The organism is Dehalobacter sp. CP, from assembly GCF_047652685.1.
In the GTDB taxonomy this organism is placed as follows: domain Bacteria; phylum Bacillota; class Desulfitobacteriia; order Desulfitobacteriales; family Syntrophobotulaceae; genus Dehalobacter.
Genome location: NZ_CP157399.1, coordinates 1,444,708 through 2,367,453, shown reverse-complemented (window position 1 = coordinate 2,367,453; position 922,746 = coordinate 1,444,708). Strand labels below are relative to the sequence as shown.

Below are 922,746 nucleotides of genomic sequence, written 5' to 3'. Positions count from 1 at the left end.
GAACTATCAAGCAACAAACACCTCGTAATACCTCACCGCATAGCTAACATTATAGGTTTTTCTTTGTGCCCAGTAGTTCCATACATTCTATTATTCTTTAATAGCAAAAGGGAAAAAGGGATTTTCGCTAATCGTATTTTGGCCTTGCCCTTATATTTTAATGCTTTTGTATGCATTTCAAGTTACAAAACAGGCTGGATTTTTTTCGTCGATGCTCAAAATCAATATACACGGGGGAATTTATTTCTACTGCCAACTATAATTAGTATCTTTTATTTCGTATTAATGGTCATTACAGTCATTGAAAAAAGTGCAGAATTTGAAAAGAATGATAAAATTATTTTATCTTTGATCTGTTTTATTCCTATAATTGGGATCATTATTCAAATTTTATTTAAAGAAATACTAGTTATTTGGGGAAGTGTCTCTATTTCTTTACTGATATATTATATTTTTTTACGGGAGTCACAATTTAAACATGATGTTCAAACTGAACTTAATAATCGCTCAGCATTTGAAAAAGAGATGGATCAATTTCTTAAGGGGGATAAAGATGCAGCAATTGTTGTGGTTGACATCAATAACTTAAAAAGTATTAATGATAAATACGGGCATAAAGTCGGAGATGAAATAATTTACCATGCCGCAAAAATCATACAGGAAAGTTTTTCGGGCATTGGTAAAGCATTTCGGATTGGCGGTGATGAATTTTGTATTATTTGCAAGGAGACTTCGAGGGAACAAGTGGATAGCGCCTTAACGAATTTAGATCACTTCTTATTTGCAATTAATGAAAAACGCGACATTAAAATTGTTCTTGCTTATGGATATTCTTTTTATATTAAAAATGAAAATGAAAGTATATATTCTACATTTACTCAAGCTGATAAAGCTATGTATACACACAAGGCAAAATTAAAGGGCTTCTATGGCAGGAGTGTCGATGATTAGCAAAAAAATATCTTTTTGCATGATAATGAAAGTTATCAAAATTATAAGAGAAAGAACCCCAGTTTACGATTAGATATTGACGGGGATATAGAAGAAGTCAAATTACAGCAATCAGGATAATTTTTATAGGATAATCTAGAAGGACAGCCCTTCCTATTTACTAAAAATACGATAAATATAAGTTATCTTTAAAAAATGAAAAATCTAAAGGAGGTACTGAAATGGATTTTAAGGATTGTATGCAATTTATTACGGAGAGTCAGGCGACCTGTACCCTATGTACGATTGAGGGAGACCAGCCCCGGGGTAGGGGAATGGTTCCTTTGTGGGTGAAAGATGACGGAATCTATTTTACGACTGCTGCTTCTAAGGATTTGTATAAACAACTGCGTGCCAATTCCAAGGTGGAACTTTGTTTTGTCACCTTGCAGCCCATCAAGCATTTACGGATAATGGGCGATGTGGAGTTTGTTGAGGATTCCGCTTTAAGGGAAAAGGCCCTGGAAGAAAGACCTTTTCTCAAGGCCCTTGGTTTTGATACCCCGAATAATCCGAACTTTATTCTTTTCCGGGTAGTCAACGGGGAAGCCCATTTCTGGACCTGGGGAGACAATCTTAAGGAAGCGGACATACCGAGGATCAAATTCTAGACCGTTATACTTTTAGAGTTAAAGCATATTCCGGTAAAATAAACCATCGTTACAAAAGCTGTACAAATGTGCAGCTTTTTTGGGGTCAGGAACTATGGGAAATCAATCTTTAAAACAGGGCGGTGCTTCACAATCGCAAAAGAAGTCAAGAAAAAAATAAGCATATTTGTTATCCTTTGAACTGGCAGGTGAGAACATGGAAAACTGGGAAAAAATTAAAGCAGTACAGCGGATGCAGGAGTATATCGATGAACATTTGACCGAACCCATTACCCTGCATTCTCTGGCCCGGGCGGCGGGGTATTCGCCCTGGCATTCAGCCAGAATGTTTAAGGATCTGATCGGAAAAGCACCGTTTGAATACATCCGGGCTTTGAGGTTATCCCAGGCAGCTGTTACACTGAAGGACAGGGATCGGAAAATCATTGATGTTGCTTTCGACTTCGTCTTTGATTCCCATGAAGGATTCACCCGGGCCTTTTCCAAAGAATTCGGAATTACGCCGAAAACGTACAGCCAAAACAAAGAAACGGCATCTCTTAAACTTTTCATACCCGGCTATGTCCGTGATTATTACCTGACGAAACAAAAAGGAGAGAGCAATATGTCTGATCATTCTCAGTTAAACACGGTCTTTGTACAAGTGGTGGAACGTTCCGCCCGGAAACTGATCTTCAAAAGCGGCTTAAAAGCGACCCATTATTTTGAATACTGCGAAGAAGTAGGGTGTGCTGTCTGGGAACAGCTCTCCGCAATTAAAGAAGCCATCTATGAACCCATTGGGATGTGGCTGCCGGACAATTTGCGCCGGCCGGATACGTCGCTTTATGCCCAAGGGGTTGAGGTTCCGGCGGATTATACGGGGGAAATTCCGGATGGTTACGAGAGCATGAACCTGTCGCCGTGCAAGATGATGGTTTTTCAGGGTCAGCCTTTTGATGATTCGAAATTTGGCGAGGCGATCGAAGAATTATGGGAAGTCATGAAAAGTTACAATCCGGAAATCTATGGTTTTCAGTGGGCGGACGAGGACGGCCCGCGATTCCAGCTGGCGCCCATGGGCTACAGAGGGTATATCGAGGCCAGGCCAGTCAGGGAATTGAAAAAATAGGTTTCACAAGGCGGGAATTCAAGCTGGAGCGATTCGTTTTGTTCCGGCTTTTTGTTTTGTTTCCCGCTAATCTTTGAGTATAATATAGGCAAAGAAGGAAAAAACGAAGAAGAAGATCCGGATGCGTGATTGAATAAGCGGAGGCTGTCTGCTGTTTGCGCAGGAATGATTGAAATAATTTATCCTACCATTTATTGTAACATAATCTCTATGATTATATTGAAAATAATCGAACCTTATACAGGCCAAATAGACAAATAAATCCTTAAAAGTGATATAATGGATTGGAATTAGGCAGTAAGGTGAGGGGACCGGATGTTCAGGATAAACAACAATATATACAACGATATATACAGAGTGAGCGTAATGCTTGCTTTGATCTTTATTTTTGGATCCATATCAGGCTGCAGTTCAGCAATCAAAAATTCACAGGTCCAATCGGAGCCTGCGAATCAAGTTCCCGTATTTTCTACTACTCAAATTGATTCGCCGGCAAAATTTGCTCAGGCTTATCAAAAGGTGATTCCTTCTCTTTCCCGGGAAGAAACAGCGGCGCTGCAAAAACAAGCCGATAACGGAAAGGCAGGCTTTCTCCTGGTTCCAGACACAAGCGCCATTCGAATGTTAAACCTTTCCGGAGGGCAAGCCGAGAATCTGTATCATGGACCGGATGGGACTTCTTCATTTCTTTATGCATGGGATGATCATAATGCGGTATTTATAAACCTTGTCCAACCTGAGAAAAAAGGGGAAGGCGGTATCTGGACCGTAACAGGATATTCCAGTTTAACAGAAGACGGCCTTTATTGGTATGATGATATTGTCTGTTTTTCTGATGGCTTGGTAGAAATCATGGGAACAAAAATAGGTTATCAAAAACCTACGGAAGCTGAGGCAACCAAGCTGCTGGAATGTATTTCCCCCCGGCAGGAGGAGATAATCATGAGCTGGGCAGTTAAGAGCTATATTGCTTCCCAAAAACAAAAATATGATAATCTTAAAGCCCTTTGCAGCAGAGAACTTGCAGATGAGATCATGGTTAACACCGAGGGCGGGGACAAAAACGAATATGGGGCTGGAGCGTTCTTGGCGTTAAAAAACTGTACTGAGGATAAACCGGCTAAAATCTATTTCCCCCGGCCAGAAATAGGAACCTCTTTATATTCTGTAACCCTTGATATTGAAAATAATCAATGTCTCGTTGTATTCTTCCAAATCGAACCCGATGGCGGTGCAGCCATTGCCAAGGCAGTATTAAGCCCAAAAAATAAATTATAAGAATACTATTAAAGAAATGTTCTTGGCATAATTAATGGAAAGGGAGTATTCGCATGATTAACAAAATTTTACATATATCTATGTATTTTAACTTAAATATGGTATATAATATAAGTAAAGGAATCATGCAGCTAACATGATTCCCCACAACAACAGCCGCTTTAAGGGCGGTCGGCTTTTGAAAAACGGAATAGACCGTTATCCATTGCAGAGTGGCGGTCTATTTCCTTTTATGGAATGAAAGTATTAAAACCACCAATGTTCCAAAGGATATCATCAGTGTTAGTGTTTGATATACTTCCATGGCATCACCTCCTTTCCGGAGGGAATGCCGACCGCCCTGCACGCCATCTGTTGCAGGGCTATTATAACATAAATTACCAGATTAAACCATATACTAACAAAAGAAGATGCTGCACATTAAACTTGCAGCATCTTTTTCCTTTTTGCAATCTTAAGCTTTAAAAGATTCAAGCCACTAATCCATATTATCGGACACTAATCCGGAACGAACAGGGTTTATAATTCAAAGCTGAATGCAAAACCGCAATACGATTGAATTCCTTGGTTAGCGGTATTATAAAAACGGGCTGATCTCCCCGGTATAAAACAGGTTCAGTCTATGCAGCGCCCGCGTACAGGCAATATATAAAAGGTTTTTATCATCAGCGCTGTGATAATGCGCTTGATCGGCTTCACAGATGAGTACGGCGTCAAATTCCAGGCCTTTGGCCAGATAGACCGGGATCAGGAATACACCGCTTAAATCAAATTGAACGTCACCTTTTAGCAGCTGAATATCGCTTTGGTCCTTGAGCTGCGCATATAAGGAAAGGGCGTCGTGTTCCGTTTTACAGATTAATCCGACCGATTGGTAACCCTTTTCCCGGCAGGTTTTAATTTCCGCAAGCAGGAGAGCAGTCAGAGCCGCCCGGTCTGGCGCCGTAAACACGGCAGGCACATCTCCCGATCTTCCGAAACTATGGAGCTTAACGCTTTGGTCAAGAAACCTGGCGCTGTACGTCAAGATCTCATTGGTGGAGCGAAAGCTTTTGTCCAAAGTCACCAGCGTCGATTTAGGTCTGGCGAATATTTTGCCAATCTGTTCATAGCGTGCTGGATCAACACGTTTTCCTATGGTCTGATGAATGTCGCCCAGGATGGTATAATGCGCTTTGGGAAACAGACCGTGGAGTATTTCGAAATGCAGGGGATCATAATCCTGGGCTTCATCGACCACAACCTGCTTGATATCCCGGTAAGCGGTATACCCGAATGTTTTTAAATGGAGAAAAGTAAGGGCCAGGGCGTCATCATAGAGCAAATCATCCTTTTGCAGGTTTTCCCTGGTGTAGTCAATAATCTCTTCCATACAATCAGGCAGCTCCAGACCTTCGGCTAAATGATAAAAATAGCTTTTATCACTGAACAGCTTCCGGTAAAGCTCCGCACAATCCAGCTCGGTAAACCTTCGTATCTTCTTCAGCAAGGCGGCGCTTTCCAGAATGGATAACCGCCGGGTAACTTCTTCCGCTTCGAATTCATGCTCGGGCTTGGCCTGAATAAACTTTTTTAACTTTTCCAGACGGCTGGGACGCAGCTCATGGACGATTTGCAGAATCGACGCTTCCAATTGCTTTAACCGCACACTCAGCAGGAATTCCTGACCGCCCCTCAGGATTTTCGCTTTCAGCAATTGCCGGCCGGCAACAACCTTTCCGTCATAGTAAATATCAGCAAACGGAAGCCAGCGGTAAGGCAAGTCCTGAATGAAACGTTTTAAAATTTCAGCGAATACACCCGAGCCCTTGAAGGCCATGCTGCTTTTGGCGATACTCCTGCCGCTAAGGCCTACGGAGAGCAGGCCTTCCCAATATTGATTCCTGCTTTGGATAGAATCAGTCTGCAAAACCTTGCCGAATATTTCTTCAAAGACGAGCGAATGGACATTCTTTTCGCCCAGCTCAGGCAAGACATTGGCGATGTATTGTTCAAACAGCGTGTTGGGAGAAATAATCACAATCTCATTGGAAGCCAGCTTGGCCGCCAGCCCCTGATACATCAGATAAGCCGCGCGGTGCAGCGCCACCGAAGTTTTGCCGCTTCCCGCAGCTCCCTGGACCATCAGCAAATCCATTTCCAGATCGCGGATCACCATATCCTGGTCTTTCTGGATGGTTTCGACGATAGTTTTCATTTTAGGGGAAGCATTCCGGGAAAGCAGTTCGCGCAGGAATTCGTCAATGATCTGGATATCCGCATCGAAGAAATATTGCAGCTCGCCGTTTTTGATCTCGTATTGGCGTTTTAAATGAACCTCTCCCGTTATTTTGCCGCCCGGCGACTCATAGAACGCTTTCCCCGGGCCGAAGCGGTAAAAGACACTGGCGATGGGAGATCTCCAGTCATAGACGATTATATCCCGGGTAAGGCCGTCTTGAAGCGAAGACCGCCCGATATAGACAGGCTCAAACAGTTCCTCGCCCTCGAACTGAAAATCGATCCGCGCAAAGTAGGGGGAATAGAGCAATCTTTTTAAAGCCAGGATCTTAGCGGCATCCCGTTCATAATCCGACACCCGTTCCGACACCGGATTGGCGTACTGGCTCAACTCGACAAGCTCATGAAAATTATCCATATTCCAAAGGCCGGAGATGGAGCGGGAAGTATCTTCCCACATATCTAATTTAGCCGCAATAATGGCGTCTTTATTTTCTTCGCTCTTTTGCAGGGCACAGTCTAATTGTTCCCGGGCAATAGCCAGCACCTGCTCCAGGCGCCTGACTTCAAAATCTTGATCAAGGCCGTTCCGTTCCAAAAGTTTACCCCCTAAGTTTGGCATAAGTATGATAATCTCTATCTTACACAAAATATAGGATAAATATAAGAATGTTATTAGAGAAATGTTTTTGGTATAATTAATGTAGAGGAAAGCCTGTGGTTAACAAAATTTTACATATAACTATGTATTTTAACTTAAATATGGTATATAATATAAGCAAAGAGGAATCATGCTGAAGACATGATTCCTCACAACAGCCGCTTTAAGGGCGGTCGGCTTTGGTAAACGAAATAGACCGTTTACTTTGCAGTGTGGCGGTCTATTTCCGTTTGTGGAAAGAAAGTATCAAAACCACCAATGTCCCGAAGGATATCATCAGTGTTAATGTTTGATATACTTCCATGGCATCACCTCCTTTCCGGAGGGAATGCCGACCGCCCTGCACGCCATCTGTTGCAGGGTTATTATAACATAAATTACCATAATAAACCATATATTAACACAAATTTACAATTACTCTTTATTTTTACTTTAATATGGTATATAATACAAATAGAGGAATCGTGCTGGAGACATGATTCCCCGCAACAGTTGCTTTAAGGGCGGTCGGCTGTTGTAACGGAATAGACCGTTATTCATCTGAGTGGGCGGTTAATTTCTTTTTATGGAACGAAAGAAAAAAACATAGTCATAAACTGTGTTTTTTTCTTTCGTTTTTTAGTTTATTTTTGAAAAAATTAACAGGATATGAAAGATTTAGGGAGAATAATAACGTATATGGTGAATTTACCCATATTATGTTTGTTTCAATATACAGGAGACAACCTATGCTAAAAACCGGTCTCTATGAACAACTGATTAATAAGCTTCTTCGTCAAGAACTTTCCGCCTCCAATGAAAAGCTGATTAAAACATCAGCAATCGACCAGGAAGAAGCTCCGAGAATACTCTCCAAATATCTGGCTGAAGTCCTGGAAACAGCCTTGTCCAATGTTAAGGACAATGGCGGCGGTATTAAAGACCAAGCGGCACTGGCCAACCGGATGATTGACCTTCTGGCTAATGATCTTCCCGAAGACAGACTCACAGCATTATCTGTTGATGAGAAAGCAGAGCTGTTACTTGTTTTGCTCGATAAAGAAAACAGTATCTATGCCTTAAAGTTAAATGATAAAGCGGAGGTCGTGCGTCCGGTGACTTCCCTGGCGGCAAGCTCCTTATTCACCGGAGTAGGGCATGAGCCCAGCATGTTCGCTGAACTAAAAAGAGAAATCTTATCCTGCGACCGGATCGATATGCTCGTCTCCTTTATTAAATGGAGCGGGCTTCGTTTGCTTATTGAGGAATTTAAATTTATTAAGAAAACCAATCAATTGATTGTGGGTTGAGACGATGGAAGAGAAGAAAATAACGCAGGTTACTGCGGCAATTCTACGGCAGGATGGGAAAATCTTAATCTGTCAGCGAGACAACAGCGGTAGCTGTCCACTGCTTTGGGAATTCCCGGGCGGAAAGCTGGAGGAAGGGGAGAGCTTGGCGGAATGTCTGGTTCGGGAATGCCGGGAGGAACTGGGAGTGACGATACAGGTCGAAGAGGTGTTCGCGGAGACTCGGCATACATATGGGGATAAAGAGATGAGCTTTACTTTCTTTGAGGGACGGATTGTTGAGGGGGAGTTGCAAAGAAAGGTTCACCGGGATATTCGGTGGGTTAGGGCGGAGGAGTTGGGACAGTATGCGTTTTGTCCGGCAGATGTCGAGGTAGCGGAGAGGTTGGGGAAGGTGCAAGAATGATACGATTAGTCCTTAAAGGGAAGTAGGAGTATGTCTATAATGCGCACCAAAATTGGATTCGTATAAAAGAATAAAATGGAAACATCAAGATATTGCAAAGGAATGGGAGGGTAACAAATGGCAATAACAGTTAATTCTGCTTTTTCGGAATTTATGAGAGATATAGTAAACCTCGACCCAAACGTGACTACCAATGCTAGACAAAGTCGGGACAATCTGCTTTCAAATATAGCAGAGTTTGATAACATTGATGGCTTTTTTGATTTATGCGAATCATTTAATATCCATTTTGGGTCATTTGCCAGACATACAAAATGTAGAGAACTTAACGATATTGATCTCATGGTTGGTATTGCAGCCAATGGAGCTACTTACAATTCTTATGATAATTGGGATAATGTTAGAATTACAGCTAGTACTACTAATCAGGCGCAAAAAGATTGTACAAGAGATGATAAAACATTAAACAGCACGCAAGTTGTTAACAAATTCAAGAAACAACTTGAAAATGTTCGAGAATATTCAAGATCAGAAGTTAAACGAAGCGGTGAAGCTATAGTTCTAAATCTAAGATCCAAAGATTGGTCGTTTGATATTATACCATGTTTTCATACAGTTACTGAGAGTGACGGACGCGCATATTACTTAATTCCAAATAGTAAGGGAAATTGGAAAAAAACTGATCCTACTATTGATAAGGAAAAAGTCACAAGCACAAATCAAAATAAAGATGAACGAGTATTAGAACTCATACGACTGTTTAAGAAGTGGAACAAGGTAAAAAATGCCACAACATTGCCTTCATATCTATTAGAAACGCTTTTAATAGATTATTGTCAAACAGTTTCAAGTCTCTCAGAATATATTGATCTGCGCTTCAGAGATGCCTTGCCTTATGTATCTCAGCATATTTACAATCCTATTTATGATATGAAGAATATTCAGGGAGATATCAATGCCCTTTCATATGCAGATAGAGTAGTAATAAGTAATAAAGCGCTTACAGATTATGATAAGGCATGCAAAGCTTCATATGCAGAATTAACAGAAAAGGATCAAAAAAAGGCTATAAATCTTTGGGGAGAAGTGTTTGGGAGTGATTTTCCGGCCTATGGATAAAAAATTTATTTATAAACAACAGAATAAACGAGATATGCTATTGCTACTTATGGCACAGCAAGAATTTTACAACAAGGCAAAAAAAATATTGTATATAGGTATAATACTAAGTACTATCGGAACTGCAGCGTTTGCGGTTCTCACAACTAAATGTTCTTCAGATACAGTAAATGCTTTATCTATTTTGTTTTCTATGATTTTGTTGGCAGTCAATTTTTGTTGTGGAATTATCTCGAATAATTTGAAAGAAATTGGTGCCAAAATCCAGCAGACTTTTGATGTTAAATTATATGGTATGCATATGAATTTTGGGATACTCAATAGAGATGATATTGCCAATGTAACAGCTGACTATGCTTCTCTAGATTTAAAAAAAGTTGAAAATTGGTATAGTGATTATTATAGCCTTTCAATCTCAGAACAGATATTTCACTGCCAGCAAGAGAATATCAGATGGGACGGCAAACTTCGTAAAAATTATTTATGGTTTAATATTGCGGCTTGCATGATATTGTCAGTTGCAATTTTACTAATTGCTATTCTGGCGAAATCAAGCTTATTCCAGTTCTTTGCAATGTTGGCATGGGCTATCCCTATATGGCAGTTTTTCTTAAATCAGTGCAAAGATATTTATTGTGATTTAGGTACGTTAAAAGAGCTGAAAAATGAGTATGAATTGATTCTAAACAATAAAGTAAATTATTCTGATTCAGAATTATATGCCCAACTCGAAACTCTACAATCTTTTATTTTTGATCATCGAAAGAAAGCTGTGCTCATTCCCAACTGGTTCTATCGCTGTTTTCAAAGAAAATTTCAAACACACGAAGATGCTATAGCGTTACAACACAAGAAGAAATAATCAAGTATATTACTTAATAGTCTTTTATACCAATAGGCTAATAATAAGAAGTTCCTATATATTGGAGACTATCGAAGCCGAAGATATTATCTCAATTAAGAAAGCAGTCCAAAACCAGTCCGAATTGGTCATGGAAGCAAAATTTAATTATGACATAGAAGATAAAACCGCGAGCATTCTTGAAGATGAAAGAATAGTAAAATTTCGCAAGCTAAACCGGAAAATCGGAGAGAACTTAAAACTGCTCTATGGTTACAGGTGCCAAATCTGTGGGCAGTATGTCGGCGCAGAATATGGTGCAAAAGTTGCCGAAGCGCATCACATTGATTATTTTGTCCAGAGCCTTAACAATGACGCGAATAACCAGCTCATCGTTTGCCCTAATCATCACAGTATTATTCATAGACCAATCCGGTATTTAACCGAAAGAAGCTAATTTATTTGTACCCTAACGGAGTCCAGAAAGGCCTGATGCTTAATCACCATTTGTAGGAGGAAAAATTATCCGACGAAAAAAGTTGGCTTATCTCTAAATCAGTTTTGCACTTAAAAGGAGGTACGTCAACGATTGTCTACATTTCGCTTCTGCGATATACTAAAACAAATATTACAACAGGACTAACATACGAATTGGAGAGCACAAGCATGATAACAGGCGAACCGAAAAACAAAGTAGACAAACTCTGGGAGATGTTTTGGACAGGGGGACTGACGAACCCGTTGGACGTCATTGAACAGATTACATACCTAATGTTTATCCGTGACCTCGATCAAACCGATAATACTCGTCAGAAAGAAGTCAGTATGCTGGGTATTCCTTATACCAGCATGTTTGCCGGAAAAGAACATCTGAAATGGACTGTCCTGCGGGATAAGCCTGCAGAATCCATGTATCAGACAATGCAGGCCGAAGTGTTCCCGTTTATAAAGGAATTAAACGGAAATAGCGGGACTTACGCCAAATACATGGCCGATGCGATTTTCAAGGTGCCTACTCCGCAGTTGCTTGAGAAAATCGTAACAGCTCTTGATGAGATGTATGCTCTGATTGACAAGTTGCCGGATAAGCGGGATGCTCGGGGCGACCTGTATGAATACATGCTCTCCAAGCTCTCCACAGCGGGCACCAATGGTCAGTTCCGTACACCGCGGCATATTATCCGCATGATGGTGGAGCTTCTTGACCTGAAACCGATTGATATCATCTGCGACCCGGCCTGCGGTACAAGCGGCTTTTTGGTTGCAGCGGGCGAATATCTGAAAGAACATTATCTGAACGAAATTTTCTATAACAAAGAAGCCAAGACCCATTACGATAGTACCATGTTCACCGGCTACGACATGGACCGCACCATGCTGCGCATCGGTGCCATGAACATGATGACCCACGGCATTTCCAATCCGCAGATCGTGTATAAGGACAGCCTTTCTGACCAGAACAACGATACTGGAATATATACAAAGATCCTGACTAATCCGCCCTTTAAGGGCAGCTTGGATTATGATATTGTATCTAACGACCTTATTAAAGTGACAAAAACAAAAAAGACTGAGCTTTTATTTCTGGCGCTGTTTCTCAGGATGCTTAGAAACGGCGGACGTTGCGCCTCCATCGTGCCGGACGGCGTGCTGTTTGGTTCATCTACGGCGCATAAGGCCATCCGTAAGGAAATCGTTGAAAACCACAGGCTGGAGGCGATTATCTCCATGCCCTCCGGTGTGTTCAAGCCCTATGCCGGAGTGAGCACTGCCGTCATCATCTTTACCAAGATGGGCGGCGGTACCGACAAGGTGTGGTTTTACGATATGCAGTCCGACGGCTACAGCCTGGATGACAAGCGTACGCCGATCGAGCAGAGCGATATCCTTGATATCGTGGCGCGTTTTCATGCGCTGGATCAAGAAGAAGGCAGAGCGCGCACCGAGCAGAGTTTCCTTGTGCCCAAGGACGAAATTGTAAGTAACGATTATGATCTTTCCATCAACAAATATAAGCAGAGCGCCTATGTGGAGGAGGAGTACCTCCATCCTCTGGAGATCATGACGGAGATTAACGAGCTGGAAATGGAGATTACCGCTGGGCTTGCGGAGCTGGAGGAGATGCTCCATGGGTAGGTGGGATATATCTAAAGTTAGAAATTGTTTTTCATGTGTAATGCGCGGAAAATCCCCTACCTATGTGCCAGAATCTAGAATAAGAGTGATAAATCAAGCCTGTGTGTACTGGGATGGTATTAGGATAGATAATGTGAAGTATCAAAACGAGAATAATGCAGATAAAGTTGTTTTTCTGCAACCACAAGATGTGTTGATTAATTCAACAGGTACTGGTACTTTAGGAAGATGTAATGTCTTTAATATAGAAGATGCTTTTATTTATTCAATAGATAGCCATGTAACGCTGTTAAGACCTTATGATCATATCAATTCTTTGTTTGTTCGTTATTATTTTATGATGGACGAGACACAACGAGAATTATACAAAAAGTGTGTTAATGGCTCAACAAATCAAATCGAGTTATCAAAGAATCAATTGCTAGAGTTTCCTATCCCTGTGCCACCGCTGGATGTCCAACAAAAGATAGCTGATGTGCTGAACAAAGCCTCCGCGCTTATTGAACTGCGCAAGGCTCAACTGGACAAGCTGGATTTGCTCATAAAATCGCAATTTATCGAGATGTTCGGCGACCCGGCGACCAACCCGAAGGGGTGGGAGATTGGGGCGATTCGAGATCTGGTAAGGGATGTGAAGTATGGCACAAGTAAGCCCGCAGAAGCAGATGGGGTATACGTCTATTTACGGATGAACAATATCACCTATAGTGGTGGTATTGACTTAACCGATTTGAAATATATCAATGTTGATGAGAAGGAATATGAGAAATATGTTATTCGTAAAGGCGATTTGTTGTTTAACCGAACTAATAGTAAAGAATTAGTTGGTAAAACCGCGATTTTCAAAGAAAATACTCCTATGATTATTGCTGGGTATATTATTCGTGTTAGAACAAATGAAAAAGCTAATCCTGAGTATATCTCCGCATTTCTAAATTCGAGATATGGCAAAGAATTGCTTTATGATATGTGTAAAGCAATTGTTGGTCAGGCCAATATAAATGCACAGGAATTACAAAATATTAAAATCCCAATAACGCCTATTTCTCTGCAGAATGAATTTAAAGCTTTTGTAGAAAAAACCGAAGCGCAAAAATCTCTGCTCCAAAAATCCCTCAAAAAGATGAGACTCAACTACAAATCCCTAATGCAAAAGTGCTTTAGAGGGGAGGTTTTCTGATTATGATCAATTGGTTAAACACAAATCAAGGATTTGTAATGTCCCTGCTAACATTAATATACGTTATTGCTACAGTGATCATTGTTTTATATAATCGTAAAACTATCAAAGAAATGAAGGAAAGCAGAGAGGCGGAGTCTCGGCCATATGTTTTTGTTTATTTAGATAAAGACCCCAGAGACTTATGCTTTTATTTACGTATTAGGAACTATGGGAAAAGTGGTGCAAAGTTTGATAATGTCTCGATAACGCCAAATCTCAAATTGTGTGATGGGGCATTGCCAGAGAACTTCCTTAAAAATGTTATTTTAGCTCCATCTCAAACACTTGAGTTCATTGTATTAGAGAAAAAAGATGAAACTTTAAAAAATGATTACGCGGTCAGTATTCAGTATACATCTGTTGACGGAAGAGGAAAGCAATACAGTGAAAAATATATGCTGACATTACAATATGCTCATCAAATGGGGTATACGGACAACAAGCAGAGCAATCTTAGCGATGAAGCAAATGCGTTGAGGAACATTTCATACCATCTGGATTCTATGCGACGCAAATTATAATGAGGTGACCCGCCATGCGCACCAACTTTGATTTCCTATTAAATGATCCACAATTTAAACCCTTTGCCGAGGCAGCCGTCTCGGCGGAGCGGGTGCTGCCCATTTCGCCAGCATTGTGCGCTACCGCGTGCCGGACGGCCTTGGAATTTGCGGTCAAGTGGGTCTACAGTGTGGATGGGTCACTTCAAAAGCCCTATGAGGATAAGCTGGTTACCCTGATCAGCACCGAGGATTTCAAGGATTTAATTCCCCCAGGTATGCTTGCCAAGTTGGACTATCTGCGCAAAGTTGGCAATAACGCCACTCACAATGCCAAGAGCGTCAGCCGCGACCAGGCGGTACTTGCTTTGCAGAATTTGCACAGCTTTCTGGATTTCGTTGCCTACTGTTACGGAACAAAGTACACCGAGGTTACGTTTGACAAAGCCTTATTGGAAGCAAAACCGGAACCGGCAGTCGTCACAGTAATGCCGCCAGATGCTGATGAGGTGGACTTCCAGACCCTGTTGGATGAGAACTTCCCCAAACGCGAAAAGCTCACTGCCAAGCGTGTGCAACAGCTCAAGCAGGGCTATACCGTCAAACCCATGGATATGACGGAAGCGCAGACCCGCAAGGCATATATCGATGTCATGCTTCAGGATACCGGCTGGCAGCGCGGCCCTAATTGGATTGACGAGTATCCCATCGATGAGATGCCAAATAAATCTGGCAAGGGTTCCGCCGACTATGTTCTTCTTGGAGATAACGGCCTGCCGTTGGCAGTCATTGAGGCCAAGCGCACCAGTGTCAATGTGGAAAAGGGACGTCAGCAGGCTGTATTATATGCTGACTTTCTGGAAAAGAAACACGGCCAGCGGCCGGTCATCTTTATGACCAATGGCTACGAAACCCGCATCTGGAGTGACAAATATTATCCTGAGCGTCCAGTCTCAGGTATCTATTCCAAGCGGGATTTGGAAAAAGAGTTTAATAAAATGAAAAGCCGTACTGCTCTAAGGGCGGTACGGATCAGTGATGAACTATCAAACCGTTACTATCAGAAAGAGGCCGTACAAGCAATCTGCGATGCATTTGACGAACGTAACCGCCGTAAAGCGCTGCTTGTCATGGCTACCGGTAGCGGTAAGACGAGGACAGTTATTTCCCTTGTAGATGTACTCATCCGCCATGGATGGGTGAAAAATCTGCTGTTTCTGGCCGACCGCAATGCATTGGTAACCCAGGCTAAACGTACCTTCCATAATCTTATGCCAAACCTTTCGCTGTGTAACCTCACCGAGGGAAAGGAGGAGGCCAGCGCACGTGCGGTGTTTTCCACCTATCAGACGATGATGAACTGTATCGACGCTACCCGGGATGAGAACGATAACCGATTGTTTACGCCGGGGCATTTTGACCTGATTATCGTCGATGAGGCCCATCGCAGTATCTATAACAAATACAAGGATATCTTTACTTATTTTGATGCGCTGCTGGTAGGGTTGACGGCCACGCCAAAGGATGAAATAGACAAAAACACCTATGGGATTTTTGATTTAGAAAGCGGCGTGCCTACTTATGGCTATGAACTTTCCCAGGCGGTACAGGATGGTTATCTGGTAGACTTTGTCTCCATCGAAACCGAGCTGAAATTTATGAGCGAAGGCATCACTTATGAGGATCTTTCGCCGGAAGAAAAGGAAGAGTATGAGAACACCTTTGCCGATGAAGAAGGCAATCTGCCTGCCACCATCGATTCCAGCGCCCTCAACGAGTGGATTTTTAACAGCGACACCATCAAAAAGGCGCTGCATATTCTGATGCAACATGGACAGCGGGTGGAGTTTGGCGAAAAAATTGGCAAGACCATCATCTTTGCTAAGAATCATAATCATGCCGAAAAAATTCTGGAGGTGTGGAATCGGGAGTTCCCCGATTATCCCAACCATTACGTGCGGGTGATCGATAACTATACTAATTACGCCCAGAGCATTATTGACGACTTTTCGGATAAAAACAAAATGCCGCAAATATCTATCTCTGTGGACATGCTGGATACCGGTATCGATGTACCGGAAATTCTCAACCTTGTCTTTTTTAAAAAGGTCATGAGCCGGGCTAAGTTCTGGCAAATGATCGGACGTGGTACCCGTACATGCGCAGGGCTTATCGACAGTGGGGACAAACGCCTGTTTTATATTTTTGACCTGTGCAGAAACTTTGAATTTTTCCGTCTGCATGTCAAAGGGCGCGAGGCAGGGACGGTCAGCACGCTCCAGGAGCGTATGTTCAATATAAAGCTCGAGCTGGTGTACAAGCTGCAAGAACTCCCTTACCAGACAGATGCGCTTAAAGCATACCGTAAAGAGCTTGTGCAGGATCTGGCGGCGCAGGTGAAGGCCTTGCCGCGGGACAACTTTGCCGTAAAACAACACCTGCGCATTATTGATAAATACCAGTCCGAGGATGATTTTGATACCCTGACTTATGAAAACACCCTGCAGATTGCCGAGCATATTGCTCCGCTTGTACTGCCTACAGCCGACGATATTGCGGCGGCGCGGTTTGACATGCTCATCTATCAGATTGAGCTGGCTATGTTGTCTGAAAAAAGCTGCAAACGGGCAAAAAACGATGTGGTTCACAAAGCGGCGGAACTATCAAAATACGGTACGATTCCGGCCATTGCCCAGCAGCAGGAGCTAATTGAGCAAATCATACATAACGATTATTTGGATCGCGCGGGTATTTCGGACTATGAGGATATCAGGCTGAAGCTGCGGGATTTGATAAAGTTCATACCGGAAAGGGTCCGGGTACGTTATGATACCGACTTCACGGATGATGTTTTATCCATGGAATGGAAAGAATCCCAATTGGACAACGATGATTTGGCAAACTACAAGAAAAAGGTCAACTACTATATCCTTCAGCATCAGGATATTCCGGCTATTGCCAAGCTCAAGAGCAACCAGCCGTTGACTTCGGATGATGTACAGGTGCTCGAATGCATCCTGTGGAACGAGTTGGGTACAAAAGAACAGTATGACGCCCAGTATGGAAAAGCCCCACTTGGCGAGTTGGTGCGATCCATTGTGGGGCTTAGCCAGAAAGCCGCCAACGAAGCCTTTTCCGGCTTCCTAAATGAAGCTGGGTTGGACAGTAGACAGATGTATTTTGTACGGCAGGTTGTTAATTACATCGTGAAAAACGGCATGATGAAAGACCTGTCGGTGCTGCAGGAAAGCCCATTCACAGATATGGGAAGTATCAGCGAATTGTTTGATGATGTGGCGGTGTTCATCAACCTGCGGACTGTTATTGAAAGCATCAACAAAAATGCACAGGCGGCGTGAGTAAATAAATCGGGGGGAATGAATGCCTAAAAAGTCTGCTGATCCATTTGAACTGCTTCGAGATAAAAAGATATAAGCTATCTTGGATGAAGATACTGATTTTGGCGAAATTGAACCTGATGACTGAGGAGCAAAGATTAAGTTATCTATACCATATTTGAGCGGCCCAGAACGTACTTCTTCATACGGTTAAGCCCTTGAAAAATTCCTCATAATCAACATTGAGAATCTCTTTTAATAAAATAAGGTCGCTGACATAGATGTTCCTGACTCCTTGCTCAATATGGGCATAATTGGCTCTTGACATGGAACGGCCTAATAATTGCAGCTTGGTTATCATATCAGTTTGTGAATAGTTCCGGCTTTTTCTCAAACGTTGAATATTCACGCCAATGTGTACATCTTGTAATAATTTTTGCATTGCACGCTCCTCCTGTTACGATACTATATAGTATCCTTTTTTATTGATTTTATCAGGAAGAAAAAGTAAAATAGATACCGAATGGTATCGTACGAGAATTATTAATAACCGAACCAAAGGGGTCTGATCCCAAGGGACCGCAAGAATCTGAAAAATATTCAATTATTAAGGTGATACAAAATGGCGGACTACAAGAAGATGTATATGGAACTGTTCAATAAGGTAGTAACCGTTATTATTGAGCAGCTGCAGGAGGTTCAGCGGCAAACAGAGCGCATATACATAGAAAGCTCCGAACCAAAAATGATTCTGTTAGCGAGGGAAGATGATGTGATAAGTTCAGAGCATAAAGAATAAGTGGCTTATACTCAAATGGAAAAATTAATTTAACCGGCAGGAAACGAGATATGCCCATCATGGCAGTAAGTTGCTTGCTTTGCCGGAGCGGAAGGATCAGCTGCCCGATCCCTATTATCTGGAGTGGCATAATCAAAATGTTTATTTGGGGTAGACAAATAATTGTTCATAATTCTCTTGCTAAACTATCGCCAATGGTATAAAATACCAATAGAACATATGTTCGTAACGAACTGTGAAAGCAACAGTTTCCAGAATGGAAATAGTATAAGAAGAAGGTTGGTGGAAAGAGAGATATGAACAAATAAATTCCACTCTCAAATCTGTGAACAGGTGGTCTGGCGCAGCTCATTCTGAAATACCCGGTTGAGCTGGCCTACTGCTTGGCTTACTAAAGGTATCACTGCATATAAGTAATGGAATTTATTAGTTGAATTGTAAGCGTCAAACAGATTCAGACGTGAGCTACATTAAATCAGGCTCATCCACTCCAAGAAGATCGCAAAGAGCATTGTTAACCATTATCCTAAAATCATCATCAGATATGTTGTTAGCTTGAGCATATTCGAAGACATCATCGACAGTGCTGACGAATTTTTGTGCTAAACGAGCATTCTCCCTTTTCATCTTCGGAAAATGCTCAATAACATAGCCTGAATAATCCATTTCGAAGAGATATCTTGATATCTTTCCGTCAGCAAAATCAGAGATAAAATCTATCATAAACGCCGTATGTTTTCCAACCTTCATCAGTCTTCCTCCCACGCATATTTTTCCGGACTTCCGTTACCGGGCTGCGGGGTGAATACTTTCTCCGGCAAGGCTGCACTACCAGGTAAAAAGTCTTTAATTTCAGATATGTAACCCGCTCTTCCTAAGTTAGGGGCATTTGTAAAAATCCATGTTAAATATTCAAATGGATTCAAGCCATTTTCTCTCGCACTCACAATTAGGCTGTAATAAATCGCACTGGCCCTGGCGCCGTTTGGTGTGTTAGTAAAGATCCAGTTCTTTCGACCGATTACAAAAGGTTTAATACTACGTTCCGCACGGTTGTTTGAAATTTCAAGACGTCCGTCCAGCAGGTATCTCTTAAGATATTTTTGTTGGGACTTGGCATAATGTACCGCCTTACCAAGAAGTGTGTTAGGCAAAGCAGCAAGCCCATTGATCCAATTGTAAAAGTCATCAAATACAGGCTTTGACAAGCGTTTGCGCTCTTGAAGGCGTTTATACGGGGTAAGGGAAGCAAACTGTTTTTCAAGGTGGAACAGCTTGTCACAATAGGTAACCCCTTTTGCCGCACTGGATTCCGGTTGTTTCTCCTTGGGCAGGGTTTTAAAGGCATCGAAAAACTTCCGCCTAAGATGTGCCAGGCAGCCCACAACGATTATGTTTTCAGGAAGCTTATGATAACCTTCGTATCCATCTGTATGAAGGTAACCTGTAAAATCTTTTAAGAATTTTCCAGGATGGGTATGTTTTCTGTCAACTTGATAGTCATAAATTACAATCTGGTGTTTTGTATCTCCGCTGGTGCGGTACAGCCACATGTAACTCTTTGACTGCGCCGTCTTTCCCGGTTCTTTCAACACCTGCAGCGTGGTTTCATCTGCGTGGAGCACTTCATGCTCACATAATCTAAGCTTCATCTCTTCATATATCGGTTCCAGCCAGTCCTCACTGGCTTTGATCATCCAGTTTGACATCGTCTGCCGGGAAAGCAGGATGCCGTTTTGTTTCCACTCCTGCTCCTGTCGGTATAGTGGGGATGCCATCATGAATTTCTGTACCGCTATATGGGCAATTGTCTCGGGGGAAGCAAATCCGCCTTTGATGACAGGTTCCGGCATATCTGCTTTTATGATAGGAACATGCTCGGCAGTTCCTTCACAATTACGGCAGGCGTAAATATGCCGTACGTGCCGTACAATGATTGCTTTGGCAGGAATGACTTTGAGTTCTTCGCGAGTTTCCCTGCCCATTGTATGTAACTGACTGCTGCAATTCGGACAAATACACTCTTCTGCCGGAAGCTCGTGTTCAATTACCTCAACAGGTAAATCCTTCGGCAATTTGTCAGTTGTAAGGCGTGTCCGTTTACGATAATGCGCTTTTACCTCGGCAAGCTTCGGTTCCGGCTTGCTTATATCGGCGCTTGATTCGGCCTCGTTGAATATGAGCATCTGAATACCGTCTGTCTTTTCACTTGATGCGCCAAATTGTTTATGCTTAGCAAGGCGGATCTGTGACATAAACCACTGTACTTGTTGCTCTAATTCAGCAATTTTGCGGTCCTTTTCTTCAATTATTCCAAGCAGTTGTTCTGCTGAAGTTTCTTGCGTTTTCATAAGAAAATTATACCATAAAAACCGCAAAAAAGCTAGATTTCATGCGGTTCTAAACGCTGTTTCGAGATAAATATTTCAAGAGATTTGCCGCTCGAAAACTTCTTCTCGTTTCAGCTTTTTCTCCAGTTTCGCACCTTCAATAAGATAAGATAATTCTTTGGTTTCAAGAACCATGGTGGCAGTGTCTCCCTTTGCCGGCCAGCGAAAATGTCCGCGCTCCAGACGTTTGAAATACAACCAGAATCCGTCGCCGTCCCATTCCAGGATTTTTATTCTGTTCCGATGCCGGTTGCAGAATACAAACAATGCTTCTGAAAACGGATCGATGGAAAAGTTGTCTTTAACCAGCGCCATGAGTCCGTTGATTGATTTCCTCATATCGGTATGCCCGCAGCATAGGTACACGGGTTTGTCACTCCATCTCATTACAGCACCCTCAATATGCGGCAGACTTTTTTCAGAAGTTCAGGATCCGTCTCCGCATCCACGGTGACGTGACAGCCACCGACTTCAATATCCAGCGTTGATTTTATTTCTTGACCTTGGGAAAGTTGCATCCACCCTTCCGGGACACAGCTTACGATGGTTTCTTCTTTCCGTTTTGAAAGTTCCATACATGCAACCTTTCGTAACTGTCGCTGCCAATAAAAGTATGCATGCTTACTTATTCCTTTCTCCTGGCAGAAATCCTTAATGCTCTGTCCGCTGCATTGCCGGTCCTGTATCACCTGCATCCACTGTGATAGTCGGTACTCTGTTGTGACTTTTTGTATATTCATACAACCACTCCGCTTTGGTTGAAAAAGTGTGCAAACTTTTTCAACTTTTTCAACCATATTTATTGTGATTGTACTATCTTCAAGGCTACAATTCTATGTGATGGTGTCTTTGACGCTTACGTTGAATTAGAACGTATGTTCGTTTATAATTGTCTCAGAGGAGGAGAGCTCATATGACTGAGATTGAAAGATATTCGGAAAAAACTTTTGAAGCCATCAAACATTTTACTGCAGAAGGTATAGAGTTTTGGTATGCCAGAGAGTTAAAGGCTGTTTTGGAATACAAGCAATGGCGCAGGTTTAGTGAAGTTATCGATAAAGCAAAAATTGCTTGCCAAAACAGTGGCAATATTTTGTCTGACCATTTTGCCAACGTTGGCAAAATGGTTGATATCGGTTCAGGTGCTGAACGAGAGATAGAAGATATAATGCTTTCCCGTTACGCATGTTATTTAATTGTTCAAAATGGAGACTCTCGTAAAAAAGTGATTGCAATCGGACAAACCTATTTTGCCGTAAAGACACGTCAACAAGAATTAATCGAAAACTATGACCAGTTGACCGAAGAACAGAAGCGTTTTGCAATCCGTAACGAGATTATTGCCCATAATAAGTCTTTAGCTGAGGCGGCAAAAGGGGCCGGCGTTGTTGAAGCAAAGGATTATGCGATTTTTCAGAATAAAGGGTACCAAGGGTTGTATGGCGGCTTAGGGGTGAAAGAAATCCATGAACGCAAAGGCTTAAAGAAAAGCCAAAAAATACTCGACCATATGGGAAGCACGGAACTGGCGGCAAATCTATTCCGGGCCACTCAAACCGATGAAAAATTGAGAAGAGAGAATGTTAAAGGAAAAGAAAAAGCCAATCAGACTCATTTCCAAGTAGGGAAAAAGGTACGGCAAACGATCAAAGAATTGGGAGGAACCATGCCGGAGGATTTACCGACACCTGGGAAGAGCATTCAGCAAATTGAGAAAGAACATAAGAATAGGTATAAGGAAATAGAATAAGAAACGATTCCTTTGTTTTGCAGCGGCAACGTTCAGGTTCGAGAATACGTTCTGTAATTGGCTCTGCACTACGCGCATTAAATTATATGGACCGAGAACACCTGGAATCCGGTGACGGGCTGCACCAAAATATCTGACGGCTGTAAGAATTGCTATGCTTATCGTATGACCAGAAGAAATAGTTGATATAAAAAAGTGTTTCTTCATCATTTAGTAGCTTCTTTTTTTTCATTAGATATTTGCTTTTGATCATTATTTAGTTTTTTGTTCTCAGTAAATATTTTCTGGTTCTTTATAGATTCTTCGTCTATAAATATTGTGTATGTAGCTTCTTTCAACATAGGTTTATCAGCCAAAAGAATAAACTTGTTAGTTGAATTCTTTATTATATAGAGTCTATCATGTTCCTTGTCTTCTATATAGAAGTTTTTACCATAACCAAGCCTTTCCGCAATAGGAATAAACAAGAAGTAGAGAACTTCTAATGCAAGGAAAAAACATAATATTGAGACTGTAACAAATGCTGTTGCATTTTGTAAATCTTGTTGAAGATAAAAATTATAGATAACCAAAGAAATTGGAAATCCAATAAATGTACCTAATACAAAATCTAAAAGTACCTTCTTTTTATCATCAATAAGTTTTCGTTCAAGAGGTTCTATTTTAAATAGAATAATTGCTTGAACAAACAGGCCACCTATAAACACTATTGCTGCCCAGCTAAATATTTCATTCATAAATAACACCCCGATATCATGTTATCATTGATAAATCGCAGATAGAAAAATGGGTGCTCTCTCGAAAGTAAGCTCCCGTTAAATGATTATTTCGAAAAATACACTGTAGCGAGTTTCATTAAGTATATCACTGTTGTGATTAACGGTAAGGTTTTCTATTATCAGTAAGCCCGAGCAAATAGTCAATACTTGTACCGTAGAATTTCGCGAGTTTAATCAGCGAGACACTGGGAATATCCAAAGTTCCGCTTTCATACCTGGAATAGGTTGTCTGGCTGACATTTAACAAATCAGCGAGCGTTTGTTGATTGAGGTCACGGTCTTCTCTTAAATCTCTGAGTCGTTGGTACATAATAATCATCTGGGTACTATTGTAAATTATGCAATAAGCGCATATTGATTTTTATGCGCTTTTCGCATAAAATAGTATTTGCTGAATCATCTCATAGTATGAATACCGAAGAATCATTTATTGAGTTAGCAATGACCGTCCTGATGATTCAAGTAACCCTAAAGAATTTATGAGGAGCGGGAAAAGATGCAAGAAGGCAAACATAAGCAAATGGATGATACGATCCGGCTCGTAAGGTGGTTATCCGAACATCCCAAAATCCAAAGCAGGCTGTGTGATGGGGAATTTGAATCGACAGCGGGAGAGTGTATCGAAATGATCGAAATGCTGGAGAAATATTCATTCTACGATATGATCTTCATTCTTTTGATGAAGAATCGCCACGATCCGGTGATCGATGAGGCCCTTACCAAGACTGTTACGGAAAAGATCGCAAATGAATGGGAGAGAATCGGAACGGAGCAAATGTGCCGAGATATTAAAGAACGGATCAGAAAGGAAATAAAGATAAATGAGGTTTCATAATAACGGGACCTAAAGTGAATTTATCATCAGTTGTTAAAAAATCGAAACGGGGGATCATGGTTAAGTTAATTTATAGGAGTTCTTTATTTTTTCTTTTTTCTTAATAGAAACCAAGCCACAATAGCAGCTACAACACCATAGCCGAGAACAGAAGAACCGGATTCATCTTGATTGCTATTTGTCTCTATCATTTCTTGAGTTTCTTGTTCCGAAGAAGCTTGTTCTTCAGTGACTGTTGAAACAGGCTTTGCTTTTTCGTCAATATTTAAAGTGATACTATTTGTTTTTCCATTACTTGATTTAGCTGTTATGATCGCGGAACCAGGATTTATTGCTGTAACCATACCATCTTCACTAACTATAGCAACATTGATATCACTTGATGACCAAGTAATAGATTTATTCTCTGCATCTGAAGGGTAAATAGCAGCACTTAATACAGTTTCGGCTCCAACTTCTAATACAGTGTTATCCATAGAATTGATCATTACAGAGCTAACGTCAACTGGTTCAGGGATTGTTGTTTTTTCTGGTGTTTCATATGGGCAGACTCCATTAGGATGTAAGTGAGGGCCGTAACCATGATGATAATGGTAATAACCTAATCCACTAGCATTTTTGTTATCTCTGTGTCCACCGTTTGAATCAGTTCTTCCTGAATGGGCAAAAGTATTAGATGAAAATAACAACAAAATAATTACGATAGATAATAGGATTCTTCCAATTGTTTTTGTTTTTTCTCTTATCAACGAAACATCTCCCTAGTAATAGTAAAGAATGAGCCTAGTTAAGTGTTGAAAATTGTAAATTTCTATATAAAAAAGTCGAAACCCCTTAACAACATAAGAACCATTATTCTTTCAAGAATAACAGTTCAAATTATGGATACATTTTTTGATTCAATTGCTAAAAATTCCGATTTTAGAAAATTACAAGTTTATTTTAACATAATTTACTAAATATTTGTGAAAAAATTTGGGAATTTAGAAAAACAGTAATTCAAAAAATTCGAATAACTGTTTCTGGTGGAAAAAAATTTCTTTAAAAGTTTCTGTCGGCTATCGTGTAAAATCCCTTCGGGGTACGCAGTTCCGCCGTTGGGCGCTGGAAGTGCTGAAGGTGCAGAATTACGTAAAGCTCATTGTACTAGGGCGGCCTTGCGGCCGCCAATCCCTCAAAATGATGCCTTGGAACCAGCCATGCTCTCCGGACAGCTTAGCCGGAATATTTTATTCTTGGGGGGGATCGTAGAGGTCGTCCGTGGTAGTATCTACCACTTTAATATCTCTCTTGCTTGCCAGATCCCCACTGGGAGTTGCAAAAATATTTTTTGCCGTGATGAGGTCCATGACCGCCCCGACTTGGGTAAGCGTAAGGCCTGTCTTTGGCTGGGGAAGGGTAATGGTAAACGCATTACCACCTGCGGTCGTGAATACCATTCTTAAAACTTTCTGGTTAGTGATTGCCATGCTCTGTCACCACCCTGGAATTATTTGCTCCGGCCGGTTTATTCATCGGTCAGCTCGAAAATTTTCAGGCGGCGGATATCTGTCAATGGATAATCCACCAGGCTTGATAAAGCGACAGCCACATCGTATACGTCCTGATCGGTTGCCGTTGCTTTAACGCCGGTCAGGCTTTTTTGCCGGAGAACAGGCGCACCGCCGGCGGTAGTCCCTGTCTGATAGCGGGTTGCCAGCACTGAATCCAATGTGTTTACCACTAATGTCATAAGCTTACCTCTTTTCCTGGTTTTCTGCTTGTCCGAAGAGCATGTCCTTTTTAGTATATGCCCATCGTTTTCCGGGGGTGACTGTAAAGAAATTAATCTTTTACATCAATTACTTGATTTACCTGTACTTTCGAAGCTGCCCGGGAAGCTTTCTCTATTCGCGTTAACTTGTTGATTGTCTTTGTCATTAACTGATTGGCATGGGCTATATATAAGCTACACGCGTCCGGGTCCGCTGCGGCCATTTCTTTGATGGCGACAAAGAGTTCCTCCAGTCCTTTGGTTATCAGCTCAAAGCGGGCATCTGCCTGGCTCATGGAGAGGTTGAGCTTTAAGAGTTTGCTTTCGTTTTCTATCTCGGCGATGTGTTTGGCTGTCGTATTTTCATTTTCCAGGACATCAAGCTTACGCTGCAGCTTCAAAACATTTCCTTGCTCGGCCCATACGGCTTGCAGGTTATCCGTGGCTTCTTTTTTCGCCCGATCGCGCTCATCTGATAATTTGGAGATTTTATCTTTTTGCTCATCACAGATTTTCTGCAGCTCTTCTTTCCCGGCAAGCTCCTGGTTCCTCACATATACCGCCTGCTGCAGCTGCTGCTTGCTCATGCTGCCTGCATCATTCTCAGCGATAAACGCATCCCGCTGATCTTCCGGGAGCCCAAGAAGAATGAGGGCCTGGGTGTAGGTTAGATTCGTCACCGGTGACGAATCTGACATTTCCTGATCTTCGGATGAGACAAGCAGTTTAGCCCCATATTCATCAAAGATTTGCATCATCCTATCTGCAGTTCTTTGAGAATAACTTACCGATTCCTCCAGCCACTTGCCCCATTCCCCATAGGGCAGCAGCGCTTTGGCTTCCTTCAGGCGTTTTCCTACTTCGACGGCGCTGGCCAGCAGAATTTTACTGGTTTGTTGTTTAATCGTATTGATTTCAGCCGCGATGACAGGCGGCGTGCGTTCTGTCAGCAAATCGCTCATATTGATACCGTCTTTCCTGTACTTTATTGGCATCATATGGGATAAGCTTGACAACAGTGACAACAGGTTTGTAACCTTAAAGGCAAAGCGCTTACCCTATGTAAAATTTGAACACTTATGATAGACAAGTCATATAATAATATTGGGTCATATAGGTCATTGGTAGTAGTGTCAATCATAAGCAGGAATCCGGCTGCGTAGAACAGCTGGATTCCTGCTTGTTTTCGAGTATGCGCATACAATTTATTCGGTTATTGAAGGCATTCATCTGAACAAGCCTTGGATTTCTTTGTATGGATAAAGCCTATGCTTCGGGAGTATTATATAATCATCTGATGTTCACCTAATGTCATGGAGGGTCTGTTATGTCTGAGATTTATCTTGCGGGCGGCTGTTTTTGGGGTGTGGAAAAATTGATTGCGTCTATTCGCGGGGTTCATTCCACGCAAGTGGGCTATGCCAATGGCAAGACCGCGAACCCGACCTATGAGGATGTGTGTCAGCGCGGCAGCGGACATGCCGAGACGGTGTATGTAGACTATGATCCGGAGATTGTGCCGCTGGAATTCTTGCTGGAATTATATTATCAGGCGATTGATCCGGTCTCGCTCAACCGGCAGGGCGGCGACAAGGGGACCCAATACCGTACCGGGATTTATTATGTGGATATTAATGATCTGCCGGTGATAGAACGATCCGTGGCCAAGCTGCAAAAAAGCTACGATAAACCTGTCGTGATCGAGATAAAAGCAATGGAGAACTTTTGTCCGGCGGAAGAGTACCACCAAAAATATCTGGATAAAAATCCGGATGGCTACTGTCACATCGGCAAGGATAAATTCACGAAGGCGGCAGCGGCCATTATCAACCCGGCCGATTATCATGCGCCGGATCCTGACAGGCTGCGCCAAACCCTGACCGGAACGCAGTACGAAGTGACGCAGAATAATGCCACCGAGCCGCCGTTTCATAACGCGTTCTGGGACACTTTCCGGCCGGGCATTTATGTGGATATTACAACAGGCGAGCCGCTTTTTGCCTCCTCGGATAAATTCGAATCAGGATGCGGCTGGCCGAGCTTTACCAAGCCTATTGACCCCAATGTGGTCTGGGAAAAGACCGATACTTCCCATAGCATGCTGCGGACCGAGGTCAGGAGCCACGCCGGCGACGCTCATCTGGGGCATGTGTTTGCTGATGGACCAAGGGAATCCGGCGGTCTGCGATACTGTATCAACAGCGCCTCGCTGCGGTTCGTGCCCAAAGAAGATATGGAGCGGGAAGGGTACGGAAATTTAATTGGACTTGTGAAGTAGAGGTCAGCAATGGTCGATGGCTGGAAATGGTCCTGACCAAACTGAAAAATCAAACAGGAATGCGTACATTGATGGAAGCTGCCAACGACATGGTGCAGATGCATGCGCCATCTGTCATTCGGCGCCTATGCCCAGGCCATTATGCCCGGAAAGATCAATTCTGTCATTTTATTTCACAAAAAGTAATTCCTACCAGAAATTCGGAACTGTAGGAAGCTTTGTTACACCCTTTAATGACAAAGTCAATCAAGCAAGAAGGGGTGACTTGATGCTGGAGATAGATAAACTTGTCTCAGAGCTTGCCTACATGAATATACCCAAAGAGCGGCTTATCTCCAGGATCGAAGAAATATATTTTAAGAAGGAGGGCAAGAAAATTGATTGAGGTTAAAAATCTGACCAAATGTTTTGACAAAAATAAAGTTTTGGATGACTTAAATATTCATGTCAGGAAAGCATCGGTATATGGCCTGCTTGGGCCGAATGGCGCCGGGAAAACGACGCTGATTAAGCATTTAACCGGATTATACCGCCAGGATCAAGGAACAGTGACGATTGACCATAAGCCGGTCTACGAAAATCCTGAGGTTAAGGCTCAAATGGTTTACATACCTGACGATTTGTATTTCTTTTCTCAATACAGTATTGATGAAACAGCAAAGTTCTACGCAAAAATATATCCCAAATGGAATTGGAACAGATACGAGCAATTAAAGCAGGTATTTCCTATCGACAGCAAGAAATTAAAGGGATATCTCAGGGAGTTGGAAAATAATCAAATTCAGTCAGACCTCACAGGCTCAGTTTCCTGGAGCTTGGGCAGGAAATTGGTAAGATCTATATTCGGCTTTAAGCTTAACGGAAGATTGGTGCCGTCTGAGTTTATTCTATCCGACTGTTAGACAGGAGGCGCATGATGAACCGCATTTTAATCGTTGAGGATGATATCACCTTAAGCAAAGGCATTGTCCTGGCCCTCAAAGAAGATCATTGTGACTTTGTACAGGCCTATGATATCGCTTCCGCCAAGAAACAGCTGCAAAGCAAGGCCTTCGATCTGGTAATACTCGATGTCAATCTACCGGATGGAAACGGTCTTGACCTTTTGGCGGAAGTCCGTAAGACGCTTGTGTTGCCTGTTATTGTCCTGACTGCCAATGATCTGGAGACGGATATTGTAACCGGGTTAGCGCTTGGGGCGGATGATTATATCACAAAACCTTTCAGTCTGATGGTGCTGCGGGCCAGAGTGGGCGTCCAATTGCGGAAGTTGAGGCAGCAGCTTTCTGATACCGTAATGATTGACGGGTTTTCTTTTTCCTTTGAAAAGATGGCGTTTTGGCGAGACGGCAATCCTATTGAACTCAGCAAAACCGAGCAGAAACTACTCCGGATTTTGATCGAAAACAGAGGGAAGACTGTTCCCCGTGCCGATTTGGTGGACAGGATTTGGACCGACGGGGCTGAGTATGTTGACGAAAATGCCCTGTCGGTGACGATCAAAAGACTGCGTGCGAAATTGGAAGATCTTCCGTCTTCACCGCGATATATCAAAACAGTCTATGGCCTTGGCTACACATGGGCGGTACGGTGAGATGAATACACTTGCTTGCATCTGTATCGGGTTTGCCCTTGCTGCGGCAGGCGCAGCCGCGATGGCGATTGTCTTTTACCACCAAAGAACAAAGAAAACGCTCGCAAGAATAGCGAACATGTTGGACACAGCCATAAACGGCAGCTTTGCCCAAGGTATTTTTGATGAATCTGCTTTATCGGCGGTGGAAGCGAAGTTGGCCAGGTACCTTTCCATCTGTACAGTATCTTCGCAGAACCTGCTTGCGGAAAAGGATAAAATAAATAGCCTGATTTCAGACATTTCCCATCAAACCAAAACACCCCTTGCCAATATCCTGCTTTATGCCCAGCTGCTCAGCGAACACGAATTGCCGGAAGACGGTAAAGCTTGTATGCAAGCTTTGTCCGCCCAGGCGGAAAAGCTCAATTTTCTTATCAGTGCTTTGGTGAAAACCTCAAGGCTGGAAACGGGCATTATGACTGTTTCACCGAAAGAGGAAGTCATTCAAAAGCTGCTGGATGAAGTACGGGCGCAAATCAGGCCAAAGGCAGAGGCCAAAGGCATTTTGATTGATCTGGAAGATACAGCGAGTTGGGCCTATTTTGATCTGAAATGGACGACGGAAGCTGTGTATAATATCATCGATAACGCTGTAAAGTATACGCCAAGCGGTGGCCGTATTCATATAAAAGTCATACCCTATGAACTGTTCTGCCGCATCGATATTACCGATAATGGAATTGGGATTGCCGAGGATGAACAAAGTAAAATATTTACCCGGTTCTATCGCTCGCGAGCCGTGGACAATCAGGAAGGGGTTGGCCTTGGACTGTTTTTGGCCAGAGAGATCATCTCAGCCGAGGGCGGTTATATTAAGGTGTCATCACAGCTGGGCAGCGGTTCTACCTTTTCGGTATTTTTACCGGGAGTAAAGTGAAGCAGGAATAAAATGAAATCTGTCAAAACTGTTAGACTTTAGAAAGAACGTTGAAAGATTGTTGTGATATAGTCAATATTGCAGGCACTGCAATATTGACTATTTTCGATTTGGGGGAGGAGAACATCATGCCCATACTTGAAACCTGCAAATTGCAAAAATATTACGGTGGCGGAGAGACAATCGTTAAAGCCTTAGACGGTGTCGACCTCGCGGTGGAAAACGGGGAATTTGTTGCGATAGTAGGCACATCAGGCAGCGGAAAGTCGACGCTTCTGCATATGCTGGGTGGGCTTGACCGTCCTACAAGCGGAACAGTCACGGTAGACGGAAAGGAGATCTTTTTGTTGAAAGACGAAGAACTGACGATTTTCCGCCGTAGAAAAATCGGTTTTGTCTTTCAGAATTATAATCTGATTCCTGTATTAAATGTGTACGAGAATATGATCCTGCCGATTCAGCTCGACGGCAATGAGCCGGATAAACACTATATTGATAAAATCATCCGGACATTGGGGCTTGAAAGCAAATTGAACAATCTGCCCAACAATCTTTCCGGCGGGCAGCAGCAGCGGGTAGCAATTGCCAGAGCTTTGGCGGCTAAGCCTGCTATCGTTCTTGCCGATGAACCGACAGGAAATCTCGACAGTAAAACCAGCCAAGATGTCCTGGGTCTGTTAAAAGTTACAGGCAAGAAGTTTAGTCAAACCATTGTTATGATTACCCATAACGAGGAAATCGCCCAGTTGGCCGACCGCGTCATCCGGATTGAAGACGGGAGAATCTTGGGCGGTGAAAGCAAATGATCAAAGTAGAAAACAAAAAAGCGATTCGCCATTTGGCCGAGAAGAGTTTTCGGGCCAATAAAGCCCGCAATATCATTGCGATCATTGCCATTGCCTTGACAACGGTGCTTCTTACCTCCCTTTTTACTATGGGGATCGGTACGGTGGAGAGTATTCAGCAGGCCACAATGAGGCAGGCAGGCGGTGACGGTCACGCTGTGCTCAAATATATCACCGACGAGGAATATGACAATATCAAAGGACATCCGCTGATCAAAGAAATTGCCTATAACCGTATACTGTGCGATGGTGTGGAAAACAAAGCGTTTGTAAAGCGCCGTGCCGAGTTTTGGTATTACGATGATGTCGGGTTGAAACTCGGATTTTGCGAACCCACAAGCGGACACAAACCTGTAGCTGAAAAGGAAGTGATTGCCGATACCAGGACTTTGGAGCTAATGGGTGTTCCACTTGAGGTCGGCGCGCCGCTTACGCTGACACTGAATATCCGTGGGAAAGAAATACAGCGCAATTTTTTCCTTGCCGGCTGGTGGGAGAGCGATCCCGTCTTTAACGTGGGACAGATTTTTGCTTCCCGGGCTTATGTGGATGCCCATTTGGCTGAATTGCATAATACCTATAAGGAAGATAGCTCGCTTGCCGGTGCCATTAATGCGTATATTATGTTCAAAAATAGTATGGATTTAGAGGGGAAGCTTAGCAAAGTCATTACCGACAGCGGTTATTCGATTGACGAAAATGCGCCGAATTATTTGGCGCATAATGTGAACTGGGCATACCTCTCCACAAACTTTGGTATGGACGCAGGTACTGTTATGGCACTGCTTTTGGGTTTACTATTAATCGTTTTTACCGGCTATCTGATTATCTACAACATCTTTCAAATTTCCGTCATTCGGGACATCCGCTTTTATGGCCTCTTAAAAACCATCGGCACAACCGGGACGCAGATCCGCCGGATTATCCGCAGACAGGCGCTGATCCTTTCCGCTATGGGCATTCCAATCGGACTGATTATCGGTTTCTTCATCGGCAGATCGATTGTTCCTATCATCATGAACAATACCGCCTATGCCGGGAGTACGGTCTCTGTCTCAGCAAACCCCCGGATTTTTATCGGTTCTGCGCTGTTTGCCTTGGTCACGGTGCTCATCAGCACCTTTAAGCCGGGCAGGATCGCCGCCGCTGTTTCACCGGTGGAGGCAGTACGCTATACTGACGGAAATATAATACAAAACGGCAAACTGAAAAAGACTACGGATGGCGGGAAAATGCCCAGGATGGCCCTGGCTAATTTAGTACGTAACAAAAGGCGTACCGTTTTGGTCGTGATTAACATGGCCTTAAGCCTTGTGCTGCTGAACACGGTGTTTACGTTGTCTCAGAGTATTGACATAAATAAGTTCCTTGCTAAATTTGTAGACACCGATTTTCTGATTGCCCATGCCGATTATTTTCAAAATGACTTCTCCGGTTCCGAAAATCAGACCACCGAGAGCTTTATCCAGGCGGTGAAAGCGCAGCCCGGTTTTGAGGAAGGTGGAAGACTGTACGGAGGCAGAGAGGAAGGATTTGCCGTCGAGGACGAAAAAAACACCGCCCAGGATTATAATAAAAACCCTTATGGTCACTTCTTTGCTGCGGGCTATGGTCTTGAAGACCTGCCGCTTCAGCGGCTGGAGCTGATCGACGGGGAACTGGATGATGCTAAGCTGGCCACCGGCAAGTATATTCTGGAAGGCGTTCAACTTGATGACAACAGCATTCCGAAAATGGACAGCGCGCATTTTGCAGTGGGTGAAACGGTCACGCTTCATAACTATAAGGGAACGTCGGAAGCATTTACTGATAGAGAGTACACGACGCAGGAGTTTATCGTGCTGGGCCATGTAGCCATTAAACATTTTTCCAATTCCGACCGCACAGGATGGGACTATAACTTCTATCTTCCGGCGGATGTCTACAAAAAATTAGTCACAATGCCTGCTATAATGAGCTATGCTTTTAATGTTTCCGAAGATCAGGAAGCAGCGATGGAGCGTTTTTTGCAAAGCTACACTGGTCTGGTGGAACCTGTTATGAATTACACCTCAAAATTTACTTCCCTCAAGGAGTTTTCCGGTATGCAAATGACTGTTGTGATGATTGGCGGGGCACTCAGCTTAATCATCGGATTGATTGGCATTCTCAATTTTGTCAATGCCATTCTCACCAGCATTCTGACTAGACGCAAGGAATTTGCGATGCTGCAAAGCATTGGCATGACACGCAAGCAGCTGCGCCGCATGTTAATGTTTGAAGGTTTTTATTATACGTTTGGCACTTGCATCCTGTCGTTCGTATTCACCACGCTGTTTTCACTTTTGATTGTCAAAGCATTTTGTCGCCTTCTGTGGTTCTTCAGTTATCATTTTATCTTATGGCCGGTTTTGAGCGTACTGCCTTTCCTGCTTGTGCTTGGCGTGATGATTCCTCTGGTATCGTATGCCCTGACTGACAAGCAAAGTATTGTCGAGCGGCTTCGGGAGGCGGAATAAGACGGCGTGGAAAAAGACGGCATCAATAAACTCAATTTAGGTTTTTTCGTATATAATAATAAATTCTCAATAACAAAGAAAGTTAATACGTATCCTTTCGGCGGGCCTAACAGCCCGCTTAATTATTAAGTACCGCAATGCTATGGAGAATCATCGTCGAAAATGCTTATAGTCCCCCGTTTTTAAGGAAATCTTTAACCTGATGGTGTACAATCAGGTTCCGGAGGAAATACAGGATGATTAATAGCCCTGCAATCTCCGGTACATAAGATGCCGGATCGGTCATCAGCTTGATCCAATCCGCCTGAAGCCATGACGCTTCGGTTGAAGCATAAAATTTTGGGCCGTAAAGCGGCCAATAAAATGTCTGAGGAATCACCCACATGGCGTCAAAAATGTCATGGCAAAGACAGCTTCCAGCCAGCACCAGCCAGCCATTCTTTCGGTACCGCTGCCAACGGTAGTATCCGATCCCCAATAAGAGAAATAGAAACAATACGGTGTGCGCAAATACCCTGCCGGTATGAAAGGTTTCCGCGAACAAAAAGCGGCCGATCGGCTTATCAATCAAATCGGGCAAAATGGACCCGACAAAGACGATTCGATAATCAATTTGAATATTTCCTAAGGATTTTTCGGCTGCTTTGGCAGCCAATCCTGTCAATCCCAAATGTCCAAAGAAAATCATTGTGTATACCTTACCATTCTAATATCATTTAAGGTCGGTCTGCTTGGTGGGGCAAACCGTAAGGACTATATTCTAACATAAAATAAAAGTAATTCACAAAAAAATTGAACCAATAAGCAAGACAGGCCATATGATGTAAGTGCCATGAGAAGCGCCTCTTAATATAAAAGAAGAAACCTGGTGCTGGATAGCCAGGTTTCTTCTCCATAGAATATTTGAAGAATATAAGATACAATTTATAAGAGCTGGATAAGATTGTTCTGTTTGTGGTTACGTTCATGAGGGAAGCGAGGCCCCCAATTTTTGTCCGAAATGTGGAGCGCCGAAGGAAAAATTCAACGTCTTATCTGAAGAAGATGCCAAAAAGATCCTGAATTCAGACCGGACCAATGACATCCACATGGAAATCATCAAATTAGCGATGAGAATAAAAGATTTAGCAAAAGAAGGTATTGAAATCAATCTTGACCCGCCATGCGTTGCTTTGTTTAAACAAGCTCATGACGAGGCTTGGGTCATCAAACAAAGAAGCAAAGCAGAAATCGCAGGCCATGTTGGACGAGGTAAGTGGTAAGTTTGAAACGATAAGAGGAGATTTTGTAATCAGGATTTGGCGGCCTATTGGGCCGCCATTAAGCATTTTCCCAGTAATTTCAGAAGGAAATAAAACATTATTCCATATATAATTCTTCTTGGTGTTATTTTTTTATTTTATCTTTTCAATTTTAAGGAGGAAAAAGAATTGAACTTTCGTAAAAATTGGCTGAAATTTCTACTTTCTATTGCACTGGTAATCACAATTACGATTCCTGCTATGCCTTTACAAGCGTATGCTGCCCAGGCAGTAGAAAATAAAAGACTTGCAGGGGATAGCAGGACGTTAACTGCGATTGAAATCTCCAAGGAGGGATGGGCTGCAGGTTCAAATGCCGTGATCCTGGTCCGTGATAACAATTTTCCGGACGCTTTAGCCGGTGCTGTCCTGGCGGCAGCCTATGATGCCCCGATACTTTTAACGAACAGTAAATCACTCTCTCCTGACACTGCGCTGGAGATCGAGCGACTCCAAGCGCAAACGATCTATATCCTTGGCGGTACCGGTGCGGTATCCGCAGCGATTGAAGAGGATCTGTCTGCAGACTATACGGTCGAGCGTATCACAGGCGGCAACCGTTATGAGACTTCGGCAAATATTGCCAAATATCTGCAAGACAATCATAAACTGCTGACGAAAAAGGCTGTCATCGCCTATGCACAGAATTTCCCGGATGCCTTGGCGATCTCATCCTGGGCAGCGCAAAACGGCGTACCGATTCTGTTATCCGAAACAAATTCCCTGCCGGCAGCGACAAGTGAAGCTTTAACTACGCTGCAAGTAACCGATACGATTATTACCGGCGGGACTGGCGTCATCAGTGCGCAAGTCGAATCCATACTTCCGAAGCCAACCCGTTATGGCGGAAATAATCGCTATGAAACAGCAGTCAACATTATTAACGGCCTTGGTCAAGCGACGGATACCCTCTTTGTTGCCACAGGGCTCAACTTCCCCGATGCCTTGGCAGGTTCCGCGTTAGCGGCAAAGCAGGGGAAAGCCATTCTGCTCGTCGGCAATGGCATTGATCCTTCCGTAGAAACTTTTTTAGCAGGTAAGGTAGGACAAATCAATAAAATTTATTCTGTCGGTGGTACCAGCGTTGTGAAGCCACTCACCCTGAACCAGATCTATTCTTGTATCGTTTTGGAGCAACCCGCCGAAGCATTTGCCAACGCGATGAACGCGATCAAAACGCTGGATCAGGATACCGCTGACCGGTATTTCAGCTACGACGGACTCATGAATTCTGATGAATCGACCAGCACCACGATCACTGATGAAAATATTGCCTCTTTTTTCGCGAAACTCGATTACAACATTGTGTCTTCAGCCATAAACGGTGATACGGCAACCGTGACAGCGGAAATCACCAATACCGATTTTGCGGCGGTCTTGGATGCTTACCTTGATGCGGTCATAGAATTGGCGATTGAACAGGGATTATTGCCTGAAGAGGAACAATTAAGTGATGAAGAAGCTGAACAGGCGATACAGCAGCTCTTATTTGACGCCATTGCCAATGAGGACCAGACAACAACAGTCACAATCGAAGTGAATCTTGTGAAGAATAATAATAGCTGGACAATTACCATGGATGACGAATTCGCAGATGCGATCCTGGGTGGATTCATCAGTGCATTTGAAGATCTGCTGCAATAAAGAAAAAGCAGGATAAATAAATAGAATGGCGGCCATTTAGGGCGCCATTTTTTTTACAAACTCATTACTGCCAAAAATAATTAAATGTGAAAGTAATAGGAAGTATTATGGTATAATATGGGACGATCAATTCTTTTGTCACAAAACTTCCTTTAGCGGTTTCTAAAGAATGAAACCATTTAAAGGAGGATCGTCGAATGGAGGGTATAACCTTGAGCAAGAAACTGCCCCATCCTGATTTTCAAACGATCTTCAGGATGCACTATCCGAAGGTTGTCCGGCAAATTTCCGATTTTACCGGAAGCACCGCTACAGCCGAAGACCTTGCTCAGGAGGTTTTTCTCCGCTTATACAATGTGGATTGGGCCCAAATCCAGAATCTGAATGCCTGGCTTACGAAATGTAGTTTTCATGCCGCCTGCAATTATGTCCGCGGAGAGAAAAGAAGAGTGGCCCGGGAGGCCTTGGATTACCAGATGAATTATCCGAATCTGAAGTCGGATGAACAAACCCAGCTCGAAGCGTTGTTGATCCGGGAAGAAACAAGACATGCCGTATTTGAGACGCTTTCTGAACTCGAAGAACGGGACCGGCTGCTCCTTTTGCTGAAGTATGAGGATTACAGCTACCGGGAAATCGCTGAAACCTTAGCGCTGAACCCCGCTTCCGTTGGCACGCTGCTGGCCCGGGCCAGAAAACAGTTTCAAAATCTATATCAGAAAGGAAGGGAAGATGCATGACCTGTTCATTTGAAAACCAACTGCAAGCGTATCTGGACGGAGAACTGAATAAAGAAGAGCGCAAAGCGATCATGATCCATCTCGAACAATGCTCTTCCTGCCGTGATCAGCTCGCAGAATTGGACGGCCTTGCCAAATGGTCCGACCAAGTTTTCGATCAAGCTTTTTTTCCCGATGCGTCTGTATTGTCTGCGGAACAGACCAATCCTGAATTCGCCTGGACAAGATTCAGCCAAAAAATCAGCGCGGGCGATTTCGGCACGGACACCCTGGATTCCGCCTCTTCACCCATAGAGCCTTGCTCGTCGCAGATTCCTTCTTTAACGACCGGTTCACCCACCTATCTTGAAAGGAGTTGGAAAACCCTTATGAAAAAATACCGTAAACTGGCGACAGGTCTCGCTGCCGCTGTCTTGTTCGTTACTTTCCTGATGATCCCGCAGGTTCAGACGTTCGCCGGAGAAGTATTGGCGTTATTCAGAGTGGATAAGATTGAAATTGTAACTTTTACCCCTGAGGATCTTCAGCAAATCGAAAACTTTTTTGAATCCGGGGAAAACGCCCAGATTGACATGGATGATATCGGCACGATCACGATCACCGAAGGTGATTTCAAACAAACTGTCTATGCTTCCGCCACCGAAGCCAAAGCGGCCGGTGTCAGTCTCCCGGCATCTCCTGATGGTTACACGGTAGGCAATGTCGTTGTGCAATCGGCGGCCAAAGTAGATATGAAGCTCAATACGGAAACGATCAATGCTGCCATGAAAAATTTAGGCTCCGAGGCGACCTTCGATGAAAGCCTTAACGGCAAGACGTTCAGTGTCGCTTGGCCCGGCTTTACCGATATAACGTATCAGGGAGACTCGGATCAAACCTATACAGATTTGACATACACCGTCATGAACTCTCCAGAAATTCAGGCGCCATCTGTGACCGATATTGAAAAGCTCAGAACCACCTTGCTGCAGCTTCCGTTTATTCCGGAAAATATCCGCAGCCAACTCGCCGGTATCGACGACTGGCAGAATACGCTTCCTGTCCCGGCAATTCAGGGAACGACAGAAATTGACCGCACCGAAAAAGTCACGGTGAACGGAGGGGACGGCGTCTATATGCTGGCCAAAGACCATTCCGCGATCCTTCTCTGGGAAGACGCCGGTCAGCTTCATTCTCTACGGGCAAACCTTACCGCGGGAGCAGATGGGAACTCCGTGAAAGCGGATTTACTGAAACTTGCTGAAAATTTCTAGTTTCCTACGCTCATCTTGCCGTCAGCAGGCAAACGAGTATACCGTTCTCTAAATAACTAGACATTAAAACCTTCATAGCTGGGCCTATGTGCTACAGTTCCAGCGTAAGCGGAATGTGGCGCGCAGACCAGATCCAAATGAATATTTTTGTATTTGGATAACTGCGCAAAACACGACATGCATACCTGCTCAAAGCTTAAAATCAGTCTGTGGGTCACAAGTACTGCGGCAAGCGTAGTATGGAGTGCGTAGCGCGGCTGTTTGCGCCATGGAGGGCGCAATCAGCCGAAAAGCAGTATTGTGACACACAGACTAACCCAGATTATATATCCTGCTGTCCTGCTGCGGCTATTTATTGTTTAGGAAAGGAGATCTTTGATGACGGATTTGGCAATCAATACCGCCGCCTTAAGCAAGCAATACAACGGCAAAGGAGGCTGCCAAAACATTACCCTCCATGTCCCTAAAGGTGTGGTGTATGGATTTATCGGCCCCAATGGTGCCGGCAAGAGCACTTTTGTCCGTACGCTTTTAGGTTTACTGAAGCCAACCGGCGGCAAGGCCGAACTCTTAGGTAAGCCGCTCGGGGACCTCGAAGCACGCCGAAAAATTGGCTATCTGCCGGAGCTTTTTCGTTATCCGGATTGGTTAACCGGACTCCAGCTTTTACATACGCATGCCGATCTGATCGGGATGAAATCATCGTTGCGCCCCCAGCACTTTCAGACATTACTGGAAAGGGTAGGTCTAAGCGGCAGCGAAAAACAAAAAATCGCTAAATACAGCAAGGGCATGCAGCAAAGAATCGGTTTGGCTTGTGCGTTGCTTGGGGATCCGGAATTAATCTTTCTGGACGAACCGACTTCCGCGTTGGATCCGCTGGGGAGGATGGATGTTCGCAACCTCCTGGCAGAGCTAAGGCGCGAAGGCAAAACGGTCTTTTTGAACAGCCACTTGCTGCAGGAAATCGAAACGGTCTGTGACCAGGTCGCGATCATCGATCGCGGAAAGCTGATCACGCAAGGAGATTGGCGTAAACTTTGCCATTTTCAAAACCGGTATAAGTTGATCGCTTCCGGTCTGGACCCGAAAGTCTTAGGCACACTTCCGAGCGTCCTTCGCGCAGAGCAGCGTCAAACATTTGAAGCTGAAGCAGGGACGGCCCGAAAAACGGAATGGCAGATTGAGATCGAAAGCACCGAAGAACTTCCGGCTTTGGTTCGGACACTCAGTGAGCACGGGATCGGGGTCTACGAGCTCACGCCGCTGGAACCGCATCTGGAAGAAATCTTCCTGTATTGGATGAACCGAAAGGAGCCGGAAAATGTGGACCATCGCTAAACTTTCTTTCAAAGAAATCCTCTATAAACGCATCTTCCTGATTGCTCTGATCATGACGTTGGCCTACTTGCTGCTGTATGGAATCGCGACCCATTATGCCGCGGCGTCATCGTTGGAATCGCTGAATCAAATGAATCCGGACCAAAAAGCAGCCATGAGCCTGCAACTGAAAATGGTCGGTTCACAGCTTTTGAGTATGGGCCTCTTTTTTGCCAACTTTATTATTGGTCTGCTGACGATTCTGGCAACGGTAGGCAGTATTGCCGGTAATATCGAAAGCCATCAAATCGATCCGATCCTAACCCGGCCCATCCGGCGTATGGATTTTGTGTTAGGTAGATATCTTGGATATGGAATCCTTTTGATGGGATATACGTTGTTTTTCTTTCTTGCGATCATTCTCGTGAATCATCTGTTTGGAGGTCTGCTGCAAGCGAATCTGCTCTTCAGCAACATCCTGAAAGCAAGTTTTGTTTTCGCCTGCGTTCCCTTGATCATGATTGCTCCGGCGTTGTTCTTCAGTGCGAATTTCGGTACGATGAATAGCGGGATCATTCTGATCGTTCTCTATGGCATGAGCTTTATCGGCGGTTTTGTGGAACAACTGGGAAACATTCTGCAAAACACAGCCTTAGTGAATATTGGGGTCGTATCCAGCCTGCTGTTTCCCGCCGATACGCTGTTCCGCTATATGAACACCCTCCTGGACGCCGGCAATGCCGGATCTTTTAATCCGGCTTCCCTTCTCTTTGGCACCGGTTCGCCGAGTACCCTGATGCTCGTTTACTGTGTTGTTTATGTACTCTTGATTCTGCTGCTCGGGATTCAGTCATTTGGGCGCAGAGATATATAAGCAAGGTGGATCATACATTGTACTGCAGCTGGACGGGGATAATCCGGGATATGTCATTGTCAACGGCAAATCCCCGGCAGAAACCGAGGCCCTGTACGAGTCCATTTTTCATATAGGTCAGATTGACGCTGTGTATCCAGCTTGGCTTTTTCATAAGCCGGCTGGATTTTTATTATGATCGCAGGATTTTTGTACAGATACTAAAAAAGGGATATGCAGAAGGATAGAGAATTATAAAACGAACTTATCGATTGCAGTAAAGGAGATTAATATATGATTGACGTCCGGAACATGACCAAAAAATACGGCAAGCTGGCGGCCAATGACAACATTAACCTGTCCGTGGGACGCGGCGAGCTGGCCGTACTGCTCGGCCCCAACGGGGCGGGTAAATCAACGCTGATCAAATCTGTTTGCGGTCTGCTGCGTTTCCAAGGTACCATCACCATCGACGGGCATAAGAATCATACGGTGGAGGCCAAACGGATACTAGGGTATGTGCCGGAGTTTCCTGTGTTGTACCCGATGCTGACAGTGGCGGAGCACCTGGAGTTCATTGCCAAAGCATACCGGCTGGTGGCTTGGGAGGAAAGAGGGGAGGCCTTGCTTCGCCGTTTTGAGCTGGACGATAAAAAAATGAAGCTTGGTAAAGAGCTTTCCAAAGGAATGCAGCAAAAGGTCAGTGTCTGCTGTGCGCTCCTGCCCCAGCCCAAGGCTGTTATTCTGGATGAACCGCTGGTCGGTCTGGACCCGCATGGGATCCGTGAACTGAAAGCGGTCATTGCGGGGCTGCGGGACAGCGGCTGCGCGCTGCTTGTCAGCACCCATATGATCGAAAGCCTGGAGGAAAACTGGGATGTAACCTATATCATGGTCAAGGGCCGGATCGCGCGCGTTTGCCGCCGTACGGATATCGCAGCCGGCCAAAGCCTTGAGGATGTTTATTTCAGCATCACGGAAGGAAAAATCCAGGAGGAAACGCCATGAACAGTCTCGTTTTTTTGCTGGTAAAAAGCGCCAGGAACAGACTGCTGGAGCTGCTTCGGAAGCCGGCGAAGCTGGTGTTATGGGTGCTTGTGATTGCAGGGATTGGCGGAGTGTTTCTCACTTCCCTGTTTACAAAGCAAAGCACGGCCGGTTCGCATGATCTTGTTTGGCTCAAGGGCATCCTTTTCCTTCTCATCCTGATTTTTGTCGTGACCGCCATCCAAAAGGGCTTAGCCAATGGTGACGTTATTTTCGAGATGAACGATGTCAATTTGCTGTTTGTTTCACCGGTCAGTTCCCGTATGATCCTGATGTACGGCATCGTGCGCATGGCAAAGATGTCTTTCTTGGCAGGCTTTTTTATCCTGTTTCAAAGCAATTCCTTAAGCCAGGGCTTTGGGGTCGGCTTTGATGCGGTGCTCCTGGTACTGCTCGGTTTTATCCTGGCTGTCGGCATGCTCCAAATCCTGTCGCTTCTTATCTACAGCCTGACCAATGGAAAACCGGCGCGGAAGCTGGCTGTCCGGCTGCTTACCGCTCTGGCCTTTCTCCCGCTTATTGTTTATACCGGCATCCAGCTTCTCGGCACAGGTGATCTTCTTTCGGCGCTGGAAAACACGCTGCATTCGCCATTTGCCGCTTGGACGCCGGTGGCAGGCTGGGCATCGGCAGGTACAGTTTCCCTGATTTCCGGCGATCTGGGAACCGGATTTTTCTTTCTGGGGCTGCTGGTGCTGTCCGGGGCGCTCTTAATTCTCTATATCGCCTTGAGCAACCCCGATTATTATGAAGATGTCCTGGTTGCCACGGAAACCGCGTTTGAGAAAAAGCGCGTCTTAGCCGAAGGGCAGATCAACACAGAAGCGTTATCAACAAAAAAAGTGAAGGTTGCAAAAACCGGTATCAATGGTCTGGGACCCAGCACCATTTTTTATAAGCACCTGCGGGAATCCTTTCGTGCCAACCGTCTCGGTCTTTGGGGAGTGTCGTCCATCATCGTGGTATTCGGCGCAGCCCTGTTTTCAATGTTTCTGCGCGGCGAGGACGGCGGGACCTTCATTTTGCTGCAAACTCTGATGTGGATGCAGATTTTTCTGATCGGAACGGGCCGCGGCTTGAAAGAGCTTTATATGCATTATATCTACCTGATTCCCGCAAGCTCTTTTCGGAAAATCGTCTGGAGCAACCTGGAAATCGCGTTTAAGGTACTGGTAGAAAGTGTGGTTATTTTCGGCATCGCGGGCCTGATCATGGGGGATTCGGTTTGGCTGATTGCTGCGGCCATTGTGGTTTTCACCCTATTTTCGTTTTTACTCTTGGGCGTCAACTATCTTTCTTTGCGCTGGACGGGCGCGGACATCAGCGCGGGGCTCCTGATTTTCATTTACACCATTGCCGTTATCGTTATCATGTTGCCCGGCCTGATTGCCGCCTTTGTCATCGGCAGTAAGATCGCGGGAAGCGGCGTGCTGATCGGACTTGGGGTGCTGGCCTTATGGGAATTGCTGGCTGCGCTCGGCTGCTTCGCGCTGTCCAGGGGCGTTTTGCACCGCATGGATATGCCCGTGCTGAGAACTGGAAAGTAATAAAGTTTCAAAAGTTATTTCCTGTCATCCTCAGGCTCATATTTAAATAAAACGGTTAAGTACTTTTCCAAAGTCAATACATCAAATATATTTGATGTATTGACTTTTTGTTTTGTGTAGCATATACTCTATTATATCAAAATAATTTGATATATATAACAAATTATTTTGATATGCAGAAACAGTCGCGGTCAGCTCAAATCCAGCAAAGGAGACGCAATTCACTCATTATACCGAATTGGCAGTGGCTATAATTCGCAAAGGTGATTATGGGTTCAAAATTGGAGGTGTGGTATAGGTGTTCTCAGTAATTGGTCATATATCAAGTTTTTTATACAATTTGCTAACTGCGTTGCTAAAATGGATCTTTGGCTTGTTCAGCCAAAATCCGGAATTCCTGAATTCAGCACGTTTCAAGGACTCCGTAGAATACTTTTTCACAGATGCGATAGTTATCTTCCTGATGCTGATTATTATCATATTCATCGTATCAATATTAAGGAGCTTCTTTCCTCCTGAAAGAACCAAAAAACTTTTGGGGGAGCAAGGAAAAGCGCGCGGGTTTATCGGTAATATTGCTGCTGCCCTTCTGGGTATTGTAACTCCCTTTTGCTCTTGTTCTGCTGTTCCCGTATTTATAGGTTTTATAGAAGCAGGAATACCCTTGGGCGTAACCTTCTCATTCCTTATATCTTCACCAATGGTAAACGAGGTTGCACTCGTCATGCTTTGGGGCTTGTTCGGTTGGAAAATAGCTATCTTATACATTACAACAGGAGTAATCGTAGCAATTGTTGCAGGATTCATCATTGGCAAACTAAAGATGGAAAGATATCTTGAAGACGATGTATTTTCTATACGTATGGGCGATGCTGAGCTAGTAAAGCCTACCTGGAAGCAGCGAATTTCAGATGCCTGGCGCTATGACCTGAATTTGCTCAAGAAAATCTGGCCGTATGTAGTTATCGGCCTGGCAATTGGAGCTGCCATACACGGTTGGGCTCCTGGTGACTGGCTTGCAAAGTATGCAGGAAAAGGCAATCCTTTTGCAGTTCCAATCGCCGTTCTTATGGGTATACCCCTGTATTCCAATGCTGCAGGAACACTGCCTATTATCAGCGAACTCACTAAGTTGGGAGTCCCTATGGGTACGGCGTTGTCGTTTATGATGGCGGTAACGGCCTTAAGCCTGCCGGAAATGATAATACTCCGCAAGGTTTTAAAGCCCAAATTACTTGCAGTATTTATAGGGATTATGGCAGTTACCATTATATTTATAGGCTACTTTTTCAATATAATTTTAGTCTAGAATAATCAATCATTGTACCTGCATTAATACTCTGTAAATTCAATGACAATTTATGGACTGAAAGGCGAACACAAGGGATTTACCCAAACTGTTGAGATAAGTGTAATGCCCATTCGGCCAGGTGTATTTATGGTTGGTTGGCAGGAAGAAAACCAAACAACCGTAACCCATATTGAGGATTTCGAAAAAGGTATCGTTTACACAAATATAACGCTGCCGGGCAATAAATCACTCCGCTTACAGGGACCTTTTAAACAGGTGAAATAGCTAGACAATTTTTTAAATATGAAAGGGTTGAATTTTCAATGAATATTAAAGTCTTGGTATCCTGCTGTTCCGATTATGGTCTAAAAGAGAAAACCGATGAAGTGATTAAAGAAATAGGTATAGACGCGACAGTCGAGAAAGTCAAAGATATGAAAACGCTAATGTCCTATGGCGTTATGAAGGGTCCAGCCATTGTTATAAATGAGAAAGTAAAATCTATGGGAAGAGTCCCAAGTAAAGATGAAATTAAAAAATATATACAGGATGAGATGGGTGTATGATCTATATCAAGCATATTTGATATTGTTATCGATTTTATTTGATATAAAAGGAGGCGTTAACCATAGATCCTTCATTTTCTGACTATGCAAGCCACTTTAAATCATTGTCGGATGAGTTAAGGCTAAATATTCTTTTCCATCTTTATCAGAATGGCGAGAAATGCGTATGCGAATTAACTGATTACTTTAAAATATCGCAATCTGCACTTTCATACCATTTAAAAATACTCTCCGACAATGAGCTTCTTATAAAACGCCAAGAAGCAGTTTGGAATTTATACTCTTTGAATAAAGAGCATTTTATGTTCCCCATACTAAAATCAATTTTCAAAAACCAGATTAAAGTACTTGCCGATACAAGTGGAAAATGATTCGGCTTTACCACAAACTGTTTATTCTACTTTTCGATCAAACATGATGATGAAACCGGATCTGTAATTTCCCCTCATCCAGCTTGGCGGAAGCAATCTGTTTATTCAATAAATGCGGTGGCAGCATCATGCACCGCTTTTCATTTTTTATGGCGATATGAATCTCGCCACCGGCCTGAGAAAGCGTCATTTCCGATTTGTCGGCAAAGGGCAGGTGGAAAATCAGGACATCCTGATCGTTGTCCCGGAAGGTCTCCATCAGGCGTGTCCGGCATAAAACGGCCTCCGGATTCATTTTACCGTAGAGATCCCCGATTTGGGCCAGTACCGGGACCGATTTGAGTTCGTGCTTCATCAGATTCAGATAAAAGACGGGAAGATCGGCAAAGCTTTCCCTGATTTCATTTAAGCCTTCATTTTGAAGTTCAACCCACCGGTTGAAATAACCGGACAGCGCCTCCTGCGGAAATACTTTATTGATGATGACGGCGTCTACCTGGTAATCAAACAGGCTCAGCCAGGTGAAGCTGCGTTTTGTTTCCTTGATGACGATTTTTTCAGGCGTTGTGACGAGGCGTACGGTCAGGACATCTTTGTTGAGCATCAGCGCCTGAAGGCGTTCGAGCTTAGCCATCAGCTTCGTCAGGTCTTCAAAGACATTGTCTTTGGGCATCGGCATCTTGAGGACTTTTTCGATGACCGGCCCGGCGACCTTGACGGCCTGGCGCTTCACGGGAAGAATTTTGCTGACCATTTCTCCGAACATTTCCGGGTATTTCAGCAGGTTCAGCGTTTCACCCGTCGGCGCACAATCGACGATCAACACATCATATTTATTCTTTTCGTAATAGTCCAACACGGAAAATAAGGAAAACAGCTCTTCAAGACCGGGGAAAATGAGGAGCTCTTCCGCTTCAATTCCGCCTTCGGCCCGTGACAGGATCATTTGCTTGATGTAGGATTTTAAGCTTCCCCAAGCCGCCTCGCTTTCCCTGACGACGTCGATTTCCAGGGCGTCAAGGCAGGGGATGACCGCAGTCGGTTCACTGCCAAGCTTCATGTCGAGTGAATCAGTCAGGCTATGGGCTTGGTCGGTGCTCATGAGGAGGACGCGACGGCCCTTTGTGGCCAGCCTGATGGCGGTTGCGGCGGCGACACTGGTCTTGCCGACCCCGCCTTTGCCGGTATATAAAATAATACGCATGCTCTTTTCCTCCTAATCGATGGTTACCGTGTGAACTTTGCTGTCAGATTTAGTAGGGTCTGTGGTTTTCGAGGTTTTGGAGCTGTTCACCAGGCATTCCACCAGCAAGTCTTTGACTTCTTTTTCGATGACGGACAGGTGTTCTCTGACATTTTCGGGCATCAGGGTTTCCAGGGCTTCTTTTTGCAGCCGTTTCGCTTCGAGCATTTTTTGGATGAATTCAGGATTAATGGTTGTATCCATAGGGGTGACCTCCTCTATTTTGGTTCAAACCGTACTGTTAGCTTGCCATCGGTTAACTTGGCGGAGCTGACCAGATGATGGCGAAGGGTTGACGGTTTCGGGATGCTGCGTTTGAAGTTACCGATTTTCAGAATCAGATCGGTTGCGGATTCGTTGAAACGGATGTCGTCTTTTTCTACAAACGGCAGATCCAGGATTAAGGCATAGCCGGTTTCGGTCTTTTCATAATGCTCACCCAAAGAAGGGGGCTGAAGCTCGAACAGTGGGCTGCTTTCGGCCAAGATATCCGCCAGGCGTCCGATGCCGCCGACACCGTTTAAATCGCTGTCAAACCAAGGGATGCGGCGGATCGTCCTGCCGGCAAACAAACTTTCAAGTTCTTCGGTGTATTGGGTTTGGATGGCTATCCATTCAGCAAAGAACGGATTATCCAGATCCTGCGGTAATATCCGGTTGATATACAGGCAGTCCACGTTGAAGCCGTAAAGATTCAGATACATGAAGTTGCGTTTGGTTTCTTCAACCACCATCTTTTCAGGGATCGTGACCAGCCGGATGGCCGTTAGGGCGGGATCTTTAAGCAGCGTCTGAAGTTCAAGGAGTGTGGCGTAGAGCCTTTCGATATCCGTCATGGCCTTGCGGTCAGGCAGCTGGACTTTGAAGAGCGTTTTGGATATCGGCGACAAAATCCTTAGCGCGGCCTTGCCGATCGGGAACATTTTCTCCATATACCAGGACAGCAGTTCAGGAAATTTAAGCAGCGCCAGCGTTTCGCCTGTGGGTGCGCAGTCTACGATGATGCGGTCATAACGGCCGCTTTGATGCAGCGCCAAGATCTTAAGCAAGGAAAACAATTCGTCCATACCCGGAAAAACGGCGAGCTGTTCCAATTGTTCACCGCCCACGCCGCTCTCGCCAATCAGGCCGAGGACGGCTTTTTTCATATCCTTGAAGTCGTTTTCCATGACGTCGTGCGGATCGATTTCCAGCAAATGCAGGCCGTTGTCCAGAACGGTGATCTCGCTGCCAAGGGTCAATTCAAATAAGTCGCCGAGGTTATGGGCCATGTCGGTGCTGACAAGAAGCGTTTTCTTGCCTTCACCGGCGGAAAGCATGGCATGGGCTGCAGCGACGCTCGTTTTGCCGACACCGCCTTTGCCTGTAAATATCAAAATCGTACCCATCTAATAGACCCCTTTCTTAAATTCGAGATACGAATAGTTCTAGCGTGGAAGTATTTACTCTGAAGCAGACTAATCGTAATCATTCACTCATTGATCATTCAGTTGATGTTCACTCGATGACTCACTCGATGATGATTTTTCGTATCGTCTGCGCGGGACTGTTCATCGCTCGTGACTGTTCCTTTTGCAAGACACAGAAGACTTTCTCGATGATCGTGAAGAGCAGGGCTGTTTCATCGGAGGTCAGCTCGGCGAGCACCTTTTGCCCGTATTGCCTGAAGGTCGTAAGAATCTGGCGGATCTGGTTCCTGCCGGATTCATGGAGGCGGATGGTCACGACCCGTTTGTCGTCGTCATTCCGCTCGCGGCTGAGCAATGCTTGCTTCTCCATGCGGGAGATAATGCCGGTAGCCGTATTCAGCGGGACATTCAGATACTGGGCAACCTGCGTCATGGTGACATCCTCTTGACGATACAAAAGCAGCAGGACGAGTAATTCGTTTTTGGTGGCGTTCATCAGAATATTCGCCCATAGATCACCAGCGATCAGCGGCTTGATCCGGTCGATGAACTGAAATAGGGTATCTTCCATTAAGAGTTTTTCAGCATCCAAACTTAGTTCCTCCTTCGAAGTAATTTAATTCTACATCGGAATTAAATGGACGTCAAGAGGTAGTTATATGGTTTCGCGATCTAGACCACATATAGGATCGGAACATCTTTAAGTTTTTGCGCAAGCTGTTCTCTTAAGAATTGCTCTGCTTCCCCCCGCGCTTCAGGACGGTAACAGTATTTTCCTCGGCCGCGCCCGGTCATCAGGGATTTATCGTATAATTCCAGCGCATTCGGAAAGGCCTCGGTGTTGATGGCGCGATGCACATAACTGTAGGTCATAAAAATGATTTCAATAAACAAGTGCTTTTTGGTATTCTCGGAGAGCTTGTCAGCCAATTCATCGATCAGCTGACCATAGAGCGCCTTCCAGTTGTCCGCGAGGACGACGGGGGCAATCAGTATCCCCACTTTGTATCCGGCGTCACCCATCTGGTTAAGCGCTGCGATCCGTGTTTGCAATGAGGAGGTTCCGAACTCGACTTTTTGGATGATCTCCTGGGGGTTCATACTCATGCGCATCAGGATACGGCCCCGATGATTTAAGGGAAGCAAAGGGCCAATATGATCAAATTTGGTTGGAAAGGTCAAAAAGCTTTTTTCGCTCAGACTGAAGCGCTCGATCGTCCATTCCAGGTTGCCGGTGATGGTATTTTCCAACACCAGATCACTGTTACTGCCGATTTCGAAGACAAGATCTTTATCCGAATTCCGTGCCGTTTTGAGCAGCTTTTCCATCATTTGCTCCCGGTTGACGAAGAGTCGGAGATAGGAACATTTGTTGTAATTGCAGACCAGATAGCAATAAAGACACATGGCGCTGCAGCCGGAGGACGTATACGGGACCAGGTAATCGGAGACTTTGTGATTAGGTGTATAGGTTAACGATTTTCGGACGCCGATGATAAGATGCCGCTTCATCCTGGCGAATTCACGGTTTTCATTTTGCCGCAATGACGTAATGTTATTGTGGTTTTCTATTGGAATCCAGGGGATTTGTTGAAATTGATGCTTTAATTTTTTCCCCAGTTTATAATCAAGGATTGCCGGTTCATAGAAGATTTTATCCGGGACCATAGTCTCACCCCTATTTTTCTGCCTTGAATTCGTATGTTCCAATTAGTATGTTCCAAAGGGTAGAATTTATTTCGTAATAATTTACGCCCGACACGATAGATGGCGGGCCCATCGGTCAAAGGGGGACATATCGGGTTAAGCTGCCTTGCGATGATTATGAAGCCGAGTATCTCGTCGACGGCTATCTTTTTTATTTAGATGACTTTGGCTATTACATTGAATCAATCTTAATTCAATAAAAAAATAAAGGCTATAAAGCCTTCACTTTGTTATCAATGATTTTAATTTGGGCACTGTTTTCCGTCAAATCATCCCGTATCTCTTGTATTGCTTGCCAGGACATATCTTGCTTTTCGCTGACTTTATCAACTTTGTTCTCGAGTTTTTCAACTTTGTTCTCAAGTCTATCTATTTTGTCACTTAGCGTTTTATTTTCTACGCGCAAAGCTTTTTCCATTGAATTTAATTTATCCAGGATTATATCCGATTTATCCATAGGCACGTCCTCCTGACCTTTAGCAATATCATATCACTTTCCAGTTGTTTGGACAAGAATAGATTGAGGTGAATGGTAAAGGAAAGGGCAAGAATAATCATGTTGTCAGCAGGGTGTCTATCCTCTACTGAAGAGCTTTTTCCTTGATGCTGTGATGTTCTTCTATCCTCTGCTTTAGCTCTTCAACCGTTATGCCTTTTTTTTCAGCTATTTCCTTAAGTTTCGCTTCATCCATTTTTCCGTGGCCTTTGCAGCATTTACCTTCCGCAATCCGCTTTTTCAGTTCTTCGACCGTAATACCTTTTTTTTGGGCGATCTCCTTGAGCTTTGCCTCTAATCGAACTTTAGCTTCTTCCTTAGTAATTCCCTTTTCTTGCGATATTTTGTCGATCATTTTGTCATAGCAGGATGGGGATTGTACGTTCGGACTATTCTGCTCCGTAGCAGCAATTGCCACGAAAGACAATGACAAAGTAAAAATTAAAGCAACGGTTAGGGATAATGCAATTAACTTTGTTTTGTTAATTATAAGCCCTCCTTTATTTTAACTTGCCCTTTCCTGTCTTTATTTTGAGCAGCTTAGAAGGAATAATACCTCTAGATGAAAAGAGTCAAACATCTCCATCCGGGCAGATGGCGAATATGGAATCTGATTTCATCCAATACAATACCGATTTCCGTCATATAGACTTCGAAGGGTGGCTTATTGAAGTCCTGCATCATTGCAGTACATAGACCATCCTTATTCTCGCTTTATAAAAATGTGAGAAAAGAACATTAGCTAATAATAAGTTGACACAGTAGCTAATATTTTTTATAATTATACCTAAATTAGTAAATTCAGGATGAAGGTGATCCTATGCGTATTAACACCACAGATATGCAAAATGCTTTTGGAAAATATCTTTCTCTGGTAGAGAAGGAAGATATTATTATTACAAAGAACGGCAAGAGTGTTGCCAAACTCATCCGCTATAACGAACCGGACTATTTTCTTGTCCATGAAGAAGCAAATACATATCGATCGACAAAAACGGTGAGCTATGAAGAATACATGGAGCTGGTAGAGTCCTCTGATCAAAGGTATGAACTGATCGACGGTGAGATTTATCTGTTAGCGTCGCCATCATTCACCCATCAGGTAGTCGTTAACGAAATTTCAGGTTGTTTTTATAACTATTTTAAGGGAAAACCTTGCCGTTCCTTAACCGCACCGTTGGATGTCCGGCTATTTGGTTATGCGACGAAGTTCGAAGAAGATCCGAATGTGGTTCAGCCGGATGTCGTCGTGATCTGTGATGAAGACAAGGTGAATGAGAAGAACAAGTATGAAGGTATACCGACACTGGCGGTCGAAGTCTTGTCGCCATCCACCAAAGCCAAAGATCTGGTTGCAAAATTAAATCTCTATATGAAAAGCGGCGTTTTAGAATACTGGGTTGTAAACCCGGAAAACAAAAGTATTCTTCAATATTCTTTTTCAAAAGAAAGGGATATAGACAATCTAAGGAGTCTCCAGCAGGGAGATACGATTCAATCGACTGTCTTTCCGGATTTGGAGATACCTTTACCTGATATTTTTTCTGAGATTTAGCTGCCGGAAAAATTAGCAATAAGTAGGTGTTTATATTAATGGATGGAAATAACCGTGCCGATATTAAGCCCGGTACACACGTTTTTATCGTACAAAAACAAGATCAGCGAACAGAAAAATTGACCGAAGGAATCGTTAAAGATATTCTAACCAATTCATCGAATCATCCTCATGGAATTAAAGTCCGGCTAAGTAATGGCATTGTAGGCCGAGTAAAACAAATCATTCCCTAGGATTACTTATTTTGTTTTTTATGAAAAAGACTCAAGAACTCTTTAGGAATCGGACTTTCAAAATGCATAATTTCATTGGTTACCGGATGCTTGAAAGCCAGGATGTGAGCATGAAGTCCTAACCGGTTGATGCTGCTCTTTACTCCTCCATATTTTATATCCCCGATAACACTGTGCCCGATGTCTTGCATATGAATACGTATTTGATTTTTGCGGCCGGTCTCCAGTTTTACCTCCAATAAAGAATAGGAATTGTTTTTTTCCAATACCTTGTAATGGGTCACGGCTTTTTGCCCACCATTGGGAGTCTTGCTGGAGTACATTCGAAGCGCTTTATTTTCTGTTAACCAAGAGGTAATAGTCCCTTGATCATCGGTTAGGGGACCATGAACAACCACGGCATAACTTCTTTCCAGAACAACTTCCTTCCAGGCGTTTTGGAGCTTTTCCTTTATCTCTTCGCTTTTGGCAAACATCATGACCCCGGAGGTTTCTTTATCCAGCCGATGTACAACAAAAACCCGACTCTGACTATCTCTTTTTTTGATATGTGTACTTAAAACATTATAAGCTGTTAATTCCTTTTCTCTGTCGGTCGCGATTGAAAGCATTCCGGCAGGTTTTTCTATGATGATAAGATATTCATCTTCAAAGAAAATCTTTAGCCCCAGGGGCTTGAGCTCTCTTCTTTCTTGATAGACTTTGCTCCGATTAATGTTAACCTTTTGACCTGCAACCAACGGATAGTTAAACAAAGTTGTTACCTCGCCGTCTACAGAAATCTGGCGATGGGAGAGAAGTGACTTGATAGAGTTTCTCCCTTGTTGTGGCAACTGAGCAATAAGGAATTTTAACAATTCATTTTCTTTATCAACGATAAGGGAAGTTTGTTTCTCAGGACGATGTTTGGTATTTGCTTTTTTCATCTGTTAACCCCTTCATAATCATATTATTTTGAGTAAGCGAAGATCTTTCCAGAAGATAATTGCCATTATGTATAAAAAAACTCTGGCATTTTAGTATTAGCTATTATTGAATAAATAGCAATAGGCTAGATCTTCTATCAGCCAATTGGCCTCCTATGTATTTCTCGTCAGGTATTGTCGGGATATCAAAGGAAGAATAAGAGAAGAAATAAATTTTAACCTCAAATGATTGCATTTAATCTGTTGATGGTATAAAATACCAATAGAACATATGTTCTAAGAGAGGCAAAAAGAGGTTACTAATGGAACAATCATTCGGCGGTCCCTTAAAGCTGGAGATCTTAGAAAAGTATTTTGATTTTTACCCCCAAGCTTTAAAGAAACAAAATTTTTGAGCCAATTCTAGGGGAAATAACCCGGTTATTTTTATTGAGAGTTATAGCGCCGGTAAAAATCTGACATGGAAAGACGGTGAAACGATGAAGATCAACCGGCTTTTGGAAATGATAATTCTTTTACTGAATAAAGGGACCATCACTGCCGGTGAACTCTCCGACCGGTTTCAGGTATCTGTGCGGACGATTTACCGGGATATTGATATTCTATCCACGTCCGGGGTTCCGGTGGTGATGACCAGAGGTAACGGTGGGGGAATATCGCTGCTGGAGGAGTATTCTCTGAGCAAGGTCATGATCAGTGAGCAGGAGAGGGACGGTTTGCTGCTTGCTTTGCAGACCCTGCAGGCTACCAGGTATCCGCAAAGTGAGGATATCCTGGCAAAGTTGGGAGTGGTGTTAAAAAAGCCCTCCCGCAAGGATTGGGTCGAGATCGATTTCTCTTATTCGAACAGCACGCCCAATGAGAAGAATAAATTCAACGATATTAAAGAAGCGATTTGGCAGCACAGGGTAATTTCTTTTGATTATGTAAATTCTAATGGCCTAAAAAGCAGCCGTTCGGCTGAGCCGGAAAGGCTGCTGTACAAAAGTCATACCTGGTATTTAATTGCTTACTGCCGCAAGCGGGAAGAGCACCGCATTTTTCGTCTGACAAGAGTTAAAAACGTCACGGTCTTGGAAGAGCCATTTACCCCGAGGCTTTGTCCGGAATGGGAAGAAGAGGCAAGCGGCCTACCGGATTCTGTCCATCTAAAACTAAAGTTTCAGCCCAGGATCTTAAACCGGATTTACGATGATTTTGCCGAGGAACTCATTCAGAAAAATGAGGACGGCACTTTGGTCGTCGAGGTGGACTTTCCGGAAGATGAGTGGGTCTATGGCTATATCCTTTCTTTCGGCAGCTATGTTGAAGTATTGGAGCCCGTACATATCCGGCGAATCGTTACCGAACGGTTAAAACAGGCTTTAGAAAAATACGAAACTCCTCAAATATGACATCCTATTGTCAATACGTTCCAGTAAGATAGAGGTAGTGAAAACTTAATGGAACAATAATATTTGAAAGGGAGAAAAAGTGTCATGATGTTTCAAGTTGAACTCTTGGAGCGTAAAGCTCAGCCTGCTCTGGTGGTCAGAGCGAAAACGGCCGTGGCCGAACTGCCGAAAGTGATCGGCGAAAGCTATGGGAAGATCATGGGGTATCTGAATGAACTCGGTGTCCAGCCGATCGATGCTCCATATACCGCCTACTACAACCTGGATATGGAAAACTTGGATGTAGAAATGGGGTTTCCCGTTGCTAAGCTTTTCCCGGATAAGGAGGACATTCATGCTCGGGAGATTCCAGCCGGCAAATTTGCCAGCTGCATTTACAAAGGACCCTATAGCGGGATGGAGCAGCCTTATAACGAAATGTTCCGCTGGATCGAAGAAAATGGCTGCAAACCGGCAGGCGAGTATTACGAATACTACTATAATGCCCCCAGCGATGTTCCGGAGAGTGAACTTCTGACCAAAATTGTAATGCCGGTTATTCAAAAATAAAATCCTGGATTCGCAAAACCTCCTTACAATTTTTTTGTTTGGAGGTTTTACATCTATTTACATGAGAGGAAAACATATCAACTAGTGGTGAAAGGAATGAATATAGTACAATTCTCTTATGGAAACATCATGATTTGGCAAGAAATAAAACAAAAGAGGAAAGTAGATTGTACATAAAATTATTACGGCATCTTCGGTTCGGTGGATTGCTTATGCTTTGTTTTCTTTTTTTCACCGGATGGATGACAAGCGCAGTGAATGCAGATACGACTCAAATCGATCGAATCTATGGTTCAGACCGTTATGCGACAGCGGCAGCCATTTCCCAGAAAGGATGGGAATCGTCGGAGTATGCTGTCTTGGCCCGCGGCGATGACTTTGCAGACGCTCTCTGCGCGGGACCACTGGCGGCGAAGTATCATGCTCCGATCCTACTGACTGAGTCTCAATCCCTGAATGCTGATGCACAGAGTGAGATTCAACGGCTTGGTGTCAAGCGCGTATTTATTACAGGCGGGACTTCGAGCATCTCTGCGGAGATTGAGACAACGCTGCGTGAAGCCGGTGTAATCGAGATTGTTCGTCTCGCCGGTAATGACCGCTATGAAACATCAGTAAAAATTGCCGAAGCGTTAAACAGCAACAAGATGATTCTGGCGACAGGGAAGAATTATCCGGATGCACTCTCCATTGCGGTGGTGGCAGCCCAAGCGGAAATACCGATCTTACTCGCCGGTAAAGACAGGCTGCCGCAAAGCGTTAAGGAATATGTGCAAAAACAGAACATTGAGCAAGCCTATATTGTTGGAGGTACAGGCGTAATCAGCGAGGGGGTAGCCCAACAAGTGCCGGGAGCTTTCCGGTTAGCCGGGTCTGACCGTTATGCCACCAATGTAGCGGTTTTAGAACACTTTTCCGGCCAATTGGACCTTTCCAGGTTGTTTGTCGCGGTGGGTGAGGGGCCCAAAGGAACAGAGTTCGCCGATGCTTTAACCGGTGCTGTACTGGCTGCTAAATCATCATCCCCGCTTATTCTCGTGCGTGACACCCTGCCGGAGGTCACGCAAAAATATCTCAAAGGGAAGATCACACCTTTTACGGTTGTGACGGGACTTGGCGGAGAGAATGCGGTTAAATCTTCGGTCCTGCAGCGGATCATTAATTTAGCCAATACCAATGATGGCAAACTTTCAGTATCTCCGGCGAGTACAATCGCGGGAGCCATCAAGAATATTTACCTGGTCTATCTTCCTGGGGAGGACATGAACAACGGAACCGTGGAGTTCTTCCTTCCGGATAGGTACTTGGCGATAGCCGGACAGGATAAAATCACGATAAACGGCATTGTAAATTCATTAACCTCTGAACAGATTTCCGATGCTGGACAAAGGGTCAGGATATCGGGACTGAACGTTACGACCGGTCAAAAAATAATCCTGACACTCAATGACAAAAGCGTTCAGGACGTTGGCAACTACAGTTTTAAGGTGATCGCGGATGCAGATGGCTCAGGAATTCTTAGACCAAGCTCAGGAAGTCTTACGGAGTCAAGGACGCTTCCAGTTCGTTTCCCGAGTCTTAAAGTGGGGATACAGCTGCTCTCTTACAACCGGCCGGCTACGCCTTTATCCCCAAAAGGATTTGTCATTCATTCCACAGCGGATCCTGGGGCCACCGCGCAGAAAATAGTTCAATATTTTAATTACCCCAACCGTTATTCCTCTACCCATTATGTTGCGGATTGGACTGAAACCGTGCAAATGATTCCGGAAGACGAAATGGCCTGGCATGCTGCCCAAACAGCCAACCAAAGGTACCTTTCCGTAGAAATGTGTGAACCGGAAGGAAATCAGCCCGAGCAATTTAAAAAAGTTTGGGATCAGACCGTTCTTTTGGTTGCAGATGCTTGTATCCGGTATGGCTGGGACCCTCAAAAAGATATCTTCAGTCATATGGACATCTCTTATGCCTATCGGGAAACAGATCATATTGATCCAATCCCGTTCCTTAAAAAATATAACAAGACTTGGCAGGATTTATTGAATGCAATTCAAGCCAAGATGGTTGAACTGCAAACGAATTGATCCTATTCCGAGAGAGCTGCAGCATCCTTTAACGTGTCAATAATATGGATTTGCTGAGGACAGACGTCTTCACAGTTGCCGCAGGCAATACACGCGGAAGGCTTTGTGCTGCCCAGCATCAAGGCAATTTGATAAGTCCTTTTCGCACCTTGTAAATCACCGAAGATCATATTCCGGTTCAAGGCATCTAAAAAAACCGGTATGTGAATTTGCTGCGGGCATCCTTTGACGCAATACGCACACGAGGTACAAGGAATAGAGGGAATCGCACGGAGAGCCTCCCGTGCCCGTACGATCACGGCCGTTTCTTCCAGACTCAAAGGCCGGAAATCCTCCATATAGGAAAGATTGTCTTTCATCTGCTGGGTGGTAGACATCCCGCTGAGCACAGTGATGACCTTGTCCAAAGAAGCGGCAAAGCGAATGGCCCAAGATGCCAAAGAGGCCTTAGGATCAGCTTCTTCAAATATTTTCCGGACACTGTCGGCTGGATTTGCCAGTACGCCGCCCTTCACAGGCTCCATGACAATGATTGGTTTGTTATGCTTAAGTGCCACTTCATAGCATTGGCGCGACTGGACGGATTCGCTCTCCCAATCGGCATAGTTGATCTGGAGTTGAACAAATTCTGTCTCCGGGTGTTCAGTCAGGATGCGGTCGAGTAAATCAGCCTTGTCATGGTAGGAAAAACCGATATGACGGGCAAGTCTCTTCTCTTTCAGCTCCAGCATATAATCCCAGATACCGAAGTCGTCAAAGACTTTCTTGCGGCTTTCACTCACATTATGCATCAGATAGTAATCAAAATATCCGGCTCCTGTGCGCCTAAGCGAGGTATGGAGCATCTCTTTGGCCTCTGCGGCAGTGGAGACCGCCCAGGCCGGAAGCTTAGTAGCAAGCTGAAAGCTTTCGCGGGGATAGCGGTCAACAAGGGCTGTTTTTATGGCCGCTTCCGATTTCCCGTTGATGTAGCCGTACGCCGTATCAAAGTAAGTGAAACCCTTGGCCATGAACAGATCAACCATTTCTTTGGTCTGCTCAAGGTCAATTTCTTTTTTGATCATCGGAAGCCTCATCAGTCCAAAACCGAGCTTCCGTATATTTTTGCCTAAATAGTCCATGATTTATCTCCTGCCATCGTTTAGTGTGATATCATCTCTCAATGGATTAAGTCTGAAATTAATTGTAGTTGGCTGCAAACAGACTGTCAAATTTACCTTTTAAAAAAGCGGCAACAAATGTAAAATGGAAATAAGCTAATATCAATGAACAATAATAAGGAGGCCTATCTATGAAAAAGAAATATATTATCTTCATGATTATGGCAATCTTAATTTCCTTCACATTGACAGGATGTATACCGGGAGATGGCACGTATACATCTGAAAGACCGGCAGGGTTTTTATGGGGCGTTTGGCATGGGTGGATTGCGCCAATTTCACTGATTGTCGGGTTATTTAAGGATAATATCAGAATCTATGAGACCGTAAATACAGGCTGGTGGTATGATTTTGGCTTTTATATTGCTGTGATCAGCGGCTTCGGTGGGGCGTCCTTATCCCGAAAGAAAAAGAAAGAGAAAAAGGAGTAATGGCCTTGACTCTCCCCCGTAGTGGAGGGTTTATACTGTTTGCAGGGAGGTGAGGTCGTGTATAAAATCAGTGAGTTCTCCAAGATCACCAATATAACGGTTAAGGCCTTGCGGTATTATGATGACCAAGATATTTTGAAACCGTCTTACCGTGCGGAAAATTCCTATCGCTATTATGACAACCATGATTTTAGCCGGGCAAGGCTGATTGTTTTATTGCGTGATCTAAGCTTTTCTATTTCAGAAATTAAGGATATCCTAGCCCATTGTGAAAGTCCCGATGATCTGTCCTACTATTTAGCTGAAAAGCAAGATATGCTTGCGGAACAGATTAGCAAAGAGAAAGAACTGATTAAAAAGATGAACCTCTACCTTGGACCCAAAGAAATGGAGGCAGGGAGTATGAACTACAACATTGAGACGAAAGAATTTGAGGAAATGACAGTCGCCGCAATCCGCTATAAAGGCAGGTACAGCGACGTCGGGAAGTACATTGGGACCATTTATAAAGAAGCAAGAGGAAAGACTTTCGGAGAACCGTTTTGCTGCTATTACGATGAGGATTTCAAAGAAGAAGCGGATATCGAGCTTTGCGTTCCGGTCAAAGGACCCGTGACCGGATCGAATATACACTGCAAAAAGTTACCGAAGATCAAAGCAATCTGCACAACGCATGTCGGCAGTTATGAAAATTTGAGTTTCGCCTATAAAGCTGTGCTGGATTATGCCAGCGAGCATAGCCTGGAGTACAAGCTGCCTTCCAGGGAGATTTATCATAAAGGTCCCGGGATGATTTTCAGGGGGAACCCCAATAAGTATGTTACGGAAATTGTCATGCCCATCGAACCATCAAAATTGTAAGTGGCAAATGAATATTTATCTAGGCTATGATTTGTTAGGCACCGAAATTTCGGTGCCTTTTCTTAATATGGATGTAACGAACGATTCTTTGCCACGAAGATGTTGTCATGGTTTATTGGTGCGTATGGCATCGCAAAGCAAAATGAGTATAAATTGAAGAATTTTTCATAAATTAAGCTTATACTCAATTTATGATTATTGACACAAAAGCTTTGAAATAATTGATAAAAAGGAAATTGTAAGAAAGGAGTGGGAATTATGCAGGAGAATTTTGAAAAATGGAGGGTGGGTATTCCAGATACATTTTATCCGATAAGCGAATTGCAGAAGTATGTTCAATACGGTACTGTCAAATCTTACTTAAAAGATAGTTTAGTTGTTTTACCGGGTGAAGCAATCCATAAATTTATCTATGTGCTTACCGGTAAATTGCAAGTAAACTTTCTGTTCAGCGATGGACGAGAACGAATGGTTTATTTTGGCGGCGAACATTGTATGTTCAACTATTTATTTCAACACAACTCCGACAATCGTATGGCGGCTTATATTATAGCCTTAGAAGATAGCCAACTATGTTTTTTTTCTTGGGAACAGCTTGAAAAGATTTTTCATATGGATGGAAATCTTCTCTTTGAAATAATGAAAAATGAGAATGCCAAAGGCAATTTCTTTATGAAGCAGGCGGCCGAGATGGACTTTTTAAATCCGACAATACGGATTGTGAAATTGGTTTATCAATTATGCGTTTCTCAGGGGAAGCCTGTTAATAATCATATCGAGGTCAACATTAATTTACCCTTGAGAGATATTTCTGAAATAACCGGAGCCCATTATGCAACCGTCTCCAAAGTATTCTGCACGCTGAATAAGCTTCATATTTTAGATAGAAAGAGAGACAAGATTGTTATTTTTGATATGAGAAAGCTGGAAGAATTAACACAAGAAACACAATTATTCAAACATGATGGCACTAATTGAATAGCATTTGTAAAATATTATCATTTATAAAATGATTATTTTCAATTTAGACTGAATCATTTAATTATCTTATTTTGTACAATGTACCTAGTCATCCGATTGACCAAATTCCTAAAAGAGGAGGTGAATTAGTTGTTTTACCGGGTGAAGCAATCCATAAGTTTATGTGCTTACCGGTAAATTGCAGTAAACTTTCTGTTCAGCGATGGACGAGAACGAATGGTTTACAATACAACTCCGACAATAAGGATTGTGAAATTGATTTATTAATTATGCGTTTCTCAGGGGAAGCCTGTTAATAAGTAAATTGAGGTCAACACTAATTTACCCTTGAGAAATATTTTTGAAATAACCGGAGCTCATTAGGTAACGGTCTCCAATGTATTCTGCACGCTGAATAAGCTTCATATTTTAGATAAGAAAAGAGACAAGATCGTTATTTTGATATGAGAAAGCTGGAAGAATTAACACAGGAAACACAATTATTCGAAACCAGAAAAACAAAGTATTACTGGAGGTAGACTATCTATGATTATTATTGGAGAAAAAATCAACGGTGCCATTCCTTCTGTAGCGAGAGCAATCGCTGAGAAGGATGCAGGCTTCATCCGAAATCTCGCCAAAATTCAATCTGATGCCGGCGCGGATTTTATTGATGTCTGTGCATCCACGGACGTCAAAATTGAACTCGAAACCTTAAAATGGCTGATTGACTTGGTACAGGAAGTGACAGATACCCCGATTTGTATCGACAGCCCGCATGATCAGACCTGCGTCGATGCGATTCAATTTTGCAAACGTCCGGGACTCATCAACTCCGTATCCGGCGAAGGAGACAAGATCGATGTCGTATTCCCGGTCATTGCCGATACCAAATGGGAATGCGTTGCGCTTCTTTGCGATGACAGCGGAATTTCCAAGACTGCGGAGAAACGTCTCGAAGTATTTGCAAACATCATGAAAAGAGCTAAAGAATTTAATATTGCTCCGTCTCGTCTGCACATTGATCCACTGGTCGAAATGCTCTGTACTTCGGAAGAAGGTATCAACATGATTGTTGACGTGATTAAAGAGATTAAAAGACAATATCCGTCAATTCACATCACCGGCGGATTCAGCAATATTTCGTTTAACTTGCCTGCTAGAAAGCTTGTCAATCAGGCCTTCTGCGTTCTGGCAATGAACGCCGGCATGGACAGCGGGATCCTTGACCCGACGAATCAGGATTTGGTCGGTATGATCTTTGCGACGGAAGCACTCTTAGGTCAGGATGAATATTGCATGGAATACATTGGAGCCTTCAGAGAAGGACGTTTTGGTCAGAAAAAATAGTTATAAGCGCTGTTCAATCACAAAATTGTTGTTTAATTATAAAATTTTAAGGGGGATTATAAAAAATGGCTAAAATTGAAGAAGTCAAAGCAATGGTAGAAGCAGGAAAAGCAAAACTTGTTCCTGGATTGGTACAGGAAGCGCTCGATGAAGGAAGCGCAGCAAAAGAAATTCTGCAGGCAATGGTAGATTCGATGGGGGTTGTCGGGGACAAGTTCTCCACAGGCGAAATCTTCGTTCCTGAAATGTTAATGGCCGCCAAAGCCATGGCCAAAGGTGTTGATGTTCTGAAACCGCTGATGGCTGGCGACACCTCAAGCTCCTTAGGTACCTGCATTATCGGAACCGTAGCAGGCGACCTGCATGATATCGGTAAAAACCTTGTTTCTATGATGATCGAAAGTGCCGGATTCACCGTGGTTGACCTCGGTGTGGACGTAGCGCATGAAAAATGGATTGAAGCTATCAAAGAAAATCAAAATGTTACCTTAGTAGCTTGTTCCGGGCTTTTGACCACAACGATGCCAGCATTAAAGGACGCTGTGCAAACGGTCAAGTCCAGCGGTTTGACAGGCTTTAAAGTTCTCGTCGGTGGTGCTCCTATTACCCAGCAATTCGCTGATGAAATCAATGCCGATGGTTTTGCTCCTGATGCCGGCAGTGCTGCAGTAAAAGCTGCTGAGTTGGTAAAATCTTTATAAGATGAAAGATCTTGCTAAATAAAGGGAGGTAAATCAATATGACGCTGACTCAGAGAGAAAATTTTGAGATCATGCTTAACGGAGGAAAACCGGAATTCGCCCCTTTGCTGTATGAACTATATAAAGTGTGCATGTTAGCAACGAATAATACAGACCAACCATGGCAAGGCGGGAAGGATCCGTTTGGCGTAAATTGGGTAGCCACGGCTGAGGGAGTCATACCGGAGTCAGGAAAAATATTATTTGATGACATCGCCGATTGGAAAAAATATGTGAAATTCCCTGATGTTGATTCTCTTGGAATTGAGCAGATGGCACAAATTGAATTGGCTGACTTTACTGACGAAAAAAGAAAGGAACAACCGGTTGCAGTATTTAATGCATGTGGTCTCTTTGAACGGATGGCTGCATTTATGGGGTTTGAAAATACCTTATGTGCTTTGATTGAAGATCCGGATTCCTGTAATGAATTCTTCGAGGCAATGGCGGATTACAAAATCGCTTGTATAAACCGATATATCGATGTATATAAGCCGGATGTCATCATCTATTTTGATGATTTTGCCACTGCTCGCGGACTATTTATGTCACCAAAAACCTACCGCGAAGTCATTAAGCCGCACCACAAAAGAATCATTGAGGCTGTGACTTCCCGTGGCGTTATCTTTAATCAACATACATGTGGGAAATGTGAAGATATCATCGAAGACTATGTTGAAATGGGTATTAAAATATGGGATGCTGCTCAGGTTTGTAATGATTTGGAGGGAATCCTGACGAAATATCATGGCCGCTTAATTGTAGAAGGCGGTTGGGATACATCCGGACCTGCCAGTTATATTGGCGCTCCCGTAGAAGCAATCATTGAAGAAACGAAAAGATGTGCAGAGCAATACGGGAAAAAAGGAAATTTTATACTGTTCCCAGTACTCATGAACGAAAAAGGGCATGCCTTTATGACCGGTGACGAAAGAATTCCTGCGTTAATGAAAACCTGGCATGAAGTCAATAAGTTATAATACACTCAATAGAATAAATATTTAAATCATTATTTAAGTGAAAGATTGCAAAATCCTCTGGATAATTTTATTCAAGGGGATTTTGCTTATATTCGAATGGCTCTTTTCCGGACCCCATAGTTAAAAAAGATCCCCGAATAGCAAACAGATTTCTCTATATAAGTACTGGAGAGGGCCCAGAAGCACGATTATACTGAAAAGGAGAGGGTTGCCATCAAAGTAATCATATTAAGCGGATTCTTGGGGTCAGGTAAAACCAGTGTGTTAATGCAGCTTGCAAGACATCTCGTTGAAACTTCTAATGGTAATGAGAACGACAAAAAGGTTGTAATCATAGAAAATGAAATCGGTACAGCCGGAATTGATAACCTTCTACTAGAGAATGAAGATTTTACCGTCAAGAACCTTTTTGCCGGCTGCGCCTGCTGTACATCTTCCGCTAAACTCACGGATACAGTTAATTATCTTAGTAAGGAATACAGCCCGGAATGGATCATCATTGAGGCAACTGGGCTTGCTTTTCCGAGTAAAATAAAAAGCGCGGTGGAGACAGAACTCGGGATGCAGGCTATGACAATTATTGTAGTTGATGCCAAACGGTGGTTCCGATTGGTTGGTGCTATGGAAAACTTCGTCTCAGAGCAGCTAGAGGATACGAAGTCAGTGTTAGTTAACAAGATTGATTTGGTAGATGAAACGACAGTGGAAAAAGTACAGGAGAGTATCCGGAAATATAACCGGGATGCGTACTGTTACCCTGTATCCGCTACTAACGAGCTTTCAACCGGATTTTGGAACGATTTATTTGAAAAGGCGGGGATCTAAAATGGCACACGAACACCACGAACACCACGAACACCATGAACACGAAGGCCAAGCCTGTCAGTGCGGACACCATCATGACGAGCAGCATGAACAGCATGAACAGCATGAGAAATCGGTGCTCTGCAATCAGGAAGAAATCACAGTTACCCACCATGAAGGAGCCGTTATTTTATCTACTGAACGTGTCATTGCCAAAGAATATTCGTGGGTAAGAGATAGGCTCAACAAAGAGCTACAGTCTTTAGCCGGTTGGGTTGAAGAGCAGGGAGGGCTTGTGGGGCATATCAAGGCTTTTCTTGCTGAAACCGGCTATACCTGCATGCTATCCACGACAGGCGAAGATGTACAGATCAAGGAAACCTTGAAACCAAAAGTCACGGCCAAGATTACCCTGATAGTTTTTATTAACAATGAAAATGAATTATATTCTAAATTAGCAGAAACGTTAAAAAAATTAGTCAATTAACTTTCCAGAAACTATGACGAGCGTAAAGATGATTTTCCTCCTGTAAACATTATAACTGTTTAAATTCTATTCTATGACTCAAAAAAAACTTAATCATGATATACTTTTTGGATAATCAGGTTCTAATATTAGGGTAAGCATTTGCACTGTGTTGCTCATAATATGAGGAAGATGGCAGTACTAACTGATAAAAGATGAGCTGAAAAAATTGGGCTAGATAGGTTAAGGGGACGTCGCGAAATAAAATTTCGTTACGTCCCCTTCGTGGCCGTGTTCAATCATAGCCTTAAGTTGAAGGCAAAAATATTTTTAAGCAATAAAATTAAATAGGTTATTAGCCAACCCTCAATATAACAAATACACCCTTTTGTTATAATAGCCGGGACACTTAGGAGCATGTTGTCATGGTTTATTGGTGCGTACGGCATTGCAAAGCAAAATAAGTATGAATTGAAGAATTTTTCATAAATTAAGCCTATACTAAATTTATGATTATTGACACAAAAGCTTTGAAATAATTGACAAAAAGGAAATTGTAAGAAAGGAGTGGGAATTATGCAGGAGAATTTTGAAAAATGGAGGGTGGGTATTCCAGATACATTTTATCCGATAAGCGAATTGCAGAAGTATGTTCAATACGGTACTGTCAAATCTTACTTAAAAGATAGTTTAGTTGTTTCACCGGGTGAAGCAATCCATAAATTTATCTATGTGCTTACCGGTAAATTGCAAGTAAACTTTGTGTTCAGCGATGGACGAGAACGGATGGTTTATTTTGGCGGCAAACATTGTATGTTCAACTATTTATTTCAATATAACTCCGACAATCGTATGGCGGCTTATATTATAGCCTTAGAAGACAGCCAACTATGTTTTTTTTCTTGGGAACAGCTTGAAAAGATTTTTCATATGGACGGAAATCTTTTCTTTGAAATAATGAGAAATGAGAGTGCCAAATGCAATTTCTTTATGAAACAGTCGGCCGAGATGGACTTTTTAAATCCGACAATACGGATTGTGAAATTGATTTATCAATTATGCGTCTCTCAGGGGAAGCCTGTTAATAATCATATAGAGGTCAACATTGATTTACCCTTGAGAGATATTTCTGAAATAACCGGAGCTCATTATGTAACCGTCTCCAAAGTATTCTGCACGCTGAATAAGCTTCATATTTTAGATAAGAAGAGAGACAAGATCGTTATTTTTGATATCAGAAAGCTGGAAGAATTAACACAAGAAACACAATTATTCAAACATGATGGCACTGATTATTAGCATTTGTAAAATATTATCATTTATAAAATGATTATTTTCAATTTAGACTGAATCATTTAATTATCTTATTTTGTACAATGTACCTAGTCATCCGATTGACCAAATCGTTAAAAGAGGAGGTGAAAATGATGGGTACATTGTTGATTTTTGTTGCTGGCGTGTTATTTTTAGCCGCGATTCTTTTTATTAAACCTCGCGCCAAAATGGAGCAAATGTGGAGAACAGTAATTAACTGGGTCTTATTCGTGATTTGGTATGCTGTTACCTGGACGGGAATTTCCTTTATCTATATCAACGCATCCGTAGGGCATGTTAAAGCAACGAGTACTGCAATATTCTTATTTGGAGGATTAGCTATCATCCTTGCAGTTGTACTGGCACGTTTGTTAGGCTTCATCACTATTGGAAAAACGAAAAAGACAAATACTGAACAAGCTTGAAAAGAGGTCAAAAAGAATGAGTAGTGAGCAAAAAAAACAACCTCAAATCAACCGAAGGAATTTTCTGAAAGCCGGCGCTGCAGCTACATTCCTTGGTGTTGCCGGAGTATTAAAAACACCTGGTAAGTTTGCAAGTGCAGCAAGCAGTGTGCAATATGCTGCTGCGCCAAAAGGACAATGGTCCAAAATACATCCTGTGCACGATATGGGCAGTGCTGCAGTACACTATGTGGAACATAATGATCAATGGTTGGGAACCACTAAGATCGTTGGAAAGATCAAGAATATCAGCGAAGCTGACGGTGGTGGTGGACTGCTATTAAGAGGTAAACTTGGAGATAAGGCATTTCGAGGATTCATGACCCAAACTCTGAGATCCCCTATAAACACAGCAATTGCTCAAGCCGCTGGTCCTATTGCTTCGCCCGCAGTTATGGAAGGAAAGCCTGCCCCTCAGAAAATGGCGATACCTGATCCCGAGCAAATGTCAATGCACATTAAAGATCTGGCTTACTTTCTGCGTGCAGATGATGTAGCAATTGGTAAAATGCCGGAATATGCCTACTTTTCCTATCATACATTAAACGCGTTTGATTTGGCGAAAAAACCTGTAGAGGAATGCGTCGTGCCTGTAACTGAACGGATGCCATATGTCATCACCGTTTTGAGAGACCAACATTTAGAAACGATGCTGGGTTCCACTGGCTATGACGGGATCAGTGATGCGCAGTCCTTTAATGCTTATCACCTTACAGCTAATATATCTGTCATCATAGCAAATTACATTCGCAAACTTGGTTATAATGCAAGGGCCTCTCATGCTTTCAATAACATTTTGGCAGTTACCCCTTGTCTTATCGCAGCCGGGTTGGGAGAGCTATCCCGCACAGGTAACACCAGTGCCCATCCCCGGCTCGGATTCCGCACTAAAGCTGCTGTCGTTACTACGGATCTGCCGCTTGCTCCGGATAAGCCAATCGATTTTGGCTTGCAGGATTTCTGCAGAGTGTGTAAGAAATGTGCAACGGAATGTCCGGCTCAAGCCATTTCCTATGATGCCGATCCTGTGGAATATAACGGATACTTGCGCTGGAACGTCAATTCTAATACGTGCCAAATATTCCGGGTAACAAACGAAGAAGGTATTTCCTGCGGACGGTGCATGAAAGTCTGCCCATGGAATTCCAAAGAGGATTCATGGTTCCATCAGGCGGGAACCTGGATCGGAAGCCAGAATTCGGCAGGAGCCAGTCTCCTTAAATCGATTGATGATATGTTCGGATATGGTACCGAGCAGATCTTGGATTATAAGTGGTGGCTTGAATGGCCGGAAAACCACAAAATTCCGGAAACATTGACTACAACAAGGACTTCATTGACAGGTGTAAAATAAGATATGAGCGGCGCATCATATCCAACGCTTAATATGGAGCGATTTCCTTCATCTGAGTACGCCACGTGTGTCTGGACAAAGAAGAAATGAAGCGCGGAAAGGTTAGCCACCAAGCAAAGGTGACTAACCTTTCTGCTACATACTCACTGTTATTATTTTCATTTATAAAATATTATCATTTTCAGTTTAGATTGAATAAAATATTTCCATTTTCAATTTAGATTGAATCATTTAATTACCTTATTTTGTACAATGTACCTAGTCATCCGGATTGGCCAAATCGCTAAGAGAGGAGGTGAAAATGATGGGTACATTGTTGATTTTTATTGCTGGCGTGTTATTTTTAGCTGCAATTCTTTTTATTAAACCTCGCGCCAAAATGGAGCAAATGTGGAGAACAGTAATTAACTGGGTCTTATTTGTGATTTGGTATGCTGTTACCTGGACGGGAATTTCCTTTATCTACATCAACGCATCAGTAGGGCATGTTAAAGCAACGAGTACTGCAATATTCCTATTTGGAGGATTAGCTATCATCCTTGCAGTTGTACTGGCACGTTTGTTAGGCTTCATCACTATTGGAAAAACGAAAAAGGCAAATACTGAACAAGCTTGAAAAGAGGTGAAAAAGAATGAGTAGTGAGCAAAAAAAACAACTTCAAATCAACCGAAGGAATTTTCTGAAAGCCGGCGTTGCAGCCACATTCCTTGGTGTTGCCGGAGTATTAAAAACACCTGGTAAGTTTGCAAGTGCAGCAAACAACTACGCTGTGCAGTACGCTGCTGCGCCAAAAGGACAATGGTCCAAAATTCATCCTGTGCACGATATGGGGAGTGCTGCAGTACGCTATGTGGAACATAATGATCAATGGTTGGGAACCACTAAGATCGTTGGAAAGATCAAGAATATCAGCGAAGCTGAAAATGCTACTGCACTGGTAGTAAGACGTCAGCTTGGTGAACTAGGAGCTAACGGGGTTGGAGATAAGGCGTTTCGCGGATACATGACCCAAACTGCGAGACACCCTTTAAACACAGCAATTGGTCAAGCCGCTGTTCTTATTGCTACGCCGGCAGCTGTGTCAGGAAAGCCTAATCCGGATAAATTGGCGATACCTGATCCCGAGCAAATGTCAATGCACATTAAAGATCTGGGTTACTTTCTGCATTGCGACGATATAGCAATTGGCAAAATGCCGGAATATGCCTACTTTTCCCATCATTATCTAAGCTTGAAGGATATGGCGAAAAAACCTATGGAGGAATGCATCGAACCTGTAACCGAACGGTTGCCATATGTCATCGGGATTTTGAAAGACCAACATTTAGAAACGACGCTGGGTTCCACTGGCTATGACGGGATCAGTGATGCGCAGTCCTTTAATGCTTATTCTGCTACAGCTTTTGTATCTGTCATCATAGCAAATTACATCCGCAGGCTTGGTTATAATGCAAGGGCTTCTCATGCTTTCAATAACATTGTGGCAGTTACCCCTTGTCTTGTCGCAGCCGGGTTGGGAGAGATGTGCCGCTTAGGTAACGGCAGTCTCCATCCCCGGCTAGGATTCCGCCATAAAGCTGCTGTCGTTACTACGGATCTGCCGCTTGCTCCGGATAAGCCAATCGATTTTGGCTTGCAGGATTTCTGCAGAGTGTGTAAGAAATGCGCGGAGGAATGTCCGGCTCAAGCCATTTCCTATGATGCCGATACTGTGGAATATAACGGATACCTGCGCTGGAACGTCAGTACTTTAAAGTGCAGTATATTCCGGGTATCAAACGAAGAAGGCGTTTCCTGCGGACGGTGCATGAAAGTCTGCCCATGGAATTCCAAAGAGGATTCATGGTTCCATCAGGCGGGAACCTGGATGGGAAGCCAGAATTCGGCAGGAGCCAGTCTCCTTAGAAAGATTGATGATATGTTCGGATATGGCACCGAGCAGATTTTGGATTATAAATGGTGGCTTGAATATCCGGAAATGTACAAAATTCCGGAAACTATAACTATTAAGTAAAGTCTTCATTGACAAGTGAAAAATAAGATATGAGCTATACCATGTGGTTTCCGCGCCAAATGCGGTCTGCCGATTGGAATCTGGTCGGCATCTGATGATCGGCACATCATATCCAATGCTTAATATGGAGCGATTTCCTTCATCTGAGTACTCCACGTGTGTTTGGACAAAGAAGAGATGAAGCGCGGAAAGGTTAGCCACCAAGCAAAGGGGGCTAACCTTTCTTCTACATACTCACTGCTATTATTTTATTATCTAATACTGGTGTGGCTGCCGATTACGAAAAAATCCTGAAACCTTGTCAAAAACGTGATAGAGGAAGATCTGTAAACCTCCTGGGGATGTGCTCCGGGAGGTTTATCGTCTAAAATATGGATATTTTGAAGGAAAGTGCGGAAATTTAGCGAATTATTCTAAAAGTTTATATTAACAGAAAAGGAAATAGTTCCGTTTTTAAATACAAAAGGTTTTGCATAGAATAACATCTAGGAGATACAAAATCATATCCAATCATATCCAATCTTAATTTACGATCAATGTTGAAAAACAGTAGGAGGAGAGTATGAATAAAAAACGCTGGATTTCTATCGCGGTTATCATTGTTTTGCTGGTGGTATATGTACAGACAGATGTTATTTCCGGGGGAACAAACATGGGGAAATTGGAAAAATCCCTGTTGCCTTCAGAATCCTCATTCACCACCGGGACTTATCAGGAAGGAACCGGTAAAACGATTGCGCTGATCAACGTCAACGGAACTATTCAGTCCACAAGTGATTCATTGTCATCCACCGATACCTATAATCACCAGATATTTTTACAGGAAATTGAAGATGCCTTTACTAATCCTGAGATTCAGGCGGTTGTCCTGGCTATTGATTCGCCTGGCGGCGGGGTATATGAAAGTGATGAGATTTATCAAAAACTGATCAGCTTAAAAGAAAAATACCCAAAACCTTTGGTTGTTTCGATGGGGACATTGGCAGCCTCAGGCGGTTACTTTATTTCGATGCCTGCGGATGAAATTTTGGCGACTCGGGATACGCTGACCGGATCCATCGGCGTCATTATGAGCACGTATAATTACAGCGAGCTGGCAAAAAAATTGGGTGTTGACGAAATTGTCTTCAAAAGCGGTAAAAACAAAGACATCATGAATCCGATGCGTGAAGCGACAGAGGAAGAAAAGCAGATCATGCAGGGAATCATTGATGAGTATTATGGCTATTTTGTCGATGCAGTGGCTAAAGGAAGAAAAATGGACCGTCAGGCCGTCATCAAAGTCGCCGATGGAAGGGTTTATACAGCGACACAGGCCAAATCGCTGGGCCTCATCGATCAGATCGGCGATCTGGATGGAGCTATTGCCGAAGCAGCAAAAATGATTAACGAAAGTGATCCCAACGTTATCCAATATCAAAATGAAACGCTGTTTGATTTGAATCGGCTCTTTTCCATGGTGTCGCCCCAACTTGATTTCTTGGGGATCAAACAGGATTTGCAGGACAGCGCGGTACCTACCGTGATGTACCTGTATCGCTAAAGGAGCGTGAATCATCCATGGATATTGATCATATTACAAACAGCGGTGATCAGACAGCAGAAAGTGCAAATACAGTGGAAAGTGTCAATGTGGTAGATTTAAGAGTCGTTGGTTTTTGGACCCGATTCTGGGCCTTTGTCATTGATCTGGCAGTCATTGCAATGAGCAGTCAGATATTTTTCCGGGTTATATGGCCGGCAGGTCTTGAAACGACAACCATTAAATCATTTGTCCTGATCAATGCACTCTTTCCGGGCATCTGGGGAAGTATATATTTCGTTTTGCTGACGATGTATTTCGGACAAACGCTCGGGAAAATGATCATGGGAATTAAAGTTGTAAGCAAAGATGGAAGCCCTCTCAGCTGGTCTGCGGTGGCCATGCGGGAAGTCGCCGGGAGAACACTGGCACAGCTGCTCGGCACCTACTTGGGTTATTTGATTTGCGCATTTCATCCTCGAAAACAGGCCTTGACCGATATCATCGGCGATACCTATGTGGTTTATGCTGAGGATAAAAAGAGGGGCAGATGGGTTCAGATCCCGGTAGTACCGAGTACCAATGCAGAATAAGCAATTTTATGCGACCCGCCCAATATTTGATAACGAACTGGAACCTGCCACGTTATTAAGAGAGAATATCACGGATGAAGCAATGTTTTCCTACGTGGAAGTGAGCGACTGCACGCTCGATCATATTGAAGCGGACCGGATCACGTTTAAACAAGTCGTCTTCCAAAAAGTCATGTTTACTGAAGCAGCCTTTCCGCGTGCCGACCTGATGAATGTCCGGTTCCAGAATTGTGATTTGTCTAATGCTGACTTTAGTGAAGCGATCCTGCATCGCGTTGAGTTTATTAACTGTAAGCTGATCGGGATTAATTTAAGTGAAGCCACGCTGCGGGATGCGACCTTCGAAAATTGCAATGGCCAATATGCTTTTTTCAGTTATGCGAATTGCAAACAGGTATCCTTTCTGCAATGCCAGCTGGCCTTCGCGGATTTTAAAAATTGTGCATTTACGAAAGTCGAGTTTCCGGATTCCAATCTTCGTCAGACGCAATTCAATTTCACCAAGCTGAAAGGGATCGACTTCACCAGCTGTGATATTGAAGGGCTGGGTGTCAACTTTGCCGACGTGAACGGAGCTGTCGTCAATGCGATGCAGGCTGTTTCTCTGGCCAGCTTGTTCGGACTTGTTATCAAATAAGCAGAACGAGGGCTATAGGCTTATACGTTCAATGAGGATTGGAGGAAAACAAAGATGAACTTCATTGGCAATCTGATTTGGTTGATATTGGGCGGCATTATCGGAGCAATTCTATGGTTTATGGCAGGATTGGTTTTATGTGTCACAATCGTCGGCATTCCTTTTGGCCTTCAGTGTTTTAAAATATCCCTGCTCGTTTTGTGGCCATTCGGCAAAGAAGTTATCCTTGGCAGCTTTGGGGTTGGGGGATTACTTTTGAATATTCTCTGGCTGATTTTCCTGGGATGGGAGCTGGCCGTACATCATTTAATTATCGGCCTTATTTTCTGCATCACCATCGTCGGCATTCCGTTTGGGCTCCAGCATTTTAAGTTTGCTCAGCTGGCTTTGGTTCCCTTTGGTGCAAAAATCGTGGACAAATAAACAATTTTCATTGGTATCCTGATTAATAATGCAGTATAAAAGAACGTCTTTGCCATTCTCCGAATATTTACTTTATCGACAGCGCGGTTCATAACCCGCTGTTTTTCACTTTGTTGAGCGAGGCTTTTCGACGTCCAAGGATGGCAAGGAGCGGCTTGCGAAGGAGGGCGCAATGACGAAAAGCAGTTAGGGTAAATAGACAGGCTGCGTGGTTTATCATGACTTATTTTTATGGCCTGTTGGCAGAATGGTACGCTTATGACGGGAAAATAGAGTTCTCAAATTTATTAAATGCTTTTATGAAACCAATAGAAATTTATAATTGCGTATAGATACTTGTTTGATAGTCTCTTAACTTCTGAATATCTTTAATATAGTAATACCCGTTGGTCTGCTCTATTAGCTTTAATTCCTTTAACTTTTTAATATTCCTTAATGTCGTTATTCGATTTATACCAAGAAGATTGCTAATAAACTGCTGGCTGATCTTAATATTTAACTTAATTTTTGTGTCTTCTTCCACTCCGAAATTTTCGGCAAGTGTTAAAAAAATGTTGCACATCCCCCATTCGGTATCATGATAAAGCAATTCATCAATATGATTCATATTGGAATAAAATTTCTTTGTGAGGGATTGCAAGAGAAAAAGCGTTACATTTAAGTCTGTTGACAAAAGACCCAATAGATCTTCTTTTCTCATAAAGACTAGCGTGGTATCCACACTTGCTTTAAAGTAACAAAAAACCGGAACATTGAAAAGAACATTGGACTCCAAAAAAATACTACTCTTCTCAAGAATGCATATGATCCGTTCATTTCCTTTAGGAGAGAATTCAGAAGCAATGACTCTGCCTTCCTTGACAAAATAAAATCCTTCCATGACGTCTCCGGGAGACGCAATAACTGAATTTTTTTTAAAGAATAATTCCTTGCCATTTTCAGTCAGTGCTTTAGAAAAATTATCAAGCTTGTAGATTCTTGAAAATTCTTCAACGGGTGAGTATTTCATAAAAATCAAACTCCCCAATATTTAATAGTACTTTCCCTTCCTGCATTAATATTATTACACACTAATTATACTTTTATCAAAATAAATAAAATGCAGTCCAGACTACATTTGTAGTGTGGACACCTACTTTAAATTTTGAGACATGATAATTTATGGGTAGAAATATTTTAGGGAGGAGATGCACTATGGATCTAAACAATGAAAAAACTGAAAGCACAAAGCAAGAAAGTACAAAACAAGAAAAGGCCTTTTCTCAAAAATTTAGCAGACGAGGTTTCTTAAAAACCTCAGTCGGAATGGGGGTTGGGGCAGCAGGTGCAGCTATGTTAGGTTACGATGGCATAGCCAATGCTGCAGAGGTCGTACAGCATGATTCATTTCCAGTGGAAGTTTCCGCAGATTACAAACAGTATGATCAAAAAAATCAAGTGATTATGCGTGCTCTTATGGGAGATCCGGCAGTCAAGACTTCATTTGAGACGTATTTCGGGAAACACAATGCGTTGATACCGATAAATACCGGGGACGGTTATGGCAGACTTGAAGAAGCTATGGTAGCCGGCGCCTGGGGTGTAGAAGATGGACTCAATGGTTATCATGCACCGGGTTTTGCCAGTCAGGGACTCTATGAATGGAAGCCCTCACAAGTTAGCGGCAAAGTAAACCCTGATAAATACACTTTTGAGAACCCTGAAGCAGCAAGTCAGGCTGTAAAAAGAGCCGCAAAATTTTTTGGCGCAAGTTTAGTCGGGATAGCCCCGTATGACGAGCGGTGGGTACTTTCACATGTATTCGATATGCAAAAACTGGATAGCGTGCCCAATGAGTTCCCGTTTAAACCTACAAATGTTATTGTTATGGCCATTGAAATGGATTATCAGGCTTTTGAAGCTGCCCCGACTGCTCTCGAACTTGTTGCTACCGGAAATATTTATTCTAATATGGGTGTATTAGTGAATAAGGTCTCTCATTTTATAAGAAGCTTAGGTTATCAGACCATACCGTGCGGCAATGATACTGCTTTAAGTGTTCCTCTGGCTATTCATGCCGGATTGGGAGAACTTAGCAGAATAGGGATTCTTATCACTCCGGAATTTGGACCGAGACAACGGTTATGCAAAATATTTACCGACTTGCCTTTGGCTGTTGACAAACCGATTACTTTTGGGGTTACAGAATTTTGTAAAACCTGCAGGAAGTGCGCCGACGCTTGTCCTTCGCAAGCGATATCGCATGACAAAGAGCCAAGTTTTAAAACGATAACAATCTCCACAAATGGCGGTGCAAAAAAATGGGCGTGCAATGCTGAAAAATGTTTGAAACAGTGGGCAGATGCCGGCACTGACTGCGGAATTTGTATCAAAGTATGTCCGTACAACAAACCGAATGAATGGCATCATGACTTAGTGAAACTGGGGACAAAGACACCCGCGAGACCGATTCTGAGGTTCTTTGATGATCTGTTTGGATATGGAAAAGCAACGGTTCCTGATGCAGTAAAAGAATTCTGGAAAAAATAAGAATGTATTTGTGAGAAAAGGAGAGATAATATGATAATATTTTGGATGTTCCTGGGAGCACTCATCGCGTCATCTTTTTGGTTTGTCTATATCAAATTTCAGGCTGCAGGCAAAATGTCCGTAGCTCGCTGGATTTTAACGTCCATATCTGTACTATGGGGAGCTTTTACGCTGGCTTGGATTGTCAGCAGCATTGCTGAAGGTGAGATGCAGGCTGCCGGTATGGGGCTGTTAATCTTCGGAGCCATTCTTCTTGGACTAATTATCCTTACAGTGCGGTTAAATTCTTTAATATCCTCAAAAAAGAAAGCCAATAAAGTAGAGGCCGCATAATACAGTAAGGCAGATCTTACAGGAGCTGAAATGAAAAACTTAGCAAATAAAATCATCTTGTTTGCAGCAGCTGCCGTATTCCTCATAACGTTAGGTTTCAGCTGGACTTATACAGATCATGATATGATCCCATTTATGAATCAAGTTTTTCCGGAAGCGCAATCTTTTCAAAAGATTGCGTCTTCCCCTGTTATATACGAAGGAAAAACGAAAGATCAAAACGATGAGGAAGAAAAAGTTGGTTACGTCGTAATCGAGCAAGCTGCTGCCTATGGCGGTCCGATCAAAATGGTCACCGGAATTGACTTGCAAGGAAAGATTGTAGGGACGGTTATCGCCGCCCATAAGGATACGCCATCCTTTATTGATAAAGTCATCGACCAGAAATATCTGGAGAGATTCATCGGAAAAGATATCACGGACCCTTTGTGGATTGACAAAGATGTTGACCGTATATCGGGCGCTACTTTTTCTTCCCGCGGGATTGCCAAGGCTATTTCCCAGGGCAGCCATGCCGTAGCCAGGGAGCAATTCGGGATGGATGTTAAGGATGAAGTTCAACCGTTTAAGTTCGGGTCAAAGGAAATTGCCGTCATCGCTTTGGTCATCCTGACGGTGATTGGTGTCACATTCAAACAAAGAAGACTGCGATGGGTTGCCCTGATAGGCAGTCTGGTCTTCATTGGGTTCCAATACAACACATCGATTTCCCTTGCCAACATTGCCGCACTTCTCATGGGGAATTTCCCGTCTATCCGTGAAAATTTGGTTTGGTATATCCTTTTAATCGGAATCCCGGTGATCACCTTTATAATAGGAAAGAATGTTTACTGTTTCTGGCTTTGCCCGTTTGGCGCCTTGCAGGAAATCACGGCAAAAGTAGGCGGCGGTAAATTTAAATGCTGCAATAAAGCAATTGAAGCAAGAGCGGCTAAATTAAGGTATATCCTCATCTACCTGGCACTCATAGGTGCGTTCCTGACGAAGTCGCCGAGTTTTGCCGGTTATGAGCCATTCGCCACTTTGTTTGGCCGGCAGGGGTTTGGTATCCAGTGGCTTATTTTACCGGTCGTGTTTTTCACATCTTTCTTCATCAGCAGGTTCTGGTGCAGATTCTTTTGTCCAGGCTTGATACTCAATGAACTAATTTTGCGTCCCAGGAAATATATCATGGGGATTCTGAAAAAAGGAATCCCAAAAAAAGGGAAATTAAAAAAGGTTCCGGGGATCAAAGGAATCGAAGCAATTGAAGGAATTGAATTAAGATCTGCAAATGAATTGAATAAGATCGAGGTCAAAGAATGAAAAGCAAATTAAGTATGGGAGATATAGTATTTATCTTATTGATTTCGGCTGTCGCCATCATGATTGTGATAAGTGAATGGCAGGCTTTCCAAGCTATTTCTTAAACAAATATCTCAACTTCTCTATGACCTTGGCATTTAGCCTTGGTCATTTTTACGTTGGCGAATTTCAGGATTCCAGATAAAGGGTATAACGGATCAAAAGCCAGGGTCGTTAGTTATCTGGACTACTAGTTAATCTCTGTATTTTGCTATATTCTGAATGTTAGGCAGGATTATACTATTTCTTAAAATATTCTGAGTGACCTTACCACGATTTTATAGACACCCGGAACGCGTGATAAAATAAATCACGGAGGTGTCCAAAATGAGAACATTTGATAAAAACTGATCTAAGATAGAGACTCTCCAATTTGATTTTCTGAAAATTGGTCTTAGGGGGTGAATTAATTTTGAAAGAAATGTTTTCTAGCATCCTCGGATCACAAAGAGTATCAAAGACTTTAATTGAAGCGGGAGAGAAAGTATTTTACAAAAAAAATACAACGATAGCTTCGCCAGGCGAAATCATTGACAAATTTTATTATATTTTAAAGGGAAGGGTATTATGTATAGAATACTCTCCTGAAGGTAACGAAAAAATAGAATTCATTCTTGAAGATGGAAGTATTTTCCTAGAGTCTAATCTGCTTTTCGATGTTCCGGCTTTTACATACTTCAAAGCAGTTGAAGATTCTTATATAATTCATCTATCCAAAAATAAACTTATGGAATTAATATTGAATAATCTGGATATATCATTATTTATTATGGAATCATTGACAAAGAAATTTTTTTCAAGCATGTCTCGGATAGAAGAATTACTTTTTCATGATGTTGAATGGAGAATATGCAATCTTTTTATATCAATGGCCAAATCTTATGGTATCGAAACAGAAAACATGATTAAATTGAATTTCAAAATCAGTCACCAATTTATTGGCCATTTACTCGGGATCAATAGGATCACCAGCATCAAAATTATCAAAAAGCTTAAAGGTATGAATTATATTGAGCAAATTGACGGCTACTACTATATTAAGGATTTAAACGGACTAGAACAGTACCAGGCAAGAAAAAAGATTAAATAATTTTCTTATAAAATACGATTTCAGATATACGAACTAGTAATTTGGGTTCACCACGGTAATCCAGACTACTGGTTCTCTTTTTTTCTCCATGGTATTTTGAATAAAATAAGAAAAAAGGAGGCAAAAACATGACTTTGGTCAAAGTGGATTCTGATGGAAAAAAGTTAAGGCTGAGTAGGCGGAGCTTCTTGAAAAAATCTATAGGAATGGGGGTTGGGGCAGCCGGTGCGGCTTTGTTAGGTTACGAGCTTCCTGGGGTAAACAGCGTAGCGAATGCTGCAGGCATTGAACAACATGATACGATGCCGATGGAGATTTCGAGTGATTACAAACGTTATAATCAAAAGAATACTGTGTTTATGAGAGCTTTTCGCGGGGATCAAATTGTTCAAGCAGACTTTTTTAAGTATGTCGGGAAAAAAACCGGTGAAATCCCTCAAGAAGGCGGAGAGGGCTGGGGCCAGCTTGAATATGCTATGGATGATGCAGCTTGGTCCGTTGAGGATGATGTCAATGGCTATCATGCTCCTGGATTCGCAAATTTAGGATTATATAACTGGGAAGGAAAAGTAAGTCCTAATGCTTACAAATTTCAAACGCCTGAACTTGCAAGCCAAGCGGTAAAAAAGGCAGCCACCTTTTTTGGAGCAGATTTAGTAGGAATCGCACCCTATGATGATAGATGGGTCTACACGGATGTTATCACTGACCCGAAGACGGCGACTTTAAAACCAAATGTCTTCCCGTTTGAACCGACAAACGTAATCGTAATGGCTTTTGAAATGAATTATGAAAGTTTTCAAGCTGCTCCGGCCCTGCTTGAAGGTGCTTCTGCCGGCAATATCTACTCCAATATGGGTGTAACGGCTCATAAGGTGGCAACTTTCTTGAGAAGATTAGGTTATCGGGCCATACCTTGCGGCAATGATACAGCATTAAGTGTTCCCTTGGGCGTTCACGCAGGATTAGGAGAACTTAGCAGAATTGGGATCCTCATTACGCCTAAATATGGACCAAGAGTCAGATTGTGCAAAATCTTTACCAATTTGCCGTTAGCTGTTGATAAACCGATTACTTTCGGGGTTGCAGAATTTTGTAAGACCTGCAGGAAGTGCGCCGACGCTTGTCCTTCACAAGCGATATTGCATGACAAAGAACCAAGTTTTAAAACTATAACGGTATCCACAAGTGGCGGTGTAAAAAAATGGGCTTTAAATGCCGAAAAATGCTTGTCCCAATGGGCACAAGTTGGAACTGACTGTGGAATCTGCGTTAAAGTATGTCCATATAACAAACTTGATGAATGGCACCATGATTTCGTGAAGCTGGGAACAAAAACTCCAGCCCGGCCTATTTTAAGGTTTTTTGATGATTTGTTTGGATATGGGAAGGTAAGCGTTCCAGATGCGACAAAAAATTTCTGGAATAAGTAAGAATATTTCATTGAAAAGAGGAGAGCTAATATGATCATATTCTGGTTAATTCTAGGTGCACTCATGGTATCATCTATATGGTTTGTATATATCAAATTTCAGGCTGCTGGCAAAATGTCCGTAACCCGCTGGGTTTTGACTTCCATATCCGTACTGTGGGGAGCCTTTACCCTGGCCTGGATTGTCAGCAGCATTGCTGAAGGTGAGATGCAGGCTGCCGGTATGGGACTGTTAATCTTCGGAGCCATTCTTCTTGGACTAATTATCCTTACAGTGCGGTTAAATTCTTTGATATCCTCAAAAAAGAAAGCCAATAAAGTAGAGGCCGCATAACATCAGGGTAAGGCAGGACCTTTTGACAGGAGCAAAAATGAAAAAATTATGAAAAAATTTTTAAGTAATATTATTGTTTTTGTAGCAACAGTTATATTCCTCCTAACGTTGGGTTTCAGTTGGACTCATACAGATAACGATATCATACCGTTTATGAATCAAGTTTTTCCGGAAGCGCAATCTTTTCAAAAGATTGCGTCTTCCCCTGTTATATACGAAGGGAAAACGAAAGATCAAAGTGGTAAAGAAGAAAAAATAGGTTACGTCGTAATCGAGCAAGCTGTTGCTTATGGCGGGCCGATCAAAATGGTCACTGGAATCGACCTCAAAGGAAAAATTGTCGGGACAGTTATCGCCGCCCATAAGGATACGCCGTCCTTTATTGATAAGGTCATCGACCAGAAATATCTGGAGAGGTTTATAGGGAAAGATATCACGGACCCTCTGTCGATTGATAAAGATATAGACCGTATATCGGGCGCTACCTTTTCTTCCCGCGGGATAGCCAAAGCGGTTTCCCAGGGCAGCCATGCCGTAGCCAGGGAGCGATTTGGGCTGGATGTGAAGGATGAAGTTCAACCGTTTAAGTTCGGGTCAAAGGAAATTGCCGTCATCGCTTTGGTCATCCTGGCGGTAATTGGCGTCGCATTCAAACAAAGAAAACTGCGCTGGATTGCCCTGATAGGCAGTTTAGTCTTCATTGGCTTTCAATACAACACATCGATTTCCCTTGCTAACATTGCCGCACTATTAATGGGGAATTTCCCGTCTATCCGTGAAAACCTGGTTTGGTATATCCTCTTAATCGGAATCCCGGTGATCACCTTTATCTTAGGAAAAAATGTTTACTGTTTCTGGCTTTGCCCGTTTGGCGCTTTGCAGGAAATCACGGCAAAAGTGGGCGGCGGTAAATTCAAATGCTGCAATAAAGCAATCGAAGCCAAAGCGGCTAAAATAAGATATATACTCATCTACCTGGCACTCATAGGCGCATTCCTGACGAAGTCCCCGAGTTTTGCCGGTTATGAGCCATTTGCTACTTTATTTGGACGGCAGGGGTTCGGCATCCAATGGCTTATTCTACCGGTCGTGTTTTTTACTTCTTTCTTTATCAGCAGATTCTGGTGCAGGTTTTTCTGTCCGGGACTCATCATCAATGAGATCATCTTGCGTCCCAGGAAATATATCATGGGGATTTTAGAAAAAGGGATTCTAGAAAAAGGGACACTGAAAAAGGTTCCGGGAATTGAAAGAACCCAAGGAATCGAAGGAAGATCTGCAAATGAATTGAATAACATCGAGGTTAAACAATGAAAAGCAAATTAAGCATGGGGGATTTATTATTTATTGTATTGATATCGGCTGTCGCTATCATGATTATGATAAGTGAATGGCAGGCTTATCATGCTGTTTCTTAACAAATATTTTGACTTATGTTTGTAATAATATGAAACATCGCATATAAGCAATACTCCAAAAAGTAAGTTTATTAATAATATAAAATTCACTATAGCCCTGGCTTTCAGCCTTGGTTATTTTTTCATTGGCGACTTTTACGGGGGATGGACAGTATCAGCTACCATTTAAGTCGTAATTTTGGCCTGATGGTTTTTTAGCCGTTGCAAATCTTTAATAAAATAATAGCCGTTTGTTTGCTCGATTAAATTCATTTCTTTTAATTTATTGATCACCTTTATGGCCGTACCTCTATTGACACCCAGCATGTCACTAATAAACTGCTGACTGATTTTAATATTCAGCTTTATTTTATTTTCTATTTCTATTCCAAAATTATCGGCAAATGTTAATAATAGGCGGCATAGTCTCCATTCTGAGTCATGAGCCAGCAGTTCAGTGAAAAAATAACCACTTGCTAAAAATTTGCAGGTAATCGATCGTAACATTAATAGCGTTACATCAAAGTCGGTTTGTAACAAATTCAAAAAGTTTTCTTTCTTAAAAAAAAGTAAATGCGAAGGCTCCATGGTTTTGAAATAACCATCACTAGGAATACTGAAAATTGCGTTGGCTTCCAAAAAGATACTTCCCTTGTCTATAAGGCCACATACATATTCATCACCATTTGTAGAGTATACACAAGATTTAACCAGTCCATCTTTTAGATAATAAAATCCATCGGGGACATCTCCGGCAGAAACAAGTATCTTATTTCTGGCAAAGAAAACTTCTTCTCCTACGTCCAATAATTTTTGAGAGATATTAGAAAGTTTGATGATTTGTGTAAAATTATCTTTTCTAATTTCTTTCATAAATGGCACACTCACCTTCGATAGATTTTCCTGAAATTCATCTAGGGTATAAAGCATCATAATTTCGTTGTTAGAGGATATTTCTTTAATATGATCCTGCAATATTGTTTTGACAATATTTAGTGTACACCAATTTTTTGTCAGAGACCAGCCTAATTTTTTTTATTACGCTTGATTCTCCCTTTTAATATTAAAACAACTAATTCTATTTTGTCCTAAAATTTAATTAATGTTGTATAGTGAACATCTGTTGAATAGAGATCTATTCATTATATTTTATTTTATCTATGATATTTGTAGTTCAAATATTTTAAGGAGGAGATAAGGTATGATTCCTGAAAATGACAAAGAGAAAAAAACTCAGAAGAAAAAAACCTTTTCCAAAGAATTTAGCAGACGCGGTTTTTTGAAGACCTCTCTAGGAGTAGGGGTTGGAGCAGCAGGTGCCGCATTGTTCGGTTCTGAACTGCTGGGAAGTAATAGCATCGCCAATGCACAAGTTGTCGAGCATGATGACATGCCGGTGGAAATCTCCAGTGACTACAAACGGTATAGCATGGCTTCTCAGGCTCCGATTGGTGCTGTCTCTGCAGAATATGCCGGAAAAAGGTTTGGGACAATACCTCAAGAAGGAGGAGAGGGCTGGGGACAGCTTGAGTTCGCCTTTGATCATGCCTGCTGGTCGATTGAAGAGGATATCAATAAGGGTCTGGGCGCTCCGGGTTTTCAATCGCAAGGGTTATTTACTTGGGAAGGTGAAGTAAACCCCAACAAGTACCAATTTGAAAGCCCCGAAGCTGCGAGCGCGATCATCAAAAGAGTAACAAAATTCTGGGGATCATGTAAGGTCGGGATTGGCCCTTATGATGAACGGTGGCTCTTTTCTGAAGTTCTCGATCTCGCAACGGGTAAACCTGTTCCAAATAAGTTACCGTTTACGCCTACAAATGTTATTGTGGCGCTTTTTGAAATGGATTATGACTGCTATCAGACTGCCCCGGCTTTGCCCCAAGGGGCTGCTTCCGGCAATGAATACTCCGATGCGGGTGTTCTCCTCCATAAGTTGGCTAAATTTATCAGGACATTAGGCTACCAGGCCATACCTTGTTCCAATGATACGGCTTTAAGTATTCCCTTGGCAATTCAGGCCGGCCTAGGGGAGATCAGCAGAATCGGTATTATGGTCACTAAGGAATATGGGCCGAGAGTGCGGATATATAAATTGTTCACGGATATGCCATTGGCTATTGATAAACCGGTTACCTTCGGAGCGATGGAATTCTGCAAAACCTGCATGAAATGTGCTGACGCTTGCCCGTCACAAGCCATATCCCATGATGTAGAACCAAGTTTTAAAACATCTTCCATAACGAATCCAGGAGTCAAAAAATGGGCTCAAGATGGCGTGAAGTGTATGACCCAATGGTCAAAAGTCGGTACTGACTGCGGTATTTGTATTAAGGTCTGCCCTTACAACAAACGCCAGGAATGGCATCACGACTTAGTAAGGTTGGGCACAGAAACACCTGCAAAACCCGTTCTGAGGTTCTTTGACGATTTGTTCGGTTATGGTAAGATTTCTGTTCCGGATGCAATAAAGGAATTCTGGAATAAATAAGAAAAGAGGAGAGGTAATATGATTATTTTCTGGTTAATCTTGGGAGCACTCATGGCATCATCCATATGGTTCGTATATATCAAATTCCAGGCTGCAGGAAAAATGTCCTTAGCCCGCTGGATCTTAACGGCAATATCCGTGATCTGGGGAGCATTTCTCCTGGCTTGGATCGTCTACAGCATTGCCGAAGGTGAGATGCAGGCTGCAGGCATGGGGCTGTTAATCTTCGGAGCGATCCTTCTTGTCTTAGTTATCGTTACGGTACGGTTAAATTCTTTAATACCCTCCAAAAAGAAAGCTGATAAAGTAGAGGCCGCATAATTTCAGTCAGGCAGACCTTTAACAGGAGCAAGAAATGAAAAACTCAGCAAATAAAATCATTGTGTTTGCAGCAGTTATATTCCTCATAACGTTAGGTTTCAGCTGGACTCATACAGATAACGATATCATGCCTTTTATGAATCAAGTTTTTCCGGAAGCGCAATCTTTTCAAAAGATTGCGTCTTCCCCTGTTATATACGAAGGGCAAACAAAAGATCAAAACGGCAGCGAAGAAAAAATAGGCTACGTCGTAATCGAGCAAGCGGTTGCTTATGGCGGTCCGATCAAGATGGTTACCGGAATTAACCTGCAAGGAAAAATTGTCGGGACGGTTATCGCCGCACACAAGGATACACCATCATTTATCGATAATATTCTAGATCAGAAATATTTGGAAAGATTTATCGGAAAAGACATCACAGATCCTTTATCCATTAACAAGGATATCGACCGGATATCGGGCGCAACCTTTTCTACAAGGGGGATAGCCAAAGCGGTTTCCCAGGGAAGCCATGCCGTAGCCAGGAGCGAGTTCGGGCTGAATGTTAAGGATGAAGTGGAACCGTTTAAGTTCGGATCCAAGGAAATTGCCGTCATAGCGTTGGTCATCCTGATGGTGATTGGCGTGGCATTCAAACAAAAAAAATTACGCTGGCTTGCCCTTTTAGGAAGTTTAGTCATCATTGGTTTCCAATATAATACGCCCATTTCGCTTGCAAATATTACCGGACTTCTCATGGGGAATTTCCCGTCTATTCGTGAAAACCTCGTTTGGTATATCCTCTTAATCGGCATCCCGGTGATCACCTTTATCTTAGGAAAGAATGTTTACTGTTTCTGGCTTTGCCCGTTTGGTGCTTTGCAGGAAATCACGGCCAAAGTAGGCGGCGGCAAATTCAAATGCTGCAATAAAGCAGTCGAAGCCAAAGCGGCTAAAATAAGATATGTACTCATCTACCTGGCACTCATAGGCGCATTCCTGACAAAATCACCGAGTTTTGCCGGCTACGAACCTTTTGCTACTTTGTTTGGCCGGCAGGGGTTCGGCATTCAGTGGCTTATCTTGCCGGTCGTGATTTTTAGTTCCTTCTTTATCAGCAGATTCTGGTGCAGGTTTTTCTGTCCGGGCTTGATACTCAATGAGATCATTTTGCGCCCTAGGAGATATATTATGGGGATTTTAGAAAAAGCCAAATTGAAAAAAGTTCGGGGAAGTAAAGGAATCAAAGGAATCGAAGCAATTGAAGTAAGATCTGCAAATGAATTGGATAACATCGAGGTAAAAGAATGAAAAGCAAATTAAGCATGGAGGATTTATTATTTATCTTATTGACTTTGGCTGTCGCCATCATGATTGTAATAAGTGAAGTTCAGTCTCACCATGTTATTTCTTAATAAATATTTAGATTCTTCGCCCCGTCTACACACGGATCCGCTAAAAGCGGATCAATCACGTTAGCCATAGCCACAAAAGAACTGGTGACAGTTTGATAGACTGTCACCAGTTCTTTTAGAAGATAAAGTCCTCAAAAATTACGCCTTAAAATCGTTCCGATTAACTGGATACGTTGAGAATTGCTTCACGTCATACTTATAAAGCTCCGGAAGCTCCGTGAGTTCCGTGAGTTCCGTGAGTTGCAGCAGGTGCAGCAGAGTTAATGCGTTTGAGAGTTGCTTCAACGTCATACTTATAAAGTTCCGGATACTCCAGCCACCACTTATATTTCTCAATCTGTTCCGTGCCGTATCCGAACATATCATCGATACCTTTAAGCAATTTTGAAGCATTCTCTCCTTTACTGCCAATCCACAAGCCAGCTTCATGGAACCAAGAATCTTCTTTGGAGTTCCAAGGACATACTTTCACACATCTTCCGCAGCTGACGCCTTCATCGTTAGCAGCGCGGAATACCGTACACTTCTTAGAATCAGTATTCCAACGGAGATAACCATTGTGCGGTACAGGGTCATCATCAAAGCTAATAGCTTGAGAAGGACAGTTATCCGCACACTTTTTACATACTCTGCAGAAATCCTGCAGACCAAAATCAATCGGTTTATCCGTTGCCAAAGGCAAATCCGTTGTAACTGCTGAAGTTTTATGACGGAAACCAATACGAGGATGAAGAGCAGTATCAACTGTCCTGGTAAGTTCACCCATTCCGCAGGCAATCAGACAAGGTGGAATAAGAACCTCGTAATTCCCAAAATGATGGGCCCTGGCATGATAACCCAACTGACGAATATAACTTGCCATGATGATTGCCGCATTGGCAGCGGCATGGTAACACCGATTCGATTGGGTGACACCCATGGCGTCATATCCTGTTGAACCCAACCAAGTTTCCAAATGCATCTCTACAGCCATACAAATAACGTAAGGCATTTTATCTGTGATAGGCACCTTTCCAAATGGTGTATTGATGGGAACAGCTTGCATGAGATATGCGGCTAAGGGCGGTTCCATGTTACTTTCGTAATAAGCAAAATCAGGCATATTGCCGATACCTACTTCGTCTGCTCGAAGGTAATAGGCGAAATCTTTAATATGCTGGGACATCTGTTCAGGGTCTGGTATAGGCAATTTATGCGGATTTGGCTCTCCTGTAAGCATAGATATACCTGAGACTGCTCCAATAGCACTTGCAAACGGTAATGCCATAGGATGTCTAAACAGTGTAGTAAAAAGTCCGGCCCTTGCTTTATCACCCAATTCTCCTGATACAGCCAGGGCAAATCCGGCATCTTTCTCATTGGTTTGCTTCACTTTTCCAACAATCTTGGTTGTCCCCAGCCATTGATCGTTATTTTCGACATAACGGACGGATGCACCGCCATAATTCGCTTTAGGACGCAATTTTGACCATTGTCCTTTGGTGGTCTGATAGTCCAAACTAGGTGATGCTACCGCTGCGTTGGCGATCTTGGCGGGTGCCGCAATCGCACCCATGACGCCCATTGCAGTGGCTGCTACCCCGGTTTTCAGAAAACCACGGCGGCTTATTCCTTTTTCTTTATTTTCTGAATTTACGGACATTAATTTTCCTCCTCTAAGCCTCGATTGATTCATTGACCTTTTTATTGATACGGATAAACCCTAAGAAGCGCGCCAGCACTATTGCCATTATGATCGAAATGCCTCCGAATAGGAAAATTGCCGTGCTGGATGCCTTAACGTGTCCTACGCTAGCATTAATGTAAACAAAGGAAATCCCCATCCAAGTAACGGCATACCAAATAACATATAAGGACCAGTTCAGTACCGTTTTCCACATTAGATCCTTTTGGGCGCGAGGTCTAATCCAAAGTATCCCCGCTAAAAATAACACACCGGCAAGAAAAATTAAGAATGTACTCATAAATCCACCTCCTTTTAGATATAAGTCTACTGATTTATCCGGTGGGAATGTTAATTTAAATTAACATTGCTAATATTTTTCAGGCCTGTGCACATAAAAAAAATCTCCCGGATTTCTCCGGAAGCACTATCCTGAACTGTTGTAATATAGGATTTGGTAACTGCCTGATTGATGAGATCTACCTCTTTCATCATCTGACTAGTCTTAATAATACTTTTGGTCTGACCTACGACACCCTTCAAAATTGGTTGTTGCAAGAATATATTATAAGCCTTGTTTTTTCTAAAAAAGATGTTTCTCAAATGTTAGCTCTTTTAATCTATCTAAATCATGGATAATGATTTTGCCTTTCTTTTTCTCAATAATCTTTTGCTTTTCCAAATATCCTAATACTTTGGATATCGTGACATGATGGACTCCTGAGATTTCAGAAATAGTTCTCTGAGACAATTCGAGACGGATTTCATATGAATTTCCTACGGGTATTCCGTTGGAAATGCATAGACCGTAAATCAGTCTTACTATCCTGATCGTCGGATTGTATAATTCCATTTCAACTGTTTGCATCATATAATAAAGGCTTTTAGAAAAAGTGTTCTTTAAGATTTCAAAAAATATATCATCATCTATTTGAAATATTACTTTGAGCTGCGCCTCCGTGAAAAAACATACGCTGCATTTTTCTATAGTAGTTATATAGGAATTATCATGTTTCATCGGAAAGAGCTTGCACAGGATTCCATTTTTGCCGCAAAAATAATGCAATATTTCCCTGCCGTCCTCTGTTACCATTTTGTTTTGGACTTTTCCTGAAAGCACATAGATTAGCATCGGCTCCCTATCCCCTGGTAAAGTAATAGCGCTCCCTTTTGCATAGGATTTCACAATTCCTAGATGGGTAAATTTTTGCAGTCTCTCGACAGGGTAAAATGTGTCAGGAATGGTTCTTGACACCTCATCAGAAAAATCGTATTTCATACCTTCTTCGCCCCTTCCCATATATACCTCTAGTAATTTACTTTATGGTCATTTAAATGATAAAGGTTTTTAGTTTAGTTTATACTAGATTTCAAATTATACCATATCGATTTAACCTTTCAATTTCCCCTTAATATTTTTGAACCCAACGATTAGAATTGTAAAATTGATTTATAATCTTTGTGTGTTTCCAAGGATACCTGTCAATAACCATATTGAAGCGAGCATGCTGCCATCTTATAATACAATAGTGGATATAACCGGAGTCCATTATGTGACGGTCTCTAAGGTATTTTGTATCTTGAAAAAGCAGAAAATACTAAAAAGGAAGAAGGAAAAATTGCTGATATATGATAAAGAAAAACTAAAAAAGTTAATGCAACAAACACAGATATTTAAACATGAAAGCACTTGTTAAGACAGATATTTTATTCCCCGTTTAGTGATATGGACTTCGAAAATTTGAAAGGCTATAAGATCAAGGTCTTCCGTTAAGTAAATACAACGAAAATAATCGCAGAGGACTGACCTTTCATATTAGGGAACAGTTCTCTATTTTTAGATAATCGAGTTACTTTAATCATACAGAATTAACAAAATGTTATATAAAATTTTAAGGAGGGGATATAGATCATAATATTTTTTATGTTATGTAGCATGCGCCAACATTATGAGTTTTTAAATTATGATAATATTCATATAACAAGTCGGAGGCCGTAGAAACAAAAAGGACAATAGAATGAAATTTTTAGGGGAATAATAATTATGGAAAAAATTTTTAACAACAATTATATTTTACCGAATAATTTTTATCCAATAAATAAGTTAAAAAATTATCTCAATATGGGGATTGTCCGAAATTACCAAAAAGGAGATTCCGTTGTTTCACCCGGAGAGATCATCGATAGCGTTATTTATGTTATTTCAGGAAAATTAGGTATTACCTTTCTAACTGAGGATGGAAAAAAAAGGATGATGTTCCATGCTGATGCTGGCACGTTTGTTGATCGATTATTTCAGTCTGATGATTGTCTCGTTGATGTTGTTTCAGAAGAAGAGAGCGTTGTATGCTATTTTTCAAAAGACCAGTTGCTTGAGATGTTTCAGCAGGATAAGGAAGTTCTCTGTGAATTTATTACGAGTTATGCATCAAAATGTGGGTATTTTATGCATGAATCTAAGGAAATGGCGCTCTATAATCCTTCGGTTCGGGTTCTGCGATTACTTTATAAGCTTTGCCTTACTAAAGGAGAGTTAGTTAACAATGTTTATGAAATTAATATTAAGTTGTCGCAAAAGGCTATTTCTGAAATGACAGGTGTCCATTATGTGACTGTCTGCAAAATATTCCAAAATCTAAGAGAAAAGAACATTTTGCGTAAAACATCCAATAAGATTATAATCTTTGACTTAAAAAGACTTAAAGATCTGATCAGCAACTGACGAACCTTTCGTCAGTTATTTCTGGGTTTGGGACAAAAAGAAGAGGTGCTTGGAGAAGCACCTCTTTTACAGTATCTTTTCATGCAAAAAAAGTTAATATGGATTGTACGAACGATATAAAAAATTTGAAAATTTATAATTCATGCACGGTTGCTAGGTTTTATCGGTGTGAAAAAAACGGGAAACGCAAGTTCACAACAAGCTTGATTGGGAGGGAAAATGCCGGAATATGCATATTATTCCTACCATGTAGAAGATCCTAAAGGCCTATTTAAAAAGCCTTGGGAACAATGTGTCGCCCCGGTAACTGAACGCCTTCCTTATGTTATTTCGTTTATTATTGACCAGCATTTGGAGACGATGTCGGGTTCCACAGGGTATGACCAAATCAGTGGTACGCAGTCCTACAAGTGAAACAGCAGGTGTTGCTGTTGTCTTGGCTCAATACATCCGAAAACTTGGTTATAATGCCAGGGCTCATCATGCTAAAAATTCTCTAATGGTTTTTACTCCTGCCTTTATAGCTAGTGGGTTAGGGGAACTATCCCGTACAGGTGATACTTCAGTCCATCCTAAATTTGGATTCCGCCATAAAGGTGCTTGTGTTACTACGGATCTGCCGCTTGCTCCCGATAAGCCAATTAATTTCGGTTTACAGGATTTTTGCAAAATATGTAAAAAGTGTGCGGAAAACTGTCCAGTCCAAGCAATTACACATGATGAGAGTCCTGTTGAATATAATGGATACTTGCGTTGGAATAGTGATTTCAAAAAGTGCTCGGATTTCCGGGCAACAAATGAAGAAGGTAATTCCTGCGGTCGCTGTATGAAAGTCTGCCCCTGGAACTCCAAGGAAGATTCATGGTTCCATCAGGCTTGGATCGGAAGCCAAAATGAAGCATCAGCCAAATTGCTCAAATCGGTTGATGACATGTTTGGCTATGGTACGGAACAGATCTTAAAATACAAATGGTGGCTGGAGTGGCCTGAACTGTTATCAATTCCGGATAAAATGCCATTCTGATAACCAGACCTGAATTATAATTAATGGCTCTATATCAAACGTTGGAATAACCTAAATAAGAGTAAATAGTCCGATATATGCTGGTAATAGTCAGATAGACCGTTACCAGCATTTTTATAATTGATAAAAAAGTTTGATAAAAGGTTATTGTATTCTAATATCGCAAATTCTATAATAAAATTATGATTTTCGGCATGTATGGAAATTGAAAAAAAACAATATATGAAGTTATTATTCCGTTTATTTATCGTATCTTAACACAGTTTACTAACAAAAAAATTTAATACATGCGCAAACAAATAAGATTATTTTTTAAGGAAAATATATAAATTAATAAGAAAGTATATTATTGGGGGGGTTAGAAAGCCATGGAATACGATTTTTTTAATGAATTGACAAGAACAATTCCTGACACATTCTATCCCGTTGAAAAATTGCAAAGATTTGTCCATTTAGGAGTTGTGAAATCCTATGCCAAAGGAAGTGCCGTTATTTTACCAGGGGATGAGTGCATGCTAATCTATGTACTTTCGGGAAAAATCCAGCTCAACATGGTTACAGAGGAAGGTAGGCAAAGGTTGGTATATTTTTGCGGCAAAAATGGAGTCATGGATAGGATTTTTCAGCTGAATAATGATAATGCCTACGCGACTGCAATAGAAAAATGCAGAGTGTGTTTTTTTTCAAAGGAGCAGCTTTTAACAATTTTTCAAACTGACAGTGATTTATATTTTGAAATTATGAAAAATCTTTTTGCCAAAGGCATTTATTTTATGAAACAGACCGTTGAAATGGAATTATACAATCCTACGGTCAGAATTGTAAGACTTCTTTATGGTCTATGCATATCTAACGGAATACCAGTAGGGGATTCATATGAAGTCCGTCTTGAATTGTCTCAGAAACAAATTTCTGAAATATCAGGAGTCCATTTTGTTACAGTATCTAAAGTATTAGGATATTTAATAAAGCAAAAAATTATTGAGAAAAAAAAAGGCAAAATCATTATCCATGATTTAGATAGATTAAAAGAGTTAACATTTGAAAAACGTCTTTTTTAAAGATAGTAACATATAGATACAAATTTTTCTAAAACACTATATCTGCAATAAACAAACCCTCATGGATTTTTGTTCCTGAGGGTTTGTTTATTACAGATATCAAAAAATATAAATTTATTTATATTTTATTTATCGGATTTATAACTAATTACAGAAGGTGATGATACGAAAAATTTATTAATGCTTAGTTCATACTAAAATTCCTATCAAGTAAATCTTTAAAATTATATTAAAAGGGAGGTGAAGATAATGGGTACATTCTTAATTTTTATTGCCGGTGTGTTATTTTTAGCGGGGATTCTTTTTATTAAACCTCGCGCCAAAAGGGACTTAATGTGGAAAACAGTACTGAACTGGGCCTTATATGTTATTTGGTATGCCATCACGTGGATGGGGGTTTCCTTTGTTTACATTAACGCATCGGTCGGCCATGTTAAAGCAACAAGTACGGCTATATTCCTGTTCTTAGGGATATCAGTGGTGCTTGCTGTCGTTCAGGCACGGTTGCTAGGTTTTATCGGCGTGAAAAAAACGGGAAACGCAAGTTCACAACAAGCTTGATTGGGAGGGAAAAAATTGAGTAACGAACAAAAACAGCAGTTAAAGATAAACCGGAGAAATTTCCTGAAAGCCGGTGCTGCAGCTACTGCTATGGGAGTTGTTGGGGCGCTGACAGCACCTGCCAAGGTCGCCAGTGCGGCGGGCGAGACGTTTAAGTATACACCCGCACCCAAAGGTCAATGGTCCAAACTACATCCTGTTCATGATATGGGCAGCGTCTCACTTCGTTTTGTAGAACAAAACGACCAGTGGCTGGGAACTACTAAAATTGTCGGACCGATAAAGAGAACTAGCCAATACGACAGCGGGTTTGATCGTTGTGCTGAGGGAAAAGTCAGTGAAAGGGGACAATTGGGACTCTACAATCTTATACCCAAAGACCCCATGGCCATGGCGATAGTTATGAGCACCGCCCTACCGAAACCCCTCGTGGAAGGTCCTGTTGCTCCTGTGAAAACGGAAATCCCTGATCCAGAACAAATGTCGATGCATATCAAAGACCTGGCTTATTTTTTAAGAGCCGACGATGTGGGAATCGGCAAGATGCCGTCGTATGCTTACTATTCCGAAAAGGTAATATATGAACCGTTTCCCGGAAGAGAATTGTTAGAGTTGCCCAGGGAAAAGTGCGTCAAACCGATGACTGAACCGGACATGCCATATGCTATTGTGGTTATGGTCGATCAGAATTTGAAAACAACGCTCGCTTCCACAGGTTATGATGCCATCAGCCTCTCCCAATCTTTCCTGGGATATCATTCAACAGGAATGATTTCTGTTATCATCGCTCAATATATCAGAAATCTTGGTTATAACGCCCGGGCGCAATACGCTGTGGATTATAACGCAAATATGCCTCCGGTTATTATAGCGGCAGGATTGGGTGAATTATCACGCACAGGTGAGTGTACCATTCATCCCCGTTTGGGATTCCGCCATAAGGTGGCTGCTATTACAACAGATTTGCCGCTTGCTCCGGATAAACCCGTTGATTTTGGCCTTCTTGACTTTTGCCGTATCTGTAAAAAATGTGCCGACAATTGTCCTTCCGGCGCTATTTCACTCGATGATGATATGAAAGAAGTGAACGGTTACCTGCGTTGGACCACCAATGCAGACAAGTGTGCCGAATTCCGGGCAAGTAATGAAGAAGGTGCATCCTGCGGGAGATGCATGAAGGTCTGCCCGTGGAATTCGAAGGAAGATTCATGGTTCCACCAGGCGGGAACTTGGTTTGGAAGCCAGACTAAAACCTCTGCGTCGATGCTGAAAGCCATTGATGATATGTTTGGATATGGCACCGAGCAGATCGAGAAATATAAATGGTGGCTTGAGTGGCCGGAAAATTACAAACTGCCTCCCGTAAGCATTCTAATCGCGCCGCTGCCGTCTCATGGAGTTCTATAAACTTTAATTTTCCAAAGGTATCTCTGAAAAATTAATGAATGCAATAAAAAAGCTGTTGTACGACGAACGAAAAAGCTGGGCGTCAACAGCTTTTTTATATCGAGACTGAGTTAAGAATATGTGCAGAAGTTATTGATAGACAAACCCTCATGGATTTTTATTCATGAGGGTTCGTTTATTTCAGAAAAATGATCTGAATTATACTTTATGCAAACAAATTATACTTTTTTAGAATATGGTGGATCAAAATATGATAGAATTTTAATATGATGTGGATTCGGTGAAAATCTTGGTGAAGGGGGAAAAGTGGATGGAAGAAAACGAAAAATGTGGAGGGGCTATTCCGGATACATTTTTTGAAGTTGAAAGGTTGCAGGAATTTATTAATTTGGGGACTGTAAAGACTTATGCTAAAGGCAGTGCTGTCATGTGGCCGGGAGACAAATGTTCTTCACTCATCTATGTGGTCTCCGGAAGGCTAAGAGTAAATAAGCTACTCGATGACGGCAGGGAAAGGCTTGTTTACTTTACCGGAAAACATGGCTTAGTGGGCAAGTTATACGAGACCTGCAATGATAGTTATGCGATCGCGCTTGAAGACAGTAAGGTTTGTTTCTTCTCAAAAGAACAGCTTAAAAAAATTTTCAGCTTGAATGATGAAATCCCCTTCGACATCATAAGAAACTACTTATCAAAAACTTCTTATTACATGAAGCAAGCTGCAGAGATAGATTATTTCAATCCAGCAGTCAGGATCGTCAGGCTGTTTTATGAACTCTATATTGCCAATGGCGTAAAAACCGGTGATCATTATGAAATTAACATTCAATTATCTCTAGAGAATATTTCTGAAATAACGGGGACGCATTATGTCACCGCTTCCAAAGTAATAGGCTGGTTAAGAAAAAATAAAGTGATGGAAAAAAAGAGAAAAAAAATTATCATTTATGATGCAGAAAAACTGAAAATGATGACTCAGGGGACACATGTTTTTTAATCGTCTAAATCCTTAGCAATTATTTTGCTGTTATTTAACGTTCAATCGGATTGTTTTGGGAAATCATAATGTCCATTTCAAAGCACTCGCCCTCTTTTTTTCCGAGGGCGTTTTTAAATTGTTCTTGGAGCTTCGGGTCACCGAGGGTATATTTAAAATCTGCCATACATAATTCCGGGACAATTTGCCTCTCATAATGTGCATTTACTGAGACGATGATTTCGTCACCTATGGAAATAGGCTTATTTTTTTTTGCCCATCGGTAGGACATGTTAGAAATTGCTTCGGTTACAGCAGTGTCCAGATCAGCCTCTGAAAACATAGGTTCAGGTCTAATATTTAAGCCCTTATATTGCCCCAATTGAAATTGATGCATTTTTCAGAACCATCCTTTTTGTACGCGTTATCAGTACGCGTTATCATACCTATTGTAACAAACGGGATCTCTCATATTTTTAGCAGGAATTAAAATTCAGATATCTATATGAACGGATGTTGTAATCTATCAGAAAGACTTCACGAAGAATGAAAATAATCAAATTTAGCACTAGCTAAAGTTTTTGGGTATTCAGTTTGGTACTTTTAGTTTAGTGGTAGTGAATGTACGTACAAAAAACTACAAAATTTTATGGAGGTGGGTCTTTTGGGCGTATTCTTAGTTTTTATTGGCGGAATTGCTTTCTTAGCCGGTATTTTAGCGCTAAAACCATTTATGAAACGCGAAAATAAAATAATGACGGTCCTCAACTGGTCTCTTTATGTCATTTGGTACTTGATTACATGTACAGGCATCTCATTTGTTTTTCTGAATAGCCGTGTTGGTCACGTCAAAGCTACAAGTACGGGAATATTCTTATTCTTTGGTCTGTCCATTATCTTTGCGGTTATTCTGGCGAGGCTCCTGGGTTTCCTCGGGAAAAATGGATTAAGCCTAATGAAACAAATGAAGGAGGCAAAATAGTCATGTCAAAAAATCTTGCTGATGATAGAAACCAACAGCAGGGCCTTCAGATGAACCGTCGCAAGTTTCTGAAGGCCGGTGCAGCAGCGGCGGTTACCATGGGACTTATGGGCACGGTTGGCACGATGCCTGCTGTTGCTGCTGAGGCGGCTGTAGGTTCAAGCGTTACAGTAAATGGTGCGAGATCTAAGCTAAAGCCCACCGGACAATATGGCTCTGCTTCGGTCAAATTTGCTACATTTAATAATGAATGGCTTGGCACGACAAAGCTCGTTGGCGAGGTCAAAAATATCAGCGAAGCAGAGACAGGGTTTTCACGGGCCGGTCGTGGCTTATACGGAAAAGAGTCTCAAATTGGCAGGGGGTACTTTATTAGAAAAGATCCTGCCGGGGCAGCCGAACACGATACTTTAATGATCTTGGCAACAGAACCGGCAGTCCAAGGTAAAGTGTCCCCAGTCAAACTGAATATTCCTGATCCGGAGCAAATGTCCCAGAACATCAAGGACTTTGCGTACTTCCTGCGGGCCGACGAGGTAGGAATCGGTAAAATGCCGGATTTTGCCTGGTATTCTCATAAGGTCACGGATCAGCATGCTTTGGCAGTGAACGATCTTGAGAAAGCACTTACTCCTGTGACAGACAGATTACCGTACGTTATTACGGTCATGGTCGACCAAAACTTAGAGACAATGTTGGCCTCTACCGGGTATGATCAGATCAGCGGCGCCCAATCCTTTTTAGGATACCATACTACCGGTGTTATTGCTGTCGTCTTAGCCAATTATATTCGTAATCTTGGCTATAATGCCAGGGCACATCATGCCAGAAACTACAAGGCCGTTATGACACCGTGTCTTATTTCAGCCGGACTAGGTGAATTATCCAGAACAGGAGACTGCTCCATCCATCCGCGTTTAGGATTCCGCCACAAAGTAGCTGCGGTTACAACGGATTTGCCGTTGGCCCCGGACCAACCGATTGATTTTGGTCTGCAGGACTTTTGTAGGGTATGTAAAAAATGTGCGGACAATTGTCCCTCGGGTGCCATCACCCAGGATACAGAGCCGGTTGAGTATAACGGCTATTTGCGTTGGAACAGTAACATGGAAATATGTGCGAAATTCCGGACGACAAATAAAGAAGGCTCTTCCTGCGGCCGGTGCATGAAGGTATGCCCGTGGAATACAAAAGAGGAGTCTTGGTTCCATGCTGCCGGAGTATGGATCGGCAGCCATGGGCAAGCCTCATCCAAACTGCTTAAAGGCATGGATGATATGTTTGGCTATGGTACCGAACAAATTGATAAGTACAAGTGGTGGCTGGAGTGGCCGGAATTGTGGGCTACGCCTGAAAAGATGCCAGGCCTTGTAAAATACTAATCGCCGTATTTTAACCATCCAATAATCACCTAATAATATTCAATAAATAATTAACCGCGATATACCAAATCAAATTAAGGAGTGACGCTAACTACATATTTTAGTAGTTAGCATCACTCCTTTTTTCTTTGAATCAAAATATAACTAACCAATCAATGATCCTAATAAGCAATCTTAACAAACCTTCGTACATAAAGTTGTCGTGAATTAAATCATACAAAGAAATTTTATTATATAATATTTGTGCTATCTTTTCACTCTTAAAGACAATGAACTTATCAATTTAATATTTTAGCACAGACGATTCAAAATAATCTTAATGTATGTAAACAAATTAAAGATTTTTAGAGAATGGAGGGATGAAATATGGGGAAAATTGAATATTAATCTCTGGTAAAGAAAGTTGATAAGGGGGAAAAGAAGGGGATGGAAAACTTCGGAAAGTGTGGAGCAATTGTACCCGATACCTTTTATCCTGTTCCAAAATTACAGGACTATGTCCACTTGGGAACAGTAAAATCTTTTGCCAAGGGCAGTACCGTGGTTTTTCCGGGAGAAGAGCCACATGCAATCATTTATGTATTAAGCGGTAAGATAAGAGTTGACTTGGTTTTTGATGATGACCGGGAAAGATTAATGTATTTTGCCGGCATGCATACTTTTGTAGGGAGGTTATTTGAAACATATCATAATCTTCATATTATTGCGATGGAAGATAGCAAGGTCTGCTTATTAAATGAAGAGCAGCTTGCAAGAATTTTCCGTGAGGACCAACAAATTATTTTCGATGTGATAAGAAACTATCTTTCTAAAACATCTTATTACATGAGGCAAGTCGCCGAGATGGATTATTTTAATCCGGCAGTTCGAGTCATACGGCTGCTGTATGAACTTTGTAATTCGAAAGGTACAGCAGAGGCTAATTATTGTGAAGTAAATAATGACTTATCTTTAACGAGTATTTCAGAAATTACCGGGGCCCACTATGTAACCGTCTCCAAAGCATTAGGTTACTTAAAAAGACATCATATTTTGGAAAAAAAGAGGGAGAAAATATTTGTTTATGATATGGAAAAACTTAAAATGTTGACACATGAAACGCATATTTTTACCGGTCATGAAAGTAATCCTGTTTCATGATAACGATGATGATAAATTTAAAAAAATATCTTAAAAAGGATATAGATTTAATCCACGACATAAATTGAGCGATACTGATTTAATACAATGTACCTGTAACGATTTAATTTCCACTTGGAAAAGGGGAGGTGAAAAAGCTATGGGTACATTTTTAGTCTTTTTAGCGGGTCTGTTATTTCTTGCCGGTATTCTTTTTATTAAGCCTCGCGCCCAAAAGGAGCTGAGGTGGAAAACGATCCTTAACTGGAGCCTGTATGTTGTATGGTATGGGATAACCTGGATCGGGATTTCCTTTATTTTCATCAATGCCTCAGTCGGGCATGTCAAAGCAACAAGCACGGCAATATTCCTGTTCCTGGGGATATCGGTAGTGCTTGCAGTTGTCCTGGCCCGTTTACTCGGTTTCATTGGTGCTAAGAAAAAGGAAACTACATTACAAGCTTAACAGGGGGGTGATAAAAAAATGGAGAATAACGGTCAGAAAAAAGAGTTGCAAATCAACCGCAGAAATTTTCTAAAAGCAGGGGCTGCTGCAGCAGTAACGATGGGAATTATGGGCACAATAGGTACGAAAACTGCTGTTGCTGCTGAGGCTGCTGTTGGATCAAGCGCTGCCAGAAATGGAGCACAATCTAAATTAAAACCCAGTGGACAATATGGAGCAGCAAAAGTCAAATTAGCTCAATACAATAATGAATGGCTTGGCACCTCGAAGATCGTTGGTGAAATCAAAAATATAAGTGAAGCGGAAGCAGGATTTTCACAGGCTGGCCGCGGCTTATACGGCCCTGAAGCCCAACGAGGCAGGATGTATTTTGTTAGAAAGGCTCCAGAAGGAGCTGCTGAGAATGATACTTTAGTGATTTTGGCCACAGAGGCTGCAGTGCAAGGCAAAGTATCTCCTGTTAAACTGAGCATTCCTGATCCGGAACAAATGTCTCAAAACATCAAAGACTTTGCCTATTACCTGCGGGCCGATGAAGTTGGAATTGGCCGTATGCCGGAGTATGCTTGGTATTCGGATAAGATTACAAATCCAAAAGCGTTGGCAATGAATGATGTTGCCAATGCAGTTACGCCGGTAACGGACAGACTTCCTTACGTCATCGTCGTTGCGATTGACCAACATCTGGAGACGATGCTAGCGTCTACAGGGTATGATTCAATCAGTATTGCGCAATCGTTTAGGGGTTACCATGCTACCGGTGTCGTTGCTGTCACACTTGCTAACTACATTCGTAGCCTTGGCTACAATGCCCGGGCTCATCACGCCCGCAATTATAAAGCAGTTATGACTCCTTGCGTCATTGCCGCCGGTCTTGGCGAATTCTCCAGAACGGGCGACTGCGCTATTCATCCACGCTTAGGATTCCGTCATAAAGTTGCCGCTGTTACGACGGATTTGCCGCTGCTTCCCGATCAACCCATTGATTTTGGTCTGCAAGACTTTTGCAAGGTATGCAAAAAGTGTGCGGACAATTGTCCGGCCGGCGCCATTACCCAGGATGCCGATCCTATTGAGTATAACGGTTATCTGCGCTGGAACAGTGACTTTAAAAAATGTACCATATTCCGTACAACGAATGAAGAAGGCGCTTCCTGCGGCCGCTGTATGAAGGTTTGTCCCTGGAACACGAAAGAGGCATCCTGGTTCCATGATGCTGGGGTATGGATCGGTAGTTCTGGAGAAACTTTATCTACGTTGCTCAAGTCCATGGATGATATGTTCGGGTACGGTACTGAGCAAGTTGAAAAGTACAAGTGGTGGCTGGAGTGGCCGGAACTTTGGCCTACCCCTGAAGTACTGCCAGGCCTTCAAAAATACTAATCTATGGCCCTGGCATTCTGACGCATTAATGATGGCCAATAAATAATAAACATTAATAAAGAGCAGATTAACTATGGAGTATTGCTAAACTACTAATTTAAGTAGCTTAGGATACTCCTTTTATTATGGTTACGTTAGTTTTATCAGTTGTCCCATTACTCTGCATTTTAACAGGGATATAGTTTTAAAACTTTAATATATGCAAATAAAATTGAAATTTTTTATAAATATTGGGCAATATTGAGGTGTGTATTGATTTTTAAACCGTAAAAAATGTTATCACGGTTTAAACAATTGATCCTTCTTACTATTGTATAGTAAACACATAAGATTAGTTTGAACATTTTCAATTTTACTCATATATTTGTTGACCTTTGAATTAATATTAAATGCAACACTTCTAGAAACCTTTTATATCAGTGCATGATACTACCGCGTTCAATAAGTTGAAAGATGTTTAAAATGACGTGCGGATGTGGTATTATTTTTTGAGCCATAGATGAAACCTCCGTATGTCATTTGATTAGACACCAAGATTGTACTCGGTTTCATGTTATGGTTTTATTGTTTTATGTGTTGTATTTGATTCTACAATCAATCATAAATTTGTTAACGGATCAGGATATAAATAAATTCAATAGTTGTAATAAAATAATTAAGAAAGGAGAAATGGAAACATGAAGTCAGATCTGAATCAAAGAATACCAGATACGTAATGATAATTAGAGAAATATTTATTATTTTTTATGGAATTGTTATCATTTTAGCTATTAAACAAAACAATTTGTTAATTGCCACAAGAACTTATACATTTATTATGATTCTGACCTCTTTTTGGAAAGTGAAAATATTTAATCAATCCTAAAAATGGGGTGTAAAAATGAATCCTTCAACGACACGCAAGAAAATGCAAGGGAAAAATGGCGGGAGCAGTATTGAAGAAATCAAATTTGAAATGATTATTCCCGATTCTTTGTATCCCGTCGAAAGATTATACGCGTACATTGAATTGGGGACCAGAAAAACTTTTAAAAAAGGCAGTGCCGTCCTTATACCGGGAGAAGAACCCAAGGCTCTCATTTATATTCTATCGGGTAGAATAAGAGTTAATTTGGTAGTTGATGATGGAAGGGAAAGGTTTATTTATACTGCCGGTAAATACAATATGATGGGCAGATTATTTGAAGCTTATAATCAGTATTATATTGTTGCGCTCGAGAAAACAGAGATTTGTTATTTTACAAAACAGCAGTTGGAACTAATTTTTCAAAAAGATCAGGAAGTTTTTTTTGATATTATAAAAAACTATCATGCTAAAATTTCTTATTACATGCGGCAAATGGCTGAAATGGATTTATATAATCCCACGATCAGGGTGGTAAGGTTATTATATAAACTGTGTATGACGAAAGGTGTTGCCGTAGGAGATTCATTTGAAATACAAATCGACCTTTCTCTGAAAAGGATCTCAGAAATCACAGGTGCACATTATGTTACAGTCTCGAAGGTATTGGGCGGGCTGAAAAAAAAGAATATCATCGAAAAGAATAAGAATACAATCATCATTCATGATCTGAAAGGATTAAAACGCCTGACGCAAGAAACGCACATTTTTAGTAATCAAGGCAGAAGCTTGGATAACGATTTGTTCTCTTTGTAAAAAATAATAAAAATGTTAAAGTCGTGATAAAACTTTGAGCTTGAAATTTTAAATATAATGTATCCATAAAGGTTATTTTTACCGGCAAGGAGGTGAGAAAGTTATGGGTACATTTTTAATTTTTCTGGCGGGCATTTTATTTTTAGCCGGCGGACTCTTTTTGAAAACCCGTGCCAAGCATGAACTGAAGTGGAGAACAATTTTAAACTGGACTTTATACGTTGTGTGGTATGCAATAACCTGGATTGGAATTTCTTTTATCTACATCAATGCCTCGGTCGGACATGTTAAGGCAACGAGTACAGCAATCTTCTTGTTTGGAGGAATCTCTGTTGTATTGGCTGTTGTTCTGGCCCGTCTATTAGGTTATATCGGTATCAAAAAGAAGAGCAATCAAACGATGCAGGCTTAATGGTAAAAATTCAGTAAAGAAGGTGTAAAGATTCAAGATGGAAGATAAAAAGATAAACTTTAGTCGACGTGGATTCCTTAAAGCTGGCGTGGCGGCGGCAGCGGCAGGAGTGATGGGTGCAATCAATCCGAATGTCCTGAAAGCTGAAAATGCTTCGTTGGTTTCGTTGGATTATGCATCACCCGCGAGCGGGAACTGGTCCAAACTCGTGCCTAAAATGAATTACGGTGGAGCTTCCGTGCGTTATGCGGAGCATAACGACCAATGGTTGGGCACATCACAGATTGTAGGCGAAGTACAAAATATAAGTGAGTACGATAATGGTTTTACCATGGCGATCCGCGGAGAACTGGGCGAAATACCGCGTTGGAACTATGTGACCCAGGGCAAACGCGATCCAATGGCTTCCGGCTTGGGTTTTGCCATAAGTTTTTTAAGTACAGACAAAGCCGTGGAAGGTCCTGCCCCGCCGAGGGCGGAAAAACTGCCTGTACCTGATCCTGAAATCATGTCCAAGCATATCAAAGACACATGTTATTACTTGCGGGCTGACGAAGTTGGTATCGGCAAAATGCCGGCTTATGCATATTATTCTCATAGAATCTCGCCGACACATGGGGACTATGCTACCGGCAAAATTGATCCCAATCTTCTCATGGAGGAAATACCTGTTACGGAGCGGCTGCCGTATGTTATCTGTGTCGCTGTGGAGCAGCATCTTGAGACGTGGTTGGCCTCCACCGGTTATGACGGCATCGCCAAAAGCCAATCCTACCGTGCCTATCACGCAACAGCCAACATTACCGTTATGCTGGCGCAGTATATTCGTTCGCTTGGTTACCGGGCCCGTGCTCATCACTTTGCCAATTATGCTTCAGTGATGGGACCGATCCTGATTGCGTGCGGTATGGGAGAACTGACACGCACCGGTGACTGCGTTGCTCATCCGCGTATGGGTTTCCGCAATAAGGTTGCGGCTGTTACTACGGATCTCCCGCTTGTCCCGGATAAACCAATCGATTTTGGAATGCTTGATTTTTGCCGGGTTTGTAGGAAATGCTCAGAGAATTGTCCGGGTGAAGCAATTTCGTTTGATGAAGAACCCGTAAAATACAACGGCTACCTGCGCTGGAACAGCGATTTTAGGAAATGTGCGGCTTTCCGTACAGGCAATCAGGAGGGATTCAGTTGCGGACGCTGCGTCAAGGTCTGTCCTTGGAGCTCTAAAGAAGATTCCTGGTTCCATGAGGCCGGTGTCTGGATCGGAAGCAAAGGAAAACAATCAGCATCTCTTCTCAAACAGATCGACGATATGTTTGGATACGGTACTGAAGAAATCACGAAATACAAATGGTGGCTGGAGTGGCCTGAACTATTTCCTATGCCGGCCGGATATCCACCGGTAAAAAAATGATTTGTTTTATTCATCACTGATGGAGAATCAGATCATATGATTTGAATAATTATTATGAAATAATATTCGGTAAAATACGGTGTGCCTTTAGGTACGCCGTATTTTATTAACAACACGAAAAGCGCCTGTACATATTAAGCGTAAAATAAATCCACGAAGTTGCAATCTTCGATAAATTAGGGTAAGGGGTTAAAGAAAAAGAACCCAAGCAGCAATTTTTTTGGTAAACCGCCACGGTTTTCTGAGAACCGGGGCAGCAGTTGCTGCTATGGGTGTTATGGGTACAATTGCAACGCCATCAAAAATGGTGAATTGCAACTATTAAATATTATAATACGATTAATTCAATAAAAGTTTAGCAGGAATTAATTAAATGAAAATATTTATTTAACTTAGAAAATGCACATTTATTTGTGTCATCGCTTTTTATAAATTTACCGGACTTATACTACTAAACTCCAATAACAATATTGAAAGATAAAGTTGGAAGCGTTCATCAGCGTTGTCCAAAGTGACGCCCGTAAGCTGCTTTATTTTATTAATTCTATAAAATAATGTATTGCGATGAACGCACAAAGTTTTAGCGGCATCATTCGGAGAATGTGTATAGTATAAATAATATTTTAGTGTTTCTAGAAAAGGCGTCCCGTTATCCCTTTCTTCTTTTGCCAGCTGAATAACAGCTGGGTGACAAAAATCGGTAATATCGCTTTGAGATCTTATTAATTCAGTAAGAAAATAGAGTGTACAACTTTCATAAAGACATATGTTTATATTAGGCGGTATAGGTTGTTTGAAAGAAGCATGGGTAATAACACGGCAGAAGAGATTATTGATAAATTTAATATTAAAGAATTGGTTGAGTTTGAGCGATACTGCAGGGATCAGAAACTATGGGATGAAATGGAAAAATGTTTTCATCCTGATTCTTCTGTCAATATATCATGGTTCAGTGGAACGGGACATGAATTTATTGAAGCGTCCAAGAAAATGCAGTCCAATGCGAAGCATAAAATTAATGACACCTTGATTTGGTTGAACAAATACAGGGCAGTTGTCGAGATGATGGCAACTATTCATATATTTGGAGAACTCGACGGGTTTCCGGTAGATCTTATGTCATATTCAAGGCTGCATTTTAGAGTGGAAAAAAGAGAAGGTATTTGGCGAATCTCTTCTTTTGACTGTATTTGCGAAAAAGATTTATTAGTCCCTGTTTATCCGAATAATCAAATTGTCATCCAGGAGGAGCAATTAAGAAAATACCGGCCGAGTTATGCCAGCCTTTCTTATATGCTTGCCAAGGAGGGATACGATATCGATATCAATCTTGCGGGAGAGGATAAACCTGAAACAATTAAAAAATTATATGAAACAAGCACAAAATGGCTGGAAATATAGTTAGAAAGGTTGGTCAAAATCAAAAAATATGAAAGGGAGAGATTTTGCGATGAGAGATTACCAGATATTGACCCAGGCGATGGGGATCTTAATGAAGAACAGGTGCTAGGGATCTTAAATGAATTTGTGGCAACCAACCCCAGTAACAATGAAGCCGGAAAGGTCCTAAATGCTTGCCAACAGGGAATGGCGATAGTTGGAGATCTTTTCGAAAAGGGTGAGTATTTTGTTGGCGATCTGATTTTCGCCGGGGAATTGCTTACAGCTGCAATTGAAACGCTTAAGCCCTTTCTGGGTGGAGAAAATACTGAAAAAGTCGGAAGAATTCTCCTCGCTACGGTTCAAGGTGACTTGCACGATATCGGCAAAAATATTTTCAAGAGCATGTCGGAGGCAGCCGGCTTCGAAGTCATTGACCTCGGGATCGACGTATCTGCCAATACTATTGTAGAAAAAGTAAAAGAGACAAAGCCTCAAATAGTAGGTATGAGCGGCGTTTTGACCATTGCTTTGGATTCTATGAAAAGTACCGCAGCAGCTATTAAGGATGCGGGGTTACGGGAGCAAGTGAAGGTGATCATTGGCGGGAATCCTGTTACGGCGGAAGCTTGCAAACAGATTGGTGCAGATGCATTTACCACGAATGCTGCAGAAGGCGTAACAATATGTCAAAAATGGGTAAATTAAGGCTAAAATATTGTTTATTACAAACGGCAGGTGAATTAAAAAAAATAATCATGTGAAGAAAGGTGAGATTATGGACAGCAAACAACTGTTTAACGAAAGGATTCAGATATTTGATGATGCCGTACGCATGAAAAAACGCCCATCCAGAGTACCCTTTGTTACCAATGACTGTCTGTGGCGTTATCATGACTTAGGTATGAAATTGAGTGAGGCTTTGTTAAGTACGCAGGGTGTAGAAGATGCAGTTATTAACTTTCAAAAAAGGTATCAATTTGACTTGCTATTGGACATCGGAGACAGAAACCCATTGCAAATGACAAGAAGTCTGGGTAATTATGAATATCTCATCAATGACGAAAATAACACGATGATGTTAAAAGAACAATGCTTTTTCCTAGAAGAGGATTATGACAAGTTTATTAATAATCCTGTTAAGACCTTGTGGGAAGACATCATGCCGAGAAAGTATTCTTTATTTACGAAGGATATGCCGCTAGAGACTTTGCAGAATACTCTGGGCAAATTTTTGGAATACGCCCAAGCCATGGAGAAAACAACGATAAGGCTTATTGATGAGTGCGGAGTCCCGCCCATCTTAGATGTGCAAAATGGCGCAAGAATATACCCTGCTTTTGAATGTTTATATAATTTCTTAAGGGGTATGAAGGGACTTTCCAGAGACCTTAGGGTTCACCCCGAAAAAGTAAAGGCATTTTGCGATACGTATCATGAGTTTTTTGTCAAAAATGAGATCAATAAAATCAAAAAGGTGGATTCCCCAACGAGTTTTTACAGCATTCGCCATCTTATTAAGCCAGAATATGGTTAACCCCAAACAGTTTGGGACTTATTACTGGCGATACTTTAAAGAAATTGTGGATAAGGTCGTCGAAACCGGCAATACAATGTTTATACTTAGTGAAGGAACAACAAAGCATATAACGGAATACTTGCAGGAACTTCCCAAAGGACATTTTTGTTTCTACGTTGAATCGGATGACATATTCGAAGCCAGAAAGAGATTCCCGAACTTATGCTTATGGGGTGGAATACCTCTGGATTTAATTAGCAAGGGAACAAAGCAGCAATGTATTGATTATGTAAAAAAGGTTATTGATGAAGTTGGGACAGATGGGGGTCTTATTCTCAGCACAAACAAGTTTACAACAGTACCGCAGGATTGCAACAGGGAAAATTTATTAGCTGTCAGTGAATTTGTCAGGAATTACAAATAATAATTATTTTATACAAATAAGGAGGAATAGATAATGGGAGAAAAAATTGATTACACAAAATATCCAGATGGGCATGAGGCCTTAAAGTCCATGTTGGACTTTCTTCCTTCTGAGGAAGCTAAAGCAGGGTTGCTAATCGGTTTCACTGTATTCATGTCTCTCATGTAAATACATCATGGCCTAAGTGACTGCAGCAAATTGCCGCAGGAGGAGAAAATGTTGTTGTGTAGTCCAGACTACTAAGTTTTGTTTGGATTAACGGATAAAATAATATGAAGGTACCTGTTCTGGAGATGAAAATAAAGCAGTAGCTGGGTCTACTGCTTTATTCTCGATGTAGTTAAATCTGTTTGCATTTTTATCTTAGATTTAATAAAGTCAAATTTCGGTATTCGTATTAAGTTAAAGTATCTGGGCTACTTTCATGATATTTTCAGCGGATAATGCCAATTCGGACATGGACGCTGTGATTTGCTCAGAAGCAGCAGCTTGGCTTTCGCCTAATCCGGAGGCCTGAATTACTTGACTAATTAACTTAGTGGATTCGTCTTTAATAGAAGAAACAATTTCTTTTATATCTTTGATTGAAGAAGCACTGTTGGTAGCCATCTTCCTTATTTCTTCCGCGACAACGGCAAATCCGCGTCCTTGTTCGCCTGCCCGGGCAGCTTCAATAGCGGCATTAATGCCTAAGAGGTTGGAGTTGGCTGCTAGATCATTAATAAACTTGAGGATCTCATCGGTTTTTTTGATTTCTTCCAAAACTCTTTCGCCCCTGGATTTTATTCCTTCCAATTCCTGGGCCAGTTTCATGGCAGCGGCAGACAATTCCTCGGTTGTTGCTGTGACCTCTTGTGAAGAGGCGGACAAAGATTGTGCTGTGTCGGTAAGTAAATTCTGGGTTTCCAGATTAAAGGCCAGGCCGATGCCTCCGATTATTTTACCGTTATCATCTTTGACCGGAAAGGAAAAGCCTTTAAAGGAAAAACCAAATACTTCCGCAGGGACTGTCATAACAGTATGCTGACCAGTGCGTACCGCTTCAGCAAGGGCATCACCCGGAGGAAGCGGCATTCCTATGACGTTGAAAGGCATCCTTGTTTTTTCACTTTCGACACTGTTAAGATACTTTTCGGTATCAGAGAGGGCAATCATGTTATCCAGAGGTATCATTTTGTGAAAGTAAGGGAGTGCTCTATTGAGACATTCCAGAATATCAGCTCCATTACCGGCCTCAGGATTATAAGGGTTTTCTTGATTTGCATTTTCCATAATAAATCCTCCCTTTGGAAAAATAAAAATATAAGAAATAATGAACGGAAATAATAAATAACCACTCTTATCGAGTGGTTATCACATAGAAGTCTATCATGTTATAATGGCAGGCCATTTAGCACATGCTAAATAAATCCAGGCCATTTAGTTTCTACTAAAAAAATATATAGAAAAAAAATATAATATTATAACCAAGCTTTGTGAATTGTTTGAACTGCAAAGCAAATCAAAGATGGTCTTCTGCCTTTTCTCACCATCTTCTGTAAGGTAAGGAAGTGATGTAGGGAATAAAAAGTATAAGAAGATAAGTATCTTTTTGTAAACTAAGTATTTTTACCTGTGAGAAAGTTGTCAGTAAAAATTCAAGGGGAGAATGTAAGTATGGAAAAAACAAATAGTTATTACATCTTACCGAATAATTTTTATCCCATCAAAAAGCTGCAAAATTACATTCATATGGGAGTTGTTCGAAATTATTCCAAAGGACAATCCGTTGTTTTGCCTGGAGAATTAATATACAAGATCGTTTATGTGCTTTCAGGAAGATTGAGCATAAACTTTCTAAATGAAGACGGAAGGCAAAAATTAATGTACTATGCTGATCCTCATACCTATGCCGATAGATTATTTCCATTTGACGATTGTTATGTTCATGTTATTGCAGAAGAAAATAGCACAGTCTGTTTTTTCTCTAAAGAAGAACTTTTTGAAATCTTCCAGCAGGACAAAGAAGTGCTTTTTGATTTCATCACAAACTATTCATCAAAATGTGGCTATTTTATGCGGGAAGCCAAGGAGATGGTGCTTTATAATCCATCTGTCCGGGTCTTGCGCTTACTTTACGAGCTTTGTCTTACCCAAGGGAAGTCGGTGGATAATGTCTATCAAATAGACATTAAACTATCTCAAAAGGCTATTTCTGAAATAACAGGTGTACACTTTGTGACTATAAGCAAAATATTCGGATTTCTAAAAAAAGAAAACATTTTGTATAAAACAACAAATAAGATCATGGTTATTGACTTGGAACGGCTTAAAGAATTAGTTAATGAGTGGATGGAACTTTGATACAAATTTCCCATTTGATTCTTTTTATCAATTAGTATAATACAAAATACACATAAAAAAGTTAATGGGTGTTAATTTGAAACCAGTTAAAATAAAAATATAAAATTTTTTGCCTAATAAATAATACTTTTATGTGAGACTAAAACTTTAAATTTAAATTATGCTTAAAATAAATTATGGAGATGTAACTTCTAAAAGAAATTAGGGTAAGGAGGTGAAAAGAATAATGAGTACATTTTTAATCTTTTTGGCAGGGATTCTTTTCTTGGCCGGTGTCCTTTTTATCAAACCGCGTGCGAAGCAGGATAAGACTTGGAAGACCGTGATTATTTGGACCTTATATGTAATTTTCTTTGTTATCGCTTGTATGGGAGTTTCCTTTGTTTACATCAATGCCAGTGTAGGGCATGTCAAAGCATCAAGCACGGCTATCTTCCTGTTTGGGGGGATTTCGCTGATTTTGGCTGTAGTTTTAGCCCGTATCTTAGGATTTATCGGTACAAAGAAAAAGGCCGAGTCATTACAGGCTTAGAGGAGGAAAGTTAATGTCCGAAATTTCAGGAAATAAAGAGAAAGAATCCAAGCAGCAATTTTCGGTAAGCCGCCGCGGTTTTCTGAGAACCGGGGCAGCAGTTGCCGCTATGGGTGTTATGGGTGCAATTGCGGCTCCATCAAAGATGGCGAACGCAACTGTTAATACGTTGGGTTATGAGGCAGCAGGCAAGGGTAAATGGTCAAAATTAAAGCCGAAGATGAGTTACGGAGGAGCCTCGGTCAGTTTTGTGGAGCATAACGACCAGTGGCTTGGGACCAGCAAGCTTCTCGGGCCTGTTCAAAGGACCGATGAACAGGACGGCGGATTCTGCCTGGCCATCAGAGGTATTTTGGGTGAAAAAGCAAGATATGGGTACTTCCAGCAAGCCCCAAGATATCCACTGGGAACCGGGTTCTTAAACCCTCTTGGGGCAATCAGCGGGGATAATATGGTGGATGGACCCCTCAGCCCTGAGAAACTGCCGATTCCGGATCCGGAACAAATGTCTCAGCATATCAAAGACCTTGCTTATTATCTGAGAGCTGACGAAGTAGGGATTGGCAAAATGCCTTCCTATGCTTATTATGCAAGTACAATGGCACCACCGCAAGGAGCGTATGCTTCGGGCGCAGTTCCCCCTGATGCCCCGATCTCAAAAGCTCCTGTGACGGGTAACCTGCCAAATGTTATTGTTGTTGCGGTAGAGCAGCATTTGGAAACCTACTTGGCAACGACCGGATATGATGGAATCTCCGTATCGCAATCGTTCCGTTGCTATCATGCTACAGCCAATATTTCTGTCATTATGGCGCAATACATTCGGAATTTAGGCTATAATGCGAGAGCCCAACATTTTGGCAACTATGAAGCCGTAATGGGTCCGTGCCTGATTGCTGCCGGAATGGGTGAACTTACCCGCACGGGAGACTGTGTTGCTCATCCAAGATTTGGATTCCGCACGAAAGTAGCAGCTGTGACCACCGATTTACCGTTAGCCCCGGATAAGCCGATTGATTTTGGGATGTTGGATTTCTGCAGGGTTTGCAAAAAATGTGCAGATGAATGTCCTTCTAAAGCGATCACCTTCGACGTAGATCCAGTGGAACATAACGGCTATCTGCGTTGGAATACGGATGCAAAAATATGTACAGCTTTCAGGGCCAGTAATGAAGAAGGCGTCAACTGCGGCAGATGTATTAAAGTGTGTCCCTGGAATTCCAAAGAGGATTCCTGGTTCCACGAAGCAGGCATCTGGATTGGCAGCAAAGGGCAAGGTGCTGCAAAATTTCTTAAAGGCATCGATGATATGTTTGGCTACGGAACTGAAATTATTGAAGATTATAAATGGTGGCTTGAGTGGCCTGAGCTCTATAAAATCAAGATGCCAAGCTAAAGGTACAGTCAAAACGCCTAATGTAGTCAAAAACCTAATGTACAATTTCATGCGGCGCACCGTCTAAGTGCGCCGCATTTTTATGTCCTAAATTGTATTTCGATTCAGAAATAATGAAGAAAAGAAAAATTAAAATAAAATATTAGCAATGATAACGTTGGTTTTTTTATATCATGCTAAGATTACTCCATAAAGCTTCATTTGAAAACGGTATAACATAGGTTGTATCGGATTCCAGGAGAAGTGTTTTGGAAACAGAGGAGGTGAAAAGAACATGGGAACATTTTTGGTATTTCTGGCGGGTATTTTATTTTTAGGCGGCATCATATTTATCAAACCACGGGCTATGCAAGATGTAAAATGGAAAACAATTGTTAATTGGGTTTTGTACGTTTTATGGTTTGCAATTACTGGCACCGGGATTTCTTTCATCTATATTAATTCAAGCGTCGGACATGTAAAAGCAACGAGTACTGCCATTTTCCTTTTCTTAGGTTTATCGATTGTTCTGGCAATTGTGCTGGCAAGATTCTTAGGTTTTATCGGAAAAAAACGCAATCAGCAAAATACAAATATAGAAGCATAGAGGTGAAATGCAATGTTTAGATCTTCGGATCACGAAGATAGTAAAAAGGGGTTCCAGATGGACCGCCGCAAGTTTCTGAAAGCCGGGGTTGCTTCAGCTCTTACCGCCGGAATGGTCGGTGCGATGAACGTTTTGCCGGCTGAAGCCGCTGAAGCTGTGAAGAACACAGCCGGTCCCCAAACCGGAGCCAAATCCAAACTTCATCCTGTTGTAGATTATGGCGGCTCAAGTGTCAGTTTTGTTGAGCATAATGACCAGTGGCTGGGGACAACCAAAATTGTAGGCACGATCAAACCGTATCACGAAGCGGAACAGGGCTTTTATATGGCCAATCGTGGAAAATATTCTCCGGAGGCGCAGCAAGGATTTTATCATTATAAGTTTGTCATGAAACATCCATTTGGTGCTGCCATTGCCCAGTTTGCAATGTCGCTTATGGCCCCTCAAATGGTGAGCGGACAACCGTCTCCGCAGAAACTTCCGATTCCCGACCCGGAACAAATGTCACAGCATATTAAAGATGCTGCCTATTTTTTGCGCGCTGACGAAGTGGGAATCGGCAAAATGCCGGAGTATGCTTATTATACCCATAAGGCTCCCAGTCAGGATGATCTGCTGAAAGACGACCTGTCAAAGTCAATTCCTGTGACGGAACGTCTCCCTTATGTTATTGTGGTTATGATTGACCAGCATTTAGAGACCATGCTGGCTTCTACGGGCTATGACGGCATCAGTGCTTCCCAGTCCATGCGTTCTTACCATACGACCGGCGTAGTTGCGGTTATTCTGGCCAATTATATTCGTGGCCTGGGCTATAACGCTAGGGCTCATCACTTCACCAACTATGCTTCAGTCATGCCTCCTCTTATCATGGCTGCAGGGATGGGTGAACTATCCAGGACAGGTGACTGTACGGTTCATCCCCGGTTAGGATTCCGCCACAAAGTTGCGGCTGTGACCACAGACTTACCTTTGGTTCCGGATAAACCGATTGATTTTGGTTTGCTTGATTTCTGCCGCGTCTGTGCAAAATGCGCGGATAATTGCCCGTCAGGTGCCATTACCCAAGACCGGGATTTGGTTGAATACAACGGATATATGCGCTGGAACAGTGATTTTAAAAAATGCACGGAATTCCGTGTAACGAATAAAGAAGGTTCTTCCTGCGGCAGGTGTATGAAGGTATGCCCCTGGAATTCCAAGGAAAAATCCTGGTTCCATACTGCAGGCACTTGGATTGGCAGCAAAGGAGAAGCTTCTGCCAGTCTTCTTAAGAAAATTGATGATATGTTTGGCTATGGCGAAGAACAGATTGAAAGATATAAATGGTGGTTGGAATGGCCGGAACGGTATGATGTATCGGCACTCAAGCACTAAGACAGTAACAATCAATATAATTAGTAATTTTAAAAGCGGTGAGATTTTATACTCATCGCTTTTAAAATCTATTGCGGCTTACCCCGGGGTACGCTGCAATAGATTTTTATTATGCCATTAAAATGTACTTTCTAAAAAGATTTTGTCTACAGTGTGAATGGCTTCTAACAAAACAGCGGTTAATATTCGTTAATCTGACGAAATATTAGCCGCTGTTAATACATACTAAATTAATATTTTTCACCAACCTGGTATGATTGACTCAGATAGCACCTTGGAAATCGGTAAGGTTACGATAGACTGAACCGCGTTTCCAAAAAGTATTTTGCGTAGGGGGAGGTGAAAAAAATGGGAACATTCTTGGTATTTCTAGCCGGAATTCTGTTCTTAGCCGGAATTATTTTTATAAAGCCGCGAGCTAAGCAGGAGCTGAGATGGAAAACTGTTCTTAACTGGGTATTATACGTCTTGTGGTATTCGATCACAGCAATAGGGGTTTCATTCATTTATATTAACTCAATCGTAGGACACGTGAAGGCCACAAGTACAGCAATCTTTCTGTTTATCGGATTATCGATCGTTCTAGCCATCGTATTAGCCAGACTTTTAGGATTCTTAGGAAAAAAACGCGAAAATATCAATTCAAGCGCAAAGGCGTAAAGAGGTGAAAAAAAGATGTTTAGATCTTCAGAACAAGAAGGAAGCCAACAGAATCAGCGGTTTAAGATGGACCGCCGCAAGTTTCTGAAGGCAGGGGCTGCTTCTGCGCTGGCAGCAGGGATTGTTGGCGCAATCGGAGTTTTGCCGGCAGAAGCAGCTGAAGCTATGGCAAGCCAGACAGGCCCCCAGAACGGAGCCAAATCCAAGCTACATCCCAATATGGATTATGGCGGTGCCAGTGTCCGATTTGTCGAGCATAACGACCAATGGCTTGGAACTTCAAAGCTAGTTGGTCCTATTAAAAAGAGCCATGAAGCAGACTCGGGATTCTTTTATGCGATGCGTGGTAAACTTACAGCAGAAGCTCAAACAACGTCGTACAACTATCAATTCGTCTTTAAGCATCCGTTTAACGCAGCTATTGCCGGGTTCGCCGTCAATCTTGCTCCTGAACCCATGGTGAGCGGACAGCCGGCCCCTGAAAAGTTACCGATTCCAGATCCCGAACAAATGTCCCAACACATTAAGGATTGCGCCTATTTTTTGCGGGCGGATGAAGTAGGAATCGGCAAGATGCCCCCGTATGCTTATTATACCTATAAAACGCCTAGTCTGGAAGATTTGCTTAGGGATGATCTATCTAAATCGACACCGGTCACGGAGAATCTACCCTATGTTATTGTCGTCATGGTTGACCAGCATTTGGAAACAATGCTGGCTTCGACCGGATATGATGGTATTAGCGCTGCCCAATCCATGCGTTCATATCATTCAACTGGTGTTATTTCCTGTATTTTAGCCAGTTATATTCGTAACCTGGGTTATAATGCCAGAGCACAGCATTTCACCAACTACGAAGCGGTTATGGGTCCCTGCATTATAGCTGCAGGACTGGGTGAATTAACGAGAACAGGTGACTGCACTGCACATCCGCGTCTTGGATTCCGCCACAAAGTAGCAGCTGTGACCACCGATTTGCCCCTTCTCCCTGACAAACCGATTGATTTCGGCATGCTTGATTTTTGCAGTGTCTGTGGCAAATGCGCAGATAATTGCCCTTCCGGTGCAATTACAAAGGATAAGGACCCAGTAGAATTTAATGGTTACTTGCGTTGGAACAGTGATTCTAAAAAATGCACAATATTCCGGGCAACAAACAAAGAAGGCTCTTCCTGCGGCAGGTGTATGAAGGTATGTCCTTGGGACTCTAAGGAACAATCCTGGTTCCACGAAGCAGGTACTTGGATCGGCAGCCATGGCCAGAGCTCATCCAGATTGCTTAAACAAATCGACGATATGTTTGGCTATGGCACAGAAGAGATCGAGAAATATAAATGGTGGCTGGAGTGGCCTGAAAGATATGATGTATTAGCTACCAAGCATTAAGCTGTTCAGTTTTTCATCAGGCATATACCAGGCATATCTTTAAGCGGCGGAGTTTTTCTCTTGCCGCTTAAAGGTGTTCAAAAAACGGATGCTATTCCTTAAATTAGGCTAAAAATTATTGTAAATGTATATATTAATGATTTAATGTTATCATAGGTCATGTAAAATTAATTTTAGCATTTGCAAATTTTTTTAAATTGTTATCCAAATTGGTTCATACGATAAATCGCTTGACGATCTGACTCATCTGCTGTTAGGGGAGGGAAAATCGATGGATGATAGCACAAAAAGACAGATTCCAGGAACAATCATTCCTGAATCGTTTAATCGTGTTGAAAGATTGGAAAAATATGTACATCTCGGATGTACGCGTCCATTTTACAAAGGAAGCGTCGTACTTTCTCAGGGCAGTGAAACCAATAATGTAATGTATGTGCAGTCGGGATGTCTTGCCGTAAGCATGGGGACTGATGATGGTCATAATAAATTTTTGTTCCAGATCGGCGAGCAATCCATTGGGATGACAACCTTTTTAAGTGAGAATCATGAACTACAGATCGTTGCGGTCAAAGACAGTGTTATTTGTTTTTTTACCATTGAAGAGGTTTTGAAAATATGTCACGAAGATGAACAACTGATTGTCGATATCATTCAAAATCTTAGTTCAAAAGTATATTATTTTATGACACAATCAAGAGATTTAAATTTTTCCCGTCCCGCGAGTAGGGTGTTTCGCTTCCTGTATAACCTATGTCTTCATGATGGAAAACAAATTGAAGACTATTACATCATTCATTCAAATCTGACACAAAAAGCGATCGGCGAAATCACCGGCACCCATTATGTCACGGTTAGCAAATTATTGACGATCCTTGAAAAGCAGAAAGTATTGAGAAAAACCAAGGATGCAATTTATGTTTATAACCTAGAAAAACTAAAAAATATGATTAATGAAGTTCTTGAATATTAGAAAAATCAATTATCACCGATATTCCATTCAAATAGGTGTTTGACAATCTTTTCATGCAGCAGACTTTCTTTTAAGAGTTCGGGGGTAGGGAAAAGCTTTTCAAACATTTGTTGATCCCCCTGGATTCCTTCAAGAACCTGCTTTCTTCCTAACTCTGCTTCTTCATCGGAAATACAAATATTTTCAACACGTGCTAACTCCGTAAAAGCCAAACTGAGGAGAAGCTGTTGTTTAGCAAAAACAGCACAATCCTCATAGAAATATTCATCAGCCTCACTTGAGCCAAAAGGTGTATTTGCGTTTTGATTCTTTATGATTTCATAGTCTTTAAGTGCATTGTTTATTACTTGCTTTGTCGTGGCGGCCAGCATTTCCTCATCCAACTCATATGTTGAGCTCTCGATAATTGTATCTAAGATCGTTTGTAGATTATTTTCTGCGATGGTTTGTTGGCTTTCAGCTATCAAGGACTTGCGGATTTTCTCTTTCAGCGTTTTCAAGTCCGGAACTTCCGGGTCCATTTCATGGATAATTGCGTCTGTGACCTCCAGTTGTTTTGACGGCCAGACTTCCAGTACGGTAGCCAAAAACTCAGCTTTCTTGCCTGCAACGTGTTGAAGCGGACTATTGTGTGGGATATCAATCATCATTTGGAAACGATCTGCTTTCTTTTTTCCGATGACATTTTTGAATTGGCCAAACATCATGGGATCGCCAACTTTGTATTTTAAATAGGATGAACAAAGTTCCGAAACAGCCAAACCGTCGCAAGTTGCAAAAATGCTGACTGCAACCTCATCCCCTTCTTCGACAACTATATTGTCTTTTGACCATTCGTTAAGCATTTTTAAAACAGATTGAATTACCGCATTCTCTAACTCCGTTTCTGTAGGCGTGGGCTGAGGGGCGATTTTCATTCCTTTATACTGACCCAGTTGAAAATGATGCATTGATAGTGCCTCCATTTAATATAAAAATAATATGAAAATTGCAGTCATAACACTTTCATGTTATCATAAATTAAGCATCTAGATTTTAGCATATGCCAACCTTGAAATCAAATGCAAAAAACAATCGATTATTTAAAAACTTGAAGTATCTTTATGTTTTTGATCATCCGAATTTTTTAGGAGAAGGGGAAAATTAATGGATGATAGGATGATGGATGATAATATAAAGAGAAAAATTCCTGATATTTTAATTCCTGAAACATTCAATCGAATTGAACGTTTGGGAATGTACACGCATCTCGCAAATACCCGAACTTTTACCAAAGGAAGCATTGTGCTTGGACAGGGTGCAGAATCAAATTCTATTGTATATGTACAATCAGGATGTTTATCCGTAGGTATCGGGATGGAAGACGGTCATAATAAATTCCTGTTTAATATTACTGAAGGTTGCGTCGGAATGACAGCATTTCTAAATGAATATCATGAATTGCAAATTCATGCGGTCAAAACCAGTACGGTTTGTTTTTTTTCCATTGCGCAAGTTATGAAAATTTTCCATGACGATGAACAAGTAATCCTTGATATCTTGCATAATATTCTCAGTAAAGTATATTATTTTATGGCACATGCCAGAGATTTAAACTATTCCCGTCCTTCCAGTAGAGTGTTCCGCTTGCTCTATAATCTTTGCATTCATGAAGGGAAGTTTGTAGGCGGTAGTTATGTCATTACTTCAAAGCTTACGCAGAAAGCAATAGCGGATATTACGGGGACACATTATGTGACGGTTTGCAAATTATTTAACATACTTGAAAAACAAGAAGTCCTCAAAAAAGTCAAAAATAAAATTTATGTTTATAATATTGAAAAACTAAAAAGTTTAATCAATGAAGTTATTGAGTACTAAGCTACGGGGACAATATTTGTGGATTTTAAAGACATGCCGGAGAAAACTTTCCGGCATGTCTTTTTATTAGCCCCAAAGTTTCATGGTAGTTTAACGCGGACTAAATAATCTGGTAAGATAATATAGTAAAATGTTTTAGGTTATTGTAATGTAAAAATTCTTTCGTAATCACTTTTGCCGTAAATATCGCAATCGTTCCATTTCCAAAGAGCGTGAATAATCTTTTCTCTAAACAAGTAGTCCCCCAAAAATTCATCATTTGGAAAGAGCTGACTGAATTGCGCTTTGTCGGGAGATGTTTTTAAGAAGAAGGATTTTGCTTCCTGAATTTCCTCAGGACTGATGTCGATGTTTTCTAGCCGTGCAATTTCGGTCAGAATGAGTTCTTCGACAAGGGTTTTCTCAGCCAACGCCATGTTCTTCATTTCAAACATCCTGTTATCTCCGGACATAAGCGCTTCAAGGTTTTGAGGATTCCCTGACGAGAAAAGTTCCTTTTGCGATTGGGTATTAAGAATATCCAGAACTTCCTGGAATTCCTTTTGATCTAAAGTATATTCCGAACCCGAGGCAATGGTGTCGATTATGGATCGAATTCTCTCTTCCTTGATCTTTTGTAACCAGTTTTCAGAGATTATTTTGCGTAAGTTGGCCTGCAGCTCATCTATTCCAGAAACCTCAGGATTAATTTGCCTGGCGATTTCATCCGAGAGTTCAACGGGTAGTCTATGGTTAACTTCATGGATGGCAATCTGAAAGGTAACTGTTTTTCCGCCCATCCGTTCAACGGTGAAACCTTCGGGGAAAGTAACAGACAGCACTAAATCATCTCCGGCTTTGTGATTAATAATCTGGCTGAATGCCTCAAGAACAGAAGGATCCCCCAAGGTAAACTTTAGATTCGAATTCGATAACTCCGGAACGAACATATTGTCGCATTCCGCACGAAGGCCAATGACAACTTCATCACCATACACCGCAGGCATATTATTTTTTGCCCATTGGTTTGCCAGTTTTTTTACAGCTTCCCTCGCCCCCAGGTTCAAATCATCTTCGGAAAACATAGATACTGGAGGAAGCTTTAATCCTTTATATGATCCAAGTTTGATTTCATGCATGCCCAATCTACTTCCTTCTTTTATTATTTTTTTGTTGTTATTTTATCATGGAATAGTCTATCATAAAATAGTTTATCACACTTTAATATGCGCAAATAAAAATTTTGTTTTTTATATAGGAGGGGGTTAAAAATAACCTTTTGTGGGGATATTTAGGAGCAGATGAAAAATAAGGAGGGGGAAGAAAGTAAAATACTGACACATTAATTCTTATTTAACAAAAAATAATTCTTATTTTACAAAAATTCGATAAAATATTGTCATGATATGCAATTATGTTATACTTAATTAGCATGTTTTAAAGATTTATTTGTATACCTAGGTTAAGATTTTAATGCATAATAAAACACAAGGAGAAAAGCATATGGAATTCATCAAAATTTTCAGAGAGATTACGCTCAAGCAAATTGTAACGGAAGAATCCAAGGAGAGGACCCGTAAGCAATTGCGCGAACAAATGGTGGCTTTGAACGACGAAAAGACGGAGTTCGAAGAAAACAAAAACAAAATGCTTACAGAATTCTCGTTGAAAGGAGCTGAAGCTACTCAACTTAATCAAATCCGGCAGCAATTTGATACGCAGGCTACAAAATTTCATGTTGGGATGGACGAAATTAGGATGAATATGGCAGCGATTGATGAACTGAAAACCGGTGAAGAAATCGTGATTGGTTCGGTGGAAGGGCCTTATGAACTCAAGGTTGGAGACAAATTGGAAACGGCGACCAAAGCTGAAATTGTTTTTAAAGACGGAGTAGTTGTGGAGATTAGGCAATGACCTCACAGGAGAAAACAACGGTCACATTAAATGAAGAAGCCCGGTATGCGTTGGCCAGGGGAGTTGACAAGGTAGCTGATTTGGTCAAAGTAACGCTTGGACCTAAAGGAAGAAACATTGTCATTGAACAGATGATGGGTTATCCTCTGGTTACAAAAGACGGCGTAACGGTTGCGAAACACATTAATTTGCCTGACCCTAGGGAAAATATGGGAGCCCGTTTGTGTAAGGAAGTTGCCAGGCAAACCAACGACATGGTCGGCGATGGCACTACGACGTCGATCGTCCTCGCACAAGCCATCGTAAAGGGTGGAATGCCCCTGGTCGAAGCGGGAGCAGACCCGATCCGCCTTAAAAAAGGGATGGAAAAGGCCGTACAGGCAGTCAGCCAAGAAATTGGAAGGCTTGGCGTTCCGGCTACTCCGGAAACTGTTTCCCAAGTTGCGTCCATATCGGCTAAAAGCCGCTTGACTGGAGAACTTATTGCTCAGGCAGTAGAAAAAGTTGGACAGAATGGGATTGTAACAGTCCAGGAAACCATCGAACGGCGTACTTTCATTGAAACAACGGAAGGTATGGAATTGGAGAGCGGTTATCTCTCTTCATATTTCTTATCCGAAAACGATCGTATGATTTTAAACCTGGAAAAACCTTATATTTTAATGACGGACCAGATGATTGACAATATCCAGCAAATTAAGCGCGTTCTTAATTGGTGTATCTGGGAGAAAAAGCCGCTGTTGATCGTAGCAAAGCAAGTAACAAAAGATGTGCTGGGAATGCTGATTACACATAATACGGAGGCTAGGGAGGCCAAGGCGATCGCAGTTCAGGCTCCAGGTACCGGAGAGTACCGTCTTGGTATTTTGGAGGACTTGGCAGTCAAGACAGGCGGTTCTGTTTTAGTGGAAATGCTCGGGTTATCGTTAGAAAATATTGAGAAATCCATGCTTGGTAATGCAGAAAAGATTATTGTCACGCGTCAAAAAACGACTGTGATAGGTGGTGGTGGCAGTAGTGAAATGATTGAAGAAAAATCAAACCAGCTGAGAGCACTAATCAGACAAACATCAGAGTCTGGAGAGCGCCAGAAGCTGCAAGAACGGATAGCCAAGCTTTCTGGTGGAATAGCCGTTATCAGGGTTGGCGCTGATACGAAGATTGCGCTAAAGGAACTTAAAGACCGTGTTATAGATGCTGTACAGGCTTCGAAAGCGGCGGTGGAGAGTGGAGTCGTCCCTGGCGGAGGCACAACCTATGTAAGGGCAGCAAAAGTACTTGATGATTTAAAAGCGGATTCAGAGGATGAGCTATCTGGTATCCGTCTCATTCGACAGGCTTTAGCCGTACCGTTGCGCCAGATTGTAAATAATACCGGTGGTAACGGAGACAAAGTTGTAGAGATGACCAGCAAGGCTGCACCTGGCATGGGATACGACGCAATGTCAGGAAAATTTGTAGACATGATGGCTGAAGGGATCGTAGATCCGGTTGCTGTGACAGTTACCGCGTTGAACAAGGCTATGGGTATTGCTTCAATCCTCCTTACAACAGAAGGGGTCATTGATAAACAATATCAGTTTACAATTGATCTAAGTACCATGATTTAGGTTGAAAAAACAGATTTCTTTTATATTTGTTTCAAGCCATAAAAAAGAGAGGCCAGTTTTATGAAAAAATTTATATTAATTGCTAAAAAATTTATTCCATTATTTGCTATTGTAATTTTGGTTCTAACAATGGTATATGGGTATTACATCAATAAAATGGATCAGGATGTTGTCCAAGGGTATTACCAGCAGTTGTTTCCGAAAGCAGACCATTTTGATTCAATAAGTGACCGGACGGCCAAGGCGATAGGCGCAGACGGAAACCTTATGGCTTATGTCGGGATCTGCAGTAATGTCGGCTATGGGGGGCCCGTGATGGTAGGGACTATCATCAATCTGACCGGGGGTATTCAGGATGTAGTGATCCTGCAGCATAAGGAGACTCCTTCTTATCTCAACAAGATAGCCCAGGCCGGCTATTTCCGCCAGTACACCAAAAAACATGCGGATGATCCGCTGGTTTTGGACGCTGACATTGACAGAGTATCGGGGGCAACGCTTTCCACACGGGCTATCGCAAAATCTGTGAATGATGTTGCGCATACAGTGGCCGTCCAAGAATTGAATGTTACACCTAAAAAAGCAGAGATCTCCTGGAATATAGGAATAAAAGAAATCGCAGTTGCTTTACTCTTTATACTTTCTGTTTTCATACCCCGTTTCAAGCAATTGGCGAAGTTTAGGTTGGTATTTCTGGGACTTAGTATCGTTATTTTAGGTTTTTGGTTAAATAGGTCATTATCGATGGGACACATCAGTGCGCTGCTTCTTGGATACTTCCCGTCTCCGAGCGAAAATCTGATATGGTATCTTGTTTTGTTGGGAGCATTGGCACCTGCTTTAATAACCGGTAAAAACATCTACTGTGCGTATGTTTGTCCTTTCCACGGCTTGCAGGAAGCTACCCACATGATTAGTAAAGTCAATATACCGATCGGAAAATATGTTAAATGGTTCCACACAATAAAAGAAGTTATCTTATTTTTAGTTTTGTTCTTTGCCTTCCTCTTTGTAAACCCTTCATGTTCCAGTTTTGAACCCTTTGGAACGATATTTGGCTTAAACGGATCCAGTAATCAGTGGTATTTGCTTTTTGTCATATTGCTTACCAGCTTTTTCTACCGCCGGTTCTGGTGTGTTGCGTTTTGTCCGGTTGGGACATTTGTGGACAAGGTCGCACAACTGGGACGGAAAATTCGGGAAATCATTGGGTTGCCCTCCAAGAAAAAGGTTAGAAAGGTGGAGAATATGAATGTCTGAAAAAGCTGAACCCGTAGTAAAACCTGAAGATCAAGAAGTGGGGAAAAAAAAGACAGAAACTTCTACAATTTTGCTTTTTGCTTTGTATGGCCTTACCATCTTGCTGATTGTTTTGGTTTTGATAAGTAATTGGAATGCCTGATGATTTCTGAATAATGAGGAGTAATCAACATGGATACAACATTATTGGCCGGGGAGAAGGCCAGACAATCACTCGCAGCAGGAATAGACCTTATCGCCTCTTGTGTTAAGGTTACACTGGGACCAAAAGGAAGAAATGTTGTTTTAGACCCGGTGGTTGGTCTTCCGAAAATTACAAATGACGGGGCTAGTATTGCCAATATCATTTCCACACCTAACCGGTTCCAAAATTTAGGATGCCAGATTATCAAAGAAGTATCAGACAAAACCAACGACAGGGTGGGTGACGGGACAACGACATCGATTGTTCTGGCCCAGGCCATGATTCGGGAAGGGATGAAAAATATTGCGGCGGGTAGTAATCCCACTTCTCTTATAAGCGGCATAGAAAAAGGAATTGAAAGCGCTATTGAGGCTATTAATAAAAGCGCAGTCAAGATATCCAGTCTGGAGAAGGTTAAGCAGGTGGCTACTGTATCGTCAGGAGATCCGGAGATCGGGGGGCTTATTAGCGAAGCTGTAGAAAAAGTTGGTTTCCATGGGATGATCATGGTGGAAGAAGATCAAGCGCTGAAAACCCGGTTAGAGGTTACGGAAGGGATACGTTTTGACAAGGGATGTTTTACACCGAAAATCGTAAAGTCTTGGGAGAAAAAAGAAGAGGTTTTGGAAGATCCGTACATTCTTGTAACCGATACCAAGATTAGCTATATCTATGAGATTTTCTCCATCATGGAAGAGGTCGTAAAAAGCGGCAAGCCTCTTGTAATTATTACTGAAGATATTTCTGTTGATTTGCTTGCTCTTCTGCTTGCAAATAAGCAAAAAGGGACCATGAATGTCATTGCTATTCAGACCCCCGGTCATGGGGAGCGGCGTAAAGCTTACTTGCAGGATATAGCGGTTATTACTGGTGCCACGGTTATTTCAGAAGAGGCCGGAATCCCACTTGAAGAAGTACAAGGATACCACTTAGGAAGAGCAAAGCGGATTCTGGTTGATACGAAGAATACGACCATTATTGGCGGACAAGGTGACAAAGAAGAGATTGAGGCGCGTTGCGCTGAAGTACGTGCGGAATATGAGCCTTTGCTTCCCGGCTGGAGAAAAGAGAAACTCCAGGAAAGGCTGGGGTGGCTGCAGGGCGGAATAGCTATCATTAAAGTCGGTGCTGCCACGAGACTGGAAATGAAGGAGAAAAAGGATCGGATTGATGATGCTGTCAATGCAGTAAGGGTAGCGATTGAAGAAGGGATTGTACCTGGCGGAGGTATCGCTTTGCTCGAAGCAACGGATGCATTGGCAGAGATCAAGCTGGATGATCCTGAAGCTATGGTCGGACTGCGGATTGTCCAAAAGGCTTTGGAAGCGCCTTTACGCCAGATTGTTGAGAATGCCGGCGAAAACGGAGATTCCGTCATTGAAAACGTCCGGGAACTTCCTGCCGGACATGGTTATAATGCTGCCGAAGATAGCTACGTTGATATGATAGTAAGTGGAATCATCGATCCTGTCCAGGTAACTTATACGGCATTGAAAAATGCTGCCTCTATTGCAACGTTAGTTATCGGCGCAGAAGGATTGATTATTAACAATGCTCCAAACTTCATGAATTTATAGGCTTCTAAACGTAAGAATCATATGTAATATATAAGTTCCTTAAGTCGTTTAATATTAATTATCTTAGTGAATTTTTCTTTGAAAGCAGCAATAAAGGCTGCTTTCTCTTTATAAGTTCTAAGATCTGACAAACAATTAAAGATAATTGAAAATAATTATTATAAATGTGGAGAAAAGTTATTGACATCTGATATGAACATGATTAAATTGAATATAAACTATACACGTGTATACAATAAAGCAGTGCTCTTTTGATGCGTTTTTCATCTTAAAGAAAGGATTTGATTAGAATGTCCAAGATTATCATTGCCTGTCAAACGATAAAAGATGAAGTACGTTTAGCTTTGCAAGAGACCGGGGTAGGCTATCCGGTGCTATATATTGAATCGGGCCTTCACAACTATCCGGACTTACTTCGGAAAAGGCTTCAAGAATCCATTAATCAACTGGAGAACGTTGATACCATTCTCTTTGCTTTTGGTTATTGCGGAAATAGCCTGGTTGGGCTTATATCACCCACGGCTACTCTGATAATCCCGAAGGTGGATGATTGCATTTCTTTGTTATTGGGTTCTCACGAGCAGAGGATGAATCTTTCCCGGGAAATGGGAACTTATTTCTTGACTAAAGGTTGGCTCGATAATGAGAAGAGCCTATTGTCGGAATATCAGCATTATGTCGAAAAATACGGATCAGCCAAAGCCGACAGGATCATGAAGACCATGCTGCATCATTATCAAAGATTAATGATCATTGATACGCAAACTTGCCGGCCCGAGGAAATTATGGCCAGAACAGAAAACTTTGCTAAATCCTTAAAATTGCAACATGAAACAATTACGGGCTCATCGCGTTATTTGAAGAAACTTTTTCTTGGACCATGGGATGAAGAGTTTATTACGTTAAAGCCGGGCGACACGGTAACGCTTGAGCATACGCTTACCGAAGAAAAGAAGTTTTCGAATTTTTGATAATTGAAGATATTCCAATAGACAACAAGGGAGTGCAACAAAACTTAGGTTTTGCGGCGCTCCCTTGTTTGGTTATCGAATTCAAATTATTTCTGATCTTAGGTATAGCTAAAGTACAAAACTATAATAGGATTAAAATGAACTTGATGAAAGTAATTTATCAATTCAAACAAGTCAAGGGGAGGTGAAAAAATCCGGAAAGTATCAAGGAAACTTTTGGGACACTTTTTTATGTATTAACTTAATGTAGATTTTTTGAAGATTGCGTGGTACGATTATGTCAGAAAAGTTATCCTACGCTAATATTATTAATGCATACGTAACGGTTATCTACGTTGTGTGCATAATTTTATTTGGGAGGGAAATGATCTATGACAGATATTAACAGAGATTATTGTATTGTCCCAGATAATTTTTACCCTGTTAAAAGTCTTCAAAAATATGTTCATATGGGAGTAGTACGCAAATATCGGAAAGGAGATACCATTAGTTTTCCTGGAGAAGTACTTGACAGGGTCATCTATGTGGTCTCAGGAAAAGTTAGCGTTTACTTTCTCGAAGATAACAAACAAAAATTAATGTATTATGCATGCCGTTATTGTCCCATTGATGGGGCGTTTGGATTTAAAATTGGTCTCATACATGTTGTTTCAGAAGAAAACAGTACGGTTTGTTTTTTCTCAAAAGAACAGCTTTTTGAAATTTTTAGACAGGATGATGAAGCTCATCTAGAGTTTCTTTCGAATTTTGCTTGTAAATGCGGCTTTTTTATGTATGTCTCCAAAGAGATGGACCTTTATACTCCGACCGCCAGAGTTTTAAGAATGATTTATGAACTTTGCTTAACGAAAGGTAAGGTTGTTGATAATATTTATGAGATAGATATTAAATTAACACAAAAGACAATTTCCGAAATAACAGGTGTTCATTTTGTAAGTGTCTGCAGAATTTTTGGATGGCTCAAAAAAGAAAAAATTGTGCATAAGACTCCAAATAAAATCATTATCTATGACTTGCCGAGGCTTAAAGATATGATAAATTTAAATAATAAGCATTAAATGTAAATGCCGCTAAAAGGCGGCATTTTTGATTTTATTGTGCAACGAAAAGAGGCCACTAAGATAAAGTATATTGAGTGTCCCTTTTTTTACGATCTTAGGTATAGCTAAAGTCAAAAACTGAAAAAGGATTAAAATGAACTTAATAAAATTTATATTATCAATTCAAACAAGTTAAGGGGAGGTGAAAAAATAAGTAATTCTTAATCTTTTTTGGCGGGAATTTTTTTAGTTGGTGTCCTTTTTATCAAACCTCGCGCGAAGCAGGATAAGACCTGGAAAACGGTAATTATTTGGATCTTATAATGTTATTTTCTTTGCTATCGTTTGTATGGGAGGTTTCCTTTGTTTACATCAACGCATCCGTAGGGCATGTTAAAGCAACAAGTACAGCATATTCCTGTTTGGAGGAATATCCGTCGTACTAGCAATTGTTTTGGCACGCTTGTTAGGTTTCATCACTGTAGGAAAAACAAAAAAATTAGTACTAAACAAGCTTGAAAAGAGGTGGAAAAGAAGTGAGTGACGGACCAAAGATGAATCGAAGGAAGCCGGCGTTGACAACGACAGTCTTGGGAGCCGTTGGCGTACTGAAGGCCCCTGGTAAGGTTGCAAGTGCGGCAAGCAGCAGTGTGCAATATGCTCCAGCTGTCAAGGTCGGGTAGTATTTCCTTCGGACGGCGAAAATCTCCACCCTTCCTTAACGATCAATATATATCACGATTAATTAATGAATTTATTATACGAGGAGAAAAAAGATATGGAAAGAAGAGATTTCTTTAAGCTCGCGGGGATAGCGGCGGTAGCGACAGGTGCGGCTTCTGCTGGGGTTGTCGGCTATTTGAACGGCGCTGACCCATCTACCAACACTGGTTGGGAAAAGGAAAGCGTTACTCCTGGTGAACTCTTTGACCGCACCCCGTTTGAAACGGATCAGCTCCCTTTCAATAAAGTAGGAACACCAAAACGCGTGGAGATGTACGCAGAAACGCAGCTCCGCCGGTCAACCCTAAGCAAGGCTTTTGACGTACCTCAGGGAATGCCCTTCAATGCTTATCTCAAGTCGGTGGTAGATGTAAACAATCTGGCGAATACGCCCTTAAGTATTATTAAAGATAAGGATTTGGCCGCATTCTATCAGGGTGTCCTTAATCGGTACGGTTGGAACTATTTTGCGGAAGATTTGAGGCATATCCTGGAAGTTCAGCCGAGATTCGCCCGGATCAACGCTGAGACAGCTTTCGATTTTGCCATAGCCAACGCTTACGAATGGGCGCAGAGCGTCCATATGGGTTACCATGTTTCCAGGGTTTCTTCCAAGGATAGCGATTTTCAAGGCGTAGCCAAAAAAAGGTACGAGATTAAAGATCCCAAAGAAATGAGCAGGCTCATCAAAAAAATCGGAACCTTATTTGGCTCACCGATCGTGCGCATTGTCAAACTCAATCCCGAATGGAGCTATGAACGGGCCCCTGACAGTATCCGTGGTTATACTCGCGGAGAGCCCGTAAATATACCGGAGCATTGGAAATACGGTATCATTATGGGCCAACCCCTTTCGTGGGAGACGCTCGGCGGAGCCCCTTCCTATTTTCATACTCTGGAAGCTTATGGTAATTCCAGTATTTACGCCGCCAGAATGTCGGATTTTGTAAAAAGGCTCGGTTATCCTGCCAGGGAAAACTCCCCCCACGCTCGTTATGAGTTCATCATGCCGCCGCATATGGTGGCTGCAGGAGTAGGAGAGCAGGGACGAAATGGACTCGTCATAACACCGGAATTCGGGCCAAATTTCCGTCCGAGTATGGTCGTAACTGACTTGCCATTAGAGCCCGACAAGCCGATCAACATCGGTGTGCGAAATTTCTGTATGAACTGTAAGATCTGTGCTGAGCAGTGCCCAAGCCGCTCTATTTCCCTCGACGGACCCAAGGAGATTGGTGGCCGTGGTTATGACGGATGGCAGATCAATGCAGCGCAATGCCATAATTTCTGGCTGGAAGTTCCCAACGGAGGTTGCCGTGTCTGTATTGCGGTGTGCCCATTCTCCAAAAAATCCAATTGGTTGCATACCACTGCCAGAGATATTGCGATACGCGACCGTACCGGTTTAACAGCCAAGGGCCTTACATGGATGGAGAGGGCTTTCTATGGGGAGAATACGCCGGAACATTATCATTATGAGGAAGGCTCACGTCAATATGGCCTCGTCGGCGAAAAACCGTGGTTCTTTGAGTCTAAAGATTTCTTAAAAGAAAGTTAGAGAAGGAGGTAAGGAAATGTTCGAACTTATTATTAACAGTTTGGTTATAATTAGCCTTCTGATAGCAATCTACGCCTTGTTTAATTATCAAAAAGAAAAGGGCGAAAAACTCGCTTGGTGGAAATGGACGCTGTCCATCCTATGGCTGCTTGCCGTACTGATTGTTTTTGCTTTTATTGGAACAGCGATCGGTGAGGGGTCGCCCCAGGTGGCCTTGCGTGGCGGCATTACATTCCTGGTTTTGTTAGCAATCAGCGGTGTCGTATTTTTCCGGTTCTTTTTTGTGGGTATAAAAAGAGAACAAAGAATTAATGAACCAGTCGAACAGGACGTTAATTAAAAAATCTAATAATTTTAATGGACCCCCACGGAGGTATTTTGGGGAATGCAAAGAAAGTGGATCATTACAGGTGTGGCTATCATCTTTCTGATTGGGGGCTATATCTATGGAATCAGCCAACAGAAAATGGATGAGAAAGTTATAGCCGGCCTGTACAAAAAATTAATTCCGGAAGCAGCAAAGTTTGAGCCGATGAGCGACAGAACGGCCCAAGCGTTTGATGCAACCGGTAAACTCATGGCTTATGTCGGTCTTAGTTCCCATAATGGCTATGGTGGTCCGATGTTGGTCGGCACCATCGTTGATCCTTCGGGTAAATTGAGGGAACCGGTAATTTTAGAGAACAATGAGACTCCCTCTTTCCTGATGCGTCTAGCTGCTGGCGGGTACTATAAACAATATATGGATTTACCCGTCAACAGCATCTTGATGTTAAATCAGGACTTAGATGCCATTACCGGCGCAACTTTGGCCAGCCGTGCTGTGAGCGACAGCGTAAGGGAGAATGCGCACAGTATAGCCCGCGTAGCGTTTCATCAGAATCCGGAACAGCCTGTGGTCCAGTGGCAATTTGGTATGAAAGAAATGATGGCTATCTTGCTGTTTACGATGAGTTTTGTTATTTACAAGGTCAAAAAACTTCAGAAGTATCGCTTGATATTCTTAGGAGCCAGTACTATTATTCTCGGATTTTGGCTGAACAGATCGCTGTCTGTTGCCCAGTTCTCTTCGTTGTTTTTAGGATATTTGCCTTCACCCAAAACGAATTTGTTATTTTATATCGTTCTGGCAGGTGTTATCGCACCCATTCTTTTTTCCGGCAAAAATATATATTGCCTCTATGTTTGTCCGTTTTGCGGGATACAAGAAGCGGCTTACAAAATAAGCGGTAAAAACATACCGCTCCGAAAAGCGCGAATTTGGCTGGTCAGGTTACGCAATCTGTTATTATTTGCGGTCCTGATGGGAGCGGTGATAACCGCCAAGGCCAACGCAATAACTTATGAGCCGTTTGGGGTCGCCTTTGGACTGGATTTAAGAGCGGAAAGCTATTTGTGGTATATCCTTTTCGCAGCGCTTATATCTGCTTTTTTGTTCCGAAAATTGTGGTGCGTGGGATTCTGTCCAGCCGGTGCTTTTTTGGATATACTCGAGGATTTGGCCAAAGCTATTCGAAAGAAATGCTGCAAAATTAAAGAAAAAGATGTATTAGACAAGCAGGAGAAGTCTGCTTTGATAAAGTGAAGCTGCTTAATTTCTATAGTCTCACTACCTGGATATTAAGGCTTAACGATACGCCTCTTAAGGCGGTGGGTTAGATTACATAATCCCCTGCTTGAAGGGGTTATTTTTTATATGTTCTTATTTTTCGGCATATTACTTGAAACCATAATTTTTCAATCTTAAGTATAGCAGCGGACCTTCAAAAATCCTCCAGAACCGCAAAGGGCTATTAGAATCCTTATTATATAGATAAAGTGCCAAGTATTCTACAAATCGCAACGCTTATAAGACGGATGCAATCAAATTATAATCCCCAATTAATTTAGATATTTTAGTGTTTGTTAATATTTGTGTGAATTATTTTATCAATATAAATACATTCTATGATTAAGACTGTATTTTTCAAACGGCACTTCAATATAACCTCTTTCAACATGGTGTAGTTATATTAAAAAGACAGTAATCTTATGAACAGTAATAAAGTGTACAAAATTTCTTATTATAATTATTAACGCACGCTAATAATGTTAATTCCTTATCTGGTATAAGCTATGATTAAATTAGTGTATGCAAACATTATCCTAACTCGACATAAATTTTTTGGCATGATTAAATTTTTGAAGGGGTGAATGATTATGAAGGAAACTCTTAAAGAGCAACTTATTCCAGATTCTTTTCATCCTATAGAAAGATTGCAGAATTTTGTCCATATGGGGGTAGTCCGTAATTATCAAAAAGGGGAAACCATTGTATTGCCTGGAGAAACGATAAATAGAATAATATATGTGCTTTCCGGCAAACTCACAGTAAATTTTCTTAATGATGACGGAAGGCAAAAATTAATGTACAAAGCCGGTAAATATTCCATCGTTGATCGACTATTTCCGTTAGAGAATTGTTTTGTTCATGTTATTTCAGAAGAAAAAAGTAAAATTTGTTTTTTTACCAAAGAGCAGCTTTTTATGATCCTTAAACAGGATGATGAAATACTTAATGAATTTATTGTGAATTATTCATCAAAATGTTTTCATTTTATGAATGGATCAAAGGAGATGGCACTTTACAATCCATCCGTTCGCGTTTTGCGATTGCTTCATGAATTATGCATTACTGAAGGTAAAGTAGTTGATGATAACGTCTATGAAATAGATGTCAAATTATCTCAAAGGGCTATTTCAGAAATAACGGGTGTTCATTTTGTCACCATTTGCAGAGTATTTAGCTGGTTAAAAAAAGAAAATATTTTGCATAAAACAACAAGTAAAATTATTATTAATGATTTAGAGAGGCTTAAAGAAATAATCAATGAGAACAGCAAAAACTAAACACCGGCAGCGGTGTTTTTTTAATATTAAAACGTAAGAACTTAGTATAGATTAATTTTTTTATGACTTCAGTCAGATCTTAGCCTATGCTAAAAAAGGTTATTAAAGAAATTATTAGAATTTGTTTTGGGAACTCTTTTGCGGGGAGGGGGACAAAAAATGGAAAGGGTAATAAGCAACCACTATAGTATTTTGCCCGGTAATTTTTATCCGATTTTGAAACTATGTAATTATACGCATTTGGGGGTCATACGTAATTATCGCAAAGGAGATACGATTGTTTTGCCTGGAGAGATCATCAATAAAGTTGTCTTTGTGCTTTCGGGAAAATTGGGTATTAGCTTTATGAATGATGATGGAAGGCAAAAGTTTATGTTTTACGCTGATCCTTTTACTTTTGCGGATCGATTATTTGCCATTGAGGAATGTTTTGTTCATGTTGTTTCAGAGGAAAGGAGTACGGTTTGCTTCTTCGATAAAGAACAACTTCTTAGTATATTCCAACAGGATAAAGAAGTTCTTATTGAATTTATTACCTGTTATGCATCCAAATGCACTTATTTTATGCGTGAATCTAAAGAAATGGCAATTTATAAACCATCGGTCCGGGTGTTAAGGTTGCTTTATGAACTCTGCCGTCAGAAGGGAAAAGAAGTTGACCAGGTTGACCATGTTTATGAGATTGATGAAAGAGTATCGCAGAAGGCGATATCTGAAATAACCGGTGTTCATTTTGTGACAATCTGCAAACTATTTCGCTATTTGAAAAAAGAGAATATTCTGAAGAAAAATTCAGGTAAGATCATCATTTATGATTTGCCTCGGTTACAAAATTTGATTGAAGAGTGGATGAAAACTTAAACACAGCCGAAAGATCACATTTTAGACTGTCGACAAAGTGATTGTCGGCATTTTTTTTTATTTATACCATTATAAAAAAAATAAATTGTGATAGAAAAATTCTTATACTAGACTAAGTCTGGTTTTGTTAAATTTAATACAATGTTAATTAATCAAGATATTATTAACGAGAAGGTAAAAGGAGGTGTAAAACAATGAGTACTTTTTTAATTTTCTTAGCGGGTGTCCTTTTTTTAGCCGGTATCCTTTTTATCAAGCCGCGCGCTGCTAAAAATAAAATTTGGCAGACAGTGCTGGTATGGACTCTATTTGTCGTTTGGTATTTCATCACATGGATTGGAATTTCGTTTGTCTACATTAATGCCAGCGTAGGGCACGTCAAAGCGACAAGCACCGCAATCTTCTTATTTGGAGGAATTTCCGTGGTGCTGGCTATCATCTTAGCGCGTATCTTGGGATTTATCACGATGAAGAAAAAAGTAGACCATACGACACAAGCTTAAAGGAGGAGAACTGATGTCAGAAATTCCGGAAAAAAATAATAAAAAACCCAATCAGCAAACACGCTTAAGCCGACGGGGTTTTTTGAAGGCAAGTGCAGGGGCCGCTGCAACGGCCCTTGGCGTGGTGGGAGCAATTACAAGCTCGCCCGGAGTGGCAAACGCTGTAATTGATCTCGGGTATAGAAACTCATTATATAAACAAATGGATTATACACCAATAAAGGGCCAATGGTCAAAATTAAAGCCGAAAATGGATTACGGCGGTGCCTCAGTCCATTTTGTAGAACATAATGATCAATGGCTTGGAACATCTCAGATTATTGGAAAAGTAGAGAGAACGAATGAATCTGACGGTGGATTTCCATATGCAATTCGAGGATTGCTGGGAACGAAGTCCCAATATGGATTTGTTTCGCAGGCGATAAGATATCCTCTCGGGGATGCCTTGATGCTTCCAACGCAGGAAATAAGCAAACCAAATATTGTAAGTGGTACTCCGAAACCGGAAAAACTTCCGATTCCTGATCCGGAACAAATGTCTATGCATATCAAAGATCTTGCATATTATTTGAGAGCAGATGAAGTAGGGATCGGGAAGATGCCATCCTATGGCTACTACAAAGCCGTTATGGATCCGCCTGAAGGAGCCTATGCTGCCGGCATTGTTACCCTTGAAACCCCTTATGTAGATGTACCTGTTACGGAGTCAATGCCTTACGTTATTTGTGTTGCTGTGGAACAGCATTGGGAGACTTATGCGGCTTCAACGGGGTATGACGGAATTTCCCTTGAGCAGTCATTCCGCAGTTATCATGCGACAGCCAATATTTCTGTCGTCATGGCTCAATATATCCGCAACTTAGGCTATCATGCCAGGGCTCATCATTTTGGGAATTATGAAGCAGTTATGGGGCCTTTATTAATTGCGGCGGGTATGGGAGAGCTTACCCGTACGGGGGACTGTGTAGCGCATCCAAGAATGGGTTTCAGAAATAAAGTAGCCGCAGTTACGACAGATTTGCCTTTGGTACCGGATAAACCCCTTGACTTCGGCATGCTGGATTTCTGCAGGGTATGTAAAAAATGCGCCGAAACCTGCCCGAACCAAGCGATAACCTATGATGTGGATCCTGTTGAATTTAACGGCTATATGCGCTGGAATACCGATGCCTATAAATGTGCGGCATTCAGAACCGGCAACGAGGAAGGCGTGAACTGCGGTAGATGTGTAAAGACCTGTCCATGGAATTCCAAGGAAAAATCCTGGTTCCATGATCTCGGAATATGGATCGGCAGCAAGGGAGAGACAGCTTCATCACTGCTTAAAAATATTGATGACATGTTTGGTTACGGAACGGAAGAAATCACCCGATATAAGTGGTGGCTGGAATGGCCGGAAATGTATAAGATCAGAATACCGGCAGATAAGCAATAAATACTATTTTCTAAACAGGAAGCTGCTGCCAACAAACTTATGTTTGTTGGCAGCAGCTTCTTATATTTTAGGGCCTAGTAAAATACTTAATCTGTTTCGGCTATAATCTGTCAAGATAAAAGATGACCATCTATGTTAACATTGATAAAAAATATTAGTAGCAACGAAGAAAATATTAACAGCCGATAATGCCCAACATTTAATAATGAGTACAATGAAGCGTGTAAGAGATACAATTCGTAAGATTAAAGGAGGTGAAAAAATGAGTACTTTGTTAATTTTCCTGGCTGGTATTCTTTTTTTAGCGGGGATTCTTTTTGTCAAACCCAGGGCCAAGCAAAATAAAACATGGCAAACCGTGGCTGTTTGGGTAACCTTTGTTGTTTGGTTTTTCATGACATGTATAGGGGTATCATTTGTTTACATTAATGCCAGTGTGGGACACGTCAAGGCGACAAGCACAGCTATCTTTCTATTTGGGGGAATCTCGGTAGTACTGGCCATCGTATTAGCCCGTATTTTAGGATTTATTGGTATGAAAAAGAAGGTCAACGAGTCTATAAAGGCTTGAGGGGAGGAAAATTGATGTCGGATCATTCCGAAAGTAAAAAGCTGCCTGGGCAGGTAAGCCGCCGCGGCTTTTTGAAAACTGGTGTGGCTGCAGCAGCTATGGGCGTAATGGGAGCGGTTGCAGCTCCATCGAAGATAGCAAACGCTACTGTAAGTACCCTAAACTATGCGCCCGCAAAGGGACAATGGTCAAAATTGCGGCCCACACCCAACTATGGCGGTGCTAGCGTCCGTTATGCCGAATATAATGACCAGTGGTTGGGAACAAGCAAGATTGTGGGAAAGGTTGAAAGATCAAGTGAATACGACTCAGGTTTCACATTGGCGCTTAGAGGGTTACTCGGAGAGAAGGCCAGATGGGGATTCCTTACCCAGACCAAGAGATATCCACTAACAGATGGAATAGGCTGGGCCATAGGGCCGATCAGCCTGGATGAGATTTGTATTGGTGTCCCGAATGCCGAGAAGCTTCCGATTCCCGATCCGGAACAAATGTCCCAGCATATGAAAGACGTTGCGTATTATCTCAGGGCAGATGAAGTCGGTATCGGCAATATGCCGTCCTATGCTTATTATGGGTTTAAGCAGGTTCCGCCGCAGGGGTTGTTCCCCGCGGGTATCGTTCCGCCGGATACGCCGATTCACCAGATCCCGAACACAGAACCGGATTTGCCTTATGTTATTACGTTTGCGGTGGAGCAGCATTTGGAAACCTATCTGGCCTCGACCGGCTATGACGGGATTTCCGTATCCCAGTCATTCCGGTGTTATCATGCCGTAGCGAATATTGCCGTTATTATGGCCCGATACATTCGGACTTTAGGTTATAATGCCAGGGCGCATCACTTTGGCAACTATGATCTGGCTGTTCCGCCGGCGCTTATCGCTTCCGGAATGGGCGAGCTCAGCCGTACGGGAGACTGCGTTGCTCATCCCAGAATGGGATTCCGTAACAAATGTGGCGCAGTCACAACAGATTTGCCACTCGTTCCCGATAAACCTATTGATTTCGGACTTCTGGATTTCTGCCGGGTTTGTAATAAATGTTCGGACAATTGTCCGGCCGGTGCCATTACCCATGATAAAGATCCTGTTGTACAAAACGGTTATCTGCGCTGGAACAGTGATATGAAGAAATGCGCAGCCTTCCGGGCCGGCAATGACGAAGGTGTCAACTGCGGCAGATGTTTAAAAGTCTGTCCGTGGAATTCTAAAGAAGACTCCTGGTTCCATGAAGCAGGGTTGTGGATCGGCAGTAAAGGCGAGGCCGCATCCTCATTGCTTAAGAGCATTGATGATATGTTCGGTTACGGTACTGAAGAGATTACCCAATATAAATGGTGGCTGGAATGGCCTGAGCTTTATAAAATCAATATTCCCAGTTAATTGAATTAACTTAATTTCTAAGTATTATTAAGAGGCACGTTATTGAACGTGCCTCTTAATAATACTTAATCGAATTGTAGAAAGAATTACCTTTTTCTGAGTGTTGCAGACCTGATCAGAGGAAATATAAAAATGTAAAACTTGAGGTTTTAGTTATATATTAAATTAAAATAGCAAAAATGATTGTATAATAAATTTAAGAATAATGTAAAATATATGTACTCGCTTTGCATTGCTTTTTAAGTACGGTATTTGGTTAATATGTTCTTCCTTGGCGTGGACTAGATTCAATTGTTACGTTTTTAATTGTTTTTTGGTGTAGAGTTTAGTTGCGGGACGTACATCTGTTATTACAAAAAGGATTTAGTGGGTGACAAAATAAATCCTGGGGCTGGTAATGGCGGTGAATAATTGGGAAGGGGGAGGCGTATGCAATACGATTATGGAAGATGCGAGGGGGCAAGGGCTATTCCTGACACTTTCTATCCAATTGAAAAACTGAGGGAATTCACGCATATAGGAGTAGTAAAAACCTATGCTAAGGACAGTAATGTGATCTTACCGGGAGGCAAGGATTATATGCTGGTTTATGTGCTTTCTGGAAGGATAAGTTTGAACCTGATGACGGAAGACGGCAGGGAAAGAGTGATTTATTTTTCAGGAGAAAATGGAATTTTGGGTCGTTTGTATAAGATGGAAAATGAAAATGATGCTTATGCGGTTGCCATAGAAGATTCTAAAGTATGTCTTTTTTTCGAAGAGCACCTCAGAATTATTTTCCGTCAAGATGAAGACATGATCTTTGAAGTGCTTAGAAATTGTCTTTCCAAAGTAAGTTATTATATGAGACAAACGATAGAAAGAGACTTTTACAATCCAACGATTAGAATCTTAAGATTGTTGCATGGACTTTATCTTACCAATGGAATATCGGTAGGAGATTCTTACGAAATACGTATGGACTTATCATTGCAATTTATTTCTGAGATAACAGGAGCACATTATGTTACAGTCTCCAAAGTATTAAAGTATTTAAAGGAACAAAAAATTATTGAAAAGAAGAAAGACAAAATAATTATTCATGATCTGGAGAAACTTAAAGAATTAACCCATGAGAAGCATATTTATAAATATATTTATTAGAATTAAGTTTGACAATTCATTTTATACAAATTATTTTTTGTATTCCATTTCATTAGAGAAATGGAGTATTTTTTTGTATTATTGTAAATTACCTGTGTCTCTATTAGTAGGCTATAGCCTATTGAATTTTCCAGTCAACAGTTCAGCAAAAATATTTTGTAGATGTATAGCTTTTAGTTATACAACTAAACTTCACTCAAAATTATTAAATACAATGTACCTATAGTCATAAAAATGACTGAATTATTAAAAGGGAGGTGAAAATGATGGGTACATTCTTAATTTTTTTAGCAGGCGTATTATTCTTAGCGGGTATTTTATTTATTAGACCCCGTGCTAAACGTGAACAAATGTGGAAAACAGTAGTAAATTGGGCCTTGTTTGTTACTTGGTATGGGATTACCTGGATGGGAATTTCCTTTGTCTACATGAACGCATCGGTTGGACATGTCAAAGCCACAAGCACAGCGATGTTTCTGTTTCTGGGGATATCTGTGGTTCTTGCCGTTGTTCAGGCCTGCCTGCTGGAATTCATTGGTGTGAGAAAAGCGGGGAATACAGGTGAATTACAAGCCTGATAGGATGTGAAAATACGGTGATTAATGAACAAGAGAAAAAGTTTCAGTTAGGCCGCAGGAATTTTCTCAAAGCTGGTGCCGGAGCTGCAGCCCTAGGAGCAGCGACGGCTCTGAAAGCACCTACCATAGTGGCGGGAGCGGTTGGCGAGAGCATGAAGTATACGCCTGCGGCAAAGGGACAGTGGTCCAAACTGCATCCAGTGCATGACATGGGAAGCGCAACAATACATTTTGTAGAACATAACGATCAGTGGTTGGGAACCTCAAAGATAATTGGCCCAATCAAAAATCCGAGTGAATACGATGGCGGATTTGAACAAATTGCCGCAGGAAAAGTCAGTCAAAGGGGCCAATTGGGGCTTTATAACATGAATACGAAGGATCCTTTTGGTAGTGCAATTATAATGGGAGCCGGGATGGTAGCAGGTTTCCTGGAAGGTATTCCTGCCCCAAAGAAAATGGAGATCCCTGATCCTGAACAAATGTCACAACACATCAAGGATGTTGCTTATTTTTTGCGGGCTGATGACGTGGGTATAGGCAGGATGCCTTCGTATGCGTATTATGGCACAAAATGTATTTATCCGCCTTTTCCGGGAAGACAGTATGTGGAATTCACCAGGGAACAATTAGTTCGGCCGGTTACCGAACGCCTGCCATATGCGATCGTGGTAATGGTTGATCAGCATTTGGAGACAATGCTCGCTTCGACAGGGTATGACGCAATTAGCATCTCCCAGTCCTTCAGAGGCTATCATGCGACAGGGGTCATTGCTGCTATTATGGCCCAATATATCCGGAATCTGGGATATAACGCCAGGGCTAATTATGCTGTGGATTATAACGGTGTCATGCCTCCTGTTATTATCGCCGCAGGGTTGGGAGAACTATCCCGTACAGGCGATTGCACGATTCACCCCCGGTTAGGATTCCGCCATAAAGTTGCTGCGGTCACTACGGATTTGCCGCTTGCACCGGATAAACCCATTGATTTTGGGTTACTTGACTTCTGTCGTGTATGTAAGAAATGTGCGGAAAATTGTCCTGCCGGAGCCATTAATACGGATATGGATATGGGACAATATAACGGATATTTGCGTTGGAATAATGACACGAACAAATGTGCTGAATTTCGGGCCAGTAATGAGGACGGTGTATGCTGCGGACGATGCATGAAGGTCTGTCCCTGGAATTCCAAAGAGGAATCCTGGTTCCATCAAGCTGGTACCTGGATTGGAAGCAAAAGTGAAACATCATCAAAATTATTAAAATCAATTGATGATATGTTCGGGTATGGAACAGAAACTGTCGATAAATATAAATGGTGGCTGGAATGGCCGGAACTGTATAAGCTTCCACCTGTAAGCATTCTGACTGAACCTTTGCCGCCGGATCCCATTTTTTCGGCATTAGGGAAAAATAAACCGTAACAATCCGAAAGTTAAAACAATAAGCTGATTGGATGTGAATAAAACGGTGATTAATAAACACGACAGGAAGTTCCAGCTAAGCCGCAGGAATTTTCTCAAAGCCGGTGCCGCAGCCATAGCCTTGGGCGCAGTTGGAGTGGTCAAAACTCCTTCTAAGGCGGCAAATGCGGCGGGAGGAAGTCTGGGGTATACTGCTGCAGCGAAAGGGCAATGGTCCAAATTGCATCCGGTACATGACCTCGGCAGTGCCAGCATACGTTATGTAGAAAGCAATGATCAGTGGCTGGGTACCTCAAAAATAGTTGGGAAAATCAAAAATATCAGTGAAGCAGATAATGGATTTAATCGTGCTACCAGAGGGTTGCTCCCAGATCCCCGGATACAGCTCGCGTCTTTGGCGCTTCCTACCCATCCTTTTCCATTGGCACAGCTGATGACAGTTGTTTTAGTAGGGCCGGACCCTGTAGTTGAAGGACCGGCCGCCCCTAAAAAATTACCGATACCTGATCCTGAGCAGATGTCACAACATATTAAAGATACTGCCTATTTTTTGCGCGCCGACGATGTCGCTATCGGAAAAATGCCTGAGTTCGGATATTATTCTGAGAAGGTTATTGACCCGGCGGGGCTATTGAACAAACCTGTGTCGGAGTGTGTTAAACCGGTAACAGAACGGCTGCCCTATGTCATCGCCGTGATGGTTGACCAACACTTGGAAACCATGCTGGCGTCGACCGGATATGATGGGATTAGCGGCTCGCAGTCACTAAGGGGTTATCATGCGGTCGCAAACATTGCTGTTATTTTGGCCAACTATATCCGTGCCCTTGGATATAATGCCCGGGCGAGTCATTTTGTCAATTATGTTGTTGTAATGCCGACGGTTCTCATATCTGCAGGCTTAGGGGAAATGTCCCGGGCCGGGGACTGTACAATTCATCCCCGTTTAGGATACCGGCATAAAGCGGCTGCTGTGACCACTGATTTGCCACTGGCACCAGATAAACCGATTGATTTTGGGATCCAGGAGTTTTGCAGGGTATGTAAAAAATGCGCGGAAAACTGTCCGACCCAATCAATTTCGACTGATACGGATCAGACCGAGTACAACGGATATATGCGATGGAACCTCAATAGTGATACATGTACTCAACTTAGAATAATTAACGAAAACGGTCAAGGCTGTGGACGGTGTATGAAGGTTTGCCCATGGAACTCCAAAGAGGACTCCTGGTTCCACCAGGCGGGAACGTGGGTAGGCAGTCAAAACGAATCTTCTTCGAAATTGCTGAAAGCTATTGACGACATGTTTGGGTACGGAACGGAACAGATAGAGAAATATAAATGGTGGCTGGAGTGGCCCGAATTGTATAAGTATACACCCCCCGACCTTTCAGGACCTGTCTTTAAACATTAAGTCGCCGGATGCGGGAAGTTAGAAATTTGTCAGTTAATAGGTACTATTAGCGGCTGCTGGCAACAAATTTTAATATTTGTTGCCAGCAGTTTATCAAAAATATAAAAATAGTTTTGATATATTTTTGCATGTATAGATATATGAGATACCATTACGAGGCAAAACTGTAGGATCCAACCGGTATCAAAGAGGAATTTAAAGGAGGATGATTGAAAGTGGTGGACTTGAAAGTCCTGACTCAAGCGATGTCCGATTTGGACGAAGACGTATTAAACAAGGCTATTGATGAAGTACTAAGCAAAGACGACAACGCCGCCGAAGCTCAACAAGTTGTTAAAGCCTGTCAGCAAGGTATGACGCTCGTGGGTGAGCGTTATGATTCGGGTGAGTACTTTATCGGGGACTTGGTCTTCGCCGGGGAAGTGTTGCAAAGTGTAAATGGACAAGCTCAAGCCGGCTTTAAGTGCAGGATCCTCAGCAAAAGGCGGAAAAATTGTCCTGGCAACAGTTTTTGGGGATCTTCACGATATCGGCAAAAACATCTTCAGGTCGATGGCCGAAGCGGCAGGTTTGGAAGTAGTTGACCTGGGAATCAATGTTCCTGTTAGCCAAATTGTGGACAAGGTAAAAGAGCTTAATCCTGATATAGTAGGACTAAGCGGCGTACTGACTCTGGCCTTAGACAGCATGAAAGATATCGTGGATTGCCTAAATAATACCGGTCTCAGAAATAAAGTCAAGGTTATTATCGGCGGCGTGCCGGTTAATGAAGTGGTTTGCAAAAGCATAGGTGCTGATGGTTTTTCAACGAATGCCGCTGAAGGCGTGAAAATTTGTCAAAGGTGGGTGGGATAAATCATGAGCAACGAAATGACGCCGTATCAAGAACGCTCGAACCGTATTTTCAAGACAATAAATTTGGAACAAGCTGACCGCGTTCCTGTGCTTGGCACTTATGGGACATGGTGTGCCTACTACGCAGGTTATACTCCAGCCCAAGTCGATATCGATCTGGATAAATGCGCGAAAGCCATTGCGAAAGTAGCCACTGATATTCCGGTAGATATGCTTCATATGGTGTCTAACAACCCTGCCGCTCTGCTTCAGTCGCTGGGAAGCAAAAATTATAACTATTTAAGTAAAGATAATATTATCCAGTATAGTGACGAACAAGCCGGGATAATGAGTGGAGACGAATATCCCGAATTTAATAAAGATCCGTTAAGATTCATTGTTGAAAAGATTTTACCACGAAAATTTGCCGAATTGGCTAAGTCTTCTCCCGCGAAAGACGTCGCTTTGGCCAGAGGCGCCATGCACTTTGCCATTTATGGAGCAAAATCGGGGGGAATAACGGGTGCGCTTGCTCAACAGGGAATGCCCCTCTTAGGGGATGGCGTACTTATGCATCCGATTGATTTAATTGCGGATATGTACCGGGGTATTAAAGGAATGTTCGGGGACATGCGCCGCCGCCCGGAGGTAGTCTTAGAAGCGATTGAAGCCTTACTGCCTGTTATATTGAGGTTTGGTATGGGACAGGTTCATATGGCGCCGCCGAAAGCGACCCCCAAAGTGCTTTTTCTCCCGATGCATCTGCCAACCATGATGAAGCTGGCGGATTTTGACAAGTTTTACTGGCCGGCCTTTAAAAAGATGATGGACTTTTTTGCTGCTCAAAACGTCTGTGTTCTTGGATTCTATGAAGGCGACTGGTCACGCTATTATGATCATCTTCAAGAATTGTCGGCGAAGAAATCATTTGGCTGGTTTGAACATGCAAATTTCAAAGAAATTAAGCAAAGTTTAAAAGATACCATGTGCATTGTCGGACTTTTCCCGGCGACTTTACTGCAATATGGAACTGAACAAGAATGTATTGCCAAGGCCAAGGAAATATTGGATATAATGGCCCCCGGCGGCGGATACATTTTTGCCACCGATAGGGAGCTGATTGCAGCACAGGATGGCAAATCAAAAAACATTATCGCCGTAAATAAATTTGTTATGGAGTATGGTATTTATTAATTATTAGAGGAGGTGCGCCTTGCAATGGAAGATAAATTATTGATCTCTTGGAATGAAATACTTAAACAGCACCCGGAACTTGCAGACCAAGATCCCGCTATTGGAATGAGTTGGGATATGGGACAGGAAATGGTTTTTAGCTATTTATTTATGCTGGCAATCTTTTAGAACAAAGAAAATGCGGAAACCTAATAAACTAGTCTTAAAATCATATGACACACTGCTTTTTAGGGCGTGTCGCGAAAACGTTTTTTAATAAACGTTACGACACGCCCTACTCTATTTTGTTCCATTTGTCGACAGCTATGTTAGTAAGCCTGAGAATAGACCTTTTGTTTTAGCAGTTATACTTTTAGGTATTGGCTAATATTTATGATAAAAATTTTTTTCCAGATGTATCGTTTTAGTTATATAACTAAACTTCCAATAAAATCATTTAATACAATGTACCTATAGTCATGAAAACGACTGAATTATCAAAAGGGAGGTGAAAATGATGGGTACATTCTTAATTTTCTTAGCAGGCGTATTATTCTTAGCCGGTATTTTATTTATTAGACCTCGGGCTAAACGTGAACAAATGTGGAAAACAGTAGTTAATTGGGCCTTGTTTGTTATCTGGTATGGGATTACCTGGATGGGGATTTCTTTTATCTACATTAACGCATCGGTTGGGCATGTCAAAGCAACAAGTACAGCAATATTCCTGTTTCTGGGAATCTCTGTGGTTCTTGCCGTTGTTCAGGCCCGCCTGCTGGGCTTCATTGGTGTGAAAAAAGCGGGAAATAAAAGTGAATTACAAGTTTGATAGGATGTGAAAATTCGGTGATTGATGGACAAGAGAAAAAGTTTCAGCTAAGCCGCAGGAATTTTCTCAAAGCTGGCGTTGCAGCCTCTGCGATGGGAGTGATTGGAGCAATCGCAGCTCCGGCTAAAGTGGCCAACGCAGCCGGAGCAAGTCTGAAGTATACTGCTGCAGCGAAGGGACAATGGTCAAAACTTCATCCGGAACATGACTACGGCAGTGCTACAGTACGTTTTGTAGAAAGCAATGATCAGTGGTTGGGTACCACAAAAATAGTTGGAAAAGTTAAGAACTTCAGCGAAGCTGATATGGGATTCAATTTGGCTACCAGGGGGATGCTTCCTAATAAAAAGACACAAGCGGCGTCTTTGAGTTTCTTTTTCAGGCATCCTTTTGGAGCGGCAATAGCCAATGCAGGCATGTTTATTGCTCCGCCCGCTGCGGTTGAAGGAAAGCCGTCTCCCAAAAAACTGGAGATCCCTGATCCGGAACAAATGTCCCAGCATATTAAAGATGCCGCCTATTTTTTGCGCGCTGATGAAGTCGGTATCGGCAAGATGCCGGAATATGCTTATTATTCCCAGAAGCTTACGGATAAAGCTGGTTTGATGACCAAGCCTGTAGAAGAATGTGTCATACCGGTAACAGAACGCTTGCCTTACGTCATCGTCGTGATGGTCGACCAAAATCTTCTAACCATGTTGGGATCCACTGGGTATGACGGAATCAGCGGTGCAATGTCTATGAAGAGTTATCATGCAACCGGTAACATCGCAGTGATTTTAGCTACCTATATCCGGAGCCTTGGGTATAATGCCCGGGCGCAGCATGCGTTTAACTATAACGCAGTCATGCCGCCCGCAGTTATTTCAGCAGGGTTGGGGGAGCTTTCCCGTACCGGAGACTGCTCGATTCATCCCCGCTTGGGATTCCGGCATAAGGTTGCTGCTGTTACCACTGATTTGCCGCTGGCGCCCGACAAACCAATTGACTTTGGCCTCCAGGATTTCTGCAGAGTATGTAAAAAATGCGCTGAAAACTGTCCAAACCAATCCATTACGTATGATTCGGATCTTGTGGAGTATAACGGATACCTGCGTTGGAACAGCGACATGAAAAAATGTGCAGAATTCAGGATACTCAACGAAGACGGAGTGTCCTGCGGACGGTGCATGAAGGTCTGCCCCTGGAACTCCAAGGAGGATTCCTGGTTCCACCAGGCTGGGACCTGGATTGGAAGTAAAAATGAAGCTTCCGCAAAATTGCTGAAAACAATTGACGATATGTTTGGGTACGGTACAGAAAGCATCGAGAAATACAGATGGTGGCTGGAGTGGCCGGAGATGTACAAGTATCCGGCGGTTGCTCAAGCGCCACAGACGCATTAATAGTTAAAGGCTCTCTGCTAAATGTTGGGGTACCCCCCTAAACAAGAGTAATTCTAAATTGATGTAATGCTGGTAATAGCCCTTACAGACTATTATCAGCATTTTTATAAATTTTGCTGCGAATGACACCATGCCGTTAGTATCTGGCCTAATTAACCTATCATACTAGAGAATGCGGGATCTGAATTACCATTTGTATAAGGAACGCTCTTTTTAAATCATTTTTTGTGCTTAACATCAGGAACAGTTAGATGGTTTTTACGAGCTTTTGGTGGGCGAATATTGACACTAACTCTTCAAACAATTATTATTTACTTTAGGATGTATTGAATAATACTTTTCATCTAGAGATAATCTATAAGCAGGGGAATTCTTAATGTTTTTGTGAGTTCATACTAATCATATAAAATGGAGGAGATAAAAATGCAATTAATTTTTGGAATGATTACCCCAACTGTAGCTGTAATAGGTTTGGTCATCGCCCTAGTCATATTTGGACCAGGAAAGCTGCCCCAATTAGGAAAAGCTTTAGGCGGGGGTATCAAGGAATTCAGGGATGCCTCTGTTGAGGGTGAAAAGGAAGGAAGCGAAACAATAAAAGAGGCATAGCATAACGCGATAGAAATGTTATTTAAATGCAAATAAAGGATAAGTTCAGCATGTATCATAAAAAGAGCTTTAAGATACTATTATTTCTGTTAATCATTATCGGTTTATCATCTTGGCAAGGTTATGAGTATTATCAACGTAATGTTAATTATCAAGAAACCAAATTGTTTTTTGACACAGAAGTATATGTTGAGGCTCATGGCTGGGGAGCAAAGAAGACAGTAACTGAAGCTCTCGGCATTATGGAAGAGCTAGATTCCAAGCTTAATAAGTTCTCACCTCATAGTGAAATATACGCTATCAATATTCATGCAGGAGAACAACCTGTCACGGTATCGGAACTAACCTTTGATGTTATTGAACAGTCCTTGAAAATTGCGGATTTAAGCAATGGTGCATTTGATCCGACGATAGGACCTTTAGCTAAATTATGGAAATTTGGAGAAAGGGATAGTTCTGACAAATTTGTACCATCGCAGGAACAGATTACGAAAACAATTCAACTTGTTGATTACAAAAAAGTAATTTTGAATAAAGAACAAAAGACTGTCTTTTTAGTTAAAAAGGGAATGAGTTTAGATCTAGGAGCAATTGCTAAGGGCTACGCTGTAAGCAAAGCATTAGAGACCTTTAAGAGCCGTAATATTCTATCAGGGATGGTATCGGCAGGCGGAAATATTTATGCCATAGGCAAAAAAGACGGAGGAACGCCTTGGCACATCGGAATTAGAGATCCTTTAAACAAAGGACAGATTATTGGCTATGTTGTATTGGAGAATCTCACAATCGATACATCAGGCAACTATGAGCGGTTTTTCACTGTTGACGGAATACAATACAGTCATATTCTTGATCCTCGTACTGGGTATCCTTCAAAAGAGGTCAGCGGTTGTACTGTCGTCACGGAGAATCCGATAATGGCGGATGCTTTGGCTACAGCAGCTTTCGTATTAGGTCCTGAAAAGGGCTTGCAATTAATCGAAAAGAATAACGCATGGGGCCTGATCATTGATACTGACGGCAAGATGGAATTATCTGATAAAATGAAAGAAATGTTTAAACCAGAGACTCCTGAGTGACCGTATTTGGAAGAATTAGTTTTAATTAGATCAGGAAAAGGAAGGGGTTTGTACTGTGCAACGTAGGAAGAAGCAAAGTGACGAAATGTCTTTCTTTGGCCACTTTAAAGAAATGCGCAAAGTGCTTTTATTTTCTGCATATGCGATTGCCATCGGAGCAATAGCGGGATGGGCGTTCAGTGATTATGTATTTCGTTTCCTGGCTATACCCATGTCCGGTCTCAGTGAGGTGCATTTCATTACGACAACACCGATGGAACCATTAATGGTTAAGTTAAAAGTATCACTCATTGCGGGTGTAGTTATAGCTTTGCCCATCATCATATGGCAGTTATGGAGTTTTATCCTGCCGGCTTTAAAATCGAATGAACGGAAATACCTCTATTTCATCTTTCCTTCATCTCTTCTTCTTTTTTTTGCAGGTGCAGCTTTTGTTATTTTATTTGTGCTGCCTATCTGCTTAAAGTTTTTACTTTTGGCAGGGATAGGGGCAATCGATACAACACCATTTGTCACCAAGTCTTCCTATATTAATTTTGTTTTCACTTTGGCACTCAGCTTTGGGTTGTTTTTCCAACTGCCCGTTGTATTGATACTGTTAATTCGAATAGGCGTCGTATCTCCTCAGGCTCTCGCAAAATATAGAAAATGGGCCTTTTTTGTGATTGTGATATTGGCTGTTGTTCTTTCTCCAACCCCCGATCTGATGACCCAGGTTTTGATCATCGGTCCGATGTATCTTCTCTATGAAATCAGTATTTGGATAGGTTATATTGTAGTAAGAAGAAGAACAAAAATGCTGAAGCGAGAAGAGGAAGAGGTGATTTAAATGGGTTTAACAGAAATTGCATTAATCTTATTTGTCGCCTTGGTTCTTTTTGGCCCCGATGATTTGCCCGTAATTGCAAAAACAATTGGAAAAATGGTTAGACAAGGTCGCAAGATAATGAATGAATTGACAAGAGAATTTACAAATACAATTAGTATGCAGAGTGACACGATAATGGACAGCTTAAAAGATACATCCCCCAAAGAAAAGGTCTCCCAAGAAGAACCAAAACAAAAGGAAGACGAGAATGTGTTACAGAGCAATGATGAAGGAGCAGAGAAAAAAGCTGAGGATAATGAGGCAGCTGTAAAACATGATGGAACCAATGAAGCCGACCCTATGTGAAGGATAATTTAAAAAGGCGTGATGCACTTAGAAGATGATCTCTGTCTTGCGCGGGGGTCATCTTTTTATGATTCCAGCCCAACTTTCATATGGCGCTTCTGCATGCTGAACCGGCAAGATGATTCATTAGACCGAGAATCACCAATCACCACGGATGGCATGGAAAACGCCGGGCGCATAGTGGTATAATTGATTTATGGAACAATGGCAAGACCATCGAAAAATACTCCATATCGATATGGATGCTTTCTATGCCGCGGTAGAACAGAGAGATCATCCAGCCTTACTCGGAAAGCCTGTTATCGTGGGCGGCAAGCCAAACAGCCGGGGTGTTGTTTCTGCTGCTTCTTATGAGGCCCGTAAATTTGGCATTCATTCGGCGATGCCCATGACCGAGGCCTTCAGACGCTGTCCGCAGGCCGCATTTCTCCCTGTTAATATGCAAAAATATCAGGAAGCCTCAGACCGGATACACGAAATATTTTTGTCCTACACGCCGCTCGTCGAGCCCTTGTCCCTTGATGAAGCTTTTTTGGACGTTACGCGATCAACGGCTCTTTTTGGATTTGCCCAAAATATCGCCGTGCTGATCAAACAACGTATCCGGCAGGAACTTGGCCTGACAGCTTCAGTGGGTTTAGCCCCCAATAAATTCCTCGCCAAGATTGCTTCCGATCTGCAGAAGCCGGACGGCTTTGTCGTTGTCCCTCCGGATAAAGTACAGGAATTTCTCGATCCTCTGGCTGTGGAAAGAGTGTGGGGGGTCGGCATCAAAACGGCGGAACAGCTGCATGAGCTTCGGGTCAAAACAGTGAGAGATCTGCGTGCCTTGGATGAAAGTGCTCTCTCGAAACGATTCGGTGCCTTGGGCAAACAGCTTTACGAACTCGCCCGAGGTATTGACAACCGCTCCGTAGAAACCGACAGAATGGCGAAATCCGTTGGCAGGGAGACGACATTCTCATCAGATATTGCTGATGTTGACGTACTTGAAAAAGAGCTGCTGAAGCTGGCGGTGGATGTCGGAAGACGCCTGCGCAAACATGCGCTGAGAGCGAAAACAATCACGCTGAAAGCACGTTATCCAGATTTCAGGACCCTCTCCCGTTCCAGCACCCTCCCTCAGGCCACAGATCTGGATGATCTGATCTACCATGAAGCCTGTACGCTCTTACGCGGGCTCTCCATGAATCAGCCGCTTAGACTAATTGGAATTACCTTGAATAACTTAACGGATCAAACTGAGCAACTGACGTTGTTTGATGAATCTCAAAAAGATATGGGAAACCTGACAAAAGTGATTGATCAAGTTAACGCGAAATATGGAAAGAACAGTATCACAAGGGCACGATTACTATAATGAAGAGTGAGGAGCGAGATTTAACCTTCAATTTATGAATAGGTCTTAAGCCAAAAAGTTAGCAGGAGGTACGCAATGGAAAGGGTCTTGATCAGAACAAATCGTTTAACCAAAAGGTATGGTTCAGTGCCGGTTGTCAACGATCTAAACCTGGAGGTAAGAAGCGGAGAGATTTTCGGTTTCTTGGGACCGAACGGTGCCGGTAAAACAACAACGATTAAAATGCTTACTGGATTGCTGGATCCCAGCGAGGGGGAGATATCCATCTGTGATTACGATATCCGCAGGCAGCCCACTCAGGCCAAAGCCTTAATGGCTTATGTACCGGACCAGCCAAAATTGTATAACAAACTGTCAGCCCGTGAATTTTTGCACCTTATTTCAGCCCTATACCGAGTCCCAAAAGGCATTGCCAAAGAGCGGGCTGAGCAGCTCTTAGGAATGTTCGGTCTCATGGAGCGTGCAGATGAGCTATTGGAGGGTTACTCTCACGGTATGAGACAAAAGGTTGTTCTGGCGGGGGCCTTAATTCATCAGCCTAAGGTGATTCTTTTGGATGAGCCGACTGTGGGTCTTGACCCGGCCAGCGCACGCCTCCTCAAAGATATTCTTCAGGAGATGGCCCGGCAGGGTGCTGCGGTATTTGTTTCGACCCATATTCTTGAGATTGCCGAGAGAATGTGCCATCGGGTCGGTATTCTGAAAGATGGCATGCTGATTGCGCAGGGCAGCCCTGAAGAACTCCGGCAAAAAGTTGGGCACGGTGGGGAAAGCCTGGAAGATATTTTCCTGGAACTTACCGGAGTCCGTGAGAATGCTGAATTAATCAAAAGCCTGGAGGAGGAATAAACGGTGAAAATGATCATACCGCCGCCTCTGGATACCCCGCCTGCGGAAAAGTCGTTTGTTCAGGATTTTGTCCTGCTGCTAACAAATCAGCTGCGGGTGACACTTAACACGCTGAAACATCAACGAAAGAGAACTTTCATCGGAATGGGTATCCTGATGATTGTGTTTTTGAGTTTTCTGATTTCCATGGGGGCCATATCCTATGGAATGTTGAAATCAATGCAGCCTGAGACCGTTCAGGGTTTTCTCTCCTTGTTCTTTCTGGTGGGACTGGCCAGCCAGATATTCTTTGGTCTTACGGCAGCTTTTGCAGCGCTGTATATGTCCGAAGATTTGGAACTTCTTTTCATGGCACCGGTTCCTCTCCGGGTCGTTTTTGCCGTAAAAACAGTCTCTGTACTTGTGAGCAATCTTTTAGTTGCGTTCTTGTTTGTTTTTTTGCCGGGGGTGTTCTGCGGTCTGCTTTTTGAGGCCAAAGCATCCTATTATCTTCTTGTTTTCCTGTCAGGCTGCGGTTTATGGCTTAGCGGGACAGCCCTGGCCGAACTGCTGAACCTTTTGGTCATGCGTATTGTTCCGCCTCACAGGAGCAAAGAAGCCGTCGGACTCATGGGAGGGCTGGCAGGTGTCTTGATCGCGTTAGTGTTTCAGATTCCGGGAATGATGCTGGGAAGCCAAGGTAACTTGGATATTGGGACCATGCTGGCAGGCAAAGAGCAGCTGATTCACGTCATGAATTTTTTCCCGTGGGGATGGGGTTCACTTGCTTTAACCAGCGGAATAACCGACAGCTTTGCCACGGGGCTGGGATGGAGCCTCCTGATCCTTATTTTCAGTGCGTTTCTTTTTTTGATTGCCTTGATTCTTTTGGAACGGGGATTCCGGCAGGGCTTCATTTCCATCAGCCAGGGAGATGGCGGAAGACGGCGCAAAAAACGTTCAGTTTCCAGCGTTGATACGACGAACCGCCAACAGGAAAAGATTTTCTTCGGGACTGTTGGCCAGGAGCAGGAAGCAGTAGTCTTGCCGGCCTCGACGTGGGCAGGCATGTGGGCAGTGGCCAAAAAAGATTTGCTAACCTTGAAAAGGGATACCAGAGAATGGTTTAGCTATTTGATCCCTCTGATCATTATGGCCTTCTTTGTGGTTCAGTTTCTGTTCAATGCTTCGGCATCGAGTGTATCCAGTTTGGTAATGGTTCTTATCATGTACACGATTATGTTCAGCGGCAATTTGGCCTTGCAGGCGTTTGGCAGGGAAGGAGAGTCCGACTGGCTGCTAAATAGTGTGCCCCTGGCAGGGTGGCCTGTCGTCTGGGGGAAATTAACTGCAGCCGTGCTTCCCACGTTACTATTGATGGAGGCTCTTCTGGTTGGCACTTCATTGGCAGTCGGAGTTTCAACGAGCCTAACGCTTATCCTGGCACTGGCGGCGATTTTCTTAAGCCTGGGTTCCAGTGCCATTGGGCTGTATTATTCCATCAAGAACTGCCGCTATAATCCGGACAAACCACAAATGCGGATATCGCCAAGTGCTTCGCTAATGATGTATCTGATCAATTTTTGTTTCATCCTTATTTTAGGTTTAAGTCTATGCTATTTATTCCCTCCTGCCGAATTGGTCTCAGCGCTTCGGATGCTTCCATCGGTCACCTTCGAATGGAATGTACAGTCAGGACTACTTAGCGGGTTGTATTTTCTCAGCCGTCCGTTGTTTTGGCCCGTTCTGTTCCGGATGTTACTCGGAATTCTGTTGACCGGCGGGCTATGGTCACTCATCTTCTTCGGATTTATGGCTGCGACAGTCCGGCAAAGCCGCAAAGGCTTCAGGGTGGAGCTCGTGACGACCAGCAGCAAGAACCGGCTCAGATAATCAACAAGCATGAAAAGTAAATGACCCTAATACCCAGGGCTTAAAGTCAGAAACCTGTGCGACAACCTCACAATATTGTTCCATTAATTGCTGATTATCTAATTTGTAGGTATGCAGGCTGAGATCATTTCGGCGAATATAAGCAAAATTGTATTTATCAATCGCATAAATTTTGATGCCGTTTTTGGTACAGTCTGCCCCAAATTGTTCATCCGCAATATTGGCATCAATAAACTGTACTTTTTCAAAAATATTCTTCTTCATAAAAAGGGTACAGCCGATAAGATAGTCAACATAGCTGTTTTCTCTGCCAGGATGCAAAAGCGCCAGGATTTTTTGCTCTTCAAAAAAGACGAAGTGCGTTTTCTTTCCGAAAACACCCGCCTCGCTGGAAGGCGCTATTTTCATAAAATCGTTCAAGTATTCAGGACCATAATAATCGTCATGATCAAAATTAGCGATGTAGGGATATTGGGTCTGCCCGACAGCATAATTTAAACACGTTCCTGCCGAGCAGCTTTCAGGTAGCTGAATGATCCTTACATGAGGATACAATTCCGCCCTCTTGTAAAAATCGGAGAGATTAATACCGGGACCATTCAGGATGATAATAAGTTCCTTGACAGGGTAGGTTTGTCTGGCATAATTCGCGAAGATATTGTCCAGGTAAAAAGGGAAGTGAGTACAGGTAATAATGGATATTCCATCCGGCTTTGTCATTGGCGGCTCCCTAATGAAATGATTCTATTCGATATTTATCTGATTATTCAATTATTCGATTACGCGTATTGTTCTATGACGGATACTCTGTCTCTCATTTGTTTTTCAAAGTCAAAGATCTCTCTGAATTTTGCCTGCCCGCACGTCGACATGCTGTATAACTTTTCGGGGCTTTGGTAATATTCCATAATACTGTCAGCAATCTTGCCGGCATCGGCGGGGATAATAAAAAGGTCCTTTTTGTGTTCAAAATGTTCGTTCATGTTCAGTTCGTCGGTACAGAAAACAGCAACGTTGTGCAAAGCAGCATCGATGCAGCAGCCTGTAGGGAAGCCGTCAAAGTTCTTACCCGGTATCAGGACAAAAGGAAGATTCGGTGAAACGATCATGTCCATTCCGGAAAAGAATTGCGGGAAAAAGCTTTTATCTCTAAGACCATAAAATGCGATCCGGCTGCCCAACTCACTGACATCAATTTCATCCCGGTCAAAATTGCCAACGACATGAAACCTGATATCCTCTGTTACTAAAGCGAGCTTTTTGCACATCTCAATAAAAATGGGATACCCCTTATCCATTCCCGTTGGCATATATTTGTGAGCCACAAAGCAGATGTCGAGCGTATTTTTATCTTTTCCGTAGAATCGCTTGGGTACGGTCGTGTGGAAATACTCCGGATACGTCACCATCCCATAAATATAGGCAATCTTGTCCGGCGTAACAAAACTGTGGCTGGTAATATAGTCGTACGTCCTCTTCTGCGTAACAATGACTTTTCTCAAAAGAGGGGATTGCAGGACTTTGATCAGCCTGGCATCAATTTCGTCATCATTGATCCAAAATCCCCCTCCGGGATAGAGTTCAAATATAAACGGCGTGTTAAACATTTCATAGACAAAATGAAAAGCAGCAGCGTTACTTAAAAATACCATATAATACAGCGCGTAAGACTGACCGGTCCAGTCAAACTGGGTAAACGGCTTTACTTTATCCTTATACTGCGGATATACGGCAGCATATTCATGATGATGCATGTCATATCTGGTCGCATACACTTCACAGTTCGGATACTTCTCCAAATAGTAATTAAATTCGGATATCCTAAAACCCGTCGTCAGATTAGGAAAATAGTCATCGAGAATTGCTATTTTTTTTTGATTGATTGTATTCATTAATTTTTGTCCTTTCATTCTTCTTAACATTATTCTTAGCAATGCTTTTTTAATTTCTATTTCTCTAGAGTAACGTTGATTTCATTAGCTCCAGACCAAGTCTCTGTAATGGATAGCCAGCATTGAGCGGAGCATGGAGTGTGAAGCGCCGGATTTACGAATCAATCTACTAGTTGGCATTACTTACATAGAAGTTGAAATTCTCCAGGGCCCAATCCATATGGTAAAGGTGATTCTTGTAGGATTCCGGATCATGAATTGATGCGCAGTATACTGTTCGCTTACCTTCACGAAGTTCTTTAAAGCATTCAAGGTATTTCCATCCGTGGGTCAAGACAAAGGATTCATTCTTATGCTTGGTATTTCTGAGGTCAAAGCAGGTAGGATTTATTCTATTGCAGATGCACCATCGGCTGCCCTCACAGGTCGCACAAGGTACAGTCTGGAGCATATCGATCGGGATGTCGATTGCATATCCTGCTTTAAACGGTGTATATTTATTAATTCTGAGCGACAGTTCGGCATCCCCGTAGCCGTTTTCCTCGGACCAATAGCCGATAAGGTTAATAAGCTCCGGTTTTAGGATCTGGCATTGCCCGGGTACAAAATCAAGGACATTACCGACCTCAGTATGCATTAACTGCAGGTAGCTTACACCGCTTCTCTCTTGAAGGGAAACCTCCGGATAATAGGCTGGATACGGGTGGGCCTTGGACAACCCCAGCAGCCCTACCTCCGGGAAAGTTCTAAATACTTTCATAAACCGGCTTATCCAATCCGGGACATAAAAATACACATCACTTTCGAGGACAATAAAATACTGGTCTGGTTTTCTGCGGGCCAGATTGTAATTAAGCGCGTAAATGGGACCATAATTTACGGGCAGTCTTGTTTTAGATTTGATGCGGTTGTCGTTAAGACTTTGAATATAATCCCATGTTCCGTCCTGCGAATTGCTGTCAATGATATGGAGTTCAAAATCATCTGTGGTATTGAAAAGGGAGTTTAAATTTCTGGCATTTAATCCCAGTCTGTGAAATGTCGAATAGGTGATAAAAGGTGGTATCATAAATTTATTCTACCTCCAATTTTTTTCAATAACATCATATGTCGTTCTGTGGACAAGAGGTTACAAAAATATCCTCAATTTTATGTTGCTATAAAAAGCTTGGTATTCGATTCCGGCACCAAGAGAATACAGTATTCATGAAAGGGCCGCGTTTAGAAATTTTATCTTCAGCGATTCCCGTGATATAATGCTATTTGGGGAATTCTATTCCATCGATTTTACTCTTCAGATCATTTTACTTAGCGACGGCAAACAGGCTGATGATCAGCCGATCGAAATAAGAACAACGGAGGGATCCGCGTGCAGCAGAATGTGTATATGATCCTGGCCAATGGCCAGGTTTTTAAAGGGAAGCCTTTCGGGGCAGCAGGAGAGGCAGTCGGTGAGATTGTCTTTACTACTGCAATGACCGGATATTTAGAAACCCTGACTGACCCGAGCTATTTCGGGCAGATTGTGGTTCAGACGTTTCCTTTGATCGGGAATTATGGGATTATTCCGGCTGATTTTGAAAGTGATTCCCCGAAATTGAAAGCCTATGTTGTCCGGGAGTGGTGTCAAGTTCCTTCCAACTTTCGCTGTGAAGGTGAGCTTGACGCTTTTTTAAGAGCACAGAATATTGTCGGGGTCTATGGGGTTGACACCCGGGAACTCACCAAGATTATCCGCGAGGTCGGCGTAATGAACGCCAAAATCACCGCAACCCTGGACAATCTTGAAAAAGATCTGGCTGAAATCAATGCCTATAAAATTACGGACGCGGTCCAGACAGTTTCCTGCAGGGAAACAATACCGACCGAGAACACCGATGTAACCCGGAAGAGCATCTCATCCATTGAAATAGTCCCAACCAGAGACATAGGTAAGCCCGTTGACGTTGCCACATCTAGAGATGTAGCGACAGTAGTCGCCAAAGAAGTAACCGACAAATACCGGGTGGTCCTGTGGGATTTTGGAGCGAAGGAAAATATCCGGCGTGAGCTCATCAAACGCGGCTGTGAGGTTATCACGGTGCCTGCTGAGACATCCACCGAAAGTATCCTGGCTCTACACCCGGACGGGATCATGCTTTCCAACGGACCGGGAGATCCGGCCGACAATAAGGGAATTATCGCAGAGCTGAAGAAACTTTCTGCCTCCGGTCTGCCGATCTTCGGGATATGTCTCGGACATCAGCTGCTGGCCCTGGCGCAGGGTGCCGAAACGTCCAAGCTGAAATACGGGCACCGGGGCGCCAATCAGCCGGTGAAGGATTTGAAAACCGGCAGGGTTTACATTACAAGCCAGAACCATGGCTATGCGGTTGTTGCCAACAGCCTTCCTGCTCATGCCCGCATGTGTTTCCAGAATGCCAATGACGGGACTTGCGAAGGAATTGAGTATCTGAATATGCCTGCTTTTTCGGCGCAGTTTCATCCGGAAGCTTCGGCAGGACCCTTGGATACCAGCTATTTATTTGATCAATTTATTGATTTGATGAGGAAGGACTGTTCAACATGCCGTTAAATAAAACAATAAAAAAAGTACTGGTCATTGGCTCAGGTCCGATCGTCATCGGGCAGGCTGCTGAATTTGATTACGCGGGGACCCAGGCGTGCAGGGCCTTGAAAGAAGAGGGGCTGGAAGTCGTTCTGATCAACTCCAATCCAGCTACGATCATGACGGATAACGCAATGGCCGATCAAATTTACATCGAGCCGTTAACGCTGGAGACCATCAAAAGAATCATCATCAAGGAAAGACCGGACAGCATTTTATCTACGTTAGGAGGTCAGACCGGCCTGACACTTTCCATGCAGCTTGCCAAAGAAGGATTTCTAGAAAAGCAAGGTGTCAAGCTGTTAGGCGCAAATCCGGTAACTATCGATAAAGCTGAAGACCGGCAGATGTTTAAGGATACCATGGCAGCGATCAGCGAGCCTGTCATCCCTTCTCTGGTCGTGACGGATGTCCCTGCTGCCCTCGCCTTTGCGGAGGAGATCTCCTATCCGGTCATTGTCCGGCCGGCCTTTACGCTGGGCGGAACAGGCGGGGGGATTGCCTATAATGAAACCGAGCTGCAGGAAATTGCGGCCAACGGTCTGAGGCTTTCACCGATTACCCAGGTCCTAATTGAAAAATGTATTTCCGGGTGGAAAGAGATTGAGTTTGAAGTGATGCGGGATCGGGCGGGGAATGTTATTACCGTCTGCAGTATGGAGAATTTCGATCCGGTCGGGGTGCATACCGGGGATAGCATCGTTATCGCGCCGGCCGTTACGCTTTCGGACAAAGAATATCAAATGCTGCGTTCGGCTGCGCTGAATATTATTACAGCCCTGGAAGTGGAAGGCGGCTGCAACTGCCAGTTTGCGCTGCATCCGGACAGCTTTGACTATGCCGTCATTGAGGTGAACCCGAGGGTATCCCGTTCCTCAGCTCTGGCCTCGAAGGCGACGGGGTATCCGATTGCTAAAGTCGCCGCGAAAATTGCGGTCGGCTATACGCTCGATGAGATTAAAAACGCCGTTACTGGGAAGACCTATGCATGTTTTGAACCGGCACTGGATTATGTCGTGGTGAAACTGCCCAAGTGGCCGTTTGATAAATTTGTTTACGCGAAACGCACGCTGGGTACGCAGATGAAAGCAACCGGTGAAGTGATGGCCATCGGCGTGAGCTTTGAGCAGGCCATTATGAAAGCGGTCAGGGGAGCGGAGATTTCCCTGGACAGCTTGAACCTGCCCAAACTCAAGAAACTGACGGATGCCGAGATTGAACAGCTGATTGCGGTGTGTAACGATGAACGGCTTTTTGTGATATTTGAAGCGCTGCAGAGGGGCATTTCCTGCGAATCAATTCATGAAATCACTCGGATTGACCTCTGGTTCTTATACAAACTGGCTCACCTTACAGCTTTGGAGAAAGAGCTGGCCGTCGGACCTTTGACACAGGAGCTGTACGAAGAGGCCAAGAAACTTGGGTATCCTGATAAAGTGATCGAACGGCTTTCAGACTGCAGGATTGAACAGGGGATCGCACAGGGGATCTATCAGAAACGCTGGGCTTCTTACAAAATGGTCGATACCTGCGCAGCTGAATTTGAGGCGGAGACCCCGTATTTTTACTCGACGTATGATGAAGCCAATGAAGCTAAGCAGTTTATCCAAGCCCGGAATAGCGGCAGGAAAACAATTATTGTCTTTGGCTCCGGCCCGATCCGCATCGGTCAGGGGATCGAGTTTGACTATGCTTCCGTACATTGTGTGTGGGCGCTGAAAAAAGCAGGTTATGAGGTCGTGATCGTCAACAATAACCCGGAAACTGTCTCGACCGACTTTGACACGGCCGACCGGCTGTATTTTGAACCACTGACCAATGAGGATGTTCTGAATGTGATTCATACGGAGCAGCCCTATGGCGTCGTCGTAGCTTTTGGCGGACAGACGGCCATTAAGCTGACGAAGTTCTTGGAAGCCCAGGGGGTACGGATTCTGGGCACACCGGCCGACAGCATTGATGCGGCCGAAGACAGGGAACGGTTTGACGCTTTGTTGGAACGACTCTCCATTAAACGGCCTCAGGGACATACTGTGATGAACACCGATGAAGCGCTGCAGGCGGCGAATAAGCTCGGTTATCCGGTTCTGATGCGCCCTTCCTATGTGCTTGGCGGACAAAATATGATTATTGCGTTTAGTGATCAGGATATCTGTGAATACATGGACATTATCCTGACTTACAACATCGAGAATCCCGTTCTGATCGATAAATACCTGTCAGGTATTGAAATCGAGGTCGATGCGATCTGTGACGGTGAAGAGATTCTGATCCCTGGTATTATGGAGCATATTGAGCGGGCCGGTATCCATTCCGGTGATTCGATTGCGGTCTATCCCGCCTGGAACTTAAGCGGAGAGCTGACGGAACGGGTCATTGACTATTCCAGAAAATTGGCTTTGGCCTTAAACACCCAGGGGCTGGTCAATATTCAGTATGTCGTTCATGCCGGAGAAATCTACGTCATTGAAGTGAACCCGCGTTCCTCAAGGACGATCCCGTATATCAGCAAAGTGACCGGCGTACCGATGGTTGACCTCGCGACCAGAGCGATGCTTGGCGAAAAACTGACCGATATGGGCTTCGGCACAGGGCTATATAAAACCCCGCCTTATGTCGCGGTCAAGGTTCCGGTGTTTTCGTTTGAAAAACTGATTGATGTCGATGTGCAGCTGGGTCCGGAGATGAAGTCGACGGGCGAGGTGCTGGGCATTGGCAAATCCCTCGCTGAGGCGCTTTATAAGGGACTGGTGGCTGCCGGGTACAAGATGGTGAAGCAGGGTGGCGTTTTAATTACGGTGCGCAACAGCGATAAGCCGGAGATGGTTGATATCGCCAGGAAATACAGCGAGCTGGGCTTTAAACTCTATGCGACCGGCGGAACGGCCAAAGTGCTGGAGCAAGCGGGTCTGCAGGTAATTTCGGTTAAGAAGATTCATGAATCAGAGCATGACAATATCCAAACGCTGCTGGAAAGCGGCAAGATCCATTATATTATTTCGACTTCGGCCAAAGGCAGGTTGCCCGGTCTGGACAGTGTCAAAATCCGCCGCAAAGCAGTTGAGACAGCAATTCCGTGCCTGACCTCGCTGGATACCGCCAATGCGTTAGCCAACAGTCTGAAGAGCCGGTATTCCCAGAACAACACGGAGCTTGTGGACATCAACCATATGCGCAGCGAACGGCGGCAGCTTACCTTTACAAAAATGCAGTCCTGCGGCAACGATTATATCTATTTCAACTGCTTCGATCAACAAATCGTCAGCCCGGAATCCCTGAGTGTTTATTTATCCGATAGGCATTATGGTATCGGCGGGGACGGGATCGTGCTGATCTGCCCGTCCGAAAAAGCTGATGCGAGGATGCAGATGTTCAATCTGGATGGCAGCGAAGGTAAAATGAGCGGCAATGCGCTTACATGCATCGGAAAATATCTGTACGACAACCGGATTGTCGAGAAGGATCAAATTTCGATTGAAACCCTGAGCGGGGTTAAGAAGCTGAAACTCTATGTCCAAAACGGGAAAGTCGATTCGGTCTGCGTCGATATGGACCCGGTGGAGCTCGCGCCTCAAAAGATTCCGGTTAATTTGCCGGGAGAGGCCATTGTGAACCACCCGGTCACGATCGCTGGCCGCGATTACCGCATTACCTGTGTGTCTATGGGGAATCCGCATAGCGTCATTTTTGTGGAGAACCAGGAAAACATTCAGATGGAGACAGAAGGACCGGCCTTCGAATATTCCCCGTTATTCCAGGAAAGAGTCAATGTGGAATTCGTCACAATGATCGACCAAAATACCCTGAAAATGCGGGTCTGGGAACGCGGCAACGGCGAAACACTCGCAGCCGGCACCAGTGCTTGTGCGGCTGTCGTCGCTGCTGTGCTGAACGGTTTCTGCCAAAAAGGCCAGCATATTCTGGTGAAGCTGAAAGGCGGCGATCTGGTCGTCAAATATACGGATGAGACGGTCTATATGACAGGAAAACCGGAAAAGGTATTCGAAGGAAGCGTAGAGATTTAATTAACGATACAATATCAATTGTAATTGATATTGCAATATAATTTATTCACCAATCATCCTGGTTTGGACGATCTTAGCATCGACCACGATTTCTACTTCCGCTGTACAAAAAGCCTTCCGCCAGTCCGGTCCTAGCGTCTGCCATGCTGAGAGGTTAGTACGATGGAGTTTTTCTGTAAAACCAAGAAAATCTGAATTGTATTCCTTGGCCTTCTCAACTGCTTGCATGGACAGATATCCCGCAGCCTGTCTTTGATAATATTATGGGCTGAGCAATTCAAAGCAGATCCTGAACATTTACGCTGCGCCACTAACGTCCGCTTGTGGATCTGTGCAAGTCTGGTTTTCCCTGAGGGTCAGCTCAGCCTCTGTTTAAAAATTCGGCTGTTTTAAGATTAATTACACTAGTGTAGTCAAATCTCAAAAACGGCAATTTTTAATCATATCCTCAGACACGGCCTTAATGATATCCTTCCATAGATTGACCGGTTCCTTCTTAAGCTCCGCCTGCACTGTCTCAGCTAACCGGGTTTGGCTGTCGCCACAGCGCTCTTTAACTTGCCGGACCGCTTGAGTGACCTGATCAGCATAGTGATTTTGTTCCAAGATTTCCGCTGCCAGCTTTTGGCCGAGTTTATCCTGAAGGCTGTGATCCAGGCTCTCCAGCATGGTACTTTCGGGCGGTATCACTTTGCCTTTATCGTAAAGCCTGATTTTTCCCTCCAGCCAGGCAAGAAACTGCGGCGTACTCATGGCGTTCAGTTCCACTCTGTAGTCCTGCAGCCAGCTCTCCCACTCGGGATCAATATAACTGGCCACGCCCTTCCTGCGACCAGTTTTTCCTGCCTTTTCGATTTCCAGTCCCATACTGACGGCTTCTTCCGGGTCCAGCCCCAGATTGATGATTTTCACTTTTCTGCCGGGCCTGGCTTTGGTTTCATTTTGCAGGGTATCATAGATCGTCGTGCCATATGCGTCCGCGTCATGAATGCAGAAAAAAGTAATCTCTTCCTCCAAATTCTCCCCGAGCGCATCCAGCAAATCCTTGACCGCCCGGCTGGCATAACCTTTGCTGGTGAGTAAAGCCATATCATATTTCTCCGGGATTTTCTTTTCTTTGAGCACATTGAAAAAGCCTTCTTTTTCAATATACAGGATTTTATTGAACGTCCAGACGGGCTTCTGATAGTTTTCCACCGCGATCGTGCCGATGGGAATATCCTGGCCTGAGTGGGGATGGTACAGCGTCCCCCGTTCATCCCGGTACATCAGCGGAATGTCACCGTGCTGTGCTTCATAACTGCCGATCAATTCCGTGCAGAAATAAGCGTAATCCGGTTCTTTGCCACTTTCCCTGATCACATACGGCCGGACGGCATAATAAAGCTGACGCAGGCTGAAACGGTATTCACCGTTGCCGCTGGCTTTAGCAATGGCTTGTTCCAGGCATGCCGTAACGACTTCTTTCTGGGATTTCTTTCGCTCCGCCGCATCGCCCGGCAGGGATTTTTGGGCTCTGCTGACCGCCTTTTGAATACTTTCTGTTATGGCGTCGCTGATGACCGAGAGATCCGGCTCTTTCCCATCCGTCACAATCGGGATATAGGGCGTTATGATATTGATCAGAATAACGGCAGGTTTGGCTTTCACATATAAGGTTAAACCGCAGCCGAAGATACTCAGCAAATTTTTGATGTGGTAAATATTGACATTACCGGTCACAGGGGATTTATTGAGCAGTACCGTTATATGGGGCGTATCGGAGGGTATTGCGTACACTTCAAGGACAAACGCTATTTCCGCGTCGTGTTCCCCCTTGACGGTCCTGGCCTTAAAGGTGCCGGCTGATTTACAATAGCCGCTGTACCTATCCAGCTTGCCGATCCGCCCCAGCCTCTCGGGACTTACATTTTTAACCGCTGCCCGGAGCTCAGCCAAAAGCGCTTCCGTCTCGTCAAACTCCAAGGCAGCAGCAGACGTCTTGGTATATTCTGCGGCTATCTTCCCGGCTTTCCCACCGGTACAACCGTCGAACTGCGTGATGAGTTCCCGGACCGATCCGCTATAGGACTGAAACAATTCAAAAAAGTTTTCACTGGTATACCAATAGGGCGAGGTCTTTCCCCGGTAGGTTTCACCTTGGGCATATTCCATTGCCAGGCTGGCCCAGCTTGAATCGATAGGCATTCCGCCCAAAGTAAATCTGATCTTTGTCCCGGCTTCATGATAATCGCTTAAGCTTTCCGGGAAGGCTGTACCGTCGTTTTGAAAATGGATTTTATAATTTTTGCCTCGAGTTGAAACATAGAGTTCGCCGCCCGACGCCACTACCGCCCCAGCTACCACGCGCAGACCGTTACCCAGTGCCCCTCGGGTTGGCAGTCTTAAATACTTGGAGGACCGTAGCGGCCTGTTGATGGAAAACAATTTCGGATCCAGGCCGCTGCCGTAATCCTTAACATAGAAAAAGCTGCCCTCATAACCGATTTCACAATCGCTGCCCAGATCCAGCGCATTATCCGTGAGTTCCTTGCAAACCAGCATGGATAATTTACTTCTCGGCACCCCCGCTTTTTGGGGCAAGGTTTCCATATTTCTGAATAATTTCCAGTCTTCCCGTTCAAAAAACATGCTCTGCATTCATTCCTCCTGAAACAAAAAAATATTCCAAACATTTGCTGGAATATGATATGTTCAGGTTTGGAAAATGGACAAAACACAACCACCCCTAAAGGAGCATTTTATGGATTTATTTTACTTTTTGCCCCCGGCTTACCTGTAAAAAGGGGCCGTAGCACAACTTGGCCCAGAAAGGCGCTTCATTAATATGGCGTCTCTTCTTTTACTCGGGAATTGTATACTCACACAGATTATAACAGAGACAGGGTGCGCATCGAAACTTAAACTAAAGTTTCGTTACGCCGCCATGTTTATTTTCTTGAAGAAATCTTAGGATTTCCGCGCCGGCTTCTTGCGTATTGCTGATGTCTGTTTTGATAGCAAACCCTTTCTCAGCCAGCCGATAAACAACTTGCAAGTATTCCGGCAATTCCAGTTGATATCGACCAAGAATTTCAGGTTTCATCAGCAGGTCTTTAACGTCTCCAAAAAAGATCATGGACCCGCTGTCCAGAATAGCGATCTTATCCGTGACAGTCATGATTTCTTTAAGGTTATGAGAGATCATGACCGTCGTTTCTTTTTTTTCATGACGTTTTTTGAGTATATCCGAAAGCAGCTTCCGGCCGGCAGCGTCCAAACCTGCCATGGGTTCATCGAGGATGAGTATTTCCGGCTGAATGGCCAGCATCCCGGCAATGGCAACTCTTCTTCGCGTGCCGCCGCTCAGTGTAACCGGGGCCAGATGGTTAATATCTTCCTGGGTTATACCAACCTGCTGCAGGGCATCATGGACTCTTTCTGCTATTTCCGTTTCAGGCAGGCCTAAATTCCTTGGTCCATAGGCCACTTCATCAAAGACTGTAATTTGAAAAATCTGCTGTTCGGGATATTGAAAAACCAGCCCTGCTTTTTTCCAAAGATCCTTACTTCGTTTAGGATCTGAAGTTGGAATTCCGCATACAGTCATTTGACCGGACGTAGGCCGGAGCAATCCGTTGAAATGTTGGGCGAGTGTCGATTTACCGGAGCCGTTGGGTCCCAGTATGCCAAGAAATTCTCCTTTTGCCAGAGAAATACTAATGTCTTTGAGGGCTTGATGTTCATAAACTGAACCGGGTAAGTACGTATAAGAAAGATGATTCGTTTCTACAACTTCAGGCATAGATAATCCACCAACTCCCGGACTGATTTGACGTTCTCGGGAACAGGATATCCGTTTGATCCCAATTGGTTGATCAATTGATAAACCGCGGGGGTATCCAGTCCCAGTTCTGCCAATTTGGCGTTGGCATAGACTTCCCTTGGGGTCCCCTGTAAAAAGATTGATCCGTGATCGAGAACAATCAGCCTGTCTGCCTGGACCAAATCCTCTGGATTATGGCTGATGATCAGGATGGTCATGTCTTCCTGCTTATTTAAGACCCGCAGCTGTTCAAGCAGTTCCTTCCTGCCTGCCGGATCCAGCATCGAAGTCGGCTCATCAAGAACGAGGTATTCCGGCAGCATCGCCAAGGCTGAAGCCAGAGCCACCCTTTGTTTTTGTCCGCCTGAAAGCAGATGCGGTGCATGATGCCTTTTGTCTTCGAGGCCGCACACCTGAAGTGCCCAATTGATCCGGCGATTGATCTCTGGAACTGGCAGTCCTAAATTTTCAGGGCCAAAAGCAATTTCTTCCTCAATAACAGGACTGATTAATTGATTATCGGGGTTTTGGAAAACCATACCGACAAGTCTGCGGATTTCAGACAGTTGTTCGATGTTTGCCGTATCAAGCCCATTAATAAAGACCTTCCCATCCGTCGGTTTAAGCAGGCCATTTAATAGTTTGGCCAGGGTAGATTTTCCCGAACCATTCATCCCAAGAAAACCAACATATTCGCCCTTCCTAATCGACAAGGAGATATCTTTCAGCGCAGGTGTTTTCCCTTGAGAGGAATCTATATAATGTTTTGTGACATTGACGAATTCAATACCTTGAGCAGTCATATTTTCGGCTCCTGACTTATAGAAGGATGCTAATTGTAATACCTGTGCCTAAAACGGCGGTCATTTGGATTAAGAACAGGATATCCCGACGTTTCATTTGCAAACGGTTTAACCTTAACTGATTGGGATGGGAAGTAAAGCACCTGCTGTCCATCGCTTCACCCAAGTCAGCGGCTTGGACCAGGGAAGCTTCAAATAAGGGGATCAGAATGGCAGTATAGCTCTTTATCCGGACGACAATATTTGATGAATCAAATTGGGCGCCCCTTGATTTTTGAGCATTTTTTATAATGGTCGCTTCTTCAAACAAAGTAGGAAGAAAGCGAAAAGAAATACTAAGGATTGTTGTATAATTATGAATAGGAATATGTAATTTCCTTAATGGAAGCAGCAGGTATTCAATTCCTGCGGACAATTTGAGGGCTGATGTTGTCATCAGTAAAATCATGGAGCCTAAAAATAAAATAACCAGCCGCAATATATTGATCAGCCCTAAGATCAGACCTTCTCCGGTCATACTGAGCTTTCCAACCATCAAAACAGTCTCGCCCGGCGTGAGAAATCCCTGGAAGACTAGCGTAAAAAGAAGCAGATATCTTAATTTCAATAAACTGCTTAGAATTAATTGATAGCTTAATCCGGAAGAAATAATGGCAGCAGCCATCAATAGAACCAGGAAAAGTAGAAAATACAAATTATCCGTAATTATAACGGAAAAAATGACCAATAAGCAGCTCAATATTTTCGTTCGGGGATCCAATAAATGGAGCAGGGAATTCCCATAGACGTATTGGCCTAATTTCATACCGGGCATTGAAAAGGCTCCTTTTGACAATTTCTGTTTCGTATGAATAATAGTACTTATATGGGTTTAATGCAAATAAAATAAATCTGTTCATTAAAATAAGACTTTGCTTAAAATAAGACATCAGATAAAAATTGCATGATCTGAAGAGGATTGCATAATCCGGAGGAAGATCCAGTTATGGAATATGTCAAAAATGTGATATCAACAAAGAAACTGGCTGTTATTGCCATTCTCGTGGCTCAAGCCTCCGTTCTTCATTATATTGAGAGTATGTTCCCTAGTCCGCTTCCTATACCGGGAGTGAAGCTGGGTTTGGCCAATATCATTACCTTGGTGGCTTTGGTTGTCTTTGATTTTAAGACGGCCTTGCAGATTACCGTACTACGGACAGTCCTCGGCTCTCTGCTCAGTGGAACCTTATTCGGCATGGGTTTTTTTATGAGCTTTTTAGGTGCTGTTGCAGCTGCGGTCGTCATGGCAGTGCTGTTACATTTATTTACAGGTCTAAGTATGGTTGGTATCAGTGTAGCAGGGGCTGTAGCCCATAATCTCGGGCAATTGGCCATGGCCGCTTTGGTTCTAAGGTTCTCAGGAATCTTTTTCTACTTGCCTGTTATGCTGCTGTTTTCAGTGCCTACCGGAATCATAACCGGAATCATCATTAATGAACTGGTGAAATATATCAAGGCAACAAACCGGTTTAATAACCTGCTTGACGACACGTAAAATCTGCTAATTAATTAGACATACTACAACTTTTTAATTTGTTTTTCAATCATTTTGACAAGCATTTCTTATTCATGTAATATGAATAATGATTGTCAGACAAAAAGGAGGTGCGATTATGTTTGAAGTTACTGAAATCGCAGCGAAGAGAATTAAAAACATCATGGTAACTCAGAACATGGATAATTCTTACTTACGGCTCTATGTAGCCGGCATTGGCTGAAGGGGGCCGAATTACGGCATGACTCTGGATGAGTCAAAGACCCCTGACGATATATTTGACGAACAGCATGGACTAAAAATTGTTGCAGACAAGCAATTTGCAGAAGTTCTAGAGGGTGTTGTGATCAATTATATTGACACCCCCGATGGAGACCAATTTGAAATCAAGTCACCCCTAAAAGGTGAGTGTGGATCGGACTGCAGTTCCGGAAGCTGTGAATCATAAAGCTCAAAAAAGAGATTGAATCAATCAAATTGCATCAATCTCTTTTTTGATTCCTTTAATTCAAATTTAACAAAAAAATATTAAATAGGGAAACAGGCTTATCTGATTTAACAGGAAGCCTTTTTTATTCCCTAAAATTGCATGTAAGCCAATCCAAATATATATTTTGTTAAACGAAGAATATAAAAATATTTAAAATATTCTGTCGAAAAACCATAGACATTCGACAAATTATGCAGTATATTAGGTGTAAAAGATGGTAAGTAAACACTTACTTTCCAAGATAGGAGTTTATTACCATATGAATTTACTAATACATCGCAAAGAAAGCATCATCCTGACGACAATTGATCTGATCGATAAATACGGCATACACCAAATTTCGACACGGGAGATTGCAAAGAAGCAGAATATCACCGAGGGAGCCATCTATAAGCATTTTAAAAGCAAAAATGAACTGATCCTCGGCGTTCTGGATTATTTCTCGCAGTATGACAGCGACCTGTTCCTTACGGCCCAGCAAAAAGAAACCACGGAAGAATCAATTATTTTTCTTGTCGAATCACTTTCTTCGTATTACGAAAATTATCCGTCAATCACCGCAGTGCTTCTATCTTTGGAAATTATGCGCTATGACGAAACGTTAAAATCAAAAGTCGAAGACATTTATTCAACGTGGTTTGTTTTTTTCAAGAAAATTATTCAGAAAGGCCAGGAGACAGGGGAAATACCTCCGAAACTATCGAGTGAGATGCTGACTGATATTATTATCGGGACCTGCGTAGCGCTCTGCGCAAGGTGGAGACTACAGCAGTATTCTTTCTCTTTACGGGGAAAATGCCTGGAGGCAGTTAACACGATCCTTGGTTCTTTCATTCAAGACAAGATTAATCCTCAAAGGAGGGAGTCCATTGATTAAAGTACTGATTGTAGATGATGCGGCATTTATGCGGCTGGCGATCAAAAATATGCTTCAAAACAATGGTTTTGAGGTCGTCGGTGAGGCCGCGAACGGTTTGGAAGGTCTGGAAAGCTATAAACATTTGCGGCCTGATGTTGTAACCATGGATATCACGATGCCTGAGATGAGCGGCTTGGATGCATTGCCCGAAATCATGAAATTTGATCCGAAAGCCAAGGTCGTGATGGTTTCCGCGATGGGACAGGAAAGTATGGTAAGGCAGGCTGTTGCGCTTGGTGCAAAGTCCTTTATTATCAAACCGTTCAAAGAAGATGTCGTAGTCAAAACCTTAAATCAGGTGAATGCATTAAAATAGTCAGTCCATATGTTTGGGGGGCGGATAAAAATGGCTGGTAATTATTCCAATGAATCCATGTTAGACCTGTATATTTTTGAAACGTCCAATCTGCTTGAACAGCTGGAGCATTCCATTCTGGCCAGTGAAAAATCGAATCATATTTCCAAAGACGATGTCAATGAGATCTTCCGGATCATGCATACCATTAAAGGCTCATCTGCAATGATGCTTTTTGACAACATCGCTTCTCTCGCCCATTCCATTGAGGACTTGTTCTATTTCATCCGCGAAAACGATCCACGGGAGGTCGACTGCTCCGCGCTTTCGGATATTGTGCTCGAAGGTGTCGATTTTCTCAAAGTCGAACTGGAAAAAGTCAAAGCCAAAGACCCCGTTGACGGAGATGCACAGCGTCTGAAAAAGACGATTGCAGATTTCCTGAACAAACTGAAATTACAAAATTTTTCAGCAGAAAAAGTATCTACATCCAGGAAAAAAACGAAGAAAAATTCAGTAGAAGATCTGAAGGACATACCGGAAGACATAGAAGAAATAACTGAAAAAATACCTGAAGAAAAGCCCAGATATTATATTGCCCCGAACATAACAGAGCCCCCGGCGGCCCTGTCTAAAAAGAACTGGTACAAGGCTGTAATTTTCTATCAGGACGGCTGTGAAATGGAAAATATCAGAGCCTACACCGTCATCCATAATTTGAAAGAAATTGCAGACAAGTACATTTTCACCCCGGAAGATATTATTGAAAATGATCTGAGTGCTCAGGTCATTAAAGAACAGGGCTTTACAGTAGTCTTAAGGACAGATAAAAGCTATGAAGAAATGCATGAATTCTTCATGCAGACGATTTTCCTCAGAGAGCTGAAGTTGGAGCAGATCGAAGATCAGGAAGACGAACCGGTGATGAATCAACATGAGAATGCTTTAACCCCACAGATTCCTGTCCTACAGACAGTTGAAAGGGAGGAAAAGGCCGAGAAGGAAGTCTCTCTTTCTTCTGCCCAGCAGAGCATCATCAGTGTCAATGTCGCCAAGCTGGACAGACTGATGGACCTGGTCGGAGAAATGGTGATTGCCGAGGCCATGGTTACCCAAAACCCTGACCTTAAAGGGCTGCAGCTCGATAATTTCTATAAGGCAGCCCGGCAGCTCGGAAAAATCACCGGGGAATTGCAGGATATGGTCATGGCGATCCGGATGGTTCCGCTGTCGACGACCTTTCACAAAATGCACAGAATCGTACGCGATATGAGTAAGAAGCTGAACAAGGAAGTGCGTTTGGAGATCATCGGTGAGGAAACGGAAGTTGACAAAAATATCATTGAACATATTTCAGATCCGCTGATGCATCTGATCCGCAACGCGATTGACCATGGGATTGAGGCGGCTGCGGAACGGATTGCGGCAGAGAAGTCCAAAGCTGGGACAATCACCCTGGAAGCAAAAAATGCTGGAAGCGATGTTCTGATCATTGTCAGGGATGATGGTAAAGGGCTGAATAAAGAAAAAATTCTGAGCAGGGCCAGACAGAATGGCCTTCTGGCCAAATCGGAACAAGAGATGAGCGACCGCGAGGTCTTTAACTTGATCTTCCTGCCTGGATTTTCAACCAAGGAAAACATTACGGAATTTTCCGGCAGAGGCGTAGGTATGGATGTCGTCTCCAAGAATATCCAGACGGTAGGCGGATCTGTTTCGGTAGATAGCGTTGAAGGTACAGGAACTACGATTACGATGAAGATCCCATTAACGTTGGCGATCATCGGCGGAATGAACATCAAAGTCGGAAATTCAAGGTATACCATACCGACAGTATCCATCAGAGAATCATTCAGACCGAAAGAATCCGATATTATCAGAGATCCCGACGGAAATGAAATGATTATGGTAAGGAGTGAGTGTTATCCGGTTATCAGGCTCCATACGCTGTACAAAGTGAAAACTGAAGTTACAGAATTCAGCCAGGGCATATTTATCATGGTTGAAGATGAAGAAAAGTCCTGTTGTATATTTGCTGATGAACTGCTTGGTGAACAACAGGTCGTTGTTAAAGCACTGCCATATTACATTCAAAATTTAAAAAAAGATAACGAGTTAGGAGGGTGTACGCTTTTAGGTGACGGAAACATTAGTCTGATTCTTGACATCCAGAGTATAACCAGACTTGTGAAAAAATAACAGGAAAGGAGTGATTTTAATGGCAGAAATGATTGCAGAAGATTTTTTTGAAGAGGATACTCAGAAAAACAAGTTTTTAACCTTTTCTCTAGGCAACGAAATCTACGGGATTGAAATTAAGTACGTGACAGAAATTATCGGTATCCAGCCGGTTACTGAAGTGCCGGAGCTGCCCAATTATGTTCGTGGAATTGTCAATTTGAGAGGGAAGATCATTCCGGTCATCGATGTGCGCCTACGCTTCAAAAAGCCATTTATGGAATACAGTGACCGGACCTGTGTCATCGTGATCGACATTCAGGAAATATCAATTGGTCTGATCGTGGACAGCGTATGCGAGGTGCTTGTCATCCCTGAAGACGAAATAGTGCCTCCTCCCAGTGTTAACGGAGGTGCGAGCAATAAATACATTAAAGGAATCGGCAAGGTCGATAACAGTATCAAGCTCATTCTTGATTGCGACAAATTATTAAAAGAAGAAGAGCTGTCTAATCTGACATCTACACTTAGTGAGGGGGTAATATCATGAATTTCAACAAGCTTCAAACCAAGATTTTAGCTGGCTATATTGTCATTGTCGTCATCCTGGCAGTCATTTCCATAGTTACCTTTACCCAGGTAAATTCAATGGTCAAAGAAGTCAACAAAATGACCGAGGTGGAATTTGCTTTATATCAGATAGACCAGGAACTGGCATTTAACTTTACGGAAGGGGCAAGTCTTGTCAGGGCTTACATGTTATACGGAAAACAACAATACGTTCAAGACTTCGAAACCGTTTCTGCTACAACGACCGAACTTCAAAATAAGCTATTAAGTCTGGCAGATACGTCTGAAAATAAAGCCATGATCGAGAGAAGCAATGCCTGGTCCAAAACAATTAAAGAAAAACTATTTCCTGCCGTTGTAAGAGGGAATCAAGAAGAAATAACGAGTATAGGCGCAACAATAGCTCCGGAAACGCAAGCTCTGGTATCAGTAAATTCCGAAATGGCACAAAAAAGGGCGCAGAATATCGAAGAAGTAAAAAACCTCATTGCGGTGAAAGAATCAAGAACCACTATTATACTTGTTGTATCTACACTGATTGCGATTATTTTGGCGATGATCCTGGGACTCATGATGGCCCGTTCCATCACGAGACCGGTCAAAAAGCTGGTGGAAGTTTCCGATAAAATTGCTGACGGTGATCTAAATGTGGATATTGATGTCCGCGGTAAAGATGAAATCGGAGCGCTTGCCAAATCGTTCTCGACCATGACCATGACCTTGAATGAAGTTATCAGCAATATCAACAGTGCTTCCGAGCAGGTCGCTTCAGGCTCGAAACAACTGTCCGATTCCAGTATGGCCCTTTCCCAGGGCGCAACCGAGCAGGCTAGTTCGATTGAAGAGTTGACAGCCTCTCTGGAAGAAATCAGTTCTCAGACCAAACTCAATGCCCAAAATGCCAATGAAGCAAACCAGCTGGCGGAAGAAGCCAAGAAGAATGCGGCCCAGGGCAACAGCCAGATGAAGGAAATGCTCAGCGCGATGGATGAAATCAATAATTCTTCCAATAATATCTCCAAAATTATCAAAGTCATCGACGATATTGCCTTCCAGACCAATATCTTGGCCCTGAATGCTGCTGTTGAAGCTGCAAGGGCAGGACAGCACGGCAAAGGGTTCGCCGTCGTAGCAGAAGAAGTCAGAAACCTCGCGGCTCGCTCAGCCAACGCTGCTAAGGAAACAACGGATATGATCGAGGGTTCGATCAAGAATGTTGATAACGGTACCAGGATAGCAAGCGACACGGCAAAAGAATTAAACAACATTGTCGAAGGAATATCGAAGGTAGCCAACCTGGTGAACAACATTGCAGTAGCTTCCAACGAACAAGCCGTTGGCATCAACCAGGTCAACCAGGGTATTGCTCAGGTCGCGGAAGTCGTTCAGACTAATTCGGCAACTGCTGAAGAGAGTGCCGCTGCAAGTGAAGAACTGGCGAGCCAGTCCGAACTGCTGAATGTTCAGGTTGCCAAATTCAAACTGCGGAAAAAGGGCCAGTACGCTTCCTTAAAAGGAATCGAAAACATGAGCCCGGATATTCTGAAAATGCTCGAGAATATGAACAGTAGTAGTCCGACTCCTGCGCCAAAGGAAAAGCCAAAAAAGAAAATTGTCCTGAGTGACGACGAATTCGGCAAGTACTAAGTGAAATGCAAGAGGAGAGAGGGCCTGATTAGAGGCTCTCTCTTCAGAATAACAGAAATTAGAAGTTTCTATAAAAAATGCCTGGAGAAGATGGTGGTCTGTTATGATAACAATAACGGAAAAAGAATTTGTGAAGTTTGCAGCGTATATCGAAGCTAATTATGGGATTCATCTGAAAAAAGAAAAGCAATCGCTGATTACCGGCAGGCTGCAGGGTGTACTTGTCGAGAATGGTTTTAAGAGCTTCTCGGAATATTACGATTTTATCACTTCACATAATGGCGGAGATGCGATTACCACATTTATTAATAAGATTACCACCAACCATACGTTTTTTATGCGCGAAGCTGAGCATTTTGCTTTCTTAAAAGAGAACGTTCTGCCTGTGCTGGCGGCCCATTGCCGGGATAAGGATCTGCGGATCTGGAGCGCGGCGTGCTCCAGTGGTGAAGAACCGTATACCCTCGCGATGATCATTGATGAGTTTTTTGGCAGGGAAAAAGTCTGGTGGGATACGAAGATTCTCGCAACGGACATTTCCGGTAAAGCCTTAACGATTGCCAGAAATGGCGAATACGCCAATGATAAGGTTGCGGCGCTGCCAGCGCTGTGGAGAACAAATTATTTTAAAAAGCTCGACAGGGAAAATTCGATTGTTGTAGAAAAAATTAAGAATGAAGTGATCTTCCGCAATTTTAATCTGATGGAAAAGGTATTTCCTTTTAAAAAGAAGTTCCATGTGATCTTTTGCCGAAATGTGATGATTTACTTTGACGGGCCAACCAAAGAACAGCTTGTTCAGAAATTTTATGACATGACGGAGTATGGCGGCTACCTGTTCATCGGTCATTCGGAATCGCTCAACAAAGATACAACCCAATATAAATATGTCATGCCAGCCGTATACAGAAAAGAATAATATTTAGAAGTAGGTTGATATCATGGCCAAAAAAAAGATTAGGGTTTTAATTGTAGATGATTCCATCGTTTTCCGGGAGATTCTGGCCAGAGGAATCGCCAGTGACCCGGAGATCGAAGTCGTGGGTATGGCCGCAGACCCGTTTGAAGCCAGGGATAAAATCCTGGAAGTTGAACCGGACGTGATGACCTGTGATGTCCAGATGCCCAAAATGAACGGGATTGAATTTATATGCAAGCTGCTGCCGCAATATCCGATTCCGGTGATTGTGATCAGTACGGTGAGCGATGCTGTTTTTGATGCGATGAATGCCGGGGCTGTCGAGTTTGTCGGCAAGCCGGATATGAATGCCGCGCAGAGAGTGGAAACCTTTCTGAATGAGTTGAAGATTAAGATTAAGGTAGCCTCCGTCGCCCGGATTATCCCGTCCATGAAGGACACGACTGAAAAAGTTGAAAGCCAGCATGCCGAGAATTCGGAAAGAATCATTGCGATCGGCGCTTCCACCGGCGGAACGGAGGCCGTCTGCAGTATTATGAAGCGACTGCCTGCGAATATGCCTGGGATCGTTATCGTCCAGCATATCCCTCCTGTTTTTTCCCGGATGTTTGCCGAACGGCTGAATAATCAGACCAAGCTGAAGGTCAAGGAAGCTCGGACCGGAGATTACCTGGAACAGGGAATGGCCTTGGTTGCGCCTGGGGACCAGCATGTCAGAATCAAAAAGATAGCCAATCGATACAGGATTGAGTGCTTTGCAGGAGAGAAGGTCAACGGTCATTGTCCTTCCGTCGATGTTTTATTCGAATCTGTGGCCAAGGAAGCAGGCAAAAATGCGCTGGGCATCATTTTGACCGGTATGGGATACGACGGGGCCAAGGGACTCCTGCAGATGAGAAGAAAAGGGGCCAGAACGATCGGTCAGGATCAGGATTCCTGTGTGGTCTACGGTATGCCGAAAGTTGCTCATGATATCGGGGCCGTTGAAAGACAAACTTCTTTAATGAACATCCCTCAGTTGATTTGTAGGATGCTGAAGTAAGGAATGAAGGCCAATGAATAACAAAAAAAATTACATTGTCACAACAAATGAAATGGCATTGGCTTTAGCGTGCATCGGAGATGGTGTCGTGTACACAGATCATCTGGGAACCATTTTATATATCAACGATTCTACCGCTAACCTTTCGGGCTGGCTGCCGGAAGAGGTGCAGGGTAAAATATTTGCAGAAGTCTTTCCGATTATCAATAACGAAACCCAGAAAATGATGAATTCCCCGATTGAACTTACCATCAGAAAAAAGGAAGCTCTGGGCCTAAAAAACCATTCGGCCCTGATCAAAAAAGATGGCCAAATCATCTATATTTCGGGCAACAGTTCCCCAGTAATTGAAGATGACGGTGAGGTCAGAGGAGTTATCTTTGTTTTCAGGGATATCACTAGAATCAAAGAAATTGAAAACGATTATAAAAATGAAGCAGAAAATTTTAGGACGATCTTTTATTCGTCGCCGGTCAATATGGTCATTGTCGATGAGCTGATGCACATCAGCCACGTAAACAACGCGGCGCTCAAACTGATGCATGTGCAAGAACAAGATGTACTTGGCAAAACATTCGGCCAAGCTTTCAAATGTGTAGCCGGTTTTCAAAATCCCAAGGGCTGCGGCTACGCAGCGAAATGCAAGCAGTGTGAGATTACACGTGCCGGCTTGCGGGCACTAAAATACAATGAATCTATTGAGGGGCTTGAATTCTCCCAGACATTTATCCTTGGCGGCAAAACAAAACAATTATGGTTCAATGTCAGTATCTCCCCGCTAATCGTAGACGGCAAAAGAAATATTGTTATTGCGTTAAATGACATCACCGAAGAAAAAATACTTGAGGAGTCACTGATTAAGTCTCGCGATTTCCAGTTGAAGCTACTGGATTATTTTCCAGTTTCCGTCTGGCGTTCCGCAGAAAAAGAAATAACTTATGTGAATAAAAATCTACTGGATTTTGTGGGTATGAGCTTTGAAGAATGTATAGGCAGTTCTTGGTTATCAGCATTACATCCAAAAGACAAAGACGCTTATAAAGAAATACTAAATAATGCAAAAGCGGACCATACATCTTTTGAATATGAGCACCGCTTAAGACATTATGATGGGGAGTATCGATGGTGTCTCAGTTCCGGCGGCCCATACTATGACCTTGAAGGAGAGTATGCTGGACTAATCGGCATTATTCTGGATATCACCGACAGAAAAATTGCTGAAGACGCTTTAAAACGCTATCAACTGTTGTCGGAGAATGCCAGGGATATGATCCTGTTCGTTTCACAGGATGGGGAAATTCTTGAAGCCAACAAAGCAGCTTTGAAAGCTTATGGCTATGATCATCATGAAATTGTGCAAAAAACAGTTTTTGATTTTGCAGAAGATATGACGTTTGCCAGAGAACAACTGAAGATTGCCGTGGAAAAAGGATTCTTTATCGAAACAAACACGAGACGGAAAGACGGAAGTATAGTTCCTGTTGAAGTGAGCGCACAGACCACGATGATCAATGGTGAACAGGTATTGTTGTGCGTCCTTAGAGAAATAACCGAACGTAAAAAAATTGAAAAACAGCTGCAGGATAGCGAAACACGGTATCGGAATTTATATAACAATGTTACGGATGCAATCTACATCGTTGAAATTATTGAGAATGACGACCGGATCGGGAAAATAATTGAAGTCAATGATATTACCTGTCAAAGACTCGGCTATACGAGAGAGGAACTCTTTCAGCTATATCTGCCGGATATTGTTAAATATGATACAAAAGATCAAATTGAACAATTGGAAAAGCTGATACAGCAGGGATTCGATACAGCCGAACATGTGCAGGTCACTAAAGACGGAAGGGAGATCCCGGTTGAAGTCAGTGCGCATCTGATGAATATTGATGGCAAAACGTGCATATATTCCCTGGCACGGGATATATCCGAGCGGAGAGCTTCGGAGCGGGCACTAATCGAGAGTGAAGAAAAATTCCGAAGCGTTTTTGAAAATGCCAAAGATGCCATTTTCCTGGAGAAGATCAATGAAAATGGTGAGATTGCGATTGTCGAGGTGAATGAAGTTGCCTGTAAAGCACTCGAATATACGAGGGATGAGTTGATTGGGCATTCACCGAAAATGATATCCAGAATAGGCAAAGCAGAAGTGGATATATTAATGACTCAAGTTCGAAATTATCAAACCTATGTGTTTGAAGATATCCATATTTCCAAGAATGGCAGAGAAATTCCCGTTGAGATCAATATACGGCAATTTAAACTTAATCATATAGACTATCTCATTCTCATTGCACGGGATATTACGGAGAGAAAAAAGAATGAGGAGATATTCATCAAGGCCAAAGAAGAAGCTGAAGCCGCGAATCGGGCCAAAAGTGAATTTCTTGCCAACATGAGTCATGAGATCCGGACGCCGGTGAACGGTATCAACGGAATGATTGATTTAACGCTGTCCACTGACTTGAATCCTGAACAACAGGATAACCTCGAAACGGCCAAAATCTGTGCCAATTCCCTGCTGGCGCTGATCAGTGATATCCTTGATTTTTCCAAGATTGAGGCCAGGAAACTCGTTGTTGAGAATATCAATTTTGACATGCATGATCTGGTTGAGAAAAATTCGAAGGTGCATACGCTGCGGGCCAGTAAAAAGGGGCTTCAATTAACGTACGATCTCGATCCCAGCATCCCGAAGTATCTGATCGGTGACCCGAACAGACTTAGGCAGGTCCTGAATAACCTGGTTGATAACGCGATAAAATTCACGGACACCGGTAAAATATCTGTCACTGTAAACAACGTTCTGAAGACAGATCAGGACATTGAACTGAGATTTGCTGTCCAGGATACCGGAATTGGTATTTCCGAAGAAGATCAGACCTTCCTGTTCAAAACGTTTACCCAAGTCGACAGTTCTATTACCCGAAAATATGGCGGAACAGGCCTGGGGTTGGCAATTTCCAAGCAGCTAGTCGAGCTAATGGGCGGGACCATGCAGGTAAGCAGTCAAAAAGGAAGAGGAAGCACGTTCTATTTTTCGATCAAATTTAAAATAGGAATACAAAGCGAAACGGTACCGTTCCTTAGACCTGACATCAGCCCAATCATCCGGCCTTTGCATATTCTTCTTGCTGAAGATGATAAGGTAAGTCAAGTCCTTCTTCGCCGCATGCTGAAGGAAAGGGGCCATCAGGTCGATACTGCAGACAACGGTTTGGAGGCCTTGGATCTTTTTAAGAAAAAAAAATATGACCTGATCCTGATGGATATCCAGATGCCCGTGATGGACGGGATAGAAGCAACGAAAATTATCAGGGAATCTGAAGGCGGCCGAACCCATACACCAATTATTGCAGTATCTGCCTATGCTTTGCAGGGTGACGAACAAAGGTTTCTGGCGATGGGAATAGATAGTTATCTGGCAAAACCGATTGACATCAATGGTCTGATGAAACGAATTGGTATGGTGAGTCAAAACCGGCAAGAGTTTCCGGATAAGGTTGAGCTTGGGGACCATGGCGAAATTATTTTTACAAATAAATCTGAGAATAAAGACACTGAACATTATACCTTGGCAATGCAGGAAATCGAGCATTGCATTAAAGAACTCGACGATCATTTTGAGAGCATGCAATATGAAGCTATAGAACCGATTGCCAACCGGCTGAAAAACCTGTGCAATCAGATCGAAGCAGATGAATTAAAATTCTGTGCTTTTAAAATCGAATTGGCGAGAAGAAAAAATAATATTGAGGATGAGATTGAGTATTTCAGCTTATTTAAAGAAGCGTATTATGTTTTCAAAAAGTCGCTTAGCAATTAAGCTCTTAGGCAATGAAGTAACGACGTAACGACGTAACGACGTAACGACGTAATAGGAGGGACTGGGATGTTAAAGATACTCATAGCTGAAGACGATTTAGCCAGCAGAAAATATTTGTACAAATTATTATCAGAATATGGTGAGTGCGATCTGGTTGTTGACGGACTGGAAGCGATCGATGCTTATTTGATGTCGCTTAAGGAAGAGAGCCCTTATGAGCTGATCTGTCTCGATGTCATGATGCCGAAAGTTGATGGAGTCAGGGCGTTAAAGGCTATTCGTGATCTGGAAATACAAAAAGGGGTTCTGCGTGAAAAACAAGCCAAGATCATTATGACGACCGTTCTGGCTGAATCGGATTTTGTGCAAAAGGCCTTTGAATATGGGTGTGACGCGTATGCATCCAAACCCATTGATTCCGTCAAATTTCTGGAGGTCATGGAAAAGCTCGGAGTGGTGAAGAATACGAAATAGGTGGAGAACAAAAAAACTGGTATCAGTCTGATGATTCGAAAATCCTCTTTTTATATGCTAACCTTTCCTTGATAAGATGGTCTTGCTTGATGAGCTACTCTTCCTTGGTGATCTTGATCTCAATATCTCTGGGCAGAGCAAGGCCGCAGGCTGCTTCCACACCTTTGATAATCGCGGTAGGAACAGGGCAGGCGGCATGCTTACAGTATTGGCGCGCGATTTGAAAGACAGAGGTATCACCGATTTTGCCGAAGCATTCTTCATAGCCATTGATTGTTTTCAGTTCTTCGCTTAAAGGTTTCAGGCTGGGGCATTCCGTATTAATCTTGATATTCGCATTCTGGCGCTCAGCGTTGGCTTCAATATTGGTCATAAAGCCGCAGGCGCCGCCGTTAACAAATATCTTGATCATGGTCTCACATCCTTATATATTAGAATCTTTTAATCTCAGCATGATATTCCTGCAGGGACTTTAAGGTAATTCCAGATGCGCCATTCGCGCCATAGGCGGCAATGCCTTTGGCGCTTGCCGCGGCAGCGGTCATCGTGGTGATATATGGGACCTTATACTTGATCGCCGCTTTGCGGATATAGGCATCCTCATGTTTGCTGCGTTTGCCGGACGGCGAATTGATCACCAGATGGATTTCCTTGTTGGTGATGCTATCCACAATGTTCGGACGGCCTTCATACAGCTTCTTGATTTTTTCGGCTTCGATTCCGTTCTCCAGTAGGAATTTGTGGGTCCCTTCCGTAGCCATGATTTTAAAGCCGATTTGGGTAAAGTTCCTGGCTATATCGAGCGCTGCAGGCTTATCGTCGTCATTGACGCTGATCAGCACAGTACCCGATTCCGGCAGCGGGGACTTGGTTGCTTCCTGTGCTTTGTAGTAAGCCAGACCAAACGAATCAGCCAGGCCGAGCACTTCACCGGTTGAACGCATTTCCGGTCCGAGCACAGGGTCAACTTCGGTAAACATATTAAACGGAAAGACTGCTTCCTTGACTCCAAAATAAGGTACTGTCTTGGAAGTCAAGTTTTTGACGGATGTTTCCTTACCGTCATTGACAGCCATCATAATTTCGGTCGCGATCCGGGCCATGGAAATATTACAGACTTTGGATACGAGCGGCACAGTCCTTGAAGCTCTCGGATTTGCTTCCAGAACATAAACATTGTCGTCGGCGATTGCATACTGCATGTTCATCAGCCCGATAACGTTCATCTCTTGGGCAATTTTTTTCGTGTATTCCACAATCGTCGCGAGGTGTTTTTCAGGGATGCTGATCGGCGGGATGACGCAGGCCGAGTCTCCGGAGTGGATACCGGCCAGTTCGATATGTTCCATGACGGTCGGTACAAAAGCATCCTTGCCGTCCGCAATCGCGTCGGCTTCCGCTTCGATCGCATTGCTCAGGAAACGGTCGATCAGAATCGGCCGGTCGGGCGTCACACCTACCGCAGCTGCCATGTAACGGCTTAGCATCTCCGCGTCGTGAACAACTTCCATGCCGCGTCCACCCAGAACAAATGAAGGGCGGACCATCAAAGGATAACCAATCCGGTCAGCGATAACAAGGGCCTCTTCCAGGTTGACGGCCATTCCGGATTCCGGCATCGGAATATCCAGCTTTTCCATCATCTTACGGAACAAATCACGGTCTTCAGCCAGCGCGATGGTCTCCGGCGTTGTACCGAGAATCTTGACACCGGCTTTTTTGAGCTCATCTGCAATGTTCAGTGGTGTCTGGCCGCCAAACTGCACGATTACGCCGAGTGGTTTTTCTTTTTCGTAGATGCTCAGAACATCTTCGACGGTAAGCGGTTCAAAATAAAGTTTATCGGAGGTATCGTAGTCCGTGGAGACCGTTTCGGGATTACAGTTCACGATGACGGTCTCATAGCCAAGATCACGCAGCGCAAAGGCGGTATGCACGCAGCAGTAGTCGAACTCTATGCCCTGACCGATCCGGTTCGGTCCGCCGCCGAGGATCATTACCTTTGGGTGGTTGCTGCTTGTGGTCTTGTCGGGAGCATTATAGGTAGAGAAATAATAGTAGGCATCTTCAACGCCGCTTACTGGAACAGCTTCCCAGCCTTCCACTACCCCCAGAGCAGCTCTCTGTTTGCGAATCTCCGCTTCACTTAAGTTTAAGAGCATTGCAAGGTAACGGTCTGCAAAGCCGTCCTTTTTGGCCTGAGTCAGCAGTTCATCCGGCAGCTTTTGGCCGCTGTATTTTAAGATTTCTTCTTCCAGCAGCACAAGTTCTTTCATCTGCTGCAGGAAGTAAGGCTTGATATAGGTCAAAGCGTACAGATCATGGATATCTGCGCCTTTGCGCAGTGCTTCGTAAAGGATAAACTGACGCTCGCTGGTTGGTTCAGTTAGCAAGGCCATCAGTTCGTCCAGAGACCGCTGGTGGAAATCTTTCGCAAAGCCTAGGCCGTAACGGTTGATCTCGAGAGAGCGAATGGACTTTTGCACCGCTTCTTTGTAATTTTTCCCGATACTCATGACTTCGCCGACGGCGCGCATCTGGGTACCAAGCTTGTCCACGGAACCCGGGAATTTTTCGAACGCCCAGCGTGCAAACTTGATAACAACGTAGTCGCCTGAAGGTGTATATTTGTCCAGAGAGCCGTCTCTCCAGTACGGAATTTCGTCCAGGGTCAGCCCTGCCGCCAGCATGGAAGAGATCAGCGCAATCGGCAAACCTGTTGCTTTGGAGGCCAATGCTGAGGATCGGGAAGTACGCGGGTTGATCTCAATGATGACGACCCGACCGGTCTTCGGATCGTGCGCAAACTGCACATTGGTGCCGCCAATGACTTCAATGGCTTCGACGACAGAATAAGAATATTTTTGCAGGCGCTCCTGAAGCTCAGGACTGATCGTCAGCATTGGGGCCGAACAAAAAGAATCGCCGGTGTGGACACCGATCGCATCGATATTTTCAATAAAACATACGGTGATCATCTGGTTTTTGGCATCACGGATGACTTCGAGCTCGAGTTCTTCCCAGCCAAGTACGGATTCTTCCACCAGGATCTGACCGACCAGGCTTGCGGCAATACCGCGGCTCGCAATTACGTTCAGTTCTTCAGCATTGTAAACCAGACCGCCCCCCGTTCCGCCCATGGTGTAGGCCGGGCGGATAACGACCGGATACCCGAGTTCCTGGGCAATCGCTTCAGCCTCTTCTACGCTGTAGGCCGCTTTGCTGAGGGGCATTTCAATGCCGAGCCTGTTCATGGTTTCTTTGAAAGCAATTCGGTCTTCACCACGTTCAATCGCGTCCAGCTGAACACCGATGACCTTAACGTTATACTTCGTAAGGACGCCTGCCTGGTGCAGCTCCGAGGAAAGGTTCAAGGCCGACTGACCACCCAAATTCGGCAGCAGGGCATCGGGACGTTCTTTGGCAATGATTTTCGTCAGACTTTCAAGGTTTAATGGTTCGATATAGGTGACATCAGCAATTCCGGGGTCTGTCATGATGGTGGCAGGATTGGAATTGACCAGTACGATCTTGTAGCCCAGTTTGCGAAGCGCTTTACAGGCCTGGGTCCCCGAATAGTCAAACTCGCAGGCTTGTCCGATCACGATGGGACCTGACCCAATAATCAGGATCTTATTAACATCGGTTCTTTTTGGCATGTTGTATTTCCTTTCTTTATAAAAATAAAGCTGAAATAGAGTATTTTGATGTAAGAGCCTCACAGCCATTTTATCAGAAAAAAGAAAACAAGATGATGCTTTTCATAAAGAATTATGTATTCTATATACATAATAAAATGCCGTTAGTGTCCAAAAGTAACGCTATAAAAGTATCTGCATAAAAGTATTTGTTATAAAAGTATATGCTTGCAGAAATCATCGTTCTGAATTAATATATCACTAGCAGCTGTCAATCACCATGACCTGGTAACCGCCTAAACGTTAACGCAGTATGGTTGACGCAGTAATAACAATAAAAAAATGGATAAGGAGAGAAGTATGAAAATATCTGAATTATTCAAAACCGGCAAGCCAACCTTATCTTTTGAATATTTTCCCGCACGGACGGAAAAAAATGCAGAAACCCTCGAAAAGACACTTGATGTCTTAGCAGGCCTTAATCCGAGTTTTGTTTCGGTCACCTTCGGGGCAGGTGGGTCAACAAGGGAAGGATCTTATGAACTGGTCAAGAAACTGAAGCAGGAGAAAAGGCTCGAAGTTGTTGCCTATCTCGCGGCTTATGGTTTAAGGCTGGACGAAGTGGCTGCAGTGCTGGATGCTTACCAGGACCTTGGGATTGAGAACATCCTGGCGCTGCGCGGAGATCTGGGCAAAGACGGAGCGAAGGAAATTCCTACGGATACCATTCACTACGCTTATGAGCTCGTAACGTTTGCCAAAAAGAATTATAACTTTTGCATAGGGGTAGCAGGATATCCCGAGGGTCATCTTGAGGCGCCAAGTTTGGAAAAGGATATTGAATATTTAAAGTATAAGGTGGATCAAGGCGCGGATTTTGTCATTGCCAACTTCTTTCATGACAATATTTACTTCTATCATTTGCTGGAGCGTTGCCAAAAGAGCGGCATTACCGTTCCTGTTATTCCCGGACTGATGCCTGTCTATAGTGTCAAAATGATGGAAATGCTTGCAGCAAACTGTGGCGCAACCATACCGGAACAATTGAAAAAAGGAATCGCTGCATTGCCGGAAGGTGATGCGGATGCCTTGTTGGAATTTGGTACTCAATACGCTGTGGCACAGTGCGAAGAACTCCTCCAAGAAGGAGCCTGCGGCCTCCATTTCTACACTATGGACCGCAGCGAATCAACAGCTGGTATTGTTAAAATCCTGCGAGAGAAGGGCTTGCTGTGATTGTGATCTTTGAATAGATCTTTTTATTCTATGCCGAAGATTGATCTTAGGACGAAAGTACTATCCTAAGGTCATTTTTTATGAAAATCAAGTATTTCTACAATTTTCGCAGGAAGTAAATGGTATAATTACTTTTACTCATTAAGATTTTGAGCCAAATACTAAGGGAGGAGATAACAGATAAATTTTTAGTCAATTTCAACATGAAGATCTGTCTTAACAAAATTGATATTAATAAAAAAATTATGGCTTCACGGCAGTAAAACCATTAATATTTCCTTTCATGATCTTCTTTTACATCAGGAGGAGGAAATCATTATGAAGATAAGAGTTTGGATCATTGATTGCATGGGGGAAAAAGCCAGACTCTGCCTGTCTGAGGATGACAATACGCCGGAAATATTAGCAGGACCAAAAGTCTTTGAAAATAAAAAAATGCTTGTTGAAGCAATCCTCTATTCAAAAAAGGAAGCAAGAAAATACTTATCTAGAAATGAGCTGATGGATCAATAGTCAACAGCTTATTCCCCAAACAAAAGACTTCGTTTCGAATTAAGTGAAACGAAGTCTTTTGCTTTTTTTATTCCTTTACTTCCTCTTTTAGAAGATATCTTTGATGACTTTGAACACAACGCCAACAATTTCAACATGATCAGGTTCCAACGCCCGGTAGGTAGGGTTGGCCGGTTCAAGCGTAATTCGATTATCAACATTGTAAAACCTTTTGCAGGTCACTTCTTCCCCGTTGATCCTGGCTATTACCGTCTGCCCGTTTTGGGCCGTTTGCTGTTTTCTTACCAGCACAAGGTCGCCGTTATTGATTTCTAAATCAATCATCGAATCGCCTTTAATCTTCAGGGCAAAGACCAATTCATCTTCGCGGACAAACGAACGGGGAACCGGCAAATAATCTTCAATATCTTCGAAAGGAATGGCCGGGGTTCCGGCGGGGACTCGGCCGACGATTGGAACCATAGCAAGATCAGGAATGGTATGCCCGTTATTAAAATTCGGCAGTTCGTTCATCGCAGGGTTTTTGCCCAGCAGACTATCCAGAGAGATCCCAAAAAAATCGGAGACTTTCTGCAGAAATTTATAATCCGGTTCTCTTAAACCAAGTTCATACAAAGACAAAGCTGAACGCGATACCTCCAGGTGTAAGGCCAACTGGTTCTGCGTAATTTTCTTCGTCCGGCGCAAATATTTTAAAGTTTCACCAAAACTCACATCATCACCTCTAAGAAAATATTTTACTCTACAATGAGTAGCAATTCAATAGGACAAAATATAAATAACAACATAAAATTCCAAAAATAGAAGTTGACTGCTACGCAATGTAGCAATATAATTAATATACGCTTTGAATTAAAGCGTAAGGACATTTGGTTGCGAGCAAAAAAGGGGTGTGAGGCTTTGCAAAAATCACAGATGACAGACACGGAGAACATGCTGAAAAATTACTATCGAAGCTTGAATGAACTGTGGGTAAAAAAGGCGATTATTGAAAACCTTAGAAAAAATGCTAATGAGATCAGGAATATTTTGCTGGATGTCAACGAACTGGTACCTTCCAGAGGGATTGTTACACAATATATGGCTGTTTCAGGCGGTTGTGTGTACGTTTGCGACAGGTCTGCGCAAAACTATTATGAATTTACTTCATCCGTAGAAAAATTTGAGAAGAGATTAGCCGCGTTACTACACCGCGGTGTCAAACTGAAGAGTCAGATCATCTATCTTGAATCAGCCATTGAAGGGATCACTTATGCCTTAAGTCTACTTGATCCTGTTGACCGAACAATATGTGAGAAGTGTTACGGCCTTAAGGAGTACAGCAATCTTCAAATTGCCAAAGAACTTCGGATGGACGAAAAAACGATTCGGTACAGAAGGAAAAAAATTAATCAGAAACTCAACCTTTTCCTGCAGGATTGTTTGTGTGTGAATCAATAACGAGAACCTGTCAGCCCTGAACCTTATATACCCTGGCGGCAGATTTCTCGTAATACCGCGTTGTCGTCATTATATAATAATTTTAGGGTTGACAAGGTGCTAGACATGCAAAGAGATTTCCGAATTTTTTCCTGGCTTTTGCCGAATTAATCCTTGAAAATAACGTATGCTTATTACAGTGGAAGTATTCTCCATAAAGAACATACAGGAACAACCGGAGAGGAGGGTGAACATGAACGACACCGCTATGAAAGGTATGGAAGCCGCCTTGCGAAGCTATTACCGGAAATTAGATGAACGGCAGGTCAAGAAAAGAGCTTTGGAAGCGGTGGAAAAAAACGCCGAAGATATCAGAAGAATATTATTGGATGTAAATCAGCTTATTCCTTCGAAAGGAACAGTATCGAGTTATCGCCCCGTCACGGGAGGAGGAAGCGGCTTGGTCTGTGATCCAACTGCGCAAGCTTATGCGGAATTTACACGCTCCATGGAAAGATCGCAAAGGGAGCTTGTGGTTTTGCTTGAAAAAAAGATTAGGCTAAAAATGGAGATCATGCATCTGGAATCTTCCATTGAGGGAATTGGTTTTGCGCTGAACTTGCTGGATCCTGTGGAACGGATGATTTGTGAACAGTATTATGGTTTAAAAAGAAAAAGTAATTTGCAAATCGGACTGGCGTTGAATATGGACGAAAAGACCATAAGATATCGCCGGAAAAATATTAACCAGAAACTCAGCGATTATTTGAAGGTAAAACACCTCGTTAAATCCGGCTAATAGCACAAGAATGAGACAAGCCACATATTATGCATAAGACCTGAGACTTTATGAATATTTATCTAATAAAGGACAGGTCTTATTTTCTTTGGTCTATCGGAAAGGTGGGAAAGCGGATGATGCCTTTAAAGTCAGCAAGCGTATCTTACCCCTATGGTGTCAAAAATAGTGTATATGGTAAAGGCTATCACGAGGGAATTGATCTGGTCTCAGAAAATAGAGCCATATATGTTGCTGTTGCGGGCGCTGTCATTAAGGCAGTCTATGCCGGTGGTCAGGGTGCAGATCCGGCAGGGTGGGGAAATTACGTTATCCTGAGAACCAGGAATGGCAATTACGATTTGATCCATGCCCATCTTGCCTCCGTGAAGGTGAGTCGCGGACAGACAGTCAATGAAGGTACCATTCTCGGTATGATGGGCAGAACCGGAAACACCACCGGCCCTCATCTTCATTTTGAGGTCAGAAGAGCGCCCTGGACAAACAATAACGAAATTAATCCAGCTGTTTTTCTGGGGATAGAGAACAAAGAAGGACCTGTAAAAAATATTTCTGCGAATTCAAGTGAGGAGGGAAAAAAGGTGGTTCAAAACATTATTTTATGCAATCCGGGCCCCGATGAAAGAGCAGCAGCTTATCTGGCAGATCATTTAAAGGCACCGGTATGTTACCTCGCAAATGTGACGAAAGAGTTCATTGACTGTGCAGAAAAAGTCTATGTGATCGGCAACGATTATCAAGCAGCAGAAAAATCAATTAATATCATTGGTGCGGACCGTTACGATACCTGCCAAAAAGTGCTTGATATCTGTAAAGGCAAGTAAGGAGGAAATTATGGATACGATTACACTACCCCAGACTTTTTTTACCCTGCAGGATCTTTCATCGCTCGGCGGCACGGTAATCGCTGTCTACGTCATTGTATCTTTTCTGAAAGATTACCTGAAAATATTGGGAAAGAGGATTTCCAAAGACGGGTCAGGGGACTGGATCGTGCGTCCGTCCTCTGTCCTGATTTCCTTCCTGATTATCATTTGGACACTGGTCATTCGAGTAGAAGTTAGTGGCGAAAACATTGGTTTGGCCGTCATCAATGCTTTTCTTGTCGCGTTGATTGCCGGAGCGGCCCATGACTATATTGTGGCTCCAACGAAGGAGAAAGCTGTTTTGCAGGCTATGGACAAAGAAAATTTGAAAAATGATCTTGAAAGACAAGGATCATCTGAGGCAAAAAACATATCTAATTCAAATAACATATCTGGATAAAAGGTTTCTAACGGATAAAGTTTTCCGAATTTTTTCCGGGTATTTGCCGATTTTGAAGCAAAATTTCGGGTATGCTGAGTACAGTAAGAATCACATCAAACATAGTTTGGCACTTAATTGGAACGTCCTTGTAAGGGCGTTTTTATTTTAAGTCTCTAAAACGGAGTGCCGGAGACGGCGGGTATGATGCAATCCAGAAGGCAGGGAGGGGCCGGAGTGCATAAAATATAGATTTGGTAGAAAGGAGGTAAGAACAAAAAATGCAAGCAATCATTGATGCAGTCAGCAGTCTGGTCCAGACCGCTTATCCGGATTATGACATCTATCTAGAAGAAATGCAGGAAGGTTTTAGCAGACCTTCTTTTTCTGTGGTCTTTATTCAGGAAACACAGACAGATAAAAACCAGCATTTTTATGCCCGAAACATTATTTTATATGTCATTTTTAATGCGGCATTGAATGCCAATAACAACCCTGACAAAGCGATGCAGTATACAGTCTACGAAAACATTCGGGAGTTATTCAGCAGCGGCTTCTTTAGTATCGGAGACAGGAAAATCAAGATTCGGCAAATCACCGGAGGACCGAAAGGAAAAGAAATTTATCTTGGATTTAACCTAGATACTACCGAAAGTAGACCGGAACCTTCCGGACAGACTGAGCTAGCGGGAAGTGTGCAGATTCAGTTTGATATGTGAACATGTTCTTGAGATGGTATAAACGTTTTTAATTGTAACCTATTTTAATTAAAGTAGTCAGATTGATGAAATTGGAAATAAAAAAGGAGGCAAAAAATATGCCATTACCCAAAATCAACATTCTATTTCAGGAGGCTGCAAATACAGCCATCCTCCGAGGAGAGCGCGGAATTGTGGCACTAATCCTGAAAGATAGTGTCCACAATGGAGCCAATGTCTACGAAACGAGCAGTGATATTCCCGCAGATCTCAGCACCGCGAACAAGGAACAACTTCAGCTGGCTTTAACCGGCGGGGTGAATCCGCCGTTGAAGCTTTTGGTCTATATCCTGCCAACCACAGCCGAGAATTACACGGATGCTCAGACCTATTTGGAAGGGTCGCAATGGAACTATCTAGCAGTCCCTGGGATCAGCTCTGCTGATGCAGCTTCGATGGCAACCTGGCTCAAAGGCTTAAGAGGCACACAAAACCTCAGAGTCAAAGTCGTTCTGCCGAATGCAGCTGCCGACCACGAAGGAATTATCAATTTTGCCACAGATAGTATCGTGATCGGCGGATCCACATACAGCGCGGCAAATTATTGCTCCAGGATTGCTGGAATTTTGGCAGGAAATCCGCTTTCAATCAGTTCGACGTTCCAGGTCTTGTCCGAAGTTGACGATGTTCCGCATTTAACAAACAGTCAGTTTGACACGGCGATCGATGCCGGGAAACTGATGCTGATGAATGATGGAGAAAAGGTGAAGATTGCGCGCGCTGTCAACAGTCTGACCACGACGACTGCGGATAAAGGTGCAGCCTTTAAGAAGATCAAGCTTGTGGACATCATGGATATGATCTATGCCGATATTAAGAAGACCACGAATGATGCGTATATTGGGAAACTGCCTAATACTTACGACAATAAATGCCTGCTGATTACCGCGATCCGGGCCTACTACGAATCTCTGGAAAACCAGCAGCTGCTGGACCGCGGGAAAAATTCTGTCGATATCGACATTGCCGCCCAGAAAACTTACCTGCAGTCCGTTGGGGTAGATACCAGTACAATGACAGATCAGCAAATCAAAGAGGCCAATACCGGAGACAAGATCTTCCTTTCCGGACCGATCAAAATCGTCGATGCGATCGAAGATTTCGAACTGAAAATCAGCATCTAAGTGAATTATTTGATAACTTTATTACATCAAAGATACGGTAGCTTTGCTTGGCATAGTCTCCATAATGGATGGCCGCTTTCGGCTGTTGTGCCATCCGTGGCACAAAAAGCCGTGCTTCGCATCGTGCTCCGCTTAACGCTGGCTATCCATTACGGAGACCTAGTCTGGGAGAGTGAAAGCTTCTCTAGTCAACGCACCAAGTGAGTTTACCAGTTAAATAATATTTAGAAAAAAGACAAGGGAGGAAAATAATATGGCACTGAGTCCTGAAAGAATTATAAACGGAACTCACGGCGAAGTTTGGCTGGATGATGAAAAGGTGGCAGAATGCAGCGGCCTTCAGGCCAAGATTAATCTGATGAAAAGTGATGTCCAGATCTGCGGCCGAATGGCGAAAGGATATAAGGTCACCGGATGGGAAGGCAAAGGAAGCCTGAAGCTGCATAAGGTTTCCAGCCGGATGATCAATAAGATCGCGCAGGACATAAAAAATGGCAAGGGGACCATCTGTACGATTGTTTCCAAGCTGGCGGACCCCGATGCCTATGGCTCGGAACGTGTCGCCCTAAAGAATGTGATGTTTGACGAAGTATCCCTGGCCGACTGGGAAGCAGGGAAAAACGGCGAGGAGACGATTCCGTTTACCTTCAGTGATTTTGATTTGCTGGATGTGATTGATCCGGGGATGGTTCAAGGGTAAGCAGAGTTACAAGTTTTTTTGGTCAATCATATTTACATCAAAGATACAGTAGTTTTTGCTTGAGATAGTCTCCATAATGGATGGCCGCTTTCGGTCGTTGTGTCATCCGTGACACAAAACCCCGCGCTTCGCATCGTGCTCCGCTTGTCGCTGGCCATCCATTACGGAGACCTAATCTAGGGATAGTGATAGTTGTAACTTTGGGATCGTCCTGCTAGAAGAGATTTGCCTGCTCAGCAGCCACGCTGATTGATGCGAGTTAATGCTGGGCAGAGTTTATCTTGTATACGCTGAACTTTGAACCAAGCAAAACTAAGTCTCAAAGTTTTAAAAGTATAAATCAGAAAGGAATCAAAAGAAATGAATACATTGGAGCTGTTGTTAAAAGCAGATACAGATCAATTTAAGCTTCCAACCCGGAAGGTGGAAATTCCCAGACTGTCTGCTCTATTTGGCGGCCAGGCGGTATTTACCTGTCAAGCGTTGTCGCCGTCTAAATACAATGAAATCCAGGAAGCTGCTGCTGACTTTACCAATGGCCAGATTCAGGGGATCGACATGGGAGAAGTCCAGATGGCCACGGTACTGGCGGGAATCATTGAGCCAAATCTGAAGGATAAAGCGCTGATGGCCCATTTTAAAGTCCCCACACCGGCTGAGCTGGTTAAAAAGCTGCTGCTTCCGGGGGAGATTGTAACGATTTTCAATGTTATTTCCGAAATCAGCGGCTTCGGAGACGACGTGATTAAAGAAATAAAAAACTAATCAGCACGGATGGCTGGGCAGAAATGTTGTACTACTATTGGGTGACCAAAGGCATCCGTCCATCTGTGCTCGTCTCGCTGCCGTACGGGGAGAAGATTGTGATTAGAGCGTTTTATGAGAGGGAGATTCGGGAATTAAAAGTTGAACAATAAATAATACCTTGGATTATCAACGTTTATGCCAGAAAACGAGAGATACTCTTAATGCTGAAATTATTTATTGTTAAAAATAATGCTTTATAGAACAATTGAAAGCTAGGTGATTATTTTGCAAGATACAACTATTTTAAGGGGGAATTTTTTACAGGAATTAAGCAAAGGTCAGAAATATCGCAGTAACCTGATAAATTCTAATCCATATTTTAATCGCTATGCGTTATACAATAATACTGAAAACCAAAAAATTAAATCTCCTTCTCAAAATAAACAATCTAAACCGACGTATTTAGGTAGCTTTATCATTGATAATATACAAAGAATGTATTCTATCTTTGACGATTGGCTTTCTGAAACCGCTTTAAAAGAACTGAAAAAATCCCAAAAATTTTTTGTGAAAGGTCATACTAAACCGTTAACTATTCTTCCACAAATAATGTATGAGATAGCTACGGCAAAAAAGGAAAAAGGCACACTTGGATTTAGGGACAAACTTGAAATTTTCGGAAAGGTTGGATTAAAATCTATATTTGAAGGAATTTTTTCAAGGTTAGTAAAACAAATGATAAAACAAATTCCCAAAATATTAGTGGGGAGACTGGGAACGCTAGGTGCTTCCCTTGGGTTTGCAGGATTATTAGGCAGCCTTGCAGTGAATCCCTTAGCGCTAGCGGTCATATCAGTTGTTGTCGGATCAATTGCTGCAACAATAATAGATAATTTGCTACAAAAACTATTTAATTCAACAGGGATAGAAGTTGTTGGTCAAGGGAAAAAAAATAAAACGAAACAATTTGCCATCGGCATTCCCCGCGTCCCTTATGATAACTATCCTGCACTCCTGCATGAGGGCGAATCTGTTCTTACGAAAAGGGAAACCAACAATATGCGTTCCGGTTTTGGTTTGGTCAGTATTGCCAAACTCTCGGATACGATTATCGTCCGTGAGGACGCCGATATTGATCGGATCGCTAATGCCCTGGTCAGCAATATCAAGATGACAGCTCTAAACATGGCTTAGCAGTCAGGAGGTGAAAAGCTATGGAATTTTGGCTCAAAAACTACAATAATACGGAGACACTGCAGCTTCCAGTTCCACCATCTTCCTTTGATATTACTCAGGGTAATCTTAATACAACGGTTAACATACAGGATGCCGGGGAAATCAACCTGATTGGCAAAGAAAAGCTGGCGACGATCACCTTGAACTCTTTCTTTCCAAAGGAAGCGTATTATTTTTGCCAGTATAGCGGATTCCCGTCTCCTTATGACTGTGTCAGCCGCATTGAAAGCTGGCGGAAGTCCGGAAAACCGGTCAGACTGATTATTACCTCTACGGACATCAATATTTCGGCGTCCATAGAGAGATTTCAGTACGGCGAAAAGGGAGAAGGTACCGGAGATGTTTATTTCACACTTGAACTGAAGGAATATCGGCAAATCACTGCGCAGACGGAATCAATAACATCTTCGACAAGTCCATCGCAATCCCAAAACTCCAGATCATCCGACAGAAATGTGCCCTCATCCTACACCGTAAAATCGGGAGATACTTTGTGGGCTATTGCCAAAAGGTTCTATGGCAATGGGGCAAAGTATCCGACTCTGGCAGCGAAGAATAACATCAAAAATCCAAGTCTGATCTATGCTGGGCAGGTGCTGAAGCTATGAAAATCTATTTGATTGAACCCAGCCAAAGGACCGACATTACCCAATTGACCAAAAAAATTGTCTGGAGCGGGGATGAAAAACAGGCAGCCCGAAAGATGGAACTTGAAGTGACCGCCTCAACGGATGAAAACATCCCGAAAATAAGCTTAAGCCCGGGCAACATGCTCAAACTGTTGGATGATAACGGAGAAGAGCTGTTTGCAGGGGTTATTTTTTACCAGGAAAGATCCAGGTCAAATCATATGATCCGCGTAATGGCCTATGACAGCCTGATCTACTTACTAAAATCCAAAGCAACCTATAACTTTAAGAAGACTACGGCTGAATCAATTGCAGCCAGGATCGCCAGTGATTTCCTTCTCGCGGTCGGGGAGCTCAAGAAAACCGGTATTATCCAAAACCTGCTTGTCAATGCGCAAAGTCCGTATGAGATTATTACAGCGGCTTACACAGCAGCGGGTAAGCAAACCGGCAAAAAATACAACGTCCAAATGCAGAATGGAAAGTTGTCCGTACTCGAAAAAGGGACGATTACAGCATCCCTAGTTATTGGGTCGAATCTGAATATTACGGATGCCACTTATTCTGAAAGCATTGAAAATATGATCAACCGGGTCATGATCTATAACGATAACGGAGACAGTCTGGGTAAAGTCGAGAGCCAGGAATGGATGAAGAAATACGGTGTTCTTCAGGAAATTTATCAAAAGGAAGCCGGCAGCGATCCAAAAACTGTAGCGAAAAACATGCTGAAAGGATTGGAACGGGACGGAAATATTTCCGTCCTGGGGAACAGTGAATGTCTTACCGGTAAATCAGTAAAGATTATAGAACCGTTTACAGGACTCAAGGGGTTGTTTGAAATCGCGACGGATGCCCATACCTGGCAGGATGGCAGCTATATGATGGACCTCGGGCTGAAATTCAGCAATATCGAATAAGCAAACAAGGAGGACCAACATGGAACCGAAGAACCCTTATTCAGAATTGGTAATGCTGATGCAGGCCCAGGGAGCAAAATATAATCCGCCCTATATCCGTGTCGGCCAGGTGACGAATCCGCCGCCGAAGCTCCGGATCAAAATGGGCGACCTTCAGCTCGATCAGGAAAACCTGCTGATCTCCGATGTTCTGCTTGACCATGATCGGCAGGCTACCCTTAATGCAACTGAAGGCTATGGGGAAACCACCGAGGGTGTGCTTCAGGTTGGGAACTGTCTGCAAAAAGGATCTTTTGTTGCTTTGCTTCCTTTGGAAAAAGAACAAACCTATATCGTTTTAAGCAAGGTGGTGACCCCAAATGGGTGAGTTAATTTTCCCATTTATCCTGGGAACTGTTACATCAGAAAATGCCACAGCAAGTAATCAAACAACCATACCAAGGGAATACGCCTGGGATTTCGACCGCGACTGTTTTCAATTGGTCGACGGAAAGCTAAGCACCGTAACCGGGCAGGATGCAGTGAAAACCTGGGCCATGAAAGCCTTACGTGTGCCAAGGTACAGATATTTGGCTTATTCCTGGAATTACGGCCATGAACTGGAGGATCTTTTTGGCCAAAGTTTAAGCAAAGAGGCGGCCTTGAGTGAAGCGAAGCGGTACATTTCAGAGGCCTTGCTGGTCAATCCGCATATCCGAGATATTAAAAATTTAAAGGTCAATTTGGAGGAAACGACATTGAAAGTGTCGTGCAGCCTTATAACCGACGATGGGGAGGTGAATGTTGTTGTTTGAAGCACAAACTTATGAGGAAATACTGCAAAGACTGAAAAACAAAGTACCTTCCGGGATGGATACTTCGGAAGGCAGTTTTATCCATGATACTTTATCACCTGCAGCCCTGGAGATTGCCCAGCTGTATACCAATCTGGATTTGGTTTTGACTCTGGCTTTTGCACAGACGACCAGCGGGCAGTATCTTGATTACCGGGCTGACGAGCGCGGACTAACCAGAAAAAGTGCGCTGAAAGCTGCCGGAATTGTCAAAGTCTCAGGGAATCCGGGTGTGGCAATCGGCAAGAGTATTATCTTTTTGACCGAAGGCGGGATTGAATTTGAATCGACGGAAGCGGCTATCATTCAGGAAAATGGGTCTGCCAATATTCCAATTCAGGCTGTAGAAGCGGGTATCACAGGAAATATTCCTGCTGGGGCAGTCAAAACAGTGCAGATCGCTCAGCAGGGAGTCACGGAAATCACCAATGAAAGCGCGATAACCGGAGGGACAGATCAGGAAAGCGATGAAGACCTTCTTTCCAGGCTATTACTAAAAGTACGGAATCCGGCAACGAGCGGCAATGCAGCCCATTACCAGCAGTGGGCAGGAGAGGTCACAGGGGTAGGCGATGCTAAGGTTTTTCCATTATGGGATGGAGCCGGGACAGTAAAAGTCATTATCGTAGATTCGGAGAAAACACCGGCTGAACCAGAGATTGTGGCAGCCGCGGCTACGCATATCGAGTCAATGAGACCGGTCGGGGCGGAGGTGACGGTCGAATCCGCTGCCGGAGTCGATATCAATGTGGCGGCGACTGTCACCCTGGCGGAAATCTGGAACAAGTGACAGCATCTTTTCGGGCACTATTAACTGAGCATCTGAAAGACATTGCGTTCAAACAGGATTATGTCAGTTTTGCCAGGATCGGTAGCACACTGCTTGAGACGCCCGGGATACTGGACCATACCGGACTTACGGTTAACGGCGGAACAGCAAATATTGTGATCGGCACAACCTTTAATAATTGCCGGGTTGCTATAGCCGGGACGGTGACGCTGGCATGAGTGACCGGACAGCCATCGTCAAAACCTATCTTCCTAACTGGCTAACGGAGAAAGAGCCAATCAAATCGGTATTGGAGTCCCTTGGACAGGATACCGGAGTGGCGGAAGACACCATCAAGGATGTTCTTTCCCAATGCTTTGTTGATACCGCTACCTGGGGGATCAAATACTGGGAAGAGTACCTTGATATACCTGTAAATGAAAGCAAACCGTTAAGCTACAGGCAAAGTGTTATCAAATCCAAACTTAGGGGTGCCGGTACGACCACCGCTGCGTTGATCGAAGCAACGGCCGAAAGCTACCAAAACGGGAATGTCGATGTCCTGGAACTTCCAGGGCAGAACAAAGTGCAGATCAAGTTTACCGGTATTTACGGTATTCCCCCAAATATGTCCGATTTTCAGCCAGCGATTAATCGGGTCATTCCAGCGCACCTCATGGTCGAGTATCTGTATACGTATCTGACTTGGTCAGCGTTGAATGGGGCAGGGCTAACCTGGGGGGGGCTGGATGCAGCCCAATTCACCTGGGCGGAATTTGAAACCTGGAATCCGGAGCAGGAACCAATCTAAAGTGAACAATAAAGGATAAAGGAGCGAAGAAGAATGCCGGAATATACGACTCAATTCAACTTACCGAAAGCATTGGCCAATGAAAATGTTAGTTTATCCGCGCATAATAGTTTGGTGGAGGCAATTGATACCAATATCGGAAATGCGTTAACGGAGCATATGGCGGATTATGCGACATTTCTAAGCGGATACAATTCTAGAAATGCAGATTTACAATTCTTGAATTTAAGGGGGTGCCGTTACCTTGACTAAAATATATTCAGATCAGGTGTATTCCGGAACGCTTACCACAGGTAGTGTAACTGTGGCAACAATAGCCGCAAACACCACGTTCATAATGAAAGGATTTTGTATTTCAAACGCCAATGCCGCCGACAAAAAAGCAGAACTTCTCATTGATGACAAGCGAATTCTTCCATATATTAAAGCCATTCCCACGGGCGACGCCTTGATTCGTAGCGATCTCAATATTCCAGTAGCAACAACAAAGACGATAAAAGTCAAAGGTGAAGTTGCTACAGATATGGATTATTATATCTGGGGAGTAAACGAGGTGACTTCGTAATGCAGGGATTGTTGAGTAATTCGTTGGGGAGTAAAGCAAGTATATTTGGCGATCCTGGGATGCAGATAAATGGTAACCTATATGAAACAAACGCTGGTCAAGCATTATCAGCTGGTGATTTTGTAGGATTATATCCTACATGTACCAGTGGAAGTCTAACTTACATTTCCACTGTAGCATCTTCGGCACATTCAATAATTCTCCCACTTGCAACGGGAAAGGCCCTCGCAATCTATTATCAGAACACAGTTTTATACGCTCATATTTTAACTATATCTGGGACGTCAATAACTGTTGGAGAAAGAACAAATCTGATGTCTGGAAGTATTACAGAAGTTAAAGCAACCGTACTTTCAGATAGTCTAGTAGCAGTAACCTATGTAAATTCAGGGAACCCTTATCTTTTTGCAATAAGCATCTCTGGGTCAGCTCTTTCTGTAGGTAATGCAACTATTTTATATACACCACCAAGCAGTATGGGCAACATAGAAATAGTAGTTCTTACCGAAACAATAGTATTAGTTGCAGGAAATGTATCAGCACAGAATTATTTATATACAATGGTATGTTCTATTTCTGGGCTTACCGTTACTTGTTTAACTATAGATACGCCTATAACAGGATTTGCAATGAATTATATTACTTTATCTAAACTTACACCAACAAAAGTTTTCATTGGGATTACAGACGGAAGTAATCAAAGAGGTGTGGCGTATCTTTTAACAGTAGGTCAGGATAACCATGTAGTGGGGGGTTCCAGTGGCATAGCGTTTACAGCTAATGAAAGAACGGACTATATAAAGTCAGCAGTAATTTCTGGCAATAGAATAATTGCTGTTTATAGGGGTGCTAGCTCAGTATGTTTGATGGCTACGGTTTTCTACTTTGATGGAACCTCTTTCACTACATGGTCTATACCAATAACGCTGTCTACTGAGACGACTGTTATTCCAAAGGGTTGTGTGACAATTAGTCCTAATCAAATATTTGTGTTTAATCAGTGGGGTGCCTCTGGATGGACGTACGGAATAATAATTAGTGTGTATGGTATAAATAGTATCCAGAAAAAGGTTGCGATTTGTATATCACCAAATAATCCCGTATATGGTTCTGTTTGTTCAGTTGGAAATAATTCAGTATTAGTTTTTTATATCAATGATTCAAACTATTATTCATGTGCTGCTATGGTATCCGGGGCTTCTAAGGCGAAAAAACTGTCAGCTGTCACAGCAGGCGGTGAATTTATTGATGGTGTAGCAAAAAGTGCAGCAATAACAGACGGAAAAGTGCAAATTTATATGCCTTAAATACTGATTATTAACTTGGAGGTACGTTATGAAAATTATTCTTAATCCACTTAATGTTGTTGTGGCAAAAGGCGTAGATATACGCCAAGTAGAGAATGGTATACTCTGTGATGGTTGCGTGTATATTGAGCAGAATCTAAGCATTTCCGAAACAGACCTAGAAATAGCACCATTCAAAAACACGCTTATCGACGGTGTCGTTGGTATCAATCCAGTATGGCAAGCATCAGCAGACGGAATTAAAGAACAGGCCATCGACGAATATACGTTAAGTCTTATTGATGGAGGCATCATCTGATGAGTATTTTTGTGGAGAGTTTAAAGAGGCTTTATACGTCAGGAAAAGTTACCATTGAAAAATTGAATAACCTTCTTACGGAATCAAAAATAACTCAGGAAGAGTATGATTACATTACTGCGCAATAGACTTATATAGCGACGAAGCCAGGATAATCATCTATTATTTTAGAAAAATTTACAGTGTTCCAAGAAGGGGACAAAATAATGTTTATTCTGACAATTGTTTTTGAAGGAGGCTAAAAAAATGCCACTTTTCACCCCAAAATTCTATCTAAAAAAACCCACCGAAACCGAACAGGTGGAGCCAAGAGACTATAACGACAACCTGGATGCAATCGACAATGCGCTTACGGAACATTTTGCGGATCGGATGGCACATTTTGAATGTTTAAGCCTGTATAAGCTCGACAAAGACGCTTTTGGCGTCTTTGTTGAGCTGCAGTGGAAACGGGAGAATGGGAAGCTTGCCAAGCGGTCGGTCTTCAGCAGGGGAACTCCGCCGTATTATTCCTTGCGGACGGATACCTATTATCACGAAGATGGCGTGACCGCCAAGGTAATCAAGACCTATCTCCTGACTTACGACCAAGATAATGCTTTAATCAGCGAGGTGTTGCAATAAGAAAACGAAGGGAGGAAAGGACATGACGGCTGAAAATGAAAAGAGTAAGAAAGGACTTGAAGAAAGATTGAAAGAGCATGAAGAGAGGCTCAAAAAGCATGATGAACGGCTGACGATCCTGGAATCTTCCTCGGTGCTGGAATCCAAGCGTATGGATAGTCTGTGTGAGCAGCTGATGGAGTTTAGCTTCGATATCAAGGAGATGCTCAGCAGTCATGATGAAAGGATTAAAGAGCAGGAGATGGAATGTGTCAAAAAAGAAAAAGATCTTGAAAGTCTCGCCGGTTCAGTGAAAGGGGTCCTGTCTATTCTCCGATGGACTGCCACGACAGTATTCCTCCTGCTTGCGGGATTTTTTATCTGGTACATTCAAATACGGCCCACTTAGACCAAGAGCCCGCTTAGGCAGAGGAAGTTTAAGCGGGTATTTTTTATGTCGCAAAATTTTGATAAATAAAAGCAAAGTTGGATATACAAGTTATTTATTTAACAAAAAGGAATCTGGCTTAATTACGTCGAATACCAAATAAAGTACAAATATTTGTTTGAGTAAGGGTGGAATAGAATGGAATTGTTCAAGGGACAAGATGCAATTAACGCACTCTGTGGCATATTGCCTTATGTTGTGAAGGCTCTTCCTCCTGATATGGCCTTATATGTGACGGATGGGAAAAAGTATCTTCAGGCATCCGAAGGAGAAGAGCTTACTATTGGTATTGAAGTCGGTAATGAAGTTTTTGGAACGGCTACCGAAAAATGTGTGAATGAGAACAGGAAGACCGTATTTAATGTCCGGACAGGAACCCTGTTTCGTGGAGTTAATATACCGATACATGATGAGAACGGAATTCCTGTCGGAACGTTGATCTGTGCGAGCGGAAGGAAAAAACAGCAGGATGTTAATGAGGTCGCTGTACAGCTGTCTGATTATCTTGATCAGATTGCCTCGGCAGTCGAGGAGATCGCCATGGGAGCCGGAAGACTGGCCGAAGTCGGTCAGAGCCTTACAGTGAAAGCGCAGGAGTCTAACCAGAAAATCAATGAAACTGAAGTCATTATCAACACCATTACAAACATCTCGAATCAGACGAATATGCTTGGCTTAAACGCGGCAATTGAATCAGCCCGGGCCGGGGAACACGGCCGCGGTTTCGGTGTAGTTGCCCAGGAAATCCGGAAGTTAGCCGAAAACAGTAAAAAAGCAGCGGAAGAAGTCCGTCAGATCATTGAGTCGATTTCTTCGGCGGTCACCGACATGACGAATGCAGCTGAAGAATCGGGACAGATCGCCCAGCAGCAGGCTGCGGCCACTCAGGAGAATGCAGCCACGATCGATCACTTGCGAAAGCTGGCAGAGACGGTTAAAGAAACGGCTGCCAAACTGTAAATAACCATGATTGAAAAAACACCCGGTATTACAGATGTCGAGGCGGACACATTGTGTCGCTATTCGGACTTTGTTATGCCGGGTTTTCTTTTTTTCGGATGAAGAAAACGCAGACAAAAATAGGTTTGTCTGCGCAATTCTTACGGAATCTTATTACTTAAGGTTTATTTATTAACGATGGCTTTTACTTGAGTTTAATAATCAACTGGCCGGATTTTACCTGTTGGCCTTCGCTGATCAGGATGCTTTCGATTTCTCCGTCCGTTGGGGCCATAATATTCGTCTCCATTTTCATGGCCTCAATGATCAGCATACTTTGTTTATTGACAATTTTTTCGTTTTCTTTAACAAATACTTTGGAGATAATTCCGGTGATCGATGAGACGATCTCCTTTGGATTATTCGGGTCTGCCATCAGGGTGACGGAGACCTTTTCTTTTTCTTCAAAGTTCCGGTCAAAGATTCGTACTTCTCTTCTGTTGCCGTTGATCTCGAAAAGCAGCGTCTTATAACCTTCTTCATCCACATCGCGGACTTCAACCAACTTCAAGATCATGGTCTTGCCTTCGTCAAGTTCGATTTCGCTGGTCTCGCCTTCTTTCAACCCGTAGAAAAAGACGTGGCTTTCCAGGTTATAGAGATGCCCGAATTCGTCCAGGGATTTGAGGTAATCGCTGTATACTTTCGGATAAAGCGCATAACTCAGGGCGTTCCGGATATTGGGCTCTATATGGAATTCTTCCTGGAGCTTTTGATTAATTTTTTCAAAATCGATCGATTCGAGGATTTCACCGGGCCGGCAGGTAATCGGATCCTGACCTTTCAGAACAATTTTTTGTAGTTCTTCTGGGAAGCCACCCTCCGGCTGGCCCATCATCCCTTTGAAATAGTCGACGACCGAATCGGGAAACGCAAGCGTTTTTCCCTTTTCGTGCAGATTTCCTTTGGTAAGTCCGTTCTGGACCATAAAGATGGCCATATCTCCGACCACTTTGGAGGTAGGGGTAACCTTGACGATGTCACCGAGGATCTGGTTGACCTCTATATACATCGCTTTGACTTCATCAAATTTGTGGCCAAGACCGAAACTTTCCACCTGCGGCTTCAGATTGGAATACTGGCCTCCAGGGATCTCATATTTGTATATTTCGGCAGTTCCGGATTTCAGTCCGGATTCAAACTGCTCATAGAACGTTCTGGCTTCACTCCAGTAATTGCAGAGCTTTTGAATATCATCGAGGTCCATTCCCGGATCCATCTTGGTATTGCGGAGTGCAGCAATGATTGAATCCATGGAAGGCTGGCTCGTGGTTCCTGCCATTGGACTGAGCGCCGCATCGACGATGTCCACCCCTGCTTCTGCCGCCATCAGAATCGTGGCGACAGCGTTTCCGCTGGTATCATGCGTATGCAGATGGATAGGAATGGAGATTTCCTGTTTCAGGGCTTTGATCAGTTTAGCTGCGGCATAGGGTTTCAACAGGCCGGACATATCTTTGATACCGAGTATATGGGCACCCATCTTCTCGATTTCTTTCGCCATCTTCAGGTAATAGTTCAGCGAGTATTTTTCTCTGCTTTCATCGAGGATATCCCCGGTATAGCATAAGCAAACCTCCGCAATTTTTCCGGTTTTCATCACTTCGTCAAAAGCCACTTCCATACCTTTCAGCCAGTTCAGGCTGTCAAAGATCCTGAAGATATCGATGCCTTGCACTGAGGCTTCCTGGATAAAGGCTCTGATCAGGTTGTCGGGGTAGTTGGTATAGCCTACGGCATTGGCGCCACGGATAAGCATCTGGAACGGGATATTCGGGATAAGCTGTCTGAGTTTTTGCAGCCTGCGCCATGGTGATTCCCGTAAAAAGCGGTAGGCAACATCAAACGTGGCTCCGCCCCACATTTCCATAGAGAACAGCTCATTGGCCAGGACGGAAGTCGCTTCGGCAATTGACACAAGATCCTTGGTCCGAACCCGCGTTGCCAGCAGGGACTGATGCGCGTCCCGGAAAGTCGTGTCGGTCAGCAGTAGTTTGTCCTGGTCTTTCACCCAGGATACGAAGCCATCAGCGCCGCGCTGCTGCAGGATGCCTCTGATTCCTGCACGTTCGGAAGGCAGTTCAATCTTTGGGACTGGGGCGATGTTATAGTCTTTCTTGGTGCTCTTGACTTCGTTGACAATTTTTTCGCCAATATATTTCAGAAGCTTTGTTTCGTAATCCTTTTTGGGTTTGATGTCAAAAAGCTCCGGCGTGTCATCGATAAAATGGGTATCACATTCTCCGCTTAAGAATTTCTCGTGATTCATGACATTGATAAGGAAGGCTTCGTTGGTCTTGACCCCTTTGACATTCATTTCTTTAACGGAACGGATTGCTTTTTGTGTAGTCCCTTCAAATGTTCTGGCCCAGGAAATGATCTTAACAAGCAGACTGTCATAGTAAGGTGAGATGTTCGCACCGGTGTAGCCGTTGCCGCCATCGAGCCGGATACCGAAACCCGAACTCGTCCGATATACGTCAATTTTCCCTGTATCCGGCATAAAGTTTGAGAGCGGGTCTTCCGTGGTAATTCTGCACTGAATCGAGTATCCGCGCGGAACCACCGATTCCTGGGACGAAATTCCGATTTCTTTCGAATTTAGCGGGTAGCCCTGAGCGACCAGAATTTGGCTTTGAACAATATCCATCCCTGTCGTCATCTCAGTGATTGTGTGCTCGACTTGGATCCGGGGATTCATTTCAATAAAATAGTGGTTGCCGTGCTTGTCAACCAGAAACTCCGCAGTGCCTGCATTAACATAATTGACAGCTCTGGAAAGTTTAAGCGCATCCTGGTACAGTCGATCTCTGACTTCCTGCGGAATTGAGAAAGCTGGTGTGAATTCGAGAATTTTCTGATGGCGGCGCTGCACGGAGCAGTCCCGCTCATACAGATGAACGATATTACCGTACTTGTCGGCCAGAATTTGAACTTCAATGTGTTTGGGTCTTTCCAGATATTTCTCAATAAAAATATCTTCAATGCCAAAAGCCTTCTTAGCCTCTGTTCTGGCATTATTAAATTCACGCTCCAGGTCCTTTTCACTGTAGACGACGCGCATTCCTCTGCCGCCGCCGCCTGCTGCCGCTTTCAGAATCACGGGATATCCATATTTCTCGGCAAAGACCACAGCTTCGTCTACGGAAGTCATCGGTTTGTCCACGCCGGGAATGACAGGAACGCCTACACTTTGGGCCAGCAGTTTGGATTTGATTTTATCCCCAAGATTTTCAAGTGTATGAACAGATGGTCCGATATAAACAATACCGGCTTCCTCACACTTTTCCGCGAATTCCGGGTTTTCGGATAAGAAGCCATAGCCGGGATGAATGGCGTCGACGCCCTTTTTTAGGGCGAGGTTAATAATTTCACCAATGCTTAAGTATACTTCGATCGGCTTCTTTTTCTCACCAATTAGGTAGGATTCATCCGCTTTCGCTCTGAACAAAGCGTATTTGTCTTCTTCCGAATAAATAGCAACGGTTCTGATCCCGAGCTCTTTGCAGGCCCGAAAAACCCTGATCGCAATTTCTCCCCTGTTTGCGACCAGCACTTTATTAAAATTCTGTATTTTCATTTGGTATCTCCTTTGGCCTTGAAATCAATCATCTTATTCCTACTATTATAAGGCATCGAGCGTGCTGTAAAAAGTCCTTCAGAAAAAAAATACCGGAATACAGAATTAATTGTACATGATTTTCCTTTGTATGGACAATTATGTCTAAAATATAAATGGATGAAGTTTTACCAATAATTTTTGTTAAAATAGCAGAATACAAAACGATTGAAACAAGCCTATATTGCTTTGGATCTCAACCCGTGGAAGCTTCAGCGGGATGAGGAACCTGTTTGCAACGCAAATGGATACGCCAATTATTAGATCTTAAGCGTGAGGAGACATATGAAGGGTGCCTTCTAAAACCCATTTATTGTCGACGGGTTTTGTTTATTTCTTTTGCTTTTTGCTCTGCTCTGCTGCCTGCAAGGACTTTTCGAGTGCGGCAATATTGGCCAACGTAATTTTCCCTTTGATTTGCACCAGCTGCGTATTTTTTTCCTGAACTACTTTTTCGAGCTCCAGAATGGACAGGTCAAGCTTGCTGGAATCATCCTGCTGTTTTCCTTCCAGCGCGTTATTGAACATGGCCCAGGATGATTTAAGCTCTTTGATCGCCGCTGATGCTTTTTCCCAGTCTTTAGACTCGGCGAACAAAATGGAGCTTCGGCTGAAATAGATGATATTCTTGATTTGAGGAGAAGTATTGGTTTGATAAAGCGCATAAATATCCGGAATCTTCTCATATAGGGCATTTAAGGCCATCATGATTTTCATTTTGTCTTTGGTAATCACGGATTCTGTAAGAGTATTCAGGGCATCGCTGAAATTCTCGATGAGTTTTTTGGCAGCGCCTTTTTGATTGATTTTAGGCATAACTTCATTCCAGAGATTATGGAGCTGGCTAATTTCGAGTGCTGCCTGCTGTAACGGATCCGGGGTCTGATTCGTCGTCTTTGCCTGTCCGGAGGTGTCCTGTCCCGACTGCTCTTTCTGCTGACTGCCTCCTTCGGTTTGACTCTTACCGTTCGTTTGGCTCTGACTACCTGCTTGATTCTGTCCACCGGCTTGTGTCTGTTCATTCTGGTCTTTTGTTTCTTCCGCCATGAGGGATGGCCCTTTTAAAACGCTAAAGATTTTTTCGATCGATGACTCGATGTCTTCGAGCTGTTTAGGGACTGTTTCGGACTTTACCGATTCTTCGGGCTGCTTGCCTGTAATTTTATTCAGCATGCTGCATCCCGGAAACAACAATAAAGAAATAATAAAAAAGCAGAATAATTTTGTAGACCAATTCCTACTTTTTATTGTAAAATATCCCATATAAATACTTCCTTTGTTACTTTTTTCTGTTATTATTTGCAGTTTCTTGCTTCTTATTCTTAAGAAACTTATTGAATTAATGCCAAAGTTCTGAAATAATGGAAAGTAATATCAACAAGTAATATATAATTAGCTGTTTACACAAGTGAGCATATTTTGAAACGTTATTGGCATTTGTGGAAAGAGGTAGAAAAATGGGATTCAGTAAATCAATTATTCAGTCGACGATGATTAAGATAACTTTGCTTATGTTCTGTATCTTTCTTATCTTGTATTTTTTTATTACAAATATTTACTGGAATGAAGAGGTTTTAAAGAAGGAGTTTGAACTGATGGGTGTAGCATCAGTTTTAGAAAATCAAATCCAGGCGCAATATACGGATATCCAGCTTTATAAGAATAATGACAATCTTTCAGCAGAAGAAAAGATAGTAAAAATCAATACGTTGCTCGGACAAGATATTGCTGACCTTTCCGCGAAGTATTCCAATATCCGTATAGGTTATTTTGACAAGGAAATGGATCAGAATATTATTTTTGCACCTAGTGTGGAATCTGTCGCTACGAATCACTTTGATGCTGGGATCTCCGCTAAGATTTTTCAATCCGGGACTATGAAATTTGTCAATCAAACGGGCGTCATTGATTGGAATGGTCAAGGCATTGTTGCGGTTGCGATACCATCTTATTACAAGAATACAGTGATTGGTTACACCTGGGCCGAGATGGGAACCAATAATATCTTTTATCTGTCATCGTTTAAATATGCTAAAGTGCTGATCCCAAGCATTATTCTCTGGATCATTGTTCTGGCCATTATTAAAAAGAATATTGTCAGAATCAAGGCTTCATTGGAGTCCTTTGCCCATACAATAAAAAGCAACAGTCTGGAAAACGTGGAGGACCTGGAAAGGCTGCCGGAACTTCAACCGGTATTTGAAGAGATCAGAAATCACCTGGAAAACTTGTATCAATTGAATATCGAATTGGAAAGCTCTAATGACAAACTCCTGACCATCATGGAGGGCATTGGTGACGGATTCTTTGCTTTGGACAGAGAGTGGTGCATTACCTATGTCAATAAAGAGATGAAGAGAAACATGGGACACGATCTTGAAGACCTGATTGGAAGAAATATTTGGGACGTTTACAGTGTGTTAGCTGATTCTGCAACGCATGTCAACCTGAAACGGGCTTTAGAAGAGAATATCTCTCTGCATTGGGAGGAATATATCTCTCCGGAAAATAAATATTTTCAGTATCATGCCTACCCGTTTAAACAAGGCCTCACAGTTTTTGTCAGGAATATCACTGAGCTGAAACAAAGAGACAGAGAAATGCAGCGTCTAGAGCGGCTCAACCTGATCGGACAAATGGCGGCAGGGATCAGCCATGAAGTCAGAAATCCGCTGAGTACGGTCAGGGGCTTTCTGCAACTGCTGGAGGGCCAGTCTGATTCGGAACTTAAGATAGAATACATGGATCTGATGATTACGGAGATTGACAGAGCCAATGAGATCCTTACCGATTTTCTATCTGTGGCCAAAGTTAGTGCTGAAGGAACAAAAGAGGAGAATATCAACAACATTATTAACCGGTTGTACCCAATGCTGCAGGCTGATGCGAATAGTTCAGGCAAAGAGCTGCTTTTGGAATTGAATGATATTCCAAGCATTGATCTCAATGAGTCAGAGATTAAACAACTTATCCTTAATTTAGTCCGAAATGCTCTGGAAGAGACTGCTACGAAGGGAAAGGTCTACATCAAAACGTACCAGGTTCAGGAAGGGGTCGTTCTGGCAATCCAAGACCATGGTAAAGGGATTCCCCAGAGTGTTCAGGATACTCTGGGTACACCGTTCGTTACGACGAAAGAGAATGGGACAGGCTTAGGCCTTGCGATTTCTTTAGGTATTGTGCGCAGACATCAAGCCAGGCTTGAATTTTTGACAGGAGAGGAGGGGACCACATTTTTTATTACTTTCCCGCTTAATAATTATAGCAATAATGAAAATGAACAGATCTAACGATTGAGTTGCCGGACTACAAAAAACTATAGGACTTATGAAATATTTTTGAGATTAATAAAGGGAAAATACCAAAGCTGTAGAATTTAGATGCATATAATGCCAAAGGAGGAAATCAATGAAAATTCCGATAATAGCACTCATTTTGCAAGGAATACCGGAGCAGATCGCTGTTGTCACTTTAGCCTATATTATTGCAGACATGCCTTTTGCTTGGAAAAAAATTGTTTCCATGGGGATAATTTTGGCTTTGACCTCTTATTTACTTCGGGTTTTTTCAATTCTGTTTGGCTTACACACTGTGATTATGTTGGTCTTTTTATTTGTTCTTTTGTTTGTTTGGGGTAAGAGTAATTTTTATGCTGGTTTGGTAGCAAGCCTTCTTAGCTTTTTAGCCTTAATTATTAGTGAGACAGTTTGTTTAGCTTTGTTAATGCCATTATTTCACGTTTCAGCTGAGATGCTAAACACAGATGTTGGATTAAGGATATTTATTACTTTACCTCAAGTATTTGTTTTATTCATAGCGAGTTTAATCATTTTAAAAGTAAAAAAACATGTTAGAAGATAAGTATACCAGGGGGGAAGAAAATGGATCTCTCTCAAATCAGCGAGCGTATTTCCCGTAATATGACAGCTGAACTGGATTTTGATAACGATAAAAAAGAAATCGTAGCTTATGGTATTGAGTCACTTGTTTTAACAGTGCTGGGTTTTCTGGCAATAATGGGAATGGCCTTTCTTTTTAAAGCCTTGGTACCCACGGTCATCGCTGCTGTTTTCGGGGGATTTCTACGGAGAGTATCCGGTGGGGCTCATTTCGATACGCCGCTAAAGTGTCTGGCTTTTGGGGCGGTAGTTTATTCTAGTCTTGGTGTTATTGCCAAGGAAATTGTTAACTACGGTTTCCAGAGTTCCGGTGTTCTCCTGGCCGTTTTACTGTTTTCTTTAGCCCTAGTTGCTATTCTTGCTCCGGTGGACTGTGAGGCCAAACCTATTCACTCTCAAAATTTCAGAAGAAAACTTAAGATTATTTCCATAGGTTTCGTTATCCTGACGATTGGTGTAGTGTTAGTCAGTAATAACTTCCTGGTAAATACCAGTGCAGTATTGGGGATCGTTTTCCAGACGATGACCCTTCTGCCTGTATTTAATAAAAAAAGGGGGATAACAACATGAAGAAAATTCTCTACACACTGATGGCGTCCATGCTCGTACTCCTCGCTACTGCAAGTTCTGTCTTTGCCTGTGGTTTTTGGGCGTATCAGCCAAAGACACCAAAGTCACTGCAAAAATAAAAAATGAGGCGGGTTTCCCGCCTCATTTTGTATCTACACAGTTTTTGACATTCTATACCAGAATAAATCTTCAGCGGGAGTGTAAGAAATGTTTTTAAGAATTCGGGAACCGATCAATTCAATGTCCCATATGCTCGGGGCTGTACTTTCGCTTTCCGGGCTGGTTCTGCTTCTACTGCGGTCGCTGGAACATGACAGTATGGCCTATTTGGGTTCTGCCCTGGTCTTTGGGGGGAGTCTTATTCTGCTTTATTCTGCTTCGATGATCTATCACTGGGTAGTCTCCAGCGCACAGGTCATCCGTACGCTGCGAAAAATCGATCATTGTATGATCTATGTTCTGATCGCAGGTACATATACGCCGATTTGTCTGATCACATTGCAGGGTGCACTGGGAATGGGCTTGCTGATCGGGATCTGGACGCTGGCCGTTTTAGGGATCGTCTTAAAGCTTGTCTGGTTCAATGCTCCCCGCTGGTTATATACCGCTTTTTATTTGCTTCTGGGCTGGATTGCCGTATTCTTTATTTACCCAATTTCTCTGGCTATGCCTGGCCAGGGCTTATTTCTTCTAATCTTAGGAGGACTGTTATATTCTGTCGGATCGGTTTTTTATGCTGTGAAACCTCAGCGGATCAGACTGGGAAAGTTTGGGTTCCATGAAATATTTCATCTTTTTATATTAGCAGGGAGTATCGTGCATTATCTTTTTATTTACCGGTATGTCATGGGTTAAGGCAATCATAGAGGGGAGTAAAGACGCATGAAATTTCTTAGATTCACGGATGCAGAAAACCAGGTTAGGTACGGCGTATTGACAGGTCAGATGATCCGCTATGTCAAAGGGGATATTTTTGGAGTTTATGAGGTAACGGACCGGATATGTTCGCTGGAAGATGTGCATCTTCTGGCACCTGTTGAACCGTCCAAGGTATTATGTGTCGGATTGAATTACCGGGATCATGCGATTGAATTTGGCAAGCCCATTCCTGCGGAACCTTTGCTGTTTCTTAAGCCTTCTACGAGTGTGATTGGACCTGAAGAGAATATTGTCTATCCGCCTCAAACGCAAAACCTGCATTATGAAGCGGAGCTGGCGATCGTGATTGGCAAAAAAGCAAAAAATGTGGCGCAAAGCAAAGCCGTTGAATATATCTTTGGTTATACGGTCGGAAATGATGTGACTGCCAGGGATCTTCAAAATAAAGACGGTCAATGGTCAAGAGCAAAAGGTTTTGATACATTTTGTCCGCTGGGACCATGGATTGAGACTGATATCGCTAATCCTGACAACTTGGCCGTCAAGCTTACCCTGAACGGGAAAGTACGCCAAAACTCCAACACAAAGAATCTGGTTTTCAGATGTTTTGAGCTCGTGGAATATCTGTCGGCAATCATGACCTTGCTGCCAGGCGACGTTATTATGACCGGAACACCTGGCGGGATCGGAGCAATGAACCCTGGAGACAGGGTAGAAGCTCATATTGAGAAGATAGGTGTGTTGAAGAATTACGTGGTATAAATAATCATATTAAATTGATAATTATTATAAAAAACTATTGCAAAATTGTTTTGAATCATTTAAAATTTTTTCTAGGTCCTCAAATATTAGATCAATTGTCTAGCACCATATCAGTCCAAATCTACATGTTCCCGCTGAGTTGACAAGGTACTTGGCGCCAGTTGAAAAAGTTAGAGAGGAGTAATGAAATGAAAGATTTAAAAGGTTCAAAGACAGAGAAAAATTTAATGGAGGCTTTTGCCGGAGAATCACAGGCGAGAAACAAATATACCTATTTCGCATCTGCTGCCAAGAAAGAGGGTTACGAGCAGATTGCCGCCATCTTTTTAGAGACAGCAGAAAATGAAAAAGAACATGCGAAGATTTGGTTTAAGAAACTCCAGGGAATTGGCTGCACGACGGAAAATCTGGTCGCAGCTGCCGCAGGGGAAAGAGAAGAATGGACCAGCATGTACGCCAGAATGGCGGAAGAGGCCAGAGAAGAAGGATTTGATGACATTGCCGCATTATTCGACGGCGTTGGAAAAATAGAAAAAGAACATGAGGAAAGATACAAACAGCTGTTGCTGAATCTGCAGAACAAGGAAGTATTTGCAAAAAAACAAAATACGGCCTGGAAATGCCGTAATTGCGGACATATTCATGTAGGGACTGAAGCGCCTGAGACCTGCCCGGTTTGTGACCACCCGCAAGCGTACTTTGAAGTGATTGCACAGAACTATTAAACATTATACGGTAACTAAGCTTGGCTAAAGAAAGATGTCATTTCATATGATGTCTTTCTTTTTTGGGTAGTGTAGATTTGAACAGGAATCCTCGCTAACATTCCAAAATCTCTGGGCTTTCAGCAAGTTATCCTATGATATCAGTCTGGGGGCCACAGTTCCGCTGTGAGCGGAGCACGATGCGGAGCGCGGCTTTTTGTATTGTGCCATCCGTGGCACGCGGCTATTGTGGTCCTCAGACTTACCTTCATAATGGTATTGTAATTACATAGCTTTAAACGCTTCTTCTTTATTTTCCTTTTCCTTGAGTTTATGATAGAGCGCAGGATACAATTTTTCAATGCACTCAGGGCAAATAGTATGGGTGAATTCAGAACCAGTCTGCTGGAATAGGTATTCTTCAATTGTGATCCAATTTTCTTCTTCCGTATTAATTTTTTTGCAGCTTGAACATATCGGGATGAGCTGATTCAGAGAATCGTAGGCTTCCTTCATACGGGCATAGGTCAGACTGTTGTTGATAGCCATGCCGATGTAGGTCCCTACCATTTCGAGGTAAAGAATCATATCAAGATAAAACGGCGCTGACTTGCACAACAACTGAATCAGACCGATACAGTTATCCCTGGCCATGATACGGATCAAAGCCACAGATTTAAAGCCAGCCGCAATACAATGTTTATCCTTGGTTTTAAGGACAGAAGGCAGATCATTGGCCCAGAAGCTTCCCTGAGAAGTGAAAAAAGGAATGTTCCTGTCTGCTTTTCCGTGGATAACATCCATGCAGACACACTTTGTAGACCAGAATTCATCCTGAGAGAGCTTCAGGATTTTGAGTTCAGGGTTTACGGAACACAGGGGTGGTTCTTCAGAAATTCGCATCTCAGGCAAGCCTTCGCAGGCATAAAAGGGATAATCTTTGCCATCATATATGCGAATACCGATAGCGTCACAATTAGTGATCTGCTTTAAATGCTTCATAACCGCAATGATTGAGTCTTTCAAATTGATATAATTATTCAGTTCGGAGAGTATTTTTTTTGTCATAATTTCTCTGTCAAGAATTTTTAATAATTCGCTTACTTGGGTTTTCGACATAAATGATACCTCCTTTTCGACTCTATCGTAGTATTCGTATCTTTATCTGATTACAAAAGGTGTAAATAATTTAGCATAATTTGTAAAAAAGTAAAAAATGACAAAAGATTAAAAGTAGGTTTCTTACTCGGTGCAGATCTCGATAAATTTGGCGTTGACGCCGGGAATCGAGTTCAAATCTCCAGCAAAAGATTCTGTTTGTTCGGGAGTACCGGAAAGCTGAAGAATGATTAACCCTGAGTCCGAACATACATTACCGCCCTCATGAAGACCTAGTCTTACGGTGATCAAACAACCATATTTTGTCAAGACGCCCTGTACTTCGGCAGCATTTTTCGCCCTATGGTTAACAGCTACAGCCATAAGATTAAAACAAGACATGTGTTCATCCTCCTTTGTCATGCAAAAATAGAGTCTTCCATTGTATTTGAAGATATATTCTTGAAGGGCGTGATGATTTCCTTTTTTCACTGAATAATTTGCCTAATGACTAAAAATAACTTTATGTTATAATGATTCCTAATAAATAAGATATTGAAAAAATAATAAAAATATTATAAACTAGTTTTAAGAAAAAATAATCAATAAATGTGAATTCCAGGAAGGGAATATCAAGACAAAGATATGAGGTGATTCCTATAAAAGCAATTCAAATTAAGGAGAATGTATACTGGGTAGGCGGAATTGACTGGAACATCAGAAATTTTCATGGGTATCTGACTCAAAGGGGCAGTACATATAATGCCTATCTGATCATTGATGAGAAAATTACATTAATTGATACGGTAAAACATTATCTTTTTGACGAAATGCTGGAACGGATTTCGGATGTGATTGATCCGGCAGATATTGATTACGTCATTTCCAATCATGTTGAGCAGGACCATTCAGGAAGCTTGCCGGAAATTTTGGAGATTGCCACCAAGGCAACCCTGGTCACATCCCCTAATGGGGAAAAAGGGCTCAAGGCGCATTTCCGGGAAGACTGGAACTATCAGATTGTTAAATCAGGAGATGTCCTGAATATCGGCAAGAGGAATCTAACTTTTGTCCAGACCCCAATGGTACACTGGCCGGATAATATGGTGACCTACCTTCCGGCAGATAAAATTCTGTTCTCGAATGATGCTTTCGGACAGCATATTGCTTCAACCGAGAGATTTGATGATGAACTCGCGCTCGGGGTCGTCCTGGAAGAAGCCAGGAAATATTACGCGAATATTGTCCTGCCGTACGGCGGTCAGGTCCAAAAAGCTTTAGGAATCTTAGGCGGACTGGATGTCGAGGTAATTGCGACCAGCCATGGGCTGATCTGGCGCTCCAACATCCCGGCAATTCTCAATGAATATCAAAAATGGTCTGCGAATGCCTCGGAGAAAAAGGCCGTGATTGTCTATGACACGATGTGGAACGCAACGGAGATCATTGCGGAGAGCATCAGCGATGTATTTGAGAAGAAGGGCTATAACGTCCGGTTCATGGATCTTAAAAATAACCATATTTCAGATATTATGACTGAAGTGATCACAGCAAAATATATCTGCGTTGGCTCACCAACCCTGAATAATAACCTGATGCCAAGTGTAGCCGGTTTCTTAACCTATCTTAAGGGTCTGGCTCCGAAGGACAGAATTGGACTGGCCTTCGGTTCTTATGGCTGGAGCGGCCAGAGTGTCGGGCAAGTCGAGCAGTATCTGAAGGACTGCGGTTTTGAAACCCTGGAGAATATCAGGATTCAATACATTCCGGAAGAGGATCAACTGGAAGAGATGAAAGAGAAATTGGAGGGAAGTATCCTATGACGAATTTAAGAGAGATCTACAAGTGCAACGTCTGTGGCAATGTTGTGGAGATTGTTCACGCAGGGGCTCCGGCCTTGGTATGCTGCGGCCAGCCCATGGAAAAGCTCGAGGGACGTTCGGAAGATATGGGTTTGGAAAAACACCTTCCGATAGTTCAAGTAACAGAAGAGGGCATCAAAGTCACTGTCGGGAGCATCGAGCACCCCATGGAAGAGAAACATTTTATTCAGTTCATCGAAGTTCTGACTGCAGATAAAGTCTGTCGTGCAGAGCTAAAACCTGGACAGAAGCCAGAGGCTTTTTTCCCAGTAGATATTGCAGCCGTTCTCGAGGTCAGGGAATACTGCAATCTTCATGGACTCTGGAAAACAAAATAGACCTAAGGTTTTTTATTCCTAATAATTGATAATGAGATCATAGGAGAGGGATGGTATAATAAAGACTGAGATTACCATCTCTTTTTTGTTTCAATTGATCAAATTGAAAATAAATCGTACACTTTTGGATTTTTCGGAATGATATTTTGTTTTTACGACTTTAACAATTTGAGAAAAAGCCTGTATTTGAGCCTTTATTTTTACAAGTTGAGTGTCGGAGGCTTCTGGCACGCATCTTGCAATAATTCTCTGGTGAGAATATAAATTCATTTTAATTTATATAGAAGAGGAGGTAGACAATGTTAATTAATTACGCAGGGATCGCAGTAATTTTAGCGTGGGGAATTGTATTTCCGGTAATTCTGCTGGTGGTTCAGAGACTGCTCTGTCCAAACAATCCGACCAAGGCAAAAATGTTGACTTACGAGTGTGGTCTTGATACCCAGGGGGATACGTGGATTCGTTTTAAAATGAGTTATTTTATGTATGCCTTGATTTTCGTGGTCTTTGATGTTGAAACAATTTTTCTCTATCCTTGGGCGATGTTGTTTGAAAATCTAGGCTTGTTTGCCATTATTGAGATGGTGATCTTTATTGCGATTCTCATTCTTGGATTTGCCTATGCCTGGAAGGAAGGTGCTCTAGAATGGATGTAGTCAAGAAAAACTATAAAGTTGAAGTGCCGGAATATGAAATGCCAAACAATATCATCATGTGCAAGATCGAAGATGCGCTGAACTGGTGCCGATCCCGGTCCTTCTGGCCACTGACGTTCGGTCTGGCCTGCTGTGCGTTTGAAATGATGGCAGCCGGAGATGCCCGCTATGACATTGCGCGTTTCGGGTCCGAAGTTTTCAGACCTTCGCCGCGTCAGTGCGACCTTCTGATTATCGCGGGCACAGTCACGAAAAAAATGGAACCGATTGTTGCCCGACTGTATGAACAAATGGCCGAACCGAAATACGTGCTGGCAATGGGCAGTTGCGCGATCAGCGGTGGTCCGTTCAAAGACTCCTATAGTGTTGTGAAAGGAGCCGATACGTTCTTGCCGGTAGATGTCTACGTACCGGGCTGTCCGCCGAGACCGGAAGCACTGTTCTACGGACTTCTCGAGCTGCGGAAAAAAGTGACGAATCCCAGAAAGTTCGCTGAGAACAACAAGGAGAGGATCATGCAGAATGGATAAAAAGATTGATCGTCAAGCGCTGGTTGCCTTTCTTAATGAGAAGATGGATGCGCAAGCGGAAGTCTTTGAGGACAATACGGAAGCTTCCATAAAAGTACCCCGCTTGAAGCTTGTGGAGACCATGCAGAAACTTAGGGAAAATCCACAGTACAAATTCGATGTTCTGATGAATCTGAGCTCTGTGGATTATCCGGAAAACTTCACTGTGATCTATCACCTGTTTTCGATTGAGCATAAGCATTATTTGACTGTAAAAGTGGAAATAAGCAAAGAGAATCCCTGCTGGGTACCGTCGGTCAGTTCTGTCTGGAAAGCGGCTCAGGTACACGAAAGGGAAGTTTTCGATTTGATGGGGATTCTATTTAATGATCATCCTGATCTCAGAAGAATTCTGCTGCCGGAGGACTTTGCCGGACATCCTTTGCGCAAAGATTTTACGCAGCAGGCTGATTAAACACCAAAATGCGAAACAGAATTTGAGGTGTAAGAATGAATGACATAAGAACCCAGGAGATGAACTTAAACTTTGGTCCTCAGCACCCCAGTACGCACGGGGTGTATCGCGGTGTGTTCACGATGCAGGGCGAATATATTACCAAGTGCGTGAACCATATCGGTTATCTGCACCGCGGCATTGAAAAATTAGCGGAGTCCCGCACCTATACCCAGTTTATTCCGTACAACGGACGGCTGGACTATGTTTCAGGCATATTGAATGAAGAGGCTTATGTCCGTGCGGTGGAAAAATTGATGGGTATTTCCGATCAGGTTCCTGAACGGGCTGAATATATCCGGGTGATGATGGCGGAACTTCAGCGTATTGCCAGCCACCTGGTATTTTATTCCTCGATGGCGCTGGACATGGCCGGTTTCACACCTTGGACTTATGGGTTCCGCGAGAGAGACACAATTCTAGATTTATTTGAAATGGCAACCGGTAGCCGCATGATGCCGAATTATATGCGGTTTGGTGGCGTTGCTGCTGATCTGAACGAAGAATTTATGCCTGCCCTGCGCAAACTGCTCGATATCATGCCGAAATGCATGGAAGAGTACCACGGTATTTTAACAGGCAATGAGATATTCCAGGCCCGTACAAAGGGGGTTGCCCCGCTTTCCCGCGAAAAAGCTTTGATTTACGGGATATCCGGTCCTTCGGCCAGGGCTTCAGGCATTGATTATGACCTGCGCCGGGACGAGCCCTACGGAATTTATGACCGTTTCAAATTCAATGTGCCGGTCCGTCAGACTGGGGATACGTTTGATCGTTATATTGTTCGTATGGAAGAGATGGCTGAAAGCGTCAAAATTTTAGAACAGGCTTATAGAGAAATTCCGGAAGGTCCAGTTCTGGCCAAGGTCCCGAAAATAATTAAACCTCCTGCCGGAGAAGTCTATCACCGTATCGAGCATTCCAAAGGGCATCTTGGTTTCCATATTGTGAGTGATGGTACAGCCAAACCTTACCGTTTAAGGATTTGTTCTCCCTGTTTTGTGAATGTGGCAATTTTTGAAGAAATGGCTGTCGGTTTGCATCTGCAGGATGCAGTGGTTGCTTTTGCTTCCTTAGACATTGTGTTGGGAGAAATTGACCGCTAACAGACAGAAACAAGAATTCAGAAGATGGAGGAAAATATGGTACTATTTCTTGTTTGGGTCGATATGTTCAGACAGTGGCTTGTTGGGATTGGAATACCGGCATTGCCTGCTGAAATATTGATTAAAACCATTCTGGTTTTAATTGTCATTATCTTTGTGCTAACGAACCTAATTGTTCTGGTCTGGCTGGAACGTAAGTTTGCTGCTTTTTACGCTGACCGCGTCGGCCCTAACCGCCTTGGACCTGCAGGTTTTCTGCAGTTCCCGGTTGATATTGTCAAAATGCTCGGGAAAGAGGATATCATTCCCGAAAACGTGGACAGACCGGTATTTAAGATTGCCAGTATCTGCGCATTCCTTACGGCAATTATGGGCTGGGCCGTTATTCCTCTTGGCAAAGGCATGATCCTGGAAGATTTGAATGTCGGACTACTGTACTTTATTGCGATTGGTTCTACAGGAACGATTGCCTTTGTCATGGCCGGTTTTGCTTCGAATAATAAATACGCGCTGCTCGGCGGGATGAGAACGGCTGCTCAGATGATCAGCTATGAAATTCCGCTGGCCTTTTCTTTGCTCGGCATCGTCATGATCACCGGAAGCTTAAGCCTTACCGAGATTGTCGATGCCCAGAAAAACGTCTGGTTTGTCTTTCCGCAGATTCTTGCCTTCTTCGCTTATTTTGTTTGTTCCATCGCGGAAACAAACCGTGGACCGTTCGACTTGGCGGAAGGGGAGCAGGAGTTGGTTGCGGGATACTTCGTCGAGTATTCGGGTATCCGCTATGCGTTGTTTATGGTCGCTGAATATACCCATCTGGTTGCGGTCTCGGCGATTGCAGCCGTTGTGTTCCTCGGCGGCTGGAATGCACCGTTTGGCTTGACCTTCATACCGGGATTCATCTGGATGATGATTAAAATTTACTTGATGATTTTCCTGTTCATGTGGGTCAGATGGACATTTGTCAGGGTAAAAGTCGAGCATTTGATGCATATCGGCTGGAAATTCCTGATCCCGCTTACTTTATTTAATATTGTGATCACCGGCATTGGCGTTTACGTCTACCGGATGATTGCAGGTTAAGGTGGTGAAATCGTGTACGGACAAGGACTTTTAAAAGGCTTAAGCATATCAATCAGACACTTTTTCAAAAAGAAAGTCACGGAGATGTACCCGGAGCAAAAGCCTAACCTGCCGAAGCGTTCCCGGGGATGGTTTGAACTGACCCCGGATAAATGTACGGCATGCGGACTTTGCGTCAACGCCTGTCCCAACGGGATTATCTCGATTGAAAGCTATAAGGATGAGAACAACAAAAGAAAGCTGGCTCAGTATCGTATGCTGATGGAAAGCTGTATTTTCTGCGGATTTTGTGTTGAGGCCTGTCCTCAAGATGCTTTGTACAATACGCAAGCTTTTGAACAGACGGTCTTCTTCCGGGAAGATCTTAACAGAATCCTCTATAAAGCCGAGCCTCAGTCGGTTCAGGCTGAAAGGAGTGAAGCGTAGATGGGCTTTACAGTGATGTTTTACGTAATTGCCATCGTTACCCTCGGTTCGGCACTTATGATGGTCATCAGCAAAAATATCTTTCACAGTGCGCTTTTAATGCTGGTAGCATTTTTGGGTATTGCAGGGGTTTTTGTTCTGCTGCATGCTGATTTTCTGGCCGCCACCCAGGTTCTGATTTATGCCGGGGCGATCACGATATTTGTTGTCTTTGCGATCATGTTTACCATACGCGGGGATATGAAATCGACAAACTTGTTCTCCAGGAACCTGGTTCCGGGAGCGCTGCTCTCGCTGATCATGATTGTTGTGAATGCAGTCATGGTCCTGACAACGAAGTGGCCGTTGAAGACTATGACAGCTCCGGAGTCAACAGCGAAGGAAATTGCCAATCTGATGCTGACAAAATACGTCGTTGCGTTTGAAGTGACCGCAGTACTGTTGCTGGTGGCCATGCTCGGCGCGATTGTTATTGTGAAAGAGGTGAAAAAGTCCTCATGAGTAGTATCATCCATTTTTTATTCAATATTGGATTGCCGCATTTTCTGATTCTTAGCGGAACTCTTTTCTTCATCGGACTTTTCAGTGTTCTGGCCAAAAGAAACCTGATTGCGATCCTCATGGGAATGGAAATCATGCTGAGTTCAGTCAACATCAATCTTGTTGCTTTCAACAGATATACCACCGCTCCGGCTCTGCACGGCCACGTCTTTGCACTCTTTGTGATCGCCTTGGCAGCGGCGGAAGTATCGGTAGGCTTGGCCTTGATTATTTCTGTCTACCGCCAGCACAAGTCGGTTGAAGCGGATGATATCGATTCGATGAAATGGTAGTCTTAATTCAAGATAAAGGCAGGTGTAATTTACTATAATGATTGATTTTGCTCTGAATAACGCCTGGTTGATTCCGTTGTTGCCGGCGTTGGCCTTTGCTCTGATCGTCTTTGTGACGAAACCCTCGCAAAAGCTAAGCGCTTTCATTTCCATTCTGGGCATCCTTGTATCGTTTGTACTGTCGGTTGCTATTGGAATAGGCGTATTTCAACGCGGCGAATTCTTAATAGAACATCCTTTAAAAGTCGTTGTTACCTGGTTCAGTATGCATGGACTGGCGATCGACGTAGGAACACAGATCGATCCGACCTCGGCCATGATGCTTTTCGTGGTGACGCTGGTCGCATCTTTAGTTCAGATTTACTCTCTTGGCTATATGTACGGAGATCCTGGGTTTTCCCGTTTTTATTCCTATCTTTCGCTCTTTGCCGCCTCGATGCTGGGGCTGGTCATTGCACCGAATCTTCTGCAAATGTTTGTATTCTGGGAACTTGTTGGCCTGTGTTCGTATCTGCTGATTGGTTTCTGGTACGAAAGAAATTCAGCGCGTGAAGCAGCGAAAAAAGCTTTCATTACCTGCCGGGCAGGTGACTTTGGCCTGCTGCTGGGCATTATTTTACTTCAGGTGAACTTTGGAACGCTTGATCTGCAGGAACTCGCTGAAATGATCCCGAATTTTGCGCAGTACACGACCCTTTCGGCTGGTGCGATGACGGCAATCGCGATCGTGCTGTTCCTCGGACCTATGGCCAAATCCGGTCAGTTCCCGTTCCATGTTTGGCTTCCCGACGCCATGGAAGGCCCTACACCTGTCAGTGCTTTGATCCATGCGGCAACTATGGTTGTCGCAGGGGTCTATCTGGTTGGCAGAACGCTTACGCTGTTCATTACGCTTCCTACGGCAATGGTCTTTGTGGCGATTATCGGTGGCTTTACCGCTATCTTTGCTGCCACCATTGCGTTAACGCAGACCGAGATGAAAAAGATCCTGGCTTACTCGACGGTTTCCCAGCTTGGCTATATGATGCTGGCCCTCGGAGCAGGAAGCCTTACCGCCAGTATGTTTCATTTGTTCACCCACGCTTTCTTCAAAGCGCTGCTCTTCCTGTGCGCAGGCGCTGTGCTTCATGCAATGCACAACGAAGCCAGCATTGCGAAATACGGCGGTTTGAAAAAATACATGCCGGTTACTTACTGGACCATGCTGGTTGGCTGCCTGGCCATTTCCGGTATCTTTCCGTTTGCCGGCTTCTTCAGTAAGGACCTGATCCTGGAAGTCACCTATGCTGCTTCGTCGTTATCGGGACATGCTGCCGGTCCGTTCCAGGGCGTCTACACGGTCCTGTTTATTCTGGCAGCGTTGACGGCCCTACTGACGGCATTTTATATGTTCAGAATGTTCTTCATCTGCTTCCATGGCGAACTGAGAAGCCACGAGGCCCATCCACATGAAGCACCGAAGACCATGACGATCCCACTGATCATTCTTGCCGTATTTTCTCTGGCCGGTGGCTGGGTAGGCTGGCCGGGACTTGGAGAAGGGCAGGCTTTCGGTTATTTCGTCCGGTTGGGTCATTTCCACGAGGTGGAGGCCAACTGGTTCCTGATTATCCTGTCGACAGCGTTGGCGTTGATCGGAATTGGAACGGCTGCACTGTTCTATCTGAAGAAGGCATTCTCAGCCGAAGCCGTAGCCCAAAAGATACCGTTCCTGTACAAGCTTTCGCTGAATAAGTACTATATTGATGAGTTTTACCTCTGGGTTATTCATCACATCATCGATGGATTTGGCCGGATTTTGTGGTGGGTCGATGTGGTTGTCGTCGACGGCATTGTCAATGGTCTGGCACGTCTTACCCGGGATTCGGGTGACGCTGTCCGCAGAGTTAATACAGGAAACCTTCAGCACTATGCGATGGTCTTCTTTGTCGGTGTGATTGTCCTGATCATGATTTTAACGACTGCAGACTTCAGTCAACTAAATATTGGGCTGCTGGGAGGTGTCAAGTAATGAATTTTCCTGTCTTAACCACCATTTTACTGGCACCCATCATTGGTGCGCTGATCAGTGTCTTTATTCCGAAAGAAAAATCCGATGCGATTAAAGCTGTTGCCGGTATCACCACGTTCATTTCCCTGGCACTATCCATTTTCGTGTATTACATTTACTACACGCAGAACCTGGCTGTCGGCGGATTTGCATTTACAGAAGACATTCCATTCATTACGGATTTGGGCGTTGTCTACTCGCTCGGGGTCGACGGCCTGAGCCTGCCGCTCCTGCTGTTGACCAACGTTATTGGCTTTTCAGCAGTGTTTTCCCGTTCGTGGAGTATCGAGAAAAGAGCCAAAGAGTTCTATATCCTGCTGCTGATCCTGATTGCCGGTGTCATGGGAACTTTTATTGCCAGAGACCTGTTTATCTTCTTCTTGTTCTATGAAGTGGTGGTCATTCCGATTTACATCATGGTGATCATCTGGGGAAGCGGCAGCAAAACCAAAGATGTCAATAAAGAATACGCCGGTATGAAACTGACGATCTATCTACTGATCGGAAGCGCCTTTCTTCTGGCCGGACTGATTTGGATGTATGTATTGGCCGGCAATATGCTCGGAACGCCGACCTTTGATATTGAAAAGCTCGCGACACTGAACTTCTCTAGAAATCTTCAGATTGCGATCTTTGGCTTGATGGCGCTGGGCTTTACGTCCCTGATCTCGATGTTCCCGTTCCACTCATGGTCCCCGGACGGATATGCCGGTGCGCCGACTGCGGTTTCCATGATTCACGCCGGTGTTCTGAAAAAGATTGGCGGCTATGGTCTTATCCGGATCGGTATCTTTATCTTCCCGCTTGGTGCTAAATTCTGGGCACCGCTGATTGCGATCCTGGCTGTCTGCAACGTGCTTTACGCGGCGTTCATCAGCCTGGCCCAAAAAGACATGAAATATGTCGTCGGATATTCCAGCGTGAGCCATATGGGTTTCGTACTGATCGGTATCGCATCGCTTAATGTGATCGGTTTGAACGGTGCGGTTGCCAATATGTTCGCGCATGGTGTAATGGCAGCGCTGTTCTTCTCGGTCGTCGGCTATATCTATGCTGAAACGAAAACCAGACATATCCCTGATCTCGGAGGGATTGCACATCAGATGCCCCGTCTAGCCGGTGTGTTCCTAGTAGCGACGATGGCTTCGGCCGGACTGCCGGGCTTAATCACGTTCGTTCCTGAGTTCACCGTATTTATGGGCGCTTTCAGCGAACCTGCCATCAGGATTCCTGCGATTCTGGCCCTGACGGGAATTATTATTGGAGCCGTCTATGTCCTGAGAATGGCAGCCAATGTACTGTTTGGACCACGCAAGACAGAATGGGACGGAAAAATGGATATCAAAGGCTCCTATATGATTCCGGTCATCGTTCTGGTCGCATTCACCGTAATCTTCGGTTTGTTCCCATCGTTATTGATGGATATGGTCAATTCAGGAATAGAGCCTATTGCTGAAAAACTGGTCGAGGCCGGTTCCCAGATAGGAGGTACGCTGTAATGAATATTAACGTGTCTTTATTTACCACTGAAATTGCAACTGTACTCCTTGGACTGGTGGTCCTGGCTGTCGGCTTGTTCCTGACCAAAGAAAAACGGCATAGGCTTGGTTACGTCATTGCCGTGGGGCTTGCTGTGATCTTCGTATACAGCTTCGGAAGCTACGGACAGAATACCAGTGTGATGGACGGTATGTTTATCATCGATGATTTCGCCGTATTCTTTAAACAGCTCTTTATGGTAGCCGCCATTCTGGTCATCCTGACCTCGACCGTCTATGTCAAAAAAATGGGCGGTAACTATGAGTTCTACGTCATTACGCTCGTTGCTGCACTCGGCATGATGGTGCTGGCTTCCGCCGGAGATCTGCTGACGCTTTATGTAGCCTTGGAAACCATGACGATTTCGTTTTATATTCTGTCAGGCTACAAGACGGATCTCAAGTCCTCTGAAGCTGGGATCAAATACCTGGTTCTCGGTGCCGTTTCTTCCGGAATTCTTCTGTATGGCTTAAGCCTGGTCTATGGCATGACCGGTACCTTTGTGATCCGTGATATTGCCGAAAGCATAAGGCAGATGGACGGACTGTCACCGGCGATCCTTGTCGGAATCATTTTCCTGCTGTCGGGGCTTGGCTTTAAAGTGTCACTGGTGCCTTTCCATATGTGGTCACCTGATGTCTACGAAGGTGCCCCGACCCCTGTCACCACTTTCCTGGCTACCGGTTCAAAAGCGGCTTCGTTTGCAGCTCTGGCCCGCATTCTGATTGAAGCGCTGCCCGGCTACAGCGAACAATGGACGTTTATCCTAGCGTTTATGGCTGCGATGACGATGGTCATCGGAAATATTGCTGCCATTCCGCAGACCAATATAAAGAGAATGCTTGCGTACTCGAGTATTGCGCAGGCCGGCTATATCATCACGGGGATTATCGCCGTGAGTTCCGCTGGGATCAAAGCAGTTGCATTCTATTCGATGGTGTATGTCCTCGCGACGATCGGTGCCTTTGCGGTTGTCATCACATTCTCCCAGAATACGGGAAGTGAAGAGATTAAAGATTATGCAGGGCTTGCCCAGCGTTCACCGTTTATGGCCGCCGTGCTGACGGTATGTCTTCTGTCGATGGCAGGGATACCGCCTCTCGCCGGTTTTGTCGGCAAACTTTATTTGTTCTCTTCGATCGTCAACCAGGGCTATTTATGGCTTGTCATTCTCGGTCTGGTTATGAGCATGGTTTCCGTCTATTACTATTTGCTTGTGGTTAAAGCCATGTATATGAACGATCCTGTCTCCGGCACGCCGATCAAGGTTCCAGTCGGAACCAATGTTACCCTGCTGCTGATTCTGGTCCTCACGCTGGTTCTCGGTATCTATGCCGAACCACTGTCAGTGCTGGCGAATATGGCTGGAAATGCGATTTTTCCTTTCTAATGTAAGTGTTAAGTAAAATTTTTTAGATAATCAAAAGGCGTCTCAGGTCATATATGAGACGTCTTTTCTTATCCTAGAGTTGTCTTTGGGCTAGTCTTATTATTTGTGTGGTTATTCGAAGAGCGTTCTACGAGTACAGCTATTCCTAGGTGTGTCTTAATTAATAATTTTTTAGAGTAAGGCTGTAAAACCACGGAATCTGTGATATATTATCTCTACCTGAATAATGTGTTATTTCGGCATAATTTAACTATTTATTGACAATCAGCAAAGGAGAATTATAGGTGATATTCATCTTGGATAATTATGATTCATTCACATATAATCTGTATCAGTATTTCGGAGATCTCGGCGAGGAAGTACTTGCTCGGCGTCCTGAGGAGTGTACGATTGCCTGGATCCAACAGCAGGAACCGGAGCTTATTGTGATTTCTCCGGGTCCCTGCTCACCGAATGAAGCGGTCTTTGCGCTGGAAATCATCCGGCATTTTCAGGGAAAAATTCCGCTGCTGGGCATTTGTCTTGGCCATCAGGCGATCGGGCAGGTTTTTGAGGCTGAAGTTGTCCGAGCCAAGACGCCGGTTCACGGCAAAGTATCGAGCATCACGCATGACCGGTCCGGCGTATTCCGAGATATTGCCAGCCCGTTTACGGTAACCCGCTACCATTCTCTGGCCCTGCGCAGAAACAGTATACCTGCTGACTTTATTATTTCCGCGGAAACAGAAGACGGTCAGGTGATGGGGATCCGTCACCGCTATTTGCCGATTGAAGGAGTACAGTTCCATCCGGAGGCTATTCTTACAGAAAACGGTCATCAAATGCTGCGGAACGCAGTACAGGATGCCCGCAGGTGGCTCAGTGAACACGGCGAATTAAAGATGATTCAAGCATCAAAACCATCAGTAATGCTACAAACAATTCAGGAACCAGGAATACCGGAATCAGTAAAGTCATTGGAAACACTAGGATTAGAAATATCAGAAACACAGGGAACGCCTGATAAAGATAAAACCAAGCAGAATATCTGGCAGGTTAGACCTTTTATTACGAATCTAAAGCCGTTCGAGATGCTTCAGGTGTTTAAAAATGCCAGAGATCCTTTCTTCTTGGACAGCGGGGACGGTTATGCCGAGCTGGGGAAGTATTCTTATTTCGGGGCGGATCCTTTTATAAAGATCAGTGCTTATAAAGACCGGTATGCTATCGCAAAGAACTGTAAACATGAGGAACTGATCACTTATTCTGCAGGGCAGTACAGCCTTACAACTTTGAACGACTATGTCTTGAAATATCAGGCTCCTTCCGCGGCACCTTTTCCGTTTGCCGGAGGGGCTGTCGGATACTTCAGCTACGATCTGAAAAATGAAATTGAAGAATTGCCTGTTCGGGTCAAAGATGACCTTGGAATGCCGCTCTGGCGGCTGGCCTGGTATGATGGGATTGTTGTCTACGAACACGCAACGGAGACTTACAGTCTGACGGCCTGCGGCATGACGGATCAGGGCTGCTGCGACCCCTCTCTTGCTCGGGAAAGACTTGATAAACTGGAGAAGCTTCTCCAGCATTATGTAGAGGAAAAATATTTGGCTAATAGTTCAGCGGAGCTCTCCTGTGCGGGAAATGAATTAGCTGTTTCCGGTATTTCCTTTGCCGAAATCCATAAAGCTGTCTCCCAGGAACAATATTACAGGGATCTGCAGCGGGTCATTGATTACATTTATGCCGGTGATATTTATCAGGCGAATCTGACTCAGGTGTTCAGTGTCAGGTATGAAGGAGATCCCTGGGATTTGTATGAACAGCTTCATCGCAAGAATTCTGCTCCGTTTGCTGCGTTCTTGCCGTATCCCGATTTTCAAATCCTGTCATCCTCTCCCGAACGGTTTATTCAGATTACACCGGACGGAAATATTGAAACGCGTCCAATCAAGGGAACCCGGCCAAGGGGGGAAACTCCGGAGGAAGACCAGAAACTTGCAGATAAGCTGGTTAATAGTGAAAAAGACAGGGCTGAACTTACCATGATCATCGATCTCGAACGCAATGACCTTGGAAGGATCTGTGAGTTTGGATCAGTGCTTACCACAGAACTGCTGACTCTGGAAAAATATCCGACTGTTTGGCACCTTGTTGCCACAGTCGTTGGGAAACTCAAGAAATCCTTAAAACCGGAAGAACTGATCAAAGCCATTTTCCCGGGCGGCTCGATCACCGGTGCGCCCAAAATCAGAGCGATGGAAATCATCGATGAGCTTGAACCGTACAATAGGGGTATTTACACTGGGAGTATCGGCTATATAGGCTTCGATGGGGCCTGGGATTTGAATATTGTGATCCGGACCATTCTGCTGAAAGAGAAAACGGCGTATCTTCATGCCGGGGGAGGGATTGTTGCCGATTCGATCCCCAAAAAAGAATATGAAGAAACGATCCATAAAGCGGGAAGGCTTCTGGAAGTTTTGGGGGTTAAGCTTGATGGGAAATCAGAAAAGTAAAAACAGAAGCTTCGGTAAAATTGAGCCTGTCGGTATTTTTGAAACGATAAAGGTTACTGCCGACGGGATCGCCGTACCTGGATTGCATTGGGAGAGGATGAGCAAGGGCGGTAAGCTTCTTGGAATCACCATTCCCGCTTATGATGAATGGCTGAACAAGATCGAAACTTACCTAAAAGAAACTAAAATTGAGCAGCGGCCTTTTGCTTTGAGAGCAGAAATCAGGAAAGATCCGAGTCTGATTTCCGATCAAAGCCAAAATCATAATCACAATAACCAGTGGCTTTTCAGCACTAGAGCAGTTTCCTATACTCGTGAACAATATGAAGAGGGTGTCCGGGTCCTGTTTATGCCAGAGCACCGGGTTGACCCTATACCGCTCAACTACATTAAATCTGCAGATCTTCTGGATACTGCCGCTGCCCTGCGCGCGGTGCAGGGCGGTGGTGCGTTTGAAGGGATTTGGTTGAACAGCAGGGGCCAGATAATTGAGGGGACTAGAAGCAATGTTTTCTTTGTAAAGAATGGGCATCTTTATACGCCTTCCCTGGAAAGCGGCTGCCTGGCCGGTATCAGAAGAAGGATTGTGATAGAAAAAGCCATTGAGCTGGCTATACCGTTCAGTGAAGGCGTTTATTATCCTGAAGACTTATTGAATGCTGATGAAATTTTCCTTACCAATTCCCTGATGGAAGTCATGCCGGTAAGCAAAATGGAAGGGAAAATTTTTCGGCTTGATGGAACACTTGGGCGTCGGCTGCTCCTAGCCATCCATGGCATCGCAGCATTAGATCATCCATGATCGTCGCTGCTCCTCGCCTATTTGAACTGAAAAAACTCGTAGTGAAAATGTCCGATACACAGGCCGCAGGTCTTTAATTCTCTTTCCAGCTTGATCCTCATCGGTTCCGGACCGCAGAAATAGACATCAACAGTTTCGGTCTTGGGCACCGCTTCGCAAATATCTTCGGCATTCAGAAACCCTTTCGTCTGAAGATCGTGCAGATGCACGCGAATACCGCTTCCGGCTGCAAGGGTTTTTATTTCATCCAAATAGGGTCCTTCGGCCTCGTTGTTATAACAGTAAAACAGGTCAATGGAATATTGCGGAGGGATCGCAGACTGGTAAAAACTGCGGAATGGCGTAATGCCGATTCCGCCCGCCAGCCAGACCTGTCGGTTTGATCCGGCCTTATAATCGAAGCGGCCATGGGGGGAGGTTACGGCAAAAGTATCTCCCTCCTGAACGTTTTCCAGTAAAGCAGAGGTGTGATCTCCCAAAGCCTTGATCGCAAACTGTATCTCATTCTTTCGGAAAGACTGGCTTATCGTGAACGGATGAGAAGGAAACTGCTTGCCTTCCTCGGTAAACTTGATAAAAGTAAATTGTCCTTCCTTATAGCGGATTCCTTTTTTAAAGGCTTTGCCGGTGATCTCAAGGGTATCTTTGGCGACCGTGCGGATGTTCGTTACCACATAGCCGAACTGAAATGCTGTTCTTTCGTAAAATCCTATACTGTAGATTGCCGAAGTCAGACCGACCAGATTGACCAGATTCAGCCACAGCCCCAGGGCGCTTAAGCCTGTAACGGCATAGTCCGAACTGCCGTAATAATGAATGATTCCGATCATATAAGGAATAAAAAAGAGCTTGTGGATGTTTTTCCATTTCTCATAATTCATTTTCCAGGTGAACAGGGCAAGCAGGATTAAGACGATAAAAAGCAGCATGCTCAGGTTAGCGATGCCGGAAAAAAGCTCCGGACCATGGTCCGCCCCCGGTGGCGGACCATTCAGACCATTTGGACCCGGTCCTAAATTCGCCCTGTTCTCCCCATAATGATTTCCCTTACCTGCGTCGAGCATGAATCGATGCACAAAGATCAAAAGAACACTTGTGATACTTAAAACTTTATGGTAAAGGTAGCTTTTGTCCAGGCCATGGAACAGGGAGTCCAGCAGCGGATGACGGGTTGAAATAAAATTGACCCAGGCAAAGCAAACCAGCATGAGCGAAGCAGCCATCTCGGAGTATTGTCTGACTGGGGTAACATCCTTTAATGGTTCGCTGACTGACCAAAAGATAAAGGTCAGGATCAAAGTAAGCAGAATGAACAAGGGGCCTTGACGTTTACGCATGTTTTCATCCTCCGAGTGTAATAGAATAGTTATAGCATTGAAGAGGTAATATATTCCACGCTGACCTGCTGTTTTCCTTTAAATGTTGCCGGATACAGTTCAGTACATCTGCGTTTCTCGTCAGAATCAAGTGTTTATCAAAAAACAGTTCCGGAATCATAATTTTTATTTATCTAACTCTAGCGAAAATTAGGATTATTCAGTATAATAATAGTCGTGTGAATTGAATAATTGTTTTTCATTTTAAAACAGTGGGGATGTAGCTCAGCTGGGGGAGCGCTTGCTTCGCATGTAAGAGGTCGTGGGTTCGAATCCCATCATCTCCACCAAAATTCGTCTAAAAGCCCGCTATTCATGCGGGCTTACTGTTTTTATATGCGTTTTACACTATTTTTCAACAAGTTTTTTGTGTAAATACACCAAAGTATTAACCGAATCACATTCTTGATATTGATTTATTAAGAGAATCGAGCCGTCGATATGTTTTCTCAAACGCAACATGTCGAAATTTGCGTACTTTTGTCGAAAAACGACTAAGCGTATTGTATAGACATAGATAAATCCCGGATGAGAGTGAAAACCTAAACCTTCTCCGAATTGTTGCTATAAAACCACATGGAAAGAAAATAGACCCCCATACCGCTGCTGAAGTATTATCAAAGAAAAAAATAGCACCCCCTTGCTAAAAGAGGAGGTGCATAATTGTTAAAGCAATGATAACGTTACCTAAGTGTTTATGGTTAAAATGGAAAGATTGTTCTGACCTTCAATGGCCGCATCATCTCATTATCTTCGTGTTCAAGAATATGACAGTGCCAAACATATCCGGGTCCTTTTGAAGGGTTAAACGGATAAAGATTGAGCCCGGGAAAAGTAAATATCGAAGCATCTTGGGGAGCAAACCGAACCCGGATAGTGGTTACTTCGCCAGGGTTAGCCCTGATTGTATCTTTCCAACCTTTCTCATTTGCAGGAGGACCAACAGGACCTTGCAGTAGATAAGGTTTTACCGGCAGTACCTTGGTTGGGTGATCGAGCGGCGGCATACCATTTAGAGCTATCCAATCGTTCGTATACTGAGTAGCAAGGAACGCTTGACGACTTACTAACTGGAATGAGACCAGGTGCAAATGAATAGGATGAGTGTCTGCTGTAAGATTAACCAATTCCCAATCTTCTGTCGATCCGACTAATGGGAGCTCGGAAATAGGAGCGCTCCATCTTTGGCCGTCTAATAGTACTTCTACAGGACCGTTTGGCCCCATAACTTCAACCAGCACAAGCGTTCGCTTTTTGGCGTTTGGGAACAAAGGCGTTATAAAATTCAGGCGACGCGGAAGTCGGGGAGGAACAACAACAGGTTTGGCGAGAACTGTAAACTGCATTACCTGCCCTGTAGTAAGAGGATCGGGCAGATCCCCTGTTGGGAAGGGTGTTGGAGCGTCGTTGCCTAGAATTAGTTTCGTACCAGGTAATAATGATGAAAAGTCCACAAGTATATCCGCTCTCTCGCCTGGGGCAATCAGCAAAGAGGATAATTGAACGGGCCTTGGCAGATAGCCAGCGTCAGTGCCGATTTGAACAAACGGCATCCCGTTGGAAAACGTCAGGTTGTAGAACCGGGCGTTAGAACCGTTTAGAACTCTAAAGCGGTATTGTCTTGGCTCCACATCCAGGTTAGGCCAGACTTTGCCATTAACCATAATTGTATCACCGAAAAACTCCGGTACCCAATAGGGATGAATATCAGGGTTGACACCGACATTGGGGTAATTAAGTGATCCGTCGGTGTTAAATGACCTGTCCTGAATGGCTATTGGGATTTCAAATTTGCCTTTCGGTAAAACTGACCTGTGTTTATCGAGGGGATTATGAGGATCACGTAACAGGTAGAAACCTGCAAGTCCCATAAGAACATTGAGACGGGTTATGCCCAGAGCATGGTCGTGGTACCATAATGTTGTAGGTGGTTGAGTGTTGAAATAGTGGTAAAGGGATTTGACAAAGGCGGGCCCTTTTATCACCTCTCCTGCTGTAAACCATGCGTCTGGATGACCGTCTGAAGCTGATTCGGTTTCGCCTTCATGCAGGTGGGTAACAATGGGAACAGGACTTTGGGCCAAAGGAAAACCGGGAGGGAAGGGTGGAAATGGGGGCATAGGCATACCCATACCATTGGGATCGGCCCAATGCAGGGTCGGATCAACCGGAAGCAAATGGGGACCGGTAAGATTGTTTACCCATTGTACATTCACAGGAATGTCGCGCACCGCTTCAAACGTAGCACCGGGAGAGAAGCGGAAATCGGGAATAATTTCGCCTGTTTGAGGGTCTTTAACCTGACCGCCGTAACCCCACACAGTGGTTTCCGGGAAACCCTGCGGTAATATTTGCTGATTAAACTGGCTGACTGTTACGGTATAATCATGACTTATAATTTTCCCGGTTTTAGGGCATTTAACCACAGTTGGTTCGTAGACCGGGGGAACAACCAATTGATTTACAAATTTGGGTATCGTGTTTGGATCAAGTGGATTTGCCAAAATGATTCTCCTTTCTAAAATATATCTCGCAATATTTTATGGATAAGTCATAGGGGAGGTGAAAACATGTCTAAGAAAAATGACCTTATCCTAAACTGTTATACACTTAAAATATCAAGAAATATCCTTGCGACTCAGCTAAGCCACTTTGTATATCCCTCCTGTGGCCAGCAGCGATTTTGAAAAACCGGGATGTACTTGACGCAGATGTAGTATGCAAAAGAGTTTGACAGTTATTTTGAGCTAATCAAGAACAATTTCTATTATGCAAAATAGGAATAGCCTATATCGAAAGTTGATTATGAAGACGATTCGGGAATATTGACAAAAAAATTCTGTAATGATGATTTGAAAAATTCTGCATATCACAAATGAACAATAGATGGAGAAATGAACAATAGATAGAGAATAAAAGTGTATTTCAATTAAAAATCTAAAAGAATCATGCTTCCGCCAAGGGGCCAACAGCATTAAGCGACATCAATTTTGTATCCTCAAGGCACGTAGAGAGTGTAGTTCTGATGTACTTTGAAATATTCGGGATATTGAGCCTTATAAAAATGAAAACAGTACTGACTTTGAAAAGGTTTGTTTTATAACATATTGCACTGGTTTACAAATTTGAGCTTTTCCAACTTGAAATTTGACTCGGCAAGAGCAGCGGACCAGAGACTGATCATCTGATAAATCTGTGTTTTGGCTTCCTCTGTGGAGAGTACACAGGCATGTCCGGAGCTTATATCTTTTGCCTGTATATAATTTTTGCAGCGTTTATACTCAAATTGGGTAAGTACTTTAAGTTCATCTTCCGAAAAAACCAAATTCTCTGTTTTATCATCAACATACATGACGTCGTATTGTATTAGCAAAAGTGCCTCAGGGATATTTTTAATGTGATCCCTATAAAAGTTTTTTTGCGGTTCGCAAAGCTTCTTCCATGGCAAGGAAATATCGTCACCGTTAACAGAAACAGCACCTTCCAGAACATTGAATTTTCCTCTTATAAGTTGAGCAATCGTATCGATTTTTTCACCAAAAATAGCATCGTGCATCATATACCTCAAGAACAATTTTTCATCAAGATGAAGCTTGAGCTGTTCCTTTGGAGGTAAAAATGATTGCACCCATTTTTTTGCATGCGTCAGAATGCTCATATCCATAATTACTTCCAACGATCTTGACTCATGCTTGTACCTTGGTATTTTGAGCATTGCCCGAAGAACATCGTTGTCTATTTGTGCCTCTCCATTTTCGTTGATTAAGTGAGGAAGCTTTTGTTCAATTAATGAACGCATCAGCATAGCCCTTCTAATCATGAAGAGTTGGTCGTTATCATCGCTCTGATTGGGACCGAGTATATTGATATAACCCCTCAAACGGATAACAAAATCAGGCCCCTTAGTAGACCTAAACTCTTTTAAAAATACCCGCTTTTCATCTTCGTCTTCGATTTTCTCTCCGCAGAATTCAGAAAAGGAGCTGCTGGTTCCACCGGCAAAAACGAAAATCGCCCTTCCGATCGGATGAAAGGTTTCTTCAGCTCTGTAAACACCATCCTGCATAGGCGACAGAAAATGTTTGAGCCATCCGAGGTTTCCTCCAAAGAAAGAGTCGAATTCATCAAATACAATCAGCGGAATTTTTCCAAGAAGATTTATATCGCTGATTTTGTGGAATGTCTTTTGCAGTTCAAGCGGTGATTGAAATTGGGAAAGGTTATAATTTATCTTTTGAATGTCTTCGGGGAAGGTGCTGGTGGCCATTTCTGTAAGTCCGAAGGATTTCCCCGAACCGGGCGTTCCAAAAACAGCGATGGAAAGGGGGCGGGTGACATTCTTGGATGAGATGTATTCCGAAATCAAATTGTGTATTGTCCGATAGCTCTCAATTTCGGTCCTGTCGACTGTCTTCAGCTTGCCAAATCTAGCGGTAGGTATATGCTTAAGGACGTTTTCCTCTCCGTTTTTAACCAGGTCAAAGGCCATTTGCGCAATACTCGCCGAGCTTTTTCCCTGTAAGATGAACCAGCTGTCCTGATGGTCTCTGTTTAAAATATTGGGAATCTTTACATCCTGAACATATTCCAGAAGAGTCGTATCGTTTGAGTTTCGCTCAAATATTAAAGGATTTGGAAAAAGACAACAATCCGGATTTTCCCCGAAACCAAAATCAAAGTATTTTCTGATTGCAATCATCCCTTCGTGAATGCCTTGGGAAATGAGGGTTGAAAGCTCAGTCGCTTCTCCACCTGCAATGACTGCCGAAAGCCCCGCGACAAAAACGGAAGTAATCCCGAACATTTTCCCAAGGTTGTTGCGCATAAAATCCCCCTCGCACTCGTAAGGCAAAAAGTATAAGTAGGCTTCGGGGATACCGTCGTTTTTATAATAAATAACGCCTTCCAGTCCAAAGAGGACAACAAGGTGTCTGCATGTTGACAAAAAGGACAGGTTTGGGTTATTGCTAAGCTGCCAGACAAAATCAAGCGCCGTTTTTTCCCAAGATAGGCTTTTGCTGATATTGACACCTTTTGAACGGAGGTTGTCGGCATTAATGATGACGATAGTCCTGTCAAATTGATGCTGTTCTAAGTGCTGCCAAAGTGCGCTTCCTCCAATTGGATTATTCATTTTATAAAGAATAATAGGTGTTTTTCCCGTGTCTTTAATCACTAACGGCCAGTAGCTGTCATCATTGTTGAAACCATTGTCTTCGTCATCTATAATAACGGTTTGGGCATCTGAGGTATCAATAGGGAGCAGCACCGGCTTTTCACTTTCCTTGCCAGCAAACCCCATAAATCTGCTCACTCTGTAGACCTTAGCCTCTTTACTGCCGGCAGAAGAGGGGAAAGGCTCGATCTCAACAAATGAGTGTAAAAACTGATTCGTAAAAGAGCCGATGTCCTTGGGAATAGATGGAGAAATAATTTGCTTTCCTGTCGCTAAAGTGGTCATTTCGGCCAAAAGCAATGCTTCTCCTGGCTTTGATATACTATGAAGATTATTATTTTGCCGGTTCAAACCATCATTTTCCTGTGGAGATGTACTCCACAACAGTGTGTTGATACATATATCGCCTGTAACTAAAATTTTGGTGTCTTGATTTTTTATATTGATAACCTCCTTATTTTTGCGCTGTTTAGCTTCCATTGCTGAACAGACTCATACGCAGATCTGCCCAACCCTTGAGTATAAAAAGTAGCTACAATTCATTATTTTCAATTGAAATCGTTTTCCTCCTAGGGTGCTCATCATATCACGTAAGCTGTTAAATTGAAACAAAATGTTGAAAATTATTAAAAAAATAATTCAAAATATAATTAGAACAATTAGTTGACAAATAATTTTTATAGATATAAGATTAAGATGTAATAAGTAAATATAACTCATGTTTGTAAAAAAATAAGATTTGAATGGACTCAAATCAACAAATTAGGTTTTGTGTAATATGCTCACGACAATTTAACATACAGTGATAAAAGAAATAAAGGGAAATGAAACTTTTACAGAGGAGAGTTTATTATGGAAGGGCAAAGAGTAGTTCCAAATCAAAACATCTATTGGGCGAGAGGCGGCTATCTAAATCAAAAACGTCCGATTCAAATGTCTGAAGAAGAAAAATATAATGTTGCAAGATGTTCGGGCGAAAAATCTGAACATCTCTGTAAAAACCCTATTTTCAAGTGCAAAGAGTGCGCTAACTATGGATGTGCTCAGGAAGTCTCTAATAAATGCACCGCACAAGGGTTTAAAAATAACATATGTTTGAACTGCGGCGTGGCTGGCAGCCGTATACCTGTAATGAAAAAGGAGCTTGCTAAATTCATTGCGGAATGGGAGAAGAATGACTTATGAGAGTGGAAATACTTTAACTAGATACTAATACTTGGTAGTTTATTATGGAGCCGTGTCAAATGTCGGGGTGAGTATCTAGCTAAGGTACGTCACTCTCTATTATTAATTATAGGTGGTACATATGTTGAACTACCTGAAAAGGTTATTTAAAAAAATTGGCCCTGGCTTTATCACCGGCGCGGCTGATGACGACCCCTCCGGAATTGCTACCTATTCACAGACAGGCGCGATATTCGGATTCAGCCAGCTTTGGCTGGCATTATTTTCTTTCCCTTTTATGGTTGTTATTCAGCAAATGTGCGGCCGTATCGGAATGGTAACCGGAAAAGGGCTGGCCGGTGTAATTCTGGCCCATTACTCTAAACCGGTGTTATATTTATCGGTTTCTTTGTTAGTGATTGCGAATACAATTAATATTGGCGCGGATCTGGGAGCGATGGCTTCTGCGGCGCAAATGCTGCTGGGATTGCCTATCCTTTTTTGGCTATGCATCATGACAGGATTGATCATTGTTTTGGAGATTTTTGTAACCTACAAAACCTATTCTAAAGTTTTGAAGTATCTGGCCTTGACACTGTTGGCATACGTCTTGACAGCCTTAATCATTAAACTGGATTGGGGACTCATAATACAAAACACGGTGTTCCCAAAATTTCATTTTTCAAGAGAATATCTGCTCAATATTGTGGCAATTTTAGGAACCACGATATCCCCGTATTTATTTTTTTGGCAGGCATCAGAAGAGGTTGAGGAGGAAATCTTTGACGGTACAATTTCAGATATGGGCGTTGAAGAACCTGTGGTGTCCAGGATAAACGTTAATAATATGGATTTGGATACCATCGTAGGGATGTTTTTTTCTCAGGCAATCATGTTTTTTATCATCATTACCACGGCAGCAACGCTACATGCCAGTGGTATTACCAATATTGGAACGGCAACACAAGCAGCTGAGGCATTGAGGCCATTAGCCGGTGATTTTGCTTATCTGTTGTTTGCTGTTGGAATTATTGGTACAGGATTGCTGGCAGTTCCGATATTAGCCGGTTCTTCGGCTTATGCCGTTGCTGAGACGATTGGCTTGAAAGAGGGGTTAAGTAAAAAAGCCGGACTTGCCCCGGGATTCTATGGGGTTATTGTGGTCTCTACACTCATTGGCATGGTGATTAGTTGGTTGGGGATTGACCCGATTAAGGCGCTATATTATTCAGCGGTTTTAAATGGTTTAGCAGCACCACCATTGATGACACTGATCATATTGATTGCTAATAATAACAAGATTATGGGTAAGTATGTAAACAAGAGAATAAGTAATATCTTAGGATGGGTCATCGTTCTAGTCATGGCCATAGCAGGGATTTTGCTTATTATTGATTTGTTAAAGGGAGTTCTATAAGCAGGACTGACGAACACAACGGTAAGTGCAATAACTGTTGAATAATAGACGTTGTTATTCTTTTGAAATTGGATAAGGAGGTGCTGCAGGATTTATCAGTCAAATAATGATAAGAAATGTTTCCAAAGGGATTCCAGATTCGAGAAACCTTTGGCCGTTATAATACAATGGAAGAAATCAGCCATGTTGTGGATACTTTAGCCAAGGTCATAGAGGAACTCGAGAAGAATCAGTCCTTTAGGAAAAACAGGAGGGGTGTAATATGCCGTTTTCTATAATGAAACAGTACTGGAACATTTTGGCAATTCACGTAATGTGGAGAATATAGAGAATCCTGATGGTAAAGCTACAGAAGTTTTTGTTAAGCATCAGACAATAAATTATAAAAATTATTATAAATATTATTAGAATTATTTATTGACAAATAACACTAATTGATATATACTCAAGGTGAGCTAAACGCATAAAAAAAGCTAGGGGGTAAGTAGTAACCCGTATGAATATTCCAGCAAAAGCAATTGTATCCAACTCTGAAATGATAAAGAATTATAAAAGTTGCAGAGAAAAAGCAGAAAATTTAGGTAAAGTATTTGTTTTAAAAAACAATCAGCCCGATGCAGTATTGTTTTCTATCACGGAATATCAAAGGCTATCAATACTCATTGAGTACATGGAAAGTCTTGAAGAAAAAGATATTTCTAAAGTTATTGATTTTTTGCCAAAAGAGGGAGTTAGGAAAATGTACTCCATGAGTAATTTAAAGAATGATCTGGAAGAATGAACCAATAGATATTATCGTTAAGTATGCTCTAGAATATCCTCGCCGCAGATTTGGGATAAGCAAATAAAATTCAGGGTTGATTAAAGAATGATACAGGTAATGGTAGTTATGGGAGAATCAAGTTCATAGGATGAGATGGCGACTCAAAAAATGAATTTTGAGTCGCCATTTTTTAAATATGGATATGTGACATTTAAAGACGCTCCAGTTTCTACCAAGAAATTTATCTTAAATATTCATAATATTCTAAATAATATAAACAATTAAATTAAAAATAATATGGAGGTAAAAATGATTTTTAAAGATTTACTATTATTGGTTAACAAAGAGAAGAGAGAGAGAGAGAGAGTAAAGGCGGCACAGAAGATCGCTGTCGGAATGGGTGCAGCCGTTGCTGTAGGTGTTGCAACAGGAATTCTTTTTGCTCCAAAATCGGGAAAGGAAACACGTAGGAATATAAAAAATAATGCGATTAACGCTGTAGAAAGCATCAAGGATACGGTTTAGAAGAAGGTCGAGATGGTGAAGGATTCCACCGCGCATGCTGCACAAGAATTACGGAATGTTATCAAAGACGTTCAAGAGAAAAATGAAAATATAAAAAAGGACATTAAAGATGGTTCCCATGAAATCACTCAGGATATTCGTAAAACTGCCGAAAATATTTCGGATGAACTTAATAAAAAGGTAGAGTGAGGAACATACGATGATCATTCAATTCTCTTTACAGAACCTAATTATTTTTTTGGTTTGTGGAATAGGCATTGCAGCAGGGATCCTGCTGCTTCCTATTCTCAGGGACATCAAAAAGGCGGTGGGTGTCTTACGCTCTCTGCTTGAAACCAATCAGGAGTTTATCAATCAGAGTATCGGAACAATGCCGGGAATACTGGAGAATGCGGAACAAATAAGTAATAATGCCCGAGATACGACTGATAAGCTCAAAATCTCGGTTCCGGTGATTCTACAAGAAGTCGAGCAGGCTACTCATGCGGCCAGAGGAAGCTTTGAAACAACAAATGTCGTGATAGAAAATATTGGTTCCGGAATAAATGAAACGTTAGCAACATACCAGAAGGAAACATCCAGTATCGCAAATTATTTACATATACTGGAAGAAGTAATTCGAATAATCAGTCGCTCTCTTTCGTCCAGCAAATAGAAATTGTAAATTTAGGTATAGTAAAAGGATATACCGTAGGATTCGGATTAACGGATGCGACAGCAGCCGATGTTCAGCAAGTAATAATTAAGCTCTACCAAAGCTGAAATCACAGTAACTTTCAAGAATGGATTTAGTAAAATACTTTAGAAATTTATGGAGGATTGAAAAAATGAGTGTTGACATCATCAATAGACCCAATAGAGGAAAAAGTAAAGAAAGCTTAACAGCAAGAAGAATAGTTTATTATATCTTGGGTATTTTAGAAATTTTGCTTGCTTTTCGCTTGGTGTTTAAGATTCTAGGGGCTAACCCGAATAGTGGTTTTGTATCTTTCATTTATTCGCTTTCACAGGTGTTTTTAGTTCCGTTTACAGCTATTTTTAGATCGGCGGCAACGCAAGGCATTGAGACCAATGCAGTATTAGAACCAAGTACAGTGATTGCAATGATTGTTTATGCCCTGGTAGCTTGGGGAATAGTTAAACTAATTATTATCTTTACGAGAAGTCAGAATAAGGATCAAGTGTAATGCGTGATACCTAGTTAAGTTAGCGTATATACCATATGCAGAGGAAATCATTGTTAAATTGATAGACAAGGGGCGAGAATTATGCAGATTAAAAGAGGATTGGTTAAGTATCTATTATTATCCCTTATTACACTTGTTATCCTCATATTGATTATTTGTCCTCTCGTCGTTCCAAAGGCAGCGGAAAGCTCTGCTATCGGTTATGAAGTACCTGTTTATAATATACCTATTCCAGAAAACACACAGCGTGATATTTGGAAATTATGTGAGAAGAATAAACTGTCGTATGAGTTGGTTTTGGCAGTTTTCCAAATAGAAGGCGACAATAATATGCAAATTGACAGCATCAAAGCAGTCATTGAAAAACTGGCTTATTATAGAGATTATTGGACGGAGCAAGGATTTCCTGATGAGATTGTTTTTAATCTAATGTTGCTGTCCAAACAAAGAGGAATTGAAGGCTGCAAAGTTTTTATGGAAAATAGTGACACTTATGAGAGTGATAACTATGTTCAAAAAGTTACTGAATATAAATACTATCTTGAAAAAATTGATAGTGACAATATAAATATGTAAATTTGGAGCACTTAGCCAACGAATAATTAAGGACACAAAGCGGATTACAATAATGGCACAAGCCGCTAGCGCTAACTTGAGAGGAGCGCTGACAAAAAAACATACTGTTGCGAGATCTCAAAGTCAGGTGCGAATTCAAACGCACCGGTCGGCAGCGCCGATTAATCACTTAGGAGATTTTTTTTATCTGCAATAATAAAGAACTTTTTCAACGGAATCCGAACAACCCGCTGCACAAAGGACATTAAAAACAACACGGAAAGCCGTTTATTATAAAAAGTGTCTAGGGCGCCCAATTAATCAGCGATCATCAATCATATTTTAAAAAAGCAAAAAGATTATAATGAGCATGAATGGTGCACGTTCATGAAAAGTTGAGAATAGAGAGGATTAAAGAAATTGATGAGAATATTTAATAAAATGCGATTGATACCATTCGTACTTGCGCTATTACTCGTAGTGATGATGGCGGTACCTATAATGAGTATAGCAGCCCCTACTCCGCTGACAGTGAATCTTGGAAATGCCTCCAGTTTTGCGGTTTTAGCCGGCTCAGGAATCAGCAATACCGGATCGACCACAATCAACGGAGATGTTATCACCAATACAGGTGGAAATATTGGGCTGTCTCCGGGCTCTGCAGTCACTGGATTTCCGCCTGGGATAGTGTCAAATGGGGCAATACATGCGGCTGATGCTTTAGCAAGTGGGGCTCAGGACGCCCTGACAACCGCATATAATGACGCCTTCGGTAGGCCGGTCGATGTGGACTTGACTGGTCAGGATCTAGGCGGATTAACACTCACCCCTGGTGTCTACTCATTTAGCACATCGGCTCAGTTGACGGGAACGCTTACTCTCGACGGCCTGGGTGAAACCGATCCCGTATTCATATTTAAGGTGGGCGCCACGCTTATCACAGCATCAGGCAGTGATATTAACCTCATCAACGGTGCTCGTTACTGCCGAACCTTTTGGCAGATCGGAAGCTCCGCGACATTAGGAACGACCTCTCATTTCGTGGGACACATCTTCGCTTTGACATCCATCACAGCGAATACCGGTGCAACGGTGCAAGGGCAGTTGTTAGCACGAAATGGCGCAGTCACGCTAGACAGCAATACCATTACAAATGGGTTTTGTGGGGCGCTGAGAGTTACCAAGGTCTTTAGTGCATCGACGACTCCTTCTCCCGTCGTAATTAGAATCAACGGTCAATCCCCCAAAACCTTCAATGCAGTCAATGGCTGGACTCAGACTTGGGAGAACCTTCCCACTGGTAATTATACCATCACCGAGGATAATCTCGGACTTGGTTGGACGAATCAAATTCTCCCGACAACAACGATTCCTGTCTTAGACGGAGCTACGGCAACAGCTGCCATTACGAATACCTATACGCCTAGCAGTAACGGGGGCGGATCGGGGGGCGACGAATCGGTTCAGGTCTACCCACCATTGATCAACGTAGTAAAAACGCCGGAACCGCTGGCATTGACTTCGGGACAGGGCTCGGTCACATATACCTATAAAGTAACCAACCCCGGCACAGTCGCATTAAGTGCGGTTAGTGTCGCCGATGATAAAGTGAGTCCTGTGAATTATGTTTCCGGTGACGTCAACAATGACAACCTGCTTCAAGCCAATGAGACATGGATCTACACCAGCAAGACGAATCTCGGCGCAACCACGACAAACACCGCCACGGCCATAGGCAACGCAAATGGTATGTCAGCAACCGATATCGCGATAGTAACAGTTGTTGTATCCGGCACACCAACTGTTCCGCCATTAATCAACGTAGTAAAGACACCAGAACCGCTGGCATTGACTTCGGGACAGGGCTCGGTCACATACACCTATAAAGTAACCAACCCCGGCACAGCTGCATTAAGTGAAGTTAGTGTCAGCGATGATATGGTCAGTCCCGTGAACTATGTTTCCGGTGACGTCAACAATGACAACCTGCTTCAAGCCAATGAGACATGGATCTACACCAGCAAGATGAATCTCAGTGCAACCACGATGAACACTGCCACTGTCAAAGGCAGCGCAAATGGTATGACGGCAACCGATGTCGCGTTCGCAACGGTCATAGTAACGGTCACCAATACTGTTACCGGCGGGCAGCTCCCGAAAACGTCCACTCCTTTGTATGAGGTGCTTATTATCGGCGCTGTTCTAACGCTGGTCGGAGACATTTGCTGGAGAAACAGAAAGCGTTATGAATAATGTAAAACGATCACGGAGCAATTTTATCTTGGTTACCGCTCTATCCATAGGATTTATGGGTTTGGGGATAGGAAGTATCTTTTGGGCAATGTTTCGTATGTGGGTACCATCCAATTCTTATGCCGTGGCCTCGGTGGCACCGGTGGAAACGGCTCCTTCCCTCGTCCTGCTTGCACCAGATAAAATCCTTTACCCTGTATATCCTGCGGAGGGTGACAATATTGGGATCCTGACGATTCCGACCTTAAAGCTGAAATGGCCCATCTACCAAGGTACTGATGTGAAGGAATTGGAAAAAGGCGTTGGACACTTCATTCAAAGCGTACTTCCTGGGGAAAAAGATAATTGTGTTCTTTCCGGACATCGAGAAACGGTCTTCAGACAAATAGGCCGGCTGAAGATTGGGGATCAGCTAATTGTGCAAACTTCGGCCGGTACATTTACCTATGAGGTGAATGACACGCGAATCGTCCATGAAGACGACAAAACAGTGATCGTACCTACCGACCATGCCGTGCTGACGATGACCACATGTTATCCATTCAATACTCCTGGCTATTTTCCAGATCGCTATATCGTCTCAGCGGCTTTAGTAAAAAGTGAATAAACCATTCTATTTGCTCCAAAATCAGGAAAGGAAACACGTGAAAATATGAAAAAAATGTTGTTAAGACTGTAGAAAATATCAAGGATACGCTCCAGAAGAAGGTAGAGTTGGTGAAGGATTCCGCAGCTCATTCTGCGCAGGAAGTACGTAATGTCATCAAAGACGTTCATGAAACAACGGAAGATGTAAAAAATGATATTCAGGACGGTTATCATGATGTAACACAGAAAATTCATAAAACTGCCGAAACAAATATGGATATTGCCCAGAAGGAGGTAGAGCTAGTAAAGGATTCTGCGGCTCATGCTGCACAGGAAGTAATTCATGTCATTAAAGACTTTCATGGAAAAGCGGAAAGTGTAAAAAAGGACTTTAAGAGCGGATACCAGGAAATCACAAAGGATATTCATAAAACTACCAAAAATATTTCTAAAGAATTTAATAAATCTGCAGAGTGAAGAACATGTGGAATAGGAATTGCATCAGGGATTCTGCTGCTTCCTATTCACCGGAATTAGTATTCAAACGCACCGGTCGGCAGCGCCGATTAATCACTTAGGAGGCTTATTATCAATAATAATAATAAATTTGTGACTAAGCTAAAAAGTCAGGACAATACCTATAAAGAGCTTTTCCAACGGAATCCGAACAACCCGATATTAACAGCCAAGAGCTGGCCATATCCCGTAAATACAGTGTTCAATCCAGGGGTAACTCATTTTCAGGGCAAAATTTTGCTGCTTGCCCGAGTGGAGGATAGACGGGGGTTTTCTCACTTTACCAAGGCCATCAGCGAAGACGGGGTTAGAAACTGGCAAATTGACGACATACCGACGCTGGAGCCGGAACCGGACAACCATCCTGAAGAACTGTGGGGGATTGAAGATCCGCGGATTACTAGGCTCGATGAATTAGGCAAATGGGCTATTACCTATACTGCATTTTCCCGTGGTGGGCCCCTCGTGGCGATGGCGCTAACGGACGACTTTATTCATTTCGAGCGGCTTGGATCGGTGATGCCGCCGGAAGACAAAGATGCCGCACTTTTTCCGCGCAAGGTAGACGGGAAATGGGCGCTTATTCACCGGCCGATTGTCACTGACTACGTACCAGGGGCGCACATCTGGCTGTCGTATTCCGACGATCTGGTTCATTGGAGCAATAGCCGCGTGCTGATGTACGCCCGCCGAGGCAGCTGGTGGGATGGCAGTAAAATTGGTCTTAGTGCTACGCCTTTGGAAACAGCTGAAGGCTGGCTTATGTTATACCATGGGGTGCGCCAGACCGCTGCCGGGGCAATTTACCGGCTTGGCTTGGCCCTGCTCGACTTAGACGATCCGTTTAAAGTGTTGCATCGGAGCGATGAATGGGTCTTTGGCCCGGTAGAGGAGTATGAACGGCAGGGAGATGTAGCCGATGTGGTCTTTGCGGGTGGATGGGTGTTGGACGATAAGACAGGACTGCTAAAAATGTACTACGGGGGGGCGGACACATGCATTGCTTTGGCTACGGCATCTATCAACGACATACTGGAATACATTCGAAAATGTCCGGAATCGAGGGAAATGGATATTTGTTGAGAAGACATGCTTTGAGGAAATGATGTAAGAGGATAGAATTACCGGCAAAAATGATATGAATGATAACAAAAAAAGAAAAAAGGGAGATCATGAAGATGGAAAAGACATACCAAACAAGGAAGTTGACATTTTTAAGCACATATCCGCCGCGAGAATGTGGGTTGGCCACATTTACGGAGGACTTGATGAACGAAATCGATAAAATAGGCTCATTCAGACCGAACGTGATTGCGGTCACGAATACGGAAGAATATGAGGATTCGCGGGTGGCAGCCAAACTGAGTCAACACGACCGCGCCAGCTATTTCCAGACTGCCCGCTGGGCAAACACGCATACCGGATTGCTGGTTATTGAGCATGAATATGGCATATTTGGCGGGGAGTGTGGCGAATACATTCTGGATCTAGCCAAGAATTTGACAATACCTTTTATCATCACGACACACACTGTACTGACGAACCCATCCCCAAAACAACGGATAGTTTTGCATGAGCTTGGTCGACTCAGCGCGATGGTGGTGACGATGGCAGAAAGCGCGGTCCCGTTGTTGATAAGAACGTACGGCATCGAGCCGAGTAAAATAACGGTCATTGCCCACGGAGTTCCAAGCCTGATTATTAAGTCGCGGGAAGAGCTAAAAGTTAGGCATGGCTTAGAAAACAAACAGGTCATCAGCAGTTTCGGTCTCCTAAGCCCGGCGAAGGGGCTTGAATATGGGATAGAAGCTGTTGCCAAAGTTGTGTCGGAACATGAAAGCCTGGTGTACCTTGTTCTGGGTAAAACGCATCCCTGCGTCAAGGCGCAAAATGGCGAAAGTTATCGGGAAAGTCTGATTACTTTGGCACAGCGCCTGGGTGTAGGGAATAATATACGGTTTATTGATAAGTATCTAACGAAAGAAGAAGTCATGACTTACCTCAAACTGTCGGACATCTATATGACGCCGTATCTGTCTAAAGAGCAGGCAGTCAGCGGGACATTGGCGTATGCCGTGGGGTGCGGGCGGGTTGTCGTATCGACTCCGTACCGGTATGCCCAGGAGTTGCTTGGAAATGGCCGGGGAATGCTCGCCGAATTTAGTGATTCCGACTCTCTGGCGTCATGCATCCGAGATGTACTTGAGAGTCCCCTGCGAAAGAAAGAAATGGAAAGAAAGACCTTTGCGGTCGGACAGACGATGACTTGGGCTAAGGTTGCCGGGCGCTATACGAAGCTGGCTTTCAACATGATGGAGGCAGCGATGGAGACAAAGATAGATCAAACGATGGATCAACCGATGGGGCGAGGAGTGCTGGTAGGATAAATGGATCAATTTGCAATCACGTTGAATGATGCACATATTTTCAGAATGACCGATGACACAGGTATGTTCCAACATGCGCGGTTTAGCCTGCCCAACCTAACGGAGGGATACACCACGGACGATAATGCCCGGGCACTGATCATGGCGGTGATGCTCTATGAGCAAGGCAAGAAAACCACTTACCTGGCGCTTGTCTACCGCTATCTGGCATTCATACTGCATGCTCAGAATGAAAACGGAGTATTCAGGAATTTTATGACATACGGTCGTCAATTCACGGAAAAGGAAGGATCTGAGGATTGTTTTGGCCGCTGTTTATGGGCTCTCAGTTTTACACAAGCCTCGTCAGTAATGCCTCATGGCATTAAAGAAGCCTGTGCCGCTGCAATACTTAAGGCCCTGCCCAATATCAATAACCTTTTCGGACTGCGCGGCCAAGCCTATGCGATGATAGGTCTTGGCCATATTGAAGGTTCCCAAGCCGAGATTCTCCTGACAGGATTAGCTGATTCCCTGATCAGTCGTTTTGAACACGATGCCGGAGATAAGGATTGGCAATGGTTTGAGAACAGCCTTACTTATGACAATGCGGTGTTACCGTGGGCATTGTTTGTAGCTTACAGGCGGCTTCGACAAGCGCATATGCTTCGTGTAGCGCAAGAGAGTTTACAGTTTTTTGATAAGATTTCATTTCGTGACGGTTATTTTCGGGCGGTTGGCTGCAAAGGATGGCTGCTGCGAGGTTCGAAACCGACATTGTATGACGAGCAGCCTCTCGAGGCAAGCACCGCTGCTTTGGCTCATTTGGCCGCCTATGAAGCCACCGGCGAGCAGAGGATGTTGGAACTGGCCCAACAGAGTTTTGCCTGGTATCTGGGAAATAACTCTCAAAACGAAGGCCTGATTGATGGGGAGACCGGAGGATGTCTTGATGGCATCACCGCTAAAGGCTTCAACTTTAACCAGGGGGCCGAAAGTATCATTGGGTACTGTATCGCCAATCTGGCCTTGGCAAAATATAAAACAGATTTCGTCGGTTTGGAAAGGAAAGTGATTCTCAGATGAAGGTAATTATCCTTGCGGGTGGCGGGGGAAACCGTCTATTCCCCCTATCGCGGACAAAATTCCCTAAGCAGTTTCTAAACTTTAATGGCGGCAAATCTCTTCTAACACAGACCATAGAGCGGTTTCTGGTACTGGTTCAACCGGCGGATATGGTTATCGTTACCAATCAAGAATATGCTTACCACGTAAGAGCTGAGCTGGTCGCCGCCCAGGCGGGTCAGGCGCATATTCTTTTAGAGCCTTTGGCACGGAACACTGCGCCGGCTATTGCCTTGGCACTTCGGTATTGTGTTGACCGGCTGGGATGCGGATTGGATGAGGTGATGTTAGTAACGCCCTCAGACCATGTCATCAGTCCGGTAGAGGCCTTTGCTTCTACTGCGCATTTGGCGGAGGGCATGGCAAACCAGGATAGGATTGTGACCTTTGGGGTAGAACCTCATTGTCCAGAAACAGGTTATGGCTATATTCAGGTCGGGCCGCCCTTTGGCAGTGGCTTTGCAGTAAATTCCTTCCATGAAAAACCGGATAAGATCACCGCAGAAGGATACCTTGCAGCCGGTAATTACTATTGGAACTCAGGCATGTTTGCCTTCACCATCAATTGTATGATGAACGAACTGCGGATTCATCAGCCGGATATTTATGATCTTGCTGACAAGAGCCTGAATGAAATACTAGAAAATTTTGAAGAAATGCCCAATATTTCGATTGATTATGCAGTGATCGAGAAATCCAAGCAGGTGGTATTGCTGCCACTCTGTGCGAAATGGAGCGACATCGGGTCTTGGGATGCGATCTATGACATTTTGGATAAAGATACGGATGGTAATGCCTTTGAAGGGGACTGTATTTCACTTGATTGTAAGAATACATTGATGATGGGACAAAGTCGTCTGATTGCCGGCATCGGACTGGAAGATTTGCTGGTAATAGAGACGGACGATGTGATTCTGGTAGCCAAAAAGGGTGAGTCGCAGAAGGTAAAGGATCTGGTGAACCAGATCAAGGCAGATGGCCGGACGATAGCTGACGAACATACCACAGTATTTCGGCCTTGGGGACAATATTCTTTGCTGTCCGGCGGACGAGGATATCAAATGAAAAAAATTGCTGTCAACCCGGGGCAGATACTCAGTTTACAGATGCATTACCATCGCAGTGAACATTGGATCGTCGTCGGTGGCACCGCGAAGGTGACCATTGGGGAAACAGAACAGATGGTACATGAGAATGAAAGCGTGTTTATTCCGCAAACGACAAAGCATCGTCTAGAAAATCCTGGGAAGTTATTGCTGGAAATTATTGAACTACAGAATGGCGGTTACCTGGAAGAGGATGATATTGTACGGTTTGAAGATATCTATGGCCGAGAGGATGCGGATCGGGCCGTAGAAATTTCCGTAGGGGTATAAGGAGAAAAATGATGACTAGTCTTATTAAAGAAAATCATTTAAAACAAGTGGGAATGCTCGGCCAGCCCATCTGGCTGGATGATATCCGCCGCGATCTGATCACCGGCGGTGAGCTTCGGTGCCTGATTGAAGAAGATGGGTTGCGGGGGATGACCTCGAATCCAGCTATTTTTGCAAAGGCGATTACGGGCAGCCATGATTACGATGAGGACATTAGGAGCATGGCTCTAGATGAAAAAGACAGCATGGAAATTTATGAAGCTCTCAGCCGGTGTGATGTGCAGAGTGCAGCCGCTGAGTTTCGGACTGTGTACGACGAGACTAACGGCAAAGATGGATATGTCAGCTTGGAGGTCAATCCGCATCTGGCATACAATACTAACGGCACAATTACTGAAGCTCGCCGTTTATGGGCTGCCTTGAATCGCCCTAACGTCTTCATCAAAGTCCCGGCAACGACAGAAGGGCTGCAAGCGATCCAACAACTCATTAGCGAGGGAATCAACATCAACGTGACGTTGCTCTTTGGATTGCCTCGCTATCGACAGGCTGCCGAAGCTTACATCGCCGGCCTTGAAGCGCGTCTGGCCCAGGGAAAGGCTGTGAAGCGTGTGGCCTCTGTGGCAAGTTTCTTTGTAAGTCGAATTGATACACTGGTGGATCCGCTGCTGGAAGAAATAATTGCGCAAGGGGGCGATAAGACGCAGCTTGCGAAGCAGGTTCACGGGCAAGTTGCCATTGCCAGCGCCAAGGCTGCCTATCAAATCTATAAGGAAACCTTCGGTAGTAATCGTTTTAAAAGATTGGCTGACCAGGGTGCCGGTGTGCAGCGGTTGATCTGGGCCAGCACCGGTACGAAGAACCCGGAATACAGCGATGTTAAATATGTTGAGGCGCTCATAGGAGCAAACACGGTGGACACGATCCCGGTCGAAACCTTCGATGCCTACCGCGACCACGGCGAACCAAAAGCCCGCCTCGAACAAGATATCAAGGGAGCCAATAGGGTTTTGCTGCGATTGTCGGCGCTCGGCATCAACATCGAAAAGGTAACCCAGCAACTCGAGCAAGAAGGCGTCCAAAAATTCAACCATCCGTTTGACGAGATGATTGAGGTTTTAGCAAAGAAGTGTTCACAGAATTTGGGCAGGTATGCTCTCTGTAACCAGCACGGTTTTGCAGCCAGCTTCCAAGCCAATGAATCGAGGAAAGTACCTAAAGAAAAAGTAGTGACCGGGAAAAGTGCTTGTATAAAATGAGGGGGTTTGGAATGATACGATTTGGAACAGACGGTTGGCGGGGGATTATAAGCGAAGATTTTACCTTTAATAATGTGCGCCTGGTCGCCGAAGGAATAGCAAACTATGTGAACGGTCGTGAAGAAGCGGGCAAAGGCATCGTTGTTGGATATGATGCGCGTTTTTTGTCAGCGGAGTATGCGGGTGACTGTGCGGCTGTGCTGGCCAGCAAAGGGGTTAAGGTCTGGCTAGCCGACAGTATCCTGCCGACGCCGGCGCTAAGTTGGAAGGTCAAAGATTGTGCAGCTGCCGGTGGGGTGATGATAACTGCCAGTCATAATCCAGGGGAGTATAACGGTCTCAAATTCAAGGCTTCTTATGGCGGTTCTGCTTCTCCTGAAATCATCATGGAGATTGAAAAGTGTATCCGCCAACTGGAAGCTGGCGGACAAACATTTTCCAAGGTTGCCTTGTCGTCAGATGTGGAATATTTCTCACCCTGGGAGTCCTATCTGGAACATGTTAAGGCCATGCTGAACCCAAAGATGATGGCCGGCTTTAAAGGGAAAATTGTCTTCGACGTCATGCATGGTGCCGCAATGGGTTATCCGAACGAACTGGCAAAAAGCTACGGGCTGAATATGGTCGAGGTGCACAGCGAGTTCAATCCTTCCTTTGGCGGTATAAACCCGGAGCCCATAGAGAAGAACCTGGATGCCCTGAGGCAGGCGATGAAAGAACATAAGGCCAGTATCGGCCTGGCGACCGACGGCGACGGTGATCGTATCGGAGCAATGGATGCTGATGGCCGCTTCATCAATCCCCATCAAATTATGGCCCTCTTGATAAAATATCTTGTCGAGAAGCGTGGATGGAACGGCGGTGTGGCGCAGACGCTGACGGTATCCGAACTGGTGAAGCGAATGGCCAAAAAGCACGGTCTGAAACTTTACGAAACACCGGTTGGCTTTAAGTACATCACGACATTGATGCTGAACGAAGATATTCTAATCGGTGGTGAGGAGTCGGGCGGTATAGGATTAAAAAATTATATCCCCGAACGGGATGGATTACTGTTGGGATTTCTTTTGATTGAGATAGTGGCTGCTTATGGCAAGACATTGGGGCAACTGCTTAATGAGATGATGGAGGAACTGGGTTGGTGCTATTATGACCGCGAAGACCTGCACCTGGAAACAGATAAAAAGGTACGGCTGATGAAGGAGCTGGCTGATAATCCACCGAAGACGCTGGATGGGCTGGAAGTCTTGGCAAGCAATAGTTCGGATGGATGCAAGCTTTATTTGGAGGACAGCTGGGTGATGTTTCGAGCATCAGGAACAGAGCCTGTTGTACGTATCTACGCAGAGTCTAATAATCCCCAGCGGTTGCAGGAACTACTAAATAAAGGAATTGACTATGCCAGAAACGGGTGCAATTAGAGTTCTCAAACTCCACGTACAAATGGTTATTACTAGGTAAAAGTCGATTACCATTCAGAATAGATTTGTTAAAAATGGGTGATAGAGTTTTTGTAATAGAAATGTCAAAGGTTTACACAGAGATTTTAAAGAGTATAGGAATTCCTCAAAATTTAGGAGAGAATTCCTATACTCGAATAGAAGTTTAGCCTACTACACCAGCTAATTTCACTTGCTCACTCGTCTTGTCAGTCGGTTTTAAGTAGTCATTTTGAGGGGGAGCATCGAATAATGAATCATGTCCAAATATAGCAGCTGCGATAGTGGCAAGCATTCCGTACACAATATTACTAGCAACATAGGATAGATTGCTTGCCGCATCTTTAGGTTTAACACGATTCTTGGGAACAACATTTGGAATGGCCGTAGCGATTGCGCCGATAGCAGTCCCAGATACGATTCCTTTAGTCACAAGTTTGTCGCGACCGCTTTGGGTCAAACGCTTAATAATGTAATTAGCTCCGATGATGCTAACGGCAGAGTTCATAATTAAGCCAAGAGCCTGTCCTTTCACGCTTTTTGCTTGACTCTTCGATAAAAACATTCCTGCCGCAGCTTCCCGATATGATCGTTTAGATATTCGTGCTCGCCTGGAAATTCCATCAACAAGAGTCATTCCTACCAAACCAATAATGCCTGAAACAATTGCAAGTGTTTCCCGATCTTTTATTTTCAGCAAAGTAATCATCCTCCTTTTCTAAATATTCTCTGATTAATGAAGACAAATTAATCATGGAAAATAATTTATTCATTGTAGATTGATACCAACAATAAATAAAAAAACAAGATAAAAATATGCTTTTCGGTTGATGTTGGTAGCGTTTTATACCATTATATGGATTTTAAGGGCTTTGTTTTAAGCTATTTTACTTGACTTTTCGGACAGTCTGACCATAATGGAAAAAAGCTTCATCAAAGATGAAACTAAAAAATATCACAGAATAAATACAGCTTACATAAAATGGTAGTTGACAAAGCCATTACAACCATATAGAATATCTCTAAGCTTTCAAGACTGGCGGACATATAGGTTTAACCATAAGGGATTGGAAGAGTTAAAATGTCGACCGCCTGGGCAATATAAATATTGTCCAGGTTTTTTATTTTCTGGCGTGCCCAGCTAAGCACGCATTATCTAGCTGGTGAAAGTCCAGTCGGGGTAAGCGCCAGGGCGCCCCGTAGCTAGGATGCCTGAGTAGAGAGAAATCTGTGTGTAGAAGCGCATCAACAGAAGTGCCAAAAGGATGTTCGGACAGACATAAGCGGAGCTTTTGGGTCGGGATATCGTCACGAATATGTAAAACTACCTTTTTCCTGGTTTGCCGTTTAAGAAGCTTGAAAGCATTGTAAGCGTTCTGTTTTACTGCCGTTTGTACATTGAAGCAACAGGTGAAAAAAATAAAAGGTGGATTGATAAGGCATTTGGTGTATAATTCTCTGTCTTTGAATGTATAATACGCATAATAATTGGGTCGAGTTATACAGGGGGCGGCTACTATGAACGATAATATCATCGGTATTTTAGATATTGTGCTCAGAAGCATACTTTCAGTTATTATCTTATTTTTGTTAACTCACTTATTGGGAAAAAAACAACTCTCTCAATTAAGTTTTTTTGATTACACAATAGGCATTTCTATTGGTTCTATTGCTGCATCTTTAGCAATCGATAATGAAATTCCTTATTTACATGGAATACTCGGAATTCTTATTTATGGTAGCTTTGTATTACTGTCTTCTTATGTATCCCGGAGAAGTATCCGTGCCAGAAAGTTTTTATGTGGAGTGCCGACAATTTTAATACAGAATGGCAAATTGATCGAACAAAACTTAAAGAAAGCCAGATTTCATATCAATGAAGTAATGGAGGAATGCAGGAACAAAGGTGCATTTAGTATTAGCGATGTAGAAAACGCAATCCTTGAGACAAGCGGCCAAGTCAGTATTCAACTTAAAGCACAAAGACAACCTATAACACCTGAAGATATGAATATAAATACTTCCGCTAAAGGCATTGCTGCCAACCTGATTATTGACGGAACAGTCTTAAAAAAACATCTCAGCCTTGTGAACCGGGATGAAAAGTGGTTAACTCATGAATTGAAGAAACAAAAGGTTAATTCGGCGCAAGAAGTATTACTGGGGTCTCTTGATTATGACGGCACATTACATATAGACCTAAAAAACAATGATCCAGTCCCTTTTGACGTACTTGAATAGCGTATTCTGTTCGCACTTTGAATAAACATAGCTCCATATAAACGGGTAATTGACAAAGTCATTACATCCGTAATAGAATATCGGTAAGCTTCCAAGACTGGCGGACATATGGGTTTAACCATAAGGGATTGGAAGAATTCAAACGTCGACCGCCTGGGCAGTATAAATATTGTCCAGGTTTTTTTATTTTCTGAGTCACCCTCATAAAATTCAGAATCTGGCAAATTAGGGGGGTTAAAATGATGAATAATACAGGATGGGAAAACTTCAAAGACGGCAGATGGCAGCAGGAAATTGATGTCAGGGATTTCATACAAGCAAATTACCAGCCTTATGAAGGAGATGAAACTTTTTTAACGGAGGTAACGAACCGGACTCAGCATATTCTAGAGAAACTTTCAAGGCTGCAAAAGCTTGAGAAGGAATTCGGCGGCGTGCTGGATATCGATACCTCAACGGTTTCTTCATTGCTAAGCTATGCCCCGGGCTATCTGGACAAGGAAAAGGAACTCATCGTTGGCATTCAGACCAACAGGCCGTTAAAAAGAGGAGTCAATCCTTTTGGCGGGATCAATATGGCCAGGAAGGCCTGCAAGGCCTATGGTTATACCATGGATGAGAAAATCGAAAGAGAGTTCTTTTACAAGACGACGCACAATGACGGTGTTTTCCGTGTCTACACCGATGAAATGAAGGAAGCCCGCAGGAGCGGAATAATTACTGGACTGCCGGATGCCTATGGACGCGGAAGGATCATCGGCGACTACAGGCGTGTAGCACTATATGGCGTTGACAGGCTGATTGCAGGGAAAAAAGAAGATAAGCGTAAAAAGGGTCAGTTGCTGATGGACATGGAGAATATCAAAGTAAGCGAGGAATTGTACAAGCAGATCGATTTTTTAGAAAAGCTTAAAAAGATGGCGGAGCTTTACGGTTTCGATATATCCCAACCGGCCGTAGATTTTAAAGAGGCGGTTCAGTGGTTATATTTTGGCTATCTTGGCGCGATTAAGGAGCAGAACGGTGCCGCCATGTCCCTGGGAAGGGTTAGCACATTTCTGGATATCTATGCTCAGCGGGATATTGATCAGCAAAGATTGACTGAACGGCAGGTCCAGGAGATCATAGACGATTTCATCATTAAACTGAGAATGGCCCGGCATCTTCGGACACCAGAATACAATGAGCTTTTTGCCGGGGATCCCATGTGGATCACGGAGGCTATCGGAGGTATGGGCGAGGACGGAAGGACGCTGGTTACTAAAATGTCCTACCGTTTCTTGCATACGCTATATAATCTAGGACTGGCACCCGAGCCTAACCTAACTGTGCTGTGGTCCGCGGCGCTGCCGGAGGCTTTTAAACGTTATTGCGCCAAGGTGTCTATCGATACCGACTCTATACAGTATGAGAACGACGATGTAATGCGCACTTTATATAGGGATGACTATGGGATCGCCTGTTGCGTATCGGCGATGAAGATAGGCAAGCAAATGCAGTATTTCGGAGCACGCTGCAACCTGCCAAAGATGTTGCTTATGGCTTTAAACGGCGGAAGGGATGAAATCACCGGCAAACAGGTCGGGCCTGTATCCGAAGGGGTTAAGGCCGGTTTACTGGAATACGGGGATGTCATGAAGCGGTTCGCTTTTTATCAGGGATGGCTCACCAGGCTGTATGTTAATACCATGAATGTCATCCATTATATGCATGACCAGTATGCCTACGAAAAGCTGCAGATGGCATTGCATGACACGGATGTCGAACGCTTCATGGCTTTCGGAATCGCCGGACTTTCCGTGGTTGCGGATTCTTTGAGTGCGATTAGATATGCCAAGGTCCGGGCAGTCAGAAACGAAAAAGGCCTGATCCAGGACTTTGAAATAGATGGAGAATACCCACGGTTCGGCAATGATGACGACCGTGTGGACTTGATTGCTGCAGAGCTGACAGAGGATTTTATCGGGGAGCTGAGAAAGACGTCTGCTTACAGGAACGCCGTGCACACCCTTTCGGTGTTGACAATTACCTCCAATGTGGTCTACGGTAAAAAGACAGGTGCAACCCCGGACGGAAGGAAAAAGGGCGAAGCGTTTGCTCCCGGTGCTAATCCGATGCATAACAGAGAGGCAAACGGGGCGCTTGCATCGTTGAATTCTGTTTCAAAGCTTCCGTATGAAGCCTGCCGGGACGGGATATCCTGTACTTTTTCCATAACTCCTTCCACCATCGGCAAGAACTGTGAGGAACAGAAGAGCAACCTGGTAGCGGTCTTAGACGGTTATTTTGATATGAAGGCCCATCACATCAATGTTAACGTTTTGAACCGTGAACAACTGATTGACGCTATGGAGCATCCGGAACGTTATCCTAACCTGACGATACGCGTATCGGGTTATGCAGTCAACTTCAACAAGCTAAGCCGCCAGCAGCAGCAGGAGGTCATCAACAGGACCTACCATGAAAGGCTATGAGGCAGTAAGCAGATGAGCGGCAAGACGGAAGAAATAGAAAAGACGGGAAGGATACACTCCATTGAGACCCTTGGAGGAGCGGATGGACCTGGATTGAGAATGGTTATTTTCATGCAGGGATGTCCATTGCGCTGTATCTATTGCCATAATCCCGATACTTGGGATAGGAATGGGGGGAGGGAGTTCACTGCGGAAGCTTTGGTGCAAAAAGCGATGCATTACCGCACTTACTTTGGCCGGGAAGGCGGTGTCACGCTTTCCGGCGGAGAGCCGCTTATGCAGCCCCTTTTTGCGGCAGAACTGTTCAAACAGCTTAAAAAGGCTGATATCAACACGGCTCTGGATACTGCCGGCACAATACCGTCGGAGGATGTAGCCAAGGTGCTGGCAAATACCGACACGGTTCTGCTGGATATCAAAATGCCGGATCAAGAGCGGTATGATCAATATATCGGAGGCAGTCTAAGTACGACAATGAATTTTCTGCATGCGGCTTCGGCGGCAGGCTGCCGGATATGGATACGGCATGTGGTAGTACCGGGCATCAACGACAAGAAAGATGATATCGTCAGCCTGTGCAGTCTTATTTATGATAGCGGAGTAGCTGTGGAACGAATGGAACTGCTACCTTATCACAAGATGGGTATTGAAAAATATAAGCTACTGGGACTGTCATACCGGCTAGCCGAGGTTCAGGAACTCGGAGAAGGAAGACTTGCCAAGCTGCTGGAGTATTGTTTGGAAGAACTGCCGGAACTGTTCCGGGCTATTAAAAAATGAAAACGTTAAACGGAGCTCTTCTAATATCCGAATAATTAAATGCCTTAATGGATATCCTAAGCTTGCATATAATATAAAGGGGATTGCAGTAATGCCAATTTTTTTGTTGCATCCGTTTTATGCTGTGACTTTTACTTTGCTCTTAATCGTCATTGTACCTAAAAAAGATATTCGACGATTATCTTTGTTTGGTGTCGTTTTAGGTGGAATGATGGATTCTATTGTCCACGCTTTCGGGTATTTTACTGGATTATTTTATTGGACGAATTTTGGTCCTTTTGGCTTCATCGGTGTTCATCTTTTTGCCAACATTGCCTGGACGGCGTTTTTCATCATCTATTTTTATTATTTACCAAGACAAAAGCCGTTTTATTATATTTCTATCGCAGCAGGAGTGTTTGCTTCGATCTTATACTATAATCTATTGCTTGATATAGGGATTTTCGAAGCTTTCAGCAGATTAATTCTGCCGCTGATTGGTTTTACGGTCTGGTTTTCGGTTGCTACCTGGGCATTTTTAAAATGGAACCATTTCGTCGATGGTAAAAGCAGAGAGAAAATGGTTCCCTAATAATTTATTTTGCAAAGTATAAGGTGGTTGGCCTTGGAAAATACCCATAATTTTTTTATCCCTAAAACCAATTTAATCGGCGTTGGGGCAATTAAGGATCTTCCTAATCAATTATTGTCCTGGAAATTAAGTAAAGCGTTGATTGTGACTGATAAGAATATGATCAAACTTGGGTATGTTGAAAATATTGAAAAGATACTGAAGAGTCTATTTATTTCCTACGATATTTTTGACGGGATTTTACATCCCAATCCGACAGTACCTTTTGTTGAGGACGGATTAAGATATTTTAAGCACGGCTGGAATGTCTTTAAACGAGACTATAAATTAATCATTTCTATCGGCGGCGGCACAAATCATGATTGTGCAAAAGCGATTGCTGCAGTCGCTGTAAACGGTGGCTCCATTACAGACTATGAAGGATATAACAAAATAACCAAACCGATGATCCCTCTTATTACAATCAACACAACGGCTGGTTCCGCAGCAGAAGTAACACATACCGCAATCGTCACGGACAATACAAGAAAGGTGAAAATGGTAATCACTTCAGCTTTATTGACACCGTTTATATCCGTAAACGATCCAATTTTTATGACCACGATGCCGAAGGAAGTAACATCTAGTTCTGGAATTGATGTTGTCTCGCATGCGATAGAAGCGTTTGTTTCGACAGAAGCATTTCCGATTACAGATGTTTTGGCTTTGGATGCACTGAGGTTGTCATTTGAGTACTTACCGAGAGCCTATGAGAACGGCAATGATTTGGAAGCCAGAGAAAAAATGATGTATGCAAATATTATGGCAGGACTTGCCTTTAATAGCGCCGGTCTGGGCTATGTGCATGCAATGGCGCATCAGCTGGGCGGTTTTTATAATGGGGCTCATGGATTCAATAATGCTGCTCTACTGCCTCATGTTTTTAGATTCAATTCTACGGCGATACCGGAGCATCGGATTCTGAAATTATGCGAAGCTATGGGGACGGTTACACATCGTAAGGAGCAAGCAATAAATATTATTATCGAATCGATTAAACATTTGTCTTCTGTAATTGGTATTTCCGAAAAACTATCTATGATGGGTCTTAAGGAAGGTGATATTGAAAAACTGGCCAATAATGCGATAAAAGATATTTGCACGTTAACAAACCCCAGGCAGGGATCGGTTGAAGATATCATTAATATCTACCAAGCTGCATTATAAAGCTCCTTAACTCTTTTTGCCGAAAAATACAGTTTCTTAAGCTTTTCAACGGCCTTCTAAGGGGTTTATTTTTCTTTTAGGTTATTGTTTTCAGGGGTTAATATGGTCCAGACTTAGGGCTAAGACACCCTCTATCAGCCCCTATTAAAAAAGATCCTGGATTTTAAACCCAGGGTCTTGGGAAAAGAGCTATGAATATACTTAAAATCGCTGGTGGTGTGGTATAATTTAAGCTTCTTTGGTTTTGTCTAAACCAAACTGCTCTGCGTATTTGTTGTATAAGATTAGATCAAATCTGCCATTTTTTTCTGCTGATGGTTTTATGTCGATCAGAAACTGAAGTTTTTGTTTTTTCGATAAATAACTAAAATCATACCAAGTATATGGTTTCAAATTATTTTACCTCCTGAAATTCTACATCTAATACGTTGGCTGCTAACACTGAATCTAATAAATCTGTTGCTTTCTCTTTAGTCATACATCTTACTTGCATCAGTTCACTGATAAATATATTACGGGCGCCCTCCAACATTTTGGAATCTTCTTTTCCCAATTTACCAAGGAGGTTTTTTCGCGTTAAATCACGGATTATTTCTGTCCCTTTGAAAATATCGCCGCTTCTCATCTTTTTCGTATTTAAATCAGTGCAGTATTTCTGGTTTTTATAAAGCAGGGGATCAGTAATTCCCTCATTAAAATTTTCCAGAATCTCCTCAAAGATAGAGGATTCAACCAGCTTCCGGATGCCAAAGCTTTCAGCTTTATCCTGGGGAATCATCATTTGCATCCTGGTTTGGGGTACGTTGACAATATAGTAAATTCTTTTTTTCCCCAAGATTTCTTTTTCTTCAATAGCTTCAATAGTTCCCACTCCATGCATAGGATAGACAATCTGATCACCAACTTGGAACATATATTCACCTCCCTGAGTCAGTAGCTAATTAAGCATATCATAGAAAGTGATATATAGCAAATCAATTATTTTATCATTTATAAAAATGTATGTCAATGATTAATGTCAATGAATTAATGGTTAATAAATTAATAAGCTTCTAATAAGCTTCATTTGTAAAATAAAGCTATAATTAATATCCATAAACATTTTTATAAAATGGTAAAAGGTTGAAAAAAATTATACGTTCCAAATGCCCCGTAATGGATTTTGTGGACACCGCAAATGGCTAGTATAATAAAGCCAGAGAGGTGTCAGAAAATGAGTACAAGAAAGAATTTTGATCCGGAATTCAAGAGAGAAATTACCCAGGTCTATCTTGAAGGAAGAAGAACAGCTACAAGCCTAGCAGAAGAACTGGGATTGCATGTTAATACCATATATAAATGGGCTGAACAATTCAAAACAGATCCTGAAAATGCCTTCCCTGGATCAGGGAACCTCAAACCTGAAGACGCTGAGTTAAAGAAAGCCCAAAGACGTATTAAAGAACTTGAAGAAGAGGTCGAGATCCTAAAAAAAGCCACGGCATACTTCGCAAAGAACAGCAAGTAAAATACGCCTTTATTTATAAATACCGCTTCAAATATGCTGTTAAGAAGTTATGCCAAGTCATAGAAGTTTCCCGAAGCGGATATTATCAGTGGGTGGCTTCCGGCTGTCCGAGTCACCAGGATAAAGACGCCGTGGTCCTTGCCAAGATCAGAAAGATTGAACGGGATAATGATCATAACTACGGTGTCAAGCGCGTTTATGAATCTCTGAACAAGGAACATAACGTCAAGTGCGGCCGGAGCAAAGTTCAAAGGATTATGCATCAGAATGGCATTAAAGCGAAGATCAAGAGCAAGTACAAGCCGCAAACCACGAAGGCTGATCCCAATGAACAGGCATTTCCCAATCTGCTGGGCCAAGAGTTTAAAGTTACAGAGATTAATAAAGTTTGGCTAGCCGACATTACCTACATCAGAACAAACGGAAAATGGTCTTATCTCGCAGCTGTCATGGATTTGTGCCGTAGAAAAATAGTAGGTTGGGCACTTGGAACGAAGCCAAATGCCAAATTGGTTTGTCGGGCTCTTTCCTTGGCAATTGCCAAGGAGCGGCCTGCTCCAGGACTTATTCATCATTCAGATCGTGGCAGTCAGTATACTAGCAAGGCATTCCGGGAGTTACTGGATAAGCACAAAATTCTCGGCAGTATGAGCCGTAAAGGGAATCCTTATGACAATGCTCCAATGGAATCATTCTTTCAAACCTTGAAGACAGAATTTGTTTACAAGCGATACTTTCAGAGTATTGAGCAAGCTCAGATTGGACTTAAGCAATGGATTAATATTTACTACAATTGCCGAAGGCTTCATTCAGCATTGGGTTATAAATCGCCACTATTCTATGAATTATCAAGAATACAACCATTTAAAGTGTCCGCATGAGCCAATATAGCGCAAAAATATCCTTATGGGCTGCTTATGGTATAAGAAGACCCGAAATAAAAAAGCCTCCCTAGTGTGTGTACTAGGAAGGCTTCTTTCAAATACTTACCAATTATTTCGTGTGCGTGGTTGATAACAATCACGACAATAAACCGGTTTGTCACCTGAGGGTTGGAAAGGGACTTGAGTTTCTTTTCCACAAGTAGCACAGACGGCTGGGAACATTTCTCGTTGCGGACGACCGTATTGGTTGTTGGATCTACCCTGTGCCTTTCTCGCAGAGCGGCATTCCGGACATCTGCCAGGTTCATTGGTAAATCCCTTTTCTGCGTAGAATTCTTGTTCGGAAACGGAGAAGGAAAACTCATTTCCACAGTCCTTACAGGTTAAAACTTTGTCTTCAAACATAAAAAAACCTCCAAAATATATTACCCGCTTTATGGGAAGAATTCATAGCTTCCCAGAGCTTTAGGCAATGGAGAGGTTATTAGTAAATCCACAAAATGAACGAGCTGCTTTAGTATAACTGGAATGAAAGTATATGTCAAAGGAATATTTCAAATATAGCAAATTTTGGTGGAGTTTCTTTGATTTCTAGTATCAATAACTAATTTTTAATATATCCTTAATCAAATATTCCACGCCTTTGACTGGACTGGGTATTTTGACATCTGCTGCTTGTAATAGAGCCAGTATAAACGCTAACAGAAATAAGACCGAAAAGACGGTAAGTTCCCGCCAGTGCTTGTTTTTGACAAGAGCAGGGACTTCAAATAATCCTATGGCGACAAAAGCTATCGTTAATAAAAAAATCACGGCCATTTCCTTTCCTGTTATTTTGGTAACTTTCGTATTTTTGCTACAAGTAAGGTTATTACAGGCGAAAACTCAAACACAAGGGTGAAAATAGGCCCTGTCCTAGTTGCGAAATCATTGCTTTGTGCCAGAGTATCAAATGTCATAATGGATAAACTAACAATGATACTTCCAATCGGAAGTACCAGTGGCCTATAGGACCGTAAATTACATAATCGGGCTATCCCTAATACTGCGCCATAATACATAACATTTACTTTTATGAACATTGCAATTAATAATATAGTAATAACAAGCATTTCCAGCCTGGTTATGATTTCTGCCAGATCTATCAGGCGCACGGATTCAATCGAAGGGGAAACCATGATCACCGCTGCTGCTCCCAGCACAGCTGTATTACGAACCGTATCAATTAATATGCTGATCCCTCCGATGATTAATCCTAAAATAACAGATTTTTTTGCTTCTACTCCCTTGTTTACATAGGGGAATAGCATGAGAAACACCAAGATTTCACAAAAGGGAAGGGTCAACATAAAATGTGTACCCTGAATAAAATCCTTCAGGGGAAGATCAAAAAACGGCAGGAAATTCGTTAGTTCCATGTCTTTCAGCAGTAGAACGAAAGTTATTAGGATTACAATTATGATGATTATGACAAATATAACACTGGTCCGGGCGAGGACCTCTATTCCGTTGCGCACTGCCCAGGCGCAGATGCAAGCAAATAGAATACAAATTGCGAACATAGGAGTTTCCGGCATCATGTAATTCCTTATGATTTGGCCGAGATATGCTAACATGAAACCTGCAATCGTGCAAAAAAACCAAATGTATAAGGCGGAAACCAGTTTACTTAAATAGGGACCATAGACAATACGATTGATTTGTACCAGGTCCTTGCCGGGGAATTTCCTCGCTAAGGCAACATAAGCCATGGCAAGGGGAATGCTTGCAGCCAATCCGGATAAAACAACCAGCCAAGTATACTGCTTGGTAACTGTATTCGAAAATGCAGCCACCAAAACAGAACCCTGAACATATCCTGCAACTAAAAACATCAACTGTGAACTTGATATGATTCCTCTTTCAAGCCTCATGAATTACTCCTTAGCAGGTACGGCAGGAGCGCTGATATTGCCTGTACTGCGTAGCTTAGTATTGATATTTAACGCTACTTCAACGTCCGGAAAGACCTTGTCCCATTTAGATTCCAGTTCATGCCACTCTGAGGGGTATTTCCAATAGATTGAATCACCAAAACCAAATATATCTGAATTGAGATCCTTGGCCGTTTTTAAAGCAGCTATGATTTCTTTTCTGATTTCAGCGGATAGTTCTTTTTCCAGAGAGGCAACAATGATTGGTGATGCTAGGTTTTCTGAACCACTCTGGCTATTGACGATCCCTTCTGCTTTGATATCGAGCTTTATCAGAATCGTATCATCTTGGATGACAGGTGTCATTTTACTTTTCGCAAGCGTGATTTCCAAGCTCACTTCACCATCACCGCTAGGACCAGCAACATTAATCATCCCGCTTTTTACTTCGTTGATAACCCAAAGCAGTCCGCGCGTTTCACGTTCATTCAGTTCGCCAACCAATTTATCATGCTTAAAAACTGCTGTTCCAAAGACTTCCACTGTTTTTTCATTCCCTTGGCCGGTCACTCTAATCAAAGGGGCGATGGGGGCTGTGCTCTTGCTCATTAAACGATTAATAAAATCGATTAACCTAACTGTTGGCGATTCAGACGTTATCTTTTGAGTTTCAACTAATTTGGCAATGTTAATTGCAGGCAACTTCTCCAATTCAGGCGAAACATCAAGTACCTCACTTGCTTGGTCTTCGGAGACCACGAGCAAAACATTAAAACGAGTCTCACTATCCCGTATAAAAGTATCTATATATGGTTGTATTCCTTCCTCAGCCAACTTTCTCTCAAATATCAGAACCTGATTATGCGGAAAATATAACCTGTGACTGGATTCATGACTAAAATCTCTGATAATTTCAGAGGCAACGTATCCTGTTTTCTTTATGTTCCAGTAAGCGTTTGTCCCGTCCGCACCGCTCCCGCCGCTCTTATTTTTGGCAGAAGCAGATTTTAGTTCACCTGGTTTTACAACTTGCGTCGTCAATTGCATTTCTCCAGGTTTCTCGGCTTTATCTAAACCTACGCCTACCACGAACGATAAAGAATTTAACTCATGACGGCTCCAGCATCCGCTTAAGGGCAAAATTAACATGAAACATACTATGATTTTTATAATGGAACCCATACGATTTTTCATCAATTGCCTCTTGTTTTTAACGTTATTTAAGCCGGTCTAGCTCTTGTCTTCTTCTGACGGATGGCTGGGTTTTAATCTGAACTCCTGGCGTTGAGGGTCATGCCAGCCTATCGTTCTGGGGCGGGTAAACATTGCCCAAATAGGCGCCCTGATGAACGAATCTTTCAAGTCTTGCGTACTGAGAGGAGCGAAAGGTGATAAATACGGGGTACCAAAAGATCTTAAGGAAGCCAGGTGAATAAATGTTCCCATTAATCCAAGCGCAATCCCAAAGCCTCCCATTGCCCCGGCTAGGAGAACAAGAATTAATCGTAAGATACTACCGGAATCTGTTTGGGAAGGAACCACAAAACTGCAAATTGCTGTCAAAGCTATCACGATAACCATAGGCTCTCCGATTATTCCGGCGCCTACAGCAGCCTCGCCAATAACCAAAGCCCCTACAATACTGACCGCTTGACCAATAGGACGGGGCAAGCGAACCCCGGCCTCCCTGAGAATTTCAAATGTTGTTCCCATAATGAGTGCTTCTGCCATCGCAGGAAAAGGAACGCCCTCCTCGGATGCAGCCATGGTAAAAAGTAAGGAAGTAGGAATCAATTCTTGGTGAAAAGTTGTTAAAGCAACATAGATTGCCGGAGACGTAATGCTAATCAGAAAAGCTAAAAGCCTGAGAAGTCTAACCACGCTTGCAAAATAAGGCCGGGAATAGTAATCTTCAGCACTTTGGAAACTTTCAATAAAAACCATTGGAACGCTAAGCACAAAGGGAGTCCCGTCAACAAAAATGGCTGCCCTTCCCTCCAAGATTTTTGCTGCGACAAGATCTGGTTTTTCACTGTTAGCAACTGTGGAGAAAATAGAAAAAGGAGCATCCTCAATGAACTGCTCGATATACCCTGATTCCAGAATTGCATCTGTCTTAATTCTATTAAGACGCCGTTGAATTTCTTTGATGAGCTGTGGAGAAACGAGATCTTTTAAATAGGCAACACAAACGATAGTCTTGGTTCGTTCACCTATTTTCATTGTTTCCAGAGTTAAATTAGGGTTTTTTATTTTACGACGCAACAGGGTTGTATTGGTAAGCAAATTTTCGGTAAAGCCTTCCCTCGGACCCCTGACAACGGATTCTGTTTTGGGTTCGTCCACGCCACGGGTTTCCCAACCTTCGGTGCCAATGACTAAAGCTTCTTTTGAGCCATCCATCAGTAGAATCGTTTTTCCGGACAAACAGCCATCTACGACTTCATCGATCGTCGAAACTTTTTGAACCATTCCCACCGTAAGCAGCGTTGTCTGAATAATACTTATGTTATTCAGTAATGATGTCTCTTGTTTGGAGCTTAAACGGATGTCGTACATCAATGGTTTTATAATACTATCGTTAATTGTGACTGTATCCGTCATCCCGGATAAGAAAATGATCGCACCACGTGTAAGTCCCTGATCACCAAAGTTAAATTCACGTATATTAACATCATAGCTATTTCCGAACACACCTTTTAAAGCAGTAAGGTTTTTGTTCAGATTGTCGAAAAGGTCAGATTGAGAATTCCCTGAATGATTGGCGTCAGCGCCGTTATGATTTGCTAACTGCCAAAAACGCAGTTTAGAATGAACGTAGCTGAACATACTGCTTTCATCCTTCCACTTTGAACCTAACCTTACGTAGTATTTCCCGTCAGGAATGAAGTTATTTATGAATACTGTTTTGGATTTAAAGATTGGCTGAGCACGTAAAATTTGTGAACTGGAATATGGAATGGGATGAAACGGCGATATGTGTTATCTTTACTTGTAACTGATATTACAATGTGTTAGCATTGACGTAACGGATATGACAAAGGGAGCTAGGGCGATGGAGATCGCTCTTTTTAATGAGAAAAGAAAATGAGCAATAACAATAAGATCCGGGAAAAGAAGATCTTGGGCATAGAGAAGAACATCTTTTTCGTAGGCCTGACAAGCTTTTTAACGGATACGACGACGAAAATGATTTATTCTGTGATGCCGTTATTTTTAATGTCCTTGGGAGCAACTAAAACGGAGCTCTCTTTGATTGAAGGGATTGCAGAGAGTACGGCATCCGTGCTTAAAGCGTTATCCGGCTGGTGGAGTGACAAGATCAGAAAGAATAAGCCGTTCATGGTCATCGGGTATGCTTTCACGGCAGTTCTTTCACCCATGTTTTCGATGGTAACCTCGCCGCTGCAGGTTCTGCTTATCAGATCTATCGAGCGGGTTGGTAAGGGTGTTCGGACAGCACCAAGAGACAGCCTGATTGCCGCGTCCTCTGAAGACGGCAGTAAAGGCAAAAACTTTGGCTTTCACAAAGCGATGGATAACAGCGGGGCGATCGTTGGGCCGCTTCTGGCAGCAGGAATCCTGCTGTTGTTTCCAAATGATTACCGGCTGGTATTTCTTATAGCAGCCATCCCAGGTTTGCTGGGACTGATAAACATTATATGTTTCGTGAAGGAAGCGAAATCGGAGAAGATGGAACCGCTTGGGAAAATTACAGTGAAGGACTTCCCAAAAAAGTACTATGCCTTTCTTGGAATCATCTTCATTTTTACGATGGGAAATTCTACCGATGCGCTTCTTTTGGTCAAAGCCAGTGATATTGGGATCAAAAATTCCTTGATTCCGATGATCTATCTGATCTTTTACGCAGTGTCGGCGCTCTTCTCCGTACCGGCAGGCATGCTGTCAGATAAAATCGGCAGAGAAAGACTGATCATTTTCGGCTATCTGCTGTATTCAGTCCTGTATTTCGGATTTGGCAGAACAAACAGCGGAACCGTACTGGTATTGCTCTTTGCACTGTACGGACTCTACAGCGCAGCCACTGACGGTGTACAGAAGGCTTTAGTGTCTGATTTGGTTCCTAAGGACAAACGGGGGACAGGGCTGGGCATATACAACAGCCTTGTGGGTATTACGCTTCTTCCGGCCAGTGTCATTGCAGGGTTGCTTTATGACCATGTCAATTACAGCGTGCCATTTTACTATGGCTCTGTGATGGCACTAATTGCGTCATTGTTCATGATGATCTTTTATCGGAAAGGTTTAACGAATCTTGAACCTGATGTTAAGTCCTAGGTGGTTAAGCGGAAAAAGTTAAATATAACAGGACAACGTTCAGCGAGATAATAAGACTTATGATCACAACACCGGCAGCATTAGTGATTTTGCGGTTTGTCATTTCACCCATAATGTCCCGGCGTTTGGTGATCAGAAGCAGCGGAATGACCGCTGCCGGTAGAGCAAAGCTTAAGGTAACCTGGCTCATAATCAGCATCTTCATCGGGTTAAAGCCGAGCCACAGGAGAATGATGGCCGGAACCATGGTGATTGCCCGCCGGATATTGACCGGAATATCCAGACCGATGAACCCCTTCAGCATGCATTCCCCGGCCATAGCGCCAACGGTGGATGAGGAAAGGCCTGAAGCAAGCAGCGCCAGGCCAAAAGCACCGCTGGATAAACTGCCAAGCAGCGGCGCCAGGGACTTGTGCGCCTGTTCAATGGAGTCGACGGGTCCCTGGTTAAAAAAAACGGCTGCAGCGATAATAACCATTGCAGCATTGACCAGAAACGCGATATTCATGGCAAAGGCGATATCAAAGCATTCCATTCGGAAATGCTTTTTTGCTTCGGCCAAATCATCGGAGGTACGTCTTGCTTTCATCAAGTCCGAATGGAGATAAATGACGTGAGGCATAACGGTTGCACCCAACATGCCGACGGCCACCAGAATGCTTTCGGGACCTAGGCTTGGAACCAAGGTGTGCAAAGCGACCGCGGACCAATCCGGTTTAGCCAGGAACAGCTCGAGACAATACGAGGCCCCGATGACGGCCACCAGGCTGATGATAATTCTCTCAACCATGTGCTGGCCAAAACGCTGCAAATAAACAATAACGAAGGTCAGACATACGGTTATCAGACCCGCTGCCACGAGCGGTATGCCGAAAAGTAGGTACAGGCCAAGTGTCGAGCCCAGGAACTCTGCCATGTACGTTGCGATGACGGCAAACAGCATGATGATCCAAAGTAAAAAATTTACCGGCCTGGAGAAAACACGCCCGCACTGCGTAGCCAGATCAACACCGGTGACAATGCCGAGCTTCGCCGACAGTGTTTGCAGGAAAATCGCCATTAGGTTGCTCCATAAGACAACCCAAACAAGATTGTAATTGAAATTGGAACCTGCGCTGATGTTGGTGGCAAAGTTGCCGGGGTCAATATAGGCGACACTCACGATGAAGGCCGGACCCAGATATTTCAGCGTGTCTTTGATCTTTTCCAGCCAGGTATTTTTAGGCAAAGGTAATGTTAATGAAGTTTGAACAAGGTTGATTTCTTTGCTCATTGTTATAACCCTCCGCTTATTTCTAATGAACTGTCATATGAGGCAAGAAAATGATATAGGTATAGAACGAAGCAATACACATAGATGTGAATCTACTGTGATACGGCTGAATCATTCTTTCTTAAATAGCGATAAGCATTTAGGTGGAAGCTAACAAATATCAGTAATTTCAGGTGAAACGAAAGGAGTGGGGAAGATGCTTTCACCGAGCCTGGAAGATTACTTGGAGGAAATTTATCGCTTTTCGCTGTCACTTGATACAGTTCGTGTTACGGACATAAGTCATAGGCTTCAAGTCGCTTTACCATCTGTGACGAAAGCTCTCTATAAATTGCGGGACTATGAATATATTAAGTACGAACCGTATGGCGAGATCAAGCTCACGGATAAAGGAAAAGAGTACGGGTTTTATCTGGTAACCAGGAATCAATTGCTTCAGGAATTTCTTGCTCTGATATGTAGCGAGTGCAATTTTGCTGCTGAGGCCGAGGCGATGGAACACTACCTCTCAGCTGCAACCATTGATGCGATTAAAACGCTGGTGGAATTTATCAAGAGCCATCCGTCCTGGAAAGAAGAGTTTGATGATTTTGTTCAGATTCGTTCGAAGGAGAACTTACTGTAGGCACTATAGTTTGGGAGTTACTGTAGATTATTTAGATAGGTTAGCCTTAGCTAACTCTAAGGAGTGATTCTAAAATCAGGATATGTTAGATTGGAAAAAGTGTTACAGTGCCTGAACTTTATCGAACTTGATCGCATTAATTGCACTAAGAATAAAGGTAAGCCTGCCACAACATTTATTGGGCAGGCTTTTTTACGGTACTTATCAACATCTAATTGCCGAAAAAGGTAATTCCTTAACTTACAATCCTGTAATACACCCGGGCCGTCAACGCATAGACAACCCCGTAAATCAAGCCGAAGATCAGGATAGTACCGATTGTACATCCGATGAACAGCGGGATATTTGTAAGATTTAACACTGCGAGCAGCTTGGTGATCATTTTAAAAGCGGCGAGGATGTGGATACCAGCCATCAGGATCGGCAGAAAAAAGACTATCACAATCTGGCTGCTGATCGCGCGTTTGACCTCACTGCGGCTTAAACCCACTTTCTGCATGATTTCAAAACGTTCTTTATCGTCATATCCTTCCGAAATCTGTTTGTAATAGATGATCAATACCGTCGCCATCAGGAAAAGCGTGCCGAGGAACAGGCCCAGGAAAAGAAACCCGCCATACAGGGCATAAAAGTCACTGGCAGCTGCCTGCTTGCACTCCATTGTACTGAGGTGGTCGATGTACTCCCCAGTGTACGCTGCGGCGGATTCAGAGGACAGCGGTTTATTCAGTACAGCTTTGATCGCATCATAGCAGACTAGTTTTTCTTCGTCGGTACCGTCCAGATTAAAGGAGATCTCCCCCCTGATCGAGCTTGCCCGGTCGCCATAGGCGGTTTTTTGCTGGGTATAAAGCTGGTTTAACACTGTATCGTCACTGACTACCATAAAATAACCGTCGACAAGCCTGGCGTTGAACTGACCGGTGATCGGGATGCTGTCTAGATGTTCTCTGACTCGGAAACTCTGATTAAACAGGCTGAAAGATTCACCGATTTGCCCGCCATTGCTGTAGACTAGCACCTCATCGGCAGCAGGCGTGACCGTTTTGCCGGTCAGATGTTCATATTCAGTAGCAGTGATAAAGCACAGTTCCGAGGCGTCGGAGCTACTGACATAGTTGTTGGTATCCGTGGCAAAGGTATTCCCGTCCCTACTCACGGCGAAGGACAGTGCGGTATAATCGGTTAATTTGCTGAGCGAGCGGCCCTGCTCACTAACGGTGTCCTGAAGCTGGCGGAGTCTGTCTTCCATTTCTCCGTCAGTAGGATTCTTGAAGCCGACGGATATATCGGTTGGGAAGCGGTTGTCGAGCAGATTTTCCATGCCGCTGTACAGGGAGACGGTGGTGGAAACCATGATTAGGACCATGGTTGAAAGAATGCAAATATTGGCCAACCCTACGGCGTTTTGTTTCATGCGGTAAATCATCCCGGATACAGCAATGAAATGTTTCGTTTGATAGTAAAAGTGTTTATTACTGCGCAGAAGCTTTAAGAGCGCGATGCTGCCTGCAGTAAACAGGCAGTAGGTGCCGACAATGACCAACACGACGGCGATAAAAAATAGCGAGACAGCAGACAACGGAGACTCTGTCACGATTGCAATCGTATAGCCTGCTCCAAGAGTCAGGATCCCGAGGATCGCGAGCATCCACTTGGTTTTGGGTTCCCGTTCGCCCGTCTGGCCGCCGTGAAGCAGCTCGATCGGTTTGGCCAGTCTGATCTCCATCAGGTTAAAAAGCAGGGTGGCCAGAAAGATGCCGAAAAACAGTAAGACAGACACCAGTAGGGAAGCACTGCTTACGGAAAATCCCCACGGTATGGTAAATTTAAGCATCTCAAACAAGATCAGTATGATGAGCTTGCTCAGCAGGATGCCGAGGAACAGACCGAGGACAAGGCTGACCGCAGCGACGATAAACGTCTCAAATAACAGGACCCAGGCAATATGCCGCTTTTCCATGCCGAGAATATTATACAGGCCAAGTTCCTTTTTACGGCGTTTCATCAAAAAGCTGTTTGTATAGAACAGGAAGATTGCAGCAAAGATTCCGACGACGATACTGCCAAAAAATAAGATTTCCTTCAGCGATCCAGCCCCAAGCATATCGTTAAGGCTGCTGTTGGTAGCGATATAACGCATAATATAAAACATGGCGACAGTGATAATGCAGGTTAGCAGATAGGGCAGATAAAACTTGCCATTTTTCTGAATGTTGAGGAAAGCCAACTTTGGATAAAAAGTGCGTTTACGCATGGCGTTCACCACCCGTGGCGATTACGATGAGCGTGTCCGAGATTTTCTGGTACATCTCGTCATAGGTCTGGGATGCCTTGTAGAGCTGGTGGAATACTTCACCGTCCTTGATGAACAGCACCCGTTTAGCATGGCTGGCTGCCTTGACGCTGTGCGTGACCAGCAGGATCGTCTGGCCGTCATCGTTAATCTCATTAAAAAGCTGGAGCAGACCGTCGGTGGCGTGAGAATCGAGTGCGCCGGTCGGCTCATCGGCAAGGATCAACTGGGGGTTTGTGATCAGTGCCCGGGCCACGGCAGCGCGCTGTTTCTGTCCGCCGGATACCTCATACGGGAATTTGCGGAGGATGTCGATGATGTGCAGTTTTCGGGCAATCGGCTCCAGACGGAAGCTCATCTCTTCAAAGGATTTACCCGAAAGCACCAGTGGGAGAAAAATATTGTCCTGCAGGGAAAACGTATCGAGCAGGTTAAAATCCTGGAACACAAAACCGAGGTTGTCCCGGCGGAAAGCCGAGATCTCACTTTCCCTGATTGTTACAGTATTCCTGCCATTCAGCAGCACCTCGCCGCTTGTCGGTTTATCCAGCGCGGCAATGATATTCAAAAGCGTGGTTTTGCCGGAACCGGATTCACCCATAATAGCGACATATTCGCCTTGTTCCACCGAGAACGATACATTGGCAAGGGCCTGGACCTGGGTGCTGCCAAAGCGCGTCGTGTATATCTTCTTCAGGTTGCTGACACTTAAAAGAGACATGAGAATTCCTCCTGTATAGTTAATATTAACCTTCCGGTACCTTGTTGTTACAAGAAATCTGGCGACAGGATATATAAGATTTAGGGTCGACATGGTACTAGTACTACGATAACAAAAAGAGGAAATGCCAGCCATCGATTTGGCTTTCATTTCCCCGGTTTATCTTACCGTTTTGTAAGGTTTGAGCGATCAAAACATCTATTTCTCTGCTACTCAGCTAAAAAATTAATACTATCCAGTTTGATTTTGACGCAAGTGCCTTTGCCCACCTCAGATTCAATCCCAATCCCATGCCCAAGCTTGGTCAGAATGCGCTGGCAGAGATACAGCCCGATACCGGTAGACTTTTTGTCTTCCCTGCCGTTGTAGCCGGTAAAGCCTTTTTCAAACACCCGCGGCAGATCTTCTGGCTGGATGCCGATGCCCGTGTCCGCGATAAGCAGCGTCCGGTCCTCGATATAAATGGAGATTTTCCCTTCCTTTGTATATTTCAGACTGTTGGAGAGCAATTGTTCAAGCACAAATACGAGCCACTTTTCGTCTGTCAGTACAGTCAGGCCGCTCTGCGTAAAATCAAGCGGTATTTTCTTCAGGATGAACAGCTTTGCGTACCGGCGCGCTGCCTGGCGGATAATTTCATCTAAGTCATATTTTTTCAGCACAAAGTCAGAGGAGTCACTATCCAGTCGTAGATAGTACAAGACCATTTCAACATACTGCTCAATTTTGAACAGCTCCATGGAGAGCTCCGTTTTCTGGGGAGGGTCTCCGGACTGAAGCAGCAGCTGCATCGCGGCAATCGGCGTCTTGATCTGGTGGGCCCATAGTGTGTAATAATCGGTCAGATCGCTTTTGATGCTGTCGGCCTGGGAGATCCGCAGCATGCGGTCGGTATGGACTACTTGGAGAAGAGCCTGGTAATCCTGCTCGAGCAAATCGCGCGGGGCAGGCAGGCCGTCTACGCTCAGGGTGATGCGGCTTAGCATATCATTCAGGGTTTTATGGCGTCGGAAGTACCGGAAGAAGCCGGCCACAGTAAAAATCAGACCGGCAAAGACACAGAGCAGGGCAGCATAGGCAACAGCCTCTGCAGGCAAAGCATAAAGAGAAAAAACAGTGGCAAATATGGCTGCAAACAGACCAAACAGAGCAATGGTTCCGAGGTGGCGTTGCAGATAATTTAACAAAATATTTGGTTTCGTGCGATTCCTATTTGATTCACGCATACGTACTCCATGAGACCTAATTTCATAATTATAAAACTTATGAAACTTATGAAACCAAATGATCGATTCTTTACTGATTATGGCACCAGATAGCCAAGCCCTTTTTTTGTTGTAATAAAGTCGGAAAGACCGGCCGTTTCGAGTTTTTTGCGCAGACGCGTCATATTCACGGTCAGCGTATTCTCGTCGACAAAGCTGTTGGTCTCCCAGAGCCGCAGCATAATCGTGTCACGGCTGACGGTCTTTCCCTTGTTCTCCATCAGCAGCTGCAGAATCTTATAGTCATTTTTGGTTAAGTCAATTTTTTCGCCGTTATACGTCAGGGTGGCATCGTTCATATTCAGGATGGCACCATGATGCACCAGAAGATGGCTTTGTCCGGAAAAATCATAGGTGCGGCGGAGCAGGGCCTGCACCTTCGCGGTCAGGACATCAAGGTCAAATGGCTTCGCAATAAAGTCATCGCCACCCATGTTCATGGCCATCACGATATTCATGTTGTCCGAGGTGGATGAGATAAAGATGATTGGGACTTTGGAAATCTTTCTGATCTCATTGCACCAATGGTAGCCATTGTAAAACGGCAAAGAGATATCTAACAGCACGAGCTGCGGATCATAATGGACAAACAGCGGCAGGACGTCCTTAAAGTCTTCAGCGCATGCTGCTTCGCAGCCCCATGTTTCAATATGGTTTCTGATAGCCTTCGCAATAATGCTGTCATCCTCGACAATCAGGATTTTGTGCAACGTCGTCACCCACACTTTACTAATAAGAGATTGATTGCATAATTTTCCTCAGTATACCATGTGTTCAAATGAAGCGGCAAGGTGAGTTGAACGCTTCTTGCTAAATCACCCTATCGGGGGTATGATAATGTTCTATAGAGCGCTATAATAGCTAAACAATGAAGAGTTAAACGAATGAAGAGTCAGGGTGGTGGCGGCGTGCAGGATATTCGCGCCAGGGCTGCAAAGAAAACCGGAAAACTAAAAATCTTCTTTGGCTATGCCCCGGGTGTAGGGAAAACCTATGCGATGCTTGATGATGCCCGCAGCCAGCTGAAAAGCCGGGTAGATGTTGTCGTAGGTTATCTGGAGCCGCATACAGGTTCTGAAACCATTCAGCTGCTGGATGGACTGCCGGCTTTGCCGCCGAAGACTGTTAACCACAAAAACCGATACCGCAAAGAATTTGATCTGGACGCCGCTTTGCAAAGAAAACCTGAGCTCCTGCTGGTTGATGTGCTGGCCCATAATAATGCAGATGGCATGCGGAACAAAAAACGCTACCAGGATATTGAAGAGCTGCTGAATGCCGGAATTAACGTCTACACCACAGTCAATGTGCAGCACATTGAAAGCCTGAGAGATCTTGTGCAGGATATCACGAAGGTTAATGAGCAGGACACGATTCCGGACTATATGTTTGACAGCGCCGATAAAGTCGAGCTGATCGATATTGAGCCGGACGAACTGATGAAACGCTATGCGGAAAAGAAATGTCCCTTAAGTCTTGAAAGCCTGCGCCTCCTGCGGGAGACCGCTATGCGCAAGGTTACGGATCGGATCGTCAATGAGAATCAAAATGAACAGCTCTTATCCGCAAAAACAGCCGGTATTAAGCTATTAGTCTGTATCAGTTCTTCTCCGTCGGCCGCTAAATGCATCCGCTGGACGGCCAGATCGGCAGAGGCCTTTCATGCCCCATGGACTGCTTTGTATATCGAAGATATGGAAAGCAGATATTTTACGGAAGAAGAAAAGAAAAACGTCCAGGAGAATCTGGATCTGGCCGAGCTCTTAGGCGCAAAGATTGTGACGCTGAACGGACATGGTCTGGCTTCCATCATCGCGGAATACGCCAGGCTTATCGGCATTACGAATATTGTCATTGGCAAAAGCAGAAATAAAAGGACGCTGAAAACATTATTTGATCCGGCACTTGAGGACAAGCTCATCGGGCTGTTGCCAAATATTGAAATTCATATCATCCCAAGCAGCGGGCCTCGAAGATCCTATCGCGAACCGCGAAGGAAGCGGATCAGTAAGGACCTGTTCTTATCTTGGCCGGATATCTGGAAAACGATAGGGGGTCTGACTGGGGCGACCCTGCTTTCCTTTGGCCTTCGGGCGCTGGAATTTGGCAATCAAAACATTATCATGGTCTACATCTTGTCTGTGTTTTTTATTTCCAGACTCACCATGGGGTATGTATACGGCATTACTGCCTCGGTCTTAAGTGTACTTGTTTTTAACTTCTTTTTTGTTTCGCCGCTTTTCACGTTTTATGCCATCCAAACAGGCTATCCGGTCACCTTTGTGATTATGCTGGTTGTGGCTTTGATCACAAGTACGACGACTGTCCGCATTCAGACCCAGGCACGGCTTGCCGCGGAAAGAGAAGGGCGTACCGAGTTATTGTATGAGATTAATAAAAGGCTTTTAACGACCAGAGGACTTCAACATATTGTTACGCTGACGAACGAATATATTGTGAAGCTTTTTAAATGCTCGGCGGTTTTTTACACCCGGGATCAGTATGGGTCTGCAAACCTGCATCGTTCATCAAGTCATCATGGTTCATCAGGTATCCTGACGCAATCCCCCGCAGAACCTGATGCTTCATTTCTGCTGTCGGAGCGCGAAAGCAAGGTTGCTCAATGGGTATTTACCAATCAAAAACAGGCCGGCGCAGGAACAGATACACATATAGAAGCAGGCGCTTATTATATGCCGATCATTTCCCAAGGCGATGTGCTTGGCGTGGTTGGAATTTCATGTCTCAAAGGCAGATTAAGCCGTAATAACCGTCTGCTGCTAAAAATGATTATTTCCCAAGTCGCCATGGCTTTGGAACGGCAGTACCTGTCTGATGAACAACGGCAAATATTAATCGAATCAGAAAAAGAAAAAATGCGAAGCAATCTGCTGCGCGCAATTTCACACGATCTGAGGACCCCGCTGACCGGCATTCTCGGGGCGAGCTCAGCAATCCTTGAAAATGGTGATCATCTGGATAAAGAGACGCATATCCAACTGGTCTCGAACATCAAAGAAGATTCGCAATGGCTGATACGCATGGTCGAAAACTTATTGTCCGTGACCCGGATCAAGGAAGGAACCATGAATGTCGCCAAAACATTTGAGGCCGCTGAGGAGATCGTGGCTGAAGCGATCAGCAGAACCCGTCATCGATACCCGGACCGTAAAATAGCGGTGCAGGTGCCTGAAGACCTTTTGCTGGTGCCGATGGATGGAAAGCTGATTGAGCAGGTTTTGATTAATCTGTTCGAAAATGCGGTCAAGCATTCGCCGGATGACGCCGTGACCGCGGTGCGGGTGACAAAAGCCGGAGCTCAGGCTGTCTTTGAGGTTAGTGACAACGGACCAGGAGTTGCCGAAGAGGATTTCCCGTATTTATTTGAAAGTTATGTGCCCTGCGGCAAACGCAGCTCGGATTCAGCCCGCGGAATGGGAATCGGTCTGTCAATATGCATGTCAATTATCAAGGCTCACAATGGAAAAATGGAGGCTGCCAACAAAGAGCAGGGCGGTGCCGTATTCCGGTTCACACTGCCTCTGGAGGAGGAGAACATTTATGAGTAACAAATCTTTGCTCCTGATTGTCGAAGATGATGAAAAAATCTGCAACTTTATTTCGGCGATCCTGACTTCCAATGATTATCAGATTATCCGGACAGCCCGGGGGAAAGAAGCTGTCTCAATGGCGGCATCCTATTCGCCCGATTTGATTCTGCTCGATCTCGGTTTGCCGGATATGGACGGCGTGGAAGTGCTGCGTACAATCAGGCAGTGGAGCGGAATTCCAATCATCGTTGTGTCGGCCCGCGGACAGGAGCGGGAAAAAGTCGAAGCCCTGGATCTTGGTGCGGACGATTATCTGACCAAACCGTTTGGTACTTCCGAGCTGCTGGCCAGGATAAGAACCGGGATCCGTCATAGTCAAAAGAACGTCAGTGTCAGTTTCCCCGAATCAGAGAAGATGACAGTCGGCGATCTCGAGATAAACTATCAGAAAAGACTTGTAGCCATGGCCGGTAAAGAAATCCACCTTACACCGATTGAATACAAGATCATCGTGCTGCTTTCCAAAAACACAGGGAAAGTACTGACCCACGATTTCATCATGAAGGAAATATGGGGACCTTACACCAATGAGATCCAAGCGCTCAGGGTCAATATGGCCAATATCCGCAGAAAGCTGGAAATCAACCCTGCAGAACCCAGGTATATTCTAACCGAGGTTGGGGTAGGATACCGGATGGTTGAGGAGATTTAGCCCGTACAAACGGGCTTTTTTATTTAGCGTAATCTTTATACATTCTTTATATGAAGGGCATATATCTGAATTCTTTCTTTATGCCATCGGTGTTATAAATAGGTGTGCGAACGAAATTAACCTTTTTTGGTATATCATGAAGTATAAGTACTTCATAATATATCTAAGTGCAGCGAAGGCTGCCAACGGCCATGGATGGCAAGGAACACAACTATTTTAATTGGATGGTGAAACATTTCATGGCATCAGCCCTTAAACGCTTCTTAATCGGGCGTCCCTTAAAATCAACGGAGCTCGGCGAACAGAAGCTGAACAAGAAGAAAGCCCTTGCGATTCTTTCTTCCGACGCTTTATCCTCGGTAGCGTACGGCCCGGAACAAATCCTGATCGTTCTCTTTACGGTCGGAGCGGCAGCATTCTGGTATTCTGTTCCGATCGCGATCGGCGTTTTGGTTCTCTTAATCGCTTTAATCCTGTCGTACCGGCAAATCATTTTTGCTTATCCGCAAGGCGGCGGAGCATATGTCGTATCGAAGAACAACCTCGGCATGAATTCAGGCTTAATCGCCGGAGGCTCCCTGCTGGTCGACTACATTCTGACTGTAGCGGTTAGTGTGTCTGCAGGAACCGATGCGCTTACCTCAGCTTTCCCTGCCTTGCATGCCCATACAGTAGCGATCGCTGTGTTTTTTGTTCTCTTAATTACGGTCCTTAATCTGCGTGGGATAAGAGAATCCGCTTCTATCCTGGCCTATCCTGTCTATTTGTTTGTGGCGGCCCTGTTTATTTTAATTGGTGCCGGTCTGTACAATGTCTTTACCGGTCAGGTGCCGGTCGAACTGCATGCGGCTGTCGGCACACCTGTCGCAGGGATAAGCTTGTTTATTCTGCTCAAGGCCTTTGCCTCCGGCTGTTCGGCTTTAACTGGCGTTGAAGCTATTTCTAACGCGATCCCTAATTTTAAAGAGCCCGCTCCGAATAATGCGGCCAAGACATTAATGGCGATGGGTAGTTTGCTAGCGATATTGTTTTTTGGGATTGTGTTCCTGGCCTTTTATAATGGAATAGCTCCGAACCCACAGGAAACGGTTATTTCCCAAATGGCTGAGGGAATATTCGGACGTAATTTTATCTATTACTTTATTCAGGGGACAACCGCGTTGATTTTGATTCTGGCCGCAAATACCGGATACTCGGCTTTCCCTTTGCTGGCTGTGAATCTTGCCAAAGACAAATTTATTCCAAGGATGTTCACGATCCGCGGAGACCGTCTTGGATTCTCCAATGGAATCCTTATCCTTGGCTTTTTATCGATCGTTTTAATTGTGGCTTTTAAAGGACGAACAGAGCGCCTGATTCCGCTTTATGCGATTGGTGTGTTTATTCCGTTCACCCTGGCCCAGACCGGAATGATCGTGAAATGGTTCCGCGAAAAGCCGAAAGGCTGGATGCCAAAGCTAATTATTAATTCGCTCGGGGCGCTGATCAGCTTCGTCGTTGTCATGATGTTCCTGTTAACCAAGTTCACGCAGATTTGGCCGATTTTAATCTTCCTGCCGTTGATTATTCTGCTTTTCCACAGAATCCATAAGCATTATATGGACGTCGCAGAGCAGCTTCGGGTATCGGCGGCTGAGCCAACAGTACCGATTAAAGGAAACATTATCATTATTCCTGTCGCAAGCATCACGCGCGTGGTGGAAAATGCATTAAACTATGCGAAATCGCTGTCGGCAAACCAGATCATTGCGGTAAGTGTTTGCTTTGATAAGGAAGAAGAGAAAAAGCTCGAGGAAAAGTGGGAGAAATGGAATCCCGACGTCCGTTTAGTAACGTTGAATTCTCTACACCGGAGTATTATCCACCCGCTGACCAAATTTATCGATATGATCGAACACAAAGCAACCGATCAGAATTATCAGATCATGGTTCTGATCCCGGAATTTATTCCGAAAAAAGGATGGCACCATATTCTGCATAACCAGTCGAGCTTACTAATCCGTACACATTTGTTATATCGGAGAAATGTGTGCGTGGCTACCATACCGTACCATTTACAAAAATGAAGCTAAATGACCGATCAGACAGAATCACATAGCCTTAGATCTTACTTGTTTCGATTCTTTGTAAGTCAGGAAAATCATGAGCACATCGAAGATCGTAAGCAGAATCAGAAATGCGGAATGTGTGAACGTATAGCGGTAAAGCTGGTAAACGATAAACAAGATTAAGGAAAAAATGGCCAAAGGGTAAGCCCAAAGTTTTTGGCGCCATAACAGAAGTACCAAAATGCATTTAATGATCCCGTGTGACAGCAGGTAGAATACCACAAAATGCTGCATGCCGAAGGAAAAGCTAGGGCTGGAATTAATCAGGTAATTAGCAAACAAGTCTTGCGGGTCTTCAGATAATTCATGCTGCGTCAAGAGGCTTATCAGCCAGTTGTACCGGTCCGGCGTCAGAAACAGCAGCAAGATACTGCCGATTATTTCTAGTAGACCGTCAACACCTTTCATCAGCAAACCGATTTCAAAGCCGATATGGAAAATATCTTTCTGTTTATTTGTCTTAGGTGTTGTCATCCATATATCCTTTGCGTAATACTAAAAAATTGGTCCCTTTCAATCGTATACGATATTTATTAAATGTCCACTAAAATTCAATTAATTATTCATTAAAAAAAGCGGATGCCTTAAAATGTCTAAATCAAATCTTCTAAATAAAATTTGCATAAAATATTGCTTTAAAAAAAACAATATGGTAAAATTCAACTATCTCTTTGCACTGCATATCAATCTACAGTACAAACTGAGCAGGCGATGAACTTGGAAACAAGTTCATGGGGCTGGGCCCGATGGGCAGCAGGTGATGATATACGATACCTGTGGGACAGTAAAATGTTCTACAGGTATTTTTATATCCTTCAAGACAATAATGGAGGCATCTGTATGACAGAACAACAAATCAGGGAACTGCAGGGACTTTCAAGTTTCGAAGCCAAACAGCTTCAGGAAAAGTTCGGGAAGAATGAGCTGGTACCTGAAAAAAAAGAAAGCTTTCTGCACAAGATCCTGCAGGTGATCAGTGAACCAATGTTTTTGCTGCTGCTCATTGCGGCTGTGATCTATTTTATCCTCGGAGAACCTCGGGACGGCGCCATCATGCTTGTTTTTGTTGTCGGGATTATCAGCATAGAAGTCATCCAGGAATGGAAAACCGATCAAACACTTAGGGCTTTGAAGGATTTATCCACGCCGAAGATTTCCGTGCTGCGCGATGGAATGACACAAATCATCAACAGTTCGGACCTGGTGCCCGGCGATATCATGTTTATTGCTGAAGGCGTCAAAGTGCCGGCGGATGGCACGGTTTTAAAAGCGAGTACACTATGTGTCGATGAATCCTCGCTGACCGGCGAATCGGCAGGTGTCTGGAAAGCTGTCTATGGAGATAAGGCTGCCGATGGGGAATCGTCCCTCGACAGCAAAGAATACTGGCGACGGGACTATTGCTATGCCGGGACGCTGGTTACCCAGGGCACCGGAGCGATCAGGGTCGATCAAATCGGCCCGGCTACCGAATACGGAAAAATCGGGCAGGAAATAGCCGCCGCGCCTGACCGTCCGACCCCGCTGGAAAAACAAACCGGAAAACTGGTCAAGCTGTGCGCAGGAATTGCCGCAGTCTTATTCGCACTGGTTGGAGTCGTGACCTATTTCAATCTGCCGGACCATGTTGGCAGTGAACGGGTCATTGAAAGCATTTTGTCTGGGATCACCCTGGCCATGGCCATGATCCCGGAGGAGTTTCCTGTTATTTTGACCGTGTTTCTATCGATGGGTGCCTGGCGGCTGGCTAAAAAGCAGTCACTGGTCAGAAGATTGTCGTCCGTAGAAACGCTTGGGGCTGTATCCGTTCTTTGCGTCGATAAAACAGGTACCATTACCATGAACCAAATGACAGTCCGGGATACCTGGAGTCTGAACGACGATGGCGAAGGGTTGATCCGGATTATGGGCATGGGCTGCGAGCCGGATGCCTATGACCCGATGGAGAAGGCTATGATTGCTTACTGTGAAGTGCAAGGGATAGGCAGAGAGCTCCTTTTTGGCGGAGAGCTGATCAAAGAATATGCGTTCACGGACCAGACCAAGATGATGGGACACGTCTGGCAAAATGAAAATGAGCTTGTGGTTGCAGCCAAAGGCTCGCCTGAACGTATTCTGGACGTATGCAGTCTGACGGATCAGGAGAGAAAAGTTGCCGAGCACAAAATCAGAGAAATGTCGCAGCAGGGTCTGCGGGTGATTGCCGTTGGCCAAATGGTACTGGCCGGTAAAGAGGAAGTCCCGGACACCCTGCCGGAATGCCGGCTGCAGCTTTGTGGCATGGTGGGTCTTGCCGACCCGCCGCGGGAATCTGTTAAGCAGGATATTCAAATCTGCAACAAAGCCGGGGTCCGGGTCGTTATGATCACCGGAGATAACGGGATTACCGCAAGCACGATTGCCAGGCAGATCAACATGCCGAACTGCGATAAGATTATCACCGGCGATGAGCTGAATCAAATGAGCGAGGAAGAACTGCGTGAGAAAGTCAAGGATGTCAGTATCTTTTCCAGGGTAATTCCGGAACATAAAATGAGAATCGTCAAAGCTTTTAAAGATAACGGCGAGATTGTCGCGATGACCGGAGACGGCGTCAATGATGCGCCAGCCTTGAAATATGCCGATATTGGGATTGCGATGGGCAAGCGCGGTTCTGAGGTTTCTCGTGAGGCTGCCGATTTGGTCCTGCTGGATGACAACTTTTCAACCATTGTTGATACCATTAAGGATGGCCGAAGAATCTATGATAACATCAGAAAAGCCGTGGGCTATGTTTTCACGATTCATATCCCGATCGCATTTGCCTCTTTACTTGCACCCTTCCTGGGAATCAGTCCGGCGAGTCTTTTGCTGTTGCCGCTGCACGTGGTACTGCTTGAAGTTGTTATTGACCCCACCTGTTCAATTGTGCTGGAGCGGCAGCCGGCCGAACGGGATATCATGAATCAGCCTCCGCGCAGTCCCGGCGAAAAGCTGCTCACTGCGAAAATACTAACCAAAAGTGTCATACAGGGTCTCGTGATCTTTGGGGCATCATTCGGCGCCTATTTCACGATTTTAAATAACCATCCTGATCAGGCTTCTCTGGCCAGGACCATGGCGCTTGCGATTATTTTGCTGGCAAATCTAGTGCTGGTTCAGGTGAACAGCTCCAATACGGATTCTGCTTTTCGGTCTTTTGCGAAACTGATCAGAGATAAGGTCATGTGGACAGTAAATATTGGTACCATAGCAGGATTGTTTCTTATTATCTATACACCGCTGAATCACTTATTGAAGCTCGCGCCGTTGTCCTGGAAACAGCTTAGCCTGGCCACTGCTTTGGCCGTCGTATCTGTCGGCTGGTATGAGGTTGTCAAAGGGTTTAAGCGCTGGAAAAGAACATAATATTCAATGAATGCTCATCAATCATTCATCAAACTGTCACATGGGTCATTTAATATAAAACAGAAATTGATGACAGAAGACAGGAGTGTTCATTGGCAACATGAAAAAATTCTTAGCCAAACCCTACCGTTGGGCGGCCGTCTTAGCTTTTTTACTGACATTTTCTTTTGTTTTTGTTCTGCTGGACACCTTTGTAATTCCAAAGAACGTGACTGAAGTCAAGCAGCGTGAGGCTGCCGAAGCTGCCGAACAACAAAATACAGCCTCTGAGCAGCAAAGTGCAGCAGAGGATCCGACCGAGTCCGGGTCGGAGACTAAAGCTGCGGTTACCGATCATTCTTATCAGGATAAAAATATCAAAATAACAATTGATGCGGTGCAGGCGTATGACACAACCATTTATGTCGCCGATATCCAGCTCAGCGATGCGTCTTACCTGAAAACGGCGTTGGCTGAAAACAGCTTTGGGCGCAATCTCAAGGAAACAACCTCGGATATGGCCGAAGAACATCAGGCAGTTTTCGCGATCAATGGCGACTACTATGGATTCAGAAATAACGGTTATGTTTTACGCAATGGCGTCTTGTACAGGGATACGGCCCGGGAGGCCGGAAAAGATGAAGCCTTGGTGATTGACGACGTCGGGAACTTCTCAATTATTAATGAAAATGCGGTTTGTGCTGATTCCCTGACAAATACCTGGCAGGTGCTTTCATTTGGACCGGCCCTGATCGAAAATGGGAAAATTGTGGTGGACAGTACCAGTGAGGTATCCCAGTCCAAAAATAGCAATCCGAGGACCGCGATCGGTCAGGTCTCCGGTCTGCATTATATCGTAATTGTCTCTGACGGCCGGACGGAAGAGAGCGCAGGACTTTCTTTGCTGGAGCTTGCGCAGGAGTTTGCCGAGAGAGGATGTACGGTTGCGTATAATTTGGATGGAGGAGGCTCTTCGACCATGTACTTTAACGGAGAAATCGTCAATCATCCGACCGATGGCAGGAGTTCTCAGCAGAGAGAGGTGAGCGACATTGTCTATATCGGTAATGAATAGTAGGGAAGGATCACGGCAGATCCGTAAAACAGTGATTGTCTATCTGATACTCACAGCGGTATCTATTGCTGTCAATAATATCTATGCACAGTTCGGTCATGGGGTTCGTTCGGCGGCAATGACCCTGATGTTTCTGTATCCGCTTCTGGGCGGCGCATTGTTCTATTTTACTCTGGGGCTGATCGTTCCCCGGATCAGCGATCGCAGAAACTATCGTTTGTTTTACAATATCTATAATTCCGGCATTGCGGTATTAACCGTAGGCAGTTTGCTGAAGGGGATACTCGATATTGCCGGGACTGCATCCGGCTACGTTCAGCTGTTCCAAGTGGCCGGCTGGGCCGGGGCGGCAGCAGGATTGGTGTGCTTGATTGCAATGGTATTTAAACGCAGGGAGCTATCCTAAATTTAAGGTAGAGCTACTCAAGTTTTAGGCAAAACGATATTGACAGTAGAGGTTGTTTTCAAATATACTAGTTTTTGATTTATCAAAAAATATTGCGCATCGATCAGGCCGATACACTTAACATTTGATTTGGGTGTATAAGGCTGGGCCGGTATACGGCAGCAGGAGACAAACCCTGTGGGACTATATTTCCAACAACTATAGTTCCGCAGTTTTTTTATATAAGAAGGGGTTTCTCAATCATTTGCCTTGTCTTTTAAGAAATCTGCTCGCCATTATATGATCATTTCAGAGTCGACAAGGTACTAGGTTGAATTTTAAGAAATTGATATTTTTGGTGATTTTGGGAGGAAGAAAAGCTGTGGCTGACAGAAGAGTCAAGTTTGCATTGTTATCCATTATTTCGAATACTGCGCTGATCATATTTAAGATCATAGCGGGCATTTTGAGTGGTTCCGTCAGTATAATTTCCGAGGCGATCCACTCAAGCATGGACCTTGCCGCATCGATTGTCGCCTTTTTCTCGGTGAGACAGTCAACGAAGCCGGCGGATAAGGATCATCCCTACGGACATGGAAAGATCGAAAATATTTCGGGCCTTGTCGAAGGCCTTCTAATTTTTGTTGCAGCGGCACTGATTATTATTGAAGCTATTAAGAAAATATTTGAGCCTTCTGAGATTGAACAGGCAGCTGTTGCCATCGGAGTGATGCTGGTATCGGCGCTTGTCAATCTGGTTGTATCAAAAAAATTATATCAGGTGGGCAAAGAAGAGGAATCGATGGCCCTGGAAGCAGATGCACTTCACCTGAAAACCGATGTTTATACGTCGTTAGGCGTCGGCGTTGGAATCCTGCTGATTAAACTTACCGGACTTGCTGTACTGGACTCCGTTGTCGCGGTTATCGTGGCGTTGCTGATCATCAAAGAAGCGTTTCACTTATGCAAAACAGCCTTTAACTTTCTTCTCGACTCGAAGCTCTCTGATGAAGAAGAAGCTGAGATCGAAAAGATCATTTCTGAGCACAGTCATCAATTCAGAGATTATCACAAGCTTAAAACAAGAAAATCAGGAAATATGAAACACATCGATTTTCATATTACGATTGATCACAACGTTACCGTCAAGGAAGCGCATGATATTATCGGAACCCTGAAAAAGGACATGAGTGACAAGTTGAAAAATACCCGCGTGAATATCCATCTTGACCCTTATCAAGATCAGAAAGATAAAGAGATAGACAAATAAAACTATACGTAAAAACTGCCACAAGACAGCATGACAAATCCGTTATGAGAATTTTTTGTGACAATGGACAGATGAGAGAGAATTACAATAGTACAGGATACCTAGTATAAGGCCGGTTCGATCATCAGAAAATAAGAAACCTTCCGATTGCAGGGAGGTTTCTTGCATAAGTATCCCTTTGTCAAATCGGTCGGAATTATGTATTATTAGGATTATAGGATTTTATCCCCTTGATGTGGCGGCCTCTCAAAAGTTAAGAGAACAAAGTATGTTACCCGAAAGGAAGTAAAGCATGAATTTTGATATTGTTCAAACCCTTTATATGTTGCCCGGAATCATTATTGGTCTTACCTTTCATGAATTTGCCCACGCCCAGACCGCAGTTTGGTTTGGTGATGATACGCCCAGACTGCAGGGCAGGACGTCGCTTAACCCGTTGGTTCATCTCGATATTATTGGATTTCTGATGTTGGTTATCGCTCATTTTGGCTGGGCGAAGCCTGTTCAAGTTGACCCCCGTAATTTTAAAAACAAAAAAAGAGATGATATCCTTGTATCCCTGGCCGGACCGGTGATGAACTTGTTGCTTGCGGTATGTTTCGTGATCCTGATATGGGCCGCCGGTTATATTCCGGAAGGCGTCCTCGATAACAATACTTTAAATATTCTGCAAACGATCTTTGTTAATGCAGTCTGGATGAATGTCGTCTTGTTTGTTTTTAACCTTCTGCCAATCCCGCCGCTCGACGGTTCCCATGTTGTCTTTGGTTTGCTCGGTTTGAAAGACAGCAGTCTGTACAGCCAGATTTATCAGATGAGTACGTTTATCTTACTGATTCTGATTATTACAAATGTGATCAATATCGTAATAGGGCCGCCGATTGAGTATATCTACAAGTTTCTAATCAGTCCTTTGCTCTGATATAGATCGAGCAAGTCTCTGAGCAGACTGATCGAATGGGTCGGGGAAAGATGGGAGCAACCATTGCGGCCTAGGCCGGCAAAAAGGAATGATTGTTGCTTTTTTAGAGCTTTTAGGGTAGCATTTCCCAGATAATAGCGCTATAATAAACCATGTGCATGCCATTGTGGGTTTGTAGCTCAGCCGGTTAGAGCACCGTGTTCACATCGCGGGGGTCGTAGGTTCGAATCCTATCAAACCCACCAAAAATAATTATTCTAAATAAGACAAATTTTTTTGAGAGCATTGATACAAGCCATTTTTTGGGATTTAAACCTAGTCTATTTCCTAGTCGGAAATCCAGTCAAAACAATGAATTAGAACAAACTAAGAGAGCTATTTCCGCTCTCTTTTTATATATAAATTTCGTATTCCAGATCGCCAAATCATTATTTTTATTTACACTAAACGTGATTCATTTTATACTTAGTACAAAGGGGTGTAGGTTATGGATGAAGAATTAAAAAGTTTTTTAACAGAAATGAAAGCAGATATTAAAGAGTTAAAAACAGATATCAAAGAAATTAAAACAGAACAAAAAACCATTAAAAAAGATATATCAAGCATAGTCAAATTTTTTGATGAGGACATAACAAAAGTCAAAAACAGGATATCAGTACTAGAGAAGAAAGTAATGTGATTAAATACTTTCTTTTTTTAGATAATTTAGCTAAATGATATTGGCAGATAACCGTATAACATTATTAATCTATTGGTATCTATAAACGCTAAAATTCGGATTCGAATCCGAATGTATTCCATATGTAGGGTTCCAAGCTTCCTGCGTGCCAGAAATGAAGAAAAAAGGGGCCAAAGAAAATGGATCTAAGAGAGCGGTTGATCGAAATCTTCACAAAATTGGGATTTGACGAATACAGAGAAATCAAAGTTGATAACATTGTTTTTTCACAGGATGTATTCGATCAGTGCGCCAGAAATACCTGCGGAAATTTTGGAAAGAACCATGCCTGTCCGCCCGGAGCAGGGACGGAGGAGGAAAGAAAAGCCAGGGTCCAGAAATACGGTCAGGCTTTCATTCTCTGCAAAATTATCTCAATCCGTTCCAGAAAAGAAATGAAGGAGTCGATTGAGATTCTGGATAATCTGAACAAAGCGCTGCGGAAAGAATTCACTGCGGATGATGTTCTGATCATGGGCGCAGGTCCTTGCACATTGTGTGAGAAATGCTCGGCCCTTGAGGAAGAGCCCTGCCGCTTCCCGGATAAAAAGCAATATTCGATGGAAGGCAGCGGAATCGATGTCGTCCGGATGTCCATGGACCAGAAGATGACGTATAACGCAGGAATGGGAAAAGTCGGTTTTTTTACACTTGTGCTTTATAACCGTTAAAGAAAGCATTTGCCCTTCATGATTTTATTTGATTTTTGACGTTAATAAGTCATTAAGCACTTAAAGGATACTGGGATTTCCTTTATTTAATTTGGGATGCTATAATATCCGAAGAAATATCTATCAAGAGATAATGATGGAAGATGTTGCAAAAATTTTTAAATCGGAAAATGCTTAAAAGGTGGTATTGAGATGTTGGAATTGATAAATGTCGGCCTGACGTTAGACGATGACCAGGGAACAGATGTGGAAATCCTTGAGAACGTCAGTCTCACCCTGGATAAGAAAAAGATTTACGTCATGACAGGTCCGAACGGAGGAGGAAAATCCTCAATCGCCAAAGTGATTATGGGTATTTACCAGCCTACGGCAGGGAAAATATTATTGGACGGAACGGATATTACCCAGATGGGAATTACGGAAAGAGCACGGCTGGGTATCGGCTATGCGTTTCAGTCACCGCCCCGTTTTAAAGGAATGAAAGTCCGCGATATTTTAAAGCTGGCTGCCGGTCCGGATAAAGAGGTGAATTCCTGTGATTTGCTTTATGATGTGGGTTTATGCGCGCAGGATTATTTGGACAGGGAAATCAATGCGAGCTTTTCGGGCGGGGAATTAAAGAGAGTTGAAATTGCCAGTATTTTAGCGCGCAACCTGAAAGTGGCTGTCTTTGATGAACCGGAAGCAGGGATTGACCTGTGGAGCTTCCAGAAGCTGACCGAGACGTTCCAAAATTTAAATAAAAAGTATGACACGACGATTGTGATTATCTCTCACCAGGAGAGGATTCTCCGTCTGGCCGACCAGGTTGTTTTAGTGTCCGACGGAAAAATCAGCGAAGTGACCACCAAGGCTAAAATTCTGGGTGAAATTGAGCTGCTGGATTCCAACTGCGAATGCAGAAATAACTGTACCATTGTAGGAGGAAAAGCCCAATGTTGAATGCGATCGATAAAAAAATTCTGGCTGAAGTCGCTGATTTGCATGAAATACCTCATGGAGCCTATAATATCCGTAAAAATGGCGAGAAAGCAGGACGAAATACGACTGCAAATATTGATATTATCACCAAGCAGGACAAGCCTGGCATTGATATCATTGTGAAACCCGGAACCAAAGGAGAAAGCGTGCATATTCCGGTTATTCTGTCTGAAGGGATGGATGACCTCGTTTACAATACATTTGAAATCGGCGTCGACTCGGACGTTCTGATTGTGGCCGGCTGCGGGATTCATAACCCGGGAAGCAAGAAAGCCCAGCATGATGGCGTTCACGAATTTTTTGTCCGTAAGGGCGCCAAGATGAAGTATGTGGAAAAACACTACGGTGAAGGCGATGGCAGCGGGGAAAGGATTTTGAATCCGAAGACGATTATTGAAGTCGAAGAGGGCGGTGTGGCTGAGCTGGAAATGGTTCAGATCAGAGGTGTCGACCAGACCAAAAGGGATACGGAAGTGCGCCTGCACAAGAACGCGCGTCTGATTGTCATGGAAAGACTGCTGACTACCACCAGCCAGAATGCCGAATCCGATATTACAGTTGAGCTGATAGGAGAAGATGCTGCCGCCCAGATCATTTCCCGTTCCGTGGCGCAGGATAATTCCACTCAAGTTTTTCATTTGAATATGCGCGGCTATGCCCAATGCCGCGGACATATTCAATGTGATTCCATTATTATGGATCAAGCGAAAGTTTCTTCTATTCCGGAAATTTCGGCCTTCCATTCGGATGCTCAGCTGATCCATGAGGCGGCGATCGGCAGGATTGCAAACGATCAGCTGATCAAGCTGATGACGCTTGGTCTCACGGAAAAAGAGGCTGAAGATATGATTCTGCAGGGTTTTCTAGCCTAGTATCGAATGATAGGGTTATCTGATATAATACTAAGGTTAAGTAATGTATTAATAGGTTGATTTGGAATTTTTGTTAATAGATAAATTTGATCGGAGATGGGAAGATGCGCAAACTTTCTTGCTAAATGTGAAGTGAAAAGAGCGTTACGGAGTAAGCAGCAAGTGCTGCTGGCCTTGTGACGCCCACGGATGGGCTCATGCCGCGGTGCCAAGGATGGCAAGGAGCAGTAAGCCCACGGAGCAAGAAAGTTACAATCTTTTAAAGTAATCAAAGATCACATTGGACCGACAGCGTTTTGGAATGTGCATCATGTTAACATTTTTTCTGCACATCAACTGTGTTCAAGGATATTTTGAAGCTGCAAGAATAAACTTTCTTGCAGCCTTATTATTTTTACACTGTGAGGTGATCGCGATGGCGTTGATTAACATCGACCATTTAACGTTTTGCTATGACGGCAGTTATGACAATATTTTTGAAAATGTATCTTTTCAGATCGATACGGACTGGAAACTTGGGTTCACTGGCCGGAACGGGCGCGGTAAAACAACCTTTTTGCAGCTGCTGTGCGGGAAATACGAGTACCGTGGAACAATTGAATCCCCCGTGTCTTTTGATTATTTTCCTTTTCAGGTTACCGATCCCAGTCAAAATGTCATTGAGGTAGTGGCAAGTATCTGCCCTGCTTTTGAACATTGGGAACTTCAGAAAGAATTGTCATTGCTCGAAGTTGCAGAGGATGTCCTGGAGCTGCCTTTTGCAGCCTTAAGCCAAGGGGAGCAGACCAAGGTTTTGCTTGCGGCACTGTTTATTAAACCCCACAACTTTCTTTTGATCGATGAACCGACCAATCATCTGGACATAGAGGGCAGGCGCGTTGTCGGGAAATATCTGAACAGGAAAACCGGCTTTATCCTGGTTTCGCATGACAGGTTTTTTCTGGACCGTTGTATCGACCATATCCTGACCATCAATAAAACCAATATTGAACTTCAAAAAGGCAATTTTTCAACGTGGTGGGTCAATAAAGAGAGAACGGATTCGTTTGAAACAGCAGAGAATGACAGGCTGCAGAAAGAGATCAAACAATTATCGGCAGCAGCCAGGCGGACGGCCGGCTGGTCGGATAAAATTGAGAAGACCAAGAAGGGAACGCTGAACTCCGGCATCAAGCCGGATAAAGGCTATATCGGCCACCAGGCGGCAAAAATGATGAAACGATCCAAAGTGATCGAAGCTCGGCAGCAAAAGAACATCCAGACGAAAGAAAAACTTTTAAAAAATATCGAGCTGGCCGACAGCCTGAGTATGAGACCTCTTTCACACCCGAAAAATACACTTGTGGAATTACGTGACCTGGCAATCTATTATGCGGACAGGAAGGTCTGCGAGAATGTTCATTTTACTGTAGAGAGAGGAGAGCGGGTGGCCTTAAGTGGCAGGAATGGCAGCGGCAAATCCAGTGTTTTAAAGCTGCTGATTGGAGAAGATCTTGCCTCCAGCGGCAAGGTCAATATTGGAAGTAATCTAAGAATCTCCTATATTTCGCAGGATACCGCTTACTTGCAGGGCAGTCTGCGCAGTTTTGCGGAGCAGTACCAGATTGAGGAAAGCCGTTTTCTGACCATTCTGCACAAGCTCGATTTCTCAGGCGTTCAGTTCGAAAAAGATATGCGTATGTTCAGCGCAGGGCAGAAGAAAAAGGTGCTCCTGGCCAAAAGTCTCTGCGAGCAGGCCCATCTGTATATCTGGGATGAGCCGCTGAACTATATTGACGTTCTGTCCCGGATGCAGATTGAGGACCTCATTGTAAGATGCCGGCCAACCCTGCTGTTTGTGGAGCATGACAGTGCGTTTGTGCAATCAGTGGCAACAAAATATATCAGGCTTTGATCGGTTGCCCTCGAAAAAATTTTTACCGCAGATTTTCTGTTGACAAATAAGGTCTATTAGAATAGACTTACAAGTAGGTCTATTAAGATAAACCTTGGGGGTATCATGGAAAACTATAAATTATTTGATGCGGAGTATAGATTTGTCAGTATCGTCTGGGAAAAAGAACCGGTGAATTCGACTGAGCTTGCACGGCTTTCTTTGGAAAGACTGGGCTGGAAGAAGTCAACCACTTACACGGTTTTGCGAAAACTATGTGAACGGGGCATTTTAAACAATGCTGATGCAGTGGTCACTTCACTTGTTAAAAAGGAAGAAGTGCAGAAATATGAAAGCCAATCTTTGATCGAAAAAAACTTTGACGGTTCTCTGCCGCAATTTTTAACAGCATTCCTCGATCGGAAGACGCTCACAGCCAAGGAAGCTGAAGAACTGAAACGAATTATTGAGGAGGCGATACAATGAACAGCTTGATGACAGTTTTCAGCACTGTTGTCGATATGAGCATGACAGCTTCCTATGTGGCTCTCGGTGTGATCCTGATTCGACTGCTTCTGAAAAGGGCACCGAAAGTCTTTTCTTATCTGTTGTGGCTGGCGGTTTTTTTCAGACTGACCTGTCCTGGTTCATTTACCTCGGTTTTTAGTTTCCTAAACGTTGTCAAACCCGCCATGCAGCCTGATGCTTTGCCTGAGACGCTGGTGATGACAGGCCTTGAGAACATAAATTATGCAATAAACGGTACAGTAAACAGCTCAGTTGGCAGTACGCTGCCTCTGGTCGCAGCAATGGGTGTAAGTCCGCTTTCTATGCTGATGTTGCTTGGCAGTATGGTCTGGATGGCCGGAGTTATGGTGCTGCTGATTTGGAATATTCTTTCCTATTTTAAAATTGCAGGAAAGATAAAAACGGCTACGCTGCTGGATGCTTCTTTATCGCATATTTATGAGACAGATCAAATCAGCACACCGTTTGTTTTTGGCTTTAGGAGACCGAGAATTTATTTGCCTGCAGGCATTTCGTCCCGGGAATTACCCTATGTACTGGCGCATGAAACGGTACATATTCAGAGAAGTGATTATCTGATCAAACCGGCGGCATTTTTGGTTCTGATCATCCATTGGTTTAATCCGTTGATGTGGCTCTGCTTTACGCTGATGGTTAAGGACATGGAAATGTCCTGCGATGAAACGGTTATCAGAAACAAGGGGCAAGGGATCAAAGCGGATTATGCCAATTCCCTGCTGGCGTTGGCAGTTCAGAAGAACAACTTCTGGCAGGCTACCCCTTTAGCTTTCGGTGAAAACAATATTAAAGAGAGAATAAAAAATGTGATCCATTACAGAAAGCCTCGTTTTTGGGTTGGCACGGCTATAATGATCGTGATCGCGGCGTTGATGATTGGATTCATAGCAAACCCGATAAATGGGGCGGCTACAGGGCAGAAAACGTACTCAGGCTACGCGGTCGATAAATTACTGGCCAACAAAACACCGTATGTAGGCAATGCGAGCAAGGTTATCGCGCTGATTGACGCGATGCCTTTGCCAGAAGGGGTTGTCCGGGATAAAGTCGAGTTGCAGACGTCCGCTGAGCCATATGGCATAACCATTAATTATCGGATTAATAACGCTTCGGCGATTACGGCAGAAGACGGAATCATCGGAAATGTGTTTGATCGCAATGCCATTTTGCTCTTTGCTTTGGTGGATAACGTCCAAATCATTAACATTCGATTTGCCGACAGTACTGGGCAATTGGAAGGGTATAGCTGGTCAAAGTCAAGGAGCCGGATTGAGCAGATCATGCAAGGAGATGTACGTCTTTATTCCGACAATATCGGAAAGCTGAAGGTACTGATTGACCGCTTGAACAGTATCTATGCCAGTTATGGATATACAGATGGGAATATAGTAGCCAATAATGCGGATCAGGTTAAAAATTGTCTGGAGAAGATCATGACATCACCAATGGATTCCTCAAATCCCTATGATTATTTGAATGCGCATCCGGCAGAGGTTGAAACAATTATTGCCATGGATGAAAAAACGCTGCCTTACCTATTCTCCGAATTTGCAAAAGGCGGGCAGACAGGCTTAAAGGGAAACTTGATGGAGATCCTATGCCGAAAGATCCTCGGCAGTGAGGATATCAAATATCTCAGTACAAATCATCAGGACTGGTATGATACCTATAAGAAACATATCCAGGAGATAACAGACAAAAATAGTTTGGTCTGGGTGCATGATCATTATCCGAAAGGTGTACTTATTTTGGGGGGAGAACAGAATTAACTAATTTTGGTCTTGTTCCAAACAACCTTTTCTTTAGAAAAGGGATGATGCTCATTTATATATTCAGAATGGGACAACCTACATTGAAAATTTGCCGTTTTTGAAATCTACTATACTAGTGTAGTAAACTTCAAAAACGGCAAATTTTCAAGATATCCATCCAAACGAATACCACAAAAAAACCACCGGATCGAAGTGCTCGAACGCAGTGGTTTTTTTGTGTTTAGCTTTGCGGTTGTAAGGGTTCAGATCTTTAGCACCGGCACCTTTCTTGGGTCGGATGACTTGCGTGCCCATTTTAACCTTGAAGAAAGCACGCGGGAATTTGGTTTTTGGTTTTTTCTTCACAGAAGCACCTCCAGAAAATAATTACTGCAACGATATCAACGATATGAAGAATTGTAACAAAAATCCTGAAATTAATAAAGGAAATGACTTTTTTCCGGCGAACTCTAATACATAAAATCAGCCATAGATTCTGCTCTATGGTTATTTTTCTATAATCCCGACGGATGGGAGATATTCGATATGATTGCGAAAGCAAAAGAAGCCCTGCTCAAGTATTTCGGTTATCGGGAATTCAGAGGAGGGCAGGAACAAGTCATTGAAAGCCTGCTTCAGAGGCAGGATACGTTAGCCATTATGCCTACAGGGGCAGGCAAATCGATTGCGTACCAAATTCCGGCGGTTTTGTTTGAAGGGGTTACGCTGGTTATTTCTCCTTTGATCTCTCTAATGAAAGATCAGGTGGACAGTCTCGGCCAAACCGGCATTCCGGCTACGTTTATCAACAGCTCTATTTCTCCGAAAGAGACCTGGTCGCGCATTGACAGGATGCAGCGGGGAGAGTATAAACTGGTCTATCTAGCTCCGGAGCGTCTGGAATCGGAAGAGTTCCTTGCCAGGCTGAAGGGACTGCCAATCCATTTTGTGGCTGTAGACGAAGCGCACTGTGTTTCCCAGTGGGGCCATGACTTTCGCCCGAGCTATTTGCGGATCAGCAAGTTTCTTCAATCCCTGCCCGCAAGGCCTTTGGTCGGGGCTTTTACGGCTACGGCCACCGAGGAAGTCAGGCAGGATATTATCCGCATGCTGGGCCTTAGGAAACCCAATTGCTTTATCACGGGATTTGACAGGCCGAACCTGAAGTTTTCAGTTCTTCGCGGTGAAAACAAGAAGATATTTGTTCAGAATCGTCTGAAAAATAACCGCGATGATTCAGGAATTATCTATGCCGCAACGCGCAAAGATGTCGACAGACTCTATAAATTGCTGAAAGGACAGGGATTCTCAGTCGGCTGTTACCATGCCGGTTTGCCCGATCAGGAACGAAAGCGCAATCAGGAAAAGTTTATCTATGACGAGATTGCTGTGATGGTGGCAACAAACGCTTTCGGCATGGGAATCGATAAATCCAATGTCCGGTTTGTGATCCATTACAACATGCCCAAAAACATTGAATCCTATTATCAGGAAGCTGGTAGGGCGGGCCGTGACGGTGAGCCGGCAGAGTGTTTTTTGCTTTTTGGTCCCCAGGACGTGCAGATTCAGAAAATGATGATTGAAGAAACCATATTTCAGGAACAGCGTGTGGCCAATGAGTATAAAAAACTGCAGGCCATGGTCGATTACTGCCATACATCGAGATGTTTAAGGCAGACCATTCTGGAGTATTTCGGAGAAACAGAAAGTCCGGATAAATGCCGGAACTGCAGCAACTGTGACGATGACCGGAAAAAGGTTGATGTAACTCTGGATGCCCAAAAAATCCTGTCCTGTGTTTACCGGATGAAGGAACGTTTTGGTTCGGCGTTGGTAGCCGAGGTACTCAAAGGCTCCCAGAACAAAAAAGTTCTGCAGTTTGGGCTGGACAGACTATCTACCCATGGGATCATGAAGGACACACCACTGCAGGAGATTAAGGACAGGATCAGTTTCCTGGCAGCCGAAGGTTATCTTATGGTTGCAGGCGGTCAGTATCCGGTAGTGAAGCTTGCGCCGAAAGCGACGGCTGTGCTTAAGAGTGAGGAAAAAGTGTATCAGATTCAGGTGCAGCGGGAAGAAGTATCGCTCACCGCCGCTGAACAAATATTTGAAAGACTGCGGGCCTTGCGCAAACAGATTGCCCAGCAGGAGGGATTACCTCCGTACATGATTTTTCCGGACAGCACGCTCAGGGAAATGGCCAAAAACTGTCCGCAGGACAGAAATGCGCTGATCCGGGTAAATGGCGTTGGCGAAAGGAAACTGCAGAAATACGGGGATTTATTTTTAACCGAGATCAAGGAGGCCCTGCAAGGACATGAAAATATTGGTTGACGCGGATGCCTGTCCGGTGAAGGAGCTCATTGTGAGCTGCGCGAAACAATTTGAACTTCCGGTCATCATGATCATCGATACTTCCCATGAACTGAAGGACGACTACAGTACGGTGATCACCGTGGACCAGGACCGGGACAGTGTGGATTTTGCACTGATGAAGCGGTTGGACAGGGAGGATATTGTTGTCACGCAGGATTACGGACTAGCGGCGCTTGTTCTGGGGAAAGGCGCCAGGGCCATTAATCAAAATGGTCTTATTTATACCGACAACAATATTGAACGCCTCCTTTTTGAACGTCACGTCGGACAAAAGGTACGGCGCGGGGGAGGAAGAACCACCCATGTTAAGAAAAGAACCAAAGAAGACAATGAACGGTTTCAAGCGGCTTTTATTAGGCTAATTGAAGAAACCAAAGACCGTACGTCTGAATAATAAATACACTGTTTTAGTTGGATAATTCTCAGAGGAACGGAGAACAGGATGAGTCTTAGGTTTATTTACGGACGGTCCGGCAGCGGCAAGTCCACCTATTGCCTGAATGAAATAAAGGAACGCGTCAAAAACGGAGCGGATCATCCTTTGGTGCTGCTTGTGCCGGAACAGTATACGCTGCAGGCGGAGAGGGACTTGATTAATGTGCTGAAGACCGGCGGGATTCTAAAGACGGAAGTATTAAGTTTCCGCCGCCTGGCATTCAGGGTATTTAACGAGGCGGGCGGAATCACGTACCCGCATATCCACCCGGCAGGCAAGAGCATGTTGATCTACCGTGTCCTTACGCAGATTAAAGACGAACTGAAGGTCTATACGAGATCAGCCGACCGCAAAGGGTTTGTCAGTTCGCTTTCAGGGCTAATCACAGAGCTGAAACGGTATAATGTTACGCCGGAAGATCTGCAGAACGTCATTGCCGATATGGCGGACCAGCCGCTCAGGGACAAACTGGCTGAACTGAATGCCGTCTATTCCGGGTTCGAGGAACTGATCCGGCAAAGATATCGGGATAGTGACGATGATCTTACCCTGGCGGCAGCCAAGCTGGAATCCACAAACATTTTTGACGGCGCAGAAATCTGGGTTGATGGTTTTGCCGGATTTACACGACAGGAATACAAAGTCATCACAAGGCTGCTGCTTAAGGTGAACAGGGTGAACATTTGTCTGTGTACGGACTGTCTTGATGAAGAAGGTCTGATGGAAACCGATGTATTCTCTGAAGTCAAAGGCGTGTACCGTAAGTTCAAGAAAATCTGCCAGGAGGCGGGCTTGGAGATTGAGCCGTCGGTTCATTTGGCGGAAGTTCCTCTGCCCAGGTTTCGCTGCAGTACGGAGTTGTCCCACCTCGAACGGTATTATGATGCCTATCCGTACCGGGTATATCCAGAAGCAACCAGGGATATCTCCCTGCATGCTTCGGTGAATATCTATGCGGAGATTGAAGCTGCAGCGGCAGACATCGTCAGGCTTTGCCGGGATCGAGGGCTCAGATACAGAGATATCGCCGTAGTCACCGGAAATCTGGACGGCTACCGGAGTTTCCTGGAAACTGTTTTTGCTGAGTATGAAATTCCATATTTTTTGGACAGTAAGACCGAGATCACAGATCAGCCGCTGGTCAGAATGATTCTGGCGATGCTCGATATTTTTAACGACCACTGGTCTTATGAAGCGGTATTTGCGTATCTGAAAACCGGATTGACCGGTCTGGACAGGGAGCGTATGGACCGCATCGAAAATTATGTACTGGCCTGCGGAGTCCGCGGAAGCCGCTGGACGAAAAATGAAGACTGGTCGATGCGTCCAGGCTTACTGCCGGAAGAAAATGACCGGTCTCAAGATGTGGAAAAGGCCGAAACGGAGCTGAAGGAGATCAATCAGACCAGACGCGAGATTGTAGCCCCGCTTCTTCAATTCCGCGCCAAAACCAAGAACAGAAAAAAGGCTTCGGAAATTTGCGAAGCCCTGTATGATTTTCTTGGCGGGATAGGCGTCCCGGCCAGGTTGGAAAGGATCATGGAAGAATTCAGGCGGCAGGGTATGCTGAGTCTGGCCAATGAATACGGCCAGGTCTGGAATATCCTGATGAACGTCCTGGATCAGACCGTGGAGACTATGGGCGAGGAGCCTTTGAGTTTGGAAAGCTTTACGGACACCCTGAAAATCGGCTTTGCCGAATACCGGATCGGGTTGATACCGGCTTCGCTGGATCAAGTTCTGATCGGCAGCATCGAGAGGTTCCGAAGCCATCAGATCAAAGCACTTTTTATTTTAGGGGTCAATGACGGGGTGTTCCCTTCCACTGCGCAGACGGAAGGTATCCTGGCCGATGCGGACCGTGCCGCGCTGAATACGGTTGGGATTGAACTGGCTAATGATACCCGCACGCAGGCCTTTCAGGCCCAGTATCTGATTTACCGGTCTTTAACGACCGCATCTGCTTATCTTCGCCTGAGCTGGCCGATCGCCGACCAGGAAGGCCGAAGCTTGCGGCCTTCGTTGGTGATTTACCGGCTGAGGAAGCTGTTCCCGGAAATTTTGGAAAACAGCACGCTGATTCCAGCGCTATCCAGGTTTGCTGCTGGTAAAGAAAATGCTGAGACGGAGAATATAGGGACAGAGAATACAGAGACGAAGAATACAGAAGTGGTGAATGCCGGCACAGAAAATACCTGGCTAGAAAGTGCTGAATTGGAACAGCTGACCGGAAAATCTCCTTCTTTCAAACAAATGGTTGCAGCTTTCCGCCGCAAGGCAGAAGGGCTGGAAATCAACGGCTGGTGGCGGGATGTCTATCGCTGGTACAATGGGCTGGAAGAATGGAAACCGCGCTGTGAGGCACTTCAGACAGCATTCTCAGCCAGAAATATTGCCGAGCCGGTCAGCTCAGCAAAAATAACGGCATTGTATGGCGCATCGGCTCATGCCAGTGCATCGAGGCTCGAAAAATATGCGTCCTGTCAGTTTGCATTTTATCTTCAATATGGACTTGAAGCCAAAGAGAGAAAGATTTATCAGTTCAGTCCGCCGGATGTCGGGACGTTTATGCATGCCGTTCTCGAAAGATTTTCGCTGGAGGCGGCGCAGCAGCAAATCTCTTGGCGAGAGATGGAAAGACCGTGGTGCCGGGAGAAAGTCTCGGAGATTGTGGATGAAATGCTTCGAAAAATGCAGGGGTCCGGCCTCACGTCCTCCCAACGGTATACTTCACTTGCCTTGAGACTGAAAAGGGTCATCACGCGTGCGGTCTGGATGATTGCGGAGCACCTCAAGCGCAGTGGCTTTGAGCCGTTGGGTTATGAGCTTGGATTTGGCGAGCGGGAAAAGTTCCCGCCGATTGTGATTGAACTTGATTCAGGCCGGAAGGTGTCTTTAAGCGGAAGGATTGACAGGGTCGATGCGTTGGAAGCTGAAGAAGGGACCTACCTCAGAATCGTGGATTATAAATCTGGGAGCAAGGATTTCAAACTGGCCGACGTTTATTACGGACTGCAGATCCAGTTATTCACGTATCTCGATGCCCTCTGGCAGAACAGTGGGCTGGAGACGGAAAAACCAGTCCTGCCGGGAGGCATCCTGTATTTCCGGATCGATGATCCTATCGTCAGAGCTGATGGCAGGCTTACGGAGGAAGAGATCGAGCTGGACATTATGAAACAACTGAAAATGAAGGGCCTGCTGCTCGCGGATGTCAAATTGATTAAGGAAATGGACCGGACCATCGACGGCACTTCGCTAATTATTCCGGCTAGGATCAATAAGGGAGACCTTCTGGGCAAATCCTCGGCAGCTACCCTGGAACAATTTGAAATCCTCAGAAAATATGTCCGAAACCTTCTGAAAGACTTATGTGAGGAAATGATGGGCGGCAGTGTTTCGATCACGCCGTACAAGAAAAAGCGGATAACCTCGTGTACCTACTGCTGCTACGCAGCAGTCTGCCAATTTGATCCGGCCAGAAAGGAAAATAGCTTCCGGTTGCTGACCGCCCACGGAGATGAGGAAATCTGGAACCATATCATGAAGGCGGAACAAAATCATGACTGATCAGACGAAATGGACGAATGAACAATGGGAAGCAATTACAGCCAAGGACTGCAACCTGCTGGTTGCAGCGGCTGCCGGGGCCGGTAAGACGGCCGTACTCGTGGAGCGGATCATCCAAAGAATTACGGATAACGATGACCCTGTGGACATTGACCGGCTGCTCGTGGTGACGTTTACCAATGCAGCTGCGGCAGAGATGAGGGAAAGGATTGCCGAAGCTCTCGCTGTAGTATTGGAAAGCAACCCGGGGTCTTCCAATATGCAAAAACAGCTGACGCTGTTGAGCAAAGCCAGTATTACAACCATTCACTCGTTTTGTCTTGAGGTCATCCGTAGTAACTTCCAGGCCATAAATATTGATCCGTCTTTCCGGATTGCCGATGAGACGGAAACGATGCTGATGAAAATGGAAGTACTCAATGACCTGTTTGATGAAATGTATGAAGAGAATGCCGAGAATCACGATTTTCTTGAACTATTAGAGTGTTATGGCGGTAACAGGGACGATCAGGCCTTACAGGACATGGTGCTGAATCTGCATACGTTTATACAAAGCAGTCCCTGGCCGGAAAAATGGCTTGCGGAGATGACCGGACGTTTCGGCATGTCCGAAGGGACGGATTTCAGTCAGACCAGCTGGGGAAAAATCCTGCTTAAAAGTATCGGACTTGAAATTGAGGGACTGATACAGAATATGCAGGCCGCAGTTGCGCTTCTGCAGCCTGGTACAGGACTGGATAAATACCGTCCTATCTTCGAGGAAGAATACTGCTTTCTGCAGCATATCCGGGAGCTTTGTCTGGAAGAGCGTAATGCCAGGTGGGATGACCTTGCCCAAACAGTCCGGAACTACCCGTTTCAAAGACTGCCGTCAGCCGGCAAAGATGCGGATAAAGCTGTTCAAGAGCAGGTCAAAGAAATCCGGGATCAGGTCAAAAAGAAGATTGGTAAACTGAAAGAACGGGCCCTGGCAGCTGATTCGGCAGATATCAGAGCAGATTTGCAGACCCTCCGGCCGCTGATGCAGTGTCTAAGCAGACTGGTTGTTGAATTTGAACGCAGATATGCGCTGAAAAAGAATGGCAAGTCTCTGGTGGATTTTAATGACCTGGAACATTTTTGCCTCGAAATTCTGACGGTGCAGGATGAAACGGGAGCGTATGTGCCGTCTGAAGCAGCCAAACGCTATCAGGAACGTTTCGCGGAAGTTCTGGTCGATGAGTACCAGGACAGCAATCTGGTCCAGGAGATTTTGCTTCAGATGATTTCCCGCACAGGATCAGCCAGACCGAATGTCTTTATGGTCGGAGATGTCAAACAGAGTATTTACAGATTCAGACAGGCTAAACCGGAACTGTTTCTGGAGAAGTATCACAGTTACTCTCCGGAACAAGGCGCCAGCCATCGAAAAATTTGCCTGTATAAGAATTTCCGCAGCCGCCGGGAAGTGGTTGATGCTGTTAACTACATTTTCAGGCAGATCATGTCGGTGCAGGTCGGGGAACTGGACTACAATCTCAACGAGGCTTTGAATTCAGGGGCCGTCTTTGCCGAAAATGACCAGGAACAGCTGACGGTTGGCGGATCCGTAGAATTTCATCTTATTCAAACAGGCGATCCGGAACGGCTGGACCAGGGAAACGGATTCTCTGACAGTTCAGGTCTGGAAGAACAGGAATTGACGGAGTCTGCGGACACCTCAAATAGCCTCTCTGATGAAACGGAACAGATTGACCCGGATATGCTGGATGCGATCCAGTGTGAAGCCCGCTTTACGGTCAGAAGGATACAGGAACTGTTTCATCCGAATGAAAAGGGCAGGAGGACGGCCGTTTATGATAAAGAAAGCAAAACATACCGGGAGCTGCGCTGCAGCGACATTGTCATTCTTCTCCGGACCACCCGGAATTGGTCCGAGGTATTCACAGAGGAACTGACGGCGGCGGGCATCCCTGCCTTTGCTGATACCGGTACAGGATTTTTCAAGTCTTCCGAGGTACAGGTGATCCTGTCACTGCTCCAGATCATTGATAATCCGTTGCAGGATATTCCGTTATTGGCCGTTCTGAGATCGCCGCTGGCCGCTTTCTCATCTGATGAACTCGCCGGGCTGCGGCTTAGCAGACGGCATGTGCCGATCTATGAGGCGCTTAAACAGTTGGTGGAAGAGACGGCAGAAGAGGATACTCCTGAACCGGAGAACGGAAAGCCTGATAACGAATTACAGAGCAGTAAGCCGGAAATCAAATTTCAGGACCAACTCGCGGACGGAAAATCTGAGATAGAAAAAATGAATAACGAAATACCTGAAAAAGAAACGCTGAGAAAGAAAGCAGCAATGTTCCTGAGCAAACTTCACAGATGGCGGGACACCGCTCAATATCTGTCTGCAGACAGGCTGCTCTGGCGGCTTTATACCGAGACCGGATATTATGGGATTGTCGGAGCGATGCCTGGGGGCGTGCAGCGTCAGGCCAATCTCCGAATTCTATTTGAACGGGCCAGACAATATGAGGAAACGAGCTTTAAAGGGTTGTTCAATTTTATTAATTTCATTGACAAGCTAAAAAGCAACCAGGGTGATTTTGGCAGTGCCAAAATTCTTGGGGAAAATGATAATGTCGTTCGGATCATGAGTATTCATAAAAGCAAAGGGCTGGAATTCCCCGTCGTCATTTTGGCCGGATGCGGCAAGAAATTTAACTTTCAGGATTTGAACAGGAGTATTTTATTTCACCAGGAGCTTGGGCTCGGTCCTGACGTTGCGGATCCAAGGCTCAGGATAGCGTATCCGTCGGTTCCTAAATATGCAATTCGGGAACAAATCAGGATGGAGACCTTATCGGAAGAAATGCGGATTCTCTATGTGGCCTTGACCAGAGCCAGGGAAAAGCTGATTATCTCCGGAGCAGTTTCCAATGCTCGGAAGGCGTTGAATAAATGGTCTAAAGCTACTGCAGGTGATCCGGAAAAGCTGCCTGCATACGAAGTATTCAAAGGAGAAAAATATCTGGACTGGATCGGGCCGGCACTCATAAAGTACCGGGGCTGCAGCACTGCCACTCGGGCCGGCTGGCTCGGGTATCCTACCGATGTAACAGAGGGAGCATCGGGAAACGGTCTGCTTGACGATCCGTCCGAATGGCAGATCCGCATGTGGACAAAAAATGAGCTTCTTGGCAGATCAGCCGTTCAGGAAAAGGAAGAAGAAACATTCATCCGATGGCTGGCTAGTTTACATCAGGAGACCGAAGATCACGGTGATACCGAAGTTAATGATGATAATAACGATAATAACGATAGTAGAGATAATCGTGATAATAACGACAGCGACAGTGATCGACTCCACCGCAGAGATGTAAAGAAAGAGATTGCGCGAAGGCTTGGCTGGGAGTATACTTTCACTGCCAGTACCCGAATTCCGCCCAAAGTCTCTGTCACCGAACTGAAGAGACGGCTGGAAGCGGAGCTTTCGGAAGAGACAGGGCTGGGGCTTGCAAACGGATCGGCTTCCCTGCCGCAGCTGATCAAAAAGCCGTTGTTTCTCGAAGAAAAGAAAGGGCTAAATGCGGCAGAAGTGGGAACGATTCTGCATTTTGTCATGCAGCACCTGGATGTTCAGCGCAATGACATTCCGAATCAGATTCAGGAAATGGTCAAAAAAGAACTGCTCACAGAGCAGCAGGCTGAAAGCGTCGATCCGGAAAAGATAATGTTTTTTCTCGAGTCCCCGCTCGGATGCAGAATGAAGGCTTCAGGCAGTGTAAACCGTGAAGTCCGCTTTAATATAGAAATACCATGCAGGGAAGTATTCTCCGACATGGCGGCAGGTGTCTGCGGGCAGGAGGTCGTCCTGTTGCAGGGCATTATTGACTGTTATTTTGAGGAAGAGGATGGGATTGTCCTGGTTGACTATAAGACGGACCAGATTCCGGAAGGCGGATCCCGCATTATTCTAGAAAGGTACCGCCAGCAGATTCTCTATTACGCCAGGGCGCTGGAAATGCTGACAGGGAAAAAAGTCAAAGAAAAGTACTTTTATCTTTTTAGCTGCGGCGAGGTCTTGCAGTCCTGACAGTAACCGTAGATTTCCAATTTGTGCTGGATCACATCGAAATCGGCCTGGTCTTTCAGGGCCTTTTCGAATTCTTTCATTGGGCAGTCCGCAATCGAGATCCGTTTGTTGCACTTCATACAAATCAGATAGTGTTTATGCTGGTCATGATTCAGTTCATATCTGGCTTTGCCATCATCAGAGATATTCGTTTTGAGAAGCAGATTGCACGACATCAGCTTTTCCAGCGTACGATAGACGGTAGAAAGGCAAATTGACGAGCTTTTATCTTTTAGAGAAATAAAAATCTCCTCAGCCGTCAGAGGTTTTTCCGCATTCTGAAGCAGGTCAAATATCAAGTTCCTATGCTTGGTATTCTTGATCCCTGCTTTTTTCATGATTTCTTTTAATGGGTCTTGCTGGTTTTCAGGCAAAGAATTCAGTCCTTTTAGTCAAGTTTTTGCTCACAACGGAACAATGCCCTCCGAATTGATCATGAGGTTGTTTTTGTCAGTCGCTCCAGAAGGTTTTTAATGATTTCAACCTTATATATCTGACTCTGACTCTATTGTAATACTTTTACACAGCTTCACAAAGCATTAATGACTTTGCAAAAAAAATATTTGGAATAATTTCTAATCAAGGGGAATAAAATGTATACTTTTGTAGTATAATCAATTTATATATTAATGCAAATGCGAATCATTTGCAAATTAGGGGAAATTAATTGATGACCGCAAAGACGGCTATGATTGATAAAACGGCAATGAATAGGACAAATAGGACCAATAGGACAAAAATGTTTTTTAAGTGGGCGAAACCTTTTTGCGCGGCTTTGCTGGCAATCATGGTAACCTTAAGCGGGTGCGGCGCGAAGGAGAGCACCGCGGTGAATACGGATGACAGTCGAGGATCGCTGAAAATTGCGACTTCGTTTTATCCGATCTATCTATTTACTTTAAACATCACGAAGGGTATCTCGAACGTGACCGTCGTCAATATGACCAAACCGACAACCGGCTGTCTCCACGATTATGCACTGACGACTGAAGATCTGAAAAGCCTGGAAGATGCCAAGGTTTTGGTGATCAACGGCGCGGGAATGGAATCATTCCTCGCTAAGGTTACAGGGCAGATGCCGGATTTGGAGATCATCGACGCCAGTGAAGGGATTACCCTGATTCAGGATGAGACAGGGAAAAATCCGCATGTGTGGCTGAGTATATCTAAAGCGATCAGACAGGTTCAAAACATTGGCGATAAGCTGGCGGCCCTTGATCCCGAAAATGCTGAAAAATATCAGGAAAATACTGCAGAATATATTGCGAAGCTCGAACAGGAAAAAAATAAAATGCACCAGGCCCTGGATGGGGTAAAGAACCGGGATATCGTGACTTTTCATGAGGCATTCCCGTACTTTGCCGAAGAATTTCATTTGAACGTGGCAGCTGTGATCGAGCGGGAGCCCGGATCAGAACCCAGCCCGAGAGAACTGACTGAAACAATCGAAAAAATCAAAGCATTAAAAGTTAAGGCTTTGTTTGCCGAGCCTCAGTATTCTGCGGATACGGCAGAGACAATCGCGAACGAAACAGGTGCCCGGGTCTATTACCTTGACCCGATCGTCACAGGCCCACTGAAAATGGATGCTTATATTGATTTGATGGATAAAAATCTGCAGACACTGCAGGAGGCCCTCCAATGAAAAATAAATGCTGCAATCATGAATTAAATGAAGAATGCGGATGCGGCTTGTGCCGCACGCGGATCAGCCACCTTGGGGTGACGCTGAATAACAAAGAAATACTGCGGGATATCAATCTTGAAATATACTGCGGTGATTTGACTGCGGTGATCGGACCAAACGGAGCTGGTAAGACAACCTTGTTTAAAGCCATCCTCGGTGAAATTCCACACATGGGAATGATTGAATTTCTTGATCCTAAAGACAATAAAAAGGGCTGTCCGGTCATCGGCTATGTCCCGCAGAAACTTGATTTTGACAACAGTTCACCGGTCACTGTGCTGGATTTGTTTACGGCGACTTACAACCGTTTTCCCGTCTGGCTCGGTTCTTCTCAAAAAACGAAAAAACGCGTTCAAAAGAATTTGACGCTTGTGCAGGCTGAACATCTCCTTAACAGAAAACTAGGTGCGCTATCCGGAGGGGAGTTGCAAAGAGTATTACTCGCGCTGGCGCTTGACCCCGTCCCAAATCTCTTGTTTCTTGATGAACCGGTGTCGGGTATCGACCAGAAAGGGTTGGAACTGTTCTATGATATTGTCTCCAGGCTGCGTCAGGACTATGACTTATCGATTATTCTTGTTTCGCACGATTTGAATCTCGTGGCCAAATATGCGGACCGCGTGATACTGCTGAATCATGCAACCATCGAATGCTGTGGAACCGCTGCTGAAGTCTTCGATAACGAGAAAGTGATTGAAACATTTGGTATGGGGTGGGCCAAAGGAAACGTTGAATCCAAAAGAAAAGAGGAAGAACAAACCAATGATCGAACAATGGTATAGACTGCTGGATGCCTTGCTTCCTCTGGCCTGGCTGGAATATGATTTTATGAAGAACGCCCTGCTGGCTGTTCTTCTGGTGACGCCCATTCTAGGTATCCTAGGCACAATGATCGTGAATAACCGGATGGCCTTTTTCTCAGATGCGTTGGGACATTCGGCGTTGACAGGCGTTGCGGCGGGAGTTGTACTCGGGATTCAAAGCCCTTTTTGGGCTTTGCTGGTTTTTTCGGTGTTGTTTGCGGTTGCGGTGATTAGTGTTAAAAATGCCAATACGGCATCGACGGATACGATCATCGGCGTATTTTCCTCAACGGCAGTTGCATTGGGTATCGTGCTCCTGTCACGCAACGGCGGCTTTAGCAAGTACTCCGTGTATTTGATCGGTGATCTGTTAAGCATAACCCCTTCAGAGCTGGGAATTTTAGCCCTGATTTTTGTGCTGGTGCTGGTGTTTTGGGCAGGCTGGTTCAACAAGCTGCTTCTGGTAAGTGTCAATCAATCCCTGGCCAAAAGCCGGGGAATTCATGTCCGCTTTTATGAATTTGTATTTGCCATCGTGATCGCCGTTGTGGTAACGTTCGCGATCCGCTGGGTAGGCATTCTGATTATCAGTTCCCTGCTTGTCCTGCCTGCAGCCGCTTCCCGGAATATCGCGGCAAATACAAGGCAGTATCATGTCTTTGCCGTGATCATCGCCTTGATTTCAGGTCTGGCAGGACTCATCCTGTCGTACTTTTGGGGAACAGCAACAGGCGCCACCATTGTTTTGGTGCTTGCGCTATTCTTTGCCGGGACATTTATCTGGAAAGTTTCAACAAGATAGGATCTACGATGACCATTCTAGTAAAAAAGTTCTTAAAGTAACCACATAGATAATGAGCTGTCTATGGCATGCAGACTTACAAACTTATAGACTTACAGACTTACATAAGTAACCTTATGATCAGTCTGGGGGACACAGTTCTGCTGTAAGCGGAGCATGGAGTGCGCAGCGCGGCCTTTTGTGCCATGGATGGCACAATGGCCGGAAAGCAGTATTGTGGCCCACGACTATCCCCAAAAAATAAATTATTATCTCAATTTACACTGCCTCAATAAGACGATTGAATGAGCTTACCGCGTTATTTAAGAAAGGACTGACCAATCATGTGCAGAGAAAAAACACCCTGGGAAAAATGTGTTGAATTTCATGGACATCAATGCATGGGACTTGCAATTGGCTTCAGACAGGCGTTTATCGGACTCGATACGCTTGGTGTAATGAGAGCCGCAGATGAAGAACTGTTTGCGGTCGTCGAAAACGATGCCTGCGGTGTCGATGCGATTCAGGTACTTACCGGTTGTACGCTTGGAAAGGGCAATCTGATTTATAAGGATTCCGGCAAACAGGCGGTTACGTTAGCCAACCGCAAATCCGGCAAAGCGGTCAGGATATTAAGAAAACTCGGCAACAAACCGGATGATGAACAATATACTGAATTGAAGGCAAAAATATCAGCCGGGTCGGCCAGTGATCAGGAAAAGGCAGTCTGGGGGACGCTGCAGAAGGACAGAATTGAAAAATTTCTGTCCGCGCCTGCTGATGGATTATTTACGGTTACCGAAGTCACTATGCCCCGGATTGAATCGGCCAGAATTTTTCAGACAGTTGTATGTTCCCAATGCAGGGAGCCATTTGCAGAAGTCAAAGCACATCTTGTCGAAGGGAAAATTATCTGTTCCGACTGCAATGAGACTTATACCAGGGGATGGCGTTAACGGGGACGGTTCTGATTATGAAAAACAGCTGGAGTCCTTATTAACATGAGGCCACTGAAAAAGCCTTTTTAAAAGGGAAGATTTAAGAAGTCGTAATAAAGACATCTTTCTTTTATGTACTTAAATCATACTTGAAAAATTGCTTTTAGTGTTGTCCCTTTATTTATTTGTGAAGTGATTTTCAATTGTCCGCCAACACTTTCAATACGTTCCTTCATGACAGCCAAACCCGAATGAGCACCGGAAATAAGCCAGGTTTCCAGTTCATTTACATCAAATCCTTTACCATTATCGCAGATTATGATTTCTAAAATATTCTTTATGAGAATAATATCAACTTTAAATACATGGGACTCTGAATACCGCAGGGCGTTAATGATTCCTTTTTCGATAAAGCGAAAGGCTACGGTTTCAATTTGCTTATCAAAACGATTGCTATTGTCTATTCCAAAAGTATTGAGAATGATTAAAGCCAATTCCTCACGCATGAAATCCTGAATCCACAATTCAATAGTTGGTAATAGCCCTGACTTATCTAACAATGGCGGGTTCCGCTTATCAATTTTTGCTAAAATTTCAAACTTAATATCTCGGTCGATTTCCCCAATTTTCAGCATCGTTTGCTGTTTTACACTTTCCGGTAAATTCTTTCTTTGCAAGTAGTCCAGCCAACTGTATTGATCGAGAATATAGTGGTACGGACCGGTTAATAATTTAGGAATCAGACGATCTTGATTATTCATATTTGCAAAAAGTGAATATACAAAATTTGGGGGAATAGTATTTTCTATTTCTGTTTCGCTTATTGTTTTCGTATCGTTTATACGTTCATTTAACACAATTAATTCTTTATTAAGGCCATTGATCACAATTAATATCAGTAATTGATAAACCAGCTGACCCGCAAGAAGCGTCAGAAAAGATAATTCTGACTGGATAAACTTAATTCTTGAAAAGCGGTGGCCGAAAAAAACGCCGCATGCTGAATTATGAGACGAAAAAGGAACAAAAACTTCAGCGGGAAAATCATCCGCAAGTACTTTCGTTTCCATATCAAGTTTGTTATGGTTGTTAAAATATTCTTCCAATATTTCACGTTCAACAAGATTCTCTTGGAAACGGCCAACAGCTTTATTGAGACCACGAAAATGGACATTATCAGTAACAAGGAAAATCCCGTCAATTTCAAGATTTTGGGCCATTTCTATGAGTATTTGATCATCGGCAATCAGGGATGTCAGATTCTCGTTTAATTCCTCAATCCTTTGTTTGAAGCTCTGCTTTTCCTGAAGAAAACCTGATTTTTTAAATAGTTTACTTAAAATAATCTGGAGATAATATGAACAAACAATCAGGATAAAAATTAAGAAAAACATTTCTATATAGACTTCAAACGTGATAGAAGGCACAATTTTTAAAATATAAAAGATTAACAACGAGATAAAGCTAAGAGAAACCGACGAGATAATACAAATAATGAATCTTTCGTAAATCCGGCGGTAATCCGGGAGATATTTATTAACAACTACAAAGTAGAGAGAGAAGGGTACAGCTGAAATCAATAAATGGGCAAAAAATGAATCTACATAACTATAAACCAATTGCTTAAAATCAAAAAGAGCAGGCAGCGCTGTAAAAAGAAAAAAAGGCAAGAAGCCAATCAGTAACCCTAAGAGAATAATATTTGCTTCATTTTTCGCTGCTTGATCTTTTGACGATTTTAATAGAATCAGGTTAACCACAACAAATAAAATACTGATAATCATCGTAAATAATGCCAGTTTAACCAAATAACTTGAAAGACTGAAAAAGCATATGGCATGTATACCGAGTAGTATAAAAAATACTACGGCAAGAACTGTTACAAGTTTGCAGCCTAATTGATTAACCTTCGTGTTATTTCCTTCCGAAAAAATTGAGAAAAAATAAACTAAGGCTACTGCGGTCAGTAAAAAAGCGATGTACTGCAATTCTTTACCTAGAAACAACGCGCGGCTGGAAGCTTGAGATAGAAGAATGGCTAAACCAATGAAATAATTTAACCAAAATAAAGCACGGGCCTGTACTAAAAAAGGACGTTTCAACCAGGCTATAAATCCCAGGAACCAGAAAATAAACCCAAGTATGAAATATGGAAGTATAAATATCGTTTGGTAAGCAGGCAGAATTTCTATAGTAAAAGTCTGTACTGTTGTATTATTGTTAGCAGAAAAACTGATACTATGAGCGCCTTCGGCCAGCCCCCATTTCTTTAACAGGTGATAGTCTCCCGCATCCTGCGAATTGATTTTAAGGATCTGATCACCAACCCGGATACCCAATTGATACCCTTCTCCATTTTGATTGGCACTAACCACATACCACTGACCGCTGGAGTTCTTCATATCTAAACCGACAAAAGGGCGCTGAAAGCAGGAAAAGAAGTAAACGAGCCCGATTAAAATAAATATTAGGCTGGCAAGATAATAAATTTGTTTTTTTTGAATTTTTTCCCGTAAAATATTCATTTCTCAAACTACTTCCCTAATGATGTATACTGCCAGGCATTTCTTTACGATCGTGCCTGGCAGTATTGTTTATGTTCCATTTGAAACACAATTTGAATCAAGCCGAAAGTTATAAGTGATTAATTTATTGCCAACTGTCCAGTGGAGATACGGTCATACTAATAGTGCCGCCAGAAACTCTGTAGTCGGATAAAACGTTCTGAATTGTAGTGAACTCAGTGGGCTTAACCATGTTACCGTGTTTGCTGTTTTGTGCCAACAACATCTTGGGATTTCTAACACAATCATGAACCAAATTAGCAATACTGTCGTAGTTCATCGAGAAAACCCCCCTTTTTAAACACAAGTCATCTGCGGTGTTCTTTGCTAAGATATTTTGACATGGGAAACTTTCAGCTTAACCAATTTTATGTAAAATTCGCCACAAAATGTATATTTCCTCCTGAAACATGTTATATATTTGAAAACGTATTCAAAAAAATGGATGAATTACGAATGCCTATAGAGAGGCGCTATTTTCTGGCTCCGCTAAATAAAAAAGCAAGTTTGGCGGGCTTATTTTCAATGTTCTTATTTAACAAATACTTCCAAATTTGCAGATTTGTTCATGCTTGTGCGGATGATAAGAAAAGAAAGCCAATAATTATCCTCCAAATACCAGTAAAGCTAATGCAGAAAAAGAAAGGCATACAATAATTTTCGTTTGACAGCCAAAGAATCTATACGGTATAATGGACAGAACTCGAAAGTAACTTTTTGGAGAATGTAAAATGCTTAGCGGTAAGAGAATGCTAGAACAAATCAATACTTTTGTGTTTAGAAGCTTTAGCCAGTGCTATTATTACTTTTATTTTAGCACCGGTTATTTTTGGTTGTTCTACAATAGAATACTTTCTCTCTTCACTAATGAGCATCCGGCGGGAAATTGCCTTGCGGCCTGACCCCGGTCGAGAGAAACCGAAGTTGAAATACGATACTGTTAAAGAAGGCTCATTAGAAATAATGAGCCTTCTGTTTTTATTCAAGCTTGAGTAGTATCATGTAAGTAAGTAGGACAGTTTAAGGAGGTAGGAAAAATGATTATTGTAATGAGGCCGAAGACGCCACCAGAGGAGATCGCGAAGATGAAACAGAAGATATTGGACCTGGGATGTGAGGTTCATGAGTCTTTAGGCGTGAACTACCATATTCTTGGATTGATCGGGAATACCAGCAGCATTGACCCGGACACGCTGCATGCAAATGATTATGTTGAAAAAGTCATTCATGTTCAGGAGCCTTTTAAAAAGGTTAACCGTTTATTCCACCCGGAAGATACGGTCATCAGTGTCGGGGACAGAAAAATCGGCGGCGATACCTTTGCTGTGATTGCCGGTCCGTGTTCGGTAGAAAGTGAAACGCAAATTGTCGGCATTGCCGAAGCGGTTAAGGAATCCGGAGCTGCTTTTTTAAGAGGCGGCGCTTTTAAGCCGCGTTCCTCACCGTACAGCTTTCAGGGTTTAAGAGAGGATGGCCTGGAACTTTTGAAAATAGCCAGGGCAAAGACAGGACTGCCAATCGTGTCGGAATTAATGTCGACCGAATATCTGGAGAGATTCGTTGAAGATGTGGATATTATTCAGATCGGCGCCCGCAATATGCAGAACTTTGAACTCTTAAAAGAAGTCGGAAAAATTCAAAAACCGGTGATTCTAAAAAGAGGGTTATCCTCGACCATTGAGGAATTATTACTCGCTGCGGAATATATTCTGGCGCATGGCAACGAGAATGTTATTTTCTGTGAAAGAGGCATCCGGACTTTCGAAAATTACACCCGAAATACGCTTGACCTGACTGCTGTGCCGGTGATCAAGAAACTGAGTCACCTTCCGGTTATTGTTGATCCAAGCCACGCGGCAGGGCTGTGGTGGCTTGTCGAACCGATGGCTAAAGCAGCAATGGTCGTAGGTGCCGACGGTGTCATGATCGAAGTGCACAACGACCCGGCCAATGCTAAATGTGACGGGCAGCAGTCTATCAAACCGGAGAAATTTCAGGCTTTAATGGACTCACTGAGACAGCTGGCGGTTATACAGAACAAGATTATTTAATCAATGAGATGATCCCTGGAGGTGGATTTCTTGGAAGAACCGGACTTTGGTAGTATGGAAATTACGGTGGTGGGTCTGGGACTTATTGGCGGATCATTCGCCATGGCTTTGAATAAACTAAAACCAAAGAGAATCTGGGCAGTCGATGTTAACAGCAGCGTGCTGGAACAAGCAGAAAAAATGGGTGTGATCAGCAAAGGATTCACGGAGGCAAGCATCCCGCTGCAAAGCTCGGATATTGTTGTGATCTGCATCTATCCGGAGCTTGCCGTTCAGTTTGTGAAAGACAACCTGGCCTATTTTAAACACGGTGCCCTGATTACAGATACGGCAGGACTCAAAGAACAAGTCGTTCAGGAGATTAGTTCAGTCTTAAGGGAAGATTTGAGCTTCGTCGGGGGACATCCGCTGGCTGGCAAAGAATCCAGCGGATTTGCCTATGCTTCTGAAGAGATTTTCCGGGGGGCCAACTATCTGATTACCCCAATCGACGGCACGAAGAATGAAAGCTTGAGACTGGTGGAAAGGTTGATTCTTGGTCTCGGCTGCAGACAGCCGATCCGAATGGAACCGCATAAACATGACGAAATAATTGCGCTGACAAGTCAACTTCCGCATGTCATTGCGGCCGCCCTGATGAACAGTTCCTGTGCTGAGGATACCGGCAGCTTTGTCGGAGGCAGCTTCCGCGATGCAACACGGGTCGCGAGAATGAATGCCGAGCTCTGGAGTGAACTTCTACTCGAGAATAAAGACAATATTTTAGAACAAATTGACGTGTTCATCGAAAACGTCCGGATGATCCGAACGGCGGTCGCAGAAAAGGATCGGGATTCGCTGAAACAAATGCTTGAGAATGCCGGTCGGGGCAGAGAAAAGTTTTAAGGAGAGATTTTCTTGACGTGCTTACGCTTGCAACCTTCAACTTTAACCGGGGAGATCAGGATACCTCCTTCTAAAAGCATCAGTCACCGGGCAGTCATCTGCGCCGCGCTGGCTGAAGGGACCAGCAGCATTGACAATCTTGTTTTTTCTGAAGATATTTCTGCAACCTTGGACGGGCTGGTGTCTCTGGGTACAACCGTCGGGGAAGTCTCGGCGAACCCTGGTGAACCAGGCGCGCTTTGGCTGGAAGGGAACCCGAAGCTTCAAATCGCGCAGGAAACAATCAACTGCCGGGAATCCGGATCTACGCTGAGATTTCTGATACCGCTGGCCACACTGACAGGAGGCCCGGTGACCTTTACCGGTGCCGGCAAGCTGGTGGAGCGCCCCCTGGACGCATATTATGAGCTGTTTCAACTGCACGGAATTGAATATCAGACCCGGGACGGATATTTGCCCTTGACGATCAAAGGGAGATTTTCACCGGGTGAGTATAAACTGAAAGGCAATGTCAGCTCTCAATTTATTACAGGACTTATGTTTTTGCTGCCGCTCTTGGACGGAGATTCCAGAATTGTCGTTACAACGGAACTAGAATCCCGCGGTTATGTTGACCTGACTATTAATGCGCTGGAAAAGTCGGGAATAACCGTACAAAACAACGCCTACCGGGAATTTCTTATTCCAGGAAAGCAGCGGTATAAGGCAATTAATTGCCGCATTGAAGGAGACTACTCCCAGGCTGCGTTCTGGCTGGTGGCAGGTACACTGGGGTCCGGTCTGAAATGTCTGGATCTAAATGCTCGGTCCCTGCAGGGGGACAGGGCGATTCTTGATATGATGCTGGGGATGGGTGCCCGAATTTATTGGATAGATGACAATCTAGAAGTGCTGGGTGGTCCGACTGAGGGAATGGTAATTGATGCCGGACAGTGTCCGGATCTGGTACCTGTGCTTGCAGTCCTGGCTTCTTTAAGCAAAGGCACAACCAGAATCATTAATGCTGGAAGACTCCGGATCAAAGAATCGGACAGACTCAAAGCAACGGCATCAGAGCTGAACAAGCTTGGGGCCAGGATTCAGGAACTGCAGGAAGGGCTCCTCATCGAAGGGGTAGAAACCCTGCATGGCGGAACCGTCGACAGCTGGAACGATCACCGGATCGCGATGGCTATGGCTGTGGCCTCCATCAGGTGTACAGAGCCTGTGTTTCTGACCGGAGCCGAAGCCGTCAAAAAATCATATCCGCATTTCTGGCAGGATTTTTGCAAATTGGGAGGTAGAGCTGATGAGTGGAACATGGGGTGAAACCCTTAAACTATCGCTGTTTGGGGAATCACACGGAAAATGCATCGGGATCGTGCTCGATGGTCTGCCGGCGGGATTAAAGCTCGATTTGCCCTTCATCAGCCGGGAACTGGCCAGAAGGGCACCGGGGAAGAACGCGCTTTCAACCCCGCGGCAAGAAAAAGACGAATTTGAAATCCTGAGTGGTTTCTTTCATGGATTTACGACCGGAGCCCCGCTCTGCTGTGTGATCTGGAATAAGGATCAGCACTCCGGGGATTATTGCGAATTGAAAGACACGGTGCGGCCCGGCCATGCGGATTATACCGCGATGGTAAAACACAGGGGCTTCAACGATTACCGGGGTGGAGGCCATTTTTCCGGCAGACTAACTGCACCATTGGTGCTGGCTGGAGCCATTGCCAAACAAATCCTGGAAAAGAAGGGCATTGTGATTGGCAGCCATATTTTAAATATCGGTGGTATTGGAGAGGATCGTTTTGATGACCTTCGAATTGATTCAGGTCTACTCCGTGAACTGACAGAACAAGAATTCCCAGTTTTGTCCGAAGAAGCGGGTACCCGGATGAAACAGAAAATTCTTCAGGCCAAAGCCGAGGAGGACTCTGTCGGCGGCGTGATTGAAACAGCGGTAGCAGGTTTGCCTGTCGGCTTGGGGTCGCCATTCTTTGATTCAGCTGAAAGCAAAATTGCCCATCTGCTGTTTGCTGTTCCGGCGGTGAAGGGAGTCGAATTCGGCGCTGGGTTTGCAATTGTGCAGATGAAAGGGTCTGAAGCTAATGATCCATTCGCTTTCACAGATAAAGTGGTGACGCTTTCCAATCACAATGGCGGAATCCTTGGAGGGATCACGAATGGCATGCCTTTGATATTCCGGGCTGCCGTGAAACCGACGCCTTCGATCGGCAAAGTGCAGCAGACGGTGAATATGGCCGCCAGGGAAGAGACGCAAATCACAGTTCAGGGAAGACACGACCCTTGCATCGTCCCCCGGGCGGTTCCTGTCGTAGAAAGCGCCGCTGCACTGGCCTTATTGGACTTGATGATAGAAAAGGATGGGGTAACGTGGATGAACTAAAAAATCGGAGACTACAGGACCTCAGGTCTAAGATAGATGAAATTGATACCGAGCTGCTTCGTCTTTTTGAAGCAAGAATGGAGACCGTCATTGAGGTAGCTGAATATAAGATTTTGAACAGCATTAATATCTTGGATGAATCCAGGGAGAATAAAGTCCTGCAAAAAATTGAGCAGGTCAAAAACAAGGATCTAGTTAAAACTGCAGAAGAATTCCTCAAAGCCGTCATGAGTATTAGTAAAGGTGTTCAGGCTGAACGCTTTTTTAGGCCAGAAACCGGTTCCTGGCAGGAAATTTCGGAAATTGAAGAGGAGTCGGAAACCGGAGAACTGGGGAAATGTGTTTCCGGAAATGTGATCGGGTTCCAGGGAATTCCGGGTTCCTATAGTGAACAGGCGCTTAAGGAATATTTCGGGGAAGGCAAGAATGCCAAGAATTATGTGAACTTTGAAGATGTGTTTCAGGCGTTGGCTGCAGAAGAGATTGATTACGGGGTTCTTCCGCTGGAAAATTCGTTTACCGGCGGTATTGCCGACGTCTATGACCTGCTTTGTCAGTTTGGGTTTTATATCGTCGGTGAAAAATGTATCCAGATCGATCATAACCTGCTGGCGGTTAAAGGAACAAAGCTCGAAGATATCAGGGAAGTATGCTCCCATCCCCAGGGTTTTCAGCAGTCCAGTATTTTTTTAAGAAAACATCCCGAATGGAACCAGGTAACCTGCAGCAATACCGCGGTAAGTGCCAAGAAAGTTGCCGATGCAGGCTCGAAAGCCCTGGTATCCATTGCGAGCAGGCGAGCGGCGGAGCTCTATGGCCTGGACATTCTGGCCGAAAAGATCAACAATAATCCGGCGAACTTCACCCGGTTTATCATCATCGGCAGAAAACCTGAGCTTAGAGGTGCGTGTAACAAGATCAGTCTCGTTGTCGCCATTTCCCATGAACCCGGTTCATTGTACAGGGTCCTCAGTCACTTTGCCCGCAACGGGCTGAATATGATGAAGATCGAATCCCGGCCGATGACGGATAAGACCTGGGAATATCTCTTCTATATTGATTTCGAGGGTAATCTGAATAATCGTGTGGTCAAGAAAGCCGTTGAGGGGATCGAGAAAGAGAGCGCTTACTTCCAGATGCTCGGAAATTATCCGTCAGATAAACAAAATAGGTAAAAATTATAAAATAGAGAAATAACAAAATAGAGAAATGAGATCGGAGGCGAAACGATGATCGTCGGACATGTGAACGAATTGGCAGGGATCCCTATGCAGGGAGCAGGAATACAGGGTGCCACCAAAAAAGTACTGGTATCTCCCAAAGAAGGCTGGAATGGCTGGACGATGCGGCTCTTTACGCTTGAACCGGGTGGCTTTACACCCAGACACACGCACGATTGGCCCCATATTAATTATATTGCTTCAGGCGAAGGTACGCTGCATTTAGACGGTCAGGATTATGCCCTGAAGGAAGGCGCTTATGCCTATGTTCCCGGAGGTGCTCTTCATCAGTTTCAGAATCATTCCGGGAAAGAATTTTCATTCCTATGCATTGTACCTGAAGAAGGAGATAAGTAACCTTTATCTTTATCCTTGGATACTATCAATTGAGAACTGTCAAGACCACTTCATTTTTCAATTTGTTCGAATAAAGATTTAGGGGCTGCCAGAATAAGTGGCAGCCTCTTTCGATACTGTATAGTAATTCATAACGTTTTGAACAAAATTTCTTGTTTCGGCAGGCATTTTCACAAGGTCCTCCGGTCCCTGGACGCCTCTGGCCCGGATTGTTCCTGATCCGGCATTATAGGCAGCCAGAGCCATTTCCGTGGATCCGTAACGGTCGATCAGCTGCCGTAAATAACGTGTTCCACCGTCAACATTCTGTTCAATATTAAAGGGGTCGGTTACGCCCAGTCCTGAGGCTGTTGCCGGCATCAGCTGCATCAGGCCGATTGCGCCTGCTGAAGAGACCGCGTTCGGGTTAAAGGATGATTCCTGACGAATGACGGCTGATATCAAAGACTTTTCCACACCGTATTTTTCCGAAGCTCCCGTAATCGCAGCTTTAATTGAAGCATCAATCGAAGACGCGTTGAAAGAGCTGTCTGTATTATTCGTGTTATTCATGTTGTAAGCACTGTAAGCACTGCTGTATGTCTGCCCGGATGAGGTCATGTTATTTGTTCCTAGGAAGTCCCTGGTTCTAATCAGGCTTTCGGTTCCGTCTCCTGTGTTTAGCAGTGAATTCTGCAGATTGATAAGGTTATAGAGATAGAGCATCTGCATCTGGTCAGACGAATCGGACTGCTCCGTTTGATTTGTCTGACTTGACAGATCCGACGTAATATTGCTGTCTTCCTGTATGGTCTCCAACAGCATTTTATAAACCATCTGAAAAGCTTCGGAGTTTTCAGAAGTGCCTTCCAGGGCCTGGACCATATTTTGAATTTGCAGCTGCAGCAGTTCGTTTTGAGCATTGATTTTCATACGATCACCCCGGTAATCATTGTTTTTAGAAAAATGGAAACGTACTGCTTGTCTTGACTATTATTATGCGATGAACAGACGCTGAAAGCAAGCATGGGATTGTCTTTATTAAGCATGGATTGTCTTTATTTACCTGGACAATTTACTGCGGACTTGTTTTATAATAGATGAGTACGTATACAATACAACTGCAGCAGGTGGGATAATAAAGGTGAAACCTCTTTTTGAAAGATCGACGACCCTATTCGAGAAAATTTTCTTAACCTTGGTTATATTGAGCTTGATAGCATTCTTAGTTGGCTGCAATGTGGATCTGGACATCCTTGTCTATGCGGGATTCGGCGCGTATGTCATCCTTGGTCTTTTTGCTTTTATACAGCCAAAAAAAATGATGGAAGTACTGAAGAAAGAGAATGAAGACTTTTTAGTCAGAAATCAAAAAAGAATCCCGCTAATTAAAACAGGATTCAAATTTGGTGGATTCACACTGGCCGTCCTTGGGATAGCGCTCGGCTACATTTTTACTGTCTATTATTAGTCTTGCCTGTGGGCTTCGTAGGGATTTCCTTACTAATTTTGTACTGAATTAAGATTTAAACCCGGTTTCAAACGCTCTGATCAGGGCGTAAGCCGTATCAGCGCGGGTCATAGGCTGAAGCGGATAAAATTTGCTGTTGTCCGCTTTCAGAATGCCGAGACCTGTGGCGAGTGAAGCGTATCCGCACTCTTCAAACGGGACATCATCGAAGGAAGTCTGGAACAATGGGTTCAGCGCGGCAATCTTTTCGAGTCCGAGGAAGCGGACGATGATTTGGCTGCACAGTTCTTTGGTAACGATTTGGGACGAGGCCAGGTTATCCTGAATCCATCCTTCTTCTTTAGCTTTTTTCATGACATCGGTATCGGAAAGATTGTTCTCCGAGCCGTTTTTTATTGTGTAAAGAGCCCGCAGGAAGGCACTGGCAGTGATATTTTCGGTCGGACGGAACTGGCTTCCGTATTCACCGAATAATCCAGCCATTCCCAGCACGGTGATTTCTTTTTCCGCAGTGTTTCCGGCAATATCCGTGAAGATATGAGCCTGAGGCTGATCTTTTAAGGAATTTCCCTGGAAATCTAAAAATGATCCGGTTCTGGCATCCATCAGGTCGGAGGTCTGACTGCTTTCTGAGGAAGGCTGATAGATAAGCCGGACTTCCTTGGCTTCTCCTTGGTCGTACAATAGAACATAGGTCAATTGCATAGGTCTAGCCTGGAAGAGTATTTCCCGGACTTTGGCTGGAGACATTGCTTCCGACAATTGCGGGAAATCGAGATTCCACCAATTCAGATAATAAGAAGTGATTTTCTTCGTCTGTAAATCAACAGTAATGCTGATGTTATTGGAAGGAAACAGAATGCCGTTGACGATCCGTTCATAATTGAACGTGATGCTGGTGAGTTCTGCTGATTTGACGGAATCGGCTGTGTTGTCCGCATTGAGTTTAACCTGCTGAGATTTAGTTGGCTGGATTTTTCTGATAAAATCCTGCGCAATGGTCTGGGCCTGTTCACTAGTAATCGCATTCAGGCTTCCGTCGGCGTTTGCGGAAGAGGAGTAAACAGAGAAAGAGATTAATTCGCCGCTGGCTGCATTGACCCTGGCATTAATCGTTTGGGCCCGGGGACCGCTTGGGGTTCCCCATTCAAAGGACCATACCTTTCCGCCGCGTAGACTGTAGTCCTGGTAAAGATTGATGCTTTTCAACGTAACGTTCGAAGGGATTTCTACCCACTGCTTGACGGCCTCAATCGCTTTTTCCCTGGTCAAAAGTTTTGCATTTTCGGCGATTTCCTTTTGTTCCTGCGGTGTTAAAAGAATAGATTTGGCTGCGCTTTCAGCCGAGCTAAGTCCACCCAGCGCCCGGTCATTCGTAAACAGCCATTGACCGGAGTTCAGGACCAAGGGTTTTCCGGTGAATGCATCGATTGTTCCACCGTTTTTCAGGGTATAAACCAGCTGGACTTTCTCACTGTTTTGTGCTGTGATCAATGGCTTATAAGCCGGTGCCAAAAAGTATTGCAGTTCCAGAAGTTTAGTGGTATTAAAGTATTCAGTTGCTCGCCCGGCATTGATGATATTATTCACTTCAGGGATCTTAAGATCATTCCAGATGATGTTATAAGCAGTGACCTTGCCGCTCGAAGCACTCACCTGTACACTGACCAGGTTGCCCTGGAACGGGATGCCGTTTTCAAACCGCTGCCAATTGTAGCTGTAAACGGTCTCGCCATAGAGATTGATCGGAACAATCGCCTTATTCTCGAGGAATTTCAATTTGGCATATTTCGGCCCGGTTAATTTTTGGACAGTAGTTTCCGCGACTTGCCTGGCCTGTTCCGGGGTTATCCGCGGAAGTGTATAGGCCTGATTGCCCTGGACAGACTGCCAGGAATATATGGACAGAATTTCTCCGCTGACAGCGTCGACCTGGGCTGAAAAATTACCACCGGAGCTGCCGGAAGTGTTCCAGTCCAGCGACCAAACCTGACGGGACTGATAATTGCTGAAGCTTGAAGTAAACTCGATCAGTTCTTTGGAAATTTCAAAATTTTGTTTGACAATCTGCAAGGCTTGTTCCAGGGAGATTTTTGTTTCCGCCGAACCTGTCTGAGGCGTTCCCATATCAGCGCCCAAAAGCGGTACCGGCAGCTGGAAGATCAAAACAAAAACCAGAGGAAGTATAAACCAGTGATGACGTTTCATTTTTCCAACCATCCTTTCACAACATTTTGATCTGTATGCGTTTTCTTGCTAAAATAGACTGTAATAAGGCGACGATTATGACGCAGCCGGAAGAAAATATTTCCTGATTTCCAGCGAACGGATCTCCATGAAACTTTGAACCGGGGTGAACAGATGAAACAGAAGTTTATTACGGAAATCAAAAAACGTGAAGGCCTTGACGGGGCATATGTCGAAATCCCCTTTGACGTTGAGGCGGTATTTGGCGCTAGACGGGTGAAAGTAAAAGCTACCTTTGATGGGGTGGAATATCAGGGGTCAATAGTCAGAATGAATGGAGTTTTTTTGCTTGGCTTGACGCAGGCTATACGCAGTAAGATTGGGAAGCAACCCGGAGATTTGGTAAATGTCGAAGTTGAAAAAGACGAGCATGAACGTACGGTCGAGGTACCGGAAGACTTACTGGCACAGATGCAGGATGCTCCGAATGCTTTGGCATTCTTTGAAACCCTCTCGTATACGCACAAGAAAGACTATGTCCTGTGGATCACCAGTGCCAAAAAATTGGAAACCAGAATGGATCGGATTCAAAAGGTGGTTGAAATGCTGGAGGCTAAAAAGAAAAGTAAATAACAGATACCTGATGCTTAGCTGTCAAATATCAAAAGTTGAGAATAGGAGAAAGAAATGGAACTATATTTGATTTCGACAAAAGAAATCCAGGTAAGTTATGCCGATACCGATATGATGGGCGTAATCTACCACGCCAACTATCTGAAATGGTTTGAACTCGGAAGATGCCAGTTGGTCGAAGATGCCGGGTATCATTATCTGGATATGGAAGAAGCCGGGTATTATGCTCCGGTCTATCAAGTCGAAGTAACCTATAAAAAAGCGGTACACTACGGTGAGCGTGTGTTTGTGAAAACCTGGGTCGAAGAAAATCAGGGTTTGTGGACGGTATACGGCTACAAGGTTGTTAATGGCAGCAGTGAAGTCTGCGCTGAAGGAACCACAAAACATATTCTGGTCCGGAAAGACAATTTTAAGCCTGTCCAATTCAAAAAAGCATTTCCTGAATGGTTTCGCCGCTACGAAGAAATCAAGAAGAAGTTATAACTATCATTTTTTGATGCCAGGTCCTTTTTGAATTGACTTTCTTGTCTTTATTTGGTGTTTAGTATCGGAGTTGTTGTAACGCAGGTTACCGATTTTTAATCATTATTGCTCTAGAGTAAAGATACGCCAAATAACAGAAAATCAAGGAAAAAGGTGATAAAAATGATTAGAAAAATCATCGAAATCGATCAGGAAAAATGCAATGGCTGCGGATTGTGTGTAAACGCCTGTCATGAAGGCGCGCTGCAGCTTGTTCATGGTAAAGCCGTTCTGGTCAGTGACGCATATTGTGACGGGCTTGGCGACTGCCTGCCGGAATGTCCGACAGGTGCAATTCAGATTATCGAAAGAGAAGCCGCAGACTATAATGAAGAGCTAGTTAAAGCGAAACTCGCCCGAAAGGAAGAAAAATCCGGCTGTTCCTGCCCAGGCACCATGGCCACAATGATCGAAAAAATACCGGCTGACCAGAAAGAACAGGATTCCGGAGACATCGGGGCTGAACGCCCTTCGGAACTCAGGCAATGGCCGGTTCAGCTGAATCTGATTAACCCGCAGGCATCTTACCTGCAAAATGCTGATCTGCTGATTGCGGCGGATTGTACCGCCTATGCCTATGCTTCTTTCCATGAGAAGTTCATGAAGGACAGAATCACGCTGATCGGCTGTCCCAAACTGGATGACAATGATTATTACACGGAAAAGATCACGGAGATCATCAGAATCAATCATCCGCAGAGTGTCAAGGTGGTCCGGATGGATGTACCATGTTGTTCCGGGATTGTACGGGCTGTAAAGACAGCCATGGTCCAGGCCGGCATTTCGGTGCCGTATGACGAAGTCATTATCGATTCACAGGGAAATATCCTGTAATCCGCTTTTTTTAGATGTAAACGAAAAAAGGATTCGGGCATGCCAATCAGGGGAGCATTCACCTGCAGGGAAGCTGAGATACATGGGTTCACCGGGTTAGTTCGACGATCGCCCGGGCATAAATCTCCGTGCAGCTAATCAGATGATCCGTTCCCATATATTCATTCGGCTGGTGCTCGATTTTGGGCATTCCGGGGAAGGAAGGACCAAACGCAACCGCCCGCTGAAATGCTTTGGCAAAGGTAGTACCGCCCATCCCAAGGGGATGGGCTTCTTTGTCTCCGGTGTGATCCTGGTATACCTGAATCAGTTTACGGATATGTGGGTCATCCTCCGGGAAATTCAAAGACTCGAGTGCATCCAAAACCGCAAGATCTGCCTGAAAAACAGCGAATGCTGATTCCACTAGAGACCGGACTTCCTTCAGGTGATGGCTGGACGGAAAGCGCAGATCCATTTTCAGGTCGACGGAAGCCGGATCCATCTGGATATAACCGGGGCTTAACGTAAGCTTTCCGGTCAGCTTATCCTCGAGATCAAGGCCCAGGGCTTCGCCAAAGCATTGCATACCAATTTTCTCAGCATAGATCCTGATAAAGTTTTTTTGATCTTCATCAATATGGAGCCTGCTGAGAAATACGATGAGCTGGGAGATTGCATTGCTACCTTCCTGACAGTTAAAGGCATGGACGGACTTGCCGCGGGAAATAAGCTTGAGCCCTTCCTCTTGCTCCTCAGCTTGAAGATCATACTTGGTCTCAGCAAGAAAAGTTTTTAACGCCTGGCGGACACTTTGGACCTGACTCAGATCAGCAGTCAGGACTGCCTCGCAAAAGTCAGGGACAATATTCAGGGAATCTGCTCCGCCGGAAAGCTGTTTGACTGTCATGGAAGACTGCCCGTTTTGTCGGTTCTGGTAATTCTGCCGGCTTTGCCGGTCCTTATGGCCCTGCCGGCCGTCCAGCTGATTCGTATCTTTCCGGAATTCTTTTTTCAGCTCCAGCCAGAGTAGTCCTTTTTCGGCACAGACAACCGGAAATACAGAATCAGGCACAAAAGAAAAATCCGGTTCTTCAATTTTTTCGAGCAGTTTAGGCGTCGTATTCCAGACATTTTCCTCGTCCAGACCGATAATGATCTGTACTTTGCAGCAGGGATGGATCCCGGCCATTTTGACTGCTTTCAGCGCATAGAGGACGGCGATCGCTGGTCCTTTATCATCAATCGCTCCCCGCCCAAAGATTTTTCCGTCCTGAAGCTCTCCTTCGAAAGGAGGATGATTCCAGCCGGTTCCCTCGGGTACCGTGTCCAGATGGACGATCATGCCAATGGTCTTATCTCCCTGCCCGAATTCGATGATCCCGCCCAGATTATCCAAATTAGAGGCCTTAAAGCCCATTTTCTGAGCGAGACCGAGATAAAATTCCAAAACCTCGATGACCCCATCCTGCTGGCCTGTAATGCTTTTGATTCTGAGACATTCCTGGAGGGATTTGATCATATCTTCTTGCTGTGACGTGATAATTTGCTTAAGGTTATCCATAATTCTCCTATCAATAGCTCTGCTATCATTTCAATTATTATATTTTTAGACTTGGCTTTCATGTTTTTAGAATACGGGTCTGTTTTCTGAAAAGAGCTGATTTCGTATATCTTAATCTGACATGCAAAATTCCCGGATAATTTGTATTAATTATTTATTTATAGTTACTTTATAGAATGGAAGGAGATTTGACACTTATAAAGAATTATCACCTTTATACACGTTGTTTAAACACAAAAAGAGTGGAAAAAAATGTTAGAGTGGAAAGAAGAATATTCAATTGGTGTAGAAACCATTGATCAGCAGCACCGGCAGCTTTTTACGATTGGCAACAAGATCTATGATCTGTTGGAAAACTATATGTTAGACGATAAATACGACAAAATTGCCTCAATCATCTTACAACTAAAAGAATATACAATATATCACTTTAAATGTGAAGAAGAATATATGCTGGAAATCAAATACCCAAGATATTTTAGCCAAAAAGTTGAGCATGATGATTTTATCGATAAAATCGAAAGTATTGAACTCGATAAAATGGATGAAAACCAAAATCAGTTTATTCGAGAGTTGATGATATTTATCTTCGACTGGGTTCTAAACCACATCTTGCAAAGTGATAAACAACTGCAAGCTAAATAGGTCCATAAGCTACATCTTAATTATATTTTATCTGCAAAGACCGATCTTCAGCAATGTTAATCGGTCTTTTTGACGGCCAATCAATCATTCGTAGAGAATTGCTTGACACGTTCACTTCACTAGTTTACTATATAAATAGTAAACTAGTGAATAGAGGTGAGCATGTGAATTTTGAAAACAATGTACCCATCTATGTTCAGATCATGAACCATATTAAAAAGGATATTATCCATGGCAAACTAGACTTAGGGGAGAAGCTGCTTTCTGCGAGGGAATATGCCCAGAACTTGAATGTGAATCCCAATACCATGGTACGGGTTTTTGGGGAGCTGGAACGGGAAGGTATCACATTTACGAAGCGGGGAGTCGGGACATTTATCACAGAATCCAAAGAAAAGGTGGAAAATATGAAGAGAGAAATGGCCGAAGAGATGATTAGGAATTTTGTCAAAGGGATGCAGGAGCTCGGATTCTCATCCAATGAAATGATCGAGCTGATAAAAAGCAGGCTGGATAAGGGGGCTGTTCAATGACATCTGTATTAGTTGCTGAAAATGTCAGTAAAGGATTTTTTCGGAACAAGGCACTGCGTGACCTGGATCTGCAGATTGAAGAGGGCAAAGTATACGGGCTGCTCGGTCCTAACGGCAGCGGGAAAACCACTTTTTTCAAGATTGCCGCAGGGCTTTTTAAACCAACCTCCGGTAGAATGACGGTTATGGATTACCCCATCGGGGCAGAAACCAAAAAACTCACGGCTTTTATGCCAACGGATGATTTTTTGTTTGGCTGGATGAAAATTAATAGGATCCTTGATTTTTACGCCGACATGTATGAAGACTTTGACCGGAATAAAGCATTGGAATATTTAACGTTTATGGAATTGCAGGAAGAGATGAAGGTCAGCAGCCTGTCTACAGGTATGAAAGCCAGACTCAAGCTGGCTGTGACGATGGCCCGGAAGGCCAGACTATATCTGCTGGACGAACCGCTGAATGGAATCGACCCTATTTCCAGGGAAAAAATTATAAAGATGATCATGGGTGCGTTCCGGGATGATTGTGCAGTGATTATTTCCAGCCATTTGGTTAGTGAGTTGGAAACGGTTCTGGATGAAGTAATTTTCCTGGACCGCGGAACGGTTGTACTAGCCGGTGATGCGGAAAAATTCAGACTGGAGAAATCCTGTTCAATTGAGGCACTGTATAAGGAGGTTTACCATGGTTAATCTGATTAAATATGAATTTATCCGAAAATGGAGGGTGTTGGGCATTTTTATGGCCATTGTCCTGATCCTGAATGCATTTGTTTTGGTGAAGCTACAAATCGGTACGCATACACCCGAAGAACAGATGATTGTGCTGGGGGCATTTTTTTCAGGAATACTTGGCATCTTTTTTGTGCTGTATATTATTGATGTGATTATGATGTACAGCCGCGATCTTGATCATAAGACAGGATATATGTTTATGCTGACACCGAACAGTGGCTACAAAATCCTTGGGAGCAAGGTTGTTACTGCAATATTGGAAGGATTACTGTTTCTACTGGTCTATATTCTGCTGCTTGCGGGCAGCTTTATGGGGTTTTACGGAGGGCCTCTTCGGGCTTTGGTCGGAAGTGATTTCTTTTCTAAGGTTATCAGTCAAGTCCATCTGGAAGGGATTAATCTGACTTCTTATTTTGCAGTGAGTCTGTTGATGATGTTTGTATCGATTGTAGGCTTGTTTTTAATGATCTATGCTGCCATATCCATTCGTAAGAGCATTCTTGCCGAGAGGAAATTCGGCGGTTTGATCAGCTTCATCATCTTTATGCTGTTAGCTTGGGCTGACAGTGCCATAACAAACACGTTGACAGTGGATATCTTTAATGCCAATTCGATGATCGGTCCAGGAGTGCCAAGTTATACATTTCTTTCGATTCAAATTTTGATTCAGGTGGTGCTGGGTGCCGTTTTCTTTTGTGTCTCCGCTTATTTGCTTGAGAATAAAATGGATATGTGATAGAAAAAATATCTCGAATAATGAATAACAAAAAAAGCTGCTACAGACAAAGATTGATATGCTCCCTACTAGGTAGACAAGTTAAATAATAAAAACTGGCGTCTTTCCTTTTTGGGGTAGTGCAGACTCGCACAGTCCACCGCTCCCCCGTTCTCGCAGCTAAAAACAGAAACCCTCGCTAATATCCAAAACCCCGCTGCTTACTGCAAGTTAACCGTTGGCATGCTTTAATGCTGAGGATTTCTGTTTTTTAACGCTGCTGCCACTAACGTCCGCTTGTGAATCTGTGCAAGTCTGCAATATTTGAAGAAATCAGCAGATATAGGGAGATATTTTGACGTTAATGTGGTATAATGTCTATAGATATAAATAATGCCATATTTGGAGGTATTTGAATGTCTAAGAAAGGGCAGAAAGTACATACCAAGAAAGTATTTAAACCTTATGTGCAGGAACAACAAACACTGCCTTTAAGCATCGGCAGCCTGATTTCTCAAAATCATGTCGCCCGAGTTGTAAGTAGTGCCATCGACCAAATGAATATTGAACCCTTGTTTGCCAAATATCCTGGAGGCGGACGTTCCAGTTTTCACCCTGTCATGATGACCAAGTTATTGGTTTATGCGTATACGTAAACTTAATGCCTATAAAGAACAGCCCCGTAGGAATCTGTGCTCAGAAGAAGGTTTGCGTATGAGAAGCTTAAGACCGGTCGAGGTTGAGAGTGTCTTTGGGGACATTAAAGGGAACCACGGCATGCGAAGATTCCTGCTAAAAGGACTAGAAAAGGTTAAGATCGAGTGGGGATTCGAGACCGTTTCAGATTTTGTGTAAACCTCCAGAGTGGTGTAAGATAAGAGCATCACATGGAGGTTTTTATTTATGGCCAAGAGGAGAATCACCCCTGAGAGAAGAGAACAACGTAAAAAGTTACTGGAGATGCTGCAGGCAGCAGGAATCAACGATGTTTCAGGAGTACAGGATCTATTCAAAGAAATGGTCAGTACCGTCCTGGAAAACGGCCTGGAAGCAGAGATGGAAGACGAACTGGGCTATAGCAGATACGACTACCGGAATAAAGAAACAGACAACAGCCGGAACGGTTATAGCGAAAAGACCGTAAAGACTAGCCTGGGAGATATGGATATTTCCATCCCCCGTGACCGCAAAGGCGAATTCGAGCCGCAGATCATCAAAAAGCAGCAGACAACACTCTCAGGAGACATTGAAGAAAAGATTCTATCCATGTATGCCAAAGGAATGACCACCGGAGATATCGAAAGTCATATACGTGAAATTTATGGTATTGAAGTATCCGACAGTACCGTAAGCCGTGTCACCGATAAAATCCTGCCGGTAGTAAAAGAATGGCAAAGCCGCCCGCTGGAAAGTATTTATACAGTCGTATTTATGGACGCCATCCACTTCCATGTGCGCAGTGAGGGTCAGATCGTCAAGAAAGCTGTGTATATCGCCATCGGTATCCAGATGGACGGTGTCAAAGATGTACTGGGCATGTGGGTCGGCGAGAATGAAAGCGCAAAATTCTGGCTCTCCGTGATGAACGGGATCAAAAACCGTGGCGTAGAAGATATCCTCATTGCCTGCGTAGACGGTCTCACAGGTTTCACCAGCGCCATTGAAGCCGTATTTCCCAAGACAGAAATTCAGCAGTGCATCATCCATCAGATCCGGAACACAACGAAGTTCGTTTCCTACAAAGACATCAAGGCTCTCATTGCCGATCTGAAGAATATTTACGCAGCTATTGATGAACAAACCGCCCTTTATGAGCTTGATGCCTTTGATGAGAAATGGGGAAGCAAATATCCCAAAATCGCGGTATCCTGGCGAACGCACTGGGCCAATTTAGCCACCTACTTCAAATATCCCCAGGAAGTTCGAAAGCTGATTTACACCACAAACGCTATTGAAGGCTTTAATCGTCAGCTCCGCAAAGTCACTAAAAGCAAATCCGTCTTTCCAACCGACGACAGCTTACTGAAAATGCTTTATCTGGCCATGATGGATATAACGAAAAAATGGACTGGCCGGAGGCAGGATTGGGGGCTAATTCATTCCCAACTGCAAATCTATTTTGAAGACCGATTGGAGCAATTCAGCTAAAACCCGCTCTGGGGCAGAGACTTGACATGGGACCCTGCGGCGGCTGCTTCAATGGGTCGTGGGATGCGGCTCAAAGGATGTATTCCTTTGGGGTAAGCCCCATCCCGTTCTTAAGGGTAGCATCCGCCGCCCCCATATCAAGTCTTATCTGGGGTCGATTGACAACCCGTAGTATTCTTGTATAATGCAAGACAAAAGGAGCGATAGACTTATTCAAGCTATTGCTCCCATAAAATATTCGCCTTATTTTACATCAATTTTGGAGTTTACACAGAGTTCGGGATACACCCGGGGATTACACTGCATCTCGCGTCGGACATATCATACATGCGCTTTAAAAACATAATTTTGAACATCATCTCCGGCTCTTTCGCCAGCCTGCCAAAAGCTTCACAGTATTGTTTCTTTAATATAGGATTTACAAAGCTGAAATCTATGTTTTCTTTGATTTTTCTGAGCAGATTGTCCTTTGGACCACTACATCGTATAGATTCCCATATTCTGATAATTTCATCTGATTGTCTGTCCGCAACATTCTCCAAGCCCTCTTTTTAGTCATTTTTTACTCTTCAATTATCCCATTTTTCGTAATAAGAAGCCACTGCTTCTTAGGCAATTGCTTCTTTGACTTTTTCAGTGGCCTCGTAAATACTGAATTTTCTGACATTTTTATGTTATGCTTAATACAATGAAAAGCGTAAAGGATTTACGATTTATGAGTAAGCCGAGCAGATCCAAACTCTCGAAAATCGTATATCCGAACTGAGAAGGAAGACAAACTTCTCCTGGAATCTGTTCACCATTTTAACACGTAAACTTTATGGAAGAAGCTCTGAGAAGACATCCGTCCTTATATCGGGACAGCTGTCTTTTTTTAATGAGGCGGAAACTGAGGCCGATTCGAAAGCGAAAGAACCAGACTTAAAACAGGTCGAAAGTTACCAAAGAAAGAGATTTGATGGTCAGCGTATGGAATTCTTAAAAGACTTGCCTGCGACCTGTATCAAGCGATATAGGTACTTGCCTGACAATGAAATATAATGAACTTAGTAATATTAATATTCTTAATCAATGGAGGTATGTTTATGGCACAAAATATGGACAGGAGAGGATTCTTGAAGGCTTCGCTGCTGGGGGCAGCCGCGGCAGCCGTTGCTTCGACCGCTGTAGTCAAGGATGCCGTGCATCCCATGGTCGCGGAAGCAGCAGACATCGTGGCGCCTGTCACGACGACTACGGACTTTCCGTATCAGGTCGACAGCCGGTATCAACGCATGTCGAGCCTCAATGTCGGCTGGATGAGGTTGTTCGATCCGAATCAGCCCCCCATTAAGTTCGTCAACGACGACGTTTCCAAGATTAGCGGCAAAAAGGACACCGGCAAAGACCTTCCTCTTCTGAACGCGGAGCAGCTCGGTATTAAAGGCCGACCGCTGACACTGAACGAAACCGGTGTCCGTTATTTCACCATGTCGAATGGGCTGGCGTCCCCACCCCGGGAAGAAGAGGTCGGTTATCGGCGACTGGAATCAGCCTTGGTTGAAGCAGCTTTTTCGGTAGAGCGAAATTATAATGGGTTCACGGCCCCGGCTTGCGGACCCGGTGGCCTGATCTCGCGTTACCCCATCAATCCGGAAACGAATGAAAGGTCGAAGGAACCTGTTTTCGTGGACGGAATGTATAATTGGGACAGCTCGGCAGCGCTGTCTATGCAGAAAAACGGGAAACAATGGAAATTCACTTCCCCGGAAGAAGCCAACAAAGCCATCAAGAAAGCAGCTATTTTCCTCGGGGCGGATCTTGCCGGGGTAGCGCCCTACGACGAGCGCTGGGTCTATGCTGACTGGGCCAGGATCAAATACAAATCGTTTCCACAGCCCAACGGCGTAATCATCAATCAGCCCTTCGACGCCCGAGCCTTTCTGACAAACCATGAAGCCAAGGTATTCGGGCATTACCGTTTCGAGGCGGACTGGGAAAAATACGCCGGTTTCACACCAAAGAGTGTCATCGTCATTGCCATCGAAGAAGACTATGCCGCCATGCGCTGCTCTCCCGGGGTGCTGGTGGAAGCGACCACCGGCAAAGCCTATTCGGCAATGGGAGAAATATCTTACAAGTTGGCGGTATTTCTCCGGCAGCTCGGTTACAGTGCTGTTCCCTGCGGAAACGATACCGGACTGAGCGTCCCGACAGCCGTACAGGCGGGCTTAGGGGAAGCAGGACGCAATGGATTGCTTGTCACTCAGAAGTACGGGCCTAGGGTGCGCCTGGCCAAAGTCTACACCGATCTGGAAATCACCCCGGATAAGCCGCGGCAGTTCGGCGTGCGGGAGTTCTGCCGCCTCTGCAAGAAATGCTGCGACTCATGTCCAGGACAGGCCATTTCCCACGAAGACGCGCCCAAAATATTGCAGCCGGAGGACTGTGGAACCTCCGAGAACCCCTATACCGAGAAGTGGGAAGTTAATTTCGAGCGCTGTATCTCCTGGTTTGCCCATAACGCTGGATGCTCCAACTGCATCGCCGTCTGTTCCTGGAATAAAATCAAACAATGGAACCATGACATCGCCCGAATCTCCACTCAGGTACCGCTGCTTAAAGACGCAGCCCGCAAATTTGACGAATGGTTCGGTTACAACGGTCCGGTGGACAGCGCTGAAAGGATTGAGAGCGGATATATCGCTAATATGACGCTGGACTTCTGGAATACCCTTGAACCAATCAAATAATGAGGAGGGAAAACACATTATGGCAATTTCTAGCGTAGCAGTCTGGTTAATGCTCGGGATTCTCTTAGTCATCTTCCAGTACGGTATTTGGCGCTTTCTCCAGAGCAAGGACCGCAATACCTTACCTCTGGAGATCTGCGGATTCATCGCGAATTTTTTGGTCATTTTCACTTTAGCCTGGGCCTATGCCAGTCTGGCCGAACGCGAATTTCAGGCTGCGGGGATGGGCTTTGTCTTCTTCGGCGGCGCCGCACTCATCCCGATCATCATCACCTACCGCCTGGCCACCCGGAAAAAACGTGTGTCCCAAGACAAGGCGGCAGAAAATACTTCGCTATAAAATAAAAATCACTCAGAAAAAACATGTGTCCCAGGACAAGGCTTGAGGCTGGCTTGACCGGCAAAGGTTCCCGCAATCTCTTGTACTTCATTGCCAGCCGATAAGCCGAAGTACAGTCAGGAAGTGATGGGCTACGAAAAAACATGCGAAAAGTAAATACATCAAGTGGGAACCGATGTATTTGCTCTTTCTTCTTTTAACAGGCCTTGCGGCGCTCCTCTATAACTCGTTGATCCGGGAGCAGTCGATCGATTATGAAGCCTTGATCCAGCAAAATTTGGTAGATGTACAGAAAATCGAGAGAATTTTAGGGATAAAGCCGCTGTATGTGATCGATACGTCCAACGGACGTTACTACGCGGCGGTGGACAAGGCTTCGGGCTATCAGTCCCAGGTGGAGACCCTGTCGATCGCCGATAAGGAAGGTCGCTTGGCATCCGTGCTGATTACCAAACAAAATGAGACGCCTATTTTTTTCCGGCGGCTCTACGAGCGCGGCTTTTTCGACGGATTCAAGGGGTTATCGGTCAAAGAGCCAATTTATTTCGCAGGTGCGCCGGGGTATTCCGGTTACTTGGGGAATACCCCTACAGATAATTACATCGACGCCGTCAGCGGCTCCACAATTTCTACTCACGCGGTGACCGAAGCAGTCAATAAAGGAAGTTTCACTATCTCCAGGATGTATTTCTCCGCCGCCTGGATCAATCCTTACGATCAGCCTGAGATAAACGGCAATACTATGGCGGTGATTCTCGTGTTTTTACTGGCTTTGCTGGGAGCTTTCGTTAAAAGACTGAGCCGTCTGAGACTGGGGTTTCTGGTCGTCAGTATCGCCCTCTTAGGTTTTACCGCCAACCAGTTTGTCACCCTTCCCATGCTGTACTCCGTAAGCCAATTGCAGATCCCTTGGGTCACCAATATCAAATGGTATGTGCTCCTGGTCGGTTCACTGGCCTTGATCCTCTTCACCGGAAAGAACATTTACTGTGGATGGATCTGCCCATTCGGCGCGCTGCAAGAAGTGCTGAACAAGTTAGCTGGGTTTGGGCCTCTCACTGTGAGTCCTCCGCTGCTCGCGACATTGCGGCTGGCCGGACCGACTCTCCTCTGGCTGGCCATCATGCTCGGTACAGGCTTGAATAATTATGGGACCTTGGATTATCAACCGTTCGGCGCCATGTTCCTTTTCCGTGGGTCCTGGGTTCTGTGGCTGATATTGCCCGTCTTATTGATGATGTCTCTATTTTACAAGAGATTCTACTGCCAGTTTTTCTGCCCGGTAGGCTTCCTGTACAATCTTCTGACCCGTTGGCGCAATAAAGGGGTGAAAGCGTGCCAAAAAATGAAACTGATCTGGAGAAAAGGGATTACAAGGGTAAATTGAAGGAGCTGTTCTTCGGTGTGCTCATTTTGCTGCTTGCCGCTGCTCAGATTGCAGTGATGCTCCAATCGGCGGGAGTACTCCGTGCCGACCGGTGAAAAGAGATGACCGTATCTGGGTTTTAGGAGTTATGGAGAAACGGGGATGATGACTATGAAAAATTTTCAGTTGGGACGCTATACCGGATTGAATATTAAGAGTTTTTCTACAAATACTAAAGACGAAGAGATCGACGAAGCGCTTGCTTATCTGCGAAACGCCGCAGCGGAACAGGAAGCAGAGTGCTTGGGCGTGCCGGCTTTCCATGTGCAAGAGCAAAGTGCGGAGCGCCCGTTATCCCCCGGCGAGATTCAGGAGATCGCGCCGGGGCTTCATACGCTGGATGAACTGAAAGAGAAACTCAGAGAAGTGATCCATTGGCATAAAGTGAATCGGCAGAAACAAGCTGATACCCTTATCTTATTTCAGCGGTTGATTGCGGAATGCACCTATGAATACGACGCTGAAGAATTGGATAAAGGCGCGCAGGTGGTGTACAAAGAGTTTGCCGCTGAACTCCGGGCTAATGACGGAATGGAAATGATCGTTTATTTAATCGGCAAAAAACTGACCGCTGAGGAGTTTCTCCTAGAGTGCAGGGAGGAAGCTGCCCGGAGAATTGCCAGGAATGCTATTTTAGATTTGGTCATTACCCGCGAAGGAATTCAGCTTACCGAGCAGGAAAAACAGCATCTGAGCGAGAAACTAGAAAAAAACATCGGCCAACCTCAACCAGAAGGCCAAGAAGCCATGCTTTCTGAAGCGGAGACATTTCTCCTGCGCCATAAAGCGACGGAATACCTGCTTCAGGCCAACATGATAAATTAGAAAGTGACGGATTCCATTCCCGTAAGTTAGCCAGCGAGAATGCCGACGACAGCTGAGGTGGACGAAGGAGGAAAAGGTTTAGTGGGGGATAAAGCCGGACTCACGCAATGGATCGACAAACCGGTCAACTTTTCGCTCCGTAATTTTTTTTACGAAGCAGGGACTATGCAACCGGTCCGAAAGAAGACCACCCTTATTCGAGAAAGAGATAGCTTGTCTTGCTTTTATTACCTGGAGCAAGGCTTGGTCGCTTTTTATCTGAACAACAAAAACGGCGAATCGCGAATTGTCAGCTTAAGCATCCCGGGCCGGGCTTTTGCCATTGGGCCTGCTCTGGACCAATTGCCCGTCGCATTCAGCGTCGTGGCTCTGGAAAACTGCGAAATCTATCGCATTCATCGTGAGCAATTGATCGAGAAGCTGCACGCCGAACCCTCTCTTTGCGTCGAAGTGGTTGCCAATGCAACGGCCAGAACCCGCAGCCTGTGCGAAGCGGCCAATATTTTCTCCAACCTTTACACATCTCGTGAAAAAGTATTAAACCTATTTAATTCTTTAGAGGAAATTGTGGAAGAGGTTGATGATGGATGGTATGCCCTGCCCTTCTCTCTGTCTCACACGCAGATCGGGCAGATCATCGGCGCATCAAGGATAACGGTGTGCAGGCTCTTTCAGCGATTGAAGCAGGAAGGCTACATCCGCTCGACGGGGCAAAGACAATTCATTCACGGTGATTTGCTGAACTGAGATCACAACCATTCAACTACCTAGGTATCCTCTTGCAAAGCTTGATAGTCTGGTACCGGCATCCGCATCCGACGTCAAATTTGGCCAAAAAAGCTTGCAACAGGATAAGGTAGGAATATACTCGGCCTCCAAGGGGATACCAGGTTCCAAAGTCATCATTATTGTATCCTCAAGTCACGTTGAGTGCGTGGTATTGATGTCAAGGGTAAATTGACAAGTGTGCAAAAATCCCAGTAAATAAGGAGTTTTCGGGGATTTCGGGTAAAAATCCAATGCGCGAAAATCGTCAAAATATTGCATCGCGGGAACAAGTCCAAGGGGCGAAATTCGGGTGCGAGTGGTCGATTTTGATGTCGGCGCTCGGTGTGTGGTCAGGATAGATGTCAGCGGTTTGCGTGTGGTCAATTTAGATGTTTTTCGATTTTGGTTGTGTGGTCGGTTAGTTGTTGATGTGAAGAAGCGCAAATAGGCTAATGAGAATGGGATTGAGCACACTGACGAAAATGCCGGCTTCGTGCAATGCAGCGACTACAGGTTCATGATAACGGCCTGTCGCCTCCATGATGACCCGCGTATCCTCGCTGAGAGCAACAACGAGGTCTGCCAGATGTTCCAAACCGATTTTGTCATGGCGAATCTCGCATGGAGTAATGGCTACTTCCCCCATCGGGCGTAAAGCCGCCACCATGCTTTTGCCTTTGGAAACATCGATACCGACTGCGTTCATACGATTCCTCCTGATGATGAAGTTTGCATGACGACCGTTCTTTACTCGATGCCTATTCAATCTCCTGAGTTACACGAACGCACCGGTATCCGGCGGAACAAGCTGCGTAAATCGAACGCTGCAAATGATAGAGCCGGCTGACTGACTCCCTTACGGACGCGACGGCCCTTGGTCAATATAGTCAGGCCACATGCTCTCTCATTCTACAGCTTCGGCTTGAGATGGAAAAAGACACGGCTGGCTGCCGTGCCTTTCACCGTAATTATTATTGCAGGAGGAAAATTACAATGTTACAAGTAATTGGAATCAGCGGACTTGTTAAGAAATTCGGCAAGTTCACCGCGCTTGACGGCGTGAACCTAAATGTAAAGCAAGGTAAAGTTCATGCCTTTCTCGGTCCCAATGGGGCGGGGAAAAGCACCACTATCCGCTGTCTGCTCGGCATACTTAAGGCGACAAGCGGGAATGTCGCGCTGTTCGGGCAGGACGCTTAGAAAAACGCAGTTGAACTGCATAAGCGTCTTGCTTATGTTCCCGGCGACGTAAACGATATGGGTGCTTTGCCAAATGTCTATTCCGGATACCAGAGCGTTACATCGGATGAAGTCAGAGCAAAACATGAACAAGCTTGGGTTGTTCCATTGTCTGACACATTAGGGCTGAAGATCCCCGAGATGTTTGAAGTTGCCCATGAAGGCAGGAGCAAAGCCATGTACATTCTGGGAGAAAACCCGGCCTTAACCGATCCGAATGCCAATCATATCAAGGAAGCACTGGCCAAACTCGATTTCCTGGTAGTTCAGGAGCTGTTTATGACGGAAACTGCAGAATTTGCCGATGTTGTTCTTCCGGGGGCAAGTTATGCAGAGACCGATGGAACTTTCACCAATACGGAACGCCGTGTCCAGAGAGTTAGAAAAGCAATTGAACCGTTAGCCGGGCAGGCAGATTGGAAGACAATCTGCGGTATGGTAAGCCGTATGGGTTATTTGCCGGAATTAACTACGACCGCATGGAAATTGAATCTTTGCAGTGGCCGTTTCTGCATCCGGAGCATCCGGGGACGCCTTACTTGCATGCCGGGCAGTTTACGAGAGGGAAGGGACTATTCCAGCCTTCCGAGCATATCCCACCCGGTGAACTGCCTGACGCGGAATACCCAGTACTGCTGTGTACCGGCAGGGTTCTTCAGCACTACAATGTCACTACGCAAAATACGCTTGGGATCAAAAGTGTTTGGGGCAAGGAAATGACAGAGGTACATCCGCAGGAAGCTAAAGCGTTGGGACTCACTACCGGTGACAAGATGAAAGTAACTTCCCGCCGCGGCGAGGTGACCACTAATGTGAAAGTTACCGACCGTGTTCAGCCCGGTGTGATCAGGATGTCATTCCATTATTCCGAGACGCCGACGAACGATCTTACAAGTCCATATGTATGTTCCATTGCAGGAACGGGTGAGTATAAAGTGTGTGCTGTGAAATTGGCAAAGGCCTAAAGGCAAGATAAATATAAATTTTAAATTAGTATTATGAGGAGTGTAATATTATGGTAGGAATAACTGAACTTGCAGCTTAAAAAGTTTTAAAAACGAAGGATTTGAATATGTATTCAATTTCTTCGTATCAACAAAATTCTGCTTAACCAAATTTCATGGAAATCCAGTTTGCAACTATATCCTGGAAGCCCGTAAATGGGGACGACCGACTAAGCCGTACATTTATTTTACGGACAAACAAAAGCAGCGGGCCAATTCAGTGGATCTGGTTAATTTTCTTCAGCGACAGGGAGAGCAGTTGGTGCGTTCCGGGCGGGAATGGCGATGGAAACGGTACGACAGTGTGACTGTTCGCGGCAGCCGGTGGTTTCGGCACAGCCGAAAGGAAGGCGGCCATGCTATCAATTTTGTTCAACAGTTTTGTACTCTTGCTACATACCTGAAAAAGGATACACTCGCGAGTGGATTAATCAAAGATTGCAGGCAATTCAAGTGCGCAAGGAACTTACAGACGAGTGGGATGATCGGGGAATAAAGAAAGGTCAAGAAACGCTATTTTGAAAGAGGCAAGGTCGTTTGGAGATGTGCGAAACGAATCAAAAAAGGTAAAGATGTATGCCCACACTCTCCTACTGTAGATGAAGGATGGATACAAGGGTTAAACCTAGGCAGAAAGGGCCATTTCGCTGCCCTGCACCTTGAAGGAGTGGTTGATGTCCGCAAGCGCCTGCTTGAATTTTCTTTTCGTCCTCCAACCCTATTTTCAGGCTGAAATTGTCCGCCATCTGTTCTTCGCCTCCGCAAAAAGGCCATAGAAAAGGACACTCCGAAGAGTGTCTTACATCTAAGCTTCTCTTTTAGATTGTCATAGGTAATTAATTGATATTTTATCTGTCTTTAGATCCCGCGCGCTAAGTTCCTGCTCCGGATGGCCGATGGCAATACCTAAAAGGGGTTCAAAGTCATCGGGGAGGTTCAGAACCGCTGTTTTGTCAAGTTCAGGGATTTCGCGCATTGCTTCAAGGGAACCCCACATAAACACGCTGCCCAAGCCAAGACTTGTGGCGGCCAGGTGCATAGAGTAGGTAATGCATGCAACATTTGAAAACTCAATGCCAGGCTGTAAATCCTGTTTCCTGTGGGATACAAAAATCACTGTCGGAGTGCCATAAAATGGGTCGAAAGCTTTCTGGCTTAGTTCAACATTAGGAGTATTGCTCATCTTGGCTTTATCCTCCCAGCGTTTAGCGGCGGCCTCTGAGAGCTTATCCAGTACATCCCTGCTCTGCACAACGGTCAAATGTATATCTTTGTACAGATTACTGCCTACCGGGGCGCTGTTTGCGGCGACCAGTATATCGGCTAAATTGTCCTGAGATATTTGTTCCTGCGTAAACTTTCTGGTAGATTTCCTATAGCGCAGTAATTCAAAGTAATCCATAAATACATCCATCCTTTCATCCGTTAACTTTGTTTGTAGCAACTTGCACTACAATAGTAACACGAATGGTTTGTAGTGTCAATGACTACAATTGATTATTGTAAAAATATTTGTTACAATATGTTCGAGGTGAGCACAGATGCGAGTAAGTACACAGTTTCCTATTGCGTTTCATGCGCTGGTGATGATCGCGAATTTCAAAGATATAAGGGTAACAAGCGACATAGTAGCCAGAAGCGCTGGATGCAACGCTGTTACCATAAGGAATATTTTCAGTAAGCTGAAGAAAGCTGGCCTGCTGTCTGTAAAGGCGGGAACTGGAGGAACGGCTCTTGGCAAGCCCGTTGAAGATATTACGCTATGGGACATTTACGCTGCGGTGGAATCAGATGACGCTGATGAAATATTTAAGATACACTCAAATACATCAGGAACCTGTCCTATCGGAAGTAAAGTCCGTGGCTTATTGTCGCCGCATCTTGACAACGCTGTAGCTGCTATGAAGGCAGAGCTTTCAAAAGTAACTTTGAGTCAATTAACAGATGAACTTAACCGCTCATAGAATGGCTTTGCGATTCATATGAAGAAACCCGCAAATATGCAAGAAGACTAATAAGGCAGAGGGGTATAACATCTCTTTTATACCCTCAAGGCACGTTGAGACAGTCGTATTGATAGAGTTAAAATAGCTTTATTTCAAGCAGTTCCGGAGATTTTAATAGAATATTTCACTATGCTGTATGTTCCCGTGGACGAGAGTTTCACGGGAATTCTTACGTAGGGGGGAAACAAAAACTCAAAATTAAATAATTACGCGTAGTTCAAGGGTATTTTTAGTATTTGTTTAATGAAAACGGAGAAAAAGACCCCTGTAGCCTTCAAAATATCATCAGGAGTAAGATTGATAAAAAAACAGACCAAAAGAATTATCACTAGCAACATGACGAGTTAACAGAGTAACCTAATCAAACCAAAAGAGCGCTCAAGTATTTAAGTCCTTTGCGCAAAAAAACTTGATCGATAAACAAATTAATTCATTGGACGATAGGACGAAATTTTCGGATATATTCACTTAGCATAGATTTAAGACGCTTTACGCTTAACGGAATGAAATAATCAAGGAATTCTCTGTGGAGGATGCCAATAACCCGTCACAAATATCATTTTGCTAAGGACAATAGTAACCTGTCTTCTTGTATTTGATATTTTTGAAAAAATTAGATTCGGTTATTTCTGCCTTTTATAATGCAGTTGATCAAGATTATATTTTGAGTCACTAAAAAGCGATAAAAATATGTATGCCATCATGTGAGCAACCTTTAGATTGACGCATTTAATAGATAATCATATCCTTTTGTTTGAATAGCGCTTTTTTACAAGCAAAGTTAGTTTATCGAGTTTTGTCCATAAGCATTTTTGTGCATGAAATGGATTTTCCGAAGAATTCTCTGATTCCATGAGATTTCTGGGATTATTATAGTGCCTAAAAGATCAAAGAGTTAGTGAATTAAATAATAAAATTAATTGATCTAACAGTATCATACTTCCATCTTATTCCATAAGATATTAACAAAAATAGGTGATTACTAAATGATTTCTACTCTGAGATTAATTCAAAATCAAATATTGGGTGGCGTACTCTTTGCCATTGCTTCAGTTATGATAATTATAGCCAGTATCTTAGAAGAAAACATCGAAATTCAAAAAGAAAATGGAGGGGAAATTGCTTATACTCCTTCTCCAATTCAAATAACCTTATTTGCATTTGGAATCATAACCTTAGCCACTCTTATCTTTGCTTATAACGTAACAGTAAGATTGAACCAGACAAACTTACAAATGTTAACAGGTAAAGCCAAAGGATATCTTCGACCGCTTTTATGGAATTTTGCCGGCTCTTGGCTTTTCGTTTTTGGCGCATTTTCATTGCTAATAGGAACTAAGATTATATTGGAAGAAAAATCAGCAATTGAAATTTTTTAGGTTTTCAGCAGCATATTACTTTATTGCATTCAATCCCTTGATTTTACTGGTATTACTATCGGTTTCAAAATTATATCAAATTCGAGTTTTTAAAGCTTTTACCAGAAATCTCTTTCTGCTAAAATCAGAGAGAAACTTATAGTACAGGTCAGGTAATTTTACTTGTGCTTCTTAGTTCCTTGCTGAGGATAAAAAGCTTTAATGAACTGAATGGAATCATTTTGCAACACAACGAGAAGCGGTAAGGCTTCTATTAAAATGACTATATGATGTGGTTGGCGTTTCAACGGTTATTTGCGAAAATGTTTATAACAAAGCCTCCCGATCCCCTTGTTAAAATGCAATGATTTCGCACATTAGTATCATCTTATTGCCATAACACACGTTGAGACGATAATAATGATGACGTATTGTGGTTCTAAGGACAAATAAGGAATGTCAACACTATATGTAGTGGTTCTGGTGTAAAAAAGGAGCAAGAATCGGGCTGAAAAGTGCGTTTTTCGGCTGGTTTTTTTTAGGCTGTTTTATAGATGACATTGGGTATTTTGATAATGTTACCCCAAAAATATAATTTTAAAAGAAATCCAAAGGAATTAAGATGATAATTTAATAGCATTTTTTTATAATCAATACATATCAACAAATTAATTATGTTATTAAACCTTGAATATAAAAGATGTAACTCAGCTGGGGGAGCGCTTGCTTTACATGTAAAAGGTCGTGGGTTCGAATCTCATTATCTCAACCAAAACTAATCTGAAACCCTGCTATATCGAATAATCAAACATAACAATAAACGGTATTTAACGTGACAAGTAGATGTTAAATGATTACGTGATGCTTAAGTGTTACTCCAAATATTGGCATATTTAATTGACAGGCGATTAGGCTTATGTTATATTAATAAATAAGTTAATCATCTTTGATTTACTTAACTGAATGTAAGAGACATTGTTAAATTTAATAAGGTTAGTTTCGGTTGGAATGGTTATTACCATTTTCAAGAGAAGCGGGCTCTGGGGTGGGAGGCTACCAAATATTGGTATAGCTATCCGCCTCTATTTATTCTTTTTAAGACAACAAATAACTGAATAGATTTAAACGCTGAATCCATATGGAACGGGAGACCCAAACAATAGGGGTGAATCCAAAGCGGGTGCTTTGGTAGGGTTAGCTCTTTCGACCCGAATCCGTCAGCTAATCTCGTAAGCGTTGGAAGAGAAGGTGATTGATATGCTTAATTACACCTTTAGTTTAGGTTTATATTTTTGGCATATGCTGCAGATACTTCTCTGCAGCTTTTTGTTTTATATACCTTAAATATTGAGGAGGCAATCCTCAATTAAGAATCTGAAGGGGGAATTAAATAATATGCAAAGAAATTATAGGGATATACCCTTATATAAAAATGTAACAGAAGAACAGTGGCAGGACTGGAAGTGGCAGATTTCCAACAGAATCACAAGAATTGATCAATTGGAACAAGTAGTCAACCTTACCCAGGATGAGCGTCAGGGAGTGGCGGTAAGTCTAAAAAAATTACGTATGGCAATAACGCCCTACTATTCTACACTTATGGATCCAAATGACGAACATTGCCCGGCAAGACGGCAAGCAATTCCAACGATTCATGAAACCAAAATATCCAAGTTTGATAGTAGTGACCCGCTGCATGAAACAGCTGACTCGCCAATTCCCGGTCTTACGCACAGATATCCTGATAGGGTGCTTTTGCTTATTACTGATCAGTGTTCAATGTACTGCCGTCACTGTACCAGAAGACGATTTGCCGGTTATGAGGATAAGGCACTTTCCCTTGATAATATCAATCGGGCAATCAATTATATTAAAGTGCATAAAGAAGTCAGGGATGTGCTTTTGTCGGGTGGAGATGCCTTATGCCTCTCTGATGAAAGGCTGGAAGCAATTATAAGATCAATACGAGAAATCAAACATGTGGAAATAATACGGATAGGCACAAGAACACCGGTTGTCATGCCTCAGAGAATTACCGATACGCTCTGCAAAATGCTGAAAAAATATCATCCAATTTGGCTGAATACTCACTTTAACCACCCCAGGGAACTGACAGTTGAATCCAAGGTAGCATGCGAAAAATTGGCTGATGCCGGAATACCTATTGGTAACCAGTCTGTACTTTTAAAAGACATTAACGATTGCCCCTATATAATGCGTGATTTGGTTCAGAAACTGGTAAGCTCGAGAATCAGACCATATTACCTTTATCAGTGTGACCTTTCAGAAGGAATTGAACATTTTAGAACTCCGGTTTCTGTGGGGATTGAAATCATAGAAATGATGCGTGGACATACATCAGGGTTAGCTATTCCACAGTTTGTAGTAGATGCGCCTGGAGGCGGGGGGAAGATCCCGGTCAATCCACAATACTTGATTTCATATTCCCCTGAAAAGGTCATTCTTAGAAATTATGAAGGTGTAATTTGCACGTATAGCGAGCCTCGGGATAAAACGCACCAGTGCCGAAAATGCGGCACGTGCGGTAAATTCAAGAATAAAGAATACCGGGGATTAGAAAAGTTATACAGAGATGAACAAGTGTGCTTGATTCCAAGTACAAACGTAAGACTTAACAAGAGGGAGGACTTCCATGAATATAGATCAAGACGAATGTAAAAATTTCTATACAAACTTTTCGGGTGTGGACATGTACGTGGATTATCGCAATAAAAGGCTTAAAATATTGAGTCATTCTCTTTTGTCTGAGTTGATAATCAAAGAGATTATTGATTATTCCAAAAAAGAAAATTTGGGTAAGATTATTGCGAATTGTTATAAACAAGATCTTAGTATCTTTGAGGAATGCGGGTTTGTAGCAGAGGGGGTTATCGACGGTTTTTTTCAGGGAGAGGATGCAACTTGTATGTCCCTTTTTCTTGATACGAAGCGCAAAAATTCACTCTATGAGGAGAAAGAAAACAGAATTATCGATTATTGCGTTAAGAATACCAATAAATTCGAGCTGACTAAGAATAAAAACTTTACGATGAGGCAGGCCGTGCCGGACGATATTCCCCAGATAATTCAGCTTTTTCAAACGGCATTTGAAACCTATCCAACACCTATTTTCAGCAGAGAGTATCTTCAAAAAGTCATGCAGGATCATATTTTGTATATGGTAGCGGAAGAAGAAGGGAAAATTATCAGTATTGCTTCGGCGGATCTTGACAAACAACACATGAACGCTGAAATAACTGATTGCGCCACTTATCCAAAGTATAGAGGCAGAAACATATTAAGCGAATTGATATTCCAACTGGAAACACACTTGAAACGCAATGGATTTGCTACAGCATATAGCCTTTCAAGAGCTAACAATCTTGGAATCAACAGGTCTTTAAGCAAGCTGGGATATATGTATCGGGGTAGACTAATCAACAACTGCCATATTTGCGGCGGTTTTGAAGATATGAATATTTGGGTAAAAATATTACTGGAGGAAGTATGCTAAGTGACTCGAGAGAAGATCGTCGTAACAGACTTAATTAAGATATTTGATCCCCATCCCCAAAAGGCTTTAAATTTATTGGCGGAGGGAAAAAGTAAAGACGAAATACTTAAAGAAACAGGACAGACAGTAGGAATTAACAAGGTTAGTTTCACAGTTACGCAGGGTGAAATATTTGTAGTGATGGGACTTTCCGGGAGCGGGAAATCGACGATTCTGCGTTGTCTGAATCGGCTGATTGAACCAAGTTCCGGTTCAATCGTTATTGATGGAGTAAATATAACCAAGTTGAAAGAAAGAGAGCTGCGTAAGATTCGCCAGGAAAAAACAGCCATGGTTTTTCAGCAGTTTGCGTTACTTCCTCATCGTACGGTTCTCCAAAATACGGTGTATGGGCTGGAAGTTCAGGGAGTTGCGAAAAAGGACAGAGAAGCTAAAGCCATAATAACATTGGAACTCGTCGGTCTTAAAGGCTGGGAAGAGAAATATCCTGCTCAGTTGAGCGGGGGGATGAAACAACGGGTTGGATTAGCCAGGGCTTTAACCAATGATGCCGATATTCTTCTCATGGATGAGGCTTTTAGTGCACTTGATCCTTTGATTAGGGAAGAGATGCAGGATGAGCTTTTAAGTCTTCAGCAAAAGATGAACAAGACTATTGTTTTCATTACCCACGATTTAAACGAAGCACTTAAGCTGGGAGATAGAATTGCCTTTCTAAGGGATGGTGCTTTAGTTCAGGTAGGAACCCCTGAAGAGATTACCACGAATCCGGCTGATGATTATGTCGCCAAATTTGTCAGAGGGGTGGATCGGAGTAAGATCCTTACTGCCAGGGACGTGATGAAGAAACCGCAACCGCTCATAACGATGCGTGACGGCCCTGGTGTTGCGCTGAGGATTATGAAGGAACATGGGATATCCAGTGTATTTGTTGTGGACAAGGAGAAAAATTATAAAGGTATTATTACAGTAGATATAGCTGTTGAAGCTAGGAATGCCGGGATTTCCAGTTTGCATGAAATAGAACTCGCCCAGGGTCCTGTTGTTAATGAGAATACACCTGTCCAGGAGACTTTGGGTGTGATTGCGGAGAGCAAACTCCCTATGGCAGTGGTCAATGAGGAAAACAAATTGATTGGAATCATCGTTCGGGGGTCTGTCCTCGCGGCGCTTGCTTCCCATAAACGAGGTGAAGACAATGACTAAGTTCCCTTTAGCCGCGCTCGTTGATCAGGGAGTTAAATGGCTGCAAACGAACTTTGGTGACAACCTGGATGTTTTTTCCGATGCTTTTAATAAAGGGATATTTGCTTTTGGGCACTTGTTGGCGGTTATTCCCTGGTGGGTTATTATTCTCATCTTTGCTGTTTTAGCATGGAAAGCCAACGGTTGGAAGCTTGCACTCGGGACAGTTATCGGTCTGTTTTTAATCTATAATTTGAAGCTATGGCCATCTTTCCTGGATACGCTTATTCTGGTTATCATATCGGCTGTTGTTTCCATTATTATCGGTTTACCGTTGGGGATTTTTGCGGGAAGAAACAATAGGGCCCATTATGTGATTTCACCAATTTTAGACATTATGCAAACGATGCCTTCTTTTGTCTATCTTATTCCGGCTTTGCTGTTCTTCGGCATTGGGAAAGTGCCGGCGGTGTTTGCTACCGTAATCTTTGCTATGCCGCCAGCAATCAGGCTCACTGACCTCGGCATCCGCCAGGTTCCGCTGGAACTGGTGGAGGTAGGAGCGGCTTTTGGTTCTACCCCGAGACAACTTTTATGGAAAATTCAATTTCCAGTGGCTTTACCTACAATCATGGCCGGTATCAACCAGACGATGATGCTTTCTTTATCCATGGTGGTTATTGCAGCCATGATCGGCGCCGGCGGACTAGGTGCAGGCGTCTTAGAAGCTATTGGGCAGCTCAAGATAGGGATGGGATTTGAATATGGCGTCGCCGTGGTGATTATGGCCATTATTTTGGACAGACTTTCTCAAGGGATCGGACGTTCGATAAGAACGAATGATAATAATAAAGAATAAGGAGGAAAATAAAAAAATGAATCAAAATTACAAAGGGTGGCAGAAATTACTCATTCTAGCATTAGTTACAGTACTGGTCTTAAGCTTTACCGCCGGATGTTCAAGTACCCAGCAGCAGTCAAACGGCGATACCAGTAAAGATAAAGGGACTGTCAAGATAGGTTATGTCAATTGGGCTGAGTGTATCGCAATAAGCAATCTCTGGAAGGTGATTCTGGAGGATGAAGGCTATAGGGTAGAACTCACCCAACTTGATGTTGCTCCTCTCTTTGTGGGCTTAAGTAAAGGAGATATTAATGTCTTTATGGATGCATGGCTGCCAATTACCCACGAAACCTATTGGAAGGAATACAAGGATAATTTGGAAGACTACGGCATCTGGTATCAGGAACCGGCTAAGATCGGTATTGTCGTACCCAAATATGTCACCATTGATTCTATCGACCAAATGAAAGATGAAGCAGCAAAATTCAATAATAGAATTATTGGAATCGATCCCGGCGCCGGAATCATGAAAGCATCATCAAGGGCGAATGAGACCTACGGATTGGGTTTTGAAGTTGTGCAAGGCAGCGAGCCGGCTATGATGGCGGCCATGGACAAAGCGTATAGCAAGAATGAATGGATTGCGATCACTGGCTGGAGTCCGCATTGGATGTTTGCTAAATATGATCTGAAATATCTGAATGACCCAAAGAAAGAATTTGGAGAAGCAGAAGAGATTCACATCCTGGCCAATAAAGACTTCAGCGGGAAACAAGCCGAAGCTGCTGCCATGCTGAAAAAATTTAAGATGTCGGATGCTCAGATCGGCAGTCTTGAAGGCTTAATCAATGAAGGAATGAAACCAGAGGATGCAGCTAGAAAGTGGATAAATGAGAATAAGGATATTGTTGACGGTTGGCTTAAGTAAATCTAAGGTTATTATTTAGTTCGCCAATTATAAAAAATATTTTTACAGAAAAAAGCAGATTGGCGAAGTAGGCTCATCTATGCAAATGAGGCTATATTAAAACTTAAAGTAAAAAATCGAAAGTGTATAATATAACCATATAAGAGCACCCTCGATTTACCATAATAGTGGAATGAGGGTGTTCATTTTAGGCTATTTTCATAATGAATGTAGGGCGACAAATAAACGGGCAACAAGTTTTGTTACACACCTCATTATAGACAGGAGAATGAAATTCTTTTTGTAATTGGATTGATGAAGAACGAGAGGTAATCTGTATTGTTTTGATTTATATCAGATTTAAGAAGGTGGAGAAGAAAAAATGGAATAGTAAATCTATTGAAAGTTTGCCGCATTATACGTTGATTAATATCAGCAAGATATGGACACTGCGGGAAGGTGCCTAGTTGATATATTTCTTGTATTGATATTTTTATTGGGAAAATGAAGAAATGTATGGTACAGGATTAATAATTGGTCAATGTAAAGCTTATGAAAATCAGTTCCATGTTCCAAAGGATAAGAGATAGCCTGATTTGCTAAAGGATTATATTAAAAAGCAAAATACTTAAGATAAATACCTGGACACTTCAGCATAAAGTGGATACTACTGGGTATTCAAAAGAATAATTTTTTGTTATAATATAAAAGCTTAAGCAAAAATAACAATATATAGTTGTACAGGTTGGTGCAAACTTCATGAAAGTGAAGGACGCTAAAGCTATGGGTCTAAGGCTGCTTGTAAGTTGCTATGACTGCCAGGCTGCAAGTAATTTGAACTTCTGGGGGGGAGTAGTTCCATTTTGGATTGCTCTCTTTTTATATCTTATTTTCACTTAGGAGGATAGTACATATGAAACAAATGGGCATCGGACAAGCATTCAGAGCAAATTTTCTGGGTCACGCTCCGGACTGGTACAAAAGAACAATTCTTGCTTTTTTGGTGTTAAACCCAATTTTGATGGTTACCGCCGGTATGTACGTTACCGGGTGGGTGTTGATTGTCGAATTTATTTTTACCTTGGCAATGGCGTTAAAATGTTATCCGCTTCCTGCCGGTGGGCTTCTGGCGATTGAAGCCGTTGTGCTCGGACTTACTAACCCTCATATGGTCTATCACGAGGTTGAAATGAACCTGCCGGTTATTCTTCTTCTGATGTTCATGGTTGCCGGGATCTATTTTATGAAAGAAGGTCTTGTGTACCTGTTTTCCAAGCTCCTTACTAAAGTACACTCTAAAGTCGCGCTTTCATTCCTGTTCGCTGTTCTAGGTGCGGTTCTTTCCGCGTTTTTGGACGCGCTGACCGTAACCGCAGTGATTATCGCCGTGGCCTATGGTTTCTATTGCATCTTCCACAAGTTTGCTTCCAGCGAAAAAGTATACGAAACGTATGACATTAATCACGACCATAGTGTTGATGAAAAACATCATGAGGACCTGAACGAGTTCCGTGGTTTTCTGCGTAATCTTCTGATGCATGGCGCTGTGGGCACTGCGCTGGGCGGAGCAATAACACTGGTTGGTGAACCGCAGAACCTCTTAATTGGCTCCATTATGCAATGGGACTTCGTAGATTTCTTTATACAATGTGCCCCTGTGTCTATCCCGGTATTGATCGTTGGTCTTCTGACTACCATTATCCTTGAAGTTACTAAGTTCTGGGGGTACGGCTACCAGCTTCCTGAGTCTGTGCGAAAGGTTATGGAAGATGATGTAAAAGTCAAAGATACTGCCAGGAATATGCGCGGACGTGTGCGCCTGATTGTTATGGCTTTGTGCGGTGTTGTGCTGATCTTCTCCCTGGCACTGCACCTGGCGGAAGTAGGTATTATTGGTCTGATGATTATTATCCTGCTTACAGCCTTCAACGGGGTTACTGAAGAAAAGCGCATCGGTCATGCGTTTGAAGAAGCGCTGCCGTTTACTGCGCTGCTGGTCGTATTTTTCGCCGTCGTTGCGGTTATTCATGATCAGCATTTGTTTACGCCGATTATTCAATGGGTATTGAACATCGAAGGACAGAATCAGCTTGCCGCTTTTTTTACGGCCAACGGCGTCCTTTCGGCAATCAGTGACAACGTTTTTGTTGCCACGGTATATATGACTGAAACACAGCAGGCATTTAAAGCCGGAGGTATTGCGCTGGAGCAGTATAACAAGCTGGCAGTTGCCATTAATATGGGTACAAATATCCCTTCAGTTGCCACACCAAACGGTCAGGCGGCGTTTCTGTTCATCTTGACTTCTGCACTTGCACCGCTGATTCGCCTGTCTTACCTGGAAATGGTAAAGCTGGCTCTGCCATACGCTATCGTTATGACTCTTACGGGCCTGCTGGCAACAATGTACCTGTTGTAACACCTTGTAGCCTTCAAAAAAATGATCCAGTTGAACCAATACAATTTGTTGTACGATAAATCAAGCTGCCTGCTTCTTGAAGTTGTGATACAACCCTCCGAGAACCGGATCAAAAATCAAAACCGATAACGGAAGAAATAGGCCATTCCATTGACCGAACAGGGGTCTGGCACTCAATGCCCTGATGTGTATTAGCGGGATTGTAATATTTGCCGATATATTCACTAAGCAGAGTTTTGAGATGCTTTGCGCTTAGGCAGTACCATGAAAAAGAATTGACAGTAGAAGAAGATGCCTTAACTTTTTTGACAGATACCGATTTGGTGGTCCGTCTGACAATGTCTCAACAGGGGCGTTGGCCGACAAATGGGGAGACTGTATCCGAACTGGAACATAAACTTGGCGAATGCATATGGTGGCTGATTATTTTGACTGAACGCATGAATATTGATATTAGTGAAGCATTGGAGGAATTTCTATCCAAAACTGAAAACATTTAAGGGATTGAGTTAATTAGCTTGTGGAAGAGGGAATCTAATACAAATAGTCCAAGTCATCACTTACTGATACAGACTATTCTGCTGATATGTGTAATAATTATGATGAATTGTATTTCAGAATTAGACGAATTAGCGGAATTGCTTGTCAGTGGGCCAAAAGATAAAGTGAATGATGAGGTATTAACACATGGCTAAATTTAAGAATCAAATTGCCCTGATCAAAGCATTGTTGTCAAACCCGCAGATCATTAGGGTAAAACCTTCGATTAATTGGTTCCTGACTAGATATATGGGAAAGTTCAATTTGTTGAATATAGGCGGGCAGCTGATCATTCATTCGCATCTGCCTTCGGTAAACAGCAAAGCCTTTACCCGCTTCATCAATGAGCATCTGCTGGCAAGGACAGAGGGACCCTCCCACGCTCAAATCGGCTTGACTAATGTCTGCCCACAGAATTGCCGATATTGTTACAACAAGAATAGAAGCGGGGAGCTTCTAAGTACGGCTGAAATCAAGCAGCTCATCCAGGAACTGAAGAAGATGGGCGTTTTTTGGCTGGGCTTTACCGGTGGGGAACCGCTTTTGAACAAAGATATCGTTGAGATTGTAAAAAGTGTCGGAAATGATTGTGCCATAAAGCTGTTTACCACAGGCATGGGTATTACGGAACAGCTGGCAGCGGAGCTTAAGCAAGCAGGCCTTATGTATGTCTCAATCAGCCTGGACCATTGGGAAAAAGAAGAACATGACCGGATCCGGGGTTGCGTTGGGGCTTATCAGAAGGCACTCAAGGCGATAGATATATTTAAAAATATAGGTGTCCATGTCAGTGTATCAGCGGTTATATCCAGAGAGATGCTTCAGAAAAATCAGGTGAAGGAATTTCTTGAGTTCCTGATCAGCCTTGATATCCATGAAGCCTGGCTAAGTGAAACCAAGCCGACGTCAGAGACATTCTGGAACAAAGCTGCAGTCATTACCGAAGAGGAACGCTTAAGCCTGGTCAGCTTGCAGGACAAATACAATAAAGAGGGAAAAATCACGGTTAATTATCTTGGACATTTTGAGGGGGGAGAGCACTTCGGCTGTAATGCAGGCCATAAAATGGTCTATATTGATGCGTTTGGGGAGGTAAGCCCCTGTGTGTTTACGCCCATGACCTTTGGTAATGTACGGAATAAGCCGGTGCAAGCCATTTTTTCAGAGATGAAAGCGCATTTTCCGTCAGAGAGCTGCTGTTTTATGAACAAAAACTATGAATTGCTGAAAAAATATTATCAGGGAAAGTATCCTTTAAGCAAAGAGGATACCTTGGAGATGATGAAGGAAGCCCGGTTTAGCCCGCTGTCCAAGTTCTCACGATTGTACCAGATACGATAAAGTGATAGGAACAGTTGCTTAGATGCAATGAATAGCGAGCAATAAATAGTGAACAACAAATAGCGAGCAATATAAGATGGGGGTATAGGTGTGAGATTGTATAAACTGTTCAGTCTTACCGCAGCAGTAATATTTGCCGTTATAGGGTTCATTTTTCTATTTTTCCCCGACTCGGCCTTGATTTTTTTCAACAGGTTTTCATTTTATTTCGGATTGCCCCAGTCTCCGGTACAAGGTAGCGGCTTTTATCTAACGCTGGCTTCGGCTTACATGTATCTTGTAACGGTGCTTGCAATTCTGATGTACCGCTATCCGCAGCAGAAGATTTATCCGTTCTTATTGGCTCATGGCAAACTGGCATCTTCGGTTCTTTCAATTTATCTATTCCTGATGCACCAGCATTACCTAATATATCTTACCAACTTTGTGATTGACGGATGCATAGGTATTGCAGCCGTAATCCTTATGAAAATGAAAAAAACAGGGGTCTAATGATGCTACAGAAAATGATGCAGCTCCGTATGCCTGAATTTATCAAAAAGAAAAAGCTGAATGAATTATTCCGCTTGACGGCTGATGCCTTCCAATGTGAGCTGTCGGAGCATAAGGGGCTTTCTTTTACCGAGTGCTTGTCGGAATATGCTATATTTACCAAGGAACAAGCCGAGAGCTATTTACAGAGTGGACGCCCTCTTGAAGAACTGAAACAGCGGTTGTATCAAAATTCTTATATTTTTGGACAAGGCTTAAGAAAAAGCCTTCATATTATAACCTGGAAAGAAGCTGTCACGGTACTTACGGTTATTTATAAGCTTATCGGCATCGATTTTCAATATGACAGGCAGGGCGAATTTAGCATTAAGCAGTGCTTTTTCAGTAAATATTATTCAGCAGAAGTCTGCAAGCTTATTTCTTCACTGGATGAAGGACTGGCGGCAGGACTTTCAGGCGGTGACAGGCTGTACTTTAAGCAAAGAATCACTGAGGGCGGCAGCTGCTGTAAAGGATATTTCAGCAGGGAGAGTTGAAATGAAAAAAGCGATTGTAGTCGGCAGCGGTGCGGGCGGAGCAGCCGCCGCCAAGAAGCTGCAGGAGAAATTTCAGGTAACTGTCTTGGAGACAGGCAGAGAATTTAAGCCTTTCTCTTCTAGTTGGCCTGCCTTGGAAAAGCTTAAGAAAACCGGACTGTTCTTTGATGAAAGGGAAATACAGCTGCTGTTTCCGTCCATGAAAGTCCATAAAACCGAAGATGGCATGGTTATGGTCAGCGGGACCGGCCTGGGTGGGACTACCACGCTTTCTGCCGGAAATGCGCTTCGTATGGACAAAGGGCTTAAGGAGCTTGGAATTGATCTGGATGATGAATTCGAGGAGCTTTATCGGGAGATTCCCGTTACAAATAATCATCAGAATAAATGGCGGGATACCACTAAGGAATTGTTTGAAATATGCAAAGAAATGGATCTGAATCCCCAACCTTTACCAAAGCTTGGAGATTATGAGCGCTGTACCAACTGCGGAAGATGTGTCTTGGGCTGCCGGTACGGCGTGAAGTGGGACAGCCGTCAATTTCTGAAGGCCGCACAGGATTCAGGAACGGAACTGGTTATAGGCTGTAAGGTCTCCAAGGTAGTTACAGAAAAGGGTTCCGTCAAGGGAGTGCAGGCGCAAAAAGGCATGAATTCCGTATTCTATCCGGCTGATATTGTCATCCTAGCGGCAGGCGGTTTTTCTACCCCTGTAATCCTTCAGAATTCGGGAATTGAATGCGAAAGTAGATTGTTTGTTGATCCGATCCTCTGCGTAGCTGCCGAGTATAAGGGAAGCCTTCAGAACAAGGAGCTTTCCATGCCCTTTGCTGTACAGCGGGAACATTATATCTTGTCCCCGTATTTTGATTATCTAAGTTTTTTCTTTAATAAAAGCTGGCGGTATCCTGCCTCGGATACCTTGGCCCTGATGATCAAGCTGGCGGATTCAAATGCCGGAAGTGTTGATAACAAAAAAATCAATAAAACACTTACTGGTATTGATAAAGAAAGACTGCAGGAGGGAGTCGGGATCTGCAAGGAGATACTGAACAGGTATGATATAAGAAAGGACAATATTTTCCTTGGAACGATCAATGCCGGGCATCCCGGCGGCATGCTGCCGCTCACAAGACAGGAAGCGGAAACCTTTCACAATCCCAAGCTTCCTAAAAACCTGTACGTTGCCGATGCAACGCTATTTCCTAAGTCTTTGGGCAACCCGCCCATACTTACGATAATGGCTATGGCGAAGAGAGTCGGTAAAATTATCATGGAGCAAATATAACTGAAAATTTAAAAAATATGAACAAAGATTTAGCCCTGACTATGATACATATTATTAGCATATGATATATTTACTTGTATAGACAAAAGAATGGAATGAGGATATTGTTCCAGGCTAAGAACCGCAAGCACAATCGGTATGAAAGAAAAATTTAAAGGAGGATGATTTGAAGTGGTGGATTTGAAAGTCCTGACTCAAGCCATGTCCGATTTGGACGAAGACGTGTTAAACAAGGCTATTGATGAAGTACTAAGCAAAGACGACAATGCCGCTGAAGCCCAAGAAGTTGTTAAAGCCTGTCAGCAAGGTATGACGCTTGTAGGTGAACGCTATGATTCGGGTGAGTACTTTATCGGAGACTTGGTCTTCGCCGGGGAAGTGTTGCAAAGTGTCATGGACAAGCTCAAACCAGCTTTAATTGCAGGATCCTCAGCAAAAGGCGGAAAAATTGTTCTGGCCACAGTTTTCGGAGATCTTCATGACATAGGCAAAAATATTTTCAGATCCATGGTTGAAGCCGCAGGTTTCGAGGTAATCGACCTCGGAATCAATGTTTCGGCTAACCAGATCGTGGACAAGGTAAAAGAGGTTAACCCTGATATTGTAGGATTAAGCGGCGTACTCACCTTGGCGTTGGATAGTATGAAAGAAACAGTTAATGCGCTTAATGAAGCAGGCCTTAGAAATTCAGTCAAGGTTATTATCGGCGGAGTACCCGTTAATGAAAATGTCTGTAAAAGCATAGGGGCCGATGCTTTTTCGACAAATGCCGCTGAAGGCGTAAAAATATGCCAGAGATGGGTGGGTTGATCAATGAGTGAAGCTATGAACCTCTATCAAGAGCGTTTGGACCGTGTTTTTAAAACCTTAAGATTGGAACAAGCAGACCGCGTTCCGGTGCTGGCTACTTACGGGACTTGGAGTTCTTACTTTGCAGGGTATACCGATGCAGAAACCAATTGGGATACGGATAAATGCGGTAAAGCCCTAATGAAAGTGGCAGATGAGCTTTCAGTAGATATGATTCATATGATCTATAACAGGCCCGGTGGTGTTTATCAGGCGTTGGGGAGCAATGCGTTTCACTATTTAAGTGACAGTAATATTGTCCAGTATTCTGACGAGTCTGCCAAAATAATGAATGAGGATGAATACCCGGAATTTATCAAAGATCCGTTCAGGTTTTTGGTAGAGAAGGTCTTGCCGCGAAAATACGCCGAACTGGCCAAGGATTCTCCGATGAAGGATTTAGCATTTGCCAAAGGCGCCATGAAGTTTGGAATGTATGGCGGCCAAAAGGGGGCCATTGAGGGTTCACTTGCCGCGCAGCACGGAATGCCCTTGTTATTTGACGGCATTATCTTACACCCAATGGATTGGATTGCTGATTTCTTCCGGGGCATTAAAGGCGTATTCATGGATATTCGCCGTCGTCCGGCGGAATTGGCCGAGGCTATCCAGGCGTTTACCCCGTTGGTGATCAGGCTTGGCATGGGCCAGGTGCACATGGGGCCACCGAAACCAAACCCCAAAGTTCTTCTTTTTCCGCTGCATTTACCTACGATGCTGAAAGTAGCGGACTTCGACAAGTATTACTGGCCGTCGTTTAAAATGATCATGGAATTTTTCGCTGCCCATAATGTCTATGTCATACCGTTCTACGAAGGCGATTGGTCACGTTATTACAATCATCTTCAAGAATTGCCGGCCAAGAAAACAGGGGGCTGGTTCGAACATGGCGATCCTAAAGAGATAAAAGATAAACTCAAAGACACCATGTGCGTCATCGGACTTTTCCCAGCAACTCTGCTGCAATATGGGACCAAGGAAGAATGTATTGCCAAAACAAAAGAATTAATCGATGGTATGGCAGGCGGAGGATACATTTTTGGTACCGATAAGGAACTTCTTGCACCAGCGGATGGTAAGGCGGAAAACATTATCGCCGTAAATAAATTTGTCATGGAGTATGGGATTTATAAATAGGAGGTGCTTCACAGTGGAAGAACAATTGTTGATCTCTTGGAGTGATATCGTTAAAGAGCATCCGGAACTCGCAGACAAAGATCCCGCAATGGGAATGAATTGGGATATCGGGCAGGAAATGATTTTTGCCTATGTAACTTTCCTGGCGCTCTTTTAAAACAAAGAGAATAAGGAAGACTAAACAAAACGGGGCCGTTGCTAGCGAATTATCTTAATTCGTTTGCAACGGCCCCGTTTTGTTTAATCATAAAGGGGAGACTTAACGATTATCATTGGAAAAAATCAAAAGACCTATGAATAAATTATCGCCCACTAATTCATATGTTTTTTGCAAATGATATCTTTACTTGTATAGACGAGTTAATGGAATAATAAAATTATTTCAGAATTACAGAACTAAACAAAAAAATTTAAGGAGGATGATTTGAAGTGGTGGATTTGAAAGTCCTGACTCAAGCGATGTCCGATTTGGACGAAGACGTGTTAAACAAGGCTATTGATGAAGTACTAAGCAAAGACGACAATGCCGCAGCTCAAGAAGTTGTTAAAGCCTGTCAGCAAGGTATGACGCTGGTAGGTGAACGTTATGATTCGGGCGAGTACTTTATCGGAGACCTGGTCTTCGCCGGGGAAGTGTTGCAAAGTGTAATGGACAAGCTCAAACCGGCTTTAAGTGCAGGTTCCTCAGCAAAAGGCGGAAAAATTGTCCTGGCTACAGTTTTTGGAGATCTTCATGACATAGGCAAAAATATATTCAGATCAATGGTTGAAGCCGCAAATTTTGAGGTAATCGACCTGGGGATTAATGTTCCGGTCAGCCAGATCGTGGACAAGGTTAAAGAGGTTAACCCTGATATTGTGGGATTAAGCGGCGTATTGACTTTGGCGCTGGATAGTATGAAGGAAACGGTTGATGCGCTTAATGAAGCAGGCTTCAGAAGTTCAGTCAAGGTGATTATCGGCGGAGTACCGGTTAATGAGGTTGTTTGTAAAAGCATAGGAGCCGACGCCTTCTCGACAAACGCTGCTGAAGGTGTAAAAATATGCCAAGGATGGGTGGGTTGATCAATGAGTGAAGTAATGAATACCTATCAAGAACGTTTGGACCGTGTCTTCAAAACTTTAAGGTTGGAACAAGCGGATCGCGTCCCAGTGCTAGGTACTTATGGGACTTGGGGTGCTTACTATGGAGGATATACTGATTCTGAGACGAATTGGGACATGGATAAATGCGGTAAAGCAATGCTGAAGATGGCGAATGATATTCCGATGGATATGCTTCATCAGCCTTTTGCCAGACCCGGCGGCGTTTATCAGGCGTTGGGAAGTAAGGCATTTCACTACTTAAGTGACAGCAATATCGTCCAGTATTCCGACGAATCTGCCCAGATAATGAAAGATGATGAATATCCGGAATTCAGCAAAGATCCGTTCAGGTTCTTGGTAGAGAAGGTGTTGCCGCGAAAATACGCCGAGCTGGCTAAGGATTCACCGATGAGGGATTTAGCATTTGCCAAAGGCGCCATGAAGTTTGGGATGTTTGGCGCCCAAAAGGGAGCCATTAAGGGTTCGCTTGCCGCGCAAGGAATGCCCGTGCTATTTGACGGCATTATTTTACACCCAATGGATTGGATTGCGGATTTCTTCAGGGGCATTAAAGGAGCATTCGGGGACATTCACCGTCGTCCGGCAGAATTTGCCGAGGCTATCCAAGCGTTCACACCGTTGGTCATCAGGCTTGGCATGGGTCAGGTGCACATGGCACCGCCGAGCCCAAACCCGAAAGTCCTTCTTTTACCGCTGCATTTACCTACTATGCTGAAAGTAGCGGACTTCGACAAGTATTACTGGCCGTCGTTTAAAATGATCATGGAATTTTTTGCTGCCCATAATGTCTATGTAATACCGTTCTACGAAGGCGATTGGTCACGTTTTTACAATCATCTTCAAGAACTTCCGGCTAAGAAAACAATGGGCTGGTTCGAACACGGAGATCCCAAAGAAATGAAACAAAAGCTCCAAGATACCATGTGTCTTATCGGACTTTTCCCGGCGACTTTACTGCAATATGGCACCAAGGAAGAATGTATTGCCAAAGCAAAAGAATTATTGGATAATCTGGCACCTGGCGGAGGATACATTTTTGGTACCGATAAAGAACTTATCGCGCCGCAGGATGCTAAAGCAGAAAACATTATTGCCGTAAACAAATTTGTCATGGAGTATGGTATTTATTAATAGGAGGTGCTTCACGGTGGAAGAACAATTGTTGATCTCTTGGAGTGATATCGTTAAAGAGCATCCGGAACTCGCAGACAAAGATCCTGCAATGGCTATGAGCTGGGATATCGGACAGGAAATGATCTTTGCCTATGTAACTTTCCTAGCGCTCTTTTAAAACAAAGAAAATAAGGGAAAATTAAAAAGACAATCGGGTTTGATCCCGGTTGTCTTTTGTTCACCCTGCATAATTGAGAATAGGTGCAGTAATGGAATTGTTAAGTAACGTAAACCATGTCAAAAAAATTGAACGGCAGCATTATGGATTGCATAGAAACTTTAACGCGAATTAAACAATAAAAAAAGTTAATATTGTATAATATATGCGCTATAGTACATTCTTAAAATAGGAAAAGACTTAACTTTATTCTTTTACTCATTCAGTCTATCATGAAATATTCAGAAAAATATTTAATGTATGCAAACATTTTAAACATTTCATACAAAATAAAGTGAGCAAAGGGGAGATGAAATTTAAACAGCATATTGCGACCAACATATTGCCCGGCGGTTGAAAAAATGACGGGGGGAAGAAGGGTATGAAAGAAGACCTTGAAAAATTAAATGTAGTGGTTCCCGATACATTCTTTCCAATTGAGAAACTGGCAAAGTATACGCATTTGGGGTCTGTAAAAACTTATCCGAAAGGAAGTACAGTTGTTTTTCCGGGAGATAAAATGCTGACTCTAGGTTATGTAATTTATGGAAGACTTAGAATCAGTACATTTTTTGAGGATGAACGGGAAAAATTATTGTATTTTGCTGGGCAGCACTGTATACTGGCTCTTTTATTCACAGAGTTAAGTGAAATCTATGCTGTTGCCACAGAAGACAGCCGAGTTTGTTTTTTCTCCGAGCGGCAAATCAGACAAATTTTTCGGGCAGATGACGATGTAGCTATTGATGTTCTTAAGAGCTATCAATCCAAAATAAACTACTATATTAAACAAGTGACAGAGATGGATTATTTTAATCCTACTGTCAGAGTTGTAAGGTTGCTTTATAAACTTTGCCTCACCAGTGGTATCGAAGTAGACGATTGTATAGAGATTAATATTGATCTATCCATGAAAGATATATCGGAAATTACGGGGACGCACTATGTAACAGTGTCTAAAGTATTGGGATGGTTAAGAAGGCAGAATATCTTGGAAAAAAAGAAAAACAAAATAATTATCCGTAATTTGGCAAAGCTTAATATATTGACACATGAAACACATATTTTAGAAGCGACAAATGAAAAAATTATAAAATAATTGCGATAATTTTTAATTATTTAAACAACAAGCAAATGAAGTTTTAAACCGGTTTAAAGCTTCATTTGCTTGTTGTTTTGTATAATGTACTTGTATGAACAAAGTCTACTTCATTAACTGGAAGGAGGTGAAAAATATGAGCACATTTTTAATTTTTATTGCCGGCGTGTTATTTTTAGGCGGAATTATTTTCATTAAACCCCGTGCCAAGCGTGAATTAATGTGGAAAACGGTTCTCAACTGGAGCTTATTTGTACTATGGTATGCCATTACTTGGACTGGTATTTCCTTTGTTTACATTAATGCCAGCGTTGGCCACGTCAAAGCAACAAGTACGGCAATATTTTTATTCCTAGGGATTTCTGTAGTACTTGCGGTTGTTTTGGCTCGTCTGTTAGGTTTTATCGGCGTAAAAAAAGCAAGCAATGCTGCACAAGCTTAGAAAGGAGGTTATAACAATGGTAGAAAAAACCGATCAAAAACAAAGATTAGAAATGAACCGCCGCAATTTTCTGAAAGCTGGAATGGCCGCAACAGCAATGGGGGTCATAGGAGCGATCAAGGCTCCGGCAAAATTGGCGAATGCTGCTGTTCCAAGTAGTGTTAACTACTTAGCCCCGGCCAAAGGGCAATGGTCGAAACTTCATCCCGAGCATAACTATGGCGGAGCTAGCGTTACGTTTGCGGAAAATAATGATCAATGGTTAGGGACATCTAAGCTTGTTGGGACTGTAAAAAATACCAATGAGGCTGATATGGGGTTTAATTTGGCCCGGAGGGGGCTAATTAGTGATAGAGCCCATAGAGGAGTTTATAATTTCGTTCCTAAACATCCTCAGGGAGGAGCAATAAGTGCGACTCTCGGTTTTGTTGGCACAGAAGATGCAGTGGACGGCAAACCGGCGCCTGAAAAATTACCGATTCCAGACCCGGAGCAAATGTCCCAGCATATTAGAGACCTTGCCTATTTTCTGAGAGCTGATGAGGTGGGCATTGGAGAAATGCCTCCTTATGCTTACTATTCTCATAAAGTTTATCCCACAAAGGACTTAGCTTACCTACCGGTAGAAGAATGTGTTTATCCAGTAACACAACGTTATCCCTATGTAATCGTCGTAATGGTTGACCAACACCTGGAGACCATGTTGGGATCGACTGGCTATGATGGAGTCAGTGCGTCTCAATCTATGCGCAGCTATCATGCTACGGGCAATATTGCGGTTATAATAGCAAAATATATCAGAAGCCTCGGCTATAATGCCAGAGCTCACCACGCAAGAAACTATATGGCCGTTATGCCACCTCTAATATTGGCGGCAGGGCTGGGGGAATTAACCAGAACAGGAGACTGTGCAGCCCATCCCCGGCTCGGATTCCGCCTTAAAGTAGCGGCTGTTACCACAGATTTGCCACTGCTTCCCAATAAACCAATCGATTTTGGTATGTTGGATTTCTGCAGAGTATGTGGAAAATGCGCGGATGAATGTCCATCCAAAGCCATCACGCATGACAAAGACCCAATTGAATATAACGGTTACTTACGTTGGAACAGCGACATGAAAAAATGCACGGAATTCCGTGTATCCAATGAAGAAGGTTCTTCCTGCGGACGCTGCATGAAAGTCTGTCCCTGGAACTCCAAGGAAGATTCTTGGTTCCATGAAGCTGGGATGTGGATTGGAAGCAGAGGGCAAGCCAATTCAAAGCTCCTCAAGTCAATTGACGATATGTTCGGCTATGGCACTGAACAAATCGAGAAGTACAAGTGGTGGTTGGAGTGGCCGGAACTTTATAAGATACCTGCCAGTATCCCTCCGGCTCCGGCTCCGGCCCCAGCAGCTCCTCCTGCTCATTAAAAATATTTCTTCGTAATAGAACAAGGCGCTCTAGGCGACGGGTTTTTAACCCGTCGCTTAAATTTTTATTCCATTACGGGAGGAGACCTTCTTCCATGGCTTGTTCACGTAATATTTTAACATGAAATGTTTTAGAGAAATTTAGTATGTGTAAAAAATAAAGCAAAAATCTTCTTTAAGGTTTGCCATTATTAATAAGAAAATATTAATGGAAAATATTTTTATAATTGTATCTCCAGATATAGTCAATCATTGTAGCTGAAGTAAAATACAACTGAAATATTAATACCATTTAGGAGGAGATACTTACATGGGAAACAACTTAGACAGACGAAGTTTCTTAAAAGCTTCACTCATGGGCACCGTCGCTGCCGCTGTCGCAACGGCTGCGGTGGCAAAGGAAACATTTAATCCTTTAGTTGCTGAGGCGGCAGACATCGTGGCGCCTATTAAAGAAACATCAGATTTTCCTTATACAGTGGATGAAAAGTATCAACGGTTGCCGGGTGACAAGATCTACTATATCAAGGCGTTTGATCCCGAAGAAAACAAGACGCCGATCAAATTTGTGAACGAAGATGTTTCTACAATCACGGGAAAAAAAGACACGGGGAAAGACCTTCCAAAGCTTAACGCTGAAGCACTTGGAATAAAAGACCGGCGGGCAACCGTTTCTGAGACAGAGGTTAGGGTTATTGCCCAGCATGATGGCACTGTTCCACCATTGCGCGATGGAGAAGAAGGGTGGCGTCAAATAGATGTGGCTTTGGCTTTCGCTGCCTGGGCCGTGGAACTGTCGTACAGCGGATTTACGGCGATAGGCAGTGGCCCGTCTGGAATATCTTATCAGTACCCCATTAACCCCGAAACGAATGAAGTGGCGAAAGAACCGGTAGCTGTCCAGGGAATTTATAACTGGGATAATAGCTTAGCAGAGGCAAGACGGAATGAGGGAAGACAATGGAAATTCAGCTCTGCCGAGGAAGCCACAAAATATATTAAAAGAGCAGCAATCCATCTGGGGGCGGATCTTGTAGGCATTGCACCCTATGATGACCGCTGGACCTACGCCAACTGGTGCAGACCAAAACACAAGCCGTTCAAACTACCTAATGGCAGGACTGTGTACGTTCCGTATAACCTTGATAAAGTACTTAATAATGAGGGAGCGGAAGTCTTCGGACTGAATAAGTTTGATGCGGATTGGGAAAGATATGCCGGCTTTAAGCCAAAATACGTGATTGCTGTAGCGTTTGAAATGAATTACGAGGCTTTTCGTACTGCACCATCGATCCTTCAGAGTGCTGGACCGGGTATGGCCTACTCAAAGATGGGAGAGATGACCATCAAGCTTGCAACTTTTTTAAGGGATCTGGGGTACAACGCGATCCCATCAGGAAACGACACAGGGATGAGCATTCCGATTGCAGTCCAAGCCGGTCTCGGAGAGGCCGGAAGAAACGGGTTGCTTATTACTCAGAAATTCGGTCCTCGGGCGCGTATCGCCAAAGTCTATACAGATTTGGAACTAATTCCTGACAAGCCAAAAAGTTTCGGGGTGCGTGAGTTCTGCCGCTTATGTAAGAAATGCGCGGACGGTTGCCCGGCTCAAGCCATTTCTCACGAGAAAGAAGCAAAGGTCTTGCAACCGGAGGATTGTGGCCCGTCTGAGGTTCCTTACACATTAAAATGGGAAGTTGACGCTCACCGTTGTAATTCATTCTGGGCTTATAACGGCAATGATTGCGGAGTATGTATAGCAGTATGTTCTTGGAATAAGATCGGGCAATGGAATCATGATATTGCCAGAATCGCTACCCAAGTTCCCTTGGTTCAAGATGCGGCGCGTAAGTTTGATGAATGGTTTGGCTACAACGGCCCGGTAGACCCCGAAGAACGGATCGAGTCCGGGTATGTTAAGAACAAGGTTAATGATTTCTGGAATAACATGGAGCCGATAAAATAATTGGAGGTGTAATTCATCATGATGACGATTGTAGATGTCCTGACTTGGATGAGTTTCGGCATATTATTGCTTTTAATTCAATACGGCATTTGGCGGTATTTGAAGAGCAAAGAAAAGAATACGATTGGTTTTCAACTTGGCGGTTTTTGTGCAAACTTTTTCTTGGTATTTTCTTTGGCTTGGGGTTACGCCAGTTTTGTTGAAGGGGAATATCAAGCAGTTGCTATGGGCTTTCTTTTCTTTGGCGGTGTAGCGTTGATTCCGGCCATTATTACCTATAGGCTGGTAAATCGTTCCTCTAAGACGACCATAAAAAAAGGTGAAGCTAACACAATTTAGGAAAAAATTAAAATAACGTGATTGGTTTTAGACACGCAGCCACTTATGTTGTATTAGGTGGCTTGCGTGTCCGTACCTATCAAACATATGGTCCAAAAAACACATAAGATGAGGATGAAGATGTGGAAGGGAAAAGGCAGAATCCGGAAACCTACTATTTGGCTGTACTATTTATAACTGCGATAGCGGCGATCTTTTACGGTATTCTTTGGACGAGTAAAACCATTGATTACGAGGCGGTTATTCAGCAGAATATTCCTGGTGTCACATCTATCGAGAAAATGATCGGGGCCCAACGTGCTTATCAAGTTGATGCTGCAGGGAAGAAATATTATGCCGTCTGTGACTCCGCAGTAGGATATCAATCCCGCATCGAAGCCATGACCATCGTCAACCAAGAAGGTTTGGTGGAAAAAGTGATTATCACCCAGCAGGGAGAGACTCCCATCTTTTTTGAGAGACTTTATACCAGAAAACTGTTTGATCAATTTAAGAATCTCTCCGTCAAAGAGCCTGTTTATCTGGGAGGGGCCTCAGGATATTCCGGTTATCTGAATGAAAGACAAACCAATAACTACATTGACCGGGTAACCGGTTCCACCGTATCGTCTCATGCTGTAGCCGAGGCTGTCAACAAAGGAACTGCGTATATCGCATCCAAATGCTTCAATACGCGCTGGAGCAATCCCTATGACGGTTATCAATTTAATCGGCAGGATTTGGCGATGATGATGATCTATATCATCGCGCTCGCTACAGCTTTCATCAAGAAACTCGTGCGGCTGAGGATTTGGATACTCTTAGCAAGCTTTGGTATCATGGGATTTTTCGTAAAAAAATTCGTAGCAGCCAGCAATTTGTTCTCCTTAATAACGCTGCAAATACCCGGGTTGACCAATTTGGGATGGTACGTGCTTATTGGTGGAACTTTGGGCTTCATTGTCCTCTTAGGAAAGAACATTTACTGTGCATGGATTTGCCCTTTCGGAGCAGCCCAGGAAGTTATTAACAAAGCAGCAGGTTTTAAATCCCTGGGGATTTCCCCGCAAGTCACCAAGAAATTGAAGCTGGCTGCGCCGACCATCCTATGGGTGGCCATCATGCTTGGAACCTTCCTAGGAGACTATGGGACATTGGATTACCAGCCGTTTAGTGCATTCTTCCTGTTTAAAGCCGTATGGGTCATGTGGTTAATGCTGCCGGTATTTATTTTCATCAGTCTGTTTATCAGCCGGTTTTATTGTCAATTCTTCTGTCCAGTCGGCTTTATACTCAACTTACTCAATCGTTGGCGGAATAACGGGGTGAAAGTATGGAAACAAATGTGGAATCGAATATGCAATCAAAGATGGAACCGAATATGGAACCAATGGAAAAGCGACAAAGCCTGAAAATAAAAGATCTGTTATTTATTGCCTCAATACTGATACTCGGAGCAGCTCACATCATCGTAATGCTACAATCAGTCGGCATTATCCGGGCAGACCGTTAAAAATTTCCGGAAGGGGAGGAAGTCTAAAATGGCAGTCAACATGGACGTTAGAAACGAGATGAAACAATTCCAACTTGGACAATACAAAGGATTAAACGTCGATCGTTTTGATGTCTCCGTCAAAGAAGAAGAACTTAATGAAGCGCTTAATTATGTTAAGAAATCTTTGGACGAAATCCAGGTCGAAAAAAATGATAAACCGATTGAAACCGGAGATTATGTCATCGTAAATTTTGAAGGAACGGAGAATGGCAAGATAGTCCCAAAATCAAGGGACAGGGGCTTTAAGTTCAGAGTGGGTGATGAAAACTTTATAGAGGAATTCTCCACCAACCTGCTTGGTAAGAAGACGGGCGAAACGGTGATATTTCAAACGACGGTACTGCCTGATTTACTGGAATACCAAGCCTTATGGGGAAAACAAATCACTTTTTCGGTCGAGATTGTAAAAGTATATCGTATTAAAGAGCCGGAATTAACTGACGATATTGTCCGGGAAATTGATCCGCAGGTAGAAACGTTGCAGGAATTTGAAATCATATTAAAGGATAAAATTCTTCAGGAAAAAGTAAATAAAGCACAAATCGCTAATATGAGTAAAGTAATTGGGGCAATAGCTGAAAACTGCAAATATGAATTCGAGCAGGAAATATTAGTCGAAGCAGCGGAGGATTTGTATCGAAAGTTTGTTGAGGAGCTTAAGGCCGTTTACAACATGGAACTCATTGTTTACTTAATCCAAAGGAAGCTGTCATCTGATGAGCTGCTGAACGAGTGTAAGGAAGAAGCTTCAAAAAGAATTCTTGGAGAGAAAATTTTAGATGCAGTGATCAAGGCAGAAGGAATTCAGCTTACGGATAAAGAAATGCTCTATGAGAAAGTCCGGTTGCAGAACCGTGAGAAAGCAGAGAACGTAGAACTGTCAAGAGAAAACAATATACAAGATGTCCAATGCTTACGTAGAAAAGCGATGGACTTTCTGTTAGAGGCAAATCTAGCGCAATAATATCTTAGACCAAGATATAACGAGGTAATCGGTATGTATACAGTGAATTCTTGTACGTACTTGCAGTGGGTGGATCCGCCAGTTGTTGAAAGCGTTGTAAGTCATGCGACGAGTAAAGGAGTTAAAGTATCATATAAAAAAGGGACGACCATTCTGCACGAAGGCGAGTTGGTGCAGAATGCGCACTTTTTAGCCAAAGGCTGGGTTGCTTACTATGTCAACAATCTTCGTGGAGAGTCAAAAATTGCATGCCTGGTTGGTCCAAAAAGAGTATTCGGGTTAGGTGAGGCATTTGATATGCTTCCAATTAATTCAAGTGTCAAAGCGATTGAAGATTGTGAGATCTATCTGGTTTCCAAGGCCGACCTGATAGAGTCAATGGCTGATAACTTAGAGGCAAGAATTGCAGTGATAAGCATTTTATACAACAGATTACGCTGTGTTATTGAAGGTGCCAACCTATTTTCTTCTTTGTTATCTCCGAAAGAAAGATTAATAAATTTTTTCGTATCGATGCTACAATCCTACGAATGTAAAAAACATGGAGATTGGTTTGAACTGCCTGTGAACTTATCTCACGAACGGATAGGAGAAATTATCGGTGCCTCAAGGGTTACGGTATCTCGAATTATCAGTAAGTATAAAATCACAGGTAAACTAAAAAATTGTAAGAATAAACTTTATGTTCACAGGGAGCTGATACTCGAGGAATATGGAGAAATAGGAATTTAAGAAACGGATACCGTTAGGAAAAAATGTAGAATTTTATACCACTGTCAAAAGCCAGGAGAAAATCCTGGCTTATTTTTTGAATATTAAAACCAGATATCATTTTGTTATCGAATCCTTAAACTGAAAAGAATATTAGCATATGTTAACAAAAAACTTACCATGCGCTAATAATTTTTTTTTTTTAAAGTGTTATGATCTCGTTGACGATAGATTTCTCGCAAACCGTTCATCCGGTCAATTCAGATTTACAAACAGATGTATTTTTTTGTAGTCGGTTGATTCAACGTAGGTGTAAGGTTTCTGAGAAATGCAAATTGTATGGAGGAGGTGAAAAAATGGGAACTTTCTTAGTTTTTTTAGCCGGAATTTTGTTTTTAGCTGGGATCCTCTTTATTAAACCCCGGGCGAAAAAGGACCAAAAATGGAAAACTGTCCTGAACTGGGGATTGTACGTTATTTGGTATCTGATTACCGCCACTGGAATCTCTTTTGTTTATATTAATTCCATCGTAGGACATGTTAAGGCCACAAGTACTGCAATCTTTTTGTTCTTAGGATTATCAGTTGTTCTAGCCGTCGTACTAGCCAGACTTTTAGGCTTTCTCGGTAAACAAAGACATACAAATTCAAGCGTAGAAGTATAAAGAGGTGAAAAAAATGTCCAGGTTTTCTGATCATGAAGGAAAGCAACAACAGCCGAAACTACAGATGAATCGACGCAGCTTTTTGAAGGCTGGTGCCGCTTCTGCTATTGGCATGGGGATTCTCGGAGCGGTAAACGCTTTACCAGCAAAGGCCGCGGATGCAGTGACGAATGCTTCAGTGCCTCAGAACGGCGCAAAGTCCAAACTTCATCCCGTTATAGATTATGGCGGTGCTTCCGTCAGATTTGTCGAACACAATGACCAGTGGCTAGGCACATCGAAGCTTGTCGGCACGGTCAAAAATACCCACGAAGCCGAGATGGGATTTGCTCTGGCTTGTCGCGGCAAACTTACGCCGGAATCTCAAAGAGGGTACTACCACTTCCAATTTGTTATGAAGCACCCCTTAAATGCCGCTATTGGCGGGTTCGCTATGAATCTTGCTCCTGAAGAAATTGTTGACGGGAAGCCTTCGCCGACCAAGTTACCGATTCCTGACCCCGAACAGATGTCTCAACACATCAAAGACTGCGCTTATTTTTTACGGGCAGATGAAGTCGGGATCGGCAAAATGCCTGCCTTTGCTTACTATAGTCATAAAATGCCAAGTATGGACGACATGCTGAAAGATGATTTGACCAACGCAATACCGGTCACCGAGAGGCTGCCGTATGTTATTGTGGTGATGATCGACCAGCATTTAGAGACTATGCTGGCCTCGACAGGATATGACGGTATCAGCGCCGGTCAATCCATGCGTTCTTACCATTCAACCGGAGTCGTTACGGTTATCCTGGCCAATTATATCCGCTCACTTGGATATCACGCTAGAGCACATCATTTGACAAACTATGCGGCAACCATGCCACCCTGTATTATAGCTGCAGGACTGGGTGAATTAACCAGAACAGGTGACTGCGCTGCACATCCGCGTATGGGATTCCGCCACAAGGTGGCAGCAGTGACCACGGATTTGCCGCTTGTTCCTGACAGTCCGATTGATTTTGGTATGCTGGATTTTTGCCGAGTCTGTGGCAAATGTGCAGAAAATTGCCCCTCCAGTGCTATTACGTTCGATAAGGAACCGGTTGAATACAACGGTTACTTGCGTTGGAACAGTGATATGAAAAAATGCACCGTATTCCGTACAACCAATCAAGAAGGTTCATCCTGCGGCAGATGTATGAAGGTATGCCCGTGGAACTCCAAGGAACAATCCTGGTTCCATACTGCCGGCACTTGGATCGGCAGCCATGGAGAAGCTTCCTCCAGCCTGTTGAAAAAAATTGATGATATGTTTGGTTATGGTGATGAGCAGATTGAAAAATATAAGTGGTGGCTGGAATGGCCAGAGCTGTACAAAGTACCGGCAGCCCATTGATTTCTTTCATCACGCATGTAACTTAATTAAGTTATATGCGTGGCAATAACTGGACCCAGATTGGAGATGCCCTAAATCATATTTGGGGCATCTTTTTCAGTTTTGGGTGCTGCAGCCTTTCCACAGGTAGAAATTTGATATCGACTTCATTCGGCATTGGGTTATAAATCGCCGCTATTCTATGAAATATATAGAATATAACCATTTAAGTTAGCGTATGCGTCAATATAGCGCAAAATATTTTGAAAAATTTGTTGACATTGCCAATCATTGTTAGTTACTATTAACCTAATTTAATATTATTATAAGCTCAATGCAAGAATAAATAAGGATAAAGGGGTGGACATATTTTGAAGCTTACCATTACGAAAAAACAATACATAAATATTTTCATTATTGTTTTACTTTTTCTCATAGCTGCTGGTGTAAATATTGTTCTAAAGGGAATGGTGGCCAATGGACAATGGAGCAGTCTGGAAGATTTGCTCAATACAGCGATAAATGTAAGTATTCTGTTTTCCTTTGTCGGCTTGATTCTAAGTAGTAGTCTAGCCTACCTGATATATCGAAACGCAAAATTTCTACGCATGTATACCGATTATAATAAAAACCTTTCCGAGGGCAAACTAGCTTCAAATTTTGAAGTAAATACTGACGGCTTATTGGATGACCTGCTTACTATTACGAATAATTTAGTCGTTGGTCGGCGCGCGCTTATTACAAAGCTTATGGAAGCTTCCGAAAATTTAGAAAATACCAGTGGGGAATTATCTTCGACCGTACAGGAAACGACTGCCGTAAGTGCACATCTTTCCGACATGTTAGGCCAACTCGCAACTGGGGCAAAGGACCAAGCGATCTCTTTAGAACAAACGAGTGTGGTTATTGAGCAGCTCTCCGCAAACGCGCAAGAGGTTGCTGCCAATGCAGAAAGCGTCAGCCAAAGCAGCGGAAAGGCGGCATTGGCAGCGGAATCGGGGTTCAGTCAAGCAGAAAATGCCATTCAAAAAATAGAGAAGATTAGTGAAGTATCCGTCCAAACATCCGAAGTTGTTTCTATATTAGGGGATCAATCCATTCAGATTGGCAATATTGTTGATGTCATTAAAGATATTGCCGAACAAACCAATCTATTGGCCCTAAATGCAGCTATTGAGGCGGCCCGGGCAGGTGAACAGGGAAGAGGTTTTGCTGTTGTAGCCGATGAAGTACGTAAGCTGGCGGAACAATCGTCAACTTCTGCAGCCCAGATTGCAATTCTTATAGGTAATATTCAACGGGAGACAGAACGTGCTGTTGAAATGATGGAGAAAAGCAAGGGTGAAGTAGCCGGAGGTGTCGAGGCTGTCAAGCTGGCGGGGAGATCATTCCAGACAATTGTTGAGGAGATTAAGACTGTTGTCAATCAGATTCAGCAAGTAACGACTGCGGCACAGGAAATAGCCAGTGGAACAACGCAAGCTGCCATTTCTATCGAGAGTATTGGCGCAATAGCTGAACAAACAGCTTCCAGCACGCAAGAGGTATCTGTTGCTTCGGAGGAACAAAATGCTAAAATGCTTTTGGTAAGCCAATCCGCAGAAACATTGGCTCAGCTAGGTGAAGGATTATCCCGGCTTATTGGTAAAAAATAAGCCTAGTATTTTCTTCCTGAATATTATTAAAACAAAAAGAATCTATTTATTAGAACATTTTTACAAGTGCCTAATAAGTAGGTTCTTTTATCTTTATGGCCTCTTTTCTGTTATCTTCTCAAAAAAGTTAATTTTTTGAAAAGTATATAAACCATTATTTTTCTTGGCTGTATAACGGTATACAGGTACAGTGATTGAATCTAAAGTACGATAAACATGAAATTAATATTACCTTATTTAGGGAGGAGATACTTCATGGGAAACTTAGACAGACGAAGTTTTTTCAAAGCTTCACTCATGGGCACCGTTGCCGCGGCTGTTGCAACGGCTACGGTAGCAAAGGAAACATTTAATCCTTTAGTTGCCCAGGCGGCAGACATCGTAGCGCCTATTAAAGAAACATCGGAATTTCCCTACACAGTGGACGAAAAGTATCAACGTTTACCAGGGAGCAAGGTCTACTATTTAAAGGTTTTTGATCCGGAAGAAAACAAGACGCCGATAAAATTTGTCCACGATGATGTTTCGGCAACAACCGGAAAGAAAGACACCGGAAAAGATCTGCCGAGAATTAACGCTGAGACCCTTGGTATTAAAGGCCGGCAGGCAACAGTATCTGAAACAGGCGTTATATTTTTTGGTCAACATGATGGTACGATTCTGCCGCTGCGTCACAAAGAAGTTGGCTGGCGCCAATTGGACGTAGCCTTGAGTGTTGCAGCTTGGTCGGTAGAATTTTGGTACAACGGGTTTACTGCACCCGGCAGCGGTCCGGCTGGAATAATCCAGCATTATCCCATTAATCCTGAAACCAATGAAATGGCAAAAGAGCCTGTGGTCTTCCAAGGGATGTTTAACTGGGATAACACAATGGCTGAAGACAAGCGGAGTCAAGGATTGCAATGGAAATTCAACTCAGCGGAAGAAGCTACAAAGATTGTAAAGAAAGCAGCCCGTTTTCTAGGGGCGGACCTCGTCGGAATTGCACCCTATGATGACCGCTGGACCTATGGTAACTGGTGTAGACCAAAAACCATGCCGTTCAAATTGCCAAATGGTAGAACTGTGTATACGCCGTATAACATTGAAAAATATCTTAAAAACCGCGAAGTAGAAGTATTTGGACTAAGTACTTTTGAAGCTGATTGGGTGAAATATGCCGGTTTCCAACCCAAAAATGTAATTGCATTGGCTTTTGAAATGGATTATGAGTCCTTCCGAACGGCGCCATCAATCATTGAGAGCGCTGGGCCCGGCAAAATTTATTCCAATATGGGAGAAGTTTCTTTTAAACTTGCAACTTTTTTAAGAGAGCTTGGGTACTATGCGGTTCCGTCAGGGAATGATACTGGAATGAGTGTTCCCATCGCTGTCCAAGCAGGTCTTGGGGAAGCGGGAAGAAACGGAATGCTTGTCACGCAAAAATACGGTCCTCGGGTTCGTATCGCTAAAGTCTATACGGATTTGGAGCTTATCCCAGACAAACCGAGAAGCTTCGGAGTCCGTGAGTTTTGCCGCCTGTGTATGAAGTGTGCGGATGCTTGTCCTTCTCAGGCCATCTCTCACGAGAAAGAAGCAAGGGTTCTGCAGCCCCAGGATTGCGGTACTTCTGAAGTTCCTTATACATCAAAATGGCACGTTGACGCACACCGTTGCAACTCTTTCTGGGCCTATAACGGTGGGGACTGCGGAAACTGTATTGCGGTCTGTTCTTGGAATAAAATCGGGCAGTGGAACCATGATATAGCCAGAATTGCTACCCAAGTTCCGTTGGTTCAGGACGCGGCTCGTAAGTTTGATGAATGGTTTGGCTACAACGGTCCTGTAAATCCCGAAGAGCGGATTGAATCTGGCTATGTCACGAACAAGGTCAATGATTTCTGGAATGACACCGAACCTACAAAATAAAGAGGAGGGATATCCTACATGACGATTTTCGATGTATTAATTTGGATGAGTATCGGTATATTGATGCTGGTGATTCAATACGGTATTTGGAAATACTTGAAGCTTAAAGGGAAAAATACGGTTCCTTTGCAGTTATGTGCTTTTTGTGCTAATTTCTTGTTTGTATTTGCTTTGGCTTGGGGTTATTCCAGCTTTGCTGAGGGAGAATACCAGGCTGTTGCCATGGGCTTTTTATTTTTCGGCGGTGCAGCACTGATTCCGGCTGCGATAACGTATCGATTAATTAACCGTCCATCGAAGAAGAAGGCAGACAATTCCGAAACCATCTCGGTTTAATCAGGTAAAGTAAAAGGTTAAAATATTTATTAAGACGTAAACAGCCACTTGCCTTGCGAGGTCTTAAGTGGCTTACGTCCTTTATCATCAGACGGCTGTTCTGAAATTAGAAAAGGATGAAAAAAGTGGAGAGGAAAAAGAGAGATATTAAGTCCTATTATTTAATGGCATTATTCTTTACGGCGATTGCAGCAATCATTTATGGCACCTGTTTTGCCGAAAAAACAATTGATTATCCTGCACTTATCAAGCAGAACGTACCAGGAATTACGTCCATTGAAAAAATCGTAGGAACAATACGCGCTTATAAGATTGATGCTGTTGGGAAACGGTATTATGCAGTTTGTGACTCAGCGGTAGGATATCAATCTCGGATTGAAACCATGACAATTCTCACCGATAAGGGTTTGGTAGAGAAAGTCATTGTTACCCGGCATGCCGAAACGCCTGTGTTTTTTGACAGGCTTTATAGCCAGAAATTTTTTGATCAATTTAAAAGCCTTTCTCTCAGTGAACCCATTTATCTGGGAGGCGCTTATGGTTATTCCGGTTTCCTGGACGGAAGACAAACAGAAAATTTTATTGACCGGGTAACTGGCTCAACGGTATCATCGCATGCTGTTGCCGAAGCTGTTAACAAAGGGACTTTGTATATAGCATCTCAATTCTTTGATAAGCAATGGACGAACCCTTATGACATTTACCAATTGAACAGTAAGACTTTAGCAATGATTGTGGTTTTTCTTATCGCGCTGATCGCAACTTTTATAAAGAAAATCTCCCGTTTTCGGATTTGGTGGCTTTTAATCATTATTGGAGTTATGGGTTTCTTTGTCAAAGAGTTTGTGACGGCAAACAATCTGTTCTCGATTGTAACGTTACAAATACCCCGCTTGACAAATTTAGGATGGTACGTGATTATGGTCGGATCGTTGGGCTTTGTTGTTCTCTTTGGGAAGAATATTTACTGTACATGGGTTTGTCCTTTTGGAGCTGTACAGGAGTTTCTGAACAAAGCCGCAGGATTTAAATCTTTAGGGATTTCTCCGCAAGTTACCAGAATTCTGAAGTTGGCCGCCCCGACGATCCTATGGATTGCAATCATGCTGGGGACCTGGGTTGGAGACTATGGGACATTGGATTACCAGCCTTTTAGCGCTTTCTTTTTGTTTAAAGCTGTATGGGTGATGTGGTTAATGTTACCCATTTTTATTTTCATCAGCCTGTTTATTAACCGGTTTTATTGCCAATTTTTTTGTCCCGTTGGCTTTATACTCAACTTACTAAATCGTTGGCGGAATAATGGGGTGAGGGTATGGAATCAAATATGGAACCGACTATGGAACGGAATATGGAACCAAAGATGCAAAACCAACAAAGGCTAAAAATGAAAGATCTGTTATTGATAGGCTTGATCATCATGCTTGGTGCTGCACATGTCATTGTAATGCTTCAATCAGTTGGGATTATCCGTGCGGATCGCTGAAAACCCGACAGGATAGGTAGTATCAAGTAGTAGTCAATATGGAGGTTTGTAAGAAATGAAACAATTTGAACTTGGAAAGTATAAAGGATTAAATATCGAAAGCTTTGATGTATCAGTTAAAGAGGAAGAGCTTGATGAAGCAATTAACTATATTCTTAAATCTTTGGACGAAATCCAGGTCGAGAAAAGGAATGAGCCAATTGAAACAGGGGACACTGTAATCGTTAATATTATTGGAACAGAAAAGGGTATGCCTTATCCAAAAGTGAAAGAAGATGGTTTACAATTCAAGGTGGGTGACGATAATGTTTTGCCGGAGTTCTCAGCTAAGCTGCTCAGACAGAAAATGGGCGACACTGTAGTTTTTGATACGACAATACAACCTGTCTTAATTGAATTCCAAGCCTTATGGGGGCTAGAGATCACATTCTCCATCGAAATTGTTAAAGTATTTGTGATTGAAAAGCCGAAATTGACAGAGGAAACCATACAAGAGATTGAGCCAAAGGTAAAAACGCTGCAGGAATTTGAAAAAATGCTGGAAAATAAAATTCTTATAGAAAAAAGGACCAGAGCACATGTGGCTAATATTAATAAAGTGATGGCCGCTCTGGCAGAACAATGCAAGTATGAATTTGATGAAGAAATCTTGAATCAAAAAGCAGAGGATTTATATTTGAAATTTACCAGAGAGCTTAAGGAATTTCACAATATAGAGCTCATGGTTTACTTACTGCAAAGAAAGATATCTGCCGACGAGTTATTGACTGAGTGCAAGGAAGAGGCTGCGAGAAAAATTCTCAGAGAGAAAATATTGGACACTGTAATTCAAGCAGAAGGAATTCAAATTACTGTCGAAGAAATTAATGATTTAAAAGAACAATGGATGAAAAACCCGAAAAATGAGCAATCCGCTGATCTGACGAATGATATCGGTGTTCTGGAGAACCAATATTTGCGCAAAAAAGCTATGGATTTTTTAGTAAATACTAATTTGGTTAGATAAAATATTTTTGTTTAGACTATTATTCAGGGGGTGATAGTCATGTATTTTGATAATTTAGCGGTACGTTTGGAGTGGATAGATCCACCGGTAGATGAAATTCTCTTCAACTTCGTTAAAAGGAAGAATAACAAAGAGACATTCAAAAAAGGTACGACCATATTTCATGAGGGGGATGTCGTGTATTATGCGTGTCTAGTCACCAAAGGATGGGTAGCTTATTGTCTAAATAGTATCTGTGGGGAATCAAGAATTGCTTGTCTGGCAGGTCCCGGAAGAATCTTCGGCTTAGCGCCGGCCTTTTGTCAACTGCCAATTAATATAAGTATTAAAGTTCTTGAAGACTGCGAGACCTATAAGGTGTCCCGGGACGATCTGATTCAAGGAATGCTTGAGGATGTTAACTTGGGAATAGAAATGGTATCCACTGTTACGATGAGATTGATGTGCGCTTTCGAAGGAGCCAATATATTTTCTTCCTTGTCATCTCCAAAAGAAAAGCTAATCTATTATTTCGTCTCACTGATTCAGAGCGGGGAATATAAAGAACAGGAAGACTGGTATGAATTAACTGTCAATCTGTCTCATGCGCGAATAGCAGAAATTATAGGGACCACCAGGGTTACGGTATGTCGAATGTTTCATCATTACAAAAACGTAGGCAAACTGAAGAATGCCAATAATAAAATTTATGTTCACAAAGGACTAATCATGGAAGACTATGAAAAAATCGGTATTTCTAGCTAGTAGGCGTATTTAATTATAAATGGTGACTTGAGCGAAATGAACTTGTGTCGCATCCTCGAGGTGCGTCACAAGTTTTTTATTTGTATTAATCTTGCACCAATAAAAATTTAGCCAAAATTAATTTAACAACTGTGCTGCTGAGCATAGTGGCAATAATTTGAGAAAAGTATAATAAAAGCGAAATATTGATTCCATTTAAGGGAGGAGAAACTTTATGGAGGACAATGTAAGCAGGAGGTCCTTTTTCAAGGCATCGCTCATGGGTGCCGTAGCAGTTGCGGTAGCATCGGCTGCGGCGGCAAAGGAGACTTTTAATCCATTAGTGGCCGAAGCGGCGGACATGGTAGCTCCGATCAAGGAAACCTCGGAATTTCCTTACACCGTGGGTCCAAAGTATCAGCGTTTTCCGCAAAACAAGATTTACTATATCCGAGTATTCGATCCCGAAGAAAACAAGACGCCGATAAAATTTGTGCATGATGATGTATCTGAAATCACAGGGAAAAAAGATACCGGGAAAGACCTTCCGCGGATTAACGCTGAGAGGATTGGGATTAAAGGGCGTAATGCAACCGTTAGCGAAACGGGAGTAATTTTTTTCTCTCAACATGATGGTACTGTTCTGCCGCTGCGCCAGAAAGAATTAGGCTGGCGCACATTGGACGTCGCCTTGTGTACAGCGGCTTGGTCAGTGGAATATAATTACAACGGATTTACGGCGCCTGGTAGTGGTCCGGCAGGCGTGATTGCACATTATCCCATTAATCCCGAAACGAATGAAATGGTGAAAGAACCTGTGGTTATTCAAGGAATGTTTAATTGGGATAATTCCAAAGCTGAAGAAAGGCGGAGTCAGGGAAGGCAATGGAAATTCAATTCTGCGGACGAAGCCAGTCTGATTATGAAAAAGGCAGCCCGCTTTCTGGGAGCGGATTTAGCTGGCATTGCACCCTATGACGATCGCTGGACCTATGCCAACTGGAGCAGGCCAAAGTCACGCCCGTTCAAAATGCCTAATGGCAGAACTGTTTATGCTCCTTTTGATATCGAAAAGTTTCTTAAGAATCAGGAAGTGGAAGTTTTCGGATTAAGTGTTTTTGAAGCAGACTGGGAAAAGTATGCCGGCTTCCAACCAAAATCCGTCATTGCCATGGCTTTCGAAATGGATTACGAAGCATACCGCACGGCGCCGTCGGTTCTTCACAGCGCCGCACCGGGCAAAGCTTACTCGAACATGGGAGAAGTAGCGTATAAGCTTGCAACATTTTTAAGAGAGATAGGGTACAATGCGATTCCGTCGGGAAATGACACTGGACTGAGCGTTCCTATTGCAGTTCAAGCCGGTCTCGGGGAAGCAGGGAGAAACGGACAGTTAGTTACTCAAAAATTCGGCCCCCGGGTACGTATCGCTAAAGTTTATACGGATTTAGAGCTTACTCCTGACAAGCCAAGAAGTTTCGGCGTACGTGAGTTCTGTCGCTTGTGCCTGAAATGCGCGGATGCTTGCCCGGCGCAAGCCATCTCTCACGAGAAAGAAGCAAGGATTTTACAGCCCGAGGATTGCGGCCCTTCGGAGAATCCCTACACATCAAAGTGGGAAGTTGACGCTCAACGTTGCAACTCTTTTTGGGCTTATAACGGTGGAGACTGTGGGAACTGTATCTCAGTCTGTTCATGGAATAAAATAGGACAATGGAATCATAACGTGGCCAGAATTGCCACCCAAATTCCTTTGGTTCAAGATGCGGCCCGTAAGTTTGACGAGTGGTTTGGCTATAATGGCCCGGTAGATCCTGAAGACCGGATAGAGTCCGGCTATGTTGCGAACATGGTGAAAGATTTCTGGAAGGACACCGAACCAACAAAATAAAGGGGGGAAACCAATATGACGACAATTTCCGGTGTAATCGTATGGGCCATTTTAGGCATGTTGTTATTGCTTATTCAATACGGTATTTGGCTTTATTTAAAGAGGAAAGGAAGAAACACGATCGGTCTGCAAATCGGTGGTTTTATCGCGAACTTCTTATTAATATTTTCTTTGGCTTGGGCATATTCCAGTTTTTTGGAGCGTGAATATCAAGCGATAGCGATGGGTTTTCTCTTCTTTGGCGGTGCAGCGCTGGTTCCGGCTGTTATCACATATAGATTATCGAATCGTACGCCCAAGAAGAGCAAAGAAAATTCTGAAACCATCTCAGTCTAGATAAATTGAAGGAATAAGATGCTTTTCAATACGCTAGCCACTTGTCCATTTAGCTTTGGCATTAGTGGCTTGCGTACTTTATTACGTCTATTAAGTATTTATTCCCAAAAACAGCGAAGGATGAAAAAAGATGGCTAGTAAAAAGAGAGACCTGGAGTCCTGCTATTTGATCGTACTATTCATAACTGCGATAGCGGCGATCTTTTACGGTATCTTTTGGACGAGTAAAACCATTGATTACGAGGCGGTTATTCAGCAGAACGTTCCTGGTGTCACATCTATTGAGAAAATCATAGGAACCCAACGTGCTTATCAAGTTGATGCTGCAGGAGAGAAGTATTATGCCGTTTGTGACTCCGCAGTAGGATATCAATCCCGCATCGAAGCCATGACCATCGTCAACCAAGAAGGCTTCGTGGAAGAAGTCATGATTACTCAGCAGGGTGAGACTCCCATCTTTTTTGAGAGACTCTATACCGGAAAATTGTTTGATCAATTTAAGAACCTCTCCGTCAAAGAACCTATTTATTTAGGAGGGGCCTCAGGATATTCCGGTTATCTGGACCAAAGACAAACCAATAATTACATTGACCGGGTAACCGGTTCTACCGTATCGTCTCATGCTGTAGCCGAGGCAGTTAACAAAGGGACTGCCTATGTAGCATCGCAATTCTTTCATACGCGCTGGAGCAATCCTTATGACACTTATCAATTTAACCGGCAGGATTTCGCGATGATAATGATCTATATCATCGCGCTCGCTGCAGCTTTGATCAAGAAACTCGTGCGGCTCCGGGTTTGGATACTTTTAGCAGCATTTGGTGTTATGGGATTTTTCGTAAAAGAATTCGTGGCAGCTAGTAATTTATTCTCCTTAATAACGCTGCAAATACCCGGTTTGACCAATGTGGGATGGTACGTCCTTATTGTTGGATCTTTGGGCTTCATTGTTCTTTTAGGCAAGAACATTTACTGTGCATGGATTTGCCCTTTCGGAGCAGCCCAGGAGGTCATTAATAAAGCAGCAGGTTTTAAATCCCTGGGGATTTCCCCGCAAGTCACCAAGAAATTGAAGCTGGCTGCGCCGACCATCCTATGGGTGGCCATCATGCTTGGAACCTTCCTAGGAGACTATGGGACATTGGATTACCAGCCGTTTAGTGCATTCTTCCTGTTTAAAGCCGTATGGGTCATGTGGTTAATGCTGCCGGTATTTATTTTCATCAGTCTGTTTATCAGCCGGTTTTATTGTCAATTCTTCTGTCCAGTCGGCTTTATACTCAACTTACTCAATCGTTGGCGGAATAACGGGGTGAAAGTATGGAAACAAATGTGGAACCGAATATGGAACCAAAGATGGAACCAATGGAAAAGCGACAAAGCCTGAAAATAAAAGATCTGTTATTTATAGCTTTAATACTGATACTTGGAGCAGCTCACGTGATTGTAATGCTTCAATCAATTGGCATTATCCGGGCCGATCGCTGAATATTTTCAGAAGGGGAGGATGTCCTAAGTGACAGTCAACATGGAGGTTAGAGACGAGATAAAACAATTTGAACTTGGACAGTACAAAGGATTAAATGTCAATCGTTTTGATGTATCCGTCAAAGAAGAAGAAATTAATGAAGCCATCAATTATGTTTGGAAATCAATGGACGAAATCCAGGTCGAGAAAAGTAATGAACCAGTCGAAACCGGAGATTACGTCATCGTAAACTTTGAGGGAACAGAAAATGGTATGACAGTCCCCAAATTTAGGGAGAGAGGCTTTAAGTTCAGATTAGGTGACGAGAACGTCTTACAGGATTTCTCCGCCAACCTGCTTGGCAAGAAGATGGGTGAAACAGTGATATTTGAAACCACGATACAACCTGTCTTACTGGAATACCAAGCCTTATGGGGGCAGCGTATCACCTTTTCCGTTGAGATTGTAAAAGTATATCGTATGAAAGAGCCGGAATTGACGGACGATATGATCCGGAAAATTGACCCAAGAGTAAAAACCTTGCAGGAATTAAAAGAATTATTGGCAACGGAGATCAACCAAGAGAAAAAGGCAATAGCACGCGCAGCCAACATCGAAAAAGTGTTTCAAGCTCTGGCCGATGGAAGCAAGTATGAATTCGATGAAGAGACCTTAAAACAAGCAGCAGAGAATTTATACCGGAAATTTGCCAAGGAGCTTAAAGACGTCCACGACATGGAACTCATTCATTACTTAATGCAAAGGAAGATAACGGCCCGATGAGTTGCTGGCTGAGTGTAAAGAAGAGGCTGCCAAAATAATACTTGGCGAGAAAATCTTGGATGCAGTGATTCAAGCAGAAGGGATTCAGCTTACCGGCGAAGAAATGAAGCAGGCAAAGGAACAGTTGAAGAACAGCCGGCAAGATGATCAGGAAGCCGGTCTGTCCGGAGAGCTAAAGAGGTTGGAAACCCAGCTTTTGAGAAGAACTGCTATGGATTTCTTGCTGGAGGAGAATTTGGCAAGAGGATAGTGTCAATGAGGTGTTCTTCCATCTTACTATGTATAGAATTAGGAGAAGCAGCTTAAAGCTGCTTCTTGCCTTTTTGATCGTATTCAACATTTTCTACATTTGTATGCTGGGTAACATACAGAATTCTTATTCTATGTTAATATTGATTCAAAAGATAAGATCTTTGTCCAATTGTATAGCAGTTTATAGTTTAATCATTTATAAAGGAGTATAATAATTTAAATTTATTGTCTAAATTTAATGATGTCATATTTGCGGGAGAATGAAAGTATGGAAAAAATAGCAAATAATTATGGGGCCTTACCGAATCATTTTTATCCGATGAAAAAGCTGCAAAATTATATTCACATGGGTGTTGTCCGTGAATATCGTAAAGGGGATTCCATTGTTTTGCCCGGAGAGTTAATAGATAGAATCGTCTATGTGCTTTCCGGAAAACTAAGTATAAGTTTTCTTAATGAAGATGGACGAAAAAAAATAATGTTCTATGCGGGCCCTTATACCTTTTCCGACAGATTATTCCCAGTTGATCCCTGTTTTGTTCATGTTGTTTCCGTAGAGGACAGCACAGTATGTTTTTTCTCCAAAGAACAACTTTCAGAAATTTTCCAGATGGATAAAGAAATGATTTTTGAATTCATTACATCCTATTCGTCGAAATGTAGTTATTTTATGCGGGAAACCCATGAGATGGCCCTTTATAGCCCATCAGTCCGGGTCTTGCGCTTACTTTATGATCTTTGTCTTACTCAAGGGAAGTTGGTTGATGGTGTCTATCAAATTGACGTTAAATTATCTCAAAAGTCTATCTCAGAAATGACAGGTATTCACTATGTGACTGTCTGCAAACTATTCGGATATCTAAGAAAAGAAAATATTTTATATAAAACGACAAATAAGATCACAGTCTTTGACTTGCAAGGACTTAAAAACTTAATGAATGATTGGATGAAAATGAAATAATGTCGTGATAGTTGAACGCAATAGAACTCACATGCATTCCGTTTCAGAACTTTAATTTGTTATTAAGAGAACGCAGTATGATTTTAAATAGCTGCTTTCTCTTTTTTACATAGGAATTATTTCTTAGAAAGATTATTAACTTATGGAACAGGTAATAGAGAAATTAGTATTGAAGTACTCCGTATCTAGGTGAGGTGATTTATACCGAACTTCAAGATAGACCTGAGCAATTTCTCTCTTGAATTCTGGATCAAAATTCTTTCTATTACTCATTACTTGACACCTCTTTGGCTTTATTATGCTAGCTGGTATCCACAAAATACCTATATAAAAGAATTAAGTAGTCTCCGCTAAACTTCAAAGCTTTATCTTAATATAAAATTAATATAATAAATTAAATATTTGGCATAAATTATTTGGAAAAATGTGGGGGATAAAAAATGGAGAGAATTGCTAAAAGCTATATTCTGCCGGACACATTTTCTCGTGTCCCTAAACTTTTAAATTATATCCATTTAGGATCTCTACGTAATTATTGTAAGGGGGAAACGATATCACAGCCTGGTGAAGTAATCGGTAAAGTAATATTTGTACTATCAGGGAGATTCAATATTTCTAGGATAACGGATGACGGCAGGGAAATATTTGTCTGTTCAGGAGGACAGCATAGCGTTATAAACAGATTGTTTGAATTTGAAGGAGACAATGTTCAAGTTGTCGCGATTGAGGCTAGCAAGGTATGTTTTTTCTCTGAAAACCAAATGCTTACGATATTCAAACATGACGAAAAAACTATTTTTGATTTCCTTTACAATGAATCTATTAAATTAAATTATTTTATTAAGCTTAGCTGTGAACTAAAGCTATATACCCCTTCTGTAAGGGTTTTACGATTGTTTTATGGACTTTATAATTTGAACGGACAATCAAAGAATCTTTATTGGGAAATACAAATTGCATTGCCAAACAAAGTTATTGCTGAGATAACTGGGCTTCATCATGTTACAGTTAGTAAAATACTTGGAAGTTTAAAAAAAGAAAAAATTTTAAGCAAGAAAAAAAATGCAATTATAATATATAATTTAGAAAAATTAAAAGATCTGGTTGATAAAGGAATATCTTACTAATTTGTTTATTTTGACTGCTTTCTCAGTAATATGATGAAAGCAGTTTTTTTATCTTAAGGTGGCTTTGCAAGTACTCCTATTGAAGTATCTGCAAAAATCGCTTATTTTTTCAAGGATAATCTGCTATAAAAATGTTTCTGTAGACAGGTTGATATAGGATTAGAGAAAAAAGCAAAAACATTTTTTGCAAAGTAGTCGTGGCAAATTCACCGAAAAGCAGGGTTATGTACAATATCAGTGTAGTAACTCGGAGACACGGATAACTGAATCTGGTACTAAGAAAAAACGGTTTTTAGTAATTACAAAACCCAAAAGAACTAAAAAACTGAAGAATGTAGCAAGTTTTAATATAGGTTCTTTTGAGATGGAGATGAGGCCTATGTCATAACGAATAAAACCTTGTCAGCATATCTGCGTATTAAAGCGGATTGGCAGCCTTTTTTATGTTACAGCCCCCTAAGCCGAGATCCCCATAAGTTGATTTTTTAGCTAACGAAGTATATCCACTGGGAACCAGTTAGTACGACTGGGTTAGGGGTTTCCGAGAATCTACTATCAAAATCAAAAGAGAGGTGAAAGAAGTCATGAGTATTTTATTAATTTTTTTGTTTGGGATTTTATTTTTAGCCGGAATTTTGTTTATTAAACCACGTGTCAAAAAGGATGTCATGTGGAAGACCGTGCTTGTCTGGGCTTTATATGGTGTTGGTATCGCAGTCCTATGGATGGGAGTCTCTTTTGTTTACATCAATGCCAATGTCGGCCACGCCAAGGCAACCAGTACAGCCATCTTCTTATTTGGAGGAATTGCGGTAGTAGTTGCCGTCATCCTAGCCCGTATGTTAGGATTCATCGGCAACAAAAAAGTGACTGACAACAAGTCTGTACAGGCATGAAAGGGGTAAAAGAGATGGTCGACTTTACTGAAAATAAAAAAGATCTTGAAAAAAAATTCCAGGTGAGCCGTCGAGGTTTCCTGAAAACGGGTGCGGCTGCAGCTGCCATTGGTGTATTTGGCGCGATAAAAGCTCCTTCAAAAATTGCTGAAGCTGCAGTTTCAAGCAACTACAACTATATCCCGGGGAATAAAGGTCAATGGTCCAAACTGAGGCCCGAACCCAATTACGGCGGTGCTAGTGTCAAGTATGTAGAAAATAATGACCAGTGGCTTGGGACATCTAAAATTGTTGGTACTGTAAAAAAAACCAGTGAAATAGATATGGGATTTTCGCAGGCTGTTCGAGGGCTTTTAGGACAAAAGCCAAAAGACGGTTTTTTGAAAGCTGGAAGACACCCGCTAGCTACAGCCTTTGGTTTAGCTGTAGGAAGGATTTCCGATGACAGTGTAGTTAGTGGTGTACCCAGTCAAAACAAACTTCCTATACCTGATCCTGAGCAGATGAGCATGCATATTAAAGACTTAGCTTATTATCTGAGAGCTGATGAAGTAGGAATCGGGAAAATGCCTGAATTCGCTTATTATTCTCATCAAATGGACCCCTCACTTATGGGCATTGTCGCTCGTCGCGGAGAAAAAAACATAGAAATAAAAGAAAAACCGTTTAACGAAAAGATGCCTTATGTGATTGTTGTGGCGGTTGAACAGCATTTGGAAACTTATTTGGCCACAAACGGATATGAGGGAATCGCTGTTAGTCAATCTTATCGGTGTTATCACGCAACTGCCAACATTGCCATAATAATGGCTAAATACATCAGAGAGATGGGCTATCATGCCAGAGCACACCATTTTGGCAACTATGGAGCAGTTATGACGGCTTGTATAATTGCTGCAGGAATGGGGGAACTGACCCGAACAGGAGACTGTGCAGCCCATCCTCGCATGGGATTCCGCAACAAAGTAGCGGCTATTACTACAGATTTGCCTTTGGTACCGGATAAACCGATTGACTTCGGAATGCTGGATTTTTGCAAAATATGCAATAAGTGTGCGGAGAATTGCCCAGCCGGAGCGATTACACATGACCGTGACCCGGTCGAGCATAACGGCTATTTACGTTGGAACAGCGATTTCAAAAAATGTACAGTGTTTAGAACATCTCAAGAAGACGGATTCAGCTGCGGGCGCTGTATTAAAGTATGCCCATGGAGTTCCAAGGAAGATTCGTGGTTCCATGAGGCCGGCGTTTGGATCGGCAGCCACGGAGAGTCTTCTGCACGCTTTTTAAAAGGCATCGACGATATGTTTGGCTATGGCACTGAAATTGTCGAAAAATATAAATGGTGGCTGGAATGGCCGGATTTGTATAAAATTTATTAAACCAAATAAGTTTAAGAGATGGTTTCAGCGGTGCCTGCAGAAGGCATCGCTGAAAATTTTATTCTAAAGATGGGCGGTATATTTATCTTAAAAAATTATATATTTGAGTATTGATAAAGAAATGACAATTACATTACTATAGCATGAAGAAACGCCAGGAATCTAGCGTTTCTTCATGCTATATTTGCCTTAAAATCAAATATATGTTGGCATTATCTTGCGTTATTGGGAGCTTCCACGGTGTAATTTATGTGAATAATGACACAGAAAATTTTAATATTATTATTTATATTGTTAACGAATGGCGTATGAGATAAAAAAAGATATGCCAAATAAAAATAAAGGGCGATCTGTAGAATGAAACTTAACTATCTATTTAATATGACAACAAAGCAAGTTAGGAATTTAGAAGGAAAAACAAACATTGCCCTATTTCCAATGGGTCCATGCGAAGTTCATGGGACACATCTGCCAATGATGGTCGATGTAACGAGTGCTAACGAAATGACTGAACGAGCTGCCCAGAAATTGAAAGACAAAGGTATTGAAACATTAATAGCTCCTACACTTCATTATACGTTAGCTGATATTGCGAACTCATTTGATGGCAATATCACTCTGAAATTTGAAACTGTTGCGAATATTGTAGAAGACGTTTGTTTAGGTTTAGCGAAATGGGGCTTTAATAAAATAGTCATTATATGCGCCCATGGCGAACCCAAAAATAACGAAGCGATCAAAGAAGGAATCAAAAGAGCTTCACTGAAAAAAGATGGATTAAAGGTTAAGGTATCCGCGTGGTTTCATCATGGACTGCCTAGAATGAGTTCAGTATGCAAGGGGGAACATCCGGAATGGGATTTTCATGCCGGAGAATGGGAAACAGGTTTAATCTTGCTTAGACATCCCGAATTAGTGGATCAGGAAGAATTAATTAAGCTAAAAGCTAATTATGAGGCAGAACATCTCTTTGAGAGAATTTCTGCCGGCAAAAACGACTGGAAAGATGTAGGCGCCCCTTTGGCATATTTAGGCGATCCACAAATCGCTACGAAAGAAACCGGTGACAAGGTATATGATATTTTCTCCGACATTGTAGTTGAAGAGGTACTTGAACTAATCAAATAAAACTCTCTATATAATCATGCAGTTACATGTTGTTTATCCTTGGGAACCAAACTAAGCAAAGGGGCTATTGCACAACGAGAGAAATTAGTCGTAGGCAATAGCTTCTTTTTTGTACCAGAAAATAAATCCTGCTACATATAACCAGAAACCGGCTATGTAATGTATGTGCATAGTAACACAGAACATTTCAAAATTATGTTTTATATTATTAGCGGATGGCGCATGGGACGAAAACAGTTCTTTTATAAGGGAGGTGAAAAAGCTATGGGTACTGTATTAATTTTTTTGGCTGGGATATTGTTTTTAGCTGGAATTTTGTTTATTAAACCACGTGCAAAAAAGGATGTCGTGTGGAAGACCGTGCTTGTTTGGGCTTTATACGTTATTGGGAGCATTGTCTTATGGATGGGAATCTCCTTTGTTTACATTAACGCCGCTGTTGGTCACGCCAAGGCAACAAGTACAGCCATCTTCTTATTTGGAGGAATAGCAGTTGTAATTGCCGTGATTCTAGCGCGCCTGCTAGGATTCATCGGTACAAAAAAAGTAAAAGACAGTGAATCAGTATCAGCATGAAAGGAGGAAGAAAGATGGCAGATTCTTTAAAAAGTAAGAATGCTCCAGAAGAAAAATTTCAGGTAAGCCGCCGAGGTTTCTTGAAAACTGGAGCGGCTGCAGCAGCAATGGGCGTTTTTGGCGCGATCAAAGCGCCCTCAAAAATAGCTGAAGCTGCGGTAAGCAACTACGAATACATTACCCCTAAAAAAGGACAATGGTCTAAGTTGAAACCCGAACCTAATTATGGAGGCGCTTCTGTCAGTTATGCAGAGCACAATGACCAATGGCTTGGCACGTCTAAAATTGTCGGGACAGTAAAGAAGTTTAAAGAAAAAGAAATGGGATTTGCTTTAGTTGCCCAAGGTCTTTTAGGACCTAAGGCACAGGCGGGGTTCTATACGATCGGTATTAGACACCCGCTGAGTGATGCGCTTGGCTGGGCTATTTCACCCATATTCGGGGAAAATATCGTTGATGGTCAGCCCAAAAAAGAAAAACTTCCGATACCTGATCCCGAGCAAATGTCCATGCATATTAAAGATGTTGCTTATTATCTGAGAGCTGATGAAGTTGGGATCGGGAAAATGCCTGAATACGGTTATTACTCTGATAAAATGAATCCACCGATGATGGGAATTATCGGGGGCATGGTTCCAAGGGGAACTCCTCTTCAAGATGTACCCTTTACGGAAAAGATGCCTTATGTCATCGTTGTTGCGGTTGAGCAGCATTTAGAGACTTACTTGGCCTCAACCGGATATGACGGAATTTCAGATTCCCAATCTTTCCGGTGTTATCATGCGACCGCCAACATTTCTATCATTATGGCTAAATACATCAGAGAGCTTGGATACCACGCCAGAGCACATCATTTTGGCAACTATGGAGCCGTAATGGCACCCTGTTTAATCGCTGCAGGAATGGGGGAACTTACCCGGACTGGAGACTGTGTTGCCCACCCGCGCATGGGATTCCGTAATAAAGTGGCAGCCATCACCACGGACTTGCCTTTGGTTCCGGATAAACCGATTGATTTTGGAATGGCTGATTTCTGCCGTGTGTGCAATAAGTGCTCCGATAATTGTCCTTCCCAAGCTATTACGCGTGACAGGGACATGGTTGAATATAACGGCTATTTGCGTTGGAACAGCGATTTCAAAAAATGTGCACAATTTAGAGCAAGTAATGATCAAGGAGTTAGCTGTGGCGTTTGTATTAAGGTATGTCCATGGAGCTCCAAGGAAAGTTCATGGTTTCATGAGGCCGGAATTTGGATTGGAAGCAAAGGAGAAACTGCCTCAAGCCTCTTAAAAGGTATCGATGATATGTTTGGTTATGGCACAGAGATTGTCGATAAGTATAAATGGTGGTTGGAATGGCCGGAACTTTATAAGTTCGAATATTAATCCAACGAGTATAGGTTAAGAATTTCCAGCGTCGCCTTTGTAAGGGTCGCTGGAAATTTTTTGCGTCTTCAACTTTTTCACAGGCTGTTGCAGACTTGCACAAAATACACCGCTCATACGTTATCGCAGCGGATAAACGGGGGGACGCTGTACCATCTCCACTCAGGCCAGGATATTCCTATTGGCACAATCACGGTGGAAAGACATCGTAGAGGCCGTGTCGGAGGAGATGATTAAAAATTGCCGTTTTTGAGATTTGACTACACTAGTGTAATCAATTTCAAAACAACCGGATTTTGCAATAGAGGGTGTAATGAATCAAGTTCAAAAGATAAATTCTGGATAGATGCATCTTTTTTAGCCAGAAATCTATTTATATTAAGAACGCAAAGAGCCTTGGTGTATCCATCAATTGTTTAAACCAGGGCTTATTGGCATTTTAAATACAATTTAAGGTTGAGCTCTGATTGAATCACTATGCTATTGCGGCATTCCTTCCGTTCCTCTCCGGAAGTTCAGGGAGAATCAGCGTTTGGGATATAGATTAGGGGTATGCAACGTATAAAATTTGTGAAACTTAATAGAATATTTAAATAAAAAAGCAAAAAAATAGCCGAAACTAAACCTTTTGCTTGACTGCTAACTTAAAATATAAATTAACTGGAACTAATTTATAATTTTGCGTTCAAAAATAATTTAATACCTTGGAGGATGAAGTTATGGGAGAAGTTCTTAGAGGTTGTGTTCTACCAGATACTTTTTATCCGGTCGAAAATTTACGTGCTTACCTTGATTTTGGCTCACAGCGCAGTTATCGAAAGGGAGAAGCAGTATTATTGCCCGATGAAGTCTTAGGTAAAATGATATTCGTTCTATCAGGAAGATTAAAAGTTTCAACCATAACCCCAGATGGCAGGGAAAAATTTATTTATTCTGCCGGGCAGTATTGCCTTATGGATAGATTATTTAGTTTTGAAGAAGATCATATCCTAATCATGGCGGTTGAGGACAGCAAGGTATGCTTTTTTACAAAAGAGCAGTTACTAATGGCTTTTAAACAGGATGAAGAGCTAATTATTGATGTCCTAAGAAATTTTGCCTCAAAAGTCTATTATTTCTTAAATCAAACCAATGAATTAAATTTATATAGTCCATCAGTAAGAATTTTACGATTGATTTACGAACTATATAAAAGTAAGGGAAAATACAAAAATAACACTTGGGAAATAAATGCCTATTTGCCTAATAAAAGTATATCTGAGATAACCGGGCTTCACTATGTGACGGTTAGTAAAATATTCGGATATTTGAAGAGACAAAAAATATTTAAGAAAACAAAAACTAAAATTATTATCTATGATGTGGAAAGGCTAAAAAGTTTAATTGATGAGGGAATAACGTACTGATATAGTATATAAAAACTGCTTGCTCAGTGGACTGAGTTAAAGCAGTTTTTTTGCTTTTAACGGATTAAATTGAAATCAGAAGATATTAATTGTTTTTTAAATTTAAAAAATGAAGAGTTCATGTGCTATTAAAACTAAATTTTAAAATAGTAGTTGAAACTAAAAAAATAAGAATTGGAGTTGTATACAATTTTAGGTAGAAAGGAGGTGAAATATAATGAGTATTTTTCTAATTTTCTTGGCTGGAATTCTATTTTTAGCTGGAATTTTATTTATCAATCCACTTATCAAGGGGGTTATGTGGAAAAAAGTATTAATTTGGGCGCTATACGTAGTTGGGAACGCTGTACTTTGGATGGGAGTATCCTTTATCTACATTAATGCCAGCGTTGGTCACTCCAAGGCAACAAGTACAGCCATCTTCTTATTTGGCGGAATAGCGATAGTTATCGCTATCATCTTAGCTCGTTTATTAGGATTTATCGGTTTAAAGAAACTGAATAAGACAGATGAATCAGTTCAAGCTTGAGAGGTGAAATAGTATGATTGGTTCTGGTATACAGAATAGTGAACCAGAAAAAAAAATTCAAGTTACTCGTCGAGGTTTTTTGAAGACAGGAGCAGCAGCGGCTGCCATGGGTGTTCTTGGGGCAATCCAAGCTCCCTCTAAGGTAGCTGAAGCAGCCGTAAGCAACTATGGGTATATTCCCGGGAAAAAAGGTCTATGGTCCAAGCTGAGGCCTGAACCTAATTACGGAGGTGCTTCAGTCAGTTATGTCGGGCATAATGATCAATGGCTTGGGACCAGTAAAATTGTTGGAACCGTCAAAAATACCAGTGAAAAAAATATGGGATTCTCGATGGCGGCACAGGGACTTTTAGGTCCCAAGGCCCAAGCAGGGTTATTTACACTCGGGCCAAGATATCCGATTAATGCGGGTATTGGACCGGCAATGGCCCAAATTTCAGGAGAAGAAATTGTAGACGGTCCTCCGAGTCCGGAAAAACTTCCAATTCCTGATCCTGAGCAGATGTCCGTGCATATTAAAGATTTGGCTTATTACCTTAGGGCGGATGAGGTAGGAATCGGCAAGATGCCGGAGTTAGCTTATTATTCGCATAAAATGAATCCTCCGCTTATCGCGATAGTTGCAGGTGCGGTTCCCAAAGGGGTGCCAATTTCAGAAACGCCTTTTACCGAACGGATGCCTTATGTAATTACGGTTGCGGTAGAACAACACCTGGAAACCTATATGGCTTCAACCGGGTATGATGGCATTGCCAACACGCAATCCTTCCGGTGTTATCACGCAACAGCCAATATTGCAGTGATTATTGCCGGATATATCAGGGCGCTGGGTTATCACGCCAGGGCACATCACTTCGGTAATTATGGGGCAGTTATGGCACCTTGCCTGATTGCTGCAGGGATGGGAGAACTAACCCGTACCGGAGACTGTGTAGCTCACCCCAGGATGGGTTTCCGGAACAAGGTCGCTGCTATTACGACGGATTTGCCGCTTGTTCCTGACAAACCCATCGACTTTGGTATGCTGGACTTCTGCCGAGTGTGCAGGAAATGTGCGGAAAACTGTCCCGCCCAAGCAATTTCTTTTGACACTGATCCTGTCGAATATAACGGATACTTACGGTGGAACAGTGATTTCAAGAAATGTGCACAGTTTAGAACAGGTAACGACGAAGGAAACTGTTGTGGCCGTTGTATTAAAGTATGTCCATGGAATTCCAAAGAAAGTTCGTGGTTCCATGAGGCCGGAATTTGGGTCGGGAGCAGAGGAAAGACTTCAGCAAGTCTTTTAAAGGCTGTCGACGATATGTTTGGCTACGGAACTGAAACTGTTGAAAAATACAAATGGTGGTTAGAATGGCCGGAAATGTATAAATTTAATTATTAATCTGAATGTACGAAAAAGTTTCAGCGACGTTTTAAGAGGCATCGCTGAAACTTTTTGTTCAAAACAAAATGGAATTCAACGAATTTCCATTTTGTAACATAAGCTACAAGGACATCTTAGTAACTTATGTTACAATGTAGAATGATTTCTATCTATTAAAAATTTAATCTTAGCTTATGACAATAATATCATTTGACGGCACTGAGTTATAAAACAGAATTCAGCAGTGTTTAGAAAGGAAGTAAAAATGAAAGACAAATACTTTCCTATCTTATCGAATGATAAAATAAATATAAAAGAGTATTTCGAAGAAATGGGCGATTTGCGTATTTTTAAAAAAGGCGACATACTCTCACATCCCGAAGCACCCATTGATGGTATTAATTATATCGTTAGAGGAAATGTCGATGCTTATCTCATGTCTTCCGATGGACGAAAAAAGTCTGTAGGAATAGAGATGCCAGGGTGCATTCTAGGGGATGTCGGAGCCTTTGACGGAGAATTTCAACCGGTTTATTATAAGGCTCTTACACAGATTGAAACCCGTTTTATAAGTAAATCTGACCTTAAAACGGTGTTAGACAATTATCCGTGTATCAAAGACTATGTTTTAAGCTCCCTCTGCAGCAAAGTCAGGATGTTGGCTGGACAATTAGGTCAATCTTGTTTTAGTGATGCTGAAACCAAGGTTAGCAAATTACTGCTCCAGTTCGCTTACTATTTTGGCGGAAATAACAACCATAATGGACTTCGGTTAATTTGCTTTCCTATCAGTCAACAATCTATTAGTGATTTAGCAGGTATCAATAGGGTAACGGTCGCAAAAATCCTAGCAAATTTTAAAGAAGACGGTTTAATTGAAAGAGTAGAAGGAATGTACTCAATAAATATAGATGAAATGGAAAAGTTAGTGGCGTTATTGGAATTATCTTAAAGCTCTTGAATTTATTAACATCTTGTAGTTTACACTATAAGGTGTTTTTTTTCCCCTGTGTTAATCTAATATCGTAAAGATAATTCAAATTTAATTTGAAAGGAGAACTAGGTTATGGCGCTGGAAAATGAAAATTATGAAAAAGAGCAAAACAATGAGACGTCAAAAATCGGTTCCAAAGGGGTAAGCAGGCGCGGGTTCTTGAAAAAATCGATGGGAGTGGGGATTGTCGCAGCGGGTGCTGCTTTGCTGGGCTCTGAAATGCCAGGGGATTCCGGAAAAGCTTATGGGGTTACAGAACACGATACTTTTCCGGTAGAAATGAACAGCGAGTATAAACGCTATGATCAAAGAAACAATTTATTCTTTCGTGCTTACGGTGGAGAAAAAAAATTAATGCCTGATTTAGACGCTTATCTGGGGAAGAAAATGGGGGTTATACCCACTACGGGCGGAGAAGGCTTCGGACAACTCGAATGTGCGTTAAGAGGAGCGGGCTGGTCTGTAGAAGATGATATTAACGATTATCATGCTCCCGGTTTCGCGGGTCTCGGAATGTATAATTGGGACGGTCCTGTCAGCCCGAACAAGTACAAGTTTTCCAGTCCTGACGAGGCCAGCATGATTATGAAAAGAGCATCTTTATTTTTAGGCGCTGATAAAGTCGGAATTGCACCGTATGATGAGCGGTGGATTTATTCTTACAGTATTATCGCACCGACTGAGAGCGGGAGTGAGAATCATATAGAGTCGGTCCATACTAAGTTGAATTACCAGGAGACAAAATTCTCGTTTACTCCTACAAATGTCGTTGTTTTTGCACTTGAAATGGATTTTGACGCGATTAGCGCAGCTCCGGGAGTACTCGAAAATGCTGCAGTGGGCGATGGATATTCTAAAATGGGTAATATGACGCATAAAGTAGCTACTTTCATAAGATTGTGCGGCTATAATGCGATCCCTTGCGGCAATGATACCGGCTTAAGCGTTCCTATGGCCATTCATGCCGGACTGGGAGAATTAAGCAGGATGGGGCTTCTTATTACTCCGGATTATGGGCCGAGAGTGCGCTTATGTAAAGTAATCACCGATATGCCTATGACGCCGGATAAACCGATAACTTTTGGCGTCCAAGAATTTTGCACAACCTGTATGAAGTGTGCGGACACTTGTCCGAAACAAGCGATATCCAGACAGAAAGAACCAAGTTTTGACAAGGCTACAATCTCGACCAGCGCGGGCGTGAAAAGATGGGCTATGGATTGCGAGAAATGTATAAGCAGTTGGGGTCAGTTTGGCAGCAGCTGTGCAGCATGCATTGCATCGTGTCCCTTTAACAAACGTAAAGAGTGGCAGCATGATTTGTTAAGGGCAGGAGCAAATACGCCTGCGAGATCACTGCTTAGGTATTTCGACGATCTGTATGGGTATGGGAAAATTGATATCGCACAAAAAACGAAGGAATTTTGGAGTAAAAAAAGTTAGGAGAGAGGTACTATGATAATATTTTGGATCTTACTTGGGGCATTAATAGCATCTTCGGTTTGGTTTTTATATTTTAAATTCGATGCAGCCGGTAAAATGTCTACAGCCAGGTGGGTTGGGGCTGCGATTTCTGTTTTATGGGGAAGCTTTACGATCGCGTGGATTGTAAGCAGCCTTGCTGAAGGGGAAGCCCAAGCTGCAGGTATGGGGTTGTTAATGTTCGGTGCGATACTATTTGGCTTAATTTTTCTGACCATTAGAATTGATGGAATAAAATTCAAGGGTTTTAAATCTAACTCGGATAAGACCAATCCAGTAAAAAGCTAAGTAAGGAAAAACCAATGACAGACATTAAAGGAAAAAACAAAATTGAAAGAATATTTCTTTTTCTTGCACTAATGGCTTTATTGTTCACCTTAGGTACAAATTGGTTTGTGGCGGATAGCGATTTACTTAAGTTGGAGGGAAAAGTTCTTCCTGAAGCGCAATCTTTTGAAAAGATTGCGCTTTCGCCCTTGATTTATGAAGGAAAGACAAAAGATCAAAACGGAGTAGAAGAAAAGGTTGGCTATGTAGTAATCGATCAGGCAATGGGGTACGGGGGACCAATAAAAATGGTAATCGGAATCAACCTTCAGGGAAAGATCGAGGGAACTGTAATTGCCAATCATAAAGACACTCCTTCTTTTATTTATGGAATTATCAGCAAGAAATATCTGGAGATATTTATCGGGAAGAGCATCACTGAACCTTTAAGCATCAACCAGGATATTGACCGAATAACAGGCGCCACTTATTCTTCAGGTGGAATAGCTAAAGCCATTTCTCTCGGGTGTCACGCCGTTGCGAGAACGCAATTCGGATTAAATGTTACCGAGGAGGCTGAGCCTTTCAGATTCGGTTTGAAAGAGATTTTTGTTGTTTCCTTAGTCATTTTGATGCTGATCGGAGTTTGCTTCAAGTATTCAAAGCTCAGATGGGTTACCCTGTCAGTCAGTTTAGTAATTATTGGATTTCAGTATAATACACCGATTTCGCTGGCTAATGTGTGTTCATTACTGATGGGAAACTTCCCTTCAGTAAAAGCGAATTTAGTCTGGTATATACTGATCATCGGAATTCCGATAATTACATTTATAATAGGTAAAAATGTCTACTGTTTCTGGCTTTGTCCTTTTGGCGCACTTCAGGAAATAACAGCAAAGATCGGCGGAGGCAAATTCAAGTGCCCTAACAAATCAATAGAAGCAAAAGCCACTCAAATTAAATATGGATTGGCTTATCTTGCGTTATTAGGGGCGTTCATCTTGAAGTCTCCAAGTTTCGCCGGTTATGAACCTTTCGCCACTTTATTCGGGAGGCAGGGGGTTGGCTTACAATGGTTTATGCTACCTGTAGTATTGTTTTCATCTCTATTTATCAGCAGATTTTGGTGTAGATTTTTTTGCCCGGTCATGGTGATGAATGAGGTTATCTTACTCATTAGAAGAAGTATTAGAAAGATACATCGGGAAAAAGGTGATTTTAAAGGGACATTAGTTGAAAGATGAAACAAAAGTATTGAAATGATGAGGCAAATATGAAAAACAAATCCACCGCTAAAGACTTAATATTTATTACCCTGATTGGTTTGGTCAGCATCTTGATCCTTTTGAATATGTATCAAATATATAGCTCTATTTAAAAAGAGTATATATCCATGGTCAATTTCGATTAAGCGTACCTAGTAAAATGACTATGTATTTTTTTTGTTTTTAAGGGAAGAAAATGAGTAATATATGAAAATATTCGCTTTTTTGTTTGATCAGGAGATTTTGGTTTGCAAGCGTTATAAAAAAATGGCCGGAAATGTACCGGAAAAAAATATAGCGGCGCCTTTGGAGGGCACCGCTATATTTTTTGCGTCTTTAACTTTTTCTTGGGTTGTTGCAGCTGCACAACAAAAAAATAAATATTTAAAATATGCGTAGTATTTACTAATGGAAATATATATAAATGTATATACAATATAACTTGAAAGAAAATAATGTTATCTCAATTTTTCGGCAATAATTTTTTCAAATTAATAGGTTAACATTATATTAATAATTTTTAAATATTGGAGGTAAAATAAGATGGATTTGTCACTATTAACACAGAAAATTGGAGAACTTGATGAAGAAAAAGTATTTGAAATGCTGAATGACTTTGTTAACACAAATCCAAGTCCAGATGAAACAAAAAAGGTGGTAGCTGCTTGTCAGAGCGGGATGTCAGTAGTTGGAGATTTTTTTGAAAAGGGGGAATACTTTGTCGGTGATTTGATCTTTGCCGGGGAGTTGTTAACCAGTGCAATTGATATTTTAAAGCCGATTATGGACACCCAAAATGCTGGAACTGTCGGTTCAATGGTGCTTGGAACTGTTGCGGGTGACTTGCATGACATTGGAAAAAACATTTTTAAGAGCATGGCTGAAGCAGCAGGTTTTAAAGTATACGACCTAGGTATCGATCAATCTGCAGGTGAATTTGTAAAAACAGTAAAAGAGGTAAATCCTACAATTGTTGGTTTAAGCGGTGTTTTGACTTTGGCATTGGAATCAATGAAAAATACTGTTGAGGCTTTAAAAGAAGCGGGATTACGCAACAAGGTTAAAGTTATTATCGGTGGAAACCCTGTAACGAAGGAAGCTTGTGAAACAATTGGTGCTGATGCATTTACCACGAATGCAGCAGAGGGTGTAAAAATATGCCAGAAGTGGGTGGGTTAATCGTAAGGGTTATGCGATAACCGCCAAATCAGTATCAGAGGAAAACCCGCAACGAAGAAAACTTGTGAATAAATAGCACAGGAGGATCTAGTATGAGCGATAAAATGAAATTATATGATGAGCGTGTCAAAAGGCTCAAAGATGCAGTTGAATTAAGAGAGCCTGACCGGGTTCCCATTTACGGTCTATTAGACAATTGGGCTCTTCCTTATTATGGGACAACCTTAGAAGAGGCATTAAAAGACGTTGAACTTGAATATAAAGCTTATTCTAAGGCTTTAACTGATTTTCCCTTCGATGCCGCGCTTACCTCACGCATATCATTTCCCCTTAATTTTGTGTATTCCTTAGGCGGCGGAATTTTTAACAATGCGACGGAAACCATTCAAATCGCCACGGGACACTCAGAACTGATGGCTGTCGAAGAGTATGATGAGCTGATTGCTGATCCGATGAAATTTTTCCGCGATAAAATTCTTCCTATAAAACATAAGATTTTCCAAGAGGGAACCGTGGAAGAAAAGTTCGCTAAATATGCTAATTCGCTTTCCATCTTCTTTAAGTTTGGCCAAACAACAAAGATGTTGGCGGAGAGGTTTAAAACTGAACATGGACTTCCGATAACCAACGCTGGTGTAAATCATTTTATGCCCGGTGATGTCATCATGGACTATTTAAGGGATTTCAAAGGGATCATGAGAGATATCAAAAAATGTCCTGATAAAGTGGCTGAAGCCTGTATGGCTATCTGCGACCTTCAGATAAAAGACACATTTGGAAAAATGCGTACTGTTTCTGATGACAAGTATGTTCATTTGTATCTGCATTTGCCACAATTTATTAGGGCTAAAGAATTCGAGAAGGTTTACTGGCCGTGCTTCAAAAAATATGTTGATACGGTAGCAGCAAGAGGCATTAAACTTCTTATTCTATTTGAAAAGAACTGGGAGCATTTGTACGAGTATATACAGGAGCTTCCAAAGGGATCGGTTCTTGGATTATTTGAAGAAGACGATCTCAGAAAAGCGAAGAAAGCCTTAGGAAAAACGATGTGTATTGGCGGTGGTTTAAAAACAAACGATCTGTACTACGGATCAAAGGAAAAATGCATCGAAGTTGCCAAGGGCTTAATTGATGATTTAGCTCCGGGCGGTGGATTTGTCTTTGCACCGGATAAAGTTTTAGCAACTAAAAATGATGCCAAGGCAGAAAATTTAAAGGCTGTTACCGAATTTATTGTGGAATATAGCTCTAAGTAATAGAAACTTCCATCTGTTATCTGAAAATATATATGTAACCCTAAAGAATAGGAGGGTGTTCTTAAGATGAGTGACATGGAAATGATCTTTAAAATGGCAAGGGAAAGAATTTTATCACAGTTTCTTAATTCAGATCAGGAAAAAGATGGGGTTGAATTGGCTTTAACGCTGCTCATGCTCTATTCATAGGTCTGACGTTACCAAGAAGTAAAAATGTTATATCCCTGGGGGCTGTATCACTACTTAGCCCCAATGAAGGACGTCAATAAAAATGGCGTCTTTTCTTTTGGGGGTGTGCAACTAGTGGGGAAAGTGGCTTGCCGAATTCGGATCCGGATCCGAATTTTAGTTTTTCCCAAGCGGTCATCCCCCTGGGGATTCCGAAATTTTAATCAAAAAACGCTTAAGAAATACTAAGCGTTTTTTTTGGAATAAATGCTATATTTAATTGGAAATTGTGGTTTCCGGAATCAGCGCAATTGCGGGAGCCGCTAATAAAAAATAAAGGAGGAGAAATATGGGTACATTTTTGGTGTTTCTAGCGGGTGTTCTTTTTTTAGCCGGCCTACTATTTATTAAACCTAGAGCAAATACGGACAAAAAATGGAAAACTATTCTTAATTGGGTTTTATACGTTGCATGGTATGCAATTACTTGGATGGGGATTTCTTTCATTTATATTAATGCGAGCGTAGGGCATGTCAAAGCAACGAGTACAGCAATCTTTTTGTTTTTAGGTATTTCAGTTGTACTAGCAGTAGTCTTAGCAAGACTCTTAGGATTTTTCGGTAAACAACAGAAAAAAGCAAATACAAGCTTAGAAGCTTAAAGAGGTGAAAAAGGATGTCTATTGAAAAACAAGAAGGGAAACAGAAACAGGAGCAGGAGCTAAGGATAAACCGACGTAATTTCCTAAAGGCAGGAGCAGCCTCAGCTATTTCCATGGGTGTTCTTGGTATGGCAAATGCTTTGCCGGTGCAAGCCGCTGAGACGGTGACAAGCTCCGCAGGACAGTCGAAGCTTCATCCGACGAATTACGGCTTAGCCTCAGTTAAAATGGCTGATTTTAACGACCAATGGCTGGGCACAACCAAGATCGTTGGCCCTATAAAAAAATTCCATGAGGCAAATCAGGGATTCAACTTGGTTTTCCGCCATAAGGTTTCCGAGGCGGCTTTTAAGGCGAACATGTTTTACCATGCTGCTGCAAAATATCCTTTGGGAGATGCTTTAGCTAAGTTTACTTTAAGCTTAGCTCCGATGGTTTCTGGAAAACCCGCCCCTGAAAAATTGGCTATTCCCGACCCTGAACAGATGTCCCAGCATATCAAAGACTGCGCCTATTTCTTAAGAGCTGACGAGGTTGGCATCGGCAAAATGCCTTCATTTGCATACTATGAGTTCAAGGCGCCTCCTCTTGCAGATATGATGAAAGATGACTTGTCCAAATCAGTTCCTGTCACAGAGAGCCTGCCTTATGTCATCGTTGTCATGACGGATCAGCACCTGGAGACCTTGATGGCATCTACCGGCTATGACGGCATCAGCGGTTCCCAATCATTCCGTTCTTACCATGCAACCGCCGTTATTTCGGTAATCTTGGCAAACTATATCCGTAATCTTGGTTACAATGCCAGGGCGCATCATTTTTCCAATTATGCCTTGATCCTGGCTCCATGTTTGGTATCCGCAGGACTGGGAGAGATGACAAGGACAGGTGACTGTATAGCTCACCCGACACTTGGATTCCGCAACAAAGCTGCCGCTGTGACCACAGACTTGCCGCTAGCTCCAGATAGGCCAATTGATTTCGGCGCTCAGGATTTCTGCAGGGTGTGCAAAAAATGTGCCGATAATTGTCCTTCGGGAGCGATTACCCAAGACGAGGATTATATTGAAAAGAATGGTATTTTGCGTTGGCAGAGTGACATTAAGAAATGCGTTGAATTCCGTGTAACCAATAAAGAAGGATCCATGTGCGGACGCTGCATGAAGGTATGTCCATGGAATTCCAAAGAAGACTCCTGGTTCCATCAGGCCGGCACATTTATCGGTAGTCAAGGGGAAACTGCTTCAAGTTTGCTCAAATCGATTGACGATATGTTTGGCTATGGTACTGAACAGGTTGAGAAGTTCAAATGGTGGTTAGAGTGGCCTGAACGTTACTAAATCATTAGGTGTTTAAAATTCAAAGAAATATTTAATATGAAAATGCATATGTCTCTGGCAACCTCGAATGTTGTCAGAGACAAATTGCTATGTAAAAAAATTTATAACCCTTGGAAAGAGTGTAAGGTATTATTAGACTCATAATTTATGTTACGGATACACAAGATAAACTATGTTTTGATCCAATTCTTTATTTGTTTAAGCAGGTAAAAAAATATAATTATCTAATCTTTTGTATTATCCAAGACTAATGTTATACACTTTTATTAATCTCCTGCTAAATCTAATCTTAGCATAAGAATCGATAAAGGATATTAGTATATGCAAAAGGAGGAATTAGATAATGGCTGATATTGATAAGAAGCAAATTCCCCGGCCTTATATGCTTGAAAATTTTGTGCAAACAGAAAGACTAGAGAAGTACCTGCATCTGGCACATAAACGTATATTTCCTAAAGGAGCAATCGTTCAAGCTCAGGGTACAAATGCTAATTCTATTCTTTATGTCAAGTCCGGATGCCTGGGTGTAAGCATTGGCTCAGATGAAGGCTATACCAAATTTCTTTTTCATATTGATGAAAAAACGATCGGGGCAACAATCAATACAAATGAAGACAATAGCGAAGTTCAGGTTTATGCAATCAGAAAAAGTACGGTTTATTTTTTCTCGCTTGAAGATATTCTGGAAATATTTAATGAGGATAAACAACTATTTCTAGAAGTTATTCAAAATATTCTTGACAAGTCTTATTGCCTTATGGCTAAAACAAGGGATTTAAGTTATTGCCGGCCGTCAAGCAGAATATTACGGTTTATCTATAATCTCTGTATCTCTAAAGGGAAACTTGTGGACAATTATTATATTATCAACACCAAACTAACGCAAAAAACGATCGGAGACATTACTGGAACTCATTATGTTTCAGTGAGTAAACTGTTTAAAATGCTAGAAGAGCAGAGAATACTCAAAAAAACCAAAGATAGAATTTACATTTACAATCTTTCAAAATTAGCTTCTATGATTGATGAAGTTTTAAAGTACTGACTTTGGATTGTTAATGACAAAAAAATACAAACTAGGGCCCACTCAAAATTATACCTTGAGTGGGCTTCTTGTTATGTGTATCGTAACACAGAAAATTCTAACATCATGCTTTATATTATTAAGCGGATGACGTATGAAGTTGAAGAAAGTATTTACAAGGAGGGGATATAGCGTGAAAAATACATGAAAAGTTCCCATTGATGATTGTGTTTATTAGGTTCGGGTCACAAAAAATTGGTAAAAAAGCAAAAATTACAAAGAAAAGGAAAAGTAGAGAAGAAGGGAGATGTGGTAGATAGTATGGGTGGAATTATCGCATATATTTTGGGTCTTGCTACTGTATTGCTTATTCAATTATACAAAAAGTCTGTGGAGAAGAAGAACCGCAAGTTCGGCATCTGGAACTGGGTATTATCAATATTTGTTACACTCTATGTAGATTTTTTAATATATTGGCTCTACATGGGAGTATGGGAGGGGCAGCCCAAAGCCGGAATAGTCGGATTATTCCTGATGGGTATTATTGGGGTCGTTATCGTTGCTGTTGCTCAATTATTGGTCAGCAAATCTTTTGGAAAAAAAACGATTGCCAAATTAATGAAAGGAGAAAAAGCATAAAATGTCTAAGAAACTTAGCAGAAGGTCCTTTCTAAAAAGTACTGCACTGACTGGAGCCCTGACCAGTATATTGACACTTACGCCCGGAGCAAGAGAGAAATTACTCGGAGACGGTGCTGCGAGTGCGCTGGAATACCCCAGAGTAGATAAACCGCCTTATGAGATTGAGGGTGAAGTCGGGCGATTTGATAATAGAAATAACGCCCATTCCCGCGGGTATTGGGACGAAAGCCAGTCGTTTTATTTGTTTGGCCCGCAAGGGATGACCGCACTTCATGATACCGTAAAAAATATCGCTGCCGGAACACCAAAACCCGGGTTTGATCACCGCGATCTGTCATTATTTATGAGTTCCGCGCTGATGTTTAAGGTTGGTAGCTTTGCTGCTTCGCATCTGTGGGAGCCGGAGCTGCCTCCGGGATTAACACAACCATACAAGTGTAGTCCGGAAGAAGCAGCCCAGACGGTGAAAATGGCCGCTAAGCATTTCGGCACAAGTGTTGTGGGGACATGTAAGCTTAATAGAGATTGGCTTTATAGTCACCGGTATCACGCCGAGAATTGGAAGACGGATGCTAAACGTCTTTTTGAAAAAGTATTTGGTCTTCAAAACGGTCTGTTGGGGCCGGTGATGACACCCGAAGAAAGAAAGAAATTGCAATTGCCGAATGTAGATGATGAATTGCCTCAAGAGATGAATAACGTTATCGTCTGCGGTATTGAAATGGACTACGAGGCTTACCAGCGTACTCTTTCTTGTGTTGAAGTAGCTGAAACGTATCGGGCCTACAGCTTTGATAAATTCTTGATTATGCACTTGGCTCTCTTTATCAATTATATGGGTTACCGTGCTTGGCCGTTTGGCAGTTATGGACCAGGATTGGGAATCCCGATGGCTGTCGATGCAGGACTAGGGGAAATGGGACGGAATGGTCTGCTCATCAACCCGGACTTTGGGCCTCGTCTGCGTATTTGCGGTGTTATCACCGACATGCCTCTCCAGCCGGATAAACCTATAGATATGGGAGTGACCAAGTTCTGTGAGACCTGTGCGGTTTGCGCCGATAACTGTCCTTCCGGGTCTATTCCCAAGGATAATCATCGTACTGCCGAAGCCGTATATGGCACTACAAATTCTGGTGTCAAAAAGTGGCCGATCGATGCTTGTAAATGCAAAGCGTATTGGGATGATCACAACATAAGTGCTTGTGGCAACTGTGTTCATTATTGTCCGTACAATAAACCCAAAACCGAAATGCATAAGTTAGCAGCGCATTTGGCACCGACGCTAGGGTCCACCCTTGTCAAGATGGAAAAAATGTTAGGCTATTCAGAACCCAAAGATGTGGCAAGCTGGTGGGCGCAGGATCCTAATAAATTCTTTCCAAGGAAGTAAGTAGAACTATAAAAGATATGCCGGCTCCCGCTTGAGAGCCGGCATATCATTATTAGGTTTCTTATTTGCTTCATTTGTCAGCCTAGTTATTAGTCATACTTCTGGAGGAAGCAATAATGTTGAAACGCATAATGATAGTTGTTGCGGTTGCCATGTTGATCGGGGCTTTGGCGTATTCCAATATGGCAGCAGAGAAGGATGAACTCCTCTACATGAAACAGATTTTGCCGCAAACAAACTTCGAAAAGATAAGTAACGACCCTCCAACTTTTAAGACGGATCAAAGTAACGGCAAGGAACATGATTATGTCGTATTTGGTGAGGCCAATGGTTATGGCGGGCCAATGAAGGTAGCTGCAATAATCGATCCGCAGGGGGAGATTCAACAAGTTGTGGTTGTGGAGAACAGAGAGTCGCCTAGTTTTTTGAACAAAGTCTTAAAGGCAAAACTTCTGGATCAGTTCAAGAACATAAAAGCAAATGATCCGATTGAACTAGGTGCTGACATTGATTCCGTCACCGGGGCTACGGTAAGCGCTAGGGCTATCGCCAATGCTGTACGCCAGGGAAGTCATGAAGTAGCAGTCAATCAACTTGGTCTAAGTATATCGGAAAAGCCGGAATCCTGGAAGTTTGGGTTAGCGGAAGCAAGCGCGATCATTCTGTTTCTAGCTGTATTGGTCTTAAGCTTGGTGTGGAAAAAGTCCAAAGTACGGTATATTACTTTACTTTTTGCAGTCATTATCTTTGGGTTCTGGCTTAAAATCCAGATCTCCTTATCCTCTATCTCGGCATTATTGATGGGGTATTGGCCTCCTATACACAGTAATATGATTTGGTATGTAATCGTACTAGGTGGTTTAGGGATTGCTCTTTTTTCTGGACGCAACCTATACTGTTACTGGCTGTGTCCTTTCGGGGGGGTACAAGAATTAACAAGTATGGTAAGAGGCCGTAGCAAGTGCCGAAGGGTGTCTAATCAGCTCCTGAAATTATTGGCTAAGATACTGTTGTGGTCAGGTTTACTTTTAACTTTTCTGTACCGGAATCCTGCTATTGGCAGTTATGAACCATTTGGTACGTTGTTTGGGCTTACAGGGACTGTTCTTAATTGGCTGTTATTACTTATGATTATGACAGTGTCTATCTTTATTTATCGCTTTTGGTGTGATTGCTTCTGTCCAGTGGGGGCTTTTTTGGATATTTGCGCTAAAATCAGACGTAAACTCGGAAAGTTAATGCACTCACCTGAGAAAGTCACACAGCACCAAATGCCGATTAAAAAGAACGAGTAGGTGCAATTAAATCAACAGGAGGGAGAAAATGAATAATAAATACAATATTGGTGATATCCTAAATCATACTTTATGTGTTATTACCCTTGTAATAATCAGTCTGATCTTTTGGCAGAACATAGATTCTAATTCTGTTGCAGACTTAAGTGCTCAAAAAGTTAATATGGAATCCCAAACTCCTCAGGAGCCTGAAATTCCAGAGAATATGGATATGCATAACTTTGCAGTAGAATAAATGAGGCCAGTTTATAATTGGGATTCAACCCATGATTTGAAGTCTTTGGGGAAATAGATATTCCGATCAATTACTTTGATCATACCTTTGTTTTTCAAATCAGAGAATTGTTTCGTAACAAATTCTCGTGTAGCACCAATAGATTCGGCAATTTCCTGATGAGTAAGGATATAAGGGGCTTTATACCAATGATCATATTCCAAGTGATTGAGTGAATAAAGATTACGTAAGAATAGTAAAAAGCGATGCCTTGGATTAAAAAACCAAAGAGATTCGAAATTTTCTACAAGTGCAATGGCGTAATTACTCAAGTAGTTCATAAAAATAAAGGCCAAGATAGGGTTAGCATTAATTTTTTCAAAAAATTGATTTTTGGTGATATAACAAATTGTGCTGTCTTCATAAGCTCTTATCTCAAGGGGAGACGATTTTACTTCCAAAAGCACGGGAACTAAACCGTAAAGTCCTCCGGCTTGAATAATACTCACTGTTCTTTGTCTTCCATCTTTACTTAACATCATGGTTTTTAATGATCCTTTTTCGACACACTGGATGTATTTTATTTCTTCACCGGTATTTACGACTCTTTCTCCTTTGCTTACAGTAAAACGTTGACCATTCGTCTTCATAAAATCAAATAATTCTTTAGATGAAGGTTCCCACGGGAAATGTGAATAGTCAAACACTGCAATCACCTCCCATACAGATTCCCCTATACCCTATCATATCATTTCTGTTTCTGGAGATATGTGAATCAAGATACACTCTGTCTTTGATGACCAGAAAAGTAAAACAAAAGAATCGTCAGAAAATAAGGGTAATTAAAGCATCTCCAAATAATATAAAGATTATTTGTTATGCCAATAAAAATAAAAATAATACACAATGGAATTGGGCAGAAAACTGTTGAGATAAATAATACGGTAAATAATTTTGAAAATTTAAAATATATAAATTATACCCTTAGTAAGCGCTAAGATTTTTTAAATTTTTTCTATGATATATTAACTTGTATAGACAGCAAACTTTATTATCATAGACTAATAAAATGGCTGTAAAAAATTGAAGGAGGATGTTTGAAGTGGTGGATTTGAAAGCCCTGATTCAAGCGATGTCCGATTTGGACGAAGACGTGTTAAACAAGGCCATTGATGAAGTGCTAAGCAAAGACGACAACGCGGCAGAAGTCCAAGAAATTGTTAAAGCCTGTCAGCAAGGTATGACGCTCGTAGGTGAGCGTTATGATTCGGGTGAGTACTTTATCGGGGACTTGGTCTTCGCCGGGGAAGTGCTGCAAAACGTCATGGACAAGCTCAAACCGGCTTTAAGCGCAGATTCCTCAGCAAAAGGCGGAAAGATTGTCCTGGCTACCGTTTTCGGAGACCTTCATGATATTGGCAAAAATATTTTCAGATCCATGGTAGAAGCTGCAGGCTTCGAGGTGATCGACCTGGGGATCAATGTTCCGGTTAACCAGATTGTGGACAGGGTAAAAGAGGTTAACCCTGATATTGTCGGATTAAGCGGCGTACTGACTTTGGCGCTGGATAGTATGAAAGAAACGGTTGACGGTCTTGCTGAAGCAGGTCTTAGAAGCTCAGTCAAGGTGATTATCGGCGGCGTACCGGTTAATGAGGTCGTATGTAAAAGCATAGGAGCGGATAGTTTCTCGACAAACGCTGCTGAAGGCGTCAAAATATGCCAAAGATGGGTGGGGTGATCGATGAGTGATATGATGAATCTATATCAAGAACGTTTAGATCGGGTATTCAAAGCCTTTAATCTGGAACAGCCGGACCGCGTACCTGTGCTTGGGACTTATGGATCTTGGTGCGCCGAGTTTGCAGGGTATACCGATGCAGAAACCAATTGGGATACGGACAAAGGCGGCAAAGCTATGATGAAAGTAGCCAGCGAAATCCCGCTGGACATGGTTCATAACTATTTTGGCAGACCTGGCGGTGTTTATCAGGCGTTGGGGAGCAAAGCATTTCATTATTTAAGTGACAGTACGGTCGCACAGTATTCGGATGAGCATGCCCAGATCATGACAGCCGATGAATATCCGGAGTTTGCCAAAGATCCGTTTAGATTTATGGTAGAAAAGATCTTGCCGCGTAAATACGCTGAACTGGCCAAGCCTTCACCGGTAAAGGATTTAGCTTTTGCCAAAGGCGCTATGAAATTCGGCATGTTTGGGGCACAATCCGGAGGTATTGCGGGTGCACTTGCCGCGCAATGCGGGATGCCCAAACTTCTTGATGGCGTTATTATTCACCCAATGGATTGGATTGCTGATTTCTTCCGGGGCATTAAAAACGCCTTCATGGATATCCGCCGTTGTCCTGAAGACTTCTTAGCAGCGATAGAGGCATTCACGCCGTTGGTCATCAGGTTCGGTATGGGTCAGGCACTCATGGTTCCGCCGACACAATACCCCAAAGTTATCTTGATTCCTATTCATTTGCCTACAATGTTAAAAGTATCTGATTTTGATAAATTTTTCTGGCCGGCTTTCAAAACAATCATGGAGTTTTTTGCTTCCCAGAATATCAATGTCGTTCCAATTTATGAAGGCGATTGGTCGCGTTATTACGATCACTTGCAAGAGCTGCCTGCCAAGAAATCCATGGGTTGGTTTGAATACGGGGATCCTAAAGAAATTAAAGATAAACTCGGAGATACCATGTGTATTTCGGGACTTTACCCGGCAACCTTACTGCAATTTGGCACCAAGGAAGAATGTATCGCCAAGGCCAAAAAATTAGTAGACATTCTGGCCCCTGGCGGCGGATATGTATTTGGTACGGATAAGGAACTGATTACAGGTAAAGCGGAAAACATCATCGCCGTAAACAAGTTTGTCATGGAGTATGGTGTTTATAAATAGGAGGTGCTTCACAGTGGAAGAACAATTGTTGATCTCTTGGAGTGATATCGTAAAAGAGCATCCGGAGCTCGCAGATAAAGATCCTGCAATGGCTATGAGCTGGGATATTGGACAGGAAATGATTTTTGCTTATGTAACTTTCCTGGCACTCTTTTAAAACAAAGACGATAAAGAAAGCATGGGTGCAAGCGTATAACTGTGCTGTGATGGTATAACCTTAACCATGAATAATGAAAGAATACCAAAAGATAATTTCACAAATTGCAGATTACTTACACAGCCTAAAGCCAGGAGAAAATCCTGGCTTTTTCATGGATTCGTGTTTTACATTCGTGTCAACTGGCGCTAGAAAGAAGGTCTATATCAGAGCATCAACTTCTGCTGGGGTGAAAATGAGCTGTTTATCCTTGACCTCAGCTGTCCCAGCGAGACGATAGCCTTTAGGTCCACCGTTCATTGTTGCTGCAACAACCCATGTATTTTTATTAGCTGCTAAATTCTGCTGTGTTACTTCCATTTTGTAAATCCCGAAAACTACTGTATCGCCTACAACTTCGCCTTTGCCCGCAATGATTGGGTGAGGAATGCCATCTGTACTCAGCGTGACAAGGGAGAGGAAGGCCGAACCCTCAATGACTGCTTTGACCCCTTCATTAATAACCATCTCGCCATCTCCTTAGTATTTTTTTGATAGTCTTTACTTTAGTTTTGCTACCTAGTACAATATTACTACCTGAATTTTATTTTTCAAGTACGCAGAAAATGATGAGTAGGTAAGGAAAAACTGACTATGAAAAACGATCAAAACAACAGCGCATGCAGAAATAACTGCCCATGTATGGAGGATTGTCCATTAGGAAGTGCATTAAGGTTAATAGGCGGAAAATGGAAAGTACCCATTTTATGCGCGCTTAATCAAGACGGGGTAACAAGGTATAATGAACTGAAACGCAAGATTAGAGGCATAACAAATACGATGTTGGCGAGCTCATTGAAGGAATTGGAAGAAGACGGTCTTATCTACCGTAAACAATATATGGAGATGCCGGTGAGGGTTGAATATGCATTGACGGACCTTTGCAGTGACCTGATGCCGATTCTAAAACAACTTGCACATTGGGGGATTCAGGTTCAGGAGCCCGAATAATATTGAGCAGATACAAAGAAATGTATCTGCTCAAATGAATGTTTAGCAACGGAATTTTGTAAACAAACCAATTTTTATGGTGCTATTAGGCACTTTTTTCTTCCGAGCGGGTTCCTTTGATAAAGAACGACAGAAGTACTCCAACTATGCTGATGCAAGTCACCACCATAAAGGCCACGTTGACGCCGTGGATAGCCCCCTCCATGCCATACGTTTCAGGATTTAACGCGCTGTTCGTCATCACCGAGACAAGAACCGCCGTTCCAATGGCACTTGCCACTTGCCGCAGGGTATTATTCATTGCGGTCCCGTGCGGGATTAATTCTGCCGGTAACTGGTTTAGTGCCGCAGTGGTAAGGGGCATCATCACCATAGCAAAGCCAATCATCGTGACTGAATTGACGACTGCCAGATAAGTAAATGATGTCTCCAAATGAAGATGTGTAAGCATAAAAGCACTGACAACATTGTTCTTTTTTTTGAGGAGACAGAAGCTTACTTGGAAGAAAAACGGAAAGAGCCGCCGAGCAAGCGATTGAAGGGGGTACTCAGGCTATTTATCCAATTCAAAGAAAACAAAGCAAAATTACTTAAAGGTGTTGGGGACATTGCGCCAAAACGAAAATCTATAGACGGGAGTCCGCTGTATAACCAATTACACCAAATATTTGTCGATCTTTTTGAAGAGATAAATGAAAAAGAATTCCCGGTAACTAACAGTATATTTAGAGCTGACATGTTGCTCACAACTTTCGCAAGTGATTTTTACTTGTTCCAGAGAGAAGTACGCGGTTATTCGGCCGATATGCTTTTGGAACAGGTCTATATCATATTCGTTTCAGGTAATTCGGCCCACTTGAAGAAGTAAAAAAACGAGTTGAATTTGCCCTGGGGAATTAAAGGAAATATATTTTATAGGAGCATTAGTCAAAAAATAGTCTGATGCTCCTTTGTTTGCGTTAGATTTTTCTGAATATTCAAAAAAGTATTCGTTTAACATACACAAAAAGTTGGCTGCTATAAACTGAATACGAGCGCTCATGTTTATAATAAGGATCCAGATTTTAAGTAAAGGAGGAAAGGCAAAGACTAAGTCTAAAAAAACCAGACTTCATAGCGCAAATGTTTAGCATCTAAGGGACTTTTAACATTATCTTTTTTAATTTTCACAAATTGGAATGGAGTGAACAGGATGGAAAATAGCCCGTTAGAAAATGGCCAGGGAAATGGCTCCGTAGTAGATAAGATTAAATCTGTTCAAATCAGCAGACGTTCTTTATTTAAATTTGCCGGGCTTGCTGGGGGTGTAGCGGCACTCGGGGGAATTGCTGCCAGTAGCTTTGGTGATGCAAAGTCCATTGATACGATGATGGGATGGGAATCAGAACAAGGGGAAGTATATTTTAATCGTGAGCCGTTTAGAGTAGATAAGCCTGGTTATGAGATTAAAGGACCGGTCAATCGTGTGGATCAAGACGTAGATTCACCAACCTTTCGTCGTCTGTACTATCAAGAAGATGCTTTATTAAGCAAAAAAGGCGAAGAAAATTTAATGCCCAGATTGAAGGAATATTACGCAAAGCATCCTGATAAACTGGAAGGCGACAGAGCGTGGTTCACCAAACTTCTTCCAAACCTCGCTGAAGAAGAGAAAAAAATGAATAAGGATATGTGGGGAATTGCAACTGCATGGAACAAGGCTTGGACCAGCATGCTTGCTCCCTTAGTAGGGGACCCAAAAGAGTGGGACTTTAAGGGTGTAATCAAAGAACCATTAAAAGTTAAGGATCCAAAAGAAACAAGCAAACTCATTAAAAAAATGGCAGGCCTCTTTGGTGGGACTTTAGTGGGTATTACGAAAGTCAATCCGAGGTGGATCTTAGGCTGGGGTGGTGGCGTGGACCCCAGGATGCTTCCAATTTTAGCTGCGGTAGGAATTGATCCAATAACGCCAAGGGGGGTAAGAGGCGGTCCCATAGACATCCCCGATTGGTGGCAATATGCAATTGTCATTGCTGTACCCCATGAACCTAATTTAATAGAAGCAACACCGCTTTTTTACAGTCCATTTGAGGCATATACGCGGTCAGGCCTTGCTGCTGCAAGACTTACGGGCTTTATCAAAGCTTTGGGGTATCCTGCCAGATATAACGGAAACCCAATTATAGGGTGGGATGAACTTTTAGCCACGCCGTTAGCAATTGATGCAGGATTGGGTGAGATGGGAAGGCCTGGCATATTGGTTACACCCGAATTTGGACCCTCGGTAAAATTGGCTGTTGTACTGACAAATCTTCCTATGGAGCCGGATCGGCCAATCAACATGGGCTTAAAGGATTTCTGCGACAAGTGTGGTATTTGCGCGGAAAAATGTCCTGGTGGCTCTATTCCAAGCGGACAACCCGAACTGCAGGACGATGGCGTGGTACGTTGGATGTCAGACAGAGAAAAATGTCAGAACTATTATGCTTCTGTTCCCATCAGACATATGTGCGGTGTTTGTTATTCTGTGTGTCCGTGGCGCAGATTTGACAATGCGTTGCATAAGTATAGCCGTGAATTGGCTGTAAGAGATCGAACCGGAATAGCACATCAAATCATGTTATGGGGGCAAAAGAGCTTTTATCCAAGTCCGTCAAAAGACGATTATAATGCTCCGACGTGGGCGACTTATAAAGACGTGCCTTGGTGGATGAGAACGGATATGTTCTTTGACGGGATACCGGAAGGCATCTTTAAGAAATAGGAGGGAATAGCGGATGAGCCTTTATTCGTTCATTGCAGGAATGGGAACAGCGGTGGCTGTGTATTGGTTGTATTCATGGTCGAAGCAACGTGGTCAAAGCTTAAATTGGTGGAAATGGTTAGTCGTTTGTGCGTGGGTTTTATTACTCTTTTTAACGGATATATTTATTTTCACTAGTCTCGGTGAAAATGAGTCTCGTGCTGCTTTAATGGGCGGAGTCTTTTTGACTGCAATCACTGTAATTTCAGGAGTCGGGATCTGGCGTTGGTTTTTTACTGTACCGAAAGCAAAAATAGCTGATAATGCATCTAAAATGTAATTACTTTTGTTCTCAGTTTTAAGGTAAGGCTGAATGGTTTGCTGCCCAGAGAGAAAACAAAAAAATAATCGCTGGGCAGTCAAACCGTTTGTCGTAAAAGCGTGGTTGGCAGTTTGAGGAAATCTGAGGGACACTCTTGTAGCCGGATCCAACAAGACTTGGAACTACATGCACTATGTTTCAATTGAGGCGGGAAGTGCTGAGAAAGGCACGTAGTGCGGATATAATAAACGATGGTATACCGGGAGATGTGTAATTTTGTCTAAAGTTCATTTAAAAAGACTGTTCTTATTTATGTTTTTTGGATCTTTAATAATCGCATTATTGTTTAGTTTTAAGGGCAGACAGATGGATGTCCAGCAATTCTTACCCTCAATGCTGAGCAATACTCAGGAGTTTAAAGCGATTGAGACTCACCCACTGACCTATGCAGGCTATAAGAATATCAACGGTCAGGATACGCTGCAGGGGTACGTGGTTTTTGGTCAAGGGAACGGCTATGGCGGTCCCGTATCTGTTTTAACGGCTACAGACCCCAACGGTAACATTTTAAAAGTTCGGGTTGTAGGGTATGCTACGGAAACACCATCCTATATTCATTCAGTTTTGAGTGGGGATTTTCTAAAACAATTTACAGGTAAATCTGTAGATGAACCGTTAGAAATTGGTCAGGATATCGACAAAGTGACCAGCGCTACGCTTTCATCAAGAGGAATTACCAATGCAGTCCGTCAGGCTAGTCATGGGTTGGGTAAAAACCAACTTGCTTTGAATATTTCTGAGCCTTCCGAGAATATTAATTTGGGGATCAAAGAAATAGGCTTGGCTTTATTAATATTTGCAACGATTATAGGAGTGCGTTTTAAGATTCCTAAGCTGCGATGGCTGGTTCTTATATGCAGTATATTTTTTACTGGTTTCTGGTTTAACTGTTCAATTTCACTTGCGAACATTGCCAGCGGATTAATGGGATTCTTCACGGCTTTTAAACAAAATCTTTTTTGGTATATTTTAATCGTCGGGATTCCATTAATTATTTTCTTAAGCGGGAAGAACCTATACTGTTATTGGTTATGTCCTTTTGGAGGGATTCAGGAAATACTGGCAAAAATCGGAGGCGGAAAACTAAAATGTAATCATCATGTAGCAACATGGCTGCAAAAAATAAAATACATGTTAGTTTGGATCGTACTGATTTTAAGCTTTTGCTTTAAATCACCGAGTATAGGAGGCAGTTATGAGCCTTTTGGAGTCCTGTTCGGATTTCAGGGGGTGAGTGTGCAATGGATACTGCTCAGTATTATCCTGGTTGTATCGCTGTTTATTAGAAGATTTTGGTGTTTATATTTTTGTCCGGTCGGGGTGATCAATGAAATCATCATTAAAGCAAGACGATTTGTAAATTCCCTTTTCCAAAAGAAACAGGAACAAGGTATTCTAACGAATAAAGGAAGGTCACTATGAGGCACCTTGGCTCTAAGGAAATATTTTTCTGTACTTTGACAGCGATCATCTTATTTTTAGTTATAATCTTAGTATTTAGCAACATAAAACAACTTTTATAACCATTCACCAGCGTTAATTAAATTGACGCTCGTCGTTAGATGTCCATTATCTGCATACTATATCCACGAAGAAAAATAATATATAATCAAGGTAAGGGTAGTTCTGTCTGCCCATATCTCTAATTATCAGGAGATTTAGGCAGGACAAGGAAACAACATAATTACATTTTCACATATTAATTAGTCTAAGTATAAGGCTAAGTACAAGGGAGTGTAATCATGAGTGATAATGATCTACCATGGCTGAAATACACAAAATTATTCCGGTCGCCAATAGATGGTTGGAAGAAAGTTTTTGCGGATAGAGAAAGATTGTTATATCCCAAAGGAAGCATTATTATTAAACAAGGCATTACGATTGAGAAGCTATTATATATTTTTACAGGGACGGTTGAATATTCGAAAGTTGACGAAGAAGGCAATGAGGTTCTCATTGATGTCTTGGGTGCAAATAATTTATTTATGATTGCGCCATTGTTTACCGGTATTCCCCCTCTCGGTTCATTTACGGCTGTTGAAGACACAGTAGCCGCTGCAATTTCAATTCAGGAAATGAAAAGTTTGATGAAGTCTGATTTTACGCTTACTGAAGAGCTGCTCTACGACCTTTCAATGAAAAGTAATAACCATATAAGCCGGCTGCAGAAACATTACACTTACAAGGTAGACCATAGAATTATCGAAACTTTATGTGCACTTGCAGATCAACAAGGGATGCAACTGTTTATCAATCAACAAGATTTGGCTGAACTTGCAGATACAACAAGAGTAACGGTGTCAAATTTATTTCGCGACTTAAAATCTGAGAACATTATACGGCCAATATATGGAGGGATCATTATACAGGATTATAGCCGTCTAAAAAACTGGCAGAAACATATTTAAAGATCTGTAATTAAGACCAGCTAGTATTTTCTCCTGGCGTCATACGGATATAATATTGGGGATTCAATGAATTTATTATTGATTTGATGAAGAAAAGATATTTTAGGAGGTTATTAAATGCCAACTTATGACTTTATTTGCGAAAAGTGTGGTCACAAGTTTTCTGTTTTTTGTAGTGTTAGTTCAAGAGACAAACAAATATGTCCGCAGTGCGCTGATGATAAAATAACTCAGCGGTTTACAACGGTTAATGCCTATGGAGTTAAAGGTGGTAAAACCTGTTCATCTGGGAAATGTAGTCCTGGCTGCAAATGTTAAAATCTCACCATCTTTTCTCTTGACTTTTCTTCAATTTCATTTAGAATAAGACGTAATAATCATACATTCTTTTTTGGTGTCTCTTATCGAGAAGAATAGGGAATCAGGTGCAATTCCTGGACGGACCCGCCGCTGTAAATAGCTGTGATGACTGTACGATGCCACTGAGAAATCGGGAAGGCACAGAAATCGGTTAAAGCTATGAGTCAGAAGACCTGCCAATGAAGATATCAACATGAAGCAATGGTAAAGTTTCAGTTTGAGAGTTAGTATCTCTCAAAACTGGAACTTTTTTTGTATGCATGTCGTTTACATAGTTTAGATTTTTATATGGAGGCTTTCATCCGATGGAACCTGCGGTACAGCTTAAAATAGAATCTCTTGTATTTCCGCCTGAGACAAAGAAAGTGTTAAAAGATATCGACTTAACCATCAATCAAGGAGATTTCATCGCCATTACTGGGGAAGCCGCATCGGGAAAATCGATGTTACTCCATAGTATCACCGGGGCGGCGTCTCAATTTTTTAACGGGCAGCTAAACGGTACCATTAGGGTCATGGGGCAAGACATCCATGCAATCCCCTTGGCAAAAATGTGTGATTATATCGGCTATATGATGCAGGAACCGCAAAATCAAATGGTCAGTATCACGGTAGAGGAAGAAGTGGCTTTCGGGATTGCCAATATGGAACTTCCTTGGGATGAAATGAAGAACAGAGTCAAAAAAACTTTACAATTTGTTGGACTAGAGGGTTTTGAACAAAGAAAGACGGATGGACTGTCCGGCGGCCAAGCCCAAAGAGTGGTATTGGCAAGTGTTCTCGCGATGGAAACGCCCATTCTTGTTTTAGATCAGCCCGCCGCAGAATTAGACGGAAAAGGAAAACGGGATCTTTATTCCTATATCAGCTATTTAAATAAAGAAAAGGGAATTACCGTGATTATGGTGATGGACCGGGCCTGCGATATTCTTCTCTATACCAACCGTATTCTTATTATAGCTGAAGGAACAATCAGAGAAGAATGCAGCCCTGGTGACTATCAGAAACGCTTCAATCAAACAAGACCAACCCAAAATATGACGGCGGCAAATGAAAAGTTAAATGAGAAATTGAATGAAAAATCGAATGAAAAATCGAATGAAAAATTGATGGAAGTAAAGGATCTGGCCTTTACCTATAAAGGTGGTTTCAAAGGCTGTGAAAATATTAATTTAAATATTAATTACGGTGATTTTATTGGGGTGATTGGACTCAATGGTTCAGGGAAAACGACGTTGTTGAAATTAATGGAAGGTTTGCTTATCCCGGATACGGGTGCGATTCGAATCTTTGGCAAACCCCTGACCAAGAGGAACTTAGCAACGATACGCAGTCAAATAGGTTTCCTGTTTCAAAACCCCGATCTTCAAATCTTTGCGAACACAGTAAAAGATGAGGCGGCATTTGTTTTAAGAACAAGAAAACTGCCGGAAGAGGAAATTGCAGAGAAAGTAAATGGGATTTTAGACAAAGTCGGGCTATTGGCATTCGCCGATGTCCACCCGCACAGGCTTAGCCGCTGCCAGCGTCAGAAGCTGGCAATTGCCTCTGTTTTGGTAGGAGGCCCCGAGATTATCATGGCGGATGAACCTACCTCAGGTTTAGATGAAGAACAGAGCGCCCTGATCATGGAGCTGCTCTCTGCATTTCAGCAACAAGGTAAAACGGTTATTCTCGTTACCCATGACCTGGGTTTGGCCAAACAATATGCCAACCGTATTGTGGCAATGCACATGCACCGTCTGGCATTGGATATTCCGGCCCAAGAGATTGGTTCTTTTGAAGAGGTCCTTAAAGACATAGGGTTAGATTTCCAGAAGGAAGGCGTTGCTTATGGCTTTCATTGAAAAAATTGATCCGCGTACGAAGTTGGTATGGTGTTTAACACTCATTCTTACAGCTTTGCTTTCACAGAATCTGAGCCTGGAAATCGGAATTATTGCCTTGGTAATCATTGCGGATTGTATTTTTACCAACCATTTAAAAAAATATAAAATACTGTTGCCAGTAATGCTTTTAGTAGCCTCGCAGATTCTTGTCATACAGTTATTGTTCTGCCGGGAGGGGGACCTTCTCTGGAAGTGGGGTATTCTGTCTGTTTATACAGGCTCAATTCCGGCCGCTGCTTTGGGTATTTCCCGGACGGCTGCTGTGACCTTGGCCGCTGTTCAGTTTATGACCTGGACTTCTGCCACAGATGCGGCTTTAATGCTTATAGCATGGGGTGTCCCTTATCGTTATGCCATGTTGGTCGTTATGACAAAACGTTTTTTTCCTCTGATGCAAAAGGAATATCTGGCAATTTCAGAGAGTCAATCGGTTCGGGGTTATCCCTCGGAAGGAATTAAAAATAGAATAAAAAATCTTCCGCTAACCTTTATGCCATTGCTCTATCGCACAGTCCGGCATACTTCAGATATCGCTCTTGCAATGGAGTTAAAAGGTTATGGCCGAAGCAAGCAGCGGACGTTTGGCAAACAATTGCATTTAAAAAGCTGGGAAATGATCAGTATGATGGTTTGTACCCTATTCTTTATCACCGTTAATTTTATTTAAAATTAAAAAATATAATTTTAGGAGGACATTATGAAAAACAAATTTTTAAGAACCGACACCAAAGCGCTCGTAGGGTCCATTCTCTTAGGGATTGTCTTTGTCATAGCCTGTCAGGCGACAGGGTTTATTGACAACCTTCTTCCCACAGGCAAAGCAGGCATGTACTTAATTAACGGTACGGTCTGGGCTTCCTTTACAGCCCTCATTGTTCTGCTTTATAAACAGCCTGCAGGGATCATTGCCGGGGAAGTTGAAGCTATCATTTCCATTTGGTACAGTCCGCTGTGGATTGCTTTTATCTTTGCGAATGCTATCGGGTCACTTGCCGTATCCTTCGTGGCGGCCAAATATTCTATGGAAAAATGGGGGCACCACATTTTCGCTCAATTCCTTTGTAATGTTTTGGGGAATGCTGTTGTTTGTATCGGATTAATTTATATTTACCAGTTACCTGTTAAGGTTGCCGTTGTTGAAGCCTTGATTACCATTGCAGTCTGCTGGCCTCTTTCCACAGTCATCACAAAATTGGTGTATGACAGCATTAAAAAATCAGGTTTAGCCCAGTAAAGAATCATTTGCGGGAGACAATGCAGTAAGAAAAGAGGTTAGGATATGAGCCAAGACTTAAGAGATTTTTTGAAGCAGCTGGAACGGGATGGTGAAGTGAAGCATGTCACGGAAGAAGTCAAAAGAGCGTATGAAATCAGCACTCTCATTATGGAACTGGAAAAAGAGCACCGTTATCCCGTCATGGTTTTCGATAAAGTAGAAAACAGTGCGTTTCCTGTGGTGACCAGTATCTTAAGCACCAGAGAACGGTTTGGCAAAGGCCTGGGTGTCGAAGCGTCTAAAGTTTCTGAGACCTATGCCCAGCGTATCAAAAAACGGATTGAAGAGGTCAAAGTTATTGAGAACCCTCCTTTTGCTGAGCATTGTATCACCGGTGATGAGATTGATCTCTATAAGCTTCCGATTCCGACCCACTTTCCGATTGACGCCGGACCCTATGTGACCTCCGGACTGTGTGTTGCCAAAGACCCTGTAAGCGGTGTGGAAACCTTAGGTTTCCACCGCATGCAGTTAAAAAACAAGAATACCTTAGGGATTTCACTCCATTCCCGTCAAAGGCTCTGGGAATATTTCCGAAGAAGCGAAGAAAGAGGACAGAGCCTGGAAGCCGCAATCGTGATTGGTGTTCATCCCAATATTGCCTTGGGATCGATGGCCCTCGTCCCCTATGACCAGGGAAAATATGGTGCGATTGCCGGACTTTTCGGTGAACCATTAGAGGTTGCACCTTGCGCAACGGTCAATTTGCAGGTTCCGGCCTACGCGGAAATTGTCCTGGAAGGTGAAATATTGGCTGACGTACGGGAACAGGAAGGTCCTTTCGCTGAATTTACCAATTACGCCTGCTATCGCAGTACGGAAAATGTCTTTAAAGTCAAAGCCATCCGCTACCGGCAAAACGCTTTTTATCATGATTTAACGCCTGGGATGAGCAGTGAGCATATCACGGTTGTGGCCATTCAGAGAGAAGGCGATGTTTTAAACGCTTTACATCAGACCTTGCCGAATATTAAAGCAGTTCATGCACCTTTTTCCGCCTGCGGACTTTTTCATTGCTATATTTCTATGAAAAAAATTGCCGAAGGTCAGCCAATGCAAGCGATTTACGCCGCTTTGGCGGTCGACCACAATATTAAAATGGTCATTGTGGTGGATGAAGATGTTGACGTCTTTAACGAAGAGGAAGTCCTATGGGCACTTGCCACTCGGTTACAAGCGGATAAAGGCGTTTCCATTTTGCCGCAGCACCTGGGAATGGGTGTGACCCTTGACCCCTCGACGGATGAACTGAGCCGTACTTCTAAAATGGGGATTGATGCCACAAAACCGTTAAGCGGCTTTGCTCCTAAAATCGAGATGAACGATGACGTCAAAAAAGCAGTGCAGCGGCTTCTTAAATATGCCAGATAAGGGATGCGTATTTTAAATATACCGGTTAAAGGATGAGCCTATGATTAAAATTGCCATTGATACAGGAGGTACATTTACCGACTACACTGCGGTAGGGATGTTTCAAAACAGTGAACCCAAAACGGTCTTTGTCAAAAATCTCACGGATCATAACCATCTTGCCCAGGGGATGATCGCTGGCTTAAAAAAATTAGCAGATGCCTGGCATACGGATTTAGAGACACTCCTCTCAGAAACGGAACAAATCATTCACGGCACCACCTTAGCTTTAAACGCCCTTTTAGAAAAAAAAGGCGCGGTTACTGCACTTTTTACCACGGAGGGGTTCCGTGATGCGCTGGAGATACGCCGTTCTCAGCTTGAAAATCAATGGGATCTGCGAGCGGAAACGCCGGATGTACTGGTTCCGCGCAGACTGCGCTTGGGTATTGCGCAGCGTATGGACTACAAAGGGGACATCCTTAAAGTGCTGGATGAACAAGCTGTCCGAAATGCTTGTCTGAAATGCAAGGCATACGGCGTACAGAGCATTGCGGTTTGTTACCTTTTTTCTTTTCTAAATCCGGAACATGAAAAAAGAACAGCAGAAATTATTCGAGAAGAACTACCCGGCGTTTTCGTGGCGCTCTCTTCGGACGTAGCGCCAAAAATCAGAGAGTATGAAAGAACTTCCACGACGGTTCTCAATGCTTATCTGACGCCGGTTCTTCAAGATTATCTCCGCACCGTCAAAAAAGAACTGGCCCAATATGGCTGGGGCAAACCGATTCACATGATGATGAACAGCGGTGGCTTAAGCGATACGGATGCGATGTCCAGTTTCGCTGTCAGAACCCTTTTTTCTGGACCTGCCGGCGGTGCCTGCGGCAATGAAGCCATCGGGAAAATGACAGAAAAGCCCTATACGGTGTTGGCAGATATGGGGGGGACCAGTTTTGATGTGCATGTGGCAGACAGTAAAAATCAGCTGATCCCCCAATCGAAGATTGCTGGCTATCCGTTATCGATCCCGACCATTGACATCACTTCCATTGGAGCCGGCGGGGGTAGCATTGCCCGTCTGGACGAAAGCGGAAGATTGTTGGTGGGACCGGACTCCGCCGGATCAGTTCCAGGCCCTGCCTGTTACGGTTTAGGCGGGACCGAGCCTACGGTTACGGATGCTTTGGTTGTTTTGGGACTGATCGATGAAGATAGTTTCCTCGGTGGTCAAATGGGCCTTAATAAGAAGCTGGCTGAAAAAGTGATTCACGACAAAGTTGCTGCGCCGCTGGATATCTCTGCGACAGAAGGGGCCAATATCATTTACCGGATTGCTACTGAGATGATGGCTGATGCGGTGCGTCTTGTCACAATCCAAAAAGGCAATGACCCCAGAAAATTCTCCTTGATCGGCGCGGGAGGAGCTTTTCCGTTGTTTGCAGCCAACATGATGGATGCGCTGCATATGAAAGAAGTCTTATTTCCGGTCACCGGTCCTGTCTTTTGTGCATGGGGTATGTTAGGGGCAACCCGTCGTTGTGATTTCACGCGAAGTTTCTTTATGGAAAAGGGACAATGGGACCCATCGAAGATTAACGTGGTTATTACCGACATGAAAGAAGAAGGAAAAGCGGAGCTCGGGCGTTTGGGAGTACCGGAAAATGAGCAGAATTTCCGACTTACCCTGGAAATGCGTTACATCGGACAGCACCATGAAATAGCAATACCCTGGCAGGGAACGTTTACCTCAGAGAGCCGGGATGCTTTAGAAATCGCCTTCAATCGTACCCACGAAAGCATCTATGAATATGTTGAAACAGACAAAGAATGGGAAATCATGAATATCCATCTGGCTTGTGTGGAACGAGAGAAGGAAAACACACGCTTTCCGTTCCCTGAGAATGACATTCTCTTAGCGAATAGGACAGTGGCAGGGAATCCCTTCGGACAAACGGGCGAAATCTCCGTCCCAGTCTACCACGCCGGTGATTTGACCGGCAATGGTACAAAAAGTATCAACGGCCCGGCTCTGATCAATTTTGACTACACTACGGTTTTGATTCCCGCTGGCTTTGCAGGCAAATCGGTTAAGAACGGTGTTTTATCGATAACAAAAGAAGGTGCAGAAGCATGACAAGGACAACGACGGAAGATATGATTAACCGCACCGTTATCGCCAATCGTCTCGATAGTATCACCAAAGAAATGGGACTCGCCTTGGAGCATTCCGCCCATTCCCCGATCTTCGCCGAAGCCTGTGACTTTGCTTGTTGTATTTGTGATCGAGACGGTCAATTGGTCTCTCAGTTAAGCGGTATTCCGATTTTGGCGACAGCAGGCTCCTTCAGCGTCAAATCTGTTTTGCGGAAATATCCGAATAGCATCACAAACGGTGATGTTTTTATCATCAATGATCCCTATGACGGTGGAAATCACCTGCCTGATATCGGAATCATTACCCCTGTCTTTTTTGAGGACAATTTAATGTTTTTCTGTGTCAGCCGCGCCCATCACGGGGATATCGGAGGTTCCACCGCGGGCAGCTATAATCCCAAGGCAACCGAAATATTTCAGGAAGGAATTCGAATCCCCCCGACAAAACTAATGCGCAACAACGAATTCATGGGTGAAATTTTAGATCTGATTTTAATCAATACCCGTAATCCCAACATGCTCAAAAGCGACCTCTTAGCCCAGATCGGCGCCAACAAAGTTGCTGCGAAGCGCATTCTGGAGATGGTGGAAGCTTATACGCCCGCTGTCGTGAACAAAGCCATTGCCGAAACCCTGGAACAAACCGAAATGCTCACGAAGAAGCGGATAAGAGAGATTCCTGACGGTATTTACCGGGCGACCGAATACATTGATGATGACGGTTTTCAAGAAGAACCTGTTAAAATTGAGATTGCAGTGAAAGTAGAAGGCGAACGTCTTTTGGTTGATTTCGCAGGGACAGACCCGCAGGTCAAAGGCTTTATCAATACTTCAGTGGTCACAGCGACGACTGCTTCGGGTATTGCGGTACTTTGGTTTTTAGGCGACGATATTCCCAGAAATGATGGTGCCTTCCGCTGCATCGATGTCCATTTGCCTAAAGGATCTTTAGTAAATCCATATGAACCGGCACCCATGACGCTTTGCACCTTAACCCCGGCCAGTGAAATAATCGGCGCCATTTTTCAGGCATTGAATCAAGCAGTCCCCGGAAGGGTTCCTGCGGGATATACGCGCTATGCAGGCCCTTCTTATTATGGTACCGATCCGAGGAATAACCGCTATTACGTTGGGTTTTCGTTTTGCTCGACCGGAAGCGGCGGCGCCATGCAAGGAAGAGACGGAAAATCCTATATGTCGCCCATGTCTAATTTCGGTGGTGTCAAAACGCCGGATATTGAATCCAACGAAATTCAATATCCGCACATCACCCTTTATCATGAAATGGAAACGGATACGGCCGGTGCCGGAGAATATCGCGGCGGAGCAGGGATGAAATATGCGTTTGAGCTATACGATGAAGGCAGCCATATCGTAAATTTTGGGGATGGGATGAAATTTGCACCTTACGGTTTAAATGGCGGAAACCAAGGGAGTTTAAATAAAGGGGTTTTTATTCATCAGGGGGAACCGGTCGTTATGGCAAGTAAAGAAGCGCCAAGATGTGTTGCCAAAGGTGACCAGGTCATGCTGAGTTCCTGCGGCGGCGGCGGATGGGGCAAACCGCTGGACCGCCCGGTAGAAAAGGTATATGCGGATGTTTTGGATGAGATCATCTCCATCAAAACGGCTAAAGAAATTTATGGTGTTGTCATCACGAAAACAGGCATCGACTATGATCAAACGAACCAATTCAGAAACAGTAAAAATGGGAATAAAAGAGTGTAAGAAAAAATAAGGCGACAAAAACAAGGATAAGGATAAGGTAAGGACTGATAAGTAATGAAAATTCTTGTTGCAATGACCGGTGCCACCGGGGTGATCTACGGCGTACGTCTATTGGAAGTCCTCAAAGAGACAGAGCATCATGTTTCCCTGATCATGAGCGGGTGGGCCAAAGAAACGCTCTCGCTGGAAACGGATTATGCTGTTGGCTACGTCCAATCTTTAGCAGACAAAGTATACGACCATAACGACTTAGCTGCCGCTGTTGCCAGCGGTTCTTACGGGATCGAGGCGACCATTGTCGCACCTTGCAGTATGAAGACTCTGTCCGGGATTGCGAATGGCTACAGCGATAATCTGATTGTCCGCGCTTCCGACGTGGCCTTGAAAGAGCGGCGTCCTCTCTTATTGATGGTCAGAGAAACACCGCTTTCGTCCATTCATCTAAAAAATATGACGACCGTAACAGAAGCGGGCGGCATACTCATCCCGCCCGTACCGGCTTTTTACCACCGGCCCAAAACCATTGACGATATTGTAAATCAAAGTGTCGGCAAGGTGTTGGATTTGTTGAGAGTTCCTCATAATCTCTATGAAAGATGGAGAAGTGACCAATGAAAATAACCATCGGACAAGACAAGCTTGCCCTGTCCTACGAGATATCCATCATAGGACACGACATTCTAATTACCGTTACCGGAGGGAAACAACATATCGGCAGTGCAGCGGTCGGAAACTGCGGCACGGTTACAAAGTATGCCGTAGAAGGCCACCGTGATGACGTCCTGGCCGGAACTCTGGCACAGGATGTTTCCAAGCTTTTTAACTGCATTTGCTTGGTAGCTGCAGGATTTCATCAAGACAATATGACCAAAGAAGAAATTGAGATTGTGTTGCTAAATCATCAGCAGGGAATCCAAAAAGTGATTACGTATTTGAAAGAGAACTATGCAAAGAGAACCGATGGCAAAATAATTAAAGGATGATACCGGCATGAACAAAATTGATTATCAAAACAATGACTATGACTTTTTATTGAAGGTCAAAGCGGAACAGCAAACAGCAGCGATTCTTCAGAAGGCGATGGCATGTGATATTTTTACCGCGATTGAAGAAGGTAAATCTTTCGGTGATCTGACCAATTGCCTTCATCTCGATGCGAAAGGAACGTTTCTTTTCCTCGACGTTTTAGACAAAATGGGTCTAATCATTAGGAAAGAAGGCTATCTGTGCAATGCCCCCGTCAGCGCAAAATATCTTACGGCAACAAGTCCTTTTTTTAGCCTGGACGCTTTAAAAAGCGGTAAAATCAGCGGCATCTTTATCGCGGAAAAACTTTTGCCCATGTTAGCATCTTTTAGGGGGAATGTCCTCTTTGAGGGATTTTCTGCTGATATTTTTTCTCCGTTAATTCAAAAGTTTATGTTGGAGCAATGTAAAGAAATTTCTTTTGATGATCAATCGCCTTATGAGCTGATTATCACAGGCGAAAATTACGAAAAACACGCGGAAAGCATTATCCATAACGGAATTATTGGTGTCATGGGGGCGTTTTCCGGGGAATACTCTTTAAACACTGCGATGAACTTATATCATAATTACCTTAATGAGAATGACCTTCAACAAAAAGACAGCTCTATGTTTTCGGTAAACATCCTTTCAGAGAAAGATGTGGCTGCATTTTTTACGAAAAAGCAGATGCATCAGACACCTTTATTACCCCTCACCCGTGATATTTCGGTGATTTTTGCATCCAAGAATAAGCACAAATTAGAGGAGCTGGCCATAACAAAAGAAGCGCAAATCTACGCAAGATTAAAAAGACTGCCCATTCAGTCCATCACGATGATCAATCCTCAGGATGTTGTTACGGCCCACTGGGCAAAAGATCATTGCCGTTACGGATGCTCCAGCTATGGGGAAAAGTGCTGTCCGCCAAATAGCCCTTCCTATGAGGAAACGAGGGTGAAATTAGACGGCTATACCAAAGCTTTTCTGATTGAAGGCCAGCCGCCGACAAGTGATTTTCAAAAACTAATGCTGAATGCAGAGAAATTAGCTTTTAAACATGGATTCTACAAAGCATTCTCTTTTTGGGCAGGACCATGCCATATTTGCAGCGAGTGCAAACCGCCAGCATCGCCCAAGAAGTGTACAGTGACCCGTCCCTCTATGGAAAGCGCCGGTATTGATGTTTTTGCCACTGTTTCTAAGCAAGGCTTTACAATGCGAACCTTAAAAGATAAACAGGAATTCGTTAAATACTTTGGACTGTTACTTCTGGAATAAATGATAGGTTTCTTTAGCTGGATTGAATTGTTATCTCCAAACAGAATGTATTTGTGATTTTGAGAAATAATAATGGAAATCACAAACCTGAATATGGAGAATACAATAATGAAGAAAAAACATAAGGGATTATCTGTTTGGCAGCTTACAATGATGGCTTTGGGAACAGTAATCGGAGGCTCCTTTTTTTTGGGCTCATCGGTAGCGATTAATGCTGCAGGACCTTCAATTATCGTTTCCTTTATTCTTGGCGGAGTCATCGTTTATTTTATCCTTTTTGCATTGTCGGAAATGACGGTTGCAAATCCTGATGTCGGCTCCTTTCGTACTTTTGCAGCCCAAACCTTTGGGAAAGGAACCGGTTTTGTAGTTGGTTGGGTATATTGGGCTGGGATGGTTTTGGCTATGTCCAGTGAGGCTACTGCTGTATCGATCCTGATGCGCGAATGGGTTCCCAATATATCCATAGCCGGATTGGGAAGCTTAATTATTGTAAGCGTCACGCTGCTAAATTTATTGGGAGCTGATAAATTAAGTAAGCTCGAGAGTGGTCTGGCTGCCGTTAAGCTATTAGCCCTGGCTTCGTTTATTATCATCGCCTTACTTTTAATCATGGGATTATTTTCGACTGTTTCCCAAATTGGTGTCGGAGAATTAGTCAGGGAACCTTTGATGCCGGCGGGAATAAAAGGGATAGCAGGGAGTATGCTTATCGTCATATTTTCCTATGCGGGTTTTGAAATCATCGGACTGGCTGCTTCGGAAGCTGACAATCCAACAAAAACGATTCCCAAAGCAATTTCCCATACAGTATTAATTCTAGTAGGATTTTATATTGTCTCTATTGCTGTGCTGCTTCCGTTAATCCCGACCTCCAGTCTGAGTGAAAAATTCAGTCCCATGGTAGCTGCGCTTGATAGATGGGGAATCAGCTGGGCGGGCAACGCCATTAACTTTGTACTCATAACAGCGATACTTTCCACCATGTTGGCAGCGATGTTTGGTCTGGGCAGAATGATGCGTTCTCTTGCCGAAGAAGGCCAGGCACCCAGGTGGTTAAAGGACCGGAGAAACGTCCCGTATCGGGGAATACTGATTTCTGGTTTAGCCATGCTTGCGGGATTGGGCATTGGTCTTATGCTCCCAAGTGTGTACTTATTTTTGATAAGCTCTGGTGGGTTTGCTTTGTTATTTACGTATGCGGTAATTATGGCGACTCACTTACGCTTTCGAAAAAAATATGGGTGTCCGCCATCAGGGAAGTGTCAGATGCCTTTATACCCTTATTCTAGCTGGATTGTTTTTCTGAGTCTGATCATGATTATCATCAGTATGCCATTTATCTCCGGGCAGGGAACAGGACTTATTGCCGGGATAATCATGATTGCTGTGTTTTATGTCCTCTATATGTTTCTAACTAGGATCAATAAACTACAAACAAATAACGCTAATAGAGCCAATAATAAACGATTAAACAATAATACCTGTAAAACGAAACTGTCCGTCGAATTCTCCAGAGATTTAATAGAAAAAGTGGATTTTCAGGCAGACAGAAAGCAAGAATGCCAGCCAAGAAAGGACGAATTACCTTAAACAATGAGCATTCCAAAACTGCTACAGCGCTAGCGAATAGTGAAGAGATTTCCATGGAAAGCATTTTAGCCTCTGCCTAAGCTTGTCACACTATAATTTAGCCTCCCATACTATATAGCAAAATATGGTTAACTAATTGGTAAGCGCCGATTAGGGGAGGTTAAGAGCTTAAGATGAATAAATATCTTAGTCAAAAAGCAATTGATTATCTTCTTTCGCTAAACAATGTGGTGGGAATCGGCTACGGACTAAAAGAGGTCAAAGGAAAACTGACTGATCAAAAGGCGATTGTCGTAATGGTAAGTCGGAAAGTAACGCAAACGGAGTTAATCAGACGACATGTTGTTCTAAAATCTATTGAAGGATTTGTTACCGATGTTATCGAGGTCGGGAAGGTCTCTGCTCATAGAATTCAGGAAGAAGGGCCAATTAGGGAAGCTGAAGATAATGTATCCCGCAAATCCAGCTGGCGGCCCGGGCCAGGAGGGGTAAGCATCGGCCACTATAAGATTACAGCCGGAACTCTTGGAGTTGTGGTTTATGATAATTTTACAGGCAAAAAACTGATTTTATCCAACAATCATGTCTTGGCCAATTCAACGAATGGTAAAGACAAACGAGCTAAAAAAGGTGATCCAATCCTTCAGCCCGGACCACTGGATGGCGGGACCAAGAGAAATGATAAAATTGCTAAACTTTACAGGTATGTTCCATTAAAAGACAACGGTTTCAATGTTGTTGATGCTGCTGTAGCGAAACCACTTAGACAAGGCCTCGTAGTTCCGGAAATTCTTGGCATTGGTACTGTCCAGGGTAAAACGCTGCCGCAATTAGGAATGCTGGTGAAAAAATCCGGACGTACGACGGGTTTGACCAGTGGTATCGTTCAAGTAATAGACGCCATTATTGATGTGGATTATGACGGACGGATTCTTAAATTTAAGAATCAAATTATGGTTACTGCCTTTGATCAAGGCGGGGATAGTGGTTCATTGGTCCTCAATGAGTTTAACTGGGCCGTCGGTTTATTATTTGCCGGGTCGGATACTTTCACTTTTGTAAATCCTATTGATCCAGTCTTAGATTTATTGGGTGTACACTTGTAAGCCAGTCGCAAGATTGGCTTTTTTATGACCCAAAAGCACTAAAGCAAAGCAAGGATTGTCATAGTTTGGCAGGATATGACATTCTTTCTAAAGGAATTTCTCGATCCAGCGTGTAATACTCATATTTGCTTTCAATATATTGGATCGTTATACCTCTCGATTTTTTTCAGTTCTGCCGTGACCCTTTATTATATACCAATAAATATACAGACCATCCTGAGTGGGGTGGGGAGTATGGCTTTCCCGGTCATGATCGGAGTCTTAATCTGGATTTTTTCCGAGAAGCTCGTGAGCTTCATGGTTGAGCCCGTGAAGGAGAAAAAGGAGGACATGATGTCCCCTACCTTTGATCTTGACAGTGCTCAAATCATTGTACTGACGACAGCCGGTCTGATCTTGCTCGTCAATGCCATTTCTTCGCTGATTTCAGCTTTAACCGTCTATGCAGTTTTGTCGGACCTTCCTACCAGCAGTGCTTGGCATGAAATTATCAGCCAGCTGGTGAACTCGGCCATCCAGATTATTCTGGGGTTATGGCTTGTATTTGGCGGTAAAGGGCTGGTAAATATCATAAAGAAGATTCGGACTGCAGGTGTTAAGTGAAATAAGATTCCTGCCTAAAAATAAGGAATTTAGCGGCAGGCCTCTAGTTCCTGAACTTTATTTAAAAACCAGGCCGTGTGCAGATCTTCGTCAACTAGATTGGCCCACAGGACAGAAAACAACGTATGATCTTTTCCGATTTTTAAAATCAAGTCTTTATAATCACTCATTGCTTTTCTCTCCAGAAGAATATCGGCTTTTAGCAGGGAAACTATTCCAAACGCAGCAGTGATATTCCCGGCGGTCTTTCCCAGGAGCGGGGAAATAATATCCCCTAAAATGGTCGGTTCGCTACCGTATTTCCGTATTTGGGCGGCAATGTTATCGACATGCTGCTGTTCAATATAAGATGACCGTTCCAATACTTTGCTGATATAGATATCTTCGACCAATTTACTTTGCGCCATATAAAGATCAACCTGGTTCAGTTCCAGGCTGTAAAACCAGTTGAGCTTTGCGATGATTCCGTCAGTATCCAGATTTTATTCCACCACCTGACTGCCTCAATGTCTTGATGCTTGTACTGAAAGAAGTCTTTCATAAGTCTATTCTATTATTGATAAAATGCCTTGCAAATATACTGAAATCTATTCGGATTGATCATGAATCATGCCCCATTAATTTCAGTAAATCTTATTTTAGTGGTAAAATAAAATGGCAATATTACTGCTAGGAGGGTAAACAATGAATGCTGCTGACGAAGGAATCGTCTACGAAGAATTTGAGGTAGTAGAAATCCAAAGAGAAAATGATGCCATTGTGATGAAAGAAGCGGTGAGAAAGGTCATCGCCGAAGTGTCCCTTAAAATGATAGTCAATGGACAGGAGCTTGTTTCCGTTCTCTGTCTGAACCGGCACCACGAGGAGTTGGCCCTGGGTTTTCTATATAATGAGGGTGTTATTGGTTCTTATGAAGATATTGAAAGCATCGAATACAATGAGAAAATGCTGGCAGTGCTGATTGAACTTAGAGAAGGAATCGTTATTGACAGACGCGAAAGTCTGAGAAGCATCACTTCCGGCTGTGGCAAGTGTTATACCTACATTAATCCGCTGAAAAAGACGCAGTACGCCGTCAGCACGAACAAATCCACTTTTTCCGCAGGAAATATCTTGAAAATCATGGATAAGTTCATTGAGCAGTCTGAGATCTTTCATACGATTGGCGGCGTCCACAGTGTCTTATTTTACGCTGACGGATTTGAAGTGCTAAATGAAGACATTGGCCGGCACAACTGCTTCGATAAAATGACAGGAATACTGATGAAGGCAAACAAGATGGAGCTAGCCGCAAATGGCATGGTTTTTATCAGCGGCAGACTTACTTCGGAAATGCTCATGAAAATGATCAGGCTTGGAGCACCCGTGGTAGTTTCCAAATCGACGCCCACAACAGCGACCATCAGGCTTGCCCTGGAACATAACATTACACTTCTCGGCTATGTCAGAGGAGGCAAAGGTACTGTTTATGCCTGCCCAGAAAGGCTGGCTGACACCTCCGATAGCCAAATCTAATGCCCCGCATATTTTGAAAAAATTTGTCGAATAGTAGGAATTTCTTAACTTATGTAGAAATAGTATACAAATCCTTTGAAATGACAGAATGTTTAGATTATTGAAATATTCTGATAAGGTAAAAATAGTTGAATTGTAACTATTGCTATCGGCGGCGGTAGTGTCATGGATTGTGCGAAGTGCATCAGTATACTGGTAGCCAACGGCGGAAATATTCTGGATTATGAAGGTGTCGATGAAGTCAATTTGCCGCGACCGCCGCTGATTTGTATCCCGAGTACGGCTGGAACGGCAGCAGATGTATCTCAGTTTGCCATTAACCTAAAAAAACTCACGAAGCAAGAGGTTAAAGCAATTTATGAAAGAATATTACAATGCTTTCAATGAGGGAAAAATAACAAGGCAAGCCATCATTGGTCTCGGGGAAAATTCGATTCGCAAAAATTACTATCCCGAGCTGCAGGAAAAGTTATTGGATCTTGAGCATATTAATATTCGAAACAAAGCTTTGATGGCCGCGATTCAGGACATTATGCTGGTCAGCGATTCAGATAGCCATATTTCGCCATTTGCCGTCTCCAATAAAAAGGACGATCCTTTAACACTAGAGATCTTAAGGAATAACGAAATTGTTCGGAGATTACAGGAGGCAATTTATCAGGTTGTTCAGAAACGGGAGATGGTCACCTGTGATTTTAGGTTAAAGTACCAGGGACGGGATTACTATTTTGAATCGCGAATTCACATCTCAGAGATTAATGAAATCTTAATACTGGTTCGGGATATGACTGAAAGAACCCTAATGGAAATGCAGTTAAGGGAGATGGCGGAAAGAGAAAGCCTGACAAAGCTATATAAACGGCACTGTTTAATCAACAAACTGGCTGAATTCCATGGAAAAAGCTTCGAAAAGCTCACCATGCTGCTCTTTGATATTGATGGGTTGAAAATCATTAATGGTACTTTTGGACATCTGAAAGGGGATGAAGTGATTGTATCCGTAGCCTGGATTATTCATGACCACTTCAGATTAATTGGGTATATCGCCCGCATTGGCGGAGATGAATTTTGCGTGATTGTCGAGGGACTCTCCAGCCAGGAGATTGAGCAGCAACTTAAACAGATGAATAAAATGCTGCATAAATATAATGAACAAACAGATGCATTAAAGATCTCGCTGTCTTCGGGCTATTCTTTCCATAGGACAGGTATTGTCAATACAGAATGGATGTTTCAGGAAGCAAATAACAACATGTATCAAAATAAATTATTGAAGGAATCCAGCAACCATTTGGTCAAGACCCTGATGAGAGGGCTGGAAGCGAAGGACTATATTACCGAGGGCCATGCGGAACGGATGGGTGAGCTTGCAACCCAAATGGGTGTAGCGCTGCGGCTGCCTCAAAGTAAACTCGACCGGATCAGGTTGCTTACCAAATTTCACGATATCGGTAAAGTGGGAATTCCAGATAGGATCCTGTGTAAACCTTCCAAGCTGAACGAGGAGGAGTGGAAGGTCATGAAAACGCATTGCGGGATCGGGGAAAGAATTGCGGCCGAATCCTCAGAATTAAAGAGTATTGCACACCTGATTCTGAAGCACCATGAAAGGTGGGACGGAAAAGGTTATCCTTTAGGATTGAAAGCAGGGGAGATACCGATCGAATGCAGAATTTTAAGTATTGTTGATACCTTTGATGCGATGACAAATGACCGGCCGTATCGTGAAGCACTGTCTGAAGCTGAGGCAATCAAGGAAATCGTATCATGTTCCCGAACGCAGTTTGATCCGAATTTGGTTCTCTTGTTCAAAGAGATTATTGAGAAATCATCATAAACATCGAGTAATACGCATCACCCTTTCTTCCATCATACCATCTTAGCAATAGCCACGATCCTCCGAACATATTGCCATTGATTCCATGAATTAAACAAGCGTATTGCATATATATAATTCACAATATTCACACAATTATCCACAATTAATTTGCTATCAATTTCAACGATGATTCCATGATTCAAAGAGAGAATATAACTGCGGATATGGCGATTAAATATTATCAGAATATTAAGAAAATGGCATCTGATTTTTGTAACCTTGGATACCGATTTCCGGCAGTTTTTTACGTATGATTAAAAAAATAAGACCACGATTAAAAACAAAATATAGAGGAGGTAAATTCTTATGTCTCAGATGTTCTGTTTTCAATGTGAACAAACTGCCGGTGGAAAAGGATGCACGAACGCAGGGGTCTGCGGAAAGAAACCGGAAGTAGCTAATAAGCATGATGAACTCACTTGTGCCCTGATTGGATTGGCCAGAGCAGCATCCCGTCGGAAAACTGCACCGGAAACAGATGCTTTGGTGATGCAGAGCCTGTTTGCCACAGTGACCAATGTTAATTTTGATCCTCAAGATTTTGATGCCTTCATACAAAAGGTAACTGAAGAGAAAAACAAACTTGGCGGGGCGAAAGATTTTGCACCTGAAGCTTTGTTCCATGGTGATCCGGACATCGTTTCGCTGCGTACGACTCTCTTGTTAGGCATGCGCGGGATGGCGGCATATGCTTGGCATGCGTATGTTCTAGGCAAGCAGGATCCTCAAGTCACCGCCTGCTTTTATAAAGGATTGAAAGCTGTCGGGGAAGATCATTCCGTCGATGAATGGCTGGAGTTGCTGATGGAATTCGGCAAAACCAATCTTGCCTGTATGGCGCTGCTCGATGAAGCGAATACTTCGACTTTCGGTCATCCGGTGCCAACCAAAGTTACAACAACCATAGAAAAAGGCCCATTCATTGTGATCACCGGCCATGACCTGCTCGATCTGAAACAATTGCTGGAACAGACAGAAGGAAAAGGAATCAATATTTATACCCATGGTGAAATGCTCCCGGCTCACGCCTATCCTGAATTTAAAAAATATGTGCATCTGAAGGGCAATTTCGGAACGGCCTGGCAGAACCAGCAAAAGGAATTTGACAATATTCCGGCTCCAATCTTTTTTACGACGAACTGTCTGATGCCACCCAAAGCCAGTTACGCTGACAGGGTTTATACGACATCCGTCGTCGGTTATCCCGAAATGAAGCATATCCCGGATGCCAAAGTCAAGGACTTTTCGCCCCTGATTAAGCAGGCGCTTGAACTTGGCGGCTACAGCGGAGATCAATACAGGACAGGGATCAACGGCGGAAACGAGCTGATGACAGGTTTTGCCCGGAATACTGTTCTCGGAGTCGCGGATAAAGTGATCGATGCCGTCAAGGCAGGGGCAATCAAGCATTTCTTCCTGGTTGGCGGCTGTGATGGCGCGAAACCCGGCAGAAACTACTATACCGAGTTTGTCAGACAAACTCCGAAAGATACGGTCGTACTGACACTTGCCTGCGGGAAATACCGCTTTAATGACCTGAATATCGGAGAAATCGGGGGACTGCCACGGCTAATGGATATGGGTCAATGCAACGATGCCTATTCCGCTATTCAGGTTGCTGTTGCATTGGCCAAGGCTTTTGAATGCGGCGTAAACGATCTGCCCTTAACGCTTGTGCTTTCCTGGTATGAGCAAAAAGCCGTCTGTATTTTACTGACACTTCTGGCGCTGGGCATAAAAAATATCTATATCGGACCATCCGTTCCCGCTTTTTTCTCTTCCAATGTACTCAGTGTTTTGGTCGAAAAATTCAATATCACACCAATCTCTACACCAGAGAATGATTTAACAGCTATTCTGGCTAAATAAAAGGGCTCACCTCAATCCGAATGCTGCTGACACTGTGTTGGCAGCATTTCATTTTGGGTGTTAATAGCCCCTTTTTGCACATTTAGCATGACCTAGCTGCGTTTCACATCCATGTTCGCTTGGACTGCTGGATCACGTTACGTTACGCGAATTATTCCACGAAATTATGCTATAATATTTTCATGCGCTGATCTTAGACATAAAGGCTGGTAAAAAGTATGCAGGTATTTTTACGGATTGATATTAATCTTGTTGCCCTGGTGTTGTTGGGGGTAGTATTTTTAATTGCTTACCAGAGTCTTGACCGGCAGGATCGTATCAATAAAAAATTTCTGACCACGTCTTTAGTCATTATGCTGGAGCTTGTTTTTGAAACGCTGACCTGTATGATCAACAGACGCCCTGAGTTATGGTTGATCCCGGTGTCCGAGCTGATGCATATATGTTTGTTTATTACGGCACCGCTGTTAACCTATTCATGGTACAAATTTAATTATAGCTGGACTGAACCAGATAGTACGATTTTTAAAACCAGGGAAATCCTGTATTTTATTCCGATTGTCATCAATACGGTACTGACCGTCTTATCGCCCATTTACGGTTTTATCTTCAATATAGACAGTGCGAATGTCTACCACCGGGGATCACTTTTTCTTGTCTCAGCCGTTATTACCTATTTCTATCTGATAGTCAGCCTGATACATATTCTCAAAAGAAAAGGAAAAATCATTAAGCAGGAATGGATTCCTATGATCGGATTTGGAATATTGCCGATTATCGGAGGGATCCTTCAGTCGTTATTTTATGGTGTGCTTCTGATGTGGAGTTGTACGGCATTTTCCCTCGTGATTATTTATTATTTTCTGCAGCAAAGAATGGCTCATCTGGATAACTTGACCGGCGTATGGACGAGAGGATCTTTTGACTATTACATTTCCCGAAGGATCCACCATAAGGCCGATGACAAATTTGGGCTTATTTATGCCGACCTTGACGGACTGAAACAAATTAATGACCAATATGGGCATTCCGAAGGGGACAAAGCGATCCAGACTGCTGTTGGGCTAATAAGAAGTGTCCTAAGAAAAACAGACATTATTGCCAGGATGGGTGGCGATGAATTCGCGGTAATTATGGAATGTGACAGCAAAGAAGCTCTGGAGAAAACAATTGAGAGAATCAATGTGTCTTTTGAAGCGTATAATAAAACTTCCGGAAAGCGTTACAGGCTGGAAGGAAGTTTTGGGACTGACATCTTCGATATGAAATATGCCAGCATTGAGCAATTTCTGAACCATGTTGACAATCTGATGTACAGCCAAAAAAGAATAAAAAAAGCGGATTTGCGATGATCCGTGGGATTTGATTCCTTTTAACAAGTAATTCTTTATGAGTTAAAGAAAAACCGTTATAATAGACTGAAAATTCGTAACATTTTATTAATTTTAGCCTAAATCACGATATTTGCAGGTTGACCGAAAGCTTGTATTTTATGTATGATAATAACAAGCTTCAAGGAATTCCTAAGATGGAATACCAGTGAAGCCTGAAAATGGAAACAAAATGTTATCATTGGATGATTAGGTCGGTGAACGAAAAGGTTCACTATATCTGGAGAGTTTCGAAGAAAAGAGTCTGCAACGGGATTGATAGAAATGAAGGTTTGGTTCAAAAAAATCTGTAAAAAGAATTTTTAAGAGGCAAATTCCGAAATGAAATCAGACTGAAGTGGGTAATGAGTAAACGGAATATCTGTAGACGAAGGTCTTTTAAGGAAGATGGATAGCAGGAAACGAAATTGAGGGTAATACTGGGGATACATTGATAAAGGTTCGTTGGAGCTTCTTTTTTATTTTTCGCGCTTGTAGGCTGCGATATACGGAAGGTTTCGGTACTTTTCCTGGTAATCGAGGCCATATCCAACTACAAATTGGTCCGGCATAAGAAAACAGCAATAATCGATGTTAATGGTGAGGAGCCTTTCCGAGGGATTATCCAGCAGGGTGCATATTTTTAGACTAGCCGGCTTTGCAGCTTCGAGGTGCTGGCAGATATAAGCAAGCGTAAGTCCGGTTCCGACCACATCTTCTACTAAAAGAACATGTTTGCCGGTGATCGAAAGGTCAAGATCTTTCGCAAATCTTACAATGCCAGTTTTATTCGTTTCATCAGGGAAGGCCCTGATCGACAGAAAATCAATGCTTAAGGGTACCGTCAGGTGCCGGGTCAGGTCAGCCAAAAAGTAAAACGATCCTTTTAGGACGCTGATCACAACCAGCTCTTTGCCCTGATAGTCGGTATCAATGATTCGCCCGGTTTCGGCGACTTTCCGTTGAATCTCCTCTGCAGTGAAAATGATCTTCCCAACAGCATTAGCATTCATTGTGCATGTCCTTTCTTAATGCCGAATCTCTCCAAAAGGGAATAAAAATCATTTTTAAAGACAATGTTGATGTTGGTGCCGGGATAGAGCCGTTTGAGCAGCTCAACCTTTTTCTTTTTTTCTGAAGCATATTTTTGGTTCATCGTGGTCAGTTCAATGAACGTATTAAATCTGGGTAGGTAAAAATCAGGTGAAAACGCCATGGTAACATTACCCTCTTCATCCCATTGAATCGGGAACGTACGGGGCTCGTACTCCCAGTCAAGGTGGTACATATCCAGGATTCCGGCAAATTCCTCTTCGGATGGATGCTTGAAAATAATCGGTTTTTTACCGTCCTGAGAAGGACATTCAGCCGCAGGGGAGTAAAGCTGCTTATTTCTGGCATAGTACTCCAGAAATGCAGCGCCTTCTTTGATGCCAATAAAATCTGTGTTCAGCGTAATGCCGTAAAGAGAAGGATCAGACCAGTCTCTATGATAAATGGTGGAAATATACCGTTTGTGTTTGCGGTCGGTCAGCTCCAGGAATCTTTCGGCATTGGAGCGGTCCAGACGGAGATTATGCATGACCCGGCCGGTTCGAACTTCATCTGAAGCTATGATTCTGACATGGATCGCTTCAGGATGGCGGGAGAAAATAACCTGAGCGCCGAGACCGAAGATGATAGCAGGCTGTTCAGAAATATAACCTTTTAATCTGCTTTCAATATGCTCGGCAAAGGTAAGGCCTTGAGAGGACAGATTCAAATAAAAGCCAGGGCTTTCTTTCAGCATATGTAGCTCATGCTTGTCGGCAATCTCCGGCAGCCATTGGTTCACAACAAAATCGTGTGTAATCAGAGGCAGATCCAATTTCTTGGCGAGGAGCCCAGATATTTCTTTCCCCAGGCTTCCTGTTTGTCTGGAAATTGTAAGAAATACCAAATCAGTCACCCCCACAGCAGTAATGATACCGGTTCAGTCCTCAGATTATTATACCATATCAGGCCAATTAGCGTCGGAACGCTGGAAATGACTAAACTGGTTTCTTTTTCCTAAGTTTTACAAAGAGAAGAACGGCCGAAAGCAAAATTGCTGCAATACTGATGACTTGGGCTATTTTAAATGGACCAAGCATCAGACTGTCGGTTCTGAGACTCTCAATAATAAAACGGCCTGCCGAGTACAGCAATAAATAAAGCAAGAAAATGATGCCGTCAGGTGTTGATTTCTTCCTGATCAGCCAGAACAAGAACAAAAAGATCAAAGTGTCCCATAAAGACTCATATAAAAAAGTCGGATGGTAATATTGGCCGTCAATATACATGCCCTGCTGAATAAAATGCGGAAATTTACTGATAAAGGATTCACTAACCGGGCCGCCATGTGCTTCCTGATTAAGAAAGTTGCCCCATCTGCCAATCGCCTGGCCGATAACCAGACTTGGCGCGATAACATCGGCCACAGACCAAAATTTTAAATCCGGATCTCTGCGGGTAACCACTAAGACCGCCAGAAAACCGCCGATAATTCCGCCGTGAATGGCTAATCCGCCATGCCAGACAGCCACGATTTCCGCCGGACAAGATATGTAATAATGCAAATTGAACAGGACATAATATAGTCTGGCACCGATCAGAGCAGCGGGAATCATAACAATCAGCAGATTAAAAAGTTTGTCCGGGTCCAGCCTGCGATAGTTCGTATGATAGTTCGCGAGAATGAGTCCGGCGCAAAACGCCAGAGCGATCAGTATACCGTACCAATGAATAGAAAAAGGACCAATTTCAAATGCAATAGGGTTCAAGAAAATCAACTCCCGTATTAATGAATACACTATCTTTCCGAAATTGTCCAGAAAAAATGCCCGATTGAAGTCTTCCCAGGAATCGTGTAGAAGCATTACTGGATATTTGCGAAAAGACCGACACCGTAGTATTGTGGTGTTATCAGGTAAGTTTAAGGTTATTCTATGATTCTTTGCTATGAATTGTTTTCAGGGGGTAGACAATGCAAATATTATTAATCTATAATCCGCTTGCCGGAAACGGCAGCTTTAATAATCACTTGGACAGCATTATTGAAGCTGTCCAAGATAAAGGCTATTATTTGGTCCCTTACAGGGTCAGCACTACGGAAGCCCTGGAAAAAATGGTCTCCTCAGCGGATATCAACAGTTTCAACAGGATCTGGATTGCCGGGGGCGACGGGACGATCCACCAGGTCATCAATGTTCTTTTTTATTATGATTGCCAGATCCCGGTTGGAATATATCCGGTAGGAACTGCCAATGACTTTGCCCGTTATTTTCATTTTCCGGAGCGGGTCAATGAAATGACGGAGATTCTGCTTCAGGATCATTTTACAGTTTGCGATATCGGGGTCGCCAATGGCCGCTATTTTTTAAATGTGGCCAGCCTGGGTTTTCTGATCGATGTCAGCCAAAAAACTCCCAAAAGAATCAAACAAAGTTTTGGGGCTCTCGCCTATTATTTAAAGGGTGTTGAAGAATTCGCCAATATGAAGCCGGTGAAAGTTAGTATTCGGAGCCGGGAAGCCAACCGCGACGATGAAGTGTATTTCATCTTGATTATGAATGGTAAATCGGCAGGCGGTTTTAAGAGGATAGCGCCGTTGGCTTCTATTAGCGATGGTCTGCTTGATGTGTATATTTTTAAACCATGTCCAGTTCTCGAACTGATCCCGCTGGTTATCAAAGTGGCGAACGGTGAACATGCGGAGAGCCCATATGTAGACTACTTCCAGACGGCAGAGCTGACAATCAACTGTCGGGAATCGATTGGTACGGATTTAGACGGAGAAAAAGGGTTTGATTTTCCGTTAAGAGTCACTGTTGAGCCCGCCAAACTTAAAGTCATTACCAGAGAGAATCAAGAGGAAGGCTATCTGGATAAAACCGGTTTTGGCTTCTTAATTTAGATGTAAAAATTTTCAATGCAAACGTTATTAAAAAGGTTAATAAAAACATTCGAATTGAAGACAGGTCCGGGTAAATATTTTTATTTTGGGCAGATTAATTATGAAAACAATTGCCTTAAAATATCTGATGCAAAGGAGGAATTGTCTTGAGTGTTATCGGCTGGATTATTTTAGGCGGCCTTGCGGGGTGGATTGCCAGCATGATTACAGGCCGTGATGCCAAAATGGGCGTTGGAATGAATATTGTTGTCGGGATCGTCGGGGCGTTCATCGGCGGATGGATCGTCAACATTTTCGGAGGAATAGGGATCAATGGATTTAATGTCTGGAGTTTCTTGGTTGCTCTCCTCGGTGCGGTGATCCTGTTGTCCATCGTCAATGCCTTAACGGGCAGGAAACATTCTCACAAGCAGTATCAGTCGTAAATGTTATCCCGGATTTTGATGGATGTTGGAAACGGCGGAGTAGATCTCCAGCCGTTTTCATTTTTTATTTAGCGCCAAATCAAACCAGCAAAACTGACTTAGCACAGTTCTGTCTGAGTGCATACTGATCCACAACACTTGACAAATATTCGGAAATTTGATAGCATTACCTAAAATTATATCATACAGTTTTATATTTAAAGGCTGTACCATGACAGTATAAAGCAGCATTCGTCTTTAACAGAAATGCTAAGGGGTGAAGGCTTTTTTGGTATATCAGAAAAAGTCTAAGCACTTTCTGATATCTCTAGGCGCAGCTAGTACCATGTCAACCCTAAATCTATATATCCTGGCGGCAGATTTCTGTTAATACTGCGTTGTCGTCAATCACCATACGCTCGGTATGCCTCAATCCTTCGCCTTGTCTTAAAAGAAATCTGCTCCCCATTATATTACAGTTTTAAGGTTGACAAGGTACTAGAGACATGGCGCCAGTAAAGTTTTCAATAGTTTATAAGATATAAAATGCTAGGAGGAGAGTATGTTGAAACTTGCGTTTTCAACCCTGGGTTGCCCGGATTTCAGCTGGACCGATATCTATTCCATGGCCAAGGACTTTGGCTTTGACGGCATTGAAATCCGCGGTCTGGGCAGTGAGATCTTTGCAGTGCAGGCCCAGCCTTTTACTGAGTCTCAGCTGCCGCAAACCATAAAAAAGTTATCCGAACTCCGTATTCAAATTCCTTGTCTGTCTTCCGGCTGTTGTCTAAAGTATGCTGAGAAAGCGGAACAGAATCATCAGGAGATCGTTCAGTATATTGAATTAGCCTCCAAGCTAGGAACCCCGTATATTCGTATCCTCGCCGATATCGCACCGCAGCCGACTGGTGAAGTCGATGACGAGGTGGTGCTTACTGCGCTGAACCGTCTGGTACCTCTGGCCGAAGAAAAAGGCGTTACCCTTTTGGTTGAAACGAACGGAGTCTATTCCGATACCTCCCGTTTATGCCATCTGCTCAACCATGTAGCCAGTGACAATGTTGGCGCCTTGTGGGATATGCATCACCCTTATCGTTTTGCAGATGAGACACCTGGAAAGACTGTTCAGAACCTTGGTGCCTACATTAAATATGTACATATCAAGGATTCCGTTTTAGAGAACGGCACCACCCGGTACCGTATGATGGGAGAAGGAGATTTACCCATCGATGAGATGATGCAGGCCCTGCATTCGATTAACTATGAGGGCTATGTTTCCCTGGAATGGGTCAAACGCTGGGCGGCGGACCTGGATGATGCCGGCGTCGTTTTCCCGAATTTTGCAGAATATATGAGCCGTTACACGGAAAAAACATCGGTGAAAGGTCATTTGTACGATAACAATGCCAAGACCGGAAAATATATCTGGCAAAAGGATACGCTGATTGATCTGACCTTCCCCCAGGTGCTTGACCGGATGGTGGATGAGTTCCCGGATCAGTATGCTTTCCGTTATACGACCATGGATTATACCCGTACGTATAAAGAATTCCGGGACGATGTTGACACATTTGCACGCGCCCTGATCGCGATGGGTGTCAGACCCGGGGACCATGTTGCGACCTGGGCCACCAACGTTCCGCAGTGGTACATTACCTTTTGGGCGGCAACCAAGATTGGCGCTGTGCTGGTAACCGTAAATACCGCGTATAAGATTTATGAGGCAGAATATCTGCTGCGCCAGTCGGATACACACACGCTGGTCATGATAGACGGATATAAGGACTCCGATTATGTCGGCATTATCAAGGAGCTTTGCCCTGAGCTGGAGACTACCGAGGCCGGAAAGCCGCTGCATATCAAACGGCTGCCTTTCTTACGCAATATTGTCACGGTTGATTCCAGGCAGAACGGCTGTCTCACCTGGGAAGATGCGATTGCCCTGGCTGACAAAGTCCCCGTTGAGGAAGTATACCGCCGTGCCCTTTCTCTTAACCGTCATGATGTCTGCAACATGCAGTATACCTCAGGAACCACTGGTTTCCCGAAAGGCGTTATGCTGACACACTATAATGTTGTGAATAACGGTAAAAATATTGGCGACTGCATGGATCTTTCCACAGCCGACCGCATGATGATTCATGTCCCGATGTTCCATTGCTTCGGGATGGTGCTGGCGATGACTGCGTCCATGACCCATGGGGTGACCATGTCCCCGATACCGGCGTTTTCGCCGAAGATATCGCTGGATTGCATCAACAGGGAAAAAATCACCGCCTTCCATGGTGTTCCGACCATGTTTATTGCGATGCTCGAGCATGAAGATTTTCCGAAAACAGACTTTTCCTACATGCGGACCGGAATCATGGCAGGAAGCCCGTGTCCTGTGAAGGTCATGCAGGATGTCGTCGAGAAGATGAATATGAATGAAATCACCATTGTCTTCGGACAGACCGAATCTTCACCCGGCTGCACCCAGAGCCGTGTCGACGATTCCGTCGAACTGCGGGTTGCCACTGTGGGCCGTGCTTTGCCAGGTGTTGAGTGCAAGATCGTGGATCCGAAGACCGGGGAAGATCTTCCGGATAATGAGGACGGCGAATTTGTTGCCAGGGGCTACAATATCATGAAAGGCTATTATAAAATGCCCGAAGCCACCGCTGCGGCGATTGATGAGAACGGCTGGCTGCACACCGGCGACCTGGCCAGACGCGATGAGAACGGATACTATAAAATTACCGGACGTATCAAGGACATGATCATTCGCGGCGGGGAAAACATCTATCCGAAAGAAATCGAAGATTTTATTTATACCCATCCAAAGGTCAAGGACGTTCAAGTTATTGGTGTCCCTGACAAACAATATGGGGAAGAGATTATGGCCTGTGTCATACTGAAGGACGGCGTCGAACTGACCGCTGATGAGCTGAAGGATTTTGTCCGCACCCACATGGCCAAGCACAAAACACCGCGTTATATTGACTTTGTCGCAGAATTCCCGATGAATGCCGCAGGCAAAATTATGAAATATAAAATGCGCGAAAACGCGGTCGAAAAGTTAAACCTTCAGGCCGACAACAGTATTGAAACTGCCTAAGGTACTTCTAGGAAGCCTTATTGTGTTTATCAAATGGCAAAAATTTTCTTTGGATGAATAGAAAATTATGGTATAATATTTGCGTAATTCGCAAAATGTGGTGAAACAGTTGGTCAGAAAGTTTGATTTGATCAAATATAAACCGCTGGAACGAAAATTCCTGCTCTTTAGGTGGGGACTGCTTGTTGTCGCCCTGGCTGAGCTGATCCGTTTTCAGGGCTCTTTCACGGGCGTGTTTTTTGTTGGTTTCTTTATCGCCCTTCTATATAATGCATTTATTTCCGTTTGTGTCTTCAGCAAGGACACCCGGGCCGAGAAAATGATGCGACTCAGCTTAGTGCTTGATATTCCTGTTTATACCCTGTTGATGGCAGGGAATGTTGAATTACTGAATATGCTCTTTTTTTCCTATTTCTTCTTTGTTTCTTTTCACGGCATGCGTTATGGGATTCCGGGTTTGATCATTGCTGCTGCCGAAAGCGTAGCCTCTTTATTCATTACGTCATTCAAAATTTCGGATCTGTTTGTATCCGTGAATATCTATCTGTTCAGCCTTCTGCTCCTAGCCTTCGGTTTTATCATTGTATTTGAAGTCAACAGTTTGCTGAATATCAGCCAATATCAGTTCAGAAAGGCCAAAAATCAGGCGGCCAGAGATCCGCTGACAGGGCTTCCGAACCGCCTGCTGTTGGAAAAGAGTTTTCAGAAGGCTGTATCCAATTATCAGAGGACAGGGCAGCCTTTTTGCATTGCCATTTTTGATATTGATAATTTTAAAAAGATAAATGATCAGAAGGGACATGTCTTTGGCGACAAGGTTTTGCTGGTTTTAGCCCGTGTTTTAAAAACGAATGCCAGGGCCACTGATTTCATCTGCCGTTACGGCGGTGAGGAGTTTCTAATTATTCTTTATGGCTGCGGCCTGAAGGACGCCTGCCTGAAAGCGGATAAAATCAGGGAAGAATTTGCACTTAACAGTTATTTTGATAAGCCACTGACCGTGAGTGCCGGTGTCTGTCTCTATCAAAAAGGCTGCTCGCTGACCGAAAATATTGAGATTGCGGATAAAGCACTTTACGCTGCCAAAACAGCAGGGAAGAACAGGGTCATCTCAGGCAGCCGTTTCGGCGTTGATCTTTTCCATAAAGAAGCTTAAAGATCAAAATCCTCCACCCAAATTTTCTAAAATTATTTTAATATTTCCTCAGTCCGGCGGAATACTTTTCGGAAATGAAAACCGTATATGGACAGGGTTACTGCCAGCGGAAATACATTACGGCGTTTCCGCAGAGACCAAATGATCAGTTTCCAGTAGTATCGTCTTTCTTGGCCGATAATTCCCAAACGGAATACCGATCTGATAAACGCGAGCACCTGACAACGGCCGATCCGCTGAGCCGTAAATCCAGCAGGTTCGTACTGCTCTAAGAATGTCAGGACCCGCTCATAATATTTTCTTGGCGAGTAGATCGTATCGACAATTTTTTGATAGCCTTTGATCAACAGGTGGCTTTCCATTCTTGGTATGAAGTTCATCGAGAAGTCGGTGTTGTCGCCGCTGATGCTTTTTAACAGGCGGCCTTCCGCTGCCAGACGCTGATATAGTTTAGTTCCTTTCGGCGCATTCAGCAGCCCGACCATCGCGGTAACGATCCCGCTTTCCTGAATAAAGGTTACCAGTTTGTCAAAAATAGAGGCATTGTCGTTGTCGAACCCGACAATAAAGCCGCCCTGAACCTGAAGGCCGAATTTTTGAATTTTTTTGATACACGCAATCAGATTGCGGTTTTTATTCTGAAGTTTATTGCACTCAACCAGGCTGTCTTCATCCATGGTTTCAATTCCGATAAATACAGTCAGAAACCCCGCCTTAACCATCAGATTCATAAGGCTGTCATCATCAGCCAGATTGATCGAGGCCTCTGTGATAAACGTAAACGGATAATTTTTTTGTTTCATCCAGCTGATCAACGCAGGTAGGATATCATCCTTTAATTTTTTTTTGTTGCCGATAAAATTATCATCGACCAGGAAGATGCCTCCGCGCCATCCGGCCCGATAAAGGGAATCCAATTCTGACAGGAGCTGCGGAGAGGTCTTGGTACGGGGCTCGTGACCGTATAAAGATGTAATGTTGCAGAAATCGCAATGGAATGGGCATCCGCGTGAATATTGAATATTCATTGTTGCGTAGTGTTTCATATCGATAAGGTCCCACAAAGGCACAGGGGTATTTCTGATATCCGCCCATTCTTCCGTTGTGTAAATGTGCGCTGCCGATCCGTTCTCAAGGTCACGCACAAAGGCAGGTACAGTGTTCTCCCCTTCATTCAGGACGAGATAATCTACATCATCATACTCCTCAGGTTCGGAAGTAAAGAGGGGACCGCCTGCAGTCGTTTTGACTCCGAGGGCATGACAGCGGTTAATAACTTCCCTGACAGATTCTTTTTGGACGACCATCGCGCTGATCCAGACATAATCGGCCCATAAAATATCCCGATCCTTGAGTTTCGTTACATTCATATCCACAAGACGCTTATCATAATGCTCCGGCAGCATAGCAGCTACGGAAAGTAGCCCCAGGGGCGGAGATCCAGCTTTCTTGGATATGAACTTTAACGCGTACTGGAAACTCCAATAGGTTAGCGGTATTTGCGGGTAAACAAGCAAAATTTTCATAGATTTGCCCTTCCTGTTCTATTGACTGGCACAGCCACTTCTAGCATATCCATTTTTTACTTGCTCAATTCGTTTCTGGTTTATTCGCTGATTTTCTGCAGAACAACACAGGACATTGCAATTTATCATCGGGTAAATTAAAATAGATGTAGAATCAAGAAAGGGAGAGAGTAGTAAGATATGGAGGAAAATGCAGGAGATATACGAAGTAGTATTATTTCAAATGACTTATTAATAGGATTTGGTAAAAGGCTTTGACAATCCTGTATAAGGAATGATTCTGCCTTTTTATTATTATCAGGAGGAACAATCATTGATTACCGGGATTTTGTTTTTAGTCGTGCTGATTGCGCTCAATGCCTTTTTCGCTGCCTCGGAGATTGCTTTGATCTCCCTGAATGACAATAAAATCAGAATGATGGCTGAAGATGGCGACAAGAAGGCCAAAATTTTAACCAATTTGCTCGGCGAGCCGAGCAAATTTCTTGCGACGATCCAGATTGGGATAACGTTGGCAGGCTTTCTGGCCAGTGCGTTTGCTTCAGAAAATTTTTCCGATCCGCTGGTTTCACTGCTGATTAAGCTTGGGGCCCCCGTTTCAGCATCCTTGCTGAAGACGATAGCCGTTATTCTAATTACCATCATTTTATCTTACTTCACGCTGGTGCTCGGAGAGCTCGTGCCGAAAAGAATTGCGATGAATAAAGCTGAAAAGATCGCCTGGTTTGCTGCAAATCCGCTGTATATCCTGTCTAAAATTACCTCACCATTCGTAAAAATGCTTACGGCGTCAATGAACGTGTTTGTAAGGCTTTTCGGGGTAGATCCGAATGCGGAGAACGAGCAGGTCACGGAAGAAGAAATCCGCATGATGGTTGATGTTGGCGAGGAAAAAGGCGCTATCCATGAAACAGAAAAACTGATGATTAACAATATTTTTGAATTTAACAATAAAACGGTTTCCGAAGTCATGACACATCGCACGGATATTGCGGCGCTGCCGATTGAAGCAAGCTTAAGTGAAGTCATTGCCTTTATCAATCATGAGAAGTATTCCAGGATACCCGTCTATGAGGAGAATATCGACAATATTGTCGGGGTGCTGCAATCCAAATACCTTTTCCAGTATTTAACGAACAACAGCAATCCGGAGACATTTCATCTGCGGGACGTTGTCCGGGAGCCCTATTATGTACCGGATTCGAAACGCACCGATGAATTATTCAAAGAACTTCAGCAGAACAAGACACATCTGGCCGTGATCATTGACGAATACGGCGGGACGGCCGGTATTGTGACGCTGGAGGATCTTATTGAAGAAATTGTCGGCAACATTTTTGACGAGGATGATGAAGTCGAACTGGAATTTGAAAAGATCGATGAAAATACCTATATGATCAACGGGGCGACGAGCCTCGATGCGGTCCAAGATTATCTCGACGTAGAACTGCCGATTGAAGAATATGAGACCCTAAGCGGTTTTCTGGTTGGACAGCTCGGAAGGATTCCCGGAAAAGATGATACGCCTTCCTTAGAATTCAACAGTTTGATGTTTAAGGTTGAGGAAGTCGATGAAAAAAGGATTGCCAAAGTAAAGGTGTGCAGGCTATAACGCTTAGGTTCATAGTACCGCGTTTTGTAATGTTAGAGAAAACCGGAGGATAAATAATTACGGGTCGGTCTGCGTGCCACAGTACCGCTTTCGGCCGTTGCGTCCTCCTTGACGCAAAAGGCCGCGCTTCGCCATCCAGGCTCCGCTTGTCGCGGAACTGTGACACGCAGACTAATAAAACATTCTTGAAATAAATACCCAAATATATGCGTGCCTTAGACTCCCTGGTTGGTCTGTGTGCCACAATTCCGCTTTCGGCTGTTGCGCCATCCGTGGTGCAAACAGCCGCGCTCCGCCTCCATGCTCCGCTTAACGCTGGAATTGTGACGCCCAGACCTAATTTGGGTAATCAACTTTGCATGAATTATTTGAGCAGAGAATTTGAGAACGCTATTATACGAATCATATGCTTGTTAGGAATTGGCTTCTTTTATCCTGCCAAACCTTTTGGAGGTGTTATATTGGGAGAAATAAGTTTTGATCCGAATCAGAATAATCAAAAGGCTAATAAGAAGGTTGAGCTTAAAATGTTTGACCCGCAGCCGTGCTGCTGCGGGAATGACGCTTTAGTCGGGGCTGTAACCATCTATGACACGGAATGCGGCTGGATTACAGGTGAAATAAAGACACCAGTAGGGCTGGTGCCTCAGATTTCGACGAACTTAACGACTCAGGATATCCTGGGAGGATGGAAAGCCCGCTGGGGTATCGGCCGGATGAATTATAAAATCAATCCCGGCCTTTATGCTGTCGGCAATCCGGATGAACATTCCGAGGTTCTGGTAACGGCCAATTACAAAATGACCTTTGATGCCCTTCGTAAGGAGCTGGCCGGACTTCAGGCCTGGATCCTGGTGCTTGACACCAAAGGCATTAATGTCTGGTGTGCGGCAGGCAAAGGGACGTTCGGCACGGAGGAGCTCAGCAGTCGGATCGGGAAGACCAGGCTTGCCCAGATTGTGTCCCACAGGATATTGCTTCTGCCGCAGCTCGGCGCTCCTGGGGTAAGTGCGCATCAAGTCTACAAACAAACTGGTTTCAATGTCGTGTATGGTCCGGTTAGAGCTCGGGATATCCGTGAATTTATCGCTTCCGGAAGGAAAGCGACAGCCGAAATGCGGACCGTGAAGTTTACGGCGTATGACCGGTTGGTACTTACACCGATGGAACTTACCGGTACAATGAAGCCGTCCCTGATGATTTTAGGCATTTTATTTATCTTTAATCTGATCCGTCCAGGAGCTTTTGGGATCACAGACTTTTATGCCTATGCCGGGGCGCTAATTGTGGGTTGTGTTCTGACCCCGGTTTTGTTGCCGTGGATTCCCGGAAAGGCATTTGCCTGGAAGGGATGGCTCCTGGGTCTGCTTTGGGCGGCAGCAGTGAATGTGCTGAACGGCTGGCCGGGAGATCTTTCCTACAGTTGGCTCAGGGCTTTGGGGTACTTTCTGGTTCTGCCGTCGATCTCTGCATTTTATGCGATGAACTTTACTGGATCTTCGACATATACTTCGTTTTCCGGCGTTATGAAGGAGATGAAGACCGCTGTTCCGGCTATTGTGGTTACTATCGGCGTCGGAGTTGCGCTCATTTTACTGAACAGCTTATTCAGAGTTTAAGGGGAGGCCGATATGAAGCACCGCTATTTAAAAAATGTTTCTACGCTTACGCTTAAGACGGAAAAATGCACCGGCTGCGGAAGATGTCTCGAAGTCTGTCCGCATCAGGTCCTGGGTTTAAAATGTAAAAAAGCAGAGATACTGGATATAGATCTCTGCATGGAATGCGGCGCCTGCGCCCGCAATTGTCCGTTTGAGGCGATCGATGTCAAGTCCGGCGTGGGCTGTGCTTCAGCCGTTATCACAGGGTGGCTTACAGGGACAGAACCAAGCTGCGACTGCTCAGGAGGCAGCAGCGGGGGATGCTGCTGACCTTTGACTTTTTGAATTCAGACTCGCACGGATAATGGATGAAAAATTATTATCTCTTCAGTCTTTTGAGAATAATTTTTGCCATTAGCCATCCTGCCATCAGAAGTGCGATCAGATAGCCGATCAGGCTGATGACCGGAATCCCGAACAGGCGGGGCGTGATGCTCGTCATACAGACTAGACTGGCCCCGATCAGAAAGGCCGCGCTGAGAATGCTTAAGACAAGCTTGTCCATGATCATGTCGGCCTGACGTACGGGTTCATCGGCACTGGACAGATCAATATTGATCTTGGCCTGTCCTCTCATTGCCATTTTGAGGATGTTGGCGAACTGAACCGGCAATTCAAGACTGTTTTTGGTGAAACCGTACAAAGAAAGCCCCGCAGAAACCAATTCCTGTCTTGCATCCAACTCACTTAGGAATTTTCCAGAAACGTGATTGGCCATGATTTGAATGAAATTGACTTTCGGACAACATACGGCGAGTACGCCCTCGATCGTAATGACCCCGCGCCCGAGTATCGTGAAGCCTGTCGGCAGGGATATCTGATGGAAATTAAGAACTTCCTTGACTTCTTCCATGATCTGGCCAAAATGCAGCTCAGACAGATCCAAATCACCATAGCGTGCCAGCAGGCTTTCAATGTCTTCATAGAGCCTGGTGTGGTTTACCCTGCCTTTGATCGTATCAAGCAATAGAAATACTTCTTTTAACCCTTCAATATCATGCTGGACGATGGCCAGGATGATTTTTTTCAACATCAGTCGGTCACGGTTATTGATTTTTCCAACCATCCCTAAATCGAGCCAGACGATTTTCCCGTCTCGGATAAAGATATTTCCCGGATGCGGATCGGCATGAAACAGGCCGTCATCGACAATTTGTTTGACATAGTTTTCGGCGAGTTTGATCCCGATCTCATTCAGATCGTAACCGCGTGCATGAAGCTTATCAAGATCATCGATTTGAACCCCATCGATGTATTCCATAACAAGGACTCTCGGGGTGCACAGCTGATGTTCGATCTGCGGAAAGGAGATATAATTCACCCCTGCATTCAGGTCGGTAAATTCTTTGATGTAGTTTGCTTCGGCAATAAAGTTCATTTCCTGCTGGGCAGTCGCCCACATTTCATCGATAAACATTTTAAAGTCGATATTTCCGACATTGATATTTAAGATTTTGATCAGCGAGATTGCTTTTTTGAGCAGTTGGATATCGCGCTCCATCGTCTGATAAATACCGGGGCGCTGTACTTTCAGCACGACGACTTTGCCGCTTTTCAGCACAGCTTTATGCACCTGCGCAATCGATGCTGAGCCGATGCACACAGGGTCGATTTCCTGAAAAGCTTCCTCTGCGGCGAAGCCGTATTCTGAGGCGATGACCTGAAGCACTTCTTCATAAATCATCGGTTTCACATCGGTTCGCAGTTCGGCAAGTTCATCGCAGTAACTCTTCGGGAGCATATCTGTGCGCATGGACATAATCTGACCGAGCTTGACATACGTCGGGCCGAGGTCTTCCAGGATGAATTTTAGCTTGGCGGGAGAAACGCCGTGGATGACTCCATGGCGTTTCAGCGCAGTGACCATTTCCTTTAAGCGGGCTGCGGATGATAGTTTGACCTCAGTTTGGGTCATTCTTTTTCTCCATCTCTGCGAGCTTTTCTTTGAGCACAGAGAGCTCTTCTTTATTCAGCGTATTAACCTTTTGCAGAAGATCCTCCATGTGACGGGCGGAAGAATGATGATGCAGATTTTCAGAAAGGTTGCGTTTTAATTCCTCGTTGATGACTTTGCCTTGTTCGACGGTAAGCTCACCTTTTTCAATTAACGAATCAATGACTTCCTTAGCTTTTTCGGCCGTTGTCGCTATCGCTCCAATTCCCGCAAGAAAGACTTTTTTCATTTCATCGCTTGCATTCAACTTTAACAACCCCCTTTATGCTTTTAGTATATCTAAAAATAGGTATAAAATATATAGAAAATGTAAAATGTTTACTTATACCTCATCTTTGGATTGATTGATTTTTCAGATATTCATTGCTTTGGGATTTTGTGTTAATATATGACTAAAGCCATATATTAACCCCCAGTAACCGCAAGCTACTCGAGAATAACGACAAGGAGGCAAATACGCGATGAAAGTGATCAGGAATCTTTTCGTTTCATTCATGTTTTTGGCTTTAGTGAGTCTGGCAGGGTGTCAGTCCCAGACAGAACCAACTCCGGAGCCTTCGCCTGAGCCTGAACCCCCTGCTGTTGAAACGATGAAAGTAGCGGTCTATTATCTGAAGGATAGTAATAATGAAATGTACCTGGTCAGAGAGGTGCATGAGATCCCGAAAAGCACAGGTGTTGCCCGGGCAGCTCTCGAGGAGCTAATTAACGGTATCCCAGTAACGACAGGCGCATTTAAGGTACTTCCCGCCAACACGAAAATTTTGGAAGTTAATATCGAGAACGGTTTGGCAACCATTGATTTTTCCGAAGAGGTGCTGCATGCGAACGTTGGTGCCAGCGGCGAAACACTTGGAATTGCCAGCATTGTCAATACACTGACGGAGTTTCCGACTATTAAAAAAGTTCAGTTCATCGTGAACGGCAAGGCTGAAAACGGCATGGACTGGTGGGGCCACGTCGGTCTTTCTGAGCAACCCTTTGCCAGGGATCTCAGCTCGGTCTATGAACCGGCGATCTGGGTTACGGCTCCTGTCGACGGCCAAACCATAACGAGCCCACTGAAGATCACCGGCAATGCCCGGGTCTTCGAAGCTGTCGTAAGCTACCGCTTAAGGGATGCACAAGGTAATATTCTGGCAGAAGGTAACACAATGGCTGCAGCAGGGGCGCCAGGCCGAGGCGATTTCGAAGCCTCGCTGACATTTAAGCCGTTGGCAGCAGGAAGCGGTCAGCTCGAAGTATTCGAGTCCAGCATGAAGGACGGAAGCGATCTGAATAAGGTCATTATTCCTGTTAAATGGTGATCTGATTAAGCTTCCTTAAATACAAAACCGGTTAAGCAGGGATTAGTCACACCGTAAGATAAAGCTTACGCCAGTGCAGCAAGACAGCTAGCAGGACCCAGAGCCCAGTATAAATCGCAATAAAGCCAAGCTGAGGGTTGCTACTCCAGAATTTCACCCAGTTATAAGAAAATTCAAAAACCGAGAGAGTATTTCCATTCATTTTCAGGATCATATGATGCATAACCGAGAATACCATCGAAGAACCAAAATACAGCAGGATCGCATTGCGGCCGATCGCCTCAAACAGCCAGTAGAAAGGTGCCATGAGCTTCCTAATAACCGGGATCTGCGAGTCCCAGATCAAGTGGGCAAAGGCCAAAACAAGAATGGTGGCACCGGATGACAGCGTCACAAAGGACGGCGTCCAGAGTCGTTTACCTATTGGGATAAAGTTGGACAGCAGCGGGGTAAGCAGCAGAAGAACAGCAGCCAGAGCCAGGATTTTCAAGAAATTTCGGCCAATGTTTTTATTGTTCAAAAACAAACCTGCCGTATAACCGAAAAGCGTGCTGGCAATTGCGGAAAAAAGCGTACATATTCCTTCCGGATCATATCCGGCATCGCCGTGAACATAAAGATGGCTCTTTGTGAAAATAAACGGATCAATCATTCCGGATAAATTATGGTCCGGTGAGGGCAAACTGCCCGGAAAAGACTGGCTTGTATATAAGAGAATGCCAAGATAGGCAGCCAGAATAAGTAGTCCGGCAGTGAACGGCCAGAACCATTTCCCGGATACTCTGGTTATCAGGATTGTCATAATTCCGGTAAAAGCAAGAACCTGAAGCACTCCGGTAAAGCGAAGCTCGGAAAGATGAAATTCCCAGGATACCAGGGAATTAAAAATCAGGCCAATGATAATCAGCACAAAAAACCTTCTGATTAATCGTACCCAGGCCACATGCTTGCGGTAGGCAATCGCCATGCTGGTTCCGGAAAGTGTCACAAAGGCTGGAAAAGCAAAGTCAATGACGGTATAACCAAACCACGGAGCATGCACAATATAGGCCCCATAGAGAGGACCTTCCGGAACAAAGGTTAGGAACAAAAGCAGTACGGAAAGAGCCCGCGCAAAATCAAGGGCTTTAATCCGGTTCGTTATTCTTTTCATAGCGTTATCCTTTAATCGAAATCTTTAATGATTTTTAATATATTTCTATTATATATTTACATGTCAATGATATCACTGGCTACCAAGTCCAGTGGGCTTCTAAAAATTTTTTCATCGATCCCAAACCCATCCTGTTTCAAATAGATATTCAGATACCTATTTAATATGTTTTTTCCCAAGCACCTTCTCGACAAATACTTTGGCCAGATGGGGATCAAATTGGGTTCCAGCATTTTTTAGGATTTCTTCAGCAGCGGTTTCCACGTCCAAGGCTTTTCGGTATGGACGGCTGCTGATCATCGCATTGTAAGCATCAGCAATCGCCACAATCCGGGCTTCCAATGGGATTTCCTCACCTTTCAGTCCCTTGGGGTATCCCTTCCCGTCCCATCGTTCATGATGGGAAAGGACGTAATCCGAGAGATGCGCATACTCATTCATTGTGCTGAGGATTTCATGGCCGAGTTCCGGATGACGCTTCATTTCCGCCATCTCGGAATCAGTCAGCTTGTCCGGTTTGTGAAGAATCCTGCTGTCAAGGCTGACCTTGCCAATGTTTCTGATGAGTCCGATCATCTCAAGATTTTCAATGTTTTTCTCACTCAATTCCAGGGTTTGACCGATTTCGGCACAAAACTTACTTACTTGGGCGGACTCTTTTTCTTCCATATCGTTCTTATGGAATAACGTTTCCATAATGATTTCGATCAGAGCATTGCTCGGTTTGTTTTTAGCTGTACTTTTAAGCGGAGGAGTTTTTTCTGCAGCTTCTTTATAGATGAAGGCAATTTCATTTTCTTTCTTCGTTGTTGGTTCACAGCCGGAAGATAAGGGAAGGCTCAGGGCGTCTAATTTTTCCTTATCAACCAAGTCATTGATCCGGTTCACAAGAATATCGGCCTGTTTGGAGTTGGTTTTCGGCAGTAATATCATAAATTCGCTTTCGCTGATCCGGGCGATGATATCGTCAACACGGCATTCTTGTTTAATGATTTCAGCGATCTTTTTGATGATAAGATTTCCTTCAGCATGGCCGAGGTCTTTTTTTATGTCGTCCAGGTAATCGATGTCAATGAGGGCCAGAGATATTGGCAGATTTCTTTCAGTATTCAGTCGCTTGAATTCTTCCTCAAAAAACCTGCGGTTGTATAATCCGGTAAGCGGATCGTGGAAACTTAGAAATTCGGCTTTACCCAGTTTTTTGTTTTTTCTGACGAGTTCTTTAAAGACAAGCACAATGCCTTGGATGTGCTTGTCCTCGTCTTTCACCGGTTTTGCCTTACTCCTGACCGGACGCTTTTCGCCACTTTTGGAGAGCAAAACAGCATTTTTGGTAAATTCAACTTTCTTGCCAGTCTCAAGCACGTTCAGCATGCTGCCACCAAGCTCTTCATTAGTAGCTGCGTTCAAAAGCTGAAATACTTCAGTCAGCGGTTTGTGAAGCGCTTCTTCGTTCTTCCAGCCGGTGAGCAGTTCGGCCTTTTGGCTTAATAATCGTATATTGCCTTGTATATCCGTCAAGATGACAGCGTCACTGATCGATTCTAACGTCGTTTTTAACCATTCCTGATCCGGTTTCATGCTCCTAATCTCCTAATAAAAAACTGTTCGAAACGAAAAAACAAGCTGTAACTAATATATCGTAATATTTTTCCAAATGTTTAGTAATTATTTTGGCGGATCATTTTAAAGCTCCATGCTATTAATGATTGACCCGGAAGTGATGCAGTATATAAAAAAATTTTACAATTAGTATTAACTTGAATAAACCAAAAGGCGGGATAAGTTTGATGAGGAGGGGCTGGTATCCCCAGCCCTTCGCTTATCGCAGTGATAATTCACTCCGTTTTGGCTCACAGGTCTTCAGTATTTTTGCTAGCTCCTATTTTAGCGCTTAAACCGGCGGATCGTATAAATCGTTGGTGGTGTTGTCAAACACCCTGATATCTCGCTTTAAGCTAAGCTCACCGCTGAGCGTATTAAAAATATTGCGGGCAATGATCATATCCATTACGGCCTCAGCCTCAGCCTTAGTCATATCTGCCCTTGGATTGGGCACCGTGATGGCAAATGTTTTACCGCCGGCGGTCAGGAAAGTTAATCTGACGAATTTATTGTTTACAATAGCCATGCTTTCACCACCTTTCCCACAGATTTTGCGTGTTTATTCTTCGTTAATCAATTCGTAATTCTTCTGCAGCAGCACATTCGCTACCGGATTCTGGCTCAGGCTGTATAAGGCTGTTATCACATCGAAGAGGTCCTGCGCCGCGGCATCAGGCTTCACATAATTAATACTTTTCTTCTTGATCTCCGGGTCGCCGGCGGGTGTAGTCCCCCCGGTTTGGTAGCGCGCAGCAAGTATCGAATTTAAAGAAACCGCTATCGCTGCCATTGTCCTCAGCTCCTTTCCTCCGGATTGACAGGCCGGGCTTGTACGGCTTGTCTGATATAGTTTATGGTGAAGTTTATCCGGCGGTTACCCCCGGAGGCATATATTATAAAAGTGACACTTCTGCGCTACCCTTAATATCAGCCGCCGGCCGGGGTTGTCCAAGAATCTGAGGCGCCTCAGATTCTTGGACAACCCCGTTATAGGAGGTTTTTCACATTTGTAAGCCTGTCCTCATATTCTGTAAGTGAGGAAAAACTGAAAGCGAGGACCTGAAGCTGTCATGAGCCATTTGATAGACATGAACGATGTGATGATAGAACGTACGCCGCATTTAATCGCGGCTGAGATTAACCTGATTAAATACCAGACCAATCATATCGTGCTTACCAATACCATCGAGATCGGGCGGCGGCTGACGGAGGCCAAGAAGCTGATCCCCTATGGGGGATGGGGCAAATGGCTGAAGGAGTCGGTCAACTACTCCCAGAGCACGGCCGAAAAAATGATGCGTCTCTACCAAGCTTACGGCGACAAGCAGCCCCTCGCCCAGAGCGTCGGCGAACAACCGCAGGAAATTCCAAATCTGAGCTATACGCAGGCATACATCCTCTTAGGCGTCCCGGAGGAGGAACGGAAAGCGTTCATTGCGGAAATTGATATTGTAGACATGTCTACCCGTGAATTGCAAAAGGCGGTTGATGAACGGGCCCAGGCAGAGCAGGAAAAGAATAAGGCCCTCGAGGAGAAAGTGGAACTCTGGCAAGCCCTGGATGACGAAAAGCAGAAGAACGAACGGCTGACCAAGGAGAATACCAATCTGAGCAAGAATGCGCAAGAGTTGTATAATGCCAATATCGAGCTCGAGAAGAAGAGCGGTAAGCAACAGAATGAGCTTGATTCGCTCAAAAAAAGCACATCTTACGACTTCGTCGACCGGCTGAGAAAGGACCTCGACAGCGCTTCTGTCAAAGCGAAGTCCAATAAAATCGCTTTTCTCTACGAGAACCTGGACAGAACCTTCAAGGAACTGAAGTGGGAGCTGGAGCAGATCGGTACGGATGATCCGGATACCTTTGTCGCTTATAAGAATAATGTCTATGAGTCTCTGATTCAGTGGACGAGGGATACGTTGTGGAATAAAAATTACTAATTTATTCCCCAAGCGCTTGGGGATTCTACGATTATTTAAGGAAATAAATAAAGGCAGCCTTTGCGGTCTGATGAAGGGAAAAAATTCTATTACCTGTATTATTTGCTTCATAATTCCTATGATCATTAGAAAACCAGCAAAGACCAGTTTGCGAACCAAATGCCCTCTATCATTAGGGGGCTTAAATATTTCCGAATTTTTGCCGAATTTTTGCCGATTATTTAAGGCTGAAGAAATTATACTTAACCTATAGTCGTCACAAAAAAACAAGGAGGCGATTATCTTATTGGAAGTTCAAACATAAAAAAAGTACCATTTTCTAACTTTAAAAAAGAAAGAGAGGCGTAAATTCAAATGTCAATCACACAGATTACCAGGGAATTTCTAGGGTTATCTTCTGACACAAAACCTACTAACGTTGCAACAGGCTCAAAATTTATCGAACTTGATACAAAGAAAGTATTCATTTTTGACGGTTCATCTTGGTACCTTAATCCTATGCCAGTTATGGTAACTGATTCACTTCCAACGGGGTCAAATATAATTGGGAAAGTCGGAATAGACTCTGGAAATAATGGGGTTTCGATAGTTGGGAGTTTAGCGAATATTACGGGAGCAGTTCAAAATGTAACTACGGCAGGGACAAGAGTGCAATTACCTGATATAGATTGCCACGAAGTAACAATAATAGCCAAGCGTTTAAACACGAGTTATATATATGCTGGCGGTTCGGACGTTTCGTCTTCGGTTTATGGCGTGGAATTAGCCGCGCTTGAAAGTTATACGTTTCCTGTAGCAAACGCTAATCAAATTTATATTGATTCTTCTGTCAACGGGGAGGGAATAAGCTATGTCGCGGTTTAATAGCCTTTCTTTAATTACTAATAATGCTTTCCCTAAAACTTCATGGTATATGGATGCGGTAGCTGCAACCAATTGGATTAAATTAAAAAACCTTGTAAGGGTATATCCGATTATTTATGTAGATTCAGATTTTACAATTGATATATCAGACTCCTGTTTACTGCTTCAGGATGTCAAATTTATTGGCACCGGCAAAACAATCACCGTCACGACATCCAACAACACTAGACACGCTTTTAAAATTGGCGCGGAAGGGCTTAATATTCGGTTTGAGGGCGTTAAATTCGTTCTGAATTTCTTGGGGTATCTCGTCAGTGGTGATGGTACCGATGGAAAATTATCCTTGAACGTTAATTCCTTCAAGGTGCGAAACTGTGATATTTCAGGTTATGGGCTGTTTTGTTGTTTTTACATCAAAGGCAACGAATCAGGCACACAGGACACGTATCAAGTGTGGGTGCGGGAAACTGAGATTATTGACAATACAATTCATGATCTTCCGGCAGATTACTACGTATATGCACCAAATGAACCCACAAACTACACCACTTGCGGTCTGTTTATCATTAATCAAATTTCAATAGAAAGTATCACAATTGAAGATAATATCTTATCAGAGTGTGGTCATACTGTATTCCAAATGAAAAACCGAAACACCTACAATTCCAGGAAATCCATTAAAATATGCCGTAACAAACTTGTGAATTCGGACGCTTGTTGGGGAATGTTTAATCAAAATTATACGTATTATGTATTTGCAATTGCCGAAGCTGATCTTGTGATATACGAGGATAATCATGTCGAAGGTATGAAAATATCTGACCAAACACCAGGCGGTTATGGGGCTGCGCTATACGACTGTTACACCAAAGCAGATACCTTTATTTACAAAAATAATGTTTGGAAAAATAACATGGCGTTTTATGTCACTAAAGATATCGATCCTATCGTTAGAGACGACAACAACAGTTATATGCTTAAGTGCAAGGGTTGTTATAACGTATTTGCTAAAGGAAACAAATTCATACTTGAGCAAGATTTCTTAACTCGTTTGTGTGCCGATACAAATATAACTAATAGATATATTGCAATAATGGACTGTTCATCTGATGATGAGGCGTTTTCATTAGGACAAACGCGGTGGGAATACAAAAATAATATGGTCCGTGTTCCAAGATTGCGGTTTGAGAGTGAGCAGAATACTAGATACTCTTATAAATTTGAGGATAACGACATTTACTGCGATTATCTTAAGGGTTATATCATTTATACCGGGGTAAACTTTTATCCATACCGAAGCATTATAAATAATAAAATAAAAAGTCTATATACGGAGTCAAGTTTTGGTAATTCAGCAGGATCAGCGAATGCGTACACAGTAACCATCGACGGAATTACATCCTACACAGACGGATTAACTATTACTGTAAAAATCAATACCTCTAATACAGGAGCATCAACCATCAACGTCAATACTTTGGGTGATGTGAGTATTCGTAAAACAGATGGAATAGTATTAACGTCAGGTGCTTTAGTGAGTGGTAGTAGCTATACTTTGAGATATAACGCTGCTCGTGGATACTTTCAGCTACAATTATTAGATAGTTTTAGAATTTACTACGGAGTCGGTAACGTTCCCTATGAGTCAGTCATAGGATCTAGCTTTATCGTTAAAGATAATGATATTGATGTACCAAACTTCTATCCTGCTAATTATGGCACAAACAATGCCAACGCTATCAACTATCTGGAGTTTGAGAAGTTTATTTGTATAGACAATATTTTTCCTGTTAAATGGGAAATGCAGAGCTTAACTGGACGAGCAATTTTCCGAAACAACATTTATAAAAGTCCAGGTATCTCTACGATAAGATACCCTTTAAAATTCCTTGAGCCTAATAATGAAATCAAGGAAACGGTTCCGCTGTCATTTAGTGTCGTTACCTTTTCTATGGGGCAAATTGCAACGACAGTCAACGTCACCATACGGTTGGCCTTAAAATTACTGGATACATCAGGCAACATATCAACTTATGAGGCTGTCCTTAAGCATACACCTACAGAATTTTATATAAATGGCGCTAAAGCCTGCGACGTTGTTGCAGAAGCGACAAATTATAGCGCTTCTGCTGTAGGGGAATTCGTTTTGTCCCTTAAACATTTGTCCTATGATGCGCTATCTGTGGTCGCGACCAACGCCGGTGGAAGGAATTATGTTTTTGCGGATATCAGCTTGACATCTATGTCTAATTAAAACTTCGCAAAAGATCCAGTTTACGAACCAAATTTAATGGGCTGACAAATAACTGACTCGTTCAGCAACCTGTATGTATGGCGCAAACGCAGTATAGCTAAAAAAATGAGGCCCTTCTGAGGGCCTCTAAAAAACTTAAGAAATCGTATATACCAGAGAAAAGCAATCACTTTTTGCTAAAGTCAGAATTTGGCTTGATTCAACCTTATTTCAATAAAATCTCATAAAGCTCTCTGGTTCCTGATTTTTTGACGTAAAGCTTATAACTTTCAGCGTCTGTCGGTAATTCGTATACCCAATTCCCATTTTCTGTAATGCCCTGAGATAGTTCCCGGTAATCCAGATAATTGTCAATGGTATTCGTGCTGTCGGCATAGGTCTTAAACTCTCGGTTTTTATTATCGACAACAATTAAGTTAGGCGGGAAGGTGAATGCTTTGTTACTCGTGTTGGTCACGTCAGCATTAACGATCACGAACTTCGCGCCTTCTTTGGCGGTTTTGTCATAACTATATTTAGAGGAGATTGTTTGTTTTTCTTCTACATGATTTACTCTGAGTTTAATCGAGGTAAGGATGATTTCATCGCCAACAGCTTTGGGGATAATAGTTAAGTTCTCTTTTTTAGCCTGTTCCATGAAGCTGTTTGTTCCCTGACCGGCACCATCGGAAGATGAATTGATATTTTTGTTTAATTCCTTGGTAACCGAAATGAAATTAGACAGAAAAACATCTAAGAGTTCATCATTCGGTTGGGAGATATACCAGTGGCGATTAACTTTGATTAATTGAACATTGATAGATTTTTCCGCATAAGATTCTTGAATAGTCGCCTTGTGTTTTTGCATGGCAGACATCAGCATTTGTTCTATTTCTTCGTCCTTTATCTCAACACCTGTGGTGGCTGAAGTAAAAGCTTCAGTAAATACATCCTGAAGCACTGCCTTAAGAAGGGGTTCGCCGTTCATATACTTTATATCAACAGTGAGGGTAGCCTTATCATTTTCTATTTTCGGCTCCTTTACAGTGTATGTTATTTTCGCCGCGTTTTCTTGGAAATAGTCCAAAAAATATTTTTGAGACTGGCTTTTACTGTCTTCTCCATCCCCTATGAGATCTAAAATTTTTGTTTTACTATTTGAGTCTGTTGGATCCACCATCGAAGCCATTTGGGCTAAGTCAAACTTCTTGCCGGCCTCAATAAAGGAGGTTACCGTTGATTCCGGGCTGGGAATATTGGCACAACCGGCAATAAAAAACAATCCGATCATTAATTAAGAGGCCTGTCAGTTTTTTCATTTTTTCCACCCCTTTTTTACCTTTCAAATATATCGTTTATGGGTCTTGATGAACCATTATGACATTGTTTTAAATAACTATTTCCAGATATAATTCTTATGTTATAATACAATAAATTATAAAAATATAAATAAAGAAATTTTACTATTCAATGATAGAGAAGAGGATAAGCATTATGAAAATCAAAGAAGGGTATCTGGTCAGAAAAATTGCCGATTGTTATATTGTCGTTCCAGTCGGGGAACGTGTTATTGAATTCAAGGGGATCATGACGCTTAACGATACAGGGAATTTTATTTGGCGGGGTCTGACCGAAGATATATCTTACAATCAATTGTTGGCTTCTATTTTGGATGAATATGAAATCGATGAGGTCACAGCCAAAGCGGACCTGGATGATTTTATTCAGAGTGCCCGTGAAAGCGGAGTGCTGGAGGAATAAATATGGAGAATAATAATAACGAGATTGCCCGGAAGTGGGAAAGCTCGGAAATGACCCTGGCAGGATATGCTGCCCAAAGACATGTACCTTTGGGTGGTACTTTTGAATTAACGGCTCGATGTAATCTGAAGTGTAAAATGTGCTATATACGCTTGGATAAAGCGCAGATAGATCTTATCGGCAGGGAAAAGACCGCTGATGAGTGGATTACCCTTGGAAAAGAAGCCATTCAAGCTGGAACACTAAACCTATTGATTACCGGTGGGGAACCACTATTGCGCCCTGATTTTGCAGAGATATATTCAGCGTTGACCATGATGGGATTTATTATTACGTTAAATACCAATGCAACACTTATCAATAGTGAAATACTTAAACTTTTTAAGAAATATCCACCTACTGCGACAAATGTAACATTGTACGGGGCTACTCCTGAAACATATCAGTCTATTTGCGGCAACAGGGAAGCATTTTACAATACAATAAGCGGTCTGGAAATGTTAGCAGATATCCCAACGGTTCTCGAAGTTCGTACAACTTTTATTAAGGACAATCGGCATGAATTAAATGCCCTTCGTAAGATAGCTAACCGATACACCAAACGCTTTGCTATTAATACAAAAGTGAATAAGGCTGTGCGCGGAGCCTGTTCCGATGCAGAAAACTGCAGACTAACACCAGCTCAGTTATTTGATTTAGCTGAAGAGAACGGGGAATATTATCGATCTCTAAATAGTGAAACAGAATTTGCTTTGGAAAAAAATATGGATACTGATAATTATATTCATGCACTAGAGTATTTTCATCTTCCTCCTCAAATTCTTACTTGTCTTGCAGCAAAATCAATGTACTGGATTACCTGGGATGGGAAGATGCTTCCATGTGGTTCGTTCACCAGTCCCTACACATTACCTTTTAAAGAGGGGTTTCAATCTGCTTGGGACCGGTTGCCAACTTTATTTGAGAAGATAAAACTCCCACAGGAATGTATGAAGTGTGAATATGCAAATGGACAATGCTCCAACTGTCCAGCAATTCTTCAATCAGAGTCAGGTTCTTTTGACAAAATTTCATCATACATTTGTGAAATTGCACAAGAGCGGTCGAAACGACGTAAAAAATTAAAATAGGACTAGACAGAATTTGGATTATATGATAGTTTGAATTTAGTTATATGTTTTTTGTGAGGTGTTTCATATGAAAAAAGAATATACTAAGCCAATGCTTGATGCTAGGGAGTATGCTCAGTTTGAAAGTGTATTTGCTGATTGTAACAAGGGAAATGCTGGTGTAGGCTGCATTGACAATGTTTCGGATTGGACTCCAACTGGTTCATCTTATGCAGCATTTGGTGAACAAAAAGGACCCAAAAAATAAATTAATAACAAAAAAAGGCACACATTGTGTGTCTTTTTTAAATTATAAGGGGATAAATGATGCCAAAGTTCTCTATTGGAGATTTAATAATAAACATATTGGCTCCTGATTGGGCAATACATGAAAACTTTAAATTATTTACAACTAAAGAAGGAGAACCCGATATCGAATGCCGGGTTATTTTTCAGGGGCATCAGGATATTTCTGTTGAAGGGGCTCAATTAATCATGGAAACACCTAAGAATAAAATATATGAAATAAACGGAAATATCTTAAATATTAGCGGAGATAGAAAAGCTTACAGCATAACATCTAAGGATTGGTCAGCGTATAAAATATATATTAATTCGGAGTATAATAATCCAAATAATGAAGAGATTATTCAAAAAGTTAAAAATGGAATTTTAGCATCTTTACGCGATTTACTAGTTGGAGCATTGGCACAAAAAAATGGTTTAATTATTCATTCCAGCACCATTATCTGGCAGGATAAGGGAATTGTGTTCTCTGCGCCTTCAGATACCGGAAAAACTACACATACCCTCTTATGGCAGCAAATGTATCAAACACCGGTTTTGGATGGGGATGTTACTGCCTGTAGGATTAATAAAGATACTCCAGTAGTCTATGGACTTCCATGGTGCGGTACATCAGGTCAATTTATCAATGCCAGCGTTCCTCTTGGGGCAATCGTATTTCTTCAGCAGTGTCAAGAGAACAGTATTATTAAGCTTGATTTTCAGGAAGCATTTCTGCGGCTTACCGCAAGATGTTTTCTTTTGCCTTGGAACCAAAGATTGATGGATCAATACTTAAATACGATTCAAAAAATTGTAGAAAAAGTTAGTTGTTATCTATTGAATTGTCTGCCAAACCAAGAATCAGTAGAGTTGGTGAAGGAATGCCTGAAAAAACAATAAACCAAAATTTTATTCCGGCTATTGTATGGTCAAATGCGTTGCTGCCTATTTTAGCTGAAGGGCATCTGCTGAAATTACCTATTGAAGGGTTAAGTATGTATCCTTTGCTTGTAGGGCGAAGGGACGAAGTGCTTCTGGCGGATGTCACAGGTAAGAAACTTCGACGAGGTGATATTGTCCTATATGTCCGACAAAATGGGACCCATGTCTTGCATCGGATCCATCATATTGACCTAAATAATTACTATATGTTTGGTGATGCTCAGACCTGGATTGAAGGTCCAATAAATGAAGATAATGTTCTGGGAGTTGCTATTTCAGTGATCAGAAACGGAAAAGCAATTGAATGCAATTCGTTTGGATATCGGTTTATATCCCAGATATGGATGGCAATGCGTCCTGCTAGACCCTTGATCCTAAAAATCATTGATCGTATACCAATTATTGTTAAAATATTGAATATTATCCTGCGTCCAATTCATTCAAAATAACTTTATGCACAAGTTCGACGGCTTCTTGGTCCGGCCGGCATTGTAAAAGGTAAATAGGGGTGGAAGCAATGATGCGGGCGATGTGGCTGAGCGCCAGATCCATTAAACGCCGGTCATGGTAAGGCAAAAGAAAACGGGGCAGCAGGCAGGATGATAATTCCGGTTCCTGGAGTCGATGCAGGCTATTATTATCATTTTGCTCCAGGACTATGATGGCATTTAACGGGGCGCTTGTATTCAGGTGTTTATGACTCGAACCACACCAGGGAGTTCCGTGGATGGTGATTTTTTCCGCAGATCGTTTCAATATCGGGCTGCTGTCATCATTGATGACAGTAGCCCCCCTATAGGTTTCCCACAGCTGAGCTTGGGTCGATTTTCCTGTTCCGGCCGGTGCGGTAAAGGCAATTCCTTTGTCCCGCCACTTGGTCGCGGAAGCATGGAGAATAATCCCTTGATGGAGTAGAATCAGGTTGCGGATCACTATATTGCTGAAAAACTTAAAAACTGCAAGCTGTTGGTCGGAGAGATCCTTGATGTATTCGATAGATACCTGCCGCCAGTCCTTTGCAGCCGTTAATTTGCAGACAGGCCCGAAAGGGTAGAGCGGGGTGGAAAGATAAACGGAAAACCCATCTTCATTTTCACTGTGAGTATACCATTTTAAACCGTCTTCATATAAAAACCTTCCCTGAGAAGGGGATAGCTCGGAACATTGCAGGAAATTCACCTCGCAGTCCGCAGCTCCATCAGACTCAGATACGTAAGACGTAAATTCTTCGGGCATGTTTTTTAAATTAGTTTGAAAGTCGATAATCAATCCCGCGATATCATAGCGCATCAAGCAAATCTCCGATCCTATAGATAACACAAGAGCCTGGCATTCTGTCAGGCTCTTTAAAATATTACATTACTTTACGGCTATTAAAAACCTTTCATAAAATATTTTTCATCTACCCCTTAGCCATAGCTTTGCAGTTGTCATTTAAAAAAATGCAGTAACTGGCAGAATCAACTTGTTAGTCATCTCAATGTAGAACAAGCTAGAAATTATACCATATAATGTAATAAATATATAAAAGGAAGGTTATCCTATGGATGTTACGAGTAATGTCCAAATATTGGGCAGTCCGTTCACAAAATCAACCTTTGCAAAAAATGTTTGGGATATGCAAGTCTTTAACGGGCATATATATCTTGGGCATGGAGATTTTAATACAAGCTCAGGCCCAATTCCAGTTATTTATTTTGACCCTGCAACAAGCAAATTTGTGACGCATTTTACTGTGGATGAAGAAGAAATAAACGTATTCAAAGTGCTTAACGGTAAGCTATTCATTCCAGGGATAGACGCCAGAGACGACTGGAATTTTGGAAATATTTATGCTATAGGAAGTAATAATAGCTGGATAAAATACAGAACGGTTCCTCAGGCAGCTCATGTTTTTGATATCGCTTATTATCACGGTAAACTTTATACGGTAACAGGTACAACAAGAACATGTTGGGGAGAGGTCTTAGTATCAGAAGATATGGGGGTTTCATGGCAAAGCCAAGTCCCTGGCAATGCATCAAACTGGCTGTTTACAGGAAATTGGGGAATATCGTTATTTGAATTGGGTGGAAAGCTCTATGCTGCAGGAAGAATGCTTTTTTTATCTCCAACGGAGCTTGCGGGAAACACTGGGAACTACGCCAGATTTGTGGAGATAGATGGTGATAATGCGCAAATACAACTTTACTCAAAATATTTTGCACCTGGAATAGACCTTCGGTATGGTTACTACCTCAAAAAGAACATTGTATTTCATAATCAGCTCGTATTTATTTGTCAAAACAGGATCGCTTCGAATTGGAAGCCGAATTCGATGTATGCTGCCATTTCGTTGGATAAATCAAGAAAAATTATTTTCCCTGAGATTTCGGCGGTTCCGGCAGATATTCTGAATAGAGATTCTTCAATTTACGTCTTAACTTTTATCAAGACCGCATCCAAAAATTATACCAATATCATTTACAAATCGAGTGATCTTGAAAATTGGAATGAGGTATTTAGATTCAATACCGATACCTTTGCCAGATCATTTGAGGAACTGAATGGGGACTTTTATTTTGGCCTAGGATGCGATACTGACTATGTTTCTCCTAATACCGGAAACATCCTGAAGGTTGCACAAAGAGTATATTAACCGTGCTGAAGCTGATAATGATTAATACCTTCAGGTACAAACGTCAGATATCGGTAGAGGATGTATTCAAATTGTTTGTTGCACAATTTTGACAGCCTCAATGTTCGGGCGGCATTTTAAAAGGTAAATATCCACGATGTTTGATAGTTCTTGTGCAGTATCCAGCGTTCATTAAGTTTTCACTCCAAAATGGTAAAAAACTGTTTGAGATCAGCCGCATCATTGCTTCGGCCTTTTCTAGTTTTACGATGTTGTTTTCCGCTGCTTGCTCTAAAAATACTATGGCTGTAAGCGGCGCGCTGTCGTTCATGTATTCTCTTGAGGTTCCGCACCAGGGTAAGCCAAAGACAGTGGGACATCCATTGATCATGCGGTATGCACTGACATCTCCGTCTAAGATCCGCACATCGAAGTGATCTTGCCAGAGCTGTATATGCGTCGTTTTTCCGATACCGGAAGGAGCCGCGAAGATAAATCATCGAGGCAGTTTCGCTCAGACAACTAAAACGAGGAGACATTGTTCTTTACAGAAGAGAAAATGATGCACATGTCTTACACAGAATCTATCATGTAAAAAAAGGTGCATACTATATGCTCGGAGATGCCCAGACCTGGATTGAAGGTCCCATAGAGAAAGAAAATGTGCTGGCTGTCGTAACGACGATTATGCGAAAAGGGAAATCCATTGAATGTAGAAATCAGGGTTATCAATTCATTGTAGAGTTGTGGCTGCTTTTGCGGCCTTTGAGACCGCTGATCATGAAAATAGTTTGCAATAAACCGTTCTTTGCAAAAATTATGAATACTTTTTTCAAGGGTAAAACGTAAGACAATTCTGAATTATCTCTACAGCTTCCGAGTCAGGCCGGCACTGCATCAGGTAGACCGGAGTTGAGCAATGATTCGGGAATAATGCAGGAGAGCCAGACCCATGCTGATATTCAGTTCTCCAACATGGAAATTGCTATATTCTTAGTAGAATTATCCTTCCTATTATATTTGTAATTCTTTGAAGTAATAATGATAAATATAGGACTATTTACATTATCTTGTAAGTCCTTTAATTTAAAAAAGAAGGATTTTTTTTTTTACTGTCGAAAATAAAAATTGTTGCATAACTCAACATATATTTTTTTAGGATAATTAAGATGTAAAAAAGAATATTAAGGCCTGAGAAAATGAAAATAATAAAAAAACTAATAATCCTAATAATCCTAATAAGATGGTTCTTATAGTTTTTTTAAGTAACATAATCAGTCTTTAATGATTTTTTTGATATTATTGAATTTCACAGCAGGAAATATGTTAACTTTAATAATGAATCAGCCGTAAGATTGATATTGTAGAGATTATTGCAATTTTATAGTTATTAAAAATTTGGAGAGAAGAATGGATAGGACTAACAGACTCGCATATGCAAATATCGTTCAAATTCTTATTGATGTAATTTTTTTATTCTTAACGTATGGTTTGGCTTATTTTATTGCAGGAAGAGTCACGAATTTGCGTGTAATAACTGAGTATTTGTGGATTATTATTGTATTTATCCCTCTATGGATTGCTATTATGAACTTTCGAGGTATGTATGACAAAACAACCTTTTATTATCCAGACCGTGTTCTGCGAAATGTTTTTTTAGCGACTCTCTTTTCGGGAATAATGTTAGCCGCAATATTTTTCTTTATAAAAGAAACAAGCACAAGCAGAATATTTATTGGATGTTTCCTTCTGCTGTGTCTGATAGTTATGCTTTTGGATAGATTTTTTATAAGTCCGCTAATTGGGAAAAGTAAATATAATGAACAAAACAGAATGATTCTAGTTTGTTCACCTGAAACCTATGAACTGTTTAATAAGTATCTCAATAAAACCCATATACGTTATAATATTATCGGTATCATATCATTAGATGATATCATCATTGATGATAGTATTCAATCGTTGGGGAAAATTGATAAAAATACTTTTGAAGATATACTCAAAAAGCAAATGGTTGATTTAATCGTTTTTGCGTTGCCTAATGAATACACTCAAGAAGTAGAACCTTATATAGCTACATGTCTAAGCATGGGAATTACGGTTCAAAGTATTCTTAATTACAATTTAAAATTTGCCAGAGTACATAGCTCAATGCTGGGTCCAATGCCATTGCTTACTTTCCATACGGTGACTTTAAATCCTGTGTCCAAAGCGATAAAGCGCATTATGGATATCTTGGGTGCGATCGTAGGTATCATTCTGACACTGATAATTGCCATTTATATAGTACCTGCGATAAAAATGGATTCATCAGGTCCAATTCTGTTTAAACAAAAAAGAGTTGGACGCTATGGTCGGATATTTTATTGTTATAAGTTTAGAACAATGTGTGTGGATGCTGAGGAGAAGAAGGCAGAACTTCGGGATAAAAATGAATATCAAAACGGACTGTTTTTCAAGATTAAAGAAGATCCTAGGATTACCAAGGTTGGTGCATTTTTGCGCAAGACCAGCTTGGATGAATTACCGCAGTTCTTTAATGTTCTTAAGGGGGACATGAGTCTCGTAGGGACTAGACCTCCGACTTTGGATGAGGTCGCTCAATATGATACAGAGCACTGGCGCCGAATAAGTATAAAGCCTGGAATTACTGGGAATTGGCAGATAAATGGCCGAAGTAGTATCATGGATTTTGAACAAATCGTCGCGCTGGATACCCAGTATATTGATAAATGGTCTATATGGCTGGATATATCGATACTTTTTAAAACAGTATTGCTTGTTATTCGGAGAGAGTCTGCGTATTAAGAAAATTTTACCTATTGTATAAATTCAATAATCAAGGAGTCATTGATGAACATCTTAATAATAACCGATGTTTATATACCCAATGCAAATTCATCTGCAGTTTTGTTAAGAGATTTAGCTCAAAGTTTCAAAAGAAAAGATATTGATGTGTTTGTCTTAACATTGAAAGAATCAAATGTTCATTTAATGAAGAATGATTTACCGATTAAGGAAGAAGATGGAGTTAAAGTACTTAGAGTTAAGAATTTTAAGAAGAAAAATGTTGGAATGATTCGTAGAGGGCTAAGTGAAGTATTATTGCCCTATTTACTGTATTTCGGTTATTGTAAGTATTTAAGGAGTGTTAAGCCGGATATCATCATTTCTTATTCTCCACCGATAACACTCGAGAGAACAGTTAAGAGGATGAAAAAGAGATATGGATCAAAAGTCTATCTGGTTTTGAGGGATGTATTTCCACAGTGCGCCAAAGATGTAGGGGCAATAAAACAAGGTCTTGTTTTTAGTTATTTTGAAAGAATGGAAAAACAATTATATCAAGTATCCGACTTTATTGGAGTTCAATCCCAGAGCGATTTAATGTCTGTGTGCCAAACGCAAGGCTTGGACAAGGAAAAAGTTGAATTATTATACAACTGGATAGACTTTTCTCCATATCGGAAACAGATTGCAAGAGATTTTCGCAGTGAGTTTGGTTTGGGTGATAAAATAATATGCCTTTATGCAGGGAATATTGGCAAATATCAGGAACTGAGCTTTCTATTTGAACTAATAAAAGTAAATCGAGAGAGAAAAGATGTTGTGTTTTTGATTGTTGGTTCAGGCAGTGAAAGCCGGGGACTGAAAGAAGCATATAAAAATTATGGAAATGTAATATTCAAAGACTTTATTGATCCCCAATATTATCCTGATCTTGTAAGGCAATGTGATATTGGATTAATTAATTTGAACAGAAATTTAACTGTGCAAAATATTCCGGGTAAACTGATGGGCTATTGGTGTTCCAAATTGCCTGTATTAGCCTCTGTAAATTCTGGAAATGACCTGATAAATATGATGGAAGAGGCAGGAGGAGGATTCTGTTCTGTTACTGGTGAGCTAGAAGCCTATAACCAGAATTTTAGTTTATTATGCGAGGATAAAGAGTTAAGGGACAGGGTAGGTATGGCAGGTTATGAGTTTGCGGTGAAGCATTTTTCTGTTGACAAAGTCAGAGACACAATTTTAGAACATTTTATAGGAGAGAACAATCATGTTTAAAGGCAAAATATTATTAATTACTGGCGGAACAGGTTCGTTTGGAAACGCCGTATTAAAAAGATTTTTAAACACAGATATTGAAGAAATTCGAATTTTTTCCCGTGATGAAAAGAAACAGGACGACATGAGAAAAGAGCTTAAAAATGATAAAGTCAAGTTCTTTATTGGGGATGTCAGGGATTATCAGAGTGTTACGGCTGCAATGCATGGAGTAGATTATATTTTTCATGCGGCGGCTCTCAAACAGGTACCTTCCTGTGAGTTTTTTCCAATGGAAGCTGTTAAGACAAATGTAGTCGGAACGGAAAATGTTTTAAATGCCGCGGTCGCCTTTGGTGTCAAAAAAGTTATCTGTTTGTCAACGGATAAAGCAGTTTATCCGATCAATGCCATGGGTATTTCTAAGGCAATGATGGAAAAAATCATGGTAGCTAAATCACGGACTGTTGATCCTACCAAGACGATTATTTGCGGTACACGTTACGGAAATGTCATGGCTTCGCGGGGCTCTGTCATTCCTCTTTTTATACAGCAGATAAAATCAGGGCAGACATTGACGGTTACCGATCCCTATATGACCCGTTACTTGATGTCAATTGATGATGCGGTGGAACTTGTTCTTTTTGCTTTTAAAAATGCTAAGCAGGGTGATCTTTTTATCCAGAAAGCCCCAGCTTCAACGATTGCCGACCTTGTCCAGGGAATAAAGGAAATTTTTCAGGCGGAAAATGCGGTTAAGATAATCGGAACAAGGCATGGGGAAAAGCTTTATGAAACGCTCCTCTCCCGTGAAGAAATGGCGAAGACTGAAGATTTGGGAGAATACTACAGAGTCCCGGCAGATACTCGAACCTTAAATTATGATCAATACTTTGAATCAGGAGATGAAAGACTTAGCACCACTGAGGAGTATAACTCTCACAATACTCGGCGGCTGGATATCACTGGTGTAAAGGAACTGTTACTTAGTCTCGACTATATCCAAGGTGAATTAAAGGAGCGGTAGGAAGCAATGAAGAGAACAGTTTTGGTTACCGGTGCTAACGGTTTTATCGGCAAAAATTTAATTGCCACACTTGACACAAATATGGAGATATTAAAGTATGACATCGACAATTCGGTGAATGAGCTGAAGGACTTTTGCCGAAGGGCTGATTTTGTTTTTCATTTGGCCGGGGTAAACAGACCCTTGGAAGTCGGTGAATTCGAAAAAGGTAATAGCGGTTTCACTGAACTGCTACTGACGATGTTGCGGGAAAACAATAAAAAAGTTCCAGTGCTGATGACATCATCGATTCAAGCCGAGATAGATAATCCTTACGGTCAAAGCAAGAAGAACGCTGAGAGCTTGCTTGAAGATTATGCGAGAGAGACAGGAAATCCAGTGTATATATACCGTCTGCCTAATGTTTTCGGCAAATGGTGCCGGCCCAATTATAACTCTGTGATAGCGACTTGGTGCTATAATATATCTCGTGGACTGCCGATACAGATTAATAACCCGGAAACCGTGCTATCCCTTGTTTATATTGACGACGTGGTTCAAGAGTTTATCCATGCTTTTAACGGCAGTGAATCAAGAATGGATAATGGTTTCTGCTTTGTGACCAGAACATTCAGCATAACCCTGCATCAGATAGCCAATACATTGGAGGCTTTTCAAGAAAGCCGGAGTTCGCTGGTCATGCCGAATTTTGAAGGTGAGTTTGAGCGTTTTTTATATGCGACCTATCTTTCTTATTTTCCTGAAAATGGGTTCAGTTATGATTTGGAGATGAAACATGATCAACGGGGATGGCTGGCTGAGTTCATCAAATCGCCGGCTATGGGCCAGATCTTTATTTCTCGTACTAAACCCGGTATTACCAGGGGGAACCACTGGCATCATTCAAAAGTGGAAAAGTTTCTTGTGATCGAGGGAGATGCATTGATCAGGTTTAGGGAAATAAACGTCCCCAAAGTCATTGAGTACAGCGTATCTGGGGATAAACTTCAGGTATTGGATATTCCAACGGGCTATACACATTCTATCGAAAATGTGGGAAAGACTGACGTTATCACCCTTTTTTGGGCGGATGAAATTTTTAATGCTGAAAAACCAGATACGTTTTATTTGGAGGTTTAACATCAATGTCAAAACTTAAAGTAATGACAATTCTCGGTACTCGTCCTGAAATAATCCGTTTGTCTGCAGTAATTAAAGCCTGTGACCGTTATTTCGACCACATTCTTGTTCATACCGGACAAAACTGGGACTATACGCTTAACCGGGTATTCTTTGAGGATCTTGGTTTGAGAGAACCGAATTATTACCTAGATAGTGTCGGCAAAGACCTTGGAGAGACGATGGGAAATATCATTGCCAAGTCTTACGGGGTACTACAGAAAGAAATACCTGACGCGCTCCTGATACTAGGGGATACGAACTCAGCGCTGTCGGCAATCTCCGCTAAGAGGCTGAAAGTACCGATTTTTCATATGGAGGCTGGCAACCGGTGTTTCGATCAGAACGTACCGGAAGAGATTAACCGGAAAATTGTCGATCATATATCAGATATTAATCTGACGTATACGGAACATTCTCGCCGATATCTCCTGTCTGAAGGATTTAGGAAAGACCACATATTTGTAACAGGTTCCCCAATGCAGGAAGTGTTGCAGGAACATATGGCAAGAATTGACGCGAGTAGAGTGCTCGAAGAACTTAATCTCGAAGCAGGAAAGTATATTTTAGTTTCTGCTCACAGAGAAGAAAATATTGATCAAGAACAAAACTTCTTATCTTTAATGACAGCGCTAAATAATATCGCTGAGCGATACGGAATGCCGGTCATTTACTCAACACATCCGCGGAGTAAGAAGTTTATTGAACAAAGAAATTTTGTATTCCATCCTCAGGTCAGGAGCATCAAACCATTTGGATTTCTCGCGTATAATAAATTACAAAAGAATTCTTTCTGTGTACTTTCCGACAGTGGCACACTTTCGGAAGAAAGTGCCATTTTAGGATTTGCAGGTATCTTACTAAGAACTTCGACTGAAAGGCCGGAAGTATTGGATAAAGGTACGGTCATTATTGGAGGAATCAACAGTAAAGATATTGAGCAGTCGATTGAACTCGCAAAAGCAATGCAGGAAAATAATGAGACTACTGTCCTCGCGCCGGACTATATAGACGTTAATGTTTCGGTAAAAGTTGTAAAGTTAATTCAAAGTTATACAAAAATTGTAAATAGAGTTGTTTGGGGACGTTTCATAGACTCACATAATTAGCTATGGTTGGTTAATAACTTTGAATGGGTGAAAAATTTGAAAGTATGCTTGATTGGAATATCTAACTTGTTTTTAATGCCGTATTTATTTACATATGCCAAATTTTTTGAAGAGAACGCTATTGATTATGATGTTATTTACTGGAATCGAAGAAATATTGAAGAGCATTACAATTTTAGCGCGTATTCTTTTCAAGCAAAAATAAAAGATTCTTCCCACAAACTGATTAAACTTAAAGATTATTTTAATTATATTCAATTTGTGAAAAAAAAATTAAAATCAAATAATTATGATTTAGTTATTGTTTTAACATCATTACCTGCTGTTTTGTTAAGTCGTGTTTTAATAAAACATTATTCTGAAAAATTTATTGTTGATATTAGAGATTACACTTATGAGCATTTATTAATATACAAAATTTTATTAAGAAAAGTCTTAACAAAATCTACATTTAATGTGATTTCTTCTCCGGGATTTATTAATTTTTTGCCCCATAAGCAGGCAATTCTTTGTCATAATCTTAGTTATAATGCTGATGGTAAAAAAATCATTAGGAGTTCTCGTACTAGAAATGTAAGTTCGATAAAAATAACCTATGTCGGCAGTATTATGTACTACCAACAATGTATACGGTTTATAGGATGTATTGCCAATGATAAGAGATTTGAGTTTCACTTTTATGGTGTAGGCGATTATAACTCAACAATAGAAAACTATTGTAACGAACATAATATTCATAATGTGTTTATGCACGGAGCATATAAACCACAAGAGAAAGAATGCATTTATGGCCATACTGATATCATTTTTAATGTTTATGGAAATGATAGCAATTTACTTCGGTACGCATTATCTAACAAGTTTTATGATGCAGCTTGGTATAGAATACCTATACTTGTTTCTGACAATACCGACATGTTGAATTACTCAAAGTCATTGAGCTATCCTGTACGATTTGATGAAAATTGTGCAGATAATATTTTTCATTGGTATCATACAATCGATTGGGAAAAATTCAACGTAGACGCTCAGACAATAATTGAAGAAGCATATGCTGATAATGAAAAGTTTTATCAAAAATTAGGCAATTTGGTATATGAAAAACAGTAGCAGAGTATAAGAAATTGAATCGAGAAATCAAATCTAATGAGCGTATTAAGGAATTGGAAAATTGAGGGGATGAAATGAATATAATATATGTTTCTAGACTATGTTCGTCTAGAAAGTTTAAAGACATATTTGAGAATGCAATAATCAAACCACCTCAACAAGCTCAGAAATATCATCGTTTATTAGTGGAAGGGCTGGCTAGAAATGATGAAATAGTTGTTCAAGCAATATCATCATTACCAATTAATCGATCAATGTCGAAAAAAATATTGTTTAAAAGAGAAATTGAAGAAGTTGAAGGAATCCATTATACATATCTGCCGTTTGCTAATCTGCCAGTATTAAAGCAAATAATCATATTTTTTTCTTGTTTTTTTCGTTTGTGGAAAATAATAAATAAGAATAGGAACAGCGTCATCATTTGCGATGTATTAAATATTTCATTAGCTGGTGCAGCAGTGTTAGTCAGCAGATTGTCACAAATTACATGCGTAGGAATAGTGACGGATGTTCCTTTTTACCTGGCTTCAATGTCCGAGGATACGAGCAGAAGTAAGAATCGCCTAATTAGTAAAATAAATACTTACATTATGAATAAATTTGACGCTTACGTATTTTTAACACCCTATATGAACCAATTGATTAATAAAAAGAATAAACGATATGTAATTATAGAAGGACAAGTTGATGCTAATATGGTAGATTATGAAAACGAATTATCTAGTAAATATGAGACTAATGTCTGTCTATATGCAGGTGAATTGAACAAAAAATATGGGATCAAAATGTTAACGGATGCCTTTATCGCAGCGCAAGTTGAGAATTCAGAGTTGCACATATATGGAAGTGGGAGTTTTGAACACGAATTACAACAAATATGTAGGCAACATAGGAATATCAAGTATTTTGGCGTAGTTTCTAATGATATAATTATTAAGGAACAAACAAAAGCCACATTATTGATTAATCCCCGGCCGACAAATGAAGAATATACAAAATTCTCATTTCCCTCCAAGAATATGGAATACATGGCATCCGGGACAGCAATGCTGACAACGAATCTTCCGGGTATGCCTTTAGAGTATAGACACTATATCTATATTTTTGAAGATGAAACAGTTCAAGGATTAGCTGCCAATATTAGGACTCTTTTGTCAAATCCCAAAGAGGAACTGTTTTATAAAGGACTGGAAGCGAAGCAATTTGTTTTAAAAAATAAAAATAATATAATTCAAGCTGGTAAGATCATAAACATGCTGAAAGAAAGGAAATAATCACTGAATCATGGTACGATATAAAAATATACGGAAATTATTTGGCTGTTTGGGGATAAAAATGAAAGATATTATTCACTATCGCTTGTCAATGCCCATTATTGTAAGCATGTTTGAAAAATGCGGTGAGGATGTATATATTGAGCCTAAGGGTGAATTTACCTATCATAACATTTCCATTGGAAATAACGTATATATCGGGGCACATGCTTCGTTTATGTGCGCGAATGCAAAGATATTGATTGGCAGCCAGGTGATGTTTGGGCCTCATGTCACAATCCGTACAGGAGATCATCGGGCTGATGTAATTGGTGAGTATATGATCAATATTAAACAAAAATTACCTGAAAACAATAAAAATGTTATTATTGAAGATGATGTTTGGATTGGATGCAACGTCACAATTTTAAAAGGTGTTACGATTGGAAAAGGCAGTATTATAGGGGCAGGGAGTGTTGTGACAAAAGATGTCCCTTCGTATACATATCATGTCGGTGTGCCTGGTATTAAGGAATGGCCGCGGTTTAATATCGAACAAATCAAGGAACATGAACGTGTTTTGAATGAAAAGCTTAGTCTGATCGGAGAAAATAAATGAAGGTTGCATTTGTAATTGGTTCACTTCGATTTAGTGGAGCAGAACGTGTTCTGATCTCAATCGCCAATGAAATGACGAAGAAAGGGAATCAAATATATATTTTACTTTTAAACGGGATACTCACAGGCCAGGAAGAAACGTATAAGGATGGCTTAGATCCCAGAATCATTTGTATTGATGCAGGTCTTGCTTCCAGTAACAGCTTTTCAAAAATACAAAGGATGTTAAATATCCGAAAAATCATCGATAAAGTTCATCCTGACGTCGTCGTATCTTTTGGTGTTGAATGCAATTGCATTTTATTGCCGGCTCTGTTTGGTTGTCGGTTTCCTATCGTTGTCTCAGAGCGCAACGACCCAAAGATATATCCTTTCAAAAGAACACTCCGCATCCGAAGAAAAATATTGTATTGGTCAGCCAAGGGGTATGTCTTTCAGACGGAGGAAGCAAAGGCGTTCTTTTCAACTTCGATACAAAGCCGGGCTACCGTAATTCCCAATCCTGTCGCAGCAGAAAATATTCCGACTCCTTATTTTGGGGAACGCCGTAAAGACATTGTGTCAGTAGGGAGACTGGATGATAAACAAAAAAATTATAAACTGTTATTTCGGGCGTTTGCTTTGCTTGCCTCAGACTACCCCGAGTATCGTTTGGTTATTTACGGAGAAGGGCCGGACCGGCCTGAGCTGGAAGCTGAGATTACAAAGCTTAACTTGACAAACCGAATATTCATGCCGGGGGCGGAGGCGGATGTGCCGCATAGAATAAGAGATGCCGCTTTGTTTGTCTTATCCTCAAACTTTGAAGGAATGCCGAATGCTTTGATTGAGGCGATGGCCGTTGGGATGCCTGTTGTTTCTACTGACTGTCCATGCGGGGGGCCAAATTTTTTGATCAAACATGGAGAAAACGGCACATTAGTACCGGTCGATAATATTCAGGCGTTGGCGAAATCCGTGCGTGATGTACTGGAGAATCCGGTTGCTACAGAAAAAATGGCACAAGAAGCGCGAAAAATCCTTCAACAGTTAGCACCAGAAAAAATTACTTTGATGTGGGAACAATATATCGAAGGTTTTGTTGAAAGATAATTTCGAGGAAAACAAAGGGGAATGGAATCTTTGTTTATAGAGCAACAAAGTATTGAGACGAAAAAAGAATTATTATTAAACTATTTAGCCATGGCGAGCGTTTCGTTATATCTGATCAATCTTTATGCTCACTTAAGCTTATACTCGACGACAATTGCCAAACTTGTGAAAATACTGTTTTTTGTCGGTATAGTCTTATATATTGTATTACGAAAAGGAAATTGGAACTATAAATTAAGCGGATACCATGTCTGGTGGGGTGCCTTTCTTCTTGTCTCAATTGTTTTCACATTGAGAGCCGGGACTTTATTCTCAAGTTCTTTCTGGCAGTTGGTTGCTGATCAAAAAAATATTATTACCAGTTTGCTTATCTTTGAAGCAATACGATCAAAACAAAATCTGTACAGGGTTTTAGGTCTCACAGCAATAATAGCCGGAGTGAGCGCTGCCGTTTTCTTAGTTAACACCTATGGATGGACATTATCCGGAAGCTTATCATACACATGGGTAAACCGAATGCCGGAGACGTTAGGGGATAATCCAAACGTTCTTGGCGGAATGTATGCGATCGCTTTTGTTTTTGGAGCATTCTTGCTATACAAAAGAAAGAATTTTCTGTATTTTCCTTTTTTGATTCCAGTTCTCATTTACATACTTTTTACAGGATCAAAAAGAGCATTATTGTTTTTGCTGCTGTCAATAGCTTCTTTGTTCATCTTAGATCTTAAAAGCAGTTTTGTAGCGAAACTGTTAAAAGCTTTCATCATCGCTATTTTGATATTGATTCTTTACAATGCATTAATGGATATCCCGTTGTTTTATACGGTTGTTGGATACCGGTTTGAAGGAATGATTAATTCGCTAACAGGTCAGGGTTCCATAGATGCATCAACGTTTGAAAGGCAAATGTTTATTTCTGAAGGATGGGAGCTATTTTTGTCTGCGCCTTTCTCCGGGCATGGCTATTATACTTTCCCTTATATCAATACCGTAGCATACGGGAAGTATGCGCATAATAATTATATTGAACTGTTAGCCGACATGGGGGTAACAGGTTTGGTGGTATATTATGCTTTACCGATTTGGCTGCTGAAAGGGTTATATGCGATTTATAAAAAAAGCGATGATGAATCAAAGAACTTAAGCATCCTATTGATCATTTTAATTATGGTAACCTTGATTACGGATATTAGTTTCATTTCCTACATGTTTCCAGTTACCTATGTCTTGTTTGCGGTAACCGCTGCTTTTATTAAATTATATGAAGGAGCATAGATGGCAAATCTATATAAACAGGTCGCATCCGCATCGAAATGGTCTACCATAGCAGAAATATCTTCAAGGGCGATAACCCCTGTTTCATTAATCTTACTTGCCAGAGTATTGACCCCTGAAGATTATGGTGTGGTTTCTGTAGCGACGATTGTTGTCAGTTTTACGCAAATGATTAGTGATTTAGGATTTCAGAATGCATTAATTCAGAAAGATTATGATGAAAAAAAACTATCCAGAGCAGCTTCGGTAGGTTTTTTAGCAAATATGTTTGTCGCAATAATACTATATGTGCTTATTTTTGTGCTGGCAGAACCGTTATCCCTGTTATTCGGAATTCCGGAGTCCGTCATGGTCATACGGATAATGGCGATACAAATTATTCTCAATAGTTTGAACTCAATACAGACTGGATTGATTCAGAGAGCATTAAACTTTAAAATCCTTTTTTATATTCGGCTGACAACGACGCTAATCCCGGCTCTGGTTTCAATTCCGTTGGCGTATACAGGGATAAGCTACTGGGCGTTGGTTGCGGGAGCGTTATTTGGTTCCTTAGCCAATACGGTTGTAGTATGGATAAGATCACCTTGGAAACCACGATTGTTCTGGAAACTTGAGCTATTTAAAGAAATGATAGGTTTCAGTCTGTTCAATATGGCTGAGACGTTTGCTTTGTGGCTCGCTGCTTGGGCGGATCAAATTGTTGTCGGCGCGGTGATGACTACGTCCGCGCTTGGACTATATCGGACATCAACAAACTTAGTCAATGTATTGGTAAACCTGCTGCTAAGTGCAATATTGCCAGTTCTGTTCAGTACACTTTCAAGGTTGCAAAGCGATGAGGCGGCTTTTCGCAGTTTTTTTCAAAATGCCAATAAGATTATTTGTATGATTGCTTTTCCGTTGGGGATAGGTTTTTTATTTTTTGGCGAAACGGTAGCAGCCATTGTATTTGGCAGCAAGTGGAATGGAGCAGGAGATATCATTCGTATATGGGGGTTTGTCAGTGCGATCTCGCTGGTTTATGGCGTTAACGGGATAGGTTATAGGGCTAAGGGCAAACCCCAGCTTAATGTAATTGTGATATGCACAAATATGTGTATTCTGCTTCCAGCGATAATTATCTCGGCACCTTATGGGTTACTGACATTTGTTGCTGTCCGTTCGGTTGTAAAGCTCCTTCAAGCCCCTGTAAATTTTTATTATGGGAAAAAATACCTTGCGATCTCATTTGTTCAGACTATTCAGAATTTAAGGTGGATATTTGCCGCCAGCGGCTTAATGGCAGCGGGTTATTTTGTGTATGTTTGGCTGATTCCATATGATACAATGATGGCACAGATCGTTGGGGCTTTATTTTGCTGTGTTTTTTACTTCATTGGATTAATCCCCGAAAGAACATTCATAAGAAAAACAATAAACCTATTTTTAGGACGTAATCAATCAGCGGAATCATGAATTAATCTGAAGGAGATAGGCTATGGAAATAATACTTGTAACCGGGGGGGCCGGTTTTATTGGATCACATCTATGTGAAAGGTTGCTAGAAGAAGGGAAAACAGTTGTTGCCATTGATAGTTTTAATGACTTTTATGATCCTACAATTAAAGAGCGAAATATTTATGAAATAAGAAAAAGTTGTAAAGAGAAATTAATCCCTAAAGAAAGATTTATCGTTGAAAAGGGAGATATTCGAGATCAGGATTTTCTTATGAAGGTATTTCAGAATTACCAGTTTCAATCTGTGATACATTTAGCGGCTTATGCCGGTGTACGGCCTTCAATACAAAATCCTGAACTCTATGTGAATGTTAACATCAATGGGACAATGAATATTCTGGAGTGCCTCAGAGAGTATCGCATTAAACGCTTTATTTTTGCTTCTTCGTCATCTGTTTACGGCAATAATCAGAAAGTGCCCTTTTCAGAGGATGACTCAGTTGACCAGCCGATATCGCCATATGCTGCCACCAAAAAAGCCGGTGAGCTATTGTGTTATGCATATCACCATCTGTATAATCTGAGTATTGCTTGTTTGAGATTCTTTACGGTATACGGCCCGCGTCAGCGACCTGATTTAGCAATTCATAAGTTTACAAATCTAATCACATCAGGTAAACCAGTTCCCTTTTATGGAGATGGGACAACACAGCGAGATTATACCTATATAGACGATATTATCGATGGCATTCTTAAGGCATTAGATTGGGTTAATCACAAAGAAACACGGTATGGAATTTTTAATTTAGGCGAATCAAAAACCATTTCATTAAGTGAAATGGTTCAAGAATTAGAAAAAAACCTGCAAAAAAAAGCACAGCTAGATAGCTTGCCGGATCAACCGGGAGATGTTAAAAATACGTATGCCGATATTATGAAGTCAAAACAACTGCTTGGTTATCAACCAACTACGATGTTTTCAGAAGGTATTAAGAAATTCGTTAGTTGGTATTATCGTTATTAGTGTAGAATGATCAAGTATTAATTCTAAATAATAGGCATTAGTTTGATCTGGCTTATCTGAAAAAAATAATCAGATAGAAAAAAGATTTAAAATGAGCTATAATCACAATATCTGTTACTTCAGTGAGGAGAATTAAATAATATGAGTAAAATAGCAGTTATTGGCACAGGGTATGTTGGCTTGGTAACAGGAGCCTGCTTATCTGAGTTTGGACATAGTGTGATCTGTGTGGATATTGATGAAAATAAAATAGAGACATTAAAGCAGGGGATCATTCCAATCTACGAACCGGGTCTTCAAGATCTTGTGACGAAGAATTATTATGCAGGCAGATTGGATTTTACCACCCATTATTCAATGGCTGTGGATGTGTCGGATGTTGTTTTTATTGCAGTCGGGACACCGCCTCAGGATGATGGATCCGCAGATTTAGATTATGTTCTTGCAGCTGCAAGGGAAATCGCAGAAAATATGAATTGCTACAAGGTTATTGTGAATAAGTCCACAGTGCCAGTAGGAACTGGGAAATTAGTAAAACAGACGATAAAAGGAGTTTTAGAAAAACGTAAGCTCAACATCGATTATGATGTTGTTTCTAACCCTGAGTTTCTTAGAGAGGGAGCAGCGGTCAATGATTTCATGCATCCAGAAAGGATTGTCATTGGATCAGATCATGTAAAGGCTGAAGAGATCATGCGTGATGTTTATAGAGTCCTTTATCTCAATAATCACCCTTTTGTTCTCACCAATATCGAAACAGCAGAAATTATTAAATACGCTTCAAATGCCTTCCTTGCCACAAAGATCACTTTTATTAATGAGATATCTCGTCTATGTGAGGCTGCAGGGGGAAATGTGCAGCATGTTTCAAGGGCGATGGGATTGGATAAGCGGATCGGAAAGTTTTTTTTGCATGCAGGTCCGGGATACGGGGGCAGTTGTTTTCCAAAAGATACAAAGGCGTTAGTGCATATTGGAAGAGAGTTTGACGTTGATATTTCAATTGTAGATGCTGTAATTATTGCGAACCAATCTCAAAAGTTACGCATGGTTGATAAAATCATCACAAAAATGGGGGATATTCAAGGCAAGCGGATTGCCGTTTTAGGACTTGCCTTTAAGCCAGGGACCGATGATATGCGGGAGGCTCCGTCAATTACGATAATTCATGAGTTGCATAAAAGAGGGGCACGTCTTTCTGTCTATGATCCGATTGCAATGGAGAACGCCAAAAAAATTGCATTTCTGAATTTGGATATTGATTATGCCGAGAATGAATATGCAGCTGTAGCAGATGCTCAGGCTGTTGTCCTGCTTACGGAATGGAACCAGTTTCGGAGTATGGATTTAGCTAAGATGAAAAGTAAAATGAACGGCAATTATTTCTTTGATTTCAGAAATATTTATGACAGGAATGAGCTTGAAACGATAGGGTTTATATATGACGGAGTCGGAAAATAATATGTTATTGAAAGGAAGATATACGTGGAAATTAGAAGAATCATCGATTCAATCAGTCGCAAGTGGTGGTTATGCGTTGTTTTTGCGGTCTTATTTGGAGGAATGGGATGGTTTTTTCATATTTTCTTATCATCTCCAACGTATAACGCAGATACAACGCTATATGTTCTCAATCGTGATAGAGTGACGGCAGGTGAGTCTTTGAGTTATTCTGACATCACGATGGGGAAGGAATTTCTTAAACAATATTCCGGGATTTTTTATAGCCGCTCTGTAGCTGCTGAAGCCGCTAGGAAGCTGGATCAATATAGTCTATCTGCGGGCACAATTTCTTCAATGGCGAATTTATCAATCAACGAAGACTCGGGTTTATTAAAAATCAGAGTGACTGCATATGATGCGATAATGGCTGCATCAGTCGCGAATGTAATGGGAGAAGTATTTTCGTCAAAAGTTAAAGAAATCACAAATAGTGATTTTATCGGGATATTGGATAAAGCTCAGGTTTCTAATACGCCAATCCCGGATAACGGCATTATAAAAATGATTCTATGGATCGTTGCAGGAGAAGTTTTTTCCTTGGGAATTATTTATTTGTTGGAATATTTTAATACAACCATCCGTTCAGTTGAAGATATTGAAAATAATATCGGGGTTCGTGTCATTGGGATTATACCCGAGCATGATCTACGATAAAGAGGAGAAGTAATATTATGCAGATAAAGACTTTTAATGTGTATGATAATGATAATAATGCGGTCAGGGATGCTTATGAAATGCTTACAGCCGGTCTTCTCATTAATAATAATGGAAGAAGTAAAACGTTTGCTTTATTGAGCTGCAAGCCAGAAGAAGGAAAAACTTCGCTTGCGATTAGTCTTTCGATATCTATTGCACGCTCTGGGTGGAGGGTGCTTTTTGTTGATGCAGATATGCGTAAACCGACGGCTGCAAAGAGGTTGAATGCTGAAGCGCAGTTAGGCTTGTCAGATTATCTTGAGGGGAGAGGTCGACTAGAGGAGGTAATCAGCAACACGAATATTCCAAACCTAACCTATTTATCCTGTGGAACAGACTGTTCGAATCCAATCGAAAAGTTGTGTGCAGTACGCTTTCAGAAGTTATTCGAGCAAGTAAAAATTGAGTATGACTATATAATTTTCGATACTCCGGCGCTAGAAAGCGTTTTTGACGGAGCAATAGTCGCGTCAAAAGCAGATGCAACTATGCTGATTGTAAAAGCGGGATTCACTTCGAAAAAAAGTCTGCAACGGGCCAAAGAACAATTGCATGGCGTTAATGCCAAGTTGATCGGGATTGTTCTGAATAAAGTCAAGAAGCGTGATTATAAAAGATACTACAGCTCTTATAATTATTTCTTTAATTCCAATCGATTTTTGAAAAAGGCAAAAAAGCATTTTAGGTCATTGAATAAGGGAATATCTAAGGATACAGCAAAGGTTTAATACCGAAAATGTAGTCCAATTTTCCGTAGAAAACGCGCTTTTGATCGAAAAGGATGAACGATTTTTAAGAGTTTATTGTATATGGCGCTGTTGGAGATAACAAGTTTTATCTTTTGGAGCAAATACTGATAACCATTAACTTTTTTTTCTTGATCTCTATCGCTGCTTATAATCATTTCCTCTTTGTTCATGATATTCTGAATGATTATTACTGAGTTCTTGGTCGAGTTTAATTGATAGTTATCAGGAAGATGTAATCCTAAGTATAATCGGCATGTATCCATTAAATAATAGTAGAAATTCAAGATTGCCATTGACTCTAAGGTTTGTTCAATGTAGTTTATATCAATTTGATTGCGGTAAGAATTAAAAAACAGTACGAAATCTGAAAGAAGACGAAGATTTGCATTAGAGTGTTTTAAATGCCTTGCTGTGTGAATAACAGCATTGATCAATTCATCCTCCGGGGATAAGCAATAAAATTGGAATCCGGCTACCGTTTGAAGACGCTTGTCTTTCCAGATATGATCCACCCAGTCGCTGTTGTCGATTTTTTGCATATATTTGGGATGCCAAAGTGTTCGGTGAAGCTCAACGGCGAATGTACCCGCTTTTATCATATCGATATGCATATGATCAGGATCATTGTAATTTAGTTCATTCGGCTTATAACCGAGAGAAGTCATCGCTTCTATGCATTGATTCATCTGTTTCTCGTTGATTAATACATCTAGATCATTCATCGAACGTAGTTCAGGCCGAGGATATTGTTCCTTAAAGACAAGTCCTTTAAGTGATATAGCTGTTATGCCATTGGTCTCAAAAAGATTAAAGATTGTTCCTATCGTTGGGAGCATCATCAACTGACGTGCGGCAGTCACAACCGTTTTCTCTTTCCAATGAGTCAATACACTGTGATCGATTTTTAACAAATCATTATGTTGATAAACAGTCTCAAACAGAAATGAAGAAACACCTTGTAGTCTGGCTTGATTATAAAGTTCAACTCCATCAACGGAGGCAAGTAATTCCTTATCTGGTATTTCACCGTTAATAAATATTCTTAGCAGATGAAGAAGCTGCTCATACACACTTTTCATTATTTTCCTCCGATGACAAAATATTTCTTTTATATTATATCATATTTCTTATATTTGAGATTTTTTTGTAAAGTAAGGGGATTATATTTTGAAGATTTTGACAAAAAAAATATTTTATTTATTGCTGTTTTTTCTTGTTTTTTCTACAGGTTTCCCTGCCTTTGGGCTTAGTGAACAAAAGTCAGCAAAAATAATATACGATTCGCCAAACGATCTTCTTTGCTCTTCTGTATTAAAATCAGAGCCTGATGTTTCGGTTAAATCTGAAATAACTATAGAGATTAATAAAGTTGCTTTGGCATACAGAGACGAAGAACCCATTGTAATACGTGCATATCCTGAGCTAAAAATCGAAACAGATACGACGATAAACGGTAAAGGAACGGGATTTTTTCATACCCAAAAAATAGGGGATAAATGGTGGGTGATTGCGCCTAATGGGAAAGGATTTATTGCCGTCGGAGCACAGAGGATGACGTATAAAGGACATTACTCAGAGGCATTGGGTTATTCCCCATATGAACAGAATGTAAAAAAGATCTATGGGTCTGAGGAAGAATGGGCAAAAAATACTGCGGAGCGGTTAAACAGCTGGGGATTTAATCTTCTAGGAATAGATTCAGCACCGTCTTTGAGGTATCGTGGACTAGCGCATACGGTATCGTTTGGATTCGGGAACAGTTTCTCTAAATACGGAGAAGATTATGTAATATACGGATTGGACACAAGCAATCATTGTTTCCCGAATGTTTTCAGTCCAAAATTTGTGTACTATTGTGATGACTTAGCTAGAAAGGTGATCCAAGAAGATCAGAATGACCCATGGCTTTTCGGCTATTATATGGATAACGAACTCGCCTGGTGGGGCCAAAGTTTTGATACGACATACGGACTTACGGACTTGGTCATAAAAAAAGATAAAACCCATACGGCAAAGATTGCCTTGATCAACTGGCTGCAAAATAGATATGGAAATATTAGTAATTTAAACAAGGCCTGGGGGACAGGTTATCCTTCATTCGAGACACTTGGAAAAATGACTTCATTTACCGGAAAGAACCAATTGGCCATCAATACGGATAAAACAGACTTTGAAAAAGCGATTATAGAAAAATATTATACGATAACAACAGGGGCAATAAAGAAGTACGATAAGAACCATATGATATTAGGCAGCAGAAATGGAAGCGGGATTGAAAAATGTTATGATTTGGTATGGAGTATCGGCAGAAATTATACGGATATAAGTACGTTTAATTACTATGGAAAAGTCGACCTGCAAACGGAAACAGCTTATGACCAAATAAAAGTGAATGGTGTTTATCAGAACGTTGAACTCAGTGAGATATTTGCACAGATTTACAATAAAGCAAAGCAGCCAATAATGATAAGCGAATGGTCTTTTCCGGCGTATGATAGCGGACTCCCGTGTAGCGTAGGAGCTGGTATGCGAGTAGATACGCAGACGGAGAGAGCAAAAGCCTATGAAATATATCAAAAAGCATTATTCAATATGCCGTTTCTTGTCGGTTCTGAATTTTTCATGTGGGTTGATCCTCCGGCTGAAGGACTAACAAAATCTTATAAGCTAGATACAAATTACGGACTAGTGAATGAAAAGGATGAACCTTATGCTTTGGTTACCAGTGTAGCGAAAGCAACAAATGGTAATGTGTATTCTCTTAGAGACTAGATGAATCATAACTATGATGGTCTTCGTAAACCAATCGGGATATATAGAAAGGAAAGCGATAGGATTATGATTCTGAAAAAGACACTGGCAGTATTATTGACGGTATCTCAGATACTGTTAACCTTCAGTTCGACCTCCTTGGCCGGATTGGATGATGCGTCAAATAATACGGCATTTGTATATGACGACGATTTTTCTGGATATGCAACTGGAAGTGATGGAATGCCTAATTGGGTGACCAATGAGTTTTCATGGGTAATTAATGACGGTTATTTTAAGAATGACTTGGTGAAGAAGAGCTTTGCATTGATGAACTCGCCAACTGGCGCTGAAGTATCCTTCGAATCGGAAGTGATGATCAAAGCTTCTAAAGGTGATAAGTATAAGGTAGCAGGAATTGCTATCTATACAGATTATGAGAATTACTGGCATTTAGCCTTGGTTGAAGCACCGGACAAGAATAATCATTATGTAGAACTTGAGGAAATGATTAACGGCGAATGGTGTGCCCAGTATAAAGGAAGCACCAAATTAGTAACGGGAACAGTACCGTCAGACAATTTACATTGGGACTATAATCACCCTTATTTATTAAAAATAACTTTAAATAAATTAAGTATTACGGGTGCTGTATATGAATTGGATGGCTCTTTGATTTGGAAAACAAAATATCTATTTAAACCTGATAATTGTGTTAAAACAGGTATTCCCTCGCTAACGACAGCTGCCTTTGAAGCGCAATTTGATAATGTTAAGGTGAATATTACCAAAACTGTTGTTGATGAGAATCCAAATACAAGTTTGGACGACATAAAGGTGACAAATATTAAAATAAGTCCCGAGGAGTTATTTATCAAGGTCGGTCAGACCCGGAGGTTAGAAGCGTTAATTATACCGGCAAACGCTTCAAATAAAACAATAAATTGGACGTCAGATAACCCGCAAATAGCCTCAGTTAATAATGGAGTGGTCAAAGGCTTATCTCCAGGAACAGTTTTCATAAGGGTGAGTACAGAAGATCAGAGTATATCAAATATTTGTAAAGTGACAGTTACTTCGTTTAGCGTATATTTATTCGTGGGTTTATACGTTTTAATTGTTGGAATTATTGCTTTACTCATTTTCAGATATATTAGGAAAAAAGAAAAAACATAAAGAATACTATTGACTAAATATTGAAAATATGATAATTATTAATTAAATGAATATCGGACAAAAACTTATTACTGACAATGGCAAACCTGTTGAAAAGCAGGGACGCAAAGCTATAGGGCCTGTAAAATGGCAGCCAGTTACCAAAATTAAGTTTTTTGTTTTTGTCTAACTTATTACTGACAATGGCAAACCTGTTGAAAAGCAGGGACGCAAAGCTATAGGGCCTGTAAAATGGCAGCCAGTTACCAAAAAATAAGTTTTTTGTTTTTAGAGAGGGCAGATTATGAACATTTTAAGAAAAACAATCAAAACGTTAATCACGATAAGCCTAATATTAGTTTTAGTGGCACCAACAACACTAGCTGGAAGTGAACCCAGTATAAGCGGTCAAAGATTGCAGGATGATTTCTCCGCCTACGTTGCTGGAAGTGATGGTAGCCCTAAGTGGATCACTGACGATATATCTTGGGAAGTAAATAATGGTTGTTTCCAAAATAATTCATTGAAAAAGAGCTTTGCTAAATATGATTCTAGCGTTGGGACTGATTTAACTTTTGAATCGGAAGTTACTATTCAAGTATCGCAAGGGGATAAGTATAAGTCGGCGGGGATATCAGTTTATTCAGACAATAATAATTATTGGTCGTTAGCACTTGTTGAAGGGCCTGAGGCTAAAAATAAAATGCATTATATTGAACTTCAAGAAATGTTTAATGGGCAATGGTGTGTGCAAGATTATGGGGAGACAAAACTAAAAGTTGGTTCATACGTAGGAGATGGAATTGAGTGGAAATATAACCAGCCGTATGTTCTCAAGATAAGTTTGAACAATAAATCGATTACAGGGGTAGTATGCGAGTTAGATGGTAAAAAAATATGGGAGAAAGAATATATTTTTTCTTCGGAGAATTGTACAAACAAAGGAATTCCGGCTCTGACAAGTGCGGCCGTAGAAACAAAGTACGATAACGTAAAATGCACAATAAATAAAAAAGTTTATGAAGTTAATGCAGTTGGCTCATATCCTGAGCTTAAAATCGAAACAGATACGACGATAAACGGTAAAAAAACGGGATTTTTTCATACCCAAAAAATAGGGGATAAATGGTGGGTGATTGCGCCTAATGGGAAAGGATTTATTGCCGTCGGAGCACAGAGGATGACGTATAAAGGACATTACTCAGAGGCATTGGGTTATTCCCCATATGAACAGAATGTAAAAAAGATCTATGGGTCTGAGGAAGAATGGGCAAAAAATACTGCGGAGCGGTTAAACAGCTGGGGATTTAATCTTCTAGGAATAGATTCAGCACCGTCTTTGAGGTATCGTGGACTAGCGCATACGGTATCGTTTGGATTCGGGAACAGTTTCTCTAAATACGGAGAAGATTATGTAATATACGGATTGGACACAAGCAATCATTGTTTCCCGAATGTTTTCAGTCCAAAATTTGTGTACTATTGTGATGACTTAGCTAGAAAGGTGATCCAAGAAGATCAGAATGACCCATGGCTTTTCGGCTATTATATGGATAACGAACTCGCCTGGTGGGGCCAAAGTTTTGATACGACATACGGACTTACGGACTTGGTCATAAAAAAAGATAAAACCCATACGGCAAAGATTGCCTTGATCAACTGGCTGCAAAATAGATATGGAAATATTAGTAATTTAAACAAGGCCTGGGGGACAGGTTATCCTTCATTCGAGACACTTGGAAAAATGACTTCATTTACCGGAAAGAACCAATTGGCCATCAATACGGATAAAACAGACTTTGAAAAAGCGATTATAGAAAAATATTATACGATAACAACAGGGGCAATAAAGAAGTACGATAAGAACCATATGATATTAGGCAGCAGAAATGGAAGCGGGATTGAAAAATGTTATGATTTGGTATGGAGTATCGGCAGAAATTATACGGATATAAGTACGTTTAATTACTATGGAAAAGTCGACCTGCAAACGGAAACAGCTTATGACCAAATAAAAGTGAATGGTGTTTATCAGAACGTTGAACTCAGTGAGATATTTGCACAGATTTACAATAAAGCAAAGCAGCCAATAATGATAAGCGAATGGTCTTTTCCGGCGTATGATAGCGGACTCTCGTGTACCGTAGGGGCTGGGATGCGAGTAGATACGCAGACGGAGAGAGCAAAAGCCTATGAAATATATCAAAAAGCATTATTCAATATGCCGTTTCTTGTCGGTTCTGAATTTTTCATGTGGGTTGATCCTCCGGCTGAAGGACTAACAAGATCTTATAAGCTAGATACAAATTACGGACTAGTAAATGAAAAGGATGAACCTTATGCTTTGGTTACCAGTGTAGCGAAAGCAACAAATGGTAATGTGTATTCTCTTAGAAATTAAAGATAATTATGGGTAGAACTTATTACTGATAATGGCAAACCTGTTGAAAAGCAGGGACGCAAAGCTAGAGGGCCTGTAAAATGGCAGCCAGCTACCAAAAATGAAGTTTTTTTATTTCCCATAGAAAAATATTAAATTAAAAATATTAAAAGGCAGAGAAGAATGATGAAAGCGTATGTAAAACCAAGCTTGGAGTACATTGAATTAAGAGCGGAGGAAAGCCTGGCCTGCACAGCATCGACAACAATTAAAATACCAGTACCTTCTGATCTGGGGAATAACGGTAATCACAATGGCTGGGGCAACGGTAATGGTAGAGGCAGGCATTAAGAAAAACGCGTAAAAGGGATAGTACAGCTTGCAAAAATATGGTATAATTTATTGAACCTGTCAATATTAGGCAGGTTCATTTCCTTGAGAAGGGTTGATTGTTATTAATTATTATCACTACCAAATTGCCGGGTTGACGATCTGAGTAGCTTCGGAGCGGCGGGAAGGTTTCAGATACTCAAAGCATTTGCAGTAAAATAATACCCGGAATTCATCGACCTGGAGATTGTGACAAGAGCAAGTGATTGCATTGCAGTTCCTCAAGGGAAGATCCTTGTAGATGACCGCGCCAAATGGGTTTATATTTCTGATGGTGATTACCCTACCTCCATTTATTTGACGGACGATACGACCGGAAAAATGATTGCGAGAGCTGATGCGAATGCGGACTGGAGCCGGGATGAGATAACTTACTTGGACAATGAACAGATGATTGATCGATTGTTTCCGGCTTCCTGATGGAGATTCTATTTCGCAACCGTTTGCTTTTAAACACGGTATCGTCATCCATGCTTCAGTAATTTCCTGGGAAGGAAATGGCATTCTTTTTACAGCCCCATCGGACCGGGAAGTCCACTCAAGCAAGGCTGGGTCAGAACATATGCAAGCAAGGGTTTTAAATGATGACCGACCGGCAATACGCTTCGCGGATCAGCAACCCTATATCTATGGTACACCTTGGAGCGGATCGAAAACACTCTATTTCAACGGATCTGCGCCTTTGCAAGCCGTCGTCTTTCTGGAGCAGGCACCTGAGAATCAGATTACATGGGTCTCTTCAGCGCAGGCTGCAGCCAAGATCATCCCACGCTGTTTTTTACCGTATTATGATAAAACTATCATGGAAATGTGCTTACATACGTTGTCTGAGGTACTTTTAGGTGTAGGCGTATACAGTTTGAAATGCCGTCCTGACAGGGAGGCCGTGGAGATCTTGCAGCAGTGTTTGCTCCATCAAGTTGACAGGGAAATATTTTGAACAGAATATGGTTGAGGTAACAAATGAAAAGCAGCATCATAAGAAGAATAATCGGGACTGTTGGCTTGTTTATTGTGCTTGTGTTTCTGGTCTTTCTTTCATGGAAGCTGAGCAGTCAGACAGGAACGCAGTCGAATCATTTAAGCATCAGGATCGCTGACCAGATGATTGATTGGCTGGATCGATATTTTGATCTGGACAGAGGAGATACGTTTTGGAGAGTCACCTTTAATCAACTGCTCAGGAAAATAGCCCATTTCATTGAATATGCACTCATTGGCACCGTGATGTGCATCATGCTGAATATCGCTTTTAACCGTGTTGTGCCGGCAGCTGTGATTTCGGTATTACTCTCGCCGCTTTTCGGGATCATTGATGAGTATCACCAAAGATTCTCTGCGATGCGCACGCCGCGGATCTTGGATATTTACATCGATACTGCCGGGGTTTTGACGGGTGTTCTACTTGTCACGCTTTTATTTGGAATAGTTCATTATATTAAAAAGTTGAAAAGACGGATCTGGGAACTGGAACAGAGAAATAAATGAAATTTTTAAAAATAATTGTATGTTTTTTTAATTCTATATGGTAATATTTAGTTATTATGCGTATATGAGGAGTGATAGTAATTGAAATTAAAAGAGGGATTCTTATTACGCGAAGTAGCCGGTCAATGGGTTGTTGTGCCATTGGGTGAGCGCGTTGTTGAATTTAATGGCATTATGACACTCAGTGAAAGCGGCGCGCTTCTGTGGGGGAAGTTGAAAGAGGGTACAACCGAGGAAGAGCTTCTTCAGGTTTTGATGGCGGAATACAGCGTTGACGAAGATATCGCCAAGAAGGATATTCAGGAATTTATCCAAAGCATTAAAGATAAAGGATTGATTGAAGCGTAGTAAAGTGAACACCGATAAGGAGATTTCTGTCTGATGGCAAAAACTTGGAATGAGCTCTATCTCAATTTGGCATTGGAGAGCAAAAGAAGAAAAGAGTTTATTGCTTCTTCCTTTGAGCTGACAGCAAGGTGCAATTTGCAATGTAAGATGTGCTATGTGCGTTATGCCGCGAATGATAAACAGGCCAAAGCAAAAGAGTTAACAACAGAACAATGGGTTCGATTGGCTGAAGAGGCCCGGGATGCCGGACTGCTGTTTCTTACGCTGACCGGCGGAGAGGTGCTGTTACGCGAAGATTTTAAAGAGTTATATGAAAAATTGATGAACTTGGGTTTAATCATTAAAATATTCACCAACGGAACACTGATTACCCCGGAATTTGTCAATTGGCTTTCCAGAATTCCGCCGAAACTTGTGAGTATTACGTTGTATGGTGCTTCCCGTGATACCTACAAGAAGGTAACTGGATTTGCCGATGGATATGACCGGGCGACGCGGGCTGTTGATCTGTTAATGGACAAAGGGATCCCTACGGAGATCAAAACTACGGTTACACAGTATAATAGAGCGGACTTTGACGAGATCCATAATTTTGCCCTGAAGAGGAAATGCGTTCTGGGCGTGGTCAATTATATCGCGCCGGTCCGTGAAGGCTGTAATACCGCTTCTTGCGAATGCCGCCTTTCTCCGGAAGAATTGCTGAATTTTGAAATCCATATGACGGAGAGAGGGAAGATCGGCTTTGACAACGAAATCATTGGGGAAACGGAAAAAACCGTGAATCCGAACGATGATGCTGTGGCTGAGGCAATGCGGGAAATCCTTGCATCAAAGGCCCAGACTGATGAAAACTTTGCCTTTCAATGTATGTCCGGATCTTGTACCGGTTGGGTGAATTGGGACGGCAGCATGGCTCCCTGCGGGATCATGGGGGAACCCAAAGTGTATCCGCTTATCTCCGGATTTCAAAATGCCTGGGTGGAGTTGAAACAAAAGTGTGCCCAGATCCCGGTCTGCAAGGCGTGCAAGGAATGCGAATATCAAGTATTATGTGAACACTGCCCTGGAAGACTGTATCAGGAAACCGGAAGCTATGACAAGCCGGCGCCGTATCTCTGTGAACTGGCGAAAAGAAGGACAGACTATAATAACCAAAAAAACAACTGAGTTCACTAATTGTTTCTAAAAATATACAAAAAATAGGACTTGAAAAAACTGGAATCTGCGAGTATACTCCTTTTATAGGTTATTATTTAAATGGGGTGAAGAAGGATGAAGTGTTATTTTAAACCCGAGTTTCATTTTATTTCATTACGTGTTGAAGAAAGCTTTGCAGCTGTGGGAGTAGGAAGCCAGCAATGTACAACGACCGGGTCTTGCCCGGATAATGTGCCATTTTGTACATTTACTTATGGCGGAAAGGTTTTTACTGCCAACAACCAAGAATAGGATTTTTTGATTATTTACATGTTAAGAGGTGATTATATTGAAACAGTACAATAAGCCAGAATTTGAATTTGTACAGCTCTCTTCTGAAGATGAGTTTGCTGTAGTGCAGCAAGGTTCTGTATGTGATTACGTAGGTATCTGTATTATTGACGGTGTACAGCCTAGAACGAATGCATAAGCCGAGCAGTACCAAATGGAAGTACGTATAGCATGTCCTTTGATGGATGTGCTATTCTGTTTTTCGATCCTGTTGTTTAAAAAGGTATACCTGCAAAAGGAGTGTTTTTGTTGCCCAAGTATCAAGTCGCAGGACTCGTCATTCACATGGATGAAAGCACCCCCGCTGAGCTTTTCGAAGGGCTAGTTGACTACAATGTGTCGGAACCGCAGGTCGCTGATTTATGCTTTACCTATCAAACCAGTGAGCAAATTGATTTGCCGCAAGGGGAAAATTTCTCTGACGAGAGCTCTGGTTATAAATGTATTAAAAAACCGAATGCAGCCGGGTTTTATTTTTATACAAGGAAATATGGCTCTGTGGGGGAAATCCTTGTACTGTTAGATGTTGATGCCGCGTGGCGAAATGTACGGCTAACCTGTGCAGCAATTCACGAAAAAAATGAGCTGGAAGAATCCTATGTCCGAATGAAGCTGCGCCATACAGCATTTACCCTAATGGGGATTGTCTTCAGGCATGCCTTGTTAAAACAACAAGGACTGGTAATTCACGCTTCTGCGATAAAGTGGCAGGATAAAGCAATCATGTTTACAGCGCCGTCCGGAACGGGGAAATCTACACAGTCCAGGCTTTGGCAGGAACATAAGGAGAATGTGCTTGTGTTGAACGATGACAATCCTGCTGTGCGGATTATGGAAGACCACGTGATTGTCTATGGAACCCCCTGGAGCGGGTCATCAAATATTAATACGAATGATTCTGCACCCTTGTCAGCAGTGATTATTCTGGAACAAGCAGCCGAGAATTCTATTCGTAGGATGGATCTCAGGGAGGCGATTATTCAGTTCATGCCAAGAGCTTTCCTGCCGTTTTTTGATCAGGAACATATGAACGAGGCGATGCGTATCTTTGAGAAAATAGTCTCTTCCGTACCGGTGTATTTGCTGCGCTGCAGACCGGATCAAGAGGCGGTGGAGTTGGTATATCAGTGCATCAAGTGAAAAAAGTGAAAGCCAATGGCTTGTTTCCTGTAGTCTCGGATCTCCTCAGCCAGGGACAGGATGTCAGACTTCCCGTATCCGGCAGCAGCATGGTTCCGTTTTTGCGGGATGCAATCGATAGTGTGGAATTCTCCCAGGGCAGCTTCGACCAGATTAAAAGAGGAGATATTGTCCTGATTCGCAGAATGAATAGCTATTATGTCATGCATCGGGTTCTTAAAAAAAAGAAAGACCATTTTTTCATGGTAGGGGATGCCCAGCAATGGATTGAAGGTCCGCTGTATCCGGAACAAATCATCGCTGTCGTTCCCGCAATATGGCGGAAAGACAAACGTATTCCTTGCTCTGATCTTAGGCTGAAGACACTGGTTCATATTTGGCTGATTCTCAGGCCTTGCCGATACTTCATCATGAAAGTGTACCGGAAAATCCGCAAATTAATATAGACAAGCCTCGGGATTTTCTCGAAGCTTGTCTATATTATTCATTCCCCTGAAATCAGTTCACTTTCTCTAATTTTATAGCATCAGCGGCAGTATATCCCGGGGAAGAGCAGAGTATCTTGATGTATTGATCGCTTCCTGCGGATAAAGCATAGGTGCCGATGAGGACCCAGGTACCGTTATTCTCCTGTTGATTGACCGTTTTACTCGTGTCCACGCCTCCGTTGTATCTAATCTCGAGGGGGGCGGCAGCTGGCCTGGTGGAATCTGCTGTCCATCTCATATAGAGCTGATAGTTTCCTGACTCGATTATTGTCGGAACCCACATGGCCCATTTACCTTGATCGGCTCCGGCGGTACCGTCATTAAGAATATTGCTGCCGTAATAGCCGACGGATTGTGTAGTGATGGTCCAAGTGGAATTGCTTATAAAGCTGCTGTCGGTATTGTCCACAATAATAGGAGCTGTAGTCGATGAAGGAATGGTTTGTATGAGTTCAGCAGTTGATGGTGTTAATTCACTCATTGAGGGATTGTTGATTACGGGAATTAGGGGGATGTCCTGATAGGCAGAACTAGCTACCTTAAGAATATTGCCTGTAGAAGCGGCCACAGTTGCGGAATCGCAGCCCAGACCGAAGTAAAAGTCACCATTCATTTCTTCAAAGGATCTGGCAAAGGTATCTGTATTAAAACGGAATACTTCGTTCCAAGTCTGAAGATCGGTGGTTTGGTAGACGACACTCGTGTAATTGCCGGCAGAATTTTTCACATTGGTTAACACATACAGACTGTTGCCTCTGATGAGCAGATCTGCAGGGACAGCCGAAGTCTCAGGGAATATCACCTTTGTGGATTCATTAATGCTTTTGGCAATATACATAGAATCGGGAAGCCAGTGAGAGGTGGTGATCCGGTTATTTAGATATACAAGTTTATTTTGGAAGGTTGTAGGTTTTTTCATATAGTAGACGTAGGACGAAGTGAGGCCATTGGCGAAATTGGTTGAATAGATCTGTCTGGCGGAGCTGCTGTCAGTGATTCCAAGCATTGAGACATACTTGGTGTATGATGTCGTGATCGAAGTTGGCTTCATGTACATCATCTTTCCTGAAGCATACAGTGTTTGATTCAACTCAAAGAGGGAAGTGGCCCAGGAACCATAAAATGTAAAGCCAAGAGGAACCCGGCTGGTCCAAGTTTTCCCCATATCATTGGAGACAAGAACTTCGCCCCAACCTGTTTTACTGGTTCCGCAGGCTGCATAAAGCTGACCGTTATAGAGTGCCATGTCGAAAACATGAAGTGCATTCGGAATGGTTGCGTTTTTGAGCCATTGGTCATTATCTTCAAGGGTATAGAAATTGCCATTGTTCCAATCTCCCCGTGAATCGGTGCCAGGGATGTAAAGTTTGCCGTCCATTACTTTATATTGGGCGATTTCCTCTTCATCAACGGTATATTGCGTGATGAATTTTTGGGCGGATGGCTCATAGTAGATGACCGGGATCGGACCGGCGTTCGTATTAAAATCACCATGGGCGAGATAAATACGGTTGTTATAGACTTGCATGTCCCAGACATTCTTGGCAAAAGTAGCTTTGTTGAACGGGTTTCCCAGTAATTCGACCTGGGAGGTTACATCTTTCACTGTAGTCGCAGCAGAAACCATTTTATCGGTATGAACAGCGAAGCACGTGTTCACAATAAGTGTGAAGCTGAAGATTCCGGCGGCGATTCTTGTGATACTTTTCTTAATCATTGGTCCCTTCCTTTCCAAACTAGATAAAAATACAAAAAGCAACTGGTTCCCCAGTTGCCGACAGCTTAGTTTTTTATATTCATTCTAGCTGAAAAAAACAGATGACTATATAAAAACTAATTTGGCAACTGGCTGTCATAGGGAATCCCCCTTAGACCCTTTAGCTTTGCGCCACAGCCTTTCGACTGCTTTGCCTTGAGCAAATGTTCCTGTAGATCAATCCTTCCATTTTCCATTTTATTCCCAGTTGGAACAAAACGCAATATTTTACTTTACTTTTGTTTAAAATTTATGTATTTTTTGTAATAAAGTTACTATATCAAGCCGAATGACAAAATTCAATAGGATAAACGGACTAGGGTGTTGGGATTTTTGTCCCATTTTTAAAAAAAAGAAAATATTTTAGCGAATATTGCATAAAAAGAATTATCGAGTAGAAATTTTAACGGAACTATGGCACTATAAAGTATGCTTCCAAAAATATCAGGAGAAAAGAATGATTATTCAAGATGAAATTAAAAAAGGAATAGTTTTTGTTCGTTGGATAAAACCGGATGTGCTCCCCTTTCTTCCCAGGCTCATCGTCATTCTGCTGATTACTTCGACAGGGGCACTTTTTGGTGTTGCAAACGCCATACTCTCCAAGCATATGATTGACTACGCGATTGCAGGAGAACTGGCTTATGCCGGTATGGCCGGTGCTGCTTTAGGCGGTGCGATACTTCTTAATATCATGTTATCGATTGCCGGGTCACTGCTTTCTGTACGCGTCAGCGAAGGCTTTTCCAACGCCCTGAGGCAGCGTTTTTTCAAAAGGATGATGGTGACAGAATGGCTGCCGCTTTCGAACTATCATAGCGGGGATCTGATGACACGGTTGACAAGTGATGTCAATAACATCTCCAGTTGTATTATTAGTGTGATCCCGGGTATCGTGGCATTAGGCGTGCAGTTAGTCGGTTCTTTTGTAACCTTGCTTTATTATGAGCCGCGATTGGCAGTAATTGCGTTCATACTGGGACCTTCAACCGTGTTGTTCAGCCGGATCTGGGGCCGAAAGATGAAGAACTTGAATCATAAAGTACAGGAATCGGAGAGTATCTACCGCTCGTTCATTCAGGAAGCCATCCAAAATTTCATCATTACGAAAGCGTTTCGGTTGGAAAACAGGAATACAGATACCTTGCAGGGATTGCATCAGAACCGTATGAAGTGGGTGATTCAGAGAAACAAGACGACCTTATCTGCCAATACGATAATTTCGCTGGGATATTGGGCAGGTTACCTGGTTGCGTTTGGCTGGGGGATCGTCCGTTTGTCTCAAAAGGCAATCTCCTATGGAACATTGACTGCTTTTCTGACATTGGTTCAGCAGGTCCAAGGGCCTTTTGTCAGCTTGGCCAGGGCCTTTCCACAAATCATCGCGATGCTGGCGTCAACGGAGCGACTGCAGGAACTGGAAAAGATCCAAATGGAGAGGCGGGAAGGGCAGGTCCCGCAAGAGAAAAATGTCGGTATTCGTTTCCGGCAGGTCAGCTTCTATTATTTAGAGGAGAAAGAAAAGCCGGTCCTGGATAAGATTTCGGTGGATATAGCACCCGGTGAACTGGTAGCATTGGTAGGGTCTTCCGGGGTTGGAAAAACGACGTTGATCAGGCTTTTGCTGGCTTTGGTTAGACCTTCGGATGGCGAAGTCTATTTTACAGATGCGGCCGGTCAAAAATATGAAGTCACTGCTGTGACCCGGGATTGGATTACCTATGTTCCGCAAGGAAATACATTGTTCAGCGGCACCATTGCCGACAACCTGCGGAGCGGCAAGCTCAGTGCGACGGCGGAAGAGATGAAAAGTGCCCTTCAGGCTGCACGTGCCTGGGACTTTATCCAAGAGCTGCCACATGGAGTCAATACGGTCATCGGAGAGGACGGGCATGGTCTTTCCGAGGGACAAGCGCAACGGATCGCGATTGCCAGGGCCTTCTTAAAAAAAGCCCCTGTGATGATTCTGGACGAAGCGACGTCTGCCCTGGACATGGAAACAGAGTTAGAAGTACTCAAGGCTATTCAAAATTTTAGCAGCAGGAGCACTTGTCTGCTCATTACCCATCGTCAGACGGCATTAAGGATGTGTTCGCGGATTTTGAAGATAGATAACGGAAAGGTCTTCGTTGAATCAAAATTAAAATATTTACCACAAGCGGAGGATCATAAAGAAGAATAAAAATGACCGGCAGCTAACCTTTTTCAGGCAAGCGACAAAATCTTTTCAATAATCGTTCGGTAGCTTGGCCTTTAGCGACTTTTGATATGGATGTGAAGTTTAACCAACATTTATGTTAAGAAAATATAAATAATCTGGAAATATTTATTAATTTATGGCATTATAAGTATATAACTCGAAAATTAGCTTGAATATATAAATGATATTTTTATTTTATATTTGGAGGTTCATCCATGAAAGTTACTAAAGCCGTAATCCCTGCAGCAGGACTGGGGACAAGATTTCTGCCAGCGACGAAATCTTTGCCGAAAGAGATGCTGCCGATTGTTGATAAGCCGACCATTCAATATATTGTAGATGAGGCGATTGCTTCCGGAATCAAAGATATCTTGATTATTATCGGCAGAGGAAAAGGGTCCATTGTCGATTACTATGACCGCTCACCTGAATTGGAAGCTCATCTGGAGAAGAATGGCCAATTGGAAATCCTGGAAAAAATAAAGAATCTCTCCTCTTTAGCCAACATTCACTATATCAGGCAGAATGAAGCATTGGGGCTGGGACATGCCATTTCTTGCGCCAAGTCTTTTGTGGGCAAAGAGCCGTTTGCTGTCCTGCTCGGAGACGATATTATCAAGTCCAAGGTGCCGGCAATCAAACAGCTGATCGATGTTGCCTCAGAGACATCGTCGACCGTGATCGGCATTCAGGAAGTACCACATAGTGAGGTACATAAATATGGGATTGTTGATCCGCAGGATAACTGGGGAAATGTCTGGGAAGTTAAAGACTTGGTTGAAAAGCCATCTGCGTTGATAGCCCCTTCCAGGCTCGCTATTATGGGCAGGTATTTGATCAACTCTTCAATATTTGAATATCTTGAAAAAGTCCCGGCTGGAGCAGGAGGGGAAATCCAGCTTACAGATGCGCTGCGGGCGCAAAGTAAACACGAACAAGTATACGCTTGCCTCTTAGAAGGAAAACGGTACGATGCAGGCGATAAGCTTGGCTACTTAAAGGCGACGGTTGAATTTGCACTGGAATCCCCGAATCTTGGGGACAAGTTTGAAAAATATCTGGATGAACTGTATATTGAAAGAAATAAAGCAAAACAAACTAAAAAGAGAGGCGATTCTGCTGCTTCCTAAGAAGCAACGGATAGGAAGTCGGAAACAGAAAGCAGATAAGCAGTGAGCACAAATAAGGAACCGGGCATAGGGAAGGAAATAAGGATGCACTCTTCATCGGTTCTGCCCGCAGTGACCAGCTTTTCGGCAATTTCCTTGAAATCATTAAATTAGTCTTCTTTGACTATAAACCGAAATGCGCCTCCGATCATAGTTAGCACACTCCTTTATATTGTAATTTTTTGTGCAAATTATGATACCAAATAAAATAAAGCTGCCCCCTTATTGTATACAGATTACTTTCAATAAGGGTGGAGCTGTCAACAAAAACTAGACACGAAGTTAAGTTATTTTTATGAATTTAGTTCCTCGAATTGGACAGGAGAAAGATATCCAAGCGAGGAATGCATTCTCCTTGTATTGTAATATAGTTCAATGTATTTAAAGATTTCTTGCTGAGCTTGTTCAGGGGTTTCAAAATTAGCGTCCCGAATAAGCTCTCTTTTTATTGTTCTATAAAATGATTCCATTAGGGCATTATCATAGGGATTGCCTTTCCGGCTTACGCTGGAAACCGCACCATGTTGACGTAATAACATTTGGAAATTAGCGCCAGTGAATTGGGAACCTTGATCCGTATGAACAATAAGTCCTTTTTCCGGATGTTCTTTGCCATAAGCCTGCATAAATGCATCCATTACCAGAGTATCTTTCATTTTTCTGGACATAGACCACCCGGATACTTTGCGAGAATAAATATCAATGAAAACAGCTAAATACAGTACCCCTTTCTTGGTAGATATATACGTAATATCTCCAACCCAAATTTTATTCTTTTTATCAGTATGAAATGATTGATTAAGTAAATTAGGTCTTTCTGTTGAGGATGAGCCTAGGTTGTAGCGTTTGTATCGATATCTGGTGCCCTTGGGAATCAGCATCATATTTCTCATCAGTTTAGAAACACGTTTTCGGTTTGCAGTAATACCCTTTTGCTGAAGGACTTTTGTAATCCGTAGTGAGCCGTATCTGCCTTTATGTTCTTCGAATATTTTTCTGATTTCATTACTTAAGACTTCGTTCTCAAGCATTCGTCTGGAGGGTTTTCTTTTTAAGTATTCATAGAAGCCAGAACGTGAAATGTTTAATGTTTTACAGGCCTTCTTGATATTATATTTGTCCTGGTTTTCCTTAAGATATTGGAATCTTATACATTCTTTTTCTTCAAGAAGGCCTGGAATTTTTTTAGCAGTTCTAACTCCGATCTAAGTTCCTGGTTTTCCCTTTTAAGCTTTTTTATTTCATATTGAGAATTGTAAAGTGCGCTTCCTTGGCCTGGAAACGCACTTTCCCCATACTCTTCATATTCACTTATCCAACGGTAAAGGCTATTGTAGTGAATAGCTAATTCCCTTGAAACCTCGGAAACGGATAAATTGTCTTCCAACACCAATTTTACTGCAGCAATCTTGAATTGACGGTCATAACTTTTTCTACTCATAAACTGTTCACCTTTTTCTCTTAACTCAGTGTCCAGTTTATTGTAACATGTCCAGGGGGCGGTCTTTATTCAACAGTTCAATTCAATTGAGAGATTTATCAGTCTTTATACTGCGACCGGTGTCGAAGCCTGAAGTGCAGTGTTATTGGCTGCAAGTGTTTGATGATTGACCAGCTTGTCAACGGTTTCGACCAAATCTTCCAGGTCAAAGGGCTTACTTAGCAAACCCTGGAATTGATCTTTATCAGGCAAATTTTCTGCATTAGGGATTGAAGCCGTAATAATGACTGCAGGAATACTGCAAAGCTTTTTGTCATTACGCATTTTTTGGATAAGATCTCTGCCATCCATTTCTCTCATGATCAAATCAGTAAGGACTAAATCAGGAATAAAACCGGTGTACATCAGGTACAGACCTTCCATGGCGCTTTTCCGCACTTCAACCTGATGTCCTTCATCGGTTAACACGGTTTGAATAACCATTCCAATAACGGGGTTATCTTCAACGACCAATATTTTATTCATGTGTCAATCCTCCAAATTAATATGGATTAGGACTAATTTCAGTATAACACCGGGATTGAGCGAATAGTGTCGAGTCGTGTTTCCTTAATCAGACTAACATGGAAAAAATAGTGTAATATCTGGAAGGAAATCATCAATTCTGGTCGAATTTGCTTATGTACAGATAGGATAGGCAAAGGAGGACCATGACCGTGTCCGAGTGGATTGAGGCAGCCGAAATGATCAAGTCGGAACGCTGGAACATTTTTTTGGAATGTATCGGAACAGGCTTACATTTGAAATTGATGATTGTATCTGAAGATGGCACGTTATTAACGAAAAGGCCTGAGTCCTGCCCCATTTGTCATCAGACGTATGAACCTTTCAGCCGGCAACCTGTTCGCTGGCCATTGAATGATGGTTTCTTTCTGGATGCAGTGGAGTGCTCTTCCTGCCGGCAGGGAAAATCAAATTTTTCCGTGGCTGACCGGGCCCGTTTAGCTGCGGATATGCTCAGCAGCTTCCAGAATGCGCTGACCGGATTTAGCGGAGAGATACGGACTGTTGAATTATCTGCGCTGCGTAAATTGAACCATACTGTTATATCTCTTTGTCACGGAGAAGAAAATGTTCAGGATCAATTGCTTGAGCTTATTTTAAATGCCCTGATGATCCTGCTTGATGCAGAGGGGAGCTGGCTAGAGTATGCAGACTCAGGATTCTCTGCCTTACTGATCAAAGGAGATGAGCGTGCGGTAGAGGCTGCCCGTTTAAACAGATATTCTTTTGAAACAACGATCTTTGAAATCAACCAAGGTAATTTACACGGAGAGTTAGGCGTTTTACAGCCTCGTGATTTCAGCCGGGCGGAATTTCTGCTCCCTCTAATGGCTGAAGAGTGTATAATTGCTTTTGATGGGGTTTGTTTATGCCGGTTGCTCAAAAAACAGCTGGATGTACTTTTGGGTGCGGTTGGCAGTGCAGTTGTTATGATTGACCGTCATTATCGAATTATCTATGCCAACAGACAGGCAGAGCAATTGATGAATGGTGCAAATGTTGACCTGCTCGGAAGCTCGATCGCTGATTGGCCGGGACCGTGGCTGGGTTATATCCGTTCCAATACCGTTATCCCGGTTGGTGGGCAAATGGATTCTTTCCCGGATAAGTACAGTGATTCCGACATTTGCCGCGTTGACTGGCAGGTATCTCCATTGCTGGAAGAAACGACAGTCAGAGGCTGGCTGCTGCTGTTGGAGGATCGGACGGATTATTACCACTGGCAGGAGAGTGCCCGTCAGGCTGAGCGTTTTGAGGCGACTGCAAAGATGGTGGGCGTCCTGGCGCATGAACTGCGTAATCCAATCAGTGCGGCAAGCGGGCTTCTACAGCTCATGGGACGCAAGAAAGATCCTGAACTAACACGCAATTATAAAGACCTGGTTTTGCGGGAACTTGACAGGGTCACCCGTTTATTGAATGAATTTTTGCTGCTTGGAAAACCATCCAACATTGAAGCCGAACCGATTGACCCGGTTGCTTTTCTCCAGGAACTGATGCCGCTGTTTCAAGGAGAAGCTATGGGCACAAAGTCAGATATTATTCTGGAAACAGGAAAGGTCTCACCAGTGGCAGCTGATCCGGGACAATTAACGCAGGTCATGCTGAATCTGGTACGAAATGCAGTCCAGGCTGCAGACGCCGGGGGAAGAGTAATCATTCGGCTGGAAGAACGCGGCAATCAGGTTTGTATCAATGTCATAGACAACGGGCCGGGATTAACGCCGGAAGCCATGAAAAATTTATTCCGTCCGTTTTTTACCACGAAAGAAAGGGGAACCGGCCTTGGACTTCCAATTGTTCGGGCTATCGTACATAATCATGGCGGTGAAATTACGGCTTTTAACAGGGAAGAGGGTGGCGCTGTCTTTTCAATGAGTTTCCCCCCGGCGGCAAACAAGAAAAACAGTGAGACCGACGTACTGATCGCACTGGAAGATAATTTGTTTAATTATCCGTTGGAGCAGGCACTTTTGAGCACTGGGGTAAAAGTGACAACGATTTCGGGTCTGAAAAGGGTGCTACAAGGTTCCGATGAAATGGGTTCCTTTGAAATTTATCCCAAAGTCGTTATTGCCGAATCACCGGATGGGGAGGGCGGCCCGAAGACGTCAGCATTAATTGCTGAATGCCGCACACATTGGCCTGATTCCAGGATCCTGCTGCTTGTGACATCAATACAGCCGCCATCGATGGTTAAAGAAACGGATGAAGCAATACAGTACAGTGGGAACCAGCAAGTAAGCTATATACAATATTCTGCTGATCTGAGCGGATTGATCAGTACAGTGCAGCGTTTATTGGAACATTAGTAATAATATTCTTTGGATGGCAAGGAGCGGCGAGAAGCCGTTGTGCAAGACAGTATGTTTGATTATAATGGTAACAGAGAGGAGTGATCCGATGGTTAATGAATTCAAACAGTTCATCATGAAAGGTAACATTGTCGATTTGGCGGTAGCTGTAATTATTGGCGGTGCCTTCGGGAAGATTGTCACGTCTCTAGTTAATGATATACTGATGCCGGTTATCGGATTCTTGCTCGGAAGGATTAATTTCGCCAATCTGAAAATTGTCATTACGGAAGCGACAGACAGTGTACCGGAAGCGGCGATCAGGTATGGCGCATTCATTCAATCGATTGTTGATTTTCTGATTATTTCACTGGCCATCTTCTTTATGCTGAAAGTGCTGATGAAATTAAGGAGAAAGAAAGAAGAAGAGCCGCTCGCTCCCGAATCACCTCCGGAACCTTCTAATGAGGAAATCCTGCTTACGGAGATAAGAGATATCCTGAAATCCAGGTAATTTTGGCATATGTAGATTAACATAAAATGAAGCTGTGAATAACGAATCGAATGGTTAAGAGCATCTTTCCTATGGCGGAAAGGTGCTTTTTTGTTGCATAATTCTTTTCGTTTCTGCTTTATTTCTTAATTAGAATTTTGAATATAATATCTGATATTTTCCATTGCCCAGTTTTGATGATACAGGTTTTTTTGGGTTGACTCGGGATCGGACATTGAGGCTGAATAGGCTGACCTTTTTCCTTGCTTAAGTTCCTGGAATACCTTGAGAAAGTTTGGCCGGAATTTTGCGGCGGCAGCTCTATTAATATAATGTCTGCGCCAGATATCGAAACAGGTGTCTACCGGATGATTCAAGCTGCACCATCTTTCAGCCTGACATTCGGTGCAGTTAATAGACTGCGTCATCTCAATTTCAATGGTATCGATAAAACCTGCCTTAAAATCAGTATAACAACAGATTCGCGCAGATAGTTCGGAATCACCATAACAGCATTCTTCGTTCCAATAACCGATCTGATTGATTAATTCTGGTCTTAAGGCTTGGCAGCAGCCTGGAACAAAGTCGAGCGGAGCGTCAATATGCCCGTTTTCTAATTGTAAATAATGAATGTTATCTTTAACTCTGGGAATAACCGGAGGGTAATACCGAGGGTAAGGTTTTCCTCTTTTAACGCCCAGAAGTCCTGCTTCAGGAAACGTCTCAAAAACCTCCATAAAATGTGAGATCCATTTCTTGCTGATCATAAAAACATCACTGTCAATGGTTAAAAAATATTGTGCCGGTTTTCTTCTGGAAAGATTCAAGTTTAGGGGATAAATGGGCCCGCAGTTTTGAGGAAGCCTGGTTACGGATTGAATGCGCGGGTCCTGAAGGGATCTTAAATATTCCCAGGTATCATCCCTGGAATTACTGTCGATGATGTGCATTTCAAATTCTTCTGAAGTGTCAAGGATCGAATCAAGATTTCTCGCGGTCAGGCCTAAGCGGTTAAATGTAATATAACTGATGAAAGGTGGAATCATTGTCTTCCCTTCCTCTTTCCATATCTTGTTCCAAATACTTCTGGAGCATGTTTTAGAAGCTATTACAGCATATTGTATGAAAAATAGGTTGAGCTTGTTTAAGATATTCCATTATTTAGAGAAAATGCTTGCTTTTCTTCACAATAAATTTCCCAAAATCATATTAATAAGCACGTACTAAAATTGGATAATATTAGAAATAAAAAGGAGGTATTGTGGTGTCTGATGACTACGAAAATAGTAAAAAGATATTGGATAAAATATCTTTGGCAAATTTCTTATGTCACTTGCAGATGATCCAAGATGAATTGCGTAATAATCAGACAGAAACTGGATATGCAGCTGAGTCCGGACTATACGCACGTTTTGCTACAATTAAACAAGCTGTGAATACAACAATCATATGTATTGGTGTATTGTCGGGACTCTTCTTAGGTGGGGTGACAATAAAAATTCTTCACAAGAGCAAGGTGGACAATCAAACCAGTCCCAAAGATCAGGTAGGTAGAAAAAAGATTGTGATCGTAAGAAATCTGAAAATAAGCGTAACTGCGGTAGGCGCCCTGTTTTTCTTTGGCAGTTCGTTTAAATTCTTCTGCAAGAAAAAAGGCTGCTGTCCCAAGCATCGGCCTGATTGCAAGAAAATCCTGAAACTCTTGGAAAGCCCGACATTTGGGCTTGCAGAAATCAAAACAGAGATATTTTCGATAGAAAAAGCAGTGAATCATCCGTTTTTTGGATTGCAGGAGATTAAGTCCGAAGTTCAGGTTATTGAATTCACGGTTGAGAATATCGAAAATAAGCTAGACAGTCCGACGTTTGGGTTGGCAGAGATCAAGACAGAAGTCTTCAGTATTGGCACGCTGGTTGAAGGCATTTTCACGAGCATGATGGGAGCAACGTTTGGTCTGCAGGAGATTAAGTCCGAAGTGGCCGCGATTGAAGGTGCGGTGTTCAGTCCGACATTCGGGTTGGCAGAGATCAAGACGGAAGTCTTCAGTATCGGCACGCTGGTTGAAGGCATTTTCACGAGTATCGTAGGATCGACTTTCAGTCTGCAGGAGATTAAGTCCGAAATAGCCGCAATCGAAGGGGCAGTGTTCAGTCCAACATTTGGCTTAGCAGAAATTAAAACTGAAATCTTCCAGATCCAAAACGCTGTCTTGAGTCCCACCTTTGGTTTGCTGGAAATAAAATCTGAAGTAGCAGCGATAGAAGCAAGTCTAGGTGCTGCCAACGCCCAGACTTCAGGACCGTTCAAACTCAGTAATGCCAGTGTAGGGAATATCCTAGATGTTAAAGTCATGAACAACAGTGCATCCACTATCGGGCCCATAAATGTTTCGGTCTTTAATGTAGATGTCTGTCCCAAGACACTTCTCAGTCCAACTTTCAAATCGACGGTTACCTTGCCACCTTATTGTACGACAAGCATCTTTTTCAATCAAAAATTGCCCAACACCCAGATAGAAATCGAAGTATCCGGCGCGACCCCAGGAAAGGTATTTATTTGGTCAAGAACAACACCTACTGTGGTCAGTGACCAAATTGTAGACCCACTTTTCAGCAGTAATTATCTACCGCTGCAACAGCCTCTTGATCCTTGATTATCAAATAGGTATAAGATGAGCGTTAGAGAAGCCTGCCTGTATTATTACGGGTGAGCTTCTCACTATTCGAAAATGTTTTTGGCTTTAATCCTTGATAAAAACTGCAATATGGGCGAGAGAATCCAAATGGTTTTGTTTGAGCGCTTGAATCAGGTTATGGAGAATTGGGTATTTATGTTCGACAGCTTTTGTATAGGATTGAATTACCATGATGGCAGTATCAACGGTCAATTCCTGCTGATAAGCCGATATTCCAACGAGCTGCATTTTGAGCAAGGCATAATTGACTGCCAGCAGCAAGTAACTGTAATAAACTGAATTCCCATTCAAGTCATAAGGGAACAGCTTCATAAAAACGTAATTTAAGAGGTAGTTTTCCAGGATATAGTCATGTTCACGCATAAAAGGGGAGTAATACCTTTGGTAGGCTTCTTCATAGCATTTACCAACTTCGGTATAACTTGTTGAGGCATAAAAACGAATTCCTTCTAAGAATTTACTGAAACAACGTAGATACCGGTCTGATTCAATCGAGGGAAGAATCACACGGATCGCAGGAGGTAGAAACAGAGAAATACGTGGGACCGGAGAAACAGGAATGGCTGTTATATCCTGCATTGCTGAAGCATCTGTAAAAAGAGCTGTGTAGCTCAAAATGAGATCCGGGATTCTATCAACAGCAGACGCTTTTTCCAGCCGGTCAACCTCTTCCATAAAGGCCCCAAGAAAAACAACCCTATCATCTAAATGGTATTTTCTGTCTTTTAGGATACTCCAAGTGAATTCTCTGAGTTCAGGCAGGTGCTTCACAGGTTTATTCTGAAACATTTTGTCTTCGGTGTTTAGCAAATTGTAAACAAAATTCCGGGTATCATTGGGCTCTTCAACTTCGATTAAATCCATCGCCTCGGTCTGCAACAGAGCCAGACGCGCTGCTTCCGGACAAGCTAGAGTTGCTGATTTTTCCAGGACACCGTTAAAAATATTGCCGATACATGGAAAGGAAGCACAGATCTCGGATAAGTACTGTTCTCCTTTCCGGCATTGCAGGAAGCACAGTTTTTCTTCCGTGAGGAAAGGACAACGATAATCTTTGGTCGGATTGATGGTGATGTAATCCTGTTTTGCTGTCGAACTGCGGATGATATAAATGTTTTCTTCAAATAACTTGCGGATGACGGGATCATCTTCGATCTTGTATTTGCTGAAGGTTTCAGGATCGATTCGGATGTTAAACCCTATGCAGCAGGAACTTTCACAGGCTGAGGCAATACAGCTGAAGATTTTCAGATAGGAAGGGGACAAAACCTTTCTTTTTGCTTCGGTCATGGAACGCACCTCATCGCGGCTTATATTCATACCACCATATTCATACTACTATCCTATGTAACCATATACCGGGTTGAGACTGCACATAACAATTTCTGCAACATAAAAATATAGCAAAGAAAAATGATAAAGCACCGGAGAGAGCGCAATGATTACGATCAGTTTATGTATGATTGTCCGGGATGAGGAACTGACACTGGAAAGATGTCTGACGGGGATTAGGGACATTGTCGATGAGATTATCATTGTGGATACCGGTTCTGTTGACCGAACCAAGGAAATCGCAGCAAAATTCACCGCAAAGATTTATGATTTTACGTGGATTGATGATTTTGCTGCGGCTAGGAACTATTCTTTTTCCATGGCTCAAATGGACTATATCCTGTGGCTGGATGCTGATGATGTAATTTTGGAAGAGGATCGTCAGCTTCTTATGGAATTGAAGCAGGAAATACCGCCATTCTTTGATGTTGTGATGATGAAATACAATGTTGGCAGGGATGAAAAAGGGTATGAGACCGACACTTTTTACAGGGAACGGCTGGTTAACAGAAGTGCCGGTTTCAAATGGTGCAATCCGGTTCATGAGTGTATTGAGTTCAACGGCAATATTCTTCATACTGAAATCTGCATTACGCATCGTAAAGAGCGCGGTACAAGCGACCGAAACTTAAAGATCTTGGAAAAACTCATAAGACAAAGCAGCGAAATCAGCGCCAGGGACCTGTACTATTATGCCAGAGAACTGTATATCAACAGCCGCTATGAGGAGGCCGCTGAGCAATACAATCGCTATTTGGACAGTGAAAATACGTTTGAAAACTATGCGATACTGGCTTGTCTGGACCTTGCCGATTGCTATCATCGGGCTCAGGAATGGAAAAAAGCGCTCCGGATATTGATCCGGAGTTTTGAATACGGCAGTATGCGCGCTGAGACACTGTGTTACATTGGAAGCTTATATTTGGAAAAAGAAGAATACCCGAAGGCAATCGGCTGGTACGAGTTGGCACTTACCCTCAAAAAGCCTGACATCAGCTGGAATACCGTCCTGTATGATTTCTGGGGTTTTATCCCGAGCATTCAGCTATGTTACTGTTATTACAGGATCGGGGATATGGAAGAAGCACAAAAATACAATGAAAAAGCGGCTCAATATAAACCGGATAATCCGGGAGTCATATTCAACCGCAAGTTATTCAGCAGTCTTGGCTATCAAGGGGCTGCAGTTACTTCAAAGCTAAAGTAGTTGAAGTTATCCAGGCGTTTGGCGGTTATGATAATTGTCGTCGTATCCGCAACTGCTAGTGTCATAACTCCAGTATCAGGGTCAATAGGAAGAAGCGTATTCGATGATTCGTAACGTAAAGCAGTTTCGTTGGAATTATCAATATTGGTATTGACATCAATTGTACTGCCGACGGTATTTGTCATGGCGGCGCTTGCAGCATTTACAAATGACAGCCTTTCATAGACCATAGGTGTAGAAACGTTCATTGTTCTGGTCTCTCCAGGGTCCAAACTAATGGAGGTTGACTGAGCCCAAGTATCATCATCTTGGCTTTGCTCCACGATAGCAAGACCTGCTGTGGGGGCCGATGAATCATAGGTGATTGTATAAGCTGTTTCTAAGGCATGCCCTTCTAAAACAAAGCTTGTGGATAAATAGGAGAAGTCGCCGATGACAGGACTGGCGTAGATGACGGTACGGGTTAGGGAATACTCGATAATCAGCATAGGCCACATGGCACTTTCGGCATATTCCCTTGTCCTGAAGGCCAAAAGGGAATTTGCAAGCTCCGTAGTCTGAAGCATAATGCCATAATTGTCGGCAGGTGTAATATACCAGTCTTTCACCAGATCGGTCATGGTGATATCGATATAGCCATTAGGGTTGTTATCATCAACCAGCGTATAATCAGGAGTTAAAATGGATCGGGGAGCATTATCCCAGGTTACAGCAGTTTCTTCAAAGGCATCGGTTAAACGATAAATATCCAGCTGCTGCGGTGCGCCTGCTTGATAACGGGTACTCAGATAAAGCCGGAGTACCGCTTTCTGGATGGTAATGTTGGGTTCAAGCATGGAGAGGTCAAACCTTAGCAAGTTTCTGTAGATTGAACCGGAATACGGATCCAGGCCTGTATACATTGTACCTGTCTTTCCGTTATTTGCCGTTGGGGTAAGATTGGTTATATAGGCGTCGGCTGCCGCGTAAAATGTGTGAATCAATTCTATCACCTTTCCTTTTTGAACGAGGTTTTTCTACGTTATATAGTATTCTGCTTGTCCGCGGATTGCGCATCGAGATTCACCAGACTTGCTCGATTCACATAGTATGAATTGTGAATTTGATACAGTTCAAGGAGAAAGCAATGGTCACAATTAGCCTGTGCATGATTGTAAAAAATGAGGAAAAGACGCTCGGAAGATGTCTCGAAAGTGTCAGAGATATACCTGATGAAATGATTATTGTGGATACTGGTTCGACGGACCAAACCAAAATGATTGCTGCCCGTTATCAAGCCAAGGTCTATGATTTTGCCTGGATAGATGATTTTGCAGCAGCCAGGAATTTTTCTTTTGCCCAAGCTACCCAAGACTATATTCTCTGGCTGGATGCGGATGATGTGCTGCTGGAGGATGACAGGAATAAGCTCCGGCAGCTGAAAGAGACCCTGAATCCGCAAGTGGATATTGTGATGATGAGATACAACCTTGGCGTCGATGATAAAGGGAATGCTGTCTGTACTTTTTTCCGGGAAAGACTCCTGAAAAGGTCGATGAACTATACTTGGCAAGACCCGATTCACGAATATATAAAAATTGAAGGAAACATTATCAACTCGGACATTTGTGTGACCCATAAAAAAGTTGAACGGAAGACCGCAAGAAATCTGGAGATCTTTGAAAAGATTATTTCCGAAGGCCGGATCTTAAGCGACAGAAATTGTTTTTATTACGCACGGGAGCTTTATATTAACAGCAGAATTGACGAAGCCATTCAATATTACGACAAATTCCTCGATACCGAGGGAGGGCTTTTATCTAATTATATTGATGCCAGCATCGATATGAGTAACTGCTATTTGAGCAAAAATGACCGGGGAAGTGCGCTTAAAGCGTTGCTGCGAAGTATGGAGCACGATCTTCCCAGGGCGGAAGTCTGCTGCCAGATCGGTCATTTGTATAAAACTGCGGAGGATTATCCCAAAGCAATATTCTGGTATGAGCTGGCAACCACGATAAAAAAGCCGGAAGAAAGCTGGGGGTCTGTCGTCCATGATTGTTACGGTTATATTCCATGTATGGAGCTTTGCGCCTGTTACTTTAAATCCGGTAACCTGGCGGAGGCCATCCGCTATAACAAGAAAGCCGGCGAGTATAAGCCGGAAGATAAGCTGGTCCTGCATAATCAAAAATATTTTGAAACTTTACTGGGTAGCGTCGCCAGTAAGAATTAAAGATGATGATACAGAAAATGAACCAATATACTTTAGGCATCCGCAATCTATAATCAGGAGTCAAAATGATGGAGAAGAAAAAGGTTCTGCTGGGAAGCCCTGTCTGCCAAAAATCTAATATCTTAAGAGAATTTCTTGATTCGCTAACCGGACTGGAACAGGAAAATGTACGCATCGAGTATATTTTTGTTGATGACAATCATGAGGAAGAGTCCAGCCGGCAGCTGCTGCTTTTCGCCCAAAACAAACCGGTCAGACTGTATCAATCCGTGGACAAAGAAAAGAATCCCGAAACCTACGTATGCGATGACGCAACCCATTACTGGAAAGATCACCTGATATGGAAGGTTGCTAAGTTTAAAGATTTTATGATTCAAAAAGCGATTGAAGGTTCTTATGATTATTTGTTTTTAATTGATTCGGATTTGCTTCTTTATCCTCGAACCATTACCCACCTGATTGGAACCGGCAAAGATGTTATTTCTGAAATCTTCTGGACGATGTGGTATCCGGAAACTCCGGAGCTGCCCAATGTGTGGCTGTATGACAGCTATGATATGGTTCGCAGGCTCAGAGGGGAGAGCTTGGCCCCGGAGGAACAAATAAAGAGACAGCAGGCCTTTCTTAATCAATTAAAAGTCCCCGGCGTTTACGAAGTCGGAGGTCTTGGAGCCTGCACGCTGATCAGCAGAAAAGCCCTGCTTCAAGGAATTAGTTTTAGGGAAATAGAAAATTTGACCTTCTGGGGAGAGGACCGCCATTTCTGCATCAGGGCCAAGGCGCTGGGGTTGAACCTGTTTGTAGATACGCATTATCCTGCTTATCATATTTACCGGGAATCGGCGTTGGAAGGTGTAATTGATTTTAAGAAGAAGTACGATGCCGATAAAGGTAGATTAGAAGTGAAAGAGAGAACAGATGAAAAACATTTAAGTGTTCATAGACCTAAATTAACGCTGTCAATGATTATGAAAAATGAAGCAAATCGCTATCTGGAAAAAGTGCTGGAAGAACACAGGCACTATATAGATGAGGCTGTCATTATTGATGACGGTAGCACGGACAACAGTGTCGATCTTTGCCGGAAGATCCTTCGGGGGATTCCGTATCAGATCATTCAGAACCCGGTATCAAAATTTCAAAATGAAGTGGAACTTAGAAAACAGCAGTGGGAAGAAACAGTCCAGACAAATCCGGAATGGATCCTAAACCTGGATGCAGACGAAATGTTCGAACGTAAATTTAAGGAGAAAGTCCAGGATTTGATCTGTAATCCTGGTGTGGACCTTTATTTTTTCCGTTTATATGATTTCTGGGATGACAATCATTACAGGGAAGATAAGTACTGGCAAGCCCATTCCATTTATCGGCCTTTCTTGATCAGGTACAGGCCGGATTTTCAAGCCGAGTGGAATGAAACCCCTCTGCACTGCGGGAGGTTTCCAAAAAATATTACAATGCTTTCCTATGCTTTAGACGATCTGAGGATCAAACATCTGGGCTGGGCGGAACCGAAAGACCGTTTGGCGAAGTACCTGCGGTATTTGCAGCTTGATCCTGAATCGCGTTATGGCTGGAAAGAACAGTATGAGTCGATCCTTGACCCGAACCCCGGACTGGTCGAATGGGAAGAGAGTCCATTGCGCTAGTCATATCAAATACACTTGTTGGGAGAACCGAATATCGTGATGGAAGGTATCAAAATAGAAAAATGCCCTATATGTGAAGGATGTAAATTGGAAGTTTTTTTTGAATACAGCGGATTCAGACTGATTCATTGCCTGAGATGCGACTTAATTATGAACGAGCACGTTGCTTTGATCATACAGGGCAGCAGCCCAGACGGTCTGATTGACGCAACGTATGACGACAGCTGGATCATGATGCGCCAGCGGTACATCCAGGATACTTTTCTGGAGCATGCAAGTTTTAATATTTTGCTGCTGGAAGTGTTTTGCCCCCATAAAGGTGACCTTCTGGAAATCGGTTCCGGTACAGGCGAATTTATTTTCATGGCCAAAAATGCGGGATGGAAGGTCACAGGTGTAGAACCGTCTGAAAAGGCATGCATATTTGCTGATGAACGATTCGGAATTCAAATGATTAATCATGTATGGCAGACCGGCGTATTGGAACAAAATAAAAAATTTGAGGCAATTGTGTTCTGGCATGTTCTGGAGCATATGGCTGATCCGGTGGGATTCCTCAAAGAAATATCCGGCTTGTTAAAACCGGATGGGAAAATATTTTTCAGCATTCCGAATAGGGATTCATTCACCAACGCGGTTTACGGACCTTATTCCCCGCTTTTTATGGAAAGGGATCACCTGTTTCATTATAATGCTACGAATCTGACCCTGCTTCTGGAAAAGGCAGGACTCAAACCAGTTTCACTTTTTTCGAGGGAAACGTATCAAAAAATGGAATCGGACCTGAACGCTTCATCAAAAATATCGAACAGGCCCGATAGTGGATCCCTCGATCAGATGATGGGAATGATAGCGCGGCTACAGTCTCAGCAGCAGGGGCATGAACTGTTCTGTATTGCAGTTTCATTATTTTTATAGGTCGTGCTCTGGAAGAAAATTATGTAAATAAGGTAGATAAAACAGCAGACAAAGGTGTATACTTAAAATAAGTTGGAAGAAATTCCAATTTTTGCTTGTGTATAGACAAAAATATCAGACGGAAAGAGGAGACAAACAAATTATCATGATTCAATTTAAAAAAACATTATCCGTTGTTATCGCCATGATGTTATTCGTCGCAACGCTTTCAAGTGAAGCAGCAGCCTTGCCGGCTGCGCTTTACGAATCAAGCACCCTGCAAACGATTACTGCTGGGGCAACTTTGGAGAATATATCGAGATTCACTTTGAACGGCTGGTTAAACATTAATGTTTTACGAATCGATACGACGAATCCTAATATAAAAATTGATACATTGACAAACGATCAGATCACAGAAAAACTTGTCACTGTTCCCGCTCTAGCTCAACAAGATAACGCTGTAGCAGCGGTGAATGCCAGCTTTTTCAATGCAATAAATGCGGCAGCCGGCTATGCCGACGGGCCAATCGTTCAAGATGGTAGCTTGTTGTCGACAGCCGGCTGGTATAATCAAAATAAAAATGAAATGGCTTCTTTAAGCTTAAGCAATTACGGCGAATTGAGTATTGACTATTGGAAAAATGAGCTTCAATTGATTGGCCCTGATTCTGTGCCGTTTGTTGTTTCTCAGTACAACCAGCCCAGCCGTCGGAATTATACCGATATTACCGTTCTTGATAAGAAATGGGGGGCTTCCACACTAGGGGCTTCGGCTGCCTATCCTGACCTGGTTGAAGTTCTTGTATCTGACGGCCGGGTTGTGGAGGTGCGTCAGGCACAGTCAGCCGCAGCGATTCCTACTAATGGCTTTGTAATCATCTCCAGGGGACAACAAGCAGCAAAACTGGTGCAAAGTCTGCAAATTGGCGAACAAGCTTCCCTAAGCCTAAACTCGACCCCGGACTGGTCCGGCCTTCAAATGTCAGTCACCGGAGCTTCTGTTCTGGTTAAAGACGGTCAGATACCCGATAAATTCTCATATAATGTTAGCAGCTTTAATCAGAATAATCCCCGCACGCTCGCAGGAAGTACGCAGGACGGCAAACAACTGGTTCTGGTTACCGTGGATGGAAGACAGGACAACAGTATCGGTCTTACCCAAAAAGAGTCAGCAGAACTGATGCTGCAGCTGGGCGCTTACAATGCCATGATACTTGACGGAGGCGGGTCAACGACCATGGTGGCTCGAGCCCCTGGGACAAAGCAGCTCCAGGTTGCCAATGTCCCTTCAGAGGGAACATTAAGGCCGGTTGCGAACGCCATCGGGATTTTTTCTTTGGCTCCTGCCGGAACACTTTCAAGGTTAATCATTGAAACTGAAAGTCCAAATGTTTTTGTCAATACTTCGAGAAGTTTTACACTTAAAGGAGTAGACCAATACGCGAACCCGGTGGACATTGACCCTGAGGATGTGAAGTGGAGGGTCAGCGGTATCAAAGGCACGTTTTCAGGAAGTACGCTTCGTCCGACTTCCGTGGGGGATGGAAAAGTCACCGCAAAGGTAGGGGATTTGACGGCTGAGTTGGATGTTTGCTCTTTAAGCGCCCCCGCAAGGCTTATTCTGAGTACCAATGAAAGCAAGGTGCCGTCAGGACAAAGCCAGACGATACAGGTTACAGGCTGCAGTCTGGAGGGATTTACAGCTCGGATTCAGCCGGAAGATATTCAGTGGAAGGTATACGGCAGCATCGGCATCGGAGATTGTCTTAACGGTGTCTTCCAGGCTCAGAACGCAGGTACAGGCTATATCCAGGCTTCCGTCGGCAATGCTCATGCCTACTGTGCGGTTGCCGTATCTTCGGAAAATACGGAAAATAAATATGCTTTTGAAGACAGCCTTGGGACATTTTCAGCGAGCTCGGAAAATGTCAGGGGTTCTTACCGGATCAGCAGCGGGCAGGTTTATGCAGGTCAAACATCCGGAGAACTGATGTATGATTTTCTTTATACGGAGGACCCTGGTGAGGCATCCGTCCTTTTTGGAAACAAAGGGGTCCCGCTTAACGCCAATACGTCAGGCCTTGCCGTTTGGGTTTATAATTCTCTGGAGAATACCAATAAACTCATGGGAGAAATTATAGATGCCAACGGTAAAAAGCATCAGGTCCAATTTTCAGCGGATATGAGCTGGAATGGATGGGGACAGGTCAGCACGTCTCTTGGAAGTATCAATTCCCCGCGCTATTTGACAAGACTCTACGTCCGGAACACGGATCCTTCCAATAGCGGCGGAGTGATTTATTGGGATGAGCTTACGGCAAGCGTGAGCAATCATCCTGCCATTGATACTGCCAAGATACCCCAAAATACTGTACTTACGGATAAGGCCAATCGGGCGGCAACGTTCTCTGCGGGATCAAGCAGTTTCAGGTTTGCGGTGTTCGGCAGCAGCGTGCAGCCCAGCAGCAAATCCAAACAACAAAGCTTGATGCAACTGAATACGTTTATCAATAAAAATATGGATCTTGCCATTTACACCGGAGCAAACGCTGCCAAATTAGCCGGAGGAGTGACCAAACCTGCTATGAAGACTGGCAGCGGGTATAAAACCTTTCATTACAAGAACAGTACCTTCATTCAGCTTGATTGCTGCAAAGGCGGGCTCCGGAGAACTGACCCGGCGCAATGGGCCTCGCTGTTCAAAGAATTAAACAGCAGCAAAGGCGATCAAATCTTTGTATCCATGGACTGTGCCCCTGGTTCATTTGTTAATGCCAAAGAAGCTGCTTTACTTAAGGATACTTTAGCGGATTACCACAAGGAGACCGGCAAAAATGTCTATGTCTTTTATCCGGGCTCCACGGATCAAGTTCAGTTGGACAGGGGAGTACGTTACATTTCCTGTGCGGGCTTCAACACTTCCGCAGCAGGCAAACAGGCCAATAAGCTGATCGTTACCGTTCTGGATAATCAAGTTACCTACGAATTTAAAGCGCTATAAAAACGTAAAAAAATCGCTATAGAAAGAAAAAGACTTTAGCTGAATGGGAAAAAACCAATCAGCTAAAGTCAACTTGTATTTCGGCTTACCCGAGTAAAGTTCTGGATCTTTATTAACGGAATTTAGAAATCGATTTACCTGGGTTCGTGCTATTTTTGTTTCTTATTTTTGATCTGGCGCATGGCCTGCTTCATTTCGCCTTTGCTGCCGAACATGTTTTTGATTTTTTCCTGCTCAAGCTGCCGCGAATTTAAACCTTCGTAAGCAAGCTCTTTTTGCAGTTTCTGATAGCTGTTTACCCGGTCTTGCGGCAGTTCACCATTTTCAATCGCTTTGCGTACCCCGCATCGCGGTTCCGTGGTGTGGGAACAATCTTTGAATCTGCACTTTTGGGCAAATTCCGCAATATCATCGAACGTTTGGGCCAGATCACCGGATTCAATCTGCAGCTCCCGCATCCCTGGCGTATCAATGACAAGGCCTCCGTTAGGAAGCTGCAGCAGCTGGCGGCTGGTCGTTGTATGCCGGCCTCTGTCGTCATCACGGATCTCCCGGGTAGCTAACACTTCCTGGCCCAGCAGGCGGTTAATCAGGGTCGATTTTCCGACGCCGGAAGAACCGATAAGGGCAACTGTTTTACCATTGGCAATATAGGTTAAAATATCCCGGTAACCGTTTTCTGTCATACTTGAGCAGACAATGACGTCTGTGCCGGCACAGACATCCGCAATTTTTTGAAGCTTTCTGTCTAAATCCGTGCAGAGGTCAGCCTTGGTCAGAACAATGACCGGAGTTGCCATGCTGTTGAAAGCAATGGTAAGGTAACGTTCCAGCCTGCGCACGTTAAAATCATAGTTTAGGGACATGCAGATAAATACGACATCAATATTGGCCGCGACAATCTGGACAGCATGGGTTGTTCCTGCAGCTTTCCGCTCAAAGACACTTTGGCGGCGAAGCACCTGGTGAATGATCGCGTTGCCGGAACGATCGTCTAAGCGGTCAATCATGACCCAATCCCCGACGGCCGGAAAATCTGCGTTGTTTCTGGCGTTAAAAATAAACTTGCCGGATACCTCAGCCTGAAGCTCGCCATTTTCAGCGATCACATGATAGAAATCCCGATACTGTTCAATGACCCTTGCTAAATATAAACCCTGATATAAAGTTGCTTCTTGTACAAAACGATCATTCAGCCCGTAGGCAGCTAAAAAGTTGTTATTCATTTCATCCTCCAAAACTATTCATCTTAAGTCATGTTAGAAAATCTTTTGGAGGGTACAAGTTTAGTAAACCTGTTTGCCCTCCCGACAGAGGACAAGGGGCTCATGAGTGAGATAGAACTTCATCATAAAAAATACTCCTTTGGTTTAAAGTAAATGTTGAAAACAGTATAATTATACCATAATGCCAACACCAGAGGAAAATGTGTATCAAGAATAATCGTATTTGTGTTATCCTTGATGTCAAAAGATCAGGTTTATTCTGAGAAACGTTTAGAAAAAAGTATCAATAGATGGGAGAAATTACTGCTATGCCTGACCTGAAAAATACGCCAAGCATAACGGGATTGCCAAACGGATCGAACTGGAAGAGAGACACTGTTCTGTTTATAGCAAGCCAGACGCTCTCACTCTTTGGGACATCGCTGGTTCAGTACGCGATGATGTGGTACATCACCTTAAACACGCAGTCCGGTGTGATGATGACGGTTTATATCATCTGCGGATTTTTGCCGACATTTTTGCTTTCTCCGTTTGCCGGAGTCTGGGCTGACCGTTATAACCGCAAAAACCTGATCATGCTGTCGGACACGCTGATTGCGGCAGTTACCCTTATTCTGGCCATTCTTTTTTTGCTGGGCTACAAAACCGTCTGGCTTTTGTTTGTGATGGCTGCCTTGCGTGCGTTTGGAACGGCGGTTCAGACGCCAACTGTAGGTGCATTTTTGCCTCAGCTCGTTCCGCAGGATAAGCTGACCAAAGTCAACGGCATCAACGGCAGTATTCAGTCGCTGGTCATGCTGGTATCACCGATGATCAGCGGAGCATTGTTAGCCGTAGCTGCAATTGAAACAATCTTTTTTATTGATGTGGTCACAGCTGCCATTGCTGTGATGGTATTGTTTGTATTTCTGCAGGTGCCTGCCCATGCCAAAGCCTTGCAGAAGCAAACCGTCAGTTATTTCGGTGATCTGAGTGAAGGGACCCGGTATGTTCTCAATCACCAGTTTTTAAAAATTTTCTTTCTATTTGCAGCTGTTTTCTTTTTCCTGGCAGCGCCTTCTGCGTTTTTGACCCCGCTTCAGGTTACACGCAGTTTTGGTAATGATGTCTGGCGGCTGACTGCAATTGAAGTTGCGTTTTCGCTTGGCATGGTTATCGGCGGACTCGGGATGGCATCCTGGGGAGGCCTCAAAAACCGGGTCAACACGATGACCCTGGCAGCGTTAATGATTGGGGTATGTACCCTCGCGCTTGGGGTTGTTCCGGTCTTTTGGATTTACCTTCTTTTTATGTTCCTGATCGGGGTCGCCATGCCCATCTTCAATGTCCCGGCAATAGTTCTGCTGCAAGAAAAAGTGGAAGGGGATTTTCTAGGCAGGGTATTCGGTGTTCTGACTATGATATCAAGTTCCATGATGCCGCTTGGGATGCTGGTGTTCGGTCCTTTAGCTGATGTAATTAAAATAGAGTGGATGCTGATCGTGACTGGTGTGCTGCTGTTTATTCAGGGGTTTTTCCTGCTTGGAAATAAAACCCGGATTGAGCCGGAAAGACAAGAGCAGCCTGCCGGAAAACCTTAAATGGTTAACTGAAAAGCTCAAATATTCAGGTGAAAAGATTTAAACATAGGCGCTGATAATAGAAGATGGCAGAAATGAATTCTGTATTATTCTTTGTGTTTGCTTGTATATCAATTCGATATTTTATAGTATAATAGCAGTCGAAATTATGTCATTGACAAAAGCTTTCGATTTTAGACATATTCAGATATATTAAGGAGGACAAAATGCAGAAAATCCAAATGAACGTCCCACTGGTAGAGATGGATGGCGATGAGATGACCAGAATCATCTGGAAATCCATTAAAGAGATCTTGCTTCTGCCCTATATCGATTTAAAAACTGAGTATTACGATCTTGGCCTAGAATACCGGGATCAGACGAATGACCAGGTTACGATCGATGCCGCTATGGCCAACAAGAAATATGGTGTTGCCGTAAAGTGCGCTACCATTACGCCGAACGCCCAAAGGGTTGAGGAGTACAATCTGAAAGAAATGTGGAAGAGCCCGAATGGCACCATCCGAGCGATTCTGGATGGAACGGTTTTCCGGGCACCGATTGTTGTGAAAGGTATCACACCAATGGTCTCTGCCTGGAAGAAACCGATCACGATTGCCCGTCATGCTTATGGTGATGTTTACCGCAATGTCGAATACAAAGTCCCGGGCGCTGGAAAGGCGGAACTCGTTTTCACCAGTGAAACCGGTGAAGTGAACCGTCAGACGATTTTTGACTTTGCTGGCAAAGGCGTCATTATGGGAATGCATAATATCGACAAATCCATTGAGAGTTTTGCGCGTTCCTGCTTTAACTATGCGCTCGATGTCAAGCAGGATCTATGGTTTGCGACCAAAGACACGATTTCCAAACTGTACGATCATACCTTCAAGGATATTTTCCAGGAAATCTTTGATGCGGAGTACAAGCAGAAATTTGCCGATGCGGATATTGAGTACTTCTACACGCTGATTGACGATGCAGTGGCCCGTGTTATCCGTTCCGAGGGCGGATATATCTGGGCATGTAAAAACTATGACGGGGACGTGATGTCCGATATGATCGCGACAGCTTTCGGCAGTCTGGCCATGATGACATCGGTTCTGGTATCTCCCGATGGCTGCTATGAATATGAGGCAGCACACGGGACAGTAACCCGTCACTATTACAAGCATCTTAAAGGCGAAGAAACCTCGACTAATGCGATGGCTACCTTGTTTGCCTGGACCGGAGCATTAAGAAAACGCGGCGAAATCGACGGACTGAAAGATCTGATCGAGTTTGCAGATCAGTTGGAAGCCGCTTCCCTGCAGACAATCGAAGCAGGAATTATGACCAAAGACCTGGCCCTGATTTCCGATCTTCCTGAAAAGACGGTTGTCAGCACGGACGGATTCCTACTTGAAACCAAAAAGACCCTGGACAGAATCCGTGGGTAAATCGTGCACATAATGGAGCGATTTAACTGAATGAAATAACTGGATGATTAAACAGCCTTGATCCGAGCTTCCATCGGATTAGGGCTGTTTATTATATCTAAAAATTTTTCAATTTTGGGCTGAACATGGGTTTTTTATAAAAAAATCTGCGGATTACGTGAAAAATTTTCCTCCTTTTGATAAAATAGTATATATATCGCCGGAAATGTAGGATAATACTATAGGAAATTAATTTTGCACAAGCGGAGACGGAAAAAATTGAAGTATCTAAAAAAAGAAATGAAATTGGAAAATCCTCTGGCTTTTTGGACCCATTTTGACAAACAGGATCGTCTTTTCTTTTATAATCCCCTGACTGGTGAACTGATCATCGGGGCAATACGCTGGAAAACCTTTGCTGAAGGAGAAAGTTATCAGAATTACGACCTAGTGTTTTCTGCCAGAACCTTTTTTCAGTCGGTCCGTGATCCCAAATGGGCCGGACTTGGCAATGAAACCATTGCTTTCAAGTACTATTATGTTGAAAAGGACGGCAAGCAGCTTTTATACTATCCCGAGCAGGCGCCGGAGGAAGAAATTTGTGGGTTAGAGGACAGGGAGACAAAGTCTGTCCGCCATACCTATACGATCGCTGATGATGATTACCCACAGTGGCAAGAATTATTCACCAATGTCAAACAGGAAATATCCTTAAAAAACGTGGATAAAGTGGTCATTTCCAGAGAAGTGAAAATCAGTTGTACCACGACGGTTCATATCGAGAGCGTACTCAAGAGCCTCCGGGAAAAAAATCCGGACAGCTTTGTTTTTGCGTATGCGAAGGGAGGCCGGACTTTTCTGGGTGCTACGCCGGAAATCCTGGTACAGAAAGCGGACGATGAAATTATCAGTTATGCCCTGGCGGGCACAATTCCCCGTAACGCCATTGATGAGGGGACTCAAATGGAGATCCTGCTAAACGACCCTAAAAACCTGCATGAGCACCGAATTGTGCGGGATACCATAGCCGATGTCATGAAAAAATACTGCGCTGAGGTATGGATCGACGAGACAAGGATTCTGACCCTGAAAAACCTTTATCATCTAAAAACCCGTCTTGGGGCAAAAGACGGCAGTCTTTTAACTGCCTGGGTCACCCGTCTGCATCCGACGCCGGCCCTTGGCGGCAATCCGGTCGGACCCGCCCTTGACATTATTGCCAGAGAGGAAAAACACGAGCGGGGGATGTATGCGGCCCCCCTGGGAATCATGGATCAGAACGGTAATGGCATTTTTGTGGCCGGTATCCGGTCGGCCCTTATTCAGGACAATATGGTCTATGCGTATACGGGATGCGGGATCGTGGAAGGATCCGATTGTCTGGAGGAATACATCGAGACGAACGATAAATTAAGGACGATCCTGGAGGGCCTGGTACCCTGACCCCCATGTCCTTAAATTCAATCCTGGAATCTTATGATGCTAACTTTGGAAATTTTGTAAGCTTGGGATCTGAAATATGTTGGGCATGAAGGTGAGGATAGTACGACGATGACCGATTTTTTTGCAGCAACGAATTACATAGCGGCCCTGGTGGATGAATTGTACCAACTGGGCGTAAGGGAAGTTGTGATCAGCCCGGGATCACGTTCTACCCCGCTGGCAATTTTATTCAGTGAGCATCAATTTGAGATTTATGTCAGTATTGACGAACGTTCCGCAGCCTTCTTTGCACTCGGGGCAGCCAAAGAAATGCAGAGACCCGTCGTGCTGGTTTGTACATCAGGATCTGCTGCAGCGCACTATTTGCCGGCCCTGGTAGAAGCCAAATATTCCAGGGTTCCGCTGATTGTTCTGACGGCCGACCGGCCGCCCGAACTGCGTCAGGCTGGAGCGCCCCAAACCATTGATCAGGCTAGGATTTACGGAGAGTATGCGCGTTTTTTTGAGGAACTGGCATTACCCGAAGAAGATGAGCGGATGTACCGCTATGCCAGGGCAGTTATGCAAAAAGCTTACGGCAGCGCCATGACGGGAAGCTTTGGCGTGTCCCACGTGAATATCCCGCTGCGTGAACCATTGGTGCCGGATTTAAGCAAACTTGATTTTACAGCAGGCCGCCACAGAGATGCTTTTAGACTTCATAGAGAACCTTTCAGCCTCAACGGCCCGTCTTCGTATCCGCATCCTGCCGAGCCTTTGGAAGTTCATCCGAAATTTGATGCAGCATTCAGCAATAAAAACGGAATCATTGTTTGCGGCGGCGACGCGTATGCCGACTATCATACAGAGGTACTGGCCCTGGCGGCGCGTTTGAAAGCGCCTGTACTTGCTGATCCGCTGTCCAATTTCCGCAGCTTCTCAAGCGAGATCATTTTGGATAGTTACCAGGCGTTTCTGAAAGACGATGCGGTGAAAGACGAATTAAAACCTGAATATGTCATCCAGTTTGGACAGACACCTGTGTCGAAAAGCCTTCAGCAGTATTTGGCCCGGCATCAGGATGCACTATTTGTCCAGGCCGATGCAGTATTTGACTATCGTAACCCGGCACTTTCCACGAACCATTATGTACTGGCTTCACCTAAGCTTTTTGCAGCATCGGTCAAAACCAAAAACAGCAGCCGGGAATATCTGGATAGGTGGCTCATTTACCAACAAAGAATGCGGGTGCAGCTAAGACAAGCCAGACAGGAAAAAGGACTGTTTGAAGGGACTTTGATTCAAAGGCTTCAAGATCTTCTGCCTCAGGAATCCAGGCTTTTTGCAGCCAACAGTATGGCCGTCCGCGATGTTGATGATTTTCTGGAGACCCGCGCGCAAAACCTAAAGGTACTTGGAAACAGAGGTGCCAATGGAATCGACGGCATGGTTTCCACAGCTCTTGGTATAGCGGCTGCCGGTAAACCGACGGTGCTGCTGACCGGCGATATTGCACTTTTCCATGATTTAAACGGGCTTCAGATCGCCAAGAATCACCCGTTGGATCTGACCATCCTATTGTTCAACAACAATGGTGGAGGGATTTTCCGGTACTTGCCCCAGAGCCGGGGAGAATATTTTGAAACGCTGTTCTTAACCCCCCCGGGCTTGGATTTTTCTGCGTTAACTGCTCTGTATGGCATCGCTTACTTTGAACCGAAAAATTATGAAGAATTTGAGCGCAGTTTCCAAGCAGCTCAGAACACGGAAGGCATCAAGCTTATTGAAGTAAAAATAGATCTGGAGTTAAGCAAGGAGCTGCATGACAAGTATACCCGGCTGCCGTCAGAAAATGACTAAGGTGGATGATAGGAAATGAGGATCACCGCAAACGGTCTAAACATTCACCTTGAAGTACGGGGAACCGGGAAACCAGTCGTTTGTTTGCACGGCTTTTCAGAGAACCTTGGTACCTGGGACGACATTGATCTGGCCGGCTTCCGGTTGATTCTGGTGGATCTGCCCGGACACGGCAGTACTGAAAAACCGTTTGCCCTTCAGCCTTACAGACTTCCCACGCTGCTGGAAACGCTGCATGATCTGACGCAGCAGTTAGAGCTGGTGCAGTACAGCGTGATAGGGTACTCGATGGGTGGACGGATTGCGCTGGCCTATGCTTTACAATATCCCCAGGAAATCGCTAAACTTATCATGGAAAGCGCTTCCTATGGGGAATGCGGTGAGCTCAGCAGAGAGAAGCGGCGCAAAGATGATGCCGTGCTGGCCGAAGATATCCGGCAGAACGGGATCGAATGGTTTGAAAGCTATTGGTCGGGTTTGGAACTTTTCAAAACACAAGCCCGGCTTCCCGAGAAAGTTCGAGCACAAATCAGGCAGCGCCGCCTGCAAAATGAACCATATGCGCTTGCTAATACACTGCTGGGGAGCGGTCAGGGAACGTTTCCCTGTCTGAAAGATCGGGTGGCCGAATTGACGATGCCCGTTCTCTTTATCAGCGGCGAACTTGACCCGAAATACCAGAAAATCAGCCGGGAGTTCAGTCATTTAAATGCCAGGATCATCCGGCAGACCATTTCCGGGGCCGGGCATAATACGCATCTGGAAGACCCGCAGACTTTTCGGGCGGTCGTTAGCGAGTTCCTAAGCGCTTGATGCTTTAGATGAAAATACGGAGAGACGTAATAAGAATTCGGAAAAAAGAATATGAACTCGGAGAAAAAGAATACGATATTTTAGGGAGGTTATTCAATGAGCACATTTCCGTGGGAAAAACTCAGCCGTAGCTATGAGGATATTATTTATGAGACATACAGCGGAATCGCCAAGATTACCATCAACCGCCCGGAAGTCCGCAATGCTTTCCGCCCCAAAACGATTATGGAACTGATTGATGCTTTTTCGATTGCCCGGGAGGATGAAAATATAGGAGTGATTATTTTGACCGGTGCTAATCACGGTCAGGGCCAGGAAAAAGAAGCATTCTGCTCCGGCGGTGACCAAAAGGTGCGTGGTCATGGCGGTTATGTCGGTGACGATCAGATTCCGCGTCTAAATGTACTGGATCTACAGCGTTTAATCCGCATCATTCCTAAACCGGTGATCGCAATGGTCAATGGGTTTGCGATTGGCGGCGGCCATGTTCTGCATATTGTCTGCGATTTGACGATTGCGTCGGAGAACGCCAAATTCGGCCAGACCGGACCAAAGGTTGGTTCTTTTGACGCCGGCTACGGTGCAGGCTATCTGGCTCGCATCATCGGCCAGAAGAAAGCCCGCGAGATCTGGTATCTCTGCCGTCAATATACGGCTAAGGAAGCCCTGGAGATGGGACTCGTTAATACAGTCGTCCCGTTTGAGCGGCTTGAAGAGGAGACCGTGAAATGGGCGCAGGAAATCTTGCAGCATTCCCCGACGGCCCTTCGCTTCCTGAAAGCAGCTTTCAATGCAGATACGGACGGCCTCGCCGGACTGCAGCAGCTGGCCGGGGATGCAACGCTGTTGTTCTATACCACAGACGAAGCCAAAGAGGGCAGAGACGCTTTTAAAGAAAAACGCGAGCCCGATTTCAAAAAGTTCCCGAAATTCCCCTGATCCGGCAGGATATTACGAACACCTACCCCAAATAATGTAATACACGATCTGTATGGATGGAATTAAGGATTTAATAGAGAGCATGGATTAAGATGAATTGGTTAAAAAGGCAAGCCCTTGAAAAACCGGATAAAAAATTTATCAACGGCCTGACATTCCGGGACGTGTTCGAACGCGTGAGCTTACTTTCGGTAAGGCTTTTGCCGCATGTCAAAAAACAAAAAAGGGTAGCGCTCCTTTCGAATAATTCTGAACAAATGGTGTTGTTTTTTCTGGCCTTACAGCTGCTTCAAAAAGAAGTATTGATGCTGAATACACGCTTGACCGCGGAAGAAATCGGCATACAAGTAAAAACCCTGGATATTCAGCTGATCTTGGCCCAGGATGATCTGGCTGCCGTCAATTTCAGCCAGTCATTTCCGGCCGGAGTGAAGTCATTTTCAGATGTAGTTGGGGATGATGTTACGGATGGTGTAAAGGCTGTTGCAGAACAAAATGCTTCAGAAGCATGCAGCGAATTTGATCCGGCCGCGGATCTTAACCCGGAACAAATTGCAGTCATTATGAATACGAGCGCCACGACCGGAGAATTCAAATCTGTTCCGCTGCGCTGGAAACAGTTTGCTGCCCATGTTAAGGCTTCTCAAAAAAGCCTCGGAGTCACAGAAGAAGATAACTGGCTGATGATTCTGCCGTTGTATCATATCAGCGCCTTAATGATTCTGCTGCGCAGTTTATACAACGGGACAGCGGTAACGTTGCTGGAAAGCTTTCGGGAAGAAGAAACATTAAACCTGGTTCAGGAAGGACAAGTCAATATGATGTCGGTTGTTCCGACCATGCTGAACAGAATCATTGACCGGATTGACAGGCATTGCTTGAGAGTGGTGCTTATAGGGGGGGAGTTCATACCTCGTCCCTTGGTTAAAAAATGTATGGTCAGGCAGATCCCTATCTATAAAACGTATGGCATGACGGAAACTGCCAGCCAATCAGCAACCTTTTCCGTTCTTCAATACCCGGATAAGCTTGATTCAGTTGGCCTTCCGCTGGACTCAGTGGAAATCCTGATCAAGAATCCAGGGCCTGACGGCAGCGGGGAAGTCCTGATTCAGAGTCCCATGGTTATGGACGGATATCTTGGCCGGGAAACGATCTCTGGATTTTTCCCTACGGAAGATATTGGTTATTTGGATCCAGACGGTTTCCTGTATATTCTCGACCGTCGTAAAAACATGATCATTTCAGGCGGGGAAAATATTTATCCACGGGAAATTGAAAATATACTCTACGCGCACCCTGGGATCAAAGAATGCGCTGTCATCGGAAGAAAAGATCCCAAGTGGGGACAGGTACCTGTCTTATTTGCAGTATCTTCATTAAACGAAGAAGAGATCAGGGACTATCTGTCTCCAAGACTCGCCCGCTATAAACTTCCCAGCGAGATCATCTTTTTGGCTGAACTTCCCCGGAATGCCATGGGAAAGGTCCGTCACAAGGCGCTGGAAGATATGCTGGCCGGGGGAGGAAACCCATGATCATAAAAAAAACAGAGCTGTTCCTTTTGGACATGCCTTTAAAGTTTACCTTTAAAACATCTCAGACCAGTCTGGACCGCCGGGAAACGATCATTCTTAAAGTCACAGACGAATCCGGGAATACCGGCTATGGCGAAGTTGTCGCTTTCTCTGATCCTTTTTATACTTCGGAAACGCTTGCCGATGCCAAACGCCTTCTGCTGGAAATTTATCTTCCGCGGCTGCTGCAGGAAGAGATTGTACATCCTTTCGACATTCATGCCTGGCTGGACAAAGCTTACCCGATGACAGGTGCCGGGGTTGAAAATGCGTTGCTGGACTTGTACGCGAGGCGTCAGGATATCCCTGTCATGGCGGCTGTATTTCAGGAGGAGACAAATACGCAGATTGAGGCGGGTATGGTTCTGGGAGATATGGATAGCGCCGGCCTGTTAAAACAGATTGAACAGTACCTGCAGGAAGGTTACGTCCGTTTTAAAATAAAGATCAAACCGCAGGACGGTTTTGCCAAACTCAACATGATCAGAACTGCCTATCCCTATCTCAAACTGCTGGCGGATGCCAACAGAAGCTTTCGCTCCGAGCACATTCCCGAATTAATGAAAATCGACGGTCTTGGTTTGCTGTGTCTGGAGGAACCTTTGGCTGAAGCGGAACTGACGGACTATCAGAAACTTCAGGCAGAAATGCAGACGCCTGTCTGTCTGGATGAAAGCATTTTAAGTGTAGCTGATCTGGAGAAGGCAATTGAATTAAAAGCCTGCCGCGCCTTGAGCATCAAGACCGGCCGGGTTGGCGGCCTGTTTTATGTCAGGAAGATGATTGAGCTTTGCCGGAAGCATCATATCTACTATTGGATCGGGAGTATGGTGGAAAGCGGAATTTCGAAAATACTGCACGTCCATTTGGCAAGTCTGAAGGATACCTATATTCCTGGAGATTTGTCACCGTCCCAGCGCTATTTTCCACAGGATATCATTCGGCCTGAGGTCACGGTTCAAAACGGCAGGATTGAAGTACCCCGGGGTCCGGGATTGGGAATTGCTGTCGATGAAAATGTCCTGGCTGATTATACCGTTGAGCATCACATATTCGCTTAGCAGCGTGCGCGGGAAAGGAGGGCCACTTGATGGAGAACCAGAAATACCTGATGGATTACCTGAATATTGAATATATACAGTATAAGGACAATACGTTTGAAGCCAAGATGAATTTAACGGCTTTTCATAGCCAGCCTTATGGCATATTGCATGGCGGGGCAACCATTGCTTTGGGAGAATCGGCTGCAGGATATGCCTCCAACCAGCTGCTGGACAATAGCCAGGTTGCTGTGGGCCAGAATATTACGGCAAATCATATGAAAGCAAAAAACATAGAAGGCTATATCCTCGCGAAAGGCAGACTGCTGCATCAGGGAAAAACATCTCATGTCTGGTTGATTGAAATGCTTGATGAAAAAGATGAGTTGATTTCCATAGTTACCGTGACAAATGCGGTTATCAATTACAATAGAGTGTAAAAAAGGCTGTTAAAGCCTTTTTTTAAAATATTATGAGGGTAGATCTGTATGCCACAATACCACACTGGTCTAGCTATGGACGTCGAAATATTTGTGACCACTGTGCCTGTAATGGCGTATTTTTTTGACAAAGATTGTATAATGTGATAATCTTTTTATTATAATCTACTAATTTAGTAATTTAGTAGATAAGTTGATATGAAAGAAATGATAAAATAAAATTTTGCTAAATTGGAGAGGTAACTTATGAAGATTCCGACGACGCTGAAACACAAACCTGTGATTGTATCGGAAGACTATGAACGGATTGACGGCAGAAATGCCTATGATTCTGACGCCAAAGGATTATCCCTGGGGCTGGCCCAGTGGAATGACAGGGGGAAGCTGGAGATATCCGCAAAGGTCTGGCGGTTCACCGGAGAAAAATGGTCAAGACAGTCCGAAGAGCTTCCGCTTCACCGTGTGATCGATCTTGCGATCCTGATTTGCAAATCGACACTTTATTTTCGTGAGGCCTACCGATATGAAAAAATGTATGATCCTGAGAAACCTGTCATTGACAGGATCGGGCTGCAGGGAGATGCAATGACCGTAGCCGTGTGTATGGATAATCCGATGATTGAAGGAGACATCAAGCTGTTCAGGCAAGTACTCAGCAATGACGATGAATTAATCGGAGAACGTTTGAGTACGCTTTCCAAACTGCTGAAGGAAATGGGGTATTAGACGATGGCGGGTACATCCGACCGGAAGAGGGAGCTCCGCAATGAATATAAGGAACGGAAAACTTCCGGTGGAGCTTTTATGATTACCAATAATGAAAACGGCAGGTATGTTCTGCAGGGCGCTGTTAATATCAGGCGGTTCCAGAACCGTTTTGATTTTTCCAAAGATACCGGATCCTGTGTGCTGACAAAACTTCAACAGGAATGGAATGAATATGGGGCCAAGGCCTTTAAGTTTGAAATTCTGGAAGAAATCGAAATGAAAGATACCCAGACCATGAAGGAATTTGAAGAAGACCTTCAGCTTCTCGAAGAGATATGGGCGGAAAAGTTGGATCCGAAACTAAGGATTCCCTGAGGTATCCAATGCGGTATTTTTGGTATCCAAGGAATGATGTATATTGGAACCTTTGACCTGTGAGAAGGATGTATCCTTCTCACGGGCATTTGTTTTTTTAATCACAGTTGGGTTGGCTAACATTACAATGGTCTGAGAAGAAACTAAACCATGAAGAAGATGATTCCAGATTGCTGAATAATACGTTTTCGTTAAGCGGAATTTTTTTAAGAAACCAACTTTCTGCCCACCTATAAGCGTGCCCAAAGAAAGCATAGAAATGACTGCTCCTTTTATCAAGTAATGATCTTTACCAGTTTTCTTAAGCGTATAAACTAAGGGAATTCCCCACAATGAGCCTATACCTAAATGTGCCAATTGACCTAATATGAAATTCTCGCGTCGTTTTGTTCTATACGGAGCTACAAATAATCCACCTGCTATATGACCATATAGTGTTTCAGTCTTCCCTGCCTTAAAAATCAATAAATTAGATACATCCATAGCAATCGTTCCAATTAAACCTCCTAGAAGGCCAATGATAATTGTATCTTTGCTCCTGCCTATTTTTAGCATTTAGAATACTCCTTTTTTATATAGAGTGCACTTATTTTGAGATTTTAGAATGGTATTTTTTACCGTTTAAAATGTTGCTATTCTGTCCGTTTCCTTTTTAACCTCGGCCCAGAAATTTTTTCTGACTGCAGCACTGACCATTGTCTTGATTATTCTAGTTATACTGATGATCAGAAGGACACGTATTTTACTGAAAAAATATACGCATAAAGCCTATGGCATAACGCCATAGGCTTAAGACTTGTCTTATTACGATTCTTTTTTTATGAGGTTCTATTTATCCGTGTTGTCCTTGTTGTCGGTGCTGTCTTCGGTGGCTTGTACTTCTACAGTTTGAGATTCAATTTGCTCTGGCACTGCAGCAGGGGATTCAGCCTGGTCCTCAGATACGATATCTTCAGCTGCGGCATTAACGGTGTTTGTATTTACCACTGCGGGTTCAGCACGGACCACGGTTTCACTGTTAGAACATGAATGGAAGTATCCGGTGATTTTTTGATTGATGAGACCTGCACCATACAGGACTACAGCAATGCCAAGGATGCTAAGCGGCTGGAAGATTCCGGGGAGCAGCTGACCGGGAATCAATTCCTTGGCGACCATTTCATATGGATAGCCTTGCGTGGTATACTGCGAAATGGTGTTGTTGAAATACACAACATTATTGACTAAAAGTGCAACAGCGATAACAGCTATAAAAGCAGAGGCGATATACATGAAAATCGAACTTCTGGGGAGTTTTTTTCTTGCTTGGGATTTCTTTCGTAGTTTCATAAAGATATTTCTCCTTTTTGCCTGTCACGGCGTTAATTATTTTGCAGACCTATATTTGTTTTGAAAATAAAGGTTCCTACTGATAATATAGACATTAATTCTTAAAATTATATTAGTGTAACTTACATTATCCATTTTTGATTTTATGCTGTATAATTGTACGAAGAGCCAAGCATCCTCATTGTCCCAATAGCATCAATTATCAGAGAATTATCAATGGGAAAAATCCGGGGTACCGTTTATAAGTAAAGGTTTTATTTAATTGGAAATAGTTGGGGGCATAAACATGATTAGTGTTACGAAGCTGTTATTTGATACCGAATATTTTGGAGATTCCTTGCGCTATAGTAAGCATGCTCATGGGGCCAGAAACGGAGCAACAGGTGATTCAGGACCGGTGGTTGTCTGGAATTCAACCCGGACTTGCAATTTACAGTGCGTCCATTGCTATATGGATTCAGATTCTCGGAAATATCACGGAGAACTGACAACGGAAGAAGCCAGGAGATTCATTGATGATTTAGCGGAATTTCACGTTCCTGTCTTGCTTTTTTCAGGCGGAGAGCCTTTGATGCGACCCGATTTTTTTGAACTTGCCGCCTATACGGCTCAGAAAGGAATCAGACCAACTTTATCTACGAACGGTACGTTGATAACACCGGAAGCTGCCCGGCGCATCAAAGAAATCGGCGTAGGTTATGTTGGAGTATCTCTTGACGGTCTGAGAGCGGTGAATGACAAGTTTAGGGGCAGAGAAGGGGCTTTTGCGGCTGCTATGGGAGGGATCCGGAACTGTGTGGAGGCAGATCAGCGCGTTGGTCTGCGCTTTACGATTAACCGTCATAATTATGAGGAACTGGATCGCATTTTTGATTTTATTGAAGCAGAAAAAATTGACCGTGTCTGTTTTTACCATCTGGTATACTCCGGACGGGGTAAGCAAATGGTCGCTGATGATATTGCTCCTGAAGAGTCGAGACAGGCGCTCGATACCATTATCCGCAGAACAAGAGACTTTGAAAAACGCGGACTGCACAAGGAAATCCTGACAGTTGATAATCACGCCGATGGTGTTTATCTCTATTTGCGGGCTTTATGTGAAGATCCGGCCAGAGCGGAGAAAATAAAGACACTCATCGGCTGCAATGGCGGAAATCGTTCTGGGATTGCGTTCGGAGAAGTTGATCCTTCAGGGCATGTACATCCGGATCAGTTTACGCAGCATATCTCGTTTGGCAATGTCCGAGAGAGAAAGTTCGGAGATATCTGGACTGACTTGAGCCAACCAGTGCTGGCAGGTTTGAAAGACCGTAAACCGCTTCTCAAAGGGCGATGTGCCGAGTGCCAGTATTTAGATTTCTGCAACGGTAATTTCCGTACCAGGGCAGAGGCTGTGACAGGTGATTTTTGGGAATCTGATCCGGCCTGTTACTTAACGGATGAAGAGATCGGAAAAAAGACTGCAGTTAATGATTGACGTTAGGAGAGGAAGAAGAATATGATTGTCTCTTGGAATACGACGAATGCCTGCAACATGTATTGTGATCACTGTTACCGCGATGCCGGATGCCGGGCCGAAGAGGAACTCAACACGGCTGAGGCCAGGACACTGCTGGAACAAATCGCCAAAGCAGGGTTTAAGATAATGATTTTTAGCGGCGGTGAACCACTCATGCGCCCAGATATTGTTGAACTAGTCGCCTATGCCAAAGAACTTGGTTTACGGCCTGTCTTCGGAACCAATGGTTCTTTGTTGACGGAAGATCTTGCCGCAAAGCTTAAAAAAGCCGGCGCCATGGGAATGGGAATTTCCCTTGATTCAATGAATCGAAAAAAGCAGGACGATTTCCGTCACTATGACGGAGCCTGGAACCAGGCTGTACAGGGTATGCGCAATTGCAAGGCAGTGGGACTTCCTTTCCAGGTGCATACAACAGTGATGGACTGGAATGCACATGAACTGGAAACACTTACGGATTTTGCGGTCCGGGAGGGAGCAGTGGCGCATCATTTTTTCTTTCTGGTGCCGACAGGCCGGGCAGTGTCTATAGAAGAAGAGTCTTTAAGGGCGGAAGCTTACGAAGAAGTGCTGACCAGGATCATGAAGAAGCAGCAAACCGTTGATATTGAACTGAAACCAACCTGTGCACCGCAGTTTATGCGAATTGCCAAACAGATGGGGGTAAACACCCGGTTCAGTCGCGGCTGTTTGGCCGGAACAGCATATTGCATTATCAGCCCGAAGGGTCAGGTACAGCCCTGTGCGTATTTGAATCTGCCTCTCGGTGATGTCCGGGACACACCTTTTGATGAAATATGGCGCAGCAATCTGGTTTTGCAAGAACTGCGCACGCTGGAGTATAAAGGCGGGTGCGGCAGCTGCGGGTATAAAAAAGTCTGCGGAGGCTGCCGGGCTCGTGCTGCTTTTTATGAAAACGGTGACTACATGGCTGAAGAGCCTTGGTGTTTATACCACGGCCGCAAGGGGGTCAGTTGCTAAATGGAGACAAAGGACCGGATTTTGCTGACCAGAATCCAGGCGGCCTTCCCGGTTGAGGAACGTCCTTATCAGGTTTTGGGAGAGATGCTGGGGCTAAACGAAGAAGAAACATGGCAGCGGGTTAACCAGCTCCGGCAAAAAGGAATGATCCGGCGGATAGGTGGAGTCTTTGATTCTCGTCGTCTTGGGTATTTCAGCACGCTTTGCGCGGCTAAGGTCCCGGAAGAAAAAATATCCATTCTTGCGGATTTTTTAATGGAAGTCCCCGGAGTTACGCATAATTATTTGCGGGATCATTGTTACAATATGTGGTTTACGGTCATCTCCCGGTCACAGGTTGGGCTGATGCAGCTTTTGGAGCAGGCAAAGAATATTTTGGGAAGTCCTGAAGTTTACAGCCTTCCCGCTATCCGGCTGTTCAAGATAGGCGTGCTGTTTGACCTGGAAAAGCGTACAAAGAATAAGCTGCCCATTGCAAATACCGACTATTCGTCTCAGGAAGGGCGGCCTGCTTTTCAGGCCAGGGAGGAGGATAAGGCCTTAATCCGCATTTTGCAGGGTGATTTGGCTCCGTCGCTTTGTCCTTTTTCTGAGGCAGCCTCCAGATTGGGATGGTCAGAAGAAAGTGTCCGGGCAAGAATCCAGGACTATAAGCGTGACGGGGTGCTGCGGCGTTTTGGTGCCATCCTGTATCACCGAAAAGCCGGATTTACTTCAAATGCGATGGGGGTATGGGTTGTTCCAGAAGCGCAGATTGAAGAAACCGGTCACATCATGGCCGCCTTTAAGGAAGTAAGCCATTGCTATCAACGCCCTGATCTTCCAGATTGGCCTTATAATCTATTTACCATGATCCATGGGCATTCACCGTCGGAGTGCAGGAAAACAATGGAGAGAATTTCTAAGGTTACAGGCATACGACAGTATGAGATGCTGTTCAGTCATGCTGAATTGAAAAAGACAAGCATGGAATATTTCAGGGAAGAAGAGTAGAACAGCTCATTTTTGGCGAGGGCGCAACGGGACTTAAGTTCTGTTGCGCCCTCGTTCCTTATGCTTTATTGATTTGTCTGTTATCCGGTGATTGTCTGCCGGTATCTTCTTCAGATTAGAGTAAAAACTGCATTAATAGCCAAACTAATCAGGATAGAATACTTGAATTTGGCGGTAGATGTCAGGATGTTTGATCAGCTTATCACGAGAATACGCAGCAAGAATATAGGAAAAGAAAAACCTTTGCTTGATGAACGATCCCAAGCTGGGGAGCATCTGTCAAGCGCAATTGGACATAACCGGCAGGCCCTGCAGCAGATTTTTGAAAAATGTTCGGATATTTCCTTCAGAGAATTTCAGCTGCACTCTACCAAAAAAATCAAAGCGTTTATTGTGTACGCAGACAGCCTGTGTAAGCCCGAAATTATTAATGACGCCATTTTAAAGCCGATCATGCTGGAGGTTTCTGCAAGGGAAAAGGATTTCCAAACAAAAAAAGATCCCAGGACGAACACAGGGATTAGTACGGATACGAGTCTCGGAACAAACGCCGGTGACATACCCGACATTGTTCTTCAGCATCTGCTATCCAATTACAAAGCCGATACGTTATCTTTGATTTCCGAAGCAGTAAACGCTGTGCTGGAGGACAATCTCGTTCTGATTATTGACGGGTACCCGATTGGCATTAAAGCTTCTGTCCAGGGCTATAACATCAGACAGATCAATGAGCCGACGACCGAACCAAACATTCGCGGGCCTAGGGATGGTTTCGTAGAAAATATCGGAACAAACTTAAGTCTTTTGAGACGCAGGATCCGGACCAGCCGTCTGAAGGCCGAGAACATGACAGTCGGAACATTGTCTAAAACGAAGGTAAATATTTGCTATATTCAGGGAGTAGCGAATGAAAAGGTTGTAGCCGAAGTTAAATCGCGTATTGAAGGCATCACGATCGACAACGTTCTGGACAGCAGCTATATTGAAGAATTTATTTCCGATGAGCCAATCAGTTTGTTTCCGCTTGTACAGTATACAGAACGGCCGGACAAGGCGGCAGCTTCGCTGTTTGAAGGCAGAATTGCCATTATCGTCGACAATTCACCCTCAGTATTAATCGTTCCATGTACTTTTATAGCATTGATACAGGCTTCTGAGGATTATTACTACAGTGCGTTGTTTGGTTCTTTTGCACGAATAGGCCGTTTCATCGCAATCAATATCGCTTTACTGGTTCCTGCAATTACAGTTGCAGCGTTTTCTATCAATCAGACGCTTATTCCGATATCCCTTCTAAATACGGTAGCCGGAGCTAGGGAAAATCTGCCGCTGCCCATTTCTATGGAAATATTTTTAATGGAACTGGTTTTTGAACTTCTGCGTGAGGCCGGGGTGCGATTGCCGAGGACTGTCGGCCAGGCAGTCAGTACGGTAGGAGGTTTGGTGATCGGGCAGGCCGCAGTCGATGCCGGGATTGTCAGTCCGACTTCAGTGGTAGTTGTCGGTCTGACAGCGATTGCATCGTTTACGTTCCCGGATTACAATGTCGGAACCAGCATCCGGATCATCCGTTTTGGCTTAATTATTATGGCCAGCGTTTTTGGAATTGTGGGAATTATCTTTGGGCTGATGATTCTGCTTACCCACCTTTGCAGTCTGCGTTCTTTTGGGGTACCGTATTTGTCGCCCATCGCGCCGCTGACACCGCGGGATCTGAAAGATACCGTTATCCGGGTGCCCTGGTGGGCAATGCTTACCCGACCCAGGTTCTTCGGAGGCAAGGAACCTTTGCGCAGCGATGCTAATCAGTTGAAGCAGAAACTTAAAAAGAGGGGGAATAGAAAATAGGCAAGGAACGAATATCTGGTACGCAAACCGCGATGCTGCTGTTTATTGTGATGACCTCAACCGCAATCCTGTTTATTCCGGGATTAACTGCGCTGACAGCCAAACAAAATTCCTGGCTAGAGATCCTCGGAGCAGGGATATTGACTTTTGGCATATTGATCATTTTGGCCAAGCTGGCACAGCGGTTTCCGGGACTCACAATAGCAGAATATCTGCCGCTCATTCTAGGAAAAATCGGAGGCAAGGCGCTGGCTGTTTCCTATATCCTATTTTTTATTGTCCTAAATATCCTCGTCGTTAGGGAAACTTCGGAATTTTTAACCGTATCCGCTTTATTTGGAACGCCGGGCATTCCTATCAATTTGGTATTTGTACTTATTTGCTGGTATTCTGCGCAAAAAGGGATTGAAGTGATTGCGCGGATGAACCAATTCATCCTGCCTCTATTTGTATTTGCTTATCTAATGGCCTGTATCTTGGCGATTCCGAAAGCAGATCCAAACAGTCTGCTTCCTATTTTGGAAGACGGGATCAGTCCGGTGATGCAGAATATATGGATACCGGTTCAATGGTATGGCGAGATTGCCGTATTGCTGATGTTAATCCCTCTGATGAACAAACCTCAGGAAGTGCTGAAGAAGGCATCCTACGCGGTTATTAGCACAATGCTTTTGTTGACTTTCGGATCGCTGGTTGTACTGACTGTCTTAGGGGCGGATGTGGCCGGTCAAATGATTTTTCCGATATGGTTTACTGTGAAAACAATTGAGTACGGGAATTACATTCAACGTATAGAATTATTGGTATTGCCGTTATGGCTGACTGGGATCATGGTCAAATCCTCTTTGCTTTTTTATGTAACGATACTCGCAGCCAGACAGTCAGTCGGCAGAAAGCATCCGAAACTTATTGCCGCTTCAGTGATGGTTATCGTATTTTCAGGGGCAGCGTTCCTTGTACCCAACACCATGGCGCTGCTGGAACTCCTGACAAAATACTGGCCGTACATATCTTTGTTATTTGAAGCTGTACTGCCGTTACTGCTGCTTGCTATTACATTAATCAGAAAGAAAAAAGGAGGCTGTATGCAGTGACATCAAAAGCAAAAAGATATGCCCGGATGATTCTTTTGATGCTGAGTTTGCTTTTCCTTACAGGCTGTTGGAGTAGAAATGAGGTTGAGGATTTGGCTATGCTGACTGGCGGGGCGATCGATTACTCGTCCGAAAAAGGTCAGGAAAAGTATGAGGGTCAATGGGTAATCATTCGTCCGCCAAGCTCCAGTAATTCAGACGGTGGTGCGTCTTCCAGCAAATCTACGGATCTGGTGTATAAAGGGGAAGGGGAAGCTGAAACATTTATGGAAAGCGTAATGGATATAAATAAACAGCTACCGCGTTTGCAGACCAGTAGCCATTCAGTATTTTTCATTTACGGGGAGAATATGGCTAAGGAAGTGACGGCCAAGGTGACGGAAAACTTTCTGCGTTTTCCTGAAAGCAGACCCAATGAATTGTTATTTGTGACCAAAGGAAATGCTGGGCTTTTTCTTCAGGCCAAGCCGGTACTTGTTTCGAATCTTTTTAAGCAGATAAAAAAACAGCAGGAGATTGCGCTTCGTACGGGAGTTTCAAGAGGGGTTACCTATCTGGAATTTTGTCAATGGCTCCTTAGCCCGGACCGGGATCCGGTGCTGCCGCAGATTAAATGGAATGATGTAAATCAAAGCGATAGTATTATGATTGAAGGCTTTGGCGTATTTCGAAGCGACAAACTTGTTGGCTGGCTGGACAGGGATGAGTCTAAAGGATACTTGCTTCTGACGCATGATTCTAAAGACAGCCTAATGACGTTTAAGTTTGAATACGGCTCCCAGATAATCAGTTACCAAATGGGGGTCTCCAAGCATAAAATCAAAGCAAAAATGGTTGATGGAAAACCAGTCTTTCATATATTAATCCAAACTTTCGGGACAATTCCTGAAACCGCTAATATCCAAATCTCCACGAAAAATGTCAAGCAAATGGAAGCAGCCGCTGCAGAAAGCATCAGAGAGGCGATGTTAAAGAGCATTTCAAAAGCTAGGTTGTATGACTCGGATTTTTTGGGTTTGATGCAGCACCTGCACCGTCATGAGCCGTCAGCTTGGAAGGAAGTCGAGGCTGACTGGCGGAAAGCCTTTCGGGAAGCAGAGATCGAAGTAGAGGTTCAAGCAAAGAATGTAGCGGAAGGGGACTTAAAGCAATCCTTTAATCTGAAGGACTAGGAACATTTCAGCGTATTCAAAATGGCCTTAAAGATTTCATGCAAATTAATAGATGTTAAAAAGAACCAGAATGTACTATAATTCCTAATATAATAGTTAATATTATCATGCTGCAGGATCGGTTCGGTTCAGACTTATCCGATTTACCGGCCTTCTTGATGATATAAAAGGAGAATGCATTTAATGAATATGAAATTTATCAAAAAAATACCAACGGCCGAGGAAATCATTGAACAGATACCGTTACCTGAACATATAAAAAAAATAAAACAGGACAGGGAAGAGCAGATCAGCAATATTTTAGAAAACAAGGATAACCGCTTTATTCTGATCATCGGACCCTGTTCGGCGGATAATGAGGACTCGGTATGTGAATATATTGGAAAGCTCGCTGTCATGCAGGAAAAAGTCAAGGATAAGATATTGATCATCCCGCGGATCTATACCAACAAGCCCCGTACTACGGGGGAAGGCTATAAGGGGATGGTCCATCAGCCCGACCCGAGCAAAGAACCTGATTTATGCGAGGGGATTATAGCCATCCGTAAGCTCCATATCCGAGCCCTGTCGGAATTCCATATGCCGGCAGCTGATGAAATGCTTTATCCGGAGAACTACACGTATCTTCTCGATGTGCTGGGTTACATTGCAGTCGGTGCCCGCTCTGTGGAGAATCAGCAGCACCGCTTAACCGTCAGCGGCGTATGTACACCGGTCGGCATGAAAAACCCAACGAGCGGGGACATAACGGTTATGCTGAATTCGATTTATGCCGCCCAGCAAGGGCATCATTTTATCTATAACGGCTGGGAAATAGAGACATCCGGTAATCCGCTTGCACATGCTATCCTAAGAGGGGCCGTGGATTCCTCCGGGAGAAATATCCCAAATTATCACTATGAGGATTTAATCTATGCCGCCTACGAATATGAAAGGCTCCAGCTGGCTAATCCAACAATCATTGTGGATACCAACCATGCCAATTCGATGAAACGCTTCTACGAACAGCCTCGGATCGCGCGGGAAGTTCTGACAAGCAGAACGTATGACCCGCTGTTGAATAAAATGATTAAAGGACTGATGATTGAGAGCTATCTGGTGGAAGGCAGGCAGGAGATCGGAACGAATATCTATGGAAAATCCATTACCGACGCCTGTCTGGGATGGGAGAAAACGGAAGAATTGATTTATAAAATAGCTGAAAATGTTTGAGCTTGGGGGATTAAGAACCATGCTTTTGGAAGAACAAAGGAAACAGGTCATTGATATTGCCAGACAGGCCCTTCAGTCCGGGTTAATTATGCGGACGATGGGAAATTTCAGCATGCGGGACTCGAAAACAGGCTATGTATGTATAACCCCGAGTGGGATGGATTACTCTGTGGTCAGACCGGAAGATATAGTTGTGATGGATACGCAGCAGATTGTGATCGATGGCAGCCGAAAACCTTCGATCGAAAGCGGGATGCATTGTCTTGCCTACCAGGAAAGACCGGATGTGCTCGGTGTTTGTCATACCCATTCCTGCTTTGCGACAGCCTGGGCCTGTGTGGAGGAACCTTTTCCGCTTGTCTTGGCCGAAATGGCTGCTGTGCTGGGTGGAAAACTTGAAACGGCCCCTTTTTTCCCGATGGGTTCCGAGGAGCTGGCTGAGGCTACGATCCAGACCCTTGGCATACAAAATGCTGTACTGATGAGCAATCACGGCCAGTTGACGGTAGGCCCGACGCTCGATAAAGCCCTGGCCAATGCGCAGCTTGTCGAAGAGGCTGCCAAGATTGCCTGCTATGCAGTCAGTATTGGAAAACAAAAAGTGATTTCTCCCGGGCAGGCCAATTTGCTTCAGCAGTGGATCTCGGAAAATTACGGACAGTAGAGAACAAAAGAGGGAAAACAATGAAGCTAAACCAAACGAACACGATAAACCGTTTCGGTGAATTTAAAGACAAAAAATTAGAGAAGGAGTACGAAGAGTCTGAGTTAATTGTTTTATTTAAATATCTCCGGCCAATCGTACTTTTTCTGGGAATCCTATATTTCCTTTTTGTTATTCCGGACTTCTTTTTTGTAAAGAACCCGAAAGCATTTCAATTGATATTTCTGGTAAGAGCCGTCTATTTGATCCTGATAGGTATATTTTTTTTCAGGATGAAATCCATAAAAAAGTATTCAACGCTGTGTTTCTGGGTTACGCTTTATGAAGTAATGGCATCTGTTGTATTTATTTTTGTCTTTTACCAATATGAATCTCCGGATTTTTTTATTCAAGCCTTTGGTATTATCGCGATTATTTTAGCGGTTTGTTTAGTCCCGAACCGTTGGATCAATATGATCATGGTCTCCGTATTTATTGCGGTCACTTTTTTTGCTGCCTCGATCTATTTCTTGGAGCAAATGGATGCTTCGGATTTTCCCGCGGCAATTTTTTATATCTTATTAGTGACGGCCCTGAGCAGTAGCGCTTCATTTAGGACCCACCTTTTTAAAAGAATCCATTTCCTAAACGGCAGAGATCTGATCCAACTGTCCATTAGAGATCCGTTAACGGGGATCTATAACAGGCTGAAATTTGATGATGAGCTTGATAAATGGATCTCCTATGCGAAAAGATATCCTTGTGATCTTTCACTTATGATTTTCGACATTGACTATTTTAAGAAAATTAACGATTGCTTTGGACATTTAACTGGGGATAAGGTTCTTACGGAGGTTACGGATCTGGTCAGAGGAATGATAAGAGAAACAGATATCTTCGCCCGCTGGGGAGGCGAGGAATTCGTTATTCTGCTACCGAATACCCATAAGAGTGAGGCTGTGGAAATAACAGAAAGAATAAGAAAGAGGATATCAGACTATGATTTCACTTCCGGCCATCTAACCTGCAGTTTCGGAGTAGATTCTTGGCGCAAGGAAGAAGAACGGGACAGTTTTGTGCAGCGTGTTGACACGCTATTGTTGAATGCTAAGGAGATGGGTAAAAACAATGTACAAAGTGACGATGTCCATTTAAACCAGCCAACACTGCTCACTGAATGAACACGGTCATTCGATCATCATAGGAGGAAAGATATGTCAGACTTTGAAAATATTTTGGGTAATGTTAAAACCTGGGTAAGAGAAGTCGGTAATCTTCAGAAAAAAAACTTCCGCAAGAAGAATCTTTATATCGAAACGAAGTCGACAGAAGTAGATTTGGTAACGGAGGTCGACAAGCTTTCGGAAGATTATTTTCTGAAAGCGATTCAGGATAAATACCCCAGCCACAGCATTCTGTCTGAGGAATCCGGAGTGCATCAGAACAAGGATTCGAATTATCTATGGATTATTGATCCGCTGGATGGAACGACGAATTACGCGCAGGGTCTACCGGTCTTTGCGGTATCGGTGGCACTTCAATATAAGGAAAAGACGGTGCTGGGCGTTGTTTATTTGCCGATGCTAGATCTGCTTTTCGAAGCGGTGACCGGTCAGGGAGCCAGCCTGAACGGCAAAAAAATAAACGTTGCCGCTAAATCCAGATTAAAGGAATGCCTGCTGTCCACCGGTTTCCCATACGACCAGTCTGAAAATCCGGACAACAATACGAACTATTTTGCATACTTTGTGCCCAGATCGAGGGGGATACGCAGAATTGGTTCCGCAGCCTATGACCTTGCCAACGTGGCCGCAGGAATCATTGACGGCTATTGGGAACTTAACTTAAGTCCCTGGGACGTTGCCGCTGGCATTCTGCTTGTTGAGGAAGCAGGCGGGAAAGTCGCGCTTCTTGAGAAAAAGAGAGGGATATCCCTGATTGCAGGGAATGAAAATATTGTTGGCCAGATATTTCAAGGAATGTCTTCGGTCGACCAGCAAGATATCAGTTGATGACTTTGAACCATTCAAAACCCTTGAGCAGAGGATTGCTGCCCTCACTCCTGAATGTGTTCTAATTTATTTTGCGCAGGACTGTCAATGATCTCACCCTCGTAGGTAAAACGGGATCCATGGCAGGGGCAGTCCCAGGATGCTTCAGCTGAATTCCACTGCAATTCACATCCCAGATGGGTGCAGGTCGTGTCGACAATATGCAGGACCCCTTGCTGGTCGCGATAAGCACCTGCTCGTTGGCCGTCATGTTCGATGATTTTGCCTTCGCCTCTGGGAATTTCCGCTATGCCCGGGACGGATGACAGCTTGCCGGAAATCAGGTGTTTGGCGACGTTCAGGTTTTCCTGGACAAAGTTTTTGGCTGAGGCGACCGGCGTAAAGCGGGAAGGGGAATACACATTCATCCAGGGGCTGTAGCTGTTCAGGATCAGGTCCCGGAAAATAAGAGCGGCGGCCGTACCTGTGGTCATTCCCCATTTGCCAAACCCTGTAGCGACGTAGACATCAGGCGTATCGGTCGTGAGATTACCGATATAAGGGACTTCATCCATCGTCGTATAATCCTGTGTGGACCACCGGTAAGGGATATCCTCAACCTCAAAAAGCTGCCTGGCAAAATCTCTGAGTTTTAGGTAATGATTGTGGGTATCTTCTCCCTGCCCCGTCTTGTGATGTTCGCCGCCAACAATTACCAAATTGTTTTCCTTGTCGTGTTGAGAACGTAGGGAACGGGTCGGGTCTTCAGCAGAAATATACATGCCTCCGGGATAATCTCCTTTGATTCTGACACCTAAAGCATAAGAACGTTCGGGATAGAGTCTCGTGAAAAATAAACCCATAGCCTCATAAAAAGGGTAATGAGACGCGATAATAACCTTTGATGCAGCAATTCTTGGCCCGTTATCGGTGAGCACTAAACAAGGGGTGCCTTGCTGAATGTCAACAGCTTTGGTTTGTTCAAAAATATGACTTCCCTTTCCAGGTATTTCCTTGGCAAGTGCGAGCAAATATTTTCGCGGATGAAACTGAGCCTGGTCATCAAAACGAACAGCGCCTTTAATCGGGAGCGGGAGAGGAATTTCCCGCAGGAAAGAAGCTTTGATGCCGAAAGTCTCAGCGATTTTGGCTTCTTCCATGATTTCCGGAATATAACGATCCTGCTGTGTAAAAATATAGGCACTTTGCCGTACAAAATCGCAGTCTATGTTGTTATCCTGAATCAGTCCGGCAATCAACTGTAGGGCAATTTCATTGGCTTGCGCATACTGTCGGGCTTTTTCTTCCCCAAATTTTTTCTGCAGCTTAGCATAGATTAAGGAATGCTGTGAAGTAATCTTGGCGGTCGTATGACCTGTAGTCCCTTGAAGAATGCGGTCGGCCTCAAGGACAACCACCTTATATCCTTCCTTTTTTAAAAGAAAAGCAGAAGTAATCCCTGCGATTCCGCCGCCAATGACTGCAATATCGGCTTCAACATCCTCATTCAGAGCCGGATACTCGGTCCGGGGTGTCGAAGCCATCCAGTAAGACTGAGGCACTCTTCGGAAATCTGTCGGATAATTTTCCATCGGTTTATCCTCCTGAAAGTGAATAATCTTTGAATCTTACGGTATTATCTTTAGCAGATGAAATAAAAATATCCAATGACCCGGCAATCGTGTAAAATAGTCTTATGATAAGCGACGAAGGAGATACATCGGTGGAAGCATATGATGAGAAGGTGCTCGCAGAACTGAAAAAATGGCAGAGAAAAATGACCAGGAACGCATCGCTGACCGACAGGGTAGCAAAAAATATTCAGAACAGAACGAACAGGCTGATTCCGGATAAAGCTCATGAAATTATCACAGCTGCGATCAAAAATATGGTGGGGGCTGTTTTGACAGGATCCGAATTTACGACAAGGGAACCGCTTAAAAATATTGACCTGAAGGAACGAGACAGACTTGCTTTGGCTAAAATCAGCGTCTACAAAAAAACGGCCAGTCTGGAAGGGGCGGGCACAGGAGCAGGCGGCATCTTGCTTGGATTTGCAGATTTTCCTCTGCTCTTAAGTATCAAGATTAAGTTCTTATTTGAGATGGCAAGCATTTATGGATTTGATATCAAAGATTTAAGGGAAAGACTATATATCCTGCACCTGTTTCAGCTGGCTTTTTCCAGCAGAGAGAAACGGATGCAGGTCTTTCAAAGAATTTTGGACTGGGATGAATACATTTACAGGCATCCTATTTCAATGGAAACAGTTGACTGGCGCACTTTTCAGCAGGAATACAGAGATTATATTGATCTCGCCAAGCTTTTGCAGCTGGTACCTGTCATCGGAGCTTTTGTCGGTGCAGTAGCGAATTACCGGTTGCTTGGGGAACTAGGCGATACGGCTATGAATGGCTACCGTCTGAGATTATTAAAAGATAAGATAGATACTATGATCTGATTACAAACCCCGATAATTCAATTCGATTATGCTATAGATTAAATCATAACGGAAAATATACCGATATGAATTTGGCGCGGAAAAGGAGGATACGAATGAAGGAACCCGCTGAACAAGATCGTAACGCTGAACTTGAAGAATGGATATTAATCACTGAAGCCGCGAATGAAATTGAGGCGGATATTATTGAATCTATCCTTGATTCTGAAGAAATTCCCTGCTATAAAAGGTACAATGAAGCCGGGGATTATCTTCGAATCTATATGGGGATGACCAATTTCGGTGTGGAAATCTATATCCCGGGAAATCTGAAGGAAAAGGCGGAAGGCCTTCTGAATTCAATAAATACGCAAGACGACCAGGAATAACAAATATTCTATGCGAGTTTTAAGATTTGTGTTATAACTTAGAGTGTGATAGATAATCATTATTCAATTTATTTCAAAGGGGGAGTTTATCATGCCGCATATCATCGTTAAATTATGGCCCGGCCGAAGTGACGAACAAAAAATAGCCTTAGCCGACAAAATGGCCGAGGCGATGACGGAAATAATGGGAATTCCCGATAAGAATATTTCGGTTTCTTTTGAAGAAGTAGCCAAGGAAAAGTGGACCGAAGAGGTTTATAATACCGACATCCTGGCCAAAGAAAGTCTGTTGTATAAAAAGCCGGGTTATTAATGTTTAGGAGTGGTGTGAATGCGGAAGGTTAAGATTATAACCGACAGTACCAATGACCTTTCAGCAGAATTGCTTCAAGAATATGATATTGATGTTGTTCCGCTGCATGTTGATTTTGGAGAAGAAACCTACAGGGATGGCATAGACTTAATTCCGGCAAGGCTTTTTCAGCTTGTGGAAGAAAAAAAGTTGCTTCCGAAGACGGCAGCTCCTTCACCGTATGCGTATGCAGAATGTTTTCGGGAATATTTTGATCAGGGGCAGGACATTATTGTAATCACCATTTCTGCTCAGATGTCCTCATCTTACCAAAATGCCGCCCTTGCTGCCTCGGAATTTCCACAGGGAAGAATCTGGGTAATTGATTCCCAAAACCTGTCTACAGGCATAGGAGCTTTGGTGATTACAGCTGCCGAATATGCCCGACAGGGGCTCCAGGCGGAAGAAATTTCGGCAAAGATCCGGGATTCGGTTGCCAAGGTCCATGTGAGCTTTGTGATCGATACGCTGGAATACCTTTATAAAGGCGGCAGGTGTAATGTTCTGCAGAACCTAATGGGTAGCGTCCTGAAAATCCGGCCGACCATCGGTGTAGAAAATGGGAAAATGCTTGTCGTTGATAAAGTGCGCGGAGAAAAGAAAAAGGCCTTGGATAAATTGATTGAGAATGCCAGGCGGGATTCTGTAGATTCAAAACAAATCTTCATCACCCACTCCCTGGGAAGTGAAGAGGAAGCCGTCTACTTGAAGTGCGCGTTGCAGGATATTTATCCGTATAAAGAAATTCTGATCACCAATGCAGGCTGCGTGATTTCCAGTCACTGCGGCCAAAAGACAATCGGTGTGATTTATATCAGAAAATAAAACGCCAAAAATGATGGTGCTTTTCAGCTACTTAATCGTAATTACTTAAAAATAGTATTGCGTTATGCCAAATAATAATGCCAAATAATAATAAAGAAATTACAATTTTGACAAAACGTTTACGGAAATGTAACGAAAGTGCTATTAAATTGTAACAAAAGACCATTGAAATCATGGTTTGTTTCTAATATAATAAGTTCTAGTTAATAAAGTTAGGAGCAATCATGGAAAAATTATTAGTAAAGTATGATGATTATTTTCTTGCAGTAGCCAGACCCATTATCGAGCACGATGAATACCAGAAAATGAAAGTGATCCCGCATCACCATGGCTCAGTCTTTGAGCATTCTCTGGACGTTGCTTACCTGTCTTATAAGATTGCCATGAAGTTCAGACTCGATGTCATTTCGACGATCAGAGGGGCACTTCTTCACGACTTCTACTTATACAAGTTTAAGAAAAGAGAAGACAAGAACCTGCTCGCAGAAAGCTACCGGCATTCACGCAATCATCCGAAGATCGCGGTGAAAAATGCGCAGAAATACTTTGAACTGAACAAAAAAGAACAGGATATCATTTCCAATCATATGTTCCCAGTCGGACTGCCAAGAAGTTATGAAGCCTGGGTAACCACAATCGCAGATAAAAGCCTGGCGCTGACCGAATACACCACGAGAGTATACTGCTTTGCCTATCTGAAACTGTATCTGCATCTGGTTCAAAAATCTGCTTAACGCGAATACATTAAAAAATTTATACTGATAACTTTAAAGTATTCAATAAAATCGAATTAAATAGAATCGAATTAATAAAATATAGAAGAATCTAATAATAATCACCATGATCGACGAAGAATGAAATCAACCCATCAGATTCAGAATGTTAACCGGTTTGACCGGTTTTTCTGTTTTGGGACAGAAATAAGCTCTGCTGAACAAAAGCCCGACGGTACGGTTGTTTTTGATGAAAGATATGGTAAAATCTGAATAGAACAAAGAGAACGGGGTGTTTTCTTATGACAGTCAAAGAGTTAAATCAGCTCTTAAAGGAAAAAGGCTATAAATTTACCAGCCAAAGACAGTATGTTTTTGAGGTAGTAACGGAAAATCAGGGAAAGCACCTGAACAGTCAGGAGATTTTCGAGCTTGTCCGTAATAGATTTCCCGAAATTGGTGTTGCTACCGTCTACAGGACGCTATCGCTGTTGGAAGCGATGGGGCTGATTTACGGTGTTGATTTTGAAGATGGATTCCGCAGGTACGATATCGTGAAAGATGACGAGGAACACCGGCACCACCATTTGATTTGTCTGGAGTGCGGAGCCATTAAAGAAGTCGAGGAAGATTTGCTGGGAACAATTGAAGAAAATATTATGAAGAAGAATAAATTCAAAGTAATTAACCACCGTGTTAAGTTTTATGGTTATTGCGAAAAATGTCTGGCAAAGATCGAACGTGATCAATGATCATTAACGTAAAGAAATTATGATGTCATAAGGCATGGATGAAGAATAATGGCAGTAAATCAAAAAACGAACGTCGTAAGGATCCTTAAATCAAAAGAGATCCGGCATGAAGTCTATGAATATGAAGTGGAAGACGGACTGATAGACGCTGTATCCGTAGCCCGGAAGATGGGATTTGACCCGGAACGGGTATTTAAAACGCTTGTTACAACCGGAAAAACAACAGGGACCAATGTTTTCATTATCCCTGGAAATTGCGAGCTGAATTTAAAAAAAGCTGCCGAGGCAGCCGGGGACAAAAATATTGAGATGCATAAATCTAAAGAACTTTTGCCGCTCACGGGCTATATTCACGGCGGCTGTTCCCCTATCGGGATGAAGAGGGATTTTCCGACCTATCTTGAGGAGATGGCCTCGGAATATGATTACATCATTATCAGTGCGGGAAAAATCGGGATGCAAGTGAAACTTGATACGGCGGAACTCGTCAAACTGACGGATGCCAAACTGGCTGACCTTGTATAGTTCAGTCGGCTTTCTACTTTCTAGAACCGGTTAGAACTTCTCAATTGAGAATTATCTGTAAGAGCATCCTGGTAAGAACAAATCTTTATACTTCGCTATAGTACCGGTGCCAGAAGTCGCGAAATGGACTCTTTAAACTTGATCAGACCGGAACGCTTCGCATATTTCTCGGGCGTCAGTTCGGTACATAAAAGCAGATCTTCATTATAAATTTTGCAGAGATTTTCCGAAATGCCGACATCATAAATAAATGCATTGACTTCAAAATTCAGTCGGAAGCTTCTGATGTCAAAATTCGCCGTACCGACAGAGGCAATTTTTTTATCGACCACGATGGTTTTCGAGTGCAGAAAACCGTTATTGTAGATATAGATCTTGGCCCCGGCTTTGATCAGTTCCCCGACAAAGGAATATGTTGCCCAGTAGACAAAAATATGATCCGGTTTGTTCGGGATCATTATTTTTACGTCGACACCGGACAGCGCGGCAATTTTCAGAACTTCGAGGATACTGGAGTCAGGCACAAAATAAGGCGTGTGAATATAGATAGATTTCTTGGCGGAGTTGATCATTTTGATATAACCCTGCTTGATTTCTTCATGGGGAGAATCCGGGCCGGAGGAGACGATCTGAATACCGCTCGTTCCGACAACTGCTGGTTCCGGGTAATACTTTGCCGAATGCTTGATTTTTTCACCTGAAGCAACTTTCCAGTCGAGCAGGAATCTTGTCTGCATACTGAGAACGGCGGTGCCTGTTATTTTGAGGTGAGTATCACGCCAATAACCCATCTTTTTCTTCAGGTTGATGTATTCATTGCCGACATTGAAGCCGCCGATATAACCTATCTGACCGTCAATGATCACTAGTTTGCGGTGGTTTCTGTAATTGAGCCTCAGGTTAATATAACTCAGAAATGAAGGGAAAAATTTTTCGACACTTCCGCCGGCATCAATCAGCGGCTGAAAATCATCCTTCCGCAGTTTGTTACCGAAGGAATCAACCAGTAGCCTGACTTCAAGGCCTTCTTTGGCTTTTTCGGTCAGAATTTTGATTAATTGCAGCCCCAACGAATCTCTTTTAATAATAAAATACAGAACGTGAATATGGTCTTTGGCTTCGAGGATCGTGCGGAAAAGGTCTTCAAATTTCTTTCTGCCGTTTGTAAATATTTCTACGCTATTGTCCTGGGAAAAGAGTGCCTGGCTCTGAATCTGATGTAGCAGAATCATATCTTTGTAGTTTTCCATCGCTGGGTCATTAAAGGTCAATCTTCCGGACTGAAGATCTTCAATTTCTTTGTTTAAAAGCGCAGCGTATTTCAAATGTTCCTTCGCTCCGAGTTGGAACATTTTTTTGCGTGTCAAATTCTGAGAAAACATAAAATATAGAATCGCTCCACCAGCGGGGAACAAAAATAAAACAAGAATCCAGGCCAAGGTGGAGGTTGGATTTCTTCTTTCTAAAAAAATAACGGTACAGGCCAGTAAAATATTGATCATATATAGAACGGTAACAACGTGGGAACTGAGTTCGGTAAAGGATAGTGTCATTATATCGTTCCTCTCAAACAAAATACCTGTTTATTCTTTTATATCAGAAAGATGTCAAGCTGGCAATTATTTTGTAAAATGGCGAAATTTTCATAGAACGGCACAATACTGGGAATACCATAGAGAGGACGAAATATTTCTAAGCGGAGGCAAGTCATGACGATTCTTGCACTGCTCACAGCTTGCTTGATTTGGCTGCTGGTTTTAGCGCTGTTCAAAATCAATCTGGTCATCGATTATACTTTCAAAAATTTTAGCAGTGTGCTGAAGATCCATTATCAAGCTGCATTGTTCCGGTCCAATCTAGAGATAAACATTCCGGCGGAGATGGTCTCGACCGGCTTTCTTTATTTTCTGTTGAACAGCATAGAAAATATACAGCAAAACGACTGTCCTGACGGGAAACCAGCACCTGGCAGAAAATCAAAAAATAATGCTGACTCGACCAGAAAACGCTACCGGTTGATAAAGCATTTTCTGCGGGAGGCTGTTCGTCATTACGGCTATTCCTCCGCAAGTATCAGACGGCTGCAACAAGGTTTTTCCAAAATCATCCGCTCTTTTTATTGCAAAATGACAGTTCATTCCCTCCAGGTCGATCTTGAGCTTGGCGGCAGGGATGCTGCCGAGACGGGTTACTTGACGGGAGCCTGCTGGACAGCCTTTGGGTTTATCTCGGCAAGACTGCACAGGTATATCTCGCTAAAGCAAGATGACTTTATATACCGGGTAATTCCGAATTTTACCGAAAATATATTTTTATTTAGACTTTGCTGCATATTAAATCTAAAAAGCAGCCATATTATTTTTACAGGCTATAAATTCCTATTAATGATCTTAAAAAACAGGAGGACTAGGAATTATGGATGAACATCCAATTGAAAATCTGATGCAGACAGCGATGGATAGTATCCAAAAAATGATAAATGTAAACACAGTGATTGGAGACCCGGTCGAAACACCAAGTGGCTCTGTGATTATACCTGTTTCCAGGGTATCCTGCGGTTTTGCAGCCGGCGGCAGCGAATTCTCTTCCGCTGAGGGAGAAAAAGAGGAGGAGAAAAAAAATGAAAACGCTTCCAAGATGCCTTTTGGTGGAGGAAGCGGCGGTGGAGTATCGGTAAAACCTGTAGGTTTTCTGGTTGTAAACCAAAATCAGGTCCGACTGCTTCCGGTCGAAGGAAATATGATTGCAGAACGCATCATTGACGAAATGCCTAATCTAATGGATAAATTGTCCCATATGGTCAATAGAAAGAGATTCCACCGTGAAGACGGGTATGAAGAAAGATGCTAATAAAGTATATATGCCGGGAAACAGCATGTCCCTGATATCGTCGGGATATTTTTGAAATTGTCTATTCTTCTATTCCCCCTGCTGAAAACATACATTTTAAGCAGGGGGTTTCTGTTATGGTCAATTTGATCTGGCTGGTTATGCTGATCTGCGGCATTATTGTCGCTGCCCTGAATGGAAATATCGATCAGGTCACTGCGTCGGCCCTTCAGGCTTCTGAACTCGGGGTAGAAGTGGCAATCGAGTTAATGGGTGTCATGAGCCTGTGGCTGGGTATCATGCATATTGCCGAAAAAGCAGGACTCATCCGGCACCTGGCCAGAATAAGTGCCCCGGTGGTCAGAAAACTTTTTCCGTCGCTCAGGGTGGATAGTCCTGCCTTCGGCCCAATTGTCATGAATCTCTGTGCGAATATCCTCGGTCTGGGTAATGCTGCTACGCCGTTTGGCCTGAAGGCCATGCAGGAGTTACAGAAAGAAAACCCGGATCAGGAAACAGCCAGTCCCGCGATGATTACGTTTCTGGCGCTGAATACGTCCTGTATTACGATTATTCCGGCCACAATCATTGCTGTCAGAATGAAAGCCGGATCGGCCAATCCAGTCGAGATCATTGGGACGACAGTTTTTGCTACAGGGTGTGCCATGGCCTCAGCCATCATTGCAGATGTTCTTTTTAGAAAGAGGAACGGATTATGACCATCATCTCTGAGCTTGCCAGATGGGCTATTCCGTTTATTTTATTTTTTGTGCCGCTTTATGGTTACCTCCATAAAGTTCCTGTATATGAGACATTTGTTGAGGGGGCGGAGAATGGCTTTAAAACCGCCGTAAAAATTATTCCGTTTTTAATTGGAATGCTGGTGTCTATTAAAGTGTTTGTGGATTCTGGCGCCCTGGATCTGTTAATAAACCTTCTTCGACCTCTTTTTTTAGCTATGGACTGGAATCCAGACCTGTTAGGCATTATTCCTTTGGCCGTAATGCGGCCGCTGAGCGGTTCAGGGGCCCTTGGGGTTGCAACTGAACTGATCCATCAATACGGACCTGATTCGTTTATCGGCCGGCTTGCTTCCACGCTCCAAGGAAGCACAGATACCACCTTTTTTGTGCTTGCCGTCTATTTTGGCTCAGTCGGCATCAAAAAACACAGATATGCTTTAAAAGTCGGACTGCTCGCTGATGCAGTCGGACTGATTGCTTCAATCTGGATCGTCAGCAGGGTCTTTGGCTAAGGGTTTGCTTTCTGCAGTTTTTTTGCTAAAATCAATTGAGAGATGTTTCGTTAATGGTGGTTTTTTGATGGATTGTTCCGGAGATCAATCTGAACGTTTGCAAAAAGCGATGGCTCGTTTGGGCGTCGCTTCTCGGCGTCATGCCGAAATTCTGATCAGTCAGGGACTTGTAAAAGTGAATGGACAGACCGTAACGCAGCCGGGTTTTAAGGTAACGCCTGAGGATGTCATCGAAGTCAACGCTAAGACGTATTCTTCAGGACCAAGCGAAGACCTGGTCTACGTCATGCTTTATAAACCTGCGGGTGTTATTACAAGTGTTACGGATCCCCATCAAAGGAAAACGGTCATTGATTTACTTGGCCAGAATATTAAAGAAAGAGTCTATCCGGTCGGCAGACTGGATTATGACACTTCAGGACTTCTGCTTCTGACCAATGACGGGGAACTTACATTTCGACTGACGCATCCAAGTTTTGGCGTGGAAAAAGTATACCGGGCCTCAGTCGCCGGTAATATTTCTGATCAGGCAATCAGGACGCTTGAGTCGGGTGTACACCTCGAAGATGGTATGACTTCTCCTGCGAAAATTAAGAAGCTTTCCCGTGATAAAAGCGGCAACCAGACCGAAATTGAGCTTGCCATTCACGAAGGAAAGAACAGGCAGGTCAGGAGAATGCTTGAGCAGGTCGGATACCCCGTTTTTCGCTTGCGCAGAATCTGTTTTGGCCCGCTCCAGCTGGACCCAAAAATGACGGCAGGAGAATACCGACTGTTAACGACTTCTGAAGTCAATGCTTTGAAGGAAGCAGTAAGTATACGGTGATTATTTTATATCATTTGTAGGTAATAGGTAATCAATGCGAAATAAATATTGATAATTGCGGGGAGAAAGCATGAATCTGAAACCAGCAAAAACGAAAAGAATCTACGAAGAGATAGTTGATCAAATCAGTACGCTGGTTGCTGAAGGACAAATCAAAGCAGGTGATAAGCTTCCTTCCGAACGGGATCTAGCGGAGAGGCTGCAGGTCAGCAGGGCGTCTGTCCGGGAAGCGCTCAGTGCTTTGGAAATTATGGGTTTGCTGGAAATCCGAAGCGGAGAAGGAACCTTTATCAAACATAATAATATCGAGTCTGTTATTGCTCCTTTGCCATGGGTGCTTTCTCTGGAGAAAGATACCATTTTTGAACTGATGGAGATAAGAAAAATCCTGGAGACCCAGGCTGCCGCACTGGCAGCGGAAAGGGCTGAATATCAGGATCTTTCCGCAATGAGGGGTTCTCTTATTGAGATCAGAAAGGGTCAGAATACGGGCCGGCAGGGCTATCCCTGTGACCGGGATTTTCATGATGCTATAGCTAAAGGAACGAAGAATAAGATGCTGATCCGCATGCTCCATGTGATTTCAGATATCATGCACCAGACATTGAAGACGAATTGGGCAGATACTTTTGAAAAAGAGAGCATGTCGGAACTTCTTTATCAGGAACATAAGGAAATATATCAGGCGATTGAAGCAAAATTACCTGAAGAAGCGCATGCCGGAATGCTTCGTCATCTCGAAAGAATTGAAAATGAATTTCGCAAAGGATACGAATAATTATGAAGAAATACAATCAAATGCTGTATCATCCCGACAACTGTCTGAACAAGAAGAAGCCCTATCCCCGGGAATGCAGGCTTTGTATTGAAGCCTGTCCGCATAAGTCCATCGGTGATAAGAAAGAGATTTCGATAGAAAGCTGTACGGAATGCGGTGTCTGTATGGCCGTTTGCCCCTCTGACGGTTTTGTGGACAGAGACATGAAAAACCTCGGAGAGTACCTTTTGGAAAACGGAAATTGCGTATTAAATTGTCCAATGGCTGCGCCTGCCGGTTATGAAATTGCCTGCCTCGGGATGCTGGACAGGGATGCCTGGACAGTTTTAATGCTTTTGGCTGAATCCAAACAGGTCAGAATCCTTACAGGGGACTGTTCCAAATGCCAGGATAAACAGGCTGCAGCGGCCAGCCAGCGCTTCTATCTGGAGGTCAGCCAACAATGGACGGATCATCCCGGCTTAAAGCTGGAGATTCTCCCTGCTGAAGAAGGCGCAGAGAAATCAGATTATGGTCCCGGACGTTTTGCTCGTGACCGGTCGAAAAAAGGGTTGAAAAACAGGTTGCGCGAATTTGGCAAAGATAGAATCAAGGCAGCATTTCCGGCTATTGAAGCAGAAGAATCCTATACCATTCCGAGAACCCGTCAATGGCTGGCAGAGGCACTGAAACAGAAACCAAATATAAAGGTGCCTTTTCAGGCAATTGGATATACTGACCAGTGCAACGGATGCGGCGTTTGTACCAAAATATGTCCGCAGCAGGCGCTCACACTAAAACAGAAAGAAAACAAGATGCTTCTGGTTTACGAGCCGCTCCAGTGCGTTCAATGCGGTCACTGTGTGGACATCTGCGGTTCCCGGGCTCTGAGCTTTGCATATCGAATGTTTCCACTCAAGTTTCTGGCCGGTAAGGTTATTGTCGGAGAAGCGCATCCCTATTATTGCCGGGAGTGCGGCAAGCAGATCTTCATCGATACGGATTCAGGCCTATGTGCTGCTTGTGCAGCGCATTCCACGAATATTGAAGGCAGGTAAACAGCCATGCTATGCATCCTACGCCATTTGAAGTTGTCTAGATATTACGGAGACTAATCTCTAAAGTTATTTTAGAAAGTGTTGTTGGTTTGCGATCAACATATTGGAAAGCAGGGAAGATGGATTGTGGCTAAAAAGGTTGTTGTAATAGGCGGTGGGGCTGCAGGCATGATAGCAGCGGGCCAGGCTGCTTTCGTTGGAGCAGAGGTGGTACTCCTTGAAAAAATGACGAGACTCGGCAGTAAGATTGCGATCTCCGGTAAAGGTCGGTGCAATCTTACCAATGCGGGGGATATCAGTAATTTTGTAAGTTTTTATCCCGGAAACGGAAAATTTCTATACGCTTCCTTAAAAGAGTTCGGCAATGAGGCGTTGATTCATTTTTTTCAAGACTATGGTGTCGAAACAAAAGTAGAAAGAGGTGGAAGAGTGTTTCCGACAGCCGACGATTCGGAGGTAATCGTTAAGGCTTTAAAGAAGTATCTGGAACGAGCATGCGTAAAAATTAGGCTTAACCAGGCTGTCAAAAAAGTCATGATCGAAGATGGGAAAGTAACCGGTGTTCAGCTGGCTGTCTCCGATGAAGTGCTTCCGGCAGATGCTGTGATCGTTGCCACGGGAGGAGCATCCTACCCTGGAACAGGATCAACCGGGGACGGATATACGCTGGCTGAAAAAGCAGGACATCGGATCATTAAGCCGCTGCCTGCGCTTGTTCCGCTCAAAACCCTTGAAAAATGGCCGAAAGAGCTTCAAGGATTGACGCTGAAGAATACGGCTGCCTCAATCTGGATCGACGGGAAAAAGCAGGGAGAAGAATTTGGGGAGATGCTGTTTACGCATTTTGGTTTATCCGGTCCGATTATTCTAACCTTAAGCAGGATTGCTTCCAAGGCTTTGGACCAAAAACAGAAGGTTGAGCTGAAAATAAACCTAAAGCCCGCCCTTACTTCTGAGCAGATAGATTTAAGGCTGCAGAGGGATTTTCTGAAGTATGGCAACAAGCAGTTTAAGAACGCTCTGGACGATCTTCTTCCGCAGAGTATGATTCCTGTGATGGTCGCTTTGTCGGAGATTGACCCAGAGAAGGTCGTTAATAAAGTTACTAAAGAAGAAAGGAAGAGACTCTGCCGATTATTTCAGGAGCTGGTACTTCATATAACGGCGACGCTCGGTATGGCGACAGCAATTGTTACCTCCGGGGGCGTTGATGCCAAGCAAATCAATCCAACTACGATGGAATCCCGTCTGGTCAAAGGGTTGTATTTTGCCGGAGAAGTCATCGATATCGACGGCGTAACCGGTGGCTACAATCTCCAGGCCGCATTCTCAACCGGCTATAAAGCCGGAAAAGCGACGGCCAGGATGAGCTAATGGCGAATGAGCCATGTTAGGGTAGGTCGGTGGGCCACAATACCGCTTTTCGGCTATTGCGCCCTCCATGGCGCGTCGCTCCTTGCCATCCATGGCATCGCGACATTAGGCCATCCATGGCCGTCAAAAAGCCGCGCTCCGCATCGTGCTCCGCTCACAGCGGAACTGTGGCCCACCGACTGATAAATAGGTCATTTTAGTAAGTATGAATGCAAGAAAAAGTATAATTTGACTGATATTCTAAGAATGCTAACTGAAAAATAGCTCCAGAGATTTGTCTCCGTAATATATAGACAGCGCCGAGCGGAGCAAGGATGCGCAGCGCGGCAGATAGCGCCATGGAGGGCGCTATCTGCCGAAAGCGGCTATATATTACGGAGACCGACCTAGATAGAATAATAATGTTCAAACTACCGATAATTAGTCTGTGGCCTTCAGACTTACCCTAATAAATTGGATCTGACGACGGTATGCAAATTCCTGGCGGCGCATACATATTACTGAGGTGAGTCAGATGCGCTCCAGGAGATTTTCTTTTTCGCGCCAAAAAGTGTCAAGGTTTCAGGGCTTTGAGAAAACAGCCATCAGGATTATGGCAGTTTGTACAGTATTGTTAGGGCTGTATCAGCTGAAAGCATTTACCGATCCCGTCGAGTTCTATCTGAAATTTTCCGGAGAAATAGATGCCCCGGCCTTTAAATACAGCGAAAATGCAAACAGCGGCTCGATCAGTCTCTCCTTTGAGATAACTCCTGACAGTGTGGTAATGGTTAGACAGAATGACCGGGATATCGGAGCCATAGAAAATGGAAAAAGCATCACCGTTGAACCGGGAACTGTTGTTCTGGATGCAACCGGCATTCCTTATCCGATCACTGTCAATGTGATTCTGAATAGTAAAACATATTCGATCGAACTTAACGGGGATGTCAAAAGTTTTGATGTGAAGTTAAAATCTGCGGAGGCCAGCTGATAAGCCCGCCGTAAGTCCGCTATAAGTCCGCTATAAGTCCTCAAGATAAGCTTTGCTAATCTCCGGAAATTCATGTAATATAATGAAAGTAGGTGTTGTTTTTTTCTGACATCGCCTCTTTTTTTAGTGTAATTGATTTGTTAGCGTCATGAAGAACGTTTGCCTAGAAGGAGGATTGGCTATGGTACCGGATAGTAAGACGGTTGCTCTGGCTGCTTTAAGAATGGCAATGAGTGAAACCAGAGAAGAGGAAAGTGCGCTTAAACAGAAATTTTTAGCGGATAACATCAAGACAGTTGCCGTAGATTACGGCGGAGATTATCTTGCTTCAATTAAAAAGCTTGTCGAAAGGGCGATTGTTGCTTCGAAACGTGAAGGGGTAATCCACGATTCCCATGGCGACGAAGGGGCCGTCGCGGGCGCGACACGTGAGGCTTTAAGCCAGATTATGCCGAAAGCAACGGGGCTGAATATCGGAGGAAAAATTGGGATTGCCCACCGCGGTGATCATCTCAGCGTGGCCGTGTTTTTTGGGGTAGGGCTGCTGCATTTGGATGAAGTAGCCGTAGGCCTTGGACACAGGGTTGCCCCACGAAGCTGAAAATATAGAAAACTTGGTTGTGGCCAATCCTTTTGGCAACAGCCAAGTTGCACTTAGATATATCAGGAAGGAACGTATTCTTTCTGATAGAATAAAAAAGGCTCCGGTTAAGGAGCAGAGCGTCAGCGAATAAAGATAAGAGGCGATGATCGCTGATTCAGATTTCGCTTTCGTGTGCTGCGAACATATCATCATTCGAATCTTTTTGCCAAAACTTCTGAATGTGTTTTTCGATTTTTTTGCCATATCTTTTATAAGTACAACCCAGCAAAAATCCCCCCACCATGGCAGAACCCATGAACAGCAAGCTATGATCCGATTTTTTGGAATAAAGCATCCTAACAGCCTCCTTCCGCTGTATATATTTCTGTGTAATTCATTTGAATTTATTATGTATAGATCTGAAAAAAATAATCTAGGATAATTTATGTAATTGCAGGGGATGAATATGAAGTTGAATTTTAAGGCCTTAGCTTATTTTGTGATCGGTGTGGCAGTTGTTTTTTTACTGATGCCATTCGTCAGTTATTCTATCTATCAGTTCTTTCCTGAAATCAAAACGGCCTATTATCTTTCCATGATTACTTCGAATACCCTGTTTGTTATTTTGATTATGCTGATTATGTTCAAAAATAGGCTTTCCCTGAATGACCTGGGCTGGAGAAGGACCAGTTTTGCTTCCGCCCTTATTGATGTATTCAAAATCTGTTTTTTGGTTTGGCTGATTAATATGATCTATATGGCATTTCTGTATTATTCAGGCCAGACAACGGCAGAAAATGAACTGGTAAAGCTCCTGCAGGACCCGACAATTTCCATGTTCATTGCGAACATTTTTCTGATCGCCGTTATTGTTCCTTTTATTGAGGAAACGCTGTTCCGGGGAGTGCTGCTCGGCTGTTTGCGGAATTATTTCGGCAAATGGACGGCGATTGTAATCAGTGCCTGCATTTTTTCCGCCCTGCATTTTGATTTGACCGGCTTCATTCCGAAGCTGGTTCTCGGAATCGGACTTGGTTTTTTATATACCAAACATGATTCGATTTATCCGGCAATCGGGCTTCATGCGCTGAATAACTTACTGGCGGTTATCGGGGTCTCAGTATCTTAAACCGTAAAGTGAATTGTAAGCGATCATTTTGCTGTGGTATAATTTTGGCAGATGCGAGCTTCGAAACAGCGCGCAAGATTAAGATTTCTTTGATTGGAGCATCGTTTTGGAACATTTTCGTGAAAATCATTTGCAGGTGGCGATTGACGGTCCTGCCGGGGCAGGAAAAAGTACCATTGCGAGAATCGTTGCCGACAAACTTGGCTTGTATTATCTTGATACAGGTGCGATGTATCGAACTGTAGCTTATAAAGCCCTTGCTTCAGGAATTTCCCTTCAGGATGAAAAGGCAGTAACAGGTCTGGCCCGGATCATTGACATCAGACTAAGCCATAATGACCGTCAAGCCGTATTCTGCGACGGGGAAGATGTTACCTCTAAGATCCGGGATGTTGAGGTAAGCAGGGCAGTATCGCTGATTGCATCTTATCCCGGGGTTCGTAACCGGCTGGTTGAACTACAGCGTCAGGAAGCACTGAAGGGCAATATCGTGATGGATGGCAGGGATATCGGTACATACGTCCTGCCGGATGCCGGAATTAAGATTTTTTTGACGGCTTCGACTTCTGAACGCGCACGTCGGAGATACCTTGAGAATATCAAAGAGGGTAAGGAGGTATCTTTGGAAGAAATACGCTTGGATATTGAAAAACGAGATGCAGTAGATTCCCAGAGAAAATTTGCACCGCTGAAACCAGCTAAGGACGCGGTGATCCTCGATACGACAGGTTTAACGATTGATGAAGTTGTTGCCAAGATCATTAGAATTATCAGGGAGGGTTAAAGTGATGCTGTATTCATTGGCAAAGGGAATCATGACCCTTGTTCTGAAGGTCAAAGGCTGCAGGATAACAGGCCTGGAAAATTTTCCTGCAGAAGGACCTGTGATTATAGCCTGCAATCATATTAGCCTCTGGGATCCGATTATTGTTGGCTGTTCGATGCCAAGACAGGTATATTTCATGGCGAAAGAGGAGCTTTTCTCGATACCATTGTTAGGGCAGATTCTGCACGGACTTGGTACTTTCCCGGTTAAACGCGGGAAGGGCGATATCGGGGCATTCCGAAAATCGGTCAGGCTGTTAAAAGAAGGAAAAGTTCTGGGGATATTTCCGGAAGGTACCCGCTCCAAAACCGGTGACATTCAGGAAGCCATGGCAGGGATCGTTTTGATTGTAAACAAAAGCCATGCCCCGATTCTGCCGGTCAAGGTATATGGAGCCAGAGGATTATTAACCCAAAAAAGGGGTAAGATAGGGATAATTATCGGTAAGCCATTTTATGCCGATAACCTTGAAATCCCTGAAAAGACTGAAAATAGCAGGGAATGGCTTGCCAATAAAATCATGGATGTTGTGAATGAAATGTAAAAATCATAAAAGGTTAACAAGGTACTAGGAGGAATTTTGTTTTTCTCAGCGAAATAGACGTGATAGGCATAAAAGGAGGGCAGTTTTGTTGACGATTCAGCGAGCGGCAAAAGCAGGTTTCTGTTTTGGAGTCAAACGGGCGATTGAATTGGCTGAAAAAGCTGCCGGCACCGGGTTGACTGCATCTTTGGGACCGCTCATTCATAACCAGCAAGTTGTTGATTATTTGGCTGAGAAAGGATTGGAAGTCATTCACTCTGTTGATGAGGCTAAAATGGGTCAACAGCTTGTAATCAGGTCGCATGGCGTTCCCCCGGAAACGTACGAGGAAGCAAAGGAACGTGGAATTACCATTATTGATGCAACGTGTCCTTATGTTCAAAAAGCGCAAAGAATGGCCGCAAGCTCATCAGCAAACAGTTTTGTCATTGTTGTGGGTGACAAAAGCCATCCGGAAGTTAAAGGGATCCTAGGATGGGCAGGAAGTAATGCCCTCGCCATAGAGACGCTGGCCGAGGCTGAAGATTTGCCGTACTACCCGAGAATTACAGTCCTGGCCCAAACAACACAGCAAAAAAGTCATTTTTTTACGGTTGTTGAAGAATTAAAAAAACATACTGGGGAGCTGATCGTCCAGAATACAATCTGCGCGGCAACTGAAGAACGTCAGGCCTCAGCCAGAGAATTGGCTGAAAAAGTGGATCTGATGATTGTCGTGGGGGGCTTGAGCAGTTCCAACACACGAAAACTGGGATCGATCTGCAGTGGGAAAACGAAAACATACTGTATCGAAACAGCTGAAGAATTACTGGAGATCTGGTTTACGGATGCTAAAATTACCGGCTTGACAGCAGGAGCTTCCACACCGGATTGGATTATCGAGGAGGTTTACAAGAAAATGTCGGAGTTTATGGAAAAAACACAGATCCAAGAGGCTGAGGAAAGCGTTGTTAAGACGGTTAGTGATGAAGAGAACATGATGGAAAATTTTGATAAGGGACTACCCAAACTTTATCGGGGCGCGATTGTCAAAGGGACCGTCGTAAAAATAACAGGCGATGAGGTATTCGTGGATATTGCCTGGAAATCGGAGGGCATGATTCCTTTCGAGGAGCTTTCCGCTACCAAGGTTTCGAATATTAATGATCTCGTTAAAATTGGTGACACGATTTCCGTAATGGTCATGCGTGTTGAAAACCAGGAAGGCTACCCTGTTTTATCCCGTAAACGGGCCAATGAGGTTGAAGCGAAGGAACAGTTGGCCCATCTGGCCGAATCAAAAGAAGAAGTTCAGGCAGTCGTTACGGAAGCAGTCAAAGGCGGACTTCTGGTCGACCTCGGAATGAGAGGCTTTGTGCCTGCTTCTCAGGTTGAGACCGGCTTCGTAGACAATCTTGAAAAATATATCGGGAAAACACTTCGTTTAAGAGTCATCGAGTACGATGAATACAAGAAGAAACTGGTTCTTTCCCAAAAGGTTATTTTAGCTGAAGAGCAGGAAGGTAAAAAAGAAAAGCTTCTGGAGACGCTTAAAGAAGGCGATATCGTAAAGGGAACAGTCCGCCGCCTGGCCGATTTTGGTGCGTTTGTTGATCTTGGCGGTATTGACGGGCTGCTGCACATCTCGGATATGGCTTTCTCCAGAGTAAAACACCCGTCGGAGATCGTGAATGTCGATGATGAAGTTGAAGTTCAGATCTTAGCGATTGATACCCAAAAAGGCAGGATTTCCCTCGGGTTAAAACAGCTTAAAACGAATCCGTGGTCTGCTGCTGCTGAAAAATATGCCATGGGATCCATCGTACACGGCAAAGTCGTCAGAATCGCACCTTTCGGTGCTTTCGTAGAACTGGAGGATGGGATCGATGCGCTGGTGCATATTTCCCAGCTGGCTGACCACAGGGTCATGAAAGTACAGGATGTCGTACAGGTTGGCCAGGAGATCACAGCCAAAGTCATCGATTTTAAACCGGAAGATAAAAAAATAAGCTTGAGTATCCGGGAACTGCTTACGGAAGCCAGTGAAGCCAGTGCCCGTCAGGATTTGGAGAACCAACCGGAAATACCTGAAGTTACGATTGGCGAGAAAATTGGCAATATCCCGGATACAGACGTGGACACACTTTAATAAAATTAATGCATCAAATGGCTTCTTGCTTTGATTGGCAGGAAGTCATTTCACTTCAGACGGAATTAATGCAACAGGAGGTCAAAAGATGGCTGTTCAGAAGATAAAAACAAAAAAACCTGACTTTATTCTGTTATTTTCTGCAGTCATCATTTTGGCAGTTGGTCTGATTATGGTTTTAAGTGCTAGCTCCTCTTTTTCCTATGAGAATACCAATAATTCTTATTATTTATTTTTTAAGCAGCTGCGCTGGGTAAGCCTTGGAATAGTGGCAGCCGGGGCGGCGGTTTTTATTCCTTTAAAGTTCTTCCGGAAGATTTCCGGGCTGAGTATTCTCGTCAGTGTCATCCTGCTCCTGTTGGTCGAATTCAGCAATATGTCTATTACTACGAAAGGATCGGCTCGCTGGCTGGATATTTTCGGGATGTCCGTACAACCATCGGAGATTGCGAAACTGGCCATCGTTTTTTTCTTCGCCTATATTCTTAACCGCTATCCGATAAAGAAGTTTACGGATATCTTCCTGCCGGTTGGTGTGCTCGCGGTCATTTTCTTGCTGGTTTATAAACAGCCCGACCTTGGAACCGCGATTGTCATCCTGGCAGCAGGCGGGTTTATGCTTTTGATGACTGAGCTTCCAACAGGTTATTTTCTGGCTGCGATACCTCTAATTGGCATCCCCGGATTCTACCTGGTCAAAGGTGAAGAGTATCAGTGGAACAGAATTTTAGGCTGGCTGCATCCATGGGAATATGCAACGACCTTCGGCTACCAGCAGATTAATGCCCAGATAGCCTTCGGATCGGGCGGACTGCTTGGGATAGGTATCGGGAGAAGCAATGAAGGGCTCGGGTTTTTACCTGAAAATTATACGGATACCATTTTTGCCGTGATCGGACAAGAATTTGGTTTCTTCGGGACTTCGCTTATGCTCTTGTGTTTTATCGTACTCATTGGACGGGGCTATGCCATATCCCGGCAATGTCAGGATGGATTCGGACGGATGCTCGGATTTGGGATCACAACGATCCTGGGCATCCAAACCGTGATTAATCTTTGTGTTGTGACCGGCCTTTTTCCGGTAACCGGGATCACGCTTCCTCTCGTATCCTATGGAGGAAGCTCCCTGCTTGTAACCATGTTTGAAATAGGTATTTTATTGAATATTTCGCGCTTCCGACAGGATAAGCTGTTGCGAAGCAGCTAACAGACGAATCATAAGGTTATTTATGTTTCAATTCGATTGGGCAGTTATTTGGAAAATGGTTTACTAGTACCTTTATAATAGCCATTATAGTATAATAAAAAGGTTAACCAAGTGCTAAAGCGTTTTACGTTGGAAAAGGATGGGGAAAATGCCCAATGGGTTGAAGGTATCTGCTGTCATGAAAAACAGTATTGCTGCTGAGATGGAAATCGAACCCGGAGATGAGATTCTCCAGGTGGATCAGCACAATATTCAGGATATTTTGGATTTGCAGTATTGGACCGCTGAGGAAGAATTTGCATTAATCATCCAGAAGAAGAATCATGAGATCTGGGAACTGGAGATTGTCAAGGAACCGGAGGAACCGCTTGGTATCGAAGTCAGCAGCGTAGGCCGGGACGGACTAATGAAGTGCCGGAATAACTGTGTTTTCTGCTTTGTCCGGCAGATGCCTCCCGGGATGAGATCATCGCTGTACGATCTGGATGACGATTATCGGATGTCGGTGAATCAGGGGAGCTATATCACTCTGTCCAACCTGAAGGAGAAGGATTTTCAGAGAATCATCAACATGCATCTAAGTCCTTTGTATATCTCCGTTCATGCATGGAATCCCGTCGTCAGGGAGAAACTGATGAGAAACAGGCAGGCCGGGAAGCTGGCGGAGCAAATAAAAAGGCTTGCTGAAGCTGGTCTTGTTCTTCATACGCAGATCGTTCTGGTTCCTGATTACAATGACCGGGAGATCTTGCAGGAAACCGTGGAGAACCTTGCGGCCTTTTTCCCACAGGTCCAGTCCATTGGGATTGTTCCGGTCGGCTTAACAAAGTACAGGGATGGATTGCCTGAACTTCGGACTGTAACGCCGGAGGAGGCCAAGGAAGTCCTGGATATCGGCATAGAATGGCAGCAGAAATACCGAAAACGGACCGGCCTAAACCTTGTTTATTTTTCTGATGAATTTTATATGCTTGCAGGCAGAGATCTTCCGTCATATCCAGAATATGATGACTTTCCGCAGCTGGAAAACGGCATCGGCATGGCCCGAAAGTTTCAGGAAGAAATCCGGATGTGCGCCGGTGATCTGCCGGAGCAGATTCTGGAAAGGAAAATACACCTGGTAACCGGAGTATCGGCAGCGGCCTATTTCCGAGACAGGATCGCGGAGCTGCCTACAGTTCAGGGTGTACATATTACCGTTCATGAGATTGGCAACCGTTTTTTTGGACCTGCGGTGACTGTAGCAGGGCTGCTCACGGCTCAGGACATCGCAGCGCAACTGGGTGACCTGCAGGGAGAATATTTCTTACTGTCGCGTGTGATGCTGAGAGCCGGTGAAGAAGTATTCCTTGACGGATATGATGTCCGGTGGCTGACCGAACAGGTCAATGGTATAGCGGTAGTTGTGGAGAATGATGGTCAATCTTTTATAGAAGGACTTTTTGGGATAACGATTGGAGGTTCGGAAAATGAGTAAACCTGTGGTAGCAATTGTTGGGCGTCCGAATGTCGGGAAATCGACGCTATTTAACAGAATCGTCGGTGGCTTGGTAGCCATCGTTGAAAATACCCCCGGGGTAACAAGGGACCGGTTATATTTTGATGCTGAATGGCTTGGCAAAAAATTTACGCTAATTGATACCGGCGGTATAGAATTTAAAGATGAAACGACACCGCTTTCATCGAAGATGAAACAGCAGGCCGAAATCGCAGTCGATGAAGCTGATGTCATCATGTTTCTTGTCGATGCCAAATCCGGGATTACGCCGGATGATCAGCAGATCGCCAGATACCTGCGGAAATCGAGCAAACCGGTATTGCTGGTCGCGAATAAAGTAGAAAAATTTACCCGGTTTGAGGCAGAGGCCCATGAATTTCTGCCGCTGGGTTTCGGTGATCCGATTCCAGTTTCGGCCGTTCACGGCATGAATACCGGGGATCTTCTCGATACGCTTGTTTCGGTCCTGCCGGAAGATGCCGCGGCCGACTATGACCCAGATGTGATCAAAATCGCCGTGATTGGCAGACCGAATGTCGGCAAATCATCGATTGTCAATATGCTGCTCGGGGAGGAACGGGTCATTGTCAGTGACATACCCGGAACGACCAGGGATGCAATCGATACCCCATTTACGTATGAAGAAAGAAATTATGTATTAATCGATACGGCCGGCATCAGGCGCAAGAAAAAAATCTCCGAAGTTACGGAGAACTACAGTGTGGTGCGTTCTTTCCGGGCTGTGGACAGGTCGGATGTCGTACTGATGGTGATTAATGCCATCGAAGGCGTAACAGACCAGGACAAGAAAATTGTCGGCTATGCACATGAAGCAGGAAAAGGTCTCATCCTTGTGATCAATAAATGGGATCTTGTGATCAAAGATGAGAAAACTATCAATAAATATGAAAAAGATATCCGGGAAGAACTGGCTTTTGTCCTTTATGCACCCACGCAGTTCGTTTCGGCCAAGACAGGCCAAAGAATCAATAAAATTATGGATCTGGTGGAATTTGTTGCAGAGCAGACCAGCAGACGTATCTCGACCAGCACCTTAAACAACCTGCTCCGGGAATGGGTGCATCTGAATCCGCCGCCATCGGATAAAGGCGTACGGCTAAAGATTTTATATGCAACGCAAAGCAGTGTTCAGCCCCCGACCTTTATATTCTTTGTGAATGATCCGGAGCTTGTTCACTTTTCGTATAAGCGCTATCTGGAAAATCAGCTGCGTAAGAACTTTGGCTTTGAAGGTTCGCCAATCAGAATGATCATGCGAAAAAGAGACGAAGAAAAACCATAATCTGCAAGTAAGAGAAATGAAGGAGAAAGTGTCATTATGTTTGCGTATCTGATTTTTTTGCTTGCTTATCTTCTGGGCGCCCTACCATCTGCTTTTTTGGCAGGCAAGATCAAAAATATAGATGTCCGGAAGCATGGAAGCGGCAATATGGGAGCAACAAACACCTTCCGCGTTCTGGGTCCATTGTGGGGAATCGGCGTACTGGCTGCGGATGCGCTTAAAGGCGGCCTTGCAGCTTACCTTTGCTGGCTGCTCCTCGGCCCTTGGGGCGGCATTGCCGGCGGTCTGCTTGCGATGCTCGGACATAGCTTTAATCCGTATTTTGGCTTTAAGCGAACCGGTAAAGGTGCTGCCTGTGGTTTGGGTGTCATTGTTGTCCTGGTGCCGAAGGTAACGATTGTTGCCCTGGTGGTTTTTATTCTGGTTGTGCTCGTAAGCAGGTACGTTTCGTTGGGATCAATTCTAGCCGCAGTTACCGTGGTTATCATGGCTTTTGTTTTTCAGGAGCCGCTCGCTTATAAAGTACTGGCCTTGGTAGGCGCATCAACAGTGATTTTCCTGCATCAGTCCAATATTAAAAGAATCCTTAACGGGACTGAAGCTAAGTTTGGTAAAAATAAAGGGGAGTGAAAACAAAGTGAAAAAAATTGCAGTGTTTGGTTCAGGGAGCTGGGGAACAGCAATTTCTCTTCTGCTGGTCAGGGCAGGACATAAGGTCTCCCTTATCGGGATCTTTTCAGATGAAATTGAATTGATGAAAAGGAAAAAAGAGAACATCCAATATCTACCAGGGTGCTTTTTGCCGGACGAGATCACCCCGACGACGGACTTAAAAGAAATCGATGCTGAAGCCGTATTCATCAGCGTACCTTCCCATGCGGTCAGAGAAAGCGCACGTCTGATCAAGCCATACTTAAGACCCGGCTGCATTATCATCAATACGGCCAAAGGACTCGAAGAAAATACGGGCTTAAGGCTTTCCCAGGTACTTGAGGAAGAACTGCCGGGTCATCCGATTGCGGTCTTATCCGGCCCGAGTCATGCGGAGGAAGTCGGCAGAGATGTTGTTACAGCCGTCGCCGTTGCCGCCAAGGATATCAAAGTGGCCGAAGCCGTTCAGGATCTGATCATGACTTCGAAATTCAGAGTGTACACAAATCTTGACATGATCGGCGTTGAGATGGGCGGGTCGCTCAAAAATATTGTTGCGCTCTGTACCGGTATCCTGGATGGGATGAACCCGAAAGACAATACCAAAGCAGCCTTAATGACCAGGGGACTCGCTGAGATGACCCGACTCGGGGTGGCCATGGGCGGTCAGCCTGAGACTTTTTACGGGCTGGCCGGAATAGGAGATCTTATTGTGACTTGCACAAGCCTGCACAGCCGTAACCTGCGGGCAGGAAGGGCACTGGGCACCGGTAAGCCGCTCGATGAAGTCCTGAGGGAAGTCGGCATGGTCGTGGAAGGCGTTCGCGCGACAAAAGTCGCCTTTGAGCTGAGTAAAAAATATGGTATTTCGATGCCGATCACCGAACAGGCCTACAAAGTACTGTTTGAAGGACTTAGTCCGAGCGAAGCACTTGAGAACCTCATGATGAGAGGCAAAAAACATGAAACAGAGGATATGGGGATATTCGGGCGTTAAGTCTTGGGATATAGTCCTGAGATAAGCTTAGCATGCATTTTAGAGTTGACAAGGTACTAGGCTGCTGACAAATTTGTTAGCAGCTTTTTGCTTTGCTTACTTCTTTTAGTTTAATTTAGTTTGCTTTGACGCGCCCTGAGATCCGATGCGGTTCATCCTCCCGGCTGTTCTTCACAATATATATTTCCAATGCCTTGTGACAAAGAAATCCGAGTTTGATACATAATACCAGGAAAAAGATCCCGAGCATAAGCATGATGATGGTTCCAATAATGATTAACAGTGACGAGATCATATTCAGCACACCTCCGTTTTGTTGTGGATACTGTGTTCTTGCCTATATGTATTGCAAATAGCGGAAGATATTCTTGAGTCCTCAGAAAAAATGGATAAATAATTTAGACATAATTTCATTATTTCTTCAATATAAATATAATGCTTGAGGTGCTAGTCCTGTTGTTAAGTGTGAGAAGACAAAACAAGCAAAAAAAGTAGATTTCAGGTCCTTGCTGGAAGGACAGCACACTAAAAGGGAGGGAAAAGATCTATGCAAAACTATGATATTTTCAGCGATATTGCTGAAAGGACAGGAGGGGATATTTATTTCGGTGTTGTCGGTCCCGTCAGGACTGGAAAATCTACATTTATTAAACGTTTCATGGAACTCCTGGTCTTGCCGAACATAGCTAATGTATTTGAGCGGGAAAGAGCACGGGATGAACTTCCGCAAAGCGGTGCGGGCCGCCGAATCACAACGACGGAGCCCAAGTTTATTCCTTCTGAGGCAGTTGAAGTTATTTTGAAGGATACGATTCACATGAATGTCAGAATGGTGGACTGTGTTGGATACGCTGTGAATGGTGCACTTGGTTATGAGGGGGAAGAAGATGAGCCGCGAATGGTCCATACCCCCTGGAATGAGGAACCGATTCCTTTTGAGGAAGCGGCTGAAATAGGTACCCGCAAAGTGATTACCGACCATTCTACCTTGGGCATCGCCATCACGACAGACGGATCGATATCCGAAATTCCAAGAGAAAACTATCTTGAGGCGGAGCAACGGGTCGTTTCTGAACTGAAGGAAATAGGCAAACCATTTATTCTGCTGCTGAATACGACCAAACCCTACGCGGAAAGCACCATGGAGCTATGCCGCGGCCTGGAGCAGGAATACCAGGTACCGGTCATTCCGGTAGACTGCATGGAAATGAACTTAAATGACATTTCTCAGATCCTTGAGGAAATTCTGTATGAGTTCCCTGTTGCCGAAGTCAATATTGAACTTCCCAAGTGGGTTGAAGAACTGGACCTTTCCCATCCTATCCGGGCCGAGTTTGAGAACGTCATTCAAAAGTCGGTTGGGGATATCAAGCGGATCAGGGATATCGATCATGCCCTGGAGATATTGTCTGAATGTCCGCATTCCAAAGACATTATTCTGAAAGAGACCGATCTCGGAACGGGCCATGCCGAAATTGAGATTACCACCGAAAAAGATCTGTTTAAACAAGTCCTGGAACAGCTGACGGGAATTAATATTGAAGGCGATCATACGCTTTTAAGAATGATTTTGGATTATAGCAAAGCCAAAAAAGAATGGGATAAACTCTCGAAAGCTTTTGAAGAAGTCAAAACAAACGGCTACGGTGTTGTCACACCGCAACTGGACGAAATGTTTCTGGAAGAGCCTGAACTGGTCAAATCCGGTGGTCATTTCGGAATCAAGCTTAAAGCAAGCGCACCGTCCCTGCATATTCTGAGGGCGGATGTCACGACGGAAATAACGCCGCTGATCGGGACCGAAAAGCAGGCGGAGGAACTTGTCAGGTATATGTTGGAAGAATTTGAGTCTGATCCGAAGAAGCTATGGGGGTCCAACATTTTTGGCAAGTCCCTGCATGACTTGGTCAGAGAAGGAATTCAGAACAAGCTTTACAAAATGCCGGACAATGTCCAGATCAAACTGCAGGATACGCTGCAGCGTATCGTGAATGAAGGACACGGCGGTCTGATCTGCATCATCATTTAGAGGCGCATGAACAGATTTTTATCTTCGTTTTTTCAAAGAAAGGGAAAGCCCCACATGAGGCTTTCCCTTTCTTTGATTAATCTGGTTGTCAAAACCGTCAGAAAATGATTATAATAGATGAAACAGCATACAAAAAAAGTTGGGAGCTGAATTGTGTGAGCAAACAGAAAAAGGATTTTCTGTTGGTAAGCAAGGGGATTCTTCCTGAGGCGATTACAAAAACAGCTCAGGCTAAAGAACTTTTGGCGAAATTTGATGTGCTGACCGTGAATGAAGCCTGTGAGAGAGTCGAAATAAGCCGGAGCGCATTTTATAAATATAAAGACGGAGTTTTTCCGTTTTATGAAGCAAGTAAAGAAAAGATGATTACGCTATCCTTGCTGCTGATGGACAAAGCAGGGATCTTGTCGAATGTTTTAAACTATGTCGCCTCCGTCTCCGGAAATATCATTACCATCAATCAGGGGATTCCGCTGCAGGGGATTGCTAATGTTTCCATTTCGATCGAAACAGAAAAAATGGAAGAAACTGTGGAAAGCCTGGTGTCAAATCTGGGTGAGCTGGATGGCGTACGTAAAATCGAATTGATTGCTAAAAGTTGAAATGCGCCAATGTGATTTGTTTTTTGCCGAATTTTGCTTGATTTTTTACCCCCGGTATGATAAATTGTATTAGTGTTTCGCAAGGGACGGATGTCGGGGCGTAGCTCAGCTTGGTAGAGCGCTACCTTGGGGTGGTAGAGGCCGCACGTTCAAGTCGTGTCGCTCCGACCAGTAAAATAAAGCCTTTCGGGGCTTTTTTTGTTGCCCGGAAAGGCGAAAATGACCGTGTAGTGTAAGTTTTAGTGCAATTTGAAATTATGCGTTTAAATGGGGTCTTTTTTGGGTGTAGATTTTTTTCTTTTAAACAAGCTGTTTAAACTAATTGCAGCCTGTTTTTTATTTCCGGCATTGTTCGGGTCCTTCTTCCGGGACTCCTGAGGGGATCACCGCCTGGGTGTATGTCAAATTGCGCACTGGTGCGTAATTTGAGTTGCCGTCGGAAGCATCGGGCAGCTTGCTTCCTTAAGCAAGGCCTTGGCCACCGTCAATCGCCTTCCAATCTTGACGGTTGCGGCAAGGTAGATCTTCCCAGTCTGGTATTTGATCATGTTAATTTCATATCCACACTCCTTGGCAATTGGGTTATAATTTACCGGTTATTTGGAAAATAGGAGAAATTATTTCTCGAACATACAGGCTTAGGGCAGACAAGAGGGGAATACATACAATAGCGAGAAGTAAGCATAGTCCGGATGGAGAAAGGGCATGCTATTCAGGAAGCACCTATATTCAAGCAGCAAACGATGAAAGGATAGCCGGCATGGGAAAACATAAAAAGAATGCAAGAGCCAAATCGTCTCTGACGGTAAGTGATCCGCATTTTACAGATTATGATGTTCAAAAGGAACGTAATATCCAACAGACACAAGCCGACAAACCGAGCCATTCCTGAAACGAAGATACTGATCATAATCCGGGGAAACCCGGATTATTTATGTATGTGATTTATTTAGGACATTTTTTTATGATTTCCAATGATTATTATTTATTGATGATATTGATAAATGATTTATAATAAGAGAAACATATAAAGCAGATCAGGAATACCGGATACAGGATAAAGGATATCGGCAAACAAATCTTGGACAAAAAGAAGTGATGAAATGAATAAAGCCATTATTGTTGAAGGGAAGACAGACAGGGAACAGCTGCTGAAGGTACTGGACGAACCTGTTGAAATCATCTGTACGTACGGAACTATTAATCAAACGAACCTTGAAAGGCTCATTGACGAAGAGAAATATGATGAGATTTATGTGTTGGTCGATGCGGACGAGCCGGGAAATAAGCTCAGGCGGAGCATCAAAAATATTTTTCCGAATGCCCGGCATATGTATACCAGAAGAATATACCGAGAGGTGGCATCAACCCCGCTTGAGGAAATATATAATATTTTGAAAAATGCTCACTTTGACGTGAAAGAAATACCTTAAAGAGAAATCCAGCCTTGTAACAAAAAAAGGTAACAAAAAACATTAATAATCCCCAAAAAATATCAAAATTCGCTTGTGTTATTCTTCACTTTCTGATATTATCTTGATAAAGTAGTATATACAAATATATATATTTGTATATATAAATATGTTTCTTGTTTCTTATTAGGTATTTTAAGGGGTTGATCCTTAATAAATTTTCACAATATTTTGAAAAACATTTATTGTGAAAATTTTCACTATTTGTATTAGATACATGCATGGGCTAGAACTACCAACAGAATGTAACTAAGATTCATTATTTGGTCAGAAGAGGGACTCAATCATTATTTTATAAATACTCTCAGTTTTTTTGTATTAATGTAAAAAGCAACGCAAGGAAAGGATGAAGAAAGTGGAAATCGTTGTTTGTATTAAACAAGTACCTGATACTACAGAAGTAAAGATTGATCCGGTTAAAAACACGTTAATCCGTGACGGTGTTCCGAGTATCGTAAATCCGTTTGACGAATATGCGGCTGAAGCTGCTATTAAAATAAAAGAACAATACGGCGGTAAAGTGACCGTCTTAACCATGGGACCGCCACAGGCGGTATCTGCGCTGCGCAAATGTCTGGCAATGGGCGCGGATGAAGCAGTACTGATCAGTGACCGGGCGTTTGCAGGCGCCGATACTTGGGCTACTTCCTATTCGCTGGCCAGAGCCATTGAAAAAATCGGCAAACCGGATATCATCTTCTGCGGAAAAATGGCCATTGACGGAGATACCGCCCAGGTAGGGCCTGGTATTGCCGAGCATTTACATCTTCCCCAAACAACCTATGTTCAAAAAATCAGAGAAGTCCATGAGGATCATCTCGTTGTTGAACGCGCCTTTGAAGGCGGATTTGAAGTGATCAAAGTTCAATTGCCTGCGGTCATCGCAGTCGATAAAGCAATCGGCGAACCAAGGTATCCGAGTGTTAAAGGTTCGATCAAAGCTTCAAGAATGCCGGTATCAACTTGGTCAGCTGCCGATATTGACGCTCCTGCCGAAAAGACCGGACTTAACGGCTCCTGCACCCAGGTTATGCAGATCTTCACGCCTGAAGTTAAAATTCAGAGTGAAATGCTTAAAGGTGAAACAGACGAACAATTATGCAATTTGCTGATTAAGAAGCTGCAGGCTGCCGAAATCATATAAGGAGGAGCAGGAAAATGAGTGTAAAGATCCTAGAAAATCAATGTAATGGCTGCGGCGCTTGTGTTGATAGATGTCCTTTCGGTGCTATAGAGATCGTAGCTGGCATCGCAAAATTAAAGGAAAATTGTACCGGCTGCGGAGCCTGCGGCAAAGCCTGTCCGAACAATGCCATAGAAGTTACCAAAAAAGCCAAAAAAGCTTCTAAAAACAACGATGAATACAAAGGGGTATGGGTCTTTATCGAACAACGCAACGGCAAGATTGACACCGTAGCGCTCGAGCTGCTTAGCGAAGGCCGCAAGTTGGCCAATGAGCTGAAGGTGGAACTGGCCGGCGTGCTTCTTGGTGAAAATGTTGACGAATTGACTAAAGAGTGTTTTGCTTACGGCGCTGAAAAAGTCTATCTGGTAGACGGCCCTGTGTTTAAGGATTATCGTACCGATTCCTATACGGATGCGATTGTTGAAATTATTAATCAATATAAACCGGAGATTCTGCTGTTTGGCGCGACCAATAACGGACGTGATTTTGCAGCACGTATCGCAGTCAGGATTACCACCGGCCTTACGGCGGATTGCACCGCTCTTTCCATTGATCCGGAAACACGGCTTTTAAGACAGAGCCGGCCTGCATTTGGTGGCAATGTTATGGCGACCATTCTTTGCCCGAATCATCGTCCGCAGATGGCCACGGTCCGTCCGAAGGTTATGAAAATGGATGAGCCCGATTACAGCCGGACAGGTGAAGTTATCCGCTGTGAAAGCTCCGTCAAAGAAGCGGATATGACCACCAGGATTTTAGATATTATCCAAAGCATATCTCACACCGTCAATCTGCAGGATGCTGAGATTATTGTTTCCGGCGGCAGAGGCATAGGCGGTCCGGAAAATTACCGTTTGATTGAGGAACTTGCTGAAGCCCTTGGCGGCGTAGCCGGGGCATCTCGTGCAGCAGTTGATGCAGGATGGGTTCCGCATTACCGTCAGGTAGGACAGACTGGAAAAACGGTTTCCCCGAAACTTTATATTGCCTGTGGTATCTCAGGCGCTATTCAGCATCTGGCCGGAATGAATACTTCCGAAATCGTTGTTGCAATTAACAATGATCCCGAAGCTCCCATTTTCAACATCGCGACCTATGGTCTTGTTGGGGATCTTCATCAAATTGTACCCATGCTGACCCAAAAGATCAAAACGTTAAAAAGGGCGTAATAAACAATCTTTAAGGGCATAATGAACGATCTTTAATGATAAGATGATCTGGCTGACGGATAAAATAGGATGAGTAGGAAAAGGAAGGTGTTAAGATTGCTTTCTTTAAAGCTGATTATATTTTTAGTACTGACAGGACTTGCAGTTTATGCGTTTGTTTACGCCTTAAATAAAAAAGTCCGTATTCTGACCTTAGGTGCGAAAGAAAACAGATTTGACAACCCGGGCAAACGTTTAAAGAATTTTATTGTGAACGTTTTATTGCAGGGCAAAATGCTCAGGGAATTTTACGGCTATATTCACTTGTTTATCTTCTGGGGATTCATATTCATTGCCTTAGGAGAGATCCCGTTTATGATCGAAGGACTGTTCCCATCTGTCCATGTTCCATTGCTCGGAACAAGTCCCTACTTCTATCTAATTAAAGACATTCTGTCGACACTCGTATTTGTCGGTTTAATTATCGGTGTGATCAGAAGATGGATCGTCAAGCCTAAACGTCTCTATCGAACACCGGAAGCCGCGATCATCGTGATTCTGATCTTCTTGGTTATAGTCACTGAATGGCTGACCAGTGGAGCCAAAGTTGTCTTAGATGCAAACCCTGCCTATAATCTGGCCTTCATCTATCATTTGTTTGCCGGACTTTACCAGGGCTACAGCGCTGAAACGCTCCGTGTCATCATTGAGATTTGCTGGTGGACCCATGTGCTGATCATTCTCGGGTTCCTGGTCTATATCCCGAACTCCAAGCACATGCATTTGTTGGCCTCGCCGTTCAATGGCTATTTTGCCACGTTGAAACCTGCCGGCGCTCAGATTCCGGCAATGGATCTGCTGGACGAAAAGGTTACGGAGTACGGTGTAGGAAGAATCGAAAACTTTACCTGGAAGCAACTGCTGGACTGCTTCGCGTGCGGAGAATGTGGCCGTTGTATGGATAACTGTCCGGCCAATATCTCCGGCAAACCGCTGAATCCGAAAAAGCTCTTAAGCAGAGAGCTGAAGGATCATCTTTTGAAAAAAGGCGCTGAGATGACCAAGCTGGGCCTTAAATCCACAGCTGATTTAACAGCTGAAGATTTCAGGAAGATTGCCGAGGAGGACCGTGAGTGTGCGGAAATACTTCAAAAGCACCTAATCGGTGATGTCTTTACGCGCGATGAACTCTGGTCCTGTACGACCTGTTCAGCCTGTCAGGCTTTATGCCCGGTATCGAACGAACATGTCAACAAGATCATTGATATGCGTCGGTATGAGGTGATGAATGAAAACAACTATGCACCTGAACTGCAGCTCGCTTTCCGTAATGTTGAAAGCAAATACAATCCGTGGGGTGTCAGCTGGAGCGAGCGTGCCGGCTGGGCCAAAGACCTTGATATTCCAGTCATGAAAACAGCAGAGAATCCGGAGTATCTATTCTGGGTCGGCTGTGCCGGTTCTTTCGACAACCGCGCGAAGAAGGTTTCCGTGGCTACTGCCAAAATTCTTAAGGCTGCCGGCGTCAACTTCGCGATCCTTGGCAGAGAAGAGAAATGCTGCGGTGATTTTGCCCGCCGTGCCGGCAACGAATATCTCTTCCAATTCATGGTCAAAGAAAATGTAGGCATCCTGAATAACTATGGCGTGAAGAAGATTATCACTACCTGTCCGCACTGCTTCAATACCCTGAAAAATGAGTATCCGGAACTTGGCGGCAATTATGAAGTGATTCATCATACCCAGTTCATTAACCAGCTTATCAGAGAAGGCAAGCTGAAACTGAATAAAGACGTTCAGCTGCCGGAACAAAAAATTGTATACCATGACTCCTGTTATCTCGGGCGCTACCAGCAGGAATATGATGCACCGAGAGCACTCTTCAATAGGATTCCAGGGGTTCAGCTCGTCGAGATGGACCGCAACCATGACAAGAGTTTTTGTTGCGGTGCGGGTGGAGCCAGAATGTGGATGGAAGAAAATCTGGGTGACCGTATCAACAACCTAAGAGTAGAACAAGCACTTTCCAAAGATCCTCAAGCCATTGGCGCTAACTGCCCATACTGCATTACGATGCTGGAAGACGGCGTCAAAGATAAGGCTAAGCCTGATCAAAATGTTCACGTTGTCGATCCGGCCGAACTCATTGCAAAAATGATCTAACAAAAAAGATAGACCTTTGGCAGTCTCGGGATTGCTAAAGGTCTATTTACTTGATACAATACATACATTATGTATAGAATTATGTCGTTTCTTGAATAATAGACAGAAACAACAGGGCAGGATTTTTATTTTTAATCACGAATAATGTAAAATAACACAGAACTATGTGGAATACTTAAGATTTCTGGAGGGGAATCAAAGGTGATCGAAGTTTATAGCGTTGAATCGGAACTAAAAACAGTTGAAACGGCAATGAATAAAGAAATGCAGTTTAATTCATCAACGCTTGATGATCTGTTGAACCTGCCGATGAATAATCTGGAAAGGTATATGAGTCCGGCCTTGGTTTTGTCTGTAAGCTGCATGACCGGAAAAATCAGCAAAACGATTCTTTCCCTTGCAACCGTTTTTCAATATGTTTTCCTGGCGCATCATATTCATAAACTGATTACCGATGAGGATATGTCCGAGCATTCCAGGCAGTTTCCTGTACTGACAGGGGATTTTATGTTTGGACAAACCCTGAAGAAGGTATGTCAGGAAGATATATTCCCGTATGCCGGTCAGTTTGTCAAACTGATCAAGACGATCAATGAAGGCATCCTGATGCGCTGGCGGTATAAAAATAAGCGTATCCCTTTCCAGGAATATAACATGATCTTAGGCAATGAAAGAGCTTCTCTGACGGCGCTGGCTGTGAAACTCAGTGCTAAGCTTTCCGGGATTCCCCAAACTTATATCGATAAACTGGAGAACTTTGGGTACTGTATAGGGATGGCCTGGGCAGCTTCGGAAGAACCAGCCTGTGCTTCAATATTACAGGAAAATCTCAGTAAAGCAGAAGAGAACCTGGCTCAAATCCGCGATTATTTACCGATCAAGCCTTTGCAGGAATTAATGGAATTTCTATCCGCGGAAATCGAGCGGAACAAAAAAGCCGGTACAGGGGTCTTACAACAATAAATATCCTGCGTGAAGATCTTGGAGCTCTCAAGCCACTGAGAAACATTTCTACATATCAATCTCAGACCTGAGCTTTTTTTTGTCTGACACGAATAAGAAACTTTCCTAGAACATAGAAAGTATATTTGGTATTCTTTAAATATCGTGATAGAATAATTAATGGCTCGTATTTAGCTGATGGAGGAGCGAAATAGTGCAACGCAGAAAAAAAGGAAACTTAGAAATGAGCCTTGTGGGACATGTTAAAGAATTAAGAAAAGTACTTCTTATTTCTTTGTATGCGATTGCTATTGGAACGGTTATCGGCTATATTTTCAGCGACTATGTATACGGTTTTCTGGCAGAGCCTGTCACTGAGCTGGCTGGAGTAAGCTTTATTACCACAACCCCGATGGAGCCGATTATGGTAAAGCTGCAAATATCGGTAGTAACCGGTATTATGATTGCCCTTCCGGTTGTGTTGTGGCAGATCTGGAGCTTTATACTTCCAGGTCTCAAAAAAAACGAACGTAAGTATCTTTACTATATCGTTGCGTCATCGTTTATTCTTTTTATTGCCGGCGCCGCTTTTGCCTACTATCTTGTTTTGCCGGTCTGTTTGAAGTTTCTGTTGCTTGCAGGAGGAGGAGCCGTAGATTCTACGCCTTTTGTGACCAAATCCTCTTATCTGAAATTTATTTTAACGTTTATGGGGACTTTCGGAGCAGTATTCCAACTGCCGGTTGTGCTGCTTTTCCTGATGAGAACCGGACATCTGTCTCCAAAAACGCTTGCCAAATTTCGCAAATGGGCTTTCTTTGCCATTGTTATACTTACCGTAGTCATATCCCCGACGCCGGATCCCTTAACTCAGCTGCTGATGGCAGGCCCAATATACATGCTTTATGAACTAAGTATATGGCTGGGCTATCTCATTACGAGAAAGAAAAAAGAACTTCAGCCTTCCGAAGCCGAAGAGGGAGGGGGACAGAACCAATGAGTATGACTGAAATTGCGCTGATATTGGTCATCGCTGTCATTCTATTTGGTCCGGATGATTTGCCCGTTGTGGCGAGGACTTTGGGCAAAATGATTTTTAAGGTACGAAAATTCACCGATGAAGTCACCAGAGAATTTAAGAGTACACTTAGTGCTCCCAACGGTCTAATTGAAAATGCTTTTAAAGACCATCCTCCTAAAGACCATCCTCCTGAAGATAAAACGGCTGAGTCTAAAAAAATAGCGGAAGAGGAAGAGCTTCTTTCCTATCAGGAAATTGAGGAATCGTCTCCCGATAAACTAGTGAATCAGAAAGACATGCAAGCGGGTGAATAATAGTTGAAACGTCAGAAATTATTTAGAGAAATCAATGCAGATCTGAAAAAAGTAGAAAAGGAACTTGATAAATTTCTCAATGTCGATAATCCTATGTTTTCGCAAACTTGTCTTTACCTTCTGCAAGCTGGCGGAAAAAGGTTACGTCCGAGTTTTACGCTTCTTGTCGGGAAATTTTTTGACTACCGGTTTGAGAAGCTTCTTCCTGTTACAATGGCCCTCGAACTTATACATATGGCAACATTGATTCACGACGATGTCGTTGATGCATCCCTTACCCGCCGAGGACGTCCAACCCTGACCGCAGGCTGGGGAAATACCGTATCGATGGCAACAGGGGACTATCTGCTTGCGAAGGCCCTGGAACTGATTGTGAAGATTGATAATCCCGCGGTATCCAGCATCTTGGCTGATGTCTGTATTGAGATGTGTCAGGGGGAAATTCAGCAAATTAAGTCTTCCTATGATACAACGCAAACCTTGAAACAGTATCTCTACCGTATTCAGCGAAAAACAGCGCTACTGATCGGCTTATGCTGCAAATTAGGCGCCAAAGTATCCAATGCCAGTCCGAGACAGATATGGCTAATGAGCAAGTACGGTAATTACCTCGGTCTTGCGTTTCAAATTGTCGATGATATCCTTGATATAACGGCAAACCCCAAAGAACTGGGAAAACCGGTCGGGGGAGACATCCGCCAGGGGATCATTACCCTGCCGATGATTTTTGCATTGAAGGATTCGCCGCAGAAAGAAAGATTAAAGGAACTTTTGGGGCAGAAGACGAAAACAGATGCCGAAGTAGCCGAGGCAATCCAGCTGATCATCCAGGCAGGTGGAATCGATAAATCAAGAAAAATTGTTGAGCAGTATATCGACAAAGCCAAAGCAAACCTTCAGGAACTTCCCGATGTTCCGGCCAAGGATGCTTTAATCGAGTTGGCTAATTACATGGGTGAGAGAAGCTACTAAGGTACGAAGTTGTGAAAAATCTACTCACCTTCAGATAATAATTTTAGGGCTCACAAGGTACTTAAAAAATATTAAAATGAATTTTATTAATATAATTGATAGAGACGCTGCAAAACGAAGAAGTTACTGCAGCTCTTTTTTTTTGCTTCAAATTACATTAAGAGCCGCCGCAGCGGCTTTTGCTATTTTTTCAAGAGATACAAACACCCATTGATATGGAAAAAAATAGTATATTATACATGAATTACTAAGTGAGGAGCTGTGTATTTTTGAATGACCAAAGAAGGAAAGTGTTACTGGAAGAAATAGAAAAGATACGGCATTCCAAAGTTATTGTCTATTTTTCTTATACACCTCTCGACGATGGAATCCTGGTTCCGTTGTATCAGGAATTGAATAAAATTGGAAGGACTCGAAAAATTGACCTTTTCTTGCACAGCTATGGCGGTGCGGTTGACACACCCTATAAGGTTGTCATGCTGATCAGGGAATTTTGTGAAGAGTTTTCGGTCATCGTTCCTTTTTCAGCAAAATCAGCAGCTTCAATGATTGTTCTGGGAGCGGATGAAGTTGTGATGGGTCCAATATCCGAGCTGGGACCGATAGACCCGCTGGTCAAGCATCCGTTGTATAAGGATTTCTGGATACCGGTGCAGGCCCTGCGCTGCTGCTTCGAATATATTGAAGAACTCATCGAAAACAACTCGAATACGGAGGTCTCTGAGATCATCGTCAATTCGGTTTTGAATAAACTTGATCCGTGGCTGATTGGGGATTATGAGAAAGCCTTAAAGGCTTCCAGACAATATGCCGAATCCCTGCTTTCCAAATATATGCTGAAAAATGATAAGGAAAAGGTGAAAGCGGTCACGCAAAACCTTACAAACGGTTATTTTTCGCACGGTTATCCGATAGGCCGGGCCGAAGCCAAAGAGATGGGCATTTGCGTAACTGAGGCTACAGGAGAACTGTGGGAATTAATCTGGGAATTATATCTTGTCTATCAAGCCATGTTTTCTGGCGAAAATGCTTGTAATTTTTCTCTTTCTACGATAGGATGATGTAGGGTAAAGAAATTGGTTTTTTGTAGAGTTCATGATATAGTAATATGAAAAGGAGGGTGACAGAAGTGCAACCTATTTTTGGAATGATTGCTCCCATGACATTAGTCATCGTTTTAGTCGTTGTGTTGATCATTTTTGGCCCAGGGAAACTTCCTGAATTGGGTAAAGCTATGGGCAAAGGCATTAAAGAGTTTAAGTCTGCGACCGATGATCTAGAAGACAGCGTCAAAGGAACCAAGGATTCGTCTGAAGAGAAGAAAGAAGTATAAGAGTCCATCGAACCATCATATGATCCATATAGAAATGTTTAGGACGTTACCGCGTTGCTATAACTGGCAAGGAGCGGCAACGTCCTTAAATTATTTCCTGGTTTATATGATTCTAAGATTATTTTCATTTAGTAGTTTCGCACAATATTCGATAATTTCGCGGCGTCGGACGATCCCGATAAAAATTCCCTGATCGTCAATCACGGGAACAAAATTTTGCTGGATCGCCCTGGAAATAAGATCATTGATCTGTGCATTGATCGAAACGGCTGCATTCTGGGTGCGTTGTTCAATTTCATCGAGGTGTATTTTTTCCGTGTTGCTGAACGTCAGATCAGGGGTGTTTTTCAGCTTCCAAAGGAGGTCGCCCTCCGTTACAGTTCCCGCGTAATGCCCTTTGGAATCCACCAGAGGGATTGCTGCATATCCGTGGTACTCCATACGTTCAAGCGCCTGACGCATCGTAGCATTTTTTTTAAGAAAGATGACATCTTTTTTCGGGATAAGAAAAAATGCAATATTTTTCATAGCAGAACCTCTGACACTTTTATTATGATGACTGTTTATTTGAATTATTCCATAGAAACTATGGAATTCCTTCCCGGTTTCAAAAGCTTTTTGACGGTAGATTAAGTATCGCGGTTAGGGGAACAAAGGGACGTATTATTTATCCCCAATCAAAAAGGGGGACAAAAGATACGTCCTTTGTCCCTCGTTTATTAGTTTTGCCAATTTTTTTAGAAGATTACACCCAGAGCAATAAGGATAAGAATCGCAATCGCGATAATACCGACACCTACACCGCCATATACCGGAGCCATTGGGGCAACCGGAGCCACCGGAGCAGTTCTGCAGCAGCATCCATAACCGTACATCTATTATCACCTCTTTTACAGTCAGATCAAATGATAAGATTTTAGATCCTTAGAACAAAATACCCATCGCAATCAAGAGCAGAATAATTACTGTTACAATAGCAATTCCGCAAAAATTAGGCGTACAGCAACAACCACCAACTGCGCCTTCTGTAACAACACCACCGGCAACTGCACCTTCGTAAGCCATAATTACAAGACACCCCCCTGTATAATTGGTATGAATTGGTACTCGATGCAATATATGTAAAGGTACATGCAATGGTGTATTTTCTGATGGTCAAAAATAATCAAATAAAATAATAGAAGCTCCCGCGTCCGGGAGCTTCTTGCGCAAAGTCCAAAGATAACTGCGGCTAGATTTTATACCTAGACATCAATTATCTAGAGACTCTTCAATAAAAAATTAACATGGAAAAGCCTCAAAGTCAACGATTATAAACAAAAATCTAGTAGTTAAGTTTTGGTTATTTTATTATTCAACGAACGGAATAAACACAGCCGCAATATTTTTGCCGGTAGAAATTTTGGGACCGGGCGATCTCCATCGTCTTTTTATAGCCATCCAGTTTCTTAAAATCCCTGGCCAGGAATCTGAGGCAGTTTCCATCAGCAATCTTTTGACCTATCTCCAGAATGCGTTGGCTGCTTTTATGAGGGCTGATGGTTAGCGTGGTTGTAAAGATGCTGATATCGTTTCTCAAAGCATACGCGGCCGTTTTTTGAAGTCTCAGAGCAAAACAACGATCACAGCGGATTCCTTTCTCTGGTTGATTCTCCAAACCTTTCACATGTGCCAGCCACTGTTGGGGGTCATAAGGATCCTCGATAAAAGATATGTTTTGGGCAGCGGCATATTTTTGCAGTTCACTGCTCCGGAGCACGTATTCTTCCTCCGGATGAATGTTAGGATTGCAATAGTAGATGACCGGAGTAAAATCCGCAGAAAGCTGCTCCAGGACATAACCTGCACAGGTGGCGCAGCAGGCATGAATTAAGATTTTTTCTTTGGCCATCGTTTCAACCTCCCAATCGTGACGCTAAAACGTATCCCTAGGGGAATAAGTCTTGCTGGCAAAATTATAGGCCTGATGCAGCCTGAATGCAAGATGGGAAAGTTGTTCAAAATAACTAAAGGACAATGAAGGAGGTAGATTTGATGAACAAAAATGCAATGAACCGGAATGTAATCATTCCTGTTTTAGGGTTGTTGTTTTTGTTGTGTGGCCCTGGACAAATTTTTGCCCAATCGACCCAGTATAGCGTTCAGGCCGGAGACAGTATGTGGAAAATTGCAGTACGGTATGAAATTGGATTAAGCGAATTAGCCCAGGCCAACCCGCAAATCCAAAATCTGAGACTGATCTACCCTGGACAGAAGGTTATGATCCCGAATATTGACAGCATTAAAGCCCTGGAGACGGAAGTAATCCGGCTTGTCAATGTTGAACGGGCTAAAAAAGGATTGCAGCAACTGAAACAGAACTGGGAATTATGCAGGGTCGCAAGATACAAATCACAGGATATGATCAACAAAGGATACTTTGCCCACGAGTCTCCGACCTACGGGTCTCCTTTTAAAATGATGGAGTCTTTTGGCATCAGATTTTCAGCTGCGGCGGAGAATATCGCTTATGGTCAGCAAACGCCGCAGGAAGTTATGAACAGCTGGATGAATTCTGCCGGCCATCGCAGTAATATCCTAAGCCCGTCCTATCTGGAAATAGGTGTTGGAGCTGCAAAGGATAGTGAAGGTAATATTCACTGGACCCAAATGTTTATAAAGCCGCTGTAATACATTGTCGGATATGTACTTTCTAAAAAATGCGGACACGGTAGCCTTTAATAAAATGCTGGTTCATCGTTTAGGACTGTGATAGACTAGTACTGTTGTTAGTCCCAGTCACATATCCGGTGACAAGGGACGATATTCAGCTGAAGGATGATTTGATGACAGTGCAGGGAATTACCGCGGAAAAAAATGATAATCGGATCATTTGGCTGGATGTGATGAAAGGAATCGGAATACTGAGCGTCGTCTGGGGACACGCCGGCCATCCGTATTCTTTTCTGATGTTCTTCTTTCATATGCCTTTGTTTTTCTTTATCAGCGGCTATCTGTATCGATCTGCGGGGGCTGGGACACCGTTGCAATATCTCGTCCGGCGGTCAAAACAGCTCCTGGTTCCTTATGTATTCTATATCGTTCTGATTACGGTATTCCTGGCCGTTTTAAGTGCGCTTAAAGGCCAATCGGCCGATATCAACTGGACAGCCTTGGTTCTGGGCGGAAGCAAGCTGGAAGGCGCTTACGGAACCTTCTGGTTTGTGACCTGCTTATTCTTTGTCCAGATATTTTTTGACTTCGTCATCCGGAAGATTCGTCCAAGGTGGCTTGTCGTGCTGGTGATCGCAGCATGTTTTGTTTTTGCCTTCTGGGAATCACGTTTTCACCAGGATATCTTTGTTCTCTGGAACATGGATGTGGCGCTTTTCGGAATTGTTTTTTATGCTCTGGGCTTCCTTTTTAAACAAAAAAAGTGGCTGGAGAATCCCCAGCAGAGCAGAATCATTCTTTTGTTATCAGCAGTCTTCCTTGTCTTATTCTTTTATGCCTATTTCCAGGATTACCTGAGGTTTGGGCTGGACTTTAAGCACCGTCAATATTATTTTTTCGGTACGAACATCCTTGTGCCGATGGCTGCCGTATTGCTGATCTCCGGCCTAAGCAGGATGCTCGCCAATTGGACGTTTTGCAAAAAGGTATTCAGTTCCCTGGGCCAAAGTTCGATGGCGATCATGTTTCTTCATTTGTTTGTGAATTCAGTGATAGGCGGTTTTATTACGATGAGTCCTTGGCGTTTTCTTATTATCGGAATATTATTCCCTTGGCTGTGGTTTGAATTTGCTTCGCGGATACCTGGTCTGCGGTTTCTGGCCTTGGGAATAAACCCTAAAAGACCAGCCATTGATATTGGTACTGGAACCTCGGGCAGATCGGATAGAGGCATCTGAGAAAATGCAATTACATGATTGTTTACGGTTGTTCTTGATTGATTTTCTTTAGAAGCCAGGCCATATTTTTGCCAAGTGTCTGAAATGTCCGGATGCCTTCCTCGTCCTGCTGGACATTTCCGGGTTTATGGGCAAGTGTCATATTCCAGTAGCTAGAACCTACGGTGATCATTTCGGTGATGCCAAAGAATAGATTGATCGAAGAAAAAACGAAATTTGTACCGGCTCTCCGGGCAGCCACAACCGCGGCACCAACTTTTCTGGTCAATAAACGGCCATTGGCCCCGTTAACGATACCGCAGCGGTCAATAAAGGCTTTGACTTCGGGGGTCATGTTACTGAAATAGCTTGGGGAACCGATCAGAATGCCGTCAGCTTCAAAGACTCTTTGCAGAATCGGATTCAATTCGTCGTCATGGCCCGGGCAGCTTCTGTCTTTGCTTTGAGCGCATTTTCCGCAGACCTTACAGCCAAAAATCGGTTTTCCGCCTAATTGTAGCAGTTCGGTCTGAATGCCCTCCTTTTCTAATTCCTGAAGAACGATATTAAGACTCTGAGCCGTATTTCCATTGGGTTTTGGGCTCCCATTAAGTGCAACAACCAACATGGCATGTTCCTCCTGATTTTGGATGTTTTTTTGATTATTCAGATATTTTTGATGTAAATACGATTGTAATGAATAATTCGAGATCAACAGTCGTGTTTCCTGCAACCGATTTTGGAGACGATCAGTACCGAGGGGAACCCGCTAAAGCCATCATGCTGATGGTAGCGGGGATATTCAGAATCTTTGCCTGACACTTTTGTTTAAGAATTGAAAATGTATCTCATTTTATATATAATGGCAATTAGCGCTCTGTGTCTTGTACAACTAAAACCGGCTGGAACTTGTATTCGCGGAACTGCAGCGCGGAGGGACTATAATATTCTAGCTTATTCGAAAGGAACAAAAAAAGTGAAGATTTTACGTTATATGCTCATATTTGTGCCGATCACTTTTGTCGGTGAATTTCTGCACTGGACACCAACCCTGATGTTTGTCTTGACAGCACTGGCCATTATCCCTTTGGCTGCGCTGATGGGTGAAGCGACAGAGGAAATCTCCTTCTATTCAGGGCCAAAGATAGGCGGGTTTCTGAATGCAACGTTTGGCAATGCGACAGAACTGATTATTTCTTTCTTTGCGTTAAAAGCAGGTCTTTTTGAGGTTGTTAAAGCATCTATCGCCGGATCGGTCATTGGCAATATTCTACTGGTGCTGGGTTTAAGCATGATCTTTGGCGGAATCAAGTACAAGTCGCAGCATTTTAACCAAAAGGTTATTGACAACAGTGCCAGTATGCTGCTGTTTGCGGTTATTGGTTTGACGATTCCAGCTATCTTCATGCATACGCTGGATCCGGCACTCCTGAGTACGCGTTATGAGGGACTCAGTGTCATTGTCGCAGTCATCATGATTATCATCTACATTCTGAGCTTAGTCTTTTCTTTTTACACGCACAAAGATATTTATTCGGTCGACCACTCCCAGGAAAGCTCTCCAAAGTGGTCCATTAAAAAAGCAATTGCCGTTTTGGTCGGAGCCACTGTGCTGATCGGACTGGAGAGTGAGTTTCTGGTCAGCGCTGTTGAGCCCATGTCGGAAGCGATCGGGCTAAGCGAATTTTTCGTCGGCATTATTCTTATTCCGATCATTGGTAATGCTGCTGAGCATAGCACGGCGATTGTCATGGCAATGAAAAATAAAATGGATGTCGCTGTTGAGATTGCAATCGGGTCAAGCCTTCAGATCATCTTGTTTGTAACGCCTGTATTGATTTTCCTGAGCTTGCTGTTTACACCGATGAGTATTGTTTTCAATGAATTTGAACTTGTAGCCCTCGTCTTTTCGGTTTTGATTGCCAACAGGGTAGCGACAGATGGCGAATCAAACTGGATGGAAGGGGTTCAGCTGCTAGCGGTATATTTGATTATTGCTGTGGCGTTTTTTGTTTTGTAGAATCCAGCTTCTTGATGCTATGGATTTAGGTTTGCAGATTCTTTGAGGGTACGTAGTGTGCCCTCATTTTTTGTGGGCTTATACTGCTTAATTGCTTAAGTGCGTGCTAAAAGCCTTTTGGGCTTGTCTGCGTGCCACAATACCACTTTCGGCCGTTGCGTCCTCCTTGACGCAAAAGGCCGCGCTACGCAATCCTTGCTCCGCTTATCGTGGAACTGTGCCACGCAGACTAATCGATGGTAATTGGGTTTGTCTGCATGAAAAACTTGCACTCCATATATATTTTCACAATGAAATCTTGTGTTATCGTTAAGAATTATTTATCAAAATTAAAAAAATGCAGACAGACATTGATAATAAGTGCTAACGGGTTAAAGGTGATTCGTATAGTTCATCCTCGTCAGATATTGTATCAGGGAATAAAATAATGCTATGATAAAGCTGATTCCAGAAGGAAGGGGAGGGGCAGTTATGAAACGGTTTGGTTTCTATTTAATGATTTTGATTTTGGGGCTGGGAGTTTTGACGGCTGGCTGTGCAAACAACGATCAAATGAATGGTACGAATCAGGAAACAAATCAGACAGGTCAGACGAACGGCTCAAACGGATCAAACGAGGCAAACGAAGACAACGGTCCGGTGATCTATCAGAACACGGTGTATGGCATTAATTTTACGTTGCCGGACAGTTGGAAGGGCTACTCAATTGTAACTGAGCAATGGAAAGGTATTGCTGTGGATGGTCCGCAAAGCGGTCAAGTGATTGAAACGGGTCAGCTAATTCGGATTCGTCATCCGCTATGGACTTCGGAGCAGTCTCGTCAGGATATTCCGATTATGATATTTACACTGGACCAATGGACAGACTTACTGAATGAAAAATTCAGTGTTGGCGCGGCACCAATGCCGCCAAGCGAGCTTGGCCGAAATTCCAGATATGTATTGGCGCTTCCTGCACGTTACAACTATGCTTTCCCCGAAGGATTCGAAGAAGTGGAGGATATCCTCGCAAACAGTCCTTTGGAAGCAACTGAAAACTTTAAGTAGGGAATGTCGGATTTCTTGCTTAAATTTTTTGGGAGGGTACCATGAAAATTGTTGTCGCACCTGACTCTTATAAAGGTTGTATGAACGCACTGAGCGCTGCCAGGGCAATCGAAAGAGGCATTCGGAACGTTGAACGGGATATTGCTGTAAAATTGATCCCGATGGCTGATGGCGGCGAAGGTACCGTGGACGCGATGATTGCGGCTTTGGGTGGTGAGATCATACCTGCCAGGGTAAAAGGGCCTCTGGGTGAAACGACGGATGCTTTTTTTGGTTTGTTAGAAGACCGAACAACAGCTGTGATCGAACTGGCAGCGGCGGCAGGCTTAAATCTAATTCCTGCAAAGCTTAGAAACCCTCTGCTGACGACATCCTATGGTGTTGGAGAGTTAATAAGGCATGCCTTGGACACTGGAGCTAAAAAGTTAATTCTGGGTATCGGCGGGAGCGGCACGAATGACGGAGGAGCCGGAATGGTCACGGCCTTAGGGGTAAGACTCCTGGATCGGCATGGTCAGGAAATTCGTTTTGGAGGCGGCCATCTGACTGAAATAACGGATATGGATTTTTCAGGCTTTGACTCCAGGCTGAGCGATACGGAGATCATGGCTGCATGTGATGTGACCAATCCGCTATGCGGACCGCAGGGGGCCTCGGCAGTCTATGGCCCGCAAAAAGGAGCAACACCGGCGATGGCGGCCCTATTGGACAAGAATCTCCGGCATTATGCTGAAATCATTCAGAAAAGCACCGGCCTTCAGGTGCAGGATATACCTGGTGCCGGAGCTGCAGGTGGTGTTGGAGCGGCTCTGATTGCTTTTCTGAAGGCGAATCTGCAGCCCGGTGCGCAGCTCATAATGAGGGCAGCAGATATGGACAAAGTTCTGACCGATGCGGATTTAGTCATAACAGGTGAGGGTTTGACCGATTACCAGACGCTCTTTGGCAAAGTGCCGCTGGCCGTAGCTGAAAAAGCTGTAAAACATCAAGTCCCAGTCGTCTGTTTGTCTGGCGGGCTGACGGAAGATGCCCAACAGCTTTACAAACATGGTTTTTCCGGTGTATTTAGTATTACGGAAGGACCTGTTAGTCTAGCAGACGCAATTCAGAATGCGGAAGTGCTGCTGGAGAGGGCTGCTGAAAGGATCCTGCGTCTGTACCTGGCTGGACAATCATTCCAGCATGGAGGGTCATACGCAAAAGATCATTAACGCTCAAAATCGTACAGGGAGGACACTATGAAGATCGTCGTTTTGGATGGATATACGCTTAATCCTGGAGATATATCATGGAGCGGGCTGGAAAGGCTTGGGGAGCTTACCGTCTATGACCGCACCGCCTATCATGCCGGTAATGAAGATTTGATCCTGGAAAGGATTGACAGGGCGAAGATCGTCTTTACCAATAAAACACCTTTATCCAGAACAGTGCTGGAAAACGCACCTGATTTAAAATTTATCGGGGTTCTCGCAACAGGCTATAATATTGTCGATGTTGAGGCAGCCAAAGAAAGAGGAATTGTCGTAACGAATATTCCTGCCTACGGGACGAATTTTGTCGCGCAGATGGCAATTGCGCTGCTACTTGAAATGTGCTGCCATGTCTGGCCGCACAGCGAATCGGTTCGGAGAGGAGAATGGTCCGGCAATCCGGACTGGTGTTACTGGAACTACCCGCTCATAGAACTGGCGGGAAAGACCATGGGAATCATCGGTTACGGCAGAATTGGCCAAGCAACCGGAAGAATAGCTCAGGCTTTGGGGATGAGGATCCTGGCTGTTGACAGTAATCCCGATCCGTCCTTGGAAAGCCCTGATATGAAATATGCCGATATGGATACACTGCTTGCCGAATCCGACGCAATCATGCTGCACTGCCCATTGTTTGAAAATACCAAAGGAATCATCAACAAGCAGAGTATTGCTAAAATGAAGCCCGGTGTGATGATCGTAAACAATGCAAGAGGACCTTTAATTGTTGAGGCGGATTTAGCCGAGGCCCTGAACAGCGGAAAGGTTGCCGGAGCCGCGCTGGATGTTGTGTCGACAGAACCGATTCAAATGGACAACCCGTTACTTCAGGCTAAGAACTGCATCATTACACCGCATATTTCCTGGGCCTCGCTGGAGGCAAGAACCCGGCTGATGGATCTGGCTGTGCGCAATCTGGAACAGTTTCTGGCAGGGTTTCCCGAAAATGTGGTCAGTTGAACCGGTAATCGTTTAATCATAAAGTCACACAATTGTCACAATTGAATTGTATAGTAACGATGTAAACTTTTTCGTTTTATTTTTCTATCCCATTTTAACCCGGCTCTGGTCGGGTTGTTCTTTTATATAAGAAGCAAAAAAGATTTTGCATTTTTCTGGAAAATTAATGACAAACTTAATTAATTCCTTTATTATGTAAGATATGTAAAATATTCTATGGTTTAAGGTGGATACATCGTATGGCTAGAGTTAACGTCCCATATATTATGGCGTGTGAAGATGTCATTAATGAAAATGAATCCTTAACTTATAAGAGCATTCTTTTCACAAAAACAATTAAAGCTTTGTTTGAAAAAATATCCCTTAATATTGTCGTTGGGGTTCAGGTTTTTGAGTCGGAAGAGGCTGAAGAAAATGAGGGTGACATCATACTTGAAATGACAGTAAAAGATGATAAAGATGAGTATGTCACCAAACTACCGTTAAAAATTGAGATACCAACAGGAACAAAGGATATCTCGGTAAAGATTGTATTTAACGATATGCTCATAAAATCGCTCGGATCATACAAGTTTGTTGTCAGTAAAGGGAGGAAGAAACTCAACGAATATCGAATATTAATAACGATGGGAGAGGGAGAAAAAGAATGAATACGCTCACGATGGATGTAGACTTTAATAAAATATCAAAAGCTAAAGCTTTCCCTGAGAGTAATCATTCGGATTTTATATCTGCTATAAAAAGCTTCACTTCACCAAATAATATAGAATTAACATCTAGCGCGGGAATTCATGGGCTGAATGTTGATGTTTATGAAAAACATAAGGTTTTATTTGCCGAATATACAGTGGTTTTTACGGATGAAAAAAGTTTTGAAATAAGATCAGGGTATAAAGAACCAAAGTCATTGAATAAACATAATAGTGTTCTATCAAGGATTGGTGGTGCTATTATGGGATGGCTTGCTTGTTCTCCAATTGAATCTTTCGCTGAAGAGATTAAAAATTCTTATACGCAGCATGTCGGCTTAATTGCCTCTCTAGCGGCTCTAGGTTCTGCTTTTGCGGCTTGGACTGGTATTCCTATTTTCAGTATTATTGGTGGGTTTATCGGACTTGCCGTTTTTGACGCATTAATAAGCTTATTACCTGGAGCGGTTAAAGAAGGGAAGGAGAAAGATCATAGCTTACAAGCCAAGCTATGTGCTTTTTGCGTAAACTTAGCAGCAATTATGGTTGGCGTTATTGCCCATAATTACTTTGTCGACTTGACTTTCGGGCTAAGTAGTATTGAATATTTTCCAGCCAAAGTCGTATCCAATGTTCATTATCTGATTGTCTTTTGGGTAGGGCTGATCTATGTTACAAGAGTCATTGGATATGCAGCAAAAATTAATAAGGTACCCATTCCATGGTTTGTGAAAATATTGAAAGGAATTGGCTCGAATAACGAAAAAGGGAAAAAGGGAAATAAAGAGTTATAATCTTTTTATAAATGGATATTTATTTTTGGCAAAACAAAAAACCCTTGATTATCAAGGGTTTTTAACTTTCGAATTTTGGTGCGGCCGAGAGGACTTGAACCTCCACGAGCGTTAGCCCACTAGTACCTGAAACTAGCGCGTCTGCCAGTTCCGCCACGGCCGCATCGACAGATTACATTATATTTGATGGCTCTGTGCTTTGTCAACACAAAAGCGTAATAAAAAAATAGAATTTTTAATCCTTGAAAACATGTATATAAGCAGGGCGGGACAAGGCCTTTGTTCCAGCCTTGCTTTTCGTTGTGGTTTTTGTTATCCTTTTCCATTGGGAGCATTTTGTTTTTTCAGATAGTTTAGGCAGGAATATATAGATTAATAGAGAAAGTAACCTAGGTTTGGGCTAACCTTTGAAATTTGAGATATTGAAGAAATGTGGAAGGTGATTTGTGTTGAAGGGTTTTATGAAATCGTTGTTTGAATGGGTCGTCATCGTTGCAATTGCTTTTGTTCTCTCTATGGTGATCCGAAATTATTTGATTGATACGCGAATCGTCCCGACCGGCTCGATGCTGCCTACGATTCAGCTTCAGGATCGTTTAATCGTGGATCGGTTCTTTTATAAATGCGGCGATATCAAGCGCGGAGATGTTATTGTTTTTGAAGCTCCCGAATCTATGATGAAGGATGAGGACCTCGTCAAAAGAGTCATCGGCTTGCCCGGAGAAAAGCTTGAAGTCAAAAATGGAAAAGTCTATATTAATGACCAGGTTCTAGATGAACCTTATGTCGAATATCCGGCTGATTATGAATTTGGGCCTGAAACTGTGCCAGAGGATTCCTACTTCATGATGGGCGATAACCGTCCTGCCAGTTACGACAGTCATCGTTGGGGGGCCTTGCCCGAGGATAAGATATTGGGAAGGGTCTGGATCAGGTACTGGCCTTTGGATAGTTTTGGACCCCTGACCAAACTGCCTGAAGACTATTTGAAGTAGGATGCGTACATGATACAGCACTTGGCATAAAAAGATTACGATTATCAAACCGCAAAGACGATAACTCCGATAATAATATAGATATGCGAGGGATGCCGGATGGATCCAGTCTTCCTTTATCTCATCAGCGCAGTCATGGTTGGGATCATTCTCGGATTTGGGACAGGGTTCAGTATCCGTGGAGGCCAAGCCAGAGGACTACTGGAAAAGGCCCGGACGCTTGAGCAGGAGAATGAAAGGCTGCATGCGGAACTGAATCGGGAATTTGAAAGAAGAATGCAAAATTCCGCTGTCATTTCTGAACTGCGTACCCGGCTCGAGATGGAGCAGACAGCGTATGAAGAGAAATTAATGCTTCTCAGTCATGCGAGGGAGGAGCTCAGTAGCGGCTTCAAGGCCTTATCCGCTGAGGCACTTAAGAACAACAATCAGTCCTTTCTCGAATTGGCGAAGGTCGTACTCGAGAAGACTCAGATTCAGGCTTCGGCTGATCTGGAAAAAAGGCAGGTTTCTATCGATGAACTCGTAAAGCCTTTGCGGGAATCGCTCGACAAAGTTGATCTAAAGATTAACGAACTGGAACAAAAAAGAGCAGGGGCTTATGAAGGGTTGCTTAAGCAAGTCGAAAATATGGCGTTCGGGCAGGAAAAGCTGCAGCGGGAGACCTTGAAGCTGACTTCTGCTTTGAAATCGCCGACTGTCAGAGGCCGCTGGGGAGAAATCCAGCTGCAGCGGGTTGTAGAATTGGCCGGCATGGTGGAGCACTGTGATTTTTACCAGCAGGAGGAAGTCAGCGGCGAGTCCGGCAGGCAGCGCCCGGATATGATTATCCGGCTTCCGGGGAATAAAACGATCGTCGTCGATTCCAAGGCCCCGCTCGCGGATTATCTCGAAGCTGTGGAAGCCCTCGATGAAGACCATAAGAGAACAAAGTTATCGGGTCATGCCCGGCAGGTCAAAAACCATATTACCAAACTTGCCGCGAAGTCTTACTGGAACCAGTTCGATTTTACGCCCGAATTTGTTGTCATGTTTCTGCCGGGTGAAACCTTTTTCAGTGCTGCGCTGCAGTCAGATCCGGAACTCATCGAATACGGCGCCGGGCAAAGGGTCATCCTGGCGACCCCGACAACGCTGATCGCGCTGCTTAAAGCCGTGGCTTACGGGTGGAGCCAGGAACAGATCAACGAAAATGCCCGCGATATCAGCGAGCTCGGCAAACAGCTCTATGACAGGATCAGCGTTTTGACCGAGCATTTGTTGGACATCCGCAAAGGACTTGCTCAGGCCACTCAGGCTTACAATCGGGCCGTCGGCTCCTATGAGAACCGGGTACTCGTGACCGCCAGGAAATTCAAAGAGCTCGGGGTTGCCGGAGATAATGAGATCGGTGAGATGGAGATCCTCGAGACCGGGCTTCGGGAGATTGCGGCAGGAGACAATTAATATTTGGGAAAACAGTTGGACTTCTCAGTCGAAGGCTACGTGATTATTAAAAAGATGTATGATTGCATCTTTTTTTGATTCCAAGAAATTTCAAAGAAACCTCCATGGGTCTTAAGAAAACTAAAAATCTTTACGATAATAATAAGGAAGTCTAATATCCATGGAGGGATGAAGATGAAGGTTTTAAGTTCAGCTGTTGATCTTTATTCGGACTACAAGCTGGAACAGCAAAAGACCGTCAATGAAAGGCTGAAAGCCTGGGTTGACGGACAGGGCACGGATGCAAACGATGAAACAGAGCCAACTGCGGATTCGCTGACACTTTCAAGTGACGCTTTAGCTAAATTACAGGAGAATCCCGCAGTGAGCAGCTCAGAAACAACTGCTGAGTCGGAAGATGAATTCTTTGAACTCAGCCCTAGGGAGAAAGAAATTATCTCCCTGTTGGAAAAGTTTCTTTCCAAGCTGTCCGGGAAAAAGGTAACGATTGATGTACCGAACAAACTAACTCTTTCAGGTCCGGGTAACAGTGATTTTGGTCACCTGATGGCAGCAAAGAACGACGGCAACAATAATGGGAACGGCAGTCAGAGGGTTGGCTGGGGCATCAATTATCACTATGAAGAGTCCTATACAGAAAAAGAATCCATGAACTTTTCAGCCCAGGGCACAATTCTTACCGAAGATGGCAGTGAAATAAAATTTAAGCTGGATATCACGACAAGCCGCGAGTATACAGCCTATCAGCGTATCGATATCAAAGCCGGAGATGCTTTGGTCGATCCGTTAGTGATTAATTATGGTGCAGGCGGCGCAAGCCTGTCAGGATTAAAAACGGATTTTGACCTTAATGCCGACGGAACGCAGGATACGATGTCTTTCCTGGCTGAAGGCAGCGGGTTCCTTGCTTTGGATGAGAACAACGACGGAGTCATCAATGACGGCAGTGAGCTCTTCGGGCCGACAAGCGGAGACGGTTTTAAGGAATTAGCCAAATATGATAACGATCAAAACGGCTGGATCGATGAAAACGATTTCATCTACAAAGAACTTAGCCTTTGGATTAAGGATGCCGCCGGCAACGACCAGCTACTAGCCTTAAGTCAGGTTGGAATCGGCGCAATCTATTTAGGCAATGTCGATTCGCTACTTTCACTGAAAGATACGGATAATCATTTAGACGCTCAGATCAAGGAAACCGGCATATTCCTGAAAGAGAACGGAGAAGCCGGGACGGTCCAGCATGTGGACTTTGCGGTATAGCGAGAGGATAAGCTGATTAAAGGGACGAATTTTTTATTCCCTCAATTAAATAATGGGGATAAAGATTCGTCCCTTTCATTTCGCGGTTGTCTTAACCTAAAGAGAGTTCAGAAATTGTTCCAGTTCTTCGATGTTAGATACCGAAAAAGCCCCGGTACAATACTCCTGGTATTTCGTCATCAGACAGTCGCCCTTGTCCCACTGGTCCTTGCTTAGGGGGTTCAGCCAGTACAAGGCTGCGGCTTTTTCTTTGATCTGGGCCAGGACTTCACTGCCGTCCAGTCTGTTCCGGTTATTTTTGCCGTCCCCTAAAATCAGTACCGTGGTTTTCTTCGGCAGGAAAGGCAGATAGCGGTCGAAAAACTGCAGCAGCACATTACCATAATGGGAATAGCCTGTACGGTTATAGCTGCTAACCTTGCGTAGATTGCTGAGTGAGCCTGTCCAGTCCTGCTCCTGGAAATAATCTGTCGCTTCCACGAGCTGATCGACGAACAGAAACGAGCGGACGTTGGCATAGCGCTGTTGGGTCGCAAAGACAAACATCAGCATGAAGTAAATAAATTTGCTAACGGAATTGGACATGTCACAGAGCAGCCAGAGGTCGGGTTTCGATTGTTTTCGCTGCATTTTTATTAGGTTCAGCGGGGTTCCGCAGGTTTTCAGTGCGTGTTTGATACTCCGGTTCAAACTTATGGTGCCGTTAGGACCGACCTTACGGCGTCTCCCTTTGCGAACGGCCAGTTTTCGGCCTATTTTTTGGATTTCCTGCGACATCTGGCCAATCTGAGCATCGTCACAATCCAGAAAAGATACCGTGCGTGGATTTCGCTTCTTCATTTCCTGGATCAAATGCTCTGAACTCATATTCCTGGCCAGCTGGCGTTCAATTTCATCTTTCAGTAAATTGTTCCACTCTTCAAGGGCTTGACGCGCAGCCTGATATTCTTCTGCAGTAAGTTCAGCCTGCCGGAAGGCGTTTTCCATATGATTAGCCGCTTTAGTCCAGCCGCTTTGCGTCTGGAACTTAGCCAGGCTTTTTTCGCGGTGTTCAAGATTTATGTCAAGATGCAAATGCAGACCCTGAAGTACTACATAAATTAGGTCAATCTCATTGTTCAAAACTGCTTCAATTAACATTTCGATCGGGACAGTTTTTCCCGCGCTGCCGCCCTGACCATCTTCCGGGGAAAACCGGCCTCGTCTTTCCAGAATGCCCAGATGGTCCGACAACATTTCCAAATCAGGGCCAAAATATAGCTCGATCAGCCATAAAGCATAATCAAGGCCCCAAGGAGATTTGATCAGCGTCGTATTAATGAGCTGATAAAAAGTATATTTGTCCATTTTATCAAGATCGAGCATTTTCAGTAGCCGGATGCAGTCAGATGTTTCGCGCGAATTTACGTTAATGCCGGACTCTCTGAGCAGTCTGGCTATTTTAAGAATGAAGTATTCCATCAAACCAATCCTTTTGGTTCACTTTTTCCAGGACATGCTGGCAGTCATCCTGGTATTTGAAAAGGATGTTCAGCGCGCTGGAAGCGACCTCCGCCGTTAGTTCTTCGACCTGCAGCTGTTCCAGGATGTTGACCCAATCGATCACTTCGCTGATGCTGGGGTGTTTTTTGAGCTTTTCGAGCCGCAATTTGCGGATGAAAGTAACCGCCTGTTTGCCAAGACTCTCCTTTAGATGCGGGAAGTGGATCTGAAGAATCTCAAGTTCTCTCTGCTCGTTCGGGTAATCCAGATGCAGGTACAGGCATCTTCTCCTTAACGCCTGGCTTAAGTTTCGCGTGCTGTTGCTGGTCAATAGGACGGAAGGTATGCTTATAGCAGGGATTGTCCCAATCTCAGGTATGGAAACCTGCCAGTCCGAGAGGATCTCCAGCAGAAAGCTTTCAAATTCCTCGTCGCTTTTATCGATTTCATCGATCAACAAAACGGAAGGGGTTTCGCCTGTTATGGCCTTCAACAAAGGCCTTTTCAGCAAAAATTCATTTGTATAAATATTCTCACTCGTATCAGACCACTCTTTGGTTCCCGGTCCTTTCGTCTGAATATAGAGCAGCTGTTTCTGGTAGTCCCATTCATAAAGAGCTTTGCCTTCGTCGATGCCTTCATAGCACTGAAGGCGGATCAATTCTCTATTGAGGTATTGGCTCCAGGCCTTGGCAAGTTCAGTTTTTCCGGCTCCGGCCGGACCTTCAATTAACAGGGGTTTATTCAGCAGCAAGGAATATTGCAGGACCATGGCGGTACTGTCATCGGCTATGTAGCCGTATTGGCGTAATCCTTGCTTGATTTCATCTGCATTCATGGTATCCAGTTCCTTTCTTGCTTAATATTATCATTATAATTTGAATGTGAATTTTAGCAATGACTTTTTTAGCAATGGCTTCTATCCTAAAAACTTGTTTTGGCTTTAGAAATTGATTATGATAGGAAAAGAAGATTTACAGTAAATTTGAAGAGGGTGAATTCGTGGAAGACATTGAAAATAAAACCATTGAGGAACTTGCCGAAGCCCGTCACTCAAAGAATACCTTTGAAGCACATGAAGAAGGCCTTTCTTTTGGTGAAAGGCTGGCGGATAAGCTGGCAGACTTCGCAGGCAGTTGGACCTTTATCATCATCTTTATTTCCGTCCTTTTATCCTGGATCATACTAAATACCATACTTCTATTCGGTCATGCATTTGACCAGTACCCTTTTATTCTGTTAAATCTTGTGCTATCCTGTATCGCTGCAATGCAAGCGCCGGTTATTATGATGAGTCAAAACAGGCAGGAGAACAGGGACCGACTAAGAGCAGAGCATGATTATGAGGTTAACCTGAAATCGGAGATCCTGATTGAGGAAGTACTGAAACGTTTAGATGCAATTGAAAAAAGACAGGAAGACATACTTCAGACGTTACAGCGGAAGTCAGAAATCACACAAAAAAATTCTGAAAATGAGTACGAAATAAATCATCAGATTTAGCTGTTCTTTTGAACTCAGGAACGAATATCGCGCTGCCAGATGGCAAGGAGCGGTATTATTTTTTACTTTGGATAAGCATAGCGATATCCTCTGGCATCGGAGCCTGGATTTGAAGAGGCTGCATATTTAAGGGATGCATGAAAGCATAGCTATAACAGTGCAGGGCTTGCCTTTGCATATATTTCATACTGCCGCCATACAAATCATCTCCCAAAAGGGGATGGCCGGCCGCCTGGGCGTGTACTCTGATCTGGTGCGTCCGACCGGTAATCAGGGTGAATTCCATCAGGGTATAGCCCGGGTAATGCTGCAGCGTTCGAAACAGCGTCAGCGCCGACTGTCCGTCCCGATGAACTTCCCGGACAATCTTGCTGCCCGACTTAAGCCGGATCGGGAGGGGCCATTCACCCTGTTCCAAAGGAAAGTTCCCTTCCACAATACCGAGATATTTCTTTTCAACTTTGTTTCTGATAGAAAGGGCGGCCAGCTGCTGGTGGGCATAGCGAGATTTGGCGATCAGCACAACGCCGGACGTATTGCGGTCAATCCGCGAGACTGGCCGGAATGGCCTGGCTTCACCTTTGCTTTCCCAGTAGCCGACCACCGCATTGGCGAGCGTTCCGGTCTGATACCTCGAGTTTGGGTGGATGACCTGGCCGGGCGGCTTGTTGACAGCGAGGAAGATTTCATCTTCAAAGAGAATCTCAATAGGCAGCGTTTCTCCGGAGACCGTTGCCGGCTCTTCTTCCAGGATATTCACGACAAGGGTCTGTCCGGTTTTGCCGCGAGCAGTCAGATAGGTGAATTTGCCATCAATCCAGACATTTTCGCCGACTTTCAGCATTTGCAGCACCTTGCGGGAAAAATGGAAGCGCCTTAGAAGTATGTCCTGGTATTTCCTGCCTTCATCTTCGGGCGTTAAAGTGTATGTGAATAATTTATTTGCATTCATGTTCTTCTCCTAATAGAATAAGCATTATCTGATAGACATATATTATGATTTAATAGAATAATTTAGCAAGATGTTGCGTAAAGAAATAAAAAATATATTATAATAACTATAGTAAAAATTAACCAATATCGGTCAGTTTGATAAATCAAGCAGGATTTCCAAGATTTATCCCTGAAGGCAAAACGAACAAGCAGAAAAGAGGTTAAATACAGCATGAATGATCAGAGAATAGACGTATTGGCCCAAAATTTAATCCATTATTCCATTGAGTTAAAGGAAGGTGAACATATCCTGATTGAGCTGTCGGGGCTGGAAATTCCTTTAGCCCGGGCGCTGGTCAGAGAGGCTTATAAAGCCGGCGCGCAGCCTTTTCTTAATATTACGCATCATACCCTGCAGCGTGAAATATTAAAAGGGCTTTCAGTTGAACAGGCACAAAGCCAGGCAAAGTGGGAAGTCGCCAGAATGAAGGACATGCAGGCTTATATCGGAATACGCTCCGGAGAAAATATTAACGAGCTGGCTGATGTCCCTGCGGATAAAATGCAAATCTACCTGAGCCATTACTCGAAACCGCTCCATTCCGAGCAAAGAGTCAAGCATACCCGCTGGTGTGTACTTCGCTATCCGAATCCGTCGATGGCACAGCTTGCTGAGATGAGTACGGAAGCTTTTGAAGATTTTTACTTTAAAGTCTGCAATCTCGATTATTCCAAAATGTCCAGAGCGATGGACCCGCTGAAAGAACGGATGGAAAAGACCAACATGGTGAGGATCACAGGGCCGGGAACTGATCTTTCTTTTTCAATCAAGGGGCTGCCGGCGATCAAGTGCGACGGTAAGATGAATATTCCTGACGGCGAGCTTTTCACAGCGCCGGTCAGAGATTCGGTCAACGGTATCATCACCTATAACACCCCGGCTGTTTATCAGGGATTTACGTATGAATCCATCGTACTGGAATTCAAAGACGGCAAAATTATCAAGGCTTCAGCCAACGATACCGAAAGAATTAATAAAATTCTCGATACTGATGAAGGTGCCAGGTATATCGGTGAGTTTTCGTTCGGCTTTAACCCGTACATTCAGAAGGCGATGAAAGATACATTGTTTGATGAGAAGATCGACGGAAGTTTTCATTTCACCCCAGGTTCGGCCTATGACGAATGCGACAATGGCAACCAGTCAGCCGTCCATTGGGATCTGGTATGCATCCAGAGACCGGAATACGGCGGCGGTGAGGTCTATTTTGACGGGGAACTGATCAGGAAAGACGGCAGGTTTATGCCGCCGGGGCTGCAGGTCCTGAATCCTGAGAACCTTAGATAACGTACCTAGTACAACATTCTTAAATTCTTTACTCAAATAATTTCATACAATCCTGATTACCCCATATTAGGTCTGGGTGGCACAAGTTCCGACGGTCAAGCGGAGCATGGATACGAAGCGCGGCTGTTAGACGGCCACGGATGGCCTAATGTCGCGATGCCATGGATGGCAAAGAGCGACTCGCCATAGAGGGCGCTATCTGCCGAAAGCAGAATTGTGGCACCCAGACTCCCGTTACAAAATACGAACCAAAATATGACAGGAGCAAGAGGAGAGAAAAGTAATGAAGATCCTGAGCAGTATAAAAATACCGGATGATCTCCTGGAAAAGCTGCTGGCAATACGACCGAGTACCCGAATCGTTCAGGTGAGAGACTTTACGGATGCAGATCAGGAAGCGGATGTACTGCTTACGTATGGCTGGGATATTAAAAAGGATACAATTGATTTGTATCCGAATCTCAAATGGATTCAAACCTTAAGCGCAGGGGTCGATATGCTGCCTCTGGACCGGCTTGTTTCGAGAGGCGTCGTGCTGACGAATGTCAAAGGCGCCCATAAGATCCAGATGGCCGAGCACGTCATCTGGAGTATCCTGATGCTCTTAAGACAGGGCAATACATTTGTGTCACAGCAGGAACAGAAGATATTCAGCGCAAAACCGAAGATTTCCGAAATGTACGGCAAATCGGTCTGCATCGTTGGGGCAGGCACCATTGGCAAAGAGATTGCCAAGCGGTGCGGGGCTTTTGGGATGACGGTATATGGCGTGTCACTTCATGGCAGTCAGGATCAGGCTTTCGCGAAGATTGTGACCCCGGAGGAAATGCCCGGGATTCTATCGGTCAGTGATGTAGTTGTAATCGTCCTGCCGCTGACATCGGAAACGAAAGATTTTGTTAATACAGACTTTATCCATCAGATGAAGGACGGAGCACTATTTGTCAATGTGGCCAGAGGACAAGTCGTTGACGAGGATGCCCTGATTGAAGCACTTAAAAGTAAGAAGATAGCTGCGGCGGCGCTTGATGTATTCAGGAAAGAGCCGCTGCCGGAAGATAGCCCGTTTTGGGAACTGGATAATGTCTTCCTTACGCCGCATATCGGCGGCAGGACGGTTCAAACCTCTGAACGCATGTGGGAAGTGTTCCAGACAAATCTGGCTAAATATCCTGACCCGGGTCAAATGATCAATATTATAGACGATAGGACAGGGTATTAAGAAACACGTACTTGAATATAGAACGCTCAACTAAGTAGGAACTCAGAATATTGAAACGTGAGAAACAGGCATAAAAAGAGATCCGGAGGAGTCCTATGAATGACTTCCAGAAAAGTGTTATCGAACAATTGTCCCGCCATACCCGCATCTGGATCGTAGGAGGAGCGGTACGTAACCAGGTCCTGGGACTGGAGTCTCCGGACATGGATTTGGTGTGTGGGCTGAGCCCTGAAGAGGTCCAAGATATCCTCCGTGAGCAAGGCTTCTCCGTTCGGATCATTGGCAGGCATTTCTCGACAGCCAGCATTTTTACGGAAGGTTCCAAAGTGGATGTGGTGCAGGCCGAAGAACTAGAGAAAGATGCCCAGCGCCGGGACTTCACCATTAATGCGATTTATCAGGATCCGGTGTCGGGGGAATTTTATGACCCGATGGAAGGCAGAAAGGATCTGGAAGCCAAAATTCTTAAAGCCTGCGGTAAGCCTGATGAACGGTTCCGGGAAGATCCTGTCCGTATTTTAAGGATGGTTAAATTTGCGGTGAAGTTCTCGTTGGAAATCGATCCCGATACCTGGGAGCAGGCAACGGACCATCTTTCTTTTTTGAGCAGCACATCCCGGGAAAGAATTACGGCGGAACTTGCCGGGATTCTTGTTTTGGCTGAGGCTGAAAAGGCTGTGCGGATGTTGGACAGAATCGGTTACTGGGATATGTACTTACCTGAGTTGGCCAGGCTGAAAGGTCTTGAACAGAATCAGTACCATTCCCTGGATGTCTGGGAACATACCATGGCCGTATTTCGGAATACCCCTGAAGATCTATATCTGCGTCTGGCAGGCCTGTTTCATGATTCCGGCAAGTGGGAAGTAGCTAGCCGGGAATGCCATGTATCCGGGACACTAAAGTTTGCCGACCAGAACTACTCGCTTGAGGGATTTAAAATCGTCGGGACAAGAGGACCCCGGGAACTGGAATATAAGCTGAAGTCTTTCATTGGAAAAAAGATTCGGATCCTTGGGGCAAGACTGGACCAATACCCGGAAATTGTGCAGTTTAAAAAAGTCATAGACGGTGAACCGACCAATTTTGGTCTTATCTACGTCGAAAACGGCAAACGACATTTCCTGATGCATGAAGCGGCAAGCGCCAGGCTTCTGGCCGATGTCCTCAAACGCTATACGTTTTCGATGTTTTTTGACGGGGTCGGCAAAAAACAGGAACAAAACCTTATTAAACTTGTTGAGAACCATATGCAGGCAACACTCGTATTCATGCCGGAGTTCAGAGGGGAATTTGCCAAGCGGTCTTTCAAGAACAGAGCGGCGGAGCTCGTTTGGAAAGTCTGCTGGGACGGCAGAAACTTTGAATTAAAGAACATCCATGATTTCTTGATTATATGGAAAGCAGATTATCAGGCCGGAAAACTTCATACCACTACTCAGAACAGTATTTTTGAAAGAATTTTTGCCGAACTGATCGCGGTGGCTTTGTGGCAGAAAGAAAACCTGATGCAGCTTGACTGGAAACTATTCCGGCAGTATGCGATGCAGCAGGGATTAAGCGGTTGGAGCCTCGGAACCTTTAAGGATCTTGTCCGCAAAAAAGCCATGGAAGAGATGAAGCTGGAATTAAATCATACTTTTCTAAAAAAAGTATATTGGGAGTTTAAAAATCTGTAAAAGTAAGTTACAATGATTATAAATAAATTATTGTTACAAAAGGGAGCGTGGAGATATGAAATGGCGCTGTGTTGTTTGTGGCTACATACATGAAGGAGATAATCCTCCGGAAACCTGTCCGGTCTGCGGTGTTGATTCCAGCAACTTTGTCAGGGTGGAGGAGGAAACGAGGCAGAACGAAAACAACAAGAACGATTCCGTCAAGAATGCCGAAGCTGCCCTGACGAGTCCTGCTCAGACCGGATTAAGCCCCGAGGAGAAGATTGTTAAAGCGGTGCAGTCCATTTCCTACGGTTTGTTTATTATTACGGCGGCCGCTAACGGTAAAGACAACGGGCAGGCAGCCAATACCTGTTTCCAGATTACTTCCGATCCCGTGCAGATTGCGATTGGTATTAATAAGAAAAACTACACGCATGAACTGATCGTGCAAAGCGGCAAATTCGGCATATCCGTCCTGGATCAGAATGGACATGATCTCGTTAGAAGATTTGGCTACAGGTCCGGCAGGGATGCCGATAAATTCGAAGGAATCAAAGCGCACCGCGGGCCGTCCGGCGTTATGCTGCTTGATGAAGTGCTGACCACCATGGAGGCAGAAGTCGTGAAGCAAATGGATACCGGTACGCATACCCTGTTTTTGGGAAAAGTCACGGCAGCGGAAGTCCGCAGTGCGGGTGAACCGATGACATATGCTTATTTCAGAAAGACGAAGTAAGGGCGCCGTCAAGCCTTCCGCTGTGATTCAAATTCGCAACCGGGGGTCTGTTGACAAACGGTGTAGAATAACTCAATTTTAATATTTGACAATTTTGAAATTTACTATACTAGTGTACTCAAATTCTAAACGACGAAATTTAAAACTTTCCCCAAGGTCTTGTAAAATCAAACGATATCACCCTCTGGAATGGTATAATGAAATAGGGTGATGACGATGATGACAGAGCAAAAAAGCAGACAAAATCGGATGCTGTGCGTATTAATGGAAGACCTTGTACCTAAAGGACACTTCCTTCGGAAGCTGGATGCGGCAATAGATTTCAGCTTCATATATGAAATCATGAGGCCGGTGTACAGTGACATAGGACGACCATCAGTCGACCCGGTCATTTTAGTAAAAATGCTACTTATCGGCTATTTGTACGGGATAGATTCGGAGCGAAAGCTCGAGGAAGAGATTACGGTCAACATCGCCTATCGCTGGTTTCTTGGCCTTGATCTGGAAGACAAAGTCCCGGATCACTCCGTCTTTTCCCAAAACCGCAAGCGCAGGTTTAAGGATACAGAAGTGTTTCAGGAGATATTTAACACAGTGGTTAAAAAATGTGCTGAAGCTGGACTTATTGGCGGTGAATGCGTGGTTATGGATTCCACGCATATCAAAGCTAACGCTGCTAATGGCAATGCAGAGGAAGTGCTTCTCATGGAAGGGCCCAATGAGTACTGGCAAAAACTAAATGACGAATATGGCCAGGACATCCGGCAAAAAAGCGAAGATGCCGACATGACTGTGACCATAAAAAAAAAGGCCGTCTCCGATCCTGAAGCTGGATGGATGCACAGACATCCCAAGCCGGCAGGATTCCACTACCTTTGCCATCAAAGCGCAGATATCCAATACGGTATCATAACAGACGTGCATGTTACGCCGGGAGATGTGACAGATGCTCCCTATTGTGTTAAACGTATAGCATACCAGAAACAGAAACTAAAAATACCGTTCCGCTTCGCCGGATTGGACAGCGGCTATGATACAGTCGCAGTACATCATGGTCTCCACAAGCTTGGAATTAGAGGATATATCCATCTGAATACCGGTCATAATGCCAGTTGGCGCAAAGAAAGAGGCCTGTTTTCAATTGATGATTTCAGATATGACGGTAAGAATGACTGCTATATCTGTCCAAATGGTTGCACATTACATTACATAGGCGTAAGAAAAGTGCGTTATCGAGTTGGTAAAAACTATGTGTCAAGATCACAAGATTGTAAAAGCTGTCCTTTGAAAAACCGTTGCATTACCGGAAAGGCTAGTTATAAGGAGGTCCGACGGGATTTCTATCAAGAGGATCAGGAACGCAATCACGCTTTAATTGGTACTGCTATCTACCGACATGTAATGCGAAAACGTCAAGTGATCAGTGAAGGGAACTTTGCTTTGCAAAAACGATGTCACAACTTAAGGTTTACCCGAAAACGAGGCGTCTGGAAGGTTCAAGAACAATGCTTCCTTTCAGCAATGGCATTAAATCTTAAAAGACTAGTGAAATATGGGACAGCACCGCTCTTGCCGGCTGTCCCATATCTTCTTTATATTCTAGATGTTGTTTTAAAGAGAAATATCCGATTAAGGCCCGTTTACTAAGTATATATATTTCATTTTAAGCCAGGTTTGTCAACAGACCCCCGGTTGCGAATTTGAACTGACGTTATGTCTTGGGAAAATAACTCATTTCTATACCGCTTTTTCCTGTACTTTATTGGCATCATATGGGATAAGCCTGACAATCGTGACAAAAAACAGCAGATGCCCCGCTTAAGAAAAAGGTGTTAACAAAATTTTACATATAACTATGTATTTTAACTTAAATATGGTATATAATATAAGCAAAGAGGAATCATGCAGCTACATGACTCCCCGCAACAGCCGCTTTAAGCGCGGTCGGCTAATGGACACGGATAGACCGTTTTCCATGTGAGTGGGCGGTCTATTTCCGTTTATTGAATGAAAGTATTAAAACCACCAATGTTCCAAAGGATATCATCAGTGCTAGTGTTTGATATACTTCCATGGCATCACCTCCGGAGGGAATGCCGACCGCCCTGCACGCCATCTGTTGCAGAGCAATTATAACATATATTGCCAAAATAAACCATATAATACAAAAAAGATGCTGCGCATTAATGACTTGCAGCATCTTTTTGCTATGTGCCCGGCATGGGCGAAGTCTAACGGGTGAAAGTCCACGCCCGGCAGCGGGAAAATGATAGTCAAAGCCAAGCGCGTCCATCGCAAGTAGAACGATTAATGGCTCTGCCTAGGCATATTTTGTTGGGATTGTCCAGACTGTTGACCCTATTGCTGGTTAGAAATCATGTTTTGGCTCTGTTGGATGTAATTGAGCCTGGGTTTGATCAATAAGATTGCTCATTTGTTCAAGAACTTGATGTGCTTGGATCTGTTGGTTGGCCTGCGATAAAGCATTCATTGCATTCTGAATAGCTTGACGCAACTGTTGATCGGCCTGTTGTTTCTGCTGCTGGGTTTGATTTCAGAAGTTCTGAATTTGCTGCTGCAATTGACTCGTAGCCTGCTGGCTTTGCTGAATGATTTGATTATTAAGAGTACCTTGTCCGCCGATGTTACTAAATGAGAACTGTTTCAGCTGATTCATCGTATTTTACATTTCTGTTATTTGACTTTAATTTGAATAGACATATTTTTTACATGATGATAAAGATTTATGTAAAATCAATTAAGGTAAATTACTACATGATAAAAATGAATAACATCGATAAAAAAGAAGATAATACGATATAACAGCTGAATAATTGTTTATCAGGAGGAATTTAACATGAGTATTATTGGCTGGATCATACTAGGAGGTCTTGCAGGATGGGCAGCAAGCATGATTACGGGAAATGATGCCAGAATGGGCGTTGGCTTAAATATCATTGTAGGAATAATTGGAGGCTTTCTAGGCGGATGGATCGTCAACCTTTTTGGCGGAATAGGGATAAGCGGATTTAATATATGGAGTTTCGTTGTGGCATTAGTCGGGGCAATCATTCTTCTGCTCATTGTCAATGCTTTTGCCGGAAAGAAAAGGTACAGCCATACCTAGTTGTTACTTAAGTTCTAAGAAGATCTGGTAAAACAATTTATTACCTTTTATTTGGAATCTAAAAATGCCTTCCCCGCAAAATAAAATTGCGGAGGAAGGCTTTAATAATGCCCATGGATTCATTTCTTACCACACCTTTTAGGTCTGGTTTAGCATTAGAATTATTTATAAAACCCTAAGGAAATGATGGAAAACTATAATGTTATGCGTCTTTTTTAACGGACTGTCTTAAGAACGCATATAATATGCTGGAAATATCAGGCAAGGAGGAGATATAAAAATGTTTTTCTTTCCGTTTTTTACAGGCCTTGCGCTTGGGAGATTATGGAATCGCAGTTATTGGTATTAATCTTATCTTTTGTCGCAGATTAAGAACGGTTATTCTTTAGGTCGGGAATCTTCACTATCAAATAATTTCCAAATGAAAAGAAACCTTACACGTGTAAGGTTTCTTCGATCAGCGAATCAAATAGGTAATGTCACTCTGGTTCAACATATTCTTTTCTTAACAAACCGGGCCATTCTGGTCAATGCTTCCTGCAGCTGCTGCGTTGAGTAGGCGTAGGAACAGCGGACATGTCCTTCACCGGCCGGACCAAAAGCTGTACCCGGAACGACGGCGACCTTCTCTTCCTTCAGCAGTTGTTCGGCAAACTCTTCAGAATTCAGTCCGGTAGCCGTGATGTCGGGGAAGACATAGAAAGCCCCCAATGGTTCAAAGCAGGTCAGCCCCATTTCCCTTAAGCCGTGGACCATAATCCGGCGGCGGCGGTCATATTCCATCACCATCTCCTGTTTGGCCGTTTCTCCGGATTTCAGCCCTTCCAGTGCGGCGACCTGCGCCATGATCGGGGCGCACATGATAGTATACTGATGGATTTTCAGCATGGCCTGAATCAGGTCAGGGTGCCCGGCTACGTAGCCGATCCGCCAGCCAGTCATCGCATAAGCCTTGGAGAAGCCGCTGACATGAAGCGTGCGGTTCCACATATAAGGCAACGATGCAAACGGCGTATGCTCTCCACCGTAGTTTAGATCTGAATAAATTTCGTCGGAAATGACGATGAGATCGTTTTCGGATGCAAACCGGGCAATCGGCAGCAAATCCTCTCTGGTCATGACTGCGCCGGTAGGGTTATTTGGATAAGACAGAACCAAAATCTTGCAGTTTGGCGTATAAGCCATCTGAAGGTCTTCGACCTGCAGGCGGAAATCGTGTTCTGCACTTGTTTTAACATAATGAACCTCTGCGCCGGAGATTTCCGCACAGGCAGCATAGGCCACAAAAGAGGGATCAGGGATCAGCACGCCGTCACCCGGCACGATCAGCGCGCGCATCGCCAGATCGATCGCTTCGCTGGCGCCGACGGTGATCAGGATTTCCTCGTCGGGATTATAGTCTAAGCCTTGGTGTTTAGCCATATATTTGGATAATTCCCTGCGAAGTTCGATCAGACCTGCGTTGCTGGTATACATGGTCTGGCCTTGCTCCAGGGAAAAAATAGCAGCTTCCGTCATGACCCAGGGAGTTGCAAAGTCCGGTTCGCCGACGCCGAGGGAGATTACACCGTCCACGGTAGCGGCCAGGTCAAAAAACTTTCGTATTCCTGATGGCTTCAGATTTAAAGCCAGTGGTGATAAGTATTGCTTCATGGCGTTATCATGAGACGCTGCGGTCTCTCTTCCTCTCCGTGAAATTCTATGCCATCCTGCTTATACCTGCGCAGAATGAAGCGGGTTGAAGTTGACTGGATTACATCCAGGGGAGACAATTTATCGGAAACAAACTGGGCGATTTCATGCATGTTACGGCCCTCGATAATGATACAAAGGTCAAAATCCCCAGACATCAGATAAACGGATTTAATCTCACTGAACTTTTGGAACCGCTGGGCAATTTTATCGTAGCCATTGCCGCGCTGGGGCAGGACTTTGACATCAATTAATGCAGTAACCCTATCTTCTTCCAGTTGGTCGTAATTGATAAGGATACCGTATTTGGCGATGACCTTATCATCTTCCCACTGTTTAATTTTCTTTTTAATATAATCCGCTGTCAGGCCGGTCTGAATTGCTAAATCTTCCACAGTCAGACGGCAGTCCTGGGACAGGATATGAAGGAGGCGCCGATCATCTTCGGATAACATTCTCGAAAACTCCTTTCTGCGCTTTTGAATTAATATTATTAAATTATAATAGCATAAGAAGACAGCAGATAACAACCTCATCCTATGATTTTCCCAATTATTTTACCTCTTTTTTGTAAGATATGTTAAAATATAGCTGTATTCCACGAGACAAATCATAGAAGTGCACTTCGGACAATACATGAAGTTATGGAAGCAGACCAAGGAAATCTTTTGAGGTAGACTCAACAACAAGAAGGGAAATTTGTCCATATCTGATTTCTGTCAGAGTCACAGGAGGGACTGCCAATGCAGTGGTGTGATCAGTTTAATGTAAATCACGAACCATCTTTTGAAGACATTAAGCAATTTATTGGTAAAGGTGAACCGCTTTGGTCGGAGCTGCTTTCCTATATTGAAAGAGCCTACCAGGTGAAGCCCAAAACGACTTATAGCAAATGTTCCGGCCAGCCAGGCTGGAATGTTAAATATCAAAAGGGCAGTAAATCATTATGTACGCTTTATCCGATGGAGGGGTATTTTATTGCGCTAGTCGTGGTAGGAAACAAAGAGGAGGAAGAGACAGAGATGGCGTTGGGTACATTTACACCATTCGTGCAAGGCCTGTATCTCAAAACAGCTTTTTCCTGTGGCGGACGTTGGTTAATGATCAAAGTAGATGACAGGTCAGTCCTTGATGATGTAAAGAGCCTAATTGCCATAAGGGTAAGGCCAAAAGGTGAAAAGGGAGCTCAATGAAAAAGCAAAAAAGATTACTTCTAACGATTCTTTGCCTAATTGTACTAGTTTTACTTGGTTACAGCTCACTGAACGGCAGCTCAGCAACTTTTTCGGATCAGTCGCGGCAGACAGCGACTGCGGTCAAAGATCAAAAAGGTACGCTGTCGTCAAATCCGAATTCCTCCAATACCGGCTCAGATGCGGATATTGCTTCAGTCTCAGGCACCCTTCAAGTCCATTTCATTGATGTCGGGCAGGCGGATTGCATTCTAATCAAAGCCCCTTCGGGGAAAACTATGCTGATCGATGCAGGGAATAATGAAGATGCAGAAGCGGTTACCTCGTACATAGAAAAACAAAAAATAAGTAAACTGGATATTGTCGTTGGCACCCATCCCCATGAGGACCATATCGGGGGTCTTGATGCCGTAATCGATACCTTTAAAATCGGGCAAATCATCATGCCGGGCAAAACACATACGACTGAAACGTTCAAGGATGTACTTAGCGCGGTAAAAAATAAAGGCCTCAAAATAACACCGGCGAAAACAGGTGTTAAGCTGGACTTAGGGGACGGCGTGACTGCCGTTGTACTCGCTCCGAACGGTTCAGATTATGAGGATCTGAACAATTACAGTGCTGTGATCAGGATAGCATTCGGCAGCACTTCTTTTTTATTTACCGGTGATGCCGGAGAAGTGTCAGAGTCGGAAATGCTGCGGAATGTGAGCACGTATGATCTGAGGTCGACGGTCCTAAAAGTTGGTCATCATGGCAGCAGCGACGCAACATCCGAGTCCTTTCTGGATCTGGTAGACCCTGAATATGCAATGATTTGCGTCGGGAAAGAAAATGATTATGATCATCCTGCACAGGATACACTGGATAAGCTAAAGAATAGGGGAGTCAAGGTATTCAGGACGGATCTGGATGGGACGATTGTTGCGGTATCCGACGGATCAGAAGTGACATTTCATACGCTGGAGATTACATCAAAATAATGGAACTGATGGGTTAATTATTCCAAAAAGGTGGCATCAAAATGAAGGGTGTTATTGATCGTTTCGAAGGCAGCGTCGCCGTGGTGGAGTTTGACGGCAACAACAGAAAGAATATTAACTTCACTGATCTTCCTGCGGGGATTAAGGAAGGCGATGTCGTCGTATTTAATGATGGTAAATGGCAGCTTGATCAGAATCAAACAGCCAGACTGAAAGCGGAAATTGATATACTGGCCCGTGATGTGTTTGAGTAGTTGTCTGGTTGTTGTCTAATCGTTGTCTAATCGTTGTTGGAATAATGGTTAAAAAACAGGAAATCCTACATTCTTGACTGGACAGGATTTCGAAAAAGCGTTAAATTGATAGTTGATTATTTTGGGGTTAACCTTTAGGAGGAAGAATGAACAAAGTATTCGCCGCAATAGACATCGCAGCAAATGCCCATAAGAATCAGTTCAGGAAAGGGACCAATACGCCCTATATTACACACCCGTATGCAGTTGGAATGATCCTGCAGAAAGAAGGATGTGCGGAAGACATTGTTGTTGCTGGGATCCTGCATGATACCGTTGAGGATACCATTATTAATTCGGAATATCTCCGTAATAAATTTGGCAACAAGGTTGCCCTGATCGTAGAAGGGTGTTCGGAGCCGGACAAATCGCTACCGTGGGAAGAACGCAAAGAACATACCATTGAATACCTGAAAACGGCGATACCGGTGATCAAGGCCGTAGCCTGCGCCGACAAGCTGCATAATGTTCTGACGATGCTGGAAGACTATCAAAAAGAAGGAGAGAAGCTTTGGACGCGGTTTAACCGAGGCAGGGAGAAGCAGGAATGGTATTACCGTAATCTCGTGCAAAGCTTTATGCATCCTCCTGTGGATGATGATTTTAAAAAGCTTTATCTTACCTTTGCGAAAGCCGTCAGCGATCTTTTCGATCCCAAACCGGACAAGCAGGAAGAGGATCAGACTTTTTCTATCAGCTGAAAAAGACGAGATGCCTATTTTTTATTATTAGAATGATATCTTTTATTTGAACAAGATTAGTATTCAAACAAGAAGCGTATCAAAAAGAGTATTGGACCCAGATAAAAACCCGAAGTTCAAGGAGTTATGATTCCTTGGCCTTCGGGCTTTCTATCGCATGCAATAAGATCACTTTACAGTGTCATGGCTAATTTTCCCCCTGCTTTCTCTTCCTGAGCAGCATCTTTTGGCCATGCTAGGATTCAGAGCTCTACAAGCAGGATAGTTTTTCTTAGATAAAAAAACTTATTTGCCGGCTTCTTTGGTATAATTCAGCAAGCCTCCGGCTAGGATGATTCCAATCTGGCGTTCAGTCAGGTTATGGCTGACCCTGATGGAAGCATTTTTTCCGCTTAACAAGATATCAAATTCTTCGGAGTTTGATAGGGCTTCAGTCAGATTTGTAAAGATAAGCTTGCTGTAGTCCTTGATCAGATCGTAGTCGCTTTCGTTGACAAAAGTAAGCGGCAGGATGCCGAAATTAATCAAATTAGCTTTATGAATCCGGGCAAAGCTTTTGGCCAGGACAACTCTGACACCGAGGTACATCGGAACCAGTGCGGCATGTTCGCGGCTGGAGCCCTGACCGTAGTTCTGTCCGGCCACGATGATGCTTTGACCGAGCTGCCTGGCCCTGGCAGAGAACTCGGCATCAATCTTGCTGTAAACATATTCAGAAAGAGCAGGAATATTGGATCTGAGCGGCAGGATTTTGGCACCTGCAGGCATGATATCGTCTGTGGTAATATTGTCCTTGAGCTTGATGACGACGGGAAGCTCCAGATCTGGCGTAAGCTTCGGAGCAATCGGCAGCGGTTTGATATTTGGACCACGCACGATGGCGGTGTCCGGAGAACCGGGCGGAATAATCAGCGAATCATCGACCCGAAAATTTTCCGGCATGGGAATCTCAGCAGCAGGGCCCAGCGTGCGGGGATTGGTAAAGTAACCTGTCAGCGCACTGGCAGCAGCGACTTCCGGGCTGACCAGATATACGCCGGCGTCGGCAGTTCCGCTGCGCCCTTCAAAGTTGCGGTTAAAGGTCCTTAAGGAGACGGCGCCGGAGGAAGGGGACTGGCCCATGCCGATGCAGGGCCCGCAGGCGGATTCCAATATTCTGGCTCCGGAATCAAGCAGATCGGTCAGCGCGCCGTTATTGGCCAGCATGGTCAGAACTTGACGGGAGCCGGGAGCGATCACCAGGCTGACGCTCGGATCGACCACTTTGCCTTTTAAGATGGCGGCGGCGGTCATCAGATCGCGGTAGGAAGAATTCGTACAGCTGCCGATCGCTACCTGGTTGACTCTGATATTCGTTAACGTACTTACGGCAGCGACGTTGTCAGGCATATGCGGCTGAGCTGCAAGCGGTTCCAAGGCAGAAAGGTCGATAAAGATTTCCTCATCGTATACTGCATCGGCGTCGGCTTCAAGCGGAATCCAGTCGTTTTCGCGGCCCTGGGCTTTCAGGAAGATCCGGGTCTGTTCATCGCTCGGGAAGACAGAGGTCGTTGCACCGAGTTCGGCACCCATGTTGGTGATGGTAGCTCTTTCGGGGACACTTAACATAGAGACGCCAGGACCGGCATATTCAAAGATCTTGCCGACACCGCCTTTGACGGACAGGCGGCGCAGGACTTCCAGAATGACATCTTTGGCGGACACCCACGGAGCTAATTTCCCGGTTAGATTGATTTTGACAACTTTCGGGTCAGGCAGATAGAATTCGCCGCCGCCCATGGCTACGGCAACATCGAGGCCGCCGGCACCCATGGCCAGCATGCCGATTCCGCCGCCGGTAGGGGTGTGACTATCCGAGCCTAACAGGGTTTTACCAGGTTTTCCGAAACGCTCAAGATGGACCTGGTGGCAGATCCCGTTGCCGGGACGCGAAAAATAAACCCCGAAGCGGGAAGCGCAGCTTTGGAGAAAAGCATGGTCGTCAGCATTTTCAAAACCCGTCTGCAGTGTGTTGTGATCGATGTAGCTGACAGATAATTCTGTTTTGACTCTTGGAATGCCAACGGCTTCAAACTGAAGATAAGCCATAGTTCCTGTGGCATCCTGTGTTAAAGTCTGATCTATCTTGATGCCGATTTCTCCTCCGGCCCCAAGTTCACCGGAGATGAGATGGGCGGATAATATTTTTTGTGTTAAGTTTTGTTTCATATTTCTTACCCCTTTATTTAATTTATGATCCAACTTTATAATATAACAGAATGAGCCTGATTCATCCAGTATAACAAAAAAGTATACATAATATAGCAGATTTTTTTAAGGTATGGGTAGATTTTTTGCAGTGTGAATATTTCAACGTTCATTTTTCGTTGTTTTCGGGTTATAATATAGCTGTTGTGTTTACTACTTAGATTTAAGAGCAGTTTTTGGAGAAAATGATGATGACAGACAGCAGGTTAAACATCGTACTAGTTGAACCCGAGATACCTCCCAATACAGGAAATATTGCCAGATTGTGCGCAGCTGTTCAGGCCGACCTGCATTTAGTGAAGCCGCTCGGCTTCAGTATTGACGACAAGCATTTAAAAAGAGCAGGACTCGATTACTGGCATCTCTTAAAGGTACATGTTTATGAAAATTTTAACGATTTTGAAACCCAGAACGCTGAAGGTCAGTTTTTTCTGGCCACGACCAAAGCGTCTAAGTTCTATACAAATGTGGAGTTTCCAGACCGCTGCTATCTGCTTTTTGGACGGGAAACGAAGGGGCTGGCGCCGGAAATCCTACAGCGCTATCCTGACCGGCAGATCCGCCTGCCGATGAGAAAGGATGCGAGGTCCTTAAATCTGTCCAATTCAGTCGCGGTGATTGCGTATGAGGTCCTGCGTCAATGGGGTTTCCCAGGCCAAGTGTGACGGCCACGGATGGCTTAATGTCGTGATGCCATGGATGGCAAGGAACGACAAGGCCACGGACGACGGCACACGATGTGCCTAGTGTCGAATGCGTCAGGATGACAAAGCATTCGACGGGCCTAATGTCGCGGTGCCATTTAACTCACGATATCCGGAGGTAGTATGCTTTCTTATTTATCAACATTTTTGCTGGCAGTTCTATTTGCTTTGATTTTAACACCCGTCTCCATTATCCTGGCCAGAGAATGGGGTGTGATGGATTATCCGGGCGAGCGGAGAATACATAAAGCCCCGATTCCGCGTCTCGGCGGCGCTGCGATTTATCTGGCTTTTTGGCTGGCTGTTTTTCTGACGGTAGCCGTGAATAAAATGCTGATCGGACTTTTCCTCGGCAGCACAATTATTTTTGCGGTCGGCATCTATGATGATGTAAAAGGAATGCGGCCTCTGATCAAACTGCTCTGGCAGATCCTAGCAGCGGTAATACTGATTTTTTTCGGCATGGCGGTCCCGCATATCACGCTGCCTCTATATGGTGTTGTCCAACTTGGCTTGATTGGCAACATTTTTGCCGTGCTATGGATTGTCGGTTTGGTCAATGCTGTGAATATATCCGACGGTATGGATGGCCTCGCTTCGGGTATTTGCTTTATTGCGGCGATCACATTGTTCTGGTCCGCAACGATCCGTTCAGCCTATCCGGGGGCCGATCTTCTGATGCTGGCCCTGAGCGGCGTAACGCTGGGCTTTTTGTTCTATAACTTTAATCCTGCTAAAATCATTATGGGTGATTCCGGGAGCATGTTTCTCGGCTATATGATCGGAGCAGTCTCTATTTGGGGTTTGCTGAAAACCGCTACGGTACTCGGTTTGGTTTTCCCGTTGCTGGTGCTCGGCATGCCTTTGATGGACATGCTGTTTGCGATCATCCGGAGGAAATGGAAAGGACATTCGATCGTCCGGGCAGACAGGGGACACCTTCATCACCGTTTGCTTGATACTGGCCTGAACCAGCGCCAGGCAGTGTTTGTTCTATATGGAATCAGCCTTTGTTTCGGGCTGGCGGCAATTTTCTCCGCCTATGGACACTGGTACATCGCGGCGATTCTGGTGGTCATTGACCTCGGCATTATTTTGCGGATTATGTTCAGAAAGTTTCGTCTGCATAACTGGTACACGGTGACAAGACCGGTTTCTGCAGACATGGAAGATAAGATGGACGTGGAGAAGGATGACGCGGGAATGCAGCAAAAAACGGAAGAGCAGAGTCAGGCAGAAACGCAGAATCCAGAAGAGCAGAATCAAGAAGAGCAGAATCAAGAAGCAAAGATCAGAATGAGGAATAAAGTATGAATATTATCTTTCACGGCCATGCCTGTTTTGAAATCCAGTCTGACGCAGGTCGGCTGATGATAGATCCATATTTGCGGAAGAATCCGAAAGCAGAGGTCAAACCGCCTGATTTTAAAACGCTTGATGCAATTTTAGTCACCCATGGTCATGACGATCATTTGGGAGATGCGGTCGAACTGGCCAGGCTGACCGGGGCAGTCCTGATCTCGAATTTCGAATTATGCCGGTATGCGGAGACCTTTGGGGTGAGGGTTTATTCCATGCATATCGGGGGTAAGCACGTCTTTCCGTTTGGAACTGTAAAGCTGACTCAGGCCGTTCATGGTTCCGGGATCGAGCAGGCTGACGGAACCTGTCTGTATGGTGGTTTGGCCTGCGGTTTTCTGCTTCAGCTCGAAGGCAAGCAGCTTTACCATGCCGGGGATACCGGTTTGTTCGGGGATATGAAGCTTATTGGCAGCCTGACGGAAATCGATCTGGCTATGCTGCCGATCGGGGATAATTTTGTGATGGGGCCGGAAGATGCGGCCGAAGCAGCTCGGATGCTCCAGGCCAAAGTCGTGGTTCCGATGCATTACAATACATTTGAGGAAGAACAGCAGGATGCCAAGGCCTTTCTCGCGCTGCTAAGCAGAAAAGCACCGGAGAGCAAGGGAATGATTCTTGAGCCGGGACAGTATATGAAGTTGTAGAATCTAAAGGGCATTAATGCAGCGCAGAATCATATCAAGAAAGCTGGAAGACAAAGCAAATTTATGATATAAAAACCGATATTGATCATAAGATTAGACAGATAGATATGTTTCAAAGAAAATCCTGTAACCCTTACAGGATATTTTTTGCTTTTCAGGGCAAAAATAGACTGTAAGGAGATGAAAACAGAATGAGAACCAAAGATTGCGCGAAAGAATGCATTTATGCTGTGGACGGCGTCTGCCGTCTGGAAAACAACCATGGGCTGAAGACCCCCGAATGCCCCAACCGGGACGGTTCACTGGCCGCAGTCTCCATACTCTGAACAGGAGCGTTAAAGCATGAGAGAAAACATCACCAAGAAAAACACAGGCAATACGAAAAAAAAGGATAACAGGAAGAAGAGACCAGACTTCATTGAGGAAATGAAAATGGAGATTGCTTCGGAACTTGGCATCATCCAGCAGGTCCAAAACGAGGGCTGGGATTCCCTGTCTCCGAGAATTTCCGGAAAAATAGGCGGAAAGTTGTCTCAAAGATTAAAACGGATCAATAAATAAAAACTACTATATAACAACAATTAGTTCAAAGCCTCACCATGTGATATAATTAATGAAAAAAACAGGTGAGGCGTTTTTATTTGACAAAGACAAAGCATCAGCAGATTCTTAATTTTATTGAGGATCTCGACATAGGGAGCAAGGTATCAGTCCGGTTTATTGCCAAAGAGCTTGATGTCAGCGAAGGGACTGCTTACCGCGCAATTAAAGAAGCGGAGAACAAAGGGTTTGTCCGTTCGATCCCGAAGGTTGGGACGCTGCGGATTGAAGGCGTCAAAGAAAAACAGATTGAAGATCTTACGCTTCAGGAAGTGGCCCAAATCGTGGAAGGGCTTGTCATCTGCGGAGAGAAAAGGCTGACGGAATGTCCGAATAAGTTTATTATTGCGGCGATGGAACTGAAAGATTTAGCGCGTTATCTGGAAGAAGGCGCGCTCTGTATCGTCGGCAACAGGACAGATGCCCAGCTCCTTGCCTTGAAAAATAATGTTCCTTTGCTTATTTCCGGAGGCCCGGGACCTACGGAAGAGGTCGTGGCGCTGGCCAAGAGCCTGAATTCAGTGATTATCATTTCCCCGTATGACACCTTCGTAGTTACGACGATGATCAACCGGGCGCTTTTTGACAGGCTCATCGGCAAGGAACTATTGCTCATTGAAGATATCATGGTTAAGGATGCGAAGGTTCTGGAAGACAGTGCGACGATCGGAGACTGGTATAAGCTTTCGCAGAAGACCGGACACAGCCGCTTCCCGGTCATCGATAACCAGCACAACCTGCTCGGTATTGTGACCGCGGTCGATGTCGCCGGCGAAGGCGTCGAGGTCAAGATCACCAAAGTCATGAACAGGAATCCGCTGACCGTCGGAAGAGACGATCCGGTTACCCATATCTCTCGCAAAATGGTCTGGGAGGGCTGGGAGATTGCGCCCGTACTTGAAAACGGCAAGCTGATCGGAATCATAAGCTTGCAGGATGTACTCGAGGCTTTTCAGCAGATCCAAAAGCAGCCTCAGTTCGGCGAGACCGTGGATAATCTGGTTTTAAGCGGCTTTGGTTATGTGGAAGAGTCTGAATACCTGACCATTCGGGGCGAAATCACGCAGTTTATGGTGAATGAATTTGGTTCAGCCAGCTGCGGTGTTCTGGTAACCCTGATGAATACGGCGGGTTACATTGCGCTCCGAAAAAAATACCGCTTGGATGCGATCACAGAAAATTTCAGCTTTTATCAGTTCCATCCGGTTCCGGCCGGAACAGTCGTCAGCATTTCGGCCAGACTGTTGCTCGTAACAAAAAAGAACTGCAATATTGAGATTGAAGTTTTCAACGATAACGGAGTCCTGGCTAAAGGGATGATGACAGCCCGGATGGGGGATAAAAGATAGGCTATGTTCACACATCTTCATGTTCATACCGAATACAGCCTTCTGGACGGCGCGGCCAGAATCAATGACCTTGTGCATTCCGCTGCCGAGCTGGAAATGCCGGCGCTCGCGATCACTGATCACGGCGTGATGTACGGCGTGCTGGATTTTTATAAAGCCTGCGGCAAACAGGGAATTAAGCCTATCATCGGCTGTGAGATCTATATGGCTCCGGGAAAAAGAACGGAACGGGTTCTCGGCAAAGATGACAAGAACTATCATCTGGTCCTTCTTGCCGAAACGAACGAGGGCTATCAGAACCTGGTGAAAATTGTCTCGCAGGCCAACGTGGACGGCTTTTATTACAAACCCAGGGCCGACAAGGAGCTTTTACAGCAGCACAGTAAAGGTTTAATTGCACTGAGCGCCTGTCTGGGCGGAGAGATCCCGGAGTACCTGATGCAGGACAATCCGGCCAGAGCCAGAGCGGCGGCGATGGAGTATCTTGATATTTTTGGTCCAGAACACTTTTATCTGGAGCTGCAGGATCATGGCATCACCGATCAGAGAAAAGTTAATGCCGGCCTCTGGGACCTGCACCGGGAGACGCGGATTCCGCTGCTCGCGACCAACGATGTCCATTATATCCGGAAAGAAGATGCGTCGGTTCAGGATATCCTGCTGTGCATCCAGACCGGAAAGACGCTGGCCGACAGCTCCAGGATGAGCTTTGAGGGCAGCGAGTATTATCTGAAAAGCAAGCAGGAGATGAATTTGCTTTTTGGGGAGACGCCCGAGGTTTTACGCCAGACGAATGAGATTGCGGAGCGCTGCAACGTCAGCTTTTCGTTTGGCCAGCATTATCTGCCGGTGTACGAGGTTCCGGAGGGCTGCACCTTGGACGAGTACCTGCGGGAATTATGCTGGAAGGCGTTCCCGGTGTTCTACCCCGATGCAACGCCGGAACAGCGGGAGCGGCTGGAATATGAGCTTGGGATTATTACCCAGACTGGTTTTTCCGGGTATTTTCTGATTGTGTCCGATTTCTGCCGGTATGCCCGGGAGCATGATGTTGCGGTCGGTCCGGGGCGTGGTTCGGCAGCTGCGAGCATGGTTGCGTACTTGCTCGGCATCACCTCCGTGGAGCCGTTGCGCCATGATCTTCTTTTTGAACGTTTTTTAAATCCGGAAAGGATTTCGATGCCGGATATTGACATCGACTTTGACCCGGAAGGCCGGGAAAAAGTCATCAAATATGTGACGGAAAAGTATGGGGAAGAGAAAGTCTGCCAGATTATTACGTTTGGTACCATGGGCGCCAAGGGCGTGCTGAGGGATGTCGGAAGAGTCCTGAATATACCGCTCAGCAAAGTCGATAAAGTTGCCAAAGCTGTTCCATTCGAACTGGGCATGACGCTGGAAAGGGCGCTGACCGTTTCTCCGGAGCTGCAGAAAATGGTTAGGGAAGAAGAGGAAATCAAAAGGCTCTATGAGATTTCAAAATCGCTGGAGGGGATGCCGAGGCATGCTTCCACGCATGCTGCCGGCGTCGTGATTGCCAGGGATGAATTGACCAGTTACCTTCCGCTTCAGAAAACTTCCGACGGGCTGCTGATGACCCAGTTCCCGATGAAATTGGTCGAGGAGATCGGACTGCTGAAAATGGATTTCCTGGGCTTGCGGAACCTGACGATTCTGACCAAAGCCCAGGCGAATATTGGGAAAACCCGCGGTATCCGGCTTGATCTGAATCATTTGCCGCTGGATGACCAAGCGACCTATCAACTGCTTTCCGAAGGGAACAGCACAGGCGTATTTCAGCTGGAAAGCGGCGGCATGCGGGCTATCTTAAAAGATTTGAAGCCCAGTTGTTTTGAAGATATTATTGCTGTGCTCGCTCTGTACCGTCCTGGTCCGATGGAACAGATTCCGGAGTTCGTGCGCCGAAAGCATGGCGGGCAGATCAAGGTCCTGCATCAGAAAATGGAAGAAATTTTAAGACCGACGTACGGGATTATCGTCTATCAGGAACAGGTCATGCAGATTGCCCAGAATCTTGGCGGATACTCTCTTGGACGAGCAGATCTTCTGCGCAGGGCCATGGGGAAAAAAGACAAGAAAATCATGGCCGAAGAAAGGCAGAACTTTATCTATGGCCTGCAGGACAGCGGCGGCGAATGGATTGTGCCGGGAGCGCTCCGTCTGGGTATAGGTGAAAAGGAAGCCGAAGAGATTTTTGATTTGATGGCCAAATTTGCCGAGTACGGATTCAATAAGGGCCACGCTACGGCTTATGCGATGATCTCTTACCAGACAGCCTATCTAAAAGCGAATTATCCGCTGGAATACACCGCGGCGCTGTTGAGTTCCGTGATCGGCGCATCAGATAAAGTCACTTTTTATATTCAGGAGGCCAGGAGCAGCGGCATTGAGATTCTGCCGCCCGATGTCCAGTACAGTTACCGGGATTTTACCATTGAACACGGAGCGATACGTTTTGGACTCGAGGCGATCCGCAATGTCGGGACACAGGTGGTTGACAGGATCATCGCCGAAAGAGAGAACGGCCCGTTTACCTCATTTTATGATTTTATTGTACGCATGGATGCTAAAGTTCTGAACAAACGAACCCTGGAAAGTCTGATTAAGGCCGGCGCATTTCAGTCACTGTGCAGCCGCGCTCAGGCTATGAAAGTCCTGGATCAGGCCCTGGAGCTGGCCCAGAACCGGCAAAAGGACAGCGAATCCGGCCAGATGTCTTTGTTTGATCTCGATCAGGACCTCGATGGAGGGCTGGTTATGCCTGAAATACCGGAATTCAGCGAGAACGAGATCCTGAAGATGGAGAGGGAGTATATCGGTATATATCTCACAGCCCATCCGCTTTATTCCGTGAATGACCTGCTCAGGAAAATCACGAGTTCAGAAATTGCGGCTTGTCTCGAAAGTACGGAAGAAAAAAAGGTCATTCTAGGTGGGATAATAAATTCTTATCGGCAAACAATAACGAAAAAAGGGGAAATGATGGCTACCTTCTTACTGGAGGATCTGACCGGAACGATTGAGGTTCTGGTATTTCCCAGATTGTTTCCGGAAGTTGTCAGGATGGACAACGACCATATTGTGGTTGTTCACGGTCGTTATTATGTGAATGAAGATGAAAAGAAAATATTTGCTGAAAAAGTTCTGCCGATCGAGGAATGTAGCGTCAAACCGGATAAATTGTTTCTGAAGATTCCAAGCAATCAGGATACGGAGCTGACCGATAAGATCCTGGCGGTTCTTGGGGCATTTCGCGGAACGCATCCTGTCTATTTCTTTTGCCAGGATAATAAGAAGACCTTTGAGATAAGTCCAAATTATTTTGTCAGGCCATCTGAAGAGCTTGACAGGGCGCTTATTGCGCTTTTGGGAAATGATCAGGTAAGATGGCAATAAAAATTTGTTGGAAGAGGCAGGATATTGCCGCTTTGGGGCGAATCCCATAAATAGATTTTATGACACTAAGATATTTTCTAGACTGAAGGAGATTTTTTGTGCGAACTGCAATATACCCGGGGACATTCGATCCAGTAACCAATGGACACCTTGACATCCTGCATAGAGCCATTTATCTTTTTGACCGTGTCATTGTGGCAGTAGCTTCCGAAAGTAACAAACAGACGCTTTTTTCCTTGGAAGAAAGACAGAAACTGTTGAGATGCGAAACCAGCGATATGGAAAATGTTGAAGTCAAGTCTTTTGGCGGTCTGACTGTGGATTTTGCGCGTGAATGCGGAGCTATTGCGCTGATCAGAGGTTTGCGGGCCATGACTGATTTCGAATACGAATTTCAGCTGGCTTTGATGAATAAAAAGCTGGCTCCCGACATCGAGACCGTCTTTTTAATGACAAAAAGCGAGTATTCGTTCATCAGTTCCAGCTCGATCAAATCGGCGGCAAGTCTGCAAGGAGATGTTTCAGGATTAGTTCCGCCGAATGTGGAGAAAGCAATGATTCAAAAGTATAATAAGATGGTCTAAACGCTTATTGGAGGATAGAATATGTGGACAGTCATTTATATAGCACCAAATAAAGCAGTTGCTGAAAAATATCAAAAAGCATTTGCAGACGAAGGTATTTTAGTCCAGCTAAAAGCAGTTGGTTCACAGGAATCCACCGACGTAAGCGTCGAAATACTCGTGCCGGAATCGGAGGCTGAGGAAGCCAACGAGATTCTGACCGGTATTATGCGTTCATAATCCAAGTTGTCTTTATCGGAGTGAAAAATAATATGAAAATAGCCGTAAAAAAGTGGCAATGTACTTGCGTTTTTGACGCTGATACTATAAAATAGCAAAAGTAAGGCGTGCCGAAGTGGCGGAATTGGCAGACGCGTCGGTCTCAAAAACCGATATCTGTGAGGATGTGCCGGTTCGACCCCGGCCTTCGGCACCAAGTAATTTAAAGGCTTAAAATATAGAAGAACTATGAATGGTGAAAGATATACGAACATCGAAGCCCCGAGGGAGTAAGATCCTTCGGGGCTTTCGCTGTCATGGCTGGATGATTTAGATTTTACCGTTAATGTATTCAAAGGTTTTCTTAACCATGCTACCTCCAACAGAGCCGTTTTGTCTTGCGGAGGTGTCTGGACCTAAGTTAACATTAAGCTCGCTGGCAACGCTTTGTTTGTTAACCGGCAGTTTATACTTAGCCATTAGATATCCCTCCTTTTTGTTTATTTATCTGTAGTATCTGCATATAGGAATAAAATACACAGGTAGTTTATTTTAATTCAGTAAGTTTTTAACATTTAGACCAGGGATTGTTCTCGGTTTGTTGTTTTGTTTGGCTGCATCCCATGAGCGGGATTGCCAGAAAGAAGCTTATTATTTTTTGCAAGCCTTATATACAATAAATGTATATACCTGTATAAAATCAGGATTTTAGCCAAATTTTGAGTTTTGGGGCAGGAAATGAAATCTTCATAGCGAAGTAATAAAACCGGAAAGGGGGGATTGAAATGGAAAACCAATTTGCTGAACTGTATCATGACTTTGAGATGTATCAACACTGCCAGCTTATCTTTTCAGAACAGGCTCCGGATGGCATAAAAATCCAGCAAATCTCTTATGATACATTTAAACCGATTAAAGATGATAACGGGATATTATACTTCCCAATGAACGAACTCGGTTTCGGGTATTTTATAACCAATAATTTTAATATTGTGAAAATGCCTTCCAAGCAGAAAAAAGTAATGTATAGGATTGAAAAAGATGGAGAAGAATACTTTTCCATTTATTTATTTGGTCCAAAGAAGTAATTGCGTGCCTTTCCGTAACCCTCACAATTACTAATTACTTTAAGTTTTTTGAGTTCTATTGCCATAAAGAATTTAGAAAACTGCAAGTAAGTTGGCAGGTTTTACATTGTTCCAGTGTAAAACGGTTACATACTAAAAGGTAGAACAAATTTGCAATCGACAATTCACGAATACGGGTGTTTATGATTCGGATCTGAGTCTAAACACCCGTATTTGCTGTTCATCGGACAATGGTGTATTGAGAGACGATGGATGTAATCAAATGGTTCTTATGGTATTCTTAACATAGATGCCGGTATAAGGTTAGAGATCGGTGCAATACGCTTCAGGTTTGCTCTGGCAGTAAGCGCTGAGAGGAGTGTTTTTTTGTTCGGGCTAAAATTTTTATCAAAAAAAGTTTTAGGAGTCAGCATTGCCTGTCTTGTTGTGTTTGTGATGATCATTTCAACTGTTACGGCTCTATGGTCAGAAGATGAGCCTGCCTTCCAGACTGTCTCAGTGACAGAAATGGCAGATAAGGTGAAGAATATCAAAAAACAAGGCGGGACGATTGAATTCAGTCAAGACGAGATCAACAGCGCAATGGCTTTTTATTGCGAAAAGAAACTGCAGTCTGTCCCGTATCTTACAGGGCTTACTTCCAAGCTTGGGAAAAACAGGATTGAGATATTTGTTGGGGGAACAATCGGGCAGAAAATCAAATTTCAGCTATATTCAGAGGGGTATCTGTTTTACAGCGACGGGAGCATAGTCTATATACCGGAGAATTTTAAAATAGGCAAAATATTACTGCCGAAAGGCTTGGTCCTCAATAAGCTCAGCAAGATCAGGGCGATAGCTGATAAAGGAATTACCCTTGAAGGCGACACCCTTGTTTTAACAAATGATTTTTTTCCTTTTGAGATCATAGCCTTTTCAGTAAAACCTGACAAGATGACATTCGAAGTGAAGAAAGACGAAAAAGTTTCGAGCAGCGAAAGTGCTGCCGGAGGCGCAAATTCAACTGGCCAAGGAGGAAGCGGTTCTCAAATTAATTCTGAAGCGACAAAAGTGCTGCTGCGTACTGTTTACAGCCAGTTAGGGATCGTCTATGCAAATGTAAAAACAGTGCAGGAAAAACAAATTGTCGGATTCATGATGACGGTTGTCAATAATCTGATCCAAAATCCTTCCTCGCCTTATCGCGATCAAGCCGGCAGGGTCATCGCAGAATACAACAAGCTTACCGCGGAAGAAAAAAGTGATCTAAAGCTTGCGATGCTGACCTATATGGACACGGATATCGCTTTGAAATTAAAGGATCTATTTGGATTATGAAAAACAACGAAGTAAGCATTAAATAAGCCGAAAATTGGCCGAAAATTGAGTATTAAATATGTATTGAAGTTGATATCAAACGTGAATTTGTGGTATTATTAATTTTAATTGTCTTAGTATTCTTACTTTAGGAGGTCTCGTGTGCAGAGTGCAAGGGTTACCATTTTTGCCGGTCACTATGGCAGCGGCAAGACGAGTGTTGCTGTAAACTACGCTTTGTGGCTGAAAAAAAGTCATCAGAAAGTCACCATTGCCGATCTGGATATTGTTAACCCTTATTTCAGAACGAAAGATAGCGCGCAGATGCTGAAACGGTCAGGGATTAAGCTGATTTCCTCGGATTATGCGAATTCGAATGTTGATATTCCTGCTGTTCCGGGAGAAATCAATGCGGTATTTGACGAACGCGACGCCTATGCGGTGATCGATGTCGGCGGAGACGACAGAGGCGCCTATGCTCTCGGCCGCTATTACGAACAGCTTCACCGTACAGATGCTGCTGCCTGTATTGTTGTAAATATGTACCGGCCTTTAAGCCGCGATGCCGAAGCGACGATTAAAATTAAATACGAAATTGAAGCCGCAGCGCGAATCAAATTTTCCGGAATTATTAATAATTCCAACCTGGGTAATGCTACTACCGCCTCTGATGTCATGAATTCGCTTCCTTACGCAGAGCAAATCTCTGCAAGGACGGGACTGCCGATTGTGATGACAACCGTGCAGAGAAGTCTGGCAGCGGAACTGGCAAGTAATATTCAAAATATATTTCCAATAGATTTGGAGGAGTATGAATGGCAAAAGTGACGAAACTAACAATCGAGGCAGACAGATGCAAAGGCTGCTCTCTTTGTGTAAATGCTTGTCCTAAGAAATTGCTCAGACTTTCGCCCGAAATCCTTAACAGCAAAGGATTTCATCCTGCGGAAATGACAGATCAGCAAGCGTGCACTGCCTGTGGATTCTGCGCGATCATGTGTCCGGATGTTTGTATTCAGATTGAAAAAGAGGTGAATTAAAGAAAATGGCGGAAAAAGTATTAATGAAGGGAAATGAAGCAATTGCTGAAGCCGCAATTATGGCCGGCTGCCGTCATTTCTTCGGTTATCCGATAACGCCTCAGACCGAGGTCGCAGCTTATATGGCTAAACGTATGCCGAAAATCGGGGGAACCTATTTGCAGGCGGAAAGTGAAATTGCGGCCATCAACATGGTTTACGGAGCGTCCTCAGCGGGAGTCCGAGCGATGACGTCTTCATCGAGCCCGGGAATTTCCTTGAAAAGCGAAGGCTTATCCTATATGGCAGGAAGCGATCTGCCTGCAGTGCTGGTCAACATTCAGCGCGGCGGTCCTGGACTTGGCGGAATCCGTCCGTCCCAGTCCGACTATTTCCAGGCAACACGTTCTTCCGGTCACGGAGATTTTCATATGATTGTGCTCGCACCGAATAACGTTCAGGAAATGTTCGACCTGACGATAGAAGCTTTTGAACTGGCTGACCAGTACCGGATGACCGCGATGATTTTAGGCGACGGGATGCTCGGACAGGTGATGGAGCCTGTGGACATCAGCCGCGGCGAAGCGGCGTCGAACGTTACCAAGGATTGGGCGCTGACTGGAACAAAAGGTCAGAGAAAAAGAAATGTCATTAATTCGCTTTATCTCGAAGCCGAAGAGCTCGAGATGCTTAACTTGAAACGTTTTGAAAAATACGCGGAAGTTGAGAAAATTGCCAGAACGGACAATTACCTAACCGAGGATGCGGAAGTAATTATCGTTGCTTATGGTATCTGCGCCAGAATAGCCCGAAATGCGATTAACGAAGCCCGTAAAAAAGGCATAAAAGCAGGGTTGATTCGTCCGGTTACTTTATGGCCGTTCCCTAAAAACCAGCTAAAAGCCGCAGCGGAAAAAGCAAAGGCTTTTGTGGTGGTCGAAATGAGTATGGGTCAAATGATTCAGGACGTCGAACTGAGCATCCGCTGCAGCCGTCCGGTGCATCTCTGCAGCCGTACCGGCGGGATGGTTCCGACTCCAGAAGCTGTCTTGGAAGCCATAGAAAACGCTGCGCAGGCGGAAAGGAGTTAATGATGGAAATCGTTTTTCAAAGACCGAAAGCACTTTCAGATGTATCCAGTCATTATTGCCCCGGCTGTACCCATGGGATTATTCACAGGCTGGTGGCAGAAGTTCTGGACGAACTTGATCTTACCGGAAAAACAGTCGGTGTCGCCCCTGTTGGCTGCGCTGTACTTGCTTATAACTATTTTGAATGTGATATGGCGCAGGCAGCGCACGGCCGGGCTCCGGCAGTTGCGACAGGCCTTAAGCGCGCCAATCCGGCCAATATCGTATTTACGTACCAGGGGGACGGAGACCTGGCAGCTATTGGGACGGCTGAGACCGTTCATGCAGCAGCCCGAGGTGAAAATATTACCATTATCTTCGTCAACAATGCCATTTACGGCATGACCGGCGGACAAATGGCCCCTACGACCATCCCTGGCCAGATCACGCAGACCTCTCCTTACGGAAGAGATCCAAAGTATGCAGGTTTCCCATTGAAAATCTGCGAAACGCTTTCCACGATTGACGGGACGGCCTATGCGGAGCGGGTGTCCGTAGACAGTGTTAAAAATGTGATTAACGCCAAGAAGGCGATCAAAAAGGCTTTTGAATACCAGAGCGCCGGGAAAGGCTTTACGATTGTCGAGGTTCTGTCGACCTGCTCGACCAACTGGGGGCTTGAGCCTGTTGAAGCGCTCACCTGGCTGCGCGAGAACCTGATTCCTTACTACCCGCTGGGTATCTATAAGGATAAGGAGGTTTTCTAATGAGCACGACACTTGAACTTATGATTGCAGGTTTTGGCGGACAGGGTGTGCTGTTCGCCGGCAAAATTCTTGTCTATGCCGGGCTGCTCGCGGGCAAGGAAGTCAGCTGGCTTCCGTCCTACGGACCGGAAATGCGCGGCGGCACAGCCAATATCAACGTGATTGTCAGTGATACGCCGATCGGATCACCGATTATTACCTATCCCGGGATGTTGGTTGCGATGAACCAGCCGTCCCTCGAAAAATTTGAAATGGACGTCCAGAAAAACGGGACAATCATCGTGGATTCCTCCCTGATCCCGATTCAGGTACAGCGTCCCGATGTTCAGACCTTTTATATACCGGCCACGAGGCTGGCTGAAGATGCCGGTCTGAAAGGACTCGGGAATATGGTCATGGTTGGGAAAATTGCCAAGCAAGCCGGTATCTTTGATCTGGAGATGCTGAATAAAGCAGTATCCAAGTCGATTCCGGAGAGAAAGAAAGATCTTCTGGCATCCAATATCAAAGCGATAGAAATCGGGTATAAATTTAACTGAAGTCGTAGTGTCTTAACTTAAGTCGTACCGTTTCGACTTAAGTATTTCAAAAAAGTCTTGTAAAAGTATTGCCGTATTGTATTACAGCATAGTATTATAATACTATTGAAACATAGTGTTATAGTATAGTAGTATGATTCGGCAATTATTTTAGTATAGCAGGAAGGCTCTAAGCGCTTTCTGCTATACATAAGTACAGCTAAGGCTGTAGCCTTAGCCAAGGCTTGGCTTCAGCCAAGTTTTACTTAAAACAGGCAAATTATAAGGAGGTGCCATTAACTTGACTGATCAACTAAAGGACATGGGCGCACGTCTCTTGATGCTGCGCGAGTCAACGGGCTTCACGCCGGAAAAAATTGCTGAGATACTCGATGTTCCGGTTACGGATTATCTTCAATATGAAGCAGGAGAAAAAGATTTTTCGTTTAGTTTTCTGTACAATGTTGCAGGTATTTTAGGGGTTGACGTACTGGATATCATCAGCGGCGAGTCACCGAAGCTATCCACCTGCTGCGTGGTCAGAGCCGGCGGCGGGTATGAGATCAACCGCCGAAAAGCTTACGATTACAAGCACTTGGCCTTCACCTTCCGCAATAAGAAAGCTGAACCGTTTATGGTGACAGTAGAACCGAACAATGCGATACCGGAACGTCATTCCCATGACGGGCAAGAATTCAATTACCTGGTTTCAGGATCCATGGACTTTTTTATCGGTGAGATGGTTTACGAACTCGGTGAGGGTGACAGCGTTTACTTCGATTCGTCCGTTCCCCACGCGATGAAGGCCCATGGCGATGCTCCGGCAAAATTCCTGGCCATCGTCATGAAATAAAGGAGGACGCGCACATGATCATGTATGAGAAGTATATTGGCAGACACCGGGACGACTATGTCACGCTGGAAGATTTATATAAAAATTTTAAGGTGACCTGTCCGGATGATTTTAACTTTGCCTACGATGTCCTTGATAAACTGGCTGAGGAGAAACCCGATCAGCTGGCGATGCTCTGGGTAAGCAATAGCGGTGAAGAAAAAAGGATTACTTTTGCTGAAATGAAACGCTGGTCTGATAAGACGGCGAATTATTTTAAGTCACTTGGCATTAAAAAAGGAGATCTTGTCCTACTGGTTTTAAAAAGAAGCTATTTATTCTGGTATGCGATGATGGCTCTGCATAAAATTGGCGCAGTGGCTGTTCAGGCTACGAACCTGCTGACGGCGAAAGATTATATCTATCGCTGCCAGGCGGCAGGTATCAAGATGGCCGTGATTACCGCAGACGGTGATTGTACCCGGCATTTTGACGAGGCTGCTCCGGAATGTAAAACGGTTCAGATCAAAGCGGTTACCAAACATAAGGATGCAGGGGAAGGCTGGCTCGATTTTGAAGCCGGGATCGAAGCTGCGTCTGACCAATGGGAACGCCCTACCGGCGAAGAAGCGACCAAAGTCACGGATATGCTGATTATGGCCTTTTCCTCCGGAACGACCGGCTACCCCAAGATGGTCTCCCATGACCATGCTTATCCTTTGGGACATACTATGACCGGCATTTTTTGGCACAGGGTAGAGCCTGGCGGCCTGCATTTCACAATTTCCGACACCGGTTGGCTGAAATCTCTCTGGGGCAAAATGTATGGCCAGTGGTTAGGTGAATCAGCGATATTCACGTATGACTTTGACACCTTTAACGGTGCGGATATTTTGCAGAAACTGGAGAAATACCAAATAACCACTTTCTGTGCACCGCCGACCATGTACCGCTTTATGCTGCGGGAAGATGTAAAGGGCTACAATCTGTCGGCGCTGAAACACTGCTGTACCGCAGGAGAGGCCCTAAATCCGGAAGTGTTCAATCAATGGCGGCAGGCTACCGGACTGCGTATCTTTGAAGGCTTTGGGCAGTCGGAAACAACCGTTTGCTGCTCAATCCTGTATCCATGGGTGCAGCCGCGACCGGGTTCGATGGGGATGCCCACACCGGGTTATCAGATGGTGATTACGGATGAAGACGGCAAAGAGGTTGACCCTGGTGTGACCGGGGAAATCTGCATCAAAGCTCCGGATTACGCGACCAAGACGAAAGGTCTTTTTATGGGCTATTACCGGGACGAAGCGAATACGCAGCGTTCCTGGCATGACGGCCTGTATCATACCGGCGATCTGGCCTACCGTGATGAGCTTGGTTTCCTGTGGTATATCGGCAGGAATGACGACATTATTAAATCATCCGGTTACCGCATCGGGCCTTTCGAAGTCGAGTCGGCGCTCGCGGAGCATCCCGCTGTTCTGGAATCAGCGGTAACGGGTGTTCCGGATCCTATCAGAGGATTTAACGTCAAGGCGACGATCGTACTGAACAAAGGTTACGAACCTTCGGAAGACATGATTAAAGAATTGCAGGATCATGTCAAAAAGGTAACCGCACCCTATAAATATCCGAGGGTCATTGAGTTTGTGACCGAGCTCCCCAAAACCATCAGCGGCAAAATCCGCAGGGTTGAAATCAGGGAAAAGGATTTGCGGTCCGAATAAACGTACAGGATAATTGACATAAGAAAAGAGGATGCAACTTTGCTGTATCCTCTTTCTATTTCCACTATATGCCCGATCCTATATATCTCGGCTGATTACGCTAAGTTATTGTAGATTTACATATCACTGTTTGTAACTATTGTATAAAAATAGGACTAATGGCCTATATAATATTTGGCTCCGTTGTCATATCCTAAATTTAAATATAATGTTTAATAATGGAAGAGTGAAAGGAAAAGAAGATGGAAGCTGTCGAATTTGGTAAAAAAACGGATAATGACGTGTACGTTGCCAAAGAATGCAAAATAACAGGAAAAATAAACTCCAGAACCAATGTGATAATTGACGGGGAGCTTGAAGGCACAATTGAAACAAAAGCAGATCTACTTGTGGGTCCGCATGGAAAAGTAGAAGCGGAAATTTTTGCTGTAAACGCCCGGATACAGGGAGAAGTACATGGAAATATTACAGCTGAGAACTTATTGGTAATAGCTTCAACTGCCGTAGTCTATGGTGATATAAAAACAAAAGGGCTTCAGATTGAACAGGGCGCAAGGTTCATAGGGAAGAGTCAAAATCATGATCATCATGATCAGGCAGGTAGTATAACTGAACTAGAAACCAAGCCTGAGACTGAATATGAAAGTGAGCCTTCTGACAATCCTGAATTTTTACAAGGAAAGAAAAAGTCAAAACTTTCCTTTAAGCCTATTATCTATAATAGGATGCCTTAGAGAGGTAGGAACTGTCTACCCACGGAGCTCAATGCCAGTATCCAGAAAGTCTCCGATACTTTTCAGAGAATAGCACGATGAATGATCGAAATCAATTGATATAGCGGACAAAGAAGTGTGGATGACTGAAATCAGCGGATATTAAACGGCTTGCAGTAATGCAGCCGTTTATTTTTCTGTGCTGTGTACTTGTTGTACTTGATTCCAGAAAAGGTTATGATATAGAAAGGTATATTCAAAGGAATTGTTTGACGAATGATTCCGAGGGAGATTCTGAAGAAACGGTTCTTGAAAGGAGTATTACGATGCCCCGGATGCTGATCTTAGACGGTAACAGTCTTATCAATAGAGCTTTCTATGCGCTTCCGCCGCTTACCTCCAACGAAGGTCTTCCGACGAACGCTGTGCACGGTTTTTTAACCATGTTGTTCAGGCTCCAGAAAGAGCAGAAGCCTGATTATTGGGTCGTAGCTTTTGACAAGACGAAAGCAACGGTCCGCATTGAGCAGTTTGCAGGCTACAAAGCTCACCGGAAAGAGACACCGGAGACTTTGCGGCCGCAGTTTAATTATCTTAAAGAAATTTTGCGGGTGATGGCCGTTCCGATTCTGGAACTGGAAGGTTACGAAGCGGATGATATCATAGCGACAGTAAACGATCTGGCGATCGCCCAGCAAATAGAAGTTTTAATCTTTACCGGAGACAGGGACGCTCTTCAGCTGATTTCGCCGCATAGCTCTGTGCTGCTGACAATGAAAGGGATTTCGGAAGTTGAGTGTTACAACGAACAACGGCTGGAAGAAAGATATCTGCTGAAGCCTGCCCAGATTATCGATCTGAAAGGCCTGATGGGGGACGTTTCGGACAATATCCCTGGGATTCCCGGTGTAGGGGAAAAGACCGCACTGAAACTGCTTCACGAATACGGGTCCGTCGAAAATGTGCTGCAGAATAAGGATGAGGTCAAAGGCAATAAATTAAAGGAACTGCTGAATCAATACGCTGATCAGGCACTCTTAAGCAAAAAGCTCGCAGCAATGATTCACGATGTGCCGGTTACGTTTTCTCTTGACGACTTAAGATGGACGGAGCCGGACAAAGATGCCTGTAGAAGGATCCTCCATAGCTACAGCTTATATAAAGTCGCATCGCTGTTTGAACAGAGCCTCGCTGCGGTAACGAGTCCTGCGCAATTTGTCGAAAAAAGCAAGAAGCAAAAAGCATCAGGTAACAAAAATCAGGAAATAAAGACTCACGAGATAGCTGCTTCTAAACCGGATTTAATCAATAACCTATATGGAAATTTGAAAGATCAGAATAAAGGCGGCATGAGAGATACAGAGATCATTGATACTGTCCAGCAAGAAAAGAACATGGACGGAGAAGGCTGGCTGGAGCTGCTGAATACTTGGCTTGAGCAGAAACCGGTCCTCGCACTCAGTTATCGTTTTGAGGGCAGGAATATTCATCAGGGGCTCTGGACTGAAATGGGGATCTGTGATGAACATCATACGTATTCGCTGAACCGGTATGCTGCTGCTCCAAGTGTGCTGCGTCTCTGGGAAGAAATCCTGGCTGACGACGGTGTCCGCAAAGTGGTTGCAGACAGCAAGGGGCTATATTCACTGCTTCTGAATGAGAATAAGACATTCGCCGGCGTTGATTTGGATTTAAGCCTGGCCGCTTATTTGTTAAACCCGAACCGGTCCAATTACAGCGCTTCCGAATTGCTGGGGGATTATGTGACGGATCTGTTTTCGAATACGCCGGCACGGGAAGCAGCTCTGCTACGGAAACTTGCCGCTTCCTATATGGAAAAACTGGCGGAAGACGATCTTGAAAAGCTCTTGCATGAGGTTGAAGAGCCTTTAAGCCTCATATTGGCCAGGATGGAAAAGACCGGAATTGCTCTGGACAAGGCGAAACTCCAGGAATATGGTCAGGAACTTGAGGTTAAGATCAGCCGATTAGAAAGCGAGATTTACAATCTGGCCGGTGAAAACTTTAATATCAATTCGCCGCAGCAGCTTGGCAGGATTCTATTTGAGAATTTAGGGCTTCCGCCACTCAAAAAAACCAAAACGGGTTATTCAACGGATGCGGAAACGCTGGAAGAATTGCGGACGGAGCACGCTGTCGTGGAGAAACTACTGGAATACCGGCAGCTGGTTAAACTGAATTCCACCTATGTCAAGGGCCTGCTGGCCCAGTGCTGTGACGGCAAAATTCATACCACGTTTCAGCAGACGGTTACAGCTACCGGCAGACTTTCCAGTACCGAACCGAATCTGCAAAATATTCCAATCCGTCTGGAAGAAGGCCGGAGACTTAGGAAGGTTTTCCAGGCAACTCAGGAAGACTGGCTTTTGTTATCCGCAGATTATTCTCAGATTGAATTAAGAATTCTGGCGCATTATTCGAAAGATCCGATACTTTGTGAGTCCTTCCTGATCGGGGAAGACGTGCACAGACGTACAGCTGCCGAGGTGTTTGACGTAGCGCTGAACGAAGTCAATTCAGATATGCGGCGCAAGGCCAAAGCGGTTAACTTTGGTTTAATGTATGGTCTGACGGACTTTGGACTGGCCAGGGATCTGGCTATTTCCAGAAAAGAGGCAAAATACTATATCAGTCAGTATTTTGAAAGATACAGCGGTGTTCACCGTTATCTTGAGGAGGCCGTCGCTGAAGCCAAAGAAAAGGGAGAGGTTCGTACGCTGCTGAACCGGCTGCGGAAAATCCCCGAATTGTCTCATCCAAACAGAATGACGCGGCAGTTTGGCGAACGGATTGCCAAGAATACCCCGATCCAGGGAACCGCGGCTGATATGATGAAAATTGCGATGATCAAAGTAGCTGAAGCACTTCAGGGCCTGCAGGCAGAAATTTTGCTTCAGGTTCACGACGAACTGGTAGTCCAGGTCGAACCGTCAGCGCTTCCCAAGGTCGCAGCAATTGTCAAAAAAGAGATGGAACAGGCTTTCCCGATTTCTGTTCCATTGCTGGTAGACTGCAAAGTCGGAAGCAACTGGTATGATATGGTCCCTTATCAGGTGAGTGCGCTGTTGTTTTAGGAGGTCGATCCGATGCCTGAACTTCCCGAGGTAGAAAGTATCCGGCTGTCCCTGGCTGCAAGGATTCTGGGAAAGACAATTGAAGATGTCGAAGTCCGATGGCCTCCGGCAGCAGTTTCTCTGGTGGATGAGGATTTCAGCGCTTTGGTCAGGAACCGGACGATTGAAAGCCTTGACAGACGCGGCAAGTATCTGCTCGTGAACCTGAGTCACGGCCTTACGATGATCATTCATTTCAGGATGACCGGACGTTTGATCTATTATCCTGAGCAGCACGAGCCGGATAAACATACGCATGTCCTGTTTAGGCTCGATCAGGGGGAACTTCATTACTCCGATATCCGGAAATTCGGCAGAATACAGCTGGTGTCTTTTCAAATGGCCTTTAAGGCTGCCTGTTTGGCTAAACTTGGGCCGGAACCGCTGGACGAGTCATTTGCATTTGATCAGCTCGGGATGCGTCTCGCCAGGAAAAAGAGTACGATCAAAGCTGCGCTGCTGGATCAGACCGTCGTAGCCGGCATCGGAAATATTTATGCGGACGAGGCCCTGTTCCGCGCAGGTATTTTGCCGGATAGGAATACGGCTTCGTTAAAGGTGTCGGAGATTATGCTGCTTTACGATGCGATCTGTGAGGTTCTGCAGGAAGGAATCACGGCTGGCGGAACATCATTTCGTGATTATCGTGACGCAGACGGCAAGAAGGGTGCATTTCAGGAAAATTTGATGGTCTACGGACGCAGCGGTCAGGAGTGTAAATATTGCGGAGGTCAATTGGCTAAAATCAAAGTAGTCGGAAGGACAACGGTGTATTGTCCAAACTGCCAGAGATAGATGAAATTTGTTTTGAAGAAACATAACTTTTAATGCAGGAAGAAAGAATCCAGGAGGAGTATTTCACAGAAGGATGAGCATACTTTATTGCAATGGACTTGAAATTGAAGTAGCAGGGAGCACCCTGCTGGATCATATAACGCTGCGTTTGGAAAAGGGTCAAAAAGCCGGCCTGGTCGGAGCCAATGGGGCAGGTAAAACAACACTGATCAGGGCTGTCATGGGAGAAATTGCTCATGAAAACGGAGATATCAACTGGCAGGGTACTGTCGGCTATCTGCCGCAGACAGCGGCAGCCACAGCAGAACACGGTACAGTATTTGAACAAATGCTGACGGAACGCCGGGATATTCTTGATCTGCGGGACAGCCTCAGATCCTTGGAAAATAAAATGGCGGAACAGGCCGACGAGAAAACGCTCGAAAGGTACAGTCTGCTTACGGAACAATATGAAAGGGCGGGTGGTTATGCGCTCGAAGCCAGGATCCGCAAGATCCTGACCGGACTCGGGATGGACCGGCATCAGACGACTGAAGCTAATCATTTAAGCGGTGGTCAGAAAACTCGTCTGGCGCTTGGCAAGCTTCTGCTGCGTGATCCGGACGTTCTGATTCTTGACGAGCCTACGAACCATCTCGATATTGAGGCACTGGAATGGCTCGAAAATTACCTGGGAGATTATGTTGGAGCTGTGCTTGTCGTTTCCCATGACAGGTACTTCCTGGACAGAGTCGTGGACAGCACCTTCCTGATTGAGGATGGGTTCCTGAAAGCTTACAACGGCAATTATTCGGAATTTGAACTGCAGCGGAATATTGAAAGAATATCGCTGACCAGAGAAGCGGAACGGATCAATAAAAAAATTGCGGACCTGGAGGAGTATATCCGGCGTCATGGTGCCGGAATCAAAGCTAAACAAGCCCGGGGCAGAGAATCCATGCTGAAAAGAATTACGCCGGTGAATGCGCCGAAAGATTCGAAAAAACTCAGCATAAGCCTCCAGGCCAAAACCCGCTCAGGTGACCGGGTTCTCGAGATAGACGATCTGGCCGTTAAGTACGGGCAGAAGACCATATTCGAACATGTAGGTTTGGAATTGCGCCGGGGTGATAAGATTGCCCTGCTCGGCAGAAACGGGATTGGAAAGACGACGCTGTTGAGAGCTGTTACAGGACAAATTCCGTATAACGGTACGATCCGGACCGGGGCGAATGTCTCCGTCAGCTACTATTCCCAGGAGCATGAGAATATTGGATTAAGGGAAATTGTCATGGACGAGATCCGTTATTCTTCAACGCTTGACGATCCGGAAATACGCAATGTTTTAGCCCGTTTTGGCTTCCGGGGAGAGGATGTATTTAAACCTGTTGCTGGTTTAAGCGGGGGAGAGAAAAGCAGGCTGGCACTTTGCAAACTTTTTCTGAATCAGGGAAACCTGCTTTTGCTTGATGAGCCGACCAACCATCTCGATATGGAGACGAGAGAAGTCCTGGAGGAAGTGTTGCAGGATTACAACGGGACAATTTTGACCGTATCCCATGACCGGTACTTTCTGAACCGAATCGTGAATAAGATTGCTTTGCTTACAGTGAATGGTCTGAAGGTATTTGAGGGAGACTACACGGCCTATCGTGAGATGAGCGAGAAGAGTGAAGAGGAAGAAACAAAATCTGCTCAAGCCGCTCAAGATCAGACCTGTAAAAATGAAGAGGCTCAAAAAGCCAGAGATTACAGGGAAGAGTCCAAGAATACCAAACGGATAGAAAAAAAGATCAAGCAAATCGAGGAAAAAATTGCGGATACAGAATTATTGCTTCAAGAAATTGAGGATAAGCTCGATGCCGCAGCCAGTGATTATGAACTGACATTGTCACTTCACCGGTCGTATGAGAAAGTGCAGGCAGAGCTCGATCATCTGATGGAGGAGTGGCTGGCTTACCAGGATTAGTACGGAAAAACTGACAGACCGACGACCACAGATGAGCCGGCGCGGCACACCAAAACGAGGTTACAGCCATATATTATCCCGAAGGAAATACTTAAGGGGTAAAAGAATATGGGAATGGCAATGATCCTTGCTTTGGCTTTGAGTCTTGACGGTTTTGGGGTAGGGATGGCCTACGGTCTGAAGAGGATTCGGATACCGCTCAGTTCCATGATGATTATTGGTTTTTGTACGGCACTCGCCATGACAGTCTCGATGTACTGCGGACATCTGATCACGTCTCAGCTTACGGTGATCCATCCAGGTATTCTGGGAGCAGTCGTTCTTATTGCAATCGGCTTGTATCAATTGATTCAAACTTTGAGAAACAGAGCGGAACTGCCTGAAGCTGTCCCGGTAATGGTAGCTTCAGCCGGGCAGAGAGATGACAATCCGTATCGTACTTTGTTCAGTATTAATTTGAATTTCTTCGGTCTGGTCATTCAGGTTTTGCAGACCCCGGATGCGGCAGACATTGACGGCTCCGGAGTCATTACGCTGAATGAAAGTCTGCTTCTCGGCGTGGCATTGTCCCTGGATGCGTTTGCTTCGGGTGTAGCCGCTGCGCTCACAGGAATTTTCTGGTATGTCATCGGGATGGTGACGCTGATGCAGGTTCTGATGATCTTTACCGGTCAGGTATTGACAGGCAGACTTCCGGCGGGCGTGCTGGCGAGAGTCAGGTATCTGCCGGGGATCGTCCTGATACTCATCGGGTCATTAAAAATAATTTGAGGTTAAACATGATCAAAATTGGACTTACAGGAGGAATAGCAAGCGGCAAGACGCGTGTTGCCAGCTGGTTTGCGCAGAAGGGCATCCCGGTTTTTAACGCGGATGACGCAGTTCATAGGTTGTATGACGGGCCGTTGATCCCTTTGATCGGCAAAGAGTTTGGATCTGAATGCGTCCGAGATGGAAAGATTGACCGGGCGGAGCTGGGCAAAATCATATTTGCCGATCCTGAGGCCAGGCAAAGGCTTGAGGAACTTGTTCATCCTTTGATCCGGCAGCAGATGCAGGATCAATGCCTGAAGGCAGAAATCCAAAGTGAAAAGCTGATTATCCTGGATATTCCGCTGCTTCTGGAAACGGGATGGGGGGAATTTGTCGACGAGGTTTGGGTCGTTTATGTCCCTGCTGAAATACAAATCACCAGGCTGATGGAACGAAGTGGCTTGACCAGGGAAGAGGCCGAGCGGCGGCTTGCTGCGCAAATGCCGCTTGAGGACAAAAAAGGGAAAGCCGACCGGGTTATCGATAATTCCAGGGACTGGGGAGAAACTGAAAAACAACTTGAAACGATCTGGAAAGAACTGTTTTCTTGAAATCTCCATTCCATAGATTTATCTGTAATTCAAGGTCTCGGCTTGCATTGAATCAGCTTTGTCGTATATAATGTTTCAGAATTAAATCATATCTTTGCTCAGATCAACATACTGATAATCAAAAGGTTAGAATATTGAAATAGGATGGATGCATTTTGTTTATCGCAAAGAAGAAAATTGTTAAGACCATAACAATTATTTTTTTATTATTTATGATCCTGGCTGTATACCAGTCAAACTTTGTCGGCAGAATGATGTATCCTTTTCCATACAAACAGACGGTTGAAAAATATGCCGCCCAGTATGGTACGGATCCTTTGCTGGTGATTGCCGTAATCAGGGAGGAGAGCAGGTTCATCACCAAATCGAAATCATCCAAAGGGGCGGTCGGATTGATGCAGCTGATGCCAGGGACAGCTAAAGAGGTAGCTGTCTGGCTGAAAGAGGATTACGCGAAGGCTGATTTACTTGATCCCGAAACCAATATTCGTTACGGCACCTGGTATCTTGCTTCTTTGAGCAAGGAGTTTTCCGGCAATACGGTTCTTACCCTGGCAGCTTATAACGCCGGGATCGGCAGGGTGCAAAGCTGGCTGGATGATTGGCCGAAAGACCCGAATGCGTACCGTATGGAGGAAATTCCAATTACAGAGACCAGGGAATATGTCGAGAAAGTTTACAAAAGTTATGAAAAATATTTGGCCCTTTATGCTACTCAACGTTCTGGAGGGCGTGAATAAATGCTTTTAATTTAGCAATCGTAAGCTGTCTGTCATTTTTGCCTTTTTGTTTGACTGCAATACTGCGGAGAGAGTCCCAAAAGGCCGAAGAGCGGTTAGGGTATATGACGTAAGCCCCAAGTAAAAAAATACTGCCAATAGTATAAAACGATTAACAGTATCTTATCGGTTCATTTACTCTTGTTTAGGAGTTACCCCAAAAAATCAAATTTCGGTCAGCACAGCTCCCTCAGAATCAATATCCAGGGTCAGGGTTGCAGAAGGCAAACCATTTTCTTGGAGTACACGCTTCATCGTCAGGGCTATCTGATCTTCTTTTCCATAGGGGCAAAAAGCAATCAAAGTCGGCCCTGAACCACTCAGAGCTGCGCCGTACGCGTCAGCACGGACAGCAGATTCTAAGGCTTGGGGCATACCAGGGATCAAAGAAGCCCGCTGATTTTGGTGGATCCTGTCCCGAGTGGCAATTGCCAATAAATCGTATTCCTCATTAATAAACGCATCAACTAAAAGGCCGACGCGAGAAGCGTTAAAGATCACATCAGCTCTGGGAACAGAAGCAGGCAGTATCCCGCGCGCTTTTTCAGTTTCAACGAGAATATCCGGAATCACGACCACCGCTTTAAATTTTGGAGACTTCGCCAGCGTCCTTGGTATAAGTTTGTCTTCATCCATAACTGTCAGGGTAATTCCGCCGCAAAGGGCAGGTGTGACATTATCCGGATGGCCTTCGATTTCAGAAGCAATTTCTAGCAATTGAAGCCGGTTTAAAGGGTTTCCGGCCACCGCGTTTGCAATGATCAGTCCGCCGACGACGGCAGTGGAACTGCTTCCCAGTCCGCGGGCAGGCGGAACATGGCTTTCTAGGGTGATTTTTAAGGGCTTCGGCTGGAAATCAATTTTCTGCCACAGCTTGCAGACTGTTTTCCATAAGAGGTTCGTTTCATCTGCAGGAATATTGCTCGTATAGGTGCCTTTAAGGATAATCTCCAGTTTTTCGCTTTCTTCAGCCTGGATATAGTTATATAGCCTTAAGGCCAGTCCCATGCAGTCAAAACCTGGTCCGAGATTTGCTGAAGTTGCTGGTACTTTTACTTGGAACATTCTTTTCCTCCATTTTTTCGGCAGGTAATCCATGAATATGCCTATTTATTCGAATAAATTCTATAACAATTACTGAGGGAAGTAAACAGTCGGTACAACATTCTTAAATTCATTGCTCAATAATTTCATTCAAGCCTCAATACCCCATATTAGGTCTGGGTGCCACAAGTTCCAGCCGGTCAAATTCCATTTGTCTCCAGCCGAATAACATTATAGATTTTATCCAGTTTGCTGTAGGAATTCAGGGACTGGATGGCCTGACGGAGCTGTCCTTCCCGGCAGGGGTGGGTCACCAGTGCGATTTCGGCGCTTTTATCCGGCCGCGGTTTCTGGATGATGGAATTAAAGCTGATGCCGGCTTCAGCAAAGAATAACGCCAGTGTTGCAAAGACTTTTGGTTCGTCTTTAACTTTAAGCCGGATGTAATAAGCGGTTGTAAAATCATCCGTTGAGATGATCGGATAGTTGCGGTAACAGCCGCAATTCAGGAGTCCTTCGGATCCGGCGGACATATTGCGTACAATCTGGATAATGTCGGCTACAACGGAGCTGCCTGTCGGCAAAGCTCCGGCGCCTTTCCCATAAAACATGGTTTCTCCGACAGCATCACCGGTGACATAAATCGCGTTGTACACACCGCCGATATTGGCCAGCGGATGTTTTTTGGAAATCAGGGCGGGATGTACCCTGACTTCGATCCTTTCTTCCTGGTTTTTGGCAATGGCCAGCAGCTTAATCACGCAGCCGAGTTCATCCGCATAGTGAATGTCTTCCGGAGAAATGTTGGAAATTCCTTCGGCATAAACATCGTTAAAGGTTACGCGTGTATTAAAAGCCAAGGAAGAAAGAATCGCAAGTTTGCGGGCGGCATCCAGCCCTTCCACGTCAGAGACCGGATCTGCTTCAGCATAGCCGAGCTCCTGGGCTTCTTTCAGGACATCAGCAAAATTGCGTCCCTGTTCGGTCATAGCAGATAAAATATAATTGGTCGTACCGTTAATAATCCCAAGCAGTGAGGAGATCCGGTTGGCAGTCAGGGATTGCCTTAAGGCAGCGATAATCGGGATACCGCCAGCGACACTGGCTTCAAAATACAAATCTCGGCCGTTCTTTTTCGCAGCTTCAAGCAGTTCTTCTCCATTTTGAGCTAAAAGATCTTTATTGGCGGTAACTACATTTTTGCCGTTTGCCATTGCAGTCAGGATAAGCGTGCGGGCCGGTTCGATACCGCCCATTACTTCGACAACAATGTCAATTTCAGGATCATCCGTGATTTCCTTGGGATCGTCTGTCAAAATAATGCCGCGGCAATCCGGCCGAGGTTTATGGATATTATGGACTAAAGCCTTTTTTATAGTTATACTAGCGTTGGTACGGGTACTGATGTCATACCGGTTATTTTCCAGTATGGCAGCTGTACCTGATCCGACAGTTCCAAAACCCAGTAAACCAATTACAATTTTCTTCATAATATTTCCTCCCTATCCCTTCTGAATGAACAAGTGTTTCTGTACAGTGGACATTATACCAAGCTATCCTGGAATTGGCAAGGATATTTTTGATCGGTCCACTGCAGGATGAAAAGTATACTCCAAATATATTGACACAGTTAACTGTATCATATACACTTAGATAAAATAATTATATGTGCTATAACACAGCGTTAACGAGATAATGATGGTTCAGAAAGTCTGTAGAGTTTTTCTTATTCTCATATATGAATATGCACGTTAGGAAGTGTAGCAATTAGACTCCCTGTTTTTTTTTATTAAGGTATATTTTACATGTTGATTGTGTTTCGTTACAATATAGATAGTGTTGAAATCAAAATTGAGTTTCGGAAAGGAGTATTCACATGATTATCTATTGCGATGGTAAATTTGTTGACAGCCAGGAGGCGAAAATTTCTGTATTTGATCATGGCTTTCTTTATGGAGACGGTGTATTTGAAGGGATCCGGGCCTATAATAGCCGGGTATTCAAATTAAAGGAACATATCGACAGACTGTATGAGTCAGCCAATGCGATCCTGTTAAACGTTGAGGTAAGCCGTCGGGAAATGATGGATATCGTTGTGGAAACTGTAAGAAAAAACAATCTTACAGATGCTTATATCCGCCTGATTATTTCCAGAGGGGTCGGAGATATGGGTTTAGACCCAAGGAAATGCCCTAAATCGGAAATTATTTGTATTGCCGGCAATATTTCATTGTATCCGCAGAGCATGTACGAAAATGGGATGGAGATCATTACGGCTGCCACCCGCCGGAACAGTTCGGATGCGTTAAGCCCGAGAATCAAATCCCTGAACTATTTAAACAATATTATGGCTAAGATTGAAGCCAACAGGGCAGGTCTGATGGAAGCATTGATGTTGAATCAGGAAGGGTATGTCAGTGAAGCCACCGGCGACAACATTTTCATTATCAAAGACGGAGTTATAACCACACCTCCAGTTTATGCCGGGATTTTAAAAGGCGTCACCCGTGATTCGGTCATCGATTTAGCCCGCCAGGAAGGGATCCCCGTTCAAGAAGAACTGTTTCATCTGATTGATGTTTACAGTGCCGATGAGTGCTTCCTGACCGGTACGGCAGCTGAGCTGATTCCGATTATTATGCTGGATTCCAGAAAGATCGGCGACGGTAAACCAGGACCCGTATTTAAAAAGCTGCTGGCTAAATTCCACGAATATGTCAAGACAGAGGGAGAGCCTATCTAGTAACTGTTCTCTAAATAACTAGAAATTTAAACCTTCATAGCTGGGTCTGTGTGCCACAGTTCCAGCGTAAGCGGAGCATGGATGCGGAGCGCGGCAGAAAGCGCCATGGAGGGCGCTATCTGCCGAGACCGGAATGTGGCGCGCAGACCAGACCCAAATGATTATATTAATAGATTGAAAACAAACAATAGATTAAAGACAAAAAAATTTCAGGAAAGGAAGCGATCCCATGAACAGTGATGCAGTAAAAGTTGGAATTGACAGGGCACCTCACCGCTCTCTATTTAAAGCTCTTGGACTTACCGACCGGGAAATCAATAAACCCTTGATCGGTATCGTCAACTCCTTTAATGAATTTGTGCCCGGGCATATGCATCTGCGTCAAATTGCCGAAGCAGTCAAAACCGGAGTCAGAGAAAATGGCGGTACGCCGCTCGAATTTTCGACGATTGGTGTCTGTGACGGCATTGCCATGGGACACGTCGGGATGCATTTTTCCCTCGCGAGCAGGGAGCTGATTACCGACTCCATTGAGATCATGGCCAGAGCACATGCTGTCGATGCCCTGGTATTTATTCCAAGCTGTGACAAAATTGTCCCTGGAATGCTGATGGCTGCAATGCGGCTGAATCTGCCGTCCATCGTCGTGAGCGGTGGACCGATGCTACCGGGTCGTCACGAGGGGAAAAATGTTGATTTTATCACCGTCTACGAAGGCGTCGGTAAAGTCTACAGCGGCCAGGAAAGCCAGGAGTGGCTTCAGGGACTCGAACAGAATGCGTGCCCGACCTGCGGTTCCTGCGCCGGGATGTTTACGGCAAACTCCATGAACTGCCTGACAGAGGTCATCGGCATGGCTCTGCCCGGCAATGGTACGATACCGGCTGTCTATTCCGAGAGAATACGCTTGGCCAAAGAAACCGGCTATCAGGTTATGAACCTGCTGCGGGACAATATTCGGCCACGTGATATCGTAACGAGCATTTCAATCAGGAACAGCATTGCCGCCGATATGGCGTTAGGGTGTTCAACCAATACCATCCTTCATCTGCCTGCGATTGCGTTTGAAGGAGAAATCGAATTTGATTTGGCCGAGATCAATGCAATCAGTGACCGGACCCCTCAGATCTGTAAACTGAGTCCGGCGGTGAACGGGCATTATCTCGTCGAAGTCAATGAAGCAGGCGGGATCAGTGCCGTTTTGAAGAGCTTGCTGGATGCCGGTTTGATCGATGGTTCCGGCATGACGGTTTCCGGCAGTACCATGGCGGAAAGGCTAAGCAGCGCGGCTGTCAAAAATCCGGGTGTGATCCGGCCGCTGACTGATCCGTATTCCGCCAAAGGCGGACTCTGTGTCCTGTTTGGCAACCTGGCACCGGAAGGAGCCGTGATCAAAGTAGGGGCTCTGGCGAACAGGGATATTGTCTTCGAGGGCGCGGCCAAGGTCTACGACGGAGAAGACCTGGCAGCGGAAGCGATCCGCAGCGGCGTGATTAAAGAGGGCGATGTCGTGATTATTCGTTATGAAGGACCGAAAGGCGGACCGGGTATGCGAGAGATGCTCGGGCCAACCGCAACGCTGGCAGGGATGGGGCTTGATTCTTCTGTGGCGTTGCTTACCGACGGACGTTTTTCCGGAGGCAGCCGGGGACTTTCGATCGGGCATATCTCTCCTGAAGCAGCGCTCGGTGGGGAGATTGCGTTTGTCGGAAACGGCGATATGATTCGGATTGATTTAGAAAAACGGACCATCGACTGGCTTCTGCCCGAATCTGAAAAAGCAGAAAGAAGAAACAGCTTTGACCCGGAAAAAGGGTTGGAGAAAGTGTATAAAGTAGCAGGCCGGACAGGATATCTGGGACGTTACGTCCAATTTGCCCAGTCGGCCAATAAAGGAGCAGCTTTCCGGACACTCAAGGAGGAATGAATGAATGGATAAGTCCAAAGAAGACGCCTTAATAGCCAGAGACCCTGAAATTACCTGGGAAGACGAAGAAAGTCTTGCTTTGGATAATTATAATGGCGCCAAAGCGCTGCTCAATGTACTGGACCAGGAAGGGGTAGAGCTGATATTCGGGTATCCCGGCGGATCTTTGCTCGCACTGTATGATGCGCTTCTGGACAGCTCGATCCGTCATATCCTGCCGAGACATGAGCAGAGTGCTGTTCATGCGGCCGATGCCTACGCGCGGGTCAGCGGCAAGGTTGGTGTCTGTCTGGCCACCTCAGGTCCGGGAGCCGCCAATATGGTTACAGGAATTGCGAATGCGTATATGGATTCCATTCCGCTTGTGATTTTAACCGGTCAGGTATCGACCCAGCTGTTAGGGACGGATTCTTTTCAGGAAGTAGACATTACGGGAATCACGATGCCGATCACGAAGCATTCCTATCTGGTCAAAGATGCCAGAGACATTCCGCGTATCGTAAAAGAAGCGTTTTACATTGCCAGTACAGGACGTCCGGGTCCGGTCCTGATCGATCTGCCGAAGAATATTATGGCAGCAGAGGTCACTGAGCCTTATCCGTCCAAAGTAGCGCTGAAAAGCTATAAATTCTTCACTAAAGGAAACTCCGGTCAGATTTCTGAAGCAGCTAAAGCGCTGGCCCAAAGCAAAAAACCGATTGTTTATGCCGGGGGAGGCGTCATAACCTCCGGAGCCGGCAAGATTCTTCAGGAAATGCTCGAAAAAGCCAATCTTCCTGTGGTTACAACGCTGATGGGCATTGGCAGTGTCCCGTCCAAGCATCCGAATCATTTGGGGATGGTCGGAATGCATGGGACCATTACTGCCAATCTCGCCGTCGATGAGTGCGATCTACTGATTGCGATCGGTGTCCGCTTTGACGACAGGGTCACGAGCGGGCTGAAACACCGTTTTGCTACGAAGGCAAAAGTCATTCATATTGATATTGACCCTGCCGAGATTGGCAAAGTTATCCGTGCACATATACCGATTGTCGGAGATGCCAAACTTGTCCTGGAAGAGTTCCTTACCAAAATCAATCCGCCGGCCATTCAGGATTGGTGGAACGAACTCAGGAGCTGGCAAAAGGAATACCCGTTAAGCTATGAGCAGGATGGCCGCCTGAATCCGCAGACGATTTTGGAAGCGATGGGAAAAATCAGCGGGGAAGAAGCGGTTGTGGTGACGGATGTCGGCCAGCACCAGATGTGGGCGGCTCAATTCTGTCCGGTTAATCAAGAAAGACATTTCATTACCAGTGCCGGTCTGGGCACGATGGGATTTGGTCTTCCGGCTGCAATCGGCGCCCAGTTTGCGAAACCGGACAGTCTGGTCTTTCTGGTTACCGGAGACGGTTCTTTACAAATGAGCATCCATGAGCTCGCCACCGCGGTCCAATATCACCTTCCCATAAAAATAGTCCTGATGAATAACGGGGTTTTAGGCATGGTTAGGCAGATGCAAAAAATGCTCTTTAACGAGCGTTTCAGCCAGATTCAGCTGGATGCCAATCCCGATTTTGTGAAACTTGCTGACGCCTATGGGATCAAAGGGTGCAGAGTCGAGCAGGCCGACCAGGTTGAAGACGCCTTGAAGGAAGCTGTCGCAACGCCCGGACCTTTTTTGCTGGATTTCACGATCTCACCGGATGAAGTTGTACTTCCTTTTGTCCCTGCCGGTCAGGGAATAACAGAGATACTGGAGGGGAAGGAATAATGCTGCATACACTCGCTGTAATGGTTGAAAATGATCCGGGGGTCCTGGCACGGGTATCAGGCCTGTTTTCCCGGCGGGGCTACAATATCTACAGTCTGACGGTATGTCAGACTGAAAATCCTGACCTGTCCATGATGACGATCGTGGTCGAGGGTGACAGCCAGGTCATTGAGCAGGTCACTAAGCAGCTGCATAAACTGGTCGTCGTCCATAAGGTGACCAACCTGAGTCAGGAGTCCGTGGTGAACAGGGAGCTGGCCCTGGTCCGGGTCAAGGTTAAATCAGATACCCGGCTCGAAGTACTCCAGACGGTAGACATCTTCAGGGGCAGAGTCGTTGATATGGGCAAAAATAACCTAACCATTGAGCTAACCGGTGATGAAGAAAAGATTGATGCGTTTGTCAGAACGATGCGATCTTACGGCATTCTCGAGCTTGTCAGAACCGGTAAAATTGCGATTGCCCGTTCCGATAATTAAAATGAAGAAATAATGAATAAGGAGAGTAAATAACATGGCTAAAATGTATTATGATCAAGATGCTGATATGGGACTGCTGAAAGGAAAGACGATTGCGGTAATGGGGTGGGGAAGCCAGGGTCACGCCCAATCACAGAACCTTAACGATTCCGGTTTGAACGTGATTGTGGGCTTGCGTAAAAACAGCCCGAGATGGAAAGAAGCCGAAGAAGCCGGTTTGACGGTGATGACAGTCGCTGAAGCGGCAGCCAAAGCGGACCTGATTCAAATCCTTCTGCCTGATGAGACCCAGAGCAGGATTTACCGGGAAGAAATCGAGCCGTCACTTACCGCTGGAAAAGTACTTTGCTTTTCACACGGTTTTAACATTCATTTCGGTCAGATCGTACCGCCGGCTGATGTCGATGTGATTATGATCGCTCCGAAGAGCCCGGGACATCTTGTCCGCCGAACCTACACTGAAGGTGCAGGAACACCGGGACTGATCGCCGTCTATCAGGACGCTACCGGCAACGCTCACCAGATCGGTCTTGCTTATGCCAAAGGGATCGGCTGCACCCGTACAGGGCTGATTGAAACTACGTTCGCTGAAGAGACCGAAACCGATTTATTCGGTGAACAGGCAGTACTTTGCGGCGGTGCGTCCGAATTGGTCCGCGCCGGTTTTGACACACTTGTAGAAGCCGGTTACCAGCCGGAAATCGCCTACTTTGAGTGTCTGCATGAACTGAAGTTAATTGTCGACCTGATGTACGAAGGCGGAATCAGCCGGATGCGCTACTCCGTATCCGACACAGCCCAGTACGGGGACCTGATGGTCGGCAGACGGATCATTACGGAAGAGACCCGCAAGGAAATGAAGAAAGTTCTTTCTGAAATCCAAAACGGAGAGTTTGCCCGCAAATGGCTCTCCGAAAATCAGGTTGGCCGTCCGGTATTCAATGCCATGACCCGCAGGGATGCCGAACACAAAATTGAAAAAGTGGGCCAGGAGCTTCGTTCCATGATGCCTTGGCTGAAGAAGAGATAACCTCAACTCTCAATACCAATATTTGGGGTATGTCTGTGGGCTACAATACCGCTTTTCGACCGTTGTGCCATCCGTGGCACAAAAGGCCGCGCTCCGCATCGTGCTCCGCTCACAGCGGAACTGTAGCCCCCAGACTAATCTTTGGTATGAATACTTGCATGTTGATTCCAAAGTGTATTTTTCAGAATAATTTAACGAATATCTCCAGAGATCAGTCTCCGTAATATATAGGCAGCGACAAGCGGAGCAAGGATGCGAAGCGCGGCTTTTTGCACCAAGGAAGGTGCAATAGCCGAAAGCGGCTATATATTACGGAGACCTACCCGGATAATCAAATTAATTTTATGAACGAATTTAGAAATTAATTTACTGGATATCTTAAAGGAGCGCAGGGGGTGAAGGACAGTGAGACGCATTGAATTTTTTGACACAACGCTGCGGGACGGGGAGCAGTCTCCCGGGGTTGCGCTGAATATGGAAGAGAAGCTGCAGATTGCCCGTCAGCTGGAAAAACTAGGTGTGGATATCATTGAAGCCGGTTTTCCGATTACTTCTCCGGGCGATTTTCAGGCAGTGTCCCTGATCGCTGAAAAAATCAGAAATACGACCATTGCTGCGCTTGCCAGGGCAGAAGTCAAGGATATTGAAAGGGCCTGGGAGGCGATCCATATCGCGGAAAGCCCGCGAATTCATACATTTATTGCGACATCTCCGATTCATATGCAGTATAAACTCAGAAAAACACCGGATGAGGTGTTGGAACGAGCTGTCTATGGGGTCAGACTGGCAAAATCCAAAGTTAGTGATGTCGAATTCAGTGCTGAAGATGCTTCGCGCAGCGATGTGGATTTTCTGGCCAAGGTATTCTCACTGGTCATTAAGGCCGGAGCTACTGTGATCAACATCCCGGATACCGTCGGGTATGCGATGCCCGCAGAATTTGCTCAGTTCGTCAAGGCGATCATGGACAAAACGGAGGGCATTGAAAAAGTCAAAGTAAGCGTCCACTGCCACAATGATCTCGGACTGGCCGTGGCGAATTCCCTGGCAGCAGTCAAGGCAGGCATTCATCAGATTGAATGTGCGGTCAACGGCCTCGGAGAACGAGCTGGGAATGCTGCGCTGGAAGAATTGGCCATGGCGCTGCACACCCGGAAAGACCTTTATGAGGTCGAGACAGGTATTGTCACCCGGGAGATTTCCCGGACCAGCAGTCTGGTCAGCAGACTGTCCGGTATGAGGGTCCAGCCGAATAAAGCGATCGTCGGCAAAAACGCTTTTGCGCACGAATCAGGCATTCATCAGGACGGAGTCCTGAAAGAACGCAGTACGTATGAAATTATGTCCCCGGATGCCATCGGACTCGATATGAATACGATTGTCCTCGGCAAACATTCCGGGAGGCATGCAGTTAAACAGTCTCTGGACGACCTGAGCATTGAAGTCAGTGAAGAACGCTTCGAGAAGCTTTTTGAAGACTTCAAAATCCTTGCTGAGAAGAAAAAGATTATCACGGAAGCTGATCTTTATGCGCTTGCTGAAACGCAGGAGGCAGAGGAAACGCTGGCCTTAAATTACTGGCAGATTCTAAGCGGAAACAACCTGAAGCCTACGGCAACGATTGGCTTAGAGCTGAAAGATGGGAAAGAGCATCATAATGAGCTGGTGAAAGCGGCTTATGGTGACGGTCCTGTAGCGGCTGCCTATAAGGCGATCGACAAAATTGTCGGGATTGAAGGAAAACTGCAGAATTTCTCGTTACAGGCGATTGACGTCGGCGAGGATTCTCAGGGTGAAGTAACCGTAACAGTTTCGTTCGGTGATCACACTGTTGCTGGCCGGGGAGTCAGTCCGGATATTATCGAGGCCAGTGTCAAAGCGTATGTCCAGGCTGTCAACAGGGCACTCAGCAAAGGCTGGATCAGCCTGAAGCAAAGATGATAACTGGAGACAAAACAGGCTGTGATGATGCATGATTGAGGATACTTATTATCTCATCTCGCACGTACTGAATGTTCACGCAGATGAGATAATATTATAATGAACAGGAGCATAGGCAAAAAGGAGGTTGTTGCCCATGGGTATGACGATAAGCGAAAAAATTTTGGCAGCCCATGCCGGAGTAGATAAAGTTGTTCCCGGAGAAATCATCAATGCCATATTGGATATAGTCTTATCCAATGACGTTACGGCTCCGGTGGCGATCAAAGAGTTTGAAAAGTTAGGAATTGAAAAGGTATTTGACAGGGAAAAAATTGCGCTGGTACCCGATCATTTCACACCGAACAAAGATATAGCCTCCGCGGAACAATGCAAAACTGTCAGGGAATTTGCCCGGAAACATGAGATTAAACATTACTGGGATACCGGAAGAGTCGGTATCGAGCACTGTCTGCTCCCGGAACAGGGCGTGGTTCTACCCGGTGACCTAATTATCGGCGCCGACTCCCACACCTGCACATATGGCGCACTCGGCGCTTTTGCGACCGGCGTCGGCAGTACGGATTGCGCGGCTGGGATGGCCACAGGTGAGGCTTGGTTCAGAGTACCCGAAACTTTAAAATTTGTTTTTCACGGCACGAAGTTTCAGCCCTATGTCGGCGGCAAAGACCTGATCCTATATATCATCGGCAAAATCGGCGTTGACGGTGCCCGCTACAAAGCGATGGAATTTGCCGGAAACGGCATCAAAGCACTCTCTATGGACAACAGGCTGACGATGTGCAATATGGCGATCGAGGCCGGCGGCAAGGCCGGAATCATTGAACCGGACGAGATTACGCTGGAGTACGTTAAAGCAAGGGCAAAAAGAGATTATAAAGTCTATCAAAGCGACCCGGATGCCGTGTATGAGAAGGTTTATGAATTTAACACGGAAGATATTCCGCTGCAGATCGCTTTCCCGCATCTTCCGGAGAACACAAAATCGGTAGATGAAGCGCGCGGCATAAAAATAGATCAGGTTGTCATCGGCTCGTGTACGAACGGACGTCTTGAGGATCTCGAAATCACGGCTAAGATTCTGAAAGGAAAGAAGATCCATCCGAATATCCGCTGCCTGATATTCCCCGGGACACAGGATATCCTGCTCGAAGCGATGAGCCGCGGCTGGATTCAGACCATGATTGAAGCCGGAGCAGCAGTCAGTACGCCGACCTGCGGGCCATGTCTGGGCGGTCATATGGGAATCCTGGCCAAAGGTGAACGGTCGCTGTCCACCACAAACAGGAATTTCGTTGGCCGGATGGGCCATCCCGAAAGCGAGGTCTATCTGTGCAATCCGGCGGTGGCTGCGGCTTCAGCTATATGCGGACAAATCGCACATCCGAGGGAGGTTGTTGACAATGGGTAAAGCTTGGAAATTCGGCCATGATATTGACACGGATGTCATCATCCCGGCCCGCTATTTAAACCGCTTCGAACCTGAACATCTCGCCGCCCACTGTATGGAAGATGCGGATGCAACGTTCGCTGCCAACGTTAAGCCAGGCGATATGATGATCGGCGGCAAAAACTTTGGCTGCGGATCTTCGCGCGAACATGCTCCGCTGGCGATTAAAGCGGCCGGTGTCAAGGCCGTCATCGCAGAATCCTATGCACGGATATTTTACCGGAATGCGCTGAACATCGGGATGCCGATTCTGGAGTGTCCGGAAGCTGTCAAAGGCATTGAGTCCGGTGACGAGATTGAGGTCGATCTTCAGAACAGCACGATTCAAAACGTCAGCAAGGGAACAAGTTTTCAGGCCACTCCTTTTCCGCCATTTATGCAGGAATTGATCAAAGCCGGTGGGCTGGTTCCGTACGTAAAGGAGAAAAGAAAGTATGCCTAAAATTGCCGTATTACCCGGTGACGGGATTGGAAGAGAGATCATCCCTGAAGCGCTGAAAGTGCTTCAGGCAGTATTAAAAGACTGCCCGGTCAAGTTCGAATTCGACAGTTATCTGATCGGCGGAGCCGCAATCGATGAAGTCGGCAAAGCACTGCCTGCCGAAACACTGGATGCCTGCAAGAAGGCTGATGCAGTGCTTTTAGGCGCGATCGGCGGACCCAAATGGGATACGCTGCCGGCGAAGGAAAGACCTGAGCTCGGCGCGCTTTTGCCGATCAGAAAAGAACTCGGTCTTTTCGCGAATATCCGTCCGGTCAAGATGATTCCTTCGCTCATTTCAGCTTCCACCTTACGGGAAGAAGTCGTCAAGAATGTGGATATGGTTGTGATCCGCGAACTTACCGGCGGGATCTATTTTGGAGAAAAGGGAAGAAACGAGAGTCCCAGGGCGGCCTATGACGTCCTTCTCTATAATGAGGAAGAAGTCCGCCGGATCATTGAACTTGGTTTTGAAACTGCGAGAGGCAGAAGGAAAAAGCTTTGTTCGGTCGATAAGGCTAACGTGCTCGAGTCGTCTCGTTTCTGGCGGGAGATTGCTGAAGAAGTGGCCAAGGAATACCCGGATATCGAACTGACCCATATGTATGTTGATAATGCTGCGATGCAGCTCGTGCGTTATCCGGAACAGTTCGACGTGATCGTCACAGAGAATATGTTCGGAGATATCCTGACCGACCTGGCTTCGATGCTCGGTGGTTCGATCGGTATGCTTGCTTCAGCCAGCCTGAGCGGCAAAAAAGGACTGTATGAGCCAGCTCATGGCTCCGCACCGGACATTGCCGGCCAGAATAAAGCCAATCCGCTGGCGACGATCCTTTCGGCAGCCATGATGCTGCGCTATACGTTTGACCTAAACGAAGAAGCCGGTAGAATAGAGAATGCTGTGGCCAAAGTTCTGGATCAGGGCTATCGGACAGCCGACCTGGCCAAACCCGGCGATAAAGTGCTTGGGACCAAAGAAATGGGTGACGCAGTGGTAGCTGCGCTGTAAGGCTTAACGATGATTAAGAATAAGACCGCTATGATCGTTGAAATCATTGCGGTCTTTGATTTTCTTTTGTGTCATCCGCGACAAAAGGTCGTGTAATTTGAAAATTTCAAAGCAAATAAGGTTCTATAATGTAATGTTGACAACATAATCATTTTATAGTAGCATGCATATAGTGTATATACACTATATAGAGGTGACTTACTATATGAAGAACAATGAAAAGAAGTCGTCAATCTGTAATTGTCTGAATTTACGTAGGGCTGCTTCGACGATTACAAAAATATATGATGAAAAGCTGAGCCCAAGCGGATTGACAGTCAGCCAGTATTCAATTTTGAAGCATCTAAAGTTTTTTGGTCCCATCAGTGTCAGTGATCTGGCTATAAAAATCAGGTTGGACAGGACGACTTTAGTCCGTAGCTTTAAACCTCTGGAAGCTGCATCCTTAATTATTGATGTTTCTCAAAAAGGCACCCGAAACCGTCAGCTTCAATTAACCCAAAAAGGAATTGAGAAATACATTGAGGCGGAATACCTGTGGAACGATGCGCAGAATTTTATTGAACAGGAACTCGGAAAAGAAAATATTGAAAAATTAACATCTCTCCTTTCCGTGATTGAGAGGTTGGGGTCTTAATTTACCCTATTCGTGTATATACACTATATTTATAAAGGAGAGCACAAATCATGCGTATAGAGAATTTGATTCAGGATAAGGCTTATGAATTCGGTTATGAAAAGTGTGGGATTGTCCGTATTCAGGATTTAGAAGGTTATGATAAATGTCTAAGGGAACGTATCGATAAAGTCCCCATCTCAAAGATGTTCTATCAGAGCCAAAGCCGTTTGACGAACCTGCAAGGGCGGTACCCCTGGGCAAAATCTGTTATCGTCGTTGTTTCTCATTTCGGACATTATAAAGCACCTGGGCAGTTAAAAGGTCATATCGGTAAACACTATCTATTTGACGGACGTGTCAATACGGAATCTAAGGAATTCAAGAGAAGTGTTCTGATGGAACAATTTCTGCAAGATCTGGGACTTAAAACAGCCTCAAACCGAAATTTTGGCATCGTCGGATTGCGCTGGGCGGCCATGAGGGCCGGGCTTGGAATCATACGCAAAAATAATTTCTTTTATACGGAATCCGGCTCCTGGGTGGAACTAGAAGCGTGGATTACCGACAGGGATATGGAACTGGTTGAATCAACCAATTTACCGATTTGTCCTGAAGGCTGCTCTAATTGTATCAAAGCCTGCCCCACCTGTTCTCTTTCATCGCCTTATACAATGAATCCACTCAGCTGTGTCTCCTTTCTTACTACTTTTGGCGGCCGTGATTTGGCAAACGATCCTCTCGGCAAGAGTTTTGGAACCTGGATCTACGGGTGCGATGCCTGTCAGGACGTATGCCCGATGAACAGCGGCAAATGGACGGAGGAGGACGAATTCCCCGGTGTTTTAGAAATATCGCTTAGTCTCACACCAGAAAACATGATGAAAATGGAAGAAGAATTTTATAAGCATAACATACAGCCAAAATTCTTTTACCTTTCTCCGGATGAATTATGGAAATGGAAAGTAAACGTATTGAATTTCATGCAAAATAATTATCAGGAAAGCTACAAGCAATATATCTTGGAGGCATGCAATAATGAAAATGAAAAGATTCGCGATATAGCACAGACGATCTACAAAGATGTCTTCAACAGATAATTGATTAAAACGGGCTTACCCGAAGCAAGGGATCATCTTTTTTCATCAAGCATAGGTAGAAGAGTCTTCCAGAATTATTTTGGGAGGCTCTTTTTCTAATATACAATTGCAAGTTTTGCAGAGACCAAAGGGGTTAATTTGTTTTCGATTTTTGGCTGATAATTTGAAAATTAAAAAAAGATTAAAATCTTTTTCACGTGATAAGAAATGCGGACTTTTCTTTTGATATATTTACTTGTATAGACAACGAATTGGAAGCTATCATTCCAGGCTAAAAACTGTAAACGCAACGGTATCAAAGAAAAATTTTAAGGAGGATGATTGAAAGTGGTGGATTTGAAAATCCTGACTCAAGCAATGTCCGATTTGGACGAAGACGTGTTAAACAAGGCTATTGATGAAGCGCTAAGCAAAGACGACAATGCCGCAGAAGTTCAAGAAGTTGTTAAAGGCTGTCAGCAAGGTATGACGCTCGTAGGTGAACGCTATGATTCGGGCGAGTACTTTATCGGGGACTTGGTCTTTGCAGGGGAAGTGTTGCAAAACGTCATGGACAAGCTCAAACCGGTTTTAAGTGCAGAATCCTCAGCAAAAGGCGGAAGAATTGTCCTGGCAACAGTTTTCGGAGATCTTCATGACATAGGCAAAAATATTTTCAGATCCATGGTTGAAGCCGCAGGTTTCGAGGTCATCGACCTGGGGATTAACGTCCCGGTTAACCAGATTGTTGAAAAAGTTAAAGAGGTTAACCCTGAAATTGTCGGATTAAGCGGCGTACTGACTTTGGCGCTGGATAGTATGAAAGAAACGGTTGATGCGCTTGCTGAAGCAGGCCTTAGAAATTCAGTCAAGGTGATTATCGGCGGAGTACCTGTTAATGAGAATGTATGTAAAAGCATAGGTGCGGATGCCTTTTCGACAAACGCAGCTGAAGGTGTAAAAATATGCCAAAGATGGGTGGGGTGATCAATGAGTGAAGTTATAAATCTGTATCAAAAACGTATAGAAAGAGTTTATAAGACCATTAATCTGGAACAACCGGATCGTGTTCCGATCTCTTCCGCTCTTGGAACATGGTCTTCCTACTATGCAGGGTACACTGACTCCGAATCCAACTGGGATTTGGATAAATGCAGTAAGTCTCTTCTAAAGGTAGTTAACGACATCCCGATGGACGTCTTGCACATGTTTTACGCCAGGCCCGGTGGCATGTATCAGGCTTTAGGCAGTAAATCTTTTCATTATTTAAATGAGAGCAACATTGTTCAATATTCAGATGAGAATGCGGAAGTAATGAGTACCGAAGAATATCCTGAATTTATTAAAGACCCATTTAGGTTCATGGTTGAAAAAGTTTTACCGCGGAAATATTCGGAATTAGCTAAAGACACACCTGCAAAGGATTTAGCACTGGCAAAAGGCGCTATGCAATTTGGTATGTATGGAGCGAAAAAGGGTGCTGCAGAGGCTAATCTAATAACCCAGTATGGAATACCTATGCTATTTGATGGTTTGGCAATAATGCCATTAGATTGGATTGCCGATTTCTTCCGGGGTATTAAAGGCGCATTTATGGATATGCGTCGTCGACCTGAAGAATTGCTAGAGGCTGCTCAAGCACTCACTCCGTTAGTAATAAGGTTTGGAATGGGCCAGATGTTTTCAACACCACCGAAAGCAAACCCCAAAATCATCCTACTCCCTTTACATTTACCTCCTATGCTTAAAACAGCAGATTTTGATAAATTTTACTGGCCTATGTTTAAAACGATTGTTGAGGCCTTCGTTGCTAATGGAGTAATTCCAATGCCATTCTATGAAGGAGATTGGTCACGATACTATGATCATCTTCAAGAACTACCTGCAAAAAAAACACTGGGATGGTTCGAACACGGAGATCCTAAAGAACTTAAACAAAAGCTTGGAAATACCATGTGTATACTAGGGCTTTTTCCGGTAACGTTGTTACAATATGGTACGAAGGAAGAATGTATTACTAAAGCGAAAGAATTATTGGATGATCTGGCTCCTGGCGGAGGATATATTTTCTCTACAGATAAGGAACTTCTTTCGGCGGCTGACGGCAAGGCGGAAAACATTATTGCAGTAAACAAGTTTGTCATGGAGTACGGCATTTATTAAGGAGTATGGTATTTATTAATAGGAGGTGTTTTAGGGTGGAAGAACAAAAATTGTTGATCTCTTGGAGTGATATCGTTATACAGCATCCGGAGCTCGCAGATAAAGATCCTGCGATGGGTATGAATTGGGATATCGGGCAGGAAATGATTTTTGCCTATGTAACTTTCCTGGCGCTCTTTTAAAACAAAGAGAATAAGGAAGACTAATTTAAAGAGACCGTAACGATGTTGATCGTTACGGTCTCTAGATTTTGGGAACTAAAACGCCTTAAAGCCATTGCCAATTGCTTCACTTTGTGAGAAGTAAAGATTTAGTTAAGCTTTTTATTGGCCTTATAAGGTCCTCATTTTTCCTTTTTGGCTGCTGACGTTAATTATACCAAGCGAGCTCAATTTCTGGACTTTAACGAGAACTTCAAGACGTTCGATGTTTAGGATTATTACTGGCTGAGGGAGGAATTGAGAAGCATCTTCTTCAAGAGGAAACTTTGCAAACCAGACATCAACATTATTAATAGTCATTATTTTTAAGGTCTTTGTACATCTCATCCCATTCTGTCTTGGTAAGCCAGGTATCATCTTTTGGGATTACAGTAAGACCGGATTTATTAATTCTGGTATTAGATTTGGCAATCTTATCAATAACATCTTTATTTTTGATTATGAAGTCAGTAAAGACTGTGTCCTTTTTTTTTGAGGTATTGGCATATTATCCATCTCCTCACGATTATACTTCTTATCCATATCATACCATCCCTAACAAGTTATTTTCAAAAAATATTATGTCCATTTTTTAGAATATAGAAGGTTATTGTCGGATGTGCATGGAATTAATTGTAATTCTCTGGAGACGGACACTACACATAACACGGGATTTACGCAACTTTATTAATATGAATGTGTTATAACGCTATGTAAATCCCTGAATGTTAGTGCGCCAAGCAAAGCTTGGTACTTCTTGCAAGGTGAGAGTCCTTGCTGGGCAAGGTCTAGCCAACCACCCATATCGCGTGTTGTGCCAAAACTGGCAGCAACAGCAAGGTGAAGCGTACACAGAGAACCATATAGGCTACAGGGAGAACCGTAACTCCTGAAGTGTCAGAAGCAACTTAGATTTGAGTTTTGAGCTGGATTACGGAAGCGAATACTCTTGAAGAGCCCGGTGCGATAATTCCGCACGCCGGGATTCTGTGCGGGGGTGTCGGGTAACCGGCATCTCTACCGTGACGATGACATTCCGGAGGTATGAAATATGAATGTTTTGATTATTGGTGGAACAGGTTTTTTAGGAAGGAACTTAACCAAGGAGTTAATGTCTAGTGGTTATAAAGTATCTGTTATAACAAGAAATCGGCAATTCACAGCAGACAAAGTTGAAAATAATGTTGATCTAATAGAGTGGGATAATATTTCTCCGCTATCTTCAATTTATGATTTTAAGGAATTTGATGTAGTTATTAATTTTGCAGGAGAATCAATCGGTAACCATCGTTGGTCCAATTTAGTTAAGCAAGAGATATTGAATAGTAGGATAAATACTACTCGTTCCATTGTTAACGCTATAAACGATGGGACTATGAATCCAAAAGTTCTAATAAACGCTTCAGCTGTAGGATACTATGGGCCTCGTCAGGATGATAAGATAGCCGAGAGTGAAGGTCCTGGACAGGATTTTCTTGCGGAAGTTTGCAAGAAATGGGAAGATGAAGCTTACAAGGTCCAAAATGAATTTACACGAGTCGTTACTATTCGTATTGGGGTAGTATTGGGTAGCCAAGGTGCTCTTACAAGAATGGTTATACCCTTTAAATATTACATCGGTGGTCCATTAGGTAAAGGAAATCAGTGGCTTCCGTGGATTTACATTCAAGATCTAATTAGGATGTTTAGATTTATAATCGAACATGATGAGGTTACTGGTCCTGTAAATGGAACAGCACCAGAACCAGTAAGAATGAAAGGCTTTTCAAAGATTTTAGGAGAAGTCTTAAAGAGACCATCATGGTTTCCAGTTCCCGAATTTGTATTGAAAATCGCATTAGGCCAAATGTCTGAAATGTTATTACATGGTCAAAGGGCTATTCCCCAAAAAATTAGTGATATTGGTTTCGAGTTTAAATTTCCTGATTTAAGGTCTGCTCTAGAGGATGCTTTGAGGAACCGGAACGTTGTCTAACACGGCATTACCTCAACTTTGCCAATATGCATGCGGTTGGGACGCTGCGGGAATGCCTGAACGGTATCTACAATCCTAGTATATTTGTTTTTTATCTGGGCTATATGAATGATTTTGTTAATTACTGCACAATGAATGCTTGCCCGGCGGAAATGCAAAACGTTAGATGTAATCCCATGCGAGTTGCCTCCGCGACATCGTGTCGCTAAGAAAATCTATGGAGGATAAAATGATTTCAATCAATTTCGAGAAGTGTAAACATTGTACTGTTTGTATCAATCGTTTTAAAGGTTATTGCATCAGTAATGAGAACGGTAATCCTAAAATTGATTATATGATATGTAACCAATGTCAAAAGTGTATTGCTATTTGTCCTCATCAGGCAATATTGATGAATGGCAAACAACCGATAAAGATTGAGAAACCTCTTAGAATTGTTGCAGATGATTTAAAAGAATTTTTAAAACGAAGGAGATCTATAAAAAAATTTAAAGATTGCAAAATACCCAGAGAAGTTTTATTGGAAATAGCTTCTGTTGCAAAGTATGCTCCTAATCAGAATAAGAATATTGAAATAATTATTATTGATGATCTTGAATTAATTAATAAAATTGACAGATCAGCATTGAAATTTGTTTTGCGATTATATAATATATTTTTTTCTATGAAATTCCTGACCAGCTTTATTCAATTGTTTTCAGACTCTTTGCCGACTATAAAAAAGAAAATGGAATTTGATTTACATATTAATAAACATGTTGTTAAAGAAAATACACAGGGATTGTACTTATTAATTGGGAATCCTAAGGTTCCTGTTACTGAGAGTAGTGCTCAATATCTATTATCAACGATGATCATATATGCAGAGGCCTTGGGAATCGGTAGTTGCTTAATGGATTCCCTCAAATTATCAATAAATAGAGCCCTGGCTATAAAAAATGCATTAAGAATTCCAAAAGGCAACAAAGTTCTTGGGGTACTTGCCGTAGGGTATTCAAATGAATGTATAGTTAATATTCCACAAGGATATGAGATTAATACTAGTTGGAACAGGAAAAATACCGAAACTATTGTAGAATAATACATAATATTTTGGTTTTTGCCCGTGCAAATTACCATCATTTACGGAAGCTGCCAGCGCAAAACTAATATAGACATATGTGCCTTAATTATCTCAAACTAACCTTCCTCTTTCCTTTCAGAGAAACATAATAAAAATAAAAAACGAGCTCCTTAATTTTTAATCAGGAACTCGTTTTCACTCACTTAAGGTTTGGCTATATGAAATTAGCATCATTTTTCATCACGCCCCTTTTTAGGAGATTTTTTTGAGGACATTCTTTGACTCAGAAGCTTTTAAAGATTCAAGCCCAACTGAAGCGAGAATTTCTTCAATTATATTAATTTCTTTCTTGCTCAAATGCACACCTCCTTTCATAAATCCTAATGATACCATAGAATATAAAATTTGACAAGGTAAATTTATTTACCAGACCTTTATTTGCCAGAGAAGTTAAATGAGCGTTAAATGAAATTGATCGCAAGGGCCGCGCCGTCCTGGAGCAAAAAAAGTGACCTCCAGCTCCCCAATTTTGGAAGGCGATTTTGATAGGTTTATACTCAAGCCTTCACCATCTGAAGCCCGTCTACGTATGCTGTAATTAAAGCTACCAAAAAGGCGGGAATCAAAATGAATGAACCAATCACTGAACGTACGCCACTTGTCATCGCGGCTGAGATTAATAGGATCAAACAACAGACTAGTAAAATCATGCTTACCAATGCCATTGAAGTCGGCAGGCGCCTGAAGGAGGCCAAAGCCCTGCTTCCGCATGGAGAATGGGGAACATGGCTGGTCGAATCGGTGAGCTATTCCCAGCGCACAGCCAACAGACTAATGCAGCTCTTTGAAGAATATGGAGATAAACTGTTCGCTTCCGCCGATGACGGGGGGAACTTAAATTCGTCAGCGCTGACGAATTTAACCTACTATCAGGCCCTCCTTCTTCTGGGGATTCCGGAAGACGAGCGGGAGAAATTTATCCTGCAGCATGATGTTAAAGATATGACCACCCGGGAGCTGGATCAGGCTCTCAAACAACGGAACCAAACCACTCCGGAGAAAGAGCAGGCTCAAGTCACGCCCATACCAAATAATCCTCAGGAAATCAAAATAGAATATATAACCGTCAAAAAAACCGACAAACCAAAAAGTGGGCCAACAACTGCAGCCCCCTCAACCTTTACCACGAAGTATGAAGAAAAATGCGCCGCTTGCTGCAAAACTATCGCCGATACATTCTACGAACTGCTGACAGCGCTTGGCCAACTGGCCAGACTTGATCCGGCGGTGAAGGAAAAATGCAGTAAAGACGCGAGCCGGCTTGCAGAAAATATGGTCGAAAGGCTTAAAGAGTGGCCACCTGTTATCAAGACGAATATGAAGGTTGAGACGTACGCCATCCATGAAAGGTGGTAGAATCGCCAACACCTTTATCCGGGAGTCGGCTTTGGCTTGCTTCATCACCGGATAGGCATTACCGGACCGTAACGAAATAACAGCTGGAACACCTTTGATTGTGTTCCGGCTGTTTCCATATACCAATATTTATGATTATTAGTAGGAAATGATTCAGATATGTCGAAATAATAAATCGGATAAAGGGAGGTATTTATTATAGCTTATAAAAAAGTGAAAAAAGAATTAATTAGCTTATGTATTGGAGAAATAGTGGCTTCTCTTACATTTATACTTGCACTTATTTCGGTTAAGAATAATACAAACGTGAATATAGATGTGGTTATTATGTACCCTTTCTGTGTATTATTATTTATTTTATTTCAAGGAAGTTATTATTGGTTTTATCGCTTGAAAATGATAACAGGCAAAAAGGTAAATAAAAACGGATTCAGAAGAACATATAGGCTTCTAAAAATTATTGATTTAATTCTTATTCTATTGTATCCAGTGATAATCATTTTGGGATTCGCTTATGACGATGTAGTATTCACAAAATTCTCAACATTGATAGGGATATTTATTTATCTTTTTGGTATCGCAGAAATTATAAATTATTTTTATGTAAGATTGTCATATAGTAAAGCCAAAGATATAGTAGCTTTATTAAAGTTAAAGAATTTAAAGAAATCAAGCCTTAATAGCGAATTAAATAAGTAAAAACGTCCCCGTCTTGTATCTAATTCACTCGTAAGTAAGGATACACTATTATTTCTATACAACACTACTGAATATCGGTACTTCAGTTGAACAACAATTAAATGAAGTTGGCATAAGAACAATTAAACAATTGCTTGAAGCTGGTAGTAAGCAAGCTTGGCTGAGAATAAAAGAAATGGATGACTCTGCATGTATAAATAGGTTATATGCTTTAGAAGGAGCAATACAGGGAATTAGATGGCATGATCTTTCAGAAGCTGTGAAAGGTGAGTTAAAGGAGTTTTATAACCTAAGGTTGACAGACAGCCTGTACAAGTGCCAAAATAGACCAGGTAAGAAAAAAGGGAATACATAGATCAAAATGAAAGATAAGGAGACCGTATGGCAACAATTCAATTCATCATTCAATCCATCATTCTGGGCATCGTAGAAGGGATCACGGAGTTCCTGCCGGTCTCATCGACGGGCCATTTAATTATTTTTCAAAATCTCATCGGGTTTCAGGCGACCAATCCGCATTATGTAGAGATGTATACCTATGTGATCCAGCTTGGAGCGATTTTGGCGGTCATTGTACTCTATTGGAAGAAGATCAAACAGACGCTGGTGGATTTCTTCCCGTCAAGAGTCGGCTATCAGGAATCCGGATTAAAATTCTGGCTGATGATTGTGCTGGCGTGTATTCCAGGTGCTACGATTGGAATTTTATTTGACGATACCGCGGAAAAATACCTGTTTTCCCCGATTCCTGTGGCGATAACACTTTTCCTCGGCGCAATCTTGATGATCTACGCCGAGAATAGGCTTAGAAAAAATGCACCGGTCGGACGGGACTTGAATGTTTCCCCAAGACAGGCGGTTCTGATCGGATTATTTCAATGTTTGGCGGTTATTCCGGGGATGTCCCGTTCAGCATCGACGATTATCGGCGGGTGGGTAGCCGGGCTGCCGACGGTGGCCGCCACGGAATTTTCGTTCTTCCTGGCGATTCCGGTGATGATTGGGATGAGCCTGCTGAAGGTTGTTAAAATTGGCGGTCTGGCTATTCTCACTTCGCAGGAAATCTTGTCTTTGGCTGTCGGCTTCATTGTATCCTTCCTGGTTGCAGTCATCGTTATCCAGAAATTCATTTCGTATTTACAAAGAAAACCGATGCGGATTTTTGCGATCTACAGAATGATATTTGCCGCGTTCGTGCTGGCAGCCGGGGTAGCTGGTTTATTCTAAATCAGCTCGTTTTATCCGAATACCAGTCCTGAAGTTTATCAGACTTTCAAACATTCAGCCAGCCTTTTGGGACATTCGTCATCGAATATTCAGGTTGTTTCCGGATATTTTTTGTGCTAGAATAAATTACAATTGGAAAATTAAAACTGATGATCAACCCAGTATGTTAACGGGTCATACAGAGAGGGGAACGATGTACACGTTTGTACAAAGCTGGAAGTTCTCTTGATAGTTAACAGAAACCCAGTTGTGAAGTGAGAATGAATAATCCTACGGCTGTCTCACCGTTATCTGAGCTTGAAGCGGCGTATTCGCAATTAAGGTGGTACCGCGGAAGATATACTTCTTTCGTCCTTAGATGGACAGAGAAGTATTTATTTTTTCTGCAGCAAGTTTTTTCGCTGAACAATTAATATTTACTCGTAGACGGATTCGTAGATTCCGCTAACACCACAAATTTAGTCATCGTAATGGATGGCTAGCGTCAAGAGGAGCATGGATGCGAGCGATTATTTAATTTACGAATCAGTCTACAAAATGATCAAAAATAGTTTGCAAAATATGATTGCAAAAATGATGAATAAGATGGGGTGTATTAACATGCAGACAATCGGATTTATCGGAACAGGCAATCTGGCATCTTCCGTGATCAAGGGGTTATCCCGGCAGGATACGGACTTCCGGATTATGGCCTATGACGTATTTCAGGAGAAAGCGGAACTCCTGGCCAAAACGTATGGTGTTGCGTATGCCTCTTTCGCCGAAACCATTCAGGGATCAGATGTTATATTTCTGGCGGTAAAGCCTAAAGATATCAAAGGTCTTCTTGACCAGCTTGCTCAGTTCAATCTTACAGGAAAACTTATTATTACGGTAGTGGCAGGAATAGGGCTGTCTGTTTACGAGCAGGCGCTTCCGGGCATTGCCGTGGTAAGGGTCATGCCCAACACGTCCAGTGCGGTTCTGCAGGCTGTATCCGGGTTGGCCAGAGGACGCTGTGTCACGGACGGACAGGCAAAAACGGCTGAGGCTATCTTTGCTGTTTTGGGAAAATTCCTGTGGATTGACGACAGTAAAATGAATGCGCTGACTGCCGTCAGCGGCAGTGGCCCGGCCTATTTCTATTTCTTAACGGAACTGATGGCGCTGGCCGGTGAAAAGCTTGGCCTGACGAGAGACGAAGCTGAATTTCTGGCCGCAGAAACCATGGTCGGTGCAGGGAAAATGCTTGCGGAGAGCGGAAAAACTTCGCTGGAATTAAGAGAAGCTGTTACATCGCCGAACGGAACGACCTACGCGGCGCTGGAGAGCTTCCGGCAAGCCGGGCTGGCAGATATCGTCTATCAGGCTATGGAGGCCTGTGCCAAACGGGCTGAAGAGATGGAAGGAGAGTATGTTTGAATGAATACCCTGAAAAGGGCGGTTTTAAAAATAGGCAGTAACAGCTTAAGCCTTGCGGAAGGCGGCATTGATGAAACGGTCATCGATCAACTGGCCGGGGTCATTGCTGAGCTGAGAAAGCAGGGGACAGATTGCATCCTGGTTACCTCCGGCGCTGTTGCTGCCGGGATGGCCAAGATGAAGCTGAAGGAACGTCCAAAGGATATTGTCGGCAAGCAGGCCACAGCGGCTGTCGGGCAGGGAATATTGATCGAAAGGTATTCGTACTACTTTGACAAATATGGGATGAGCTGTGCCCAGATCCTTCTTTCCCGGATCGACTTGGTTGAAGCTGAACATTACCAGAATGCCAAGAATACCTTGGAAAAGCTGCTGAACTTCGGAGTTGTTCCGATCATCAATGAAAACGATACCGTGGTCTTCGAAGAATTATGCTTCGGGGATAATGACAGGTTATCCGCGCTGGTGGCAGGAATGGTCAATGCAGATTTGCTGGTCCTGCTGACAGATGTCGACGGTTTGTTTACAGCCAATCCAGTGTATAACCGGGAGGCTGTACTGATTCCGAAAGTAGAGAATGTGGCAGAGGCAAAAAATCTGGCCGACGGCACAGGGTCTGCGGTTGGGACCGGAGGCATGGTCACCAAATTAAAGGCTGCTGAAATGGCAACCCGGTTCGGGACGCCGACCTTTCTGATGAATGCGTCAAGAATTGCCCAGATCAAAGACATTGCCGAAGGGAACTATCCGTTAGGGACCTATTTCCCGCCGTTGAAGCATAAGCTTAATGGAAAAAAACGCTGGATGGCTTATGCAGCGTTATCGATGGGCACGGTTATCATTGACGCTGGTGCCGAAAAGGCCCTGCTTCATGACGGCAAGAGCCTGCTCGCTTCCGGAGTAACCGGGATCGAAGGATTTTGGGAGCGCAAAGATCTGATTAAAATAGTGAATAACCGCGGAGAAGAAATTGCCCGTGGTATTACAGAATTCAGCAGTGAAGAAACTGAAAAGGTCAAAGGATTCCACTCTGAGGAGATACGCAGGCTGATCCCGGAAATTAAAGCAGAGGAACTGGTTCACAGGGATAACCTGACGATTACGCAGGAATACTGATCAAGAAAGTCAAATGATTCATTGGGCATCGGTAAAGGAAGTAATCTTGGATAGCAATGTAATGAAAGATATGAGATATTGAATAAAAGAGATATCGAATAGAATGTACGGGAGATTGACAGGAGGTTGTTGAATCATGGATTTTGCTGAAGACCTTATCATGATTGGCCAGCGGGCCAAAAATGCGGCACGCAAGCTGGCTTTCACCGGCACGGAAACAAAGAATAAAGCCTTACTCGCAATGGCCCAGGCGCTTCTTGATAACGAGGATGCAATTCTGGAAGCCAATGTGCTGGATGTTGCGGCAGCAGAGAAAAAAGGACTTAAAAAAAGCTTGATCAACCGTCTTCGTCTTAGCAGCGCCGGGATTTCAGATATCAGCAATGCGATCAAGGAAGTGGTCGGGCTGCCCGACCCTGTCGGCGGCGGAGAACTGTGGAAAAGGCCGAACGGTCTGGTTATTCAGAAGACGATGGTTCCGCTCGGTGTCGTGGCGATGATTTATGAAGCCCGGCCAAATGTGACGGTGGACGCAGCGGCGCTGTGTTTAAAATCCGGCAATGCCTGCATCTTACGCGGAGGCTCGGAAGCGATTGAAAGCAATAAAGTACTGGCCAGGGTGATCGCTGAAGCCGCTGAACAGAGTGGAATTCCGGAAGGTGCGATTCAGCTTATACCGAAGACGGATAGAGAGTATGCCCTGCAGCTGATGCGCATGAATAAATATATCGATGTGATCATTCCGCGGGGCGGGGCAGGACTGATTCACACAGTGGTTGAAAATTCCACCGTTCCGGTGATTGAGACGGGTACAGGGGTCTGTCATGCTTATGTTGATCTCGATGCTGATTATGAAAAGGCAGTATCGGTAGTCTTTAACGCCAAAACTCAGAAACCCGGCGTCTGCAATGCGCTGGAAACCTTGCTCGTTCATGAGGCGGTGGCGGAAGAGTACCTGCCGATGATTGGAAGAAAGTTTAAAGCGTACGGTGTTGAGATACGCGGCTGTGAAAGAGTCAGAAAGATTTTGGATTATGCTGTTCCGGCAACGGAAGAAGATTGGTCGACGGAGTACCTTGATTTGATCATCAGCGTTAAGGTCGTCAACAGTATTGACGAAGCGCTGGATCATATTTATACGTATAGCACGAAGCATTCTGAGACGATCATTACCGAAAACTACACGGCCTCTCAGCGTTTTTTAAATGAAATTGATGCGGCCGCGGTTTATGTCAATACTTCAACGCGTTTTACCGATGGCGGAAGGTTCGGCTTTGGTGCTGAAATTGGCATTAGCACGCAAAAGCTGCATGCCCGTGGTCCGATGGCTTTGCCGGAACTGACGACGATCAAATATATTGTTTATGGAAACGGCCATATTGTGGAATAGGCTTGATGCTGGATTTGTGGCACGCATACCAAATAGGGAGTAATATAAATAGATGTTTTCAAGTTCTGGTATGAATGCTTATAGATTTCTTCGCGCATCTTTGTGTTGCGGTGAAATCTGGCGGGTGCTATAATTTTTCAAGAGATATTCTATATTCATTCTGGTGAATATTTAGGATTTCGAAGTAAATATTGAGGTTGTTTTTGATATATTCGTGTTATCGCTGTATACTTTTTACTCTGTACCGGACCGGCTTTGGGATATTTCTTTTTGCCCATTTTGATGATCCGTGCGTGAAAGGTATGAGACCTTGAACGATTCCTTTGGATGGTTAGCACAGTGTGTTAATACCATAGATAAGTTTCTATAAGGGGGCGATATTTTTTATTCTTTAGTTTGTGATCGTTAGTACTTGGAACAAATTTGAATGGATATATTAAAAGTTATACGTATATTTTGATATATCTAGACTGCCAAAGGCTCGACGCCAACCAAGTTTTCTTTAAAATGTAGGGAGGGATTCTTTTTTTTGGACACTGGTTGTGAATTTGAACACAAAAAGTTACCTAAGGAGGTAAAAAATGAGCAACAAAGTTGAAAATTGTCAATGTTGCTGTAGCGAAGAAACCGACCAACAAAAATTGGACATGATTGCTGAAGTGATCGAAAAATACAAGAATAGAGAAGGAAGCCTGATTCAAGTTCTTCATATGGCGCAGAATATTTATGGATATTTGCCTCTGGAAATCCAGAGATTTATTGCAGAAAGTTTGAACAAGCCTTTGTCGGAGGTATCGGGTGTTGTTACTTTTTACTCTTTCTTTTCGACCCAGCCCAGAGGAAAGCACATTATCCGTGTTTGCCTTGGTACGGCTTGCTACGTAAGGGGCGGCAAGAAAATTATCGATCGTCTGGAACAGATCCTGGACATAGAAGTTGGCGGAACAACGAAAGACAGGCTCTTCACTTTTGAGGTAGCCCGTTGTATCGGTGCCTGCGGACTGGCTCCAGCCATGATGATTGACGATGTCGTGTATAAGCAGGTTAACCCGGATAAGCTTGATAGTATCCTGAATAAATATAGAAATTAGGGTAGGGCTGGAGGTGAAATAAAGCGCATGAAAGTCAATAGTGTTGCTGATTTGGATCAAATTAAAAAGGAATACAGTGAAAAACTGTCAAAGTATCATTATCAAATCCTTGTATGCGGAGGCGCAGGTTGTGTATCCTCCAACTGCGGTGAAGTATCCGCTGCGCTTGTGAAATATCTGGAAGAATACGAGCTTCAGGACAAGGTTGCAGTTAGTGAAACAGGCTGTATGGGGACTTGTGCGGTCGGTCCTGTCCTTCTTATTCTACCTGATGAAACTTTTTATACGGATGTTAATCCCGAAAAAATGGCCGAGATCGTAAAATCTCACATTATCAACGGTACGGTGCTGGAAAAGTATACATTCTACGATCAGACGCTTGGCAAACACGTTCCCAATATTAAGGATATTGATTTCTTCAAAGACCAGGTCAAAATTGCGCTCAGAAACTGCGGTCAGATCGAATACGCTTCGATTGACGCTTATATTGCCAAAGACGGCTATTATGCGATTGCCAAAGCTGTGGGGGGCATGAAGCAGCAGGATGTTGTCGATGAAGTTAAAAAGTCCGGCATCAGAGGCCGCGGCGGTGCAGGGTTCCCTACAGGCATCAAATGGGAAGCTGGAATGAAATCAACGAGCGATCAGAAATTCATGGTCTGCAATGCTGACGAAGGAGACCCCGGTGCGTTCATGGACAGAAGCGTCATCGAAGGTGACCCGCACAGTGTCATTGAAGGGATGATGCTCGGTGGTTATGCGATTGGTGCAAGCATGGGCTATGTCTATATCCGGGCGGAGTATCCGATTGCCGTTGAACGTCTGGGTGCCGCGATTGAAGAAGCCCGCGAGTGCGGCCTGCTCGGAGCGAAACTGTTTGGTTCGGATTTTGAGTTTAACCTGGAAATCCGGATTGGCGCAGGCGCTTTTGTCTGCGGTGAAGAAACATCTTTGATGGCTTCGATCGAAGGCAAACGCGGGGAACCCAAACAAAAACCACCGTTCCCGTTCGAACGCGGCTTGTTTGGCAAACCGACCATTATCAACAACGTAGAAACCTTAGCATGCATTCCTCCGATCATTCTGAAGGGTTCGCACTGGTATTCGCAGTTTGGCACTGAAAAGAGCAAAGGCACCAAGGTCTTCGCACTGGCCGGAGATATCGTCAATACCGGTATCGTCGAAGTCCCGATGGGCATGAGCCTTGGCAATATTTTGTTCAATATTGGTGGGGGCATTCCCGGAGGTAAAAACTTCAAGGCTGCCCAGGCCGGAGGCCCTTCCGGCGGCTGTATAACGAAGGAATATCTGAATACGCCGATGGATTATGAAAATATCAGCAAAATCGGTGCCATTATGGGATCCGGCGGACTGGTCGTCATGAATGAGGATACCTGTATGGTCGATACCGCCAGGTATTTCATGGATTTCATCCAGGATGAGTCCTGCGGAAAATGCGTTCCGTGCCGTGTGGGAACGAAGAGAATGCTCGAGATCCTGGAACGCATTACCAAGGGAGAAGGCCAGGAAGGCGATATCGAACTTCTCGAAGAGCTCGGCGCTCAGATCAAAGAAACCGCAATGTGCGGTTTGGGTCAGACGGCTCCCAATCCGGTCTTAAGCACCATCCGGTATTTCCGTGACGAATACGAAGAGCATATCAAGAACAAATACTGCCGCGCCGGCGTATGTTCGGATTTATTCCTTTCGCCGTGTGAGAATGCCTGCCCGGCAAGCGTCAATGTACCCGGTTATATGGGCTTGATCTCGGCAGGAAGATATATCGATGCTTACAACCTTATCAGACAGGAAAATCCGTTTCCGGCTATTTGCGGAAGAATTTGCACGCACCCGTGCGAAAGCAAATGCCGCAGGGCGCAGCTGGACGAAGCGATCTCGATTTCCGATCTGAAACGGTTCGTGGCGGATTATGCGTTCAAGCATGAGGAAGAATCCACGAAAGACATTGTCTTTCCGAAAAACGGCAAGAGCGTCGGCATTATTGGCGCAGGTCCTTCAGGCTTGACTTGCGGCTATTACCTGGCAAGACTTGGCTATGAGGTCGATGTTTATGAAGCAGCACCTGTGGCCGGAGGCCTACTTGCATTTGGTATTCCGGAATACAGGCTGCCCAAAGACGTGCTCAAGCATGAAATCAAACTGATTGAGCAAGTCGGCGTCAAGATCCATCTGAATACCGAAGTAGGCAATGACGTCAGCTTCGCCGGGCTGCGCAAAAAACATCATTCCATTTATATTGCAACAGGAACCCAGCTGTCCAACAAGATCAATATCCCGGGCGAAGACCTCGAAGGGGTTGTTCACGGCTTGAATTTCCTGCGCAATGTGAACCTCGGACAGGATGTGAAGATCGGTGAAACCGTGGCGATTATCGGCGGCGGCAATACTGCGATTGATGCAGCTAGAACGGCTTTAAGGTTAGGCGCTAAGAAAGTCAATGTTTTGTATAGAAGAACTATCCAAGATATGCCTGCTGATGCCAGAGAAATCTGCGATATGATTGAAGAAGGCATTGAGATTATTCCGCTGGTTGCCCCGACCCGTTTTATTGGCAAAGACAAAATTGAAGCAATTGAATGCGTCAGAATGAAGGTGAGCGGCTTTGATTCTGCCGGCAGAAGAAAACCAAAAATTGAAGAAGGATCCACTTTCACCCTGAAGGTCGATATGGTCATCCCGGCGGTCAGCCAGTCTTCGGATCTGCCGTTTGTCGGAATGGATGATGTTGAATTAACAGAGTGGGGAACTTTTATTACGGATAAAGACACCTTGATGACCACGATGGATGGCGTATTTGCCGGCGGTGACGTTGCCAGAGGTTCCGATGTCGCAATCACGGCAATTGCAGACGGTAAGAAAGCTGCATCTTCCATTGACCTCTACCTGGGTGGCAAAGGCGTACTGAATAAAGGCGAAAAGATCGAAATACCTGCGCCGGCAGATCAGGACGAACTCGTTGAGCATGCCAGATTCCCAATGGAAGTTCTTGACCCTGAAAAGAGAAAAGACTGCTTCTGCGAGGTGGCTCAAGGGTACCACAAGCTCAATGCAATTGCAGAATCTATGCGCTGTTTACGCTGTGACAGGAGGTAGGGTAAAGGCATGGTAAATTTAAGAATTAATAACAAAAGTGTTTCCGCTTTGGAGGGCGCGACTATCCTGGAAGCCGCGAAACAGAACAATATTCATATTCCTAACTTGTGCTATTTGGAAGGCGTTCATAAGTTTGGTTCCTGCAGACTGTGCGTTGTTGAAGTCGAAGGCGCCAAGAGCCTTCAGCCTTCCTGCATGGTTACGGTCAGAGAAGGAATGGTTGTCAAAACCAACACCGAAAAAGTCCGTAAGGCCCGGAAAGTCCTTTATGAACTGATTCTGTCCGACCATCCGAAAGACTGTCTGAACTGCGAACGCAATCAAAGCTGCGAGCTGCAGGAAATGGGTAATATGCTCGGCGTCAGTGAAGCCCGTTTCGAAGGAAAACGTTCAGCCGGCTGCATCGACAAATCCCCTTCTATTACCCGGGATATGTCCAAATGCATTCTTTGCCGCAGATGTATCACTGTCTGCAACGAAATTCAGCAGGTTGGTATTCTGAATGCACAAAACCGCGGATTTAAGACGGTTGTCGGTCCGGCTATGGATCTGCCGATTAATTCCGTAAACTGTGCTTACTGCGGACAGTGTACGGTGGTTTGTCCTGTAGGCGCGCTGAAGGAAACCGATGCGATTCAGGATGTCTGGCAGGCGATCAATGATCCCAATAAACGCGTTGTTGTTCAGGTTGCCCCTGCGATTAGGGCTGCAATCGGCGAAGAGTTCGGGCTGGAACCCGGGACACTCGTTACCGGCAAACTCGCTTCTGCTTTGAGAGAACTCGGCTTCGACGATGTGTTCGACACCAACTTTACGGCTGACCTGACCATTATGGAAGAAGGCACCGAATTCTTGACCAGGGTGAAAAATGCGCTGACCGGCGGCCAGGCTACCCTGCCGATGATTACAAGCTGTAGCCCGGGCTGGATCAAATATGTTGAGCATGCTTATCCGGAAGAACTTGACCATCTCTCGACCTGTAAATCTCCGCATACCATGCTTGGGGCGCTGGCGAAGTCCTATTATGCCGACAAGATTGAAGTGGATCCGAAGGACATGTATGTTGTATCGATCATGCCCTGTACGGCCAAGAAGTTCGAAATTTCCAGACCGGAAATGCAGAACAATGGCGTACAGAATGTCGATGCCGTACTGACGACCAGAGAACTTGCCAAGATGATTAAGGAAGCCGGCATTGATTTTATAAACCTCGAAGACAGCAAATTTGACAATCCGCTGGGTCTTTCCTCCGGTGCTGCCGATATCTTCGGCGTTACCGGCGGTGTTATGGAAGCTGCCCTGCGTACGGTTTACGAAGTGGTTACGGGACGGGAACTGCCGTTTGATAAGCTCCATGTTACTCCGATCGTTGGCCTGGAACAGATTAAGACGGCGGATGTGATCATCGAGAATCCTGTTGAAGTTTATAAGTTCCTCGACGGAGTTACGGTAAAAGTTGCTGTAACCAGTGGTCTGGCAGGAGCGAAGATCCTTCTGGACCAAATTGCCAAAGGTGAATCCCCCTATCACTTTATCGAAGTGATGGGATGCCCCGGCGGCTGCATCAGCGGCGGCGGCCAGCCCAGACCGACCACACCGGAGATTCGTCAGAAACGTCTCCAGGCTATTTATAAGGAAGATGAAGGCAAGCAGCTTAGAAAATCTCATGAGAATGAAGATGTCATGAAACTGTATGCCGAGTTTCTGAAAGAACCCAATGGCCATAAATCGCATGAACTGCTGCACACGCATTATACGCAGCGCGGCAAGTTTAACGAATATCTCTGCAAGTAGGGTACAATCGAAAGAGCCTAACAGTTAAAGTTGTAGGCTCTTTCTTTTTTTTCGGGAATGCTGTAATATTAATTTTCCAAGGAAACAATGCAGCTTTAATTTAGACTAAGGACAGGTACACCGTTTGATGCAAATTAATCAGGGAAAAACGAAAAAAGGGTTTGATGGGCAGTCGGATACACATAACCGGACAAAGCTCCTGAATATACTCAGAGGGGCGGTTTTCCCATTAGCTGTGATTGTAGTTTGGGAATTAGCGGCACGCAGCAGTCTGGTTAATACCTACATCTTGCCTCCGCCAAGTGAGATATTAAAAACATTTCTGCATATGCTTACAACCGGGATTTGGGAAGAACATCTGCTGGCAAGTTTACGGAGATTGGTGTACGGGTTCTTTTTGACGGTTGTTTTTGCAGTTCCGATGGGTATTCTGGTAGGGAAAGCCAGAGGGTTCAGACATTGGGTGAATCCTACGCTGCATTTTTTGCAGCAGATTCCGCCAATTGCTTGGATCCCGATTTTTATGCTTCTGCTCGGGATTGATGAAGCTTCCAAAGTAGCCGTCATTGTGTATGCCTCATTTTTCCCGGTTTTCTTGAATACGGTGCAGGGCGTTACCAGTGTTGATCCGAAGCTGATCGAAGTTGGCCATGCCTATATGCTTTCTCCATGGGAAATGATTAAAAAGGTGTATATCCCTTCGGCAGCCATGTCGATTTTTGTGGGCCTGAGGCTGGGGTTAAGCAATTGCTGGCGGGCACTGGTCGGAGCGGAAATGCTGGGAGCATCTTCGGGAATAGGCTATCTGATCATTGAAGGCAGACAATTAGCCCAATACGATAAAATTTTTGTTGCGATAGTCACCATCGGAACTGCCGGGATGCTTATCGACCTTTTCCTCAGAAAAATTGAAAATAAGCTAATGCCGTGGAAAAAGATGTATCAAGCAGGTGAGCGCAAATGAATAAGCTTTTAGTCGAAGTCCATGATGTCGGTAAGGTTTTCCACAGCGACTGGGGAAGTATTGAAGCCCTGAAAGAAGTCAATTTCCGGTGCAACCAATCAGAATTTGTCAGTATTGTCGGAGCCAGCGGGTGCGGCAAAACTACGCTGCTCCGGATTATTGCCGGCTTGGAACCGCCGAGCAGCGGAGAAGTGCTGATTGATGGAGAAAACATTGACGGGCCCGGTTATGGGCGTGCCGTCGTATTTCAGGAACCGCGGCTCTTTCCGTGGCTGACCGTTGAAAAAAATACCGCGCTGGGTATCCAAGGAGTAGAGAAACAAGACGAAGTTGAGAAAATTGTGGCCAGCTCGCTTCAGTTGGTAGGGTTAACACAGTTTAGCAAAGCGTATCCTCACGAACTGTCCGGAGGAATGGCCCAAAGGGTCTCTTTGGCGCGAGCGCTCACTTTTAGACCGAAAGTATTCTTGATGGATGAGCCTTTTTCGGCCCTTGATGCCCAGACCAGGACCAGAATGCAGGAAGAAATCATTGATCTTTGGCATAAAACCGAAAAAACCGTTATCTTTGTCACCCATGATATCGAAGAAGCACTGACCGTCAGCCAGAAAATCATGATTATGTCGCCGTCTCCCGGTACGATCAAAGAGGTCTTGGAAGTACCTTTTGCTTATCCAAGAAATCCTGAGGGATTAGAATTTATCAACATGAGGAAATATATACTAGAGGCCATTCGCTAAGCGAATCAAATGTTTTCGATAAGTATTACGAGGATTACGAGGAGGGTTATTCATGAAGAAGTATCTTAAAGTTTCTTTCGCTGTATTATTATCATTATTGCTGCTGATTTCGGTGACAGGCTGTCAGCCGAATACGGCCAAACAGCAGGAAAAACCAAAAATTATTAATATATCGTATTCGACGAAGCCTTTGAATGCCCCGGCGATCGTCGCCCTTGAAAAGCAGATTTTTGAAAAAGAGTTTGCAAAGGATGGAATCCAGGTGAAGTGGAACGAATTGGAAGGGCCGGCAACCACTGAAGCCCTTGCTGCCAAATCGATTGATTTTGCCACATCACTGAATTATGTTTCGGCTATCATCTCGAATGCAAACGGCAACGATATCAAGATTCTGGCGAGCTATTCCAAGTTTCCGAAGGGAATTGGCCTGGTTGCAGCCAAAAATGGCGGAATTGCATCCGTAGCGGATCTGAAGGGGAAAAAGGTTGCATTGCAGCAGGGGACGATGCTGCATGAAATGCTGATCAAAGCGCTAGCCGAGGCAGGGTTATCTGCGAATGATGTCCAGATGATCAACATGGCCTCAACCGACGCCTTAAACGCGCTGCTGCAAAAACAAGTGGATGCCGCGGTCATCCCCGATCCTCTGCTGACCAAAGGGATTGCTTCCCAAAAAATCACCCTGATCCGGAATGCTGAAGGCCTTATCCCCGGTCAGGCTGTGATTGCCGCGCGAACAGAGTTTATCCAGAAATACCCTGAAACAACAAAGCGTTTTCTGGAAATCCATCAGCAGATATTGGACTGGATACAGGAAAATCAGGATGAAGCTTTGCGAATGACGGCTGACACCAATGGAATGGAGCTTAAAGCGGTAACTGCTTTATATCCGAAATTTGATTTTACAATGCCGATTGACAGCCAGGATATTGAAAAACTCAAAGAATCGGCTGAATTTCTTAAAGCAAATGGTTTTATCAAGTCCGATGTTGATCCCGACGAGCTGATCAATCATCTGGTCGATACCGGATATCTTCCCAAATAACTATTAGAGAAAAGCCCGATGTAAGTTATCATTAATTACCGGAACATGTAGAATGTCTCTCATATTAATCACATGAAAAATAAGGATGATATTACAAACAGAAGAGTGGTAAAAACGTGAAAAGAGCTGTAAGGATTCTGATCAACGGCATTGTTCAGGGTGTCGGCTTCAGGCCGTTTATTTTTAAACTTGCCCGGGAACTGGACATTAAAGGCTGGGTAAACAATTTCAGCGGCGGAGTCGAGATTCAGGCTGAAGGGGAACGGGTAGAGGATTTTATTCGCAGAATCAGAACAGGCCAGCCGGCTTTGGCTGTGATTGTATCGCTGGAGATAACAGAGATCCCGGTTCAGCATTACCGGGAGTTCACGATCACAGAAAGCAGGGAGTCCGAAGACAAGGATGTTTTGATCTCTCCGGATGTTGCAGTATGCAGGGACTGCTTGCAAGAGATGCTTCACAGTAAGGATCGGCGCTACCTCTATCCGTTTATCAATTGTACCAATTGCGGTCCGCGCTATACGATCATTAAGGATCGGCCTTATGACCGCAAGAAAACGACCATGGCGGGTTTTCAGATGTGCCCGGAATGCCATCAGGAATATCAGGATCCGCTGGACAGGCGGTTTCATGCTCAGCCGACTGCTTGTGCGGTTTGCGGGCCTGCCCTTAAACTGCTGGATCATACAGGCAATGAAATTAGCGGTCATGGGATCGGTATTGACTTGCTGCAGGAAGGTGCGATCCTGGCCGTCAAAGGTCTTGGCGGCTTTCATCTCGTCTGTGATGCCTGCAATGATGAGGCGGTCAGCAGATTGCGCCGGGTCAAAGAGCGCGGCGCAAAACCATTTGCTGTCATGGTTAGGAATATTGAAACCGCCCTCCAAGAGGTGACCATGACGGAGCTCGAAAAATCGACGCTTGCCGGTCCCTCTGCACCGATTGTCCTGCTGCCGCGCAAGAAGAATGAAAATAGCCGGATTTCTCCGGAAACAGCACCCGGCCTTCAATCACTTGGCATCATGCTGCCGTATACACCGGTTCATCATCTGCTCTTTCAGGGGACCTATGATTATCTCGTGATGACCAGCGCAAACCTGAGTGGACAGCCTTTAATATATGATAATCAGGAAGCGTTGGCAGGACTAAGCGGAATTGCAGATTATTTTCTTCTAAACAACAGGGATATTTATCATCCGTGTGATGACTCAGTCATGCAGATGATCGGGGATCAAATGACCTTTATCCGTAGGGCCAGGGGCTATGTGCCGCTGCCGCTATTTTTGAAACAGGAGATCAAAACACCGATTGTCGGTCTGGGCGGAGAAATGAAAAATGCTTTCTGCCTTGCTTCCGGAAAGATGACTTTCATGAGCCAGTATATTGGAGATATGCATGGATATGAAAATTTGGAACGTTTTGAACAGGAGTTATACTCCTTTCAGAAGGTAACTAACATTGCTCCGCAAAAAACTGCTTATGATATGCATCCGGAATATTCGACGACCCGGATTGCCCGGTCGATGGATTGCCCGAAATTTCGCGTTCAGCACCATCATGCCCATCTCGTCAGCGTGATAGCTGAACATGGGATAGATGATCCGATGCTCGGCCTGATTTGCGACGGAACAGGTTATGGTGAGGACGGCAGGATTTGGGGCTTTGAGTATCTTTTCGGAAATCAGGAAGGCTATAAGCGCAAAGCACACCTTGAATATCTGCCCTTGCCCGGCGGCGATGCCGGAGCTAAATATCCGCTCAGGATTGCCTATGCTTACTTGAAGAAACTTATGACACAAGAAGAATGGCAGCGGACGGAACCGCTTTGGGCCAAATTATCTTCTCAGGAAAAGAATATCCTGGATGGCCAGCTTCGAAGCGGATTTCAGCTGTTTGAAACTTCCAGCGCCGGACGCCTCTTTGACGCGGTTAGCGGTATACTGGGGGTTTGTACAGAAGTGACATACGAGGGACAAGCAGCGATCGAATTGGAGAGTGTAGCCGAGAAGTGGTTGGAGGACTGTAGCGAAGGGAACGTACAAACTTCTAGCTTGCAGGACAGCGGGAACAAGGACATTCAGAAAAACCTGAACGAATTCCAAAGAATAACGCAGCAGGCTTCAATGAGGGTTAAGGCGTTGGCAGCTCTTTGGGATCAATACGAGAAATCCGGTCAGACAAGTACAGAGGGACGCTTGAGACTTATTGAGCAATATAACGTAATGGCCGGCAGGACAGATGGAAGTTTTTATCTGGGCTTATATCCTGCTTTATATCCAGCCTGTCTGGAGATTTCAGGTGAACCGCAGCCCGGTGTTCTTCACGTAAAAGTGGGGAGCCTCTTAAAAGAGATCTCCAACGATGTGCTGCTTCAGAAAAACCCTGGGGAAGCTGCGCTTAGATTTCACTATTCTTTAGCGTGTCAGATGCTAGAAACGGCGATGCTTATTGGTCTTGAAAACAAAAAACTGCCGATTGCAGGCGGTGTTTTCCAGAATAAGCTGTTGACCGAGATTCTACTGTTCTTGGCGGGAGAGATCGGGGTAGAGATCCTTTACCCGCAGAAACTTCCGTCCGGGGACGGCGGTCTTGCCTTCGGTCAGGTGCTGATTGCAAATGCCGCGATTGAAGAAAAACCAGAAACAATGGGTTCTAATTTTGATCTTAGCTGATATTAAAAAGAAACCTTCTAAGGCTGGGCTACGCAATGTATAGCCGCTTTCGGCAGATTGAGCCCTCCTTGGCGAGTCGCTCCTTGCCATCCATGGCATCGCGACATTAGGCCATCCGTGGCCGTCAAACAGCCGCGCTCCGCATCGTGCTCCGCTTGACGCTGGCTAATACATTGCGTATCCTAGTCTCTGGTTTTATGTAGTCAATCTTTTCAGCTTTGTTTATCTTTATGGTCAGCATTAGGCTGATTTTGAGCAAAAGACAGAGCTGTTGCACAACGAATTACTTAAATCGTTGTGCAACAGCTCTGTTTTTTAGTAGTGACGGCCATGAATCAAAAATGTTAAGACGTTTGACAAGTATTCGCAAAAAAAGCCCAATTCTGTTAAGTAATTAACAATACTTGATTAATTTCCTATGTCAGTTTAATATTAATGACATTGCAGGTTAGAATATTCAGAAAATTTAAAAACTTGCAAAAAGTAAAAATTGTTGTTTAAAAAAAGTAAAGGAGGAGAAAAATGGATTTATCAAGACGTAATTTCCTGAAATTATCAGGAGCTTCCTTGGCTTCGCTGGCGCTTGGCCTTGGTTTTGATCCCGACCTCGCTCAGGCTCAGGGATATGCACTTAAGATTGAAGGTACAAAAAAAATTCCGAGCATTTGCCATTTTTGTTCCGGAGGGTGCGGCTTGCTTCTCTATATCAAAGATGAAAAGCTGGTGTATTTAGCCGGGGATCCCGATCATCCAACCAATAACGGGGCACTTTGTTCTAAGGCAGCCAGCTTGAGAGAAGTTGCCTATTCGGAGGCTCGGATCACGAAACCGATGTATCGTGCTCCGGGGGCAAATGAATGGCAGGAAATATCCTGGGACGAGGCTATCGACAAAGTAGCCAAAAAAGTCAAAGATGTCAGGGAGAAAACCTGGAAGGCTGATGCCGATGTCATTAACGCAGCTACAGGGAAGACCGAGAAACTTGCTGTCAACAGGACTGAGGGGATTGCTGTTTTAGGATCCGCTGAAGTCGACAATGAAGAATCCTACTTAGTTAAAAAACTATCCATGCTTTTAGGAACGCCCTATAACGAACATCAGGCCCGGATATGACACGCGCCCACGGTGGCAAGTTTGTCACCTTCATTTGGCCGCGGTGCTATGACCAATTCCTGGCCGGATCTGATGAATGCTGAACTCTTCTTAATTGCAGGCTCAAATTGTGCCGAAAACCATCCCATTGCTATGCGGTGGATCAATAAGGCCAAGGAGCGCGGTGCAAAAGTAATTGTGGTTGATCCTCGTTTTACACGGACAGCCTCGCAGGCAGATATATTTGCTCAGATTCGCCCGGGCACAGATATCGCCTATCTGGGGGCAATCATCAATTATATATTGGAAAATGAGCTCTATGATCATGATTATGTCCTTAATTACACAAATGCCCTATATAAAATAAGCAAGGATTTTCAATTCAAGGACGGATTATTTTCCGGATTTGACCCCGAAAAGAAAAAATACAAAACCGATAGTTGGGGTTATCAACTAGACGAATCGAACAAACCGGTTAAAGCTCTGATCCTTACTGATCCTGACAGCGTCTTCAGTAAATTGAAAGAGCATTATTCCCGTTATGATATGAAAACTGCTGAAAATATTACGGGGATACCTGCAGCAAAAATCAAGGAAATTGCCGATGCTTTCTGCAGTGCCAAACCTGCGTCTATTCTTTATGCATTGGGGATGACCCATCACACAACGGGTGTACAAGGCATCCGGTGTTATGGCATTATCCAGTTGTTGATGGGCAATATAGGCAAAGCGGGAGGCGGTATCAACGCTTTGCGCGGTGAGCCGAATGTCCAGGGCTCTACAGATATGGCCAATCTGTATAATAATCTGCCAGGTTATCTTCCGGCCCCCTCCCATTCCGATAAGACACTCAAAGATTATCTGGTACGAAACGGCTCCAATCGCGAAAAACATCTCGTATCGTTATTGAAGGCCTGGTTCGGAGATAAAGCGACTAAGGAAAACGACTATTGTTTTAATTATTTGCCAAAGTACGATTCCAATGTCAATTCAAGTTTGGTTCGAATTTGGGATGCGGTGAATAAAGGCCAATTCCAGATGATGCTGAATATCGGCTCCAATTCACTGGTATCCGTACCGAACCTCGAAGTGGTCCGCCAGGCTTTGCCTAAACTGGAGATGTTGGTCGTCTCCGATTTATTTGAAATCGAGACTGCCCAGTTCTGGCGGGAGCCCGGTGTTGATCCGTCTAAAATTATGACGGAAGTAATCTTTTTACCGGCTGCCTTTGTTTATGAAAAAGACGGGACGCTGACGAACTCAGGCCGTTGGGTTCAGTGGAAGGATGCAGCACTCAAACCCCTGGGTGAATGCAAGCCGGATTTAGATATGCTCGATCTGTTGTATAAGCGGGTGAAAAGCTTATATGAAGGCAGTACGGATCCCAAAGACAGACCGATTCTCGATGCGCGCTGGGATTACGGCCATGAGCCGAAAGCGCTTAAGGTGTTGCAGGAATTAAACGGCTATGATGAAACAAACGGCGAATTATTGCCGACATTGGCCGATTATCTCAAGGCACCGATCGGGTCGGTATCTACCGGATGCTGGATTTATGCCGGTGTTACAGGGAAAGGTAATTTGGCTGCACGCCGGGGAAATGCAGATCCTTCCGGACTCGGATTGTTCCGCGAATGGAGCTTTGCTTGGCCGGGGAATATCCGTATTTTATACAATCGTGCATCCTGTGATGCCCAGGGACAGCCTGTGGATCCCAAACGTAAATTGATTTGGTGGGATGCGGCCAAAAATGTTTGGGCCGGCAATGACGGTGCTGACGTAGTCGACAAGACAAAAGGACCGGATACTCCGGAAGGAAAGCTGGCTTTCCGTATGAATCCGGAAGGAGTAGGACGTTTGTTTGCAGGCAAATATACAAGCGGAATACCAACAACGCCCTCAGCAGACGGCAAACCGGCCGGCGGCGTGAGTGTAGGAGGGATCTGCAACGATGGGCCGCTGCCGGAGTTTTACGAGCCGGTGGAAAGCCCTGCGGAAAATATCTTCCATCCGAATGTATCAAGCAATCCGATTGTGGCAATGCCCAAAACATTGCCTGAAGTTCAGAAGGTTGGTAACCGTAAAGATTATCCTTATGTGCTGACGACTTATGGCGTAAGCGAACACTTCTGTGCCGGCGGTATCACCCGCAACATTCCGATGCTGAACGAACTGATGCCGGAACCTTTTGCTGAAATCAGCAAAAACCTTGCAGCGAAAATTGGCGTACAAGATGGTGACCGCGTTGAAATATCCTCGGCACGCGGCAAGGTTGAGATCCGTTGTCTTGTCACAGACCGCATTCAGTCGTATGAGGTACATGGACAACCGACCGAAACGATCGGTGTGCCTTGGAGTTGGGGTTTTGCATCTTTAAATCCTGGATCGAGCATCAATGAAGTGACAATCGGCGTAATTGACCCGACAGCAGGAACACCCGAATATAAATGTTGTCTGGTCAATATAAGGAGGGCTTAGAGATGGCAAAAAAAATGATTTTGGTGGACGGATCCAAATGTACCGGCTGTAAAGCCTGCTCTGCGGCCTGCAAGGAATGGAATGATCTTCCGACTGAAAAAACCTCTCTTGTCAAAAGTTATCAGAGTATGGCCGATTTTACACCAAACACCTATACGTATGTAACATTTGAGGAAAAGTATGAAAATAATAACATGCACTGGCTGATGCGCAAGGCGCAGTGTTTCCACTGCGATGATCCCTCCTGCCTGAAAGCGTGTTCCTCAAGTGCCATATCCAAAACAGATTCCGGGTTTGTGGTCATTGATCAAGATAAATGTATTGGATGCGGATACTGTGCCCAGTTTTGTCCGTTTAATGTACCTAAGATTGATAAAACCACAGAGAAGGCTAACAAATGCACCGGTTGCGTAGGGAGAGTGGAAAACGGTCTTGAGCCTGCCTGCGTAAAAATCTGCCAGCCAGGAGCGCTGTCATTCGGTAATTACGATACCATGCTGGGGATTGCCCAAGCACGGTTGGCCGAGGTAAAAAAGAAGTTCCCCAACGCTAATCTTTATGGTCAGAATGGGCAGTCAGGTACAACCTACCGCTATATTTTGCTCGATACGCCTGCTGCCTATGGTCTGCCTGAAAATCCATCGACTGATCTAACACTTTATCTATGGAAAGATATTATCCGTCCTATCGGCAAAATTGCAATAGGCGGTGCTGCTGCGGCAGTCGTTGTGGGAGTGGCGATTAATGCGCTAAAGGGAAACTACAAAAAAGATTCTGATCAAGATCAGCATCCGATAAAGAGAGAGGAGGAGATGTAATGAATGAAAAAAAATCAGGCTCGAATCAAGTTCCCGGCAAAATACTCCGTTTTACCAAAGGGGAAAGATTGAGCCATTGGGTTCATGCTGTAAGCTTTTTTGTTCTCCTCCTCACAGGGTGGGGCATACTATCCGAATTCAGCCGGCCGGTACTCATGATTTTTGGGGGAGTTGACGTTTCCCGCATCCTTCACAGGGTTTTTGCCGTGATTTTTGTTGTGGTCGTTGTAGCGATGTTCTTTATTAAGGATCCAAAATATCACTGGGAATGGCTGCGTTCTGCTTTTCGATTTACGAAAGCGGATATCGCGCATATCATGGCTTTCCCCAAGGAATTTTTTGGAGGACACGGCAACTACCCGGCTCAGGGCAAGTTTAACGGCGGAGAAAAGATCAACTCTTTGATTACGATCCTGGGTTCCGTATTCATCACCTTGAGCGGATTTATCATGTGGTCCCCTCATGTTTTCCCAGATCAGTTGGTCCGGATAGCTTATCCCGTTCACGATATGTCGATGTTTATGATGGTTGCAGCGTTGATGGGACATCTCTATTTATCTTTGCTTCATCCTGAATCAAGGGCTGCTCTGCCGGGCATGTTAAAGGGATACGTCTCGGAAAAATTTGCGAAGGCGCATCACGCTGCCTGGTATAAAGAGGTCAAGGACCAAGAGAAATAGTCGAAAGCCAGAACCGGTACGGTGAAATCATTTTGACACTGTCTTAACCTTTGGGAGGGATGTACTTGTGTACTGAAAAGACCGATGGAGGACAAGCAACAAGTTTGTCTGCTGTCAAAGAGAATTATTTAAAAATGAGAGCAGAGATCACTGCCTGGCAAAAAGAAAACAACCTGAAGGATTTGAAATTACCGTCGAGATCCGGGCAGTATCCATTATTCACCATCAATGATCTGCCGGAAAACGCCATCATTGATTTATGGGACAGGTTGAACATTGTTGCGGAAGAAAAGATAGACCACTCCAAACTTGCCGTTCTCCAAGATGAGTTCAGCGCAGGCCGTATTCAAGGAAACGAACCTCTTTTCAGCCGTCTGAGCTTAGCAATAGCTGGGGTAGCTCAAGCGGTATATCAGCAACTGCATATCTCTGCAAGTGTGGATGATCAGCCAATGTGCCCATGTCCGGTTTGTGGTGAAGATAATCTTATGACAACATTGGATGCGTTGAATGGAAAACGCTTTACACATTGTCTTGTCTGCGGAAACGAGAGGCCAATAAAAATATCGGGCTGCATACACTGCGGCAGTGAAAATTCTTTTCAACAAACGTATCTCAATTCTGCCGAGTTTCCTGGCGTGGAGGTTGTTGTCTGTTTAGATTGCGGCCAATATTTTAAAGAAATTGATTTGCGCGAACGGAAAGTCGAAGATTTAGATTGGGAAAATATACGTACACTGCCCCTTAATTACGCAGCCGAACAATGGATTTTAAAGAACAGACCGATAATGAGCTTAAACTGAATAGCCGATACAAGAAGAGGAAAGGAGCGCAACGAAAACTTTAATGTTTTGGTTGCGCTCCCTTATTCGTTCAATAAAAAATTCATACAGGTAGATCCTTTATCCCAAGGCTACCGCCATCTTTCTCATATTAAGAGCGATACAGTGCAATCCTCACTCAATCTTAACCTTTTCTAGCTCTTTTAATAGAAATCTTTGCATGACTTAATTTTTTTCACTATAGACGATTTCGACCTCGACAGGTCTCAAACTACTCATATCTAATATGTTATACGCGAATTAACGCGAATTAAAAACCAACTCCAATAAAGGACAGTCAACATAGAAGTTGTATAAATTCAGACTAACATCCTGGAATAAAAAAAGTAAAATATTGTAATTAATTGAAATGCGAAATTTTTAATTTTAAATAATAAGAAAATAAAATAAGATATTACAAAATTTTCAATATTTTTAAATTTAAGTATGATATGCTTTGATTATTAAAAAAGGAGGTATTCTATAAGTGAACAAAAAATTAATAATCATTGGTGTTTTATTAGCTGGTATCCTAAGTTCGTTTGGTTTTTACAACCAACAATCTTATGCTGATGAAACAAAAAGTGCACAAAAGCTAAGTCAACTAGCCGGTGAATATGTCAAGAATAACCCAGAGTTAATTTCAAAATCCGTAGTATCAATAGATTCATCAAATCCATCAAAAAAAGTTATATTTGACCCGGAAGAGATAGTTGCAACAATTGATTCGCTAAAAATAACAAAAGGGGAAATTGAGTTTAGGAAAGGATTAAGGATTGCTAGTGGAACAGGAAACGCAGATGATAAATCAGTTTTCAATACACTTGTTGAAGAAAAGCTAATCATAAACTACGCAATTAAAAATGGCGTTTTTCCATCAGAAGAGAAAGTAAATTACTTTATACAATCGGAGAAAGCAATATATGAACAAAATGTTGAAAATAAACAAATGATTGATTCTTTTTGTTCAGCAGCAAATATGACGATTGATCAATACTGGGATGTTTATGAATATTACAACGCTTTTCGTATAGTGACTTTCAAAAATGCTTATGATAAGGCAATTGAGTTAGCAGTAAATAATGGGGACTTACCAGCCTTAGGTAATGACAATCAAGCCAATTCTGAGATTATAAAAAAATACAAAGAATATTGGGATAACCTTAAAAAAGAACTAAAGAGTATTACTTCTATAAAAGTTGAACAACAAGATTATAATTTTGTTGTTGATAAGTCAAGATTATATTTTTAAGGTGGTATAAAAATGAAAAAACGTTTATTTTTACTTTTTATGACATTAGTATTAAATTTAATCTTAGTAAATAATGTGTTTGCAACTATGATAAGTGCAGATGGTTATAAAATATATACTGGATGGAATGCTGACTATGGACTAAAGAGTTTTAGAATAGAAACAAGTTACGATGGAAACCAGTATACTCAATCAAATATTCAATATGTAGATGGACATCAATATATTGCCTACATGATAAATAATTATAATCCTGAAATTGTCACTGGACAAGCTTCTATGCAGAATCTACGATTAATTAACTCAAGTGGTAGCACTGTATCGACTTTAACAACGGGTAATTTTTACCCTGGATGGCTTTACTCCTATTTATTTCCAATCAATACCGTGATCTTTAAATCAATGTATAGCTATTCTTGGTTGCAAGGCCCAGCCGGGAACTATACGGCAAATGTGACAACCATATATACTAATCCAGACTATGGAATAGCTGGAACATATTCATGCTCTTCCTCGACTTTTTAAACTTCTCGTTAAACTCTTATATTTCTAGTTTCCATAGTCAGTTAAAACAAAAAGTATTTAGCGTATAAGCTCTTTGCGATATACGCTATTTTTTCTGCAGTTTCTAGATGGTTCTCAAAATCTGTTTTGAATTGTAACCGTTCAATATACCGACACATGGTTTAAATAGCACGTGAGTGCTGGAACGTAAAAATAGAAATATAAATGTTATACGTTAAAAAAATCAAAGCAATTATTACGCATCAGCCTTTAAAAAAGGCCAATGCGTAATAAAAACTTATATGGAATCTCTTTCTTGACAGTGATGCCCCGGTAAAAATACCATTGTGAGAAATCTGTATTTTTTACCGAGGCATTACTGCATGGTTCCACAGTTCTGGAAAAGAGTTTAATTCAGAAATTTTGCCGCATGGAAGAGTTATAACGAAAGGCTTGAGATTAATCCTTGATTTTTTTTTGCCTGAGTTCCCGCTACATGGTAAAATATATAGGCTATAATGTATCAGGGAGGAATTCGGTGTGTCAGGTCATTCCAAATGGGCGAATATTAAACATAAAAAAGCTAAAACCGATGCCATCAAAGGCCGGATTTTCACAAAATTAGCCAGAGAGATTATGGTGGCCGCGCGGGCAGGCGGTGCAGACCCGAACGGGAACTTCAGGTTGAAAATTGCGATCGATAATGCCAAGGCGGCCAACCTGCCGAATGACAATATTCAGCGCGCGATCCAGAAAGGTGCCGGAGCAGGAGAAGGCGCCAATTATGAAGAACTGCGTTACGAAGGCTATGGCCCCGGCGGCGTTGCGATCATGGTAGAGCTGATGACGGACAACAGGAACCGGACGGCGTCGGAGATGCGTCACCTTTTCTCGAAAAACGGGGGCAACCTCGGAGAAACCGGCAGTGTCAGCTGGATGTTCACGGAAAAAGGACAGCTTGATGTGCCGAAAGAAGATTTAAAATTGGATGAAGATGAAATCATGCTCCTGGCGCTTGAGGCAGGCGCAGAGGATGTCGCGTCTGAAGATGAAAGCTACGAAATCTTCACCGAGCCGGGCAGCATGCAGGAAGTCAGACAAGTGCTGCTGGACAACCATATTCCGATTGAAAGTGCGGCCATCAATCTGATTCCAGTCAATCGCGTCGAGATCGCCGATATTGAACAAGCGAAAAAAATCATTAAGTTAATTGATTCGCTGGAGAACCATGATGATGTTCAGAAGGTCTATACAAACTTTGACCTTGCCGAAGCACTGGAAGATGCTGATTTCTAACCGTATCTGCCGCCCGGATGGAACTAATTAATAATTGAACAGGGTACAAGTATAGGACGATAGGTACGATAAGCTTGACAAGGTACTGGAATAACGGAATGAGGACCACAGAAGGAGCAAGAAGATGTTGATTCTTGGCATTGACCCGGGAACTGCCATCATGGGGTACGGATTGATCGAAAAAAATGGTCAAAAACTTTCTCCGGTCACTTATTCCTGCTGGCGGACACCACCTGATTTGCCGATGCCGGACAGACTTAGGATACTCTATGAATCGCTGGAGGATTTTCTAAAAGAATATGCACCGGATGTGATGGCTGTCGAAGAGTTGTTTTTTAACCGCAACACCACGACGGCAATTACAGTTGGACAGGCCAGGGGAGTCGTTTTATTGGGCGCAGCCCGCCGGAATATTGAAGTATTCGAATATACGCCCTTGCAGGTCAAACAGGCTGTGGTCGGGTACGGCAAAGCGGATAAAAAGCAGATACAATATATGGTCAAGGCGATCCTGTCGTTGCAGGAAACACCAAAACCTGATGATACAGCTGACGCGCTGGCCATCGCCATATGCCATGCGCACAGCATGGGACGCCGGATAAATGGAGGAATGTTAAAATGATCGGAATGCTGCGGGGGAATGTGTGGACGGCCGAAGCGGACCGCCTGGTACTGGATGTCGGCGGTGTAGGCTATTTACTCCATGTTCCGGTAAGTTCGATGGCAAAGATCAGGCAGGGGGAAGAAACAGTCCTGCATACCCATTTAATCATGCGGGAAGATGATTTGTCTTTGTACGGCTTTTTGACCCGGGATGAAAAAGAGCTGTTTCTGCAGCTGCTTAGCGTTACAGGCATTGGCCCGAAAGCTGCGCTGGCAATTTTATCGGCGTTTGCAGTCGGCAGGATTAAGACGGCAATCGCCTGTGAGGATGTCTCTTTATTGACCGAGGTTCCTGGAATCGGCGGCAAAACTGCGAAAAGAATCATCCTGGAACTGAAAGAAAAGATCAAGGATGTTGATATCAAGGCCGGAACGGAAGATCTAGGCTCCTTTATCCCGGCCAACGATACCCTGGAGACACTGCTGGCTTTGGGCTTTTCCCGCTATGAAGCGCGTGATGCCCTGACCAGGGCGGAAAAGAAAGGACTGTCTTCCGTGGAGGATCAGCTCAAAGAAGCGCTTCGCTTACTGGCAGGACCGTCCGAGCATATGTGATACCCTTTGATATATTCGTACATGATTCTCAAATTACTTACACAAATTGTTGCTGCTCTCTATGTCTAAAACTATTATCAGGGCAAGTCTGTGGGCCACAATACCGCTTTTCGGCCTTTGTGCCATCCGTGGCACAAAGGGCCGCGCTCCGCATCGTGCTCCGCTCACAGCGGAACTGTGGCCCCCAGACTGATCTCAAGGTTATTTAAGCGGGTCTGCATGTCAGAATGTTATCACTCCTTGAGTAGTAAAAAACGTTTTACTACTAAAACGATTCAGAAGTAAATTTGAAATTAAGCTTTCACTAACTCCAGACTAGGTCTCTGTAATGGATGGCCAGCGCCAAGCGGAGCATGGATTGCGCAGCACGGCTGTTAGCGCCATGGAGGGCGCTATCTGCCGAAAGCGGTCATCCATTACGGAGACAAACCCGAGCAAGTCGATAGTAACTTCATTCACTAAAGGAGGAACCAACTTGGAAAGAGTCATCACTTCCCTGGAGCGTCCTGAAGACCGGGACTTCGAAGCCTTAAGACCGGGCAGGCTGATGGAATATATCGGACAGGCAAGTATCAAAGAAAACTTAAGCGTCTTTATCCAGGCGGCCCAGAACAGGGGAGAGGCTCTCGACCATGTCCTTCTTTATGGTCCGCCCGGACTCGGCAAGACCACGCTGGCCAATATTATTGCGGCCGAGATGGGAGTCAATATCCGGACGACTTCCGGACCGGCGATTGAAAGGCCGGGAGATTTGGCGGCACTTTTGACTTCACTCGAACCGCGCGATGTGCTGTTCATTGATGAGATTCACCGTCTAAGCAGGACAGCGGAAGAAGTCTTGTATTCCGCGATGGAAGATAACTGTCTGGATATCGTAATTGGTAAAGGACCGAGCGCTCGTTCCATTAGGCTGTCCCTATCTCCGTTTACGCTGATCGGTGCGACGACCAGAGCCGGGCAGCTGACGTCTCCTTTGAGGGACAGGTTCGGGGTCATCAGCCGGCTGGAATTTTATACGACGGAGGAACTGCTGCAGATTGTCGTCAGGGCTTCCCGGATACTGAAAGTGGATTTGTCACCGGACGGAGCGGAGGAGATTGCCAAGCGTTCCAGAGGGACACCGCGGGTCGCCAACAGGTTGCTCAAAAGGGTAAGGGACTATGCGCAGTTCTGGGGAAGCAGGATTGTTGATTCTCAGACGGCAGCCAAAGCAATGGATAAGCTCGAAGTTGATCCGATGGGCCTGGACAGTCTGGACCAGAAAATTCTGCTGGCCATTATCCGGAATTTTGACGGAGGACCGGTTGGTCTGGAAACGTTGGCTGCTACTGTAGGTGAAGAGGCAGAGACCCTGGAAGATGTTGTGGAACCATTTTTGCTGCAGAGAGGTTTCCTGCAGCGGACACCAAGAGGCAGAACGGTAACGAACCAGGTCTACAGCTATTTTGGATTGGATCTTCCGGCGAATGTACAGACGGGACTTTTTTGTGAACCAGAAAGTAAATAGCTTTCTGATTCAGCTAAGGGCAACTAAGACTTTAGTCAGCACCAAAGGCTTGGCGTAAGCCAGGTTTTCTATAGGAAAATAATTGAATATACTGAACGATAGTTGGGCAATCTGTTTAACAGTCGGATAGTGAAGGAGTCGATTCAAATGTTTTTCCATGGCTGCGGTGTTAAACAGAGCGCTTTTTTGTCTAAAGCTTTTTGCCTATTATTTGCTGTAATGCTTTTTTTGATTACCCTGACACCGAATGCAGCGCTTGCAAGGGAGGTAACTGTGAAGCTTGTCTGGCAGTTCCCTGAAACAGGCTGGTTGGAAATCGAAGTCAGACAGGGTAGTTATACTCTTGACTATAATAATTTCAGCGTCAGCTTAACAGCCGGGGACCGCTGCCAGATCGGCCAGAGCAGTATGGCAGATTTCCTGGCTGTGGGTGACCAGTTCGTGATTCTGGAGAAAAATAAAGTTAAGCTTACTTCCGAGAATCAGGGCGTTTTTCGGGTCAGAGAACCCGAAAAGGATTGGATCAGCTACCGCGGAAATCTTTCTATTGTGAAAGAAAACGGTTGCTGGAAGCTGTATAATTCACTTGAGCAGGAAGACTACTTGAAAGGAGTCGTTCCGATCGAGATGAGCAATGCCTGGGCAGCAAAGGGTTTTGAAGCCTTGAAAGCGCAGGCGGTCGCCGCAAGGACATATTTGCTGAAAAATATAAACGGTGGTGTTATCACGGACTCACCCGATATCCATCAGGCTTACCTCGGCAGATCAGTGGAAGGGGAAGCCAGCCAGGCGGTGACAGCAACGACGGGAGAGGTCCTGACTGATCAGGATACCGGCAGACCCATTTCCATTTTCTACTCTTCGCATAACGGCGGTTATACGGAGGCCCCCCAGAATGTCTGGCAGAATCAGGACGTTCATTATACGTCCATACCAGATCCGTTTTCCAACGGCATTGGAGGCTATACCGATCACTGGAGGTTTGTAATTGCCGCGGATGCTCTTGGAGAAGCTTTTGATCTTGCCCCGGTAAGACAGGTGAAACTGGCAAAATATGTATCGGGCCGCGTATACCGTGTCGTGCTTCAAGACTGGTTAGGCAACGAAAAATCGGTATCCGGCGGGGACTTTGTCCGCAAGTTTTATCCCGAAGGATCTCTTTCAAATGATTCTTTCCTTGGAAGACTATTTCAGGTAGAATATATCATGCCTGTATTTCAGAAAAATACCCCGGAGATTTCTTTGACTGGGAATTCTTTGGCAGGGATATCTACTGAAGAAGGCACTGGTCCGCTGCTCTCCAGGATCAAAAGCTCCAATGACGGTATAGCAGAAAAACCTGGAGTATACGGTGTATTTGTTTTCAACGGCAGGGGCTGGGGACACGGCGTCGGGATGTCCCAATGGGGTGCCTATGATATGGCAATGCAGGGTTATTCTTATCAGGATATCCTAAACTATTACTACAAAAATATTGATTTGGTGAAAATGGAGTAGCAGAGAATGAGGCTGGAGGATTTTGATTACGACTTGCCGGAAAGGCTGATTGCCCAAACACCGGCGGAACCACGGGATTCATCAAGACTGATGCTGGTGGATAAAGCCAAAGGTGAAATATTTCATTATTTATTCCAGGATATCGTGCAATTCTTTAATGCGGGAGACGTGCTTGTCCTGAACAAGACTAGGGTGATTCCGGCCAGATTAATTGGGGAAAAAGAAGGTACCGGAGCAAAAATTGAGGTACTCCTGCTGAAGAGAATAGACAGGGATCGCTGGGAAGTCCTGGTTAAACCCGGCAAAAGGCTGAAACAGGGTCAAACCGTTGTTTTCGGGGGAGGACTTTTGCGCGGGGAATTGATCGAAATTCTTGACGACGGAAACAGGATCATTCATTTTACGTATTCCGGCTTGTTTGAGGAAGTCCTGGACAGTCTCGGCGAGATGCCTTTGCCTCCGTATATCACCGCAAAATTAAACGATAAAGAGCGGTATCAGACTGTTTATGCCAAAGAAAACGGTTCGGCTGCGGCACCTACTGCAGGCCTGCATTTTACGGAAGAGCTGCTGCAGAGGATTAGGGACAAGGGAGTCGAGGTTCTTGAAGTCCTGCTGCATGTCGGTCTGGGAACGTTTCGGCCGGTAAAGACGGAAGAAATCACCGAGCACCAAATGCACACGGAATATTTCAGCATCGATTTCGAGACTGCCGCCAGAATCTCTCTGGCCAAAAAAGAAGGCCGCAGGGTGATTGCGGTTGGGACAACCGTGGTCCGGACGTTGGAATCCGCAGCGGGACTTTGTCAAGATGCTTCCGGGAATGTGCTGTCCGAGACCGAAGGATGGACGGATATTTTTATCTACCCCGGATATCAATTCAAAATTGTCGATGCCATCATCACAAATTTCCACTTTCCGCGCTCGACACTGCTGATGCTGGTCAGTGCCTTTGCAGGCCGGGAATTGATTTTGGAAGCGTATCAGACTGCAGTCCGTGAGGAATATCGTTTCTTCAGTTTTGGGGACGCCATGTTTTTAGTTTAACATGGGAAAGATGCACGCATTCTAGTTCCCGTTAACACATGAGGAATGCCATGTTTCCGGGTTAATTTCACAAAAAAAGAGAGGAAGAAATGTTTTGGCTGCCGTTAAACTGGAAATACTAAAGAGAGACACCCGTACCAAGGCCCGTCTGGGAAGACTTCATACGCCTCATGGCATGATAGAGACACCTGTGTTTATGCCGGTGGGAACTCAGGCTACCGTAAAATCGGTCAGCCCAGAAGAACTAAAGGCTCTCGGAGCCAACATGATCTTAAGCAATACCTATCATCTGTTTTTGCGTCCGGGTCACGAACTGATTAAACGCGCAGGCGGCCTGCATAGATTTATGAACTGGGATGGCGCGATTTTGACCGACAGCGGGGGGTTCCAGGTTTTCAGTCTCGGGGATTTACGGAAAATCACCGAAGAGGGCGTGGAATTCCGTTCTCACCTTGATGGCTCCAAACAATTCTTAAGTCCGGAAAAAGCGACGGCAATCCAAATCGCTCTTGGTTCGGATATTGTAATGGCTTTTGATGAGTGCACGCCTTACCCGGCAACCCGGGAATACACGAAAAAATCCGCTGAACGGACTTTCCGCTGGCTGCAGCGCTGCAAAAATACGCTGACTTCCGCCGATCATCAGGCCCTTTTTGGCATTGTCCAGGGAGGAATGTATGAGGATCTCCGCAAACAAAGCGCTCAAGAAATTACCCAACTTGATCTGCCCGGGTACGCACTGGGGGGCTTAAGCGTGGGGGAATCCAAAGAACTGATGTACGAAGTGCTGGATTATACCGTTCCGCTGCTGCCCGAAGCCAAACCAAGATATCTGATGGGTGTGGGTTCACCTGATGATTTAATCGAGGGTGTCATGCGTGGTATTGATATGTTTGACTGTGTGCTGCCGACACGTATTGCCCGAAACGGGACGGCAATGACGAGGTTCGGCAAGGTCGTGGTCCGTAATGCCAAATATGCCGATGATTTTACGCCGATTGATCCTACCTGCAGCTGTTATACCTGTCAGAATTATTCCCGGGCGTATATCCGGCACCTGATCAAAGCGGATGAGATTTTCGGACACCGGCTGATGACGGTTCATAACCTGCATTTCCTAACCCATTTAATGAAAGAGGTCCGCCAGGCGATTGCCGAAGACCGGCTTCCGGAATACCGGAAACAATTCTTTGCGGACTACGGTTATGAAAAATAAGACAATCATATGAAGTATACGTATAGATAAGTCCTGAAAATTAGCTTAGAAATTAAGTTGAAATAGAAAAATTTATATAGAAAAATAATCTAAATACATGCTGAATTTGCGGAATAAAGATGATATAATCAAATGAAGTAGGCATATTTAGGTAATTTACAATTAAGGGGGATTCTTTACTTATGGATCAAACCACGACAACGATGATGTATTTTGTACTATTTGCAGTTATGATTATCTTTATGTTTGTTTTGCCGAGCAGAAAGCAGAAACAAGAGCGGCAGAAACTGATGGAGTCCATTAAAATGAAGGCTAAAGTCGTAACGATTGGCGGAATATTGGGCACCATTACCAAAATAAAGGAAGATACGCTTATCATCAAGATCGCTAATAACGTTGAAATTGAAATCCTGAAGTCTGCGATCAAAAGTGCTGAAGGCGGCAAAGATACACCTGTCAAGAGTAATAAGAAGAATAAGCCTGAACCTGAAGAAGAGGCTGAAGAGACCGAAGTAATCGATGAAGACAACGATGCTGAGGTTAAATAATAAACTGCGTTAAACAACTGTTCTGATTACGGAAATTTGTTATTGGCGGAGTTTGAAATCTATTGCATCGTATCCAAATATAAGCAAGTGCCGTAACACTTGCTTATTGCTTTGAAATTGACACCTCAAATGCAAAAGGGATATAATGATGCTTGTATGGGCAAGTCCCTTTATTCTACTAGGAGGAAAAAGAATGAAACGGGGAAATACTTTAAAACTTGCAGTAACTGTTATTCTCGTTGCTGTTGTCGTTTTCTTTTCGATTCAGCCGCTGACGAATTCTGAAACCGGGATTCCGTTAGGACTTGATTTACGCGGTGGCGTTCATCTGGTTTTACAGGCTGAACCGGGTAAAGATGGCACAGCGATAACCAACGACGATATGGATAAAGCAAGGGCTGTCATTGAAGAACGTGTTAACGGGCTCGGCGTGTCCGAACCCTATATTCAGACAAACTATGATAAAAAGAGAATTATTATTGAACTGGCCGGAGTTGCTGATCCCGATGAGGCTGTTAAAGTTCTGCAGACAACCGCTAAGCTGACTTTCCGGGATCCAGATGGAAATGTCTTGATGGACGGCTCCATGCTGAAGAATGCCCAGGCAGCGGTCGATACCTCCAGAGGCCGCACGGATTATGTTGTGCAAATATCGTTTACTTCTGAGGGTACCTCAAAGTTTGCGGATATCACAACGAAATATCTCGGTCAAAAGATTGGTATCTATATGGATGAGCAAAAGATCCAGGATCCGGAAGTTTCTGTGCCGATTGTGGACGGACAAGGTCAGATCCAGGGCTATTCGTCGCTGGAAGAAGCAGCCCAGTATGCTGTTATGTTCCGTTCCGGTGCATTGCCGGTCAGCATGAGCATTGTTGAAAAGAATCAGGTGGGTGCGCTTCTGGGGGCGGATTCTTTGAATAAGAGTTTAAATGCGTGCGTCATTGCGCTTATCTATATTTTCTTATTCATGTTGGTGCTCTATCGTTTACCGGGTCTGGTCGCTGACTTTTCGCTCGTTGTTTTTTCAGTGATTGTACTCTGGGTCTTATATGGAATCGGGACGGTTCTTACTTTGCCAGGCATTGCAGGGTTCGTCCTATCTATTGGAATGGCTGTCGATTTGAATATTATTGTCTACGAAAGAATCAAGGAAGAACTTAAGCTTGGCAAATCGCTGCGGGCTGCCGTGGATGCCGGATTCAGCCGGGCCTTCATTACTGTATTTGACTCCAATATTACGACCATTTTTGCTGCCTTGGCATTATTTCTGCTCGGGTCTGCTTCGATCAAAGGTTTTGCGATTACACTGATTGTCGGTATCGTAGCGAGCCTGTTTACGGCCATTACGTTTACCCGCTGGGTTATGCGCTGGATTGTCGGCATTAACCCGCGTATGAGCAAATGGCTGTTTGGCGTAAAGGAGGTAAAATAAGTGGCTGACAAATATAAAGATAAAAAAGCACTCAAAAATACGGCCCCGGTCGTTACCCCTGCCGCCAGTGAGGCCAGTTATGATGATGTCAAGCATGATCATAGATTATATTTTAATATTGTAAAAAAACGCTATATCTGGTTTGCGCTTTCTTTGCTTCTCTTGATTCCTGGTATTGTTTCTCTTTGTACGCAGGGACTGAATCTCAGCATCGACTATAAAGGCGGTTCGATGTTTAATATTCAGTTTAACGAAAAAGTAACGCAGGCAGATATCAATCAGGCCATGGATTCTGTTGGGCTGACCGGTAGCGTACAGCTGACGAATGGTGACATATCGGCTATCGTCAGAACGGAAGCTTTGGATCAGACCAAGAGGGACGAGCTTCTGGCGGCAATTCAGAAACAGGCTGGAACGTTCGATATGAAAAATGTTGAAGAACAGCTTGTTCAGCCGGCAATTGGCGACGAACTTAAATCAGGTGCGATCAAGTCGCTGGCAGTTGCCTCACTTTTGATTCTGATTTATGTTTCGTTCCGTTTCCGTTTTGTTTATGCTGTTTCGAGCGTCATTGCGCTTCTGCATGATATACTTATTACGTTAGGCTTGTTCTCAATATTCCAGTGGGAAATTGATGCAGCGTTTATTGCGGCGATTCTCACCATCTTTGGTTATTCGATTAATGATACTGTCGTCATCTATGACCGTATCAGAGAGAATGAAAGACGCATGAAAAAGAAAGACAGCTTCGAGGATATGGTGGACAAATCTGTCTGGCAGACGATGGGTCGTTCCGTAAAGACTGTCTGCACCGTACTGATCGCTCTGCTCGCAATATTCTTCCTGGGCGGAGAATCGACCAGATCATTCTCCCTGGCAATGATTATCGGCGTATTTTTCGGCGCCTATTCTTCCATTTGCATTGCCAGCCAGCTTGTCGTTGAGATTAAAAAAAGAACCAGCGGAGACAATAAAAAGGATAATCCGGCTGAAAGCTAAATTTATACTATCTTTCAAGGACCCCGGATTTTCCGGGGTCCTTTTTGACATTCATGGAGAAATTAAAGTCGCGTGGCCTGCTTATATTTAACATCTCGTATGAAGGGACTACAGCTGGCAAAGGGCAGCGCTACTTACTGATATATATCATACATTGATAACTAACAATTAGTCTCTGTAATGTATAGACAGCGTAAGCGGAGCATGGATTGCGCAGCGCGGCTATTTGTGCCATGGAGGGCGCAATTTGCCGAAAGCGGCTATACATTATGGAGACCAGCCCAAGTAATATATGACACTTAGAAAGGACGAGGTTAATGAAGCTGACAGTTCTGGGCTGCTGGGGAGCATATCCCGAAGCAGGAGAGGCAACATCAGGTTATCTCCTGCAGACAGGCAGGCATACGGTCCTATTGGACTGTGGCAGCGGGGTATTGGCGAATTTATGGAAGCATGTTTCCCATGAGCAGATCGACGCGGCTTTTATCTCCCATTTTCACCATGACCATACGGCAGACCTCGGCTGCCTTCTGTATGCGAGCAAATTTGCGTTTGCGTTTAAGAAAAGAACGCAGCCGCTTCCTGTCTATGCGAGTAATCAGCCGAGACGTTTTAAGGAATTGACCTTCGGTGAATACAGCAGCGGTATAGAAATAAAGCCGGACGCGGTTCTCGATCTTGACGGCTTAAAAATATCCTTTGCGCCAACCGTCCATGATGCCTACAACCTGGCAATGAGGTTTGAATATGCCGGCAAAGTCCTGGTCTATACCGGTGATCTTGGGCCTGCATCTGATTTAAGCCGGTTTGAGGGCGGAGCAGATTTGCTGATTACTGAATCAAGCCTGTATGCCCATGAAACCGGCTTATTCCAGGGGCATCTGACCTCTACCGAAGCTGCAGCCCTGGCAAAACAACTTGGGGCGAAAGCACTTCTGCTGACTCATTTTCCGCATATTGGTGAAACAGCAAAGCTGGCAGACGAAGCTTCCCAATGTTATGCCGGCAAAATCTATCTGGCGAAAACCAATCTTACAGTAGAATTCTAATGGGAGCAGTGTGCGTCTTTCATTTAAGTTAATTAACAACAAGTAAGTTAATAAACAACAAGAACATTGAATAGACTGAACTGATATAGTTCGTGCATTTATTTGCGTTCTGTACTATAATACATACAAGAGAGAGGAGAGATAGCAGAATGAAAATGACCGGAGCACAAGCAATCATTGAATGTCTTAAAAAGGAAGATGTACAAGTCGTTTTTGGCTATCCCGGCGGATCGGTCTTAACTTTGTATGATGCCCTGTATATGTCCGGATTTCCTCATGTTCTGCCAAGACATGAACAGGGCGCAATCCATGCTGCCGACGGCTACGCCAGAGCAACCGGCAAGGTCGGCGTGTGTATGGCGACTTCCGGCCCTGGGGCCACGAATCTTATCACTGGAATTGCCACAGCCTATATGGATTCTATCCCGCTGGTGCTGATTACCGGTCAGGTTGCAGTATCTTTTTTAGGGCGGGATTCCTTTCAGGAAGCGGATATACGCGGGATCACAACCCCGATTACCAAACATAATTACCTGGTTAGGGATGTCAGGGATTTGCCGAAGATTGTAAAAGAAGCTTTTTATATTGCACGTACAGGCCGTCCGGGCCCTGTTTTAATTGATATTCCGAAAAATATCTTTGCGGAAGAAATAGATTTTGAGTATCCCGCAGAGGTTAATCTAAGAGGCTATACCCCGATCTGCGAGGGAGACAGCCAGATGATGAATGCCGTATTTGACGAGCTTAAATTCGCCAAAAAGCCTTTGTTTTTCATCGGGGGCGGCTTGAATCTGTCGGACACTTCTGAAATCATGCAAAAAATAATAGCCTATACCGGGGTGCCAACTGTCTCGAGCCTGATGGGGCTGGGCTGCATCTCGAGTGATGATCCTCATTTTTTTGGCATGATCGGGATGCACGGCACGTATGCCGGGAATATGTCCACCACCGAGACGGACCTGCTGATTGGAATCGGCGTACGTTTTGATGACCGGGTCACAGGACGGTTGGATCAGTTTACTTCTAACGCTAAAATCGTGCATTTCGATATTGATCCGGCAGAAATCAATAAAAATGTCCGGGCAAATATTCGGGTGATTGGCGATCTGCGCTGGACACTTGAGAAGTTCTATCAAAAACTGCAGGAAAAACCTGCCCAAGAATGGCAGGATCAGTTTAAGCCGTGGCTGGAAAAGCTGTCTGGCTGGAAAAAGGAAAAGCCGCTCACGTATAAAAAAGATACGGATGAAATATTGCCGCAGCCTGTGATTGAAAAGATCTGTGAAATCACAGAAGGAAATGCAGTTATCGTTACGGATGTAGGACAAAACCAAATGTGGACCGCCCAGTTCTACGGTTTTAAACACCCAAGGTCACTGCTGACTTCCGGGGGACTTGGAACGATGGGCTACGGCCTTCCGGCTTCCATGGGAGCCCAGGTCGGGGAACCAAATAAGAAGGTCATTTGCATATGCGGCGACGGAGGCTTCATGATGAATTGCCAGGAGCTGATGACGATTGCCGACTTGAATTTGCCTGTCAAAGTCATGATCTTAAATAACCAATCTTTGGGGATGGTTGCCCAATGGCAGCGGGAATTTTACAACAGCCATTATGCACATTCCTGTATGAGAACGAAAGCAGACTTCGTCGAGATCGCCAGAGCGATGGGTGTTCCTGCCGTCCGTCTTGATAAGAAAGAAGAAATTGAAGCTGTTCTGAAAAAAGCAATCTTCTCGGAAGGCCCGTTCCTGGTAGATATCCGCATTCCTGAAGAAGAGGACGTTTTGCCGATGGTTCCGACCGGGGCCGGTTTAAACCAAATGATATTGGGGGGCTGAAAATGAAACATACCTTAGTCGTATTGGTGGAAAATAAACCGGGTGTTTTGACCCACGTTTCCGGGTTGATCAGTCGGAGGAACTTTAATATTGAAAGCATTAACGCCGGCTATACCGAGGAAGCCGACATGTCCAGAATCACCATTGAGGTAGATGCTGATGATGAATATGAATTGGAACAGGTTGTCAATCAGCTCTCCAAGCTAATTGATGTGATCAAAATCATTGATCTTACCGGAAAGGACAGGGTACACAGAGACCTTGCTCTGATCAAGGTGAAGGCTTCGCCGGAAAACAGGGCGGAAATTGTAAACCTCGCCGAAATTTTCCGGGCCCATATTGTCGATGTCAATAAAGAGACCATGATCATTGAGCTGACCGGTGAAGATGTCAAAATTGATGCGATTTGCGAACTGCTTGATGACTACGGAATCATTGAAATCGTCAGGACCGGCAAGATTGCGATCTGCCGGGGACCCAAGGCTGCCAAAGATCTCTAACATAATATTTGAAGTGTGAACGGGTCTCAGATGCTCGGCAGTTACTGTTATATTCGTAATAAACGAAGCCCCAGCGATGAAGAAGGGATAAGCGTATGTATGTCGAAAGTTTGTTAAGACTAGCTCGAAATGGATTGGTTACTCTGGAATAGAATTTTTCAGCAAGGAGGTATACGGATGAATGCTTTTACCCGGTCGATTGTCCAGGTTTTTCGTGGGTCAGCGAAGGCCTTTCAAACTTTTCCAGCTGCAATTGCCTGTGCTTTCGGTTTTGCCGTCGTAACGTTGATCAGGATTCAGCTTGACTGGCCGCAACAAGAACCTTATAACTTTCTGTTTAACAGTCTGCATTGGGCTTTTGCAATGGGTGCGGTATTCAGTCTGACCGTAATTACGGCTGCCCAAAGCCGGATTAACCAGAAAAAAACTTTTTTGGCTGCCAACCTGCTCGGTGTCATGGCCGCAGCTGTAACCTTCCTGGCGCTTTACCAGTTTGGAGGAACGACCCCGGAGGGATCCCACTATGCTGTAGTTACAGTCCTGGCTGCTGCCCGGGTGAGTATGGCTATGCTGGTCAGCTTCCTTGTCTTTACTGTGCTGGCAGGGTATCCCAAAGAACAGTCTGATTTTTCCAGGTCCTTATTCATGACGCAAAAGGCCTTCTTTATCGCTATCATTTACGGAGCAGTGATTATGGGCGGGGCTTCCGGCGTTGCAGGTGCTGTCCAAGCTCTATTGTATCACGGCATGAGCAGCAAGGTTTATATGGTTATCGGGACCCTGACCGGCTTTTTAGTCTTTACGATTTTTGTGGGTTATTTTCCGGATTTCCGCAAAGGAGAAGTTGACGAACACCGTGAAGTTGCCCAGAAACAGCCGCGGTTTATTGAAATTCTGTTTGGCAGCATCATGATTCCGATTATCCTGGCGTTGACCGCAGTTCTGCTTCTTTGGGCGGGCAAAACGACTATGAGCGGCATAGGCGCATCGTCTTTCGTCCAGCTTTCCGGCATTGCCTCAGCTTATACCATCGGCGGGATTTGGCTCCATATGATGGTCACGAATTACGAATCCGCACTGGCAAAATTCTATCGCCGCGTTTATCCGATCGCCGCCCTGGTGATTCTCGCCTTCGAAGCCTGGGCAGTCGTGATCCAGCTGGGCAAGTCAGGACTTAAAACGATTGAATATTCCTTCATACTGATCTGGATTGTGGCCTTAGCAGCGGCTGTCCTGCTGATGATACGAAAGGCCAGGTCACATGCTGTAATTGCTGTCCTGACTTGTGTGCTTGCGGTATTCTCCGTATTGCCAGTCGTTGGCTATCAGGAACTTCCGGTCACTGCGCAGGTAAATCGACTGGAAAAGATCTTAGTCAGCCAGGGAATACTGCAGGATAACCAGCTGACTCCTTCATCTGTCCAACCGGAACGCGCAGTACGTGAATCGATTACCGATGCAGTTGACTATCTGGCCAGTGCCAGTGAGGCAAAGCTGCCGTCCTGGTTTGATCGACGTCTTGCCCAGAGCGATGTCTTCAAAGACAAACTAGGTTTTGATAAAACCTGGCCGGAACCTGAGGATATGCCGGGAAAAGACAATTATATCGCAACATCCCTGATGTTACCGGCCGAACCCGTAGATATCAGCGGTTACCGCTGGGCTATTAATATGCAGATGGAATCTGTAAAGCAGATGGGAAATGTAAATGGGAAGGAATATATCACGATTGACGGCGACAAAGGTACCTATCGCATCTATTGGACGTACCCTGCCAATAACAATATCCCGTCTTTGAAGATTATGGAAGATGACCGTGTGATTCTCGAACAGGAATTGAACGGTTATCTCGATCAGATTGCTGCGAAGTTCCCGCCGGGTAAGGCGGAAACTTATCAGGCAGCTTTGGATGATATGTGCCTGAAGCTGGAGACACCGGAAATAAGCGTGCTGCTTGTTTTCAGCAATATTGATATCAGCTTGGACCCCCGTGAAGATCGGATCAATTATTGGCTTAACCTTGATGAGTTGTACCTGAAAGAGAAGTAAGACAGGGTATCCCTAGAATATTTTTTAATTTTATCGGGTAAGTCTGTGGGTCACAATACCGCTTTTCGGCTGTTGCGCCATCCTTGGCGCAAAAAGCCGCGCTCCGCATCGTGCTCCGCTCACAGCGGAACTGTGTCCCCCAGACTGATCATAGGGTTATTGAAGCAGGTCTGCATGTCAGAATGCAGCTCATTATCTAAAGTTTTAAATTGATTTCTAAATTAATGTAGTTCTTGCTCGAATAGTGGCAGGGACTATTTTTTCATCAAGAGTTTATAAGATTTGGCCAGAGAGTATAATTATTCCAGTGAGAACAGGGCAATACTATACAGGAACAGTACCATATCAACCCTAAAGCCTTTATATCCTGCTGAGATATATGATAGGGTTGTTAAGGTACTAGACATTGATAAAAAGCAGGGTGACGGATTGTTGTTTTGGAATCTGCTGGGTTTGGAGTTAATCCTGATTTGTGCGGCGGGCATAACGCTTCTTGGTAATTACTCCGGTCTCGTGATTGCGGGCCTAATTGTATCTGCAGTCAATTTTGCGGTGAATAAACCGGGCAGTATTCTGTTCTGGGAAATCATCATTCTTGCCTATATGTGTTTTGGATTAATTACGGCGTATCTGTTGAATAGAAAAACACACAATTTTCGTGTCCTCAAGGTAGCTGGCGGAAGTGTTACTTCGCTGTTCCTGTTTGGAATGCTACTGCCGTTTATACCGGCGATCCTGATTTGGACTGCTATTATAGGCATCCCGCTCGTTTTCAACTATCGGAGTATTTCAAGAGCGATTGTGCTTCAAGCAATTTTTAAGTTTATTTTTTGCACAGGTTGGCTTATTATAGGAAATATACTATATTAATGATACGAATTAATGATACAAAGGAGGGAAAAGCATGGTCATTTTGTTAGTTTCAATCATTATTGCGCTCATTGTGGTGATTTTTGCGGTTCAAAATGCAGCAGTTGTTCCAATCCATTTCTTATTCTGGACAGCAGATTTGCCGCTGGTTCTCGTTATTTTCTGTTCGGTCTTCGCAGGTGCCTTACTGATGTTCTGCCTTGCACTCCGCCGGGAATTGAAGTGCAGGAAAGAAACGAAAGTCAATAAAAAATTTACCAGCAAAAGAGCTGCAGCTTCGGATGCTGATCCGATCGATATACCGCAAAGAGATAGTCAGAACAAAGACGGTCAAACTGTTGCCAAAGAAAATACTGCCGGCGCTTCTGAAGATCAGAAATAGGAATTAATTAATGGAAAACAACTTGTGGGTTTTATCACAAAAAACGTATTCGGGGGAAGCATTTTTAGAAAAAGCGGGACTCTCCCGCAGTACCCTGAGTATTCTTCATAATCGCGGTTATTCTTCGAGAGACAGTGTTTTGGAATTTTTGAAGCCATCTCTGCTCGACCTGCATTCTCCGTTCTTGTTTAAAGATATGGAGGTCATCCTGCAAAGGCTTGCCGGGGCAAGGGCAGATCAGGAAAAGATTTTGATCTACGGGGATTACGATGCCGATGGTGTAACAGGAACAGCCTTACTGTATAAAGGACTGACCAGTCTTGGGTATCAGGTCGTTGTCCATATCCCGAGCCGGGAAGAAGGCTACGGCCTGCACTCGGAAGCGATCGAAAAAGCAAGCCATAACAATGTCTCGTTGATGATTACCGTGGACTGCGGAATCTCAGCAGTTCAAGAAACGGCCTTTGCCAAAACTCTGGACATCGATATGATTATCACGGACCACCATGAACCACCGGATGAGCTGCCTTGTGCAGTCGGAATATTAAATCCCAAAATAGCGGATTCAGGTTATCCGTTTCCGCATCTGGCCGGTGTCGGGGTAGCCTTTAAACTCCTGCAGGCCTTATATGCTCGTTTAGGTTATTCTGAGGCGGCATTTGGCACGGAGAATGATTATCTCGATTTGGTTGCGCTCGGAACGATTGCGGATATTGTACCGCTCGTCGGGGAAAACAGAATCCTCGTCAAAAACGGGCTGACCGTGATGGAAAATACCAGGCACTCCGGGATCAGGGCGATGCTGGAGGAATGCGGCCTTCTCGGCAAGAAGCTTAAGGCAGGTCAGATCTCGTTTATTGTGGCTCCGAGAATCAATGCCGCCGGGAGGATGGATACGGCGAGGCTGGCACTGAACTTACTGCTTGAAGAGACCTATGATGATGCGTTGGAGATGGCCAGGGAACTTAGCAAGGAAAACAATCAGAGACAGCTTACCGAAAAGGAGCTGCTTTGTGATGCTGAACGTATACTGGCTGAAGACCCAATACCCAATGTCATTGTCTTGTCCTCACCGAACTGGCATCACGGGGTGATTGGCATTGTCGCTTCGCGACTCGTGGAGCGCTACAAGCGGCCGGTCTTCCTTATTGCCGAGGAAGGAGATACTGGGAAAGGCTCAGCTAGAGGAATCTCGGACTATCATGTTCTCGACGAATTAAAAAAACAGGCGGATACTTTAAGCAAATTTGGCGGTCATAAACAGGCGGCCGGATTTACGCTTCCTGTTGACCAGATCCCGCAGCTCCGGGAAGGACTTAACAACAGTTTTCTTGAACTTGGGATCATCTTTAAGGAACGTTTTCAGATTGATTCTATTATATCGTGGGATGAATTGAATCTTCAGTTATTGGAAGAGCTGGAACAGATGGCTCCGTTCGGGGCAGGAAATCCAGCACCTGTCTTAAGAACGGACGGCCTTGTCGTCCAAAACGTTTCTGTTGTCGGTAAAGGCCGGGAACATTTGAAAATGACGCTCGCAGCAGCAAAGCTTAAACGGGAAGCTATGGCGTTTAAAAAGGGACAAGAATTTGATCTGGTCAAAAACATCGATATGATCGATATTATTTATAATCTTGAGCTGAACAGTTACGGTAATGTCGAAACCATCCAGGCCGTCATCAAGGATTTCCGTCCTTCTGGCGTCAAAGCCGAGCAGGAAATCGCCTGTACGTCTGAAGGATATTCCGAAACGGAGCTGGCCTTTAGCGGGAACCTGAAAGATTTTAAGACTGCCGCCCCCGAAGAAAAGATTCCGGCACCGCGTCTTTCCCGGAAGATACTGGCGGATTTCTATCGAAACCTTAAGAGCGTAATGGATGAACGCGGTTTTATTTGGTGGGAACCGTCTGCGGAAAAACCTGAAATGCAGCTCAACATCATGAAAATATTTGAGGAACTTGGCATCATCAGCTGGTATGGCGGAACAGGCCCGTATTTATTTAAATTAAACAATATCGAGAAAACCTACTTGCAGACTTCTTTGCGTTTCAGAGTCTGGAGCGAATAGGAACCCAGAGGTGGCTTAATGAATTTTCAACAACTGAAGGAAACATTGATTTCCAATAATGCGCAATACAATCTGGAAAAAATTGAAGAGGCCTATGAATATGCGGAACTTGCCCATCGCGGCCAACTCCGCAATTCCGGCGAAAAGTATATCTATCATCCGCTGGAAGTCGCTTCGATTCTTGCCGAATTGGAGATGGACGATTCGACGATCATTGCTGCGCTGCTGCATGATGTCGCTGAAGATACGAACAGAACGCTTGGAGATATCCGTAAGAATTTTGGCGATGAAGTTGCGGGGCTCGTCGATGGGGTAACCAAACTCGGCAAAATTTCTTACAAGAGCAAGGTTGAAGTTCAGGTTGAGAACTTAAGGAAAATGTTTCTGGCGATGGCCAAGGATATTCGGGTTATTTTAATCAAGCTGGCCGACCGCCTGCACAATATGCGGACCCTGAAATATCAGTCTGAATCTAAACAAAAGGAAATTGCGCAGGAGACGATCGAGATCTATGCGCCCTTAGCCAATAGGCTCGGGATATTCCGGATCAAGTGGGAGCTGGAAGATCTCGCCTTTCGCTATTTGCATTCGCAGGAATATTACGATTTGGTTGAAGGTATTTCTTTAAAGAGAAAAGAAAGACAGGAACAGATCGATGAGGTGATCGAACAGCTTAAAGTCAGGCTCGATGAAGTCGGAATTGAAGCCGATATTGCCGGCCGTCCGAAGCATTTCTTTAGTATCTATAAAAAGATGCTCGATCAAAACAAAGATCTGAGTGAAATATTTGATTTGACGGCAGTCCGGGTCATTGTCAAAACCGTGAATGACTGCTACGGAGCACTGGGGGTTATTCACACCCTATGGAAGCCTATTCCCGGAAGGTTTAAAGATTATATTGCGATGCCGAAACCGAATATGTACCAGTCACTGCATACGACATTAATTGGAAACCATGGGGACCCGTTTGAAATCCAGATCCGGACCTGGGAAATGCACCGGACGGCTGAATACGGGATTGCTGCCCACTGGAAATACAAAGAAGGCAAAAAAATTGAGAGTAATTTCGAACAGAAACTATCCTGGATTCGCCAGCTCCTGGAGGTACAGCATGACTCCAAGGATGATGCCGGCGAATTTATGGAATCGCTGAAAATAGACTTGTTTGCGGATACTGTATTTGTATTTACACCCAAAGGCGATGTCGTTGAATTGCCTGCCGATTCCTGTCCGATTGATTTTGCGTACCGGGTTCATACGGATGTCGGACATAGCTGTATCGGTGCAAAAATCAACGGAAGAATCGTTCCACTTGACACCAAATTGAAAAATGGGGATATTGTTGAGATTCTGACAACCAAGACACCCACCGGACCGAGTAGGGACTGGGTCTGTCTCGTAAAGACCTCTCAGGCCAAAAACAGGATCCGCCAGTGGTTTAAGAAAGAAAAAAGAGAAGAGAATATTATCAGAGGACGTGAAGGCCTCGAGCGTGAAGCCAGGAAACTTGGGCTTGAACCGTCAACAGCCTTAAAATCAGAAAACATGATCAAATTAGCCAAGAGCTTCAGTTTTAACAACATTGATGATCTATATGCAGCAATGGGTGATGGTGCGATTACTTTTAAAAAGGCCCTGGGCCGTTTGAAGGAAGAAATTCTGAAAGAAGAGCTGAAAACGCCGCTTCTTCCGATTCAGGCAGAACACAAGCACCTGGTGAAGCATTCTCAGGGAGTATCGGTCAAGGGGGTAAACAATATCCTGATCCGGTTTTCCCGGTGCTGCAATCCGCTTCCCGGAGATCCGATCATCGGCTATATAACGAGAGGCCGCGGCGTATCAATCCACAGGGCGGACTGCTCGGAGCTCGTTGGCCTTACGGCAGAAGAGCAGGAGCGGATCGTTGAGGTTGAATGGGAAGCCGCTGTCGAGTCAATCTATCCTGTAGACATCGAGATTATCGGTCTGGATCGCGTGGGTTTGGTCAGCGACATCATGAACGTGATCACCGAAACACGGACCCATATGCTCGGAATGAGTGCCCGGGTAGGCAAAGACCGCGTCTCCCATATCCGTCTGAGAATCGAAGTGAAAAACCTCGACCATTTAAACTTTGTTCTTAACAAGTTCCGCAAAGTCAAAGATGTTACCGTGGTCGAAAGAATTCAGGGCGGAGGAAATAATTAAAATATGATTTAGAGGTGGCGATATAGCGTGATTGAAAGAATAATTACGCCTGTCTTGGGTGTGAACTGCTACGTGCTGGCTTGTGACAAGACCAAAAAGGCTGCAATCATCGATCCCGGATCGGGCAGTGCGATGATCAAGGATTTGCTGAGGAGGCATAACCTCGAGGTTGAACGGATCATCTTGACGCACGGACATTATGACCATATCGGGGCAGCTGAAGAATTGAGAAAAACGCTGCATGCTGAAGTCGCCGTCCACAGGGAGGATGCAGGGATGCTGACGGATCCTCAGAAAAACCTTTCCAGAATGTTCAGCAGGGACTACGTCATGTCTCCGGCTGAAATACTGTTGGAAGACGGTCAGGAATTCTTTATTGGTGAAGTTGAAATAAAAGTTATCCATACACCGGGACATACACCGGGCGGCATCTGCCTGCTGACGGACGGTGTGCTGTTCAGCGGGGACACGCTCTTTGACTGCTCCATCGGCAGAGCGGATTTTCCAGGGGGGGATTTTCATAAACTGCTCAGCAGCATCCATGATAAGCTGATGATTTTGGACGACCAAATCCTGGTCTATCCCGGACATGAATCCTTTACATCCATTGGCCGGGAAAGGGTCAGAAATCCATATATCAGTGGAGACCTGGCCTGATGGAGGAAAGTATTCTTCTTTGCAGTTCCACAATCGATCCGAAAATGCTGGCCAGCTGCTCACAAATTATAGCAGCTTTTTTTCCGGGTAAAAAGTTTAGAACAGGCAGAAATCTCATGCCAGGAGAGTTATCTTCCGACGTACTACCGGATGACATGCGATCAGCCGCCGTTCGATCGGATGCTGGAATAATACGGTGTGCCACTGATAATGGACGGTCTGATGCTGAAGGTTTTTGCATGGACATCGAATCCGTGAATACTGTCTCGGGAAAGGTTTATGAAATCTGCCTAACCGACAGAACGACCGGAAAAAAATATGCGAAGACAGTGCAGACGGGATCAGCGGATGATTTCTACAGACTGAAGCTTCCCGGCAAAGAACCGCTGTCCCAGATCATTTTAAAGAGAGGATTATGTACATTTTTATCCGAATATACCGGAAAAAAGCTTCCGTGGGGAAGTCTGACCGGGATACGGCCTGGTAAAATCATTGGCAAAATGACCGATCTCGGATATGACGAAGAACAAAAGAATAAAGTCTTGCGAGAACTTTACCTCGTTGACCAGGAAAAGGTGAGCCTGCTTCACCAGATCGAACAGGTTCAGCAGCCTTTCCGTCAAATGATGAAAGAAGCCGAGCATTTTGCCGGCGTTTATCTTGCGATACCCTTTTGTCCGTCCCGCTGTTTCTACTGCTCGTTTCCGTCCAATACCCTGACCGGTAAACAAACCGGACAGCTTTGCCGCTATCTGGAAGCTCTGAAGAAGGAAGTCAAACTAACCGGGGAAATGATGCGGGGACTGGGTATGAAGGCCGACAGCCTTTATATCGGCGGTGGTACACCGACGGTGCTAAGCGCCGCCGACCTGCAGATGCTGCTGGAAACCATCCGTGACGGGATTCCACAGGCTGAGCGGTGTGAATATTCTGTTGAGGCCGGTAGACCAGATACAATTGATCATACAAAACTGACAGTCATGAAGAATTTTGGGGTGAACCGGATAAGTATTAACCCTCAGACCATGCAGGAGGCAACGCTGCCCGTGATTGGACGCAGGCATACGGCCGCCGATATCCGGGAATGTTTTCTTCTAGCCAGAGATATTTCCGACTGGGTGATCAATATGGATTTGATCCTTGGACTGCCGGGTGAAGGATCTGAGGAAGTCCTGGACAGTGTGGAAAAAGTACTGGCTTTGCAACCGGATAACATTACTGTCCATGCCCTGGCGCTGAAACGAGGTTCTGCGGCCTGGGAAAACCATTCAGCTTCAAACCGCGAAGAGTCTATAGACTGGCAGGATATTCAGCGCGAAGTCCATCGCAGGATTCAACAGCGCGGATATATTCCGTATTATCTGTACCGACAAAAGTATATTGCCGGTAACCTTGAGAATATCGGCTATGCCCTTCAGGGCAAAGAATGCCGCTATAATATCGCGGTGATCGAAGAGCAGCAAAACATCATTGGTCTTGGCGCAGGCAGCGTCAGCAAAATACGGAAGAAGGGTTCCGGCCATGAGAATATCTATCATCCGCTGGACCTGCAGTGTTATGAGGACCAACTGATGCAGGTCCACCAAAAAATAAAGCAATCATTAACAGATTTTTTGCCTGTTTTATGAAAAAATACAGGAATCCTGATGAGACTGAAGGATAATTGTGTTATAATAGATAAGCTTATTTTTTAGATTGGACACGCCGGATGATTCGGCGATCTACCGTTGTGCAGGAGGAAATGATCATGTCGATTCAACGGCCGAAAGGTACACAGGATATCATTCCGGGTACCGTAGAAAAGTGGCAGTTTCTCGAAGAACAAATCCGGAAGATTTGTTCCGAGTATGGATATAAAGAAATCAGGACACCGGTTTTTGAAGCGACCGAACTTTTTCAGCGCGGCGTCGGAGAGACAACGGATATTGTCAATAAAGAAATGTATACCTTTATGGATAAAGGGCAGAGATCCATCACGCTGCGTCCGGAAGGGACGGCTTCCGTCTGCAGGGCGTATACCGAGGACAAGCTTTATGCGCTGCAGCAGCCAGTCAAAATGTATTACCTCGGACCGATGTTCCGCTATGAGAAGTCCCAAGCCGGACGCTTCCGGCAATTCCACCAGTTCGGAGCAGAGGTGCTCGGTGGAGAGGATCCGCTTGTCGATGCCGAAATCATCTGTCTGATCTGGGATTTTTTTGGCAGAATCGGCCTTAAGGGACTCGTCGTTGAGATCAATTCCGTGGGTTGTCCGACGTGCCGGGCTGAGCACAGGATTAGGCTGCAGGAGTTTCTGCAGGAACGCAAGGATGATCTTTGTCCGGATTGCCAAAACCGCTTTACCAAAAATCCGATGCGGATTTTAGACTGTAAGAACAGTTCCTGTCAAAAGCTGACGGAGAATGCTCCGACGACCCTGGATACGCTCTGTGTAGACTGTGCGGAACATTTCGCGAAGATTCAGGAATATTTAAAAATCGCTGGGGTTGCGTATCAGATTAATCCCAGAATGGTTCGCGGGCTGGATTATTATCAAAAAACGGCCTTTGAAATCACGGCTGAAGGTATCGGCGCCCAGAACGCGATTTGCGGAGGCGGGCGTTATGACGGACTTGTCCAGGAAATTGGCGGGCCGGCCACACCGGGAATTGGTTTTGCCATGGGACTGGAACGTATCCTGAGCGTCATGGAAAAGCAGAATGTTGAGATGATGCCTGAGGTTGAAGCGCCGGTCGTGATTGCAGCTCTGGGTGAGGCGGCCAGACAGGAAGGGTTCAGGCTTTTAGGTGATCTTCGGCAGGCCGGGCTGCCGGCAGTTATGGACCTTCTTGGAAAAGGACTTAAAGGTCAGCTTAAATATGCAGACAGGGAACAGGCCCGCTATGTATTAATATTGGGTGACGATGAACTGTCCCAAAAAATGGTGATTGTCCGCGATATGCGGCTGGGAGATCAACAGGAAATCCCGCTGGATCAAATCAAAGCTTTTTTGTTGAATCATACGAAATGCGAAATGTAAAAGTAGGAGGATGTCCATGTTAGCAGAAAGAATCGAAGCGGGTACGCTGAACAGGAAAAACGCAGGTAAAAAAGTCAAATTGTTGGGTTGGATTCAAACCAGAAGAGACCATGGAGGCGTCATTTTTGTTGATTTGCGCGACAGGTCCGGCATTGTCCAGATTGTCTTCAATCCGGATATGCCTGCAAACGCTTTTAATCAGGCTGAGAAGCTCCGCTCGGAGTATGTGATAAAGGCTGAAGGTCTCGTCCGGGTGAGACCTGAAGGTTCAGAAAATCCGAATATGGTTACCGGAGAAATTGAAGTTGTGATCGAAAACCTGGAAATACTCAATAAAGCGAAAACTCCGCCTTTCTATATCCAGGACAATGTGGATGTCGATGAAAGTGTCAGGCTGAAACACCGCTATCTCGATCTCCGCCGGACCGAAATGCAGAACATCTTTAAGATCAGACACAGGGTCACGAAAATCATGCGTGATTTTCTGGACAGTGAGGGATTCCTGGAAATTGAAACGCCGATTTTAGCTAAGTCAACGCCGGAAGGGGCCAGAGACTATCTCGTGCCCAGCCGCGTGAATCAGGGAACATTTTATGGGCTGCCCCAATCACCGCAGATCTTTAAACAGTTGTTGATGGTCGCTGGCATGGAAAAATATTTTCAGATCGCCCGCTGTTTCCGCGATGAAGACTTGCGCGCGGACCGCCAGCCGGAATTTACCCAGCTCGATTTGGAGATGTCCTTTATTGAGATTGAAGACCTTCTGCCGATGATGGAGAACCTGATTGCCAAGATATTCAGGGAAGTCAAAGGTATTGAGATTACGCTTCCCATTCCGCGGCTGACCTATCAGGAGGCGATGGAACGCTATGGTTCGGACAAACCGGATACCCGCTTTGTCATGGAACTGATTGACGTGGCTCCGGTTGTCAAAGATTCCGGATTTAAAGTATTTGCCGACGTTATCGCGAAGGGAGGCAGGGTTAAGGGGATCTGCGCCAAAGGCTGTGCCGGCATGCCGCGGAGAGAAATTGACGCGCTAACCAAATTTGTCAGCATTTACGGCGCGAAAGGACTTGCCTACATCGTGATGGATCCCGAAGGAATGAAATCACCGATTCTGAAGTTCTTCACCGAACAGGAAATTAACGCGCTGTTGGCCGCGATGGGAGCAGAAACCGGAGATATCCTATTCTTCGTTGCCGATAAGGAATCCGTCGTTCATAATGCGCTTGGAAACTTAAGACTAGAGCTGGCCAAACGAATGGAGCTTATTCGGGAAGATGTGATTAACTGTCTTTGGGTTACGGAATTCCCGCTCTTTGAATATGATGAAGAAGAAAAACGCTATGTGGCGATTCACCATATGTTTACCAGTCCGATGAATGAAGATATTGCCCTCCTGGATTCCGATCCGCTGAAGGTAAGAGCAAAGGCTTATGACATGGTCCTGAACGGAATGGAACTCGGTGGAGGAAGCATCCGGATTCACCAAAGGGATGTTCAGGAAAAAATCTTTGACCTGATTGGTTTGAGCAGTGAAGAGGCTAAAGAAAAATTTGGCTATTTGCTTGAAGCGTTCGAATATGGCACACCGCCCCATGGGGGAATTGCGTTTGGGCTGGATAGAATTACGATGATTCTTTCCGGACGGGACAACATCCGCGATGTCATCGCATTTCCGAAGACCCAGAGTGCTTCATGTCTGCTGACTCAGGCGCCTTCACCGGTCGTGGACAGCCAACTCAAAGAGCTTCATATTAAACTGGACTTGAAAGCAAAACAGCCTTCTAATTAATCATTCATCAATAATTCCCCATCAATTCAATTTAATTCATCTTATCTCATTAATAGAACTTTCGATAAGGGCTTTGCCGGTTTATTATTCATAAAAAACAGGCATAATATATTTCATATCCGGCAAAGTGTATGCAATATCTTGAATATCCTGAGATATACCGAAATATCCTGCAAAGCCTCTTGACAGAATAACCAGACTGACCATATAATAATCTTGGAGAATACCCCTGTGGGGTATAGAGGCAAGGGGTAAGATGGAACCAAAGAAAAAAAGTGGGCCGGGAAACGATATCATGATCCGATTGAAACGGATTGAGGGACAGGTCAAAGGATTGCAGCGTATGCTTGATGAAGAAAAATGCTGTTCTGATATTCTGGTTCAAGTTGCGGCAGTCAAGGCAGCAATCAATAAAGTTGGCATTATGATTTTTGAAGAGCACTCCAGAACCTGCTTGAAAGATGCGCTCGAAACGGAAAATGATAAAGCCCTGGATGATCTGATTGTTCTGTTGAACCGGTTTGTCCATTAATCTTGCGGACAAACAAAAGTCTTTTTCTATGGTGACGTTAAGAAACGGAGGGATTTAAGATGGCAGGTGTTAATGTCAAAACATTTACTGCTGAGAATTGGCAGAGTGACGTACTCAGTTCAAGCCAGCTGGTATTGGTCGATTTTTGGGCTGCCTGGTGCGGACCTTGCAGAATGATAGCTCCTGTGGTGGAAGAACTGGCAGATGAATATGCCGGAAAAGTAACCGTCGGCAAATTAAACGTCGATGAGCAGGGGGAAATCTCCCAGAAATACGGCGTAATGAGTATCCCGACACTGCTGCTGATTAAAAACGGTGAAATCGTTGATAAGATCGTCGGCTTCAGAGGAAAAACGGATCTGGTTAAAGCCATTGAAGCGAAGATGTAAGCAAATCAATCTTAAAATCGTATGATGTAAGACGCCAATGTAATGTGCATCCCAAATGTTGGACAAAAAAATCAACATTTGGAGGTGCACTTTTCTATGGCAAAATATTCTTATGAACAACGTCTGGAAGCAGTAATGAAAGTAACCGAAAAACACATGTCATTTTTTTCTAGTATTTCATGTAGCACGGTTCGAAATGCAATATTAAAGCGTCTCATGGAGTTAAACTTAATTTTTAGCATAGCACTGGATGATTTCACCAACGTAAACACGGTGATAATCATCCTGCTTATAGTTACTTTCAATCGCAGGATCAAGAAAATGGGTTGGGTCTAAATCCTGATAATAGAGCTTTTTACATTCCATAACCAGTCTAGCTTCCTTAAAATAGACGGATCCAAACGGGCTTTCAATGGGTGTAATCCCTGTAGCGGAAGCTTTATCCACATCTCTTCCGGAATTCGCTCCGCAGAAAGATAAAGCCTTTCGATAGTCTTCTTCAAAAAACGAAAGCGTAAAAGTATCGTTTTCTTCCATAAACTGATAGGTATAACGCGAAGGCCGGACAAAACAGAAGCATACTTTTTTATTCCACAGGACACCGAATCCTCCCCAACTGGCTGTCATCATATTATACTTTTCCATATTTCCCGCTGTGATCAGCATCCAGTCCTTTCCGACCAGCTTAAAGGGGTTATCCGTTAACTGCTCAGGTTTCACTAGCTTAAATTCGTTATTCATCACAATATCTCCTATAATATTTATTTTTGTCTTATTATCCAAATAAGACGTTGGTAACCTACAATTTTCTTAATGCATCCAACCGTTTATTCCGGAAATAAAGGCCCGTATCAACTGCGATCAGGCAAAAATTCAGGATATATAGTATAATGACATAATCAAACGAATAAATCATCTTGTGTAGGATGCCGGATAAATAGCCGATAAGTAATACAACCAGGAAAAACAGACTTTTTCCATTCGCTGTTCTGGCTTTGTAGGACGAGTAGATCGAAAAAGGCCAGGCCGAACCAAAACATAGCAGCATAATCGTTTCAAAAATACTCAACACAATCATTCCTTTAATTCTAGACTACGATAATTTTTGTTATCATTTTATTATGGTAGATTTTTCTGCGAGGGAGTCTCTAATGATCATAAACAATATCCAGAGTATTGGCAAGATTTCTCCTTTGATAGATTTTACACAATTGAAAACCGGACAGCTTCTTCCGGTGGAAATTATCAGCAGAAATGGGAATCAGGAGGGGCTGATCTCCATTGCCGGGCAAAAAATTAAAGCCCAGCTGGAACCGCAGTTTCTGGAAGGTGAAAGATTTCTGGCGGTTGTCAAAGAGGTCAATACGGAAGGCGTTGTTTTGAGCCGGGTTAGTCAGAGCACCGGCCAGTTGAGCAGCTTGTCTGCGGAACAACTGTCTTCAATGATAACCAAAGGATTTGGCCTTTCAGCCGAGGAAGCGGACTTTCTGGTCAACAGCATGGTCAATCAGAACACGGCAGCAGGCAGCAAGAGTGCTCCGCCTGAAATACTATACCAGGCCGCTGATAAGCTGTGGACGATTTTGCGGGAAGGAAAAAACCAGGGTAATTTATTAAGCAAGACAGCTTTCGGAACAGCGCCGCAGGAGACAAATGCCGGCGCAGGGCGGGTATCCAGCCAGGCAGCCGGACAAGCTCTTCGGTTGACCTCGGAGCAGATCACAACGATTCTAAACAGGGGAATCAACCTGACTCCTGAGATCTCCGTCATCCTGGCAAAATATCTGAATCAGCAAAACAGCGGTGTTCTTAAAACGATGCTAGCGGATCAGAATGCTGCAAATCAGAACTTAACAAATCAAAGTTCAACGAGTCAAAGTCCAGTAGATCAGAAATCTCCGCTCAGTACGCTTGCAGACCTGCTCTGGAAGATCATCCCGAAGTGGGAGGATACCAGTGGCGAGCAGTTTGAAAATATCCTGCATTATTTCAAAAGCCTCGGTCTTGAGCACGAGAATCAGCTGCTGCTCAAATTAAAGAATCATGCCGGTCAGGAAGCAGAACAAACGGAAAATGTAAAAACAATGCTCTTAAACGCGCTGGCTGAAGATTCTGCCTCTCCGGAAAGAAGCGCGCTGAAGGGTTTTCTGGATGAGATTACCGGACAGCAGATCTGGATCCAGACCGGGAATAAAGAAAATGCCGCCTATTTGTTTATGCATATCCCGCTGCAGAATAACAGTGAAATCTATGATTGTTCGCTTGCAGTGGAGAGTTCCCGCAAAGGCCATAAAGTGGATATTGAACACTGCCATCTGGCGCTGCAGGTCGAGACGGAACATCTTGACCAGCTCGGAGCCGACCTTACGCTTTACGACAACAAACTGCATATCTGCCTCTTAAACGATCATCCCGAGGAGTTGAATCCGCTCATTGAAGATCTCTATGATCAAATCAAGCAGAACTTCGCGGATATTGGCTTATCTTTAGAAAAACTATCGCTGAAGACCTACGATGAATTCCCCCAGTTTGCGCATTTCCTGGCCGGAAAAAACTTTTCAGGGGTGGATATCAAAGGATGAAAAGGGAAAGTCCAAATAGTAAAAAACAAAATATGAAAAAAGCTGCTGCCCTGGCCTATGATCATGTTGGTGCTCCGAGGATTGTCGCCAAAGGGGAAGGGCATATGGCCCAAAAAATAATCGAATTGGCTGAAGAGCAGGGCATTCCGGTCCAAAATGACGACACCCTTGTAGAAGCCTTGATGCAGGTAGAGATGTCCAAGGAAATACCGCCTGAGCTCTATCAGGCGGTTGCTGAAGTACTGGCTTTTATTTATCGCTTGGATAAAATGAAGGGGACGAAGAAGGATACGCCTTAAACTGATTTTGGTTTAGTCCTTTTATTCAAATGCCTCTGGGCAAATATTTCAGCCACGCGTTCATTGCTGCCCAGCACAAGTCCATGCAGACGCCATTCCCGGAAAGTATGCCAGAATTTTTCTTCGGAGATACTGACCGTATACTTTTCGGATTCCTCGTCATACGGCCAAAAAACATCGATCCAGAGCTTCCCCTTATTGGTCAAAAATAAAATAAAGTGATGCAGTTCCGTATTCGCTGAGGCGAGATCCCTGATCAGGATGTGAGAGCGGCCGTCGGGGAAATCCGTTCGCAAATAGATTGGCTTCATCCTTTTCCTCCTGAAATTCGTATGATTTGATTGATTTGGCACCAATCAAGTTTTCTTTATGATCTTCTCTGTATTTAGTTTATTAGGAATGTTATGATTTATTGTTAAGTGCGTATATTTTTTTTGAAGGGAGCTTGGCTGATTGAATCAGGCTTGTGTAATCCTATCTCTAATACGTCCGGGTACTCCCTCAGAACGTGGGTACCTGGCAGCTCTGCGCTTGGGAAAAGGGGTATTCCCAAAGTATCTGGTATTTTCGTTCCAGGGCGAAGGTGAAGCCCCAAGCAGAATGGAGCAGCATAAAAAAAGTCTTGAAGATTTTACCCATGATGCCCTTATATTCGTTTATGAGCATAAGAAAATCCTGCCGGATTTGAAAAAATATTTTGAAATTAATCTGAACCAGAACGTGATTGAGGTTCAGGAACTTGCGGCAGTGTTTTTCCCGGCAGTCAGCCAGCAAAGTTTAGAGGAAATAACCGATAAACTTAAGACAAAGAAACATCACATGTTTATATCTACGGCCCAGAAAAGAGTCCGGCTGACCCATGACCTGCTTCTGCAGTGCTGGGAAAAGGGGCTGAAGGCTGATCTGGGCTTCTTGAGCAAGCTGGAAGAATATACAAAAGGCCTTTCTTGTCAGCCTGTACTAACCGAATTGAAAAAAGAAATCGTGCGGACGTATCCGGACAGACCCATCCGTACTGCACCTTATCAGGGAGAGACGGCCCAAAATCTTTTTAGCCCCGGTCCGGATGATTTGACTGAAATTCCTGATTCGCCGGCTTGGGCTGTGCAGTGTTTCGGCCAGGACGGCTTACTCGCCAGCAATATTCCAGGGTTTGAAAACAGAGAGATTCAAACCATCATGGCTGCTGAGATCCTGAAAGGGTTTACCGAAGCAACAGATGTTGTGATTGAAGCCGGTACAGGAACAGGGAAAACGCTTGCCTATCTGATTCCGGCACTCTGGTGGTCCAAAAGGCATCAGCAGAAGGTGATTGTTGCGACCCACACCATCACTTTGCAGGAGCAGCTCTTCAGCAAAGATCTTCCGCTGCTGCAGAGAATCCTGCCTTTTCCATTTGAAACAGCACTGCTTAAGGGTAAAAGCAATTATTTGTGTCTGAAATGCCTTTATCAGGAATCGCTGTTTACGGATGATACAACCTATGATGAACAACTCCGGCAGGCCGCATTCTTTTCCTGGGCTTCTGAAACGAAAACCGGGGATTTTGGAGAATTGCCGAATAATCAAAACTTCCTTCCGATTTACCGGAAATTTGGCGCGGATAATCCAGCCTGTCAACCTGGAGAGTGTTCTTTTACTTCACGTTGTTACCTTTATAATGCCAGGAAGAGAGCCGAGGCTGCTGATGTTCTTGTGATTAATCACTCCTTGCTCCTTGCCGATATCAAAACGAATTATAAGATTCTGCCGGAATGCAGCAATCTTATCATCGATGAGGCGCATAATATTTACCAGACTGCGCTCAAACAACTTGGATTTGAAATTTGCCTCGAACAGATGCTAAGGCTGACGGACAGCATCTATGGCGGGAAAGGCAATCTATTCGCTTATCTGAAAAGGAATCATGCTGTTTGGGCAGAGGTCTTTCCTGCCTTCAACTGGACCTATTTCAAAAGCAATCTTGAAGAGATTCCGGATCGCTGCAGGGCGGCTGCAGATCAGGCCCAGGAACTTTTCAGCATGCTGCAAAGCGTGCTCGGACGACAGTTCAGTCTTCGCTTAGACCCAGAGAAGATCGGCGAAGATATCCTGCAGATGATCCTGCTGGCCTCGGAAAATCTGATCATCAGGTTCAAAGGCATTGTGGAGGTGCTGGATAGAATTAATGCCTTTCTGGCTCTTGAAAGTGAGCAGCTGGAAGAAACCAGATATGAGATTAGCAGAATAAAAAGTGATATTGCCCAAATCGTTGACGGATTTGGCAAGATCGTTAGTAAAAGAGAGGAGGAACGTGTAACCTATCTCGAAAAAAGCAACACAGTCTATTTGAAAAACACGCTGATCAATGTTGCTCCGATATTAAATAAAAAAATATTCAGTAAAAATAATTGTACGATTTTAACTTCAGCCACCTTAAGTGTCGGTGAGGATTTTACGTATTTGACCAGGGATATCGGGGTAGAGCACTATATCAGCCTGAAGCTGGACTCACCGTTTGATTATGAGAAACAAATGATTTTCTGTGTTGTCAATGATTTATCTGTGAATCTACCGGAGGATAACCTCGCAGAAAAGACTGCTTCATTTATTGGGAGAATTGCCGAAGAGATGGATGGAGGCACACTGGTATTATTTACTTCCCACCGATATTTGCAGCGGGTATACCACTTGTTGGGGAATGAAGAATGCTGCCGGCACCTGAATGTACTGGCCCAGGGGATTGACGGCGCCAGGGAAGACCTTCTGCAGAAGTTTATGCAGAACAACAGCAGTGTCCTGCTTGGAACGAACAGCTTTTGGGAAGGCATCGATCTTCCCGGGGACATGCTGCGCTGTGTGATCATGGTCAGACTGCCGTTTTGGCCGCCGGATACGCCCATTCTGGAAGCGAAGGCCCGCCTGTTGGAAAGTCAGGGACTTGATCCGTTTTATGCGTTAAATTTGCCTGAAGCAATTATCCGCTTCAAGCAGGGTTTTGGACGTTTGATTCGAACGAGAGAGGATAAAGGCGTCGTGATTGTTCTGGATGACCGGATTATCAAAAAAAGGTATGGCCGATATTTTCTGCAGGCCCTGCCGATTACTTCTTTCTATCAGGGAAGTTCGGAGCGCGTCCTCCAAAAGGTTTCATCGGTTCAGGTACCCGTAACCGGCAATTCAAGAGCGTAAAGACGAGAATATTCAGGAACTGATTTCACCCCTCATCTAACCTGTGCATATAGTAAGGCACAGGTTATTTTTTGAGGAGGAATGGAAATGGTTCAGCCGGTAGATTGGTCCAATGTTGGCGTCAGGATCGTCCAGGGATTTTATACCACCATTGATGCCGTACGGCAGCTCGATACGCAGGAAGCTGCACTTGTCATGAAACTGTTGGGAAAATCCTGTACGAAGATGATGAAAGACGGTGTCGGACATCAATTTGGAATTGCCATGATTGAAACAAGTGAAAAGTTGGCGCTAACAGATAAACTGACCTTTGAAGATGTTTTGAAAATGCTGACGTCAATCGTAGGAAAACTTTATTTCACGGCAAAAACTGCGGAGGAAATCGAACTAGTCAAACAGCTTGAAGATGCTGTCAAAAATTACCACGTCGTATAAAATCAGTCTGCCGCATAAATTATTCTCAAGACAGCAGTGCTGGAAGGAGGAAAAATCCTATGAAAATGTACTATATCAAGCTGCCTCAGTCCGTACTTAATCTTCTGAAAAAAATCTTCAACAAATAATTGCCGGGTGTCATGAATTTCCAATTTCCCTCCTATATTATAGTAAAAGGTTTAGGAGGGAAATTATGTTATTGAACCGTCATTTTTTTATACTTGTCTGCAGTATTTTTTTTATTGGCGTCATTGTATGGTGGCAGAATCCGAATACTGCAGTTTCAGCAATAGCCAATGGGCAAAGTTATGCAAATCCGAAGGCAGTGATTGAAGATTATTGGGAAAAGCTTGATTACAGGCAATTTGATCTTGCTTCGGCTCTGGCATCAGGACAGGCCGAAGCTACGAATAGCACACTGCAGCAGATGTTTCAGGATAATCCATTTTTAAGTGTTCAAAACGTGGAGATTCAAAACACTTCTGCGCAAAATAGTTATTTGGTTGAAATTACGACGGGGTCATCCATTGATCAAAGAAAAGTACTTACATACCAGATTATAGTAGAACAACAAGACGATGGTCTGAAAATCGTAGAGATGAGTCCCGAATAGAAAATTTGCATATCTTTAATCACCTTGGGAACAATACAATCGACGATTGACAAAAATAATTTGGGGTGAACATCATGATTGCTTATGTAGAAAAAGAAGCCTGTATCGGATGTGGAGCATGTCCTGCAATTTGCCCGGACATTTTTGAAATGGATGATGACGGATTGGCTGTAACGCGTCAGGAACAGGTTCCGGAGACTCTTGAAGAATCAGCGCAGGAAGCAGCCGACGGTTGTCCGACGGAAGCAATTATCATCAGCTGAAACATCATGCAGATACGGTAACTCGTCAGAACAAGACAAAACTTTAATATTTACACTGAAATTCTCTTGAAGTTCGGGATAATATGTAGGACGAAAAATAAATTGGCTTATTTTAACGAAAAAAAATAATTCTCAAATATCGTTTTTTGCAGATGGGACAGGCCTTTGTAATAAATGCCAAAATTAGAAAGTGTTCCTTATTTTTTAAGAATTCGACATCTCCGCTGATTTATAATGATACTACCGGAAAAACGAACCGGGAAAAATATGATAAAGCGGGGAAATGTAGAGATGTCAAAAAAGGTAAAGATTATTGTAGCCGAGGATAATCGAAATCTATGTCAGATCCTTCAGGATTATATTTCAAAGGATGATAGCTTTGAGCTTGCTGGCGTAGCCTACAATGGACTTGAAGCTTGGGATTTGATTCAAAAACATGACCCGGATCTCGTCATTATGGATCTTGTGATGCCGAATCTTGATGGTTTGGAAGTCCTGGAAAGAATCAATGCTAGAACATCAGTCAGGAAACCCAAAGTCATATTATTAACGGCTTTCGGGCATGAAACACTGACGCATCAGGCCATGGTCATGGGGGTTGATTATTTTATCCTGAAACCATTTGATCTGGAAATTCTGGGAAAACGCATCAGGACGCTGACGCAGGATCTGGAAATCACAAATCCACCGCTGCTGCAGACTTGTTCCTCTGTTGCGTCGGTCGGAAGAGGGGTCAATATCAACGTAGAAGTAACGACAATGATGCACCAGCTCGGTATTCCGGCTCATGTCAAAGGATATCAATATATCAGAGATGCAATACTCATGGTAATCGAAGATGTTTCTTTACTCGGGGCTGTAACCAAAGAACTGTACCCGGCAATTGCTAAGAAATACAATACGGCTCCCAGCAGGGTGGAAAGAGGCATCAGACATGCCATTGAGCTGGCCTGGGAACGCGGACATATGGAAACGCTGAAGCGGATCTTCGGATATTCGATGAACATAGAACGTCAAAAACCTACCAATTCTGAATTCATTGCACTGCTCGCTGATAAGCTTCGGGTGATGAGTAAGGTTGGATAAATGAACGAACGAACAGTCAGTGTATAAAGATGTCTCAGAGAGGAGGCATCTTTTTATTTGCGCTGAAATAGATTACAATGAATCCTGAAGGAGTTGAAGATCGTGCAGGTGAAAGGAAAGTTCATTGTGCTCGAAGGCATCGATGGATCAGGCAAAGGAACGCAGATTGAGCGTCTGAAGGTATATCTTGAAACAGTACGCGGAGTAAAAACCATTCTAACCAGAGAACCAAGCCAGGGTCCGCTCGGGACAACGATCCGCCAGGTACTTTCAGGCCGGATCAACGGCGTGAATGACAGCTGTCTGGCGTTGCTGTTTGCTGCCGACCGGCTTGATCACAACAACAATCTGGTCATTCCTGCCCTGGAGCAGGGAAACTATGTGATCTGTGACAGATATATATGGTCTTCGTTTGCGTATCAGGGAATGAAAAATGATGAATCCTGGATTGGAGAAATCAATCAATATGCGGTGAAACCGGACCTTACACTTTTCATAAAGGTAAGCCCGGAAACATCGCTCAAGAGAATAGCAGCAGGCAGATTCCAGACCGAAATATTTGAAAACAGCGAGACGCTGCAGCACGTTGCTGATAATTACCAAAAGCTGTACAAACAGTGGCAAAAAAATGGGGAACCGGTTGTTGAAATCAATGGGGAAAAGGAGCCGGAGCTGGTTCAGCAAGACATCATTGCGGCTTTCCGATTGTATTTTCCGGAGTAAGTGTTATTAAATTCTGAAAAGGACACAAAGTATAAGGAATGCCAGTCTCTTTGAGGCTGGCATATTAAATGTATATGGAATACTAAAAAATGAATTTTACGTTGTTGTTAATGAACGATTTTTGCAATTTTGGGAAGCCAGTTTCTTTGGAGCATCAGCTGCTCCAGCCGGTAAGCCCAATCAAATCCCATGTTCAGCTCCTTGCGGAGACGATTCCCAATTTCCAGGTGATAGCTTTGATTAATGGCTGTCAATAAGGCCATTTGGCTGGAACTGTTCATTTCCAGCAGCAGCAACGCAATTTCCATATCACTGAAGTGCAAGTGGTCTGGTATATCCTGGTATTTTTCCAGGGACCGTTCGGGAAACTGTATGGTTGGCAGCTTGACGTCCTCGGATTGTAAAAAATCTTCACTCATTTCGACAGTTCTTTCTACCAGTGCATCGCGTGCATCTTTAAGCAGTACTCTGAGCTCCGGATCTTCGGCATGATTATACAGGGTGGTAATAATTGAGGCTTGAAAACGACCCATCAAGACAATCTGATACTGCAAACCCGCCTCAATATAATTAGCAGGTTCGTGATCAATTATATTTTGAACAATAGAATTGCTCTTGGCGGTCGCTTTTTCTAGAATATTCATCGTTAAATCCTCCTTTTTATATAGTAGGTTTAACGATTTATCTGTTTTTATGCTTGAAAACAATAAAATGCCGTAAAATATATATGATACTAAAAAAACACTGCAAGCACTTGCAATGTCTATTTTTTCTAATGGTGCGCCCGGTTGGATTCGAACCAACGACCTGCGGCCTCGGAAACCGTCACTCTATCCCCTGAGCTACGAGCGCAATAAAACTGCTACATTACTTTACTAAATAGAATTCTTTTTGTCAAGAATAATGTTAAAGAGAGATGTTGAAGAGAGCTTAGAGCAAATTGTCGGAGAAAGCTTGGATGACTAGATTAATTTGAGGTAAAACATGAACCTGAAAAAAATACCATGGCATTTTCTCAAAAGATTTTTTGGAATCATTATAGGCGCAGTGATTGTAGCTGTCAGCATTAATACATTGATCCTGCCCAACCAGATTGCTGACGGCGGAGTCACAGGAATCGCGATTCTGCTGCATTATCTGTTTCAATGGAATATAAGCATTCTGGTGGCCCTTCTGAATATTCCGTTATTCATTGTCGGCTACAAGTCAGTCGGCAGACAGCTGTTTTATTGGAGTATCCTGGGCGTAGGGACATTATCTGCTGCTCTGAAGTTTACAGATGTTTTGGCTCCGATAACAACAGATACGCTGCTGGCCTCTATTTTCGGGGGCGTTATATCCGGTATCGGGATGGGCATCATCTTTCGCTGTCGCGGCTCATTAGGCGGTACCGATATCCTGGCGATCGTGTTGAATAAAAGAATCCAATTTAGTGTCGGGCAGATCATCTTAATACTCGATGCGGTTGTCTTTATCGGAGCTGCACTGATCTTTAGCCCGGAAATGGCCATGTATGCAATGATTTATATGTTTATCGCTACCAAAGTGATCGATCTCGTCCAGGTCGGGTTGGACTATTCCAAGAGCGTTATGGTCGTCACAGAAAAGCCGGACGAGATTGCTGAGGATATCATCAATATTGTCGGCAGAGGCGTAACGTATCTTCAGGCCGAAGGGGCTTATTCACGTTTTCAAAAAAGAGTGGTCTACAGTATCGTAAATAGAGCACAGCTGACCCAGGTCAAAGAAATTGTCCACAAATATGACCCGGACGCTTTTGTGGCCATCGGCGATGTTTCAGAGGTCGTCGGCGAAGGGTTCCAGAGCTGGAAAGGGCATTAATAGATCGATTCGTACATCCCGTTTTCGAATAAAGGTAGATCTTAGTTTACTCGGATTAGTCTCCATAATGGATGGCCGCTTTCGGCTGTTGTGCCATCCGTGGCACGTCGCTCCTTGCCATCCATGGCATCGCGACATTAGGCCATCCGTGGCCGTCAAAAAGCCGTGCTGCGCAATCCATGCTCCGCTTGGCGCCGGCCATCCATTACGGAGACCTAATCTGGAGTCATGGAAGTGTCTTTTGGAGCTAGCATCAATTTCGGATCGTTATTCTAGTAAAACGTTCTTAAAATAGCCCGCTCAAATAATGGGCTATATTATTGCATGCAGACCTGCTTGAATAATCCTATGATCAGTCTGGGGGCCACAGATACTCCTAATAATCCTATGATTAGTCTGCGTGCCAGAGTTCCGCGACGAGCGAAGCCTGGATAGCGCAGCGCGGTCTTTTGTGTCAGGAGGACACAACGGCCGAAAGCGGTATTGTGGCACGCAGACTAGCCCTAACATACTAGTCTTGTAATGTAAAGAGGGTTATGTCGACAGATTTAGCGAGTAAATTGAGAACGCGATACAAGTGCTCATTACAGGCTCGAACCAGGCGGCCAGCTCTCTTGGGCATTGCTGAGCAGCTTGCCGACCGTCACAATTTCATAGTTCTTCTCTTTGAGCATTTTCAGAACAGTGGGGAGTGCCTCAGGCGTATCTGGTGCGGAATCAGAAGCATGGAAAAGGATAATGTCGCCAGGGGAGGCTCCTTTATTTTTGGAGCGTCCGTTCATCACATAATTGACGATGGCGTCGGCTCCGGGTCTTTTCCAATCCAGGGAATCAACGCTCCATTGAATGACTTTGTAGCCCCTCTCGTTTGCAACCGAGATGACCTGGTTGTCATAGGCCCCGTTCGGAGCGCGCAGCAGGTTGATTTTCTGGTCGCTTAAACGTTCCAGGACTTCTTTGGAAGTATCGAGCTCTTTCATGAGGGCATCAGCTGTCAAGGTGTTTAAATCAACATGACGCCGCCCATGGGAACCAATTTCGTGGCCATCCGCGGCAATGTGCTTGACTAGCTCCGGTTTTGTTTCGGCCCACGGAGATGAAAGAAAGAAAGTGGCCTTGATATTTTCTTTTTTTAGGATATCCAAAATCGGCTGCACATTTTCTTCGCCCCAGCTGATATCAAAAGTAAGCGCAACCTGCTTTGTTTCGGTCTTGACGGAGTAAATCGGCTTAGAATTTCCGGTAACAACGGATACAACCTGTTCTTTGTTTACGGCCAAAACCGCAATCAGCATCAGGATCACAGTCCCCACCGCCAGCTTTTTTCTGTTCACCACAAAGACGCTCATTGTTTATCCCCCCTTAGAACCATGCTTATTCCGGGGAGCCGTAAATCATGTTAAATATTAAAAGGAGGTGTCGATAAAGACGCCTCCTTTCAGCATTTAAAGTTTAAATGTCTGGTATGATCCACCGTATATCGCGGTGGCATTATTTTGGCCAGCGAACCCCAAAAATGATTTCCAGCAGATCGATCTTGAAAATGATTCTGAGGAGCAGGTGTAATACCAATAAAGAAATGAAAACGACCACGGCAACCTTGATAATCCAAAAGCCGATACTCAGGATGATGCCGAGCAGCGGTTTTAAAACCAGGTAGGCCAGATAAAGGCAGAGCATGAAAATCAGGACTTTGGCGATGATCCAGAGAATATTTTTTGAAGATGGGCTTTTTGTGCTCATTACAATCCCTCCTGCAGGATGATTTACTTCATTGTTTTCAAGAGCAAAAACATTCATAGCGCCGGTTTGCTCCCTTAGATTCAGTATAGCATATTATAGACCAAATGAAGTTGCCCCAACTCATATATTGTAAAGAAAATTCAGGTATTGTGAAGAAAATTCACATATTTTGAAGAAAATTCAGGAGGGATACCATGGAGACCACACTGGAAGTATGGAGGAAGTATCTGGAAAATGGAATCAAATGCTTGGGTGACGGAAACACTGAAGAAGCTGAAAAAAGTCTGCAGATAAGCCTTATCGAGGCTGAAACACTGGAAATACCGGTGATTATTGCTTTTTCCCAGCGCTTGCTCGCAGCGGTCCAGGTAAAAAATAACAAATTGAATGATGCCGAAGCCGGATTCCGAAGGGCACTGGCCTGCTGCAAACAGCTGCATAACAATAAGGGGATTGCTGAAGCCAGGGCCGGATTGGCCAGCGTTTATTTCAGCCAGGGGAAGAATGCCAAAGCCATTTATTTATATAAGCAGGCTATCAGGGACTATCCGAGAGAAGCATCATCCCCGCGTTTAGCGGCCTTGTACTCCGATCTGGGCCAGGTTTATATAAAAATTAAAGAGTGGCAGGCTGCAGAAGAGACTTTTCTGCATGCCGAGAATCTCTGCCGGAAACATGGTTATCTGAGTGGGGAGGCAGAGCTCAGCCTCTGTTTGGGAGAAATGTATTACAGTCAGGGGCAGAGAATTGCGGCGCAGGAAAGATTTTATCATGCCGCGAAGATCTATGCCAGGTTAGGCGAACAGGTTTCTCTGGCTAATGCGCTGCAATATATCGCCTTCTTGTACTTTGAAAAAGACAGGCTGCCGGAAGCCCTGCTTTTGCAGCAGAGAGTTGTTGCGCTGTATTTGAAAAACGGCCGTGATCTTGAAGTCAGTGAAAGTTATTTCATGTTAAGTAATCTTCTTCAATGTTCGAAATTGTTGGATGAAGCAATCAGCAGCCTTGAGTTGTCCATTCAATACCATCAAGGAAGCGAATTCGGCTTTGCTGTGCGTTATTACAGTCTGGCCATCCTGTTGATTATGAAACAGGACTACTCGGAGGCGAAAAAACAGTATCTGGAAGCTCTGAAGTATTTCCAGTTCTTTGGTGACAGCTCCAAGATCGGCGAAATCAGCGAGGAATTAACATATCTTATCCGCTATGAGGATACTTTGTTTCAGGAGAATCTGTACAAACTGCTCGGCAAAAGGTTTTATGACGAGCCGGAACTGCCGAAAGGAGAAGCGATGTTAAAGCTTGCCAATCTTTTGATGAAGAAAGGTAAAAATATGGAAGCGCTGCGCTGCGGCTGGATCGCGCTGGTGTACGCCAGGTCGCTGCAGGATGAAACAAAAGAAATTGAGCTGCTGATTCAGGATTTGTCCCAGACTATCAGATATCAGAAAAAGACCTCCCGACTTTATCGGTAAAATCGTCTTAGAGCTTTCAGAATGTAATTATACTTTCTGATATACCGAAAAAGGACTGTGAAAAAAATTGGGAATAGGTTAGAATAGATTATAAGCCAAAATAAGGTGGAGATGTTCACTTGAATCATCATGATCAGGTTCTGCTTGAAAGCTTTGAACGGATTTATTGTCTTTTAGAAAAAGAAACCCAAAATTTAACGGAGATCAAATCGGCTTATGCTGAAAAAATTCGCCAGTGGGAGGATGAGATCAAAGCGTATGCGATGATGATAGAGGAAATCTCCGTTCCGGCCAGGTTTATTCTTGAGCATATCCTGTCCCTGAAATTTAAGTCCGGTCAGATGGCAGTGGAAGCTGAGAATATCACCCAGGGTTTTTCTGGAATAGGGGACATCCGTGTGGAAAAATTCGGCATTATCAAAATCTCCACTGGAAACTTACAGCTTAGCTGGCGCGATGAACTGTATAATTACTTATTTTATCCTGATAAGGTGGAATTGCGGACAAACGACGAAAGGACGACGATTAAACTGTTCTTTTCCCAGCAATTTGACGGGAAGGATATTCAAAGATTTTCTGCGGTTACGGAAAGCCGTCAGTTGTTATATATTCACCCAGCATTGAAAAAGTATTTAGAGCCATGTCAATCCTAAAATTTTAAATATAAGATTTATGGTTGACATGGTACTGTAGGAGTAAAAGTTTTAAACAATTGAAGGGAGCGCTGAGAATTGAATTATACGAAAGAAGATGTCTTGCGAGAGGCGTATGAAAAGGGCGTAAAATTCATGAGACTTCAGTTTACCGATATTTTCGGAGTATTAAAGAATGTCTCTATTCCGGTAGAACAACTTGAGAAAGCCCTGGACGGAGAAATGATGTTTGACGGTTCTTCCATTGAAGGCTTTGTGCGTATTGAGGAGTCGGACATGTACCTAAGACCCGACCCTGACACATTTGTCGTTTTCCCGTGGAGGCCTGCTGAAGGCGGGGTAGCGAGACTCATCTGTGATGTCTATAATCCTGACGGGACGCCATTCAACGGTTGCCCCCGCAATACACTAAAAAAAGTACTGGCAGAAGCCTCAGAAATGGGTTTCAAATGCTACATAGGACCGGAGCTGGAATTTTTCCTGTTCCATGTCGACACGGAGGGCAGACCGACCCTGATTACCCATGATAAAGCTGGTTATTTTGACATGACACCGGTTGATTTAGGGGAGAGTGCCAGAAGAGATATGGTTCTGGCGCTGGAACAGATGAATTTTGAAATTGAAGCCTCCCATCATGAAGTTGCTCCCGGACAGCATGAGATTGATTTCAAATATGCCGATGCCTTGGAAATGGCTGATAAAATGGTCACCTTCAGATTTGTCGTCCGGACGATTGCCCAGCGGCACGGACTGCATGCGACATTTATGCCGAAACCGATCTTTGGGATCAATGGCTCCGGAATGCATGTCAACCAGTCTTTATTCAAAAATGGCAAAAACGTTTTCTATGATCCGGAAGGACCGATGAACCTTTCGAGCGAAGCGTATCATTATATTGCCGGCATTATGGAGCATGCGAAGGCTTTCACAGCGATTACCAATCCTACGGTCAATTCGTATAAAAGGCTCGTTCCGGGCTATGAAGCGCCCTGCTATATTGCCTGGTCGGGCCGCAACCGGAGTCCGCTGATACGTATTCCGGCCAAGAGGGGTTCTTCAACCCGTATTGAGTTAAGAAGCCCGGATCCTTCCTGCAATCCTTATCTGGCTTTATCGGTCCAGATTAAGGCCGGACTGGATGGGATCAAACGGAAACTTAACCCGCCCGAAGCCGTTGATTTGAATATTTTTGCCATGGATGACAGGCAAAGAAAAGAGATGGGGATTGACTCGCTTCCCGGAGATCTCAAAGAGGCTTTAACGCTATTAAGCAATGATGAAATCATCAAAGATGCCCTCGGCGAGCACATCTATTCCCGATTTGTTGCAGCAAAGACCGAAGAATATGACAGCTTCCGCATCGCCGTGCATAAATGGGAAATCGACAGATATCTCGAAATATATTAGCCGCAGAGCACGCGTAATGATAGATGGCTAAAATTGTCAACCTAGGCAAGGGTTAGGGATATATTCCTTAACCCTTATTCTTCCCTGGTACCGCGTTGAATTATGTTAGCTATCCTGCTCCGCCCACAGCGGAACTGTGGCCCTCCATGACATTAACATAAAAAATTGGTGAGTAAGTTTTCTCGTAGGGGGTATTCTAAACAGTGTTTATCAGCCAGTTCAACCAATTAGCTTTTCAATACATAGAGAATTATGAAGTACAAAAGGCGCCCCCGGTTACGATAATTGCCGGACAGGAAGGACTGGGCAAGACCCAGCTATTGAATTGTATCCTGCAAAAAATGAAGCCGCAAAAGGTGAAGACTGTCCTGATCGATGCGGATAAATTTTCAAAGAAATTTGCGTTTGCAGCCCAAAATGGGAGCCTTAACAGCTTTCGTCGCTCTGTGCGTTCCAATGACCTTTTCCTGCTTGATAATATTAATGTGCTGCAAGGGAAAAAGAAAACACTCGAAGAACTGTTTCATACCGTAGATACCATTCTGGCACAAGGCGGAAAGACGGTCATTACATATCAGGGCAGTACACCCAACTTTGACTTTTTGAACCAGCGGTTTGCATCAAGGCTTAAAAGCGGATTTTTCCTCTATTTAAAGGACCCGGCAGCCGAGGAGATCGAGCATTTCATCGCGTATCGTCTTACCGGAGATTTGTTTCAGGAGATCCTGCCCTGCCAGTCGGCGCTTCTTTCCGGAATTAAAAATATGAAGCAGGCTGTAAAGATTGCTGAACAGCTAAAAAAAGACATTCAGCCGGCAAACTTTGCGGAGGAGAAAATCCATGTACCTCAGTCCGAAAAATTATTTCACTTTCCACGCATTGGAGAACAGGCCAATCTCGTTGTTTCTATCGTTTGTGAATGCTGCGGTTTGGAAAAAGACAAAGTCCTGGGCAGTACGAAAAAAAGGGAGATTGTGGAAGCAAGGCAAATGGTGTATCTCCTGCTGCATGAGATATTTCAGTGCCCCTATCGCGATATTGCGTCCTATTTTCGAAAAAACACCGGAAGTCTGACAAATCAGTCTGAAAAGATACGGGAGAGAAAACAGGCGTTGTTTGAAACTTTATGTAAAAAACTGTATAATGCTGAAAAGGAGAGATCTTATGGGCGCGGATAGCAAGGTTGCAGTTTTAACCAGCGGAGGGGATGCTCCCGGAATGAACACCGCGATACGGGCGGTTGTTCGCAAGGGCATTTACCATGATCTCCGGGTATATGGGGTTTTCCATGGTTATGATGGGCTTCTGCGCGGTGAAATAAAAGAAATGGAGCTGGGTTCAGTTGCAGATATTGTGCATCGCGGCGGAACAGTCCTGAAAACTGCCAGATGTGAAGAAATGTTTACAGCTGAAGGCCAGCGTCAGGCCGCGGATCAGCTGAAGGCCAAAGGAATCGAAGCGCTCGTGGTCATTGGCGGAGATGGTTCTTACCGCGGAGCAAAAAAACTTGCCGAATGGGGTATCAAAGTCATTGGCGTGCCGGGTACGATTGACAATGACATTGCCGGCACAGATTCAACGATTGGTTTTGACACGGCGGTGAACACCGTTGTTGAGGCTGTAAGCAAATTAAGAGATACCGCTTCATCCCATGAACGGACTTTTCTTGTCGAAGTCATGGGCAGAAACTGCGGAGATATTGCCCTCCACTCAGGACTCGCGATTGGTGCCGAATCGATCCTGACTCCCGAAATTCCTTTTGATCTTCAGGAAATCAGTGAGAAACTGCTGCGGGGATATCGGAGAGGAAAAAATCACAGTATTATTATTTGTGCCGAAGGAGCAGGGGATATCCGTGAAATTGCTTCAGGCTTAAAAAAATATTCCGGATTGGAAAACCGAGTGACGATTCTCGGTCACATTCAACGCGGAGGAGCGCCCTCGGCGGCCGATTCTTTGCTTGGAGCAATGATGGGCGGCAAGGCCATTGAAGCGCTGATGGAGGGAAAATCTGAGGTGATGATCTCTCATTTCCAAAATGAGATTGTGGACAGGCCACTGGAACTCGCTTTTAAGGAAAAGAAAATGTTTAACCGTAAGCTCTATGAGCTGGCTAACGAGCTGGCTATTTAACGATATATAACTTTGCGAGGTGGAAAGAGAAGTGGAGACTGTTTTTGCCCTTGATATCGGCACCAGAGTCGTTATTGGACTTGTGGCGCAAAAGAGTGAATCGGGATATGAAGTCATAGCCAGTGCGCGGACCGAACATACGCAAAGGGCGATGTATGACGGACAGGTTCATGATGTGAACGAAGTCGCTAAAGCTGTATCCTATGTAAAGCATGAACTTGAGCATAAACTAAACTGCAAATTGACAAAAGTGGCTGTGGCTGCAGCAGGCAGGGCACTTTGTACCGAAACAGCGACGGTCACGAGAGAGGAAGTTCTGCCGACACACTGGGAACAGGAAGAAGTCCTGGCCATGGAAATGGAAGCTGTCCAAAAGGCCATGAAGAAAATCTCGGCTGAAGAGACAGATAATATCCTATTCTACTGTGTCGGATACAGTACGGTGAAGCAGCTGCTCGAAGACCAGCAGATTACAACGCTGGTCGGGCAGAGGGGAAAAAAAGCAGAAATCACGGTTATTTCTTCGTTTTTACCGAGAACGGTTGTCGATGGCCTTATTGCAGTTTTAGCAAGGGCGGGGCTTGAGATGGCCAGTTTGACGCTGGAACCGATTGCCGCCGGACTGGCCGCAATTCCCGGAGATATGAGAAGACTGAATCTGGCCCTCGTGGATATCGGGGCAGGGACAGCAGATATTGCATTTACCAAGGAAGGCACTTTCTTTGCCTATGGAATGGTGCCCATGGCCGGCGATGAGGTCACAGAAGCAATCTGTTCCAATTATCTGGTTGATTTTCAGGAAGGCGAAAGGATTAAAAAACAGCTGAACGGGAACGATCCAAATCCAAACAGCCTGATTGACATCGTCAATTTCTTCGGAGCCAGGTCCTCTGTCACACGTCAGGAAATTCTGGATGTCATTAAACCGACCGTTCAGGTGATTGCCGAAAGGATCGGCGGAGAAATCCTGCTGCTGAATAACAGCTGTTCACCCCAGGCTGTGATCATGGTCGGGGGAGGTAGCCTTACTCCCTTGATGGGAGATATTTTGTCAAAGGTGATTAATCTTTCCCGGGGTAGAATCGGCATTCAAGTCCGCGAAAGGTTGTCCGCGGTCTCCGGCCAGGAAGAAGATTTATTTGGTTCGGATGTCATTACGCCGATAGGAATTGCAATTTCCGCGCTGGATAATAAAGGTCTCCATTATTATGCAGTCAATGTAAATAACACGAATATTCCGTTGTTTGAACTGCAGCTTGCTACGGTGGCGGAAGGGCTTCTCGCAGCAGGCATCCAGCCGAAAACGTTCTTTGGACGTCCGGGATCGGCGCTGATCTATAAGCTAAACGGTGAGATTCAGGTTATTAAAGGAGAGTTGGGAAGTCCAGCGGTGATTACAGTCAATGGCCAGTCGGCCAAGCTGGATCAGAGGCTTAGTCAGGGTGACGAGGTCACCTTTATGCCGGGTCATTCCGGAGAAGATGCCAAAGCGCAGGTCAAAGATGTCATTTCCCGGCCCGCAGCGAAGAAGATTATCTGGGATGGCAAGGAAGAGGAATTCAATCCGTTCATCTATCTGAACAATAAACCGGCAGATGAAGAAGACTGGCTTGAGGATGGCTGCAGCCTGCTTGTAAAAATGAATGAAACGCTCTATGATTTACTGGCCATGAAAGGCATTAATCTCAATAAAATAAACAAAAAGAAAATCAAAGTCAACAATCAGCCCCGGGAACTGGTATCGGATATGGAGATTATCGTCAATGGTTACGCTGTAACCAAAGACTGTGTTATTAATAACAACGATCGTATCGATATTCTTGAGAAAAAAATATTGATCAGGGATTTGGCGCTGGAAGCCGAACCGATGATTTTTACGGTTAACGGAGAAGCGTTCAGTTTACCGCCGCTTGAAGCAAAGATCTACTGCAAAGGAAGGGTCATTCAGGAAGATGAGCCTATCGAAGACGGTATGGAAATCAGAGTGGAAGGTTTTTCGCGCAAACCCATTTTGTCGGAACTATTTCCGTATATAAATCTTGCTGAAAACTCAATTTCGGGCGGAAAACTGGAAATGCAGGTCAATGGCAGTGAAGCTCATTTTACGACCGAGCTGAATCAGGGAGACCGTATTATTGTCAACTGGATCAACAAATTTGCGCTCGCCAGATAAAAAAAGAAAACCCCCAGCTGGGGGCGATAGGCCAAGGGCCTAGGTGGAAAGGGTTAAGGAGTATACACCCAGCAGTATAGTCGGAAACAGCTGTACTTGTCCCGTTTTTTCACCCAACAGCATGTTCTGGAGGGTGAATAGTTCAGGAGAGCGGTTTAACGCACTACATGGACCGCGTCATTTCTTCATCACGGCTCCGATACTCCCACCGATCACACCCGCTATGGGACTAATCAGGACTTTCTTGAGCAGTATTTTCCAAGAAGGATCACCCGCATAGAAAATGTAATAAATCAATAGGGTGACCACAAAAAAACCGATTCCAACAGCCAGTCCGTACAGAAGTCCTCTTGCTCCGGATTGATACGCAATGTAAAAACTGGCGATGAGTACGCCAATTCCGGCAGCGAGCAGCGAGTAAAGGAAAGATTCCTGCACCGAAGTAAAAAAGTAGACCAGACTCAGAACAACGGTCAGCAGAAATGAGATAACAATGGCCAGCGCTATACCTTTGGTAACTAACGACAGCTGAAACGGTTTTGACATACGGCAGCCTCCCTTTTCTCCAATTTCTGTACACCATATGCTTGGCCCATATAACTTATGACTTAAAAGCTTAGACAAAGTTTGAAATAAAAAAGGTTTAGGGAGAAGGCGATCAAGATGAAAAAAATGATTCCAGATTTTAAAAAGATGAGCGAACAGGAAAACAAGATTACGATGCTGACAGCCTATGATTTTCCGACGGCACGAATCGTGGAAAAAGCCGGCGTCGATGTAATCCTTGTGGGTGATTCGCTTGGGATGGTCATCTTAGGATATGACTCAACCGTTCCAGTGACAATGGAGGATATGCTGCATCATGCCAAAGCTGTCCGCCGGGGTGCTCCAAGTACTTTCATGATTGTGGATATGCCTTATCTGACCTATGCGAGGCCTGAAGATGCGTTGCGCAATGCCGGAAGGCTGATGCAGGAGGGTGGAGCCGACGCTGTTAAACTCGAGGGCGGGGAGGAATACCGCGAGATTATCAGCTTTCTGACCAAAGCCGGGATTCCTGTTGTCGGACACATTGGTTTGACGCCTCAAACCGCCGGCCTGCTGGGCGGATATAAAGTCCAGGGAACAGAAATACACAGCGCTTCCAAACTTTTGCGTGATGCCGGAATTCTGGCTCAAGCCGGTGTTTTTATGCTGGTCCTGGAAGCAATACCGGCGCTACTCGCGGCAAAGATCACACAGTCGATATCCGTACCGACCATTGGCATTGGTGCCGGAAATCAATGCGACGGCCAGGTCCTGGTTATTCATGACATGATTGGCGCTTCGGACAAGACTGTACCGACTTTCGTCAAACAATACGCAATGATTGAATCCCTGATCGTTGATGCTGTGCAAAAATATTGCGCGGAAGTCAAAGACACCGCGTTTCCTTCCGACAAACATTCTTTTTCCATGAAGGAAGAGGTTTTAAACAAGCTGACCTGACAGACAAATAATTTATTAATTTTTCGAAATAGTTTTAGCAGGCTTAATATTATTTTTAAAAAATTAATATATTTTTACAATTTAAGTGAAAATAATCATTAATTTATGATATAATACAATAAACTATTTGGTTGTTTTATTTTTGCTTGGAAGGATGAATAACATTGAAGCTGAAAGATAAGACGTACAATAAGTTCTTGGAGTTTTTTGAGAAGGTGTCCAAGAAACATGAAGAAGATCAGTTTGAGATTGCCTATTCCGAAATACAACGTGAGACAGGCGTGGCAAGTATTACCCTGAAAAAAGCGCTGAAGGTGCTGGAAGACGACAAGATTATTGAAATCAATCAGGGCAGAAATACCCGATATGGCAAAATCAGGTATCTAAATAAATTGAATGCCAATTCAAAAGATCCCGCTAATAGAACAAGAACGCTTGCTTTAGTGGATGATGGAACGGTGAATCCAGGGACACTGCATCAAATCAAGAATATGTCCAGTCTCGTCGAACAGCTGCGGCAGAGGGTACGTACCCAGGAGATGACGATTTCTGTGATTTTGGACAGACTTGCTGATTTGGAAGATAGAGTGCATCGCTAAAACATAATTGGTTTTCCAGTTGTTTCTAGAGGATTTTTCTTCACCCCGGTGTTATAATAGCTATGATGCTGCTCTGTTTGTATGGACTATCATGGTTTTGATCCTATTTTTTTCTCGGGAACTGAGTAGTGGCAGGTCGTGTACATCATGCTTTGCAAAAAGAAGATGGAAAGATCTGTCTAGGTACCCACCTGCATGTGCAGGGTCAGAAAACCAGATGTCTAACGGCAAAGCGGGAAGAGGATGTCCAACGGACATCCTCTTTAAAATTTATGAGGAATTCTATGGAGGAGAAAGTGTCTAATTCTAAATTTCTGGCTATAATTCCGTTAATGGTTTTAATATTGTTTGAGACGGTCTCACGCGGAAGTTTCGTCCATACACTGGTCTGGGTAGTATGCCAACCGAATCAATTTATTGCCACGTATGCTATTCTATTTGGACTGATTAATGCTTTTTATCTTTTGCCCCGGCGTTTGTACCTGTCCATTGCAGTAGTCATTCTAACCGGCCTTTCCTTTATTGCGCTGGTCAGCAGGGAAAAACTACTCCTAAGAGGAGAGCCTTTGCTGCCCTGGGATTTAAACCTTGGGAAGGAAGCCGCGAATATTTCCCAGAGCTTTCAGGATCTGCCGATCGCTTTTATGTTGGGACTCGTGATTTTGCTCATCGCTGCGATCATCCTGATCATTCGTTACATACCTAGAGAAGAGTACCTTTCGGCTCAAAAAGTCCCCATTGCGGTACTGTCTTTTCTCTTGCTGTTTAATCTGGTTGCCCATACTTCTATGCAAAAGACCTTCAACTGCCGGCTTGTAAACTGGAGCCAGCAGTCCAATTACGAAGAAAATGGCTTGATTATAGGCTTTATGATGAATTATAAAGCCTATTCGGATAATGCTCCGGCTTCTTACCAAAAAGAAGAAATTGAAAAGATCATTGCTCAGACCAAAACTGATTACACGGTTGATCCGGATTTTACCCCAAATGTCATCTTTGTGCAAAGTGAGGCTTTCTGGGATCCGACGCTGATGAAAGAAGTAAGCTTCAGTGAAGATCCAATTCCGTATTTTCATTATCTGCAAAAAAATTATTCAGGCGGAAAGATAGTTGTTCCTGTCTTTGCCGGAGGAACGGTGAATACAGAGTTTGAAGTTCTAACAGGGTATTCCTGCCAGTTTCTCCCGGCAGGGATCATTCCGTATGTCCAGTACGCAACCAGGGATATGGATGCTCTGCCCGCAATTTACAAAAAGCAGGGCTATGAGGCTACGGCAATTCATACTTACCATAACTGGTTTTACCGCCGCAATATTGTTTTCGAAGAGATGGGATTTGACAAATTTATCAGCAAGGAATTTTTTACAGATCCGGAGAAGAAAGGAACTTATATCCGTGATACGGAGCTTACGAAGAAGATTCTGCAGCAGCTTGGACAGAATGATAAACCCGATTTTATCTATGCGATTTCTATGGAGGCTCATGGACCTTATGCGGAAAAACCTAATGCCGGAAATACGATTCAGGTTCAGGGCGACTTTTCAGCTAAAAATAAAATACTTCTGGAGAATTACGTCAATACGATTTCTGACGTCGATCAGTCCCTGAAAGCATTGATTGAAGGTCTAAATAAGATTGATGAACCAACGATCGTTGTTTTTTACGGAGACCATTTGCCTTTGCTCGGCAATAGTTCAGAAGTGTACAAAGAAGCTGACTTTTTTCAGGATGGAGGAAGTTACAGCGATTATTTAAACAAATATACGGTGCCATTTGTTATCTGGGACAATTTTTCTACCCAGAAAGATAAAAATATTTGCATTTCTTCCAGCTTTTTGGGGCCATATATTCTGGAAAAAAGCAAAAAAGAAGGAAATACGCTGATGGATTTCCTCTATTCCTTATATGAAAAAGGGTCGGACGTGATGGCCGCCGCGCAATATCAGAAGAATGAAAAAATCACCGAAGCAGAATCCGCGGACTATGAAATGCTGCAATATGATTCCCTGATTGGCAATGCGTATGTCTATGAGCTTAAACCACAGGATAAACCTGTTCAGAATGCTTTGTACCTGCTTGGAGAACGTTTTCCCAAGATCGAAAAGGTCCTTCGTCTGAGTGGAAATGTGATTCAGGTTCAAGGGGAAAACTTCCTGCCGGATTATCAGATTTATATTGATGATACCCTGGTTAAAACGAAGTACGTAAGTAATACTGTCTTAACAGCCGTCTTGCCGAAATCAATCCAGAATGAGACTGAGCCTGTCAGCCTTCTTTTAAAGATGATCGATAGCCTCAATAATGTTATTTCGGAATCAAACACGTATTCATTCTCGTGTACGGATGGCGCCTCCATCGATGATAAATAAGCGCGGCCATCCATTACGGAGATTAAACCCAAAGCGAATGTATTTGCGTTTTATGGTGTACTGTTGGCCCATTCTTCATCAAACAGCGCTGCAACTTTTTTGGCGACAGCAGAGGAAGGGATAGTCAAAGAACCTTCGTGATTAATAACAAAAGAAGGATATGTCCAGGCAGAATTGGAAACAAACAGCGTTGTCTGATCAAAAATACCGAAATTCGCACCCATCGCTTTTTTGTCAGGATGATTGTAATAGCGCAATTCGATGTGGGCGTCCTTTAATTCCTGAATAGCATCGGGCGAGGTAATTGCACTGGAAAGGCTGACGATCACTTTCACGTTACAGCCTCTTTTTTTTGCCTCCAACAGGGCATCGATTATATCGTCTTTACTCAGTTGTTCGGTTTCTATTAAGACCTCAGACGCAGCAGCGTTGATTAAATTAAGAAGCTGCTGTTTAACATTGACAGCAATGGCAAAGGTAATATTGTCTTCTGGTAATTTGGAAGTATCCGGTAAATCAAGCGACAGTGTTGTCGTATAGTTCCAGTCTTTGCCGAAGGATTTGTCCATGACACCGACAGAGTCTCCGGATAGTTTTACAGCCATGCTGTGCGCATCGAAGCCTTTGGCGGTCCAGTCCTTTCCGTAAAAAACAGCCGTTTTGTGATCAACAACCATATAGCGTACTGTCTGGTACTGTCCTTTCTCAGCAGGATAGTACTGGACCGATATGTTTTCATTTTTTAGTGCTTTGATGGTTGAGGTATTATCTCTCTGCCATTGATCGAGCAGCAGTCTGACTTCGATGCCCGAATGCGCTTTTGTAATCAGTAAATTAATGATTTCCTGATCATTCAGACTGGACAGCTCGATATAAATGGATTGTTTGGCCTGATTGATTACATTCAAAGTTAGCGGACGGATAGCGGCTCCGTCTAGGTAAAGCGCACCAGCTGGCAAGTTTGATACTGGATTGGACTCATCATCAGCGGAAAACGAGAATATTTTGCTGCATCCGGACATCGTTGGGACAGATATCACGATGATCATCAGGATGATCAGGAAGGGTACTTTTGCTTTGGACAAAATATCAGCCTCTTTACCAATAAATTGAGCTTTGGCAACTCTTCTCTTATTATACATATTTTTAGAGATAAATAACGAAAAAAATAGTTCCAATTGGAAAAATATCTGATTGAAAGGCTATTTGATGAGCGGTTTTCCAGCCAAACAAAAGGTAAATCATGGAAAGAGGAAGAATAACTATCCAGTACCATGTTAACCTGAATCTACAATAATTTTAAGGTTAACAAGGCACTCGTCTTTAAAGAAGATTTTATATTTAGGGGTGTTGATATGGGAAACCGCTTGCGTCTCAAGACAAAAATGCAGATTAATTGGCTGCTTTTCATGGGTGAAGAACAGCAGGCTCTAGAAATCCTGTTTGGAATCTTAAACACAGAAAATATCTCCGATGCCCTGTATCTGGCAGAAGTGAAAACACTGATTGATCATAAGGTTTTCAAGGAAGCTCAGGCCTATTTGGAAGCAGCAATCATCTATAGCGAAGAGCCCGGACAGCTGGCCGAAGTGCATTTTTTACTAGCCCGCTGCTGTCATGGACAGGGCTTTGTCAATGATGCTTTGATTCATCTCGAAAATGCGCTTCAGCTGGAAGCGAACAGTACGTACTGGAATCTGCAGACGGATTGTTATCTCGAACTTGGGGAATGGCAGGAAGCTATTTATTGTCTGGATAAGTCTCTGCGTTCCTCACCTGGAGATGCCGATATCCTTTTTCGACTTGGCAGCATCTATCAGTTCCAGGGGCAGCACAGGGAAGCTTTAAACTGTTTCAGCGGCTGCTGTAAAGTGAAGCCGTATCAGCCGGAATACTGGGAAATGAAAGCTGAGATGCAGCTGAAAATGAATCAGACCGAGGATGCGGTCGAATCTTTCCATAAAGCGATCAAATGCGGGGGGCATTTCAGCCTGATGTCCAGGCTGGCCTACTGCTATGCGCAGACCGGCCAGCAGAGCAAAGCCCGGAAGCTGTTCCAGAAAGTATTAAAACATGACCCGGATGATCTTGATGCCCTATGCAATCTGGCCGGCATTTACCACGAGTTCCAGCAGGACGACCAGGCTTACCGATTACTCAGAAAAGCCTATACGCTCAAGAATAACGACACCTTGCTGCTGAATAATTTAGGCTTTATCTGTTTTCAGCTCGGAAGAACGCGCAAAGCAATTGAGTATTATCAGAATGCCCTGAAAATTGATCCGGAAGATAAAACGGTGCTCTATAATTTAAGTGTCTGCATGACCGAAAAAGGGCTGTGGGACGACGCCAAAATTATCCTGGAACGACTGGTCTCCATGGATAGCAAAAACAGCGCGGCCTGGATCCTGCTTGGAAATACGTATGAAGAAATGTCCAACACGAAGGTGGCAGTCGATTGTTACAATAAATCTTTTGGTTTAACGGTTAAAAAAGCCATTTAAGATCAGACTTCCCAAAGAGGTTTCATTATCATTTATTTTCTGGTACAATTATAGAAACGTTTTTGGGGGGCATTACCATGGCAGACTGGAATCCAGAAGCCTATTTAAAATTTGAGAAAGAAAGATCCAAACCGTCACGTGATTTAGTCAGCCGTATTAAGCTTGAACAGCCTGAAAATATTCTGGATGTGGGCTGCGGCCCAGGTAATAGCACCCGTGTTTTAGCGGAGAGATGGAAGAATGCGGCGATCACAGCCATTGATAATTCACATGCCATGCTTGAAATTGCCAAAGCCACAAATCCGTCAGTGCGTTGGTTATTACGGGATGCGGGACTGGACATTTCCAACCTTGGCCAGTATGACCTCATATTTTCCAATGCGGCCTTCCAATGGATTCCTGATAATGATCTTCTTATCTCCAGACTGTTTGCCATGCTGAAACCCCGCGGTATATTAGCCGTCCAAGTTCCGTTTGTCAATGAAATGCTGATTCATCAGCTGCTTTTAGACCTCGTATCCTCTGCGAAGTGGTCCGGTTATTTTAATCACATCGCGATTTCCTATAAGGTCCATGCTCCTGAATATTATTATGATGTTCTCTGTGATTTAACACCGGAAATCGAATTATGGGAAACCAGGTATTATCATTTGATGAACAGTTATGAGGATATCCTGGATCTGTATCGAAGCACCGGGTTGAGACCCTACTTGGATTGTCTTCATGAAGACGAAAAGCAAAAAGAATTTGAGAATGATCTGATGCTGGAAATTATGAAGTATTATTCCGGCTCGAAAGACGGTAAAATTTTATTTACCTTTGACCGTGTATTCTTTACAGCAACGCGGTGCTTTGATTAGCATTGACGTTAACTTTAATTAGCAGAAAATATTTGTATTGCGCATAATATGAAGAAGATGGCGGGACGCATCGGAACTAAAGTTTCGTTACGTCTCCTTATTTTTTATACCGTAATCTGCTGAGTGAGCATAGTCTGATTGGGGAATAACAATTTTGTCCCGTGCTGTCGTTTCTTTACTTATATCCGTAGATTTGTTAAAGTAAATTTAAAGAAAAGGAGGCTTTTTGGCATGAAGTTAGTCAAGGAAAAAGACTTGCCGGGGATCGGGAAAAAGTATCAGCTGGACACCCGGTCTGGAGATAAGCTGGTTGTGATCGTCCATGATGACGGGCGCCGGGAAATGTATCACTATTACCTCGAGGATCCGAATGAATCGATCTCGATGGTAACACTTGATGATGAAGAATCGCGTTGTATTGCCTCTATTCTGGGCGGAATGGCCTATCGCCCCAAAGATCTGGATACTGTTGAGGTAGCCATCGGGGATATGGTACTCGAATGGTACAGGATTGAAACGGGGGCTTATGCGATTGGCAAATCAATCGGTGAGATGCAGGTCCGGAAGCGGACCGGCGGGACGATTATTGCGATGGTGAAAAAAGACCAAAATAAAACGATCAATCCCAATCCTGACATCGTTCTTCAGGAAGGTGCGACGATTGTCATTCTGGGAGAAAAAGAACAGGTGAAAGCTGCTAAGGGACTCCTGTTTCACGGGAGTGTTCATTAATGGAGCATTTGATACTGGAAGTTGGTCTCGCTCTGGCTTTATCGGCCGTGGCGGGGATGATAGCCGGTAAATTGCGGATTTCCATTGTGCCTATTCTGATTATTGCGGGGATGGTTGTTGGACCTCATGCTCCTCATATCGGGGTATTTGATTTCAGGTTTATTCAGTCAGCCGCGCTCATCGACTTCATGGGAAAGATGGGTGTTTTATTTTTACTATTCTCTCTCGGATTAGAATTCTCAATCAAACAGCTGATGGCATCGGGACCGTCGATTCTCCGCAGCGGCCTCATCTATATGCTCATCAACTTTTCTGTTGCGCTGCTGTACCCATTGCTTTTAGGTTGGCCCGTCAAAGAAATCCTGGTCGTAGCAGGGATGATGACAATTTCGTCAAGCGCTATTGTAGCTAAAGTCATCGTCGAGTTAAAACGAGCTGCGAACGATGAGACAGAAATTATCCTAGGGCTGATGATGTTTCAGGATGTGTTTGTGGCAATCTATTTATCCGTTGTCTCTGGTTTGGTTCTTTCCGGTTCGACTTCGACCGTTACAGTCCTGCTTACAGCAGTTGTTGCACTTGGATTTATCGGGGCATTTCTGTTTTTGGGCCATAAGCTCGTTCCGTGGCTGAACCGCCGGCTGGATATTCCTTCGGACGAGACATTTTTACTGGTGACTTTTGCGGCGGTGACGTTGGTTGCGGGGATTTCCGAAACCCTGAATATTGCCGAGGCCATCGGAGCAATGCTACTCGGCCTAGTAATGGCGGAGACGGAGCATCGCGAGCGGATTGAACACATTATTGTTCCTTTTCGTGATTTTTTCGGCGCATTATTCTTCTTCAGTTTCGGTCTAAGCATCGATCCTTTTACGCTGGGTGGCGCTGTTTGGCCGGTCCTTGGCGCAGTACTGCTGACGCTTCTTGGCAATACGATTGCTGGATTTATAGCCGGAAGGAGAGCTCAGCTGTCTCATCGCGCTTCGCTCAGGATTGGCTTAACGATCCTGTCACGTGGTGAATTTTCGATTATACTCGCCACACTGGCCCTATCAGGAGGCTTGCTGGGAGTCCTGCAGCCGTTTTCTGCCTTGTATGTGCTTATTCTCGCCATATTGGGCCCCATACTGACCAAGGAATCCAGTCTGGTGTATAAGTTAATTGGGCCGATCCTTAAATGGCCGGAGCTGCCTGAAAAACGCAGGTTAAAACTTTAAATAAAATTATAATGATAAATTGTTGAGAGAATTGCGTATCTGCAGAATATAGTAAAAAAATAATAGTAAAAAAATAATTTGGTCAAATCGAAAATAAATGATACAATTCAAGTTGACCCAATTAATAAAATATTCCGCTAATTTACACCATAACAGGAGGCGATCATGATGGCTATAGATCATGCAAAAATAGAACGAGCTGTAAGGGATATTTTAGAAGCAATCGGAGAGGATCCGGAAAGAGAAGGCCTTAAGGATACCCCCAAAAGAGTTGCCAGATTTTATGAGGAAGCTTTTGCCGGACTTCATGAAGATCCGAGCAAGAACCTGTCTGTATTGTTTTCGGAAAACCACGAGGAAATGGTATTGGTTAGAGATATTCCGATTTATTCAATGTGTGAGCATCACCTGCTTCCTTTTGTTGGACAGGCCCACATTGCGTATATACCGAGACACGGCAAGGTGACAGGATTATCGAAGCTGGCCAGAGTTGCCGAAGACTACGCCAGAAGGCCGCAGCTACAGGAAAGATTGACAAGCCAGATTGCGGATACTGTGAATGAAATGCTTAATCCGCGCGGTGTTATTGTCGTCATTGAAGCTGAGCATATGTGCATGACCGTACGCGGAATTAAAAAACCCGGCGCGCAGACCGTTACATCAGCAGTCAGAGGAATGTTTGAAACCAGCGCTGCCACCAGGGCAGAGGCGTTCTCATTAATTATGGGTAGACATTAATCCAATAATAAGCGGCAGAATGACGGAGGCTAGTTTTGCATGAAAATCCTGCTGACAAATGATGATGGTTATTTTGCTGCCGGTCTCAGGACCATGTATGATGTTTTGGCGGCGGACCATCAGCATGAGATCTACGTTGTGGCTCCGGAAGGACAGCGATCAGCTGTTGGACGGTCTATCACCCTGTTTCAGCCAATCTTCGTGACCCATCATTCCTTGCCAGACAATCATATCGGTGTATCTGTCAACGGCACACCGACAGACTGTGTCAAACTGGCAATACAGGGGGATATTCTTCCTGCCAAGCCGGATTTGATCATATCCGGAATTAATCACGGACCGAATCTCGGTTCGGATGTATTCTACTCAGGTACTGTGGCAGCCGCAATGGAGGGTGCCCTGTTAGGGATACGTTCCATAGCGGTATCACTTGCCAATTATGATTACGAAGACTATATGCCAAGCGCTTTGCTCATCAAACGCTTGATTGATACGAACAGCCCCTTGCTTCAGTATCAGAGCGGCCTCTTGAATATTAATGTGCCGCCCTGCGACAGGGAGGAATGGAAGGGAAAAAGAGTCACCAGACTAGGCAGGTCTGTTTACGACAATGCCTTCGAAAACAGAAAATCTCCTTATGGCAGAGAGTATTATTGGATTACCGGAACGCTCGTTTTTGAAGAAGAACAGGATACCGACCTCAGGGCAATTCAGGAAGGGTATGTTTCGATCACGCCTTTGCACTGTGACCTGACCGATTACGAACGGTTAAAGACGATAGAAAATTTGCTATAGGGAGGAGAAATGTATGGGATTTTGGGTTTTTTTCTTCTATTTTGGTGTGTTTGTTATTATTTTCTGGCTGAGCCGGGAAAAAGGCGGAAAGAATAATCTTAAAAAATTATTTATTATTCCGATCGTTCTTGCTGTCATCATTACGCTGCTGTCTGTGGTAAAAATTTATTTTATTTATAAGATCATACTTATTTTGATTTTTTTGGTCGTAGCTCTGCTTACGTATTGGCAGTGGGGAAGCAAAATCCGAAATTTTTGGCGGTGAAAGTAAAACTGAAGCGTACGCTTGAAGTTGGGACGCTATTTGTTCTTAGGCCAAAACCTTAAAGACCGCCATGTTTTCTTTATTTCTTTCATCGGAATACCTCCTTGAAAAATCAGAATCGCAAAATAGACCATGCTTCCGACAAGAAGAGCGGTAAGACTCAGAAGCAGCGGTGTTTGGCCCGGTACCAGCCATAAGATGCTTTTGAGCACAGCAGTCATAGCAAGCCCGGCCAGGACCGGCTGCAGGATCATGGATTTCAGATCAGCTTGTAGTCCGATGTGCTTGTTTATGGCATAAAGGTTTAAGAAAGCCATCATGGCAAAACCAAATACATAAGTTAAAGCGGTACCCACGAGACCAAATTTCGGAATTCCAGTCAGGTAGAAAAGAAGCGGAATCCGGAATACTGCAGTGATGACCGAATGGGCCAGCGGTAAAAAGGTTTTGCCGAGCCCCTGCAGAATTCCTGTGGTCGTCTGTTGAATATAGGCAAACAGCCCGCCCAAGGCTAATACTTTCAACACTGCAGACACATGGTCACTTTTGAATAGGTGCGTAAGCGGTTCAGCAAAAAAATAAAGTGCAATGACACACGGCAATCCAAGCATAATGGTATAGCGGACCGCGTCTATGCTTTTATTCCTGGCAGCCCGGACATCATTTCGGACCATTGCTTCGGAAATAGCCGGGACAAGCGATGTCGCCAGCGCAAATGTAAAGACACTTGGAAACGAGAGCAGCGTAAGTGCAGTCCCGCTGAACTCTCCAAAGAGAGAGGTGGCGTTCCTGGCCGAATAGCCGGCAAGCTGAAGCTGTTTGGGAATAATGACGGTATCCAAAGAAGACAGCCCTGTAGCCATCAGCCTGCTTCCGGTTACGGGCAAGGACAAACTGATCAGCTCCGGCATGACGGGTTTGGATTGTCCGCCATTTTCATTTCCATAAGGAAGGTGCTTGTGCTGCACCAGATATTGAATCAGGATCACAAGCAAACCAACGATCTCCCCACAGAGCATTCCTGCTGCAAGACCGGCTGCTGCCCATTCAATGCCTTTCTTTAATAAATATACGGAAAGAGAAAAGCCGATTCCGATCCGGAAGATTTGTTCACAAATCTGGCTGACCGCTGAAGGGACCATGTTCTGCAGTCCCTGGAAATATCCCCGGAACGCAGAGGCCACAGATACGATAAAGATCGATGGGATACAGATCTGAAAAACAATTCCGACGCGCTCATCCGCAAAGAAACTGTGAACAATCAGCGATCTGTTCAGGTACAGCGTGATGGTAACCAGCAGACCGGAAATAAATAAAGTCAGGAAAGCTGTCCGGAATACTCTCCGGGCTTCAGCATAGCGGCCAATAGAGACTCTTTCGGCAACCATTTTGGAGACAGCCAGTGGTATTCCTGCTGTGGTTAAGACCAGTGCAGTCATATAGACCGGAAATACCATATAGAACAATCCGTACGCTTCACTACCGATATAATGCATAATCAGGTATTGGTAGACAAACCCGAGCAGACGGTTGACCAGATTCGCCCCAAAAAGAATGACTGCACCATAAATGAGGTTGTTTCTGGGCATTTTTTCCTCCCTGACCGGTACTCTGTCAGAGTACATATAGTTGATTTCTATTCAACTTATGCGCTGGGAAAGGAGGTCATGCTCCAAGTTTTTTCAGGGATGCAGTTTTTTTTAGAGGATTTGTGGAAACCGCAGAGAATTAAAGAGAATTAAACATGTTATAATTTAATATTGAGTGATGTTCGAGTGCAATAGTCTTGTTTAAGTCAAGTTATTAAAAAGAATAGACAAAGGGGAGATTATTCTTGAAAAGCTATGACACCAAGAGTATTCGTAATATCTGTCTTGTTGGGCACGGAGGTTCAGGTAAAACGTCACTGGTAGAGACCATGCTTTTTAATGCCGGAGTAACGAACCGCATCGGGAAAGTAAACGATGGAAACACCGTCTCAGATTACCTTCAAGAGGAAGTACAACGTCACATTTCAATTAGCACTTCATTAATTCCGATCGAGCATAAGGATGTTAAAGTTAATGTTCTCGATACACCCGGTTATTCCGATTTTATCGGTGAAGTCATCAGCGCTTTGCGCGTCGTGGAAACGAGTGTTTTTGTGATCAGCGGGGTTGATGGTTTAGAAGTTCAGGCCGAGATCATCTGGGATCTGGTCGAAGAAAAACAAATTCCTAAAATTATTTTTATCAATAAACTGGACAGAGAAAATGCCAATGCAGAAAAGGTACTGGATCAGCTGAAATCAACTTATTCGAATACTCGTTTTGTTCAAATGCAGATTCCAATTGGCAAAGAGGCAGGATTCGAAGGTGTAGTTGGTCTGTTCCAAACCGACATACCTGATCAATATACAGATGATATTGCCGTATTGAAAGAAGCACTGGCTGAAGCTGCAGCTGAAGCCGATGATGACATCCTGATGAAATATCTGGATGGAGAGTCCCTGAATGATGAAGAATTAAAGACGATCACAGCCAAAGGGCTTGCTCAGAATATGATCGTTCCGGTTTTATTCGGTTCGGTAGAAAAAAATCTGGGCGTGAAGGAATTCATTCAATTCCTGGCAGACAATGTGCCTGCGCCTACACCTATAGACAAAAAAGCCGCGTTGGTCTTTAAGACACTTGCCGACCCCTATCTCGGCAAAATGACTTTCTTCAAATCTTATGGCGGAATGTTTACCAGTGAGACAGTTGTCTACAATGCGAACCGGGAAGTCGAGGAGAAACTCGGCCAGCTGTTTTATCTGAGAGGGAAGAACCAGGATAATACGGCCAGCGTCCAAGCCGGCGATATTGCCGTCGTTGCGAAACTTCAGGAGACAAAAACAGGAGATACTTTTACAACGAAAGAGAAAGGTATCCAGCTGAACGGAATCGAATTTCCAAAACCAGCGCTATCGCTTTCTGTCAAACCGAAGAGCAAGGGTGATGAAGATAAGCTCGGATCCGCGCTGGCTAGGTTAGTCGATGAAGATCCGACCATCAGCGTCGGCAAAAACACAGAAACTAAACAGACGATTTTAAGCGGGCTCGGTGAAATGCAGCTCGATATTGTTGGTGAAAAACTGGCCAGAAAATTTGGTGTTGCCGTCGAGACCGAAGTACCGAAAGTTCCTTACAGAGAAACGATCAAAAAATTGGTGCAAGTTGAAGGTAAACATAAGAAACAAAGCGGCGGCCATGGCCAATACGGACACGTTTGGATTAAGATGCAGCCAAACCCGGAAAAAGACTTTGAATTTAAAGAAGAAGTTTTCGGTGGAGCGGTTCCAAGAAACTATTTCCCTGCTGTTGAAAAAGGTCTGCGCGAAGCAGTTGCTGATGGTTTCCTGGCTGGCTATCCGATGACGAATGTAAAATTCACGTTGTATGACGGTTCCTATCACAGCGTGGACTCGTCAGAAATGGCATTTAAGCTTGCGGCACATCTTGCTTTCAAGAAAGGCGCTGAGATGGCCAACGCGGTATTGATGGAACCGGTCGTTGAGGCCGAGGTCAAGGTTCCTGAAGCTTTCATGGGTGATGTCATCGGAGATCTGAACTCCAAACGTGGCAAGGTTCTTGGCATGGAACCCGATGGCAAATGCCAGGTGATCAAAGCCCATGTGCCCCAATCCGAAATGATGCGTTATTCCATTGACCTCAAAGCTATGACCCAGGGAAGAGGCACGTTCACGACCCAGTTCATCGGGTACGAGGAAGTTCCGGCAAGATTATCCGACGCGCTGGTCGCCCAGCTCAAGAAAGAGCACCAGCATCACGAGTAACGCTGAATGCACGAATAAAGCTGAATGATTGTAGGTAAGCTAAAGCCGCTGACGAATGATTTTGTCAGCGGTTTCTTGTCGCTTGCCGCGCCAACATCTCCGCAGAGGATAAGACCTGCAGCAAGTTAACTCATAGTTAACTTTTTTTATAATTGTTTACGACGATTCCGTTGAGTAAAAAAAATAAGCAGACTATAATGAACTTGAAAATCAAAACTTAAGAATTGAAAATGAGGTAAGATCTATGACCAAAATAAACATTGGAAAAATAATTGCAGCCCGGAGAAAAGAAAAAAGGCTCACCCAGGAAGAACTGGCCGAATATCTTGGAGTATCCAAACCGGCGGTTTCCAAGTGGGAGTCAGGGCAAAGCTATCCGGATATTATGCTTTTGCCTGTATTGGCGGCCTTTTTCAACGTAAGCGTTGATGAGCTCCTGGGGTATGAAGCTCAAATGACAAGGGAGGATATAAGAAAACTGTACCGCAGACTGGCAAATGCTTTTGCTGCTGAGCCCTTTGACCAAACCTACACCGAGTGCCTGGAGACTATCAAGAAGTATCATTCGTGCTGGAATCTGGTTTATTCCATTGCGCAGCTGCTAGTTAACCACGCACCGCTTGCCGGCGGACCAGACCGGATGAACGACGTTTTGCGGGAAGCCTCGGGATATTTTGAGTGTGTGGAAAAGAACAGTGGCGACGCGGTACTGGCCAGAGAGGCGCTTTCCTTGCGAGCCTACTGTTGCCTGGCCCTGCAGGAGCCTGCCCAAGCTATCGAACTGCTCGAAGGCACCGAGGAAGGAACGGTATCAACGGGAATACTACTGGCTAAAGCCTATACAATAAAAGGTGACAGCGACCGCGCCAAACGTTATCTCCAGCAATTTATTTATACAAATATAGCCAATCTTTTCGGAGCTTTTCCCGACCTCATGGCACTTTATGCAGATGCTCCGGAAAAAACGGATGCCTGTCTGCAAAAGGTGCTGAGTCTTGGGGAGGTGTTTCAGCTTAAAGAGATGCAGCCGTCCCATTATTTCACGGTGTATCTCACGGCAGCCGCGCTTTACTCAGCGCAGAACCGTAATGAAAAAGCGCTGGATATGTTGGAAGCATACGCGGATGTCATTTTTCAAAAGAATACTTTCCCGTTAAAACTAAAAGGAAATTCGTTTTTTGACATGCTGCAGCCGTATTTTGAATCTCTCAATTTGGGAGGAGATGCTCCGCGCAGCGATAAACTCATCCGTAAAGATTTAAAGAGCGTTGTGTTGGATAATCCTGCGTTTCAAAGTCTTAAATCGGAGGAGCGTTATCAGAAACTTTGGCGGCGACTTGAATCGATGGAGGAGGAAGTCTGATGGAAGATCTGATGTCCTATTTACCTTTTCTAATTCCGATCATGGTGATCGAACTTGCCCTGGCAGCAGCTGCGCTCGTTCATATTTTCCGGCACAGGACTTACCGCATCGGCAATCAGGTGCTTTGGGTAATTGTCGTTGTCCTGTTCCAGATTATCGGCCCTATCTTGTATTTTACCTTAGGCAAAGGTGACGACTAATGGAAATTCTGAAGCTGGAACATGTCAAGAAAAACTTCGGGGGTCTTCCGGTCATACAGGATTTGAGCTTCTCGGTCTCCGAAAGCTCCGTCTTTGGCCTGATAGGAAAGAACGGAGCAGGGAAGACAACTACCATGAAAATGCTTTTGGGTTTTTTAAAGTCCGACGCCGGAGAAATCAAAGTGTGCGGGGAAAAAGTCGCTTACGGAGACACAAGAACCAACAGGCATGTGGGTTATCTTCCGGATGTGCCGGAGTTTTACAGTTACATGACACCCGTCGAATATTTAAGACTGTGCGGGGAAATCTCCGGCCAGAAGCCTCGCCCAATCAGGAAAAAGACGGAAGAACTGCTGGCCCTTGTAGGGCTGGAGAACAGCAATCGAAAAATAAGCGGTTTTTCCCGAGGAATGAAACAGCGGCTGGGGATTGCCCAGGCTTTGATGAACGAGCCGCGGCTCCTGATCTGCGACGAACCAACGTCCGCGCTTGACCCCGTTGGCAGAAAAGAGATATTGGATATTTTGTCCGTTGCCGGACAGCAGACCGCTATTTTGATTTCCACCCATATTTTATCCGATGTGGAACGGATCTGTGATCATATTGGGATTCTGGACGATGGCAAGCTTGTTTTACAAGGAAAACTCTCCGATATCAAGAATAGCTATCGCCATAGCTCTCTCCGGATCGAGTTGGCGGATCAAGACGGCGTTGCTGTTCTTGCCGGGAAGCTTGCAAATCTTCCGTTTGTATCTGCGGTAGAGGCCAAAGAAAATTTTCTGACCGTCCGCCTTGAGGACGTGGCTAAGGAAGGGCTAAGAATTATGGAACTGCTGCTCAGGGAACAGGTTTTCGTTTTGAAATATGAAGTACTTGAACCTTCGCTGGAAGATGTGTTCTTGGAGGTTATTCAATGAACGGTCTGATCGCTTTTACTAAAAAAGAATTTCTGGAGCAAGTCCGCAGCTATAAAGCCGTTATCATGGTTTCAGTACTGTTCTTATTCGGTATGACGAGTCCCTTACTGGCAAAGATGATGCCCGATATTTTTGCCCAGCTGACCGTTCAGGGAATATCCATCAGCATGCCGGAGCCGACAGTCCTGGATGCCTATGGCCAATTCTTCAAGAATATGAGCCAAATGGGTTTGATCGTCTTGCTGCTTGTCTTTAACGTTATGCTCTCCCAGGAAGTGACACGCGGTACGCTGGTCATCCTTCTTGCCAAGGGGTTGTCTCGATCTGCGGTCATCATGTCAAAATATTTGGCGTCTTTGATTTTGTGGACGGTGAGCTATGTCCTTGCCGCAGTCACCGATTATGGATATACTGTTTATCTGTTTGGGAGCTTCTCCTTGCCTCATCTGTTTTTCTCCTTATTTTGCCTATGGCTGTTCGGTGCTTTTCTCCTGGCAGTCCTTCTGCTGGCCAGCACACTTGCATCGGGGAATTACGGAGGACTTCTTCTGACAGCCACAGTCATGATGGTCCTGATGATCGCGAATGTGTTCCCAGCATTTCAAAAATGGAATCCGGTCGCGCTTGCCTCGGATAACATTACGCTGCTTACAAATGCGGAAGCAATTGTCGGCATGTCCGTAACAGCTTGGACGACGCTGCTGATGATTGTGTTATGCCTGATTCTCTCAATCATAGTATTCAGGAAAAAGAAACTGTAAGGCAAAGCACGATGATGCGTTATTTCATTGACCGCTGACAAAATATTTTGGCAGCGGTCTTTAATTTCCCATAAGGATTTATGGAAAAACAAGGAATGTATTGAACAATGTTGAATTATATGCAATAAATAAATATTTGCCAAAAGAGTAATTGGAATTTTGTAAAGGATGCTGAAATCTGTTTTCTATAAACAAATTTTCAAGCACAATTAATTACTATAGTGGATAACCTTTTTCTGTATATAAATGGAGGGGTGGGCTAAAATGATACTTCTATCACCAGGATTTTGGGCTGCTATGTTAAGTTTTGCACTTGTTATGTGGGTAATTAAAATGCTTTGGAGAATTGACAAGAATGTAAAATCTATTGAGAGAAAATTGGATGCTACTTCAAATAAGAAAGATGATTCATTGTAGGATAAACACAATCTGAGAGAATATGAATGGAATATGCAGACTACGGACGCTGCGTAAATGTAAGCTGTAGAAGGTAAGGAGTGGGGTTATTGGCACAGGTTATAAAAGAGAAGACTACACTGTGCCCCGTAATGGATTTTGTTTGAGTATCCACATAGATTATAGCGGTGATTTAAATGGGGAGATTGATTGAGGATGGGAAAAAATAAAAAGGTAATTATCGGATGGATAGGTGTGTTCATAACCGTTATATTGTCAAGTGTATGGGCTTATTGGGGAGCTTTTGAAAATTTCCATGAAGGCTGGTACTCAACTTCCATCTGGGAAAACCTCTTTATGTTCTTGTTCCAATATATGTTATTTGCTATTATCTTTGTATTATTAGCATTAGTTATATTAAGATGGAAAAGAATAGGTTTTCTACTACATCTAATTTTTGGTGGCTTTTGTATTTGTTTTTTTTCCGGTGCTAGTTTTAATGTGCTAGGATTATTGATTATTATACCTTTTACTGTTCTTGGGCTACTTTATTATTTTGGGGAGCCTGAGCCTAAGAAATGGGCATACAGGTTAATCATAATTGTTCCATTAGTTATTACTTTAGTTATTTCAATCCCTCAAGCTATTAAAGTGTCCCAAAGAATTAATGATAATAATTTGGGAATGAGAATAGTAGAAGGGAATGGTGTAACTCTGGCTTGGGCACCAAGAGGGCCTGGCTGGCCGGATAAAGGGACTTCCTGGAAAGAGGCGCAAGATATATGCAAGTATTTATCAGAGGATGGCACAACCATTATGAAGGAAGAGCAAAATATTTGGCGCTTGCCAACAGTGGATGAAGCAGTTCGTTCTATGATGCTCCACGACGAAAATGCAGGTGGAGTCTGGTATCCGGAAGAAGAGAAGGCCGTCTATGATAGAACGCCAGATAAGGAAACACCTTTATGGGATGTACATTCCAAGGTAATCTATTACTGGACTTCAGATACATCAGTAAAGGATGAACAACAGGCATATGTCATTGTCTATCATGGAGGTATATTTGATAAAAGGAAGATGGGTCAACAAGATTATATGAGTTTTAGAGCTGTCAAAGAGTAGCTCAATAACGCTATAGAAGTGATAATTCTAAGTTTAAGTTGCGGGAATCTATTATTATCAAAGAGCGTCCTTATTATATTTGGAGGTTCATCTTATCGTGCCGACTTCCCAAAACACTTTGTTTGTACATTAAAAGGAAAAATAATAATCATTAATTTTAATGCTCCCCTAAAATAAATTGACTCGACCCTTAGAGTGGGGTTTATAATGAGTGCGAAGGTGGGATGGCGGTGAAGAATCGAATAAAAATTGGCGATTTTGTTAAATTAACTGGAAGTACATTAAAAACAATTATCTATTACCATAAGATTGGTTTACTGCAAGAACCCGAACGCTCACAGGGAGGATACCGCTTATACGGGCCGGAAGAGCTAACTCGTATGCAATTAATCAATCACTTGAAATCCCTCGGGCTGGATCTGAAACGTATTAAAGAAGTATTAGGTGATATACACTACAACAAGACATTGCGGGAAGTCTTACAATCCTTACAAATTGATCTGCTAAACGAGAAGAAAAGCCTTGAGGAACGAATAGCAAAAATCGAATTATTGCTGAGTGAAGACAAAGTACGACTAGATGAGGATATTTATGATTCCCCTTCTTTTCAAATGATCACTGAGATATTAAAACCGGAGCAAATTGAAAACTATGCGCGAACCTGCCCGGAACTCTTCGATCAACAACGAAAATTGTTTGGCATTTTGGATGATTTCCAGTGGGGAGAGGACTACCAGGAAACTTTTCGAGCATTGGCCGGATATTTCCAAGATCACCCTGAGCAATATCAGATTTCTTTGGATTATGGGGTGCGTCTGTCCAACCTTTCCCAACTATCCGAAGATGATCCAGAGATTGAAATTCTAGCTCGGGAATCTGTAGAATTTATTAAAAGTATACCTCAGTTGAGAAAGATGTTATGCAACCAGTCAGGTATAAAGAAACCCCTTGAAAGCTTATACAATGATATGGTAGCCAACGTTATTTCACCGGCTCGGATGAAACATAGGCAACTCTTCCAAAAATATCTTAACTCATAATTTTTTATTACAACATTACTTCTGAAAAGTTTTGTTCCATGGTCATAAAAAGTCATTAGTCATTATTGCTAAGATTGGAGGCGATTTCAGTGGAAGAGAATACTAAACTGTCAAAGCGAAAAGCCTATCTTTTTCCGATAATAATAATGATTGTGATGGGCGTCATCATATTTCTTCCAGCCGGTTCTTTTTGGTTTTGGCAGGCATGGATATGGTGGTTGGGCTTATCTGTACTGATGATTTTTACAACAGCTTTTTTCTTGAAGAAAAGTCCTGAATTACTAGCAAGAAGAATGAAGTTTAACGAAAAAGAGATAACTCGGAAACCCCCTGCCATCCTAAATTTGTATTTTCTCGGATTCATAATTCCCGGTTTTGATTTTCGTTTTCATTGGTCGTCTGTGCCTTTATGGATTATTATCACATCGAATGCTATTGTTTTTTTAGGCTATATATTTATTATCCTTGTCTTTAAAGAAAACAGTTTTGCTTCAACTGTCATCCAGGTCGAGCAAAAACAACAGGTTATAACAACAGGCCCCTATGCCATTGTTCGTCATCCGATGTACTTAGGAATGTTATTAATGTCGCTTTTTTCTCCTCTGGCTTTAGGCTCTTACTGGGCAATAATACCTTCACTCATGATAATACCATCATTAATACTAAGGATAAAAAGCGAAGAGGAAGTACTACTAAAGAGCTTACCGGGGTACAACGATTATTGTTTAAAGACATGTTACCGTTTGATTCCGTCAATCTGGTAATTAGTTTGAAATTAAGGCATGATGACATTTGTCATAAATAATAGATTTAAGGAGCTGACACTGGCATGTTTGAAAGACTGGTTGAAGCAAAAATTCAAGAAGCCATTAGAAACGGCGAATTTGATAACCTTCCTTTGGGCAAACCCATTAATCTGGATGACTGGGCAAGTCTTCCAGAGGATATGCGTGCTGGATATATGTTGTTAAAGAATGCAGGATACGCACCAGAAGAAGTGCATCTGTTAAAAGACATCGGAGAATTACGTGAGCAGTTAGCCGGAAATAATAGCCAAGACGAGAAAGCAATTATCATTAAAAAGCTCAGAGAGACAGAATTAAAATACAATTTATTAAAGGAACTAAGAACCCGAAGAAAATAATTAGTTTTGGTTTCAAAATTTTGTGAAGAAGAAGGGGCGCTGTGCTATCTTTCACCCGGGTTACTTCATGACATATGCTATGTGTTGCAGATTTCATAAGACTAATCAACTAATTTTAGACCGTAAGGCCAAGGGGCGGCCGTCCGTGGCCGACTCGGCTTCGTATTTTATGAGCATACTTTTTTAGGTTGATTTCATCCCTCTTTTTCAGGTAAAATATAATGAAATAATCAACTTGAGGATGGAGATATAGTATTATGCGTATGATATTTGCAGACCGGATGAACAGACTGGGCAGTGAGACGGCTTTTGAAATGCTGGCGAAGGCTAAGGTTTTAGAAGCGCAGGGAAGGGAAATTGTTCACCTTGAGATTGGTGAACCGGATTTTCCGACGTTGCCCAATATTATAGAAAAAGGGATGGAATGCATGCGGGCGGGCATGACGAAATACACACCTTCTTCGGGCTTGCTGGAGGCAAGACAGGCGGTTGCGGATTATGCGGGTAAAAAAAGAGGCTACGAGATTGACCCCGAGGAAGTAGTCATGACAGCGGGCGGCAAGCCGATTATGTTTTACGCCATTTTGGCTACGGTTAACCCCGGAGATGAGGTCATTTATCCGAATCCGGGTTTCCCGATTTATGAATCCGTTATTAAGTTCGTTGGCGGGGTACCGATACCGATCCCGCTGCGTGAAGAGAATGAGTTCAGAATGGATATCCAGGAATTCAAATCCCTCGTGACAGACAAAACAAGAATGGTGATTATCAACTCGCCGCAAAACCCAACCGGCGGGATGCTGACGAAAGAAGACTATCAGGAAATCGCCGATTTTTTGGCCGACCGCAATATTGTGATTCTCTCGGATGAGATTTATGAAAATGTCGTCTATGAAGAGCCGTCATTCTCGATCTCTTCGCTGCCGCATATGAGAGAAAAAACAATCATACTGAACGGATTCTCGAAGACCTATGCGATGACCGGCTGGCGCGCCGGGTACGGCATCATGCCGAAGGAAGCCGCCCAGCAAATTGGCAAGCTCGTTGTGAACAGTACTTCCTGTCTGGCAGGTTTTACACAGATGGCTTGTATTGAGGCCCTGACAGGACCGCAGGATGAAGTCTTGAGAAGAGCAGAGCAATTCAGAATCAGAAGGGACCGGATCGTTGACGGACTGAATGCCATCAGTGGGGTTACCTGTCTGAAACCACGCGGTGCCTTTTACGTGTTTCCGAATATCAAAGCTTTTGGAAAAACCAGCAAGGAGATGGCCGAGTACCTGTTAAACGAAGCAGGTGTTGCGACCCTCTGGGGCAGTTCGTTCGGGGAATACGGCGAAGGATATCTGAGGATTTCCTATGCGAATTCCCTGGAGAATCTTGAAAAAGCTGTAAGCCAAATTGATACTGCTCTGAGGAAGTTATAGTTGATGTTGCTCTGAAAAAGTTATTATAGATATTTTGAAACAATCAACGGTGCAGTATGAGGCTGCACCGTTAGTTTGGTTCGCCCTGTATTTCAGGTAACTGAAGAGAAGAGCATGAAATAGCATAGTAAAGCATACGGAAGGATCCAGAAGATAGCAGAGAGATTCCAAGGGATATATCGGAGCACAAAGAGCCAGAAAATTCAGAATAATTTAATATATTCTCAAAAAAGTTTAGGAAATTGTTGCAATATTGTTGAAATTATCGAAGCAAGTCCTTATACTAAATACTAAACTTGGTTTGAAATGAGTATGAAACCATATTTTATATTATTTGGAAAGGGGGACATAATAATTTGCAGAAAGCAGAATAAGAACTGGGCACCTTATTTTGCTATCAAGTTCATGATTGAGGTTAATAAATGATTTAATAATTGAGGGGAAAGAGGACACTATGAACACAGTGCTATTTCTTGTTTTGTTTCCAATTGTTGTTGCACTGCTTTTGCTTATCCTGCCGCAGCCGGCTGTACGGAAAGGCATTGTGGTGCTGTCAACAATCATTCTGACTGTAGCATCAGTATATCTGGTTGTTCAGTATTTTAACACAGGGACAGTATTTTTTAATCTGGATAATCAATATATTGATCTTGGAATATTCGCTGTTGAGATCATTCTTGCAGTCATTGTCATTGGGATTTCGCTGAAATACAAACAGTATCTGGCTGGGCTTTTGATGTTGACCAGTGCTGCAATTATGATATGGTTTGAAGGTTCTTATGGAGAAGAGATCCAGACATCGTATAATTTATTTGTTGATAATCTCTCTCTGATCATGACACTGATCATTGGTATCATCAGTAGTTTGATAGCCGTATTTGCTATCGGCTATATGAAGGATTATCATCATCATCACAAGGAAATTAAAGACAGAACCCCATTTTTCTTTTTCGTTATTTTTGTCTTTCTAGGAGCGATGTATGGGGTTGTTTTTGCCAACAATCTGATGTGGCTTTATTTCTTTTGGGAAATCACCACATTCAGTTCATTCTTCCTGATTGGCTACAGCCGCGAAGAAATTGCGGTTAAGAATGCGTTCAGGGCTTTAAACATGAACCTGCTTGGCGGACTTGGTTTTTCCATCGCCATTGTCTACCTATTTATCAATGCGCATACGATTGAGCTGAACATGCTGCCGGAGCTTGCGTCTACCGTAGTGCTTCTGCCGACAGCTTTACTTGCGTTTGCCGGGTTAACGAAGGCTGCCCAGATGCCGTTTTCTTCCTGGCTGCTTGGAGCGATGGTTGCGCCGACCCCTGTTTCCGCACTGCTCCATTCCAGTACCATGATTAAAGCCGGCGTGTACTTAATCATCAGACTTTCACCGGTTTTTGCTTTTGTTGACGGCGGTTCAATGGTCGGACTGTTTGTCGCGATGGTTGGAGCGGTGACATTTGTCCTGACATCCTTTATGGCCATCTCCCAGTCGGATGCTAAACGTGTACTCGCGTATTCGACGATCTCCAATCTTGGACTGATTATTGTTTGCGCGGGCATTGGGACCTATCAATTGATGTGGGCTGCGATCATGCTTGTGATCTTCCATGCGATTGCCAAGTCTTTGCTGTTCCTGTCTGTAGGTACAGTCGAGCATAACATCGGTGACCGTATCATCGAGTCCATGGACGGACTGATTACCAAAATGCCGAAGATTGCGATTGGAATGGTCATCGGGATTGCGGGAATGTTTCTTGCTCCGTTCGGTATGCTGATCAGTAAGTGGGCAGCGCTCGAAGGGCTGGTTACAGCAAATCCGGTACTCACGGTATTTGTGGCCTTTGGAAGTGCCGCAACCTTATTCTTCTGGACAAAGTGGCTTGGTAAGCTTTTGATGGTGAAAGAAAGACCGCTGGAATTCCAGTCAAAGGTCCCAGGGACAGAACGCTTCACGCTGACTGCGCTTGCTATTTTGACAGTTGGGGTTTGTCTGCTGTTCCCGCTCATCTCGAAATATTCTCTGGAGCCGTTTATTGCGTCCATCTATAATCAGACCTACCTGCTTGATCAGGGTAATGTTATTATCTTGCTGATTATGGTTGGCCTGATGGTGGTTCTGCCTGTTGGTCTGTCGCTCACTCACAAGAATGTTCAGTATAAGCCGCAATACCTGGCGGGACTCAATACTCCCGAAAAAGAGAAGTTTTATGGTTCTCTGGGTCTTACAAGAGAAATAACGATGAGGAGTTTCTATCTGGAAAATATTTTCGGTGAGAGCAAACTGTTTAAACTTGGTGTTGTAATCAGTATTGTTCTAATCATCATAATGTTTGGGGTGGGGATCATATGAGTGGAAATTATGCATGGTTAATGGTCATTCTCTATATCATTCTGGCCCCGTTCATCGGTGGTTTGATTGCCGGGGTGGACCGCAGGATATCTGCCAGGATGCAGAGCAGATACGGTCCGCCGATTCTGCAGCCTTTCTATGATATTTTTAAATTGATGAACAAAAGCAGTATTGCGGTAAATCCGCAGCAGAGGCTGTACATCATCTGTTTCATTGTTTTTGTAATTATCTCCGGAGCGATATTCTTTGGCGGCGGAGACTTGCTGCTGGCGATTTTCGCTTTGACGCTGGCCAGTATCTTCCTGATCATTGCGGCCTACTCTACTTTTTCGCCGTACGCCTATATCGGTGCAGAGAGAGAAATGCTGCAGATCATGGCCTATGAGCCGATGGTCATTTTAACGACTGTAGGAATGTACATGGTGACGAAAAGTTTTAATGTTTGGGACATCGCAATGTATGACCAACCGCTGCTTTACAGTCTGCCAGGTATTTTTCTTGGATTCCTGTTTATCCTAACCATTAAATTCCGTAAATCACCTTTTGATATATCGATGTCTCATCATGCGCACCAAGAGATTGTCCGCGGGATTATCACGGAATTTTCCGGGACGGATCTGGCGCTGATCGAGATTGCCCACTGGTATGAAAATGTCTTCCTGTTGGGTATTGTCTGTCTGTTCTTTGCGTCGAGCCCGATCATTGCGTTGATCCTGGCGATCGTCGTCTATTTCCTGGAGATATGGATTGATAACAACTATTCCCGTCTTAAATGGCAGTCCGTGCTCGGAAGCGCCTGGATCGTTGCACTTGTGCTCGGCGTAGGCAACATCGCGTACCTAGCCCTTAGATGATACTGCTGGCTGGCCTAATGCCGCAGACCAACCCCCGATTAATAAGGATTGGAGTGAAATAATTTGTCATACTTGCCGAAGTCTCCTTGGCTGGTCCATTACGACGCCTCCAGCTGCAACGGCTGTGACATCGAAGTACTGGCTTGTCTGACGCCTTTATATGATGTCGAGCGTTTTGGCGTTCTGAATATTGGCAATCCAAAGCATGCCGATATTTTCGTCGTGACAGGATCTGTCAATGAACAAAATAAAGCGGTTATTAAAAACATTTATGACCAGATGGCTGATCCGAAAGTCGTTGTGGCGATCGGAGCCTGTGCCACTTCCGGAGGAATCTTCCGCGAATGCTACAATGTCCAGGGCGGAATCGATAACGTCATTCCGGTAGACGTGTATGTCCCTGGGTGTGCTGCCAGACCTGAAGCAATCATTGATGGTGTCGTTCAGGCATTGGGAGTTCTTGAGGAAAAATATCAGAACTTGGGGAAGGTGGCAAAATAGATGACGGAACGTATCATTAATCCGGTTATAGCTGAAGAGCTTGTTGACTGTGCGAAGCAGTATCTGCAGAAGGGGTATCGCCTGATCCAAATCTGCTGCACCAAAACGCCATCGGAAATGTATCTGCTTTATTCATTTGAAAAGCTGGACTTGACTATGGAAAATCTGAGATTGGATGTCCAGTCTGGCGATACCATTCCGAGTATCAGTGATGTGTATTTTGCCGCGTTTCTTTATGAAAACGAGATTCATGATCTCTATGGTATAAATGTCAGCGGAATGGCGGTTGATTTTCAGGGCACATTTTATGAGACGGCAGTTAAACAACCTTTCAACATAACTGCCGCAGATATGAAAGAATAGGAGAGGGATGGTAATATGGGTGAGCGAACAATAATTCCATTTGGGCCTCAGCATCCGGTACTGCCTGAACCGCTCCATCTCGATCTTATTATGGAAGATGAGAAAGTAGTTGGCGCAGTTCCTTCAATCGGGTTTGTGCACAGGGGCTTGGAAAAGCTGGTTGAAAAAAGAGATTTTAATGAAATGATTTATGTCATTGAACGTATCTGCGGGATCTGCAGTTTTATTCACGGACAGGCCTATGCCCAGACGCTGGAAGGCCTGATGGGCGTGGACATTCCGCCCCGTGCCAAATATCTGCGTACCATCTGGGCGGAACTTTCCAGGGTACACAGCCACTTGCTCTGGCTCGGTCTCATGGCCGATGCTTATGGCTTTGAAAGCCTGTTTATGCATTGCTGGCGGATACGGGAGAAAGTACTCGATATTTTTGAAGAGACCACCGGCGGCAGGGTTATATTTAGTGTATGTAAAATTGGCGGGGTCTGGAAGGATATTGACAACGACACATTGAATAGAATAAAGGTTATTGTCAAAGACATCGGGGAGGAAGCCAAAGCGGTGACGGATGTATTTGTACGGGACTATTCCGTTCAGAAGAGAACCAGAGGCATAGGCGTCGTGACTTATCAGGAAGCGATCGATCTAGGTGCCGTTGGTCCGACCCTTAGAGGCAGCGGCGTTGTTCAGGATATGCGCACCTTAGGCTATGCCGCTTACGGTGATCTGAATTTTGAGCCAATCGTCGAAAAAGACGGCGACTGCTACGCCCGCACCGTGGTTCGGGTGCGTGAAGTATACCAGTCTCTGGATCTCATTCGCCAGTGTATTGAGAAAATACCTGACGGCGAGGTGGATATGAAGGTAAAAGGCAATCCGAGCGGAGAATATATTTCACGTATGGAGCAGCCCCGCGGTCAGACTTTCTACTACGCCAAAGGCAACGGTACAAAATACTTGGAGAGGTTCAGAGTCAGAACACCAACGTTTGCGAATATCCCGACGCTGCTGAAAATACTGCCAGGCGCAGACCTTGCAGATGTTCCGGTGCTGGCATTGACCATCGATCCTTGTATCAGCTGTACGGAAAGGTAGGGAGAGACGCATGGCTTTTAATGTAATTAACAAGACAATTATGAAAAGTTTATTCAGCAAACCCGCTACAGCGATGTATCCGGTCATCAAAAATGAGTTTTATCCCAATACGCGCGGCAGCATTGAGATGGCTAAGATAGAAAATTGCTCGTTCTGCGGCATTTGTTCTAAAAGATGTCCGGCCACAGCTATCGAGGTCAGCAAATCCGATAAAAAGTGGGAGATCGACCGTACCCGCTGTATTGTTTGCAATTTCTGTGTTCAGGTATGCCCGAAAAACTGCCTGAATACCGAAAGAAGTTATACTGCACCGATGAGAGATAAATCCAGTAAGTTGTTTACTGCATATGGGCCTGTCGTCCAGGAAGTTCATTCCGCGACAACTGCTCAGGAAAATCATACACAGGTGGGAACAGCAGAAGAAGATGCATGAATATCCGATTACTGAACAAATCATAAAAATTGCTTCTGAAAAAGCCAAGGAGAATAATGCGCGTAGTATTACGCGCATTACCTTGGTTGTCGGGGAACAGTCCGGCTTTATTGGCGAATCCATTCAGATGTATTTTGACATTATTTCGAAAGACACCCTCTGTGAGGGGGCTGTTCTCGAGATGGAGAATATTAAAGCCAAGTGGTACTGCCCGGACTGCAATATTCATTATGCGCGTCAGCCGTTTTCTTTTGCCTGCCCTGACTGCGGTAATGATGGTATGCCAACAAACATTGGAAAAGAATTCTATGTTAAAGATATAGAAATAGAAACAGAATAAAAAGGGGGGGCCTTAAGTGGCTGAAAAAGAAATTCAGGTTGTCCAGAACATTTTTGATGAAAATGATAGGATAGCCTTTGCGACGCAGGAAAAACTAGGCAAGATGGGCGTATTTGTTGTGAATATCATGGGGGCTCCCGGAGCAGGAAAGACATCGAGCATTATTAATCTAATCCGGCAGCTTTCTGAAAACAAAGTGTATGTGATCGAAGGAGATATTGAATCGGATATTGACACTGTCAAGCTCAAAGAGTTAGGCATTGAAGCGATCCAGATCAACACGAATGGCGCATGTCATCTAGATGCGCCTACGATCCAGAGTTCCTTGGACGGATTGTCTTTCGACAAGCCCGGCCTGTTGTTCATCGAAAATATTGGTAATTTGGTCTGTCCGGCAGAATTCCAAATTGGTGAGCATATTAAAATGCTGATTTGTTCAGCAGCTGAGGGAAGCGATAAGCCGTATAAATATCCGCTGGCTTTTGAAAAAGCGGATGTGATTTTGCTTACGAAATGTGATTTAAAAACATATGTCGATTTTAACGATGAATTCTTCCTTAAAGGTGTTAGAGCGCTGAATAAAACTGCGCCGGTGTTTGAAGTCAACGCCAAAACCGGACAAGGCTTTGAAGATGTTGCGGGATGGCTGCTGCAAAGAAAAAGCTAGAAGGTCATTCTTTGCTTTTTTAGGTCAACCGTAATAAAATAATTTTAGTATTATGTCAGCCCTAAATCCTGTATATCACAATTTTGAGCTGACATGGTGCTAACAGATACTAGCGGCATTGAAACAGGGTGGTGAACGAAATGTGTGTGGCTGTTCCTGGAAAAGTGGTGGAAGTGACTGATTTTACCGGCAAGGTTGATTTCCAGGGAAATATTATCGATGTCAATATGGCCCTGGTGGATGCCCAAGCAGGTGATTACGTGCTGGTTCATGCAGGATGTGCTATTGAAGTCATTCAGAAGGACACCGCTGATGAAATTTTGGAGTTATTTGCAGAATTGGAGTCACTAAAATATGAATCTTGATAAGATACTGAAAGAGCTTGCCGGCGATCATCAGGAGCTTAAAATCATGGAAGTATGCGGAACTCATACTTCCTCAATCTTTAAGAACGGCATACGCAGTCTGCTTTCGCCAAAGATCAGGCTTATATCCGGCCCGGGCTGTCCGGTGTGCGTAACTCCGGCTTCCTATATTGATAAAGCCATTGAATGGGCCATGACCCCAAACTGCGTGCTGCTTACCTTTGGCGATATGATGAAAGTGCCGGGCTCGGAGAAATCTTTAAGTGAAGCCAAGGCGGACGGGGCAAGGGTCGAGATCATGTACTCACCGCAGGAAGCGCTTAAAAAGGCCGCAGCCAACCCGGAACTTACGTATGTGATCGCCTGCGTCGGCTTTGAAACCACGATTCCGTCTTATGCACTGGTTATGGAGCAGACGGAGCGTTCCGGTCTGACGAATATTAAGTTTTTGACTGCGCTGCGCAGGGTTATGCCGGCGCTTGATTTTATCTGCGCCACCGATAATGAAATATCAGCGTTTATTGCGCCGGGGCATGTCAGCACGATTCTTGGTTCGCAGGCCTATGCTGGTCTGGCGGAGCGGTATATGAAGCCTTTTGCCGTAGCCGGCTTTGAAGGGGAACATATCCTGATCGCCATTTACGATTTGGTCAAACAATTCGAAAATCATAAACACGAAGTGCATAATCTTTATCCTTCCGTGGTTAAGCCGGAAGGGAACGCGGTTGCGTTAGCCTATATCAGCAATTATTTTGAGTCTGGACCGGCTTTTTGGCGCGGGATCGGAGTTATTGAGGATTCCGGTTTATACCTGAATCAGAAATACCGGAAATACGATGCCGGTTCGGCCGATCTTACCGGTGACGCTGCTCAAAAAACGACGAACTGCCGCTGCGGCGAGGTTATCCTTGGCAAGATCAACCCTGACGAGTGCCCGATGTTCGGTAAGGCCTGTACACCGGCCAAAGCGCAGGGGCCCTGTATGGTATCGTCTGAGGGTACCTGCGGCATCTGGTACCGGTTTACCAGAAAGTAACCCATCCATATATTTTTAAGTAACGTTTAAACGTTGCTTATGAGAAAATAAGTCGGGAAAATATACGAAGAAGATAGATAAGATAGATACAATAGATAAGATAGATACAGGAAGATAGTTTACAGATGGACTCAGGCAGGCTAAGCAGCCTGTAATGAAAAATGAGTAGGTGAGTAAATGAAGATTGTAATGGCGCATGGGAGCGGCGGCAATGCTACCAGGGAGCTTATCAAAGATCTTTTCCATAAATATTTAGCCAACGATTATCTTGATAAAATGGAAGATTCGGCAATCCTGCCTGTTTCCGAATATCCGCTGGCGATGACCACCGATTCTTTTGTGGTCACGCCTCTGGAATTTCCGGGCGGAGATATCGGCAAGCTTGCTATCTGCGGAACAGTAAACGATCTCTGGATGGCAGGAGCCGAACCTCAGTATCTGACAGCAGGATTTATTCTCGAAGAAGGCCTCGATGTGGATTTGCTTGACCGCGTTGTCGCTTCACTGAGTAGAACGGCTAAGGAAGCAGGCATTAAAATTGTTGCCGGAGATACCAAAGTCGTTCAGGGAAATGGCGGTTTGTATATCAATACAGCTGGTCTGGGTTTCAGAAAAAGCGGCAGGCGGATTGGCACGGATATGATCCGTGAGGGAGATGCGCTTATTGTCAGCGGTGATTTGGGCAACCATCACGCCTGCATCATGTCTCAGCGCATGGAGATTGTCAATTCAATCCAAAGTGACTGTGCAAATCTTGGACCCATGGTTGAAGATTTGCTTCAGGCAGGCATTGAGGTCCGCGCGATGAGGGATATTACCCGGGGGGGCTTGGGCACGGTTCTGAATGAGATTGCCGAAGCTTCGAACCATGCCGTAGAAATCGAGGAGAAAAGCATTCCTGTGGATCCGGAAGTCAAATCCTTCTGTGATATCTTAGGCCTGGATCCACTCTATATGGCCAATGAAGGAAAGTTTCTCTGTATCACTGCTCAGGAACATGCGGAACGGGCTCTGAATATTCTAAAGCAAAATTCTCTTGGCACTAAGGCGAGGCTGATTGGAAGCGTCACAGAGACCGGAAAACCTCTCGTAACAGTGAAAACAAGACTCGGAGGGAAAAGGGTTATCGATGTCTTATATGGTGAAGGCCTTCCAAGGATTTGTTAGAAGCCCTTTAAGAAGCAGGGAACTGTCAGCTAAGGGCTTTCTGATCTGGATTGCATCTACAGCATTCATCCAGGTCATTGTTGCTGAAATGATCCAACGGGGAGATTTCAAATCAGCTTTTGTATGGATCTATTCCAATCTCCTGGTATTTTTAATGAACGATTTTTTGGCAGTTGTACTTCTGTGTTTTTTTCTTTTTCTTACGGGGAATCTGCGGCTTACGGTCATTTCTTCATCCGTCCTGCTGATTTTACTTTCGTTAACAAATATGGTGAAGAAACAGTTTTTAGGGGATCCTTTGTTTCCCTGGGATTTTGGGAGATTCGATCAGGTTTATAATCTGCTGCCGAAGATTTCTGGAGAAGTGCTGCCGGTCCTTTTTTTTCTTGGCGTGATGATTATCGTCCTCATTCTGGCCGGGGTATTCTTTATTCCGAAATATCGCCTCCGCTTAAGGACCAGAATGGGTGTTCTTGTGGGTGTCGCTATTCTGATTCCATTGCTGGTTTTTTACCGGCATACGCCGATCCAGACGTTGTTTAAAATGGCCGAGATCGAACATATCTACTGGGTCCAAACCCAAAACAGCTTAGAGAACGGTTTTCTTTTGGGTTTCATGATGAACACGGAATATATCATGGTTTTGAAGCCGGCCGGCTACAGTGAAGAAACCATCAGCAAGATCACAGCTGAGGACAAAGCCGATTCGGCAGTGGCTGCTGCCAGTGTTCAGGACAGCGGAATGAAGTCGGATATTGTTGTCATTCTGGATGAATCTTTCTGGGACCCTACCAGGTTCCCGAAGGTTGCTTTTTCTGAAGATCCGCTTCCCAATTTTAGAAGATTAAGCAATGAGGGAACTTCAGGTCAGATCTTGTCCCCTGTATTCGGAGGAAGTACGGCAAATGTGGAATTTGAGTTTTTGACAGGATTATCGACCAATTTCCTGCCACAGGGAGCGATTGCTTACCAGCAGTATGTCACAAAATCCCTGCCTGCTTTACCGAACTTACTTCAGCGTTACGGCTACGAGACGACGGCTATTCATCCCTACCACGGCTGGTTCTATGACAGGGAAAAGATTTACCCGCTGCTGGGTTTTCAGCACTTTTACAGTCTGGAAGATTTCAACGGGGCAAAAATTGACGGTGAATATATCGCAGATATCGAAGTCAGTAAAAGAATTATTCAAGAACTTCAAACAGCCGATCAGCCGGAATTCATTTTTGCTGTAACGATGCAAAATCACGGTCCTTATCCGGCGGACCGTTACAGTGATCATACGGTTAGTACATCAGGCAGTCTTACATCCGAAGGAAAAGGGATTTTAGATACCTATGCGGAAGGAGTGCGGGATGCAGATGCGTCGCTGGCTTATCTGACTGACTATTTGCGGAAATCGGACAGGCCGACAATCGTCGTTTACTTTGGGGACCACCTGCCTTTTTTGGGCAAAGATTATCAGGTTTATAAAGAAACCGGCTATATTACCGGGAATGAAAATCAATGGTCAACGGAAGATACCTTAAAAATGAAATCGGTCCCACTGATCATCTGGTCCAACGATCAACCGGACACGGTTGAAACAAAGGCAGATACAGATGCAGATGCGAGTTCTGCGGACGCAGCCAAAACGATACGAGGTACCACAGATTTGGGACTTATCAGCCCGTCGTTTCTAGGGGCCTATTTGTTGAAACAGCTAAATTATCCAGGAAATACTATTTTTGAGTATACCAGCCGGATGGCGGATGTCCTGCCTGCTTACGGCAAATCGGTCTTCGTTGACCGGCACGGGCAGACGTACAACGAGCTTCCTTCATCATTCCAGGAAGCAGAAAAAAATTACTGGCTGCTGGAATATGACCTGTTATTTGGAAAGCAATATTCAAAAAAATAAGGCGAACGTTTGAGACGGGTAAAGTTTTTAGCTAGAGTTGATAGATCCTATTTTGTGTATTAGAAGCCAGTGAATATACAGGAAAGAGGGATAAGAATGCTTGATTTGTTATATGATAGAAGAAGTATCCGTAAATACAGTCCGGCCGCAATAGAAAAGGATAAAATCCAAGACCTGGTCAAGGCTGCTTTGTTGGCTCCTTCCGGTAGAGGGATTCAGCCGCAGCGTTTCATCATTGTGGAAGATCATGACCTGCTTCAGAAACTTTCCTTGGCCAGGGAGCACGGATCAGCTTTCTTAAGCGGAGCCCCTTTAGTCATTGTGGTCCTGGCGGACAGCAGTCTGACAGATGTCTGGACCGAAGATGCATCCATAGCTGCGATCATTATTCAATTAGCCGCAAAGTCGATGGGGCTAGGATCCTGCTGGGTTCAGGTCAGAAACAGAAATCAGTCCGAGGGGAAGACCACGGAAGAATATATTCAGGAAGTGCTGAACATACCCCGGGGCTTAAAAGTGGAATGTATGATTGGGCTTGGATATCCTGCTGAACAAAAATTACGCAGGACGGAGCAAGATCTGCAATATCAAAATATATTTGTCAATCAATATGGAACAGAATTTCTAAACTAATATTAAGCGTATAAGCTTATCCTAAAAATAAATTCTTGTGGAGGTGTTGTTCATGGATTGTCCGGTGTGTCATGTGAAATTGCAGATGACGGAACGCAAAGGAGTAGAAATTGATTACTGTCCGCAGTGCCGCGGGATCTGGCTCGATCGCGGCGAATTGGACAAAATTATTGAAAAATCTCAATCCGAGAGCAGTACTCAGGAACGCAGACCTGGATATGTGAATGAATACGGAAATTATGAGCATGAAGACAAACATCATGATCGAGAACATGAGCATGCGTATGATCGGGACCATTACGGCAAAAATTCGAAGCAACGCAGGGGATCTTTTTTAAGTGATTTGTTCGACTTTGGCGGTGACTGATCCATCCCTCAACGAAAAAGTGAGGAATTTATTGCCTGGATAAAAAACAGCAAAAATACAAATTCTAAGATTGTAAAAGGGTACGTAATGGTTGAGCCAAGATTCTGTTATGCTCTTTCGGGGGTGTAACAGGGTCGGCCAAAGATTGTCTGAAGGTCAAAGGCTTTCAGGCAGTCGGAGGGAAGATTTTTAACGGTTGGGAAAAGCTTTAAGGCAGTCGATTAATTTTTATTGTTTTAGGGTTCCAACCTATCGTTAAGGGTCGAGCTAAGATTATGCCGGGTGTCGTATATTCTATGAGTTTGTAAGTTCGTTACAAAGTTATAGAATTAATGGTTGGCTGCAGCCGTGAGGTTGCTGTCAGCTGTTAAGATATCTTGCATGGTCGAACAAACCATGATCATAGGTGGCGACCTGCTTGGTTATGGTCGAGAGATCATGGCTGGGTAATCAACCATCTATGGTGGTGCAAGGTAGATCATTGCGTGCTCTTTTCAGACCAAGATACATAACAGAAAAAGAATGATGAAGAATACCAGTCTTATTAACGAAAGAAGCAGAGCAGAAGCCCTGCTTCTTTTGCTGAGGCATGAAACGTTCGAATGATCGTAAGCCTTTAAGCCGTGGACAAAGTACACGTTTAAATAATGGTTATACCTTCAGCAAGATGAAGCAGGGTAAACAGTTCAGACGGCACAAGGCGGTCTAAAAAGGAAATCAGCCGGATCTGCCATTCTTTCATTTCTCCAGTGGCTGCGTGTCCGGAACGGATAAATAATGACGGATCGGGCGCCGGGAATGATTTGATCAGCAGTGCAAGTTCCAGTGCGGTTAAAGAATGATAAACACTGTCATATTCATCTTCAAAAAGACAGGATGCTTCGAGAATGTCTGCCAGGTCGGCGGCACTGCGGATTTCTCTCCGGATGATGGTAAGCTTATCTTCAATATAACGGCATTGTCGGATTTCTTCGGCAATGTCCCGGAATACGTCATCTGCTAATCTAGGTCCGTCTTCAAAAACGAGGGAAGAATGCTCCGATTGTGCTTTTAAAGTAATAAAGACTGCTTCCAACTTCTCATTGCTCAAAGCATTTTTGAGTCTTGCGGCAAATGGAATTATACTTTCTTTCAGTAGCTGAACCAGGCTGCTGTCATCGAGCGTGAGGTCGTCGCTGACTTGCGTCAAAGCATGCTGCAGCCTAAGATCAAGTTCTTGGTCTGGGAGATTTGCTAATTTCTGCTGAAGGTATTCCCGGTCCTGTTGACTGATATTCAATTGATGCGCAGGCTTGCCGGCCATTACTGAACCAAGTGATTGAGCGAATACCAGCTCAAAAATATTCAGCAGCAAGTCCTCAGAGTGATCGTGATACCCGCGCAGCAGACATTGGATGTCTTCGCCGGGGAAATTCAGGCAGAAAGTATCCTCACGGTATAATTGCTGCAAGTAATGATGAATATAGACAATCCCCGTTGAATCCATCTGATCATTGCTAAGCGGGTAATCGATTGAACCGGGTGTTTCGTGCGCAGCGAATTCAGGATCGTAAGCTGTAAAAAATGCAGGAATGCCATTTTCGAGCGTGTCGCTATAGGCCTGGTTAATAAAGGTCAAACCGTCATGATTAATAACAGACAGAAGTGTTTTGGCTTCACTGATGCGAAGATCAATAATGTTTCTGCCTTCCTGAAATAGATCGTTGATTTGGTTTTGCCTGAGACAATTCAAACAGAGATCGGGATGGGACAGGCTTTTCAGATAGATACCGATCGTATACAGGATGGACAGCATGATACTTTGCGCTGTTTCCGACTTTACGGAGCAGCTGTCCCCATGTGTAAACCTTTTCAGTTGTTTCGTCAGGAGTTTAATGATTTGTGTTTGCATATGCTGAAGTTCAACGTCAGTCAGTAGTCCATGCTGAAGAGCCTGTTCCAAAAGTGACTGAAGAACAGCGCTTTCAGGAAGAGACATATTCAATACCGCGTTTTTTTTGAGTATATTCACCATACGTCTGCCTCCTCATTGTCAGGATCATCTTCGTTGGGGTGTACGTTCCAATAATCCGTCAGGCCATAGCGGATATTACGGGCAAGCGCTTCCAGTTCGCGGTTTTGCAGCAGCTCAAGCGAGCCCTGACAGTTCCCGTCGAAATAAACCTTCATCAGTCCGATCAACTCATCGTCGCTTATTTCATCAAGCGTCTCATTCTTAAAATAATAAAATGTCTCAATCAAATCATTTAAGGCAGAGGCATAATTGTGACAGGAGAGAAAAGGGGAATCACAAAAGCGGAGAATGAGCTTATTAATCATGCCGCCTGCAAATTCAACCCGTCCGAAGCTGCGAAGAGAATGAGCCCGTGTTTCTACAAGCTCCAAGGCTTCTGATGCTGAAAGCTGTAAACCAAAGCGGGCCGTCTGTTCGTTACATTCCAGGATCTCATGCACGGCCATCTTGTTGATCATGGCAGGAGGGAGCAGCATAAATGGTTCCATTTCCGACATCCTTTCACTGTTGCATTGATTTAATTAGAGGATGATGCCAAGAGGATATTGACAATCAAAAAGATATGTGATATAGTAAAATAGAAAAATTGTATACAAATATAAATAAAATCTATCAAATTTAAATATACCATTGATCTCTTGAGGAGTCAATGGTTTTTATGAGGAATAAAAATGGCTAGAAAAACGTTTGATGAAAAGCTGCATCAGGCAAAAAATTTGCCCAGAATAGAATTTATCGGCTATGACGAGAAGATGGCCAAGCGGTTTGGTGCTGGAAATATGTTGATTGCCGCTCCGCTGGAGTACGATGAAGTCATGAAAAGGATACCTCCGGGCAAACTGATTACTTCCGATGAGATCAGAGCTTATCTGGCCAAAAAACATCAAGCCGATTTCACCTGTCAGCTGACGGCAGGGATATTTATCAATATTGCTGCCAACGCCTCGCAGGAACGGCAGGATGCCGGCAGTTCGGATGTTACTCCATACTGGCGGACGCTTAAGAAGCGCGGAGAATTGAATGATAAGTATCCCGGCGGCCTGGATCATCAGAAATTTCTGCTGGAGTCTGAGGGACATACGGTGATCCCAAAAGGCAAAAAATATTTTCTAAAAGAATTTGAAAAATCTTTGTTTTTGTTATAAAACGAGAGAATATTAAAGACACAGGTCAAGGCCTGTGTCTTTAATATTCCAATTCAAAACTTTGTTACGCAATACCCTGCTTGAGTCGTCGTTTTTTCCACTGGGGTATAAGTATCCTGTCCACTCCCCAGTAGTAGGCAGCTGCGCCGGCCCAAAGCAGTAAAGCTTCCCAGAATAATAACATCGGATTGGTGCTGACAGCACCAGCCAGTAGGTAACTCATGTTCAGAAAGACTGCCGCAAGTAAAACGATGGTCGTGAAGCAACCGAGGATTAATCCCAAGCCAACCAGAAGCTCTCCCCAGGCAATCACATAACCAAACACTTTGGCATTCGGAAGAGCAATATTTTGAATAAATGATGCATACCACCAGGATACATCAGGATGTTGGCCACCGGTTTTAGCGAGGGCTCCTTGTAAAAAACCTGTAACGGCCGCGCCTGCATTCGGGCCTACCCAGGCTGCAGCACTTGCTCCAAAAGTTTTGCCGATACCGGCACTCAGCCACTCCCAGCCAATATATACGCGAATGACGGTCCACACAACCTGCATAAATCGTGATTCTCTCCAGCTCATATTAACCCTCCTTTAATTTTAGTATGGGATTACAAAATCTTTTTATACCGTTTAAATCTTGTAGATGTTCCCAAGTGATCAAAAATACAGAAAAATTGCAAATTAAAAGAAATAAACTATTATAAAAAATAATGTACCATGTCCATTCAAATTTCACATAACTGTCACCATTATTTCACATAAATGACATAATGGATTGTTAACATATTACCTACAATTAATGAAAGGAGTGATAGAATTGGATACGGATAAAGGAAATAAAATTGTTAATGTATTGCTTTGTATTGATCTTCTGATCTTGGTGATTACCGCGCTAACAAATAACATAATTCCCAAAGAAATCTTTGAAAGCGTCCATGTTATTCCCGGTTTTTTATTAGTTGTTTTAGTGCTATTTCATCTTAGACTTAATAGTAAAAGCTTAAAGAAAAGTAATAAATCAAGTGATACATAGCTTTCAAAATGATCTGAGATCAAAAAGATCATAACCTAAAAAATAGAAATATAAATAAGGGAGTCGGATAATTCCGATTCCCTTATTATTTCTACGATTAAATAAATCTGTCCAAAGTCTGCCCCAAAGCATAAATACAAAAATAAAAAAGGCCTCTGAGCCTTAAATTTACTTGGCAGGGGATGAAGGAGTTGAACCCTCACTGACGGTTTTGGAGACCGCTGTTCTACCATTAAACTAATCCCCTAAGTGTTTCCTACAGTTGACGACGAAAGCTATTATATCGGAATTACTTGATTGTGTCAACGATAACATTTCAGTGTAAATAGTTCAGTCTGCATTTAAATTGATCGCCGATCATACATATAACAATCATTCAAATTATTTTGAAGGATTTTTGCCGTAAAAAACGAATAAAATAGTATAAAAGAAAACATTATAGCAAATCTTGGCGAGAGGATCGTTACGATTGAAAACTGACCTTCATATTCACACCAATCAGTCTGACGGAAGTCTCAAGGTTGAAGAGATTTTGCAAATTTCTTCTTTGAAAGGGATGGATGTTGTCGCCATTACCGATCATGAGACAACATCCGGTGTCACCAAAGCGCAAAACATTGCGTCGGATTACGGAATCCGGATTATACCTGGACTTGAGATGAATACCTATTACAAGAATCAGGAGATTCACCTGCTGGGCTATTACCGAGACATCAATAATGACTATCTTCAGGAAAAGCTTCGGCAAATCCGTAAAGAGAGAACTGCTGTTACAAAATTAATGCTCGGAAAGTTAAAAGATTTGGGACTGATGCTCGAATGGCAGGAGATTGAAAATACAGCAAGTTTTGAAGGCGTCATCAGCAAGTCTCATATTATTTACGCGATCTGGAATAAAACTGAACGTGATCAAAATCTCACTATTAATTGGGATAATCTTGTGTCCTGTCTCAGGCCCGGCGGAACAGCCTATATACCCTATGAAGGCAACCCCTTTCCTGATGCGGTTGATCTGATTCTCGAAACGGGCGGACTTCCTGTCCTGGCTCATCCGGGGCTAATCGACCAGTCCCTGACTGAGGATCTCTTGAGTTACAAGCCGATTGGAATTGAAGTCTATTACGGTTACTGGGTTCAACGTGAAGAGAAGATTACCTATTTTGAAAAACTGTCACGAAAATACAGGACTCTCGCAACAGGTGGCAGCGACTACCATGGCTTTTTCAGTCAGGTCGAAATAGGGGAGGTCCCGGTTCCGGAGAAATGCGTGCTTAATCTTATGGAATACCTGCAGATCGACTGAGATCAATGATAGCAATAAATTTTAGGAGTGGTAAACCTTGAGGCTGGTTGGAAGAATACTTATCAAAGCGCTTTCGCTGCTGTATTTTTTTATGTTTCTGATTGGGATCCTGGGCTATTTCGAGATCCAGGAGTTCTCGACCAATGTTTTTAGTTTCTTTAGAGAACTTCTCGGAAATTACGCGCTTGGACTGCCGCTGATTTGTTTTATTTTTGCGGTTGTTTGCTGGCTTATGTCCGGAACAAAGCGTGAACAGGAATTTGACGATGATGACGACGATGATGATGAAGATGATGAATATGATAACAGATATGAAGAATATAAACGGAAAAAGAATACAATGAAAGACCGGCCAGTTGACAAGGCCAGATCAGCTGAACAAGCTAGATCAGATGAACTGTCGAAAAGGATCAGTACCGCCAGATCCAGAGAAGTTCAGGCCAATCGGTTGGCGAATAAGGCGGCTTCTGAATCTGAGACAGGCATACCGGTAAGCTTGGCGCGCGAAAATGGCTTTTCATCCTATTTTGCCGAGCGTTTGTTTGTGAATGACGAACCGATCGCAACTGAGGATCACCTGGGACATTTGGGAGCAAATTTCTCTTCGTATTTTGGCGAAGGAAATAAACGTTTCTATATTTCAGAAAATACGGTCAGTATGAATGGATTTAAAGACTATTTCAAAGAGAGTAAGAAAGATGTCAGGAAAAACAATACATTTCCGCTAGAAAGCGTAGATAAGGAGAAGAATCAGGATACATTGTTTCAGAGAAACAACTATTTTCAGGAAAGGCAGCAAGTAGCTCCCGTAACGCAAGTGACTGCAGCTGCTCCCGTGACTGAAGAAAAAATTCACGGAAGTTTTTATAAGGCGTATGAATCAAAACCATCGGTAAATATATCTGAAGATATCTCTGCGGGATACGATTACGACGAAATCAAAACGAAAGCCTGGATACTGCCGCGGATCGAATTATTGCGGCACAGGGAAAACAGTACCGCAACAGCAGAACGCACAAACCCGGGGCTTCTGGAGGATGTCTTAAGCACATTCGGAGTGACCGCAAAAGTTACCAATATCACCGTCGGACCAGTCATCACACGTTATGAGCTCTCACCTGCTCCGGGAACGAAAATCAGTAAAATTGTTAATCTGGCAGATGATATTGCTTTGGCCATGGCTTCGAGAGATATCCGGATTGAAGCACCGATCCCGGGCAAAGCGGCTGTAGGGATTGAAGTGCCGTGCCAAAAGTCCAGGACCGTCTACTTTAGAGAAGTGATCGGATCTGAATCATTTATTGGTTCCGGCGGTAAGCTGAAAATTGCGCTCGGTAAAGATATTGCGGATCAGCCTGTTATCGGTGAGCTCGGAAAAATGCCGCATTTGCTTGTTGCTGGCGCTACCGGCTCCGGGAAAAGTATTTTTATCAATTGTCTTTTGAATTCGCTGCTGTTTTCCTATACACCGGATCAGGTCAAACTGCTTTTGATCGACCCCAAAATGGTTGAACTTAACCAGTATAACGGCATCCCCCATCTGCTTTCACCGGTCGTTACCGATCCGAAGAAAGCATCCAAATACCTTAAATTCATTGTCAGGGAAATGGAAGACCGCTATGAACTGTTTGCCTCTAGCGGTGTTCGTGACATTGACCACTTTAATAGGAATATGGATAAGCCGTTGCCTTACATTGTCGTCGTGATTGACGAGCTGGCCGATCTTATGATGGTAGCTGCCAATGAAATCGAAGAGGCTATTTGCCGACTTGCTCAAATGGCTAGAGCGGCAGGGATTCATCTGGTCATCGCCACGCAGCGTCCGTCGGTGAATGTTATTACAGGACTTATTAAAGCGAATATCCCAAGCCGGATCTCTTTTGCCGTTTCCTCGCAGATTGATTCCAGAACAATCCTTGATGGGGGCGGCGCCGAGAAATTATTGGGCAAGGGGGACATGCTGTATTCCCCGATTGGCCTGAATAAACCCCAAAGAGTTCACGGCTGCTTTATCGACGAGCAAGAAACAAAAAATGTCATCGAACATTGGAAAAAACAAGGCAGATCGGCTTATGAGCTCGATGAAAATCTGCTCGAAGAAACCACAACCACTGAAAAGCCAGATGAAGATCTTGACGAGCGTTTTGCTGAAGCCGGCGAGCTGGTGATTACATCCGGGATCGCTTCGGTATCTTATCTGCAAAGGCGGCTGAGAGTTGGGTATTCCCGGGCAGCCCGCTTGATGGATATGCTGGAGGACGCCGGCGTCGTTGCCCGCAGTGAGGGCAATAAACCACGGGAGATACTGATGTCCCTCGAAGAATTTCAAGGTTATTTTTCTTAAGACGACTATTTCTGCCTAATACAATACACTCAGTAATTCAAAAGAAAGGGCTGGATCAAAGCTTAGCTCAGCAAGACGCTTCAAATTCGAGGCGTCTTTCCTTTGTGCTCGGGCAGTTAGCCTCTAGGCTTACGGCAAGGAGCGGCGTATCGAGGATGATACATATTTTAAATACACTGTACTAGAGATGGACGAATACTGCGGTACCACGGATGGCGAAGAGCGGCGATTTGCCCCAGCAGGCTGCAAATTACGAATTATGCCCGCAGAAATGGACATAATGAGTAAAGAAAAAAATATGTTGGGGTTGAAATATGAAGATCTCGGAACTTGCTCAATTCCATAACTGGCTGGGGCTTACCCCTAGAGGTCGGAGCCTGCTGCCGGTTATTAAAAGACAAAGTGCCTATATCCGTGAAGCTTATTCTCCAATCAATGAATATTACTATGAAACGGAAGACGTCATTCCCGCAGCAGAATGGTACCTGGACAACTACTACATTATCAGCGAATTGATCACAGGACTGACCAAGGATATCTCCAAAGAATATGAAAGCAAGTTGCAGTATTTAAAAGGAGGGGATAACGCCGGTTACCCCAGAATTTATCTAATTATAGCTGAGTTTCTAAAACAGTGTGAACATGAATTAAATTTTGATCAATTAAAGGCGTTTATTACCGGGTATCAGGAAGAGGCGCCGCTTTCATCTGCTGAGATATGGGCTGTTCCAATGATGTTAAAAGTACTGCTGCTGGAAAAAGTCTACTATCAGATTGAGCGTATTCTTTATATCCAGGCCGAAAGAAGAAAAGCTGATGATTGGTTAAAGACTGTATTTGACGGAAGCACAGACGCTGAAACGCCCGCAGCTGAGATGCCTCCTGCATCTGGGCATGATCCGGAAGACGTGCTCACGGCAATTTTTATGGAAAGAATCTCCAGAAAGCTTAAGGAACATGGCCTAGAAGCTAAAATACTGTACAACTGGCTTGATAATGCGGCCAGCAGACAAAATACAACGGTGGAGAAGGCCGTAAATTCAGAACATCATTTTCTGACAGCCCAGGGAGCGGCCATGGGCAAACTTGTCACGGATATCAAACAGATTAACGCTGAGAACTGGTCTGCTTTTTTCGAAAATGTCAGTCTGGTACAGCAAACCCTTCAAAAGGATCCGGCCCGAATATTTGATAAGATGGATTTTGATTCCCGGGACAAATACAGGCATGAAATAGAAGGTCTGGCAGGAAAATATAAAGTTACAGAAATTATTGTGGCCAGAACATTGGAAAAATTAGCTGCCCAGAACCAGTCTGCGCCTTTTAACCATGTTGGTTATTACCTGTTTGGTTCCGGCAAGGTGCGCCTGGAAAAGGAGCTGGCCGACAGTTGGGGCAGGGTAAAAAAGTCTTTTCATGGCATATACTGTTATCTGAAATTAAAACCTGCCTTGTCCTACCTTGGGTTAATATTTCTGGCGACACTGATACCTTTTTTTATTTTTCTCGATCTGACAAAAAACAATTCTGGCAATGTATCGTCGGGTAGTATGCTTCTGGGCCTGATTGGAGCGCTGGTCCTGATCAATGGCATGGCTGTCTGTCTCATTAATCGTTTGTTCTGCAGGATGCTGTCTCCGAACTTTCTGCCGAAATTGTACCTGGATAACGGGATACCGGAGCAATACAAAACCATTGTTGTAATCCCGGCAATTTTCAATCATCCGTCCAAAGTCCGGCAGCAAATGAAACAACTGGAAACACACTATTTAAGCAACCGGGATCAGAACTTGTGCTTTGCCGTTCTCGGTGATTTTGCAGATGCCCCTGCGGCCAAACAGCTTGGGGATGATGAGATCATTCAGGCAGGTGTCAAAGCGGCGGCAAAACTGAATGACAAATATGGGGAAGAGCGTTTTTTCTATTTTCACAGGGAAAGAAAATGGAACGAAAAAGATAAGACCTGGATGGGATGGGAAAGAAAAAGGGGAAAGCTGATTGAATTCAACCGGCTGCTTCTGCACGAGGGAGAGACGAGTTACTTTATTCAAACAGGAAAGCCGGAAGCCATGCAAGGAATCCGCTATGTTATCACGCTGGATGCCGATACAATACTGCCCAGAGATTCTGCACGCAAGCTGATTGGTACAATTGCGCATCCGATGAATGAAGCAAGACTGGCTGACAACGGCAAAAGTATCGCCTATGGCTATGGTATTATTCAGCCGCGGATCGGTCTTACGGCGGCAAGCGCGTTTGCTTCGCCTTTTGCCAGGGTGTTCACCGGAACAGCAGGCATTGATCCTTATACGTGCGCGATTTCAGATATCTATCAGGATCTCTTTGGAGAAGGAATATTTACAGGAAAAGGCATTTATGATCTGAAAGTATTTCACGCCGTGACCCAAAATGCCTTTCCGGATAATAGGATCCTGAGTCACGACTTAATTGAAGGTCTCTATGCGCGCACAGCCTTAGCGACGGATATTGAGTTTTTTGACGGATATCCGACCAAATTCCTGTCGCATACCAAAAGGACGCATCGTTGGATAAGGGGAGACTGGCAAATTGCGCGTTATATGTTTCAGCAGGACTTTTCCGCTGTATCCCGCTGGAAGATTTTTGACAATCTCAGACGAAGTCTGGAAACGCCTTTTCAGATAATTATTCTTTTTTTAGCCGTTACCGCATTGCATCAGTTCTCCAACCAGCTGGCGATTTTAGTCCTGCTGAGTTTGAGTTTACCGCTGCTTCTGAACATTGGCGGACGCCTTATCGACGGCAGTATAACCTTCAGGATCTTTAAGTTTGAGCTGAAACTAGGAATCAGCCAGATCCTGTTTAGCATCGCGGTGCTGCCGTATCAAGCGTATAATCAACTGGATGCCGTATTTAGGAGTCTTGGGAGACAAATCATCACCAAACGCAATTTACTCGAATGGGAGACGGCTGCAGATTCTGAAACGCATCTTCAGTTAGACCCCTGGAATTTTTATCATAGAATGGCGCGCGGCATCGTGATGAGCCTTTTCTTTCTATCCGGTTATTTTTATGTGAGCTCGCTTACGGGGATAATCCTAACAATCTTGTTGATCAGCTGGCTGGCGTCGCCATGGCTTGCCTACCGAATGAGTCTGCCCTATGCCGATTCTATCACAGAGATTTCCTCCGAAGACCGCAGGGTGCTTCGTATGTTCTCCCGGCAGGTCTGGGCTTATTTTGATCTTTTTGTCAATGCGGAAAACAATTATCTGCCTCCGGATAATATCCAGCTGGAACCGCATAAAGGAGAGGCCTGCAGGACATCACCTACCAACATCGGGCTGGCGCTGCTGGCTAATCTTACAGCCGGAGATCTCGGCTATGTAACCACGGAAAGAATGCTGAGCCGGGTCAGGAATACGCTCCGGACGATCCAAGGAATGCCAAAATGGAATGGGCATATCTATAACTGGTACGATACGCAGACGCTGGAACCGCTTCACCCGATCTATATTTCCACGGTCGATAGCGGCAATATGGCAGGCTATATGATCGCGCTGAAAAACGGTCTGGCCGAGATTTCAGGGAAACCACTGATCGGGCAAAACATGCTGCAGGGGTTCATGGATACTTATCTGCTGAGTCAGGAGAATGCCGGCACGGTGGATCCTGACGTCAGGGGATCTTTTGGCACAGAACTGAAAGCCATCATGGCAAGTGAGCGAGCTGAAAAAGCCGGAGCGTTCGCAGGAATAACAGACCTTCAAACTTGTTATGCATTTGTAGACAAATGGGCAAAACTGACGCGCAATCATCTCGGAAATCCGGCAGATCAAAACGGAAATAGGGCTGAGAAACCCGAAACAGACCTCAGGCTGATCACAAAAGATTTTTGGCCGGAGGCTTTGGCTCGGATGCTTCAAGACGGAAAAAATGCGCTGGAATATTTTTTCCCGTTTCTGACCCTGCCTGACCTGCCTGATTCTTTGCGAAAGCTCGGGCAGTACCCAGTCAAATCTCTTATCCGGGAATATCTGGGCTTGCTGAACAATCTGGAAACCGCCGGTAAGGAATTACAGCCTTATCTCTATCGCGGGCTTAAACGAGCCGTTTTGACTTTGCTCCGGGCTGGGAAGCTACAGAAAGATCTTCATCATTTTGTGTACAGAATGAATTTCAAGCCCTTGTTTGACGACCAGATCAAGCTGTTTACGATCGGCTACAATTTAACAGAGCGGAAACGGGATAAATCCTATTATGACCTGCTGGCCTCGGAAGCCCGGCAGACCAGCCTGTTGGCAATTGCCAAAGGGGATGTGCCTCAAAGCCACTGGTTTAAGATGGCCCGGCCGCTGACCAGAATAAACGGCAGGCGCTGTCTGGTATCCTGGAGCGGAACCATGTTTGAGTTTTTAATGCCTTCTATCCTGTTTAAGGGCTATCGTGGAACGCTCCTTGATGAATCCTATCGCTCTGTGGTAAAGATTCAACAGGCGCATGCGGAAAAGGCCAAAATGCCGTGGGGGATATCCGAATCGGGATTTTTCTGTTTTGATATCCAGAACAATTACCAATATAAAGCTTTTGGCGTTCCGGGCTTAGGCCTGAAAAGAGGATTGTCCAAGGATATGGTCATATCCCCGTATTCGACTTTTATGGCGCTGCCGATTGATTTTAAAGCAAGTATGGAAAACCTCCGTTTGATGAAAAATAAAGGCTATAACGGTGTATTCGGACTGTTTGAAGCGATTGACTATACCAAAAGCAGGGTTCCGTATAATGAGGAATCCAGTATCGTCAAGAGCTATATGTCTCACCACCAGGGGATGAGCCTGATCGCCTTAGGGAATGTCCTTGGAGCAAACAGGATGCAGGAGCGTTTCCACCGGGAACCGGTCATCAAATCGATTGAAATGCTGCTGCAGGAGCAGGTTCCGCTGAAAGAATATACGTTTAATCCGATGATCGAAGAAAACGGGGAAAAGGAAGTCCGCGCTATTTCCTGCAAACTCGGAGAGAAACCTGTGGTCTACCTGAGTCCGAATACCCGGGTTCCGCGCTGCAGTTTCATTTCGAACCGGGAATATGCTGTCATGCTTACGCTTTCCGGTACAGGCTACAGTCAGTATAATCATCTTTTTCTGACCCGCTGGCGCAAAGATCCCGCCATGGACAGGTACGGAACATTTCTCTATGTCCAAAATCTTAATTCGGGAAATCTTTGGTCGGCTACAGCCAAACCGGTTCAGACCCAGCCTGAGGAATACAAGGTAACCTGTTTTCCGAATACGGTCAAGTATATCCGCAAGGACGGAAATATCATCACGCAGACAGATGTATTCGTCGCCCCTGAGGATCCTGTAGAGATCAGGCGAATCACGCTGACCAATCAAAGCAGTTATTCCAGGGATCTTCAGCTGACAAGTTATATGGAAGTTGGTTTAGATGAACTCTCGGCGGATATGGCTCATCCCGCCTTCAGCAAGCTGTTCATCCAGACAAAGTATGAAAATAATACCCTTGTCGCTTTTCGGCGGCCGCGGCATTTGCACAACGCGGAACATTATATGATGCATACTTTGTTCAGTGAAGGAAATATGTTTGGGGAAACCGAGTATGAGACGGACAGAGTCAAATTTATCGGACGCGGACGAACACTGGCCGATCCCAGGGTCATGGATATTAATCAGCCTTTGTCCAATTCGGTAGGAGCGGTTCTTGATCCGATCTTAAGTCTGCGGGCCAGGGTGAGAGTTGATCCGGGAAGAACAGTATCTGTCTATTTCCTGACCGGATATGGAAACACGTTGGAATCCGTCCTTCAGCTTGCCCAGAAATACCGCAGCAGCTATGTGATCACGCAAGCCAGGGAATTGGCATGGTCGCAAAATCTAATGGAATTAACGAACCTTCAACTGTCTTTTGGAGAAGCCAATATGATTTCAAGTCTGGCCGGGCAGGTCATCTACGGCTGCCCAATCCGGAAAAGCCCCGCAGCATCGAATCAGCTTGGACAAACTTCTCTCTGGTCTTATGGCATATCGGGTGACCTGCCGGTTGTCATGCTCAAGATTCAGGATAGCAGCCAGCTCAAGCTGGTCGATCAAATCCTGACCATTCATGAATATTGGAAAATCAAAGGCCTCTACATCGACTTGGTTATTTTCAATGAGGACGAAACGGGATACTTTCAGGCAACCCAGGAAGTGATCATGGAAAAAATCAGCATCAGTCATGTTCGGAAACTTGTCAATAAACCCGGAGGCGTATTTCTCCTAAAAAAAGATCAGCTTTCCGGGGAGGCTGATATTCTGCTTCATACCGTCGCCAGCGTCATATTTTCCGGCGAAAACGGATCTTTAAACCACCAGATCATGAAGTGTCTGCGGGCTGGTGAAAAGATCATAGACGAACCGGCTGCCAGTGAACAAACTTCTGGCGAAAGAATCACAATAGAACAAATCGCAGGCAACCGTATTACCAGCGGGCGGTCAGAAAAAGACAGCCTGCCTGTACAGAATGTATGTAAAACGCACCGCACTGTCCTGGAGAGTAAAAAGACAGAAGGCTTTAAGTTCTTTAACGGCTATGGCGGATTTACGGACAACGGAAAAGAATACGTGATCATTAATGAGAAAGGTCAGCCAACCCCGCTGCCCTGGGTCAATGTAATCGCGAATGAAAAATTCGGGACAATTATTTCTGAAGCAGGGGCGAGCTATACCTGGTCTCAAAACAGCAGGGAGTACAAACTATCCCCGTGGTCAAACGATCCGCTGCTCGATGTCAGCGGGGAGGCTGTCTTTATCAAGGATGAGGACTCCCAAGAGCACTGGTCGCCTCTGCCGCAGCCGGCGAGGGACAGCCAGCCGTATCTTATTAGGCATGGTCAAGGGTATACGGTGTTTGAACATTTCAGCTTTGGAATTAACCAGGAAACGACGGTCTTTATCCCGCTGGGGAAGAACCTGAAAATTACAGCGTTGAAGTTGACCAATAAAAATACGCTGCCAAAACGCCTCTCTGTCTATTATTATTTGGAATGGGTGCTGGGAGTCAACCGGGAACAAAACATGCCTTATTTGCTCACCGAGCTGCACGATACGACCATCTTCTGCCGGAATGTCTACCAGGAAGAGTTTGCCGGAAGAGTGGCCTTCATCACCGGTTACGGTGCGGATTATCAAGCGTCAACGTCTGACCGTGCTGAATTCCTGGGCGCTGCCGGCAGCCTGGTAAAACCGGCAGGGATATCGGCTGTCCTTTCAGGTAAGATGGGTACGAACATCGACCCATGCGCAGTTCTTCAGCTTCAAGTAACCTTGGATCCTGGAGAAGAAAAAACGGTCTGCCTGCTGCTCGGGGATGAACAAAATAAAGAAACGGCACTTTCATTGATTCAGTCTTTTTGCAGTCCGGACAGCGTCACAGAGGCGTTTCAGGGCGTGTGCCGCTATTGGGATGATATTTTGTCGCGTATCCAGATCTTGACTCCAGAGCCGTCCTTTGATCTGCTGGTAAACCGTTGGCTGCTTTATCAGACCATTGTCTGCAGGATTTGGGCCCGGTCGGGATTTTATCAAACAGGCGGGGCTTACGGCTATAGGGACCAGCTTCAGGATGTCATGCCCCTGGCCGTCATCAAACCGGAAATAACCCGCAAGCAGATTATCCTGCACAGTTCCAGACAGTTTCCGGAGGGAGATGTACAGCACTGGTGGCATCCGGAGACCGGCAAAGGAATCAGAACAAAATTCTCAGATGACTTATTGTGGCTGCCTTACGTAACAGCAGACTATCTGGAGCATACCGAAGACTTCAGTATTTTAGAAGAGGTAACAAGCTTTCTAAAGCTCGAAGCCCTCGGGGAAAACGAAGATGAGCGTTATGCCATTCCGGAGACTTCGGAGCAGAGCGGTTCAGTATATGAGCACTGTGTGCGCGCGATAGACCGCAGCCTGCGCTTTGGCGGGCACGGCCTGCCTCTGATCGGAACCGGGGACTGGAATGACGGTTTTAGTGCGATTGGCAGGGAAGGGAACGGAGAAAGCGTCTGGCTTGGCTGGTTTATTCTGGCAGTTCTTAAAAAGTTTATCCCGGTTTGTGCCAGAAAAGATGATAGCGAGAGAGTTGAAAAATATACCGGAATCGTCAACGAATTACAGGAGAGTATGGAGAAATATGGCTGGGATGGCTCCTGGTACAGGCGTGCTTATTATGATGACGGATCTCCGGTAGGTTCAATCACAAGCTCCGAGTGTCAAATTGATGCGATTGCCCAGTCCTGGTCCATTCTGTCCGGAAGTGCTTTAAAAAGCAGAGCAGCTGATGCCATGCTGGCAGTAGAAAGATATCTCTGGGATAAGGACGCAGCCCTGTTAAAGCTGCTGACACCACCATTTGATAAAACGGATAAAAATCCCGGATATATCAAAGCCTATATTCCCGGAGTCAGAGAGAACGGTGGACAATATACCCATGCGGCTGCCTGGGCGGTTTTGGCGTTCAGTAAACTTGGCAGCAGGGATAAGGCGATGGAACTGTTTCAGATGCTGAATCCGGTCAACCACGCCCGTACCGGTATCGAAGTCAGTCAATATAAGGCAGAGCCCTATGTGATCGCTGCCGATGTGTATGCGGTTCAGCCGAATGTCGGAAGAGGCGGATGGACTTGGTACACCGGCGCTGCCGGATGGATGTATCAGGCGGCCCTGGAGGGTATTCTCGGGTTGCAGATTGCAGGGGACAAACTATCGTTAACCCCGTGTGTCCCGTCTAACTGGGAGTCATACTCCCTGACCTACCGGCATAAGAATTCAACGTATCAAATTACGGTAAAGTGCCGGCAGCCGGCAGGTGCTGAAACTGGTGAAAGTATGACGTCTACTAAGATTAAAGTCGATGATAAAGTTCAGGATCATTTTCCAATTGCGTTAAGCGACGACGGCAAATACCATGTCGTTGAGATTTCCCTGTAAATCAGGAAGACTTTCCTGTGAATCGTCAAGATTTTCTTAGGAAAATAAAAGTGAAAGCAGGATTTTAGCGTTTTGTATGGAAATTGATTGGTAAAATTGAATAAATACAAAGATGAACAAAAGACAGCTAAAAGATAATCAGGAAAGAGAGGAGTTAGCATGGGAAAAGCTCACGAAATCGAATATAAGATCTACGGGGATGACATGCAGTTTGTTGAGGTTGAATTGGACCCGGCTGAAAGTGTGATTGCGGAAGCAGGAGCCTTAATGTTTATGGAACCGGGCATTCAGATGGAAACCATCTTTGGGGACGGATCCGGACAGGGAGAAAACAGGGGACTTACCGGGAAACTATTTGGAGCAGGAAAAAGGCTTCTGACAGGAGAAAGCCTTTTTATGACCCTATTTACCAACTGTGGGGCAGGCAAAGCGCATGCTTCTTTTGCGGCCCCTTATCCCGGGAAAATCATCCCGGTTGATCTGACTGCGTATCATGGTAAAGTAATTTGTCAAAAGGATGCCTTTCTGTGTGCCGCAAAAGGGGTAGCGATCGGCATCGAATTCAACAAAAGACTCGGAACCGGATTCTTTGGCGGTGAAGGATTTATTATGCAGAAACTTGAGGGAGACGGCCTGGCTTTCCTGCATGCCGGCGGGACCATTGTCGAGAGGGAGCTTCGGCCGGGAGAAACCCTCAGGGTCGATACCGGCTGTCTCGTCGGAATGACGGGCAGCGTTTGCTATGATATTCAGTTTGTCGGAGGCATTAAAACTGCTTTTTTTGGCGGGGAAGGACTATTCTTTGCAACTGTTTCCGGCCCCGGCAAAGTTTGGCTGCAGTCTCTGCCATTCAGCCGTCTCGCGGACAGAATTATAGCTTCCGCACCGAGGCTTGGCGGGGCCCAGAAGGGCGAGGGGAGTATCCTTGGAGGACTTGGGAACCTTCTGGATGGAGATAGATAAAAGATAAAAGAAAAAAGAAAAATGATTTGATGGGATCATCGGAATTTCCAATAAAAAAACAGCTCGTATTCCTTTGAAAGAATGCGGGCTGTTTCATCATTACCTAATGATATTAAAATCCCTAAATATCTAAATATACTGAGTTAATTATTCCATATAATTATTTGCTCAGATTATTGATATCGATAAACGGAACAGCGCCGCTGCCTGTCACGGTCGGCAGTTTGCCGTCCCACTTCTTAATCGCTTCAAGCTGAGCTTCAATTTTACGCAGTTCCACCAGTTCAGGGGTAATAACATCCTTCTGCAGCTTCAGGGCTTCTGCTTCGGCCTTGGCCTGTTCAATCTGCTGCTGGGCTTCGACTTGGATTCTCTGGAGATCGAGGTTTGCTTTTAAGGCTTGCTGTTCAGCGATCTGTTTCTCCTCAATAGCCTGATTGAATTGATCACTGAAGTCAAATTCGGTGATGTTGATATCGTCCAGTCCCATATAGTAAACGGCAAGCTTCTTGCCAAGTATCTCTTTGACTTTGGCGCTGACTTCCGAACGTTTAGAGATCAGCTCTTCCGCGGTGTACTGAGCGGTTACAGCCTTGAGCGATTCACTGACGGCCGGGTCGACAACTTTTTCTTTATATTCCAGGCCTACATCCTGGTAGAGCTTGTTGACATTTTCCGGATTAAGCCGGTAATTGACAGCGATCGTTGTATTCACGACCTGAAGGTCCTTGGAAGAGGTGGTTTGGTCAGACTGGTCTTTCTGAAGCCGGACTTCAACTGGAATAATATCCTGGATAAATGGTACAATGATGTGGAATCCTTCATCCAAAACGTACGGCATAACTTTACCAAGCTGGACGATAACGCCCCGGTGGCCAGGTTCAACGATTACGTAGCCTTTGAAACCGATCATGGCGGCAATGAGCGCAATAATAAGTACAATTGGAATAATTTTTATCCAGAATCTTCTTCTGGGTTTGGCCGGAGTGATGTTTTCCTCCATAGAATTCTCCTCTTTTCTGGTTTTGTCTGGAAACTAATTTTATCTTATCATATCATATGAGGGGAGTGAAGGCCAGAATATGCAGGGTGTTATTTCTTCACATGTTTTAAAGTTACAGATCATTGTATTACCCGAATTATGAATACATAATACATTTTTGCTGGGCATTTACTATTATCTTTTTTTTGTATTAAATAATTGATGTACCCATTTCATTAGAAGGGCTGTGAGATTTTGCCTAAGAAGAAAAAACTGCCGCCTGTTTTGGCGTTAATCAGAGATAATATTGTTGAATATCAGAACCCGCTGGCTTTGAAGCCAAAGGAGATAGCTTCCTGGGTAAAAGATTTAAAGCTGCCCCAAAAAGGTGAGATCCTGTTTTATACAGGCAGTGAATATCAGCTTTTGCCGTATATTGATTCACTTGTCAAGACACTGATTTATGTCGATTCGTCCAGCAGCCTCTTCTCCTGGCTGATGGGAGCAAGAAAGATTGTGAATAAGACCGGTATTAATGCGGAGAAGATCTATGCTTCTGTCTTGGCCAAAGACAAAGAAAGATTCTATTCTGTAAATTATAAAGCCGCAATCATTTTGCAAAAGCTTGGTTATGATCTTTGCTATGACCCTCAGGCAGATATGTATACCGGTGCTTTGCTGGATGAACTTGGTTTTTGGCAAGAATTAAAGTCCTATGCTGCAGTCTTGGCTGAACGCATTAGAAAGACCGAAGCAAAAGTTGTTGTCTGCACTTCGCCGCATGCAGCGGAAATGTTCAAGCTCGTTTATCCAAAATTGGTTAACTTTCCGGATATTCAGGTGAAGACTTTTATCGAATTAGTCTGGGAAAAAAGGCATTTGCTTCCTGCTGTTGATGAAAAGGACCCGGTGGTTATCCATGATTCCTGCCGGATGGCCAGGGAACTTGGCATATCCCAGGAGATCAGAGATGTTCTGGATGCAGTCGGTGTAAAATATATCGAGCCGCTGCGCTGCAGAGAGTGGACAACCTGCTGCGGAGGCCCGAGTAAAATGCTGTTTCCCGAGATATCCAAAACCATTTCCAAACGCAGAGTCGTTGAATTGGCGGATACCGGAGCAAAGCGGGCTTTGATATCCTGCCCATACTGCTTATCTTCACTGGAAAGCGGTGTCGATAAGAATCATCCGATGATCATGGATGATATGGTTGAATTCTTATTTAGGGGGTTTAAAGATTAATGACTGACTTGAATAAAGAAATTGGCGCCTACACCAAGAATTTGAATAAAGCAAGTAAAGACCCTAATATTAACCGGGCGATCACCAGAGCTGTAAAATCCTACCGGGAGACGGTATCTTCAACCATGGATCGCTATCCGCACACGGAAAAGCTTGCCGAGGAAGTCCGGGAAATTAAAGCCTATTCGATGCAGCATAACAAAGCGCTTATGGAGCAGGCCATGGAAGCAATTGAAAGAAATCATGGCAAGGCTTTCTTTGCCAAAGACAAGGATGAAGTTTTCCGTATTCTCGATGAGATTGTCGGTACCGGCAAAGTGATCGTGAAAGGCAAGAGTATGCTGGGCGAAGAGCTTAAACTCAGACATGGGCTGGAGAAAGCCGGGAACGAGGTTTGGGAAACCGATCTTGGGGAATTCATTCTTCAGCTGAAGGATGACCGTCCGATGCATATTCTGTCTCCGGCAATCCATGTACCCAGAGAACAGGTTGCCGAGATCTTTACCGACTTCTTTAAAAAGGAAGTGCCTCCCGATATTGCTCAGGAAGTTGGGGTCGTACGGGAATTCTTAAGAGAGAAATATTTCACTGCCGATATTGGAATCAGCGGCGCCAATGTGGTTGCTGCCGATACCGGTCAGGTTGTTATTATTGAAAATGAAGGAAATGTCCGGCTTTGTACGGGTGCGCCGCCGGTACATATTGTCATTGTGGGCATTGAAAAACTTGTACCGTCTTTCCTCGAGGCCATGATGACAGCTGAGGTAACGTGGAGATACGCCCAGTACGGAGCACCGAGCTATGTCAATATTATCAGCGGCCCGAGCAAGACCGGGGATATCGAGAAGGTTACGACTTACGGCGCTCATGGACCGAAAGAATTTTATGTCATTTTTGTTGATAACGGCCGGAGCAAAATGATGGCGGAGGAACATTTCAGCCAGGCTTCGCACTGCCTGCGCTGCGGCGGCTGCATGTATGAGTGCCCTGTTTTCCAGGTCACAGCCGGGCATTATGGCAAGACCTATTTGAGCGGCATAGGATCCGTCTGGACGGCCTTCGTTGAAGGCGGAGCAGATGATGCTGCTCCGATGCTGTACACCTGTTTGCGCTGCGGACGTTGTGTGGAGCGCTGCCCGATGCAGATCGACGTACCGAGCATGGTCGGAGAACTGCGAAGTAGGGTTGTATCATCTTAGACTTACCAGAAAGCTTACCTCAAAGAATAGGGGTAAGCTTTTTTTAGCGGCCACGAATGGCATGGAACGACGATTCCATTCTTATAAATAATTGCATGCAGAGCTACGGAAGACGTATTTTGGAAAATAATATGCTATAATACAAAAAAATTATTCTTTTTAAGGTATTTAATTATAACTGGAGAATAAAAAATGGTAAAAGAATCGCATAGAGACAAGACGGAAAAAGTGAAGACTGGGGAAAATAATAAAAATCTTTCGCTCAAAGACAGATTATTTACGATCGTATTCGAGAACGATACCTGGGCAGGAAGGTCTTTTGACATTGCGCTGCTCTGGCTGATACTGCTGAGTATCTTAGTTGTCTGTTTGGAGTCGCTGCCGAATCTGAATCAGGATTACCGCACAATTCTCTCTGGTACGGAATGGGTGATCACGTTTCTCTTTACAATTGAATATATCATCAGAATCTGGGTCGTAAGAAATAAACTAAGATATCTGAAAAGTTTCTTTGGCGTAACCGACTTACTGGCAATCTTGCCAACGTATCTGAGTATCTTTATTGCCGGTAGCCAGTTTGCTTTAATTTTTAGGGTCTTTCGTCTGCTGAGGATCTTTCGGATCTTAAAGCTCGGCCGGTACGTCGGTGAATCATATTCACTGATCAATGCACTAAAGGCCAGCCGCTATAAAATTATTGTCTTTCTGCAGGCGGTCCTCGTTGTGGTTGTAATCGTTGGGACAATGATGTATTTAATCGAAGGGGAAACCAGCGGATTTGACAGTATTCCGGCCTCAATCTACTGGGCGATTGTGACCCTTACGACCGTCGGATTTGGCGACATTACACCGGTCACACCTTTGGGAAGGATTGTTGCCTCCATGCTGATGCTTCTTGGTTATGGCGTAATTGCCGTACCTACCGGCATCGTCTCAGCAGAGCTAGCGAAAAACAGAAACGTAAAAGCATCTACACGAACTTGTCCGAACTGCCGCCTGGTTATTCAGGACGAAGGGGACAACTACTGCAAAAACTGCGGCCTTCTACTAGAGAAAAAGGAAAACAATAAAGTATAAATATATATTGATACTTTATTGTTCAAGTTTTTAAACAATCTACCCTTGAAAATAGAGCGGATGAAGCAAAATCTGTGAAAGTTTACCGCCTCAGACGACTTTTGTCGTCCACTTCTCACAGTTCCAGACTTCGGTGACGATATCCTGGTAAAATTCAGGTTCATGACAAATGAGAAGCAGGCTGCCTTTATAGGCCTGGAGCGCTCGTTTCAGCTCCTGTTTGGCTTCGACATCGAGATGGTTGGTCGGCTCGTCGAGCAGCAGAAAATTTGTTTCTTTATTAATCAGTTTGCAGAGCCGTACTTTGGCCTGCTCACCGCCGCTCAAGACCAGGACTTTGCTTTCGATATGCTTCGTCGTTAAACCGCACTTAGCCAGCGCTGCCCGCACTTCGTACTGCGTATAGCCGGGGAAGTCCGACCAGAATTCTTCGATACAGGTCTTATAATTAGCGTCCTTGATTTCCTGTTCAAAGTAGCCGGGAAAGAGATAGTCTCCAAGTTCAGCCTGGCCTGAAAGGGAAGGGATTTCACCGAGAATGCTCTTTAAGAGTGTGGTTTTGCCGATCCCGTTAGCTCCGGTCAAAGCAACCTTCTGGCCGCGTTCCAGGGAAATGTTGATCGGACGGGAGAGCGGTTCGTTATAGCCGATCACCAGATCAGAGGTTTGAAACACGAGCTTGCCGGAAGTCCTGGCTTCTTTAAAGTTGAATACCGGTTTGGGTTTGTCCTTGGCCAGTTCGATCCGGTCCATTTTATCGAGCTTTTTCTGGCGGGACATCGCCATATTCCGGGTGGAGACTCTGGCTTTGTTACGGGCGACAAAATCCTCCAGGTCGGAGATTTCCTGCTGCTGTTTTTTATAGGCCGCTTCGAGCTGCTGTTTCTTTGTTTCGTAGACATTCAGGAAATTCTGATAGTCTCCGACATAACGGTTTAGCTGCAGGTTGTCCATATGATAAATCAGGTTGATCACGCTGTTTAAGAATTCCATGTCGTGCGAGATCAGAATAAACGCATTTTCATACGCCAGAAGGTAGCGTTTCAGCCATTCGATGTGTTGTTCGTCAAGATAGTTTGTCGGCTCATCCAAAAGCAGAATATCCGGCTTCTCCAGCAGCAGTTTGGCCAAAAGCACTTTGGTTCGCTGACCGCCGCTTAAGTCATCTACGTCCTTATCGAGACCGATATCCTGCAGGCCCAAGCCGCGGGCGGTCTCCTCGACCTTGGCATCGACAATATAAAAATCATTGTTGTTCAAGGTTTCCTGAATCAATCCCATCTCTTCAAGCAGCACTTCCAGCTCCTCGGATGAAGCGTCGCCCATTTTATCACAAATCGCCAGCATCTCAGCTTCCAGTGCAAAAAGATACTGAAAAGCGTCCTTCAGAACATCGCGGATCGTTGCTCCTTTAGCCAGAACCGTGTGCTGGTCAAGATAACCGACTCTGACCCGTTTGGACCATTCAATCTGGCCTTCATCAGGCTCGAGTTGGCGTGTAATGATGTTCATAAACGTTGATTTTCCTTCACCGTTCGCCCCGATCAAACCGATATGCTCCCCCTTCAGCAGGCGGAAAGATACATTTTGAAAAATGGCTCGGTCGCCAAAGCCATGACTCAAGTTTTTAACAGTCAGAATACTCATGTTTTCTTATCTTCCTTTTTACATAAATTCGTAAATAATACGATCAGGCAATCGCAAGACCATCCGTATTGCTCATCCTTGTGATAGCGGTCAATATCTTTATTAGATTATCAAATCTGCCTAAGGAGAGCAAGTCAAAAATATGGCAGCGCAGAAACGAATGGGTATCATGCTTTATTGACAAGAAGGGCAGCCAGCATGATGATATTTGCTTAGGACTGAGTTGATGGTAATATTAGATGTAAGATGCAGTTTTGATCCGTTTGAGTGGATCATAAATATAAAGGTGGAAGCGATGGGTATTGATTATTTTGATCAAATTTGGCAAACGAAAGATTCCAAAAGCAGTTATAAAGAAGGAAGCGCGGATTCCTGGGACAACAGGGTCGAAGAATTTACCGGCATCGAACCGGATGATAGAATTATGAAAATGATTGAGCTGCTTACCGTAGAAAGAATGCTTCGAGAAGACAGCACTGTTCTGGATATCGGCTGCGGACCCGGCCGTTTTGCAGCGGAATTTGCCCAAAGAGCGAAAACCGTAACCGGTGTGGATATTTCGCCGAAAATGCTGCGAACCGCCAGAGACTATGTGGCGGCCCGGGAACTTCAAAATGTTGATTTCATTGAGATGGACTGGCGGCAAGACGACTTGTTTGCAAGACAGTGGAATCAAAAGTTCAGCCTGGTAACGGCCATTATGTCTCCCGGCATTGACAGCAGGAAAAGCCTCGAGAAAATGATCGCAGTCAGCAGTGAATATTGTTTTTTAAGTCATTTTGTTGAACGGCATGATTCCATTAGTGACGAACTGAAAAGACGGTTTCTTCCGCCCCATATGGAAGATGTATACGGCAACAAAGGATTGTACTGCTGTTTCAATATTCTCTGGCTCAAAAAACTTTATCCTGAAATTACCTATATCGAGACAGCAAGGGAAAGTGTCCGCACATTGGATGAAGCGAACCGTCATTACATCACCAGACTTGGCATGAAGACAGATTTGACTGATGAGCAAAAAGCAGACATCAGGAATTATATTCAAAGCAAAGCAGAGAACGGGCTGATCAGAGAAACGGTCACAGGGAAGATTGCCTGTATTTATTGGAAAGCTGCAACCGTCTAGATCCCCAAAATCAAAAAAGAGTTCGTTTATTGAATAAGCTTCTTTTTAACCATGACCAGCGGGAAAGGAAGCGTCAGCAGCGTAACGGCTAAGAGCCAGATGATATGGCCGGTGATTGCCGGAGTAACCTGTCCCAGAACCAATGGACGCACCGTTTCAACGGCATGGTACAGCGGCGTTAGCCACGGAAGAAAACGAATGGCGGCGGGCAGGCTTTCAATCGGGAAAAAGATCCCGGCAAACAGGAACATTGGAGAAATCAGCAGCGTAAAGAAATAGCCGAAAGAGTCATAATTGGGAGCGAGACTCGTCCAAATTAAAGAGAGATTGGAAAAGATGACGGACATGAGGATCAGGGGGACAAAGATGAGCAGGGCATACGGGGAGCGGACGATGCCGAACAAAGCGACGACAATAGAGAAAACCGCACCGTAAAGAACGCCTTTGAACGTGCCGTACAGGATTTCGCCGAGGACGATGTCGTCCATGCTTACCGGCGTAACAACCATGCTGTGAAATATTTTCTCCTTGGACATCCGGGTATAGCTGTTGTAGGTCATTTCATAAGTCACAGCAAACATCGCTGAAGATGCGATCAGCCCCGGAGCCAGAAAATCAAGGTAGGAAAGCCCGTTGATCTGCGTAATATAAACGCCCAGACCAAAGCCCATGGCCCAGAGATAAAGCAGCGGCTCCAGAAAATTAAACATCAAATTGGCTTTCCAGGTTTTGCCGAAAACCTTCAGATTCCGCAGAAATACCTTGAAGGTCAGTACGGGGTTAAGATCAGGCATTTTTATTCTAATCATATTCTTCCTCCATATCATCAGTACGCTAATCCTACTCCTCAAACTGACTGCGCTTACCATGCAGCGTTTCGCCGGTTAACTTCAGAAAAACGTCTTCAAGGTTAGTGGGCCTCAGCCGTTGATAGCTGACAGGAAGGTGTTCACCGACAATTCTTTGATTCAGGTTGTCAGCCATGGCTGGTCCGTTATCAGAATAGAGGACCAGATCATCTCCAATTTGTTGAAAAGATTTCCGCCACTCAGAGCTCCAGTGCAGGAGCTTATTTTGCATATCTGGACTTACCCCGAGTTCCAGCGCATATTGCCCGACATGCTTATCAATAAGATCTTCCGGTACACCTTGCTCGAGAATTTTTCCCTGATTGATGATGATCAGTCGGTCGCAGAGATGACTGGCTTCTTCAAGATAGTGTGTTGTCAGCAGCATGGTCGTACCACTTTCTTTTAACTGCCGCAGACGCTGCCAGACCATATGACGGGCGTACGGATCAAGCCCGGTGGTTGGCTCATCGAGAATCAATAGCTCCGGACGGTTGATCAACGCTCGTCCAATTGTCAGGCGTCGTTTCATGCCGCCGGACAGCTCGTCGACGACTGCATTGGCTTTACTTCGAAGATCCATAAAGTCCAGGATTTCAAAAGCCCGTTCCCTGGCTATACTACGCGGCAGACGATAATAGGAGGCATAGACCAGCAGGTTTTCCAGAACCGTCAGTTCCGGGTCAAGGTTGTCTTCCTGGGCAACAACACCGAGACGTGCTTTAATTTCCCGGGAATGCTTCGAAACATCCTGGCTGAAAACCGTCAGATGGCCCTCTGTTCTCGGGGACAAGCCAAAGACCATTCTGGCTAGGGACGTTTTGCCGGCGCCGTTTGGACCAAGAAGTCCAAAACACTCTCCCTGCCGGACAGTAAAAGAGATATTGTCAACGGCAGTGAAATCTCCGAATCGTTTGGTTAGGTTTCCGGCTGAAATGATATCGGCTGGAAGAGAATAAGACATGAAGAGGTACCTCCGCGAATTGCTGTTCTTTTTTCCTAGCGTATCAAAAGGAAGGCGGAAGAGCAAGGCCGGGTCTGTGAAAATATCAAATATCATGTAGGGAGAAGGCAAGGAGAAGACTATATACTGTTCTGCAGATTGCGGGTGGACACGTTGTGCGTCTTCTGGTATAATGGTATCGCTTAGGTTGCATTATTTTGCAATAATAGGGAAACAGGTGAAATACCTGTACGGTCCCGCCGCCGTAAGGTGGAGCAAATTCAAAGTTGCCACTGTTTACAATGGGAAGGCTGAATTTGCTTTGAAACCGAGTCGGAAGACCTGCCTGAGCCATTTTGCACTGTTTTCACGGAGGATGAAAGGTGTAGCATACGAATCATGCAGAAGTGTTTTGGACTGTTTGCAGATTGTGTAAGTAAAACCTCTTCCAACCGCCGGTTAGAGAGGTTTTTTGATGTCCATGGATGGACGAATGCCGCGATGCCAAGGACGGCAAGGAGCGGTGATGTCCACGGACCATCTCAGCTTCGATAGAAATGGAGAACAAGTCATGAAAGCCGTTATTCCACGTATTATGTTTGCGGCTGCAGGCAGCAGCAGCGGCAAGACCACCATCACCTGTGCGGTATTACAAGCTCTTCTGGAGCAAGGAGTTAATCCTGCTGCGTTTAAATGTGGGCCGGACTATATTGATCCGATGTTTCATACCGAAGTCATTGGGACAAAATCACGGAATCTGGATTTGTTTATGCTATCGGAAGAGGTATGCCGGTATTTGCTGGTCAAGAATTCCGAACAGTCACAAATCGCTGTTTTAGAAGGAGTAATGGGTTATTATGACGGGCTAGGCATTGGCAGTACCGTGGCAAGTTCTTACCATTTGGCTGCAGTAACGCAAACGCCTGTTATCCTTATTGTCAATTGTGCCGGTTCAGCAATCTCAATTGCAGCCTTGATCCAAGGATTCTGCCATTTTAGACCGGACAACGGGATCAAGGGCGTTATTCTGAATAATCTTACACCTTCCCTATACCCGCAGTATAAGGAAATGATCGAAAAAGAGACGGATATCCAGGTGGTCGGTTACTTTCCGAAGCTCAAAGAATGCGCGTTGGAAAGCAGGCATCTTGGATTAATTACAGCATCGGAAGTGGAAGACCTGCAGCAAAAAATGAAATTACTGGCCATACAGGCCAGAGAATCCATCGATCTGAAACAGCTGCTGCGTATTGCAGGCAGGGCCGCGGAAATAGACTATCATGAGGCCGGGATCGAGAGAATCTCTGCTGTTAAAGTCGCCGTAGCCAGAGATAAAGCCTTTTGTTTTTATTACCAGGACAGCCTCGACCTTTTGGAAACATTGGGAGCGGAACTGCAGTATTTTAGTCCGCTTGATGATCAAGCTGTACCGGAATGTGACGGACTGATTCTCGGCGGTGGTTATCCGGAATTATATACCGGACAGCTGGCCGGGAATACATCGATGCTGGCAAGCATCAGGCATGTTCTCTCCAATAATACTCCCTGTATAGCTGAGTGCGGCGGGTTCATGTATTTATTGGAACGTATTGCTGACAAGGACGGCAAACCTTATCCAATGGCAGGATATTTAGAAGGGGATGCTGTACTGACGGATAAACTGAACCGTTTCGGTTATATTACACTGACGGCGCAAAAGGACAACTTGCTGTGCGACAAAGGCGGCAAGATTAATGCGCATGAATTTCATTACTCTGATTCGACGGCCAATGGCGGCGGTTTTACGGCAGTCAATTCGTCCGGGAGCAGAACGTGGGACTGTATCCATGCCGATGAGAACCTCGTCGCCGGTTACCCTCACCTTCATCTCTGGGGAAACTCTGAGTTTGCGCGTTCGTTTATCCGGAAATGCAGCGACTTTCAGGCTGCCAGGATGGGTTCGTAAGACGTGCGTAAACAGGAAGAATTTGAATCATTTGCTGAATGGAACGATAGCTGATATAAAACGACAGCTGATATAAAGGGATATTTTTGTGAAAGGAAAGAGGCGGTGAGTAAATGTTGGCTTTGGTCAGCGGAGGCGTTGCCAGCGGAAAGTCTGAAATAGCAGAAAACTTAGCTGTCAGTTTGAATAAAGGAAAAATGGCCTATATTGCAACAATGGCTGCCTCAGATGAAGAGTGCCGCAACCGGGTTGTCAAGCACCGTCGGATGCGGGACGGCAAAGGGTTCAACACTTTTGAGTTTCCTTACGGACTTTCCGAGAAAATCCCTATTTTAAGCGGCTGCGATATCGCTTTACTCGAGTGCATGGGCAACCTGATTGCCAACGAAATGTATTTGCAGGAGCGCAGCCCGCAGGATGCTATTGAATGCATTCGCAATGATATCCGGCTGCTAGCGGCGACCGTACCGAATACCGTCATCGTAACCAGTACGATATTTGAGGATTTCAAAGCCTATGATGATTTTACGGCCGGCTATATCCGTGTACTGGCTGAAATAAATTCGGCAATTGCCGTGGCTGCAGATGTCGTGATTGAATCCGTCTGCGCGATCCCGGTTATCCATAAAGGAATGAAGGAGCTTTCCGGTTATGAAAATCTTGTATGAATCGTTTGTTGCAGCTTTTTCGATGTTTTCTAAAATTCCGATGCCTCAAATCGACTGGAACGAGAAGAATATGCGTTATTCTTTTATCTTCTTTCCTGTGGTCGGGGCTGTCATTGCCTTTGCTCTCTATTTCTTGTTTCTATTGTTGGAATATTTCGGATTCAGTCCCGTCTTTTTTGCTGCTGCAGCTGTGTTTGTTAACGTCATGATCACTGGCGGAGTTCACCTCGACGGTTATTGTGACACGACAGATGCCTTGAATTCCCATAAGGACCAAGAGGAAAAGCTTCGAATCCTTAAGGATCCTAATGTTGGAGCCTTCGCGCTTATCTATACGTCTGCTGTCCTTCTGCTGCAGTTTGCGGCGTGGTATGAGACCTATCTGAAACCGGACTTTTTCTTACTCGTTCTTGTTTCTTTTATCCTGTCACGTTCGATGGCTGCTTTAGCGGTTGTCTCCTTTCCGTGTGCCAGAGATACAGGACTTGCTGCAATTTTTGCAGGTTATGCTTCGAAGAAAGCGGTAAGAATCATTAGTTGCTTTATGGCTTTATTATCGATTGCGATGATGCTGTATGTAAGTGTGATTATCGGGATCATTGCAGTTCTGTTTATTATGCTGTCCTTTTACTTATTTAACCTCATGGTTCAAAAACATTTTGGGGGTATAACCGGCGATCTGGCAGGCTTTTACATTGTAGTAAGCGAAACAGGAATACTTCTGATTTCGGCAATAGCAGGAGGCGTTATACTATGATTTTGGTGATCGGAGGCGCTAGTCAGGGAAAATTAGAATTTGTCAGGAGCAAATGGGATATCGCTTCGGCAAACATTACGGACGGAGGGACTTGCAGCTTCGAAGAGGCTTTTCAGCGTCCGGTGCTTGACCATCTGCATCTGCTGATCAGACGTTTGCAGGAAGCCAGCCTTGATGCTCGGAAATTTATCGCTGACGGAATCGAGCAGCACCCTGGCATGATTCTGATTTGTGATGAATTAAGCTCAGCCGTGGTGCCGGTTTTAAAAGATGACCGGGAAATGCAGGAAACGACCGGGAGGGTCCTTTGCGCGGCCGCCCAGAAAGCGGCTAAGGTCTATCGTGTCTTCTGCTCCGTTCCGGTTCTGATTAAAGGTGAAGAGCATGACTAAGTTCCTGTACCTGATCCGGCATGGCAAGACGGAAGGAAATCTGAGACGCAAGTATATCGGAATTACGGATGAGCCTTTATGTGAACAGGGGATCTCCGAAATCCGTGAGTATATTGCTGCCGGCCACTATACGGCGGTTGAACATGTCTTTGTCAGTCCAAGGCTCCGCTGCCTTCAGACCAGGGAGCTGATCTATCCGGATATTCCTTATAGTACAATGCCCGAACTTGCGGAGTGCAGCTTCGGTATATTCGAAAACAAATCGTATGAACAGCTGAGGGACCTTGCCGAGTACAAAAGCTGGATCGATGGCGGCGGGAAACAGCAAGTCCCGGGCGGGGAACAGCCGGAAATGTTCAGGTCCCGCTGCCTGGAAGGTTTTAACCGTGTGATGCAGGAAGTAGATGAAGCCGGAATCGAAAAGGCCGCACTGGTTATTCACGGCGGTACGATCATGATGCTGCTTGAGGCATTTTCTCCCGAAGTATTTGATTTTTACCATTGGCAGATAAAGAACGGCGAAGGCTATCAGCTGACGATTGATCAGGCTTTATGGACCGAAAAGAAGAAGCTGGCGGCGATATCGAAGATCTAGGGGATAAGAATATAAAGGTCCGAAGTTGATCGCCCGCTTGTTTTGGTAATGACGAAATCGATGAAATGATAAAGAAGTTGGTATTGAATGATTACACTTTATGCTTTAGTGACAGGTTATATTTTGGATTTGATTTTTGGTGATCCTCCCTGGCTGCCTCATCCGGTCCGCTGGATCGGTTCGCTGATTGCCGGAGGAGATAAATACCTGCACCGGATCAGTTGCAGGACGGACCGAAGCCAGTATTGGTGCGGGGTACTGCTGACTGTTACCATTGTTACGGTGACATTTCTCGTGCCGCTGGGCCTATTGTATTTGTTGAATAGCATCAGCCCGCTGCTGGGGTTTATGGCCGAGGCTTTGATGTGTTATCAGATTCTGGCTACGAAGTCGCTGAAAGCTGAGAGCATGAAGGTCTATGATGCCCTGCAGAAGAACGATATCATGGAAGCCCGTTATCAATTATCCTGGATTGTCGGCCGGGACACGGAGAACTTGAACAGCTCCCAGGTAGCGAAAGGCGCTGTGGAAACCGTGGCCGAAAATCTTTCCGACGGCGTTATCGCGCCGATGCTTTTCATTCTGGTTGGCGGAGCCCCCTTGGGCTTTTTGTATAAAGCGGTCAATACGCTGGACTCGATGATTGGCTATAAAAATGACAAATATCTTTATTTTGGCCGGTTTGCGGCCAAACTGGATGATGTCGCCAATTATCTTCCGGCCAGAATTTCTGCCTATTTGATGCTCCTGGCTGTTTTTTTGACCCGTTATGATTTCAAAGATGCCCTGAGAATCTACCGGCGTGACCGTCATAATCATACCAGTCCGAATTCCGCCCACACTGAAGCCGTTTGCGCCGGGGCCCTTAATGTTCAACTCGCCGGAAGCAATTCTTACTTTGGCAAGCTGGTGGTTAAGCCGACGATCGGTGACCCGATCCGGGAGATCGAGGCTGAAGACATCCGCCGCGCCAACAAGCTGATGATTGCGACGTCGCTTGTCGGCCTGATTCTGGGGTCCGCTGTTAGAGCCGCTATTGCGCAGTTTGGCTGATAGTATTTCTGTTTAGCGGGGGCAAAATATATTGCAGCTGTTATGTTATCCTGTAAGAAGCGAAATGCTCTTTGGGGCAGGTCTGTGAGTCACAATACCGCTTTTCGGCTGTTGTGCCCTCCGTGGCACAAAAAGCCGCGCTCCGCCTCGTGCTCCGCTTAGCGCGGAACTGTGACTCCCAGACTGGTCTTAAGAGTGGGAGACTTTAGCGGCTCAAGAAGCACTGTCAAACTTAATAAGCAGGTTTACTTTGCCTTCCGTAGCCTTCCGTAGCTAGCTTCTTTATGACTTGCTCCTTGTATCAGTACCTTCTAAGCATTGTTACTTCTGAGCGCAACGCTCTACATCGTGCTTCACATGGCGGCAATTAGGACTTTAGACTTGTGCTTGCCAACAAAGCGAGGAATACCAGCTGAGACAGGATAAGGGGACTTAATGTATTTGCTATCTTTCCTGAACTTTCTACAAAACTTTCTACAGATTAGCGTATCTTCGTAACCGACCTGACAAGCGGAACATGGATGTGGAGCGCGGCTTTTTGCGCCAAGGAGGGCGCAATAGCCGAAAAGGCGGTTACGAAGATACGCGAGCCACAGAATAAAATCTATAGATCAGAACCTATAGATTAGAACCTACATATTTACCCCAAGAATAATCTCAAACTTTAGACAAACTTAGGCTACAAATACGACAGAGACAGGTGAGAGCAGATGTATCAATATATCCACGGCGGAGATATTTATTCGGTAAAAAAACTGACAGGCAGGCAGGAGATTCTTGATTTTTCTTCTAACGTAAATCCACTCGGGCTGCCGGAGTCTATAAAGGAAGCCGTGATCCATTCGCTTGATGAATGTACGAATTATCCGGACCCGTTTTGCCGGGATCTTGTTGCGGCTTTGGCCAAATATGAGTGCACGGATCCTGAATATATCCTTGCCGCCAATGGGGCTGCAGAGATTATTTTCCGACTTGTGCTGGCTCTGAAACCGAAAAAAGCGCTGATCTTTGCTCCGACCTTTGCAGACTATGAAAAAGCGCTGCATACGGTGGATTGCTTGGTAGAATATTATTTTTTACGGCCGGAGCACGATTTTGCAGCCCGTGAGGACCTGTTGGATCAGATGCGCCCAGGCCTGGACATCATGATTCTTTGTAACCCCAATAATCCTACCGGTCAATTGTGTTCACGTGCATTTTTACAGAAGGTGCTTGCCAAGGGCCAGGAAATCGGTGCAATCGTGATGATTGATGAATGCTTTATGGATTTTGTCGAAGATAAAGAACAATTTTCTGTGCAAAACTGCATTGAACAGTATGAAAATCTCGTCATTCTGAAAGCTTTTACCAAGATATTTGCGATGCCGGGTTTTAGACTTGGCTACGCTTTGACAGCCAACAAAACATTGCTCGAACAAATGAGGTCCGCCGGTCAAGACTGGAGTGTTTCAACGCTGGCCCAAGCGGCCGGTACCGCTGCCTTAAAAGAAACTGCCTATCTGCAGCAGACGAAACAGCTGATTGAAACAGAAAGAAGATTTTTGATTGATGCACTTTTGGGTCTTGGACTGAAGGTCATCGGCTCCAGAGCAAACTACATATTTTTCCGGGCTCAGCGTACAGACCTGTCTGAAAAGCTGATAGCGAAAGGGATTATGATCCGTCCATGCGCCAACTATGTCAATTTAAACGGTGAATACTTCAGGGTTGCTGTGAAAAGCCATGAAGATAATTTGAAACTCAGCGCCGTACTCAGGGATGTGATATGTGATGAAAGCAGTCATGGTCATTGTTGACGGACTTGCAGATGAGAAAATTGAAGAATTAGGCTGGCAAACCACATTTGAGGCTGCCTGTCATCCAGAACTTGACCAAATTGCCGCTGAAGGTCATACCGGCTGGTTTGATTCCTGCCCGCAGGGCTACCTGCCGGAAAGCATGCCGTGTATCCTGAATCTTTTAGGCGTTAAGCCTGCCTATTTTCCGCAAAGCAGGGCATCACTCGAACTGCTTGCTAACGGCTACTGCCTGGAGCAGGATGAAGTCGTTCTGCGTTGCAATCTTGCCGCCCTTGACAGTCATGGAAGATTAGCTTCCTTCAACGGCGGGAACTTAACCGGAGCTGAAATGCAAAAAGCGGCGAAGATAGCGGCTGATATCGATCCGAATATCAAGATGCTGCATTTATCCGGGTACAGGAACCTGATCATTGTCAAAGCGCATTATTTTCAAACGCTGGATTGCAAGACGTATCCGCCGCATGAATTTTTGGGCGATGATTCCGATGATTTATTAGCGGACATTTGCACTTCGGCCCCCATACTCCAAAAATTTGTTTCGGAGGGGAAAAATAGGTTAAAATACCTAAGCAGCCAAGAACAGCAAATGATTTTTTATCCATGGGGAATATCTGGGAAAAGCCGTTTACCTGCATTTGCAGAATTGTATGGTAAAAAGGCAGCGGCAGTCTGCGGTACGGAAATTGCCAAAGGGATTGCTTTGGCCTTGAAGATGGATGTTCCTGATTTGGCAGAAGCTACTGGAGATACGGATACGGATCTGGCCCTTAAGGCGCAAACGGCATGCCGCTTGTTATCCGAGTATGACTTTGTGCTTGTGCATATCAATGGCACAGATGAAGCCGCTCACCGGCATGATCATCGAGAAAAAATTGAATTTATCGAAAGAGTTGACCGGGAGTTTTTTGCTTTTCTGCGTCAGAACCTGACAGATGATACTGGGATTCTGATCTGTGCTGATCATGCGACCAGCCCTGTCAGCGGGAAGCATTCGGCCTTGGATGTTCCGTATATCTTCAGGAAAGCCGGGGAAACCTTGCCGCCGGGGGATTTAGAGGCGAATAAGGTCTTAAAGTATTTGATTTCAGAGTAAATACTAACAGTACAAACAGGAAAGCGGGTGTCACACGATGGCCAAATCAATCATGGTTCAGGGAACAATGTCCAACGCCGGAAAAAGCTTGTTCACGGCAGGTCTGTGCCGTGTTTTTAAACAGGCAGGTTATAAGGTAGCGCCCTTCAAATCCCAGAACATGGCCTTGAACTCCTACATTACCAAAGAAGGGCTGGAGATGGGCAGAGCGCAGGTTGTCCAGGCAGAAGCAGCCGGGCAGGAGCCCAGTGTCCTGATGAATCCGATCCTTTTGAAACCGACAAATGATCAGGGTTCGCAGGTCATTGTCAACGGTGAAGTGTTGGGTAATATGAATGCAGCAGACTATTTTCAATATAAAACGAAGCTTATTCCAAATATTATGGCGTCCTACCAGACGCTTGACCAGAACAATGACGTTATTGTCATCGAAGGAGCGGGCAGTCCCGCGGAGATTAACTTGCAGGAGGATGATATCGTCAATATGGGGATGGCCAAAATGGCTAAAGCTCCTGTCCTGCTTGTTGCCGACATTGACAGGGGCGGCGTTTTTGCATCCATTTACGGCACGGTGATGCTCTTAAGTGAAGATGAAAGAAAAATGATCAAAGGCATTGTGATCAATAAATTTCGCGGAGATGTAGAAATCTTAAGGCCCGGGCTGCGGATGATCGAAGAAAAAGTCAATATTCCGGTCATCGGTGTCGTTCCATATCTGAATATCGACATTGAAGATGAAGATAGTTTATCCGAAAGAATTGCTGTGGACAAAACAGTGCAAGCAGTAGATATCGCAGTGATCCGGCTGCCAAGGATGTCCAATTTTACTGATTTTAACGTTTTCGAACTGATTCCCGGAGTTTCCCTGCGCTATGTAAAATCCATGGCTGAGCTGAAGAATCCGGACATGATCATTCTACCAGGGACGAAAAATACAATGGCTGACTTGTTGTGGCTGCGTCAGAGCGGTCTGGAAGCAAAGATCAAAAAGCAGGCTGCTGACGGGGAAACCATTGTATTTGGGGTATGCGGAGGCTACCAAATGCTTGGCGAAACGCTGGAAGATCCTTTTGGCGTAGAAGAGGGCGGAAGTCTCACAGGAATGGGTTTGCTGGATATGAAAACAATATTCTCCAAACAGAAGACCAGGACACAGGTAGAAGGCCGGTTCAGTCAGTTTGACGGTGTTCTTGCCGGATTATCCTCGATCCGTTTTCACGGTTATGAAATTCATATGGGCGTAACAGAAACAGGGGATGTCGAGCCTTTGACGCATATCGACATTGAGTCGGGCCTTCAGGTGCAAAAGATGGAAGGTGCCCGAAAGCTGAATGTTATGGGCAGTTATGTTCATGGCATATTTGATGAAGAAGGAGTCGCTGTAGCAATTGCCGAATGCCTTTTAAATAAAAAGGGGTTGGATTCAACAAGCCTCAAACGGTTAAGCTATAAACAATATAAAGAGCAGCAGTATGACCGATTGGCGGATGAAATCCGAACACACGTCGACATGGCCGCGATCGTGAATATTTTGGAGGCAGGTGTATAATTGATGAAAAAAGGTCTCATCCATATTTACTGCGGGGACGGCAAAGGAAAAACGACCGCTTCCCTCGGTCTGGCAGTCAGATGTGCAGGCAGAGGGCGCAGGGTATTGATCGTCCAGTTCTTAAAAAGCCAGGATACTGGGGAACTGCATACCCTGGAGAAAATTCCGGGGATAACGTTTTTGCGCGGTGAAGAGTCCTTTGGTTTCTATAATCAGGAGACAAATGAGCAGAAGGAGCAGCGCAGGACCGTTTATAATAAGATCCTGCAGCAAGCGGTTTCAGCGTGCCGTGAGGGCCAAGCCGATTTGCTGATTCTTGATGAAGCCGTAGCCTCCTATAATTATGACCTGATTGACCGTGCGCTTCTGCTTGAGTTTTTGCGGACGAAACCTGAAGGGCTTGAGGTTGTGCTGACCGGACGGGGGCCTGCGGAAGAGCTGCTTGATCTTGCAGACTATGTATCTGAGGTCAAGAAAGTCAAACATCCGTATGATAAAGGGATCAAAGCGCGCCTCGGCATTGAACGGTAATATTTGACAGCCTCGATTCCATCTTGACAAGAATCCGGTCTCCGCTTTATACTAAAATCAGAAAATATAATACATGATGGTTAAAAACATACAGTGTTACCTTTTGCTGACAGGTCAGGTTGGAATTCGAGGCACAGGTCAGAGGGATGTATGGGATGTTGCCGGACGGATTCAAAGCCACCTTCAGGGTTGGCTTTATTTATTCAGATCAGTTTCCCGCAAAATTCCTCAGTTTCCGTTAAGATTCGTGTTTAAGGTCCATCGATTTCCAGTTAACGTTCAGGTTCACAAGTATGTTGTTTCAGTAGATTCGTTTGTTACCTTAACCTTAGGTTTTCACCAGGCTCCATTTCTAGACTCCATTATCCGGGTGATTCTTGAGAAAGGCGTAGAGAAAGTAGCGTAAGTCTGAAAGTAGCGTAAGTCCGATTTGTGATTCCATGTGTTTTGATTAAAGTAGGTGACTCGAGTAAAATTATCTGTTTGTGTCCATGAGGAATTTTGCGGGTTATACACTTAAGGCCTCTTCGCATCAATGCGAGGGGGCCGTTTATTTGTGTGCCAACATAAAAAATTGGTTATTGAACATACGTTATTGAACATATTGAATCCGTTAATTGAAAACCAACTTCCGTTCACAGCAACCCCTTGGAGTTGAAGGAGTAAGCTCCGTTTTTTCTATGTAAAATCTATGTAAAAATGATAAAAAAGGTATATAGTTGGCGTAAGATAGCACGAAAATCCGGCATTTTGAGCATGGGAAACAGACCTTTGGGAGTTTATTGCAAAACATAGCCCCCGTACAATTACCCCTGTTTCTTTACATTTCTAACGGTGCGCTTCCCGTATCTTACATATGGTTGTTGGCTTCCCCGTTTTGCAGGCGGTTCGCCAGCACTATGAATTCCACCTCTGGTTTGCTTTCACTCCAGGTTGAAGATTTACCTCAGACTGTCACTGAGACGCCCTGTCCGTTCAGCGGTGCTGGAATCTTCATATTGGCTACAAAAATGAACAGGTTAACGGCATTGGTTGGATTCTGCCCCACTGACTCGTACCACTGCGTGGCGAATTACAAAAACCGCGCCGCTCAGGCACGGTCTTTGCTGACTTTATTTAATTGACCAATGAGAAAAAATCTATTTCAAGAGTATCGGAATAAAAGGAGTTACACTTACCAATCCCGAGTATAATAACTTCTAGTTTCATGTTCTTCTATACCATCCTTTGCTCGATGATATCCAGTCATTACATAATGCTGAGTCCCTAATGGGTTACTGCACCAACAGTCGACTTGTGCCCAGGTAGCTTGTGTTCTCAAATCAGTATCCCAAGCTACACAAACGCCATCACGCCAAAGTTCACCATACACTTCAACTTCATCACATACTATGTCAGTGCTAGTGACGGAATAACCGTATACTTGATAAATTTGATTTCTTAGGTTAGAATAACAACCACTCGAACCCCAATTAAAGGCAAATGCAACATTGGTACATAATAGGGTTAATGCCAATGTTAAAATTGAAATTTTCAACTTTCTACCAATCATTATTCTGCCTCCTTAACTATTTGATTTGTTTTAATCGGATTTTTTTCCGATATATCAAATTCATCAAGGGTTAGGGTTCCGTCATCGTGTTTAATTGCTATCGATACTTTATCATTTCCTTCGATGAAGAATACTGGCATGAAATCACCAATTTTGTGAGTCCCGTCTATCGCTAACGATTTAAGAGCAACTGCGCATTTATTTTTTATATCGGAACTCAATTCAGAACTACTGTCATCATATACATCTCGTACGTACGCAGGTTTGGCCTTATTGGTATCTATATTCATAATTTCTACAGCCTTGTCTTTAAATGCAAGTTCTTCCTGAGATGCATTACTGTCTGAATAAGCTTTATTGACATTTACGATTAATAGTACAGCAAGAAATACTACTCCAAGACTAATGGCAACCCATGAAAATGTTTTCTTTACTTTCATAATTGAAATACTTTGTATGATATCCATGTGTTCAAATGTATGGATATCATATCTCCTTTCATTTAATATATCGTTTTAAAATACTCTATGAAGATAATTGTAAATAAATTTGTTATAATTAATTCTAATAGTGGTTCTAATTGGTAAACTGGGTACAGAGGCACAATCGGTATCCCTAATAATCAAACGAGCCACTATTTTGTTGTCGGGGGGGATCTTAATTTTGTACAATAGTAATCATTATATTTCCTTCTATTTATAAGAAATTAATTTCTATTTCTATACAATATTGAAAATACCCTTCTATTAATACAAATATTTAACATTTATGCCTAAATTTCATTTAAGGTAAAAAATACGGTAAAAAAATACGTAAAAAAAATACGTTATTGAACATATTGAATTTGATGTAATTATCCTATGAAGTAAATCGCAAATAAAAATATGACTTAAAATGGAAATGATGGAAGGAAATAGCAAGAAGGCGGAGAATTATTTAAGCAAATTTTCCGTGAGAGGAGAGAAACGGCGTGAAAGTAAAACGCAGACTTCTTTACCCAGTACTGCTGCTTCTAATCATGATCCTATCCATTCCAGGGGTTGCTTATGCTGAATTTGACGAATACGGTTACAACGCTCAGGCCAGAATGTTTATCGGAACACTGGAAAACTGGGAAGCGCTTCTTCAGGGATTACCACCGGAGCCATTTAATCCGAAAGAAACAGACATTGTTTTTGTCGAAAGAAAATGGAATAAGCTTTTTGATCCAATGATTCATTTTAACCCGCCGTTAGGTGCGGGAGCCTGGCAGGAAGCCCGATTATGGAAATACCTTTCAGGAGACCAATTGGGATGGACCTGGCATCAGGAAATTGAAGTCGTTTATTCCCCGGATCATCCGATACCAGGTGCATTTGCGGTCCCACAGGAAGCGATGGGGTTGACAGGATTTTATTGCACGAGGCAACAGGAATATTTGTTGGGACCTCACGGGCAAAAAACGGTCATTCAAGATTTCTACGTAAAAAAATTTATTCTTGTGCAGACGGATTGTTCATTAAATTGTCATCTTTCTGCCATAAAACCAACACAGGAGCCGTATAGAATACATAGCAAGATAAAAATGATCGTATTAGAAATTAATACAAATACATAACGGTTAGGTGAGGGTTGAATGAGCAGCAAATTAGTGACAAAGATTGTATTGGATATTGCGATGAGCATACTTTTTGTGTTTCTGCTGGATGCTTTTGGAACCGGGTTAGCTTTTCATGAGATTGCAGGGCTATTTATTTTTGCTCTTTTCGGTATCCATATTCTGTTGAACGGATCCTGGGTGAAAAACACAACGTTGAATCTACTGCAAAACAAGCTTAAAAATCGGACCGCAGTTTCCGTGAAGATAAAATATGCTTTGAATCTTGCAATCTTCATCAGTATTTTGATCATCGTGACTACGGGGGTAATGATATCGAAGGTTTTGTTTCCTTCAGATACGATTCATGGTGAATGGATCTATCTGATCCATAAATGGACATCATACGTCTGTCTGGGCTTCCTGATCACCCATCTGGCAATTCATGCCGGCTATTTCGTAAAATCAATCGGCAGGATCATCATAAACCTAAAAGAACGCAATGTCAGGAAGACACTGGTTCGCCTTGGTGCGGCATGCCTGCTGGTCGTCATGTTGTATACCCGGGTTCTTTCAACAGTTTCGGCAAGCGATGAGAATCAATTAGGCAAAATTGCAGAGACCCAGATCACGACATCGCAAAGTACATCCCCAAACAGGACTGACTCCCCGACAGAAGGTCAATATAATGAAAGCATAACCTATTCGGAGGGTTCAGTTTCTGACAATCGTGATACTGGAAACAGTATCACCGAGGACATGACGATTGGCAATAATAAATCAGAAGACGCTGATGCTATTGGTTCGGTAAATAATGCCGCTACGGATGTAACTGTTGGGGATACCACCGGTCCGGAAGAAAAAATTAGTCTTGATGAATACTTGTCCCAGCTGCACTGTAGTGGTTGCCATAAAAACTGCTCTCTTTTGTATCCGCAATGCGACAAGGCTCAAGGTGAAATAAGGGCGGCAGAACAGGAATATCAGGAACTTTACGGGATATAAGCAAACAATGACGCTGCAAGGATAGGAAAATATAGATATTAAGCTAGGCTAAGCAAAACAACCGATTTGACCCCGGTTGTTTTGTTGTTGTTGTGCGCCATGTATGGCGTGTAACTAGGCGGTGAAAGTATGCGATGGGGGCTGGCAGTTGGCAAACGTCAGCCCAGAGCAAGGGTGTCCACTACGAGGTAGAATCTGAAGGAATATGATGAGAAACAGATACATATCCAGGACACGGCCACATAGAATAAGAATAGTGCAGCATAAATGAACTTATGTTTAATATTGACACTCGATTTCCACCGCGATATACTGAAACAAAGAATAATGAATGGGTGTTTACTTATGCAAGTGCCAAAAGAAGAAATCAAAAAAAGGATTATTGAGGCAGCGGAAGAGGAGCTTCTCGTCTCAGGCTACCGTCATTCCTCAATGCGGAATATTGCGCAGCAAGCCGGGATTACCGTAGGGAATATTTACTCCTATTTTTCCGGTAAGGATGACCTGCTCGATAATATTCTTCAGTCTACCATCGAACAGCTTCGGAAACTGGTATTCATTGACATATCCGATAAAAGCAGTCTGTCGACGCAAAGCATCACTTATGTCACGGAAGCGATGACCAAGGTGTTTCTGGATAACAGAACGCAGTTTTTGATCCTGATGAAGAGTGTTGAGGGCTCTAAATACGAAAATATAAAGGCGGAACTGATCGAGCTTGTCAAGCAGCGTCTGGAAAACGATTTGTTCTTAACCAGTTCCAGGCCCGGCAGCGATATGCTGCTTGCCGATTCCCTGGCCGTGGCGCTTATTGAAGGTATCATCAATATTTTTAATAAGTATGGCGGGGATGAAGAGCGTCTGGCCAATCTGCTGAACAAATTCCTTTTATTGATTATTGGGGATATTCAAAAGAGGATTTAAAAGAACGGTAAAGGATGGTACGGGTATGCAGCTGCTTATAGAAAAGCTTGTGAAGTTTCTTATTGCCCATAAACGGGCGGTTTTATTGACCTATTTGGCTGTCATCATCGTCAGCATTGCGCTTGTACCCAATATTAAAGTTAACTATGATTTGGCGGAATATCTGCCGGAACGCTCCATGACCAAGCAGGCGATTACACTTGTGGACAAGGAATTTGGTTATCCGGGAACTGCTCAGGTCATGGTAGAAAATGTCTCTATCCGAGATGCTGCGCTTGCCAAGGAAAAAATTAAAGAGGTTCCAGGTGTGAAAAACGTGATTTGGCTGGACGATGTCACGGATATCACAGTCCCTGAATCCTTTATTCCCCGGAATTATCTGGATAGTTACTACAAAGATGGTGCGGCCTTATTCCAGGTTGAATTTGCGCAGGGGGATTATGCCTCGGAAACAGGGGACGCCCTGAAGACGATCCGGGCTTCTTTAGGTGAAAAGGCCAGTATCACAGGAGAAGCTGAAGATTCAAGCCATATGCGGGAAGTACTGGCTGCGGAAATGTCCAAAATCATGATCGTCGTTATTCCGCTCTGCGTCCTCATCCTGATGTTGGCATGTTATTCCTGGATAGAGCCGCTGCTGTATTTAACCGTCATTGGTATTTCCGTGATTATCAATGCCGGAACGAATGCTTTTTTCCCTGAGATATCTTTCATTACGAATTCAATTGCCGCGGTGCTGCAATTCGCCATTTCGATGGATTTCTCGTTGTTTCTTTGCCACCGCTATCTAGAGGAAAGGGATGCCGGGGCAGAGTTTCTTCCTGCAATTGTCAAAGCGGTAAAAAATACATTGTCGTCTATTTCGGCGAGTGCACTGACAATTGTAGCAGGCTTTTTAGCCCTGCTGTTTATGCAGTACGGGATTGGAAAAGATCTTGGACTGGTCCTGATTAAAGGAATCTGTCTGAGCTATATCAGTGTGATCATTTTGCTGCCGGTTCTGATCGCGATCTTCCACAAAACAATTGATAAAACCCGGCACAGACCCCTCGTTCCACCGTTTAAGAAGATAGGACAGGGTGCAATTAAAGTAAAATATCTACTGTTTGCCCTGGCCTTAATAGTTATTATTCCGTCTTTCCTGGCACAAAAGAATACCGACTTTTTATATGGCAATACTTCCGGAAGTTCCAGTGAGGGGACCATTGCTGAGGAAAGAAAAAACATTGAAAGCCGCTTCGGCATCTATAATCCTGTCGTTGTACTTATACCGAATGATGATATTTCTTCGGAAATTCAGCTGGCTGAGGAACTGAAGAAACAGAAATATATCCGCGATGTTCAGACCCTGGTTACGCTGGCAGATCCTGCTGTACCACGTTCTTTACTGCCGCAAAGCGTTAAGGATATGTTCCTGTCAGAACATTATACCCGGATGATCGTTCTTATGAACATTACCGGTGAAAGGCCCGAGACTTCCAAAGCCGTTACAGAACTTGAACAGTCGGTGCAGAAGTATTACCCTGACCAATGGTATGCCGCCGGGAATGCCACCAGTATTGCCGATATTAAGAATACGGTTGAATATGATACGCGTACAGTTAACCTGTTTTCAATTCTGTCCGTAGGTCTGATTATTCTACTGACGTTCCGTTCCATCTCTGTTCCGATTCTGCTGATCGGCGTTATTGAGTCTTCTATTTGGATCAACATGGGTATCCCATATTTTCAGGGATCAAGCTTGGTGTTTATCGGCTATCTGGTGGTGAGTTCCATCCAGCTTGGTGCAACAATCGATTATGGGATCCTGATGTCCAACCGCTATCTCGGATTCAGGAAGACGCAAAAACCCAGAGATGCAGTGCTGTCAGCGTTGAATACTGCCGGAAACACAGTGATGATCTCAGCTCTGATTCTTGCCGTGGCGGGTTTTGCGGAAGGAATGCTTTCCCAGATTAAAGCAATCAGCGATATTGGAATTTTGCTGGGCAGGGGGGCCGCACTGTCAGGACTGATGGTCCTTGTTTTGCTGCCGGTACTGCTGATGACGTTTGATAAAATCATCATAAAGACCACTTTCTCTGTGAAAGAAAGTGGGAGGGAGGAGACAATCTGATGAAAAAACCGATCGCATGCTTTCTGACTGTAATGCTGCTGATTTCCGTATTTTCTTTATCCGCATCTGCTTCAGATACGGAGAGCACGGCAAGCAACCCCAATATTACCGTTGTCAAAGATGAGACCGTTTATGCGGACCTGAAAATGGATGGGAGTATTTCCGGTATTACAGTCGTCAATAGGATTGATACGCCTGAGTCCGGCAGTTACCTGGACTACGGTGTCTACGATTCGATTACCAACCTTTCCGGCAGTGAAACTCCTGTGCTTGCCGATGGCAGAATTTCCTGGCAGCTGCCGGCACGGGACAAAGGTTTCTACTATCAGGGCAAACTGACTGAGGGAGAACTGCCGTTTGCGTTTAGGATTACCTATCGGCTGAACGGCCAGAAGGCTAAGCCCGAAGACATTGTCGGCAAAGAAGGAAGGATTGAAATTACGCTCAAAGTTCAGCCAAATGCTGAAGCCAAAGCGTATTACAGAGAAAACTATCTTTGTCAGGTCCAGCTGCCGTTGGATCTGGATGAAAATACGGTTCTTTCTTCATCAGGTGCTTCCGCCATGATTTCCGGCAAGACCCTGACGCTTGCCTACATGGTGCTTCCGCAGAAAAGTGCTCAATATACAGTGGTTTATGATACTGAAAAGTTCCAGATGGCGTCCATGACGATGACCTGCTCCTATTTTGACAGTTCCAATTTCCTGAATTTTAACATGGATACCGGAAGTATAACGCAAATGTCACGCGGAGCCGGGCAAATTGTTTCCGGTACGGAGAAGCTGAAGGCCGGTTTAATCGAATTGAATAAAGGCATAGCAGGTATTGCTTTGGGCTCTGCCCAACTTCAGCAGGGAACCGGCGCGATGCGTCAAGGGCTAGAACAATATTCAGCCGGAGCATCGAGCCTCGCGGCGCAGTTTAAGCAGATCAGCAGCGGTACGGTTCAGCTTTCCCAGAAGGGACAGGAACTTGCAGCTCAGTATACCAACCTTTCCTCCGGTATAACTGCAATGATGGATCAATTAACGCCATTGCTGAATTCTCTGCCCGCTGAACAAAGACAGGCTTATCTCCAGCAGATCGGAACCATGAAGGCTCAATTATCCCAATATGGCACCGGCCTGTCCAGCTATACAACGGGCGTAGCCCAGTCTGCGCAAGGTATTACTGAATTTTCAGCAGGTTTGGATCAATTTGCGCAGCAGGGGGCAGAATTAAAAACAGGTGCTGTGGCACTGGCCAACAGTACAGCTGCGATAACCGACGGCTTCAATCAGCTAGTATCCAGTTCAGCGGTTTTGCCTGATCAGGTTCAAAAATTGATAGACGGGCAAAAACAATTTAAAAACGGTATTGACGAAGCTTCCGGATTGCTGGAAACACTTTCATTTGCCAGCGGGAATGAGACAAAGCCGGTATCTTTTGTGTCCTCGCAGATTTCCCCGAGAAGTATTCAGTTTGTTATCCGGACCCCGGATTTGAAAGCTGCAGCAGATGAAAAGGCCACAGTCACGGAGCCAGGAAGGCTATCGTTCTGGGAGCGTTTTATCCATCTATTTCGTTGATTTTTTTCAAAAGAATATTGAACTTTCGTGCTAATTATGATCTAATAGTGACGGTGTTAAAAAAGCTTTTTCTAAGGCTGATGACAGATTTCTTCAGCCTTTTGTTTGTCCTTGAAGATCAATTGCAACGATAGATAAGGAGATTGAAATGAACGATTATTTGATTAAGGCTTTGGGTTATGACGGCAAGGTACGCGCTTACGCAGCTTTGACGACGGAAACCGTCGGTGAAGCCCAGCGCAGGCATCAGACCTGGCCGACAGCATCGGCGGCACTCGGCCGGACACTGACCGCCGGTCTAATGCTCGGGGCAATGCTCAAAGGCGATGAACAACTGACTGTCAAAATTGAAGGCAACGGCCCGTTGGGCATTATCCTGGTTGACGCCAATGCGCACGGGGAAGTCAGGGGCTATGTCACCAATCCTCAAACGCATTTGGATCTAAATCAGATCGGGAAATTAGACGTCAGCGGAGCTGTAGGTTCTGAAGGCACATTGTCTGTTGTTAAGGACCTGGGGATGCGGGATTACTTTACCGGGCAGGTTCCGTTATATTCCGGAGAGATCGGGGAAGACTTTACTTATTATCTGGTCAAATCCGAACAGATTCCTTCTTCGGTCGGACTCGGTGTCCTGGTAGCGCCGGATCATACAATTCAGGCTTCCGGCGGCTTTATTATCCAGCTATTGCCCGGAACATCTGAAGAGACTATTTCTGAAATTGAAGAACATCTTAAAACAATTACCCCGGTCTCAACGATGATTCAGCATGGGTTTACGCCAGAGGAAATGCTGGAAGAAATTTTAGGCAAAAATAACGTTCAGGTACTGGAGAAAATGCCGGTGAAATTTCAATGTCAGTGTTCCAAGGAGCGGATTGGCAATGCGATGACCAGCTTAGGCAAAGAGGAAATAGAAGAGATCATCCAAACCGACGGCCAGGCGGAAGCCGAGTGTCATTTTTGCAATGAGACCTACCTGTTTTCGAGGGAGGAACTCGAGAAGCTGAAGGATACCGCAAAGTAAACCATAGCGTTTGAAAGGAACACATCAAGAATATGAAAGCCTTAATTACAGGGGCCAGTTCAGGTATTGGCCGGGATATTGCCAGAGTGCTGAGCATGAAAGGGTATGATTTAATCCTGGTTGCACGGCGTCTTGACAGGCTGGAAGAATTAAAGAAAGAGCTTTCCTGTGATGTCCAGACGATCAGCCTTGATCTTGCACAGGAGGAATCCTGTTTCCGTCTTTACGACCTGGTCAAGGATCAGGAGATCGATATGCTGATCAATAATGCGGGGTTTGCAGTCTACGGCGAATTTGATCAGACGGACCTTGCCAGGGAATTGGAATTGATCCATACCAATATCAAAGCAGTTCATATCTTAATGAAACTGTTTCTGCAGGATTTCAAGCGGCGTAACCGGGGGTATATATTAAATGTGGCTTCTTCAGCTGCCTTTTTACCGGGGCCTCTGATGGCTGCTTACTATGCTTCGAAAGCCTATGTGCTGAGACTGACGGAAGCTGTACATAAGGAACTGCAAAAAACGGACAGCAAGGTTTATGTAGGGGTACTGTGTCCGGGGCCGGTACATACCGAGTTTGAACAAAACGCCAAGATTACTTTTGGAATAAAAGCACTGGACAGCCCTTATGTAGCCAGGTATGCGGTTGACCGGATGCTCAAGCGTAAAAGGGTCATCATTCCAGGGGTATTGATAAAGGCTGCATTTGTATTAACGAAAATCCTGCCGCAAAAAATATTGCTGCATTTTCTCTATAAACTGCAAAAAGAAAAATTTGTTTAGAAATCCTTGCTTCGGGTATATTTACTGAATATATATTTACTGAATATATTGAATGAATATATTGAATGATGCACCGCCGTTGAAATATTGTTTCAACGGATTTTTGTTATCTTGTTATCTTGTTATTTTGTTATTCTTTAGATTGTACTTGTCCACGCTATCAGAGATTTTTATATGTATTGGGTTGATGTGGGTTGATGTCGTCTATTGACAGACATAAAAAAAACGAATAAGATAGTTGTTAGTACAACAGTTGCAAGGACAACTATATGTAAAGAGGGGTGATTCGTGTTGCTGATGAAAGACCTGTCGGTCATATTTAGGTTTAATCGCATTTATTCAATGAGAAGGTTGAGTAAATATCATTTGGGGCATTCGGAACAAGAAATTCTGATGTTTTTATCTAAAAAAGATCAGGTAAATCAAGATATGATTGCCGCTTTTTTTGTGATTGACAAGGGAGCGGTTGCCAAAAGCTTAAGCAAGCTCGAAGAAAAAGGGTATGTGAATCGAATGATAAACCCTGAAAACCACCGCGAGAAAATAATAACCCTGACGCCAAGGGGATTGGAAATCATGGACAACATGCAGGAAATCCTGACTGACTGGCATACAGCCATCTATGAAGGACTTAACAAAGAAGACATCGTACAGTTCCAAAAAATAATGTCGGTCATTGCTGCCAACAGCATGAAAGCTGTCAACGAATGCGAGAAAATTTTGACCAATTAAAAATCTAAAGATGGGAGTTAAGCAAATTGAACAAATCAAATACAAAAAACAGCTTCGTTCTCATTATGATTCTATACCTGCTCGGCATTTTTATGGGTGCAATTGACACGGGAATTGTCACACCGGCCAGAACAGTTATTCAAAGTCATTTGATGGTCGATGAAAAAACCGGGATCTGGATGATTACGATTTATACACTGGCTTATGCGGCCAGTATTCCGATCATGGGTAAACTTGCCGATATGTTCGGACGCAAATACATTTATCTTGCCAGTATCTTTCTTTTTGGTCTTGGATCATTGTTCTGCGGTTTAGCTCAGGGGTTTGACAGCTTTACGGTCTTGCTTATGGCCAGAGTCGTCCAGGCGTTTGGCGGAGGTGGAATCCTTCCGGTTGCGACTGCTGAATTTGGTACGACATTTCCTCCGGAAAAACGGGGGATGGCCCTGGGACTGGTTGGGGGAGTATACGGGATTGCCAATATTTTCGGAGCTTCGGCAGGCAGTGCCATTCTGGATATCTTCGGCAGCAGTAACTGGCAGTTTATCTTTTATGTGAATCTGCCGATCACGCTGTTTATCCTAATCGCCGGCTTCCTCTGTCTGCCAAATAACAGAAATGACAATGTCAAAAAGATTGATATCGGCGGAATCTTGATTCTGACCGTGATGATTCTCGCTTTAATGTATGGACTCAAGAATATTGACTTTTTTGATTTCAAGTCAACTTTAATCAGTACGAGTGTTTATCCTTTCCTGATCCTGTTTGTGCTTCTTGTTCCTTTCTTTATCCTGGCTGAGAAAAAGGCGGAGGATCCGGTGATGAACTTATCGTATTTTACAAACTCACGGATCATGATCACCTTTATCATTGCCTTTATTACCGGAATTGTGTTAATGGGGATGATTTTTGTACCGCAGTTTGCTGAAAACTCACTGAAAATCGCTTCCGGAAGCGGCGGCTATTTCGTCATCATTCTTGGTTTGTTTGCAGGGGTTGGCGCTCCTATATCCGGGAAGCTGATTGATCAATACGGACCTAAACTGATTTTAGGTCTCGGCTTTTTGATCTCTTTGGTTGGTTCGTTGTTCTTAATCTTTGTCACAGCTGACCATCCCAGTATGCTGACGGTAAACATAAGCCTGGTTCTCATGGGCCTTGGTATGGGCTTTACGATGGGGACGCCTTTAAACTATATGATGCTGGAAAATACCAAAGATGAAGAGTCCAATTCGGCACTCGCAGCCTTGTCGCTTGTCCGCTCGATCGGAACGGCGATTGCGCCTGCGATCATGGTTGGTTTTCTGGCACATGCCGGAGTGGCAGTTCAGAATAATGTGATGAACCTGCTGCCTAAAGAAGTCTCCATGCCGAGACTGCCATATGCGCAGGAACTTACAACAGAAATTAATGAGATGAAAGGCAATCCAATGATGAAAAATGTTCTGGCAACCGCCGATATGCCTGACTTTTCCTATCTGGAAAAGATTGAAATCAATATGAACAGCAGCAGTGACTATCAAATTCCTGACGAGCTGATGGAGAAAATAAAATCTTCTGACGTTACGACCATCACGGAGAACAGCAAATTGATTGCAGGGAGCTTCTTTGCTGGCATGGCTCCGGATATGATTTCGAATATTCAAACCGGGATTCAAAACGGAATTGATGAGCTTACGGTTGTGGAATCGATGCCCCAGTCAAGCGTATCCTTCCGGGATACGATAGAAAAAATGACGGTCTTAAAAGATGCCATCCCGGGAGCTTTTGACACAGCCAAACAAAATTATCTCGCGGAGGTTGATCAGAGAAGCACAGTCATTGAATCAGAATTCCAAAAAACCTTAAACAGCGGATTTAAGCAGGTGTATCTGACAGTTACGATTTCTTCTCTAATTGGCTTGATCTTCCTGTGCTTTTATCGAAGAAAAACCGGTCAATAAGCAAGGATAGAGCTAAACACAAGCCCCACGTATAGAGAATTCATATTTTGAGTCGCTTCTTTTCAAATTCTTGGGCAATTGTAGCCTTACACAGATATTCCGCTTGCACGTTTTCGTGGCTACTCGCACAAATCCTCGCTAACATGCCAAAACCTCTGGGCTTTTTAGAATGTTCACCGTTGGCATGTCTTGACGCTGCGGTTTTTGCTCGCTTAACGCCACTGACACTTAACGCTCGACTCCATATCTGTGTAAGGCTACAATATTTGAAGCATCCAGAGCAGCAATAAGCCCCAGCAAAGAAGATCTGTCTCTTTACATGAAGATTAAATGGACGGGATATCAACGACACGGTGCTGTCCGCGCCAAGTGGAGCTTGGATGCGGAACGCGGCTGTTTGTGCCATGGATGGCATAACAGCCGACAAGCGGATGGCACCATGTCGTCAGCCTCAGCTTAACTCAAAAATCAGCATCATATTGGTTAAGATATACTCTTGTTTAGGTTACCCCTAACATTTAACACAGAGCCCAAACAATAAAAACGCTGCCGGCAAAATTGTCGGCAGCGTTGCAACAGCATATTTGATGGGTTTATTGGACATTCTTGAATCTTGAAGAAGGTGCACCGCAAACGGGGCATTTTTCCGGTGCTTCGTTTTTATGGATATAGCCGCAGACCTGGCAGTAATAGTAGTCATTGTCTGCGGTTAAATCTTTAAGTGCGTCTTTGTATAAAGCGGCATGCGATTTTTCAGCCTCGTTAGCTAAGTGAAAAACTCTTTGTGCTTCAGAATTGCCTTCGTCTTTTGCTTTCTCCAGAAAACGCGGATACATTTTGGTAAACTCAAAAGTTTCACCATCAATCCCAGCTTTGAGATTTTCTTCTGTTGATTTTAGCATACCCAGCACTTTCATCTGGCTTAACGCATGCAGGGCTTCAGCTTCAGCTGCTGCCCGAAATAGCTTGGCAGCGCCGTTATATCCTTCTTCTTCAGCTTTCTGAGCGAAAGCGGTATATTTTCGGTTAGCTTGAGATTCGCCTGCAAAAGATTCTTTCATATTGTCTTGCGACGTCATATAAATCCCTCCTTATTATTCTTCACTTTCATGATATTACCATAAATAGCTTATAATTGTAATATTATATCCTATTTTGTCCCAAAGCATCGAAAATATTTTTCTTGACATTGACGCAGCGTTAAGGTGTATCCTGATTTTGAGGTGAGCGGTGTGGAATATTCGGTACGAAAACTTAGCCGGTTGGCAGGCATTAGCCCCAGAACAATCAGGTATTATGATCAGATGGGGCTTCTAAAGCCGGCCAGGATTAATTCTTCAGGCTATCGCCTATACGGACAGGCGGAAGTAAACAGGCTGCAACAGATCTTGTTTTATCGTGAACTGGGTATGGGGCTGGAAATGATTAAGGAAGTGATCAATTCACCGTCTTTTAATGAACTAAAAGCTTTTCGGGAGCACCTTTCACAGCTGCTGCAAAAAAAAGCGCAGCTTGAAAGTCTGATCGTGAATATTGAGAAAACGATTGCGTCTTATGAAGGGAGAATGACCATGTCTGACCAAGAAAAATTTGAAGGATTCAAGAAAAAGATGATTCAGGAAAATGAAGCAGCTTATGGGGAGGAAATCCGCCAAAAATATGGAGATGATGTTGTCGATCAGTCCAATCAAAAATTTCAGGGCATGAAACCTGAGGAGTATGAAGAAATGACTAGGCTGTCTGTCATGATTACGGAAAAGCTGGGGGCTGCTTTCCAAACAGGTGATCCTGGCTCCGGGCTTGCTCAGGAAGCCGCAGATCTGCACCGTAACTGGCTGAGCTATTTTTGGAAGGAATATAGCAAAGAAGCACATGCCGGTCTGGGACAGATGTATGTTGATGACCCAAGGTTTACAGCCTACTATGATAAGAAGCAGCCTGGGACAGCAGCCTTTTTACGAGATGCGATTCTTATCTATACCGGGATGAAGGAATAGAAAAAGGTTCACTTCCGTTTTGCCATTTCCATATATTATCTTGAAGGTTTTTATAAGATCAAGATGGACATGGCAAAGGAGGAACCTTCTATTGAAAAGAGATATTCATTATTATGCGCTTTTGGCATTTTGCAGGTCATGCGGGTTCAACAAGGAAAGTTCCAGAAAAATTGCCTATGCTTCGCAATATGTCGATGATGCCAAAATCAATCTGATGACGATTCAAAATCCGGCACCGGAAGTCAGTGTTGACCGCTCTGATAACCGTGCCGTTTTTTTAAATATGGCAACCTGTCATTCTTATTTTAAAATAAAAACGTTTAATTACGAGGCAATGATCAACAATACTTGTGCTTTTCATTTTGTCCCTGGCTGCAAAGGAGAAAACTTCACGAAGAAACTCCGCTGTAAAGAGGAGTCGCCGGTGGTCCTGGCACTTTTAAATGAGGCCCTGGACGACAATAATCTGATTAAATTTGGGATTGTTTTGCATGCTTATGCCGACACTTTTTCGCATCAGGGTTTCAGCGGCGTGCTCAGCAAAGTGAATGATATTAATCATTGCGGAGCGCGCAATGAAGTTTACTTAGGAATACCTGATCTGATTCTGTATTTGTTTAAACAGTTATGCGGAGAAAAATATGACGAAATGTTTGACCGTGTTGTGCCCGCTTATGGACACGGGCAGGCTTTGACCTTTCCTGATCTGCCTTACCTTGTTTGGTCGTATCGGTATGACAGCAGCGATGCCTTCGCGGGCAGATACACCGTTGTGGAGATTGATAACAAAGAAAGGTATCAGCGGTCTTTGGCCAAAATAAAAGGGTACCTTGAGATTTATTTAAAAAAACATCCTGAATTCCGTGATTCAAATTATCAATTTGATGATACCCCTAAGCTTATGAGCCAGCTGATTAATAAAGATTCGGATAAAAACAGGGAAGAAAGCTGGATTGCCTTCATGCTTGAATACGGGATGTTTCAGAAAAATGAATGGCCTGGCATTGTCTATCAGGAGAGTGAATGGCTGAGAAAAGCGTTTCAAAATTTTAATCCCCAAACCTTTAATAACAGGAGAGTAGACAATGTGATTCTTGCTGATCATTTTGCAGAATCAGACTGGTATCATTTTTATCAGGCGGTCAAGTGGTATAAAAAAAGATTCTTTGAATGCTGTCATCAGAACAAACTGTTTATTCCTAAATAACGAAGAGATATAGAGGTAGGTTTGGGAGGGGATCGTTAAAAATAGGCAAAAAAAAGGGACCTTTTGTCCCGATAATTGCTGCTATCAACTGATTCTTTGATGTTCGAAAAGCTCTCTGCTTCTTCTGTAACCAAAAAGGCCAATTAAACCCAGGATCAGAACCTTCATCCACAATTCATAAAATTCCTTGCTCTTTCCGAGTCTTAAGACGGTTTGATATAACTGCGGGGCCAAGCTCTCAATCGCTTTCATTTTATCCTGCATTGTGCTATAAGGACCCGTGATTTCCTGATATTTGTCACATAACAATTTGTTTTTAGCCTGAATGAGCCGGTCTGTACTGGATTTTCGCGTTCTTGGCTGGACGGTATGCGGCTTAGCAAAAGTGAAAGATACGTTATTTCCGGAAAAATAAAATTCCTGGTCATTGTATCCGGCATCTCTTAAACCGTTTAGAAAAGCGTCCCGCATTGCTGTATTCGGAAAAGCAAGATCAATATCCATCGTTAATTCCGAAGGATCAGAAAATTCGCCTAATTTAAAACCTGTCAGCCACCAGTGTTTTTCTGATCGGGTAAAGAGCACGCTTCCATTCTTCCTTAACACGAAGGACATCGGCAGCAATTCATCGTTGTCTACGGATTTATAAAACATTCCGCTGAAAATTCCCGGAAGCGTAAAATGAAATGCCCCGGTATAAATCCCGATTTCTCCGCCGGTTACCAGATCATACTGACCTTTCCAGAAGCCAATCATCCATTTCTTGCCGTCATATTCAAAATAAACCGGTTCAGAATCAATAATCATACCCGTCGGGGCTGATACCTCATCATAAATTCGGCAATACCCGGCATTCCTTTGCCATGGATTTAAAGTCGCGTAAAAAATATCCTGTTTCGGATCATACCGATAACCGGCATTTTCGATTACCTGATCCAAATCGGGGTCACCGGTACCTTGAGCGGGAACCGCAAGACTTTTCACAATTTTCGGATTAGAGACCCCGGTTTGAATAGGATAGCGAATGAAAGCGTTGGGTTTGTGAAATAACATCGGATTCGCCCCTTAAACAGATTTTTAGAATATTTGACAATGACATTTTATGTAGAAAGGACAAACTCTGGAACAGGTTTGTCCGTGACTAATAAAATTTTTAAAATGAATAGAATTTTAGGATTCAATGCTTAAACGTTGTAATCTCACGATATTGGCTCTTAAGAAGAGGATAATAATCAGAGATGTTATCAATACTTCCATCCAGGCTTCCAGGGAAGGGGTGCGTTTGCCGATTTTCTTCATTTTCTTGTACATTCCAGGATCTTGTTTTTCCAACAGTCTGAGCCTTTCTTGGACGGTACCCTCAGAGCCGGTTATTTCCTGATATTTTTCACATAAGAATTTATTTTTGCGCTGGATCAACTGATCAGTCAATCGTGTGCGTGTCCAGGGCTGGGCCGTCTTGGGGACATCGAACGTGAAGCTTACGCTGTTATCCTGTACGGCTAATTCGTGCTCATTGTAGCCGGCTTTACGCATTCCTGCGAGAAAAGCATTCCTCATATTAACATCTTTTAATGTGAGGCAGATATCCATTGTCAGCTCATTCGGCTCAGCAAATTCGCCGAGTTTGAAACCGGTCAGCCACCAATGTTTTGCTTTTCTGGAAAAAAGTTTTTTCCCATTCTTCTTGATGGTATACGACATGTCCAGAAGCTCCTTATCGTTGACCGACTGGTAAACAAGACCGTTTGACTTATACAGGCCGATTTCACCGCCGCTGACCAAATCATACTGACCTTTCCAAAGACCAATCATCCACTTCTCGTTGAGGTAATCAAAGGTTATGGGTTCACAATCGATGATCATGCCAAGCGGTGCGGCAGCCTCATCAAAAAGCCGGCAGTAACCGATATACCTTTGCCAAGGCTTCATATTCGAAATAAAAATATCCTGTTGCGCATCATAGGAATAACCGGCAATTTCAATGATTTCATCAAGATCTTCGTTGCCGATGCCAACTGAGACAGACCCGGTATGAGATTTATTTTCTTCTGTTACTAGTGCTAAATCAGGTCCAGTCTTTGTCATTGTTCCAGTCTCAGTCTCTATTGATGTCGCCGCTGATGTCCCTGTCTCAGTTACGGACTGATTCCAGGTCATATGCTGCACGTTTTGCTGATAAGAATATGAGGCATCTCTGTTAAATAATAACATCTTCCTTCCTCCTTAATAGAATACCAATATATGGATATAATATGTAAAAATCCCCAGTATGCAAATACTGGGGATTGATAAATTGAGATTAATGACTCGGTCTGCTCTGACCCTGCATACTCTGACCCTGCATGCTTTGGCCATACTGAGAAGGCTGCTGGCTTTGCTGGCCCTGCTGGCTGACCATATTTTGGCTCTGCTGGCTCATCTGAAATAACTGGCCTTGAGTCTGATCAATAAGTTGACCCATCTGTTCCAATACCTGGTGAGCTTGGATCTGCTGATTGGCCTGTGTCAAAGCGGTCATCGCCGTTTGGATAGCTTGTCGCAGCTGTTGATCTGCCTGCTGTTTCTGCTGCTGGGTCTGGTTACGGAAGCCCTGAATTTGCTGCTGCAGTTGATTGGCTGCCTGTTGGCTCTGTTGAATGATTTCGTTCTGATTTACTGTACCCTGAGAAGAAAAGCTACTGAATGATACTTGTTTCAACTGATTCATGGTGTTTTCCATTGCGGATAACTGGCTTCTCAGATCACCGATTTCCTCACTGACTTCCATGTCTTTCTTGGCAGAAGCTAAAATGTTCTTGTTTTTTTCATCCATTCTTTTTTTACCTCCATAAGCAATTATGACCCCAACTTATTTTTGTCAAATTACAATAATTTTATTTTAGTAAATTTTCCGTAAAATTTTTGACAAAATAATGCAGATCATTAATGCTCATGGACAACAATTACTCTGAATACGTTTGCGTTGTTTTGCTTTACTCCGGCTGGTTTTGCTATCTATCGTTTCCCTCGAACTGCATGTTGTAATACCGGGCATAGATCCCGTTAAGATCAATCAACGCGCGATGCGTGCCCTTTTCCTGGATGCCCTCATCCGAAATGACAATGATTTCGTCAGCATTTTTAATGGTACTTAGGCGATGGGCAATAATAATCGTCGTCCGGTTATGTGATAGCTTGGACAGGGACGCCTGAATATAGCGTTCACTTTCATTATCCAGTGCCGAAGTCGCTTCATCCAGGATTAATATCGGCGGGTTCTTCAAAAATACCCTTGCTATCGACAGCCGCTGTTTTTGTCCTCCCGAAAGCCGGACGCCCCGTTCACCGACGAACGTGTCATAACCGAGTTCCAAAGACATGATGAATTCATGAATGTTGGCACTGCAGGCAGCCTCGATGATTTCCTGGTCGGAGGCATTTGCTTTGCCGTAGGCAATATTCTCCTTGATCGTACCGCTGAACATATAGACATCCTGCTGCACGATCCCGATCGCATTTCTTAAGGATTCCAGCGTGATATCCCGGATATCGTTACCGTCAATCGTAATGGTTCCTTCGGTAACATCATAAAAACGGGGGAGCAGGGAGCACAATGTTGTCTTTCCGCCGCCAGAGGGACCCACCAGAGCAACTTTACGTCCGGTAGGAATTCGGATGCTGACATTCTGGAGGACATCATCATCGAGGTTGTATCGGAAAGAAACATTGGAAAATTCTATTTCACCTTTGACGTTTTCCAGTGGCAGGGCGTTTGGTTTTTCGATAATATCAGGTTTTGTCTCCATAATTTCCTCAAAGCGTTTAAACCCGGCAAAACCCTTTTGAAACTGTTCGGTAAAATTAATCAGTACTTCCAATGGTTGAACAAAGATATTGATGTAAAGCAGGTAAATGACAAGTTCCGTAAGTGTTAGTGATCCACCGGCAATGGACAGGCCGCCGGAGACAATGACGACAATATAAAGCAGCCCGGAAAAGAAGGAATTCCAGGCAAAATAACCTCCCATCATTTTATAGCTGCCGGCTTTGGATGCCAGAAAGTCCTGATTGCTTTTCTGGAATTTCATTTTTTCTGCTTCTTCATTGGCAAAGGACTTGACCACCCGGATTCCAGCCAGACTATCCTGAAGGCTTGCGTTTACTTTGGCAATTTTGACCCGGTTATCCAGGAAGACCGCTTTCATCTTGAGGTTACGCTGAATACTGAAAGTCACCATAATCGCCGTGACAGCGAGCAGGATAAGAGTCATCGGCACATTCAGCAGTATCAGCAAAACAAATGACCCGATAATTTTCAGGAAGGAAATAAAGATATTCTCCGGTCCGTGATGCGCTAGTTCGGAAATGTCAAAAAGGTCATTGACGAGTCTGGACATCAGCTCACCGGTATTGTTCTGGTCGTAGTAAGAGAAAGACAGACGCTGAAAGTGCGTGAATAAATCTCTGCGCATGTCCGCTTCCATCCGGGCTCCCATGATATGGCCCCAGCAAGTGATAAAATACTGGCAAAAGTAGCGGATTATGTAGAGTGTCAGCAATGCTGCGCCGAAAAAGCCGATGCTGTGCAGGATCACTTCTCTGCCTTGGGTAAAAACGTTTTTGCTTAAGTGATTCAGGATTTGAGGGAAGGACAGATCGACGACGGAGACAATCACTGCACAAAGCATATCCGTATAAAACAACAGGCGGTAAGGCTTATAATAACAAACAAAACGGTTCAGGATATTCATGCTGCAGAGCCACGCTTTCTAAAAATAAAGCCTGCAAATACTTGCAGGAATCTTACGCTTTTCTCGGAACAGTATAGCATATTTCATTAAAAAGAAAAAATCGGGCGGATAAATTCCATTCTGCGGAAACAATGAAATTAATATTTCTGTCAGAAAATCAAAGGGGAAATGTGCTTTCTATAGAATATTTATGCAAAGTCATTAATAGATGCGCACAAAAAAATAGACAATCATAATGATTTCGGCACCGATCTTGACAGCCGTACCGCCAAGGACACCGAGCAGTGTACCTAAACCAATTCGGATTGTCTTCTTTAATTCCGTACCACGGATCAGTTCGGCTGCAATCGCCCCCAAAAACGGACCAAGAATAATACCAAGCGGTCCAAGAACGATCAAACCCAGAATAGTGCCGATCACTGCGCCCCAGGCTGCCTGCTTGCTTCCGCCGAAGCGTTTCGTTCCGATAGCCGAGGCAAAATAATCCACAAAGAACAGCAGGATTACGACCAGGGCCTGCAGGATGAAAAAGTAGGCATTTAACGTTGCGAAGCCTGTCATGAAGCCATAGACCAGCATTCCTGCATAGATCAAAATGACGCCGGGCAAAACGGGAAGAACAGTTCCAACAATACCCGCAATAAAGAGAACAACCGCAATGATTAAAGCAATCGTATCCATTCTTTCTTCCCTCCATTTTCAGATAGGACCATTCATATGTTCTATGATAATAATCAATATAATAACCAATGAATTTGCTGCTTACCCGTATAAATATACTGGATTGGAAAGAAAAATTCAATTTTTTTGATACAAACAGCTCGGAGGTTATCATCGGAGGTTATCATGGAAAGAACCAGACTTGGACGGACGAATCTAATGGTCGGAAGAATTTTATCCGGAGCACCAAAAGGATATGTAAGCCGATGGGGGCGTTTGATCAATGAATAGATGGATGGAGGAGAGAAAATGTATATTCATATTGAAGATCTGGAAAAGAGTTATACATCCGGTTCAGTAAAAACAAAGGTATTGAAAGGCATTAATCTTCAACTCGCTCGAGCCGAAATTGGCGTGATTCTGGGTCCCTCAGGGTCGGGAAAATCCACTTTATTGAATATCATCGGCGGGATCGACCGTTGTGACACAGGAAAAGCAATCGTTGACGGTGACGAGATCACAAATCTGAATGATAAAGAGCTTACGGAATATCGTCGGGAGCACATCGGATTTATCTTTCAGTTCTATCATTTGATTCCGAACCTGAATGTTAAAGAGAATATTGAAGTTGTAGCAAATATCAGCAGGGTGCCCCTGAAAATTGATGATGTGCTTCATGCTGTTCAGCTGGAAGACAAAAAACACCGGTTCCCGAGAGAATTAAGCGGCGGGGAACAACAACGCGTTTCTATTGCCAGGGCGCTTGTTAAAAAACCAAAGCTGCTGTTATGCGATGAAATTACCGGCGCACTGGATTATGCAACATCCAGGGAAATCTTGAAATTCCTGCAGCAAATCAATAAGGACTACCAAACAACCATCTTAATGAGTACCCATAATACCGCCCTAAGAGCGATGGCAAACCGGGTCTATAAATTAAGAAGCGGAGAAATTATTCAGGAAACAATCAACGATGCGGCTGTACCTGCGGAAAGGATTGAATGGTGATGATTCTAAATAAAAAGATTAAGCGGACCATGATGGATAACAAGGCACCGTATCTTGGCTCAGTCGTGCTGATTATGATCAGCTGCTTGCTTTTTATTTTATTAAACCTTCTATCTGTAAATATGCTTGCTATGACATCTTCGTTTATTGAAGACTACGTTCAGGAAGACGCGAACTTTGTTGCCAATACCAAACTGAACAATATCCGGGAGCTGGAGACAAAATTCAACGTCCGGATTGAAGCAGGCGGGGTATTTGATTATGCGTTAACCGAGGGAAAAACCCTCCGGATTTTTAGTGAAAATACGAAAATAAATATTCCGGCAATCATAGAAGGTCAACAGGTTCAGAACGGCGGAATTTTGATTGATCCTTCGTTTGCCAAGACAAATGATTTGCAGATCGGAGAAAAGATTAAGATCCTAGATCATATTTTTACGATCAGCGGTTATGCCTCTCTGCCAAACTATATTTATATTTTAAGATCAGAAAATGACATTTTAAACGACCCGAACCATTTTGGAATTGCCGTGCTCAGCAAGGAAAATTTTGCCGAATTACAGAAAGGCAACCGGTTTTATGCCGTAAAATTTAATAACCATAACGTCCCTGTCGGGTCCCAGTCCGAACAATTCAGAGACTATCTTCGAGGAAAAGACATTGTGATCAGTCAATGGAACGATATCGGCCAGAATGTGAGAGTAACCTATGTGACAACAAAAGTTGAAGGGATCAGCAGAATGAGTACAACGATGCCCATCGCCATCCTGCTGTTGACCTGTATCCTGGTCGGGATTGTCATTTGGAGATTGCTGCAAAAAGAAGCTGTGATTATCGGAACGCTCTATGCCCAGGGATACCGACGAAGAGAAATATTGCAACACTACCTGCGCTACCCGCTGTTCATTGCTTTAAGCGGCGGGATGATCGGTACTTTTTTGGGGGCGCTTTTCTTGCAGCCCATGCTCAATTTTATGCTGGCATACTTTAACCTGCCGCTAAACACACTGAGCTTTGATCCGCGTTACATCGTTGCCAGTATCTTACTTCCGGTTATATTTCTGGGTTTGAGCGGTATGATAATCTTGTGCCGGGAGCTCAGGCTTTCTCCGGTTGAACTCCTGAGAGGCGGCAGAAGGAAAGACAAGGTAACGCTGCTGGAACGGAAACTTAATCTTGACCGTTTCAACTTTGCCACGACCTTTAAACTCAGACAGCAGCTGAGAAGTCTGTCGCGTCTTATTTTCTTGCTTTTCGGCGTGATTATGGCAACAATGCTCCTGTTGTTGGGCTTTACGGCCAAAAGCTCTATAGATTATCTGCTGCAGGATAATTTGACAAATACATTTAAGTTCCAGTATGAATACGTCTATAATGCCCTGCATCAGGAACAGGTGCCGTTGCATACTGAACCTTTCTCAGCAGCATCTTTCACGTTGGATTCAGACAGCGCTTTGGCGTTTCGTGTTTGTGGCATTCGCCCTGATTCAGCGTATATCGTTTTGAAAGATAAGAGCGGAAAACCTCTAAGTGCGCAAAAAACAGTTATTACGAGGCCGCTGGCGGATAAACTTCAGGTTAGCCCAGGTGACACAGTGAATGTAATCAATAAGCTTGATGCGAGGGCGTATTCTGTTATGGTAGATGATATTGCCGAAACGTATATTGGTGAGTATATATTTATGCCTATCTCCGAATTTAACCAGATGCTCAGCCTGCCTGCTAACAGCTATATGGGACTGTGGAGCAAGGAAAAACTGGCAATACCGGATAATGAACTGTACAGCTCCAGATCCATAGATGATACAGTCAAGGCATTTGAAGCTTCCCTTGCGCCTCTGGAGTCCACGATTGGAGTCATTGCCCTGATGGCCTTTATGATCGGATTGATTGTGATCTACGTCGTTACATCGCTGGTCATCGAGGAAAATAAAGAAACGATCTCACTCCTGAAAATATTCGGCTATCGTAAAAAAGAAGTGAATTCCCTGATACTCAATAGTTCATCAGGGATCATTGTGATTGGTTATCTTCTTGGGATTCCGCTGATCCTAGCTTCCATGAGTATGATGTTCAAGTCGTTGACAGAGAGTGTCAATCTGGCAATGCCGGTTACGATCAGCTATCCGTATATCATCGTTGGCTTTATCATCATTTACCTGACCTATACGCTGGCTAAAGCCTTAAGTAGAAGGAAGATCAATCAAATTTCGATGGGTGAGGCCTTGCAGAGCGCAAGAGATTAGGAAAGAGATTTGCAAATAAAAATGATGCTAAGAGTTAACTATTAGCATCATCCTACTCGTTTCGATAACTCTTGCCAGTAAAGTTGTTAATATCTGCGGGCACCAAGATAACTGGACGAATGCGCGCTTAGATTGGATACGACAACGCCGGTTGAATAATTAAAGGCGTGCACATATTGTCCTCCGCCAATATAAATACCGACGTGTGAGGCACCCCGGGCATAGGTCGAGAAAAAGACAAGGTCTCCCGGCTGTAGCTCATCCCTGCCAACCGGGGCACCGGAAGCATACTGCGCGAAAGAGGAATGGGGAAGGGAGACACCGGCCGCAGCGTATACATAGCGGGTAAATCCGGAACAGTCAAACCCGCCGGGGCTTATTCCGCCATAAACATACGGGCATCCGACATAGCCCAGTGCATAATCAACGACATTTGAATAGCTATTGGATCTGGAAGCAACCAGGATCGGCTTGGCAGTCGGGCCTTCGGCAATCACTTCCGTCACAGCGTCCTGGAGAATCGTTTCCTTGACAACCTGCTTTTCCGAATACTTGCCGTTACTCTGGACATAAGAATAGGTTACGGACTTCGATCCGTCACTGCCTGCTGTAATCACTTCTTTTTTACCAAAGCCGAGCTTATAATCCTTCTTGGTGATGGTATCATATTGAATTTTCTGGGTTTCCGTATATTTTCCCTGACAGATGACCGTAAGGGAGTTATGATCAATCAAAGATTTCAAAACTTGTTCAGGTGATTGAATTTGAGAAAGCCCGGCGGTTGTTTTGGAGAATGTGACGTCTTCGGCGATCTTAACGGAAGTCACGACATTATCTTTCGTGGGTTTCACGTAATATGCCTGAAACTCTTTTAAGACCTGATCAATATCCTCCGCATCCGGCAAAACGGCAATCGCAGTACCATTGATGGCGAACTGATAGGCATCGTAGGGTTGATTAATCTTTTCTTCAACATTGTTCGGCCGCAGCGCAGAACGAAGATAATCGGCATTGCTGACGGTGATATTGGTATAGGCCATCTCGTAAGGTTTTTCTTTGGCCGCAGACGCCATAAGTGTATCTGCGGTATTTTGGTTAAAGACAAGTCCAAGTTGTTTTCCGTTGACAGAGACAGCGATGGCATTCATTGGGGCGGCAAGGTAACAGGCAAACGACCCGATTAATATCATAGTAATAAATAAACCACCGAGCAGGCGCGGTGATTTCCATGATATCTTTTTAAGGCAGGTCAAGGTAACGCAAATGATCTGCTTAAAATGCATCAAATTTTCACCTTTCTTAGCTTACGAGGTTAGTTGACGGATTCGGACCAAAGGTATAGGCCCTACGCAAAATGCGATTCACCCCAGAAAAAGAAGTTCCCCCGCTCCAGGCTAGCCTGGATTCAGCTCTTATTTAGTTTATATTATAATACGCAATCTCGTAGTAATTCGACACATAATTAAAATATCCTGCCTCGGGACGAAAAATTTATAACGCTGTGCAAAGCTACAACACCCAAGATATATAAACGAAGGACGCCTCAATTTGTATTTGAAACGCCCTTCGTAGGCTGTGTTTAAATACATTCCTTTATTACGAAGTCTGTTAGGAATGCTGATTTCTACAGATCCACTTTTGGCAGCGTAGCAAAGCCTTTTTCCAGATCGGCATCGGTCGGAATATAGTCTGTCATTGTGCCGGCGTTATAGCTCATATAAGCAGCCATATCAAAATATCCGGTGCCAGTCAGGCCAAACAGGATGGTCTTCTTTTGACCGGTTTCCTTGCACTTGAGCGCTTCATCCATTGCAACCCGCAAAGCATGTGCGGATTCTGGAGCAGGCAGGATGCCTTCACAGCGCGCAAAGGCTGTAGCTGCTTCAAATACCTTGGACTGTTCAACTGCCCGGGCTGTCATATAGCCGTCATTGTACAGTTTGGAAACGATTCCGCTCATACCGTGATACCTGAGGCCTCCGGCGTGATTCGGAGAGGGAATGAACCCTGATCCGAGCGTATACATTTTGATCAGGGGCGTCGTTTTTCCTGTATCCCCAAAATCAAACGCATATTTGCCGCGGGTCAGAGAAGGGCAGGAGGCCGGTTCAACACCAATAAACTCGATATTGTTTTTGCCGCGGATCTTGTCACCCATGAAAGGTGCAACCAGACCGCCAAAGTTCGAACCGCCGCCGATACAGCCAATAATCATTTCAGGCTCAATGCCGTACTTGTCACAGGCAAGCTTGGTTTCTTCGCCGATCACGGACTGGTGCAGCAGGACATGGTCGAGTACGCTGCCAAGTACATAACGGCAGTTTTCAGTTTTGACAGATGTTTCAATCGCTTCCGAAATCGCACAGCCAAGAGAACCGCCTGTGCCGGGGTTTTCAGCCAAAATCTTCCGGCCAATTTCCGTCGTGTCGGAAGGAGATGGAATGACTTTTCCGCCATAGGTTTCAATGACAGCTTTCCGGTAAGGCTTCTGTTCTGCAGATACCTTCACCATATAGACCGTTAATGGAATATTATAAAACGCACAGGCCATCGATAAGGCCGTACCCCATTGTCCTGCGCCGGTTTCCGTTGTCAGCGAAGACAGACCCTGTTTTTTGGCGTAATAAACCTGGGCAGCAGCAGAGTTTAATTTGTGGGAACCTGAAGTATTCGTGCCTTCAAATTTAAAATAGATCTCTGCAGGTGTATCCAGCAGCTTTTCAAGATTATAGGCTCTCACGAGCGGGGAAGGACGGTACATCCTGTAGTATTCGCGAACTTCCTCAGGAATTTCGATATATTCGTCCGTGTTGTTCAGTTCCTGTTCAATTAGTTCGTCACAGAAGATCGGCCGCAGATCATCTGCGGTGCAGGGCTTCATGGTGCCCGGATGGATAAAGGGCGGCGGGAGCTCTTTCATAACAGCTTTTACATTATACCAGTACTTGGGCATCTCTTCCTCAGGTAAATAGATTTTGTAAGGTATGCTTGTCATGGTCTTCATTCCTTTCCAAATTGTTAATAACTATCTTTTGATTAATCTTCGATGAATAAACGGAAATCTATTAAAAAAAGCCTTTATCCAAACTATCGGACAAAGACTTTGATCTCTGTGGTACCACCCAACTTGCGTTTACACGCCGCTTAAAACGTATGACGGACATACGCTCCATTCATAACGGGCGGAGTTCCCGGCCTGCATACGCTTACTCTTTGTAATCTCTGCACGGCCCTCATGAGTCCATTCACATCAGTGCTGTTACCGCTTTTCCACCGGCTGCGGCTCTCTTGAAACAGCAAACATCATGTTACTACTCTCATTCTGCGGTTTAACAGTATCAAATATTGTTTAAATCTTAGCTTGAAATTAGTTTTTTGTCAAGAGAATGCAAGAACCCCATAGTCAGGGAATTGCACCATTTTGAAAAAACGCAAAGTATGGTAAACTCTAGAGAAGTACACGATACATTGTCTAACGGAGGAATTGGCTGTGGCACTTATGATAAACGAACTTGACCGGAGACTGAATCACTTATGCAGCCTCATGGATCGGACCTGTCCTGAATGGGATACTGTCCTTATTTCGGGTAAAGTAAATCAGTATTATTTTACAGGAACAATGCAGGACGGCATGCTTATAATTCAAAAAGACCGGACCCGGCACTATTTTGTACGCCGAAGCTATGAGCGCGCCAAAGCTGAATCGCCCCTGACCACGATCTATCCGATGGAAAGTTACCGTGATGCGGCCGGGATGATCGGACCTGAGCTAGGAAATACCTATCTTGAGACAGAAATCGTACCGCTCGCCATGCTGGAGCGGCTGAAGAAATACTTTACGATGACAGGCATCCATTCAGCGGACAAGCTGGTGTTGTCGGTCAGAGCGGTCAAATCGACCTATGAGCTCGAATGGATGGAGCAAGCAGGAAAAAACCATTGCAGGCTGCTGCGAGAACTTGTTCCGCCGCTGCTCAGGGAAGGTATGAGCGAGGCTGATTTTGTGGCGGAACTTTATGCCACTATGATCAAGATTGGACATCATGGCGTCAGCCGGTTTTCAATGTTCCAGACGGAAATGGTTGCCGGACAGATCGGTTTTGGCGAAAGTTCTCTTTATCCGACCAGCTTTGACGGGCCCGGAGGGGCATATGGCATGTGTCCTGCCGTTCCTTTGTTAGGCAGCCGGGAAAGGAAGCTGAAGAAGGGGGATTTGGTTTTTGTCGATGTTGGTTTTGGCTGCAATGGCTATCATTCCGATAAAACCCAAGTCTACATTTTTGGAGCCAAGCCTGATGCCGGTGTCGTGAAGGCGCATCGTTCCTGTATGGAAATTGAGCAGCGTCTGGCAGAAAAATTGATTCCGGGGGCGATACCGTCGGAAATCTATCAATCGGTAATGAGCACGCTCAGTGAAGACTTCAGACGGAACTTTATGGGGTATGGAGAACGGAAAGTCAAGTTTCTGGGTCACGGCGTCGGACTTCATGTCGATGAGCTGCCTGTGATTACGAATGGTTTTCTAGCGGAACTCACTGAGAATATGGTCATCGCGCTCGAACCGAAGAAGGGTCTGCCCAACATTGGCATGGTAGGCGTGGAAGACACCTATGTGGTGAGTGCTGAGGGCGGCAGATGTCTTACGGGCGGAGGAACGGATATTATCGAGGTATAAGACTATCAAAGCATAGGGTAGTATTTAAGAAGCTAGCTATAGTATTAGGTATTTTTCAACGGCGCAAATATCGTTATGGACGGCAAAATGGCCGGAAAGATGACTTATGTGTAAAAGGCTTTTCTATAAATAAGAAGCAAGGATGTAAAATATGGAGAAATTACTTCAGGGCCTTATTCAATTTAAAGAAACGGATTTCCAGCAGCACAGGCAGCTTTTTGAGGAACTAGGGAATTCCCAAAGCCCGCACACTTTATTTATCGGCTGCTCGGATTCAAGACTGGTCCCCAATTTGATCACTGGGACATTGCCCGGAGAGTTGTTTGTCATCCGGAATATTGCCAATATCGTACCGCCTTACCGCAATACAGAGGAATACCTGGCCACGACTTCTGCGATTGAATATGCCGTCAATATCCTTGGCGTTCAGCATATCGTCGTCTGCGGCCATTCCAATTGCGGAGGGTGCAAATCACTGTATGCCTCGGAGAAAGAAATGGAATCCATTCCGCATACCCGGAAATGGCTGGAACTGGCCGGACCGGTTAAGGATAAAATAGCAACAATGGATATCGCGGAACAAGATATGGCAAAAAGGGAATGGATGACTGAACAAATCAACATCGTTGAGCAGCTCAAACATTTGTTAACTTATCCGTTTATCAGGGAAAAAGTCCTGAATCAGACGCTGACCATGGAAGGCTGGTACTACATCATTGAAACTGGTGAGGTCTTTCGTTATAATCGGCAAAACAGCGAATTTGAACTTGTGAATTAACTGCAAATCAAGTATTAGATGACGGTTTGATCCAGGAGTCAACGCTCGTATGATTTCCTGGATTTTTATAAAAATGACCGATGGTAGTACAATCTTTTAAATAAAGATATAATAGGAAATACTAAGATCTGATATATGAAATAAAGAGGGAATTTAGATGATTGAATATGGCAAAATGCAGGAACTAAAAGTCGTGAAAACATCTCAAAATTGGCATATCCTGAATGCAAAGAACGATACGCAAAATAGTATATTATTACCGATAAGCCTGGCTCCAAAGGATATCAAAATAGGTGATAAAATCGAAGTGTTTGTGTATAAAGATACGAAAGAAAGGATTATGGCCACCATAAAAAAGCCAAAGTTGGTACTCGGTGAAACGGCAGCTTTAACTGTCGTCGATACCACAGAATTTGGCGCTTTCTTAGATTGGGGTTTGGAGAAAGACTTATTGCTGCCGCTTAAAGAGCAAGTTGGTGAGGTCAAAAAAGGCGGTACCTACCTGGTGGGATTAGCGCTTAATAACAACCATCAATTATATGCCACAATGAAAATATATGATTCGCTCAAAATAAACTCTCCTTATAAAGAGAATGACAATGCCCATGGCACTGTCTATAACTTTAATCCTGAGTTTGGCGCGTTTGTCGCCGTGGATAATCAATATCACGGTATGATTCCAAATAAGGAGTTGTATGGCAGCATCGCGATCGGTGATAAGGTCGACGTCCGAATCAAGAAGGTAAGACAGGACGGCAAGCTGGAATTAAGTTTAAGACAAGAGATCGCGCAGCAAATAGAGACGGATGCCCGGGTCATTTTAGAAAAGTTAAAAGCAAACGGCGGTGTGCTTAAGCTCAATGACAGCAGTTCTCCTGAAAAAATCAAGTCGGAACTGCAAATGAGCAAATCCGCCTTCAAGCGGGCGTTAGGCAGGCTGCTCAAAGAAGGTGCAGTCCAAATCACGGACGATGCGATCCGGCTAATGTGGTAGATGAGGCAGGCAGATTTTCTATTTGCCAGTCAATAGGCTTCTTGCCAATCGAGACCAAAAATTGATTGGCACTGGAAAATGGTCTACTGCCGAAGAAACCGGCATGGGCGGACAACGGACTGGGATGGACGGATTTGATGATACAATGCCTGGATGGATTGAGAATGCTCAGTTTAGACTGGGCATTTTTTCCCCAGAGGATAAAAACAACAGGGTCTTCCCGCTCATTTAAGAGCTCGATGATTTTATCGGTAAACCGGGCCCAGCCTATGCTGCTGTGGGAATTGGCCTGACCGGACCGGACGGTCAGCGAAGCATTCAGCAGCAGGACACCCTGGTCGGCCCATTTCTTTAAATAACCGTTGTTTGGAACATAACATCCCAAATCATCGTGCAGTTCTTTAAAGATATTCATCAAGGACGGCGGGGCCTGAACACCCGGCTGAACAGAAAAGCTTAAACCGTGGGCTTGTTGAGGGCCATGATAGGGATCCTGGCCCAGAATAACCACTTTTACATCTCTATACGCCGTATAATGCAAGGCATTGTAGATGTCGAATTTATCCGGGAAGACGATCCGAGATCGGTACTCATCGATTAGAAACTTCCGAAGCTTCTGATAGTATTCTTTATCAAATTCGGCATGAAGCAAATCATGCCAGTCATTTTTAAGAATCTGCATTCCTATCACCTCGCTACTTATTATAACATTTTTCTCTCGCAAAATTAACTTACAAAAGCTGGAGGCTAATCCGGGCAAACCATGGTATCGTTGTTGTTATGGATTTACGAATCGATCTACTAGATTAGGACTTTAATCTTCCTATCAAATGTGGGATACTAATAGATATGTGAATTTGTGCGAAAAGGCAGGAAAAAGAGAGCGTCATGGAATACAACTATGCAAAAAGAATCAACCATTTAAAAGCTTCAGAAATCAGGGAAATACTAAAAGTCACTGAAAACCCGGAAATAATCTCCTTTGCAGGCGGACTCCCAGCACCGGAGCTGTTTCCAGTCGAGGAAATCAAGGAAGTCAGCAGGATTGTGCTGGAAGAACAAGGGACGGAGGCTTTACAGTATACGACCACTGAAGGCTATCTTCCTTTGCGGAAATGGATTGCAGCACGCATGAATCATCGGCTGGGCACCAAATTTGAGCCCGATAATATCCTTTTGACCCACGGTTCACAGCAGGCTCTGGATCTTTCCGGGAAGGTCTTTCTGGATGAAGGAGATGTTGTGCTGTGTGAAAGTCCGACGTATCTTGCTGCTATCAGTGCGTTCAAAGCTTATGGCTGCGAATTCAAAGAAGTGCCGACGGATGAGGAGGGCATGATCCCTGCGGAACTGGACAGGATACTGAACAGTACGCCCAACGTTAAACTCATTTATGTAATTCCTGACTTTCAGAACCCGACGGGCAGAACCTGGACACTGCCCCGCAGGGAACACCTGGTTGAGGCAGCTATGAAACACCAGGTCATGATTGTTGAAGATAATCCGTATGGTGAATTGCGTTTTGAGGATGAACCGCTTCCGTCCCTGCAGGCTTTTGACCAGGAGGGCTGCGTCTTAAGCCTCGGAACGTTCTCCAAAATATTCTGCCCGGGTTACCGGATCGGCTGGGTTGCCGGTGATCAGAAGGTTGTTGAAAAATATGTCCTTGTCAAACAGGGAACGGATTTGCAGTGCAATACGCTGGCTCAGAGAGAAATCGCCAAATACCTTGAGATGTATAATATTGACGAACATATTGAAAAAATTCGCAAAGTTTATAAAAGACGCCGCAATCTGACTGTAAAATTAATGGAGGATCATTTTCCCGAAGGAGTCACCTTTACCAGACCCAAAGGAGGGCTCTTTGCCTGGATTGAGCTTCCGGCGAATGTCAATGCCCGCGATGTGCTGATCAAAAGCTTGGAACAGAACGTCGCGTTTGTACCTGGCGGTTCATTCTTCCCAAACGGCGGGAGAGAAAATACTTTCCGGATTAATTTTTCCAATATGCCTGATGACAAAATTGAAGCAGGACTGCAAAGCCTTGCCGGTGTCCTGCGCGAATTTGTCTGATGTGGATTTCATTCATTCGGAGGATTCACTTCTAATTCTTCTTTCAGTCTGCCGGTGCTAATAATCTTTGCTTTCACATTAATTTCGACATTAGCGTTCACAAAAGCTTCCCGCCATTCCGATCCCAAAGCATGAAATGTTTTGGGATCTTTGTGATGCAGCTTTTCGGAGAAACCCAAAAAATCAGCCTTGTAGGTTTTGGCCTGCTTAACTGTTGCGGTAGCTATTTTTTTTAGTTTCTCACTAATGACAGGTTCTAATTGCTCAATATCTTCTTTAGTCAGCCTTAAACCGTTATTTTCATCGATTTCTCCTTTTGTCTGAATTGTAACCTGGTAAGATATTTCTTCGTTGGAGACAACTGGTTTTACTTTATACGTTGAACTGCTTAGAAAATAGTTAAACATGGTTCCATCCTTTTGAACAGGGATGGAAATTGGGCCTTTGTTAATTTTTTGCGTCAGCAGCAGAAAACCAATGGTTTGTTCCTGATCAAGCCAGCCCACCAAATGGCCAGACTGAAAAACACCCAGGCCTTCGATAATGCTTCCTTCAGTTTTGGGATTATCTCCGGATTCTTTGTTATCCGATTCCAAGGGTATAATCTTAATTTGTGGTAAAACGGCATCGCGGTCATCGCTTGTCAGCCAGGATACAAACTTATAGAAATACATACTGTAGGATTTGCCGGTGTTTGTGGCTTTTAAATCGATAAACTGGGATACCTCCGCAGAAAACAACTGGTCCATCGTGCCTCTCGTCTTAAGTATTTCCTTGGCTTCACCTTTGGCCACCAAAAGGATATCGCGGGGCCGGGTCTGCGGGAAGCGGGAACGATGTTCGATAATCTCAGGTAGCTTTTCTTTGGCAGCCTCTTCCCCAAGAATAATGCCTGTAGCATAACCATAAAAAGGAACAGTGGACAATTTTGCGGAATAATTTCTAATTGCATCTTGCATGGTTACTCCCTGACCGGTGAAAAGCTGTTCCGTATTGCTGCTCAAACTGGACTTTTTTCCTTCATCCTGTCCCTGACTGCCTTGCGGCTTCAGGATCAGCGTGGCCGCAGTCCAAACATCCTGACCGTTGATTTGGGTATAATCATAGCTGCTTAGCGTGACAAAAGCTAGCGTTTCGACTTCCTTATTGCTCCAGCATCCTGAACAGAATAATAAAAGTGAGAGCAAAATACTAAAGGTCCCTATGTATCTAAAACGGAGTTTTTTCAGTAGTTTTTTCAATGGTAACGCCCCACTTTTTTCTTTTTGATGACAGCCAGCAGCAACAGCAGACCAGGGATCAGCAGCTGAAACGTTAAAGCGATTGATGGCCATATATTCTTAAGAAAATGACCGACATCAACAGGACTCTCAAATAATAAGTTTGGCAGAATAATATTTGGTAGAGCAAGCCCCAGCAGAATATACTTCCTGCTTTGGAGAGAAAACATTCGGACTAAGGTCATTGTCTCCAGGTAATACATGACGGCTACTTTGACCACGATACCGGATACCCAGATAAAAATAACAAGGAATTCAAGCCTTTGAATTGTGATGAATTTGATATATTTAGCTAAATATAGAAAAGCAAAGTACATATCACCCGTATATTCCGGCCCAAAAACAGTAAGGGTGGCAACAGTAATGAAAGTCAGCAGGATACCGGCAGCAATAATTCCGAAGATGCCATTCTTTAAAATATCCTCCGCCTGGTTTACTTTTGGAAATAAAAATACGAGTACAACAATCTGGCCAAACCAGGCTATAGGAACAAGGGAAGCATCCACAACGGACAGGACGCCCTTATCCAGAAAAGGCTGCAGATTGCTCAGATCCATATCTCTGACGGCTAACGCCAGCAAGACCACCAGAGACAGTATAAATAAAGGTAGAATAAACTGGTTGACCCGCACAATCACTTCGATTCCTTTAATAACTGCATAGGCAGCCACAATCATCAAACCTGTTTGAAAAACATAAGGTGGAGTTTCGGGCATAAGGTTCATATTCAAAAAATCAGTAAATTCTCTTATTACCAAGATACTTATGGTCAGAAAGAATAATACATAGCCGAAAGTCACGACTTTTCCGAGGATTTTGCCGAGCAGGATTTCAGCATATTCGGGCAGCGTCAGCTTTGGAAACCGCCGTCCCAGATAATAAATCAGCATAAGGTTAACGATCCCGACAGCAAGCGCAATCAGGACGGAAAGCCAGGCCGATTCTGCGGCTTTTTCCGCTGTTATGCCGGGGATTAACAAGATCGCAGTGGACATGACAATCATAAACATCAAAGAAGCAAGTTGTACACCGGATATCTTTTCGGTATTTATGACCTTTTCCTCCTATACTTTGGTTTCGACGGCCCCTGATTGTCTTTCTGCCGGACAGGATTCACCGTACGGAACGACTTTGGCCGTTTGGACATAGCCCACCATGGAGCCCTGACCAGGATATCCTTGATTTCGCCAAGGCTTAAAGGAGCAAACGGAATCAAATAGGGGACACCGAAAGAACGTAGGCTGCAGAGATGGATCAGGATGATCATCAGGCCGAACATGATACCGACTCCTCCCAGAAAGCTGGCCAGTAAAATCAACATAAACCGCAGTATCCTGAGCGCATAGCCGGCATCATAATTTGGGATCGAAAAAGACGCGATTGCCGTGGTCGCTACGACAATAACGGAGATTGGGGAGACCAGGCCTGCATTGACAGCTGCCTGGCCAATAACCAGACCGCCGACCGTGCTGATAGCCTGACCGATGGTTTTCGGCAACCGGATACCGGCTTCCCGCAAAAGTTCAAATGCAAACTCGATGACAAGGATCTCCAAAGCAATTGGCAACGGTAAACCCTGCCTCGTTCCTGCCACTGAACTGACGAGATGCGTCGGCAGCAATTCCTGGTGAAAAGAGAAAACGGCAACGGTGACTGACGGCAGCAACAAGGCCAAATTTAAGGCAATCAAGCGCAGAATCCTTGTAAACGTCGCAAATACTGAACCGTGATAATAATCCTCGGCTGCCTGCAGCATGGTTATAAATGTCGCCGGAATGAGCAGCGGCATTGGAGAATTATCCACCAGAATCGCGATTCTGCCTTCCAACAGTGAGGCAGTGACCTTATCGGGCCTTTCCGTGTATTGTACCAGCGGAAACAGGGAATATTGCTCATCCATAATCAGTTCTTCGATGTAACTGCCCTCCAGGATACTGTCCGTTTCGATTCTGTCAAGCCGCTGCTTCACTTCCTGTAGTAGTTGTTCATTTACAATCCCCTCAATATAGCAGATTGCAATTTTCGTATGAGTCAGCTCACCAACTTCTAAAGTTTCCAGTTTAAGTCTGCTGGTTTTTAAACGCCTTCTGATAAGACTCATGTTTGTATCAATGGACTCGATGAACCCATCCTTTGGCCCGCGCACACCTGGTTCGGTATCAGACTCAACAATAGACCTATTTTCGCCGCCTCGTACCCCGGCAGCCAGGGCTGAGGACGAACCGTCGATAATCAGAACCGCATTGCCTGCAAACACTTTTCGTTCGACTTCATCCAGATAAGAAACCGTGCTGGTTTCGGTAAGATTCAGCAGGCTGTTCTGAATGATCTGCAGCAGGTTTGCGTTGCCGCCCTTCGTCAATTGCTGGAGTTTGCGCGTCTCTTCCAACAGGGTTTTCAGTATAGAATCACTGATCACTTGATTGTCCGTGATGGTTGTGGCATAGACGATGAAAGCCCTTACCGGTTCTTCCAAATCAATTTGAAATGAATGGAACCGGACATCCGCACAATTGGCAAAAAGCTGCTGCAGCTTTTTTATGTTATCCTCATAATTTCTGGACAGCGGCTGTTTTTTGGGAGGCCCCGGGGCAAAGGTAGGCTCAGGTGCTGTATTTGTCCAGCTTTTTAAGGTTTTCATCAGTCGATTGATAAACATCTTTTGTTGGCCTCATCCTATCTAAAACGGTATAGTATATTATTCCCAGTTCAGGAAAATTTATGAACTTTTCTCAAAGGAGTTTTATTCATTCGGAGGATTCACTTCTAATTTTTCTTTCAGTCTGCCGGTGCTAATGATTTTTGCTTTCACATTAATTTCAACATTAGCGTTCACAAAAGCTTCTCGCCATTCCGATCCCAAAGCATGAAATGTTTTGGGATCTTTTTGATGCAGCTTTTCGGAGAAACCCAAAAAATCAGCCTTGTAGGTTTTGGCCTGCTTAACTGTTGAAGTGGCTATTTTTTTTACTTTTTCACTAATGACAGGTTCTAATTGCTCAATATCTTCTTTAGTTAGCCTTAAACCGTTATTTTCATCAATTTCTCCTTTTATCTGAATTGTAACCTGATAAGATATTTCTTCGTTGGAGACAACTGGTTTTACTTTATACGTTGAACCGCTTAGAAAATAGTTAAACATGGTTCCGTCCTTCTGAACGGGGATGGAAATCGGGCCTTTGTTAATTTTTTGTGTCAGCAGCAGAAAACCAAGGGTTTGTTCCTCATCAAGCCATCCCACCAAATGGCCAGACTGAAAAACACCCAGGCCTTCAATAATGCTTCCTTCAGTTTTGGGATTAGCTTCGGATCCTTTGTTATCCAATTCCAAGGGTATAATCTTAATTTGTGGTAAAACGGCATCACGGTCAGTGCTTGTCAGCCAGGATACAAACTTGTAGAAATACATACCGTAAGATTTGCCGGTGTTTGTGGCTTTTAAATCGATAAACTGGGATACCTCCTCAGAAAACAACTGGTTCATCGTGCCTCCCGTCTTAAGTATTTCCTTAGCTTCACCTTTGGACACAAAAATGATATCGCGTGGCCGGGTCTGCGGGAAGCGGGCATAATGTTCGATAATCTCAGGTGCCTTTTCTTTGGCAGCCTCTTCCCCAAGAATAAAGCCTGTAGCGTAACCATAAAAGGGGACAGTGGACAATTTTGCGGAATAATTTCTAATTGCATCTTGCATGGTTGATCCCCGACCGGTGAAAAGCTGTTCCGTATTGACCTTCGGACCTGACTCTTTTCCTTGATTCTGTCCCTGACTGCCTTGTGTTCCCAGAATCAGCGTAGCCGCAGTCCAAACATCCTGACCGTTGATTTGGGTATAATCATAGCTGCTTAACGTGACAAAAGCTAGCGTTTCGACTTCCTTGCTGCTCCAGCATCCTGAACAGAATAATAAAAGCGAGAGCAAAACGCTAAAGGTCCCTATGTATCTAAAACGGAGTTTTTTCAGTAGTTTTTTCAGTGATAACGCCTCACTTTTTTCTTTTTGATGAACGTTATAAATCTATTATTCTCCGGTGCAAGATACTTTATGAACTTTTCTAAAGAGCTTGACAAGTTATTGGGTCAATCCTATAATTTATTAAGACTACCTAACGTTAGGTAGGCATTTTGTTTTTCGGAGGAACACTGCTGTGGAAACGAAGCAAAAGCTGATGGACTCGGCTTTCAGATTGTTTGCAGACAAAGGGACAGAGTTTTCCCTAACCGAAGTTGCCAGTGAAGTTGGCATCCAAAAAGCATCGATATATGCCCACTTTTCCAGTAAAGAAGATTTATTGTATGCGGTCATCAATCTGGAAATTAACCAGTACTTCCTCGAGATCAACGAGCATTGCGATGATCTGAAAAGTATGTTTTTTATGATTCTTGATTACTATGACAAGTCGCTGACCAAACTGTATTTCTGGAAGAGGCTGCTGCTTTTTCCACCCAAAGCTTTCGCTGAAACGCTGGTCGCAAAAATCCACTGCTTATCAGAAGAGCGGTTCCAAATGGTTAAAGATATTATTCAAGCCAATATGGATAAAGGGATTATCCGGTGCCAGGATCCCGAATCCGTGGCAATATCCTATACGGCCATGACGCACGGGCTGCTGTCAAGCATCCTCATTTATCAGCCTGCAGATGTGACTGTCCATTTTGAGGAGATTTGGGATAATTTCTGGCGGGGGATCTGTTCAAATGGTTAAACGTTGATTTCACATATGGAGGACGAATGTTTCATGGAGCTTTTACTGCATCATATATATCTAGTCTCAATATTTGGCTATCTGCTCGGAGCTGTTATTTCCCTCGGATATCTCTTCGTCAAAAAACAAAATACAGGCAATATCATTGTTAATGCGCTATGTATCGCGGCTTCCGCAGTCGGAGCGGCAGCTTCCATCGGGAAAATTTTCTCGGGTATTGAAACGCTGGACATTTATTCGCTGCAATCCGCGATTCCGTTCATTACCCTAAATATCAGTATTGACAATCTTTCTGCTTTCTTTGTGCTGGCACTGTCGATCCTGGTCTTTTGTGTTTCGATCTACTCGATCGGCTATATTTCTCATTACAACGGGAAAAGGAACATCGGCCTGTTTAACTTTCTATATGTAATGTTTATCATTTCGATGTTTTTTGTACTAACCTCGGCTAATGCCGTATTTTTCTATATCTCCTGGGAAGCAATGTCTTTGCTGTCTTATTTCCTGGTAGTATTTGAATCGGAAAAAGAAGAAAATCAGCAAGCCGGAACGATCTATATTGTAATGACCCATCTCGCAACGGCTTGTCTTTTAATTGGATTCATGATCATTTATCACTATACACATTCCTTCGACCTGACTACAGCTCAAAATGGCGCAGCAATCCCCGAAATGGCCAGAAACATTACCTTCATCTTATTTTTGATTGGCTTTGGCACCAAAGCAGGCGTTATCCCGCTGCATATCTGGCTGCCTTACGCTCACCCGGCCGCCCCGAGCAATGTCTCGGCGCTGATGTCGGGAATCATGATCAAGACGGCCATCTACGGACTGATCCGTTTTGTTCTCTGTTATTTAGGCGTCCAGAATACCTGGTGGGGAATTGTCATTCTTGTTTTGGGCATGCTGTCAGCTGTGCTTGGGGTTGCCTATGCTTTGATGGAACATAATATCAAAAGACTGCTGGCCTTTCACAGTGTAGAAAATATCGGGATTATCCTGATTGGCTTAGGGGTCTCGTACATCGCCTTCGCTCAGAACCATTCGCTCATCGGCGGCCTGGCCTTAACGGCAGCGCTGCTGCATACGTTCAACCATACTCTGTTTAAAGGGGGTTTGTTTCTCGGAGCCGGAGCAATTCAATATGCCGTACATACCAAAGATATTGAAAAACTTGGCGGGCTTCTGAAAAAGATGCCCGTTACCGGTTTTATGATCCTGTGCTTTTCTTTGGCCATATCGGCCATCGTACCGTTTAATGGCTTTATCAGTGAATGGCTGACATATCAGTCCTTATTTGCCAATATACTGCCCGGACAGTTCGGCTTAAACTTCTTTTCGGCGGTCGCCGTGGCAGCGCTGGCTTTGACCGGAGCTTTGGCTGCAGCCTGTTTTGTGAAGCTGTTCGGGATATCCTTTCTAGGCCTTCCGCGAAGCGAACAAGCCGCGAATGCGCAGAAAGTTCCCAAAACCATGAATATCGGTATGGGTATTCTTGCGTTGATCTGCCTAGGGATCGGTCTTTTTCCGTTAACAATCTTAAAGCTCTTGGATCCGGTCGTTGGAAGCCTCGGCGGCGGCTCAGTTTTCAGTCAGCTTCAGGGAGGCTTTATGCTGGCTTATTATCCGCTGACGGTTTCCCCGGGCAGCATATCTCCAGTTGCGCTGATCCTGGCTTTAGCCGGAATCATCCTGTTGGCGCTTCTGGTCATCCGGATTGTTGGCGGTAAATATATCGAACGGAAATACGGAACGTGGGACTGCGGCTTTGAAGCGCTGAATGCCCGCATGCAGTACAGCGCAGCCGGTTTTTCCAAACCGATCAAGATTGTTTTCAGGATCCTGTTCAGACCAACTAGGAAAATTACGACAGAGGGGGACTCCTTCTATTATCCGGAGTCAATCGAATATGCGACGACAGTTGCTTCGATATTTGAAGATTACCTCTATCATCCGGTCATCAAAAGACTTCAGAAATTTTCCCAAAGAACAAAGTATAAGATTCAAACCGGCAGCATCCATAATTATTTGATTTATATATTTGCCGCGGTTCTCTTACTGATGCTGTATAACCGTTTGGCTTAAACAATTAGACTGAAAGATTGGCATTCGAGGCGGAAGTTTAATGAAAGACTGTACACCGGGAAGGATAGGGAATGAAGCAATGAACAGTATCGCCTATATTATCATTCAACTGATTGTGATTCTTTTGGCTGCACCACTTGTGGGCGGCCTGATCAAAAAGGTCAAAGCTTTGACTCAAAAGCGCAAAGGTGCGCCTGTCTTGCAGATGTATTTTGATCTTTATAAATTGCTGCAAAAGACCTCTGTCGTTTCAGAGGTATCTTCGTGGATTTACAAGGCAGCTCCGTATATCGTTTTTGCGACAGCTCTGACTGCTGCGCTGCTGGTTCCTGTATCAACCAAGATCGTACCGGTTCTGATTCCGGGTGATTTTATTATGCTCGTTTCCATCCTGGCACTCGGCAGATTTTTTATGATGGCTGCCGCCCTGGATACGGCGAGTACCTTCGGCGGGATGGGAAGCAGCAGGGAGGCCATGATTTCTTCCCTGATTGAACCATCCATTCTTGTATCCCTGTTTACGGTAGGGCTCCTTTCCGGGTCCACTTCACTGCCTCGCATGATGCAGACCGTACAGGTTACAGGGTTTCCTTTGGCTCATCCGGTTTATATGATGGTGGGGCTGGCGCTGCTGATCATTATCATTGCGGAGACATCCAGGATTCCGGTCGATGATCCGTCTACCCATCTGGAATTAACGATGGTGCATGAGGCGATGATCCTGGAGTATTCAGGCCGGCACCTGGCTTTGTTGGAATATGGCGCAGCAGTGAAACAGCTGGTTTTTATCACCCTGTTTGTGAATATCTTCATTCCGCATGACCAGCTAATTCCGTTTATGGGTTTCGGCGCTGTTATTTTGTCACTTCTGCTTTATTTGCTCAAAGTGGTCATGATGGCGGTGGTCATCGCGTTGATTGAAGTCAATACAGTTAAGTTTAAGCTTTTCAGCATCCCGAATCTGGCTGCCTTATCTTTTATTCTCGCTTTTCTGGGAATTTTGCAATTCTTTATCCTGGGAGGTTATCATGTCTGAAAATCTTTTGGAAAGCTTGTCTGTACTGATTTTACTTTCTTCTTTTGTGCTTATGGCCAATAAACGAATCAGCTCCTATATCAAGTCTTTCCGGATTCAGTCCATGCTGATTGCGCTGGCTGCCGGGGTCATGGGAGTCAGAAGCCTGCTGGGCGAAGGACGCTGGGATATTTTGATTGTCTGTATCCTGATTGTTGTTCTGAAAGTCATCTACATTCCAGGTCTTCTGAACAGGACATATGCCTCTGTAAGGTACAAAGTTGAAAAAGACTTTATCTTGAATATTCCAATCCTGGTTTTGGTCTGCTGCGGACTGGTTGTTTTTTCTTACTTCACGCTGGCAACGATTGACGGCAGCAGCCAGGGGATGTCCAATATGCAGCTCGTCAACTCGGTTTCCGTGATCTGGATCGGCCTTTTCTTTATGATCAGCCGTAAAAAAGCGCTTGGACAAATCATTGGCTTTCTGGTCATTGAGAACGGTCTGTATATCACAGCCATGCTGGCAACGCAGGGAATGCCTTTCATTGTGGACCTTGGGATATTCATTGACCTGGTGACCTTCGTTCTGATCATGGGTATGCTGACGTTTCGCATTAATGACCAATTTGACTCTATTGATACGGATCAACTCAATAATCTGAAAGGATAAAATACAACGATATGGGCTTTTTACTTCTGGTCATTCCAATCATTGCTTTACTGCTGCTCTTTATACTTAAACCGAAGCGGCTGCAGCACCTCGTCAGCGTCTCATCTGCTGTGCTGCTGCTGATCATCGCAGCCATCCTGACCCATAACGTCATACTGTATGGAGCGATTGCTTATTCTTCGCTGGGCGGATTTTTCTATCTCGATGCCCTGAGCATGATGATTCTGGATATTGTCCTGACGATAGGTTTGATGGCGGCCATTTTTTCGATCGGTTATCTTGAGGAAGAAGTCAGACAGGGTAAGCTGCCGGCCCCAAAAATCCGACTGTACTATATGCTGATGGTGACCTTTATTTTTACGATGATATTGGCGCTGACAGTCAAAAACATGGGTCTGATGTGGATCGCGATCGAAGCGACAACGCTGGCCTCAGCCTTTTTGGTTGGCTTTTATAACAATCGTTATGCGCTTGAAGCTGCCTGGAAGTATGTGATTATTTGTTCTGTCGGTATTGCGGTCGCCCTGCTCGGTATCATTTTGCTGCACCTTTCTTCGGCCGGAATATTGGAGAACGGCTCCTATTTGGACTGGACGGCGCTGTACGCCAACGCGGCATCCTTAAAAAGTTCCGTTCTGCGCCTGGCCTTCATCTTTATTTTGGTCGGATTCGGGACGAAAGCCGGCCTTGCTCCGATGCATACCTGGCTGCCTGACGCGCACAGTCAGGCCCCTTCGCCGATTAGTGCCATGCTGTCCGGTGTTCTTTTGAACAGCGCGATGTATGGCATTATTCGGACGACGGCCATTGTGAATCACAATCAGGGGAGCAGCAGCTTTACCGGGAGGCTCCTCATCGGGATCGGGGTTTTATCGATTGCTGCCGCGGCTGTATTTATTCTAACGCAAAAGGATTATAAGCGACTTCTGGCTTATTCCAGTATTGAACATATGGGAATTATCGCTGTTGCGGTCGGGATCTTTACACCGCTGTCCATTTTTGGTGGGCTGCTGCATATGATCAATCACTCGCTGACCAAGTCTATGCTGTTTTTATCTGCCGGCAATATCATGCAGAAATATGACACCAAACAGATTTTCAAGATCAAAGGGATTCTTAAAGTACTGCCTGTTTCGGGAACGGTCTTTCTGCTCGGTCTGTTTGCCATTGCCGGAACACCGCCCTTCAGCGTATTTGCGAGCGAGTTCAGCATTACCGCCGCAATCTTCAACCAATCCAGCCTTTGGGTCGGGATGGTGTTTATCCTGCTTCTGGCGGCTGTCTTTGCCGGAATCGCGGTGACGCTGTTTAAGATGTTTTATGGTCAGCCGGACAGTACGGAGGCTGCTGATCCCAAGGCGGGAGAAATCAACATTCCCGGAACAATCTGCCTGGTCATTCTGCTGGCAGCCGTTACAGTCGGCGGGGTTTATCTGCCGGAAACAGTCCGGGAGCTGATCATTCAGGCGCAGAGCATTGTCCTAGGTACAATCTAATACTGGGATTCGTAAATCCTGTTAAAACAAAATGGTTTAAAGATAGCAACATTGTGACCCCCAGACCTAATTTTGGCTAATCAAGCTTGTATGAATTATTTGAGCAGGGAATTTGAGAACGTGGTACTAGTAAATGAAATATTGCTGGAAATAGAGGTAGAGATGATGAAGGCATCCGAATTAAAACAAATACTCGCGGAAAAGTTTTTCGTTGCAGAGTTGACCGATATTGGCGGGAGAAACAGGAATAGCCAGGATCATGAGCTTTATCTGAAAACAGCTTCGGAAAGTATTCCCGGAATATGCGCCTACTTGAATAAAGAACTGGGTTATCCGCTCGTCCTGATGTTTGCCAATGATGAACAAAGCCAGAATTCCTGCTTTGGCGTTTATTACGTTTTTGCGGACAGACAGGAAGCACTGCTTGTGGTGATGAAAACGTCGGTCAGTCCTGACAAAATGGAAATGCCATCTGTCAGCAATATGATCCAAGCTGCGGCAGCCTATGAACGCGAAATCAAGGATTTATTCGGAATCATCCCGATAGGCCACCCGGATGCCAAAAGACTGGTTTTTCATAGCAACTGGCCGAATGGGGTTTATCCGCTGCACAAAGCTTTCCCGGCAGGGTACAGACCACAGCGGGCTGCAGAGGAAATCAGTTTTCGCAAGGTTGAAGGGGAAGGGGTCTATGAAATTCCGGTCGGACCTGTCCATGCCGGAATCATCGAGCCGGGCCATTTCCGTTTCAGCGTGGCCGGAGAACCGATTATTAATCTTGAAGCACAATTGTACTTTGTTCATAAAGGAATAGAGAAACTGGCCGAACAGCAAAGCATTGAGAAATGCCTGTATATTTCGGAAAGAATTTCCGGAGACGAGACCTTTGCCAATTCCCTGGCGTACTGCCAGGCTATCGAAAAAATTGCCGGAGTCGAGGCTCCGCTCAGGGCAGCCTATACCCGGGTTATTTTTGCCGAGTTGGAGAGACTAACCAGCCATCTGGGCGATCTCGGGGGGGTTTGCCTTGACGCTGCTTATGGGTTTGCAACATTTCAGTTCCGGATGATTAGAGGCTGGGCCTATACCTTAGCTGATGAACTGTGCGGCATGCGCTTCCTGCGAAGTGTCAATAAGCCGGGCGGGATTAGAAAAGACTTTGTGGCCGATAAGGAAGACGGTCTGATTGGCCAGTTGAATAAAATCCGCTGCGAGATCGAGGATACCGTCGAGATTATTAAGTCCAACAGCTTGTTTATTGACAGGGTAGAAAATACGGGTATTCTTGCTCCGGAAATTGCAGCGGATTTGAATACAGTCGGCCCAGGCGGACGGGCTTCGGGACTGCGCTATGATGTCCGGAAATCTTTCCCGTACGCAGCTTATCCGCAGCTCGAGTTTAATATCCCGGAACATTACAACGGCGATATCAACTGCCGGCTGAATACCAAAATTGAGGAATGCTTTGAATCCATTAACCTGATGATCCAGGCGATCAATCAAATGCCTTCCGGGAAGGTTCTGGAACCTGTTAAAGCTGTTGAGCCGTATCGCTTTGCTTTTGGTCTGACCGAAGCCCCGCGCGGAGAAAACATCCACTGGCTGATGACAGGCGAGAACAACACTGTGTACCGCTATAAAATCAGGACGCCGTCTTTCTGCAACTGGCCGGCCCTCTGTCATGCAGTCAAAGGCAATATTGTGCCGGACTTTCCGCTGATCAATAAAAGCTTTAACCTTTCCTACGCCGGAAACGATCTCTAAAGCGAGCGGCGTACTACGATCTAGGGCAAGTCTGGGGGCCACAATACCACTTTTCGGCCATTGTGCCATCCATGGCACAAAAGGCCGCGCTGCGCAATCCTGCTCCGCTCACAGTGGAACTGTGGCCCCCAGACTGATCGTATGCATATTCAAGCAGGTTTGCATGTCAAAATGTAGCTCGTTTTTGTGTAGATATTTTAAATAGTTGTAATCGTACAACTTACTTTAATCAATTAACAATGTCGGGCATGCAAAACTTATTAACCAGCTTTTGATCAGTCTGCGTGCCACGGTTCCAGCGTCAAGCGGAGCATGGAGTGCGTAGCGCGGCCTTTTGACGGCCACGGATGGCCTAATGTCGCGATGCCATGGATGGCAAGGAGCGACGACCAAGGATGACACAACGGCCGAAAGCGGAATTGTGGCATGCAGACAGGCCCAAGATACTAATTCACCTATTGATCAAAATATACTGTACGAGCAAGGAAGACGAAAAAATGTTTAAGACGCTAAAAAAGATCATCCAATATCCGAGGCTTACCCAGGAATATCCGAAGATACCCGCCGCCAGCGGTCCGTTCCTGGGGCAGACCGAAATCAATCCTGAAAAGTGCAGTTTTTGCGGGGAATGTGTCCTGCGCTGTCCATCCCAGGCAATCGTGATGGCTAAGGAAGCAGGCATCATTGGGATTAACTATGACGCGTGCATCTTCTGTGTGCTGTGTGAAGAAGTCTGCCCGGCAGGCGCAGTAACGACCACCAACCAATTTGAGCTTGCTGAAAAGGATAAAGCAATGCTCCACGTGGATAAAACAGTGACTGTCAAAAACCAAACGCTGATGATTGATGAAAACAACTTGCCTGACACCTCCTACGAAGCGGTTTGCAGTGACCTGGAAGCAAAGATCAAAAAGATGTTCGGCCGGAGCCTGCAGATAAGAGAGGTGGATTCCGGCTCCTGCAACGGCTGTGATTATGAAATCAATGCGCTGAACAATCCTGTCAACGATATTGAAAGGCTCGGAATCAGTTTTGTGGCGTCGCCAAGACATGCCGACATGCTTCTGGTGACAGGCACTGCGACGAGAAATATGCAGCTGGCGCTGGAGAAGACGTATCATGCAGCACCAGATCCAAAACTGGTCGTGGCAGTGGGCGCCTGCGCTTGCAGCGGCGGCATTTTCAAGGATTCCTATGCCACCAACAACGGCATCGATACAATTGTACCGGTCGATGTGTATATCCCTGGCTGCCCACCACGGCCTCAGGCCATCATTAACGGGATCTTAAAAGCGCTGGACCGGATGAAGTAAATATTACTTCGACGGCTATGGAGAACTAGTATCACGGTACTATGAATGGTATGGAGCAGTACGAATCGGTCTACTAGTTGACTTTTTCCGGACGTGTATGATAATGGATAGTAAGCAGATAAGAATCCTAAATAGAAGTATTTTAGGATTTTTTCTTACTATATTATTTTGATGATTGTTTAGCTTGGATAAAATTGAGAATGTATAAGAATAAAAAACATGTAAAGGATGGGTTATCTTGTCTATTGTTCGAGCTGCAGCGCTTCAGTTAAAAGTATCTCCAGACAAAATGGAGAACGTTGACCGTCTCCAACAACATTTGGACAGCCTGGCTAAAGAGAATGTTGATCTGGTCATTCTGCCGGAGATGTTTAACTGCCCATATCAGACGTCTTTATTTCCTGATTATGCAGAGGAAGAGGGCGGGGCATGCTGGCAGAAGCTTTCATCTCTGGCCGTACAGTATAAAATCCACCTGGTTGCAGGTTCGATGCCGGAAAAAGACCGGGAGAACAAGATTTATAACACTTCGTATGTGTTTGACCGCCAAGGCCGGCAAATAGGCAAACACCGCAAAGTTCACCTCTTTGATATCGAGATTGAGGGCGGACAGCAATTTCGGGAATCGAATACCTTAAGCCCCGGAAACAAGGCTACTGTATTTGACACGGAATTCGGAACGATGGGAATCTGTATCTGCTATGACTTGCGCTTTCCGGAACTGGCGAGACTGATGGTCGATCAGGGCGCTAAAATGATTATTGTGCCGGGAGCCTTTAATATGACGACCGGGCCGGCCCACTGGGAGGTCCTGTTCCGAACCCGGGCAGTGGATAATCAGGTTTTTATGGTGGGCGCTGCTCCGGCCCGTGATCCGGAAGCGGGATATACGTCCTGGGGGCACACGATCATGGTCGGACCGTGGGGAAATGTCCTGCAGCAAATGGATGAACGCGAAGGTTGTATCATTCAGGATCTTGACCTGGCTGAAGTGGCTAAAGTCCGACGTGAATTGCCGCTGCTTGCCCAGAGAAGGTCAGACCTGTATCAATTAACTTCAAAATGCTGATTACGTGACGCCGAGATTATGTCAATAAGGCAGGGATTTTCGATGCAGAAACAAAAATTTGCAGTATTCCAGGCACTCCTGGCAGCTGCACTTTTCGGTATAAGCACGCCATTGTCCAAATTGTTATTGTCCCATTTATCGCCGATCATGATCGCTGCACTTCTTTATCTGGGTGCTGGCACCGGCATGTTCGCGCTGCGATTGATCATTAAAGCAAATAGGCCGTTATCTAAAGAAGCAGGTATTGCCAGGAACGATCTGCCCTTTACAATTGGAATGGTGATTTTGGATATGAGTGCGCCTATTCTGCTCCTGGTCGGATTGAGTACGACTGCGGCTGCTAATGTATCTCTATTGAGCAATTTTGAAATCGCGGCGACCGCACTTCTTGCCTTGTGGCTCTTTAAGGAGACAATCGGGAAAAGACTTTGGACAGCAATCATTCTCATTACGGCTTCCAGCATACTCTTATCTTTAAAAGATCTTCAAGGACTTTCTTTTTCGGCAGGTTCCATATTTGTCCTGCTGGCCTGTCTCTGCTGGGGATTAGAGAATAATTTTACGAAAATGCTTTCGCTGAAAGATCCCATGCAGATCGTCGTCATTAAAGGATTGGGGTCTGGAACAGGTTCCTTGCTTATTGCCTTTGTCACCAAGCAAATGACAGCCGGTTACAGCTATATACTTTTTACGCTAATACTGGGATTCTTCGCTTATGGCCTCAGTATCTTTTTCTATGTCAGAGCCCAGAGAGACCTCGGGGCGGCCAGAACAAGCGCCTATTATGCCATTGCACCGTTTATTGGCGTCGGCTTATCTTTTATTGTCGCCAAAGAACCCATAACAAGCAATTTTATTATGGCAGCTATTCTAATGATATTTGGGGCCTATTATGCGGCTAGGGAGAAACATGACCATCAACATCGTCACGAAGTGTTGTGTCATGACCATCGCCATCATCATGGTGACGGCCATCATACCCATGTTCACGGTGATTTTACATCAGGGGAACACAGTCATCCGCACGAACATGAAACCATACAACATGCACATCATCATGCACCGGATATGCATCACAAGCATTAAGCATTTAATCTGATTTGATATTAAACTTTTTATAAATGGGATAGCACTTTACAAATACAATAACATATGTTATTAATAACATATGTTATTGTATTATTTTGAATGGAAGTGAAGAAAAAAATGATGCCCATGATGATGTCCATTAATTATGCGATTCTGGGAATTCTCAGTACGCAGTCTCTGACGGGGTATGATCTGAAAAAAATTATTCAGGATTCATCGTTTATGTATTGGTCCGGCAATAACAATCAGATCTATAAAGCCTTGGTTGAACTGCTGAACCTGGGTTTTGTGACCAATGAAATCCAGATGCAGGAAAGTTCACCTGCCAAAAAAATATATACGATCACGGCAGAGGGGATCGTAGAATTGAAAAAATGGGTGCTTTCAACACCGGAAATCGCGGAAATCAAAAAAACCTTTCTGATACAGCTTGCCTGGTCGGATCTCCTGAATGATGAGGAATTAAAAAGTTTGCTGTTGGCATATGAAGAGCAAATTAAAATGCAGATCATCCTGGAAAAAGAGAAAAGCCGCAGAGGCAGGTTTTCACCAGCCAGAAGCAAAAGGGAACTTACTATGTGGGAGATGATTCAAGAGAATATCATTTCATCCTGTGAAAATGAACTGAGCTGGCTGGAAACCGTCCGGAATAAGCTTAGCGGCGATTTTCAGCAATAATAAACGACAAGAAGAAAATGGCAGATGAATATTCAGTGGAGGGAAAGCTATGAAAAACGGAATGGCCTTCCGCACTCCGGAAGGGAAAAAAGAAGTTCTCAGAATGTATGATGCTTTATTGGAACAATGGTCAGCGCAATATGAGACGATCCATCTGACTACCCGGTATGGCAAAACGTTTGTTTTAGCAGGAGGCGATCCAAACGCGCCGCCGTTGATCCTTCTTCATGGCAGCGGGATGAATTCCGTGATGTGGCTGGGGGATATGCCGACCTATATGAAGCATTTTCGCGTCTATGCCGTCGATATTCCAGGGGAACCAGGAAAAAGCGCCGAAGAACAGTGCCTTTCGACAGTTCTGCTTATGCGGAGTGGCTTGATGATGTCTTCAAAGCGTTAGCGATTAGCAAAGCAAGTATAATCGGGATTTCTTTAGGTGCCTGGCTTGCAATCAAGTATGCTGTTTTCCAACCGGAAAAAGTAGAAAAGCTTGTCTTGCTTTGCCCATCCGGAGTCGGACCGCAGAAGCTATCTTTTCTTTTTACTGCGATGTTCTCTATGTGCTTTGGAGATCGCGGGCTAAAAAAACTATTCTATAAAGTGAATGGGAATCAGCCTATTCCCGATATCGTATTGGATTATCAACTGCTGATCGGTAAGAGTTTCAACTTTCGCCGTGAAATGATACCCATTTTTTCCGATCAGGAACTGAAATCCTTAACGATGCCGGTAGTTTTATTTGTAGGCGGCAAAGATATCATGCTTCATTCGGCGAAGACTGCTTGGCGGATGAAAACATTAGTTCCGCAGGGCAAGATCAATATTCTACCCGAGGCAGGCCATACACTTACCAATCTAACCACGGAAATCTATGATTTTTTAATTCAGGAATAATGAACATTCTTTTATTTTTTTACGTAGTTATTAGAAATTTTAGGTGCGATATGATATCTTTAACATTGGCTGCCTTTGGAAGGCGTTATTTTACCGTGAGAATGCCAAACTATTTTTAGCCAGTGTGAGGTGCTTCATTTGATTTTATTATCGGCAGAAAAGATTACGAAAAGTTATAGTGAGAAAAAACTCTTAAAAGATATGTCTCTATTCATCAATGAGGGAGACAAAATCGGTGTGATCGGGATTAATGGCACCGGTAAATCGACCTTCTTAAAGATTATTGCCGGCATAGAGAACCCTGATGCCGGAGCCGTAACGACGGCTTCTGGGGTCAGGATCAGTTATCTTCCGCAAAATCCTATTTTCGGTGAGGGTCTGACCGTTCTGGAACAAGTATTTCTGGGAACGTCATCTGAAGTCCGGGATTTGATGGAATATGAAGCCAAGTCTATTCTAACCAGGCTGGGTATTACGGATTTCTCGATGGATGTCAGCTTCCTGTCAGGCGGAGAAAAGAAACGCGTTGCGATCGCGCGTACATTGGTCAAACCCAGTGAAATCCTGATTCTGGATGAACCGACCAACCATTTGGACAATGAAATGGTCCTCTGGCTGGAAAATTATCTGCGCAAATACAGCGGAGCGATGATCATGATCACGCACGATCGCTATTTCCTCGACAGGGTAACCAACCGTATGATTGAGATCAGTCAGGGAAATCTGTACAGCTATCCGGCGAATTATTCCAAGTATTTGGAGCTGAAAGCCCAGCGCGAAGAAATGGAAATCAGCACGGAAAGAAAAAACAGCAGTCTCTTCCGAAGAGAACTGGAGTGGATCAGCCGCGGTGCCAGAGCCAGAGGGACGAAAAGTAAAGAACGGATTGAGCGTTTCAGACAATTAAGCGAGAGAGATAAACCGGCAGACAGGGAGAAGCTGAACCTCAGTTCGGTGGCATCCCGCCTTGGTAAAAAGACCATTGAAATGAACCATATCGCAAAATCCTATGCCGGAAAAATGCTGATCCGGGATTTTGACCATATTATTCTGCGTGACGCCAGAATAGGCATTGTTGGCAAAAACGGCTGCGGCAAATCGACCCTGTTAAAAATGATCATGGGCTCGGTTGAAGCGGACAGCGGGACGATCGTTACAGGCGAAACCGTCAGGATCGGTTACTTTTCGCAGGAAAGCGCTGAGATGGATCCCTCTCAGCGCGTCATCGCCTATATTCGGGATATTGCCGAAAACATTGAGACGGTGGACGGAACAGTGACTGCCACGCAAATGCTGGAACGCTTCCTGTTTCCAGCTGATTTACAGTGGAATACGATTGCCAAGCTTTCCGGCGGCGAACGCAGACGACTTTATCTGCTCAGCGTGCTGATGAAATCCCCGAATATCCTGCTGCTGGACGAGCCGTCTAATGATCTGGATATTGAGACGCTGAGCATCCTGGAAGATTACCTGGAGAACTTCAACGGTGCTGTGGTCGTCGTCTCCCATGACCGTTATTTCCTGGATAAAGTCGTAGACCGGATCTTTGAATTCCAGGAAGACGGGACACTGCGGCAATATGTCGGCGGTTATTCCGATTATCAGGAACAAATTACGGATAAGGGCAGAGAAGAAAAAGATAGTTCTAAGAGAAACAGTCCTTCAAGTGGTTCAAGTACTTCAAATACTTTAATCACTTCAAGCAACATGGGCATTTCAGACCAATTTAATTGTACTGATCCCCAGGGTGAAACCGCCGAACCCAGGAAAAAATTGAAGTTTACCTACAAGGAAGAACAGGAATACGGAAAAATCGAAGAAGAGATTGCACAGCTCGAAGCAAACTTGCGTACACTGGATGAAACCATTTCGCGGGAGACCAGTAACTATGCAAAATTGCAGGAATTGCTTTCCGAGAAAGAAGAGCTGGAATGTACCATTGCCGGCAAGATGGAACGCTGGATATATCTGAACGATCTTGCTGAAAAAATTGCTGCTGCGAAATTATAATCCTTCGACAAACGCTGATTACTTATGTTATAATGACTACTTGATTGTATTATAATGGCGACTTGGTTGCACGAATAAGGATGGTAATAAAATGATCAGTACGACTGGAATATCTCTTCGTTACGGCGGACGTGCGTTATTTGAAAACGTCAATATTAAGTTCATCCCCGGGAACTGTTATGGACTCATCGGCGCGAACGGCTCCGGCAAATCGACCTTTTTAAAAATTCTCTCCGGTGAGATAGAAGCCAATAAAGGAGATGTCTCGACTGACCCCGGCGAAAGAATCGCCGTCTTAAAGCAGAACCACTTTGAATTTGACGAAGTTGAGGTCTTAAAAACCGTCATGATGGGTCACAAAAGGCTCTGTGAGGTTATGGATGAAAAAGAAGTTCTCTATGCCAAACCCGATTTTTCCGAAGAAGACGGCATGAAGATCGCCGAACTGGAAGCGGAATTTGCGGAAATGAACGGCTGGGAAGCTGAATCCGAAGCGGCAACGCTCTTAAACGGACTCGGTATTGGCGAAGAGTACCACGATAAAAAGATGAAGGAACTCGACGGCAATGAAAAGATCCGGGTCCTTTTGGCCCAGGCTCTATTTGGAAGTCCTGATATCCTGCTGCTGGACGAACCTACAAACCACCTCGACATTGCCTCCATTACCTGGCTCGAAAACTTCCTGTATAACTTTGAGAACACCGTGATCGTCGTTTCCCACGACAGACACTTTTTAAATAAAGTCTGCACGCATATTGCCGATATTGATTTCGGTAAAATTCAACTTTACGTCGGTAACTATGACTTCTGGTACGAATCGAGCCAGCTGGCGTTGAAGCAGATGAGAGACGCAAATGAAAAGACGGAAGCTAAGAAAAAGGAATTGCAGGAGTTTATCCAGCGGTTCAGTGCCAATGCTTCCAAGTCAAAACAGGCCACATCCCGCAAAAAACTTCTGGAAAAACTGACCCTGGAGGACATCCGGCCGTCATCCCGCAAATATCCGTTTGTTGATTTTAAACCGGATAGGGAAGCAGGGAATGACCTGTTGGCCGTGAACGGAATCAGCAAAGAAGTAGAAGGGGAGAAGATCCTGAACAATGTCTCATTTATCGTTAGTAAAGGTGATAAGATTGCGTTCGTAGGTCCTAACGGTCTGCCTAAGACATCCCTGTTTAAAATATTAATCGGGGAAACGACTGCCGACAGCGGAGATTTCAAATGGGGCGTTACCACATCCCAGTCCTATTTCCCGAAAGACAACGCGGCTTATTTTGACGATGTTCATCTGAGCCTTGTCGATTGGCTCAGGCAATATTCCAGTGATCAGACCGAGACCTTCGTCAGAGGCTGGCTTGGCAGAATGCTTTTCTCCGGCGAAGAAGCGCTGAAGGAAGCAGCCGTGCTTTCCGGAGGGGAAAAGGTCCGCTGCATGCTGGCTAAAATGATGCTTTCCGGCGCTAACGTCCTGCTGTTTGACGAGCCGACCAACCACCTCGACCTGGAATCCATCACTGCCTTAAATGACGGGCTGATCAATTATAAGGGAACGATTCTGTTTGTTTCGCATGACCACCAGTTTGTCCAGACTGTGGCCAACCGAATCATTGAAATCACGCCGAATGGAATCATTGACAAGCAGATCACGTATGACGAATATCTGGAAAGTGAAGACATTCAGGCGCTGCGTAAGAAGATGTACGAGATTTAGGATTAATTTTTATACTGCAAATAACCCCTAAACAAGGGTAAACAAACCGATATGATGCTGGTAATGGTCCTCGCAGACTGTTACCAGCATTTTTGTAAATTTAGCTGCGGCTGACGTTTTAGGTCTAAAGCACTATGATCCTGAGAATAAATCCCTATATAACCAAAAATAGTAATATGGTATAATTTTGGCAATATTTATTAATTTTGTAATAATATTGCCATTTGTTAGTTTTTATCTAAGGATTATGGGTTAAACGAGGGAGGAAGAAAAGTGAAAAAATTATGTTCAAGAATGTTATTCCTGCTATTCGTCGGCTGTTTCATTCTTCTGTTAAAATCACCCGCAGTCTATGCGGCGACGATCACTGCGCCATCTTCGATTACAGCTAATACAACCTGGACCAGCGATAATGTCTATGTGGTGTCATCCACCACAGTCCAACCAAACGTGACGCTGACTATCGAGCCTGGAACTGTGGTCAAATTGAACGCGATTAACAGCAAACTTGTGATTAAAGGCACTTTGAATGCACTCGGATCAGACACAAATCAAATCGCCTTTACGTCGATTAAAGATGATACATACGGTGGAGACACCAATAACGATGGTACGGCAACGACTCCGGCCAAAGGCAACTGGCTTTGCCTTGAGTCTTATACCGGCGGAACCATCAATCTTTCCTACTGCCGGATACGATATGGCGGGTATATCTATTCTCAGGTGTACAGCTCCGGCGGAAGCCTGAATATCAGCAATTGTGTTGCCGAACTCAGCAACACCAGAGGTATTGAAACGAATGGCACAGCCAGTATCACAAATACACAGGTATCAAATTGTACTACCCAGGGCATCTATGTAAAAAATAGTGCTCCTACCATATCTGGCAATACAATTAGTAGTTGTTCTAGCGGCATATATTTAGCAGACGGTAATATCCTCATCACAAATAATAATATCTCGGCGTGTTCATATGGCATTTATGTGCTAAAAGGAACGCATACCTTTTCCGCCAATACAATCACGAACAGCAGCACCTCAGCCATTGCAATTGAAAATGCAATATGTACAATTATAAACAATAGTATTTCCCAGTGTCCAAATGAGGCAATCCGCTATGTAAATTCGACCCAAGTACTGACAGGAAGTATAACCGGAAATACATTTGATAACTGCAAAGATTTCCTGGGGTTTCGGTCAAGCTTAATGGCAAGCTTATTCCCAACATTGATATTGAACAACAACACGCAGACTAACTGTACGTATGACGGTATATATGTTTATGCAAAAATAGGATCACAAACGCTACCTGTATATCAGGTTCCATATATTATTGAAAGTATGAATACCTCTGATGGAAGTACGGTGGAAATTCAGCCGGGAACGATATTTAAAATCTTAGATGACAAAGTCATTAATATAAAGGGGACCGTAAATATTATAGGCAATTCCCAAAATCCGATTGTCTTTACATCCATTAAAGATGATACCAATGGCGGAGATACCAATAACGACGGTACCCAAACTTCAGCAATGGCCGGGGATTGGTGGGGAATATCTATTGGAGAAAATGCACAGTTTATTGCGAAGAATGCAAAGTTTTTGTATGGTCTGGAAAATCTATCAGTTTTTAAAGCATTAAAAATTGACATTCGTAATTGTGAGGTAGGATATGGTGACGATAGAGGAATATCTATAAGCAATTGTAATAATGCTGTAGTTACTGACAGCAGCATCCATGATGACAACTCTATTGGTGGAATAGTGTTAAACGATTCCAATTCTGTGATTTTACGAAACAGCTTTTACAATAATAATAAAGGAATATACTTAACTCCTTCTGCCAATCAGACCCAAATCATGTTTAACAATTTTCACGATAATGGGATGGGTATAGATCAATTAATACAAGAACCTATCCAGGCAACGATTCAGTTCAATAACTTTAATAATAATACGTATGGGTTCTATAATTTTACCGGAACGGCAGATGTTCAATACAACTGGTGGGGAGATGCTTCCGGCCCGGCCCCGGCAGGTACCGGCGACGAAGTTTATCATGGAGATGCCGACCCTTGGCTGAAATCAGCATTTGTCGTACCCGAATCAGAATTCTACCTAGGTCAGCAGCATTGGGACTTCCTGTGCAATGACCCCGTAAATGCAGTATCAGGGAATTTCACGTATGAGAAAACAGACATTACGATACCAACCATTGGTGTACCTTTACAGTTTACTCGCTACTATAACTCACAGGATACCAGCACTTCCGGCCCTCTTGGCCAGGGCTGGCAGCATAACTATAACTGTACCGTCACGATCAATCAGGATGGTTCGGCTACAGTTCTGTATCCGGACGGCCACCAGGTGAAGTTTGCTTCCAGCAGCGGGACCTTCATCCGGCCTCCGGCCTGTTTTGAAAATCTGACCGAGGTTGCCGGAGGCTATGAACTGATCTTCAAGGATCAGACCGTCTATGAATTTGATTCTTCCGGCAGACTTTGTGCAATTAGGGATAAAAACGGCAATAGAACGACCCTGACCTATAACGGCACCCTTCTGCAAACTGTTACGGAACCAACCGGAAGAACCTTGCAGTTTGCCTATTATCCGGACAATAAGCTTCAGCAGGTTACTGATCCGGCAGGCCGAACCCTGGTCTTTACGTATGATACGTCCGGAAACCTTGAAACAGTGACCGATATCAACACCGGGGTATGGCAGTATGGTTATAGCGGAGACTATCTCTCGACGATCACCGATCCTAAAAATAATGTGACGGTCAACAACACTTACGATGTTCAGGGACGGGTTGTTTCCCAGCTTGACGGTGAGAACAATCAGACTGTCTTTGCCTATGATCCCGTAAACAGACAAAATACCGTCACAGACGCCAAACAAAACAGTGCTATCACCCAATATGATCCCGCCAACCGGATAACTTCGATTATTTATCCGGGAGGGATTACCGAAACCTTCACCTATGACGGCAATAACAACCGAACCAGCGTTACCGACAAGAATGGCAACACTACCGTATATACGTATGACGATATGGGCAATATGCTCACCAAGACAGATCCTGTACCATTAAGTTATGTCACAACGCTGACCTATGACACAAAAAACAATCCGATTACAATCGCTGATGCGGCCGGTTATACCACGGATATGACGTATGATACAAATGGCAACCTGCTGACCGTATCGCGTGAGGTTTCCGGTCAAACCGCCGTAACCGCGATGACCTATAACCAATACGGACAGGTCATAAGCATTACAAATCCCAACAACGGCGTAACACAATACACCTATGATACGTATGGCAACCGCATTTCCCAGACTGACCCGCTTGGCTATATCACCACGTACACGTATGATATCCTGGGACGCAAACTGACGCAGGTCGATCCACGCGGCAATGTTCAGGGGGGAAATCCGGACGACTACCAGAACACCTACACTTATGACCTCGCCGGTAATATGCTGACCATCACTGATCCCTTGGGAGACGTCATTACAAACACCTATGACCTGAACAATAATATGCTGACGATCACCGATCCGAAAAACAATATAACGACCTACACCTATGATGGTAACAACCGCCTGCTGACCGTTCAGGATGCATTAAACAATGTGACGACCTATACCTATGACGCGAACGGCAACAGGGCCTCCGTTACAGATCCGCTAAATCATACAACAACCTATGGTTATGATCCGCTTGACAGGCTGATATCGGAAACCAATGCGGCAGGGAAGACCGAAAGCTATACCCTGGACGGCAACGGCAATAAGCTGACGGTTACAGACCGGAATAACCATACCACGACTTATGTGTATGACGTCTTAAATCACAATACCCAGATCACTAATCATTTAAACAAACAGATTACCGTCCAGTATGATCCGCTTGGGAACAAACTGAGTGTCACGGATCAGCGCGGTAACACAACATCCTACACTTATGACCAAAATTCCAAAGTGCTCACGGTGACCGAACCGGGTAATCAGGTAACTACCAACACGTACGATCTGGCTGGGAATATGCTGACAACGATCAATCCACTGAACCAGGTCCGGACCTTTGTTTATGATGCAGACAACCGTCTGATCGAAACCATAGATCCGTTGCTTCATTCCACAACCGTTGGATATGATGAAGCGGGGAATGTGATTCTGAAGACCGATGCCAACAACGAGAACATCACGTATACCTATAACGCCTTAAACCAACTCGTGTCAGTAACCAATGCCTTAAACCAAGTCACGAGCTACAGCTATGATGAGAACGGCAACTTAACCGCAGTTACGGATGCCAACAACCATACCTCTTCACTGGGTTATGATGAACTTAACCGTAAAATCAGTGAGACTGACGCCTTAAATAATACCTACAGCTGGGCGTATGATGCGGCGGGTAATATCATCAGCTGGACCAAACCTGACCAATCGGCAGTCAGCTACGCGTATAATTCCCTGAACCAATTGACTACAGTCACTTATCCGGATCTCAGTCAGGTCACTTATACCTATGATGACGCCGGCAACAGACTGTCAATGACGGATCAGCTTGGAACAACCACCTATACCTATGACGACCTTGACAGGCTTGCCTCGATCATGCGGGGAGCCAATATCGCAAGCTTCGGCTATGATGATGCAGGTAACCTGGCATCCATCAGTTATCCCGGCGGACTGCAGGTGACGTACGGATATGATGCAAGAAACCTGCTTACTTCCGTCACAGATACAGCCAATACGACCACAATCACGTATGATGCAGCCGGAAACCGGATTGGTGAATCACTGCCGAACGGTGTTACTGTCAGCTATGAATATGATGACGCCGGAAGACTTACCCTTGTGGAACATGTCCTTGGCGGAACAACGCTCACTAAATCAGCCTATACGCTGGACAATGTCGGAAACCGGCTTACCGAAACAGATGAACTGAACCAAACCACGACCTATACCTACGATGACCTGTACCAACTGGCCAGCGCCGTCTATCCCGGCGGTCAGACAGTGAATTATACGTACGATCCTGCAGGCAATCGGACGCTCGCCGGGACAACCACCTATACGTACGATGCGGCCAACAGAATCACGCAGGCCGGTACGGATATCTACACGTATGATGTGAACGGAAACCTGACCGACGTAAACGGCACAAAGCTGTACAATTACGACGCGCTGAACCGGCTTGTCTCTTATACAGATGGAACAGACACGATTAACTATACCTACGACGGAGGCAGTAACAGGCTAACTCAGACCGTTATAGGTCAAAGCCCTAAGAATTATTCTTACTTCAACGTCCCGCTCGGAGGATTATCCAAGGTCTTGGTAGAATTAAACAGCGGAGAAAACTATATCTACGGCGGCAGACCTCTGTACCGAAGCTCTACGAGCGGCACGATTTTCTATCATAACGACGGCCACGGCAGCACCCTGAAGGTCACAGACATCTCCGGGAATATCTTAAACAGTTACAAATATGACGCCTACGGAGACTTAAGAGCATCAAATATAACCGTAGACAACGACATCCTTTTTGCCGGTGAATTCCAGGATGCTAACGGCCTGATCTACTTGAGAGCCAGATATTATGCTCCGAATGACGGAAAATTTTTGACACAAGACAGCTATCTGGGAGACATAAACAGTCCGGTAACGCAAAACCGGTATGCGTATGGAAACAATAACCCGGTGATTTATATCGATCCGACGGGGCATGTTGCTATATGTCCTTGGGATGTCATTGATATGATGCTGGCATCTTATAGTTGGACTCAGCTTATCGAAGACCCAAACCTAGATCATTTTTTAGTAGCGTTAGCGGATACGTTGGGCTTGTTCCCGGGGATTCCATCGTATACTTTACTAGTGGGAATGAATCAAGCTCTAAAGTATTCGGATAATTTTGCTGAATTTAAGGTAGCTTTGGATAAATTTCTGGTAACTAAGGGGGCGACTAATGGTGCAAAGACCACTTTGGACTATTTAAAGGATGTCCAAAAGATTAATGGTAATTATTATGCACCTAAAGCTACAATTGACGAAATCGGACAAATTGAAGCAAAAGGCGTAGATTTCAGTGATTTAAGTAGGAAACAGATTTCATCAAGAAGCTCAACAGAGGGCGGATTTTCTAAAGTATATAATTATTCTGACCAAAGTGGCGTCAAATTTGTTGTTCATGAGGTGACAGACGCTGCCGGGAACATTCTCCATCGTGATTTTGATGCAGTAAGAATTCAATCTGGTCAGTTGATTAATAAACTGAAGTAGGAGATTTAATATGAGCAGAGACGAGATAATTGCGATATTTGTTGGTTTGCTTAAAAAGTATATTTTTGAAGGCGTTGACCGATATGAAATTGTTGACGAACTCATAGAAAAGATAGATATTAATGAAATATATAGCTCTGACGATTTTGTTATTTCAGACTGCTTCTACGCTATAAAACACTTAACTGAAGATAAATATGAGACGTCAATAAATGAACTAAAATATTTTCTGGAATGTTTTGAAGGATTGAGGGAATATAATCTTGAGGAAAAGAATAATGTAATCACTCAAAAGTAACGTCTGTTAGAGGAAGTTCAAGTGCTGAAAAAATAGTTAAAGAATTCCCTAGGTCACACAGTTTCGACTGCTGTGGCCTATTTTTCTTATACCGGAGACAACAGAAAGAAAAAGCGGAACCGGAACCGGCCCAACCCTAACCTATTAATAGCTTTAGGTCAAGACAATAGCTGACAGCATATCAGCCGGATTATTTTAAGATGCAAGTAGTATAACAATACTAAAAAACACTTCATCGTACTGGCATACCACTACTATTGCGGGGATTTGAAAAGGCTGAATAAGTAGCAGTCATCTTTTTCAAATCCCCCAATGCCGAGCGGTAAGCCAAATTGCTTGATGGGTACACATAAATCCAGCTTGCTTAAAAAGTTGCTGTTTCCGGACTTTCGGAACCGAAATAACGTTGTAAGTATACCCAGGACCGAAACGTTAGATCAATTTCTCTATATTCTTGAAATTATTGCAGCATTGCCCGAAATACCAAAGCGAGCGTCAAGTGCCAGTGGCGTTATGCAAACGGGAATTTGAGCGTAGAAAATGTCAACAGTTCACATGCAGAAAGCCCAGGGGTTTTGACATTTTAGTGAGGTGAGGATTCCTGTTTGTAGCCACGAAAACGTGCGAGCGGGGTATTTTGGGCAAGGCTGCATACCCCATAATCACCAAAAAGTCAGAAATAAGACTAACCTTTACAGTGTTATTCCTATGAAAGCTTTAGACAGCTTGTCCCAGAATCTGAGGCGCCTCAGATTCTGGGACAAGCCTATTCGGAGGATAACTAAAAAGCTTAACTTAATCTTGATTTTAGCAGATTGAAACCATTATAATGGCAATAATCATCATTAACATAATTTGTAATACTGAAGGAACATAACAATGATCACAAAAGCCGAAACCGTAAAAAAATATGCCCAGGATGAAGAAAGCAGACTGCTGCTTGCGCGGGCGCTGGACAAACTTGATGAATCAGAAAAGAAAAATATTCCGGTTTGCACGCGGTTCTGCAGTGAACAGCAGCGGGTGCTGCTTGGAAATGCGCTGAAGGCGAGTGGAAACCCCCGGCACTTTTTCTGGGGAGGCTATGAAGGGGCTGGGCGTACCGTATTGGTCTTTCTGCCGGACTACCTGGAGCCTGAACAAGTCATTCAGGATGATGAATATTGCCCATTAGCTTTTATTCGGACGGAATATTCCGAAGACAGCGGCCTGTCGCATCGGGATTTCCTAGGTAGTTTGATGGGGGCAGGAATCAAGCGGGAAACGGTCGGTGACATTCTGGTCACAGAAAAAAGCTGTGATCTGATTGTCCTGAAAGAAGTCCTGCCGTTCCTGATAAATAATCTGCAATCAGTCGGTCGTGTCAAAATAAAAACAGCAATCATCTCTGCGGGATTGCTGCAAATACCGGAAGAAAAAGTTCTTCTGCTGAAAGACACCGTAGCCTCATTGCGGCTGGACAGTGTGGTCGCGGCAGGTTTTAACTTAAGCCGTACCAAAGCAGGGGAATATGTTGAATCCGGGAAGGTCATGCTGAATTCGCTGGAATGTGACAAAACAGATAAGACGGTTGCGGAAGGGGATACGCTATCTCTGCGCGGCTTCGGAAAAATCAAGCTTCAGGAAGTAGGTGGACTTTCTAAAAAAGGCCGCCAGTCGATCGTGATTAAAAAGTATGTCTAGTACAACGCTCTTGAAATAAATACCCAAATATATGCGTGCATTAGGTTCCCGGGCTGGTCTGTGTGCCATTATTTGAGTAGAGAATTTGAGAACGTTGCACGCGTACAAGGTATATAAAATAGTTACCCCACATTTATTCCCGCGCCAATCGTTCTGCTTCGGCCTTCGCTGCCCGAAAGCAGTCCTTGATTTCTTCAGCAGTCAAGACGGAACCTTCCTTTTGCTTCCTGAAATATTGCATCAATACTTTGCCGACTGCATAGCAGCTAATAAACACAAGCGAGGCTGTTCCCGGCGTACTGCCTGAGTCTGCGTCCAAGCCAACCCTGGTCAATCCTTCCAGACCATATTTGGCAGTAAGCGCAAGGCCGGCCTGCCCGGAAAGTTCGCGGAAAAGGCGCTGGGCGTCCTCGGGAGCCAGCGTTTGACCGGATTCTTCCGCCAGGCGCAGCGTCAGATATACCTCTGTGATTTGAAGCAGGATGGTATCCTTGTGTTCAGCAGCCGAGGCGGCTGTGCCGGCTGTCAGGACAATCAGCCGGTTCATTCTATCCCTGGCTTTATTTTGAGGAAGCTTATTTACGGCTTCCTCAATTTTATTTAGGTATTCTTCCGGCGTAATGGTTTCCGAACCACTGCAGACCGGACAGGATCCAGTGTCATGGACATGAACGGCATGGCCGGTCTGGGAATGGTCATGGCCACAGCTGCAAGACTGCTGATGCAGCGTGGAGTGATTGTGCCGATTAGGTTGATGATGCGGATGTTTTTTCGGATGGTTCGCAGGCATATGACATCCTTTCTATCCATAAAGGATAAGCTAGCAGAATGATTCGTATTTTGATGATTAATACGAGTAAACATTAAACAAAGTACGAAAGTGTTTTGTCTTAATATAACACAATCTGCGATTTTTTTTAAATACTTTTACAATGAAGCACTGATAAACGAATAAGCCACAAGGTCAGAAAAAATGAGAATGTCAGATATTATTCGATCCGGACATTCTCAAAAAATGAATATAGTTCAGCTGACCAAATAAAACATGTTTCAGCTGACAGCTAAATCACGCGTTTCGCCCCGAGATAGACAGATTTCCAGTAGGTACCAAAACTATACACGGCAACACCCTTGGAGCTTGAAGCATTAATAAACTGGTTATTGCCGATGTAAATCCCGTCATGATCCACGACACCATTTTTGGCAATCGAAAAGAAAACAATATCTCCCGGTTGTAAATTAGCGAAACTAACCGCTTTGCCAACCAGGTACTGGTCCCTGGAAATACGCGGCAGGGCAATGCCGTTTTGCGCAAAAACATATTGAACAAATCCGGAACAATCAAACCCAATCGATGGGGAAGTACCTCCATATTTGTAGGGGACACCAATATATTTTTGAGCCGTCGCGACAATAGAGCTCGCTTTGACGCCCTGCGCTTTATTCGTATAGGCGGTGTTTATGGCTGAAGCCGTGATCGGCCCAACAATTCCGTCAGCCGATAAATTCTTGGCTTTCTGAAAAGCGATGACACCGGCTTGTGTTTTGAGTCCGAAAATTCCATCCACTGTACCGACGCTGTAACCCAGATAGTTGAGTTTTGTTTGTAGTTCGACGACATCCGGCCCCGTCGAGCCTGTCTTCAGAAGTGTATCGCCGAGGGCAGCGGACGTTACCTGAGCTAAGCCGAGAATCAGGATAGCAGAAAGAAGCAGCGTCACAACAATTTTTTTCGTCATTGAAATCCTCCACTCCGTCAAATTTTTTCATCTGGATTCTGTACCGGTCACGTTCGCTTCTTACCAGTATTTTAACAATTCACTGGGAAAAAGGCATGTCCAAAATTCTGGAAATATTTATAACGCGGGAAAAGGATGATAATTTGTCTTCAAGATGATATATTAGGTGTGATCAGTTTTCATTAAATGGATGTTTTCATTAAACAGATACACACACCTCTAATTTGCCGTTAAGGGGTATAGAATGAGAGAAAAGGATCAACTATTTACAACCAAATGGGAGCCGGATATACTCCCTGCCAAAGCAATCATCTTGATTATCCACGGGATATCGGAGCATTCCGGCAGATATGCATCGTTTGCAAGGGAGCTGACGGAGGCAGGGTACATTGTTTATGCCTACGACCAAAGAGGCCATGGCAAAACAGCTGAAACCGCAGGCATGGAAGGATTTGCGGGTCAAGACGGCTGGAACCATATGGTACATGATGTCTATGATTCTGTTACCTTGATCAAAAAAGAAAATCCCGGACTGCCGTTGTTTATTTTTGGTCATAGTATGGGAAGCTTTGTTCTTCAGCATTATATGCATCTCTATGGAGAGGAGCAGGGAGTACAGGGGTTTATTTTATCCGGCCCGGGCGGAGACACGACGTTTATGCTGTATTTTGGCCGCTTTTTATGTCGGATGATAGCTCTGGTCAAAGGAAAGCTTTACAAAAGCAAATTCATTCACGAGCTGACTTTTAAAAACTTCAATGCCCGGTGCGCAGAAACCAGGACAGAATTTGACTGGCTTACCACCAATCCGCTTGTTGTCGATGAATATATTCAGGATATTTACTGCGGGGGAACCTGTACTTTAGCGTTCTATCATGATTTTTTTGCCGGAATTTTGCAAGTGCAAAAGAAGTCTAACATCAGGAAGATCCCGAAAGACATCCCGATTCTGATCCTCTCCGGTCAAATGGATCCTGTCGGCCACTACGGAGAAATTATCACAGCGCTGCGTCTGCGTTACCAACAAGCTGGAATTCGTGATGTTACTGTAAAACAATATGAAAACTGCAGACATGAACTGCACAATGAAACGGATTGTTCTCAAGTTCTTCAGGATATAATTCAGTGGCTAAGTTCCAAGATTGGCAAGAATAACATAGCGCATAGATAGACGGATAGATAGATAGATAGGTAGATAGATAGATAATAGGTAGACAGATAGGGAGACCGATAGCATAGATATAGAAATGAGGAGGGAAAGATGATAAAAAGAATCCAGTTTGCTTTGGTTGCTTTCCTGATTGGCACAATGTTTGTTTTGCCCATTAATTCTTCTATTGCCTTGGCCGAAACTCAGAAGAGTATGACGATTTTGTTTACAAATGATATGCATGATCATCTCCTGCCGGTCAAGGATGAACAAAACGGTATGATCAATCAGTCAGGCGGATTTGCCAGACTCCAGAGCGCCATTGCTGCCGAGAAAGAGAATGACCCGGATACATTGCTCCTCGATGCCGGAGATTATTCCATGGGAACGCCATTTCAGACGATTTTTCGGACAGACTCCCCGGAGCTAAGCGTTATGGGGCAGATGGGGTATGATGTTGTAACTCTGGGCAATCACGAATATGACTACAGGGCTTCCGGACTGGCCGACAGCCTGCAGGCAGCTGTCGCTGCGCGGAAAAACGGGGGGATTTTGCCCCGGATCGTTCAGGCCAATGTTGCCTTTCCGGCCAAGGAGGACGGCAGCTTAACGCCCTCGCTGGCAGCTCTGCAACAGGCTTATCAGGATTATGGGATCACCGAATACACCGTCATTGAAAAGAACGGGGTAAAGATCGGTATTTTTGGCCTGATTGGAAACGATGCGGCATCCAACGCACCGAAAGCCGAAGTGGAATTCACCGATCCAGTCGCGAACGCTGAACGGATCGTTTCGGTCCTGAAAAACCAGGAAAAAGTTGATTTAATTGTCTGCTTATCCCATTCCGGGACCTGGGAAAAGGCATCCGAATCTGAAGACCAGATCCTGGCAAAAAAAGTTCCTGATATTGATGTGATTATCAGTGGCCATACCCACACCAAACTTGAAGAACCGATCATCGAAGGCAAGACGCTCATTTGTTCCGCCGGAGACAGCTGCAAGTACCTCGGTGTTTTGCAAATTTCTCAAAAATCCGGTTCTTCAGACTGGGGACTTGTCGCTTGCCGTCTGCCGGCAATCGATGAAAGCCTGCCTGAGGATCTGCGGATTGCCAGTATTGTAAGTCAGTTCAAACAACAGGTTCAGGACAAATTCTTTGCTCCGTTTCAGTTAAATTATGATCAGATATTGGCAGAATCTCCCTATAACTTCCGGAAGGTCAACGACATATTGAATATGCATCAGGAAGATCCATTGGCCAACCTGATTTCCGATGCCTACGTTTATGCTGTGAAAAAGGCGGAAGGTTCCGGCTATGTTCCGGTGGATGTCGCAGTTGTACCTGCCGGGACGATCAGAGGTACCTTTTTTAAGGGCGCGATCACGGCAGCCGACGCCTTCAGCGTAAGCTCCCTCGGGATCGGTCCGGATAATATTCCGGGGTATCCGCTGGTTTCTGTCTATTTAACCGGCCAGGAATTAAAGACCCTATGCGAAGTAGATGCCTCGATCTCGCCGATGATGGCTGAAGCCCAATTGTTCATGTCAGGTATTAATTTCACGTATAATCCGAACCGGATGATATTCAATAAGGTCACTGACGCCGTGTTGCAGAAGCCGGAAGGCTCTATTGAAGAGATTGACGATACCCAATTATACAGGGTAGTTGCCGGTTTGTATTCTGCTCAGATGCTTTCAATCGTCGGCGATAAATCTTATGGTCTATTATCGATTGTGCCAAAAACAGAAGAAGGTACGCCGGTTACAGATTTTGAAGCCCAGATCGTCAAAGACACAGCCGGAAATAATGCCGAAGTCAAAGAATGGCAGGCCCTCGCCATATATCTTCAGTCCTTTGCTAAAGTTGGCGGAGTTCCAACGATCTCCGATGATTACGGCATGATACTCGGAAGAAAAGTGGTAGACAACAGCCATCATCCAATATCCGTGCTCGCCAATCCGAACAAAATAACCCTGACGGTCTATACTGTTGTTCTTGTTATTATAACGCTGATTATTTTTGCGATTTACAGGATCGTTACCCGCCGCAGACGCTTGGCCCGAATCAACCAGAAATCTGTCTAAATGCAGTTTTTCTGGTTAAAAACATGCAGAATCTTAGCCAGAAAGATTTCTGGCTTTTATTTTCTGTTTTTTATTAAGCGAAATAGTAAGTTGCAATTGTAAGCAGGAATTTGCCGGGGTCTCCAAGAACTAACATAACAGCATACTTGGGAAATTGTATTGGCTGCAAACAGCCTGCTTGCTGCGATGTTTACATGGCTGGTAAGTGACGAACGATTGATGTTTTGGTGTTATCAGGGTGAGGTGTAAAAAATGGCAAGAACCATCCGTTTTGTGCATTGTGCCGGATTTCAATTTGACAGCCGTTCTTGGGAAGGACCGGCTTGCTGGACAGCAATGCGCAATCAGGACTTATGGCATACCTTCGAAGCCGTCCTGACGCTTTGCCAAAAAGAAAAAGTGGATTTTCTGTTCGTGACAGGGGATTTATTCGACCAAGAGAATGCGCGTAAAGAAACGGTCGAGCGTGTTTACAGGTCGTTCTCCGGCTTGAAGGACACCCGTGTCTTTATCACTCCTGGGGATCAGGATCCTTTGGTTATCTCTTCGGCCTACCGTTTTGCTGAATGGCCCGGTAATGTTCATATCTTTGCGGGGGGCGTCAGTCATATTGAAATTCCGGCCAAAGAAACTGTCATCTATGGCTCGGGATGGACGAATTACCGTCAGGAGCTGATTGATCTGGGGATGATTCAGCCTGTCTTACACAACGCACCTATTCAGATGATGCTGCTCCATGCAGAGATAGCGTCCCCCAAAAATACGGATAGGTTTATTCCTCTGGAGCCAGAGGCGATTACAGCAAGTGGTTTAACCTATCTGGCGTTAGGGCATCAGCAGAAATTCAGTGGGCTGCATCAGATCGGTGATACTTTCTGGGCAGATTGCGGATCCCCTGAAGCCAGGAGTTTTCAGGACAGCGGGCCGCATGGCGTACTTTTCGGAAAAACAGACGGGAAATTGACACAGGTTGATTTTGTGGAACTTGGCAGACGGAACTACATTGAAAAGTTCTGGCCGCAGGCGGCTGAACCAAAAGAGATTGCTAGCGGGCTTTTGGCGGATACAACGAAAGAAGAACGGCAAAGAGATTTGTTCCGGATTGTTCTGTCTGGGCCATACCCGGATCCGGAAAGTACAGTCCAGACTTTGCATCAGCTTCTCTCCGAAGACTTCAGCTACTTTGAGGTTTACCATACATCCCAGTCTGGTCCGGCTCTTTGCGCCGATGGCAATGTTATAAGACGCCAAACCAGCGGCTTCCCGGATTTAACCGAAGTATTCAGGAGAGAGATCCAAAAACGCCTTTCTTCAGAAAACCGGTCTGAAGAACAGCGGCGTTGGGAATTGGTTCGGAAAATTGGATTGGCTGCAATCAGTCAGGGACGGGAAGATTATGAGGATTGATAAGATCGGGCTGCAGGGGCATCCGCTGCTCGGGGATACGGAGTGGTCCTTGCCCGGGGATTTTACGGTGCTGTATTTGGAGGAACCCGAACTGGCAAAAGCTTTGTATCAATTACTGCAGGAATACTATGACGACCGGGTAGCGGCAGTACCGTCAGACAAGCAGAAAAGACAAGGATTGGCAGAAATCCTGCTTTCCGGGGAACAAACAGGTTTGCATATGACTTTTGAGGCAATCCGGCAGGGCGGCTTTATTGTCTGGCCGGATACCAATAAGCATGGTTTGTACCGAAGGGTCTCCAATCTCCAGCAGGTCGGAAATGAAGAGCTTTCTCTGGCACGGGTGCATGACGCCCTGGCCAGAGCAAAGGAACGCGTTGAAGAACAGGCGGATGGAATGGCTCAAGTTAAAGCCGAGTATGATGCGTTAAGAAGGGATTGGGAAGAAGCAAGCCACCGACAGGAGGAACAGCGCTTTCTGCAAATCGAAATCAAGAACCTGCAGGCCAAGCAGCATCTTATGACGGAGAAAATTGCTGAGATGGAAAAAATTCAACAGCGGCTTGTTATCCTGAGAGAGAACCTTGATTACCGTGAATTGCGCCGTCTGCAGGGTGAACTTGCCAGCCTCGAAGAACTGCGCAGGGATACCGGGATTCGATTGGCGGCCGTTGTTCAGGATAAACAGGTTGATTGGGACATGATTGAAGGTTTGCGGGAAGAGTGTTATGCCTGGGCCTTGATTCAAAAAGAGGCGGAACAGGGTGAAGCTTTGATCACCCGGCAGACTCAGGCCATCAACGAGCTTCAGGATTCACTAAGATCATCCGGCTATCGGCAACTGCCGGAAAATGAGGAGCAGCACTTACGCAGCACTGAAGAAGAGCTTCGTGCCGCGCAGAAGGAACTTGAAAGCTTTGCCGGTTTGGCTGATATCGTGAAGGAACTGGAAGGGTCCCTTTATGAAGAAAAAGCCAAACTCAAAAAATATGCGCTGATTGCCGGTGTGACTGACAAAGACCAACGTTCACTTGCCCGATCATACACACGCTTGAAAAAATGGCAGGACTCTGTACTCGGACGCATGATTGACCGGAGGGTCATCCGGCGGTCAGGGGCAGTCAGCATCGAAGACCGATTGGCTTCGCGCCTGACAAAGCTTCTGCAAAAATATCAGGCTGCAGACTATCAAGAATTCATGCGGCAGATCGAAGCGTATCAGAATCAGAAACAGGCCGCAGACCGGCTTCAGACGGATTATAACCTGGTCAGAAAACAGGTTAAAAGGGAAAAAGAACTGCACAGGATCATCCTGTCCCGCAGTCAGCGGCTGCAAAAAGCTTTTAAGATGGTTAATGCAGCAGATTTCTCGTCCTGGAAAAACGGTTGGGACGAGTACCGGCAGAAAAACAGCCATATCGCGGAAATGCTTCAGACGCTGCAGACACAGACAGGACAACAGCAGGAAATAGAACAGAAATTGCAGGAATATGCATCACAACTGCGCGAAAAATTACAGAACCGAATCTCGGCTGATGCCGATATTGACGAGGTCCTTGAAGCGGTGCTGCTGATTGCGCGTGAACTGCGGATCAAAGAAGAAACTGAAAAAGAATATGATTTACTGAAAAAACAGTATGATATCGCCTTAAATAAGCGGAATCTGGATCAACTGTCCAGAACTTTGGAACCGCTTGCCGAACTGGAACGTGAAGCATGTCTGCCAGAAGAAGAAAGGCTGGCCGCCCTGGCGGCTTCCCGTCAGGCGCTTTCAGAGAAAAACAGCCGGCTTCAGAAGATCCGTAAAGACCTTCAGGACAGTCAGACTGTGAAAATTGACCATGACTTGGAGAAAAAACTCGGGAGCGTAAAACAGCAATGGCAGGCCTATCAGGAATTACAGCATACCCTTGATGATACGGCGGAGCTGCTTGAAGCCTCGCTGCAAAAATGGCAGGCCGAGAACGGCACTGTTCTAAAGATTAAAGCACAGCGGTTTTTGAGGCGGGCATTTTCGTTGAACCTGTCGGATAAAAAAGATATGATGATGGCCGAAGCCTATTCGTATTATTTTGCTTACCGTCTGGCCCTTGCCGAAGCCGCTCTTGAGGACAGCAGCATTGAGATTCCTCTGTTCTTTCTGGCCGGATCAATGAACGGAACCGAGGGATTTTGGAAGAAAGCACTGGCTTATCTGCAGGAACTATCACACTTGCGTCAGGTTATTTTTTGTACGGCGGATACCAGACTACGGAAAATAGCCGATGAGCTCTACAGTAAAGCCTGATCTTCTTACCAGTAACTTGTTAACTCTAAAATGCATGTAATTAGCAATATCAAACATCGAGGCGAATAACAGGGAGGCAGCTTGAATAAATTAGCAGATCTAGTAGATAAATCAAAAGATATTCAGGAGAACCCGTTAGAGATTGCTGCGTTATTATTGGCCTGGTATGACCAAAATAAAAGGGATCTGCCCTGGAGAAGAACAAACGACCCCTATGCGGTTTGGTTATCGGAGATCATGCTTCAGCAAACACGGGTCGATACGGTTATAGATTATTACCTGAGGTTCCTGGAACGGTTCCCGGATATTGGCAGTCTGGCTGACGCGGGCGAGGGGGACGTTTTAGCCTTATGGAAAGGTCTTGGTTATTACCGTCGGGCCAGGAACCTTCATCAGGCTGCCATCGTGGTACACGACAGGTACAGTGGGAATTTTCCGCGCACTTATCCGGAAATCCGCGCTTTGCCAGGAATCGGTGACTATACGGCTGGGGCTATTGCAAGCATCGCCTACAATCTTCCTTATCCGGCTGTTGATGGGAATGTTCTGCGGGTTATAACCCGTCTGCTTGGACTTGAAGCTGACATCAGCCAGCAAAAAACGCTAAAGCAAATTGCTGAAATGATTAGAGAAATGATTCCCAAAGATAGGGCGGGCGAATTTACCCAGGCGCTGATGGAACTTGGCGCAATGTGCTGTACACCCAATACTCCCGGTTGCCGGGACTGTCCCTGGCGTACCGTCTGTACGGCCCATCGTACGCACAGGGAGACTGTCCTGCCGGTTAAGAAGAAAGCAAAAAAAGCGGCCGGCTTCGATTACTGGACCGCGCTTATCTGTAACGACGGGAATATTCTAATGGAGTACCGCAGCAATACACAGCTGCTCGGCAACATGTGGGGACTGCCGCTCGTAAACAAGGAATCCGGTTCTTCTGCGGAAGAACTGTACCGTCGGGACTGGGAGTTAGATCTCCGATTTATTAAACACTTGGGCAGCGTTCGGCATGTTTTCACACATCAGGTCTGGCAAATGGATGTCATTTTGTTCTCGCTCAAGCCGGACTCGGAGGTAAAATCAGGGCTTGCCTGGATTTCCCGGGAGAAACTGAAGGACCTGCCGATTCCGAAGGCATTTCAAAAAGCCCTTCAGCTTATGCACAGTAAAGGTCATACAATGTAAAAATTCCTGCACGTACAGGAATTTTCTTTTTCCGAAAGCAGGAATGCAGATAATTGGTTCCATAGCATATGTCTTTTATGATATAATAATCAGCTGTATAACCTTCATAAAGTATTGAATCTAACATACTGGAGAGAGAAAAGTGGAACTACAAGGCGTCTATAATCAACTGGGGATTTTGTTCTTAACGATTTTACTGGGTTATGTCCTGGCCAAGGTGAAGGTTATCCCACCGGCAGCGACTCAGGTTTTTTCTAAATTTGTTCTGACCATTGCACTTCCGGCCTTGATCCTGTCCGGGATGAGAGTTTCTTTTACTACGGAGAGGTTGCATACGGCACTTTTTGTTTTCTTGCTTACGATACCCTGTTACGGTCTTGCCTTTCTCGTCGGGAAACTGACAGCGAAGATCCTGACCAAAAATCGGACCAGAGAAGCCATCTTTAATTTTGGAATTGTTTTTGCAAATACAGGCTTTTTAGGCTTTCCGATATTTCAGGCGCTCTATGGCAAAGAAGCAATATTTTATGCTGCGATCTACAATATTATGTTCAACTTGTTGTTGTATACGCTCGGCATTAAAATTATGAATACGGATAAAACCGGGCATCCTACAAGGCTAAACCTGAAAAAGGTTATTAATCCGGGCGTGGGTGCAAGTATCATCGGGTTCATTCTGTTTATCACCGCTGTTCCGCTGCCCGAATTTATGACCGGCACGATCGATGCGATCGGAAATACCTGTGTTCCTCTGTCAATGCTGACCATCGGGGCGACCTTAAGTGAACTGCCGCTTCAACGGATGTTCAGTGATATCGGCATTTATATCCTGTCGGTCGTCAGATTACTCGTGATGCCGTTATTAACCTTGGTTTTGGTCAAATACATCTTTCAGATTGATCAGATGTGGCTGATTGCCATCCCGGTCATCATGGCCGGCATGCCTATCGCGACCAATACGGTTTTAATGGCGATTGAATATAAAAATGATGCACGTCTGGCATCGCAGACGGTGCTGATTTCAACCTTGCTTAGCTGTTTATCAATCCCGTTGCTGATACTTGTGCTGTCCCATTTTTAACAGCATCCCTTTTACAATGTATAGAATAGCCATAATTTGGATAAAATGTTCCTATATCATGTAAGGGAGGATCCGTATGGGCGACAAAAATCCAAAAAATATTAAGAAACAAAAAAAGAAAAGAACGGAAAAGAAACCAGAAGCGCTTAATCCAGAAAATAATCTGTAAAATTTGTAACGATAAAACTCAATATTTCTGCATTGTTTTTAACAATACCAGAGTCTCCAAATTAATGTTTGGACTCTGGTATTTTTTTATCCGGACTCATCCGTGGCATATTATTCGCAAATTTTTGCGGGTACATTCGTTGTGGTTCTATCCAACATCATGTAAAATGGTATTTATCAGAAAAACGCATCGACATGATTTTCAAACTGTTTCTTGAGGTGATTGGATGGAAGACTTTCAGGAAAAACGGAAGTATTTCCGCGTCGATTTGATCCATGATATTCCGGCCACAGCGAAGATTTCCTCGATTAACAACCGGAAGGTCGAAGTGGAGAAAACATTTCCGATTACGATCCTGGATTTGAGCACAGGCGGGATATATGCTTTTATCCCAGTGGATATTCCGGTTAATATTGTCATCATCGATATCATGTTCACGTTTGAAAATGAAGAATTTTCATTTAATGCGCTGATTATTCGCAAGACCCCCAAAGATGACGGCTTTGAATACGGGATGAAATTCCTTTTTCATTCCCAGAAAGATGAAAGCCGGATCACCCGATGTCTGAATCAATATAAAATCAAGCATACCCGCTTTATGAAGATCCAGCTTGATTTACGCAAACAGAAATACATCGGATGCTTTGTCAAGGGCCTGGAGCTGATCGAAGAGCCGGCTTATCTGATTACGAGCCGCCGGATCGTTGTTGCCACAAATAAGGCGGCACAGGACAGCGGTGTCAAACTTGGCGAGCGCTGTTATTCCACGGTTGCCAAACGGCATCGCGCCTGTCCGTTTTGCCTGCTGGAAGATGCCAAAAAAGCGGATCATCTTCTTGAGACAAATGCCGTTATCCGGGAACAAAGCTGTAAGGCCCGCTGGCTGTACCTCGAGGATCATTACATGATCCACTATTTTACGCGAAAGGAAGGGTTGAAAGATGAATGAAAAGGTGAGGGATATTGCCGAGAGAATTAAAGGCTTAAGATTACTTACCGGTTGGGCCGAAGAAGAGGCTGCACGTAAAATTGGACTGCCTGTTCAAGAATATCTGAAGTATGAAAAAGGCGAAGATGATATTCCGATCAGTATTCTCTATGAAATTGCCGATTGTTATCAGGTTGATTTAACGGATGTTCTTACCGGCGTCTCGCCCAAACTGCATGATGTCTGCTTCATCAAAAAGGGACAGGGACTCAAAGTTGAACGGTATGACCAGTATGATTTTCAGAGTCTGGCTTATCAGTACGTTAACAGAAAAATTGAACCGCTGCTGGTGACCCTGGATGCAGAAAATAGTCCTGAACTTGTTTCCCATCACGGACAGGAATTTAACTTCTGTCTGGAAGGCAAGATGAAAGTCATGATCGGCAGTATGGAATATGTACTGGATCCGGGAGACTCTCTGTATTTTAATTCCTTGATTCCACATAAAATGCTGGCCCTCGAAAAAAGATCAGCAAAATTTTTAACCGTCATACTTTTATAAAGGATGTGAACAGATGAACCTCGCTTCAAGATACATCGGGAAAACCGATTTTGATTCTTATGAAGATTTTTGTGCGAATTATCAAGTGAAAGTACCTGACAATTTCAATTTTGCGTATGATATCGTCGATGAATATGCCCGTCTGGAACCAGAGCGTCCAGCGCTGGTCTGGTGCGACGACCACGGTAATGAACGGATCTTTACCTTTGCCGACCTGAAAAAATACTCAGATAAAACGGCGAACATGTTAAGCAAAGCTGGGATCGGCAAAGGCGACAAAGTCATGCTGATCCTGAGAAGGCGTTATGAAGTATACATAGCGATTCTGGCTCTGGCCAAAATCGGCGCGATCTATATTCCTTCTTCCAATCAGCTTACGCAGAAGGATATTATTTATCGAAATAATGCCGCATCGATTAAAGCGATCATCGCCTATCATGATCCGGTAATTCTCGACCATGTCGAAGCTTCCAGGGAAGAATCGTCAACGCTCGAAACGCTGTTTCTGGTTGGGGCCCGGCGTCCCGGCTGGGTTGATTTTGACAGCAGCCTGGAGGCCGCTTCCGAAAACTGGGTCCGGCCGACAGGTGCTGACGCTACAATGAATGACGACACAATGATCATCTATTTCACGTCAGGGACCACGAGCATGCCCAAAATGGCCATTCAGAGCTTCACCTATCCGCTTGGTCATATTGTGACGGCCAAATACTGGCAGCGCGTCGTGGACGGCGGGCTTCACCTGACGGTTTCCGATTCCGGCTGGGCTAAATTCGGCTGGGGGAAAATTTACGGCCAGTGGATTTGCGGCGCGGTGCAGTTTGTCTATGATATGGACAAGTTTATCCCGGAAAAGCTTTTGGAAATGATGCAAAAATATAAGTTATCCACGTTTTGCGCACCGCCGACAATTTATCGTTTCCTGCTTGAACACAATCTCGAAAAATATAACCTGTCCTCGATTGTTCACTGCTCCACAGCCGGAGAACCTTTAAATCCGGATGTCTTTAACCGTTTTAAAAGCATTACCGGCTTAAGCATCTTAAACGGATTTGGCCAGAGCGAGACGACCGTGCTGGTTGCCAACTTTGAATGGCTGGATATTTATCCAGGAGCGATGGGCAAACCGAATCCAGCCTACAAGATTGATGTGGTCGATGAAAACGGAGTTCCATGCCCTCCGGGAGTCGAAGGAGAACTGGTCATCCGCGAGGCTGATTCCAATAAGCCTGCCGGATTGTTCTGCGGGTACTACATGGATGAAACTGCTACCAATAAAGTGTGGTATGACGATACGTACCACACAGGGGATATGGCCTACTGGGATGAGCACGGCTTTTTATGGTTTGTTGGCCGCAATGACGATGTCATTAAGGCTTCCGGCTACAGGATCAGTCCTTTTGAAGTTGAAAGTGCGCTGATCGAACATCCAGCCGTCGTGGAGTGTGCTGTTACCGGCGCGCCGGATGCCGTCAGGGGAACGGTCGTCAAAGCGACTGTTGTGCTGGCCAAAGGCTATACGGCTTCTGAATTGTTAAAAAAAGAGATCCAGGACTATGTTAAAAAGGTGACGGCTCCGTATAAATACCCGAGAATTCTCGAATTTGTCGACGAACTGCCGAAGACGATCGGCGGCAAGATCAAACGCGCCCAGATCCGGCGTGAAGACACGGAAAAGTTTCAGGATAAAGAATAACTTTAACGTATATCCATCAATCGTTAAATATTGTCTGATGCACCCCACAATTATCGTGGGGTGATTTTATACCTTGAAAAATGGTTGGATTTCCATGTAAAATGAACCATAAATAATCATCATGAAAAAAGTTCATTTGAAAGTAATGATGGATCTATGTTGTTGCTAAAGAAAGGATAAACTGATGTTTCCGAGCGATTTAAACTATAGAATGCCTGCGGAATGGGCCAGACACGAACGAACCTTTATTTCCTGGCCGGTTCGGTCATCGATGTGCCATCCGGAAAATTACGAGGCTGTTTGTGAGGGTTATGCCGACATTATTCGAGCCATCGAGGAATTTGAACCCGTCACCGTATTGGTAAACCCCGACGAACGATCCCTGCTCGAAGGCCGCTTTCGGAACAGGCAGATCGAGCTCCTGCCGCTGGCGCACAATGATGCCTGGCTTCGGGATAACGGGCCGACGTTTATCGTCAATGATCAGGGAGATACAGCCGGCATCAATTGGCACTTCAATGCCTGGGGCGGCAAATATCCGGACTGGGATCTGGACAACCAGGTCGTGCCCCAAATATTGAAGCACCTCGGCCTGAAACCGTTTGATGCGCCGCTGATTATGGAAGGCGGCTCGCTGCACGTGGACGGAGAAGGTACACTCTTGACAACGGCCGAATGCCTGCTCAATCCGAACCGCAACCCTGATCTTTCCCGGGAGCAGATTACGGAACTATTGAAGAAATATTTGAATATCCACAAAGTCATCTGGCTGGAAAAAGGCTTATGTGGAGATGAAACAGACGGACATGTCGATAACATCGCCTGTTTTGCGTCGCCTGGCAAAATCCTGATTCAGGTCTGTGATGACCCTTGCGATCCGAATTATGCGATTACCCGGGAAAACCTCGCAGTGTTAAACCGGGAAACAGACGCCAGAGGAAGAACCCTTGAAATCATCCCAATACAGCAGCCTCCCGCCGTATTTGCTGACGGAAAACGGCTGACGCTGAGTTATTTGAACTTTTACTTTGTCAACGGCGGAATCATTTTACCTGTATTCGGCGGCCAGGCTGCCGAAACAGATGCCATGGCTATTCGAACCCTGAGCGGGATCTTTCCGGAAAGACGGATCCGAACCATTAATGGAATGGCCATTATTAGGGAAGGCGGAAATGTTCACTGTACCACCCAGCAGATGCCTGCTGTAAACCGTTTAAGGTGAGTGTATGAATTGCCCAACAACATATACGAAAATTTGAAAAATATAAATGAAGAGAAGGGCGTAACAGATACATCTTTTATATGTTGCGCTCTTCTGCGTTGTGGTTTTTTTCTGCATCATGTAAAATAGAAAATGCATACAAATTAACAAAATAGTAGAAACACCTGTAAGATCAGGTTCAGAACACACCGAAATCAGGCAGTTGGGAAGGAATATTAACGATGAGAAACGTCAAAGTGGCAGCAACCCAGATGCGCTGCACCAGTAACGTTGAAGAAAATATTGCCGGGGCGGAGACACTGGTCAGGGAGGCAGCAGCCCGGGGAGCGCAGATCATCTTGTTGCAGGAGCTGTTCGAAACCCCGTATTTCTGTCAGAAAGAAAAATCGGATTTTTACGTTTATGCTGCTGAGCTAGAAAACAATCAAGCAGTCAAACATTTCCGGAAAATTGCCAGAGAGCTGGAGATCGTCCTGCCGATCAGCTTTTATGAGAAGAAAAACTATGCGCGCTATAATACGATTGCCATGATCGATGCCGACGGCGATATCCTTGGCAAATACAGAAAGAGTCATATCCCCGACGGACCAGGCTATGAGGAGAAATTCTATTTTAACCCCGGTGACACAGGCTTTAAAGTCTGGCAGACGCGCTACGCCAAGATTGGAGTCGGCGTCTGTTGGGATCAATGGTACCCGGAAGCTGCCCGCTGCATGACCCTGATGGGGGCGGAGATCCTGTTATATCCGACAGCCATCGGTTCAGAACCGCTGGATCAGACGATCGATTCCAAAGACCATTGGCAGGCCTGCATGCTCGGCCATGCTGCCGCGAACCTGATCCCGGTGGTCGCATCCAACCGGATTGGTGTCGAGGAAGAGGATGATTCCAAAATCACCTTCTATGGTTCTTCTTTCATTGCCGGGCCGCAGGGCAATAAGATAGCGGAGGCCGGACGAAACGAAGAAACTGTTCTAGTCGCGGAATTTGATCTGGACCAGCTCGAGGTTCAGCGGCTGGAGTGGGGGATCTTTAGAGACCGCCGGCCTGATTTATACAGAGTGATTACTTCCTATGACGGGGAACTTACTTAATATTCATACATTTATTGATTATTCATACATTTATTGATTATTCATACATTTATTGATTATTCATACATTTATTGACAGATTTCGTGTATTTTACTATAATTGAGTTAAAATCATATGATCCATTGGCAAACCTGTTGAAAAGCAGGGACGCAAAGCTACGAGTCTAAGTGCTGAAGCATATTGACAGTCGGGTTGCACACAGAAGATGAAAACCGCGGCTGCTTTGGCCGCGATTTTTTTTTGAGGGAGGATCTACATGACAGCGGATTCCATCGTTGCAGCCAGTATTTCGATTACCCTGGTGTTGTTGATATCTTACGGTTTTTTATATTTTTCCGAGAAGAAACATTATTTCTTGGCATGGAGCCTTTCTATTGTAATGATGATGATTACCTACCTTTCCAGAATTGCATTGCTGGAAACCGGCAGCCAGTCGCTGGTGCTTCCAATTATCAACTATGCCTCTTCGATCGCAGGCTACTGGCTGGTATTCAAGGGTACGCAGCTATTTTTTAAGAAAAGCTATCCGGTGTTCTGGGATATCAGCGCAGGCTTTTTGATCCTTACTTTTATATGTATTACTGTCCAGGGACTCCCGACAACCGCTCTTTTACTTCTGTCTGTTGTCTGCATCATCGCATTGTTGTCCAAAGCAGCTATGACATGCTTAAAAGCAAAAACACCGCAAAGCCCGATCAGAATAATGCTTGGCTATACTTATATTTTTTGGGCCTTGTCGATTTTATTCTACCCGCTGTGCAAATTTATGAAGGTTATTCCATCACCTGTCGGTTATTTAGTTGCCGGCGTCGTTGGTCTGCTTGCTTATCTCAATATGCAGGCCCTGTACTTTCAAAGCATCCGGGAGGAGCTCGAAAGCAAAGAAGCTAATATCAGGAACCTTATTGTTTATGACAAATTAACCGGCGCCTACAGCCGTACTTATTTTGAAAACACGCTGGAAAATTTCCTGGAAAAGACCCTCATGCCTGCAACATTGGTCATGGGGGATTTTAATGGTCTGAAACTAATCAACGACACCTTTGGTCATGAAAAAGGGGATGAATTACTTGCTGACGGGGTCAGAATCATGCAGGAGACTATCGGCCCGGAGAATGTGATTATCCGGTGGGGTGGGGACGAGTTTATCATTATCATGCCTGGTATGCCGCTTGACCAGGCCGGCGTCCTTTTAAACAATGTCAAGAGCAACCTAAAAATCTCCCGCCCGAAAACAGTACCGATCGACATTTCGTTTGGCCTGACGATTTATGAGAACAGGAAACACTCTCTGACAGAAATGATCAACCAGGCTGAGGAAAAAATGTATAGCAATAAACTGAATGAAAGCAAGAAAACCCGCCTTGCGATCATCGAGTTCCTGGAAAAACTGCTCTGGGAAAAAGATTATCAGACGGAAGCCCATGTCATGAGGCTAAAAAGTTTGGTAAGTAAATTCGGTAGTCAGATCGGCTTATCCCCAAGAGAGATCGTCGAACTTGTCCAGGTTGCGATGCTGCATGATATCGGCAAAATTGGTGTTCCCGGGGAAATCTTAAAAAAACAAGGTGACTTGACCCCGGAAGAATGGAGCATTATGAAAAAACATTCCGAAATCGGCTATCGGATCACGCAGTCTTCCATGGAATTAGCGCATGTCTCGGAAGCCGTTCTCGGTCATCATGAATGGTGGAATGGGAAAGGTTACCCGCAGGGGTTGAAAGAAGATGAAATTCCGCTGTTCTCGAGAATTGTATCCATTGTTGATTCCTACGATGTGATCACGCATGAAAGGCCTTATAAACGGGCCATGGACCCGTATAGTGCACTTGTTGAAATCAATAAATGCGCCGGCAAACAGTTTGATCCGTATCTGGTCACTGTTTTTAACAAGATTATGCAGGAATCCCTTGTTGTGAATGATAGATAGGTAACTGCCAAATATTTAAAAGATACCCGCGAGCTCTGTACCGGCGGGTATCTTTCTGCTAATCTAAGGGTATTGGAGTCCCCCAACCAAAGGATTAAATATAAATCATTGATTAATAAGCCAGATAGAGATTGGGGCAGTAATAGATGAACGCAATAGATGATGAAAAAACGAAATGTCTAATCATTCATGGGTTTGGTGGTGGGGTACACGAAGTGAAGCCTTTGGCCGAATATTTGACTGCTCTTGGTTATGATGTTGTTTGTCCTATATTAAAAGGCCATTCAACAACCAGACATGAAATGAAAAAAGCAACGTACATGGACTGGATAGATTCTGCTGAACGTGAACTTTTAAGATTGAAAGAAATTGAGGATGAGATTCTGCTGATAGGGTTCTCCATGGGAGGGCTGATTGCATTTAATCTTGCCTGTAAACATCATATCAAGGCCATAGTAACAATCAATACTCCCATCTTCTATTGGAATATATACCAAGTGTTTCGTAATATCGTGGATGACATCAAGAACAAGAAGTCTAACCATATCAAGAGATATTTACAAGCAAAAAAAATCTCACCGTTTTTGTCTATGATCCAATTCCTGTTATTATTGCACCAAACAAAGCCAAAATTAAAGAAAATAGATTGTCCTATCCTAATTATTCAGGCTGAAGATGATGATACTGTAAGAAGAAAGAGTGTGGATTATATCAATAAACATGTGTCTTCAGACAGGAAAAAGATTAGATATTTTCAAAAAGGCGGTCATTTGATCCTTCTGAGTCCGATGGCTGAACAGGTGATGCTATGTGTTGAAGATTTTTTACAAATGTGATTGCAAAATGGTTCTTATGATGCGCTTTTCTTATAACCTTTAAATAAATAATAGCGAAACAGTAGTCCTAGCGTAATCCCGAACACAATTGAACCAATCATTTCTGAATAATAATCATTGATAGGTCTATGCGGAATAAGGTTACGCCCTTCAATAAGCCACATGAAAATGACTTCTAATGTTAGCCAGTTTAATAAACTAATGCCGATACTTTTGACTATAAAATAGTCATGATCTATGAATTTAAGTGCGTAGTAAAAAACAAGAGATAATACACAACCTAATATGATGGAATATATCGCTCCGAGGATAACATTAGGCCTGTCCAGTGTTATCATAAAGCTAGTGAGCTGATATACACTATACTTGGCAAATCCAAAAGTCACTAGGACTCTTGTAACGATTTCATAGGGAATAGTGGATATAGCTCCCATAAGCATAACTAAAGTTGGTTTATCACATTTCATTGTTGCACTGCCTTTATATATAAATGTTCGAGAGTAGTATTCCCATTATAAACATTTTTACAAGTATTTTTTGCAATATGCAGTTGCTGATTATATGTTAGATGATCCGGAAAAGGAAGAAACCCTAAAAGTACAGGCATCTTATTAAATTTCAAAAAGGTAACGGCTATGTGGTTACGAAAGTTGATCCTATGATCAGTTTTAAATGAATGATGGAGGCCCATGCCCGCAGCAAACGGGACAGGGCTTTTATTTTTGCACTGTCATGGATCAAATTATAAACTTCGACAAAACATCCTAATATTCGATAAAGGAATATGGCGCTATTTGAAGAATTTTCCTTATAATTGATCAAGCTGAAGGAAATGTACCAGAATGAATGAAAACTTTGACTAAAGACTACTTTCAGTAAGACAAATGGTAACTTTTTTATTATGAAAGGGGTTTTTTTAAGATGAACTATGAAGGTATTGCTAATTTGGTTCATGAATGTGTCAAAAATCCCAAGAGCATGTTAAACCAGGAAAAAGACAGTAAAGTTAAACCTAGCCAGTTTTCTGTAATTCAGAAGGTTATTTCCAGAGATGAAGTTCCCGGGACTATTGTTACACTTGAAGTAGGTCCTATGGCTACGTGGCAATAATACAATGAATCTTCAGCTTGATCAGATTATATATACGAAAATTGATAGAATTTTAAAAACGTACGGACTGAGTGCGGAAATGATCCGGATGATTCAAACTTCGCTTAACGCCGATAGTCCAACAGGTGAATTATTTAAATGGGTTCATCTGACTAGAATGAGCTGTGAGTGTACAGGTGGGAATGCGGAAGCTGCGTTGCCAGGGGGAATCGGTATGGAATTCTTTGCCCTGGCAGCAGATATTTTTGACGATATTCAGGACAAGGATCATGAGGATTTGCCCTGGCGCCGGATCCCCGAGGCTAACGCGATTAACCTCGCGAATTGTCTTTTAATGCTTAGTTTTGATGCTATAGCTGCAATACCGAATGACAAGATCTACAGGGAAATCTGCACAGTGCTACAGCGCATGGGAGTCACGGCCAGTAATGGACAGTTCATGGAGTTTCTCTATACGGGCAGCCCGCAGGTATCGTTGGAACAATACTTTGATATGGTAAGGCAAAAGTCAGGCAGTATAACAGCCTGTGCCTGTAAAATGGGGGCCATTTTGGGAGAAGCCACGGAACCACTCGCTGGATCAATGGCTGAGTTCGGTCTCAATTTCGGGATCATGAACCAGATCCGTAACGATCTCAACGATTTTCTCCATTTTGAAAAGAAAAAGGATTTTGTAAGTAATAAGAAAACCCTGCCGTATGTCTATTTATCCCATACACTCAAGGGTGAAATAGCCAAACAATTTAAAGGACTAACGCAATGTAACAGCGGAGGATCACAAGCTTTTGGAGATAAAGAAAAACAACAGTTGAAACAAATCGCTGTCGAAGAAGGGGTTGCTCAGTACTGCACCGTGATGTTTGAGATTTACCGTCAAAAAGCACAGGAAATTCTAGAGTCAATTCCTGTTTCTGGAAGGCAAAAGGAGAAGATGATACAACTTGTGGGATAAATTCATTAATCGGCAAATTTATTATATTGCGAGTGTCTTCTTTATTGTGCTGGGGCTTGTTTATTTTGTTGCTTGTCTGAAGCAACCTTATATCGGTGTCAACCTTAAAAACGTTAATAGTAACTGGCTGGTTACTATCTGTGATCCTCATGGTGAAGGATATCAATCCGGTATCCGGCTTGGGGATCAGATACTGAAAGTTGATGGGATGGATCCGGAAAAGTTTGGTTCGACATATAAATGGGGATTACTGGAACGCGCTCACACAATTAAATTTTGTACAGCAGATAGTTCGACAGTACAGCAAATTACAATAGAAAATTTGCCCGATTGGATTATGGTTTTAAGCCAAACTCCATTGTTTATTTTAGGTCTTGTTTTTTGGTTCGTGGGTTTTGTTGTCTGGTGTAAGAGGCCTTTTTTGAAAGAAGTGCGTCTTTTATTTTGGTTGCTTTGGCTATTTGCGGTGGCAATTGTTCTCACACATGCTTCCGGGTGCGCTTTACCTTTGGCTAAAGAATTAGAATATATTACATTTTCGTTGGCCCCTGTGCTTCTGATTGTTTTTACTTCAAAGTTTTCATTAAATAATAAAACGAAATCAATTGGGTGTAAAATAACATTTGCTTGCTTTACAGTAATTTCGATCCTAACTGCTTTACACTCTCTAGGCTTCATACACCTACCGGACTTACTAAGAGAACTGGCTTTGTCTAATATGATTATCGGTATCTTACTTTCAGTATGGAATCTGTGCCAAGCATTATTTTTGCCAAAAGGACAACCAGAAAAAAATGAGGCTGGAATTCTCTTATTGGGAATCGTAATTGGCTTCTTTCCCAGTATATTGTTTGTTGCTCTTCCACAAATTTTTTATTTGCAGCAGCTTTTTACTGAAGTAAGCTATTTATTCATTTTGGCTATTCCGTTTTCCTTATATTACGTCATCGTTAACAAATACTTACCGGACAGCCGTAGGATCTATAAGACAATAATCACAAATTTTCTCGCAGCACTCATTGTAAGTATGATTGTCCATTATTTTTTATACTTGGGTAAAATTATCAAAATAGTTAGCGCTGAATCCTATTTGGCAACATTTGTGCTATGCCTGTTGTTTTTTGTTTGCTTTTATCTTCTCCGACTAATTATCAGTAAATTATTGGAAAGGTTTAGCTTTTTCCAAACAAATATCAGCCTAAAACATAGGTTTACAGAGCTCAATAACAACATAACCTCCCTTATCTGTGAAGACCACATTTTTGAAGAAGCAATCAAGAAGTTAGGAATTGACGGGGTGTTCATCATTGTTGAAAATGAACAGACTGGCTGCTTAAGAAAAGCGGTCGGCCGGTTTAGGAAAAACCGTCAAGAACAGTCCGAACTAGAAGCGTATTTCCGTAGAAACCAAAAACAAGACCTGGAAGCAAGGTTTCTTTCCGACGATTGTCCCGCTGAGATTTTTGTGCCGTTTGTTTCCCATAATTCTACCTGTGGTATTTTCTTTGGGCACCGTTATTCCCATATCAAATTTGAAAAGTCTGAGTTACCCTTTCTTACTTTACTTGCCGGTCAGCTGGCCTACGAAGTGCTGATGCTGCTTGTCATCGGCGACCTGACCAAGGAAATTAATGTCTTGACCCTGACATCCTGGTGCTCCCGGAGAAGAAACTGGGAACTTCAGGGTATAACAAATTCCTTAATTCGGATGATTGAGCAAGACAGAGGAAGTCTGTCCAAAGAAATATTGGATGGCCCGGTACAGAGCGCTCTGGATATCAGCCGCTGGCTGAAAATACTGGAAAAAGAAAATCTGGATGATGATATGTTCCAACAGGTATTTTCCCGGATGAGAGATTTGATTAATGATCTAAACTACGATTTAAATCAAACGGTTCACAATTTGCGTCCGCCGGTATTATTGGATTTGGGTTTGATTCCTGCCGTACAATCGTTGTTTCAGGATATTATGCTGAAGGAACCAAATTTCATTATACTGGAAACAGAAGGAATCGGGTTGGATGATCGTTTTGCGGAAGATATTGAAATCACTGCTTACCGCTTTATACAAAAAGGAATATTCAATTCCCTGCGTTATTCCGGTTCAAAGAAGCAGACAGTCCGTATTGAATTAAGCGGAGAAAAATTGGAATTAACGGTGAAGGATAATGGACAAGGTTTCGACCCAGATCAACTTGAAAAAGGATTGTTAGGCGGGGCACATTACGGCTTGGCAATCATGAAAGAACGTATTGAGAGCCTGGGGGGGCAGATGCTGATTAATTCCGGCTTTGAGCGTGGAACAACACTTCAAGCAACAATACCGGTATATTAAGATGCAATTAAAGTTAGGTGGGTCAAATGAACGTTAAAGTTTTAATCGTCAACAGTCATGGGCCGTTTGCGGAAAATACCAAATTCCTTTTTTCCATGGATCCGCAAATCGAAATCGTGGGAATTGTGAAAAACGGGGGAGAATGCCTTGATTTTGTCCGTCAATCTCCGCCTGATGTCGTATTGCTGGATATCCATCTGAATGATGGCAATGGAATCTCTTTGATCGAACAAATCAAAATGATTGAGCACGCAGTAAAAATCATTTTGATGACTGAATGTAATCAGGAAGGGTATGTCATTGCAGCAAAGAATAAAGGAGCCGATGGGGTAATCATAAAGGATTTGTATATCCGGGAAGTGGTTCAGGTCATTCTAAAGGTTATGGACGGCGGTACGTACTTTTATCAAAGTCCTTTAGCTTTTCCTAAAAACCAGATAGACATTGATGATATACACTTTCCAGTTAAGCCTGTGGAAATTCTTGAAAAAATATTAACGCCTGAAGAAAAAGAAATCATGAGATTATTGACCAAGCGGTTGTCCAACAAGGAGATTGCTTCCATTTTAGGCGTGTCGGCCCGTGTTCTCAGTGAACGGATCAATATCATCCTTCTGAAATTTGGCGTGAATACCAAGTTAGAGGCTGTTTTAACCTGGCCTTTTGTAGAGACTTAAGTTCTCCATTTTCCAATACCGATATGGGTCCATGTCCGCCGCAGACGAGGCAGGGCTTTTTATTTTTGTCTTCTAATTCGCCCAGCACCCTCATGATCTGTTTGCGCATCTCGGTTGCTTTTAGCGAGTCGATGTTTACGCTCCGCATCAAGTACGGGGCCAGGGAATTGAACGCGGCTCTTTCCGGAGAGAAACCGCTGATATTCACAAGATTATCGCCGGTAAATACCAAGCCGTATTCTTCGCAAACAAAGATCATCTCGCCGTAAAGATGGCCGCCGCTGCCTTCGAAAACTTTGAAGGCCAGATCTGCAACAGTAAATTCCGCGATTGGGATCAATTCCTGATGTTCTTCAGGCACCGGGGCAGGGGAACCGGCGTCGAGTACCTCGAATTGTTCGGGATTTGGCGGGGTATAGCCGGAGATGATCCGGCTGAGCTTGCTGTAGCCCCAGCCCAGATCGCTGTTTTCACGGTAGTCGGGAATTCCGGCGGACTGGCGCCGCAGGCTGTCGGCGCTCTTTTGATTTAAGCCGACACGTATGCCTTCGAGTTTGGAGAGCAGGCCGCAGTGGTCGACATCGGCATGCGTGATAAAAACGCGTTTTTTCAGCGTATCCCAGGCCGGGAAAAGCTCCTGTAATATCTTGAACATCTCTTCGGCATAGATCGCATAGCCCGTATCAATCAAAACGAGTTCTTCAGCTGAAGCAAGTACATAGGTGTTGCTGCCACAGGGCGGCTGGATGCTGTACAGTGTGACCAGTTCGCTGATCCGGACCTGATCGATGTCGGTGCTGAAATGGCTGCCGCGGTATTTACTGATGAAATACGCAAAACGACGGATATAGCCAAAGACTTTTTTGGGGCTCTCACCGGTCTCCTGCAGCATCTGGAGGATCCGGTTCGATTCGGAGATGAATTCCATGGTTTGTTCTGTGCTTAAGCAAAGGATATGCTGCATTTCATTCGCCAGCCGGATATAGAAAATCGTATTATCCAGATTCTTCTCAAAATCATCATATTCGATGATATCAATCTGATAGACTGTGCTGATATCATCGAGCAGCATTTTAATCATATCCGGATTTTCGATCAGCAGGCCCATTTTGAAATCCTGATAGGGTGTACCGTTGGCACTCGAACTCAGATACGAGATATTGATATTATAGTGATCCAGGATTTTAAGGACAGGCAGTACGGCACCAGGCTGATCTGGGATTTTTATATTGACCTCGATGACGCGTGTTTCAGAGAGTTCATTTTTCAGGTAGCCGACTGTTTCGAGCTCTTTGGCGATCTTTTGATGGTTTTCTGCTGTTGCCTCAACATCCAGAAACAGCATGTGAAGATCGATAGCCTTATTGTAGCTCACGCGGACAATATTGCCGCAGTATTTGGCAATGATTTTGGAAGCAAGCAGGAAAGCTCCTGTCTTATCAGGCATACGGGTAACATAAGATTTTCTGTTCATAATTACCTCAAATCAAATAATTGGTTGTATTTATTATAAAGTTCTGCTCGTTAATTTTCTACAACATCATATATTTAACTTATTTTAGAAGCCGAAAAAGTTTATATTTACATAATGAAAAATAATACGTATTATCATATTGTAAGATAATTCACAAATAATTTTATGTCTGTCTAAATCCGATATGTTTTGTTGAGAAATGTACAGGTACGTATTTTCGAGAACGACAGGGGAAAACTAAAAAATATGAAATTAAACATTACACGACAGTTCCTGGTAGCCGTCATTGGCATATTTTTGCTGGCAGTTGTTCTAACGGCTGGAAAATTATTTTTTCAACCTAATGTCATTAAATTCCATATTCCAAATCATTTATACAATCAGGACACTATTTTTTCTTGCCGTGATTATTTAGAAAAGATAGGAGCTATTGTAACCTTCGATGAAAAAGCCCAAGAAATTACAATTCAAACTGGCTTGGATAGCTATTATCTTGAAATCAAGACCGATTCTGTGCAGGGAATCCCAATCTATGTCGATAACGTGTATATTGGCAAAACACCGGTTAAAAAAAGGCTTTCAGCAGGAAAATACGTGGTTGTGGCGAAAAATTCCGGACATGTGAGCTCAATACGCTATTTAACACTTAAACCAGAAATTGCTTCGGTTAAACAGATCATATTGCCGGTGGATCAAAAAAACTATGAAGGATTTCTAGATGAAATTATCTTGTTTGGCTACAAACCTATAAGGGTTATGGATTACTATAACCATGCGCCAATTACCAAGAAGACTATTGTTTTAAGGCATGATGTGGATGTATCCGCTGAGGATGCCTTAGCTATGGCAAAAATTGAACATCTCAGAGGAGTCAAAAGTACCTATTATTTTCGTTGGTGCACCGCTGATCCTGAGGTCCTCAAAGAAGTAAGGGCGCTGGGACATGAAGTTGGACTGCATTACGAGACTTTGGCAGATTATTCTCTGCAATATCATCTCAAATCTGCGCAGGATATTACATCAGATGTCAAACAAGAATTGCGAAGACGGTTAAAGACAGAAATTGTCCATTTCCGACAACAATATGGAGAAATATATACCATTGCTTCCCATGGTGCAAAAGAGAATATAAGGCTTGGTGTTACGAATTATCAGGCAATTATGGCCGGAGAAAATCCGTATGACTATAATATTATCGGCACTGCCTATGGACCCATAACGCAACATTTCACGTATATGAGCGATTCAGGCGGTATATGGGAGCCGTTTCCTTACCCAAAACTTGAAAGTAATGCCGGCCCATTTTATATCTTGATTCATCCCATCCACTGGGCTTCCGGTTTAAGTCGATAAACTTTTAGCCTAACAGGTATGCTCTCAAAAGATCTCAAAATTTCTTTCAAGATTTGTTTGTACATTTTTCTGCTCTAAAAAATACTTTTAATAATTATTAGTTATTTAGGTAAATAATGGTATGATATAGTATAACGGCCAAATCACTTTCATATAGAGGATTATGTAAGGATATAATCAGCTGTGAGGCGAAAGGAGATAAAAAGTGAAAAGATACGCAAAGCGGTACCTTTTTGTACTGTTGACTTTAATCTTATGTCTGGGTTCATTTGTCCCTGAGGCTTTTGCATCGACGATTTCGACCCACCGTATTTCCGGGGATACACGATATACCACTGCCGCAAATATTGCCAAAGAAGGTTGGTCCGGCGGCTCACAGTGGGCGATCATCGCCTGCGGAAGCAATTTTCCTGATGCCTTGACGTCAACCCCTCTGGCAACAAAATATAATGCTCCGATCTTATTGACGGAAAAAGATAGTCTAACGGAGGTTACGAAATCCACGCTGACTACACTCGGCACAAAGAATGTCTATATTGTTGGTGGAACAAGTGTCGTTTCTACGACAGTTGAAACACAGCTGAAGTCGATGGGAATCTCAGTTACCCGATTGTTCGGAAGCGACAGATACAATACTTCGGTTGAGATTGCTCAGCGTATCGGAAATACTTCCGGAAAGCTCGTCGTTGCTCCCGGGGGTGATTATCCGAATGCGCTTTCGGTTTCATCCTACGCCGGTAAAAAACAAATTCCCATTATCCTGGTCGATAAAAGTACGATCAGCGATAGTCTGAAACAATATTTAGCAAATAAAAGTATTCAACAAACCTATGTGATAGGCAATACGACAGAGATCAGTGATTCAATCGTTAACGCGCTTCCAAACCCGACACGCATTCAAAGCTCCGACCGCTACGCAACCAATCTGGCGGTATTGGAAGCCTTCGAATCCGATTACGTTTTCAGCAATACCTTTTTAGCAACCGGGAATAATTTTGCCGATGCGCTTGCTGGATCAGCCTATGCAGCCAAGCTGGGGGCTCCGATTATTCTGACCGGAAAGACGCTGGACAGCCGTATTAACACGTATTTTACGGCAATCAGTACGAGCGTTGCCCAACTCAATATTTTGGGTGGGGAAGCAGCTATCGCGACCACTCTGGTCAATGGTTATCTGGGGATTGAAACAACGGGAACACTGACTGCCAAAGAGATCTTCACCAAGGTAAGCCCTTCCGTCGTCTATATCGAGACCTATGACAGCAGCGGGAATGCTTTGGGGAGCGGCAGCGGCTTTATCGTAGATGCCAGCGGCAAAGTCGCGACGAACTACCATGTGATTGAAGGTTCGTATAGTGCTAAAGTAAAGACCGCCTCAGGGACATCGTATGATGTCCAAAAAGTCTTAAGCTATAATGCCGTGACCGATCTGGCAATACTTAAAATAAGTGCGACAGGACTGACTGCAGTATCCCTCGGTGATTCCAGCCTGATTGAAACCGGGGATAATATCTATGCGATCGGCAACCCGTTTGGCTTGGAGAATACCATATCGAACGGTTTAATCAGCACAAAATCCAGAGATATTAACGAAACGACATATATTCAGATTTCTGCGCCAATCAGTTCCGGCTCAAGCGGCGGGGCACTGGTGGATGAGCAGGGAAAAGTCATTGGTATCACAGCCGCCGTATATTATGGCGGCCAGAACTTAAACTTTGCAGTTCCGATTAACCTATTAACACCGATGCTCTCGGAGAATATTAATAAAACACTGCCGGAAATTCTCCCGGCCGTTTACAGTGTCTTTGCTAATATGGCTTCTTATATTCAGAATGCCTACGGCACAAATGTGATTGCAGGCCAAACAATCAAATATACTGTTGCCGTGACTGCTTATCAGGGCAATACCGATACTTCCCACGATGAAAGTGCATTTATTGTATTTACGGTTACCCCTGAGACAGATGCTGCTGAATCGGACATTCTGGATAATCATTTCAACGCTTATCTTGTATGGCTGGAGACTATGCTGAATGACCTTCAAACAAGATATAGTTCAAATGTGTTTAGCGGTGGAATGTACTACGGAGACAAATTTTATATTATATTCGATAATTGGGACGGGTCTGTTCAATACTGGTATTAGGAGATTCGTTAAGGGCTTTTCAATCCTGCCAAGTCGTGCTAATCTTACCCATAGAGAATGAATCGGAAGGTGGGTGGTTTCATGGGGCTTGGCAGGGTGCGTTTCATCGATGATTCAGTGGAACTGCCGAAGATCACGGGCAAAATGCTGGGTAGGATCTTCCGGTATTTTATTCCGTACTGGAAACAAACCGTTGTGATCATCCTGTCCCTGGTCATTTCAGCGCTGCTTGGACTCGTACCGCCCTTAGCGACCCGGAGTATTTTAGATGAGGCTCTGCCTCAGCACGATATGAAGTACCTGACGATTCTGATGCTGGTTGCCATCGGGGCAGCTGTCTTAAGCGGTTTGCTGATGGTCGGACAGAATTATCTCAAAACCCTGATTGCCCGGAATATCATCTATAAGATGAAAAACCAGATGTTTGAGCATATCCAGCATATGTCCCTGCGTTTTTTCTCTTCGGTCAAACCGGGTGAAATCATCACGCGGATGAACAGCGATATCAATGGCGTCCAGGAAATGCTGAACAGCACGATCATCAATACGCTCAGTAGCACCCTGACGCTTGTCACCACAGCAGCGGCGCTGATCTCGATGAACTGGAAGCTGGCGATTGTCGGCATCGTGATCGTTCCGCTTTTTGTCATACCGACGCGCAAGGTCGGTAAAGTCAGATGGAAGATTGTATCCCAGACCCAGGCCAAGGTCGATGAACTGAACCAGATTTTACAGGAGACGTTCAGCATCAGCGGTTCGATCTTGATGAAAATTTTTACGAAAGAAAAAGCGGATTATACGAAATTCGAGAAAGTCAATCGGGAAGAATCCCATCTGCGGACGAAAGAGTCTTTAGCCGGGCAATGGTTCACGATGACTATCAGTATTTTTACCTTTATTGGGCCGATGCTCATCTATTTTTTTGGCGGTTACCTCTATATGCAGGGGGAAATCACCGTCGGGGAAATTGTGGCTTTTGTGGCACTGCTGGCCAGGCTTTATACCCCTGCAGCCCAGCTGTCAAATATCCATATCAATGTTGTCCGTTCGTTTGCTTTGTTTCAGCGGATTTTCGATTATTTTGACCAGCCGCTCGAGATTGTAGACCGTGACAAAGCGAAAACCATCGTTTCGGCTGCCGGTCAAGTTGATTTTGAACACGTTTCCTTTTCGTATGACCATAAAATACCTGTTCTCCGGGATATCAGTTTCTCCGTTGCCTCCGGAACCATGGTCGCGCTGGTCGGCCCGAGTGGGGCAGGGAAGACAACCATCACGAATCTGATCCCAAGACTGTACGATGTCATGGACGGCTGTGTCAAAATGGACGGAGAAGATATCAGGGACCTGACACTTCAGTCGCTGCGCAGGCAAATCGGCATTGTGATGCAGGAGCCTTATCTATTTAATGACACAATTGAAGAAAACCTAAAATACGCCCGGGAAGATGCCACGGTAGCTGAAATGATAGAAGCTTGCAGGGCAGCCTATATCCACGATTTTATCATGACACTGCCGGACAAATACCAGACAGTGGTTGGGAACAGAGGCATCAAGCTGTCAGGTGGGGAGAAGCAACGGATCTCAATTGCTCGCGTTATCCTAAAAACACCCCGGGTCATCATCTTTGATGAAGCAACTTCTTCCCTGGATTCGGTGTCGGAGCTGTACATTCAAAAAGCAATGGTTCCGCTGCTGCAAGGGAAGACAAGCTTTATTATTGCTCACAGGCTTTCCACGGTACTGGCGGCCGACCAGATCCTTGTCGTGGAAAAAGGACGGATCGCGGAAGTGGGAAAACATGCGGACTTATTGTTACGGGACGGGATCTATAAAAAGCTGTATGATACACAGTTCAAGAACCAGACAATATAATGTCGGTACTCGGTACTCGGTACTATCCCATAATACTACGTGGCAAAGGGATAATACCGTAAAATATGATCATTTTTTTTAAATTAACTGTACATAACAGTAAGTCAATTATTTTATTAACCGAAGAAATTGTACACGTGTACAATTTCTTTAAATTTGGAAATTTTGTCGTATCGAAGATTCCCAACTGATCGCTTGACAATATATCATGCGGGGAAAGGGAACTATATCTGCTGCTTATTCAGCTAAATTAAATAGATTCGTACTCAGATATTTTTCCCCTCGGTCGGCAAACAGGACCACGATCAATCCTTCCTCGATATCTTTGATGCATTCTAAAGCTGCAATCATTGCGGCTCCGCTGCTCATGCCGACAAAGATGCCTTCCTGGAGGACGATGGCTCTGGCCATAGCAAAAGCGGCCTCAGATTCAATCATGACTGTGCGGTCTATCTTGCTGGGATCATAGATTTCCGGTACGATAGCCTCTTCCATGTTTTTTAGACCCTGAATATAATGGCCTTTTTCAGGGTGGGCTTCAATAATTTGAACCGCAGGATTCTTGTCCTTCAGACCCATGCCAACGCCCATAAGCGTCCCTGAGGTGCCGAGTGCGGAAACGTAGTGAGTGACTTTTCCGTGGGTCTCCTCCCATATTTCATGCGCAGTCGTATAATAATGGGCGAGCTTATTGTATTCGTTTGAGAATTGGTTCGGCATGAAATATTTCTCTGGATACATCCTGCAGAGCTCATGCGCTCTGCGGATCGCTCCGTCAGTTCCCTCGGATGGGTCGGTCAGGATTGTCCTGGCACCAAAAGCTTCAATCATTTTGCGGCGCTCCACGGATACGGCTTCGCTCATCACGATTTCTACCTTATATCCTTTGACGGCGCCGATCATGGCGAGGCCAATCCCTGTGTTTCCGGAAGTCGGTTCAATAATGGTCTTGCCAGGGACAAGCGAGCCACACGCTTCGGCTTGCTCAATCATTTTTAAGGCAATGCGGTCTTTGATGCTTCCAGTCGGATTAAAACCCTCCAGCTTCGCGTACAGCGCAACGTGCGGCTTCGGATTCAATCTGTTAATCCGGACCAGCGGAGTATGTCCAATGGTCTCAAGAATATTATCGTACACAGGCATCTTCCTTTCCAAACATTCAATACAATGAATACTATACACTATCTTTGTTGGCAGGGAAATCCTGCTAACCTTTGTTTTTGGCGATGCTTAACATTAAAAATTGTCTGAATTTCTACTGACATCTTGATTTTTGAAGGGAATGTGATAATATTTAGCGAATAAGAATATTTATGGTTGTATCTTCGTTATTGATTTTAAAGAAGAATTGGCTGGCGCCTGATATATAAATGAAGAAGTACAAGCTTTATGCAATAAAATGTTTTGAATGATTATTATTAATGACAAAGGAGAGATTGATATGGCTGCTTATTTTGATGAACCTTCCCATACCTTTGGAGAATATTTATTAGTACCCGGGTATTCTTCGGCAGACTGTACCCCGACAAATGTAAGTCTGAAGACTCCCGTTGTAAAATACAAAAAAGGTGAGGAATCTTCCATTAATACGAATATTCCTCTGGTATCGGCAATCATGCAGTCTGTTTCGGACGATAAAATGGCAATCGCTCTGGCCAGAGAAGGCGGTATTTCATTTATTTATTGTTCTCAGCCGATTGATACCCAAGCTCAGATGATTGCGCGGGTCAAAAACTATAAGGCAGGTTTTGTGACCAGCGATTCCAACATAACCCCGGACAGCACACTGGCGAACATCTTGGCCCTGAAAGCCAAAACGGACCATTCTACAGTGGCTGTGACCTCGGACGGTACAGCTACGGGTAAGCTGCTGGGTCTTGTTACGACCAGAGATTACCGCGTCAGCAGAATGTCCAAAGATACGAAAGTCAAAGAATTCATGACAAAGTTTGAGGATCTGATCTGCGGAAGTGATCAGATTACCCTGAGTGAAGCCAACGATATTATTTGGGACCATAAGCTGAATGCTTTACCTTTGATTGATAAAGACCAAAACCTCAAATATCTAGTCTTTCGCAAAGACTATGATTCCCATAAAGAATACGAAAGGGAGCTTCTGGACGCTTCTAAACGGTATATTGTCGGAGCAGGGATTAATACCAGGGACTATGAAGAACGGGTGCCTGCGCTGGTTAATGCCGGAGCAGATGTTCTTTGCATTGATTCTTCCGAAGGCTTTTCGGAATGGCAGAAAAGGACGATCGATTTTATCCGCAAAAAATACGGTGAATCCGTAAAGGTGGGTGCCGGGAACGTCGTGGACCGCGAGGGATTTTTATTCTTGGCCGAAGCAGGGGCTGACTTTGTCAAAGTCGGCATTGGCGGCGGATCGATCTGCATTACCCGCGAACAAAAAGGGATAGGTCGCGGACAGGCTACCGCGTTGATTGAAGTTGCTAACGCGCGCGATCAATATTTCAAGGAAACCGGAATATATATCCCTGTCTGCTCGGATGGCGGTATTGTCCATGATTATCATATTACGCTTGCTCTGGCGATGGGTGCCGATTTTATCATGCTTGGCCGGTATTTTTCACGTTTTGATGAGAGCCCGACGAACAAAGTCAATATCAATGGTAGCTACATGAAGGAATACTGGGGAGAAGGCTCTAACCGTGCCAGGAATTGGCAGCGCTACGATCTCGGCGGCGACGGCAAGCTTTCTTTTGAAGAAGGCGTTGACTCCTATGTGCCATACGCCGGCAGTTTAAAAGACAACGTAACCCTGAGCCTGAACAAAGTCCGTTCAACCATGAGCAACTGTGGGGTTCTGACGATTCCAGAACTGCACAAAAACGCCAAACTAACGCTCGTATCCGCAACAAGCATCGTGGAAGGCGGTTCACATGACGTCCTTCTAAAGGATAACAGCTATATAAAATAAAAAATTACTTTGCTATTACTTTGTTTTTTGCATGTAAACGTGACGTAATCTAACCGCTCTTCGGCTATTGCGCTCTCCTTGGCGCAAAAAGCCGCGCTGCACATCCGTGTTCCGCTTGGGCGCGGTTAGATTACGTCACGTTAATTTAATATAGGTCATGATAATCTAATGGGTATTAATATACTGTACTTAAAAAAGATGCCAATATGGCGTTCTTTTTTTTTGCAACAGATTTGACATCTGAGAAAACTTCACCGTAATCAAACAGAGGATTCTGTCAGCTCATGTTGAATTAAAAATAGCACTGAAAGAATTGATTGGAGGAATCATGCTATGAAGCTGCTGCATACTGCAGATTTACATATCGGCAAACGGGTCAACGAGTTCAGCATGCTCGAAGACCAAAAGGTTATGCTGGAACAGATTCTGCGGATTACCGACGAAGTTCAACCTGACGGGCTGCTTCTGGCCGGAGATATTTACGATAAAAGTGTGCCGCCGGGGGAAGCGGTGGGCCTGCTGGATGAGTTTTTGACGGAGCTGGTGGCACGCAAGCTCCAGATATTCCTGATCAGCGGCAACCACGATTCTCCGGAACGTTTAAATTTTGGCAGCCGGATTTTGCAAAATAACGGACTGCATATTGCCGGGACCTTTGACGGCAGCTTAAAGTATATTTCGTTACGTGATATTTATGGCCCTGTTCATATCTATCTGCTGCCGTATGTTAAGCCTGCCGTTGTCCAGGCCTTTTATCCCGGTCAGGACATTGCATCGTATGAGGATGCTGTCAGGGCCGTTATAGCGTCTTCTGACATAGATACCCGTGAGCGCAACATCCTGGTCGCGCACCAGTTCATTACCAGCGGCAGCAATGAGCCGGAACGCTGCGATTCGGAAACCATCTCCGTTGGCGGACTGAATAACATTGATGCCTCCGTGTTTGAAGCCTTTGATTACGTTGCGCTTGGTCATTTGCATGGTCCTCAGTGCATTGGCCGTGAAACAGTCCGTTATGCCGGTTCTCCGCTCAAATATTCTTTCTCCGAAGCGCGGCAGCAAAAATCGGTGACCATCCTGGAATTTGCGGAAAAAGGCAAGCTGGGAATCCATCAAATTCCGCTGACCGCCCTGCGCGATCTGCGTGAAATCAAAGGGCCTCTGGCAGAGCTTCTGCGGACGGGAACTTCTCAGGATCAGCCCTCGGAGGATTATATCCGGGCGATTCTGACGGACGAGAATGAGATCTATGATGCAATCGGACAGCTGCGCCAGGTGTACCCGAATATCATGCGTCTTGATTTCGCCAACAGCCGCAGCAGGCCGGAGGCTGACTCACGGTCGGCCGCCTTCGGTGATGTGGCGCGTAAAAGTCGGCTGGAGCTATTTGAAGAATTTTACCTGAAGCAGAACAACCAGGAAATGTCTGAAGAACAGCATAAAATCATGCAGGATATCCTCGAACAGACAGGAGGGGACCGCAGATGAAACCCTTGAACCTCGTGATGAGTGCGTTCGGACCCTATGCCGGAAAGGTTGAAGTACCGCTGCACCAGCTTGGCAGTGAGGGTTTATTTCTGATTACCGGGGATACCGGAGCCGGCAAAACCACCCTATTTGATGCCATTGCTTTTGCACTTTTTGATGGGGCCAGCGGTTCGGTGCGCACTGTGGACAGCCTGCGCAGCGACTTTGCCGCGCCCGATACCAAAACGTATGTTGAACTGGAATTTTCCCATAAAGGCCAGATTTATCATTTAACGCGCAGCCCCAGATACCAGCGTCCCAAGAAAAATGGTTCTGGCTTTACGATGGAAAACGCGGATGCTGCGCTTGTATTACCGAATGGGGAAGTCATTGCCGGCAGCAGCAAAGTAACCGAAAAAATCAGCTCTCTGCTCGGGATTGACGCGAAACAGTTTAAGCAAATAGCGATGATTGCTCAGGGTGAATTTCTGAAACTGCTGCTGGCCGAGAGCAGTGAACGCGCCAGCATTTTCCGTAAGGTATTTAATACCGATATCTACTTAACCATTCAAGATGCGTTAAAAGCAAAGGAAAAAGACCTTAAAGCCCGCTGTGAGGAAAGCATTCGTCAAATTTTGCAACACTTGGACGGCATGCAGACTGACGAAGAATTTGAAAGTATAGAAAACATAGAATATTCATCTGTATGCCTCGAATTGTCCGGGCTGAAATTGGAGCGGCATATTCATGGAACGGAACGTATCCTGAACTTGCTCAGCATGCTAATCGATCTAGACAGAGCACAGGTTAACGCTGACAGGAATATTTCGGACATACTGGCTGCATCCATGCTGGCCAAGGCATCCGAACTGACGGAAGCCGATTATATTAACAAGACATTTGCAGAGCTGGATGCAGCCAGGAACAAACTGACCGAACTTGAGAAGAATGCAGCAGAAATGACGCAGACTGAAGCAGCGGTATCCGCAGCTGAGAAAGCACTGCATGAAGTCAAACCGCTTGAAGACCTTTACCTGAGAGAGAAACGAGACTACGACGGACTTATCTTCAGCATACAAGAGCTGCAGACTACCATTGCCCAATTGACACCGGAAGTAGCCAGACTGCTGGCAGTCCGGACAGCCGAACAGCTGAAAGAACCTCTCCGGGAACAATTGGCCGCTGAATTGGCTAAAATAACGCAGACGCTGCCGCAATACGATAAGGTCGATAACCTCAAGCTGGATAATGAAGAAAAGATAAAAGCCCGGCAAAACCTTGAACAGATCTTAAATGAATTAAAAATAGAAAAGGACAGCCTGACAGCAAAGAAAGAACAATTAAGTACAGAAGCGGAAGAATTGAGCAGTGTGGAAACCCATCTGCTGGAATGCCGCAATGCGCTGGAACTGCTTAATAACCGGAAAAATGAGCTGAATCTTCTCTCTAAAGGGGTCAATTCCGCACAAAAGATGCAGGTTGAATACGCCGGACTGCAGCATACTTTCCTTGCGGCCGAGCAGGATTATCAGACAGTCAATGAAGAATATCAGCGCAGAGAGCGTGCTTTCTGGCGGGAACAGGCCGGTCTTCTGGCGGAAAATCTGACCGATGGCACTCCCTGTCCGGTTTGCGGATCAACGGAACACCCGCTGAAAGCCAAACCTACTTCGGATGCGCCAAGTGAGAAAGAAATGGAAAAGCTGAAAAGTCTGAAAGAAGTAAAGCAGCAGCGCCTGCAGCAGGCCAGTGAAATGACCGGCAGTAAAAAGACGGAATTTGATACGACCCTGAACCATCTTCTTCAGGATACCCAAAGTCTCTTTGCTTTGTATACTTTGGATTCCAGCTCTATCGTTTCCGGCAGTCCGCTGATGGTAGCTGACCGGCTGAAAGAGCTATCCTCTTTGGTAAAACAGGAACAGGAAAATGTCTCTAAGGATATACAGGATAGAACAGCACTGTGTCTTGATCTGGAAGCACAACGTGCACACCGCAGGGCATGTCTGGAACAATTGCAGGAAACTGAGGAGACCCTGAAACTTACGGAAGAAACTTTGCAGAAACAGACAGAACTGAAGGGGACACTCGCTGTGGCAATCAGTGCTCTGAACAGTGAACTTGCAACGCTTCAAGCTGGTCTGGGCTATCCCTCCCCGGAAAGTGCCCGCGAAGCTGTGGGATATTTGACTGCGCAGCTCACTGAAATGAAGCAGGCTCTGCAAAAGACTGAGAATGATTATCTGAGCAGCAAACGTATGCTTGATGAAAGTATTGCGCTGTTGGCTGATCAGGAAAAAAGAATGCAGACCGTGACTTCAGCCTGTCAGGCTGCTCTTGAAACGTATACTGCCAAATTCCGCGAGGCAGGCTTCCCGGCTGAAGACGCCTACCACACGGCTCTTTTGTCTGAAAACAGTCTCAAGGAACTGAAACAGCACATTGCGGATTATGATGAATACTACCGTCGTACTGAGGCTGATATCATAAGACTCACAACCGCTACGCAGAATAAGCAACGGCAGGACACTGCCGGGATAGCCGAACAGCAAAGAAGCATGCAGCTGGATAAAGAACGTTTGGATCTTAAACTTCAGCAGATGGCAGCCCGGCTGCAAAATAACGAGCGGATTTACCGGGCTGTCTCGCTGGCACAAAAAGAACGGCGGCAGCTGGAAACCGACTACCTGATCATCAGCAGTCTTTCCAAAACTGCCAATGGGGAATTGACCGGCAAACAAAAAATTGCCTTTGAACAATTCGTACAGGCTTCTTACTTTAACCAGATCATCGCTGAGGCAAACAAAAGACTGACGGCCATGTCCAATGGACGTTATGCGCTGCTGCGCAGAGAAAATCCGGCGGATAACCGTTCCCAGTCCGGGCTGGAACTCGATGTGCTCGATCATTACACCGGAAAGATCCGGACCGTAAAATCTTTATCCGGCGGGGAGTCTTTCAAGGCTTCACTGTCGCTCGCTTTAGGCCTCTCCGATGTCATTCAGAGTTTCGCCGGCGGTGTGGAGATCGATACGATGTTTATCGATGAAGGCTTTGGCTCGCTGGATGCCGAATCGCTGGAACAGGCAATGGCCACGCTGTATGGTTTAACCTCCGGCAACAGGCTTGTCGGCATTATATCTCACGTCAGCGAATTAAAAGACCGGATCGACAAAAAAGTCACGATCACAAGAGGTCTCGAGGGAAGTCATATTGCGTTAAGCAGTCATTAATCTATCAATCATCGCGGCAGTTGCTTCATTTAAAGTTAATCCCATTAAGAGATTTTAAAAAATTGCCTTAAAGACAGTAATGTCGTTGACGATTATGCCAAAAAAGAATTATACTTAAATATGTTATTTTGCAATTTCAAAGCTTGTCTTTCTCCAAAGGGCAGGCTTATTGGTTTGTTGGTCTATATTGGTCTTGATAACCTTTAGGGGGACGATTCATGGAACAAGTACTTTTAATGGGGAATGAGGCAATTGCCATGGGAGCTATCCGGGCCGGCGTTGCGGTTGTAACCGGCTATCCAGGCACGCCTTCCACCGAAATATTGGAAACAGTCGCCCGGAAGAATCCCGGGAATATTTATGTTGAATGGTCCGTCAATGAAAAATCCGCGCTGGAAGTTGCGGCTGGTGCAGCCTATGCCGGTCTCAGAACGATGGTCACCATGAAACAGGTTGGTCTTAATGTTGCTTCCGATCCATTAATGAGCCTCGCTTATATCGGGGTAGAAGGGGGTATGGTCATCGTTGTTGCCGATGATCCCGGACCTATTTCTTCCCAGACAGAGCAGGATACCCGTCATTTCGCTTCTTTTGCCAAACTGCCTGTCTTTGACCCATCTTCACCGGAAGAAGCTTATCAGATGATTGGCGATGCGTTTGCCTATTCGGAAAAATACAAGACCCCGGTCTTATTTCGTCCAACCACGCGTGTTTGTCATGGCAGCGCCTCTATCGTACTCGAGCCCGCCCAGGCGGATTCTTCGGCCGGTGCTTTTGTCAAAAATCCAAAGTGGACGATTTTTCCTCGTCTTTCTTATGAAAAGCATCTGCAAATTGAAGCCAGGCGTCCAATACTGGAAGCGGATTTTTCCTCCTATCCCTGCAATACATTAACCGGCTGCGGTAAAAAAGGTATTGCCACAGGCGGCATCAGTTATGCTTATACGTGTGAAGCAATCCAGGCCCTGAAGGAGTGCCGTCAACGCGAAAACGATATACAGAAAAATAGTTTGGATATTGACTATAAACTCTTTAAAGTTTCAACACCGCATCCTTTTCCGGTAAAACTGGCCCTTGAATTCTTAAGCGGCCTCGACGAAGTCCTGGTGATCGAAGAACTGGACCCAGTGATTGAAAAAGAATTGATTTTCCTGTGCGGCCAATACCATTTGCCTGTCAAAGTCTTCGGCAAACTGAGCGGCCATACGCCCCAGGCCGGGGAAAACAGCGTTGAAATCGCGCACAAGGCAATTACGAAATTCTTAAAGCAGCCCAATCAGGATGAAGACTGCCGTCTAAATCTCTCCACATTGAATGCAAAACATAATCAACAGACTGTAGAAGTTATCCAGCCTGAGCAGCCGGCTCTGCCGGTCCGGCCTCCGGTACTCTGTGCCGGCTGTCCGCACCGCGCTTCTTTTTACGCGGTGAAAAAAGCCATGAAAGGTAAGAAAGCGGTGTTCTCCGGTGACATCGGCTGCTATACGCTTGGTAATGCAAGTCCGCTGGAGATGGTCGACACCTGCCTCTGCATGGGAGCGGGCATCACGATTGCCCAGGGTCTGCACCGCGCTGAACCGGATACGGTTAGCTTTGCGTTTATCGGTGATTCAACCTTTTTTCATTCAGGCATTGCCGGTGTGATCAATGCTGTATACAATGAAACCGATATCGTATTGATCATTCTCGACAATTCGACAACGGCGATGACCGGTCATCAGCCACACCCGGGCACCGGGAAAACCATGATGGGAAATATCGCTGAAAAAATTAGTATTCCGGCTGTCCTTCAGGTCTTGGGTGTTAAACAGGTGATGACTTGCAATCCGCTGGATTTAGAACAAGCGGTTGCTGCCGTCCAAGAAGCAACAGCGGTGCGCGGTGTTTCAGCTGTGATCTTTGAATATCCGTGCATTTCAATAGACAAACCAGGGCCCCGGTTCACGGTCGATCCCGAAAAATGCAGCGGCTGTAAGCGCTGTATCAAAGAATTAGGCTGTCCGGCCATTACCTGGAAACTAGATAAGGCTGAAATTGATTCAGCTTTATGCTACGGTTGCTCCCTCTGTGCACAGGTCTGTTCCTTTGCTGCGATAGGAGGTGAGCAGGTATGAATATGATCTTAGCTGGGGTAGGCGGTCAGGGAATTGTCCTGGCTTCCAAAGTTATTGCCCAATCCGCGATACAAAAAGGCTTAAAAGTTCGTACAGCGGAGACGATCGGCATGGCCCAGCGGGGTGGCTGCGTCGTCAGCCATGTAAGAATCGGTGAAAACATTCACGCTCCGCTGGTAGCACTGAAGACAGCTGATCTGGTGATCGGTTTTGAACCCGCGGAAGCTGTACGGGCGCTTCCTTTTTTAAAGCCTCAAGGGACCGTCATTGTCAGTCAAAAAGCGATTAAACCGGTCACAGCTTCACTCTCGGCTGAAGGCTATGAGGGGAAGACGATGCTGGACTATCTGCAAAACAGTGTCAGCCGGCTCTATATTGTGGACAGCGATGCAGTCTGTTCTGTCTGCGGCTCACCAAAAGTCTTAAACACTGCCTTACTCGGAGCAGCAGCAGGCAGCGGTGTACTTGGCTTTACACTCACGGAAATGGAAACTGCTCTGGAAAGCGTATTACCGACTAAACTGCTGTCTATGAACATTCAGGCCCTTCGGGCTGGTGCCCAAAACATAGAAGAGGGGAATATTTGTGTATGAAACGGATGAATGAAACCCAGTTTGCAGCAATTAAAAATACGCTGACCAAGCTCTGCAGTCTCGACGGCTTTTACAGCAAGAAGTTTGCAGGGTACGAACTTCAGAGCATGCAAAGCCAGGAAGATTTTGAAAAACTACCGTTTACCAATAAAGATGATCTGAGAGAAGCTTATCCGCTTGGCCTGCAGGCTGTTCCCGACAGTGAGATTGTCCGGATTCACTCCTCTTCTGGAACCACCGGCACCCCGGTCATTATTCCGTATACAAGGCAGGATGTCGAAGACTGGGCCATCATGTTTAAACGCTGCTATGAAACAGCCGGTCTGACCAACTTGGACCGGGTCCATATTACGCCGGGTTATGGTTTGTGGACAGCAGGCATCGGCTTTCAGAACGGAGCTGAGCTTTTAGGGGCCATGGTTATTCCGATGGGCCCTGGCAATACCGATAAACAAATTCAAATGATGATGGATTTAAAGAGTACCGTTTTGTGCGCGACTTCATCCTATGCCTTGCTCCTGGCTGAAGAGATCTCCAAAAGGGGAGTCAAGGACAAAATCCACCTGCGCAAAGGAGTCATCGGTTCGGAACGCTGGGGTGAAAAAATGCGCCGGCGCATCGCCGGTGAACTGGGCGTTCAATTATACGATATCTATGGCTTGACTGAGATTTACGGACCGGGTATCGCGATGAGCTGCGATTACGAATGCGGCATGCATTATTGGGATGATTATCTGTACTTTGAGATTATCGACCCGCATACCGGCCAGCAGGTACCGGAAGGCGAAATCGGGGAACTGGTGATCACGACCTTAAAGAAGGAAGGCGCGCCGCTGATTCGCTACCGCACCCATGATTTAACCCGTCTTCTGCCAGGAGAATGTGCCTGCGGTCTGGCTTACCCCAGAATCGATACCATTATCGGCCGTACCGATGATATGGTCAAAGTCAAGGGTGTGAATATTTTCCCGGGTCAGATTGACGAGCTTCTGCGCGAAGTAGAAGGCGCCAGCAGTGAATACCAGGTCATGATTGACCATTTAAGCGGTAAAGATATCATGACGCTGTTCTTTGAGACCGAGAACAATGCGGATAAAAAGCAGCTCGAACAAGACGTCAAACAGCATTGCAAAGCAAAAATTGGGATCTCCGTCGTCCCAAAAGCCGTAGCGATTGGCGAACTTCCCCGGAGCGAAAAGAAATCGACCCGCATCTTTGATAACCGCTACTGATTTTGCATTTTAAATTTACAGTTTAATATAAATCAATTTGTTTCATTACAAACAAATATTGTCATGGTAGAACGGGAGGAGATTGAACAATGCCCATTACTGAATTGTTGGTACGCAACGCAGCGTTGTACGGACAGGAGAAATGTCTGACCGAGATTAATCTGGATCTTCAAGAAAGCCATAACGTCACCTGGAGAGAGTATGAACTGATCGAAAACAATCCGGCAGGGGAATACCGGCTGGAAATGACCTGGCGGGTTTTTGACGAAAAAGCGAACCGCATGGCTAATTTCCTTCTGAAAAGAGGCATTAAGAAGGGCGATAAAGTCGCCATTCTATTAATGAATTGCCTTGAATGGCTGCCGATTTACTTCGGTATCTTAAAATCCGGCGCCGTTGCAGTCCCTTTAAATTTTCGCTACACAGCTGAAGAAATCAAATACTGCCTCGAATTGTCCGATACAATGACTTTGATCTTCGGACCGGAGTTTATCGGTCGTGTGGAAACGATTTACGATCAGATCCCTAAAGTCAAAACGCTTTTATTTGCGGGTGAAAACCGTCCGTCCTTCGCAGAGAATTACGACCGGTTGGCAGCGAACAGTTCCTCAGAGGTGCCGCAAGTTGTACTGTCTGACGATGATGATGCGGCCGTCTACTTTTCTTCTGGGACGACCGGTTTTCCGAAAGCTATCCTACATACACACCGGAGCTTAATGTCGGCCTGTTATACGGAACAAAACCATCATGAGCAGACCCGTGACGACAATTTCCTGTGCATACCGCCCCTGTATCATACCGGCGCCAAAATGCACTGGTTCGGCAGCCTGCTCTCGGGCAGCAAAGCTGTACTGCTGCGCGGCGTCAAACCGGAGTGGATTCTGAAGACGATCAGCGAGGAAAAAATCACCATCGCCTGGCTTCTCGTTCCGTGGGCTCAGGATATTCTGGATGCAATAGAGAGCGGCAAAGTCAAGCTGGAGAATTATGAGCTCTCCCATTGGCGCCTGATGCATATAGGGGCCCAGCCGGTACCGCCCAGCCTGATCCGCCGCTGGAAAAACTATTTTCCAAATCATCTGTACGATACGAATTACGGCCTGAGTGAGTCCATCGGACCGGGCTGTGTGCATCTTGGCATAGAGAACATCCATAAAGTGGGCGCGATTGGTATACCCGGTTATCAGTGGGAAGTTCAAATTACCGACGAAAACGGCTGTCCGGTTCCGCAGGGTCAGGTAGGGGAACTGAGGGTCAAAGGTCCGGGTGTCATGAAATGCTACTACAACGACCCTGAAGCCACGGCTGTAGCCCTGAAAGACGGCTGGCTGCTGACCGGTGATGTGGCCAGGATGGATGAGGACGGCTTTATTTATTTGGTCGATAGAAAAAAAGATGTGATCATCAGCGGTGGCGAGAATATTTATCCGGTTCAGATCGAAGACTTCCTGCGTGTGCATACGTCGATTAAGGATGTCGCAGTGATTGGTCTGCCTGATCCGCGCCTGGGTGAGATTACCGCAGCAATCATCGAACTCAAACCGGGAAGTATCTGCACAGAAGAAGATATCGGCGTTTTCTGTGCACCAATGCCCCGCTATAAACGTCCGCGCCGGATTAT

At 43.9% G+C, this 922,746-nt stretch carries 867 protein-coding genes, 7 tRNA genes, 1 other RNA gene, 8 pseudogenes, 13 riboswitches and 1 other annotated feature (2 of these 897 cut by a window edge); of the genes and pseudogenes, 720 read left to right on the top strand and 163 right to left on the bottom strand.

The features are described from left to right. The 4 genes from AAH944_RS11760 to AAH944_RS11745 form a co-directional block, all read left to right on the top strand. Window positions 1-951, top strand: partial view of a GGDEF domain-containing protein gene (locus tag AAH944_RS11760; RefSeq protein ID WP_415535054.1) — the 3' portion only. Its footprint begins 3 nt before the window's first position; 951 of the gene's 954 nt are visible here — the last part of the coding sequence; its start codon lies off the left edge, out of view; the stop codon is at window positions 949-951. A 221-nt stretch (window positions 952-1,172) separates the two neighbouring features. Further along, entirely contained in the window at window positions 1,173-1,601 is a 429-nt protein-coding gene (locus tag AAH944_RS11755) for a pyridoxamine 5'-phosphate oxidase family protein (RefSeq protein ID WP_415535053.1), read from the top strand. Between the two features lie 196 nt (window positions 1,602-1,797). Further along, a complete protein-coding gene (locus AAH944_RS11750; protein ID WP_415535052.1) occupies window positions 1,798-2,712 on the top strand; it encodes a helix-turn-helix domain-containing protein in 915 nt (304 codons plus the stop codon). Between the two features lie 366 nt (window positions 2,713-3,078). Next, window positions 3,079-3,990: a hypothetical protein gene (locus AAH944_RS11745; RefSeq protein ID WP_415535051.1), complete on the top strand. Its 912-nt coding sequence runs from the start codon at window positions 3,079-3,081 to the stop codon at window positions 3,988-3,990. A gap of 220 nt (window positions 3,991-4,210) precedes the next feature. Here the strand turns inward: AAH944_RS11745 and AAH944_RS11740 are convergent, their stop codons facing one another. The 3 genes from AAH944_RS11740 to AAH944_RS11730 all read right to left on the bottom strand — a co-directional run bounded on the left by AAH944_RS11740 (window position 4,211) and on the right by AAH944_RS11730 (window position 7,148). After that, window positions 4,211-4,294, bottom strand: a complete 84-nt coding sequence (locus AAH944_RS11740) for a putative holin-like toxin (protein ID WP_353737771.1) — start codon at window positions 4,292-4,294, stop codon at window positions 4,211-4,213. 273 nt (window positions 4,295-4,567) lie between these two features. Then, complete coding sequence (locus AAH944_RS11735; RefSeq protein WP_415535050.1) at window positions 4,568-6,808, bottom strand: HelD family protein; 2,241 nt, start codon at window positions 6,806-6,808, stop codon at window positions 4,568-4,570. Window positions 6,809-7,091: 283 nt separating this feature from the next. Next, window positions 7,092-7,148: a hypothetical protein gene (locus tag AAH944_RS11730; RefSeq protein WP_353845759.1), complete on the bottom strand. Its 57-nt coding sequence runs from the start codon at window positions 7,146-7,148 to the stop codon at window positions 7,092-7,094. A 451-nt stretch (window positions 7,149-7,599) separates the two neighbouring features. On the opposite strand from AAH944_RS11730, the gene AAH944_RS11725 reads away from it, so the two are divergent. From AAH944_RS11725 to AAH944_RS11685, 9 genes are all read left to right on the top strand, one after another. Beyond that, a complete protein-coding gene (locus AAH944_RS11725; RefSeq protein WP_415535049.1) occupies window positions 7,600-8,160 on the top strand; it encodes a hypothetical protein in 561 nt (186 codons plus the stop codon). A gap of 4 nt (window positions 8,161-8,164) precedes the next feature. Continuing rightward, window positions 8,165-8,566 (top strand): (deoxy)nucleoside triphosphate pyrophosphohydrolase, encoded by a 402-nt coding sequence (locus AAH944_RS11720; RefSeq protein WP_415535048.1) that lies wholly within the window; start codon window positions 8,165-8,167, stop codon window positions 8,564-8,566. Window positions 8,567-8,683: 117 nt separating this feature from the next. Then, a complete protein-coding gene (locus AAH944_RS11715; RefSeq protein WP_415535047.1) occupies window positions 8,684-9,685 on the top strand; it encodes an SMODS domain-containing nucleotidyltransferase in 1,002 nt (333 codons plus the stop codon). After that, the gene (locus AAH944_RS11710; protein WP_415535046.1) at window positions 9,678-10,547 is read left to right on the top strand and encodes an S-4TM family putative pore-forming effector; all 870 of its coding nucleotides are present in this window, start codon (window positions 9,678-9,680) and stop codon (window positions 10,545-10,547) included. The genes AAH944_RS11715 and AAH944_RS11710 overlap by 8 nt, the downstream gene beginning before the upstream one ends. 61 nt (window positions 10,548-10,608) lie before the next feature. Beyond that, complete coding sequence (locus tag AAH944_RS11705) at window positions 10,609-10,983, top strand: hypothetical protein (protein ID WP_415535045.1); 375 nt, start codon at window positions 10,609-10,611, stop codon at window positions 10,981-10,983. A 209-nt stretch (window positions 10,984-11,192) separates the two neighbouring features. Beyond that, a complete protein-coding gene (locus AAH944_RS11700; RefSeq protein ID WP_415537876.1) occupies window positions 11,193-12,662 on the top strand; it encodes an N-6 DNA methylase in 1,470 nt (489 codons plus the stop codon). Next, window positions 12,655-13,842 (top strand): restriction endonuclease subunit S, encoded by a 1,188-nt coding sequence (locus tag AAH944_RS11695; RefSeq protein WP_415535044.1) that lies wholly within the window; start codon window positions 12,655-12,657, stop codon window positions 13,840-13,842. The genes AAH944_RS11700 and AAH944_RS11695 overlap by 8 nt, the downstream gene beginning before the upstream one ends. A 2-nt stretch (window positions 13,843-13,844) precedes the next feature. Next, a complete protein-coding gene (locus AAH944_RS11690; protein WP_415535043.1) occupies window positions 13,845-14,405 on the top strand; it encodes a hypothetical protein in 561 nt (186 codons plus the stop codon). Window positions 14,406-14,419: 14 nt separating this feature from the next. Beyond that, window positions 14,420-17,743, top strand: coding sequence for a DEAD/DEAH box helicase family protein (locus tag AAH944_RS11685; protein WP_415535042.1), 3,324 nt, complete (start codon window positions 14,420-14,422; stop codon window positions 17,741-17,743). 181 nt (window positions 17,744-17,924) lie between these two features. Here the strand turns inward: AAH944_RS11685 and AAH944_RS11680 are convergent, their stop codons facing one another. After that, window positions 17,925-18,164: a helix-turn-helix domain-containing protein gene (locus tag AAH944_RS11680; RefSeq protein WP_415535041.1), complete on the bottom strand. Its 240-nt coding sequence runs from the start codon at window positions 18,162-18,164 to the stop codon at window positions 17,925-17,927. A 180-nt stretch (window positions 18,165-18,344) separates the two neighbouring features. On the opposite strand from AAH944_RS11680, the gene AAH944_RS11675 reads away from it, so the two are divergent. Next, the gene (locus AAH944_RS11675; protein ID WP_415535040.1) at window positions 18,345-18,521 is read left to right on the top strand and encodes a hypothetical protein; all 177 of its coding nucleotides are present in this window, start codon (window positions 18,345-18,347) and stop codon (window positions 18,519-18,521) included. Window positions 18,522-18,986: 465 nt separating this feature from the next. Here the strand turns inward: AAH944_RS11675 and AAH944_RS11670 are convergent, their stop codons facing one another. The 4 genes from AAH944_RS11670 to tnpA all read right to left on the bottom strand — a co-directional run bounded on the left by AAH944_RS11670 (window position 18,987) and on the right by tnpA (window position 21,651). Continuing rightward, complete coding sequence (locus AAH944_RS11670; protein WP_068884324.1) at window positions 18,987-19,271, bottom strand: hypothetical protein; 285 nt, start codon at window positions 19,269-19,271, stop codon at window positions 18,987-18,989. Continuing rightward, window positions 19,271-20,872, bottom strand: a complete 1,602-nt coding sequence (gene tnpC / locus AAH944_RS11665; protein ID WP_353852839.1) for an IS66 family transposase — start codon at window positions 20,870-20,872, stop codon at window positions 19,271-19,273. The genes AAH944_RS11670 and tnpC overlap by 1 nt, the downstream gene beginning before the upstream one ends. A 75-nt stretch (window positions 20,873-20,947) precedes the next feature. After that, entirely contained in the window at window positions 20,948-21,298 is a 351-nt protein-coding gene (gene tnpB, locus AAH944_RS11660) for an IS66 family insertion sequence element accessory protein TnpB (protein ID WP_415535039.1), read from the bottom strand. Continuing rightward, entirely contained in the window at window positions 21,298-21,651 is a 354-nt protein-coding gene (tnpA, locus tag AAH944_RS11655) for an IS66 family insertion sequence element accessory protein TnpA (protein WP_415535038.1), read from the bottom strand. Before tnpA ends, tnpB begins: the two co-directional genes overlap by 1 nt. 173 nt (window positions 21,652-21,824) lie before the next feature. Here tnpA and dinD point away from each other — a divergent pair, with 173 nt between their 5' ends. Together dinD and AAH944_RS11645 are read left to right on the top strand one after the other, a co-directional pair. Further along, a complete protein-coding gene (gene dinD / locus AAH944_RS11650; RefSeq protein WP_415535037.1) occupies window positions 21,825-22,661 on the top strand; it encodes a DNA damage-inducible protein D in 837 nt (278 codons plus the stop codon). Between the two features lie 81 nt (window positions 22,662-22,742). Then, on the top strand, window positions 22,743-22,847 hold the full coding sequence (locus AAH944_RS11645; protein ID WP_415537874.1) for a DUF5131 family protein: 105 nt from the start codon (window positions 22,743-22,745) through the stop codon (window positions 22,845-22,847). A gap of 20 nt (window positions 22,848-22,867) precedes the next feature. Here the strand turns inward: AAH944_RS11645 and AAH944_RS11640 are convergent, their stop codons facing one another. Continuing rightward, the gene (locus AAH944_RS11640) at window positions 22,868-23,398 is read right to left on the bottom strand and encodes a hypothetical protein (protein ID WP_415535036.1); all 531 of its coding nucleotides are present in this window, start codon (window positions 23,396-23,398) and stop codon (window positions 22,868-22,870) included. Window positions 23,399-23,537: 139 nt separating this feature from the next. After that, window positions 23,538-23,750 carry a helix-turn-helix domain-containing protein gene (locus tag AAH944_RS11635; protein ID WP_415537872.1) on the bottom strand — a complete coding sequence of 71 codons (213 nt, stop codon included), beginning with the start codon at window positions 23,748-23,750 and terminating at the stop codon, window positions 23,538-23,540. A 186-nt stretch (window positions 23,751-23,936) separates the two neighbouring features. Between AAH944_RS11635 and AAH944_RS11630 the strand changes: the two genes are divergently transcribed. Beyond that, entirely contained in the window at window positions 23,937-24,275 is a 339-nt protein-coding gene (locus tag AAH944_RS11630; RefSeq protein WP_415535035.1) for a hypothetical protein, read from the top strand. 83 nt (window positions 24,276-24,358) lie between these two features. On the opposite strand, the gene AAH944_RS11625 is transcribed toward AAH944_RS11630, so the two are convergent. The 4 genes from AAH944_RS11625 to AAH944_RS11610 all read right to left on the bottom strand — a co-directional run bounded on the left by AAH944_RS11625 (window position 24,359) and on the right by AAH944_RS11610 (window position 26,990). After that, window positions 24,359-25,024: an Ig-like domain-containing protein gene (locus AAH944_RS11625; RefSeq protein ID WP_415535034.1), complete on the bottom strand. Its 666-nt coding sequence runs from the start codon at window positions 25,022-25,024 to the stop codon at window positions 24,359-24,361. Between the two features lie 480 nt (window positions 25,025-25,504). Continuing rightward, window positions 25,505-25,744, bottom strand: a complete 240-nt coding sequence (locus AAH944_RS11620; RefSeq protein ID WP_415535033.1) for a DUF2922 domain-containing protein — start codon at window positions 25,742-25,744, stop codon at window positions 25,505-25,507. 38 nt (window positions 25,745-25,782) lie between these two features. Then, a complete protein-coding gene (locus tag AAH944_RS11615) occupies window positions 25,783-26,007 on the bottom strand; it encodes a DUF1659 domain-containing protein (RefSeq protein ID WP_415535032.1) in 225 nt (74 codons plus the stop codon). A gap of 92 nt (window positions 26,008-26,099) precedes the next feature. Next, window positions 26,100-26,990, bottom strand: a complete 891-nt coding sequence (locus AAH944_RS11610) for a DUF3102 domain-containing protein (RefSeq protein ID WP_415537871.1) — start codon at window positions 26,988-26,990, stop codon at window positions 26,100-26,102. A gap of 365 nt (window positions 26,991-27,355) precedes the next feature. Between AAH944_RS11610 and msrB the strand changes: the two genes are divergently transcribed. From msrB to AAH944_RS11575, 7 genes are all read left to right on the top strand, one after another. Then, entirely contained in the window at window positions 27,356-28,306 is a 951-nt protein-coding gene (gene msrB, locus AAH944_RS11605; protein WP_415535031.1) for a peptide-methionine (R)-S-oxide reductase MsrB, read from the top strand. Window positions 28,307-28,322: 16 nt separating this feature from the next. Beyond that, complete coding sequence (locus AAH944_RS11600; protein ID WP_415535030.1) at window positions 28,323-28,691, top strand: hypothetical protein; 369 nt, start codon at window positions 28,323-28,325, stop codon at window positions 28,689-28,691. Next, complete coding sequence (locus tag AAH944_RS11595) at window positions 28,684-29,208, top strand: ATP-binding cassette domain-containing protein (RefSeq protein WP_415535029.1); 525 nt, start codon at window positions 28,684-28,686, stop codon at window positions 29,206-29,208. The genes AAH944_RS11600 and AAH944_RS11595 overlap by 8 nt, the downstream gene beginning before the upstream one ends. Before the next feature lie 14 nt (window positions 29,209-29,222). After that, the gene (locus tag AAH944_RS11590; RefSeq protein ID WP_415535028.1) at window positions 29,223-29,900 is read left to right on the top strand and encodes a response regulator transcription factor; all 678 of its coding nucleotides are present in this window, start codon (window positions 29,223-29,225) and stop codon (window positions 29,898-29,900) included. A 1-nt stretch (window position 29,901) separates the two neighbouring features. Continuing rightward, the gene (locus AAH944_RS11585) at window positions 29,902-30,819 is read left to right on the top strand and encodes a sensor histidine kinase (RefSeq protein ID WP_415535027.1); all 918 of its coding nucleotides are present in this window, start codon (window positions 29,902-29,904) and stop codon (window positions 30,817-30,819) included. 128 nt (window positions 30,820-30,947) lie between these two features. Continuing rightward, complete coding sequence (locus AAH944_RS11580) at window positions 30,948-31,625, top strand: ABC transporter ATP-binding protein (RefSeq protein ID WP_415535026.1); 678 nt, start codon at window positions 30,948-30,950, stop codon at window positions 31,623-31,625. Next, window positions 31,622-34,162, top strand: a complete 2,541-nt coding sequence (locus AAH944_RS11575) for an FtsX-like permease family protein (RefSeq protein ID WP_415535025.1) — start codon at window positions 31,622-31,624, stop codon at window positions 34,160-34,162. The genes AAH944_RS11580 and AAH944_RS11575 overlap by 4 nt, the downstream gene beginning before the upstream one ends. A 166-nt stretch (window positions 34,163-34,328) precedes the next feature. Here AAH944_RS11575 and AAH944_RS11570 read toward each other — a convergent pair whose 3' ends face one another. After that, on the bottom strand, window positions 34,329-34,850 hold the full coding sequence (locus AAH944_RS11570; RefSeq protein ID WP_415535024.1) for a metal-dependent hydrolase: 522 nt from the start codon (window positions 34,848-34,850) through the stop codon (window positions 34,329-34,331). Between the two features lie 256 nt (window positions 34,851-35,106). On the opposite strand from AAH944_RS11570, the pseudogene AAH944_RS11565 reads away from it, so the two are divergent. The 6 genes and pseudogenes from AAH944_RS11565 to AAH944_RS11540 form a co-directional block, all read left to right on the top strand. After that, window positions 35,107-35,424 (top strand): annotated as a pseudogene (locus AAH944_RS11565) (rubredoxin-like domain-containing protein); the annotation flags it as partial. A gap of 168 nt (window positions 35,425-35,592) precedes the next feature. Continuing rightward, window positions 35,593-37,107, top strand: a complete 1,515-nt coding sequence (locus AAH944_RS11560; protein WP_415535023.1) for a cell wall-binding repeat-containing protein — start codon at window positions 35,593-35,595, stop codon at window positions 37,105-37,107. Between the two features lie 197 nt (window positions 37,108-37,304). Next, on the top strand, window positions 37,305-37,847 hold the full coding sequence (locus AAH944_RS11555; RefSeq protein WP_415535022.1) for a sigma-70 family RNA polymerase sigma factor: 543 nt from the start codon (window positions 37,305-37,307) through the stop codon (window positions 37,845-37,847). Then, window positions 37,844-39,100, top strand: coding sequence for a zf-HC2 domain-containing protein (locus AAH944_RS11550; RefSeq protein WP_415535021.1), 1,257 nt, complete (start codon window positions 37,844-37,846; stop codon window positions 39,098-39,100). Before AAH944_RS11555 ends, AAH944_RS11550 begins: the two co-directional genes overlap by 4 nt. 378 nt (window positions 39,101-39,478) lie before the next feature. Continuing rightward, window positions 39,479-40,441, top strand: coding sequence for an ABC transporter ATP-binding protein (locus tag AAH944_RS11545; RefSeq protein WP_415535020.1), 963 nt, complete (start codon window positions 39,479-39,481; stop codon window positions 40,439-40,441). After that, entirely contained in the window at window positions 40,425-41,294 is an 870-nt protein-coding gene (locus tag AAH944_RS11540) for an ABC transporter permease (protein WP_415535019.1), read from the top strand. The genes AAH944_RS11545 and AAH944_RS11540 overlap by 17 nt, the downstream gene beginning before the upstream one ends. 10 nt (window positions 41,295-41,304) lie before the next feature. On the opposite strand, the gene AAH944_RS11535 is transcribed toward AAH944_RS11540, so the two are convergent. Further along, on the bottom strand, window positions 41,305-41,448 hold the full coding sequence (locus AAH944_RS11535) for a hypothetical protein (RefSeq protein ID WP_415535018.1): 144 nt from the start codon (window positions 41,446-41,448) through the stop codon (window positions 41,305-41,307). 119 nt (window positions 41,449-41,567) lie between these two features. Between AAH944_RS11535 and AAH944_RS11530 the strand changes: the two genes are divergently transcribed. The 6 genes from AAH944_RS11530 (at window position 41,568) to AAH944_RS11505 (ending at window position 46,095) form a co-directional block, all read left to right on the top strand. Continuing rightward, window positions 41,568-42,281 (top strand): ABC transporter ATP-binding protein, encoded by a 714-nt coding sequence (locus AAH944_RS11530; RefSeq protein WP_415535017.1) that lies wholly within the window; start codon window positions 41,568-41,570, stop codon window positions 42,279-42,281. After that, window positions 42,278-43,867, top strand: a complete 1,590-nt coding sequence (locus tag AAH944_RS11525; protein WP_415535016.1) for a putative ABC exporter domain-containing protein — start codon at window positions 42,278-42,280, stop codon at window positions 43,865-43,867. The genes AAH944_RS11530 and AAH944_RS11525 overlap by 4 nt, the downstream gene beginning before the upstream one ends. Before the next feature lie 364 nt (window positions 43,868-44,231). Further along, window positions 44,232-45,176, top strand: coding sequence for a permease (locus AAH944_RS11520; protein ID WP_415537869.1), 945 nt, complete (start codon window positions 44,232-44,234; stop codon window positions 45,174-45,176). Window positions 45,177-45,218: 42 nt separating this feature from the next. Then, on the top strand, window positions 45,219-45,443 hold the full coding sequence (locus AAH944_RS11515) for a MoaF-related domain-containing protein (RefSeq protein WP_415535015.1): 225 nt from the start codon (window positions 45,219-45,221) through the stop codon (window positions 45,441-45,443). Between the two features lie 38 nt (window positions 45,444-45,481). Then, complete coding sequence (locus AAH944_RS11510) at window positions 45,482-45,724, top strand: thioredoxin family protein (protein WP_415535014.1); 243 nt, start codon at window positions 45,482-45,484, stop codon at window positions 45,722-45,724. Between the two features lie 62 nt (window positions 45,725-45,786). Further along, entirely contained in the window at window positions 45,787-46,095 is a 309-nt protein-coding gene (locus AAH944_RS11505; RefSeq protein WP_415537867.1) for an ArsR/SmtB family transcription factor, read from the top strand. Window positions 46,096-46,132: 37 nt separating this feature from the next. Here AAH944_RS11505 and AAH944_RS11500 read toward each other — a convergent pair whose 3' ends face one another. The 7 genes from AAH944_RS11500 to AAH944_RS11470 form a co-directional block, all read right to left on the bottom strand. Further along, window positions 46,133-47,299, bottom strand: coding sequence for an ArsA family ATPase (locus tag AAH944_RS11500; RefSeq protein ID WP_415535013.1), 1,167 nt, complete (start codon window positions 47,297-47,299; stop codon window positions 46,133-46,135). Between the two features lie 12 nt (window positions 47,300-47,311). Further along, window positions 47,312-47,542 carry a hypothetical protein gene (locus AAH944_RS11495; protein WP_415535012.1) on the bottom strand — a complete coding sequence of 77 codons (231 nt, stop codon included), beginning with the start codon at window positions 47,540-47,542 and terminating at the stop codon, window positions 47,312-47,314. A 14-nt stretch (window positions 47,543-47,556) separates the two neighbouring features. Next, a complete protein-coding gene (locus AAH944_RS11490; RefSeq protein WP_415535011.1) occupies window positions 47,557-48,726 on the bottom strand; it encodes an ArsA family ATPase in 1,170 nt (389 codons plus the stop codon). A 121-nt stretch (window positions 48,727-48,847) separates the two neighbouring features. Beyond that, window positions 48,848-49,339, bottom strand: a complete 492-nt coding sequence (locus AAH944_RS11485; protein WP_415535010.1) for a MarR family winged helix-turn-helix transcriptional regulator — start codon at window positions 49,337-49,339, stop codon at window positions 48,848-48,850. An 80-nt stretch (window positions 49,340-49,419) separates the two neighbouring features. Continuing rightward, window positions 49,420-50,415 carry an SPL family radical SAM protein gene (locus AAH944_RS11480; protein ID WP_415535009.1) on the bottom strand — a complete coding sequence of 332 codons (996 nt, stop codon included), beginning with the start codon at window positions 50,413-50,415 and terminating at the stop codon, window positions 49,420-49,422. Window positions 50,416-50,665: 250 nt separating this feature from the next. Continuing rightward, window positions 50,666-50,911: a hypothetical protein gene (locus tag AAH944_RS11475; RefSeq protein ID WP_015044452.1), complete on the bottom strand. Its 246-nt coding sequence runs from the start codon at window positions 50,909-50,911 to the stop codon at window positions 50,666-50,668. 124 nt (window positions 50,912-51,035) lie between these two features. After that, window positions 51,036-51,368: a hypothetical protein gene (locus AAH944_RS11470; protein WP_415535008.1), complete on the bottom strand. Its 333-nt coding sequence runs from the start codon at window positions 51,366-51,368 to the stop codon at window positions 51,036-51,038. Between the two features lie 402 nt (window positions 51,369-51,770). Here AAH944_RS11470 and AAH944_RS11465 point away from each other — a divergent pair, with 402 nt between their 5' ends. Both AAH944_RS11465 and AAH944_RS11460 read left to right on the top strand, forming a co-directional pair. After that, window positions 51,771-52,505: a type II toxin-antitoxin system prevent-host-death family antitoxin gene (locus AAH944_RS11465; protein WP_415535007.1), complete on the top strand. Its 735-nt coding sequence runs from the start codon at window positions 51,771-51,773 to the stop codon at window positions 52,503-52,505. Between the two features lie 38 nt (window positions 52,506-52,543). Next, window positions 52,544-52,738, top strand: a complete 195-nt coding sequence (locus AAH944_RS11460) for a YwbE family protein (RefSeq protein ID WP_415535006.1) — start codon at window positions 52,544-52,546, stop codon at window positions 52,736-52,738. 2 nt (window positions 52,739-52,740) lie between these two features. Here AAH944_RS11460 and AAH944_RS11455 read toward each other — a convergent pair whose 3' ends face one another. Beyond that, window positions 52,741-53,664 (bottom strand): RluA family pseudouridine synthase, encoded by a 924-nt coding sequence (locus tag AAH944_RS11455; protein ID WP_415535005.1) that lies wholly within the window; start codon window positions 53,662-53,664, stop codon window positions 52,741-52,743. Window positions 53,665-54,143: 479 nt separating this feature from the next. Here AAH944_RS11455 and AAH944_RS11450 point away from each other — a divergent pair, with 479 nt between their 5' ends. The 3 genes from AAH944_RS11450 (at window position 54,144) to AAH944_RS11440 (ending at window position 57,691) form a co-directional block, all read left to right on the top strand. After that, window positions 54,144-55,058, top strand: a complete 915-nt coding sequence (locus AAH944_RS11450; RefSeq protein ID WP_415535004.1) for a helix-turn-helix transcriptional regulator — start codon at window positions 54,144-54,146, stop codon at window positions 55,056-55,058. 84 nt (window positions 55,059-55,142) lie between these two features. After that, window positions 55,143-55,607 carry a GyrI-like domain-containing protein gene (locus tag AAH944_RS11445; RefSeq protein ID WP_415535003.1) on the top strand — a complete coding sequence of 155 codons (465 nt, stop codon included), beginning with the start codon at window positions 55,143-55,145 and terminating at the stop codon, window positions 55,605-55,607. Between the two features lie 212 nt (window positions 55,608-55,819). After that, on the top strand, window positions 55,820-57,691 hold the full coding sequence (locus AAH944_RS11440; RefSeq protein WP_415535002.1) for a cell wall-binding repeat-containing protein: 1,872 nt from the start codon (window positions 55,820-55,822) through the stop codon (window positions 57,689-57,691). 2 nt (window positions 57,692-57,693) lie between these two features. Here the strand turns inward: AAH944_RS11440 and AAH944_RS11435 are convergent, their stop codons facing one another. After that, window positions 57,694-58,812 (bottom strand): aldo/keto reductase, encoded by a 1,119-nt coding sequence (locus AAH944_RS11435; protein ID WP_415535001.1) that lies wholly within the window; start codon window positions 58,810-58,812, stop codon window positions 57,694-57,696. 170 nt (window positions 58,813-58,982) lie between these two features. Between AAH944_RS11435 and AAH944_RS11430 the strand changes: the two genes are divergently transcribed. The 17 genes from AAH944_RS11430 to AAH944_RS11350 all read left to right on the top strand — a co-directional run bounded on the left by AAH944_RS11430 (window position 58,983) and on the right by AAH944_RS11350 (window position 73,765). Beyond that, the gene (locus AAH944_RS11430; protein WP_020493020.1) at window positions 58,983-59,282 is read left to right on the top strand and encodes a hypothetical protein; all 300 of its coding nucleotides are present in this window, start codon (window positions 58,983-58,985) and stop codon (window positions 59,280-59,282) included. 57 nt (window positions 59,283-59,339) lie between these two features. Beyond that, window positions 59,340-60,143 carry a MerR family transcriptional regulator gene (locus AAH944_RS11425; RefSeq protein WP_415535000.1) on the top strand — a complete coding sequence of 268 codons (804 nt, stop codon included), beginning with the start codon at window positions 59,340-59,342 and terminating at the stop codon, window positions 60,141-60,143. Window positions 60,144-60,401: 258 nt separating this feature from the next. Beyond that, window positions 60,402-61,121 carry a Crp/Fnr family transcriptional regulator gene (locus AAH944_RS11420; RefSeq protein ID WP_415534999.1) on the top strand — a complete coding sequence of 240 codons (720 nt, stop codon included), beginning with the start codon at window positions 60,402-60,404 and terminating at the stop codon, window positions 61,119-61,121. Between the two features lie 528 nt (window positions 61,122-61,649). Continuing rightward, window positions 61,650-62,453, top strand: a complete 804-nt coding sequence (locus AAH944_RS11415) for a methyltetrahydrofolate cobalamin methyltransferase (protein ID WP_415534998.1) — start codon at window positions 61,650-61,652, stop codon at window positions 62,451-62,453. Between the two features lie 65 nt (window positions 62,454-62,518). Beyond that, window positions 62,519-63,154 carry a corrinoid protein gene (locus tag AAH944_RS11410; protein WP_415534997.1) on the top strand — a complete coding sequence of 212 codons (636 nt, stop codon included), beginning with the start codon at window positions 62,519-62,521 and terminating at the stop codon, window positions 63,152-63,154. A 38-nt stretch (window positions 63,155-63,192) separates the two neighbouring features. Continuing rightward, window positions 63,193-64,173 carry a uroporphyrinogen decarboxylase family protein gene (locus tag AAH944_RS11405; protein WP_415534996.1) on the top strand — a complete coding sequence of 327 codons (981 nt, stop codon included), beginning with the start codon at window positions 63,193-63,195 and terminating at the stop codon, window positions 64,171-64,173. 165 nt (window positions 64,174-64,338) lie between these two features. Continuing rightward, on the top strand, window positions 64,339-64,998 hold the full coding sequence (locus AAH944_RS11400) for a GTP-binding protein (RefSeq protein WP_415537865.1): 660 nt from the start codon (window positions 64,339-64,341) through the stop codon (window positions 64,996-64,998). Window position 64,999: 1 nt separating this feature from the next. Continuing rightward, window positions 65,000-65,464, top strand: a complete 465-nt coding sequence (locus AAH944_RS11395; RefSeq protein WP_415534995.1) for a hypothetical protein — start codon at window positions 65,000-65,002, stop codon at window positions 65,462-65,464. Between the two features lie 555 nt (window positions 65,465-66,019). Then, window positions 66,020-66,742: a Crp/Fnr family transcriptional regulator gene (locus tag AAH944_RS11390; RefSeq protein WP_415534994.1), complete on the top strand. Its 723-nt coding sequence runs from the start codon at window positions 66,020-66,022 to the stop codon at window positions 66,740-66,742. A gap of 128 nt (window positions 66,743-66,870) precedes the next feature. Next, window positions 66,871-67,182 (top strand): dehalogenase, encoded by a 312-nt coding sequence (locus AAH944_RS11385; RefSeq protein WP_119776229.1) that lies wholly within the window; start codon window positions 66,871-66,873, stop codon window positions 67,180-67,182. A 16-nt stretch (window positions 67,183-67,198) separates the two neighbouring features. Then, complete coding sequence (locus AAH944_RS11380) at window positions 67,199-68,575, top strand: reductive dehalogenase (RefSeq protein ID WP_415534993.1); 1,377 nt, start codon at window positions 67,199-67,201, stop codon at window positions 68,573-68,575. A gap of 304 nt (window positions 68,576-68,879) precedes the next feature. Continuing rightward, entirely contained in the window at window positions 68,880-69,191 is a 312-nt protein-coding gene (locus AAH944_RS11375) for a dehalogenase (protein ID WP_368293017.1), read from the top strand. Window positions 69,192-69,207: 16 nt separating this feature from the next. Continuing rightward, entirely contained in the window at window positions 69,208-70,590 is a 1,383-nt protein-coding gene (locus tag AAH944_RS11370; protein WP_415534992.1) for a reductive dehalogenase, read from the top strand. A 562-nt stretch (window positions 70,591-71,152) separates the two neighbouring features. Next, a complete protein-coding gene (sppA, locus tag AAH944_RS11365; RefSeq protein ID WP_415534991.1) occupies window positions 71,153-72,133 on the top strand; it encodes a signal peptide peptidase SppA in 981 nt (326 codons plus the stop codon). 17 nt (window positions 72,134-72,150) lie between these two features. Next, a complete protein-coding gene (locus tag AAH944_RS11360) occupies window positions 72,151-72,705 on the top strand; it encodes an RDD family protein (RefSeq protein ID WP_415534990.1) in 555 nt (184 codons plus the stop codon). Further along, on the top strand, window positions 72,695-73,342 hold the full coding sequence (locus tag AAH944_RS11355) for a pentapeptide repeat-containing protein (RefSeq protein WP_415534989.1): 648 nt from the start codon (window positions 72,695-72,697) through the stop codon (window positions 73,340-73,342). Before AAH944_RS11360 ends, AAH944_RS11355 begins: the two co-directional genes overlap by 11 nt. A gap of 54 nt (window positions 73,343-73,396) precedes the next feature. Then, the gene (locus AAH944_RS11350) at window positions 73,397-73,765 is read left to right on the top strand and encodes a YccF domain-containing protein (protein ID WP_415534988.1); all 369 of its coding nucleotides are present in this window, start codon (window positions 73,397-73,399) and stop codon (window positions 73,763-73,765) included. A gap of 316 nt (window positions 73,766-74,081) precedes the next feature. Here the strand turns inward: AAH944_RS11350 and AAH944_RS11345 are convergent, their stop codons facing one another. Beyond that, window positions 74,082-74,792, bottom strand: a complete 711-nt coding sequence (locus AAH944_RS11345; RefSeq protein ID WP_415534987.1) for a Crp/Fnr family transcriptional regulator — start codon at window positions 74,790-74,792, stop codon at window positions 74,082-74,084. A gap of 167 nt (window positions 74,793-74,959) precedes the next feature. On the opposite strand from AAH944_RS11345, the gene AAH944_RS11340 reads away from it, so the two are divergent. The 7 genes from AAH944_RS11340 to AAH944_RS11310 all read left to right on the top strand — a co-directional run bounded on the left by AAH944_RS11340 (window position 74,960) and on the right by AAH944_RS11310 (window position 82,141). Then, entirely contained in the window at window positions 74,960-76,294 is a 1,335-nt protein-coding gene (locus AAH944_RS11340) for a reductive dehalogenase (protein WP_415534986.1), read from the top strand. A 30-nt stretch (window positions 76,295-76,324) separates the two neighbouring features. Continuing rightward, the gene (locus AAH944_RS11335; RefSeq protein WP_415534985.1) at window positions 76,325-76,627 is read left to right on the top strand and encodes a dehalogenase; all 303 of its coding nucleotides are present in this window, start codon (window positions 76,325-76,327) and stop codon (window positions 76,625-76,627) included. Between the two features lie 30 nt (window positions 76,628-76,657). Beyond that, window positions 76,658-77,932, top strand: coding sequence for a 4Fe-4S binding protein (locus AAH944_RS11330; protein WP_415534984.1), 1,275 nt, complete (start codon window positions 76,658-76,660; stop codon window positions 77,930-77,932). 460 nt (window positions 77,933-78,392) lie between these two features. After that, a complete protein-coding gene (locus tag AAH944_RS11325) occupies window positions 78,393-79,061 on the top strand; it encodes a Crp/Fnr family transcriptional regulator (protein ID WP_415537863.1) in 669 nt (222 codons plus the stop codon). Window positions 79,062-79,189: 128 nt separating this feature from the next. Next, window positions 79,190-80,494: a reductive dehalogenase gene (locus AAH944_RS11320; protein ID WP_415534983.1), complete on the top strand. Its 1,305-nt coding sequence runs from the start codon at window positions 79,190-79,192 to the stop codon at window positions 80,492-80,494. 30 nt (window positions 80,495-80,524) lie between these two features. Next, window positions 80,525-80,827, top strand: a complete 303-nt coding sequence (locus tag AAH944_RS11315; RefSeq protein WP_415534982.1) for a dehalogenase — start codon at window positions 80,525-80,527, stop codon at window positions 80,825-80,827. Window positions 80,828-80,875: 48 nt separating this feature from the next. Further along, window positions 80,876-82,141, top strand: a complete 1,266-nt coding sequence (locus AAH944_RS11310; protein WP_415534981.1) for an FMN-binding protein — start codon at window positions 80,876-80,878, stop codon at window positions 82,139-82,141. 269 nt (window positions 82,142-82,410) lie between these two features. On the opposite strand, the gene AAH944_RS11305 is transcribed toward AAH944_RS11310, so the two are convergent. Next, the gene (locus AAH944_RS11305; protein WP_415534980.1) at window positions 82,411-83,157 is read right to left on the bottom strand and encodes a Crp/Fnr family transcriptional regulator; all 747 of its coding nucleotides are present in this window, start codon (window positions 83,155-83,157) and stop codon (window positions 82,411-82,413) included. Between the two features lie 268 nt (window positions 83,158-83,425). On the opposite strand from AAH944_RS11305, the gene AAH944_RS11300 reads away from it, so the two are divergent. The 3 genes from AAH944_RS11300 to AAH944_RS11290 are packed head-to-tail and all read left to right on the top strand — an operon-like array spanning window position 83,426 to window position 86,327. Beyond that, window positions 83,426-84,715, top strand: a complete 1,290-nt coding sequence (locus AAH944_RS11300) for a reductive dehalogenase (RefSeq protein WP_119776297.1) — start codon at window positions 83,426-83,428, stop codon at window positions 84,713-84,715. Window positions 84,716-84,733: 18 nt separating this feature from the next. Then, window positions 84,734-85,036, top strand: a complete 303-nt coding sequence (locus AAH944_RS11295) for a dehalogenase (RefSeq protein WP_415534979.1) — start codon at window positions 84,734-84,736, stop codon at window positions 85,034-85,036. A 34-nt stretch (window positions 85,037-85,070) separates the two neighbouring features. Beyond that, window positions 85,071-86,327: a 4Fe-4S binding protein gene (locus AAH944_RS11290; RefSeq protein WP_415534978.1), complete on the top strand. Its 1,257-nt coding sequence runs from the start codon at window positions 85,071-85,073 to the stop codon at window positions 86,325-86,327. Window positions 86,328-86,627: 300 nt separating this feature from the next. Here AAH944_RS11290 and AAH944_RS11285 read toward each other — a convergent pair whose 3' ends face one another. Genes AAH944_RS11285 through AAH944_RS11270 form a run of 4 tightly spaced genes read right to left on the bottom strand, consistent with a single transcriptional unit; the run spans window position 86,628 to window position 89,373 of the window. After that, a complete protein-coding gene (locus AAH944_RS11285) occupies window positions 86,628-88,073 on the bottom strand; it encodes a reductive dehalogenase (protein WP_415534977.1) in 1,446 nt (481 codons plus the stop codon). Between the two features lie 13 nt (window positions 88,074-88,086). Beyond that, a complete protein-coding gene (locus AAH944_RS11280) occupies window positions 88,087-88,395 on the bottom strand; it encodes a dehalogenase (protein WP_415534976.1) in 309 nt (102 codons plus the stop codon). A 50-nt stretch (window positions 88,396-88,445) separates the two neighbouring features. Further along, window positions 88,446-88,637 (bottom strand): hypothetical protein, encoded by a 192-nt coding sequence (locus tag AAH944_RS11275; RefSeq protein WP_415534975.1) that lies wholly within the window; start codon window positions 88,635-88,637, stop codon window positions 88,446-88,448. A 40-nt stretch (window positions 88,638-88,677) separates the two neighbouring features. Next, window positions 88,678-89,373 (bottom strand): Crp/Fnr family transcriptional regulator, encoded by a 696-nt coding sequence (locus AAH944_RS11270; RefSeq protein WP_415534974.1) that lies wholly within the window; start codon window positions 89,371-89,373, stop codon window positions 88,678-88,680. A 765-nt stretch (window positions 89,374-90,138) separates the two neighbouring features. Here AAH944_RS11270 and AAH944_RS11265 point away from each other — a divergent pair. From AAH944_RS11265 to AAH944_RS11240, 6 genes and pseudogenes are all read left to right on the top strand, one after another. Then, the gene (locus AAH944_RS11265) at window positions 90,139-90,816 is read left to right on the top strand and encodes a Crp/Fnr family transcriptional regulator (RefSeq protein ID WP_415534973.1); all 678 of its coding nucleotides are present in this window, start codon (window positions 90,139-90,141) and stop codon (window positions 90,814-90,816) included. 213 nt (window positions 90,817-91,029) lie between these two features. Further along, window positions 91,030-91,840, top strand: a pseudogene (locus tag AAH944_RS11260) (reductive dehalogenase); the annotation flags it as partial. Window positions 91,841-92,208: 368 nt separating this feature from the next. Continuing rightward, window positions 92,209-92,901, top strand: coding sequence for a Crp/Fnr family transcriptional regulator (locus tag AAH944_RS11255; RefSeq protein ID WP_415534972.1), 693 nt, complete (start codon window positions 92,209-92,211; stop codon window positions 92,899-92,901). 249 nt (window positions 92,902-93,150) lie between these two features. Further along, complete coding sequence (locus AAH944_RS11250) at window positions 93,151-93,462, top strand: dehalogenase (protein WP_415534971.1); 312 nt, start codon at window positions 93,151-93,153, stop codon at window positions 93,460-93,462. Window positions 93,463-93,477: 15 nt separating this feature from the next. Next, window positions 93,478-94,869: a reductive dehalogenase gene (locus tag AAH944_RS11245; RefSeq protein ID WP_415534970.1), complete on the top strand. Its 1,392-nt coding sequence runs from the start codon at window positions 93,478-93,480 to the stop codon at window positions 94,867-94,869. A gap of 310 nt (window positions 94,870-95,179) precedes the next feature. Continuing rightward, entirely contained in the window at window positions 95,180-95,866 is a 687-nt protein-coding gene (locus AAH944_RS11240; protein WP_415534969.1) for a Crp/Fnr family transcriptional regulator, read from the top strand. Between the two features lie 34 nt (window positions 95,867-95,900). Here AAH944_RS11240 and AAH944_RS11235 read toward each other — a convergent pair whose 3' ends face one another. Then, window positions 95,901-96,242: a hypothetical protein gene (locus tag AAH944_RS11235; RefSeq protein ID WP_415534968.1), complete on the bottom strand. Its 342-nt coding sequence runs from the start codon at window positions 96,240-96,242 to the stop codon at window positions 95,901-95,903. A gap of 267 nt (window positions 96,243-96,509) precedes the next feature. On the opposite strand from AAH944_RS11235, the gene AAH944_RS11230 reads away from it, so the two are divergent. The 8 genes from AAH944_RS11230 (at window position 96,510) to AAH944_RS11195 (ending at window position 104,663) form a co-directional block, all read left to right on the top strand. Next, a complete protein-coding gene (locus tag AAH944_RS11230) occupies window positions 96,510-96,827 on the top strand; it encodes a dehalogenase (protein WP_131929308.1) in 318 nt (105 codons plus the stop codon). 2 nt (window positions 96,828-96,829) lie between these two features. Beyond that, window positions 96,830-98,209, top strand: a complete 1,380-nt coding sequence (locus tag AAH944_RS11225) for a reductive dehalogenase (RefSeq protein WP_415534967.1) — start codon at window positions 96,830-96,832, stop codon at window positions 98,207-98,209. 426 nt (window positions 98,210-98,635) lie between these two features. After that, entirely contained in the window at window positions 98,636-99,349 is a 714-nt protein-coding gene (locus AAH944_RS11220) for a Crp/Fnr family transcriptional regulator (protein WP_415534966.1), read from the top strand. Window positions 99,350-99,488: 139 nt separating this feature from the next. Beyond that, window positions 99,489-99,794, top strand: coding sequence for a hypothetical protein (locus AAH944_RS11215; RefSeq protein WP_020492123.1), 306 nt, complete (start codon window positions 99,489-99,491; stop codon window positions 99,792-99,794). 18 nt (window positions 99,795-99,812) lie between these two features. Then, entirely contained in the window at window positions 99,813-101,177 is a 1,365-nt protein-coding gene (locus tag AAH944_RS11210) for a reductive dehalogenase (RefSeq protein WP_415534965.1), read from the top strand. Window positions 101,178-102,057: 880 nt separating this feature from the next. Beyond that, entirely contained in the window at window positions 102,058-102,837 is a 780-nt protein-coding gene (locus tag AAH944_RS11205) for a Crp/Fnr family transcriptional regulator (protein ID WP_415534964.1), read from the top strand. Window positions 102,838-102,940: 103 nt separating this feature from the next. Next, window positions 102,941-103,249: a dehalogenase gene (locus AAH944_RS11200; protein ID WP_415534963.1), complete on the top strand. Its 309-nt coding sequence runs from the start codon at window positions 102,941-102,943 to the stop codon at window positions 103,247-103,249. A gap of 37 nt (window positions 103,250-103,286) precedes the next feature. After that, window positions 103,287-104,663: a reductive dehalogenase gene (locus AAH944_RS11195; protein WP_415534962.1), complete on the top strand. Its 1,377-nt coding sequence runs from the start codon at window positions 103,287-103,289 to the stop codon at window positions 104,661-104,663. Between the two features lie 426 nt (window positions 104,664-105,089). Here AAH944_RS11195 and AAH944_RS11190 read toward each other — a convergent pair whose 3' ends face one another. After that, the gene (locus tag AAH944_RS11190) at window positions 105,090-105,335 is read right to left on the bottom strand and encodes a helix-turn-helix domain-containing protein (protein ID WP_415537861.1); all 246 of its coding nucleotides are present in this window, start codon (window positions 105,333-105,335) and stop codon (window positions 105,090-105,092) included. Between the two features lie 117 nt (window positions 105,336-105,452). On the opposite strand from AAH944_RS11190, the gene AAH944_RS11185 reads away from it, so the two are divergent. The 5 genes and pseudogenes from AAH944_RS11185 to AAH944_RS11165 all read left to right on the top strand — a co-directional run bounded on the left by AAH944_RS11185 (window position 105,453) and on the right by AAH944_RS11165 (window position 108,154). Next, on the top strand, window positions 105,453-106,064 hold the full coding sequence (locus AAH944_RS11185) for a nuclear transport factor 2 family protein (RefSeq protein WP_415534961.1): 612 nt from the start codon (window positions 105,453-105,455) through the stop codon (window positions 106,062-106,064). Between the two features lie 49 nt (window positions 106,065-106,113). Beyond that, a pseudogene (locus AAH944_RS11180) lies at window positions 106,114-106,751 on the top strand (B12-binding domain-containing protein). A 70-nt stretch (window positions 106,752-106,821) separates the two neighbouring features. Next, window positions 106,822-107,580, top strand: coding sequence for a hypothetical protein (locus tag AAH944_RS11175; protein ID WP_415534960.1), 759 nt, complete (start codon window positions 106,822-106,824; stop codon window positions 107,578-107,580). After that, entirely contained in the window at window positions 107,573-107,986 is a 414-nt protein-coding gene (locus AAH944_RS11170) for a uroporphyrinogen decarboxylase family protein (protein ID WP_415534959.1), read from the top strand. The genes AAH944_RS11175 and AAH944_RS11170 overlap by 8 nt, the downstream gene beginning before the upstream one ends. A gap of 33 nt (window positions 107,987-108,019) precedes the next feature. After that, window positions 108,020-108,154: a hypothetical protein gene (locus tag AAH944_RS11165; RefSeq protein WP_415534958.1), complete on the top strand. Its 135-nt coding sequence runs from the start codon at window positions 108,020-108,022 to the stop codon at window positions 108,152-108,154. Window positions 108,155-108,388: 234 nt separating this feature from the next. Here the strand turns inward: AAH944_RS11165 and AAH944_RS11160 are convergent, their stop codons facing one another. Then, the gene (locus AAH944_RS11160) at window positions 108,389-109,258 is read right to left on the bottom strand and encodes a methyl-accepting chemotaxis protein (protein WP_415534957.1); all 870 of its coding nucleotides are present in this window, start codon (window positions 109,256-109,258) and stop codon (window positions 108,389-108,391) included. Between the two features lie 384 nt (window positions 109,259-109,642). On the opposite strand from AAH944_RS11160, the gene AAH944_RS11155 reads away from it, so the two are divergent. The 8 genes from AAH944_RS11155 to AAH944_RS11120 all read left to right on the top strand — a co-directional run bounded on the left by AAH944_RS11155 (window position 109,643) and on the right by AAH944_RS11120 (window position 117,236). Then, window positions 109,643-110,329: a Crp/Fnr family transcriptional regulator gene (locus AAH944_RS11155; protein ID WP_415534956.1), complete on the top strand. Its 687-nt coding sequence runs from the start codon at window positions 109,643-109,645 to the stop codon at window positions 110,327-110,329. A gap of 226 nt (window positions 110,330-110,555) precedes the next feature. Beyond that, on the top strand, window positions 110,556-110,861 hold the full coding sequence (locus AAH944_RS11150) for a dehalogenase (RefSeq protein ID WP_415534955.1): 306 nt from the start codon (window positions 110,556-110,558) through the stop codon (window positions 110,859-110,861). A 13-nt stretch (window positions 110,862-110,874) separates the two neighbouring features. After that, on the top strand, window positions 110,875-112,257 hold the full coding sequence (locus AAH944_RS11145) for a reductive dehalogenase (protein WP_415534954.1): 1,383 nt from the start codon (window positions 110,875-110,877) through the stop codon (window positions 112,255-112,257). A gap of 274 nt (window positions 112,258-112,531) precedes the next feature. Continuing rightward, on the top strand, window positions 112,532-112,843 hold the full coding sequence (locus tag AAH944_RS11140; protein ID WP_415534953.1) for a dehalogenase: 312 nt from the start codon (window positions 112,532-112,534) through the stop codon (window positions 112,841-112,843). Between the two features lie 12 nt (window positions 112,844-112,855). Continuing rightward, window positions 112,856-114,220, top strand: a complete 1,365-nt coding sequence (locus tag AAH944_RS11135; RefSeq protein WP_415534952.1) for a reductive dehalogenase — start codon at window positions 112,856-112,858, stop codon at window positions 114,218-114,220. Window positions 114,221-114,568: 348 nt separating this feature from the next. Beyond that, entirely contained in the window at window positions 114,569-114,880 is a 312-nt protein-coding gene (locus tag AAH944_RS11130) for a dehalogenase (protein WP_415534951.1), read from the top strand. A gap of 15 nt (window positions 114,881-114,895) precedes the next feature. Then, window positions 114,896-116,266, top strand: a complete 1,371-nt coding sequence (locus tag AAH944_RS11125; protein ID WP_415534950.1) for a reductive dehalogenase — start codon at window positions 114,896-114,898, stop codon at window positions 116,264-116,266. A 271-nt stretch (window positions 116,267-116,537) separates the two neighbouring features. Then, window positions 116,538-117,236, top strand: coding sequence for a Crp/Fnr family transcriptional regulator (locus tag AAH944_RS11120; protein WP_415534949.1), 699 nt, complete (start codon window positions 116,538-116,540; stop codon window positions 117,234-117,236). Window positions 117,237-117,241: 5 nt separating this feature from the next. Here AAH944_RS11120 and AAH944_RS11115 read toward each other — a convergent pair whose 3' ends face one another. Continuing rightward, on the bottom strand, window positions 117,242-118,186 hold the full coding sequence (locus tag AAH944_RS11115; RefSeq protein WP_415534948.1) for a trigger factor: 945 nt from the start codon (window positions 118,184-118,186) through the stop codon (window positions 117,242-117,244). Window positions 118,187-118,382: 196 nt separating this feature from the next. On the opposite strand from AAH944_RS11115, the gene AAH944_RS11110 reads away from it, so the two are divergent. Then, the gene (locus AAH944_RS11110) at window positions 118,383-119,096 is read left to right on the top strand and encodes a Crp/Fnr family transcriptional regulator (protein ID WP_415534947.1); all 714 of its coding nucleotides are present in this window, start codon (window positions 118,383-118,385) and stop codon (window positions 119,094-119,096) included. A 140-nt stretch (window positions 119,097-119,236) separates the two neighbouring features. Here the strand turns inward: AAH944_RS11110 and AAH944_RS11105 are convergent, their stop codons facing one another. Then, on the bottom strand, window positions 119,237-120,214 hold the full coding sequence (locus tag AAH944_RS11105) for a trigger factor (protein ID WP_415534946.1): 978 nt from the start codon (window positions 120,212-120,214) through the stop codon (window positions 119,237-119,239). Between the two features lie 364 nt (window positions 120,215-120,578). Between AAH944_RS11105 and AAH944_RS11100 the strand changes: the two genes are divergently transcribed. The 34 genes and pseudogenes from AAH944_RS11100 (at window position 120,579) to AAH944_RS10935 (ending at window position 153,291) form a co-directional block, all read left to right on the top strand. Continuing rightward, the gene (locus AAH944_RS11100) at window positions 120,579-120,992 is read left to right on the top strand and encodes a YlqD family protein (protein ID WP_020492140.1); all 414 of its coding nucleotides are present in this window, start codon (window positions 120,579-120,581) and stop codon (window positions 120,990-120,992) included. Continuing rightward, the gene (locus AAH944_RS11095; RefSeq protein ID WP_415534945.1) at window positions 120,989-122,602 is read left to right on the top strand and encodes an Hsp60 family chaperonin; all 1,614 of its coding nucleotides are present in this window, start codon (window positions 120,989-120,991) and stop codon (window positions 122,600-122,602) included. The genes AAH944_RS11100 and AAH944_RS11095 overlap by 4 nt, the downstream gene beginning before the upstream one ends. A 60-nt stretch (window positions 122,603-122,662) precedes the next feature. Beyond that, on the top strand, window positions 122,663-123,862 hold the full coding sequence (locus AAH944_RS11090; RefSeq protein WP_415534944.1) for a 4Fe-4S binding protein: 1,200 nt from the start codon (window positions 122,663-122,665) through the stop codon (window positions 123,860-123,862). Beyond that, complete coding sequence (locus AAH944_RS11085) at window positions 123,855-124,004, top strand: hypothetical protein (protein ID WP_415534943.1); 150 nt, start codon at window positions 123,855-123,857, stop codon at window positions 124,002-124,004. Before AAH944_RS11090 ends, AAH944_RS11085 begins: the two co-directional genes overlap by 8 nt. A 29-nt stretch (window positions 124,005-124,033) precedes the next feature. Further along, entirely contained in the window at window positions 124,034-125,623 is a 1,590-nt protein-coding gene (groL, locus tag AAH944_RS11080; RefSeq protein ID WP_415534942.1) for a chaperonin GroEL, read from the top strand. A 290-nt stretch (window positions 125,624-125,913) separates the two neighbouring features. Further along, entirely contained in the window at window positions 125,914-126,594 is a 681-nt protein-coding gene (locus AAH944_RS11075) for a DUF1638 domain-containing protein (RefSeq protein ID WP_415534941.1), read from the top strand. A gap of 371 nt (window positions 126,595-126,965) precedes the next feature. Next, on the top strand, window positions 126,966-127,652 hold the full coding sequence (locus AAH944_RS11070) for a Crp/Fnr family transcriptional regulator (RefSeq protein WP_026156431.1): 687 nt from the start codon (window positions 126,966-126,968) through the stop codon (window positions 127,650-127,652). A gap of 213 nt (window positions 127,653-127,865) precedes the next feature. Further along, window positions 127,866-128,178: pseudogene (locus tag AAH944_RS11065) on the top strand (dehalogenase). Beyond that, a complete protein-coding gene (locus AAH944_RS11060) occupies window positions 128,171-128,317 on the top strand; it encodes a hypothetical protein (protein WP_415534940.1) in 147 nt (48 codons plus the stop codon). The pseudogene AAH944_RS11065 and the gene AAH944_RS11060 overlap by 8 nt, the downstream one beginning before the upstream one ends. A 95-nt stretch (window positions 128,318-128,412) precedes the next feature. Then, window positions 128,413-129,915: a reductive dehalogenase gene (locus tag AAH944_RS11055; RefSeq protein ID WP_020492148.1), complete on the top strand. Its 1,503-nt coding sequence runs from the start codon at window positions 128,413-128,415 to the stop codon at window positions 129,913-129,915. 16 nt (window positions 129,916-129,931) lie between these two features. After that, window positions 129,932-130,255 carry a hypothetical protein gene (locus AAH944_RS11050; RefSeq protein WP_020492149.1) on the top strand — a complete coding sequence of 108 codons (324 nt, stop codon included), beginning with the start codon at window positions 129,932-129,934 and terminating at the stop codon, window positions 130,253-130,255. A gap of 45 nt (window positions 130,256-130,300) precedes the next feature. Next, a complete protein-coding gene (locus tag AAH944_RS11045; RefSeq protein ID WP_020492150.1) occupies window positions 130,301-131,500 on the top strand; it encodes a 4Fe-4S binding protein in 1,200 nt (399 codons plus the stop codon). A gap of 608 nt (window positions 131,501-132,108) precedes the next feature. Beyond that, entirely contained in the window at window positions 132,109-132,804 is a 696-nt protein-coding gene (locus tag AAH944_RS11040; protein ID WP_020492151.1) for a helix-turn-helix domain-containing protein, read from the top strand. 159 nt (window positions 132,805-132,963) lie between these two features. Further along, entirely contained in the window at window positions 132,964-133,665 is a 702-nt protein-coding gene (locus AAH944_RS11035; RefSeq protein WP_020492152.1) for a Crp/Fnr family transcriptional regulator, read from the top strand. Between the two features lie 194 nt (window positions 133,666-133,859). Next, entirely contained in the window at window positions 133,860-134,168 is a 309-nt protein-coding gene (locus tag AAH944_RS11030; protein ID WP_020492153.1) for a hypothetical protein, read from the top strand. A 13-nt stretch (window positions 134,169-134,181) separates the two neighbouring features. Further along, entirely contained in the window at window positions 134,182-135,603 is a 1,422-nt protein-coding gene (locus AAH944_RS11025) for a reductive dehalogenase (protein ID WP_034382315.1), read from the top strand. Between the two features lie 262 nt (window positions 135,604-135,865). Further along, a complete protein-coding gene (locus AAH944_RS11020; RefSeq protein ID WP_020492155.1) occupies window positions 135,866-136,174 on the top strand; it encodes a hypothetical protein in 309 nt (102 codons plus the stop codon). 14 nt (window positions 136,175-136,188) lie between these two features. After that, window positions 136,189-137,559 carry a reductive dehalogenase gene (locus tag AAH944_RS11015; protein WP_415534939.1) on the top strand — a complete coding sequence of 457 codons (1,371 nt, stop codon included), beginning with the start codon at window positions 136,189-136,191 and terminating at the stop codon, window positions 137,557-137,559. 429 nt (window positions 137,560-137,988) lie between these two features. Then, entirely contained in the window at window positions 137,989-138,702 is a 714-nt protein-coding gene (locus AAH944_RS11010) for a Crp/Fnr family transcriptional regulator (RefSeq protein ID WP_415534938.1), read from the top strand. Window positions 138,703-138,965: 263 nt separating this feature from the next. Beyond that, window positions 138,966-139,280, top strand: a complete 315-nt coding sequence (locus AAH944_RS11005) for a dehalogenase (RefSeq protein WP_415534937.1) — start codon at window positions 138,966-138,968, stop codon at window positions 139,278-139,280. A gap of 17 nt (window positions 139,281-139,297) precedes the next feature. Continuing rightward, on the top strand, window positions 139,298-140,710 hold the full coding sequence (locus tag AAH944_RS11000; protein WP_415534936.1) for a reductive dehalogenase: 1,413 nt from the start codon (window positions 139,298-139,300) through the stop codon (window positions 140,708-140,710). Between the two features lie 34 nt (window positions 140,711-140,744). After that, window positions 140,745-142,127, top strand: coding sequence for a reductive dehalogenase (locus AAH944_RS10995; protein ID WP_415534935.1), 1,383 nt, complete (start codon window positions 140,745-140,747; stop codon window positions 142,125-142,127). A 215-nt stretch (window positions 142,128-142,342) separates the two neighbouring features. Continuing rightward, window positions 142,343-142,982: pseudogene (locus AAH944_RS10990) on the top strand (B12-binding domain-containing protein). 3 nt (window positions 142,983-142,985) lie between these two features. Continuing rightward, window positions 142,986-144,155, top strand: a complete 1,170-nt coding sequence (locus tag AAH944_RS10985) for a uroporphyrinogen decarboxylase family protein (RefSeq protein WP_415534934.1) — start codon at window positions 142,986-142,988, stop codon at window positions 144,153-144,155. A gap of 24 nt (window positions 144,156-144,179) precedes the next feature. Then, window positions 144,180-144,323, top strand: coding sequence for a hypothetical protein (locus AAH944_RS10980; protein WP_415534933.1), 144 nt, complete (start codon window positions 144,180-144,182; stop codon window positions 144,321-144,323). Window positions 144,324-144,648: 325 nt separating this feature from the next. Further along, the gene (locus tag AAH944_RS10975) at window positions 144,649-144,963 is read left to right on the top strand and encodes a dehalogenase (protein ID WP_415534932.1); all 315 of its coding nucleotides are present in this window, start codon (window positions 144,649-144,651) and stop codon (window positions 144,961-144,963) included. Window positions 144,964-144,980: 17 nt separating this feature from the next. Beyond that, complete coding sequence (locus tag AAH944_RS10970; protein WP_368292922.1) at window positions 144,981-146,348, top strand: reductive dehalogenase; 1,368 nt, start codon at window positions 144,981-144,983, stop codon at window positions 146,346-146,348. A 423-nt stretch (window positions 146,349-146,771) separates the two neighbouring features. Further along, a complete protein-coding gene (locus tag AAH944_RS10965) occupies window positions 146,772-146,957 on the top strand; it encodes a twin-arginine translocase TatA/TatE family subunit (RefSeq protein WP_287895378.1) in 186 nt (61 codons plus the stop codon). A 26-nt stretch (window positions 146,958-146,983) separates the two neighbouring features. Continuing rightward, complete coding sequence (locus AAH944_RS10960) at window positions 146,984-148,036, top strand: FAD:protein FMN transferase (RefSeq protein ID WP_415534931.1); 1,053 nt, start codon at window positions 146,984-146,986, stop codon at window positions 148,034-148,036. A 55-nt stretch (window positions 148,037-148,091) separates the two neighbouring features. Beyond that, the gene (gene tatC / locus AAH944_RS10955) at window positions 148,092-148,865 is read left to right on the top strand and encodes a twin-arginine translocase subunit TatC (RefSeq protein ID WP_020492159.1); all 774 of its coding nucleotides are present in this window, start codon (window positions 148,092-148,094) and stop codon (window positions 148,863-148,865) included. Beyond that, entirely contained in the window at window positions 148,866-149,210 is a 345-nt protein-coding gene (locus tag AAH944_RS10950) for a twin-arginine translocase TatA/TatE family subunit (RefSeq protein WP_020492160.1), read from the top strand. A 196-nt stretch (window positions 149,211-149,406) separates the two neighbouring features. Continuing rightward, a complete protein-coding gene (gene dinB / locus AAH944_RS10945) occupies window positions 149,407-150,570 on the top strand; it encodes a DNA polymerase IV (RefSeq protein ID WP_020492161.1) in 1,164 nt (387 codons plus the stop codon). A gap of 75 nt (window positions 150,571-150,645) precedes the next feature. After that, window positions 150,646-151,419: an ABC transporter ATP-binding protein gene (locus AAH944_RS10940; protein WP_019225059.1), complete on the top strand. Its 774-nt coding sequence runs from the start codon at window positions 150,646-150,648 to the stop codon at window positions 151,417-151,419. 3 nt (window positions 151,420-151,422) lie between these two features. Then, window positions 151,423-153,291: a putative ABC transporter permease subunit gene (locus AAH944_RS10935; protein WP_019225060.1), complete on the top strand. Its 1,869-nt coding sequence runs from the start codon at window positions 151,423-151,425 to the stop codon at window positions 153,289-153,291. Here AAH944_RS10935 and AAH944_RS10930 read toward each other — a convergent pair whose 3' ends face one another. From AAH944_RS10930 to AAH944_RS10920, 3 genes are all read right to left on the bottom strand, one after another. Then, window positions 153,292-154,011, bottom strand: coding sequence for a glycosyltransferase (locus AAH944_RS10930; protein ID WP_019225061.1), 720 nt, complete (start codon window positions 154,009-154,011; stop codon window positions 153,292-153,294). A gap of 59 nt (window positions 154,012-154,070) precedes the next feature. Next, entirely contained in the window at window positions 154,071-155,183 is a 1,113-nt protein-coding gene (locus AAH944_RS10925; RefSeq protein ID WP_415534930.1) for a glycosyltransferase, read from the bottom strand. A 169-nt stretch (window positions 155,184-155,352) separates the two neighbouring features. After that, window positions 155,353-156,252: a glycosyltransferase gene (locus AAH944_RS10920; protein WP_019225063.1), complete on the bottom strand. Its 900-nt coding sequence runs from the start codon at window positions 156,250-156,252 to the stop codon at window positions 155,353-155,355. Window positions 156,253-156,552: 300 nt separating this feature from the next. On the opposite strand from AAH944_RS10920, the gene AAH944_RS10915 reads away from it, so the two are divergent. Next, window positions 156,553-157,758, top strand: a complete 1,206-nt coding sequence (locus AAH944_RS10915; RefSeq protein ID WP_415534929.1) for a carbamoyl phosphate synthase small subunit — start codon at window positions 156,553-156,555, stop codon at window positions 157,756-157,758. Next, the gene (gene carB / locus AAH944_RS10910) at window positions 157,749-161,816 is read left to right on the top strand and encodes a carbamoyl-phosphate synthase large subunit (RefSeq protein WP_415534928.1); all 4,068 of its coding nucleotides are present in this window, start codon (window positions 157,749-157,751) and stop codon (window positions 161,814-161,816) included. Before AAH944_RS10915 ends, carB (AAH944_RS10910) begins: the two co-directional genes overlap by 10 nt. A 42-nt stretch (window positions 161,817-161,858) precedes the next feature. On the opposite strand, the gene AAH944_RS10905 is transcribed toward carB (AAH944_RS10910), so the two are convergent. The 5 genes from AAH944_RS10905 to AAH944_RS10885 form a co-directional block, all read right to left on the bottom strand. Then, window positions 161,859-162,044 (bottom strand): Ger(x)C family spore germination C-terminal domain-containing protein, encoded by a 186-nt coding sequence (locus AAH944_RS10905; protein WP_415534927.1) that lies wholly within the window; start codon window positions 162,042-162,044, stop codon window positions 161,859-161,861. A gap of 192 nt (window positions 162,045-162,236) precedes the next feature. After that, the gene (locus tag AAH944_RS10900; RefSeq protein ID WP_415534926.1) at window positions 162,237-164,456 is read right to left on the bottom strand and encodes a hypothetical protein; all 2,220 of its coding nucleotides are present in this window, start codon (window positions 164,454-164,456) and stop codon (window positions 162,237-162,239) included. A gap of 265 nt (window positions 164,457-164,721) precedes the next feature. Beyond that, a complete protein-coding gene (locus AAH944_RS10895; protein WP_415534925.1) occupies window positions 164,722-165,600 on the bottom strand; it encodes an ATP-binding cassette domain-containing protein in 879 nt (292 codons plus the stop codon). Then, window positions 165,585-166,424 (bottom strand): energy-coupling factor transporter ATPase, encoded by an 840-nt coding sequence (locus AAH944_RS10890; protein ID WP_415534924.1) that lies wholly within the window; start codon window positions 166,422-166,424, stop codon window positions 165,585-165,587. Before AAH944_RS10890 ends, AAH944_RS10895 begins: the two co-directional genes overlap by 16 nt. Window positions 166,425-166,440: 16 nt before the next feature. Then, window positions 166,441-167,238, bottom strand: a complete 798-nt coding sequence (locus AAH944_RS10885; protein WP_019225076.1) for a CbiQ family ECF transporter T component — start codon at window positions 167,236-167,238, stop codon at window positions 166,441-166,443. Window positions 167,239-167,409: 171 nt separating this feature from the next. Between AAH944_RS10885 and AAH944_RS10880 the strand changes: the two genes are divergently transcribed. From AAH944_RS10880 to AAH944_RS10830, 11 genes are all read left to right on the top strand, one after another. Further along, window positions 167,410-167,958 carry a Gx transporter family protein gene (locus AAH944_RS10880; RefSeq protein WP_019225077.1) on the top strand — a complete coding sequence of 183 codons (549 nt, stop codon included), beginning with the start codon at window positions 167,410-167,412 and terminating at the stop codon, window positions 167,956-167,958. A gap of 241 nt (window positions 167,959-168,199) precedes the next feature. Continuing rightward, window positions 168,200-168,406, top strand: a complete 207-nt coding sequence (locus AAH944_RS10875) for a hypothetical protein (protein ID WP_019225079.1) — start codon at window positions 168,200-168,202, stop codon at window positions 168,404-168,406. Window positions 168,407-168,707: 301 nt separating this feature from the next. Next, window positions 168,708-169,325 carry a TetR family transcriptional regulator gene (locus tag AAH944_RS10870; RefSeq protein WP_019225080.1) on the top strand — a complete coding sequence of 206 codons (618 nt, stop codon included), beginning with the start codon at window positions 168,708-168,710 and terminating at the stop codon, window positions 169,323-169,325. Then, window positions 169,318-169,683: a response regulator gene (locus tag AAH944_RS10865; RefSeq protein ID WP_019225081.1), complete on the top strand. Its 366-nt coding sequence runs from the start codon at window positions 169,318-169,320 to the stop codon at window positions 169,681-169,683. The genes AAH944_RS10870 and AAH944_RS10865 overlap by 8 nt, the downstream gene beginning before the upstream one ends. A 30-nt stretch (window positions 169,684-169,713) precedes the next feature. Then, complete coding sequence (locus AAH944_RS10860; protein ID WP_019225082.1) at window positions 169,714-171,861, top strand: chemotaxis protein CheW; 2,148 nt, start codon at window positions 169,714-169,716, stop codon at window positions 171,859-171,861. A gap of 19 nt (window positions 171,862-171,880) precedes the next feature. Then, window positions 171,881-172,390: a chemotaxis protein CheW gene (locus AAH944_RS10855; protein ID WP_019225083.1), complete on the top strand. Its 510-nt coding sequence runs from the start codon at window positions 171,881-171,883 to the stop codon at window positions 172,388-172,390. After that, window positions 172,387-174,057 (top strand): methyl-accepting chemotaxis protein, encoded by a 1,671-nt coding sequence (locus AAH944_RS10850; protein ID WP_415534923.1) that lies wholly within the window; start codon window positions 172,387-172,389, stop codon window positions 174,055-174,057. Before AAH944_RS10855 ends, AAH944_RS10850 begins: the two co-directional genes overlap by 4 nt. 103 nt (window positions 174,058-174,160) lie before the next feature. Continuing rightward, window positions 174,161-174,976, top strand: a complete 816-nt coding sequence (locus tag AAH944_RS10845) for a CheR family methyltransferase (RefSeq protein ID WP_019225085.1) — start codon at window positions 174,161-174,163, stop codon at window positions 174,974-174,976. A gap of 22 nt (window positions 174,977-174,998) precedes the next feature. Further along, on the top strand, window positions 174,999-176,018 hold the full coding sequence (locus tag AAH944_RS10840) for a protein-glutamate methylesterase/protein-glutamine glutaminase (protein WP_020492183.1): 1,020 nt from the start codon (window positions 174,999-175,001) through the stop codon (window positions 176,016-176,018). A gap of 13 nt (window positions 176,019-176,031) precedes the next feature. Next, complete coding sequence (locus tag AAH944_RS10835) at window positions 176,032-179,850, top strand: PAS domain S-box protein (RefSeq protein ID WP_020492184.1); 3,819 nt, start codon at window positions 176,032-176,034, stop codon at window positions 179,848-179,850. 66 nt (window positions 179,851-179,916) lie between these two features. Continuing rightward, entirely contained in the window at window positions 179,917-180,324 is a 408-nt protein-coding gene (locus tag AAH944_RS10830; protein ID WP_019225088.1) for a response regulator, read from the top strand. 94 nt (window positions 180,325-180,418) lie between these two features. Here the strand turns inward: AAH944_RS10830 and AAH944_RS10825 are convergent, their stop codons facing one another. Together AAH944_RS10825 and carB (AAH944_RS10820) are read right to left on the bottom strand one after the other, a co-directional pair. After that, window positions 180,419-180,736, bottom strand: coding sequence for a DUF6951 family protein (locus tag AAH944_RS10825; RefSeq protein ID WP_019225089.1), 318 nt, complete (start codon window positions 180,734-180,736; stop codon window positions 180,419-180,421). A gap of 19 nt (window positions 180,737-180,755) precedes the next feature. Next, window positions 180,756-183,983 (bottom strand): carbamoyl-phosphate synthase large subunit, encoded by a 3,228-nt coding sequence (gene carB, locus AAH944_RS10820; RefSeq protein WP_415534922.1) that lies wholly within the window; start codon window positions 183,981-183,983, stop codon window positions 180,756-180,758. A gap of 339 nt (window positions 183,984-184,322) precedes the next feature. Between carB (AAH944_RS10820) and AAH944_RS10815 the strand changes: the two genes are divergently transcribed. After that, entirely contained in the window at window positions 184,323-185,198 is an 876-nt protein-coding gene (locus tag AAH944_RS10815; protein ID WP_415534921.1) for a methylenetetrahydrofolate reductase, read from the top strand. Between the two features lie 318 nt (window positions 185,199-185,516). Next, window positions 185,517-185,711 (top strand): hypothetical protein, encoded by a 195-nt coding sequence (locus tag AAH944_RS10810; RefSeq protein WP_019225092.1) that lies wholly within the window; start codon window positions 185,517-185,519, stop codon window positions 185,709-185,711. An 87-nt stretch (window positions 185,712-185,798) separates the two neighbouring features. On the opposite strand, the gene lexA is transcribed toward AAH944_RS10810, so the two are convergent. Then, the gene (lexA, locus tag AAH944_RS10805; RefSeq protein ID WP_019225093.1) at window positions 185,799-186,425 is read right to left on the bottom strand and encodes a transcriptional repressor LexA; all 627 of its coding nucleotides are present in this window, start codon (window positions 186,423-186,425) and stop codon (window positions 185,799-185,801) included. Between the two features lie 186 nt (window positions 186,426-186,611). Here lexA and AAH944_RS10800 point away from each other — a divergent pair, with 186 nt between their 5' ends. The 25 genes from AAH944_RS10800 (at window position 186,612) to AAH944_RS10680 (ending at window position 201,882) form a co-directional block, all read left to right on the top strand. Continuing rightward, window positions 186,612-187,151 (top strand): hypothetical protein, encoded by a 540-nt coding sequence (locus tag AAH944_RS10800; protein WP_019225094.1) that lies wholly within the window; start codon window positions 186,612-186,614, stop codon window positions 187,149-187,151. Window positions 187,152-187,383: 232 nt separating this feature from the next. Next, complete coding sequence (locus AAH944_RS10795; RefSeq protein ID WP_019225095.1) at window positions 187,384-187,929, top strand: hypothetical protein; 546 nt, start codon at window positions 187,384-187,386, stop codon at window positions 187,927-187,929. A 116-nt stretch (window positions 187,930-188,045) separates the two neighbouring features. Further along, a complete protein-coding gene (locus AAH944_RS10790; RefSeq protein WP_415534920.1) occupies window positions 188,046-188,753 on the top strand; it encodes a M23 family metallopeptidase in 708 nt (235 codons plus the stop codon). Window positions 188,754-188,763: 10 nt separating this feature from the next. Beyond that, window positions 188,764-189,195 (top strand): hypothetical protein, encoded by a 432-nt coding sequence (locus AAH944_RS10785; protein WP_415534919.1) that lies wholly within the window; start codon window positions 188,764-188,766, stop codon window positions 189,193-189,195. Window positions 189,196-189,455: 260 nt separating this feature from the next. After that, a complete protein-coding gene (locus tag AAH944_RS10780; RefSeq protein ID WP_415534918.1) occupies window positions 189,456-189,893 on the top strand; it encodes a DUF6838 family protein in 438 nt (145 codons plus the stop codon). A 98-nt stretch (window positions 189,894-189,991) separates the two neighbouring features. Then, a complete protein-coding gene (locus AAH944_RS10775) occupies window positions 189,992-191,056 on the top strand; it encodes a phage tail sheath subtilisin-like domain-containing protein (RefSeq protein ID WP_415534917.1) in 1,065 nt (354 codons plus the stop codon). Window positions 191,057-191,309: 253 nt separating this feature from the next. Beyond that, window positions 191,310-191,756 (top strand): phage tail tube protein, encoded by a 447-nt coding sequence (locus AAH944_RS10770; protein ID WP_415534916.1) that lies wholly within the window; start codon window positions 191,310-191,312, stop codon window positions 191,754-191,756. A gap of 360 nt (window positions 191,757-192,116) precedes the next feature. After that, window positions 192,117-192,521, top strand: a complete 405-nt coding sequence (locus AAH944_RS10765) for a phage tail assembly chaperone (RefSeq protein WP_415534915.1) — start codon at window positions 192,117-192,119, stop codon at window positions 192,519-192,521. Between the two features lie 23 nt (window positions 192,522-192,544). Beyond that, on the top strand, window positions 192,545-192,673 hold the full coding sequence (locus AAH944_RS10760) for a hypothetical protein (protein ID WP_415534914.1): 129 nt from the start codon (window positions 192,545-192,547) through the stop codon (window positions 192,671-192,673). A gap of 106 nt (window positions 192,674-192,779) precedes the next feature. After that, the gene (locus tag AAH944_RS10755; protein ID WP_415534913.1) at window positions 192,780-193,697 is read left to right on the top strand and encodes a hypothetical protein; all 918 of its coding nucleotides are present in this window, start codon (window positions 192,780-192,782) and stop codon (window positions 193,695-193,697) included. 20 nt (window positions 193,698-193,717) lie between these two features. Further along, window positions 193,718-194,347: a LysM peptidoglycan-binding domain-containing protein gene (locus AAH944_RS10750; protein WP_415534912.1), complete on the top strand. Its 630-nt coding sequence runs from the start codon at window positions 193,718-193,720 to the stop codon at window positions 194,345-194,347. Then, window positions 194,344-195,288, top strand: coding sequence for a hypothetical protein (locus AAH944_RS10745; protein ID WP_415534911.1), 945 nt, complete (start codon window positions 194,344-194,346; stop codon window positions 195,286-195,288). Before AAH944_RS10750 ends, AAH944_RS10745 begins: the two co-directional genes overlap by 4 nt. 19 nt (window positions 195,289-195,307) lie before the next feature. Beyond that, complete coding sequence (locus AAH944_RS10740) at window positions 195,308-195,655, top strand: DUF2577 family protein (RefSeq protein WP_415534910.1); 348 nt, start codon at window positions 195,308-195,310, stop codon at window positions 195,653-195,655. After that, on the top strand, window positions 195,648-196,082 hold the full coding sequence (locus tag AAH944_RS10735) for a DUF2634 domain-containing protein (RefSeq protein WP_415534909.1): 435 nt from the start codon (window positions 195,648-195,650) through the stop codon (window positions 196,080-196,082). Before AAH944_RS10740 ends, AAH944_RS10735 begins: the two co-directional genes overlap by 8 nt. Further along, window positions 196,075-196,911 (top strand): baseplate J/gp47 family protein, encoded by an 837-nt coding sequence (locus tag AAH944_RS10730; protein WP_415534908.1) that lies wholly within the window; start codon window positions 196,075-196,077, stop codon window positions 196,909-196,911. The genes AAH944_RS10735 and AAH944_RS10730 overlap by 8 nt, the downstream gene beginning before the upstream one ends. Beyond that, the gene (locus AAH944_RS10725; protein WP_415534907.1) at window positions 196,908-197,129 is read left to right on the top strand and encodes a hypothetical protein; all 222 of its coding nucleotides are present in this window, start codon (window positions 196,908-196,910) and stop codon (window positions 197,127-197,129) included. The genes AAH944_RS10730 and AAH944_RS10725 overlap by 4 nt, the downstream gene beginning before the upstream one ends. Then, window positions 197,090-197,701: a putative phage tail protein gene (locus AAH944_RS10720; RefSeq protein WP_415534906.1), complete on the top strand. Its 612-nt coding sequence runs from the start codon at window positions 197,090-197,092 to the stop codon at window positions 197,699-197,701. The genes AAH944_RS10725 and AAH944_RS10720 overlap by 40 nt, the downstream gene beginning before the upstream one ends. Before the next feature lie 33 nt (window positions 197,702-197,734). Next, window positions 197,735-197,953, top strand: a complete 219-nt coding sequence (locus AAH944_RS10715; protein ID WP_415534905.1) for a hypothetical protein — start codon at window positions 197,735-197,737, stop codon at window positions 197,951-197,953. Then, window positions 197,946-198,266, top strand: coding sequence for a hypothetical protein (locus AAH944_RS10710; RefSeq protein ID WP_415534904.1), 321 nt, complete (start codon window positions 197,946-197,948; stop codon window positions 198,264-198,266). Before AAH944_RS10715 ends, AAH944_RS10710 begins: the two co-directional genes overlap by 8 nt. Beyond that, complete coding sequence (locus AAH944_RS10705; protein WP_415534903.1) at window positions 198,266-199,573, top strand: hypothetical protein; 1,308 nt, start codon at window positions 198,266-198,268, stop codon at window positions 199,571-199,573. The genes AAH944_RS10710 and AAH944_RS10705 overlap by 1 nt, the downstream gene beginning before the upstream one ends. 28 nt (window positions 199,574-199,601) lie before the next feature. Beyond that, complete coding sequence (locus AAH944_RS10700) at window positions 199,602-199,871, top strand: hypothetical protein (protein WP_415534902.1); 270 nt, start codon at window positions 199,602-199,604, stop codon at window positions 199,869-199,871. Continuing rightward, window positions 199,871-199,999, top strand: coding sequence for an XkdX family protein (locus tag AAH944_RS10695; protein ID WP_415534901.1), 129 nt, complete (start codon window positions 199,871-199,873; stop codon window positions 199,997-199,999). The genes AAH944_RS10700 and AAH944_RS10695 overlap by 1 nt, the downstream gene beginning before the upstream one ends. A 118-nt stretch (window positions 200,000-200,117) precedes the next feature. Beyond that, window positions 200,118-200,495, top strand: coding sequence for a hypothetical protein (locus AAH944_RS10690; RefSeq protein ID WP_415534900.1), 378 nt, complete (start codon window positions 200,118-200,120; stop codon window positions 200,493-200,495). Between the two features lie 22 nt (window positions 200,496-200,517). Then, the gene (locus AAH944_RS10685; RefSeq protein ID WP_415534899.1) at window positions 200,518-200,883 is read left to right on the top strand and encodes a hypothetical protein; all 366 of its coding nucleotides are present in this window, start codon (window positions 200,518-200,520) and stop codon (window positions 200,881-200,883) included. A 177-nt stretch (window positions 200,884-201,060) separates the two neighbouring features. Then, window positions 201,061-201,882, top strand: coding sequence for a methyl-accepting chemotaxis protein (locus tag AAH944_RS10680; protein ID WP_415534898.1), 822 nt, complete (start codon window positions 201,061-201,063; stop codon window positions 201,880-201,882). 184 nt (window positions 201,883-202,066) lie between these two features. Here AAH944_RS10680 and AAH944_RS10675 read toward each other — a convergent pair whose 3' ends face one another. After that, a complete protein-coding gene (locus tag AAH944_RS10675) occupies window positions 202,067-205,501 on the bottom strand; it encodes a pyruvate carboxylase (protein WP_415534897.1) in 3,435 nt (1,144 codons plus the stop codon). 369 nt (window positions 205,502-205,870) lie between these two features. After that, window positions 205,871-206,731 carry a hypothetical protein gene (locus AAH944_RS10670; RefSeq protein ID WP_415534896.1) on the bottom strand — a complete coding sequence of 287 codons (861 nt, stop codon included), beginning with the start codon at window positions 206,729-206,731 and terminating at the stop codon, window positions 205,871-205,873. A gap of 266 nt (window positions 206,732-206,997) precedes the next feature. Here AAH944_RS10670 and AAH944_RS10665 point away from each other — a divergent pair, with 266 nt between their 5' ends. From AAH944_RS10665 to rbr, 7 genes are all read left to right on the top strand, one after another. After that, the gene (locus AAH944_RS10665) at window positions 206,998-208,830 is read left to right on the top strand and encodes a two-component system sensor histidine kinase NtrB (RefSeq protein ID WP_415534895.1); all 1,833 of its coding nucleotides are present in this window, start codon (window positions 206,998-207,000) and stop codon (window positions 208,828-208,830) included. Window positions 208,831-208,948: 118 nt separating this feature from the next. After that, a complete protein-coding gene (locus tag AAH944_RS10660; RefSeq protein WP_415534894.1) occupies window positions 208,949-209,401 on the top strand; it encodes a hypothetical protein in 453 nt (150 codons plus the stop codon). Window positions 209,402-209,421: 20 nt separating this feature from the next. Then, on the top strand, window positions 209,422-210,009 hold the full coding sequence (locus tag AAH944_RS10655; protein ID WP_415534893.1) for an accessory gene regulator ArgB-like protein: 588 nt from the start codon (window positions 209,422-209,424) through the stop codon (window positions 210,007-210,009). Next, window positions 210,006-210,128, top strand: coding sequence for a cyclic lactone autoinducer peptide (locus AAH944_RS10650; protein ID WP_415534892.1), 123 nt, complete (start codon window positions 210,006-210,008; stop codon window positions 210,126-210,128). Before AAH944_RS10655 ends, AAH944_RS10650 begins: the two co-directional genes overlap by 4 nt. Window positions 210,129-210,216: 88 nt before the next feature. Beyond that, window positions 210,217-210,864: a PAQR family membrane homeostasis protein TrhA gene (gene trhA / locus AAH944_RS10645; protein WP_415534891.1), complete on the top strand. Its 648-nt coding sequence runs from the start codon at window positions 210,217-210,219 to the stop codon at window positions 210,862-210,864. A 27-nt stretch (window positions 210,865-210,891) separates the two neighbouring features. Continuing rightward, window positions 210,892-211,650 (top strand): fumarylacetoacetate hydrolase family protein, encoded by a 759-nt coding sequence (locus AAH944_RS10640; RefSeq protein WP_415534890.1) that lies wholly within the window; start codon window positions 210,892-210,894, stop codon window positions 211,648-211,650. 188 nt (window positions 211,651-211,838) lie between these two features. Continuing rightward, window positions 211,839-212,375, top strand: a complete 537-nt coding sequence (gene rbr, locus AAH944_RS10635; RefSeq protein ID WP_415534889.1) for a rubrerythrin — start codon at window positions 211,839-211,841, stop codon at window positions 212,373-212,375. A gap of 264 nt (window positions 212,376-212,639) precedes the next feature. Here rbr and AAH944_RS10630 read toward each other — a convergent pair whose 3' ends face one another. Next, window positions 212,640-213,473 carry a histidine kinase gene (locus tag AAH944_RS10630; protein WP_415534888.1) on the bottom strand — a complete coding sequence of 278 codons (834 nt, stop codon included), beginning with the start codon at window positions 213,471-213,473 and terminating at the stop codon, window positions 212,640-212,642. Between the two features lie 123 nt (window positions 213,474-213,596). After that, entirely contained in the window at window positions 213,597-213,854 is a 258-nt protein-coding gene (locus AAH944_RS10625) for a hypothetical protein (protein ID WP_415534887.1), read from the bottom strand. 248 nt (window positions 213,855-214,102) lie between these two features. Here AAH944_RS10625 and AAH944_RS10620 point away from each other — a divergent pair, with 248 nt between their 5' ends. From AAH944_RS10620 to AAH944_RS10550, 15 genes are all read left to right on the top strand, one after another. Further along, window positions 214,103-215,275, top strand: a complete 1,173-nt coding sequence (locus AAH944_RS10620; RefSeq protein WP_415534886.1) for an FprA family A-type flavoprotein — start codon at window positions 214,103-214,105, stop codon at window positions 215,273-215,275. After that, entirely contained in the window at window positions 215,272-215,652 is a 381-nt protein-coding gene (locus AAH944_RS10615; protein ID WP_415534885.1) for a desulfoferrodoxin, read from the top strand. The genes AAH944_RS10620 and AAH944_RS10615 overlap by 4 nt, the downstream gene beginning before the upstream one ends. 299 nt (window positions 215,653-215,951) lie before the next feature. Next, window positions 215,952-216,308, top strand: coding sequence for an NADH-quinone oxidoreductase subunit A (locus AAH944_RS10610; RefSeq protein ID WP_415534884.1), 357 nt, complete (start codon window positions 215,952-215,954; stop codon window positions 216,306-216,308). After that, the gene (locus AAH944_RS10605) at window positions 216,299-216,838 is read left to right on the top strand and encodes an NADH-quinone oxidoreductase subunit B (protein WP_019225116.1); all 540 of its coding nucleotides are present in this window, start codon (window positions 216,299-216,301) and stop codon (window positions 216,836-216,838) included. The genes AAH944_RS10610 and AAH944_RS10605 overlap by 10 nt, the downstream gene beginning before the upstream one ends. Then, entirely contained in the window at window positions 216,831-217,292 is a 462-nt protein-coding gene (locus AAH944_RS10600) for an NADH-quinone oxidoreductase subunit C (RefSeq protein ID WP_415534883.1), read from the top strand. The genes AAH944_RS10605 and AAH944_RS10600 overlap by 8 nt, the downstream gene beginning before the upstream one ends. A gap of 35 nt (window positions 217,293-217,327) precedes the next feature. Then, window positions 217,328-218,437 (top strand): NADH-quinone oxidoreductase subunit D, encoded by a 1,110-nt coding sequence (locus tag AAH944_RS10595; protein ID WP_415534882.1) that lies wholly within the window; start codon window positions 217,328-217,330, stop codon window positions 218,435-218,437. A 36-nt stretch (window positions 218,438-218,473) separates the two neighbouring features. Further along, window positions 218,474-219,520, top strand: a complete 1,047-nt coding sequence (gene nuoH / locus AAH944_RS10590; protein ID WP_415534881.1) for an NADH-quinone oxidoreductase subunit NuoH — start codon at window positions 218,474-218,476, stop codon at window positions 219,518-219,520. 12 nt (window positions 219,521-219,532) lie between these two features. After that, window positions 219,533-219,946: a NuoI/complex I 23 kDa subunit family protein gene (locus AAH944_RS10585; protein WP_415534880.1), complete on the top strand. Its 414-nt coding sequence runs from the start codon at window positions 219,533-219,535 to the stop codon at window positions 219,944-219,946. Next, entirely contained in the window at window positions 219,947-220,447 is a 501-nt protein-coding gene (locus tag AAH944_RS10580) for an NADH-quinone oxidoreductase subunit J (protein WP_415534879.1), read from the top strand. It abuts the gene before it with no gap. Then, the gene (gene nuoK / locus AAH944_RS10575) at window positions 220,444-220,779 is read left to right on the top strand and encodes an NADH-quinone oxidoreductase subunit NuoK (protein ID WP_119774406.1); all 336 of its coding nucleotides are present in this window, start codon (window positions 220,444-220,446) and stop codon (window positions 220,777-220,779) included. The genes AAH944_RS10580 and nuoK overlap by 4 nt, the downstream gene beginning before the upstream one ends. Before the next feature lie 37 nt (window positions 220,780-220,816). Next, window positions 220,817-222,790 carry an NADH-quinone oxidoreductase subunit L gene (gene nuoL / locus AAH944_RS10570; protein WP_415534878.1) on the top strand — a complete coding sequence of 658 codons (1,974 nt, stop codon included), beginning with the start codon at window positions 220,817-220,819 and terminating at the stop codon, window positions 222,788-222,790. Continuing rightward, the gene (locus tag AAH944_RS10565) at window positions 222,790-224,328 is read left to right on the top strand and encodes a complex I subunit 4 family protein (RefSeq protein ID WP_415534877.1); all 1,539 of its coding nucleotides are present in this window, start codon (window positions 222,790-222,792) and stop codon (window positions 224,326-224,328) included. Before nuoL ends, AAH944_RS10565 begins: the two co-directional genes overlap by 1 nt. Then, entirely contained in the window at window positions 224,328-225,758 is a 1,431-nt protein-coding gene (locus AAH944_RS10560; RefSeq protein ID WP_415534876.1) for an NADH-quinone oxidoreductase subunit N, read from the top strand. The genes AAH944_RS10565 and AAH944_RS10560 overlap by 1 nt, the downstream gene beginning before the upstream one ends. A gap of 284 nt (window positions 225,759-226,042) precedes the next feature. Further along, window positions 226,043-228,256, top strand: coding sequence for an aminodeoxychorismate synthase component I (pabB, locus tag AAH944_RS10555; RefSeq protein ID WP_415534875.1), 2,214 nt, complete (start codon window positions 226,043-226,045; stop codon window positions 228,254-228,256). Then, window positions 228,237-229,058, top strand: a complete 822-nt coding sequence (locus AAH944_RS10550; protein WP_415534874.1) for an aminotransferase class IV — start codon at window positions 228,237-228,239, stop codon at window positions 229,056-229,058. The genes pabB and AAH944_RS10550 overlap by 20 nt, the downstream gene beginning before the upstream one ends. A 17-nt stretch (window positions 229,059-229,075) precedes the next feature. On the opposite strand, the gene AAH944_RS10545 is transcribed toward AAH944_RS10550, so the two are convergent. Next, the gene (locus tag AAH944_RS10545; RefSeq protein WP_415534873.1) at window positions 229,076-230,395 is read right to left on the bottom strand and encodes a ferric reductase-like transmembrane domain-containing protein; all 1,320 of its coding nucleotides are present in this window, start codon (window positions 230,393-230,395) and stop codon (window positions 229,076-229,078) included. Between the two features lie 253 nt (window positions 230,396-230,648). Between AAH944_RS10545 and AAH944_RS10540 the strand changes: the two genes are divergently transcribed. Continuing rightward, a tRNA-Ala gene (locus tag AAH944_RS10540) sits at window positions 230,649-230,724 on the top strand. Window positions 230,725-231,135: 411 nt separating this feature from the next. Here AAH944_RS10540 and AAH944_RS10535 read toward each other — a convergent pair. Further along, the gene (locus AAH944_RS10535; RefSeq protein ID WP_415534872.1) at window positions 231,136-232,938 is read right to left on the bottom strand and encodes a multicopper oxidase family protein; all 1,803 of its coding nucleotides are present in this window, start codon (window positions 232,936-232,938) and stop codon (window positions 231,136-231,138) included. Between the two features lie 593 nt (window positions 232,939-233,531). Beyond that, entirely contained in the window at window positions 233,532-235,895 is a 2,364-nt protein-coding gene (locus AAH944_RS10530) for a Ryanodine receptor Ryr (protein ID WP_415537859.1), read from the bottom strand. A gap of 567 nt (window positions 235,896-236,462) precedes the next feature. Here AAH944_RS10530 and AAH944_RS10525 point away from each other — a divergent pair. The 18 genes from AAH944_RS10525 (at window position 236,463) to AAH944_RS10440 (ending at window position 252,125) form a co-directional block, all read left to right on the top strand. Further along, on the top strand, window positions 236,463-236,795 hold the full coding sequence (locus AAH944_RS10525; RefSeq protein ID WP_415534871.1) for a hypothetical protein: 333 nt from the start codon (window positions 236,463-236,465) through the stop codon (window positions 236,793-236,795). Between the two features lie 121 nt (window positions 236,796-236,916). Beyond that, window positions 236,917-238,191 carry an NRAMP family divalent metal transporter gene (locus AAH944_RS10520; protein WP_415534870.1) on the top strand — a complete coding sequence of 425 codons (1,275 nt, stop codon included), beginning with the start codon at window positions 236,917-236,919 and terminating at the stop codon, window positions 238,189-238,191. A 496-nt stretch (window positions 238,192-238,687) separates the two neighbouring features. After that, complete coding sequence (locus AAH944_RS10515) at window positions 238,688-238,972, top strand: hypothetical protein (RefSeq protein ID WP_415534869.1); 285 nt, start codon at window positions 238,688-238,690, stop codon at window positions 238,970-238,972. A gap of 291 nt (window positions 238,973-239,263) precedes the next feature. After that, the gene (locus tag AAH944_RS10510; RefSeq protein WP_415534868.1) at window positions 239,264-239,479 is read left to right on the top strand and encodes a YtxH domain-containing protein; all 216 of its coding nucleotides are present in this window, start codon (window positions 239,264-239,266) and stop codon (window positions 239,477-239,479) included. Window positions 239,480-239,494: 15 nt separating this feature from the next. Next, window positions 239,495-239,668: a hypothetical protein gene (locus tag AAH944_RS10505; protein ID WP_415534867.1), complete on the top strand. Its 174-nt coding sequence runs from the start codon at window positions 239,495-239,497 to the stop codon at window positions 239,666-239,668. Between the two features lie 10 nt (window positions 239,669-239,678). Beyond that, the gene (locus AAH944_RS10500; RefSeq protein ID WP_415534866.1) at window positions 239,679-240,134 is read left to right on the top strand and encodes a hypothetical protein; all 456 of its coding nucleotides are present in this window, start codon (window positions 239,679-239,681) and stop codon (window positions 240,132-240,134) included. Window positions 240,135-240,306: 172 nt separating this feature from the next. Continuing rightward, window positions 240,307-240,666, top strand: coding sequence for a YggT family protein (locus AAH944_RS10495; RefSeq protein WP_415534865.1), 360 nt, complete (start codon window positions 240,307-240,309; stop codon window positions 240,664-240,666). A gap of 81 nt (window positions 240,667-240,747) precedes the next feature. Beyond that, window positions 240,748-241,242 carry a hypothetical protein gene (locus AAH944_RS10490; RefSeq protein WP_415534864.1) on the top strand — a complete coding sequence of 165 codons (495 nt, stop codon included), beginning with the start codon at window positions 240,748-240,750 and terminating at the stop codon, window positions 241,240-241,242. 465 nt (window positions 241,243-241,707) lie between these two features. Continuing rightward, complete coding sequence (locus AAH944_RS10485; RefSeq protein WP_415534863.1) at window positions 241,708-243,474, top strand: ice-binding family protein; 1,767 nt, start codon at window positions 241,708-241,710, stop codon at window positions 243,472-243,474. Next, window positions 243,467-244,081, top strand: coding sequence for a class D sortase (locus AAH944_RS10480; protein ID WP_415534862.1), 615 nt, complete (start codon window positions 243,467-243,469; stop codon window positions 244,079-244,081). The genes AAH944_RS10485 and AAH944_RS10480 overlap by 8 nt, the downstream gene beginning before the upstream one ends. Window positions 244,082-244,191: 110 nt before the next feature. Continuing rightward, window positions 244,192-244,539 (top strand): hypothetical protein, encoded by a 348-nt coding sequence (locus tag AAH944_RS10475; protein WP_415534861.1) that lies wholly within the window; start codon window positions 244,192-244,194, stop codon window positions 244,537-244,539. Window positions 244,540-244,650: 111 nt separating this feature from the next. Then, a complete protein-coding gene (locus AAH944_RS10470) occupies window positions 244,651-245,661 on the top strand; it encodes a glycosidase (RefSeq protein ID WP_415537857.1) in 1,011 nt (336 codons plus the stop codon). A 55-nt stretch (window positions 245,662-245,716) separates the two neighbouring features. After that, on the top strand, window positions 245,717-245,863 hold the full coding sequence (locus tag AAH944_RS10465; protein WP_415534860.1) for a hypothetical protein: 147 nt from the start codon (window positions 245,717-245,719) through the stop codon (window positions 245,861-245,863). Beyond that, window positions 245,847-246,965 (top strand): glycosyltransferase, encoded by a 1,119-nt coding sequence (locus tag AAH944_RS10460; RefSeq protein WP_415534859.1) that lies wholly within the window; start codon window positions 245,847-245,849, stop codon window positions 246,963-246,965. The genes AAH944_RS10465 and AAH944_RS10460 overlap by 17 nt, the downstream gene beginning before the upstream one ends. After that, the gene (locus AAH944_RS10455; RefSeq protein ID WP_415534858.1) at window positions 246,966-248,030 is read left to right on the top strand and encodes a glycosyltransferase; all 1,065 of its coding nucleotides are present in this window, start codon (window positions 246,966-246,968) and stop codon (window positions 248,028-248,030) included. Then, window positions 248,027-249,445 carry a mannose-1-phosphate guanylyltransferase/mannose-6-phosphate isomerase gene (locus AAH944_RS10450; RefSeq protein WP_415534857.1) on the top strand — a complete coding sequence of 473 codons (1,419 nt, stop codon included), beginning with the start codon at window positions 248,027-248,029 and terminating at the stop codon, window positions 249,443-249,445. Before AAH944_RS10455 ends, AAH944_RS10450 begins: the two co-directional genes overlap by 4 nt. Window positions 249,446-249,456: 11 nt before the next feature. Beyond that, on the top strand, window positions 249,457-250,704 hold the full coding sequence (gene tal, locus AAH944_RS10445; RefSeq protein ID WP_415534856.1) for a transaldolase: 1,248 nt from the start codon (window positions 249,457-249,459) through the stop codon (window positions 250,702-250,704). An 11-nt stretch (window positions 250,705-250,715) separates the two neighbouring features. After that, entirely contained in the window at window positions 250,716-252,125 is a 1,410-nt protein-coding gene (locus AAH944_RS10440; RefSeq protein ID WP_415534855.1) for a phosphoglucomutase/phosphomannomutase family protein, read from the top strand. A gap of 184 nt (window positions 252,126-252,309) precedes the next feature. Here the strand turns inward: AAH944_RS10440 and AAH944_RS10435 are convergent, their stop codons facing one another. Next, the gene (locus AAH944_RS10435) at window positions 252,310-252,852 is read right to left on the bottom strand and encodes a hypothetical protein (protein ID WP_415534854.1); all 543 of its coding nucleotides are present in this window, start codon (window positions 252,850-252,852) and stop codon (window positions 252,310-252,312) included. A gap of 313 nt (window positions 252,853-253,165) precedes the next feature. Continuing rightward, window positions 253,166-253,248: riboswitch (ZMP/ZTP riboswitch) on the top strand. Window positions 253,249-253,661: 413 nt separating this feature from the next. Between AAH944_RS10435 and AAH944_RS10430 the strand changes: the two genes are divergently transcribed. From AAH944_RS10430 to AAH944_RS10410, 5 genes are all read left to right on the top strand, one after another. After that, complete coding sequence (locus AAH944_RS10430) at window positions 253,662-254,384, top strand: DUF421 domain-containing protein (RefSeq protein ID WP_415534853.1); 723 nt, start codon at window positions 253,662-253,664, stop codon at window positions 254,382-254,384. An 83-nt stretch (window positions 254,385-254,467) separates the two neighbouring features. Next, window positions 254,468-254,550, top strand: a riboswitch (ZMP/ZTP riboswitch). A gap of 73 nt (window positions 254,551-254,623) precedes the next feature. Continuing rightward, complete coding sequence (gene pflB, locus AAH944_RS10425; protein ID WP_415534852.1) at window positions 254,624-256,858, top strand: formate C-acetyltransferase; 2,235 nt, start codon at window positions 254,624-254,626, stop codon at window positions 256,856-256,858. 12 nt (window positions 256,859-256,870) lie between these two features. Next, window positions 256,871-257,638: a pyruvate formate-lyase-activating protein gene (pflA, locus tag AAH944_RS10420; RefSeq protein WP_415534851.1), complete on the top strand. Its 768-nt coding sequence runs from the start codon at window positions 256,871-256,873 to the stop codon at window positions 257,636-257,638. 91 nt (window positions 257,639-257,729) lie between these two features. Next, the gene (locus AAH944_RS10415) at window positions 257,730-258,209 is read left to right on the top strand and encodes a hypothetical protein (RefSeq protein ID WP_415534850.1); all 480 of its coding nucleotides are present in this window, start codon (window positions 257,730-257,732) and stop codon (window positions 258,207-258,209) included. Between the two features lie 27 nt (window positions 258,210-258,236). Continuing rightward, window positions 258,237-259,415, top strand: coding sequence for an iron-containing alcohol dehydrogenase (locus tag AAH944_RS10410; RefSeq protein ID WP_415534849.1), 1,179 nt, complete (start codon window positions 258,237-258,239; stop codon window positions 259,413-259,415). Between the two features lie 228 nt (window positions 259,416-259,643). On the opposite strand, the gene AAH944_RS10405 is transcribed toward AAH944_RS10410, so the two are convergent. Together AAH944_RS10405 and AAH944_RS10400 are read right to left on the bottom strand one after the other, a co-directional pair. Next, window positions 259,644-259,808 (bottom strand): hypothetical protein, encoded by a 165-nt coding sequence (locus tag AAH944_RS10405; protein ID WP_015044317.1) that lies wholly within the window; start codon window positions 259,806-259,808, stop codon window positions 259,644-259,646. A gap of 1 nt (window position 259,809) precedes the next feature. After that, entirely contained in the window at window positions 259,810-260,328 is a 519-nt protein-coding gene (locus tag AAH944_RS10400) for a CarD family transcriptional regulator (protein ID WP_019225462.1), read from the bottom strand. Window positions 260,329-260,628: 300 nt separating this feature from the next. On the opposite strand from AAH944_RS10400, the gene AAH944_RS10395 reads away from it, so the two are divergent. Both AAH944_RS10395 and AAH944_RS10390 read left to right on the top strand, forming a co-directional pair. Continuing rightward, window positions 260,629-260,922, top strand: a complete 294-nt coding sequence (locus AAH944_RS10395; protein WP_415534848.1) for a transposase — start codon at window positions 260,629-260,631, stop codon at window positions 260,920-260,922. Next, window positions 260,898-261,803 (top strand): IS3 family transposase, encoded by a 906-nt coding sequence (locus AAH944_RS10390; protein ID WP_415537855.1) that lies wholly within the window; start codon window positions 260,898-260,900, stop codon window positions 261,801-261,803. The genes AAH944_RS10395 and AAH944_RS10390 overlap by 25 nt, the downstream gene beginning before the upstream one ends. Before the next feature lie 105 nt (window positions 261,804-261,908). Here AAH944_RS10390 and AAH944_RS10385 read toward each other — a convergent pair whose 3' ends face one another. The 5 genes from AAH944_RS10385 to AAH944_RS10365 form a co-directional block, all read right to left on the bottom strand. Further along, complete coding sequence (locus AAH944_RS10385; protein WP_026071844.1) at window positions 261,909-262,211, bottom strand: zinc-ribbon domain containing protein; 303 nt, start codon at window positions 262,209-262,211, stop codon at window positions 261,909-261,911. A 192-nt stretch (window positions 262,212-262,403) separates the two neighbouring features. Further along, window positions 262,404-262,625 carry a hypothetical protein gene (locus AAH944_RS10380; protein ID WP_415534847.1) on the bottom strand — a complete coding sequence of 74 codons (222 nt, stop codon included), beginning with the start codon at window positions 262,623-262,625 and terminating at the stop codon, window positions 262,404-262,406. A gap of 11 nt (window positions 262,626-262,636) precedes the next feature. Beyond that, window positions 262,637-263,719 (bottom strand): GerAB/ArcD/ProY family transporter, encoded by a 1,083-nt coding sequence (locus AAH944_RS10375; protein WP_415534846.1) that lies wholly within the window; start codon window positions 263,717-263,719, stop codon window positions 262,637-262,639. A gap of 3 nt (window positions 263,720-263,722) precedes the next feature. Further along, window positions 263,723-264,913 carry a Ger(x)C family spore germination protein gene (locus AAH944_RS10370; RefSeq protein ID WP_415534845.1) on the bottom strand — a complete coding sequence of 397 codons (1,191 nt, stop codon included), beginning with the start codon at window positions 264,911-264,913 and terminating at the stop codon, window positions 263,723-263,725. A gap of 36 nt (window positions 264,914-264,949) precedes the next feature. After that, window positions 264,950-266,548, bottom strand: a complete 1,599-nt coding sequence (locus tag AAH944_RS10365) for a spore germination protein (protein ID WP_415534844.1) — start codon at window positions 266,546-266,548, stop codon at window positions 264,950-264,952. A 258-nt stretch (window positions 266,549-266,806) separates the two neighbouring features. Between AAH944_RS10365 and AAH944_RS10360 the strand changes: the two genes are divergently transcribed. Then, window positions 266,807-268,018, top strand: coding sequence for an MFS transporter (locus tag AAH944_RS10360; protein ID WP_415534843.1), 1,212 nt, complete (start codon window positions 266,807-266,809; stop codon window positions 268,016-268,018). A 4-nt stretch (window positions 268,019-268,022) separates the two neighbouring features. Here the strand turns inward: AAH944_RS10360 and AAH944_RS10355 are convergent, their stop codons facing one another. Then, window positions 268,023-269,291: an Nramp family divalent metal transporter gene (locus AAH944_RS10355; RefSeq protein ID WP_415534842.1), complete on the bottom strand. Its 1,269-nt coding sequence runs from the start codon at window positions 269,289-269,291 to the stop codon at window positions 268,023-268,025. Between the two features lie 196 nt (window positions 269,292-269,487). On the opposite strand from AAH944_RS10355, the gene AAH944_RS10350 reads away from it, so the two are divergent. Further along, the gene (locus AAH944_RS10350) at window positions 269,488-269,916 is read left to right on the top strand and encodes a metal-dependent transcriptional regulator (protein ID WP_415534841.1); all 429 of its coding nucleotides are present in this window, start codon (window positions 269,488-269,490) and stop codon (window positions 269,914-269,916) included. Window positions 269,917-270,151: 235 nt separating this feature from the next. On the opposite strand, the gene AAH944_RS10345 is transcribed toward AAH944_RS10350, so the two are convergent. The 4 genes from AAH944_RS10345 to AAH944_RS10330 all read right to left on the bottom strand — a co-directional run bounded on the left by AAH944_RS10345 (window position 270,152) and on the right by AAH944_RS10330 (window position 274,908). Next, on the bottom strand, window positions 270,152-272,173 hold the full coding sequence (locus AAH944_RS10345) for an FtsX-like permease family protein (RefSeq protein ID WP_415534840.1): 2,022 nt from the start codon (window positions 272,171-272,173) through the stop codon (window positions 270,152-270,154). Then, window positions 272,166-272,933 carry an ABC transporter ATP-binding protein gene (locus AAH944_RS10340; protein ID WP_415534839.1) on the bottom strand — a complete coding sequence of 256 codons (768 nt, stop codon included), beginning with the start codon at window positions 272,931-272,933 and terminating at the stop codon, window positions 272,166-272,168. Before AAH944_RS10340 ends, AAH944_RS10345 begins: the two co-directional genes overlap by 8 nt. A 209-nt stretch (window positions 272,934-273,142) precedes the next feature. Then, the gene (locus tag AAH944_RS10335; protein WP_415534838.1) at window positions 273,143-274,159 is read right to left on the bottom strand and encodes a sensor histidine kinase; all 1,017 of its coding nucleotides are present in this window, start codon (window positions 274,157-274,159) and stop codon (window positions 273,143-273,145) included. A 77-nt stretch (window positions 274,160-274,236) separates the two neighbouring features. Continuing rightward, window positions 274,237-274,908 (bottom strand): response regulator transcription factor, encoded by a 672-nt coding sequence (locus AAH944_RS10330; RefSeq protein ID WP_415537853.1) that lies wholly within the window; start codon window positions 274,906-274,908, stop codon window positions 274,237-274,239. Between the two features lie 174 nt (window positions 274,909-275,082). On the opposite strand from AAH944_RS10330, the gene AAH944_RS10325 reads away from it, so the two are divergent. From AAH944_RS10325 to AAH944_RS10315, 3 genes are all read left to right on the top strand, one after another. After that, entirely contained in the window at window positions 275,083-277,767 is a 2,685-nt protein-coding gene (locus AAH944_RS10325; protein ID WP_415534837.1) for a DUF4118 domain-containing protein, read from the top strand. Next, entirely contained in the window at window positions 277,760-278,461 is a 702-nt protein-coding gene (locus AAH944_RS10320; protein ID WP_415534836.1) for a response regulator, read from the top strand. Before AAH944_RS10325 ends, AAH944_RS10320 begins: the two co-directional genes overlap by 8 nt. A 239-nt stretch (window positions 278,462-278,700) precedes the next feature. Continuing rightward, window positions 278,701-280,527 (top strand): APC family permease, encoded by a 1,827-nt coding sequence (locus tag AAH944_RS10315; RefSeq protein WP_415537851.1) that lies wholly within the window; start codon window positions 278,701-278,703, stop codon window positions 280,525-280,527. A 24-nt stretch (window positions 280,528-280,551) separates the two neighbouring features. On the opposite strand, the gene AAH944_RS10310 is transcribed toward AAH944_RS10315, so the two are convergent. Further along, a complete protein-coding gene (locus tag AAH944_RS10310) occupies window positions 280,552-281,043 on the bottom strand; it encodes a DUF2127 domain-containing protein (RefSeq protein ID WP_415534835.1) in 492 nt (163 codons plus the stop codon). A gap of 216 nt (window positions 281,044-281,259) precedes the next feature. Further along, window positions 281,260-281,356, top strand: a riboswitch (NiCo riboswitch). Window positions 281,357-281,409: 53 nt separating this feature from the next. On the opposite strand from AAH944_RS10310, the gene AAH944_RS10305 reads away from it, so the two are divergent. The 13 genes from AAH944_RS10305 (at window position 281,410) to AAH944_RS10245 (ending at window position 295,017) form a co-directional block, all read left to right on the top strand. Next, window positions 281,410-283,956: a cation-translocating P-type ATPase gene (locus AAH944_RS10305; RefSeq protein WP_415534834.1), complete on the top strand. Its 2,547-nt coding sequence runs from the start codon at window positions 281,410-281,412 to the stop codon at window positions 283,954-283,956. Between the two features lie 100 nt (window positions 283,957-284,056). Further along, a complete protein-coding gene (locus tag AAH944_RS10300) occupies window positions 284,057-285,010 on the top strand; it encodes a phosphodiester glycosidase family protein (RefSeq protein WP_415534833.1) in 954 nt (317 codons plus the stop codon). Then, window positions 284,988-285,416, top strand: coding sequence for a hypothetical protein (locus AAH944_RS10295; RefSeq protein ID WP_415534832.1), 429 nt, complete (start codon window positions 284,988-284,990; stop codon window positions 285,414-285,416). The genes AAH944_RS10300 and AAH944_RS10295 overlap by 23 nt, the downstream gene beginning before the upstream one ends. Before the next feature lie 361 nt (window positions 285,417-285,777). Next, window positions 285,778-286,665 (top strand): cation diffusion facilitator family transporter, encoded by an 888-nt coding sequence (locus AAH944_RS10290; RefSeq protein ID WP_415534831.1) that lies wholly within the window; start codon window positions 285,778-285,780, stop codon window positions 286,663-286,665. A 292-nt stretch (window positions 286,666-286,957) separates the two neighbouring features. Continuing rightward, window positions 286,958-287,587, top strand: coding sequence for a site-2 protease family protein (locus tag AAH944_RS10285; RefSeq protein ID WP_415534830.1), 630 nt, complete (start codon window positions 286,958-286,960; stop codon window positions 287,585-287,587). A 168-nt stretch (window positions 287,588-287,755) separates the two neighbouring features. Continuing rightward, window positions 287,756-287,832: transfer RNA gene (locus tag AAH944_RS10280), tRNA-Val, on the top strand. 242 nt (window positions 287,833-288,074) lie between these two features. After that, complete coding sequence (locus AAH944_RS10275) at window positions 288,075-288,266, top strand: hypothetical protein (protein WP_415534829.1); 192 nt, start codon at window positions 288,075-288,077, stop codon at window positions 288,264-288,266. A gap of 179 nt (window positions 288,267-288,445) precedes the next feature. Beyond that, window positions 288,446-288,976, top strand: coding sequence for a DUF2284 domain-containing protein (locus AAH944_RS10270; RefSeq protein ID WP_415534828.1), 531 nt, complete (start codon window positions 288,446-288,448; stop codon window positions 288,974-288,976). 192 nt (window positions 288,977-289,168) lie between these two features. Further along, window positions 289,169-289,918: an ABC transporter ATP-binding protein gene (locus tag AAH944_RS10265; protein ID WP_415534827.1), complete on the top strand. Its 750-nt coding sequence runs from the start codon at window positions 289,169-289,171 to the stop codon at window positions 289,916-289,918. After that, on the top strand, window positions 289,912-290,829 hold the full coding sequence (locus tag AAH944_RS10260) for a SufB/SufD family protein (protein ID WP_415534826.1): 918 nt from the start codon (window positions 289,912-289,914) through the stop codon (window positions 290,827-290,829). Before AAH944_RS10265 ends, AAH944_RS10260 begins: the two co-directional genes overlap by 7 nt. Before the next feature lie 415 nt (window positions 290,830-291,244). Further along, complete coding sequence (abc-f, locus tag AAH944_RS10255; RefSeq protein WP_415537849.1) at window positions 291,245-292,723, top strand: ribosomal protection-like ABC-F family protein; 1,479 nt, start codon at window positions 291,245-291,247, stop codon at window positions 292,721-292,723. A 105-nt stretch (window positions 292,724-292,828) separates the two neighbouring features. Continuing rightward, window positions 292,829-293,188 carry a BlaI/MecI/CopY family transcriptional regulator gene (locus AAH944_RS10250; protein ID WP_415534825.1) on the top strand — a complete coding sequence of 120 codons (360 nt, stop codon included), beginning with the start codon at window positions 292,829-292,831 and terminating at the stop codon, window positions 293,186-293,188. Then, window positions 293,185-295,017 carry a M56 family metallopeptidase gene (locus tag AAH944_RS10245; protein WP_415534824.1) on the top strand — a complete coding sequence of 611 codons (1,833 nt, stop codon included), beginning with the start codon at window positions 293,185-293,187 and terminating at the stop codon, window positions 295,015-295,017. Before AAH944_RS10250 ends, AAH944_RS10245 begins: the two co-directional genes overlap by 4 nt. Window positions 295,018-295,164: 147 nt before the next feature. Here the strand turns inward: AAH944_RS10245 and AAH944_RS10240 are convergent, their stop codons facing one another. Then, window positions 295,165-295,365: a hypothetical protein gene (locus AAH944_RS10240; RefSeq protein WP_415534823.1), complete on the bottom strand. Its 201-nt coding sequence runs from the start codon at window positions 295,363-295,365 to the stop codon at window positions 295,165-295,167. Window positions 295,366-295,545: 180 nt separating this feature from the next. On the opposite strand from AAH944_RS10240, the gene recQ reads away from it, so the two are divergent. From recQ to AAH944_RS10220, 4 genes are read left to right on the top strand one after another with little or no spacing between them, the layout of a single operon-like run. Then, window positions 295,546-297,336, top strand: a complete 1,791-nt coding sequence (gene recQ / locus AAH944_RS10235; RefSeq protein WP_415534822.1) for a DNA helicase RecQ — start codon at window positions 295,546-295,548, stop codon at window positions 297,334-297,336. Further along, window positions 297,320-297,772, top strand: a complete 453-nt coding sequence (locus tag AAH944_RS10230; protein ID WP_415534821.1) for a YaiI/YqxD family protein — start codon at window positions 297,320-297,322, stop codon at window positions 297,770-297,772. Before recQ ends, AAH944_RS10230 begins: the two co-directional genes overlap by 17 nt. Before the next feature lie 48 nt (window positions 297,773-297,820). Then, window positions 297,821-301,384 (top strand): PD-(D/E)XK nuclease family protein, encoded by a 3,564-nt coding sequence (locus AAH944_RS10225; RefSeq protein ID WP_415534820.1) that lies wholly within the window; start codon window positions 297,821-297,823, stop codon window positions 301,382-301,384. Then, window positions 301,377-305,459, top strand: coding sequence for a UvrD-helicase domain-containing protein (locus AAH944_RS10220; protein WP_415534819.1), 4,083 nt, complete (start codon window positions 301,377-301,379; stop codon window positions 305,457-305,459). Before AAH944_RS10225 ends, AAH944_RS10220 begins: the two co-directional genes overlap by 8 nt. On the opposite strand, the gene AAH944_RS10215 is transcribed toward AAH944_RS10220, so the two are convergent. Then, on the bottom strand, window positions 305,423-305,872 hold the full coding sequence (locus tag AAH944_RS10215) for a Fur family transcriptional regulator (protein WP_415534818.1): 450 nt from the start codon (window positions 305,870-305,872) through the stop codon (window positions 305,423-305,425). The two genes, AAH944_RS10220 and AAH944_RS10215, sit on opposite strands and share 37 nt — an antisense overlap. A 296-nt stretch (window positions 305,873-306,168) precedes the next feature. Here AAH944_RS10215 and AAH944_RS10210 point away from each other — a divergent pair, with 296 nt between their 5' ends. From AAH944_RS10210 to AAH944_RS10195, 4 genes are all read left to right on the top strand, one after another. Then, window positions 306,169-307,143, top strand: a complete 975-nt coding sequence (locus tag AAH944_RS10210) for a metal ABC transporter substrate-binding protein (RefSeq protein WP_415534817.1) — start codon at window positions 306,169-306,171, stop codon at window positions 307,141-307,143. After that, window positions 307,140-307,967: a metal ABC transporter ATP-binding protein gene (locus AAH944_RS10205; protein ID WP_415534816.1), complete on the top strand. Its 828-nt coding sequence runs from the start codon at window positions 307,140-307,142 to the stop codon at window positions 307,965-307,967. Before AAH944_RS10210 ends, AAH944_RS10205 begins: the two co-directional genes overlap by 4 nt. Continuing rightward, window positions 307,948-308,790, top strand: a complete 843-nt coding sequence (locus tag AAH944_RS10200) for a metal ABC transporter permease (RefSeq protein ID WP_415534815.1) — start codon at window positions 307,948-307,950, stop codon at window positions 308,788-308,790. The genes AAH944_RS10205 and AAH944_RS10200 overlap by 20 nt, the downstream gene beginning before the upstream one ends. A gap of 323 nt (window positions 308,791-309,113) precedes the next feature. Beyond that, a complete protein-coding gene (locus tag AAH944_RS10195) occupies window positions 309,114-309,725 on the top strand; it encodes an FmdE family protein (RefSeq protein WP_415534814.1) in 612 nt (203 codons plus the stop codon). Window positions 309,726-309,850: 125 nt separating this feature from the next. On the opposite strand, the gene AAH944_RS10190 is transcribed toward AAH944_RS10195, so the two are convergent. Both AAH944_RS10190 and AAH944_RS10185 read right to left on the bottom strand, forming a co-directional pair. After that, the gene (locus AAH944_RS10190) at window positions 309,851-312,232 is read right to left on the bottom strand and encodes a sensor histidine kinase (RefSeq protein ID WP_415534813.1); all 2,382 of its coding nucleotides are present in this window, start codon (window positions 312,230-312,232) and stop codon (window positions 309,851-309,853) included. A gap of 124 nt (window positions 312,233-312,356) precedes the next feature. Further along, window positions 312,357-312,551 (bottom strand): hypothetical protein, encoded by a 195-nt coding sequence (locus AAH944_RS10185; RefSeq protein WP_415534812.1) that lies wholly within the window; start codon window positions 312,549-312,551, stop codon window positions 312,357-312,359. A gap of 757 nt (window positions 312,552-313,308) precedes the next feature. On the opposite strand from AAH944_RS10185, the gene aroF reads away from it, so the two are divergent. The 6 genes from aroF to AAH944_RS10155 are packed head-to-tail and all read left to right on the top strand — an operon-like array spanning window position 313,309 to window position 319,170. Further along, a complete protein-coding gene (gene aroF, locus AAH944_RS10180; protein ID WP_415534811.1) occupies window positions 313,309-314,322 on the top strand; it encodes a 3-deoxy-7-phosphoheptulonate synthase in 1,014 nt (337 codons plus the stop codon). Window positions 314,323-314,343: 21 nt separating this feature from the next. Beyond that, entirely contained in the window at window positions 314,344-315,207 is an 864-nt protein-coding gene (locus tag AAH944_RS10175) for a prephenate dehydrogenase (RefSeq protein WP_415534810.1), read from the top strand. Window positions 315,208-315,219: 12 nt separating this feature from the next. Beyond that, complete coding sequence (gene aroA, locus AAH944_RS10170) at window positions 315,220-316,515, top strand: 3-phosphoshikimate 1-carboxyvinyltransferase (RefSeq protein WP_415534809.1); 1,296 nt, start codon at window positions 315,220-315,222, stop codon at window positions 316,513-316,515. After that, window positions 316,496-317,593 (top strand): chorismate synthase, encoded by a 1,098-nt coding sequence (gene aroC, locus AAH944_RS10165; protein WP_415534808.1) that lies wholly within the window; start codon window positions 316,496-316,498, stop codon window positions 317,591-317,593. The genes aroA and aroC overlap by 20 nt, the downstream gene beginning before the upstream one ends. Next, window positions 317,581-318,768 carry a prephenate dehydratase gene (gene pheA / locus AAH944_RS10160; protein WP_415534807.1) on the top strand — a complete coding sequence of 396 codons (1,188 nt, stop codon included), beginning with the start codon at window positions 317,581-317,583 and terminating at the stop codon, window positions 318,766-318,768. The genes aroC and pheA overlap by 13 nt, the downstream gene beginning before the upstream one ends. 54 nt (window positions 318,769-318,822) lie before the next feature. Next, the gene (locus AAH944_RS10155; protein WP_415534806.1) at window positions 318,823-319,170 is read left to right on the top strand and encodes a cupin domain-containing protein; all 348 of its coding nucleotides are present in this window, start codon (window positions 318,823-318,825) and stop codon (window positions 319,168-319,170) included. Window positions 319,171-319,248: 78 nt separating this feature from the next. On the opposite strand, the gene AAH944_RS10150 is transcribed toward AAH944_RS10155, so the two are convergent. Next, window positions 319,249-320,082, bottom strand: a complete 834-nt coding sequence (locus tag AAH944_RS10150) for a lytic transglycosylase domain-containing protein (protein ID WP_415534805.1) — start codon at window positions 320,080-320,082, stop codon at window positions 319,249-319,251. A gap of 274 nt (window positions 320,083-320,356) precedes the next feature. Between AAH944_RS10150 and AAH944_RS10145 the strand changes: the two genes are divergently transcribed. Beyond that, on the top strand, window positions 320,357-320,620 hold the full coding sequence (locus tag AAH944_RS10145) for a hypothetical protein (RefSeq protein ID WP_243103595.1): 264 nt from the start codon (window positions 320,357-320,359) through the stop codon (window positions 320,618-320,620). 48 nt (window positions 320,621-320,668) lie between these two features. Here the strand turns inward: AAH944_RS10145 and AAH944_RS10140 are convergent, their stop codons facing one another. Beyond that, entirely contained in the window at window positions 320,669-322,828 is a 2,160-nt protein-coding gene (locus AAH944_RS10140) for a PepSY domain-containing protein (protein WP_415534804.1), read from the bottom strand. Between the two features lie 153 nt (window positions 322,829-322,981). Between AAH944_RS10140 and AAH944_RS10135 the strand changes: the two genes are divergently transcribed. From AAH944_RS10135 to AAH944_RS10125, 3 genes are all read left to right on the top strand, one after another. After that, window positions 322,982-323,440 (top strand): YdeI/OmpD-associated family protein, encoded by a 459-nt coding sequence (locus AAH944_RS10135; protein WP_415534803.1) that lies wholly within the window; start codon window positions 322,982-322,984, stop codon window positions 323,438-323,440. A gap of 54 nt (window positions 323,441-323,494) precedes the next feature. Next, window positions 323,495-323,926, top strand: coding sequence for an acyl-CoA thioesterase (locus AAH944_RS10130; RefSeq protein ID WP_415534802.1), 432 nt, complete (start codon window positions 323,495-323,497; stop codon window positions 323,924-323,926). 162 nt (window positions 323,927-324,088) lie between these two features. Then, window positions 324,089-324,799 (top strand): ATP-binding protein, encoded by a 711-nt coding sequence (locus AAH944_RS10125; protein WP_415534801.1) that lies wholly within the window; start codon window positions 324,089-324,091, stop codon window positions 324,797-324,799. An 88-nt stretch (window positions 324,800-324,887) separates the two neighbouring features. Here the strand turns inward: AAH944_RS10125 and AAH944_RS10120 are convergent, their stop codons facing one another. Then, the gene (locus tag AAH944_RS10120; protein WP_415534800.1) at window positions 324,888-326,342 is read right to left on the bottom strand and encodes a M20/M25/M40 family metallo-hydrolase; all 1,455 of its coding nucleotides are present in this window, start codon (window positions 326,340-326,342) and stop codon (window positions 324,888-324,890) included. Between the two features lie 252 nt (window positions 326,343-326,594). On the opposite strand from AAH944_RS10120, the gene AAH944_RS10115 reads away from it, so the two are divergent. From AAH944_RS10115 to AAH944_RS10055, 13 genes are all read left to right on the top strand, one after another. Continuing rightward, window positions 326,595-326,987: a bacteriohemerythrin gene (locus tag AAH944_RS10115; protein ID WP_415534799.1), complete on the top strand. Its 393-nt coding sequence runs from the start codon at window positions 326,595-326,597 to the stop codon at window positions 326,985-326,987. Window positions 326,988-327,151: 164 nt separating this feature from the next. Then, window positions 327,152-327,520, top strand: a complete 369-nt coding sequence (locus AAH944_RS10110) for a GntR family transcriptional regulator (protein WP_415534798.1) — start codon at window positions 327,152-327,154, stop codon at window positions 327,518-327,520. Then, window positions 327,517-328,215 (top strand): ABC transporter ATP-binding protein, encoded by a 699-nt coding sequence (locus AAH944_RS10105; RefSeq protein WP_415534797.1) that lies wholly within the window; start codon window positions 327,517-327,519, stop codon window positions 328,213-328,215. The genes AAH944_RS10110 and AAH944_RS10105 overlap by 4 nt, the downstream gene beginning before the upstream one ends. Next, window positions 328,208-328,993, top strand: a complete 786-nt coding sequence (locus AAH944_RS10100; protein ID WP_415534796.1) for an ABC transporter ATP-binding protein — start codon at window positions 328,208-328,210, stop codon at window positions 328,991-328,993. The genes AAH944_RS10105 and AAH944_RS10100 overlap by 8 nt, the downstream gene beginning before the upstream one ends. Before the next feature lie 395 nt (window positions 328,994-329,388). Continuing rightward, window positions 329,389-329,628, top strand: coding sequence for a hypothetical protein (locus AAH944_RS10095; protein WP_415534795.1), 240 nt, complete (start codon window positions 329,389-329,391; stop codon window positions 329,626-329,628). After that, window positions 329,615-329,827 carry a transposase gene (locus tag AAH944_RS10090; protein WP_415534794.1) on the top strand — a complete coding sequence of 71 codons (213 nt, stop codon included), beginning with the start codon at window positions 329,615-329,617 and terminating at the stop codon, window positions 329,825-329,827. Before AAH944_RS10095 ends, AAH944_RS10090 begins: the two co-directional genes overlap by 14 nt. Before the next feature lie 48 nt (window positions 329,828-329,875). Further along, window positions 329,876-331,120, top strand: a complete 1,245-nt coding sequence (locus AAH944_RS10085) for an IS256 family transposase (protein ID WP_415534793.1) — start codon at window positions 329,876-329,878, stop codon at window positions 331,118-331,120. 732 nt (window positions 331,121-331,852) lie between these two features. Continuing rightward, window positions 331,853-332,161, top strand: coding sequence for a transposase domain-containing protein (locus AAH944_RS10080; RefSeq protein ID WP_415537847.1), 309 nt, complete (start codon window positions 331,853-331,855; stop codon window positions 332,159-332,161). Window positions 332,162-332,205: 44 nt separating this feature from the next. Next, the gene (locus tag AAH944_RS10075; protein WP_415537845.1) at window positions 332,206-333,852 is read left to right on the top strand and encodes a reductive dehalogenase; all 1,647 of its coding nucleotides are present in this window, start codon (window positions 332,206-332,208) and stop codon (window positions 333,850-333,852) included. Between the two features lie 19 nt (window positions 333,853-333,871). Further along, window positions 333,872-334,192 (top strand): tetrachloroethene dehalogenase, encoded by a 321-nt coding sequence (locus AAH944_RS10070; protein WP_415534792.1) that lies wholly within the window; start codon window positions 333,872-333,874, stop codon window positions 334,190-334,192. A 175-nt stretch (window positions 334,193-334,367) separates the two neighbouring features. Next, on the top strand, window positions 334,368-335,579 hold the full coding sequence (locus AAH944_RS10065; RefSeq protein ID WP_415534791.1) for a 4Fe-4S binding protein: 1,212 nt from the start codon (window positions 334,368-334,370) through the stop codon (window positions 335,577-335,579). A gap of 141 nt (window positions 335,580-335,720) precedes the next feature. Then, window positions 335,721-336,443 carry a hypothetical protein gene (locus tag AAH944_RS10060; RefSeq protein WP_415534790.1) on the top strand — a complete coding sequence of 241 codons (723 nt, stop codon included), beginning with the start codon at window positions 335,721-335,723 and terminating at the stop codon, window positions 336,441-336,443. A 39-nt stretch (window positions 336,444-336,482) separates the two neighbouring features. Further along, entirely contained in the window at window positions 336,483-337,190 is a 708-nt protein-coding gene (locus AAH944_RS10055; protein WP_415534789.1) for a Crp/Fnr family transcriptional regulator, read from the top strand. Window positions 337,191-337,629: 439 nt separating this feature from the next. On the opposite strand, the gene AAH944_RS10050 is transcribed toward AAH944_RS10055, so the two are convergent. Beyond that, a complete protein-coding gene (locus AAH944_RS10050; RefSeq protein ID WP_415534788.1) occupies window positions 337,630-337,917 on the bottom strand; it encodes an IS110 family transposase in 288 nt (95 codons plus the stop codon). 287 nt (window positions 337,918-338,204) lie between these two features. On the opposite strand from AAH944_RS10050, the gene AAH944_RS10045 reads away from it, so the two are divergent. From AAH944_RS10045 to AAH944_RS10030, 4 genes and pseudogenes are all read left to right on the top strand, one after another. After that, entirely contained in the window at window positions 338,205-338,411 is a 207-nt protein-coding gene (locus AAH944_RS10045) for an ATP-binding cassette domain-containing protein (protein WP_415534787.1), read from the top strand. A gap of 57 nt (window positions 338,412-338,468) precedes the next feature. Next, window positions 338,469-339,170, top strand: a complete 702-nt coding sequence (locus AAH944_RS10040; protein ID WP_415534786.1) for a molybdopterin oxidoreductase family protein — start codon at window positions 338,469-338,471, stop codon at window positions 339,168-339,170. Further along, window positions 339,059-339,415: a molybdopterin dinucleotide binding domain-containing protein gene (locus tag AAH944_RS10035; protein ID WP_415537843.1), complete on the top strand. Its 357-nt coding sequence runs from the start codon at window positions 339,059-339,061 to the stop codon at window positions 339,413-339,415. Before AAH944_RS10040 ends, AAH944_RS10035 begins: the two co-directional genes overlap by 112 nt. Before the next feature lie 181 nt (window positions 339,416-339,596). Beyond that, window positions 339,597-339,836, top strand: a pseudogene (locus AAH944_RS10030) (hypothetical protein); the annotation flags it as partial. Between the two features lie 444 nt (window positions 339,837-340,280). Here the strand turns inward: AAH944_RS10030 and AAH944_RS10025 are convergent. Next, window positions 340,281-340,856 carry a nitroreductase family protein gene (locus AAH944_RS10025; protein ID WP_415534785.1) on the bottom strand — a complete coding sequence of 192 codons (576 nt, stop codon included), beginning with the start codon at window positions 340,854-340,856 and terminating at the stop codon, window positions 340,281-340,283. 139 nt (window positions 340,857-340,995) lie between these two features. Here AAH944_RS10025 and AAH944_RS10020 point away from each other — a divergent pair, with 139 nt between their 5' ends. The 64 genes and pseudogenes from AAH944_RS10020 to AAH944_RS09705 all read left to right on the top strand — a co-directional run bounded on the left by AAH944_RS10020 (window position 340,996) and on the right by AAH944_RS09705 (window position 406,614). After that, a complete protein-coding gene (locus tag AAH944_RS10020) occupies window positions 340,996-341,418 on the top strand; it encodes an Rrf2 family transcriptional regulator (RefSeq protein ID WP_415534784.1) in 423 nt (140 codons plus the stop codon). 1,028 nt (window positions 341,419-342,446) lie between these two features. Next, entirely contained in the window at window positions 342,447-342,839 is a 393-nt protein-coding gene (locus tag AAH944_RS10015) for a hypothetical protein (protein ID WP_415534783.1), read from the top strand. A gap of 980 nt (window positions 342,840-343,819) precedes the next feature. Next, window positions 343,820-343,873: a sequence feature (sodium ion sensor (DUF1646 type); this cis-regulatory element may regulate processes involved in with the transportation of sodium ions), on the top strand. Between the two features lie 61 nt (window positions 343,874-343,934). After that, a riboswitch (cyclic di-AMP (ydaO/yuaA leader) is annotated at window positions 343,935-344,070 on the top strand. Window positions 344,071-344,213: 143 nt separating this feature from the next. Then, window positions 344,214-345,497 (top strand): lysine 2,3-aminomutase, encoded by a 1,284-nt coding sequence (gene ablA / locus AAH944_RS10010; RefSeq protein WP_415534782.1) that lies wholly within the window; start codon window positions 344,214-344,216, stop codon window positions 345,495-345,497. Beyond that, on the top strand, window positions 345,472-346,332 hold the full coding sequence (ablB, locus tag AAH944_RS10005; RefSeq protein ID WP_415534781.1) for a putative beta-lysine N-acetyltransferase: 861 nt from the start codon (window positions 345,472-345,474) through the stop codon (window positions 346,330-346,332). Before ablA ends, ablB begins: the two co-directional genes overlap by 26 nt. Further along, window positions 346,333-347,538, top strand: coding sequence for a quaternary amine ABC transporter ATP-binding protein (locus AAH944_RS10000; protein ID WP_415534780.1), 1,206 nt, complete (start codon window positions 346,333-346,335; stop codon window positions 347,536-347,538). Next, the gene (locus AAH944_RS09995) at window positions 347,531-348,376 is read left to right on the top strand and encodes an ABC transporter permease (RefSeq protein ID WP_415534779.1); all 846 of its coding nucleotides are present in this window, start codon (window positions 347,531-347,533) and stop codon (window positions 348,374-348,376) included. The genes AAH944_RS10000 and AAH944_RS09995 overlap by 8 nt, the downstream gene beginning before the upstream one ends. Window positions 348,377-348,392: 16 nt before the next feature. Next, complete coding sequence (locus AAH944_RS09990; RefSeq protein ID WP_415534778.1) at window positions 348,393-349,289, top strand: glycine betaine ABC transporter substrate-binding protein; 897 nt, start codon at window positions 348,393-348,395, stop codon at window positions 349,287-349,289. Window positions 349,290-350,007: 718 nt separating this feature from the next. Beyond that, a riboswitch (cyclic di-GMP riboswitch) is annotated at window positions 350,008-350,099 on the top strand. An 82-nt stretch (window positions 350,100-350,181) separates the two neighbouring features. After that, complete coding sequence (nhaB, locus tag AAH944_RS09985; RefSeq protein ID WP_415534777.1) at window positions 350,182-351,687, top strand: sodium/proton antiporter NhaB; 1,506 nt, start codon at window positions 350,182-350,184, stop codon at window positions 351,685-351,687. A 275-nt stretch (window positions 351,688-351,962) separates the two neighbouring features. Next, window positions 351,963-352,187: a hypothetical protein gene (locus tag AAH944_RS09980; protein WP_415534776.1), complete on the top strand. Its 225-nt coding sequence runs from the start codon at window positions 351,963-351,965 to the stop codon at window positions 352,185-352,187. Window positions 352,188-352,374: 187 nt separating this feature from the next. Then, on the top strand, window positions 352,375-353,568 hold the full coding sequence (locus AAH944_RS09975; protein ID WP_415534775.1) for a radical SAM/SPASM domain-containing protein: 1,194 nt from the start codon (window positions 352,375-352,377) through the stop codon (window positions 353,566-353,568). A 90-nt stretch (window positions 353,569-353,658) separates the two neighbouring features. Then, window positions 353,659-354,060 (top strand): hypothetical protein, encoded by a 402-nt coding sequence (locus AAH944_RS09970; RefSeq protein ID WP_415534774.1) that lies wholly within the window; start codon window positions 353,659-353,661, stop codon window positions 354,058-354,060. A 2-nt stretch (window positions 354,061-354,062) separates the two neighbouring features. Then, window positions 354,063-354,596 carry a hypothetical protein gene (locus tag AAH944_RS09965; RefSeq protein ID WP_415534773.1) on the top strand — a complete coding sequence of 178 codons (534 nt, stop codon included), beginning with the start codon at window positions 354,063-354,065 and terminating at the stop codon, window positions 354,594-354,596. After that, on the top strand, window positions 354,490-355,884 hold the full coding sequence (locus tag AAH944_RS09960; protein ID WP_415534772.1) for a GMC family oxidoreductase N-terminal domain-containing protein: 1,395 nt from the start codon (window positions 354,490-354,492) through the stop codon (window positions 355,882-355,884). Before AAH944_RS09965 ends, AAH944_RS09960 begins: the two co-directional genes overlap by 107 nt. 171 nt (window positions 355,885-356,055) lie before the next feature. After that, complete coding sequence (locus AAH944_RS09955; protein WP_415534771.1) at window positions 356,056-356,694, top strand: B12-binding domain-containing protein; 639 nt, start codon at window positions 356,056-356,058, stop codon at window positions 356,692-356,694. Window positions 356,695-356,697: 3 nt separating this feature from the next. Further along, window positions 356,698-357,870, top strand: a complete 1,173-nt coding sequence (locus AAH944_RS09950) for a uroporphyrinogen decarboxylase family protein (RefSeq protein WP_415534770.1) — start codon at window positions 356,698-356,700, stop codon at window positions 357,868-357,870. Between the two features lie 13 nt (window positions 357,871-357,883). Then, window positions 357,884-358,027 (top strand): hypothetical protein, encoded by a 144-nt coding sequence (locus AAH944_RS09945; RefSeq protein ID WP_015043201.1) that lies wholly within the window; start codon window positions 357,884-357,886, stop codon window positions 358,025-358,027. A gap of 272 nt (window positions 358,028-358,299) precedes the next feature. Continuing rightward, window positions 358,300-358,935 (top strand): B12-binding domain-containing protein, encoded by a 636-nt coding sequence (locus tag AAH944_RS09940; RefSeq protein ID WP_415534769.1) that lies wholly within the window; start codon window positions 358,300-358,302, stop codon window positions 358,933-358,935. A 3-nt stretch (window positions 358,936-358,938) separates the two neighbouring features. Beyond that, a complete protein-coding gene (locus AAH944_RS09935) occupies window positions 358,939-360,108 on the top strand; it encodes a uroporphyrinogen decarboxylase family protein (protein ID WP_415534768.1) in 1,170 nt (389 codons plus the stop codon). 16 nt (window positions 360,109-360,124) lie between these two features. Beyond that, window positions 360,125-360,268 (top strand): hypothetical protein, encoded by a 144-nt coding sequence (locus AAH944_RS09930; RefSeq protein ID WP_020492679.1) that lies wholly within the window; start codon window positions 360,125-360,127, stop codon window positions 360,266-360,268. Window positions 360,269-360,689: 421 nt separating this feature from the next. Continuing rightward, complete coding sequence (locus tag AAH944_RS09925; RefSeq protein WP_415534767.1) at window positions 360,690-361,406, top strand: Crp/Fnr family transcriptional regulator; 717 nt, start codon at window positions 360,690-360,692, stop codon at window positions 361,404-361,406. A 136-nt stretch (window positions 361,407-361,542) separates the two neighbouring features. After that, on the top strand, window positions 361,543-361,848 hold the full coding sequence (locus tag AAH944_RS09920) for a dehalogenase (RefSeq protein WP_415534766.1): 306 nt from the start codon (window positions 361,543-361,545) through the stop codon (window positions 361,846-361,848). Between the two features lie 16 nt (window positions 361,849-361,864). Next, complete coding sequence (locus tag AAH944_RS09915; protein ID WP_415534765.1) at window positions 361,865-363,262, top strand: reductive dehalogenase; 1,398 nt, start codon at window positions 361,865-361,867, stop codon at window positions 363,260-363,262. 310 nt (window positions 363,263-363,572) lie between these two features. Beyond that, window positions 363,573-365,228, top strand: a complete 1,656-nt coding sequence (locus AAH944_RS09910) for a reductive dehalogenase (RefSeq protein WP_415534764.1) — start codon at window positions 363,573-363,575, stop codon at window positions 365,226-365,228. A gap of 21 nt (window positions 365,229-365,249) precedes the next feature. Then, complete coding sequence (locus AAH944_RS09905) at window positions 365,250-365,567, top strand: tetrachloroethene dehalogenase (protein WP_415537841.1); 318 nt, start codon at window positions 365,250-365,252, stop codon at window positions 365,565-365,567. Window positions 365,568-365,689: 122 nt separating this feature from the next. After that, on the top strand, window positions 365,690-366,958 hold the full coding sequence (locus AAH944_RS09900; protein ID WP_415534763.1) for a 4Fe-4S binding protein: 1,269 nt from the start codon (window positions 365,690-365,692) through the stop codon (window positions 366,956-366,958). A gap of 129 nt (window positions 366,959-367,087) precedes the next feature. After that, a complete protein-coding gene (locus tag AAH944_RS09895) occupies window positions 367,088-368,065 on the top strand; it encodes an FKBP-type peptidyl-prolyl cis-trans isomerase (protein WP_415534762.1) in 978 nt (325 codons plus the stop codon). Window positions 368,066-368,098: 33 nt separating this feature from the next. Further along, window positions 368,099-368,797 (top strand): Crp/Fnr family transcriptional regulator, encoded by a 699-nt coding sequence (locus AAH944_RS09890; protein ID WP_415534761.1) that lies wholly within the window; start codon window positions 368,099-368,101, stop codon window positions 368,795-368,797. A 335-nt stretch (window positions 368,798-369,132) separates the two neighbouring features. Then, window positions 369,133-369,441 carry a dehalogenase gene (locus tag AAH944_RS09885; protein WP_415534760.1) on the top strand — a complete coding sequence of 103 codons (309 nt, stop codon included), beginning with the start codon at window positions 369,133-369,135 and terminating at the stop codon, window positions 369,439-369,441. Window positions 369,442-369,454: 13 nt separating this feature from the next. Continuing rightward, window positions 369,455-370,822: a reductive dehalogenase gene (locus AAH944_RS09880; protein WP_415534759.1), complete on the top strand. Its 1,368-nt coding sequence runs from the start codon at window positions 369,455-369,457 to the stop codon at window positions 370,820-370,822. A gap of 350 nt (window positions 370,823-371,172) precedes the next feature. Continuing rightward, window positions 371,173-372,456, top strand: a complete 1,284-nt coding sequence (locus AAH944_RS09875; protein ID WP_415534758.1) for a methyl-accepting chemotaxis protein — start codon at window positions 371,173-371,175, stop codon at window positions 372,454-372,456. A 255-nt stretch (window positions 372,457-372,711) separates the two neighbouring features. Continuing rightward, entirely contained in the window at window positions 372,712-374,364 is a 1,653-nt protein-coding gene (locus AAH944_RS09870) for a reductive dehalogenase (protein ID WP_415534757.1), read from the top strand. An 18-nt stretch (window positions 374,365-374,382) separates the two neighbouring features. Next, the gene (locus tag AAH944_RS09865; protein WP_415534756.1) at window positions 374,383-374,700 is read left to right on the top strand and encodes a tetrachloroethene dehalogenase; all 318 of its coding nucleotides are present in this window, start codon (window positions 374,383-374,385) and stop codon (window positions 374,698-374,700) included. A gap of 116 nt (window positions 374,701-374,816) precedes the next feature. Continuing rightward, complete coding sequence (locus AAH944_RS09860; RefSeq protein ID WP_415534755.1) at window positions 374,817-376,085, top strand: 4Fe-4S binding protein; 1,269 nt, start codon at window positions 374,817-374,819, stop codon at window positions 376,083-376,085. A gap of 156 nt (window positions 376,086-376,241) precedes the next feature. Further along, window positions 376,242-377,192 carry a trigger factor gene (locus tag AAH944_RS09855; protein ID WP_415534754.1) on the top strand — a complete coding sequence of 317 codons (951 nt, stop codon included), beginning with the start codon at window positions 376,242-376,244 and terminating at the stop codon, window positions 377,190-377,192. Window positions 377,193-377,231: 39 nt separating this feature from the next. Beyond that, a complete protein-coding gene (locus AAH944_RS09850; protein WP_415534753.1) occupies window positions 377,232-377,936 on the top strand; it encodes a Crp/Fnr family transcriptional regulator in 705 nt (234 codons plus the stop codon). Between the two features lie 214 nt (window positions 377,937-378,150). Next, a complete protein-coding gene (locus tag AAH944_RS09845) occupies window positions 378,151-379,806 on the top strand; it encodes a reductive dehalogenase (RefSeq protein WP_415534752.1) in 1,656 nt (551 codons plus the stop codon). 15 nt (window positions 379,807-379,821) lie between these two features. Further along, the gene (locus AAH944_RS09840; protein ID WP_415534751.1) at window positions 379,822-380,142 is read left to right on the top strand and encodes a tetrachloroethene dehalogenase; all 321 of its coding nucleotides are present in this window, start codon (window positions 379,822-379,824) and stop codon (window positions 380,140-380,142) included. A 130-nt stretch (window positions 380,143-380,272) separates the two neighbouring features. Further along, a complete protein-coding gene (locus AAH944_RS09835) occupies window positions 380,273-381,529 on the top strand; it encodes a 4Fe-4S binding protein (protein WP_415534750.1) in 1,257 nt (418 codons plus the stop codon). A gap of 141 nt (window positions 381,530-381,670) precedes the next feature. Next, window positions 381,671-382,643 (top strand): annotated as a pseudogene (locus AAH944_RS09830) (FKBP-type peptidyl-prolyl cis-trans isomerase). A gap of 270 nt (window positions 382,644-382,913) precedes the next feature. Then, window positions 382,914-383,606: a Crp/Fnr family transcriptional regulator gene (locus AAH944_RS09825; protein ID WP_415534748.1), complete on the top strand. Its 693-nt coding sequence runs from the start codon at window positions 382,914-382,916 to the stop codon at window positions 383,604-383,606. Window positions 383,607-384,046: 440 nt separating this feature from the next. Further along, window positions 384,047-384,733, top strand: coding sequence for a Crp/Fnr family transcriptional regulator (locus AAH944_RS09820; RefSeq protein ID WP_415534746.1), 687 nt, complete (start codon window positions 384,047-384,049; stop codon window positions 384,731-384,733). Window positions 384,734-385,317: 584 nt separating this feature from the next. Beyond that, the gene (locus tag AAH944_RS09815) at window positions 385,318-385,629 is read left to right on the top strand and encodes a dehalogenase (protein ID WP_415534744.1); all 312 of its coding nucleotides are present in this window, start codon (window positions 385,318-385,320) and stop codon (window positions 385,627-385,629) included. A 14-nt stretch (window positions 385,630-385,643) separates the two neighbouring features. After that, window positions 385,644-387,014, top strand: a complete 1,371-nt coding sequence (locus AAH944_RS09810) for a reductive dehalogenase (RefSeq protein ID WP_415534742.1) — start codon at window positions 385,644-385,646, stop codon at window positions 387,012-387,014. 357 nt (window positions 387,015-387,371) lie between these two features. Beyond that, window positions 387,372-388,142 (top strand): creatininase family protein, encoded by a 771-nt coding sequence (locus AAH944_RS09805; RefSeq protein WP_415534740.1) that lies wholly within the window; start codon window positions 387,372-387,374, stop codon window positions 388,140-388,142. A 264-nt stretch (window positions 388,143-388,406) separates the two neighbouring features. Next, window positions 388,407-388,718, top strand: coding sequence for a dehalogenase (locus tag AAH944_RS09800; protein WP_415534738.1), 312 nt, complete (start codon window positions 388,407-388,409; stop codon window positions 388,716-388,718). Between the two features lie 14 nt (window positions 388,719-388,732). Beyond that, window positions 388,733-390,106 (top strand): reductive dehalogenase, encoded by a 1,374-nt coding sequence (locus AAH944_RS09795; protein WP_415534736.1) that lies wholly within the window; start codon window positions 388,733-388,735, stop codon window positions 390,104-390,106. A 719-nt stretch (window positions 390,107-390,825) separates the two neighbouring features. Further along, the gene (locus tag AAH944_RS09790; RefSeq protein WP_415534734.1) at window positions 390,826-391,512 is read left to right on the top strand and encodes a Crp/Fnr family transcriptional regulator; all 687 of its coding nucleotides are present in this window, start codon (window positions 390,826-390,828) and stop codon (window positions 391,510-391,512) included. Window positions 391,513-391,729: 217 nt separating this feature from the next. After that, the gene (locus AAH944_RS09785; protein ID WP_415534732.1) at window positions 391,730-392,041 is read left to right on the top strand and encodes a dehalogenase; all 312 of its coding nucleotides are present in this window, start codon (window positions 391,730-391,732) and stop codon (window positions 392,039-392,041) included. Between the two features lie 13 nt (window positions 392,042-392,054). Further along, entirely contained in the window at window positions 392,055-393,428 is a 1,374-nt protein-coding gene (locus tag AAH944_RS09780) for a reductive dehalogenase (protein ID WP_415534730.1), read from the top strand. A gap of 247 nt (window positions 393,429-393,675) precedes the next feature. After that, entirely contained in the window at window positions 393,676-394,362 is a 687-nt protein-coding gene (locus AAH944_RS09775; protein ID WP_415534728.1) for a Crp/Fnr family transcriptional regulator, read from the top strand. A gap of 114 nt (window positions 394,363-394,476) precedes the next feature. After that, a complete protein-coding gene (locus tag AAH944_RS09770; RefSeq protein WP_415534726.1) occupies window positions 394,477-395,847 on the top strand; it encodes a reductive dehalogenase in 1,371 nt (456 codons plus the stop codon). Window positions 395,848-395,859: 12 nt separating this feature from the next. Next, window positions 395,860-396,174, top strand: coding sequence for a dehalogenase (locus AAH944_RS09765; RefSeq protein ID WP_415534724.1), 315 nt, complete (start codon window positions 395,860-395,862; stop codon window positions 396,172-396,174). A 14-nt stretch (window positions 396,175-396,188) separates the two neighbouring features. After that, window positions 396,189-397,397 carry a 4Fe-4S binding protein gene (locus AAH944_RS09760; RefSeq protein WP_415534722.1) on the top strand — a complete coding sequence of 403 codons (1,209 nt, stop codon included), beginning with the start codon at window positions 396,189-396,191 and terminating at the stop codon, window positions 397,395-397,397. Between the two features lie 228 nt (window positions 397,398-397,625). Then, on the top strand, window positions 397,626-397,817 hold the full coding sequence (locus AAH944_RS09755) for a hypothetical protein (protein ID WP_415534720.1): 192 nt from the start codon (window positions 397,626-397,628) through the stop codon (window positions 397,815-397,817). Between the two features lie 144 nt (window positions 397,818-397,961). Beyond that, window positions 397,962-398,597 (top strand): B12-binding domain-containing protein, encoded by a 636-nt coding sequence (locus tag AAH944_RS09750; protein WP_415534718.1) that lies wholly within the window; start codon window positions 397,962-397,964, stop codon window positions 398,595-398,597. Window positions 398,598-398,689: 92 nt separating this feature from the next. Next, window positions 398,690-399,856: a uroporphyrinogen decarboxylase family protein gene (locus AAH944_RS09745; protein ID WP_415534716.1), complete on the top strand. Its 1,167-nt coding sequence runs from the start codon at window positions 398,690-398,692 to the stop codon at window positions 399,854-399,856. A gap of 66 nt (window positions 399,857-399,922) precedes the next feature. Further along, the gene (locus AAH944_RS09740; protein WP_415534714.1) at window positions 399,923-400,045 is read left to right on the top strand and encodes a hypothetical protein; all 123 of its coding nucleotides are present in this window, start codon (window positions 399,923-399,925) and stop codon (window positions 400,043-400,045) included. A gap of 328 nt (window positions 400,046-400,373) precedes the next feature. After that, a complete protein-coding gene (locus tag AAH944_RS09735; RefSeq protein WP_015043211.1) occupies window positions 400,374-400,685 on the top strand; it encodes a hypothetical protein in 312 nt (103 codons plus the stop codon). Window positions 400,686-400,699: 14 nt separating this feature from the next. Continuing rightward, on the top strand, window positions 400,700-402,025 hold the full coding sequence (locus AAH944_RS09730) for a reductive dehalogenase (RefSeq protein ID WP_415534712.1): 1,326 nt from the start codon (window positions 400,700-400,702) through the stop codon (window positions 402,023-402,025). A gap of 343 nt (window positions 402,026-402,368) precedes the next feature. Next, window positions 402,369-403,070, top strand: a complete 702-nt coding sequence (locus AAH944_RS09725; RefSeq protein ID WP_415534710.1) for a Crp/Fnr family transcriptional regulator — start codon at window positions 402,369-402,371, stop codon at window positions 403,068-403,070. A 234-nt stretch (window positions 403,071-403,304) separates the two neighbouring features. Further along, entirely contained in the window at window positions 403,305-403,688 is a 384-nt protein-coding gene (locus AAH944_RS09720) for a dehalogenase (protein WP_415534708.1), read from the top strand. Window position 403,689: 1 nt separating this feature from the next. Next, the gene (locus AAH944_RS09715) at window positions 403,690-405,084 is read left to right on the top strand and encodes a reductive dehalogenase (RefSeq protein WP_415534706.1); all 1,395 of its coding nucleotides are present in this window, start codon (window positions 403,690-403,692) and stop codon (window positions 405,082-405,084) included. A 116-nt stretch (window positions 405,085-405,200) separates the two neighbouring features. Then, the gene (locus AAH944_RS09710) at window positions 405,201-406,379 is read left to right on the top strand and encodes a 4Fe-4S binding protein (RefSeq protein WP_415534704.1); all 1,179 of its coding nucleotides are present in this window, start codon (window positions 405,201-405,203) and stop codon (window positions 406,377-406,379) included. A 28-nt stretch (window positions 406,380-406,407) separates the two neighbouring features. After that, window positions 406,408-406,614: a hypothetical protein gene (locus AAH944_RS09705; protein ID WP_415534702.1), complete on the top strand. Its 207-nt coding sequence runs from the start codon at window positions 406,408-406,410 to the stop codon at window positions 406,612-406,614. Between the two features lie 11 nt (window positions 406,615-406,625). Here the strand turns inward: AAH944_RS09705 and AAH944_RS09700 are convergent, their stop codons facing one another. Then, window positions 406,626-407,300 (bottom strand): Crp/Fnr family transcriptional regulator, encoded by a 675-nt coding sequence (locus AAH944_RS09700; RefSeq protein ID WP_415534700.1) that lies wholly within the window; start codon window positions 407,298-407,300, stop codon window positions 406,626-406,628. Between the two features lie 395 nt (window positions 407,301-407,695). Between AAH944_RS09700 and AAH944_RS09695 the strand changes: the two genes are divergently transcribed. The 3 genes from AAH944_RS09695 to AAH944_RS09685 are packed head-to-tail and all read left to right on the top strand — an operon-like array spanning window position 407,696 to window position 409,661. After that, window positions 407,696-408,334, top strand: coding sequence for a B12-binding domain-containing protein (locus AAH944_RS09695; protein ID WP_415534698.1), 639 nt, complete (start codon window positions 407,696-407,698; stop codon window positions 408,332-408,334). 3 nt (window positions 408,335-408,337) lie between these two features. Then, window positions 408,338-409,504, top strand: coding sequence for a uroporphyrinogen decarboxylase family protein (locus AAH944_RS09690; RefSeq protein WP_415534696.1), 1,167 nt, complete (start codon window positions 408,338-408,340; stop codon window positions 409,502-409,504). A 13-nt stretch (window positions 409,505-409,517) separates the two neighbouring features. Further along, a complete protein-coding gene (locus AAH944_RS09685) occupies window positions 409,518-409,661 on the top strand; it encodes a hypothetical protein (RefSeq protein WP_020492679.1) in 144 nt (47 codons plus the stop codon). A 201-nt stretch (window positions 409,662-409,862) separates the two neighbouring features. Here AAH944_RS09685 and AAH944_RS09680 read toward each other — a convergent pair whose 3' ends face one another. Beyond that, entirely contained in the window at window positions 409,863-410,168 is a 306-nt protein-coding gene (locus AAH944_RS09680; protein ID WP_368294200.1) for a pyridoxamine 5'-phosphate oxidase family protein, read from the bottom strand. 126 nt (window positions 410,169-410,294) lie between these two features. On the opposite strand from AAH944_RS09680, the gene AAH944_RS09675 reads away from it, so the two are divergent. Next, a complete protein-coding gene (locus AAH944_RS09675; protein ID WP_415534693.1) occupies window positions 410,295-410,651 on the top strand; it encodes a winged helix-turn-helix transcriptional regulator in 357 nt (118 codons plus the stop codon). Window positions 410,652-410,736: 85 nt separating this feature from the next. Here AAH944_RS09675 and AAH944_RS09670 read toward each other — a convergent pair whose 3' ends face one another. Further along, entirely contained in the window at window positions 410,737-411,015 is a 279-nt protein-coding gene (locus AAH944_RS09670) for a hypothetical protein (RefSeq protein ID WP_415534692.1), read from the bottom strand. Window positions 411,016-411,150: 135 nt separating this feature from the next. Between AAH944_RS09670 and AAH944_RS09665 the strand changes: the two genes are divergently transcribed. The 18 genes from AAH944_RS09665 to AAH944_RS09580 all read left to right on the top strand — a co-directional run bounded on the left by AAH944_RS09665 (window position 411,151) and on the right by AAH944_RS09580 (window position 430,514). Further along, window positions 411,151-411,519, top strand: coding sequence for a hypothetical protein (locus tag AAH944_RS09665; protein ID WP_368294203.1), 369 nt, complete (start codon window positions 411,151-411,153; stop codon window positions 411,517-411,519). A gap of 324 nt (window positions 411,520-411,843) precedes the next feature. After that, window positions 411,844-413,397 (top strand): dehalogenase, encoded by a 1,554-nt coding sequence (locus AAH944_RS09660; RefSeq protein WP_415534690.1) that lies wholly within the window; start codon window positions 411,844-411,846, stop codon window positions 413,395-413,397. 13 nt (window positions 413,398-413,410) lie between these two features. Continuing rightward, window positions 413,411-413,716 (top strand): hypothetical protein, encoded by a 306-nt coding sequence (locus tag AAH944_RS09655; RefSeq protein WP_034378102.1) that lies wholly within the window; start codon window positions 413,411-413,413, stop codon window positions 413,714-413,716. Window positions 413,717-414,091: 375 nt separating this feature from the next. Beyond that, complete coding sequence (locus AAH944_RS09650) at window positions 414,092-415,180, top strand: 4Fe-4S binding protein (protein WP_415534688.1); 1,089 nt, start codon at window positions 414,092-414,094, stop codon at window positions 415,178-415,180. A 320-nt stretch (window positions 415,181-415,500) separates the two neighbouring features. Then, window positions 415,501-416,166, top strand: a complete 666-nt coding sequence (locus AAH944_RS09645) for a Crp/Fnr family transcriptional regulator (RefSeq protein WP_415534686.1) — start codon at window positions 415,501-415,503, stop codon at window positions 416,164-416,166. A gap of 117 nt (window positions 416,167-416,283) precedes the next feature. Next, window positions 416,284-416,484, top strand: a complete 201-nt coding sequence (locus tag AAH944_RS09640) for an FmdB family zinc ribbon protein (RefSeq protein ID WP_119774484.1) — start codon at window positions 416,284-416,286, stop codon at window positions 416,482-416,484. Between the two features lie 57 nt (window positions 416,485-416,541). Then, window positions 416,542-416,722, top strand: a riboswitch (cobalamin riboswitch). 109 nt (window positions 416,723-416,831) lie between these two features. Next, window positions 416,832-418,373 (top strand): ABC transporter ATP-binding protein, encoded by a 1,542-nt coding sequence (locus AAH944_RS09635; protein WP_415534684.1) that lies wholly within the window; start codon window positions 416,832-416,834, stop codon window positions 418,371-418,373. Continuing rightward, window positions 418,360-419,082, top strand: coding sequence for an energy-coupling factor transporter transmembrane component T family protein (locus tag AAH944_RS09630; protein ID WP_368294207.1), 723 nt, complete (start codon window positions 418,360-418,362; stop codon window positions 419,080-419,082). The genes AAH944_RS09635 and AAH944_RS09630 overlap by 14 nt, the downstream gene beginning before the upstream one ends. 30 nt (window positions 419,083-419,112) lie before the next feature. Continuing rightward, window positions 419,113-419,649 (top strand): hypothetical protein, encoded by a 537-nt coding sequence (locus AAH944_RS09625; protein WP_368294208.1) that lies wholly within the window; start codon window positions 419,113-419,115, stop codon window positions 419,647-419,649. Between the two features lie 45 nt (window positions 419,650-419,694). Continuing rightward, on the top strand, window positions 419,695-421,062 hold the full coding sequence (locus AAH944_RS09620) for a UbiD family decarboxylase (RefSeq protein WP_415534681.1): 1,368 nt from the start codon (window positions 419,695-419,697) through the stop codon (window positions 421,060-421,062). A gap of 40 nt (window positions 421,063-421,102) precedes the next feature. Beyond that, window positions 421,103-423,178 (top strand): hydantoinase/oxoprolinase family protein, encoded by a 2,076-nt coding sequence (locus AAH944_RS09615; protein ID WP_415534679.1) that lies wholly within the window; start codon window positions 421,103-421,105, stop codon window positions 423,176-423,178. After that, on the top strand, window positions 423,175-424,926 hold the full coding sequence (locus AAH944_RS09610; protein ID WP_368294211.1) for a hydantoinase B/oxoprolinase family protein: 1,752 nt from the start codon (window positions 423,175-423,177) through the stop codon (window positions 424,924-424,926). The genes AAH944_RS09615 and AAH944_RS09610 overlap by 4 nt, the downstream gene beginning before the upstream one ends. 54 nt (window positions 424,927-424,980) lie before the next feature. Next, entirely contained in the window at window positions 424,981-425,541 is a 561-nt protein-coding gene (locus tag AAH944_RS09605; RefSeq protein ID WP_368294213.1) for a UbiX family flavin prenyltransferase, read from the top strand. Then, window positions 425,538-425,909: a hypothetical protein gene (locus AAH944_RS09600; protein ID WP_368294214.1), complete on the top strand. Its 372-nt coding sequence runs from the start codon at window positions 425,538-425,540 to the stop codon at window positions 425,907-425,909. The genes AAH944_RS09605 and AAH944_RS09600 overlap by 4 nt, the downstream gene beginning before the upstream one ends. Window positions 425,910-425,916: 7 nt before the next feature. Then, the gene (locus AAH944_RS09595; protein ID WP_368294215.1) at window positions 425,917-427,212 is read left to right on the top strand and encodes a DUF2284 domain-containing protein; all 1,296 of its coding nucleotides are present in this window, start codon (window positions 425,917-425,919) and stop codon (window positions 427,210-427,212) included. Between the two features lie 108 nt (window positions 427,213-427,320). After that, window positions 427,321-428,805 carry an amino acid permease gene (locus AAH944_RS09590; protein ID WP_368294216.1) on the top strand — a complete coding sequence of 495 codons (1,485 nt, stop codon included), beginning with the start codon at window positions 427,321-427,323 and terminating at the stop codon, window positions 428,803-428,805. Window positions 428,806-428,978: 173 nt separating this feature from the next. Further along, window positions 428,979-429,911, top strand: a complete 933-nt coding sequence (locus tag AAH944_RS09585; protein ID WP_415534676.1) for a hypothetical protein — start codon at window positions 428,979-428,981, stop codon at window positions 429,909-429,911. Between the two features lie 234 nt (window positions 429,912-430,145). Next, a complete protein-coding gene (locus tag AAH944_RS09580) occupies window positions 430,146-430,514 on the top strand; it encodes a hypothetical protein (RefSeq protein ID WP_415534674.1) in 369 nt (122 codons plus the stop codon). A 29-nt stretch (window positions 430,515-430,543) separates the two neighbouring features. On the opposite strand, the gene AAH944_RS09575 is transcribed toward AAH944_RS09580, so the two are convergent. Continuing rightward, window positions 430,544-430,975 carry a ferritin-like domain-containing protein gene (locus tag AAH944_RS09575; protein ID WP_368294587.1) on the bottom strand — a complete coding sequence of 144 codons (432 nt, stop codon included), beginning with the start codon at window positions 430,973-430,975 and terminating at the stop codon, window positions 430,544-430,546. 223 nt (window positions 430,976-431,198) lie between these two features. Between AAH944_RS09575 and fdhD the strand changes: the two genes are divergently transcribed. The 5 genes from fdhD to AAH944_RS09550 all read left to right on the top strand — a co-directional run bounded on the left by fdhD (window position 431,199) and on the right by AAH944_RS09550 (window position 437,129). After that, entirely contained in the window at window positions 431,199-432,029 is an 831-nt protein-coding gene (gene fdhD / locus AAH944_RS09570; RefSeq protein ID WP_415534672.1) for a formate dehydrogenase accessory sulfurtransferase FdhD, read from the top strand. 132 nt (window positions 432,030-432,161) lie between these two features. Next, window positions 432,162-432,416 (top strand): iron-containing alcohol dehydrogenase, encoded by a 255-nt coding sequence (locus AAH944_RS09565; RefSeq protein WP_415537839.1) that lies wholly within the window; start codon window positions 432,162-432,164, stop codon window positions 432,414-432,416. After that, a complete protein-coding gene (locus AAH944_RS09560) occupies window positions 432,388-433,866 on the top strand; it encodes an HD domain-containing phosphohydrolase (protein ID WP_415534670.1) in 1,479 nt (492 codons plus the stop codon). Before AAH944_RS09565 ends, AAH944_RS09560 begins: the two co-directional genes overlap by 29 nt. Window positions 433,867-434,214: 348 nt before the next feature. After that, window positions 434,215-435,777, top strand: a complete 1,563-nt coding sequence (hcp, locus tag AAH944_RS09555; protein WP_415534668.1) for a hydroxylamine reductase — start codon at window positions 434,215-434,217, stop codon at window positions 435,775-435,777. A gap of 218 nt (window positions 435,778-435,995) precedes the next feature. Further along, window positions 435,996-437,129 (top strand): GGDEF domain-containing protein, encoded by a 1,134-nt coding sequence (locus AAH944_RS09550; RefSeq protein ID WP_415534666.1) that lies wholly within the window; start codon window positions 435,996-435,998, stop codon window positions 437,127-437,129. A gap of 497 nt (window positions 437,130-437,626) precedes the next feature. Here AAH944_RS09550 and hpt read toward each other — a convergent pair whose 3' ends face one another. The 3 genes from hpt to lgt form a co-directional block, all read right to left on the bottom strand. Next, entirely contained in the window at window positions 437,627-438,160 is a 534-nt protein-coding gene (hpt, locus tag AAH944_RS09545) for a hypoxanthine phosphoribosyltransferase (RefSeq protein WP_021315264.1), read from the bottom strand. Next, entirely contained in the window at window positions 438,157-439,095 is a 939-nt protein-coding gene (locus AAH944_RS09540; protein ID WP_415534664.1) for a cytidylate kinase family protein, read from the bottom strand. Before AAH944_RS09540 ends, hpt begins: the two co-directional genes overlap by 4 nt. Window positions 439,096-439,177: 82 nt before the next feature. Further along, a complete protein-coding gene (gene lgt / locus AAH944_RS09535; protein ID WP_368294225.1) occupies window positions 439,178-439,948 on the bottom strand; it encodes a prolipoprotein diacylglyceryl transferase in 771 nt (256 codons plus the stop codon). A 203-nt stretch (window positions 439,949-440,151) separates the two neighbouring features. On the opposite strand from lgt, the gene AAH944_RS09530 reads away from it, so the two are divergent. From AAH944_RS09530 to AAH944_RS09515, 4 genes are all read left to right on the top strand, one after another. Continuing rightward, window positions 440,152-441,081, top strand: coding sequence for a YegS/Rv2252/BmrU family lipid kinase (locus tag AAH944_RS09530; protein WP_368294226.1), 930 nt, complete (start codon window positions 440,152-440,154; stop codon window positions 441,079-441,081). A 146-nt stretch (window positions 441,082-441,227) separates the two neighbouring features. Then, complete coding sequence (locus tag AAH944_RS09525) at window positions 441,228-441,506, top strand: GlsB/YeaQ/YmgE family stress response membrane protein (protein ID WP_368294227.1); 279 nt, start codon at window positions 441,228-441,230, stop codon at window positions 441,504-441,506. A 544-nt stretch (window positions 441,507-442,050) separates the two neighbouring features. After that, on the top strand, window positions 442,051-444,582 hold the full coding sequence (locus tag AAH944_RS09520) for an AMP-binding protein (protein WP_415534661.1): 2,532 nt from the start codon (window positions 442,051-442,053) through the stop codon (window positions 444,580-444,582). A 97-nt stretch (window positions 444,583-444,679) separates the two neighbouring features. Further along, window positions 444,680-445,738 carry a GGDEF domain-containing protein gene (locus AAH944_RS09515; RefSeq protein WP_415534659.1) on the top strand — a complete coding sequence of 353 codons (1,059 nt, stop codon included), beginning with the start codon at window positions 444,680-444,682 and terminating at the stop codon, window positions 445,736-445,738. A 32-nt stretch (window positions 445,739-445,770) separates the two neighbouring features. On the opposite strand, the gene AAH944_RS09510 is transcribed toward AAH944_RS09515, so the two are convergent. Then, a complete protein-coding gene (locus tag AAH944_RS09510; RefSeq protein WP_368294229.1) occupies window positions 445,771-447,264 on the bottom strand; it encodes a B12-binding domain-containing radical SAM protein in 1,494 nt (497 codons plus the stop codon). A 274-nt stretch (window positions 447,265-447,538) separates the two neighbouring features. Here AAH944_RS09510 and AAH944_RS09505 point away from each other — a divergent pair, with 274 nt between their 5' ends. The 3 genes and pseudogenes from AAH944_RS09505 to hgcB all read left to right on the top strand — a co-directional run bounded on the left by AAH944_RS09505 (window position 447,539) and on the right by hgcB (window position 450,807). Beyond that, window positions 447,539-448,876 carry a hemolysin family protein gene (locus AAH944_RS09505; protein WP_415534657.1) on the top strand — a complete coding sequence of 446 codons (1,338 nt, stop codon included), beginning with the start codon at window positions 447,539-447,541 and terminating at the stop codon, window positions 448,874-448,876. Window positions 448,877-449,424: 548 nt separating this feature from the next. After that, a pseudogene (gene hgcA, locus AAH944_RS09500) lies at window positions 449,425-450,495 on the top strand (mercury methylation corrinoid protein HgcA); the annotation flags it as partial. A gap of 12 nt (window positions 450,496-450,507) precedes the next feature. Continuing rightward, a complete protein-coding gene (gene hgcB / locus AAH944_RS09495; protein ID WP_025205892.1) occupies window positions 450,508-450,807 on the top strand; it encodes a mercury methylation ferredoxin HgcB in 300 nt (99 codons plus the stop codon). A gap of 49 nt (window positions 450,808-450,856) precedes the next feature. Here the strand turns inward: hgcB and AAH944_RS09490 are convergent, their stop codons facing one another. Then, window positions 450,857-452,452, bottom strand: coding sequence for an ABC1 kinase family protein (locus AAH944_RS09490; protein WP_415534654.1), 1,596 nt, complete (start codon window positions 452,450-452,452; stop codon window positions 450,857-450,859). Further along, complete coding sequence (locus AAH944_RS09485) at window positions 452,439-452,738, bottom strand: phasin family protein (protein WP_158208328.1); 300 nt, start codon at window positions 452,736-452,738, stop codon at window positions 452,439-452,441. The genes AAH944_RS09490 and AAH944_RS09485 overlap by 14 nt, the downstream gene beginning before the upstream one ends. Window positions 452,739-452,952: 214 nt before the next feature. Here AAH944_RS09485 and AAH944_RS09480 point away from each other — a divergent pair, with 214 nt between their 5' ends. Further along, the gene (locus tag AAH944_RS09480) at window positions 452,953-453,798 is read left to right on the top strand and encodes a Gmad2 immunoglobulin-like domain-containing protein (RefSeq protein WP_415534652.1); all 846 of its coding nucleotides are present in this window, start codon (window positions 452,953-452,955) and stop codon (window positions 453,796-453,798) included. Between the two features lie 46 nt (window positions 453,799-453,844). Here the strand turns inward: AAH944_RS09480 and AAH944_RS09475 are convergent, their stop codons facing one another. The 4 genes from AAH944_RS09475 to AAH944_RS09460 form a co-directional block, all read right to left on the bottom strand. Continuing rightward, window positions 453,845-454,951 (bottom strand): heparan-alpha-glucosaminide N-acetyltransferase domain-containing protein, encoded by a 1,107-nt coding sequence (locus tag AAH944_RS09475; protein WP_415534650.1) that lies wholly within the window; start codon window positions 454,949-454,951, stop codon window positions 453,845-453,847. A gap of 156 nt (window positions 454,952-455,107) precedes the next feature. Continuing rightward, window positions 455,108-456,532, bottom strand: coding sequence for an HD domain-containing phosphohydrolase (locus tag AAH944_RS09470; protein ID WP_415534648.1), 1,425 nt, complete (start codon window positions 456,530-456,532; stop codon window positions 455,108-455,110). Window positions 456,533-456,845: 313 nt separating this feature from the next. After that, window positions 456,846-457,082 carry a DUF2922 domain-containing protein gene (locus AAH944_RS09465; RefSeq protein WP_415534646.1) on the bottom strand — a complete coding sequence of 79 codons (237 nt, stop codon included), beginning with the start codon at window positions 457,080-457,082 and terminating at the stop codon, window positions 456,846-456,848. A gap of 33 nt (window positions 457,083-457,115) precedes the next feature. Next, on the bottom strand, window positions 457,116-457,346 hold the full coding sequence (locus AAH944_RS09460; protein ID WP_415534644.1) for a DUF1659 domain-containing protein: 231 nt from the start codon (window positions 457,344-457,346) through the stop codon (window positions 457,116-457,118). Between the two features lie 298 nt (window positions 457,347-457,644). On the opposite strand from AAH944_RS09460, the gene AAH944_RS09455 reads away from it, so the two are divergent. From AAH944_RS09455 to AAH944_RS09445, 3 genes are all read left to right on the top strand, one after another. After that, window positions 457,645-458,496, top strand: coding sequence for a DUF3102 domain-containing protein (locus AAH944_RS09455; protein ID WP_415534642.1), 852 nt, complete (start codon window positions 457,645-457,647; stop codon window positions 458,494-458,496). A gap of 354 nt (window positions 458,497-458,850) precedes the next feature. After that, window positions 458,851-459,360 (top strand): hypothetical protein, encoded by a 510-nt coding sequence (locus AAH944_RS09450; RefSeq protein WP_415534640.1) that lies wholly within the window; start codon window positions 458,851-458,853, stop codon window positions 459,358-459,360. Then, window positions 459,347-461,614 carry a hypothetical protein gene (locus tag AAH944_RS09445; RefSeq protein ID WP_415534638.1) on the top strand — a complete coding sequence of 756 codons (2,268 nt, stop codon included), beginning with the start codon at window positions 459,347-459,349 and terminating at the stop codon, window positions 461,612-461,614. Before AAH944_RS09450 ends, AAH944_RS09445 begins: the two co-directional genes overlap by 14 nt. A gap of 205 nt (window positions 461,615-461,819) precedes the next feature. Here the strand turns inward: AAH944_RS09445 and AAH944_RS09440 are convergent, their stop codons facing one another. After that, on the bottom strand, window positions 461,820-462,884 hold the full coding sequence (locus AAH944_RS09440) for a DUF4352 domain-containing protein (RefSeq protein ID WP_415534636.1): 1,065 nt from the start codon (window positions 462,882-462,884) through the stop codon (window positions 461,820-461,822). A 203-nt stretch (window positions 462,885-463,087) separates the two neighbouring features. Here AAH944_RS09440 and AAH944_RS09435 point away from each other — a divergent pair, with 203 nt between their 5' ends. The 5 genes from AAH944_RS09435 (at window position 463,088) to AAH944_RS09415 (ending at window position 466,142) form a co-directional block, all read left to right on the top strand. Further along, on the top strand, window positions 463,088-463,354 hold the full coding sequence (locus tag AAH944_RS09435) for a PqqD family protein (protein WP_415534634.1): 267 nt from the start codon (window positions 463,088-463,090) through the stop codon (window positions 463,352-463,354). 2 nt (window positions 463,355-463,356) lie between these two features. Beyond that, a complete protein-coding gene (locus AAH944_RS09430) occupies window positions 463,357-464,484 on the top strand; it encodes a radical SAM protein (RefSeq protein WP_415534632.1) in 1,128 nt (375 codons plus the stop codon). A gap of 67 nt (window positions 464,485-464,551) precedes the next feature. After that, complete coding sequence (locus AAH944_RS09425) at window positions 464,552-464,731, top strand: hypothetical protein (RefSeq protein WP_415534630.1); 180 nt, start codon at window positions 464,552-464,554, stop codon at window positions 464,729-464,731. A 59-nt stretch (window positions 464,732-464,790) separates the two neighbouring features. Next, entirely contained in the window at window positions 464,791-465,651 is an 861-nt protein-coding gene (locus tag AAH944_RS09420) for a hypothetical protein (RefSeq protein ID WP_415534629.1), read from the top strand. After that, window positions 465,633-466,142: a S26 family signal peptidase gene (locus AAH944_RS09415; protein ID WP_415534627.1), complete on the top strand. Its 510-nt coding sequence runs from the start codon at window positions 465,633-465,635 to the stop codon at window positions 466,140-466,142. Before AAH944_RS09420 ends, AAH944_RS09415 begins: the two co-directional genes overlap by 19 nt. Here AAH944_RS09415 and AAH944_RS09410 read toward each other — a convergent pair. After that, on the bottom strand, window positions 466,114-466,983 hold the full coding sequence (locus AAH944_RS09410; RefSeq protein WP_415534625.1) for a hypothetical protein: 870 nt from the start codon (window positions 466,981-466,983) through the stop codon (window positions 466,114-466,116). The genes AAH944_RS09415 and AAH944_RS09410 overlap by 29 nt on opposite strands. Before the next feature lie 253 nt (window positions 466,984-467,236). Between AAH944_RS09410 and AAH944_RS09405 the strand changes: the two genes are divergently transcribed. Continuing rightward, complete coding sequence (locus AAH944_RS09405; RefSeq protein ID WP_415534623.1) at window positions 467,237-468,331, top strand: hypothetical protein; 1,095 nt, start codon at window positions 467,237-467,239, stop codon at window positions 468,329-468,331. 97 nt (window positions 468,332-468,428) lie between these two features. On the opposite strand, the gene AAH944_RS09400 is transcribed toward AAH944_RS09405, so the two are convergent. Continuing rightward, window positions 468,429-468,641, bottom strand: coding sequence for a hypothetical protein (locus AAH944_RS09400; RefSeq protein WP_415534621.1), 213 nt, complete (start codon window positions 468,639-468,641; stop codon window positions 468,429-468,431). A 281-nt stretch (window positions 468,642-468,922) separates the two neighbouring features. Between AAH944_RS09400 and AAH944_RS09395 the strand changes: the two genes are divergently transcribed. The 16 genes from AAH944_RS09395 (at window position 468,923) to AAH944_RS09320 (ending at window position 486,390) form a co-directional block, all read left to right on the top strand. Then, the gene (locus AAH944_RS09395) at window positions 468,923-469,159 is read left to right on the top strand and encodes a hypothetical protein (RefSeq protein WP_415534619.1); all 237 of its coding nucleotides are present in this window, start codon (window positions 468,923-468,925) and stop codon (window positions 469,157-469,159) included. 561 nt (window positions 469,160-469,720) lie between these two features. Continuing rightward, on the top strand, window positions 469,721-471,118 hold the full coding sequence (locus AAH944_RS09390) for a sugar transferase (RefSeq protein WP_415534617.1): 1,398 nt from the start codon (window positions 469,721-469,723) through the stop codon (window positions 471,116-471,118). 45 nt (window positions 471,119-471,163) lie between these two features. After that, a complete protein-coding gene (locus tag AAH944_RS09385) occupies window positions 471,164-472,378 on the top strand; it encodes a glycosyltransferase family 4 protein (RefSeq protein ID WP_415534615.1) in 1,215 nt (404 codons plus the stop codon). Then, window positions 472,371-473,384, top strand: coding sequence for an SDR family NAD(P)-dependent oxidoreductase (locus tag AAH944_RS09380; RefSeq protein WP_415534613.1), 1,014 nt, complete (start codon window positions 472,371-472,373; stop codon window positions 473,382-473,384). The genes AAH944_RS09385 and AAH944_RS09380 overlap by 8 nt, the downstream gene beginning before the upstream one ends. A 6-nt stretch (window positions 473,385-473,390) precedes the next feature. After that, complete coding sequence (locus tag AAH944_RS09375) at window positions 473,391-474,503, top strand: NAD-dependent epimerase/dehydratase family protein (RefSeq protein WP_415534611.1); 1,113 nt, start codon at window positions 473,391-473,393, stop codon at window positions 474,501-474,503. A 5-nt stretch (window positions 474,504-474,508) separates the two neighbouring features. Beyond that, window positions 474,509-475,651, top strand: a complete 1,143-nt coding sequence (gene wecB / locus AAH944_RS09370; protein WP_415534609.1) for a non-hydrolyzing UDP-N-acetylglucosamine 2-epimerase — start codon at window positions 474,509-474,511, stop codon at window positions 475,649-475,651. A 27-nt stretch (window positions 475,652-475,678) separates the two neighbouring features. Next, window positions 475,679-476,761 (top strand): hypothetical protein, encoded by a 1,083-nt coding sequence (locus AAH944_RS09365; RefSeq protein WP_415534607.1) that lies wholly within the window; start codon window positions 475,679-475,681, stop codon window positions 476,759-476,761. A 74-nt stretch (window positions 476,762-476,835) separates the two neighbouring features. Beyond that, window positions 476,836-478,035, top strand: a complete 1,200-nt coding sequence (locus tag AAH944_RS09360) for a glycosyltransferase (protein ID WP_415534605.1) — start codon at window positions 476,836-476,838, stop codon at window positions 478,033-478,035. A gap of 61 nt (window positions 478,036-478,096) precedes the next feature. Next, on the top strand, window positions 478,097-478,633 hold the full coding sequence (locus AAH944_RS09355; RefSeq protein ID WP_415534603.1) for a DapH/DapD/GlmU-related protein: 537 nt from the start codon (window positions 478,097-478,099) through the stop codon (window positions 478,631-478,633). Next, complete coding sequence (locus AAH944_RS09350; protein ID WP_415534601.1) at window positions 478,630-479,724, top strand: glycosyltransferase family 4 protein; 1,095 nt, start codon at window positions 478,630-478,632, stop codon at window positions 479,722-479,724. Before AAH944_RS09355 ends, AAH944_RS09350 begins: the two co-directional genes overlap by 4 nt. 21 nt (window positions 479,725-479,745) lie before the next feature. Then, complete coding sequence (locus tag AAH944_RS09345; RefSeq protein WP_415534599.1) at window positions 479,746-480,999, top strand: O-antigen ligase family protein; 1,254 nt, start codon at window positions 479,746-479,748, stop codon at window positions 480,997-480,999. Continuing rightward, the gene (locus AAH944_RS09340; protein WP_415534597.1) at window positions 481,000-482,457 is read left to right on the top strand and encodes a lipopolysaccharide biosynthesis protein; all 1,458 of its coding nucleotides are present in this window, start codon (window positions 481,000-481,002) and stop codon (window positions 482,455-482,457) included. Between the two features lie 22 nt (window positions 482,458-482,479). After that, window positions 482,480-483,463, top strand: coding sequence for an SDR family NAD(P)-dependent oxidoreductase (locus AAH944_RS09335; protein ID WP_415534595.1), 984 nt, complete (start codon window positions 482,480-482,482; stop codon window positions 483,461-483,463). Window positions 483,464-483,604: 141 nt separating this feature from the next. Then, the gene (locus tag AAH944_RS09330; RefSeq protein ID WP_415534593.1) at window positions 483,605-484,924 is read left to right on the top strand and encodes a UDP-glucose dehydrogenase family protein; all 1,320 of its coding nucleotides are present in this window, start codon (window positions 483,605-483,607) and stop codon (window positions 484,922-484,924) included. Between the two features lie 24 nt (window positions 484,925-484,948). Beyond that, window positions 484,949-485,620 (top strand): YveK family protein, encoded by a 672-nt coding sequence (locus AAH944_RS09325; protein WP_415534591.1) that lies wholly within the window; start codon window positions 484,949-484,951, stop codon window positions 485,618-485,620. 17 nt (window positions 485,621-485,637) lie between these two features. Next, window positions 485,638-486,390: a CpsD/CapB family tyrosine-protein kinase gene (locus AAH944_RS09320; protein WP_415534589.1), complete on the top strand. Its 753-nt coding sequence runs from the start codon at window positions 485,638-485,640 to the stop codon at window positions 486,388-486,390. Here the strand turns inward: AAH944_RS09320 and AAH944_RS09315 are convergent. Further along, on the bottom strand, window positions 486,387-487,490 hold the full coding sequence (locus AAH944_RS09315) for a nucleotidyltransferase family protein (RefSeq protein ID WP_415534587.1): 1,104 nt from the start codon (window positions 487,488-487,490) through the stop codon (window positions 486,387-486,389). The two genes, AAH944_RS09320 and AAH944_RS09315, sit on opposite strands and share 4 nt — an antisense overlap. A gap of 88 nt (window positions 487,491-487,578) precedes the next feature. Here AAH944_RS09315 and AAH944_RS09310 point away from each other — a divergent pair, with 88 nt between their 5' ends. From AAH944_RS09310 to AAH944_RS09255, 12 genes are all read left to right on the top strand, one after another. Then, the gene (locus AAH944_RS09310) at window positions 487,579-489,183 is read left to right on the top strand and encodes a beta-galactosidase (RefSeq protein ID WP_415534585.1); all 1,605 of its coding nucleotides are present in this window, start codon (window positions 487,579-487,581) and stop codon (window positions 489,181-489,183) included. Between the two features lie 66 nt (window positions 489,184-489,249). Then, on the top strand, window positions 489,250-490,338 hold the full coding sequence (locus AAH944_RS09305) for an Ig-like domain-containing protein (protein WP_415534583.1): 1,089 nt from the start codon (window positions 489,250-489,252) through the stop codon (window positions 490,336-490,338). 69 nt (window positions 490,339-490,407) lie between these two features. Beyond that, window positions 490,408-490,483, top strand: a riboswitch (cyclic di-GMP riboswitch). Between the two features lie 29 nt (window positions 490,484-490,512). Continuing rightward, window positions 490,513-490,588, top strand: a riboswitch (cyclic di-GMP riboswitch). Window positions 490,589-490,621: 33 nt separating this feature from the next. Continuing rightward, the gene (locus AAH944_RS09300; RefSeq protein ID WP_415534581.1) at window positions 490,622-492,718 is read left to right on the top strand and encodes a beta-galactosidase; all 2,097 of its coding nucleotides are present in this window, start codon (window positions 490,622-490,624) and stop codon (window positions 492,716-492,718) included. A gap of 23 nt (window positions 492,719-492,741) precedes the next feature. After that, window positions 492,742-492,817: riboswitch (cyclic di-GMP riboswitch) on the top strand. Window positions 492,818-492,883: 66 nt separating this feature from the next. Next, entirely contained in the window at window positions 492,884-493,048 is a 165-nt protein-coding gene (locus AAH944_RS09295; RefSeq protein WP_415534579.1) for a hypothetical protein, read from the top strand. A 228-nt stretch (window positions 493,049-493,276) separates the two neighbouring features. Next, window positions 493,277-493,507, top strand: coding sequence for a hypothetical protein (locus AAH944_RS09290; RefSeq protein ID WP_415534577.1), 231 nt, complete (start codon window positions 493,277-493,279; stop codon window positions 493,505-493,507). Window positions 493,508-493,649: 142 nt separating this feature from the next. Beyond that, the gene (locus AAH944_RS09285; RefSeq protein ID WP_415534575.1) at window positions 493,650-494,027 is read left to right on the top strand and encodes a hypothetical protein; all 378 of its coding nucleotides are present in this window, start codon (window positions 493,650-493,652) and stop codon (window positions 494,025-494,027) included. Window positions 494,028-494,050: 23 nt separating this feature from the next. Next, window positions 494,051-494,575: a VanZ family protein gene (locus AAH944_RS09280; RefSeq protein WP_415534573.1), complete on the top strand. Its 525-nt coding sequence runs from the start codon at window positions 494,051-494,053 to the stop codon at window positions 494,573-494,575. Window positions 494,576-494,656: 81 nt separating this feature from the next. Next, a complete protein-coding gene (locus AAH944_RS09275) occupies window positions 494,657-494,923 on the top strand; it encodes a PqqD family protein (RefSeq protein ID WP_025205856.1) in 267 nt (88 codons plus the stop codon). A gap of 33 nt (window positions 494,924-494,956) precedes the next feature. After that, window positions 494,957-496,090, top strand: a complete 1,134-nt coding sequence (locus AAH944_RS09270; protein ID WP_415534571.1) for a radical SAM/SPASM domain-containing protein — start codon at window positions 494,957-494,959, stop codon at window positions 496,088-496,090. Between the two features lie 319 nt (window positions 496,091-496,409). Further along, complete coding sequence (locus tag AAH944_RS09265) at window positions 496,410-496,550, top strand: hypothetical protein (protein WP_158208299.1); 141 nt, start codon at window positions 496,410-496,412, stop codon at window positions 496,548-496,550. Between the two features lie 110 nt (window positions 496,551-496,660). Continuing rightward, window positions 496,661-497,551 (top strand): hypothetical protein, encoded by an 891-nt coding sequence (locus AAH944_RS09260; RefSeq protein WP_415534569.1) that lies wholly within the window; start codon window positions 496,661-496,663, stop codon window positions 497,549-497,551. Further along, complete coding sequence (locus AAH944_RS09255) at window positions 497,539-497,997, top strand: S24/S26 family peptidase (protein ID WP_025205853.1); 459 nt, start codon at window positions 497,539-497,541, stop codon at window positions 497,995-497,997. Before AAH944_RS09260 ends, AAH944_RS09255 begins: the two co-directional genes overlap by 13 nt. 52 nt (window positions 497,998-498,049) lie before the next feature. Here the strand turns inward: AAH944_RS09255 and AAH944_RS09250 are convergent, their stop codons facing one another. Continuing rightward, complete coding sequence (locus AAH944_RS09250; RefSeq protein ID WP_415534566.1) at window positions 498,050-499,756, bottom strand: hypothetical protein; 1,707 nt, start codon at window positions 499,754-499,756, stop codon at window positions 498,050-498,052. 120 nt (window positions 499,757-499,876) lie between these two features. Then, window positions 499,877-499,961: riboswitch (cyclic di-GMP riboswitch) on the bottom strand. 291 nt (window positions 499,962-500,252) lie between these two features. Here AAH944_RS09250 and AAH944_RS09245 point away from each other — a divergent pair. Both AAH944_RS09245 and galU read left to right on the top strand, forming a co-directional pair. Beyond that, window positions 500,253-501,977, top strand: a complete 1,725-nt coding sequence (locus AAH944_RS09245; protein WP_415534564.1) for an ABC transporter ATP-binding protein — start codon at window positions 500,253-500,255, stop codon at window positions 501,975-501,977. A 233-nt stretch (window positions 501,978-502,210) separates the two neighbouring features. Beyond that, window positions 502,211-503,125, top strand: coding sequence for a UTP--glucose-1-phosphate uridylyltransferase GalU (gene galU / locus AAH944_RS09240; protein ID WP_415534562.1), 915 nt, complete (start codon window positions 502,211-502,213; stop codon window positions 503,123-503,125). Window positions 503,126-503,457: 332 nt separating this feature from the next. On the opposite strand, the gene AAH944_RS09235 is transcribed toward galU, so the two are convergent. Both AAH944_RS09235 and AAH944_RS09230 read right to left on the bottom strand, forming a co-directional pair. Next, a protein-coding gene (locus tag AAH944_RS09235) for an IS3 family transposase (RefSeq protein ID WP_415534560.1) occupies window positions 503,458-504,605 on the bottom strand; the annotation gives its coding sequence in 2 pieces (ribosomal slippage) (window positions 503,458-504,344 and window positions 504,344-504,605; 1,149 coding nt in all). A 105-nt stretch (window positions 504,606-504,710) separates the two neighbouring features. Further along, the gene (locus AAH944_RS09230) at window positions 504,711-505,130 is read right to left on the bottom strand and encodes a response regulator (protein WP_068884392.1); all 420 of its coding nucleotides are present in this window, start codon (window positions 505,128-505,130) and stop codon (window positions 504,711-504,713) included. Between the two features lie 185 nt (window positions 505,131-505,315). Between AAH944_RS09230 and AAH944_RS09225 the strand changes: the two genes are divergently transcribed. Together AAH944_RS09225 and mscL are read left to right on the top strand one after the other, a co-directional pair. After that, the gene (locus AAH944_RS09225) at window positions 505,316-507,481 is read left to right on the top strand and encodes a two-component system sensor histidine kinase NtrB (protein WP_415534558.1); all 2,166 of its coding nucleotides are present in this window, start codon (window positions 505,316-505,318) and stop codon (window positions 507,479-507,481) included. 91 nt (window positions 507,482-507,572) lie between these two features. Next, window positions 507,573-507,977 (top strand): large-conductance mechanosensitive channel protein MscL, encoded by a 405-nt coding sequence (gene mscL, locus AAH944_RS09220; protein ID WP_415534555.1) that lies wholly within the window; start codon window positions 507,573-507,575, stop codon window positions 507,975-507,977. Between the two features lie 125 nt (window positions 507,978-508,102). On the opposite strand, the gene AAH944_RS09215 is transcribed toward mscL, so the two are convergent. Further along, window positions 508,103-509,002 (bottom strand): glycosyltransferase family 2 protein, encoded by a 900-nt coding sequence (locus AAH944_RS09215; protein ID WP_415534553.1) that lies wholly within the window; start codon window positions 509,000-509,002, stop codon window positions 508,103-508,105. Between the two features lie 218 nt (window positions 509,003-509,220). Here AAH944_RS09215 and AAH944_RS09210 point away from each other — a divergent pair, with 218 nt between their 5' ends. After that, window positions 509,221-510,609: a hypothetical protein gene (locus tag AAH944_RS09210; protein WP_415534551.1), complete on the top strand. Its 1,389-nt coding sequence runs from the start codon at window positions 509,221-509,223 to the stop codon at window positions 510,607-510,609. 87 nt (window positions 510,610-510,696) lie between these two features. Here the strand turns inward: AAH944_RS09210 and fliB are convergent, their stop codons facing one another. Beyond that, window positions 510,697-511,971 carry a flagellin lysine-N-methylase gene (gene fliB / locus AAH944_RS09205; protein WP_415534549.1) on the bottom strand — a complete coding sequence of 425 codons (1,275 nt, stop codon included), beginning with the start codon at window positions 511,969-511,971 and terminating at the stop codon, window positions 510,697-510,699. A gap of 118 nt (window positions 511,972-512,089) precedes the next feature. On the opposite strand from fliB, the gene AAH944_RS09200 reads away from it, so the two are divergent. After that, window positions 512,090-513,190 (top strand): glycosyltransferase, encoded by a 1,101-nt coding sequence (locus AAH944_RS09200; protein ID WP_415534547.1) that lies wholly within the window; start codon window positions 512,090-512,092, stop codon window positions 513,188-513,190. On the opposite strand, the gene AAH944_RS09195 is transcribed toward AAH944_RS09200, so the two are convergent. Then, a complete protein-coding gene (locus AAH944_RS09195; protein WP_415534545.1) occupies window positions 513,157-514,182 on the bottom strand; it encodes a DNRLRE domain-containing protein in 1,026 nt (341 codons plus the stop codon). The two genes, AAH944_RS09200 and AAH944_RS09195, sit on opposite strands and share 34 nt — an antisense overlap. A 134-nt stretch (window positions 514,183-514,316) precedes the next feature. Here AAH944_RS09195 and AAH944_RS09190 point away from each other — a divergent pair, with 134 nt between their 5' ends. From AAH944_RS09190 to AAH944_RS09175, 4 genes are all read left to right on the top strand, one after another. Further along, window positions 514,317-515,405 carry a glycosyltransferase gene (locus AAH944_RS09190; protein WP_415534543.1) on the top strand — a complete coding sequence of 363 codons (1,089 nt, stop codon included), beginning with the start codon at window positions 514,317-514,319 and terminating at the stop codon, window positions 515,403-515,405. 68 nt (window positions 515,406-515,473) lie between these two features. Then, window positions 515,474-517,054, top strand: a complete 1,581-nt coding sequence (locus tag AAH944_RS09185; RefSeq protein WP_415534541.1) for a glycosyltransferase family 2 protein — start codon at window positions 515,474-515,476, stop codon at window positions 517,052-517,054. An 87-nt stretch (window positions 517,055-517,141) separates the two neighbouring features. Continuing rightward, a complete protein-coding gene (locus AAH944_RS09180) occupies window positions 517,142-517,972 on the top strand; it encodes a class I SAM-dependent methyltransferase (RefSeq protein ID WP_415534539.1) in 831 nt (276 codons plus the stop codon). A gap of 145 nt (window positions 517,973-518,117) precedes the next feature. After that, window positions 518,118-520,955 carry a phosphodiester glycosidase family protein gene (locus AAH944_RS09175; protein ID WP_415534537.1) on the top strand — a complete coding sequence of 946 codons (2,838 nt, stop codon included), beginning with the start codon at window positions 518,118-518,120 and terminating at the stop codon, window positions 520,953-520,955. Window positions 520,956-521,104: 149 nt separating this feature from the next. On the opposite strand, the gene rsgA is transcribed toward AAH944_RS09175, so the two are convergent. Continuing rightward, a complete protein-coding gene (gene rsgA, locus AAH944_RS09170) occupies window positions 521,105-522,181 on the bottom strand; it encodes a ribosome small subunit-dependent GTPase A (protein WP_415534535.1) in 1,077 nt (358 codons plus the stop codon). A 308-nt stretch (window positions 522,182-522,489) separates the two neighbouring features. Between rsgA and AAH944_RS09165 the strand changes: the two genes are divergently transcribed. The 11 genes from AAH944_RS09165 to AAH944_RS09115 all read left to right on the top strand — a co-directional run bounded on the left by AAH944_RS09165 (window position 522,490) and on the right by AAH944_RS09115 (window position 534,332). Continuing rightward, the gene (locus AAH944_RS09165) at window positions 522,490-523,761 is read left to right on the top strand and encodes an MFS transporter (RefSeq protein WP_415534533.1); all 1,272 of its coding nucleotides are present in this window, start codon (window positions 522,490-522,492) and stop codon (window positions 523,759-523,761) included. A gap of 206 nt (window positions 523,762-523,967) precedes the next feature. Next, the gene (locus AAH944_RS09160; protein WP_415534531.1) at window positions 523,968-525,179 is read left to right on the top strand and encodes an NADP-dependent isocitrate dehydrogenase; all 1,212 of its coding nucleotides are present in this window, start codon (window positions 523,968-523,970) and stop codon (window positions 525,177-525,179) included. Between the two features lie 258 nt (window positions 525,180-525,437). Continuing rightward, on the top strand, window positions 525,438-526,601 hold the full coding sequence (locus AAH944_RS09155) for an isochorismate synthase (RefSeq protein ID WP_415534529.1): 1,164 nt from the start codon (window positions 525,438-525,440) through the stop codon (window positions 526,599-526,601). A gap of 108 nt (window positions 526,602-526,709) precedes the next feature. Continuing rightward, window positions 526,710-528,440 (top strand): 2-succinyl-5-enolpyruvyl-6-hydroxy-3-cyclohexene-1-carboxylic-acid synthase, encoded by a 1,731-nt coding sequence (gene menD, locus AAH944_RS09150; RefSeq protein WP_415534527.1) that lies wholly within the window; start codon window positions 526,710-526,712, stop codon window positions 528,438-528,440. Window positions 528,441-528,455: 15 nt separating this feature from the next. Beyond that, window positions 528,456-529,253, top strand: coding sequence for a 2-succinyl-6-hydroxy-2,4-cyclohexadiene-1-carboxylate synthase (gene menH / locus AAH944_RS09145; protein ID WP_415534525.1), 798 nt, complete (start codon window positions 528,456-528,458; stop codon window positions 529,251-529,253). A 96-nt stretch (window positions 529,254-529,349) separates the two neighbouring features. After that, the gene (gene menB, locus AAH944_RS09140; protein ID WP_415534523.1) at window positions 529,350-530,192 is read left to right on the top strand and encodes a 1,4-dihydroxy-2-naphthoyl-CoA synthase; all 843 of its coding nucleotides are present in this window, start codon (window positions 529,350-529,352) and stop codon (window positions 530,190-530,192) included. Between the two features lie 92 nt (window positions 530,193-530,284). Next, window positions 530,285-531,730, top strand: coding sequence for an o-succinylbenzoate--CoA ligase (gene menE / locus AAH944_RS09135; protein ID WP_415534521.1), 1,446 nt, complete (start codon window positions 530,285-530,287; stop codon window positions 531,728-531,730). Next, window positions 531,727-532,830, top strand: coding sequence for an o-succinylbenzoate synthase (menC, locus tag AAH944_RS09130; protein WP_415534519.1), 1,104 nt, complete (start codon window positions 531,727-531,729; stop codon window positions 532,828-532,830). Before menE ends, menC begins: the two co-directional genes overlap by 4 nt. Window positions 532,831-532,859: 29 nt before the next feature. Further along, window positions 532,860-533,249, top strand: a complete 390-nt coding sequence (locus tag AAH944_RS09125; protein WP_415534517.1) for a PaaI family thioesterase — start codon at window positions 532,860-532,862, stop codon at window positions 533,247-533,249. A gap of 246 nt (window positions 533,250-533,495) precedes the next feature. Beyond that, window positions 533,496-533,975 carry a DUF6530 family protein gene (locus AAH944_RS09120; RefSeq protein WP_415534515.1) on the top strand — a complete coding sequence of 160 codons (480 nt, stop codon included), beginning with the start codon at window positions 533,496-533,498 and terminating at the stop codon, window positions 533,973-533,975. A 3-nt stretch (window positions 533,976-533,978) separates the two neighbouring features. Beyond that, window positions 533,979-534,332, top strand: coding sequence for a GIY-YIG nuclease family protein (locus AAH944_RS09115; protein WP_415534513.1), 354 nt, complete (start codon window positions 533,979-533,981; stop codon window positions 534,330-534,332). Here the strand turns inward: AAH944_RS09115 and AAH944_RS09110 are convergent. Next, complete coding sequence (locus AAH944_RS09110; protein WP_415534511.1) at window positions 534,318-534,887, bottom strand: hypothetical protein; 570 nt, start codon at window positions 534,885-534,887, stop codon at window positions 534,318-534,320. The genes AAH944_RS09115 and AAH944_RS09110 overlap by 15 nt on opposite strands. Before the next feature lie 273 nt (window positions 534,888-535,160). After that, window positions 535,161-535,661 (bottom strand): hypothetical protein, encoded by a 501-nt coding sequence (locus tag AAH944_RS09105; protein ID WP_415534509.1) that lies wholly within the window; start codon window positions 535,659-535,661, stop codon window positions 535,161-535,163. Between the two features lie 286 nt (window positions 535,662-535,947). Here AAH944_RS09105 and nirJ1 point away from each other — a divergent pair, with 286 nt between their 5' ends. The 10 genes from nirJ1 to AAH944_RS09055 all read left to right on the top strand — a co-directional run bounded on the left by nirJ1 (window position 535,948) and on the right by AAH944_RS09055 (window position 547,135). Beyond that, window positions 535,948-537,138 carry a putative heme d1 biosynthesis radical SAM protein NirJ1 gene (nirJ1, locus tag AAH944_RS09100; RefSeq protein ID WP_415534507.1) on the top strand — a complete coding sequence of 397 codons (1,191 nt, stop codon included), beginning with the start codon at window positions 535,948-535,950 and terminating at the stop codon, window positions 537,136-537,138. A gap of 21 nt (window positions 537,139-537,159) precedes the next feature. After that, window positions 537,160-538,161 (top strand): putative heme d1 biosynthesis radical SAM protein NirJ2, encoded by a 1,002-nt coding sequence (gene nirJ2 / locus AAH944_RS09095; protein WP_415534505.1) that lies wholly within the window; start codon window positions 537,160-537,162, stop codon window positions 538,159-538,161. Further along, window positions 538,162-539,154, top strand: a complete 993-nt coding sequence (locus AAH944_RS09090; protein ID WP_415534503.1) for an Lrp/AsnC family transcriptional regulator — start codon at window positions 538,162-538,164, stop codon at window positions 539,152-539,154. A 186-nt stretch (window positions 539,155-539,340) separates the two neighbouring features. Beyond that, window positions 539,341-541,002: a spore germination protein gene (locus tag AAH944_RS09085; RefSeq protein WP_415537838.1), complete on the top strand. Its 1,662-nt coding sequence runs from the start codon at window positions 539,341-539,343 to the stop codon at window positions 541,000-541,002. Beyond that, complete coding sequence (locus tag AAH944_RS09080; RefSeq protein WP_415537836.1) at window positions 540,999-542,096, top strand: GerAB/ArcD/ProY family transporter; 1,098 nt, start codon at window positions 540,999-541,001, stop codon at window positions 542,094-542,096. Before AAH944_RS09085 ends, AAH944_RS09080 begins: the two co-directional genes overlap by 4 nt. After that, window positions 542,093-543,268 (top strand): Ger(x)C family spore germination protein, encoded by a 1,176-nt coding sequence (locus AAH944_RS09075; RefSeq protein ID WP_415534501.1) that lies wholly within the window; start codon window positions 542,093-542,095, stop codon window positions 543,266-543,268. Before AAH944_RS09080 ends, AAH944_RS09075 begins: the two co-directional genes overlap by 4 nt. Before the next feature lie 183 nt (window positions 543,269-543,451). Beyond that, entirely contained in the window at window positions 543,452-544,480 is a 1,029-nt protein-coding gene (locus AAH944_RS09070; protein WP_415534499.1) for a 3-deoxy-7-phosphoheptulonate synthase, read from the top strand. A 19-nt stretch (window positions 544,481-544,499) separates the two neighbouring features. Beyond that, window positions 544,500-545,144 carry a class II aldolase/adducin family protein gene (locus AAH944_RS09065; protein WP_415534497.1) on the top strand — a complete coding sequence of 215 codons (645 nt, stop codon included), beginning with the start codon at window positions 544,500-544,502 and terminating at the stop codon, window positions 545,142-545,144. A 20-nt stretch (window positions 545,145-545,164) separates the two neighbouring features. Further along, window positions 545,165-546,304 (top strand): GGDEF domain-containing protein, encoded by a 1,140-nt coding sequence (locus tag AAH944_RS09060; RefSeq protein WP_415534495.1) that lies wholly within the window; start codon window positions 545,165-545,167, stop codon window positions 546,302-546,304. 33 nt (window positions 546,305-546,337) lie between these two features. After that, complete coding sequence (locus AAH944_RS09055; protein WP_415534493.1) at window positions 546,338-547,135, top strand: inositol monophosphatase family protein; 798 nt, start codon at window positions 546,338-546,340, stop codon at window positions 547,133-547,135. Window positions 547,136-547,179: 44 nt separating this feature from the next. Here AAH944_RS09055 and AAH944_RS09050 read toward each other — a convergent pair whose 3' ends face one another. Beyond that, on the bottom strand, window positions 547,180-548,706 hold the full coding sequence (locus AAH944_RS09050) for an FAD-dependent oxidoreductase (protein ID WP_415534491.1): 1,527 nt from the start codon (window positions 548,704-548,706) through the stop codon (window positions 547,180-547,182). Window positions 548,707-548,837: 131 nt separating this feature from the next. Here AAH944_RS09050 and AAH944_RS09045 point away from each other — a divergent pair, with 131 nt between their 5' ends. From AAH944_RS09045 to ybaK, 7 genes are all read left to right on the top strand, one after another. Then, window positions 548,838-549,575: an EcsC family protein gene (locus tag AAH944_RS09045; protein ID WP_415534489.1), complete on the top strand. Its 738-nt coding sequence runs from the start codon at window positions 548,838-548,840 to the stop codon at window positions 549,573-549,575. A gap of 95 nt (window positions 549,576-549,670) precedes the next feature. After that, window positions 549,671-549,943, top strand: a complete 273-nt coding sequence (locus AAH944_RS09040) for a putative signal transducing protein (RefSeq protein WP_368294287.1) — start codon at window positions 549,671-549,673, stop codon at window positions 549,941-549,943. Window positions 549,944-550,034: 91 nt separating this feature from the next. Beyond that, entirely contained in the window at window positions 550,035-550,256 is a 222-nt protein-coding gene (locus AAH944_RS09035) for a tautomerase family protein (protein WP_025205828.1), read from the top strand. An 18-nt stretch (window positions 550,257-550,274) separates the two neighbouring features. After that, a complete protein-coding gene (locus AAH944_RS09030) occupies window positions 550,275-551,120 on the top strand; it encodes a DegV family protein (protein ID WP_368294288.1) in 846 nt (281 codons plus the stop codon). A gap of 224 nt (window positions 551,121-551,344) precedes the next feature. After that, window positions 551,345-551,854 carry an HD domain-containing protein gene (locus AAH944_RS09025; protein ID WP_368294289.1) on the top strand — a complete coding sequence of 170 codons (510 nt, stop codon included), beginning with the start codon at window positions 551,345-551,347 and terminating at the stop codon, window positions 551,852-551,854. A 281-nt stretch (window positions 551,855-552,135) separates the two neighbouring features. Next, on the top strand, window positions 552,136-552,585 hold the full coding sequence (locus tag AAH944_RS09020; RefSeq protein ID WP_368294291.1) for a Fur family transcriptional regulator: 450 nt from the start codon (window positions 552,136-552,138) through the stop codon (window positions 552,583-552,585). Between the two features lie 48 nt (window positions 552,586-552,633). After that, window positions 552,634-553,110: a Cys-tRNA(Pro) deacylase gene (gene ybaK / locus AAH944_RS09015; protein WP_368294292.1), complete on the top strand. Its 477-nt coding sequence runs from the start codon at window positions 552,634-552,636 to the stop codon at window positions 553,108-553,110. A 95-nt stretch (window positions 553,111-553,205) separates the two neighbouring features. Here the strand turns inward: ybaK and cls are convergent, their stop codons facing one another. Continuing rightward, window positions 553,206-554,663, bottom strand: a complete 1,458-nt coding sequence (cls, locus tag AAH944_RS09010; protein WP_415534485.1) for a cardiolipin synthase — start codon at window positions 554,661-554,663, stop codon at window positions 553,206-553,208. 156 nt (window positions 554,664-554,819) lie between these two features. Between cls and AAH944_RS09005 the strand changes: the two genes are divergently transcribed. The 10 genes from AAH944_RS09005 to AAH944_RS08960 all read left to right on the top strand — a co-directional run bounded on the left by AAH944_RS09005 (window position 554,820) and on the right by AAH944_RS08960 (window position 562,783). Beyond that, complete coding sequence (locus AAH944_RS09005) at window positions 554,820-555,533, top strand: DUF2953 domain-containing protein (RefSeq protein WP_415534483.1); 714 nt, start codon at window positions 554,820-554,822, stop codon at window positions 555,531-555,533. Further along, window positions 555,526-555,960 carry a GerW family sporulation protein gene (gene ytfJ / locus AAH944_RS09000; protein WP_015043070.1) on the top strand — a complete coding sequence of 145 codons (435 nt, stop codon included), beginning with the start codon at window positions 555,526-555,528 and terminating at the stop codon, window positions 555,958-555,960. The genes AAH944_RS09005 and ytfJ overlap by 8 nt, the downstream gene beginning before the upstream one ends. Window positions 555,961-556,076: 116 nt before the next feature. Beyond that, window positions 556,077-556,658 (top strand): nucleoside recognition domain-containing protein, encoded by a 582-nt coding sequence (locus AAH944_RS08995; RefSeq protein ID WP_415534481.1) that lies wholly within the window; start codon window positions 556,077-556,079, stop codon window positions 556,656-556,658. Further along, window positions 556,655-557,194 carry a spore maturation protein gene (locus AAH944_RS08990; protein ID WP_368294296.1) on the top strand — a complete coding sequence of 180 codons (540 nt, stop codon included), beginning with the start codon at window positions 556,655-556,657 and terminating at the stop codon, window positions 557,192-557,194. Before AAH944_RS08995 ends, AAH944_RS08990 begins: the two co-directional genes overlap by 4 nt. 67 nt (window positions 557,195-557,261) lie before the next feature. Beyond that, the gene (locus AAH944_RS08985) at window positions 557,262-558,020 is read left to right on the top strand and encodes a pseudouridine synthase (protein WP_015043067.1); all 759 of its coding nucleotides are present in this window, start codon (window positions 557,262-557,264) and stop codon (window positions 558,018-558,020) included. 70 nt (window positions 558,021-558,090) lie between these two features. After that, window positions 558,091-558,798, top strand: coding sequence for a FadR/GntR family transcriptional regulator (locus AAH944_RS08980; protein ID WP_415534478.1), 708 nt, complete (start codon window positions 558,091-558,093; stop codon window positions 558,796-558,798). A gap of 2 nt (window positions 558,799-558,800) precedes the next feature. After that, a complete protein-coding gene (locus AAH944_RS08975) occupies window positions 558,801-559,835 on the top strand; it encodes a 4Fe-4S dicluster domain-containing protein (protein ID WP_415534476.1) in 1,035 nt (344 codons plus the stop codon). Window positions 559,836-559,961: 126 nt separating this feature from the next. Further along, a complete protein-coding gene (locus AAH944_RS08970) occupies window positions 559,962-561,209 on the top strand; it encodes an NAD(P)/FAD-dependent oxidoreductase (protein ID WP_415534474.1) in 1,248 nt (415 codons plus the stop codon). 550 nt (window positions 561,210-561,759) lie between these two features. After that, complete coding sequence (locus AAH944_RS08965; protein ID WP_415534472.1) at window positions 561,760-562,182, top strand: hypothetical protein; 423 nt, start codon at window positions 561,760-561,762, stop codon at window positions 562,180-562,182. A gap of 181 nt (window positions 562,183-562,363) precedes the next feature. Continuing rightward, window positions 562,364-562,783 carry a HutP family protein gene (locus tag AAH944_RS08960; protein WP_415534470.1) on the top strand — a complete coding sequence of 140 codons (420 nt, stop codon included), beginning with the start codon at window positions 562,364-562,366 and terminating at the stop codon, window positions 562,781-562,783. A gap of 157 nt (window positions 562,784-562,940) precedes the next feature. Here AAH944_RS08960 and AAH944_RS08955 read toward each other — a convergent pair whose 3' ends face one another. After that, on the bottom strand, window positions 562,941-563,120 hold the full coding sequence (locus tag AAH944_RS08955) for a hypothetical protein (protein WP_015043061.1): 180 nt from the start codon (window positions 563,118-563,120) through the stop codon (window positions 562,941-562,943). A gap of 111 nt (window positions 563,121-563,231) precedes the next feature. Here AAH944_RS08955 and AAH944_RS08950 point away from each other — a divergent pair, with 111 nt between their 5' ends. From AAH944_RS08950 to AAH944_RS08910, 9 genes are all read left to right on the top strand, one after another. Continuing rightward, window positions 563,232-563,894, top strand: a complete 663-nt coding sequence (locus AAH944_RS08950) for a lysostaphin resistance A-like protein (protein WP_415534468.1) — start codon at window positions 563,232-563,234, stop codon at window positions 563,892-563,894. Between the two features lie 106 nt (window positions 563,895-564,000). Then, the gene (gene cmk / locus AAH944_RS08945; RefSeq protein WP_415534466.1) at window positions 564,001-564,678 is read left to right on the top strand and encodes a (d)CMP kinase; all 678 of its coding nucleotides are present in this window, start codon (window positions 564,001-564,003) and stop codon (window positions 564,676-564,678) included. A gap of 4 nt (window positions 564,679-564,682) precedes the next feature. Then, window positions 564,683-565,264 (top strand): lysophospholipid acyltransferase family protein, encoded by a 582-nt coding sequence (locus AAH944_RS08940; RefSeq protein WP_068884472.1) that lies wholly within the window; start codon window positions 564,683-564,685, stop codon window positions 565,262-565,264. A gap of 88 nt (window positions 565,265-565,352) precedes the next feature. Continuing rightward, on the top strand, window positions 565,353-567,392 hold the full coding sequence (locus tag AAH944_RS08935) for a bifunctional 4-hydroxy-3-methylbut-2-enyl diphosphate reductase/30S ribosomal protein S1 (protein ID WP_415534464.1): 2,040 nt from the start codon (window positions 565,353-565,355) through the stop codon (window positions 567,390-567,392). 88 nt (window positions 567,393-567,480) lie between these two features. Continuing rightward, window positions 567,481-568,599: an FtsW/RodA/SpoVE family cell cycle protein gene (locus AAH944_RS08930; RefSeq protein WP_415534462.1), complete on the top strand. Its 1,119-nt coding sequence runs from the start codon at window positions 567,481-567,483 to the stop codon at window positions 568,597-568,599. Between the two features lie 148 nt (window positions 568,600-568,747). Next, window positions 568,748-570,076, top strand: a complete 1,329-nt coding sequence (locus AAH944_RS08925) for a DUF512 domain-containing protein (protein ID WP_415534460.1) — start codon at window positions 568,748-568,750, stop codon at window positions 570,074-570,076. Continuing rightward, window positions 570,069-571,400 carry a ribosome biogenesis GTPase Der gene (gene der, locus AAH944_RS08920; RefSeq protein WP_415534458.1) on the top strand — a complete coding sequence of 444 codons (1,332 nt, stop codon included), beginning with the start codon at window positions 570,069-570,071 and terminating at the stop codon, window positions 571,398-571,400. The genes AAH944_RS08925 and der overlap by 8 nt, the downstream gene beginning before the upstream one ends. Window positions 571,401-571,436: 36 nt before the next feature. Further along, complete coding sequence (gene plsY, locus AAH944_RS08915; protein ID WP_415534456.1) at window positions 571,437-572,030, top strand: glycerol-3-phosphate 1-O-acyltransferase PlsY; 594 nt, start codon at window positions 571,437-571,439, stop codon at window positions 572,028-572,030. Between the two features lie 7 nt (window positions 572,031-572,037). Then, window positions 572,038-573,048: an NAD(P)H-dependent glycerol-3-phosphate dehydrogenase gene (locus AAH944_RS08910; RefSeq protein ID WP_415534454.1), complete on the top strand. Its 1,011-nt coding sequence runs from the start codon at window positions 572,038-572,040 to the stop codon at window positions 573,046-573,048. Between the two features lie 115 nt (window positions 573,049-573,163). On the opposite strand, the gene AAH944_RS08905 is transcribed toward AAH944_RS08910, so the two are convergent. Then, on the bottom strand, window positions 573,164-573,343 hold the full coding sequence (locus AAH944_RS08905) for a hypothetical protein (RefSeq protein ID WP_415534452.1): 180 nt from the start codon (window positions 573,341-573,343) through the stop codon (window positions 573,164-573,166). Window positions 573,344-573,595: 252 nt separating this feature from the next. Here AAH944_RS08905 and spoIVA point away from each other — a divergent pair, with 252 nt between their 5' ends. The 3 genes from spoIVA to AAH944_RS08890 all read left to right on the top strand — a co-directional run bounded on the left by spoIVA (window position 573,596) and on the right by AAH944_RS08890 (window position 575,850). Next, on the top strand, window positions 573,596-575,077 hold the full coding sequence (gene spoIVA, locus AAH944_RS08900; protein WP_415534450.1) for a stage IV sporulation protein A: 1,482 nt from the start codon (window positions 573,596-573,598) through the stop codon (window positions 575,075-575,077). 155 nt (window positions 575,078-575,232) lie between these two features. Then, a complete protein-coding gene (locus AAH944_RS08895; RefSeq protein WP_415534448.1) occupies window positions 575,233-575,679 on the top strand; it encodes an ACT domain-containing protein in 447 nt (148 codons plus the stop codon). Between the two features lie 94 nt (window positions 575,680-575,773). After that, window positions 575,774-575,850: transfer RNA gene (locus tag AAH944_RS08890), tRNA-Pro, on the top strand. Between the two features lie 230 nt (window positions 575,851-576,080). Here the strand turns inward: AAH944_RS08890 and AAH944_RS08885 are convergent. Then, window positions 576,081-576,227, bottom strand: a complete 147-nt coding sequence (locus AAH944_RS08885) for a DUF3102 domain-containing protein (RefSeq protein ID WP_415534446.1) — start codon at window positions 576,225-576,227, stop codon at window positions 576,081-576,083. Window positions 576,228-576,439: 212 nt separating this feature from the next. Between AAH944_RS08885 and AAH944_RS08880 the strand changes: the two genes are divergently transcribed. From AAH944_RS08880 to tatA, 11 genes are all read left to right on the top strand, one after another. Next, entirely contained in the window at window positions 576,440-576,571 is a 132-nt protein-coding gene (locus AAH944_RS08880; RefSeq protein ID WP_015043047.1) for a hypothetical protein, read from the top strand. A gap of 211 nt (window positions 576,572-576,782) precedes the next feature. After that, window positions 576,783-577,112: a toprim domain-containing protein gene (locus tag AAH944_RS08875; protein WP_415534444.1), complete on the top strand. Its 330-nt coding sequence runs from the start codon at window positions 576,783-576,785 to the stop codon at window positions 577,110-577,112. Window positions 577,113-577,506: 394 nt separating this feature from the next. After that, window positions 577,507-578,295, top strand: coding sequence for an electron transfer flavoprotein subunit beta/FixA family protein (locus AAH944_RS08870; protein WP_415534442.1), 789 nt, complete (start codon window positions 577,507-577,509; stop codon window positions 578,293-578,295). Between the two features lie 14 nt (window positions 578,296-578,309). Next, on the top strand, window positions 578,310-579,506 hold the full coding sequence (locus AAH944_RS08865; RefSeq protein ID WP_415534440.1) for an FAD-binding protein: 1,197 nt from the start codon (window positions 578,310-578,312) through the stop codon (window positions 579,504-579,506). A gap of 69 nt (window positions 579,507-579,575) precedes the next feature. After that, on the top strand, window positions 579,576-581,648 hold the full coding sequence (locus AAH944_RS08860) for a heterodisulfide reductase-related iron-sulfur binding cluster (protein ID WP_415534438.1): 2,073 nt from the start codon (window positions 579,576-579,578) through the stop codon (window positions 581,646-581,648). 201 nt (window positions 581,649-581,849) lie between these two features. After that, window positions 581,850-582,611: a hypothetical protein gene (locus tag AAH944_RS08855; RefSeq protein ID WP_415534436.1), complete on the top strand. Its 762-nt coding sequence runs from the start codon at window positions 581,850-581,852 to the stop codon at window positions 582,609-582,611. A gap of 193 nt (window positions 582,612-582,804) precedes the next feature. Beyond that, entirely contained in the window at window positions 582,805-583,590 is a 786-nt protein-coding gene (tatC, locus tag AAH944_RS08850; RefSeq protein ID WP_415534434.1) for a twin-arginine translocase subunit TatC, read from the top strand. Continuing rightward, window positions 583,587-583,925, top strand: coding sequence for a twin-arginine translocase TatA/TatE family subunit (locus tag AAH944_RS08845; RefSeq protein ID WP_415534432.1), 339 nt, complete (start codon window positions 583,587-583,589; stop codon window positions 583,923-583,925). The genes tatC (AAH944_RS08850) and AAH944_RS08845 overlap by 4 nt, the downstream gene beginning before the upstream one ends. Before the next feature lie 3 nt (window positions 583,926-583,928). Then, complete coding sequence (locus AAH944_RS08840) at window positions 583,929-584,897, top strand: polyprenyl synthetase family protein (RefSeq protein ID WP_415534430.1); 969 nt, start codon at window positions 583,929-583,931, stop codon at window positions 584,895-584,897. Between the two features lie 269 nt (window positions 584,898-585,166). Then, entirely contained in the window at window positions 585,167-585,958 is a 792-nt protein-coding gene (locus AAH944_RS08835; protein ID WP_415534428.1) for an SDH family Clp fold serine proteinase, read from the top strand. Window positions 585,959-586,026: 68 nt separating this feature from the next. Next, window positions 586,027-586,230, top strand: coding sequence for a twin-arginine translocase TatA/TatE family subunit (tatA, locus tag AAH944_RS08830; RefSeq protein WP_015043037.1), 204 nt, complete (start codon window positions 586,027-586,029; stop codon window positions 586,228-586,230). Between the two features lie 102 nt (window positions 586,231-586,332). Here the strand turns inward: tatA and AAH944_RS08825 are convergent, their stop codons facing one another. The 4 genes from AAH944_RS08825 to AAH944_RS08810 all read right to left on the bottom strand — a co-directional run bounded on the left by AAH944_RS08825 (window position 586,333) and on the right by AAH944_RS08810 (window position 588,121). Beyond that, entirely contained in the window at window positions 586,333-586,758 is a 426-nt protein-coding gene (locus AAH944_RS08825; RefSeq protein ID WP_415534426.1) for a CBS domain-containing protein, read from the bottom strand. Window positions 586,759-586,967: 209 nt separating this feature from the next. Further along, window positions 586,968-587,105, bottom strand: coding sequence for a hypothetical protein (locus AAH944_RS08820; protein ID WP_415534424.1), 138 nt, complete (start codon window positions 587,103-587,105; stop codon window positions 586,968-586,970). 49 nt (window positions 587,106-587,154) lie between these two features. Next, a complete protein-coding gene (locus AAH944_RS08815) occupies window positions 587,155-587,295 on the bottom strand; it encodes a hypothetical protein (RefSeq protein ID WP_015043034.1) in 141 nt (46 codons plus the stop codon). Between the two features lie 289 nt (window positions 587,296-587,584). Next, complete coding sequence (locus tag AAH944_RS08810) at window positions 587,585-588,121, bottom strand: epoxyqueuosine reductase QueH (protein ID WP_415534422.1); 537 nt, start codon at window positions 588,119-588,121, stop codon at window positions 587,585-587,587. Window positions 588,122-588,264: 143 nt separating this feature from the next. Between AAH944_RS08810 and safA the strand changes: the two genes are divergently transcribed. Both safA and AAH944_RS08800 read left to right on the top strand, forming a co-directional pair. After that, entirely contained in the window at window positions 588,265-588,900 is a 636-nt protein-coding gene (safA, locus tag AAH944_RS08805) for a SafA/ExsA family spore coat assembly protein (RefSeq protein ID WP_415534420.1), read from the top strand. Window positions 588,901-589,019: 119 nt separating this feature from the next. Beyond that, window positions 589,020-590,120, top strand: a complete 1,101-nt coding sequence (locus AAH944_RS08800; RefSeq protein ID WP_415534418.1) for an acyltransferase family protein — start codon at window positions 589,020-589,022, stop codon at window positions 590,118-590,120. Window positions 590,121-590,142: 22 nt separating this feature from the next. Here the strand turns inward: AAH944_RS08800 and AAH944_RS08795 are convergent, their stop codons facing one another. Next, a complete protein-coding gene (locus AAH944_RS08795; RefSeq protein ID WP_415534416.1) occupies window positions 590,143-590,727 on the bottom strand; it encodes a flavodoxin family protein in 585 nt (194 codons plus the stop codon). A gap of 68 nt (window positions 590,728-590,795) precedes the next feature. Here AAH944_RS08795 and AAH944_RS08790 point away from each other — a divergent pair, with 68 nt between their 5' ends. The 7 genes from AAH944_RS08790 to AAH944_RS08760 all read left to right on the top strand — a co-directional run bounded on the left by AAH944_RS08790 (window position 590,796) and on the right by AAH944_RS08760 (window position 596,859). Beyond that, the gene (locus tag AAH944_RS08790) at window positions 590,796-590,918 is read left to right on the top strand and encodes a hypothetical protein (RefSeq protein ID WP_415534414.1); all 123 of its coding nucleotides are present in this window, start codon (window positions 590,796-590,798) and stop codon (window positions 590,916-590,918) included. Between the two features lie 22 nt (window positions 590,919-590,940). Beyond that, complete coding sequence (cax, locus tag AAH944_RS08785) at window positions 590,941-592,119, top strand: calcium/proton exchanger (RefSeq protein WP_415534412.1); 1,179 nt, start codon at window positions 590,941-590,943, stop codon at window positions 592,117-592,119. Between the two features lie 471 nt (window positions 592,120-592,590). After that, window positions 592,591-593,166 carry a hypothetical protein gene (locus AAH944_RS08780; protein ID WP_415534410.1) on the top strand — a complete coding sequence of 192 codons (576 nt, stop codon included), beginning with the start codon at window positions 592,591-592,593 and terminating at the stop codon, window positions 593,164-593,166. 41 nt (window positions 593,167-593,207) lie between these two features. Further along, the gene (locus AAH944_RS08775; RefSeq protein WP_415534408.1) at window positions 593,208-594,377 is read left to right on the top strand and encodes a glycerate kinase; all 1,170 of its coding nucleotides are present in this window, start codon (window positions 593,208-593,210) and stop codon (window positions 594,375-594,377) included. A 27-nt stretch (window positions 594,378-594,404) separates the two neighbouring features. Then, window positions 594,405-595,376 (top strand): D-2-hydroxyacid dehydrogenase, encoded by a 972-nt coding sequence (locus AAH944_RS08770; protein ID WP_415534406.1) that lies wholly within the window; start codon window positions 594,405-594,407, stop codon window positions 595,374-595,376. A 239-nt stretch (window positions 595,377-595,615) separates the two neighbouring features. Beyond that, a complete protein-coding gene (locus tag AAH944_RS08765; RefSeq protein ID WP_415534405.1) occupies window positions 595,616-596,026 on the top strand; it encodes a hypothetical protein in 411 nt (136 codons plus the stop codon). Continuing rightward, complete coding sequence (locus AAH944_RS08760; RefSeq protein ID WP_415534403.1) at window positions 596,023-596,859, top strand: hypothetical protein; 837 nt, start codon at window positions 596,023-596,025, stop codon at window positions 596,857-596,859. The genes AAH944_RS08765 and AAH944_RS08760 overlap by 4 nt, the downstream gene beginning before the upstream one ends. 76 nt (window positions 596,860-596,935) lie before the next feature. Here the strand turns inward: AAH944_RS08760 and AAH944_RS08755 are convergent. Then, window positions 596,936-597,022: transfer RNA gene (locus AAH944_RS08755), tRNA-Leu, on the bottom strand. A gap of 298 nt (window positions 597,023-597,320) precedes the next feature. Between AAH944_RS08755 and lepB the strand changes: the two genes are divergently transcribed. The 3 genes from lepB (at window position 597,321) to AAH944_RS08740 (ending at window position 600,563) form a co-directional block, all read left to right on the top strand. Then, complete coding sequence (lepB, locus tag AAH944_RS08750; RefSeq protein WP_415534401.1) at window positions 597,321-597,854, top strand: signal peptidase I; 534 nt, start codon at window positions 597,321-597,323, stop codon at window positions 597,852-597,854. Between the two features lie 99 nt (window positions 597,855-597,953). After that, on the top strand, window positions 597,954-599,300 hold the full coding sequence (gene rmuC, locus AAH944_RS08745; RefSeq protein ID WP_415534399.1) for a DNA recombination protein RmuC: 1,347 nt from the start codon (window positions 597,954-597,956) through the stop codon (window positions 599,298-599,300). A gap of 174 nt (window positions 599,301-599,474) precedes the next feature. Continuing rightward, window positions 599,475-600,563 (top strand): hypothetical protein, encoded by a 1,089-nt coding sequence (locus AAH944_RS08740; RefSeq protein ID WP_415534397.1) that lies wholly within the window; start codon window positions 599,475-599,477, stop codon window positions 600,561-600,563. A gap of 96 nt (window positions 600,564-600,659) precedes the next feature. On the opposite strand, the gene AAH944_RS08735 is transcribed toward AAH944_RS08740, so the two are convergent. After that, entirely contained in the window at window positions 600,660-602,024 is a 1,365-nt protein-coding gene (locus AAH944_RS08735; RefSeq protein WP_415534395.1) for a VWA domain-containing protein, read from the bottom strand. After that, the gene (locus tag AAH944_RS08730) at window positions 602,005-602,883 is read right to left on the bottom strand and encodes an AAA family ATPase (RefSeq protein WP_415534393.1); all 879 of its coding nucleotides are present in this window, start codon (window positions 602,881-602,883) and stop codon (window positions 602,005-602,007) included. The genes AAH944_RS08735 and AAH944_RS08730 overlap by 20 nt, the downstream gene beginning before the upstream one ends. Before the next feature lie 164 nt (window positions 602,884-603,047). On the opposite strand from AAH944_RS08730, the gene AAH944_RS08725 reads away from it, so the two are divergent. Beyond that, entirely contained in the window at window positions 603,048-603,548 is a 501-nt protein-coding gene (locus AAH944_RS08725; protein ID WP_415534391.1) for a DUF1003 domain-containing protein, read from the top strand. A 55-nt stretch (window positions 603,549-603,603) separates the two neighbouring features. Here the strand turns inward: AAH944_RS08725 and AAH944_RS08720 are convergent, their stop codons facing one another. Then, window positions 603,604-604,500: an RluA family pseudouridine synthase gene (locus AAH944_RS08720; protein ID WP_415534389.1), complete on the bottom strand. Its 897-nt coding sequence runs from the start codon at window positions 604,498-604,500 to the stop codon at window positions 603,604-603,606. A 213-nt stretch (window positions 604,501-604,713) separates the two neighbouring features. Between AAH944_RS08720 and AAH944_RS08715 the strand changes: the two genes are divergently transcribed. From AAH944_RS08715 to AAH944_RS08695, 5 genes are all read left to right on the top strand, one after another. Further along, window positions 604,714-605,829 carry an aminopeptidase gene (locus AAH944_RS08715; protein ID WP_415534387.1) on the top strand — a complete coding sequence of 372 codons (1,116 nt, stop codon included), beginning with the start codon at window positions 604,714-604,716 and terminating at the stop codon, window positions 605,827-605,829. A gap of 283 nt (window positions 605,830-606,112) precedes the next feature. Then, entirely contained in the window at window positions 606,113-607,051 is a 939-nt protein-coding gene (locus AAH944_RS08710) for a D-2-hydroxyacid dehydrogenase (RefSeq protein WP_415534385.1), read from the top strand. Between the two features lie 95 nt (window positions 607,052-607,146). Next, window positions 607,147-608,730, top strand: a complete 1,584-nt coding sequence (locus AAH944_RS08705; protein ID WP_415534383.1) for a CCA tRNA nucleotidyltransferase — start codon at window positions 607,147-607,149, stop codon at window positions 608,728-608,730. A 55-nt stretch (window positions 608,731-608,785) separates the two neighbouring features. Continuing rightward, a complete protein-coding gene (locus AAH944_RS08700) occupies window positions 608,786-609,448 on the top strand; it encodes a flavin reductase (RefSeq protein WP_415534381.1) in 663 nt (220 codons plus the stop codon). Window positions 609,449-609,667: 219 nt separating this feature from the next. After that, window positions 609,668-611,095 (top strand): IS1182 family transposase, encoded by a 1,428-nt coding sequence (locus tag AAH944_RS08695; protein ID WP_415534379.1) that lies wholly within the window; start codon window positions 609,668-609,670, stop codon window positions 611,093-611,095. Window positions 611,096-611,438: 343 nt separating this feature from the next. Here AAH944_RS08695 and AAH944_RS08690 read toward each other — a convergent pair whose 3' ends face one another. After that, window positions 611,439-611,522 carry a putative holin-like toxin gene (locus tag AAH944_RS08690; RefSeq protein ID WP_415537833.1) on the bottom strand — a complete coding sequence of 28 codons (84 nt, stop codon included), beginning with the start codon at window positions 611,520-611,522 and terminating at the stop codon, window positions 611,439-611,441. A gap of 432 nt (window positions 611,523-611,954) precedes the next feature. Here AAH944_RS08690 and AAH944_RS08685 point away from each other — a divergent pair, with 432 nt between their 5' ends. Both AAH944_RS08685 and AAH944_RS08680 read left to right on the top strand, forming a co-directional pair. Beyond that, window positions 611,955-612,104 carry a hypothetical protein gene (locus AAH944_RS08685; protein ID WP_415534377.1) on the top strand — a complete coding sequence of 50 codons (150 nt, stop codon included), beginning with the start codon at window positions 611,955-611,957 and terminating at the stop codon, window positions 612,102-612,104. Between the two features lie 201 nt (window positions 612,105-612,305). Continuing rightward, on the top strand, window positions 612,306-612,575 hold the full coding sequence (locus AAH944_RS08680; RefSeq protein WP_415534375.1) for a GlsB/YeaQ/YmgE family stress response membrane protein: 270 nt from the start codon (window positions 612,306-612,308) through the stop codon (window positions 612,573-612,575). A 489-nt stretch (window positions 612,576-613,064) separates the two neighbouring features. On the opposite strand, the gene AAH944_RS08675 is transcribed toward AAH944_RS08680, so the two are convergent. Next, window positions 613,065-614,228, bottom strand: a complete 1,164-nt coding sequence (locus tag AAH944_RS08675) for an aminotransferase class I/II-fold pyridoxal phosphate-dependent enzyme (RefSeq protein ID WP_415534373.1) — start codon at window positions 614,226-614,228, stop codon at window positions 613,065-613,067. Beyond that, complete coding sequence (locus AAH944_RS08670; protein WP_020490936.1) at window positions 614,225-614,722, bottom strand: Lrp/AsnC family transcriptional regulator; 498 nt, start codon at window positions 614,720-614,722, stop codon at window positions 614,225-614,227. The genes AAH944_RS08675 and AAH944_RS08670 overlap by 4 nt, the downstream gene beginning before the upstream one ends. A gap of 288 nt (window positions 614,723-615,010) precedes the next feature. Here AAH944_RS08670 and AAH944_RS08665 point away from each other — a divergent pair, with 288 nt between their 5' ends. From AAH944_RS08665 to AAH944_RS08650, 4 genes are all read left to right on the top strand, one after another. Next, window positions 615,011-615,460: a DUF3788 domain-containing protein gene (locus AAH944_RS08665; protein WP_415534371.1), complete on the top strand. Its 450-nt coding sequence runs from the start codon at window positions 615,011-615,013 to the stop codon at window positions 615,458-615,460. After that, window positions 615,457-616,443, top strand: a complete 987-nt coding sequence (locus AAH944_RS08660; protein ID WP_415534369.1) for a ComEC/Rec2 family competence protein — start codon at window positions 615,457-615,459, stop codon at window positions 616,441-616,443. The genes AAH944_RS08665 and AAH944_RS08660 overlap by 4 nt, the downstream gene beginning before the upstream one ends. 41 nt (window positions 616,444-616,484) lie before the next feature. After that, window positions 616,485-616,697 carry a DUF3006 domain-containing protein gene (locus AAH944_RS08655; protein WP_415534367.1) on the top strand — a complete coding sequence of 71 codons (213 nt, stop codon included), beginning with the start codon at window positions 616,485-616,487 and terminating at the stop codon, window positions 616,695-616,697. A 146-nt stretch (window positions 616,698-616,843) separates the two neighbouring features. After that, window positions 616,844-617,437, top strand: a complete 594-nt coding sequence (locus AAH944_RS08650; protein WP_415534365.1) for an HD domain-containing protein — start codon at window positions 616,844-616,846, stop codon at window positions 617,435-617,437. A gap of 285 nt (window positions 617,438-617,722) precedes the next feature. Here the strand turns inward: AAH944_RS08650 and AAH944_RS08645 are convergent, their stop codons facing one another. Next, complete coding sequence (locus AAH944_RS08645) at window positions 617,723-619,645, bottom strand: aconitate hydratase (RefSeq protein WP_415534363.1); 1,923 nt, start codon at window positions 619,643-619,645, stop codon at window positions 617,723-617,725. 227 nt (window positions 619,646-619,872) lie between these two features. Between AAH944_RS08645 and AAH944_RS08640 the strand changes: the two genes are divergently transcribed. The 10 genes from AAH944_RS08640 to AAH944_RS08595 all read left to right on the top strand — a co-directional run bounded on the left by AAH944_RS08640 (window position 619,873) and on the right by AAH944_RS08595 (window position 628,759). Continuing rightward, window positions 619,873-620,349: a tRNA (cytidine(34)-2'-O)-methyltransferase gene (locus tag AAH944_RS08640; RefSeq protein WP_415534361.1), complete on the top strand. Its 477-nt coding sequence runs from the start codon at window positions 619,873-619,875 to the stop codon at window positions 620,347-620,349. Window positions 620,350-620,511: 162 nt separating this feature from the next. Further along, a complete protein-coding gene (locus AAH944_RS08635; RefSeq protein ID WP_415534359.1) occupies window positions 620,512-621,702 on the top strand; it encodes a glycosyltransferase family 4 protein in 1,191 nt (396 codons plus the stop codon). Continuing rightward, window positions 621,699-622,394, top strand: a complete 696-nt coding sequence (locus tag AAH944_RS08630; RefSeq protein ID WP_415534357.1) for a metal-dependent hydrolase — start codon at window positions 621,699-621,701, stop codon at window positions 622,392-622,394. Before AAH944_RS08635 ends, AAH944_RS08630 begins: the two co-directional genes overlap by 4 nt. Window positions 622,395-622,585: 191 nt before the next feature. Then, complete coding sequence (locus AAH944_RS08625) at window positions 622,586-622,720, top strand: hypothetical protein (protein ID WP_015042999.1); 135 nt, start codon at window positions 622,586-622,588, stop codon at window positions 622,718-622,720. 16 nt (window positions 622,721-622,736) lie between these two features. Further along, on the top strand, window positions 622,737-622,955 hold the full coding sequence (locus AAH944_RS08620; protein WP_019226481.1) for a small, acid-soluble spore protein, alpha/beta type: 219 nt from the start codon (window positions 622,737-622,739) through the stop codon (window positions 622,953-622,955). A gap of 80 nt (window positions 622,956-623,035) precedes the next feature. Beyond that, window positions 623,036-624,343, top strand: a complete 1,308-nt coding sequence (locus tag AAH944_RS08615) for a DRTGG domain-containing protein (RefSeq protein WP_415534354.1) — start codon at window positions 623,036-623,038, stop codon at window positions 624,341-624,343. A gap of 3 nt (window positions 624,344-624,346) precedes the next feature. After that, window positions 624,347-627,760 carry a DNA polymerase III subunit alpha gene (locus AAH944_RS08610; RefSeq protein ID WP_415534352.1) on the top strand — a complete coding sequence of 1,138 codons (3,414 nt, stop codon included), beginning with the start codon at window positions 624,347-624,349 and terminating at the stop codon, window positions 627,758-627,760. Window positions 627,761-627,858: 98 nt separating this feature from the next. Continuing rightward, window positions 627,859-628,344 carry a pantetheine-phosphate adenylyltransferase gene (gene coaD, locus AAH944_RS08605; RefSeq protein ID WP_415534350.1) on the top strand — a complete coding sequence of 162 codons (486 nt, stop codon included), beginning with the start codon at window positions 627,859-627,861 and terminating at the stop codon, window positions 628,342-628,344. Window positions 628,345-628,365: 21 nt separating this feature from the next. Next, window positions 628,366-628,563 (top strand): DUF2007 domain-containing protein, encoded by a 198-nt coding sequence (locus tag AAH944_RS08600; protein WP_015042994.1) that lies wholly within the window; start codon window positions 628,366-628,368, stop codon window positions 628,561-628,563. Between the two features lie 109 nt (window positions 628,564-628,672). Then, a tRNA-Leu gene (locus AAH944_RS08595) sits at window positions 628,673-628,759 on the top strand. 113 nt (window positions 628,760-628,872) lie between these two features. Here the strand turns inward: AAH944_RS08595 and AAH944_RS08590 are convergent. Further along, window positions 628,873-629,022, bottom strand: coding sequence for a small, acid-soluble spore protein, alpha/beta type (locus AAH944_RS08590; protein ID WP_015045136.1), 150 nt, complete (start codon window positions 629,020-629,022; stop codon window positions 628,873-628,875). Between the two features lie 305 nt (window positions 629,023-629,327). On the opposite strand from AAH944_RS08590, the gene AAH944_RS08585 reads away from it, so the two are divergent. The 16 genes from AAH944_RS08585 (at window position 629,328) to AAH944_RS08510 (ending at window position 645,550) form a co-directional block, all read left to right on the top strand. Then, window positions 629,328-629,630 (top strand): hypothetical protein, encoded by a 303-nt coding sequence (locus AAH944_RS08585; protein WP_015042992.1) that lies wholly within the window; start codon window positions 629,328-629,330, stop codon window positions 629,628-629,630. 366 nt (window positions 629,631-629,996) lie between these two features. Next, on the top strand, window positions 629,997-630,947 hold the full coding sequence (locus AAH944_RS08580) for a hypothetical protein (protein WP_415534347.1): 951 nt from the start codon (window positions 629,997-629,999) through the stop codon (window positions 630,945-630,947). 141 nt (window positions 630,948-631,088) lie between these two features. Next, the gene (locus AAH944_RS08575) at window positions 631,089-631,754 is read left to right on the top strand and encodes a hypothetical protein (RefSeq protein WP_415534345.1); all 666 of its coding nucleotides are present in this window, start codon (window positions 631,089-631,091) and stop codon (window positions 631,752-631,754) included. Then, window positions 631,742-631,966: a ferredoxin family protein gene (locus AAH944_RS08570; RefSeq protein ID WP_415534343.1), complete on the top strand. Its 225-nt coding sequence runs from the start codon at window positions 631,742-631,744 to the stop codon at window positions 631,964-631,966. Before AAH944_RS08575 ends, AAH944_RS08570 begins: the two co-directional genes overlap by 13 nt. Window positions 631,967-631,971: 5 nt before the next feature. Next, window positions 631,972-633,036, top strand: coding sequence for a 3-methyl-2-oxobutanoate dehydrogenase subunit VorB (vorB, locus tag AAH944_RS08565; protein WP_415534341.1), 1,065 nt, complete (start codon window positions 631,972-631,974; stop codon window positions 633,034-633,036). Window positions 633,037-633,038: 2 nt separating this feature from the next. Continuing rightward, window positions 633,039-633,782, top strand: a complete 744-nt coding sequence (locus AAH944_RS08560; RefSeq protein ID WP_415534339.1) for a thiamine pyrophosphate-dependent enzyme — start codon at window positions 633,039-633,041, stop codon at window positions 633,780-633,782. Then, a complete protein-coding gene (locus AAH944_RS08555; protein WP_415534337.1) occupies window positions 633,782-634,321 on the top strand; it encodes a 2-oxoacid:acceptor oxidoreductase family protein in 540 nt (179 codons plus the stop codon). The genes AAH944_RS08560 and AAH944_RS08555 overlap by 1 nt, the downstream gene beginning before the upstream one ends. A 280-nt stretch (window positions 634,322-634,601) precedes the next feature. Further along, entirely contained in the window at window positions 634,602-635,153 is a 552-nt protein-coding gene (locus tag AAH944_RS08550) for a helix-turn-helix domain-containing protein (protein WP_415534335.1), read from the top strand. 14 nt (window positions 635,154-635,167) lie between these two features. Continuing rightward, on the top strand, window positions 635,168-636,856 hold the full coding sequence (locus AAH944_RS08545; RefSeq protein ID WP_415534333.1) for an AMP-binding protein: 1,689 nt from the start codon (window positions 635,168-635,170) through the stop codon (window positions 636,854-636,856). 242 nt (window positions 636,857-637,098) lie between these two features. Beyond that, a complete protein-coding gene (locus tag AAH944_RS08540) occupies window positions 637,099-637,590 on the top strand; it encodes a bactofilin family protein (RefSeq protein WP_415534331.1) in 492 nt (163 codons plus the stop codon). A 305-nt stretch (window positions 637,591-637,895) separates the two neighbouring features. Further along, a complete protein-coding gene (gene polA, locus AAH944_RS08535; protein ID WP_415537831.1) occupies window positions 637,896-640,664 on the top strand; it encodes a DNA polymerase I in 2,769 nt (922 codons plus the stop codon). 12 nt (window positions 640,665-640,676) lie between these two features. Continuing rightward, window positions 640,677-641,498 carry a DNA-formamidopyrimidine glycosylase gene (gene mutM / locus AAH944_RS08530; RefSeq protein WP_415534329.1) on the top strand — a complete coding sequence of 274 codons (822 nt, stop codon included), beginning with the start codon at window positions 640,677-640,679 and terminating at the stop codon, window positions 641,496-641,498. A 73-nt stretch (window positions 641,499-641,571) separates the two neighbouring features. After that, window positions 641,572-643,446, top strand: coding sequence for an ABC-F family ATP-binding cassette domain-containing protein (locus tag AAH944_RS08525; RefSeq protein ID WP_415534327.1), 1,875 nt, complete (start codon window positions 641,572-641,574; stop codon window positions 643,444-643,446). Window positions 643,447-643,554: 108 nt separating this feature from the next. Next, complete coding sequence (gene ytaF, locus AAH944_RS08520; RefSeq protein ID WP_415534325.1) at window positions 643,555-644,217, top strand: sporulation membrane protein YtaF; 663 nt, start codon at window positions 643,555-643,557, stop codon at window positions 644,215-644,217. An 8-nt stretch (window positions 644,218-644,225) separates the two neighbouring features. Next, window positions 644,226-644,810, top strand: coding sequence for a dephospho-CoA kinase (gene coaE / locus AAH944_RS08515; protein ID WP_415534323.1), 585 nt, complete (start codon window positions 644,226-644,228; stop codon window positions 644,808-644,810). 155 nt (window positions 644,811-644,965) lie between these two features. Continuing rightward, entirely contained in the window at window positions 644,966-645,550 is a 585-nt protein-coding gene (locus AAH944_RS08510; protein WP_415534321.1) for a lytic transglycosylase domain-containing protein, read from the top strand. 204 nt (window positions 645,551-645,754) lie between these two features. On the opposite strand, the gene thrB is transcribed toward AAH944_RS08510, so the two are convergent. Together thrB and AAH944_RS08500 are read right to left on the bottom strand one after the other, a co-directional pair. Beyond that, a complete protein-coding gene (thrB, locus tag AAH944_RS08505; protein WP_415534319.1) occupies window positions 645,755-646,654 on the bottom strand; it encodes a homoserine kinase in 900 nt (299 codons plus the stop codon). A gap of 179 nt (window positions 646,655-646,833) precedes the next feature. Then, window positions 646,834-648,123: a homoserine dehydrogenase gene (locus tag AAH944_RS08500; RefSeq protein WP_415534317.1), complete on the bottom strand. Its 1,290-nt coding sequence runs from the start codon at window positions 648,121-648,123 to the stop codon at window positions 646,834-646,836. Between the two features lie 386 nt (window positions 648,124-648,509). Between AAH944_RS08500 and ilvE the strand changes: the two genes are divergently transcribed. The 60 genes from ilvE to trxA all read left to right on the top strand — a co-directional run bounded on the left by ilvE (window position 648,510) and on the right by trxA (window position 720,966). Next, the gene (gene ilvE, locus AAH944_RS08495; protein ID WP_415534315.1) at window positions 648,510-649,376 is read left to right on the top strand and encodes a branched-chain-amino-acid transaminase; all 867 of its coding nucleotides are present in this window, start codon (window positions 648,510-648,512) and stop codon (window positions 649,374-649,376) included. 229 nt (window positions 649,377-649,605) lie between these two features. After that, on the top strand, window positions 649,606-651,303 hold the full coding sequence (gene ilvD, locus AAH944_RS08490; protein WP_415534313.1) for a dihydroxy-acid dehydratase: 1,698 nt from the start codon (window positions 649,606-649,608) through the stop codon (window positions 651,301-651,303). Window positions 651,304-651,307: 4 nt separating this feature from the next. After that, window positions 651,308-653,059, top strand: coding sequence for a biosynthetic-type acetolactate synthase large subunit (ilvB, locus tag AAH944_RS08485; protein WP_415534311.1), 1,752 nt, complete (start codon window positions 651,308-651,310; stop codon window positions 653,057-653,059). After that, on the top strand, window positions 653,059-653,538 hold the full coding sequence (gene ilvN, locus AAH944_RS08480) for an acetolactate synthase small subunit (RefSeq protein ID WP_415534309.1): 480 nt from the start codon (window positions 653,059-653,061) through the stop codon (window positions 653,536-653,538). The genes ilvB (AAH944_RS08485) and ilvN (AAH944_RS08480) overlap by 1 nt, the downstream gene beginning before the upstream one ends. Before the next feature lie 34 nt (window positions 653,539-653,572). Next, window positions 653,573-654,568 carry a ketol-acid reductoisomerase gene (gene ilvC, locus AAH944_RS08475; protein ID WP_415534307.1) on the top strand — a complete coding sequence of 332 codons (996 nt, stop codon included), beginning with the start codon at window positions 653,573-653,575 and terminating at the stop codon, window positions 654,566-654,568. Between the two features lie 405 nt (window positions 654,569-654,973). Then, window positions 654,974-656,509, top strand: coding sequence for a 2-isopropylmalate synthase (locus AAH944_RS08470; RefSeq protein ID WP_415534305.1), 1,536 nt, complete (start codon window positions 654,974-654,976; stop codon window positions 656,507-656,509). Window positions 656,510-656,645: 136 nt separating this feature from the next. Continuing rightward, window positions 656,646-657,920, top strand: a complete 1,275-nt coding sequence (gene leuC, locus AAH944_RS08465; RefSeq protein ID WP_415534303.1) for a 3-isopropylmalate dehydratase large subunit — start codon at window positions 656,646-656,648, stop codon at window positions 657,918-657,920. After that, window positions 657,913-658,401 carry a 3-isopropylmalate dehydratase small subunit gene (locus AAH944_RS08460; RefSeq protein WP_415534301.1) on the top strand — a complete coding sequence of 163 codons (489 nt, stop codon included), beginning with the start codon at window positions 657,913-657,915 and terminating at the stop codon, window positions 658,399-658,401. The genes leuC and AAH944_RS08460 overlap by 8 nt, the downstream gene beginning before the upstream one ends. Then, window positions 658,394-659,452 carry a 3-isopropylmalate dehydrogenase gene (gene leuB, locus AAH944_RS08455; protein WP_415534299.1) on the top strand — a complete coding sequence of 353 codons (1,059 nt, stop codon included), beginning with the start codon at window positions 658,394-658,396 and terminating at the stop codon, window positions 659,450-659,452. Before AAH944_RS08460 ends, leuB begins: the two co-directional genes overlap by 8 nt. A 205-nt stretch (window positions 659,453-659,657) precedes the next feature. Beyond that, complete coding sequence (locus AAH944_RS08450) at window positions 659,658-660,089, top strand: MarR family winged helix-turn-helix transcriptional regulator (protein ID WP_415534297.1); 432 nt, start codon at window positions 659,658-659,660, stop codon at window positions 660,087-660,089. 50 nt (window positions 660,090-660,139) lie between these two features. Further along, window positions 660,140-661,168 carry an epoxyqueuosine reductase gene (locus tag AAH944_RS08445; protein WP_415534295.1) on the top strand — a complete coding sequence of 343 codons (1,029 nt, stop codon included), beginning with the start codon at window positions 660,140-660,142 and terminating at the stop codon, window positions 661,166-661,168. Window positions 661,169-661,495: 327 nt separating this feature from the next. Beyond that, a complete protein-coding gene (locus AAH944_RS08440; protein ID WP_415534293.1) occupies window positions 661,496-662,134 on the top strand; it encodes a B12-binding domain-containing protein in 639 nt (212 codons plus the stop codon). Window positions 662,135-662,137: 3 nt separating this feature from the next. Further along, the gene (locus tag AAH944_RS08435; RefSeq protein ID WP_415534291.1) at window positions 662,138-663,310 is read left to right on the top strand and encodes a uroporphyrinogen decarboxylase family protein; all 1,173 of its coding nucleotides are present in this window, start codon (window positions 662,138-662,140) and stop codon (window positions 663,308-663,310) included. A 35-nt stretch (window positions 663,311-663,345) separates the two neighbouring features. Continuing rightward, window positions 663,346-663,492, top strand: a complete 147-nt coding sequence (locus AAH944_RS08430; protein WP_415534289.1) for a hypothetical protein — start codon at window positions 663,346-663,348, stop codon at window positions 663,490-663,492. Between the two features lie 1,069 nt (window positions 663,493-664,561). Continuing rightward, on the top strand, window positions 664,562-665,485 hold the full coding sequence (locus AAH944_RS08425) for a TIGR01777 family oxidoreductase (RefSeq protein ID WP_415534287.1): 924 nt from the start codon (window positions 664,562-664,564) through the stop codon (window positions 665,483-665,485). Between the two features lie 229 nt (window positions 665,486-665,714). Next, the gene (locus tag AAH944_RS08420; protein ID WP_415534285.1) at window positions 665,715-666,566 is read left to right on the top strand and encodes a nitroreductase family protein; all 852 of its coding nucleotides are present in this window, start codon (window positions 665,715-665,717) and stop codon (window positions 666,564-666,566) included. Between the two features lie 609 nt (window positions 666,567-667,175). Further along, window positions 667,176-667,964 carry a DUF3102 domain-containing protein gene (locus AAH944_RS08415; RefSeq protein ID WP_415534283.1) on the top strand — a complete coding sequence of 263 codons (789 nt, stop codon included), beginning with the start codon at window positions 667,176-667,178 and terminating at the stop codon, window positions 667,962-667,964. A 213-nt stretch (window positions 667,965-668,177) separates the two neighbouring features. Further along, window positions 668,178-668,663, top strand: coding sequence for a hypothetical protein (locus AAH944_RS08410; RefSeq protein WP_415534281.1), 486 nt, complete (start codon window positions 668,178-668,180; stop codon window positions 668,661-668,663). Between the two features lie 40 nt (window positions 668,664-668,703). Further along, window positions 668,704-669,018, top strand: coding sequence for a TfoX/Sxy family protein (locus tag AAH944_RS08405; protein WP_415537829.1), 315 nt, complete (start codon window positions 668,704-668,706; stop codon window positions 669,016-669,018). Between the two features lie 26 nt (window positions 669,019-669,044). After that, window positions 669,045-669,890 carry an undecaprenyl-diphosphate phosphatase gene (locus AAH944_RS08400; protein ID WP_415534279.1) on the top strand — a complete coding sequence of 282 codons (846 nt, stop codon included), beginning with the start codon at window positions 669,045-669,047 and terminating at the stop codon, window positions 669,888-669,890. A gap of 600 nt (window positions 669,891-670,490) precedes the next feature. Next, window positions 670,491-671,291, top strand: coding sequence for a pyrroline-5-carboxylate reductase (gene proC, locus AAH944_RS08395; protein ID WP_415534277.1), 801 nt, complete (start codon window positions 670,491-670,493; stop codon window positions 671,289-671,291). Then, window positions 671,292-672,407, top strand: coding sequence for a glutamate 5-kinase (gene proB, locus AAH944_RS08390; RefSeq protein ID WP_415534275.1), 1,116 nt, complete (start codon window positions 671,292-671,294; stop codon window positions 672,405-672,407). It abuts the gene before it with no gap. A 136-nt stretch (window positions 672,408-672,543) separates the two neighbouring features. Continuing rightward, the gene (locus tag AAH944_RS08385) at window positions 672,544-673,797 is read left to right on the top strand and encodes a glutamate-5-semialdehyde dehydrogenase (RefSeq protein ID WP_415534273.1); all 1,254 of its coding nucleotides are present in this window, start codon (window positions 672,544-672,546) and stop codon (window positions 673,795-673,797) included. Window positions 673,798-674,378: 581 nt separating this feature from the next. Next, complete coding sequence (nuoE, locus tag AAH944_RS08380) at window positions 674,379-674,888, top strand: NADH-quinone oxidoreductase subunit NuoE (protein WP_015042943.1); 510 nt, start codon at window positions 674,379-674,381, stop codon at window positions 674,886-674,888. A gap of 27 nt (window positions 674,889-674,915) precedes the next feature. Next, window positions 674,916-678,002: an NADH-quinone oxidoreductase subunit NuoF gene (nuoF, locus tag AAH944_RS08375; RefSeq protein ID WP_415534271.1), complete on the top strand. Its 3,087-nt coding sequence runs from the start codon at window positions 674,916-674,918 to the stop codon at window positions 678,000-678,002. A 9-nt stretch (window positions 678,003-678,011) separates the two neighbouring features. After that, window positions 678,012-679,796 (top strand): NADH-dependent [FeFe] hydrogenase, group A6, encoded by a 1,785-nt coding sequence (locus AAH944_RS08370; RefSeq protein WP_415534269.1) that lies wholly within the window; start codon window positions 678,012-678,014, stop codon window positions 679,794-679,796. A 127-nt stretch (window positions 679,797-679,923) separates the two neighbouring features. Further along, on the top strand, window positions 679,924-680,760 hold the full coding sequence (locus tag AAH944_RS08365) for an ABC transporter permease (protein ID WP_415534267.1): 837 nt from the start codon (window positions 679,924-679,926) through the stop codon (window positions 680,758-680,760). Beyond that, window positions 680,757-681,500 carry an ABC transporter ATP-binding protein gene (locus AAH944_RS08360; RefSeq protein ID WP_415534265.1) on the top strand — a complete coding sequence of 248 codons (744 nt, stop codon included), beginning with the start codon at window positions 680,757-680,759 and terminating at the stop codon, window positions 681,498-681,500. Before AAH944_RS08365 ends, AAH944_RS08360 begins: the two co-directional genes overlap by 4 nt. A gap of 52 nt (window positions 681,501-681,552) precedes the next feature. Next, window positions 681,553-682,545, top strand: coding sequence for an ABC transporter substrate-binding protein (locus AAH944_RS08355; protein WP_415534263.1), 993 nt, complete (start codon window positions 681,553-681,555; stop codon window positions 682,543-682,545). Window positions 682,546-682,661: 116 nt separating this feature from the next. Then, complete coding sequence (gene hypF / locus AAH944_RS08350; RefSeq protein ID WP_415534261.1) at window positions 682,662-685,217, top strand: carbamoyltransferase HypF; 2,556 nt, start codon at window positions 682,662-682,664, stop codon at window positions 685,215-685,217. A 522-nt stretch (window positions 685,218-685,739) separates the two neighbouring features. Further along, entirely contained in the window at window positions 685,740-688,787 is a 3,048-nt protein-coding gene (gene fdnG / locus AAH944_RS08345) for a formate dehydrogenase-N subunit alpha (RefSeq protein WP_415534259.1), read from the top strand. Between the two features lie 2 nt (window positions 688,788-688,789). Further along, window positions 688,790-689,605 carry a 4Fe-4S dicluster domain-containing protein gene (locus AAH944_RS08340; RefSeq protein ID WP_415534257.1) on the top strand — a complete coding sequence of 272 codons (816 nt, stop codon included), beginning with the start codon at window positions 688,790-688,792 and terminating at the stop codon, window positions 689,603-689,605. Further along, complete coding sequence (locus tag AAH944_RS08335) at window positions 689,605-690,285, top strand: formate dehydrogenase subunit gamma (protein WP_415534255.1); 681 nt, start codon at window positions 689,605-689,607, stop codon at window positions 690,283-690,285. Before AAH944_RS08340 ends, AAH944_RS08335 begins: the two co-directional genes overlap by 1 nt. Window positions 690,286-690,344: 59 nt before the next feature. Then, entirely contained in the window at window positions 690,345-691,088 is a 744-nt protein-coding gene (fdhE, locus tag AAH944_RS08330; protein WP_415534253.1) for a formate dehydrogenase accessory protein FdhE, read from the top strand. Window positions 691,089-691,593: 505 nt separating this feature from the next. After that, window positions 691,594-692,358 (top strand): hypothetical protein, encoded by a 765-nt coding sequence (locus AAH944_RS08325; protein WP_415534251.1) that lies wholly within the window; start codon window positions 691,594-691,596, stop codon window positions 692,356-692,358. Between the two features lie 12 nt (window positions 692,359-692,370). Then, window positions 692,371-692,883, top strand: a complete 513-nt coding sequence (locus AAH944_RS08320) for a hypothetical protein (protein WP_415534249.1) — start codon at window positions 692,371-692,373, stop codon at window positions 692,881-692,883. 519 nt (window positions 692,884-693,402) lie between these two features. Continuing rightward, the gene (locus AAH944_RS08315) at window positions 693,403-694,158 is read left to right on the top strand and encodes a YebC/PmpR family DNA-binding transcriptional regulator (protein WP_415534247.1); all 756 of its coding nucleotides are present in this window, start codon (window positions 693,403-693,405) and stop codon (window positions 694,156-694,158) included. A 124-nt stretch (window positions 694,159-694,282) separates the two neighbouring features. Beyond that, the gene (ruvC, locus tag AAH944_RS08310) at window positions 694,283-694,780 is read left to right on the top strand and encodes a crossover junction endodeoxyribonuclease RuvC (RefSeq protein WP_415534245.1); all 498 of its coding nucleotides are present in this window, start codon (window positions 694,283-694,285) and stop codon (window positions 694,778-694,780) included. Next, window positions 694,777-695,376: a Holliday junction branch migration protein RuvA gene (ruvA, locus tag AAH944_RS08305; RefSeq protein ID WP_415534243.1), complete on the top strand. Its 600-nt coding sequence runs from the start codon at window positions 694,777-694,779 to the stop codon at window positions 695,374-695,376. The genes ruvC and ruvA overlap by 4 nt, the downstream gene beginning before the upstream one ends. A gap of 475 nt (window positions 695,377-695,851) precedes the next feature. Then, complete coding sequence (gene ruvB / locus AAH944_RS08300; protein ID WP_415534241.1) at window positions 695,852-696,883, top strand: Holliday junction branch migration DNA helicase RuvB; 1,032 nt, start codon at window positions 695,852-695,854, stop codon at window positions 696,881-696,883. 147 nt (window positions 696,884-697,030) lie between these two features. Then, the gene (locus AAH944_RS08295) at window positions 697,031-698,380 is read left to right on the top strand and encodes a SpoIID/LytB domain-containing protein (RefSeq protein ID WP_415534239.1); all 1,350 of its coding nucleotides are present in this window, start codon (window positions 697,031-697,033) and stop codon (window positions 698,378-698,380) included. A 6-nt stretch (window positions 698,381-698,386) separates the two neighbouring features. After that, window positions 698,387-699,427: a tRNA preQ1(34) S-adenosylmethionine ribosyltransferase-isomerase QueA gene (gene queA, locus AAH944_RS08290; protein ID WP_415534237.1), complete on the top strand. Its 1,041-nt coding sequence runs from the start codon at window positions 698,387-698,389 to the stop codon at window positions 699,425-699,427. A gap of 94 nt (window positions 699,428-699,521) precedes the next feature. After that, window positions 699,522-700,643 (top strand): tRNA guanosine(34) transglycosylase Tgt, encoded by a 1,122-nt coding sequence (gene tgt / locus AAH944_RS08285; RefSeq protein ID WP_415534235.1) that lies wholly within the window; start codon window positions 699,522-699,524, stop codon window positions 700,641-700,643. Window positions 700,644-700,825: 182 nt separating this feature from the next. Next, window positions 700,826-701,191: a preprotein translocase subunit YajC gene (yajC, locus tag AAH944_RS08280; RefSeq protein ID WP_415534233.1), complete on the top strand. Its 366-nt coding sequence runs from the start codon at window positions 700,826-700,828 to the stop codon at window positions 701,189-701,191. Window positions 701,192-701,384: 193 nt separating this feature from the next. Further along, window positions 701,385-702,626, top strand: coding sequence for a protein translocase subunit SecD (secD, locus tag AAH944_RS08275; protein WP_415534231.1), 1,242 nt, complete (start codon window positions 701,385-701,387; stop codon window positions 702,624-702,626). Then, window positions 702,627-703,625 (top strand): protein translocase subunit SecF, encoded by a 999-nt coding sequence (secF, locus tag AAH944_RS08270; protein ID WP_415534229.1) that lies wholly within the window; start codon window positions 702,627-702,629, stop codon window positions 703,623-703,625. Window positions 703,626-703,942: 317 nt separating this feature from the next. Continuing rightward, window positions 703,943-704,674 carry an MBL fold metallo-hydrolase gene (locus tag AAH944_RS08265; RefSeq protein WP_415534227.1) on the top strand — a complete coding sequence of 244 codons (732 nt, stop codon included), beginning with the start codon at window positions 703,943-703,945 and terminating at the stop codon, window positions 704,672-704,674. 149 nt (window positions 704,675-704,823) lie between these two features. After that, window positions 704,824-706,515 (top strand): biosynthetic-type acetolactate synthase large subunit, encoded by a 1,692-nt coding sequence (ilvB, locus tag AAH944_RS08260; protein ID WP_415534225.1) that lies wholly within the window; start codon window positions 704,824-704,826, stop codon window positions 706,513-706,515. 2 nt (window positions 706,516-706,517) lie between these two features. Beyond that, a complete protein-coding gene (ilvN, locus tag AAH944_RS08255; protein ID WP_415534223.1) occupies window positions 706,518-707,015 on the top strand; it encodes an acetolactate synthase small subunit in 498 nt (165 codons plus the stop codon). 177 nt (window positions 707,016-707,192) lie between these two features. Further along, window positions 707,193-709,064, top strand: a complete 1,872-nt coding sequence (locus AAH944_RS08250; protein ID WP_415534221.1) for a DUF4153 domain-containing protein — start codon at window positions 707,193-707,195, stop codon at window positions 709,062-709,064. A gap of 282 nt (window positions 709,065-709,346) precedes the next feature. Then, complete coding sequence (locus AAH944_RS08245; RefSeq protein WP_415534219.1) at window positions 709,347-709,934, top strand: hypothetical protein; 588 nt, start codon at window positions 709,347-709,349, stop codon at window positions 709,932-709,934. 34 nt (window positions 709,935-709,968) lie between these two features. Further along, window positions 709,969-710,316: a LapA family protein gene (locus tag AAH944_RS08240; RefSeq protein WP_415534217.1), complete on the top strand. Its 348-nt coding sequence runs from the start codon at window positions 709,969-709,971 to the stop codon at window positions 710,314-710,316. Window positions 710,317-710,326: 10 nt separating this feature from the next. Continuing rightward, window positions 710,327-712,384: a single-stranded-DNA-specific exonuclease RecJ gene (gene recJ, locus AAH944_RS08235; RefSeq protein WP_415534215.1), complete on the top strand. Its 2,058-nt coding sequence runs from the start codon at window positions 710,327-710,329 to the stop codon at window positions 712,382-712,384. A gap of 18 nt (window positions 712,385-712,402) precedes the next feature. Then, window positions 712,403-714,571, top strand: coding sequence for a RelA/SpoT family protein (locus AAH944_RS08230; protein WP_415534213.1), 2,169 nt, complete (start codon window positions 712,403-712,405; stop codon window positions 714,569-714,571). Between the two features lie 27 nt (window positions 714,572-714,598). Beyond that, a complete protein-coding gene (locus AAH944_RS08225; RefSeq protein WP_415534211.1) occupies window positions 714,599-715,228 on the top strand; it encodes an MBL fold metallo-hydrolase in 630 nt (209 codons plus the stop codon). Then, window positions 715,228-716,856, top strand: a complete 1,629-nt coding sequence (gene hemZ, locus AAH944_RS08220) for a coproporphyrinogen dehydrogenase HemZ (RefSeq protein WP_415534209.1) — start codon at window positions 715,228-715,230, stop codon at window positions 716,854-716,856. Before AAH944_RS08225 ends, hemZ begins: the two co-directional genes overlap by 1 nt. A 119-nt stretch (window positions 716,857-716,975) precedes the next feature. Beyond that, window positions 716,976-718,247 carry a histidine--tRNA ligase gene (gene hisS / locus AAH944_RS08215; protein ID WP_415534207.1) on the top strand — a complete coding sequence of 424 codons (1,272 nt, stop codon included), beginning with the start codon at window positions 716,976-716,978 and terminating at the stop codon, window positions 718,245-718,247. Window positions 718,248-718,257: 10 nt separating this feature from the next. Continuing rightward, window positions 718,258-720,045 (top strand): aspartate--tRNA ligase, encoded by a 1,788-nt coding sequence (gene aspS, locus AAH944_RS08210; RefSeq protein WP_415534205.1) that lies wholly within the window; start codon window positions 718,258-718,260, stop codon window positions 720,043-720,045. A gap of 256 nt (window positions 720,046-720,301) precedes the next feature. Then, window positions 720,302-720,577, top strand: coding sequence for a metal-sensitive transcriptional regulator (locus tag AAH944_RS08205; RefSeq protein WP_415534203.1), 276 nt, complete (start codon window positions 720,302-720,304; stop codon window positions 720,575-720,577). 59 nt (window positions 720,578-720,636) lie between these two features. Then, window positions 720,637-720,966, top strand: a complete 330-nt coding sequence (trxA, locus tag AAH944_RS08200) for a thioredoxin (protein WP_415534201.1) — start codon at window positions 720,637-720,639, stop codon at window positions 720,964-720,966. 228 nt (window positions 720,967-721,194) lie between these two features. Here trxA and AAH944_RS08195 read toward each other — a convergent pair whose 3' ends face one another. Continuing rightward, the gene (locus tag AAH944_RS08195) at window positions 721,195-721,707 is read right to left on the bottom strand and encodes a flavin reductase family protein (protein ID WP_415534194.1); all 513 of its coding nucleotides are present in this window, start codon (window positions 721,705-721,707) and stop codon (window positions 721,195-721,197) included. Between the two features lie 58 nt (window positions 721,708-721,765). Then, complete coding sequence (locus tag AAH944_RS08190; protein ID WP_415534192.1) at window positions 721,766-722,044, bottom strand: hypothetical protein; 279 nt, start codon at window positions 722,042-722,044, stop codon at window positions 721,766-721,768. A 73-nt stretch (window positions 722,045-722,117) separates the two neighbouring features. Here AAH944_RS08190 and AAH944_RS08185 point away from each other — a divergent pair, with 73 nt between their 5' ends. Further along, entirely contained in the window at window positions 722,118-723,548 is a 1,431-nt protein-coding gene (locus AAH944_RS08185) for a hypothetical protein (protein WP_415534190.1), read from the top strand. After that, a complete protein-coding gene (locus tag AAH944_RS08180) occupies window positions 723,545-723,847 on the top strand; it encodes an EscU/YscU/HrcU family type III secretion system export apparatus switch protein (protein ID WP_015042899.1) in 303 nt (100 codons plus the stop codon). Before AAH944_RS08185 ends, AAH944_RS08180 begins: the two co-directional genes overlap by 4 nt. On the opposite strand, the gene AAH944_RS08175 is transcribed toward AAH944_RS08180, so the two are convergent. After that, on the bottom strand, window positions 723,844-724,158 hold the full coding sequence (locus tag AAH944_RS08175) for a hypothetical protein (RefSeq protein ID WP_415534188.1): 315 nt from the start codon (window positions 724,156-724,158) through the stop codon (window positions 723,844-723,846). The genes AAH944_RS08180 and AAH944_RS08175 overlap by 4 nt on opposite strands. A 142-nt stretch (window positions 724,159-724,300) precedes the next feature. Here AAH944_RS08175 and AAH944_RS08170 point away from each other — a divergent pair, with 142 nt between their 5' ends. From AAH944_RS08170 to tmk, 6 genes are all read left to right on the top strand, one after another. Then, on the top strand, window positions 724,301-727,018 hold the full coding sequence (locus tag AAH944_RS08170; protein ID WP_415534186.1) for an ATP-dependent DNA helicase: 2,718 nt from the start codon (window positions 724,301-724,303) through the stop codon (window positions 727,016-727,018). 87 nt (window positions 727,019-727,105) lie between these two features. Beyond that, window positions 727,106-727,453: a hypothetical protein gene (locus tag AAH944_RS08165; RefSeq protein WP_015042896.1), complete on the top strand. Its 348-nt coding sequence runs from the start codon at window positions 727,106-727,108 to the stop codon at window positions 727,451-727,453. Window positions 727,454-727,646: 193 nt separating this feature from the next. Then, complete coding sequence (locus AAH944_RS08160; RefSeq protein ID WP_415534184.1) at window positions 727,647-728,066, top strand: hypothetical protein; 420 nt, start codon at window positions 727,647-727,649, stop codon at window positions 728,064-728,066. Window positions 728,067-728,140: 74 nt separating this feature from the next. Then, complete coding sequence (locus AAH944_RS08155; protein WP_015042893.1) at window positions 728,141-728,329, top strand: ferredoxin; 189 nt, start codon at window positions 728,141-728,143, stop codon at window positions 728,327-728,329. Between the two features lie 291 nt (window positions 728,330-728,620). Continuing rightward, a complete protein-coding gene (spo0A, locus tag AAH944_RS08150; RefSeq protein WP_415534182.1) occupies window positions 728,621-729,415 on the top strand; it encodes a sporulation transcription factor Spo0A in 795 nt (264 codons plus the stop codon). Window positions 729,416-729,517: 102 nt separating this feature from the next. Beyond that, the gene (tmk, locus tag AAH944_RS08145) at window positions 729,518-730,138 is read left to right on the top strand and encodes a dTMP kinase (protein WP_415534180.1); all 621 of its coding nucleotides are present in this window, start codon (window positions 729,518-729,520) and stop codon (window positions 730,136-730,138) included. A 107-nt stretch (window positions 730,139-730,245) separates the two neighbouring features. On the opposite strand, the gene AAH944_RS08140 is transcribed toward tmk, so the two are convergent. Both AAH944_RS08140 and AAH944_RS08135 read right to left on the bottom strand, forming a co-directional pair. Further along, window positions 730,246-730,782, bottom strand: coding sequence for a hypothetical protein (locus AAH944_RS08140; RefSeq protein WP_415534178.1), 537 nt, complete (start codon window positions 730,780-730,782; stop codon window positions 730,246-730,248). Window positions 730,783-730,914: 132 nt separating this feature from the next. Beyond that, window positions 730,915-730,990, bottom strand: a tRNA-Arg gene (locus AAH944_RS08135). A gap of 132 nt (window positions 730,991-731,122) precedes the next feature. On the opposite strand from AAH944_RS08135, the gene AAH944_RS08130 reads away from it, so the two are divergent. Continuing rightward, window positions 731,123-731,980, top strand: a complete 858-nt coding sequence (locus AAH944_RS08130) for a YitT family protein (RefSeq protein ID WP_415534176.1) — start codon at window positions 731,123-731,125, stop codon at window positions 731,978-731,980. Between the two features lie 584 nt (window positions 731,981-732,564). Here the strand turns inward: AAH944_RS08130 and pdaB are convergent. Further along, the gene (pdaB, locus tag AAH944_RS08125) at window positions 732,565-733,329 is read right to left on the bottom strand and encodes a polysaccharide deacetylase family sporulation protein PdaB (RefSeq protein ID WP_415534174.1); all 765 of its coding nucleotides are present in this window, start codon (window positions 733,327-733,329) and stop codon (window positions 732,565-732,567) included. A 142-nt stretch (window positions 733,330-733,471) separates the two neighbouring features. Next, entirely contained in the window at window positions 733,472-733,723 is a 252-nt protein-coding gene (locus AAH944_RS08120; RefSeq protein WP_415534172.1) for a hypothetical protein, read from the bottom strand. A 194-nt stretch (window positions 733,724-733,917) separates the two neighbouring features. Here AAH944_RS08120 and AAH944_RS08115 point away from each other — a divergent pair, with 194 nt between their 5' ends. The 6 genes from AAH944_RS08115 (at window position 733,918) to AAH944_RS08090 (ending at window position 741,564) form a co-directional block, all read left to right on the top strand. Continuing rightward, window positions 733,918-735,198 carry a tetratricopeptide repeat protein gene (locus tag AAH944_RS08115; protein WP_415534170.1) on the top strand — a complete coding sequence of 427 codons (1,281 nt, stop codon included), beginning with the start codon at window positions 733,918-733,920 and terminating at the stop codon, window positions 735,196-735,198. A 119-nt stretch (window positions 735,199-735,317) separates the two neighbouring features. Then, the gene (locus AAH944_RS08110) at window positions 735,318-735,851 is read left to right on the top strand and encodes a hypothetical protein (protein WP_415534168.1); all 534 of its coding nucleotides are present in this window, start codon (window positions 735,318-735,320) and stop codon (window positions 735,849-735,851) included. 78 nt (window positions 735,852-735,929) lie between these two features. Then, on the top strand, window positions 735,930-737,258 hold the full coding sequence (gene glnA, locus AAH944_RS08105) for a type I glutamate--ammonia ligase (protein ID WP_415534166.1): 1,329 nt from the start codon (window positions 735,930-735,932) through the stop codon (window positions 737,256-737,258). A gap of 203 nt (window positions 737,259-737,461) precedes the next feature. Next, the gene (locus AAH944_RS08100; RefSeq protein ID WP_415534164.1) at window positions 737,462-738,436 is read left to right on the top strand and encodes a DnaA ATPase domain-containing protein; all 975 of its coding nucleotides are present in this window, start codon (window positions 737,462-737,464) and stop codon (window positions 738,434-738,436) included. Beyond that, a complete protein-coding gene (gene pfkA, locus AAH944_RS08095; protein WP_415534162.1) occupies window positions 738,423-739,391 on the top strand; it encodes a 6-phosphofructokinase in 969 nt (322 codons plus the stop codon). The genes AAH944_RS08100 and pfkA overlap by 14 nt, the downstream gene beginning before the upstream one ends. Window positions 739,392-739,422: 31 nt before the next feature. Continuing rightward, complete coding sequence (locus AAH944_RS08090; RefSeq protein WP_415534160.1) at window positions 739,423-741,564, top strand: cell division protein FtsA; 2,142 nt, start codon at window positions 739,423-739,425, stop codon at window positions 741,562-741,564. A 177-nt stretch (window positions 741,565-741,741) separates the two neighbouring features. On the opposite strand, the gene AAH944_RS08085 is transcribed toward AAH944_RS08090, so the two are convergent. Further along, the gene (locus AAH944_RS08085; RefSeq protein ID WP_415534158.1) at window positions 741,742-742,110 is read right to left on the bottom strand and encodes a TIGR04086 family membrane protein; all 369 of its coding nucleotides are present in this window, start codon (window positions 742,108-742,110) and stop codon (window positions 741,742-741,744) included. Between the two features lie 117 nt (window positions 742,111-742,227). On the opposite strand from AAH944_RS08085, the gene panB reads away from it, so the two are divergent. From panB to AAH944_RS08065, 4 genes are all read left to right on the top strand, one after another. Next, the gene (gene panB, locus AAH944_RS08080) at window positions 742,228-743,052 is read left to right on the top strand and encodes a 3-methyl-2-oxobutanoate hydroxymethyltransferase (protein WP_415534156.1); all 825 of its coding nucleotides are present in this window, start codon (window positions 742,228-742,230) and stop codon (window positions 743,050-743,052) included. Between the two features lie 164 nt (window positions 743,053-743,216). After that, window positions 743,217-743,651, top strand: a complete 435-nt coding sequence (locus AAH944_RS08075) for a hypothetical protein (RefSeq protein WP_415534154.1) — start codon at window positions 743,217-743,219, stop codon at window positions 743,649-743,651. 62 nt (window positions 743,652-743,713) lie between these two features. Further along, window positions 743,714-743,894: non-coding RNA, 6S RNA (ssrS, locus tag AAH944_RS08070), on the top strand. A gap of 53 nt (window positions 743,895-743,947) precedes the next feature. Next, on the top strand, window positions 743,948-746,020 hold the full coding sequence (locus AAH944_RS08065) for an LTA synthase family protein (protein WP_415534152.1): 2,073 nt from the start codon (window positions 743,948-743,950) through the stop codon (window positions 746,018-746,020). A gap of 50 nt (window positions 746,021-746,070) precedes the next feature. On the opposite strand, the gene AAH944_RS08060 is transcribed toward AAH944_RS08065, so the two are convergent. Further along, window positions 746,071-747,162, bottom strand: a complete 1,092-nt coding sequence (locus AAH944_RS08060) for a phospholipase D-like domain-containing protein (RefSeq protein ID WP_415534150.1) — start codon at window positions 747,160-747,162, stop codon at window positions 746,071-746,073. Between the two features lie 213 nt (window positions 747,163-747,375). Between AAH944_RS08060 and AAH944_RS08055 the strand changes: the two genes are divergently transcribed. The 7 genes from AAH944_RS08055 to AAH944_RS08025 all read left to right on the top strand — a co-directional run bounded on the left by AAH944_RS08055 (window position 747,376) and on the right by AAH944_RS08025 (window position 753,131). Further along, window positions 747,376-748,524: a tetratricopeptide repeat protein gene (locus AAH944_RS08055; RefSeq protein ID WP_415534148.1), complete on the top strand. Its 1,149-nt coding sequence runs from the start codon at window positions 747,376-747,378 to the stop codon at window positions 748,522-748,524. A gap of 77 nt (window positions 748,525-748,601) precedes the next feature. Beyond that, window positions 748,602-749,384, top strand: coding sequence for a methyltransferase domain-containing protein (locus AAH944_RS08050; RefSeq protein WP_415534146.1), 783 nt, complete (start codon window positions 748,602-748,604; stop codon window positions 749,382-749,384). A 231-nt stretch (window positions 749,385-749,615) separates the two neighbouring features. Beyond that, window positions 749,616-750,116 (top strand): cation:proton antiporter regulatory subunit, encoded by a 501-nt coding sequence (locus tag AAH944_RS08045; protein ID WP_015042873.1) that lies wholly within the window; start codon window positions 749,616-749,618, stop codon window positions 750,114-750,116. After that, on the top strand, window positions 750,116-751,333 hold the full coding sequence (locus AAH944_RS08040) for a cation:proton antiporter (RefSeq protein WP_415534144.1): 1,218 nt from the start codon (window positions 750,116-750,118) through the stop codon (window positions 751,331-751,333). The genes AAH944_RS08045 and AAH944_RS08040 overlap by 1 nt, the downstream gene beginning before the upstream one ends. A gap of 165 nt (window positions 751,334-751,498) precedes the next feature. After that, complete coding sequence (folE, locus tag AAH944_RS08035) at window positions 751,499-752,071, top strand: GTP cyclohydrolase I FolE (protein ID WP_415534142.1); 573 nt, start codon at window positions 751,499-751,501, stop codon at window positions 752,069-752,071. A gap of 39 nt (window positions 752,072-752,110) precedes the next feature. Then, window positions 752,111-752,866, top strand: coding sequence for a 5'/3'-nucleotidase SurE (gene surE, locus AAH944_RS08030; RefSeq protein WP_415534141.1), 756 nt, complete (start codon window positions 752,111-752,113; stop codon window positions 752,864-752,866). A 13-nt stretch (window positions 752,867-752,879) separates the two neighbouring features. After that, window positions 752,880-753,131, top strand: a complete 252-nt coding sequence (locus AAH944_RS08025) for a hypothetical protein (RefSeq protein ID WP_415534139.1) — start codon at window positions 752,880-752,882, stop codon at window positions 753,129-753,131. A 35-nt stretch (window positions 753,132-753,166) separates the two neighbouring features. Here the strand turns inward: AAH944_RS08025 and spoVB are convergent, their stop codons facing one another. Further along, entirely contained in the window at window positions 753,167-754,720 is a 1,554-nt protein-coding gene (spoVB, locus tag AAH944_RS08020) for a stage V sporulation protein B (protein ID WP_415534137.1), read from the bottom strand. Window positions 754,721-754,965: 245 nt separating this feature from the next. On the opposite strand from spoVB, the gene AAH944_RS08015 reads away from it, so the two are divergent. The 25 genes from AAH944_RS08015 to AAH944_RS07895 all read left to right on the top strand — a co-directional run bounded on the left by AAH944_RS08015 (window position 754,966) and on the right by AAH944_RS07895 (window position 777,383). Beyond that, window positions 754,966-756,945 (top strand): elongation factor G, encoded by a 1,980-nt coding sequence (locus AAH944_RS08015; RefSeq protein ID WP_415534135.1) that lies wholly within the window; start codon window positions 754,966-754,968, stop codon window positions 756,943-756,945. Between the two features lie 244 nt (window positions 756,946-757,189). After that, window positions 757,190-758,308: a helix-turn-helix domain-containing protein gene (locus tag AAH944_RS08010; RefSeq protein ID WP_415534133.1), complete on the top strand. Its 1,119-nt coding sequence runs from the start codon at window positions 757,190-757,192 to the stop codon at window positions 758,306-758,308. After that, on the top strand, window positions 758,308-758,508 hold the full coding sequence (locus tag AAH944_RS08005; protein WP_020490812.1) for a PLDc N-terminal domain-containing protein: 201 nt from the start codon (window positions 758,308-758,310) through the stop codon (window positions 758,506-758,508). The genes AAH944_RS08010 and AAH944_RS08005 overlap by 1 nt, the downstream gene beginning before the upstream one ends. Continuing rightward, entirely contained in the window at window positions 758,508-759,425 is a 918-nt protein-coding gene (locus AAH944_RS08000; protein ID WP_415534131.1) for an ATP-binding cassette domain-containing protein, read from the top strand. Before AAH944_RS08005 ends, AAH944_RS08000 begins: the two co-directional genes overlap by 1 nt. Further along, window positions 759,422-760,186, top strand: coding sequence for an ABC transporter permease subunit (locus tag AAH944_RS07995; RefSeq protein ID WP_415534129.1), 765 nt, complete (start codon window positions 759,422-759,424; stop codon window positions 760,184-760,186). The genes AAH944_RS08000 and AAH944_RS07995 overlap by 4 nt, the downstream gene beginning before the upstream one ends. Window positions 760,187-760,450: 264 nt before the next feature. Then, window positions 760,451-760,603: a hypothetical protein gene (locus AAH944_RS07990; protein ID WP_415534127.1), complete on the top strand. Its 153-nt coding sequence runs from the start codon at window positions 760,451-760,453 to the stop codon at window positions 760,601-760,603. 195 nt (window positions 760,604-760,798) lie between these two features. Continuing rightward, window positions 760,799-761,704 carry a DUF1566 domain-containing protein gene (locus AAH944_RS07985; protein WP_415534125.1) on the top strand — a complete coding sequence of 302 codons (906 nt, stop codon included), beginning with the start codon at window positions 760,799-760,801 and terminating at the stop codon, window positions 761,702-761,704. A gap of 230 nt (window positions 761,705-761,934) precedes the next feature. Then, window positions 761,935-762,744 carry a MerR family transcriptional regulator gene (locus tag AAH944_RS07980; protein WP_415534123.1) on the top strand — a complete coding sequence of 270 codons (810 nt, stop codon included), beginning with the start codon at window positions 761,935-761,937 and terminating at the stop codon, window positions 762,742-762,744. An 89-nt stretch (window positions 762,745-762,833) separates the two neighbouring features. Next, a complete protein-coding gene (locus AAH944_RS07975; RefSeq protein WP_415534121.1) occupies window positions 762,834-763,508 on the top strand; it encodes a methyltransferase family protein in 675 nt (224 codons plus the stop codon). A gap of 65 nt (window positions 763,509-763,573) precedes the next feature. After that, window positions 763,574-763,888 carry a DUF1992 domain-containing protein gene (locus tag AAH944_RS07970; RefSeq protein WP_415534119.1) on the top strand — a complete coding sequence of 105 codons (315 nt, stop codon included), beginning with the start codon at window positions 763,574-763,576 and terminating at the stop codon, window positions 763,886-763,888. A gap of 257 nt (window positions 763,889-764,145) precedes the next feature. Next, complete coding sequence (locus AAH944_RS07965) at window positions 764,146-765,315, top strand: pyridoxal phosphate-dependent aminotransferase (protein WP_415534117.1); 1,170 nt, start codon at window positions 764,146-764,148, stop codon at window positions 765,313-765,315. Window positions 765,316-765,769: 454 nt separating this feature from the next. Beyond that, window positions 765,770-767,662 (top strand): NADH-quinone oxidoreductase subunit L, encoded by a 1,893-nt coding sequence (locus AAH944_RS07960; RefSeq protein WP_415534115.1) that lies wholly within the window; start codon window positions 765,770-765,772, stop codon window positions 767,660-767,662. Then, window positions 767,659-768,516 (top strand): respiratory chain complex I subunit 1 family protein, encoded by an 858-nt coding sequence (locus tag AAH944_RS07955; protein WP_025205785.1) that lies wholly within the window; start codon window positions 767,659-767,661, stop codon window positions 768,514-768,516. Before AAH944_RS07960 ends, AAH944_RS07955 begins: the two co-directional genes overlap by 4 nt. 63 nt (window positions 768,517-768,579) lie before the next feature. Continuing rightward, complete coding sequence (locus AAH944_RS07950; protein ID WP_415534112.1) at window positions 768,580-769,017, top strand: NADH-quinone oxidoreductase subunit B family protein; 438 nt, start codon at window positions 768,580-768,582, stop codon at window positions 769,015-769,017. Beyond that, a complete protein-coding gene (locus AAH944_RS07945) occupies window positions 769,018-769,380 on the top strand; it encodes an NADH-quinone oxidoreductase subunit C (RefSeq protein ID WP_415534110.1) in 363 nt (120 codons plus the stop codon). A 15-nt stretch (window positions 769,381-769,395) separates the two neighbouring features. After that, complete coding sequence (locus AAH944_RS07940; protein WP_415534108.1) at window positions 769,396-770,475, top strand: nickel-dependent hydrogenase large subunit; 1,080 nt, start codon at window positions 769,396-769,398, stop codon at window positions 770,473-770,475. A gap of 10 nt (window positions 770,476-770,485) precedes the next feature. After that, window positions 770,486-770,908, top strand: coding sequence for a 4Fe-4S binding protein (locus AAH944_RS07935; RefSeq protein WP_415534106.1), 423 nt, complete (start codon window positions 770,486-770,488; stop codon window positions 770,906-770,908). After that, complete coding sequence (gene hypA / locus AAH944_RS07930) at window positions 770,901-771,248, top strand: hydrogenase maturation nickel metallochaperone HypA (protein WP_015042847.1); 348 nt, start codon at window positions 770,901-770,903, stop codon at window positions 771,246-771,248. The genes AAH944_RS07935 and hypA overlap by 8 nt, the downstream gene beginning before the upstream one ends. Before the next feature lie 16 nt (window positions 771,249-771,264). Beyond that, a complete protein-coding gene (gene hypB, locus AAH944_RS07925; protein ID WP_415534103.1) occupies window positions 771,265-771,915 on the top strand; it encodes a hydrogenase nickel incorporation protein HypB in 651 nt (216 codons plus the stop codon). 140 nt (window positions 771,916-772,055) lie between these two features. Next, a complete protein-coding gene (locus tag AAH944_RS07920; RefSeq protein WP_415534101.1) occupies window positions 772,056-772,280 on the top strand; it encodes a HypC/HybG/HupF family hydrogenase formation chaperone in 225 nt (74 codons plus the stop codon). Continuing rightward, window positions 772,270-773,316: a hydrogenase formation protein HypD gene (gene hypD / locus AAH944_RS07915; RefSeq protein ID WP_415534099.1), complete on the top strand. Its 1,047-nt coding sequence runs from the start codon at window positions 772,270-772,272 to the stop codon at window positions 773,314-773,316. The genes AAH944_RS07920 and hypD overlap by 11 nt, the downstream gene beginning before the upstream one ends. Before the next feature lie 177 nt (window positions 773,317-773,493). Then, window positions 773,494-774,483 (top strand): hydrogenase expression/formation protein HypE, encoded by a 990-nt coding sequence (gene hypE, locus AAH944_RS07910; RefSeq protein WP_415534098.1) that lies wholly within the window; start codon window positions 773,494-773,496, stop codon window positions 774,481-774,483. Further along, complete coding sequence (locus tag AAH944_RS07905) at window positions 774,446-776,383, top strand: LTA synthase family protein (RefSeq protein WP_415534097.1); 1,938 nt, start codon at window positions 774,446-774,448, stop codon at window positions 776,381-776,383. The genes hypE and AAH944_RS07905 overlap by 38 nt, the downstream gene beginning before the upstream one ends. Window positions 776,384-776,479: 96 nt before the next feature. Continuing rightward, window positions 776,480-777,016, top strand: a complete 537-nt coding sequence (locus AAH944_RS07900) for a nitroreductase family protein (protein WP_415534096.1) — start codon at window positions 776,480-776,482, stop codon at window positions 777,014-777,016. 52 nt (window positions 777,017-777,068) lie between these two features. Further along, the gene (locus AAH944_RS07895) at window positions 777,069-777,383 is read left to right on the top strand and encodes a zf-TFIIB domain-containing protein (RefSeq protein ID WP_415534094.1); all 315 of its coding nucleotides are present in this window, start codon (window positions 777,069-777,071) and stop codon (window positions 777,381-777,383) included. A gap of 640 nt (window positions 777,384-778,023) precedes the next feature. Here AAH944_RS07895 and AAH944_RS07890 read toward each other — a convergent pair. Beyond that, the gene (locus tag AAH944_RS07890) at window positions 778,024-779,397 is read right to left on the bottom strand and encodes a DUF6179 domain-containing protein (protein WP_415534092.1); all 1,374 of its coding nucleotides are present in this window, start codon (window positions 779,395-779,397) and stop codon (window positions 778,024-778,026) included. Continuing rightward, the gene (locus tag AAH944_RS07885) at window positions 779,391-779,885 is read right to left on the bottom strand and encodes a DUF6323 family protein (protein WP_415534090.1); all 495 of its coding nucleotides are present in this window, start codon (window positions 779,883-779,885) and stop codon (window positions 779,391-779,393) included. The genes AAH944_RS07890 and AAH944_RS07885 overlap by 7 nt, the downstream gene beginning before the upstream one ends. Window positions 779,886-780,068: 183 nt before the next feature. Here AAH944_RS07885 and AAH944_RS07880 point away from each other — a divergent pair, with 183 nt between their 5' ends. Beyond that, the gene (locus AAH944_RS07880) at window positions 780,069-780,542 is read left to right on the top strand and encodes a methylated DNA-protein cysteine methyltransferase (RefSeq protein WP_415534088.1); all 474 of its coding nucleotides are present in this window, start codon (window positions 780,069-780,071) and stop codon (window positions 780,540-780,542) included. Between the two features lie 64 nt (window positions 780,543-780,606). On the opposite strand, the gene AAH944_RS07875 is transcribed toward AAH944_RS07880, so the two are convergent. Beyond that, complete coding sequence (locus AAH944_RS07875; RefSeq protein ID WP_415534086.1) at window positions 780,607-781,119, bottom strand: TQO small subunit DoxD; 513 nt, start codon at window positions 781,117-781,119, stop codon at window positions 780,607-780,609. Between the two features lie 229 nt (window positions 781,120-781,348). Between AAH944_RS07875 and AAH944_RS07870 the strand changes: the two genes are divergently transcribed. Further along, window positions 781,349-781,573, top strand: a complete 225-nt coding sequence (locus AAH944_RS07870; protein ID WP_415537827.1) for a hypothetical protein — start codon at window positions 781,349-781,351, stop codon at window positions 781,571-781,573. A 173-nt stretch (window positions 781,574-781,746) separates the two neighbouring features. Here AAH944_RS07870 and AAH944_RS07865 read toward each other — a convergent pair. Further along, window positions 781,747-781,820, bottom strand: a tRNA-Trp gene (locus AAH944_RS07865). A 222-nt stretch (window positions 781,821-782,042) separates the two neighbouring features. Here AAH944_RS07865 and AAH944_RS07860 point away from each other — a divergent pair. The 4 genes from AAH944_RS07860 to AAH944_RS07845 all read left to right on the top strand — a co-directional run bounded on the left by AAH944_RS07860 (window position 782,043) and on the right by AAH944_RS07845 (window position 795,143). Then, window positions 782,043-782,876, top strand: a complete 834-nt coding sequence (locus AAH944_RS07860) for a PHP domain-containing protein (protein WP_415534084.1) — start codon at window positions 782,043-782,045, stop codon at window positions 782,874-782,876. A gap of 37 nt (window positions 782,877-782,913) precedes the next feature. Further along, a complete protein-coding gene (locus AAH944_RS07855) occupies window positions 782,914-785,220 on the top strand; it encodes a DNA translocase FtsK (RefSeq protein ID WP_415534082.1) in 2,307 nt (768 codons plus the stop codon). 314 nt (window positions 785,221-785,534) lie between these two features. Beyond that, entirely contained in the window at window positions 785,535-794,180 is an 8,646-nt protein-coding gene (locus AAH944_RS07850) for a GH36-type glycosyl hydrolase domain-containing protein (protein WP_415534081.1), read from the top strand. A gap of 159 nt (window positions 794,181-794,339) precedes the next feature. Then, window positions 794,340-795,143, top strand: coding sequence for a TIGR00266 family protein (locus AAH944_RS07845; protein WP_415534079.1), 804 nt, complete (start codon window positions 794,340-794,342; stop codon window positions 795,141-795,143). A gap of 160 nt (window positions 795,144-795,303) precedes the next feature. Here the strand turns inward: AAH944_RS07845 and AAH944_RS07840 are convergent, their stop codons facing one another. Further along, window positions 795,304-796,146, bottom strand: coding sequence for a prohibitin family protein (locus tag AAH944_RS07840; RefSeq protein WP_415534077.1), 843 nt, complete (start codon window positions 796,144-796,146; stop codon window positions 795,304-795,306). A gap of 234 nt (window positions 796,147-796,380) precedes the next feature. On the opposite strand from AAH944_RS07840, the gene AAH944_RS07835 reads away from it, so the two are divergent. The 3 genes from AAH944_RS07835 to AAH944_RS07825 all read left to right on the top strand — a co-directional run bounded on the left by AAH944_RS07835 (window position 796,381) and on the right by AAH944_RS07825 (window position 799,643). Then, window positions 796,381-797,367, top strand: coding sequence for a (Fe-S)-binding protein (locus tag AAH944_RS07835; protein WP_415534075.1), 987 nt, complete (start codon window positions 796,381-796,383; stop codon window positions 797,365-797,367). Continuing rightward, window positions 797,367-798,566 carry an LUD domain-containing protein gene (locus tag AAH944_RS07830; RefSeq protein WP_415534073.1) on the top strand — a complete coding sequence of 400 codons (1,200 nt, stop codon included), beginning with the start codon at window positions 797,367-797,369 and terminating at the stop codon, window positions 798,564-798,566. The genes AAH944_RS07835 and AAH944_RS07830 overlap by 1 nt, the downstream gene beginning before the upstream one ends. A gap of 192 nt (window positions 798,567-798,758) precedes the next feature. After that, a complete protein-coding gene (locus AAH944_RS07825) occupies window positions 798,759-799,643 on the top strand; it encodes an ion transporter (RefSeq protein ID WP_415534071.1) in 885 nt (294 codons plus the stop codon). Window positions 799,644-799,733: 90 nt separating this feature from the next. On the opposite strand, the gene AAH944_RS07820 is transcribed toward AAH944_RS07825, so the two are convergent. Then, window positions 799,734-801,290: an ABC-F family ATP-binding cassette domain-containing protein gene (locus AAH944_RS07820; protein ID WP_415534069.1), complete on the bottom strand. Its 1,557-nt coding sequence runs from the start codon at window positions 801,288-801,290 to the stop codon at window positions 799,734-799,736. 295 nt (window positions 801,291-801,585) lie between these two features. On the opposite strand from AAH944_RS07820, the gene AAH944_RS07815 reads away from it, so the two are divergent. Next, entirely contained in the window at window positions 801,586-802,416 is an 831-nt protein-coding gene (locus AAH944_RS07815; RefSeq protein ID WP_415534067.1) for a class I SAM-dependent methyltransferase, read from the top strand. A gap of 26 nt (window positions 802,417-802,442) precedes the next feature. On the opposite strand, the gene AAH944_RS07810 is transcribed toward AAH944_RS07815, so the two are convergent. Together AAH944_RS07810 and AAH944_RS07805 are read right to left on the bottom strand one after the other, a co-directional pair. After that, window positions 802,443-803,225 (bottom strand): ABC transporter permease, encoded by a 783-nt coding sequence (locus tag AAH944_RS07810; protein ID WP_415534065.1) that lies wholly within the window; start codon window positions 803,223-803,225, stop codon window positions 802,443-802,445. 31 nt (window positions 803,226-803,256) lie between these two features. Next, window positions 803,257-804,228, bottom strand: a complete 972-nt coding sequence (locus tag AAH944_RS07805) for an ABC transporter ATP-binding protein (protein ID WP_415534063.1) — start codon at window positions 804,226-804,228, stop codon at window positions 803,257-803,259. Window positions 804,229-804,395: 167 nt separating this feature from the next. Further along, window positions 804,396-804,572: riboswitch (cobalamin riboswitch) on the top strand. A gap of 206 nt (window positions 804,573-804,778) precedes the next feature. On the opposite strand from AAH944_RS07805, the gene AAH944_RS07800 reads away from it, so the two are divergent. The 11 genes from AAH944_RS07800 (at window position 804,779) to AAH944_RS07750 (ending at window position 814,995) form a co-directional block, all read left to right on the top strand. Beyond that, the gene (locus AAH944_RS07800; protein ID WP_415537825.1) at window positions 804,779-806,152 is read left to right on the top strand and encodes a cobyrinate a,c-diamide synthase; all 1,374 of its coding nucleotides are present in this window, start codon (window positions 804,779-804,781) and stop codon (window positions 806,150-806,152) included. A 113-nt stretch (window positions 806,153-806,265) separates the two neighbouring features. Then, on the top strand, window positions 806,266-806,820 hold the full coding sequence (locus AAH944_RS07795) for a bifunctional adenosylcobinamide kinase/adenosylcobinamide-phosphate guanylyltransferase (protein WP_415534061.1): 555 nt from the start codon (window positions 806,266-806,268) through the stop codon (window positions 806,818-806,820). After that, window positions 806,804-807,577 (top strand): adenosylcobinamide-GDP ribazoletransferase, encoded by a 774-nt coding sequence (gene cobS / locus AAH944_RS07790; RefSeq protein ID WP_415534059.1) that lies wholly within the window; start codon window positions 806,804-806,806, stop codon window positions 807,575-807,577. Before AAH944_RS07795 ends, cobS begins: the two co-directional genes overlap by 17 nt. Then, window positions 807,574-807,969, top strand: a complete 396-nt coding sequence (locus tag AAH944_RS07785; protein ID WP_415534057.1) for a hypothetical protein — start codon at window positions 807,574-807,576, stop codon at window positions 807,967-807,969. The genes cobS and AAH944_RS07785 overlap by 4 nt, the downstream gene beginning before the upstream one ends. Further along, entirely contained in the window at window positions 807,962-808,564 is a 603-nt protein-coding gene (locus tag AAH944_RS07780; RefSeq protein WP_415534055.1) for a histidine phosphatase family protein, read from the top strand. Before AAH944_RS07785 ends, AAH944_RS07780 begins: the two co-directional genes overlap by 8 nt. An 87-nt stretch (window positions 808,565-808,651) precedes the next feature. Further along, complete coding sequence (gene cbiB, locus AAH944_RS07775) at window positions 808,652-809,617, top strand: adenosylcobinamide-phosphate synthase CbiB (RefSeq protein WP_415534053.1); 966 nt, start codon at window positions 808,652-808,654, stop codon at window positions 809,615-809,617. A 710-nt stretch (window positions 809,618-810,327) separates the two neighbouring features. Continuing rightward, window positions 810,328-811,413, top strand: a complete 1,086-nt coding sequence (locus AAH944_RS07770) for a pyridoxal phosphate-dependent aminotransferase (RefSeq protein ID WP_415534051.1) — start codon at window positions 810,328-810,330, stop codon at window positions 811,411-811,413. Next, complete coding sequence (locus tag AAH944_RS07765) at window positions 811,388-812,509, top strand: alkaline phosphatase family protein (protein ID WP_415534049.1); 1,122 nt, start codon at window positions 811,388-811,390, stop codon at window positions 812,507-812,509. The genes AAH944_RS07770 and AAH944_RS07765 overlap by 26 nt, the downstream gene beginning before the upstream one ends. Before the next feature lie 37 nt (window positions 812,510-812,546). Next, the gene (locus AAH944_RS07760) at window positions 812,547-814,058 is read left to right on the top strand and encodes a cobyric acid synthase (RefSeq protein ID WP_415534047.1); all 1,512 of its coding nucleotides are present in this window, start codon (window positions 812,547-812,549) and stop codon (window positions 814,056-814,058) included. Between the two features lie 3 nt (window positions 814,059-814,061). Beyond that, window positions 814,062-814,589, top strand: a complete 528-nt coding sequence (locus AAH944_RS07755; RefSeq protein ID WP_415537823.1) for a cob(I)yrinic acid a,c-diamide adenosyltransferase — start codon at window positions 814,062-814,064, stop codon at window positions 814,587-814,589. A gap of 73 nt (window positions 814,590-814,662) precedes the next feature. Further along, entirely contained in the window at window positions 814,663-814,995 is a 333-nt protein-coding gene (locus AAH944_RS07750) for a hypothetical protein (RefSeq protein WP_415534045.1), read from the top strand. A 768-nt stretch (window positions 814,996-815,763) separates the two neighbouring features. Here the strand turns inward: AAH944_RS07750 and AAH944_RS07745 are convergent. Together AAH944_RS07745 and AAH944_RS07740 are read right to left on the bottom strand one after the other, a co-directional pair. Continuing rightward, entirely contained in the window at window positions 815,764-816,141 is a 378-nt protein-coding gene (locus tag AAH944_RS07745) for a hypothetical protein (protein WP_415534043.1), read from the bottom strand. Then, window positions 816,141-816,581, bottom strand: a complete 441-nt coding sequence (locus AAH944_RS07740; protein WP_415534041.1) for a hypothetical protein — start codon at window positions 816,579-816,581, stop codon at window positions 816,141-816,143. Before AAH944_RS07740 ends, AAH944_RS07745 begins: the two co-directional genes overlap by 1 nt. A gap of 530 nt (window positions 816,582-817,111) precedes the next feature. Between AAH944_RS07740 and AAH944_RS07735 the strand changes: the two genes are divergently transcribed. From AAH944_RS07735 to AAH944_RS07695, 9 genes are all read left to right on the top strand, one after another. Continuing rightward, window positions 817,112-817,738 (top strand): hypothetical protein, encoded by a 627-nt coding sequence (locus tag AAH944_RS07735; protein ID WP_415534039.1) that lies wholly within the window; start codon window positions 817,112-817,114, stop codon window positions 817,736-817,738. A gap of 18 nt (window positions 817,739-817,756) precedes the next feature. Then, window positions 817,757-818,722 (top strand): DUF4405 domain-containing protein, encoded by a 966-nt coding sequence (locus tag AAH944_RS07730; RefSeq protein WP_415534037.1) that lies wholly within the window; start codon window positions 817,757-817,759, stop codon window positions 818,720-818,722. Between the two features lie 345 nt (window positions 818,723-819,067). Continuing rightward, a complete protein-coding gene (locus AAH944_RS07725) occupies window positions 819,068-819,646 on the top strand; it encodes a TetR/AcrR family transcriptional regulator (protein WP_415534035.1) in 579 nt (192 codons plus the stop codon). 25 nt (window positions 819,647-819,671) lie between these two features. Further along, window positions 819,672-821,762 carry an efflux RND transporter permease subunit gene (locus AAH944_RS07720; RefSeq protein ID WP_415534033.1) on the top strand — a complete coding sequence of 697 codons (2,091 nt, stop codon included), beginning with the start codon at window positions 819,672-819,674 and terminating at the stop codon, window positions 821,760-821,762. After that, window positions 821,762-823,330 carry a hypothetical protein gene (locus AAH944_RS07715; protein WP_415534031.1) on the top strand — a complete coding sequence of 523 codons (1,569 nt, stop codon included), beginning with the start codon at window positions 821,762-821,764 and terminating at the stop codon, window positions 823,328-823,330. Before AAH944_RS07720 ends, AAH944_RS07715 begins: the two co-directional genes overlap by 1 nt. 148 nt (window positions 823,331-823,478) lie before the next feature. Next, window positions 823,479-824,357 (top strand): Hsp33 family molecular chaperone HslO, encoded by an 879-nt coding sequence (gene hslO, locus AAH944_RS07710; RefSeq protein ID WP_415534029.1) that lies wholly within the window; start codon window positions 823,479-823,481, stop codon window positions 824,355-824,357. A gap of 32 nt (window positions 824,358-824,389) precedes the next feature. Continuing rightward, window positions 824,390-825,142, top strand: a complete 753-nt coding sequence (locus AAH944_RS07705) for an SDR family NAD(P)-dependent oxidoreductase (protein ID WP_415534027.1) — start codon at window positions 824,390-824,392, stop codon at window positions 825,140-825,142. A gap of 297 nt (window positions 825,143-825,439) precedes the next feature. Continuing rightward, window positions 825,440-825,874, top strand: coding sequence for a MarR family winged helix-turn-helix transcriptional regulator (locus AAH944_RS07700; RefSeq protein WP_415537821.1), 435 nt, complete (start codon window positions 825,440-825,442; stop codon window positions 825,872-825,874). Window positions 825,875-825,900: 26 nt separating this feature from the next. Then, window positions 825,901-827,817 carry an MFS transporter gene (locus tag AAH944_RS07695; RefSeq protein WP_415534025.1) on the top strand — a complete coding sequence of 639 codons (1,917 nt, stop codon included), beginning with the start codon at window positions 825,901-825,903 and terminating at the stop codon, window positions 827,815-827,817. A 593-nt stretch (window positions 827,818-828,410) separates the two neighbouring features. Here AAH944_RS07695 and AAH944_RS07690 read toward each other — a convergent pair. After that, a complete protein-coding gene (locus AAH944_RS07690; protein ID WP_415534023.1) occupies window positions 828,411-828,896 on the bottom strand; it encodes a rubrerythrin family protein in 486 nt (161 codons plus the stop codon). 153 nt (window positions 828,897-829,049) lie between these two features. Here AAH944_RS07690 and AAH944_RS07685 point away from each other — a divergent pair, with 153 nt between their 5' ends. Together AAH944_RS07685 and AAH944_RS07680 are read left to right on the top strand one after the other, a co-directional pair. Continuing rightward, on the top strand, window positions 829,050-829,814 hold the full coding sequence (locus AAH944_RS07685) for a MerR family transcriptional regulator (RefSeq protein WP_415534021.1): 765 nt from the start codon (window positions 829,050-829,052) through the stop codon (window positions 829,812-829,814). A gap of 91 nt (window positions 829,815-829,905) precedes the next feature. Continuing rightward, window positions 829,906-831,021: a DUF6765 family protein gene (locus AAH944_RS07680; RefSeq protein ID WP_415534019.1), complete on the top strand. Its 1,116-nt coding sequence runs from the start codon at window positions 829,906-829,908 to the stop codon at window positions 831,019-831,021. 84 nt (window positions 831,022-831,105) lie between these two features. Here AAH944_RS07680 and AAH944_RS07675 read toward each other — a convergent pair whose 3' ends face one another. From AAH944_RS07675 to AAH944_RS07655, 5 genes are all read right to left on the bottom strand, one after another. Beyond that, complete coding sequence (locus AAH944_RS07675; RefSeq protein WP_415534017.1) at window positions 831,106-832,074, bottom strand: DUF4474 domain-containing protein; 969 nt, start codon at window positions 832,072-832,074, stop codon at window positions 831,106-831,108. 117 nt (window positions 832,075-832,191) lie between these two features. Further along, window positions 832,192-833,235: a DUF4474 domain-containing protein gene (locus tag AAH944_RS07670; protein WP_415534015.1), complete on the bottom strand. Its 1,044-nt coding sequence runs from the start codon at window positions 833,233-833,235 to the stop codon at window positions 832,192-832,194. A gap of 88 nt (window positions 833,236-833,323) precedes the next feature. Further along, window positions 833,324-833,836 (bottom strand): hypothetical protein, encoded by a 513-nt coding sequence (locus AAH944_RS07665; RefSeq protein WP_415534013.1) that lies wholly within the window; start codon window positions 833,834-833,836, stop codon window positions 833,324-833,326. Between the two features lie 178 nt (window positions 833,837-834,014). Next, window positions 834,015-835,754 carry an ABC transporter ATP-binding protein gene (locus AAH944_RS07660; protein WP_415534011.1) on the bottom strand — a complete coding sequence of 580 codons (1,740 nt, stop codon included), beginning with the start codon at window positions 835,752-835,754 and terminating at the stop codon, window positions 834,015-834,017. Between the two features lie 201 nt (window positions 835,755-835,955). Then, window positions 835,956-836,435, bottom strand: a complete 480-nt coding sequence (locus AAH944_RS07655; RefSeq protein WP_415534009.1) for a DUF456 domain-containing protein — start codon at window positions 836,433-836,435, stop codon at window positions 835,956-835,958. Between the two features lie 288 nt (window positions 836,436-836,723). On the opposite strand from AAH944_RS07655, the gene AAH944_RS07650 reads away from it, so the two are divergent. Both AAH944_RS07650 and AAH944_RS07645 read left to right on the top strand, forming a co-directional pair. Further along, the gene (locus tag AAH944_RS07650; RefSeq protein WP_415534007.1) at window positions 836,724-837,422 is read left to right on the top strand and encodes an ABC transporter ATP-binding protein; all 699 of its coding nucleotides are present in this window, start codon (window positions 836,724-836,726) and stop codon (window positions 837,420-837,422) included. Continuing rightward, window positions 837,422-839,668, top strand: a complete 2,247-nt coding sequence (locus AAH944_RS07645) for an ABC transporter permease (protein ID WP_415534005.1) — start codon at window positions 837,422-837,424, stop codon at window positions 839,666-839,668. The genes AAH944_RS07650 and AAH944_RS07645 overlap by 1 nt, the downstream gene beginning before the upstream one ends. Window positions 839,669-839,754: 86 nt before the next feature. On the opposite strand, the gene AAH944_RS07640 is transcribed toward AAH944_RS07645, so the two are convergent. Together AAH944_RS07640 and AAH944_RS07635 are read right to left on the bottom strand one after the other, a co-directional pair. Continuing rightward, window positions 839,755-840,951, bottom strand: coding sequence for a C40 family peptidase (locus tag AAH944_RS07640; RefSeq protein WP_415534003.1), 1,197 nt, complete (start codon window positions 840,949-840,951; stop codon window positions 839,755-839,757). 3 nt (window positions 840,952-840,954) lie between these two features. Further along, window positions 840,955-841,089: riboswitch (cyclic di-AMP (ydaO/yuaA leader) on the bottom strand. Window positions 841,090-841,292: 203 nt separating this feature from the next. Then, window positions 841,293-842,663 (bottom strand): TrpB-like pyridoxal phosphate-dependent enzyme, encoded by a 1,371-nt coding sequence (locus AAH944_RS07635; RefSeq protein WP_034379337.1) that lies wholly within the window; start codon window positions 842,661-842,663, stop codon window positions 841,293-841,295. Window positions 842,664-843,158: 495 nt separating this feature from the next. Here AAH944_RS07635 and AAH944_RS07630 point away from each other — a divergent pair, with 495 nt between their 5' ends. The 3 genes from AAH944_RS07630 to AAH944_RS07620 all read left to right on the top strand — a co-directional run bounded on the left by AAH944_RS07630 (window position 843,159) and on the right by AAH944_RS07620 (window position 846,115). After that, complete coding sequence (locus AAH944_RS07630) at window positions 843,159-844,343, top strand: M24 family metallopeptidase (protein WP_415534001.1); 1,185 nt, start codon at window positions 843,159-843,161, stop codon at window positions 844,341-844,343. A gap of 151 nt (window positions 844,344-844,494) precedes the next feature. Next, the gene (locus AAH944_RS07625) at window positions 844,495-845,121 is read left to right on the top strand and encodes a carbonic anhydrase (protein ID WP_415533999.1); all 627 of its coding nucleotides are present in this window, start codon (window positions 844,495-844,497) and stop codon (window positions 845,119-845,121) included. A gap of 157 nt (window positions 845,122-845,278) precedes the next feature. Further along, window positions 845,279-846,115: a S1 RNA-binding domain-containing protein gene (locus AAH944_RS07620; RefSeq protein WP_415533997.1), complete on the top strand. Its 837-nt coding sequence runs from the start codon at window positions 845,279-845,281 to the stop codon at window positions 846,113-846,115. Here AAH944_RS07620 and AAH944_RS07615 read toward each other — a convergent pair. After that, window positions 846,084-846,797 carry a uracil-DNA glycosylase gene (locus AAH944_RS07615; RefSeq protein ID WP_415533995.1) on the bottom strand — a complete coding sequence of 238 codons (714 nt, stop codon included), beginning with the start codon at window positions 846,795-846,797 and terminating at the stop codon, window positions 846,084-846,086. The genes AAH944_RS07620 and AAH944_RS07615 overlap by 32 nt on opposite strands. Before the next feature lie 206 nt (window positions 846,798-847,003). Here AAH944_RS07615 and AAH944_RS07610 point away from each other — a divergent pair, with 206 nt between their 5' ends. Then, window positions 847,004-848,188, top strand: a complete 1,185-nt coding sequence (locus tag AAH944_RS07610) for a PLP-dependent aminotransferase family protein (RefSeq protein ID WP_415533993.1) — start codon at window positions 847,004-847,006, stop codon at window positions 848,186-848,188. An 8-nt stretch (window positions 848,189-848,196) separates the two neighbouring features. Here AAH944_RS07610 and AAH944_RS07605 read toward each other — a convergent pair whose 3' ends face one another. The 4 genes from AAH944_RS07605 to AAH944_RS07590 form a co-directional block, all read right to left on the bottom strand. Beyond that, window positions 848,197-849,429: a Ger(x)C family spore germination protein gene (locus tag AAH944_RS07605; RefSeq protein ID WP_415533991.1), complete on the bottom strand. Its 1,233-nt coding sequence runs from the start codon at window positions 849,427-849,429 to the stop codon at window positions 848,197-848,199. Beyond that, window positions 849,426-850,505 (bottom strand): GerAB/ArcD/ProY family transporter, encoded by a 1,080-nt coding sequence (locus tag AAH944_RS07600; protein ID WP_415537819.1) that lies wholly within the window; start codon window positions 850,503-850,505, stop codon window positions 849,426-849,428. Before AAH944_RS07600 ends, AAH944_RS07605 begins: the two co-directional genes overlap by 4 nt. Window positions 850,506-850,516: 11 nt before the next feature. Continuing rightward, window positions 850,517-852,127 (bottom strand): spore germination protein, encoded by a 1,611-nt coding sequence (locus tag AAH944_RS07595; protein WP_415533989.1) that lies wholly within the window; start codon window positions 852,125-852,127, stop codon window positions 850,517-850,519. 84 nt (window positions 852,128-852,211) lie between these two features. Then, window positions 852,212-853,390 carry a Ger(x)C family spore germination protein gene (locus AAH944_RS07590; protein ID WP_415533987.1) on the bottom strand — a complete coding sequence of 393 codons (1,179 nt, stop codon included), beginning with the start codon at window positions 853,388-853,390 and terminating at the stop codon, window positions 852,212-852,214. 226 nt (window positions 853,391-853,616) lie between these two features. Here AAH944_RS07590 and AAH944_RS07585 point away from each other — a divergent pair, with 226 nt between their 5' ends. The 16 genes from AAH944_RS07585 (at window position 853,617) to AAH944_RS07510 (ending at window position 878,249) form a co-directional block, all read left to right on the top strand. Next, window positions 853,617-854,174: a TetR/AcrR family transcriptional regulator gene (locus AAH944_RS07585; protein ID WP_415533985.1), complete on the top strand. Its 558-nt coding sequence runs from the start codon at window positions 853,617-853,619 to the stop codon at window positions 854,172-854,174. A gap of 33 nt (window positions 854,175-854,207) precedes the next feature. After that, complete coding sequence (locus tag AAH944_RS07580) at window positions 854,208-856,259, top strand: proton-conducting transporter membrane subunit (RefSeq protein WP_415533983.1); 2,052 nt, start codon at window positions 854,208-854,210, stop codon at window positions 856,257-856,259. A gap of 40 nt (window positions 856,260-856,299) precedes the next feature. Continuing rightward, window positions 856,300-857,295 (top strand): respiratory chain complex I subunit 1 family protein, encoded by a 996-nt coding sequence (locus AAH944_RS07575; RefSeq protein WP_415533981.1) that lies wholly within the window; start codon window positions 856,300-856,302, stop codon window positions 857,293-857,295. Beyond that, window positions 857,288-857,947: an NADH-quinone oxidoreductase subunit K gene (locus AAH944_RS07570; RefSeq protein ID WP_415533979.1), complete on the top strand. Its 660-nt coding sequence runs from the start codon at window positions 857,288-857,290 to the stop codon at window positions 857,945-857,947. Before AAH944_RS07575 ends, AAH944_RS07570 begins: the two co-directional genes overlap by 8 nt. Window positions 857,948-857,958: 11 nt before the next feature. Beyond that, window positions 857,959-859,443, top strand: a complete 1,485-nt coding sequence (locus AAH944_RS07565; protein ID WP_415533977.1) for a hydrogenase 4 subunit F — start codon at window positions 857,959-857,961, stop codon at window positions 859,441-859,443. A 90-nt stretch (window positions 859,444-859,533) separates the two neighbouring features. Continuing rightward, a complete protein-coding gene (locus tag AAH944_RS07560; protein ID WP_415533975.1) occupies window positions 859,534-861,207 on the top strand; it encodes an NADH-quinone oxidoreductase subunit C in 1,674 nt (557 codons plus the stop codon). A 497-nt stretch (window positions 861,208-861,704) separates the two neighbouring features. Next, a complete protein-coding gene (gene nuoB, locus AAH944_RS07555) occupies window positions 861,705-862,520 on the top strand; it encodes an NADH-quinone oxidoreductase subunit NuoB (RefSeq protein WP_415533973.1) in 816 nt (271 codons plus the stop codon). Window positions 862,521-862,758: 238 nt separating this feature from the next. Continuing rightward, on the top strand, window positions 862,759-863,589 hold the full coding sequence (locus AAH944_RS07550) for a carbon-nitrogen hydrolase family protein (RefSeq protein WP_415533971.1): 831 nt from the start codon (window positions 862,759-862,761) through the stop codon (window positions 863,587-863,589). Window positions 863,590-863,631: 42 nt separating this feature from the next. Beyond that, entirely contained in the window at window positions 863,632-864,675 is a 1,044-nt protein-coding gene (locus AAH944_RS07545; protein ID WP_415533969.1) for a DMT family transporter, read from the top strand. Window positions 864,676-864,777: 102 nt separating this feature from the next. Continuing rightward, window positions 864,778-865,356 (top strand): PadR family transcriptional regulator, encoded by a 579-nt coding sequence (locus AAH944_RS07540; protein ID WP_415533967.1) that lies wholly within the window; start codon window positions 864,778-864,780, stop codon window positions 865,354-865,356. A 252-nt stretch (window positions 865,357-865,608) separates the two neighbouring features. Continuing rightward, entirely contained in the window at window positions 865,609-866,250 is a 642-nt protein-coding gene (locus tag AAH944_RS07535) for an alpha/beta fold hydrolase (protein WP_415533965.1), read from the top strand. Window positions 866,251-866,388: 138 nt separating this feature from the next. Continuing rightward, window positions 866,389-868,260, top strand: a complete 1,872-nt coding sequence (locus tag AAH944_RS07530) for an ABC-F family ATP-binding cassette domain-containing protein (RefSeq protein WP_415533963.1) — start codon at window positions 866,389-866,391, stop codon at window positions 868,258-868,260. 91 nt (window positions 868,261-868,351) lie between these two features. Continuing rightward, window positions 868,352-869,971: an ABC-F family ATP-binding cassette domain-containing protein gene (locus AAH944_RS07525; RefSeq protein ID WP_415533961.1), complete on the top strand. Its 1,620-nt coding sequence runs from the start codon at window positions 868,352-868,354 to the stop codon at window positions 869,969-869,971. Between the two features lie 273 nt (window positions 869,972-870,244). Next, complete coding sequence (locus AAH944_RS07520) at window positions 870,245-876,268, top strand: right-handed parallel beta-helix repeat-containing protein (protein ID WP_415533959.1); 6,024 nt, start codon at window positions 870,245-870,247, stop codon at window positions 876,266-876,268. A gap of 10 nt (window positions 876,269-876,278) precedes the next feature. Then, window positions 876,279-876,566 (top strand): hypothetical protein, encoded by a 288-nt coding sequence (locus AAH944_RS07515; RefSeq protein WP_415533957.1) that lies wholly within the window; start codon window positions 876,279-876,281, stop codon window positions 876,564-876,566. Between the two features lie 879 nt (window positions 876,567-877,445). Continuing rightward, window positions 877,446-878,249, top strand: coding sequence for an RNA-binding protein (locus tag AAH944_RS07510; protein WP_415533955.1), 804 nt, complete (start codon window positions 877,446-877,448; stop codon window positions 878,247-878,249). A gap of 133 nt (window positions 878,250-878,382) precedes the next feature. Here AAH944_RS07510 and AAH944_RS07505 read toward each other — a convergent pair whose 3' ends face one another. Both AAH944_RS07505 and AAH944_RS07500 read right to left on the bottom strand, forming a co-directional pair. Continuing rightward, complete coding sequence (locus tag AAH944_RS07505; RefSeq protein WP_415533953.1) at window positions 878,383-879,039, bottom strand: hypothetical protein; 657 nt, start codon at window positions 879,037-879,039, stop codon at window positions 878,383-878,385. Between the two features lie 271 nt (window positions 879,040-879,310). After that, window positions 879,311-879,988: a C40 family peptidase gene (locus AAH944_RS07500; RefSeq protein WP_415533951.1), complete on the bottom strand. Its 678-nt coding sequence runs from the start codon at window positions 879,986-879,988 to the stop codon at window positions 879,311-879,313. Between the two features lie 244 nt (window positions 879,989-880,232). Between AAH944_RS07500 and AAH944_RS07495 the strand changes: the two genes are divergently transcribed. From AAH944_RS07495 to AAH944_RS07435, 13 genes are all read left to right on the top strand, one after another. Then, the gene (locus tag AAH944_RS07495) at window positions 880,233-881,159 is read left to right on the top strand and encodes a lysophospholipase (RefSeq protein WP_415533949.1); all 927 of its coding nucleotides are present in this window, start codon (window positions 880,233-880,235) and stop codon (window positions 881,157-881,159) included. Between the two features lie 90 nt (window positions 881,160-881,249). After that, window positions 881,250-883,223 carry a bifunctional metallophosphatase/5'-nucleotidase gene (locus tag AAH944_RS07490; RefSeq protein WP_415533947.1) on the top strand — a complete coding sequence of 658 codons (1,974 nt, stop codon included), beginning with the start codon at window positions 881,250-881,252 and terminating at the stop codon, window positions 883,221-883,223. Window positions 883,224-883,475: 252 nt separating this feature from the next. Then, window positions 883,476-884,630 (top strand): metallophosphoesterase family protein, encoded by a 1,155-nt coding sequence (locus AAH944_RS07485; RefSeq protein WP_415533945.1) that lies wholly within the window; start codon window positions 883,476-883,478, stop codon window positions 884,628-884,630. Further along, complete coding sequence (locus AAH944_RS07480) at window positions 884,620-886,917, top strand: hypothetical protein (protein ID WP_415533943.1); 2,298 nt, start codon at window positions 884,620-884,622, stop codon at window positions 886,915-886,917. The genes AAH944_RS07485 and AAH944_RS07480 overlap by 11 nt, the downstream gene beginning before the upstream one ends. An 81-nt stretch (window positions 886,918-886,998) precedes the next feature. After that, complete coding sequence (mutY, locus tag AAH944_RS07475; protein ID WP_415533941.1) at window positions 886,999-888,099, top strand: A/G-specific adenine glycosylase; 1,101 nt, start codon at window positions 886,999-887,001, stop codon at window positions 888,097-888,099. Between the two features lie 142 nt (window positions 888,100-888,241). Further along, the gene (locus tag AAH944_RS07470; RefSeq protein ID WP_415533939.1) at window positions 888,242-889,180 is read left to right on the top strand and encodes an AEC family transporter; all 939 of its coding nucleotides are present in this window, start codon (window positions 888,242-888,244) and stop codon (window positions 889,178-889,180) included. A gap of 395 nt (window positions 889,181-889,575) precedes the next feature. Next, window positions 889,576-890,298, top strand: coding sequence for a PilZ domain-containing protein (locus AAH944_RS07465; protein ID WP_415533937.1), 723 nt, complete (start codon window positions 889,576-889,578; stop codon window positions 890,296-890,298). Further along, window positions 890,291-890,839: a helix-turn-helix domain-containing protein gene (locus AAH944_RS07460; protein ID WP_415533935.1), complete on the top strand. Its 549-nt coding sequence runs from the start codon at window positions 890,291-890,293 to the stop codon at window positions 890,837-890,839. The genes AAH944_RS07465 and AAH944_RS07460 overlap by 8 nt, the downstream gene beginning before the upstream one ends. A gap of 13 nt (window positions 890,840-890,852) precedes the next feature. Next, on the top strand, window positions 890,853-892,535 hold the full coding sequence (locus AAH944_RS07455) for an AMP-binding protein (protein WP_415533933.1): 1,683 nt from the start codon (window positions 890,853-890,855) through the stop codon (window positions 892,533-892,535). Window positions 892,536-892,719: 184 nt separating this feature from the next. Beyond that, entirely contained in the window at window positions 892,720-893,757 is a 1,038-nt protein-coding gene (locus tag AAH944_RS07450) for an agmatine deiminase family protein (protein ID WP_415533931.1), read from the top strand. 221 nt (window positions 893,758-893,978) lie between these two features. Next, a complete protein-coding gene (aguB, locus tag AAH944_RS07445) occupies window positions 893,979-894,851 on the top strand; it encodes an N-carbamoylputrescine amidase (RefSeq protein ID WP_415533929.1) in 873 nt (290 codons plus the stop codon). 114 nt (window positions 894,852-894,965) lie between these two features. After that, a riboswitch (cyclic di-GMP riboswitch) is annotated at window positions 894,966-895,051 on the top strand. Window positions 895,052-895,107: 56 nt separating this feature from the next. Then, window positions 895,108-896,781 (top strand): HD domain-containing phosphohydrolase, encoded by a 1,674-nt coding sequence (locus AAH944_RS07440; RefSeq protein ID WP_415533927.1) that lies wholly within the window; start codon window positions 895,108-895,110, stop codon window positions 896,779-896,781. Window positions 896,782-896,927: 146 nt separating this feature from the next. After that, window positions 896,928-897,617: an alpha/beta hydrolase gene (locus tag AAH944_RS07435; protein WP_415533925.1), complete on the top strand. Its 690-nt coding sequence runs from the start codon at window positions 896,928-896,930 to the stop codon at window positions 897,615-897,617. 14 nt (window positions 897,618-897,631) lie between these two features. Here the strand turns inward: AAH944_RS07435 and AAH944_RS07430 are convergent, their stop codons facing one another. After that, window positions 897,632-898,084, bottom strand: a complete 453-nt coding sequence (locus AAH944_RS07430; protein WP_415533923.1) for a hypothetical protein — start codon at window positions 898,082-898,084, stop codon at window positions 897,632-897,634. Between the two features lie 454 nt (window positions 898,085-898,538). Between AAH944_RS07430 and AAH944_RS07425 the strand changes: the two genes are divergently transcribed. Genes AAH944_RS07425 through AAH944_RS07410 form a run of 4 tightly spaced genes read left to right on the top strand, consistent with a single transcriptional unit; the run spans window position 898,539 to window position 902,691 of the window. Continuing rightward, window positions 898,539-898,727 (top strand): hypothetical protein, encoded by a 189-nt coding sequence (locus AAH944_RS07425; protein WP_415533921.1) that lies wholly within the window; start codon window positions 898,539-898,541, stop codon window positions 898,725-898,727. Window positions 898,728-898,731: 4 nt separating this feature from the next. Beyond that, a complete protein-coding gene (locus AAH944_RS07420) occupies window positions 898,732-899,679 on the top strand; it encodes a polyprenyl synthetase family protein (RefSeq protein WP_415537710.1) in 948 nt (315 codons plus the stop codon). Then, window positions 899,669-902,014, top strand: coding sequence for an ATP-binding protein (locus tag AAH944_RS07415; RefSeq protein ID WP_415537708.1), 2,346 nt, complete (start codon window positions 899,669-899,671; stop codon window positions 902,012-902,014). The genes AAH944_RS07420 and AAH944_RS07415 overlap by 11 nt, the downstream gene beginning before the upstream one ends. 26 nt (window positions 902,015-902,040) lie before the next feature. Further along, window positions 902,041-902,691: a response regulator gene (locus tag AAH944_RS07410; RefSeq protein WP_415537706.1), complete on the top strand. Its 651-nt coding sequence runs from the start codon at window positions 902,041-902,043 to the stop codon at window positions 902,689-902,691. Here the strand turns inward: AAH944_RS07410 and AAH944_RS07405 are convergent. Continuing rightward, window positions 902,621-904,165 (bottom strand): MBL fold metallo-hydrolase, encoded by a 1,545-nt coding sequence (locus AAH944_RS07405; RefSeq protein ID WP_415537704.1) that lies wholly within the window; start codon window positions 904,163-904,165, stop codon window positions 902,621-902,623. The genes AAH944_RS07410 and AAH944_RS07405 overlap by 71 nt on opposite strands. Window positions 904,166-904,411: 246 nt before the next feature. Here AAH944_RS07405 and AAH944_RS07400 point away from each other — a divergent pair, with 246 nt between their 5' ends. The 3 genes from AAH944_RS07400 to AAH944_RS07390 all read left to right on the top strand — a co-directional run bounded on the left by AAH944_RS07400 (window position 904,412) and on the right by AAH944_RS07390 (window position 909,542). Beyond that, window positions 904,412-905,518, top strand: a complete 1,107-nt coding sequence (locus AAH944_RS07400; RefSeq protein WP_415537702.1) for a PEGA domain-containing protein — start codon at window positions 904,412-904,414, stop codon at window positions 905,516-905,518. 205 nt (window positions 905,519-905,723) lie between these two features. Beyond that, on the top strand, window positions 905,724-907,667 hold the full coding sequence (locus AAH944_RS07395) for a cell wall-binding repeat-containing protein (RefSeq protein ID WP_415537701.1): 1,944 nt from the start codon (window positions 905,724-905,726) through the stop codon (window positions 907,665-907,667). A gap of 81 nt (window positions 907,668-907,748) precedes the next feature. After that, entirely contained in the window at window positions 907,749-909,542 is a 1,794-nt protein-coding gene (locus AAH944_RS07390) for an ABC transporter ATP-binding protein (RefSeq protein ID WP_415537817.1), read from the top strand. A gap of 237 nt (window positions 909,543-909,779) precedes the next feature. Here AAH944_RS07390 and AAH944_RS07385 read toward each other — a convergent pair whose 3' ends face one another. Then, a complete protein-coding gene (locus AAH944_RS07385; protein WP_415537700.1) occupies window positions 909,780-910,679 on the bottom strand; it encodes a PLP-dependent cysteine synthase family protein in 900 nt (299 codons plus the stop codon). 304 nt (window positions 910,680-910,983) lie between these two features. Between AAH944_RS07385 and AAH944_RS07380 the strand changes: the two genes are divergently transcribed. The 7 genes from AAH944_RS07380 to AAH944_RS07350 form a co-directional block, all read left to right on the top strand. Further along, window positions 910,984-912,486, top strand: coding sequence for an IMP dehydrogenase (locus AAH944_RS07380; protein WP_415537698.1), 1,503 nt, complete (start codon window positions 910,984-910,986; stop codon window positions 912,484-912,486). A 333-nt stretch (window positions 912,487-912,819) separates the two neighbouring features. Continuing rightward, a complete protein-coding gene (locus AAH944_RS07375; protein WP_415537696.1) occupies window positions 912,820-913,974 on the top strand; it encodes an exonuclease SbcCD subunit D in 1,155 nt (384 codons plus the stop codon). Then, window positions 913,971-917,186, top strand: coding sequence for an AAA family ATPase (locus AAH944_RS07370; protein WP_415537694.1), 3,216 nt, complete (start codon window positions 913,971-913,973; stop codon window positions 917,184-917,186). The genes AAH944_RS07375 and AAH944_RS07370 overlap by 4 nt, the downstream gene beginning before the upstream one ends. A gap of 218 nt (window positions 917,187-917,404) precedes the next feature. Next, window positions 917,405-919,300 (top strand): indolepyruvate ferredoxin oxidoreductase subunit alpha, encoded by a 1,896-nt coding sequence (iorA, locus tag AAH944_RS07365; protein WP_415537692.1) that lies wholly within the window; start codon window positions 917,405-917,407, stop codon window positions 919,298-919,300. Beyond that, the gene (locus tag AAH944_RS07360) at window positions 919,297-919,893 is read left to right on the top strand and encodes an indolepyruvate oxidoreductase subunit beta (protein ID WP_415537690.1); all 597 of its coding nucleotides are present in this window, start codon (window positions 919,297-919,299) and stop codon (window positions 919,891-919,893) included. Before iorA ends, AAH944_RS07360 begins: the two co-directional genes overlap by 4 nt. Next, a complete protein-coding gene (locus AAH944_RS07355) occupies window positions 919,890-921,125 on the top strand; it encodes a phenylacetate--CoA ligase family protein (RefSeq protein ID WP_415537688.1) in 1,236 nt (411 codons plus the stop codon). The genes AAH944_RS07360 and AAH944_RS07355 overlap by 4 nt, the downstream gene beginning before the upstream one ends. A gap of 89 nt (window positions 921,126-921,214) precedes the next feature. Further along, on the top strand, window positions 921,215-922,746 hold the 5' portion of the coding sequence (locus AAH944_RS07350) for a class I adenylate-forming enzyme family protein (RefSeq protein WP_415537686.1). The gene runs 109 nt beyond the window's last position; only the first 1,532 of its 1,641 coding nucleotides appear in the window; the start codon lies at window positions 921,215-921,217; its stop codon lies beyond the right edge, outside the window.

Excerpts from the sequence above, each read along its gene's own strand:
- AAH944_RS11755 (WP_415535053.1), top strand. The coding sequence starts at position 1,173 with ATGGATTTTAAGGATTGTATGCAATTTATTACGGAGAGTCAGGCGACC.
- AAH944_RS11750 (WP_415535052.1), top strand. The coding sequence starts at position 1,798 with ATGGAAAACTGGGAAAAAATTAAAGCAGTACAGCGGATGCAGGAGTAT.
- AAH944_RS11745 (WP_415535051.1), top strand. The coding sequence starts at position 3,079 with ATGCTTGCTTTGATCTTTATTTTTGGATCCATATCAGGCTGCAGTTCA.
- AAH944_RS11740 (WP_353737771.1), bottom strand. The coding sequence starts at position 4,294 with ATGGAAGTATATCAAACACTAACACTGATGATATCCTTTGGAACATTG.
- AAH944_RS11725 (WP_415535049.1), top strand. The coding sequence starts at position 7,600 with ATGCTAAAAACCGGTCTCTATGAACAACTGATTAATAAGCTTCTTCGT.
- AAH944_RS11720 (WP_415535048.1), top strand. The coding sequence starts at position 8,165 with ATGGAAGAGAAGAAAATAACGCAGGTTACTGCGGCAATTCTACGGCAG.
- AAH944_RS11715 (WP_415535047.1), top strand. The coding sequence starts at position 8,684 with ATGGCAATAACAGTTAATTCTGCTTTTTCGGAATTTATGAGAGATATA.
- AAH944_RS11710 (WP_415535046.1), top strand. The coding sequence starts at position 9,678 with ATGGATAAAAAATTTATTTATAAACAACAGAATAAACGAGATATGCTA.
- AAH944_RS11700 (WP_415537876.1), top strand. The coding sequence starts at position 11,193 with ATGATAACAGGCGAACCGAAAAACAAAGTAGACAAACTCTGGGAGATG.
- AAH944_RS11695 (WP_415535044.1), top strand. The coding sequence starts at position 12,655 with ATGGGTAGGTGGGATATATCTAAAGTTAGAAATTGTTTTTCATGTGTA.
- AAH944_RS11690 (WP_415535043.1), top strand. The coding sequence starts at position 13,845 with ATGATCAATTGGTTAAACACAAATCAAGGATTTGTAATGTCCCTGCTA.
- AAH944_RS11685 (WP_415535042.1), top strand. The coding sequence starts at position 14,420 with ATGCGCACCAACTTTGATTTCCTATTAAATGATCCACAATTTAAACCC.
- AAH944_RS11680 (WP_415535041.1), bottom strand. The coding sequence starts at position 18,164 with ATGCAAAAATTATTACAAGATGTACACATTGGCGTGAATATTCAACGT.
- AAH944_RS11675 (WP_415535040.1), top strand. The coding sequence starts at position 18,345 with ATGGCGGACTACAAGAAGATGTATATGGAACTGTTCAATAAGGTAGTA.
- AAH944_RS11670 (WP_068884324.1), bottom strand. The coding sequence starts at position 19,271 with ATGAAGGTTGGAAAACATACGGCGTTTATGATAGATTTTATCTCTGAT.
- tnpC (WP_353852839.1), bottom strand. The coding sequence starts at position 20,872 with ATGAAAACGCAAGAAACTTCAGCAGAACAACTGCTTGGAATAATTGAA.
- tnpB (WP_415535039.1), bottom strand. The coding sequence starts at position 21,298 with ATGAGATGGAGTGACAAACCCGTGTACCTATGCTGCGGGCATACCGAT.
- tnpA (WP_415535038.1), bottom strand. The coding sequence starts at position 21,651 with ATGAATATACAAAAAGTCACAACAGAGTACCGACTATCACAGTGGATG.
- dinD (WP_415535037.1), top strand. The coding sequence starts at position 21,825 with ATGACTGAGATTGAAAGATATTCGGAAAAAACTTTTGAAGCCATCAAA.
- AAH944_RS11640 (WP_415535036.1), bottom strand. The coding sequence starts at position 23,398 with ATGAATGAAATATTTAGCTGGGCAGCAATAGTGTTTATAGGTGGCCTG.
- AAH944_RS11635 (WP_415537872.1), bottom strand. The coding sequence starts at position 23,750 with ATGTACCAACGACTCAGAGATTTAAGAGAAGACCGTGACCTCAATCAA.
- AAH944_RS11630 (WP_415535035.1), top strand. The coding sequence starts at position 23,937 with ATGCAAGAAGGCAAACATAAGCAAATGGATGATACGATCCGGCTCGTA.
- AAH944_RS11620 (WP_415535033.1), bottom strand. The coding sequence starts at position 25,744 with ATGGCAATCACTAACCAGAAAGTTTTAAGAATGGTATTCACGACCGCA.
- AAH944_RS11615 (WP_415535032.1), bottom strand. The coding sequence starts at position 26,007 with ATGACATTAGTGGTAAACACATTGGATTCAGTGCTGGCAACCCGCTAT.
- AAH944_RS11610 (WP_415537871.1), bottom strand. The coding sequence starts at position 26,990 with ATGAGCGATTTGCTGACAGAACGCACGCCGCCTGTCATCGCGGCTGAA.
- msrB (WP_415535031.1), top strand. The coding sequence starts at position 27,356 with ATGTCTGAGATTTATCTTGCGGGCGGCTGTTTTTGGGGTGTGGAAAAA.
- AAH944_RS11600 (WP_415535030.1), top strand. The coding sequence starts at position 28,323 with ATGGCTGGAAATGGTCCTGACCAAACTGAAAAATCAAACAGGAATGCG.
- AAH944_RS11590 (WP_415535028.1), top strand. The coding sequence starts at position 29,223 with ATGAACCGCATTTTAATCGTTGAGGATGATATCACCTTAAGCAAAGGC.
- AAH944_RS11585 (WP_415535027.1), top strand. The coding sequence starts at position 29,902 with ATGAATACACTTGCTTGCATCTGTATCGGGTTTGCCCTTGCTGCGGCA.
- AAH944_RS11580 (WP_415535026.1), top strand. The coding sequence starts at position 30,948 with ATGCCCATACTTGAAACCTGCAAATTGCAAAAATATTACGGTGGCGGA.
- AAH944_RS11575 (WP_415535025.1), top strand. The coding sequence starts at position 31,622 with ATGATCAAAGTAGAAAACAAAAAAGCGATTCGCCATTTGGCCGAGAAG.
- AAH944_RS11570 (WP_415535024.1), bottom strand. The coding sequence starts at position 34,850 with ATGATTTTCTTTGGACATTTGGGATTGACAGGATTGGCTGCCAAAGCA.
- AAH944_RS11555 (WP_415535022.1), top strand. The coding sequence starts at position 37,305 with ATGGAGGGTATAACCTTGAGCAAGAAACTGCCCCATCCTGATTTTCAA.
- AAH944_RS11550 (WP_415535021.1), top strand. The coding sequence starts at position 37,844 with ATGACCTGTTCATTTGAAAACCAACTGCAAGCGTATCTGGACGGAGAA.
- AAH944_RS11545 (WP_415535020.1), top strand. The coding sequence starts at position 39,479 with ATGACGGATTTGGCAATCAATACCGCCGCCTTAAGCAAGCAATACAAC.
- AAH944_RS11540 (WP_415535019.1), top strand. The coding sequence starts at position 40,425 with ATGTGGACCATCGCTAAACTTTCTTTCAAAGAAATCCTCTATAAACGC.
- AAH944_RS11535 (WP_415535018.1), bottom strand. The coding sequence starts at position 41,448 with ATGAAAAAGCCAAGCTGGATACACAGCGTCAATCTGACCTATATGAAA.
- AAH944_RS11530 (WP_415535017.1), top strand. The coding sequence starts at position 41,568 with ATGATTGACGTCCGGAACATGACCAAAAAATACGGCAAGCTGGCGGCC.
- AAH944_RS11525 (WP_415535016.1), top strand. The coding sequence starts at position 42,278 with ATGAACAGTCTCGTTTTTTTGCTGGTAAAAAGCGCCAGGAACAGACTG.
- AAH944_RS11515 (WP_415535015.1), top strand. The coding sequence starts at position 45,219 with ATGACAATTTATGGACTGAAAGGCGAACACAAGGGATTTACCCAAACT.
- AAH944_RS11510 (WP_415535014.1), top strand. The coding sequence starts at position 45,482 with ATGAATATTAAAGTCTTGGTATCCTGCTGTTCCGATTATGGTCTAAAA.
- AAH944_RS11500 (WP_415535013.1), bottom strand. The coding sequence starts at position 47,299 with ATGCGTATTATTTTATATACCGGCAAAGGCGGGGTCGGCAAGACCAGT.
- AAH944_RS11495 (WP_415535012.1), bottom strand. The coding sequence starts at position 47,542 with ATGGATACAACCATTAATCCTGAATTCATCCAAAAAATGCTCGAAGCG.
- AAH944_RS11490 (WP_415535011.1), bottom strand. The coding sequence starts at position 48,726 with ATGGGTACGATTTTGATATTTACAGGCAAAGGCGGTGTCGGCAAAACG.
- AAH944_RS11480 (WP_415535009.1), bottom strand. The coding sequence starts at position 50,415 with ATGGTCCCGGATAAAATCTTCTATGAACCGGCAATCCTTGATTATAAA.
- AAH944_RS11475 (WP_015044452.1), bottom strand. The coding sequence starts at position 50,911 with ATGGATAAATCGGATATAATCCTGGATAAATTAAATTCAATGGAAAAA.
- AAH944_RS11465 (WP_415535007.1), top strand. The coding sequence starts at position 51,771 with ATGCGTATTAACACCACAGATATGCAAAATGCTTTTGGAAAATATCTT.
- AAH944_RS11460 (WP_415535006.1), top strand. The coding sequence starts at position 52,544 with ATGGATGGAAATAACCGTGCCGATATTAAGCCCGGTACACACGTTTTT.
- AAH944_RS11455 (WP_415535005.1), bottom strand. The coding sequence starts at position 53,664 with ATGAAAAAAGCAAATACCAAACATCGTCCTGAGAAACAAACTTCCCTT.
- AAH944_RS11450 (WP_415535004.1), top strand. The coding sequence starts at position 54,144 with ATGAAGATCAACCGGCTTTTGGAAATGATAATTCTTTTACTGAATAAA.
- AAH944_RS11445 (WP_415535003.1), top strand. The coding sequence starts at position 55,143 with ATGATGTTTCAAGTTGAACTCTTGGAGCGTAAAGCTCAGCCTGCTCTG.
- AAH944_RS11440 (WP_415535002.1), top strand. The coding sequence starts at position 55,820 with ATGCTTTGTTTTCTTTTTTTCACCGGATGGATGACAAGCGCAGTGAAT.
- AAH944_RS11435 (WP_415535001.1), bottom strand. The coding sequence starts at position 58,812 with ATGGACTATTTAGGCAAAAATATACGGAAGCTCGGTTTTGGACTGATG.
- AAH944_RS11430 (WP_020493020.1), top strand. The coding sequence starts at position 58,983 with ATGAAAAAGAAATATATTATCTTCATGATTATGGCAATCTTAATTTCC.
- AAH944_RS11420 (WP_415534999.1), top strand. The coding sequence starts at position 60,402 with ATGCAGGAGAATTTTGAAAAATGGAGGGTGGGTATTCCAGATACATTT.
- AAH944_RS11415 (WP_415534998.1), top strand. The coding sequence starts at position 61,650 with ATGATTATTATTGGAGAAAAAATCAACGGTGCCATTCCTTCTGTAGCG.
- AAH944_RS11410 (WP_415534997.1), top strand. The coding sequence starts at position 62,519 with ATGGCTAAAATTGAAGAAGTCAAAGCAATGGTAGAAGCAGGAAAAGCA.
- AAH944_RS11405 (WP_415534996.1), top strand. The coding sequence starts at position 63,193 with ATGACGCTGACTCAGAGAGAAAATTTTGAGATCATGCTTAACGGAGGA.
- AAH944_RS11395 (WP_415534995.1), top strand. The coding sequence starts at position 65,000 with ATGGCACACGAACACCACGAACACCACGAACACCATGAACACGAAGGC.
- AAH944_RS11390 (WP_415534994.1), top strand. The coding sequence starts at position 66,020 with ATGCAGGAGAATTTTGAAAAATGGAGGGTGGGTATTCCAGATACATTT.
- AAH944_RS11385 (WP_119776229.1), top strand. The coding sequence starts at position 66,871 with ATGGGTACATTGTTGATTTTTGTTGCTGGCGTGTTATTTTTAGCCGCG.
- AAH944_RS11380 (WP_415534993.1), top strand. The coding sequence starts at position 67,199 with ATGAGTAGTGAGCAAAAAAAACAACCTCAAATCAACCGAAGGAATTTT.
- AAH944_RS11375 (WP_368293017.1), top strand. The coding sequence starts at position 68,880 with ATGGGTACATTGTTGATTTTTATTGCTGGCGTGTTATTTTTAGCTGCA.
- AAH944_RS11370 (WP_415534992.1), top strand. The coding sequence starts at position 69,208 with ATGAGTAGTGAGCAAAAAAAACAACTTCAAATCAACCGAAGGAATTTT.
- sppA (WP_415534991.1), top strand. The coding sequence starts at position 71,153 with ATGAATAAAAAACGCTGGATTTCTATCGCGGTTATCATTGTTTTGCTG.
- AAH944_RS11360 (WP_415534990.1), top strand. The coding sequence starts at position 72,151 with ATGGATATTGATCATATTACAAACAGCGGTGATCAGACAGCAGAAAGT.
- AAH944_RS11355 (WP_415534989.1), top strand. The coding sequence starts at position 72,695 with ATGCAGAATAAGCAATTTTATGCGACCCGCCCAATATTTGATAACGAA.
- AAH944_RS11350 (WP_415534988.1), top strand. The coding sequence starts at position 73,397 with ATGAACTTCATTGGCAATCTGATTTGGTTGATATTGGGCGGCATTATC.
- AAH944_RS11340 (WP_415534986.1), top strand. The coding sequence starts at position 74,960 with ATGGATCTAAACAATGAAAAAACTGAAAGCACAAAGCAAGAAAGTACA.
- AAH944_RS11335 (WP_415534985.1), top strand. The coding sequence starts at position 76,325 with ATGATAATATTTTGGATGTTCCTGGGAGCACTCATCGCGTCATCTTTT.
- AAH944_RS11330 (WP_415534984.1), top strand. The coding sequence starts at position 76,658 with ATGAAAAACTTAGCAAATAAAATCATCTTGTTTGCAGCAGCTGCCGTA.
- AAH944_RS11325 (WP_415537863.1), top strand. The coding sequence starts at position 78,393 with ATGTTTTCTAGCATCCTCGGATCACAAAGAGTATCAAAGACTTTAATT.
- AAH944_RS11320 (WP_415534983.1), top strand. The coding sequence starts at position 79,190 with ATGACTTTGGTCAAAGTGGATTCTGATGGAAAAAAGTTAAGGCTGAGT.
- AAH944_RS11315 (WP_415534982.1), top strand. The coding sequence starts at position 80,525 with ATGATCATATTCTGGTTAATTCTAGGTGCACTCATGGTATCATCTATA.
- AAH944_RS11310 (WP_415534981.1), top strand. The coding sequence starts at position 80,876 with ATGAAAAAATTTTTAAGTAATATTATTGTTTTTGTAGCAACAGTTATA.
- AAH944_RS11305 (WP_415534980.1), bottom strand. The coding sequence starts at position 83,157 with ATGATGCTTTATACCCTAGATGAATTTCAGGAAAATCTATCGAAGGTG.
- AAH944_RS11300 (WP_119776297.1), top strand. The coding sequence starts at position 83,426 with ATGATTCCTGAAAATGACAAAGAGAAAAAAACTCAGAAGAAAAAAACC.
- AAH944_RS11295 (WP_415534979.1), top strand. The coding sequence starts at position 84,734 with ATGATTATTTTCTGGTTAATCTTGGGAGCACTCATGGCATCATCCATA.
- AAH944_RS11290 (WP_415534978.1), top strand. The coding sequence starts at position 85,071 with ATGAAAAACTCAGCAAATAAAATCATTGTGTTTGCAGCAGTTATATTC.
- AAH944_RS11285 (WP_415534977.1), bottom strand. The coding sequence starts at position 88,073 with ATGTCCGTAAATTCAGAAAATAAAGAAAAAGGAATAAGCCGCCGTGGT.
- AAH944_RS11280 (WP_415534976.1), bottom strand. The coding sequence starts at position 88,395 with ATGAGTACATTCTTAATTTTTCTTGCCGGTGTGTTATTTTTAGCGGGG.
- AAH944_RS11270 (WP_415534974.1), bottom strand. The coding sequence starts at position 89,373 with ATGAAATACGATTTTTCTGATGAGGTGTCAAGAACCATTCCTGACACA.
- AAH944_RS11265 (WP_415534973.1), top strand. The coding sequence starts at position 90,139 with ATGGAAAAAATTTTTAACAACAATTATATTTTACCGAATAATTTTTAT.
- AAH944_RS11255 (WP_415534972.1), top strand. The coding sequence starts at position 92,209 with ATGGAATACGATTTTTTTAATGAATTGACAAGAACAATTCCTGACACA.
- AAH944_RS11250 (WP_415534971.1), top strand. The coding sequence starts at position 93,151 with ATGGGTACATTCTTAATTTTTATTGCCGGTGTGTTATTTTTAGCGGGG.
- AAH944_RS11240 (WP_415534969.1), top strand. The coding sequence starts at position 95,180 with ATGGAAGAAAACGAAAAATGTGGAGGGGCTATTCCGGATACATTTTTT.
- AAH944_RS11235 (WP_415534968.1), bottom strand. The coding sequence starts at position 96,242 with ATGCATCAATTTCAATTGGGGCAATATAAGGGCTTAAATATTAGACCT.
- AAH944_RS11225 (WP_415534967.1), top strand. The coding sequence starts at position 96,830 with ATGTCAAAAAATCTTGCTGATGATAGAAACCAACAGCAGGGCCTTCAG.
- AAH944_RS11220 (WP_415534966.1), top strand. The coding sequence starts at position 98,636 with ATGGAAAACTTCGGAAAGTGTGGAGCAATTGTACCCGATACCTTTTAT.
- AAH944_RS11215 (WP_020492123.1), top strand. The coding sequence starts at position 99,489 with ATGGGTACATTTTTAGTCTTTTTAGCGGGTCTGTTATTTCTTGCCGGT.
- AAH944_RS11210 (WP_415534965.1), top strand. The coding sequence starts at position 99,813 with ATGGAGAATAACGGTCAGAAAAAAGAGTTGCAAATCAACCGCAGAAAT.
- AAH944_RS11205 (WP_415534964.1), top strand. The coding sequence starts at position 102,058 with ATGAATCCTTCAACGACACGCAAGAAAATGCAAGGGAAAAATGGCGGG.
- AAH944_RS11200 (WP_415534963.1), top strand. The coding sequence starts at position 102,941 with ATGGGTACATTTTTAATTTTTCTGGCGGGCATTTTATTTTTAGCCGGC.
- AAH944_RS11195 (WP_415534962.1), top strand. The coding sequence starts at position 103,287 with ATGGAAGATAAAAAGATAAACTTTAGTCGACGTGGATTCCTTAAAGCT.
- AAH944_RS11175 (WP_415534960.1), top strand. The coding sequence starts at position 106,822 with ATGGACAGCAAACAACTGTTTAACGAAAGGATTCAGATATTTGATGAT.
- AAH944_RS11170 (WP_415534959.1), top strand. The coding sequence starts at position 107,573 with ATGGTTAACCCCAAACAGTTTGGGACTTATTACTGGCGATACTTTAAA.
- AAH944_RS11165 (WP_415534958.1), top strand. The coding sequence starts at position 108,020 with ATGGGAGAAAAAATTGATTACACAAAATATCCAGATGGGCATGAGGCC.
- AAH944_RS11160 (WP_415534957.1), bottom strand. The coding sequence starts at position 109,258 with ATGGAAAATGCAAATCAAGAAAACCCTTATAATCCTGAGGCCGGTAAT.
- AAH944_RS11155 (WP_415534956.1), top strand. The coding sequence starts at position 109,643 with ATGGAAAAAACAAATAGTTATTACATCTTACCGAATAATTTTTATCCC.
- AAH944_RS11150 (WP_415534955.1), top strand. The coding sequence starts at position 110,556 with ATGAGTACATTTTTAATCTTTTTGGCAGGGATTCTTTTCTTGGCCGGT.
- AAH944_RS11145 (WP_415534954.1), top strand. The coding sequence starts at position 110,875 with ATGTCCGAAATTTCAGGAAATAAAGAGAAAGAATCCAAGCAGCAATTT.
- AAH944_RS11140 (WP_415534953.1), top strand. The coding sequence starts at position 112,532 with ATGGGAACATTTTTGGTATTTCTGGCGGGTATTTTATTTTTAGGCGGC.
- AAH944_RS11135 (WP_415534952.1), top strand. The coding sequence starts at position 112,856 with ATGTTTAGATCTTCGGATCACGAAGATAGTAAAAAGGGGTTCCAGATG.
- AAH944_RS11130 (WP_415534951.1), top strand. The coding sequence starts at position 114,569 with ATGGGAACATTCTTGGTATTTCTAGCCGGAATTCTGTTCTTAGCCGGA.
- AAH944_RS11125 (WP_415534950.1), top strand. The coding sequence starts at position 114,896 with ATGTTTAGATCTTCAGAACAAGAAGGAAGCCAACAGAATCAGCGGTTT.
- AAH944_RS11120 (WP_415534949.1), top strand. The coding sequence starts at position 116,538 with ATGGATGATAGCACAAAAAGACAGATTCCAGGAACAATCATTCCTGAA.
- AAH944_RS11115 (WP_415534948.1), bottom strand. The coding sequence starts at position 118,186 with ATGCATCATTTTCAACTGGGTCAGTATAAAGGAATGAAAATCGCCCCT.
- AAH944_RS11110 (WP_415534947.1), top strand. The coding sequence starts at position 118,383 with ATGGATGATAGGATGATGGATGATAATATAAAGAGAAAAATTCCTGAT.
- AAH944_RS11105 (WP_415534946.1), bottom strand. The coding sequence starts at position 120,214 with ATGCATGAAATCAAACTTGGATCATATAAAGGATTAAAGCTTCCTCCA.
- AAH944_RS11100 (WP_020492140.1), top strand. The coding sequence starts at position 120,579 with ATGGAATTCATCAAAATTTTCAGAGAGATTACGCTCAAGCAAATTGTA.
- AAH944_RS11095 (WP_415534945.1), top strand. The coding sequence starts at position 120,989 with ATGACCTCACAGGAGAAAACAACGGTCACATTAAATGAAGAAGCCCGG.
- AAH944_RS11090 (WP_415534944.1), top strand. The coding sequence starts at position 122,663 with ATGAAAAAATTTATATTAATTGCTAAAAAATTTATTCCATTATTTGCT.
- AAH944_RS11085 (WP_415534943.1), top strand. The coding sequence starts at position 123,855 with ATGTCTGAAAAAGCTGAACCCGTAGTAAAACCTGAAGATCAAGAAGTG.
- groL (WP_415534942.1), top strand. The coding sequence starts at position 124,034 with ATGGATACAACATTATTGGCCGGGGAGAAGGCCAGACAATCACTCGCA.
- AAH944_RS11075 (WP_415534941.1), top strand. The coding sequence starts at position 125,914 with ATGTCCAAGATTATCATTGCCTGTCAAACGATAAAAGATGAAGTACGT.
- AAH944_RS11070 (WP_026156431.1), top strand. The coding sequence starts at position 126,966 with ATGACAGATATTAACAGAGATTATTGTATTGTCCCAGATAATTTTTAC.
- AAH944_RS11055 (WP_020492148.1), top strand. The coding sequence starts at position 128,413 with ATGGAAAGAAGAGATTTCTTTAAGCTCGCGGGGATAGCGGCGGTAGCG.
- AAH944_RS11050 (WP_020492149.1), top strand. The coding sequence starts at position 129,932 with ATGTTCGAACTTATTATTAACAGTTTGGTTATAATTAGCCTTCTGATA.
- AAH944_RS11045 (WP_020492150.1), top strand. The coding sequence starts at position 130,301 with ATGCAAAGAAAGTGGATCATTACAGGTGTGGCTATCATCTTTCTGATT.
- AAH944_RS11040 (WP_020492151.1), top strand. The coding sequence starts at position 132,109 with ATGATTATGAAGGAAACTCTTAAAGAGCAACTTATTCCAGATTCTTTT.
- AAH944_RS11035 (WP_020492152.1), top strand. The coding sequence starts at position 132,964 with ATGGAAAGGGTAATAAGCAACCACTATAGTATTTTGCCCGGTAATTTT.
- AAH944_RS11030 (WP_020492153.1), top strand. The coding sequence starts at position 133,860 with ATGAGTACTTTTTTAATTTTCTTAGCGGGTGTCCTTTTTTTAGCCGGT.
- AAH944_RS11025 (WP_034382315.1), top strand. The coding sequence starts at position 134,182 with ATGTCAGAAATTCCGGAAAAAAATAATAAAAAACCCAATCAGCAAACA.
- AAH944_RS11020 (WP_020492155.1), top strand. The coding sequence starts at position 135,866 with ATGAGTACTTTGTTAATTTTCCTGGCTGGTATTCTTTTTTTAGCGGGG.
- AAH944_RS11015 (WP_415534939.1), top strand. The coding sequence starts at position 136,189 with ATGTCGGATCATTCCGAAAGTAAAAAGCTGCCTGGGCAGGTAAGCCGC.
- AAH944_RS11010 (WP_415534938.1), top strand. The coding sequence starts at position 137,989 with ATGCAATACGATTATGGAAGATGCGAGGGGGCAAGGGCTATTCCTGAC.
- AAH944_RS11005 (WP_415534937.1), top strand. The coding sequence starts at position 138,966 with ATGATGGGTACATTCTTAATTTTTTTAGCAGGCGTATTATTCTTAGCG.
- AAH944_RS10985 (WP_415534934.1), top strand. The coding sequence starts at position 142,986 with ATGAGCAACGAAATGACGCCGTATCAAGAACGCTCGAACCGTATTTTC.
- AAH944_RS10980 (WP_415534933.1), top strand. The coding sequence starts at position 144,180 with ATGGAAGATAAATTATTGATCTCTTGGAATGAAATACTTAAACAGCAC.
- AAH944_RS10975 (WP_415534932.1), top strand. The coding sequence starts at position 144,649 with ATGATGGGTACATTCTTAATTTTCTTAGCAGGCGTATTATTCTTAGCC.
- AAH944_RS10965 (WP_287895378.1), top strand. The coding sequence starts at position 146,772 with ATGCAATTAATTTTTGGAATGATTACCCCAACTGTAGCTGTAATAGGT.
- AAH944_RS10960 (WP_415534931.1), top strand. The coding sequence starts at position 146,984 with ATGCAAATAAAGGATAAGTTCAGCATGTATCATAAAAAGAGCTTTAAG.
- AAH944_RS10950 (WP_020492160.1), top strand. The coding sequence starts at position 148,866 with ATGGGTTTAACAGAAATTGCATTAATCTTATTTGTCGCCTTGGTTCTT.
- dinB (WP_020492161.1), top strand. The coding sequence starts at position 149,407 with ATGGAACAATGGCAAGACCATCGAAAAATACTCCATATCGATATGGAT.
- AAH944_RS10940 (WP_019225059.1), top strand. The coding sequence starts at position 150,646 with ATGGAAAGGGTCTTGATCAGAACAAATCGTTTAACCAAAAGGTATGGT.
- AAH944_RS10930 (WP_019225061.1), bottom strand. The coding sequence starts at position 154,011 with ATGACAAAGCCGGATGGAATATCCATTATTACCTGTACTCACTTCCCT.
- AAH944_RS10925 (WP_415534930.1), bottom strand. The coding sequence starts at position 155,183 with ATGAATACAATCAATCAAAAAAAAATAGCAATTCTCGATGACTATTTT.
- AAH944_RS10920 (WP_019225063.1), bottom strand. The coding sequence starts at position 156,252 with ATGATACCACCTTTTATCACCTATTCGACATTTCACAGACTGGGATTA.
- carB (WP_415534928.1), top strand. The coding sequence starts at position 157,749 with ATGCCGTTAAATAAAACAATAAAAAAAGTACTGGTCATTGGCTCAGGT.
- AAH944_RS10905 (WP_415534927.1), bottom strand. The coding sequence starts at position 162,044 with ATGCAAGCAGTTGAGAAGGCCAAGGAATACAATTCAGATTTTCTTGGT.
- AAH944_RS10900 (WP_415534926.1), bottom strand. The coding sequence starts at position 164,456 with ATGCAGAGCATGTTTTTTGAACGGGAAGACTGGAAATTATTCAGAAAT.
- AAH944_RS10895 (WP_415534925.1), bottom strand. The coding sequence starts at position 165,600 with ATGCCTGAAGTTGTAGAAACGAATCATCTTTCTTATACGTACTTACCC.
- AAH944_RS10890 (WP_415534924.1), bottom strand. The coding sequence starts at position 166,424 with ATGACTGCTCAAGGTATTGAATTCGTCAATGTCACAAAACATTATATA.
- AAH944_RS10885 (WP_019225076.1), bottom strand. The coding sequence starts at position 167,238 with ATGCCCGGTATGAAATTAGGCCAATACGTCTATGGGAATTCCCTGCTC.
- AAH944_RS10880 (WP_019225077.1), top strand. The coding sequence starts at position 167,410 with ATGGAATATGTCAAAAATGTGATATCAACAAAGAAACTGGCTGTTATT.
- AAH944_RS10875 (WP_019225079.1), top strand. The coding sequence starts at position 168,200 with ATGACTCTGGATGAGTCAAAGACCCCTGACGATATATTTGACGAACAG.
- AAH944_RS10870 (WP_019225080.1), top strand. The coding sequence starts at position 168,708 with ATGAATTTACTAATACATCGCAAAGAAAGCATCATCCTGACGACAATT.
- AAH944_RS10860 (WP_019225082.1), top strand. The coding sequence starts at position 169,714 with ATGGCTGGTAATTATTCCAATGAATCCATGTTAGACCTGTATATTTTT.
- AAH944_RS10855 (WP_019225083.1), top strand. The coding sequence starts at position 171,881 with ATGGCAGAAATGATTGCAGAAGATTTTTTTGAAGAGGATACTCAGAAA.
- AAH944_RS10850 (WP_415534923.1), top strand. The coding sequence starts at position 172,387 with ATGAATTTCAACAAGCTTCAAACCAAGATTTTAGCTGGCTATATTGTC.
- AAH944_RS10845 (WP_019225085.1), top strand. The coding sequence starts at position 174,161 with ATGATAACAATAACGGAAAAAGAATTTGTGAAGTTTGCAGCGTATATC.
- AAH944_RS10840 (WP_020492183.1), top strand. The coding sequence starts at position 174,999 with ATGGCCAAAAAAAAGATTAGGGTTTTAATTGTAGATGATTCCATCGTT.
- AAH944_RS10835 (WP_020492184.1), top strand. The coding sequence starts at position 176,032 with ATGAATAACAAAAAAAATTACATTGTCACAACAAATGAAATGGCATTG.
- AAH944_RS10830 (WP_019225088.1), top strand. The coding sequence starts at position 179,917 with ATGTTAAAGATACTCATAGCTGAAGACGATTTAGCCAGCAGAAAATAT.
- AAH944_RS10825 (WP_019225089.1), bottom strand. The coding sequence starts at position 180,736 with ATGATCAAGATATTTGTTAACGGCGGCGCCTGCGGCTTTATGACCAAT.
- carB (WP_415534922.1), bottom strand. The coding sequence starts at position 183,983 with ATGCCAAAAAGAACCGATGTTAATAAGATCCTGATTATTGGGTCAGGT.
- AAH944_RS10815 (WP_415534921.1), top strand. The coding sequence starts at position 184,323 with ATGAAAATATCTGAATTATTCAAAACCGGCAAGCCAACCTTATCTTTT.
- AAH944_RS10810 (WP_019225092.1), top strand. The coding sequence starts at position 185,517 with ATGAAGATAAGAGTTTGGATCATTGATTGCATGGGGGAAAAAGCCAGA.
- AAH944_RS10795 (WP_019225095.1), top strand. The coding sequence starts at position 187,384 with ATGAACGACACCGCTATGAAAGGTATGGAAGCCGCCTTGCGAAGCTAT.
- AAH944_RS10790 (WP_415534920.1), top strand. The coding sequence starts at position 188,046 with ATGATGCCTTTAAAGTCAGCAAGCGTATCTTACCCCTATGGTGTCAAA.
- AAH944_RS10785 (WP_415534919.1), top strand. The coding sequence starts at position 188,764 with ATGGATACGATTACACTACCCCAGACTTTTTTTACCCTGCAGGATCTT.
- AAH944_RS10780 (WP_415534918.1), top strand. The coding sequence starts at position 189,456 with ATGCAAGCAATCATTGATGCAGTCAGCAGTCTGGTCCAGACCGCTTAT.
- AAH944_RS10775 (WP_415534917.1), top strand. The coding sequence starts at position 189,992 with ATGCCATTACCCAAAATCAACATTCTATTTCAGGAGGCTGCAAATACA.
- AAH944_RS10770 (WP_415534916.1), top strand. The coding sequence starts at position 191,310 with ATGGCACTGAGTCCTGAAAGAATTATAAACGGAACTCACGGCGAAGTT.
- AAH944_RS10765 (WP_415534915.1), top strand. The coding sequence starts at position 192,117 with ATGAATACATTGGAGCTGTTGTTAAAAGCAGATACAGATCAATTTAAG.
- AAH944_RS10760 (WP_415534914.1), top strand. The coding sequence starts at position 192,545 with ATGTTGTACTACTATTGGGTGACCAAAGGCATCCGTCCATCTGTGCTC.
- AAH944_RS10750 (WP_415534912.1), top strand. The coding sequence starts at position 193,718 with ATGGAATTTTGGCTCAAAAACTACAATAATACGGAGACACTGCAGCTT.
- AAH944_RS10745 (WP_415534911.1), top strand. The coding sequence starts at position 194,344 with ATGAAAATCTATTTGATTGAACCCAGCCAAAGGACCGACATTACCCAA.
- AAH944_RS10740 (WP_415534910.1), top strand. The coding sequence starts at position 195,308 with ATGGAACCGAAGAACCCTTATTCAGAATTGGTAATGCTGATGCAGGCC.
- AAH944_RS10735 (WP_415534909.1), top strand. The coding sequence starts at position 195,648 with ATGGGTGAGTTAATTTTCCCATTTATCCTGGGAACTGTTACATCAGAA.
- AAH944_RS10715 (WP_415534905.1), top strand. The coding sequence starts at position 197,735 with ATGCCGGAATATACGACTCAATTCAACTTACCGAAAGCATTGGCCAAT.
- AAH944_RS10705 (WP_415534903.1), top strand. The coding sequence starts at position 198,266 with ATGCAGGGATTGTTGAGTAATTCGTTGGGGAGTAAAGCAAGTATATTT.
- AAH944_RS10700 (WP_415534902.1), top strand. The coding sequence starts at position 199,602 with ATGAAAATTATTCTTAATCCACTTAATGTTGTTGTGGCAAAAGGCGTA.
- AAH944_RS10695 (WP_415534901.1), top strand. The coding sequence starts at position 199,871 with ATGAGTATTTTTGTGGAGAGTTTAAAGAGGCTTTATACGTCAGGAAAA.
- AAH944_RS10690 (WP_415534900.1), top strand. The coding sequence starts at position 200,118 with ATGCCACTTTTCACCCCAAAATTCTATCTAAAAAAACCCACCGAAACC.
- AAH944_RS10685 (WP_415534899.1), top strand. The coding sequence starts at position 200,518 with ATGACGGCTGAAAATGAAAAGAGTAAGAAAGGACTTGAAGAAAGATTG.
- AAH944_RS10680 (WP_415534898.1), top strand. The coding sequence starts at position 201,061 with ATGGAATTGTTCAAGGGACAAGATGCAATTAACGCACTCTGTGGCATA.
- AAH944_RS10675 (WP_415534897.1), bottom strand. The coding sequence starts at position 205,501 with ATGAAAATACAGAATTTTAATAAAGTGCTGGTCGCAAACAGGGGAGAA.
- AAH944_RS10665 (WP_415534895.1), top strand. The coding sequence starts at position 206,998 with ATGGGATTCAGTAAATCAATTATTCAGTCGACGATGATTAAGATAACT.
- AAH944_RS10660 (WP_415534894.1), top strand. The coding sequence starts at position 208,949 with ATGAAAATTCCGATAATAGCACTCATTTTGCAAGGAATACCGGAGCAG.
- AAH944_RS10655 (WP_415534893.1), top strand. The coding sequence starts at position 209,422 with ATGGATCTCTCTCAAATCAGCGAGCGTATTTCCCGTAATATGACAGCT.
- AAH944_RS10650 (WP_415534892.1), top strand. The coding sequence starts at position 210,006 with ATGAAGAAAATTCTCTACACACTGATGGCGTCCATGCTCGTACTCCTC.
- trhA (WP_415534891.1), top strand. The coding sequence starts at position 210,217 with ATGTTTTTAAGAATTCGGGAACCGATCAATTCAATGTCCCATATGCTC.
- AAH944_RS10640 (WP_415534890.1), top strand. The coding sequence starts at position 210,892 with ATGAAATTTCTTAGATTCACGGATGCAGAAAACCAGGTTAGGTACGGC.
- rbr (WP_415534889.1), top strand. The coding sequence starts at position 211,839 with ATGAAAGATTTAAAAGGTTCAAAGACAGAGAAAAATTTAATGGAGGCT.
- AAH944_RS10630 (WP_415534888.1), bottom strand. The coding sequence starts at position 213,473 with ATGTCGAAAACCCAAGTAAGCGAATTATTAAAAATTCTTGACAGAGAA.
- AAH944_RS10625 (WP_415534887.1), bottom strand. The coding sequence starts at position 213,854 with ATGTCTTGTTTTAATCTTATGGCTGTAGCTGTTAACCATAGGGCGAAA.
- AAH944_RS10615 (WP_415534885.1), top strand. The coding sequence starts at position 215,272 with ATGACGAATTTAAGAGAGATCTACAAGTGCAACGTCTGTGGCAATGTT.
- AAH944_RS10610 (WP_415534884.1), top strand. The coding sequence starts at position 215,952 with ATGTTAATTAATTACGCAGGGATCGCAGTAATTTTAGCGTGGGGAATT.
- AAH944_RS10605 (WP_019225116.1), top strand. The coding sequence starts at position 216,299 with ATGGATGTAGTCAAGAAAAACTATAAAGTTGAAGTGCCGGAATATGAA.
- AAH944_RS10600 (WP_415534883.1), top strand. The coding sequence starts at position 216,831 with ATGGATAAAAAGATTGATCGTCAAGCGCTGGTTGCCTTTCTTAATGAG.
- AAH944_RS10595 (WP_415534882.1), top strand. The coding sequence starts at position 217,328 with ATGAATGACATAAGAACCCAGGAGATGAACTTAAACTTTGGTCCTCAG.
- nuoH (WP_415534881.1), top strand. The coding sequence starts at position 218,474 with ATGGTACTATTTCTTGTTTGGGTCGATATGTTCAGACAGTGGCTTGTT.
- AAH944_RS10580 (WP_415534879.1), top strand. The coding sequence starts at position 219,947 with ATGGGCTTTACAGTGATGTTTTACGTAATTGCCATCGTTACCCTCGGT.
- nuoK (WP_119774406.1), top strand. The coding sequence starts at position 220,444 with ATGAGTAGTATCATCCATTTTTTATTCAATATTGGATTGCCGCATTTT.
- nuoL (WP_415534878.1), top strand. The coding sequence starts at position 220,817 with ATGATTGATTTTGCTCTGAATAACGCCTGGTTGATTCCGTTGTTGCCG.
- AAH944_RS10565 (WP_415534877.1), top strand. The coding sequence starts at position 222,790 with ATGAATTTTCCTGTCTTAACCACCATTTTACTGGCACCCATCATTGGT.
- AAH944_RS10560 (WP_415534876.1), top strand. The coding sequence starts at position 224,328 with ATGAATATTAACGTGTCTTTATTTACCACTGAAATTGCAACTGTACTC.
- AAH944_RS10550 (WP_415534874.1), top strand. The coding sequence starts at position 228,237 with ATGGGAAATCAGAAAAGTAAAAACAGAAGCTTCGGTAAAATTGAGCCT.
- AAH944_RS10545 (WP_415534873.1), bottom strand. The coding sequence starts at position 230,395 with ATGCGTAAACGTCAAGGCCCCTTGTTCATTCTGCTTACTTTGATCCTG.
- AAH944_RS10530 (WP_415537859.1), bottom strand. The coding sequence starts at position 235,895 with ATGACCACTTTAGCGACAGGAAAGCAAATTATTTCTCCATCTATTCCC.
- AAH944_RS10525 (WP_415534871.1), top strand. The coding sequence starts at position 236,463 with ATGGAAGGGCAAAGAGTAGTTCCAAATCAAAACATCTATTGGGCGAGA.
- AAH944_RS10520 (WP_415534870.1), top strand. The coding sequence starts at position 236,917 with ATGTTGAACTACCTGAAAAGGTTATTTAAAAAAATTGGCCCTGGCTTT.
- AAH944_RS10515 (WP_415534869.1), top strand. The coding sequence starts at position 238,688 with ATGAATATTCCAGCAAAAGCAATTGTATCCAACTCTGAAATGATAAAG.
- AAH944_RS10510 (WP_415534868.1), top strand. The coding sequence starts at position 239,264 with ATGATTTTTAAAGATTTACTATTATTGGTTAACAAAGAGAAGAGAGAG.
- AAH944_RS10500 (WP_415534866.1), top strand. The coding sequence starts at position 239,679 with ATGATCATTCAATTCTCTTTACAGAACCTAATTATTTTTTTGGTTTGT.
- AAH944_RS10495 (WP_415534865.1), top strand. The coding sequence starts at position 240,307 with ATGAGTGTTGACATCATCAATAGACCCAATAGAGGAAAAAGTAAAGAA.
- AAH944_RS10490 (WP_415534864.1), top strand. The coding sequence starts at position 240,748 with ATGCAGATTAAAAGAGGATTGGTTAAGTATCTATTATTATCCCTTATT.
- AAH944_RS10485 (WP_415534863.1), top strand. The coding sequence starts at position 241,708 with ATGGCGGTACCTATAATGAGTATAGCAGCCCCTACTCCGCTGACAGTG.
- AAH944_RS10480 (WP_415534862.1), top strand. The coding sequence starts at position 243,467 with ATGAATAATGTAAAACGATCACGGAGCAATTTTATCTTGGTTACCGCT.
- AAH944_RS10465 (WP_415534860.1), top strand. The coding sequence starts at position 245,717 with ATGAATGATAACAAAAAAAGAAAAAAGGGAGATCATGAAGATGGAAAA.
- AAH944_RS10460 (WP_415534859.1), top strand. The coding sequence starts at position 245,847 with ATGAACGAAATCGATAAAATAGGCTCATTCAGACCGAACGTGATTGCG.
- AAH944_RS10455 (WP_415534858.1), top strand. The coding sequence starts at position 246,966 with ATGGATCAATTTGCAATCACGTTGAATGATGCACATATTTTCAGAATG.
- AAH944_RS10450 (WP_415534857.1), top strand. The coding sequence starts at position 248,027 with ATGAAGGTAATTATCCTTGCGGGTGGCGGGGGAAACCGTCTATTCCCC.
- tal (WP_415534856.1), top strand. The coding sequence starts at position 249,457 with ATGACTAGTCTTATTAAAGAAAATCATTTAAAACAAGTGGGAATGCTC.
- AAH944_RS10440 (WP_415534855.1), top strand. The coding sequence starts at position 250,716 with ATGATACGATTTGGAACAGACGGTTGGCGGGGGATTATAAGCGAAGAT.
- AAH944_RS10435 (WP_415534854.1), bottom strand. The coding sequence starts at position 252,852 with ATGATTACTTTGCTGAAAATAAAAGATCGGGAAACACTTGCAATTGTT.
- AAH944_RS10430 (WP_415534853.1), top strand. The coding sequence starts at position 253,662 with ATGAACGATAATATCATCGGTATTTTAGATATTGTGCTCAGAAGCATA.
- pflB (WP_415534852.1), top strand. The coding sequence starts at position 254,624 with ATGATGAATAATACAGGATGGGAAAACTTCAAAGACGGCAGATGGCAG.
- pflA (WP_415534851.1), top strand. The coding sequence starts at position 256,871 with ATGAGCGGCAAGACGGAAGAAATAGAAAAGACGGGAAGGATACACTCC.
- AAH944_RS10415 (WP_415534850.1), top strand. The coding sequence starts at position 257,730 with ATGCCAATTTTTTTGTTGCATCCGTTTTATGCTGTGACTTTTACTTTG.
- AAH944_RS10400 (WP_019225462.1), bottom strand. The coding sequence starts at position 260,328 with ATGTTCCAAGTTGGTGATCAGATTGTCTATCCTATGCATGGAGTGGGA.
- AAH944_RS10395 (WP_415534848.1), top strand. The coding sequence starts at position 260,629 with ATGAGTACAAGAAAGAATTTTGATCCGGAATTCAAGAGAGAAATTACC.
- AAH944_RS10385 (WP_026071844.1), bottom strand. The coding sequence starts at position 262,211 with ATGTTTGAAGACAAAGTTTTAACCTGTAAGGACTGTGGAAATGAGTTT.
- AAH944_RS10380 (WP_415534847.1), bottom strand. The coding sequence starts at position 262,625 with ATGGCCGTGATTTTTTTATTAACGATAGCTTTTGTCGCCATAGGATTA.
- AAH944_RS10375 (WP_415534846.1), bottom strand. The coding sequence starts at position 263,719 with ATGAGGCTTGAAAGAGGAATCATATCAAGTTCACAGTTGATGTTTTTA.
- AAH944_RS10370 (WP_415534845.1), bottom strand. The coding sequence starts at position 264,913 with ATGAAAAATCGTATGGGTTCCATTATAAAAATCATAGTATGTTTCATG.
- AAH944_RS10365 (WP_415534844.1), bottom strand. The coding sequence starts at position 266,548 with ATGTTCAGCTACGTTCATTCTAAACTGCGTTTTTGGCAGTTAGCAAAT.
- AAH944_RS10360 (WP_415534843.1), top strand. The coding sequence starts at position 266,807 with ATGAGCAATAACAATAAGATCCGGGAAAAGAAGATCTTGGGCATAGAG.
- AAH944_RS10355 (WP_415534842.1), bottom strand. The coding sequence starts at position 269,291 with ATGAGCAAAGAAATCAACCTTGTTCAAACTTCATTAACATTACCTTTG.
- AAH944_RS10350 (WP_415534841.1), top strand. The coding sequence starts at position 269,488 with ATGCTTTCACCGAGCCTGGAAGATTACTTGGAGGAAATTTATCGCTTT.
- AAH944_RS10345 (WP_415534840.1), bottom strand. The coding sequence starts at position 272,173 with ATGCGTAAACGCACTTTTTATCCAAAGTTGGCTTTCCTCAACATTCAG.
- AAH944_RS10340 (WP_415534839.1), bottom strand. The coding sequence starts at position 272,933 with ATGTCTCTTTTAAGTGTCAGCAACCTGAAGAAGATATACACGACGCGC.
- AAH944_RS10335 (WP_415534838.1), bottom strand. The coding sequence starts at position 274,159 with ATGCGTGAATCAAATAGGAATCGCACGAAACCAAATATTTTGTTAAAT.
- AAH944_RS10325 (WP_415534837.1), top strand. The coding sequence starts at position 275,083 with ATGAAGAGTCAGGGTGGTGGCGGCGTGCAGGATATTCGCGCCAGGGCT.
- AAH944_RS10320 (WP_415534836.1), top strand. The coding sequence starts at position 277,760 with ATGAGTAACAAATCTTTGCTCCTGATTGTCGAAGATGATGAAAAAATC.
- AAH944_RS10315 (WP_415537851.1), top strand. The coding sequence starts at position 278,701 with ATGGCATCAGCCCTTAAACGCTTCTTAATCGGGCGTCCCTTAAAATCA.
- AAH944_RS10310 (WP_415534835.1), bottom strand. The coding sequence starts at position 281,043 with ATGACAACACCTAAGACAAATAAACAGAAAGATATTTTCCATATCGGC.
- AAH944_RS10305 (WP_415534834.1), top strand. The coding sequence starts at position 281,410 with ATGACAGAACAACAAATCAGGGAACTGCAGGGACTTTCAAGTTTCGAA.
- AAH944_RS10300 (WP_415534833.1), top strand. The coding sequence starts at position 284,057 with ATGAAAAAATTCTTAGCCAAACCCTACCGTTGGGCGGCCGTCTTAGCT.
- AAH944_RS10285 (WP_415534830.1), top strand. The coding sequence starts at position 286,958 with ATGAATTTTGATATTGTTCAAACCCTTTATATGTTGCCCGGAATCATT.
- AAH944_RS10275 (WP_415534829.1), top strand. The coding sequence starts at position 288,075 with ATGGATGAAGAATTAAAAAGTTTTTTAACAGAAATGAAAGCAGATATT.
- AAH944_RS10270 (WP_415534828.1), top strand. The coding sequence starts at position 288,446 with ATGGATCTAAGAGAGCGGTTGATCGAAATCTTCACAAAATTGGGATTT.
- AAH944_RS10265 (WP_415534827.1), top strand. The coding sequence starts at position 289,169 with ATGTTGGAATTGATAAATGTCGGCCTGACGTTAGACGATGACCAGGGA.
- AAH944_RS10260 (WP_415534826.1), top strand. The coding sequence starts at position 289,912 with ATGTTGAATGCGATCGATAAAAAAATTCTGGCTGAAGTCGCTGATTTG.
- abc-f (WP_415537849.1), top strand. The coding sequence starts at position 291,245 with ATGGCGTTGATTAACATCGACCATTTAACGTTTTGCTATGACGGCAGT.
- AAH944_RS10250 (WP_415534825.1), top strand. The coding sequence starts at position 292,829 with ATGGAAAACTATAAATTATTTGATGCGGAGTATAGATTTGTCAGTATC.
- AAH944_RS10245 (WP_415534824.1), top strand. The coding sequence starts at position 293,185 with ATGAACAGCTTGATGACAGTTTTCAGCACTGTTGTCGATATGAGCATG.
- recQ (WP_415534822.1), top strand. The coding sequence starts at position 295,546 with ATGATTGCGAAAGCAAAAGAAGCCCTGCTCAAGTATTTCGGTTATCGG.
- AAH944_RS10230 (WP_415534821.1), top strand. The coding sequence starts at position 297,320 with ATGAAAATATTGGTTGACGCGGATGCCTGTCCGGTGAAGGAGCTCATT.
- AAH944_RS10225 (WP_415534820.1), top strand. The coding sequence starts at position 297,821 with ATGAGTCTTAGGTTTATTTACGGACGGTCCGGCAGCGGCAAGTCCACC.
- AAH944_RS10220 (WP_415534819.1), top strand. The coding sequence starts at position 301,377 with ATGACTGATCAGACGAAATGGACGAATGAACAATGGGAAGCAATTACA.
- AAH944_RS10210 (WP_415534817.1), top strand. The coding sequence starts at position 306,169 with ATGACCGCAAAGACGGCTATGATTGATAAAACGGCAATGAATAGGACA.
- AAH944_RS10205 (WP_415534816.1), top strand. The coding sequence starts at position 307,140 with ATGAAAAATAAATGCTGCAATCATGAATTAAATGAAGAATGCGGATGC.
- AAH944_RS10200 (WP_415534815.1), top strand. The coding sequence starts at position 307,948 with ATGATCGAACAATGGTATAGACTGCTGGATGCCTTGCTTCCTCTGGCC.
- AAH944_RS10195 (WP_415534814.1), top strand. The coding sequence starts at position 309,114 with ATGTGCAGAGAAAAAACACCCTGGGAAAAATGTGTTGAATTTCATGGA.
- AAH944_RS10190 (WP_415534813.1), bottom strand. The coding sequence starts at position 312,232 with ATGAATATTTTACGGGAAAAAATTCAAAAAAAACAAATTTATTATCTT.
- AAH944_RS10185 (WP_415534812.1), bottom strand. The coding sequence starts at position 312,551 with ATGAACTACGACAGTATTGCTAATTTGGTTCATGATTGTGTTAGAAAT.
- aroF (WP_415534811.1), top strand. The coding sequence starts at position 313,309 with ATGATTATTGTAATGAGGCCGAAGACGCCACCAGAGGAGATCGCGAAG.
- aroC (WP_415534808.1), top strand. The coding sequence starts at position 316,496 with ATGAGTGGAACATGGGGTGAAACCCTTAAACTATCGCTGTTTGGGGAA.
- AAH944_RS10155 (WP_415534806.1), top strand. The coding sequence starts at position 318,823 with ATGATCGTCGGACATGTGAACGAATTGGCAGGGATCCCTATGCAGGGA.
- AAH944_RS10150 (WP_415534805.1), bottom strand. The coding sequence starts at position 320,082 with ATGAAAATCAATGCTCAAAACGAACTGCTGCAGCTGCAAATTCAAAAT.
- AAH944_RS10140 (WP_415534804.1), bottom strand. The coding sequence starts at position 322,828 with ATGAAACGTCATCACTGGTTTATACTTCCTCTGGTTTTTGTTTTGATC.
- AAH944_RS10135 (WP_415534803.1), top strand. The coding sequence starts at position 322,982 with ATGAAACAGAAGTTTATTACGGAAATCAAAAAACGTGAAGGCCTTGAC.
- AAH944_RS10130 (WP_415534802.1), top strand. The coding sequence starts at position 323,495 with ATGGAACTATATTTGATTTCGACAAAAGAAATCCAGGTAAGTTATGCC.
- AAH944_RS10125 (WP_415534801.1), top strand. The coding sequence starts at position 324,089 with ATGATTAGAAAAATCATCGAAATCGATCAGGAAAAATGCAATGGCTGC.
- AAH944_RS10120 (WP_415534800.1), bottom strand. The coding sequence starts at position 326,342 with ATGGATAACCTTAAGCAAATTATCACGTCACAGCAAGAAGATATGATC.
- AAH944_RS10115 (WP_415534799.1), top strand. The coding sequence starts at position 326,595 with ATGTTAGAGTGGAAAGAAGAATATTCAATTGGTGTAGAAACCATTGAT.
- AAH944_RS10105 (WP_415534797.1), top strand. The coding sequence starts at position 327,517 with ATGACATCTGTATTAGTTGCTGAAAATGTCAGTAAAGGATTTTTTCGG.
- AAH944_RS10100 (WP_415534796.1), top strand. The coding sequence starts at position 328,208 with ATGGTTAATCTGATTAAATATGAATTTATCCGAAAATGGAGGGTGTTG.
- AAH944_RS10095 (WP_415534795.1), top strand. The coding sequence starts at position 329,389 with ATGTCTAAGAAAGGGCAGAAAGTACATACCAAGAAAGTATTTAAACCT.
- AAH944_RS10090 (WP_415534794.1), top strand. The coding sequence starts at position 329,615 with ATGCGTATACGTAAACTTAATGCCTATAAAGAACAGCCCCGTAGGAAT.
- AAH944_RS10085 (WP_415534793.1), top strand. The coding sequence starts at position 329,876 with ATGGCCAAGAGGAGAATCACCCCTGAGAGAAGAGAACAACGTAAAAAG.
- AAH944_RS10075 (WP_415537845.1), top strand. The coding sequence starts at position 332,206 with ATGGCACAAAATATGGACAGGAGAGGATTCTTGAAGGCTTCGCTGCTG.
- AAH944_RS10070 (WP_415534792.1), top strand. The coding sequence starts at position 333,872 with ATGGCAATTTCTAGCGTAGCAGTCTGGTTAATGCTCGGGATTCTCTTA.
- AAH944_RS10065 (WP_415534791.1), top strand. The coding sequence starts at position 334,368 with ATGTATTTGCTCTTTCTTCTTTTAACAGGCCTTGCGGCGCTCCTCTAT.
- AAH944_RS10060 (WP_415534790.1), top strand. The coding sequence starts at position 335,721 with ATGATGACTATGAAAAATTTTCAGTTGGGACGCTATACCGGATTGAAT.
- AAH944_RS10055 (WP_415534789.1), top strand. The coding sequence starts at position 336,483 with ATGCCGACGACAGCTGAGGTGGACGAAGGAGGAAAAGGTTTAGTGGGG.
- AAH944_RS10050 (WP_415534788.1), bottom strand. The coding sequence starts at position 337,917 with ATGAACGCAGTCGGTATCGATGTTTCCAAAGGCAAAAGCATGGTGGCG.
- AAH944_RS10045 (WP_415534787.1), top strand. The coding sequence starts at position 338,205 with ATGTTACAAGTAATTGGAATCAGCGGACTTGTTAAGAAATTCGGCAAG.
- AAH944_RS10040 (WP_415534786.1), top strand. The coding sequence starts at position 338,469 with ATGGGTGCTTTGCCAAATGTCTATTCCGGATACCAGAGCGTTACATCG.
- AAH944_RS10025 (WP_415534785.1), bottom strand. The coding sequence starts at position 340,856 with ATGGATTACTTTGAATTACTGCGCTATAGGAAATCTACCAGAAAGTTT.
- AAH944_RS10020 (WP_415534784.1), top strand. The coding sequence starts at position 340,996 with ATGCGAGTAAGTACACAGTTTCCTATTGCGTTTCATGCGCTGGTGATG.
- AAH944_RS10015 (WP_415534783.1), top strand. The coding sequence starts at position 342,447 with ATGATTTCTACTCTGAGATTAATTCAAAATCAAATATTGGGTGGCGTA.
- ablA (WP_415534782.1), top strand. The coding sequence starts at position 344,214 with ATGCAAAGAAATTATAGGGATATACCCTTATATAAAAATGTAACAGAA.
- ablB (WP_415534781.1), top strand. The coding sequence starts at position 345,472 with ATGAATATAGATCAAGACGAATGTAAAAATTTCTATACAAACTTTTCG.
- AAH944_RS09995 (WP_415534779.1), top strand. The coding sequence starts at position 347,531 with ATGACTAAGTTCCCTTTAGCCGCGCTCGTTGATCAGGGAGTTAAATGG.
- AAH944_RS09990 (WP_415534778.1), top strand. The coding sequence starts at position 348,393 with ATGAATCAAAATTACAAAGGGTGGCAGAAATTACTCATTCTAGCATTA.
- nhaB (WP_415534777.1), top strand. The coding sequence starts at position 350,182 with ATGAAACAAATGGGCATCGGACAAGCATTCAGAGCAAATTTTCTGGGT.
- AAH944_RS09975 (WP_415534775.1), top strand. The coding sequence starts at position 352,375 with ATGGCTAAATTTAAGAATCAAATTGCCCTGATCAAAGCATTGTTGTCA.
- AAH944_RS09965 (WP_415534773.1), top strand. The coding sequence starts at position 354,063 with ATGCTACAGAAAATGATGCAGCTCCGTATGCCTGAATTTATCAAAAAG.
- AAH944_RS09960 (WP_415534772.1), top strand. The coding sequence starts at position 354,490 with ATGAAGGACTGGCGGCAGGACTTTCAGGCGGTGACAGGCTGTACTTTA.
- AAH944_RS09950 (WP_415534770.1), top strand. The coding sequence starts at position 356,698 with ATGAGTGAAGCTATGAACCTCTATCAAGAGCGTTTGGACCGTGTTTTT.
- AAH944_RS09935 (WP_415534768.1), top strand. The coding sequence starts at position 358,939 with ATGAGTGAAGTAATGAATACCTATCAAGAACGTTTGGACCGTGTCTTC.
- AAH944_RS09925 (WP_415534767.1), top strand. The coding sequence starts at position 360,690 with ATGAAAGAAGACCTTGAAAAATTAAATGTAGTGGTTCCCGATACATTC.
- AAH944_RS09920 (WP_415534766.1), top strand. The coding sequence starts at position 361,543 with ATGAGCACATTTTTAATTTTTATTGCCGGCGTGTTATTTTTAGGCGGA.
- AAH944_RS09915 (WP_415534765.1), top strand. The coding sequence starts at position 361,865 with ATGGTAGAAAAAACCGATCAAAAACAAAGATTAGAAATGAACCGCCGC.
- AAH944_RS09910 (WP_415534764.1), top strand. The coding sequence starts at position 363,573 with ATGGGAAACAACTTAGACAGACGAAGTTTCTTAAAAGCTTCACTCATG.
- AAH944_RS09905 (WP_415537841.1), top strand. The coding sequence starts at position 365,250 with ATGACGATTGTAGATGTCCTGACTTGGATGAGTTTCGGCATATTATTG.
- AAH944_RS09895 (WP_415534762.1), top strand. The coding sequence starts at position 367,088 with ATGGCAGTCAACATGGACGTTAGAAACGAGATGAAACAATTCCAACTT.
- AAH944_RS09890 (WP_415534761.1), top strand. The coding sequence starts at position 368,099 with ATGTATACAGTGAATTCTTGTACGTACTTGCAGTGGGTGGATCCGCCA.
- AAH944_RS09885 (WP_415534760.1), top strand. The coding sequence starts at position 369,133 with ATGGGAACTTTCTTAGTTTTTTTAGCCGGAATTTTGTTTTTAGCTGGG.
- AAH944_RS09880 (WP_415534759.1), top strand. The coding sequence starts at position 369,455 with ATGTCCAGGTTTTCTGATCATGAAGGAAAGCAACAACAGCCGAAACTA.
- AAH944_RS09870 (WP_415534757.1), top strand. The coding sequence starts at position 372,712 with ATGGGAAACTTAGACAGACGAAGTTTTTTCAAAGCTTCACTCATGGGC.
- AAH944_RS09865 (WP_415534756.1), top strand. The coding sequence starts at position 374,383 with ATGACGATTTTCGATGTATTAATTTGGATGAGTATCGGTATATTGATG.
- AAH944_RS09860 (WP_415534755.1), top strand. The coding sequence starts at position 374,817 with ATGAAAAAAGTGGAGAGGAAAAAGAGAGATATTAAGTCCTATTATTTA.
- AAH944_RS09855 (WP_415534754.1), top strand. The coding sequence starts at position 376,242 with ATGAAACAATTTGAACTTGGAAAGTATAAAGGATTAAATATCGAAAGC.
- AAH944_RS09850 (WP_415534753.1), top strand. The coding sequence starts at position 377,232 with ATGTATTTTGATAATTTAGCGGTACGTTTGGAGTGGATAGATCCACCG.
- AAH944_RS09845 (WP_415534752.1), top strand. The coding sequence starts at position 378,151 with ATGGAGGACAATGTAAGCAGGAGGTCCTTTTTCAAGGCATCGCTCATG.
- AAH944_RS09840 (WP_415534751.1), top strand. The coding sequence starts at position 379,822 with ATGACGACAATTTCCGGTGTAATCGTATGGGCCATTTTAGGCATGTTG.
- AAH944_RS09835 (WP_415534750.1), top strand. The coding sequence starts at position 380,273 with ATGGCTAGTAAAAAGAGAGACCTGGAGTCCTGCTATTTGATCGTACTA.
- AAH944_RS09825 (WP_415534748.1), top strand. The coding sequence starts at position 382,914 with ATGGAAAAAATAGCAAATAATTATGGGGCCTTACCGAATCATTTTTAT.
- AAH944_RS09820 (WP_415534746.1), top strand. The coding sequence starts at position 384,047 with ATGGAGAGAATTGCTAAAAGCTATATTCTGCCGGACACATTTTCTCGT.
- AAH944_RS09815 (WP_415534744.1), top strand. The coding sequence starts at position 385,318 with ATGAGTATTTTATTAATTTTTTTGTTTGGGATTTTATTTTTAGCCGGA.
- AAH944_RS09810 (WP_415534742.1), top strand. The coding sequence starts at position 385,644 with ATGGTCGACTTTACTGAAAATAAAAAAGATCTTGAAAAAAAATTCCAG.
- AAH944_RS09805 (WP_415534740.1), top strand. The coding sequence starts at position 387,372 with ATGAAACTTAACTATCTATTTAATATGACAACAAAGCAAGTTAGGAAT.
- AAH944_RS09800 (WP_415534738.1), top strand. The coding sequence starts at position 388,407 with ATGGGTACTGTATTAATTTTTTTGGCTGGGATATTGTTTTTAGCTGGA.
- AAH944_RS09795 (WP_415534736.1), top strand. The coding sequence starts at position 388,733 with ATGGCAGATTCTTTAAAAAGTAAGAATGCTCCAGAAGAAAAATTTCAG.
- AAH944_RS09790 (WP_415534734.1), top strand. The coding sequence starts at position 390,826 with ATGGGAGAAGTTCTTAGAGGTTGTGTTCTACCAGATACTTTTTATCCG.
- AAH944_RS09785 (WP_415534732.1), top strand. The coding sequence starts at position 391,730 with ATGAGTATTTTTCTAATTTTCTTGGCTGGAATTCTATTTTTAGCTGGA.
- AAH944_RS09780 (WP_415534730.1), top strand. The coding sequence starts at position 392,055 with ATGATTGGTTCTGGTATACAGAATAGTGAACCAGAAAAAAAAATTCAA.
- AAH944_RS09775 (WP_415534728.1), top strand. The coding sequence starts at position 393,676 with ATGAAAGACAAATACTTTCCTATCTTATCGAATGATAAAATAAATATA.
- AAH944_RS09770 (WP_415534726.1), top strand. The coding sequence starts at position 394,477 with ATGGCGCTGGAAAATGAAAATTATGAAAAAGAGCAAAACAATGAGACG.
- AAH944_RS09765 (WP_415534724.1), top strand. The coding sequence starts at position 395,860 with ATGATAATATTTTGGATCTTACTTGGGGCATTAATAGCATCTTCGGTT.
- AAH944_RS09760 (WP_415534722.1), top strand. The coding sequence starts at position 396,189 with ATGACAGACATTAAAGGAAAAAACAAAATTGAAAGAATATTTCTTTTT.
- AAH944_RS09755 (WP_415534720.1), top strand. The coding sequence starts at position 397,626 with ATGAAAATATTCGCTTTTTTGTTTGATCAGGAGATTTTGGTTTGCAAG.
- AAH944_RS09750 (WP_415534718.1), top strand. The coding sequence starts at position 397,962 with ATGGATTTGTCACTATTAACACAGAAAATTGGAGAACTTGATGAAGAA.
- AAH944_RS09745 (WP_415534716.1), top strand. The coding sequence starts at position 398,690 with ATGAGCGATAAAATGAAATTATATGATGAGCGTGTCAAAAGGCTCAAA.
- AAH944_RS09740 (WP_415534714.1), top strand. The coding sequence starts at position 399,923 with ATGAGTGACATGGAAATGATCTTTAAAATGGCAAGGGAAAGAATTTTA.
- AAH944_RS09735 (WP_015043211.1), top strand. The coding sequence starts at position 400,374 with ATGGGTACATTTTTGGTGTTTCTAGCGGGTGTTCTTTTTTTAGCCGGC.
- AAH944_RS09730 (WP_415534712.1), top strand. The coding sequence starts at position 400,700 with ATGTCTATTGAAAAACAAGAAGGGAAACAGAAACAGGAGCAGGAGCTA.
- AAH944_RS09725 (WP_415534710.1), top strand. The coding sequence starts at position 402,369 with ATGGCTGATATTGATAAGAAGCAAATTCCCCGGCCTTATATGCTTGAA.
- AAH944_RS09715 (WP_415534706.1), top strand. The coding sequence starts at position 403,690 with ATGTCTAAGAAACTTAGCAGAAGGTCCTTTCTAAAAAGTACTGCACTG.
- AAH944_RS09710 (WP_415534704.1), top strand. The coding sequence starts at position 405,201 with ATGTTGAAACGCATAATGATAGTTGTTGCGGTTGCCATGTTGATCGGG.
- AAH944_RS09705 (WP_415534702.1), top strand. The coding sequence starts at position 406,408 with ATGAATAATAAATACAATATTGGTGATATCCTAAATCATACTTTATGT.
- AAH944_RS09690 (WP_415534696.1), top strand. The coding sequence starts at position 408,338 with ATGAGTGATATGATGAATCTATATCAAGAACGTTTAGATCGGGTATTC.
- AAH944_RS09680 (WP_368294200.1), bottom strand. The coding sequence starts at position 410,168 with ATGGTTATTAATGAAGGGGTCAAAGCAGTCATTGAGGGTTCGGCCTTC.
- AAH944_RS09675 (WP_415534693.1), top strand. The coding sequence starts at position 410,295 with ATGAAAAACGATCAAAACAACAGCGCATGCAGAAATAACTGCCCATGT.
- AAH944_RS09670 (WP_415534692.1), bottom strand. The coding sequence starts at position 411,015 with ATGCCCCTTACCACTGCGGCACTAAACCAGTTACCGGCAGAATTAATC.
- AAH944_RS09660 (WP_415534690.1), top strand. The coding sequence starts at position 411,844 with ATGGAAAATAGCCCGTTAGAAAATGGCCAGGGAAATGGCTCCGTAGTA.
- AAH944_RS09655 (WP_034378102.1), top strand. The coding sequence starts at position 413,411 with ATGAGCCTTTATTCGTTCATTGCAGGAATGGGAACAGCGGTGGCTGTG.
- AAH944_RS09650 (WP_415534688.1), top strand. The coding sequence starts at position 414,092 with ATGCTGAGCAATACTCAGGAGTTTAAAGCGATTGAGACTCACCCACTG.
- AAH944_RS09645 (WP_415534686.1), top strand. The coding sequence starts at position 415,501 with ATGAGTGATAATGATCTACCATGGCTGAAATACACAAAATTATTCCGG.
- AAH944_RS09640 (WP_119774484.1), top strand. The coding sequence starts at position 416,284 with ATGCCAACTTATGACTTTATTTGCGAAAAGTGTGGTCACAAGTTTTCT.
- AAH944_RS09635 (WP_415534684.1), top strand. The coding sequence starts at position 416,832 with ATGGAACCTGCGGTACAGCTTAAAATAGAATCTCTTGTATTTCCGCCT.
- AAH944_RS09630 (WP_368294207.1), top strand. The coding sequence starts at position 418,360 with ATGGCTTTCATTGAAAAAATTGATCCGCGTACGAAGTTGGTATGGTGT.
- AAH944_RS09625 (WP_368294208.1), top strand. The coding sequence starts at position 419,113 with ATGAAAAACAAATTTTTAAGAACCGACACCAAAGCGCTCGTAGGGTCC.
- AAH944_RS09620 (WP_415534681.1), top strand. The coding sequence starts at position 419,695 with ATGAGCCAAGACTTAAGAGATTTTTTGAAGCAGCTGGAACGGGATGGT.
- AAH944_RS09615 (WP_415534679.1), top strand. The coding sequence starts at position 421,103 with ATGATTAAAATTGCCATTGATACAGGAGGTACATTTACCGACTACACT.
- AAH944_RS09610 (WP_368294211.1), top strand. The coding sequence starts at position 423,175 with ATGACAAGGACAACGACGGAAGATATGATTAACCGCACCGTTATCGCC.
- AAH944_RS09605 (WP_368294213.1), top strand. The coding sequence starts at position 424,981 with ATGAAAATTCTTGTTGCAATGACCGGTGCCACCGGGGTGATCTACGGC.
- AAH944_RS09600 (WP_368294214.1), top strand. The coding sequence starts at position 425,538 with ATGAAAATAACCATCGGACAAGACAAGCTTGCCCTGTCCTACGAGATA.
- AAH944_RS09595 (WP_368294215.1), top strand. The coding sequence starts at position 425,917 with ATGAACAAAATTGATTATCAAAACAATGACTATGACTTTTTATTGAAG.
- AAH944_RS09590 (WP_368294216.1), top strand. The coding sequence starts at position 427,321 with ATGAAGAAAAAACATAAGGGATTATCTGTTTGGCAGCTTACAATGATG.
- AAH944_RS09585 (WP_415534676.1), top strand. The coding sequence starts at position 428,979 with ATGAATAAATATCTTAGTCAAAAAGCAATTGATTATCTTCTTTCGCTA.
- AAH944_RS09580 (WP_415534674.1), top strand. The coding sequence starts at position 430,146 with ATGGCTTTCCCGGTCATGATCGGAGTCTTAATCTGGATTTTTTCCGAG.
- fdhD (WP_415534672.1), top strand. The coding sequence starts at position 431,199 with ATGAATGCTGCTGACGAAGGAATCGTCTACGAAGAATTTGAGGTAGTA.
- AAH944_RS09560 (WP_415534670.1), top strand. The coding sequence starts at position 432,388 with ATGAAAGAATATTACAATGCTTTCAATGAGGGAAAAATAACAAGGCAA.
- hcp (WP_415534668.1), top strand. The coding sequence starts at position 434,215 with ATGTCTCAGATGTTCTGTTTTCAATGTGAACAAACTGCCGGTGGAAAA.
- AAH944_RS09550 (WP_415534666.1), top strand. The coding sequence starts at position 435,996 with ATGCAGGTATTTTTACGGATTGATATTAATCTTGTTGCCCTGGTGTTG.
- hpt (WP_021315264.1), bottom strand. The coding sequence starts at position 438,160 with ATGAATGCTAATGCTGTTGGGAAGATCATTTTCACTGCAGAGGAGATT.
- AAH944_RS09530 (WP_368294226.1), top strand. The coding sequence starts at position 440,152 with ATGCAAATATTATTAATCTATAATCCGCTTGCCGGAAACGGCAGCTTT.
- AAH944_RS09510 (WP_368294229.1), bottom strand. The coding sequence starts at position 447,264 with ATGAAAATTTTGCTTGTTTACCCGCAAATACCGCTAACCTATTGGAGT.
- AAH944_RS09505 (WP_415534657.1), top strand. The coding sequence starts at position 447,539 with ATGATTCTGCCTTTTTATTATTATCAGGAGGAACAATCATTGATTACC.
- hgcB (WP_025205892.1), top strand. The coding sequence starts at position 450,508 with ATGAAGCACCGCTATTTAAAAAATGTTTCTACGCTTACGCTTAAGACG.
- AAH944_RS09490 (WP_415534654.1), bottom strand. The coding sequence starts at position 452,452 with ATGACCCAAACTGAGGTCAAACTATCATCCGCAGCCCGCTTAAAGGAA.
- AAH944_RS09480 (WP_415534652.1), top strand. The coding sequence starts at position 452,953 with ATGAAAGTGATCAGGAATCTTTTCGTTTCATTCATGTTTTTGGCTTTA.
- AAH944_RS09475 (WP_415534650.1), bottom strand. The coding sequence starts at position 454,951 with ATGAAAAGAATAACGAACCGGATTAAAGCCCTTGATTTTGCGCGGGCT.
- AAH944_RS09470 (WP_415534648.1), bottom strand. The coding sequence starts at position 456,532 with ATGAAACCGGATCAGGAATGGTTAAAAACGACGTTAGAATCGATCAGT.
- AAH944_RS09465 (WP_415534646.1), bottom strand. The coding sequence starts at position 457,082 with ATGGCTATTGTAAACAATAAATTCGTCAGATTAACTTTCCTGACCGCC.
- AAH944_RS09460 (WP_415534644.1), bottom strand. The coding sequence starts at position 457,346 with ATGGCAGCGATAGCGGTTTCTTTAAATTCGATACTTGCTGCGCGCTAC.
- AAH944_RS09455 (WP_415534642.1), top strand. The coding sequence starts at position 457,645 with ATGAACGATGTGATGATAGAACGTACGCCGCATTTAATCGCGGCTGAG.
- AAH944_RS09450 (WP_415534640.1), top strand. The coding sequence starts at position 458,851 with ATGTCAATCACACAGATTACCAGGGAATTTCTAGGGTTATCTTCTGAC.
- AAH944_RS09445 (WP_415534638.1), top strand. The coding sequence starts at position 459,347 with ATGTCGCGGTTTAATAGCCTTTCTTTAATTACTAATAATGCTTTCCCT.
- AAH944_RS09440 (WP_415534636.1), bottom strand. The coding sequence starts at position 462,884 with ATGATCGGATTGTTTTTTATTGCCGGTTGTGCCAATATTCCCAGCCCG.
- AAH944_RS09435 (WP_415534634.1), top strand. The coding sequence starts at position 463,088 with ATGAAAATCAAAGAAGGGTATCTGGTCAGAAAAATTGCCGATTGTTAT.
- AAH944_RS09430 (WP_415534632.1), top strand. The coding sequence starts at position 463,357 with ATGGAGAATAATAATAACGAGATTGCCCGGAAGTGGGAAAGCTCGGAA.
- AAH944_RS09425 (WP_415534630.1), top strand. The coding sequence starts at position 464,552 with ATGAAAAAAGAATATACTAAGCCAATGCTTGATGCTAGGGAGTATGCT.
- AAH944_RS09420 (WP_415534629.1), top strand. The coding sequence starts at position 464,791 with ATGCCAAAGTTCTCTATTGGAGATTTAATAATAAACATATTGGCTCCT.
- AAH944_RS09415 (WP_415534627.1), top strand. The coding sequence starts at position 465,633 with ATGCCTGAAAAAACAATAAACCAAAATTTTATTCCGGCTATTGTATGG.
- AAH944_RS09410 (WP_415534625.1), bottom strand. The coding sequence starts at position 466,983 with ATGCGCTATGATATCGCGGGATTGATTATCGACTTTCAAACTAATTTA.
- AAH944_RS09405 (WP_415534623.1), top strand. The coding sequence starts at position 467,237 with ATGGATGTTACGAGTAATGTCCAAATATTGGGCAGTCCGTTCACAAAA.
- AAH944_RS09400 (WP_415534621.1), bottom strand. The coding sequence starts at position 468,641 with ATGAACGACAGCGCGCCGCTTACAGCCATAGTATTTTTAGAGCAAGCA.
- AAH944_RS09395 (WP_415534619.1), top strand. The coding sequence starts at position 468,923 with ATGCTCGGAGATGCCCAGACCTGGATTGAAGGTCCCATAGAGAAAGAA.
- AAH944_RS09390 (WP_415534617.1), top strand. The coding sequence starts at position 469,721 with ATGGATAGGACTAACAGACTCGCATATGCAAATATCGTTCAAATTCTT.
- AAH944_RS09385 (WP_415534615.1), top strand. The coding sequence starts at position 471,164 with ATGAACATCTTAATAATAACCGATGTTTATATACCCAATGCAAATTCA.
- AAH944_RS09380 (WP_415534613.1), top strand. The coding sequence starts at position 472,371 with ATGTTTAAAGGCAAAATATTATTAATTACTGGCGGAACAGGTTCGTTT.
- AAH944_RS09375 (WP_415534611.1), top strand. The coding sequence starts at position 473,391 with ATGAAGAGAACAGTTTTGGTTACCGGTGCTAACGGTTTTATCGGCAAA.
- wecB (WP_415534609.1), top strand. The coding sequence starts at position 474,509 with ATGTCAAAACTTAAAGTAATGACAATTCTCGGTACTCGTCCTGAAATA.
- AAH944_RS09360 (WP_415534605.1), top strand. The coding sequence starts at position 476,836 with ATGAATATAATATATGTTTCTAGACTATGTTCGTCTAGAAAGTTTAAA.
- AAH944_RS09355 (WP_415534603.1), top strand. The coding sequence starts at position 478,097 with ATGAAAGATATTATTCACTATCGCTTGTCAATGCCCATTATTGTAAGC.
- AAH944_RS09350 (WP_415534601.1), top strand. The coding sequence starts at position 478,630 with ATGAAGGTTGCATTTGTAATTGGTTCACTTCGATTTAGTGGAGCAGAA.
- AAH944_RS09345 (WP_415534599.1), top strand. The coding sequence starts at position 479,746 with ATGGAATCTTTGTTTATAGAGCAACAAAGTATTGAGACGAAAAAAGAA.
- AAH944_RS09340 (WP_415534597.1), top strand. The coding sequence starts at position 481,000 with ATGGCAAATCTATATAAACAGGTCGCATCCGCATCGAAATGGTCTACC.
- AAH944_RS09335 (WP_415534595.1), top strand. The coding sequence starts at position 482,480 with ATGGAAATAATACTTGTAACCGGGGGGGCCGGTTTTATTGGATCACAT.
- AAH944_RS09330 (WP_415534593.1), top strand. The coding sequence starts at position 483,605 with ATGAGTAAAATAGCAGTTATTGGCACAGGGTATGTTGGCTTGGTAACA.
- AAH944_RS09320 (WP_415534589.1), top strand. The coding sequence starts at position 485,638 with ATGCAGATAAAGACTTTTAATGTGTATGATAATGATAATAATGCGGTC.
- AAH944_RS09315 (WP_415534587.1), bottom strand. The coding sequence starts at position 487,490 with ATGAAAAGTGTGTATGAGCAGCTTCTTCATCTGCTAAGAATATTTATT.
- AAH944_RS09305 (WP_415534583.1), top strand. The coding sequence starts at position 489,250 with ATGATTCTGAAAAAGACACTGGCAGTATTATTGACGGTATCTCAGATA.
- AAH944_RS09300 (WP_415534581.1), top strand. The coding sequence starts at position 490,622 with ATGAACATTTTAAGAAAAACAATCAAAACGTTAATCACGATAAGCCTA.
- AAH944_RS09295 (WP_415534579.1), top strand. The coding sequence starts at position 492,884 with ATGAAAGCGTATGTAAAACCAAGCTTGGAGTACATTGAATTAAGAGCG.
- AAH944_RS09285 (WP_415534575.1), top strand. The coding sequence starts at position 493,650 with ATGCAAGCAAGGGTTTTAAATGATGACCGACCGGCAATACGCTTCGCG.
- AAH944_RS09280 (WP_415534573.1), top strand. The coding sequence starts at position 494,051 with ATGAAAAGCAGCATCATAAGAAGAATAATCGGGACTGTTGGCTTGTTT.
- AAH944_RS09270 (WP_415534571.1), top strand. The coding sequence starts at position 494,957 with ATGGCAAAAACTTGGAATGAGCTCTATCTCAATTTGGCATTGGAGAGC.
- AAH944_RS09250 (WP_415534566.1), bottom strand. The coding sequence starts at position 499,756 with ATGATTAAGAAAAGTATCACAAGAATCGCCGCCGGAATCTTCAGCTTC.
- AAH944_RS09245 (WP_415534564.1), top strand. The coding sequence starts at position 500,253 with ATGATTATTCAAGATGAAATTAAAAAAGGAATAGTTTTTGTTCGTTGG.
- galU (WP_415534562.1), top strand. The coding sequence starts at position 502,211 with ATGAAAGTTACTAAAGCCGTAATCCCTGCAGCAGGACTGGGGACAAGA.
- AAH944_RS09230 (WP_068884392.1), bottom strand. The coding sequence starts at position 505,130 with ATGAATAAAATATTGGTCGTTGAAGATAACCCCGTTATTGGAATGGTT.
- AAH944_RS09225 (WP_415534558.1), top strand. The coding sequence starts at position 505,316 with ATGACCGTGTCCGAGTGGATTGAGGCAGCCGAAATGATCAAGTCGGAA.
- mscL (WP_415534555.1), top strand. The coding sequence starts at position 507,573 with ATGGTTAATGAATTCAAACAGTTCATCATGAAAGGTAACATTGTCGAT.
- AAH944_RS09215 (WP_415534553.1), bottom strand. The coding sequence starts at position 509,002 with ATGATTCCACCTTTCATCAGTTATATTACATTTAACCGCTTAGGCCTG.
- fliB (WP_415534549.1), bottom strand. The coding sequence starts at position 511,971 with ATGAATATAAGCCGCGATGAGGTGCGTTCCATGACCGAAGCAAAAAGA.
- AAH944_RS09200 (WP_415534547.1), top strand. The coding sequence starts at position 512,090 with ATGATTACGATCAGTTTATGTATGATTGTCCGGGATGAGGAACTGACA.
- AAH944_RS09190 (WP_415534543.1), top strand. The coding sequence starts at position 514,317 with ATGGTCACAATTAGCCTGTGCATGATTGTAAAAAATGAGGAAAAGACG.
- AAH944_RS09185 (WP_415534541.1), top strand. The coding sequence starts at position 515,474 with ATGGAGAAGAAAAAGGTTCTGCTGGGAAGCCCTGTCTGCCAAAAATCT.
- AAH944_RS09175 (WP_415534537.1), top strand. The coding sequence starts at position 518,118 with ATGATTCAATTTAAAAAAACATTATCCGTTGTTATCGCCATGATGTTA.
- rsgA (WP_415534535.1), bottom strand. The coding sequence starts at position 522,181 with ATGAATAACAACTTTTTAGCTGCCTACGGGCTGAATGATCGTTTTGTA.
- AAH944_RS09165 (WP_415534533.1), top strand. The coding sequence starts at position 522,490 with ATGCCTGACCTGAAAAATACGCCAAGCATAACGGGATTGCCAAACGGA.
- AAH944_RS09160 (WP_415534531.1), top strand. The coding sequence starts at position 523,968 with ATGCAGAAAATCCAAATGAACGTCCCACTGGTAGAGATGGATGGCGAT.
- menD (WP_415534527.1), top strand. The coding sequence starts at position 526,710 with ATGACCGATTTTTTTGCAGCAACGAATTACATAGCGGCCCTGGTGGAT.
- menH (WP_415534525.1), top strand. The coding sequence starts at position 528,456 with ATGAGGATCACCGCAAACGGTCTAAACATTCACCTTGAAGTACGGGGA.
- menB (WP_415534523.1), top strand. The coding sequence starts at position 529,350 with ATGAGCACATTTCCGTGGGAAAAACTCAGCCGTAGCTATGAGGATATT.
- menE (WP_415534521.1), top strand. The coding sequence starts at position 530,285 with ATGAATTGGTTAAAAAGGCAAGCCCTTGAAAAACCGGATAAAAAATTT.
- menC (WP_415534519.1), top strand. The coding sequence starts at position 531,727 with ATGATCATAAAAAAAACAGAGCTGTTCCTTTTGGACATGCCTTTAAAG.
- AAH944_RS09125 (WP_415534517.1), top strand. The coding sequence starts at position 532,860 with ATGGAGAACCAGAAATACCTGATGGATTACCTGAATATTGAATATATA.
- AAH944_RS09120 (WP_415534515.1), top strand. The coding sequence starts at position 533,496 with ATGAAGATTCCGACGACGCTGAAACACAAACCTGTGATTGTATCGGAA.
- AAH944_RS09115 (WP_415534513.1), top strand. The coding sequence starts at position 533,979 with ATGGCGGGTACATCCGACCGGAAGAGGGAGCTCCGCAATGAATATAAG.
- AAH944_RS09110 (WP_415534511.1), bottom strand. The coding sequence starts at position 534,887 with ATGCTAAAAATAGGCAGGAGCAAAGATACAATTATCATTGGCCTTCTA.
- AAH944_RS09105 (WP_415534509.1), bottom strand. The coding sequence starts at position 535,661 with ATGAAACTACGAAAGAAATCCCAAGCAAGAAAAAAACTCCCCAGAAGT.
- nirJ1 (WP_415534507.1), top strand. The coding sequence starts at position 535,948 with ATGATTAGTGTTACGAAGCTGTTATTTGATACCGAATATTTTGGAGAT.
- nirJ2 (WP_415534505.1), top strand. The coding sequence starts at position 537,160 with ATGATTGTCTCTTGGAATACGACGAATGCCTGCAACATGTATTGTGAT.
- AAH944_RS09090 (WP_415534503.1), top strand. The coding sequence starts at position 538,162 with ATGGAGACAAAGGACCGGATTTTGCTGACCAGAATCCAGGCGGCCTTC.
- AAH944_RS09085 (WP_415537838.1), top strand. The coding sequence starts at position 539,341 with ATGTTTGATCAGCTTATCACGAGAATACGCAGCAAGAATATAGGAAAA.
- AAH944_RS09070 (WP_415534499.1), top strand. The coding sequence starts at position 543,452 with ATGAATATGAAATTTATCAAAAAAATACCAACGGCCGAGGAAATCATT.
- AAH944_RS09065 (WP_415534497.1), top strand. The coding sequence starts at position 544,500 with ATGCTTTTGGAAGAACAAAGGAAACAGGTCATTGATATTGCCAGACAG.
- AAH944_RS09060 (WP_415534495.1), top strand. The coding sequence starts at position 545,165 with ATGAAGCTAAACCAAACGAACACGATAAACCGTTTCGGTGAATTTAAA.
- AAH944_RS09055 (WP_415534493.1), top strand. The coding sequence starts at position 546,338 with ATGTCAGACTTTGAAAATATTTTGGGTAATGTTAAAACCTGGGTAAGA.
- AAH944_RS09050 (WP_415534491.1), bottom strand. The coding sequence starts at position 548,706 with ATGGAAAATTATCCGACAGATTTCCGAAGAGTGCCTCAGTCTTACTGG.
- AAH944_RS09040 (WP_368294287.1), top strand. The coding sequence starts at position 549,671 with ATGAAGGAACCCGCTGAACAAGATCGTAACGCTGAACTTGAAGAATGG.
- AAH944_RS09035 (WP_025205828.1), top strand. The coding sequence starts at position 550,035 with ATGCCGCATATCATCGTTAAATTATGGCCCGGCCGAAGTGACGAACAA.
- AAH944_RS09030 (WP_368294288.1), top strand. The coding sequence starts at position 550,275 with ATGCGGAAGGTTAAGATTATAACCGACAGTACCAATGACCTTTCAGCA.
- AAH944_RS09025 (WP_368294289.1), top strand. The coding sequence starts at position 551,345 with ATGGAAAAATTATTAGTAAAGTATGATGATTATTTTCTTGCAGTAGCC.
- AAH944_RS09020 (WP_368294291.1), top strand. The coding sequence starts at position 552,136 with ATGACAGTCAAAGAGTTAAATCAGCTCTTAAAGGAAAAAGGCTATAAA.
- ybaK (WP_368294292.1), top strand. The coding sequence starts at position 552,634 with ATGGCAGTAAATCAAAAAACGAACGTCGTAAGGATCCTTAAATCAAAA.
- cls (WP_415534485.1), bottom strand. The coding sequence starts at position 554,663 with ATGACACTATCCTTTACCGAACTCAGTTCCCACGTTGTTACCGTTCTA.
- AAH944_RS09005 (WP_415534483.1), top strand. The coding sequence starts at position 554,820 with ATGACGATTCTTGCACTGCTCACAGCTTGCTTGATTTGGCTGCTGGTT.
- ytfJ (WP_015043070.1), top strand. The coding sequence starts at position 555,526 with ATGGATGAACATCCAATTGAAAATCTGATGCAGACAGCGATGGATAGT.
- AAH944_RS08995 (WP_415534481.1), top strand. The coding sequence starts at position 556,077 with ATGGTCAATTTGATCTGGCTGGTTATGCTGATCTGCGGCATTATTGTC.
- AAH944_RS08990 (WP_368294296.1), top strand. The coding sequence starts at position 556,655 with ATGACCATCATCTCTGAGCTTGCCAGATGGGCTATTCCGTTTATTTTA.
- AAH944_RS08985 (WP_015043067.1), top strand. The coding sequence starts at position 557,262 with ATGGATTGTTCCGGAGATCAATCTGAACGTTTGCAAAAAGCGATGGCT.
- AAH944_RS08980 (WP_415534478.1), top strand. The coding sequence starts at position 558,091 with ATGAATCTGAAACCAGCAAAAACGAAAAGAATCTACGAAGAGATAGTT.
- AAH944_RS08975 (WP_415534476.1), top strand. The coding sequence starts at position 558,801 with ATGAAGAAATACAATCAAATGCTGTATCATCCCGACAACTGTCTGAAC.
- AAH944_RS08960 (WP_415534470.1), top strand. The coding sequence starts at position 562,364 with ATGGTACCGGATAGTAAGACGGTTGCTCTGGCTGCTTTAAGAATGGCA.
- AAH944_RS08955 (WP_015043061.1), bottom strand. The coding sequence starts at position 563,120 with ATGCTTTATTCCAAAAAATCGGATCATAGCTTGCTGTTCATGGGTTCT.
- AAH944_RS08950 (WP_415534468.1), top strand. The coding sequence starts at position 563,232 with ATGAAGTTGAATTTTAAGGCCTTAGCTTATTTTGTGATCGGTGTGGCA.
- AAH944_RS08940 (WP_068884472.1), top strand. The coding sequence starts at position 564,683 with ATGCTGTATTCATTGGCAAAGGGAATCATGACCCTTGTTCTGAAGGTC.
- AAH944_RS08930 (WP_415534462.1), top strand. The coding sequence starts at position 567,481 with ATGGCTGTTCAGAAGATAAAAACAAAAAAACCTGACTTTATTCTGTTA.
- AAH944_RS08925 (WP_415534460.1), top strand. The coding sequence starts at position 568,748 with ATGCCCAATGGGTTGAAGGTATCTGCTGTCATGAAAAACAGTATTGCT.
- der (WP_415534458.1), top strand. The coding sequence starts at position 570,069 with ATGAGTAAACCTGTGGTAGCAATTGTTGGGCGTCCGAATGTCGGGAAA.
- plsY (WP_415534456.1), top strand. The coding sequence starts at position 571,437 with ATGTTTGCGTATCTGATTTTTTTGCTTGCTTATCTTCTGGGCGCCCTA.
- AAH944_RS08905 (WP_415534452.1), bottom strand. The coding sequence starts at position 573,343 with ATGATCTCGTCACTGTTAATCATTATTGGAACCATCATCATGCTTATG.
- spoIVA (WP_415534450.1), top strand. The coding sequence starts at position 573,596 with ATGCAAAACTATGATATTTTCAGCGATATTGCTGAAAGGACAGGAGGG.
- AAH944_RS08885 (WP_415534446.1), bottom strand. The coding sequence starts at position 576,227 with ATGATCAAATACCAGACTGGGAAGATCTACCTTGCCGCAACCGTCAAG.
- AAH944_RS08880 (WP_015043047.1), top strand. The coding sequence starts at position 576,440 with ATGGGAAAACATAAAAAGAATGCAAGAGCCAAATCGTCTCTGACGGTA.
- AAH944_RS08875 (WP_415534444.1), top strand. The coding sequence starts at position 576,783 with ATGAATAAAGCCATTATTGTTGAAGGGAAGACAGACAGGGAACAGCTG.
- AAH944_RS08865 (WP_415534440.1), top strand. The coding sequence starts at position 578,310 with ATGAGTGTAAAGATCCTAGAAAATCAATGTAATGGCTGCGGCGCTTGT.
- AAH944_RS08860 (WP_415534438.1), top strand. The coding sequence starts at position 579,576 with ATGAGTAGGAAAAGGAAGGTGTTAAGATTGCTTTCTTTAAAGCTGATT.
- AAH944_RS08845 (WP_415534432.1), top strand. The coding sequence starts at position 583,587 with ATGAGTATGACTGAAATTGCGCTGATATTGGTCATCGCTGTCATTCTA.
- AAH944_RS08825 (WP_415534426.1), bottom strand. The coding sequence starts at position 586,758 with ATGAAAAATATTGCATTTTTTCTTATCCCGAAAAAAGATGTCATCTTT.
- AAH944_RS08820 (WP_415534424.1), bottom strand. The coding sequence starts at position 587,105 with ATGTACGGTTATGGATGCTGCTGCAGAACTGCTCCGGTGGCTCCGGTT.
- AAH944_RS08815 (WP_015043034.1), bottom strand. The coding sequence starts at position 587,295 with ATGGCTTACGAAGGTGCAGTTGCCGGTGGTGTTGTTACAGAAGGCGCA.
- AAH944_RS08810 (WP_415534422.1), bottom strand. The coding sequence starts at position 588,121 with ATGGCCAAAGAAAAAATCTTAATTCATGCCTGCTGCGCCACCTGTGCA.
- safA (WP_415534420.1), top strand. The coding sequence starts at position 588,265 with ATGAACAAAAATGCAATGAACCGGAATGTAATCATTCCTGTTTTAGGG.
- AAH944_RS08795 (WP_415534416.1), bottom strand. The coding sequence starts at position 590,727 with ATGTTGGTTGTTGCACTTAATGGGAGCCCAAAACCCAATGGAAATACG.
- AAH944_RS08790 (WP_415534414.1), top strand. The coding sequence starts at position 590,796 with ATGAATAATTCGAGATCAACAGTCGTGTTTCCTGCAACCGATTTTGGA.
- cax (WP_415534412.1), top strand. The coding sequence starts at position 590,941 with ATGTATCTCATTTTATATATAATGGCAATTAGCGCTCTGTGTCTTGTA.
- AAH944_RS08780 (WP_415534410.1), top strand. The coding sequence starts at position 592,591 with ATGAAACGGTTTGGTTTCTATTTAATGATTTTGATTTTGGGGCTGGGA.
- AAH944_RS08775 (WP_415534408.1), top strand. The coding sequence starts at position 593,208 with ATGAAAATTGTTGTCGCACCTGACTCTTATAAAGGTTGTATGAACGCA.
- AAH944_RS08770 (WP_415534406.1), top strand. The coding sequence starts at position 594,405 with ATGAAGATCGTCGTTTTGGATGGATATACGCTTAATCCTGGAGATATA.
- AAH944_RS08765 (WP_415534405.1), top strand. The coding sequence starts at position 595,616 with ATGGCTAGAGTTAACGTCCCATATATTATGGCGTGTGAAGATGTCATT.
- AAH944_RS08760 (WP_415534403.1), top strand. The coding sequence starts at position 596,023 with ATGAATACGCTCACGATGGATGTAGACTTTAATAAAATATCAAAAGCT.
- lepB (WP_415534401.1), top strand. The coding sequence starts at position 597,321 with ATGAAATCGTTGTTTGAATGGGTCGTCATCGTTGCAATTGCTTTTGTT.
- rmuC (WP_415534399.1), top strand. The coding sequence starts at position 597,954 with ATGGATCCAGTCTTCCTTTATCTCATCAGCGCAGTCATGGTTGGGATC.
- AAH944_RS08740 (WP_415534397.1), top strand. The coding sequence starts at position 599,475 with ATGAAGGTTTTAAGTTCAGCTGTTGATCTTTATTCGGACTACAAGCTG.
- AAH944_RS08735 (WP_415534395.1), bottom strand. The coding sequence starts at position 602,024 with ATGGAATACTTCATTCTTAAAATAGCCAGACTGCTCAGAGAGTCCGGC.
- AAH944_RS08730 (WP_415534393.1), bottom strand. The coding sequence starts at position 602,883 with ATGAATGCAGATGAAATCAAGCAAGGATTACGCCAATACGGCTACATA.
- AAH944_RS08720 (WP_415534389.1), bottom strand. The coding sequence starts at position 604,500 with ATGAATGCAAATAAATTATTCACATACACTTTAACGCCCGAAGATGAA.
- AAH944_RS08715 (WP_415534387.1), top strand. The coding sequence starts at position 604,714 with ATGAATGATCAGAGAATAGACGTATTGGCCCAAAATTTAATCCATTAT.
- AAH944_RS08710 (WP_415534385.1), top strand. The coding sequence starts at position 606,113 with ATGAAGATCCTGAGCAGTATAAAAATACCGGATGATCTCCTGGAAAAG.
- AAH944_RS08705 (WP_415534383.1), top strand. The coding sequence starts at position 607,147 with ATGAATGACTTCCAGAAAAGTGTTATCGAACAATTGTCCCGCCATACC.
- AAH944_RS08700 (WP_415534381.1), top strand. The coding sequence starts at position 608,786 with ATGAAATGGCGCTGTGTTGTTTGTGGCTACATACATGAAGGAGATAAT.
- AAH944_RS08695 (WP_415534379.1), top strand. The coding sequence starts at position 609,668 with ATGACAGAGCAAAAAAGCAGACAAAATCGGATGCTGTGCGTATTAATG.
- AAH944_RS08690 (WP_415537833.1), bottom strand. The coding sequence starts at position 611,522 with ATGGAAGTATATCAAACACTAGCACTGATGATATCCTTTGGAACATTG.
- AAH944_RS08680 (WP_415534375.1), top strand. The coding sequence starts at position 612,306 with ATGAGTATTATTGGCTGGATCATACTAGGAGGTCTTGCAGGATGGGCA.
- AAH944_RS08675 (WP_415534373.1), bottom strand. The coding sequence starts at position 614,228 with ATGAAGCAATACTTATCACCACTGGCTTTAAATCTGAAGCCATCAGGA.
- AAH944_RS08670 (WP_020490936.1), bottom strand. The coding sequence starts at position 614,722 with ATGTTATCCGAAGATGATCGGCGCCTCCTTCATATCCTGTCCCAGGAC.
- AAH944_RS08665 (WP_415534371.1), top strand. The coding sequence starts at position 615,011 with ATGCAGTGGTGTGATCAGTTTAATGTAAATCACGAACCATCTTTTGAA.
- AAH944_RS08660 (WP_415534369.1), top strand. The coding sequence starts at position 615,457 with ATGAAAAAGCAAAAAAGATTACTTCTAACGATTCTTTGCCTAATTGTA.
- AAH944_RS08655 (WP_415534367.1), top strand. The coding sequence starts at position 616,485 with ATGAAGGGTGTTATTGATCGTTTCGAAGGCAGCGTCGCCGTGGTGGAG.
- AAH944_RS08650 (WP_415534365.1), top strand. The coding sequence starts at position 616,844 with ATGAACAAAGTATTCGCCGCAATAGACATCGCAGCAAATGCCCATAAG.
- AAH944_RS08645 (WP_415534363.1), bottom strand. The coding sequence starts at position 619,645 with ATGAAACAAAACTTAACACAAAAAATATTATCCGCCCATCTCATCTCC.
- AAH944_RS08640 (WP_415534361.1), top strand. The coding sequence starts at position 619,873 with ATGATGACAGACAGCAGGTTAAACATCGTACTAGTTGAACCCGAGATA.
- AAH944_RS08635 (WP_415534359.1), top strand. The coding sequence starts at position 620,512 with ATGCTTTCTTATTTATCAACATTTTTGCTGGCAGTTCTATTTGCTTTG.
- AAH944_RS08630 (WP_415534357.1), top strand. The coding sequence starts at position 621,699 with ATGAATATTATCTTTCACGGCCATGCCTGTTTTGAAATCCAGTCTGAC.
- AAH944_RS08625 (WP_015042999.1), top strand. The coding sequence starts at position 622,586 with ATGAGAACCAAAGATTGCGCGAAAGAATGCATTTATGCTGTGGACGGC.
- AAH944_RS08620 (WP_019226481.1), top strand. The coding sequence starts at position 622,737 with ATGAGAGAAAACATCACCAAGAAAAACACAGGCAATACGAAAAAAAAG.
- AAH944_RS08610 (WP_415534352.1), top strand. The coding sequence starts at position 624,347 with ATGTTCACACATCTTCATGTTCATACCGAATACAGCCTTCTGGACGGC.
- AAH944_RS08600 (WP_015042994.1), top strand. The coding sequence starts at position 628,366 with ATGTGGACAGTCATTTATATAGCACCAAATAAAGCAGTTGCTGAAAAA.
- AAH944_RS08590 (WP_015045136.1), bottom strand. The coding sequence starts at position 629,022 with ATGGCTAAGTATAAACTGCCGGTTAACAAACAAAGCGTTGCCAGCGAG.
- AAH944_RS08585 (WP_015042992.1), top strand. The coding sequence starts at position 629,328 with ATGGAAAACCAATTTGCTGAACTGTATCATGACTTTGAGATGTATCAA.
- AAH944_RS08570 (WP_415534343.1), top strand. The coding sequence starts at position 631,742 with ATGGCAAAAGTGACGAAACTAACAATCGAGGCAGACAGATGCAAAGGC.
- vorB (WP_415534341.1), top strand. The coding sequence starts at position 631,972 with ATGGCGGAAAAAGTATTAATGAAGGGAAATGAAGCAATTGCTGAAGCC.
- AAH944_RS08560 (WP_415534339.1), top strand. The coding sequence starts at position 633,039 with ATGGAAATCGTTTTTCAAAGACCGAAAGCACTTTCAGATGTATCCAGT.
- AAH944_RS08555 (WP_415534337.1), top strand. The coding sequence starts at position 633,782 with ATGAGCACGACACTTGAACTTATGATTGCAGGTTTTGGCGGACAGGGT.
- AAH944_RS08545 (WP_415534333.1), top strand. The coding sequence starts at position 635,168 with ATGATCATGTATGAGAAGTATATTGGCAGACACCGGGACGACTATGTC.
- AAH944_RS08540 (WP_415534331.1), top strand. The coding sequence starts at position 637,099 with ATGGAAGCTGTCGAATTTGGTAAAAAAACGGATAATGACGTGTACGTT.
- polA (WP_415537831.1), top strand. The coding sequence starts at position 637,896 with ATGCCCCGGATGCTGATCTTAGACGGTAACAGTCTTATCAATAGAGCT.
- mutM (WP_415534329.1), top strand. The coding sequence starts at position 640,677 with ATGCCTGAACTTCCCGAGGTAGAAAGTATCCGGCTGTCCCTGGCTGCA.
- AAH944_RS08525 (WP_415534327.1), top strand. The coding sequence starts at position 641,572 with ATGAGCATACTTTATTGCAATGGACTTGAAATTGAAGTAGCAGGGAGC.
- ytaF (WP_415534325.1), top strand. The coding sequence starts at position 643,555 with ATGGGAATGGCAATGATCCTTGCTTTGGCTTTGAGTCTTGACGGTTTT.
- coaE (WP_415534323.1), top strand. The coding sequence starts at position 644,226 with ATGATCAAAATTGGACTTACAGGAGGAATAGCAAGCGGCAAGACGCGT.
- thrB (WP_415534319.1), bottom strand. The coding sequence starts at position 646,654 with ATGTTCCAAGTAAAAGTACCAGCAACTTCAGCAAATCTCGGACCAGGT.
- AAH944_RS08500 (WP_415534317.1), bottom strand. The coding sequence starts at position 648,123 with ATGAAGAAAATTGTAATTGGTTTACTGGGTTTTGGAACTGTCGGATCA.
- ilvE (WP_415534315.1), top strand. The coding sequence starts at position 648,510 with ATGATTATCTATTGCGATGGTAAATTTGTTGACAGCCAGGAGGCGAAA.
- ilvD (WP_415534313.1), top strand. The coding sequence starts at position 649,606 with ATGAACAGTGATGCAGTAAAAGTTGGAATTGACAGGGCACCTCACCGC.
- ilvB (WP_415534311.1), top strand. The coding sequence starts at position 651,308 with ATGGATAAGTCCAAAGAAGACGCCTTAATAGCCAGAGACCCTGAAATT.
- ilvN (WP_415534309.1), top strand. The coding sequence starts at position 653,059 with ATGCTGCATACACTCGCTGTAATGGTTGAAAATGATCCGGGGGTCCTG.
- ilvC (WP_415534307.1), top strand. The coding sequence starts at position 653,573 with ATGGCTAAAATGTATTATGATCAAGATGCTGATATGGGACTGCTGAAA.
- leuC (WP_415534303.1), top strand. The coding sequence starts at position 656,646 with ATGGGTATGACGATAAGCGAAAAAATTTTGGCAGCCCATGCCGGAGTA.
- AAH944_RS08460 (WP_415534301.1), top strand. The coding sequence starts at position 657,913 with ATGGGTAAAGCTTGGAAATTCGGCCATGATATTGACACGGATGTCATC.
- leuB (WP_415534299.1), top strand. The coding sequence starts at position 658,394 with ATGCCTAAAATTGCCGTATTACCCGGTGACGGGATTGGAAGAGAGATC.
- AAH944_RS08450 (WP_415534297.1), top strand. The coding sequence starts at position 659,658 with ATGAAGAACAATGAAAAGAAGTCGTCAATCTGTAATTGTCTGAATTTA.
- AAH944_RS08445 (WP_415534295.1), top strand. The coding sequence starts at position 660,140 with ATGCGTATAGAGAATTTGATTCAGGATAAGGCTTATGAATTCGGTTAT.
- AAH944_RS08435 (WP_415534291.1), top strand. The coding sequence starts at position 662,138 with ATGAGTGAAGTTATAAATCTGTATCAAAAACGTATAGAAAGAGTTTAT.
- AAH944_RS08425 (WP_415534287.1), top strand. The coding sequence starts at position 664,562 with ATGAATGTTTTGATTATTGGTGGAACAGGTTTTTTAGGAAGGAACTTA.
- AAH944_RS08420 (WP_415534285.1), top strand. The coding sequence starts at position 665,715 with ATGATTTCAATCAATTTCGAGAAGTGTAAACATTGTACTGTTTGTATC.
- AAH944_RS08415 (WP_415534283.1), top strand. The coding sequence starts at position 667,176 with ATGAATGAACCAATCACTGAACGTACGCCACTTGTCATCGCGGCTGAG.
- AAH944_RS08400 (WP_415534279.1), top strand. The coding sequence starts at position 669,045 with ATGGCAACAATTCAATTCATCATTCAATCCATCATTCTGGGCATCGTA.
- proC (WP_415534277.1), top strand. The coding sequence starts at position 670,491 with ATGCAGACAATCGGATTTATCGGAACAGGCAATCTGGCATCTTCCGTG.
- proB (WP_415534275.1), top strand. The coding sequence starts at position 671,292 with ATGAATACCCTGAAAAGGGCGGTTTTAAAAATAGGCAGTAACAGCTTA.
- AAH944_RS08385 (WP_415534273.1), top strand. The coding sequence starts at position 672,544 with ATGGATTTTGCTGAAGACCTTATCATGATTGGCCAGCGGGCCAAAAAT.
- nuoE (WP_015042943.1), top strand. The coding sequence starts at position 674,379 with ATGAGCAACAAAGTTGAAAATTGTCAATGTTGCTGTAGCGAAGAAACC.
- nuoF (WP_415534271.1), top strand. The coding sequence starts at position 674,916 with ATGAAAGTCAATAGTGTTGCTGATTTGGATCAAATTAAAAAGGAATAC.
- AAH944_RS08370 (WP_415534269.1), top strand. The coding sequence starts at position 678,012 with ATGGTAAATTTAAGAATTAATAACAAAAGTGTTTCCGCTTTGGAGGGC.
- AAH944_RS08365 (WP_415534267.1), top strand. The coding sequence starts at position 679,924 with ATGCAAATTAATCAGGGAAAAACGAAAAAAGGGTTTGATGGGCAGTCG.
- AAH944_RS08360 (WP_415534265.1), top strand. The coding sequence starts at position 680,757 with ATGAATAAGCTTTTAGTCGAAGTCCATGATGTCGGTAAGGTTTTCCAC.
- AAH944_RS08355 (WP_415534263.1), top strand. The coding sequence starts at position 681,553 with ATGAAGAAGTATCTTAAAGTTTCTTTCGCTGTATTATTATCATTATTG.
- AAH944_RS08340 (WP_415534257.1), top strand. The coding sequence starts at position 688,790 with ATGGCAAAAAAAATGATTTTGGTGGACGGATCCAAATGTACCGGCTGT.
- AAH944_RS08335 (WP_415534255.1), top strand. The coding sequence starts at position 689,605 with ATGAATGAAAAAAAATCAGGCTCGAATCAAGTTCCCGGCAAAATACTC.
- fdhE (WP_415534253.1), top strand. The coding sequence starts at position 690,345 with ATGTACTTGTGTACTGAAAAGACCGATGGAGGACAAGCAACAAGTTTG.
- AAH944_RS08320 (WP_415534249.1), top strand. The coding sequence starts at position 692,371 with ATGAAAAAACGTTTATTTTTACTTTTTATGACATTAGTATTAAATTTA.
- ruvC (WP_415534245.1), top strand. The coding sequence starts at position 694,283 with ATGTTGATTCTTGGCATTGACCCGGGAACTGCCATCATGGGGTACGGA.
- ruvA (WP_415534243.1), top strand. The coding sequence starts at position 694,777 with ATGATCGGAATGCTGCGGGGGAATGTGTGGACGGCCGAAGCGGACCGC.
- AAH944_RS08295 (WP_415534239.1), top strand. The coding sequence starts at position 697,031 with ATGTTTTTCCATGGCTGCGGTGTTAAACAGAGCGCTTTTTTGTCTAAA.
- queA (WP_415534237.1), top strand. The coding sequence starts at position 698,387 with ATGAGGCTGGAGGATTTTGATTACGACTTGCCGGAAAGGCTGATTGCC.
- yajC (WP_415534233.1), top strand. The coding sequence starts at position 700,826 with ATGGATCAAACCACGACAACGATGATGTATTTTGTACTATTTGCAGTT.
- secD (WP_415534231.1), top strand. The coding sequence starts at position 701,385 with ATGAAACGGGGAAATACTTTAAAACTTGCAGTAACTGTTATTCTCGTT.
- AAH944_RS08265 (WP_415534227.1), top strand. The coding sequence starts at position 703,943 with ATGAAGCTGACAGTTCTGGGCTGCTGGGGAGCATATCCCGAAGCAGGA.
- ilvB (WP_415534225.1), top strand. The coding sequence starts at position 704,824 with ATGAAAATGACCGGAGCACAAGCAATCATTGAATGTCTTAAAAAGGAA.
- ilvN (WP_415534223.1), top strand. The coding sequence starts at position 706,518 with ATGAAACATACCTTAGTCGTATTGGTGGAAAATAAACCGGGTGTTTTG.
- AAH944_RS08250 (WP_415534221.1), top strand. The coding sequence starts at position 707,193 with ATGAATGCTTTTACCCGGTCGATTGTCCAGGTTTTTCGTGGGTCAGCG.
- AAH944_RS08240 (WP_415534217.1), top strand. The coding sequence starts at position 709,969 with ATGGTCATTTTGTTAGTTTCAATCATTATTGCGCTCATTGTGGTGATT.
- recJ (WP_415534215.1), top strand. The coding sequence starts at position 710,327 with ATGGAAAACAACTTGTGGGTTTTATCACAAAAAACGTATTCGGGGGAA.
- AAH944_RS08230 (WP_415534213.1), top strand. The coding sequence starts at position 712,403 with ATGAATTTTCAACAACTGAAGGAAACATTGATTTCCAATAATGCGCAA.
- hemZ (WP_415534209.1), top strand. The coding sequence starts at position 715,228 with ATGGAGGAAAGTATTCTTCTTTGCAGTTCCACAATCGATCCGAAAATG.
- hisS (WP_415534207.1), top strand. The coding sequence starts at position 716,976 with ATGTCGATTCAACGGCCGAAAGGTACACAGGATATCATTCCGGGTACC.
- aspS (WP_415534205.1), top strand. The coding sequence starts at position 718,258 with ATGTCCATGTTAGCAGAAAGAATCGAAGCGGGTACGCTGAACAGGAAA.
- AAH944_RS08205 (WP_415534203.1), top strand. The coding sequence starts at position 720,302 with ATGGAACCAAAGAAAAAAAGTGGGCCGGGAAACGATATCATGATCCGA.
- trxA (WP_415534201.1), top strand. The coding sequence starts at position 720,637 with ATGGCAGGTGTTAATGTCAAAACATTTACTGCTGAGAATTGGCAGAGT.
- AAH944_RS08195 (WP_415534194.1), bottom strand. The coding sequence starts at position 721,707 with ATGAATAACGAATTTAAGCTAGTGAAACCTGAGCAGTTAACGGATAAC.
- AAH944_RS08190 (WP_415534192.1), bottom strand. The coding sequence starts at position 722,044 with ATGATTGTGTTGAGTATTTTTGAAACGATTATGCTGCTATGTTTTGGT.
- AAH944_RS08185 (WP_415534190.1), top strand. The coding sequence starts at position 722,118 with ATGATCATAAACAATATCCAGAGTATTGGCAAGATTTCTCCTTTGATA.
- AAH944_RS08180 (WP_015042899.1), top strand. The coding sequence starts at position 723,545 with ATGAAAAGGGAAAGTCCAAATAGTAAAAAACAAAATATGAAAAAAGCT.
- AAH944_RS08175 (WP_415534188.1), bottom strand. The coding sequence starts at position 724,158 with ATGAAGCCAATCTATTTGCGAACGGATTTCCCCGACGGCCGCTCTCAC.
- AAH944_RS08165 (WP_015042896.1), top strand. The coding sequence starts at position 727,106 with ATGGTTCAGCCGGTAGATTGGTCCAATGTTGGCGTCAGGATCGTCCAG.
- AAH944_RS08160 (WP_415534184.1), top strand. The coding sequence starts at position 727,647 with ATGTTATTGAACCGTCATTTTTTTATACTTGTCTGCAGTATTTTTTTT.
- AAH944_RS08155 (WP_015042893.1), top strand. The coding sequence starts at position 728,141 with ATGATTGCTTATGTAGAAAAAGAAGCCTGTATCGGATGTGGAGCATGT.
- spo0A (WP_415534182.1), top strand. The coding sequence starts at position 728,621 with ATGTCAAAAAAGGTAAAGATTATTGTAGCCGAGGATAATCGAAATCTA.
- AAH944_RS08140 (WP_415534178.1), bottom strand. The coding sequence starts at position 730,782 with ATGAATATTCTAGAAAAAGCGACCGCCAAGAGCAATTCTATTGTTCAA.
- AAH944_RS08130 (WP_415534176.1), top strand. The coding sequence starts at position 731,123 with ATGAACCTGAAAAAAATACCATGGCATTTTCTCAAAAGATTTTTTGGA.
- pdaB (WP_415534174.1), bottom strand. The coding sequence starts at position 733,329 with ATGAGCGTCTTTGTGGTGAACAGAAAAAAGCTGGCGGTGGGGACTGTG.
- AAH944_RS08120 (WP_415534172.1), bottom strand. The coding sequence starts at position 733,723 with ATGAGCACAAAAAGCCCATCTTCAAAAAATATTCTCTGGATCATCGCC.
- AAH944_RS08115 (WP_415534170.1), top strand. The coding sequence starts at position 733,918 with ATGGAGACCACACTGGAAGTATGGAGGAAGTATCTGGAAAATGGAATC.
- pfkA (WP_415534162.1), top strand. The coding sequence starts at position 738,423 with ATGGGCGCGGATAGCAAGGTTGCAGTTTTAACCAGCGGAGGGGATGCT.
- AAH944_RS08085 (WP_415534158.1), bottom strand. The coding sequence starts at position 742,110 with ATGTCAAAACCGTTTCAGCTGTCGTTAGTTACCAAAGGTATAGCGCTG.
- panB (WP_415534156.1), top strand. The coding sequence starts at position 742,228 with ATGAAAAAAATGATTCCAGATTTTAAAAAGATGAGCGAACAGGAAAAC.
- AAH944_RS08060 (WP_415534150.1), bottom strand. The coding sequence starts at position 747,162 with ATGTATAATAAGAGAAGAGTTGCCAAAGCTCAATTTATTGGTAAAGAG.
- AAH944_RS08055 (WP_415534148.1), top strand. The coding sequence starts at position 747,376 with ATGGGAAACCGCTTGCGTCTCAAGACAAAAATGCAGATTAATTGGCTG.
- AAH944_RS08050 (WP_415534146.1), top strand. The coding sequence starts at position 748,602 with ATGGCAGACTGGAATCCAGAAGCCTATTTAAAATTTGAGAAAGAAAGA.
- AAH944_RS08045 (WP_015042873.1), top strand. The coding sequence starts at position 749,616 with ATGAAGTTAGTCAAGGAAAAAGACTTGCCGGGGATCGGGAAAAAGTAT.
- AAH944_RS08040 (WP_415534144.1), top strand. The coding sequence starts at position 750,116 with ATGGAGCATTTGATACTGGAAGTTGGTCTCGCTCTGGCTTTATCGGCC.
- folE (WP_415534142.1), top strand. The coding sequence starts at position 751,499 with ATGATGGCTATAGATCATGCAAAAATAGAACGAGCTGTAAGGGATATT.
- surE (WP_415534141.1), top strand. The coding sequence starts at position 752,111 with ATGAAAATCCTGCTGACAAATGATGATGGTTATTTTGCTGCCGGTCTC.
- AAH944_RS08025 (WP_415534139.1), top strand. The coding sequence starts at position 752,880 with ATGGGATTTTGGGTTTTTTTCTTCTATTTTGGTGTGTTTGTTATTATT.
- spoVB (WP_415534137.1), bottom strand. The coding sequence starts at position 754,720 with ATGCCCAGAAACAACCTCATTTATGGTGCAGTCATTCTTTTTGGGGCG.
- AAH944_RS08010 (WP_415534133.1), top strand. The coding sequence starts at position 757,190 with ATGACCAAAATAAACATTGGAAAAATAATTGCAGCCCGGAGAAAAGAA.
- AAH944_RS08005 (WP_020490812.1), top strand. The coding sequence starts at position 758,308 with ATGGAAGATCTGATGTCCTATTTACCTTTTCTAATTCCGATCATGGTG.
- AAH944_RS08000 (WP_415534131.1), top strand. The coding sequence starts at position 758,508 with ATGGAAATTCTGAAGCTGGAACATGTCAAGAAAAACTTCGGGGGTCTT.
- AAH944_RS07995 (WP_415534129.1), top strand. The coding sequence starts at position 759,422 with ATGAACGGTCTGATCGCTTTTACTAAAAAAGAATTTCTGGAGCAAGTC.
- AAH944_RS07990 (WP_415534127.1), top strand. The coding sequence starts at position 760,451 with ATGATACTTCTATCACCAGGATTTTGGGCTGCTATGTTAAGTTTTGCA.
- AAH944_RS07985 (WP_415534125.1), top strand. The coding sequence starts at position 760,799 with ATGGGAAAAAATAAAAAGGTAATTATCGGATGGATAGGTGTGTTCATA.
- AAH944_RS07970 (WP_415534119.1), top strand. The coding sequence starts at position 763,574 with ATGTTTGAAAGACTGGTTGAAGCAAAAATTCAAGAAGCCATTAGAAAC.
- AAH944_RS07965 (WP_415534117.1), top strand. The coding sequence starts at position 764,146 with ATGCGTATGATATTTGCAGACCGGATGAACAGACTGGGCAGTGAGACG.
- AAH944_RS07960 (WP_415534115.1), top strand. The coding sequence starts at position 765,770 with ATGAACACAGTGCTATTTCTTGTTTTGTTTCCAATTGTTGTTGCACTG.
- AAH944_RS07955 (WP_025205785.1), top strand. The coding sequence starts at position 767,659 with ATGAGTGGAAATTATGCATGGTTAATGGTCATTCTCTATATCATTCTG.
- AAH944_RS07945 (WP_415534110.1), top strand. The coding sequence starts at position 769,018 with ATGACGGAACGTATCATTAATCCGGTTATAGCTGAAGAGCTTGTTGAC.
- AAH944_RS07940 (WP_415534108.1), top strand. The coding sequence starts at position 769,396 with ATGGGTGAGCGAACAATAATTCCATTTGGGCCTCAGCATCCGGTACTG.
- AAH944_RS07935 (WP_415534106.1), top strand. The coding sequence starts at position 770,486 with ATGGCTTTTAATGTAATTAACAAGACAATTATGAAAAGTTTATTCAGC.
- hypA (WP_015042847.1), top strand. The coding sequence starts at position 770,901 with ATGCATGAATATCCGATTACTGAACAAATCATAAAAATTGCTTCTGAA.
- AAH944_RS07920 (WP_415534101.1), top strand. The coding sequence starts at position 772,056 with ATGTGTGTGGCTGTTCCTGGAAAAGTGGTGGAAGTGACTGATTTTACC.
- hypD (WP_415534099.1), top strand. The coding sequence starts at position 772,270 with ATGAATCTTGATAAGATACTGAAAGAGCTTGCCGGCGATCATCAGGAG.
- hypE (WP_415534098.1), top strand. The coding sequence starts at position 773,494 with ATGAAGATTGTAATGGCGCATGGGAGCGGCGGCAATGCTACCAGGGAG.
- AAH944_RS07905 (WP_415534097.1), top strand. The coding sequence starts at position 774,446 with ATGTCTTATATGGTGAAGGCCTTCCAAGGATTTGTTAGAAGCCCTTTA.
- AAH944_RS07900 (WP_415534096.1), top strand. The coding sequence starts at position 776,480 with ATGCTTGATTTGTTATATGATAGAAGAAGTATCCGTAAATACAGTCCG.
- AAH944_RS07895 (WP_415534094.1), top strand. The coding sequence starts at position 777,069 with ATGGATTGTCCGGTGTGTCATGTGAAATTGCAGATGACGGAACGCAAA.
- AAH944_RS07890 (WP_415534092.1), bottom strand. The coding sequence starts at position 779,397 with ATGGTGAATATACTCAAAAAAAACGCGGTATTGAATATGTCTCTTCCT.
- AAH944_RS07885 (WP_415534090.1), bottom strand. The coding sequence starts at position 779,885 with ATGGAACCATTTATGCTGCTCCCTCCTGCCATGATCAACAAGATGGCC.
- AAH944_RS07880 (WP_415534088.1), top strand. The coding sequence starts at position 780,069 with ATGGCTAGAAAAACGTTTGATGAAAAGCTGCATCAGGCAAAAAATTTG.
- AAH944_RS07875 (WP_415534086.1), bottom strand. The coding sequence starts at position 781,119 with ATGAGCTGGAGAGAATCACGATTTATGCAGGTTGTGTGGACCGTCATT.
- AAH944_RS07850 (WP_415534081.1), top strand. The coding sequence starts at position 785,535 with ATGAAGATCTCGGAACTTGCTCAATTCCATAACTGGCTGGGGCTTACC.
- AAH944_RS07845 (WP_415534079.1), top strand. The coding sequence starts at position 794,340 with ATGGGAAAAGCTCACGAAATCGAATATAAGATCTACGGGGATGACATG.
- AAH944_RS07840 (WP_415534077.1), bottom strand. The coding sequence starts at position 796,146 with ATGGAGGAAAACATCACTCCGGCCAAACCCAGAAGAAGATTCTGGATA.
- AAH944_RS07830 (WP_415534073.1), top strand. The coding sequence starts at position 797,367 with ATGACTGACTTGAATAAAGAAATTGGCGCCTACACCAAGAATTTGAAT.
- AAH944_RS07825 (WP_415534071.1), top strand. The coding sequence starts at position 798,759 with ATGGTAAAAGAATCGCATAGAGACAAGACGGAAAAAGTGAAGACTGGG.
- AAH944_RS07820 (WP_415534069.1), bottom strand. The coding sequence starts at position 801,290 with ATGAGTATTCTGACTGTTAAAAACTTGAGTCATGGCTTTGGCGACCGA.
- AAH944_RS07815 (WP_415534067.1), top strand. The coding sequence starts at position 801,586 with ATGGGTATTGATTATTTTGATCAAATTTGGCAAACGAAAGATTCCAAA.
- AAH944_RS07810 (WP_415534065.1), bottom strand. The coding sequence starts at position 803,225 with ATGATTAGAATAAAAATGCCTGATCTTAACCCCGTACTGACCTTCAAG.
- AAH944_RS07805 (WP_415534063.1), bottom strand. The coding sequence starts at position 804,228 with ATGTCTTATTCTCTTCCAGCCGATATCATTTCAGCCGGAAACCTAACC.
- AAH944_RS07800 (WP_415537825.1), top strand. The coding sequence starts at position 804,779 with ATGAAAGCCGTTATTCCACGTATTATGTTTGCGGCTGCAGGCAGCAGC.
- AAH944_RS07795 (WP_415534061.1), top strand. The coding sequence starts at position 806,266 with ATGTTGGCTTTGGTCAGCGGAGGCGTTGCCAGCGGAAAGTCTGAAATA.
- cobS (WP_415534059.1), top strand. The coding sequence starts at position 806,804 with ATGAAAATCTTGTATGAATCGTTTGTTGCAGCTTTTTCGATGTTTTCT.
- AAH944_RS07785 (WP_415534057.1), top strand. The coding sequence starts at position 807,574 with ATGATTTTGGTGATCGGAGGCGCTAGTCAGGGAAAATTAGAATTTGTC.
- AAH944_RS07780 (WP_415534055.1), top strand. The coding sequence starts at position 807,962 with ATGACTAAGTTCCTGTACCTGATCCGGCATGGCAAGACGGAAGGAAAT.
- cbiB (WP_415534053.1), top strand. The coding sequence starts at position 808,652 with ATGATTACACTTTATGCTTTAGTGACAGGTTATATTTTGGATTTGATT.
- AAH944_RS07770 (WP_415534051.1), top strand. The coding sequence starts at position 810,328 with ATGTATCAATATATCCACGGCGGAGATATTTATTCGGTAAAAAAACTG.
- AAH944_RS07765 (WP_415534049.1), top strand. The coding sequence starts at position 811,388 with ATGAAAGCAGTCATGGTCATTGTTGACGGACTTGCAGATGAGAAAATT.
- AAH944_RS07760 (WP_415534047.1), top strand. The coding sequence starts at position 812,547 with ATGGCCAAATCAATCATGGTTCAGGGAACAATGTCCAACGCCGGAAAA.
- AAH944_RS07755 (WP_415537823.1), top strand. The coding sequence starts at position 814,062 with ATGAAAAAAGGTCTCATCCATATTTACTGCGGGGACGGCAAAGGAAAA.
- AAH944_RS07750 (WP_415534045.1), top strand. The coding sequence starts at position 814,663 with ATGATGGTTAAAAACATACAGTGTTACCTTTTGCTGACAGGTCAGGTT.
- AAH944_RS07745 (WP_415534043.1), bottom strand. The coding sequence starts at position 816,141 with ATGATTGGTAGAAAGTTGAAAATTTCAATTTTAACATTGGCATTAACC.
- AAH944_RS07740 (WP_415534041.1), bottom strand. The coding sequence starts at position 816,581 with ATGAAAGTAAAGAAAACATTTTCATGGGTTGCCATTAGTCTTGGAGTA.
- AAH944_RS07730 (WP_415534037.1), top strand. The coding sequence starts at position 817,757 with ATGAGCAGCAAATTAGTGACAAAGATTGTATTGGATATTGCGATGAGC.
- AAH944_RS07725 (WP_415534035.1), top strand. The coding sequence starts at position 819,068 with ATGCAAGTGCCAAAAGAAGAAATCAAAAAAAGGATTATTGAGGCAGCG.
- AAH944_RS07720 (WP_415534033.1), top strand. The coding sequence starts at position 819,672 with ATGCAGCTGCTTATAGAAAAGCTTGTGAAGTTTCTTATTGCCCATAAA.
- AAH944_RS07715 (WP_415534031.1), top strand. The coding sequence starts at position 821,762 with ATGAAAAAACCGATCGCATGCTTTCTGACTGTAATGCTGCTGATTTCC.
- hslO (WP_415534029.1), top strand. The coding sequence starts at position 823,479 with ATGAACGATTATTTGATTAAGGCTTTGGGTTATGACGGCAAGGTACGC.
- AAH944_RS07705 (WP_415534027.1), top strand. The coding sequence starts at position 824,390 with ATGAAAGCCTTAATTACAGGGGCCAGTTCAGGTATTGGCCGGGATATT.
- AAH944_RS07700 (WP_415537821.1), top strand. The coding sequence starts at position 825,440 with ATGAAAGACCTGTCGGTCATATTTAGGTTTAATCGCATTTATTCAATG.
- AAH944_RS07690 (WP_415534023.1), bottom strand. The coding sequence starts at position 828,896 with ATGACGTCGCAAGACAATATGAAAGAATCTTTTGCAGGCGAATCTCAA.
- AAH944_RS07675 (WP_415534017.1), bottom strand. The coding sequence starts at position 832,074 with ATGTTATTTCACAAACCCAACGCTTTCATTCGCTATCCTATTCAAACC.
- AAH944_RS07670 (WP_415534015.1), bottom strand. The coding sequence starts at position 833,235 with ATGTTATTATTTAACAGAGATGCCTCATATTCTTATCAGCAAAACGTG.
- AAH944_RS07665 (WP_415534013.1), bottom strand. The coding sequence starts at position 833,836 with ATGGATGAAAAAAACAAGAACATTTTAGCTTCTGCCAAGAAAGACATG.
- AAH944_RS07660 (WP_415534011.1), bottom strand. The coding sequence starts at position 835,754 with ATGAATATCCTGAACCGTTTTGTTTGTTATTATAAGCCTTACCGCCTG.
- AAH944_RS07655 (WP_415534009.1), bottom strand. The coding sequence starts at position 836,435 with ATGGATACGATTGCTTTAATCATTGCGGTTGTTCTCTTTATTGCGGGT.
- AAH944_RS07650 (WP_415534007.1), top strand. The coding sequence starts at position 836,724 with ATGTATATTCATATTGAAGATCTGGAAAAGAGTTATACATCCGGTTCA.
- AAH944_RS07645 (WP_415534005.1), top strand. The coding sequence starts at position 837,422 with ATGATTCTAAATAAAAAGATTAAGCGGACCATGATGGATAACAAGGCA.
- AAH944_RS07640 (WP_415534003.1), bottom strand. The coding sequence starts at position 840,951 with ATGCATTTTAAGCAGATCATTTGCGTTACCTTGACCTGCCTTAAAAAG.
- AAH944_RS07635 (WP_034379337.1), bottom strand. The coding sequence starts at position 842,663 with ATGACAAGCATACCTTACAAAATCTATTTACCTGAGGAAGAGATGCCC.
- AAH944_RS07625 (WP_415533999.1), top strand. The coding sequence starts at position 844,495 with ATGGAGAAATTACTTCAGGGCCTTATTCAATTTAAAGAAACGGATTTC.
- AAH944_RS07620 (WP_415533997.1), top strand. The coding sequence starts at position 845,279 with ATGATTGAATATGGCAAAATGCAGGAACTAAAAGTCGTGAAAACATCT.
- AAH944_RS07615 (WP_415533995.1), bottom strand. The coding sequence starts at position 846,797 with ATGCAGATTCTTAAAAATGACTGGCATGATTTGCTTCATGCCGAATTT.
- AAH944_RS07610 (WP_415533993.1), top strand. The coding sequence starts at position 847,004 with ATGGAATACAACTATGCAAAAAGAATCAACCATTTAAAAGCTTCAGAA.
- AAH944_RS07595 (WP_415533989.1), bottom strand. The coding sequence starts at position 852,127 with ATGTTTATCAATCGACTGATGAAAACCTTAAAAAGCTGGACAAATACA.
- AAH944_RS07580 (WP_415533983.1), top strand. The coding sequence starts at position 854,208 with ATGGAGCTTTTACTGCATCATATATATCTAGTCTCAATATTTGGCTAT.
- AAH944_RS07575 (WP_415533981.1), top strand. The coding sequence starts at position 856,300 with ATGAAAGACTGTACACCGGGAAGGATAGGGAATGAAGCAATGAACAGT.
- AAH944_RS07570 (WP_415533979.1), top strand. The coding sequence starts at position 857,288 with ATGTCTGAAAATCTTTTGGAAAGCTTGTCTGTACTGATTTTACTTTCT.
- AAH944_RS07565 (WP_415533977.1), top strand. The coding sequence starts at position 857,959 with ATGGGCTTTTTACTTCTGGTCATTCCAATCATTGCTTTACTGCTGCTC.
- AAH944_RS07560 (WP_415533975.1), top strand. The coding sequence starts at position 859,534 with ATGAATTATTTGAGCAGGGAATTTGAGAACGTGGTACTAGTAAATGAA.
- nuoB (WP_415533973.1), top strand. The coding sequence starts at position 861,705 with ATGTTTAAGACGCTAAAAAAGATCATCCAATATCCGAGGCTTACCCAG.
- AAH944_RS07545 (WP_415533969.1), top strand. The coding sequence starts at position 863,632 with ATGCAGAAACAAAAATTTGCAGTATTCCAGGCACTCCTGGCAGCTGCA.
- AAH944_RS07540 (WP_415533967.1), top strand. The coding sequence starts at position 864,778 with ATGGAAGTGAAGAAAAAAATGATGCCCATGATGATGTCCATTAATTAT.
- AAH944_RS07525 (WP_415533961.1), top strand. The coding sequence starts at position 868,352 with ATGATCAGTACGACTGGAATATCTCTTCGTTACGGCGGACGTGCGTTA.
- AAH944_RS07515 (WP_415533957.1), top strand. The coding sequence starts at position 876,279 with ATGAGCAGAGACGAGATAATTGCGATATTTGTTGGTTTGCTTAAAAAG.
- AAH944_RS07510 (WP_415533955.1), top strand. The coding sequence starts at position 877,446 with ATGATCACAAAAGCCGAAACCGTAAAAAAATATGCCCAGGATGAAGAA.
- AAH944_RS07505 (WP_415533953.1), bottom strand. The coding sequence starts at position 879,039 with ATGCCTGCGAACCATCCGAAAAAACATCCGCATCATCAACCTAATCGG.
- AAH944_RS07500 (WP_415533951.1), bottom strand. The coding sequence starts at position 879,988 with ATGACGAAAAAAATTGTTGTGACGCTGCTTCTTTCTGCTATCCTGATT.
- AAH944_RS07495 (WP_415533949.1), top strand. The coding sequence starts at position 880,233 with ATGAGAGAAAAGGATCAACTATTTACAACCAAATGGGAGCCGGATATA.
- AAH944_RS07490 (WP_415533947.1), top strand. The coding sequence starts at position 881,250 with ATGATAAAAAGAATCCAGTTTGCTTTGGTTGCTTTCCTGATTGGCACA.
- AAH944_RS07485 (WP_415533945.1), top strand. The coding sequence starts at position 883,476 with ATGGCAAGAACCATCCGTTTTGTGCATTGTGCCGGATTTCAATTTGAC.
- AAH944_RS07480 (WP_415533943.1), top strand. The coding sequence starts at position 884,620 with ATGAGGATTGATAAGATCGGGCTGCAGGGGCATCCGCTGCTCGGGGAT.
- AAH944_RS07465 (WP_415533937.1), top strand. The coding sequence starts at position 889,576 with ATGGAAGACTTTCAGGAAAAACGGAAGTATTTCCGCGTCGATTTGATC.
- AAH944_RS07460 (WP_415533935.1), top strand. The coding sequence starts at position 890,291 with ATGAATGAAAAGGTGAGGGATATTGCCGAGAGAATTAAAGGCTTAAGA.
- AAH944_RS07455 (WP_415533933.1), top strand. The coding sequence starts at position 890,853 with ATGAACCTCGCTTCAAGATACATCGGGAAAACCGATTTTGATTCTTAT.
- AAH944_RS07450 (WP_415533931.1), top strand. The coding sequence starts at position 892,720 with ATGTTTCCGAGCGATTTAAACTATAGAATGCCTGCGGAATGGGCCAGA.
- aguB (WP_415533929.1), top strand. The coding sequence starts at position 893,979 with ATGAGAAACGTCAAAGTGGCAGCAACCCAGATGCGCTGCACCAGTAAC.
- AAH944_RS07440 (WP_415533927.1), top strand. The coding sequence starts at position 895,108 with ATGACAGCGGATTCCATCGTTGCAGCCAGTATTTCGATTACCCTGGTG.
- AAH944_RS07435 (WP_415533925.1), top strand. The coding sequence starts at position 896,928 with ATGAACGCAATAGATGATGAAAAAACGAAATGTCTAATCATTCATGGG.
- AAH944_RS07430 (WP_415533923.1), bottom strand. The coding sequence starts at position 898,084 with ATGAAATGTGATAAACCAACTTTAGTTATGCTTATGGGAGCTATATCC.
- AAH944_RS07425 (WP_415533921.1), top strand. The coding sequence starts at position 898,539 with ATGAACTATGAAGGTATTGCTAATTTGGTTCATGAATGTGTCAAAAAT.
- AAH944_RS07420 (WP_415537710.1), top strand. The coding sequence starts at position 898,732 with ATGAATCTTCAGCTTGATCAGATTATATATACGAAAATTGATAGAATT.
- AAH944_RS07410 (WP_415537706.1), top strand. The coding sequence starts at position 902,041 with ATGAACGTTAAAGTTTTAATCGTCAACAGTCATGGGCCGTTTGCGGAA.
- AAH944_RS07405 (WP_415537704.1), bottom strand. The coding sequence starts at position 904,165 with ATGAACAGAAAATCTTATGTTACCCGTATGCCTGATAAGACAGGAGCT.
- AAH944_RS07400 (WP_415537702.1), top strand. The coding sequence starts at position 904,412 with ATGAAATTAAACATTACACGACAGTTCCTGGTAGCCGTCATTGGCATA.
- AAH944_RS07390 (WP_415537817.1), top strand. The coding sequence starts at position 907,749 with ATGGGGCTTGGCAGGGTGCGTTTCATCGATGATTCAGTGGAACTGCCG.
- AAH944_RS07380 (WP_415537698.1), top strand. The coding sequence starts at position 910,984 with ATGGCTGCTTATTTTGATGAACCTTCCCATACCTTTGGAGAATATTTA.
- AAH944_RS07375 (WP_415537696.1), top strand. The coding sequence starts at position 912,820 with ATGAAGCTGCTGCATACTGCAGATTTACATATCGGCAAACGGGTCAAC.
- AAH944_RS07370 (WP_415537694.1), top strand. The coding sequence starts at position 913,971 with ATGAAACCCTTGAACCTCGTGATGAGTGCGTTCGGACCCTATGCCGGA.
- iorA (WP_415537692.1), top strand. The coding sequence starts at position 917,405 with ATGGAACAAGTACTTTTAATGGGGAATGAGGCAATTGCCATGGGAGCT.
- AAH944_RS07360 (WP_415537690.1), top strand. The coding sequence starts at position 919,297 with ATGAATATGATCTTAGCTGGGGTAGGCGGTCAGGGAATTGTCCTGGCT.
- AAH944_RS07355 (WP_415537688.1), top strand. The coding sequence starts at position 919,890 with ATGAAACGGATGAATGAAACCCAGTTTGCAGCAATTAAAAATACGCTG.